The sequence below is a fragment of the Dyadobacter alkalitolerans DSM 23607 genome (assembly GCF_000428845.1).
Classification (GTDB): domain Bacteria; phylum Bacteroidota; class Bacteroidia; order Cytophagales; family Spirosomataceae; genus Dyadobacter; species Dyadobacter alkalitolerans.
Genome location: NZ_AUAS01000001.1, coordinates 1 through 727,897, shown reverse-complemented (window position 1 = coordinate 727,897; position 727,897 = coordinate 1). Strand labels below are relative to the sequence as shown.

Below are 727,897 nucleotides of genomic sequence, written 5' to 3'. Positions count from 1 at the left end.
GATAGGCAAAAACAGCAAGCCGACGAGCTGCTAAAAAGTGAGGAAGGCATTGTCAAACGAAAGAAGCGGTGCTATGACGTAGAACCCGTCTTTGGCAACATTAAACATAACCACGGCTTCCGCAAGTTTATGCTCCGCGGCAAACAAAAGGTCGAAATAGAGTGGGGATTGATCGCACTAGCCCAGAATATCAGGAAAAGGGCGGCCTAGGAGGGCTGTTTACGCGCCTACCTGGCAAATCCAGTAAGCTAGCTTTTAACGGCGGATTTTGAATCTTAATTCTCAGTTACAAAAACCAGAAACGAAAGAGGGTGCCCCATTTTGAAATGAGACACCCTCTTTTATTTGGTGGGAGAATACCCGATTTTATGATGTTAGTTAGCGCACGATTTTTGTTATTTTACTAAATTACAATCATGGCCTGGGGCTGGATTGTATTAAAGTAAGCGCAAATTTTGTTAATTTTGCATTTATCTAACATTTATATCAATTGGTTACCCACATAAAATAAAAGCGAGTGGATATTTTTGAGAAATTACGCAACAACTCCGGCCCTATCGGGACACCGGCCAAAATGCTAAACAGCCACCATTATTTTTCTTTCCCAATGCTGGAAGGAGACCTGGGGCCGCGCATGAGATTTATGGGCCGTGAGGTGTTAAATTGGAGCTTGAACAATTATTTGGGATTGGCTAATCATCCGGAAATCAGACAAGCTGATACCGAAGCGACTGCCAAATGGGGGCTTGCCTATCCAATGGGAGCCAGAATGATGTCGGGGAATTCAGAGCTTCACGAGACTTTTGAAAAAGAACTTGCTGAGTTTGTAGGCAAAAAAGACGCATTTCTTCTTAACTACGGATATCAGGGCGTTATGTCGGCGATCGAGTGTATCTGTGACCACCGCGATGTGATTGTTTACGATGCGGAATCACATGCCTGTCTCATCGACGGAATTCGCTTGCACAAAGCCAAATTGGGTGAATACTACAAGTTCAACCATAATGATATGGCTAGCCTTGAAAAGAACCTGATCCGTGCCACGAAACTGGCCAATGAGAAAGGTGGCGGCGTGCTTGTTATTACCGAAGGTGTTTTCGGCATGTCTGGTAAAGTAGGCGATCTGAAAGCGATTGTGGAATTAAAGAAGAAATATGATTTTCGTCTGCTTGTGGATGATGCTCACGGATTCGGCACAATGGGCGAAACCGGCGCGGGCGTAGGAGAGCTTTTGGGTGTTCAGAAGGAGGTTGATCTTTACTTCTCGACATTTGCGAAATCGATGGCCGCAATTGGCGCTTTTATCGCTTCGGACGATCCCGAAATTATCATGTTCCTGAAATATAACATGCGCTCGCAAACATATGCGAAAGCGCTTCCGATGCCATACGTAGAAGGTTGCCGTAAGCGTCTTCAAATGATCAAGACAATGCCGGAACTTCGTGCGAAACTTTGGGAGAATGTTAAGGCTATGCAGGACGGACTGAGGGGAAGAGGTTTTAACATTGGTGAAACAGAATCGCCGGTTACTCCTGTCTTCCTTCACAGTGAAGGCGGCGTGCCGGAAGTAACGCGCATGGTGCGTGATCTTCGCGAGAATATGGGCGTTTTCTGCTCTATCGTCGTGTATCCGGTTGTACCGAAAGGTCAGATCATGCTGCGCATAATTCCAACTGCTTCACATACATTGGATGATGTGGAATATACATTAAATGCGTTCACGACTCTGGCCGACAAGCTGAAAAACAGGGTTTACCAGGTTGAGGACGTTCAGGAGGTTATCGAGTAAAAATTGGCATATTTCGCTTTCTGAGGGCTTTTTTCGCAAAAGCCCTCTTTTTTTTATTTTTATTTTGAAAATTTAATAATTACTAAATGTCTGATTTTAAGATATTTAGGTGTTTGCAAATAATTAATTGCATTTTAGAAGTGTTTTTTTTTGTTTTTTGGGTTGCGGAAATGCTTTTAATTACTAAATTTCGGTCAAAACATGCGTTTTTAGCGTGTAAAAGGCATTTTGAAACTAAAAAACAAACACAAACATGGCAAGATTTGATGAAGTTAAAGATCTGATCCTTTCACTGGAAGGCGATTTCGATAAGTTTTATGACAAAGGCAACCAGGCTGCTGGAACACGTGTACGTAAAGGAATGCAAGACCTTAAAACGTTGGCTCAGGATATCCGTGCCGAAGTTCAAAATAAGAAGAATACTGCAGAATAATCTGAGAAGGATAAATGATATAAAAGCCCGGGCATTCCTGTCCGGGCTTTTATCTTTAGAACTTTTCTGTATTGATCATTGTAGCCACACCACGCGTCACCACTTTTTTGGTTGTCGCATCCACAATCTCAGTCGAAATCTCAGCAATGTGCTTTTCCGGATTAATGGTTTTGATCGTGAAAACGGCTTTATAATCCGTCTCAACGAACATAGGGCGCAGGAATTCTAATGTTTGTTTCAGGTAAATAGATCCAAAGCCTGGAAATTGTGTTCCCAGCACTTTTGTGAAAATGGTGGCGCCCAGCATGCCATGAATGATAGGCTTTTTGAATGAGGTCGTTGCAGCATATTCCGCATCCAGGTGAATGGGGTTGTTATCACCGGTAAGATCCGCAAACCGCTGAACTTCTTCCTGGGTCAGACGAAATGGCTGTTCGAAACTACTACCCACAACAGGTTCAATATTCATAAAATCGCTTTTATATTAACAAAAATCTAAATTCGCTCAATTATCCGATTGTTGCAAACAAACGCGTTGCCATAAAGCAAGAGAAGCCGTCCCGGACCGGGGCGGCTTCTCTTGCTTATGATATATATGTTGTTACTCTTCAGTTTCCTCCGTTATGAGCGTAACGCCGTCTTCTAATGCTACACCTTCAATAATCTTCGGTGCCCTGGCATTGTTACGTTTGTCTTTAAACTTTTTAACCTGCATTTTCAATGTATCTATTGCTAAATCAGTTGCTTCCTCGAACGTCGTCCCTTGCTCTCTCACAAACATGGTTCCTCCCGGAACATAAAGCTTAACCTCAAGAAGTTTGGTCTGTAACTTGGCATTGTCACTTTTATCCAATTTCAAAAACACCTCTCCGCTAGTAATCCGGTCATAAAAGGTATCAAGTTTATCTAGCTTTTGTTGAATGAAGCTCAACAACTTAGGATCGGCGTCAAAATGAATTGCTTGCATTTGCAGTCTCATAAGCACTTTGTTTTAAGGTAAAACATATTTTAAACCATCCTATCAACATGTATGCCGGGGCCGCCAATACAAGTTTCGATCCTCTCCACCCAATTTCAAATCGCTCCCAAACACCATTTTTGATCTTAATGGTATATTAAATAAAAGGAAATAATAGGGTAATGTCAAGTAAACCGGGTTGTTTTTAAATATATTTATTTTACCTCAAAAGTGGGGATGGAAAGCGTCATGCTTCCTCCAAAAGTGTCCGAAAAGATACATATTGACCATTAAAAAGCGCATGGTGGCGCTCCTGCAAGTCGGCCTGAAAGCCGGTTTGGTAAGCAAGGAAATCTTCCATGGTCCGGAACGAAAACTGCGTGGTGTAGGTCGAACCTTCGTTTTCTATCTCGGTGAGCAAGCGTAAAAGTTTACACTCAAGCGGCAGTTTTGTCGCCAGGATTTCGGGAATGTGGACCGTCTTCATGAAATCAAGCCAATCCTTTTCGGCGGCATAACTAATGTTGACGGTAATGTTAAATATGATCATGATATTTTAATTATCGGGACTTTTTGTTGTGCAAATATCAAGCATAATGCTCGATTGAGCGTTACATTTGCATACTTTTACTTATTCACCATAAACTGATTTAATATGAACGCGCTTATACGTGCCCACTCAGGCCTCCGTTATGTAGTGTTGGCACTTTTGATTGCAGCGATTTTTACTGCTTATTCCAACTGGCAGAAAGGGTCTCAGGGCGATAGCAAAGTCTATCTGTTCGCATTCATTGCAACACATACGCAGCTGCTGCTTGGGCTGATCCTTTATACCATGAGCGCGAAAGTGAATTTTGACCTGATCAGCGAGAAAGTGTTCCGTTTTTATTCAATCGAACACATATTCATGATGTTAATCGCCATTGTGCTGATCACCGTCGGAAGAATCAGATCGAAGAAGCTGACCGGCGCTGCCAAGCACAGAACGGTGCTCTACTTTTACGCAATGGGCCTCATTATCATCCTCGTAGCCATTCCGTGGCCTTTCAGAAACCTTGGCTCAGGCTGGTTCTGATCCGCAATATTGAATTTTAGTTAAAAGGCTTTTCAAATCCGGGAGCATTGTCTCAGGAATTTGAAAAGCCTTTCTCTTTATCCAAACAAATCGCTTGATAGATAGCGGTCGCCGCGGTCGCAGATGATACAAACGATGACGCCTTCCGTTAATTCTTTGGCCAGCTCAATGGCTGCCCAGGTTGCGCCTCCGCTGCTCATGCCTGCAAAAACAGCCTCCTCTTTTGCCAGTTTGCGAGTGGTAAGCACCGCATCATCCTGCGTAACCTCAATCACGCGGTCAACCCGTTCTCTTTCAAATATTTTGGGAAGATATTCGACGGGCCATTTCCTGATGCCGGGAATGCTCGAACCGTCGGTAGGCTGGCAGCCCACAATCTGAATGTTTGGATTTTGTTCCTTTAAATAGCGCGAAACACCCATAATAGTGCCGGTAGTGCCCATGGAAGACACAAAATGGGTCACGGATTGGTTGGTATCCTTATAAATTTCTGGCCCTGTGGTTCTGTAATGTGCTTTCCAGTTGTCCTGGTTGGCGAATTGATTGAGCATAAAATAACCGCCGGAAGCTGCTTTCTCCTCCGCAATGTCCCGCGCACTCTCCATGGTTTCCGAAAGTACAACTTTTGCACCATAGGCTTCCATCGTCAGCACACGTTCCTTTGTTGAGCTTTGGGGCATAATGAGCTCTATTTCAAGATCAAACAGCCGTGCTATCATCGCCAGGGCAATGCCTGTATTTCCACTGGTGGCCTCAATCAGCTTGGTACCTGACGTCACTTCACCGCGGTCCATCGCGCCTTTTATCATACTGAATGCTGCACGGTCCTTGACGCTGCCGCCCGGATTGTTGCCTTCCAGCTTACCAAAAATTTTTACGTCCGGATTGGGATTGATCTTTTTTAATTCAATAAGAGGGGTGTTACCAACCAGATCAAGAAGTGAAAACATGTAATGTTATTTTGTAGAGGTAAAAAATGCCAGCGTTCCAATCAGGAATGACGATATGGAACTGCTATGCGTGCCACCGGGCACCGGTGTTAATGTCACATTCGCACCCAATCCTTTCATCGTATCGTATGCTTTTACCGAATTGAAGTAAAAAACAAGTTCGTCCTTATCGCCGTGATATAGCTGGACAGGTGCTTTGGGTTTCCAGTTATAAACATCATTATCTGCAATGGCCGCAATAAACTTCTCATCCTTGCCATCATTCAAATCAGTTTTGAAGCTTTCATTCAAAGCGGAATCAAAGCTTTGGCCAATCGGTGCTGAAATCCCGTTTGCCGTGATATTGGTCGCAAACGGCTCTTTGAAATAGTAGGAAGCCGGGCGGTTCAGTTTATAAATCCTGTCATAAGTTAACAGCACCCATGTGTAAAGTGCATTATAGGAAGCAATTCCGTGCGTTTTCGTATTGATAATGTGTTTCATGAACGCAGTTTTATCATATGCGCCCGCACCACAGCTGGAAGCCCGTAAGTTGAACTCACCAGCAGCTTCTTCTTCGATCATTTTATGGAGTGACATGGTTGCGTAACCGCCTTCGCTATAACCCGCGACATATAGTTTCTCATCCCATTTTACATCTTTTTGCGCTTTCAAAAACTCCTTTGCAGCACGCAGCATATCCAGTGAAGCCGATGCCAGGCTGGCTCTGTGTTCGTATGGATGCGGCAAATCCTTGGAAGCACCGTAACCAATGTAATCCGGATAAGCAATAATGTATCCCATTGAGCCAAATAATGCCCCAAAGGACGCTGCTTCAGCTCCATCCTTGAAATTGGAAGGTGCAGATGCGTCGTCACGGATCGTGCCGTGCTGAACGCTGATCATAGAAGCGGGATTCGGCGTCGACGGTAAAATCAATGCCCCGGAAGCCATAATGTCCGTTCCGTCCGTATTCTTTGTCTTGTAAGTGATTTTAAAAACCTTGATGCCGTTTTTAACATACGCAGATACCAGCAGTCTAAGGTCACCGGCTTTCTCGATCACCTGTTCTTTGGTCATTTCGGTGATAACCGTGCTTTCAGTGAGATATTTATTCTCAACCGGCGGGTCCACAGGCAGTGGCTTGTCGTCTTTGCAGGAGTAAAGCAGCAACAAACTCCACATAAGCAGGAAGGATAACCTCCTCTGAAACACTACGATCGTAAATTTTTGCATATTCTTAAGAAAAGGTCACCGTTCAAGTTTAGATAACGAACGATGACCTGTTTTAGATCGTGAAATGAATAAATTTCTGACTTAAATTTTTCCCATATACCAGTTGATCATACGCGCCGTGGCATCGGGCCGCTCAACCATTCCCATATGTCCTGCTTCTGCGAGGATAAAAGGATAGCTCTGCTTGGGAAATGCGGACAATGTGATCACGCTTTCAAAAGGAATGAGCTTGTCCTGCATACCAATAATGAGCAGAACCGGGAATGTCATGCGGGTGAGCACCGCCGTGCGGTCTGGACGGTTACGCATGGCTACAATGCCTGCAATAAGCGCTTCCGCGGGAAGTTTGCCAAAATGGTTGATGTGTTCCTTAATCCTCTCAGGGTAAAGTTCTTTATATCTCTCCCCAAAAAGATTTCCAGCCGTGTTTTTAACAAATGCTTCCGTTCCATGATTTTTAAGAAGATCAATGGTCTGGTTGCGCTGGTGTTTTTTAGCCTCGTCGTCGGCATAGGCAGTGGAGTGGAATAACCCGAAACCTTCGAGCATGTCCAGGTATTTTTCTGCAAATGCGAGGGCAATGTAACCGCCCATCGAATGGCCGATCAGCACGCATTTTGTAATGTTCGCATTGGTCAGGAACCGGTGCAGTTCGTCTGCGTAATCTTCAACAGACTGGCAAAAAGTGAACAGGGAAATGTTAGGCCTTACTATTGTAAAATCATCATTAAGCGCGGCATCAAGGTTGTCCCAAATCGTATCATCTATGCCATGTCCATGCAGCAATACCAGAGTTTTACGGTGTAGATTCATATAGATTTGCTTTCAAGGTTGAGAACTTGTTTGGCTAAATATACATAAATCGCTCGCTTTCCAGGCTTTTTCGAGCGAATGAATTACGAAGTAACCGCTCGTTTCCGCTATTTAGCTTTGCCCATTTCTTCCTCCCGCAGCGCCCTTCTCAGGATTTTTCCAACATTCGTTTTTGGCAATTCATTTCGGAACTCTATTTGGCGCGGGATCTTATAGCCGGTTAGATTTTCTTTGCAAAAGGCCTTCACTTTTTCCTCGGTAAGCGCCGGATCTTTCTTCACCACATATATTTTTACAAGCTCACCCGACTTTTCATCCGGGACACCAACACACGCAACTTCCATAACTCCCGGACATTGCGCAACCACATCCTCAATCTCATTGGGATAAACATTAAATCCTGAAACCAGGATCATGTCTTTCTTACGGTCCACGATTTTGAAGAAACCGTCTCCATCTTCATAACCAATGTCACCGGTTTTAAACCATCTTCCGCTTTCGTCTTCAAATATCACTTTTACAGTTTCGTCGGGCCGGTTATAATAGCCCAGCATAATCTGTGGTCCTTTGGCACAAATCTCGCCTTTTTCACCTACGGCTGCCCAGGTTTCATCATCTTTCAGGATACGCATTTCCGTGCTCGGGAAAGGAAGCCCGATTGTGCCTTGCTTATGGTGATCATCTAATGGATTTACAGAGAGCACCGGGGAAGTTTCAGATAAGCCGTATCCTTCCACGAGCGGACAGCCGGTTACTTTTTCCCAGCGCTCGGCAACTACTTTTTGCAGCGCCATGCCGCCGGCAATGGTTATTTTAAGTTCAGAAAAATCAACGGAGTCGAAATCGGTGTTATTGAGCAGCCCGTTAAACAATGTATTAAGGCCCGGGAAGATGTGAAAGCGGAATTTTTTCAGTTCCTTCACAAATGCCGACAGATCTTTTGGGTTGGTAATCAAAATATTGAGTGCGCCCCATTTAATGCCGCATAAGCCGTTAATGGTCAATGCAAAAACGTGATATAAGGGCAATGCACCTACAATGGTAAGCTGGCCAGTGGCTGGCGAACGTCTCATTTTGGACATCAGCCATTCATTGATTCCCTCTACATTGGCGATCAGGTTGCGGTGCGTGAGCATTGCGCCTTTTGAAACACCTGTTGTTCCACCCGTATATTGGATAAATGCTATGTCAATCCCTGAAATGTTTGGCCTTTTATACTCGCGTCCTGCGCCTATGGATAATGCTTTGGTAAAAGAGACAGCGTCCGGAAGATTGTATTTCGGCACCATCTTCTTCACATATTTTACAACAGCATTGACAATCAGTTTTTTAGGAAAGCCCAAAAGATCCCCGATCTCGGTGATGATAACGTGCTGAATGTTGGTGTTAGCAACAATTTTTTCCAGGTTCAGGGCAAAATTCGCCAGGATCACAACCGCTTTAGCGCCTGAATCCTTAAACTGATGCTGCATCTCACGCGGCGTATACAGCGGATTCGTATTCACAATGATCAATCCTGCCCTTAATGCACCTATCATGGCCACAGGATATTGCAGCAGATTGGGCATTTGGATAGCAATGCGGTCGCCCTGAACCAGGCCCAGTCCTTGCAGATAGGCCGCGAAATTTCTGGACAAAACATCGACTTCTCCAAATGTAAGCTGCTTATCCATGTTGGTGTAAGCAGGCTTTGCCGCATTGTCGCGAAATGTCGTTTCCATCATGTCAACAAGGGAAACGTAGGCATCAGGGTTTATTTCGTAGGGAATTCCTTCGGGATAATTTTTCAGCCACGGATAGGTTTCCTTAGATATAGCGATCATAATTCAAAAAGGAAAAGGGTTCGGAATAGGTGCGTTTCCAAAAATCAAGGTAATCAATAACAAAAGAAAATTATTGATCGTGTCCAATTAATTTTTTGAAAAACAATAATTCTTAAATGATAACGCAAAAGCCTCCCAGGAATTATTTTCGTGCCAGTTCCCAACGCCACAGTGGACCTTCATCGGGATCATTAATGTCCTCGGTCTGCTTAAAACCTAATTTTTCGAGGATTTTCACAGATGCATTTTCTTCCCTTAATGTATGCGCCAGTATCTTATGGACGCCGGGTTGTGCAAATGCGTGTTCGATAAGCCCTTTCGCAATTTCCATTCCCAGGCCTTTCAAGCGGTGTGAAGGCATGATCTCATAACCTATTTCTACCATCCCGCTGGCATCGGGTTCGCCTTTGTAGCCGCAGGAGCCGATCAGCATGTTATCAGGCATGTGTATAACCAAATAAACCCACCAGTCCCGTAAAGGAGGGTGGGCTTTCCAGCGGTGATAAGAAGGGGTAAAAGTATCCCGGAACTCGGTCCACTTTTTAGGAACATTCACACCCATCACGCGTGCTAATGTGTTATTACCCATGCGTATGGCGTCAAAAAGCGTATCGTCGCAGGGTACAATCCTTAAATTGGGGGTTAAAATCATATCAATAATTTAGCCCCCAATTTAGAACATTATGAGTTGTTTTCGTCAAACCGGTCCGTTATTGCTTTTCGGATTGCCTGGTGCGGACGCATTCCGGTAGCGCGTGAGCGGGGAACTGCGCGGTCTGCCGAGGCATTGGACTTGGCGCGTAATGCCAGGTTGGAAACGGTTAAATGACTGTTTCTCCAAGCATCATATTCTTCTTCACCCATCACATCCCGGCTCACCTGACCGTGCGCATAACCGTCTCCGTATGAATGTACACGTGTGTCGGTCAATGTTTGTTTGCGCTCTGCTTCCAGGCTTTCTATTTCCGATTTGATCTTGGCTTCTTCCTGTTTCAATTCGTCCAGGGCAGGCATCACTGCAATATCATTTTCTAAAATGCTTTTTTGTGTCAAATGTGCGGTAAGCGTTTCTTGTAACGGCTCCATTTGTTTGAGAATGCGTTTTCTCCTGCGTCTCAAACGCCAGAGTTTTGGGTCAATTTGCAGCCATCTATACCAGAAACCTTGTAAGACAGGCAATGCCATACCCAGCGAAACGGCACCGGCAATCGCAAAAAGCACACCGCTCATGACGAAAGAAAGCAACGCCCAGGGACTATTGACAAGATCCAGATTTAGCTGATCGGAGTTGCGAAGCGCTTCTTCAATCTTATTGGTTAACTCAGGACTGTTCACCGGCGCACCCGTAAGTGGGTCAACAGCATTCAATTGCAGGTTTTTAACCGATTTATTAATGGCTTCTTTCAATTTATCTGTCCGGTAGGCTTCATAACGGAACCAACCTAAAATGATCAGGGTAACAATCGCAAAAATGGAAAGCACCAGTTTAAATCCGGCATAACGTGACCTCGCTTTCGGCGTTTCATTTTTGTGATAAGGCTCTTCCACCAACCGGTCATAGGCTGGCTTCAACAGGATGGAAAGCATGGCCAAACCGATCGCAAATGCCCAGGCTTCGTTGGAGTTACGGATATTCAAGGCGTAGGCCACGATCTCGTGGGAAATGATCAGGTCACCTGCAATGAAGGATATCCCTGCTGCCAGAAATATGAGTCCGGCAACTAAGGAGTAGGATGGCGCCTTGCTCGCACGTTTTTCCCTCAATTCCTCGGTTACAGACTCGATTTCAGCAATGGACTTCTCGCTATCCTGCACTTTTTTGGCAGCATTATTAAGGCCCATCACTTCATTTTGCAATTTGTCGTAAGCAGCTTTATGCTGCCTGATGGTTTCCTGCTGCTTATTTTTGACCGAAGAAAGTTCTTCTCTTTTGGTATTAATTCTATCAATAACCCAGTCATGGTTCACATTGCTGGATAAATATGCCTCATATACCTGGCGATCAATGCCTTCGATTCCGCTGGAATATCCGTGCTGGAAATCGCCGCCCTGGTTTGGATTCTGTTCGTTCATGACGTTTCGTATTTTTGTATGATCGAAATCAATTTTCTAATTATCAGCACATTGCTTCGAAAAAGCTATGCCTGTAAGCTTAATCCCTGCTTTTGCGGATCAAATTCAGCTGTCTGGTGGTAAGCTCGTTCTTCATTCTGCGGGCCAGGTAAAACTCGCTTTCAAATAGTTTTACCAGCATATCCCTTTTTGCGTAAAGCTTGTCGCGTTCTGTTTCAGCAGTACTTTGTTCACGCAGGATCTGCCACTTTTTGACACGCAGCTCGTCAATTTCCACTTGCAGGGTTTGGCATTCGTTTTCCCAGTTGTAATTATTATCAGCGGAATCCTGGCTGTGTTTTCTGATATGGAGCCAAGCCTTTGTATCGTTCCACAAAACTGTAATGTTGCTCAGCAAAAGCTTGCCTGCGAACATAAAAAGGAAGAAAACGAATATAAACAGCGCAAATGCCTGCCACCAGGTCTGGTATGAGATGACATTGGCAAACACAAACAATGCTGCCGCAAATGGAAGCCCGATCTCTTCCAGCAGCGACTTCCAGGTCACCCGGGATTCAGTGTCATGGAAAAGGGAAATTTTGCCAAATAAGCTGAACATTCCCGCCAGGAACACGCCCAGCGCGATCCACGAATTATCTGCAAATGCAGGTTTCAATGATTCCCGGATCAGGAAGAAGTTGCCAATACACATGGCCACGCAGAGTGTTATGCCCATTAATGTGCGGGGCAAATGGTGCTCGCGTTCCGTGTTACTAACCGGGTTTTTTAATTTGTCCTTTAATTCCTCAATCCGGTTATTTTTCTGCCCGATAAAGAGGTTAAGTTCCTGAATGCGTTCATTATGCTGTTCAATGCTGGCAATGTGGCCGGCAACCAGATTCGAAAAATACTTCTGGATAATGTCCGTCTTTTCGTTCGGGTCAGACTCAGAAAGTCCAAACAAAACACCTTCATCACGCAATGTATCTTCATCTTCCAGCCAATACGGCATGGGCACTTCCACTTTCTGTATTTCAGGAATTTCGGCAACAGCAGGTTGAGGCACCTGTTCGGGTGTTGGTTGAATGTAGGTTACAGGCGTATAATCGGAGGGAGCGTTGGGAGCTGTTTCATTTTCAACAGGCTCATCATCATAGTATTGGTCCGCGTCGGATGCGTTGGGGCGGAACCAATTCGCAATTAGTTCAGTCAATTTTGCCATAGTTTTTCATGGTTAACCTGCGATTATCCATGAAAACAGAGAAAATTGCTACATTATTGTGATGACCGGGGATTAAAAAAGGTAACCAACTGACGATTAGGACATTTCAAACATCTTCTGTAAAGCCTGCCATAGTTTCTTCTTAAGATTGCGGTCGGCTTCAATAACATGCAATGGATCGGTGAGCAGAAACCAGACGCCGTCGACCAGCTTAGGCGTGTAGGGCATGAGTAACAAGTCCAAATGCAGCTTAATGAGCGGCACGCCGAATGAGATAAAGAAGTTCGTTTTCTTCTCCGATAAAACTCTCCGGGCATCCGGACCTTTGAGAAAGCTGTAATTCAAAATGTCCGCTTTTTCCATGGAATGTCCGACTGCTTTCAGAATGTTGTCCAGGAACAATGCTTCCGAGGCAGCCATTTCCTTCTGCTTCGGCGCGTCCATCAGGATTAGTATGCTGTGCAGCAATGCCGGGAATTCTGCGTGGGGTAATGCAGGCGCCGGACTTGGATTGGATACGATAGCGGGAGTTTTGGGAGTTGATTTTCCTATCGGCTGCTGAACTTCGGGAGCAGCAGGCGCAGTTGCATGTGCTGGTGCAGTTGCTTGTACAGGTTCAGGTGCTTGTGCAAGCTCATGCTGAGGCTCATTTACAATAGATTTTTCCAGCACCTCAGGCGCAATGCTTTCTGCTAAACGGAACAATGTTTCGTTTTGATACAGTATCTGGTAAAGTGCTGAGGCGGAAGACATTTATAGTGTTTATCAGAATTATAATTGACCTAAAAATAACGACGACTGGCTCCAAATACCAACCTTTTGCTTTTTTGCCTGAATTTCAAGATTAGCGTATTCCTGGCTTTTAGAATATTTCTTAAAATGCACAGCCAGTCCTGCTTTAACCAGTTCCTTATTCAAAATCCGGCCGTTGGGAAGCACAACTTCGCCAAGTAACCTCCCATATTTATCAAAGTTACCAGCATGCCTGATCTGGACTGTTTTCCGGAAACATTGCTGGCTTGTGTATTGCTTTGCAACTTTATAATAAGGCCGCCCGCGTTCGGGGCAATTCACATGCAAAAGCCTGATCCTGATCGGTTTTCCCATTCTCTGACCCGCTTTTTTTCCTGCATAAAGGAATTTGAGTTCAATGGTGTCGCCATCCTGAATCGCGATAACCTCTGCTTTTAAAGGGTTTGGTAAATCGTAATGCTGCTGGATACTGCCGTTTTGAAGGCGGACTGCATTGTCGTTACTAAAAGACGAAAGCGCCAGGGTAACCGTCAGCGCAAACAAAAAATTGAATCTTACTCTACTTAATTGTACTCTGTTCACTTTCACTGTTCTTCAAGCTTGTACCACTTAATGTCGTTGAGGGGCTTCCTGCGGGCTGCTGTTGCTGTAGGAGCATAATGTTTTTCCAGATAATCCAGGACCTGCTTTTCCGTTTCGCCCAGGTCCCAGAGATTGTGATTGGCCTGCATCCAGCGGATCTTCTGTTTCCAGCCGTCCCTTGTGAAACGGTTGGCAATGATGAGCTTGGACGAATGACAGCTCGTACATTGCGCCTTCACCATATACAGGTTCGGATCCGTTAGCAAGCCTGTTTCTTTATCTGTCTTCGCTGTATCCAAAGGAATACTGGCAAACCCTGCCTGATTCTCAACACGAGTTTCTGTACGAAAAGCTGTTGAAACCAATCCCAAAAAAAGGAATAATGTGAGCAGCAGGCCGACATTTTTATTTTTAATCAAATGCATTGCAGGTAATTTTCTCTGTGATTAACCGACTTTAACAGCGATCCGCTCGCAAGCATTGTTCATGTAACCGCCCGGATTCCAGGCCGGGATGACCATGGGCTGTGCATTTCCTTTGTCATCGGTTGCCTTAGCCCAAACTTCATAATAACCTTTGGAAGGGAATTTTACCTTGGTATTCCAATGCTGCCAAGCCAGTCTGTTAGCGGGCGCTTCAAGCTTGCATTCTTTCCAGGTTGCACCAAAGTCAATTGAAACCTCCATTTTTTTAATTGCATGGTCACCGGCCCATGCGTGTCCGCGTAATGCCAGTTCCGCATCAGGTGCGATCATTGCGCCCGATTTCGGAAAAGTAATGAGCGATTTAACGGGCATGGATTCAATAATCTTGAAATACTCGTCCGTCTGTGGCACATCCTCACCGGGCGAAACCGGGCTTTTGGGCATCTTATAACTATGGCCTTCCATTTTCGCACCATCATGCACTTTATTCCGGACCGAGATCCGGCTCAGCCATTTTCCTGAAACGGAGGCTGGCCATCCGCCTATAACCAATCTCAACGGATAACCGTGAAATTCCGGGATGTCCTTACCATTCAACTGCCATGCAATGATCGTCTCGTCTTCCAGGGCTTTGGACATCGGAACACCGCGTGAAATGGCTTCCTTTTTTGGGTCTTTGCTCAAATGCTGATCCTTACCATGATAACCAATGTATACCGCATCACCTTTAATGCCCACATCGGCCAGCACATCTTTCAAACGAACGCCCGTCCATTCCGCGCAATGCACCGCACCCTGTCCCCACTGGTTTCCCGATGCTTGCGGCTGAAAGCCAGAACGGCCGTTACCGCCGCATTCCAGCACCAGCTGGTAAGTGAAAGGTTTGAATTTCTTTTTTAATTCAGCCAATGTATATGTCTTCGGCGCCTTAACCGACTCACCGTCAATTGTCAACGTCCAGGTAGCAACATCAATCGTTTCCGGAATCAGGCCGTTATTTCTGATAAACATTTTGTCGACCGGCGTAATGCGGTCGTCGAGCAGGTGTAAGGGTGATTCTACATTCCAGGGTTTATCTCCCTGCACGATCATTTCCTGACTTTTGCCTTTAAGCGCATCCTTTTCATCGAATAAGAGCGGGATATAACCTTTGGGCATTTTGTTGGCAAAAACAATGTTCGTTCCCATTGCCGCAGCAAGTGCTGCCATGCTGCTTCGCTTCAAAAAGCCACGTCTGTCGGATCCGGAATTCATTATGAGGTTCAGAAATAGTTCGAAATATCAACGGTCGAATTTACATAAACGATATTAGTATAGCACCCATTCATCCTGATTTAAGCGATTTTTAATAAAAAAAGAGGCTGCCCGCTGGACAACCTCTCGCTTACAAAAATAGTGTGTACTGACATTAGAACATTACTCACTTAAAAAAGTGCATGTATACGTCCAACAGGGAGAATTTACTAATGCTTACTAACTCATGTTATGCTTTAATGAACGGACCTGCAATTGCAAGAACTTCAGCTTTCGTCAATGGTTCGTCAAATGCCTCTGTTATAGCTGCATCCGATTTCGATGCAAGGCCTTTCAGGTTCACGCCGCCTTGTGTCATGTTGTCTTCACCTGCGTAAATGGCCGCTACGGCGCCTTCTTTACCTGTAATCCAGCCTTTCATAGCCGGGGTTGCTGTTACCGTTGCAGCCAGTCTGCGCGTCATAGCCGCGTGACGTGCTTCTACCGAGTGAACCTGCAGTGCGTATTCCAGGATTTGCGCATCAGCAAGCAATTCACCAGCCTGTCCTTTGTAAGCACGCACACCGGTATCTTCCAATGCGCTGGAAACCGTTACAAAAGTTTTGTAATTGGTAAACACATCATTAAAAGCGCCACCATATTTGAAATCAAATGTTGGTTTTTTGATCGCTTTATCGCCCAAAGCTTTCACAAGGAATGCTACGTGCTGTGATTCGTGCTTGCCGATTTGTGTGAAGATCGCCTTATCAGAAGCCGGGATCAGGTTAGCAGCTGCGTTTCCTGCTTTGTAAAACTCGTCTTCCAGATATTCAAGTGTCAGTGCAAAGTTCAGCACGTCGATTGCTTTCGCAGACTGCGCATACGCTTTGTGTACAATTGAAGCAAAGACAGTAGGAACTGCAACTGTTGCAAGCTTACTGCCGATCCTGTTCATAAAATGACGACGCGTGGCAAACTCAAGGCGGCCTGCTGCATCCCCGTCAATTTTTTGAAAATCATCTATAATTTTGAAAATATCCATTGTTTCTGAATCAAATTAGTTATTAAATTATTTACCCACATTTGCTCCCGTGATCGTATCCTTTACGTAACCTTTTACGGCAGCAAGGATATCGGCAGGGGCAACAGCTTTGTCGAACCCGTTTTCGTTGATGATATCATCGCCGGCAAAATCAGCAGACTTTGGTTTCAACAAATCACGGATCACCGCTGCGTGGCGGGCTTCAACAGAAACGATTTTTCCGGCAAGAAGGAGATTTCCACCGTCTTTGAGCAGTCTGCCTGCACCATTATATGCGGCAACACCCGTATCTTCAAAAAGCTTCGCAGCACCTAATACAGCATCGCGTTTTGTGAAGTCGATCGTCGAAAAGTTTGGAGTAAGATCTTTAATGGCTTTGTCACCCAATGCTTTCTTGAAAAAGTCGCGGTGAATGATTTCGTGGTCGCGGATATCGGTAAGGATTGTTTTTTCCGCGTCGGTAATGCCGGCATACGGCGTAGCAATAACCTGTGTATAGAAAGCGGCTTCCAATTGTTCAAGCGCGTATGCATAGTTTAATACACCAACGTCTCCTGAGCCCAGGTCCACACTATCGCCCGTTCCAGGGATCATCGGATCCGGATCGTCGTCATTACAAGCGGCAGCAATTACAATGGTTCCCAAAGACGTGGCCAATCCGGCAGAACGCAAAAATAGACGTCGGTTGACAACTGACGCGCTTGCTCCCTCTTCTTTTCCGGAGTCGATTTTTGATTTCGTTTGTCTGTTCATAGCAATAAAAAGGTTTCTTGACTTTCCTTCCGTTTATCGAAAGGATTTAACAGACCTACGACCTCCTATTTGCTTTAGATCAGTTAGTGAAAAAATGACGGCGATTTCCGCAGGGGCTTAAACACAAAAAGAGCCTGTTGCCAGGCTCTTGATGCTTTCGGATCATCCGATACTAAAAAGTAACGTTGAGTAAATATTCGTTTATACCAAATCGCCGGGACGACCTTATATTGCGGAGAATTGTAGACTAAATACTATCAGTTACTAAGTAATAATTGCTACGCAAAGATAACTTAATCCTTTTCTTTTAAGCACTTTTTGCCTGAAAAAATTCAGATCATTTCGCAAATCCGGCTGAATAAGTCGGATACGCACTTTTTGCTAACTGGTTCCTGTTCTGATGTTTAATGCTACAACTTGTTGAAAGATCGTACATGCGAGTCCGTATGTATGGAACAGGAGATTTGTTAATATCTGATTATCAACTTAATTTGTATAGCGCTGGGTTGTGGCATCAAATTATCAAGAGCTTTTTTGAATTTACCTAACACGATTAACAAGATGAAGCACATCATACTGTCCACTACATTCATCGCCATGCTGGGTGCAGCCCATGTGCAGGCCAATGTAACAAGCCCGGTCAAAACCGAATTGAGTATAAGCCAGGATAAAGTTGCTGTTCGGCCGGATGACCTGCCCGAGGCAGTTAAGAATACGCTTTCGGGAGAAGCTTATGCAGGTTGGCAGGTTACTAGTGCTTTTTTAGTTACAAAGGAGGATAACTCGCAGTATTTTGAGATCAATGCCAGGAAAGGCGAAGAGTCAACTGTCATCAATCTAGACAAATACGGAAAGAAAGTTGATTAGAACTGCACGTTATATTTATTAGCTCAAAATGAAAAGCCGGACATTTATCCGGCTTTTGGCGTTTGTTTTTATAATTTTACATTTCCCCTGCTCGTTAGTTAGTATTTATTTTTGATAATCAGAAAACCCATGGCCCACCTGCTCCTCGTAGAAGACGATACTACATTTTCAAAGCTGCTAAGTAATTTCCTTGGTAAGCATGGCCATTCGGTTAAAGTCTGTTCAAATATCAAAGAAGCAAGAGAGGCACTGAAAAGTAGCGATACCGAAGAACCGTTTGAAGTGTTAATGCTGGATTATCGCCTTCCGGATGGTAATTCGGTCGATTTTCTGAAAGCACTGAGAAGTGAAGGAAACCGGACTGCGGCATTCATCATGACAAGTTTTCACGATGTGCGTACTGCTGTTACAGCCATGCAGATCGGTGCTTTTGATTACATAACCAAGCCGGTTAACCCGGAGGAACTGCTTATGGTACTACGAGAAGCACTTAACAAAGCCGAATCAACAGATACAAAGGCGACTCCAAAAACGAAGGTCAATGCGAAAGCCGACAAGCAATCGCTTGAATTCATCGAAGGGAAAAGTAAGATTTCAAAGCAGCTTTACGAGTATGTTCGATTGGTTTCACCAACGGATATGTCGGTGATCATCCAGGGGGAAAGCGGCACAGGAAAAGAGCATGTTGCCAAATCCATCCATAAGATGAGCAAACGTAGTAACGGGCCGTTTGTCGCGATCGATTGCGGATCATTATCCAAAGAACTGGCTGCAAGCGAACTTTTTGGTCACAAAAAAGGCGCATTTACCGGTGCCTTGCAAGATAAGATCGGGCAGTTTGAGGCGGCCGATGGCGGAACATTGTTCCTGGATGAGATCGGTAACCTTGGATATGACGTTCAGATCAAGCTTTTACGTGCATTGCAGGAGCGTATCATTGTGCCGATAGGCGCTACGCAGCAGATTAAGGTTGACGTTAGGCTGATTGCCGCAACCAATGAAGATTTAATGACCAGCGCCGCCAATGGTGATTTCCGGGAAGATCTTTATCACAGGTTAAATGAATTTAAGATAGAAGTTCCTGCGCTGAGAAAAAGAGGAGAGGACCTGGGCATATTTATTCAACATTTTGTAGACAAAGCGAACGAGGAGCTGGGCAGAAATGTGCGGGAACTGTCCAAAGAAGTAATGGATGTTTTCCATAAATATGACTGGCCGGGAAATTTGCGTGAGCTGAACAATGTCATCAAACGCCTGGTGCTCCTCTCGAAAGAGGAAGTAGCCACATTAAGCGCATTACCGGCCGAAATGATTACGGCTCTCGAAGATCAGCAAAAGCCAACGGGCTCAGATCTGAAAGCTTTGCAGGAAACACATGAAAAGGAGATGATTGAGAAGGTTTTGCAGGAAGTGCGCTACAATAAGAGTAAAGCTGCGAAACTGTTAAACATCGACAGGAAAACGCTTTATTACAAGATAGAAAAATATCATATTGAGTAAGCCAGAGCCCTTTCCTCAACTTGCTCAACCACAATGGCAGCGTTTTTCACAACCTGCTGCATTTCCGCGATGGAAATTTTAGAAGGGTCTTCCCGCAAAGCAACTTCATATTGACGCAGCTTGGCCGAAAGCTCGCGGGCGCCTATCTGTCCCGTACGGCCGGCCAGGCGGTGCATGAGTTCCTGCGCTTTGTCCAGGTCGTTGTTTTGGATGTAACCGTCCAGATCGCTCACATCCTTTCTCGAATCCTTTACAAATTGTTCCAGAATTTCCCTGAGCAGACTTTCATCACCAAAAGTCATTTCATTCAATGATGTAAAATCAAGCGCCGTTTCGGGGTTTTCGGTTACGGTTTTTTCCGGAACTTCTGCTTTTGTGGATGAGGCTTCCAGTAATTCCAGTAGTTCGTTGGAATGGAAAGGTTTCATCAGATAACCGTCAAATCCCATTCCTAGCAAGCCTTTTCGCTCCTCAGGAAGCGCTTGCGCGGTCAATACGAAGAATTTGGTGCTTCCGGAAGCAGATTGGCGGAGGCGTTTGCAAAGTTCTGCGCCGTTCATGCCGGGCATACGCATGTCTGTAAGCACAAACCTCACCTGCGAATCCCACGGACGGCTCAAAACCTCCTCTGCTGACGAAAAACATGTATGCGGAATGCCGTTCCTTTCCAAAACGGACGAACACCATTTCAGGATAAAGGCATCATCGTCGACGAGCCATACTTTTCCGACCACATTATAATTCCTGTCGTCTGCTTCCTCGGGCGCTATTTCCAGTGTTTCAGCTTTTTTCATACGGGTGGTTACAAAAAAAGTCGTGCCCTTCCCGAGCGTGCTTTTGACCTTAATCTTGCCGGACATGCCTTCCACCAATGCTTTTACAATGCTAAGGCCCAGGCCGGTGCCACCATATTTACGCGATATCGAAGGATCGGCCTGTTCAAACTGATTAAACACCCGCTGAACTTGTTCCGGCGATAGGCCGATGCCGGTATCCGAGATCTGAAATTCAATTTCAAGATCACTGTCACTCTCAAAACCCGTAACCCGCAGTACGACTTCGCCGGTTTCGGTGAACTTGATAGCATTCGTAAGAAGGTTGTAAAGGACCTGGCGCAGCCTGAACGGATCGCCGTTCAGATAGAGTTTTGGAGAAAGCCCATTTTCAAATTGTAGTAAAAGTCCTTTTGAAACCGCCGTTGGCCGCAGCATTTGAACTACTTCGTTAAGCAAGGGATTAATAGCGAAAGTTCGTTCCTCAAAAGTAAACCGGTCCGAGATAATGCGGCTGTAATCCAGGACCTCATTGACAAGATGCAGCAAATGTTCTGATGCTGAATGCAATGTTTCCAGATCCTGCCGTTTCGGTTTTTCGTCCTTTTTTAATGCTTCGGTATAGCCAATAATGGATTGCAGCGGCGTGCGGATCTCATGACTCATATTGGATAAAAACCGCTGTTTGGCCATGCTGTGATATTCGGCTTCCTCTTTGGCTTCTTCGAGCTGGCTGCGATAGGCGTTGCTTTGGGTAATGTCCGTAAAAATGAGATAGGAAAGCATAGCAGTCAGGAAAAAGAATCCCAGCATGATATACTCCAATGTATTGATACTGCCGGTCACAATGTTTTTCGACCTGGAACCTTCCAGATTGGACTCTTTCAGCACTTCTGCCTCCACTTCCTGCATTACATCCAACAATTGCTGCACGAGTGAATTGCCTGCTGTGGCAAGTTCCTGCTCCCGGTCTACAAAGCTGGTTGTCCTGATCTTCTGTGATTTTTCAATGGCATGCACCGCTTCGCCCACTTTTTCAATGGTGCTATCTTCCTGGGCAACGGTAATGGTGTCCACCTGCACATTTACTTCCTGTTTCTGGACCACCTTGGCAGGCGCAGGAGGCGCATTTTTCCTGGCTTTTTTCGAACCGCCAAATACCCGGTTAAAAAATCCTTTTTTCTGGCTAGCTTGTTGCAGAGAGTCAGGTAACTCCGTGTAAACAGTCGTTGTAGTCGTTCGTTTTTCGGTTTTTACAACTGTGCTGTCGGGTTTTAGTTTTGTAGTGATCAGCCCGGAAATGGATTTTACCTCTTCTTCCAGATCCTTGTTATTGACCAACTTGGAGCGCACTTTGACATACTTTCCGTAAATTTTTTCCCGCTCATTCAGCAGGCTTTTCATAGAGTCGATGCGAATAATCTGCATATGGTCGTCCAGGCTCATATTACTCAGTGAATCCAGCGTTGCGATCAGCTCTTTGGATTGCGCTAAAACCTGTTCGTTTTTTTCTTCACCTTTTAATGTGCGTGTGTTTTGTAAATGGTTGAGCTGGATAATGTTTTTGAATACTTTATTAACCAGCCGAAGCTTATCATTTGGCGTAGACATTACTTCCAGCTTGATCAGCATATCTTCAAATGCTTCCTTACTGATAATCCACGACGTGCCCAATGCCAGCGATGCCAGCAAAAATCCCAGCAAGACTTTGCCTTTAACTGATTTTAGGAAAAAGAGGTCACGAAGAGCGGACATATCGGAATGTAGTATGCAATGTCTTTAACGAATTTACAATCGTAAAAGGTGCAATTCAGCTGCATCTGTCTGATTTAGAATGTGAATATAACGAAAAAAGGCTGCCCCGCATATTTGGGCAGCCTTTCCAAGCGTATTTCAAAATGCACCCCGCAGCTGCGAAATGCACGTTTATTATTTTGCAAGAGAATTAATCCATGAAGCAATTTTCATCGCATCAGATTTCGAAACCTGCGGCATAGGAGGCATTGGCGTTGCATAATCCGGCCAGTTTTCAGGTTTTGGATGATAGATCAGATCAACAATCTTTTCATTGCTGTATTTGCGTTTGGCAACATCCAGGTAAGATGGTCCAACCACCTTCTTGTCGGCAGCGTGGCAAGCCAGACAAGTATTTTTTTCCAAAAGCGGTTTAACCTCTGCAAACGTAGGCACTTTCACGGCTGCGGCTTTACCGGTAGTTGCTTTGCCTTTTCCATCCGGAGAAACGTGCTCTTTTTCAGGTGCAGCAACCGAAGCAGCCGCTTTTCCTGATCTGGTCGTTTTCAGGTCAGAAACTTTCAATTTCTCGCCATCAGGAATGTTGTTCAATGTGTAGTAAGCATCCGTATGAACAAGCGACCAGCTGTTTGTAGCAGCACGAACGCCTTCCAGCTGGATTTTATGCACATAATACTGACGCATGCCATCCAACACGATCCGCACTTTTTTAGCGTCATCAGAAACTTTAACACCCACCACTTTCACTTCCTTCGTATCGATCGGTGGGCTGCCGTAAACAGGATAATGTTTGTACAAATAGCTGCTCACATTATAAGAATCAAGATCTTCCGCAGATTTACGATCAACCGGCATTGTGAATTCTATTTCAAAACCGTCCGGCTGCGCTTTCACAGTGTACATTTCAAATGGCATTTTACCATTCCATACCAAACGCTGCAATCCCTGATTCGCATCTCCTGCTGAACCCCATCCGCGGTTTGTTTCACCTACGAACATGGAACCGTCTTTGTCGAAAGCCATACGCAAAACGCCTGATTGGAAACCGCTGCGGAAACCAATGCTTGCGCCCTGATATTCTCCTTTTACTTTTTCCAAAACAATACGCATAATGTTGCTTTGTCCCTGGTCCCCCACGAAAACCTGTCCCGTAAATGGTCCGAAATTTCCTTGGGTATTATCCAAAATCAGCTCCGAAGTGGAAACACCGTGCACGCCATATGGAAGCCAAACAGCCGGAAGCTGCACCATATCGTATTTTTCTTTCAACTGATAAAGGAACTGCGGCGTTTCGTTGCCTGTGTTCTCCGGCTTGATCGCCCGTCCTTTGTCGTCTTTATTCTGGCGGTTGTCGCGCTCGGCGAAGAATTGCTTTTCTGTAAGCTTCACTGGTGTGCCCGCAGCCCATTTCAAACCAGCCGGGTGGCCCATGAAGCCTCCTTTTTTAACCTGGAAAATTCCACCGGTTCCCATCCAGTCGCCCTGGTTGTCTGTATAGAACAGCTCGCCATCGAGCATGCTGATTCCCGCAGGAGAGCGCACGCCTGTTGCGTATGGTTCGAATTTTCCGTCATTGGTAATGTGGAAGATCCAGCCACGGCCAGGCACACGGCTTTCGCCTCTCCACCATTCCTCATCACCAAATGCCACGTTACCACTCACAAAAAAGCTTCCGTCCGGTGCCAGTTTTGGCCCGAAAGAATATTCGTGATAATGTCCGGATAATGGCCATGCGTAAACGGTTTCATAAATGTCCGCTTTGCCATCGCCGTTTTTGTCGACCAGCTTGGTAAGCTCGCCGCGTTGTGCGCAATACAATGCACCTTCTTTGTAAGCAAGGCCAAGGATTTCATGCAGACCAGTCGCAAATTTTCTGAAATAAGGCGTCCGGCTGGTCGGGTTATCGACGATCCAAACCTCTCCGCGGCGTGTAGAAATGGCCAGTGAGCCATTTGGCATGGTCGTTAATCCACCCACTTCAAGGATAATCCCTTCTGGAATGGGCGGGGTGATGATTTTGTAAAAGTCTTCTTCTTTTGGTGATTCCTGCGCTTTCAGCATGGAAATCGTTGCGAGAAGAACAAACGCTATTTGAGCAATTTTTTTCATTATATATGAATGTCTATAAGGATTTTGAATCAGAACAGGATCGAATATTTCACTTCACCATTTGTAACCGGCACCAATAATTCCTGCGAGCCGTCAGCGCTTCTGATTTCAGGTTTAACACTTTTATCAGCCAATTGAATGTAGTACGACTTGTTGTCAACTGCATAAAGTCCGTCTGCCACTTTTTCAATGTTCGATCCGTCAGCCAGTCGGGCAACCAGGTCTTTTGAAGGATTATTTACCTTAATAATTCGCTCGAAATATTGGTTATTCACTACGGAAAGGTAATCTGTTACGGCCGAACCAAATGCCTGATACTGGAAGGTAGGAACGTCCTGGTCGTCCAGAACATAGCCTTTCGGACGATAGCCGCTGCCGGTTGTGTCTGCCTGCCACTTTCCTTTTGCCGATTTGCCAAGGACCATATCATTGCCCAGCAACGTCACGCTCCCTCTCGGACGGGAAGATCCGTCGCCGCGGTCGTGCCACATAGGCGTTGCATCCAAAAATTCACCGCGCCAAACCTGCAAAACTGCACCTTTGTCCAGATCATAGGTGTAATGCAGATTAGTAGGGCTTCCAACTGAAACTGCATGCACCACACGTTGTCTTTTTTCTTTGCCTTTTTTGAAATCCATAAAACTCCGGGTAACATTATTTGTTCCGGCAGAGATCAGGATCGGATCATTAACGCCACCGGCCATGGCAGAGCTTTTGGTATGGTAAGCAATTTCCCTGAAACCAGGACCGCTTACCCAAAGTCCAAGTACAGGGCGCATCCAGCCATCTTTTTTGTTATTGAATATTTCAATGGTATGATCTCCCGCTTTCAAATTCACTTTTCCTTCACGGAAGTCGTTGTTGGATTTCCATTGGGCATCGATTACGTATTTTCCGTCGATCTTCAAGTATGAATTTCCGGAAGCCTGTAACTTAAAGTTGTAATCACCATCCGTAGCAGCATTGTAGCGGCCAGTATATACGTAAGAGTAATTATTATTCTCTTTCAGTATTTCCCAGCTCAATGCTTCGGCTTTGCCTGTCTCAGCAGCTGTCATTTTAGAAAGGTCCTCTGTTTCGGACAAAGCACCATAATAAGTCTTATAGCTAAGCTCCGATAACGTTCCCGGCTTTTTATCAAAATTATTGATCACAATGTTTTTGATAGCCAATGATCCGTGGTCACCCTGAATGCGGATCGGGCCCATGGCCACATCTTCGCCCGTTAATGAACCGCGGGTAGGGCCGCTTACTTCCACATTTTCATGGATCGTAACGCCATTTAACACGATCGAAAGAAATACTGCATTAGAAGTTTTCTTTCCGTTTGCATCGAAGCGGGGCGCCTGATAGGAGATTTTGATATTTTGCCATAATCCCGGCGCTTTGGCAACATTAAAGCGTGGTGCATAGCCTTCATAACCTTTTTCGCCTTCTGGTTTTGAATCATTCCAACGCTCGTAAATTCCGCCGTTATCATTGTATTTGGCCGTTTTTTTACCCCAGCTGTCAAAAAGCTGCACTTCGTAGTTGCCTTGCAAGTAGATTCCGGAATTGGATCCTTTGGTCAGCATAAAATCAAGCTCAATGTCCAGATCGCCGTGCTTGAAATTGGAGATCAGTTCATATTGGTTGCCGTATTTCCCTTTTTCGTGTGTACACGCCAGCACACCTTTTCCGGGTGTCGTGATCAGTACATTTTCTTTGGAAATATCAGCTGCTGCATTACCGACGATCTTCCAGTTGTCGGATTTGGTAGTGAACGCACTCAGGTCGTTTAAAGGGATAGGCTGTTGTGCATAAGCGGATTGCATAGCAAATGCAGCAATCCCACCTGCAAGAAGTTGGAAAAGAGAACGGTTAATTCTAAACATACGTGAAGTAAGCTTGTATCGGTTTATTTAAAATGCTGCCCGGCCATCGGTCGACGCGGGTGCAAATTACGTGATAAGAATCCAAAATATTACATTTAATTAGGTGAGAACCGCGTTTGTTAATGCTTTTTACCTAATGTTGTGTTTTGATATTATTTCAATAGTAATTAGTCCAAAAAGTTATTTTAAATGAAAAAACTAATCCTAACCGCGTTCAGCCTTGCAACGGCATTTGCTGCACATGCCCAGCTGCAACCTGCTAAGCAAACGCCAGAATCCAGTGAACTTTGGAGCCCGGTGCCACGCGTTGTAACGCCTGGTAAACCGTCAACGGCTGTTTCCGGTTTTACTGCGCCTTCGGACGCAATCGTTTTATTTGATGGAAAAAATCTGGATGCATGGGTTTCAGGCAAAGACGGCAAAGCCGCTGCGCCCTGGACCGTTGGGGACGGAGCAATGACCGTTGCACCCAAATCAGGTGATATACAAACCAAGCAGACGTTCGGAGATTACCAGCTGCACATTGAATGGCGTACACCTGCTAAGGTGGAAGGAAACAGCCAGGGACGTGGTAACAGCGGTATTTTTATGCAAGGCATTTATGAATTGCAGGTTTTGGACAGCTATAACAACCCAACTTACTCCAACGGACAGGCGGGATCTATTTATAAGCAAACCATGCCGCTTGTGAATGCAACTGTTGGGCCAGGTGAATGGCAGACTTACGACGTTGTTTACACAGCGCCGCATTTCAATAAGGACGGTCAGATGACGATTCCTCCATACATTACGGTGATCCACAATGGTGTTTTGGTACAAAACCACACCATGATCCAGGGAACGACTCCTTATGTAGGCCAGCCAACGATCGAGCCACACGGAAAAGGCCCGATCAAGTTACAGGACCACAACAATACAACAAGCTTCCGCAACATCTGGATCCGCGAGCTGTAAGCAGCAGGCGATACGGCGCAGAGCTGAATTCAGGTACAATATTTTAATGGCTTAAATGGTTTAACAGACTGTTTAAGCCATTTTTTTGTTCTGTTATCGTTATATTAGTTTATGATTTGCGTTAAGAATTCAATGTCATGCAGGAGATAGAGCCTTATTACAATTGGGAAAAACATTATATAGCCAGCCATGACGAAAAATCGCCGTTCCATGGCAGGACCTACAATCTGGATTATTACGAAAATGCGATTTACGGCTATTACATCCATCCGTTATGGGACGAAATCGGTTCCGAAACGCTGTATGTGAAGATCCTTTTTGCAGATTATACGAAGCGTTATGCCGTGATCGAAATGTTTGGAGAGTGGAATGATGCGCTGCATAACGACATTATGTTTTTTAAAAGACAGGTGGTCGACCCGCTTGTGGACCAGGGCATTAACCAGTTTATTCTGATGGGTGAGAATGTTCTGGATTTTCACGGAAGCGAGGATGATTACTATGCCGAATGGTTTGACGACATTGAAGACGGCTGGATCGCTGCGGTAAATTTCAGAGAGCATGTTGAGGAGCAATGGAACAAATTCAAGCTCGATTACTACATCAATTTTGGGGGAACATTGCAGCTCAATAACTGGCGTACGATGCAGCCTGAGCCGTTTTATGAGCTTATTAAAAAATTGATGGTTAGAAGGTTAGAGTAGTACAAAGCTGAATGGTTCCTTGCAACGTTGCCAACTCCTTTGTAGCTTTCGAAATCAACTGTTACATATTTTTCACCTTAAAATTCTTTTCCCGATGGCCGAAAATGAAAAACCCACACCCGAAGAGGTGACAGAATCGCTTCAAAAGAAAGTTGAAGAGCTGAAAGAGCAAGCTGCTGAGGAAAAGGAGGAGATCGTGGATCAGGCAGAGGAAATAAATAAGGACGCAGAGTTGTTCGAGACAGACAAAGCGGATGAGCTTGAAGTAATAGCGGAAGAGGAAATTCAGGAAGCCGACACAGCAGCAGACGGCATTAAGTCGGAAGTTTACGAAACACTTGACGATCTGAAAGCCGCAGGCGAATCGACAGCCGACCGGACCATAGATGAAGCGCTGGAATTGGAAGCCGCAGCCGAAGATAAAGTGGAGGAAGCAAAAGCAGATGCTGAGGAAGTAAAATCAGGCTTTTCGCGAAAAACGGAACAGTTACAAAACGAAGTTGAGCTGAACATTGCCGCTGGAAGAGTAAAAGCAGAAGAGATTTTTTCTGACCTGAGCGAAAAAGCAGAAGATTTCAAAGAAGCAGCCACTGAAAAGTATGAAGACATTAAAGATGCGGCTGTTGACAAATACGAAGACCTTAAAGAAGATCTGAACGAAGCATTTGAAGAAACCAAAGCCATTGCAGCCGAAAAACTGGCCGAAGCGCAACAGAGAACGGAAGAGCTGAGGGCCAAAGCCGCCAGTGAACTCAGGGAAGCCAAGGAAGTTGCCTCGGAGAAATATGATGAAACCAAAACAAAAGCCAAAGGCTTCTGGGCAAGGTTGTTCGGGAAGTGATTTGGGAAAAAAATGCTTTAAAACCTGTCGGATCTATGCTGGCAGGTTTCACTAATAATTTGCCTTTTAATGTCACAACAAACATTTTCAGTTCCTTATAAACATCCATTTAGTCCGGATAATAAATACGAAAAATCAGTTGTTTATTTCTCAATGGAGTTCGCCGTTGATCAGGCGCTGAAAATCTATTCAGGTGGTCTGGGTTTCCTTGCAGGCTCGCATATGCGCAGCGTATATGCATTGAAACAGAACCTCATAGGCGTAGGAATGCTCTGGAAATATGGTTATTACGATCAGGGCAGGGAAAAAGATGGCAGTATGCAGCCTGAGTTTCACGAGAAAATGTATTCATTTCTTGTCGATACAAAAATCCGCTTTCAGGTTCCGATCATGGGCAAGGAGGTCTGGATTGCAGCGTATTATCTGCCGCCGGATGTTTTTCAATCTGCCCCGTTATTTCTGCTTACCACCGACACCGACGGCAACGATGATACGACGCGGGCAATCAGCTATTCCTTATACGATGCGGATGTAACCTACAAAGTGGCGCAGTGCATGGTGCTGGGCATCGGCGGAGCGCGTCTTCTGGAGGAACTGAGCTATGAACCACAGGTATATCATTTCAATGAAGCGCACGGCGTTTCGGGCATTTTTCATTTATTCAAAAAACTGAAAACGGTTGCTGAGGTTAAAAAACGTGTTGTTTTTACGACGCACACCCCCGAAGAGGCGGGAAACGAAAAACACGACATTAACTTTCTAGATAAACTGGGATTTTTTTCAGGACTGGATCTGGACACAGTTCGCAAAATCAGCAATATAAAGGGTGATACTTTCAACCATTCGCTGGCAGCGTTAAGCATGAGCAGAAAGGCCAATGGTGTCTCGAAGCTCCACGGCGAAGTGTCGCGAAACATGTGGAAATCGCATAAGAACATTGCAGAGATCGGCCACATTACCAATGCGCAGAACAACACTTACTGGGTTGATAGCGAATTGGAAAGCGCACGAATAGCAAAGGATTCAGAAAGGATTTCTGCCCGAAAAAAAGAGCTTAAAAGGATTTTGTTCAAAACAGTAGCTGATCAATGCGGTAAAATATTCGACCCCAATGTGCTTACCATTGTCTGGGCCCGCAGATTTGCAGCTTATAAAAGGCCGGATATGCTTATCTGGGACTTGGAACGCTTTAAGAAACTCATGGAAAACAAGGAACAGCCGATTCAGGTGATATGGGCCGGAAAGCCTTATCCAAAGGACGAGGGTGCCATTGACACATTTAACAAGCTATTTTATACAAGCCACCATTATTCCAATATGGCAGTGCTTACCGGTTACGAGCTGGCACTTTCCAAGTTGCTGAAAGACGGCTCGGATGTATGGCTTAACACGCCCGTCGTTACCCGTGAGGCTTCGGGAACCAGCGGAATGACAGCGGCAATGAACGCTTCCCTGAATCTGTCGACATTTGACGGCTGGATTTGCGAATTTTCGAAGGATGATGAGAATTCATTTTTGCTGCCCGTAGCAGAAGGGGATGACATTAATAAGCAGGATTGCGATAATCTCATGCAAAAGCTTGAAACCTCTGTCATTCCAACTTACTATGCCAACCAATCAAAATGGCAGCAGATGGTGCTTAACAGTATGAACGATGTCAACGTATTTTTCAACTCCGACCGCATGGCGCGGGAGTATTATGAGAAGCTTTATTAAACGGGCATTCCGGGAAATCTAAGGGATTCAATAATCGTTATAGTATTTGTAAATTGCTGCCTCCTGGCTTTACGCTCGATCTTTCGTTGATAGATAAATCCTAAGCATTAATGCCCAATCTGCTTTGCCACCAAAGCGATTCCTTCCCGGAATGTATGCGGTTCGTAGCCAAGTATATCCCGGGATTTTTTTAGGTCAAAACCGGTTCGTGGGGGGCGACGGGCGGGTTGCCTGAATGCTGATGCGTCGGTAGGGGAAATGAGTGATTTGTCTAACGAAAAGTAATCGGCTGCCATGATGGCCATTTCATAGGGAGTAAGGAAGTCTTCTCCCGAAATGTGAAAAACACCTTCTGCAAGCTGATCTGCAATCAAATAACATCCCATAGCAAGGTCTTCGGCCAGGGTCGGCGTCCGGAATTGATCAGTAACAACCTTGATTGCCTTCCCTTCTTCCAATGATTTTTTAACCCAGAGAATAATGTTGCTCCGGCTCATATCGTGCGCTATGCCGTAAACCAGCACGGTTCGGGCAATGGCCCATTGAATGTCGGAATGCATTACAGCTTTTTCTGCTGCATATTTACTCCAACCGTAAAAACTGATCGGGTTAGGCTCGTCTTCTTCTTTGTATGGCCCGGACGTTCCATCAAAAATGAAGTCTGTGGAAACGTGTTCGAGGAAAATGTTATGCTTTTTACAGGCCGCTATCAGGATTTCAACTGCCGTAACATTTAGTTTCCAGCAAGCATCCTTCTCCATTTCACATTGATCCACATTGGTCATGGCGGCTGTGTGAATGATAACCTCCGGTTTTACTTCTGTAAGCACTTCATCCACCTGCACAGCATCAGTAACATCCATTTCCAGAAAACGATAACCATCCGAAACGCTCAGCCGGTTTTCACCTTTTGCAGTGGCAAATGTTTCGTAATGTTCATTTCCAGCCAGTAAATCTACCAGCTTTTGACCGAGCAGCCCGTTGGATCCGGTGATCAGTATTCGTTTTTTATGCATTAAGCTTCGTATTGCCAGCCGTATTTCTTCGTGATCTTTTTCTTCTTCATTTTTTTGACAGACATGTTCATGGACACATTTTTCTCTGGTCTGTCGCGTTCATCTTTTTCCACGGCGCCAATCTTGTCGATCACTTCCATTCCGTCGATCACCTGGCCAAAAACCGTGTAGGAGCCATCCAAATGCGGTGTTCCGCCAATTTCCTCGTAAACTTTCCTTTGAGAATCAGTTAGCTTTCTGGCAGCGCGGGCAGCCTGCTTGTTAAGGTCATTTTTGCTCCATTTCCGGCCCTGCACAATGTAAAACTGGCATCCGCTCGATTCTTTGGCTGGGTTATTATCACGTGCTGCGGCTAATGCGCCTTTCTGGTGAAACAGCTTGGGGCTGAATTCAGCAGGGATTTTGTAGCCGTTATCGCCTTTTCCGAGCATATCATCCGGCTTCGCGTTCCTTGAATTAGGGTCGCCGCCCTGGATCATGAAGTCGTCTATGACGCGGTGGAAAAGTAAACCGTCGTAAAATTTATCTTTTGTCAGTTTAAGGAAATTGGCTTTGTGCTTGGGTGTTTCGTCGAATAGGATCACCCTAATAGTTCCCAGATCCGTTTTGATCGTTACAACATCATCTTTTTTAGAGCTCTTTTGGGCAAAAACACCCAGAGAAAACAGGCATAGGAACGCTAGAACTAATGATTTTTTGGTTTTCATAAAATTTATTTTGCCGCGAGTACATTTTTATCGGTTGGGACAAACTGGAATTTTAACCCGTAATCCTTCCCTTTTGAAACATCTTCCATATTAACCCGAACGGATTTTTTGTTCCAGGTGACCTTATTAGGTTCTTCCTTAGGTGCATCATAATCCTTCGTGAAATAATTTTTTCCAGCATTCCAGAGCTGCCTTGTAGCTTCCGGACTGTTCAGATAAACGTCAACTGTGATCCTGTTCACCTTTTTGTCGGGCGTCAGAAAGTATTGTACATCAATGGTTTCCAGCTGCGGGGTTTCAGCCGTGTATCCCAAATGATCCGCCGTTTCTTCAAACATTTCGAAATTTTCCGAAGCTTTGATCTTACTGATCGGGTCACCAAAAGAAATTCCCCGAAGCACAGTGCCTGCCGCCTTATCGGTGCCCAAGATTGTTTGCAGCAATGCAGATTGATCGCTGTTGAGATCATTCTCGGCTGGCGCTTCCACCTTCACCGAGTCGGTAGCCGCTTCGGATTGCTCGTTTGTTTTGGTGTCACATCCTAAGATTGCCAATGCAAAAAAGACAGCTGCAAACCCGGTTTTAAAACTTTTCATGCGTGTAGAGGTTTTTTTCATTCAGTTAGTATAAGTGTTACAATAGTCGTGCCTTCTTTTCTGAAAAGGCCTTATAATGCTGCAATGTAGCCATATTTGGCAATTTTGAAAACGATTTCAAAATTCGCGGGAAACGTTGAAAAAGAATCTCCGCTCGCCTTTTCCGTTCAGCGTAAGGTTGAACCGCGCCAGTATATTGTAAAAGGTAACAATATCGAGGCCGGCACCGGCGCCATAGAGCATCGAGTTGCCCAGCCGCGTGTTACTGAGTTCAGGATAACTGTTTTTGACATAACCGGCATCTGCGAAAGTGTTCAGGTAGGCGGCCAGAGGAAGTGTGTTAAACTGTTTGATCGGAATAAAGGAAAAGTGTTTCTGAAATGAGAAGAGCTTGTATTTCAATTCATTTTTCAGCAATGCATAATCCTGTCCGTCAACCACATAAAGTTCATAACCACGGACGAGATCGTTCCTGTAACCAAGCCCTATCGTTTGGAGGTAAGGCTGCCGTTTTGGCAATGAAACCCTTCCCCGTACGCCTGTATTGAAATACCATCTTTTAGAAATCGGAATGTATTTGCGGTAAGAGCCATAAAAATAGGTCATATTCACGTCATCGGTTGGTAGAAGGCCGATCTTCGAAATCTGTAACCCAAGAGTTTGCCCCCGCAATGCATATTGAACATTATCACGCTTGTCGTAGCTGAATGAATAAGTAAGCTGAAAGTAGCGCTGGATTGTGCGCCCTTTTAACAGATAATTCGGATTTAAAGCAGCAATGGTGTCGGAAATCTTGCTGTAACTCCACCGCAGATCAGCGGTATGGAATGTGTAATATTTATTCCGGCGGCTAATGCTTACATAGGAATAGAATCTTTCCCGGTTAATGTCTTCACTATTAAAGTATTGCAGCTTATCCCGCCATGTTCTGAAAGCAGTCGTTTTGTTGACCGAGTAAGAAGAGCCCAGCGTAATGCCCGTTTTTTGCGCTTTATCAATGTAGGGCAAAGTGTAGGCGACCTCAAATTTTGGAATAAAACCAAACTCCGCAAGAAAGCGCAGCTTATCCGCGCGGCCGGTAACATTACCGTAGCTCATATATATGCCATAAGTTGTGCGCGACAAATCCCTTTTTCGTTCATACCACCATTCATTGAAATTGCGGTCTGCAAGCTGGAAAACGGGAACAATAATGAGATACCACCGCTCTTTCACCACAATCCGGATGTCTGTCCGGACAGAGTCAGGATTGCTTTTCGGGATCAGGTCAACGGTGATGAATAAATTGGTGTTGACGATTTTCCTGCGGTCAATTTCGAGTGTTTCGGCCAGCAATGCGGCGCTTAATGTATCGCCGGTTTTAATGGCCATTTCGCGCAGGATAATGCCGGCCCTCGTGCGGTGATTTCCTTCCACGAGGATGTCGCCCACAACAATAATTCCGGCAGTGTCGGTTGCAACTGTTTGCGCGTTAGCGATTTGGATAAAAAGGAATACGAATAGCGGAAAGTATATCTTCTTATAGTGTCTTTTAAGGTTCATTCGTCACTGCTAGGTTTCGTCATAGAAACGATACTTTCCTTGAATTTGGTGAATATTTGGTAAAAATAAGGTTATCTCAATTCACATAACGGTCCATTTAAAAAAACATATAATCGCGATAGTCTTTTCATAAACTCAGTGAGTATCCTACAAAGACTTAACAGCTATTACTATGTCACTTTCCCGGGCTGAAACTTTGATTAATAAACTGATCAGTAACAAACTCACCGGGGAAGAACTGTCCGAATTGCTAGAAGGCATTAACAGTGAAACAGACCAGCAAAAATATTCCGACGCGCTGGAAATTTACTTCGACTATCTGCTCCAGCAAAATCAGCCGAACGGCAACAGCCGGGACGGGCATGCTCCCGGCAAAAACGATAGTACTTAAGCAAATCTCCCAAGTAATGTATCTGAAACGCATTTTAAACTGTATTTATCCCAAAAATGACCCGAAATTAAAGCCATTTCACGACGACTTTTCTCCTGTTATCATGACTTATGACAATCACCTAAAATTCAAAGATTATGAATTCAATCTCTATCATTAATATGCGGCGCGTGCTTTGTTGCTTGCTCACCGTGCTGCTTTTTACCGGAAAGGGCGCGCCGGTCGTCGCGGGTGAAAAACCCACTAAGGCCGCGAAGGACCAATCCGTCGCCCGGATCCGGGGAACTGTGACATCTGCCGTGGACGGTGCCGTTGTTCCCGGTGTTAACGTGCTGGTGAAAGGCACCCAGGTTGGAACCACAACCGACGCTGCCGGAACGTACTCCATTGATGCCGACGGTAATAATGCAGTCCTTGTCTTTTCCTACATAGGATTCAACTCAATTGAAGTGGCCGTTCAGGGAAAAAGTGTGGTGGATGTTGTCCTTGAAGAGAACGTAGCGACATTGCAGGAAGCCGTGGTTACTGCCCTTGGTATAAAAAGAGATAAGCGTTCGCTCGGTTATAATGTAGGCAAAGTTGAAGCGAAGGACATTGCCAATGTGGCCAATGAAAACGTGCTTACTTCACTCTCAGGCCGCGTTTCAGGGGTTTCTATTAATCAGACGAGCGGTATCGGTTCTTCGATCAGCATTGTGATCAGAGGAGCGGCTTCGTTGAAAAATAACCAGCCTTTGTTCGTCGTGGATGGCGTACCGCTGGCCAACAGCCTTGCAAACGTGAGTGAAAAAGGAAGCGGCAACAAAGTCGATTATGGTAATGCAATTTCAGACATTAACCCTGACGATATTGAAAGCATGTCTGTGCTGAAAGGGCCCAGTGCGGCAGCACTTTATGGTTCCAGGGCTGGTAATGGCGTTATTTTGATCACAACAAAATCTGGTAAGAAAGGCAAGGGACTTGGTGTTTCTTTTTCCACTTCCAATGTATTTGAAAAACCTTACAGATATCTGGATCTGCATTATAAATACGCAAATGGTGAAAGACCTTTCCAGCTGGACGAATCATCTGCATACTGGGGCGGTTTGCCGCTGGATGCGGGTAATAAGGAAGTTCAGTGGAACAGCCCACTGGATGACAAAGGCAATCCGATCCCGACTGAGCTGAGATCTTACAAAGACAACATGAAGAACTTCCTGCAGACGGGAATCACTTCAACCAATAACCTTACCGTTTCGGGTTCCAGCGATAAATCGACTTACCGGGTTTCTTATAACAATATGATCAACCGGGGCCTGATCCCTAATTCGGACCTTTACCGAAACGGATTGTCGCTGGCAGGAACATTTGATATGGCTAAGAACCTCAAACTAAGCACGAATATCAATTTCGTTCGTTCCAGCTCAAACAGCCGTCCGCAAACTTCCGAAAGAGACGGAAACCCGCTGCAAGCTGTTTATTACTCGCCTAGTTACAACATTGAGGATCTGAAAGGCGTGTGGAAACCGGGCCTGGAAGAAATAGAGCAAATGACCGTAGCAAAAGGCGAAACGGACAATCCTTATTTTCTTGCCAAACATTTAACCAATGCGTATACACGAGATCGTTTGTACGGAAATGTTAAGCTCGACTGGACGATTGCCGAGGGTTTGACTGCCTTCGCGCGTTACTCGCATGATATGTTTGATGAAGATCGTGAAACCAAAATTCCATGGAGCTACAAAAGCATGGCAAAAGGCGGTTACTATCTTGAAAACATTGGTCGTAACGAAAGCAATGCGGATTTTTTAATTACCAAAACCATAAAGGCCAGCGATTTTGACATCAGCATTTCGGGTGGTGGTAACATTATGCAGCAACACCAAAACACCTCAAATCTGGGCGGCAGGGACCTTTCTGTTCCTGGACTGTATAACATTTCCAACATTCCGGTTGGTAACAGGGTCGTTGGGAACGGCAGTTTCAAGAAAGCCATTTACAGCTTATATGCTTTAAGCTCAATTGGTTTCAAAAACCAGCTTTACCTGGATTTGACTGCTCGTAACGACTGGTCAAGTACATTGCCCGAAAGCAACCGCTCTTATTTTTATCCATCCGCATCATTGAGCTGGTTGGCGAGCACAACATTTAATATGCCGTCCGCGGTTTCGTTACTGAAACTCCGCGGAGGATGGGCGCAGGTGGGTAATGATACAGATCCTTATCAATTGTATCCAAACCTCGGAACAGGAAACTGGGGCGACCTGGTAACGGCAAATCTGGGCGAAAACTTGCTGAACCCTGCATTACTTCCGGAAATCGCGACCTCAACAGAAGGTGGCATTGACCTGAACTTGTTCAATAACCGTTTGAGATTCGACATTACTTATTATGACAGAGCCAATACGAACCAGATTTTCAGCGTTCCGATGGCGCCTTCGACGGGTTATGCGAGCAAAAACATCAATGCTGGGAAGCTGGTGAGCCGTGGCTGGGAAATCGGGCTGGGTGGAACGCCAATCAGCAACAGGGGAGGATGGAGCCTGGATCTGAATGCCAATTTCAGCCGTAACCGTGTTACTGTTAAAGAATTGGCACCAAACTTCCCGTATTTTGAACAATGGGGAGAGAACGGAGCGGGTGCTTACACATTCGTAGGGGAGCAAATCGGCAACATGTATAGCCGCGGGTTTGCTACTGTTCAGGACAAAGATTCTCCCTATTATCGCTGGCCGATCATTGCTTATGATGGCGAAGGCGGCGATATGGACTGGCAGAGCCTGGGAGGTCGTGAAAACAATGTGAAAGTAGGTAACTACAATCCTGATTTTCTGGTGGGTATGCAGGCCAATCTGACTTACAAAAGATTCTCCCTGGGATTAAGCTTTGACTGGAGACAAGGCGGAGAGTTTATGTCATTCACGTATCGCTATGGCGAATCTGACTGGAAATCACAACGTCAGATCGACAACCTGATCCCGGGAAGCCAGTATAGCCCCGACGAGCTGGTTGCCTTGCTGAAATCAGATCCTGAAAAATACATTATCCCGCAAAACGGAAATTTCCCGAGAGTAGGAGGGCATACGGCTGCAACAGGTGGTTTTGGACCAGATGGTGACGGAGCATTTATTCCGGGTGTTTGGCAGGATGAGGCTGGGGAGTACCACGAGTGGCTGGGTGGAGCAGGCACCAAATATCTGCCTATCACGGCTGTGTATCCTTGGAGCTTCAACCAGCAGGTTACATTTGACGCATCATTTGTGAAGCTGCGCGAAGTAACATTGTCTTACAAAATTCCTAACCTTTTCGGGGTTGTGAGAAATGCGAACCTTTCGCTGTACACCAGGAATATTATGTTGTGGACGGCTTCGCAAATCGGCATCGATCCTGAGCGTGCATTCTGGGCTGATCCCAATAGAGGAGGCTTCCGCCAGGGAATTGAAAGACAGAACGTGATGCCGTGGACTATCCCGTTTGGATTTAAGCTCAATTTCGATTTCTGATCAGATCCTTTTGCTCATCATACTTTAAAAATAAAGCAATGAAGATTTTAAAATATATACCCGGACTTGTTTTCATGCTTTCGCTGCTGGTCGTAACTTCTTGTAAGGAAAGCCTCACGGAGATCAATGAGAACCCAAATGGTGTTGATCCAAACAGCGCCAATCCAAACCTGATAATGCCCACCGTCATGACGGGCGTTGCGAATCAATATGTAAAATTAGGCTACGGCAAAATTGCTGGCGTAATCCAGCACACCCAGGAGGATGCGTGGAAAGACGCTTTCAACGATTACAACTGGAACGAAGAAGACGACGAATGGAAATCGTGGTATGGCTTTCTGAGAAATAACAATCTGCTGCATAAGAGAGCTGTTGAGTCCAAATTCAAATTCCACGAAGGGGTTGCATTAACGATGCGCGCATTCATTTTCGGCACCATTTCCGACCTCTGGGGCGATGCACCTTACACGCAGGCGCTGAAAGGAGATGAGGGAACAATGCTTCCCGTATTTGACAGTCAGGAAGTGATTTACAAAGGGATTATTGAGGATTTGAAAGCAGCGTCGGCAATTTTCGCAGCATCCGGTGATGAAAGGGATGCACCTGCATATGATGTGTTTTACAATGGAAATGCACAGAAATGGCAAAAATTCGCGAACACATTGCTGCTTCGTTACTATATGCGTATTTCCAGCAAGCTTCCGGACATTGCCAAACCAGGGATTGAGGCAGTTTATGCATCCGGAGTCTATTTCAAAGATGCCAGCGATGACGCCGTAATGGATTATATCGGCACTGATAAAGATAATTCTTGGCCCAATGCAACCGCGTATGACGTCAGCGAATCCAACTGGAGAAGGAGAAGGCCGGCATCAACATTGATCAACAATCTGGTAACCAATGACGACCCCCGATTGAAAGTGTGGTTCCAGCCCGTTCACGTGCGTTGGGTGGCAGATCCGACATTGGCCAAAGGAATGGATGAATTCATTCGGGAGGATGGCAAAATCCTTACCGGGGTAAAATCATTTACTGAGCAGGAATTAAGGGTGAAAATTGCCGCAGGACATAAATATACGCGCCATTTTAACCCCAACACTTACAAACCCAGCCGTCCCGAACAATTCAACGGGCCGATCAATACAGGCGAATATGTGGGCGTTCCTCCGGGGATGATTGATCCCACTTATTTCAATGAAAACCCTACGACGGGCCAGCAAGTGCAAAATCAGCATGCGTCGCAGCTGAGCTACACGTATCAAGGAAATAAAGGTGGGATTTTGAAAGCCAGACTGGCTTCTGCGGCCGAAGCTTCATTCATTCTTGCGGAAGCTGCACAGAAAGGCTGGGCTGCCGGTTCTGCTGCTGCGCATTATAACAATGGAATCAAGCAATCTTTGCAAACCTGGGGTGTAGCGGATAAATACGACACATTTATCAAGCAAAAGGGCGTTGCCTATAATGGCACATTAGCCCAGATTATGGAACAAAAATGGGTGTCGAGCTGGACAGCTGCCACAGAAGGCTGGTTTGATTATCGCCGGACCGGCTTACCCGCATTGGTTCCGGGCGTAGCGCCTACATCCCGCGCATTGCCCCTGCGTTTTATTTACAGTAACAATGAGCTGAATAACAACGGAGAAAGCGTAAAGAGTGCAATTGAAAAATTAGAGGAGACCAAGTTCTCAGGACCGCGTAAGAAAAACAGCCAGTGGTCGAAACCATGGTTGGTGCAGGGCACCGGAAAACCCTGGTAATAAGTAAACAGGCTTTTGTTTTTTTGCAAATAGCCCGATCATAGCAGAACCGCAGTAGAGTAAAAGGAACGCAGCTTCGTGCCCTTTTTCGCTACTGCGGTTTTTTGTTTACAACATTTATTATCCACACTTATTCAGAAAGAAAGAATCAATGCAAAAGAACTATTTAAAAACAATCCTCCTCGCTGCATGCTTCGCAGCGCTTTTCGCAGGTTGCAATAAGAGTAACGAACCTCCTTCGGGAACTGTAAAAGAAGTGATAGACAATTTGGTTACAAAACTTTACAGAACCCTCCCGCCAACACAACTGGATACGATTTCACATGAATATATTTTGCGCTTGCTGACAGATAAAGACAAAGAGATTTTGTCAAAAAAATTCTGGACATTCGATGTCAATGTGCCCGTAATTGTTTCCTTAATGCGGGATAGGGATCAGGAGGTGGTCCCGTTCTGGATAGAAGCGAGCGGGTTTAAACTGACTCAATTTCAGGTCAAGAATGATGAGTATGAGTACGAGGTTTGGCAGAAGGAATTCCCTGCGGGACACGTTGGACTTGGAATAAATGGTTTTGATAAGCACCGGCCTGTCTATTTTATTACCGTGGCCCCGCAAAATGAGAAGGATAAGCTCAAAATCACGAATGTGAATCCCCAGTATGCATTGGGTGTCATGGATCTTAACGAATTTACCTATCACGATTGGGACGAATTGAAGCTGAAATTTCTTTCGGTTGAACTGAAAGATCAGGTCCTTTTTACGACTGTCCGCGGCCGGGCGAGAGAAGCGCATCTGGTAAACGCATTCAGAACAACCGACACGCCTTCCAGTACAAAGCCCGATCAGGTCGTGCTCACTTGGAGCGGCGACCCGAAAACAACCATGGACATTCAATGGAGAACCAGCCCGGAAGTAAAAACAGGAAAGGTAAAATACTGGGAAAAAGGCGGTATAGATACATTTTTCGTAGATGCTTCCGTATTTAAAATGGAAGACAGGCTGCTTCGGAATGATCGTTTCGTAAACCGGTTCACAGCCAATCTCACATACTTGGACCCCGGACAAGCCTATCAGTATGTATTGGCTTCCAAAAACGGCTGGTCGCAACCTGCTGAATTCACGACGGCCCCTTTGAATGAAGAAGATTTTTCATTTATCTGGTTTGGTGACACGCACCATTCTGAGGCCTGGGGTGATATGGCCAAAAAATCATTGAAACGACATCCCGAAACAGCATTTTTCTCTATTGTGGGAGATCTGGTCACCACCGGCTTGCACCGCGACGAATGGGATAAGCTCTGGGATTATTCAGACAGCATGTTTACCGGTAAGCCATTGATGCCAGTTCCGGGTAACCATGACAGCCAGGATGGGCTCGGGGCATGGATGTATAAGGAAATGTTCAGCCTGCCGGACAATGGTCCCAAAAAGCAACCTTCCGAAATGACCTATGCCTTTAATTATGAGCATGCGCTGTTCCTGATGATGGATGCGACGCTGCCGATTCATGCGCAAACTGCATGGATGGAGCAACAGCTTAAAAATTCTGATGCAAAATGGAAATTTGTCATGCTCCATTTCCCGCCTTACAACTACGATAATTCGTATGATGAGATTATAAAAGAATGGTGCTCGCTATTTGACAAATATCACGTGGATATGGTCATGAGCGGGCATATGCATTATTATTTGCGTACAAAACCAATGTTCAACGAACAGCCCGTGGCATCGCCGGCAAAGGGAACAATATACACGGTGTCTATCGGCATTCCGGGAGAATTGGAATATTGGTTAGAGGAAGAATATGCTGCGGTAAGAATGAAAGAAGGCCCGCTTTACCAGCACATTGCGATCAAAGGAAACACACTTTCGTACAAATGCTACGATCCCGATGGCAATGTAAAGGACCAATTGATAATCAAAAAGTAAATTGTCTTTTTAGTTAAACGAGCCGGAAATGAGCGAAAAACTAGCAATACATGGCGGCACAAAAGCCGTGGACAAAGAATTTCCCTGGCCGATTTATGATAGCAGTGACGTAAATGCGGTCACGGAGATCGTCATGAGCGGAAAATGGGGAAATCCGGATTGCGGTGATGAGGTCGCGAGGTTCGAAAGTGAATTTGCCGCCTATTGCGGAAGCAAATACGCCATTACCTGTGTAAATGGCTCCGTGTCGCTCCGCCTTGCATTGATTGCCTGCGATGTAAAACCGGGCGACGAAGTAATTGTTCCGCCTTATACGTTTATTACAACAGCTTCGTCTGTGATTGAATGCAACTGCGTTCCGGTGTTTGTGGATATCGATGCCGACACCTATAACATGAGTCCGGCAGCGATAGAAGCTGCTATTACTGAGCGCACAAAGGCTATCATTCCCGTTCATTTCGGTGGGCTCGCCTGTGATATGGATGCCATTATGGACATTGCAAAAAGGCATGGGCTGCGCGTTATTGAAGATGCCGCCCACGCCCATGGTGCCGAATATAAGGGGAAAAAGTTAGGCTCAATAGGCGATGTGGGAAGTTTTAGCTTCCAATCATCAAAAAACCTGACTTCCGGAGAAGGTGGGATTGTGATCACAAATGATGATGAGTTATATGCCATGATGCGTTCCCTGCGGAATGTCGGGCGCATAGAAGGCGGTCAATGGTATGATCACTACAATCCCGGCTGCAATTACAGAATCACCCAAATGCAAGCCGTGCTGCTCTCACAGCAGTTGAAGAGGCTGGAAATGCAAACGCAAAAGAGGAATGATAATGGTCTGTATTTGAATGAATTATTGTCGAATATAAAAGGCTTAAAACCACTAAGCCGCAGTGAAGCCATCACGTTGCATTGCTATCATATCTATATCTTTAAATACGACGCCAGTGAATTTGGCGGCTTATCAAGAAACGATTTCGCAGCAATGCTGGCCGCAGAAGGCGTGCCTAGTTTCAAAGGTTATCCACACCCGTTATACAAGCAGCCCCTTTTTCAGAACAAAAACTTCATGTGCTACGCCATCCCCGACCACGTAGATTACACCCGGGTCCATTGCCCTAACGCCGAACAAGCGTGCTCCGAGGCCATCTGGATCCTCCAACACGCAATGCTAGGCGAAAAGGAAGATATGCAAGCTTTCGCGCAGGCAATCTTGAAAATCCAGCGGGCAGTTTGCTGAACCGCCCCGCTGCATTTACTTACCAACTCTAACTCTGATCCCTTCGCTATGCGCTGTGAATTCGGGGGCGTACATGCATTGGATGGTGGTGATGCCATTGCTGAAATCGCCTTCCTGATTAATAAATAGCGGATATTCGAACACATATGTTCCTTTATATAATGTGCTGAAAAAGAAGTTGGTGCTGGCGTCTTTTGTGCTTTCATAGTAACCTAAGCCTCCCTGCCATTTATAACTGCTGAGCACATTCACAGGCTCGAAACCAGAGGCGCGCATATCTTTCATATGCACATATTCCATGTCCCGGTCGGCGCGAAGTTCAATGCGAACCTTTACTTTGTCGCCAACGTGCAGGATGTCATCGGGGTTTACGGGAGTAAGCACCGGCCCGCTATCCGAGTTTTTTTCAAAAAATAACTTTTTTGATAGTTTAAGCGGCGTTTCTGAATAAGTGATTTTGTCAAGATCTTCGAAATACTGCCAATAGACCGCTCCCCATGATGGTGCGCTGGCAGTGCTTTTTTCTCCATTTACACGCACTTCAATGTTCCCCATGCCTGCATTCACTTTACTTCCCTCGATCCTCGTTTTGAAATAGCCCGTGCCCGCTTCGGTCTTCTCCGCCTCCACTTTGGTGTCGCCCAGATGCACCGATATCGTGCGGTCGTCGGTAAGCCAGTTGTTTCCGGTCATAAGCAGTGCGTAGCAGGCTTCGGCAGTGGCTTTTGTGCTTTCCCAGTTGTTGGTTTGCTTATTTTTCAAGAGCCATGTTTTCATATCATTCACTGCCGCATCATCATTTGCAATCTCTTGAAACGCCTCTATCAACAGAGCCTGACGCTCGACAGGCGCTTCGTGCCACCACCAGCCGCGTTGCGTTGTTTTCCAATACATGCCCAACTCTTCGTTTACAATAGCCGTTTCTTTTAAAGATTTCAGGATTCCGACAGGGGTAAGCTTATCACCGGAGCGATGCAATGCTAAGGCAATCAGCCCTTGCATATATTTGGTTTGAGCGTTCCACGTAAGCTTAGCTCGTTCCATGAAATAGCGATGTGCTTTTTGAGAAGCAGCGGGCACGGGCTGATCCGGGAAAAAGCTTCGCATATATAAATACTGCGTCACCAATGTTGACGGCGTATATTCTTTTAAGTTAGCCTTATGCTTGATCAGATCCTTATAATCGTCGATGATCCGGGCGTCGAGATAGGGTATGACGGCTTTGATAATGGCACCAATGGGCTCCTCCTGGCTTTTTTGAACGGCATTCGCTTTACGCAAATGCCCTATTCCGCTAGCGATGTACTGCGTCATGTAACGGTCGTCGGGGCCGCCTTTGAACCAGGAAAAGCTTCCATCCGGATTTTGAAGCTGTTTTAACTTTTCAATAGCGCTGCTCAGCTCATTGGTCATTCGCAAAAGATCAAAAAGCAGGGCAATGTTCTTTTTTTGCTCATTTTCCGTTTTTGCTGCCAGCACCCAGGGCGTTTCTTCCAACAGCAATGATTTCAGTTCCTGGTTTTTTTGGAGATTGCTGAGCAGAGCCGTCGTGTCACTTTTACGCCAGGTTTCAAAAACCCTGGCAATTCTTGAAGAGCTTGCGACAATGCTTGCTGCCATTGAATTGGCATAATAGCGGTTCCAGGTCTGTTCGGCACAATCGTACGGATATTCCATTAAATAGGGCAGCGCTTGCACGGCGTACCAAGCCGGATTGCTGGTGTATTCTACGGTAACAGACTGATTTGTAAGCGTTTTTGAACTTCCGGAATTGATCAGCTTTTCCATTTTGAATTGCTTGCTTCCTGTTTCGCGCATGGCCAGAGGCAATGTTTCGGTTACCAACATGCGGTTGGACAACACAGGCAACGTGTTTTCTTCACCGTCCGAGAGGTTGCCTGAACTCGCTACGATGCGCCAGTTGACTGTTTTGGAATAAGGTTTTGGAATGGTGATGGCAAATTGCACCACCGTGCTTTGCCCGGCGGCAACATTGAAATCCTTCGCATTTTCCACATTCATAAATAATGCGTCGACAGCTTCATTGCTTTCCGTATCCATCAATTGCAATGACACTTTCCCACTCAGCACACGATCCGACAAGTTGACCACTTTTGCTGCAAGCGTAATCTGATCCCCTTCGCGCAAAAACCTGGGCGGGTTTGGCTGCACCATCAGTTCTTTCTGCGTAATGATTTCTTTGCTGCTGTAACCCAATGCGAGCTCTTTGGTATGCGCCAGGGCCTGGAATTTCCAGCGCGTCAATGCTTCGGGCATCGTGAACGAGAATGTAATGCTGCCGTCCTTATCGGTTTTCAGGTCAGGAAGGAAGAATGCGGTTTCGTTGATATTTTTCCGCGGAGAGGCTGGTGGGATAGTGTTCAGCTTATCTTTTTTCTGTTGAACACCATAACCGACTTGCACCACTTCATTTAAAGCGTCAGCATCTTCTCCAAACGGTGTTTTCTTTGCGACCACCGATTCCTTTACTTCCTCTTCGGAGGTCACATTTGCAGACAGCGGAGCACTCATTATCATATTTCTGTTTCGCACATTACGGCCGCCGCCATTTAGTCCGCTGGCCCTGCCACTCAATCTCAATATGATGCCATTGTCGCCATAATCAGGGCCAAGCAAGTTGTCGTAGCGCTTCTCGAAATGCTTGTAAGGTTCAGCACCCGAATAAAGCACCTGGGCATCTTTGTACATGAAACTAAGTCCGTTTTGCCACCTGGCGAGCCCCGGGCTAACCGGCCAGTGATCGGGTTTATTCCATTCATGCTGGTAAAACTGATCCAAAGAGGCGTCGTACATGCCAGCAAGCATTTCTGCCGCCACTTTGTCCTGCTTGTAACCCGATATTTTAAGGGTCCATTTTTCCTTGCTGCCAGGCAAGGTTTTGTCGCGGAATGTCTGATATTCAATATTTAAATCCTTGTTAGTCCAAGGCACGCTCACGAAATCCTGATACTGGTGCACGCGGTTGTGCTTTACAAATATGTAATCGACACCAAAACCGCCTCGGTCTGCTTCTGTTGCGGTTATATCGAAGGACTTTCTTTCCGCATTTAATTTGAAAAATGAAAAATTGTCCGGCTTGCTTTTTTTGCCGGAACTGGTGATTACGAATGCGTTTTCGGCAGACGTAGCAAGCTGAATGTTTGTTTTTTCACCTGGTTCGATCGTTGTGCTGCCTTTTGCCTGAATGTATTCCGGATAAATGAGCGCATTGCTTTGGGGATCAATGAGTTCCATGTATTTAATGTCCTTAACCTCTGCATTCCGCTCGTCTTTTGCCGTTATTTCAATTTTATAAACGCCGGCTGCCAGTTTGGTTTTATCGAGTTGAAATGGCTCTTTCTCGTTTGTCTGTGCTGTTGTTTGGAAAACGACACTTTGCTCGGGCCAGTTTTCCTTGTCCGTTTCCTGATCATATTCATCATTTGGGAAAGCTGCGATAAATTCAGGTTTGGTCATGACAAATACGTCCGGGCGCTCCCAGTAACGCGGGCGGATGAGCCTGTTTTCCGGGGAAAGTCTGGTGATCTTTACGGTTACAGGCGACGGAACAAATGTCCCGTTCATATTTTCCGTGCGTATTTTGAAATCGGATAATTTGTTGATCTCAATGGTTTCCGGAATGTCGGTTTTAACTAAAATGGATTTATAACCCACATTGACATCCGTTTGCGCACTCCGGGTTTCTCCGTTTATATCCGTAATGTCGGCGTAAACTGTAAAGTTGAAAACCGGTTCCAGGTCTTTCTTCGCCCTCAAATTCGGGATGGCTTCAAAATCAATGTAAAACTTGCCCGAAGCATCAGTAACAGTTTCACCGTGAGTAATGTCCATCGGGGCGGCAATTGGGAAATATCTGGACTTGTAAATCCATGGATATAAATATCGCTCGCTTCGGACCACACGGTAAACAACTTTCGCGCCATCGATTTGGTTGCCGGCATAAGCCGTGCCTGTTCCGGACACCTTAATGCTGTCGCCCAGCTGATAGGATCCACGCAATGTATCAAACTGCACGGCAAATCGCGGTCGCTTGTATTCTTCCACATGAAAAGCAGTCACGTCTCGGTCGTTCGCTATGATGGAAAACTGGCCGTTAAGCGTTCCGGAAGGCAGGACGAATGACCCGGAAAAACTCCCAAAGTCATTCACAGTTTTGGTAGCCTTTTCGACCACTTCACCGTTAGCGTTTTTAAGTACTACTTTAAGTTCTTCACGCTGATTTTGTATAACCGTCTTTCCTTTTGCAGCAATGCCCTTGTAATAAACGGTTTGGCCAGGTCTGTACAAACTTCGGTCTGTAAAAAGATAAATGGCACTGTGCGCACTTCGCGCAGTATCAATATATGTGTTATAGTAAGTATGAACAGGTTGCTGAATAAACAAATGATCATTTCCATGCGTAACTTCCAGTAACAAGCCCTGCGATTGGGGGCGTTTCGGATTTCCTTTCTGTTTGAAATAACCGTTTTTGTCGGTTATATAAGAGGATTGTTTCGTTTTGACATAACTGCTTGTTTTATAATCATATATGGAGTTCCAGATCGAGGCATTTGCACCGGCAAGTGGTTGTCCGCTGTCGCGGTCAAGGATAAAATAATCTTCATCGCGCTGAACATAGCTGATGTTGCTGACATAGAGAGGCTTGAACCCAGAGGTGAAATTTCTGTCCAAATTGTGGGCCTGCGAGCTGGCGATCAGCATATACTCGCCTGTTGGAAGGCCGTCCACCTTAATTTCCCCGCCATGCTGCTGATAATCTTTCATGTCAGGCAGTTTTTGTTCCCAACTCCGCAATGCAGGCGCTTTGTGAAGCAGCCGGAAGGTCTCATTGATATCGTTTTTGTCAACGCTCCGTTTTATCTCTTCGGTCGCTTTTACGATCTTCAAGAAAACCGAGCTGAGATTTTTATAATGAACGAGTGTTAGAAAAGGCTTTTCAGGAATGTTTACATGTTCTGCGGTGAACTGCAATTCTTGCCTTTTAATGCTGTTCAAAAGGTTGTAAGCATTAATTCCACCTTCCGTTTCAGGGTTTTCCTTAATGACTTTTTCACATATTTCAGCCGCTTTGACTTTGGCAAAACGATGGGTCGTATCCCCGTTTGCTTTGAATGTATTTCCAAATGTATCATGGTAAGCGGCCATCAGATACCAGGCTTGTGCTGCGGCCGGGGTTTGCGCATATTGTTCCGCCAGATGATTAATCGCCATATAATACTGGGATTCTGCATCCGGATGAACCGATTTTTGCCGCACAAACTGTAACCGCTGCAAATCAATGTCGATCAATGCATCAGGCTGCGGATCATCGCTGTGAAATGCGATTAGTTTCTGATACAATTGCAAGGCAAAGAATTCAAGTGAAGTGCTGTCTTTGGTCTCAAACTTGCGGTGAATGAAGTCGGCAGCCGGATCAAAAGCCGAAGCTTTGTCGATTTCAAATGTGTAAGCTGGTTTCTTAATGTCGCGTTCGTCATTTGAAAAATACTGTAATGCACTGTTTGTCAGTAAGTCATATAGGGTAGGGCGCAGCTTTCGCATGTTTCCCTTCGTAATGATGGCGTCGTAGGCTTCCAATTTTGTTTGTTTCAAAAGTGCTTCGTCCGCAATGGATGCCCGATAAAGCGCAGTAATTTTTGCATGAAAATCCTCGGCAGACCAGGTGCTGATATCCTCTTTTATGAAATTTAATGTGGCCGTCCGCTGGTAAAGTTGCCAGCGGATCCTGTTGTAATAGCAGTAATAAGTGGAAGCGAGCAGGTTTGTTAGGATGGACTTTGCCGGGCCATTGCTCTCCGCAACCTCCTTTTCCAGCTCCTTAATGGCAGTTGTTTGATGATCCTCCCGCGTTTCGGCTTGCAACGTGACCATGTACACCGCTGCCTTAATCACCTGGGCTTCCTGCTTTTCCTTTTTGGCCAGATCATAGATCTTCCTGACTTCTTCCAGCGCCGATTTTGGTAAATTTTTTTGCTCGTGTGCTTCAACGATTTTCCACTGGGCATCGTAGGTTTTGAGCTTTTCCTGTCCGTTTGTGTGCATAGGTAAGTAGCAAATGAAGAATGTGATGAAATACGGTAAGTATGCCCGGAATGCTGTCATGTTCTTTTAGGGAGAATGAAATGCAATGATGAACGTAATGTGCCGTCAATGCTTGTTACGCTAAATATAGTTTAAAACGAAAATGTTTTAGGATAGCATTTATCCGGAGGCAGTTATGAAGTATCCAGGCTTCATTAGAATTTAACATTCGGCAGAAGTAAAAAACGAGCTGATTGCCGCTTTGTACAATATGAAGTATATTTAATAAAGCCTTTTGGAAAAATATAATTTATTAATATTCAAGTTGAACGAAATTTATTTGATTGAAATATGCGTACGATAATGCTGGTTGGTGGGATAATCATTGTGCTCGTGCTGGGAAAACTTTTCGTTTTCTCTAAGCCGGGAAAGGATAAGCCCTCGGAAGTGAAAGGAGCGGGAAGCAAAGGAGGCGGTTCGTCCGGCGGATCAGCAGTGCCGGTCAATGTGTATGTTGTTAAAAGAGAAACGATTGAAAATCAAATTTTCGCGTCCGGAACGGTGATTCCCAATGAAGAGGTTAATGTAATGGCGGAAGCGTCGGGCAGGTTGGTTTCATTGAATATCAAAGAAGGCGCATTTATTGAAAAAGGTCAGCTTATCGGCAAGATCAACGACCGCGAGTTACAAGCACAATTGCAGAAAGTTGCTTACAATCAGGATCTTACCAAGAAAATTGAAGCGCGCCAGAAGAAACTTCTGAATGTGGAAGCGATTAATCTGGAAGAGTATGATGTGACTTCGAATAACATCAGGATTCTTGAAGCTGAAAAGGAAGTCCTGGAAGCCCAGCTGGAAAAAACGGAGATCAGGGCACCGTTCAGTGGCCGAGTAGGATTGAAATACATTAGCGAAGGCGCATATCTGGCGCCGGGTACGCCCATCGTAACCATCGTTCAAAGCAATCCGGTGAAGGTGGATTTTACTGTCCCGGAAAAATACGCGCCCAATATTAAAGTTGGTAATGTCGTGAAGTTCAATCTCGACGGTGATGCCTCGACTTACAACGCAAAAATCCTCGCGATAGATCCGAAAGTGGAGGAAAGCTTACGAACGCTGAAAGTACGGGCCATAGCGCCAAATCCTGCGGGGCGGTTTGTTCCAGGCATGTTTGTGAAGATCCTGGCAGACCTGGATGCCAATAAATCGGCCATGATGATTCCTACCGAAGCCATTGTGCCGGTTTTGAAAGGAAAAAAAGTTTTTGTCGTGAAAAATGGAAAAGCCCAGGAAGCAATGGTTGTGACCGGGCTGCGCACAGACCAGAAAATACAGATAATCGAAGGTTTGCAGCCAGGCGACTCGCTGATCACCTCCGGGATTATCGCTATCAAGCCCAATACGGCCGTGCGGGTGAACTGAGGAAGGATCGTGAACATGTCAAAACCAATGTCAGCCGACATTAATCTCCAATTATGAGTATATCAACACTCTCTATCAAGCGACCGGTCCTGGCGATTGTCATGAACCTGCTGATCATCCTGTTCGGGTTTCTTGGATATAAATTTCTGGGAATGAGGGAATTTCCTTCCATTGACCCGCCCGTGGTGTCCATCCGGACCAGCTACACGGGTGCCAATGCGGACATTATCGAATCCCAGATTACAGAACCGCTTGAAAAGCAGCTGAACAGCATTGAAGGCATCAAGTCCATCAACTCCACAAGCAGCCAGGGAACGAGCCAGATAACGGTTGAATTTGATATTGGTGTGGACATGGAACGCGCGGCCAACGACGTGCGGGATAAGGTAGGCTCTGCTTCCCGGACATTGCCATTGGATATCGACGGGCCACCAGTGGTTGCCAAGGCAGATGCGAACTCGGAACCCATCATCGTGCTGACATTCAAAAGCGATACACGGTCGCATCTGGAAGTAAGCGACTATGCGGAAAATGTGATCGCGCAGCGTTTGCAGACTATTGAAGGCGTGAGCGAGATCCGGATCTTTGGGCAGAAAAAATACGCCATGCGGATCTGGATGGACCCGATTAAGATGGCTTCGCTCGGCATTACCACGCAGGATGTGAAGATTGCGCTGGATAAGGAAAATGTGGAGCTGCCGAGTGGGAAACTGGCTGGAAATAATACGGAGCTGACTGTAAAAACAATCGGAAGGTTCAGGACGGAAGAGGATTTTAACGAAATGATCGTTAAGAATTCCGCCACGCAAACCATTCACTTGAAGGACATTGGCCATGCAATACTGGGCCCGGAAAATGAGGAGACGATTCTAAGACTGGACAATATTCCGATGATCGGCCTGGCCATTTCACCTATGCCGGGAGCTAATTACCTGAACATTGCAGAGGAAGTCAACAAGCGGATGGCGGACATCAAGCGGGAGCTTCCAAAAGACTATCAGCTTGATACGCTGATCGATAACACGATTTTCGTGGAGCGTTCGATCGAGGAAGTGGGGGAAACGCTGCTTATCGCCATCGTACTCGTTGTGATCATTATCTATCTCTTTTTCAGGGATTGGCTGATTGCATTCCGGCCTCTGATTGACATTCCGGTGTCACTGATCGGGACATTTTTTGTCATGTACATTATGGGTTTTTCCATTAATGTGCTAACGCTGCTGGCTATCGTGCTGGCAACCGGACTTGTGGTGGATGACGGGATTGTCGTCACGGAGAATATTTTTAAGAAGATAGAACAGGGGATGGGCCCGATCGAGGCGGCCATTAAAGGAGCTAATGAGATCATTTTTGCGGTTCTGTCCACTTCTATCACGCTGGCGTCGGTGTTCCTGCCTGTTATTTTTATGGAAGGTTTTGTAGGAAAACTTTTCCGGGAGTTTGGGATCGTGATCTCTGCGGCGGTTTTGATCTCTGCATTCGTTTCGCTGACGCTTACACCGATGCTGAATGCTTACCTGGTTCGTAAAACGCACAAGAAGAGCTGGTTCTACGAAAAAACGGAGCCGTTTTTTGAGAACATTACCAATAGTTATGGCAATGCTTTGGCCCGGTTTCTGAAAATGCGCTGGGTTGCTATTCCCATTGTGGCAGTTACGGTGGGAATGATCTGGTTTTTTGGAAAAGGCCTGCAATCGGAACTGGCTCCGTTGGATGATCGTAACTGGTTCAGGATCAACATGACAACGCCGGAAGGGTCTTCATTTGAATTTACGGATCGCTATGTACAGGAAGTTAGCAATATGCTGATGGATTCCATGCCGGGCAGAAAAGGTTTAATGCTCATCACGTCTCCGGGTAACTCGGGCTTAGGCGCAGCCAATACGGGAAGTGGAAGGATTGCATTGGTTGATAAAAAAGAGCGCAAAGAATCACAGCAGGAAATTGCGGATTATATCAATCAGAAATTAAAATCCATGCCCGACGCCAAGTCGTTTGTGGTGCAGCAGCAGACCATTTCCGTGGATTCGCGGGGCGGCTTGCCGATTCAATACGTAATTCAGGCGCCGGATTTCGAAAAGTTGCGAGAGTATCTTCCCAAATTCATGGAAGAAGCTTCAAACGACCCGACATTCGCGATCACAGACGTTAATCTAAAATTCAGTAAACCCGAAATCCAGATTGTGATTGACCGTGAAAAGGCGAAATCGCTGGGTGTTACGGTTCAGGACGTGGCGCAGACAATGCAGCTTGCATTTGCAGGTCAGCGCTTTGGATATTTTACGATGAACGGTCGTCAGTATCAGGTGATCGGGCAATATGATCGTGAGAACCGGGATGAGCCACTGGATCTCAAAAGTATGTTTGTAAAAACGGCAAACGGAAGCATGGTGCAGCTGGACAACATTGTAAAGGCAGAAGAGGAAAGCAGTCCGCCGCAGCTTTTTCATTACAACCGTTACATGAGCGCAACCGTACAGGCTGCCTTGGCACCTGGCAAAACGATTGGTGACGGCATTGCGGCCATGGACAGGATTAGGGATAAATTGAAAGATGAGGCCATTCAAACATCATTGAGCGGATCGTCCAGGGATTATGCCGAAAGTTCTTCGAACACCATGTTCTCCTTCTTCCTCGCTTTGATATTAATCTATTTCATCCTGGCGGGTCAGTTTGAAAGCTTTGTAGATCCGCTCATTATCATGTTTACGGTGCCGCTGGCCATCGGAGGCGCTGTGTTCTCGCTATGGTTTTTTGACCAGACATTAAACATTTTCAGCCAGATCGGAATGATCATGTTAATTGGATTGGTTACCAAGAACGGGATTCTGATTGTAGAGTTTGCGAATCAGCTGAGGGAAAAGGGCCTTGGGATCCAGGAAGCCGTTCTCGAAGCAGCCACATTGCGTTTCAGGCCGATCTTGATGACGAGTCTGGCTACGATCCTGGGTGCATTGCCGATTGCTATGGCACTTGGCTCAGCAGGCAAAAGCCGGATGTCAATGGGAATTGTGATTATGGGTGGGCTGTTGTTCTCGCTCGTACTGACCTTATATGTGATCCCGGCCATTTACACATTCTTTTCAAGACCAAAGGACTTCAAGAAAATGAAAATGATCGAGCAGGTTGCGCGGGAAAGTGAAGCACTGGATCCGGTGTGATCAAGCCCTGCCCATGCTTTTGAGCATTCTCACATGCGAACCGAGCGCATTGCCGAAGTTGGCTTTGGCATTATAATCCAATCCGAATTCTTGTGCCGTTGCCTGCACAATAGGCGATAGCGCATGGTAATGTATGTGGGAAATGGATGGAAATAAATGATGCTCGATCTGATAATCAAGTCCGCCGATATACCAAGACAGTAAGCGGTTTTTTCCTGCAAAATTAGAAGTAGTCTGCAACTGATGTACGGCCCAGGCATTCTCTACGCAACCCGAATCATCCGGCTCTGGCTGATGTACACCCTCTACAACATGCGCCATTTGAAAAACTGTGCTCAGGATCATTCCGGCGGTGCAATGCATGGCCATAAAGCCAATAAACCATTGCCCGAAAGTGAGCGAAGTAAATGCAAGTGGAATGACGCAGATGAACACAATGTAGGCCACTTTTGTAAAAACCAGCTTAATTAGCTCTTTCCGGGGAAAAGGCTTTGTCATGCCTGATTCCGACATTTTATTAAAAAGAGAAATTTCCTTGAAATCCTTCCAAAGGAACGACAAGGTCATTAAGCTGTATAAAAAGAAAGCGTAAATGTGCTGGAAACGGTGAATTTGCTTTTGCTTTTCCTGAAATGACAGGCGCAGCAAAAATTTCCCGGTAATGTCTTCGTCTACTTCGTGAATGTTGGTAAATGTATGATGGAGCCTGTTATGCTGCACTTCCCAGTTGTAAGCGTTGCCGCCCAGCAGATAAATAGACGCCCCGAAAATTTTGTTAAGCACATTAGAATTCGCGAGTGAACCATGGATCGCATCATGCATGACCGACATGCCAACGCCTGCAACACCAAACCCCATCACGATGGCCAGCAAAAACATCGTTAAGTTGGAAAAAGCGCCAGTCAGGATCAGAATATAAGGAATCAGATAAAGGCTGAGCATGAAAAAGGCTTTATAAATAATCTGCTTACCTCCGGATTTGCATATGTTATTGGCAGAGAAATACTGATCAACCCGCTGTCGTAATGTGGGAAAAAAAGTGCTTTTGGCAGCGTTTGTAAATTTGATCTTTTGATATTGCATAGAAAGTAAGCAGTAATTTGGTAATCAGTTCATTATAATTATACTTTCCTTGGGAACGTAAATTGTCGGTAATTATTAGCTTATCACAATTGTTTATTAGCCGTTCAGTCAAAAATTGCGCAATAACGGAAATTTCGAAATTATATGGATGCCTAAGGCAAAAAAATAAGGCCGGTTATAAGCCGGCCTTATAAAAACTGATAAATTATATGCTTACAATGCGAACTTCTCTTTAATTGCGTCTACGAAGTCAAGCTTTTCCCAAGTGAACAATTCCACTTCCACTTCTTTTTCTTCGCCGTTTGCTCCTTTGAATGATTTTTTAACGACTTCATTCTTGCGGCCCATGTGTCCATAAGCAGCAGTTTCGGAATAAATCGGGTTTCTCAATTTTAATCTCTGCTCAATTGCGTAAGGACGAAGGTCAAAAATCTCGCTGATCTTCAAAGCAATCTCGCCGTCGTTAACCGAAACTTTTGATGTTCCGTAAGTATTAATATACAATCCGCAAGGCTCAGCCACGCCGATAGCGTAGGAAACCTGCACAAGCACTTCGTCGCAAAGGCCCGACGCAACCATGTTCTTCGCAATGTGACGTGTTGCATAAGCGGCAGAACGGTCCACTTTGGAAGGATCTTTTCCTGAAAATGCACCACCACCATGTGCCCCTTTTCCACCGTATGTATCCACGATGATTTTACGTCCTGTAAGTCCTGTGTCTCCGTGCGGGCCACCAATTACAAATTTGCCGGTTGGGTTGATATGGAAAGTAATGTCGCCTGTGAACAGCTTCTGCAATTCAGGAGTAAGCTTACCTTTTACGCGTGGGATAACGATGTTGATCACATCTTCTTTGATCTTCGCAAGCATTGCTGCCTCTGCGTCAAAATCATCGTGTTGTGTGGAAACAACAATAGTATCGATGCGCAAAGGAACATTGTCATCGCTATATTCGATCGTCACCTGCGATTTTGCATCCGGGCGAAGATATGGGATCAGGCTGGATTCGTTATTTCTGATCGAGGACATTTCTTGCAGGATCTTGTGAGCAAGGTCCAATGCCAACGGCATATAGTTTTCAGTTTCGCGTGTGGCGTAACCAAACATCATCCCCTGGTCACCAGCGCCCTGTGCATTTGCCTTTTCTTCGAAGCTTTCGGAAGCAACCGCACGGTCAACGCCCTGGTTAATGTCTGCGCTCTGATCGTGGATAGCAGATAAAATACCGCAGGAATTGGCTTCAAACATGTATTCACTTTTCGTGTATCCGATCTTTCTGATAACCTCGCGGGTTATTTTCTGAACATCCAGATAAGTATTAGTCTTCACTTCTCCGGCCAAAACCACCTGTCCGGTTGTAACCAGCGTTTCACAGGCAACCTTACTATTGGTGTCCCAGGCTAAAAAGTTGTCAATTAAAGCATCTGATATTTGATCGGCGACCTTGTCAGGATGTCCTTCAGATACGGACTCCGAGGTGAATAAGTATGGCATAAATTGAAAATGTTAATTCGGCAAAAAAATGAGCAGCTAGTGTATGGATCAGAAAACAAAATTGAATTTTTTTGAGATATTAACCAAATAAATGGGAGTTAAAAACCATCCAGAATGCACGTATTAGCGTCGTGCAGCAGGCTTATATAAACCGAAAAGCCCGCTTTTGCAGGAAAGCGGGCTTTTCAATTTAGTGCTATTTTTCAAATCGGAACATTCACATGGCGTTCCGCGTGGTAACTGGATCTTACCAGCGGGCCGGACTCTACGTATTTGAGTCCGCGTCTCAGTCCTTCTTCCCTGTAATTATCGAACATTTCAGGAGTGATCCACTCAATCACTTCGTGGTGCATTTTGGTAGGTTGCAGATATTGACCCAAAGTAAGGATATCCAGGCCATTCGCAGCCAGATCGTCCATGGCTTTGTATACTTCGTCCTGTGTTTCGCCAAGCCCAAGCATAATGCCCGATTTTGTGCGCTGACCGAAGGCTTTGGTTCGTCTGATCTGCTCCAGACTTCTTTCATACTTGGCCTGAGGACGTACCGCACGGTATAAACGTTCCACAGTTTCCATATTATGCGACACCACTTCCTGGCCTGCCTCAATCATGTGGATCAATGCGTCCCAGTTGTTCTTAACGTCGGGAATCAATGTTTCAATGGTTGTTTCTGGCGTATTTTCTTTCACCTGTCTCACCGTCTGATACCAGATTTCTGCGCCCCGGTCTTTCAATTCGTCACGGTTTACAGAAGTAAGCACTGCGTGTTTAACCTGCATCAGCTTAATGGCTTCTGCCACCCGTCTTGGCTCGTCAGTATCATATTCGTTAGGCCGGCCTGTTGCTACGGCGCAAAAGCTGCAACTTCTCGTACAAACATTGCCCAGGATCATAAAGGTAGCCGTTCCGGCGCCCCAGCATTCGCCCATGTTCGGGCAGCTTCCGCTTTCGCAGATGGTATGTAGTTTATAATTATCAACCAGTTGCCTTACTTTCCTGAATTCAGGTCCGGCTGGCAGCTTCACCCTCAACCAATCTGGTCTTTTCTTGCGCTCTGAGGGAATAACAGGTAATTCAATCATATTTAATCGTAATCTCTGACAGTCCTGTTTGTAAAACCAAAACCATCAATTATTAATATATTATCGTTTTTTGCTTCCGAAATAAAGGGTCAGATAACCCGACGTAAAGAAGCTTCTATTCTCGGCAAATGCCATGATCTGCACTTTTCTGGTAAACGCTTCTGCGATGAAACCAATTTCAACGCCGGTTACATTTTCGCGAAAAGCGCTTAATTCGAAGCTCATTGCGGTTTTTACGTGTAATCCCGGAACAATTTTAGTTTGTCCAAAACCCTGAAAAAAGCTTCCTGCTCCCACGATCCCGGTCGTTTGCGTACTTCCGGCATGTTTCACAGGATCAAAAGGCTCCGTAACAACACGTCCGTCGGAACTCTGAAACTGAACCATATAAGGCTTTTCCAACCCGAGTGACGGTCCTGCTGCAACGATCCCGCTGATTGAAATACCTTCATCGTCTTGCCTGCTGAACAATGTGAGCTCCCGTCCGTATTCTGGTCTTAATACAAATAAATAGTTCTGCTTACCATAAACCAGTCTTGCGCCGGTCACAAAATCCTGCTGTGAAAGCTCTTTCGGGTGCTTTACATTCACCAGCTCAACTGCAAGATATCTGTATTGATTTTTGCCGAATAACTTGGAACCCAGGGCCGATGACTGCCTGAAAACCGCACCGCCCAAAATGCCGGAGTTGGTGTTGGTAGTGATCCCAAAAGATGTAAAAGATTTATAGCTCTCCTCACTGTCCTCTACCTTCGCCCGCCGTTGCGCATATATATCTGTTGATAGTGCAAACAGAATAGATACTGATAGTAAAAATTTTACACGCATCATATATTTAGATCTAGATCGCTGTTACAATTGAAGTGTTGTATGAACAGTGAAAGTACAAAATTATAGTGTAAAGCCGCGGAATATCGCCTCCACATTAACGGTTTTTTGTACATTTATGTTCTTTAAACCGGAAAAGAAATAAAAAAGCCTGCCAGCCCTCCCGCGCTTCCGGGATTTGCAGGAATTAATTTTTTGCTAATCTTCTTTTAATCAGAACCTTTTGTCCGAAGTTATCTATCAAAGCGCAATCAGCACCGTCGCCTCTTTGATGCGTGTTGCGGCTTTATTTAATCAAAAAATCAAGCTTGGTGTTGCCGGACGTGACGGGTTGCTGGATGAGCTTGAAAATTCGTTTCAAAAGCAGGTAAACGGGCGATCTGTGGCTTGGTTTCACGCGGCTTCGCTGGGTGAATTTGAACAAGGAAGGCCGGTTATCGAAGCGTTCAAAGCGCAGTTTCCCGATCATTTCATTTTGCTGACATTCTTTTCTCCGTCAGGTTATGAAGTGAGAAAAAACTATAACGGGGCAGATTATATATGTTACCTGCCCTGGGACACGGCCTCGAATGCAAAACGTTTTGTGAAAATTGTGCAGCCTAGCTTCGCGTTTTTTATCAAATATGAATTTTGGTATAACTATCTCCGCGAACTGAAAAAAAGCCGCGCACGCATTATTTCCTTCTCAACAATCTTCCGGCCGGATCAGATTTTCTTCAAAAAACGAGGCAGCTTTTTCAAAAAGATGCTGGGTTATTTCGATCACATTTTTGTACAAAATAAACAATCGCTCACATTGCTGTATGGCATAGGCGTGCAACAATGCAGCCTGGCAGGAGATACGCGGTTTGATAGGGTGTCTGCCATTGCAGCTCATGTTAATGACCTTCCGGAAGTTGCTGCTTTTCGTGATAATAAGCTTTGTCTGATTGTAGGATCGGCCTGGGCGGCTGATATGCAGGTGCTTATCCCTGTTTTAAATCACTTCAAAGGTGAATTGAAAGCGATTATAGCACCGCACGAAATCCATGCGGACGAGATCGCGCAGTGGCGAAAGGAAATGAACTGTAAGACGTTGTTGTACTCCGAACTTTCTCCAAACGTCAACGCTAAGGAATATGATTATCTGGTGATTAATAACATTGGCATGTTATCGTCATTATACCAATATGGAAATATGGCCTACATTGGCGGCGCATTTGGTTCAGGTTTACATAACATCCTGGAAGCGGCCACTTTTGGCATTCCTATAGTTTTTGGAAACAAAAAATATCATAAGTTTCAGGAAGCGGTTGACCTTATCGACAGGAAAGGTGCTGTTGCCGTTGCAGATAAAGAGGAACTGATCGGCGTTATCAATCAATGGGTTAATGCAGAAGAAATCCGGAAACAAGCGGGAAATGTCAATAAGAATTACATTGCGGAAGGCGTAGGATCCACTGACATGATCCTGAATGAAGTAAAAAAAATGAAAGGCTGATTCCATGCATAATAAGCATTAAACCAGCCCTTATATTATTTCAGGAAAATTCCTTGGCAATCAGATGCTCAAATAAATGCGCCTGCGTGCCCAGTAACCTGGCTTTTGCTCCTAATTTCGAAATGTGGATAGAAAGCGAGTTTTTGAAATCAGAAAGGCAATATTTGTTGATGGCCTGCTCAATCGGGTTTGAGATAAATGGCCCTGCTTCTGCCAGCAATCCGCCTACTATAATGACTTCGGGATTGAAAAGGTGAACTGCTGTTGCCAAACCTTTGCCCAGCTCGGTGCCTACCGTGCTTAATAAGTCAATCGAAAATTCGTCGCCCGCATGCACGGCTTCAATGATGTGCGAAGTGTCGAGCAGATCGAGATTGTTATTGACGATCTGTGATAGAATGGTTGCTTTTCCACCTTTAATGCCGTCCTTGGCTCTTCGGATTAATGCGATGGCGGATGTGATCGTATCCAGACAGCCGATTTTTCCGCAATGACATAAAAGTCCGTCGGGTTTTACCTGAATGTGCCCCAGCTCGCCCGCGAAACCAGACGCACCGTTGAAAACTTCACCGTTAATGATAATGCCTAATCCTACGCCCCAGTCAATGTTGATGGTCAGGACCTGAGATTTTTCTCTTGCAAAACCAAAGCGGTGCTCTCCGATCGTGGTTGCTTTTGTATCATTAAAAAGGCAAACCGGCAGCTTGAAATGTTTCGTCAGATGCGAAACCAGCGGAACTCCGGGAGGCGTCAGGTTAAGATAAGTCAGGTTGATTCCCTGGGAGGAATTGATGAGGCCAGGCATCGATACGCCTATGCCCCATAACTTGCTGACATTGATATTGTTGGATTTAAGAAAATCGTCGCTTGCTTCAAAAAGTTGTTCGAGGAAAGTAGAAGAATCGTCGAGGCGGATATCAACTTTTCGCTTTAAAATCAGTTGGTTATGTAGGTCGAAAATCACGAGTTGCGTATCATGGCGGTTAATGTCCATAATAAGCGTCAGGTATTTTTTCGAATTCAGTCCGTATAACACCGGCGGCCTGCCTGCGCGTGCCGGACCCGTTCCGGTTTCAATGATCCAACCTTCACGGATGAGCTCGTTCACGATGCCCGTTGCCGAGGGAATGCTGGCATGGAACAAACGTGCCATTTTGTTGATCGAAGTGTCACCGGATTGGTACAAATGAAGCAACAAGTTACTTCTGATACGGTTTTTACGAATATCAATAACCGAATTCGGTTCTTCTACAACTAAGTCCATTATGTGGAGTGTAAAGGTATTTTGTATAAGTATTCTTAAAATTTTTATGATTAACGGTCACTAATGTATGCAAAAACCACTAAAAGAGGCTAAATATTAAAAAATATTATTATCCATAATGGTAGACGGCAAATAAAAAACCGGGTCGACCAAAAAACTACTTAATTTTATTTGGCGATTTTGCCGTGTCTGGCGGCATTACGTGAAACTCAGATTAAATTCGCTATTTGCAAAAAAAGACGGAATGGAATTAGTTAAAGGTTTGGTTTTGCGGTCAACTGGTTCATGGTATGATGTGCGGGACAGTCGCGACGGTCATATCTGGCAATGCAGGTTGAAGGGAAAGTTTAAAGCGCTTGGATTGAAAGTGACCAATCCGATCGCCGTAGGCGACAATGTGCGGTTCGAGGAGGAAGATGAGACGCAGAATTTTGGCATCATCCACGAAATCATGCCCCGTGAAAATTACGTGGTACGGCGCTCCGTACACAAGACGGCACACGCGCATTTGATCGCCGCGAATGTTGATCAGGCGATTTTAATTGCCACATTGGTTTTTCCAAGAACTTCTCTGGGTTTTATAGATCGCTTTCTCGTTGCCATTGAGTCGTTCCGGATTCCCGGCGTATTGATTTTCAATAAGCAGGATCTGCTGAATGATGATATGAAGGAATTTCAGGCCGAGCTGATGGAACTTTACGAAAGCCTCGGATATACTTGCATGGCCACCACAGCGGTAAGCGAGGAAGGACTGGAAGAATTTGCTGCATTATTAGGCGGAAAAGTTTCGTTGCTTTCGGGTCATTCGGGCGTGGGTAAATCCACATTGGTCAATGCAATAGCGCCGGACCTGGATATTAAAACGCAGGAGGTTTCAACCTTTGCAAATAAGGGCGTCCATACGACAACTTTCGCCGAAATGTTCGAGCTGGAGCCTGGCACATTCATCATTGATTCACCCGGAATTAAGGAACTGGGGCTTTCGGATATGAAGGCAGAGGAAATCAGTCATTACTTTCCGGAAATGCGCGAACTGCTGAACCAATGCCGGTTTAATAATTGTCAGCATATCAACGAGCCCGGGTGTGCAGTGAAAGACGCGGTTTCCGAAGGCCGCATTGCGATCAGCCGTTACGAAAGTTATTTAAGTATGGTGGGTGGGCAGGATAACAGAAAGTAATATGAAAAATGTCGAGCACATTGGCATTGCGGTTAAGGAGCTGGAGGCTGCCGAAAAGTTGTTTTCGAGTCTTCTGAATTCCCAGCCCTACAAGCGTGAAACTGTCGCTTCCGAAGGTGTTTTGACGTCTTTTTTCAAGGTTAACCAAACCAAAATAGAGCTCCTGCAATCCACAGATCCGGAAGGCGTAATCGCCCGGTTTATCGAAAAAAAAGGAGAAGGCATTCATCACGTCGCGTTCGAGGTTGACGACATTGTTTTGGAAATGGAGCGGCTAAAAAAAGAGGGTTTCGCCTTGTTAAGCGAAACCCCCAAACCCGGAGCTGATAATAAGCTCGTTTGTTTTTTACATCCTAAAACCACAAATGGCATGCTGATCGAGCTTTGCCAGGAAATCAAGCCCTGATCCGTTACATTAGAACGGCAGCCCGACTGCAATGTTCAGGATCAGGTTTTCCCTTCTCCATGCTTTGCTTCGGAAATTAACTTCGTTGAAAACCCAGGGATTTTTATACTGAACCTGTCCATCGGGTGTTTCTGAAACAATTTCCTTCGTATACCAGGGTTTGCGGAATGGCGTGGCAAGATCCAATCGGAATACCAAATATGAGAAATCAAGGCGTAAGCCAATCCCGCCGCCAACTGCGATTTGTTTCAGGAAATCGCTGCTGATGAGTGCAGATGAGTCATATCTGGCTCTTTCAGGGCTGCCGAATGACCAGATGTTTCCGGCATCCATAAACACTGCACCATTAATGATGTTTGTGAATTTCAGTCGAAGTTCTGAATTAAATTCCATCCGTATATCAGCAAAGTTTTGATAACCAATCAATGCGATTGTTGCCGTGTCAGGTGTATACGCACCAGGACCAAGCGCACGTGCACGGAAAGCCCTTATACCTGTGCTACCACCGCCAAAATACTGTTTGAATTGCGGCGTAGCCATATTTTTGGAATTGCCATACGGTTTAATTGCTCCTAACAAAAGCCTGTTAGCCCACTTGATTCCAGGTGTTATGGTGCGATAGTACCTGATGTCACCATCCAGCTTGACATATTGAAAGACAGGAACTTTCAAGAATTCTTTCGCATATATTTTCGCCGTATCATCCTTTGAATGTTTAGCTAAAAGGCTTAGCAGGTTACCACCGTAATCAATCCCACCTGTAAATGCGAATTGATTTCTTCCGAATGGTTTAGGTTTCGGACGATAAGATATGGTATAATTAGATCCTGCAATAAAATACTTTTGTTCCACCAAGTTCATTAACCTTTCGAAATCAATCGGATTTGTGTTGGGATTAAAGCCGATGGCTGCCAACTTTTCAGAATTAACCTTCCTGGGTTGAATATAGTTAATCGAAATCGGGGTTAATGTGTGTACAACCTCTGAATTTTTGCTCCAAATGTATGACCAGTCACCACGAATAGAGGTGGTTGTATAAAGTCCGCGTTGTACCCGGTTTTCATAATTTACTGAAAGCACAGTTTTAGGTAACGCTTGGCTTTTCTCCGGCCGTATTCTAACGAAAGGAATAATAAATCGTGGGAACGATAAGTCTGCACCTATACCGTAGCGAACGTATTCATTGCCAATCCGGTTAGGATTTGCCTCCCGGTTTCCTCCCAGTTGCACGTCAAATCCGAAAAATGCCTTTATAGCCAACATTTCCGCTCCTTTGAATGTATTTCTATTCCGCCAAGCCACATCCAGCTGCGAACCGCCCAGGTTGTTCGACTTCGTACTGGCGCTAATGGTCGTTTGCAATGCCTTTTTCTTCAATGGTTCCAAATCATAACGCACATCCAGCAATGCTGAATCGGATCTGGGAACAAGGTCGAATTGGTTTTTTACAAATTTGAAGTTTTGCAGGTTGACCAATCGTTGCAGGGATACATTATGCATTGTATTGGTATACATATTCCCTCTCCGGAAACCGATGGCGTCATAAAAGATTCGTTTTTTGTATAAATTCCCCGGGTCTTTGATGTTTAGCCCGCGGCGACGAGGCTCAGGAGCAGCCGTTGTATCAGCAAGCAGACTTTCCTGGCTTCCTGTGTTAACATAAATTTTGTTTATAAAATATTGTTTCAACGACGTCTGCGCTGTTTGCGGTTTTACTTCCAGGAAGATGTTAACCTGCTGCGGTGCCAGTGTTGAATCCCTTTTTCCAATGGTGGAATCAACTTTGATGATCAGATAATCCGGGTTGAAGAAATAATAGCCCTTTCCTTTTAATTCCAGGTCAATCCGGCTTCTTTCTGTGGAGATCACCTCCAAACGCGGCGGTTCGCCTTTTTTCAAAAGGGTTTTTTGTTTGGCGATGATAAGATCACGGTTGAACAGCGAACTGTCCCGGACCACATAATTGATCTCATTCATTACATAACGCGGCATCACATAAGCGTCAAACTCGTAAATGGCCGTCCTGCGTTTTTCTTTCTTGCTTGGCACCAGCTTGCCGGTTGCCTTGGAGCGATAGTAGGCTTCATTATCCAGGTGAGAAACCATATTGGCTGCATTAATGTCGGCAACGCGCTGCGTAGCAAATTTGGGCTGCTCTCCAAGTTTATTGCGAAACCAGCTGCGTAAGCCACCTTCATCTTTCGGTTCACCGATAAAATACCACCACCACACTTTCCAAGGGAAACCCAAGAGCGTTTTATTAGGCGGCGGTTTCACAATTGCTTCCAGCTCCGACGCTAACCCCATAACACTGGGTTTAGTGATGGTATCCGCTTGCACCTTCACTTTACTACCTACATAGAGACTTTGGCCTTCGGGAATGTATTTATTCACTGAACAGCTGCTCAGTGTCACCAGAAGAACCAATATGCCTAATACACTATTTCTCATTTTTTTGCCTTTGGAAAAATTCACGCAGCAGGTCGTAATCTGCCGTTACAATAAAACTCACCCCTGTTTCAATAATGAAACCTTCCAAAATGGATTGATATTGGTTTTTTCGGAATGCCCGGAATAAGTAGCGGCCGTCTCTCGTGATCGCATAATCGAGCGCAATGTTGTCGAAAACCTCATTGGAAGCAGCGGAATTGCTCTGGCTTTCAATTTCAAAGTTTTTACCAACTGAAATTTTAAGGCGGTCATTCAGGAATGCTTTGCTCAAACCGAGGTTCAGGTCGGTGCGTGCGCCGGTTGTCTGGTCAGCCGTTGAGTTCACGCCGATATCCAAGTCCACGCCTTTTACCAGATCGGAGGCTAAGTTGTTTAGCTGATCGCTCAAAAGCTGGCTTACGCTCTGGCGGGCCACCGCTTCGGCACTCGACCCAAGATTAAAACCAGGTGATGATTGATCTGTGATAAATTTATTGGTGATCAAAAGCGCAAACGCCTGCTTATTCATTTCAGACGGATTGTTCTTCATTTCTTCCCAAAAAACCTGACTGGTAAGTTCGTTTGTTACTTGCTTGTCAATCGTTTCATCGGGCACAATGTTAAACGTGATGTTTGGTGTGGTCAGGTTTCCTGTAATGACCACCTGGACCTGAATAGGGACTTTGCTGGCGCCCTGGAATTTCGAACTGATTGAGCCCGGATCGACTTCCACTGTGTAACCCGCCGTAATGTTCAATTGAGCGTTCATTACGTCGCCTGTCCAGAGCAGGTTACTGCCTTTTAATATTTCAAACTGGCGTTTTAGGATCTGCAATGTCAGGTCATAGGAACCTTCTGTCACATCATAAGAGCCAAGCATAAAAAGCTGCCCGTTTGGCGCGATACCTGTGTTGAGCTGTGCATTTCCTTTCAACCGGATATTATCACCATTCAATTCGTCAATCACAACCGTAAATTCCGACTTGTCATCTACATCAATATCCAGGGAAATCTGTGAAGCGAAATCGACCGTCGTCATTTTCGCGGCGGCTGAATCTGCGACTGCAACCTGGGTGGAATCGCTCATATCCACAAACTCGATGATGCCTTTTGACGCATCGCCGGCTTCTGTGGCTTCGTTAGGAAGAACAAACGTAATGTCGCTGCCCGGATCTACCTTAATGCTGCCATCTATCACCGACTTGCTGCCTGTACCTTTCACGCTCAGGTCTGCATCAATGTTCGCTTTTCCAAAAAACAGTTCGTTTTGTTTCTGCGTAGAGTTCAGGACATTGAAATTCTTTGCATCGACAGTCAGGTTATACTTTACGTCCGGAATGGTGGCAATGTTCACATTTCCGTTGATCTTCATTTGCTGGTTGGTTGAATCAGCAATGATGAAGTTGTTGAAGTTGATGTTTTGCCCGTTAAACTGGATTTTTTGATTGGCCAGCGAATATCGCGAGCCTAGTTGCGTCGCATTGAACGCTACATCATTAAAGTTGATCGCTCCGTTCAGTTTGGGGCTGTCGGTAGCACCTGTGATGGCAATATTCCCGGTTAAATTTCCGGTTGCTTTTTTCAATTCACCGAAACTGAATGCTTCGATCGTCTGCGCGCTGAGTTGTTTAAGATCCAGCTGGAAATCCATCGGGCTTTCGGATTTCAGGTTATAGCTTCCGTCCAGGGTCATGTTATTCTGTCCGTTAGTAAGAGACATATCCACCCGGATCAGGTTTTCAGTCTCGTTTGTCGATTTTAATGCGAGGTTACCAACCGGGATTTGCGTTACAGCCAGGCTGTCGATGGTCAGTTCGCCTGTGTAAACCGGCGCCTTCATATAGTCACTCAAAAGGATTTTCCCATTCAGTATCCCTGTCGCCAGTGTAGAATCGCGCGTTGCGATGCCGATCATCGGACCAATTGAAATGTTTGCCAGCGCAATGTCCAGCGGGCTGTTTGGTGCTTCGGATGTAGAGTTAATGGTTAGGGATTGATCTTTGCTTTTGATGACAAAGTTTTTGATATACAAACTATCCGGCGCGTAGGAAATATATCCGGAAGTGTCTGTTTCCCATTTTAAATAATTCAAAAGCAGACCTTCACGCAGATTAAGCCTGTAACGGTTATCCGCAATGGCCAGGTCACCCAGGATTGCATGGCGTTCCGTATTTACCGAATCCCTTACTATTAAGTCAAATTTGACATCATTATTAACGATTTTACTTTCTAATGATGCATTCTGAATCCTTAAACTACCCGTGTTAACCAAGCCGACATTGGCATTTAATGCTGCATTTTCATTGGTATTACTAAAATCAACAGAAACCCGCTCTGTTTGAATGCTGTCGTAGTTCACCATTGGAATCGTCAGCCTCGCTACTATGGAAGAATCCTGCTGGTTATCCAGTTTGGCTTTAAACTGAATGTCGTTCATTTCTTTCAGCGCAGGAACAAATGTGGTGATCAGCGGGTGATTCCGCAATGTTGCGTCAAGCGTGAAATTAACCGGCTTGGTAACAGGGTTATAAGTAATGTTCGGCGCTTTGAAATGCTTACCAACTTCGGTCAGCAGTGCATCCGCAATTTCCGTATATACAAAATCACCCTTCATTTCTGCTTTCAGAAAAGGCGATTGAATTGTGGCCTGGCGCTGTCCGGATGAATCGGTCAATTGGACATTAACGGAGTCCAGAGTGATCGGCCTGCGGTGATGTATGAACGTAAAATCGTTGATATCAATGGTTCCCAAAGGATTTTCGGGATTTGTGGATGGCATATCCACTTTAATATCTCCCTTAATCTGCAACGAATCGGCGTATAGATTTAAAGCTGTCAAATCCAGCTTGTCAATGGACACATCCGCCTTAACGGAAGGATATTCTTTTGAAAGATCAGCTTGTGCGGTAAGGTCCACATTAATGTTCTGATCATTCATCGTTGCCTTAACATTCGCCATGCCGTTGTCGACATCACCTTTTAATGTCAGGTTATTGTAAACGTATCCCTTAATGTCTGCGCTGGCCACAGTTCCGTCCAGCTGCGCCTTCATGGTTTTGGGCGCATAACCTACACCTGCCAGATCTGTCCTGAGCGTCAGCTTGCCCATTTCCTGGGGCGGCTGTTTCATGAGTTTACCCAGATCAAAATCGTTGAATGCGAGTGTGCCGTTATATTCTGCCCGGATGCTGTCTGTAATATTTTTCAGGTTACCCGAGAATGTTCCTACGCCAAATGAGGTGTTAATGGTCGTTGTCATGGTAATGTCATCCATCGAACCTTTTACTTTCCCGGTGATCTTAATGTCTTCGGGAAGTTCGATGCTGGCTGGCACTGCGCTATCCGGCAACATTTTCATCAAGTCACTTTTTGTAGAAGAAAGCTCATTGATTGTCATATCCATCGCCAGCTTATTCGCATCGGGCAAGCCCTGAATGCGTCCGTCAAGTGCCAGAACAGTTCCATCCAGCATGCTGAAACGCGCTTTTGAAATAAGCATATCATCCACAGATCCTGTTACCAGACCCGATCCTTTCAGTATTCCGTTTGGTTCTTTGCTGAATGGAGGTGTTTTGGCAAGATCGGGCACCAGCAATAGGATATCCGCGAAAGCAACGCGGCTGTCGGTGAGCCGGAGTTTGATTTTTACATTGGCAATGTCTTTCGCCAGTTCGTCAAGGTTTTTATATCGAAGGCTTAATTCGTCCCTGAGGAGCGTATTAGGTGTTTTTACATACAGATTGCGCAGGTAAGTTTCCTGAGCGCCATATTTGAAATTGGTCCTGAATTCCTGCAACTTAAATCCACTTTTTTCCTGGAAAGAACCCGATTTAAGCGAACCCGCAATGTTCTCGGGAGAGAAAATGAAATTTTGTAAATCTATATTCAGGTTTTTTACATCCAAATGCGCAAAATCCAGTCCTTTGGGTTGCGCAGGTGTGTTGAAATCGTCGTAACGCAGGTCGTTATTAACAAGCTTTATGTCGCCTACTTTAACATTCCAACCAGGCGTTGCCGGTTCTTCTGTAGTTGTATCTTTTTTCGCCTCTGCCTTTGCCTTTTTAGCAAACTCAGCATATAACGACATTTTTTCCAGCTTCAGGTTGCGGACATCCACATATCGGCTTCCCATGTAAATGTTGTTCACATGTCCGCCCAGCTTGCGGACCGTAACGCCGTTTTTCAGGCCGCCAATCTCATCCTCAAAAAGCCATTTGAATTCTCTTATATCAATGTCCCCGACTTTAATGTCCAGGGAATCAGCCGGGTCAGGAACAGTTTCGGGCGTAGTCTCAGTTTTTAAAGGCTGATACATTCTCAGCTTCACTTCACTGCCCAGCAATGCAAGTTTGGCGGGGTGATATTGGGAAAGGGTAGGATTGAATTTATCAAAACGGACGTGCGCGGAATCAATATTGGCCAATGCGTCCGTTCCGGTAACTGCATCGCGGTAGGAGAGGCGCATATTTTTCAGTGAAATCTGGTCCAGCCGCATTTCCAAAGGACTGGAAGTTGTGTCCTCCACAACCGTTGTATCGGCGCTGGCAAATGCGTCAACAATAAACTGGAAGTTGAAAACGGTGTCGGGCAGAACCCTGGTAATGTTCGCATTGATGCCTTCAAGCTCAACTTTGTTAATCCCGACATTGCCCTTAATGAGGCTGTACATGTCGAGATCAACATAAAGTCTTTTGCCGGCAACCAATGTATCGCCTTGTTTATCTTCAAAGTAAACGCCCTCTAACAGAATCCAATCGGGGACGTCGAAACGCACTTTTTCAATATTAACCTTTGTTTTGAGCTTCTTCCGAAGATATGAGTTGGCTTGATTTGTTAGGAAGTTTTGTCCAAAAGGCGTTTGAATACCCCAAATCAAAACACCAACCAGGATCAATATCGCCAGAATAACAATTGCAAATACTTTTAGTGCTTTCTTCATTCTCTTCTATTATACCCGGCCCATATCGGGCCCGGGTGAGCTAAGTAACGGTGTGCTATAAAATTCAAGCCAGCACCAGGGTTATCGTCTAAATAATTCCTGGCTAACCTGTCCATTAATGGTGGCAGATGAAACGATAGTCACCGGCTTTTTTTCTAAACTGTTGATTTCGACCAGTTTTGTAGGATAGGAGATCCCGTAAGCCGATTTCGCGTAATTGGATAAATCAGTGGTTGTTTCCACACCCGCCAGGTTTTTCCGCACGCGTTGCAAAAGCCCTGTTTTCGAATCAAAATAGAGGTTATATTTTACACCCTTACCCTGCAATTCCACTTGTGTAACCGGAATGCTGTTCAATGTTTCGATGCCCACAGTTGTGGCGATCAGGCCTCTGTTTTTATAATCGACAAAGGGCGCAAGCAGCTCATACATTTCCCAGCGCATGTTTTGCTGTTCCGCCTGGCTAAGGTCTTTTACATCTGTTCTTTGTCCGATCGGCACCTTGATCCAGCCTTCATTCCCCTTTACAGTGTAAACGAAAGTGCGTTTCATAATGGTTTTTGATTTGCTGATAGACTGGTCTGGAATAGAAACTGTCACATTCGCATCATAGGGAGCCGCTGAGGCCGCAGTATAGCTTCTTTTCAGATTGAATGTCTTTACACCGTCCCACAGGGCTTTACCACCGGTGGCTTTATAAAACTTGGCAAAAACGGAATCGGCGGGCACCTGCTGTCCAAAGGATAAGAAGGAGATCAGCAGCAGTGCAGATAGCATGTTCAATGATTTTTTCATGTTCAATGTTTGTTTGTATGAATAACGGGTCACAAGTCTGACTTGGGAAAAACAATATGCTTTTCGTTATGTTAGATCAGGTAAAGCGTCCGGGGTTTAATTAAAGGAATTTATTTCACTACTGCACCGGGTTATTTGCAAAAACCATTCCATCCTTAGCAATTACAACAGATCCATGTCATTTGTTGAGTGAATAACCATTTCATCTAACAGCTCAGGCATAAAATGCAAAAGGGAAGAGTTGCTCACTCTTCCCTTTTTGCTATCTGGTTATCATGTTAATCAGGCGTCATCGCCTCCGTTTGCAGAAATTTTACCAAACCTGTATTGGAAAGTCAGGTTAACGAGGCGGTTGGTTTGCTGCCAGAGCGAGTTTTGTGAATACGTGGCGGTGTTAAGCTGGCTTTTGTAAGCTCTTGACAAAAATATGTCTTGTACATTAAATGAAATTGTTGCCTTTTTTTCCAAAAGCTCCTTGCGAATACCCATGTTGGCGACAAGCACACCTTCACGCGTTCCTTGCGCAATGGCTCGTGGCCCTTCATAATTAATGTAAGCCGACGCGCGGAAATCTGCCGGAAGCGTCACGAATGCGTTCAGGTTGCCCGAGTAACTCCAAGTTCGGTTGTCAATTTGCGCAACCTGGGAAACGACTTCGCTTCGATAGATCCTGCCGCTGCCATTGATTTTCAGGATTTTGAAAACAGTTTGGGAAAAATCGGTTTCCAGCCCGTAAGAAAGTTCGCGGCCTACATTGGCAAATTGTGTGAGGGAAATGCCAGTTTCGTCAATGGTCCTGATGCGCGTAATGGCATTGTTGGAATAATCCATGAACAGCGAAGGTCCCCAGCCGCCAGTTGCTTCGTAATTGGAATAACCCATTTCTGCCTTATGCGTAAATTCAGGTTTTAACGCAGGGTTACCTGATTGAATGTTCCTCGGGTCCGAAACGTCCGTGTAAGGATTAAGCCAATCTGCTTCCGGACGCTGTACGCGACGGCTGTAATTCAGCTTCAACTGCGCCGACTCGCCAAGTTTTCTTGTTAGTGCGAGACTTGGTACAAGGGTCAGGAAATGGACGCTGAATGCACGGTTGATACTGATTTGGTTGATGTCCTGGTTGTAATCCGTCACCCGCAGTCCGGCGCGCATGCCCCAAAGATCCGTTTTTTGTGAAAAGGTCATAAAGCCCGTGTAAGTCGCGTCTTTGTAACCAAATACATTGCTGATATTTGGATCAAAAACAAAGCTTCCCGTTTCCTTTGACATATTGTAAAAAGAATTGGTGTTGTCGTTCGCGCTCATCCGCGACCGCAAACCCACTTCCAATGTTGCTTTTTTGGTAATAGGCCAGGTGTAATCCGAATTCAGGAACAATGAATGACGTTTGTTGTCACGAAGGTTTTGCTGGTTACGCATTAAACTATCGATCTCACTTTCCTGATTGTAATACGATTCCCCGTCCGATTCTCCCAGCGAATAGCTGGTTGTGAATGTCAGCTGATGATCCTTTTCATCGAACTTCTTGCGGTAATCAAAACTGAAATTCAAATTTTCGCCATTTCCTTTGCTGTTGTTCAGGCGTTTAAAAATTTCGGCTGCATTACCGGACGAGAAGGTAGTTTCGTTCAGAAGATTGCTGTTGTTACGGCTCTGGTCGCGGGAGTAATTCACGCCCAGCTCCATGGAATTTTTGTCATTAAAATCATAATTCACTCCAATGCGGCCAAATGCATTTTTACCCTTGTTACGGCCTGTTCCTGTTTGTTCAAGATGCGAAGTGTTGTCGGAAATAAAGTTATCGCGGCTCAGGTTTCTTTTCCAGGTCATATTCCTGGTTTGTCCGCTTAATGAAGCATTTAAGCCAAGTTTTCCCAGGCGATAGCTCAGGTTACCGGATGCATTATTGTTGTTTCTATTGCCAAGGCTTGCGCGCAAGCCGCCATTTGTGCCGCGGATTTTGCTCTTTTTTGTGATAATGTCAATAACACCTGAGGCGCCTTCGCCCTCGTATTTTGCGGATGGCGTTGTCATTACGTCAATGCGCTCGATCAGGTTTGCCGGGAAAGATTGCAGAATGGTAGGGAGGTCGCTGCCGTACAGATTGGAAGGTTTGCCATCGATCAGCACCACCACATTTCCTTTACCCCGCACTTGTGGATTTCCGTTTTCGTCCAGTGAAACCGCAGGCACTTTTTCGAGCAGGTCACTTACATTGTTGCTGGTTGCCAGCATATCCTTGCCAATGTTGACGATCTTCTTGTCGATGTCATCCACGATCATGCTTTTCTCGCCTTTCACAATCACCTCATTCAGCTTTTGTGCAGCCGGAAGGATGGTTACATTTCCCAGGTCGAGCAGGTTAGCTTCTGCCGAAACGTTGATATTGGGGACAAACAATGTTTGATAACCCATATTGGTCACACGCAAAACATATTTCCCAGGTGTCACATTAGCGATTGTAAAAATGCCGTTTTCATCCGCAACGCTCCCGCCGACCAGCGCTGAGTCTTTCGACATAAGCAGCGCAACCGTCGCAAAGCTAACGCCTGCATTGCTCGGGGATTCGATAATTTTCCCCACCAGTTTGCCACCGTCTACGTACACGTTTTTTGAACCAATAATAGGATTCGCAGTGACATTAGCCGAAGTAAAGAGGGAAAGATTTATTAATAACAGAGCGAGGAAATGAAGAAACGGAGTTCTTTTCACGGGTATAGGTTTTAGATTTTTATTAGGAGTTAAGTTATTTAAAAGGTCAACGAGGCGTGTGTTTTGGATAAAACCGGGTTCAGGAAAAGTTAACCGGTCCATCCAGGCAGGAACATTTGTAACGCGTGCTTTATCTGATTAATTACATAAAATTATAAAAAAATTAAGAATGTTGGCGGTTCAAAGTTCAAGGAGATAGCTATTGCTTGTTTGTTATAGAAATTAATGTTTCGATCTTTACTTAATCAAATTCTACATCAGCACTATGAACGTACAATTCGTATCAAACTCAAAAGGTAAGGTCACCGCTGTCCAGCTACCACTGAAGGATTGGCAAGAGGTTGAGCGAAAGCTTGAAGCTTTTGAAATAGCCTCCAGCATTAAAACCGGATTTGAAGAGGCTAAGCAAATCGAGAATGGCAAATTGAAAGCTACAACATTAGATGAAATGCTTGCGTATTAAATAAAAATCCTGCAACCGACTGAGGCTTCTTCTGAAAGATCATATTTTTGCAGGATGTATAAAATTCTTATTTCCCCTATACTTTTCCTGTTTGATGCTGAGCGCATCCATTATTTTGTCTGCGAGCTGTTGCGGTTCGCTTTTAAAATCCCGTTTGGACCCCAAATTTTAAGATCACTTTATACTTTCGATCACCCGGACCTGGTTCAGGAAGTGGCCGGATTGAAATTCCGTAACCCGGTGGGACTAGCGGCCGGTTTTGACAAAAACGCGGAATTGGTCGACGAGCTGGAAGCATTAGGCTTTGGTTTTATTGAAATCGGAACGGTTACGCCCCGGCCTCAGCCTGGAAATGATAAGCCAAGATTATTCAGGCTAAAAAAAGATAAGGCGCTCATTAACAGGATGGGTTTCAATAACAAAGGCGCGGCAGTTGCTGCTGCCAAGCTTGCAAACCGAAAATCAAAGATCCTGGTAGGAGGAAATATCGGAAAAAATAAAGATACCCCGAACGATCAGGCGCTGGACGATTATCTGATCTGTTTCAGGCAGTTGTTTGATGTGGTAGACTATTTTGTAGTCAATGTAAGCTCGCCCAACACGCCAGGGCTCCGCGACTTGCAGGAAAAGGGGCCTCTTACGGCGCTGCTCCGCGAACTCCAAAAAAAGAACACCGAAAAATTTAATCCCAAACCCATATTTTTAAAGATCGCACCGGACCTGACGTTTAGCCAGCTCGATGATATTATTGACATTGTAAAAGAAACCGGCATCGCGGGCGTTATCGCCACCAACACCACGATCAGCCGTGCGGACCTGCGCACAAGTCAGGCGGAAATTGCAAATGCCGCGGCCGGCGGGCTAAGCGGAGCGCCGCTTACACACCGCGCGACGGAAGTAATTCGTTACATTTGTGACAAGTCGAATCACGCATTTCCGGTTATTGGGGTAGGAGGGATCGGCTCGGCGCAGGACGCCATCGATAAGAAAAATGCAGGAGCAAGCCTGTTGCAGCTTTACACAGGCTTTATTTATGAAGGGCCCGGTTTGGTCAAAAGCATTTGCAAATCGCTGGTCAGAAGATAAGAGTTGATACACGCATCCCAAGAATTGAAGATAAATGTCAGTAAATAAGCTTAGGGGGAATACTCAGCGCCCGAAAACATCAGAAGAAACATCCAGTCCAGGCTTTCGCATATCGTTAGATTGGAACCATATTTTTTCCAATCCAAAGAATATTTTGGCCTGGGGCACCTTTTTCATCGTGCTGGGGCTCATCATGGAAATTTCTTTCCTTTCATACATTATCACCGGCCTTTCGGACCAGAGCGTGATCGATGGCCTGGGCCGCGAATCCATTCGCGACGCAGGGCGCCAGACGCGTAACTTTTTTGGCGTGCTCGGAGCAGTTGTCTCTCATTTTTTCGTGTACAGATGGTTTGGCGTAGGCGCGCTTTTGCTTCCGCTTGTGCCATTCATTGCAGGCTGGAAAATGGCTTTTGGAAAGGAGCTTTTATCATTGACCCGAACCACTAAGGAAGTGATTTTCTTTACATTATGGCTAAGCGTCATGATGGGCTATGTGGTGCTGATGAGCGATAAGGAAAACACATTAAGCTTTGTTTCGGGCGGCATAGGTTACACAATTAACGTCGTGCTTTTCGACTGGCTGAAATGGGGAAGCGTTATCCCGATCATTTTCACCATGTTCGTTTTCGCTGTTTTCTTTTATGATGCGAAATCAGCCTATGAAGCCTGGCAGTTGAAAAATGCAAGACCGGACGTTGTGCCTGAGGCAAAAGAAAATAATGTAGCGCCCGGATCGGAGGAAAAGGTTGTGGCTGAGGAAAGAACGTTTACGTCTGTTGTCAATGATACATACGACGATGAAGAATTTGAAGAGAAAGAACCTGTAAAAGAGACAGTGGAGCTGGAAACGGTTTCAAAAGTCGAGGTTGTTCCTGAGGTTGCCCCGATTGTCATTCCGGTTGCGCCTGTCGCTCCTGTGGCGCCGGCACCGGTTGCTCCGCTGAAACTTGAACTTGAAGTGGAAGATACAACAGATCATTCCAATGGACAGGCAGAGGAAGAGTTTGAAGATGAGGACATTAATGCGACGGTTCTGCGCGAATTCGGTCAGTATGATCCGATGCTCGATCTGCCGACTTACCAGTTTCCAAGCATAGGATTGCTGAATGATGCGGTGGATAACCAGCATGAAAAAGTAAGTCAGGAAGAGCTGGAAAGCAATAAAACGAGGATTGTTGATACGCTCGGAAGTTACGGGATCAACATTTCGAAGATTAAAGCCACAATCGGGCCGACTGTAACATTATACGAAATCATCCCGGAAGCAGGGGTGAGGATCTCGAAGATTAAAAACCTCGAAGGCGATATAGCATTGAGCCTTGCCGCACTTGGTATCAGGATCATTGCTCCTATGCCCGGACGAGGAACAATCGGGATTGAGGTGCCAAATAAAAACCGTGAGACCGTGTTCATTCGCTCGGTTTTGGCAAGTGAAAAATTCCAAAAAGCGAATTACGATCTGCCGATTGTGCTGGGGAAAACAATCTCTAACGACATTCACATCGTCGATCTTGCAAAAATGCCTCACTTACTAATGGCCGGAGCAACCGGACAAGGAAAGTCTGTGGGATTGAATGTGATCCTTGCTTCGCTGATCTATAAAAAGCATCCTGCCGAGCTGAAATTTGTGCTTGTGGATCCCAAAAAGGTTGAATTAACATTATTCAACAAGCTGGAAAGACATTTCCTGGCAAAGCTCCCTAATGCGGAAGAAGCGATTATTACCGATACCAAAAAGGTTATTTTTACATTGAATTCATTGTGTATAGAAATGGATTCGCGTTACGATCTGCTCAAAGAAGCATCTGTTCGTAACCTTAAAGAATACAATGCCAAGTTTGCTCAAAGGCGCTTAAACCCTGAAAAAGGCCACCGCTTCCTGCCTTACATCGTTCTCGTTATCGATGAGCTTGCCGACTTGATGATGACAGCCGGCAAGGAGGTAGAAACGCCGATTGCCCGACTTGCACAGCTTGCCCGCGCCGTGGGAATTCACCTCGTTGTTGCTACGCAACGTCCTTCTGTTAAGGTTATTACCGGTCTTATTAAGGCCAACTTCCCCGCACGTTTATCATTCCGCGTAACTTCCAGCATCGACTCCCGCACCATTCTCGATATGGGTGGCGCCGAACAGCTCGTGGGGCAGGGTGATATGCTGCTGGCAATCAACTCGGAAGTGATCCGTTTACAATGTCCGTTTATCGATACGAGGGAAATTGAAGACGTCTGCGAGTTTATCGGCGCACAGCGAGGCTACGATGACGCCTATGCATTGCCGGAATATGAAGGCGAAGATGCAGCCGAAGGCAAAGCCGACCTTAATCCCGACGATTTTGACGGGTTATTGCCAGACGCCGCCAGGCTTATTGTTACGCACCAGCAGGGAAGCACGTCGTTGATCCAGCGCAAAATGAAGCTCGGCTATAACCGCGCAGGCAGGATCATGGACCAGCTCGAATTACTGGGTGTGGTTGGTCCGTTCACCGGAAGCAAGGCGCGTGACGTCATGTTCCACGATCTGAGCGGCCTGGAAGAACACCTTCGTTTGAGAGGGTTACTCTAGCCCGTTAAACCATCCTCGCTGCAATTGGTCTAAAATTTGTAACAGCACTGTTTTACACCATTTTATTTAACATACTAGGAACCAAACCTTTTAATATGAAAAGTTTCAGAATAGGCGCTTATTTCTTTGCAGCAATGGTTATCTCGGGCTTGTCGGCATCATCGGCAAATGCACAGGGAGACAAAAAATCGTCGGCCATCCTGGAAGCAATGAGCAGTAAATATCAGAAGATCAAATCTTTCAAAGCAATGTTCACTTACACACCGGAAGGCGGCAAGCCGCTGAAAGGTGAAGCAACGGTGAAAGGGACAAAGTTCAGGTTGAAAATGGCTGGTCAGGAGATTTTTAATGATGGAAAGCTGATGGCTACTTACATTAAAGAAACCAACGAAGTGAATCTTCAGGATTTCGATCCGACAGCCACCGGCGACCTGGATCCGACTAAGATTTATACGGCATATAAAAAGGGATTTAAATATGCTTTCCTAAAAGAACAAAAGGCAGGCACCAAAACACTGGAAGTGGTGGAGTTAACCCCTACCAAGAAAGAAAGCCAGGTGAATAAGGTGCAGATTGCAGTTAATAAGACCGATAAGTCTATCAGCAGCTGGACGATTTTCCAGAAAAATGGTCAGGAAGTAACTTATACGTTGAATGATTTCAAGCCGGACGTAACAGTCGCCGACAGCTATTTCGCATTTAATGCAAAACAGTATCCCGGAGTCGAAGTTGTCGATTTAAGATAAGTTTGTCAGGACTACAAAAAGCAAGGCGGCGGAATCAATTGATTCCGCCGCCTTTTTCATTTTAAGCAAATTGTGCACTGATTATCAGTTGACAGCCTGATGCAAATCTCTGTATTTTTTGATCAGGTTGTGTGACTCCAACAACTCCGCCTTCTGGTTGGCAATGATCTGTCTGATATTTACAGGCAGATCTGCGTCTGTTGCTAATGCGTCATCATATGCTTCCTGGGCAGCATCTTCGCCATATTCGCAGCTTTCGAGAACCGAAGTCCTGTCATGACCTGTAAATGTTGCTTTGATGTCCATCCATACTCTGTATATTTTTCCTGAGTTTGTAGTGCCTGTTGCCACTTCTCCGCCCAGCGATCTGATCTCGGCACTCAGCTCATCTATATTCTGACGGCTTTCGTTCGCCATCTTTTGAAATATCCCTCTCAGGTCAAGGTCGATGTCCTCAACTTCGTCAACTGCTCTTTCGTAACCGTCGATACGGTCGTTATTAATTTTTATCAGGTCGCTCAGTACTTCAACAAGATTTTCATTGGTTTCCATAACTAAGCTATTTTAAGTTTGTGATAAGTTTTTGTATCTGCAATTCAAAAACCTTTCCATAAAATGCTGTGCCATTTGCCTTATTGACACTAAAAATGCTTCCCAAGCGGCGGCAGACAAGCCAGTAGCCAACGTATATGTTGCTCTTTTTGCACGAGTCGCCATTTCCGGAAGTGTTTAAACCTGATGCGCCAGCAAAGACTTTACGTGTTGTTCACTCGGGGTGAAGAGCTTCATTTCCTCCACTTGCTTATTAAGGAACCTTTGGATTTTTCCGTTTTCATAAGCCCGGAAAACCGCCGGATGGACGTAATATTTTTTGCAGACCGTCCGGGTATTTCCCAAATGTGCCGCCACAACGTCCAGGCAAGTGTTTAATGTTCTGGTAAGCTGTCGCTGAGTTTCGGATTTTTCCTGATGGCTCAGATATTCGAATGCAGTTACGGTGCCCATCCAGGTCCTGAAATCTTTTGCAGAGAAATTGGAACCCGTGTATTTTCGGATATAGTCATTCACCTGGCCAGCATTAAGCGAGCAGCGACTGCCATTTTCCTGGGTGTATTGAAAAAGCCGTTTTCCCGGCATTTCCTTGTATTGTTTTACCAGTCTTGCCAGTTGCGTGTCCCTCAGTGTAATATCTTGCTTAACGCCTTTTTTTCCTGTAAACATAAACCGGATTGTGCTGCCTTTTACCGTTGCGCATCGCGCGTCAAGCGTTGTGATGCCCGAAGAACCGTGCTTCAACTTGTAACGCTGGTTACCAACCCGCATACAGGTTTTGTCCATAAGCTTGATGACCAGGGCAATGGACTTATTCAGGTCAAAATTATGCTTGCGCAGATCGTGTTCAACCTGTTCCCTGAGTAAAGGAAGTGCCTCCGAGAATGTAAGCAGGCGATAGTATTTGGTTTGATTCCGGATCAGGTTCCAGTGCGGATGATAGCGGTATTGCTTGCGGCCAGCTTCATCAATGCCCGTTGCCTGAAGATGCGTGTCCGGGTCCTCACTGATCCACACTTCCCGCCATGCCGGTGGCAACACCAGCGATTTGATTCTTTTGATCTGTTCTTTGTCCTTTGCCCTGTTACCGTTTTTATCCACATAATAAAAACGGGGTGATTTTCCTTTTCGCAGAAAACCGGGCGCATTGCCAGACTGAATATAATTTAACCCTGCCGCAGCGGCTGTAAGGGCAGGATCTTTTCTTAATTTTTTAATTTGTTTTGCAGTGATGACGGGAGCTTCCGTCAACGTCCCAACTGCTACGGCTACCGACATATAGTGTACTTTAGACTGTGTGTCCGATTATATTAAAGTAATACCAGTCTGAACGGAGCCGTTTTTCAGTTTACAATGAGGAACATTATACTCATTTGAAATATTTCACTCGAAAACTTAGCGGGTTACGGGCAGGAAAAGTGTAAACACCGAACCTTTGCCCAGCTCTGAATGCGCGGTAATAAACCCTTTGTGGTTTTCGGCAATTTTCTTGCAAATGGCCAGACCAATGCCCGTTCCCGGATATTTATGCGCTGGATGAAGCCTTTGGAAAACATCGAAGATCCGGTGCTCATATTCCTTTTCAAAACCGATTCCGTGATCTTCAAACGCAATGCTGTAAAATTCTTTTTGCGGCGAAATGATGTCGTTAATGTCGCTGCCTTTAGCAACACTCAGTTTCACGCTGATCTCCGGATGTTTGTCGCTGTCCGTAAATTTGATCGCATTACTGATCAGGTTCAGGAATAGCTGGTGGATTTGAAACGGGATCACCTTTAATGTGGGCAATTCTTGCGTCTCGATCGATGCATTACGCTCTTCAATGTTTTCGCGTAGTTCACCCAGCACGTTGTTGAGGACAACATTTAAGTCAACTTCTTCAAAAACCTTTTCCGAATTACCAGCCTTGGAATAGGCGAGGATATCTTCGATCAGGTTTTGCATTTTCTCGGCTGCGATACGCATGCGCTCAACCGAATCTTTCACTTGTGCAGACAGATCCGGATCTTCCCGGTCAAGCACCTTCGAAGCAAATATCTGGATCTTTCTGAGTGGTTCCTTCAAATCGTGCGTGCTGATCCAGTTGAGGTTAGCCAGTTCCTGATTAGCCGTTTTCAGTTCTTCGTTCAGCGCACGGTTTGCGTCTTCCTGGGTTTGGATTACGCGGTAATTAATGTGTTTTTGTAATGCATAAGCAAATCCCGAAGCCGCATGGAGCTCCGACTTACGCCATGGCGCACTCTGATTTTTCACCACTTCCATCCAGCGTTCAAAAGATTTCCGGGGCGAAAGGCGCAATCCTTCCTCGTTAGGCAGCACCGCCTTATCCGGGTTTCCAGCCCAGTTGATGGTTTCAACTTTCTCCTGCCGCATCCAGATAATGCCATCGGCATTTCCTGGCAATGCATGATATACGACCCCGGCCGCTTGTTGCGAAATGGCATGGGCATCCGGATATTGGTCGCTCAGGCTGTGCGTTGCCAGGCCCTGGGATTTGTAGTTGTTGGCAAGAAAATGGAACAGTTTAACCAGCTGCTCATCTACGGGCGTAATGCCGTTTTTATACAGTTTGTTATTATAAAAAATAGCAGCACCCGATGCATTAGCGAGTTTTAGCAGCGCATCTGAACTATGATATTCTTCAAAAAACTGGTTGTTCTCATGCAGGTTGGCGAGCATTTCTGTCAGCGATCTGTCCACATTCTGCGTTACTTCAAATTCTTCGGCGACTTCCCTCACCGAAATCTGTGAAGTAAGAAAATGCCCCTGCAGCAATGCAGAAAGCCTCGTATAATGTGGTAATGTCTTGGCTGAATAATGATGGCAAGCTACTAACCCCCAAAGTTTCTGGTTTTGTAACAGGGAAATGGTCAACGTCGCGCCGACGCCCATGTTTTTCAGATATTCAATGTGTATAGGCGAAACACTTCTCAGGATAGACAAGCTGAGATCCAACGATTTATTGGTCTTCTCACTTGCGTCGTCCAGGGTCAGGATAGGGACGGGTTTGTAATTGATATCGGCGATCATCCGCAATGGATTACGGATATAAAGCTCCCTCGCCTGTGCGGGAATGTCGGTATGCGGATATTTTTGTCCTGCAAAAGAAACGAGATCCTCCCGTTTGCTTTCCGCAATCACATCACCATTATACTCAGAATCGAACTTATAAATCATCACGCGATCGTATCCCGTGATAGCGCGTGTTTCAGCGGCTATTTCCTGGCAAAGATCAGGCAGATAGCTCGTTTTCTCCATAATCGACACGAAAGTCCGTGTTTGATTATAAAGGTTGGGTAAATTAATCGTCCCGTCCGGAAATGGCTCCAATTCCAGGACAAGCGTCTCACTGCTCTTATGAACAGTGGTGTTATAGGGCACCTCGTTAAAGGAAAAAACGAATGGTTTTGCAGAATCTATCGCTTCGGAAGCATAGTTCTTAAAATCCTCGGCTTCCTGTTCAGGGAAAATGTCTGACAATGTCTTGCCCAAAATCGCCTGCGGGGTCAGCTCGATGTAAGATCCACTGTTTTCGCTGCAAAAATCAATCAGATAAGTTTGGCTATTGACGCCCAGCATAAAGCCGTGCGGTTGAATGCTTCCTGGTATATGGATGGGTTCACTTTCGCAGTTTGTCAAATTGACAAGATCGCGATTCACGATGTCTTTAATGTTCATTCTTACTTTTCAATTACTGCTTCGTCAAGCCAATTGTCTATGATTGTAAATGTGTTCTCAGCTCCTTGTATTATTTCCGCACTTTGCCCCGTCTCTTGTGCGAATCGGCTAAATGTTGAGATGAAAGATTTCCACATTGTGCCGGTTTGCTCTCCGTATCCCCAGAAGTAGGAGCATCCGTTTTCCGGGGTCAGGCCAAGCATTTTGTGAATGTGTTTATATAAAATTCGGCCTCCTAACGTCGAGCCTTCCAGCACATACATAGCGCCTGCGTTTTCAGCAAGAGAAGAAAAAGAGAACCTGTAAACGGGCAACGCGTCTATTTGTGTTTGGGAAAAACCCGTGGCCTGCAAGTCCTGTATGATGAGATATGACCGTCTACGCGCATCCAGATCGGGGAAAATGTCATTAATTTGTGTAAATACAAAGTTTTCGCAGCCCACGGTAACCCCATACAAGGCAGACAAATAATTTTGATAATCTGTAAGGCTGACCTTCTCATCAAGAATCATTTTGGATAAATGATTCTCTTCTAATTTTTGGTGACTGACCGCAGTTTGTTTTCTCAGACTTTGAATAAAAGACTCCTGATCGGAATGAAAACTAGGCACTTCATTCATAAGCGGAAATGGAAATTCTTATACAGCTTAATAATAGTCAAAAATTGTTCCATCCAGGCATAAGTCTTTCCGGGTTACAAAAATATATAAACTTTTGCAAACGAATAAAATCTCCCTAACAGGTCACGGTTGGCACAGTATTTTAACATTTATATACATTGTCACAAAAAAATGAAACGAATTATGAAAAAGATAATATTAAGCGGGATGATGTTTGCAGCATTGGCAACATTTTCTGCATGTAACTCGAATAAAGCTGAGGATAGTAAAGAAGTTGCTGAAGAGCAAAATGACGCAAAACTTGACGATACAAAGCTGGAAGATGATTCAGAATTCGCAGTTGCTGCTGCTGACGGTGGTATGCTGGAAGTACAGCTTGGCGAATTGGCGCAAACCAATGCTGCAAGTGCAGACGTGAAAAAATTTGGTAAGGATATGGCTACCGAGCACGGAAAAGCCAATGAAGAGCTGAAAGCCCTTGCCCAGCAGAAAAACATTACTTTGCCAATGTCGGTTAGCGACGAGAAGCAGAAAAAAATAGATGAGTTGTCTAAGAAAAAAGCTGCTGAATTTGATAAAGACTACATTTCCTTCATGGTGGATGACCACAAGGAAGATATTAGCGAGTTTGAAGAAGCAGCAAGCGATGCCAAAGATGCAGAGGTGAAAGCCTGGGCTGCCGGCAAAGTGCCAACATTGAAACACCATTTGGAAATGGCACAAGGCATCAAGGATAAGATGAAATAATATCCGTTTGAGTATAGTTTGAGGAGCCGGAGACCCGTATTGGGTTTCCGGCTTTTTTGTTTCCAAACCATTGAATAATCAAAAGAAATACTGAATTTGTGACCAAGGATGGCGTTTTTACAGGTTTCATTTACAGCATTGAAAAGAAATATTTGTTAATTCCTTTACCATCAGCTTATTTTGTCTACCAATTTTATAGAGTATTGAAAAATGCATAAGGCTTTTCCTCTTTTCCTAAACCTGTTAACACTGCTTGCCATCATCTGCGCAGGCGAAATGGCCACTGCTCAAACAGCGAGCCGTCCCAACATTATATTTATCTTTTCCGATGATCACGCCTACCAGGGCATTGGCGCGTACGGGAATAAGCTGGTCAAAACGCCTAACATTGACCGCATAGCACGCGAAGGCGCATTGCTAACCAACAACATTGTAACAAATTCGATCTGCGGGCCGAGCCGTGCAACATTACTAACCGGAAAATACAGCCATACGAATGGTTATAAAAGGAATGACCGGACCAGGTTCGATACGAACCAGACTTTGCTGTCAAAAACCCTCCAGCAAAGCGGTTACCAGACGGCCTGGATCGGGAAAATGCATTTAAACAGTCTTCCGGCCGGATTTGATTATTGGAATGTGCTGCCGGATCAGGGGAATTACTATAACCCCGATTTTATCGGACAGCCCAATGATACGACGCGTTATAATGGCTATGTGTCGGACCTGATCACGAAATTTTCTGTTGACTGGCTCGAAAAACGGGAAAATGCCAAACCATTCTTCCTGATCGTGGGGCACAAAGCTACACACCGTGAATGGCTTCCGGACTTGCAGGACCTGGGTGCATACGATGATGTCACATTCCCGCTCCCAGCCAATTTTTATGACGATTACAAAGGCCGGAGGGCAGCAATGCAGCAGGATATGAGCATTGAAAAGACGATGCGGTTGAAGCAGGACCTGAAAGTGGATGTGAATTATGAGAATGATTATGCATACAAGCGCTTCACGCCCGAACAAAAAAAGGTTTTTAAAACATATTATGATAAAGTCGGAAAGGAAGTAACCGACAAAAAGCTGACTGGTAAGGCATTAACCGAGTGGAAATATCAGCGTTACCTGAGGGATTATTTCTCAGTGGCCAATTCGTTGGACAGGAACATTGGAAAGCTGCTGGATTACCTGGATAAATCAGGCCTGGCAAAAAACACGGTTGTCATTTATGCTTCTGATCAGGGTTTCTATCTGGGTGAGCACGGCTGGTTTGACAAGCGTTTCATTTATGAGGAATCGCTCAAAACGCCATTTGTGATTCGTTATCCGGGTATGATCAAGCCGGGCAAGAAAGTAGAAGATCTGATCGTAAATGTAGACTGGGCCCCGACAGTGCTGAACATTGCCGGTGCAAAAATCCCGTCCGACATCCAGGGAAAATCGTTTTTGCCGCTATTAAAAGACGAACCCAATGCAAAAGCGCCGTGGCGGAAAGAAGCATATTACCATTATTACGAATTCCCCGAGCCACACCATGTTTTCCCGCATTTCGGGCTGCGTACAAGCCGGTACAAACTGGCCTATTTCTACGGTGGAGCAGATTCATGGGAATTGTTTGATTTGGAAAAAGATCCCACAGAAGGTTCCAACATTTACGGAAAGCCAGGCACGGAAAAGATCACCGCCGATCTGAAAGAAAAGCTGAAAGCGCTCATGAAAGAATATAAGGATGAAGAAGCGCTGAAAATATTAGCCGGAAGCAAAAACGTTTAATTAAAAGGTTGTGTACAAACAAGGATACGATGCGATAGTGGTAGGGGCCGGTCCGAATGGGCTGGCGGCGGCTATCACATTACAGGAAGCAGGGCTGTCTGTTTTGCTCGTTGAGGCCAAACCAACCATTGGCGGAGGCATGCGGTCGGCTGAACTGACACTTCCCGGTTTTGTACATGACATTTGTTCGGCGGTGCACCCTACTGCAGTCCTGTCGCCTTTTTTCAAGAAACTGCCCTTGAAAGATTTTGGTGTGGAAATGATCCAGCCGGAATTTGCGGCGGCACATCCGTTTGATGATGGAAAGGCGGCCGTTTTGCACCAGTCGGTCATGGAAACTGCGGAAGGTTTAGGGATTGATAAAAAAGCATATCTCGACTTCATGCAGCCCTTAGTGACGGAGTTGCCGGGTTTACTTCCCGATCTCCTTGGACCGCTGAAATGGCCAAAACATCCCATCGATCTGGCCATGTTCGGGTTTAAAGCGCTTCCGCCTGCAACCTGGACACGTAAACTTTTCAAGACAAAAGAGGCTAGAGGATTGTGGGCAGGCATGGCGGCTCACGCAATACAACCTTTGCAGAACATAGCCACGTCCGCATTTGGGATCATGTTGATGGCCGGTGCGCACCTGGCCGGCTGGCCAATTCCCAAGGGCGGAAGCCAGTCGATCGCGGATGCGCTGGCCGGTTACTTTTTGTCGATAGGCGGGCAGATCCAAACCGGTTTTGAAGTAAAATCGCTGGACGAGTTGCCAGACGCCAAAGCAATTTTGCTGGACATTACGCCCAGGCAGCTTTTAAAAATTGCCGGAAACAGACTAAGCCCTACCTACCGCAAACGGTTGGAAAAGTATCGTCATGGGATGGGTGTATTTAAAATCGACTGGGCATTGCACGAGCCTATCCCTTTTACAGCCGACGCATGTAGAAAAGCCGGCACGGTGCATTTGGGCAATACATTTGAAGAAATTGCGCATGGTGAGAAAAGCATGGACCGGGGGAAGCATGTTGATAAACCGTTCGTATTGCTGGCGCAGCAAAGCCTTTTTGATCCGGGACGCGTTCCGGCAGGAAAGCAGGCGGCCTGGGCTTATTGCCACGTTCCCAACGGCTCGGATAAGGATATGACAACCATTATAGAGGATCAGGTGGAGCGTTTTGCGCCTGGGTTTCGGGATACGATCATGGAAAAGCATACGATGAACGCCGTACAAATGGAAGCCTATAATCCCAACTACATTGGTGGGGACATTAATGGAGGCGTCCAGGATATTTTGCAGTTATATTCACGGCCTACTTTGCAGGTTTCTCCTTACCGCACTTCCGCTGAGGGCGTTTACTTATGTTCATCATCCACCCCGCCCGGTGGTGGCGTGCATGGCATGTGCGGGCATCATGCTGCCATGCAAGCATTGAAGGATGTTTTCAAGATCGATGACATTACAACAGAGCGCGTAAAATAAATCGGAATATGAAGTTTTTGCAGACCATTCACATTGGTTTTTTTATTGGAATAATAATCCTTTCCATAACCGGCTGCGATAAAAAGCAGACTGCGGAAGAAAGGAAAGCAGACAGCCTCGCGCATTGCATCGCTGATGGGATTCCATCCAGGGCATCGGCAATCAGGAATGCAAGCTACATTGCTGAGGGAAAAGCAGATACAGCCGCAATGGTATGGATAAACGGCGGTAAATTCTTGATGGGAGCCGACGAGTTTCCCGATTCCCGACCTATGCACGAAGTTACTGTCAATGGTTTTTATATAGACAAACATGAGGTTACCAATGCAGAATATGCAGCTTTTGTAAAGGCAACCAATTATAAAACAGTGGCGGAAAGGCCATTGAACCCAGCCGATTATCCCGGCGTCCCGGTGGATAAACTTGTTCCGGGCTCCGCCGTTTTTACACCAACAAAAACAGCAGTTTCCCTGGATAACCCCCTGCAATGGTGGAATTACGTGCCCGGAGCCAACTGGGCGCATCCCGAAGGCCCATCATCCTCGATCAAAGGCCGAGAGAATTATCCCGTAACGCACGTCTCCTACGAAGACGCCGCCGCCTATGCCAAATGGGCCGGCAAACGGCTGCCTACCGAGGCAGAATGGGAGTTTGCAGCTCAAGGAGGCAAAGGGAACCACACCTATTACTGGGGCGACGAGCTGAAACCCGGAAACAAATGGGTGGCGAACATTTACCAGGGAAGTTTTCCGGACAAAAACACAAAAGAAGATGGCTTCATCGCAGCCGCGCCTGTGCAGACATTCCCCGCCAACCCTTACGGTTTGTACGACATGGATGGCAATGTGTGGGAATGGTGCGAAGATCTTTACCGACCCGATTACTATCAGAAAAGCCCCAAGAGTAACCCCAAAGGCCCTTCGGATAGTTACGATCCCGAGGAGCCGGGTGCGGTAAAGCGCGTGCAGCGCGGCGGTTCTTTTCTTTGCAGCGATGATTATTGCATTCGTTACAAAGCCGGCAGCCGTGGCAAAGGCGAGGTCACCAGTGGCAGCAACAACCTGGGGTTTCGCTGTGTGAAGGATAAAATTTAAGTTTTTCAGTCAAGATTCATAAGCATGAGTATGCATTTTCTAACCGTTCCTGGTTTGGCCAGCTCGGGTCCGCAGCATTGGCAAACTATCTGGGAACAGCAATATCCGCAACAGTTCAGCCGCGTGCAGCAGGAAAACTGGGACTGGCCGGTAAAAGAGGATTGGGTGAAACAATTGGATAAACAAATCAGTGACCTAACAGGTCCTACCATACTCGTAGGGCACAGTTTGGGATGCATTACCATTGCTCACTGGGCGCAGCAGCACAGTTCGGCTCACATTAAAGGAGCATTGCTCGTTGCACCTGCCGATGCCGAAATGTCAAAGCGTTTAAACTTTGTTGTGGAATTTACACCAATCCCCGTTAAACCTTTTGCATTTAAAACGGTCGTAGTAGCGAGCACCAATGATATATACGCAACCATAGGCAGGTCAAAGACATTTGCTGAAAACTGGGGCAGCGAATTTATCAATATTGGAAAAAAAGGACATATCAATGCGGTTTCAGGTCTGGAAGATTGGAAAGAGGGTAAGGCAATACTGGAAAGCCTGAGCGGTGTTAAACTTGCTGAATAATTTTTATTTTATCTTCTTATCTTACAAATCAATTTTACCACTTAACAATCGAATGACTATGAAAAAAATGTTTGTTTTCGTTTTTGCCGGTTTGCTGTTCAATGCCGCTGCAATGGCTGGCCCTGATAAAAAAGCTGCTGACAAAACACTTACCGTTGACACAAAAAGCAGCACAATAACCTGGGGAGCTAAAAAAGTGACAGGAACGCACGCAGGCAGTGTGCCAGTCGAAAGCGGAACGCTGATCGTTGACGGTAACAAGCTGAAAGGCGGAACATTTGTAGCCGACGTGAAATCATTGGTTGTTACAGATGTTACCGACAAAGAAATGAACGGAAAACTGACCGGCCACTTGAAAAGTGATGATTTCTTCTCAGTAGAGAAACATCCTCAGGCTAAGTTGGTTATATCTTCTGTTACACCAAAAGGTGGTGATGCTTATGATGTAACGGGTAAATTGACCATCAAAGGCATTACTCAGGACGTGAAATTTCCTGCAACGGTGAAGGCGGATGCCAAGAAAGTGACTGCTGTTGCAAAAGTAACCGTGGACCGCACCAAGTATGACATCAAATTCCGCTCTTCCAACTTCTTCGAAAACCTGGGAGACAAGGCGATCGACAATGATTTTACATTGGATGTGAACCTGGTGGCGAACAAATAAGATAAGGTAATTTTAAGAAAAGTTTGTATAATCCGGCTCGATTCATTCGAGCCGGATTTTTTTTTAACAACCTATATCCATGAAAAGATTTTTTACCGGGCTTTCCATCAGCTTGCTATTGCTCTCAGGAAACGCTTTTGCCCAAAAAGAAAACAAGCTTCCCGACTGGACCTTCGGCGGTTTCCAGCGCCCGGCCGGCGTAAACCCCGTCATTTCACCCGATTCCACGTCGACATTCTTCTGCCCGATGAACAAAAAGCAGGTTGACTGGGAATCCAATGATACATTCAACCCCGCCGCAACAATCAAAAACGGCAAAATCGTCGTCCTGTATCGCGCGGAAGATAAAGCCGGAAGAGCCATCGGAAAGCGCACTTCGCGCCTGGGTTACGCTGAAAGCGAGGACGGAATTACATTCAAAAGACGCAAAGAACCCGTTTTGTATCCCGCCGAGGACAACCAGAAAAAGAACGAATGGCCGGGCGGTTGCGAAGATCCGCGCGTGGCAGTCACCGAAGACGGTTTATATGTGATCATTTACACACAATGGAACCTGGACAAAGCGCGGCTAGGCATCGCCACTTCGCGGGATTTATTGAAATGGGAAAAGCACGGGCCTGCATTTACAAAAGCATTCAATGGTAAATTCAATGAAATCTGGTCAAAATCAGGCTCAATCGTAACTAAGCTGGTCGGTGATAAGCAGGTGATTGCGAAGATCAATGGCAAATACTGGCTTTATTTCGGAGAGGCTAATGTTAATCTGGCTTCCTCCACAGACTTGATCAACTGGACGCCATTGGTGGACAAAAACGAAAATCTGGTCAACCTGATTTCTCCGCGCAAAGGTTTTTTTGACAGCAACTTAACAGAATGTGGCCCGCCCGCGATCGTGACGGACAAGGGAATCGTCCTTTTATACAATGGTAAAAACGACAAAGGCGAAGACGGCGACAAGCGTTTCACGCCGAATAGTTACTGTGCAGGTCAGGTTTTATTTGATAAAAATGATCCTTCCAAAGTGCTCGCAAGGCTGGACGTTCCCTTTTTCCGTCCTATGGAATCATTCGAAAAAAGCGGTCAGTATGTTGCAGGGACTGTTTTCATTGAAGGAATGGTGTATTTCAAAAATAAATGGCTCCTTTACTACGGCTGCGCCGACTCCCGGGTAGGAGTGGCTGTCTACGACCCAAAAACCAAAACCCCAGGCGACCCGCTGCCTTGATGCGTATATTATTTTGAAGCCATTGATCGATTGGAATTTTGAAGGCGTATATCAGGTGTAAACAAAACAAACTTATTACCTATGAAAACGTCGATGAAATTTACAAGCTTGCTGGCATTTGCTTTGATGACAGCATTCGGTGCATTTGCCCAAGAAAAGACAAAAATGGTAGGCGGAGCAGAAATGTATCCAAACAAAAACATTATCGAAAACGCAGTCAATTCAAAAGATCATACAACATTGGTTGCCGCTGTAAAAGCAGCAGGATTGGTTGAAACATTGTCAGGAACAGGCCCATTCACGGTTTTTGCACCGTTTAACGCAGCATTCGACGCACTGCCAGCCGGAACCGTTGACAACTTGTTGAAACCAGAAAACAAAGCAACACTAACTTCGGTTTTGACTTACCACGTTATTCCTGGAAAAGTTGATTCTAAATCAGTTGCAAAAATGATCAAGGACGGCAAAGGAAAAGCAATGGCGAAAACAGCACAAGGCGCTGAGCTTACTTTTACCATGGACGGTAAAGACCTGATCGTTACGGATGCAAAAGGAAACAAAGGAAAAGTAACAATTGCAGACGTGTATCAATCAAACGGCGTGATCCATGTAATCGACAAAGTTTTGATGCCTTAATGAATTGAGTTATGTGAAGTTCGTGAGTGAAGTTGGTTGTGATGTGGCGGGAGAGCTTAGGCTTTCCCGCCTTTTTTTGTGCCCCATGCAGGTTAGTACAGGATAGTGCGACGGATAATTTTAGGAATTTTTGGATATTATTTTCTGCTTTTTTAAGAGTAATTAACAAAAAAATCCCGTTGTTGTAAGGGAAGCCTATTTTTCAGAAGTCACTAAACCTATAAATACAAACCAATGAATTCCAGATTTATCAGCGCCGCGCTTATGCTGGCCGTTTTATTGAGCATCGGAAGCCAGATTTCATGCGTGGCACAGAAGAAAGAAAAAGGCTTCGTATCCATCTTTGATGGCAAATCATTGAAAGGCTGGGACGGTGATCCGAAATACTGGAGAGTGGAAAATGGGAATCTTGTAGGAGAAATCACGCCTGAGACCCTTTTAAAAACAAATTCATTCATTATCTGGAAAGGCGGCGAGCCCGCAGATTTTGAATTAAAAGGTTCGGTAAAGATCGCAACAGCCGGTAATTCAGGCATTAATTACAGAAGTGAACAGTTAACAGATGTTCCTTTTGCATTGAAAGGTTACCAGGCCGATATTGACGGAAAAAACAATTATACAGGCCAGAATTACGAGGAACGTAAAAGAACAACACTCGCTTATCGCGGCCAGAAAACGACAATCAAGCCTTATACTGGCGAAAAGACGCCCGAAGCCGTTCGTGCCGGCGTGAAAGGAAATGCCTGGACAGGGCTGGAAGTAACCGGCTCATTAGGAAAATCAGATTCGTTGAAAACGCTGATCAAAAGCGAGGACTGGAATGAGTTTCACATTGTGGCCAAAGGAAACCGCCTGCAACATTACATCAATGGTGTTCTGATGAGCGATGTGACCGATAATGATACAGTTAATGGTAAAAAAAGCGGTTTGCTGGGCGTGCAGGTCCACGTGGGCCCGCCTATGAAAGTGGAATACAAAGATTTGAGAATCAAACAATAGCGTCAGTGCCAATTGCTGGCAACAACGAATTTTAGTCCAATGAATAAAATAGGATTTAATGTGCTTGCCTGGACGGCAGCGGTTTCTGATGATCTTTTTCCCATACTCGACCGGTTGAAAGGAATTGGTTACGACGGAGCGGAATTTTATCTGGGCCCGCAGGAATCAGCTGCTTATCAGCGTGTTGGAAATTACACTAAGGATATCGGCCTGGAAACCAGTGCGGTAATGACGCTTGGCGCGGATGAAAATCCGGTAAGCGAGTCGGTGGAGGTTCGACAAAGGGCTTTGGATAAAATCAAATGGGCGGTAGACCGGGCGCATGACCTGAATGCAAAAATCATTTGTGGTCCGTTTCACTCGGCGCACACGGTTTTTGTAAACCGCCCGGCTCAGGATCAGGAATATGCATTGGCTGGTGAAGTTTTGCATGCCGCTGCTGATTATGCCGCTCAGGCTAACATTACATTCGCATTGGAAGCATTGAACCGTTTTGAATGCTATCTCTGCAACACCATGGAACAGCTGCTCAAACTCGTGAAAGCAGCCGATCACCCGAATGTGCGCGCCATGTTCGATACGCACCATTCCAATATTGAGGAGAAAAAATATTCCATAGCATTGCAAACCATCGCGCCTGTTCTGGCGCACGTGCACATCAGCGAAAATGACCGCGGAACGCCGGGCGACGGACAAGTGCTTTGGGACGATGCATTTTCTTCCCTGGCAGCGATCAAATATCAAGGCTGGCTCACGATTGAGGCTTTTTCAAGGAATGACCCGGATTTTGCCAATGCCATCGGCGTATGGCGCGAGTTTTCAGATCCATGGGACATTGCCGAGAATGGCTACAAATTTATCCGCGAAATGAGCCTGAAACACGGTCTTTGATCAAAAAAACATTCCTGAACCATGCATAAAGTCCTTCAATCCTTGCTGCTGACCAGCATTGTCTCTTTCATTTTCTTTTTCAAAACAGCGAATGTAAGTGCACAAGATTTTGATGCGGAAATGTATCGGGTCGTTTACAAAGGCGATAAAGGTCCTGGCGCTGGCAAGAATATTGTTTTTATTGCGACGGATCATGAATATAGGGGAGAAGAATCACTGCCAGCCTTAGCGAAAATCTTGGCTAAAAATTACGGCTTTACTTGCACGGTTGTCTACGCGCTCGATTCCGCAGGCAACATTTTCCCGGGCGGCTCCAACATTAAAGGCCTTAAAGTTCTGGAAAAAGCCGATCTGCTCGTTATGTTCATGCGCTTCGCGCATTTTCCAGATGCAGAAATGCAGCATATTGACGACTACATCAAACGCGGTGGGCCTATCGTCGCTTTTCGCACTTCCACTCACGCTTTTGAAATAAAAAATGACCATGAATGGGCACATTACAGCTGGGATTATAAAGGCGATAAGGCCAATTGGAAAGATGGTTTTGGCGAATATGTGCTCGGCGAAACCTGGGTTTCCCACTATGGCACCAACCACAAGCAATCTTCCAAAATCATTATTGAAAAAGGCCAGGAAGCACACCCCATCATGACTGCCGTGCGGAATATATGGGTGCAATCCGGCGGCTACACGGCCGAGCCGAAAGGAACAGTGCTTGCAAGAGGACAGGTGCTCAACGGCATGACGCCCACGTCCGAGCCCGACAAAACCAAAGAGCTGCTTCCAGTTGCCTGGATCAAGGAATATCAGGTTGAAGGTGGTCAAAAAGGCCGCTCATTCACCACCACGCATGGCGCTTCCGAAGATTTGCTGAATGAAGGCTTCCGCCGCATGGTGCTCAATGCAACATTCTGGGCGATGGGCATGGAAAAGGACATTAAGCCTTCCAACGACATTGCTTTTGTAGGACCTTACAAGCCCACGACATTTAATTTTACCGGTTATAAGGCCAATGTTAAGCCTGCGGATCTTGCGGGCTGGGACTCGCTCATTATGCCTGGCGAGATTGTCAAAAAGAAGACAAAGTAATTTTTTGATTTATATAAATTAATAAAAGCATTTAATGTCTCAAATACTTCCATTTCGCTTTGGATCAGAGGTTTATACCTGGTTTATGAGCAACAGCGGTCAAACGCATCAGGGCCGGCTGGGGCATATGATTGAAGTCATCGCCAAAGCCGGATTCACCGGAATTCAGCCCATTTTCACCTGGATGGGCGACCTGATCGACCCCGACAAGCTGGAAGCGAAACTGGACGAACAAGGCATTGAGCTCGCGGCGCTGGCATTGGCATTGGATTGGAATGAGGCAGAAGAAACCGAGCGCGAGCGCGAAGTGGCCGATCATGCGATCAGAGTTTTGCAAAGATTTCCCGGTGCCGTTTTAAATACAGTGCAAATCCCGACAGGCCGTCACGACCTGGCAGAGCGGCAAAAACGCCTTGTTAACATTGTCAACACGGTTTCAAAACGTGCCGCAGACAAAGGTGTTCCATGCAGTTACCATCCCAATTCCCCGCACACGTCCATCATCCGCACAGCCGAGGATTATAAGATCGTGCTGGAAGGGCTGGATGCATCGGTTACGGGCTGGACGCCGGATGTGGGCCACATTATCAACGGCGATATGGACCCGTTGGCCAAAATGAAAGAATATCAGTCGCTGATCAACCACGTGCATTACAAAGATTGGGACGGAAACCCTGAATTTACATTAATGGGCAAGGGAAAAGTGGACTTACTGGCTGTAACCCAATGGCTTAAAGACATTAATTACAGCGGCTGGATCATTTGTGAAGACGAAGGAAAAGAAGCATTGGAAGATCCCGATTTCGTGACAACCCATGACGGCAACTGGATCCAGAACGACCTCATCCCAGCATTAAGATAAACGCCCATGCCGACGATCAAGACCAACGGAATCAACATGTATTACGAAGAAAGGGGCTCCGGCGAGCCGCTTTTGCTGATTATGGGCATTACCGCGCCCGGATCAGTCTGGAATGTGCATGTGGCCGATTGGAAACATCATTTCCGCTGCATTATAGGTGATAACAGGGGAGTAGGCCAAACCGACAAACCAGCAGGCGCGTACACCAGCGAGCAAATGGCCGATGATTATGCCGGTCTGCTCGATTCACTGGAACTTGAAAATGTGCATGTTGTAGGCTGCTCCATGGGCAGCACCATTGCGCAGCAACTGGCGATAAGGCATCCTAAAAAAGTAAAGTCTTTGGTCCTGATGTGCCCCTGGGCACGGTGCGACAACTATGCCAAAAGCCTGTTTCAGCACATTATGAACAGCAAAGCGCGTTTCCGGCCGGAGGAATTCAGCTTATACATTCAATTATTAATTTTTTCAAAATCATCCTGGGACGATCCCAGGAAGCACGAAGAACTCGAATTAGGCAGAAAACAAGACGCGGTCAACCCTTATCCGCAGCCGTTACACGGACTGGAAGGCCAGGCAGCAGCGTGCATTAACCACAATGCGCTGGCTGATTTAGGCAAAATAGACAAACCAACATTGGTCATAGGAGGCCGGGAAGACATTTTCACGCCGGTTTGGATGGCAGAGGAAGTGGCGAATGGCATTCCCAATACCGAATTGTTCCTTTACGAGAAGCTCGGACACGCATTTCATTTCGAAAATACGGATGATTTTAACCTGAGGGTGAGGGATTTTCTCTCCAAAACACATTAAAGAAAGGTCATTAAAGCCTTTTTTAATTTTTGAATTGATATAAAAATGGAAAGTGCGGAGCATATAAATAACGACGTCCCAAATGCCGGCTGGAAAGACAAAGTGTCCAACCACGCACAAATCGGCGGCATTGAAACATCGGTCCTTGACAATGGCGCAGGAAGAGGAACGCGCATTGCCTGGATCAATACGGGCGCAGGTTTGCGTTTCAAAGTGGTGATTGACAGGGCGATGGACATTGCGGAGGCATTTTACAATCAGCATAGTCTTGCCTGGCTAAGCCACGGCGGCATTACGTACCCACAGCCATTTTCTGACAAAGGGATTGATTGGTTAAGAACATTCGGCGGCGGTCTACTCACAACCTGCGGCCTTACACACGTCGGCGGGCCGGAGTCGGATGGTTTTGGAGACAGAGGTTTGCATGGGCTAATCAGCAATTCACCGGCAGAAATCGTATCCATCATTCAGCCGGATGTAAGGGCTGGCAAGCTGGAAATGAGCATTACGGGCATTATCCGGGAAACAAAGCCATTCGGCCCAAGTCTGGAACTGCGCCGGACCATTTCGGCAACATTAGGACAACCCGGCGTCCGCATTCACGACGAAGTGACCAACAAGGGCAACACGCCATCGCCGCACATGCTTTTGTATCATTTCAATTTCGGCTGGCCGCTCGCTGACGAAGGCACCGACATCCTCTGGAACGGCAAATGGCACCCCAGGCACGGCGAAGAAAATGCTAAGATTTTCAAAGAAGGAAACAATTTCAAAAAATGCCCCGCCCCCCTGGACGATCACCTGGGAAGCGGCGAAGAAGTAGCATTGGTAGACATCGAAGCCGACATTTTCGGCGACAGCATTTGCGGGCTTTACAATGAAAAGATCGGCCTGGCTGTCGGATTAAAATTCAAAAAAGAACAACTCCCCTGGATGGCCAACTGGCAGCATTGGGGCAGAGGTGAATACGTTACCGGGTTGGAACCTAGCACGCATCCGTTGTCGGGTCAGGCGAAGGCGAGGGAGGATAAGACATTAATTTTCATCGGGCCGGAGGAGACGAAGGTTTATGATCTGGAATTGAATGCGATGACGGAGAAAAGCATTATTGATGAGTTTGTATTGCAGGTGAATGTGGCCTGAACAACCCCTGTCAGCCTGAGCGGAGTCGAAGGCACGAGCGAGATGCCTTCGTCAGTAGCGCCCTTCGACTCCGCTCAGGGTGACAGAAGCAGATATTATTATTTACACTAAACCAATTTATTAACCACAATGGGACTTTCGAGTATAGCTGAGAAGGCATTAGAGCAGGGAAAAGGGATTTTGCGTTTGGCGCCGACCTGGGTGCCGCGTTCATTTTGCGTTCCCGGCCGCAGGATCAAATTACATCCGGACGATTATTATGTACTGGGTGGAGAGCGTGGCGGTATCGATGAGCGCTGGTTATCTTCTACCACTCCCGCAGAGAACGGGCCGCTGACCGGCGAAAATGAAGGTTTGAGCCAAATCGTTTTGGAAGATGAGTCAGGCGTTCAAAAAGTCACATTGCGGGATGCGGTGGAAGAGCTGAAAGGTGAAATTATTGGTAACAGACTTTGGGATCAATACAAAAGCTGGCCGATGTATTCCAAGTTTTTTGACAATATGGGCCCGCTTCCGCACCATATCCACCACAGAGATGAGCACGCCGCAATGGTGGGCCAGAATGGAAAGCCGGAAGCCTACTATTTCCCGCCGCAACTCAACAACCACGGCGGCGATTTTCCTTATACATTCATTGGTATTGCTCCGGGTACTTCCAAAGAGCAGATCAAGGAGTGTCTGATGAACTTCACCAAGGGTGACAATAAAATCACGAACTATTCTCAGGCATTTCGTCTGGAACCGGGAACGGGCTGGGATGTGCCTCCCGGCATGCTGCACGCGCCGGGCAGCTTGTGCACATATGAGCCGCAAAAAGCATCGGATATTTTCGCGATGTATCAATCGCTTGTCAACGAGGCGGTTATTCCGGAAGAGCTGCTTTGGAAAGGTACCCCCCAAGACAGAATTGGCGATTACGACTTGTTGATGGAAGTAATCGACTGGGATTTGAATGTCAATCCTAATTTGATGGAGAAACATTTCATGCGTCCGAAACCGGTGAAAGATGTTGCCGAGATGGAAGCGGAAGGATATAGCGAGAACTGGATTTGCTACAAGAACGAAGCTTACAGTGCCAAAGAACTGACCGTATTCCCTGGGCAAACAGTAACAATTAAAGACGGTGGCGCATACGGAATGATAGTGATGCAGGGCCACGGCAAGTTTGGTGATTGGGACATTGAAACACCGGCACTCATCCGCTACGGGCAATTGACGAATGATGAATTTTTTGTAAGTGAAAAAGCGGCAGTGGAAGGCGTTGTGATCAGCAATCCTTCCAAAACGGACCCTATTGTAATCTTGAAACACTTTGGTCCGGGCAATCCAGACTTAGTTCTTTAACCAATAAATTCTTAAACCATGCCAGAAAATAATTATCCTAAGCTTCACAATGCCACTTGGCCTGGGATTGTGGGCAAAGGTTCTGACGAAGAACCGATTATTTCTTTTGATACAATGCTTGAGAAAACCGCGTCTGCGGAAGTGGACGGCGTTCGTTTTGATGGCGTTGACTTAGGTCTGTTTGACCCGCATGTTGGTATTTATATGAACCAGGACGGCGGTGCAGAACGCCTGGCTGAAAAGCTGAACGGCCTGAACCTCGAAGTAGGAAGCCTTGTAGCCAATGTCTGGGCCGGTTCAGCAATGGGCACTAAGGAAGCGAAAGATACATTCGTGGAGCAGGTTCGTCAGGCTTGTATTTTTGGTAAAAAACTGCGTGACCTAGGCATCCGAAACGGCGGCGTAATCCGCGTCGACTCGGCTGCTTCACCCGAAGTTTGGTCTGCTGACCCTGCTGCCAATACGAAGCAAATTGCCGAAACATTTAGACGTGCTTGTGACGTAGCTGCAGATTTTGGCGAAAAAATTGCAGCCGAAGGAGAAATCTGCTGGGGCGGCATGCACAGCTGGAAAGCGATGATCGAAACGCTGGATGCAGTTGGTCGTCCAAATATGGGTTTCCAGGCTGATATGTCACATACATTCCTTTATCTGCTAGGTTACAATGCGCCTGAGCACCGTATTTTACCTGTGGATTTCCAATGGGGCGACCGCTATGCTTTGGAGGAAGGTTTGAAAAAAATGACTGCTGAATTGCGTCCGTACACATTCGACTTCCACGTTGCGCAAAACGACGGAACAGTTCACGGAACAGGTTCACACGACAAAACGGGTCGTCACTGCCTGGCAACGGATCCAAACGGAAGATTAGACATTACAAAAGACGCAGGTTATTGGCTGCGGGATGAAAACGGCAACGTTACCAAGGCGTTCCGTCATATTTGTTGGGATGGCTGCATGTTCCCGAACGAGGTCATGACCAATCAGCAAACCTGGAACGACATTCTGGCCGCGCTCGTGAAAGTGCGTCAGGCGCATGGCTGGTATCAGGAAGATAGTGTTGTTTCTCCCATCGTTTAACCCGATTTGAATTCAGGATATGTCAAATAAAAAAGAAATCAGGATTGCGCTCATCGGGACCGGATTAATGGGCCGCACGCATTCCAATGGCTATAAAAGAATCGGCGACTTCTTTCCCGAGCTGGAATATCGCCCTGTTTTAAAAGCAGTATGCTCGCGTAACGAAGAAAAAGTGCGTGCATTTGCAGAACAATGGGGTTACGAATCCGTCGAAACCGATTGGAGAAAAATCATCGAGCGCGACGACATTGATGCGATAGATATTTGTACGCCCAATGACACTCACGCCGAAATCGCCATCGCGGCCGCTGCTGCCGGCAAGATGATCCTTTGCGAAAAACCATTGGCAAGAACATTGGAAGAAGCCAAAACGATGGTGGACGCCATTGAAAAATCAGGCGTGAAAAACACGGTTTGGTACAATTACCGCCGCGTGCCTGCTGTAACATTAGCGAAGCAAATCGTCGATTCCGGCAAGTTGGGACGGATTTTCCATTACCGGGCAAACTTTCTGCAAGACTGGACCATTAACCCGGACGTTCCACAAGGAGGTGCCGCCACCTGGCGTCTGGACGTAGATGCAGCTGGTTCCGGCGTAACAGGCGACCTGCTGGCACATTGCATCGACACAGCAATGTGGATCAACGGAGGCATTAAGGACGTTTCTGCTGTAACCGAGACATTCATCAAAGAACGCGTGCATTCGGCAAGCGGAGAAGTGCAGAAAGTAGGCATCGACGATGCTTGTATTTTCCACTGTCATTTTGATAATGGTTCGTTGGGTCTCTTTGAGTCAACGCGTTATGCCCGTGGCCACAAGGCACTTTATACATTTGAAATCAACGGTGAACACGCATCCATCCGCTGGGACCTGCACGATCTGAACCGTCTGGAATATTTCGATCATAACGACGAATCCATCGTCCGCGGCTGGCGCTCCATCCTCGTTACCGACAGCGATCAGCCTTATATGAAGCGCTGGTGGATTCCGGGCACGAGCATTGGCTATGAACATTCGTTCATCCACCAAGCCGCCGACTTCTTCGAAAGTCTGCAAACCGGCGAGCCTTGTTCACCCACTTTTAAGGACGCCTACGAAACCCAGAAAGTCTGCGAAGCAGTGCTGGACTCTGCGGCTTCTAAAAGCTGGAAAGACACCGGCGTGGTTTGGGAAGGCTGACATTGATTGGATTCTATTCAATTAATTCAGTCCTATATTATCATCTATAATTATCTATCATAAAGCCCAGGGTTGAAACCCTGGGCAATGTTTTATTTTTGAGGGTATTTCATCCGGTATGAGTTGTTGACTTCTGTACTATCTACATAGCATCATAAAAAATAGCATCCCAAAACAATCAATTGCCCCCGGTTTCAACCGGGGGATAAAAAAAATAATGGGAACAATCCTCAAAGTTTCAAATCTCTCAAAATCGTTCTCCGGTGTGAAAGCGCTGGACAACATTCATTTTGAGTTGAAAAGAGGAGAAGTGCATGCCTTAATGGGCGAGAACGGCGCCGGGAAATCAACATTCATGAAAATCCTGATTGGCCTGCTTGCGCCGGATTCGGGTGAAATCATTTTTGAAGGGGCTGATTTAAGGAACAGCAATGTCAGCGCGACATTGAAGCGCGGCATTTCCATGATCCACCAGGAAATCCTTATTATTCCGGAGCTTACTGTTGCACAAAATATTTTTTTAGGCCGAGAGAGAGAAGTTTCCGGAAAAACAGGCTGGGCTTCCGGCTGGCTGAACGATGCTGGCGTAAACCAAAAAGCAGAAGCATTGCTGACCGAAATGGGCGTCGACATTGATTTCAAAGCCAAAATGAAGCATCTGAGCGTAGCGCAAATGCAGATGGTCGAGATTGCGAAGGCGATTTCAAATGATGCAAAAGTGATCATTATGGACGAGCCCACATCGGCCATTTCCGACAAGGAAGTGGATACACTTTTCAAAATCATCAAAGACTTGAAAGCCAAGGGTGTCGCAATCATTTACATTTCACACAAAATGGACGAGATCTTTGAGATTTCGGACACCATAACCGTGCTGCGCGATGGAAAATACGTTGCTACTAAAAGCGCTTCCGAGTTGGATAAGCAGTCGCTTATTTCGATGATGGTCGGCCGGGAAATCGAGCACATGTTTCCGGAATCCAATCATGCAAAAGGTGACCTGGCGATTTCAGTGAAGGGTTTAAGTAAAAAGGATCAGTTTGCAGATATTAATTTTGAAGTTCGGGCAGGAGAAATATTGGGATTTGCAGGACTAATGGGCGCCGGGCGAACAGAGATTGCAAGAGTAATTTTTGGTTTAGATAAACCGGATGGCGGCGAAATTATTATTAGGAACAAATCAGTCGTCAATAAAACCCCGCGGCAGGCCATTGAAAACGGCATTGGATATGTAAGCGAAGATCGCAAGGGCCTGGGTTTTATTCCGGGCATGTCGGTCAAAGACAACACCACATTAGCCAGCATGAACCGGCATCGGGAAGGGATTTTCATCAATACAAACAGCGAGAAAGCATCCACCGAGCAAATGATCGCCGATCTGCGCATCAAGACTGCTGATATGAACCAGAAAGTCACTTATCTGAGCGGCGGCAATCAGCAAAAAGTCGTCATAGGAAAAGTGTTGCTGGCGTCTCCTGAAATCATCATTCTAGACGAGCCAACCCGCGGCGTGGATGTAGGGGCGAAATTTGAAATATACAAACTCATCCGAAAACTCGCCGACAAAGGAATTGCCATCATTATGATCTCCTCCGAACTGCCTGAGATACTGGGCATGAGCGACCGGATTCTGATTTTATCAAAGGGCAAGCAAACGGCCATCCTTTCAAGAGAAGAAGCGACACAGGAATTAATTATGAAATACGCGGTTGCATAGGCTTCTGATTACTGACAAACATTAAAAACAGCGATGGCCGACAGCCGATCACCGAAGTAAACATGAACATTCTCCCAACCCGCCTTAATAAATTCAGTCAATACGGCATTTTCCTGGCGTTTACATTAATATGCCTCGCACTAGCATTCAGCACACCAAGATTTTTTACGGTTTCCAATCTTATGATCATCGGAACGCAGGTTTCGATTAACGCATTACTTGCTTTTGGCGTCACATTCGTCATCATTACGGGTGGCATTGACCTTTCGCTTGGCTCTATGGTTGCCGTTGCGGGCGTTACCGCAGCCATGTTCGCGCATCCGGACGCGTATCCTTTGCTTGTGCCTTTGCTGGCAGGGCTGGGTGCGGGATTATTTTTCGGGGCATTCAATGGTTTTGTCATTACTAAAAGCAAAGTGCCGCCCTTCATCGTAACCCTCGGCACCATGACCATTGGGCGTGGTTTAGCATTGATTTTAAGCAAAGGCCGGCCGATATCTAATTTATCAGATTCCTTCAACTTCATAGGCGGCGGTAATCTTTTCGGCATTCCGTTCCCCATCATCATCCTGATCATTGCCTTCATCGTCTGCTCCATTATTTTAAATAAAACTGTCCTCGGTCGCTACATGTACGCAGTAGGAGGGAATGAGCCAGCTGCGCGGGCATCGGGCATCGACGTAACCAATGTTAAAATGTGGGTATATACGCTTTGCGGCCTGCTTTCTGCTGTGGGCGGCATCTTACTCACTTCCCGGATCACAACCGGCCAGCCAAATGCCGGGGCAGGTTTCGAGCTCGACGCCATCGCCGCAGCCATCATTGGCGGCACCAGCACATCAGGAGGCACCGGCACCATGACGGGCACATTAATCGGCGCATTGCTGATAGGTGTGATTAGTAATAGTTTGGATTTGCTGAATGTGACGTCTTATTATCAGCAAGTTGTAATGGGAATTATCATCATAGGCGCTGTGGTGCTGGATAGCATGGGTAAGAAGGATCGCTAGCTTTGAGCATGCTGTTTAGTATATCGAAGGGTTTACAGTTAAATCGAAAGGTTTATTTTGAATTAAAATACAATGATAAAAACTACAAAATACGCCCTGCTGGTAGCACTAGCACTTACCATTGCCAGCTGCAACCAATCCGGAAAAGGCGAAGGCGGCGAAAGCGGTTCTGATAAAAAACTCGTCGTCGGCTCAACCATGCTAAGCATGCAAAACGAATTCATCGTCAATGTAAGCGACGAAATGGAAGCGAGGGCGAAAGCGCTGGGCGTCGAACTCATCACCGTCGACGCTGAACGCTCTGCATTGAAGCAAGTGGAGCAAGTCGAAAGTTTCATAGCCCAAGGCGTGGACGCAATAATTATGAATCCTTGCGAAGTCGAAGCCAGCTCACCAGCTGTAAAGCTCGCTATGGACGCGAAAATTCCAATCATTAATGTTAACTCCGAAACATCGGCAAAACCATCTGCATTTGTAGGCTCGGATGACACGGAATCTGCAAGGATAGCAATGAAATATCTGGTTGAGAAACTGGGAGGAAAAGGCAATGTGCTGATTATGCACGGATTCATGGGTCAGGCGGCCCAGCTCAAAAGAGATAATGGCGCAAAAGAAATCCTCAAAGCCAATCCCGGCATGAAGCTTCTCGCCGAGCAAACCGGCGAATGGGACCGCGCAAAAGCGATGTCATTGATGGAAAACTGGATCCAATCCTACGGCTCAAAAATCAACGCTGTCTTTGCTCACAACGACGAAATGGGTATGGGTGCCGTAAAAGCACTCGAAGCGGCAGGTTTGAAAGACAAAGTAATCGTAATCAGCGTAGACGCCATACCGGACGCTTTGCAATCCGTAAAAAAAGGAGCGTTGAATGCTACAATCTTCCAGAATGCTCAGGAGCAAGGCAGTAAAGCCATTGAAATAGCTGTGAAAGCTGCTAAGAAGGAACAGTTTGAAAGGGAGGTTTTGATTCCGTTTCAGTTGGTGACGAAGGAGAATGTTGAGGAGTATTTGAAATGATTATTCCCGCTTTTTCCGCTCGTTAAGAAAACTTAGATCGACGCCTTCAAGCTGTTTACGGGCAAGTTCATTTTTCATTTGAACAAATTCTTCAACGGAAGCATATACCCGTTCTTCTCTAAATTTGGTCCTTTTCGCTCTGGCTGTCGGATTCATCTGATTTTGTCGTTTAAGTATGTGATTAAAAATGCGTCGTATTCTCGATTTGAAATGAAAAGTTCTCTTTTCGTTTCTTTCAAGCCATAAATTTCGAAAATTCTTCTCGCTTCTGAAAGCTCTTTGCTTATAATGATATTGTACAAGCGTGTCCTGGCAGGTGTGCTTCCCGTAATGTAAATGGATGAATTTGGATACGCTTTACAAAATGTGACCATGCTTTTTACGACGGTGGCAATGACTTTCCCCATGTCAAGATTATTGCTAATATTTCGATCGCAGCTTTCACCGTTGCTTAAAATATCGCATAAAGCTAAGTTATACATATTTGATACTTTTTCACTGGGCGTATAAATAATGAGTTTGCGGATAGACTTAAATTCGCTTACACTTTCAAACTCAAACAGCAAACAATTTTCGCTTGCTTTATAGTCGTAATGTTCTGTTTTCATATTGCATTGTTTTTTCGCCATTAAGACGTAGACGGAAAACAGAAGTCACTCAATTCAAATAAAAAATCTTGCTGAAAGTAAACCGGCTGCCCAAATCCCTTTTACTCCCAACTAAACCAGACCATAATCAACCATTCTTTCAATGAACAATTTCAATATCAATCGCCGACATTTTTTGCATGGCGCTACGGCGGCGCTGGCGCTTTCTACATTTGGGGCGAGGGGGATGGACCTGATTAATCCTGCCAAAACGCTTCGGGTGGGGCTTATCGGGACCGGATGGTATGGAAAAAGTGATTTATTCCGGCTGATTCAGGTGGCTCCGGTGGAGGTGCTGGCGCTTTGTGATGTAGATAAAAATCAGTTGAATGAGGCTGGGAAATTGGTGAGTCAGCGACAGAAATCAGGTAAGGTGCCAAAGTTGTATGGCGATTACCAGAAAATGCTGGCTGAAAATGAAATGGATATTGTGCTGATCGGCACGCCGGATCATTGGCATGCGTTGCAGATGATCGATGCCGTGAAAGCCGGTGCGCACGTGTATGTGCAGAAGCCGATCAGTGTGGATGTGATGGAAGGGGAGGCGATGGTGGCTGCGGCAAGAAAGTATAAAAAAGTGGTTCAGGTGGGGACGCAGCGGAAAAGCACGCCGCATTTGATCGACGCGAAAAAGAACATTGTTGACGCTGGGTTGCTGGGTAAAATCTCACACGTTGAAATGTGCTGTTATTTCCATATGCGGAATAATGGCAATCCGTCCGTTGAAGCTGTCCCTGATTTTTTGGATTATGAGAAATGGACGGGCCCGGCTCCGCTGAGGCCTTATGATGGCCTGCCGCACGTGCGCTGGTGGAGGACATTTATGGAGTATGGAAATGGCATCACGGGCGATATGTGCGTGCATATGTTTGACACGGTGCGCTGGATGCTCAAACTAGGGTGGCCTAAAAAAATCAGCTCAACGGGCGGCATTTATGTGCAAAAAGAAGGCAAATCCAACATTTCAGATACGCAATCGGCGATTTTTGAATATGATGAGCTGAATTGCGTCTGGCAGCACCGCACCTGGGGAACGCCCAATAATCCCGATTATCCGTGGTCATTTACTTTGTATGGAGAAAAAGGAACATTATGGGCAAGTACAATGGCCTATGATTTCATTCCCAATGGCAAAGGTGAGAAAATCCATAAGGATGTGGTTTTTGAAAAAGAAAAATATCCGGAAGATGTGACCGAAAAGGCCATTGAGCTTAATGCCGCACCCGCTACAAGGCTCCATATGCTTGACTTTTTGAGTGCGATCGACAACAGCACCAAGCCCGTTGCCGACATTGAAGAAGGACACATTTCAACTGCCAGCTGCATTCTCGCAAATCTTTCCATGAAAACCGGGCGGCCCATTGTTTATGATCCCGTAAAACGCGAAATTGTTGGGGATAGGGAAGCCAATGCGCTTTTGGCCCGCCCATATCGAGATCCGTACAAGCATCCGGATTATAAGAAAGTTTAGCCCTGCAATAAAAGTTTGTGGTCCCTATAAATTCCCAGTGCATCGCGTCCGGCTTAACCCGGGCGCTTTTTTGTTTTACAACCATTTTTAATGCGTGCGCATCTTACTTTTAGAAGGGCGGTTGTGCAAACGTTTGCATTGCTTTCTGTGCGCTCCTAAGGCACTTTTTTTAGTATGAAACAATGTTTTTTTTAAACTTATATACCAAAAGAATTTGTTTATAGTTTATAAGATGTTGTTATCCGAACAATTAAACTTTTGCCCTCGGAGACTGTCAGATTAATACAATAACTAAACGTTCAAACAAACATGAAAACCATAGTGAAGTTGATGAAGTCCACCGCTGCGGTGGTCGTTGCGGGGCTCTTAATGATGGGATGCAGCCAGGCGCTGCAGACAAGTTACGATTACGATTCGTCTGTTAATTTGAAACAATTTAAAACTTTCAAAGTGGAAGCCGAACACAATATGGAAACGGATCCGCTTTTGGGTAGTGAGCTGAACAGGAGGCGGTTAGGTGATGCAGTTGTGGAAGTGATGGAAGCTAAAGGTTATAAAATGGACACCAAAAATCCGGACATTATTGTAAGGTTTATGACGGACGTAAAAGACCGTCAGCAAGTGCGTTCCAACAACATGTACTCGCCTTATATGTGGTGGTACGGAGGTGGAAACAACATTTCGACCTACAATTACCAGGAAAGCCGTTTTATCCTGAACATTTATCAGAAAAACAGCGACCGCATGGTTTGGCAAGGCTGGGCATCCGGAAAAGTGAAAGCCCCTACCAAAAAAGAAGACCGCGAAACAATGGTAAAAAACACCATGACGGACATTTTGAAGACTTTCCCACAGGCGACGTTGGATACGTATAGCAGGAATTAATTAATCATTCTTGGGTGTGAAAACGAAAAGAGCAGCGATCGCTGCTCTTTTCGTTTTATGCCGGTGTAAGTTTCGGTTCAGAGATCAGGACGTCGAGCGGAAATCCTAAGCCTTTGTGAAGATTACGGATCATCTCGATTGACAAGCCTCGTTTGCGATTCAGCACCCGAGATACATTACCCTTATTCCCCATATAAGGCACAAGATCAGTTGCTTTCAAGCCCATTTCCTCCATTCGGATTTTGATATATTCAATGGGATCCGGCTCTTCAATGGGAAAATTTTCCTGCTCATATTTGTTGACCAACAGCACCAAAAGATCCAATTCCTTTGCTTCCTCACTGCCCTTGGCAGCATCAAAGAGTTCATCAATGCGTGCGATTGCATTGTCGTATTCTTCCTCCGTTTCAATCAGTTTTAATTCCATGTGCTTCATATCGTTCCCGCGTTTATCTTGTCGTAATCGGCATGTGTGCCGATCCATTTGATCATAATCCGTTTATGCTCGAAGTTGATCCTGGCGATCAGGCGGTAATGATTGCCTTTAATGTTAAATATCAATCTGTTGTCTGCTATGAGGTCAACACTTCTGAAATCATTTTTTATTGCATTGAAATCTTTCCAATCCGCTTTTCTGACCGTCTTGAACCATGATGTCAGATAGGTTTTGGAATCGGGGTGCGTGGTATAGAATTCTCTTAATTTCTTGAAACTGATAACATTCATTTTGTGTGCGTATTGTCGAAACACAAATATAGGATCAAAAGTTGTCGTTATGGCAACTTTTGATCCTATATTTATTTCCTTCTCAATTTTTACAAAGCTTCCCCGTTCCGAAACTCCTCGGAAGCCTTTTTCACAATAGCATCCCCCGCGTGCAAATCACCAAACACTTCTACCAGAGAATCCACCACGGTCCCTCTTTTTACAGGAACCCATTCTGCTTTTTTGTCTTTTTCTCGGATGACGAAGACTTGTTCACTGGAATAGACTACGGCGGAGGTGGGGACGAATAGGGTGTTGGTGGTACGGGCGGAGTTGAGAGAGACTTGCGCGTACATGCCTGCTTTGAGTTCGTTAGAGCGGTTATCGACGTCGAATTCGGTCATCATCGAGCGGTTTTCTTCGGATAATGTTCGCGAGCTTCTGGCGTAAATGCCTTTGTATTGCTTTTCCGGGCTTGCTGAAACGGTGAAGTTGATCTCGCCTTTGGAGGGGATCGCGTTCGACAGGTTTTCAGGGATCGCCAGGGTTAAGCGCAATTTTGTGTTATCTTCCAAGATGAATAACGGTTTTGCACCGCTTTCGCCTGGTCCTACCAATTCACCCGGGCTGATGTTCCGCTCGGTAATGATGCCATCGAAGGGGGCTGCAACGGTCAGATATTTAGCTAGTTGTGATTTCGTTTCCATGTAGGAGCGGGCGGCCTGGACGTTCCCCTGGGCCATGGCCACGGCGGAGCTGTCGGTGACCGATCTAGCTTTGGCAACATCCAGCTCGTTGAGCGACACGGCTCCCTGGGTTTTGTTGGTGCGCAAAAGGCGGTTATAGGTCACGGAGCTGGTCTGGAATTTAGTCTGGCTTTCGTGTAACGCCGCTTCGGAAGCGAGCAGTTGCGCTTTGGCCTGGCTTAGTTCCGACAACACTTCCGGCGCTTCGAGCGTTGCCAGGATCTGTCCTTTCCGCACCATTGTTCCACGATCCACGTGAACCATTTTCACAAAACCCTTTATTTTCGGATGAATGCTGACCTTGTTCCAGGGCTTCAATTCGCCAGGCAATGTCAGTTGCTTAGCGGGTTTCAGGCTTTGCACGGCGGCCATTTCTACCGCAGGTTCCTTTACCGCTTTTTGCTCCTTATGCTCGTTCGTTTCCGCCTCAGAACTGCACGACATAATGCTAAAAGACAGCATTCCAATGATTAAAAACGATTTCAAGGTGTTCATAGAAAGGGAAGTTTGAAGTTGTTTGCGGAAAAAATTGCTTTCCGGATCTTCCGGATCGAGTGATAATGATTGAATAGAAGCCTTTTTCTGGACCATAGTGAAGACGGCCGGAAGAATGAGCAATGAAGCCAATGTAGATGCGATAAGTCCGCCAATCACGGCTTGTCCGAGCGGTGCAATCTGGTCGCCGCCTTCGCCCATGCCGGAGGCCATCGGGATCATTCCGGCAATCATCGCGATGCTGGTCATCAGAATGGGCCGTATCCTGCTTCCGGCAGCTAAAATCACTGCCTTATGCGAGTCATTGAGCTGCAAACGCAGGTTTTCAGCATTGGTTACCATTAAAATCGCATTTGCCACGGAGACGCCGACAGACATAATCAAGCCCATATAAGATTGGAGATTCAATGTGGCGCCCGTGATGAGCAGCAGCCCAATGGACCCAACAACAACCGCAGGAATCGTTGAAAGCACGACCAATGATAATTTGAAGGATTGATACGTTGCCGAAAGCAACAGGAACATGATTACAATCGCGATGACAAGGCCGACTTGCAAGCTTCCTAATGTCTCGGTGAGCAGATTAGATTGTCCTTTTAGTTCAACCAAAACACCACGCGGAGGCTCTCCCGCATTCTTAATGGCTGTTTGTACTGCTTTTGTGGCCGCGCCCAAATCTTTTTTGTGAATGTTGGCAGTGACCGTTACCAGGCGGTTCGGGCCGGCGCGGTCGTATTCACCGGGGGCTGTTTTTTCTGAGAAAGTGGCTACGTCTGCTAATAGGGGGTTGCTGACGCCGGTTTTCAAAGGGATTGTTCCAATGTCTTCAACAGAGGTCATCTGATATTCAGGGATTTGAACCTGAACTTGATAAGCCAATCCCTTCGCATCGTCCAGCCACAGATTTTTGTCTGTAAAACGGCTGGATGATGTTGCTGCAACCATGGATCTGGCGACCTGGGTGGAGGTTATGCCCAGCTGACCGGCTCTTTCACGGTTGATTTCAACATTCAGCACAGGATATTCGAGCGGCTGCGCGATTTGAACATCTCTGAGGAATGCAATGTGCTGCATTTCTTTTTGAATTTTCTTGGCAAATCTTCCTGCTTCTTCCACATCCTTCGCAGCAACGCTGACCTCGATCGGCGTGGAGGCTCCCTGGCTCATGATCTTATCGACAAGCTCAATGGGTTCGAATGAAATTTTCAATGCAGGGATTTCTTTTCCAATGCGTTCACGCAGTTTTTCCTTCAATGCATCCATTTTAACAGGAAAATCTTCCCGCAGCGAAACCTGCAAAACCGCCTCGTGCGGCCCGCTGTTGAACACGAAAATGTTGGAAGTTCCATAGCTGGAAGGGACCGTGCCAACATACGCCGAGGAAATCTCCACATGCTCTTTGCCCACTTCCGATTTGATTAAATTCAAAACCTTCAATGTTGCCTGCTCGGTGCGTTCCACGCGTGTTCCGTCTGCAATGCGCAGACGCATCTGAAATTGGTGACTGTTTGCTTTTGGCAAAATATCCGTCCCGATCAGAAAAAATCCGCCGACGATAAACGCCGCTGCTCCGACCAAATAAACGGGAACCACCAGCTTCCCTTTGCGCATGATGCCGCTGAGGAAATCAATGTATTTTAATTTGAATTTTTCAAAACCTTTGGGCGGCAACGATGGATGCGCGCCTTCTTCGATCACATCGTCAATTTCTTTTTGATCAAGAGCCAATGTAGGCGCTTCGTGATGGGGGTGATCTTTCAAAAGCCAGTTGGCCAGGACCGGAACCAATGTTTGGGATAACAAAAATGAAGCGATCATCGCAAAACCAACAGCTAGCGAAAGTGGCAAAAACATGGATCGCGGAATGCCGCTCATGACAAACGACGGCGCAAAAACGGCCAGAATAGCTAACAGAATGAGGAATTCAGGAAAAGCAATCTCCTTACAAGCATCCCAAATCGCCTGTTCCTTGGGCTTACCCATTTCCTGGTGCTGGTGAATGTTCTCAATCGTCACCGTCGCCTGATCGACCAAAACGCCGATCGCCAATGCTAACCCGCTCAATGTCATAATGTTGATCGTTTGACCAAACAAATTCATTAAAATCACAGCAGACAAGATCGAGATGGGAATCGTGACAATTACGATGATCACACTCCGCCAGTCCCTTAGAAATAAAAGCACCATTAAGCCGGTTAGCAGGGCTCCTAAAATCCCTTCGGTAATCAAGCTTTTCAAAGAATTGGTCACATAAACGGATTGGTCAAATTCATAGGAAATCTTCACGTCCTCTGGAACCGCATTGCGTAATTGCGGCAAAGCGGCGCGAACGTTGTTCACCACATCCAATGTTGAAGCATCCGATTTTTTCACAACCGGGATATAGACCGCACGGCGGCCATTGATCAATGCATAACTTACCGTCACATCGGCGCCATCTTCTACGGTTCCTACGTCGCGCACGAAAACGGTCGGTCCGGCGCCGATGCGGATGGGAATGTTCAGGAAGTCCTCGGGTTGCTTAATGAGCGAGTTGACCGGCGTCATTAATGTTTTGTCGCCCATGCGGATGTTACCCGTAGGAGAAGGTTGGTTATTAGTGACAATGGATTTAATGATCTCTTCCGGTGTCAAATGATAACTCCGAATGCGCTCAGGATCAACGCGGATTACGATCGTGCGCTGGTTTCCGCCAAACGGCGGCGGGCTGGAAACGCCTTCAATGCGGCTGAACATCGGCCGCACGCGGGAAGAGGCGAAATCCTGGATTTCGTTCAATGAGCGGGAAGAACTTTCGAAAACCATTTGTCCGATGGGGACAGAACTGGCGTCAAAACGCACGACTTGCGGAGGAACGGTTCCTTCGGGCATATATGCTTTTGCCCGCGAAACATTGTTGGCAACTTCCGCCGCCGCCTGCGCCATATCTGTGCCCGGATAGAATGATAATTTGATCAGAGAAAGCCCCTGAATTGTTTTTACATCCACGTCACGGATGCCTGAAACGTACAGAAAGTGATCCTGGTAACGCGTGGCGATGAAGCCGTCCATCTGGTCGGGCGCCATGCCGCCGTAAGGCTGCACCACGTAAATGGTTGGCAAATCCAGGTTTGGGAAAATATCGACGGGAATGCTGCGGATGGAGAGAATGGAGAAAAACAGAATTCCGATCACCACCACCACAATGGATATAGGCTGCCGCAATGCGGTTCGAATGAGTTGATACATAGTGAATGATTGATTTATTGAGCGATCTGATTAAGGAAAATGGACAGGTCTCCAGCGGCAGCGGCCTGCATCAGCAGTGCGCGCCAGGCGTTTCCGTTGGTCACGAATTTGTCCACTTCGGCACGGTTAAGGGCGTTTACGCTTTGCGCCAGTGTAAATAAGTCGGTTAGGCCGCTTTCGTAGCGTGCTTGTGCCTGATTAAAAGCGCCTTGCGCTGCATTGAGCTGGACGGGTGCGAGACGTGCCTGCTCCAAAGCGAGCTGAAACTGCATCTCAGCATCGCGGGATTGCCGGTCCAGTTGCAGTTTCTGGGTTTGATAAAGTTCTTTAAAACGCTCAACCTGAAACTGTTCGTTTTTGTAATCATTACGCACCCGCAAAATGTTGGTGAGGTTCCAGCGCGTAGAAATGCCGAACAGATAATTGTAAACCTGATAATTTACCCCGGTTCCGAAATCCGTTTTGAAAGAATCATCCTTATTGGAAACGCCCGAACCGCGAGCCCAGCCTGATCCTAAAATCGAGATTGATGGAAGGAATGATTTGCGGACGGCATTGCTCCTGGCAAGGGAAGCGTCTATCTGGCTTTGAGAAAACCGGAGCGCTGGGTTTTTGAGAAAGTCTGTTTCGGAATTGGCGGCGGGTAATTGGGAGTAAAATGCCATGCTATCGACCTGAATGCTGTCGCGTAGCTGACCAGTAAGTTCCGCTAGTCGTAGCGCCTGCGCCGTTTCGGAGCGTTGACTTTCTAATAATAGTAATTGTGCTTTGGCAAATTCGGCACTGGCCAGAGAACTGTCCACGCCTGGACGCATGCCTGAGCCGACCGCAGCATCCGTAACCTGCTTGAAAACCAATGCTCTTTCGAGATTTTGCTGCTGTGCTTCCACCAGTTTTTGATTGATGAGCAGCACCAGATAAGCGTCCACAATCCGGACCTGATGCTGAAAAATCTCATTTTCATAATCGGCCTGACTGCGTAATAACTCTGCTTTGGCGGTTTTAACATTGGCCTTAACCTTTCCAAAATTGAAAACCCGCCAGTCGACAAGTGCGCTGGTGAAACTGCCAAATGTGCCCGTATAAATGTTTTCCGGACGAATGCCGCCCGAAGGAGAAATGACGCTCCCTTCATTGCCCCAGAATGATCCGGCAACACTGTTATTGGTCGAAAATGTATACTGATCCTGAACGACAAAAGTGGGCAGATAATCCGTTTTGACAGATTTGATACGCATTTCTGCACCGCGGACTTCGGCTTGTTTGGATTTCAGGAATGGGTAATTTTGAGTGCCTTCCTGCAATATTTCCTGTAAATTCAATTGCTGCGCATGGCATATGGCGCTTGACAACATTATGGCGAGCAGGAGAACCAGGCCGGGTGTTTTGCGCTTTTCTTGAAAAAGCCTGTTTGAAATAGGAATGAACATGATATAACGGGTTAATCCAACAATATTTTGGGACGAAACTAGGAGGCAATTCTGGAAACATTTGGGAGAAATGGCTGTTTCAAGCCATTGGAGGACAAAATATTATCTCCTAAATTTTTACAGAATCGGATTTTACCTTTGTCCGTTATCTTACAGCCGATCCATGAAAGTATTAGTAGTAGAAGACGAAAAGGGCTTGGCGGAAAGTATTGTTGAATACTTGACGCGTGAAGGATTTATTTGTGAAGTAGCCAATACATTCTGGCAAGCCGATGAGAAAATCAGTTTGTACCAATATGATTGCACGATTGTAGACCTGACATTGCCCGACGGCGACGGTTTTGACATTGTACAAACACTAAAAAAGATAGCAGCAGCAACCGGCATCATTATCATATCAGCTCGTAACACGCTGGAAGACAAGATCAAAGGGTTCGAAATTGGCTCGGACGATTACATGACCAAGCCATTTCACCTGTCTGAATTAAATGCGCGTGTGAAATCGCTGATCAGGAGGCGGAGTTTTGGCGGGAACAATGATATGATCTGGAAAGAAATCCGCGTGCAGCTGCAATCCAGAAAGGTTTTTATTGGAGAAAAAGAGGCGATTTTGTCTAAAAAGGAATATGATCTCTTGCTTTATTTCCTGGCTAACACGGATGTAGCACTTACCAAAGAATCCATTGTGGAACATCTCTGGGGCGATCATATGGATTCCTATGATTCGCTGGATATGGTTTATTCTCATATCAAAAACCTCCGAAAAAAGATTTTGGAAAGGGGAGGGAAGGACTACATTCAGTCCATTTATGGCATTGGTTATAAATTCACAGCGCCTTGAAATTACTTCAAAAAACAAGCAGGATTTACCTTTTCGCATCGCTGGCGATCTACATTGCGGTGGGCATCGCGTTCTTCTGGAGTATCAAATACATGATTTACGACGAGGTGGAAAGCAGGCTGAAAGTCGAGAAACTGGATTTCGAGGCTTATGTGGAAGAACATGATGAGTGGCTGGATGATGCGTATTTTGTAGAAAATAAAATCGAAGTCAACCCCACGCGCGGCAGCATTTCTGACGACGTGATTTTTAAAGACACATTGATTATGAACCGGTATGAAGGAACCCTTGATCCGTTTAGGCAGTTGACTTTTTACGCCTCCATAGACGGCGAGCCGCACCGGGTTGTGATCAGGAAGTCTATGATCCAGTCGTATGAGCTGATAGAGGCTATTTCGGCGATCATGATTGCCTTTCTGGGCATCTTAATGGTGGGGATGTTCTTCTTCCAGCGACGCCTTTCCGGTAAAATCTGGCAGCCTTTTTACGAATCGCTGGCCAACATTAAGAATTTTGACTGGACAAAAAGTAAAAAGCTGGAACTGCCTAAAAGCGAGATCACGGAGTTCAATGAGCTGGAAGATGTCATGGTAAAAATGGCGTCAAAAATGCAGTACGATTACAAAAGCCTCAAAGAATTCACTGAAAATGCCTCCCATGAAATGCAGACGCCGCTCGCGCTCATCAATGCGCGCGTAGAGCAGTTTATCCAAACGGGTGATTTAGGCAAAGAGCAGACTTACTGGATTGAGGAAATTTACCATGCATCAAGAAGGATCTCCCGGCTGAACCAGGGGTTGCTGCTGCTGGCTAAGATAGAAAATCAGCAGTTTACGGAACATGAAAATACAAACCTGACGGAACTGTTAAAAGCGAAACTAAGGGACTTTGAAGACATCATCTCACATAAGCAAATCCGAGCCAATCTTCATGCTGAGGGTGAATTCATCCTGTTAATATCGCCTGCATTGGCGGAGATCATGATCGTAAACCTGATTAACAATGCGATCCGGCATAATTACGTGAACGGAACACTGGAGATTAGTTCCGGAAAGCGCTATTTGCAGGTGAGTAATACTGGTAATGCCTTAAAAACCGACCCCGGCAGTTTGTTCGACCGATTCAAAAAAGAATCCACAGGCAGCGAATCACTTGGGTTGGGCTTGGCGATTGTGAAGCAAATTTGCGATAATTATAATTTAAAAATCACCTATCGAAATCAAGAATCAATCCACAAAATCCGCATTGAATCCCAATAAAGAAATCCCGGAGGAATAACATATCGGCAGAAAAAAAAGTAGGCCGTCAGCGAATCCCAGAGGGATGCCATATTAGTAGCAAAAAAATGATCATCAATGACGAAAAAATCCCGGAGGGATGAAACGATGTGTATGCTGTTTCATCCCTCCGGGATTTTTTATCTTGGATCAACAGGATATTGCTACCGATATTTTATCCCTCTGGGATTTTTTATTTTATCCTGCGCTGTTTGTCCTTGTTATCGGGCCGCTTTTTCCAGCTCCGCAGCGAGTGTCTTGTTATCGGGAAATTCCTGTGGGATCCAGCGGTTTACAATCTTTCCGGATGGGTCAGTAACTAAAAAAGGATAGCGAATATCAATCGCATATTTCTCTTTCAAGATTTCAATGTTCTCATCCGAAGCCCAAAGATGCTTTGCATTCGGCCTGTCCTTTGCATACTGCTTCCAGGTGGCGAACGGAATGCCGGGAGCGACTGATACATAAACGAATGTTGCTTTATCGCCCAACTTATCCTCCAACGCCTTCATACCTGGCTCGTGCTGGCCGATGCTGAACGAGAATACCATGCATACGGGCTTTCCGGTAAGTGACGAAACCGTTACAGCCGTGCTATCCACATTCAGCAATGTTATATCTGCCAATGCTGCGCCGGGCTGCAATGTTTCTTTTGTTGCTATCAGTTTTGTTATGTATTCTGCATTTGGGGATTGCGGGAATGTTGTTCTGTAATCTTCTAAAAGTGCCTTGCTGGTTTCAATGCCCGGAATGGCCGTGGCAGCGTAATTAAGCCAGTATGTGAGCAGATATTCTTTCTGTTTCGGATAGGCAGCCAGTTTTTCCTTACTAAAAGCATAAACATCTTTCAATGCTTCCGGACTGATTTCATATCTGGATTCTGAGGCCAGCGGGAATTTTCTTGTAGACGGGATCAAAGCCCAGTTGCGCAGTTCATCGCGATACGACTGGCTTAGCAATGCTTCGTCTGACATGATTTTGAAATCGGCCAACGTAACTTCTTCGAGCTCTTTGCGTTGCGCATCGTCCAACTTCATGACCCGGTTGCCGCGCATGATTTTTTCCTGGATCAAACGTCTCATTAAGGATGGCTCCGTAGCCGTTGTAGCCAACACATAAGCCTCAAAACCAGGCACAACCGGATTTGCCGCTTTAAATTTTGCAAAACCATCCAGGCGTGCTTTTTCCAGGCTGTCGCTTTGTTGTACTACACTTTTATTCTCAATCTGCGACGGTTTGTAGCCAAATACCGGTAAATACTGAAATTGATTTTCAAGGAAATAATTTTTCAGGAAAGTCTGGTAATTAGCGTTTTTTCCAGAGAATGTCACATCTCCGTTATCGGCGAATGCAATGGTAAGGTCATCGCCTGGCTGGATGAAAAGCATCCAAGTTTTGTTAATGCTTCCACCGCCATATTGCAGGCGCATCATGCGTGGCTCCGGCAATTGAATGATGGCTTTTTCGGTTGTTTTGTCTTTGAAATCGGTGGAGGCGACGGGTTCCAGTTTTACATCGGCAAGGCCTATGCCCAGATTGGGGTGGAAGTGAACATCTTCCTGGACCAAAGTTACGGTTACCGGAGCTTGTTTTGGGTTAGTGAGCGTTATAGTTGCAGTATTTTGGGCTTTTACCAATACGCTGGTAAATAATAGTATCAGTAGCGTTACTTTTTTCATTTTGTGTATGATAAGATTTTGAGGTCACTTTTCAAGTGTAAAAAGTGTGCCAATATACGTAAGATCGTGCGGCATTTGCCCCGTACTTCTTTTAACTTAGCTTCTTAATTCCTGATTCTCCGAATGAGCCGCGTTTCAACCCTACAATTCAATGACCTCCGTTCCCGCTTTGAAGGGGAGCTTTACTTTGATAATTCAACATTGCATGCGGCTCAAAAGTCCATCTATGCAACGGACGCTTCCGTTTATCAGGAAATGCCTCTCGCCGTGTCGCTCCCGCGAACGGTGGAAGATATTCGCAGACTGATTGAATTTGCTGCCAAAAATAAAGTGACGCTCATTCCGCGTGCTGCCGGCACATCGCTGGCGGGGCAGGTGGTGGGAAGCGGGATCGTCGTTGATATTTCCAAGCATTTTGGAAAAATAATCGAGGTTAATGTGGCCGAAAAGTGGGTGCGCGTGCAGCCGGGTGTGATTCGGGATGATTTGAACAAACATTTGGCGCAATACGGATTGCTTTTCGGGCCGGAAACTTCCACGGCGAGCCGCGCTATGATCGGGGGAATGATCGGGAATAATTCCTGCGGCCTGCATTCAATCACTTGGGGCGCGACGCGGGATCATTTGCTGGAAGTCAAGGCATTGCTGTCGGATGGTTCCGAAACGACATTTAATAACCAGTCTGTTTCGGATTTTACAAATACGGTTATAGGTAAAAAGGCTAATAGTAAAAGAGAGCAGTCCATTCTGGCTGGCATGATGGGGTTGGTTTCCAATCCGGTGGATCAGGAGTTGATCAGAAAACAATTTGCCAAGCCAACTGTAACACGCAGAAATTCAGGCTATGCGCTGGATGCATTGGTAAGGAGTTTTGAAAAAAATGAAATAAACCTCTGCAATCTGATTGCAGGCTCGGAAGGGACATTATGCTTTGTTACTGAGGCGAAACTAGCTTTGGTGGATGCGCCGCCCGCGTCTGTCGGTGTGGTTTGCGTGCATGCCAATTCCCTGGCCGAATCACTGCATGCAAACCGTGTTGCTATGCAGTTTAATCCAAAAGCGTCCGAGCTTGTGGACCGCTACATCATGGACTTTACCAAAAATCACACGGTTTATTCGCAGAACAGGTTCTTCATGCAAGGTGATCCGGCCGCACTGTTGTTGGTTGAGTTCTGGGGGAATAATATTCAGGAAGTTGAGCTGCAAGCGGCAAATCTGATTAATGCGTTAAAGGCAGAAAACCTGGGTTATGCCTATCCGCTTTTGTTTGGAGAAGAGGCAAACAAGGCTTGGGACATCAGAAAGGCAGGTTTAGGGTTAATCCGGAATTTGCCGGGTGATACACAGCCCGTTAACCTGATCGAAGATTGTGCTGTGGCGGTGGAGGATCTGCCGGAATACATTGCCGAGTTGGAAATCCTTTTACAAAATCACGGCCTGCACGCTTCGTATTACGCGCATGCCGGCGCGGGCGAATTGCATGTGGAGCCCATGATCAACCTCAAAACCGAAGCAGGTAAGCAACTTTTCAGGCAAGTGTTGGCGGATACGGCCGCATTGGTGAAAAAATATAATGGTTCGCTGTCGGGCGAGCATGGCGATGGCCGGTTAAGGGGTGAATTTATACCTTATATGATGGGCAGTGAGGTTTATGAAATGTTCCGGCAGGTGAAACGCATCTGGGATCCTGATGGAATTTTTAATGCGAATAAAATCGTCGATACGCCGCCTATGAATGAATTCCTGCGCTATGAGCAGGACAAACCGCAGCCCGAAATCAAAACGATCTTTGATTTTTCCAAACAGGAGGGCATGCTCCGTCTGGCTGAAAAATGCAGTGGATCAGGAGATTGCAGAAAAACAGAATTGACCGGCGGCACTATGTGCCCAAGTTACATGGCGACCCGCCGCGAGCGGGACACCACTCGCGCACGCGCGAACATTCTCAGACAATATTTAACGCCGGTTAGCCAAAAGCAGACAGGTGCCGCACCAATCGCCGCTACCCAGGAAATGGTGAAAGAAGTGCTGGATCTTTGTCTTTCGTGCAAAGGCTGCAAGTCGGAATGTCCTTCCAGTGTGGATGTGGGTAAGATGAAGGCGGAATTCACGCAGCAATATTATGAAACGCACGGGGTTCCTATGCGGAGCAAGCTGATCGCTAATTTCTCTAAACAGATGAAGCTAGCTTCAATTGCTCCCTGGGCATTTAATGGTGTTTTTGGCACAACCTCACTTCGAAAAATAGCTAACAAAATGGTCGGTTTTCATCCGGACCGCTCCATGCCGCATCTGCATTCGGAGACATTGGAAAAGTGGTGGAAAAAAAGACGAAAACCAGAACATTCAAATGGCCGGAAGGTCTATTTGTTTTGTGATGAGTTTACGAATTATAATGATGTTGAGGTTGGTAAAAAAGCCGTTGAGTTGCTTGAAAGAATTGGTTATGAAGTGATTATTCCAAAGCATGAGGAATCTGGCCGTTCCTATTTGTCAAAAGGCTTTGTAAAAGAAGCGCAGCAACTAGCCATTAAAAATGTGGCTCACCTCAAAGACCTCATTACTTACGATACGCCGCTGATCGGCATTGAGCCGTCTGCGATTCTTTCATTCCGGGATGAATACATTGATCTTGTTCCTGCGGAACAGCGAGCGGATGCCGTCAGAATTTCCGAGCATGCATTGCTTTTTGAAGAATTCATTGCCCGTGAAATAGACGCAAAAAGAGTTAATAAAAGTGTATTTACACAAAAAAAGCAACTGATTAAGTTGCATGGGCATTGTCATCAAAAAGCCTTATCCACATTATCTGCATCCAAAAAAGCACTATCACTTCCCGAAAATTACCATGTTCAGCTCATTCCCTCGGGATGTTGCGGCATGGCCGGAGCTTTCGGGTATGAAGAGGAACATTATGCAGTTTCCATGCAGATAGGAGAGCTGGTGTTGTTTCCGACAGTACGCCAGCAGCCCGAAGATGTGTTGGTGGCCGCTGCCGGAACCAGTTGCCGGCATCAGATAAAAGACGGAACAGGACGTCGTTCACAACATCCTGCCGAAATTTTATGGGATGCACTTATAAAATAGCAGTCCTATTCAGTCTTACGGACATTTTCCATAATTGTATCAGATGCAACGCTGTCAGCAGCGGCTGCACCTGAGGCGCCGGAGCCTTGCTCCGATGGTGTTTCAGATTCTGTGAAATTTTCGTTGTGGTTAAAAAATCCACCCCAAAATGCTATTGCCATTAATACAATCCCTACACCCAATATCCACTTCCATACATTTTTTGTGTTCTTCGTTGCTCTGGCTTGGTCATCAGTTTCTCGCCTGTCCATGGTTCAATGATTTAGTTTGAAAATGTTTGTACCAAAGTTGTACCAACCCCTCAAAATGGATTTCACAGCCATTTATATAACATTGTGTTGATAAAATTTCCCCAAACAAAGTCATTTGCAAAAAATGTAATAAAACTGGTATGTTTGATGTTAGTTTAGATGAAAAATAGAAACTTCGACAAAGAACTTATTACAATACTCAGCCAGATTTATGAAAATTTCCCTCAGTTACCTTCCTGCCTTGATTGTACTTTTCCTATTATGTAGCATCGAAAGTCAGGCACAGAACACCCGCAGTTTTTTCTCAGTTTCGGGGGGGTATAGCTTACCGGTAGGGGAATTGGCCCGCGAAAAACTGGACGATCCATTTGCAGGATTGACAGGTTCCGGCATTTTTGGACAGGCTAATTATGATTTCAGGGTCGCACGATGGATCGGGTTGCGTGCTTCGGGAAGCATGAATATTAATAAGACAAATTCTCAGCCGATTTTGGACAAAGCCAATAGCTATGCACAATTCCTGAATGAGCGCTTTACATGGCAAAGCGATGTGTCAAACTGGAAGCTGAATGCATTAATGATCGGTCCGGCTTTGTACATTAACATGAATAGGGTGCAGCTTGAACTGCATGCACAAGCGGGAAAAATCTGGGCAAATTCTCCAACCGTCGATTTGATCGGAACATCGGAAACCGGTGGCGAACCCATTACGGTTAATCTCAAAAAAGCATCAACTACTGCTTTCGGGCTTGCCGGCGGTGCAAGTTTACGCCTGCCGTTGTCGGGAGCATTGTTTTTTCAGCTCAATGCGGATGTGATCGGCGCAGAGGCAGAGATCGATGATGTTACCATTCGCGCTGTCCGCGGTTCATTTGATTTTTCTGAAAAGGTGAGTGAAAAACGTTTCATAGGCGTCGTGAATGTAGGAGCTGGATTTGGGATAGCGTTTTAAATCGCTTACGTATATCTGAATTGTTATATTTGCATCGGTTCAAACCCGGTGGCAGCGAACTATTGATCATCTGCGTATTCGAATATAGCTTTAAATGAAGGTTCTTAAATTTGGCGGCACCTCTGTCGGTTCGGTAGACAGCATTAAAACAGTAATCAGTATCCTTGAAAAAAACCTGGCGGAAGGGGAGCGTATTGCGGTCGTTTTTTCTGCCATGGGCGGTGTTACCAACCGGTTGATCGAGATCGGTAAAATGGCTGCTGCGGGAAATCCTGAGTACATGGAATTCCTGAAAGTGGTCGAGGAAAGGCACTTTGCCGTCGTGCGAGGCCTGATTCCGGTAAAGAACCAAAGCAGCACATTTGCGGCAGTAAGAGGGCTTTTTAACGAACTGGAAGACATATTAAGGGGCGTTTCCTGGATCAAAGAGCTTTCGGAGCGGACGCTGGATCTGATCATGAGCTTTGGCGAACGTCTATCCACACTGGTCATTACCGAAATCCTGAAAAGCAAAGGCATAACCGCCGAATTCTGCGACGCCAGGCAGATCATTCATACCAATGCAACCTACGGAATGGGCGATGTGAACTTTGAGATCACAAACCGCCAGATCCTCGAATATTTTGCCAAAACAGCTGCTTTACAATGTGTTACGGGCTTCATTGCTTCGACAGCAGAAGGCGTAACAACCACATTAGGTCGCGGCGGCTCTGATTATACAGCTTCTATTATCGCAGCAGCGCTGGACGCCGATTCCATTGAAATATGGACAGACGTGGATGGCATGATGACCGCCGATCCGCGTAAGGTTGCCAATGCATTTACAATCCCGTCCATATCCTATTCCGAGGCGATGGAGCTTTCTCATTTTGGCGCGAAAGTGATCTATCCCCCGAGTTTGCAGCCGGCATTTGCCAAAAATATTACATTGAAAGTCCTCAACACGTTTAATGTTGATTTTGAAGGGACTTACGTTCAGAAAGCGGCAAACGGGAAGGATTATGCAATAACCGGGATCTCTTCGATTGATGAGATCGCTCTGGTGAACATTCAGGGAAGCGGGATGATTGGCGTGGCAGGGATTTCCGGCCGGTTATTCACCGCACTTTCCAACAATGCGATCAGCGTCATCCTGATCTCACAAGCCTCGTCCGAACATTCGATCTGTTTTTCTATTGACCCAAAAAATGCCCAGCGCGCGACAGAAGTTCTTGAAAAAGAATTTGCTACTGAAATTTCACTGGGCCATATCGATAGCATTGCCATTGAAAAAAGCCTTTCCATCATCGCGATCGTGGGTGAGGGAATGAAAAAAAGCACGGGTGTTTCCGGTAAGCTGTTTTCTGTTTTGGGTAAAAACGGTATCAATGTCGTGGCTACGGCGCAGGGCTCTTCCGAGCTTAATATATCTGTGGTTATCGCCAAAAGTGACCTTTCCAAAGCGCTTAACGCTATCCACGGCGTGTTTTTCCAATCTGAAACGCGCTCGCTCAACCTGTTTATTGTAGGAATGGGCCTGATCGGCGGCACATTGCTGAACCAGATCAAGAACCAGACAACCTATTTAAGAGAAGAAAAGCTACTGAACCTGAACATCGCAGGTTTGACCAACACCAAAAAAATGCTCCTCGATCCAGACGGCATCAGCCCGGAAAACTGGCGTGATCGCGTGATGGGTGAGGGTGTGAAAACGAGCCTGCCAGCATTCGTGCAGCGCATGATCGAGCTCAACTTGCCCAACAGCGTTTTTGTGGATTGCACCTCGGATAAGGACATTGTGCAGTATTATCATATGCTGCTGGATGCGAGTATCTCTGTGGTAACGCCCAACAAGGTTGCCAATTCCGGCACTTACTCCGAGTATGTTGCGTTGCAGCGGACCGCATTGCAGCGCGGGGTTAAGTTCTTGTATGAGACCAATGTAGGCGCCGGTCTGCCGATCATTAACACCATTCAAGGGTTAATGGCGAGCGGTGATAAATTCCTTAAAATCGAGGCAATTCTTTCGGGAACTTTATCATATATCTTTAACAATTTCGGTCCCGGGATTCGTTTTGCAGATGTGGTGCGTGAGGCCAAAGTGAAAGGTTTTACGGAACCGGATCCGCGGGAGGATTTGAGCGGCGCCGATGTAGGCCGGAAAATATTGATTCTTGCACGTGAAGTAGGCGTGCCTTTGGAAGCCGAGGAAATTACGATCAAAGCGATTTTGCCAGGGAACTGCCTGAATGCGCCAACAGTGGATGCCTTTTTCCAGGAACTTGAAATTTCTGACGGTTTCTTCGCAAGCATGCAGGCAGCAGCGGAAGCTAAGCAGGAAAAGCTGCGTTACATTGCCACGCTTGAAAATGGAAAAGCGAGCATTAAACTCAAAACCGTCGACGCCCAGCATCCGTTTTATACATTATCCGGAAGCGACAACATTGTTTCCTTCACCACAGAACGTTACAAAGACCGCCCACTCGTCATAAAAGGTCCCGGCGCCGGCGCCGAAGTTACCGCCTCCGGCGTCTTCGCGGATATCATGAGTATTAGTAGTTATTTGGGTTAGCGGGTCTTGCAATAAGCATATCTGATTATAGTTAAAGTGCTCACGTTCCATTATCGATCATTTATGAATCAACAAATGGAGCAAAATGAAAAAAATAATTATTGATGACATCTTAGCAAAGGCACTCGAATGTTTAACAGTTGCACAGCAAATGCTTGAAAAAAGACAATTGGATTTCGTCATAAATCGAGCGTATTTTACAATGTATCATAGTATTCAAGCACTGCTTTTTATTAAAAACATTCGAAATAAGTCACGCCAAAAAGTACATAACGCTTTTCACCGAGAGTTAATACTTACTGGCGAATTACCTCAGGAGCTTGGTGTGATTTTGAAAAAAACATTTAGAAAAAGTCAGCGAGCTGATCACGAGTATGATGAGACGTCTGAACAAACTGCCCTTGATGCCTTTAACGAAGCGGAATATTTTGTTCGTAGCATCGTCCACTATTTAAAGCAAAACAATCATTTACAGTGAATTCAATAAAAGCTTTTGCGCCGGCTACGGTGGCTAATGTTGCGTGTGGTTTTGATATTTTCGGGTTTGCTATAGAGGCGCCGGGGGATGTGGTGGAGATTAAAAAACGGGACCAGCCTGGTGTTGTCATTACGGAAATTACAGGAGATGAAGGTCGTTTGCCGCGTAATGCTGAAAAAAATGCAGTGACCGTTGTAATGTTGCATTTATTGAAGCATTTGGGCATCAAAGACTTTGGCTGTGAGGTTGTTTTGCATAAAAATATGCCGTTAGGCAGCGGAATGGGTTCCAGCGCGGCGAGTGCGGTGGCGGGGGTTGTTGCGATGAACGAGCTGCTGGGTAACCCGCTGACGCGTCAGGAATTGCTGCCTTTTGCAATGGAAGGTGAAAAAATTGCTTCCGGGTCGGCGCATGCTGATAATGTCGGACCGTCGCTTTTGGGTGGTTTTGTGGTGATCAGGAGCTATAATCCGCTGGATATTTTTACGATTCCTGTTCCGGATGATTTGTATTGCACATTGGTTCACCCTGATATTGAGATTAATACAAAAGATGCGCGCTTTATCCTGCGCAGCGAAGTGTCGCTCAAAAACACGATCGCTCAGATGGGCAATGTTGCCGGACTGGTGGCGGGTTTGATGAAATCAGATTATGAGTTGATCGGCAGGTCTATGGTCGACGTCATTATTGAGCCGGTAAGGTCCATTTTGATCCCTGAATTTAACGAAGTCAAGAAAGCAGCCATTGCTAACGGAGCATTGGGATGCAGTATTTCGGGCTCCGGGCCCTCTATGTTTGCATTGAGCAAGGGAAAGGCTAATGCGGAAAGCGCAGGTCTCGCTATGCAGGAGAAATTTGCAGACGCCGGAATTGAAGCCAGTATGCATGTTTCGGGCATCAATAAAAACGGTGCATCCATATTATAATGCTTTCCTGAAATCGGATCAGAGGCACCTCGCGAAAATTGGAAAGAACTCTGACGGACTGGTGAACTTTCTTATTTGTTTCAGACGTTAAATATTTAATACAAAACTTAGAAATAGCATGGTTACTGTAAGTGATAGCGCCAAAGATAAAATTGTTGAACTCCGCAATGCGGACGGACATGTTGAGGATTACCAGATCCGCGTTGGTGTGCTGGGAGGCGGCTGTTCGGGCTTGACTTATAATTTGGAATTCAACTCTGAAACGAAGCCTACGGACATGGTTTTTGAGGATAAAGGGGTCAAAATTATTGTTGATAAAAAGAGCATTCTTTACCTGGCCGGAACGATACTCGATTTTTCTGATGGCTTGAATGGTAAAGGCTTTCAATTTGTAAACCCCAATGCAACCCGCACCTGTGGCTGCGGTGAAAGCTTTGCGGTTTAACAATATTCTTAAAATATTTTATTTTCCAAACGCGTTCCGAAATTTCCGGACGCGTTTTTTTTATAGTTCTGAATGGCCTTAATTTGCCGCAATAAGAAGCAGACATACACATTAAAACAATTTGAATGAAACCAACTCTTTTGATTTTAGCTGCCGGGATCGGTAGCCGTTACGGAGGCATCAAGCAGCTAGACCAGTTTGGCCCGAATGGGGAGACAATCATCGATTATTCACTATATGACGCAATTCGCAGCGGTTTTGGCAAAGTAGTTTTTATCGTTCGTCAGGAAATAAAGGACAGTGCGGAAGCCATTTTTGCTCCTAAACTGAAAGGTAAAATTGATTACGATTTCGCTATTCAGGGCATTCAGTCCTATGTTCCTGAGGATCTCGGGACGGTGGAACGGGTAAAACCCTGGGGAACAGGACATGCCACATTATGCGCCTGGCCACAAACGGAAACGCCATTTGCCGTAATCAATGCCGACGACTTTTACGGCCGCGACGCTTTCGCCACCATGGCCGACTTCCTGACCAATGACACCAATGAAAAGCAGCACGCCATGATCGGTTATGAGCTGAAACGCACACTATCCGAAAACGGCACCGTCTCCCGCGGGATTTGCGTAGAAAGAGCAGATCATAACCTTGAATCCGTTGTGGAACGCACCAAAATTTTCGAAGAAGGCGGAAAGATCTATTTCGAAGAAAACGACGTCAAAACAGAAGTTGCGCCAGAAACACCTGTTTCGATGAACTTTTGGGGTTTCAAACCGGGCATGTTCCCGATTACAAAAGACTTGTTCGAAACTTACGCCCGCGAGAACATCAACACACCAAAAGCCGAGTTTTACATCCCAACCGTCATGACGCACATCATCAAAAACGGCCTCGGCGACTGCCGCGTCTTCCGCATTGCGTCAGACTGGTTCGGCGTGACATACCCGGAAGATAAGCCGATGGTTCAGGCATCGCTGAATGCGTTGCACAAGTCGGGCGTTTATCCTGAGAAGCTTTGGTAAGGTAATTTTATAAGTTTATAAGCATAAAAGACCTCCAAAGAGGTCTTTTATGCATTAAAGAAATTGACCTTTACAGTAACCTGAAATCACTTCTGCACCAGCGCTTCCATCATCCTTTCTGCCAAAAACACATTGCCTTGATCCGTTAAATGCACTCTATCTGACGTTAAAATGCCCTTTTCCTTGTTTTCAGGATTGTTTTGAACTAAATAATCCTGAAAGGATTTTCTCAAATCGCAAAGTTGTAGGCTGTTGCGGGTTGCTATTTCGCGGATGAGCTTCGAATATTGGTTCAGATCACCGTCCTGAGGGTTGGAAGCATCATTTCTTTCGCCTATGACCGTTGGTGTGCATACGATTACGCGGATATTCTGGGCTTTCATTTTTTTGATCAAAGCTTCGTAGAACTTTACGTATTTATCGGGATCGGTTCCGGTTCCTGAGGAAGTTTTGTGCCATACGTCGTTGATTCCCACGTAGATGAAAACTACATCCGGCTTTTTGGAAAGCACGTCGTCTTCCAGCCTTAGATAAAGATCATACACTTTGTTCCCGCCGATTCCGGCTCCCATGAGCTCATACTGGCTGTCCTGACCCTTTGATTTCAGCATTTCGGTCATTTTGGTAATGTAGCCCGTTGGACCGACACCGGCCTGGGTAATGGAATCTCCGAAGAATATGACGCGAAGAGGTTTGTCCTGACGCATGGCGATCAGGGGCAAAATGAGAATGGCAACTTGTAAAAGCTTATAAATGACCCGCATATTGAATGGATAAAAATGGTTTTTGAAAAAAGACTGACTGCTCATAAAATTACCCTTAGCGACATTTGTATTCTTAATGCCTGATCACTGTAACGCGGGCCGAATCCATGGGATAATGCAGGGTAAATGTATTTCCAGGGACCATTTCAGATGCCAGTTCCAGCGGCAATGTCAGTTGACGGACTTTGTTTTCAACCAGCGCGCTTACCAGCAGCTGATCCGCTTGTTTTATACAACTAAGCACTTCCCCAAAGATCACAAAATCTTCCGTTTGCGACTGCTCGTTTGCGTACACCTCTTCAGGCGTGCCTTGACGGATGATTTTGCCGTTGCCAATAGTCAAAACCTGATCTGCCAGTCGGAAAATCTCACCAATGTCGTGCGTGACGATGATCGTTGTGAGATGATGCCGGCGATGGAATTTTAAGAGTATATCTTGCAAATGATAACGCATATCATAGTCCAGAGCCGCAAATGGTTCATCCAGTAACATTAAATCAGGCTTCCTCACCAGTGCCCGGGCCAGTGCAACGCGTTGCTGCTGGCCGCCCGAAAGTTGGTTAGGTTTCCGGTTTGCAAGATTGGAGAGCTCTGTGGCAGTTAGCAGGTCATTGACAATGCTCCGATCGCTACCTTTTGGTAAACCAAAAAGCAAATTCTCTTCAACCGTAAGATGCGGAAACAAGGCATAATCCTGAAAAACAAAACCGATATTTCTGAGCTGTGGGGCGACGGATTTTTGTGTCGAACTATCAAGCCAGACTTGATTTTCGAACTTTATTTTGCCCGTTTCCGGCGTTAATAGCCCCGCGATTTGTCTTAATAATGTTGTTTTCCCTGCGCCTGATGGGCCGGTAATAGCCAAGATTTGTCCTTTTGGTAGGGATAATGCGATTTCCATCGGCATTTTTCCATGAACCGTTTGCAAGGTATGTTGAATATGGACTTCAAGAAGGCTGTCGGACACGGAGAAGGCGGTTGTTAATGGAATAAACCAACAGCAAAATAACAAATGTAATAGCAAAAAGCACGATCGCATAATCGTTCGCTGCCCCATAATTAAGGGCTTCCACTTCATTGTAAATAGCTACGGAAGCTACCTTTGTTACACCGGGAATATTCCCGCCGATCATCAGCACAACACCGAACTCGCCGACTGTATGTGCAAATGTGATGACAAATGCCGTAAGAATCGCAGGTTTGCAATTCGGTAAGAGCACTTTAAAGAATGTTTCCCATTCATTTTTACCCAATGTATAGGACGCCTCGCGCAAGGATGCGGGAAGCGATTGCAAACCTGCGCGAATGGGATAGACCATAAAAGGCAAACTATATAGCACAGAGGCAATTACCAATCCTGGAAAGCTGAAAACAAGTCTCAAACCAAAATTGCTTTCGATCCAGGCACCGAACCAGTAGGAGGGGCTGAATGCCAAAAGCAGGTAAAACCCAATCACAGATGGCGGCAATACGAGCGGCATTCCGATCAGCGATTCAATGATCCCCCGACCTTTGAATTTTCCGAAAGCGAGCCAGTAAGCCAATGGCAATGCAAGCACCAGCAGGATCAGCGAAGTGATCGTGGCGAGTTTGAAGGTTAGCCAGAGGGGTTCGGGGTTCAAGGTTAATTTTGAATGACCGGGTCGCCGGTGCGATGAATGATTGAATGAACGGGCGCCGTTGCGCTGAATGTTGTTTATTTATAGCCGTATTTTTTGAAGATCGCTTTTGCTTTTGGTGAGTATAGGAATTTATAGAATTGTTCGCTGGTTTCCTTTTTTGGGGAATTTTTGCTGTGATTTAGCAGGATGGCGGCTTGTTCGATGGGGCTGTAGTCTGTTGAATCCAGGATAATGTAATGGCCCTGATCTTTCATTTCTGGGGAAAGTACAATGGACAGTGCGTTGAAACCGGCTTCTACATTGCCTGATGTGGTATATTGAGCGGTTTGAGCTATGCTTTCTCCGAAAACGAGTTTCTTTTCTATTTTTCCAAAAATGCTGTTTGATTTTAAGACCTGGATCGCGGCCTCTCCATAAGGTGCTGTTTCGGGGTTAGGAATGGCAATTTTTTTGATTTTATCGTCTGCCAAAATATCAATGTTCAATTCGGCTTTCGGGATGTTTTTGGACCATAAGACCAGTGACCCCAATGCGTAAACCTTCGGTTTTTCTGTTGAACCGCCATTTTTGAAGATTTCTTCCGGATATTTTGTGTCGGCCGAAACAAAAACATCGAATGGCGCGCCTTCGCGGATTTGCGTAGTAAGCTTGCCTGAGGAGCCTACAATAATGTCAATTTTTTTCCCCGTTTCTTTCTCAAATTCCGCTTTAATTTCCTTCATTACATATTGCACGTTGGCCGCTGTAGCTACCACGATTTTCTCGGAAGGTTTGGAACAACCGGCCAGAAGCACTAAAAAAAACAAGAGAAAACGCTGAATGTTCATGTCGCAATTTAATGGATAAACCCCAGATGATCATTGCTTCCCATTGCGTTAAAAATCGTAAATTGCGCGCCATTTCGAGCGCAGGTTCTGAAATCGCGCTTAGGAAGCCAACTTTTAAAAGTGTAATTAATAACAATGTAATGATTATAGAAACTGCCCAGCGCACCAAGCAAACTTCCGAATACTACTTTTCGGTGAAGCTTGCGGAGGTTCGCAAACTGATTGCAGAAGGTCACGATGTCATTAATCTGGGGATAGGAAATCCCGACATGATGCCTTCGTCTGAAACAATTACAGCCTTGTCTGAAGCGGCTCAGAAGCCACAAGCGCACGGTTATCAGCCTTATGTGGGAACACCTGCATATCGGAATGCAATCGCAGATTTCTATTATCGCACTTACGGAGTTAAGTTGGATCCTGCAACGGAAATTTTGCCATTAATTGGCTCAAAAGAAGGTATTACGCACATTTCTCTGACATTCCTTGATCCAGGCGATGAAGTGCTGGTCCCTGAACTTGGTTATCCCGCCTACCGTGCTGTAAGCCAGATGGTTGGTGCGGTTGTGAAGGAATACCCGTTGCGGGAAGATTTTGGCTGGCAGCCGGATTGGAATGCGATAGAGGCGTTGGTAACGCCAAAAACCAAGATCATGTGGCTCAATTACCCGCATATGCCTACGGGAGCGCCCGCTACGCGCGAACTTTTCGAGGAGGCGGTTGCATTTGCGACAAAGCATAAGATTTTGCTTTGCCACGACAATCCTTATAGTCTGGTTTTGAATAAAAAAGCGCCGATCAGTTTATTGTCTGTTGAAGGCGCCAGGGAAGTTGCTATTGAGCTCAATTCTATGAGTAAGTCGCACAATATGGCAGGCTGGCGAATGGGCTGGTTATCAGCAGCTAAGCCTTACATTAGTGCTGTGCTGACGATCAAAAGCAATGTGGATTCAGGCATGTTCTGGGCGATGCAGGAGGCGGCTGTGGCGGCTTTGCATAACTCCGACGAATGGCATAACGAGCGAAACGCGGTCTATCAGGGCCGTTTGGAGGCTGCTGAGGCTATTTTGGAAAACTTTGGCTGCACCTGGGACCGGGCGCAGGAAGGCATGTTCCTATGGGGCAAATTGCCGGATGCCGTCGAGTCGGCTGAGTCGCTGGTGAATAGCCTGTTGGTTGAAAAGCATGTTTTTATTGCTCCCGGCTTTATTTTCGGACCGAAAGGGCAGCGTTACATTCGCCTGTCGCTTTGCATGCCGAAAGAGCGCATATGGGAAGCAGTGGAACGAATAAAGGCTTAATCCTCACTTTATTAGTGTTTATTTATTCAGAATCGAAATGATACTTAGTATAATAGGAGTGGGCTTGCTGGGCGGTTCTTTTGCTTTGAGCCTGCGTGAAAAATATCCGAATGTTAAGTTTGTAGGCGTTGATAATTCTTTGGTGAATCAAAAAATCGCATTGGCCAAAGGCATTGTAGACGAGATTGTGTCACTTGACGACGCATTGCAAATTTCTGAAATGAATGTGCTTGCGACGCCTGTGGACGCGATCAATAAATTGCTGCCTTATATGCTGGATCATCTGCCCGATGGCCGCACGATCATGGATTTGGGGTCTACGAAGGAAGCTATATGCAAATTGGCAGACGGCCATCCGAAGCGTGCGCAGTTTGTTGCCGTGCATCCGATGGCAGGAACGGAGAATTCTGGCCCCGGAGCTGCATTTAAGGAGTTGTTACCAGGCAAAAATGTAATTATCTGTGATAAAGAAAAGAGTAGCAGGGAGTCACTGGGCCTGGTTGAGACTTTTCTGCGGGATGTGGGCATGAAGATCCATTATATGACGCCGGTGGAGCACGATCTGCATCTGGCTTATGTGTCGCATTTGAGCCATATCAGTTCCTTCGCGCTTGGGTTAACGGTTTTGGATAAAGAACGGGACGAGAAAGCGATTTTTGATATGGCCAGCACCGGTTTTTCTTCCACGGTCCGTTTGGCTAAAAGCTCTCCGCAAATGTGGGCGCCTATTTTTGATCAAAACAAAACCAATGTTTCCAAGGCCTTGGGCGACTACATTGAGCTGTTAAAAAAATTCAAAGACGCGATCGATCAGAAAGACCTTGACACCAGCTTAAGCTTTATGAGCAGGGCAAATGACATTGGAAGAATTCTTGCGGGAATTGAAAAAAAGTAAAAATATCAGATTTGTAATATATTGAAAAACAGCTTGTTATAGGCTGTTTTTGTTTTTTCGGAACCATTAACACGCGCCAGGCTGTTAAACATGCACCTTTCAAAGGGTATATTTCTCCTCCTCTCTCAATCGAAAATAATTAAATTTTCAATAAAACGATTAGAAATGACAAAAGCTCAGGCAGTATTAGTAGCAGTAATGATTGCGCTTAGTGTTTCCTTCGGGTTTCAGAAATTTGATACACTTAACGATTCCACCACTTCCGATTCTATAAAAATTAAGCCAGATTCCCTTGCCAAGCCGCAATGGGCAACTCTTTATGATTCGCTCGGCTTGAAAAAACAAGGTCTTTCAGAAGCGGCATTTTACTATGCTTGGTATGGTTTTCAGAAAATGAATTTGGCTAATCCGATCCTTGCGATTGCCGATTTTAGCCAGTCTTCGCGTAACAAAAGGCTTTACGTGATTGATCTGATTAAGAGAAAAGTGTTGCTCAATACATACGTTGCGCACGGGAGGAATTCCGGTGACGAGTTTGCAAAACGTTTTTCAAATGATAATTCATCATATCAATCCAGCTTGGGTTTTTATAAAACATTAGGCACTTACACAGGTAAGCATGGTCTTTCGCTAAGGCTGGAAGGGGTTGAAAAAGGAATTAACGACCGCGCTTTGGAAAGGGCGATCGTTATGCACGGAGCAGATTATGTGAGTGAGTCTTTTATCAAAAACACAGGTCGCTTGGGCCGCAGCCTCGGATGTCCCGCTGTATCCATTCTGGATTCTAAAAAACTGATCAGCATGCTTTGCAATGGTGCAGGATTATTTATCTACTCTGCTGACCAGCAATATGTTAAGGCTTCGCCTCTATTATCAGGCCTGAAATTGGATAAGCTGGATCACACTTTTGGCAATCCTCTTTTATACACATCTTCAAAGTAAAGCAGATCCCCTTTTTCATTGCAATCGGCACCCAGATAAAGCAAGAATACAGGAATTCTTGCTTTTAATTTGTGCCATTTCGGCGGGGTCGACACCGTGTCCGGCTCGGTCATGAAATCGTTGTCAAGCAGCTTGGTGCCAGCCATATAGTTGGCCAGATCGGTGGGTTGCTGCACGCGCACACAGCCATGGCTTCTCCATCTCGAATTACTTTTGAACAAATATCTTGCGTTGGTGTCGTGCAGATAAATCGCTAATGGATTTTTAATCTCTACTTTCAGCAAACCGAGCGAATTGTCTTCACCAGTCTCCTGACGAAAGCGATAGGGGAATTTTTCGGCTGTAAGTTCTTCCCAATTAATCTCTTCCGGATTTACAGCCTGCCCTTTATTATCAATTATTTCAATTCGATTTCGGGACAAGTATTCCGGATCACTTGCCGCTTTCGGGAACATTTCCTTGATAGCAATGCTTTTCGGCACATTCCAGTATGGGTGTGTCACGATGCTCGTTGCATATGTGTCCATCGTAGGTGTCGGCGTGTCGCTTTTACCTACCACCGTACGCATACGCAGCACATTCTGTCCGGCTGAATCCATGGCGGCAAGATATGCACCGCGAATATTCACCATAACGAACCGTGGAGCGCCTTGGGACTGCCGCTTGATCCAGCGATAAGCATTCAACGTCTCAGCAACGATGGCCGCGCTGTCTTGCTTGTTTTCTTTTAATAGCCTGGCGTAGTGTATTTTAAGATTATTATAAACAGGATAAACCGGCTCCAATCCTTTCATCACTTTGTCCACCGACTCGCCCTTCACAAGCGCTTCCGCAGCTTCGCGAAGGAGTAATGTGTCTGCCTTAACTTTCTTTTCTGTATAGCGCAAGTTGGGTTTATGCCCAAATCCGGCTTCTTCCAGCAAGGCAAAAACGGGCGCTTGTTCACCGGTTGCAGCGAATTTTTCAACATTGATCCCGGCACTTTTGCCGAATTCCAGCAGTTTTTCGTAATGTTTTTTGCCGCTTAACTCCTTTTCCAGCTGCTCCCGGGACATTTCCTTGGGATTCTTCTTGCAAGATTGCAGGATGGCAAGCGTAAATAAAATCAATAGAGGGATATAACGGGTGCGGCCCAAGCCAGAGAGCATTTGCATTGTGTTGTAATTTAGTTAAAGGCTTCTATGCAATTGCCATGCTAAGAATCTACCGAGCCAAGAACTATAAAAAGTCCTACGATTTGCAGATTTAAGTGATGTTTCTCTATGCAGGATAACATTGCAGACTCGAACCCTGGGGAATTTTAGTAACAACAAGCGGTGACTTATCGGGCGTAAAAAAGGTCAGGCATTAGCCTGACCTCAGTGACCGCGACGGGAATCGAACCCATATCTAGAGTTTAGGAAACTCCTATTCTATCCGTTGAACTACGCAGTCGAATTGGGGTGCAAAACTGGCAAAAAATCATTTGAATTACAAATGATTATTCCTCCGCTTCTACTGCTGTGTATCCCAAATCGAGCCAGTTCGGATAAATAGAGAAGTGTTTTTCCTTCACCATGGAAAATAATGTGTTTCTCAACTCGTCAATATTTTCCTTCTTTTCAGCCGAAATAAACACAACATGATCGGCCTTATCGGCGATATAGCTCTTTTTCAACTGTTCCAGAACACTTTCTGTCTGCTCAATTTCCTGGCCCTCGTCATTGTCCGCGTTGAATGTCGGGTTGTAAAGGTCAATTTTATTGAAAACAAGAATAGTGGGCTTGTTGGCAGCGCCAATATCTTCCAATGTCTTGTTTACCACATCCAAATGTTCCTCGAATGAAGCGTGCGAAATATCTACCACGTGCAGCAAAATATCCGCTTCCCTTACCTCGTCCAACGTCGATTTAAATGATTCAATGAGCAGCGTAGGCAATTTGCGTATGAAACCAACTGTGTCCGTCAACAAAAACGGAATGTTCTCCATATTCACCTTTCTCACCGTGGAATCAACGGTTGCAAACAGCTTATTTTCAGCAAAAACATCTGCTTTTGAGAGCCCGCGCATCAATGTTGATTTTCCAACATTGGTATAGCCCACAATGGCAACGCGCACCAGCCGGTCTCTTTCCTTCCGGCGCGTAGTGCTCTGACGATCAACCTTTTCAAGTTTTTCTTTCAGGAACGCGATCCGGTCTTTCACCAGACGTCTATCCGTTTCCAATTCCGTTTCACCAGGCCCGCGCATACCCACACCGACACCAGACTGGCGGCTTAAGTGAGTCCACATGCGTGTCAATCGCGGATACATATATTGATACTGGGCCAGCTCAACCTGTAACTTTGATTGCGCAGTTTGTGCCCGCATCGCAAAAATATCCAGGATCAGTAAACTCCTGTCAATCACTTTAATGTCTTTGAAAACAGCTTCCAGATTTCGCACCTGCGATGGCGTAAGGTCATCATCATAAAGGATCATGTCCACAGGATTCGCAGTCACATAAATCAGAATTTCTTCCAATTTTCCTTTCCCGGTGTAGGTGCGGATATCGGCTCTTTCCAGGTTTTGTGTAAATGTCTTAACCGTTTCCACGCCCAATGTTGTCGCCAGAAAAGCAAGCTCGTCCAGGTATTCCTTTGTCTTTTCAGCCGGTTGTTTTTGTGTACTAACAGCCACAAGCACAGCAGTTTCAGGCTTTTCGGCTGTTGAGTATAACTTCTTTTTATCAATCATGAAGAGTTGTTTAATGGTATTTCCTTTCCTGCCCGATGCTTCAATTTTTATACCAAAATTTGCAGGAAAGAGTAGAATGGCAACGGTTTGGCGAAAGCAAAAGTTCACCCCGCCCAAGCCGTGAAATTACACTTACATCTGAATTAATCCAGTATTTTGTTTGAATAATAGAAAAGCACTTTTGTATATTTGCCCAAATTCTGCGAAATATGTTGGTGATCATCCTCGGTTTACAATAACCACAAGCCTTTTTCTGGTCCGTCTGCGGACATTCTCCCACCGGACTGCTCTCCGTGACTTTCGCTAGTCACTTTCAATTCTTATTTTATTTTAATCTTATTTCATCCATGAAAAAGTGGTTTCAACTGCTTCGTCAGGCTATTCGTGGCTCCGAAGAAAGTTTTACCGAAGGAAGCATCAACCGTGCTATATTTCTACTATCCGTCCCAATGATCCTTGAAATGGTCATGGAGTCGCTTTTCGCCGTTGTTGACATTTTTTTCGTTTCAAAAGTAAGTACAGAAGCCGTGGCGGTTGTGGGGCTTACTGAATCTGTGATTACGTTGGTTTATTCTGTGGCCATTGGTTTGAGTACGGCTGCAACGGCCACCATTGCACGTCGGGTTGGCGAAGGCAATACGAATGGCGCCAGGCATGCGGTGGGGCAGGTTATCGTGATTTCTCTAGCCATTTCGGCAGTTACTGCAACGGTCGGAACATGGTTTGCGAGTGATATTCTGCGCATCATGGGTGCCGATGCAAAGGTGATTGAGCTTGGGACAGATTTTGCAAGAATTCAGTTTCTAAGCAGCCCCGTCGTCATTTTGCTTTATTCCCTGAGCGGAGCATTGCGCGGCGCCGGTGCCGCGGCAACTGCCATGCGGTCACTAATTGTTGCCAACTGCTTTAACATGATTCTGGGGCCGGTGCTGATATTCGGACTTGGGCCATTTCCCGAATTGGGCGTAACAGGCGCGGCCCTCGCCACGGCATTAGGGCGGTCGATAGGCGTTGGTTATCAGTTATTTTCATTGACAAAAGCACAAAAATCGCTAGGCTTGCTATGGGCGGATCTGCGTCCTGATCCTAAAACCATCGCGACGATTGTAAAAGTCGCAACGGGCGGCACCGTCCAGTTTCTGATTGGTTCCGCGAGCTGGATTTTCCTGACGCGTATCCTGTCCGAATTCGGCAGCGACGTGGTGGCCGGTTACACCATTGCCATTCGCGTAATTATGTTCACATTATTGCCTGCCTGGGGGCTCGCTAATGCTGCTGCGACGCTTGTGGGGCAGAATTTGGGAGCCGGCAAGCCGGATAGGGCAGAGAAATCGGTCTGGAAGTGTGCGTCTTATAACTTTATCTTCCTGCTGGGCCTGGCCATTTTAATGTTCATTGGGGCGGACCAACTTATTGGCTTGTTTAGTCCTAATCCACAGGTCATTGCCACCGGCAAAATGGCATTGCGCGTGCTATGCCTGGGTTATGCTGCCTATGCTTATGGAATGGTCGTTATCCAGTCGCTCAACGGGGCAGGGGATACCAAAACGCCAACTGTCCTGAACCTGATCTGTTTTTGGGCGATTGAAATTCCGGTTGCGTATGTGCTTGCCGTTATGATGAATTTCGGCCCGATCGGCGTTTTTGCCTCAGTTCCATTTGCGGAATCCATTCTCGCATTGCTGGGGATCTGGCGGTTCAGGCTGGGTAAATGGAAGTTGGTTAAAGTCTGAAATACTGAGCGGGGATGGTGCATTCGATCCCCGCTCAGAAACGAAAACACCTGCCTTTTGGTTAACTTCGTATCAATTAACTGAAATTATCCTTCATGAAAATAGAACAGATATATACCGGATGCCTGGCTCAGGGCGCTTATTTTATTGTTTCAAATGGCGAAGCGGCGGTTATCGATCCTTTGCGCGAAGTAGCGCCTTACATTCAAAAGGCCAATAAAATCGGTGCGAAAATCAAGTATGTATTTGAGACCCATTTTCACGCTGATTTCGTTTCGGGACATCTGGACCTGGCTGAAAAGACGGGAGCGGAAATTGTTTACGGGCCGAATGCAAATCCTGCATTTAAGGCGCATATTGCTGTTGATAATGAGGATTTTAAAATAGGTGATATTACTATCAAAGCATTGCATACGCCGGGTCACACGCTGGAATCGACGAGTTATCTGCTGTTCGATGAAAATCAAAAGCCAACGGCGCTTTTCAGTGGCGACACATTGTTTATTGGTGATGTAGGACGTCCGGATCTTGCGCAAAAAGGTGACCTGACTATGGAGGACCTTGCGGGAATGCTGTTTGAAAGTCTGCGAACCAAGATCATGACCTTGCCTGACGGCATCATCGTTTATCCCGCACATGGAGCAGGCTCCGCGTGTGGAAAGAATATGAGTAAGGAAACTTCCGACACGTTGGGCAACCAAAAGCGGTTCAATTATGCATTAAGGGCAGATATGACCAAAGAGGAGTTCATCGCAGAAGTGACCGCAGGTTTGCCCGAACCTCCGAAATATTTCCCTGAGAATGTAAAAATGAATCGGGACGGCTACGAAAGCATTGACGACGTGCTCGAACGTGGTGATCAGGCTTTATCTGCAGAAGTATTTGAGGCTGAGGCTAATAACACGGGCGCGCTTATACTGGACACGCGGAAACCGGAGGATTTCTCCAAAGGATTTATTCCAAATTCCATCAACATTGGTATTCAGGGTGGTTTTGCTCCGTGGGTAGGCGCATTAATTCCGGATTTGAAACAAAATTTATTGATCGTAACCGAGCCGGGAATGGAAGAGGAAGTGGTAACACGCCTGGCAAGGGTTGGTTATGATCATACCATTGGATTTTTGAATGGTGGTTTTGAAGCCTGGGTTCAGGCTGGAAAAGAAGTTGATTCTGTTGAAAATGTTTCTGCTGATGCTTTTGAAAAGGTCTATAATGAAGAAAGTCCAGAAGTGATCGATGTGCGAAAGCCAGCTGAATTCGAAGCCGGGCACATTGACGGAGCCAAAAATCTGCCGTTAGACTACATTAACGACCTCATGGCTGAATTTCCCAAAAACAAAACGCTTTACATACATTGCGCAGGAGGTTACCGCTCTATGATAGCCGCCTCCATCCTAAAATCACGCGGCATCGATCACGTCATCAACATCGAAGGAGGCTTCGGCGCAGTCGAGAAGACAGACGTGCCCGTTTTGCAAGGGGTTTAAGTTTGATGCAAAAATTGCCACCTCCCTCAAAGCTTCCTGGCGACCAGATAGAGCTGTTCGTCGCCTAGTGTGAAAGGATCGGCTTCCAGGTTTCCGAATGTTCCTACGACTTGTAAACCGGCAGTTTCGAACATGTAGGTGATTTCTGACAGGGTGAAAATGTGTTGACGGACTGTGTGCGTTACTTTTTCAGAACCAGATATAAATGTTTGCTCGGCTGCAATGTAACCCTCTTCCGGGCGATAGTCGTTTTCGGCCAGATAAATAATGTCTTCTTTCACAGGCATCCAGTTGCGCGTCTGGAAGTTGGGCAGAATGCTTTCTGCGAGGTTTTCAGTGTGGATGGCAATGTGGCCGCCGGATATTACGGCATTTGCCATTTTTGAAATGAATTGCTGCATTTCAGCCCTTGGGAAGAAACTGAAACTGTTTCCAATACAATAAGCCGCATCAAAAGCATTTGCCTCAATATCACATTTCAGCACATCGTCACAAATCACCGTCAAAGGCAGCTTTTGCTTTTTGGCCACAGCCTTCAATTCATCGCAATATTCACTGGAAATATCAACGCAAGTCATTGCGCAGCCTTCCTCTGCCAAGGGAACAGCATGACGTCCGTAACCGGCCAGCATATCCAGAACCTTGCTCCCTTTCGCTATTTCAAGTACATCCCGTAAAAAATCGACCTCATAGTCGGTGTATTCTTCATCCTGATGCAGTTTCCAGGCGCGTTGCGGGAGTCCTTTGAAATAATTGTGATACCAAGCCACGGGAGCGTTCTTTAATTTTGAAGCGCAAAACTACGAAAAGCTGCCAGGATGACTGACAGCTTTTCCAAAATATAGATGATGCAGCACATTACATGCGCATGAGACCAGGCGTTATGCGCAGGTAAACCTGTCCTGACAGCGGCGTGTTGCCATAAACAGATTTCAGTATATTGTCAATGGAGTAAACCCCCATTTGAGCGCCGGCTTGTAAAATGGTGTTCTGGAAGGAAGCGATCTGGCGGTTGAGTCCAAGTGAAAACATGGAAACCGGAAATTTGTCTTTCTCAATGCGGTCATACCATACAATCCCCAGTTCATTACTGTTCTTCTCAACCCGCTCATAACGACCATATATCGCCCATTTATCCAATTGTAGATTTGATTCCAGTAAAATAGCGTGCTCCTTATGGTGGCCGCCTGCCTCATTCAATCCCCAAACAGCGGAAGTAGAAATCCACCTGTTTTTACCACTTAAATTAGCCGAATGCTGCACAGAAGCCGTTGTCCGGTCCACGTTTTCACCGCCGTGCAGTGGTTCAGGATTTTTGATAAGACCCCTGCTCACTTGCAATGCCCAGTTTACGGAAGGATTGAACATTAACCGGTAACTGTACGAATCAAAACGTGGCTTATCGAAGTCAAACCGGTTCTCATTCGGCTCACGACCGGTGAAGGACGAGCCTTCCAGCTTAAATTTCCAGAGCCGGACTCCTGCCGTTACAACTCCAAATGTAATGTGCGTTGCATCCTGCCAGTGATGTCCCAAAACAGCATCAGGATTGTTGAAAGCCGACATTCTGTGCATAAATGCGGTTGGCCCCAATGCTGGTTCGCCCGGATAGCCCGCGTAAAGCGTAAGGTCAATGTTTTCGTTCAGCCTTTGTGTGTAAGCAACGGACAGTTCGGAAATAAGGTCGTGCGGATGTTGCTTGTCGATCAGCGGCTCGCCTTTCCAGGTCTCACCGGACTGGAATAAAAGCGGATAACCGGCACCTCCGTCAAACAACCTGTCCAGTGACACCATCGCGCGGATATTTAGCAGGCCATTCTTGCCAACCTGCCGTTGCGCCATGCCCATGAACCAGTTTGGCACGCTGACCTTCGATTTTGACCCTTTCAGGCCATCATTATTGAAATTCTGAGCCGTGTAGCGGAGGAAGATACTTCCATGCAACATGTAATTCCACTTATCCGAGTGCTTCATATAAGCATACATGGGCGTAGCATCGGGTTGCCAGCCTGTTCCCGAGCCATTCCGCGTCATAGGAAGACTGAGCGAAAAACTGTGCGTCATATGCCCGGAGTCATGCCGCATATCGCCATGATTCATTTTGCTGTGATCCATCTTACTGTGATCCGCAGTGTCGTGCTTCATGGTTTTGTGATCCATGCCTTTCATATCATGCCCGGCATGCTGCGCTGAATCTTTTTTCGGCTCCTGATGATGCTCGTGCTGCGCCAGCACAGGGAAGGCGGCACCCATTATGCAGGCTATTGCCAGCATTTTCAGTTTGTTATTGCTCATGACGAAGTGGTTTTGATTAATGTGGAGCAGCTGTTTTCCGGCAGCAGCTTGGCAGTTTATCGTGTGCTTTTTGGTTTGCAACCTGCGTATCGGCGTCGTAACCCGTGTTGATAATGGTTGCTTTAATGGCTTCCGGGGTAGTTTTATTCGGGTTGTATTTCACCGTAACCACTTTGTCTTTCAGGTCGAGATTGGATTCTTTTACACCTTTGGAAAGACCCAGATTGCGTTCGATGCGTTCTTTGCACATTTCACAAATCGCAGAAGTCTTGATCTTGATCTGCTTGTCGCCGTCGGCCTGAGCCAGCGTTATATTGGCAAAAAGTGCTATTAATAGGGATAGAATGGTAGTTTTCATGACTTTGAATGTTTTAGTAATCAATGATTGTGTTCAGTAGAATCTGTTTCTGCCATCGCTACTTCTTGCAAGCCCATTTTGCAAACCGGGCATTTTCCAGCTTCTGCGTAGGTTTTTTCTCCCTCGCATTGCATCGGGCATGCGTATTTTTTCTCAGCTGTGGCCGTTGCCTCCGTTTCTGCTTTTCCGGCCTTGTCGTTGTTTCCTCCGCAAGCTGCAAGAAGGAACAATAGCGAGACAAAAAGGATATTTTTCATGATCATTGAAGGTTTATTTAATGTTTGTTCTAATGTCCTACTTTGTCCAGCGTGATTCTCCCCAAAGTGCTTTTCTTGAACGCTCCGGGCGTCATCCCTGTCACCTTTTTGAACTGATTACTCAGATGCGCCGGGCTGCTATATGATAATCGCCACGCCATTTCACTCAATGTCAGCTCATTATAGGAAAGCCATTCTTTCACTTTTTCTGTTTTCTGGGCAATAATGTATTGTTCAATGGTCTGCCCGGTTTCGGAGGAAAAAAGGCTGCTCAGATAAGAATATTCGTAACCGATTTTTTCAGACAAATAATCCGAAAAATTCTGCTGCTCAGGTTTATGGCCTTTTAAAAATTGCACTTCCTCAATGATCAAGGTTTTGATGTGCTCCACAATGGCCAGCCGGCGGTCGTCGAGTAATTCAAAGCCGCTGGCTTCTAATGTGGATTTTACCTTAGTAAGCAGTTGATTATCAATGTCCGTGGAGGTTTCAACTTCGCCCAGTTCAACGGATTGCAATGCAATGCCCAGATTTTCCAGATCTTCCCGGACTACCCGCTTGCAACGATCACAAACCATGTTTTTTATATGCAGTTTCATAACGCGCTCAATTATCTCACTATTTTATAACGTATTCCTGCATAAATCATTCGTCCTACCACAGGCCCCCAGGCCATTCCGGCGTCAAAATTCTGTCCGAAGGGGTCATTAGCGCCCATAATCGGGTCTTTCTGACGAAAATTGGCCAGGTTTTCTCCGCCCAGATAAATGTCCCATTTGGGAAATGTACGCGTAATCTGCGCATTGAAGTTGTAAAATGACGGCGACATTGTCGATGTCAGATTGTCGGGAACGTGGTGCTCGTCAACGTGGCCCATGTACGGGATCCGCCGTTTTCCATTCCATTGCAAGGTTGCATCAAACTTCCATTTGTCATAAGGCAGCGCATACCCCGCATTGAAAAGCACCCGGTCGCGGCTTACCATCATTCTCGGTAGCAACACATTTTCGTCGTATACATTCCGAATGGTTTGTTTTACATCAAAAAGCCGGTAAGCAAGCTTGAATTCCAGGCGTTTAATGGGTGTCAAGTTCGCCTCTGCCTGGAAACTATTGGCATAAGCATCGCCTTCCAGATTATAAAACCGGATGTAACGCGGATCTTCCATATCGGCTACGAGCTGGTTTTCAAAGTTTGTTCTGTAAAAATCCATGATGAAATTCCAGCTCATATTACCCAGCTTAAATTCCTGCGTAACACTCGCGCCATAATTCCAGGAAACTTCGGGACGAATGCTCTCACGGAATTGCACAGTGCGCGAGCTCACCAGGTTACCGTAATATTCTGCCAGCGGATTAGCAACTCTGAACCCTTTTCCTGCCGAGGCCCGAAGCGTGGTCTGGTCCGTCAGATTGTATTTCAAATGCAGGCGCGGCGTCCATTGCGTTCCGTAAAGGTTATGGAAATCGACGCGGCCGCCCGCAACGAGGACAAACTTATCCAGATTATTGTAAGTATACTCGAAAAATGCCCCTGGAACCGATTCGTTTCTGGCTAGTCGGATGTCCCTGTAAAGCTCGTTGTAGTTGTCCAGCAGATAACTCAGACCGGTTTTATAAGAATGATTGGTGTTACCAATGATCGATTGATAAATCAGATTTCCGTACAGCGTTTTTTGTGTTCCGTCATAATTATTCATTCCAAAAAATGACTTGGAATCATGCAGAGAGGCATTCATAATGAAACCCAATCCTTTGTAAGGCTTATCAGGAAACAACCGGGCGATTTTAGAAAAGAACTCGTAGCGGTTCACTTTGGCACCAAAACCGTAAATATTACCGGAGCCTTTCATCTCTTTTTCAAAACCATTCTGGCCACCCAAACGATCTTCATGCAAAGCTTTTACACCGAACTGCGCCATCACTTTTTCGCTCTGATATTTCCAGCGGTTTACCACATTATATTGTGTATAAAGCGGCATATCCAGGAATCCGTCCTTATTATTATCCACCCGGTTGCGCAATGTGCTGGCGTGCGTCAGCAGTCCCGTGCTCCACTTTTCGTTTAGTTGTGTTGCCAGGTTCAGGTTCACTTCCGCGCGACCAAAGTTATTGAGATAAGTGTTTAAATAAAGCTTTTCGCGGCTGTCCGGTTTCTGCATTTCAACATTGATCTGGCCCGTCATGGATTCATAACCATTCACAACAGAACCCGCACCTTTACCCACATCAATCGACTGAATCCATGTTCCCGGCACAAAATTGAGCCCGAAAGTGGAAGCCAGCCCACGGATAGAAGGAATGTTTTCGATGTTGGTCTGAATGTAAGTCCCATTCAATCCCAGCATTTGAATTTGCTTGGAGCCGGTTACGGCGTCGGCATAGGAAACAGAAACCGAAGCATTGGTTTCAAAACTTTCGGACAAGTTACAGCAAGCCGCTTTGGCCAGCGCACGGGTTGTAATGATCTCGGTTTGGTGCGGCGAAAGCCTGTCGATCGTTGACGTGTTGCCACGAACCACAACCTCATTCAAGGTCTGGTCGCTTTGCAAAACCACCTGTAAATCGTTTTCAGCGCCTATTTTAACCGTATCATTCCTGAATCCCACGAAGCTGATCACCAGTAAGTTGGACTGCGCCGATCGTGGAATATTGAAATGGCCAATGGTGTCCGTGGCCGTGGCCTGGGTTGTTCCGGACCAGTAAACATTTGCTCCCGTAATGGGTTTGAGCGCTTTGCTGCCGGGCACCTGCTCATTGACTGAGCCGGTTATACGTTGCGCGGATAGCGCGGAAGAAAGAAGAAAGAAGAATCCTCCCGTCAGATATTTAAGCATGGTTCATTTAATTCATTGAAACAAAAGAAAAGCGGTGCGGTCCTTCGCGAGGCGAAGTTTGACACGTAAACTATCGAAATCAATGTATCAAATCAGCAGGGACTGGATTGCATAGCGCATACTTTTCCCATGCAACCGGGAGGAGAAAGATATATCAGGACTGGGTGGCGCATTGACGCCTGTTTCCTGTTCAATGATGGATAAAAAGCCGGTTGGTACTAGAAATAACGGCTCTGCGTTCCAGGATTTTAGCAATTTCGCCAGTTCGTGAGTTGTGGAAGTGGTGACTTGCAGCTTTTCGAACTTCTGGCTTTCCTTACAGCAATCGGTTTTTTTGAAAAATATTCCTTTTGCTTCTTTTAATTTTTTGCTTTTGGCGCAGCAGGAAGAGCCGGCCATACTCTCGGAAGAATCCGTTTTGAGCTCCTTCACAACCTGCACCGACTTGCCCCGGACCAAGCACTGATGCTCGATAAAGGCAAATCCCGTACTGCTCATCAGGACCAGGAAGGCCATGAAAACAGTGATCGATCGGTGTAAGTTGCTTTTCATATAACTCAAAGATATTAATTATCAGGCTATTTCTTCTGCATTATAACCCGCCTTTTTCATAAGTTCGGCGATTTCCTGGGGCGTTTTGCTGGTTTCAACCTTCAAAATCCGCTCCGGGCTTTGCAAATCCACATTCCAGTTTTCAACCGCATTATCCTCATTCAAAAAAGGCGTTACCGTCGCCACGCAAGCCCCACATTTTATATTAGTCTTAAATTTCAGCGTTTCCATGATCATTCAATTCAATGTTTTCAAATTTTGTCCTGCAAATATCGCCCCAACCCGCCCTGAAGTTGTTACAGAATTACAAAAATGAATTACAGAGTTTTTGGTTTTGCGAAAATGGCCTGTCGTTTAAGCCACAATTTGATTTTTTTGAAAAAGTCCACTTTCCTGGGTTTGGGTTGCCCGTCATGAGTCAATTGATTGGCAAAATTAAATAAAAGCCGTTTTGCGTAAACCTTCTCCGCTACGTTGCCATGCATCAGCTCACAGGCAAAACTTTCGATGTGGGCATTCAATATGCCATTGATAGAAACGGTGTAGTAGCGACTTCTCTCCGCCCGAGGCTTATTTCTGTTTATTTCAGCGGAGCCGTTCTCAGCAAAATAATCAATGTGAAAAATAGGGTTGGGATCACTTCTTAACCACTTTGTCGCCCGTCGTTCGTTGCGCCAGGGATGTTCGTTTTTGGCAAGTTGTTTAATTAAAAATTCCCTGTTCCAAAGCGTAATCTGATGCAACATCAGGTAATCCGACAATGTCTTGTCGACCCTAGCCACATTCAGGTTTTGAATATAATGGCCGGTCGCTTCGGTATGGTAAATTTTTGCGCTGTGAAGTTTAACCTGTTTCCAGTCCTTACTCGGTGCAAGCTCGAATAACTCGTTAAAAAATGCTTTATCGACCTTTTTGTCCAGCCACATATCTTCCTGGAAATAAAGGATATAACCCTCTTCTATCTCAGTCGTCAGCAAGTAGGCCAATCTGTCTGACCAAGCTCCTGCTCCGGACTTAATGTTCTGAAATCCGCACATGTTGCAGTTAAAATCTCAGTTGCGAAATAATAATTGCATTCAATGTCAAAGTCCCAATATTTTGAAAAGAAATATTCAAAACCTTTATAGAGAAACTGATATCTATCACAAGCATGGACTAATACGGCAACTTTTTTGGCGCAACGAGGCATAAGTCGGGATTAAATGACCGATGCGTTCGCAGAAGTTAGGTTTGTGAAGAAGGTGAAATAGGATTTGGATTGGCCAATCCAATGTTCCTTAGGCAAGGATGAATGATTAAAAGGCAACCGGAAACAATCCCGGAGGGATGAAATATCGGTAGCCACAAATACGCCGGATTATTTTAAATCCCGGAGGGATAAAATATTGGTAGCAACGAAATGCGCCGGATAATTTTAATCCCGGAGGGATGTAACATCATGGATCTTGTTGCATCCCTCCGGGATTTCACGTTGTTCGCGATTGTCTTTTGCTACCGATATTTCATCCCTCCGGGATTCTCCCTTTGGCCTTTGTATACGAGCCTTGTCCCATTGGGTACCGCGAAGTCGAAGCTGGATAGGATTACTTCGCCATCGGTGATCGTGTCCATATGCTGCGTTTTTTGTGAAGCGGCCTGTTTTTATATTATTCAAAATAACATTAAAAATGCCTTTTACGCTGCTTTCCCTTTCAAGTTGCCTTTACAAAATCAAAAATTATGAAAAAGCTATTCACAGTCTTTGCCTTGTTGCTGGCCGGTTTGGTAAGCATATCATTCCAGGATAAAACTGTTGCATTCTACATTGGAACAGCTGACAGGGGTGCGAATTCTTCTGTTTCCCTTTGCGAGCTGAATATGTCCACAGGGCAAGTAACATTGATTGATACATTCAATAACTGCGTTGGTCCGGGATATGTGGCGATTTCACCGAATAAGAAAAATCTTTACGCCGTCGGAGGCGATAAAATTGTTGCGTTTGCAATAGGAGGAGATAAAAAACTGACTTACCTGAACAGCGAGTCATCGGCCGGCGCCGGACCTTGCCATGTTTCTGTGCATCCTTCCGGTAAGGCCGCATATGTATCCAATTATGGAGGCGGAAGCTTTTCCGCTTATAATTTGCAGCCTGATGGCAAGGTCTCGGCGGCAGTTCTTAAAGAACAATATTCAGGAACAGGCCCAAACGAAAAGCGCCAGGATAAAGCACACGCGCATTTCGCAACCGCGTCGCCGGACGGGAAATATGTGTATGTGACGGACCTGGGATCAGATAAAGTCATGAATTACGTGGCCGATAGCAAAGGAGCGTTAAAACCCAATCCGGCGCAGCCATTTTTCTCATGCAAACCAGGTGCCGGCCCGCGGCATTTAGTCATTCATCCTACGGGAAAATCACTTTTCCTGCTAAACGAGCTGGAAGCAACGCTTACTTCATGCACAATTGATAAAAATGGGGTGGTTAAGGCCATTAACACTTACCCGACGATCCCGGCCGATTATTCAGGGCCGACCAACACAAGCTCGGCGATTCATTTGCACCCGAATGGCAAGTTCGTTTATGTGTCCAATCGTGGGCATAACTCCATTAGTGCGTTCAAAATCGGGGCTAACGGTGCGTTGGAAATGGTGGATCAACAGACGAAGTCAATCGCTATTCCGCGCGATTTTAACATTGATCCGAGCGGCAAGTTTATGATCGTTGCTAATCAATCGACTGATAATCTGGTAATTTACGATGTCGATGCTGCTACCGGGAAATTCAGTTTCCGGCAGGAGAGCATTGGCGTGAAGGCGCCTATTTGCGTGGCTTTCTTATAACTTTCGCGCCAGTTTGTTCTGGTAATAATTCAGAAAGTCTTCCAGTTGTTCCACTGGCATTTTGCGGGCGATGATCTTTTTGTTTTTATCCAAAATATAGATCATCGGCGTTGTTACCACGTCGAATTTCTTGATGAAATCGATCTGGTTCAATGCGTCGAATCCGTTTGGAACGTCTTCAAGATGGAATGTCTTGATGAATGTCTTCCATTCCTCCATATTGTGGTCGGTGGAAACGGTCATAATCTTGATTCCTTTGGCCTTGTTCTTGTCATAAAAGGCTTTCAGTTTCGGGGTGGCCTCCTTGCAGTGCCCGCAGGTCGGCGAGTAGAAGAAAATGACGCTGTAACTGGCATCCAGGTCTTGAACGCTGATCTTTTTGCCTGCCGGATCAGTCAATGTCAGTGCTGGGAAAGTTTTATCGACCAGCAGATCTTTCAATGTATTCACCTTTTCGGCAATGCGTTTTTTGACATCCTCGGAAGTGCCCATTTCGCCGGACAAATAATATTTCTGCGCCATATGCACCCAAACGGCCTCTGTACCAACCGTTTTGGGGTTTTCGTACTGGTTGGTAATGTATAAAACAACCTGAGACTTTACATCCTTATTTGCTGATGCCTTTTTGGCCAGCATATCCGCATCCTTAATCAGCGAATCCGGTCTTTGAACAACCAGATTTTTAATGTAACGATCCAGTTTTGGTTCCAGGAAAGGCGTGTTGATGATCCGGGCGTCGGAGAAGTCGAAATTGTCCCAGTAATGTGCTTTGTAATAATTAAAAACCCAGATCGAGTCCGGTTTGCCGCTGGCCAGTTTCGGCGCAGCAGGAATTTCCGGATCGGCAGACATTTTAAGCAATTTCACTGTAAATGCTTCTGCGTTGTCCGCCAGCATTTTTAAACGATATGCATTAAAGCTGTCTTGTAAAGCCCTGATCTTGGTTCCCGCATCTGCGCTGCCGCTTTTCTTCAACGCTTCAATTTCCAGCGCGCCAGCCTTTAATTTCTTTTGATAAGTATAAAAAAACTCGTTTTCTGCTGAGCCAGTCACCTTCATATTGCCTATGGCGTCAACTGTATCCGTTTCGATCGAGAAATTGGGCTCCTTTCCGGAATACACCAGTTCAACCCAGCTGCGGTTGCCGGGGAAAAGGATAACGTATAAGCCTCCCGGAAGATCTGTTTTTCCTTCAAAAACTACTTTTCCCGTCGCATCAGCCTTCGCTGTGTCTTTTGGGACAAACGTGGTGTTGTTCCGGCTGTAATGCCCGATTACCAGTGACGAATCCGCAAGTCCTTTAATGGTTGCCTGAATGCGATAGCCTTGTGAAAAAGCCGTTTGGGAAGCTGCAAAAAGCACCAGGATAAGAAGTAAAGTGCGGTTGTATTTTTTCATCAAGGTAAAAGTTGTTAGCTTATGAATGTTATATTTGGCTGGATCAAACTTTGCGCAGGTCACAAAATTAACTTCAAAACGATAACTTCTATCAGCATCTTATCCAAATGTTTTATTTTCTGTCCAAAGCAATAGATTTTGTTGCAATGCCGCTGAGCATTGTGTTCTTTTTGCTGCTTTACAGCTTGTTTACCAGCCGACGCAAGGCAACAAAAACGGCCGCTATATCGGCTTTTGTGGTGCTGTATCTCATCTCAAATACTTTTCTGGTCAATGCTGCGCTGAACTGGTGGGAACCGAGGCAGGTTAACTTGCGCGATATCAATGAAGTCTATGATGTAGGGGTTTTACTTTCGGGCGGTTTGATGGATTCCAATCACCCGGATGAGGACCATCCCGTTCTGGGAAAGCGGGGCGACCGGGTTTTGCAGACCTTTCTGCTTTATAAGGCAGGTAAAATCAAAAAGATCCTGATCACCGGAACAAGCTCGGATCAGCGGATATTCTTAGGAAAAGGGGAAACCAGGCTTGCTGCCAGATTAATGGTGAAATGGGGTGTGCCGGCCGAAGACATTATATTTGAAGAAAAGGCCCGAAACACGCGCGAGAATGCGAAGTTTTCAGCTGCGATTTTAAAACAAAAATTTCCTTCCGGTAAATATGTGCTGATCACCTCAGCATTCCATATGCGCCGGTCGGCCGGATGTTTTAATAAAGTAGGCATTCAGGCTGCCACTTTTCCGGCCGACTTCTATGGTGTGTATTATCAATTGAGGTTGCAGGACTTCCTGATCCCTGATCCCGGCGCGATCGCCGCTTTCAGCATGCTTTGGCATGAATGGATAGGAAATGTTGTTTACAAATTGGTGGGTTACACCTGATCTGCCATCTCAATTACACACTCAATATTTTTACCATTCTCAACAAATCTTCATTAATAGGCTTAGGAAGACGAATTGTATCTTCAAAAGGCGTGTAAACCAGGTCGTTATTGATAATCCCTGCCATTACATTCTTTTGTCCGCCAATCAAACCTTCCAGAGCGCCAAGGCCCAGACGGCTTGCCAAAATACGGTCATAAGCAGATGGAGGACCTCCGCGTTGCGTGTGGCCCAATGTGGTTACGCGAATATCCGCATTCTCATCCACCTGGCCTTTGATCTTTTCTGCCACTTCCTGTGCGCTTCCTTCGTCGTCACCTTCCGCAACAATAATGATCGAAGAAGATTTGGAACGGCTCCAACCTTGTTTCAAAGTTTCGACCACTTCCGAGATCGGCGTAAGGACTTCCGGCACCATTACCAGTTCCGCACCGCCTGCAATTCCGGACTGCACGGCAATGTAACCCGAGTCACGGCCCATTACTTCAATAAAAAATATCCGGTCGTGCGAGCTGGCCGTGTCGCGGATCCTGTCGATCGCGTCCAACGCCGTGTTTACAGCCGTATCGAATCCAATCGTATAATCGGTTCCGTACAGGTCATTGTCGATCGTTCCCGGTGCGCCCACGGTTGGAATGCCGTATTCGTTTCCAAAAATCATCGCACCTGTGAATGTTCCGTTTCCGCCGATCGCAACCAGTCCTTCGATGCCAGCTGCCTGAAGGTTATCATATGCAGTTTTCCGTCCTTCCGGCGTCATGAACTCCTTGCTTCTCGCCGATTTGAGGATCGTTCCTCCTCTTTGTACTATATTGCTAACCGAGTGGGACTCCATTTTATAGAGATCACCGGCAATCATTCCGCTATATCCTCGTCTTATTCCATAAACTTCGATCCCATGGTAGCAGGCTCCGCGCACCACCGCCCTAATGCAGGCGTTCATACCCGGGGCATCTCCTCCTGAGGTAAATACTCCAATTCTTTTCATTTAATTTCGGGTTACTTCTTTCGTTCTCTGTTCAGCTCCTTTAAAATCTTAAAGGCACAATTTCCGCAAATTTATCCGGTATTTTCTTAAAATATACGACCTGATTCCGAATTCTGTTAAAAAAATGCCGGATGAAGATTCGAATTTTACACCTCAAACATATATCATTACTTATATATTTGCGGCTGTTAATAGAAATTTAATATGCATTAACGAATGAAAAATTTGATTTCATGGCAGCGCTCCTGGCCGCATCTCATCGCGGTCGTTGGATTTATGATTCTTTCCATCGCGTACAATTCTCCTGTTTTACAGGGTAAAAAACTCACTGCGCAGGATGATGTTCAGGCCAAAGGTGCTGCACGGGAAGTTTTGGATTATCAAAAACAAACCGGCGTATGGTCTGGCTGGACCAATGGAATGTTTTCGGGCATGCCCGCTTACCTCGTTGCCGCCGATTATCCCACTAGCATTTCCACCAAACTCGGGCAGGCAATTAACAGGCTTTTACCCGCGCCAGCCAATTATTTTCTCATTGGAATGGTGAGTGCATATATTCTTTTTCTGGTGCTGGGGGCCGGAAGCTGGCTGGCCGCGATTGGCGGGGTCGCTTTTGCTTTTTCTGCATTTAATGTCATTAATCTCGAAGCCGGGCACGTCTCACAGGTGATCGCGATCATGTACGCGCCGGGTGTTCTGGCGGGTGTGATCCTGGCTTTTAGGAAAAACTGGCTGGCCGGAGCCGCATTAACAGGCCTCTTTCTATCCTTAGAACTTTACGCCAACCACGTCCAGATCACCTATTATCTTGGGATCGGGATCATTATATTGGTCATTATAGAGAGTGTTTCCTATATCAAAAAGGGTTTAATGAAAGACCTGACATTGATTTTGGCTGGTCTCGCCTTCGCAGGTGTTGTAGCCATAGGCACGCACACGACGCGACTTTGGAATGCATTTGATTATACCAAAGAAACTATACGCGGAAAATCCGAGCTCACATCAAGAGTTACTGCTCCCGGTGCGGCGGCAACTGCGGACGCCAATGGTTCGGGTCTGGACAAAACTTATGCTTTTACTTACAGTTACGGCTTCGGAGAATTGCTGACATTGGTAATTCCAAATGCTTACGGAGGCACATCCTATGGTCCGCTTACAAACAATTCAGAATCTTATAAGACATTGGTTGCCCGGGGTATAGATCCGGCATCAGCATTAAGTGTAATCCAGCAACTGCCACTTTACTGGGGCGAGCAGCCGATCATGGGCGGGCCTAATTATGTGGGGATCATTGTCTTTTTCCTTTTCGTTTTAGGTCTGTTTATTGTCAAAAATCCGATCAAATATTGGGCGGGCGGGGTTATTCTGCTTTACATTATATGGGCTTTGGGAAAGAGTTTTGCCGGGATCAATTACTTGTTTTTTGACTATTTCCCGATGTTCAACAAGTTCAGGGCTATGACAATGGTCGTGTCGCTAGCCCAGCTTTTAATGGTGTTGGTAGGTGTGCTCGCATTGATTGAGATCGCTCAAAAACGTGTTGAATGGAAAGAATTTCAGAAATCATTCCTCATTACATTGGGCATTACCGGGGGCATAACACTCATTCTGGCCCTTATGCCAGGCGTCTTTTTCAACTTTCAGGCAGCAGGTGATCCGCAATATCTTCAACAGTATCTGATGCCTCAGATGCGGGATCAGGCGTTTGCACAGCAATTTATGAACTCCATTGTTCAGGACCGCGCCAGTTTGATGAAAAACGATGCTATCAGGAGCCTGATATTTCTTTTACTAGCAGCGGGACTCGTTTGGTTCGCCATGAAGGACAAGGTGAAACCAGTTCTGTTCTACGGAACATTGCTGATCCTTGTGATTTTCGACCTTTTTGGCATAGATAAAAGATATCTGAATGACGAAGATTTTGTGAGCAGCTATGCCGCTCAGGCTGTAACAACGCCATCCCCAGCTGACGAGCAAATTTTACGTGATCCGGATCCAAATTACCGTGTTTATGATCTCTCATCGCGGCAAGGACCAACCAACAGCGCGGACGCCTCGTATTTCCATAAATCACTGGGTGGTTATCACGGCGCAAAATTGCGTCGCTATCAAGAATTGTTTGAGCGGCAACTCGCTACGCAAAAGCCTAATGCCAACATTATTAATATGTTGAACACCAAGTACATCCTTTTCCCGGATCAGCAGGGCAATAAGGTGGCCCAAACTAACCCCGATGCTCTTGGCCATGCGTGGTTTGTGAAAAGTTATAAGGTGGTTCCTAATGCCGATGCAGAAATGGCCGCATTGGATTCATTAAAACCAAAAGAAGAAGCAGTTCTTGACCAGAAATTCGCATCTAAACTTAATGGGTTGACATTGCAGCGTGATTCCACGGATAAGATCACACTGACCAGCTACAAGCCCAATGAACTGACCTACGAAAGCAACTCAAAAGCAGAAGGTTTAGCTGTATTTTCAGAGATATATTACAATGTCCGTGACGAATGGAAGGTTACTATCGATGACAAACCGGCTGATATGCTGCGTGCAAATTATATTCTGCGGGCACTAAGGGTTCCTGCCGGAAAGCATACGATCAAATTCAGTTTCGAGCCCGTTTCTGTTGCCGTTGGAAGTAAAATTGATTTGATTAGCTCGATATTATTGGTCGCATTGATCGTCGGGGCCATTTTTGTACAAACCAAAAAAGAGAAAAACGCATAGCCATGACAGACCGCAAATATCCCATAGGGCCATTTGTCCTGAAAGAAAATTACGCAACAGAAGACGTCGCGCAGTTTTTGCAAATCATTGCTACCAGCGCGTCTGAATATAAGAAGCTGGTAGAAGGCCTTACAGACGATGATCTGGCTAAAACCTACCGGGAAGGCAGCTGGAACATTCGCCAGCTCATCCACCATGTTGCCGACATTGCCATCCTGCATTACTTCCGGATGAAAAAGGCCGTTACTGAGCCTGACTGCGATGCGCCTACGCTGATAAACATGGATGCCTGGGCAGTAACTTCAGATTCGCTTCAAATGCCCATTGCCGATTCGCTTAACATACTAGATGGCACAAACGAGCGCTATATATTTTTTGCCGCCGGCCTGGATGAGGAAGCTTTGTCGAGGGCTTATTTCCATAGTGTAAGGCAAATATGGATTAATCAAAAAGCGGCGCTAGCTATGTCGGTTTGGCATTTACAGCATCATTTGGCACATATTAAGCTGGCTTTAGGACAAGATTTGTAAGCGCAAAAAGAGTTTTCGTTGTAAGTTTTCATTGAATAGAAATAAAAATTCAGCATCTTTAAAACCTCAACGGGGATGAATTTTAAAGACCTCTGAACACACTATTTGATGGATTACTTCAATGAACTTTCCAGGTTTCTGGAACAGTCGCAGACTGACAGTCTTAAAACTGCCCATTTCGCCGATCAATTCGTGGGGCTGAAAGTCAAGCTAAGCTTTGGGAAAGGTAATCCGGCAAGGGTTACCTGGATCGCTTTTCTGGCAGAAGGGCAAACGATCACCAACGGCATTTATCCATTTTATCTTTATTACAAAAAGCAAAATATCCTTATTCTCGCTTACGGATTAAGCGAAACCATTCCGCCCGCAATAAGCTGGAGATCGGCGGATCCGGTTAAAATCAACACATATTTCAGAAAACATAGTCTTGGGAAACCGGCCCGTTATGGCGCTTCTCTGGTTTACAAAGTTTATGACCCTGCGAATCTGGTCAGGGAAGAAGTGGAAAATGATCTCGCCGAAATTATCAGCATTTATAAGCAAACGGTGGGTGAAAAGCTGGTTTTGCCTAAAAAGAAAGCTAATACGAAAGCTGAATTCAATTACAGGGCATTCCAAAAAAGCATTGCCGGATGCAACCTGCGCATTAACCCCAACTTCACATTACGTTTCATCACCTCATTGCTGGCCAAGCCGTTTGTTATCCTGACAGGACTTTCCGGTTCGGGCAAGACCAAGCTTGCACAGGCGTTTTCTCAATGGATTTGTGAAAGTGAGGATCAGATTTGCCTGGTGGCTGTCGGGGCGGATTGGACCAATCGGGAGCCGTTGCTGGGTTATCCCAATGCATTGGAAGCCGGGAAATATGTAAAGCCAGATAGCGGCGTGCTGGACCTCATATTGCTGGCTGATAAAAATTCGGCAAGACCTTTTTTCCTTATTCTTGACGAGATGAATCTCAGCCATGTTGAGCGCTACTTTGCCGATTTTCTTAGTGCAATGGAATCGGGTGGAGACATCAGGCTGCACCCGGATTTTGAAAAAAGTGAAGACGCGGTTCCCTCGAAGATCAAGCTTCCCAAAAACTTGTTCATCATTGGCACTGTCAACATTGATGAAACGACTTATATGTTCAGTCCTAAGGTTTTGGATCGTGCTAATGTGATTGAATTCAGGGTTATAAAGGAAGAGATGGAGCATTTTTTGAACCTCGACTGTACACTGAACCTTAATTCGTTAAGAGGATCGGGCTCAGTAATGTCTGCAAGTTTTATAGCGCTGGCTTCGAATAAGCAGTTCGGATCAAAAAGTAATGCATTGATTAATAATGCATTATTAAGCTTTTTTCATCAGCTGCAAAATGTCGGTGCGGAGTTTGGTTATCGCAGTGCCGCCGAAATTTTACGTTTTGCAGCGATCGCCAGTCACATTGAACCAGAATGGAAAGCGGGCGAGATCATTGATGCTGCCATTGTCCAGAAGTTACTCCCTAAAGTGCATGGATCCAGGCGTCGATTAGAGCCTGTTTTAAAAACCCTAGCCGCATTGTGCGCGGCAGATGCGGATAAAATTGAAGATTATCTACACTTCAAAAAAGGCGCCGTTGAACTAGGAGAAATACATTATCCAGTCACATTAGAAAAGCTCAGGAGAATGTATAAGAGCCTCATCGACAATGGATTTACCAGCTTTGCCGAGGCCTGATGGAAAACGGACTTTCGCTTCGCATTCAGTCTGGATCCCATGATATTGAGCTGAAAATTATTGGTGAAGACAGCAGCCTGGAAACGATTTTCAAAATCGGGCCATTGGAAGCAATGGAAAATGGCGAAGCAGAAATTCAGCTCTTGGAAGGGCATTTTTATGAGTATAATGTTTCTGGCGGTTATCGTTTGAAGGCTTCCGAAATTATTTTCCCTTCCAAAATCAACCCAAATTCCGGCCGGCTGGCGCCAAATAGCTACACAGGAACGGCGACTTTCGAAATATTAACGAACATTCAGGCGCAGAAATGTGCGGAATTTAAAGTTGAAATCCGTTCTAAAAAAGTCAGTTACAGGCAGGATTACCGCTTAATGCTTGAAAACATCACGGCGCATTGCACAGATCTGCTGCTAGCGCACAATGCACCGGTCACGCACAATTTCACAGTTGATCTCAGTCAGGATGCACGGACATTATACCAGCGCTTTGCCTTTATCAGGTCCATTTTGCAAGCGGATGAATTCGTCGGCGCGGTCCAGAAAGTTATTGGCGTTCCGATCACAAAATGGTCGGAGCGTGAAGAAATGAAAGACATTCGGCGGATCCGGCGCGTCGATGGCAGGATTATCCGGCACATTGCTGGCTCCGGTAATCGAATGCGCCTACCTGCTTCGCATTCACTTTCTGAAACGCCGGGGACCATTCCGGCACGCGTTACGATTTTTTCCAAAGCAGAATCGCTGGACACGCCGGAAAACAGGTTTGTAAAACATGCCCTAACCCATTTTGCGGCACTGGTGAGTGATTTCAGGTCACATGCAAAAGTGGACAGCAGGCTTTTTGATGAAGCCGTTATTCTTGAAAATGAGCTCAATTCAATCCTTTCAAATCCATTTTTTCAGCAGATAAGCAATCCGTTAATGTTATCGCTGAACAGTCCGGTTTTGCAAAGGAAATCGGGTTATAAGGAGATTTTCAGGGTTTGGTTGATGTTTGATCTGGCCGCAAAGCTGGTCTGGCGGGGTGGGGACGACGTGTATGCGGCGGGAAAGAAGGATGTCGCAGTTCTTTATGAATATTGGCTGTTTTTCCAGCTTCTGAATCTGATGAAGGCCGTTTTCGACATTGTCCCTGCCAGCATCGAAAGCCTTATTAAGCCTACTGCGGATGGTTTGGGCTTGCAATTAAAACGAGGTAGACATGTGGCTGTTCAGGGCATTTTCGATGGGCATTCGAGGAAGCTTAATGTTGAATTCAGCTTCAATCGCTCGTTTTCAGGGAAGAATGATTACCCTAATCCCGGCAGCTGGACCACGGGAATGCGTCCCGATTTTACGCTTTCAATATGGCCTGTGGGAATCAGTCAGGCCCAAGCCGAAACGGAGGAACTGATCGTGCACATTCATTTTGATGCCAAATACCGGGTCGAGTCGTTTACGGAATATAAGCGTGATGACCTTTTGAAAATGCATTCTTATAAAGATGCAATTCGCAGAACAGCAGGCGCTTACGTGCTATATCCAAGTGAAGGGGATAAGCCGTTCAAGTGGAAAGGATTCAATGAGCTCATTCCTGGTTTGGGGGCCTTTGCAGTGCGGCCGTCCCGGAGCGATAGCGGCATTTCCGCTTTGCGAAATTTCCTGAATGATGTAACGCAGCATTTTCTAAACCGCGCGTCGCAGCGTGAGAAGGCGGCTTTCCGCAGTTATGACATTTATAAAAACAAAGTCAATGAGGCAGTTACGGAGCAATTGCCTGAAACATTAGGAAAGAACCGCAGCCTGATTCCGGACGAAACATTTGTGATCATTGGTTTTTATAAAAATGCGGAACAGCTTGCCTGGATCGAGAAAAACCGGCTCTACAATTTCAGGACGGGGACCGACAGCGGCTCACTTCCGCTCGGGGCGAAGCAGGCGGAAGCGAAATATTTGCTGCTGCACGGGCCGCGGGAGACAATTTCAGGCAGGTTATGCAAGCTTCAAAATGACGGTCCGAGGATTTTTTCCAAACAGGATTTAATAAAAAAGCATTATCCCAAACCAAAAGGAGCATTGTATCTCGTATACAACATTGATTTGAAGGTCGAGCGTGAATTCGAAAACCAACAATGGGACATTACGAAACTGGCCGGTTATAAGCCCAATAGGGCTTCCGGCGTTCCGTTCGTGGTAAGTCTGTCTGAATTGACGAAAGCGTTGGTGAAGTAACGGTCGTGCTATTTCCTGACCGGCGCCAAACCTTTCATCGCTTTTTGGCCGATAGCAGGCATTTTCACGACAGGCGCAAGCAATTTTGCCTCTTTTTCCGGCTCAACATATTCTTGGGCTCCTGACAGATAACGCTCGACAATGAATTCCTCTTCTTTCACAAACTGGATCGAAGCCTCGCCGGCCAGATGCGAAATGTCGTATAGTTTTTTGTGAAAAATAGCCGCATCCAAGTTGCCGTTGAAATGATAGTCATTCTGGAAACCGTTGTCGAACTTGAAAACAATCGGCGTCCCGGCATTGGCAATAAGGCTTCCGGGCGTGCCTGTTAATGTGATGGGAATGAATGTTTTCTTGTCATAAATAAACCCGCCATGATTAGCCTTAATATGCTCTCGCATTTTGCGGGGCGTATCCCCTACAAAAAGAACATCAACAAGCAAAATAAGCGTAGCCGCATCAAATTGCGCGGTAGTTTCAATGAGGGGGAGTGTTGAGATGCGTATCATAATGTAAATATCTGTTCATTTTCCGGACACATTATCAACTTATGTCCACTTTTTGGCTAAAATGGGACACGTTATCACATCACGTTCAGATTTTGGTTAAAACTGGACATGTCAATTATCTCCGATTCTTTCAGTCAGGAATAATATTTTCGATGGTGTTTAGTAATTATGCAAATTGAGACACTTTAAAAAACTTCAACCAAGAGACTTATGACAGTTAAGACATATCGATTTATTGCATTGCTGGGCGACGGGCGTGAGCGTTTCAGCGACAAGGCTCTGGATGAAGAATGGCCGACAGAACCAGTTGTGATCGATGCATTCGGGTTTTCCGACGTTTACCGTTATTCGGGCGTTGTATTTTTAAATGAAGAATGGTATACCAAATACAGTAAAAACTGGCGCAACGACACATCCAAAATCGACGCCCTGCTCGTCGATCTCATCAAATACACCGCCAAAGACGCCCATTCCGAAAATCTCGCCAAAATTAAGGCATACCTAGCCGCCCCTCCGGAAACATTGGAAGAGACAATTGAGATTTGGAAGGGATTTTACGATCCGGAGTTGAAGGTGATTTGAGGGCGACATTGGTCATAATAAGTCACTAGCCCCTGTCACCCTGAGCGGACCGGGCGGCCGAAGGGGCTGTCACCCCAAAGGTAGCCTCCTCACCCCTGTCACCCTGAGCGGAGCCGAAGGGCGTTACAACCAAGCAGTAACGCCCCCTTCGGCTCCGCTCAGGGTGACAGGGCTGAGGGGGCTTATTACTTGTAATTCTTCTAACCTACTCTTGCAACGCCCCACACCCAATTGGACTACTGAGAAATTCTTAAATGGATCAGTTTTGTAGTCCTGTTGTCTGTTAAGTTTGTCTGCTGAGCAACCTTAGATTATATATTAGGAGCATGTTAAAGCGGAATTTAACAATTGATATAGACCCCAAAGCTTATGCAGCCGTGAGAGGTTTGGAAAAATACATTTCCGAATCGGGGTTGGACAAAATACATTACAAACTCATCAAAATAAGGGCTTCCCAAATCAATGGATGCGCTTTTTGCATTGATAAGCATACAAGGGAAGCGCGAGAGCTGGGGCTCTCGGAACGGCGCATTTATCTGCTCAACGCGTGGCGCGAGACTGAACTTTACACGGAAGAGGAGCGTGCCATTTTAGCATTAACCGAGGAAGTAACGTCCATTGCCGACCACGGTGTTAGCGACGAAGTGTATAACAATGCCGTGGCCTTATTAGGGGAAGCTTATACGAAAGCCGTTGTGATGGGCGTCGTCACGATTAACGCCTGGAACCGCATTGCCATCACAGATCAATGGCCTGTAAAATAATTGAGATGCTATGAATAGGAAAGGGACACAATCCGAAAAAGCGGATCTGCTCAAAAAGCTGCATTACAGTAAGCAGATGCTTGTTTTACCTAATATATGGGATGTTACAGGTGCTGCATTACTTGAAGAAACCGGTTATCCGGCTGTTGCCACTGCTAGTGCGGCTATTGCACGTGCCCATGGTTATCAGGATGGCGAAAAGATTCCTTTTGAGCTGGCGTTAAATGTCATCAGCCAGATCGTAAATGCTGTGGAAGTGCCGGTTACTGCTGATATTGAATCCGGTTATGCGACTGATCTGCAAGGATTAAGGGCAAATGTTAGAAAGATTTTAGCAACGGGCGTAGCCGGCATCAACATCGAAGACCGCGATCCGAAAACCAATCAGCTACTGCCCCTGGACCTGCAAGCTGAACGGATCAGGATGATCCGGAAAACGGCGGAAAAGGCTGGTGTGCGGCTGTTCATTAATGCCCGGACAGACGTTTTCCTGAAACCCAGCACACTTACAAATGATGAGAAATTGAAACTGGCCATCGAGCGTGGATGCGCTTATGCAGACGCTGGTGCGGACGGCATTTATCCCATATTAGTACAAGAAGAAAGTGCCATAGCGGCCCTCGTTAAAGAGTTTCCTGTCCCTGTAAACATATTAATCACGAAAGGAACGCCCGAACTGACACAACTCCAAAACCTGGGCGTAGCCAGGGTTAGCTTCGGGCCGAATTTTCAAAAAGCAATGCTGTTAGCCATGAAAGCTTCTTTGAAGCAGATTAAGGAAACTTTTAGCCACACCGGTATCACAGCTGTGAGTTGATCTCTTGCTAAAAGTCACAAAAAAGGAGAGCCATTTGGTTCTCCTTTAATCTTTGAAATCATTCAATATGCTATTCGGTCTTAGCTTTGATCAGAATGTACTCGATCTTGCTGCCGTTACCGAATGCTGAGATCTGGGAATATTTTTCGTAGTTATCCCACCTTTTCAGTTGCTTATCGTCGATATTGGGCTTAATGTTCTTTTTTAAGTTAAGGATACCAAGCACAACACGATCTTCAAAATCATAATCTGACAGCTTATTAAGCTGGATCTGATCGGCGATTTCATTAATATAAATGATCTCGACTTTCCCCTCGCGGTAAATCATTTTGGGACATTTTTCGCAGCCGGCCACCTCGTCTTTATAATAGCTGTCCAATGTTCCTTTGCCTAAAACGGCTTCTACTTCTTCCACACTGCGAAGCGCTACCTTCGGCAAGTCCAGCTCTACGGTTACCGGCGCATTTTCATCGCCGTCACCGAGCACAAAGAATTTGATAAAAATAGCTATGAGAATGACAACGAAGGCGATGAATTTCCAATTTGCCCATTTACGCTTAACAATAACTTGTTCCATGAGGATGGCTTGATTTTTTAATGAACCTGAGATGTTTTTAGGTTATACAAAGAATATCATGCCAGTTGTATATGAATAATAATATTGAAACACCGGAATCAAACTATGGGCAATTGACGATTGCTGAAGCTACGGCCATACAGGAGAAGCTGAGAGGCATTGTGAAGCTTTCGCCCATGGAAGGGGGGATCAAGACCATTGCGGGGGCTGATATTTCACTGGACCTTTACAGCGATACGGTTTATGCCGGGATGGTCGTGCTGAGTTATCCTGATTTGAAACCTATTTCCTATTCACTCGTTCAAACCACCAATATTTTTCCTTATGTGCCAGGTTTTCTCGCCTTTCGGGAGATTCCGGGCCTGTTAAAGGTTTACGAGCAGCTTCCCGTAAAGCCCGATTGCATCATGTTCGATGGCAACGGCATCTTACATGCCCGGCGAATGGGGATTGCAACGCATTTTGGGGTCCTTACCGATTCGGTTACGATGGGTTGTGCCAAGAAAAAGCTGGCCGGGATTTATGCAGATCCCGGTGAAACAAGAGGCGACTATTCACTGGTAACCGACAAAGGCGACACAATTGGATTTGCATTAAGGAGCAAGGATAATGTAAAACCGGTCTTTATTTCCCCCGGTCACAAAATGAGCCTGAAAGACAGCATGGACATTGCAATGCAATGTCTCGGCAAGCACCGGCTCCCTGAGCCGACCCGAAAGGCGCACGAATTTGTGAACCGGTTCCGGATCGGCGAGTTAAAAGAAGGATATCACGAACTGGAACAATGGAGCTTGTTCTAGTTAAATGTCTTGTCTATTTCGTCGAGGAGATATGTTTTTGAATCTGAGTTGTATTCCCAGAACATCACCCCGGCGAGTTTTTTATCTAAAACATATTTACATTTTTCTCTCACAGACTGCTCGTCGTCGTAGCTCAAAACGTCTCCGGTCTTGGCGTTGAGCAAGTAGGGCGCTTTTGCCACCTCGTCACGGTATTCTTTAAAGCCTTTTTTGTTTACCATGCTGTCTTTGATCATGGTATAACCGTCCACATATTCTTGCTTGATGTGTTTCTGGCCCAGGCCTTTATCCAACTTCGCAACGCGGAACATACGCCCGTAGAAGGGAAGGCCAACAACCAGCTTATTCATCGGAACGCCCTCCGCAGAAAATGCTTTTACAGCATTATCCACCGAATGGCTTGCCTTATAAATATCAGACGAATATAATGCGGCATGATGGACCGCTGTGTCGCCCTGGAAAAGGTCATAGGTCATGATGTTCACATAATCCAAAAATGCAGCTGCTTTGCCCATTTCAACTACTTTCAGGAAAGAAGTAAAGCCGGGAACAGCGGTCGTAAGCAGCTTTTTCTTGCCCGATTCTTTTTCAAAAGCGTCCAGTTCTTTACGGATCGCCTCGAACATTAAAGTGAAGTTTTGCTTATCCTCAGGTCTGTAAACGTTGCCGTCTTCACCCGGCATTCCGGGATATTCCCAGTCAATGTCCACACCATCGAGGTCGTATTTCCTGATAATATCAACAGAACTTGCTGCGAATATTTTTCTGGAAGCTTCTGTCAGAACTGCGTCGGAAAAATTTTCACTCCAAGTCCAGCCACCCAGGGAGATCAGGATTTTAAGATCGGGATTTTTTTCTTTCAGCAAATTGAGCTTGCGGAAATTGGTGGAATCAGTTTTTTCATTGGTCAAAAACGCTTTTCCTTTCTGAACATCTACAAATGCATAGTTAATGTGGGTCAACTTGTCCACTTCAATGCGATCTGTATTGACCAGCCCGCGAAAGCCGCCAACGTAGCCTATCACAACCGGTTTTCTGGTTGTGCTGTCCGTTGCTGTGGCAGCTTCGTCTTTTTTCTCTTCGGATTTACAGGCCGTTGCAAGGATTAAGGGAGCCACAATGCACATGGCTGCCAGTGGTGATCGCAGGGTTTTGCTGAGTTTTAAAAACTGCATGGGATTAGGTTATGGTTGAAGCGATAAAAGTAACCATTACTTCAAAACATCTCCCCATGCGATCTTCATTGAAATCCGGTTACTCCCCGTGCAGCGCCTCCATTTTTTGTAATGCTTTCTGCATGTCAATGCCTTTACCCAAAACGCCTTTGAACAAATCACCTTTCTCTTCGACCCGTTTCAACATGTTTTTAATGGTAAAATCCTTGGGGCTAAGTCCGTGTTTCACCTCGCTCCATTCGAGCGGCGCGGATACGGTTGCACCTGGTTTCGGGCGTACGCTATATGCGGATGCGAGTGTCTGCGCGATCCTGTTTTGCAGAAAATCGACATAAATCTGATCTTTCTTGCGTTTCGAAAGCGACCGTTCCAGTGTTGTGAGTTCCGGAAGACGTTCTACAACGAGCGTTGCGAGGATTTCGGCAAAAACACGACTTTCGTCATAAGTATATTTCTTGCCAAAAGGAATGTAAATGTGCAGCCCGCTGGACCCGGAAGTTTTGCAAAAACCCGTCATACCAGTCTGATCGAGGATCTCCTTGATCACCAGCGCAACGTCTACCACATCTTCAAATGTATTTTTATCGGACGGGTCAATGTCCATCACAATATAATCGGGGTTATCGAGCTTATTAATGGTGGAATTCCATGGATTCATTTCAATACATCCCATATTGGCAATGTAAAGCAACGTTTCGAGGTCGTTGCAAATGAAATAATTCACCATTTTTCCAGTCGATTCCGCCAGGATCTCCTCTGTTTTGATCCAATCCGGAACATTGTCACCGGCATCTTTCTGGAAAAAACTGGGTTCGTTGATGCCATTCGGATTGCGGCGGAGTGATAAGGGGCGATTTTTTAAATAAGGGATAATGTAAGGCGCTATCTCACTGTAATATTCCAGCAATTCGCCTTTCGTAATCTGCTCGTCCGGCCAATAGATTTTGTCCAGGTGTGTCAGTTCCGCTTTCTTTTTCATATCACGATGCTTTTCGTTTCGGTGCGCTCAAACTTTCCTTCAACTGGGCCATCAGATCCTTGCTTTTCGAATGCACGATCTTCATTTTCGGCGTTGCCGGTTTTTTGCCTTTCGCCTTCGCCATGATCAGTTTCAGCAGCGACTCATTATAAGTGTCTTTGTAATTCGAAATGTCAAAATCCGTCGTCAGCTGCTCGATAAGCTGCACAGCCATGGCCATTTCCGCAGGCTTGATCTTCACATCCGGAATGGTTAGCTCCTCCGTTTCGCGTATTTCGTCCTGAAATCTTATTTTATTCAAAATCAAAAGATCGCCAGCAGCCTTGATTAAAACCAGGCTTTCGCGGTTCCGCAAAACATAAGTGCCCAAACCAGCCTTTCCTGTTTTTTTCAACGCATCGCGCAGCAATGCATACGGTTTGCCGCCCGATTTTTCGGGTTGCAGATAGTAAGGTGTTTCGTAGTAAATGCTGTCAATGTCTTTTTCATTGACAAATTCAGCAATTTCGATGATCTTGGTTTTTTCCGGACTGGCTTTTTCAAAATCCTTATCGTCCAGGACAACATATTCATCTTCAACCTTATAGCCCTTCACAATGTCGTCCCAGTCCACTTCCTTGCCTGTATTGGCATTCACACGCTGATACTTAATGTTAGCGTGATCTTTTTTGTCCAGCATATCCAGATCCAGCTCAGCCTGTTGGGTCGCGCTGAATAATTTTACGGGAATGTTGACAAGGCCAAATCCGATGGCCCCGGACCAGATTGCTCTCATATCTTTTGTCGAAAATGATCAATTATTGTGAGAGACAACGCTTTAAAAATCCGTGCCGGGTTACTGTCCGAGCCAGGTTTTGAAAGGCCCCATGCGCTCGCGGCTGATGAGAATGTCCTGATCGGCGCTGTTTTCGAGATGTACTTTCAGCCGACTGTTGGAGTAAGTGAAAACGTCTTTAATCGCAGAAATGGAGCTGATATATTTCCTGTTGATCCTGAAAAACTGCTCTGGCGAGACCATTTCTTCAATCTCATCGAGAATATAATCCAATGTGTATTTCTTTCCCTGCCGGGTTTGAAGCAAGGTCACTTTGTCTTCGCTGTAAAAGAAGGCAATGTCTTGAATGTCAATGGTCTGTATACGCTCGCCCAGTTTTACGAGAAAGCGTGTTTTAAATGTTTTTGTGGCGGGTTGGATCAGGCTGCGGATTTGATCGAGAGAAATGGCAGGTTGATTTTTGCCTGATTTGAATTTCTTCAGTGCATGTGTAAGTTCTTCGGGGTCAACGGGCTTTAACAAATAATCGATGCTGTTGAGCTTGAATGCTTTGATGGCATATTGGTCGTAAGCCGTGCAGAAAATGATCGGTGCAGTGACCTTTACTTTTTCGAAAATTTCGAAACTAATTCCGTCGGCAAGCTGAATGTCAAGAAAAATCAGATCGGGTTCAGGATTATTTCCAAACCATTGAATAGCAGCCGTTACCGTGTCTAGACTGGCGATGACCTGCGCTTCCGGCAATTGCTGGTTGATCAACTGAATTAAGCGCCTTACGGCTGGTTTTTCGTCTTCGATGATCAGAATTTTCATGGAAAAAGCAATGGTAATGTTACTGTAAATTGGCCGTCGGCATTGCTGACAGCGATATTTTCTTTGCTCAGCAGCTCGTAGCGCTTGCTGATATTAGAAAGTCCGATGCCGGTTGATTCTTCCGGCAAGCTGCTTTTGAGCTGGACATTATTCTTGACAATCAACTGATTGTTAATGAGCTCAATATTGATTCGCAATGGCATTTCCCTAGAAGCCACATTGTGCTTGATAGCGTTTTCCAATAATAGTTGGAGCGATAGGGGCGGTAAGGAGCCGGTTGCATGGACATCCACACGGATGTGATATTGCAGGCTTTCTTCAAAACGGATCTTTTGTAAGGATAGATAGTTTTCCGCAAAACCCAATTCCTGTTTTAATGTCACCAACTCTTCCTGCTGGACTTCGAGCACATACCGGTAAATGCTGGAAAGCTGCCGGATAAACTTCGCCGCCGTGTCCGGATTTTCGTAAACGAGGTTGCTCAGCACATTGAGTGAATTGAATAAAAAATGCGGATTCAGCTGGTCTTTCAGCGACTGATATTGCTGGGCAAACCGCTCCGTTTTCAGCTGCTCCGATTCAATCGCCGCCGTGCGCCATTCCAGCAGGAACGACCGGCTGATTAATATGAACAGGATCACAAAGGAGACCTTCATCGGAAACTGCGTCCAGCCAACCAGTCTGTTCCTCGGAATGTTATTTAATGTAAACGTTTTAATTACAAAAAACTGGAACAGGAAAATGATGACAATGCTCGCACAAAAAACATACAGGAAATAGCACAGACTTTCCAGAATAAGCCTTTTGACGGGATATTGGATCCAGGAAATCGTCCTATCAAAATAATCCTCCATCAAAAATCCGCCATAACTCAGCGTCGTCGACATCACGAATGAAATCAGAATGTCCTGTGCAAGATCCCGGTAACCTTCCCCAGTCGCAATGCATTCTGCAAAAGAGCCGACGGAAATCGCGAGCGCGATCAGCAGGTTTCCCGCAAGAAAAGCCGGAGAGAAATTCCAGAATTTTTTCGAGCCCCGTGTGGTGATTTTCATGAATGATTGGTGTCAGAAAGGATTGTTTTACGTTGCTATGCTCGTTATTGACAGCTTTTGGCCATTTGTTCGGCCAGGCCTTTGCCCCAGGTTGGCATCAAGGCGGCTTTGAGCGCCGGCTCATCCTGTGAAGCAAATATAGCCAGACTTTCCTTCGCATATCCGCAAGCTTTTTCGGTTCCGGAGCCGAAAAATTTGGCCATTCCATATTCCATTTGGGCCGTTAACGCATAAGCACGTGGATTTTTGGGATCCATCGCACGTGCTTTGCCAAACGTCTGCAACACCGGACCCGACAAGCTTTGCCCGCGATTTGCAGCATCTGCATTGAGTTTGGCCATCAATATAAAACCCTGCAAAGCCACGACTTCTGTATTGTTTTTGGATAATGCGTCGGCTTTCTGAGCCAGCTCGTCCGCCTTAGCCAGCGCCTCGTCCTTCTTATCCAGCGAAAGCGATTTGTCCATGGCCTGAAATGTGTACGCAAGTCCCTGATAATAAACCGGCAGCCATTCTCCCGGATTCAACTCCGCGATCCGTCCGAAGGCATTTGCCGATTGCTGCAAAACAGGAAGTGAGTCGGTTGAAGTAAGTTTCGCAATTTCCTTTTTCATTGCTTTCTGATAAGGCGATTCCTGTGCCGAAGCGGTAAAGAATGATAGTAACAAAAGGATGATAATCTGGGCTTGCTTTTTCATAATGTTCATGTTTGAAAAGATTAATAGTTCTTAAAATGATGCTTTATAGCCGACTTGATATTGATTTGTGAATGCTACGCGGTGCTTTATAAATTGTTCAGCTGGTTGGCTTTTTTATCCTTTGAAATTGTGATGAAAAGTCCGGCAAAAAGGAAGCGCTTGGCGCCTTGTCCCACGGGCCTGCTTGCATAGGAACCCGATTCATCCGGCTGCGTCGCATATTGATAGCCGAACACATTCTGCCTTCCCAAAACATTGGAGCAAGCCACATGGAGGATCACATTGGGTTTGGGCAGATAGCTGATACTCAGACTCAGATCGCTATATGGCTTCGTTTTGCGCTGCATTTCACCGGGCAGATTAGGATCATCAAAAGCATAGCCGCTGTTCCACGACCAGGATGTTCCCAGCAGGGATTTCATAGCCGTTACAAAATGTTTCACCACGACCGAGCCATTGTGTCTGGGTGCAAATGATGGCTGGACTTTGGTTTTATAGGCCGCAAACCTGCGCTTGCTGTCCACAAAGCTGTACGTGATCCAGAAGTCGGTATCCTTTATAGTTTGCTTGTCGCGCAGGAAAAAATCAACGCCTCGAGCATAGCCCGCACCATTCAGAGCAAGGTTTTTAGGATCGCTCGCCACGCCTTTGTAAGTCACCAGATTGTCGTAATTTTTATAAAAAGCCTCCGCGCGGAATGTGCGGTTGTTGTTGACTGTGAAGTAATTAAGAATGTAATGCGTTGCCGCTGAATTTTTTAAGTCCATTTGGCGCACCCGCAGCTTTTCTTCTGCCAGTTGTTTGAACTTCCCAGCTGCAAAAGAGAATTGCCCCTGATTATTCAGCTTATAGGCGACTGAAAAGCGCGGTGTGAACCATGTTTCTTTTGCCAATGTGCTGTGCCCGCTCCGCAGCCCGCCTACCATAATCAGACGGTTGCTGAAATAGTAAGTCGCTTCCACGAAATGGTTGAACTGGTGATCCGTAAACTGCCTTTCCAGGTTCTGGTCGGGCAATGCTTCCGAGTAGGTTTTGGCATAATATTCCAAGCCATTTTTGAGAGAAAACTGCGCAGAGAAGTCTTTAACGGCGACTGCTTTGGAATGAAAAATCCGGTTAACCTGCCGGATATCATCCGCATTGAACTGAATGGCATCCCCATTGTCGGACAGCGCCGCGCCTCCATAAAAGAGCCAGCCTTTGCTTCCCGAATGCCGGAAAGAAACATTGCCATAATGATAGCGGTTGTTGAGCTTAACCCGATCGCCGCGCCCATCATTGCCCAGGACTTTCTGCCAGATCACCATATTGCTGCCTTCTGTGTGGAAATAGGCTTTGATAAAACCCGATTTGCCCGTCACCGCATTTCCCCATTTCCGACGCAGCGAAATCTCCGAATCCCAGCTCGACGGCGCTTCTTCCCAATCAAAATTTTGCTTCACGAGCGATTGGTAAGGGGCCAGATTGTAATAGTTTGCCGAGGCAGTCAATGCGCGGTTGTCCTTCACCAATGTTTGCGTATAGCCGCCGCCCAGTGACATAATGCTCACATCTCCCTGGTTTCTGAGCGGAAGGTCCACTGTATTCAATGCCAAAGCCGATGACAGCGCCTGCCCATATTCGGCGGAGTAACCACCTGTGCTGAAAAATGATCCTTTGAATAAATTGGCGCTAAACCGGTTGCGGGTCGGGACATTGGAAGTTGTGCTGCCAAATGCATTTCCCACTTGCAGGCCATCAATAAAAATGGAAGTTTCCGAGGCATCACCGCCGCGTACAAACAGCCGCCCGTCGTTGCCTACGGTGGAAGTGCCTGGTAATGTGAGTAATGCACCCGTAATGTCGCCCATGGCGCCGGAGGTTGTTACAATGTCGAGCGGTTTGAGCACCACCGATTTTTTCTCATCACCGGCCTCCATCGCCCCAGCAGAGATGGTCACGGCATTCAGTTGATTAATGCTTTCTGCGAGCACAATGTTCGTGGTTATAGGCTGTCCCCGAAGTTCCAGAACCAGTTCCTGACTTTTAAAACCGATCGCCTGAGCGGTTAATATTTGGTTTTTAGCTTCGGTTGTAGTGAAAGCAAAACGGCCGTCCGCACCGGAAGTGGTTCCGTCATAAGTGCCTTTCAGGTAAATGTTGACGCCGGGCAGTGCCTGGCCTTTGTGATCCGATACCCGGCCCGAAATGGAGGTTTGGGCTATTGCAGCTGATGTAAGAATAAGAAGCAGAAGTGTAAAGCCGATTTTCATTTGTCCCTTGGTTTGACGCAAAGTTGTTCGGAATGATAATCGTAGAAAAAGCAAGGTTGCCGGAGTTCAGAAACTGACCTATGAACTGCGGAAATTGTTGACCGAAGTGTCTTTTAAACGTAACTGATTTGCAGAAATCCGGGTGCTTATTTTAGGAGCAAAACGGGTTTAGTTTTCATTTTTGCAGCACATAGCGTAAATTTTTTTTAATTTTTACAAAATGTTCAAAATCAGTATTTTGCTTATCAGGTTTTATTTTATTTAGACAAAAATCACTCTTGAAACCACAGAAATAGCGAATCTGCTGGCCGTGCTGGCATGCTTATTTAACCGACCATTGCAAAACAGTTTACATCGACTAACTCTTAATTTCGAATATAACATGATCGCTACACTTGGTAATAACGCAATAAATACATTGAAGCCTGGAGCAGTTCTTACAGTTTCTGACGCACAAAACGAAATGGACGCGCAGAAAGAAATTGCAGATTTTCTTCAAATGAGCAACAGAACTGATCTTAGCTATTTTTCAATTTCAGAAAATTATTTCCTGTTGTATTCGAAGTCTGATAGTCCTGTAAGCGGCATCGCATAAGTAATTATTATCTTTAAATTAGTCATGGTACAATCAGGTACATTTCAATTGCTGGGCCAAAAGCTCATTAATATCATCATTCACAAAGAAGACGTAGTTAAAATAGCACCGATACAAGAAGGACCCGGTTGCATTATTTATCTAAAAAACAAGGTTCCATACGCAGTGAGCGAAAGCGAGCGCGAAGTTTATAAGAAGTTGGACTGGATCGCTGCCTGAAACGCGATTATAGTAGTGAATAGAGAGCGAGGCTTCTAAAAAGAAGCCTCTTTTTTTGTGCCCGGCGAGTAAGAAAAATCCAATTACCCCGAACCACCCAAAGCATATCCGCGTTATACGGCCTACTGCTACGCCACATCACTCCATAATGTCCAAAAAAACATATTTCTTTCTCATCCTGATTCTAGGCAGCTTAACGGCACTCGGGCCTTTTTCAATTGATATGTATCTGCCCGGTTTTCCGGCCATTGCCAGAGACCTGCACACCACAGCAGCCAAGGTTTCACTTTCATTATCCGGATTTTTTGTTGGGATTTCAGTTGGTCAGCTCCTTTACGGGCCGCTGCTTGACAGGTTTGGTCGTAAAAAGCCTTTGTTCATCGGGTTGGTAGTTTACATTCTGGCCTCAGTGGGTTGCGCAATGGTCAATAGCATTAATGATTTGATTTTACTGCGGGTAATCCAGGCAATAGGAAGCTGCGCAGCTACGGTCGCGTCCGTTGCAATGGTTAGGGACTTGTTTCCGGTGAAGGATAATGCAAAGGTTTTTTCGTTGTTGCTTCTTGTTGTTGGCGTTTCCCCTATGATCGCACCTACCGTGGGCGGTTATGTTACCGATGCATTCGGCTGGCATGCCGTGTTCTGGATCCTGACAGGCATGGGTGTCGCCATTCTTCTGGCAACGGTGCTTTGGCTGCCAGATAGTTACAAGCCGGATAAAACCCTTTCTTTAAAGCCAAAACCCATTCTGCTCAATTTTCTGCAAGTGATCCGGGAGCCGCAGTTTTACACTTACGCGTTGACGGGTGCGATTGCATTCTCCGGTCTGTTCGCCTATGTAGCAGGCTCTCCGCTGGTTTTTATGGAGGTTTTCCATACAGATGGCAAGGTTTACGGATGGATCTTCGCTTTTCTTTCGGTTGGTTTTATTGGTTCGAGTCAATTAAATACATTGTTTTTGAGAAAATTCACCAGCGAGCAAGTTGTCAATACGGCGCTGATTTGCCAGGTCATTGTCAGTTTCGCCTTTCTCGCAGCAGCATTGGCCGGCTTGCTGACACTTCCGGTCGTGATCGTTTTTCTGTTCTTCTTTCTTTGCTGCATTGGTTACACCTATCCCAATGCCGCCGCGCTGTCATTGGCTCCTTTCACAAGAAATGCAGGCAGCGCATCCGCATTAATGGGGGCTTTTCAGATGGGAATGGGCACATTGATATCCATTGTGATCAGTATTTTTGAAGAGCCATCCGTTATTCCAATGGTGGCTTCAATGGCCGGATCTTCGCTTCTGGCGCTTTCTATGCTTGTTTTTGGCAGGCGTTTTATCAAGGAAAAAGTGGAAGTGCAGCAAGGTGCAGATGCTGCGATGATACACTAAAACCAGTTTTCCTGACTTTATTTGTGCATGGATTATTTCAAAAACCTCCTCGATTTACTTAAAACTGAAAGGGAAGAAGACAGGCTTGCTTACCAGCGACTTACCGAAAGGTCATCGGTTTCCGAGCGGCGCGCGAGCGGGTTAAGCTGGTATCCCATTGCCATAAGAGGCTCGGAAATGAGCCGCGGCGACTATTTGACCGTCGAAATTGAACGCACCACACACCAGGATATTCCCCATCAGCTCCGGTTTGGCATGCCGGCTGTTTTGTTTTCCAATCACGAGCCAAAGCAGGACAGGTTAGAAGGCATTATTACGCACCAGAGTGGTAACCGGCTCAAAATCACGCTTCGGACGGATGAGCTTCCCGAATGGTCACGCGATGGAAAGCTGGGCATCGATCTGCTTTTTGATGACAATAGTTACGACGAAATGCAAGGTGCGATTAAGGCCGCAACTGCATTGCTTGAAAATGAAAAAGAGGGCCGTCTGGTCAAAATTCTGACCGGAGAAAAATCACCTTCTTTCAACGACGAACTTCCCAAAATAACGATCCCCAAATTAAACAGCTCACAAGATGAGGCTGTTCATAAAATCCTTTCCGCGTCGGATCTTGCCATTGTGCATGGCCCTCCGGGGACCGGAAAAACGACCACATTGGTCCAGGCGATAAAGGCTTTGATCAAACAGGATCACCAGCAGATCCTGGTAGTCGCGCCTAGTAATACGGCTGTGGATCTGCTCAGTGAAAAGCTCACAGACGGGGGTTTGAATGTGCTCAGGGTTGGTAACCCGGTGCGTGTTTCGGAACGCTTGATGTCGCTCACACTGGATAGTAAAATCTCGCAGCACGTGCGGATGAAGGACATTAAGGCGCTCAAAAAGCAGGCAAACGAATACAAAAACCTCGCACATAAATACAAGCGCAATTTTGGAAAAGCCGAACGCGACCAGCGGAAAGCGCTTTTTGATGAAGCCCACAAGATCATGAAAGAGGTTGGGAGCGTGGAGCAATATGCGATAGAGGATATTCTGGGCAAGGCGCAGGTGATTACCGCCACATTGGTGGGCGCTAACCATTATACGGTCCGCAATTTGAAATACAAAACAGTGGTGATTGATGAAGCCGGACAGGCACTGGAACCGGCCTGCTGGATCCCTATCCTGAAAGCCGAAAAAGTGGTGCTGGCAGGTGATCATTTTCAGTTGGCGCCCACCATTAAGTCAGCCGAGGCTGCTAAAAATGGATTGGCCACCACATTGCTGGAAAAATGCGTCGCGCTGCATCCGGAATCCGTAACATTACTCGAAGAGCAGTATCGGATGAATGAAGCAATTATGGGTTATTCATCTCAAATCTTTTATCAAAATAAACTGAAAGCCAACGAGGCTGTCGCGCATCACCTGGTTTTTCCCTCGGATAGTGCACTGGCTTTTATTGACACGGCAGGCTGCGGTTATGATGAAAAACTCGAAGGAACCAGCTCTACGAACCCGGATGAAGCCGCATTTTTATTCAAACATTTGACTCAATATGTGACCGAGTTGATGCAGGCCAAAAGCTTCAATACCGGCGAGTTTCCAAGCATTGCAGTCATTTCTCCATATAAAGAGCAAATTGGTTTATTGAAAGAGCAATTGACTCATAATATTCTTTTACAGCCATTTATATCAAAAATCTCAGTCAACACGATCGATAGTTTTCAAGGTCAGGAGCGCGACATTGTTTACATCAGCATGACCCGCAGCAATCCCGAGGGCGAGATCGGATTCCTTTCTGACATTCGCCGTATGAATGTGGCGATGACCCGGGCACGCAAAAAACTGGTCGTGATCGGCGACAGCGCCACGCTCTCGAATCTGCCCTTTTACTCAGACTTTATTTCTTACGCCGAAGCGCTGGGCGCCTACCAGAGTGCCTGGGAATTTGCGGATATGTAACTGATCGGAAAAATCTGTTGGCATTTTAATGCAACCCGTTTATATTTAAATGCATCTTGTTGACATACAACAGGCATCTTACATCCGGGCCCCGATCTTTCTATGCTCCAACGCTACTTTACTATCGTTTTTCTTTTCTTACTAATTGCTGGTCAATGCTTTTCGCAAGGCACTTCGTCGGGCGGGATCAAGGGGATTATCAAAACCAGGAAAGGGGAGCCGCTGCCGTTTGCCGCAATTGTTGTCAAAGGCACATCCATCAGCACCATTTCCAACGAAGAAGGACGTTATCAGCTGGACCTGAAACCGGGTTATTATGAGGTCATTTTTCAATATTTAGGTTTCAAAACCGGGCAAAAAGCGTTTACGGTCGAAAACAGGATGGAGACCTTTGACCTGACCATGGAAGAACAGGCGCTGAACCTGGGCGAAGTGCGTATAGGAAGCCGCGACGAAGATCCTGCGTACACCATTATGCGCCGCGCCATTGCCAAAAGCCGCTATCATTTGCTCCAAGTGGACAGTTATAAGGCCAAAGCCTACTCCAAATCTTCCATAGTGATCACCGATCTTCCTTTGGAATTTTTGTATAAAAAGGAATTAAAGGAGATGGAAAAGGAGACGAATTTCAAAAAAGGCGTTCCTATCCTCAATGAAAGCGTTTCCGAGGTAACATTTAAACAGCCTAACACCTACAAACAGAAGGTTATCGCCGCCCGGAACAGTCAGGATAAGGATTTCGCAAACCCGAATGCTTACCTGCTGACAAGCTTTTACCAGCCCGAAGTTGTTAAGGCCGTTTCCCCGCTGTCGCCCCGTGCATTTGCTTATTATAAATTTGAGTATCAGGGCGCTTTTCGTGAAAATGGCATTGAAGTAAATAAAATAAAAGTAACCCCGCGCGCCTATGGCGAAGGCGTTTACAAAGGGACCATTCATATTATAGAAGATGAGTGGAGCATTTACAGCCTCGATCTGACGACCGTTAATACGGGTTTTACTATTGATATCAAGCAGGTTTACAGTCCGGTGCAAGGCGTGTGGATGCCTGTTAATCAGCAGTTTCATGTGCAGGGAGGCATTTATGGTTTAAAAGGAAAAGGGGATTTCGTGATTTCTCAATCGTTTTCCGACATTAAGATCAATCCTGCATTCCGGCCGGACATTGTTGTGGTGGATGATAAAAAGCAGAAGGACGAAGCGAAAAAGGTAAAGCTTACTGGGCGGGAAATCAAGACGCAGAAATTGGAGGAAGTGGTCAGTAAGCAAAAGGAATTTTCGGCCAAAAACCTGCGCAAGCTCATGAAGGAATATGAAAAGCAGGACCTGAAAACAAAAGAGGAGAAAGGAGAGGACATAGACCTGAACTTCACGAGAAACGATACGACAGTCGTGGATTCCATGGCCAGTATGCGCAGCACCGCCTTTTGGGATTCCATCCGAACGGTCCCGTTGACGACGGCGGAGGTGAAAAGTTACACGCGACTGGATAGCATTGTGGTGATGACCAAAGGCACTGAGGAGCAGAAAGACAGTTTGAAAGTTGCCAAATCCGACACTTCTAAAAACAATAAGAAAGGCGGGGGGCTGGGCTTTGTAGGCGATATTTTTACCGGTCACAGCTTCCGGCTGGGCAAGAAAAGTCCGTGGCGGCTGGATTATGTGACGCCGCTGCTGGGTGCGCAGGTGAACACGGTTGAGGGATTGGTTTTGAATGGTGGCGGTTTTAAGCTGCGTTATAAAGGGGGTGATCCAAAGAAGAATCAGGAAGGGGTCCAGATTGGTTCTGATGGTGTTAAGCGCTTTTCTGTTCGGCAAGGGCAGGAATTGTCCATTAATGCGCTCACCCGTTACTCGTTTGCCAGGCAGAAATTAATGGCATTTGGCGGAATTGATTATAGCTGGAAAAGCAACAAACTCAACTTATCAGGCGGCCAGACGGTTTCTCAGTTTAACGGAGAAAACCCAATGCATCCGCTGTTGAACTCTATTACCACATTGTTTTTGGAGCAGAATTTTATCAAAGTTTACGAAAAGAAGTTCGTCCGGCTCGACTTTGCAACCACCCGTGAAAACGAACATTTCGAGCTAAAAGCCAACATGGAATACGCCGACCGCAGCCCGCTACGCAATTTGTACAACACAAATCCATATCGCTGGATCGACTGGAAACGCAGGGAATTTACTTCTAATCACCCGTTTACGCTTTACCCGAGTGGAGAATCAGCGGAGACATTCACGCAAATGACCAATCACCAGGCCCTGACCATCGGAATTACAGCGAACTACAAGCCCTGGCAGAAATACCGCACCAAAAATGGAAAGACAACCTATTACGACGATGATTCGCCGAAGTTATCACTGAATTACCGCAAAGGAATCAATGATATTTTTGGCAGCGACGTGGATTTCGACCTTTTGCAGGTCGGTATCCAGCATGGATTTGACACGGGGATCCGGAGTAAGCTAAGCTATAAACTAAGTGCCGGAAAATTCCTGAACACAAATGCCGTCCGCTATCCCGACTTCCAGCATTTCGCAGGAAACCGGTTTTTCTTTCAGCTTGGTGATCCCGTCGGAACATTCAGAATGCTTGACTACTATCGTTACAGCACGTCCGACCAGTTTTTCGAAGCCCATATCCTGAGCGAGCTGCGCAAATTCCTGCTCACCCAAATCACCTGGTTCCGCGTACTCGGCATCAAGGAAAACTTCATGCTGCATTACCTGGCCACCCCAGCCTCCAACAACTACACCGAACTAGGCTACGGCCTCGACGTAGGAATCCGCTTCCCTTTCCGCGTCGAAGTCGTAAGTAACTTCGAGCGTTTTAAGTATAAAACAACGGTGTTTAGGATAGGAACGACGATGAATTTTAACTTGGGGCGGAATTAGGGGAGACTTTTCAAGCATTGGGCTAAACCTGTGCTTGAAAAATCTGTTTTACTTTACACCAGCGCCTCCCACAATATCTCTGCCGGGTGCATGGCGTGGCGACCGGTTCCGTCGTGGATCTGGTGGCGGCAGCTGGTTCCGGGGGCGGCGATGATGACTTCTTCGGGTTGCTGGCGGACGGCTGGGAAGAGGACCAGTTCTCCGATTTGCATGGAAATGTCATAATGCTCTTTTTCGTAACCAAACGACCCGGCCATGCCGCAGCATCCCGATGGAATGAGCTGAACATTGTAGTTTTCCGGCAGCGAAAGCATTTTTTTTGTTGGTATCATGCTCGAAATGGCCTTTTGCTGGCAATGTCCATGCAATTTGATCAACCGCTTCTCCTTGGTAAACTGATCTTTGGAAATATGTTTTAACTCAATTTCGCGTGAAATGAACTCGTCAAACTGCAATGCGTTTTGGGCCAGTTTTTTGGATTCTTCCACAAGCTCATCGCTAACCAGGTCCGGATATTCATCGCGGAAAGTCAGAATGGCGGACGGCTCAACGCCGACGAGCGGGGTGTCATACGAAATGATGTCTTTGAGCAGGTTAATGTTCTCCTCGGCGATTTTTTTCGCATCCTTCAAAAGTCCTTTCGAAAGCTGGGGACGGCCGGAAGGGGCATGTTTTGGAATAATCACTTCATAACCCAGCTTTTCAAGGGTTAGAATAGATTTTTTGCCAATTTCAACATCATTATAATTGGTAAATTCATCACAGAAAAGATACACTTTCCGACCTGTGGATTTTGCCGCTTTGCGCTGGTCATACCATTTCTTCAAAGTGGTGCTATGCAGGAGCGGCATAGTTCGCTCGGGATGGAAGCCTACCATGGTGTTGGCTATCTTCCGAAGTGGTGCGTTTTTGAAAACAAGGTTATAAGCCCAGGGAACATAGCTAGCAATGCCTGTCATTTTTGAAAAATTCCCTACCAGCCAGGAGCGTAGCGGAATGCCGTTTGCATCGTGATATTGCTGCAAAAATTCCATTTTCAATTTCGCAACATCCACATTAGAAGGACATTCTCCTTTGCAGCCTTTGCAAGCCAGGCAAAGGTCGTACACTTCCTTAATCTCTTTATTATCAAACCGGTTTTCTTTCGGAGAACGCGTCAGCATCTCTCTTAAAATGTTGGCCCGTGCACGTGTCGTGTCCTTTTCGTTGCGGGTAGCCATGAAACTCGGACACATTGTCCCGCCGCTCATTTGGGTTTTGCGACAGTCGCCGGAACCGTTGCATTGCTCAGCGTGCTGCAAAATATCCTGGTCCTGAAAACGGAAGTAAGTCTTGAATTCGGGTGTTTGCTGATCGGCTTCGTAGCGCAGGAAAGTGTCCATCGGCGCCGTATCCACAATCTTTCCCGGATTGAAAATATTGTTAGGGTCCCACACCCTCTTAATGTCTTTGAAAAGCAGGTAATTGTGCTCACCAACCATTTTCGGGATAAATTCTCCTCTTAACCGCCCGTCGCCATGCTCTCCGGAAAGCGAGCCATCGTATTTTTTAACCAGGTCTGCAATCTCTTCCGCGATCATCCTGAATTGGCGGTGTCCCTCGCTGGTTTTGAGGTTAATGATAGGTCTGAGGTGGATCTCGCCCGTTCCTGCATGCGCATAATGCACCGCCGACATGCCATGTTTTTTCAAAATTTCATTGAAATCGCGGATATAATCGGGTTGGTCGTAAACATCAACTGCCGTATCCTCGATCACCGCAACCGCTTTTTCGTCACCCGGAATGTTGCCGAGAAGTCCCAGGCCTGCCTTTCTTAATGTCCAGATCTTCTTTGTATCGTCACCAAAGAGCAACGGATAATGGAAACCCATGCCCGCATCCTGTAACTCTTTGACCATTTCTGTAGAAAGCGCTTCAACCTCCTCCTTCGTTTCCCGCGACAAATCCACAACCAGGATGGCCGGATATTTACCGTCAGGTTTATTTTTTACAAAAAATGCATTTTTCTTCTGCTCTGCGTTCGTAGCGGCACATTCAAGGACATAGTCATCTATTAATTCAACTGCGTGCGGTTGATATTTTAGGGTCAGAATCGTCGCTCTTAATGCTTCGTCAATCGTATCGCAATGCACACAAACCAACCCCTGCGTTTTTGGCGGCAGCGGAACGAGATTTAACTTTATTTCTGTCAGAAAGCATAATGTTCCCTCCGAGCCTGCGATCAGGCTGCACATATTAAATGGCTGTGCTGGCTCACCAAGGGCGTTTTGATTAGAATATGGCTCGGTATGAAGCAGCATATCCAATGCGTAACCCGTATTCCTTCTGCCAATGCTGGGCTTTGGAAAGTTTCTTCTAATCTCATCCTGGTTTACAGGGGATTGTAAAATTTCATTTGTTTCGAGATAGATTTTATCCAAAAGCGTCGCGCTTCCGTTTTTCTGTTGCGCACTTGTCAGCAGATTTTTGAAAGCCGCTCCTTTTATATGCTTAAATTCTGCATCCGAACCATCTGCCAGGATTGCTTTCACTTCCAATGTATGCTCTCTGGCGCTGCCGTAAACGATAGAATTGGAGCCGCATGAATTGTTTCCGACCATTCCGCCGATCATGGCGCGGTTAGCCGTTGAGGTTTCCGGCCCGAAATAAAGTCCATAAGGTTTCAGAGCCATATTAAGCTCGTCACGCACCACACCAGGCTGCACACGGACCCATTTTTCGGCCGCGTTTATTTCCAGGATTTTTGTAAAATTCCGTGAAACGTCCACCACAATGCCGTTCCCTACAACCTGTCCAGCAAGCGACGTTCCGGCGGTTCTTGGAATCAGCGAAATGCGTTTTTCCGTAGCATATCTGATCAGTGTTTTGATATCCGCCTCCGATTTCGGGATGGCCACGGCAAGTGGCATTTCACGGTAAGCGGAAGCGTCGGTTGCGTACAGGGTGCGCATCGTATTATCGAAATGCAGTTCACCCTCAAGTTGTTTGGCAAGAAGACTTAAATCACTGTTAGTTACGGAAAGCGGCGCAGTCATGGTGTTGGATAAGCGGGAAAATCAGCTCCAAAGTTACGAACAACGATCAAGGATTTCCAGCAAAATATTTTCAGAACGCTATATAGGTCCGCTGGCCAAAAAATTAAACTTTACTTAAAAAAGTCACCGAAATGGGCTGCTTTTGTACTTCTCAAATATAGCGTTTGCACTATAATTATATAATATAAATTTCTTGCTTAAAAGTTGATTTATTTAAGCAGGTTTAAAGAAAACCATATTGTATTATCCGGCTCTTTTATATTATTTTGTATGACCGTCATTGAATAACTTTAACTTTTTCGTAGTAAAATTCATTAAAAAGCCCGAATTGAGTGTGACAGGGCATTTTTTATCGAAGATGAACGCAAATGTTAAAATGATACATAGGCGGTGACCAGATTTAACTATTTATTTAACAGACCTATGATGAATTTATCCTTTCATGTGTTTCGTCGACATGATTCAAGCAATGAAAAGAATGTTGTGACGAAAGCGAGATTAGCAGGGCGCAACACAGGGCTTTTCGGCTTCCTGATGATCTTGATCGGTTTAAGCACAAATGTTTTTGCACAGGATGTGAATGTATCCGGTAAGGTTACTGACGCCAGAGCGGGTGGAGTACCAGGAGTTACAGTTACATTAAAAGGGAGTACAAAAGGAACAAATACGGATGTTGAAGGTAACTACCAGATTAGTGTTCCGGGAAATGCAACATTGACTTTCAGTGCCATTGGGTATGAAACTCAGGACATTGCAGTTGGTAATAAATCCACCGTCAACGTTACACTCTCCGAAGACGTTAAGGCTTTGGAAGAAGTTGTTGTTGTAGGTTACGGAACGGTAAAGAAAAAGGATGCAACCGGTGCGGTGTCCGCTTTGGGATCGAAGGATTTCCAGAAAGGGATCGTTACTTCTCCTGAGCAATTAATGCAGGGACGCGTTGCGGGTGTGCAGATTAGCCAATCCAGCGGTGAGCCAGGCGGTGGTATTAACGTGCGTATCCGGGGAACCACTTCAGTACGCGGTGGTAATAATCCTTTGTTTGTTATTGATGGTGTCCCTTTAAGTGGTGACGATGTTAGTGGTGGAGGAGATGCATCCGGTGTAGGTCGTCAAGCAGCAAAGAACCCGTTAAACTTTCTTAATCCGGATGATATCGCGAGTATGGATATCTTAAAAGATGCTTCTGCAACGGCTATATATGGATCCAGGGGCGCCAATGGGGTAGTTTTAATCACCACAAAACGGGGAAAAGGAAAAGGGACTTTGGATTACGGTTACTCTCTTGGGGTAAGTACAATTACAAAGAAATATGATCTTCTTTCGGCAGAGGAATATGTTGCTGCTGGTGGTCAGAATGCAGGAGGATCAACAGATTGGCAAAAAGAGCTTTACAGAACAGCTTTTACAAATCAGCATAACTTATCCTATGGAGGCGGAGACGCAACTGGTAATTATCGCTTTTCCCTTGGCTATCTTGACCAAAAGGGAATTATTCTTAAATCAGGAATTAAGCGGTACAGCATCGGATTCGCCGGTACTAAGAAATTTATTCAGGATCGTTTGACAATAGGAAGTAACATCAACCTGGCTAATACGCAGGATTCAGGTGTGCCAATTTCTGAAAACTCTGGTTTTACCGGGGACTTGTTAGGAGGAATCATTAAAACCAATCCCACTAACCCCATTATGAAAGATGGTAAATATTACCAACCAGGGCAAACAGAACCTAATCCGCTTGCCTTCCTACATATGTCGAGAGACAATACGAATACATTACGAGCCCTAGGAAACATCAACGCGGAATTGGAAATAGTAAAGGGATTGAAGTTCAAAACGGTGCTTGGTTTCGATCAGTCATTTTCAAGCCGTAAGTCGGCCTACTCACGCGATTTGATCATTGAGGGAACTGCAGGTAAAGGTCGGGCCTATGTCAGGGATATTGACGCTAATAACAGATTATGGGAAAATTATTTTACTTATGAAAAAGAGTTTGGTAGCGTATCGTTAAATGCCTTGGCAGGATACTCATATCAAAGCTTTGAAAGAGGTACAAAGAATGTTGCAGCATATAACTTTCAGACTAATAACCTGGACTTGATGCTTAACAACATGGCATCTGTAGTAAGTGGTAAGGATGGAACTCTTATTCAGAATACGTCTTCAACAAAGGATGAGTTGCAGTCATATTTCGGTCGTCTGAACTTAGGTTTCAGTAACAAGTATTTGTTTACCGGTACACTTCGAGTTGACGGATCTACTAAGTTCGGAGGTAACAACAAGTATGGTTACTTCCCTTCCGGTGCATTTAAATGGAAACTGATCGAGGAGTCATTTGCTCCCAAAGAAGTATTCGATGATCTGGCGTTTAGAGTTGGTTACGGGATTACTGGAAACCAGGAAATTCCTCACAACTTATATGATCAGCGTAAAAGGTATGGAGACTGGTCATTTAACGCCAGTGGAGATATCAATGGAGGTGGAGTAAATGACGTTTCTTTTAGAAATCCCGACCTTAAATGGGAAACCACCAAGGCATTGAATGTGGGTCTTGACTTTGCAATTCTCAAAAGCAGGTTGTCTGGAAGTATTGATTTTTACGAAAAACATACCAGTGATTTGTTGTTTAAAATTGTCGCCGCCCAGCCCGCTTCAAATGCTTTTACCTGGGATAATCTTGACACCGACATTCTTAACCGCGGTGTGGAGCTTAGCTTGAATGCAGCCGTAATTGATCAGAAGGACTTTTCTTGGGAAGTCTTGTTCAATGTAGCATATAATAAAAATTTGGTTGAGAATTTGAAAGGAACCTATGATACCGGTGAAATTAATGGACAGGGATTGTCCGGTGCTTTTGCTCAACGTATCGCTGAGGGACAGCCATTGTTTGCCTTTTTTGTGAGAGATTTTGTTGGCTTCGATGAAGGTGGAATTAATGCGCTGCCACCTTCTGGAGACGTACAAAAGTTTCAGGATGGTAAAAGTCCGCTTCCAAGAGTAACTGGCGGGCTAACTAACAATTTTAGATATAAGAACTTTGACCTTAGTTTATTCTTTAACGGCGTGTTTGGTAATTATATTTACTCAAATACAGCTAATGCATTCTTTACTGCAGGCTCATTCCAGGGAGGGCGTAACGTAACAAAAGATATCATTGGAAACGGGGAAAGTGGCTCCAATAACCCAGACGTTTCAACCCGTTTTCTGGAAAAAGGCGATTTCGTCCGCCTGCAGAATATGTCTTTGGGATATAGATTACCTTTAAAAAGTAAAATATTCTCTAATGCTAGGCTCTATATATCCGGTCAGAACCTACTGCTTTTCACAAAATATAGCGGGCAGGATCCAGAAGTAAGTACCAACAAGTCGCTTAACGATATACCTTCATTTGGAATTGACTATACAGCTTATCCAAGGGCGAGAACGTGGACAATCGGTGCGAATATCTCATTTTAAAAATTAAGTTGATGAAAAATATAACCTATAAATATCTGATTGCGAGCGTAACCGCATTCGCGACATTCTCTTGTACTGACCTGGTTACAGACGAAAAGGATTCAATCCTACAATCAACAGGTGCTGGCTTTACTCCGGGAGATCCAGCGATTCTGCTTGTTTCGGCTTATAAGGACCTTGGAACGTATCCTGACCAGAACAATATATATGCTTTGGGGGAACATACGTCTGCGGAAATGATTCCACCAACACGCGGAGTTGACTGGGGTGATAATGGCGTGTGGCGAACGCTAGACGCTCACTCATGGGATGCGACTCACCAGACGGTTAGAGAAAGCTGGAACCTGCTGAATCAACGGGCCTACAAAGCTACTGAGATTATTGCTTCTAACCCGACACCCGTCCAGGCCGCTGAGGCTAAATTTTTGAGAGCGTTTCATATGTTCCATGTTATGGATTTTTGGGGCCAAGTTCCATTTAGGAATGTTACTGATGGTGTTGATGTCAATCCGAAAGTACTTACTCGGTCAGAAGCATTTGATTTCATCGTGAAGGATCTAGAGGAAGCACTTCCAATCTTGAATAAGACTGGTCCCTCTGCCACGAATGGCATCGCTTCCAAGGCTGCTGCAAACGCACTTCTTGCCAGGCTTTACTTGAACAAAGCCGTTTATAAGTCGACTCCGCCAGAGGGGCCATATACTTTTGACAAAGCAGATATGGACAAGGTCATTCAATATGCTAATGCGGTCGCTGCGGACGGTTTTTCTTTGGAGAAAGACTACTTCAAAAACTTTTCGAAAACTGCTGCATCGGAAGTGATTTTTGTAAGCATTGAAGGTACTCCTGAAAACCGCTGGATGATGACGTTGCATTACAGCCAGGATCCTAGTGGATGGAACGGCTTTACCACACTGGCGGACTTTTATGACAAATTTGAAGACGGCGATATTCGTAAAGGCGTTGCACCGACACTAGACGGATCTCAATATTCCTGGCTTGGTAGAGGCTTCCTTGTTGGACCTCAAAAGGGTCCCGTGAAAGATGCGGAAGGTGCATATGTTAAAGAAGCATCTGGAAAAATAAAAATTCAGGACGTTATAGATACTAGATCACAAAAAATCCTATCATTTAGTAAAGATGTCCCTCTCACAGGTGCTGCGACAGAAAAGGGTATCCGTGTAATAAAATACCATCCTGCTACGGCTGGGGAGTACATCCTATTACGGTACGCAGAGGTGTTCTTGGCAAAAGCAGAGGCAATGTTTAGAGGTGGCGATGTAGCAGGTGCTTTGAAGCAAATAAACGATCTTCGGGTTGCAAGAGGAGCAAAACCGCTCACCTCTTTGACGGCAGATACTTTATTTGATGAGATAGGTAGAGAAATGTATTGGGAGGGTGGAAAAAGAACGGTTGAAATTAGGTTTGGGAAATACACGACTGGAGAAGGAGCTGTTAATAGAGAGCCTTATACAGTGCTGTTTCCAATTCCTTCCACTGCAATAATTTCAAATCCAAACTTTACCCAAAATCCCGGTTATAACTAAGATTGGATTTATATAAGCTTGCTAAGTAGAAATGTTCCTTACGGGGGGCATTTCTACTTTTATTTTGAACAGATGAAAGTTTCAAGAATCAACATATTTATATTATTTTTCACTGGCCTGTTATGTTCCTGCGATGCAGCATTAAAGCATAACGCCGAGGAGGAAAAAATGATTGGGGCGCTCAGTGATAATCAGGCAAAGGCATCTATTAACATTGGGACAAAAAGATTTTATTCGGTACAGAGTTTGTTCGAAGGTGCAGTTCAATTTGATAAAGAAAAATTTAATCTCAATATTTCCGATCCAATGGAAAGCCGGATAATCATTGGGTTCCATAAAGCTTCGTGGTATACCCAACTCCCATTTACGTTCCGGGTGAATAATGAGAATCGATACGATGCCCGTGTCATGATTGGGAAAATTATAGATAGAAAAGAAAGGATTGGGGAAGGATATGTAATGCATGAAGGGGAAATCACTATTAGTGAGCTATCCGAAGGCAAGCTTGTTATGAGATTAAACGGGAAGTGTGGAAGATACAATGATATTGATACTACCGATCTCCTGGATTTAGAGGGACTCATTGTTTTTAAGAAGCCAAATGCGCTACTCCTAAATCTCACTTGGGAGGATTTGAATAAGTAGTGTACTTCTAACTAGTAATATACCAATTGTTTTGATACACAAGTTCAACAGTAGTCAGCTGTTCTTTGCTATTATGTTATGTTTGACCCTGGCTGGCTGTAAAAAAGAAAACAAGGACCTGTTGTTCGAGTCACTTAGTGCCTCCTACACCGGAATTGACTTTGAAAATAATGTTGTGAATAAGGAAGACTTCAATATTTTCACGTATAGAAACTTTTACAACGGCGGCGGCGTGGCGATCGGGGACATTAATAATGATGGCTTGCCCGACATTTACTTCACCGCCAACATGGGCGACAACAAGCTTTATTTAAACAAAGGCAACTTCAAATTCGAAGACATTACGGCCAAAGCCGGCGTTGCTGAACCCACAAAATGGAGCACCGGCGTGGTGATGGTGGATATAAACGGCGACAATCTGCTGGACATCTATGTCTGCAACGCGGGTTACCAGAAGTTTGTCAACAAGCAAGGCAACTCACTCTATATCAACAATGGCGACCAGACATTCACCGAATCGGCCGCAAAATATGGACTGAATGAAACGGGCTACACCACACACGCCGCATTTTTTGATTATGACCTCGATGGCGATCTGGATGCTTATATCTTAAATAATAGTTTCATCCCCGTAAACACGCTCAATTACGCCAACGACCGCACCATGCGTGCAAAAGACTGGCCTGTAAAGGATTTCCTGAAAGGCGGCGGTGATAAACTCTTGCGCAATGACAACGGCAAGTTTGTAGATGTGAGCGAGGAAGCCGGCATTTACGGAAGCCTGATTGGTTTTGGCCTGGGCGTTACTGTCGGCGATATGAATGGAGACCAGTATCCGGATATTTATGTTTGCAACGACTTTTACGAAAAGGATTATTTATACATTAATCAAAAAGACGGAACATTCGCTGAGGAGCTCGAAAAACGCGTGAAACACACGAGTCTGGCTTCCATGGGCGCGGATATGGGCGACATTAACAACGATGGTTATGCCGAGCTTTTCGTTACCGATATGCTTCCGCGTGATGAATATCGCTACAAAACGACCACTTCATTTGAGAACCATTATCTTTTTAATCTTAAAAAAGAAAAGGGTTTTTACAATCAATATATGCAGAATAGCCTCCAATTGAACAATCAGGACGGCACATTCAGCGAGATTTCAAATTATTCGGGTGTGGCGGCGAGCGATTGGAGCTGGGGTGCCTTGCTTTTTGACGCGGATAATGATGCCAAAACAGACATTTACGTTTGCAACGGCATTTACCACGATATTCTGGATCAGGACTTTATCGATTTTTTTGCCAACGAAGTGACGCAGAAAATGGTGATGTCGGGCGAGAAGGAGAATATGCAGAACATTATTGATAAAATGCCTTCCAATCCGGTCCCGAATAACTTTTTTCACAATGAGGGCAACTTGCAGTTCAAGGAGCGTGCGGATGAATTTGGGTTAGGCGAAAAGTCGTTTTCAAATGGCGCAGCTTACGCGGATCTGGACAATGATGGCGATCTGGATCTGGTGGTTAATAATGTGAATCAGAAGTGTTTTGTTTACAAAAACAAGTCCGAAGCGAAGGCAGAAAAGAACCATTATATCAAGCTCAAACTCGCTGGCGAAGGCAAGAACACGTATGCGATTGGCTCTAAAATTGAAGTTTTTGCAGGCAACCAGAATTTTAGCAAGCAGGTTAACCCCGCACGCGGCTTTCAATCCAGTACGGAATATCCGATAACGATTGGCTTGGGAAAAACCAATGTGATTGATTCCATTCGCATCATCTGGCCAAATCGGAAGGTTACAATGCATCCGAAAATCAATGCGGATACAACATTGAATTTTAAGATTACCAACACAGGAGCAGATTTCAATAATGCGATTAAGCAGAAAACAACGATGCTGACCGAGGCCTCAGGCAACAGCTTTGATGCGCACCAAGAGGATAAATACGAAGATTTTTACCACGAGCGTAACATTCCAATGCTCCTCTCACAGGAAGGTCCAAAGGCGGCCATCGGGGATGTGAATGGCGATGGGCAGGCGGATGTATATGTATGCGGCGCGAAAGGGCAGGGTGGGCAATTGTATTTGCAAAAAGGATCTGCGTTTGTAGAATCAAGCCAAAAAGTGTTCACGGATCTGGCCGGATTTGAAGATACGGCGGCCACATTCTTCGACGCGGATGGCGACGGCGACCTGGATCTGGTGGTAGGAAGCGGCGGGAATGAAACATTGGTGACCAGCCCCGATTTACCCACAAGACTTTATCTGAATGACGGAAAAGGCACTTTTGCGATCAATACACGAGCTTTGCCGCCTAATTCCATGAACACGGCGGTCATTGCGGCACATGATTATGACAATGATGGCGACATTGATTTGTTCGTGGGAAGCCGTAGCGTGCCGCGCGAATACGGATCGAGTCCGAGGAGTTATCTTTACCAGAATGATGGAAAGGGCGTTTTTAAGGAAATTGGCAAAACGATTTTGCCAGAGCTCACCAAGCTGGGCATGGTGCGGGACGCTTCCTGGGCGGATGTGGATGGTGATAAAATTAAAGAGTTGATCATTGCAGGCGATTGGATGGCGCCCGTGATTTTTAAATTCAATGGTGGCAAATTTCAGAAACTAACCTCTGGCCTTGAAGCTTACACGGGTTTCTGGGGTTGCCTGAAAGTGGCGGATATGGACGGGGATGGCGATCAGGACATTGTTTTTGGCAATATAGGCGAGAATTTTTCTTTGAAAGCTTCGGCCGATGCGCCGCTGAAAATCTGGATCAATGATTTCAATAAGAACGGGACCATTGAAAAAGTGATGACGAAAACGGTCGAAGGAAAGGACATGCCGGTGCTGCTCAAACGCGAGATCACCACGCAGTTTCCCTTCCTTAAAAAGGAGAGTCTCAAGCACTCGGAATATGCCAATAAGTCCGTGCAGGATCTGTTTCCGAAGGATTTGTTGAAATCGGCGGTCGAGAAATCGGTGAATTATCTTAAATCTGCGGTTGCTGTGAATGATGGCAAAGGCCGGTTCACATTGCAGGAACTGCCTGCGATCGCGCAAATTTCCTGTCTGAATGCCATTGAAAGCGAAGATGTAAACGGCGATGGCAAGCCGGACCTGATCGTGGGCGGTAATTACACGCATTTCATTCCGCAGCTGGGCGCGCTGGACGCATGCCGGGGTAATGTGCTCATTAACAAGGGAAACATGCAGTTTGACGTGCTGCTCAGCACGCAAAGCGGCTATGCCATCGACGGTGAAGTGAAGCAGATCAGTCCGATCAACATTCAGGGCGCGCCTTACCTGATCAACCTGGTGAGCAATGCGAAGCCCGTTCTTTTCAAGATTAACAAGCCGCAACCGGCTAATTTGTAGTTCATGCTTTTTCAAAAAACATTTACCAAAATTCTGCTCATTGCTTTCATCCTGGCCGGTTTTTCCTGCGCCAGGGAAAAGGACATTGCCGAGTATGATTTTGACCTGCTAACCGCGGAAAAAACCGGGATCGCCTTCTCCAACACGCTGAAACCAACCAAGGATTTCAACATATTTTACTACATGTATTTTTACAATGGAGGCGGGGTTGGAGCCGGGGATCTGAACAACGACGGACTGATCGACCTCTGCTTTACGGCCAACCAGGAGCCCAACCGCATTTACTTGAACAAGTCGGGCATGAAGTTCGAGGATGTGACGGAAAAGGCGAATTTTAAAGGTGATAAAGGCTGGTCTAATGGCGTCTCAATAGTGGACATTAACCAGGATGGCATGCTGGACATTTACATTAGTCAGGTTGGGGATTATGAATCGATGAAGGGGCACAACCTGCTTTTTGTATGCCAGGAGATCAAGGATGGCGTGCCGGTTTATGCTGAAAAATCAAAGGAATATGGGCTCGATCTGGTCGTTTTTGGAACGCAGGCGATGTTCTTTGATTATGATCTGGACGGCGATCTGGACATGTTCCAGCTCAATCATTCGGTTCACCAGAATGGCACATTTGGCCGCAGGGCGCTTTTTGAGAATGTATATCATCCGCTGGCTGGCGACAAGTTGTTCAAAAATGACAACGGAAAATATGTGGAAGTCTCCAAAACAACCGGCATTCACAGTTCTGCGCTGGGTTATGGCCTTGGACTGGGCGTTGGCGACATTAATTTTGACGGTTATCCCGACATGTACATTGGTAACGATTTTCACGAAAATGATTATTTGTATATCAATCAGAAAAATGGCGCGTTCCGGGATATGACGGATTCGTCGCTGATGCATACGAGCCAGTTTTCAATGGGCGTGGACATTGGGGATCTGAACAATGACATTTTTCCCGAAATCGTATCGCTGGATATGCTTCCGTCCAACTATGAAATCCTCAAAAAATCAGAAGGGGAGGACATGTACAGCATTTTCAAATACAAGATCCGGCAGGGTTATAATTACCAGTTTGCGCGGAATAACCTCCAATACAACAATGGAAACGGCACATTTAGCGAGACTGGCATGTATTCCGGCGTGCATTCCACAGACTGGTCCTGGGCAGCTCTTTTCTCCGATTTCAATAATGACGGCTTAAAAGACCTCTTCATTTCCAATGGCATTCCAAAGCGGATGAATGATACGGATTACATCAAATTTGTTTCGGATGACGTGGTTCAGGAGAAGATCCGGAATAAAAATTTCGATGAAAATGATCCGGGTTTAGCAGACAAACTGCCTGAAATTAAGCTGAATAATAAGTTTTTTGCCAATAAGGGCGATCTGGCGTTCAAGGATATGGACGGCTTGATCCGGAATGATCAGGTTTCATATTCTAATGGTTCTGTTTATGCCGATCTTGACAATGATGGCGACCTGGACATTGTAACGAATAACATTAACGAAAAGGCATTTGTATACGAAAATTTGAATGATAAAAAGGCTGCTAAAAGTGATTTTACACGGCTTTATCTCAAAGGAAATCAGGGCAACCGCAATGCCATTGGCACAAAATGTCTGGTTTTTAAAAAAGACAAAGTGCTGAGTTTTGAGAAATTTCCGGTTCGGGGTTTTCAGTCGAGTATGGAAGTGCCTTTGCATCTTGGTTTGGGTAAAAAGACGGAAGTGGATTCCGTGTTTGTAATCTGGCCGGATAACCATTTTCAGGTGCTTAAATCGGCTGATTTGAAGGATTCGCTGACATTAACCCACAAAAATGACCTGCCTGTTTTCGATTATCAAAAATTCAAAACCAGCCGGGAAACCAAGGATTATACATTCGAAGACATTGCGGCGCAGCTGGGTGTGAACGTGAAGCATGAGGAAAATAATTTCGTAGAGTTTGACCGTAACTCACTCATTCCATTTGAAGTAACTGCTGACGGGCCGGCTTTGGCGATTGCAGACATTAACCACGATGGCCTGGATGATATTTTCGTTGGTTCTTCCAAAAAGCATCGGAATCATCTGTTTTTGCAAACGAATGCGGGCGTTTTTAAGGAATCATTACAGCCAGCATTGCTGAAAGACAGCACTTATGAGGAAGTCAGTGCCGATTGGGTGGATGTAAACCGCGATGGCCATGTGGACCTTGTGGTGGCGACGGGCGGCAATGAGTATGTGAACAATTCCGAATTTCAGATGCCACGGATTTATCTGAATGATGGCAAGGGGAATCTGAGCGCTAAGGCGGATGCATTTACAAATATTTACGTGACCGCTTCGTGCGTTGTTCCGTTTGATTTTACGGGTGATGGGGTCGTGGATTTGTTCATTGGTGGTCGTGCCGTGCCGCTCAATTATGGTGAGATTCCGAAGTCTTATCTACTTAAAAATGATGGTTCGGGCAAATTTACGGATGTTACCAGCCAGTATGGGAAGGAACTTTCGAACATTGGTTATGTAAAAAATGCGAAACTGGCCGATACGGACAAAGATGGCGATCAGGATCTGGTGCTGGCGTTGGAATGGGACGGGATTGTGATGATGCAGAACAACGGCAAAAGCTTCTCCAAAAAAATGCTGACGGACAAAAAGGGCTGGTGGAATTTCGTCATGCCTTATGATTTTGATGGCGACGGTGACCTGGATATCCTGGCTGGAAACCTGGGTTTGAACAGCCGGTTGAAAGCAAATGCTGCGCAGCCGGTGAAAATGTATATCAATGATTATGACGGAAACGGCCGCAAGGAACCGCTGCTGACTTATAACCTGAATGGCAAAGAAGCACTTTTCCCGACCAAGCTGGAAATGGAAAAACAAATGCCCGTGATCCGCAAAAAATACATTTTCGCAACCGATTTTGCCAAAGCCAACATTGGCGATATTGTAGGCGAGGACAAGCTGAAAGAAGCGCAAGTTTTATCAGCGGATTATTTTGAAAACGCCATTCTGGTCAATGATGGCAAAGGCAATTTTGAAGTAAAACCATTGGGATACAAAGCGCAATGGACGCCATTTTACGACGCGCAGATCATCGATGCCAACGGCGACAAGCTGCCCGATGTGCTAATTATGGGTAATTTTTATAACTGCAACATTCAAATGGGCCGTTATGACAGCGATTTCGGCACGGTGCTCATCAACCGCGGCAACTGCAACTTCACACCCGAATCATTGAAAGGTTTTCAGGTCAAAGGGCAGGTCAAGTATTTGAAAAACATCAAGTTGAAAAGCGGTAATGCCATCGTGGCCGCCCGGAATGACGACAAGCTCGTGGTGATCCGGCGTAAAAAATAGTCTCGCAGCATTACAAATTTGCTGTGTTCTTCAAAAAGTGAAGTTATAGGCAACCGTCGCGATCGGCGTTGCGAAAATGTTCAGCTTATAGCTTTTGGTAACGGCATTTTCGGTCTTGAAAAAGACGGAATAAGCATTCTTGCGCGCGTAGAGATTGTAAATCGAGAATGTCCAATGCCCCTGCCAGTGGCGGTTTTTCATGGTCGGATTGTAAATGTTCCATGCAAAGTCGAGGCGATGATAATCGGGAATGCGCTTGTTGTTACGCTTATCGTAGAATGGGTAAACGTTGTTCTGGTAATTAATAAAGCCAATCGGCTCAGAATAAGGCCTTCCGGTGCTGTATGCGAAGGTGAATCCGAATGAATTGTGCGTGTCGACTGTAATGTCCAGGGAAGCGTTGAATGTGTGCGGTTTGTCGTAATTGGCCGGATACCAGTCGCCACGGTTCACTTGTTCGATCAATGCGGCGTCCCGGTCTACAATGTTCAGGGATCTTGCATAGGTGTAATTAGCCCAGCCTTTGAGTTTCCCCTTCTTTTTAGAAAGCATCATTTCCAGGCCATAGGACTTGTTTCTCCCCTGGATCATCTGCGTTTCTGGATATTGCTGCAACAGGAAATCTGCGCCTGGCTTGTAATCAATGATATTTTTGGCATTGCGGTAATAACCTTCCAGCGTGATCTCATAAATGTCCTCATCAAACGATTGGTAGAATCCAGCCGTAAACAAATGGCTGATCTGCGGCTTAATGTGCATATCGCTCGTTTTCCAGCGGGAAGTGGGGATAGGCGTGGCCGTGTTGGAAACCACCTGAATGTATTGCCGCATCAGGTTGTAGCCGAATTTGAGCGAAATCCGGTCATTCAGCGCATAGCGCACACCCACACGCGGCTCCGGCCCGCCGTAGGATTTCGAAACTTTACCTTTGTTATAAACCGTTGAATCCAGAACCGAAAAATCATCCCTCGGCTGGCCGGGCAGATAATTTCTAACAACCGCCTTGCCCGTCGCCATAAAGAACGAATAGCGCAATCCGAGCGAAACGGCCAGTTTTTTGGAGAAATTGATCTCATCATCGGCATACCAGGCCACTTCATTAGCATGCTCAGTGGGCGTTGCAATGTAGTTGACGCTCTTGCTCAGTCCCGGCTGCAAGGTGCCGGGTGCAATGACATATTGCGTGCCGATAAATCCCGTTTCAAACTTGTGGTTGGCCAATTGATAGTTAATGTTCGACTTCACCTGACGCTGCTCCACGGCCGATTCCAGCTTCACCACATTGCCCGTTTCCTTTTCCGCTGTGCCAATGTCAGGCGTGTATTTAGCATAAATGGCCGTCGTTTGCAATGTAACCTCCGGACTGATCACGTGCAGCCAGCGCAGCATGCCGTTGGTCGTAATGTGCTTGTAATAAGTGTCCGTCCCGACCACATTGGGCAGGTTAGTTAACAGGTCTGTTTTGAAATAATCATTGCTGTAATAGCCCATGAATGTGAGCGTATTCTTTTGATTGATCTTCCAAAACGACTTAGCAGAAAGCTCGCCAAACTTGGCGCTGATGTTATTCAGCTGCTTGCCAAGTTTGGGCAAAATAAAATCATTAAAAGCCCCACGGCCAGCTACATACACACCCAGTTTCCCCTTGATGATTGGCACATCGACCATTAACCGGTTTGAAATGAGGCTGATACCGCCTTCGAGCCTGAGCTTTTCCAGATTAGGATTTTTGGTTGAAATATCAAGGACGGATGCCACCCGGCCACCGAAGCGCGCCGGCACATTGCCTTTATACAGATCCAGACTATTAACTGTATTCGGCGGAATAACCGAAAACAGCCCGAACATATGAGTGGGATTAAAGATAGGCGTATCGTCGAGCAAAATGAGCGTTTGGTCCGTGGTCCCGCCTCTGATATTGACACCATTGGAAGCCTCGCCGACGCTGGAAACGCCCGGTAGCATTTGCAGGCTGCGCAGAATGTCAAGTTCCCCGAATGCTGAAGGCAGCTTTTCGAGCGTCTTAATGTTGATCTGCAACGAACCGAGAATGGGCTGCCGGATAGTTTGGTCAAAACCTTTGCTGGTAATGATAACCTCTTCCAGCTGGCTCGACGTTGTAGTCATTAGCACATCGAAATGCGCTTTCTGCGTGCCGCTTTTGATAAAAACTTTGAATGCTTCGTAACCCACATGCCGGATTACGAGGACGTGATCGCCATTTGGAATGTTAATGGTAAAATTGCCTTTCGCATCCATTTCCGCCGCCGACCAGCTTTTCCTGTAATCGATCACAATGCTGGCTCCGGGCAAAGGCGCGCGCGTAGCTGAATCACGCACCGAGCCCGTGATGGTAAGCCCCTGCGCGGAAGCGTTGACGACATTAACTAGTAAGAAAAGAAAAATGTATAATCCCTTCATTCGCAATTCATTTATTGCGTCCATTTCCAGTCTTTGGGTAAAAACGGCGTGCGCGACCTGCTTTTTTTACAAATCGCCAGCGGAATGTATGGCCGCCCGGCGGAGCGCTCTTCCAGGATAGGGTCGCGGTTGTGAATGGTTTTGAAAAGCTGGTTCAACACCGCCGCATTCTTGATATTTTTCCGCCAGAGCATTGTCCGGTATTCCGAAACGGAGGAAGCAGTAAAGAACCCGATGATCAGCTCATTTTTGTCTTTCTGATTGGTAACATTGCCTTGAATGGGCGCGGGTGGCGTGTCTGCCAGTGTTCCTGAATTATTTGCCTGATCCTGAATGAGTTTCAGAAAACGATAAGCATTAGGTGTGAGTGAATTTTGTTGCAGGCTTACCAGGCACGGATTGGATTGTAAAAGCGGGATCTGCGCCACGAGCTTGTCTTTTTGTCCCTGTCCGTTTGTGTAAATGTCCGAGAAAATGGTGATGTCTTTGCTATAAAAAATATCCCAGCAAAGGTCCTCGCAGGTGTAGTCGTAAATGTCGTTGTATTTTAATGTAAGGTCTTTGAAACAGTCGCCATCCACGCCGTTTTCCGCATCGAAAAGATAGTATTTACCCTGATTGCATGTTGTGCAGTTTTTTTGCAATTCCCAGAGCGTCCATTGCCAGCGGTAAAAATTCTTCTCGCCCGCAGGGTCGTCAAAATCAAGATAAATGTCGTTGCTGGGCGTGAATTCGCCATAATATTCAGAAAGCTTTGGAATTCCTTTGGGGTTAAAAACGTCATACGCGCGATTCACGGCTGAAACCGGCGGCATGATTTCAGAAGAAGATTTATAGAGTTTTCCTTTTTCTGTTAAAAATTCCAACTCATAGGCATCGCCTACTTTTCCTTTGAAGTTGGCGGGCAACTGATAAATGCCCGGCTCCGTTTCAGTAAGGTTAAGCACCTGTGTTCCGTTTACAATCACCTTCGCCTTTGCTTTTTCCAGCGGCAATGTGGATAGGCCTTTGGTCCAGATCGTCTGCGTGAATTCCGAACTTTCGTTGGTCGCTTCCGGATTGGTTTTGGATAAGGAAATAAACTGCGGAACGTCCAGATCCGTAAGCACGCCGTCCACCACAACATATTCTTTCGCCGTCTCGAAAGTGACGCCATATGGCTCCACACAGGCCGTAATGCCCGTGACAAGAAAGGTTAGCAAAAACGAAAGCCTGTAATTCATGGCTATTGAATAACTATTTTCTTTGTAAAATACTGCCCCTGCCTATTCCGAAGCCTCACCACATACGCACCGCCCGAAACGCGCAGATCCAAGCTCAGATCCAGCACTTTACCCTTGCTATGCTGTCCTAATGCACTCTTATAGACCAAAACCCCGGCAACATTGTATACTTCCAGCTCATAGTTGCCCGTTTCTGGAACATTCACTTTTACCGAAACAGGGGACCGGGCGGGGTTTGGAAAAATATTCAACACAAGATCATTCGCTTTCGGCTCGGAGCCGGTAATCACGTCGAGGCCCTCACGCGTGACCGCAATGTTGGCTGTTGTATTGCAATCCCAGTCAAACTGCACTTGCAGCTGCTTGTCCAGCAAGTCGTAATAAGCCGTGTTGTTCTTGAATTCGGTGTTTGTATAAACGACCGGTATCGATTGACTATTGAGCGTTACGGTAGTTGGATTGGAGGTAAGGTTTTTTATTTCAAATATTAAATGTCTCTTGGCAAGGGATTTATCAAAGTTTTTTGTCCGCTGAACCGTCACATTCACCTGGTCATTGGAAACCTTTCCTCCAAATTCGACGAGTTCATATTTTGATTTGGTCAAGGAATTGGGATTAATGCCGTCATCGTGGAACATGGTGAATGTGGATGTCGGAACCGAAATGTCCTGGTAAAACCGCACGGTCAAGCTGTCGGAACTGTATTGGTCGGTAGTTTTTTTGGTCGTGGAAGTGGCCATAGGAATAAAGCTGCCGCCTCTGGCATAGACCGGAATGTTGTCAACTGTGAGTTTTGGGAAAACATTCGTGTTACCATTATACACTTCGTTGTTCCAGAAGTTAAACCATTTCCCAGGCGGCAAAACGATTTTCCGTGACGGCATTCCATGCAGCAGAACGGGCGCAACCAGCAGATTTTCTCCAAAGAAATACTGATCACCCAGGTTACCAAGCGCCCTGACATTGTTGAAATAGTCCATTGGCAAGCAGATTGGCCTTCCTGAAATGCTGTTTTTCCAGGCCAGTGAATAAATGTACGGCAGAAGCTGGTAACGCACGGTTGCATATTTTTTGACCGTGCTGTAAAACGGCTCGCTGAGATTGAACGGTTCTACATTCTCACGGTGGCCGGCCACTTTCAAAATCGGCATAAATGTGCCAAACTGAAACCAGCGTAAATCCAGCTCTTCATCCTTTTCTGCCTTATCGGACATGATTACGGCCCCGCCCACATCCGAATGCATATAACCCATTCCCGACATGCCAGCCTGCACCAGGATCGGGATTTGGAGCTTCAAACCAGCCCAGTAACGACTCACATCGCCACTCCAGGGCAAGGCCCCATAACGCTGCGAACCCGCCCAGCCAGAGCGTGTCATGTGAAAAATCCGCTCTTCAGGAAAGTCTTTTGTGAAGTTATTGTAAAAGGTTTTGGACCAAAAAAGAGAATACAGATTATGTATCTGAAAGGCATTGCCGAGCTCGTGCACGGCATTCATCGGGTGCGGGTCCGGCTCTGTTTTCTCGCTCCACCAGCCCGCAACGCCCTGAGCGGCCAGTTTTTTGTGTTTTTCCCAAAGCCAGGTTTGGGCAGCAGTTTTGAAAATGTCAAGCAGTCCGGTCGTTGCAGTGCCTACGTTCATTGCGTAGGTTTGGCCGCTGTTAGGAGTTTTTGTAAAAAGAGATTGCGCTTCCGCTGGTTTGTAACTAATGGACTTGGTGCTAATGTAGGGATCTGCAATTAAAATGGTTTTGACACCTTTATCCAGCAAGCTTTTCACCATTCCCACTGCATTAGGCCAGTTTTTCGGATCCCAATCCATGTTCCCCCGCACATTCTGACCGCCATACCAATGTGAATCCAACGCCAAGGCATCCACGGGAAATCCCTGATCTTGAAGTTTCGAAATGGCCACCGTCGCATCACTCTCATTGGCATAACCCGATCTGGACTGAATGTAACCAAAAGCCCAGCGCGAAGGCAGTGGCTGCCGGCCCGTCAGAAGCGTATAATTAGCAAGAATCTCATCATTATCATTGCCATGGATCAGGTAATAAGCCCATTTCCCCGTGCTTGCCGACTCCACGCGCAGCAATGTCGAATCCACAGCGCCCACATACATGCGCATGGAACCCGGTCTGTCGCTGTCAAAAAACAGCCCGTATTTGTGAGAACAGACTATGAAAGGAACATTCAGGCTTTGGGATAAACCCGTTGACTGGTCAAAATATTCGTATTCCCAGGAATTATAAAAATCAAAGCCTTTCCGGTTGAGATCGGGGCCGAAAGGGCGCCCGCCCGCGCCATGAAAAACGTCTTTTGGATTAATGTTGAAAAGATAGCTGACCGAATCCTTCGTCTGCACAAATCCCCGCATTTCCTTGATTTTAACTGCATTACCAGACTTTAATGCAACATTCAGCGGAAACTTGTCGATTGCTAGCGTGCACTTTTCCGTTCGTATTTCAATGTTGTCTTTAGTTTCAACAATGTTAAGTGCAGCCGTTGAAGGCGGGAGAATTACGGAGTAAGAATTGTCAAGACCCGGCGCATTTTTGGCAGGGAGCACTTGAACCTCAAATATTTCCGGGGAGAAACTCTGAATAATCAGCAAACCTTTGCTACCCTGGATGCTGATGCTGCCTTTGCCCTTCTCGTAGCTTACAAAATTGCCCGCTCCCTGCCCGAAAGACAGCTTACCCGCAACTATAAAAAGCAAAACAAGGAAGTATTTGTATGTCATAGACTTAAATCGGCCGCACCCAGCGTTCCCACCTAAGTTAAGTCAAATAAAACAAATTTTCCTGGCTATTATTTAATTATTTAATGATGGTATTAATCGCAGTCTTCGTAATTGTATTTCGTGATTTGGGTTATTTCGTTTCCTGGTTGGTATACTTTAAACGTTGATGTTTCCGGAAGGCCATTCGGAAAATATTGCCACTCTGTATTTTCGATATACGGATCACGATTAGGATAGGTCAATGTTTTTTTGACAATGTTATTTTTCTCACTTGACGCAAGAAAAACGTTAACATCATCGGGAATTCCTTTGTAACGGCGAGGAATCAGGAGTTCCGGATTTTTTTTGTTATCAAATAATCGCCTTTCTGAATAAACCAGTTTTGACTGGTAATGACTTTCTGCAAATGTAAGATTGTCGTTAGCATCATATTCCGCAACGAACTCAGAATCACCATACGAATCCTTAATAATCCTGCCCTTTGCGTCATACTTCGTGTTCTCGGTATCTGCAAAAACCTGAACGCCATTTTTAAATTGTATGGTTGCTCCCGGTCCACTTTCGGTTTTATGTTCTATTGACTTTACTAAACCTTGTGGATCATATTTATAGTTTTTGGTCAGCTCGGTTACATATGTTTTGGGCGCATAGTTATCTCCTTGTACAACCGTGCTTACTTTATTGTAAGATGATTGTACCAATTTGTCTGTATAGATGAATGTTGTAACGTCGTTTATCTCGATACTGCCCTTTTTGTAAAAAGGGTAATCATTATAAGAAAAGACGCCTTGTTGAAGCGTTAACTTATGACGCTTAATTTCTGTCAGAAAACCATCAGCATTGTATTTGAAGGCAAACGTTTCGTCATCGCTGGACTTTCTGGGAAAGTCAGGGTTGCTGTTTTGGACATTATTTTCTACTGTTATGGATATCAGTTTGCCATCAATATCATGTTTCAAATGCGATTCATACATATAAGTGGTTGTATCGCCGTAACTGTTTTGCTTAGCAGTATACGATTTTCCAGTAAACCGGCAATTTGAAGATGGTTGAACCTCATGGTCTTTTGTACTGCAAGAGAAAGTCAAAGCCAGAAAGGCAAGGAAAGTAAATGTTGATCGATAGAGGCGCATTGTGAGAGTTGATTGTCTGGTTTAATTGCAATTTTCGTAACGATATGTAGTCACCTGTTTTTGTATACTGCCCGGCTTATCGATGGCTGATGTTGAAGTTATTGGTAAGCCATTCGAATTGTATTGCCACACTATATTTTTGGTATATCCATCCTGAGTCGGATAGGAGTAAGTGCTTTTTACCTGATTATTTTTACCTTCCGTATACCGTAGATATGGCATATCTTCCGGGATTCCTTTGAAGCGAAACGGAATAATTGATTCCGGATTTATCTTATCATCGTAGGTTCGCTTGTCCGTGACGCTAAGATTGGACTGGATGTATGTTTGATACAATATGATATTATCATTGTTATCATATGCTATAACTACGTTGCCCGAGCTGGCTGTTCTTCCTTTTTCGTCATACTTGGCGATTTGCATGCCATCCTGGTTAACAGTCGTGGCCCTGATGCCGTTTTGAAAAGTGGTGATGGATTTTCCACCATTGCGGTTTGTTATTATTGTTTGCTGAATGACGCCCTGCGCATTGTATTTATAAGTTTTGCCAGCCTCGTATTCGTAATTTTTCGGAGCATTTTCGTCGCCCTTGACCACAGTTAAAGTTTTTCGCTGATACGACTCAACAAGCTTATTTACGTAAGTGAAGGTCGTCGTTTCATCGGTCTCAATTCTGCCTTTTTTGAATCGGCCATAGTCATTGTATGAAATGTTGCCCGTGTGATTTATGATTTCATGCTTTTTGGTCTCCACTAAAAAACCATCGGAGTCATACTTAAAGACGTAGGTTTCTTCCTGATTTACTGTTATTGGAAACTGTTTGCCCGGGTTCTCATTACGCATTTGCAAGACAGAAAATTCGGAAAGTCGCCCGTGATTGTCCTGCTTAATATGTGATTCGTAAGTTTCAGTTGATTCGTAACCGGAAGTAAGTTGCTCCAATCGATAGCTTTTGCCAGCAAATTGACAACCTTGTTCGGGAGTGGAAGGATGGTCTTTTGAACAAGACATGAGAAGTGTAAACAGGAAGACAAATGCTGTCCAGCACGTAAAAAGGCGCATAGAAAAGGGTTTACTTTGAAGCAAATGTATCAAAGTAAACCCGGATATACTTAATTTCTTATAAAATTAATACTACATACTCTCCGTCCTGCCACCATCAACCGGCAGATTGATTCCGCTGATGCTTGCTGCCGCCGGGCTGCATAGGAAGGCGACTGCTGCTGCCACTTCTTTGGCTTCGCTGAAACGGCGGATGGGAATGCTGGATTGCAGTTCCTGGGCGACTTCGTCTTTTGACTTACCTGAATTTTTGCTCCGCACTTCCAAAACCGAATCGAGGCGGGAAGTGACGGTGTAGCCGGGGAGCACATTGTTGGAAGTGATGCCGAACTGGCCCAATTCCAGCGATAATGTCTTTGACCAGCTTGCTACCGCGCCGCGGATGGTGTTGGAAACGCCTAATCCCACGATCGGTTGCTTTACCGATGTGCTGATAATGTTCACAATGCGGCCGTAATGAGCTCTTTTCATGGATGGAACAACAGCCTGCGCCAGGAACTGGTTATTGATGACGTGCATCTGGAAGGTTTTAAGAAACTGATCCGGATCGGCGTCGATGATCGGGCCGCCAGACGGACCGCCGGTGTTGTTCACAAGAATGTGGACGTCGGGAACGAGGCGGAGATAATTTTCGATGGCTTCCTTTACATTTTCAGGATCGGCGAAATCTGCTAAGATGTAGCGGTGCAGTTGTCCGGCGGATGTATCGAGCGTGTCAACTGCTTCCCTTAATTTTTCCTCATTCCGCGCGACCAATGTTACATTAGCGCCCAATAATGCCAGTTCAAGGGCCGATGCGAGGCCGATTCCCTGCGTGCTTCCGCAAACCAATGCCGTTTTTCCAGTCAGATCAAGATTCATTGCTTTTGATTTAGGTCTCTTTAATTCGTTCGTTGTCTCTTCGATTTTAGCAGTTTTTGCTTCAAACTTCGTACTTTTTTCGGCTATCTTTGCGGTTTATTTTTCAGTCAGAGAAATCATTAGTCTAACATCCCACAATGTCGAAAAAAATCCAATCCGCTCTTATTTCTGTATACTATAAGGACGGACTTGAACCATTGGTTCGCCTGTTGCACAACGAAGGTGTAAAACTTTATTCCACCGGAGGCACGCAGACTTTCATTGAAAACCTGAACATTCCCGTTACTGCCGCGGAAGAACTGACCGGTTATCCATCTATTTTTGGAGGACGCGTAAAAACATTGCACCCGGCCATTATGGGCGGTATTTTGTATCGCCGTGATGACGCTGGCGATGTAGCACAGGCGCAGCAATACAACATTCCTGCCATTGATCTGGTGGTTGTGGATCTTTATCCTTTTGAAGAAACGGTTGCTTCGGGCGCGGGAGAAGAGGATATCATTGAAAAAATCGACATTGGAGGCATTTCGCTGATTCGCGCAACGGCCAAAAATTTTAAGGATACATTAATCGTTTCGTCACGCAGCCAATATGCGGAGGTTGTCGAATTGCTGACTGCGAAAGCGGGCGCTACGGATATCGAAGACCGTCGTTTCTATGCAGGCCAGGCGTTTGCGGTTTCTTCTCATTATGACGGAGCGATCAATCGCTTTTTTACAGCGGATAAAGAAAAAACAGACGAGGCGCTTTTTGACTTCACAAGCCTGTCGTCTCAAACATTGCGTTACGGCGAAAACCCACACCAGAATGCGACTTACTACGGTGATCTGGAAGGGATTTTCGATAAATTACATGGTAAGGAGCTGTCTTATAATAACTTGGTAGATGTTGATGCTTGTGTAAGCCTGATTGATGAATTTGCAGAATCAGGACCGACATTTGCCATCATTAAGCACACCAATGCCTGTGGAATTGCCACTGCATCGACCGCAAAAGAAGCTTATGACAATGCATTAGCCTGCGATCCGGTTTCGGCGTTTGGTGGTGTGGTGATTACCAATACAAAAGTGGATCTGGCTACGGCTGAGGAGCTTAACAAGCTGTTCATGGAAATTCTGATCGCTCCGGAATATGACGAAGATGCATTGCAGTTGTTAAAATCTAAAAAGAACAGGATTCTGCTGAAACGCAATGCAGTTGTTTTGCCACAAATCATGTTCAAGACCATTCTCAATGGCGTTTTGGTGCAGGATAAAGACCTGTCAACAGAAGTTCAGTCCCAATTCACAACGGTTACCGAAAAAGCACCAACAGCAAGTGAGCTTACCGCCCTTGAATTTGCATTGAAAGTTTGCAAGCATACAAAGTCAAACACGATCGTTCTGGCCAAAGAAAACCAGTTACTAGCCAGCGGAACGGGACAAACCTCCCGCGTAGACGCATTGCGCCAGGCAATTGATAAAGCAAATGCATTCGGCTTCGACCTGAACGGCGCTGTAATGGCCTCAGACGCATTCTTCCCATTCGCAGACTGCGTTGAAATCGCACATTTGGCAGGGATTACAGCTGTTGTGCAGCCCGGCGGTTCCATTCGGGATAAGGAGTCCACGGATTATTGCAATGCGAATGGCGTAGCGATGGTTACGACAGGCGTGAGGCACTTTAAGCATTAAGTAGTCCAGAAAGCTACTTCCCGTGTCACGCTGAATGTGCATTGTGCAACTGCAACCCTCTCTGTCACGCTGAGCGGAGTCGAAGCGGCGCTACTCCTTGGTAACGCGCTTCGACTCCGCTCAGCGTGACAAGGGGAGTATCTTCTTCGCTTTTTCAAATCTCAATTCAACCCACAACTTGAACCCCAACAACTCTTCCCAGCACCTTTATTTCAAGCTGGGAAAGCTGTTTTTTATTGGATTTGTTGTCATCATTGCCAGTCTTTTCTTCCTCTATCCCCAGATTTTCTACTGTGAATTAATCCGTTTCTCCGGATTCCGGTCTGATAAGGGATCTATTTATTACAGCGCGGACATTAAACCGGTTTATTACAAAAAAATTAAATCCATCATTAACCGCTCCGAGGTTAGGGTTGACTCTTTTTTTGATGGGAAAAAAGCCAATCCGGTCATTATCGTTTGCAGTAACCCGCAGGAGTATCAGAAATATTGCAGCAGCACAGAAGGGGCGGGGTGCAGTTTAGGGACGCCTTGGGGCAATTCGTTTGTGATCCTTAATACGCAGGGAATGAATGTGGATGTGATCAGCCACGAAATGAGCCATACGGAACTGCTTGAAAGACTGGGTTGGTGGACCATTGCAACGGAAATTCCGCAATGGTTCAACGAAGGCATTGCGCTCATGCTCGACAGGCGGTTTGTGAACAACCCGGATAAAATTGGCCGGTATTACGATTACATGGACGAATGGCTCTACTACACAGGCGGCGGGCAGCAGATTTTGGAGCTCAGGGATATGGCATCGATCAAAGGTTTTTTTAATGCAAATCAAAAGCAGGTGATGCTTGCTTATATGTCGGCCGGGCTGGAAGTTTCCTATTGGCTTATCCTTTCGGAAGACGATGGTTTGCAGAGGTTGATAGGAGAAATGAAGGCCGGGAAATCATTTGAAGAGGCCTATCAGCATGGGGAAGCCCAAAAACGCGCTTACTGGTTTAAGAAACTGCCAACGAACCCGCTCCGATTTCAGGATTCAAAGAAAATATCGGAGTAAATACATGTCGATTTAACACTTGTAACTATATTTATGAACGCATTTGAAAACAGGACTATTATTCCCATGTCTGTTTTCATTTTGCACTATTTTCTGAAAATAATGTACCTTTCGATTTAAACCAATCAACCTCATACATTCATCTATTTTATTATTTGAAATGCAACAATTACAGAGCCTGGATTATATTGTTTTCTTCTTTTATTTCATTGTCGTCTCCGGTTACGGTTATTGGATTTATCAACGGAAAAGGTCAACAGTCGAGTCAACCAAGGATTTCTTTTTGGCGGAAGGCTCGCTGACCTGGTGGGCGATCGGAGCTTCATTAATTGCTTCCAATATTTCAGCAGAGCAGTTCATCGGAATGTCCGGAAACGGCTTCTCGATGGGTTTGGGTATTTCAACATATGAATGGATGGCAGCGGCGACACTTGTGATTGTAGCCGTTTTTTTTATGCCCATTTATCTCAAAAACAAGATTTATACAATGCCTCAATTCCTGAGCCAGCGTTATAATCCTACGGTGAGCTTAATTATGGCCGTTTTCTGGCTGGCGTTGTACATTCTTGTAAACCTTACTTCTATCCTTTATCTGGGTGCGCTTGCTGTCTCGGGTATTTCCGGATTGGATTTCCAGTTTTGTATGATCGCGCTCGCCGTTTTTGCGATCATTATCACGATCGGCGGGATGAAAGTGATTGGTTTTACAGACGTTATCCAGGTTTTCTTTCTTGTGATCGGCGGTTTGGCAACAACTTATCTGGCGATTAACCTGGTTTCGGGTGATGCAGGCATCGACGGCGTAATGACCGGGATCAAAATGATGCGTGAAAATCACGACGACCATTTCCATATGATTTTCCCTAAAACAAGTCCATTTTATATGCAATTGCCTGGTTTGACGGTTCTCCTTGGCGGGATGTGGATTGTAAACCTGAACTACTGGGGTTGTAACCAATACATTACACAACGGGCATTAGGAGCGGATTTGAAGACAGCCCGTAACGGAATCTTGTTCGCGGCGTTTCTAAAACTTTTAATGCCGGTGATCGTGGTTTTGCCAGGTATAGCAGCCTACGCGCTTTATAGTAAAGGTATGTTCCAGGCAGAAATGCTGGATGCAGATGGGCAGATCAATGCAGATAAAGCCTATCCGGTGTTGCTTAATTTGCTTCCTGCGGGTTTGAAAGGGCTTTCGTTTGCCGCATTAACTGCTGCTGTGGTGGCTTCGCTGGCGGGTAAAGCAAATAGTATTTCAACGATTTTCACACTCGATATTTTCAAAAATTATATTGGCAAAAATTCGGATGAAAAAACGCTAGTACGCATCGGACGTATCGTTGTTGTGGTTTCTATGATCCTTGCAATCGTGGTTTCTCCTTATATGGGAATTGATAAAAAAGGTGGTTTCCAGTTTATTCAGGAAATGACGGGCTTGTTATCGCCGGGTATTTTTGCATCGTTTATCATGGGCTTTTTCTGGAAGCGTACCAACTCCGCAGGTGCATTATTCGCCATTGTAGGCGGTTTCCTTATTGCATTGGCCATGCACAACAATTACTTCCCGTTTGCGGACTGGACAGAAGTTCCATTCCTGGACCGTATGGGTTTGGTATTCCTGATCTGCGTGGTGGTAATGGTGATTTTAGGCTTGGTAATGCCTGATGAGAAGAAAGGATTGGCGATCGATACGGCAATGTTCATCCCGCACCGCAGCTTTATCATCGGCGCAGCAGTTGTTATCGGCATTATCGTATTCTTATATGCCTACTTCTGGTAATAGGAGAAGAAGGGCAAAAAAGAAAGGCTTGGAGCGATCCAAGCCTTCTTTTTTTGAGACAATCAGGAGATTAAGCCTGCTCTTCGATAATGGTAATTTTCTGGATTTTATCTCCCTGACGAAGCAAGTCCACAGTATCGACGCCTTCCACCACTTTGCCGAAACAAGTATGGTTTCCGTCCAAATGTGCTGTGTTTTTGCGGCTATGGCAGATAAAAAACTGCGATCCGCCGGTGTTACGTCCTGCATGTGCCATGGAAAGAACGCCACGGTCATGATATTGGTTACCGCCGTTCAGCTCGCAATCAATTTTATAGCCAGGACCTCCACGACCGGTTCCGGTTGGATCGCCGCCTTGCACCATAAAATCAGGTATAACCCTGTGGAAGATCAGTCCGTCGTAAAATCCTTTTTTTGAAAGATCAACAAAGTTTTTCACCGTTCCGGGTGCGTCCGCATCGTAAAACTCGATCAGCATCGTGCCTTTATCGGTGATCATTTCTGCTTTTGTCATATTGATTTTAAAGAGAATTTGAATAAAAATTGAAGTTGTTTCCGGTCAGTTGAGCTGACGTTTCATAACAACACAAAGAAAAGGATAATGTATCCTTTTCTTCAACTTTATGCCAAAATAAATGATTGGATTAGGAGTCAGTGACTGGCTTATCAGTTTGTTTTACCAACTGTACATCCGCTTTTTTCTGCTCCACCTTGAAGTCTGCCAAACGGTCGACGACGTCTCCGCTTACCCATTCTTTGCTTCTTTCGGGGTTGTTAAACCATTCTTTGACAGCCAGTAACTTATAAATGTAACGGGTTGTTTCTGAGTTTAAACGCAATTTGAAATAATCGTCCTTATTCTGAGCATCCAGTTTATTCTGAATGTGCGTGGGTCCTGCATTATAAGCAGCGGCAACGAGTGTCCATGAACCAAGCTGACGATAAAGATTGCGCAGGTATTTTCCTGCTGCATGCGTTGATTTCACGAGATGTTTGCGGTCGTCCCTGGTTTCATTCACAACCAGGCCAAGAGATTTAGCTGTTGCCGGCATCAGCTGCCAGTAGCCTCCCGCGCCACGGTGCGATTTTGCGTCGTCACTCATTGCGCTCTCTATCAGGGGAAGATATTTGAAATCGGCTGGTACTCCATACTTTTTAAGAATCGGTTCTATAATCTTGATTCTTTTTTGGGTCTTAGTCATCAGCTTACGAAAGGTGGGGTTGTCGTAATTTCTGATCATTTTTTGATATCGCTCAGCGATTCGAAGCTCTGATAATGGAATGGCCTCGCCACAGAAGTCAATAGCAAGAAGATCTGAATCTATAATTGTTGTCTCTTTCAGTTCCTTCTTTTCCACCCCCACCTCGCTCACTGGTTCATTACCCATTATTGCGATTGAGAGGGCCATAAAGATAAGTTTAATCATTCATTTTTCATTTCGTGGAACATAGTATAAAGGCTTAAAGCCGGAGCAAAGATAACGCCGTTTGAATTAAAAATATTTCATTTTTCTGTAAAACTTTGATTTATAGACAATTATGTAACCGCTGTGTAGTATTAATTCAAGACATTCGCATTTGGTGTTTCACGCTCATTTCCTGGGTTTCCTTTGTGAAAAAGCACAAAACCAAAATTTAACTTGCGCTCAACGCCGAATTACCAAACGCGAAAATTTACAATTCATATCAATTAATATAGAAATAATTGTAAAAACGTGACATCGATTACTGATAATCAAAGTTTTAGCATCATTGTTAAACCCATTATTCAGCCTTGTCACGTTGTGCCGGACTAAAATTCGCAAATTCCTTGCCAATGGTACATTGTTTTAAACTTTCAGAATTGCAGAAATAGTAACTTGCGTTTTTGCACTATTTTGCGAGATTATGGTCACAGTTAAAGAGGCGAAACAAAAGATTCTGGAAAATGTCAAGGCGCTGCCCGCTCATATTGTGGAGATCGGAAACGCTTTGGGGCATGTTTTGGCGGCTGATATATCGGCACCTCTGGCATTACCTTCATTCCGCCAGTCGTCCATGGATGGCTATGCGGTCATACACAGCGATATACGTGAAGCAGGCACTAACTTGAAATTAGAGGGGGAATCAAAAGCGGGGCAAACTTCCACACCGGCACTAAAATCGGGATCTGCGATGCGCATTTTTACGGGAGCGCCCGTGCCTGACGGCGCAACTGCCGTAATCATGCAGGAAAATACTTTGGCACAAAACGGAAGTGTTACGATCCGGGAATTCCCTGTTCCGGAAGGTAAGAATGTCAGAAATATTGGTCAGCAGATTCAGCAAGGCGCTGTCGCACTGGAAAAAGGCACTTTTCTTTCGCCGGGAAGCATTGGTTTTTTGCAGGGAATGAATGTTCGCGAAGGCAATGTTTATAATAAGCCCAAAATCGGGTTGCTGATTACGGGCGACGAACTGCTGCACAAAGGTGATATACTGGTCCATGGTAAAATTTTTGAATCCAATTCAGCCATGCTTGCTGCAGCATTGCAGCAGGAAGGCATAGCAGATTTTGAAATAAAATATGCGGCAGACGATCTGGAATCAACAATCAACGGACTTAACGAGCTGGCAGAATCCAATGATGTTGTGCTTGCTTCCGGCGGAATTTCGGTGGGTGATTACGATTTCGTGGGAAAAGCTGTGGCCGCATTAGGCGCCGAAACGGTGTTTTATAAGGTGCGTCAGAAACCCGGAAAACCCTTGCTATTTGCAAAAAAGAATGATAAGCTGTTTTTTGCATTGCCAGGAAATCCGGCCTCTTCGCTGGTTTGTTATTACGAGTATGTGTTACCAGCTTTGAGAATAATGTCAGGCCGGAAAGAGCCGTTTTTAACAACACTAAAAATGCCTGCGAAATATGCTTATTCGTTCAACGGTGAGCGGGATGAATTCCTGAAAGGCATGATTGTAAATGGGGAAGTAATACCGCTGGACGGCCAGGAATCGTTTGCATTACGTTCCTTTGCCATCGCCAATGCCATTATTTATCTGCCCGTAACACAAAACGTGGTGAAAGCAGGCGATTTGGTTGAGGTGCATTTGCTTCCCGGCTGAATCGGTTTTTGAAAAAATGTGTTAGGCTGTTAAATAGAAAACATAAGCAATGAGCATTCAGGTATCCTATTATGGAATGTTGGCGGAGATTACCGGCCAGGCGAACGAAGTTTGGATGAGTGATCAAAGTCTGACAGTAGGCGATTTTCGGAATCAGATCATCGAGCGATATCCTGCCATGCGGGAGAAAAAATTTAAAATTGCAGTGGATCAAAAGATTGCGCAAGATTACGTTTCTATTGATAATGCCTCGGAAATTGCACTGCTTCCGCCATTTGCAGGAGGCTGAAACATTATACGGGCCTAAACCCAAAGCACCATTTCATGGAAAAAGCGCATAAGCATAAAAAAGTTTTCGTTCAGGGACCGATCAGCCCTGATTTTGTTTCTAAATCGATCGCAAGCCACCAGTCGAAAACAACTATTGGCGCGCATGCCATATTTTTAGGGCAGATCCGGGCAGACCAGAAAGCAGAGGGAACAGTAACCGGCATCGAATATTCAGCCCACGAAGAAATGGCCGAAAATGCATTCCACGAGATCAGGGAAGCTGCCTTCGAGCGATTCGAGCTTACATGCATGCACATTTACCATAGCCTGGGCCTTGTGCCGACGGGCGAAATCAGCCTCTTTGTTTTCGTTTCTTCGCCCCACCGTCGCGCCGCTTTTGAAGCTTCTGAATATATTGTTGAGGAAATCAAAGCCAATGTTCCGATCTTCGGAAAGGAGCTGGTAGGCGAAGCCGGAAATTATGTTTGGAAGGAAAACAATTAGACTTTCGGAGGTCGGCTAAGTATCAATCTTTAAGGCCGACGTTACATTCAGTTATCCATCGCACCGGCGACCCGGTCATTCAAAATTACAATTGGTAGACATTACGCATAAGAGCAACACATTACGCATTGCAACCGCCCAGGCCATTGTGCAGGTTAGCAAAGCGGAAACCATAACGGCCATCCAGGAGCGCAATGTTCCGAAAGGTGACGTTTTCGAAATGGCGAAAGCGGCCGGATTTCTGGCTGTGAAAAAAACACCGGACCTGCTGCCCGATTGCCATCCGATCCCGGTGGAATATACAGGTGTGAATTACCGTATTGAAGATCTGACTATTGTCATTGAGCTGACTGTCAAGACAATATATAAAACAGGCGTCGAAGTCGAAGCTATGCATGGCGCTTCGGTGGTTGCGCTCACCATGTATGATATGCTGAAACCCATTGATAAAGGCGTTGAGATCAGCAATATCAGGTTATTGGAAAAAAAAGGTGGAAAGAGCGATCGGAAAGCCACACCGGAAAACCTGAAAACCGCAGTAATTGTTTGCTCCGATAGCATCTCAAATGGAATTGGTGAAGATAAATCGGGCAAAAAAATCATTGAAAAACTGGAAGCGCTCAAAATTGCAGCCAGCGATTACAGCATAGTTGCCGATGATAAGGCCAGCATTCAGGAGAAAATCAAAAGCCTTTGCAATGCAGATTATCAGCTTATTTTGATCACAGGCGGAACCGGGTTGTCTCACCGGGATGTTACACCGGAAGCAGTATCGGAATTAATCGAAAAAGAGATTCCGGGAATTGCGGAAACAGCCAGGAGTTATGGTCAGGATCGCATGCCCACAGCCATGTTATCAAGATCTGTTGGCGGCTTAATTGGTGAAACACTGGTTATTACGATGCCGGGAAGCACCGGCGGAGTTGCAGAATATATGGATGCATTGTTCCCGCAAGTCCTGCATGTTTTTAGTGTCATTGAAGGAATAAAGCACGATTAAAATAAAATAATGTCCTTACCCATTGTAGATACATTCGGTCGCAAGCACACTTATCTGCGAATTTCGCTGACTGATAAGTGCAATCTGCGCTGCACCTATTGTATGCCGCAGGAGGACATGCAGTTTATGCCTTCCAAATGGCTTATGCAAGCCGATGAAATCAAAGCGCTCGCCGAGATATTTGTTGAGATGGGTGTTGATAAAATACGTTTAACGGGTGGAGAACCACTAATCCGGAAAGACGTAGGTCAGATTGTTTCCGACCTCGGCAAGCTGCCCACTTCGCTGACGCTGACCACCAACGCTGTTTTCATTGATCAGTTTATTGATATTCTGAAAGAAGCAGGTGTCAATTCACTGAATGTCAGCTTGGATACATTGCGGGAAGACAGGTTCAGAGCCGTTACCAAGCGGGACCATTTTACTAAAACCCTGGGAAACATCAGGTTGCTTTTGGCAGAAGGATTCGTGGTTAAGATCAATATGGTCGTGATGAAGGGCATTAACGAGGATGAAGTCAATGATTTCGTCAGGATGACGCTTGAACAACCCAATCTGCATGTCCGGTTTATTGAATTTATGCCATTTAAAGGCAATCAGTGGGATATGTCTAAGATCGTTTCCTACAACGAACTCCTTTCCGATATAAACAATGAATTCGATTTTCAGCAATTAACAGGTGAATTGCAGGATACTGCGCATCGGTTCCAGGTAACCGGCGGCGCCGGGACATTTGGGATTATCGGAACAGTTACACATCCATTCTGCTCCGGCTGCAACCGCATCAGGCTCACAGCCGACGGGAAACTTAAAAACTGCCTCTTCGACACTTCCGAAGCGGATCTGCTGACTCCTCTCCGCGCCGGCCAGGACGTCCGAGCCCTCATCCACGCCCATTTCCACAAAAAACACTTTGCCCACGGCGGCCACGTAAACTTCACCGAAAAACAAGCCAAATCCGACTACGAACAAAACCGGAATATGATTGCTATCGGGGGGTAGTTACGTCACCAATCCATTTGATTAATATACTTAAAACCATTCAACACTAATTTCTGCCGTTTAAACAACGCGTGCAACATTGGCGGTTGCGGGGATATCATTGGTAAAAATCTTCAAAAAGTATTTACTCAAAGTAACCTTCAAAAGCCATGAGGAACGTGATGAAAATGATTGCCGCCGCAGCCTATGCCCTTCTGCTAGTAACCAATGTATCTGCAACACCGCGGGTTGAACCAAAAGCGGAATGCAAAAATAACTCCTGCGAAAAGTTTAAAATCGGCATGTACAGGGTAAAAAACACAACTTCTATGAATCTGCTGATGGAAAAAGAAAAAGGCGAACGCGTGGTGATCCGCCTGATGAACTCCAAAGGCAAAGTGCTCCATGAAGAATACGTTCCCAGGCATCTCAGCAAATATGGACGCAAGCTGAACTTCGAAGAGATCAACGACGGTGTTTACACCCTGGAAGTTTCCAATGATTATGAAAAGATTGTGAAAAGTATTTACCTGGCTACGAACGAAATAAGAGAAGTCGAGCGCACATTAGTCGGGTTAAATTAAGGTTCAGCAATGTAGCGTTACGGGTATGCAGCCGCAGCATTCCTGTAACGCTTTTTATTTTTCTGCCGGTTGTTTCTCTGTCCTGGGTAAAAGCTTCACAAATAACAGGTCGTAGGTTATTTTAGCCCAAATTAAAATACACGGAACGGCCTTCACCACGTAAGGTTTCATCCATTCATTTCTGATAAATCTTGGAAAAAGGTCGGTAGGAGATAAGGCTGTGAAAACGAAGGCCAGCACAAGCAGCACATAATTTTCCGGCTTTTGCTGCTGCGCATAATACCAAAGGGCAACGCCTGTAATGGCAATAATGAATGTGGGCGACTCAGCCCGGTGGTTGAAAATAACCACCCATATCATGATCGAGGCCAGTAACAACATTCTGAATGTGAAATTGCTATACTGGTTGATCCGTAAAAGCGGAATGCAGAACAGGATTGCGCCCGCAACGCTGACGTAAGTTTTGTTCACTTGAAGTCCGAACCAGGTTTTTAACCAGCCGATTACAGACAAGCCGTCAGAAATGGAATGGTCATTGGAAAGCAAATTCGCCCAGCTTTTATAGAGGAAAATAAATTGATCCACATTCACGACCAATAGCGGAAGCGCCGTAAAAAGGATCACCCAAACGGCGGTTGTGTAGGTAAGTTTTAATTTGTTCGGATATAAAAGGAACAAAGCTAGCCCCACAATTCCGAACAGCTTTATGAAAATAGTGGAGACGAGGCAAAACGACGCCATCCAATATTTTCCCCGCTCCAAAAAGCCAAAAGTAAACAGGAACAGCCCGGCAATCAGCGCATTACTCTGCTCATTCTGAGTGGCGGTAAGCATTTCCACGATCACAAAAACCAGGATCAAACCTTTCGTCCGGAGATCAATGCGCGGGAGATAATAGACGGAATAGAACAGCACCGTCACATTCAGAATGTTCCATAAAGACAGTCCCAGCACATCAGGAAGGATGGCGAGGATGCCAAAAATTAAAGCAAATGCGGGACTGTACTTAAACAAATCACCCTGTTCCTCCACAAACGAATCATACAGATCCTTCGATTCGATCAGGTGGAAAAAGGACTGTTTGAATATAATGTAGTTGTTGTAAGTCGTATAAAGCCTGCCGCCTTCCACAAAGCTTTTCATTCCGCCAAAGTAGGACTGCAAGCTGGCGAAAATCGCCACGCCCAGGAACAGGATCAGCAGGTATTTTTGATTAACTAAAAAACGATTTACAGCACGCATTGATGTCAGAATTATCCATTACCTTGATTGAAAACCAAAACTAGGGATAAATCAGCGTTTTTATGATTCAATTCTTTGCATAACCCATCGATTTCAACCATCCGTCCATAGCGGCCGGCCAGCCTGCCAGAGAGCCTTTTCCTTCTGTTCGCATGCCGTAGCCATGGCCGCCTTTGGGATACAAATGCATTTCAGCAGGGATTTTTTTGGCTTTGAGTGCCAGGTAATAGGCAATGCTGTTTTCGGGGGGGACGCCGGTGTCGTCCATCGCATGTACTAGAAATGCGGGAGGGGTTTCGGGGCTTACTTGCAGCTCGTTGGAGTAATATTTGATCAGCTCGTCGGATTTTGCAGCACCTAGTAAGTTGTCGCGCGAACCGCCGTGGGCAAGTTCGGGCGTCAGGGAAATTACAGGGTAAATCAGGATCGAGAAATTGGGCTTTCCGCCTTGAGAAGCTGTTTTACCCATATTGAAATGCGTTGATAATGTTGCAGCAAGGTGACCGCCCGCCGAGAAACCCATCACACCGATTTTGTTCACATCAATATTCCATTTGCCAGCGCTCTGGCGGACTAGCTTCATGGCCTGCATGGCGTCCATCAATGGCACTTCATGCTGCGTAGTCATCGTTTTTTCGCTTGGTAACCTGTATTTCAGCACAAATGCAGATATTCCGCGATCATTAAACCATTTGGCAAAATCACTTCCCTCGTGCGACGCCGCCAGAATTCCATAACCTCCGCCAGGGCAAATCACCACCGCTGCGCCGGTCGCTTTTTCTTTGGGAACAATGTAAGCCGTCATCGCAGGAACTGACACACCGCTGATCCTGAGAATGTTGTCATCGCCGGTTACAGACTTTTCTTCAACCGTATTCGCTTTAAAATTGGGAACCTTGCCTTCCGGCCACAGATTAATTACTTCGTTTTGAGCCATGGATTTATCAGGTGCAGCGTATAGTGCCAATGCAAGCAGTAGACCGGTTATTTTCTTCATCACATTATTGTTTAATCCAATAAGTCGGTCTCCAAGCTAATATACCATGCGTTAATGCCGGAAAATGTTGTTAAGGCTTCGCAGGATTGATCATAATGTGCGCCCTGTGGGTTCCCGGGTCCATGATCCAGGGCATGCCGGCAACATCTGGTTTAAGCGGTAGTCCGGTACTTTCTGCCGTCGCAAATGGAATGTAAACGACATAGCGGAGATAACCGTTTTTCAGCTCGCCGCTGGCCATATCATAATTATCCTTCGTTCCCGACAAAGCGAAAAGCGTAGAGGATTGCTTCGGCATCATCAATTTGCCATCCTTTACTTCCTTCTCCCGAATGTCAAAAATCTCCTTCGGGTTCTTTCCTTCCTTCGCCAGCACGCGGCCTCTTTCCATAAATGCATCCAGGCCAGCAAAATAGCAGGAAACGCTAACATCTTCCTTTTTTGGATCGTCAGCAATGCAAACCATATCATTGTTCCCGGCGCGAAGGACTTTGAAAGAGCCGTCGGGCGCGTAACCGTAAACCTTGGCGCCCTCGCGCTTGTCTGCGGGTGCGGCCAGTACAGCTGTTTTGATTTGAATTTCAGGGGATAAAACGGCAGTTTGGCCCATTGCCTCAGCAGCCAGGCACAGTGCGATTGCGGAAAAAAAAGTCTTGTTCATGGTAGTAAATGACAGGTGGTTTGTCTCTTATATGCTTAAAATTAGTAATCTTTATTAAAGATTTGTACAAATCTTTTCCGCATTACAGACTGTAATTAACAATCCCCATGAACTTAAAAAAAACGCTGGCGCTGTTTCCCGCAGGATGCTTGTTGGCAACCCTGATGGTCGCTTCTTACCAGCACATTAACCCAAGCACTTTCCAAAGTTCGAAACTCGACAGCCTTTATAAAGACCTCACCGACGCCCAAAAACGCTCGCCCAAATATGCGGTTGCAGGATTATCCGTAACCAACGGACTGGAAGCAACATTGTTCGCCTCGGAACCAACCATTACCAACCCTACCAACATTGATGTAGACCATTTGGGCCGGGTTTGGGTTTGCGAAGCATATAATTACCGCCCTGCAATTAATGGTAACCCTACCAAAGACGAAGGCGACCGCATCCTGATCATGGAGGATACGAATGGCGATGGAAAGTCGGACAAAACCACTGTTTTTTATCAGGGAAAAGAGATCAATTCTCCGCTTGGGATTTGGGTGATGGGCAATCGTGTGGTGGTTTCGCAAAGTCCTTATGTCTGGCTTTTTACGGATGAAAACAATGATGGAAAAGCAGATAAGAAAGAAGTTATTTTCGAGGGTGTAGGCGGTGAGCAGCACGACCACGGCATGCACGCATTCATTTTCGGACCTGATGGAAAGTTGTATTTCAATTTTGGTAATGAGGGCGGACATTTACTGGACGGCAAAGGAAATCCGGTGATCGGAAAAGATGGCCAGCCAATCGATTTCAAAAAGTTAAAACAGGGAATGGTGTTCCGCTGCGATCCCGATTTTAAGAACATTGAGGTTTTGGGAAATAATTTCAGGAACAACTATGAAGTCGCGGTGGATAGTTACGGAACAATGTGGCAGTCTGACAATGATGACGACGGAAACAAAGGGGTGCGGATCAACTACGTGATGCAATATGGCAACTACGGTTATACCGATGAGGTTACCGGCGCAGGCTGGCGAGCAAACCGCACGAATATGGAAGATTCCATTCCATTCCGTCACTGGCATTTGAATGACCCGGGCGTGGTTCCGAATTTGTTGCAGACAGGGTCCGGATCGCCGACGGGAATGGTCTTGTATGAAGGCTCAATGTTGCCGAAAGAATTTCAAAATCAAATGATCCATTGCGAGCCAGGGCATAATGTGGTTCGTTCTTATCCGGTCCAGAAATCCGGCGCAGGTTATACAGCCAAGATCGTGAATTTGGTTGATGGTAAAAGGGATCAATGGTTCCGCCCGTCAGACGTTTGCGTCGCTCCCGATGGTTCACTCATCGTTTCCGACTGGTATGATCCGGGTGTCGGCGGCCACCAGGCCGGTGATCAAAACCGCGGCCGTTTATATCGAATAGCGCCTGCAAATACACCTTATCGCATTCCAAAAACAGACTTGACAACGGCAACCGGCGCAGTAGAAGCATTGCAAAGCCCAAATCTTTCCGTTCGTTACCAGGCTTGGATGACTCTGACCGAAATGGGTGAAAAGGCGATTCCGTCATTGGAAAAGTTATTTAAGGATAAAAAGGCAAACGACCGCATGCGCGCAAGGGCATTGTGGGTTTTGAGTAAATGGCCGGCTTCGAGCAAGAAAAACATTGATATCGCCATCAGGGACGCAAATCCTGACATGCGGATAGCAGCATTACGCGCGGCAAGTGAGCTGAAAGATGTAGACATTACCAATTACATTAGTTTGCTGGTAAAAGACACTGATCCCCAGGTGAGAAGAGAATGTGCATTAATCCTGCACCATAACAAATCACCAAAGGCTCCTGCATTATGGGCGGAACTGGCTTTGCAATACGATGGTAAGGACCGCTGGTATCTGGAAGCATTGGGTATTGGCGCGGATGAGCAATGGGATTCGTTTTTTAAAGCATGGCAAGCCAAAGTTGGTTCCAATGCCATTGCAACGCAGGCTGGCAAAGACATTGTCTGGCGTTCGCGCGGCAAGGAATCGGTTCCGTTGCTGGCTTCACTCGCTGGTGATTCCCAAACAGATCTGAAAAGCAGGCTCCGTTACTTCCGTGCTTTTGATTTTAACACAGCTGCCAATGAAAAATCAATGGCGCTCTTGCAAATCATGAAAGGGAATTCTCCCGAGCAGACAAAAGTAAATGAGCTGGCATTAAGACATTTGGATCCCGCATTTGTAAAGCAAAATGCAGAAGCAATGGCCGCTCTCAAAAAGTTGCTCGATTCCTCATTCGGAACGCCTGCTTATCTTGAATTGGTAAGTAAATACGAATTGGAGTCAGAAAATCCAAGGTTACTTGATATAGCCATCAGCCAGGCTTCAACCCGGACAGGGCCGGCGGCGGCGATGCAATTGATGAAACAAGGTGGTGGAAAGATGGTCTGGGATGTTATCAAAGGATCTGATACTTCCAAAAGTGAAGGGATTGTCTCAGCATTGAGAGGCGTAGGGAGCAAAGAATCATTGGAAATCCTGCAAACCGTGGCATTAGACGATAAGTATGCTGCTGGCCTGCGCACAATTGCCGCCAGGTCATTGGGTGGGACGATGAGCGGTGAAGATCAGGTTCTAGCATTACTAAAAGATGGAAAACTAAGTGGTGAACAAAAAGCCGCAGCGGTAAAAGGACTAAGCGGCGCTTGGCGGAAATCAGTCAAAATGGAAGCAGCGAAATACACGGATGGCGGAACCATAGCAGTTTCAAAACATCCGCAGGTGAAGGACCTGATCGGTATGAAAGGTGATTTGTCGAAGGGAAAACAAGTATTTACGTCTTACTGCTCAGTTTGCCATCAGGTGAATGGGGAGGGAATGGATTTTGGTCCAAAACTTTCCGAAATCGGAAGCAAACTGCCCAAGGAAGCGCAATATGCAGCGATTTTCGAGCCCAGCGCGGGCATTGGCTTCGGTTATGAAGGTTTTGAGGTAACATTAAAAGACGGATCAACCGTCTCCGGCATCGTCGCCAGCAAAACTGAAACCGACCTGATCCTGAAATTCCCCGGCGGTTCGACCCAGGAATATAAAATGTCACAAGTAAAGTCCATCAAACAACTCAACGATTCCATGATGCCCGCTGGCTTGCAGGATGCCATGAGCACCGAGGAGCTGGTTAGTCTGGTTGATTATTTGAGTGGGCTGAAAAAGAAATAGATCGACTTAAAGGATTGTAAGGAGCATATGCAAGCGCATATGCTCCTTTTTTTATCATTTGTAGGGAACAGCCTTAATAAGCCGAAGATTATTCAACTGGCTGATATTAAGAATATTTTCTTCCGGGATAATGTTTCTGCTAATCCAGTTATTAATGATCATGGTATTCTTCAATCCAAACCGTCTGCAATATTCCTTCATCGTAACCCACTCACTAAGCGGATATTTCTGACCGTTTATTTCAATGTTGACGTCTTTGGATTTATGATATTCTGCGATTATAGCATCTGCTTTTTTTCTGAATTCTTTCGATTCAGCCAACATTTCCTCTGCCTGCTGCACCATGAAATTTCCAATTTCTTCGCGCTCTTCTTCCGTAGCTGTTGCAAAATAATCCAAACAAGCGTCACTAGCCGCTTGATATTCAACAGGATCGGTTGCTTGCTTCATCCTTTCAAGAATATCTTTCATACGAGTATTTATTTTAAAGCGTTTTGTAATAAGATTCCAGTTTCTGAAGTGTGTCCTCCAGTATTGCCAGATCGTCTAATAATGAGTTTTGCAAATCTTCGGTTAGGTTGTTGGTAATGCTAAGATTTCTAAGTTGTGATTTTAGAAGACTTTTACGTATTAAATGTCCAACTATGAGTTGCCTTATTTTCTCTTTCATTCACCTTTAATAGATAATGTGTGTAATTCAAAATACTTTGTTATGCAATATTACAAAACAAAGATTAGTTTTCATTTGGTTTTCTTTTCAAACTTCATTTCCTAATCCCGGAAACATCAGGTATTTTTATACGTTATTACGATATTCTGCATCATCAAATTTTTGTTTTGAAACAATTTAATTCTACTAAATCTGCATTATTAATTGCAGGTTTTACAACTCTTCTCAACTTCTTCGGTTTTTGTCAACTTCCTGATTCACTAGTCATTACTGATCCTGATAGCTTGTATGCTACGTTTTCAGAGCCTGAAAAGCGATTTTCCCGGAATGCGGTGCTTGGGCTGAAAGTGGCCGAAGGGTTGCAAGCAACGCTTTTTGCTTCGGAGCCGGACGTTATTAATCCCATTAACATTGATGTAGACCATCGCGGAAGGGTTTGGGCCTGCGAAGCTTATAATTATCGTCCCGCTGTCAATGGTAAGTCGGAGCTGGGGCAGGGGGATCGCATTGTGATTATGGAGGATAAGAATGGCGACGGGAAGTCGGATGTTACCAAAGTTTTTTACCAGGGACCGGAGCTGAATTCGCCTTTGGGGATTTGGGTGATGGGTAACAAAGCAGTTGTTTCGCAGAGTCCGTATGTGTGGCTTTTTACCGATACAAATGGTGATGATAAGGCTGATAAAAAGGAAATTTTATTCAAAGGAATCGGCGGCTCGCAGAATGACGCCGGTGTTCACGCATTCGTTTTCGGGCCGGATGGAAAGTTTTATTTCAATTTCGGCAATGCAGGAAGGCAGCTTGTAGATGGCCAGGACAGACCATTACTTGATAAATATGAGAGGCCCATCGATTTCAGACAATTCAAGCAAGGGGTCGTTTTCAGATGTGATCAGGATTTTACCAAAGTTGAGATATTAGCACAAAATTTCCGGATCGGCTTTGAAGTCGCCGTCGATAGCTTCGGGACCATGTGGCAGTCGGACCAGGAAGAGCCTGGCAATGGTGGCGACCGGGTTTCGTATGTGATGGAAAACGGGAATTTCGGTTACATTGATGAAATGACGGGTGCAAGCTGGCGTCTGAACCGCACCAATCTGGAAGATGAAATCCCCCGCAGGCACTGGCACCAGAATGATCCGGGCGTTGTTCCTAACCTCATTGAAACGGGCTCAGGTTTTCCGATGGGTATGACCATCTATGAAGGTGATTTACTGCCCCGCCGTTATCAGAATCAAATTCTACTCGCCGATGCAGGCCAGCAAAGCGTGAGCGGATTCCCGGTGGTTAATGATGGTGCAGGATACAAATCCACTGGCATTCTTCCTATCGTCGAAGGAACACGCGATAAATGGTTCAGGCCAACGGATGTATGTGTAGCGCCGGACGGTTCACTAATTATTTCCGACTGGTATGATCCCGTAATTGGTTCGCATAAAATGAAGGATAAGAGCCGTGGCCGGATTTTCCGCGTTGCTCCCAAGGACTCACTGTATAAAATCCCTGTTTTTGACCTCTCCATTCCTGAGCAGGCGGTAAAAGCTTTGCAAAGCCCTAATTTATCCATGCGTTATATGGCCTGGAATGCTTGTGTAAAGCATGGCTGGCAAGCTGAACCTTATCTGGAAGAGCTCTTTCGGTCTATCGTCGTGAATCCGCGGATCAGGGCACGTGCATTGTGGGTTTTGAACCGGATCGAGGGCTTTAATTACCGAAGCCTCGACATTGCATTCAGGGAAATGAACCCGAATTTGCGGATTACCGCATTGCGCGCCGTGCGGCAGCGCAACAGCGATCCTACTGAATATATCAAGCGCCTTACCGCCGATCCCGACCCGCAAGTGAGAAGAGAATGTGCATTAGCGATCAATCACAACCATACTTACGAAGCATTGGACGTGTGGTTGCAGTTGGCAAGACAATACAAAGGAAACGATCGCTGGTCGGTGGAAGCATTGAGCATTGGTGCCTTTGACCAATGGGAACGGATTTTCCCGGCGTGGCTGGCGCAGGCCGGTGCAAACCCCGTTGCTACGAGTGCAGGAAAGGACATTGTATGGCTGGCAAGAACGCGACAGGCCATTCCATATCTGACCACGGCGGCTTCGGATACCAGTGTGAATTTCAAAAGCAGGCTTCGCTACTTCCGCGCATTCGACTTCTTCCATGCAGGTTATGAAAAATCGCAGGCATTGCTGAATGTAATGAATGTGAATTCGTCAGATCGCATTGAAGTTAGCAAGCTCGCTTTGCTGCATTTGGATAAATCATTTGTGACCAATTCACAGCAAGGGTTAACCGCATTGAACAAGCTTCTCGACGAAACTTATGGAACGGAACATTACATTGACTTAATGACCCGCTATGAGCTGGATTCTGAGATGGACCGGTTGTTTAAAATGGCTTTGGATAAATCGGATGAAGTTGTGGGACGGGATGCCGGGGCACTATTGCTGGACCAGGCTGGCATTTCTTACGTGACTCAAAAACTCGCGGGTTTGAATGAAGAGAAAAAGTCTTCGCTTCTGTCGTCGATACAAACAGTAGGCAGTCCCGAGTCTGTTTATTTATTGCGGAACACAGCTTTAAATTCCAATGAACCTATGTCTGTGCGTAAAAACGCGGCCAAATATCTGGGTGCGAGCTGGCCGGGAGAGGAGGCAGTGGTAAAAATGCTTCGGGATGATCAAATGGCTGGCGATGTGAAAGAGGCCGCATTGGAAGGGGTGAGAAATGCGTTCAGAGAAGAAATCAAGGTGCAGCTGGCTCCCTATTTCCCTCAGCTGACCGATGATAAACTGGCCGAGCCCTCGAAGTCAGACAGCAAGAAAGAAAGGAAGAGAAAACGCAGGAGAGGCTAGGAACGCAAGTTTCCAAGGCCGTTTGCGGTATATTTGACAACGCTACAACTTTACATTCCTAAACAAAACATTAAAAAAATATGCTCCGCAGAAATTTTGTAAAATCTTCCCTTGGTCTGGCTGGTGCAGCAATTGCAGCAGGAGATGCTTTCGCAACGGCGCCAACGGCTAAAAATAAATTCAAGCTTAAATACGCTTCCCACTTTGGCATGTTTCAGAACAGCGCCGGAAAAGATGTGATTGATCAGCTGAAATTTATGGCTGACCAGGGTTTCATGGCAATTGAAGATAATGGTATGATGGGCAGGCCGGTGGAGCAGCAGGAAGCCATTGCCAAAGAAATGACGCGCCTGGGCATGCAAATGGGCGTTTTCGTGGTAGACAAAGGAGGGAATGGCGCCAATACATTAGCAGCTGGCAAGCAGGAATACATTGATATTTTCCTGAATGGCTGCAAAAAAGCGGTGGAAGTTGCTAAGCGCGTAAATGCCAAATGGATGACGGTTGTACCGGGTGATTTTGAAAGAAATTTGCCAATTGGTGTACAAACAGGCCATGTGATCGATGCATTGCGCCGCGGTGCGGAAATCCTTGAACCGCACGGATTAGTAATGGTTTTAGAGCCGCTAAGCGATTCGCCTAACCTCTTTCTGAGAACTTCCGACCAGACTTACGAAATCTGCCGAGGGGTGAACAGCAAGTCCTGCAAGATCCTGTATGACATTTATCACATGCAGAAAAACGAAGGACGCCTGCTTTACAACATTGACAGGACTTGGAGCGAAATCGATTATTTCCAGATAGGGGACGAGCCTGGCCGCAAAGAGCCGACAACGGGAGAAATAAACTACAAGAATATTTTCAAATACATTTACGACCGCAGCAAAAAAGAAAACAAGTCGTTTATTATGGGCATGGAGCACGGTAATTTCTCACCAGGCAAAGAAGGAGAAGAGGCGCTTATCAAGGCTTATGTCGAGAGCGACAGCTTTACGATTTAATGTTTTTCTCAACCCGTTTTTGATATAATATAAAAACTAAAAACACCGTAAAGTAACGATTACTTTACGGTGTTTTTTTGTGCCCTGGAGCAAATAGTAAATTACAAAACAACCACGGAATTTTCAGCAGTTGCATCAACGCCGGCAGCTACGTATTTGTCTGCTTCCCAGTCATTTTCCCACTTCTCGTCGTCAAGGATATAACGGAACTGATACTCACCTGAAGCAAGTTCAAGACTTGTCTTGAATGAGCCGTCTTTTTGCTTTTTCAATGCGATTGCTTCTTCAGGATTCCATCCGTTAAACTCGCCAACCAACGCAACTTTTTTTACTTCAACTGCTGCTTCTGCGGGAACTGTAAATGTTACTTTATAAAGTGATTTACTCTTTACAAATTGCTTTGTTAATGCCATGATTATGTAGTGTTAAATAGTTGATGGAACAAATATACAATCAAAAATTATTCAAATCAATGAATATCAATATTATAAAGAAATTTCATCTTTGAATAATCATAATTAAACGTCGTAATACATGTCTTTATTTTCCATTTCAACCATATTTAACGCAACGTATAGCGCATGCCGAGAAAGCCTCTGATGCCCTGATTAGGCGCAAAAACATAAGATGGATCGAATGTCAGCCGGTAAGGATTATCCGGTGTCGCGATCACCTGGCCGCTGTCATCAAACTTCACATTTTTGTCAAAAGGATCATTCGATCTCGCGATGGAATTAGCGGGAGGAGTAAAATTAAGCAGGTTTTTTACTCCGCCGTAGATTTCCAGACCATTGTTAAACTTCTTGGTAACCTGTATATTTTGCAATGACCAAACCGGTGAAACCCTTGCGCGAGGATCCTCTTCACTCAGCACCGGCAGCCGCATAGGACCGTAAATATTGCCTGTATAGTCAAACGATATGCCCGACTTTTGAAACTCATAAGAAACAGACCAGACACCTGTATATTTTTCTGTCAGCACAGGCCTGAACCGGATGCCGTTTTCCTTCTGAAAATTTTCCATATAGGTCGCTCCGGCAATGATCTTCAAAGGGAAAGGGAAGTTGAAATCCAAATTTAAGTTAATGCCTTTTGAAACAGCATAACCATCCAGATTATCATAAATGATCTCATTTGGATTCGTGTCGTAGTCAGGCAGGATGCGGTTTGTAAAATGGGTGTAGAAAACGGAGGCGTCCAGACCGATGAAAGAACTTCCCGTCACAATCTTTTTCACATAATTCACATTCACATTCCAGCTTTGCTCAGGATTAAGCGCTTCTTTCACAATCACTTGCCGCGAACCGGTGAGCGCCGCGTGGTCCTCCGTGAAGAGGTTTACAATGCGGAAGCCGCGACCAATGTTCAGTCGGGCCACATCCGTTTGGTTGAACTTGTATTTATAGGCAAGCCGGGGCGTGAAAATGCTTCCGTGGCGGCTGTTATAGTCATAACGGGCGCCCAGCAACAGGGAATGCGGCCCGGCTTTGATCTCATCCTGGACAAAAATACCCGGCAGCAAAATTTTGTCAGGATGGTCTTTGCCATCGAGTAAGCGGGTTGCGGTGGTGTTGTCATTATAAAAAGTATAGCGGAATGGTGTTCCAAAAAGCAGGTTATGCCTACCGACTTTTTTATCCCATAACAGCTGCGCAAATGCTATTTTCTGATCTGCATTGAACATTACATGGCCATAGGTCGAGTTCTGGTTGTGCGAGCTGAAAGAATATTGCAATGTCACTTTTTCAGCCATAGGAAGCTGATAGTTGCCCAAAACTTCGAAGCGTTTAGTGTAAATGCTTTCCCCGTAAACCTCCGTTCCGCCGCGATATGTTTTGTTCCAATTCATTTGTCCGCCCCAGCGGTCTTCGTAGTAGTAACGCGCCGCAATGTTGGCCTGGCGATTATTTTTCCGGTTAAACGACCATTTATTAAAAACAGAAATGCGGTTCTGCAATGTCAGGTCTGTGAAACCATCCTTATTGTTGTCAATCGGGTTTTGGTAATTAAAATAACTCACCCCCAGGAGCGAGCTTGCTTTCGAACCTGCCATAAACTTCACGCCCAGGTCAATATTATAGTCCAGCCATGATGTGCTGAATGCATCCGCAGAGAATATGGGTGCTTTTGAAGGATTTTTTGTTATAATGTTGATCAATCCACCCACAGCTTCCGATCCGTAAAGGGTTGAAGCAGGACCTTTTACAATTTCGACCCGGTCAATCAGGCTGTTTGGGATTCCGGATAGGCCATAAACCGTTGAAAGTCCGCTTACCATGGGCATGCCGTCGATGAGCACCATGGTGTACGGTCCTTCGAGGCCGTTAATGTGGATGTCACCGGTGCTGCACACATTGCAATTGAGCTGCGGGCGCACGCCATTAACGTAGCTAAGGCCTTCAAAAATGCTTGGAACAGGGTTTTTGTAAATGAATTTAGCCGTGATAATGTCAACGGGAACGGGGCTGTCCAGCTTTGAAACCTCTTTCATTGTGCCTGTAACCACCACTTCATCCAAAGCATTAGCACCGGATTTTAGCACGAAATCACGCACGACGTCTTTTTCAATCCGCACGTTTTTTTCGGTAATGTTCGGCATGGAGATGAAGCTGACCCGTAGAGAATAACTTCCATTTGGAATGCCCGAAATCTTATAATGTCCCAGAGAATCAGCAGTCGCTCCGATTTTCAATTCGTTAATGTAAACCGATGCGCCAAACGCGGGACTATTTCCTTCTTCCAGGACTATTTTCCCGGACAGCGAATGTTGCGCCAGTGCTGGCAGGCTGAGTGTCCATAACAGCATTAGTATGAGTAACTTCATATATACTTAATCCTATATTTAACTAATCCTCAATATTAATTTAGACAAATCTAAAAATTAAACTTGATAAACAACAACTAATAATTTGATCGCCTGAAAAAAATATTGAAACTAACTATACGTTTTTCAGGGTTAGGGAGATTACACCGGATGAAATGGTTTTCACCGGCTATGGATAACCTATAAAAACGATTATGCTGAAAAAATTTTTGAAACCAATCAAGCTTCCTGCGTCAGCCGATTGGGGCGTGCTGATTTTACGGGTCGGGATTTCGTTGCTCATGCTCACGCATGGTTATGCAAAGCTGCAGAACCTTTTAGCAGGCAATCATTCGTTTGCTGATCCGATCGGGATCGGAGAAGAATTGTCTCTTTACCTGACGATTGGCGCTGAGTTTGTTTGCTCCATTCTGGTGATTCTCGGACTTTTTACCAGGGCGGCACTTGTTCCGTTGATCATCACCATGATCGTGGTTTCGTTCATTGTTCATGGCCCGGATCCACTGGCCGACAAGGAACACGCATTGACGTTCCTGATTGTATATGTCACATTGTTTCTGACCGGTCCGGGCAAGATGTCTGTGGATAGCGGTCTCTATAAATAATTAAAAAAAGGCGTTTCCAATTCTGGAAACGCCTTTTTTTGCTATTGTGACCATTGGGTTGGAGAGCGGTCCCAGCGGTGTACTTTCAGTTTTTCTGCGAGCTTCGGATCCAGCAGTTTACCATCACTGGCTGAAACATTGGATCTCACGTGCGGCAGTTTGCGCATGCCCGGGATGGTGGTATGCACATCCGGATTGTTCAATATGAACCGTAATGCAAGCTCCGGCATCGTCATTCCTTCCGGAATGTCGGCTTTCAGCGCCTCGGCGTGGTCTACACTGGAATTCAGGTTTTCCGGCACAAAGTAAGTCGAGCGCCAGTCGTCGGCAGGGAAAGTTGTTTCTTTGGTAAATGTGCCCGTTAATGTTCCTTCATCAAACGGAACACGTGCAATGACGCCGATATCCAGTTTTTTGCAGAGCGGGAAAAGATTGTCTTCCGGTGCCTGGTCAAAAATATTATAAATGACCTGAACGGCGTCTATTAAGCCGGTTTCAAGCGTTTTGAGCACATTATCCGGCTCCCAGCGGTTCACGCTGATGCCCCAGCGCTCCACCTTTCCTTCCTGCGTCAGTTTTTGAATGGCTTCTTTCCACTCATCTTCCTGCGCCCAGCTGTCTTCCCACACATGGAATTGAAGCAGGTCAATGCGCTCCGTGCCCAGGTTTTTAAGGCTTTTTTCTGTGTATTCGATAATGTAATCGGCAGGGAAAACTTCCTGTAACGAAGAGTCCGCTTTGGATGGCCATTGACGGTTTTTTGGTGGGATTTTGGTGGCCGCATATAATTTGCGGTCCGGGTAACGGCGGATCAGGTCGCCGAGAATGCGCTCGCTGAGGCCTTCACCATAGCCCCAGGCCGTGTCAAAGAAGTTAACGCCTGATTCAACTGCCAGATTAAGAGAGTCATCTGTTTCCTTACGGTCGGAGCCCGTCCAGCCTGCAAGTCCCCACATTCCGTAACCTATTTCGCTGATCTGCCAGCCACTACGCCCAAAACGACGGTTTTGCATTGTTAAGTAAATTTAGTGTTCGTGGATTAAAGCCTGGGATTGTGTCTTTTTAATGTATTAGAAATACATTTGTAAGATATTAAGTTCAGAAAAACTCGTAGAACGTTCTTCAATTAAACGGATAGGTGAGAGATAAAGGGTTGATGGTAAATGCATTGTTGATGACGATAAAAAGAATCGCCGGAATAGTCCTGATTCTCAGCATTTGCGGCTGGGTCAATGAGGATAAACCTTCGGAAAAGTTAAATGAATATTGCGCCACATTCAACCAGCTCCAGCTGGATATCCGGGACAATGTAATTTCCCCCGACTCCGGGCGGCTTGCTTTCCGCACCATCATGCAGCAGATCAGAAGTGAGTTCAAAAGGGACACCTGCCGCGTCATTGATTCGTCTTATTTTGCTTATCCGATTAAAGGCTATACGCCCCGCGAATCCATAGGAGGCCGCGGAAGAGGTTACCGCGGTGAAGGTTTCGACCTTTTTGATAACAATGTGCGCGGAAGCCATCCTGCACATGACCTTTTTGTAAGGGATAAGGACCAGGACAATCTGGACGACAGAACATGGCAACCCGTTGACGTGATGGCATTTACTTCCGGAATCGTTCTGGCAACGGAAACAGGCTGGAAATACAACAGTGAATTCCGTGGCGGGAACTGGATATGGATTTACGATCCATGCCTGGACGGCCTTTTCTACTACGCGCACAACAATATAATCGAAGTTCAGCCCGGACAATGGGTGAATGCTGGTGATAAAATTGCCGAAATGGGCCGCTCCGGCTATAACGCTTATCAAAAACGTTCGCCAACGCACCTGCACCTGATGTATCTGCAACTGGACGAATACGCCATGCCGCTTCCTGTGAACACCTATGAATGGTTGCTGATGTCAACCGTAAAGGATGGTTACGTTCCGGAATGATTGGGATTGATGCTATTAATTAATAAATTGTAGCTCACTCGATTACTATTCCTATAAACCATTTTTTATGAACAACCGCCGGTCCTTTTTCCGAAAGAGCGCGGCCATCGGCTTTGGTGCCTTCGGCCTGAACAGTCTTTATAATGAATTGCACGCAGAAAGATTCAGTGAAGCCGAGAAGCTTTGGAGCGATAACAGTGCAGACAATGAAGATTACTGGTCGGTAATCCAGGATGCTTACACGGCGAGCAAAAGCGACATTATTATCCTCAACAACGGCGGCGTCTCGCCTTCGCCCATTGCCGTACAGGAAGCTTTGGAAAAATACAACAAAGCTGCTGCGCAAGGACCGTCTTACTACATGTGGCGGATTATGGATAAAGGCCGCGAGCCGCTTCGGCAGCGTCTGGCCAAACTGGCTGGTTGCGATGCCGAAGAAATAGCCATCAACCGGAATGCTACGGAAGCACTTAACACCATTATTTTTGGCCTACCCCTCGAAAAGGGCGACGAGATCATTGGCACCATTCAGGATTATCCCAATATGATCCAGGCCTGGAAACAAAGGGAAATGCGCGATGGACTGGTTTATAAACAGCTGTCATTTGATTTCCCTATTGAAAATGACGAGCAGATTGTGAAAGCTTTTGCCGACGCTGTTACACCCAGGACCAGGATCATTCACGTAACCCACATTATCAACTGGGTAGGGCAGATTATGCCAGTGAAAAAGATTTGTGATATGGCGCATAGCAAAGGCATTGAGGTGGTTGTGGACGGCGCGCATACATTTGGTTTGCTGGATTATAAAATCCCTGATCTGGATTGCGATTATTTCGGAACGAGCCTGCACAAGTTTTTGAGCGCGCCGGTGGGAAGCGGTATGATGTGGGTAAAGAAGGATCAAATCGAAAAAATATGGCCATTGTTATGCAACAGCCAGCCTAAGAGCAAAGACATCCGCAAATTTGAAACATTGGGGACACGCAGTTTTTGCATAGAGCAAGCCATTGGTGAAGCCATCAATTTCCAGGAAGGCATCGGTTCCAAAAGAAAGCAGGAGCGGGTGCACTATCTGAAAAAATACTGGGCCGAGAAAGCAATGCAGATTCCCGGTGTGAAAATCCATACATCACTGAAACCTGAATATTCCTGTGCCATTGCCGGCGTGAGCATTGACGGCATGAAACCCGAGCAGCTGGATAGCAAGCTCATGAAAGATTATCAGATCCACACCGTCGGGATCAACTGGGAAAACATTCATTGCGTGCGGGTTACGCCTCATGTTTATACCAAAATCAGTGACCTGGACAAGCTGGTGGGAGCATTGGAAAAGATCGCAAAAAAAGCCTGATGAAAGAATTTTTGCGTTATCTTTAAGATCATCAGCTTAAAAACCCAATCACATGACCCAATTACGAAAGGGCTCTTTCCTCAAAAGGGCCAAAGATATAAGCATTAGCAGCGCCTTGGCAATCACCATTTTATCATCCGGAATCGGGATGACGGGATGCGGTTCCAGCGAAGATGAAGAAGCTTATAGTTACGAAGAAACCACCTATTCCAAAGGCATCCGCTCGCACATTAAGGAGGTTAAACCCGGAGAATTTAAGATAACCGACGAAGAAAGCGTAGATGCGGATAAGTCCGTGGCCATTGTCACTTACCTCGACGGCCACACCGACTCGCTCAGCACAACTGCCGCCAAGGCATTGATCGATGATGAGATCCGCAATAACCAATCATCTGTGGGGCACCATAGTGGCTTGTCCACCATGCTGTTATACGGAGGAATGGGTTATATGCTTGGCAGAAGCTCCAACAATGCATACATGAACAATTACCGTGGGAACGGCGGTGCGGCCAGAGGTTTTTACAGCGATCCGAATGTTTATAACAAATCGCAAAGCGCTGTTCAGCAAGCAAATGCTTCCCGCAGCACGCGCATGGTGACGTCCCGTCCTAAGGGTGGCAGAAATGGTTTCTTCGGACGTTCCGCAGGCAGAAGCGGAGGTTAAATTCAAAAAAACATGATTCAATTAAAATCGCTAGCCAATCATCCGGAAAAAGCGCTGCAAAACGTAGGCTGGGACTGGATGCTTGGTGCCGACACGGCTCCTTATGTGGTCAGTGACGTTGTGGTTGTCAGCGAGGAGCAGGCAATCCAATATTACGAAGCGGCGGGGACGTTATATGAAATGCTAATCGAAGCTGGGCAGTATGCCATTGATAACCTGCTTTTTAAGGAGATGGGCATTCCGGAGAATCTGGTGGAGCTCGTTCAGCTTTCCTGGCAGGACGACCGCCACATACACCTTTACGGCCGTTTTGACCTGGCTGGCGGAATCGACGGTGAACCAGTTAAGCTCATTGAGTTTAATGCGGACACCGCAACCTGCATTCCCGAGACCGCTGTTGTGCAATGGGCACACCTGCGCATGAACGGGCTCGATGAATCGCAGCAGTTTAACACGCTTTACGAAACGCTGGTTAACCAGTTCCGTTATCTCAAAGAGGCAAACAATGACCTGGACGCTTCTATTTTGTTTTCCACAATGCGCGGTTATCCCGAAGATGACACCAATGTCGCCTTACTGACCGAGGCCGCGCGGGAAGCAGGATTCGATACGGATTTCGCCTATGTCGAGGAAGTTGAATTTTCCAATGGCGAAGGCATTTTTAAAATGGTGCCTGATTCCAACGATTTTCTGCGGTTCGATTTCTGGTTCAAGCTTGTCCCCTGGGAATATATCGGAAATGATGAGCCGGAACTCGCCGGAATGCTGACAGAGATTGTCAAAAACCGGAAAGCGGTTATTCTTAATCCTGCTTATACATTGTTGTTTCAGTCAAAATATATATTGAAAGTCTTGTGGGACCTTTATCCGTATCATCCCCTGTTGCTCCAAACCGAACGCTACGCATTACCTCATAAAAAGTCGGTGCGTAAAGTGCTCTTTGGCCGCGAAGGGGCTAATGTTTCTATTTTGGAAAAAGGCGGAGAAGTGCTAGAAACGGTTGAGGGTGATTATGATGACCAGCCAAAGATCTATCAGGAATATCTTGATTTCCCCACCGATGGCGCTGGAAATTCTTATCAGGCCGGCGTCTTTTATGCAGGTGAAGCTTGTGCGCTGGGCTTTCGACGGGGCGGCAGGATCCTGGATAACAAGGCACAATTTGTGGGCCATTTGGTAAGTTAAACCATTGAATATGACCGCAGACTAAACGGATCGACCGTTTGATAATCATAGTGTGTAAATATCGTTTTGTCTGACAAAGTTTGTGAGATCGTTAGGGCAGCATCAGCGCATTCCGACAATTCTTAAACAAAACCAGTCATGATACACGAGAAAATTTTTAAACTTAAAAGTGGACGGGAAGTCAAGGTCATAGTAAAAGGTTACTTCCTGCACGACAATCCGCAACGCAGCACAGAATATGAAATATTGATCAGGGAACCGAAAGAAAAATACTTCCGTGCACCGATCGGGATTAATCATCCGCAGTTTTGGAAACTCAAAAGATTGTCGGTGCAACAAGCGAAATTACTTGTTTTAGAATATAGCGGGATCTCCCAGCGGCAAGTCAATCAGGCAGTTGCAGAATTTAATACCGTATTAGGTTTCCCTGCGGCGCAGATAGGCTTACAGTTTGAAAGGGAATTAGTTTAAAACTCAATTGCATTGCCGGATTTGTAAAAACGACATAGTTTAAGCAAATCAATTTCACATCGGATTTTCACTTATAAAGCGGGCAGATAACTTTCATTTAAAAGAAGTTATTTTGTCCGCTTTTATATTGCTAAGTAGTTCCGGTTTAAGATAATCGCCACGTTTCCCATCTTTTAAACCTACCTCATTAATTGTGCTGTAACGTTAATATATTAGGTTAAAAAGCATATAAGAATTGCTTTTAAGATAAGCTCAACGACCATTACGTAACGTTATTAAAAATCATGCAAACCGGTTTTAATGCACAAGTCGCAATCATTACAGGCGCCGCCTCCGGCCTTGGACTTGTGATCGCTCACAAATTATTGAACGAAGGGGCCTATGTTGGTCTTTTTGATGTGAATATAGAAGCCCTCCGGGAGGAATTTATTGGCAATCCGGACAAGGAAGAATTTGTGAGCGTTGATGTGACCGATCCGGCAATGGTTGAGAAAGGTGTGGAGCAGGTTATTGCCCGCTTTGGCAAGATTGATATACTGATCAACTGCGCGGGCATTACCGGTGCTACAAATATAAAAAGCCATGAGGTGGATCCGGAGAACATGAGAAAGGTTTTTGAAATCAATTTCATGGGCAGTTTTAATACTTCAAAAGCAGTTTTGCCCCATATGCTCGCTAATGGTTATGGCCGCATTTTACACATTGCATCCATTGCAGGAAAAGAGGGAAATGCAGGAATGCTCGCTTATTCGGCCTCCAAGGCAGCAGTCATAGGCATGACCAAAGTGCAGGGGAAAGAATATGCGGAAACCGGAGTCACCATCAATGCGTTAGCCCCGGCAGTGATAAGAACGCCGCTCGTAGAAGCTATGCCCGACACGCAAGTGCAATACATGACCGACAAAATCCCCATGCGCCGTTGCGGAACGCTCGAAGAAGCCGCTAATATGGCCGCATTCATTGTGTCGGCGGAAAACAGTTTCACAACCGGCTTCACATTCGATCTCTCGGGAGGAAGGGCCACTTACTGATTTTCAGTATTCTTTGCTATTCGTATTGCTTTTTATACATTTGCATATTCCCACTGAATTTTAATATTACAACATTGCGCAGGATTTTATCCATACTGCTTTTAGGGCTGCTGCTTTACAACATGGTAGGCTATTCGATAGTTTACCTGTCGGAAGAAACGCATACCATCAGCGAGCGCGGAAAAGACCTGATTCAGCAGTCGGATCATTCACAGGACATTGTTATTAAAGTGCCTGTTGCGGTTCCATACCAGACCAATTGGGACGCTCCGGAACAAGTGGAAGGCCAGATTTTGCATGAAGGACGTTATTACCAGATGAAAAGCCGCCAGCTGATCAACGACACGCTGTATGTGCAATGCGAATACGACCAGGGAGCGCGTGAGCGTTTCAGTGGCCTGGCGACCAAAATCAATGATCAGGTAACTGGCAATGCTTCTAATCCACAGAAGGATTCACATTCGACCATCCTCAAAAATTTTGTAAAAGAATACATGTCCCAGGATCGGAAACATGTGTTTTATCTGCTTGAATGGGCACCCGCCCGCGAAGTTGCCGTTTCTTCGGTGCAACTTCATTTTTCAGAAAGAGAATTTACCATTCCCTCGCCGCCACCCGATCTGGCTTAGTACTATCATTTCATTATCTCCTTTTTGACGGCATTTCATCAGAAATGCAGATGTCGGCTTTGAACCGAAATCAGCGCCTATATGCTGTTTTGGGTCCATTGAACCAGGAGAAGAAATCTTTTACTAACAACAGATTTTCTTAAAAATGGCGCATATCACATTGCCCGACGAATCGCTTCCGGGGATCGTTGGCCTGTTCAATTTCCGTCCCGAAACGGCTTCTTCACTTCGGTGGCTGGCGGACACCTTGTTACGGGGCGAATCCCCTCTTACCAGCGGCGAACGCGAACTCATTGCCGCTTACGTTTCGCATCTGAACGACTGCCGGTTCTGCCACATGTCGCACGCTTCGGCTGCGATGGCGCATTTGTCGTGTGATCTGGACCAGATCGCCGATATCCGCAATGGTTTTCAGGAAATTCCGGTCACGCCCAAGCTGCGCGCGCTGCTCCAAATCGCTGCCAAAGTGCAGAAAAGCGGTAAGGAAGTTTCCGAAGAAGACGTTGCTGCAGCCCGTGCCGAAGGCGCCATTGACCGCGAAATCCATGACACGGTTTTGATCGCAGCGTCATTCTGCATGTTCAACCGCTACGTGGATGGACTAGGCACATGGGCGCCTCAGGAAAACGAAGATTACCGCGCTATGGGACAACGTATGGCCTTCAAGGGTTACGTTCCTTCTGTTGAGCAAACAGCTGAATAATTTATCCAAAACCATTTTCACTCAATAGCAATGCCACATATACCATTGCCGGAACATTTGCCGGGAATAACAGGTCTGCTCGAATACAATAAGCAAACCGCCGCGCCGATCCGTGCGCTAACGCAATTCCTTTTGCGTGGTGAATCCACATTAACACCCGGAGAAAGGGAGCTGATCGCGACCATCGTTTCACACAACAATGCATGCAAGTTTTGCACTGCTGCACACACTGCCGCCGCTGATCTGCTGATCGGCAATACCGAAACCTGCGAAATCATGAAACAGGACATTGACGCTGCGCCGGTTAGCGACAAAATGAAAGCATTACTGAAAGTCGCTAAACAAGTTCAGGTGCTGGGTAAAGCGGTTACCAAAGAAGCCATCGCAGAAGCGAAAACGAATGGCGCAACCGACATTGAAATTCACGACACAGTTCTCATTGCCGCCCTGTTTTGCCTGTACAACCGCTATGTAGACGGAATGGCCACCATTGCGCCCTCCAATCCTGAATTCTATCAAGGCCTCGGCCAACGTCTGGTTGACCACGGTTATAACCGGCTGGCCAATGGTTACGATGATTTGAAACAACAACCCTCATAAATTCAACTCCTCTATGAAAAGAACTCTACTATTAATGTTTTCAATCGTCTGCGTTTTGGTCATGCAAAATGTAAAGGCGCAATCCACACAGCTTTCCGGGCACATTACGGATAACGACACCCAAAAGCCACTTTCAGGCGTTTCTGTGTCGGTTAAGGGAAAAAATACGGGGGCGATCACCAATGCAGAGGGTTATTTTGAATTAAAAACCAATGTTCCTGCCACGCTGCTGATTTCGCTGATCGGATATGCGCGTCAGGAAGTGGAAGTTGCTTCTGCCCAGGCTATTCATGTGAATCTTGTTCCGGCTGCGGAAGAGCTTAACCAGGTTGTGGTTTCGGCCTCACGGGTGGAAGAGAGCATTTTACGTTCGCCGGTGAGCATTGAAAAAATGGACTCCCGCGCGGTGCAGCAAACACCTTCTGCAAATTATTTTGACGGGCTGGTCAATATGAAATCGCTGGATATGGTCACCAGCAGCCTTACTTACAAGCAGATTAATACACGTGGATTCAACTCAACGGGTAACAGCCGTTTCTTGCAACTGGTGGATGGCGTTGATAACCAGCCTTCCGGACTTGGTTTTGCGATGGGAAATCTTTTTGGCCCGCATGACATCGATGTGGAAAGCGCAGAGCTAATTCCAGGCGCGGCATCCGCGTTGTATGGCCCGATCGCTTTTAACGGCATGCTCAATACACGCACCAAAAATCCATATGAATATCAGGGACTGAGCGCACAGACAAAATTTGGCGTCAACCACATTGGCGACGGAACCGGCCTCGGCGCAAAACCCATGTATGATCTGGCGGTGCGTTATGCCAAAGCATTTAACAACAAGTTCGCCTTCAAAGCCGCTGCAAGTTATCTCAAAGGAACCGACTGGTATGCAAACGATTACACCGACATTGACCCCAACACACCCGCAGCAAGCCGCGGCCGGGATAATCCTGGCAGAAACGCACTGAACATTTACGGCGACGAAGTAGCACAAACCATTCCAAGCATCGGCCGCGTTTCGCGAACAGGTTATGAAGAAAAGGATCTTGCGACTTACGGCGTTTACAGCCTGAAACTGCTCGGCGCATTGCATTACCGCATTACGGACAAGCTGGAAGCCATTTATCAGGGAAATTTCAATCAGGGAACGGCTCAATATACGGGTAGTAACCGCTTCGTTATCAACGATTTCAAATTCATTCAACATCGATTAGAGTTAAGAAGTAGCAACTTTTACGTGCGCGCTTACTCCAATCAGGAGCGTTCGACGAACTCTTACAACACCCGCGCGCTGGGTCAGCACATCAACAGGACCTGGGTGAAGGATCTGGCTGGAAATACAGTTTCGCCCGACAAAGCGGATGCAACCTGGTTTGAAAGATATACAGCTGCTTACAATGGCGCCATTGCTTCGGTAGGAAGCAAAGATCATTCACTAGCCCGTGCTTTTGCGGATCAGGGCCGCATTCTGCCGGGATCCAGTGAATATGAATCGGCCAAAGACCGTCTGATTCAGACACGCGGACTGTCCGGAGCCGGAATTCTCAGCGAATGCAGCCTGCGTCATGTGGAAGGCATGTATGATTTCAGTTCAGCATTGAAATTTATCAACTTCCAGGTAGGCGGCAATTACCGCAAATATTACCTGAATACGGGCGGGACGCTGTTTGATGATAAAGACAAAAACCTCACCAATGAGGAATACGGCGTTTTTGCGCAAGCTTCGAAGTCGTTCTGGAAAGATGTTTTAAAGCTGACCGTTTCGGGCCGTTACGACAAGAATGAAAACTTTGACGGTCGTTTTACACCGCGCGCTTCGGCGGTGATTTCTCCAAATGAAAACCACCATTTCCGGGTTTCTTACCAAACCGGCTTCCGCAACCCTACCATTGGCGATCAATACATTAAGCTCAATGTAGGCCCGATCATCATTCTGGGTGGTGCGCCGGTGAACTCTGCCGGACTCAATGCCTACGAAAACTCGGTGACCATCGCTTCTTTTGGCGCATTTGCAAGCGCATTCGGAGCGGATATGGCGAAAGGAACACCATTTCCACAGGCGGTTGCCAACAACAAAGACAAACTGGTGAAATCCAATGTTCCTTACATCAAATCCGAAAAAGTGAAAAGCTATGAGATTGGTTATAAAGGGATTCTTGCCAAAAAGCTTTTGTTTGACGTCAATTACTATTACAGCCAGTACACTGATTTTATGATCAATACGGTGGTGGCGAGAGCGAAATCGGATATCCTTTTGCCGGATGGGAAGGTGAACCCTGCGGCTGCTGCCGAATTGCTTGGAGCGGACAGACAGCTTTTCCAACTTTACACCAATGCGGCTGACAAAGTTTCCATCCAGGGCGTAAGTGCCGGACTGACTTATCCACTTCCCAAAAACTACAAGATCGGCGCAAACACAACCTGGATCGATTTCAACATTGGCGATGCGGACCAAAACAACATTCCGGCTTTCAACACGCCTGAATGGAAAACCAACCTCATTTTCGGCAATTCAAAGCTGACCGAGAAAATAGGCTTCAATGTGGCGTGGCACTGGCAGAGCAGCTTCGACTGGTATGGCACATTCACAGAAAATGCGCCTGGAAAAGTGAAAAGCTACAACCTCCTGGACGCGCAGATAAGCTATCGCATTCCGAGCCTGAAAACGATCGTGAAACTGGGCGCGGCGAATCTGACAAACCAATACATTGTACAGGCATACGGCTCCCCGGCGGTAGGCGGATTGTATTATGTGAGTCTCAATTTTGATCAGCTTTTCAGATAACAGCGGCTGCTATGAACATGGAAACACTGGAAGTGATCAATCTGGAAGAAAAAAACACAGGCTCAAAATGGCTCGCATTTGGCTTGTGCGGAGTGAGTTACATGCTGAGCGGGACAGTTTCCACCTTAATGTCGGTTTACCTGCCGGTGGCAATTCCGGAGCTGAAAGGGCAGGCCGTTTCGCAAGCCGAGCTGGGTGAGATCGGCGCTTATGTGAATGCCATATTCCTTTACGGCTGGATGGTCGGCGGTCTGCTGTTTGGTTTCGTTAGCGACCGCATCGGGCGTGTCAGATCATTGACATTGGTCATCGGCCTTTATGGAATTTCCACTTGCCTGGTCACCATTGTCCCGGATTGGTATAGTTTGCTGGCCTTGCGGTTCTTTACGGGGATGGACATAGGCGGGGTGTTGCTGCTCACAACGGTTTATATTTCGGAGATCTGGCAGGACAAAAACAGGGCGGTCATGCTCGGGATCCTGGCCGTTTTCTTCCCGGTTGGCATTGTGACAACCGGCAGTCTCAATCTCATTTTTTCCGATTGGAGAAGTGCATTTGGCGTAGGTTTTATCCCTGTTATCGTATCAGTACTCGTTCTTTTTTTACTGCCCGAATCAGATAAATGGCGCTCAACCCGGACGCATGTCGATCAACCGGAAGGGCTTTTCAACAAAAACAACCGGGCTAACCTGCTTTCGGGCTCACTAATTTTCGGTTCTGTGCTTATAGGGCTTTGGGGGATTTTTTCCTGGCTGCCTACCTGGGTACAGACGTTGCTAACAGCCGGTCAGGATGGCCAGAGGGAGCGGGGGTTGGTGATGATTTTACTGGGTGCAGGCGGCATCACAGGTGGTATTTTTTCCGGAATGCTGATCAATAAATTTGGTAAAAAGGCCACATTAATGTTCACTTTCGGCACTTGCCTGCTCATGTGCTGCATTTTGTTCCTTACCAACAGCACATTTTCAAACATTATATATGTAGAAACGGCCGTGCTGGCTTTCTGTTTCGGGATCAGCCAGGGCGCGTTGTCAAGTTATATTCCTGAGCTGTTCCCGGTTTCGATCCGGGGAACGGCAACGGGCTTTTGCTTTAATGTAGGGCGGTTTTTTACGGCCACGGCGGTGTTCTTTATCGGCTCGCTGGTGGCGGTTCTGGGTGGTTTCGGGAATGCATTGCTTGTGTTCACGGTCCCTTTCCTGGTTGCGCTCATTGTTACTGCCAGAAGCAAGTAATAAAAATATTATCATAGGTTAATAATTAGGCAAACGGATTTGCCATATGGCGAATCCGTTTCTTTTTTTCTTTTTATTAATTTCAATCTTTTGATAAACAGCATTTATATCAATGAAAAAATTACTCTACCTGGGCATTATCGGCATTATCCTATATGAAATCGCAAAGGTGTATTTCATCATGCCCATGCCCGGAAGCCAGCAGATGAACAGCATCGACATCGCCTATTTTCTTCACACCTGGCGCTGGGCGTTCCGGATCGTGTTCTGGCTGATGATCATCGCGGGCTGCACCACGGCATTAATGGGAAAAAGGAAATGGATCACTGTTATCCTGCTTATGGTGGCGGGCGCGGTGACTTATGGCACCAACTACGAAATGGCCGCCGACACCATGTTTTACCAGCCCTCGCAGGTGATTTTACACAATGCTTCCCAAAACAAGGTGCAGGACGACCGCCTGGTTATCGGCGTGGAAATTAATGGCGAGGCCAAAGCATATCCCATTCAGTTCATCGGTTATCATCACCAGGTGCGGGACGTGCTCGGTGGAAAACCTGTGATCGTCACGTATTGCACGGTTTGCCGCACAGGAAGGGTTTTTGAGCCCATTGTAGAAGGGAAGCCGGATGCGTTCAGGCTGGTAGGAATGGATCATTTCAATGCCATGTTTGAAGACGAGCGCACGGGAAGCTGGTGGCGGCAGGCAAACGGTGAAGCCATTGCCGGACCGCTCAAAGGACAAATGCTGCCCGAACTTCCTACCACGCAAACAACCGTTTCGCAATGGCTCAAACTGCATCCCAGCAGCCAGATCATGCAGCCCGATCCAGCTTACCAGGCCAAATACGATTCCATGAGTCGTTACGAATCCGGCAAAGGGAGATCGGCACTCACCAAAACAGATACAACGGCCTGGAAGGATAAGTCGTGGGTGGTAGGCGTGCAGGCGGGCAAGTATAGCAAAGCTTACGACTGGCATAAACTGTTAAAACACAGGGTGATCAATGACCGCGTGGGAGTTACGCCGGTGGCGGTTGTGATTGCGGAGGATAACAAGAGCTTTTTTGCTTTTGAAAAGGAATTGGGGCAGGAATTCGAGATTAAAAATGACACTTTATACGCTCAGAATAATGCTTACAACCTCTTGGGAAAACGTGTTTCGGGAGAAGGTGAAGACTTGAAACGGATCAATGCTTACCAGGAATTCTGGCATAGCTGGCGCACCTTCCACCCTGATACACAGCACTATTGAAGTTTGAATTAATATTGGAATAATGAACATTAAATCTACGCTGATTACGCTGGGTGTGCTGTCGGGAATTTTTAAAGGAGCCGCATTTGCGCAGGAAAATCAAAACAAAAAACTGGATGCCGATAAAGTCCTGGACCTGAATGAGGTTACCATTGAAGAACGAAAAAATATCATCTATACCGAGCGCCTGCCTGATGTGCAGAACACTTACATCCATGCGGGAAAGAAGAGTGAAGTAATCCAGTTGGGCGGGGTGAATGGCAATATCACTGAGAAAACGGGCAGGCAGATTTTCGCCAGAATCCCGGGCGTGTTCGTCTACGACATGGATGGCAGCGGCAACCAGATCAATATTTCCACACGCGGCCTCGATCCGCACCGTTCCTGGGAATACAACATTCGCCAAAACGGCGTCATTACCAACTCTGATATGTACGGTTATCCTGCCAGCCATTACAGCCCGGCTATGGAATCCATTGAGCGCATTGAGCTGGTAAGGGGCACCGGGTCGCTGCAATATGGTGCGCAGTTCGGTGGGATGATCAATTATGTGACCAAAGGGCCGGATACGACCAGAGCATTTTCTTTCGAAAGCATTAATTCGGTAGGTTCGTTCGGGCTGTTCAGCTCCTATAATGCCATTGGCGGCAAAATTGGTAAGTTGGTTTACTCGGCTTATTACCAGAAACGACAGTCCAATGGATATAGAAAAAATGCCAAATCAGATGCGGAATCGCAGTTTATCAGTTTGGCATATGAATTCAACAAATCTTTGCGCATTAAGGCAGAACTGGGACGCTCTTCTTACGTTTACCAGATCCCCGGCCCGCTCACCGACGCCATGTTCGCTGCCGATCCGCGGCAATCGACGCGTTCGAGAAATTACTTTAACCCCGACATTTACATTCCCTCCCTTGTCCTGGACTGGCAGATCAGCCCGGCGACGCAGTTAAAATGGACTAATTCCGGTGTTTACGGAGCGCGTAACAGCGTGATGTTTGATGCATTTGCGAATGTTCCGGACACAATCAATGCGGCGACGAAATCTTACAGAGCGCGGCAGGTGGACATTGATAATTTCAAAAGCTTCACTTCCGAGCTCCGCAGCTTTGGACTTTCGTTTGGGGTGAAGATTTAGGTTCTTTTGCGACATTTTGCCTGGCATTATTTTAATGTCTGCTATTACAAAAACGACAGACTATCATGGCAGATAAGACGCTGAAAGACGTAAGTGAAGTAATGAAGGATATTGATCTTTGTATGCTTACCACCACCACAACCGATGGCATGCTGGCTTCGCGGCCGATGAGCAATAACGGGGAAGTGGAATACGACGGTAATTCCTATTTTTTTACATGGGAAGGCTCCCGGATGGTCAGCGACATTGAGCTGGACAGCAAAGTGAACCTTACGTTCCAGGGGCAAAAAGACATTTGGATCTCGGTTTCAGGAAAAGCGGAGGTGAGCCGTGAGCGGGAGGATATGGAAGAACATTGGGTAGAGGAGTTGAACCAGTGGTTTGAAGATGGGCTGGATACACCCGGCATTGCAATGATTATCGTGAAAGCCAAAAGAATAAAATACTGGCAGGGTGAGGAAGAGGGAGAAGTAAAGTTATAATTTTTATATAAATGCTTTAATTTGTGGATCACGTCGATAACCGGCGTGATCCTCTTTTTTGATATGATATGAAAAAACTTTTGACTGCATTGCTCTTGCTTACATGCCTCATGAATTCCGTGGCCCAGAATTACGACGAGGCCAAAGTTCCGGCTTACACGCTCCCGGAAGTGTTGAAAACAGCGGCTGGTAAAGAAGTAACAAGCAAAAAAATGTGGGAAGAAGTGCGGCGGCCTGAGATCCTCCGGCTTTTTGAAGACAACATTTATGGGCAGATGCCGAAAGACTATGACAGCATTCGCTATACATTGAAAAATGAGGATAAGGCGGCTATGAACGGCAAAGCCAGGTTGAAAGAAGTGGCTGTGCAGGTTTTCAAGAACAAAAAATCGGTTCAGATCCATCTGGTCATGTTTATCCCGCGTAATGCTACAAAGCCGTCGCCGGTTTTTGTTTTGATCAATAACCGCGGAAAGGACAACACGGATCCGACGAGGAAGGTGAAAAGCGGGTTCTGGCCCGCTGAAATGGTTATTGACAGCGGGTATGCGATCGCCGCTTTCCACGTAAGTGACCTTGCACCGGACAATAAAGATACATTTATGAATGGCGTTTTGCAGCTATATCCGGAACAACTGGAAGCAGATAATGGCATGCGGGCCATTGGCGCATGGGCTTGGGGCGCTTCGCGGGTGATGGATTATTTTGAAAATGACAAAGATATTGATGCAAAAAATGTAGCCGTTGTCGGGCATTCGCGGGGTGGAAAAGCCTCCTTATGGGCAGCGGCGCAAGACCAGCGGTTTGCGGTTTGTGTCACAAATTGTTCGGGAAATACGGGCGCGGCATTGGCCCGGCGGCAGTTTGGTGAGAGAATTGCCCGCATTAACACGACGTTTCCGCATTGGTTTAATAATAACTACAAAAAGTTTAACGACAACGAAAACGAGCTGCCCGTAGACCAGCATATGCTCATTGCGGCGATTGCTCCGAGGCCCTTATATGCCACAAACGCCTCCAAGGACCTTTGGGCCGATCCGACGGGCACATTCCTCGCGCTGAAAAATGCGGAAAAAACATATGCGCTTTATGGCCGGAAGTCGAAGTTGCCGGCAAACCCTCCTGCTATTAATGTGCCCCTTTCACAGGCGCCGCTGGCTTATCACAACCGCGAAGGCGAGCACGATCTGACCGCTTACGACTGGGGGAATTTTATCAGGCTTATGAAATCCCGCCCGTAAAGGCATAAGATTTTTAGCCTTTCATAATCACATTAGAACCTACTGATTATGGAAAATAACAGCAATCAAGGACTCTTTTCAGGGAAAACCGCCTTGTGGGCAGCCGCAGGACTGGGCTTGTATGCCGCGGCCAGACATTTCTACAAAGAGATGATTAAGTTTGATTTTCAGGATAAAGTGGTGGTAATCACAGGTGGCGCGCGTGGACTGGGCCTGTTGCTGGCGAGAGAGCTGGCTGCAAAAGGGGCGAACCTGGTGATATGTTCGAGAAATGGAGAGCAGATTGAAGTGGCTGAGCAGGAACTCCGGCAAATGGGCTCCATTGTGCTGGGATTGAAAGCGGATGTCAGTGACCAGCGTGACGCTTCCCGCGTCATCGAAGCCACCATTTCTCAGTTTGGTCGGATTGATTTGTTGATCAATAATGCGGGTGTAATGTTGGTTGGTCCGGAAAATGTGATGGATGTGGAAGATTACAAAACGGCTATGGATACTAATTTCTGGGCTGCTTTGTACATGATCAAAGCCGCATTGCCTCATTTTCATAAACAGAAAGAAGGTCGGATTGCCAATATCTGCTCGATAGGGGGAAAAGTTGCGGTTCCGCATTTGCTGCCGTACAGCGTTAGTAAATTTGCAATGGTTGCTTTATCGGAAGGGCTTCATGCCGAGTTGAAAAAAGACAACATTCACGTGACAACCGTGATCCCAAACCTGATGCGGACCGGAAGTCCAAGAAATGTATCCCTAAAAGGCGACCATGAGGCAGAATATGCGTGGTTCAAGATTGCGGGCTCTTCACCACTGCTTTCACAAGACGCAGCCCAGGCGGCGGCAGACATTGTCAATGCTATCGCTTACCAGGAAACGGAAATCGTCCTGACGAATACTGCAAAAATGGCCGTTGCATTGCAGGGAGCAAGCCCCAGCCTCGTATCGCTGGCAGCTTCCATAGCAAACAGATTCCTGCCCAAGTCCGGCCCGGAAGGCGCTGTGATCCGTAAAGGTTATGAGAGTGAATCGGATAAATCGAAAGGAAAAGTAGCGTCAATCAGCGACCGGGCCGCGCTGCAAAATAATGAAACGTAATTAATGTTCGGGTAAGGGACTGTGTGGCCGCAACGAATCCAGAAAAGTGCTGAATTGTGCTAAAAAGCCGGAATAGCAGTCCTTCCCCATTATTTTCCCCATGTTCCGGATTCCGGCGTAACCTGCGGTGATGAAAAGCGCAATGTGCACAGGCTCTGCGCTTTCCTTGATTTCTCCTGATTTCTTCCCTTTTTCCACGACAAGCTGAATGGCGCTTTGCCAGGTTATTAGCAGCTGCCTCAATGCATTTCCAAACGACTCATTAAGCGGCCCCATTTCCTCGATCAGATTCACCGCCGGGCAACCATATTCAATACGGAAGAATGCATTTTCCATGAGCAAACCTCGCATCATTTTATAAAGTGCTTCAAGCGGATCATTAGCATGATGTAACGGCTCGATCATGGCCTCTTGCATGCCAGGCAATAAAACCTCTGCGATCAGCGCCAGACCCATTTCTTCTTTGTTTTTGAAATGATAAAAGAATGCACCCTTTGTCACATTCGTCGAAGCAATGATCGTATCAATGCTCGTTGGCTGGAAACCATTCTTATAGATCAGTTCAAAAGCCTTTTGTAAAATGTCCAGACGTGTTCCGGCAGATTTATTCATGTCTTAAAACCGGATGTACGGCCGCTGAGAAAGTGGTGAGAATGGCCAGGGAATAGCCAGAAAAATGATCAGCAAAGCAATGCTGTAATAAATGAGCATCGTTTTGTATTTATCGCGGTCATCCACTTTTCGCTTTGCTAACGCCGATCCGATTGTAATAACAATGATGGCAGTGAGCATGGCCGTTCCATGAATGATGCTGAAAAATGTGATTTCGGAAAGATCGAATGTCTTGGGGTTTGTGAAAAAGTATTTTACCAAAGGGCTTTGCGTGTAAAGCGTAAAACCGATCATGAGTTGCAAATGCGCTATAGTGGCAGTTGAATGCCTTATCAGGTCAGTTTTTTTGGTAAATGGGGTGTTTTCTAAATAGCCTTTAACGGCGATAACAACGGTGTAAACAAGACTCGCAACTACGAGCCACCGGAAAATTCCGTGCAGGAAAAGAAGGATAGCGTACATAACAGCAAAGCAATTTTGCAAAACATACTAACTAGTATGTTTTGCAAATGTAGCGGTTATTTTTTGCTGACAAAATATATCAATCATACTTCATCTGCACGGCCTTGATCTCACTTTTCCCGGAGCCGCTGCCCGCAACATTTACGCCAACCCTTGGCGCCCGGTCCCAGCGTGGCAGCCAGGGTGTTTCAATCTGCGTCGCACTAGTCAGTGAGTCGATCTTTTGTCCTTTTACATCCCAGCGAAATTCATAGAAACGGCCATAACGACTCTGCAGGCTGAGTTTAATGTCTTTGTATTTATCAGGAATCTCCTGCGTTTTGATCACTTCCTGCACGCCATCCTTCACCTGCCACAATGTAATGTGATTGTCCCGCACACCATACCCTATCGCATTTTTGGCATCACCGTATACCATAATGTTCTGCGTCAGGTCTTTCTTGGCCGTTACTTCGGCTATGAATGTATAGCTGCCATTTTTGATCGTTAGTCCAAGAAAATTCCCCGTATTGGTCCGGTTCTCATTTTCGATTTGCAATTCACCGTTTTGGACTGCGTAATTCGGTTTTGAAAAGCTTACATCATAAACCCAAGGTGCTTTGAGAGTATCCTTATTGTAATTGATAGAAAAGTTGTGGTTGATCAGCGCACCTATCGCGATGGGCGCTTCTGCCTGCGCGGGAGTAGTTTTTCCATATCTGAAAGCCGGCCATTTGGTGATTTCGTCCCAAACCAGCTCGCTCAAAACGCCTTGTCTGCCTGCAAATGTAAAGTCAACGCCGTTGTAGGCGTGATGTAAATAAAAATAGCGGTTGTCGGGCGTCACCACAACGGTTCCGTGGCCCGGGCATTTCCAGGTTTCATCGCCAAAAAGAGCTGGATTGCCGGCATATTTTGTCCAGGGTCCTTGCAAATTTTCCGCCCTTGCAAAGCCCACCTGATAATCGCAATTGGCTCCGCAACAAGCATTGCCTGAATAAAGCATATACCAGTATTTACCCCGTTTGAAGATCGATTGCCCTTCCGCGCCGCCGGCTTCCCAGCCAGTTTGGTCAGCTTTGATAAGGGTAAATTCTTTGCCCGCCAGTTTTAATCCGTCGGGAGCCAGTTCCGCACCCAGGATTTCGATCCCGCGGTCCTTATCCAGTCCATATGCCTTCCATGTGATGAAAAGCTTGCCATTATCCTCCACTATAAAAGCGTCAATCGCCTCTTTTGTCCATTCAATGATAACGCCATGGTCTTTGAAGCCTTGTTTCAGATCCTTCGTGCTTGCTACGCCGATGAAAGATTGCTTATCGGATTTTCGTCGGGCAGTGTAATAGCAATAAAAAGTCCCGTCCCGGAAAAACAATTCCGGTGCCCAGTAACTCCCCATCGTCCATTCCGGCAAGTTGTTAAATACCGGCCCGACATATTCCCAGTCGACCAGATTTTTCGAGCTATATATAGGATAAGCCGGTCCCCATTCCGAAGAAGTCCCCACAGCATAATACATATCGCCCACCCGAATCACCGAAGGATCCGCAAAGTCGCCCGCAATGACCGGGTTTCTGTAAGTGACAACGAGGCCAGGGGCTGGTTTAGGCTTGGGTTTTTGTGCGAATGCTTGGGGTATTGAAATCAGGATTAGAAAGAAAAGAAAGGATATAGGCTTCATTTTGCAGTTATCGGTTGTTCCGGCTAAGGAAATGATTTTATTTCAACTTAGGAAACCAAATCGATATTCTGTCTGCTTGAAATCTATGTGCCTTGGGCTTAAATGAGGTTTAATGTTTCTTCTTTTCAATCATTTCGTGAGTTGTAACAACTTCCTGACTGTGGAATGTTCATTGATTTTTAGTCTGCAAAACAAAATTTCAGTCGATTGGTTAGGCAAGTTTTGTACTTCATAATGCCATTTTCCTTTTGCGTGGGGATTGTCTACGACTGTTTTTATCACTCTACCCTGACCATCAATAATTTCCAGTTTGACGAGGCTATTTTCATCAGGCACATCAAATGCAATGGTAAAGTTTGTTGAAAATGGATTGGGATAAGCATTCAATTTTAAGCCCGCTTCTTCGGCTGTTTCTTTTTCCTCGACGTCAGTTCCAATGCGTTGACTAGCATATTTACCCACAGTAATAGCTGATGAAGCGTGCCAGTTACCATTTGCATCCTTCATATAACAGCGAAGTCCAAGATATTGCTCGTCTGTGGTATAAACATTTGCATTCCCTCCCGGCACGGCGGGGCCGTTGATCCCAACCTTGCTCCAAATGTATTGAACAGCCCCGCCGGGCGCAGTAAGTGTCCGCCAGTCGGCATTTTTGGAATATGTCAATTGTGGCACCCAGCTGGCTGCAATGGGCGATCCCAACGCTCCGATTGTTTGAAACCATTTGTTAGCAAGCCAGGTAAGCCCTTTAATTGATCCAGTCCCTTCGTAGAAATGGGTGGTGTCTACTCTATATCTGTCGTTGCCAAGAACGTGCGTAGTGGCTCCGGAACTTCCCACCACATAATCCGTATCAGCCCCGCTTAGGTTGGGAGAGCCAGTGGCCACATTCCCTTGCCCGGTTCTAACGGTTGCATTCAGGGGCCCAAATTTGCTGATAGACGCTTTGGAAATATACCAGGCAAGATTAGGTGCGCCGAAATCTGAACGGGACTTGGCGATGACAGCTTGTAGTTTGGCTTGGTAGTCGGCGGAACTAGTCGCTTTGTAGCTCGCGTTGACGGATAAGTCCGCGTCAGTCTCTCCCTGGTGCCAAAGTATAGCTCTTACGCCAAATAGTGAGCCGTAAAAATTTAAGGCATTTTTCAAGGTTGTGTATGGTAAGCCGTAATAATCAGAAGGAATAATGGAGCCTTCCTCATAGCCCAAACAGACCTGTGCACCAGTATAGGGATGTTTGGCTTCGACACCGTCACTGCCTTGTTTCCATTCCGTAATGGAAGATCCACCGGTTGCAGCATTGAAGAAGGCCACCGGCATCCCTCCGTTAGCATCAGAAATGAGCTTGCCCAATGTGCCGTAAGCCCAGATAGTACTTCCGGAAGGACCTAATCTGCCATGCCTTTTTGCTTCATCCGTTGTGTTTAGAGAGAACATACTTGTGAAGGATGAGGGAAAGGTTTTTGTACATGTCCTATCTTCTGATGAGCCGACAACCCACTCTGGAATACTTGCACTGTTCGGCAGCAAGTAATTAGGCTTTTCAACGCCTTGTGCATTGGATTGTCCAGCAATTATGAACACATCGCCGATCCCAAATTTGTTAGATGCATACGCCACACCATTGAGAAGAATTTCACATACATACCAACCTTTGTTCACAACCAGCGTAGTATAAAACATGCCATTTGATGCAAAGCCAAGGTTCGTGGCTGGTCCTGCCGCGCCTATGACACCGGTAGCGCTCACCGTACGTATTTTGTAACTTAAAGTAACTGCCAGCGTATTATGAATGAGCTGCCCTGCAACAGTCACTGTCGCTTTATTCAGCGTGCTGCGTTGGATTACAGAATTATTAATTGGATAGGAGAGTGAGACAGTTTGGGCGCTGGAAATTTTTGTTATCAGACAAATGGCTACGAAGATCCATCGAAAAAATACTTTCATCGTAAGAGAGTTAATGTGAATTTAATAATGATGAGAGCTAATTTTTCAGGCCTGTTGTCTTAGCAAACCCTTTAAGGTCTATCAAGGGGATTTTTGCCCCATAATAATTATTAATGGCCTTGATAACCTCATTTGCAATAATGGCCTGTCCAAGCGCTGAAGGATAGATCCCGTCCGAAGAAAAGAAATTGCCATGAGCAGTGCCATCTATTGCGATTCCGTCATCCGTTTTATATCCGCCTTGATAAATGCGCTGGTAGAGATCAAAAAGATCGACGACGGCAAGATCTTTTTCTGCTGCATAGTCTCTGATCTTTTGATTGTAGTATAGTCGTGGATCGGATTGGTAGGTTTCTCCTGCATCAATTACCTCGACATCAGGGAAATTAGCGACTAAAAAGCCATTTTCGGATCTTTTACAAATGGCATCCAACTTGGCAGTCGGAATCAATGAAAATGGTTTTAAAGGATTTATTGCACCATCCCCAATATGGTTCTTATCAAAACTGATAGACACATTTTTAAATTTGTCCATCGGATACCAATTCATGTACGGTAGGTGCTGGTATCGCGGGATGGTAAAAATTACACCCTTTTTACCATGCAGATTATAATTGATGGCATAATCTACAATCCTGCCTGTATTCATAATGGAGCCATTGAATGAATAACTGAAAAGATTGATCCGGGGTGTATTTTGGATTCCATACATCCAACTGTCAAAGAACTCATCGACGATTACGAAATTGTAGGGTATTTCGGCTGGAATATGCCCATCAAATCTAGTTACCAGAAATTTAGTCAAGTCGCAATTCTCACAGCCCCAGCCCGGAACAAACCATTCCGTGCCGCCTTCAAATAATCCGTAATTCGAAATCTTACCCGGATAACGGGGCATAGTGGGCGGGCTGCCCGGAGCAATCGAAATGGTATTATTCACAACCCGGTCCCATTGCGGGTATTCGCTTTCCGTATTACGGTATACGTAATATCCCGTTCCGTTATAATGTTCTTTTTCAAACAGCGGCATCGCGAAGTTTTTGATGCCCATTTGATGAGCGAGCAGATTTGTGTAGTTGGTTTGCTGGCTTTCCCGGGTAATACCGCCATTCATCACTCCTGCAGTCAGACCGCCTCCGAACGCAATCATCTCCATTTCCAGTCCCGGTTTGAGGATCCGCCCGAAATCGGCAAGCGGAAGTTCTGATGATAGCCATTCTTCAATTTTGAGTATTGGTTTGCGTTCAATATTGTCAGAAATCATCTCGGGAAATCGACCCATGGGGTGAATGCGCATAAATGGCCCGCGCGTTCTGGCCGAATCTTCTGCCGTGGGAATGTAAACCGGCACTTTTGGCTTCGGTTCGGGCCAGCCGGGTGATGGTTCGTTGCATGCCGCAAGGGCGATTAATAAGAACAACTTCTTCATTCTATGTTTGTTTTTAAGTGGGACATATAAACAGAAACTGATCACTGAAACCTTAGATTAGACAAGCAGAGTTGTAGCAAGTGATTATGCTTACCGCTTTGAATGGCAAATTCAAGAAGATGAAGTCGAGTCGGATGCTTGTAGTATTATCTAACGAGTGTAGTACTACCTGTTAATTGCGCCCAATAATAGTGCATAACATTATAACGAAGCGACGAAAATATAGGATAATGTTCCTGCGGTTCGTGCTGGTTATTTAACGGAAAATAAATTGCGAACGAGAACCGCAGCCAGGTTACCGGCGCAGTTTCGACGGTGAAGCCGCAGCAATTGCAGATTGTTCCTTCGTCCAATGAGGAGCAGCAGTTGCAGGGGCGCCATTACTGGCGCAATAGCGGAATATGTGAAACCACGGCGGAACTGCTGGCGGCACGGGGAGCGAAGGTGGTGCCGGGTGCCCGAAGGTCAGACCTTTAGCAACCTTACAGAACGCGTCCGGAAAGCAGGCGGCCAGGTGGCTTACCTGCAGTGCTACATCCGAATTAGCGAGTAGTCAGTTAAACTACATCCCGGTAAGCCATTCTATACTATTTCTGTTTAGTCTGATTTTGCTGTCCTGTTCCATTTTCTTTAACAATCTTGATATAACCTCCCGCGAAGTATTGAGGTCATTGGCAATTTCCTGGTGGGTGATAAATATCTGGTTCCCCTTGCTACTGGCAAACTGGTTTTTCAGATAAAATTCCAGTCTTTCGTCCATGGCCTTGAAGACTACATTGTCGAACACCACCAGCAGTTCTTCAAAACGGGCCCGGTAGTTGGCAATGACGAAGTAGTACCAGGTTTTATATTGCTGCATAAGCTCGTCCATCAACTGGATCGGTATCATGACAGCAACGGTATCTTCCACTGTTTTGGCCATGATCTCACTCGCTTCCTGTTTTGTATTACAGATCATCGACAAGGCACATGCATTTCCCGGTTCCAGATCATAAATGAAAGCTTCCTGTCCATCGTCGCCCTGACGGTAAAGCCTTACCCTGCCGCTTCCGATGAGTAACGTGTGTTTGATATATTGCCCGGTCCGCATGATGACCTGCCCGGCTGGAATATTTCTCAGGATATTCGGCATTAGTCCTTTGGTGTCGACATCCTACTCGCTGTTTATTGTCGGCTCAACCAGTCTTGTCGGTGCATACAGCAATTACCGCAAAGGTGCCGTCAAAATTAAGACGGCGCTGCTATTTGGAAGCACATCGATCACAACCGTTTTCCTGACGCGTAAGTTTTTAATTCCTTTGGTCCCTCATGACCTTTTCAGCATTGGCGCATTTCGGGTTACTGAACCCTTACTCACGATGATGCTTTTTGCTGTGCTCATGGTAGCCGCATCAAGAGGCATGATCAAAAGCAAGGAGCGGAAACCTGGGTGTATGGAGTGTGACTTAAAGGGTAATGTTATCCGGATGCTTTTAAGTGGCATCGGCATCGGACTTACTACGGGTTTTCTGGGAGCAGGGGGCGGGTTTTTGTTGATACCGACATTGGTATTGATCCTGGGAATGCCTATGAAGGAAGCTGTGGGCACTTCGCTTCTTATTATTGCACTGAATTCGCTGATCGGATTTGCAGGCGATATAGGACATTTCATGATTGACTGGGCTTTTTTATTAGAAATCACAGGTGTCGCTATGGCTGGTATTCTGATTGGGGGAATCTTGGCCAAAAGGGTAAATGCTACTTCTTTGAAAAAAGGGTTTGGCTGGTTTGTACTGGTGATGGGGATTTACATTATATCCTCAGAATTAATGCATCTTAAATAAGTTTGTGGTCACTAACCATGAAGGTGAAATCATTTTCATTTTTTCTTGCAATGTGACTCTTGTCACTGACCAGCCAGCTTCGCATCCCGAAATTTGTATTATTAATTCAAACAGGATTTATAAAAGACAACAAATATGAAACTCGAACAAATCTATACAGGTTGCCTATCGCAAGGTGCTTATTATATTGAAAGTTATGGGGAAGCTGTGGTAATTGATCCGCTCCGTGAAGTGGGGCCTTATATGAACCGTGCTGAAAAAGATGGGGCAAAAATAAAATACGTACTTGAAACACATTTTCACGCGGATTTCGTGTCGGGCCACATTGACCTTGCTGAGAAAACAGGAGCGCAGATTGTTTTTGGTCCAACCGCAAAACCTGGCTTTGAAGCGCTGGTAGCCGTGGATGGCCAGGTGCTGAAAGTCGGCGATGTTTCGCTTACAGTGCTGCATACGCCGGGGCACACCATGGAAAGCACCTGCTATCTTTTAAGTGACGAAATGGGAAAGCAGGTGGGCATTTTCACGGGGGATACCTTGTTCATTGGTGATGTAGGGCGTCCTGATCTGGCTCAAAAAGTATCCGCAGAGCTGACACAACAAAAGCTTGCGGAGCATCTTTTCGATTCTTTACGCGATAAGATTATGCCGCTTGCTGATGAGATCATTGTTTATCCGGCTCACGGCGCAGGAAGTGCGTGCGGCAAAAACATGAGTAAGGAAACGACCGATACATTGGGTAGCCAGAAAATCTCCAACTATGCACTTCGGCCGGATATGACCAAGGCAGAATTTGTCAAAGAAGTTACTCATGGGCTAATGCCGCCTCCGGCTTACTTCCCTGAAAACGTTTTAATGAATATCCAGGGCTACGAAAGCATTGACAGGGTTCTTGAAAGGGGAGCCCGGGAGTTGGATGCGGCTGCTTTTGAGGCGGTGGCAAACCAAACTGGCGCGGTCGTCCTTGATACCCGGGATGCAGAAATTTTTGCAAAAGGCTTCGTTCCCAACTCGATCAATATCGGAATAAATGGGGGCTTTGCTCCGTGGGTTGGAGCGCTTATTCCCGACATCAAACAGAACATATTGCTGATCACAGAGCAGGGCAGGGAAGAAGAAGTGGTGACCCGTCTTGCACGTGTGGGCTATGACCATACGATTGGATATTTAAAAGGCGGGATCGATGCCTGGGTCAAAGCCGGTAAAGAAACCAGCCAGATCCAGTCAGTAACCGCTGACCAGATGAGTCAGCGCTTGAAAATGGACCCTGCCATCGGCGTGCTGGATGTACGCAAAACAAGTGAGTTTCTCTCTGAGCATATGCTGAATGCAGAAAATATCCCGCTAGACTACATCAATGATCATCTGGCGGGGATTGATAAAAACAAAACCTACTTCGTACACTGTGCCGGAGGTTACCGGTCAATGATTTTTAATTCAGTGCTCAAAGCACGGGGATATGACAATCTGATCGATGTGCAGGGCGGTTTCAAGGCAATAAAGGATTCAGACAAGCTAGAAGTAAGCAATTATATTTGTCCAAGTACATTATAGTAAAACTATCAAGGGAATAAGATTCAGTAACACATCTTTCAACTTATTATGCTTGAAATTATAAAACAGCCTTGGCCATGGTATGTGGCCGGACCGCTGATTGGGCTTACAGTGCCTGCACTTTTGATACTGGGCAATAAGTCCTTTGGGATCTCATCATCGCTCCGGCATGTTTGCGCCATGTGCGTCCCGGCGAAAATCCCGTTTTTTCAATACGATTGGAAAAAGGAGTTGTGGAATATGTTTTTTGTGCTGGGTATTTTTTTGGGAGGGGTGATAGCAGTGACATTTCTGGCCAACACCTCGCCAATACAGCTGAACCCGTCGTTGGTAAAAGAGCTGAGCGTTTATGGTGTCACTGATTTTTCATCGCTCGTGCCTGTTGACCTGGTAAGTTGGAATAAGCTTTTAACGCTGCCCGGACTTATCATCATGGTTGGCGGTGGATTTCTGGTAGGGTTTGGCGCGCGCTATGCCGGTGGATGTACAAGCGGTCACGCAATCATGGGACTTGCTACTTTGCAATGGCCCTCATTGGTAGCAACCATCTGTTTTATGATCGGCGGATTTGTTATGGCAAACTGGATATTGCCTTTCATATTAATGATGTAAGCAGATGACAAACACCTTAAAGGCACAAAGCGAGCATGAAATACGGGCAACGGATTCAATTTGCATCAATGAGAGTCAAGAACAGCACAAATGGTATTATAACCTGAAGTACCTTGTGGTTGGATTACTTTTCGGAGTTCTTTTTGTGAAAGCAGAAGTGATCAGCTGGTTTAGAATCCAGGAGATGTTCCGGCTGCAATCGTTTCATATGTATGGCATTATCGGGAGCGCCGTAGTAGTCGGAATGATTTCGGTTTGGCTTATTAAGCGGTTTGATATCAGGACGATTTCAGGGGAGGCTATCACTTTCACCGATAAGAAGTTCAACAAAGGACAGATTTACGGAGGTTTAATGTTCGGGCTGGGCTGGGGTTTGACCGGCGCTTGTCCGGGACCCTTGTTTGCACAGATTGGTATGGGTGCTACTGTTGTAATCGTCACACTGGTTAGTGCAGTGGCAGGCACCTGGGTATATGGCAGGTTCAGGGATAAATTACCCCATTAAATGCAGTTACTGATCGATCCGGGGCGTAATCCAGAGCCGTATTATGATTTTGCAGAAGAGCATCAGGGCAAGATAATCGCTGTTATAGAAACGCATTTACATGCTGATTTTGTCAGCAGTCATTTGGAAATTGCACACGCTTATTTCTATGTTTCACTTAGGAAATGCCCCTTTTTGCCTTAAAGCGAAGTTGACCATCAGGATTAAAACCGGCACTTCGATCAGTGGCCCGATCACTGCCGCAAATGCAGCTCCGGAATTGATGCCAAAAACTGAAATTGCGACCGCAATGCCTAATTCAAAATTGTTGCCTGCGGCCGTGAAAGCGAGTGAAGTAGATTTGGAATAATCCGCACCCGCTCGTTTTGACAGGTAAAACGCAGAAAAAAACATGATCGCAAAATAGATCGTAAGCGGGAGGGCGATGCGCAGCACATCCATTGGGATTGATACGATCAACTGTCCTTTGAGGCTGAACATCACCACAATGGTAAACAGCAAGGCAATCAGGGTTATCGGGCTGATGGCAGGCAGAAATTTCTGCTCATACCACTGTTTGCTAAACAGCCCGGTCAATACTGCCCGTGAAATGATTCCAGCTAAAAATGGAATGCCAAGATAGATAAAGACGCTTTGCGCTACTTCTCCCATCGTTATGTTAACAGCGAAACCTTTTAGTCCAAACAATGGCGGCAGCAGCGTCACGAATACGTAGGCATAGACTGAGTAGAACAGCACCTGAAAAATGCTGTTGAATGCCACCAGTCCTGCCGCATATACGCGATCACCGCCAGCAAGGTCATTCCATACGATTACCATTGCAATACAGCGCGCAATGCCAATCATAATTAGCCCGGTCATATATTCGGGTTTGTCCGGCAGGAATATTGCCGCCAGGCCAAACATAAGCAGTGGCCCTACTATCCAATTTTGCAGCAGCGATAATCCTAGGATGCGGGTATTCCTGAATACCTGCGGAAGCTCCGAGTAGCGTACCTTTGCAAGTGGTGGGTACATCATCAGGATCAAACCAATGGCCAGCGGCACATTGACGCCCGGCGCTCCGGCGCCCGGCGGTCCGGCGCCCGGCGCACCTTTCGAACCTGAATTAAATTGATTGATAAAATCGGACGTGCCTGGAAAAAAGTACCCGATGGATACGCCCAAAAGCATCGCCAGGAATATCCAGACCGTCAAATATCGGTCGAGAAAAGAAAGCCGTTTTTCCTGCATGGAGTTTTTCATTTAATCATTTCCCACAATCGCGCTGCGGCGTTCCAAAAACAGAACGTCCCGCCAAACCCCATTGCGCTTTCCTAATTTTTCCCGGTAGCCCACTCGGCGAAAACCGTGGTGCTCATGAAGGGCAATGCTGGCCTTATTTTCGGGGAATATTTGTGCCTGCAACGTCCAGTAGCCAAGCTCTTCGCTTAGCGGAACCAGGGCAGATAAAAGCGCCCGGCCAACACCACGCCCCTGATATCCGGAATGGATATAAATGCTCGTTTCTGCTACTCCACCATACACGCATCGGCTGGAAACAGCTGATAGCATGGCCCAGCCGATCACCTGGCCGCTATCTTCGGCAACGAGCTGCGGCTCTGTCAGAAACTTCACTTTCAGTGCTTCGGCTTCCGGCGCCTGCGTTTCATAAGTTGCATCTCCGGTATCAATGCCCAGCTGGTAAATCTCCTTTACCGCTGGCCAATCCGACGCAATCAGGGGGCGGATGGTGAAAGTCATCAGGCAGGCAATTTTTGATTGATAAACTCCCGGCTATATTCCTTTATTTCATCCCGTACCCTGCGGAATGAGGTTTCCAGGTCTTCACCTGGTAGGTCCGCCGGTGCGGTATGGCCAGGATCTGAAAAGCTTTGATGGATCATTTCCCCAGCGGACGGGAAATAAGGGCATTGCTCGCGGGCATTATCACAAACAGTAATCACATAATCGAAAGGGATGCCGGTGTATTCGTCGGCATGGTTCGATGTATGATGCGAGATATCAATGCCATCTTCGGCCATGACCTGGATTGCAACCGGGTTAACCCCTTTTGGATCAACACCGGCGCTATATACTTCCGCGCGGTCACCGGCGAAATACTGCAAGTAACCTTGCGCCAATTGGCTGCGGGCAGAATTGCCCGTGCATAACACTAGAATTTTTTTCATGTATGATAATTGATTGATAATTAGCAGCAGCCCGAACCCGGTTTACACGCAGCGCCATCAGCTGCCACAAGTTCCAATTCCTCGGTTTTTTCTGGTGCCGGGCCACAGCATGAAGCATCTGCCGCGGTTGTCCCGCAAGCCTGGTTTCGCGAGAGTGCTTTGCACTGGGTAAAATCCGGAACCAGATTGACAATAAAGCTGTCACTTTCGGCCAAAAGCTCACCTGGATACATTTGACGGGTGTCGAACTTGGAATTGCCGAATTCGATTTTCACAACGGCATTTGGATTCAGCGACAATGACTTTTCAACCAGGTTTATAATTTTTAGCGCCTTACTAACCTGCATCGAGCGATCAGCTTCTTTTACTGGCGGCTCCCAAAGCTGCACGATTACTTCCGTCCAGCTACTGATGACACCACCGCAATCAACAGAAACAATCGGTGCCTGCTTAATCTCGGTAATATGAAACGAATTGTCAACAAACTTGCCTGCTTCGTATTGGAATTGCAGGTGCAGATCAGGGTTTTGTTCAAGCGTACTTTTGAACGTTTGCCAGATCATTGGATTAGGTTGGTTAATCATAGTGCCTATTGTTATAATGTAATATTACGATTGATTTGTCGAAAAAATGTCTTCTTAGTTGCAGCAGGTCACTCCTTCAAAAGATCTTAGTATAGCACCAAACGCTCGCTGAGCTTCTTCCCATACCGGCGGATTAATGCAATAGCAAACACGTGGCGGGTTAATCTCCCCCTGGATGATCCCTATTCGTTTCAATTCCTTTAAGTGCTGAGAAACGGTTGCCTGAGCAAGTTCGAGTTCATCAACCAAATCACCACAAACGCAAGCTTTCCGGGAAATTAGCAACTGCAGTATTGCAACCCGTGCGGGATGTGCAAATGCTTTTGCTAAGTCCGCGATCCGGTTTTGTTGTGCAGTAAAAATTTCTGTCTTCGTAACTCCCATACTGCAAACATAGCACAAATTATTCAAATCGCAATATTACGATTGTTTTATTTTAATATCAGTTAGTATAACCGCTATTTATGAGCATCGAGCTGAAATTAGAATGGTGATTGGTATATAAGGGTTTTGAAGTTGCTAAGTACTTGATTATAAGTGGGTCCATCTGGAATCGAACCGCCCGGCGGCCCGGCAGGCACCTGCTGGTTATGAGTCATAAAAAAGCACTCAACGAATGTTAAGTGCTTGATTGTAGTGGGCCCACCTGGGATCGAACCGCCCGGCGGCCCGGCAGGAACCTACTGATTATGAGTCATAAAAAAGCACTCAATGAATGTTAAGTGCTTGATTGTAGTGGGCCCACCTGGAATCGAACCGCCCGGCCGCCCGGCAGGCACCTACTGATTATGAGTCATAAAAATAGCACTCAACGAATGTTAAGTGCTTGATTGTAGTGGGCCCACCTGGAATCGAACCAGGCACCTACTGATTATGAGTCAGTTGCTCTAACCGAATGAGCTATAGGCCCGATAAGGACTGCAAAATTACTTAATAGCGGCAATTCTCCAAATCATATTGATAAGAATAACTTCTTTTGTCCGTTGCATGTTTATTACTTTTGCCAAAAAATCGAGCTTTGAATAAAAGGAAAATCATTAACGATCCCGTTTACGGGTTTATATCTATTTCTTCTGATCTGCTTTACGACCTGGTTGATCATCCCTATTTTCAGCGTTTGAGGCGGATTAAGCAACTGGGATTGGCGGATGTCGTTTATCCTGGCGCACTGCATACCCGCTTCCATCACGCACTGGGCGCCATGCACCTCATGGGACAGGCCCTCAAAGTATTACAACAAAAAGGCCACGCCATTTCTGAGTCCGAATTTGAGGCCGCGCAAGCGGCTATTCTGCTGCATGATCTGGGTCATGGCCCGTTTTCTCATGTTTTGGAAAGTGTGTTGTTGCAACATGTTGCGCATGAATCCATCACGCTTGTCATGATGAAAGCCTTGAACCGGCAAATGGAGGGAAGGCTTGATCTGGCTATTCGGATGTTTGAGGGGACTTATCCCCGCAAGTTTTTCCATCAAATGGTTTCCAGCCAGCTGGATATGGACCGGATGGATTACCTGAACCGCGATAGTTTTTATACGGGTGTGATTGAGGGTTCTATCGGTGCCGACAGACTCATTAAGATGCTGGATGTGAGCGAGGACCAGCTGGTAGTAGAGGAAAAAGGCTTGCTTAGCATTGAAAATTTCCTGCATGCCCGGAGGCTCATGTACTGGCAGGTTTATTTGCATAAAACATTGCTAAGCGCGCAGGCCATGCTCACCCAGCTGCTGCAAAGAGCACGCGAATTGTCGGAAAGCGGCGCAACATTATTTGCCACACCGGATTTTGCTAGATTTCTGCACAATAATTACAGCCTTGAAGACTTTGATATACACCAGGATCTGCTCGATTCGTTCAACGGTTTGGATGATAACGACGTATGGGCTTCTGTAAAGGGCTGGAGAACGCATAGCGATCCCGTTCTCTCGACACTCTGTACCATGCTCCTGAACCGGCAGCTGTTTAAAATTACTTTCTATGATGCTCCCCCAAGCGAAGCATTGCTTGCTGACTTACGGGGACAGCTTCTGGAAGCAGGCATTGCCGAGGAGCAGATGGATTATTTTCTGGTAAGCGGCGAAACAACCAACTGGGCTTATGCAAAAGAACTCGACCCGATCCGGGTGAAAATGAAGGGCGGCGCGCTGCTAGACATTGCCGATGCATCCGATATACCAACCATTAAGGCGCTCACTAAGATTGTACGCAAGTACTATGTATGTTGGGCTAAAAATGTATCTTTGCGTGGTTAGTCAGGATCGTTAAAAGAAAAAGCCCTTTTCAAAATCCACTATAAGTACTCGATATTCGTTACCCGAAATTAGCCGAAAATATATGAAATTTACTGTCAGCGAGATTGCTCAAATGCTTGATGGAACCATTGTTGGAAATGAAAAAATTACAATTGATTCGGCTGCTAAAATTGAAGAAGGGCGTCCGGGCTGTATTTCCTTTTTAGCCAATAGTAAATACGAACCTTACATATATACAACACAATCCTCTGCCGTTATTGTCAACAAGGATTTTGTTCCTAAAAAAGAGATTTCGACAACCCTTATCTATGTCGAAAATGCTTACACTGCATTCACAATCCTGCTCGAAGAATATCAAAAACGCATTGCCGGCGGCAAAACCGGGGTGGAACAGCCTAGTTTTATCGGAGAGAATAGTCAGACCGGCGACAATTGCTACCGGGGCGCATTTTCCTACATTGGTAAAAACTGCGTGATCGGCAACAGCGTAAAGATCTATCCAAACACATATCTCGGGGATAACATCGAAATTGGTGACAATTCAGTTATCCATCCCGGTGTCCGTATTTATGATAATACGATCATTGGTAAAAACTGCGTGATCTTCGCTAATACAGTCATTGGAAGCGATGGTTTTGGTTTTGCACCACAAACTGACGGGACTTATAAAACAATTCCCCAGCTTGGCAATGTGATCCTGGAAGATGATGTAAGTGTTGGATCCAATTCCACAATTGATTGTGCGACAATGGGTTCTACAATTATTCGCAAAGGGGTTAAAATAGATAATCTCGTGCAAATCGCACATAATGTAGAGATTGGAAAAAATACCGTAATTGCAGCACAGTCCGGAATCTCAGGATCAACCACGGTAGGCGAACAGTGTGTCGTTGCCGGACAAGTTGGGATTGTGGGACACATTACGATTGCTAATAAAACCAAAATTGGCGCCCAGAGCGGATTAGGGAAATCCATCAAAAAGGAAGGACTTTCGCTATCAGGCTCGCCAGCAAGGGATTTGAACGAACATTTAAGATCCATGGCCCTTGTAAGAAGGCTCCCCGAAATAGAAGAAAGGCTGAAAGATCTGGAAAATAAACACGAAACATCCGATTTTCAGGGTCAATAATACAACGCGCCTTTAAGAAGAAAAGGAAATTTATAATGAACGAAAAACAACAAACCATTTCCAAGTCTGTATCCGTAACAGGAGTGGGTTTACATACAGGTGTGGTGGCTACAATGACATTTGTGCCAGCCCCTGCCAACCACGGATACAAGTTTCAACGCATTGATTTACCCGACCAGCCAATCGTAGATGCAGATGTCGACAATGTTGTCGATCTGTCGCGCGGAACGACCATCGAACAAAACGGAGCACGGATCCATACGGTTGAGCATACATTAGCAGCATTGGTTGGTTTGCAAATTGACAATGTGCTCATCCAGCTTGACGGCCCCGAGCCGCCGATCATGGATGGAAGTTCCATTAAATTCGTAGATGCCCTGCTCGATGCAGGCATTGAAGAACAAAACGCATACAGGAATTACTTCGAAGTGCCTGAATATGTGCATTATATAAATAAGGAAACCGACACGGAACTTGTTGCTTTACCGCTTTCTGATTATAGGCTGACGGTGATGGTTGATTATAATTCAACTGTAATTAGCAGCCAGCATGCTTCTTTGAATGACATTACATTATTCAAAGACGATATCGCAGAGTGCCGCACTTTTGTATTCCTGCACGAACTTGAAGCTTTGTATAAGCAAAACCTGATCAAAGGCGGCGATCTTACGAATGCGATCGTAATTGTAGACAGAGAAGTTCGGGATGGGGAATTGGATCATCTCTCGCAGCTATTGAGCAAACCAAAAGTTAGCGTTAATGAATCAAAAGGCATTTTAAACAATGTTGACCTGCATTATCCCAACGAAATGGCGCGGCACAAGCTGCTGGACCTGATTGGAGATCTTGCATTGGTGGGTCGTCCGATTAAGGCGCAGATTTTGGCTGCCCGTCCGGGACATGCGGCCAATGTGGCTTTGGCTAAAAAAATTAAGAAACTGATTAAATCCGGCAAAGGAGATATTCCACAATATGATCCCAATAAGGCGCCGGTTTTTGATATTAACCAGATCGGTCAGCTGCTTGCGCACCGCTATCCTTTCCAAATGATTGATAAGATCATTGCACTGGACGAAAACAGCGTGGTAGGCGTTAAAAATGTGACGATCAATGAGCAGTTTTTCTTAGGGCATTTCCCTGGAAACCCTGTTATGCCGGGTGTTTTACAATTGGAGGCGATGGCGCAGACTGGTGGTATTTTGGTTCTGACAAGCGTGCCTGATCCTGATAATTACTGGCCTTACCTGATCGGAATTGACGCATGCCGCTTCCGACGCAATGTTTTTCCCGGAGATACGGTAATTTTTAAATGTGAATTTACGTCTCCAATGAAAAGGGGAATTGTGAAAATGAGTGGCCGGGGATACGTAGCCGGACAGTTGGTGTGTGAAGCGGATATGATAGCAAGCCTGGTAAAGAAAAAATGACTCAATCATTAGCATATATTCATCCTGACGCTAAGATCGCTCAGAATGTAGAAATTGAACCATTCGCAATGATACATTCCGATGTTGAAATTGGTGAGGGCTCATGGATAGGATCACACGCTGTTATTAATTCAGGCGCGAGAATAGGAAAAAACTGCCGGATCTTTCCGGGAGCCGTCATTGCATCGACGCCTCAGGATCTTAAATATAACAACGAATATACATTCACTATCATCGGTGACAACACCACGATCCGCGAATACGCGACGATCAGCCGCGGAACCGAGGAACATTGGAAAACAGTGGTCGGCTCCGACTGCCTGATTATGGCTTACGCCCACGTAGCGCACGATTGCCGGGTTGGAAACAGCTGCATTATCGGCAACAATGTGCAAATGGCAGGTCACGTACATGTAGGCGACTGGGCGATTGTGAGTGCATTAAGTGCTGTGCATCAGTTTGTTAAGATTGGTTCGCATGCGTTCGTTTCAGGGGCAACATTGGTCCGCAAGGATGTGCCACCATTTACAAAAGCTGCCCGCGAACCCATTTCCTATGCCGGGATCAATTCTGTCGGACTGCGCAGACGTGGTTACAGCAACGAGAAGATCAACGAGATCCAGAACATTTACCGCTACATTTATATGCGCGGCCTTAATAATGCAGAGGCTTTGCAGAAAATAGAGCTTGAATTACCGCCATCTAACGAGCGGGATGTGGTCATTAACTTTATCCGTAATTCGGAAAGAGGGATTATGAAAAGCCCGTTTCAGACAAACGGAACAACGGAAACGGAAGCGCAGCCATAGACATTCTTATCTGAACATTTCTGAAAATTATTTCAAGCCTGGGACTTTCTCCCGGGCTTTTTTTACGCTTTCTTCTAACCGTTAACTCATAATTGCTCCTTTAAATAACTGCCTGACTGCCGTTAGTTCAATGGCCTCGTCTTCCATAGTTTTGCTCTGAGTCGCTTGCCTTAATATTGTGATTGAACAAAATAAAGCAAAACAATTCTCAATCATGAAAAGAATCACACTCCAATTTTCATCCCTGCTAGCAGCGCTTTTCCTCTTCGCTTTTTCCTGCCAGGATCACGTAACGCCCGAACCAAAGCCAGAGCCCGTTGCAGAGGATGCACAGGTTAAGACAATGGAAATATCATTTTCGGATGAGGTTATCAATGACCTGACTTTCAGGATGTCATTTGAAAAAATCGGAACGCGGCCCATATCGGAGTACGGCGTTCTACTTTCCTTCAAATCGCCAAACAGTGATGAGTTTACCGAAGTCCCTACGTTATCAAATCAATACACGAGCGCTCTGAAATTTGATGGCGCTGCAACACTAGGACAGCAGTCACTGCTAAGAAAAGCTGTTGGATTTGATGATTTTGAAAACCTCTACTTCCGAGCTTATGCAAGGCAGGCAAATGGAACAGTAGTGTATGGCGAAGTTTTAAAGTTAAGGCCAACACGTGTCCCGGCATTGAACCTGACCTTAATTAAAAATCAAAACGGGGCAGTAACAGCAAAACTTGATGTAATGTCATTGGGATCGTTTTCCATTACTGAATACGGTGTCGCGTACTCTTACAAAACAACTTCAAATGGAGCTGTTAATACGGAGCCGAGGGTCGGTGATAAAAAAGCATTGTATATGATGCCCCTCGCAGTAAGTGCTCATTTTGTAAATCTTCCCATTGAAGGGGGAGTTTTTGAAAAGCTTTATGCAAGACCGTACTTGAAACTCACAAATGGTCAGTACTACTACGGTGGTGTTCAAAATTTGAACGGGAATTAATTCCAAAGCAAAAAGCTAGTAAGGTTGTCGCATTGAGTGGACCGGGCCACTCAATGCAACAATCATTCAATAACTTCCAATTCGTCCCCTTCCCGGACTATCCCAAAGTTACTTGCAACGAGGTTTTGACCGAATAGTACTTTGTTGTTAACCCGTCTGTAAGTGGCAAGTGTTTTTAATGGTTCGGGTCCTTTTTGTCCCGTGGCGGGGTCGACAGTTGTCAGTACGCACCGACCGCAAGGTTTTACGATTTCAAAATCCAGTTCTCTCACTCGGATACGCTTCCATTGATCTTCTTCGAAAGGCATTGTTTCAGCAATCACGAAATTTGGGCGAAGACGGACCATGGAAATTGGTTCTTCTAACCGGGAATTTAACTCGTCCAGCGAGGCCTGAGAAATGACAAGGAATGGAAAACCATCCGCAAAACTCACATTCTCTCCATGGCTGGCATATTTTGGATCTGCCTTTCGCTCGGTTGATTCCGGCATCATAACAAGCCTTACGCGCATGTCCAGTTGCGCAGAGAGCCAGGCATCCGCTTCATCAGAAACTGTTACCGCATTCACAATGTCGTCCCAGATGGTTACAGAGACCTTTTCCCCAGAACCAGGTTCGTAAGGAACGATCACATTGTTTTCAGGATTATTTCTCAAAAATATTTTCAGTCCACTCGATTCCAGCGCGACATCGATCAGGGCCATTTGACCAAAAACCCTTTGCGTGATAAACACATTGTTTTCGTCAATGATCAGCCAGCGACGATCGTACTGCAGGCCTCTTTCTTCGACATTAGCCTCGGTAAGGCGAATTCCACCCAACGACTTGACCGGATAGATCCAGATTTCTGATAAACGCATTGTTCAAAGATGTTTTATTCATGACTTTTAAAATTCCATCCGGGCCAGCGGACTTACGGTTTGATCCGTAAAATCCTTGGCTTCAAACTTGTAATGCGCCGCCATCGCAATCATGGCTGCATTATCTGTGCAGTATTCGAATGCCGGAATGTACACTTTCCACCCTAGTTTTTCGCCCAATTCAAGCAGTGATTTCCGTAATCCCGAGTTCGCAGAGACACCGCCGGCGATTGCAATTTCCTTAATGCCCGTTTCCCGCGACGCCTTTTTTAGCTTTTTCAACAGAATGTCCACCAATGTAAACTGAATGCTCGCACAGATATCATTGATATTTTCTTTGATAAAATCAGGATTCTCGCGCACCCGTTTTTGCAAAAAATACATAAATGAAGTCTTGATCCCACTGAAAGAAAAGTCCAGCCCAGGCATTTCAGGAAGCGGGAACGGGTAAGCATTAGGGTTACCCAAAGCGGCATATTTATCGATCAACGGTCCGCCAGGATAGGGCAGATCGAGCAATTTCGCTGTTTTATCAAATGCTTCGCCCACTGCATCGTCTTTTGTCTCACCAATAATTTCCATTTCCAAGGGACCTGTAACCTTCACAATCTGCGTATGCCCGCCGCTGACGGTCAGGCAGAGAAAAGGAAATGCAGGTTTGGGATCATCGATGAAATGCGCCAGCACGTGTGCCTGCATGTGATTGATTTCTATCAGTGGAATGTTAAGCCCCAAAGCCATGGATTTGGCAAAGGAAGTGCCCACAAGCAAAGCGCCTAATAACCCCGGTCCTTTGGTAAAAGCAATGGCATCCAGGTCTTTTTTTGCTACTTTTGCATCGTTCAGCGCGTTATCGACCACAGGTAGAATGTGTTGCTGGTGTGCCCGCGAAGCAAGTTCGGGAACCACGCCGCCATATTGTGTGTGAATCAGTTGCGTAGCAACAACATTGGAGCAGATTTTCCCGTTAGTGATTACGGCTGCGGAGGTTTCGTCACAAGACGATTCAATGGCGAGGATATTCATATTTGTTGAACTATAGTCGCAAAATTAAGCATTAACAATAAGATAAGCGGTATCCCGCCGCGAAGCTGTATATGTTAAAATTCCTGAAGGCGTTTGGTAATGGTCTGATCGTAGTGATCATCTTCGCGCTGCTGGCGCTGGGAATTGTGACCATTGCGCTTCAACTTCCTTCCGTCCAAACCTGGGCAGTTCAGCGTGTTACCAGCAACATTTCCGAAAAGCTGGGTTATCCCATTACCATCGAAAAAGTCAACATTAAGTGGTTCGACGTGGTTTCCCTCGAAGGGATTTCGGTGAAGGACACGAGCCAGAAGGACATGATTGACGTCGGCAGGATTGATGTTAATCTGGACCTTAACAACATTATTGAAAACGCTTCAAAAGAAATTTATCTCGATGAAGTGAATGTATATCAGCCTAATGTGCACCTGGCCATTATACCCTCCTCAGGCTCATTGAACATCGATGGCTTCATCGAACGCATTAATGAGCTCACCGCGCCGGCTGTTCCGCGCCCAAAAAACGCACCAGAAAACAACACGCCTTTTATTATCGGAAAATCAAAAGTCATCGACGGCACATTCCGCTATGACGATCCGCGTCAGCCCCGTGATAAGGGCGCCAGGACTTTTGACTATTCCCATTTTGAGCTGAACAAATTAAATGGGGACCTGAGAAATTTTTTGGTTCAGGGCGACACCATTTCCTTTCTGGCCCGAAACCTGGAAACGGTCGATAAGCAGACCGGCCTTACGATGCACGATCTGGAAACGCGTTTTTTGTTTTGCCAAAAAAAGATGGAGCTCAAAGAGCTGGACGCACACATTGGGAATTCCCACTTGAAAGACGAAGTTATATTTTACTATAACAGATCGGGCGAGCTGGGCGACTTCAATCATAAGGTCCGGATGAAAGGGCATTTGGTGGGAAGTCGTATTGATTCCAAGGACCTGGGGCTTTTTTCGAGTTATGTTGATAATCTAAGTGAAACCTGGCGCATATCGGGCGATTTCAATGGCAAAGTCGATGATTTCATGGTGTCGGATATGGACCTGCACTTCGGAAGAGGGAGCCGTTTGGTTGGTAATGTTGGTTTTCAGGGACTGCCGAAGATTGAAGGTGTAAAAATGGACATTCAACTGTCACTTTCAAAAGTGGAACCAATGGACATTATCCAGTATTATCCTGAATGGGATATGCATTCCACGCTTTCGAAGTTTGGCCTCACATTACTGGATGGCACATTTAAAGGAACATTGGAAGATTTTGCTTTAAATGCTTCGGCTTCTTCTGATATGGGCGAAGTGGCGGGCGATCTCGTTTTCCACATTGCCGACGCACAGTCAACCACCTATTCCGGAACGATTAAAACGGCTGCTTTCAAGCTGGGTAAGTTATTGGATGACGAGGAAACCTGGCAGGAGCTGGATTTTGATGGGAAGGTTTTTGGCAAAGGGACGGAGTTAAAATTTGCATCTACGGATATGAATGCAACCGTCGGACGGGTTGGGTTTCAGCATTACAATTACAGGAACATTCAGCTCAAAGGAAATATACAAAATCAGTATTTCAATGGCCTCGTTGTTGCGCGTGATAGCAATCTGATCGCCAACATTGAAGGAGAATTTGACCTTTCAAAGGCGCAAAATGCATTTGATGTGCAAGGGACCATTGAACGGGCGAACCTCAAAGACCTTGGTTTTACGAAGGAGGCCATCACACTGCGCACGCAACTGAACGTTAATCTGTCCGGTAATACATTTGACGCGCTGACAGGCGATGCCAAGCTGCTCGACACGTATTTACTCATGTCCGAAAAGGAAAGAAACCTGGTCATGGACACGCTGGTTTTCTCATCGCGCCAGATCGCCGACAGGAGGATACTGAAATTGGAAAGTGAGTTCCTGACTGCCAAAATGGATGGAAATTTTCTTCCAACCGCTGCTTACAAGGACATTAGCCGAATTCTGGCCGAATACAGACTTTACTTCTTCGAAAACGAAGCAAACAGGACCGAATATTATGCCAAAAAGCCGGCTACCACCTCATTAAGCCGTTACCAGATCGATTATGCGGTGGAAACCAGGAACCTGTCGCGCTTTCTCGCATTCCTTAGCCCCGATGTGCATATTTCAAGAGGAGCTAAGGCTGAGGGTGTCTTTAAAATGGATAACACGGCTTTTTTAACATTAAATGCAATTTCGGACACAGTTCGTTATGGCACGAATGAATTTGTGAAAGCGGAAATCGATGTGACAACTTCAAAGTTTGTGAACTCAGCGGAAGTTTTGGCTTCCATGCTGGTAACGTCCGAAAATCAGAAGATAAGCGCACTGGTCCCTACTGAAAAACTGGAAATTGAGGGAACCTGGGACGTTGATCACATCGATTTTAATGGCGCATTGAGTCAGGTAGCCAGCACGAATAATGCTAATCTGGCCGGTGAAATCCGTTTCCTGCCCGCTGGTTTGGACATTAATTTTAAAAATTCGAAGCTTAATCTTTTAGAGGAAACCTGGAATGTGCCTTCTGAAAGCTTCATTTCTATTGTAGGGCGTGAAGTGACGATGTCCAATTTTGGCCTTGTGAGTGGCAAGCAGCGGATTTTCGTGAACGGCACGGCTTCGGAAGATCCAGAGAAAAGCATGGTGCTGGACATCAAAAATTTCAGGTTGTCCAGTTTAAATGCATTGTTAACCACGCAGTTAGCAGGGATTATGGATGGCTCTGCGAAGGTGAAGGACATTTATAATGATGTTGTACTGGATGCCAATTTCAGTATTGAAAGCCTTGGCTATGGTCAGTATGAATTTGGAAATTTATCCGGGACTGGGGATTGGGACCAGAGTAGGAGTGAGCTGGAAATTGATGCGCAGCTGAACAAAGATGCACGGCGCGTGTTCAATCTCACCGGCGCCTATCGTCCCAAATTAAGCGCCAATACGCTGGATTTGAAGGCTATTTTCAACAATTTTGATTTCAAAGGTCTCGAACCGTTTGCTACGGGGCTGGTTTCGGACATCAGCGGGACGGCCAAAGGGGTAGTGACGATCAAAGGCGTGGTGAATGCACCGATCCTTTCTGGTTCTTTAATGGTGGATAAAGGCCGGATGAAATTCGATTATCTGCAATCGATCTTTACTTTCAGTGATAAGATCAACTTTACCGAGAGTGAAATTACATCCGATAACATGCTCATCACGGATACGGACGGAAACACGGCCAACCTGCGCGGCGGGGTTTTTCATGATGGTTTCAAGTACTTTTCACTCGGTTTTAATGCGGATTTACACAATTTCAAAATCCTGAATACAACCGGGAAGGATAACAGCATTTTTTACGGAACAGCTTATGTTACAGGCCCGGTCGCTGTTTTTGGCCCCATTGACAACCTTAACATAGAAGCCAATGTGACTAGCAACAAAGGCACCAAAATCCACATTCCGCTGGACGGCGCTACGGAAGTGGCCACGCAGGATTACATTCAGTTTGTCAGCAAAATGCCACCGGCAGACAGCACCGCAAAATCAGGCGATTCAACGGCAAGAAGCCAGGTTGCAGGGGGTATTAAGATGGATTTTAATTTCAACCTGACGCCTGATGCAACTTGCGAGATCATTTTTGACAGGCAAACCGGCGACATTATCCGTGGAAACGGCAGCGGCAGGCTGAACCTCAACATTGATACAAAAGGCGATTTCACGATGGCCGGCACGTATGAAATTGAAAGGGGAGAATACAATTTCACATTACAGAATGTCATTAATAAGAAATTCAGCATCAAACCGGGAAGCCGCATTGTGTGGTCCGGTGATCCTTATGGCGCGCAACTGGATGTGAAAGCAGGTTATACACAAATGGTTTCCCTGGCCGGCGTTTTGCCGAATACCAGCACCACGGAAACAGGAAATGATGCATTATCGCGCCGCTATCCGGTGGAAGTGACTATTGCGCTTTCGGAGCAACTGATGTCGCCACAAATCCGCTATGACCTGAAAGTGCTCGATAACCCATCATTAAGCACATATCGCGGGCAACTGGAAGCATTTCAGAATAAGTTGAAGTCTGACGAGCAGGAACTGAGCAGACAGGTGAGCAGTTTATTGCTTGTAAATCAGTTGCTTCCCGAGGCAAGTCTGGCGGCGGTGGGGAGTCAGAATTTCCTGGGCAGCAGCATTAGTGAGCTGGTTTCCAATCAGATTAGCCGCTGGGCTTCGGGTATTAATGAGAACCTAGAAGTGGGGGTTTCAGGACTTTCTCTGGATCAAAATGCGCTTAATAACCTGCAATTGAGGTTTTCTTACCGCTTTCTGAACGATCGCTTCCGCGTTACGCGTGACGGACGTTTTACTTCCGGGACCCAAAGTGCGAACGGCGCATCACAATATGACGCGGCCAGCTTGCTGGGTGAATGGACTTTGGAATACTGGCTTAATCCCAGTGGTTCGGTGCGGGTGAAAGCCTACAACAGGAATGTATTGAACTCACTTGTCTTAAACTCGGTGACAACCGGTGGTGTGAGCATGCAGTTTACGCACAGTTTCAACCGCATTTCTTTGATGCCGAAACCATCAGTAAAAATCCCCTACGTGCCTGCCGACACAACCAGGCAGGACACAACGGTCAATAAAATGATCTCCAAGAAAGATCCAACGCGTTGAAACTATTCGCCGCGGTATCTCACAGCTAGGCCGCTGAGCATGTAGCCCTCACTTTTTACGCTGGTGTAATACTTGTATTTGACATTGATAATCGCATCAGCACCGATTTTTTGAGCCTTGATAACCAAACGCGCAGTAAGCAACTCCTTGGTTTTGGCATCATTACCACGATACATCATGCGCTTATCCTGCGTTTGACGGGCGGTAAGAGAGTCTTCACTGGTAATTTCCACAACCCCGATCTCCGAATAAGGCCGCTCCAGCGGCTGGTTATCATAAAGCACTTCAATAGGATATTTTGTATTGGTTGAAATAGGGATGCCCGAGGCACAGCCCGCCAGGATAATGATGGCGGACAGGAATAGCAGGCGGGTTATATTTTTGATTGACGTCATTTATTATAATTAAATCATATATGTTTAAAACTGCTATTCTTCTCCCAGAATTCCTACTGACGCCGGAAAATATGTATAGTAGTTGAAGCCTATACACCAAAACGTTGTCATTCTGTTGCACCGGATTTTATTTCGCCATTTATCCCTAAGTCATTGCTAAATGCGAGAATCTGCGTTATTTTCATGCAATCTAAATCTCACATAATCTTCTGGATATGGTCATGAATTTTAAAAGAAGAAATGCATTCCGTGGCAAAGCTGTTATCGGTCTGCTGCTAACCTCCCTGATCGCCGCTCCGTCCTTTTCGCAGGATCTGCCGAAAGGGGTAAAAAAGGTCACTTCGGTAGAAGGGATCACTGAATACAATCTGGAAAACGGGCTGAAAGTGCTCATGTTTCCGGACCCGTCCAAGCCGACTATTACGGTGAATGTAACTTACCTGGTGGGTTCCCGCCACGAAGGTTATGGAGAGACAGGCATGGCGCATTTGCTGGAACACATGGTGTTCAAAGGCACGCCCAAGCATCCGAACATTCCTCAGGAGCTCACAGAACATGGAACCAGACCGAATGGAACGACCTGGTATGACCGTACCAATTATTATGAAACATTCTCGGCAACCGAGGAAAACCTGAAATGGGCATTAGATCTGGAATCGGACAGAATGGTAAATTCGTTTATTGCCAAAAAAGATCTGGACAGCGAGTTCAGCGTGGTGCGCAATGAGTTTGAATCTGGTGAAAACAGTCCTTTCCGCGTTTTGATGGAGCGTGTGATTTCGGGTGCATTTCTTTGGCATAACTATGGAAAATCAACCATCGGAAACCGTTCCGACATTGAAAGGGTGCCGATTGAAAATTTACAGGCTTTTTATAAAAAATATTACCAGCCGGACAATGCAGTCCTGACTGTTGCCGGAAAAATTGACGAAGCCAAAACGTTGGCAATGATCAATGATTATTTTGGTAAAATCGCAAAACCGGAACGTGTATTACCCAAATCTTACACGTCTGAACCGACGCAGGACGGGGAGCGTTTTGTGGAGCTGAAAAGGACAGGCGATGTGCAAATGCTGATGGCGGCTTACCACATTATGCCCGGCTCGCACGCCGATTATCCCGCCATGGAAGTACTTACCGAGCTGTTAACAGCTGAACCCAACGGCCGACTTTACAAAAATCTGGTGAATACAAAGAAGGCTTCTTCTGAATTCGGATTCAGCTTTCAATTGTTTGATCCGGGATTTGTGCTTTTCGGAGCGGAGATTTTAAAGGAAAAATCTCTGGATGAAGCTAAAAAAGCATTTACAGCCACACTGGATTCGGCTGCGGTCTTAAAACCTTCCAAAGAAGACATTGAGCGTGCAAAAACGACCATTCTGAAAAACTGGGATTTGGAATTCCGTAATTCCGAAAGGGTAGGACTGAGCATCAGCGAGGCCATTGCAACTGGCGACTGGCGGCTGGCATTCCTTTTCCGGGATAACATTCGGAAAGTTTCGCCGGAGGACGTCTTCCGCGTTGCGCAATATTATTTCCGTCCGTCCAACCGCACATTAGGAACATTCGTGCCGGAATCCAACCCGGTACGAGCTGAAATCCCGGAAGCGCCGAATGTAGCAGAATTAGTGAAAGGCTATAAAGGTGAAGCCGTTGTAGCAGAAGGAGAGGCATTTGATCCGTCGCCCATGAATGTGGAATCCCGCACGACGCGCGTTGAAAAGCCTAATGCCATTGAGATAGCCTTGCTTCCTAAAACGACGAGGGGCAATGTAGTCGCAGCTAAAATCATATTGCGCTACGGGGATGAAAAGAGCCTGATGAACAAAGCGACCATTTCCGATCTCACGGGGTCCATGCTCGACAAAGGCACAAAAACAAAGACGAGACAGCAGCTCAAAGATGAATTCGACAGACTGAAAGCGCGGGTTAGCTTCTTCGGGATTAATAACCAGGCTGGGGCGAACATTGAAACGACGAAAGAAAACCTGCCTGCTGTAATGAAGCTCGTTGCGGAAGTTTTGAAGAATCCTGCTTTTGATGAAACAGAATTTGAAAAATTAAAACAGGAGGAACTGGCCGGAATTGAATCGCAACGGAGTGAACCCCAGGCAATTGCATTCAACCAGTATCGCCGCATTGTAACGCCTTATCCAAAAGGAGACATTCGTTACGTGGGGACATTTGATGAAGATGTGGAGAGCATTAAGGCCACGACCATTGACCAGATCAAGCAGTTCCACAAAGATTTTTATGGTGCTAACAATGCTTCCGCAACAGTTGTAGGGGATTTTGACAAAGCGACACTTCAAAAGATCATTAATGACGAATTCGGAACATGGAAAAGTGCGAAACCATTTACACGCGTTGCTTCCCCTTATGTAGCTGTGAAAGCAGAAAATAAAATGGTGGAAACGCCGGACAAAGCCAATGCCATGTTTATAGCGGGCCTTAATATGCCTCTGCAAGACACAGACCCGGATTATCCGGCATTGGTGATCGGCAATTATTTGTTGGGCGGAGGCTTTTTGAACTCCCGGCTTGCCACACGTATTCGCCAGAAAGATGGGTTAAGCTATGGTGTCGGATCACAATTCTCTGCAAGTTCTTTGGATAAGAGCGGCACATTTATGTCCTATGCGATTTACGCACCTCAAAATGCAGAGAAACTGGAAGCTGCATTCAAAGAAGAGATCGAGAAAGCAATGAAGGAAGGTTTTACGGCTGAGGAATTGAAAGCGGCGAAATCGGGTTACCTGCAATCCCGGCAGGTAGGACGCTCGCAGGATGCTTCACTGACCAACGCATTGGCCAACAACCTTTACCTCAACCGGACTATGCAGTGGGATGCAGATTTTGAGAAGAAGATCGAAGCATTGACCCCGGAACAGATTAAGGCCGCATTTAACAAACACATTGATTACAACAAGCTGGTGATCATTAAGGCGGGTGATTTTGCAAAGGCCAAAAAAGGAGCGCCTGCAGCCGCTGCGCCTGCACCGCTGGGTGGAAGCGAGAAAAAATAAAGGCTTTTATATTAAGGGAGAATTAAACCGGCGGCAAATTGCTGCCGGTTTCTGCTTTTAAAGCAGTACATCTTTATCTTTGCCCAGTATATAAGGAAACCTTTATCGCTACAATGCGTCTCCAATGAAATTGATAAAAAACCTGACATTAAGATTACTGATTGCAGGACTCATCATCAGCCCCTCCGTTTTTAGTCAATTCAAAACAAAACCTGCCACGGCTAACCCTGGCAAACTTGCCCGCCCGAAGCTGGTTGTGGGCATTGTGGTGGATCAGATGCGCTATGATTATCTGTATCGCTATTACGACAAATACAAAGAAGGCGGTTTGAAGAGATTGATGAATGAGGGGTTCAATTGCCGGAACAACCATTATCATTATGCACTAACCGTCACTGCCGCAGGACATTCGGCTGTTTACACAGGTTCGCTGCCCGCCATTAACGGCATTGTTGGGAACGACTGGTACGATGCGCAAGCCGCCAAAACCGTCTACTGCACAGATGACAGCACGGTAGCAACCGTAGGAAGCAACAATGGGGCAGTGGGCAAAATGTCGCCGCGTAACCTGCTCACCAGCACCGTAACGGACCAGTTGCGGATTGCAACCAATTTTCGTTCAAAAACAATTGGTGTAGCGATTAAGGATCGCGCTTCAATTTTACCGGCCGGACACGCGGCATCAGGCGCTTACTGGTTTGATTCAAAAACAGGAAATTTCGTAACAAGCACTTATTACCGCGACAATCTGCCGGACTGGGTAACTGCTTACAACAACCGTAAAATGCCTTCGGAATATTCCAAAGCGGGCTGGAAGTTGTTGTTGCCCGTTGAAGAATACACGCAGAGCACAGCGGATGATGTGGTTTGGGAAGGTAAAATTTCCGGCGAGCAAAAATCCATTTTCCCGCATGAGCTTATCGGAACTGCCGGTGATGCTTACACAGTGATCACCACTTCTCCGTGGGGCAACACCATGACCAAGGATATGGCGATTGCGGCTATTAAGGGTGAAAATCTGGGTAAGGGAGCGGATACCGACTTTCTGGCCGTAAGCTTTTCAACGCCAGACCGGATCGGCCATGCATTCGGGCCCAATTCCGTTGAGCAGGAAGATAATTATCTGAAACTGGATATGGAGTTCGCCGATCTGTTCAATTTCCTGGATACGTGGACTGGAAAGGGTAATTACACGGTTTTCCTGACAGCGGATCATGGCGCGATGGACGTGCCTGCATTCTGGAAAGAAAACAAGCTGCCCGCTGGCTTAATGAGTGCGACCGCATTGACGCGTGCTGTTGTGAAATCATTGAATGACGCCTATGGTGAAGGCGACTACATTTCAGCTTTTGAAAATTATCAGCTTTATCTGAACAAGGCGCTTTTGAAGGAAAAGAAAGTGAGCATTGCCGACGCTTACCAGGTTGTGCGCACCGCATTGCTGCCCATGGAAGGCGTTGCCGATGTCTTGAACCTGACCGACATTAACCGTGCTCCCTTGAATACATATCAACTGGAAATGTATAAAAACAACATTCACGCGAAGCGCACGGGAGAAATTCAGGTGATTGTGCAGCCGGGCTGGTTCGCGTCTTCATATGCAACGGGAACGGATCATGGAACGCCCTATAATTATGATACGCACGTGCCGTTCCTGCTTTACGGTTGGGGTGTGAATAAAGGTGAAACATTGCGCCGGACCACCATTGCTGACATCGCGCCAACAATTTCTGCATTGCTGGACATTCTGCCACCAAGCGGAAATGTGGGTAACCCCGTGGAAGAAGCATTGAAAAAGTAATTTTAGTCCCTTGCTGGCTTCGTTGGCCGCAAGGGTTTTTTGTTTAATAAATATTCCTGAACCGTGAGAAAAATATGCTTAAAAGCGCTGCTGATACTGCTTTCCGTATCTGCATTCGCCCAGACTTCTAAGAAAGCGTCCTCCCCGAAATCATCGCCCCTTGCCCGTCCCAAGCTTGTAGTCGGTATTGTTGTGGATCAGATGCGTTACGATTATTTGTATCGCTATTACGATCAATATCAGGAAGGTGGTTTTAAAAGAATGATGAATGAGGGTTTCAACTGCCGGAATAATCATTACAGTTATGCATTAACTGTGACCGCTGCCGGTCACGCATCCGCCTATACGGGCTCGGTGCCAGCGATTAACGGCATTGTCGGCAATGAATGGTTTGATCCCATTACCAGGCAAAGCGTTTATTGTGTGGAAGACAGCACGGTGAAAACGGTAGGAAGCAACAACCCGACAGTTGGCAAAATGTCTCCCAAAAATTTGCTGACCAGCACAGTTTCGGATCAGTTAAGGATTGCCACCAACTTTCGTAATAAAACGATCGCTATAGCGATTAAAGACAGGGGATCTATTTTACCGGGCGGGCACACTGCGAATGGTTCCTATTGGTTTGATTCCAAAACAGGAAACTGGGTGACGAGCACCTATTATATGGATGATCTGCCACAGTGGGTAAAGGATTATAATGGCAAAAAAATGCCTTCGGCTTATCTGCAAAAAGGCTGGCAATTGCTGCTTTCTGCGGATAATTACGGACAAAGCTCGCCAGACGATGTGGATTGGGAAGGTAAATTGCCCGGCGCCAAAAGGCCTGTCTTTCCTTATGATCTGGCTGGTTTAGCTGGCGATGCATTTGGTGTGGTCACGGATACGCCCTGGGGCAACACGATTACCAAAGAAATGGCCATTGAGGCGATTAAGGGAGAAAATCTGGGAAAAGGAAAGGATACGGATTTCCTGGCCATCAGCTTTTCGTCGACAGACAAGATCGGGCATCGGGTAGGGCCTAATTCCATAGAACAGCAAGACGATTTCCTGCGCCTGGATCGCGAATTCGCTGAGCTTTTCGGCTTCCTGGACAGCTGGGTGGGCAAAGGCGACTACACCGTTTTCCTGACAGCCGATCACGGCGTTGTGGACGTTCCGGGATTTGCAGCGGCGCATAAGCTTCCTGCCGGGCTGGTCGAACGCAGGGTTGTAAATGCGACCGTCGATAAAGCATTGGATGACGCATTTGGTAAAGAAAAATACGTTCTGAGCAGAGAAAATAACCAGCTGTATTTCGATCACGCCCTTTTGCAAAAAAATAAAATAACCGTTGCTATGGCGACAGAAGTGATCCGGGAAGCATTGCTCAAAGTCCCTGGCGTAGCCGACGTTTTGAACCTGACGGACATGGGAAAAGCGCCTTTGAACACCTATCAGCTTGAACTTTACAAAAACAATGTGAATGCAAAGCGTAGCGGCGACATTCAGATCCTTGCCGAGCCGGGATGGTTTTACGGAACGCCAACGGGAACTTCCCATGGAACACCCTACAATTACGACACGCAGGTGCCTTTCGTTATGTTTGGTTGGGGGATAAATAAAGGAGAAACGTTGCGCCGGACTTCGGTTTCGGATATTGCGCCTACTATTTCTGCATTGCTGCACATTTTGCCAGCCAGCGGAAACATCGGAAATCCGGTGGAAGAGGCGATTAAGAAGTAAGTTGTTGCATAAAAAGAGGCTGCATAGGGGAGATGATCCTTGATATGCAACCTCTTTTTGTTAATGTTTCTGTTTGACCTTATTCAGGATTCTTCGACAATGAGCAGAATTCCGTCTGCTTTTTTAATCACCACTTTACTTCCGGCTGTGATGGAGGTGTGGTTTTCTGAATTGGCTTTCCATTCCGCGCCACGGTAATAAATTTTGCCTTCTCCCTGGGCCGGAATGTCTTTGATGACCATGGCAGTTTCACCTACAAATTCATTGTATTCCGCCGCGCCTTTGCGGTCCAGCAACCGGCGCGCATGCTTGCGTAATACAAGCATCGAGACCAGCGAAATAACAGAGAAAGCAATGATCTGACTTTCAGTGCTGCCGAGCAGGCCTATGGCGGCCAGCAGGGAGGTGAACAATGCACCGATCGCGAAAAACACGAAAACAAGTAAAACACTGACCAGTTCTGCAATTAGCATGATCAGTCCGACGATGAGCCATATTTGCGGCAAAGACAAATCCATACTATTTCTTTTGTTCTGATTTAACAACAGTAAGCGCGGTGGCGATCAATGATCCCATATCTGCCAGGTTGGCGGGCAGAATAAGCGTATTGCCTGCTTTGGCCAGTTTCCCAAATTGTTCCACATAATTTTCTGCCACTTTGAGCTGCACCGCCTCCACGCCACCTTCCATTTGAATGGCCTGGGCCACCAGCTTAATGCTCTCGGCAGTGGCTTCCGCCACCGAGCGCAACGCCGCTGCTTCCCCTTCCGCCTCATTAATCTGTCTCAATCTGAGACCCTCCGATTCCAAAACCACTTTTTGTTTCTGACCTTCGGCAACATTGATCGCCGCCTGCTTCTCACCGTCGGACTGCAAAATAACAGCCCTTCTTTCCCTTTCTGCCTGCATTTGTTTTTCCATAGCAATCAAAACGCTCTGGGGCGGCGTGATATTCTTGATCTCGTAACGTAAAACTTTCACACCCCAGCCTGTAGCCGCCTCGTCAATGGATTCCACGACGGCGCGGTTAATGGTCATCCTTTCTTCAAATGTTTTGTCCAGATCAAGTTTTCCAATTTCACTACGCATGGTTGTTTGCGCGAGCTGGATCACGGCAAATGTATAATCTGCAATGCCGTATGCAGCTTTTTTAGGATCAATCACCTGAATGAAAATGACACCGTCCATACGCACCTGAACGTTATCGCGCGTGATGCAGATCTGTTCGGGAATGTCGATGGCGGTTTCCTTAAGAGTGTATTTATAGGCAATGCGGTCGAAAAAGGGGATGATGAAGTTGATGCCGGGTTGCAGGACGGCGTAGAATTTACCCAGCCGCTCCATAATGTAAGCGGTTTGCTGCGGGATCACTTTCACGGTCATCAGGATCGTGAACACTACGAGGACAAGCAACACGATAAGTGGAGTGGTCATATCAAGTCAGGTTATGGTCTATTGCGAAAATAGCCATAACATGACTTCCTTCCTACTGCTTCATGCATCAGTATTACGGAAACTTGCTCGTCGGCTTAAGATGGGGATGGATGGTTACGGCTGTATTACTATTTCAATATTTCTTTTGATATAACCATTTTTTGAATTTCACTTGTGCCCTCGCCAATGGTGCAAAGCTTGCTGTCGCGGTAGAACTTTTCGGCTGGATAATCCTTCACGAATCCGTATCCGCCAAAGATCTGAACGGCTTCGTTTGCGACCCTTACTGCTGTTTCGGAAGAGTGATATTTAGCAACTGAGCTCGCCAGCGCCACTTTTTGTCCGGCATCCTTCAATGCTGCAGCATGAAAAGTAAGCAATGTGGATGCCTGAACGTCGGTATACATGTCGGCCAGCTTGAAGGCAATCGCTTGAAAATCACAGATCGCTTTGCCGAATTGCTTCCGTTCTTTGGAATAAGCCAGCGCGGCTTCATAGGCACCCAATGCAGTGCCTACGCCCAACGCAGCAATGGAGATCCGGCCACCGTCCAGGACTTTTAATGATTGAATAAAACCATCGCCTACATCGCCCAGCCGCTGACGGTCGGAAACGCGGCAATCCTGGAAAATAAGCTCTACGGTTTCGGATGCGCGCATACCGAGCTTGTCCTCTTTGCGACCGGATGTGAACCCCGGTGTGCCCTGCTCAATGATGAATGCTGTGGCGCCGTGCTTGTCGCCGGGCTCACCGGTTCTGGTAACGATCACGGCCACGTCTCCCGATTTCCCGTTGGTGATGAAATTCTTGGAGCCGTTGATGATCCAGTCGTCGCCGTCACGCACAGCCACGGTCTGCATATTGCCCGCGTCCGAGCCTGTGTTAGGTTCCGTAAGTCCCCAAGCGCCTACGTTCCGGCCGGATGCCAGTTTGGGAAGATAGGTTTGTTTTTGCTCCTCGCTGCCGAACATTAATATATGATTTGTGCAAAGCGAGTTGTGCGCAGCCATGGATAATCCTACCGAAGGATCTGTTTTGGAAAGCTCAATGATCGCCGTCACATATTCTTTATATCCTAATCCGGATCCGCCGTACTGCTCCGGCACCAGCATGCCCATCAGGCCCAATTCGCCCAGGCTGTTAAACAATGTTTTAGGGAATTGCTGTGCTTCGTCCCACTCTCTGATATAAGGCTTTATATGGATTGCTGTAAAGTCTTTGACTGTCTCACGGATCAGGTCGCAGGTTTGTTCCCGCTGGCTTTCAACTGAATCCTCTTTTATTAAGTCCATATTTGCTGATGATTATATTATGTTATTCAATGTTAGCAAGATTTGTATAAAAATCACCATCCGTAAACGAACAAATCCTACAAGAGGAGGTGAGGATTCATTTAAAAAAAGTTACTTTTGCATACCTCAAAAGTTAGCCGTCTTGGTTAAGTACAAATATTTAACGTTAATTAATAAGTCTCAAAACAGCTATATAATAATTATCACATTTTATGAAAATCGCAGTTGTAGGAACAGGGTACGTAGGTTTGGTTACGGGAACATGCTTCGCCGAGACGGGCAACCAGGTAACCTGCGTTGACATTGATGTCAGAAAAGTTGAACGTTTGCAGAAGGGCGAAATTCCCATTTATGAGCCGGGTCTTGACGTGCTTTTTGATCGCAATGTTGCGGAAGGTCGTTTGTTGTTCACAACCAATCTCGCAGAAGGAATTAAGGATGCAGAGGTTATTTTTCTTGCACTTCCAACGCCTCCGGGTGAAGATGGTTCTGCCGACTTGAAATATATCCTGAAAGTTGCCGACGATCTGGGACATATTATGGAACAATACGCGGTAATAATTGATAAAAGCACTGTTCCTGTGGGAACTGCTGAAAAAGTACATGCAGCCATCGCAGCCAATGCAACAGTTGAATTCGATGTGGTTTCTAACCCCGAGTTCCTGCGTGAAGGTGTTGCTGTTGAGGATTTTATGAAGCCAGACCGCGTTGTGGTTGGAACCTCCTCTGAAAAAGCGAAGAAAGTAATGGAGAAATTATACGCTCCATTGGTTCGTCAGGGTAACCCTGTTATTTTCATGGACGAGCGTTCTGCTGAAATGACAAAATATGCCGCCAACTCATTCCTGGCCATGAAAATCACTTTCATGAACGAGATCGCAAATCTTTGCGAAAAAGTAGGTGCTAATGTGGACGATATCCGTCGTGGTATCGGAACAGACAGCCGTATCGGAAAGCGTTTTCTTTTTGCCGGAATTGGTTACGGCGGAAGCTGCTTCCCGAAAGACGTGCAGGCACTTGCCAAAACATCAAAAGATTACAACTACGATTTCCGCATCCTGCAATCAGTAATGGATGTGAATGATGACCAGAAGAAAAAGCTGTTGCCAATGGTTGACAACTATTTCGGAGGAAGTCTGAAAGATAAAACAATCGCTGTGTGGGGACTTGCATTTAAGCCTTATACAGACGATATCCGCGAAGCACCGGCTTTAGAAAACATTCAGGCATTGCTGGCAGGCGGCGCGAGAGTGACCGTTTACGATCCAGAAGCGATGACGAACGTTAAAAACATACTTGGCGATAAAGTAACCTTCTGCCATACACCATATGCAGCCCTGGATGATGCAGATGCGCTAATGATCTTCACAGAATGGCCGCAGTTCCGTACACCTGAGTTTGAAAAAATGAGTAAGCTGCTTAAAAATAAAGTAGTTTTTGACGGAAGAAACCTCTATGAACTGGAAACAATGCGCGAAATGGGTTACACTTATTTCAGCATTGGACGCGAAAAAGTCGTTCCGGCCTGAGGAAGTCAAATTTCAACATTAAACCTATCTCATTTTAAATGAAACGTGTATTAATAACCGGAGCGGCGGGTTTCCTGGGCTCACACCTTTGCGAGCGCTTCCTGAAAGAAGGCATGTACGTGATCGGGATGGATAACCTGATCACAGGGGATATGCGCAATATTGAGCATTTGATGCCTAATCCGAACTTTGAGTTCAACCATCACGATGTTACGAAATTCGTACACGTGCCGGGTGAGCTGGATTACATCATGCACTTCGCATCGCCTGCCAGTCCTATTGACTATTTAAAAATCCCTATCCAAACCTTGAAAGTAGGTGCGATGGGAACACATAACCTGCTTGGCCTTGCCCGGGTTAAAAAAGCACGTTTTATCATTGCTTCCACATCCGAAGTGTACGGTGATCCATTGGTTCATCCGCAAACAGAAGATTACTGGGGCCACGTAAACCCGATCGGGCCACGCGGCTGCTATGACGAAGCAAAACGTTACCAGGAAGCGATCACGATGGCTTACCACCGTTATCACGAGCTGGAAACGCGCATTGTAAGGATCTTTAACACTTACGGACCAAGAATGCGCCTCAACGACGGACGCGTATTGCCGGCATTCATCGGACAAGCATTGAGAGGTGAGGACATCACGGTGTTCGGTGACGGAACGCAAACACGTGCATTCTGCTACGTAGATGACCTTGTGGAAGGCATTTATCGATTGCTAATGAGCGATTATTCGTTGCCTGTTAACATTGGTAACCCTGCTGAGATTACGATCGGAGAGTTTGCTGAGGAAATTATAAAGCTGACCGGAACGGATCAGAAAGTGATTTATCAACCCTTGCCACAGGATGATCCGAAACAGCGTCAGCCGGACATTACACTGGCAAGAGAAATCCTTGGCTGGGAGCCAAAAGTTACCCGTGAAGAAGGTTTGCGTATCACTTACGATTATTTCCGCAACCTGCCTAAGGAGAGACTTTACGAAGAATCTAACCACAGAGGATTTGAAAGTTTCAGCGCCTCAAAATAAGAGATACTTTAGAATGATAGTAAACAAAAAATCCCGCGGAAGCGGGATTTTTTGTTGGTAGGCTATTAATATAAAATCACTACACTTCCATAATCTCTTTTTCTTTCGCATTGAAAATCTGCTCCACCTTGGTAATAAAGCCATCGGTCAGTTTCTGAACGCGGTCTTCGCTTAGCTTCACCAAATCCTCTGCAACACCTTCTTTCGTCAGCTTGCGCAATGAATTGTTTGCATCCTGGCGAATGTTACGAATGTTGATCTTCGCCGTCTCAATCTCGTTTTTCGCACGCTTCACCAGTTCTCTTCTGCGTTCCTCGTTCAATGGCGGAACCGAAATACGGATCATTTCTCCATCATTCGAAGGCGCGAAGCCCAGGTTTCCGTTACGGATCGCTTTTTCAATGTCGTTAATGATCTTTCTCTCAAACGGCCTGATTGCGATCGTCCTGGCGTCGGGAGTGTTGATCGTTGCCACATTCTGCAATGGCGTCATGGAACCGTAATAATCGATCTGAAGGCCTTCCAGCATTTGAGGAGATGCTTTTCCGGCGCGTATTTTACCTAGTTCAATGATCAGGTGCTTGATGGCGCCTTCCATGGTGTCCTTAGCGTCATCCAGATATAATTCTATTTCTTCCATTATTTTGTAATAATATATTGTATTACTGCTAGTTAGATATCAATGTTCCCACTTCTTCGCCCATCACCAGATCGTACAGGTTACCAGGCTTGTTCATATCAAAAACGATGATCGGAACATTGTTTTCCTTGCAAAGCGTAAATGCCGTCAAATCCATGATTTTCAGGTTTTTGGATAATGCTTCGTCGAAGGTAAGTTGGGTGTATTTCGTAGCAAGCGGGTCTTTTTCAGGATCGGCTGTGTAAACACCGTCTACACGTGTTCCTTTCAAAACCACTTCGGATTCCGATTCGATGGCACGAAGTCCGGCTGTTGTGTCTGTGGTGAAATAGGGGTTACCCGTTCCGGCGCCAAAAATAACAACACGTCCTTTTTCCAAGTGACGGATCGCGCGGCGGCGGATCAAAGGTTCGCAAACCTGCTCCATTTTGATCGCAGACATTAAACGCGTGTTTACTCCATGTTTTTCAAGTGAACTCTGAATGGCCATACCATTAATTACGGTGGCCAGCATGCCCATATGGTCGCCCTGCACTCTGTCGATGCCCGATTTTTCGACGGATGCGCCGCGGAAAATATTTCCTCCTCCGATCACGATGGCAATCTGAACACCTACTTCGGCAATTCTCTTGATTTCCCGAGCGTAGTTGTCAAGAATATTGAAGTCGATAACCTGGCCTTTGTCGCCGCCATTAAGTGCTTCTCCGCTCAATTTCAGTAGTAAACGTTTATATTTTGGTTCGGGCATGATTGTGAGATAGGTGTTTTCGACCGTAAAAATAAGCGTAGGAAGTTAAGATTAACAAGTAATTTATTGAAACTCGAGCAATACCTGGTTTTTTTCAACAATTTCACCAGCCGCAACCTTCAATGTCTTCACGACTCCGTTTCCGGAAGATTTGATCGTGTTTTCCATCTTCATGGCCACCAGCACGAGTAATGTGTCGCCCTTTTGGATCGTATCGCCTTGGGCAACTGCAACGGACTGGATGAGCCCGGGCATGGGCGCTTTTACATTATTGATCTTGGCGCTGCTGGCGTTTTGCAATCCCATTCCTTCCAGGAGCAGGTCCAGCTCATCCTTTGCTTTGGTATGAATGTGCTGGCCGTTGATGAGCAGGTGAAACGTTTTCTCTGCAACATTGTGTTCGAGGACTTCAATGTTGTAAGATCTGTTTTTCCAAATGGCGTGAAAACGGTTGTTGCCGAGCGCTGTAATGTCGCCATCAAACGGTTCGCCGCCTATGGACAGGGTGTTTTGCTCGTTATTGATCTCAAAAACATGCCCGGTTGACGCGTCATCACCATGTTCGGTTGCCGGGGCATCGGATACAGCGATTTTCAGCATAATGCTTCGCTGTATTCGTGGACAACTTCCTGCAAAATCCCGTCGAGCTCTTCGTAGGTCATGCCTTCAACCAGCCGCATGCGGAAGGGTTTGAAATGATCGAGTCCTTTGAAATAACTGGTATAATGCCTGCGCATTTCAAAAACACCCGCCACCGGGCCTTTCCAGCGGATGGAAAATTCAAGGTGTTTGCGGCAAACGGCAACGCGCTGTTCCATTGTAGGCGGAGCCAGCTTTTCGCCCGTTTTCATATAATGTTTAATCTCGTTGAAGATCCAGGGATTGCCAATCGTTGCGCGGCCAATCATGATGCCGTCCACGCCGAACCTGTTTTTGTATTCCAAAGCCTTTTCCGGAGAATCCACATCGCCATTCCCGAAAATCGGGATGGTAATGCGCGGGTTGTCCTTAATCATCGAAATCAATGTCCAGTCTGCCGAGCCTTTGTACATCTGTACGCGCGTGCGGCCGTGAATGGATAATGCCTGAATGCCGATATCCTGCAAGCGTTCCGCAACTTCCTGGACATTCTTTGTATTCTCGTCCCAGCCCAGCCGCGTTTTTACAGTTACCGGCAAATGCGTTGATTTCACCACCGCATCGGTCATCTTGACCATTTTAGGAATATCCTGCAACAATGCAGCGCCGGCGCCGCGGCAAGCCACGTTTTTCACCGGGCAACCATAATTGATATCGATCAGGTCGGGATTTACGCGGGATGCGATCTCGGCGCATGAACCCATTGTTTCAATGTCGCTGCCAAAAAGCTGAATCCCTACCGGCCGTTCATATTCAAATATGTCAAGCTTCTGCACACTTTTCGCCGCATCGCGGATCAATCCTTCCGACGATACGAATTCCGTGTACATCAGATCCGCCCCGTTTTCCTTGCAAACCGCCCTGAAAGGAGGATCACTTACGTCCTCCATCGGTGCCAGAAGCAGTGGAAAATCACCTAACGCTATGTTTCCGATTTTTACCATCTCACAAAGGCTGACGCCTATTCCTTATTTTTAAATTCATAATTAACTGTAAATTTACATCAATTATGCAAAATAGTAACCCTATTCAGTTAGTTTCCCGTGTACCCGGCATAGGAGGCAGTTTATTGGTCCTCATTGGCTTTGTGCTCATTGGTATGGCGGTGGGCAATATCCTGGCGGTTATGGTGCTTGCGCTTTATTTGCATGTGGATACCAACAGCATTACCGGTGTATTAACTCAATTACTAAGCAACCCGGGCGAAGTTCCCAATGGTTGGTATGCATTAATGTTGCTCCAGGGCACGGTCCATTTCTTTTCCTATCTGCTTCCTTCGCTTGTTTTCTGGATTTATATAGATCGTAAATCGATCGCTGAATTTGACTTCCGTCCCAAACCCGCTTTCAGGATCTGGTTACTGGCATTTTTGCTAGTTCTGGCTTTTATCCCGGTGAACAGTAAGTTTATAGAATGGAATGCGGCCATGAAGTTGCCGGATGCGTTGTCGGAGCTGGAATTGTGGATGAAGGAGAAAGAGAACCAGCTTTCGGTGATGACAGCTTTTATGACGGAGTATACACAGTTCGGCCAGTTGCTGGTTGCATTGTTTGTGGTGGTTTTATTGCCGGCATTAGGGGAGGAAGTGCTTTTTCGCGGCGTTATCCAGACCAAGCTGATCAAGCTTTGGGGAAACCCGCATGTGGGGATCTGGGTTGCGGCGGCTATTTTCAGTGCTATTCATTTCCAGTTTTACGGATTTTTGCCCCGGATGATGTTGGGGGCAGTGTTTGGTTACCTATATTACTGGACCGGAAACATCTGGGTGGCTATACTCGCCCATTTTGTCAATAATGGCTTTGTGCTTGTGATGATGTATCTAAACAACATTGGTGTGGTAAGCATTGATGTGGAGGAAACAAAGTCAATGCCGGTGATGCTGATCTTATCTTCGCTGCTGGTTTCTGCTGGCATATTGTTTTCTATACGAAAAACGAGTGCGATGCAGAAAGGGCCATTGCTTGTGGATAAGGAGTTTTAAATCAATATTTTAAATTATATATGGCTGAAAACTGGGTGAAGGCTTATCAGAGCGCGCAAGTGATGCGGGCTGATATTGCCCGTGAAATTTTAGAGCAAAACGGAATTGCGGCTGTCATCGTTGACAAAAAGGATAGCAATTATCCGGTATTCGGAATGTATGAAGTGCACGTGCCGGCTGGTGATCTTTCACAGGCCCAAATGATAATAACGAATGAAGGAGCGCTTAACGAATCTGAATAATTTACAGCAAAGGACAATCACTGCTCTGGCAGGTGTATTTGTGATCATTAGCTGCATCCTTTACAATGAATTGACCTTCCTGCTCCTTTTTTGCACCATCAGCTCGCTTACCCAACTGGAATTTTACAAGCTCCTTGGCCTCGACGGAAACCAGCCGCTGACATATTATGGAACATTCTGTGGCACAGTCATGATGTTACTTGCGTATCTGATAGAGCAAGACATTGTGCCATTTGAAAATTACTTCATAATCAGCCCGTTGCTATCGATGATATTCTTTATCAAGCTGTATAAAAAGAATGACCTGAAACCCTTTACCAACATTGGTTTTACGTTTCTGGGCATCATTTACGTGGCGCTTCCTTTTGCGCTCATCATTGTGATGGCGATGCGCGGCGGGAATTACAATTATGAAATCGTGCTGGGAAGCCTGCTTTTACTCTGGGCTTCGGACATCGGTGGTTATTTTGCAGGGACGAATTTTGGAAAAAGAAAGCTTTTTGAGCGTATTTCTCCCAAGAAATCATGGGAAGGAGCGATGGGAAGTGCGGTGTTCGCGGCCTTTATCGCCTTTGCCCTCGGTTATTATTTCCGTACCTTCGAGCCCTGGAAATGGTATTGCATCGGGGCCATTATTGTGGTAGTGGGCACTTACGGCGATCTGGTAGAGTCCCTTTTCAAGCGGAGCATTGCCATTAAGGACTCGGGAAGTAGTATTCCGGGTCACGGAGGCTTTTTAGATCGGTTTGATGGTCTGCTTCTTTCGGCTCCGTTTATCGTCACTTTTTTAAAGCTTTTTTCCTAGCAGCGCGAGTAAGTCTGGATGAGCAGGCAATCCGTGAGGCGGTAAGTCGTTTTTAAATCAGGAACAGAAATTTAGCAACGATTACAAATGCGTTTGGTTTAACATTGATTTTGGAATAACAATCTGGAAATGAAACGGAGTCTTTTTATATTTTTATTGATACTTGCAGGTGTAACTGGAGTCCGGGATTCGTATGCGCAGGGTGAACAAAGTGCCATTGTGTTTTCAGGGATGGTCGTAGGTGGTAAAACCACCGAAATCCTGCCTGGGGCAACAATTTTCATTGTAAATGCGGGACGGGGAACATTATCCAGAAGCGACGGTTCTTTCACGATCAAGGTTTTTCCGGGCGATAGCATTGTTTTTGGTTATGTAGGTTTCAAAAAACAATATCACGTTATCCCAAGAAGCTATAATTCAGACATTTACTCGGCTATTGTGGCGCTAAGGGAAGATGTGGTAACGCTTTCCGGCGTGACCATTTATCCCTATTCAACAGAAGAAGAATTCAAGAAAGCATTCCTCGATTTGAAATTGCCCGATCAGGCGGATAGGGATGCGTTGGCAAGAAGCACAGACCCGGACTACATTAACAGGATGGCTGCGCAGGTGCCTAATAATGCACAAACCAATTATCGCTATTCGATGGACCAGTTGCTTTTCGGGCGTGAATCATCGGGCAATAAAGGCTTTGCGACCACATTTCCCTTCCTGAACCCATTTGCCTGGGCCAACTTCATCAAATCCGTCAAAAAAGGCGATTTGAAACAAAAGGATTGGAGAAAAGACTTGAACGCGGCTCCCCGCGAGAACATTACCAAGCAGGACTTTATCCCTCCAATGCCTGATAATGATATCAAGAAAAACGGTCAGTAGTATTTAAAGCAGCGCAGGATCAAACTTCCTCAATGTTAGATTGTTGCCGTCAAACGTGGCGAAATGCTGCTGCGAAACCCATTCTCCTAGATTAATGTAACGAGATCGCGCGTTGACCTGCATATCCAGGACGAGATGCCGGTGCCCGAATATGTAAAAATCATGATGCAGCGTCTGCTCAACTTCTCTGCAATATTGAAATAACCATTCATGATCCGCGCCCATAAAGCGCTCTTCGCCCTTATTTACATTCGCGATGCGGCTTCTTTTAGACCATTCCATCGCAATCCACATGCCCACATCCGGATGAACAATACGGAAGATCATTTGGAAAAAACGGTTTTCAAAAACCTTTTTCAGAAACTTATAAGTGCTGTCGCCTGGCCCAAGCCCATCGCCGTGGCCTACTAACATGGTTTTCGAAGCGCCTTTTGTATTAAATGTAAACGAGACAGGATTTCTGTAAATAGCAGCGCGAACTTCCTCTGTCAAATAGCCCGACATCCACATGTCATGATTTCCGGTGAAGATAATGAGCTCAATTCCTCTGTCGGAAAGCTCCGCCAATTTCCCCAGCAACCGAACAAAACCCTTGGGAACAGCCTTTTTGTATTCAAACCAAAAATCAAAAATATCACCCACCAGAAATATCACCTGCGCATCGTGCTGAATAGATTCCAGCCAGCTTACTACGCGCTTTTCGCGCTCGCGACTCTGCAACGGGGAAGGGACGCCAAGATGATAATCCGATGAAAAATAGGCGCGGCGGCCATCTTGCAACTGAATCGTCTTTTTCTCAAAATGAAAGTTCATGCGGAATTTTAAATGCGCTGCAATTTACATTCACCGGCGTGATTTTTTAGCAATCTCTTTCTAGATTGCACGCCGTTTACAACTTATGATGATGAAAAGATTTTTTGCTTCCCTACTTATAATGTGCTGTGCGCTGTCGTATGGCGCACCTGTCTTCGCCCAGGTTGCGAAGAAAATTCCGGCTGATAAACAGCGTGCTGCGCAGTGGCAGCCTGCTAAAGGCCAGTATTATTTCAGCCATTCGCTGGTGTATGATTACGAAAATAAAGCCGATCAAACCAAAGGCACCATCACCATTTACATTGACCCGGTGAGCGGCGGGATGTGTTTCAAGAAAGAAAACAGCTTTGGAAAAGGCGGTAAGGATTTCGATTTTGTGATCGGCTTCCCGGATGGGAAATACATTTTCTGCGGCACGGATGAGAATGGTAAAAAGATGAGGATCAACGAGGCGGTGGGCGCATTGAAGCCAGGGCCGGACACAAAAGCGCAGGCGAGAGAAGATTTCTCGACCTACTGGGCAGCAACGGGAAACAAAAGGGATGATTTCGGTTTCGAAAGCCTGGAATACAATGTGAGCTTTGCCACTTCCGAGAACAAGGATACGGTTTGGCTGGCCAAAACGCCTTTTAATGTATATCCGCTATATGGATTGGAATTCGTAGAAAGCGCGGTCGCAATGCCGATTTCGTTTGATTATATGCATCTTCTGGAGCCGAATCAGCTTGTTGCCGAGATTAATTCCAAAGACACGATTTTGAAACTGAAAAGCTTCGGACGTGATCCGCAAACGGTTTCAACGAAGGGATACATGGTATTCAAAACAGAATAAACGAAAAAAACATTTCCGTCCCTTTAAAGGGACGGAGAACGTTTTTATTCTGCAACCGCTTCTGCTTCCGCGCGTTCCGCTTTTACTTCTGATAATGGCCGCATATTGGCCGGGATTTCCTGCTCGTCCTCTTCCGCTGTGTACGGGAAAACGTCCAGAATCGGCGTTAATACAATGTCCGTCGTCTCGTAAGGGATCAGGAAATTGCGCATGCTTTCGTTGATTCTGTCCAGCGCCTGCTGAATACCGTCTGCATTAACCAGCATCTGGTTGATGATTTTCTTCTCTTTGCCGCTTTTCTCATCTACTGAAAAATAGATCACTTTCGCCTTAAACCACTGTTCCCCTTCCTCGAAAGCAAACAAATCGGCAAGACGCATCCGTGAAATGCTCATTACGCTGAAATCGCTGGCACCGGTAACGATTTGCTTGTAAAGCCTGGCTTCGGATTCCGTGTACGAAACGGCGTCCACCAGATAAACTTCATTGATCGTTTTTAGACTTCCCGCCTCATCCTCTTTTTGATACCGAATTTTCCCTAAATACCAGCTCGCCATATTTGTAGTTTTGATTTTCCTAAAAGTAGGCAAATGTAAACGCTTGGGTGAAGGCGTGCAAAAAATATAGTCACAAACTAATAATCGTTGCGCGGTGCATGCGTTCTGATACCTACTGTTTAACTTGCGAAAAATATTTTGATAATGAAAAAGAACATTTGGGTCCTTGTACTCATGATTGTAGCCGGTGCGCTTTCCAGTTGCGGAGTAGGCCGCCAGGTTGCCGATGCGAAAACATTTGGCGATTGTAAATACGACATTGCCTCGGTCGATAGCGTTTATCTGGGGGGAATTGACATTCGGGAATTTAAGAATATCCGCAGTTTCAGCGATTTTGACCTGGCGAAATATCCCGGACTTGCGATGGGACTTTTAAGGAAAAATGTGCCTCTGGATCTGCGGGTGAACATTGACATAACGAACCCAACCAAGAAACGCGCCGCGATCAACCAGTTGGAATACAAAGTGTTACTTACCAATAACGAGATCTTCAACGGCTACCTGAGCCAGCTGATCGAAGTAATGCCAGGAACCAGCCCTACACGAGTTCCCGTAAGGCTCAATACAAATGCTTACCAGTTGCTTTCCAATGACAAAACGCGCGATGAGTTCGTGAACATGATCATGGCGCTGACCGGCAAAGGCGACGCAAAGCCAGCAAAATTCCAGGTGAAAATCCGCCCAACACTGGATGTAGCTGGAAAACAGGTCAATTATCCCGGATACATTACATTCGAAAAAGAAGTTACGAGTAAGATGCTCGCACGCTAAATTTAAATCACACAGTTTTGAGAATACTTGTAGACAACCCTTATCTCTTTCAGTATTTTAGCCTGGTCATTATTCTGCTTGTTCTGTTTGGAATAAGCTTTTACAGAGGCCAGGTTACATTGCGAAAATGGTCGGGAATAGGCCTGATCATTACACCGGTTGTCTATTTTTATCTCATTCTGGAAGCCTACACATTGAATATTCCCTACACGGATGACTTCAATCTGCTGGAAACGATCCATAATTTTCATGTTGCTAATGGTTTTGTAGGCAAGATCGAAGTGCTTTTCGAGCAGGTCAATCAGCACCGTTTTGCATTTGAAAGGACTGTGATGCTGATCATGTACTTTTTCACGGGTACGGTCAATGTCAAAACTCAAATACTGCTCGGTAACCTCGCGTTGCTGGGCATTTTTTATTTGCTTTTCCTGTCATTCAAAAAAGAGCAGATCTCCTGGTATTACTTCATTCCCGTTCCTTACGTGCTTTTCAATCTGGTTTATTTTGAAAACGCCGTTTGGGGAATAGCCGCAATCCAGAATACGCCCCTAATCTTTTTCGCATTGCTTTCTGCTTATGGAATTGCAAGGAATGATCAGAAAGGCTGGTATTTAGGGATTGCAGCTGCGCTTTTGACCACATTCACAAGCGGAAGCGGCATCCTCACCTGGATCATTGGCACGCTGATCTTGGGATTACAGCGAAGATTCAGGCTGCTTTTTATCTGGCTTGCCATCGCGGTGGCCATTGTGCTTTTCTACTTTCTGTTTGATTATCAGATTATTCCATCACACACCGGCTCCGTTTGGCCGCATCCGATTTTTAACCTCATTTTTGTGTTTGCCTTCTGGGGCAATGCGCTTTACCTGGACGTTATACATCCGGTTATCAACACGTTTTACGCCGATATGGTCTGGTGCGTGTTACTGGGTGCGGGTATGTTGCTTGTTTTTTGCATTTGGGTGTTGAGGCTTTTGCTAAATAAAAAACCGCTCTGGAGTGATTGGTTTTTGTGGGGTGCAATGATGTTTGCCATGGGAACGGGCGCAATGTTTGTGATCAGCAGGCCTATCAACACGTATGTGATGTATGGCGGCAATATATTTTCCCGGCGTTACATGATTTTCGGGGTTGCGTTGCTGGCAACGGTGTATATATGTGTTGTGATTTTAGTCAAAAATTTCAAAAGCATCAAGCACATTGCCGTATTACTTGGTTTGGTTTGCTTCATAGCGCTGAATTTTGTGAGTTATTATATGTCGGTTGCCAGTATCCGACGATTCCACGAGGATCTTGTGATCGACAGTTTTTACTGGAAAAACCACAAAACCTTCCTGACAACGGGCGATAATTTCGGGGACATTCCATTCTGGAACCATCCCACGAGAATGAGCAATCTGATCGATACATTAAATGCCAATAATCTGCTCAATTTCGATCAGTATAAAGACTTTCCATCCCACCAGCAGTTCATTGCTGAAACCGGACAAAAAACGGATCGTTATGAGGGAAAAGTTGAGGTTAAGGTCAGTTATTTGAATGATGGCAATAACATTCCGGTCAAATTCCTGCGTATTCAGGCGAACGATAACGGGAGTGGAAATCCAGTTTATTTTGCTCTGGCTTCCGAAAACCGCACCCTGCTTTTACCCGCGCTTCCCGTGCCGAATTCTCCTGCTCAATTTTTGAAAAACCAGATCTACTACGGATCTGAATATCAATACTCGTTATACCGGACTAAGCTTCCGGCGGGTTTGTTTGAAGTTTGGATGGTGGAAAAAGATCCTGCTGCGCCTGGAAAATGGAAATCCTACTTTACAGGGAAAAGCATTTTCTTGTCAGAAGGAAAAATTCATAAATAGCTGATATGAAAATACTTACTTACAATCTCAACGGGATTCGTGCCGCATTGCGGAATGGTCTGGTTGAATGGCTAAGCACGGTTTCCGCTGACGTTTTGTGTTTCCAGGAAGTAAAAGCCACGCCTGATGTGGTGGATCTGTCTGGCCTGGAATCGCTTGGCTATGAGCTCATTGGCTGGCATGCGGCAGAGAAAAAAGGTTATAGCGGAGTTGCGATGTTTTCCAAAATCCAGCCGGATATGGTTTCCGCAGGCTGCGCCATTCCTACTTATGATGCAGAAGGCCGGATCCTGCGTGCGGATTTTGGAGATATCACTGTTTTGAACTGCTACTTTCCTTCAGGAACAAGCGGGGAAATCCGCCAGGGTGTGAAAATTCAGTTTTTGAGCGACTTCTTTGATTGGGTTACTGAACTAAGAAAAGAACGCCCTAACCTGATCATTTGCGGGGACTACAACATTGCGCATAACGAAATCGACATTCACGATCCGGTCAGGAATAAGAAAATGTCCGGCTTCCTTCCAGAGGAGCGGGAATGGATGACCAAATGGTTCAGTAACGGCTACACCGACGCATTCCGTTTCAAAAATCCGGAACTGCGCGAATATTCCTGGTGGACCTATCGCGCAGGCGCCCGCGGCAATAACAAAGGCTGGCGCATCGACTACATTTCCGTTGCCGATAGTTTGAAAGATCGCATCATTTCCAGCCGGCAAATAAATGACGCCGTCCACTCGGACCATTGTCCGGTGTGGTTAGAAATTGAATCGCCATATTCGCGCACCGACTCATAAATTTCGTATTTTTGATTAAAGCAAGATTCAAACCAAAAGCGTTATGGACATGCCAATGCCGGTAACAATGAAGATGGGCGACCTGATGAGTGAAGAAGAATTCTTCCGGTTTTGCCAAATGAACGACACACTAAAATTTGAAAGAGACTCGCAAGGAAATATTATAATTCAGTCTTTAAGCGGAGCACTTACAAGCATATTTAATGCAAAGATTGCTGCTGCTCTGGGAAACTGGAATAGAGACAATCGCTATGGTTATTTATTCGACTCGTCAACCGGTTTCACATTGCCAAACAAAGCCGTAAGGTCGCCAGATGCGTCCTTCCTGATCATGGAAAAATGGGAAGCATTATCAGAAGACGAGAAAGAAACTTTCGCACCTGTTTGTCCTGATTTCGTGGTAGAAATCCATTCACAATTCGATGATTTGGTCTACTTGCAGGATAAAATGAACGAGTTCATTACTAACGGAACTCAGTTGGGCTGGCTGATAGATCGTTTTAATAATAAGATTCATATATATAGAGCTGATCAATCTATTGTCATCCACGATACATTGGATGTGACGCTTTCAGGAGAAAATATCTTACCGGGTTTTTCTATAAATCCTGCTGCGCTTCTAAAATAACAGCGCCGATTCATCCTAATTCCATTTCAATTTGTTTCGTTACTTCTTCATTTACAAGCCATTCGGAATGCTCTCACAATTTTCTCGTGAAGGTGATCACCCTACGCTTGCGGATCTTGATTTTGAGTTTCCCAAAGACATTTATCCCGTTGGGCGGTTGGATGCGGATAGTGAAGGATTGCTGCTGCTTACCAATGATAATTTTTTGAAAACAAAGGTTCTAGATCCCAAAAACAAACATTCCAAAACGTATTATGCCCAGGTTGAAGGCACCATCACTGAGGAGGCATGTGCAATGCTCCGCGACGGCGTGCAAATCTCGATTAACGGCAAAAAGCACTTAACGCTCCGTGCGAAAATCTCGCCGATTGACGAACCAACATTACCTGAACGCAATCCACCCATCCGCTTTCGCCAGAACATTCCTGTTTCCTGGGTTTCCATTTCCCTAGGCGAAGGCAAAAACAGGCAGGTAAGACGTATGACCGCCGCGGCCGGTTTCCCAACATTGCGGCTCGTGCGCTGGTCAATTGGAAAAATTTCTCTCGCTGAGAAAAAGGGTGAATTTCCTAAACCAGGGGACGTGTGGGAAGTTACGGCCAAAGACGTGCGCCGCGTATACGATTGAGATAACTGCTGCTTTCACAAAACCTTGGCCCAATGTTGCCAAACCGGAGAGAAGGCTTAATTTTGTACATATCCTTTTCTTAAAATAAGGCTGATAGTTGGCAAAGGCACAAAAAGAAACTCCGCTTAATAAACAATACAACGAGATCAAGGCCAAGTACCCCGGCGCGCTGCTGCTGTTTCGCGTGGGGGATTTTTACGAAACTTTCGGAGAAGACGCCATTCGTGCCTCTAAAATTCTCGGCATAGTGCTTACCCGCCGGAACAATGGCGGTGCGCACGAAGAACTGGCGGGATTTCCACACCATTCCCTTGATAATTATCTTCCGAAGTTGGTCCGTGCGGGCGAGCGCGTGGCGATTTGTGATCAGCTCGAAGATCCTGCCGCAGCCAAAGGCATTGTAAAAAGAGGCGTTACCGAGCTGGTTACGCCCGGCGTTTCGCTGAATGATAATGTGCTTGACACCCGTAAAAACAATTATCTGGCGGCTGTCCACATTGGACCTGACAACATTTACGGACTTGCTTTCCTGGACATTTCTACGGGAGAATTTATGACGGCCCAGGGCAATGCGGCATACATTGATAAAATGTTACAGGGTTTCAGCCCGGCCGAAGTGCTTTTTTGCAAGAGGCACAAACAGGAATTTAATCAGCTTTTCGGAGGGAAACATCACTCTTTTCAACTGGACGACTGGTGCTTTGGCTACGAATATGGCTATGAGCAGCTGATCGGACATTTTCAGACAACGACATTAAAAGGTTTCGGGATCGAAGCGCTGCCGATGGGGATCATTGCAGCGGGCGTCATCCTGCATTATCTGCGCGAAACGGAGCACAAAGAAGTGGGCCACATTGGTCGCATTACGCGTTTGGAGGAAGAAAAATATGTTTGGCTGGACCGCTTTACAGTTCGTAATCTGGAACTCGTTTACCCGCAGCAGGAAGGCGGCGTGCCATTGATACAAATTCTGGATCAGACTGTGACGCCTATGGGCGCGCGTTTGCTTCGGAAATGGATTGTTTTGCCATTAAAAGACAAACTGGCTATCGAAGACCGGCTGAATACGGTCGAGCATTTTCTTGAAAATGAAGACCTTCATGATACGATTACAGGGTATTTGAAGCAAATAGGGGATTTGGAAAGACTTATTTCCAAAGTTGCCGTGAAGCGAATCAATCCCCGTGAATTAGTGCAGCTGAAAAAGTCGTTAAAACAAATCGGTCCGGTAAAGGAGCTGATTTCCGGCATTATTAACCAGGAAGAAGAAAAATCCAAGAAGGCAGGCAAAAAGGAAATTTCTACGCAGGCCGTTGAGATATTGAAGAAATATGCGGATCAGCTTAATCCTTGCAGTTTTTTGGTTGATAAAATTGAAAACGAAATCCGTGAAGACGCACCTCTGCTGACAAATAATGGCCGCATTGTGAAAAGTGGCGTTGATCCTGAACTCGACGAGTTGCATGCGATCTCTTATGAAGGGAAGGACTTTTTAATCAAACTGCAAAACAGGGAAATAGAACGCACGGGCATCGGATCACTCAAAATCGCTTATAATAAGGTTTTTGGGTATTATCTGGAAGTCACGCACGCACATCAAAATAAAGTCCCGGCTGATTGGATCAGAAAACAAACGCTGGTGAATGCCGAGCGATACATTACGCCCGAGCTCAAAGAATACGAGGAGAAAATCCTGAATGCTGAGGATAAAATTTCAGCGATAGAATACCGGATTTTCAGCGAATTAATGTCTATGGCGGCTGAATATGTGGGCACGGTGCAGCAGAATGCACTGGTGATATCCACGCTGGATGCGCTGAGCTCATTCGCTACGGTTGCGCGAAAAAATAAATACACAAAACCCGTCATCAGCGAAGGCAACGAGCTGGATATCAAGGACGGACGCCATCCGGTTATCGAGCAGCAACTTCCCGTGGGAGAAAGTTATGTGCCGAATGACCTGTTTCTGGATGATGTTTCACAACAGATCATCATCATTACTGGTCCTAACATGGCCGGAAAATCTGCATTGTTGCGGCAAACCGCATTGATCGTGCTCATGGCGCAAATGGGTTGCTATGTGCCCGCCAAATCCGCAAACATTGGATTAGTGGATAAAATCTTCACCCGGGTAGGGGCGAGCGACAACCTGAGCCGCGGTGAAAGTACATTCATGGTGGAAATGACCGAAACGGCCAGCATTCTCAATAACCTGAGTGACCGGAGTTTGGTTTTAATGGATGAGATCGGACGAGGAACAAGCACCTACGACGGCGTTTCCATTGCCTGGGCAATAGCAGAATATCTCCATAATCAGGCTGATTGCAGGCCAAAAACATTGTTTGCAACACATTACCACGAGTTAAATCAGCTTACCGAGGATTTTCCGCGCATTAAGAACTTCAATGTCGCAGTAAAAGAAGTCGATAACAAAGTGATTTTCCTTCGCAAACTGAAACCGGGCGGAAGCGCGCATAGTTTTGGGATCCACGTAGCGCAGATTGCGGGCATGCCGCAGCTGATCGTGTTGCGCGCGAGTGAGATCATGCATCATTTGGAGAAAGACCACGTCACACACGAGCACAAAAAGCGGGTGAAGGAAATTCCTAAAAACAACTTCCAGTTAAGCATTTTCGAACCGGCCGATCCGCGTATGGAGGAGTTGAAAGAAAAATTATCGCTGGTCGATGTGAACACACTATCGCCCATCGAGGCGCTTTTGAAACTGAATGAATTCCAGAAAATCGTTAAAAAGTAACCCATAACCCCTTATTATTTACCCAATCAAACTCCTATCCCTTTTATGAAAAACACAACGCGTTTTCAGTTGATGGCCATGATGTTCCTCCTCTATTTTATCTGGGGATCGTGGTACGGTCAAATGAGTAAATATCTGTTCACGGCACTGGGCGCAACAGGCGCGCAAGTTGGGAATGCCTATGCGGCCTTTTCCATCGCGCAGATCATCGCTCCATTCTTTGTCGGAATGATCGCCGACCGTTATTTTGCCGCACAAAAAGTGCTGGGCGTGTTGAGCCTTGCAGGTGCCGCATTGCTATTCGTCCTCACAGGCGTTGACGATCCGGACAATTTCTTCTGGATTATCCTGGCTTATTGTATCTCATTCGCGCCGATGATGTCGCTGACGACTTCGATCGCGATGCAGCAGGTGACCAATTCAGAAAAAGATTTCCCTGCCATACGCGTAATGGGAACGGTTTCCTGGATTGTGGTTTCGAACATTATCGGTTATTATGGCTTTGGAGATGATGTAATGATCTTTAAGATTTCAATGGTTGCTTCTGCGTTTTTGGGCGTTTATTCATTCTTTTTGCCAGATACCCCGCCGAAACCAAGCACCAAAACTTCATTCTCGGACATTTTGGGATTGGATGCCTTCACGCTTTTCAAAGACCGCTCATTCGCCATCTTTTTCATCTCCTCGCTGCTGATCTGCATTCCGTTGTCCTTCTATTACGCCATGGCTAATCCATCGCTGACAGATTCAGGAATGACCAATGTGGAGAACAAAATGTCACTTGGACAAGCTTCTGAAGTGATTTTCATGCTTTTAATTCCCCTTGCATTCAGCCGCTTAGGTGTTAAATGGATGCTGGTTGTTGGGTTGATTGCCTGGATTATCCGCTTTATCGGCTTTGGCTACGGCGATGCTTCCAGCGAATGGCTGCTTTATATGGCCATCATTTTGCACGGCGTTTGCTACGATTTCTTCTTCGTTACCGGACAGATCTACACAGACAGCAAAGCAGGCGAAAAGTATCGTTCATCTGCGCAGGGACTTATCTCCATCGCCACTTACGGAATTGGAATGGGCATCGGTTCCTGGCTTGCGGGCATCGTTGCAGACATGTACACGGTGAATGGTGTGAAAGACTGGACAAGCATATGGATGGTGCCTGCTGGCATTGCAGCCGTTGTTTTAGTGCTATTTGTGCTTTTCTTTAAAGATAATAAGGTAAAGGCGACAGCATAACACGCTCTTGTTGCCAATAAAAAACCCTGTAAGAATCGGCTTACAGGGTTTTTCTATTTATGGATCAATGATCAGTTATTATCAATCATCATCATCGTCATCGCCAATGTTGCGGGTGTAGTTTTTGGATCCGCCTCCGCCTTTTTTATAATCTCCTCCGCCTTTTCCAAATCGGTCGTCAGATCTTGATTTGCCTCCGAATCCACTTTTATCACCGTATCCGCCGCCACTGTGTCCACGGTCGCTGCTTCTGTATCGGTCGTTGCTTCCGCCGCCTGAGCTTCTGTCGCCTCCGGAATAGCCTCCGCCGCCACTGTAACCGCCTCCACCGCTGAAACCACCGCCACCGCTGTATCCGCCGCCCGTGCTGCTTCCGCTTCCAGGTGCGCTGCTTGGTCTGTCGGAACTGCCGCCTTCAGGACGTGGCGTTCTGTTGAAACCGCCTTCTCTCCGTGGGGCACTTGCGTCTCCTCTTGCTTCTTTCTTCTGCGATTCGTTTACAACCAACGGCCTTCCGTACATATCGGCTCCGTTCAGATTGTTGATCGCCAACCTTGCCTCTTCTTCATCCGGCATTTCGACAAAGCCGAAACCCTTGCTCTGACGTGTAATCTTGTCAATGATAATTTTCGCGGAGCTCACTGTTCCAAATTTTTCGAAAGCTTCACGCAATTCGCTTTCCTTCAATTTAAAAGAAAGACTCCCAACAAAAATGTCCATGGAAACGACTTGTTTTAATTTAATTTTTAGGTTATAAATATATTTATTTTAACTGATAAGCTACAACACTGTTTTTGCCAAAAGTCGGCACATAAACGATTTTCTTCACTGAATCGTAGCCAATGTCAGCCGAATTCGTTTTATCCGCACTTGTGTTCAGCAATTCCTGCTTTGTCCCGTCGGATTTAACGTAGTAAACCACACCCGCCCAGCACGAAACAATGTATTCACCCGGCACAACCTGCTCGATTCCGTCGGTGCTTTTATCCATTCCTTCTGCCAAGACGCTTATTTCTTTGGTCGAGCTTACTTTCTTCAATGTTCCCGCATCAGCAACCAGCAGGTCCGAACCAACTGCCAAAACGCCGTTAGGACCATTCAAGCCTTCAAGAAAGGTCGAAACCTTTCCGTCTTTGATCATATGCACTTTTTTCGTGCTGGAATCCGAAACGTAGATATTTCCTTCTGCATCAATGGTCACGTCATTCAAGAATACGGAACCTTCAACGGCGTGTTTCTTTAAGATTTTCCCTGATTTTAGATCAATTTCAACCAAATCAGTCACGTCGGCAACGTAAAGCTTGTCGCCCATAACGCCCATGCCTTTTGGCGCATGTAGCCCTGTTATCCAATCTTTTGCGACGATTTTTCCATCCAATCCTACTTTCGCAATCCCGCCTTTACCATCTTTCTCACCAGGCTTTCCATCAATGAGCGCTACATATAAGATTTTGTTTTTAGCACTGTAAAATACAGACTCAGGAACAGGCAATGTGGCTTCCGAAGCCCAAAGTTGTGTCAGGGAATGTTGTGCACTTGCAGCAGCCGAAGAAAGGAACAGGGATGCAGCAAGGAAGATGTGATTGGCTTTCATTGTCAAATTGTTTTCTGCTAAGGAAAGAGCATTTAATAGTGATATACTTTACGGATCGCCGGATTTTTTCGACCGTTACTCAAAGCTAAATAAAAATGCCCAAATCGGTTCGTCAAGGCCATTTTTAAATTTTTTTATAATTTGATCCGCAGATCATAAACGAAGTCGTTGATTTCCAGAATCCGAAAAGCATGAGCTTTCCCGCCCAATGCCCGGTTAGGACTAAAAATCCAGCGGTTAAAGCGGTCCACATCCTCAAAAACCTCATAGCCATAAGAGTAAATACTTTCCAGTTCCGCTCGGCTGATCGCTTGCTTTGCAACATTCATTTTTTCGGTTGCTTTCATTTTATTTACAGGTTTTTAGCTTTGAACTGAACACTGTTCTATTAAATAGATTTACACTAATTTCAGTATAAATTTATACCAAACAAAAAAACTCCTGCCGGCTGACAGGAGTTTTTCAATTCGCTTATTTCTTCCGCTTCTTTTTTGAAGCAACGGGCGGTTCGGCGGGTGTTTTGGTTAAATCGGCGATCCGGATGTTCCTGAATTTTAGTTCAGAGCCGTGGCCCAGGAAACCCAAATGACCGCTGGTGCGCTTTAATCCGGGGTGTTCCTTGTGATCGACGGTTCCGTTTTTGCTGGCTTCGGCAAGGTCGCCATCCAGGATTACGGTGCCATTCAATGTTACTTTTATTTTGGAACCCTGCACGCGGACTTCCTCATAATTCCATTCGCCCATGGGTTTCAAAAATCCTCTTTTTGCAGGGATAATGCCATAAGCGGAACCGTGATATTGATATTCGTGCAGGTCTTTATAAATGTCGGCGTCATTGTCGAGGATCTGGATTTCGGTTCCTACGTACGCCGCGTCGCCTTCCATCGGTGTCCTGATCCCCAGGCCGTTGTTGGCACCGGGTGTCAATTGAAACTCAAACCGGAAGTCGAAATCGCTGTATTCGTCTTTGGTATACAAATTCCCTTTGCCGCCCTTCTTAGGATCTACGACCAATGCGCCGTTTTCAATGAAATAATCGGTGCGGTTGCCCACCCAGTTGAACATATCCGTTCCGTCGAACAGCACTTTGAAACCTTCCTTCTGCTCCGCATCGCTTAGCTTGAATGGCTCAGGGCGCTCAATTTCACGCACATACACATCGCGATAATTGATCTGATTTCCATGCGCCTGCAGCTCAATTTGTTCTTTGGCAAAAATCGGCAGGTTGCGGTCCCAGTAGTTTTCCAGGATCACATTATCCACCACATTCTCCCCGTTCAGATCCACCGAAACGCGGTCGCCGATCATGGTAATGTGGAATGTGTTCCAGTCGCCAATGGCGTTATCGGCCAGTTTGGAAGGTTTGCTTGGGTTCTTCTGGTTGTTGTACAATCCACCGGAGCCCACCTGCGCGCCTACGCTCACACGCGACGTGTCCCAGATCTGCACCTGCGGCGTTCCACGCAGGTAAATGCCCGCGTCGCCGTCTTTCTGGATTTTCCAATCCACATACATTTCAAAATCACCATATTGTTTCACGGTGGCCAGGTTATCGCCGTGTCCCGAGAAAACGAGTTCGCCGTCTTTGGCAAACCAATCCTTATTGGCGGCTTCATCGGCCTTTTTTTGTTTGTAAGCCAAACTGTCTGCACTCATTTTGCCACGCGCAATCGGGTTTTCAACCAGGCCTTTCCAGCCAGTAAGATCTTTTCCATTAAACAGAGCCACAAAACCTTCATCCTTAGGTAGTTCCGATAAATGTCTTTTGATCGACTCGCGTGCATATTCCGCATCTTTTCCTTTTAGTAGGGAAGAAGTTTTGGTCAGCAAATCGCGGATTTCAGGGCCATAAAAACCCTTATTAGCCAGTGCAATCGCCATAACTGCTTGCGCAGCCGCCTGCTCTGTTGCGGGATTGTCCAGGAATTTTCCTGCAAAAAGCAATGCATTGAATGTTCTCAATAGGGGCAACTCTTTCAGGATCGCAATCTTCTGAGAATCCGTTTTGGCCAAAGTCATGGCTTCGCGCAGCATAATCACCTTATTGACAGGCGTTTTGGTCGATTTCGCAGTCGCAGCCACATAACCAGTCAATGCTAAGGTAAGCTCCTCGCTATCTGTTGCCTTTTTTGCAATATTCAAAAGATCACTCGCAGCGCTCGCATCCGACCAGGATGATAACGCAGCGATTGCAGCCTTTTTGGATTTTGCATCACCACTATTGTAAGCCGAAACCACCGAATTAAGCGCCGTTTTGCCGCCTATGCTTGCCAAAACAGCCAGGTAATTGGATTGCTTATCAGCAGGTGAGGCCTGCATTTGTTTTAAAATAATATCCGTCTGCGCTCTCACATCTCCTGAGCTTTTCACACCCGCAACCACCGCTTTTTGAATAGCTGCCATTTGCCCAGCGTCCGTTACAGTGTTCAGCAAAATGTACATTTGCGGCAGATCATTCGCCGTTGTCAACGATTTCAATGCAGTGTAAGCCGATTTTGAAACATCTGCATTCGGACTTTTTAATAAGGCAAAAACATTGCTGAACTTGGCATTCGCCTCCCGTGCAGCGATCACGTCAATGGCGGCAGCTTGCGAAGCGGCCGGCAATGTTGGCAATGCTGTCGCCAATTGATTGACAACGCCTTCCCCTTTAATGGTAAGCAAACTGCTTTTTACCACAGAAACTTCCTCCGCACTCGCCGCTTTCAGCACATTAACCAATGCAGGTAGGCTTTTCTCCTGACCGATTTTCCCAGCAGCCCAGATTGCAGCCATTTTTACTTTGCTATCCTTTGCAATTAATGCTTTTTGAATAGCAGGCAATGCATCCAGCGAATTAGCATGGCCCAGCATGGTAATAATCTCTGCCTGAACTTCCGGTTTGGCTTTTTTCATGGCATTGAGCCAGGGCGTTGTGCCGTCGGCCATCAGGTATTTTTGTCCCAATTTCAATGCAGCAATGCGATATTCCGGATCTGCGCTTTGCAATGCATTTACCAAAACAGGCACAGATTCGCGTTTTTTTATGTCTGAATAAATTTTCAAAGCCGAGGAGCGCGTCGGGGTTTGCTTTACGTCCGGGGTGTTTTTGAGCAATGCCAGAGCAGCTTTTTCCGCGGCAGCCGCGTTGCCATTTTCGGCCAGGCGCGCCAGATATTTCAAATAAACCGCCGTCGCATCCGACTCATCATAACCGAAATTCGCTTTTTGCGCAGCAGCCATTAAAATTGCCTCAGAAGAAGGCGCTCCGATTTCCGAAAGCGCAAAAAGGCTCACTTTACGTAAAAGCAGATCCTCATTCACAGCCGATTTCTCGATCACAGGCGCCGCTTCCTTATAACGCGCACCGCCCAATGCTTCAATAATCGCAATTTTTGTGCTTTCAGGAGCGCCTTCCAAGCCCTGCAACAATGCAGCGCCAGCCACCGGTGAACCGATTCTCGCCAATGTCCGCGAAGCCGGACCGGAAAGCCTTTCGTCTTTTAAATAAGGTTTCAAAACCTCCACTGACTCATCTTTCCCAACCGTCTGCAATTGATAGATCAGGAAATTCTTGCTGTCCGGGTCGGTTACTTTCGATAATGCTTCGCCATAAGCCTCGGCGGCGATCTTACGAAAATCTTCTTTGCCAGCTTGTGAAGCATAGTAAGTAAAACCGCCGATCGCGTATTGAATTTTGGTATTATCTCCCTTGCCGAGCGGCGTGAGCATGGATGCGATCTGCACCAGTCCCGGCTTGCCAAGCTGGCCGAGTTCTTCCATGTTCTTTTTTAATGCAGCTTCGTTTTGGGAAGGAAGTTTGGATAACAATGCTTTGGTTTTGGCAGCCATCGCATCGTCCGTTTGTGCCCATGCCTGCGATAGTAACATGCAGAGGGCCAGGATAGTATATATTTGTTTTTTCATGAATGGTCAAGGATAGAAATGAATGTATGCAAACGAATTTAATGCCGATCAAATGGTCCAGGGGCCACGCATGGGCTGGTTAATCAACCGGTTTGCACCTTCATCGTCTATAAATTCCTGCTTCTCAGGGTCAAATTTCAAGGAGCGGCCGAGTCTTAATGCTGCCAGTCCCATGTTCACAATGGTGCAGGAACGGTGCCCGTTTTCTTCGTTCAGCGCAAACTTTTTGCGGTTTTTCACGGCATTTACGAAATCCGTAACCTGTGGCTCGGGATCAGGGAATGCGGCGAGTTTCTTTTCAAGATCCGGAATGTCGGATTGGAAATTGGGGTAAAGTTTGCCTTTCGGACCTTCGATGTAAGCCACTTTTTCATCTTTCGCTTCGCCATCCAGCACGATCTGGCAGCCATCCGCATACGTGTAAGTGATTCTCCGCCAGGTTCCCACGGCTTCGGTGTGTTGCTGAGGCGCATCCACTTCCACGCTTACCGGACTTGTGTCATCTTTGCCCAGGAAATACTGGATCGGATCAATGTAATGCTGGCCCATATCGCCGAGTCCGCCGCCATCGTAATCCCAGTAACCGCGGAATGTCTGGTGTACGCGGTGCTCGCTATACGGCTTGTAAGGTGCGGGTCCGAGCCACATTTCGTAATCCAGCTCAGCCGGAACGGGCTGCGGTGCATTATTGGTGTTTCCTACCCAGTAAAATTTCCAGTCGAAACCGGTGTGCTTGCTCACGGTCACCTTTAAAGGCCAGCCTAGCAAGCCGCTTTGCACCAGCTTTTTGATGGGCTTCACCGGCGTGCGCATACCATAAAAATTGTCCTGAAAACGGAACCAGGTGTTTAAACGGAATATTCTTCCATGCTGCTGCACGGCTTCCACGAGCCTTTTGCCCTCGCCTATGGTTCTTGTCATGGGTTTTTCACACCATACATCTTTCCCGGCGCGGGCTGCATCTGCGGCAATGATCCCGTGCCAATGCGGCGGCGTGGCCACGTGCACAATGTCCACTTCGGGAAGCTGGATCACGTCGCGATAATCGGAAAACGTTTTTACGCCCTTATCTACCATACCGACGGCAATGTCCAGGTGTTTTTTATCCACATCACAAAGCGCAACGACTTTGGTGCCTGCATAAGGAATGTGGCCGCGGCCCATGGAGCCGGTGCCGACGATGGCTTTGGTCAGCTGGTCGCTCGGCGCGATGAAGCCTTTGCCGAGAACGTGGCGGGGAACGATGGAAAAAGTGGCCAGCGTTGCCAGTGAGCCTTTGATAAAGGTCCGTCTGGACGCATAGGTGCCTGTTTCTTCTTTCATTAATTAAGGATGTTTAGGAAATGAATAGTTGGGAGTGAAATTAGGATATAAATCTTAAAGCGGAATGTTTCCATGCTTTTTTCTGGGCAGGACAGCCACTTTGTTTTCCAGCATTTCAAAAGCCCGGATGAGCTTGTCGCGTGTTTGATCGGGGTAAATGACCTCGTCAATGTAACCGCGGTGCGCGGCGCGATATGGGTTTGTGAATTTTTCGGTGTAATCTTCGATCTTCTCTTTCAGCTTTTCGGCCGGATCTTCGGCCTGGGCGATTTCACGTTTGAAAATAATTTCTGCGGCACCACTGGCGCCCATCACTGCAATTTCCGCCGTAGGCCATGCAAAGTTCAGGTCCGCGCCGATGTGTTTGGAATTCATGACATCATAGGCGCCGCCGTAAGCCTTGCGCGTGATGACCGTAATCCGCGGAACAGTCGCTTCCGAGAACGCGTAAAGAAGTTTGGCACCATTGGTAATGATGGCATTCCACTCCTGATCAGTGCCCGGCAAAAAACCCGGAACGTCCTCCAGAACCAATAAAGGAATGTTGAAACAATCACAAAACCGCACAAAACGCGCCGCTTTCTGGCTCGAATGAATGTCGAGCACACCCGCCAGCACAGCAGGCTGATTGGCCACTATGCCAATGCTACGACCTGCAATGCGCGCAAAACCAACGACAATGTTCTCTGCAAAATTCTGGTGGACTTCAAAGAAACTCTCCGCATCGGCAATTTCGGTGATCACCTCGCGCATGTCGTAAGGCTGGTTGGCATTGTCGGGGATGATGTTGTTTAAAACCGGCCGCGATTCATTTTGAGCCTCATAGGGAATGCTTGGCGCATTTTCCTCGCAATTTTGCGGCATATAACTGAGCAGTTTTTTAATGTTCAGCAAACATTCAACTTCATTAGGCGAAACAAAATGCGTAATGCCTGATTTGGTCGCATGCGTCATTGCTCCGCCCAGTTCCTCCGCCGTAACAGTCTCATGCGTAACGGTTTTCACAACATTAGGCCCGGTCACAAACATGTAACTGGTGTTTTCAACCATTAATATAAAATCCGTGATGGCCGGAGAATACACTGCGCCACCTGCGCACGGGCCCATTACTGCAGAGATTTGCGGAATGACGCCCGAAGCCAGTGTGTTTTTGTAAAAAATATCCGCATAACCCGCCAGTGAAAGCACGCCTTCCTGAATCCGCGCGCCGCCCGAATCATTCAAACCAATCAGCGGAGCGCCGTTTTTCATGGCGAGATCCATGATCTTGCAGATTTTCTCGGCATGCGTTTCGGAAAGCGAGCCCCCGAAAACGGTGAAATCCTGTGCAAAAACGTAAACCAACCGGCCATTCACCTTGCCATAACCCGTCACCACGCCATCGCCCAGATAATGTTCCTTATCCAGCCCGAAATCCTTGCTGCGGTGCATCACAAACTTCCCAATTTCCTCAAATGTCCCTTTGTCGATCAGCACCATAATGCGCTCACGGGCGGTGAGTTTGCCTTTGGCGTGTTGTGCTTCAATCCGTTGCGCACCGCCGCCCAGGTTGGCCTCTGCGTTTTTCTGATCTAAAAGTTCTTTTTTTGAAGCGGCGGAAGATGCTGATCCCATGTAATACGGACGATATGGTTACATTTGTTCTTGTGAGAATCTAAATATACTGTCATTTTACTGATTCGGGAAATTAATGCGACTTATGAGGCAGATCGGAATGTGCGCTTTGTTTTTGGCGGGAATTTTTTTTGGTTTCCAAAAAACAGCACAAGCACAACCGACCGGCGGAAGAAACAAGCTCGATTTCCTGCAACTGCCAGCCCAGGCCAAAAACACCGCATTAGGCGCCAATCACCTCACCATTTCGGGCAATGATCCTGCCCTTTTTATCCAAAATCCTGCTTTACTGGACTCGTCCAAAGCCAATAATGTATCCGTCAACCTGATGCCTTACCTGGCCGATACCCGGTTTGTGAATGCGGCTTATGCGCGGCGCGTGGGCAAGTCTGCGGGCGTTTGGGCGGTTGGATTGCAATATCTGAACTATGGCACCATGGTCGAAACGGATGACATTGGCAATGTGATAGGGGAGTTCCGGGCGGCGGATTATGGCATTTCTGCGGTTTACGGGCACACATTGGGTGCTTTCACGGTGGGCGGAACATTGAAATTTGTAGGCGCTTCGGTGCAGTCTTATAATGTGTTTGGCGTGGCGCTGGACTGGGGCGGCGTTTTCAAGCATCCCGAGCAGGGTCTGACGGTTGGGTTTGTGGTGAAAAACCTGGGGTTTGTGAAACAGAACTTTTCCAGTTTAAATGATCCTACATTGCCTTTGGACGTGCGCCTTGGATTAACATTCAAACCGGAATATATGCCCATCTGCGTTTCGCTGACGGCGCATCATTTGAACCGCTTTGATATGGTCTATAATGATCCGGACCTCTTCTTCACTTACGACGATAATGGCAACAAAATTGCGAGAAAAGTGGGCCTGGCAGAGAAACTGGGCCGGCATCTTTCGCTCGGGGCCGAAGCATTGCTGCATACTAATTTCAGGATTATGCTCGGTTATGACCATTTGCGGAGGCAGGAATTGCGGCTTGCCAACCGGGGCGCTTTGGCCGGTTTTTCCTTCGGCGCGTGGCTGCGGATCAAGCGGTTTGAGGTTGGTTACGGGCGCGCGCAGTATGTTCCGGGGTTTGGCAGCAGCTCTTTGTCCATTGTAATGAATTTGAAAAATGGCTTTGTAAAAGAAACCGTCAAAGTGCGTCCATAAGTGGCTTACTCGTTTTCTTAATGTTAAATTTTATTCATAATAGCTTAATATTCAGGTAAAACCGGAGAGCTGTGGTTCGGCTAGTTTTGTTAAAAAACTATCTCACCATGGCAATGAATTTTAATTCTATTCCAAAAAATGCTCTTACTGCGCTGGTTTGCGGCGCAATGACCTTTTCCGGCTGCATTAAGGATCACAATGATCCACCGGTAGATTCTTCCAAACTGATCAATCGCTCGGTAAACCCTTCACTGGTGCGTGCGTTGCCAGGTTTTGAAGATCTGAAAATCACGACATTAATCAGCTCGGACGACAAATTGCAGGATTCTCCTGATTTCATTTACGGTGCACAGCCAGACGGCGGCGCGTTTATGAAAAACCCGAATGGCGAAGGTTATGTGATGATCAACAACCACGAGATCCTTTTCTCGGTGTCCCGCGTTTTTTTGGATAAAGAATTGAAACCCGTTAAAGGGGAATACATTGTGGACGCAGAAGGCGGACAATGGAGATTATGCTCGGCAACGATGGCAACGCCGCAGGAACACGGTTTCGGCCCATTATTCCTGACAGCGGGCGAGAGCAACTCGGAGTCGATGACGCACGCGATTGATCCTTTTGCACCGGCAGATAAAAAGAATAAGACAAGGACTGTAAGCGCTTTTGGTAAATGGAATGCTGAAAACGCAGTTCCGCTTCCTAAGGATGCATTTCCTGGCAAAACAGTGATCATCATCGGCGAGGACGATTCAAATGGTCAGCTTGTTGCTTACGTGTCGGACGTGGTAGGCGACCTGAACAATGGTAAATTATATGCATTACGCCGCACAAACCAGGAAAGTGTGGAAACGGATATGGTTAAAGGACAAACTTACGACGTTGAATTTGTTCCTTTTGACAATGTAAAAACAAGCACAGGAACGGAGCTGCAAGCACAGACGGTGGATAAGAAAATGATCCAGTTTGCACGTGTGGAAGACATTGATTACCGCAAAGGCGGAAACGGCGTGGGTCGTGACATTTATTTCACGGCAACGGGTGTAAGCCAGTCGGATAAGGTGACGCCTGTGGCTGGTAAAAACATGTGGGGACGCGTCTACAACCTGAAATTTGATGAAACCAACCCATTAAAAGGCAAGTTGCAGATCATTATGGATGGCGAAGAAAAGCCAGGCAGCTTCATCGTGAACCCTGACAACATTTGCGTAACCAAAAACTTCGTTTATGTGCAGGAAGACGGTGATTCATTCTACAAAAACAATGACCACGACGGCACGATCTGGCAGTATAACCTGGCTACAAAAGAGAGCAAGGCGATGCTCCAAATGCACCACCGCAGAGAGGATGCAGCATTTAACACGAAATATAACTCGGTAGGAAACAATTCATTGAGCACCTGGGAATACGGTGCCATGATCGACATTTCAGATGTTGTGGGCATTCCTGAGACATTCATGATCAACCTGCACCCGCACACTTGGCAGGACGAGAAATACAAAGGCGCTGACGGCAGCGGTATTTCTACAAATAAAGAAGGCGGACAAACTGTGATCGTTCGCGGAATTCAGCAATAACACTTCTCAACAAGCATATAGAAGGCCTTTTTCGGAGGGCCTTCTATCTTATTTTACATTCACCATGAAAAAATTTGTCCTGGCCATTTGTGCAGGCATCGCCGTTTTCACATTCCAGTTATGCAAGCCGGAACAGAAGCCGCATGAAATTGTATATCAACATTTTGTCACTGACCTGGACTCGCTGATTTCAATGAATGATGCATTTCTGGAAAAAGTGAAGGCAAAACCGGGGCAAAAAGCATTGCAAAACGACTTTCTCAAAATCCGTCTTCAATACAAAAAAACAGAGGCTTTTGCCGAATATTTTTTTCCTACCACGGTCAGAATGATCAATGGTGCGCCGCTGGATGAGATTGAGGATGAGGAGAATGCAGTTTTCGAGCCGGGTGGCTTGCAGGTGATTGAAGAGCTGATTTATACGGATGAACCTGTGGATCAGGAAGAACTGGTGCGACATTCGCGCAAGATGCAGGTCAATGTGAAACGGATTAAAATGCTTTGGAAAGACATTGTGATCACGGATTCGCATGTTCTGGATGCATTAAGGCTGGAAATGTTCCGCCTGATCAGTCTGGGGATTTCCGGATTCGACACGCCGGCTTCGGGCAATGCACTGGCGGAGAGCGAAGTTGTTTTAAAATCATTTCAACATTATACACAACCTTACAAAAGCAAATTGCCCGAGTTTTCGGTACTGGATAAGCATGTTGAAGAGGCCATTGCTTTTTTGAAAAAGGGTAAAAATTTCAATGCATTCGATCGCGCTGCATTCATTACCGACCACATTAATCCGCTTTGTAACGCCTTGCACCAGAATCAGGAATCGGCTGGCATTCCGTTCATGAACGACCGCAAGCTTTTGAGCGGTAAGGCGGCTACAATTTTTGATAAGAATGCATTCAACCCCGAGGCATTGCAGTCGGACACCAGGTTCAGCGCTACGTCGGACCGGGTTGCATTGGGAAAAACATTGTTTTACGACAGCCGGATTTCGGGCGACGGCAAAACAAACTGCGGCTCCTGCCATCAGCCGGGAAAGGCTTACGCCGATGGGTTGAAAACGAGTAAAGGCTTTGATAATAAGTTTGTTAGCCGCAATGCGCCGAGCATTATGTATGCATCATTGCAGCAGGCATTGTTTTACGATCTGCGCGCTCCTTCGCTGGAAGATCAGGCGGCGGATGTGATCCATAATAAGCTTGAAATGCACGGTTCAATGGAAGATGTAGCCAAATTGGTGGCGACTGACGAACATTATAAACGCGATTTTAAGAAAGCTTATCCGGATCTGGAAGTAGTCAAACCGGTTCATATTCAGAATGCAATGGCGGCTTTTGTGCGTTCATTAAATCCGTTCAATTCGCCTTTTGATAAATACATGCGGGGCGATAAAAAGGCGCTTACGAATGATCAGGTGGCGGGTTTCAATGTTTTTATGGGCAAAGCAAAATGCGGGACTTGCCATTTTGTGCCACTATTCAATGGAACCGTTCCGCCCGATTTTCAGCGCACAGAATCCGAGGTTTTGGGCGTGACGACGGATGCGAAATGGAAAAATGCGAAGCTGGACAATGATCCGGGCAGGGGTGTGCATGACCAGTTTCCGCAGTGGAAAAATGCATTTAAAACCAGCACCGTGAGAAATATCGCCAAAACGGCTCCCTATATGCACAACGGCGCTTTCACAACATTGCAGGAAGTGATGGAGTTTTACAACGAAGGCGGCGGGGCAGGATTGGGGCTCGATGTTCCCAACCAGACACTGGCGGCCGATAAATTGAACCTGACGCAGCCCGAAATTGCAAGTGTTATCTCCTTCATGGAAGCTCTTACCGACGATGCGGAATGATCATTCCATAACTTTTCCTTTTTCGAGCCGCAATGTTTTTGTAACGCAGCTCGGGATTTCGTTGGGATAATGTGAAACGTAAATCAATGTCCGCTCCGGCGTGTCGCAAATCGCATCAACAACGGCTTTGAAATACTCAATCGCATCCGCGTCCAGACCCTGGCAAGGCTCGTCCAGGATCAGTAAAGGCGGATTTTTGACCAGAGCCCGCGCTAGCAGAACCATACGCTGCTGTCCTTTGGAAAGTTCTGAAAACTTTTTCTCAATCAAATGATCCACATGCAAAAGGGCCGCCACTTCATGCACACGTTCGATTTGCTGTTCGGTTAATTTTTTGAAAAATACGCCTGTCGCATCGAAAAAACCGGAAGCTATGGTTTTGAAAACGCTTGTTTCTCTCGGAAAATAAAGGTGCAATTCTGGGGAAACGTGCCCGATCTTCTGCTTAATGTCCCAGATCGAAGCGCCAACGCCTCCTCTTTTTTGATCAAACAAATCATAATCATTGGCAAAACGCTGAGGGTTATCGGCGGTGATAATGCTGAGCAATGTTGATTTTCCCGAGCCATTAGGACCGGAAAGCGCCCATTTTTCACCTTTTGCGATTTTCCAATTTACCTGATCCAGGATAAGCTGATCGTGATAGCGAACGTGAATGTTTCGCATATCAATTGCGTAGTTGAAGTTAATGTGCTGTGGCAGACCGAAATGAGCCAGCTTTTCAGGGTCCGGCTTTGGGTTGTGAATGTGCGTTGCGGAAGCTGTTTGGTAATCTCTTATCTCGCGTTGGGCTGTAATTTGGCCTTCGTTTAGTTCCAGCACGTGCGTAATGCAAGGCGGAATCTCTGTGGCTGTGGTTGCCATAATGATCGTCACGCCGGATTGCGCCAGTTCCGTCAGCGCATTGCGCAGCACTTCCCTCGAATGCACATCGAGGCCGCTGAATGCATTGTCGAGGATCAGAATTTCAGGTCTTTTTAATAATGATTTGGCCAAAAGCATTCTTCTTGTTTCTCCATTTGACAATGTAACAAACGGGTGATCAAGCAAATGCGTTATAGATAGGAGCGACGCAACATTGTTGAGTTCCTCATCACTGACCGTGGCTGGCGCCAGCTGCACCGAGCTTTCATTCACAGTTCCAACGGGTTTCAACTGGTCTGTCAGGATCGCCCGCACCGAAGGCGCGCGCTCGCTTTCGTAGGCATGAAAGCGCTGCTGATAATATTCCGCCCCGGCACTTACAATGCGGTTGAACGAGTAATCATTGGAAATAAGCTCAATCGCCTGCCGCAATGGCGCTTTCAACTCATAACTGATTTTTCCCTTAGAAACAGGCCACTTACCCGCAATAACATCCAGCAGAATCGTCTTCCCCGAACCATTAGGCCCGATAACCGCCCAATGCGTTCCCGGTTCTACGTTCCAGGCAATATCAGATAAAACAGTGGTATTGTATTTGCGGGCAGAAACGCCCAAAAGAGAAACAAGTGCCATGTAAACGCCAAAATCAATGAGCGGGCAAAGATAGGGGCAATGATTGTTTAGAAAAAGATACAATCGTAAGATCACGCAGGTAACCTATAAACCGTTTGCTGGTTCTTGCCTGCCGAAGGCTAACTGTATACGTAGCAATAAATGGGAAAGCTATACTATTGGCTATCGCTTAAATCCTATTATCAATCAAATGCAGGAACAATTTACATCTAAGCCTGGCTTACAAAGTCTAAAAGCATTGGCAAAATTGGGCGGCCTCGCAGGCATGTTGTCGATCACCTCCTATCTGACGATCGCATTCACCTCTTTGCCGGATCCCATCGTGTTTTTCCTGGCTATGGCCTTTCCCATCTTAGGGATCGTTTTTCTGTTTGCGCTGATGGAATATATCCACTTTTACAATCCTTCTTATGCGAATAGACTTGGATTTGTGTTTGGCAGCCTGGCGTTTACAATCTGTGCTGCTTTCCTCTCGGCTCAGCTCGCAGTGCAAGTCGGGGTTCACATTGAAAATACTCAGGTAGCCACCCAGGAAGCCAGATTTGTGAAAGAATCCATTCGGCTGATTGACATGGGGATGGATGTTGCCTGGGATATGTTCATCGGCACTTATCTTGTCTTATTACTGATCTCATCGCGCAGGCTGAAAGAGCTGCGGTTTTGGGGGTGTGCACTCGGGATGTTGGGAATCGCACTTATGATCCTGAACACGATCACTTTTCCAAATCCGCCCGCTGATAGCGGTTTGTTTGATTTGGGGCCATTTATCGCCGTAGGGTTGTTTGCATTGGCCGGGCAAACATTCAGGCTTGGCTTGCTTCGCGAAAAATAAAAATCCGGATTCGCTTTATTTAGGCCAATCCGGAGTGCAGTAAGTCGATCTTAAACTTCTTATTGATAAACTTCGAGATTAAGTTGTTTAGTTAACGCACTTACAAAAGCGGACATGTCGTCTGATGTACGGCTGGTGATCAGTCCGTTATCGGTTACGACTTCTTGATCTACCCATCTTGCGCCTGCATTTTCCAGGTCTTGCCGGATGGACCCGTAGGAAGTAATAATGCGTCCTAAAATTACATCGGCATCGATCAGGATCTGCGGCCCATGACCAATGGCAGCAACTGGCTTGCCCAATGCAAAGAAAGACTTCACAAATTCAACAGCCCGGCTGTTCATTCGGAGCGCATTCATTCCCAAGACACCGCCTGGCAATAACAATGCGTCATAGTAATCGGCACGCGCCAGCGTAAGCGGCACATTCACATCGTGTTTTTCACCCCAGTCAAGATGACTCCATCCCCTGACATTGTTTTTATTAGGGGAAATAAGATGAGTGGTTGCTCCTTTTTGATTTAGGACTTTTCTGGGGCAGGTCATTTCTACCTGCTCAAATCCATCCGCCACCAGAATGGCAACTTTGATAGAATTTAATGACTGTTCCACGGGATTTATGAGGAATTAAAGGGTTAGATTATTTGATTATTAAATTGTACAAAAATTATGCCATAATTGAAATTCCGCTTGCTTTTCAAATTGCACAGGGAAATGTTGTTCCCGTTCAACAGGTGTGGTGCAAAGCGCGAAAAGTGTGATCCCAGTACAAAAACAAAACGAGCGGCAGTCATGCCGCTCGTTTAAATATCAATTTTCCAAGATTTTAGATCTCTACATTGCCGACATTTTCAAAGATCAGATCGCCTTTGGAATTAAGCTCCATCATGATCACAGAATCCTTAGCAACCTGTCCGCTCAATATTCCTTTGGACAGCTCATTCAGGATGCGGCGCTGCATCACCCGTTTCAACGGACGTGCGCCAAATGCCGGATCAAATCCATCCTCGCCCAGTTTTGAAAGCGCTTCGTCTGTCGCATCCAGCGTAATTCCCTGGTCTTGCAGCATCTTTTGAATGCCTTTGAACTGGATATCAACGATCTTACGAATGTTTTTCAAAGTAAGCGGTTCAAAAAGAACGATCTCATCGATCCGGTTCAGGAACTCAGGTCTTACCGAAGCTTTCAATAAGTCCAAAACGGCTTGTTTCGCTTCTTCCACAACCAATGTATGGTTCCAGCCTTCGTCTTCGGCAAATTTTTCCTGGATAATGTGGCTGCCTATGTTCGAAGTCATGATAATGATCGTGTTCTTGAAATTGGCAACACGGCCTTTGTTATCTGTTAAGCGGCCTTCATCCAAAACCTGCAAAAGAATGTTCCAGACATCCGGATGACCTTTTTCAATTTCATCCAGCAGGATCACACTGTAAGGTTTGCGACGAACAGCTTCGGTCAATTGTCCGCCTTCGTCATAACCCACATATCCCGGAGGCGCACCCACCAGTCTGCTTACCGAATGACGTTCCTGATATTCACTCATATCGATCCGGACCACGGCATTTTCGTCATTGAACAGATATTCTGCGAGTGTTTTAGCCAATTCAGTTTTACCCACACCAGTCGGACCCAGGAAGAGGAAGCTTCCGATCGGGCGTTTTGCATCCTGCAAACCGGCCCGGCTCCGTCTTACTGCATCCGCAACCACTTCAATCGCTTCTTCCTGCCCCGCAACGCGGTTATGCAGATGACTTTCCAGTTGCAATAATTTTTCGCGGTCGCTTTGGAGCATTTTGCTCACTGGAATGCCCGTCCATTTTGCAACTACTTCCGCAATGTCCTCCGGCGTAATTTCTTCCTGCATTAAGCTTTCAGCATGCTCGGATTGCTGTAATTCGGTCAGTTTGCTTTGCACTTCCGGAATCCGGCCGTAACGGATCTCCGCAACTTTTCCAAAATCACCCGCGCGTTCGGCTTGTTCGGCTTCGAGGCGCAGCTGCTCACTTTGTTCTTTTAATGTACGGACTTCATTAACCTTGCCTTTTTCATTCTCCCATTGTGCTTTCAATGTATTGCGTTCCTCACTCAGGTCCGCAATCTCTTTGTTGAGCACTGTTTCTTTGTCCTTATTATGTTCACGACGAATTGCTTCGCGCTCGATTTCAAGCTGCATAATGCGGCGGTTCAGTTCGTCGAGCTCCTCGGGAACACTGTCCATTTCGAGGCGTAGTTTGGAAGCTGCTTCGTCCATTAAGTCAATGGCCTTGTCGGGCAGGAAACGATCGCTGATATAGCGATTGGAAAGCTCGACGGCTGCAATCACCGCGTCATCCTGGATCCTTACCCCGTGGTGCAGCTCATACTTTTCTTTGATACCACGCAAAATGCTGATCGCATCAGGAATATTGGGTTCATCGACCATTACAGCCTGGAAACGACGTTCCAGCGCCTTGTCTTTCTCCATGTATTTTTGATATTCTTTCAATGTGGTTGCACCGATTGCATGCAATTCACCACGGGCCAGGGCTGGTTTCAGCAGGTTCGCCGCATCCATAGCGCTTTCTCCGCCGCCGCCAGCTCCGATCAATGTGTGGATCTCGTCAATGAAAAGAACGATCTCGCCTTCCGAGTCGGTCACTTCCTTGATAACCGCTTTCAGCCTTTCTTCAAATTCACCTTTGTATTTTGCCCCTGCGATCAAAAGTCCCATATCGAGGGATACAATGATCTTCGATTTCAGGTTTTCGGGCACGTCGCCCTGCACGATCCTTTGCGCAAGTCCTTCGACGATTGCCGTTTTACCAACCCCAGGTTCACCTAATAAAATCGGATTGTTTTTTGTTCTCCGACTTAAAATCTGCAAAACCCGCCGAATTTCCTCGTCCCTGCCTATTACCGGGTCAATTTTACCGGCTTTGGCCAATTCATTTAAATTTTTGCTGTATCGTTCCAGTGAGCGATATTTAGCTTCTGCATTTTGATCTTTCACAGGATTATTTTTACCTCTAAGTTCTTTGATTGCGTCAATAAGTTCTTTTTCCTTAAAACCGACTTCCTTCATGAGCGTCGCTGTGGAATCTTTTCCAGCCAGGATGCCGAGAATGAGCAGTTCAATGCTTATAAATTCGTCGTTAAATTCTTTTAGATAATTTTGCGCTTTGCCACTTGCAGCCGCCATATCATTGCCCAGATAAGGCTGGCCGCCGCTTACGCGCGGGTAACCTTCCAAAATCTTTTCCAGCCGATTATTCAAGATATCCGGGCTGATATTGAGCTTATTAAGTAAGAATAGCGAAGTGTTGGGGTCTTCTTCCAGAATGGATTTCAGGACGTGACCCGTTTCGATGGCCTGTTGCTGGTTGCCCTGGGCCATCTGCGCAGCGTGTTGTATAATCTCCTGCGCCTTTATGGTATATTGGTTGAAGTTCATGGAGATATTGCTTTGTTTACAATTCTCCATGAAAAATCATATGCCCGATCAGAAAGCCTGAAATTTTGGCATTAAAAAAATGAAAATAGGGGATATCAGGACAAAATGTCTACTGAATTACAAATCCATCTGCGTTTTTAGCAGGTCTTCCATCGTCTCACGCCTTCTCACCAAGCGCGCTTCGGCCTGATCAATCAGCACTTCTGCGGGGCGGACACGTGCATTATAATTCGAGCTCATTGTTAACCCGTAAGCGCCTGCATTGAGGAACGCTAGAAGATCTCCGGCTTTCACTTCCGGCAATGTTCGATCGGTGGCGAATGTATCTGTTTCGCAAATGTAACCTACCACATTATAGGTTTTAGGCTCGCCGGAAGGGTTGGAAACATTCAAAATGTGATGGTAAGAGCCATACATCATTGGGCGGATCAGATGATTTAATCCTGAATTTACATGGACGAAGTTTCTTGCCGGATCCTCTTTCACAACCGTCGCATTCACCAGCAAATAGCCGGATTCACTCACCAGAAATTTGCCTGGTTCAAACCAAAGCTGCAATTCTCGTCCGTATTCACTGCAGAACTTTTTAAACCGCTCGGAAATTTTTCTTCCCAGCAGATCCATATCGGTAATCTCGTCACCTGGTAAGTAGGAAACCTTAAAGCCACCGCCCAAGTCTATGATTTCAAGGTCAGGGAAATGTTTGGCTGTTTCAAAAAGTATATCCGCCACTTTCAGGAACGGTTCTGCATCCTTAATGTCTGAGCCGGTATGCTGGTGCAGGCCAATGATTTTAATGTCGTATTTCTTTACAACTTCAAGAATTTGATCCAGAAGCAAAACGGAGATCCCGAATTTAGAATCGGCGTGTGCGGTCATGATCTTGATATTCCCGCCAGCGGCAACATTGGGTTTAATCCGGATCAGGCACGGCCTGGTGTTTCCATAAGTTTGTCCAAACCATTCCAGCAACGGAATGCTGTCCACATTCACGATCGCACCCGCATCAACAGCCGCACGCACTTCTTCAAAAGAAACGCCGCTGGGTGTAAACGTGATCTGATTCGCAGTATAACCCGCCATAACGCCCATTTCCAGCTCTCCCGGAGACACCACATCCAATTCCACGCCGATTTCGCGCATCAGTCGCAGGATCGATAAATTCGTGTTCGCTTTACAGGCATATTTAATTTTCATATTAATGCCTGCAAATGCGTTTTGTAGCTCCTGTGTTTTGCGGCGGATCGTTGCGCCGTCGTACACGTAAAGCGGACTGCCGAATTTTTCAATTAAATGTTCAGGATCAATGCCTTGTATGGTATATGCGTTGGAATCGGAAAGTTGCATCAGCAGTTGCGGTGGATTGTTTGGAGAGATTAAGGGTAAAATTTGGGTGGTTTATTTGCAGTATTTGTCAAGATAAATGGCCATTTCCTGCTGTAAAAGCTGCGCTTCCTGTTTTGCTTTTTGAGCAAAATCGACATCATTACCAGCGTAAATAATGCTGCGGGAAGCGTTCACCAGCAAGCCGCAATGTGCGTTCATGCCAAATCTGGATAGTTCTTCAAGATTTCCTCCCTGCGCGCCCACACCCGGGACAAGCAGAAAATGATCTGGAATGATCGTTCTGATTTTCTCAAATTCAGCAGCTTGCGTGGCGCCAACGACATACATTATGCGATCTGCGCCGGCCCAGGTTTGCGAAGTTTTGAGGACTTGTTCGTATAAAGGCGCGCCGTTGGCCTCCAAACGCTGAAAGTCCCCGCTACCCGGATTGGACGTCAATGCGAGCAGGATCACCCATTTGTTTTCAAATTCCAGAAACGGGATCACCGAGTCACTTCCCATGTAAGGCGCGACCGTTACTGCGTCAAATTCAAGGCCCGAAGCAGAGGGATCGAAAAACGTTCTGGCGTAAAGTCCGGATGTGTTTCCAATGTCCCCACGTTTGGCATCCGCGATGGTAAAGTGGCTTTTTGGAATGTATTCGATTGTTTTCTGCAAACTTTCCCAACCTTTTGAGCCGGATGCTTCGTAGAAGGCAATGTTCGGCTTATAGGATACACAAAAATCCGCGGTGGCGTCGATGATCTGTTTGTTAAACTCAAAAACAGGGTCAGCCGCTTGACGCAGATGGGCAGGGATTTTCCTGATATCCGTGTCGAGCCCTATGCATAGATAGGATTTTTTCTGGGAAATTTGTTCAAACAGCGCTTCGTAGGTCATGATTTTGGAAATAATGCGCCGAAATTACAACCTCTATCAATAGATTCATAAATTTGTCCCAAGATTAAGACTTACCATTACCAACCAACAGAAATAATATTGTATGCAGATTCGCGAAACTTCCATTGCCGGATTAGTCGAACTTACCCCACGTGTTTTTCATGATGATCGTGGAATGTTTTTTGAATCTTATAATGAGCAGATATTTAAGCAATTAGGTTTGCCTACCAACTTTGTTCAGGATAATCAGTCATTTTCGAAAAAAGGCGTGGTAAGGGGGCTTCACTTCCAAAAAGCACCTTTCGCGCAGGGAAAGCTGGTTCGCGTCATTTCTGGGAAGGTTTTGGACGTTGCCGTGGATATTCGCCCGGAATCTCCCACTTTTGGCAAGCATGAAATTTTCGAGTTAAGCAGTGAAAAAAACAACATTGCTTACGTTCCCGAAGGTTTTGCGCATGGTTTTGTTGCACTCGAAGATTCGATTTTCTCCTACAAATGCACAAACATCTACAATAAGGAATCCGAGTCAGGTATTTTGTGGAATGATGAGGACCTGGCGATCAACTGGGGGGTTGAAGACGCAAACGTGTCTGATAAGGATGCGATCTTGCCGACTTTCCGCTCGCTGTTTGGAGATTTTAAATTCTGATATTATTTTTCAAAAAGCTCTTCCAGTGCTTTGGAGGCCACTTTCTTAGCCGAATTTGGATTCTGGCCGGTAATCAGTCGTTCATCCATTTCAATGAATTCCATAAAAGGGATCATTGATTTGGTGTAATGTGCGCCGCGCTCTTTCAGCTTGTCTTCCAGATAAAACGGCACTTCGCTCACAAAGCTCATTAAGGCTTCTTCCACGTTGGAGAAGCCGGTTACATATTTGTCCTGGATCAGCCAGGAGCCGTCGGATAGTTTCACGTTCAAAAGACCGCAAACGCCGTGGCAGACTGCGGAAACCATTCCGTTGCGTTCGTAAACGTCCCTGACGATGTTCTGCAAGTCTGTATTTTCGGCCAGATCCCACATGGCGCCGTGCCCGCCTGCAAAATAAACCAGACGATAATCGGCTGCATGAATTTGTGCAGGAGAAAGTGAATTGTCTAGTTTCGCCCGGAACGCAGCATCTTCCCAGTATTTGGCATTGCATTCGTCTTTCAATTCCAGGCTGCGTTCGTCAATCGGAATTTTCCCTCCCAGCGGGCTGACAATGTCCATGAGAACCCTGCGTTTGGCCATAACATCATAGAAATAAGTCAGTTCACTAAGCCACAAGCCGGTTTTACCGGTTTTGGTAGGGAATGTTTCATGATTCGTGCAAACAATGAGGACTTTCATAAGCGCTTACAGAGTTACTGGCTGAAAGATAAATAAATCACAGGAGTTTCCCAGCTGAAAACGAGAATGACACGCATTTGGGTGCATGTCATTCCTTAAATCGCGATATGAAATATTCTAGTTCAATAATTGGTTTTTGTATGCAAAAGCAACCGCAGCTGCTGTGCTCTTCGTGCCGGTCTTTTCCAGGACCCGCAGCCGGTGACCTTCCACGGTGCGTACGCTGATGAAAAGCTTATCACCAATTTCGGAAGTGGAAAAGCCGTCGCATATCAATTGCAGCACTTCTTTTTCTCTTGACGAAAGCGCAACATTGCAAGCGTTGGGGAAGAAGGGATGTTTATTGACCTGCCTGGTCACCATTTTCCTGTGCATGGCTTTGGAGACGAAGTCGTTGTAATAAAATCCTTCTTCATCTACCCGGCGAATGGCTTTTTCCACTTCATCCGGGCTAGTATCTTTTAATAAATAGCCCTGAACACCTTTTTCGAGCATGTGAATGACGAAACGGTCTTCATTATACATGGACACCACGATCACCTTAATGTTGGGAAATTTTTCAAAAGCGGCCTCAGTGGCTTGAATGCCATCCATAATCGGCATTTGCAGATCCATAAAAACGATATCAGGCGTGTTGGCAGGCAAGCGGTCGAGTAATTCCTGGCCGTTAGCCGCTTCAAGTACAAATTCGAAATCGGGAATGCCGCTCAGCATGGAGATAAACCCCTTTCTGAACAGTTCATGGTCGTCGGCAATTCCGAGTTTTAAGGTTTTCATATCAATTAGATGTTCACGCGCTCGCGCCGGAATGGATGCAAAGGTTCCGGTTTGCTGTCTGCAACCGGCATCATAGGGATCTGTGCAAATGCACTCGCGCCGCCTTTTTCGGGTTTTTCATATTGGACTGTTCCGTTAACAATGGCCAACCGGCTTTCAATTCCCAACAGGCCCAGCCCGGCCAGATTATTTTCTTTGATCTTCTCGGGGTCAAATCCGACTCCGTTGTCTGTCACTTTCAGGCCGATCATCTGATCATTGATTTCCAGGCGGATATCTATTTTTGAACAACTGGCATGCTTGATCGCGTTGTTGACCAGTTCCTGCATAATACGGTAAAGCGTAAGTTCCAGTTTCTGGCCCTGCCGCGGGAAGTCGTCGGTGTTGGCCTGGAAGGTGATGGCGAGGTTGTTATCTTCTTCTAATTTATGAATAAATTCTTCTATTGCCTCCATTAAACCAAACCGTTCCAATGTTGTAGGCACCAGATCGCGCGTAATCCTGCGCACATGCAGAATGGTTTCTTCAACCAGCGACTGCGATTTCTTCATGATCTGGTCTTCTTTCTCATTTCCGCTGCTGGCCACCAGTTTACTGAGCTGATTGAGGCTTAACTTGGTGAGAGACAGCATTGTTCCAATGTCGTCGTGTAAATCCTGGGCAATGCGGCGGCGCTCCGTTTCTTCTGAATTGAGCGCGGTGTCCAGTAAAAGTCGGTTGTAGTTTTTTTCAATGTCGCTGATCTTCTTTTCCTCCTCAAATCGTCTTTTTTGATAATACATAACGAAAGAGATCATGCAGAACGCCATGGTCAGCATTGCCAGTGAGGCAATGAGTAACGCCCATTTTAACTCTTCACTGTTTTGCATAATCTTCCGCCGAAAAATGATAAATACCAACGCTGAAGCACAATGCACACACGATCTCGAAAATAGTTGGAATGGTTTCAGTTAAGCCCATGTCCACTGAATGATTCCAGGTGGCGGTATAATGTAAGACAGGCGCAATAAATATAAAACTTGAATAATATAATAGTAAACCTGAGCACACCCAGAAAAATGGAAAGGTCAGCAGATTCGGAATGCGCAGGGACTTTATTAGCTCGTAGAAATATAATAAGATCAATGTTATGATTAATACCCCTTCCATGGTTTTCGCAAGTAATACTGCCCGATGGTTGTGCAGATCACTTATCACTGGATTCGAATTAAAAACATCCCATGTTGTGAAAGCCAGAAAACCAACCATTGAGCCAAGAATCGCTTTCTTTAGTACGAGCGAACTGAATTTAAAATAGAACATTCCACCCAGGAAAGCGTAATTAGCAGGGATAGCTAAATTGTAAAATAAGATATTGTTTTCGTGGTTAGCAGCCGAATGAAACATCGTTATGTCAATCATCAATTTGACTGTCAAGTATGCCGACAGCAATCGGAAGGTAGGGTCAATGTATGCTTGTCTAAGAATGATTAAGATTAGCGGTAATAGTGTTATGAATACTGCTATGCATGAGACCGGATTTCTGAAACAATACGAAATGTAAATTTCAAACATATAGTGTGTTAATTATCACTGCCTAACATTGATGCGGGCAAAGCGGTCCGCCTGTCATGGCTTCTTTCCGAGCGGGCATGTCCTTCATTCCTCCCAGCCGGGCAGTTTTGGTAAGGTCATTGCCATCAGCGTCGACAGGTATGAGCACTAGTCTTGCAGTTGGTCTTTTCATGCCTCTGCTAAGTGCTGATTTCTCGCCGATCACATGTCCTTCTTCCTCCGTAATGCCGTAATAAACGCGAAATCCTACGCAAGTTTCTCCGTGAATGCTCATCAATTCGTTGAATTTATGTATTCCGAAAAACTCCGCTTTTACATAATTCTCGCCGCGAAGCGTAATTTCCTGTTCTCTTTTCTGGAAAGGTTCAGTAATCTTTAATGCTTGTTCCGCTGAGATTAGCTGTCCTTCTTTACCCGTAAATTTCCGTGGATCCATAAACGTTTGAGAGAATTTTAAAATTTCTTGATATACGTAAATGTAACCCCCACCCGCATTACCACCAAGCAGAACGGATTGTATTGAGTTAACGGTTTTGGGGTATTGGCTTGACTATCAATATCTTTGAAAATACGCCTCCGGGAAAAACACGTAATTCTACTTGCTACATTGGGGAGTATTACCAAGACGCGAAATGAGTGTTACGCATTTTACAAATCAGGGATTATAACGCTAAAAAGAATGTGAATGTCAGGCGACATTTGTAGAGCGTTATGAGAGAAATTTTCAGAAGGTTTCTCTCAAAAGATTAAAGGGTTAGGTTAACATTCGAAAGCCGTGAGGGATCTCCTTCACGGCTTTTTTGGTATCTTGAAGGCCAAAATCGCTTGTAACAGGATCATGAAACCCACAATCAACATTGAATACTGCCCGAAATGCGGCTGGCTGCTGCGGTCCGCGTGGATGGCGCAGGAATTACTCACCACATTCACGGGTGACCTGCATGCGGTTCAGCTGACGCCTTCGGAAGTTGCGGGGCGATACATTATAAGCCTGAATGAGGAAATCATCTGGGACAGGAAGCGTGAAGGGCACTTTCCGGAACCCAAAGAAATCAAGCAACTTGTCCGCGACCGCATTGATCCGGGGCGCGACCTGGGACATTCTGATCGTAAGACGCTATAAAATATGCAAATACAGGACAATTTGTCGCTCTATGGGGAGACGTTACTGCAACTTTGGCATTTGGCTATTCCACGGTTTTTTGGGATAATTTCGTTGTCTGCGTTGGAAATGAGGTTTTAAACAGTTTTACAGCCACTTGTGCTTCTACAAGGCGGGATTATATTTTCGGATTTTACTCAAAAAATAATCTTTGGCACGTAGTTTTTCGTTAGTCTATAAAACTTGTGAATCTTAAACGCGATAGCTATGGAAAGCAAACTGAAAATACCCCAGGAGATGCTGATGAATATTGATTTCATCAACACAATCAATGGTGGAATGAGTGAGCCCGCTATAAAGCTTGATAGAGGATCGGACGGTTTTGAAGTTGTTGTGAAGGTTCCAGGCATCGAGGTTGAAGATCTTCAATTGGAAGTAGTTAAAGGAAAGAAGAATTCCAATAATCTAAAACTATTTCACTTGTTGCCCATATTTTCTCAGGAAAGTCTGTCCGATGAAGAGCAGTGGAGAACGATACGTTTCATCAATACATTCGTCATTCCCGACGGGGTTGACGTAGAACATATAACCGCAAAATATGACGATACTTTGCGCCATCTTGTGTTATTTCTTCCCTACGGAGATGAACAGGGAGATTATCACCGGAAAGTAAATATAGAGCGCTGGTAACAGCTGATCCGTATTAAATAAAGTCACCCGATAGTTACAACTGTCGGGTTTTTTTATGTGTCATGAGTATATAGCGGCCGAAAAATGGGGTTGATTCAAACGTTTAGTCTTATTAATGAAGCATATAGCAAACAGCTTTTGGGAATTGTATCCATCCAATAGTTAATATTAAGATAGGGTAAACATTCTGTTTGCTAATAAAAAAACGAGTTTCATCTCTGTATCTTAGCAACCATATTTTATATATTACTCCTCCAATCTCAACGTTATGAAAAAGTCAAACATTTTCGCTTACATTGAGCTCACGAAACTCGTAGAAGAGCTTAGAGTTTCAAACGCTTCCGGTCAACTTAAGCAAAAGTTAAAATCCCAATCCGCATATTTCAACATTATCGAACCGCGGTATTTTTCCGATAGCCTCATCGGAGAGTGGGAGCAAATCCTGAGTATAATCAAGCAAAAAGGGGTGAAGGTGAACGAGGAGGGGAAAGTTGTTTCCAATGCAGTAAGCAATACCATCGAGCAGTTTTCGGACCGTGAATGTGAAGTGCTGGTGGATAAGGTTTATTCGCTGTACGATCAGGTTAAAAGAGAATTTCAATAAAGGTTCATAAGAAAAGGCTCCTGGTTTTCCCAAGAGCCCTTTATCTTTTCCGGTTTCAGCTGATCAGTTGACAGTCCCGCCGTTCCACACTTCTTTTCCAGGCTGCACAAAAGCCAGACTTCCGTCCCGGTCTTCAGCCATCAGGATCATTCCGTGACTTTCCAGCCCCATCATTTTCCGAGGCGCCAGGTTTGCCAGATACAGCACTTTTTTACCAATCACTTCTTCGGCTGAAAAATGTTCCGAAATACCGCTGAGCACAGTTCGCTGTTCAATGCCGATGTCTACGAGCAATTTGAGCAGCTTTTTGCTTTTAGGGACATTCTCCGCAGCAACAATGGTTGCGACCCGGATATCCATTTTCCCGAAATCGTCATACTGTATTTCCGGTTTTATCGCCGTTACCGTTTTTCCTTCCAGCTCGTTCATTCTTTTAGCGTCGTGCAGTTTTTGAATGTGTTTTTCAATGACGTGATCTTCAATTTTTTCGAATAACAGTTTCGCTTCCAAAACAGGCTGTCCGGGAGCTAAAAGATCCTGATTACCTGCATATTCCCACGCTGTGTTGGTCATTCCCAATTGCTCCTGGATTTTAGCAGCTGTGAAAGGAAGCACCGGCTCCGAGACGATGGATAATGTTGCTGAAATCTGTAAAGCAATGTTCAGAATTGTATTAACGCGCTCAGGATCCGTTTTGATGGCATGCCATGGCTGCGTTTCCGCCAGATATTTATTGCCTGATCTTGCCAGGTCCATGATCAATGTAAGCGCTTCCCGGAACCGGTAAGTTTCCAGAGATTCCGAAATGCGGGCCGGGAATTCGGCCAGATCCTTTAATGCAATTTCATCTATTTCCTGCAAAACGCCCCTTGCAGGCACTTTGCTGTCACAGAATTTTTGTGTCAATACAATGGCGCGGTTGATAAAATTGCCGTAAATGCCAACGAGCTCACTATTGTTTCTGGTCTGGAAGTCCTTCCAGGTGAATTCGCTGTCTTTGGTTTCAGGCGCGTTAGCGGTGAGCACATAACGCAGCACATCCTGCTTATCGGGCAGCTCTTCCAGGTATTCATGCAGCCATACCGCCCAGTTTCTTGAAGTGGAAATTTTATCGCCTTCCAAGTTCATAAACTCGTTTGCAGGCACATTATCAGGCAGAATATAATTGCCTTCCGCCATCAGCATGGCCGGGAAAATAATGCAATGGAACACAATGTTGTCCTTACCGATAAAATGCACCAGCTTAGTTTCCTCGCCTGGCGTGATTGGCTGCCACCATTGTTTCCAGCCTTCGTCAGTTCCGTTTTTCTGGATCAGCCAATCTTTCGTTGCGGAAATGTAGCCGATAGGCGCTTCAAACCACACATATAAAACTTTTCCGTCTGTATCGGGAAGCGGCACTTTAATACCCCAATCCAGGTCGCGGGTCATGGCTCGTGGTTTCAAGCCATCCTTTAACCAGGACTGACATTGTCCGAAAACATTCGTTTTCCACTCGCTGTGGCTGTTAATGTAGTTTTCAATCTGCGGCTGCATGGTGTCCAAAGGCAGATACCAGTTTTTGGTTGCCTTCAAAATCGGTTTTGCACCTGAGAGCATCGACCGTGGGTCTTTCAGTTCGAGCGGGCTTAATGTGGAGCCGCAGCGTTCACATTGGTCTCCATAAGCATTGGGATTTGCACAAACAGGACACGTTCCGACGATGTAGCGATCTGCCAGGAACTGCTCGGCCGTTTCATCATAATATTGCTCGGTTGTTTCCTCAACAAAGACATTCTTATCGTACAGATCTTTGAAAATTTCCTGTGAAGTTTCATGGTGGACCGCCTTGCTGGTCCGGGAATATATATCAAACGAAATGCCCAGTTCTTTAAAGGAAGCGTCGATCTGTGCATAGTACTTATCCACGACCTGCTGTGGCGTCAAGCCTTCTTTTTTTGCACGGATAGTGATCGGGACGCCGTGCTCATCAGTTCCGCTGATAAAAGCAACATCTTTTCCTTTGGAGCGCAGGTAACGAACGTATATATCTGCCGGTATGTAACATCCAGCCAGGTGGCCAATGTGGATAGGGCCGTTGGCATAAATCAGGGCAGCGGTAACAGTATATCGTTTTGGATCGGAAATCGGCATTTTAATGAATCGGATAATATAAATGAGGTGGTGCTTTGAAAACATTATCGAGTTCCGCAGCATTCCAAAAACGTAAAATTAGCAAAAACGCTTTCAGAACCGGGACTTTGGTAAAGTGTAAATAAAATTTTATAAACTTGTCCGCATATCACACCGGCAAAATTTCAAAATGGAAACATACCCCGACAACTTTTCTTAAATTATGAAAATCCTCATTACAGGTGCGACCGGATTGGTTGGGAGCGCTACTGCACGGAAGTTTCTTGCTGAAAATCATGAAGTATTTGCATTGGTCAGGGCTGAATCTGATCGTGGGTTGCTGGCGGATGTGGCTTCTAAAATCCACTGGATAGAAGGGGACATTCTGGACATCAGCGCGCTGGAAAGCGCGGTGGAGAATATGGATATGGTCGTGCATACGGCTGCCGTTGTTTCTTTTATTCCAAAGGAGCGGAAGTCAATGTATAAGGTGAATGTTGAGGGGACTGCGAATGTTGTGAATGTGTGTCTTAAATATAAAATCGGCAAACTCTGTCATGTGAGCAGCATTGCGGCGATCGGCAGGCCGGACGCGCGGAAGGCGATTCCGGGAAAAGATGTGGTCCTGGACGAAAATCATCGCTGGGAAAATTCCCCGGAGAATTCGGAATATGCGAAAACCAAACATTTGGCGGAATTGGAAGTGTGGCGTGGGATCGCAGAAGGGCTTAATGCGGTAATCGTTAACCCGACATTAATCCTGGGTGAAGGCGATTGGACTAAGAGCAGCACCCAGATTTTCGGTTATGTTTTTAAAGAAAAACCATTTTATACAGAAGGCATCGCCAATTATGTGGACGTAAAAGACGTTGCCGACATTATATTCCAGCTTCTGTTATCAGACATCTCCGGAGAAAGATTTTTGCTGAATGGCGGGAGCATTTCTTATCAGAATTTGTTCAATACTATTGCAGACGCAATGCACAAAAAACGGCCGTCGTTTAAGGTGGGCACCGGACTTGCAGGAATTATTTGGCGGTTCGAAGCGGTAAGGACGTGGTTACTAGGAACAAAGCCGTTAATTACGAAGGAAACGGCCAAATCTGCGGCCAGAAAGATCAGTTATGACAACGGGAAAATCCGGAAAGCATTGAATTTTGAGTTCCAACCCATTGAGCGAACGGTTGCCAGGGTAAGTGAAAGTTTGCTTGGCAAGATTTGAATAACGATTATTTATTTTATAACTTTCTCTGATTAATTAGTGGTGCGTTAGCCCTCAAATCTAACCTGACGGTCCGTATGATGGAGAAAAATTTTGGGGAAAGAAAGGATTATATGAAAGAAACATTGCTCAGGTTTGAAAGAATGCTTAAAACGAGTGAGCCGGTTTTTTTTGATTTGGATACTTACGAAAAAGTAACGGTTCACTACATTGAAAAAGGAGATTGGGACAAAGCGTTTAAAGCGTGTGAGTTAGGGTTGTCGGATTATCCTTATTCGCTGGACCTCCTGCTGAATATGGTGCAGCTGCATGCCAACCGCGGTGAACATGAGCTGGCCATGGAGATTCTGGAAAGAGCTTCCCTTTTCCATCCCGGCGACATTGAAATTTCCTTCATGCAGGTTGCCATTTCCAATATGATGGGCGAGTTTGAAGAAGCCATTGAAGTGTTGGAAAATCTTTTGCAACGTGTTGAAGACCAGGATGAAATATATTTTCAAATAGGGCAGACTTATCAGAATTGGGGTAAATATGACGAGGCGATCAGGTTTTATAAAAAGTCGCTCCGGAATAACCTGAATAATGAAAGTGCGCTATATGAGCTTGCACATTGCCTGGACCTGGTAGGGCAGCTGGAAAGTCACCTTGAATACTATAACGAGCTCGTTGACCGCGACCCGTTTTCGCATCATGCCTGGTATAATCTGGGTATAGCGTTCAGTAAGCTCGAACGTTACGAGGATGCGGTGAATGCTTACGAATATGCAACATTGGTAAAGGAAGATTTTGCTTCGGCCTTTTTCCAATTGGGCAATTCGTACATGAACCTCGAAAAGTACGAAGACGCAAAAGAACAATATTTAAAAGCGATAGAACTCGAAGGCGAGCAGCCTGAAACTTGCTGCTGCCTGGGCACTTGCTACGAGAAATTGGGTCAATTTGAAACGGCCATCAAATATTACCGGCAAACGGTTAAGCTGGATAAGCAGTGGGATGATGGTTGGTATGGATTAGGGATATGTTTCAGTGAGCTGGGCCGTTGGTATGAGGCAGTTGGGTTTTTACGTAAAGCCATTCAGATCACCGAATTAAACCCGGATTACTGGCTAGCGCTTGCTGAAACGGAGTTTAAAGTTGGTAATGTCATCTCAGCATTTGAAGCATTCGAAAAGGCGGCGGAAATAGAGCCATCCAATCCGGATATCTGGCTGAAATGGTCGCATGTGCTGTTTGAGCAGGGAAATTACGTTCGCGCCTGCGACCTCTTGCAAGCTGCTATTGACGAAATGCCCGAAGAAGCGGACCTCTATTACAGAATGGCTGTTTATCAGATCCACGGCGGCACATATCGTGAAGCGCTCTTAAACCTGGAAACAGCATTAACGCTCGATTACGATGCGCATGTGCAGCTTTTTGACTTTTTCCCCGATCTGGAAAAACAAAAAGCCTTGTTCAGGATCATCGAGCAATACAGAGAGAAATAATTCAGCGGAGATTTTGATATAAATCCACAAGCTGACGCGCAATATTTTCGCCGGAAAACTGGCCAATGTGCCGTTTTCCGGCTTCTACAAGTTGTTTTCTTAAAGCGGCATCAGTAATCAGTTTATTTAGCTGATGGCTGATGTCTTCTTTTTCATAAGGATCCGCATACAAACCACCCGGCCCGCCAGCTTCTTCAAGACACGATCCTTTCGCTGCTAAAACGGGCGTCCCGCTGTGTAATGCCTCGAGAATGGGAATGCCAAAACCTTCATAAATGGAGATGTAAGCGAATATTTCAGCTTCCTGGTAAAGCGCTGGTAAATGTGCTGTGGGAACGTCATGCAGGATTTTTACCTTCTCTTCCAGGTTGTATTTTTGAATGTATTTCAAAATTTTGGGCGTATAACTTGTTGATTTACCGACAAGGATAAGCTGGAAATCATTATTGGCGACGCTGGCGAATGCTTCCACCAACCGGTGCTGATTTTTACGCTCTTCCAATGTTCCCACACACAGAATGTACTGCCCCTGAATGTCGTATATGCGCCTGACCTCTTCTATTTTATTTTGTTCAACCCTTTGTTTAAAAATGGGATTACAATCCTGGTAAACAACCTGAATCTTTTCACTATCAACATGATATAGCGCTATTAAGTCTCGCTTTGTCTGTTCGCTGATGGCGATAATCGAATCTGCGCGGCGGCATGCCGACTGGAATTTATGTCGGTAAATATGCCTGTCGATGGGTTTGAACAAATGCGGAAGCCGTTCAAAGATCAGATCATGGATCGTAACCACCGACTTAATTCCGGCCTTTTGCAATCCTTGCGGGAGTTCGTTGCTCAACCCGTGAAACACATCAATGTTATCCGCTTTCAGCTGCTTCGTAATAGATGCGTAGCGCCAGTAAGCTGAGAGTTTTTTATCCAGGAATGTCTGCGGAATGCGAATGTTGTTTTCCGGGAAGTCGGGAAAAAGTTTTGCCTTATTTTTTGGCGTATAGGCCAGGTAAGTTGGTGCTTTTTCATTTGTCAGAAGCGCATCGAGCACAAAACGACTGTAATTTCCAAGTCCGGTTTTATTGGCAAAAGCTCTTTTGGCATCAAATCCAACGCGCATAACTGGTGCTTTTCAAGGGTTTCAGAGCAAAAGTCTGTAATTTTGTGGATACCACCGAAAATTATTGGTGCCTATTTTGTGTTCAAAAGGAATGAAGAGAGATAACGTCCAGAAACAGGGTAACCCCAAATCTACCACACTACCAATCACAGAAGATTATCATTTACATACGCTTGCCAACGGGATCCGCATTGCTCATAAGCAGGTCCCTTACACGCAAATCGCGCATTGCGGCATCATGCTCGACATCGGAAGCCGTGATGAATTGCCGCATCAGCAGGGGCTAGCCCATTTCTGGGAGCATATGGCCTTTAAAGGAACTGAAAAGCGCAGTTCTTACCACATTATCAACAGGTTAGAGAATGTGGGTGGAGAACTGAATGCTTATACAACCAAAGAAAAAATTTGTTTTCACGCCTCGGTCCTCGACGATCATTTCGATAAGGCCATGGATTTGCTGGCGGACATTACATTTCATTCTGTTTTTCCGGAAAAGCAAATTGAGCGTGAGCGCAATGTGATTTTGGAGGAAATGTCCATGTACATTGATTCTCCCGAAGACGCCATTCAGGATGATTTTGACCAGCTCATTTTTCCCGATCATGCCCTAGGAAATAATATATTAGGGACAGCAGAAACCGTAGGCTCGTTTGGAAAAGCGGATCTAATGCAATTTATCAACGACAACATCGATACGGAGCGCATTGTCGTATCATCGGTAAGCCGTTTGCCTTTTTCGAAAGTAATTCGGGTAGCGGAGAAATATCTGGGCAACATTCCACATCGTAAAACATCCAGGGTCAGGCAAGCACCATTGGCGTATGTGCCTGTAAGTCAGCAAAAAGAACGTTCTATTTCTCAGGCGCAATGTGCGATGGGCCAACCGGCTTATCCGTTGCTGGACGACAGGAGATTGTCCTTTTTTATGCTGGTCAATCTGCTGGGCGGGCCGGGAATGAATTCCAGATTTAACCTTTCTTTGCGGGAGAAATATGGTTTTGTTTACTCTATTGAAGGAAATTACACGCCTTATCTGGACACTGGCTTCATGGGTATTTTCTTTGGAACAGAACAAAAACAGCTTACCAAAAGCATTTCCCTGATCCATAAGGAGCTAAAAAAAATCCGCGAAGTGCCCTTGTCGGTTCTGCAATTGCATCAAACCAAGGTGCAGCTTATGGGGCAGCTGGCTATGTCTGAGGAAAGTAACATGAGCTTTATGCTGATGATGGCCAAAAGCTTGCTGGATACTGGCCGCGTGGATTCGCTACCTGAAATCTTTACAGAAATCGAGCAGATCACCGCGTTACAGTTGCAGGATATCGCACAGGAAATGTTCAAAGAAGAGAATTTTAGCTATCTCACTTTTCTTCCCGAAGATTAACATAAACTATTTCCCATTGCACGGCAGTTGCGACTTGTCAGACAAGCGCAACTTGCTTTTCTTCTGCGCGATAATATAACGTAGAGGCATTTTCGGGCCTTAATACGGATTTTGCTGCGTCCTGAATGTCGGCAGACGTCAGATTCCGTATAATCTCCGCATCCTCGTTGGCCCAATCCACATTACCGGCATTGGCTGCAAATGCCAGGTTCATTGCACGGTTCAGCAGTTCAACTTCCGAGAAAGCCAGCGAAGCTTCGGACTGGTTTTTTACTTTGGTTACCTCGTCATCGTTGGCGCCGTTTGCCACCATTTCGCTGAGTATATCGGCAACAGCTGCATCTGCTTCTTCCAGACTAACACCAGGATTTAAGTTGCCTTTGATCAAAAGCAAACCCGGATCAAGTGACGAAGTAACGCTGGCGCTGATGCTGTTAAAAATAGATCTTTCTTTCAAAAGGCTTTGATACAAACGCGACGATTTGCCACGTCCCAAAATATCACTCAGCAGATCGGTTGCGTAAAAGCCGTTTTCGTATCTGCCCGGCATGTGATATACTTTGATCAGAGAATTTAACGGAACGGCCGCTGAGATTTCCAAATGTCTCGCTTCATTCTGTGCAGACTCCCGTGGCAGGTTGCGCATATAAGGAGCACCCGGAGGAATGTCCCCAAACCATTTGTTGGCAAGTTCACGCACCTGAGCGGTCTTTATAGCTCCGGCAACCACCATTACGGCATTGTTAGGGCGGTAAAACCGGAAGAAAAAGTCCTGAACATCATCCATAGTTGCCCTTTCTATATGGTCAATGTCCTTGCCGATTGTTGCCCAGCGATAAGGATGCTGCTTATAGGCCAATGGTCTTAATTTCAGCCACATATCACCATAGGGCTGGTTCAGATAACGCTGTTTGAACTCTTCAATAACCACTTTGCGCTGCACTTCCAGCACATTGGGATCAAAAGAAAGGCTCATCATTCTATCCGATTCGAGCCAAAAAGCCGTTTCTATATTGTCTGCGGGTAATGTAATGTAGTAGTTGGTAATGTCGGGTGAGGTGAAAGCATTGTTTTCCCCACCGACATTCTGGACCGGAATATCGTAGCTGGGAATGTTTTTAGAGCCGCCAAACATCAGGTGCTCAAACAAATGCGCGAAACCTGTCCGCTCTGCATCCTCATCCCGCGAGCCGACATTATACAAGATATTTACGGCAGCCATTGGTGTTGAAAAATCTTCATGAACAAAAACTTTCAAGCCATTATCCAGGGTGAACTGCTCGTAACGAATCATAATATCAGTGAGTAGATTATTTTTTGAAACCCGCCATCTTGTTTTGCGGTTATTAACAAAGCTAATGTTCCGGTGCGGTTCCACCAAACCATTTTGAGTTTATAGTACATGCCATGCAAAATACCCTTCGGTTTCTTTTTTTATTTATACTCACACTCTGTTCACTTCCTGCACCTGCCCAACTTCTGAATGATCCGGCATCGTTAAAACATGTTCAGCAGAGCCTGGACAAAATATACAATTACGAGTTTGAGGAGGCAGAGGTTTTTATGCATCAGGTTCAAAAAAAATATCCTGATCACCCCGTTTCATATATTCTGGACTCGTTTGTGCTCTTCTGGAAACATTTGCCGATCAAGGATAATCCCACAAAATCGAAGGAATACATTCACAAGCTGGATCAATGCCTTGAAGCTATCAATAAGAAGTATGGAAAGAACAGTCTTGATCCGGAAGCTGTATTTTACACGATGGTTGCCCGCGGTTATATGGCTATGATGTATAATTACAAGGGTGAAATGATGAACGCGGCAGGGGAGGGCAAAAAGGCGTATAATGCATTCGTTGAAGGTCTGAAGCTGATCAACAAGAACCCTGAATTTTACTTCACTTCGGGGATGTATAACTATTATGTTGAAGTGTATCCCGAGGAACATTCCATGGTGAAGCCGCTCATGCTTTTCTTTAAAAGTGGGGATAAAGCATTAGGTTTAAAGCAAATAGATAATGCTACCAAAGTGGGTACGATAACACGTGCAGAAGCTAATTTTTACATTTCACACATTTATCTCAAATACGAATCAAGACCAGACAAAGCCGTTTACTATACAGACAGGCTCATTGATTTATATCCCAAAAATCCGCTTTTTTTGATGAAAAACATCGAATCGCTGATTTTGGCGGCTAAATACGAGCAGGCAAATAAGGAATTGGCAATGTTAAAGAAACACACACAAGGTTTCTACCCCGTCGCCTGGCGAACTTTTCAGGGCTTATTGCATGAGAAGCATGAAAAAGACGACGCTGCGGCTCAACGAGAGTATTTGCTGGCTTTGAAGACGCCGCATGATGATCAATACACAAAAGAATATCATGCGATGGCTTACGCAGGCCTGGCGAGAGTTGCTGCGCGGGCCGGTAATAAGGGCAAAGCCAAGGATTATTATAAGAAATGCCTTGGAAAGGCTGAGTACAGGTCTCTGATTAAAGAGGCAAAAGCCTTTAAATGAAATAATTAATTAGGGAAAAGGCTTTTATCCAGACCTGGGATGATTCGTAATGCATTTTTGTAATAGAGCTTTTTCAAGACTTCGTCGGAAAGGCCCATTCCATACATTCTCCAAAATGCGTGGTATTTCTTGTGATAAGGGAAGTATTCGTCCTCAGTCTCCAAAACCCTGAAATAGGTTGCGTATTCGGCAGGCACCCAACTGTCTTTACCAAATAACACGCGGTCCTGATACCTATCAAAAAACTTTTTGGCAGCCCGCGGCTGACGGCCTAATTCCGCGATCACTGCGCCAATTTCCACGTACATATTAGGGAAAACGACCATCAGGCTGTCCAGTTTCTTTAAATTGTTAGGATACCAGCCCATATGCGCATTGATGAATGTCGTTTTAGGATTGCTTTTGAAAATGTGATGTTGCTCGGCTATCAACGAATCAAACGGAACAGGATCTTTTGCGCCGCGTCGACGGTTTGGATGGGTTTTCAGTTCAAGCCAACGCTCATTATAACGATCCATCGGGTCCCAGAATGAGGGCACGTCGGCAGTATGGATCAGAACCGGGATTCCCAGCTCACCGCATTTTTTCCAGACAGGCTGCAAGCGCGGATCACTCACGGCAACACGGTTCCCCTTATCATCCTTGATACCGCTAAAACCAAGACTTTTGTAAATTTTTAACCCCTTTGCGCCCATTTTTACATCAGCTTCGAGTTGCGCAACAGCCTTAGCCGACCAGTCTTTCTCTCCAAAACCTTTGAACTGGAGATTAGTAAATACTGCGATTCTTTTCGGCTCATTCTTGGCCACATTTTCCAGCGAGCCTTTCAGTGTAACCGTTCCCTCTTCCCACTCCTGCGACCAACCGCGACCGCTCAAATTGACCATTATAGCCATATTCAGCGCGTCCATTTCTTTTGTCAGCGCTTTCAGATCCTGCGTAGGCATCTGATATTGGTGGTTATGGACGTCGATAAAGGGAAACTTAGCTTTTTTGGTAATGTGCTCCTCTACTTTCAGCGTTGAGATAGGATCGTATTCTTCAAAGCCAATGGGTTGTGTAACCTGGCCGCCTTCCTGAGCACATGCGATAAATGTGAAACCAATAACAATGGTGAGAGCAAGGAGAAGTTTTTTCATGAAGGCGTTTTGTCAAGGGTTTGGTTAATGCGAGTTATTTATAGTAAACAGGCTTGGCAAATATATCAATGCAACGCAATGTGCAGCGATTCCTTCTTCGCGGCCTACAAATCCTAAATGTTCAGAAGTGGTTGCTTTGATGGAAATGTCCTCTTCGGGAATTTGGGTGACAGCGGATAAGCAAGTTTTCATTTCAGGGATGTGAGGATTAAGCTTTGGGTTTTGTAACACGATTGTGACATCCACATTACCCACTTCAAAGCCTTTTTTACGGATCATTTCCAGCACTTTGGCTAACAATATTTTGCTGTCAACACCCTTCCATTGCGGATCTTTATCGGAGAAATGGTAGCCAATGTTGCGCATGTTTGCAGCTCCCAGCAATGCGTCGCACATAACGTGGCACACGACATCTGCATCTGAATGGCCTTTTGCTCCGTGTGAATGTGGGATCAGAATCCCGCCCAGCCAGAACGGCCTGCCTTCTACCAACTGATGCACATCATAACCCTGGCCAACGCGAAACGGAAACATGTATTTATATTAAGATTGAGGAACGTAGTAATTGGGGGACGCTTATCTTGCTTTAAGCATTCCAATGTCCTGCCGCATTTCTGCAAACTGTTTGTCTGTCCGGTCAAAACGATCCATCATGACTTCAAACAAATTAGCCAACCCTTGCTTCGTTGACATGTTTTCTTTGAGATACTCGATGTCAGTGGAGTTCTTTCTGACCACTTTCGTCAGGTCAAGCATGCTTTCCTGAAGAAGGATTTGTCCCCTTTTTAATTCGTCCTGACCATTGTCCAATCTATCCAAACGAATCAGGTTTTCGGCCATTAGTTCTTCGAGAATGTTGATTCTTTCTCTGTCCTTCATAAGATATAATGTGTTTTTTTCTCAAATATAAACAAACAAGCCGGAAGATCACGATGTGATTTCCGGCTTGTTCTATGACTGTTGTTTGACTATTTGACCTGATGTATTTCCTGTTTCAATTTTAGGAGCTGCTCTTCCTGGTTCACTGCTTTGAAGTAATAGTACAGCCCGGCGATCAGGAATATTTTGGATAAAATAAATACGGCGATAAAGGCTGGACGCCAGAATTTGTGGACTTTGATATGGGTGTCATTTACCTCCACATCAAGAAATTTCGTGTTGTTGTCTTCGTTCGCCGCCTTGTTTTTGAATGTATGTTTTTCCTTCTGGAAGTGGTCTTGCGTACTTCTAAGATGAATTATTTCGCGTATTGCAGTAGGAGGCGTCGTCGCCGAACCGTTAAAATAACGGGTCAGATCTTTCTCAATATCAACCAGATGCTCCTGGATCTCCTGATTTTCCTCCACCATATATTGTACGAGTTCTTTCTCTTCTTTATTGGTCAATCCCAACAAGTGTGCCTCTAAGATTCCGCTCTCAATAAAATCCTGTATTTCCACTATATGCCCTGATGATTAAGCGTTACGGTATAATTTGAAATATTCATGAAAAGAACGAAGAACTTCGGATTTCGATATATTGAGTTTTTGTGCAACCTCTTCCGGCGTAAAACCCTGGCAGAATGAGAGATCAAAAATTTTCGCAGGTGATGTATCCAACGTGTTGGAAGGATCTGAGATCGGTGCAATCGCCGTGATCTTCCGCTTGGCTTCCACCGCTTTTGCCCGGGCCAGCTTGATAACACAAGCAACAAAGCTGAAAGGATAACTGTTGCAAGCCTGTAATTGGGGTGAGGAAAAAACACTTACCAACACTTCCTGAGCCAAATGGACCTGCGGCAAAATCTGCAAAATTATGCCATAAGCCATTGCACCAAATTTATCATACGCTTCCAGCGAAGTCATGTTCTCGCTTCGTCTTGCAACTGACTGGCGGTCCACTCCATTTTTGATTGGCTCTAACTCACTCATACATTGTCATATTATTATCGCAAGAAAAGCCAACAGTTTTAACGATCCGGCTGATCCAGCTTGCTATTCTTGCAAATAGCGGGAGGTTGGTATAGTAAATTTAACAGAATAACCTGATAAAATGCAATCGGTGACATAAAAAGAAGCCGATTAGCTGTTAAAGATGTTAAATGTAATGTTCCATTGCGTTAATATCGGTCCCGTTCGCGGTTTACCAAGCTAAATTATAAAGAATAAATGCGACGTTGCCTGAAAAGTGATTCGATTCACATTCAGAAATGTTGATTGTTTATCTTTGCGTGATGAAAAAAGAAATAGCAGTCATTTTTGATATGGATGGCGTGATTTGCCATACCAACCCTTACCACTCCATGGCGTTCCGCGAATTTTTTTCAAAGCGCGACCTGTCTCCGACCGACGAAGAATTTGCGGCACATATGTTTGGAAAAAGCAACAGCTACATTCTCAGCCACTTTTTAAACAGGGTCGTAGAAGGAGACGAGCTTCTGAAAATGGAAGATGAAAAAGAGAGCTTGTTCCGCCAGATCTACGAGCCTTACATTGATCCCATCGAAGGAATTGTCGCTTTTATCAATGACTTGAAAAGTAATGGTGCGAAACTTGGTGTAGCGACGTCAGCACCGCTGGCAAACCTGGACCTGATCCTGAGCAAAGTGCCTATTCGGGCGCATTTAGGCTCTATAATGGCCAGTGAAAATGTCAAGAAGCATAAACCGGATCCCGAAGTCTATCTTACCAGCGCTAAAAATCTGGGCGTTGAGCCGGATCAATGTGTTGTTTTTGAGGATTCTTTTTCCGGTGTTTCGGCTGCTATCAACGCGGGAATGCGTGTGGTAGGCGTCCTGAGCTCGCATACAAAGGAAGAGTTACCTCCCTGCAACCTCTATATCGAAAATTACAGGGAGATGTCTTTTCAGCAAATTCAGGACTTGTTCTGAGAAGGCTGTTATAAAAGCTTATAATGTAACAGCGTCTTTCACTTTTACATCATATACGCCGGTAAGGACCTTTGCATTTCTTTTTAATTGCAAAAATATCCGGTAACGCCCTGCCCTAGGAAAGGAATAGGGAAATGAAATGCGGTTACCATGATCCATGCCTGACATTGCGCCGTCCTTTACATCATACATTCCCATTTCGGTCATCAGGAACACTTCTCTTTCTTCCATGGGCATGGCCTTTAGTTTGGCCAGGTAACGGTCAATGCTATCCCGGAATATAGCAGGGGCGGGCGCTTTTGCCACTTTCGCTGTGTCGGCCATGCGGTCCTTGAATGACTTTTCAGCCGCCATCGCGAATGTTCCGGTTGGGTGCAGGTGAATGTATACGGAGCCATCCGTACGAACAACTGCCACGTGGCCGGTCATGCCAAGATATGGTTCGGGATAACAGGCGCTTCCATCGGGATTGAAAAATTCAAATGTCAGCTGATACGGTTTGCCTGCGTCCAGTGGCTTGTCGGGTTTGCCTTCCCAAACTGCGTAAGAACCATCTTTGAAGACCGTTTTCGTGCCGGGCTTGCCGCAAACCACTACATTCTCATCCAGTGGCACTGCTCCCGGGGAGTCGATCGGATCGGTCACGACATAGGTGTCTTCATCTGCGGTCACTTGAAGCGGGTTGCTTTTTGCTTGCTGCTCCGGAATGTCGACGGTGTCTACAATAGTTTCTGCAAAACCCGAACGCTGGACAATGTCACTGTAAACGAGATATTTACCGGCTGGTAATTTGGGTAAATAAGCTTCAAATGTTGTACTATCCTTGCGTTCCGGGTGAATGTGGGCGAAAGCGTCCATTCCCGGCGTGCGCACGAGAAACGTATGCATGAGCTTGCCGTGATCCGGGATCAATGTGCTGAGCATGCTGCCACGGCGTTGCGAGTGAAAGCCTGTTGTGTCAATTTTTAACTGAAAAACCCTTTGATCATCGTTCTCTACAATGGCAGCGCTTCCCTGGATTGGCCGGTAAAGCCATTGTTTGTATTCTTCCGCCCAACTATCCCACCAGCTGCTTCCGCCATATAAAATGAGCGAACATAGCACGGTTGCAATGCCCATATTCACCCAGCGTTTTCTTTTTTGTGCAAATGTCAATGTCTCGCCAGGCCTTAGAATACCGTCGCTGACGCTAGCGCCAATGGTGGTGATCATTAACAAAAACAGCAGCACACCCAGGATGCTCAAACCAATGCCCAAATGTTTAGGCATTTCCCGTTCCGCCGTGGAAACTGCGACAATAGGAACGATCAGCTCACCTTTTCCCTGTTCGCCTTCGACCTGGATCTGGGCGGAGGAAGAGCCCCATTCCATCAGCCAAACGGCGCCCTGGAATTGTCCGGTTTGCCCTGCAACCTGTACAAGTTCGTCAGGCGAAGGCGCACCTTTATCTCCCGAATAAAAGTAGATGGGCCTTGCAAGCACTTTTCTGACAATGCCATTTTCTACAAAAACCGTAATTTTTGCAGTCCCGGGAATCACATCGGGCGGCTCCACGCTTACCAACACTTTATAAGGCCCGGCCTGTCCCTGCATTTGCACGCCAGCACTTCCGACGTGCGCTTTTGCCGTCATACCGACAGCCAAAAGCATGATGATTAAAATAAGATGTTTCATCGTTGAATTTTATGCATCCAGTTGCCCCAGGCCAAACCAATGCGTGTTGAAATCAAACTGGCGATCCATGCAATGCCTAGTCCTTGCAGCAGTTCAGATGTCGTTTCCAGCATCCACGGGCCAAATTTGTAGCGATACTCCCAGTCGGGGCTGTTGCCAAAATACCAATAATGGCTGCCAAAAAACCAGTTCCGGGCATAAGGCGATTCCATCAGGAATGATCCAAAAAACCATTGGAATACAGAAAAAACAATGATAAAGGCGCTTCCCAGAAGCAATGTAAGCTTCCAATCATTCATATAACCGAAGCGATTACGCAAAAGATCAATGGTTATGGCTGGAATAATGAGCAAAAGTGGAAAGTGGAATCCCTGATAATGATCAAGGTGATTAAGGATCGGGCCTAGCTTGGGTTCGGCGGGAAAGAGGGGAATGATCCAAAGGGTCATCAACATTAATATTGTGTAAACGGCTGTCGCGGCCGTAATCGCCCATTTGTGCTTCACCGCTTTTCCAATAGCCATTAAAAAAAGGGGAAATCCTGCTCCGACACATTGGTAAAGGCTGGAATGGTGCATCCACATCCGACCTAGACTTTCAGAAAGCAATGTATACCAAATGGTTAGCAGGAAGCCCGCCGACAATGCGAAAAGCCAGAACAGTCTTTTGTCCCAAGATTTTGTTTTTTCAAAAGAATGCGCAAGCCTGAGTTTCAATTGATTTTTGACTGCAATAACGCTGATCAGGGCACCAAACTGAATGCCTATCATGCCCAAAAGCAGCACGGTGTGCGGTGGGGACAAAATAGTAACATCCAACCCGTAAGTGTTATGCCACCAGTCGTCGAACGGGGCGGAGGTGAGCATGGCTAATGCGCCCCAAACGCAGAACAAAGAGCCTAGTGAGCTATAAAAAAAGCCCCATATCTGTACACTGACAGCTTTTTCAGGTGCGCTGCCCCAGAATGTTTTTCGTAAAATCTCATATCCGGAAAATAACCCGGCGACCACAGCGCCCAGATAAATAACGAGGTGCGGCGGAGACAAAAGCCCGTCGCGGCCGATGCTCATGTGCCAGCAAATGTCCCAGATGAGGCCTGTAATGACACAAAAAGAAGCAAAAATGGTTGCGTAAATGTAAATAGGAATGTCCGGAGCTGCATGGAGCGGGACGACGCGGCCTCCGATGGCTGGCGGAGGGCCCATAGTAGTTTCCATAAATTGAGAAAAGGATTTTGGCTTTGATTATTGTTTGCAAAAGAGACAGTCAGCCAGCACTTTACCCCTATGTGTATGGGAAAATATCAAACGGCCAGTAGATTGGATCAAAACGGCCGCATCGCTTTTACAAACCTGCCTTTGAAATAATTGGAAAAAAGATTGTCCTCCCGCACGCCGCGCGATGTGGAAGCGTGTATAAATATAATTTCTTCCTGGTTGCGGACATCGGTAACAATACCGGCGTGAGAGACATAGCCTTCTTTTCCGGCTTCGGGTACAAAAAACAGCCAGTCGCCCGGCTTGATGTCCTTGATGCTGCTCACCTCCCGGCCAAATTCAGATTGCTGCCAAGAAATGCGAGGCACTTTCACGCCGATTTCGGAATAAACGGAGCAGATCAGGCCGGAACAATCAATGCCGTTTTTATCATTTCCACCTGAGCGGTAGGGCGTTCCCGCGTAAGTCCGCGCCACCTCAACCACTTGCGGAACCGCTGTTGGAGGAAAATCGCCTGGCTTGCTATATGTTGGTTTTGAAGATGTTGTAGGTTTTCTGGCGGGTGTCCTCGCGGGTGGTCTGCGCGCAACGGTGCCACGCGATCGGGATGATTTTGACGGGGAATATCTTGAAGAATTCGATCTTTCCGGCGTTTTCCGAAGCGTGTCGCAGGCAGTTAGAAATAAGGTTAATGCGAGTGTGCAGATTAAGAAATAAGGTTGTCGGGAAATTTGGATCTTCATGCGCAAGCTTTCTGTTAATAACGATACTTTCCTCAAAAATATTAAACATTTCCGAAGCAGATTTGGTGAATAACGGTAGTTTTGTTGTGTTTTTACTCATTCCAAATTTTATTTGCTCCTAATGAAAATTATTTGTGTAGGCAGGAATTATACCGAGCATATAGCTGAATTAAATAACGAAAAACCCGACGCTCCCGTAATTTTTTTGAAGCCGGAAACGGCGCAGGTGCGGGCAGGAGAACCCTTCTTTTATCCCAATTTTTCAAAGGATGTACATTACGAAGTTGAGCTCGTGGTGAAAATAAACCGCGTAGGAAAAAACATCGAAGAGCGGTTTGCACATAAATATTACGATGAGATCGGTGTAGGCATCGACTTTACTGCGAGGGACTTACAGTCTGAATTGAAGGCCAAAGGCTTGCCGTGGGAATTAGCAAAAGCATTCAATGGCTCGGCACCGGTCTCTGAATTCGTTCCCATCTCGGATTATGAGGACATTCAAAACCTGAATTTCAGCCTCGATGTAAATGGTGAAGAGCGCCAGAACGGCAACTCGTCCATGATGCTTTACCGCATTAATTACCTCATCTCCTTTGTCTCCAAATATTTTATGCTCAAAAAAGGCGACCTGATTTTCACCGGAACGCCAAAAGGAGTAGGGCCTGTGCAAATCGGCGACAAGCTTACTGCGTCCATTGAGGGCAAGAAGATGCTTGAATTATTCGTTAGGTAAACCTTGATCTTCTATTCGGTTGCAGGGTCGTTCATCCATACACTTCGTTTTCATGCATTATCATTTTCGGGCAATGGTCCGTATTGGTTTGTTGTTGTCGGGCTTCATGGGCTTATGCCTCACTTCTTTTGCCCAAACACAAACGTATCCAAAAGGTTATTACCAATTTCCGATCCGGCCGGGGCTTGCCAATTCGCTCGCCGGGGGGCTTGGTGACCTGCGCAGCAATCACTTTCACGCAGGGCTGGACATTCGTACCGAGCAGCGCGAAGGCCTGAATGTGTACGCGGCTGCGGAAGGTTATGTTTACAAAGTGGCCGTTCAGCGGAGTGGTTATGGCAATGTGATCTATTTGCGCCATCCCAATGGTCAGACGACGGTTTATGGACATTTGCTGAAATTCAGTGATCCTTTGGCGACCTATGTGCGGGAAGAGCAGTATAAAAAGCAGACGTTTGAAATTGATCTTTTTCCGGAAGCAGGGAAATTCAGTTTCAGAAAAGGGGAGATCATCGCGCTTTCGGGCAACACGGGTGGCTCAGCAGGACCGCATTTGCATTTTGAGATCCGCGATTCCAAGGACAATTTTCTGAATCCTTTGTATTTTGGATTTAATGAAATAAAAGACGTTACGCCTCCGAAATTTGTCAATCTCGCGATCCGGCCGCTGGACATTAATGGACGGCTTCATGGTCAGTTTGGTCGGAAGGTTTACACGCCGGTTAAGCTGAAAGACGGCTCTTACAGGCTTGCCGACACGGTTTCAGCAACGGGGATCCTGGGCATTGATATGGTGGCGCACGATCAGATGACCGGCACAGGTTTTCGCTATGGCCTGCAATGCATTGAGATTAAAATGGATGGGAATGAAGTTTTTTCCTATAACATTGAAATTTTCCCCAACACCGCAACAAGGGATTATAACAACCTCATCGACTACGAAACGGAACAAAAAACCGGGCAGCGTTATCTCAAATGCTATGTGCCCGACGGGAATAACTTTAATTTATATAAAACGAACTCAATTAATGGCAAGCTGAACATTGCCGATACATTGCTGCATGAAGTGCGCATTAAGATCACAGATTCCTATGAGAATGCTTCGGAGCTGGTTTTCGCCATCAAAGGTGAACCGCAAAATCCGCCACTTCCGGTTTACGACGTAGAAATAAACCCGGAATACATTCAGACCGATGTGCAAGAAAATACATTGGTCATTAAAGCAAAATATTACCGCAGCGCGATCCCTTTTGCAACTTTGTATTCCAATGGTAAGGAAGTGAAAAGAGAGCCTGATTTGTATGCGGATGAGTCAGCCGTCTTTTTGACAGATTTGAGGAAATACATGCCTGACTCAGTCAAAATAGGTAAAACGACGGTGAAAACTTTTCTGCGAAGCCAGATTCTTCCCGCAGTTGCATCCAGTTATAAGGCGGATAAATGGTCGGTGGATTTTCGGAACACGAGTATTTTTGACACCTTATTCCTTACCGGGCAGCAAAATTTCAATGCGCTGACCATTAACAACCGGGGAACAGCGCTCAAAGATTATATATCCGTATCATTCAAACCGGAAACTGTCCCTGAAAACAAGGAAAGAACGCGCGTTTACCGCTATATGGATGGTTACTATCGGTTTTTAGGAGGTGCCTGGGCTGACGACGAGATCAAATTTGAAACCCGGGAGCTCGGAACATTTGTTATTCAGGCAGACACCGTTCCGCCCAAGATCCGGCTTGTGGAGCATAGTAAGGACAGAATCCGCGGATTTATCGGCGATGCCACTTCCGGAGTGGATCATTATAAAGCATTGGTAAATGGGGAATGGGTGCTGATGAATTTTGATTCCAAAAAAGGCTATATCTGGTCTGAAAAGATGGATCCAACGGTGCCATTCGAAGGCGAACTAACGCTTGAAGTGACCGATAGAGCAGGAAATAGTACTATCTTGCAAACCGAATTGAAAGATCTGCCGGTTGCGCGGAAAAAAACGAAAAAACGAAAAAAGTAAAAGTATGGGACTTCAAGTTGGCGATTCCGCCCCAGCGTTTTCTGCTAAGGATCAGGATGGTAATGAAGTGAAACTTTCTGATTTTAAAGGAGAAAAAGTCATTCTTTACTTTTATCCAAAAGACGATACGCCCAGTTGCACAGCTCAGGCCTGCAACGTCCGCGACAACTACGATGTGCTTTTGAAAAAGAACTACAAAGTTTTGGGTGTAAGTGCAGATGATGAGAAATCGCATCAGAAATTCATCAAGAAATTCAACCTGCCTTTTCCGCTACTCGCTGATACTGACCAGAAAATAGTGAATGATTATGGTGTTTGGGCTTTGAAAAAAACATTTGGCCATGAATATATGGGCATAGTCCGCACAACATTCGTCATAGATGAAAATGGTGTGATCGAAGAAGTTGTTCAGAAAGTGGATACAAAGAATCACACTGATCAAATTCTTAACAAAAGTGAATAATAAAGAGTCATTCTCAAAGCCGTAATAATAGGACATTTACGTGCTGAATATGGACGCTCAAAGAACGTATTTGATAAATAGAAAATCGATAAACATGGAAGTTGAACAATTAGAGAAAGTTGCCTCACAAGTTCGCAGGGACATTGTCCGTATGGTGCATGGCTGCCAGTCGGGACACCCGGGAGGTTCGCTGGGCTGTACAGAATTACTTGTGGCGCTTTATTTTGAGCGTATGCAATTGAAAGAACAGGACGGTAAGCCAGTTTTTGACATGAATGGTAAGGATGAAGATTTGTTTTTCCTTTCCAACGGACATATTTCGCCGGTTTGGTATAGCACGCTTGCACGCAAGGGATATTTCCCCGTGGAAGAAATGGCAACATTCCGCAAGCTGGATTCACGTTTGCAAGGTCACCCGACCACGCACGAGCACTTGGAAGGCATCCGCATAGCGTCGGGATCACTGGGACAAGGCATGTCCGTAGCGATCGGCGCTGCAATGGCGAAGAAATTGAATGGTGATAAAGGACACGTTTACGTGCTCATGGGCGATGGTGAGCAGCAGGAAGGCCAGGTTTGGGAAGCAGCCACATTCGCGCCGCACCACCAGATCGACAACCTCGTAGCATTCATCGACCTCAACGGCCAGCAAATTGACGGACCGACAGTGAAAGTAATGAACAACCGCGACTTGGGTGCGAAATACGAAGCATTCGGCTGGGAAGTGATCTCTATTGAAGAAGGCAACGACATGGCGTCTGTGCTGAAAGGTCTTTACGAAGCAAAAAGCAGAATGGGACATGGCAGACCGATTATGGTTTTGCTGCACACCGGAATGGGTTATGGTGTTGATTTCATGATGGGCAGCCACAAATGGCACGGCGTAGCGCCTAATGATGAGCAACTTGCGGCAGCGCTTGGCCAGTTGGAAGAAACTATGGGAGACTATTAATTATATAAAATGAAAAAATACACCTTCACTGAGAAGAAAGATACACGTTCGGGCTTTGGGGCCGGAATGCATGTGTTGGGGCAGCAGAATCCAAACGTTGTGGCACTTTGTGCTGACTTGGTTGGTTCGCTGAAACTCGAACCATTTATAAAAGAAAATCCAGACCGTTTTATCCAATGCGGTATTTCGGAAGCGAATATGATCGGTGTTTCTGCCGGTTTGACCATTGGCGGTAAAATTCCATTTGCTACTACATTCGCGAACTTCGCAACGGGCCGTGTTTATGACCAGATCCGTCAAAGCGTTGCTTATTCTGGTAAAAACGTGAAAATATGTGCTTCACATGCGGGCCTGACATTAGGTGAGGACGGCGCTACGCACCAGATCCTGGAAGACCTTGGCATGATGAAAATGTTGCCGGGCATGACGGTGATCAATCCTTGCGACTATAACCAGACAAAAGCGGCAACCATCGCAATCGCTGATTACGAAGGGCCGGTTTACCTGCGTTTCGGACGTCCGGTGATCCCTGTTTTCACGGATGCGGATCAGAAGTTTGAGATCGGTAAGGCGTGGATGGTGAATGAGGGAACGGATGTGAGCATTTTCGCAACGGGCCATATGGTTTGGGAGGCGATCCAGGCTGGTGAACTTCTGGAAGCAGAAGGCATCAATGCGGAAATCATTAACATTCATACCATTAAGCCGCTGGACGAAGAAGCGATCCTGAAATCCATTGAGAAAACAGGTTGCGTGGTGACCGCTGAGGAGCATAACCGCATTGGTGGTTTGGGCGACAGCGTGGCGCAGGTTTTGGTTAAAAACAAACTGGTTCCTCAGGAATATGTGGCGGTGAACGACAGCTTCGGAGAAAGCGGAACGCCTACACAATTAATGGAAAAATACGGCCTGACAGCGAAGCACATTGTGGAAGCTGCGAAACGTGCTATCGAGAGAAAAAAATAGATTATTGAAGTCCCTGGCCAGCTTTTTGCGGCCGGAAATCATTGAGTCTTGCGAAAGGTTGAAACGCTGTTTTACTTTTTGCAGGACTCAAATTTTATTTGCCCTGAACCAAAAAATGAACTATTATTGACTTGTGTTGATTCGGGAATTAGTATTGATTAAATGTCTGACGAAGAATTATTATCCCTTTTTGAAAATCCCGAAACGCGCCGGAACGCTTTCAGTCAGCTGGTGCGGAAGTATCAGCAAAAAGTATATTGGCTGGTAAGGAAAATGGTTGTAGACCATGATGATGCGAATGACATTACACAGGATGTGTTCATCAAAGCCTGGACAGCGCTCGAAAATTTCCGGGGCGATTCCAAATTCTACACCTGGCTTTACCGCATTGCGAGCAATGAAGCCATTAATTTTCTCAACAAAAAAAGAAAGCGTTTTTTCATTTCAATCAATGACGTGGAAAGTGAGTTGAGCGAAAAGCTGGAAGCAGATCCGCTGGTGAGCGGCGATGCCATTCAGCTAAAACTGCAAAAAGCATTATTAAAATTACCAGAAAAGCAGAGGCTGGTTTTTAACCTTAAATATTTTGAAGAGCTGCCCTATGAGGAGATTTCGGAGATCACCGGGACGTCGGTGGGTGCGCTAAAAGCTTCATATCATTGGGCTTCAAAAAAAATTGAGGATTATTTAAATGAGACAGATTAAACCATTGCAAACTAGTTTGGTCAAACATTTACAAGAGTGGAAATATAAATAATCATGGATAATAAGCGCATACGACTGGATGGTCTGAAAAAGGAAGTTCCTTTCCAGGTTCCGGAGGACTATTTTGACAAATTGCCTCAGATGATCCAATCAAGAATCCCGTCGGAACCTGTTCGTAAGCCGGTCATAGGCTGGTCGTGGCAGCGTTCATTGGCGCTTGTGTCGGCTATGGCTTTGATTTTAGTGCTGGTATGGGTAACCGTTCCCGAACGCCAGGGATCACTCGGGCAGGAGCCGTTGAGCGGCATTAGTAATGCATCCATAGTGAGTTACCTGGAAGATCAGGATATCAGTTACTACGATTTGAGCGAGCATAAGGTTGTTCAGAAGGCGTTTGACACAGATTCTACGGTACTTTTTTACCTGGATGGACTGGAAGATGACATTCTTCGCCAGCAATTACAGGAATCAGTTTCAGGCACTGAGACGATTTGACCCTAACAATAATTAGAAAAATGAACTTACAACTTATTACCAGACACCGAAACCTGTTAGCCCTCCTCTTCATAGCAATGCTTTCCATCACTACGGCAAGCGCGCAACGGAAATCGGAGGAAGAAATAAAACGGATTCAGGATGCGAAAGTGGCCATTATTACCAACCGGCTAAATTTAACGCCGGAGCAGTCGACAGGATTCTGGCCGGTTTACAATGAATATTCCCAGAAACGCAGAGAAATTCACCGTGCGCAAAGGAAGATCATCAATGATAAAAAAGCAGAAGGGCAGAATGACGAGCAAGTGCTTGGTAACCTGAAAGAAGTGCAGGACTTGCGTCAGAAGGAGCTGGACCTTGAAAAAGAATATCAGAATCGCTTTTTGAAAGTAATTACCGCAAGCCAAGTCATCGAATTGTATAAGGCTGAACGTACATTCAACGATATGCTCATTCAGCGTCTCAAGAATAAATAGAAACCGAAAAATTTTTAACCGCTTTTTCGGCTTATTACAAATCGTTATCCCACACTGGCACTCGTCGGTTGTGGGATTTTTTGTGCAAAAAAATAGCCGGCACAACGCCGGCTATTTTGGTATATAATTACAGAATCTTAGCAATGTTAGTGGCCACCGACCACTTCTACGCCTTCAATTCCTTTGGTTTCAACCGTAATGTTACGCAGCGGTGCCGCATGTTTTTTGAAATCCTGGATAATTTCCAGCACATCGTAATCTATGTTCATGGAGCGGCTGCCGTCGATGACAACTGTTGAGTTGTCGGGCAGGTCGTCCAATGTTGCGCTGATGCTGCCTTTGTTCAGGAATGTAACTTCCTCAGACAAGATAAGCGTGATCACATCCCCATCGCGGTGTTTCTCTTTCACATAATGATAAGAGTGCTTGTAGTTTTTGCGAAGGATAAAATAAATCGCCACAACCATTCCAATGGCAATTCCTTTCAGCAAATCCGTGCTCAGAATGGCGACAATGGTCACAATGAACGGGATAAATTGCTCTTTGCCGAGCTTATACATGCCCTGGTAAAGCGAAAACTTAGACAGCTTGTAACCCACCATCAGCAACACCGCCGCCAGCGAAGCCAACGGAATGTAGTTCAGCAATGTAGGAATAAACAAAGCCGAAAGCAGCATAATGGACCCATGCGTAATGGTGCTCATCTTGGTCCGGCCGCCTGAATCAATGTTGGCAGAGCTGCGCACAATCACCTGCGTAATAGGCAACCCGCCGATTAACCCGGATGTAATGTTACCGATACCCTGCGCAACTAGCTCCCTGTTTGTGGGCGTGCTGCGTTTGTAGGGATCCAGCTTATCGGTTGCTTCCACGCACAAAAGCGTTTCAAGGCTCGCCACAATCGCTAATGTTACGGCAATGGTGTAAGTTTCAACGCGGGTAATTGCAGAAAAATCAGGTGTTTTGAAGAAACTGAAAAATTCCTGCGCGTTGCTCGCCACCGGCAACTGCACCAAATGCTCGCCGCCCAATGTCCAGGCAGGCATCACCTTTGAAAAAAGAAGGTTCAGCAGGATTCCGCTCACCACTACAAACAATGCACCCGGAATAAACCGGAAAAGCGAAACGCGCTTCATGAACGGACGGTCAAACAATATCAGCAAGCCGAGCGAAATCAAAGAGATAATGATGGCTCCTGTGCTGCTGTATTTTACGGCGTTAAAAAGCTCCGTAAAGGTGTTTTGTCCGTCTTTCTGATTGAATGCTTCGTCGCCCATAAAGTCGGCGTCGTACCCAAATGCGTGCGGGATTTCCTTCAAAATGAGGGTTATACCAATGGCAGCAAGCATTCCTTTGATCACAGACGACGGGAAATAATAGCCAATGATCCCGGCTTTTAAGAAACCAGCAATCACCTGGATCACCCCAGCTAAAACTACTGCAAGCAGGAATGCTTCGAAACTCCCGAGCGTATCCAGCGCATTGAGCACAATCACAACCAGACCAGCGGCCGGGCCGGCAACGCCCAAAGGCGAGCCGCTGATGGAACCAACCACGATTCCACCAATGATCCCGGCGATAATTCCCGAAAACAGGAGATCGGAGCGTCCTGTCGAGGCCAGCGCCACACCAAGACATAATGGTAAAGCAACCAGATAAACGACGAGTCCGGCCGGGACATCGTACTTCAGGTTGGAAAACAAACTTTTTTTATCTGCTGACATACGATTATCGCTAAGAGTCAAATATTAAATGAGGGCTGCTTAATGTCAGGCGATAACCGGAACGTCCATCCGATATACATTCTCCATATCGTCTGCACTGTCCATTGTAATGCCGAGATCCTGAAGAACGCCCGTGCCGACTGCGTATACCACACCGTGCACCTGCAAAGGCTTTTTGTTAGCCCAGGCATTCTGCACGATCGAAGTTTTTGCAAGGTCCATCACCTGCTCGATCACATTGAGCTCTACAAACCGGTCGGTTCTTTTTTGAGTGTCCTCAATGGCGTTCAGTTCTTCCTGGTGCAATCTGTACACATCTTTAATATGTCTCAACCAGTTGTCGATAAGGCCTACCTGCTTGTTGCCCATTGCTGCTGCAACACCGCCGCAACCATAGTGTCCGCAAACGATAATGTGCTGAACATTAAGCACATTAACAGAGTAATCGAGCACACTCAGCATGCTCATATCCGTGTGAATGACCATGTTGGCAATGTTGCGATGCACGAAAATATCACCGGGCATTGTTCCGGTTAATGCATTTGCAGGGACGCGGCTGTCAGAACATCCGATCCATAGAAACTTTGGGCTTTGTCCATTTGCTAGTCTGTTGAAAAATTCAGGGTCTTCCTCGTTAGTTGCATCGACCCATTTTTTATTGTTTTCAAACAGTTGGTTATATGATTTGATCATGATATTTTTTTGAATATAAATTATTGAATAGGAGAACCCGGACAATGTGCCTGGCAGAATGTAAAATGTACACATCCGCAGGAGCACCATGCTCACAGAATAAATAAATGCAGGAAAAAATCAGACCAATTCGGGGGGCGGCGAGAGCAGCTTCAACGAGATTTCATTTGGAAATCCGGCTGAGAAGGAGAAAGACTTCGAAAGGGGGAATGATAAAGGCGATTTATCAAAATGTAGGGAATGAGAAATCAACAACTGGTCGTCGCTGATTTTCTCAACTTCTGTTTTTTCATTATCACAAGTGCCGGTATCGCAAACCACAGATGACTTTTCCTTGGCCAGCAAGAGACTGGCGACATCTGTGGCTTTACAGATGAGGAAGGCCGTAAGTAATATGAGACAGAGCGATTTGAGCAACTTGTGATACGATTAAATAATAACGCTTACTTGGCTTTCCATTGTTTTTCATTGTTTTCCAGCCAGCGTCCTACAAGGAACGCAGAACCAAGAAGAACTACATAAAAAACGATCATTATGATTGTCATTTCCATAAAAAAGCAATTTATACACTACTTAACGTTAGCAAAATTAACTAAAAATGTCTTTAACCGTTCAATAAATTAAAAATTTAAAGGACTCCTTTGGTTGAAGGCATGAAGTCGAGTGCTTTTAAATCACGTCTCACGGCCATTTTTATTGCCTTGGCGAACGCTTTAAAAATCGATTCGATCTTATGATGCTCATTGTCACCGCTTACCTGAATATTTAAATTAGAGAGCGACGTGTCTGAAAATGATTTGAAAAAGTGAAAAAACATTTCCGTCGGCATCTCGCCAATCTTCTCTCTTTTAAATTCTGCATCCCAGACAATCCACGGACGGCCTGAAAAATCAATAGCAACCTGGGCAAGCGCTTCATCCATAGGAAGCAAAAACCCATATCTGCTGATGCCGCGCTTATCGCCAATGGCCTGCCGGTAAGCTTCACCCAGCGCCAGCGCCGTGTCTTCAATGGTGTGGTGTTCGTCAATATGCAGGTCACCTTCGACATGGATAGAGAGGTCGGCGCCTGAATGTCTGGCCAGTTGATCCAGCATATGGTCGAAAAAGCCCAGTCCTGTATGAATGTCAGATATGCCGCTTCCCTCCAGGTTCAGCTCGACCTTGATCTGCGTTTCCTTTGTATTGCGTTCAACAGACGCAGTTCTGGAAGGCAGTTTCAAGTGTTCATAAATCGCATCCCAATCTCTTGAAACATAACTCGTAGCTTTCTGCATTTCTTCAGACATTCCCGTTTCAGGAGTTTGGTCCGAAACCAAAATGGCCTTAGCACCCAGGTTTACAGCCAGTTGCACATCGGTAAGGCGGTCACCGATCACATAACTGTTAGCCAAATCGTATTCTTCTGAAAAGTAGGAAGTTAACATTCCGGTGCCTGGTTTTCTGGTAGAAAGGTTATCTTCCGGGAAACTGCGGTCCACGTGAATGTTCGCGAAATGTATGTTTTCTCCCGCTAAGGTTTGCAGCATCTTATTTTGCGCCGGCCAGAAGGTGGGTTCAGGAAAAGATTCCGTTCCCAAGCCGTCCTGATTGGTTACCATTACCAACTCGTAATCAGTTTCCTCGGCAATTTTGCGGAGTGCGGATATTGCTTTGGGTAAAAATTCGAGTTTTTCTAATGAGTCTACCTGAAAATCAGTGGGCGGTTCAACGATGATCGTTCCGTCGCGATCAATAAATAAGACTTTTTTCATTAATGTTATAAAGTATATGTTAGGCAAAAGGAATGCTGGTTTCCCACGTTCGTGCAAAGTTCGCAAACTATGTGGATTTGAAAAGATTTACCCACATCAATAGCGCCTTTCGTACTGCAAAGAGACGTTATAAATCGTAACTTTGTGTTTAAAATTTCGTCTAAGATAATGTTTACAGGAATAGTAGAATCCGTTGCAACGCTTTTAAAAGTCGATTCAGAAGGCACTAACAAAACTTTTTCGTTTCAATCACCCATTGCTTCGGAGTTTAAAATCGATCAGAGTATCAGCCATAATGGTGTTTGCCTGACCGTTGTTGCCGTGGAGGGAGACACCTATAAAGTTACCGCCATTGAGGAAACATTGCTGAAAACCAATCTGGGTGACCTAACTATTCAGGATAAGGTCAATCTGGAACGCTGCATGCCGGCCAATGGCAGGTTCGACGGACACATTGTGCAGGGGCACGTGGACCAGATGGCTGTGTGCACTTTCGTGGAAGCACGCGACGGAAGCTGGCTGTTTGATTTTGAATACGATGCATCCACCGGAAATCTGACTGTAGAAAAGGGCTCCATATGTATCAATGGCGTCAGTCTTACCGTTTTCAATTCTGAAAGCAGTTCGTTCCGGGTTGCAATCATCCCTTACACCTATGAATTTACCAATTTCCATAGCCTGAAAGCGGGTGATCGTGTCAATCTTGAATTCGATATTCTAGGAAAGTACATTAAAAGAATTCTTGGATCATATACCGCATAGTATATTGGCATCCTGAAATATTACGTTTATTTTTACCCGTCTATACATTTCGAGCTTTAACAATACATGGCCAAAATAAGTACTCAGTCCAGAACGGATCTTTTCATTCATATCGGAATTATAGTTTCATTGCTTTTGGTCCTTTTTCTGGGTTTTTTCTTCGTTTACCTGCCTTTTACGACCAATCATGGCGAGGCTGTAACCATCCCGGATTTAAAGAAAAAGAATGTTGCCGAGCTTGAAGAATTTCTTGAGAGCCGCGACCTGCGTTACGAAGTCGATTGCACTTTTGTCGCTAATGTGCCTGCGCTGACCATTATTTCACAATATCCATTGCCGGGCGCCAAAGTAAAAGAGGGCCGGAAAATATATGTTACCGTTTCGTCGCGCACGGCACCGTTGATCAAGATGCCGAAGTTGACGGATATGACGCACCGCAGCGCACAAATGTTGCTGAAAAGTGTTGGTCTTGAAGAAGGAAATATATCCTATGTGCCGGATATGGCGCAGAATGCAGTTTTAAGACAAATGTATAACGGGAAAGAAATTTTGCCCGGACAAGCAATTCCGAAGGGCTCGAAAGTGGATCTGGAATTGGGCGAAGGACTTGGGACAGCACAGTTTGAAGCACCATCCGTTTTAGGCTTGCCGTTGGACGAAGCGAAAATTGCGCTGATAGGAGCGGGGCTTAAAGTTGGCCAGCAGATGGAAATACCGGCGGAGGAAGGACAAGCGGCGGGCACGGTGGTAAGACAGAACCCGGACGCTGGAAATAATGTAAGAATAGGAGATGTAATCGATCTCTGGATCACACCACAAGCAGTTGAATCAACTGGGAATGAGAATATATCACCGGAACAGTAAAATTTATTTTGATAATAAAAAACGTATAATTCTGACATTGCTGCTCGCGCTTTTTCAGTGTCAGTTCCTATACGCCCAATTAAAGCTCGTTCCTATCGACGGCTCCTATGCCGATGAGGAGGCCGAATCACAAAGCACATTGCGGACCGGGGCAACATTGAACCTGCCTTTTTTTGATGATTTTTCAACCACCAAAACGGCCAGCCCAAACACGGCAAACTGGCTTCCGGGAAGTGGAGTTTACATTAACAATACACTTTCCAGCTCGCAGCCCTCGCTCAACATTGCAACTTTCGATGGATTGAATGCATCAGGAACTCCGTATAACCTCATCAATCCGCTTACTCAGAATTTTACCGATACATTAACTTCTCAGCCCATTGACCTGGCCGGGAAGAAGGCCTCGGATTCACTATACATTAGTTTTCAGTGGCTGGCAAAGGGTTTGGGTGAATTGCCGGATTCCAGTGACTCTTTTCAGCTGGAATTTTTGAGTAAAGTCAATGGCTGGGTTACGGCCTGGCAACAAGTTGGTTATAAGTTGGATACGGTTTATAAGAATCAATTTGTGAAGATCACCGACCCGGCTTACTTCCATAATGCATTTCAGTTCAGGTTCCGCGCATATGGGCGTAAATCCGGTTATTATGACACCTGGCATCTGGATTATGTTTATTTAAATACGAAACGGTCAGTAAGGCAACCATATATCTTCGATGTTGCGGTGAGAAAAGCGATCTCTCCGTTTTTGAAAAAATATACCGCAATGCCGCTCCGGCAATATCGCGTTAATCCCCAGGCTGCCATTTCCGATTCGGTGAAGACTGATGTTGCGAATAACTTCAACAATTTCAACATTCTGACCAGCACATTTACCATCCGGGATGCGACTAAGGGCACTGAATTGTTCCGGAATGTTCAGAGGTCGATTTATGTCGAGTCGCTCAAATCCAAATCTTTGGCAGTCAAAACGGCTCCGCCGGCTATTAATAGCAACCTGGATAGTTTGAAATTGATTACCAAATTTTGGGTTACCACCACGGATACCATTCCAGGAGTTAATTTGAAGACCAATGATTCCAGCACTTCCCGGGTAGATTTGACAGATTACTATGCATATGACGACGGAAGTGCTGAATATGGCGTGCAGGTAAATCAGAAACTGGGACGCGTGGCTGTCCAGTATACATTGGCGAAACCCGATACAATCGGCGGCGTTAGGCTTGCTATGGTCCAGTTTAACAAAGATGTTTCGGGACAGGGATTTACGATTCAGATCTTTGATAACAAAAACGACAAACCGGACAGGCTGATCGCGCAAAGATCTGTTGGAGCGAGATATCCAGCCTTACGAAACGGGTTTATTGATTATGCATTCAACACACCAGTTGCTGTCCCCGATACATTTTATGTAGGCTGGCTCCAACTGAACGAGCAGCCGGTTACAGTAGGATTTGACCGAAATTCCATGCTAGGTAGGAACGCGGTTTTTTATAACCTAGGAACCGAGTGGGCCAAGGAAACTGCGTTGAAGGGCAGTATCATGATCCGGCCTTATCTTGGAAAGAAAGCAGCGGGCGTGGTGACAGGAAATGAACCGGCTGCGACTACGGACATGCGCTTTTTCCCGAATCCCAACAAAGGCGTTATTAATTGGGAGAATGCTTCTATAAAAAGAATCGAAATTTATGCAATGCAGGGACATTTGGTCCAAACCATTGTTCCTGAAAAGAACCAGCGTTCTGCCGTGGTTCAGTTGATTGAAGGAATTTATATTGTTAAATCGTCGGATGGGAAACGCTCATTTACACAAAAGATGTTATTTGTCCAATAATCTTATTAATAACAAAAAGAAGACATTATGGATATTACAGTGCAAGAACTGAAGGAACGTTTAGATAAAGGGGAAGACCTGCATTTTTATGACGTTCGGGAAGAACACGAGTTCGAAGAAGATAATCTGGGCGCGAAGCTGATCCCGTTGGGTGAGTTGCCCGATCATCTGGATGAGCTTGAACCATTGAAAGATGAGGAGATCATTATTCACTGCCGTTCGGGAGCAAGAAGCGGAAAAGCGGCTCGCTTCCTGGAATCGCAGGGTTTTTCAAATGTTAGGAACGTGTTGGGCGGGATTCTTGCCTATCGTGAGTTGGAATAACATTCTTTCTACAAAGTATTATTATCCTGAATCCTGGCCTGAATGTAGGCCAGGATTTTTTCATATTCGTCGGCCTGGAACCATTCAAATTTGCCCTGATGACGGAACCAGGTCAGCTGCCGTTTGGCATACCGCCTTGAATTCTGTTTCAGTAGCCGGATCATTTCCTTTTCATCATACGCATTGTCGAGATAGCCATAAACTTCCTTGTACCCGACCGTTTGCAGCGCGTGGTGGGATTTGTATGGAAGCAATGCCGTCGCCTCGTCAACAAGCCCTTCTGCGAGCATTATGTCCATCCGATCGTCAATGCGTTGGTACAGCTCGGAACGGTCTCGATCCAAAGCGATTAAAATCTGCTGAAAGGGCCGCTTAATGATGTTTTTTAAATGGTATTGACTGATTGGCGTGCCGGTTGTGAAAAATACCTCCAATGCCCGCACTACGCGTTGGGGATTATTAATTTCTGCCGTAAGAGCGAACGCCGGATCTATTTCACGAATCTCATGCTGCAATACATCAAGTCCTTTTTCATTCAGCTTTTGGGTCAAAGATTCTCTTAGACCCGGCAAGGGTGCTGGCAGGTCGTCTAAGCCTTCTGAAACAGCCTTTACGTAAAAACCCGAACCTCCGGTCATCACGACGTAATCGTGCGTCTCAAAAAGCGTTTTCAGTAATGTCAATACGTCGCGTTCGAAATCGCCGGCGCTGTAAATTTCTGAAATTGAATGCGAATTGATAAAATGGTGCTTGACTTGCGAAAGCTCTTCGTTTGTTGGTTTTGCTGTACCAATGTTAAGCTCTTTAAAAAACTGCCGCGAGTCGGCGGATATGATTTCCGTATTAAGCGCTTTTGCTATTTGAATGGACAATGCGGTTTTTCCAACTGCGGTAGGGCCGGCAATGATGATCAGGTATTTCTGTTGGCTTTCGGACATTCGGGCGCTTTAATTCAATGTTACTCCGCCGCGAATTTACATATCAGCAGTTTCTGCACACCACTTTTTCTCATATTCAGGCAGCAATATCATGCCGGTTTTTTAATCTTTTGACAGTGAGAAGGATTAATAATTTTTTTTGTATAATTTATGGAAAAAACGCCCTTGTTCTCGTCAAATTGAATCGGCCAGCGTATTAAGCTCTAACATTTTTCTTTCTTATTTTCAATTCACATTCTAAACATTGCAAGTTATGTTCAAAAAATTATTACTATTTGCCTGGATCGGGTCAATGGCATTTATGGTTGGCTGCAAAGGCGAGCAGGGTGATGTAGGGCCAAAAGGAGATGCGGGCGTAGCCGGCCCGGCAGGACCAGCGGGACCGGCTGGGCAGAACGGCACGGGCTCAGGTGGAGGGGCATTCATTATCTCTTCTGGTGCAGTCAAAACAGATACTAGTGGAAGTTTCAGTATAGGCTACAATGATTTGACGCCTGAGGAAGATAGCCTCTTTCAATCTTCTGCAATCTTGGTTTATATCAAATCTCAAAATGTGTATTGGCCATTACCTGGAGTGGTTGTTTTTGGAACTGGAACAACGAGTACAGCAAGTGAATTTACTTTTGTGCATGGGATTCAGGACGGCACGTTTTTCGTAGATATATTTCAGAGAGGCTGGTCTGAGGAAGGTGTCAAAGCCGCTCCTGACAGATCATTTCAGGACGTACGTGTTGTTATCATTCCTGGAATCACGGCTGGAAGAATGAATGCTGAGGTCCTTAAAAGTTACGAAAAGACAATCGCTGCCTTAGCTTTGACGGAAGACAAAACGAAGCTGGGAAAAACGCTTCAATTCAAGCTTTCCAGAAAGTAGGATATGAAGCAACAAAAAAAGGTTATCCAGTGCGGATAACCTTTTTTTGTTGCTCGACTTGAGAGACTAATATTCCCAGAGTCCGTGTTCCAGTTCCATTAATTCTTGCTCGTAGTTTAGAGACTTGATAAGTGCTTCTTTTTCTCCATTGTAGATGTCAAGAAACGCTCTGTCGTTTGCATTGGAATATTTGGTGATACGGCCGTAGAAAAGACGCAAATCGAAAGCATCCGCAAGGTTCTTGTTCTGGGCAGTATTATGGGTGTTATACCAGATATATTTCTTAGGATCGCTTCTGAACAGTCTTTCCACATCTTTGTAACGGAAAGAAGCAACTGGTAATTCAAGACCCGTAGCAGTTTGTTCCGAAGGAAGAATGATCGTCAATGTTTGAATGTCATTGTACAAGCGAGATCTTTTCTTATCAAATGTCCAGTCTTCCTTAATTTCCAAAATACTCAACTGATCCGGAAAATATTCTTCCTCGGTGGAAGCGACTTGGGTTTGGAAACTGCTGTCAACTTTGGGCTGCTCAACAACGGGTTCCTCTGCTTTTGCAACCTCTGTTTTAGCACCTTTTTTGCTTGATTTCTTCTTTGGAGGACCCCAACCATCATCTTCCGCTGCTGCTTCAGTTTTGGTTTCCTTTTTAGTGTTGCCCCATCCGTCATCAGCAGCTGCCGCAGTTTTTGTTGGATCTGCCTTTGGTTTAGCACCCCAGCCATCGTCTGTTTTTGCCGGCTCACCAAAGCCAGCTGCTATTTCCTCAGCGGATAACCCGGCAGTCTGATTTGGAATTAATATACGTTTGTGTAACTCGTCACCATCAATTTTAGTAGCGCATGAGTCATTTGTGTAAGCGTCAATCAAACCTGCTTTTGCAGCCTCCAACAGGTAACGTGTGATCTCATTGTTTTTAGAGAACATTGAAACATTTTGTTTCTCTTTAAGATCGACCCTTCTCCAAAGCGTCCTTTTCATCAGGACATCGCCGTCAGCAATCGGGCGCGATGAAAATTGATTCGCTGTGGAATCTTCTTTTTCCTGAGCAAAAGCAGCGCCTGTGCCCAAAGATAAAGAAAGTAATGACCATGCAATCGTTTTTCCGTTCATTCTTCTCATAACATACATAAGGTTGTATTGCCCAATCAACGATTAAAATTGAAGTATTAGTATAGCGGAACAGTTCTGTATTGATTACCCATCTCAACTTCGTTGACAGCACCCTTAAAATTCTGGCGCTCTACTTTTAAGATTGTAACCACATAACGATCACCAGGTTGTGCTTGTTGCGCTAATGAGGATATAGATCCACCACCACCATTCAATGTAACACCGCCAATTCTTCTGTTGTTCCGCGCCAGGGAAATCTCAACTTGGGATACCCTAAATTTCGCATCTTCAGGAGAGAAATTCTTAAAGCTTTCATCAGGAACAGCGATTACCTGAATGCTACGCGTGCCAGAAGCAGGTGTTCCTTTACGTTCGTCATAGGCAGCACCATTGACTCTCACTTCAAGCGAAGGCTTAGGCACTTTATTTACTCTGAATGGCTCAGATCCCAGAACGTTGCCAGCATTGCTAACAGTAATATTCAACTGCGCTTTGTTAGGAACAATCGTGAATTTTCCTTTTTGTCCGCTCTGGATAATTTCTCCACCGTCAGTTGAGAAGCTTGGTGCCCAAAGTGGTCCCAATGCCGGGCTTTGAATGCTTAATTTATTAGCGCAACCCAGGTATAAAGGAGGAAGTGTTCCTGTTTCAATCTGGTAGGAAGGCTTCACAACGAAGTACTCCTGGTTCATCGTATAAGTTGTATCCCGTCCTGATGGAGTAGGGATCGTAATGCGAGCTTGTAGTTCTTTCCGCACGACGCCTTCTGCATTATAGCCGCCACCTTGCGCAGTAAATTCGATCATACCAACGCCGTTTTCAACCTTTACGGGTGAGCCGTTCAAGCTCATACGTGGTGTTATTCCAGAAGCAGAAGCTGCGATGAACATTTGTCCTTTGAATTTCGTGCCTGCAACAACTGTTTTTGCATCAGCGCTAACCATTGCCAGAACGCGGTCAAATTTAACGTCTGCTGCTCCAACCTTACTTGCAAGGTAATTCAAGACTTCACCTTCCATGCGGCGAATGTCTGTTTGTTTCTGACTTAAAACCGCCAATGCAGCTGCAACAGGAGTCGATTCAAAATTCAGTTCAGCGAAATCCTTATTGCGTTGGTCCTTATTTGTTTTAACGCCTGGATCTTCTCTGCCGTCCATTGCCAGCATTTGGAATTTATTAGGAGATAAAGCATTTAACCTTGCAGTGTACGCATTAAGCGTTTCTTTCAAACCATACGCCTTCCCTTTTTTTCCTTGTGCAATCATCAATTCAGCAACTTTGGCTTCTTCATCCGGGTTTTTAATTCCACCTTCCTCATTTAATCCGCCACCCGCTTTGGCAATAATCTCCTGCTTCAATGTATTGATCTCATTGGTAATGTCAGCAGTAAACTTGCGAACCTCTTCAGCTTGTTTGATTACCGCCACATCGGCCGACCTGTTACCAGCTTTTTCAACTGCCGCTTTAATTTTAAGTACAGTTTCCTGGTTTATTTTATTAGCTGCTCCGGAGGATAGTTCCAAAGAATTGTTCAGAAGAATGAATTTTTCTATGATGGCTGAGCTCACCTGCAATGCGAGCATTGCAGTAAGTACCAGGTACATCATGCCAATCATCTTTTGACGGGGTGTTTCTTTTCCACCTGCCATATATTCAGTAATCAGTTATCAGTGATTGAATAATTTATTATGCATTGCTGCCACGCATGGCAGTCAGCATATTGCCATAAATGCCATTCAGGGACGAGATGTTGGTCGTCAGTTTAGACATTTCATTTTTAAACACTTGCGACTCTTTGGTAGCGTCAGCCATGTTTTCCATCGCAGTAGTAAGGTTGCCATAGAACGCATTCATTGCTTTCAAATGCTTGGTTGTATCCTGCAATTCAAGCTCATAAACCGCGTTCAACGCGCCCATATTCTTGGTGATTTGCTGAAACTGCTCACGGTATGATTGTGCATCTTTGGTGGCGTCAGCCATAGAACTCATTGCACTGATGGCAACACCGTAAGATTTATTCATATCATTGATCGCCGTTGACGCACTTTTCACATTTCTTGCGTAATCATTAGTAGCAACAGTTGCATCGGTCAGATCGCGGATCTTGCCAACTGTTTCAGAAAGGTTTCTGAAACCTTTTCCAAGACTGTCGAAAACCTCAGGTCCTAGTTTAGCATTGTCGAGCATATTGTCCAGCTTAGCAGTAACACCACTTGAAGATGTAGATCCACGAGTAATTGCAGGACCATTATAGTCGTCGGCAAGCTCAGGGTAAACACGAGTCCAATCCGGATCGCGGTCAGAAGATTGTGTTAGTGTCTGAAGTGCATAAAGTAAAAATATAAGTACCTCTGTACCCAATCCTGCAATTAGTAAAGGACCGCCGAAGTCCCAGTGTTGAATTTTTGCTAACGCTCCCAAAATAACAACGGCAGCACCTGCGCTATATATTGTTGGTACCAGTTTATCCCAAAAAAAATTAGGTCCGCTATTCTTAGCCATACTTATTGAAATCAGTTACAGTGAAAAAATTAGATATTGATAAAGAAAAGTGTTTTGAAAAGGTCGTAAAAAAGAAGCAGTGTTTGGAACGCTGCTTCTTTTTAGAAGAGATTCTATCTAGCGACGGCGTGCACGGGCACCTCCGCGGTCATTAACATTGTCCATTACGCAGCGGAAGCCGATGAATGCACGACGCTCAGTTTCGTATTCGAAAGTTCTCGTGCCGGTCTGTAAGTAGTAAGCGATGTCTTTCCATGAACCGCCTTTCACAACTTTGCGGGGTTCGTCTGGATTGTCATATCTAGGGTTCATATCCCAAACAATGGCTGTTGCATTATCTGTATAAGCATCCGAAGTCCATTCTGCAACGTTTCCAGCCATATTGTAAAGGCCGAAATCATTAGGATTGTATGCATTTGCAGGGCCTGTGTAAGGATAGCCATCCGCATCATAGTTTCCGCGTTGTGGCTTAAAGTTCGCCAGGAAGCATCCTTTTGCATTCATGGTGTAAGGATTACCCCAAGGGTATTTCGCAACTGCACGTCCGCCTCTTGCTGCCCATTCCCATTCTGCCTCTGTCGGAAGACGGAAACCTGTTGAGTTGAACTGTCCTTCTTTGTTTTGGAAGTCATGCAAAAGATTGGTACGCCATTTAGAGAAATACTGGGCACCTTGCCAGCTAACACCTACAACCGGGTAAGTATCGAATCCTGGATGTTGGTAGTAATATTCAACAAATGGGTCACCGTTAGAATATGCAAAGTCTTTTTTCCATGCTGTTGTATCAGGATAGTATTTGGACATAATTTCTTCTTCTCCCAAAACTGAAACCGAGTCAACCAGCAAGGCATTCACAAACTGGCGGTATTCGTTGTTTGTGATCTCCGTATCATCCATAAAGAATGAGCTGATCGTCACGCGCCGGTTCATGTTGTTCATGGAGGAAGCTATATCTTCATCGGCTTGTCCCATTACAAAGGAACCTGATGGGATTACCACCATTCCAGCCGGTGTTGTCTGCTTATAACCTTTACGGGCTGTCGCTGTAATTTCCCCGTTTTGAATCCCGCTTTCTTCTTGTCCTCCCTTGCCAAACTTACTCTTAATAAACCCGCAACTTTGCATCAGCATAAGAGCGGCTACCAAAAGCAGGCTTTTGACTCCATCCCGATAGAACACTTTCACATTCATAGTGTTTTTGTAAAATTTGAATAATAAAATGTTAGCCTAAAAACGTCGACTGGTGATATATAGTATACTTGAAATAAAAACAAAAATAACAATCTCACGCTCAGTAAAATCTGGGAGAAATTATATTGTGAAGCTCCCGAAACGATAACCAAGCCTGCATTTATCGAGTTAACGTAAGAATAAGATAAATGGTATAAGGCAAGATTATTTTACAAATATAAATTAAAGTTTCGCAAACTGATCACTTTCAATTATCTGCTGGTTTACAAAAACCGTTTAATAATTGCCAAAATCCTTGCGATTTTAAATAATTTCCGGATTCCATAGTACTATATACGGAGACTGTAAAGTTGTGTCAAAACCTGAAACGGGGCGTCCGGATGATTGTCTTCTTGCCAAACTTTGGCGATGGCAGCGCGTACGACAGCATTACTTCGAAAGACGACGGTGCTTTCGAATCATTTCCCCCTAATACAAGATCATACGCTCCTGATAACCTAAGCGATTGATCGGGTAGTAAATAAATTCCGCCCATTACGATAAAGTAGGTGTCCTGCTGTCTGTAAGTTCCACCAATCCAATAACGTTTGTTATAAGTAACCGTCGCGCCACCCTCGGCAGAGAACGTGCTGATGTCGGATTTTAATAAAACAATTGGCTGTATATCAAGAAGGTAACCCAGTTCAATATTTAAACCTGCATTGAAGTATAATGTCTTCGGTAATGGGTTAGTCGCTGTTGTTGATCCGAGCTGGTATTTTGGTTCCAGTAAGTGATTTAAAGATACGCCTGCATAGAATGTCTCATTTTCAAAACGGGCCCCCACAGAAAAATCAGGATTGATTTCTGAAATGTTTCCGGTTGGAATCAACGGATCGTCCAGATCCTGATATCTTAATTTGCTGTAATCGATTGATTGCCTGAATAATCCTGCACTCGCCCCAACCTGAAAATTCCCACCAAACGCCGGGATCTTATATGCTGCAGACAATTTGAAATCCTGATCTGTACGCGGGCCGCTGCGGTCATTCAGCGCGTAAAAGCCTATCCCGAAATTCTTGATAGGCATACTGAAAGAAAAAAGTTGCGTTGACAATGCGCCGCCTTCATCCGAAATATTTGTTCCCTGGTAGCCAGCATATTGCGTTCTGTGCGTGAGCTGAAACTTCGTAAGCCCGTCTGCGCCGGCAGCTGCTGGATTAAGGTAAAGCTGGTTAAGAGAAAATAAGCTGAATTGTGCGTCTTTCTGAGCCATCGCACCGTTGGTGGTCAGGAGTATTATTGCAAGCAGCCTGTTATATTTAATACTTCGAATAATAAAAGTCAAAGTCATGCCTGTGGGTTTGGTTAAGGAACACGCTGGGAGTTTTCGGATTTCATTTATAACGCATATTGCTTAAAAAAATTGATAAAATAACAAAAAAGCCCCGGAAAATTTCCGGGGCTTTTTTGGACAAAATTCGGTCTAAACATTGTTCGCTTGCCTGATATAAAGGTCAAGCGCGCCGGTCATGGATGGGGCATTTGGCAAAGGTGCCTGAATGTCCAGAAAAAGTCCTGCATCTGTAACCGCTTTCGCGGTTGTAGGGCCGAAAGCCGCAATTCTGGTAGAATTTTGCTTGAAGTCAGGGAAGTTGTCGTATAGTGATTTGATCCCCGACGGACTAAAAAATGCTATAATGTCGTAGTAAACGTCTTCCAGGTCAGAAAGATCGGCTGAGCCAGTCTGATACATGGTAGCTTCAGTGAAGTGGAACTCCTCCGTATCTGCAAACTCCGGAATATCGTTTTTGCGCACGTCCGAACATGGGTACAGGAATTTCTCTTTCTTGTGTTTCCGCATCAGCTCGATCAGTTCGGCCGCCGTTTTGGTGCCTGTAAAGATCTTTCTTTTGCGAATGACAATGTATTTCTGGAGATAATTGGCAGTCTGTTCTGAGATGCAGAAATATTTCATTGTTGCCGGCACCTCAACTCTTCCCTCGTTACAAATCCGGAAAAAATGATCAATGGCGTTACGGCTTGTGAAAATGACCGCAGTATGATCCAGAATGTTGATTTTTTGTTTACGGAAGTCTTTGTAAGAAACTCCGTCGATTTGTATAAACGGCCTGAAATCTACTTTGATATTATACTTTTTGGCCAATTCATAATAAGGTGAATTCTCGTCGGCTGGTCTGGATTGACTAACTAAAAGACTGGTTACTTTTTTAAGCCGCTCCTGATCAAAATTGATGGTATCACTCATGTATAATCCTCATTAGTTTAAGTTCCGTTTCACTCTCTGCAATTACAAAGCAAACTTTATGCCGACAATGAGCGGGATTATTTCAATGACGCAAAGGTAAGAAAATAAATACAGATTAATCAACGAGCCCGGCGGCTTGGTGACAATGTACAAGGCCAGGAATCGTGCGGAATAGAACAGCAAAAATGGGGCCAGAACGTACATTCGCATCTCAGGCAGCCAGTTTATGTGGTTGAAGCTGAGGGTAAAAACGAACAGAAACAATGCTGCATAAAAGAGGTAAGAGGATTGTATTATTTTAAGAAAGATAATGTCAACCTGCTTATCCAGATTCAGCATATTTCCTGCCATCACCATGCAGATGTATTTGACATAAGTTAGAAGAAAGAAGATCGCGGAAAGGATAAAGAAGTCACCAAGAATTTGTAGTGTATTAGACTTTTCAGACAATATCGTGCTGACAGAAAATACATTAAGCTTATTGGCCGAAAGGAAAACGACTACAAAGCTCATCAGCATGGATGTGATGATGACAAAGAAAACGACTGTGTTGCTATAAGGCTTGTTAATCTTTGAAAGCTGGTCCCTCGGGTCATTGTTGAAAAACTCAATAGGATTAATCAAACGTATAAAGGACAAGGGATTAGCATTGTAAATCCACACGCTGAGTATCAGGATCAGAATCAGAGAAATTGCAGCAAAGTTACCGAACGGTGTAAATGTGATGGGTTTGATATTGATAAAATTCCGCCCGGCCTGTTCGATCGTCGTTGGGTCATTTAATTTCTTTTTGTTACAAAGCAGCACAGATTTATCTCCGATCCCCGCACTGCCGTAAATAGTGAGCAGCAATTCATCCTTTTTGTAGATTTTATAAAGGCTGTCAATGTTCAGTTCCTGCCACTCATTGCTGTTGATTTTGTTTTGAAGTGATCCTTCCAGGAACAAATAACTCTCCGTTTCAGCCTTCAAAAGCAGATCATAACGGCGGTTTTTGACCAGATCTACATAAAGGCTAACATAGCGCGCGCCCTCGTTCACGCCCTGGGAAAAATGGACGTAGTTCTTGTATTGAGGATTGTAAACGAGCCAGTCGTTCTGGTAGTCGTAAACCGGGAAATATTGTTCGGGAGGATTGACTTTGGCCGCACCGGAAGCGAATGTTCCGGAAATGGAAAAAGCTATTAGAAAAGCCCAAAAAAGCGTAAAAGATATGGACTTCATTGTTATAAAAAAGGGCGGGGTTTCCCCAGCCCTCTTATCAAGTGATATGTAATCAGATTACTATTTTCTTCCAAGTGCGATCAGCATGGTTTCGCCGATCAATGCAGGCGACTCGGCTACAAATATACCCGACTCCTTCATAATCCTGATTTTAGCCTCAGCCGTATCGTCAGCACCGCCGATGATTGCGCCAGCGTGGCCCATTCTGCGTCCTTTTGGAGCAGTTTGTCCGGCGATGAAACCAACAACAGGTTTTTTGTTTCCAGTTGATTTGATGTAGTTGGCTGCATCCGCTTCCATGCTTCCACCAATTTCACCGATCATTACAATCGCTTCTGTTTCAGGATCATTCATCAACAATTCAACCGCTTCTTTGGTCGTAGTGCCAATGATTGGGTCACCACCGATTCCGATTGCAGTTGTTTGTCCAAGTCCGGCGCGCGTTAGCTGGTCAACAGCCTCATAAGTAAGCGTTCCTGATTTTGAAACAATGCCAATTGTTCCTTTCTTGAAAATAAAGCCTGGCATAATGCCCACTTTACATTCTTCGGCTGTAATAACACCCGGGCAGTTTGGTCCGATCAGGCGGCAATTTTTGTTTTTGATATATTCTTTTGCCTGCATCATGTCCTTGGTAGGAATACCTTCGGTGATGCAAACGATAACGCCAATTCCAGCATCAGCAGCTTCCATTATAGCATCAGCAGCAAAAGCCGGCGGAACGAAAATGATAGATACATCAGCGCCGGTAGCACGCACAGCCTGGTCAACGGTGTTGAAAACAGGTCTTTCCAAGTGAGAAAGGCCGCCTTTGCCCGGAGTTACGCCACCTACGACATTAGTACCGTACTCGATCATTTGCTGGGCATGAAAAGAGCCCTCCGATCCGGTAAATCCCTGAACTATAATCTTAGAATTTTTATTAACTAAAACGCTCATGTTGGTAAATCAGTTTTTTTGGTAAAAGTAGAACGAAAAGCACGAAGTAGCAAAATGTAGCCAGAATTTGTAAATTGCTTTTCTGACAATATTAAGCAGGTTTATGCAGATACTCAGCAGTCCACATATATTTTCTAACTTGGTTTTAAGTTTTACCAGCATATTTATTTTCTCCCGGTATTTCCGGACCCAGCCGTTTATCAGCAGGTGGCTTTGGGGCATATTTTTGTTTTTCACTGCCCTCGTTGCCCTCACCGACTTGCTTGTCTACGTGGGCGTAGAAAGTTTTGAAAAACTGTACGGGGTCATCACGGCAGGTGAAATGACATTAGGCGCATTCTGCCTCGTTTCCGCATCCTGGTGCCTTATTATGCGCTATCGGGCGGGGACTTATTTTTTCGCGTCCACCATTGGGCTGGGATTACTCCTTATGTATTGCATCACCTGGTTTCGTGTAGAATATGTGGGGCTCATTATTAAATCGCTGGCCATTCTGATCACATTGCTGATATCCTGTGTAGGGCTTGCGAGCCGTCAGAAGAGTGCGCTATGGGTGATATTTTCAATGATGTTGCTCGCGTTATCTACGAAATCCGGGAAGCTTCCCATTCCTATGGACCCCGTCGATATCAACCATTATATGATGGTGCTGTCCGTGATTTGTGTAGGAAGAGCGGCACGCGATCAATATAAAATCCTGTTTTAAGATCTATTTATCAAACAAATGTTAATGGATTGTTTTTTTTAAATACCGCGTCGTAAATTGCACCAGTTAATTATCAAACAATCAAGTTTACTAATACTCTTAATATGAAAACGACGAAGTATGGCGTAATGCTTCTTGCCTCAGTTTTGGCTTTCGGAGCTATTACAATGAACACTGCTGAGGCTAAATTGCCTGCCAAAGCAGTTGTTACCGATGTGAAACAAGCTAAAACCATCGTAATAAAAGGAAGTGACGCAATGCAGTTTGACCTGAAAGAGATCAAAGTCAAAGCCGGACAAAAAGTGAAGCTTACTTTGACACACTCAGGAAAACTTGCTAAGGCTGCAATGGGCCACAACTGGGTTTTGTTGAAGCCAGGAACTGACGTTGCTGCATTCGGTTCAAAAGCGGCGGCTGCAAGAGAAACGGAATACATTCCTGCATCAGAAAAGGCTAGCATCCTTGCGCATACCAAACTTGTTGGTGGCGGCGAGAGCGACACAGTTGAATTTACTGCACCTGCAAAAGGAACTTACACTTACATATGCAGTTTCCCAGGTCACTATGCATTGATGAAAGGAACATTCATCGTTGAATAAGGAATAGATTAACACAAAAAAAGCGCTGGTCATGATGATCAGCGCTTTTTTTGTGTCTTTTAGGATCTATATTTCAGCCAATTGCTTATCGATCAGATCCGTGATTTCGGGGCGGTCCCATTGTGAAGCGCCTACTTCTTCTACCAGTATTTTGCCTTTATAAATAATGTAAGTCCGGGGGATCGCATTGCCGTCCAGGGCCGGTGGGTATGCTCCTGCAAACTGATAAAACGGCAGCTTATAACCTTTACGCGCAATGAACGGATTCACTGTTTCCGGATCTTCGTCTGAGATAATGTAGAATGCGACTTTTTCGTGGGCTTTATATTTATCATACAGTTTTTGAATGCCCGGCATCTCCATGTTACAAGGGCCGCACCAGGTTGCCCATACATTCACAAACACCAGCTTATCTTCATCCATAGCCACCGGTTTACCTTCCAGATCTCGCATTTCCGACAAGTATACGGAGGCCGTTTCTGTTTGTCCGGGTGCAGCGCTTTCTACGTTAGCTTCCTTATTATCAATGGGTTTAATAAATGAATAATAAACGGCGGCAGCTGCGACGATGAGCAGAACGATGAGAAAAAATTTCCTTGAATTAGCTGTCATAATGGTGTGGAATAAATGAAAAATGAGTTTCCAAAACTGGAATTGATCCATTAAAAGTAGCCATATTCTCAATAACCTGCCTCAAAAACCGTGTTCGAAAAATAGGGCATTTGTTTTTTTGATGCGGATGGGGAATTTGAATACTTTTATAGGATAATAAAAAACATATCTGATTTGAGGAAACGCTTTACATTCATGAAAGTTTTATTTTTTGGTCTGATTACCTTCATTGCAATCCTTTTGCCTGGCTCCACTTTTGCTCAACGATCGGCTGCGGAATTTTTTGAAGAAGGGAATACAAGAGCAGGAACAGGGGATTTCAACGGCGCTATGCAAGCCTATTCCACTGTAATTTCCATGAGTCCCGAACATGCGCCGAGCTATTTTAACCGCGGGCTGGCGAAGGCAAATCTGAAAGATTACCGCGGGGCCATTCAAGACTATAACCGCGCCATTGAGCTCAATCCCAAAGAAGCACTTTATTATCAAAGCCGCGGCGTAAGCAAAAGCTTGCAGGACGATTTTTCTTCGGCGATCGAAGACTATTCCAAAGCATTGGAACTGAATGCTGAAGACCCAAAGATCTATTACAACCGCGGCGTGAGCTATGCCAAACTAAAAAAGCACAGAAGCGCGCTTACCGACCTTGATCGCGCCTTGTCGCTCAATCCCGATGAACTTGCGGCTTTATATGCACGGGGAAATTGCAAGCAGGATTTGCAGGAATACGCGGGCAGCCTGGCCGATTTTACACGGGTGATAGAGTTAAGCCCCAAAAGAACAGGCGCTTATGCAGGCCGGGGGTTAGCAAAAATTGAGCTTGGCGATTTTCAGGGTGCAGCGGCAGATTTTACGCGTGCCATTGAATTGAGTCCTAATGAGAGCGAATTTTACGAAAAGCGCGGTTTTGCAAAAAATAAAATTGAAGATTATCAAGGCGCCATCATTGATTTTGACAAAACCATTCAATTAAATCCTGAAAACTATCAGGCATTTTACGGAAGAGGTTATGCCAAGGGCAAATTGAATGATACACGCGGCGCAATATCAGATCTTTCTACATCTATTGATTTGAAAAACAGCTATATAGGCGATCCTAAAAAGATAACCTACGCTGGTAAAATCAACCGCGAAACGCTGGACGGATTAAGGGATCAGGTTCAGCAGAATATTAAGATAGAACATTTGAGCGATGACAGGGCGCAGGCATACTTTGTCAGGGGCATAAGCAAGGCGAAGGTGGGCGAGACGAAGGGCGCTATTCAGGATCTGACGACGGCTGTTGAACTCAACCCTACTTATAGCACAGCATTCTTCTCACGCGCAATGATCCGTTCCGCAACGGGTGACCAGATGGGCGCCGTCATGGATTTTTCCAGCTCGATCAAATTGCGTTCAGATTATCCGGAAGCGTATTATTTGAGAGGGATCCTGAAAAACAGCCTTGGTGAAATCAATGATGGCTGTCTGGACCTGAGCAGGGCAGGGGAGCTTGGTTATCAGCAGGCGTACAAAGTGATCAGCAGTTACTGCAATTAGTAATTTTGTAAGCAAATAAGAAGGGGTTACCGATCATTGATCGGTAACCCCTTCTTTATAATATAATGTACTGATATTAAGCCTTCTTCATTTTTTCAGCCACTTTATCCCAGTTTACCACATCCCAGAATGCTTTAATGTAATCCGGGCGTTTGTTTTGATAATGCAGATAATAAGCATGTTCCCAAACGTCTAATCCCAGGATAGGTGTTCCTTTGAAGTCAGATACATCCATCAATGGGTTATCCTGGTTTGGAGTTGAGCCGATGGCGAGTTTACCGTCTTTTACCACCAACCAAGCCCATCCGGAACCAAAACGTGTTGTCGCTGCTTTGGCGAATTCTTCTTTAAATTTATCCATAGACCCAAACTGACCATTGATTGCATCAGCAACCGGTCCGGCTGGTGCTGCAGCCTTTTTAGGCCCCATTACTTCCCAAAAGAATGTGTGATTCCAGTGACCTCCGCCATTGTTGCGGATGGCAGCTGGTGCCTTTCCTATGGATTTGATAATGTCGTCGAGCGATTTCTTCTCGTATTCAGTTCCTTTTACCGCGTCGTTCAGGTTTTTTACATAGGTCGCATGGTGCTTGCCATAATGGATCTCCATGGTTTGCTTATCAATGCTGGGCTCGAGTGCACCGAAGTCATAAGGTAGGGGAGCTTGTTTGAATGGTGCCATTTCAGCTTGTAGGCCTTCTCCGGATTTTGCAAATGCCTGGCTGGACAATGCGCTCATAGCCAACGAACTGCCTGCTAATGTTTTTAGGAAGTCGGTTCTATTCATAACAGTCTTTCGGTAAAGTGTTTAGTTATTCTAATCGTAGGCCACCCGGCTCACGATGCTGCGCCCAAGGGTGATTTCATCCGCATATTCGAGGTCGCCGCCGATAGGGATGCCCCGGGCAATCGTACTCATCTTTACACCCGTCGATTTCAGTTTTTTCTGTAAATAAAAAGCAGTCGTATCGCCTTCCATCGTGGGACTTAGGGCCAGAATGATCTCCTTTACAGGTTCTGCATCTTCCGGGTGTTCTATCCTTTTTAGTAAAGAATCAATTTGCAGGTCTGAGGGGCCAATTCCCTCCAGTGGAGAAATAATCCCTCCCAAAACATGATACAGCCCTTTATATTGATTGGTTGACTCAATAGCCAGCACGTCGCGCGTATCCACAACCACACAAATGATCGAATGATCGCGCCTCGGGCTGCTGCAAATGTTGCATAGCCGGTCATCGGCAATATTGTGGCACTTTTCGCAATACGAAGTTTTGGTACGCATGTTGATCAGCGCCTCGGAAAGGGATCTGGTTTGTTCCTCCTCTCTTTTAAGCAAATGTAATGCCAGACGCAGCGCTGTTTTTTTTCCTATTCCCGGCAAACGGGAGATTTCACTTACGGCTTCCTCAATAAGACGTGAGGGGTAATTCATGTGAAAAGTTGAGTGAGACTAGTGGATTTCTGCGGAGATTCCGCGGCGGCAGATTTCATTGCGCATGCCGGTCAATTCTTCAAAAGCGCCCTCTTTTACCGAGCATTTGCCTTTATAATGAATGATCAGCGTGCATTGTTCGGCTTGTTCATTGGTATGGCCACAAACTTCTATCAAAGTATCTATGACCCAATCAAATGTATTTACATCGTCGTTGTAGATAACTAATTTCTGAACATCCGTTTCAACAGTTTTATCCAGAATTTCTACCTCAGTGTCTGTAAGCGCTTGCATAACAACCAAATTTCTGTTTGATTAGCAAATCTAAACAAAAACGCAGATTATCGGAAGTTTTAAGGACCTTTTAATCAGCTGCTAAAATTCACAAATAACCCACTATAAGCCGCTTTAATGAATCCATATATATCTCTGGCCATCCTCGTTGCTTATTTCGGGATGCTTATAACAGTTTCTATTTACACATCCAGAGGGGCGGATACCAATACATTTTTTACTGCAAACAGGCAGTCGCCGTGGTATCTGGTGGCTTTCGGAATGATCGGGACCTCTTTATCCGGCGTAACGTTTGTTTCGGTTCCGGGGGCGGTTGTGAACATTCAATTCTCGTATTTTCAAGTTGTTATAGGCTACATTCTGGGTTATCTGGTGATAGGGACAGTGCTGATGCCGCTCTATTACCGTTTGAACCTTATATCCATTTATTCCTATCTCGAACAGCGCTTCGGTTTCTGGTCTTATAAAACAGGCTCGGGATTCTTTTTACTTTCTCGTACAGTTGGCTCAGCAGTAAGGCTTTATGTCGCAGCACAGGTTTTGCAGCTCGCATTGTTCAAGCCATTGGGGATTCCGTTTGAAGTGGCTGTGGCGATAACCATCTTTCTGATCTGGATCTACACATTTAAAGGCGGTGTCAAAACCATTATTGTGACAGACACATTACAGACCTTTTTCCTCATTACAGCCGTTATCCTGACCATTATGCTCGTTTCCAGTGAGCTTAATCTGGATGGTTTCGGCGACATCTGGAACCGCGTGCAGACGAGCGGCTATTCCAAGATTTTCTATTGGGACACAAATGATCCAAAGAACTTCTTCAAACAGTTCTTTGCCGGGGTCTTCATTGCCATTGTTATGACCGGTCTGGATCAGGATCTGATGCAGAAAAACCTGACTTGTAAGAACATTGGTGAGGCGCAGAAGAATATGTTCTGGTTTACGATTGTGCTCGTGATCGTTAACTTTTTGTTCCTTTCGCTCGGTGCGCTGCTTTACGTATATGCGGAAGCGCAAGGAATTCCGACACCTGCCAAATCGGATGATTTCTATCCAATGCTGGCCCTGAACCACTTAGGTCTGGTTGTTGGCATCACATTCTTGCTTGGCATTACGGCAGCCACCTATGCCAGCTCCGACTCTGCCTTGACTGCATTGACCACAGCATTCTGCATCGATTTCATGAACATTGAGAAGAGGCCGGAAGCGCAGCGCTCGACCATTAAATTTTGGGTCCATATCGGATTTTCGGTAGTGTTTTATCTGGTTATCCTGATTTTCAATAAGCTTAACAGCAAGGAAGTGATCACAGCGGTGTTTGATCTGGCAGGTTACACTTACGGACCTTTGCTGGGATTGTTCTCTTTCGGGGCATTCCTCAAAAGACCTGTGAAAGACAAATGGGTTCCGTTGGTTTGCGTTTTAGCACCCATCATTACCTACATTATCAATGATCACTCTGCTGAGTGGTTTAATGGTTATAAATTCGGTTTTGAGCGGCTTATCATCAATGGCTTGATTACATTCATCGGCCTGTGGTTGCTGCATGATCCCAAAGCGAAACGCTACACCCCGAATCCTCTTGTGAGATAAGAGATTTAAGTGTTCTTCCAAATCAGGACAAAAAATATAATCTTGGTTTTGTATAACTTCTAAACCGTTCGGTTTTACCTGATGATGTTCGGTTATGAACAGCTTTAAAAATTGACCATAGGCTCGTAAAGTTTTCGAAAACCATGTTAAGTATCTGAAATATAAGTGGTTATATCAAGGATGTGCCAGTGAAATTTTCTCTGGAAATGGATCTGGCACATCCTTTTTTATATATAGTTCAACCGTGCAGATGTACGGGCATAACAAGAAAACTATATTAGCCATGAAAATTTCAAACATTTCAAATCTGTTCTGCGCATTGGCGCTCACTTTGTCTCTTGCATCATTTACAACAGACAAGAAGAAAAACAACGAAGAAAAGACTGCTGCAAATGCAGTAGCTTTTGACGCCGCTCTTTACAAAATAAGGGAAACTAATAAGGTTAAACTTTCGGTAAACAAAGCAGCTGACGAAAAGCTGAGAATCACCTTAAAGGACAAAGGCGGAAACGTCTTCTACTCCGAAGTTTTTGACAGCAATGATGCAAAATACCGCCGCGTCTTTGATCTGGAAGAAATGAATGACGGAGTTTACTACTTTGAATTGTTTTATAACAAAGAAAAACTGGTAAAAGAAGTGCAGATCAAAAGCACCAGTGAAAAACTGATCTCCCTGCAATAACATAAGGTTCAAAAATTGAAAAGGCTCTTTGTCCGAAATGGACGAAGAGCCTTTCTTTTGTTAACTAAGTTCCTTTTCAGGATCCCAAAAGTATTTTTCCCAATGCTGAATGCGGCCGTCCCGAACTTCAACACCTTCACTTTCAAGTTGCTCCTGCATGGTGGTAGGCGTCTCAAACAGATGCCGTGCGCTTAGTTCACCTTGCTTATTCACCACCCGGTGCGCAGGAAGCCCGTGTTCGGTATAACCGCTGCTCATGGCCCATCCCACCATTCTAGCGCCACGTTTTGAGCCCAGGTAAGCTGCAATTGCTCCATATGAAGTAGCACGGCCCGCCGGGATTTGCCTTACTACATCGTAAACATCAGTGAAAAAATCATTTCCCTGCTTCATGTTCTCTTAGTCGGCTTTCTTTACGCTCCTCAATTTCCTGCGTAAGCTGGTTGTACCATTTGGGCCCATAAGCACGGATGAGCGGATCTTTCAGAAACTTATAAACCGGAACACCCAACTCCTGACCGAAGCTGCAGGCAGGACTGCATATCTCCCAGCGATCGTAATTGAGCGCGTGATATTGTTCGTATTTAGTAACCCTTATCGGATACAAATGGCAGGAAATAGGCTTTTTGTAAGCAATTTTCCCATCGTTATAAGCTTGCTCAATGCCACATTTCAAAATGCCTCTTTCGTCATAAAGGGCATAAGCACATTCCTTTCCATTAATGATAGGGGTTACATAATCGCCGTCCCAATCTTTGGTATATGTTCCTTCTTTCGCAATTACATCTTTGCCTGCCTGTGTCAGATAGGGCTCAACGTGCGGGTAGATCTCATCCAGAATAGCAAGTTCATCTTCGTCCAGCGGCGCACCCGAATCCCCCTCCACACAGCAAGCACCTTTGCATTTGTCCAGATTGCAGACAAACAGCTGGTCTTCAATGTCATCACTAATACATGTATTGTCAATGAGTATCATATCAATTATTGTTGCGGGATTTTTAGCTTTTGTCCCACCATAACACTGTTTCCCGACATATTGTTTAATCGCTTAATGTCTTCCACGTTTGTGTGGTAAGTTTGGGAAATGCGGAAGAGCGTTTCACCGGCAGCCACGGTATGCGTTTGTGTTCCCGAGGAGCGCGAGCCTGACGACGGGGCAGCAGCAGCAGGCGCTTCTGAATCCATTCTTCTGACTCTCAAACGCTGTCCTGACTTCAATGGAGAAGCGCCACTCAGATCATTAAGATCATATAATTCTTTCACAGACAAGCCGTAAGCCTTGGAAATGCTGTAATAGGTTTGTCCGCCCTGCACCACATGGTATTCACTTCCTGAACTGGCCGCTGTGCGGGTTTCGTGCTTGATTTCTTCGGGTGTTTTGAATGTTTCAGCAGGCTCGGTGCGAACCACTGTGATTTTTTCAGGCTCCTGGTTGGTTCTGGCCGGCGTTTCTTTTGCTGGCGCAGCGCTCGCTGTTTCCGTAGGCGCCCCCTTGCTTACATTGAGCCGCTGGCCAACGACCAATCTGCCCGGTGTATTTTTATTCAAAGCGATGAGCTCTCTTAATGTCAGGTTGTATTTGCTGGCAATGCTAAAATACGTATCGCCCGATTGCACAGTATGGAACGAAGCTTTTTCTGTCGCAGCCAGCTTTTCCGGTGCAGCCGTTTTAGGCTCTGCAGCGGCTTCTTTCGCAGCTCTTTCCTCTGCCGCAGCCCTTTGTTTCATATATACCGAAGTTTCGGAAGTAGCACGCGTATCGTTGGGTGTAACCACTTTGGAAGGAGACGAGGAAGTTGCCACAGGCCGTTCCTCGGCCGATTTGAAAGACGTATCCGCATTGTCCTGCGTGATAATTACAACGCGATCACCCGCTTGCTGGCTCACCGGCTCAGTAGGAACCGATGCAGGAACATTTGTAGCTGTTTTTACGGATGGATTCGTTTGAATGTTGGCAGCAGCAGGCGTGGCAGCTGCAACCGGTGCATTCGTTACCGGAGGATTCACTGTGGCTGGTGCGCTGGCCGTTTCTTCTTTCTTTTCAACCAACACAGGCGTATATTTTCTCCGTCCCGATGGTTTGTCAGGAATTACATTGGTATTAGCTGCTGGCGCGGCGGCGATAACATCCTCTTTTTTAGCAATAACCGAATCCTTTTTGCCAGGTGATGGTTGTGGCGGTGCAATAATCTCTATCGCCTGTTTTTTAGGTCTCTTTTTGGTCAAAAACAAAACCTGCCCGGTCTGGATCGGATAGTTGCGGCTTGTTGTGCGGTTGTATTTTAAAAGGCTTACCAAACGGATACCGTATTGCTGGGATACGCTGTGCCAGGTGTCGCCAGGTCTTGCTGTGTGAAATGGTGTGGATGCTTTTTTGTGTTTTTTAGCCAAATAATAAACCTGACCAGGAATCAGCTGCATTTCGGCAACCATATCATTGAAGCGCATAAACTTAGGTGCGCTCATTCTGCCCGCTTTTGCCAATGTTTTGGGCTTATCACCGGCACGTGCCTGGGCTCCTGCTAAACCATTGATTTCATACAGATCCGGACCATTAGGATCAGATGAATTTGCAGGCATTTTTTTCAAAACAGGATAGCCGGTATCCTCGTAAACAGACGCAACAGCGGTTTGCTGAGGCGGCAATGATAATTTTTCACGAACGGAAGCAAGCTGATCGGCCGGGACCGGGATCGTTACCAGATATTGGCGGTCGTTGGGGATTTTATCGTCCGTCAGCCACCTGTTGAAACTTTTTAGATCGGCAGAAGAGACGCCCAATGATGCAGAAATATCATCGAGTGTTTTACCCTTGCCATAATCCGCTTCGAGAAGCACCAGTTTGTTAGCTGTTTTATGTTTCTCAATACCAGCTTCCAACGCGATTTTATGTGCAAAAAACCGCAGCATATAGCGGTCCGTTTTACCAGTCAATGTCACTTCCCGAGCATACGCCCAGTCGGCCGGAACCACCTTTTTTACACCGCCTGCTCCCTGATAATAGGAGTAAAGTGTTGTAACCCAGTTATTAAATTGCTGATTATTCTTTTTCAGATACCAGGCTGCCGCGTGTGTGGAAGCGCTGATGTTTTTTCTTTCATCTACATCATTATCAACCCGCAGATTCAACTCCCTCGCCGTCTCCGGCTTGAATTGCCAGTAACCCACCGCGTTGGAAGAAGACACAACGTCCGGGCGGAAAGAACTTTCCTGAACGGCCAGATATTTGAAGTCAATAGGAACTTCTTCATCCATTAATATGCCCTCGACAATAGGAAAATGAAGCACGGCGCGGTCCATTTTTTCTTCCCAAAACTTCTTATTGGACATCAGGTTTTTTACATCTTCTTCAATAATGTCCTGGGCACTCCTGTCCAGCTTAACATTAATTCCACCAAACGAAATGCTGGAAGGAATCTCCGGGTAAGCTTGGGCAATGACGTTGCTGTTGGCAATAAGCAGCAGCATCCAGGCAACTGTAATGTACTTGATGTTATTCATGAAAGTCCTGGCCATAAATTGTAAATGCTTGGCTGAATGTGTTTTGTGAATTATAATTTCTGGAGAATCATCAACCCATCCCGGATAGGAAGCAGAATGTTGGAAACGCGGCCGTCGTCGTGAACCATTTTGTTGAAGTCCAGTAACGCTTGGGTATCCTTGTCAATTTTGATATCGTCCTGAATTACCTTGCCGCTCCAAAGAACGTTATCGGCAATTAAAAAACCTCCAGTACGCACTTTTTCTATGCAAAGATTAAAGTAATTCGTGTAGTTGATCTTGTCGGCGTCAATAAAGATCAGGTCAAAGGTCCCGTTCAGTGTTGGTATAATGTCGGTTGCTTTACCGATCTGATAATCAATAAAATCGGCGAAAGGAGAATGGGCGAAAAAGCGGCGCGTGAAAGTTTCCAGCTCTTCATTAATGTCGATGGTGATCAGTTTACCGCCTGCATTCAGTCCTTCGCAAAGACATAACGCAGAATATCCCGTATAAGTACCGATCTCGAGAATGTTGTCCGGACGGATCATCCGGGATATCATCGACAAAAATCTGCCTTGAAGGTGCCCGGACAGCATACGCGGGTTAAGAATGTTTGCATGCGTCTCCCGATTCAAAGACTTCAGCAATGCACTCTCATCCTCCGTATGTGCTACGGAATACGCCTCAATTTCCTCTGCCAGAAACTTCATTTTTATCTTAATGCTTGACTAAACGCAATGTGCCAGTCAAATCAGACATTGGCAACGATGCGTTCCAAATAGGTTCCATAACCACTTTTTACCAATGGTTTGGCGATTTCACGCAATTGTTCTGCATTGATAAAGCCCATCCTGTAAGCGATCTCCTCAATGCAGCCTACCTTCAAGCCCTGGCGCTCTTCGATTACCTGAACGAACTGTCCGGCTTGCATCAGCGACTGGAATGTGCCCGTATCAAGCCACGCAGTTCCACGGTTTAAAACGCCCACTTTAAGTTTGCCGCGTTCCAGGTAAACCCGGTTTACGTCTGTAATTTCCAGCTCGCCGCGTGGGGAAGGAGGGATCGTTTTGGCGATCTCCACCACATCATTATCATAGAAATAAAGGCCCGGAACCGCGTAATTGGATTTAGGTGCCTCAGGTTTTTCTTCAATAGAAAGCACATTATTGGACTTATCAAATTCCACAACGCCATAACGCTCAGGGTCATGCACCTGATAAGCGAAAATCACGCCCCCATCCGGGTCATTGTTGGATTGCAGCAGCTGGGAAAGCCCTGAACCGTAAAATATGTTGTCGCCCAGGATCAGGGCAACTTTATCATTTCCAATAAAATCTTCACCGATAATGAATGCCTGAGCAAGTCCGTCGGGGCTTGGCTGCACGGCATAGGTAAATTCGCAACCCAGGCGGCTGCCATCTCCTAATAATTTCTCAAAATGCGGCAGATCGTGAGGTGTTGAAATAATCAGTATTTCACGGATCCCCGCCAACATTAAAATCGATAACGGATAGTATATCATTGGTTTATCATAAACAGGCATAAGCTGTTTACTAACTGCCAATGTCAATGGGTGCAACCTAGTCCCGGATCCACCGGCCAGAATAATTCCTTTCATTATGAGATCGTTGGTAAGCGTAAATTAATGAGTTGTCCCTGCTGACTACGCGTCTGGGTGAACTATCTGTCCGAATACATTTCGGTGTAATATTTCTGGTAATTGCCCGAAGTGACGTTATTGAGCCATTCCTGGTTGTTCAGATACCAATCTACCGTTCTTTCCAGTCCTTCTTCGAATTGCAGCGAAGGTTTCCAGCCAAGTTCGTTAGAAAGTTTGGTTGCGTCGATCGCATAGCGCAGGTCATGGCCGGCGCGGTCTGTCACGTAAGTGATCAGTTTTTCGGTTTCCCCTTTTTCACGGCCCAGTTTTTGGTCCATAATGCTGCAAAGCAACAAGACAAGGTCGAGGTTTTTCCACTCATTATGGCCGCCGATGTTGTAGGTTTCGCCGTTTTTGCCATCGTGGAAAATCACGTCAATGGCAATGGCATGGTCTTCTACAAAAAGCCAATCGCGGATATTTTCGCCTTTTCCATAAACAGGAAGTGGTTTTTGCTGGATAATGTTGTGGATCATCAGCGGGATCAGCTTCTCTGGGAAATGGTTTGGTCCGTAGTTGTTGGAGCAATTGGAAATAACAACCGGCAATTTATAAGTATTGTGGTAAGCCCTTACAAAATGGTCCGAAGAAGCCTTCGAGGCCGAATAAGGCGAACGCGGATCGTAACTTGTTGTTTCAGTAAAGAATGTGCCCGGATCGTGCAGTTCACCATAAACTTCATCCGTAGAAACATGGTAAAAACGACGGCCAGAGAAATCATCTTTCCATGCTTTTTTAGCAGCGTTCAAAAGGTTCACCGTTCCTACCACATTGGTCATTACAAACGACATTGGATCGGAAATAGAACGGTCCACGTGCGATTCAGCCGCTAAGTGAACGATGCCATGAAAATCATTTTCACTAATCAGTTTGTCAATGAATTCAGCATCAACAATGTCGCCCTTTACAAATGTGTAGTTAGGCGCGTTCTCAATGTCTTTTATATTTTCAAGGTTACCCGCGTAGGTGAGGGCGTCGAGGTTGTATATATGATAATCGGGATGAAAGTTTACAAAACGGCGCACTACGTGTGAACCAATAAAACCTGCACCACCTGTGATTAAGATCTTTTTCATTGTTGAGCTGTTATTTTTAGTTGCCAATTCCATGCGTCTTTCAAAGCATCCGCCATGGTTTTTTCGGCATGCCATTTCATTACATTATTCACTTTATCAGACTGCGCGTAGATTTTTTCAACATCTCCTTCGCGGCGCGGCCCGATAGTATAATTCAGTTTCACACCATTCACTTCTTCAAATGTGTTGATCAGATCAAGAACCGTGTAACCTTCGCCAGTTCCAACATTGAAGACATCATAGTAGTCTGTTTCCTGTTGTTCACCCAAAAGTTCAAGTGCTTTCACGTGTGCTTTTGCAAGATCCACAACATGGATAAAATCGCGGATGCAAGTTCCGTCCGCCGTGTCGTAATCATTTCCAAAAACCGTAAGTGACTTGCGAAGTCCGGCGGCAGTTTGCGTGATAAATGGCACCAGATTGCTTGGAACGCCATTCGGAAGCTCGCCGATCAGGGATGATTCGTGTGCGCCGATGGGATTGAAATAACGAAGTGAGATTGCTTTTACACCGGATTTGGCATACACATAATCACGGATAATGTCTTCTCCGATCGCTTTGGTATTACCGTAAGGTGAATTGGCAGGCTTGCGGGGCGTGTTTTCGGTTACCGGGATCGCATCTGGCTGACCGTAAACTGTACACGATGAAGAGAATACGAAATTGGGCACTTTAAATTCCTGAGCCGCACGCAATAGAACAAGCAGGGAAATCAGGTTGTTTTCGTAATAATTAAGCGGCTTTTCAACCGACTCGCCAACGGCCTTGTAAGCTGCAAAGTGAATGATGCCGTCAAATTTCTCTTTTTCAAACAGCGCCTTGATCTTTTCAGAATCATTGCAATCGATTTCATAAAACGGAAAATCCTTGCCGGTAATTTTTTTTATCCCTTCCAGAACGCCGAGATTTGAATTGTAGAGATTGTCGACGATGACTGGCTCAAATCCTGCTTTATCTAGCTCAACAACAGTGTGAGAACCAATAAAGCCGGCTCCTCCCGTAACAAGAATTTTCATGTGCTCTTTGCTTAATTTAATAAAATATTGTGGTATAGATGATGGAAAAATAGAAGCTGAACATTCGAAATCTGCTCCGTTAGCCAGCTTTTTTTCCGGGCAAAAGTAGAAAATTTGATGTCCATAAAAAAAAAATGTTTTTATTTATCCGTTGGTTGTTAAATGCAGATTTGAGGAAAATGAACCAGAGAGAAATTAAAGCACTGATATCCTTGCTTGATGACGAAGATCATGAAGTGAGCCAGCATGTGGAGGGGAAAATCTTGTCGTTGGGTGGCAATGTCATACCATTTCTCGAAACCGAGTGGGAGGAAAGCTTCAACCCGATTGTGCAGCGTAAAATAGAAGAACTGATCCACGAATTGCAGCTGAGCATCATGATTGAACGCTTGCAATCGTGGAAAAATGGCGGTGCGCTGGATTTGCTGGAAGGAATGTGGATCATTTCGACTTACCATTATCCGGATCTTTCCATGGAAAAACTCCGGACCACGATTGAACAGCTTTATTACGACATATGGATCCAGTTTCAGGAAGAAATGAATGCTGTGGACCAAATCAAGCGTATTAACAGCATCTTTTTTGGGGTGATGAACTTTGCGGCGAACACCAAGAATTTTCATTCGCCTTCCAATTCCATGGTCAATGTTGTGCTGGAAAGCCGGAGGGGAAACCCGATCACATTGTGCGTGATCTACCTTTTAATAGCCAGAAGGCTGGGAATGCCCGTTTATGGCGTGAACCTGCCGAATCTTTTCGTGCTGACTTACAAAAACGACAAGACGCAGTTTTATATCAATGTCTTTAACAGGGGAATTATTTTTTCCAAAACAGACATTGACCATTATATCGCGCAGCTCAACATTAAGTCGAAGGAAATATTTTACCAGCCTTGTACAAACCTCGAAATCGTGCAGCGGGTGTTGCGTAACTTGATTTTATCTTACGAAAAAACGAGTGAGCAGGATAAAATAAAGGAAATTGAGAAGATCCTGAAGTCAACATTGGACGATATGCCTGAATTATAGGCTATAATGCAATCGCCAGGCAATGTTGATCAAACCACCTGACAGTGATATTGGCCTCAATATCCCTGCCCAGATCTGTCAGCCTGCCCTTCAATAGTAATGCGTCTTTGTCAAAAGGTTCTATAAATATGGAATCTTTGAAACTGACCTTTTTCTTGCCGTATAACTTATATAGCGCCTCTTTTGCACACCAATACATGCATAGGAGTGCAATTTCATCGCCGGCATGCTCAAATTCCGGTTGAGATAGATATTTTTTGGAAGTGCGCTGCAGCTTCGCGTCCATTTTCTCCATATCAATGCCCACAGCCGCAGGCGGATTAATGGCAACGGCAACAAAATCGTTGGTATGGGTGATGGAAATGTGCGAATCGTTATCGATCAGGAATGCCTTGCCGTGCTCATCCTTGTAAGTCCCGATGTAATTAATATCAAATTGTTCAGCAATAATCTTGATCAGCAGCCTGCTGGCCAGCCACTCACGCAATTTTTGCGGATGCGTGATCGCTGAAAGTTCATCCGCATTATAGGCATAACCCAGCGTTTCTTTGAGCTCCGTTTCGGTTTCGGTAAGCTTCCAAAGCAGCAGTGTACTTGACTCTTCGATCATTTCGGAATGAACGAGCGGCATAATTATTCTGTTTACAATTTCTATTTTTGACGCTCAATCCCTATCGCAAGCAAAGCATGAACATTCGCAAAGTAGATACTTTTTCCGGTCATAGAGACAGTGTTTATACAATTATTTCTGACAACACTTCTCATGGCTTTTACTCTGCTGGCGGCGATGGTTTTGTAATCCAATGGGATCTTAATAAACCCGATCTGGGAAATCTCGTCGCCCGCGTGGGTGTTTCGGTATATGCATTAGGTCTTGAAAAAGAAAACAATGCACTTTGGATCGGGCAAAACTACGAAGGCATCCAGGTGCTCGACATTGCTGAAAACAAGATTGAAAAAACCTCAAAGATCACCACAGCGCCTATTTTTGACATTCAGTTTTTTGATAACAAAGCATTGATTGCATTGGGCGACGGTGTAATTGTGGTCATGGACATTGCTTCTTTCGCGGTTCAGAAGCACATTAAGGTTTCCGAAAAGAGCATCCGCACCATTGCGATTAACCATGAAACACGGGAATTTGCGGTCGGTGACAGCGATTTTAATGTCAATATCTTCGATTTAGACGGCTTTGTGTTAAAAAAGACGATCCAATCGCATGGTAACTCAGTATTTTCCGTTAAGTATTCACCGGACGGCAAATATCTGTTTACAACGGGCCGGGACGCACACATCAAAATATGGGACGTAAATGATGCCTATGGGATGGTTTTAGACATTCCGGCACATTTATATGCGGTCAACGACATTAGTTTCAGCCCCGACCGCACATTATTCGCCTCCTGCAGCATGGACAAATCGGTAAAGGTTTGGGATGCTGTTACTTTTAAACTCAAAAAGATCATTGATCGTGCCAGGCATGCAGGGCATGGGACTTCGGTTAACAAACTGCTCTGGACGAGCTATGAAAACCAGTTGATTTCATGCAGCGACGACCGAATGATTTCGGTTTGGGAAGTGGCTGAATAGTATACTTATAATATGGGATTATTGGTAAATACTTTGAAAAATGATCCATATATCTTTAACTTACACGACCGTTTTTAACTAAGTAACAAAGCATAGATTGCATCATGAAAATTTCCGCTATAGACATACGCAAGCACACTTTTGAAAAGATTTTCAGAGGTTATGACCCGGACGAAGTAGATGCTTTTCTTAATTCGTTGTCCCAGGAATGGGAGCGTTTTTCAAGCGAAAACAGTCTTTTGAAAATGCAGCTTGAATATGCTGAGAAGGAGCTTAGCAAGCTAAAAGACATTGAATCTACGCTGTTCAGAACATTAAAAGCGGCAGAAGACACCAGCAAGCTGATTGAAAAAGAAGCAAATGAAAATGCTGAAAAACGAATTGAAGAATCCCGGACAACTGCCAATGATCTGGTAAGCGAAGCCGAAAACAGGACGAACCTGATCATCCGCGAAACGGAGGACAGGCTGAAACGTTTCAAAGAAGATTTTGCTGCCGAAGTGAAGTTGCAGGAACGCGATTTCCGTGCAATAGAGAATTTCAGGGATAACCTGATTGTGCAGCTTTCGTCGCTGGCGAATAACACCATTGAAACGGTGGAAAGGTTTGAGCAGAAATATGATAAGCAGTCCGTTTTGAATAAAATGGAAGAGATCAAGCAGCATATTTCTGAAATTGAAATTCCTAAGAAAGCTTCGTTCATCACGGAGCCAAGAGTTGTTCCAGAATTGGAAGAATTGTCAGATGCTGAGGCGGAAGTGGTTTTGCATGATGATAAACCTGAGGTTTTATTAGAAGTTGTTGATGCGGAAGAAGAAGTGGTTGTTGATGAAGAAGAAACATTTGTTCCGCAGATAGCCTATGAAGATGAGGAACCGGAAATGTTGAATGAAATCGTTGAAGTAGAGTCGGAAGCTTTCTCCGAACCGGAGCCTGTTGAAGAAGAAATTGCATACCGATTAAAAGAAGAGCCAAGAACCGCAGCTGAGGACTCGGCAGCAGCATTGGCTGAACTGCAGCGCACGGCACGCGAGCGCGAAGCGGAGCTAAACAGAACGGAGCGAGTAAGGGAAAACGAGCGGGTTAGAGAAAACACGCCGGTCAACCGTCCACGCGTTCCTGAAAACCAGCCGAAGAAAACCGGAGGTTCATTTTTTGATCAAATCTAGAATACATTGGGAACAATAAGCCTTGAAGGTCTGGAGTTCTTTGCATACCACGGCTATTATCCTGAGGAGCAACGAATTGGAAATAAATATGCACTAGATATCATCATCACAGCCGATTTTATCAAGGCTGCACAAGAAGATAAGCTAAGCGAAACAGTCAACTACGAAACGATCTACCAAATCGCTTCCAAAGTAATGAAAGAACCAGCCAAGCTGCTGGAACACATCGGTTTTACAGTAATCGAAAAAATAAGGGAACATTACCCGGTTGTGTCAAACATCACAGTCAAAGTCTCCAAGTTCAATCCTCCGGTAGGAGGGGTTTGTACCAGGGCGATGATTACTATGGAAGGGTAGAGTGGAAAGCTGAAAAGTCAACAACCCCTGTCAGCCTGAGCGGAGTCGAAGGCACGTTACCAAGGAGTAGCGTGCCTTCGACTCCGCTCAGGCTGACAGGGGATATTAATTTAATACTCATGCGGCAGCGGAACATTAATCCGCTCATTCCAAGGCAACCCATGCTGGTTTAGCAAGTCCATAAATGGATCCGGGTTAAGCTCTTCTACATTATAAACGCCTGGCTTCATCCATTCCCCGTTGGTCAGCATCAACATTGCGCCGATCATGGCTGGGACGCCGGTTGTGTAACTTACTGCTTGTGCGCGTACTTCACGATAGCATTCGGCGTGGTCGCAGTTGTTCCAAACGTAGTAGGTTTTTTCTTCACCACCTTCGATGCCTTTAATCTGACAGCCGATGGATGTTTGTCCTGAATAATTTTCTCCCAACGAATCCGGAGCGGGAAGCACAGCTTTCAAAAATTCCAGCGGAACAATGTCCATTCCGTTGAATTTGATAGGCTTAATGCTGGTCATACCCACATTTTCGAGCACATTTAAATGCGTAATGTAAGCTTGTCCGAATGTCATCCAGAAACGCGCGCGCTTCAATGTCGGAAAGTTTTTTACAAGGGATTCCAGTTCTTCGTGGTAAAGCACATAACTTTCCTTTGGTCCGATCCCGGGATATTCGATAGGCTTGTGAATGGACATGGCAGGAATTTCAATCCACTCACCATTTTCCCAATAACGGCCTGGCTGGGTAATTTCACGAATGTTGATCTCCGGATTGAAATTTGTAGCAAATGCTTTCCCATGATCACCTGCATTACAGTCGATGATATCCAGGTAATGCATTTCATCGAAATGATGTTTATTGGCATACGCGGTGAAAACCTGCGTTACGCCCGGGTCGAAGCCGCAGCCCAAAACAGCCATTAAACCTGCCTCTTTAAATCTTTCCTGATAAGCCCATTGCCAGCTATATTCAAATTTGGCAACGTCCTTGGGCTCATAATTGGCTGTGTCCAGATAATGTACACCCGTTGCCAGACATGCCTCCATAATCGTCAGATCCTGATAAGGCAAAGCAACATTGATCAGTAACTTTGGTTGAAAACGTTTGATCAAAAGCACTGTTTCTGCGACGATATCTGCATCAACTTGTGCCGTTTGAATGGTGACACCGTGCATTTCCTGAATTTCAGCAGCGATTTTATCGCACTTCGATTTGGTACGGCTGGCCAGCATAATTTCCGTAAAAACATTGCTGTTCAGCGCACATTTATGGGCTACAACACTTCCAACCCCACCTGCACCAATGATCAGAACCTTAGACATTTTGTTTCGTTTAAGTTAAAAGACTTCCCAGGGTTTGAAACCTGGAAAGTCTTGTCGAATATCCCGCAAAGATAGAATGACCGCTTAAACTTTCAATTTAAATTTCCGTTAACCAGCTTCATTATCTTGCCTTCACCATAATTCAGATAGTAAACCTCACCGCTCAGATCTTGCGCAAAGGAAGAAATAGCGCCTTTGCTTTCAAACAGCATGGCATTGCTCTTCTTTTTGTCACCATCCAGTTCCAGCGCCCAGATTCTTCCGGTGGCAAAATCACCATATATGTACTTGCCAGCCAAGCTTTTAATAGATTTTCCCCGATAAACGTAGCCTCCGGTAATGGACCTGTCGCCATTGCTTTGGACATAATCATGGATCGGTTCGATGAGGCCCTGTCCATTGCAATTGGATGAAGGCTCGTAGCAATCCACACCTTCTTTAAGCTTCCAGCCGTAATTTCCACCTTTGGTAATGATGTCAATTTCTTCGCGCTTGTTCTGTCCTACATCCCCCGCAAAAAGGCGACTATTATCCATATCAAAGCTGATCCGCCAGGGATTCCGCAGGCCATAAGCATATATTTCAGGCAGGAAACCATCATTATTCCCTACTGGATAGGGGTTATCTGCAGGAATGCCATAATTGCCTTTTCCGGTCCCGTTAACATCCACACGAAGGATTTTTCCCAGCATGGATTTGCGATTTTGCGCATTATTTTGCGGATCACCGCCGCTGCCGCCATCGCCTGTGGCAATGTATAAAAAGCCATCCTTACCAAATTGCATCGAGCCGCCATTGTGGTTATCATAGGGCTGGTTAAATGTAAAAAGAACCGTTTCGCTGGAAGGATCGGCGCGTTCAGCTGCGGCTGTGGAGGCTTTGTAACGTGCTATGACGGTTTTTAAAGGATTTCCGGCCGTGTAATTAAGATAAAAGAAGCCGTTGGTCTTGAAATCCGGATGGAAAGCTAGCCCGAGCAGGCCACGTTCTCCGCCATCCTGCACTTTGTTTTTTATATCTAGAAAAACAGCGCTGCTTGAAACAGTCGCATTGTTTTGAAAAACCCTGATAACGCCCGACTGCTCAACAACGAAAAAACGGGTGCTATCTCCGGGAATCTGCTTCATATCCACCGGATCTACAAATTTCAAGGCAGGGAACGCATCTTTGGTTTTAAGGGTCGTATCGGCGTTTTCGATTGTGCCGGGGTCCTCTGTAATGTCCTTATCCTTGGAACAGGAAGTGGTTGTGACGCCTAGTAACAGAAGGAAGAATATTGGAAAAGAATAAAGGCTCATGACGTTGAAGTTTTATTTAACAACGTTATGAGCCTTTATTTGTTTCAGCAAAGTGTTTTAAGTCAGATGCTTCCAGATTACATTGTAAACGTCCACTGCTTCGATCTCGGATTTTTCGGGAGCAGAATCCGTAACCAGGATCGGATAATATTCTTTGGGGACATGAATGCTTCCGTGAGAGCCTTTTACCAATGTTGCGTCAAGCGGGATGACGTCCATTAAATATCTAAAACCCATTAATTTACGTGCTAACTTATATCCGGCACGCAGCTTGATCAGTGGGTTTTTCGGGTCCATAAACATTTCCACAGGATCATAGCCAGGCTTCCGGTGAATATCTACCAAATGCGCGTAATCCGGCGCCTTGGCGTCGTCCAGCCAGTAGTAATAGGTAAACCAACTGTCGGGTTTGGCCATAACAACCAGGTCGCCAGCGCGTTCGTGGTCGATGTGATATGCTTTTTGTGCTTCTCTATCTAAAATCAGATCAATGCCCGGGACTTTCTTCAATGCATTGATAACCTGATCTTTCACTGACTCATCATTCAAATATACATGCGCAATCTGGTGATCCGCAGTAGCAAATGCTTTGGAAATTCCCGCGTCCAGCAATTCATACCAGCGTTCCGTCCGAACCGAAATCAAGCCTTCATTTCTTAAAATCCGGTTGATATGGATCGGGTTGCTCACCGGATTGATGCCATATTCCGAAAGCAAAATGATCTTGGCATTGCGTGCTTCGTAAAACTGGATCAGCTCCGCAACCACGTCGTCGATCTCTTTCAGCTCGTTGCTGATTTTGGAAAAGTCAGGCCCGAATTTCTGTAAACAATAATCGAGGTGCGGCAGGTAAATCAGCGTTAATGTGGGATTATGCTTCTTTTCGACCCACATGGACGAGTCTGCGATCCATTTTGTAGACTTAATGTTGGCATTAGGCCCCCAGAAATTAAAGAGCGGAAATTGACCCAGATCTTTTTGCAGCTCATCCCGCATTTCGGGCGGGTAGGCGTAACAATCGGGCGCCTTCACGCCATCTGCGTGATATTGCGGGCGCGGTGTTACCGAAAAATCGGCGGTTGAGTACATATTATACCACCAAAACATCTTCGCGCAAGTGAAATTAGGATCCAGCTTTTTGGCCGCATCCCAGATCTTTTCCCCTTTTACAAGCTTGTTGGACTGTTTCCAGAACTTAATTTCCGAATCCTCACGGTCATACCAGCCATTCCCCACGATCCCGTTTTCAGCGGGCCATTTACCTGTAATGTAAGTGCTTTGAGATGTGGTCGTGACGGCAGGAAGAACTGGCTTAATCGGAGTTAAATGTCTGTTCTTTAAATATTTGGCAAGGAACGGAGTATGTTCACCGATCAGGTTTGCACTTAAACCTACGATGTCAATAACGACTGTTTTATTCATAACTAAGTATTTTCTTCACCCATTCAATTTCACGGACGATTGAATCGCCAATGGGTTTCTGCATATCTTCCGGCAAAACGCCCCAGGTGTAGGTCTCAACTTCCAAAAATGACGAAAAAGGCTTTTCCCGGTGAATAGCAAGTGTTTTAATGATATCGCCCTGTGTCGATTCCAGCACGCCATAGGAATGGATAAAAAGCGGAACGTGGAAATGGACGCGCCATTCCTTCTGCTTATCATTCCAGTCCGTTAATGCTTCTTTCAGGTCAGGATAATGGGTTTTCGTTTCGTCTTCATTCAAAGCCACAACCTGATGCAGGTAAACGGGCTCGTCGAATGTTTCAATCGCTTTGAGCTTGATCTCCTTTTCATTTGAAAAATTAACCTTCAAAGCCGAACTCACCTGGATCCTGCCCACCTGAATTCCGACCTCATCAAGCGAAGCCAGGATTTCTTCGGGATTTTCATAACCCACCGCTGCATGACAAATGTCGTAGCAAAGCTGAATGTGCTTTAAGATAATGTCCCTGCCTTCCTCGGAAGTTACATTGTATTTGTTTGATAGATAAGCAGTTCCTCTTGGTAAAAGCACATCTCGATACCATTTTACGAAATCAACCGCGTTGTCCAGAATGCCATCAGGCTCCGGTTCAATGTCGAGATGCAGCAGCTTGCCGGTTGTTTTTTCAATTTTGATCAGCTCGTCCAGCAATTGCAGAATGTGATCGGTTGCCTGCTCGGTAGCATTGATATTTTCCTCCATCGTTGTCCACCACAAGCGGTAAGACAGCGGTGGCGTAGAAACTCCTCCATGCATTCCTTCCGGAAGCAATTCGGAAAGAATATTAAAAAGACGGATTGTATAGTTCAACCGATCCGTCGTTGTCCAGTCGGGTGTATGCACATTGTCCTTCACCACGGTGTTATGGAAGCCGCCATAAGGAAAGCCGTTGATCACAAAAACATACACATCCTGTTCTTTCAGCCAGTTTTTGAATTCCTGCAAAACCTCCGGCTTGCTCAGTTCCACAGACGCTTCATTCGCAACGCGAAGGCCAAGGCCAAACGACTGCCCGGGCGCCAGTTGCTCCCTGATGTATGGAATGTTGTCTTGCAGCGATTTAAAATGGTCAGCCCATTTTTCACCGGGATGAATGTTGCTGCAATACGTTAAATGTCCATAAGGCGTGATCATAATGCATGAATGATTTTTGTTCCTTCCAGATAATCAACCGATTGTGCGATAATGTCGGCATCCAGCTCATGAACTTCGACACCCTTTCCTATTTTTTCCAAAAGCATAATGGTAAGCCTTCCCCCCAAATGCTCACGGAACTCGTTCAGGCCATTACGCAGGTTTATTTTATCGTTTTCAGACAGTTTTGGATGAAAAAGGTCAAAACCTAATTTTCCCAGAACATCCAGGATGCGGTTCAGTTCTGTTTCTGACAGCTTCCCGATTTTGGCAGCATAAACACAATCCAGCGCAATGCCAATCGCCACCGCTTCTCCGTGCCGCACCTGAAAACCAGTCAGAAATTCAAGCTTATGCGCTGCCCAATGACCGAAATCAAGTGGCCGCGAGGAACCGAATTCGAAAGGATCGCCGCCTGCGATATGGTCGGTGTGCATTTCTGCGCAGCGATGGATCAGATAAGCCATAGCTGCCTCATCGCGGTTTGCCAATGCGGAAGTGTGTTCTTCTATCCATTCAAAAAACGAAGCGTCCTTAATCAATGCAACCTTGATCGCTTCCGAAACGCCACCGCGCCAGTCGCGGTCATCCAGCGTTCTTAATAAAGTCAGATCGTTGAATACGGCAACCGGAGGCGCAAATGTGCCCAGGAAGTTCTTTTTGCCACGGGAATTGATGCTGTTTTTAACGCCAACACCGGAATCGTTTTGAGATAAAACCGTTGTCGGGATGCGGATCAGTTTAATGCCCCTGTGTGAAACAGCGGCTGCGTAACCGACCAGATCCAGCACCGCGCCGCCTCCTATGCCAATGATAAACGAGTGTCTGTCAATGCCATAAGTGTCAACCGCTTCGACAAGGCTGTCGAAAAGGGCCGGATCATTTTTACAAGCTTCACCGCCGGGCACGATAATGATTTCCGGGGCAAGCTGGATATGAGAAACCGATGCAGCAAAATAGGACTGGATCTGGTTGGATAAATCGGGATGATATTGAGCAAACCCCTCGTCCACAATCACTAACGCCTTGCGCTGGAAGCCCTGCTCGGTGTATTCGTTGAAAAAGTCTTGAAGCAAAGGGTTTTTGGTATCAAATAAATTTTCGGTAAAGAATACAGAATAATTGTATTCTACCTGGAAACGCTGTTGTATGGTTTGCATTGAAATCGACATTGAACACGCAAAAAAGAAATTTTTAACACTAAGTTACCGCAAAAACCTTTGCTAAAAGCATCGATAAGGGCAATAACGCCAAAACCAGCAATGCCAGCGGCCAAAGCCCAAAGGCAACGCACCACGAAGCATTCATCACTATAAGAGAAATAACGCCCGCCTTCACTGCCTTACCAATTAACGGCCCGACGGGATTTTGCATTGCATTCCATAAGGGCCTGAATATGAGCCAGGCATGTAAGAATATAAAAGGTAATGTGTACAGCAGGTTGCCGTGTTCATTAGCAAATTTTAACTGGGCAAACAGCACAACTATATATAGAAGTGCCGCAATGTAAAGCGTCGTTTTTTTGCCGCCGTGCACCTCATCCTGGCTGATCAGCGTGATGGCACCAATGTATAAGATGGGAAAAATGGCAATCCAGGACCATTGCTGCAGCGATTCGGGTAGTACACTCATGCCTAAAATCAGGTTGCCACCACGGCACATGCCCATTGTTAATGGTCCTAAAATCCGGCTGTGCTTCGCAAAACGGTTGTAAATCACGGTTAGCAATGCCACCACAATGGCGATCATCCCGCTTAATGCACTGAACATTGTAGCAGCGAGCACGCCAAGGAAAAGCAATGTTAAACCCATCATCGTCGCTGATCTCAGCGGCACTTTCCCGCTCGGGATAGGACGCTCGGGACGCTCGACAGCATCGAGCTTGGCGTCGAAAACATCGTTCATCACCACGCCGCCGCCGTACAAACCCATGGTTGAAATGAGCAGCAGGGCAGGGTTGTAATCTGAAAAAGTAAATTGTACAATGGCCATTCCCGCAAAAATGTCGGTGAATGCGGTTACAACATTAGCAGGACGGGTTAGCTGCAGATAGGGTTTTATGCTGCTCACTTTAATTGATAACTAATGAATCTTTGGCCGGCACAGGTTGCTGTCCGCCTCTCAAAATGCTGTTTCCATGAAACTTTTCAGTATGGTCAATGGCATAACCCGACTCAAAATCAGTCACATCGATCTGTCCGCTTTTGCCAAATGCATCAATTGCATTTTGGTAAGTAACCAGGCGAATTGTTTCATCTGAAATGCCACGCATTTTCATCAATGCAGCCGTCTTAGGAATGGCCAGCGGATCTGAAATGCCCCAGTCGGCCGCCGAATTGACCATAATGCGCTCAGGACCATATTGTTCCACCACTTTTACCATGCGCTCATTGCCCATTTTGGTAAAAGGATAAATGGTAAATGCCGCCCAAAAACCTTGGTCCAGCACACTTTTGACCGTCTCTTCGTTATTATGGTCCACGATCACCCACGAAGGGTCGATGCCGTGTTCCAATGCAATGGCCATGCTGCGTTCCGTTCCTTTTTTCTTGTCGCGGTGCGGCGTGTGGATCTGAACTGGAAGCTTGGCTTTTTTTGCAAGTTCCAGCTGCAAACGGTAATATTTTTCTTCGGCGGGCGTCTGGTCGTCAAAACCAATTTCGCCCACGCCTACGACGCCTTCTTTGTAAATGTATAAGGGCAGAATTTCCATCACCTGCTCAGCCAGCGGCTCATTGTTCGCCTCCCGGGAGTTAAGCCCCATCGTGCAATAATGTTTAATGCCGAATTGCGACGAGCGGAACCTTTCCCAGCCCACCAGGCTGCTGTAATAATCCTTAAAGCTCGAAAGCCCCGTACGCGGCTGCCCAACCCAGAATGCAGGCTCGATCAATGCCACAATGCCGGCCTGATGCATCGCCTGGTAATCGTCGGTTGTCCGCGAAACCATGTGGATATGCGGGTCAAAAAAGCGCATTCCTTTGATCAAATCTTTGTAGTCGTTCCAGGCGATGTCGCGGTGTGCAGGCGTTGCCGTCTCTTCGCTGTCTTCAAAATGCGAAGGATTGGGTGCTATATCGTTATTATTTAGGCACATAGGTTTAGGTGTCAGTGTTCAAGATCAGCCCAGGTCAAAGCGCCGGACTTAACCGATTTTTCAAGGTCAATATATTTTGCCAAAAGATAATGGGCCGGGGCAAGTGAGGAATCATTGCAAGCCAATGCAGCAGCTTTGCGGTCATCAACATGTTCCGAATCAAATAAATGCTGCATATCAGCGAGTAATGTTGTATTCATAAACCTGCCTGCCAGTCGCCAAACCTGCGCCGGAACGCTCCTTCCTGCCACCCACCGTTCGTGCGCGAAGTCGGAAAGTGTCATCGCAAGTTTCTCGTTTGCACGATTGTCGAGGCCTTCTATGAAATGAATGGGCTTATCATTGAATATGGTTTTCAAAACCAGCTGGTTCCAGGCCAGTTCGCTGAAATGTTTCTCCGGGTAAGGGTTATACAATGCTATGGCGTCAAAAACGAAGCCCATATTGGAGCGGACCGCATCGGTGGCCCTGAAAAGCCATTGGTCCGGGTAAGAAAGCACGGGTAATGCAGCATAAAGCGCCACCAGTTCATTCATTTCGGCCGTGTCGAAGAGCGTTTCAATGTTTTTGACATACTCCTCTTTGTCCGAAGGATCAAGCTGGGTCAGTAACCAAACCCTTGCAAGCCGGACCAGCGACCAGCCTTCCACCGAAAATCCGGGGATTTCGGCATTCAGCGCAAATTGCTGATCTTGATTTATGGAAATGATCTTTTTGGAAAGAAACCTGGGTGCCGCAACGAAAGCCGTCATCAAATCCATCCGGCTCGACGCAGCTCTGTTTTGTAGCCATTCAGCCTCAGATTCAGAGGTGTTGAGGACGATGATATCCCAAAGATTCTGTTTTATAATATCGGACATAACGAAGCAGTAAAATTCCGATTTACGCGGGCTGTGGCTTTGTAAATCATTCTTGAATGTGGGTTATATTAATGATAAAGTTTTTTTTAACTATAAAGTTTCCCTCTACCTTGTTATAACGCTTTCCCGCTTTTAAAAAGACGCATGACAAGGGTTTTTATACGCGTTTTTAATTAAAATCTAATGTTCCCGCTCTTGGCGGAAACGGATCAGAAATCAAATTCGATGATTCCCTGGTCATTCAGCAAATGATGCGTCAGCTTATCGTGTTTCTTTTCTGAGCCCTGTAATGTCCAGCTTCCCGTGATCTGTCCGCCGGAACGGCTCTGCGCGCCTTGAAGAATTGTCAGGTTATGCTCTTTAAACAGTTCCTCATACAGTTTCAGCGTCTTTTTCTGGTAAGGGCATACGACTCTGTAATTGCGGATCTGGCTTTTTTTGCGAATGAATTTCTGGATAGGGGCGAGGATCACCAGGGATAGCCCCGAAATAACGAATGTGGCAATGGTAATCGCGTAAAAACCAGCACCGATGCCCATTCCTATCGCCGCCGTCACCCATACAATGGCAGCCGTTGTAATGCCTACGACCCGGTTATTTTCCCGGAAGATAATCCCGGCACCGATAAAGCCAATCCCTGTCAGAATGTTCGCCGCAATTCTTCCCGCATCTGCACTGATCTTGATGGAAAGGATTGTAAACAATGTCGATCCCACCGCAATCAGGATCATGGTCCGCAACCCCGCCGACTTACTCCGGTATTCCCGTTCCGTGCCGATCACAGCTCCCAGCAAAAAGGAAGCTAGCAGCTTATAAATGTCTTCGGGCAAAAACTCCATTTTCTAAAACCAAAGGTTGTTAAATAACCAAAAGCCGGAAAGACGCTAAATCTCCCGGCTTTTAGTGAAATGTGACTGTTATATCATTAACTTCTTTCAATGGTTCGAAGCAAATCGGTCAGCTCTTTTGCATGGATATTATCTTTTTCTGCCTTGTCATAAACGCTAAGTAGCACAACTTCTTCTTGCATAGTAAAAATACACGTTATCACCCTTGCCCCGCCACTCTTTCCTCTGCCTTTGCTTTTAATGGCTAATCGAATTTTAAAGCAGTCCTGACCAATCGGTGTGCCCTGTGCAGGGTTATCGGAGAGATTTTCGCCGAGCTTAAAAACGTCCTCTTTTAATGAAGCGTATTTTTTAGCAAGTCGCTTTAATTCTTTTTTGAAGTGTGTGGAAACAATTAGTTCATAGCTCATTCAAAACGTCTTTAAGAGGCCATGTTTTTAATGTTCCTGCCTTCAAAGCAATGTAATCCTGCTTCAAGTTTTCAAGAATCTCAGCTTTGGTCGGTTCATCTTCATCCAAGGTTTCCTCTTGAATAACGGTAACCAGTTTTTCACGCTCCGGCCTTGGCAATTGTCTTACCAGATCCACGAGCTGCTGAAATGACAACGGAATGTTAAAATTGATTGTGTTTTCCATTTGCTTTCAATTTGATCTGAACAAATTTACAAAAAGAATGCGTCAAAGCATTCAACTCAACGGTTCATCAGCTCCTCAATTTCCTCCGCTTCAATCGGGATATGTTCCATTAAATCCAAGTTCCCGTTTTCTGTAATCAGAATGTCATTTTCCAAACGAATGCCAAGGCCCTCTTCCCGAATGTAAATGCCAGGCTCACATGTAAACACCATCCCGGGCTCAAAACGGCGGTATTTGTTGCCTACGTCGTGAATGTCCAGACCCAGAAAATGGGAAGTTCCGTGCGGGAAATATTTCTTGTAGGCAGGCGTTTCCGGATCTTGTTTGGCGATGTCATCTTTGGTAATCAGCCCCAGCCCGATGAGCTCACTTTCCATGATTTTGCCGACTTCCAGATGGTATTCATCCCAGATATTCCCTGTAACCAACATTCCCTTTGCCGCTTTGAAAACGCGCAAAACCGCATCATAAACATCGCGCTGCCTTTTTGTAAAGCGACCATTCACCGGAATGCTGCGCGTCAAATCTGCTCCGTAGTTGGCATATTCTGCCGCAACGTCCAGTAAAAGCACGTCACCATCTTTGCAGGGCTGGTCATTTTCAATGTAGTGCAACACACACGCATTAGCGCCCGATGCAACGATCGGCTGGTAAGCAAAGCCTTTGGAACGATTGCGGACAAATTCATGGAGCAGCTCAGCCTCTACTTCGAACTCCTGCACATCAGGTTTTACGAATGTCAATAACCGTTCGAAACCGAGTTTGGTAATGTCACATGCTTTTTGAAGTAACTCAATTTCTTTGGGCTGCTTAATAGCCCTAAGCTGATGCATTAAAGGAGCCAGCCTTGCCAATGTATGGATAGGATATTTTTTCCTGAATTCATTTACAAACCGGGTCTCTCGCGTCTGCACCGGAGAATCGTTTCTGGTGTGTTCATTCGTATTTAAATAAACCTGATCCGCTTCAAAAACAATATTGCGGAAAACGGTTTCGTATTGATGTGTCCAGTAAATGGTTTTGATGCCCGTTACTTCCCTGGCCTGCTCTTTGGTCAGCTTCTCTCCTTCCCAAACGGCAATAGTTTCATTGGTTTCCCTCAAAAAAAGGACTTCCCGAAGCTTTTCATCGGGATGTTCGGGAGACAGGACGAGGATTGTTTCCTCCTGATCCACGCCGGTTAAGTAAAACAGATCCGTACTTTGCTTGAAACCCATTGTGCCGTCTGCATTCGTAGGCATCAGGTCATTGGAATTCAATATAACCAGGGATTTTGGCCTCAATAATTGGGTTAGTCGGCGGCGGTTTTCTATAAAAAGCTCCTTGCCGATGGGGGCGTAGCGCATAGGGGTTAAATTTTGTAACTGGTAATTTAATTTGTAAAATTACGTTTATCTTGTTCAATAGTAGAGCGGCAAATTTGCAAAAATCCGTCGCTTTTTTTGATTGACTGATATAACCTAACTATGATCATATTCATGAAAAGATTGTTTCTGCTTGCGTTTGTTTTTGCACCTTTTATTTTGTCGGCGAGTCCGAAATACTGGATTTACCTCAAAAACAAGGACCTGAGCGCCCCACCGGCTGTTTCTGCATTAACACTTGAAAACCGCCTCAAACTTGGTCTAGTCGCTTCGGACGAAATGGACCTGCCTGTAAAGGGCGAGTACGAGCGGGCACTACGAGAGCAGTCTGTCAGCATTATCAATCGTTCCAAATGGCTGAATGCAGTGTCTGCCATTATGACCAGCGAGCAGGCCATGAAAGTGCGTGAGCTGGATTTTGTTCAGGAAGTGGTTCCTATTGACCCGGGATTTTACATTGCCCGCACCCAAGCCATCGAAAAAGCACAAATGGCACCAGTAATGTCGCAGGTCCAGGCCAATGCATTTACAAAAGAGAACATATCAGCCAAAGACGTGACCATAGGGGTGATCGACGCAGGTTTTTATGGCGCAGATTCTTCGCTTTCCCTCACACAGATTTTTAAAAACAAAAGGATTCTGGGCATCCGCGATTATGTAAAGCCAGGCCGCGCCGGAGAATTGCTTTTCAGCACTGCTGAATCGTTTTCGGACATGCACGGAACCGAGGTTTTAGCTGCGATCGCCGGAGTGGATTTTCAGGATGAAATCCAGTATGGCATGGCGACCAATGCTAAGTTTTATCTGGCAAGAACAGATTACTCATTGCGGGAATACAGGGGCGAGGAAGATAACTGGATCGCTGCCATGGAATGGATGGACAGCCTTGGCGTACGTTTGATCAACACTTCATTGGGTTATGCCAAAGGATTCTCAGATCCAAAAGAAAATTATGTCCCTTCCCAAATGGACGGTAAAACTTCGGCTATTTCGAGGGCAGCACAGATTGCATCGGACAGGAAAGGCATTATGCTGATTGTTTCAGCCGGAAATGAAGGTGATGATAAGAGCTGGGAAATTGTTTCGGCCCCGGCTGATGCAAAAGGCGTTCTGGCTGTGGGTGCTACCAATGGAAAACTTTGGAACAGAATCGGTTATAGCAGTGTAGGGCCTGAGTTTTTATCTTATGTAAAGCCTAATGTTTCCTGCTTTTCGCTTTATGGAACCTCATTATCAGCACCCGTTATCACTGGTTTTGCAGCATGTCTTTTGCAGGCAAACCCTAAATTGACAAACGTAGAATTGATTTCTCTGATTGAAAAATCGGCGCATTTGTATCCATATGGAAATAACTTTGTCGGATACGGCGTGCCGCAGGCTTCACGTGCGCTGGCATTGGCAAGAGCGCCTTATCTGCCTGATAATGCAAAGCTTATCAATGCAAAAGGACGCAGCTGCGATGTAGATGTGAATACCGATGAGCAAATGGTAGCGATTTACCGCAAGAAGTCCGAGAAAGATGTTCTGGCGCAACAAGTAGCCAAAGTTCAGAACGGTAAAATCGCATTGAAACGTCAGAATGGCGAGCGCTTCACGACCATTGACCTGAAAAATTATGTGATAGAAGTGGCCTGGGATTGATCAGCCCGAGTTTCTCAGCCTTGCTTCTTCCAGGTCTAATTCTCTTTCTTTCGTCCTTATCAATTCGTCGGAACAGACCTTGTCCCGGCGAATTTTTCTTATCTCCTCGCGCTTAATGCCCACAATTTCCACGAGCATTTTCCGGTAAGCCCTTGCAAAACCAATGGTTGCATTGTTGTCGATATCCAGATAACGCGTGTCGGCCAGCTCGATGATCTTTTCATAGCGGTCTTTCAAAAGTCTGAAAGGCTCGAATTGTGAGATTTCACCTTCATAGTTGGACTGCATATATTCCAGGCTTACCGTGGCCAGGCGCGCATTGATGATCGCTTTTTGTTCGGTCATATTTTCGCCCGGATCTTCGATTTTGAGCAGGCGGATGAGCCACGGAAGGCTTAGTCCTTGCAAAACCAGCGTACAGAGGATCACCACAAATGTGATAAACAAGATCAGGTCCCGGTGCGGGTAAGGTTTTCCATCAAGGGTAAGCGGGATCGCCAGTGCGGATGCGAGGGAAACAACGCCGCGCATGCCGCTCCAAGCCACAATGAACGTCGTCCGCCAGCTTGGCCTGGGTTCTTTTTCCCTTACTTTTTTTGATAATAGCCGAGGTAAATATGTTCCCGGATAAACCCAGATAATGCGGATGATGATGGTAACAATGCTGATAATGACCGCGTAGGAAACTACTTCCAGCAATGTGTATGCTTTCAGCCCGTTTATCACATCCGGCAATTGAAGACCGATCAGGATGAAAACAATGCCGTTGAGCAGAAAAATAACCGTTTCCCAGACATACATGCTCTGCATACGCGACTGGTAAGCGAAGACTTCATGGGCACGGAAGCTCAAAAACAACCCGCCGCTCACCACCGCCAGCACGCCCGAATATTCAAAATGCTCTGCCGCGATATACATCATATAAGGTGTAATGAATGTAAGCGCAGTATCGATGCTCGGAGTGGTTGGGAAATATTTGTGCACGAAATAAAGAATGTTCCCGATCACAAGTCCCACTACAATGCCCATCCCGGCCACTATAAAAAAGTTGACTTCCGCCTTCCAGAGCACAAACTCCCCAGTGGCAACGGTTGCCAGCGCAAACCGGAACACAATGAGCGAGGAAGCATCATTGACCAGACTTTCACCTTCAAGAATGGTGACCACCCTTTTAGGAACTTTAAGTCCCTGTAAAACCGAGGTGGCCGCCACGGCATCTGGCGGAGAAATAACGCCGCCGAGCAAAAAGCCCATCGCCAATGTAAATCCCGGAATAATCGCGCTGGACAGATAGGCAACGGCTGTCGCTGTAAAAAACACCAGACCAATCGAAAGCAAGCCGATCGGCCGCCTCGATTCCCAGAAATCCTTCCAGGAAGTATTCCATGCTGCGGAGTATAAAAGTGGGGGCAGGAATATGAGAAAAACCCAGTCGGGTTCCAGCTGCATATGCGGCATTCCCGGAATTAAACAGATGAGTAAGCCTGCGATTACCAGAAAGATAGGATAGGAAACCCCGATTTTTTCGCTCAGCATGGTGAGCATTGAGACGATGAAAAGCAGGGAAATGATTAATAGTAAATTATCGTGAATCATAGAGGGATGAGAAGTTTCGGAATATAAATGTATACAAAAATCAAAACCAGCGTTATAAGATTTTGTGTGTTAACGAGCACGCAAAATGATTTTTTGGTTCCCTTTTGCTGGAAAAATAACAGATTTTTCTATCTTTATTGCTCCGAAAGATCTGGTATGTATCATATAATCTATCACCTAATCCTTAACTAACAATGAGTACTTCTCGAAGAGATGTTCTGAAAATGGCGGGCATTGCGCTGGCAGGCAGCACATTACCAGCTGTTACTATTCTGAATCCAAACCGCGCGTTTGCAGGTGTTAATGCCGAAACGCTGAAAGTAGGTTTGATCGGTTGCGGCGGACGCGGGTCCGGTGCGGCAAACCAAGCTTTGAAAGCAGATCCTAATGTTGTTCTCCACGCAATGGGAGATATATTCAAAGACAAATTAGATTCTTCATTCGATAACCTGACCAAAGTACACGGCGCGAAAGTGAAAGTGGACGAAGGTCATAAGTTCGTAGGTTTTGATGCTTTCAAAAAGGTGCTTGATTCGGGTGTCGACGTTGTGATCCTTGCAACGCCTCCGCATTTCCGTCCGGAACATTTGACAGCAGCGATCAATGCAGGCAAGCACGTTTTCTGTGAAAAACCTGTGGCCGTGGATGCACCTGGTGTCCGCAAGGTTTTAGAAGCGGCTAAATTGGCAAAACAAAAAAATGTGGCTCTGATGTCCGGCTTTTGCTGGCGCTACCATGAGCCAAAGCGTGCGAGTTTCGGGAAGATCCTGGATGGCGCTGTTGGTGATATTTCTGCAATTTATAACACTTACGATACAGGGACATTGTGGTCTTTCCCGCGCGTACAAGGCTGGACGGACGCAGAATATGTACTGCGTAACTGGACTTATTACACCTGGCTTGCCGGTGACCATATCGTAGAGCAGGCCGTGCACAGCATTGACATGATGTCGTGGGCAATGGGCGGCAAATTGCCGGTTTCAGCAGTAGGAACAGGCGGAAGACAAGTTCGTACGGATTCCCTTTTCGGAAATATTTTCGATCACTTCTCCGTAGTTTACGATTATGAAAACGGAGCAAAAGGTTTCCACCATTCAAGACAGCAAGCCAATTGCGAAAACAGTTATCTCGTAGAAACGATCGGTACAAAAGGCCGTGCTATGGTAAACTGCGCAAGAAACGTGCATGAAATCTTTGGACAAAATCCATGGAAATACACGGGTGCACAGAATGATATGTACCAAACTGAGCATAACGAGCTTTTCGCATCGATCCGTAGCGGTAAGCACGTAAATGATGGTGAATTCATGGCGCAAAGCACATTGATCGCTATCATGGGAAGAATGGCTGCGTACACAGGAAAGCGCGTAACCTGGGATGAAGCAATGAACTCAACAGAAAAATTAGGTCCGGATACTTACAGCTTCGATATGAAGCCGCCGGTTGTTGAAGTTGCTAAACCTGGTATCACAGCGTTTTCATAGGATTTTATGCAAAGAAGAGATTTTCTGAAAAACTCGGCGCTTGCCGCAACCGGCGTTGCGGTTGGTGCTGCCACAGTTGGCACTGCATCGGCTGCTAATGCATCAGTGCTGACAAATCCTGGGTCACCCATCTTAACGCCTGCTAATTCATTGGCCAGACCAATGGTGAAAAAGAGCCTGATGTGGGGGATGGTAAAAGAGGATTTGTCTGTAATGGACAAGTTTAAATTGCTAAAAGATCTAGGTTACGACGGCGTGGAGCTGGAATCTCCCGACAAACTAGATATGAAGGAGGTCCTCGCGGCCAGAGATAAAACCGGTTTGCTGATTCCCGGCACTGTTAATTCAATGCACTGGAAGCTGCCATTGTCGGATCCCGACCCGAAGAAAAGGGAAGAATGCGCCAAGTCCATTGAAAAAGCGTTGTGGGACACCAAAGAATATGGCGGGAACACCGTGCTGGTCGTGCCAGGTGTGGTTAATGCAACTGTAACTTATGGAGAAGCCTATGAACGTTCACAGGCCGAGATTCGCAAGCTGCTTCCCATAGCGGAAAAAACAGGTGTCAAAATAGCGATTGAGAACGTTTGGAACCAATTTTTGCTAAGTCCACTGGAAGCGGCAAAGTATGTCGATGACTTCAAGCACCCCATGGTTGGCTGGTATTTCGACGTCGGAAATGTGCTTCGCTACAGTTGGCCTGCTTCCTGGATCGAAGCGTTGAATAAGCGCATTTTAAAGCTCCATTTGAAAGAATTCAGTTTTAAAAAACAAAACGACCTGGGTCTTTGGAAAGGTTTCGACGTCGAGTTTATGGAGGGTGATAATAATTGGCCCGAAGTAAACAAAGCGCTTCAAAAAATTGGATACTCAGGCTGGGCATCGGCAGAAGTTGCTGGCGGCGACCGGAAGCGGTTGCTTACCATCCGGGAGAAGATGGACGAGGTTTTTAAGGCGTGACAATACGAATTGTGATAAATGTAAATAGCCCGGAATTTCCGGGCTATTTTGCGTTATAACGAGAAAATTTATTATTCTTGCTTAATTATTACGACACACTATGCCATTTATGCCTAAACAATTACTTTCCTTCCTTGGGGCCTTTACCCCTATAAGTGACACCGTCAATTCGGATTTCCTGCAAGCGTTCAAACTGATACATGTGCCAAAAGGAAAGCTGCTTCTCTCCGAAGGGGAGATTTGCGACAAACTTTGGTTCGTTAAAACCGGGCTCGCCCGTGGCTGCTGTATTATCCACAGGCTTGGGAAGAGTCAGGAAATTACCGAATGGTTTGCCAGCGAAAACGACTTTTTCCTTGCCTTTGAAAGTTTTGTCTGCCAGGTTCCTTCAAAGGAATACATCGAGACATTAGAACCCTGCCAGCTGATTTGCATATCACGCAAAGATCTGTATCACCTTTACGCCAAACATCCGGAAATGTGCCATCTCGGCAGGATCATTGCCGAGCGTTTCGGCCTTCATGATAAAGAACGGCTTCGCGAAATGCGGCTTCACTCAGCGCAGGAGCGGCTCAATATTTTCCATCAGCAATCCAGGGAACTCTTCCTTCGTGTCCCTCAAAAGTACATCGCCTCTTACCTGGGAATCTCCGAAAATTACGTAAGCAAACTCAAAGCCAAACGCTGATTTTTCTGGGTTTTTGTAGGAACGAAGCTGGGGTTTTCGTGCGTGCTGTATGATTTATGGATGTTTTATTTGTACCAATCAAATAAACATCTAAAAGTCATGATGAGAACATTTATCCTTCTTCTAGCCGGGACGCTCTGGCTGAGTATTCATGTATATGGACAGGAAAAACCTCCTGAGACAACAAAAAAAGCGAGTAAGGAATTTAAGGATTACAAGTGGGATGCTAGTATAGGCTTGATTGGTTGGGTAGGGTCTTTTGGGAATCTAATGATCCGATATGCTCCAAAATCAAAAGGCGCTTACCGGTTCTCTCTCGAGAATTATGATTCGAGTTTAGGTAAGGACTATTACTATGCAGATTCTGCGGGTAATGCTGTGCCTTATCGCTTGATGGATAACTTCAATGCGGCCGCAACGCTTGGATACGAATTTCGGCGAAACTCCGGAAAACATCAACTCTTTTACGGCGCTGATTTCCAGTTTTCATATCATAAGTCGCACGATCAAAGGTACGACCCCTTCCCAAACCAGACATATGGCTTTGGTCTCAATCCTTTTGCAGGAATCAAATACAGGATTATAAATCGCCTCTCCATCTCAGCCGAAACCGCCTTGATATTCAAATACAACATCGAGCAGACTCTCCATGCCGACAAGGAAACGACAAGGTCAAGAACACGGTATTTCAATACTTATTTCAATGCCGTAAGGATAATCAATGTCACTTATCATCTTTAAACCAATTTCGCCATGAAAAGAATTGATCTGAATTTTTGGTTAGCTATTATATGTCTCACTGCCGTCAATTCGGTCTCCGCCTTGTGCCAGAAGGCTGCTATTGTTTGCGAAGGGCCTGCCTTCACGTGTAGCTATGCACTTCCAAATCAGGTTGCGCATAAATATTCAGTTAGCATGACGGAGTTTGACAAATGTGGTAAAGGAAAAGATTGTAAATACAACTGGGAGGTTACCAATGGTGTCATTGTCGGTGGTACTGTAATTAGTCCCTCAAAGTATGGTGGTGACGGTTAAACATCTATTGAAGTCGTCTGGAATAATTACAATGGCGATGGCATCTTGAAGGTTACGTCTGGCGTGCCTGCGAGCCAGGCTGATAATTGCACATCCTGTCCCCCTGCGCTTAGTGTCACTAAAAATATCCCAATCAAATACCTGGGCACACCTGGCAACATTAAGATCAATAACATTGCTTATGCCGGCAGTTATCAGCTGGCTTGTGGCAAGACGCCGATTACGGTTTCGGTTCCTGCTGTGATGAATGCTACGAATTATACCTGGACGTATCCGGCTGGCTGGACACATAGTGGCAGTGGAAATACGATTACGGTGACGCCGGGTGCAGGCTCTGGCGGTGTTATTAAAGTGATTGCTAGCCGAAGCGATGTTCCGGGGCTGGCAACTTCCTCGCAGCTCACCATTACTCGCCCGCTCCCAACAGTTCCGACCATCAACTCCGGTCCCATCCTCCTATGTGCTCCCAAAGACATTACTGCCTCTGCTAGTAATGCAACTACATATAATTGGGTTGCTTCTGGTGGGATAACGGTTAGTTCGCCGGGGAATACGAATACGGCGCATTTGACTGGAGTGAGCGATGGAACGGTGAAGGTTTCGGCTACGAACTCGGTTTGTGGGGTTACTACGGCTTACAGCACGCCGGTGCAGGTGAAACGGAGTGCGCCTTTGCCGGGTGCATTGCTCGTCACGGAGAATGGTGGCGGTTCTCCGGATTTCATGTGTAACGGCGCGGGCGTTTCGTTGAATGCTTATACCAGCGAGCCGGAAACGAAGTTCAGCGTCTGGACCACCTCCGATCCTGCGAATACGATTATTAACTCTAATGGTGGCACGGCTTACTTCAATTCCTATGTCAATAATTGCTATGGCGTGGATGTGACGGCAAGCAATTGTTTTGGATCGGTGAAGAAGGGTGTTACGATATGCGTGGACAACTGTTTGGAAAATGGCCCGGTCTATGAAATTTACCCTAACCCAGCCAAGGACTTCATATACATTACATTTGAAAACAAAGCTGAAAACGACGTGCTGCCTGAAATGGTGAAGCTTTTCAGCGAAGCGAGTACGAAGGAAGTGAAATCCGTTTCAGAAGAGGAATTTGTCATAGCCGATGACCTGAATGATAAAAAGACGATTTCTATTCCGGTGGGCGATCTGCCGAGAGGCACGTATTATCTGCAAATCATTCACGACAAAAAAGCTGGGGAGAATGTGCGGGTCGTGTTGAATTAACTTTTTCTCACATATGAACGACAAAAGAGCCTGAATACCAGGCTCTTTTGTGTTTGAAAAACTTTTTTATTTATTTCTTCTTTTTATACAGTGTTCTTGCGTAATGCTTAATGGTGGAGATCTTCAACTCCTGATTCTTCACCTGCACCAGCTTGTATTCTTTAAATTCACCCGCTTTATCCAGAAAACCAATGATGCACGATTGCTCTTCTTTTCCTTTGCGGACTTCCACTTTGGGCATAATGCCGAAATTCGGGATCTTAATGTTGTCCTCAGCGTCCAGTTCTTTGTATTTTATTTTGACTAAAAAATCAAAGGTTGATTTTGTTTCGTAGACATCCACGGAAAAGCGCCAGTCATTAAGCGGGTCCTTAACTTTTTCACTGAAACTGGCCACGGGGCTGTTTTCAACCACTTTTCTTTCAGCAGGAATGGTGTCGTTCACGATTTCATTCCTCTGGGCGTCTGTTTTAGTTTTGGTATTTGAATCACAGGCAAACAAGGTGAGCAGGAGTAAAAGGCTGCAATACTTCATTGGAATCAATATTAGGTGGCGATGCGGTTACTACTTTGCAATATACCTTTGTTATTTACATTAAATAAAATATTTTACTTTCGACATTGTAATCAAATCTTTACTAATACTGCCTAGCACCCCGAACCTTCATTATGGCGTTAAATTACATTTTCGTTTCCTTTTTTGTCATTGCTTTCATCATTGCGCTTCTGAAATTTATCCTTACCGGTGATGTGCAGAGTTTTAAGGCAATTACGGAAGGAATGCTGGAAATGGCCAAGGTTGCGGTGATGGACATTGCTTTGCCGCTTACCGGCGTGATGACATTTTTTCTGGGGATTTTAAATGTTGGTGAAAAAGCAGGGATCATTAATGCGCTTGCCAGGTTTATAGGCCCTTTTTTTAACAAACTTTTCCCCGAGGTTCCCAAAGATCACCCGGCAAACGGGCAGATGATCATGAACTTCTCCGCCAATTTCCTGGGGCTGGATAATGCCGCAACGCCTTTCGGGCTAAAAGCCATGCAAAGTTTGCAGGAGCTGAACCCCAGTAAGGATACGGCGAGCAATGCGCAGATCATGTTCCTGGTTTTGCATACTTCGGGTTTGCAGATCATCCCGCTTTCTATCATTGCACAAAGAGCCATTTTGGGCGCAGAAAGCCCTTCCGATGTATTTATTCCCTGTGTAGTAGGCACTTACATTACCACGGTGATGAGTATGCTGATTACAGCTGCGTGGCAGAAGATCAACCTTTTCAACCGGACCATTATGCTGGGATTGGGCAGTATAACAACCATTATCGCGCTGATGCTGTGGTATTTATCAGGCCTTCCCAAAGAACAGATTGAAACGGTATCCATTTTCGTTGGTAATTCGGTGCTGCTGGGCGTTGTGGCTGGGTTTCTGGCTTGGGGGATGTATCGGAAAATCAATGTATTTGAAACATTCATTGAAGGAGCGAAAGGTGGCTTTACGACATCGGTAACCATTATTCCTTATCTGGTCGGACTGCTTGTTGCGATCAGCGCATTCAGGGCTTGCGGCGCAATGGATTATTTGATCGACGGACTCAAATGGATGTTTGCATCAACAGGAATGAACACCGATTTCACGGATGCATTGCCCGTAGCACTCATGAAGCCGCTCAGCGGAAGCGGCGCGCGGGCATTAATGATCGACGCCATGAAGGAATTCGGGCCCGATTCATTCGTGGGTCGTTTGGTATGTATTTTTCAAGGTTCGGCCGATACGACCTTGTATATTGTTGCGCTGTATTTTGGTTCAGTAGGTATTAAGAACACCCGCTACGCCATCGTAGCCGGATTAATTGCTGATTTAATAGGCGTTTTGGCCGGAATATGGCTGGGATACTTATTTTTTCACTGATATTTTGGCAGCTCTGTACGAATTGCCCTTTACCCTTCCTATGCAACCGTCCGTACAAAATGGATGGCTGTTTTTTCTGGTAAACACTAATATTGATTATCTAACTCTGACCTGCTTATGTTGAAATCGTTACGCAAATCCGCACTGCTGTTTATTGTATTTTGTGTATGTGTTGCGGGAAACACAGCCTTCGCACAGAAAGATACCAGCCAGGCAGCCAACACTTATTCACTCGAAGATTGCATCCGGATTGCGCTGGAAACCAATCCTTCCATAAAAATTTCAGAGCTTACCGTTCAGACCAACGGCAACATTTACGCCCAATCCAAATGGCAGCGCTGGCCAAGCATTAGTTTCAGCGCCAGCCAGGGTTTCAGTTCGGGTAGAAATATCGATCCTTTTACCAACCAGTTTGTACAGCAGAATGTGAACTCGAACAACTATCAGCTGGGCGGGCAGCTTACATTGTTCAATGGTTTTCAGATTAAAAATAATATCAAGTTCAACAATGAAAATTACAAGGCAAGCGCCAAAGACCTGGATGCTGCCCGGAATGACATTATGCTGAATGTTGCATTGTCCTATCTGCAAGTGATGACCAACATTGAGCTGATCGGAGTGGCGAGGCTGCAAGTGGAAGCATCCCAGCTTCAAGTCGACCGGACTGCCAAACTCGTTGAAGCAGGAACGTTGGCAGAAAGCAATCTGCTCGACCTTAAAGCGCAGCTTGCCAACGACGAGCTCACATTGGTTAATGCCGAAAACAACCTTGAAACTGCGAAGCTGAATTTGAAACAGTTTATGAATATGCCCGGCAGCGAGCAGATCAATGTGGTAATGATCAAAGTGGCAGATCCGGCTTTGCAAGCTTATGATGCCACGATCCAGGAGATATTTGATGTAGCCCGTGGTAATCTGCCGCAAATGCAAGCTGCGGAATTGCGCATAGAAGCCGCTAAAACTAACATTGATCTGGCAAAAGGTGCCGCGTTGCCTTCCTTAACATTAAACGGAGGCATTTACACAGCCTATTCCAGCGCAGCTCCAAAGGAACGTTTTGTCTCCGACGGTTCGGGAACCAAGATCACCGAAGTAATTTCGCCGACCGATTATATCATTGTTAACAACCAGCAACTGCCCATAGTCCAGAAAATTGAAACACCAAATGGTGCCCTTCGCACATTCGGTTATCTGGATCAGCTGAACTTCAACAGAAACTCGGCCATTAATCTCAATTTAACCATTCCGATTTTTACCAATTTCAGGGTGAAATACAATGTTGCCAACGCCAAGATTCAGCAAAAAACCTATGAATATCAGGCGCAGCAGGTTCAGTTGACGATCCGTAAAAATGTGGAGCAGGCTTACATTGATATGACAAACGCAGCCAAGCGCTACTCGGCAACCGCCAATCAGGTGCAGGCGTTACAGGAAACGTTCCGCGTTTCACAGGTTCGTTTTGATGTTGGCGCAATCAACTCCGTGGAATACAACATTGCCAAGGCAAATCTCGACAGAGCGAATGGTAATCTTGTTCAGGCTAAATATGATTACGTTTTCCGGACCAAGATCCTTGATTTTTATATGAACCGTCCGTTATCGGATTTTTAAAAAAGGCCTTCATTTTTAGCCTAATGCCTCTAATCCTCAATCAACATTAATTGTAACAAAGTAAAATATGGCACGTAAATCTTCGAAACGGATCTGGTGGATCACAGCAGGCATTGTCGCACTTCTTGTGGCAGGTTTATTTGGAGCAAAACAAGCCGGTTACATTGGCAAGCCCAAAGCAACGGAGGTTGAGTATACCAATGTTAAAAAGACGGATATCATTGAGCGCGTGAGCGCTTCGGGCAAAGTTCAGCCGGAGGTTGAAGTTAAGCTCAGCCCGGATGTTTCAGGTGAGATTATCAGCCTGAATGTTGCGGAAGGCGATTCGGTGGTGAAAGGGCAACTTTTATTAAAAATCCGTCCTGACAACTATGAATCCTTGATGGCCCGCGCACAGGCAGCCGTCAATTCCAGCAAAGCCAACTACGAACAGACAAAAGCAATGGTTTCCCAAGCCGAAGCGCGGCTGTTGCAAGCGAAAGCGAATTTTGACAGAAACAAAAAACTATATAATGATAAGGTGATCTCGGCAGCCGATTACGAGCAATTTGCCTCAACATTCGGTGTTGCGCAGCAGGATGTTGAATCTGCGAAAGCCAATGTTTCGGCCGCATTGTACAACATTAAAAGCGCCGAGGCGAGCTTGAAAGATGCAGCGGAAAACCTTCGTAAAACGAGCATTTTTGCACCCGTAACCGGGGTTGTCTCCTTATTGAATGTCGAAGCGGGTGAGCGCGTGGTAGGAACTTCGCAGATGGCAGGAACCGAAATGATGCGCATTGCAAACCTGAGCAACATGGAAGTGCGTGTAAATGTGAATGAGAACGACATTGTGCGGGTTGCATTGGGCGACACGGCCGAAATTGATGTAGACGCATATAGCGCATCCGGACGAAAGTTCAGGGGAATTGTCAAGGAAATCGCAAATACAGCCGCCGGCTTGGCTTCTGCAGCCTCCACAGGATCAGCCGTTTCCAGTGCTTCTGCCGATGCTGTCACCGAATTTGAAGTGAAGGTGAAGATATTAAATGAATCCTTTGCCGATCTGATGGTTTCCAAATCCAAAAAATCCTACCCGTTCAAACCAGGTATGACCGCCTCGGTTGAGATTATTACGGAACGCAAGAATGGGGTGGTTTCTGTGCCAATCGCCGCTGTGACCACGCGTAACAGCACGCCGCCGGTTGCTGCTGGTGCACGCCCCGGCGAGCAGACGGATCAAGCTCCGGAAGAGGATGAGAAAAAGCCTAAGAAAGAGGAAGCGATCAAAGAAGTTGTGTTTGTGGATGTGAATGGCAAGGCAGAAATGAAGGAAGTGAAAACAGGCATCAGCGATTTTGAAAATATCGAGATTCTTTCCGGCCTTAAACCGGGTGATACTATTATTTCCGGGCCTTACATTGCGGTGTCCAAAAACCTAAAGAACGGCGACCTGGTAGAAAAAAAGAAAGAAGAAGTGAAAAAAGACGAAAAGAAATCAAATGAAAACGCGAACTGATACGTTGTAAAAGGGTAATAAGTTCGATTTAGTTTAGGTTAAAAAAGAAAATCCTTGCGGCTTTGCTGCAAGGATTTTTTATTTTCTGTCAAAATCTTCTCATTTTTGAAAACATTCATTCATATCTAATTTACGCCTGAACACCTTTTCAGGCCTCAAAAATGAGTCTTTTAAACAACATCAAGATCGCCGTGATAGGAGGGGGCAGCTGGGCAACTGCGCTGATCAAAATCCTTTGTGAACAAAATAACGTCCAGATCCGGTGGTGGCTGCGAAACCAGAAAGACATTGAGCATATCCGTAAATTCCATCATAACCCCAGCTATCTGAGCGACGTGGTGCTTTCTCCCAGGAAAGTGAAGGTCTTTGAAAAGACCACAGAAGCCGTCAAAGGTGCTGATTACGTAATCCTGGCAGTTCCTGCCGCATTCATCCAGGAAGCATTGCGCGATCTTTCTTCCAAACATTTGCAAGGAAAAAGGATTGTTTCGGCCATTAAGGGCATGGTTCCTGACCAGAATATGCTTATTACGGACTGGGTTTCCAAAGAATACGGCATTGACCTGCAAGAAACCTGCGTGATAGCCGGCCCTTGCCATGCGGAAGAAGTGGCTTTGGAAAAGCAATCCTATCTATCGATCGCTTCCACGGAATGTCCGAGCGCGGAGGATTTTGCTAAACTGATGACCTGCCGCTACGTGACCGCGAACCCGCTCGACGATCTCTACGGCGTTGAATATGCGGCTGTGATGAAAAACATTGTAGCGCTGGCCTGCGGCATAACGCATGGCCTGGGGTACGGTGATAATTTTCAGGCCGTGCTGGTCTCCAATGCCATGCAGGAAATCGGGAATTTCGTTACTGCCCTAGACCCGCGCGAACGCAACATGAGCTCCTCCGCATATCTGGGCGACTTGCTTGTGACGGCTTACTCGCAGTTTAGCAGGAACAGGCTTTTTGGGAATATGATCGGCCGCGGATATAGCGTCAAGGCGGCGCAATTGGAAATGAAAATGATCGCGGAAGGTTACTATGCCACAAAAAGCATTACCGAAATGAACAAGATCCACGAGGTAAGCCTGCCCATTACAAGTGCCGTTTATCGCATTTTATACGAAGAGCAAGCGCCAGGAATGGTGATGGACGAGTTAAAGAAATTGCTCAAATAATAGCCCGTTCCGTCCAATCCTACGTACATTTTTCAGACATCAATATTTCAACTTCCTATGCGCATTCCAAAAACCCTATGTGCCGGCCTGTTAACCGGTCTTTTGCTTTCCTCCGTCATGCTGACTTCCTGTAACTCGAAAAGTTCGGACAAAGCGGAAAATGAGAATAAAGAGTTAAAGGATTCACTGGCAAGCGATAAGGAATTTGTTTTTGGAGATAAACGGGATTTTGCGCAATGCCATGCATCCACATTGGTAAGGCTGGATAACGGTCAATATCTGATCGCGTGGTTTGGAGGAACAGAGGAGAAGAATCCGGATGTAGGGATTTGGGTTTCAAAAGGCCAGCCGGGAAACTGGAGTGCGCCCAAAGAAGTGGCCAAAATCCGCGAAGACGCACATTGGAACCCGGTTTTGCAAAAAACGTCAGACGGCAAGATTATTTTATATTTCAAAGTAGGAAAAGAAATTGCGCATTGGGAAACCTGGGTGAAAACTTCCACTGATAAGGGTGAAACGTGGTCGGATGCCTATGAGTTGGTAAAAGGCGATAAAGGAGGAAGAGGGCCTGTAAAAGACAAGCTGATCGAACTATCAAACGGCGACTGGCTGGCAGGCGCGTCCAACGAGGTAAATCGCTGGGAAGTTTTTGTAGACAGAAGCACGGACAAAGGTAAAACCTGGAAAGCAAGCCCTTACTTTAAAATTGATACAACAGAAATAAAAGGGAAAGGCGCCATCCAGCCCACCTTGTGGGAATCCAAACCCGGCACTGTGCATATGCTGGTAAGAACAACCGGCGGCGTGATCGGCAGAAGCGATTCTTTTGATAATGGAAAAACCTGGTCGACGATCAAGAAAACATCGCTTCCTAACCCGAACAGCGGCATTGACCTGGCCAAACTGCCAGACGGAACACTGGTGCTCGCTTACAACCCGAATGATAAAGACTGGGGTTCAAGATCGCCGCTTTCACTGATTATGTCGTATGATAACGGTCAAAACTGGACGGATCGCATTGACATTGCAACCGGCAAGAAGGAAGACGAATATTCCTATCCGGCCATCATCAGCTTCGGGGACTCTGTTGCGGTGACGTATACATTCAACCGCCGGAAAATTGCATTCTGGTCGGGCAGCAAGAAAGAGATTATAGAACTGGCGGCAAAAAACAAGACCAAGGCGGCTCAGTAACCCATCAATTCCAGATCATAAGATTCAAGCATTTCAACGCGCTTGCCCATTTTCTTCTGGATAATTTTGAAATGGTGCACGTCTTCCGGGCAGATCAGGGAAATCGCTTCTCCCGACGCTTCTGCCCGGCCCGTCCGGCCTATTCTGTGCACATAATCCTTTGGTGATCTGGGTAATTCAAAATTGATCACATAAGGAAGAAACTGAATGTCGATTCCGCGGGAAACAAGATCTGTGGCAACAAGCACGGTCAGTTTCCCTGCTTTGAATTTGTTTAATGCTTCGGTCCGGGCGCCCTGGCTTTTCTTACTGTGCATGGCCATCGCCTGTATTCCGTTCTTATTCAGTTTTTCAACCAGGTTATCGGCCGTTCTCGTTGCCGAAACAAATACAAGAACTTGCTTCATTTCCTGCGTTTTAATTAGATATCTCAGCAACGGTCCTCTGCGGTCCGGATCAACGAAATAACCCGTTTGCTTGATCAGATCCAGGTTTTGTTCTTCTTCCTCAATCTCAATGCGCACCGGGTTTCGGAGCTGCGTTTTATTGATCTGGTCAACTTCTTCTCCTAATGTGGCCGAAAACAGAATGCTCTGGCGTTTTTTGGGCAAAAGAAAAAAGATGTCCTTCATTTCCTCGGCAAAGCCAAGGTTCAACATTTTATCAGCTTCATCGAGGACTAAAATCTGCGTTTCTGAGATATTAAGCGCCTTGTGGGACAGCAAATCAATTAACCGGCCGGGCGTTGCCACCAGAATCTCAACACCTTGCAAACCAATCATTTGCGGATTGATCGAAACGCCTCCATAAACAGCCAATGTCTTCACCTTCCGCGGAAGCCTTTCGCCAAATGTTTGAAAAACAACGGCAATCTGCACCGCAAGCTCGCGTGTAGGCACCAGGACCAATGCAGAAATATGCCTGTTCGGAGCAGCCGGTTTTTTTTGAAATAATTCCAGAATCGGAAGGACAAAGCTGGCCGTTTTTCCCGAACCCGTCTTGGCAATGCCCAGCACATCATTTCCTTTCAAAATAGCCGGAATTGCTTCCTGCTGAATTGGATAAGGTTGAGTATAATTCTGTTCGGCAATGGTTTTTAATAATGGTTCGGACAAGCCAAGCGATTCGAAAGACATAAAGTGCTGCGCAGTTGGTCAAAAATATTTTTGTAAGCACAAAGATACCATTACCGCAGACAAATCGTCCATGCCCAGTCCGCAGCCACCCGACCATTTGACTTTTCTGAACATTTATTCTCCATAGACATGTCTTACAATCGCAGGGAATTTCTACAACAACTTGGATTTGGTGCATTACAATTAGGCATAATCAGCGCAATTCCGGCATCGGCCTGGGCTGCAACGTTACATTCCGGTTCTTTACCACGCAGCTCACCTGAATTGCAGGGATTATCGGCTAAAAATATTCTGGATTTCACCAACGCTGTAGAGGCGGACAAGCTTAATTTGCACAGCTTAATGATTTTACGTCAGGGAAAAGTCGTTGCGGAAGGCTGGTGGGCGCCCTATGGGCCTGATATGAAGCATACGTTATATTCGCTGAGCAAAAGTTTTACTTCCACGGCCATCGGATTGGCAGTGGGAGAGAAGAAATTAAGTGTTGAAGACAAAGTTTTATCATTCTTTCCGGACGACAAACCGGCAACAGTGAGTGCGAATCTGGCCGCGATGCGGGTAAAGGATCTGCTTACCATGTCTACCGGGCACGATAAGGATGCCACCGGGCCTGTCAGGGAATCCAAGGAAAAGAATTGGGTAAAAGCATTTCTATCCTTGCCCGTGGAGCACGAGCCGGGGACATTTTTTGTATACAACAGCGCAGCAACGTATATGCTGTCCGCAATCATCCAGAAACTAACCGGCCAGACATTGCTGCAATATCTGACGCCGCGCCTTTTCGAGCCGCTGGGCATTGATGATCCGGATTGGGAAGTGGATCCGAACGGCATCAATACGGGAGGCTGGGGACTTCGGGTCAAGACCGAGGATATTGCCAAATTCGGCCAGCTTTATTTGCAGAAGGGACAGTGGAATGGCAAGCGTATTCTGTCCGAAGCGTGGGTTGAAGAAGCCACGCGTTCTCACATCATGTCTAAAGGCGGAGCCCGGAAATCGGAAGAAAACGATTGGCTGCAAGGTTACGGTTACCAATTCTGGCGTTGCCGGAACGATGCTTACCGGGGCGATGGCGCTTACGGACAATATTGCATAGTGATGCCGAAGGAGGATATGGTGGTGGCAATTACCAGCGAGACAGGTGATATGCAAGCCATTCTCGACCACGTTTGGAACCACGTTCTTGCATCTGTGAAGTCGGAGCGCGTGCAGTCGGATAAGGATACGCAGGCGGAACTGCAAAAGAAATTAACATCACTCGCATTGCCGCTAACGCCTGGGAAACCAACCGCCGAGCTGGCGACAAAACTTACCGATAAAAGCTTTAAAATAGCCGATAACAGTTTGAAAGTGAATAAAGTATCCTTTGAATTCGCGAAAGGCTGGTGCTTGTTCCGGTTATACGACGATAAGGGGGAGCATTTGATCGTGAATGGATTGGGTAACTGGAAAGTCGGGTTAACGGATCTTTCCGTCATGCCTTTGAAGCTTGTACTAACACCTGTTCCCGGTGAAAAGCTGACCAAAGTAGCCGGTAACGGAGCCTGGGTCGACGAAAACACATTCGAAATGACCTGGCGCTTCATCGAAACCGCCCACTACGAAACCATAACCTGCAAATTCGAAGCCGATAACGTAAACATTGAATTCAAACGCAGCCTGGCTATCCTGGGAAAAACAAAAGATTCCCGCCCTGTTTTAACCGGGAAGATGATGGGTTAATCGATATAAGGATATACAGCTTAAATGCAGGCACCATTATAAAAAGTGAAATTGCCCAAATCGGAAACTAATCCAACTAAATCTACTTGTATGAAACACAAAATTCTTCTTTCTCTGACATTTATCTTGATCGCTTTTACTGCTCAGGCGCAGAAGTTCAGGCCTTTGGATAAAAGTCCGCGTGATATTGCTTATTTCCCGGATCACTTTGCGCATGACCGGAAAGATGGCGAAAAGGCTTTGGTAAAAGTCTCGTATAGTCGTCCGTTTTTGAAGGGAAGAGAGGTCTTTGGTAAGCTCGAACCTTATGGAAAAGTATGGAGAACAGGCGCTGATGAAGCAACCGAGATCATATTTTACCAGGATGCGACATTCGGTGGCAAGAAAGTGAAAGCAGGCACTTATTCGCTTTTCTCGATTCCTGGCGAAAAAGAATGGACCGTAATCCTGAGCTCGGACCTGGATTACTGGGGCGCTTACAAATACAAAGAAGGCAGCGATGTCCTTCGTGTGACGGCTCCTGTGAAAAAAGCGGAAGCACCGATCGAGAACTTTTCTATCGTATTTGAGAAAGTTTCAGACACTTCTGCCAAGATGTTTATGGGCTGGGCCGATGCAGTGGTTGAGGTTCCGGTTAGTTTCTAAACTGCTCTTTAAGCGGTGAGTTACTAAGCAAAAGGACGAAATATGCTTGAATAGCAAAGTGGCATCATTATTGTAAAAAGCAGATCACAGGTTGAGAAACCGATGATCTGCTTTTTACTTTTAACACCATCACCGAATGAAGACAAATTGCCTCATAATTGCGTGCACATGTCTGGCCCTCACGCTGGGAGGATGCAGCACCAAAGTAAGCGATGAAGAAAAAGAAGCCGCCGCAAAAAGTGGCCCTGATTCAGTTGAAACAGTTACAGACAGCCTTACATTACCAGCACCATTTACCACCGAGTCGGTTGAAAACAGGCCTGAGGAAGCGGGCTGGCCGGATGGCAAAATGCCGACGGCACCATCAGGTTTTACTGTCAGCAAATATGCAGATAAGTTAAAAAGTCCGCGCTGGACTTACGTTGCACCGAATGGTGACGTTTTCGTTGCGGAATCCAATACGAAAAAGAGCGCAGATAGAATCACAATTTTACGTGATGTCAACAACGACGGTAAGCCTGAAATCAAAGAGATTTTCATGGAAAATCTGAAACAGCCATTGGGAATGCTGGTGCTCAAAAATTATTTCTATGTGGCCAATACCAACGGCGTTTTCAGATATCCTTACAAAGGAGGGGAAACCAAAATAACGGCCAAAGGCGAAAAAATCCTTGATTTGCCAGCTGGCGGATATAACAATCACTGGACAAGAAACTTGCTGGCTAATGCGGACGGGTCTAAAATCTATGTTTCGGTAGGATCGGCCAGTAATGTGGCGGATCATGGCATGGATGAGGAAAAGCGCAGGGCCAATATTCTGGAAATAAATCCGGACGGCTCGGGGGAAAGAATCTATGCAAGCGGCTTGCGTAACCCGGTTGGGATGGATTGGGCGCCTGGTTCTAATGTGCTCTGGACGGCTGTAAATGAGCGGGATAAGCTCGGTGACGAGCTGGTGCCAGATTACGTTACAAGTGTGAAAGAAGGCGGTTTTTACGGCTGGCCGTACGCATATTTTGGGAAAAATGAGGACCCGAGGAGAAAAGGGGAACGCCCTGATCTTGTTGCCAAAACGCTTGTGCCCGATGTGCCGTTAGGATCACACACAGCCTCACTAGGACTCGCATTCTATGACAAAACACAGTTTCCTGCAAAATACCAGAACGGTGCATTCATAGGCCAGCATGGATCATGGAACAGCTCGAAACTAACGGGTTACAAGGTCGTTTTTATACCATTCAAGGATGGCAAACCTGCTGGAAAGCCCGAAGATTTTCTAGCTGGATTTATAGAAAGCGAAAAGAAAGTGTACGGCCGCCCAGTGGGAGTGACCGTAATGGAAGATGGTTCGATGCTGGTCAATGACGATTCGGCCGGGACGATCTGGCGTGTTAGCGCTAAGTGAAAAAATTAGGCATAGGAGATAAAATGGCGGCCTGGTTGCGAAACCTGGCCGCTTTTTGTTTTTTGATAAAATAAACTAAAAAATAAAGGAAGCTTTGCTTGTTATAATATACCAATCGGTATATTTTTGTGTCGTTAATTTAAAGCACATGAATAAGGCAGAAAAAACCAGGCAATTTATCATTGAAAAAACGGCGCCGATTTTCAATGTAAAGGGCTATTCGGGAACTTCAATCAACGATATGATTGAAGCAACCGGCCTGACGAAAGGAAGCATTTACGGGAATTTCCGTAACAAGGACGAAGTGGCGCTGGCGGCTTTCGATTTCAACTTGAAGAAAATGTTCACCGCTGTTCAGGCTGAAATGGATGCGCAGAAATCGGTGAAGGAAAAGTTGCTGGTGTATGTGCGCATTTATGAGAACTTCCTGACTTACCCGTTTCCCGAAGGCGGCTGTCCCATTCTCAACACTTCTATCGAAGCCGACGACACGCACCCGCCGCTGCGACAAAAAGCGGCTGACGCCATTTATTCATGGAAAAATAAAATCGAAGCCTTGATTAAAAAAGGGATTGTAGATAATGAGCTGAGCGCCAATCTGGAACCGGAAGAAGTGGCTATCACATTGATCGCATTGGTTGAAGGAGGCATTATGATCAGTAAAGTTACGGGTAAGCTGCAATACAGGACGGCGATAATGAAAGCAGTAAAAAAGATGATTGACGATTTGTAACTATTTTTTTAATAATAAATATACCGATCGGTATATTTTAATATTTGATTTATTTAAACAAAAGCAAAAATGAAAACGACGGGAAATACAATTTTGATCACGGGAGGAAGCGCTGGAATCGGATTTGAGATAGCGAAGATTTTTTCGGAAAAAGGAAACAATGTGATCATCACGGGCAGAAACGAAGCGCGGCTCAACAGCGCCGTGGCGAAACTGAAAAACACAACGGCCATTGTGAGTGACGTTGCTGACAAGCAGGATGTGGACAAGCTGGTAACAACATTAAAAAGCGATTTTCCAGACCTGAACATTGTGATCAATAACGCGGGCGCGGCATCTTATTATCTGCTCGATAGCGTGGACAATGTTTACGAACGGGCAGAGGAAGAAATTGTGACCAACTACTTATCAATTGTCGGGATAAATCAAAAACTGGCGCTACTGTTAAGCAAACAGGCGGAATCCGCAATCGTCAATGTTTCAAGCATTGCAGCTTACGTGCCCAATCATGTGATCCCGACTTATGCCGCGAGCAAAGCAGCATTGCATTCCTACACGCAATCACTGCGGTTGACATTAGCAAAAACAACTTCCACAAAGGTTTTTGAACTAATGCCGCCATTGGTTAACACAGATTTTTCAACCGAAATCGGTGGAGAAAATGGCATTCCGCCACGCGAAGTAGCCGAGGCTTTGGTTCATGCATTTGAGACAAATACATACGAAATCCGGGTTGGCAGGACTGCCGAGCTATTTGGATTATTCCTGCAATCGCCAGACCAAGCGCTGATGGCAATGAACCCGGGAAGTGCAGCCTGATATTCGCATATCAACCGGTGACAATTTTAAAACTAAATAAAAAGAGAAAATGAAGCGGAAAATTGCGTTTGCCATGATTATGGGAGTGATTACTACGGGTATAATTTCCTTCAGTTTGGTTTCTATAAATATTGGATTTGTTGCCAATTTTTTGGTGATTTGGCTGAAATCCTGGATCATGGCCTATATGCTGGTCATCCCGGTGATACTAATAGTTGGTCCAAGAGTGCAAAAAATGGTGGAAGCCTTATTCAAAGATGCAGTGACTCAGGAGTTTGACAAATAACGCCTGATGTTGTCGAGAAAATTCTAAATTTTTATGAGAAGAGTAGTTGTTACTGGTTTGGGAGTTATTTCTCCCCTCGGAAATTCCGTAGATGAATTTTGGGAAAATATTGTGAATGGTAAAAGCGGTGCTGCTACCATTACGAAAATGGATGTTTCTAAGTTTAAGACGCAATTCGGCTGCGAAGTACGCAATTTTGTTGCAGAGGATTATATCGATAAAAAAGAGCTGAAAAAATACGATCTGCACACGCAGTATGCCATTGCTGCATCGGATACGGCCATCAAGGATGCCGGGCTGGATTTCAGCACCGTTGAATTGGAAGACCGCTACGATATGGGCGTGATCTGGGCGACAGGAAACGGTGGAATGGGCACTTTTGAAGATCAGCTGCTGGAATTCCATGCATCGAATGGTGTGCCGCGTTTCAGCCCTTTCTTTATCCCAAAAATGATCGTGGACATTGCAGCAGGCGTTATTTCGATCCGCCACAAATTACACGGTCCCAATTATTGTACAGTTTCTGCTTGTGCATCGTCCAATACGGCGGTGATCAGCGCATTTGACACCATTAAAATGGGCAAGGCGAAGCTGATGATCGCGGGTGGTTCGGAAGCAGCGATCATTTACTCTGCATTGGGTGGATTCGGTGCGGCGCAAGCGTTGTCCAAACGCAATGATGCGCCTGAAAAAGCATCCCGTCCGTTCGATAAGGACCGTGATGGTTTCGTAATGGGTGAAGGAGCGGCCGCTTTGGTTCTGGAAGACCTGGACTATGCAGTGGCCCGCGGAGCAACCATTTATGCTGAAATTGTCGGAGGCGGCATGGCGGCAGACGCTTACCATTTAACGGGCACGCCCCCAGACGGAATGGGCGCAGCGCTGGGCATGAGAAAAGCTTTAAAAGAGGCCGAGATCACACCCGACAAAATTGATTACGTAAATGCGCATGCTACGTCCACCGGGCTGGGTGATATGAGCGAGCTGAATGGTATCAAAACTGTTTTTGGGGATCATCCGGTGGCGATCAGCGCTACAAAATCAATGACCGGACACTTGTTGGGAGCTGCCGGAGCCATTGAAAGCATTGTGTCTATCCTGGCTGTGAAGCACGACATTATCCCGGGAACGATCAATACGGAGACGCTTGATGAGGCTACGCCGGAAGGGCTTAACATTATACTTGGCGAATCTGTGAAGCAAACCGTGAATTATGCGCTGAACAACACATTTGGCTTCGGCGGTCACACGGCGACTTCTATATTCAAAAAATACACGGAGTAACCCGAAGGCTAATCCGTAATTTCCGAAAGGACTTCTACAACCCCGTTTTCATCGTTACTCTTAGCGATGAAACGGGCTATTTTTTTAATATCCGGGTGTGCATTCGCCATTGCGTACGAGTAATGTCCTTTCGTAAGCATTTCCAGGTCATTAAGATAATCGCCAAAGATCATGGTCTGGTCAAACGTAATGTTAAATTTCTCCTGCAAAACCTCCATAGCACGTCCTTTATTGGCTTTTTTGTGCGAAATGTCCAGCCATATCGGCCCTGAGATTTTTACTTGCAAATTGTCTTCAAAATGCTTGTAATGCGGATAGCTGTTCACTTCCGAACCAGCCAGGTCGCAAAGCGTAAATTTGAGGAATTGGTCATCTTCCACTTTTGTCAGATCTTCAACAATCTCATATCTCTCAAAATATAGTTTTAAATGGTTGATGAATTCAGGCTCGTCATTTTCTACGTAAGCCTTTTTCTTTCCGCAGATTACTGCATATGTGTCCTTAATCGGGCGTGAAATCTGCACCAGTTCCCGCACAATGTCTGCTTCAATGGGTTGAATGTGGATTTCTTCATCCTTAAAGACAACGTAGCTGCCATTTTCAGCAGCAAAAATTACCTCGTCTTTTACTTGTTCCAATGCTTTGGCAAGATTGAAATATTGACGTCCGCTGGCAGCTACGAAAATGACACCATTGTCTTTTAATTTTCTGAAAACAGGGAAGAAAGATTCGTGTATTTCGTGTTTGGAGTTCAAAAGCGTGCCGTCCATGTCGGTCGCTACAAGCCGGATATCGGAAAAAGTCATATTGAATACTAATGTTCTACTTAAATCAAGCCAAATATACTGGCTAAGGTTCCGTTTTTTGTATTATTAAAATATCCTGAGTTGAGAAACGAATGATTTTCAGCACCTCCGAACCCGCGGAAATGTTTTGCTGTTCCCTCAATACATCCATCCACACCATTTGATACACATTACCAGCTCCATGAAATTTTCGAAACACTATCTGGCAGCATTTATCTCATTTGTAATCTGGGGGTTTTTCAGTTTGGCATTGAAACCGTTAAAGGCTTACGCTTCGCTTGATATTCTCTTTTACCGCGTTTTTTTGTGTGCCGTTATCATGGCGGTGATCAGCCTGTTCGTTAGGGTAAAAGTGTTGAAGGAAAATGTGAAAACATTCCGTCAGATGCCTTCTGAGCAAAGAAAACGGATCACATTACTGACGCTCGCAGGCGGCATATTACTGACCGCAAACTGGTTTTTCTTCATTTACGTGATGAACCACATCAGTGTGAAAGCGGCGTCCTTCGCTTACCTGGTCTGTCCCATTATGACAACCGTGATTGCGTATTTTGTGATGAACGAAAAATTGAGCAAATGGCAGTGGGCAGCAGTTTCACTGAGCATAGTAAGCTGTATGTTGCTGTCTTTCAGTAATGTTGCCGATATTGCTTACAGTCTTATCGTTGCGCTTTCTTATGCATTTTATCTGGTCAGTCAGCGTAAGAATGTGGGTATGGATAAATTTTTGGTCCTGACCGTCCAGATCATTTTCTCGGCCCTGATCCTACTGCCGTTCTATCCGCAATACAGCGAAGCAATGCCAACCGAGTTTTCATTTTACGCATTGATATTCCTGATCGCGGTGCTCTTTACCATCGTTCCGCTCTATATGAACCTGTATGCATTGCAGAGCGTAACTTCTTCTACTATGGGTATCCTGTTGTATATCAATCCTTTAATGAATTTCTTTATTGCGCTTGTGTACTTCCATGAGCCTATCAATTCCATTCAGATCACCGCTTATTCGCTGATCTTACTTTCAATTGTGGTTTTTAATGAGCGGTTTATATTTGGAAGAAGGCGCGCTGCTTTGGGTTAAGGTTTTTGGTAAACCAATGAGTTGATAAAGCCGCTGTAAAAGGATCTTTGAAAAATCGTTTTAAAACCCGCCTTACTGAACAACATTGCGGTGTTGGGCAGCTCTTTTGCTTCCACTTCTGAAAGAATTCCGAAGAACATATACATGGATTTCAGCAACCATTTCTGCCAGAATTTACCGGGTTTTTCTTCAACATTAAAATCCGTAAAAAGCCAGATTCCAGTCGAATTAAGCACATTATGGAGGTTTTGAAAGATGACTTCTGCTTTGTCCTGTTGGAAATTGTCAAACAAAAACGAGGTGATAATAACATCAAATTGGTGAGCCGGTTGAAATGACTCGACGGCTGCGTGAACGAATCTGACATTGTTTTTCCCAACATCGCGCTTCCGGGCCATCTCCAGCATTTTCTCCGAGATTTCAATGTAAGTAATGTCAATGTTATGCGGCCGTATGCGTGATATTTCTTCCAGAATCGCGCCCGTTCCTCCGCCTGCAATGAGAATGTTCGCCCGTTCCGGAATGAAGTGTAGAACGGAGCGCTGCGCACCCGTCAGCGCATTTCCGAACACCAGCTTTGAAAGCCCGTCATAAAACCCCGCAACCCGGTCGTAATTATTTTTCATGACCTTAATGATAAGTGAAAAAGCTCCCTGTAATTCCACAGATGGCTTTTACCAGCAATAGTCCATCAATCACGATCAGATAGAAAAGCACGCTTTTGGGTTTTTGCAATGCAAAAGCGACGCCAAGCAAGCAAACAAAAGGAAGCAAATTGAGCATCAATGTAGGCGTGCTCAGCCGTTGAAAAAATGCGAACGAAAGGAACGAAAGCAACCCGATCAGCAGCAGCGGAACAAGCACATAAACGATCGTATTACTCAGCCCGATCCGCACCGCGAATGTTTTAAGCTGAATGTTGGCATCGTCCTCATAGTCTTTCATATCAAACATAATCGCGTTCACCGTACAGAACATCCAGTTTTTGACAAATAACCAAAACATGAAAATAGGCTCATGAACCACAATTCCCTGTTCGATACGCAGCATGGTAATGGGAAACACATTTACGAAACCGGCCCACACAAAGCCGATCACAAATGCTTTCAGCCAACCCGTATTGCGAAGGTTGAACGAGATAAACGACTTGGGAAGCAGTCCGTAGTAAAGGATTGCCGCACCAGGAATGCTTAGGAGCAAAAGCCAGTTTGCAAGCGGCAAATGCAATAATTTGTTGAAATCGCGGATCAAAAACCAACCCGCAATCCCCGTACAAATCGTAAAAAGCACATATTGACTGATCCGCGTAAAGCTGTAATGCGTGCGATACCACTCGGTTCTCGGGTTGCTCGAAAACGCAGTGCCCGGTGGGATGGAGTAGGCAATGGTGTAATAAAAAACCGTGGCGCAGAAAATAAGGATGTAGTATGGAACAGCATTGAATGGCAACCTCAGCTGGAACATGGTTTCGAGCGACAGTGCCACTGCCAGCAGGCCAACGAAATAGTTTGCGAAGAAGACAAACGAAACAATTTTCCTAACCATTATCCGAACCTTTATCGCTATTTCCTATCTTAGGAAGTAGATTAATTGTTAAACCAACATTTCCATGAAAAAAATCTCCTTTGTTTTCCTGTTGTTTTTTGCCGTTCAGATCCAGCCTGGCTTTTCACAAAGCAAAGATCCGGTGGTTGAAAACATTGTTAAAGAAGCAACCGAAAATTCACAACTGGAAAAATTGGCGCACGAATTAATGGACGTCATCGGGCCAAGGCTCGTTGGCTCACCGCAAATGATGCAGGCACACGAGTGGGCGGTGGCTAAGTATAAAGGCTGGAACATTACTGCGAAAAACGAAAAGTGGGGCGAATGGCGTGGCTGGGAACGCGGCGTGTCACACATTGATATGGTGGCGCCACGTGTAAAATCGCTTGAAGGCATGCAGCTGGCGTGGAGCCCTGGCACGGGAGGGAAAACGGTTACAGCTGACGTGATCATTCTCCCGGATGTGGCTGATTCACTGGCTTTCCAGAAATCGTTGCCGACTGTCAAAGGCAAATTTGTTATGATCAGCATGAACCAGCCAACGGGCCGCCCGGACTATAACTGGCAGGAATTCGGCACAAAAGAATCATTTGAAAAAATGAAAAAAGACCGCGATGTACAAACCGAAGCCTGGGCAAACCGCATGAAAAAAAGCGGTTATAATGCGCGAACATTGCCGCTGGCACTGGAAAAAGCAGGAGCAGCAGGCGTGGTTATGTCTTATTGGTCAAAGGGTTTTGGGGCAAATAAAATTTTTGGTGCTTATACAAAAGCGATTCCTACCATTGACATTTCCTTAGAAGATTACGGCTTGCTATATCGCCTGTCGGAATCGGGTCACACGCCCAAAATCAGCGTTCGGGCGGATGCGAAGGAAACGGGCGTAAGCCAGACATTCAATACAATTGGCGAAATCAAAGGCTCTGAGAAACCGAATGAATATGTGATCCTTTCCGCTCATTTCGATTCCTGGGATGGAGGAACCGGCGCTACGGATAACGGAACAGGCACCATTGTGATGATGGAAGCCATGCGTATCCTCAAAAAAGTATATCCAAATCCAAAAAGAACAATCCTTGTAGGACATTGGGGAAGCGAAGAGCAGGGCCTTAACGGCTCGCGGGCATTTGTGGAAGATCATCCGGAAATTGTGCAGAACATTCAGGCGGTTTTCAATCAGGATAATGGCACGGGACGGGTTATTAACCTTTCCGGTCAAGGTTTTCTGAATTCCTATGACTATCTGGGCCGCTGGCTCTCCAAGGTTCCGGAGAACATTAAAGCGCCTATCGAATCCAAATTCCCCGGTGCACCCGGCGCGGGCGGCTCTGATTTTGCTTCATTTGTGGCAGCAGGAGCACCCGCATTCTCATTAAGCTCCTTAAACTGGTCTTACGGAACCTACACATGGCACACCAACCGCGACACCTATGACAAGATCGTGTTCGACGACGTGCGTAGCAATGCAATTCTGGCCGCTATTATGGCTTATCAAGCGAGTGAAGATCCAGCGAAAACTTCCCGTGAAAAAAGCATTTTACCATCAAATTCAAAAGGCGAACCGGGAGCATGGCCAGAGCCAAGAAAGCCGACACGTCGCGGCGGTTTGGATTAAGAATTGTTGTATTAACCGTGCTGGGCATTTGTAAGACAGGGAGTTGAAAATGTTTTTACTGATTTTTAAAATACAATGCAGATTAAACAAATATTAGAGGCATCGGAAGATCTGTTGCTGATTCGTCCGTTTGAACAAGGTTTTGAACCCCAAAATCAAACCATGTTCAAGGCGGAAAAAGGTGAAATGTGGTGGTATTCTTCGCGTGAGCTCTGGATTGGGTTAGGGAAATCGCCACAGCTTCCGGCTATCATTAAAATTTTCAGGTCGCTGTTCTTCAAACGTAAAGACCGCTGGCCTGAGGAGATTGTTCTGGATTGCAGCGGACGCGGCCCCGAATGGATCGAAAATGCGGTGAACGGAATCATGATAGGCGGTTACGATCTGCAACTTTATAAAACAGAACCCAAACCATTAAGTGCCTTTTTCAATACCGGAACATTATCTGTATTGACTGAGAACCAATCGCCGGAGATCGACGAAGCATTGATTGTTGCTCAAAAGACAGCGCTGGTTCAGATGCGGATCATGGACCTGATGAATGCGCCCTCAAACTATAAAAGCCCTGCAACATTAGCCCAATGGGCGACCGAATCAGGGGAGAAAAACGGTTATAAAGTGACGGTGCTGGACAAATCCAGGCTTGAAGAGCTGGGTATGCACGCATTGCTGGCCGTTGGGAAAGGCAGTGCTGCGCCACCGCTTATGATCGTGTCGGAATATGTGCCCGAATATTATACCAAAACCATTGCATTGGTCGGTAAGGGCGTGACATTTGATACGGGTGGGATTTCTATCAAGACTTCTGCCAATATGCACTTGATGAAAAGCGATATGGGTGGCGCGGCGGCTGTTTTGGGAGCAGTGGAACTGGCTGCGCAATTGAGAATGCCGGTTAGGATCATTGGCGTAATTCCATCAACCGAAAACAGCGTCGACGGACTTTCGATGAAACCCGGTGACGTAATCGGTTCCTATTCAGGCAAAACCATTGAAGTGATTGATACGGATGCAGAGGGCAGACTGATTCTGGCCGATGGGCTTAGTTATGCAGTCAGGACTTTCAAACCAGACGTTGTCATTGATCTGGCAACATTAACAGGCAGCGTGATCCAGACATTGGGCTACGAAGCTGCGGGGCTTTTTACGCCTAACAATGAACTTGCAGAAGCATTGGCACAAGCAGGTGACCACACGGGCGAAAGAATGTGGAGGCTGCCCGTTTGGGATTCATATAAAGAGGAAATTGCTTCGGATATGGCCGATGTGAAGAATTACCATGGAAAACCGTTGGCAGGAGCCATCGTAGCGGCCAAGTTCCTCGAAGCATTTACGGATGAACACCCCGCCTGGGCGCATCTGGACATTGCCGGAACGGCATTTGGAGACACAGAATTTGCTCCCGGCAGGGCAGGCACGGCTTACGGCGTGCGGTTGTTGCGTGCTTATTTGTCAACGATAATTTAAAATGCCTTTCCCTTGCCTAACTGGTTCTTTTTGTTAGATTTGAAAAAGCAAGTTTTGGTTTAAACATTCAGAATTTTTATAAGCTATTACTCACGAAAGCTTAATTTTATGACCCGAGCGCTTACTTTTCTTTGCATATCGACATACTTCAAGGGCAACGATTTTCTGAAAGCTTTAAAGGATTCCGGTAACAAGGTTTTCCTGATTACAGCCAAGAAGTTGGAACATAAGCCATGGGTCAGGGACTCGGTTGACGAGTTTTTTTATGTTGAGGAAGGGGAAGACGGCAAGTATAACATGAACGAGATCATTAACGGTCTCGCTTACGTCATGCGCTCCCGGCCAATCGACCGGGTAGTCGCCCTCGATGATTTTGACGTGGAAAAGGCAGCGCATATCCGTGAATATTTCCGGATCCCGGGCATGGGGCAAACAACGGGACGCTATTTCCGGGATAAGCTAGCTATGCGCACCAAAGCGGCCGAGTCGGGTATTCTGGTTCCGGGTTTTTCTGCGCTTTTCAATGATGACGCTATTAATGATTTTATTGAAAAATATCCGGGTCCGTGGATGATCAAACCACGGTCCGAGGCTTCCGCTACTGGGATCAAAAAGATGGAAGATGCGGTGGAACTTTGGGAAACCATCCATCAGCTCGGCGATAAAAGGCATGCTTACCTTGTGGAGCAGTACAAGCCCGGGGACGTATATCATGTGGATTCCATTTCTTACAACGGCCGGGTTATCTTTTCCTGGAACAGCAAATATCTGGCGCCACCGTTTGATGTAGCGCACGGCGGCGGCATTTTCAGGTCGGTAACGGTTCCTTTCGATTCATCGGAAGAACATGCGCTGGAAACATTAGCCGTGGATCTTTTGAAAGCATTCGGTTTGAAACACAGCGCTTCGCACACGGAGGTAATCCGGTGCCATGATGATGGGAAATATTATTTCCTCGAAACGTCTTCACGCGTAGGAGGCGCCAATCTCTCAGAAATGGTAGAGGCATCTTCCGGCATAAACCTTTGGAAAGAATGGGCAAAAATGGAAACGGCCGAAGCAAAAGGCGACAATTACAAGTTGCCGCCAGTGAGAAAAGATTATTCGGGCATCATTATCTCACTAGCGAGACAGGAATGGCCGGATTTGTCTGTTTTCAATGATCTGGAAATAGTTTGGCGCATGAACGAGCCTTACCATGTAGGGTTGGTTGTCAGAGCGAAAACCCGTGAAAAGGTCGTTGAATTATTGGATAAATACGCAGACATTATTCAGCAGGATTACCATGCTTCGCTGCCTGTTCCGGAGCGGCCTTCGCATTAAGTAAGCCATCAAGTTATATCATTAAAGCACTCAGATTGTATTAATTACGCGTACAATCTGAGTGCTTTTTTTGTTTAAATTTTGCATTCACGATCCTTAACCTAACTACCTTGAACAATGTACAATTTTACGAAATCGCTTTGCTTTGTTTTAATGTTGGTGCTGGCATTTGCCGGCTGTAAGGATGACAAAGAAATTGAGCCAAAAAATGCCCTGATGCACAATGGAAGGGAGTTTGAAATATCAAAAGGACTGCTGGTTCATTTAGGGGAATATCCCGAAGGCGGGAGCGGCCAGGTGCTATTCCTATCTTCCGAAGGTGTAAAAATTCAGGAATCAGGCGGCCATATTGATTCTATTTACGGGGTTGGCCACGCGATCTATTTCAGGCTGGTTAGTGCTTCGGCAAATGCCCTGGATGAAGGAGAATACACATTTGACAACGACTTCACAATAGAAGTACGAACCTTCTTTGAGCCTTATGTAGTGTTTAACAGCGATTTCGCCGCCGAAGACGGCGAGTACTACGAGCTCTACGAAGGCAAGCTAACCGTAAAAAAAGACGGCCCTAACTACATCCTGGACGTAGATTGCATAGAAAGAAACGGCAAACACGTCACCGCCCACTACAAAGGCCCGCTGACGTTTTATGATGAAAAATGAGGGTTGAAAAATATTTGTGAAATAATGTGACCTAAGTTGTGACGCTACGTCTAAATGCATAAAAGTTATCTCTAACCACATGCATTTATGAACGAGGAAGTAAAAACAAACGAGCTGGTTTTATCTGTAAAAGAGCTTATCAAAGAAAGTAGAAGCCGGGTTGCCATAGCAGTGAATGCAGAAATCACGATGCTATATTACCAGATTGGCAAAAGGATCAATGATGATGTGCTCAAAAACGACCGCGCGGAGTATGGGAAGCAGGTTGTCAGCACATTAAGTGCAACATTAACAATGGAATACGGCGATGGCTGGGGCGAGAAGCATCTGCGTCATTGCATGCATTTCGCCAGTATATTTCAAGACAGCTCAATTGTCTACGCACTGCGTAGACAATTGAGCTGGACCCATTTTAGAACATTGATTCATATTGAGGACCCTTTAAAACGTGAATTCTATATTGAAATTTGCCGTTTGGAAAATTGGTCTTCGAGGCAGTTGCAGGAACGCATCAAATCCATGCTCTATGAGAGAACTGCCATCAGCAAAAAGCCCGAAGAAACCATCAGCAATGATCTAAACCTGCTTCGGGATCAGCAAAAGCTCCACCCGGATCTTGTTTTCCGGGATCCTTATTTCCTTGATTTTCTAGGTTTGAAAGATGCTTACTCCGAAAAGGATCTGGAAACTTCCATCATTGTGGAGCTGCAAAAGTTTATCATTGAGCTGGGCAGTGACTTTGCTTTTATGGCTAGGCAAAAACGCATTACCATTGATAACAGCGATTATTTTATTGATTTGCTTTTCTACCACAGAAGATTGCGCTGTCTGGTGGCGATAGATTTAAAGATGGGTGCTTTCGAAGCGGGTTTCAAAGGGCAGATGGAATTGTATCTGCGGTTTCTTGAAAAATATGAAAAGGCCGATGGTGAGAATGCACCGATCGGCCTGATACTGTGTAGCGGGAAAAATAAGGAGCATGTTGAGCTCATGCAATTGGGAGAGTCCAACATTCGGGTTGCCGACTATCTAACTGCACTTCCTTCACAGGAAATTTTGCAGGAAAAGCTGCACAAGGCTGTTGAAATCGCACGTCAGAAAATCAGCACTATGCCAACTTAAAGGCCTGGCGGCCAATCAGAATCCATTGCCCTTTCACCTTTTGCCAAACCATAAAAACGCCTAATCTTACCGGGGCAGGATCTTTTCCTTTGTTGTGCGTGTCGCCGATGAGTTTGTGGCGCACCATGGCGACGTCGCCGGAAACGGTGATGGTCTGTTCGGACAGGTCAATTTTTGTGAATTTAGACTCTTCGCTAACCAATGCGCGGATGAATGCTGCCTGATCTTCCATCAGGCCATTGGAATGTCCGTAGGTTAGTTTGGGAGAGGTTAGTTTCATCAGATCTGCCTCTTTTGCACCGATAATCGCAACGCGGATTTTTTCCACTGCGTCGGCAACTGCCTTTTCGTCCGCACTTTGTGCGAATGATGCAATGTTGAAAAGTAGAAATGCGATGAGTAAGAATGTCTTTTTCATTTCAGAATTTGAATGTGGATTAATGATAATGGTTGTATGATTTGCTAAATATCCACTCTTTCCATCTTAGGCGCAAACAAATGCATGATACCCCAGGCAAGCAGATATGCGAATCCGCAAATGACAAAAATGATGTTATAACCGCCGCCAATGTTGCCGGCAGCTTTATAATTATCTAGAATGATCCCTACCAAAAGCGGAAAAAGAATGCCTCCTACTGATCCAGCCATCCCGCCGATACCCACCACAGAGCTCACCGCCTTCTTGGGAAACATATCCGAAGCCGTCGTAAAAATGTTCGCGCTCCAAGCCTGGTGCGCCGCCGCCGCCAAGCTGATCAGGATCACAGCCTGCCAAATGTTAGTCGTGTATTGGGCCAGCATAATAGGCGTGACGAGGAAAGCGAAAATGAGCATGGAAGTCTTCCGGGCTCTGAAAATCGGCCAGCCTTTTTTGATAAAATGACCGGAAAGATAACCGCCGCCGATGCTCCCGATGGTCGTTGCTGTGTAAACGATCACGAGCTCCGGGCTGGGTTTGGAAAGGTTGAGCTTGAATGCTTCGGCAAAATAGGAGGGAAGCCAGTAAAGGAAAAACCACCAGATTGGATCAGTGAGCATCTTACCGAATACAAATGCCCAGGTTTGTCTCACTTTAAAGAGATCGAGCCATTTCACAGGCGCTTCTTTGCTCGTATCGGGCTCATTATCACTGTGAATGTAGTCGAATTCGGCTTGGTTGATACGCTGCTGCTTTGCAGGCACTTCATAATAACGGAACCAGAAAAACAGCCATACAAAACCAATGGCACCGGTGATCAGAAACGCTTCCTGCCAGCCATAGGAACCCAAAATCCAGGGAACCATGATTGGAGCGACGACGGCTCCAATGTTGGCACCCGAGTTGAAAATCCCCGTTGCAAGTGCGCGTTCGCGTTTTGGAAACCATTCTGCGGTGGCCTTAATGGCTACCGGAAAGTTACCGGCTTCGCCAAGACCTAGCAATGCGCGCATTAATCCGAAACTGAATGTGCCCGTAGCGACCGCATGCAGCATGGCGGCAATGCTCCAAACCACAACTGAAATGGTGTAACCCAGCTTCGTCCCGATTTTATCAATAATGGCACCAAATCCGATCAGCGAAATGGCATAAGCCGTCTGAAAGGCCATCACAATGTGGCTGAAATCCTGCTCCGACCAGCCGAAATCTGCTTCTAATGTGGGTTTCAATAAGCCCAGAACCTGCCGGTCCAGATAGTTGATCGTAGTTGCGCAAAAAAGCAGGGCTACGATCCGCCAGCGGTATTTGGTCATTTGAGTTTCCATGTCGGGGTTTTGCAGATTCAATTAAGAGGTTAAAATGGGCTTATGCCGGTCAGGCGTACTCGGTTTTTTCAAGGAATAACTTCAATGTGTCTACCGCGCCCAGTTGTTTCAGGGATTCGAGATAGGAGACGATATTTTTGCGGATTACCTCTGATTTCGAAAGATCTTTTTGCCAGATCGACTGATCTTTCAAAATGGCCTTGACCATTTCATCCAGCGAAGGCATTTGCCATTTTTGATGGAAATAAGCGGCTTTTTGGTCTTGGATCAAATAATAGGAGCCGTTTGCATGGCCGTAAAAATGATCGCCATCCTTTCGCACCGCCTTCATGTAAAAGATGTAAACCGCGAAGCCAAAGACAATGTGATCCGGAAATGTCTCATGCGTTTTTTCATATTTAAAGAAAACAGGCATGACCCGCGACAGCATTTTGGCAGAATAATTCTGACTGATATTAAGCCACTTATGTCTCAAATGCGGGTTGTGAAAGCGTTCCACAACACTGCGGCCAAATTGTAATGCTCTCTCTTCTGCAACCGGATAAGGAATCGCAGGTGCGATTTCGGTTTCCATCAGATTGGTAATGTATGTTTCAAAAAGCGGGCTGCTCATGGCTTCGTCCACTGTTTTGAAACCGCACAAATGCGCCAGGCCGCAGCCCAAAGTGTGCGCGCCGTTGAGGAGCCTTAGTTTCAGTTCGCGATACAATTCAATGTCCGGTTCCACGATCATGCCCTTGTCCACTTCCTTGAAAGGTAGCTTTTTACCAATCGTCGCGTCTCCTTCGATCGCCCATAAATGATAATGTTCGGCCATGATCAGCAGGTCGTCCTGGTAACCCAGTTCTTCGGCGAGTTCTTTGCAAATATTTTCATCCGGCCTGCCGGGAACGATCCTGTCTACCAGCGAATTGCAGAATGAATTGTGGTTTTCGAGCCAGTCTATAAATGCACCTTCGAGGCCGTTCCTGTGCGCGAGTTCGAGCACGATGGATTCGAGTTTTTTGCCGTTATCGGTGATCAGTTCCGTGGGGATGATGACAACGCCGTATTCCGGATTTCCGCCAAAAGCCACGTAACGGGCATACAAAAACGCAAGCAATTTCCCTGGAAATGAAACCGGCGGCCATTGGTAAATATCGTCCTGGACAAGCTGAATGCCGATTTCTGTCGTGTTGGAAATCACAATGCTGATCGCCGGATTTTTGGCCAAATCGAGCACGAGCGACCATTGTGTTTTGGCCGACAAAACCCTGCTTATGGCCGAGGAAATAATATTTTCTTCTTCAATGATGCCATTCCGACTGCCACGAAGGCAAATTGTATAAAGATTATCCTGTCGCTCGAATGCTTTCAAATCGCCTTCGTCGGTGGACTTTACGACCACAATGCGCCCGTTGAAAATGCCCTGCCTGTTGGCTTTGTCTATAAAATAATCGGCAAGTCCTCTCAGAAATGCGCCTGTGCCGAATTGAAGCACTTTTTCGGGTAGCTGAAAAATGGAATCGTCCGGGACGACGAGTCCGGGCTGATTGCGTAACTGACCTAAATTTTCGCGAAAAAGGCGGCTCATAGCATTGCGGTTTTACTTTTTAACGACCTGTTTTAACAACCAACCGGCCAGATCTTTCCCTGCTTCAAAATTTTCGAAACTCGTATCAATCCGCCGCCCGTCCACATATTCGTTGTAAAGCCAGGGATCGCCGACCGCGAAAACGGTGCCTTTGCCATATTTGGCAATGCCGAAAATTACGTCACCTTGATCCGTTAAGGCAGATTGGGCCGGAGCGGTGAGCAGGAGGGGAGAAAGTTCTTTAATGTAAATCTTGCTGGCGGTTTTGAAAATGGCTTTGTTGTTTGCCGGGATCATCAGTTTTCCCTGCTCAAACTGCGTTCCCTGCACCATATTGCGGTTTTTGTTGCTGAATTGTATACCGAATGTTTTGGCAAGCTCATTGAAATGCGTGATCTCACAATTGGCAGTGTCATTCGCCATCATTACCAGCACCCCGCCATTCTTCACCCACTTTTCAATCGCTTGAATGTCGTTTGCCTGGATAAAATTGGGATTAGGTGATTCTTTTTTCGTGTCGGGATCGACAATAATGTACACGTCGATATCTTTCAGGTTTTCAGCAGTCGGTGCGCCGGTTACGGCCACTGTTTTTGCTCCTAATTCCCTATAAATGTTGCCCCAAAGCCAGAAGCCGGAATGCAGGCGGTCCTCCCAGGTGTAGTGAAACGGAATGCTTGAACCGTCCGGTTCTTTCTTAAATTCATGGTTGAAATGATAATCCAAACCTACCGTTTTGCCTTTTCCAACCGCATTCTCTTCCGCAATTTCCATTTCAATGCTCGCAAAAATGAATGGGCCAATGCCTTTCAGGTCGTTTTTGCGGATCGGTTCGCTGAGATAATATTCGTAACTGCCGTCGCGGTAAGGTGTGCCGCCGAGGCCACCCACGCTTACGGTTTTGTTCAGGCTCAGCAAGCCATCTGACTCTTTTTCAACGAATTCTTTCAATGCACCTGCATAACCACGCTTCGCATTTTCAGCGAAAGACGCATCGATATAGCCCATTCTGGAAGCCTTTGCTAATGCATATATGAACATGCAGGAAGCAGATGCTTCGAGATAATTTCCCTTCCTATTTCGCTGGTCAATAACCTGATACCAAAGCCCGGATTGCTTGTCCTGATATTTGGCCAGCACCGGCGCCAACCTTTTGAGATATTGGATTAGTTCAATTCGTTTCGGATGGTCTTTTGGGAAATAATCCAGGACATCTACCAGCGCAATGGCATACCAGCCAATCGCTCGTGCCCAGAAATTCGGCGATCGTCCGGTCTTTTTATCGGCCCATTTTTGCTCACGGCTCTCATCATACGCATGGTAAATCAGGCCCGTCTTTTCATCCACCGCATATTTTTCGATCAAGGCAAACTGCTTGGCAATGTCGTCGAAATGTTCGGGATGGTCGAATAGCAGGCTGTATTCCGCGGCGAAGGGTTCGCCCATGAAAAGGCCGTCGAGCCACATTTGATTGGGATAGCGCTTTTTGTGCCAGTAACCGCCTTCGTTATTGCGCGGCTGCTCTGCCAACTGCTTCCAGAGTAAATCAGCGGCTTTTCTGTATTTTTCTTTGTCGGGTTGTGTTTGTTGATAAAGTGTTAGTAACGCCCTTCCTGGCGGAATGTTATCAATGTTAAAGTCGTCAAATTTGTAGGTCCGGATGCTGCCATCGGGCCTTACATATTGATCAATGTCTTTGCGGATGTATTCAAAATATTTGCCTTCGCCCGTTCTGTTCCAGACTTTTTCAATGGCTTTCAGCATTAGTCCCTGCTCGTAATCCCACTTCGTCGCCGTATTTTTTCCTACTAAAATAGAATCCTTATGACGCGTCATGAAGGAATCCGCCATGCGCCGCGACATAGGAAGTTCTTGCGCCAAAACCTGCGATGCAATGTTTGGAACAAAGTAAAATAATGCAATTACAGAGATGCTGCGTAGCAGTTTTTTCATCAGGAATGAAGGAACATTGTCAATTAGCTTTTGATAAAATCAGCACGCATGGGATTAAAAATGTCCACAAGCATGCCCGCTTCCAGGCATAATGCGCCGTGAACAACGTCCGGCGGGATATAATAGGCATCGCCGCCGCTTAGTATGCCGGTTTTGGGGCCAATGGTGATTTCAAATTTGCCACTTTCAACATAACTCATTTGTGTATGAAAATGGCTATGCAGGGCACCAACGCCACCCTGCTCAAACGCCACTTTGACCATCATCAGATTGTCATCATAAGCCATGATCTTCCGCTTCAAACCACCGCCCAATTCTTCCCACGGAATGTCCGCGTCGTCAATAAATTCCCTTCCTTTTAGCTCGCTCATTATCTCAAATCGGTTATCGCCACTGCGTCCATGTCTGTGTAATCCCTGTTTTCGCCGGCCATGCCCCAGATGAAGGAGTAGCTCGAAGTGCCGCAGCCGGAATGGATCGACCAGGGCGGAGAAATGATCACTTGCCGCTCGGAAAGCCATAAGTGCCGCGTTTCGGTTGGCTCGCCCATCAGATGCAGGATGCGCTGATTAGCAGGCACATCGAAATAGCAATAGGCTTCCATACGACGGTCGTGCACGTGCGCAGGCATGGTGTTCCAGACGCTTCCGGTTTGCAGGACGGTAAGGCCCATCACGAGCTGTGCGCTCTGGATGCCGGCTGCGTGAATGTATTTGTAAATGGTCCGGTGATTGGAAGTTTCCATGCTGCCCATGGTCGTGGGCGCGGCGTCTTCTTTGGTGAAAAGCGTTGCTAGAAATGTCTGGTGTGCAGGGGATGATAGCAAGTAAAATACAGCCGGATCAGCCTGGTTCTCACTCGAAAAAATAACCTCCTTAGTTCCCTTTCCCAGATAAACACAACCCAGCTTACTTATTTCAAATGTGGCTCCATCCGCCTTCACCTGGCCTTTTCCACCAATGTTAATGATCCCTATCTCGCGTCTTTCCAGGAAATATTCGGCTTTCAGCGGGCCGTATGTTTCAAGTGTCAACGGTACGGTAGCCGGAATGGCGCCGCCGATCATGACGCGGTCGTAATGCGTGTAAACGAAGTTGATCTGGTCGTTTACAAATATATTTTCAATCAAAAAATTCTCGCGTAAAGCGGCCGTGTCCATTTGCGAAACTTCTTTCCGGCTGCTTTCGAATCTGATTTGCATGTGCTTAATATTAAGTGGGTTACTCTAAAAATTTGGTAAAATCTACCGGCCCATCCAGCCGCCATCCACGGTGAGTATAGTGCCATTGACATAGCTCGAAGCATCCGACGCCAGGAACAACGCGGGGCCTTTAAAATCGTCGGGCATACCCCATCTCCCGGCCGGAATGCGGTCGAGAATGGACTTGCTGCGCACGGGATCATTTCGCAGCGCTTCCGTATTGTCCGTATTGATATAACCCGGCGCTATGGCATTCACATTCACGCCTTTGCCAGCCCATTCATTGGCCAGCGCTTTCACCAGACCACCAATGGCACTTTTTGAAGCTGTATAACCCGGCACATTGATGCCGCCCTGGAATGTGAGCAATGAGGCCGTAAAAATGATTTTGCCGTAGCCTCGCGCTACCATATCGCGGCCAAATTCCCTTGACAAAATATAAGGCGCATCGAGGTTAATGTTCAGCACCTGGTCCCAATATTCATCCGAATGTTCAGCAGCGGGCTGGCGCAGGATAATGCCAGCATTATTGATCAGAATATCAATGCGTTGGTGTTCGGCTTTTACTTTTTTGATGAATGCGTAAATGCTTTCGCGATTGCCCAGATCGGCCTGGTAAGGATAAAATTTCCGGCCTGCCTGGGTGACGGCATTTTGTAAATCGCTGGCGGATTGAATGTCTGATGATGCGACGCCGATGATGTCTGCCCCGGCTTCTGCTAGCGCCTCCGCCATGGCTTTTCCTATTCCCCGGTTGCAACCGGTTACCAAGGCGGTTTTGCCCGTCAGGTCAAATAAATTTATTGTACTCATTAAGGAATGGCAAATTGTGTTTTTCGGGGTAACCCCTAAAATTCGCGTCGATCATAGGAGACCCTACGCTCCGGCAGTTTAGGTCGAATAGTTAGAATTATCAAATATTGAATTGTCTTTTTTTGTGCAATCGTTATCGGGAACGTTATCAGCTCGTGTGAGGCGGCAAACATCTCCGGATCGGTTTCGATATTCATTTCTATTTTAGTACATTGACTTACCGTTGGATAAAGTATATATTATCAAACATTAAGTTGGAATAAACCAATTTTTCTTTGGAGACTATCACAATTAAGGACATTGCCAAAGCGCTGGGACTTTCGACTTCGACGGTTTCCCGTGCCTTGCGGAATAGCTATGAAATAAATCCGGAAACCAAGAAATTGGTTATGGAATATGCTGAGCGCATGAATTACCGGCCCAATCCCATTGCGCTGAGTCTGCGGGATAGCAAAAGCAAGTCCATAGGGGTCATAATTCCGGAAATCGCCAATCATTTTTTCTCGCAGCTCATCAATGGCATTGAGTCCATAGCTTATAATCTGGGTTATCACGTGGTTATTTTCCAAAGCCACGAGTCTTACGAGCGCGAAGTTGCCAATACGAATTACCTCGTTTCCCGGAAAGTGGACGGCCTTTTGATCTCCCTTTCCAGCCTGACAACCAACTTGTTCCATTTTCAGGACCTGATGGAAAGAGGCTTACCCATTGTTTTCTTGGACCGCGTGCCGAATGCTATCGAAACGCACAAAGTGGTGGTGGATAATTTTGCCGGGAGTTACGAAGCGACGGAACATTTGATCAAAACCGGCCGAAAGCGCATCGCACATTTGACGAGCCCGATTTATTTGTCCATCACAACCGAGCGATTGGCGGGTTATAAGCAGGCTTTGGAGGATTACGGGCTTCCTTTTGATGAATCTTATGTCAAATATTGCTATCACGGCGGCAAAGTAGCCGAAGAAAATGAGGCCGCTGTGCAGGAAATGCTCGAAATGCCCGAGCCCCCCGACGCCATTTTCACAGCCAGCGATCGCCTGACGACGGGTTGTATGTCTGTTTTTCAAAAACACAACATTAAAGTCCCCGAGCAGATCGCCATTGTTGGGTTTACCAACATCAGCGTAGCCGAGCTCCTTAATCCGCCTTTGACTGCCGTTGTGCAGCCCGCCATGGAGATGGGCCAGCAGGCGGTAGAGCTGCTGATCAGGCTCATCGAACATCCGCAAAAAACAGATGTTTTTGAAACCCGATCCCTGAAAACCTCGCTCATCATCCGCGAGTCTACGGTGGGGAAGTCGGCAATTCAGTAAATTTAAATGTAAAGATCAAATGATCAGTCTGGCTATCGACGGCGCATTGTTCAACTATCGCGTGGCGGGCGTTGCGATTTTAAAGGGAAAAGTGCTTTTGCATAAAACGCCGTCAGATAAGTTTTGGAGCTTACCAGGCGGTCGCGCGTCGCTTTTTGAGTTTTCTAAGGACACATTGGTTCGGGAAATGCAGGAGGAAACGGGAATGGATGTGGAAGTGGGCGAAATGCTTTGGGTTTCGGAAAATTTCTTCGTTTACAATGGCATCAAGCATCATGAGCTGGGTTTTTATTACAAAATGGAAATCCCGTCGTTAGCGGATCAAAACGATTTTATTGGCGTGGAAGGCGATGGTGAGCTTTTATTTAAATGGCATCCGGTTGCGGAAATTTCAACTATCAAGGTTTATCCGGAGTTTCTGACCACAGAATTGGCACAAAATCCGCTTCGTGTAAAACAATTTGCTTCTGGTTTTATAGATTTGGACAAGGCCTGATCATTAAGGCTCATTTTCCAATCGATTTACAGATTTTTTATGTTAGTCAAGGCCGCTTTTCGCCCCAAACTTCCACGCGTTGGAACCACAATTTTTACCAAAATGTCCAGGCTGGCCGAGGAGCATCGTGCGATTAATCTGGCGCAGGGTTTTCCGGAATTTGATTGTGCGCCGGAACTGCAAAAGCTTGTGGGTAAATACATTGCGGAAGGGAAAAACCAATATGCGCCCATGGCTGGGGTGATGCCTTTGCGCGAGGCAATCTCGCAAAAAGTGTTAGCCGCAACCGGCAAAGAATATCATCCCGAAACAGAAATCACCATCACCAGCGGCGCGACCGAAGCATTATATGTGGCCTTGTCGACGGTCGTGCACCCGGGCGATGAGGTGATTGTTTTCGAACCGACGTACGACAGTTACGTTCCGGCAATCGAGCTCAACGGCGGCATTCCAATTTTTGTAACATTGCATCCGCAATACGACGGCATTGACTGGCAGGATGTTAAATCAAAAATTAGCCCCAATACAAAAGCCATTATCATCAATACGCCGCATAACCCAACGGGAAATGTCTGGAAATTGGCTGATTTGCAACAGCTTGCAGACATTGCCGAAAAACACGATCTAATGGTGATCAGCGATGAAGTGTATGAGCACATTATCTTCGACGGCCGGGCGCACATTTCCACAGCTTCCATTCCTGCGCTGGCGGAGCGAACTTTCCTGTGCGGCTCTTTTGGCAAAACATTTCACACCACGGGCTGGAAAATAGGTTATTGCCTCGCACCAAAAGCAATGACAACGGAATTCAGAAAAATCCATCAGTTCCTGGTTTTCAGCGTGGTAACGCCCATTCAGTTTGCTATGGCGGAATATTTGAGAAATCCGGAGCATTATCTAAGCCTTTCGGCTTTTTACCAACAAAAAAGAGACCTTTTCAATGACGCGCTCCATGGCATAGGATTCACTTTCCGGCCATCCGAGGGAAGCTTTTTTCAGAATGTTTCATACGAAAATCTGACACAGCAAAATGATCGTGAACTCGCCGAAAGGCTGACGATTGAGGCGGGTGTGGCTTCGATTCCTGTTTCTGTTTTTTACAATGAACTGACCAGTTACAAGACGCTGCGCTTTTGTTTTGCCAAAAATGATGACACGCTTTTGAGGGCAGCGGAACTGCTTGGGAAAGTGATTTGGTAAAAACAAAACAATCTTCCAGAGCACTATTTCTTAAATAAAAGCGCCTTAATCGGTGTGATCTGGGAAATGATTAATGTTGGGATCAGCAAAATGAGGCCGGAGATGACAATGGTGATGACATTGACCATGAAGAAAATAGGCCAGTCAAAGACAATGGGCACAGTGTCCATATAATAATTGACAGGGTCGAGCGCAATGACTTTGAATTGATATTGGATCCAGCAAATAAGCAGCCCCGCAATGTTTCCGATGATGATGCCCTTGCGCACCATATGAAGCCCCACGCGGAAAAAAACCATCCGGATCTGTTTATTCGGGCTTCCTAATGTTTTCAAAAGACCGATCAAAGGTGTCCTTTCCATGATCATGACCAGTAAAATCGAGATCATGTTGAAGCAGGCGACGAAAAGGATCAATGTCAGAAAAACGGCCGTATTACGATCCAGCAGCAAAAGCCAGTCGAAAATCTGAGGAAAAATACTGGTGACACGTTGCAGATAAATGGACGGTGGGAGCGTCCTTCTGAGCACCGCCGCAACTTCATCCAGTTTATCAAAATCCTTTAAATACACCTCATAAGTCCCGACGGAATCTTTCCCCCAGCCGTTGAGCCGTTGCACGAGACTAATGTCTCCCAGGATGAGGTTATTGTCAAATTCCTCCATTTGCGTGTCGTAAATGCCCACAACGGTCAGTTTTCGCGGGCGCGGGGGATTTTGCATGGAATACATAATCACATTATCACCTGATTTTAGCCGCAGCTGCGTAGCGATTTTATGGCTGATCAGGATTTCCGAAGAATAGCCGTATTTGATCGATGTCGAGTCTTTATTGGTAATTAATTTTCCCGCAATCAGGTTTTGTTTGAATGTCTTCCAGTCATAATCCTGGCCAACCCCTTTGAGTATCACCCCTTTGATCTCGTCGGTCGTTTTAAGAATGCCGGATTTATGCGCAACGCCTTGCCAGCGAAGAATTTCGGGGATTTTAGGCAATGCTTCGGTAATGGGGTTTTTGACAAAAAGCGGAGCTTCTTCGTAAGTGTTGCCGACTGCAAACGAGGAAATATTGATATGCGCACCAAACAAAAATATCTTCTGGCGAATGGTTTGCTTAAAACCCAGTAACACGGCAAATGCAATGATCCCGACCGCAATCCCGATGGCAATACTGGCAACGCCGATGCGCGAAACGGTGGCAGAAAACGAGCCTGCTTCATTGTGACGGATGCGTTTTGCGATGAATGAGGGGAATTGCAAGAGGAATCTACCGGTTAATTTTTATGTTTGGCAAAAATAGGGAAAAACATTTGCCGGTACGCACAAGCAATTTTATTAAGTTGCCGGCACAAACCAGAATCGTTTTTATGCCATTGATCAAAGTAGCTTCCGGAGTAGTGAATCAGACGCCGATGGCGTGGGAGGGGAACACGAAGAACATTATAAATGCCATTAGTGAAGCCAGAAAGCAGCAGGTAAGCCTGCTTTGTCTGCCGGAACTGTGTATTTCGGGCTATGGTTGTGAGGACTATTTTTTCGCGCCCGACCTGGTGGAGCAGGCCAAGGAATGTCTGCTGGAAATCGTGCAGGAAACGGCCGGAATGGTCGTGGCGGTGGGCTTGCCGGTGCGGCATAACGGCAGCATTTACAACGCGGCTTGTCTGATCGCCAACAAGCAGATCCAGGGTTTTTACTGCAAGCAATTTTTGGCCAATAATGGCATCCATTACGAAGCACGCTGGTTTAGGCCGTGGCAGCCGGGCATTGTGGAGAGCATTGAGGTGAACCAAATGCTGTATCCGATCGGCGACATTGTTTTTGATCTTGTTATGGGCCCGATCCTGGGTGGCTCGAATAGCGTAAAAGTGGCTTTTGAGATCTGTGAGGACGGCTGGGTTTCCAACCGCCCCGCGCGCAGGCATTACGAAAGGGGCGTGGACATTATCCTCAACCCGAGCGCGAGCCACTTTGCATTTAACAAATTCATGACGCGTGAAAAGCTCGTTGTGGATGCTTCGAGAGCATTTTCTTGCAGTTATATTTATACCAATTTGCTTGGTAATGAGGCGGGTAGGGCTATTTATGATGGAGATGCGATGATCGCTTCCAATGGTGATCTGCTGGTATCGAGCCCGCGGTTCAGCTATGAAGATTTCCTGATCACGACGGCGGTGATTGATACTGAATACACGCGATTGAGCCAGGTTCAAAGCAAAATTACAGTTGCCAACAAAGACCGCACATGGCGTGCGGCGGGACGTTTTGATTTTCCTGAAATTGAGCCGGTGTTGCCGCAGGTTCCTGACATTGAGCCTTTTGAAAAAGGCGGTGCGATCAAGGAAGAAGAGTTTGCACGAGCCGTTTGCCTCGCTTTGTTTGACTATCTGCGGAAAAGTCGTTCCAATGGTTTTACAATCTCGCTTTCCGGCGGCGCGGATTCCTGCGCTTGCACGGCATTGTGCGGGCTGATGATCCGGTTGGCCGACGAAAGCATTGGTATGGAGCGGTTTAAGGAGAAATTAGGCTATATCAAAGAAATTCAATTGGCCAAAACAGAGGAAGATCTGGCTTTGGCTTTGATCCATAACATTTACCAGGGAACCGAGAACAGCTCTACGGATACGCTTGAATCGGCGCAGTCGCTGGCGGAATCCATTGGTTCTACTTTTTATAATATTCATATCAATGGCCTTGTCGAAACGTACAAAGGCTTGATTGAAGATCAGATTGGCAGGAAGTTAACCTGGGAGCAGGATGACATCGCGTTGCAGAACATTCAGGCGCGCGTGCGTGCCCCGAGCGTGTGGCTGCTGACCAATTTGACGAATCATTTGCTCTTATCCACGTCCAACCGCTCCGAAGCGGCGGTGGGTTATGCCACCATGGACGGCGACACGGCGGGCAGCATTAGTCCGCTGGCCGGGATTGACAAACATTATCTGCGCCAATGGCTGCGCTGGCTGGAAACGGCTGGTTGTGAGGTGAGAGGCAAGCTCATTAAGATCGAAGGGTTGAAAAAAGTGAACAGCTTACAGCCGACCGCCGAGCTTAGGCCGCTTGCCCAAACGCAAACCGATGAAGTCGATTTGATGCCTTATGAATTTTTGAATGCATTGGAAAAACTGGCTATAAGGGATAAAAAGTCGCCCTTAGAAGCCTATCGTAATTTGCAGGTTCGTTACAAAGGGATTTATTCAACCGAGCAGCTGCTGGCCTGGACCGAGCGCTTCTTCAAGCTTTGGAGCCGGAACCAGTGGAAACGTGAACGTTATGCGCCTTCATTCCATTTGGATGATCTGAATCTGGACCCAAGGAGCTGGTGCCGCTTTCCGATCTTATCAGGTGGTTTTGAAAAAGAACTGGCGGAATTGCGCGAGTTTGTCGGCGGTGCGGCCATTCAGAACGGCAGAAAGCGGATTGGTTTTTAATTAATTACAAAACCGGAACCCCGCTTGCACGCCGACCCAGCCATAGGTTTTGCGGGAGTCGTCTGGTCTCCCGCCAAGCCAGATTGGGCTGAGGCCTCTTGATTTTTCTGTGTCCATTATGCCGGAATGCTTGCTGGTAAGCAGGTTAACGGACGGGCCCGCAAATAACGCAAACTTCCTCCCCAGCTTTTTTTCAACGGCAATACTTGCTTTAAAAAGGCCTGTTTCGACGTCTTCCAGCGGTTCGTCTTTGAATAGGACCAGGTTTGCGGTCAGGTCCGCGTTGATGCCCCAGCCTTTGCCCAGGTTTTGGGCTGTTCCGAATCCGTAGCCTAGTGTTAAGAGCGGCTTGTCGTTAGCAAATCCGTTGGTTCCCAGGCTGAAAATATTGTAAAACGAACTGACGCCGGTTTTAAAGGCAGCGTTGAAATAGTTGAATTCATCCGTTGAGAATTCGTAGCGCCGGTAACCATTGGTGCGGACGTAGCTGAAAATCCCGAAAGGCGTCGTGGCAGATGAATCCGCATAATTTACAAGGCCGATCTGGTGGCCGCTGCGGACGGTATGCGCATAATTGTAGCCAGCGGAAAGCTGGTATCCTTCCAATGTTCCAACGACCACATTACCCACGCCGGCAACCTGAAAACCTCTCAGATTTCGCCCGATGTAATTAATGAAATTTGTTCCCTGAAAACCATGAATGCTTCCTAATGTAATGTTCAAAAAGTTGGCATATTGAAAGCCGCTCACATCCTTGCCCACAATGTTGCTTACGCCAGCCAATTGAAATCCATTTACATTGCCCCGAACGACATTCAGTAAACTTCCGACTTCCAACTTATTCACGCCTAGCGAGTAACCGGCGATCAGGTTGACGGAATAATCGTTGATAATATTTCCGCTCAGCTCATGATTTGTCCCTAAAAATGGTAAGATCGATGCCTGGAAAGGGCGATATAATGTATCCTGAATGTTGCGTGTGTGAATGGCCTGCTTGGCAGAGGCGAATGCACTTACAAAACTGCTCTGAACTTTGCGGTAAGTGGTTTTAAGCTTCTCGGATTCCCTGGCAAGATTGAATTCTGGCCGGCTAGCGGCAACTTGTTCTGTAACCGTGTCCGGCTCGAAATCGGATTCCGAAACGATCTCAAACTGCGGGATTGCCACCTTATGATGCAGCGAATCCATCATTGAAACTGCGCGGGCCGCCTTTCCTGAGAGCGGCTTTAATGTGTCCGGATTAAGCTTGATTTGTAAATATTTATCCTCCCTGCTCGCAATTGAAATGGTTTTACCAATGTAATCCTCTTTCCTGACTTCCAGCCGAACGGCCGTCAACGAAACTGGCAGGCGTATTTTGTAATAACCATATTGATTGCTCACCGCAGAAGCGAGTGTTGCCGATTCATAAATACTCGCATTAGCCAGCTTTCTGCCGGTTTTATTGTCGATAATGTAGCCGTTCAGATTGAAATTTTCGGGCTTTTCGTCTTTTGGAGCTTCGACTTTTTGAAGAATAATGTATCTGCGACGTTCTCTGAATGAAACTTTATCTTTGAAAATAGCCGTTAGAATTTCCCTGACGCTCAGGTTTTTGGCTTGAATAGAAACCCTTCCCTTAACATCCACCATATCCGGGCTGTAAGAAAAGCTAAAACCACCGAGGTCGCCGATTTTTTGCAATGTTTCGTCCAGCGGACGGTTGGTAACATTCAGCGAAATCTTTTTTTCGAGTAATTCCTGAGCTGTGGCGGCACCGGCCAACAGCAAAAGCCAGGCTAATGCAATGCTTGTTTTATATCTGAAAAAACTATTGGCAGCCATTTCCGTCAAGCCAGTAAGTTTTTCCCTCTTTTCTCAGATCCAGATCCAATGTTTCCGCAATGACCGAAAGCGTAGCATCCAAAGGTTCTTTTTCAAAACGGATAGTAAGCCTGCATTGCGCGATCTGCTGATTAGAAAGGCGGACATCCACATGGTAACCATCACGGATTGAATTGATTACCTCGTTGAGATCGGCCGCATTAAAATCATAGACTTGCGTATGATAACTCATCATATTCCTATTTGCTTCCAGACTTCTGATCGTGTCATCAAGCACTTCGGCGCCTTGCCCTTTTATTAGCCGGATTTTCCTGGAAGCCTTGCTAACTTCCACTTTTCCAGTCGAAACATCCACGCGGACAGGTGCTTCTTTGTATGCTTTTACATTAAATGATGTTCCCAAAACGCGGATTTCCGTTCCGTTTGCATTGATTACGAATGGATGCGCGGCATCGGGCTTTACGTCAAAAAATGCTTCTCCCTGCAAGGAAACGGTCCGCAAATCGCCATTGAAATCGGCGGGATAGGTCAGGGAAGAATTATAGTTTAAGAAAACCTTGGTTCCATCGGGCAGCACGTTGTCGCTGGTGTTGTTGGTCGTAGCAATGCGCTGCGTTTCACTGGATTTAATGGATTGGAAATGAAACCATCCGAATGCCAGCAATGCCAAAGCGACCATTGCGGCAGCCCACATCGTTACGGGGAATTTGCGTTTTGAATGGTTTGGAATAAATTCAATTTCACGGGCTTCCGGTTTTGGAATTTCAGGAGAAATGGCTGGCGCAGGCTTGGCCATTTTCGCTTTCATCTTGTTCCAGGCTGCATCCGTATTGACCGGGAAGCTGGTTTTTGCAGCGTGTGCAGAATGGTCCCAGATCAGCCTGTAAGTGGCCAATTCGCGTTCGTTATCAGGCGATTGCGCCAGCCAGGCATTCACTTGTTCAATTTCTTGTTCGGATGCGGTTTCAGCCAGGTAACGTGCTAACAGCTCCTCCGAAATGTTGTCATGAGATAAGTTCATGGTTACGATCTGGTTAGCTGTTCAACAATAAAATAAACCGGCCAAAGCATTCCGGGCAGATAATCTGCAAGTTCAACGCGCAATATTTTCAGCGCCTTACCAATCTGGTTTTCGACTGTTTTGATCGAAATGCCCAGTTGTTCCGCAATTTCGTGATATTTCAGTTCTTCAAAGCGGCTGAGCCTGAATGCTTTCTGACATTGTTCCGGTAATGTGCTCACTGCTTTTTCAATTCGTTCTTCCAGTTCATTTGCGTGGATCACTTCTGTTACCGATTCATAGGATTGGGCTCCGAAATTCAATGTGTGTTCTTTATGGACCTGCCGCACCGACGCATGCTTGAAGCGGTTGAGGCAATGGTTGTGAACAGCACGATAGAGGTAGGATTTCAATGATAATGTGATTTCAAGATCTTCCCTTTTCTCCCAAATCGTCAGAAAAACGGTCTGCACAACCTCTTCCGACTCTTCTTCATCTTTGAGAAGGGTGCAGGCATAATTGCAGAGCCGCTGATAATATTGTCGGAAAGTCTGCTCAAAAGCTTGTTCATCGCCCCGCCTGATGGCATGGACGATATCCGGGTCGGTAGCGTACACCAAATTGTATTTTTGATTTTCGGTCAAAAATAAAAAATCTCCGTCGATTAATGGTTTCCGATAAAGAAGAGCGGTCGCTGCCAAGTTTAAGTCGCTTTTCACTGAGACAACCAACCGCCTGATTCCCCCTATTACAAAATATTTTTTTTTCGGATAGGGGGATTCCAGAATTCACATGTCATGGATAAAAGACGCCAGTGAACGTCTATTAGCCATATTTTAAAATTTTATTTATTAGCTATGAAACAATTATTTTTCTCCCTCACGCTTGCGCTCCTCGCATTTGTTTTCCAATCTTGTGTTTACGTCGATTCGCAGGACGACATTCCGCCACGTGGCGAAGGCACCAGGACGTACGATTTCCGTAATTTCGACGAGCTGGAAATGGGCGATGCTTTTCGCGTAAATGTGATTGCTGGAAGTTCTTTTTCTGTTTCTGCAAAAGGCGAGCTCAATGATCTGGACGATCTCGATTTATTTGTTGAAGACGGGAAATTGCATGCGCGTTACAAAAATGGATATCGCAACCGCCGCGAACCGATGTATATTGACATTACGATGCCGGACATTCAATCCGTCAATTTCTCGGGCGCAGTAAAGGCCAAATTGGTTGGGTTTGAAAATCTACCCGGACTTGATTTTGAATTATCAGGTGCGTCGAAGGTGGAATTTGAGGGCTCCGGCCGTGAATTTAAGTTTGATCTTTCGGGGGCTTCTCAGCTTTTTCTGCTTGGTGAAGGAAAATATCTCGATGGCGACCTTTCGGGCGCCTCTCAGCTGGATGCATTTGATCTCATTGCCCAGGAGTCGGACTTAGAATTGTCCGGAGCCAGCTCGGCCCGGGTTTGCGTTTCGGAATTTCTGAAAGTGGATGCGAGCGGCGCCAGTAATGTCCGCTACAAAGGCAACCCAAATGTGGACAAGAAAACGTCGGGCGGGAGCACGGTCAGGAAGGAATAGTTTATTTGATCATGCCGTATTTCGCACGCGCCTGAGCTTTGGACATGCCGTCAAAATGCCACCATTCGGTTGTATTTGTTTTGAAACCGGCCTGGTTCATTGCGGTTCTCAAAATGTGGCGGTTACTGATCTGCTGTTGAGTTAGCTTGCCTTTTTGCAGCATTTCCTGCTCGGAGCGCGGATAGGCCAGGGGGCCGAAGAAATCATATTTGGTCCCCATATCCAATGGTTTTCCTTTTCCGTCAACCACTGTCAAGTCCACCGCGCAGCCAAAGTTATGATTGGAGCCAATCTTTGGATCTGCGACGTACATTTTCTTGTTTTTGGCAGGGATTTTCAGGTTATCCAATGCATCCCATAATGCATATTGCACGGAATTTGGGCGCGCTGCGTCGTAAACAAGCAATGTGTAACCCGGATGGCTTTTTCTTAAAAGCGCATTGGCCTTAACGAGGCGCTTTGCCATTTCCGGTTGCAGGTAAGCACGTTTCAGGTCTCCGTAAACGTCTTTTCCTACAAAATTATCCACGGTCGAATATTTCAGCTCAACTTTAATGCTCGAATCCAGTTTTTGAATGTCCACCAATCCCTGCTCAATCATTTTGTGCTCAATAGCTGGAATTTTTACATTCTTAACTGATTCTTTTTCTGCTTTTTGCGCAAAGCTTTGACCAGATACGAAAAGCAAAACGAGCAGAGAGCAGGTGATTTTAAAAGGCATAAAAAAATGAATATCGTTGCGATAGGCTGCAAAGATATTCATTTCTATACTTCTGGGCGTCTTAGTAGCGCTTGATATTGACGCTGGTCAGACCGCCTTCGAAGTGTATAATGATCTTTTTGGAAGCACTTTCAAAATCGGGAGAACGGTAAAGCCCATTGCTGATTTTATCCAGATCATCCATATTTTTTGCATTCAAAGCGCCATCCATATGCATTTCGCAACCGACTGAGCGGGGCAGTTCCAAAGTGACGGAAGCGACACCCGCTTCGATATCAATGTTGGAGGTGGTCATTTTATCGCCCATTTTAATGTCCATATCGGCGACGCCAGTACTTACTTTCAGTTTTTCAACCTTATAATTGCTGAAATCAAAATCGCCTTTTCCGGCGCCAATGCCCAGGTCAATGTTCCATACCGGGCGCTCATTCAGATGAATGTTTGCCTGATTTGAGATTTCTCCTTTCTTGATCTTTACATTGCCTTCTTCCATTTTAAGGTTGACAGTCGCAGAATTATCAAGCTTGTTAATGGATGTGTTTGACAAAAAACCAACAAATGTGCTCTTCGTATTCGCTTCGAAAAGTTTCTGCGTGTTGCCGTTCAATGTGAAAGATCCGGCGCCGCCTTCAAGATGAAAATTGGCTTTTTGAATAAAATCCTCCATTTCATACTTGTAATTGCCATTTATCGGCTTTTTGCCATCCCGGTTATCACGGTCGTTTTCGTAATCTTCGTCCCGATCCTCGTGATTATCGGAATCATGATCATTGTGGTCGTTGTCGTTATAACCAAAATTCCTGTCATCGTCGTCGTCGTCGTTCCAGTTCCAATCCCAATTGTCGGCGTGCCGGTCAAAGGCTTTGTCCGTTTTGTTAACAATGCCACCAAACACTGCGAGTGTGATCAATAGGCCGATCAGTCCTCCTAGTCCCCTGTCTTCATTGCCCTTGGCGATCAGTAATGCGCCTGCAATGATTAGTAAAACAGGCCAGTAAGGCAGAATCTCGTCCCAATTAACGTTCAGGAGATTCATATTCCGAAGCAGCCAGAGCATTCCAAATATGACCAGCAATCCACCCCAAACTATACCGCGTGAGTTTTTCATCGTCTTAAATGTTTGAACGGTTGGAAATATCAGAACTCAAATAATTACGCAAAAGCAAAAGAGCGCCGGTCGTGATCAGGATAATAGGCCAGAAAAAGCGGCCAAAATCAAATGCAGTCAGTTCTTCAATTAAAAAAAGAGATCCGGCAATGATGAGGATAACACCCCAAAAAATGTTTCGAAAGTTCATGGCTATGTATGGTTAATGGTGTTAAATCGAAGAATATTAAACTCAGTATACTAGTTCACTTTAATCACTTGATCATCCTCGTCATCCGGTTTCCTGGCCTCAGGATCTTCTGGAAAATGCGTGGTGGTCGTGGTTGTTGTGGATGATGGTGTAAAAGGTGTATAAGGCTGTGGTTCAGGATCTGGCGCAATGGGATCAACTGGCGGTGGAGGCGTTGTAGGATACACCGTTGTATTGCCATGATGATCTTTATCACGTTGGCGAAGGATCAGAAACGCGCCGATTGCGATCAACACGATGGGCCAGAAATATTGTTTAAACTGATACCAAAGCGGGAAATCATCCACCAGCATCACAGCTCCGAAAAAGATCAGCACACCACCCAGAACCATCACCGTTTGATCGGATTTCTTCTTGTCCCAAACCGGGTCGGAAGGCGTGTTAGGCGTTGGATCGAATGACGTATTTGTCGTGTAAATTGTCCCGGCCGGTCCTGTTGGCAGCACTGCCCATAGAATGATGTATATAAATGCGGTCATTCCGAATGTGGGTGGAATAGGGAGCAGCAGCATGACAACAAGCAATACTCGAACTATAACAACGTCAATATTAAAATATTGGGCAAGTCCGGAAGCAACTCCTCCTAAAACTGCGTGGTCAGGTATGCGATGCAATTTCTTTTCCATGATTAGCTTAGCGTTTATTTGTAATCAAAGGTAGTAGGTAATGCAAGATACTGCAAATCGGAAAATTATTATCGGCGGGAGGGCGTGTTGAGCGGGTTTTTTTAAGGAAAGCGTTTAACTATTGACTTATAAGTGGACTTTTTAGGGACTTATTGTTCTTCCAAAGCTTCAAGAATGTCCATCATGGAGCCGAAATCCTTGTAACCCGGGCGGATTTCTTCGCTTCCGCGCAATGCAATGCCAATGTTTGGGAAAAGCTCGGTTAATGCGCTTACTGTATATTCATTGTCCAGGCCAAAGCCGATCAGGATCGGATATTCGCCCGCCAGGTTGCCCAGCACTTGCATCCAGTTTTCTGTTAGTTCGGCTTCGTTATCGCTTTCGAGCAGGAAATGGGAAACTTCTCCCTCGTAACGGCTTAGTATAGAACTGATTTCGCCCGCTTCGTAAAGGTCTACGCTGATTCGGAGGAGCAGCGGCAGGTTCAGCTCGCTTTTGAGATAATTTAAGAGCCCGGGTGATTCCACTTGCACGGAATGTACGGGATACAGCGCCAGTGCCTCGATGATCTTTGCAGGATCCGTTTGGGCAGTTTCCGCAATAAGGTTCACGCCCGCCAGCCAGGAACAAATGTCTTCAAATTTTTTGGGAGAAATATAATTGGGAGAATCTTCGTCAATCGAAAAACCCAGCATCTCAACACCCATCCCTGCACAATAACGCGCATCGGACAAATTAGTAACATTGCTGATTTTCACTGTTCTGGTAAGCATTGTGGGGTATTTATTTAGTTCGTTGAGATCAATTTTCAATGTATCCGGCATGGAGTTGTTCGACAGGGAACATCAAATCCCAATCTTCACCCCACACCAAGGTTCCTTTTTCTATCTTAAAATTCTTAAAACGCTCTTTGACTTTGAACTGGTCATGCTGCGGATGCGGGTTAGACACGAAGAAATCTTCAAAGTCCACAAGCTGTTGCGTACCATCACTAAATTTGACTAAGATTTTATACCCAGACAAATACTCAGCAGCAATGACTTTAAAATATTCCAGGATTTTAGGCATATCGATATCATAGTGTGTTAGTCAAAATTACTCAAAAGATTCTAAAAAATAAGGACAATGACTTCAAGACGGTTCTGGTCTGTGGTCATTGTCCTTTGGTTAGATTCTTAGCAACTGCTGTTACTTAGCCGAAAACCGATATTTGGTTGTGGTTTGGTAAGTGTCTCCTGGTTTTAGTTCCGTGGAGGGGAATTGGGGTTGGTTGGGGGAATCGGGGTAATGTTCTGTTTCGAGGCAGAATCCGAAACGCTTCGTGTATGTTGCGTTTTTGCCTTTAAGTGACCCGTCCAGGAAATTGCCGCTGTAAAACTGAACGGCTGGCTCTGTTGTGAATGCTTCCAGAATCCTGCCGCTTTCAGGATCTTTTGCCGTAGCAAAATGCATGAGTCCTGGCTCAGAGCGTTTTAGCACCCAGCAATGGTCATAACCGCCGCCGTTTTTAATCTGCTCGTCTTCTGTTTTGTTGATTCCTGCACTGATCTTCGTAGACTTTCTGAAATCAAACGGCGTTCCTTCTACCGCACGCAGCTTTCCGGTTGGGATCAGTGAGGCGTCTACCGGCACAATGCTGTCTGACTCGATCATGATCTCGTGATCCAGAATGTCTCTCTTCAGGCCGGTAAGGTTGAAGTAAGAGTGGTTTGTTAAGTTGAGGACCGTAGGCTTGTCTGTTGTCGCTGTGTAGTTGATGCTCAATGCATTGTCGTTATCCAATGTGTAAACCACTTTAACTGTCAAATTTCCAGGATAACCTTCCTCCATATCCTTGCTGACATATTCCAGTTGAAGGCCTACAACGGAGTCCTGATTGATCTCTGTTGCTTTCCATAACACTTTGTCAAACCCTTTTTTTCCTCCGTGCAGGGAATTCGGTCCGTTGTTTATGGCCAGGTTATATTCCTTGCCTTCTAATGTGAACTTTCCTTTCGCAATCCGGTTGCCATAGCGACCTACTAAGGCGCCAAAAAATGGATTTTCTTTTAAATAAGGAGCAAGTGAATCAAAGCCCAGCACCACATCGGCAAACTCGCCTTTTTTGTCCGGAGCCATGATTTTGGTGATAATGCCGCCGTAATTGGTAATGTTCACGGTCATGCCTTTGGCATTGGTGAGCGTGTACAAATCTGCTTCCTGGCCGTCGGGGAGTTTGCCAAATGACTCTTTCGAAATCGTACTGATCATTTCTTCTTTTTTTGATTTGGAGCAGCTGAAAAGATAAAAACCCGTCAGCGCGGTGAGTAAAACGAATATTTTTTTCATACGAAAGGTTAAAGGTTTGTCTGGATAGTTAGCAATTTGTTTCAAATGATCTCTCCTGTGCCGGCGGTGATTTTCACTTTATAGCAAGGCAGCTCAATCTGATATTGTTCCTGGTATGCGGCCTTCATTTTATGTTCAAAAGCATCGACGGCCTCTTTTTTAACAAGATTAATGGTGCAACCGCCAAAACCTCCGCCCATCATCCGGGCCCCAAGCACGTTCGGATCCGATAATGTCTGGTCAACCAAAAAGTCGAGTTCGGGGCAGCTTACTTCGTATTCGTGCTGCAATCCCTGATGGGTTGCGTACATTTTTTTGCCAAAATCAACCAGATTTCCTTCCACAAGCAGATCGCAGGCATCCTGAACGCGCTGGATTTCTTCGGTAATAAACTTGCAACGCCGGTAAACAATATCGCCCAGTTCATCTTTATGTGTCTCAACCATTTCAGGCGTTGCATCCCTCAGGCTCTGCACTGCCGGGTAATATTTTTGCAGTATAGCAATCCCTTTTTCGCATTCCAGACGGCGTGTGTTGTATTCGGAGCTGGCAAGTGAATGTTTCACACTGGTATCGCAAAGCACGAGCAGGTAATCCTGCATGGGGAAAGGGAAATATTCGTATTCCAATGAGCGGCAATCGAGCCGGATTACGGATTCTTCTTTGCCGAATGCGGACGCGAACTGGTCCATAATGCCACATTGCACGCCAACATATTCGTTTTCGGCCTTTTGCGACATTTTTACAATGCTAAACCGGTCCAGATTCAGGTCATATAATTCATTCAAAGCGAAAAGCAGGCAGCATTCCAGCGCCGCAGAAGAGGACAGGCCAGCACCAACCGGAACGTCGCCGCCGAAGGTTGTTTGGAAACCTCCGATTTTTAACCCCTTTTTATAAATCTGCTCAATAATGCCCAGCTGGTAATGTGCCCAGGATTGCGCTGGTTTTGAAAGATCTTCGACTGAAAATGAATAAGTTTCATCCAGATCTGCCGCGTGCAGGATTACCTGGTCGTCTTCCCTTGGCTCAATGACGAAATAAACGGCCTTATCTACGCTGGCTGGCAGCACGAAGCCATTATTATAGTCGGTATGCTCACCGATCAGGTTGATCCTTCCCGGCGAACGGAAGACTCTCACTTGCTCCGGCTTTGAGGACTGACCGAATTTTTGGAAATACTTTTCCTTTATTTTATTGACTATTTCTGAATCTTGCATTTAAAATACTAATCTGATATTTGGTTAATAACCCCTACGCAGGTTCACTTCGTTGACAATATTTCCACCATTTTCGATTGCGAAGATGTTATTAAGGAACAAATCAACCTTGCCGATATGCTCATTGCTATGCCCGCCGCCGGTGTGTTGGGTGAGAATAACATTTTCCAATTTCCACAACGGGCTGTCTTCCGGCAGTGGCTCAACTTCCGTTACATCCAAAACAGCTCCATCCAGATAGCCAGATTGCAGCACGTCGATCAGCGCATCCTCGTCTGTGGTGCTGCCCCTGCCGACACTGGCATAGACGCTGCGTTCTTTCATTTTGGAAAAGAAAGTCTGGTCTACGAAATGCTGGGCAGTTCCGGGAAGCGTGTTGATTACCAGATCCGCGAATGGCAGTTCTACAAATAATTCTTCCTGTGAATGCAGGTCTGCCTCCGGCGAAGTGCGTGCCATTAAATGTGTTGTGCAGCCAAAACCTTTGAGAATCGTATTCACCGACAATCCAATGGTCCCGGCACCCAGAATGACAACATTCTGCTTGTAAAGGATCTTCAACTCACCTCTCAGCTTCGAGCCGATCCATTCTGATTTTTGTTTAAGCAGGGTTAATGTGTCGATGCCGCGATACAATGCCAAAACGCCGCCTACAATGGATTCAGCGCAGGGGCGTGCAAACCAGTCACCCATGTTGGCTGTTTTGACGCTTTCCTTGATGTTTACGGAAGCATACTGGTCAAATCCGGCGGAATCCAGCTGCCAGAATTGCAGCTTATCCATTGGTTCCGAAAACCAGCCGACAGGCGGATTGCCCAAGATATAATCTGCTGTACGAAATGCTGCCAGGCTTTCTTCCTCACTGGACGTTTCGGTCCGGAAATGAACTGTATGGTGGGGTTGCAGTGCTTCACTAAGGTTGTTTCTCAGTGACTCATCCAGCATGGAATAGCAGTATATGATCATTTGCTTTTTTGTTTTAAAGAAGTAAAGTAAAGACTTTTACCTGTGTTAAGGATGCTTTTGCTTTTTAATGTTAGCCAGAATTTTCTTTCCTCTCGCCCTAAATGCAGGCGTTTCGAACTCCATCGCCTCCTCAATAATTATGCCCAGTTCATTCTTGATCTCTGGGTAAATTTTTGAAAAATTGTAAAGCACTGTAAGCGAAAAAGCCCTGATAGCAATTGCAATTTGCCTGTTTTGAATGAAACTAAAACAAGCGTCCATGACCTTGCCATGCAGCTCAACGGGAATTTCTGTTTCCTGCATAATGCGTACGCTGTTGCGGATTACCGCGTCATGAACGTCCGGTCTTGTGAGCTGGTCTACGAGCGAGCCCATATGCGGTGCGATCAGGTCGCGGCGCTCGCTTACGGCAATGCTTACGCTTTGCGCGGCCCTTTGTGCCAGCCTGTAATCGTTGGCAAGGAAGCAGTTCATCAGTTCCTGGAAATGCGTACTATCCAGACAGGCATAAGCAGCTACTTCCGTTGCACGCCGTTTGGATTGTATGGGATCTGCCAGCAATGTGCTGCGGATGTTCATCAGCGTAGCCGTTTATCAAAACAAATGCTCCGCCGGTCGGGCAGAGCATTTGTTTAAATATTATCTAAAACTATTTATTGTCACCAACCATTTCTTCCGGTTTCACCCAGGCGTCGAACTCTTCCGGCGTCAGGTAACCCAGTCCCACAGCCGTTTCTTTCAGCGTTGAGCCGTTTTTATGTGCCGTTTGCGCGATTTCAGCAGCTTTGTAGTAACCTATTTTTGTATTCAAAGCAGTTACCAGCATCAGCGAGTTGTTTACGTGCTTCTTAATGTTCTCATGCAAAGGTTCGATGCCCACCGCGCAGTTATCATTAAAGGAAACGCATACATCCCCGATCAGGCGTGCTGAATGCAGGAAGTTGTAAGCCATTAAAGGTTTGAAAACATTCAGCTCAAAATGACCATTGGAACCGCCGATGCCGATGGCTACGTCATTGCCCATCACCTGTGCTGCTACCATTGTCATGGCTTCACATTGCGTAGGATTTACCTTACCCGGCATAATCGAGCTTCCCGGCTCATTGTCCGGAATATGGATTTCACCGATCCCCGAACGTGGGCCGGACGATAACATACGGATGTCGTTACCAATCTTCATCAAACTTACAGCAACCGTTTTCAATGCGCCGTGTGCTTCAACGATCGCGTCGTGCGCTGCTAATGCTTCGAATTTGTTTTCAGCAGTGATAAATGGCAGGCCTGTTAATGATGCAATGTGACGGGCAACGTTTTCAGAATATCCTTCGGGCGTGTTAATGCCTGTTCCAACGGCTGTTCCGCCCAACGCAAGCTCGGAAAGATGCGCTAATGTGTTATAAATCGCACGCAGGCCGTGGTCTAATTGTGAAGCGTAACCGGAAAATTCCTGTCCCAATGTAAGCGGGGTCGCGTCCATAAAGTGCGTACGACCGATTTTCACCACATTTCTGAAAGCTTCGGATTTTGCTTTCAATGTGTCCCTCAGCTTGATGATGCCTGGGATGGTGACATCGATCAGGATCTTGTAGGCCGCGATGTGCATAGCCGTAGGATAGGTGTCGTTGGAAGACTGTGACTTGTTCACATCATCATTCGGATGAAGGAATTTCGTTTTATCAGCCAGCTGGCCACCTTGCAACACATGCCCTCTGTAAGCGATCACTTCATTGCAGTTCATATTGGATTGCGTTCCTGAGCCTGTTTGCCACACCACGAGCGGAAACTGGTCGTCGAGCTTTTCCGTTAAGATTTCGTCACAAATCTGTCCGATTAGGTCGCTCTTTTCTTTTGGAAGAATGCCGGCCTCGTAGTTGGTAATGGCTGCGGCTTTTTTCAAATATGCAAATGCCTTGATGATTTCCTTTGGCATTTTATTGATATCCTGAGCAATAGGAAAGTTCTGGATCGAGCGTTGTGTTTGTGCGCCCCAGTATACATGAGCCGGCACCTGCACTTCACCCATGGTATCTTTTTCTATACGGTATTCCATTTTTTATTTAGTGAGAATGAACAATCAGGTTTATTGCGGTAAAGTTAGGATTGGACTTTCAGTTTTTGGTGTTTTTAAAGGATAAATGTTTCTTAGGTGAAAAGAATGTATTCAAGACCGTTTTTAACTACATTTTATTTAAACAATGAAACCAAAACTGAACATTTACCCCGATTATAAAGCCATGAGCCTTGCCGCTGCCGAGCGTGTAATGGCATTACTGGCCAAAAAACCTTCCGCCGTTATTTGTCTGCCCTCCGGCAGCACGCCGCTGGGCATGTTCGAAATCCTGGTGTCTGCAAATCAAAGAGGCATGACAGATTTTTCCCAATGTGTTTTTATCGGCCTCGATGAATGGATCGGTTTTGGAGCGGAAGATGATGGCGGCTGCCGGAATTTACTTAATAAGGATTTTTTAAAACCAATTGGCTTACGTGCCGATCAGATCGTGTTTTTTGATGGAAAAGCCATTAATCCCGAAGAAGAATGCAAGCGGGTTAACAAGGTTCTTGAAAATCTGGGTGGATTGGATATGATCATTCTGGGTGTGGGAATGAACGGACATTTGGCCTTAAATGAACCCGGAACGCCGTGGGGTAGCTATGCCCATGTTTCGGAGCTGGAAAACGTGACAATGGAAGTCGGGCAAAGTATTTTCAGAAGCCGACCACGATCACCAAGGGAATTACGGTCGGGATCCAGCACATTATGGAGGCAAAAACCGCGATTTTGATAGCAGCAGGAAGTGAGAAAGCGCCTGTGATACAGCGTGCAATGGCATTTCCGGTGACGACGGCTTTTCCTGCAACTATTTTACAGAACCATATGAATGCAGAATTTCTGCTGGATTCGGAGTCGGCAAAACTAATAGCAGAATAGGCGCTGTTGGCGTGACTCTTTTTTACCTTTGCCAAAAAATAAAATAATACTGTTTTGACATTAGAAGAAAGGATCATTGCCTCCGAAGCACGCGTTTTTAAAACGGTGTTTCCTAATAACACCAATCATTACGACACCCTTTTCGGAGGAACCGCATTGTCTATGATGGACGAAGTGGCATTCATTGCCGCCACCCGTTTTTCCAGATTACGCTGTGTTACAGTCTCAACCGACCGTATTGACTTCACGCATGCTATTCCCGCGGGGACCATTATTGAGCTTATCGGGCGTGTGGAAACGGTCGGAAATACGAGTATGAAGGTGCGAGTGGACATTTTTGTGGAGAAAATGTATGAAGAAGGCCGAGAAAAAGCAGTAACCGGCATATTCACCTTCGTAGCGCTCGACGAGCAACATAAACCAACTAAAATTATGGTGTAGTGATCCAAAAGTAATTTCTGTTCGTATATAGGCAGGTCGGTGTGGTGGAAGGGTAATTTTTCCTTTTTCGGCTAAGGTTTTGTGCCGTTATACTATCAGAATGGCTTGGCGTTCGTTCCTCTTTTCGTTAATATTCTTTGTAATCCTTTTCGTCGCTACTGAAATAATCCTCAGAATTGCGCTGGTATGCTATGGTTATCCATTTTTGAAGCCAGGTGATTACTTGTATACAGGCTTTTATCCGACACTCAAAGAGATGATGAGGAAGGACATCAGGAGTGATGACGATGTTCAGGACGTGTTGATCCTAGGTGGTTCGGTGATCAGCACACCGTGGTCTAATATGGAAGTGCGGCTTGATACGATCCTTCAAAAGAAATATGGCAAATCAAAAAAGTTTGCCTTCTACAATACAGCCGCAGCCGGCCACACTTCGCTCGATAACCTTATTAAATACAAACTTCTGGCCGACAAGCGGTTTGACCTGGTCATCTATTACGAGGCCATTAACGAGAACCGCGCAAATTGCATCCCTGACAAAGATTTTTGTGCCGATTATGCGCACATTAAATGGTATAGCGACATTTATCTGCTCCAAGCCCATCCGGAAATTAATTTTACAGTTATTCCTTATGTATGCGCGCTGGTAATCAGGGGTGTGCGGGATAAGGTTACCCGGAAAGTATATGTGAGCCAGGATATGGTTGATCCTGGTTTTGCGAAATTCGGCAGCAATATTAGAAGTGCCTTGCCATACCGGGAAAACCTCACCAACATTATTAACATATCGAACAAGCGCGGAGATGCGTTGCTATTGATGAAATACGCGTCCTATTTCCCGGAAGGAGTGAAGCTGACCGGCGAGCAAAAAGATATGGATCATTTTGCAGGTTGCCATTATGCGTCGCCCGTAACGATATGGGGGCAGGCGGATAATGTGAAAAAAGGCATCCAGTCGCATAATCAGATACTGACAGATCTGGCTAAAAGAAAGCAAGCACATTTTTTTGATATGGCAGCGAATATGCCTCAGGATGGGCGTTTTTTTTGCGACGTATGCCATGTCAGCGAGCTGGGAGCACAAAATTTTGCCTCCAAACTGGCCGGGCATCTGATCGATTCCCGGTTACTGGAACATTCTGATTAGGCAGCGGCGAAAACGTTGCCGTTGGATTATTCTTATTTGTCAAAAAATCTATAATACCTAACTTGTGTCAACTTTTGCTAGCTTTGTCGTCAATTTAAGCATATAGTGCATTCGTTCAGGAAAACACGCTATTGCCATCTGGTTTAAATATCTCCGGAAGCGTTTGTAGTGGAAAATTTTAAATAGGTAAATGAAAATTTTAGGTATTTCAGCTTTTTATCATGATTCGGCGGCAGCCCTAATTGATAACGGAGAAATTGTTGCAGCAGCGCAGGAAGAGCGCTTCACCCGAAAAAAACATGATCCGGGATTCCCTTCCGAGGCAGTGAAGTTTTGCCTGGAATATGGCGGATTAACCCTGAATGAACTGGATGCCATCGTTTTTTACGATAAACCACTTCTGAAATTCGAACGACTTCTCGAAACCTATTACGCATTTGCGCCGAAAGGAGTGAGGTCATTTCTAACTGCAATGCCGGTTTGGATTAAAGAGAAGATGTTTTTAAAGCGTCTGATCAATGAGGAGCTGGTGAAATTGGGTTATGATAAAAAGAAAAAAGTAAAACTGCTTTTTCCGGAACATCACCTTTCCCATGCGGCCAGCGCTTACTATCCGTCACCGTATGAAAAATCTGCCATTCTTACCATTGATGGCGTGGGTGAATGGGCAACAGCTTCCATTTGCTTGGGAGAAGGAAAAGATATCAGCATTTTAAAGGAACTGAGATTTCCACATTCATTGGGGCTTCTGTATTCCGCATTTACGTATTTCCTTGGCTTCCGGGTCAATTCCGGTGAGTATAAATTAATGGGTCTGGCTCCTTATGGCAACCCAACTTCCCCTGATATCAAAAAGTACGAAGATATCATTCTCAAAGACCTCATTGAACTGAAAGAAGACGGCTCCGTTTGGCTGAATCAAGATTATTTTGATTATGCTACGGGCTTGAAGATGGTCAATGAGGACAAATGGGAAGCGCTTTTCGGCTTCAAAACCAGAAGGCCGGAAGACGCACTTGAACCAGTTCATTGCAACCTGGGACTTGCTATTCAGAACATTACAGAAGAAGCGGTGATCCGGATGGCAAAAGAAGCGAAACGCCTTACTGGTGCGGATTATCTGTGTATGGCCGGTGGGGTCGCGTTGAACTGCGTATCGAACGGTAAGTTGCAGAAAGCCAATATTTTCAAAGATATTTTTATCCAACCAGCTGCCGGTGACGCCGGTGGTGCATTGGGAGCGGCGCAGGCTGCTTATCATATTTTCTTTGGTCAGGAGAGAAAGATTACCTGGAAAGCGGATGCGATGAGAGGATCTTACCTCGGACCAACATTCTCAGACCTGGACGTGGCATTGACGGCTAAAAAATATAAAGCCGTTTACACGCATTACGAAAATTTCAAAGACCTGGCCGGTGATGCAGCCAAATTGCTTTCCGAAGGAAATGTAGTAGGCTGGATTCAGGGCAGGATGGAGTTTGGGCCACGTGCATTGGGCGGAAGAAGTATCCTGGGCGATCCCCGGAATGCCGAGATGCAGAAAAAACTGAACCTGAAAATTAAATACCGCGAATCGTTCAGGCCATTTGCGCCTTCGGTTCTGGCAGAGGATTGCGCCGAATATTTCGATTATGACGGAATCTCTCCGTATATGCTTCTAGTTCATCCTGTTGCAGAAGGAAGGCGCAAGCCGGTTCCTGCTAATTATGGTGCGATGGACCTTCGGGAAAAGCTCTATTTCGAGCGTTCAGACCTTCCTTCCATTACGCACATTGATTATTCCGCCAGGATCCAGACTGTTCATAAGGAAACCAATCCGCGCTACTATGAGCTGATCGATTCATTCAAAGCACTTACAGGTTATGCGGTTATCGTGAACACAAGTTTCAACGTTCGCGGCGAGCCTATTGTGTGCACACCTAATGATGCATATCGCTGTTTCATGCGGACAGAAATGGATTACCTTGTAGTCGGCAATTTCATTTTTGATAAAAAACAACAGCCTGAATGGCTTGAAAAAGATAACTGGAAAGAAGAATTTGTTCTTGATTAATTTCCTTGAATATCAATAACATACACAAATGGCTTCTAAAATAGTTACCAGCGTTATCCGCATTTTATTTCTTGGCTTATTATTCATTTTCTTATTCTATCCTGATAAGTTTCAGATAAAATTTGATTATCCCGGATTTCCGCAAGCAGACAGTTGGTACGTTCGCCTGGCAAAGTTTGCATTCTGGTTTTTGCTCATTATTGAAATACTCAGGATATTCTATTACGGCGTTGTAAAAAGCAAGGCAAAAGGACTTTTGGCAAACATTGTCACGATTACCGTCCCGCTCCTGGTAACGCTTATTTTCCTCGAAATCATTTTCATGTACATTCCGCAAAGCCATGAAGGTGTGCTCTCCAAAGCTTCGCAGATATGGTGGGAAAAGTACTGGAAACCCATTAATTCACTGGGTTACCACGATAAGGAAATTACGAAAGAGCCAGGCAAAAAGCAGATCCTCGTTATTGGCGATTCGTTTGCGGCCGGTCACGGTTTGAAAGATGTGAATGAGCGGTTTTCCAATCAACTGGAAGCTTCGCTAGGTGCAGACAAGCATTCTGTTTATAACTTGGGAATGTCTGGTGCTGACACGCGTGACGAAGCCAAACGATTGGAAGAATTTCCTGTAAAACCGGATGTTATTGTCCTGGAATATTTTCCCAACGACATTGAGAAAGTAGGCCGCGAAAAAGGGCTTTCCCTTTCAGGCGCAGAGCCTTATGGCGATTTGAAAGGCCCTATGGCGACATTGGTAAAACGTTTTTATCTGCCCAACTTCATCTATTGGCAATTGCCTCACACCGGTTTCAGCACATTTGAAAAATTTGTCCAGACTGCGTACACCGACACAACCGTGCTTAATGCACACCTGAGAGATCTTTCCAAAATGATCGATTACCGGGACAGCACAGGTGCTAAAATGTATGCGGTTTTCATACCGTTCCTTTTTCAGGTTGATAAAAGTGCTGGTTATACCAAGCCTGTCGAAGATTATCTGCGCTCAAAAGGTGTAACGGTGGTGGGCATTAATGACGGCGTTTTGAAAATTCCAGAAAAGGAACGTGTCGTAGGCAAAAACGACGGGCACGGCAGCGCAACATTGAACAAACTGATTGCAGACAGGCTTACAGACGCAATGAAGAAGCCTTAACAATAATATAATTGGAAAATAGTATTACAAAATATTGAAATATTTATCTTTGAAATAAAAACAACGAAAGAAATGGATTTTTTGACAGACTTGTTTGCCTTTATGAAGGAGCGTAAGAAATGGTGGTTGGCTCCTGTGATTGTCGTATTACTGCTTATCGGTGTCCTGATTGTTATCGGTGGAGGTTCAGCGGTTGCTCCTTTCATTTACACCCTATTCTAGTATATCCGATCAGTTAGACTTTTAAGAATTGATGCAGTGGTTTTCAAAGCCACTGCATTTAAATTATCCCAAATATCAAATGAGTGAATCAGATAAGGCCAAAGCGCAATTGGTCATCGTTACAGGCTTAGTCGTTTTCTACTTTATTTTCGGCTCTAAGTATCCGTATCTTCTTATGGCAGCAGCGGCTGTTGGTGTATTAAGTATCGCAATCCCCGCAGCAGGAGACTTGATCGTAAAAGGATGGTACAAGATTGCAGAGATTTTGGGTGCGATCAATGGCCGGATATTGTTATCCCTGGTTTTTTTCGTGATCCTTTTCCCGGTTGCTGCTATCGCGAAGTTGGGCAAGAAAAACCCGTTAGCATTGAAACGCGAAGCAAAAGACTCTGTTTTTGTGGAGAGAAATCACAAATATTCCGCAAAGGATCTTGAACAGGTTTGGTAACCTAATAAATTACGCTGACAAAGGCCCGGGCTTAACCTCGGGCTTTTTTTTGCGGCATGCCCGATCGTAAAGTAATTGCAGCATGCCGTCTTTCAGGCCCACGTCAGGCACGTGAATAACATTAGCACCCGCCCATTTCATTGCAGATGTGTAAATGTCGCCCGCAGGAACAATTACATCCGCACGGTCCGGGTTAAGTTGTAGCTTATTGATTCGCTCTTCCAGTGTGAAAGAGGCAATGTAGTCACGCATTCTTTCAATCTCATCCAGGCTGGTGGAGCTTTCGGAAAGCTTTGATGAAAGATCAAACAATTTGTTAATGTTACCACCCGTTCCAACGGCTTCGATCGGCAGGGAATAGTCAACATACTGATTGATCCATTCCTTGATTTTAAGCCAGGAGCTTTTAGATTCTTTCCCTTCCAAAAGTCTTACCGAACCTAATTTGAAAGACTTTGCGGCAATCTTCTGCCTGTCTTTGTAAACATTCAGTTCTGTGCTGCCGCCGCCTACGTCAATGTGGATATACTGGCCATCGCTCAGCGATTTAACCACAACATTATTAACCAGTTCCGCTTCTTTCTGGCCGTCGATGATCTGAATATGAATGCCGGTGCGCTGCTGAATGTGTTCGCGGACCTCATAACCATTGTCTGCTTCGCGCATGGCCGAAGTCGAGCAAGCCATGTAATCATCCACTTCATGCAGTTCCATCAAAAGTTGATAAGCAAGCATAAGCTTCATCATCCGGTCCTCACTATTTGGACTTATCCGGCCTTCTGTAAAAACATCGTGGCCAAGTCTTAGCGGAAAACGGACATATTCAACCTTCTTAAAACGGGAAATTCCCTCGTCATGCAACACCGAAGATATTTGCATGCGGGCACCGTTGGATCCAATATCTATTGCAGCGAATTTCAAAAGCCAGGTATAATAGGGGAGTAAATAAAAGCCAAAAATAGAACTTTCAGAAACAACAATCTATTAATTGTTCCTGAAAGTTGAAGAGGCTTATTTACATTTTTCCTCCTATCTGATACATCAGCTTAACTTTCACGCCCGGTCCGGCGGACTGGCTCATAGGGTTGAGCTGGTTAAAGTAAGTGTACAAATATCCCTCAGCCTGCACCACTATCGGATACCAGGCTTTTTCAACACCCATTGTCAGATTGACCGAATTGATCAGTGGCACATCCGACTTAGCTTCGAAATGCTGGTTCAGGTAGGCAAGGTTTGGCGACTTGGCGTCGAATGAAATCTTCTCTTTTGCGGAAACGGTAATGTTGGTGCCTGCGCCGGCATAATAGGCCCAGTTGTCTTTCATGTTGTTCCGGAATGCAACGGTCAGAGGGATTTGTACAACCGTAGGATCAACCTTAATGTTATAGACGTGCAATGCCGCCGGCACTTCGCCGGGAAGGCTTTCGCGGAAATCGCGGCGGCTTTTTTCCCGGAATAATTTCTCATTGAAAAACTCCATAGGCTTCACTTTCAGCCAGCTTATCCCGGCAGAAATCGAGAATTTCTTTCCGACCAGAACTTCTCCCGAAACGCTTTTCGCCTTACCGACGCGATCTGTTTGAAAGCCTACACCAAATCTGTAAGGTACTTTCAGGTCGAGTTTTGGTATGACCGTTTCGGCTTGCGCCACCTGTTCGGTGCCTTTCACTGCATTAGCGACAGGCAATGTGTTCGCGTTACGGGTAAGAAGCGCCTGTTTGTACTGGCGCGAAGAAATGCGATTGACCAGATTATACTTCATTTTATAAGCCTGCGAGCTGCCGGTATTAAATGCAACAGCGCGTTGCATATCCAACGGTGCTTCGAATGGAACCGTCAGCTGGTCAGTTGCGGATCCGTTTCCTCCATTCGCATTGTTGGCAATCAGTTCATTGTCTGCAATAACTGCGTTGTCGGCAACCGATGCATTATCCGCAACCAATGATTGACGCTTTGCAAAAACCGCATTTGGTTTGACTAAAATTTTATGCTCTGCAAGTCGCTGCTGCACGTCCTCAGGCTCGGCGGCAAGCCTGGCATCGACCTGGCTTTGCTGAGTCAGATTTTCTTTCGAAACCGCGACCAACTCACCAGAATCACCTGCCTTTTGCATTAAATACACCGTGTCTGTTTTTTCAGAAGGTATATTTTTGATCGCCTCGATCTGGTGTTGCAGGTTTTTGACGTCTGCCGTCAGGTTGTAGTTTTGCGTGCGCTGGCTCACATACATAAAAGCCATCACCGTCGAAACCGAAGCTGCGGCGGCGTAACCGATCCAGGAACTGTGCTGCTGCCAAAAAGTGGGAGGATTGTGAGCTTGCATGTAATTTTGCATTTTAGCCCAATCCTTCTCTTGAAAGTCTGGTTCTATACTTTCTAATTTCCGGCGTATAGTATCTTCAAATCTATTAGTTTTCATTTCCTCTTAATGACTTTACGGCCCAATCGCTTGGATAGAGATTTGGGTAATATTGTTTAATCAAATGCTGCAAGCGCGCTCTCGCACGCACATAATGCGAGCGCACAGTGGCTTCATTTATTTGTAGTAAATCTGCAATTTCGCGGTGATTGTAGCCGTCAACTACATAAAGTAAAAATACATTTTTGTAAACCGGCTTAATTTTCTGGATCAGTTCGAGGATCTCATCTGCGGTTATCTGCCCGATGATATCTTCATCAAATTTCGGATATGGAGCGTCTTCCAGCGAAACCATATCTTCATTATGCTTCTTATGCTTGCGGTAATAGCTGATTGCCGTGTTCACCATGATCGTTCTCAACCAGGCCTTGAACGGGTGATTGGAATCATATTTACCCAAATTATTGAAAACCTTCAAAAAGCCTTCATTCAAAACTTCCTCAGCCTCTTCGGTTGTCGATGTGTAACGCAGGCAAATGCTTTTCGAATAGCCAAAAAACTGTTTATAGAGATGTCTCTGCGCCTGGTTGTTACCAGCAATGCACGCAGCAACGACTGTCTCAAAGTCGTTTTCGTTAAAAGATATTTTTCGTCCGAAGAGCAAAGTTAGAGGATCAGATTGTCAGGGATTGATTGCTTAATTAGGATTACGGATATTGCCGTAATTCTGTTGCAAAAGTTGAGCATTTAAATTTGTGACGATTCTTAAAAAATGTTAAAGCCCTTTTCCTGGCGAAAAAAGTGGTAAATTTTGCAACAGCTGCTTTGTGAGGAACGTAAATAGTTGAAGAATGTCCTTACATTCAAAAGACATTAAAAATTTTGTTAGGGGTGAGTTGGAATACGGCCTGGAATTTCTGGCGCCGTATTTATTTTTTCTGGACGTGCATTTCCAGTGCAGAAGAATTTTTGATTTCGCCCATGACAAACAGGCTGTGCGTGCTCCCAATATTTTCAAGCGAACCGAGCTTTTGCATTAAAAACTGCTGATACTGCGACATATCATCCACCACGACTTTAAGCAAAAAATCATAATCGCCCGAAATGTTAAAGCATTCCATCACTTCGGGCATGGCCACGACAGCTTTCACAAATTTTTCCCCCATTGATTTGGAATGTTCCTTCAAAGCAATGTTGCAGAAAGCCATTAACTTTTTGCCGACCTTTTCCCGATCCACCAGCGCAACATATTTCTTAATAATTCCTTCTTTTTCCAGTCTCCTAACCCGTTCATAGACAGGCGTGTAAGATAGGTTTAATTTTTCCGACAATTCCCTTGTTTTTAAGGTCGCATCCTGTTGCAGATAATGCATGATTTTAGCATCCGTTTCGTCGGGATTATACATAGATAGAATATCTTTAATCACTTTTTGAACTGGTCGAATATAGATAAATAATTTGTCGATCGGAATGCACGTAGACTATTGGTCTGAACTTTTTGATTTTTTTGAACAAAACATCTATTAGGTTAAATTTGCTTTCCAGTTGACATTGGAATCCTTCCGCTTAAAATTATTCAGCTAATAGAAATACAACACAATGGTAGCAACGCAAAACGCAGACATCCGTGAAATCCTGAAAAGCCGTATCCTTGTACTGGACGGTGCGATGGGAACGATGATCCAGCGGTATAAGCTGGAAGATCACGATTACAGGGGCGAGCGTTTCAAGGACTGGCCGCGCGATGTGAAAGGGAATAATGATCTGCTTTCACTGACACGCCCTGACATTATCAAAGCCATTCACGCTGCATATTTTGAGGCAGGAGCAGACATTGCCGAAACCAATACATTCTCAGGAACCACCATTGCCATGGCCGACTATGGCATGGAGGAATTGGTTTATGAACTGAATTTTGAGTCTGCGCGCCTTGCGAGGGAAGTTGCGGATGAGTTCACTGAAAAAGATCCGGATAAGCCGCGTTTCGTTGCAGGATCTATCGGGCCAACCAACCGGACGGCGTCACTTTCGCCGGACGTTAACAACCCCGGTTACCGGGCGATCAGCTTTGACCAGCTGGTTGAAGCTTATTATGAGCAAATTAAAGGTCTTACGGATGGCGGCTGCGACCTGCTGCTTGTTGAGACTATATTTGATACATTGAATGCGAAAGCGGCACTATTTGCTATCGATCAATTTTTCGTTGATGCCAAAAATGGTAAAATAGAGCGCCTCGACTCGTGGAGAAATAAGCCTGGCGAAGCATTGCCGATCATGATATCGGGAACCATTACCGACGCTTCCGGAAGAACATTATCAGGCCAGACAACGGAAGCATTTCTCACTTCTGTATCCCACTTACCATTGCTTTCGGTGGGCTTGAACTGCGCATTAGGAGCCGATTTGATGCGTCCATATGTACAAATTCTGGCGAAAGAGGCCCCGTTTTTTACCTCGGCGCACCCGAATGCAGGTTTACCGAACGAAATGGGTGAATATGACGAGTCTCCCGAGCAGATGGGCGAAGTGGTTGATGGATTTTTGAGAGATAATCTGGTCAATATCATCGGTGGTTGCTGCGGAACGACGCCGGACCACATCCGAGTAATTGCGGACTTAGCTGTTAAATATAGTCCAAGAACATTGCCGCCAAGCGAAACAGTGATGAAACTGTCTGGTTTAGAGCCGGTTAAGATCAATAGGGTGAGTAATTTTGTGAACATTGGTGAACGTTGTAATGTAACCGGTTCAAAAAAATTCGCCAGGCTCGTGCGTGAAGGCAAATACGACGAAGCACTTGCCATTGCCCGCGAACAGGTGGAAAGCGGTGCCCAGGTGATCGATGTCAACCTCGACGAAGGGATGATCGACGGCGTGGAGGCAATGAAAACCTTTGTTAACCTCATTGTTTCTGAACCTGATATATCCAAAGTGCCCTTAATGATCGACTCTTCGAAATGGGAAGTGATCGAGTCGGGATTGAAATGTGTGCAAGGCAAGTCGATTGTGAACTCTATTTCTTTGAAAGAAGGCGAAGAAAAGTTTAAGGAATCAGCAAGGACGGTGCTTCGCTACGGCGCGGCGGCTGTTGTGATGGCATTTGACGAGCAAGGCCAGGCTGATAACCTCGAACGACGCATTGAAATTTGTTCGAGGGCTTACCGCATTTTGACAGAAGAAGTTGGTTTCCCAGCTGAAGACATCATCTTTGATCCGAACATTCTGACGGTTGCAACCGGAATGGAAGAGCATAACAACTACGCGGTAGACTTTATCAATGCTGTTCGTTGGATTAAAGAAAACCTGCCGCATGCGAAAGTTTCGGGTGGTGTTTCCAATGTTTCTTTCAGTTTCAGAGGAAATGAGCCCGTGCGTGAAGCCATTCACACGGCATTTCTATATCATGCAATCCGTGCCGGAATGGATATGGGAATTGTCAATGCTGCGCAAATCGGTATTTATGATGAAATCCCAAAAGATGTGCTCGAACTGGTTGAAGATGTGCTGCTTAACCGTCGCGCCGATTCAACCGAACGGCTTGTTGCTTATGCCGAAACAGTAAAAGACAAGGGCAAAACGCAAAGCGGTCCTGATCTTTCATGGAGAGAATTGCCGGTTAAGGAGCGCATTTCGCATTCTTTGGTCAAAGGGATTTCGGATTATATTGATGAGGATACGGAGGAATGCAGGCACTTGTTTGCCAGACCATTAGAAGTAATTGAAGGTCCGTTAATGGACGGAATGAGCATTGTAGGTGATCTTTTTGGCGAAGGAAAAATGTTCCTGCCGCAGGTTGTGAAATCAGCTCGTGTTATGAAGAAAGCGGTTGCTTATCTGCAACCTTACATTGAGGCGGAGAAAAGTGAAGGCAATAATTCAGCCGGAAAAATATTGCTCGCCACAGTAAAAGGCGATGTTCACGACATTGGCAAAAACATTGTGGGCGTGGTGCTGGGCTGTAACAATTACGAAATTATCGACCTCGGCGTAATGGTGCCTACGGACAAGATCCTTGCCGCTGCCATTGAGCATAATGTGGACATTATTGGTCTTTCGGGATTAATCACGCCTTCGCTCGACGAAATGGTTGGTGTGGCCAAAGAAATGGAGCGCAGGAATTTCAAAATGCCGCTTTTGATCGGAGGTGCAACAACTTCGCGTATACACACGGCAGTTAAAATTGACCCGAATTATTCAGGTGCTGTTATTCACGTTCTCGATGCTTCCAGATCTGTTCCGGTCGCTGGTAAACTGATCCAAAGTGATCAGAGTCAGGCTGATGTGTTATCAGATATTAAGGCTGAATACGCCAAGCTGAGAATCGACCATGCCAAACGCGGCGGAGAAAAAGCGCATGTGCCCATTGCAAAAGCAAGAGAAAATAAAGCAAAGATCGACTGGGCCAGCTTCCAGGCGACCAAGCCGCAATTCTTGGGGACAAGGGTTTATGATGACTATGATTTGAATGACATTGCCAAATACATCGACTGGACACCATTCTTCCAGACGTGGCAGTTACACGGCAAGTTTCCTAAGATTTTTGAAGACAAAGTTGTTGGTGCAGAAGCAGTTAAATTGTACGAGGATGCTGCGGTGCTGCTAGGCGAAATCATTCGGGATAAAACGCTTAAAGCCAAAGCCGTGATTGGTTTCTGGCCGGCCAATTCAATTCAGGATGATATTGTTCTGCATCATTTTGAAGAGCAAACCCGCGAAGTGTCTTGCGAAAGGCATGGTTCACACCAGCATATCGAATATCTGATCAGCCAGCAGGCAACGGAGAATCTCAGTGCAGGGGAGCTTGTTGCAGACACGGCGGCAGTTTTACATCATTTGCGTCAGCAGTCGCAAAAAGCGTCTAATCTGGCCAATTATTGCTTATCAGATTTTATTGCACCACTTGAAACCGGAAAAACCGATTATATAGGTGGATTTGCAGTTACTGCGGGCATTGGCATCGAAGCGCTTTTGGATAAATATGAAAAGGACCATGATGATTACAACAGCATCATGGTGAAGGCGCTGGCGGATCGCTTGGTGGAAGCATTGGCGGAATTAATGCATGAGCGCGTTCGGAAGGAGATTTGGGGTTATGCCAAAAATGAAATATTTAGCAACGAAGACCTCATTAAGGAAAGCTACATGGGCATTCGTCCTGCACCCGGATATCCAGCCTGCCCGGACCACACAGAAAAGCGGATGCTATTCGATCTTTTAGACGCAGAACAGCTCGGCATTACATTGACGGAAAGCTATGCCATGTATCCCGCAAGCAGCGTGAGTGGCTGGTATTTTTCGCATCCGGACAGCCGCTATTTCCCTGTTGGTAAGGTATTTAAAGATCAGGTTGAGGATTACGCGAGACGAAAAGATATGCCTTTGGAAGAAATTGAAAAGTGGCTTTCTCCTGTTTTAGGATACTAAAAAGTTTAATGTTTAAGGTTCGATTGGGAGAGTGGGGTAACCTGCTCTCCATTTTATTTGTCCGCTGTATACTTTTCTTGAACAAATCACGTAATTAAGAAGCATGAAGCGCTGGAAACAGGTATTAATACGCTATTTTCTTAGTTTTCTACAGTGAATATTTGTCTTATAATTCGAGTTAGAATTAAAGTCTGTTAGCCATGAATCGTAATATCGCCGTTTTTATCTTACTCATCCTTGTTGCCTCCTCATTTAAGTACAAAACAAAAACACGCGAGCAAGTTTCAACATTAAGCCCCGCTCAGGTTCATTCAGTTAAAAATATAAGTCTGCAATCCGGCACATTCGATAAAGCCGTGGCGAAATTGCAGGAAGGCAACCAGGAGCTTGTTAAGGGCCGGCCTTCAATCTATAAATCGCTTTGGTCGCACTCGGAAGATGTAAGCAATTTTTGCGGACTGGACGGACAGGAATACAAAGGTTGGGGATCGGTTGAAAAAAGCCTGGATTCCTTTGGTCAGAAAATGGCTGGTAATAGCAATTTCAAATTAGAAAAAGTCGCGAGTCAAGCTGGCCCTGAGCAGGGATATGTTCTTCAAAAAGAGCATTACACCCTCCAAGACGGCAGTAAAGTTGACCTGAATGTTACGATCGTTTTCCGCCTGGAAAATAATGAGTGGAAAATCGTACATCGTCAATCCGATAAACTGGCCATGCCGGCAGAGGCCATTATCGCTGCCAAATAATCTCCGGCATAATCCTGTATATTTTACACATTTCGCATCTTCCAATTAATTTGTTGTTATTTTGCACCTTTTGGCAAAGGGCGACTTAACAATTTATGGAAAGATTTACAGGACTGCTGGGTATCATATTGATCCTGGGCATTGCATTCGCAATGTCGAATAACAGAAAGGCAATTAATTACCGGACAGTAGGCGTGGGGTTGGGACTTCAATTTGGCTTGGCTGTATTTATTCTTCGTACCGAAACCGGCCAGCGGATCTTTCAGTGGCTGGGTGATAAAGTTCAAAAACTACTCTCATTTTCCGACAGGGGCGCCGATTTTGTATTCGGAACGCTCGTTCGCCCCGATTTAATGCAACGTGCATTCGGCCCTGGAAACGACTTCGTATTCTTCTTTAAAGTAATTCCAACAATCATATTTGTTGCCGTTTTGGTGAATATGCTCTACCATTTGGGCATTATGCAACGCGTGGTTTCTGTCATTGCGCGCGGCGTTTACTGGCTTATGGGCGTAAGTGGTGCAGAAGCTCTTTCCAATGTTGCCAGCACATTCGTGGGTCAGGTGGAGGCACAGATTATGATTAAGCCTTATCTGAAAAATATGACTAATTCCGAGTTAATGGCTTCTATGACAGGAAGTTTTGCGTGTATAGCGGGCGGTGTAATGGCTGTTTATATTTCATTGGGCGTTCCGGCTCCTTATCTTATCGCTGCCAGCTTAATGGCTGCTCCGGGGGCACTGGTTATCTCAAAAATCGTTTTTCCTGAAACTGAGACTTCGAACACAAAAGGCGTCGTAAAGCTGGAAATCCAGAAAACGCACGCAAACTTGCTGGATGCCATCGCGGCTGGAGCGAGCGAGGGTTTGAAGGTTGGTTTTAATGTAATAGCTATGTTAATCGGCTTTATCGCATTAGTTGCCTTGCTCGACTATTTGCTGGGTTTGATTGGCGGTTTGTTTGCTTTTCCACAGTTGAGTTTCAACTTTGTGCTTGGTAAAGTTTTCTCTGTTTTTGCGTGGGCCATGGGTGTTCCCGGGAAGGATATCGAGGCTGCTGGCTCGTTAATGGGGACAAAAATGGTTATCAACGAGTTTGTGGCCTATCTGGATCTCGTGAAAATGAAGGAGACGCTGGATCATAAAACCATCGTGATCACCAGTTTTGCATTGTGCGGTTTTGCAAATTTCAGCTCCATTGCCATTCAGGTAGGTGGGATCGGAGAACTTGCACCGTCACGCCGCGCCGACCTGGCAAGGCTGGGATTTAAAGCACTCATTTGCGGAACATTGGCTTCCTACATGTCGGCAACGCTTGCCGGTTTGCTGTTATAAGCCCGTTCAGATTGCTGCTTTGGCATGGATATTTTTGTTTGCTGATTCGAAAGTAACATTGAATTAGTAAAACATCGTATGAAAAACGTAAAGCTGTATTTCTCCATCCTCAAAGAAAGTTTCAGTGAATTTATGAATGATAACGGGCTGAAACTGAGTGCAGCTCTTTCCTACTACACGATATTTTCCCTGGCTCCCATGCTGCTGGTCATCATTTCGGTGTTCAGCATTTTTTTCGGGCGGGATGCCATTCAAGGCGAGTTGTTTGACCAGATCAGAGGATTGGTAGGCGCGAGTGCAGCTCAGCAATTGCAGGAAATTCTTAAAAACGCAGAGCTTTCCAACAAGTCCGGTGTGGCTGCCGCGATAGGGATTGGAACCTTGCTGATCGGTGCAACGGGGGTTTTTGCCGAAATGCAGGATTCGATCAACTACATCTGGGCTATCAAATCCAAACCCAAAAAAGGCTGGCTTCAATATCTTAAAAATAGACTTATATCTTTTTCACTGATCCTTACGCTTGGCTTCCTGCTGGTTGTATCGCTGGGTGCAAGTGCATTGGTGGATGTGCTGAGTAATCAGTTGGAAAGATACTTTTCGGAAGGTTCTGTTGTGTTTTTCTACATTGTAAACCTGGCCCTTGTTTTGACCATTATTACTGCGCTGTTTACAGTGATCTTCAAAGTGTTACCGGATGGCGAGCTGAGATGGAAGGAGTGTATGGTAGGAGCAACTTTTACGGCCATTCTGTTCCTGATAGGCAAGTTTGTGATCAGCTTTTATCTGGGTCAGTCTGACCTTGGTGCAGCATACGGAACTTCCGCTTCTATCGTAATCCTGCTGACCTGGATTTACTATTCTTCTATTATTCTTTATTTTGGAGCAGAATTTACGAAGGTGTATGCCAAACAGGACGGCGTAGGAATTGCTCCTAATAAACACGCCGTACTGATTGTCAGAAAAGAAATTGATGAAGAAACCGGTGAGCTGATCGTCGATTAACAGAAACGATTAGCGAATTACAAGTTCGAAAGGCATTCTGGTTTGTGTTCCGCCCATGTTCAAAAGCTTTTTATACATTTTGACATAAGGAGCAAGTTCACCAAGTGCCTTTGTCGATGCTTTTTCTTCCTCATCGCCCATCATTTTCGTTACCAGCTCGTCAAATGGCTTTTTCTTTTCAGGATAATAACGCACTCGATAATCGCCTTCACCCAATTTCGCCGCTTTTGCAGCAATTTTGATGGCATCATCCACACCTCCCAAAACATCCACAAGGCCGTTTTCCTTGGCTTCAACACCAGACCAAACGCGTCCTTGTGCCAGGCTTTTTAGTTTTTCAACAGACATTTTTCTGCCCGCCGCTGCTTTTTTGGTGAATGTCTCGTAACCTTCGTTCACACTCTTTTGGATCATTGATTTTTCAAATTCCGTCATGTCGCGGGTTGCAGTAGGCCAGTCAGCATGCGGACTGGTGCCCACGCCGTCAAATGTCACCCCAAGCTTGTTATTCATGAAATCTGAAACATTGAAAATCAAGCCGAATATCCCGATCGAACCGGTTATGGTGTTCGGCTGTGCCACAATTTTGTCGCAACCCATAGCCATATAATAGCCGCCGGAAGCTGCTACATCAGACATAGAAGCAATGACAGGCTTCTTTTTGGCTGTAATTTGTATTTCGCGCCACATGACGTCAGAGGCTAATGCGCTTCCGCCAGGGGAATTGATCCGGATCACGACCGCCTTGATTTTGTCATTTTCACGAATCTCTTTCAGTTCTTTTACAAACTTGTCTGAGCCGATATTATCGTCGCCGCCATCGCCGGAAGTAATTTCTCCCTCAGCAACCAGCACGCCAATGCGTTTGTTAAAATCACCCTCATCAACCTTGCTGCCGCCTTTCAGATATTTATCTACACCCACATAAGTGATCTTTTTCTTGTCCTCTATTTTCAAATCTCTTTTCAGATAAGACTCCAGTTCGTCCTGGTAACCAAGGTCCGTTACAAATTTGTATTTTAATGCAGCTTTGGGATTGTCAACGGCAAGGGAATCAGCAAGTCCTTTTAACTCAGCAACCGGAATTTTACGGGAAGCGGAGATACTTTTGAGAAAATTGCCATTAATGGCTGTAATCAGTTCAATGGACTGCTTTTTACTCGAATCGCTCATATCCTGACGTGAGAACATCTCGATCGCGCTTTTGAACTCGCCTACCCGAAACACCAATGGCTTGATGTCCAGCTTGTCAAAAGTGCCCTTAAAGAAGCTGTATTCGGCAGAAAGTCCGTTCCATTCAATACCGCCAGCAGGATTCAGGTAAATTTTGTCGGCTAATGAAGCAATGTAATAGCCTTTTTCAGAATAAGATTCGCCGTAAGTGACGATGAATTTTTTCGATTTCTTGAATTCCAAAAGCTGGTTCCGGATCTCCTCCAATGTTGCCCATCCGGCTTCCGGTCCTTCTGTTTTCAGGTAAATGCCCTTGATATTGTCGTCTTTCTGCGCACTCTTTAACGCTTCGATAATGTCTTTCAGTCCGACCGCATTCTCGTTGCCACCAAACGGCCCGCCGATTTCAGCAAAAGGATTTTCGACGCCAACCTCCTGTATCGGTTTGTTAAGGTCTAATTTAAGGACAGATTTTTCTGCTATAACGACCTCGTCATCTGACGAAAGCATGGAACCGATACCGGCAAGGATGAAAAAGGAAGCAAAAAGAAAAATGATTATGCCGACAAAAGTGGCCAGGACATATTTAAAGAATTGTAACATGAGATGCTTGCTAGTGGGTTTTATTTCATAGGTATGTAAGAAACAAAAATACAGATTAATTGTCGCGGATTGTAGAATAATTAGTGTCGAAAGGTTGTATCAGCTCGCTAAGTGGCAAAAAAATCCGGCTGATTTTCGTGTCCTTGCAAAGTGGTTTAAATGCAGGATATCTGTAATTTTGGAAAAAAAAGAAAAATGAAAAAGACGCTTATTCTCGTTCGCCACGCCACCGCTGAGGACCATAGTTTTTTGATTAAGGATTTTGACAGAAAACTTAATGACAAGGGACTGGGCGAGTCGGCGAAGATGGGGGAATGGCTTGCCGCAGCGAATATTAGTGCTGATATTTTCGTTTCAAGTCCGGCTCCCAGAGCTTACCAGACTGCCGAAATTATCGCGGAAAAGTTGGGCTTGAATGCGGGTCAGCTGATCTCTGACAGAGACCTTTACGATGGTGGGCCGAAAGCTTATTTAAACGCAGTGAATTCTGTTTCGGAAAACTTTTCAACGCTGATGCTATTTGGCCATAATCCCGATATCAGCCATTTTGCGGAATATATGTCGGGTGCAGATTTGGGTTCGATGAAGAAAGGAAGTGTTGCCATCATTGAATTTGAAGGGCTCAAATGGGAAGAGTTTTCGGCAAAAACCGGGCAGCTGACTTTATACAAAACACCAAAACAAGTGAGCGAAGCTGAGTAAAATGGACAAACCAAACAAAAACCGCAGCATTTTCATCGCTATAACCGTCTTTTTTATCGCGCTGTTCGTCTACATTTCCTACGACATGTCCAGCCGCACAACCGCTCCCTGGAATAAGCCGAAACAACTGAACCGCGCATTGCCGGGTGCCACGCCGGACGCAGATTCGCTTTTACTGGATTCGCTGCTGGAAGAAGTGAAATGATCAGCCTCGCGGGTGAAACTCCGTAATAACCTGCCGGAGATAATCCCGATCCAGATGTGTGTAAATCTCTGTTGTCGTAATTGACTCATGCCCAAGCATTTCCTGCACTGCGCGCAAGCTCGCGCCACCTTCAATCAAATGTGTCGCAAATGAATGCCGGAATGTGTGCGGGCTCACATTCTTGTGGATTCCTGCCTTCTCCACAATGTCTTTAATCATCAAAAAAATCATCACACGAGAAAGCTGACCGCCTCTTCTGTTCAGGAAAACAATGTCCTCTGCGTCTTTGGCCGGGGCAATGTCATTGCGGACGTGTTCGAGGTAAATCTGGGTGTATTTAATGGCTTCTTTGCCAATCGGGACCAGTCTTACTTTATCCCCTTTTCCTAAAATCCGTAGAAAACCAATGTCGAAGTAACAATGGGTGAGTTGCAAGCCAGTCAGTTCCGACACGCGTAAGCCTGAACTGTAAAGAACCTCGATAATCGCCCGATTTCGCGTTCCTTCGGGAGTGGAGTGATCGATGGCGGATAACATTGTTTCAATTTCTTCATAAGAAAGCACGTCGGGCAGTTTGCGCGGCAGGCGAGGGGATTCCAGCAGTTCTGTCGGGTCCTCGGTGATCTCATTTTCTAGCAAAAGATATTTGAAAAAAGCTTTAATGCCCGAAAGCATCCGCGCCTGAGAATGTGCCGCCAGGCCGAGCTCAGACAGATATTTCAGAAATGCCGCTAAATGCTCCTCATCGATCTTCGCGGGCGGCAAATCGATCTTTGCCAGTTCCAGATATTCTTCCAGTTTTTCAACATCCCGCACATAAGCCTCCACTGAATTGCCCGATAAGGAGCGTTCCAGCCGAAGATAATTTTTAAAATGTTTGATGTAGCTTTGCCACATAGAAGAACTGTTAATCTGATTAATGAATGAAAAAGATCCTGATCCTGAACGGCCCTAATTTGAATCTTTTAGGCAAACGCGAACCCGGCGTTTATGGTAACCAATCATTTGAGGATTATTTTGAAACATTGAAAGGTCTTTTTCGGGACATTGAACTGCATTATTTTCAATCCAATCATGAGGGCGCATTAATCGATAAAATACACGAAGTCGGTTTCACATTCGACGGCATAGTGATCAATGCGGGCGGCTACACACACACATCCATCGCCCTGGCCGACGCCCTTTCCGCCGTAACCACTCCGGCCATAGAAGTCCACATCTCCAACATCCACGCCAGAGAATCCTTCCGCCACCATAGCTATTTGACGTCGCGTTGTAAGGGGATGATTTGTGGATTGGGGCTTCGAGGTTATGAACTGGCGGTTCGCTATTTCTAATTACCTAAACACCGCATTGCTAAACAGAATCTTCCCGCTATACAGCATTGAGCGGAAAACGGGGTCGTCCATGAGGTAAACCACATGGCCGCGGCCCATATCCTGCACGCCCATGACCAATGTGTTTTTGAGCTTTCCGGTCATTTTGTTGCCTACAAAACCGGCTTTGTAACCCGTGTCGGTGAGGTAACCCACATTCCAGCCGTCTTTCAGGTAATCCATTTCGTAGGCGTCGCGCACGAGGGTAAAATATTCCTTTCCGCAGCCGAATGCCAGCGGATGCGTCGTGTCCATTGTCACCTGGAACATGCTGCCCGGCGAAGCGTCGCCCGCGTCTTCTCTTTCCTGATCGCCGTATTTTTTAAATGTGTCGGAATCTTTCTTTCTGTCCGACATTTTTTTGGTCAGATTAAAACCCGATTTTCCAACAAAAACATCCGTCGCGCGCTCCATAGCAATCAGTTTTCCACCATTCCGGATCCAGCTTTGTAATGCTTCCAGCTGTTTGTCATTGATGATGTCACTATAACGGCCATCAGGAAGGATCAACACATCGATTTCATTCCAGGGCAATGTCGAAAGCCGCGAACCATTCACCATTGTCACAGGATAACCAATCTGCTGCTCGAAATAATGCCACACAGCGCCGATAGCAGTCGGACTAATGCCTTCACCCGTCACAGCAACCACTTTTGGCGCTTTCAGCGACACAATGTAATCGCTGCCGAAATCCGCACCGCTGCTTACATAACCCGTTTGCACAGGCGTAAGCTTGACAAAATGTTTGTTTGCAATCGAAGTCACCAGTTTATCAAAAGCCAGGTTTTCATTTCCTTTTTTCGGAATAATCAATGTGCCAGCCTCAAAATTCAACTTATTCATCTCAAACGGAACATTCGAGCTTTTAACTAAAATTCTATTTTTCAGCAATTCCGCAAGAAACGCAGCATGCTCAACCTCAGACCATTGTGCCAGATAGGCATAAGGTGAAGTCGCCGGAATCGGATTTTCAATTTTCTCTGGCTGATACGCTGCCGGGGCCAGTTTTTCCTTCAATCCATAAGCTTTCAAACCATACAAATAAGCGAGTCCCCAGCTCGTAACATCGTAAGTCACAGAGTCTTCCAGAATGGGTTTGGGCTCGAAAAGAATCCTTAGCAAGTTCGATTTAGGCTGATAGGCGCTGATCAGCAAATCATTATTCTCAATTTTTACGGGCTGCTCGCTCAATGTCGTCAGCTCCGTGCCTTTTGTTGAAGCAGATTTGCCAGCAATGCCATAAACAAAGCCCTGGCGCGTCATCCATTCGCTGAAAGAACGAATCCGCTCTTCATTTCCTTTGGCCTTCACAATGTAGGTTTTGAAAGATCCCGCAGGCGCATTCACGGCATCCTCATGAAACTTAATCATCTCAGAAACAATACGTTCCTTTTGAGAAAGCACGGCTTCCAACGTGGCCAGACTCGTCGCATAATGATGAGAAATGCGGCTGGCGAGCGTCAATGTATCATGTTCATCTTTGCGCTCAATGCCTAATCCAGCCCTTCCGCCGCCGCCTTGCTCATAAGTCACCCCAATCGCGCCATTGACCGTAGGCCAGGTGTCGCCATAACTTGGGTAGAAAAGATCGTAGTTATATCGGGTGAAATAGGCCCAGTTGTTTTTATCAAAATACTTGCGGCAATATTCTCCGATCAGATCATTAAACTGTCTTTGCCAGGCAGTTACGTCCTTGTGAAATGGCCGTGCAGCAGGAGGGAAATAGTAACTTCTGGTGTAGCCCATTTCATGGAAATCGGCGTGGAAATGCGGCATCCATTGATTGTAAAGTGCAATGCGGTCCTTGGTCTCCTTCTGCGTTTGCCACGCCCAATCGCGGTTGAGGTCAAACAAATAGTGGTTAAAACGACCGCCGGGCCAGGGTTCGTCATGTTCCAGCCCAAATGGCGTTACATCCGGTGTCGCATTCTGCACGCGGTTATACCATTGCGAATAGCGGTCATACCCATCCGGATTAATGCAAGGATCGATCATCACGACCATATTTTTCAGAAAATCCTGTGTCAGCGTATTCTGTTTATTCAGCAGCTCATAAACCACTTTCATGCTCGTATTCGCCGAAACTGACTCATTTCCATGCACATTATAACTCATCCAAACGATCGGCGGCGTAGCGGCATCCGGTTTGCCATCCAGGAGCTTAATGCTTTTCAAATGGTTCGTGCGGATCTTTTCCAGATTTGCAATGTTCTCGGGCGACGAAATAAACGCCACCATCAGCGGCCTGCCTTCATTGCTGCTGCCATATTGGACGATTTTCACCCGGTCCACATTTTGCGATTGCAATAACTTAATGTAATCAACGATCTGGTGATGAAATGCGAACTTGGAGCCGAGCGGGAAACCCAGGAATTCGTCTGGCGTTTTATTTTGCGCCACTGCGAATTGGGAAAAAAGCAACAGCAATGACCAGCAGAAACGTTTTAACATATATTGAAGGAAATGAAATGGAAAACGAGGAGTCCAAAATTAGAAAGTTACCTCAATTTAACGGCATGGGATATTGAATAAAAAAAGTTTTGGATTGAATGTTCTGGAAATCAGGGCAGTGTAAAATAACTTCGTTTTATTTCACTTGTAAGTTTGGAATTTAAAAACCGGTCGTGCATCTTTGCACCACGATTTCGGAAAACGGAAACGAAAAGTGAAAGAAAGTGCTTAAAAAACGCGCGAAGTAGGAGACCAGTCGGCCCATTCGTCTAGCGGTTAGGACACGACCCTTTCACGGTTGAAACAGGGGTTCGATTCCCCTATGGGTCACATAACCGCGCGGAACGCGCTTTCAGAAACTTCAAAAACCGTCCTATTTTAGGGCGGTTTTTTTGTTGTTATCTTGCTTGGGTTTGAAATGGTCAGAGAAGTAGGCTTGCCCCAAACTGCTAATCTGGACGGTCAATCAAATATGCACATTAACAATCCCCGCAATTTCCTCCAACGCCAAAGTAACACATTCGATCCTATCCACATCACCACGTCTCGGATCTGAAAGGGCTTGGGCAACAGACCGCATATAACCTTCCCCAGTTCTCGTATCAAAAAACGCGTCATGGCTAGCAAGCTTGTCTTTCCATTTCGGTCCAGCCATTTCCTTGGCTTTACGAAATCGAATAAGTAATCGTTGCTTTATCGTTATACCGGGCAGGCGATTCGTAATTGTTTCCATTTGCATAATATGTGTAATTTGCGTTTAACAGGTCTTGATTTACAAATATAACTCATTTTGATTTATTTCAAATCATTTTAAGTTTAATTGATTCGTATTTTTGAATGTTCGAAATAGTAAGAATTAAAAAGCTACGCGAAAACTTAAACCTTAGCGAAACTCAATTCGCAAAGAAAATAGGTGTTTCACAAGCGACTTATAACAGGCTTGAAAAGGGAAGTGGTAATTTTACCGCAGATGCGATCAGTCAGATCGTAGCAATTTTTGAGGTTAGCCCATATTGGCTTTTGCTGGGCGAAGGGGGGGAAGAACCAGTCTTTTTGAAGCAATCAAATACAAATGATCAAATAACAATCACCAAAGACGAGTTCATCGAATTGCAGCGGAAGGCTCTGCGGCAGGAGGATCGGATTCGGGAGTTGGAGAAGGAGGTTGAAGAATTACGGATAAATCTCTAAGTGCAATAAAAACGTTCAAGATATTTGACAAAGGTCGCAAATTTGCGACCTTTGTTTTTTTAACACACTATACAATGGATGCAAAGGAATTGATCCGCCTCCCGGAACAGCGTGGATGGATGGAAGTCAGAAGCCGCGGAAGTCATCGAATTTTTAAGCATCCAGACAGTGACGAAACAATTCCTGTTGCTTTTCACGGGCACAAGGATATCCCAATTGGAACCTTAAAGAAAATTTTGAAACAAGCTGGCCTCAAATAATCGAAACATGAAACTGACAATCATCATAGAAAAAGGCGATAATGAATTATGGGGACGCATAGAGAATGTGCCAAACTATTTGCCTGTAACTAGCGGAAGCACAATGGATGAGATTACCGACAATCTGAGAGATCTACTGGAAGACTTTATTCAACACGAAGGCAAATCAAATGCCGATTGGCAAAATCTTAAGAAGTCCGATTTTACATTCGATTATGCCTACGATTTGAGTGCGTTTTTTGAATTGTTTGATGACATCAAAGTTGGTGGATTAGCAAAGCGAGCCGGCCTTAATCCATCGTTAGTAAGACACTATGTCGCAGGAACAAAATTCCCTTCTGAACAGCAAGCAAAAAAGTTAGAAGATGCTATTCATGATCTGGGTGAGAAGTTGAAAGAAGTTGTTCTGGCTTGATTACCTCTCGAAATTTTCCGGCAACCCGCCCCGATAATGTTCTGCCACTTCCCCATTCTCATCCAGATAACCAATTTCTTTTAGATGGTCAATCGATGCTTGCCTGGGATCAGGAGAATTATCAATTTCCTCCCGCCTTGCCTTCACATAAGCCCTAACCTTATCAACCAATTCCTGTGTCATAATTCCAAGTGTTTACGTACAGAAACTCAATTTCAAAACATCCCATAACATTAACAACTCTAATGTCCCTGCGGCAGAGCTGATTAATCCTCCGGCTGCAGCGCGGCTTGTTTCCACCATTCCGTAAATACATTATCGCCTTTCAAGTTCACTTTCTGTCCGATCATGGGCGTTACCAGCGGCATGTTTTGTTTTTTGGCTTCGGTGGTGGCTCTTTGGATGGGTTCGTTCCAGTCGTGGAGGGCGAGGGAAAATTTGGACCAGTGGACGGGCATTAGTTTGGTTGCTTTCAGCTCCTGCGCTGCCGTTACGGTTTCTTCGGGCATCATGTGGATGTATTTCCAGGCTTCGTTATATTGGCCGCATTCCAGTATGGCGAGATCGAACGGGCCGAATTTTTCGCCGATTCTTTTGAAATGCTGGTCATAACCGGAGTCGCCGCCAATGAAGATTTTCATGGTTGGGGTTTGCAGTACAAATGAGACCCAAAGTGCCTTGTTACGGCTCAGGCCGCGGCCTGAAAAGTGCCTTCCCGGCGTAATGTCAACCCGGAACCCGCCGCCCAGATCAGCGCCCTGGTCCCAGTCCTTTTCAATCAGCATGCTTGTTTTATAACCCCACCGCTCGAAATGTTCGCCTGTGCCGAGACCTGTGATGACGGTTTTAACCTTGGCTTTCAGTTTTAAAATGGTCGGGTAATCCAAATGGTCCCAGTGATCGTGCGAAATCATCAGGTAATCAATATTCGGGAAATCCTCAACATCATACACATCGCTGCCTTTAAAGCTGGGCGTTGTGAAATGGACGGGGGAGGCGCTGCCGCTAAAAACGGGATCGACGAGGAATGTTTTCCCATCAATTTGCATGAAGTAGGAAGAATGTCCAAACCATACTAAGACGTTCTCACTTGGGTCTAAATGCAGTAAATCAGTCTTTTGGGAAGGAATGGTTGCGCCCGGAATGTTGTATTTGCTTTTGCCAAAAAAGAACTTTATGAGCACTTTGGAATAACTGGAACCTTCGGCCAAATCAGGCGTGTAACTCTCATTTTGAAACTTGCCATCCTTGTAATTCGGGGACTTTTTGATCAGCTCCAAGCGCGCTCCGGAGGGTTGTCTGCCAAACTGCGGCCGCTCCATAAAAATGTAACCGGCAAAGACCAGCAACGCCAGCAAAATAAATAATATCATAAGGGATTTTTTAAGAATTCGGATCATCGACGGGGGAAATGGAAAAAAACGGGAAGGTAAAAAGTTTTATGTTTGACAAGCACTTTCTTCTGTATTTTTGGTCAGTATATTTTCATCGTTAACAGCCAGCCATGCATAAACGTTTTCTGTTGCTCATTTTGCTGCTTTCCACCTGCATTTGTCAGGCTCAAAATCAAGCGGCTCCCGATACAAATTGGATCCGGGAAAATTACATTAAAACCGAGCAATACATCACCATGCGTGATGGCGTGAAGCTTTTCACGGCTATTTATGCACCCAAAGATTCGTCCCAGACTTACCCGATTCTCATGCAGCGGACGCCTTATTCGGTGCGGCCTTATGGCGTGAATAAATATCGCCGCAGCCTTGGCCCGAACGTTTATCTAATGCGTGAAAAATACATTTTCGTGTACCAGGATGCGCGTGGCCGTTACAAAAGCGAAGGCACCTTCCGGGAAATGACGCCTGCTATTGAAAAGAAATCGGGCAATAAGGATGTTGACGAGTCGAGCGACACATATGACACGATTGAATGGCTGTTGAAAAACACCAAAAATAATGGTAAGGTGGGTCAATCAGGCATTTCGTTCCCCGGGTTTTATTCCTCTGCAGCCTTACCCGATGCGCACCCTGCATTGAAAGCCGTTTCTCCGCAAGCGCCTATGTCTGATGAGTTTATCGGCGATGACTGCTATCACAATGGCGCATTTTTCCTGATGGATAACTTCGGTTTTTATAGCGGCTTTGACGGCCCAAAAAGCGCGGATGGTGAAAATTACAAGTCGTTTTTCAATGCAGAATATAAGGATGCTTACAAATATTTTCTAGACTTCGGTCCGTTGAAAAAAGCGAATACGGACGCTTATTTTTCAGATCCCAACAGCATTTGGAGACAGACAGTGGCCCACCCGGTTTATGACGAATTTTGGGAAAGCAGGAACATTAAGAAGCATTTGAAAAACATCAAACCTGCTGTGCTGGTCGTTGGCGGCTGGTTTGATGCGGAGGATTTATATGGTGCTTTGAAGACTTATGCGGCCATCGAAAAGCAGACGCCGGGCAACAATAATCGCCTTGTTATGGGGCCCTGGACGCATCGCGGTTGGGCTGCGCCGCAATGGAAGTCGTTTGCGCAATATGATTTTGGCGGCGATTTGAATAAGTATTTTCAGGAAGAGATCGAGACGAAATTTTTCAATTTTTATCTCAAAGGAAAAGGCAGCTTTGATCAGCCCGAGGTGACGGTTTACGAAACGGGTTCTAATCAATGGAAAAATTATGATGTCTGGCCACCGAAGAATAGTCAGCCTACGCCTTATTATTTTAATGCAAATGGTTCATTATCAATAGCTAAGCCAAATGCAAAAAAAGGTGAAACGGCGTATGAGAGCGATCCTGCCAACCCGGTTCCTTACACAAGCGTAACAGGCAGCCGCAGGAACAATGCATACATGGCCGAAGATCAGCGATTTGCCTCCAAACGGCCGGACGTGCTTAGCTTTCAAACAGATTCTTTGACAACAGATGTGACATTAACCGGCGAGATCATTGCCAATTTAATGGTTTCGACAACTGGCTCTGATGCGGATTTTATTGTAAAAGTGATTGATGTATGGCCTGCCAACACTTCGGTTCCTGGTGTGAAAGAGGGTGATAAGGCGCTCGATATGACCGGTTACCAGCAAATGGTGCGGGCAGAAGTGCTTCGTGGAAAATTCCGTAACAGCTTTTCGAAACCCGAGCCATTTACAAAAAACAAAGTGGAAAAAGTGACGGTGAAGCTCAACGAAACGGCGCATACATTCAAAAAAGGCCACCGCATTATGGTGCAGATCCAGAGCAGCTGGTTTCCGCTGGTAGACAGGAACCCACAGAAATTCCTGAACATTTTCGAAGCCAATGAGTCGGATTTTCAAAAATCGAAAATTACGATTCACCATAACGCACAACACAGCAGCAGCATCACATTACCCGTCATGAAATAAGGACGGTTTTTTGATTCCCAAACACCTGAAAATCATGAAAATCTTCGACGGGAAATTTCTCGCATATCTGCTCGCGTGCCTGCTTTTCGTCGCATCAACGGCAGCTTTTGCACAAACGAAAAAGCCGCAATTCAACGTTTTAGCAATGGCCGAGCCAGGTGGACATCACATTGAATATTCGAAACGTGCTCGGATCTGGCTGGATTCATTGGCAGCGAGAGAGAACTTTTCCATTGATTACATTGATAAAACAGATCCTATCAACGAGGCTTATCTTGCTGATTACCAACTAATTATTCAGCTTGATTATGTTCCTTATGCCTGGAAACCGAAAGCTTCTGCGGCATTTGAAAAATACATCAATGAAGGAAAAGGCGGCTGGATCGGCTTTCACCATGCGACATTGCTAGGCGAGTTTGACGGTTACAAGATCTGGCCATGGTTTGCGGAGTTTATGGGTGGCATTCGTTACAAAAATTACATTGCCGACTTCGCTGCCGCAACTGTGAAAGTGGAAGAGAGCGATCATCCCATAATGAAAGGCGTTCCGGCTTCTTTTTTGGTCAAAAAAGAGGAATGGTACATTTATGACAAAAGCCCGCGGCCTAATGTGGATGTGCTCGCGAGCGTTGATGAATCCACCTATTCGCCTGATTCAAAGGTCAAAATGGGCGACCATCCGGTCATTTGGTCTAATTCCAAGATGAAGGCAAAGAATGTTTACATCTTCATGGGACATTCGCCGGTTTTGTTTGAAAGTGATGTTTATAAAACTATTTTCAAGAATGCCATTTTCTGGGCTGTCGAAAAATAGGTTTAACATTTCCGGTTTCCATACATCAAAATGCCGATCTCTTACTTCAATGCCTTTCTCTTTTTGTATTCCTGGAAGCGCTCGTTATAATGCTTCAGATCAGCCTCTTTGAATGTCTTCATATAACGCTCCGGCAGTTCTAGTCTTTCCTTCATTTGCAATGTGCCTTCTAATTCCACGAGCGAATTTTTGCCCTTATCATCTTTATTAAGCTCAAATGAATCGTACAGATCGCCATTGACAGTGAATGCTTTAAAGGCCAATTTGGCCGAATCGATGGTGATCACCTGATACAATTGCGTGTTGGAAGCCGCGCGGTCCATCCAGTCCTGCAAACCAATGTCGTACATTTTCGGCCCGCTCACGGAAACGACGTAAATCGGTCCATCCGGCGTTTGGCGGCTTTCGCCAACAGGCATATTCAGGCCACGGCCATAACTGTGATCGTGCCCTTGCAGCACGATATCGACATTGTATTTCTTGTAAAGCGGCTCCATTTTCCTGCGCCAGCGGTCGTTGCTGCGGCCTTGTTTGGTGGAATAAACGGGATGGTGGTGTACAACAACGGTCCAGCGGTTTGGATTGGTTTTTACAACTTCCTCGAACCATTCCGCTTGCCGGTTCATCGCGCGGATGCTGTTATCAGCTTCTTCGGAGTTAAGGAAAATGAATCTGTTATTTTGATAATCAATATAATATGCAGTTTCGATCATTCCTTCCGGCCCGTTTTCGGGCAAGGCAAATTGCGGACGCCAATGCTTGGAAACTTTTAAATCATGATCTGTATCCTTAAAATATTCATGATTCCCGGGCGTCGAAAGATTCGGGATCATGCCATTGATCCAGCCGCCCGCCTCAAACCACTCGCCCCACTCGTGATCTTCATTGGAGCGGTTGATCAAATCGCCCGCATGGATCATGAAATCCGCTTTCGGCAATGTTGAATAAGCCCCGCGAATGGCCCGTGACCATAGCGAGCGCACTTCCGTTTGTGCGTCTCCAAAATAAAGGAATGAAACTGGCTCATTTTTATTAGAAGCCGTCGTAAAATGAAACCATTCACTCCAATTCTCCCCATCGCCAACGCGGTAAACATATTGCGTAGAAGGCTTCAAATCCGTAAAATTCACCTCATGATAATGCACGAGCTTTCCATCCAACTTAACTGCCTGCGTCAACGCATTCACAATCTTTGCATTAGGCACAAAATCCGGTGAAGGATCCGCCTCATGAATCGCCGCAATCCCCTTCGCAACCGTCGAATCCGTCCGCCAGTTCACAGCCTGCGAAGTCGCCGGGGCACCTTTATAGCCCAGGATAACACGGTCAGGAAAAGGGGATGGAGGGTATGTTTTGCTTTTCTGGGCGTAAAGGGTCGGGCTTAAAACCGAGAAAATGAACAGAAAAGTAATCTTCAAAAAGGATCGTAATAGGACGCCGGGCATGTGGAAAAGTAATGGTTGAGACGTTTAAGATACTAGAATCCCGGCGAATCGGGCTATAAATTGTTAATGATCTTTTTGTCTTAGCGTCGTACCTTTGCACCGCTTAATAACTAAAAGTCACCTTGCAGCAGAAAACGCTTTTTGTCACGCCGCCATTTACGCAGTTGAATACGCCTTATCCGGCTACGGCTTATCTGAAAGGGTTTTTGAACACTTTGGGTAGGGAGTCGTATCAGGCGGATCTGGGGATTGATGTGATTTTGGAGTTGTTTTCTTCGAAGGGGTTAAAGACGCTTTTTGCGCAACTGGATGATTCGGACATAGCGCTTACGGAGAATAGTTTCCGGATTTATTCGCTGAAAGATGACTATATCACGACCATTGATCCTGTCATCCGCTTCCTCAAAAACCAAAACCCAACATTAGCTCACAGCATTTGTGACCGCAGTTACTTGCCGGAAGCCGGCCGTTTTCAGCAATTGGAGGATATGGATTGGGCATTCGGGACGATGGGAATCCATGATAAAGCGCGGCATTTTGCAACGTTATATCTGGAAGATCTCGGTGATCTGATCCAGGAAGCTGTTGATCCGCATTTTGGTTTCAGCCGTTATGCAGAGCGGTTAGGCAGGTCTGCAACGAGCTTTGATGAAATGGAAGCGGCATTGGAATCGCCGGATACGTTATTGTCCAGGACCTTAACCAATGTTTTGGAACGGAAAATACAAAAATACCAGCCTGAGATTGTCTGCATTTCTGTGCCTTTTCCGGGAAACTTATATGGTGGCTTTAAATGCGGTCAATATTTAAAAAAGCATTATCCCAACATTAAAATTGTCATGGGCGGTGGCTTTCCTAACACGGAACTGCGCACATTGAAAGAGCCTCGCGTTTTTAACTACATTGATTTTATTTGTCTGGATGATGGCGAAGCGCCTTTGCTTTCGCTGTTGGAATATCTGGATGGCAAAAGGGAAATTTCGCAGCTGAAACGTGTTTATTCGCGCGTCGATGGTGTGGTCGTTTATCACAATGGCGCGAAGGAAAAGGATGTGCCGCAGCGCGATACGGGAACGCCGGATTATAGCGATTTGCCCTTGCACGATTACTTGTCGGTGATTGAAATTGTGAATCCCATGCACCGACTTTGGAGCGATGGGCGCTGGAACAAGCTTACATTGGCGCATGGTTGTTACTGGGGCAAATGCTCGTTTTGCGACATTTCACTCGATTACATCAGACGTTATGAACCGATGACGGCAGCTTTGCTCTGCGATCGGATTGAAGAAATCATTGCGCAAACGCAGCAGAATGGCTTTCATTTTGTGGACGAAGCCGCGCCGCCGGCATTGCTGCGGGATCTGGCTTTGGAGATTATCAGAAGGAAACTAACAGTTGTCTGGTGGACAAACATTCGCTTCGAAAAGAACTTCACCCACGATCTCTGTTTACTATTAAAAGCATCGGGCTGCATTGCCATTTCCGGCGGGCTTGAAGTGGCTTCTGACCGGCTTTTGGAGCGAATGAAGAAGGGCGTTACCGTTGCGCAGGTTGCCCGCGTGGCGGATGCGTTTACGCAGGCGGGGATTATGGTGCATGCATACTTAATGTATGGTTTCCCTACGCAAACGGCCCAGGAAACGATTGATTCGCTGGAAATGGTGCGGCAGTTGTTTCAGGCGGGCATTGTACAATCGGGCTTTTGGCATCGGTTTGCGATGACGGCGCATAGTCCTGTCGGTCTGCATCCGGAGGCCTTTGATGTGATGCGGATCGGGCCGAATGTTGGCGATTTTGCGAATAATGATCTGGAACACGATGACCCTTCGGGCGCGAACCACGATTTGTTTGGCGAGGGTTTGCGGAAATCGCTGTTCAATTATATGCACGGCGTCTGCCTCGATTTTCCACATTCCCGATGGTTCGATTTCAAAGTGCCGCCCACTTCAATTCCGCCTAATTACATTGAAAAAAGCATTAGTGAGCTGCCTGACCTGGCAAACAGGCCGAATGCAGTGGTTACCTGGCTGGGAAGCCTGCCTGAAATGTCTGTTTTTGAAGAGAAAAAAGGCAAAAAGGTTTACGAGATTGCTGAATTGATTTTTTATAATAAGAAAAAAGAATGGGCGGTAGAAGCCGATGTGCCGATAGGAGAGTGGCTGGTTCAAATGATGCCTAATCTACTGTCTTCCAATGCCGAAGCTTACCCATTGGAGCGATTAAGAAATGATTTCGAAGCCGCCGGATTGGGCAGCTTCGAGGATTTTATGATTTCCATGACCTGGACGCAGCTTCGCGCCGGTGGCATGCTGGTTTTGTAACATTACATTTTCAAAACCGAGAAATTTTCAAGATTGTTGTCAAATGTGGTGAATGTTGCCGGGTAACCGATGGCAATGCTGCCGATCTGTTTTTCCAATCCTAAGGCACGTGCTGGCCTGATTGTGGCCATTTCAATCGCTTCCTGCAAGGGGATTCCAATCACATTCACTGCATTACGGACTGCATCCGGCAGTGAAATGGTGGCTCCTGCCAGATTACCGTCCGAATTTGTATAGCGGCCATCTTTCAAATAGGCATCAAATTCACCCCACTTGAATTCGGTCACTTTTTCCCCCAAAAACAATGCGTCCGAAATCAGGAACAGCTTGTCTTTCTTGATCTTATAAGCTACACTTGCCGCGCCGAAATCGCAATGCACGCCATCGATAATCAATGGGGCGTATACATTCTCGTTGTCAAATGTAGCACCGACTAATCCAGGTGCGCGGTGACCGAATGCTGACATCGCATTGTATAAGTGCGTTACCAATTGAATTCCCTGGTTAAATGCAGCCGTAGCTTCGTCATAAGTGGCATTGGAATGGCCCGCAGAGACGGTTATGCCGGATTCCAGCAACATTTGGATCTGCTCTGTCGTGAACATTTCAGGCGCGATCGTGATGAGCTTGATAATGTCTTTTCCGTGGGTGATAATTTCTTGTAAATCAGCGTCCGTCGGTTTGCGAACATAACCCGCCAAATGTGCTCCGCGTTTGATTGGATTCAGGAACGGGCCTTCCAAATGCATGCCCAAAACGCCGGAAGTCGGGTTTTTAGCGATGTAATTTCTGGTGGCTTCGATTCCTCTTAAAATATTATCCTGAGGTGATGTGATGAGCGTTGGCAGGACATAGGCGGTTCCGGTTTTTACGCTGGCCTGGTAAATGTCGTCAATCGTCTCTTCGTCAGCACGTTCGGTGAAATAGAATTTTTCCCCGCCGTTAATGTGACTGTCGAAAAGGCCGGGTGCCAGGTTGGCGACGCGTGTGACGGCCGGGTCTGGTTCTGCGTATTCCATGCCGGCAATCTGGCCGTCGAGGATTTGTATAAGCTGGTTTCTTAGGATTTCCTGACCGGTGTAAACGGTTTCGGCAAACAATTGAAGTGACATAATGTTAAGGGTCATTTTGAGCCGTCAAGAAACAAAAAATGCTCAGGCGGTCAAAATGCTACTTAATAATAATGTCAAATTTGGTCAGCAAGCCGGCCAGATCGGAGGAAAGGAACTTGGCTTTGCGAATGTTGTTGCTGGTTGGGTCAATGGTAAAATTCTTGCTGCTGGAAAAGTCGACGCCTGCCAGATTGGTGTTGGCAAAAACAGCGTCCCAGAAGTCGCAATTATGGAATTTTGATTTTGAAAGGTCAGCTTGCGTGAAGTCTGCGCCGTGGATTTTGCAATTGCTGAACGCGGATTTGTTCAATTTCTTTTGTTCAAAAATCGCATAATCCAGGATGCAGCTTTCAAATTTAGCTGCAAAGGCAAAATCTTTGGATTCTGAAAAATTGATTCCCAACAACTTGCAGTTAATAAATTCAATGTCAGAAATCTTGCAGTTTTTAACGCCTGCATTGCTCATATTGCAATCCTGAAAAACGCAATCAATGAAGTCTGTGCCTGAAAGATCGGAGAATGTGCAGTTGAGGAATTTGACTTGTTCATAACTGGTTTCAGTTAATTCTTCAATGTTGAAATCTTTGTTTTCAATGACTTCTAAATTGCTGCCTCTCAAAATCTTGCGGAGTTGGGTTGAAAATTAAATGTATTTTTGGATAATGGATTTTAGCTGGTCTGCCTGAACAACGCCCGATTGTCTCCACATGGGTTTGCCATGCTTGAAAACGATCAAGGTAGGAACGCCCTGGATTTTGTAAGCATTAGCGGCTGATTTATTCTTATCAACGTCCACTTTAATGATCGTTGCGGAATCGCCGAGTTCTGATTTCACCTTTTCTAAAATCGGCTTCATCATTTTACAAGGTCCGCACCATTCGGCTGAAAAATCGACTAGCACAGGCTTGTTACCTTGGATAAGTTCTGAAAATGTGGCCATGATTTCTGCTTTGGTTTGTTAGAATAACCATTCAATAGCATGAAAGGTTTACCTGCCTTCATCAATTTTCATTCCAGGATTTTCTTCAAAAGTTTCCCAGCCCTTTTCTCGATAAATTCGTATGTAAAGTGAGAATAAAGGATCGTCAGGGAAATAGAGGTCACTAGTGAAATGGCGATCATGCCCTCATTAACGGGCGATTTCAGTGCCCGAAAAAGCACCACATTCACGAGAATTAGTACAATGGCGTGGTTGAGATAAATGGAGTAGGATATTTTACCCAAATACTGAAATGGCTCACTTTTAAGCACTTGCGTTACAACGCCTTTCGAGCTCGCAAAAATAATGATCCCGACTGCGAATATGAAAGGAAAAACAAGCTTCCATAAATTCAGCTCCCAATGATGTACCAAATACATGGCAGCAATAAGGAAGATCAGGAAGGGGATTTCGAACGCAGACAGGCTGAATGTTCGCTTACTAAGCAACAGATTCGTAAAGATACCCAGCGAAAAACACAGCAATCCTCGGACAAAGCCATAGTCGTAAGCCAGCAAATATTCACCTTTTGAAATAATAAAAAGGCTCGAAAGCAAGGCGATTACGGCAAAGGAGATGTATTTGATTTTTGGTAACAACAAGATAACCAGCCCGAAGACCGCATAGGAGATCATTTCGGACGATATGGACCAGGCAGGATAATTATTGCTGACCCAGGAGCCGAAAACAGGTGCGGAACCCATGAAAGTAAGGGTGTCAAAGGCCGTATAAGCGTAATAGCGCATGCCAAGTTCGCCCACATTTTTCATCGGGCTGTTTTCGCCGATCAGACTCGCGATTATAAAAATGACTTCTGTATAAAACAGCAGCGGGAAGAGCCTTATGAATCGCTTTTTCAGGAATGTGCCAAAGTCTCTGGGATTGCTGATCCTGTTCACATAATTCATCGCAATCACGAAACCGCTTAGTACAAAGAAAAAGTCAACAAAAAGGCTGGAATTGATGACAAAAAAGTTGTTGTAAAAAACCGATTCCTTGAACGCATTATGATGGTGTGCGATTACGAGAATAGAAAAAATGCCTCTTAATCCATCTAATTGTTCAACGCGGTCTCTCATGAGCAGGGTTTCTCGTCACATGGCTATGAAAAAGCAGCATGACGATTTATTGTAAAAGGAATTAGCTGGTAACCGTTGTGAGTTGGGCTGCAACCGGCCTTCTGGAAATATTGTCGAGATATTTGATTCCCAAAAAACGGATCATAACCAAATAAGGAAACCAGAATGCAATGTCGAAAGGCCTCCCGCCGGTGAACAGCAACACCATTAAAGACAGAAAGAAATAGGCCAGGAATGTTGTTAGCGGATTGGTATATCTCCGGATCTCGCGCATGGCGTAGATGAACAGGAAGAAATTGAATCCTGCGAAAAATACAAACCCGAAGATTCCATGACTTACCCAGGATTCAAGAAGCGGAATATCCAGGTAATCCGATTTAAAGCCCCGGCCGAGGAAAACGTCCCAGGAAAAGAATGTTTCTGTAAACTCTGCAAAACCGCCCACGCGCCCCATTGCGGAAGCATCCGTATCAGCTGTATCCGTAATCCGAACCCCGGTTGAAGTAAAAATTACGTCCATAATCCTATTTTGGAACATGTCCCAATAACCCAGGAGCATATCCAGAATGTTGCCGTAGCGGATTAGAAAATACCTGAGCCCGATCAATATCAAGATAATGAATGCCATATTCCGCAGCTTAAAGGCACTTCCTATGGCAGTAAACACATTGGAAATCTTAAAATGCAAAACAAAATAAGCACCTATCATCAGCCCGACAGCCAGATAACTGGATTTGGCAAGTGAAATAACAATAACACCGAGGCCAAACAGGACAGAAAAGAAAAGGAATAATTTCGTAATGATCCCCGGTGTCCGGTTCAGCATGACCATCCCGGTTAACATGCAAATGATGCCATTTCGGGCTGTAATGTGCGGATTTCCACCGGGTTGCGCTCCTTCGTTGGCGAAATTTACCGCAGCACGCATTCCCGGCGTCCAGTTGGGGTCCGTCAAAATGGAGTAGACAAGGGTTATATTAGTAAATAATGACATCAGAAACAGGATCATTACCAACGTTTCCTTGACATCATTGGGAACGTGCAGCAGCAGAACGAGGAAGCCGAAAATGAACACGTAGTTACCAATATCCGCAACCGCCTTCCCCTGTTTATTAATAAAAAAGAAATAATATAGTGTAAGCAGCAGGAAGCCAAGACCCAGATTGAACAATATCACATTTGGCTTGTAAAGTCTTTTGAATAGGTGCATAGGCACCATCATCGTAAGCGCCAGTGAAAAGAAAATGGCGGTGAAAACGCTACTGGCCGGCCCGATTCCCAGTGTATCGCGGATAAAAAATATCAGCGGAAAACCGTTGAACATCATGGCGATGCCAACGGAATATCTGAGATTATTAAAGTTTGTGGCTATGTTTAGTAGACTCCAATTCATCTGGAAAATCTGAAACGGATATATTGTAAATCTAATCGCACCGCGAAATAGAGAATTTTACGAACTCGGCACCAAAGATACCTTATTTTGTTGAGAGCTGCTGAACCGTTCGTTGAAATGTACAATTTCTGGATTTTGGCATGTTCCTCTTTTCCAACAGATGCGATCGTGGATGACTTTGCATCCGGGTGCACGCGCAATGCGCCTCCCAAGCCCTCCACTTTCCGCACTTTTGTCGATTTCTGGTATGTGTAACGCGTGATAAATTCATAGTCGAAGGCAAACCGGTAAGATTCGTCGAATTTGCCGTATTTTTCTACCAATGCCCTTTTGAAAAATAGCGTTTGGTTATGAATCTGCATTCCTTCCAAAATCTGACATTCAAAGCTGTATGACGTTGTTTTCAGGATTTCTGTCACTTCGTCATCCGGCGTGATCATATACAGGTCACCATAAATAATATCGTCTTCCTGGCTCTTGGCCGCTTTCCCAAAACGAGCAAACGTGTCCGGAAAATATACATCGTCCGAATTTTGGAAGCCAATGTAGTCTCCCGTTGCTCTTTCCAGCGCTTTATTAATCGCGTGCACCTGCCCTCTGTCCTTTTCAGAAACCCACCAGGAGAGATATTTTTCGTATTTCTTGATCACTTCAACGCTGTGATCCGTGGAGCCTCCATCTACGATAATGTATTCGAGGTTAGGATAACTTTGGTTTAAAACACTCAGAATCGTCCTTTCCAGATAGTCGGCCTGGTTATAGGAAGGCGTAATGATGGTGAGTTTGGGATAATCCTGCTGATCAGCCGTATTCTGAGTGCCGTTGATTTTCAGTTCAGATAGAAAACTCCGCAAGTCCTGCGTCATTTTTTTTAGGAAGTGCATATAGTTCTGGTTCGGCTGGTTAATTAAAACTGGTCAATAAATGCAGTAATTGATTTTAATTTTGCTGCAATGTTATTTCTTAAAATCCTGTTTTCCCTGATTTTTGCGGGCTTGCCAAAGCCAGGCATGCGATCGGCAGGAAGTGAATGCTTATACTTGGTCAACGTTTTTTTGTAGTTATCAAATAACGCATGAAATGCTCTGTTTGAAGACATTAGGCCGATATGATTTGACCACACGGGATCGAAATAGTCCAGTCCTGCGAAATCAAGGGAGATTATTGGCTTTCCTTCAATGTAATGATCCCCGTTTTTGGTTTGAAGGTCGTGATTAAGGATGGAATGCAGCCCGTAATGCCAGCCCGGATGTGCAATCTGGGTCGTTTTGGGAATCCAGACCAATGTATAATTAAGCCATAATTGATCCATATTCTTCCCGTTGCACAGATCGAACTCAGCCCGGTCGATGGTCCTTTCGGCCCACCAGCGAAGCAATTTCGTTGTTTGTTCACCAACTTTCAACATCCAGCTGCCCGAATGGAACATACCAATGTTCAAAATCCGCTTGTCATCCAGCAACTTCGAAGGCGCAAGCGGCTTTCTAATGTTCGGTGTCAGGTGAATGTCTGAGGCGTCATTTATCACTTCCCCGAATGGCTTAACCAACAGAACAGTTGGCGCCAGGAAAATAAGGTTTTTGCATTCGCTATGCAGCCGCAGCAGTGCTAATGCGAACCACGGACGGCAGGCTGCGAGTAATTCAAAATGATAATATTGGGCATTCATACTTTCCCAGGCTGGGATTTCTGCCTGCTCAATGGTCAGTAATTTAACGTGCGGAGGAACTTGTACGGGCACATTATCGACCCAGGCCAAGTAAAAAGTATGGTTCGGCTGGTGAAGCAGAACCGAATCCGCCAAAGCAAGCGCATGGGCAAGGTTGATTCTGTTACAAACCGTATAAATAATATTCATGTGCAATTAATCCGCTTCCGGCAATGATTTAAAATAAGGCAAATGATGAATATTTTCCTTCAAAATGCCGGTTAATGCAAAAGGTAACGTCTTGTTAAAATTGGTATTGGCTGCGTCCACCGCAAAATGATCCCGAACGATGGGCGTAGGCTTCCTTAAATGTGGCCAGAAACGGTTTGCTTCCAGGTCCCAGAAGACAGAATCGGCGTGCAGGAAATTTTCGCTGTGCCGATACGTGTAAACCTCTTTTTGCTTTGATTTGATTGTACTGATCATGCGCTCAATGCGGCAAAGATAAATCCCATTGTTCGCATATGCTTGACCAAACAGTCGTTTTTCGTCTTCTTTCAATCCGGAAATCCTGGAAACGACGCCTGCCAGCCGTTTGATATTGTCGTCTTCGAGTGGTCCGGCTTTTAAATAATCATAACCTTGTTTGCACCAATAATAAAGCTCATCGCGCACAACCCAGCTGTTCAGTTCGTGGATCAGCAGAAAGTCGCACCAGCTGAACCGGTCATAGAAATCTTCCATTAAGAACAACCCTGCAAGCGTAGATCTGGACTGGAAGTATTTTTTTGGAAAATAAATAACGTCGATATCTTCATTGTGTTCCTTCACGATGGATAGATCGGCGCCTTCAAAAGTGATAAAAATGACAGGATATTTATCGAGCGTGTTGAGGCAGTGATGCAAGAGCCGCTCCTCTGTGGGATTGATCTGCGGATCCAGAATGGGCACAATAACGGATACAAGCTCTTTCATCAGATCGTTTCCAGCTGATCAATGACATAATTTATAGGCATTTTCAGCAATTTGCGTACCCGCTGGTAACGACGGACTGGCGTCGGCTTAATGTAAGCGCAATGAAACTGGCGGTAATAAGCATTACCATTAGTTAGTAAGCTGTTACGATATAAATCAAACAATGCCGTCAGGTCAGGGCGGGCTGATAATTCAAAGCGGTCCTGATATTTAGACAAAACAGCAGGTTTCTGAGGATCATAACCGCTGTAATGAAAGAAAATCAAAGGGTTGGTTTCATTCACGAAGAATGTGCTGTCGGATTCTGAAAATAGTCTTTCGTGAAGGTTCCAGTATGCGGCATTATAGCCCGGGTTTCGTTCCAAATGTGTGTCAGGGACAAAAACGGGCAGAAAGTTCATCCAGTTTTGGTCTACAAAAAGACCATTACAAAGATCAATAAGGCATTCGTAACGCAATTTTTCTTCCCACCAATTAATAAATGCTGTGATTTCGGGCGATCTGCTGAAAGCCACAAAACCCAGGTTATAAACCCCCGTATTCAAGTGGTGAAGCTCGTTAGGTGTAAGCTGGTCTTCGATGGGCGTGTTGATGTGTGGAGTCAAAACCGCTTTGTGAGCGGATAATGACGACAGCAGCTCAGTCAATGGTTGAAATACAATAATGTCGGGATCGAAATAAATGACATTATGTGCTTCGGGATAATGTTTGAAAAAATAGGTAAAATAGAAAGGCTTTACCGCTGTATTAAGCTCGGTAATGTTGTATCTGTCAGCCATTTCCTGGAAATCCCGGATCTCAATCTTGTCGATTTCGATCATTGGAAAATCAGTATTGTATCCTTTTTCAAAAACTACACCTTTCAGGGAATCGACCAGCCCGATGAAGAAAAGGACGTCGGGATTGGTGGATTTAAGTGAATCGCCTAATGTCCTGGCCTGCGCTAAATAATTGATGGAGCAAATTGTGAAGGCAATTGTCATTGATTTTGCTTTTCCGAAACCGGTAAGGGTAAATATTTTTGAATGATGGCTTCGACGCTCGCAACACTTTTGTCCGTATTATGCCGCTCCAATACTTTTTTCCTGCCAACGCGACCCAGTGTTTCACGAAGCGAAGGATCGAGCGCCAATTGTATAATTGCCTCAGATGCAGCAGATATATCCATATAAGGAACTACGAATCCTGCGTCCGATTCGATCAGTTCGGGTGCCCCGCCGGCGTCTTCAAAACACACTACAGGAATTTCCTGTAAAGCGGCTTCTAAAACGACCAGCGGATATGGATCTTCCCGCGAGCTCAGCAGCAATACGTCAAACCGGTTGATATAGTCCAGCGCACGCGGCGTAGGCGGAATGAGAATAATCCTGTCACTCAGCCCCATCAGACGAATATCGCTTTCAATCAGCTCGTAAATTTCGTGCTGAGGACCTGCGCCAACCCATACGAAATAAACGGGCAGGGGACTTGTTTTATGAATAACGCGCTTCGCGATCCAGTTGAAAATGTCATTTCCCTTGCGCCATTCCGCATTTCCACATCCACCAATCACAATGGCATCTTTTGGGATATTATAGGTTTTTTCAAGAATGTCGCGCTGCACAGATTGCAGTTTCCGGTCAATGTGCTCGTGATCGATCAATGTGAACGTGCTGACCTGACTTTCCGGGTAATTGTACTTTCCTATATAATAATTGGCCACTGCATGCGAAACCGCAATCAGGTGTCCGGTTTTTTTCAGCATGAAAGTCAGTTGCTTTTCATGCGAATAAAGCTTAACAGCCATGCCCAGCTCATGCACAAATGTCACAAGCGGCAAATGGTGCAGGAATTTCAGAAAGTCGCAGTAAACCGCAGAATTGGCGATTGAGTTAACAAAAACCAGCCCTATGTTCTGGTGCGAGAGCTCGGCAGCAATTCTTTCGTTAATTTTTTGGGCTGAATGCTGCTGGTAATATTTGTATAAAGGGACTTTTTTGAGCAGTTTTCCGGTAAGCGGAGTGGTCGTTACATTGATATTCTGATACAGGCGGGTAATGCTTACAACCGCCTCAAACTCTTTTTCCAGCTCTCCGCCACTGCACAGCAACAAATGCATGGGAACGCCCCGTTCTTTCAATAGCCTGAGCAGTTGCAACAGCAATAACTGGCTTCCTGCCCGATTGGCATCATGACTCACAAATAAGATTTTCTTCTGCTCCATTGCCCAGTAAATTACTGTCTCAAATTCGGTTTACCCGATTACATTCCTCTCCCGCTCAATAAGCCTCAAAACTTTTCTTGCCAGGCACTTTTTTCGCAGGGTTACCAATGTAGATACCCCATTCTTCGGTTTCACGGGTGATAGCGGAAGCCATACCCACCAAAGTTCCCTGTGCGATCGTCGTATAATCACGAATGGTGCTGTTGACGCCAAAGAAAGAATAGGATTCCACAACGCAATGGCCCGAAAGCACTACATGGGAAGTAAAAAATACGTGGTCTTTGATTTGGCCATGGTGACCGATATGATTTCCGCTCCACATCACCACGTTATTTCCAACCGTCGTAAAAGGTTGAATGGTGTTATCTTCCAGGATAAAGCAGTTATCGCCGATAACGCTTCTGTCGAAGATTGTGGCGTGGGAACTGATATAAGAGATGAATTGGTAGCCTTTTGATTTAGCTTCGTTGTAAATCCCTTCCCGGTTCCGGTTCATATTTCTGCCGGTCATAGGGGCGAAAAAAGCGTAGTCAGAAGGAGGGAAAAGGGTGGCGACGTCTTCAAAGGCTACAACGGGCAGCCCTTTAAAAGATTCATCCTGAATGTATTCCCTATGGATAGTGAAAGCGACTATTTCATGTTCTGAGTCGTGCGTCAGATAATAGTGTGCCAGTTCTGCTGTGTCGAGTATTCCAAAAACGATAACCTTAGCCATCTTAAATCAGTTCGTAAGCCTTTAAATGTTCCTTAATGTCCGCGGGGTCGTTAAACATCAGGATATCTATAATTGACAGCCAAGGTACGAAAGCATTTTTAAATTGGGGATAAGGGCTCGAAACACTTTTAATGAAGTCAAGTTTTATCCCTTCCTTTTCAAATTTTGCTTTGTCATACAATTCCATTCCTCCAATCGGATTAATGTAATGGCTGGCATTTTCCTGCTTACAGATATCCAGAATTCTATCCTGACCTTTCAAATGTGTGTTCTGGTATATCGTGGACGAGGGGACAATCTCCGTCGTGATTTCCATGTACTCACAGGTTCGTTTCAGGGCCTGAAAAGTCAGTTCGTATATGGTTTGAACATCTAAATTTACAATTTCTTCTATCAGAACAAAAACCTTCTGATAATTGGGGGCTTTTTGATACGATTGCTGAATGGTTTTCAGAAACTTCTTCTGCCAGGGCTCACTTCTTGAAAGTTCGACCTCATTGATCAGCTTATTCTGGCTTGCATCTTTCAGTGGAATTGTAAAAAGATGCGGCTTGGAGGACACCAACACATTATTTCTGTTGATCCAGCCTTTGTTAATAAAATTCACATCATCATAGATAATGAATTTATCAACGGCGTTGATCAGCTGAAAATAGCCTATATATGGAAATATATAGGGCTGCATAATGGCGATGGTCATGGATTGCTATTTAAGCTTTCTGAGATAATAATCTTCACCTCTTACCGCCACGTTCGTGATGGTTGTGTCACTTCCCAGGCGAATGTCTTGCGGAAGGGCTTTTATGCGGCTTGTATCATTGATTACGCTTTTAGCATAGAAAAGGTAATCAGCTTCTTTCGGAATCGGCTTTAAACCTTGTTCAAACGGGTGGATGGTGATCAACTTACGCGAAAGATCTTTACCATAAAGCGGATATTCAAAGTCGTCATTGATCGTAGCCAAGGCAACGGTTGCGTCTTTGGGGACAATGGAATCAAATGTTTGATAAGCCTTTGTAATGTCGGGACGGGCAAATGTCTGCAATTGAATCCTATCCGTTTCCAGCGCTGATTTATGACCATAAGCCGCAATAGGCAGGCAACGGATATTAAGATAAACCGACATTACGGCCGAAACGCAGGCCAGTCCTACCACAACCATAATGTATCCTTTCCATGCATTGCGTCGCGGTTTGAGGATCGATAAACGATGGTTTGAAAACAACAGCAACAGGAAAAGGACGCCGAATAAGCCGGTTTCTATAAAATATCTTCCTTTGAAAGGATCATAAACGGCGGAGTATGAAATTGCCGCAAAGTGCAGACAGAATGCGAGTGCCAGAAACCAATGAACCCGCGAGCGAAAAACGCGGATTAATGTTAAGAAAATCAGTGGCAATATCAGCGCAAAACCAAATACGCCCCAGTAAGGGTTCGCATTGAAGTTGTCAAAACGGCGTTGGAACGAAAACGGGACGATCGCGTATTCGGTCTCTTCATCCAGTCGCATGCGTAATTTATCTTCCAAAACCACAAGTGGTTTGCGGATAAATGTATTTAAATCATATCCCCACTGCGCGTTGCGGATGCCATCCAGATTACAAAACTCATAAGTATAGCGGACCACATTGCGGCTTCCCTGCTCGAAAAGATTGGGCAACGACCCAAAACGCTCCACGGACTGATGTTTCAATGCAGTAGGCGGGCCTATCGGGTGCCCGAAGACCATGATGTTTTTAATGTAACCTGTCGGGAATGTATAAACGAGCATAGCAACGAATATTGCGACGGCCAGTTTCATAAACCGGTTGAAAAAAACTTTCAGGTCGGGCGCCAGGAACACCGTATAAAGCATGATGACAAAAACCGATGGCAGTAACAATGCAAATGTCACTTTATGGCCAAAGACAATGCCGAATGCAAGCCCCGACAAATACAGATATTTGGTGTTTCTTGTGCTGTAATAAGTGAAAAGGAAGTAAAGCAGGCAGCTCAGGTAAGCGGTCAGAACAATGTCTGTTTCTGTTGTTACCGCCTGCATCAGGAAGTTCAGGAACATCCCGTATGCCAGTGCGCAGAAGAAGCTCGCCGACAAATTCCTGCCAATGCGTTGCGCAATCCCAAACACGCATACGAGTGTGATGTAGTAAGAAGTATGGTGAATCAGTTTGAATGCATTCTCAATCTTTCCGCTGATCAGATAGCTGTAAATCTGAATGGTCGTAAGGCTTTTTGGATACGTGTCCATATTCCAGTTCGTCCCTCCGAAATGTGCCATCGTGCCGTGCTGAATGTATCGGATTGCACGATTCAAATGGCCTGTCATGCTATCCCATTCATTCGGCGCTGTAAAAAGCACGAGGATAAAGTTGGTCACTGCAATTACTGCAATGGTCCCAAACATGAAAAAGAATATCGTTTTAAGATAAACAGACAGCTCTTTGGACCACGAACGGAAAGTTTCAGTCCGGTTTGAAATAACCGAGCGAATGGAGTAGGAGGGCTGTGCCGCGAGGAGTGAATTCCAAATTAAATAATGCAAGCCCAAAGCAACAAATGTAACACCTATCCATGCCCAGGTTTGTGCGGTAAGATCTAATGCGGAAAGTACGAAACCTGCGGGAATGATGCTTCCAACAAACAGCATGAAACAAACGATAAGCCACTCTGCCAATGAAGGCTGGGCTATCCTTTTAGCAACAAAACTGATGCTGTATAAAAACAGCAGGAACGCAAGCCAGTAAACAAAACTCATGCTATTCTGGTGATAAATGACCATTAATGATGCGGGAGATCCGTTCGATGTCCGAATACGGAAGGCCAACATATAAAGGCAAACTTAACACTCTTAACGCGATATCTTCCGAAACCGGGCAGGCAATTTGCCTCGGCATGAAGGATAGCGTGTTTAATGAAGGATAAAAATAACGCCGCGGAATAACATCTTCCTCACGCAATGCGTCCATAACGCGGAACATAACCTGCTCAGAAGGAAATACAACCGGGTAATAAGCGTAATTATATTCAATGTCCTTACTGATGACCGGCTTATATAATACGTCCCAATTCAGCAGACTGTCATAAGCATCAAAAACTTCCTTGCGGGCAGCAATAATGTCTTTAACAAGCGGAAGATTGACCAGTCCCATCGCTGCGTGGAATTCGGAATTCTTGCCATTGATCCCTGCGTAAAGATAATGTTCATCGCCTTGATGTCCGAATGCGCGCAAAAGGTGCAATTTCTTATCAAGCTCAGGATGATTGGAAATCAATGCACCGCCTTCAATTGTATGGAAAACCTTGGTCGCATGAAAGCTGCAAGTGCTCAGATCTCCGAAGGAAAGCAAAGATTTGCCTTTATAGGTGACGCCAAATGCGTGGGCGGCATCATAGATCACTTTCAAATTATGCTTTTTAGCAATTACTTCTATGGCCTCGATATCACAAGGATTGCCATAAACGTGTGTTGCCAGGATTCCGGTCGTTGCTGGCGTAATGGATGCCTCAATCAATGCCGGATTTATATTAAATGTCTGAGGATCAATGTCGACAAAAACGGGCGTGCAATTTTCCCAAAGGATCGCATTGGATGTTGCCACGTATGAAAACGGCGTTGTGATCACCTCACCGGTGATTTCAAGCGCTTTGATCGCGATTTGAAGAACGATAGTTCCGTTTCCGCAAAAATAGAGATGGTCTACCCCCAGGTATTTTTTTAGTTCTGCTTCAAGCTCCTGAAGAACCGGTCCGTTATTAGTAAGATATCCGCGTTCCCAAATTTCCCGAACATATTGCAGATATTTCTCCTGGTCTGGTAAAAAGGTTTTAGTGACGTTAATCATTCACTACATGTTCAGTTTGGCGAATGGAAAAATTAAGTTGAGGGCGAATATATCCGGGCCATTTGCCATACCAGGTTACATTTTCACGATAATCCTCAATATCAAAAATCAAAGCTTCTTCCATATTGTAAAGAACGGTGCTGGTGTCCTTTACGATCATCATAGAAACCACATAGGAACCATCATTCAGGAAATGGCCTGGAATCTCACATACGCCGCTTACTAGCCCTTTTGAAAAAGTTTCAGCCTGTGTACCTACATTAAAAATACACTCACCTGTAAACGTATACAAATGCATGCTGAGGTTCAGGCTCGCGCCTTCTACCAAATTCCAGAATTCAAATTGAAAATTGATAGGCGTACGAACGTCAATATGGTTCAGGTCATCCTGGTATTCAGGGAAAAGCTTGAACCTTTTCACGCGAACCTGATCATTTCCGGGCGCATTTTCAATGTTGTCCCAATGCTTTTCCAAGGTTTTATGAGAAACCTTGCTCAGGTAATTGGTAACGATATGTGTTGTTTCGCCCTGATCGATCAACATTCCTTTTTCGAAATAAAAGGACTTGTTGCAAAGTGCCTGAATAGCAGTGAGGTTATGGCTTACAAAAAGCAATGTTCTTCCACTTTCGGAAACATCGCGCATTTTGCCAAGGCATTTTTTCTGAAACTCTGTATCACCAACCGCTAAAACTTCATCCACGATCAGGATCTCCGGGTTAAGGTGCGCAGCGATGGCAAAACCAAGCCGTACATACATACCCGAAGAATATCTTTTAACAGGTGTATCCAGGAATTTTTCGACGCCGGCAAAATCAACAATCGCGTCAAATGATTGGCGGATCTCGCTTTTAGCCATACCCAATATTGCTCCGTTCAGGAAGATGTTTTCGCGACCTGTGAGTTCCGGGTGAAAACCGGTCCCTACTTCCAGCAAGCTGGCTATACGACCGTCAATTTTGATCTGGCCCGTTGTAGGTTCTGTAATGCGGCTGAGAATTTTCAGTAAAGTCGACTTTCCCGCGCCGTTGTGGCCAACAATGCCTATACGGTCACCCTGATCAATGGAAAAGTTTACATCCCGTAATGCCCAAAACTCTTCTTTCTCGGCAAAGTCGGGATTGTCCTGCTTGCGGGAAAATAATTTGTCAACCTTTTCAGTGACAATATCACGCAGGCTTGGAGAACCATTTTTACGTTGATGGTCTATAATATATTTCTTGCTGATGTTTTCAGCTACGATTACAGGCATGCCTAAAGGTAATTATATCAGATATGATCAACGAAAGTTTTTTCTTTTTTACGGAAATAAATCAAAGACAATATCATTATCGAAAAGGAAATTATTGTTGTTGAGTAAAGACTCTGGGGATTGAAATAAGCCTTGTCACCCAGCAAGCACCAGCGAAAACCATCGATGATACCAACCAGCGGATTCAAGTTATAATATTTCTCAAACCATGTGCCTTGTGCAAGTGTGCTGCTGTAAGCGACCGGCACGGCGTACATTCCAACTTGTACTAAAAATGGAATTAACTGACCGATATCCCGAAAACGTACATTTAACACCGCAAAGAACAGGCCAAAACCCAAACTTGTAATAAATGTAAGTAAAATGAAGCAAGGAAGAAATATGATGTTCCAGCTAATCGGGTGCTTGAAGAAAATCGTCATGATCAAAAATATCCCGAAAGCAATCATAAAGTCAACGAATCCAACCGCTATCGAGCTTAGTGGCATCAGTAAGCGGGGGAAGTAAACCTTTGAGACCAGATTGGAATTGATCAGGATGCTGCTGCTGATCTGAGTAAATGTATTCGCGAAAAATGTCCAGATCGTAAGACCGCTCAAAACCATCAACGGGTAGGGAACACCAGGATCGCTTTTAATTTTTGCAAGATAACTGAAAACGAAAACCATTACAGTCATCGTCATAATTGGCCTTAATACGCTCCACGCAACTCCTAGCAGGGTTTGTTTGTAACGAACTGAAATGTCTCTTTTTGATAAAATCCAGAGTAACTGTCTGTTGAGCCAGAGATCTTTCCAGTAATCCTTTTCGGATCCGCCTGCCTTTATGGTAATTGAGTGCTGAGATGCCATTTTATTGCTTTACTACTACTACTGTTGGAGTTGCAAATACCGTTCTGAAATAGATAAAGATCAGCGCAAGCATTACGCCCACCAACGCGCCTATTTTTGCATTCCTTTTATCTTCTGCTTTGATATCCAAAGGCACCTTAATGCCTTCAATTTCTGTAAATAATGGTGCTTCACGAACCATGGTAACACGCATTTTTTCAGCGCTTCCCATTGCTTCATAGTAAAGCGTTTGCAGGAAGGATGATTTTCTTTCCATGCTGTTGGCCGAAATCTTCGCTTCCGGCAGCATGATCTGCGCGCTGTAATCCAACTGTCGTGCAAGCTTGTGTTCGGCGATGCCCAATACAGCTGCCAGGGAATCGGCGCGGTGTTGAAGGAGATTTAATGTTTTACGCGATTTTTGCGTCTGGTTTTCCGTGTACATTTCTTCAACGGTTTCCAGAAGCTTAGTCACCCAAAGTCCGGCCAGCGTGCCGTTTTCCATACTGGTTGACAGCGAGATGAAAGAAGATTTCCGATCGAGCGAAGCAATTTCGGTTGAGCCCGCTGCTTTAATAACCAGCTCATTCAAAATTCTCCTCGACCTCATATCCAACTTCTTGATATCGCGGCTGGTAAAATGGAAGTTGTGATTTTGCGGAATTTCTTCCCATTCCTTTTTCTTGATCCCGCTTGAATCAATGAAGAAGTTTGCCAGGATCATTTTCTGACCGTTCACTTCCACTTCTTTCATCAGGTTTCTTTCAAGAACCGGACGGGATTTTACAAAATAGAAGAAGTTTTCACCCGTAAAAATGTTCGCGTCAGGCGTGTTTCCCAATCCAAGCAGCCCGGCCATATCGCCGAAACCGGACGATTGCTGGCCTGTACCAAGATTAAAAACAACCTCAGCTTCGTACATGTTTGGTTTATCAATGAATGTATCCAGAGCATATCCAATCCCAAAACCGAGGAGAGGCAATAGCACCAGCATTTTCCAGTTACGTAGAATGGCTGTTTTTACGACCAGAACCTTTTCGATAACCTCTTTCGGGGTCAACTCATCTTCTGGCACTTGTTGTTGCGGATGTAGTGTCGTTGTTGACATTAGTTGATTGATCGGAAAGCCAAGACTGCTAAAATTAAACTCATTACGGAACCTAAGATACCCGTTGCGGTTTGAAGTGCCTGCTGTGTATTAAGCGCAGGAGCGGCTCTTACAGGAACAAAAATTTCGGAACCCGGTTCAACTTTCGGATAAACATTGAAGAACAGGAATCTTCTCGTTCTGTCAACATTTCCGTTTGGATATTTAATGTATGAGCTCTTTCTAAGTGATTGCACTGTGAAACCACCCGATTGTGAAATGTAGTCCAAAAACGCCATCCCTTTACCATATTTAACCGTTGTCGGGTAAAGGACAGAACCATTAACCTGAACTGTTTCCAAACGCTTCGGTATCCGGATAATGTCACCTTCCTGAACAATAAGGTCTTCAAACGACCCTGGGCTTTTCAGGATGTTTTTCAACTTAATGCCGATTGACTCTTCCTTTACGTTCGGAACATCACCGATAATCGTCCCTGATTTAATGCTTTTTTCAGTTTGTTCCGCCTGATCAAAGTCCGTTGGCTCGTCCAGTTCTCTTACCAATGTTCTTCTCAGCAACGTTGCGCCTTCGGGATATGCCAGTTCGGTTAAGCCACCTGCTCTTTTGATCACATCACTGATCTTATCGTTCTTGTTAACAATGGTGTAAGGACCTGCAATAAGCACTTCACCTTCCACGAACACGCTTTGTTGCTCCACGTAATTCGGGGATTTGCGCACCGTAACCTGGTCAAAAGGCATCAATGTAAAGTTGCTTCCTTTGCTGTTAAGTGAAAGATCACGGTCTACATCAAATTTGAAAACTTCGGAAATCTGTGCGTTTGCAGCTCCTGCGATGCTGTTTCTTTTTCTTCTGATAACTTCAATCTCCGAAGTGTAAGCCGATTCTTTGAGGCCTCCTGCTTGCACCAGCAGATCTTCGAGCGTCATGTTCACGGTATAAGGAAACTTGCCTTCGTTTTCGCCGATTTTCGTGTTGTTGACTTCGCCGTTAACACTTACGAAAGCCGTTTCGGCCATGTCAAATTTAGAGGGAACAATGACCCTGTCCAGCCTGGTTAAGATCAGGTCAGGCGTGACATTGTTTAAAATATCCGTATAGTTGATAGAAATGCTTTCTAAAACCAGGTCCTGGCGTGTTCTCAGAACGCTTACACGTCCCACGAACGCATCCTCGCGCAGGCCCTGCGCATTCTCGATCAGCTGCTTTAATGACGGGCTGTTGTCCAACGCGTAATCGCCAGGACGCATTACCGCGCCTTCAACCGTTACAATGTTCTCAAAACGGTCTAAAACAGTTTCAACATTAACCGAGTCACCTGTTACGATTTCAAAAGACTCATAATTGGTCTCCGCAACATCCAGGATCTTGCGTTCTTTTGAAGTGATCCTTTGTACTTTAAGTCTTGCGCGATAGGCTTTATCATTAAAACCACCTGAATAACGAAGCATATCGCCTAGTTTCTCTTCCGGTTTCAGTTCATAAATCCCCGGACGCTTCACCATTCCTGCGATCTCAGCTCTTTTCAAATAGTAACCAACAACAACATTATCGTTATCCTGAACCCTGATATCACCGTCGATCTTACCGTTAACAAGGTAATCGTAGATGTCAATATGCGATATAACCTTGCCGGCACGCACTACACGAACATCACGGAAAGATCCAATTTCATTCGGGCCGCCAGCCTGATAAAGGGCATTAAATGCAGACGATAATGAAGACACCTGATAGGTTCCCGGATTGATCACTTCCCCTGTTACAAAGACCTTTACTGTGCGTACATCGCCCAAGGTTACCATCAATTTGGTGCGTGCTGTTTCTCCGCCGCTGCCAATCAGGCCGGGCGTGAACTTGGAGAACTTGTCAATTAATATCTTGCGAACCTCTTCTATTGTACGGCCGGCCACATACACATTGCCAACCCGCAGCAGCGAAATGAAGCCGTCTTTAGTAACAGTAACCTCGTAAGTGCTTTCTGCGTAGTTGTAAATGAAGATTTTAAGCTCATCGCCCGGGCCAACAATGTAGTTTGTAGGCGTTGCGATCTGCAAATTTGGAATAGGATCAAGACTTTTATTGGCAAAAAGCGAATATCCGTAGATCTTCTGACGAAATGCTTCCTTTTCTGCATCCACAGGCGGAAGTTTGGCAGATGTGGAGTCGTTTAACTTACCCTGATTTCCAGCATCCTGGTTCTGTCCGTTTTGACCGCCGAGGACTTTTCCCTGGTTATCACGTTGAATGTTAGCCTTTTGCTGATTTGCCTGCTGTTGCTGCTGATTGCTCAGGCCAGACTGATTTCCTTGCTGATTTCCTGCATTGCCTTGGTTCGCTGCATTGCCGGCATTACCAGTTGTTCCGCGTGGCGTCCCGGACGTGCTGCCGCTTTGTGGTATACCACCGGCTGGGGCCGTAGGGAAGGATTGAGGGATTACCTGTGACAGGGTAGGTAAGGAAATGAATAAACAGAGAAGATAAGGAAGTATACTTTTATAACTTTTTGCCAATTTGAATCTGTTCATATGAAGTAATATTGTACTATTGAAATGCCTGCAATTCATTAAAACTCTGTATAAGACTAGTGTTTTTGAATTTTGGATATGAGCATATTTAATATTTGGAGGTGTATAACATGGCAAAGTAAATTAGATTTTTCCTATTTTTAAAGAATTTCTATTAATCGTGCCCAAGCTATTTTCGTGTAAAGTTATAACAGGGTAACGACAAATGTCTTAAATTATTAAAATACAATATTCAAAATCAATAATAGCCTCCAAAGGGATCATAGTTTATGGAAAGTACCAACGTGCAGTATGATGAGGATAGTATAAGGTCACTCGATTGGAAAGAACATATCAGATTAAGGCCAGGGATGTATATTGGTAAGCTTGGCGACGGATCTTCAGTGGACGATGGGATCTACGTTTTAGTGAAGGAAATCGTCGATAATTCCATCGACGAACATATGATGGGCAACGGAAAAACCATAGAAATTAAAATTTCAGAGCACCGCGTGGAGGTGAGGGATTATGGCCGTGGAATTCCGCTTGGAAAGGTTGTAGACTGTGTTTCAAAGATCAATACAGGTGGAAAGTATGATTCCGGGGCTTTTCAGAAATCGGTGGGCTTGAATGGGGTGGGGACAAAAGCAGTGAATGCACTTTCACAATATTTTAAAGTGCAGTCATTCCGCGACGGGAAGAGCAAAAACGCTGAATTCGCGCAGGGAGCGCTTGTTAACGAATCCAAAGAAATACAGACTAACCAGCGGAACGGAACGCACATTGCTTTTGAACCGGACGGCGTGATTTTCAAAAATTTCCGCTATATTCCTCAGTATCTGGATAATATGATCTGGAATTACTGCTATCTGAATGCGGGCCTGACCATTAATTTCAACGGACAGAAATATATTTCACAAAATGGCCTGCTGGACCTGCTGCAAAGCAAATCGGATCCCGAGGCGTTGCGCTATCCAATCATACATTTGAAAGGAGAGGACATTGAATTTGCTATGACCCACGGTAATCAATATGGGGAAGAGTATTATTCTTTTGTAAACGGACAATACACAACGCAGGGCGGAACGCACCTTGCGGCCTTTCGGGAAGCTGTTGTCAAGGCGGTAAGAGAGCATTTTAATAAGGATTACGCGCCGGAAGACGTTCGCTCGTCCATCATTGCCGCCGTGGCGATCCGGGTGCAGGAGCCGGTTTTTGAGTCGCAGACCAAAACTAAATTAGGATCAAATACGATCACACCGGACCCTAATAGCACAACCGTGCGGACGTTCGTCAATGATTTTGTTAAAGAAAGACTCGATAATTACCTGCATATGCACCCGGAATCAAGGGATGCATTGAAAAAGCGGATCGAACAATCGGAGCGGGAGCGGAAAGAGCTGGCGGGCATTAAGAAACTGGCCAACGACCGTGCCAAGAAGGCAAATTTGCATAATAAGAAACTGAGAGACTGTCGTTTACATTTAACGGATCTTAAAAACGTGTTGCGTTACGAAAGCACATTGTTCATTACCGAAGGAGATTCCGCAAGCGGCTCGATCACGAAATCCAGGAACATTCAGACGCAGGCTGTTTTTAGTTTGAGAGGTAAGCCATTGAATTGCTTTGGCTTAACGAAAAAGATTGTCTACGAAAATGAAGAATTTAATTTGCTGCAACATGCGCTCGATATTGAAAATGGCGTAGAAAACCTGCGTTTCAACCGTATCGTGATCGCAACGGATGCAGACGTGGATGGTATGCACATTCGTTTGCTGCTTATGACATTTTTCCTTCAATTCTTCCCCGACCTTGTTCGGAACGGGCATCTTTTCGTTCTGGAAACGCCGCTTTTCAGGGTTAGGAATAAAAAGGAGACCATTTATTGTTACAGCGAGGAAGAGAAACAGCAGGCAGTGAACAAGCTGGGCAGCAAACCTGAGATTACCCGCTTCAAAGGCCTTGGTGAAATATCGCCGGATGAGTTCGGGAAATTCATCGGTGAAGATATGCGCGTAGAGCCTGTGATCCTTCAAAAGGAAACTTCCATTCAGAAATTATTGAGTTATTTCATGGGTAAAAACACGCCTGAACGTCAGCGTTTTATCATTGATAACCTGAAAACGGAAAAGAACATTGAAGAACTTGCACTGGCAGTGTAGGACTCTCTTTGTTTATCTTTGAGATCATAAAAGTAATATTCGGAAGGTCGGGTCTTTAAATTCTGACCGGACCTTCCGACACATATAATCACCATTTAGTGGAATTACAAGACCTAAGGAACAGAATAGACGCGCTTGACGATCAGCTGCTTAGCATTTTAAACGAGCGTATGGAGCTCGTCAAAAAAGTAGGAGATCTGAAACGTTCGTCCCAATCTATTATCTACCGTCCCGAACGGGAAAAGCAGATCCTCGACCGGCTTGAAAAACGCAACGACGGCCTGCTTACCCGGCAAGCGATTGATGCCATTTTCTTCGAGATCTTCGCGGTTTCCCGTAACCTGGAATTGCCCGAAAGAGTCTCCTATCTGGGGCCGGAAGGCAGTTTTACGCATCAGGCTGCCGAGAGCCGTTTTGGTGGGATGAGTGAATATCTCGTGTTGCCTACCATTCATTCTGTATTTGAAAGTGTAGAAACGGGACGTGCCAAGTTCGGGGTTGTGCCTATCGAGAATAATCAGGAAGGAATTGTTATTGAAACAGTTGATTTCCTGCGGGAGAAAAGTCTGTCTATTGTAGCGGAAGTGTTGCTGCAAGTGCATTTTACATTCGCATCACAATCCGATTCCCTTAAAAATATTAGGCGTATATACTCCAAGGATATTGCATTCAGGCAATGCGGAAAATTTATCAGCGAGTATCTGGAAGGTATGGATATCGAGCTGATCCCGGTGGAATCGACTTCAAAGGCTGCAAAAATGGCCGCACAGGAACCGGATTCGGCAGCTATATGCTCTTCAATTTCTGCCAGGCTCTTTGGCGTCCCGATTCTTTATGATAACATTGAAGACAGCGACCAGAATCGGACGCGCTTTTTAATTTTGGCAAAGGATTTCGTAAACATTAAAAGCGATGATGATAAGACAACCATCATTGCGAATTTGCCTAACACAAACCGTCCGGGCGTCCTATATGAGTTTTTGAAAGACTTTAATGACCGGGGAATTAACCTCACGAAAATAGAAAGCCGTCCGGTAAGAGGAACGTCGACATTCAGAGCCTGGTTTCTGGTGGAATTCCTGGGACACGTGGATGATCCGCCTGTCCAGGAAGTAATGCACAAATACGGGTCGCACCTGAAATGGCTGGGAAGCTATATCAGAGTTTCATAAAAAACAAAAAAAACAATTGCCGGGGGCTTAAGCCCCCGGCAATTGTTTTTTTTGTTTTTTATTTTAATGTGCCTCTGTAAAGCGAAGGCCAGTTTCCGTAAAGTTCAATAGCAGTTTCGGAGCCGTCCGGCAGCTTCACTTTTACCATGCGGCTGGCGGTAGGGGATTGGAACGAATCAACGCCCAACACCACAATCTGATTCCCTTTTACGATGGAGGTTATAAATGGTTCCTTCCTGTCGATGGCCAGTAAAACCTGTTCCTTCTTAGGCTTGACCCAGTTTCCATTCAGCTGAAAAGCGAGATCCTGGGTTTTACCATCTACAATTACGTCTTCCACCTGCTTTGCCATCCAGTTTCCAAGCGAATAAAATTCGGTAGGGTAATCCCAATAATAAGCGGCATCTCCTTCACGGGGTTTTTTGCCGATTTCGGTTACAGGCGTCTTGCCATTGGCAGGATACCATTCAAATCCCCATGGCGAGGCGTCGCCACCCACTTTATATCCATTCGGATCATTACCGCTCGGGCCGCTGTCGTGCCATAAATAGTAACCGTCAAACAGGATCAGCGAAAACAGCGACATGCTCAATGCCTGGCTTGCGGGCATCGTTTCAAGCTGGTTCATGACCAATTCACCTTTTGGGTCCGTCAATTGGAAGTTCCAGGGAATGATCGGATCATGATGTAGCGGCATATAGCGGTTCCAGCCGTAAAAAATGAATTTGTTATTCTTTTGATAAGGAATCAGCTTATTGATCCGCAAAGAATGGATCGCTGATAAAAGCACAAAATTGTTCGGCGTGTTTCCCTGTTCATCTTTCGCGAACATGGGTTTCGGATACACGTCAATCGGCGTCGCATTGAAGATATTATGGAAACTTTCGCCATTCGGTAGCGGCTCGAAATTGGAATTATTAGGCTTAGGATCATTGTAATCGCCCATAAGTTCCTTCGGACTTTTCCCGCCCATGGTGTTGATATGGGGATTGGTGTAAGCACCGCCGCCCCAGTAATCCAGTAAATACATGTTCGGATTACGTTCACGGATCGCCTTGACCAACCATATAAGCCGCTGCTTTACTTCCGGAATGTAATGTTGGTTCCAGAATTCAAAGTCCAGGGCATATAGCCCGAAGCTGGGAACGCCCGCGTACACTTCCACATCTGTTTTAGATAATGTAGAAAACCATTTTTCATCCCGATCCGCAAAATAGTTGGGCGTGACCGTGTAATGCATCCGCTGGTAGGGCGTATTCTTGCAGCCGTAAAGGAAAGTAATGCCGCGTTTGAAATAATTCTCGTCGGGAACGTAATTATTGAGTCGATACTGACTCACCAACTTTCCCTTAATAGGTTCAAATTCAGGGAATTTTGTGTCGAAATCCACATTCATTGTTTTCGAAGGAGAGAACCATTGTGGGATTTCAATCCGAGTGAGCTTTGTATCCTCTTTCGGTTTCGCGTTGCCTGAGACCCAAATATTTTGTTGCCGTATGGAGCGATTCCGCATTTTGTTCCACCAATCATTATACGGCGCGTCGATCCAGCGTGCAGTGATCGAGTATAAATAACCGGGCTTCACTTCGATGCCATTTTCCAGCCCTTTCACCTCAATGCCATCGATCATGATCACCTTGGTGCGGCCGTCTTCATAGTTACCAAAGTCTTTCAAATGCACTTTTCCATTGACGATAACCGGGCGTACATCGAGCCAGTTATCCTGACTTCCCTTCCTGAGCCAGTTATTTGCATCCAGGATCTCAACTTTTCTGGATTTATCAAAATTAAATGAAGCCGAAGTTTTACACCCCGGCTGTCCTAAACTTATGATTTTAATGGTAGCCAGGCCCGTTTCCAGGTTCAGCTGTTGGATAGAAAGCCATATGCCCAAGCGATGCGGCACCTCCTTAAATTGCTGAACCTTGCCTTTTTGCGTTATTTCAACATTGTAAGGAGAGAGGCCGCCCACATTGGCAGCAAGTTCAAACTGCACCTCGTTCGCGATCTGTTTGTATCGCCTTATCACCAGGTCGCAGGCCGAAGAAGAGGAATCGATTGTTTTAGCAACAGGATATGCTTCTACTTTCTGGGGGTAATCCCGGCTGGTCGACGGGCCAAAACGGTTCCAGAGCCAAAGACCGGATCCCGTCATAAAAACTAGTATTGCGGTAATCCAGAAGAACGTTGTTTTTGACAAAATACGGTTGTTATTGGGCACAGATTATGCAGGATTGATGAAAAGGATCAGGCAAACTTACCACCACCGATAGAATAAACCAATTGACCCGTTCAGAGATGAAATCCCCTTATCGATATATTCGTGCTTGTAAGAAACGCCGTCATATTTAACACGAACGTCTACACCGAAAGCCCCGTCGCGTTTGAAAAGAAATTTTGATCCTACTCCAATGCCGTATTTCGGACGAACTTTCTGATCCTGAGACGCCAGATTGCCGTAAAACAAAGTGTAGTCCAGAATGCTGACCCCACCGCTTACCTGCACATAAGGCTGTATGCTCGAATTTCTTGGCAGAATGTGATAATTCCCGAAAATTTCAACCGGATATTGTGAGATGGTGCGCGTCTGCACTGCCGAAAGGACCTCTTCGCCATTTTGATATAATGCTCTCGGGATACGTTTTTCAAAGTAAGTCGAGCCGATTTCACCACCAACGGAGATTGGCGAGTTTCTTAAAACCCATTCAATAGAGAGGGAGTAGTTCTGAAAAGAAGCCTTATCGATGTAATTATCCGCAAATGATCCCAGTGGCGTTGCGCCCATCAACCTCGCGGTAGCCAGGTAATGGGTGTAGCGTTCAAATGGAGAGGGGAGTGTATAAAGCTTTGGCGCCGGTTCCTGCGCATATGATTTAAAAGCACCAATGACAAAAAGGGCTATAATGATGATTCTCTTCATTTTAATTAATTTTTAAATAACCTGACTGACCAAAAATCGAGTCAACCATTGTGTCCACAAATTGTCTGTCACCGATTCCTGCGCCGCGGATCTGCGCGTCCCACACCACTTTAAAGGTCTTATCCACGGTGTTCGGGTTTTTGAAATCGAGCATGGAAATAAGCCAGTAACTTTCGCTGGTCTGATAATACTGATAGTAATTCGGATAGCCGTAACCATATCCGCCGCCGCCCCAGTAGCCGCCATAATAAGATGATACTGGCTGCGAAACCACATTCAGGTAAGTGTTCGTGATCCAGCTGGCGTTGATGCCGATATCCGGCTTGCTTTTAGGGCTGACATACTTGTAACCCAGCTTTTCCATGTTGGAAATAATGCGGATCAAAACGTCCCGGTCCAGCTCGCTTAATGCGGTTCCGGCCTGTCCGTTTTCCACAACCAGCACCGAGTCCACAATGCTGAATGTCTTGTATTGATTGAAATTAGCCGCTTTATCGTGATTGGTTATGTAAACAAGGGTTTCTTCCGTTGATAAATCACTAATAGGATCTTTGGAGCAGGACATCATGCCTATTCCTGCCATGAGTATGAACAATGAAGCTTTTTTTAACATGTTTCCTTCTTATATTTAAATATGATAATTAAACGAAATTTGAAATTGAACATTTTATTTTGGGTAATTTCTTAGCTCAATTTTTTAGTTTTATTCGTTGCAGATATCTTTCAGGACTATTAAAAAACTAAATTGGTTGCAGCAAACCGAAAATCATTTAACATCGCACAAACACATTCATTTTATATGGAAACTAAAGAAGAGATTTTAAGGATCATAGATGTACTGAACGATACCTACGAAAGCGAGGAAGCATGGTATGGGCCTTCGGTGGTAGAAGCACTGCGTGACGTGACACCCAAAATGGCAGAAGTAAGGCTGAGCACCAATACACATTCGATTGCAGAGATCGTCTATCACATGACCACGTGGCGCATTTTTGCCGTTCGGAAAATACAGGGAGATGCTGAGTTTGATATCAAAACGCAGGATAAGGATTGGAAAAAATTTCCTTTGGTTGACGAATTTGAGTGGGAAGCCATTCAAATGGAGCTCAGCCTTTCGCAGGAAGAATTGATTTCGGAGCTTGAAAAAATTGAAAGCGACAGCTTCCTGGAAGAGTTCGTGCCGGGTCGCGATTACAGTTATTATACTTTGATTCACGGAGTTATCCAGCACGATGTATACCATGCCGGGCAGATCGGACTGATCAAAAAAGCGGTAAAAGGAATGCGGCTGGAAGAAGACGACTTTGGTGCATTTGACGAGCGCTCCGAGTTGGATAACGGAACTGATTATTACTGAAACACTTGTATTTAATTTTGTAGAATCGTCCAATGCCTATGTTTTATAATAAATAATATATATTTTGCATTATAATTGAACGGAATGCACTTGATTGCTGGCGTTCTAATGGTGTGGATATAGACGAAAAGGCTGTCCGATATTTTCGGACAGCCTTTTTTTAGGAGAAATTCTGTGCAACATTTGGCAAATAAAATTGCTCACCACTCATATGAAGATTTTGATTGTCGAAGATGAACCCAAACTCGCCGGGTTCCTCAAACGAGGCCTTGAAGAACAGTCTTGGGAAGTTGAATTGGCATATGATGGGCAGGTAGGCAAGAAAATGGCCGCTAACTATCGATTTGACGTGATCATTCTTGACGTTAACCTGCCTTTACTAAACGGATACGACCTCGCCCGCCAGCTCCGTCACGACGGCCTGGCCACACCCATTCTCTTCCTGACTGCCCTGGGAACCATTGATGATAAACTGGATGGCTTTGAAGCAGGTGGTGATGATTATCTTGTTAAGCCATTCGAATTCAGGGAATTAATTGCGCGTATCAAGGTTTTATCCCAACGAAACAGCAACCGAGAGCAGTCCAATCAGATTCTGAGCCTGGCTGATCTTGAACTGAATCTGGATGAGAAAGTGGCGCGCCGCGGCGGAAACCGCATCGACCTTACTGCCAAGGAATTTGCCCTGCTGGAATATCTTATGCGAAACAAAGGCCGCGTGGTGTCACGTGTAGACATTGCCGAACAGGTTTGGGATATCCGCTTTGATACAGGAACCAATGTAATTGATGTTTACATTAATTTTTTAAGAAAGAAAGTAGACAAAGATTACCCTACCAAGCTGATCCATACCGTAGTGGGAATGGGTTACATCTTCAAGGAAGAATGAACATTAAGTCGCGCCTGACATTGCTTTTTACCATGCTGGTAGGCTCCATCATGGCATTGTTCTGCATCGCCATTTACTTCTTTTACGACCAGTACAGGGAAAAACAATTTTATTCTTTTCTGAACGAGCGCGGGCAGACCATTGCCCAGCTGGTAGAAGCGAGCCAGGGCATCAGTAAGGCGGACATCGAAAAAATTGAAAAAGCGAATAATGCCATTCTGCTCAACGAAGAAATAACCATATACGATGGCTCCGATTCGCTCATATTTACGAGCGGGGACGAGAAATTTACCCTTTCCAAAAACATATTGGGAGAAGCCCGGGGAGGGAAGGAGATCCGCACCAAGCACGATAACAAAGAGGCTATCATTATCAGGCACGTTTTACAGGATCACAGGAAACCATGGGTTGTGATGGCCGTGGCCAATGATTTTCCGGGAATGAACCAGTTGAAAAGGCTGCGTGAGATACTTTTGATCGGCTGGCTTTTATCCCTTATCCTGGTCGGCGTGGCTGGTTGGCAGTTTGCGAATGATGCCATTAAACCCGTTTCCGACATTATCTCACAGGTTAACAACATTTCGGCAGGCAACCTGCACGAGAAAGTAACAGTAGGGAGGGAAAAGGACGAACTGGCCGCACTGGCGCAGACATTCAACCAGATGCTGAGCCGGCTCGAAATCGCCTTCATTGCCCAGAAAAACTTCGTTTCCCACGCATCGCACGAGCTGCGCACACCGCTTGCACTGATCATGAGCGAAGCTGAGCTGAGCCTGATGAAGGACCGGCCTACGGAGGAATATAAAGATGCATTAAGAGGAATCTGGTCTGAGGCTCGGGAAATGAATGAGCTGGTGAGCCGGCTCCTGGAACTGGCCCGAACGGAAGAACATGCATTCAGGGTAACATTCTCAAAAATAAGGGTGGATGAAGTTCTGTGGCAGGCAAAAGCATCCGTACAGCAGAAGAATCCGGGCTACCAAGTGCACATTCATTACGACAATATTCCCGATGATGAGGAGCAATTGAAGCGATATGGCGACGAAAGCCTGCTCAAAACAGCATTCATGAACCTCATGGACAATGCCTGCAAATATTCCAATGATGGGACCGTGAATGTGTTTCTTGAAATTCATAAGGACCTGATCAGGATCTTTTTCAAAGACGTGGGCACAGGCATCGCGCCCGACGAGCTTCCTTACATTTTCGACACATTTTACAGAAGTGCCACCACCATCAGTAAGGCAGGTTATGGCATAGGACTGGCATTGACCAAGCGCATTATAAACATGCAGGGCGCCAGCATTGAGGTAGAGTCAGTTATGGGCTCAGGAACAACATTCATTCTGAAATTCCCTCCTTTTTAACGCATATTTAATTCGGTATTAATGTGCATTTAACACGGTTAAATGTCATTTGTACCAGAAAACATTCATTAGCTATTACGCGCAGTGGTAAGTTAAATTGAGTTAGGTGAGTAGTAAGAAAAAAATGGCCCTCGGATCTTCCGGAGGCCATTCTTTTTATCTGTTGAGCTTGGTTTCAGGGAGCATATTGTCTTGCTTGTGCGCTTCTTCAATCCGGTGGCTGGGCAATGCTTCCGGATATTCCTGAGAGATAAATTCAATCATTTTTTCCCGAACCAGGCAGCGCAGGTCGAATGTCTGGGAAGAATTCCGGGCCGACATAATGGCCCGCACAACCATGAGCTGCCCCTGCGTATCCGTTACCTGCAATGCCCATGACCGGCCATCCCAAAGCGGTGTTTCATCCAGGATCTCTTTCAGCTTTTCCCTGAGCTTGGGGATAGGCGCCAAATAGTTGAGGTGAAAAAAAGCGGTTCCTACGAGCGCGCTGTCATTGCGCGTCCAGTTTTGAAATGGTGTTTCAATAAAGTAAGTGATCGGCAAGACGATCCTTCTCAGGTCCCAGATGTTAACTACCACGTAGGTCAAATTGATTTCTTCAATGCGTCCCCATTCGCCTTCCACAATAACAACGTCATCGATCTTAATGGGCTGTGTGAATGCGATCTGAATTCCAGCCATGAGATTAGCCAGCGATTTTTGCGCTGCAAAACCAATGATCACACTGAAAATACCCGCAGATGTAAGGATACCAACCCCATATTGCCGCACGCTTTCGAAGCTCAGCAACAGGATTGAAACGCCTATAATGATGATCAGGATAATGACAATGCGCTTCACGAACTTGATCTTAGTGAATAAGCGTCGCGCCTGGTTGTTGTCCGGCGAGGTAAAATCCAGCTGGTCGATCAGCACTTTTTCGACAATGATGACAATGCGCGTCATGAGCCACGTTGTCACTGCTATTAACATTACCTTACTGATCGTGAAGGTCCAGTAATACTCCTTATTGCCGAAAGAATAAGTTTTAAGCGAGGCGGTGATTAAGACAAGCGGGATGAAAAAATACAGCACACTGGTAAGGTTGTCCTTAATAGCCCTGACTGCCCGCCATTCCTTCCTTGAAGCTGTGATTTTGATAAGATTGATAACTATTGCGCTGCATATCAGGCCGATGACAGTTGCGACCAGCACGATTAACCATGGCAAATTCCGATAATCGAGCACATTTAAAAATTCATTCATTGGATCAGATATCGTTGAGTCGCGCTACGATCATTCCCGTATGCTTGGGGACCGAAGCAACGTATTCGGCAAGCGGAACACTGGTCATAATCACCTTTTTGCCCGTAGACGATGCATGAATCAGGTAAGCGCGGCTGCCTACTTTGGAAATAATTCCCATATGGTTAACGTCAAGGCCTTCCACGGAGGATGTAAATGCAACAATGTCGCCATCGTGCAGCATAGGCTCCGCTTTGTGAATGCCGGACTTTGGGATATAGCTGTGCTCCCGCGTATTAATGATGCTTTCCTGCTCACGCACTTTTTCCCAGACAGCCGTTTCCGCCATAGAGGGATAAAGATTTGCATGATTGGACATAAAATTGATTTCCTTCCTGAACGGAACTCCGCCAACTTTTGTGGTAATGTTCTCAAGTCGTCCTCGCTTTTCATTTTCATACATCCAATCGAGCACATAATGCAGTCTCGAAGGATATCCGTCTATAACGCCGTCCCGGTAACGCAGCTTGGTAAGCTCACTTTTGAAACCATCGTAAGTAGGGTTCTCATTTTTGGCGATGGCCAGGGCCACAGCGCTTTCCACCAGTGTAGTGCAGTCCAGCCCATCGAATTTGCAGACAAGCCGTTCTGTTGGATTTCCTTCCAATGTTCCCCCAACATACGGCGTTCCCAGAAACGATTCACCCATACGCAAAACCTGCGTCCCGATATCCCTGCTCTCGGGTAAATCCATTTTCTGTGCAAACACCTTTTGAACAGCGAGCTGTGCAAATGAACCGGTTGCTGAAAGAAGACAAATGGATAGAACAATAATTCTGATCATGCTGAAATTTCCTTTTTTGCGTAAAGTTTACGCTTTATAACTGTCAAATAAACATTTGCCTGAATCAAATTTAAGCATTCCGGCTTTGATCATGCTCATTTTGCCTCGATTTCATATACAGAAACAGAGTTAGGCGGCAGTCCCACCTGCACACCCGTAGATGTGATCTCATTGGTCCTCAGGCTCGGCGAAGGAATGAATGTCGGGAAGACCGGTTTCAATCTGTAAGCCGCTGTATTGCCTAATTTCAGAAAGTTTTCCCAGGCGTCCTGTGGGATTTTAACGGTCGTTTCAACGGTTTTTTCTTTATCAAAATTGTAAATAAAAAGCAGTTTCTGATTTTCAGTGAAACGCAAATAGCTGTATTGCAGCCTTTTGTCATAATTCTGAGACTGGCCGTCGACATTAGCATATTGTAGGTCGTAAAACGATCCGGCATAAACGGCTTCGTTTTCTCGGACAAAGTGGTTCAGCGTCTCGTAAAAAGCGCGCAACTTTTTCTGGTCGGCAGTGAGTTTTTCCAGATCAAATTTCCCGCCGTTAACCCATTGCTGGAATTCGGTAACGCCCCAATAATCAAAAATGGTGGTGCGCCCGTCATCACCCTGGAAACCTTCCGGCTCTACGGGATTGACCCCCAGCTCCTGGCCGAAATAGATCATCATCGGACCTGTATGCAATGTAGCGCTCAATGTCATAGCTGGAATCGCTGCCCACGGATCGCCGGCAAAATACCGCGACGCAATGCGTTGCTCATCGTGATTTTCAAGGAACCGGAGCATATTTGCACTGATATCCCCTGATTCCTGCTGCCATATGCGCGTAATGTCCTCCACCGTTCCATGGCCTTCCATCAGGCTCCGCAAAGAATTGTATAAGCCTACTTTGTCGTACAGATAGTCAAACTTCCCTGTCCGGATATAGTGATGATATTGAGCAGGATTATAGATTTCGGCAATGAAGATAACACTGCCTTTCAGCTCCTTAACCTTTGGTATAACCCAAGCCCAGAACTCCGCCGGGACCATTTCCGCCATATCGCACCGGAAACCATCTACACCTTTTTGGGTCCAGAAGCGGAGGATATCGTACATTTTCAGCCAGGTCGAAGGGATCGGATCAAAATAGCGCAATCCGCCGTTTTGATAATCCACACCATAATTCAGCTTAATGGTCTCATACCAGTCGTACTGGCTTGGCTGTGCCTGGAAAACGTCGTTACCGGTTGCTTTGGCCGGCCGTTCATGATATGGGGCAGTAACCTCGACGGGCGGCTTATGACCTTCAGGAACGACAAAATCATGGTTGGGAATGTAATAGAAGTTGTTATCTGGATTAAAACCTACCGTATTATCGTCATCCTCTCCAAAATCCCTAACGTCTGAAGGCTTTGCATCTGAAAAATACTGTCGGGCAACATGGTTAGGGATGAAGTCGATAATCACGTTCAAACCCTTGTCATGCGTCCGCTGAACAAGCTGCTCAAACTCCTGCATCCGATTGTTAACGTCCACCGCAAGGTCCGGGTCTACGTCGTAATAGTCTTTAACAGCATAGGGTGAGCCTGCGATTCCTTTTACAATCAGGGGATGGTCGGCATTTATTCCAAATTTACTGTAATCGGTCAATGTCGCATGTTCCAGCACACCCGTATACCACACGTGCGTAATGCCAAAATCATTCAGTGCATCAAGCGCAGTTTCAGTAATATCATTAAATTTTCCGCAGCCATTTTCTTTAATGGAGCCATATAGTTTGTTTGTCGCGCACTGGTTCCCGAATAGACGGGTAAATACCTGATATACTATGAATTTATCTTTATTAATCGGGGGCATATCAAGTTGAATTATTTATAAAAATTACATTTACCAAACTCTCCCTGTAACACCCTGAACGGAGCCGGGAAAAGGGGGCATGGTAAAACTTACTATTTGCAAGATATTAATTTTGAAATAATATGCCCCCAATCCGCCCGACCGTTTTTAGTTCGGGCTCGGGTTATTAGAGGCACATTTAGAAAACATTACATGACTGGGCAGTAGGACGAACTCGGCCTTGTAAAAGTAGTTCTGGTTTCGATAATCTTATTTATTGAAAAAATTATATTTTTAGCGGATTCTATTAATCGGCTACCGTAATTATTGTAAATCTGAAACATTACTTGTAGGTTCGGTCTTTTTGAGCCATCTTTTTTGGTAATGCTACAAAAGATCCGCCTGTTTTTTCTCCAAGGTATGTTGTTGATGTTGACGCTTTTAACTCCCGGCGTTACGTTAGCACAGGATTTCAATGAATGCCAGCGAATAGTCAAAGAGCTGCTTCCCGTTTTCAACCGGTCTTTCGAAGAAAATAACCCTGCGCTGCTTCGTGAAGACACTTACCAGCGGGGCATCCGCAATTTGCAAGCAGCCTACGCGCTATACCACAAACAGGCTTTTCAGCCATCCGATTCTGTGCAGCGCATGAATAATGAGGCCGTTATTCTCGCATTGCTCGGCAACTTTCAAAAGGCACATCACATTATGGAAGAGCTGGATCTGAGCACCCAGGATCCACATTTACATTATAATAGAGGGCTTTTCAGCATGCTGTCCGGCAAGTACGACGCTGCAAGAAATGACTTTACGGATGCACCCGGCGGCACGCAGGCCATTTTGAATACATTGGTTTCCTATGGTAAGCAGAAAAAATATGGAGATGCATTGAGCTTTGCCAATGGTAACAACGCAAAAAATACCAGCGGGAAGTGGAATTACAATCTCGGAATGGTTTACAAATACAAAGGCCAGCTTCCCGAGGCTGTGGACGAGATGGCAACAGCCATCCGCCAGAAAGATGAAATGGCTTACCGCTTGCAAAGGGGCGACATGCTCATGCGGACCGGCAATGAAAAGAAAGCCGTGAAGGATTTTGAAAAGGTTTCGCGAAACCATCTGAAAGCGCAGATCCGCTACGCCAATGCTTTGTTATCACTCAATCAGTTTGGCCAGGCGAAGGCCGTTTTTGAAAAATATCTCGAAACCGATGACCGCACTTTCCGGGGTGATGCCTATCTGGGAATGGCGCATTCGTTTTATGGTTTAAAGCAGATCAGTGAAGCGCAGCGTTATTACAAGCTGGCCTCAACATTAAAGCGTGAAACGCCTGCCCTGCAATCGGGAATAGCGAATACACACCTATCAAAACATGAATATCAGACAGCATTCACCCTTTTTGACCGGGTCATAAAAAAGGACTCGACTTACTTACCAGCCTACCTGGGACGTGCGGTTTCCTATTACGGGCAAAAAAAGTATGACCTGGCATTGAAAGATTTCAAGAAAGCAGAAAGTGCTCTGGATGAGGATAACAAGTTTTTTGCAGATCTTTTTGTCACAAAAGCTTTCTCCGAATATTATCTCAAACAGGTAAATCCAGCCCAGGACGACTTCAACACGGCAATCAGGCTGGATCCCACCCGCTACGAGGCGCTGGCCGGCATGAGCAGCATCATGATTGACCAGAAGCGCTATTCCGAAGCCGGGCAGTTCTTATCGAAAGCGCTCGTATATGAGCAGGGTTATGACTTAATGTGGAGCAATTACGGAAACCTGCTCATGCATTTTGATATGTATAAAAAGGGATATCAGGTTTTCAAAAAAGCGGTTTCTCTAAACCCCGCCAATGTGAACGCACAGAACGGATGGGGGATCGTATTGCTTGAAAATGACCAGCTGGATAAGTCAATGGCGTTGTTTGACAGTCTGGTAAAGGAAAAGCCTGAGTTGCCGTTTTTACACAATAACCATGGTATCATTCAGGCGTATATAGGAAACAGGCATGAACAGCGGCATCAGGTCAATGAGGCAAATGCAAGATATGACGGAGCTTACAACGATTTTAAAACCGCTCTCGACAATGCGCCTTCGCGGAAATTTTACAATGTGAACCAGGGTAACGTATATCGTTATCTTGACAACTTCGATCAGGCGAAACTGAGTTATCAGGCTTACCAGGATAAAAGTGCATTGAATAATACGGCGGTAATGTATGCCGGCAAAGACAAGATGAAGGAGGCCAAATATTATCTGGGCGTTGCATTACAAATTGATTCGCTGCATCGCGTTTTTCAGTATAATATGACCATTCTGGCCAAAGGAAAGCAGAAGGAAATGATGCGGCTCGTAGCCTCAGCCGATGAAAACAGCCCATTTTCAGATATTGGGATCAAATATAGCCGTGACGGTTTTGTGACGATATATCTCTACGATTATGAATATGATGTGCTTGCATTTCCCGGACGACATTACATGCCGCTTCCCGTTGCTGAGTACAAGGAAGACTATTTTATACCGGAATACGATTTCAAGATGATTCCTTATGAAAAGAAAAAGGGGGATAAGGAAAAGAAAAAGCACGTCCGCTACAAAAGTCAGAAAGTGAGAATGCCTGGATCGCGCGGAAAATCAGGAACAAAATGCCCTGTTTTATTTTAATCCAACATTCTTCCCGATATTAGTAAAATGCTATTTGAGAATTAATTTCTACGTATTTATCGCGTAAATCCACAGTACACGCAATATTCTCTACTATTAATCTTTCGATAATCTATTCGTGACCATTGCTGTTGTTAGCAAACAAGTTCTTTACTTCTACGAAACTGATCGGTTTGTCAAGGAAGTAATCGGCACCTTGTTTAAAAGCTTCCTCACGCAGATTTGTCATAGCACTCATCATTACAATCTTCGTGTCTTTGACGATTATGGAAGTCTTAATGCGCTGAATCTCATTAATTCCTTTTCCATCCGGCAAGTTATTATCGATGAAAATCCAGTCAGGATCAAGTTCAACTATACATTGAAAGCCTTCTGTAAGCGAAGCAGCCACCTTTATGGACGCTTCCGGGGACTTAATATGTAACTGTTTCACTAGAAAATTGCGCATCAACACACCCAGATCCTTTTCATCTTCAATAATTACAATTCTCATAGCGATGTGTCAGAAATAGAATTTTTGGTCATTTGAAGGAAGGTAGATTTTAAAAGTATTCCAGGTTGTTTTAAAACGTGTATACAGAAGCCTCATTTACAATAATCCTGCCATCTGAGAGGCGTAACAAGCGTTTAAGATAGATTTTGTGAAATGAAGGGTAATGTTGCTTCATATAATGTGTAGAACGATTATCCCGTTTGCTGTGCAGCCTATTACTGGTACAGGATTTGGAGATGATGGAGGGTAAATGAAATTTTCACATTAAAAGAAGAATATCATGAATGGTAATAAAGCATTTTGGGGAATCATAACAGCAGCAGCGGTTGGAGCTGTAATCGGGTTGCTATTTGCGCCCGAAGACGGTAACAAGACGAGAACGAAAATCAAGAAAAAAACGAATAGCCTCGCAACTGACCTGATCGAAGCGCTCGAAAAAAGCAAAGAAAAGGCTTCTAATGTAGCCGGACAGATCAAAGAAGAAGGCGAAGAATATAAAAATGCAGCTTTCGACAAGGCAGACGAATACTCGAACACTGCAAAAGAAGAAATCAACAGATATCAATAACATTTTTTCCGGCGCTGTAAAGCCGCCGGAAATTCTATCACTTCATCATAACATGAAATATTCATCAACAAACACTGGGAAAGAGGAAACTTCTACACCTATTGAGAGCACGGTCAACTATGTGAAGAACATGTTTCTTGCAGGACCGAGCAGCAGCTCAGGCAAAAGTATTGAGATGGGCGTAAGTGCAATTCTTGCCAAGACAGCATTGCGTCGCCTGCCGCCGCCACTTAATTACGTGGTGCCATTGATCGTTAAAAATGTAATCGTGAAGCACGGTGTGCCGGAAGGAAGGGAGTTGCTGCTCAAAGGACTTCGCTGGGTAAAAAGAAATACCGATGAAAAGCCCGTTAATGTGGCTTAACAAATTACAATTTCCTTAGAAGTATAGAACCTTTCAGTCTTGAAAGGTTTTTTTTTGCAACCAGACCGCGGCAAGAATTTTGTAAAGTTGCTTAATATGCCTCTTCGCGATTTAGACTTATAAAATCGTTGGCTGTCCGTTCTTTTGTTATGGTTAAAGTCTGGGTTCCCGGAATTCTGCTCTGATTTTCCACCCGGTTTTCGAAGTAACTAAATGAGAGAATGGGAGTTAGATATTTTGGTCAAAAGATAAATATGGTGAGACGTTTGGCCTGACCACGTCTGTTCAATACGGCTACGCCGGTCTTCTGAAAATAGTAAGAAGCACAAATGTTCGTCTATTCATCAAGCATTCTGAACAATTGTACTCAGAATGTGGAAATAAGTACGCAATATTTAGAATCGGCCCGCTCATTGCAGATATTGGATAAAGAGTCGTAAATTTAAACTTTAAGAATTCTAATTATTTACCCTTGGTTGCTATATGCAAAGACAAACGCAGACGCAAAGACAGACCCTGAAATATTCTCCGTTGCAAATTCAGATGCTGAATTTACTGCATTTGACAACAATGGAGCTTGAACAAAGAATTAAAGAGGAGCTTGAAGAAAATCCTATTTTAGAGGAGGGTAAGGACGATAATGCTTCGGAAGATGCTGGTGACGATCTTCAGGATCCTGCCGACACAGGCACGGGCGATGATAATACCATGCAGGATTATTACGACTGGGATGAGTTCAGGGATGATGATGTCCCGGATTATAAGACTTATGCCAATAACCAGTCGCCTGATAATGAGCTTTATACACGTCCTATGGTGGAAACGATTTCTTTCCGGGACGACCTTAAACAGCAAGTGCATTTCCTGAGGCTGGACGAACGGCAGCAGCTGATTGCAGACTTTATCCTGGATTCCCTGGACGAAGATGGCTTCCTGAGACGTGAAAGCGATGTAATTGCCGATGATATTTCCTTTGCCAACAGCATGTTTATTGACACGGACGAGGTCAACTGGATGCTTAAAATCATTCAGCAGCTTGATCCGGCAGGAATCGCAGCGAGCGATCTTCGGGAATGTCTGCTGATTCAGCTTGGCCGCATCGAAAACCAGGACGACACCTGGAAGTGGGCCTGCAAGATTGTAACGGATGCGTTTGATGAGCTGGGTTCAAGAAATTATGACAAGATCATGCGCATTACCGGCCTCGACGAGGAATCGTTGAAGAAAGCCATCGCGCTGATCACAACATTGAATCCAAAACCAGCATCCGGCCTCCGCAATGATTCCATCGTGAATGAAAGCATTAAGCCGGATTTTATGCTCCGGTATACTGAGGATGGTGAGATAGAAGTGCAGCTAACATGGGGTAACAGCCCGGCTTTGCGGTTGAACAAATTGTTTACCCAAATGGCCGAACAAAAGAATGATAAGGCAACGAACCAGTTCCTGAAAAACAAGATGAATTCGGCGAAATGGTTCATTGATGCGATCAAGCAGCGTGAAAACACAATGCTGAGCACATTAAGGGCCATCGTTAAGTTGCAATACGACTATTTCCAAACGGGCGACATCAAAAAATTACGCCCCATGATCCTGAAAGACGTTGCCGAGATCATCAGTATGGATATTTCGACAGTATCGAGGGTAACGACGAATAAATACGTTCAGACACCTTTCGGGATCGTGCTGCTCAAAGACCTCTTCACAGAAGGCGTTACCAATGAGGACGGCACCGAGGTTTCCAACCGTGAAATTCAGGAGGCGATCCGGGAGATCGTGGGAGCAGAAGACAAAAGACATCCGTACAACGACCAGCAAATTACAGATATGCTTTCCGAAAAAGGCTATTCTGTGGCTAGAAGGACCGTTGCGAAATACCGGGAACAATTAAATATCCCGACTGCAAGATTAAGAGTAACCATTTAAGCAGCTTACAAACCAACTGGATTTAGCCCTAAAAACCTGGCATGAAAAAAATTGTTGTTGTTGATGATGAGGCAGATATCTGCTTCTTGTTGAAGAGATTTTTATCAAAGAATGACTTTATAGTAGAAACTGCGCAAAATGGTAAAGACGGCCTCGCACTGATCGATTCCATCTCGCCTGATCTGGTAATGACCGACTTCCGTTTGGGTGACATCACGGGAACAGAATTGCTCACTGCCATCAAAGCAAAGCGTCCAAATGTGCCCGTGCTCATTATAACCGGCTATTCCGACATTAAGGTGGCGGTTAGCGTGATGAAACTCGGAGCGTATGACTATATCACCAAACCATTGTTTCCGGACGAAATTTTGGTAACGGTGAAAAAGGCCATTGCTGACGCGGAATCTAGAGAGAACGAGGAATTTGAGTATACAGCGGTTGCTTCCGGCCCAAGCGGAGGATCTACGGAAACCACAAAACCTGCCCGTAAGCTTAGTTCACGGACTAAAGCAGGTTATGTAATGGGCCAGAGTGAAGTCTCGGATAATCTTTTCCGCCAGGTTGACCTTGTTGCGCCTACTAATTTCAGCGTTATCATTTACGGAGAAAGCGGATCTGGAAAGGAAGCCATTGCAGCAGAAATTCATAACCGGTCAAAAAGACGGGATATGCCTTTTGTAGCGATGGACTGCGGTGCCATATCTAAAGAACTGGCCGGCAGCGAGCTTTTTGGTCACGAAAAAGGATCATTTACAGGTGCATTGAATACCAAGATAGGCCACTTCGAAATGGCTAATGGCGGAACATTGTTCCTGGATGAAGTTTCCAATTTGTCTTATGAGATACAGGTGGCTTTGCTGCGTGTAGTGCAGGAGCGTAAGATGCGCCGCATCGGCGGATCAAAGGAGATCGATCTGGATGTAAGGATTATTGTTGCGAGTAATGAAAGGTTGCTTGAATCGGCCAGAAACGGGAAATTCAGGGAAGATCTTTACTATCGTTTCAATGAATTCACGATAGAAGTGCCTGCATTGAGAAACAGGAAAGATGATCTGATGCTTTTTGCAAACACATTCCTGGATACCACCAATGTGGAGCTGAACAAGAATGTAAGCGGGTTTTCGGAGGATGTTAAGAACGATTTCCTGAGCTATTCGTGGCCGGGTAACCTAAGAGAGCTGAAAAACGTCATCAAACGTGCTACGCTGCTTTCCGATGGCGACCTGATCGAGGAGAAATCACTGCCTTTTGAAATTGTCAATTATAAAAAGCTGAAAGACCTGGACGAGGAGCCTGTAACAATAGCAGCAACCACCAGCATAGCAGCTCCGGTAATGGAAACACTGGACGGTGATGATTCCAAGCCCAGCCTGAAAACAGTTGCCAATGAAGCCGAGTATGACATGATCATGCAGGTGCTTCGGGATGTTAATTTTAATAAGAGCAAAGCAGCGCGGCTGTTGAACATTGACAGGAAGACACTCTACAATAAGATGAAACAGTTTGACATTTAATTGTTGAGTTACGCTGAGCTATAAACTAGAATGAACACAAAATTAATAAGGGTCCTCCTGGTTGATGATGACGAGGATGATTACTTCCTCACACGTGAATATTTTCAGGAATTGGTCAACTGGAAGTTTGATATTACCTGGTGCTCTACGTTCAGGGATGCACAGCAGCATATCAAGGATCATAAATACGATCTGTATCTGTTTGATTATTTATTAGGTGAAAGCACCGGGATAGACTTGATCGAATTAGCCTGTCAGTTTGAATGTGAAGAACCGATTATTCTGCTGACGGGAAAAGGGGATACCAAAATCGCCGTAGAAGCACTGCGGCTCGGCGCAGCTGATTATCTGATTAAAAGTGAGTTAGACTCCGAGAAGCTTGAAAGAAGTATCCGGTATGCACTGGAAAGGACTTCCGTGCTGAAAGCTTTGAAACACAGTGAACGCCGTTACCGGAGAATTTTTGAAGAATCCAATGACTTCCTGTTCATCAGTGACCTTGCCGGGAACATTATTGATCTGAACGCCTCGGCCAGCGTATTGACGGGATATACCGAAGACGATCTCCGGCTCAAAAATATCCTGGAATTGCTGGAAGACACGCAGTTTGATTCATTCTGGAACGATATAAAAGATCATCCGATCCACGATCTGGAAGTAAGGCTGGTGACCAAAGATGGTGACAAGAAATACTGCCTCTTTTCAGCAACGCTGGAAGTGGACGATGATCATCCGTATATACAAGGCAGGCTGCATGATATGACCGCCCGCAAGCAATCCGAAAGAGAAAGATTGTTTTCCGAAAAAATGGCCGTTACAGGTCGTTTGGTAAGAATGCTTGCCCATGAAGTCAGAAATCCGCTAACCAATGTTAACCTTTCCGCTGAACAGCTGGAAATGGAGCTGGTTGATGAAGACCAGAAGTTTTATACACAGATCATTAAACGGAATTGCAACCGGATCAATGACCTCATCTCGCAGCTTTTACAACCATCCAGTTCGGCTGATATAGAGCTTATTACGAGTTCTGTGCATACTGTTCTCACCCAGGCCATCGGAGCTGCCCTGGACCGGGTCCAGTTGAAACGCATTCAGATCGTCAACCAGTTTGCCGAAGAGGAAATGGCATTGCCGCTTGATCCTGTTTCCCTGCAAATGGCCTTCCTGAACATTATTACCAATGCCATTGAGGCGATGGAAGAGGATAAGGGCATTCTGAGGATTACCACCAAAAGCCAGGGAGAGAACATTCAGGTTATTTTTACAGATAACGGCTGCGGTATCAGTGAAGAACACATGGAAAAGATCTTCGAGCCTTATTTTACCGGAAAAAACAACGGAATGGGCATCGGCTTATCCACAACCATGAGCATCATCCACGCCCACCACGGCCGCATCGACGTAGAATCGGAGATAGGGACGGGGACTACTTTTACGATTACGTTTCAGAATCAGAAGTAGTAAGCACGTAGCCCCTGTCACCTGAGCAGAGTCGAAGGCCCTGTCACCCTGAGCGTACCGGGCCGCCGGGCGGCCGAAGGGGCGTTACCACCAAGCAGTAACGCCCCTTCGACCGCCCGGCGGCCCGGTACGCTCAGGGTGACAGGGCTCGTCTAAGCCGCTCTTAAAGAGCGGCTTTTTCTATTAAAAAACCCATAAATAATCGGGAAGATCAGTAACGTGAGCACGGTGGCTGTCACCAGGCCTCCTATGACAACTATGGCGAGCGGTTTTTGCGTTTCTGAGCCAATTCCCGTCGAAGTAGCAGCGGGCAGCAAGCCGATTGCTGCCATTAATGCGGTCATAATCACCGGCCTGATCCTGGACTTAACACCTTCCCGGATCGCTTCATCCAGCGACATCCTTGCTGCCAGGTTTTTGTTGAAAACTGAGATCAGGATAACGCCGTTCTGCACACATAAACCAAACAATGCGATAAAGCCTACCCCCGCCGAGATCCCAAAATTCATATGCGTAACGTGCAGCGCCAGAATGCCGCCAATGAGTGCAAAAGGGACATTGACCAAAACCAGACCGGCATCTTTTGCATTATTAAACATGATAAACAAAAGTATAAAAATGCCGATAAGGCTGATAGGGACCACTTGTCCCAGGCGAGCCGTCGCCCGTACCTGATTCTCAAATTCTCCTGACCAGTTCACCGAATAGCCCTTAGGCAGGTTTTTGAGCAAAGGTTTTACGCGGTTTTGAGCATCTGCAATAGTGCTTCCCAGGTCGCGCTCGCGAACGGAAAATTTGACGCCTATGAAACGTTTGTTGTTGTCCCGGTATACAAATGCGGGACCCGTAACCGTCCGGATGGATGATATTTCTTTCAACGGAATCTTCCCGCCGGTAAGCGTGGGCACCATGAGTTGCTGGATGTCGTCCACCGTGCGGCGATATTGCTCTTCGTAGCGCAGACGAATGTCAAATTTCCGTTCACCTTCATACAGGATCGAAGCCGTTTTTCCGCCAATAGCCATTTCAATAACTGCCTGTGCATCAGCTGTACTTACACCATATTGAGCCATTTTGTGGTCGTGTAAGATTACGCTGATCTCTGGCTGGCCAATGTTCCGCAAAATGCCCACATCCTTGATCCCAGGCACATTCTTGATCGCTTCCAGCACCTGGTCTGCCTTTGCATTCAGTGTTTCCAGATCGTCCCCATAGATTTTGACTGCATTGCTCGCATTCATCCCTGCAACTGCTTCGGCCACATTATCGATGATCGGCTGAGAATAATTGTAATTAATGCCCTGGAACTGTTTCAGCTTCGTATCCATTTCTTCAATCAGCTGATCCTGAGTGATTTTCCGCGTCCACTCGTCCTTTGGTTTAAGATTAACCTGCATTTGAACGTAGTAAAAACCGGACGGATCGGTTCCGTCGTTGGAGCGGCCGGTTTGCGATAAGACGCCATTCACTTCCGGAAATTCATTCAATTTGGCCCTAAGCGTAGTCACCATTTTGATCGTTTCGTTCAGAGAGCTGCTCATCGGCATTTTCGCTTCCACCCATAATGCGCCCTCATTCAATGTCGGCAGGAACTCGGTTCCCAGAAATTTGGCTGAAAACAAGCTGAGACCAAGGAAAACGGTGGCAAAGACCAGACTTAATTTTTTCCGTTTATAACACCATTCAAAACCATTGGTAACCGTCCTGTCGAAGAAGCGAACGACCGGATTACTCTTCTCGCGGACATTTTTATTCAACAATAAAGAGCAAAGCACTGGAACCAGCGTTAATGTATAGAGTAATGCGCCTAACAATGCAAACCCGAGCGTATAGGCAAGTGGGGTGAACATTTTACCCTCCACTTTCTGGAAACTGAAAATCGGGATCAATGCAGTGATAATGATTAGTTTGGAAAAGAAAATGGCCTTGCCAAGCTCTCCGCCAGTTTTTTTGATTAAACCAAGCTTTGTTAACTTATTGAACCGATCCATTCCGTTGCGAAGCGCCAAATGATCCAGTGCCACGAAAATCCCTTCCACCATTACAACGGCGCCGTCGATAATGATCCCAAAGTCAATCGCCCCCATCGAAAGCAGGTTAGCGGACATTCCCTTCAATTTCAGGCACATAAAAGCGAAAAGGAGCGCGAGCGGGATGATGATGGAAACGATCAACGTCGTGCGCCAGTCGGCCATGAAAAGGAAAACGATCACGGTTACGAGCACGATGCCCTCAATGAGGTTGTGCTTTACGGTATGCGCGCAAAACTCGATCAGGTTATCACGGTCGTAGAATGTCACCATTTTGACATCCGGCGGAAGAATTTTCGTGTTCAGTTCCTCAACCTTATCCTTTATACGCGCCAGCACTTCGCTCGGATTTTCGCCCTTGCGCTGCACCACAATGCCTTCTACAACATCATCGTTCCCATCCAGCCCAACCTGACCCACACGTGGCATATCCGATTCCTTCACATCCGCAACATCCTTCACCAATACCGGATTATCCTTTACGAACTCGACGATAATGTTCTGAATATCAGGAATAGAGTTCAGCAAACCGATCCCGCGCACCACATAAGCCTGCCCGTTTTTTTCAATCACATCACCGCCCACATTGACATTGCTTTTCGTCACAGCCTGATACACTTCCAGCGGTGTAATGTTGTATTTAACGAGCTTAGTAGGGTTAACCTGCACTTCGTAGATTTTCTCTCTTCCTCCAAACGCAACCACGTCTGCAACGCCGGGAATGCTTCGCAATTGCCTGTCAATGATCCAGTTGTGCAATGTAAGCAGCTCACGGCTGTCGCGATCTTTGCTTTTTAGTGTAAACCTGAAAATTTCACCGGTCGGTCCGTACGGAGGCTGGACGTCCGGCTCGACGCCATCCGGGAGCGAGATGTTACGGAGCTGATTGTTAACTTGTTGTCGAGCAAAAAAGTCTTCCACATTATCGTCAAAAATAATCTTAATAATGCTCAGGCCAAACATTGTCGTGCTGCGCACATTCGTCTTTTGCTGCACCGAATTCATCGCAACTTCAATAGGCACCGTCACAAAGCGTTCGATCTCCTCCGCGCTCCGTCCGTTCCATTGGGTAACGATAATGATCTGTGTATTAGTAACATCCGGAAACGCTTCCAGCGGCGTATCGCGATAGCTGACAATCCCAGCGATGATCAGCAGGCCGGTCATAAAGAATATGAAAAAGCGGTTTTTCAAAGAAAAGCCCACAATTCCCCTGATGAACTTGTTCATGGGTTAGTCGTTAAGTGCGTCGTAAACGAGAAGTTGATTCTTACTAATGATGGCTTCGCCGGCTTTCAGGCCGCTGGTAATGTAGGTCCTGTTGGCCAGAGAGCGGTAGATTTCTACGGGGCGTGTTTCAATATTGGAGCGGCCGTGATAGACCATGACCCAGTTTTTACTACGGTCGAAAATGACAGCCTGTGATGGAATAGCCTGCATTTCTCCACCTTCCTCGAAGTTCAGGTTGACTGTTGCGTGCATTTCGGGTTTTAGTTTTAAACCTACATTTTGCAGCTGAATACGGATTTTCATTGCTTTTGTATCCGGGTCGAGGACATTGTAAATTTTGTCAACTTTCCCTTTAAAAACTTCATTGGAAAAACTGATCGTACGGACATCAGCAGGCATTCCGAGTTTGATCCTTGGAATGTCGCTTTCGTTCACATTGGCCATTACCCACACATCCGTGATTTGTCCTACTGTGAAGAGCGCTTCTGCATTATCCGAGCGCAGCTGCATGCCGCGGTTCACACTTTTGTCGATGATAAAACCGTTGATAGGCGACTTAACCGTGTAATTTGTTGATTTTCCCAAACCATAGATCGAGAAAATTTCCTTCACCCGGCTCACATCCGCCTGCGCTTTGTCCACCACCTGGCGTGCCGTAATGACGTCCCGCTCGGGCACCAGCTTACTCTCAAAAAGATCCTCGGTAGACGACAAATTCTTTTGGGCAATGAGCAAATCGGATTGTGCCTGAATCATTTGTCTTTCAAAATCAGCAACTTCACCCGAACGTATCGTAGCCAGTTTCTGGCCTTTGCGAACATTGTCGCCCAATTCCACGTCCACTTCCTCCACATTGCCGCCTACCAAGGGGTAGATCTTAATCACCTGATTTTCATCAGGAACCACTTTTCCCACCAGTGTCAGCTCATTACGAACCGGCTCGGTCTTCACCGTATCGATCGTGATCCGGCTCATCATGGTGTCCGAAAGCATAAAGGCCTTCGATTCTTCGGGATCTTCTTTTGTTGTGTTGCATCCGGTCAGCCATAAGCTCATCGCGGCCAGCATAAATATGCTCAGAGAGTTTTTCATTGGGGAAATATTAGTGGCAAAAGCCATGATGTGATAGATTTGATCAGTTAAAGAGCTCCTCGCCGACAACGAAGTTGAGTTCTTCGTAAACCTTGATTCGGTCGGCTTGCAAGCGGTTATATTCTTTGATGCTTTCGTTGTAGGTTTCTATAAAATCGATGAATTCGAGGAGGGTAATGTTTCTTTTCTGGAAATTGTCGTAAATGCCCTTACTAAGGAGCTGGAACTGATCCGAGAACTGGCTTTCAACGCCCTGGTATGCCTTTTCAGCCACATTAACCTTCTGTAGTGCAGCGTCAACCTGGTTGTTAATGCTGTTCACTTTGGCCGTTTCAGCCGTTTTGAAATAACTGATGTTGCTTTTGGCTGCCTTGATGTTGCCCTGGTTCCTGTTGAAAAAAGGCAGGTCCATCGTGGCCGAGACGCCGACGTAATTGTTCACATAATTACTCGCCTGATCGTAAACCGCACCCAGCTGAATGTTGGGAACCGCCAGCGCTTTTTGTAAGGTGTAATTCAATTCGGCTTGCTTCACTTCCGACTGCGAGACTTTCAGGTCGGCGCGGCTTTCCATCGCCTTGGCTTTCAGCACTGCCACGTTATATTGGTTAAGCTGGTAACGACGAACATCTGCCGAATCCACAACTGACTTTACAGGTTGGTCAACATTCAATAATGTGCGCAGATTGCGTTGATTATCATGCAGTTCGAACATAATGTCGGCACGATCATTGGTCAATTGAAAGAGGAGGGCTTTAAGGCGGACAACTTCTTTGAGCGAGATATTTTTCCGGTTATATTCTTTATCAAATGCGCTTACGGTCGTGTTGAGCGAGGCAATTTGCGTGTCGTATAATGCAATGGTCTGTTCCAGATAATAGGACTCAAAGAATATCTGGCGAAGGTCGAATTTCAATGTTCTGATGAGATCAAAAAACTGATATTCGCTTTTCCGGGTGGATTCTACATCCAACGCCACCTGCTTATTCCGTTTGCCGGCCCGGGTAATGAGCTGCTGAATAGTGAATGCTTTCTGGCCCTTGTTCCCTACGTCCAGAAAGCCCCGAGAAGGGTTATAAGCGCTGATTTCGACGCCGAATGTGGGATTATTCCAAAGCTTGTCCTGGATCTCAATGGACTTGGCGATATCGATCTGATATTTTTCGGCAAGAATTTCAAGGTTATTTTGGAGGAAAAGGCTGTCGGCCTGTTTGATCGAAAGCCTCAATGTGTCCTGTGCGTGCAGCTGGACTGCCAGGAATAGGAGGATCGTCGTGAAATAAGTTCGCATGTTTTCTGTGTTAGAATGATGCGATATTCCGACACCGGTATTACAGGAGCCTTAAAATAAGGTTAGAAAAAAATTAGAATGGTCAAATCAGGCTCATACGTGGTTCAAACGCACCTGAAACTCGCTTCCACGACCAAGCTCGCTTGTAACAGAGATCATTCCGTGGTGCAAATCTATAATGCGCTGACAAATAGAAAGGCCAATTCCAAAGCCGGGAACAGGCGTTGCATCGGATGACCGATAGAAAGGATTGAAGATATGCGGCATGTCATCCGGGCTGATTCCGATGCCACGGTCTTTGAACTTCACAATGCAGGATTTGTCGTCGGACGAGATCAGGATTTTAGCCTGGTGATCCGAAGAATATTTGCACGCATTATCCAGCAAATTGGAAAAAACCCTTTTCAATAATTCCTCATTTCCCTCGATAACAGTCTGATTTTCATCCTCCGGGATGTTTTCGTAGTCAATTTCCACACGGTAATCGGGGTTGGCCGACAACAATTCTTCCTTAGCCGCAAAAGCAAGATCTTCAATGTGGATCGGCGCTATTTTCAACTGTCCCGAATGCTCGTAGGAGCGTGCGAGGAAAAGCAGATTATTGGTAATGCTTATAAGCCTTTCCGTGTCAGAAAAGAGGTTGGCAAAAACTTCGTCGAGGTCGGGATTATTTTTATTAAACCGCTGCCCCAGCTGAATCTCGGATTTCAGGGCGGCCAATGGTGTCCGCAGCTCATGGGAAGCATGTGAAACGAAGCTTTTTTGCTGTTCAAACGCATTGTGAAGGCGCACAAGCACCGTGTTGAAATTAATCGCGAGCTGCGCGATCTCATCCTTTCGGTTGCCTTCATCGAGTTTTTGGGAGAGGTTTTGGGCCGTTATGAGCGAAACTTCATAATTGATCCGGCTGATCGGTCGCAATGCATTTCCTGCAAAATATATCCCCAGCCCGACAGTGACCGCGATGCCAGCTAAAAGTCCCCAGCCCAACGTTTCGCGCAGGTTGGCGAGTTTGCTATGCCCAAAAGTGTCATATGCCGACGCCAGCACGGTCAATGGCTCGCTTTGCTCTTGATACAAAAGACCTATGACCTCGCTTCCGCCTTCGTGAAACTCGATATACTGCTTTTCCCGGACTTCGTCAAGTAGCGAGGCTTTATAAGACAAAAGTTTATCATCCACACTGGAATAGATCAGCTCATTATCAGCATTAAAAATCAGCACCTTTTCATCCAACATTTCGGAAAGCGTGTTTTGGTCAATGGCTTTCAGCAAATGTTTGTCAATGCCTTTGACCTTCACCAGCAGCCGGCATGTCGTCCGGGCGCGGCTTTTCAGGCGGTCATAAAATTCCTCCTGCCTGTAATGTTCGGAAACGCTGTAAATGGTGATTGAAAACAATAGCAAGATCGCCGCCACCAGGAGCGTGAATTGAAGAGCAATGCGATTTTTGATTTTCAGGGTCATTCCTCCTTCATAATGTAGCCCATGCCGGGACGTGTGTGAATTAGCTTGGTAGCAAAGTCCTTGTCTACTTTTTTGCGTAAATAATTGATATACACCTCAACGACATTCGTCCCCGGATCGAAATTGAGGTGCCATACGTGCTCGGCCAGGTCCATTTTTGACACAACCCTTCCTCTGTGCAAAAGGAAATATTCCAGTAACGCAAATTCCTTGGCAGTAAGGTCGATCATGTTGCCGCCGCGACTTACCTGCTTGGTTCCAAGGTTCATTTCAAGATCCGCGATACGCAACACTTTGTCCGTAGTTTCCGGATTGATCAGTTCCGAAACGCGCAATGCTGCATTGATCCTTGCTAACAATTCCCTGAAATCGAATGGTTTAACGATGTAGTCATCCGCTCCGCGTCCCAGCCCTTCCAGTTTGTCCTCAATTTCTCCATAAGCCGTAAGCATAATGATCGGCAGCGAAGGCTTGTAAATCCTGATCTGCTGGCAGACATCGTGACCATTCATTCCGGGCAAATTTACGTCCAGCAAAACAAGGTCAAATTTTTTGTCCAAAGCCATCTGCTTTCCCGTAATGCCGTCGTGGGCGATTTCCGCTTCGATATTTTCGGAGGCTAGTCCGCGGAAAATATTCTGGGCAATCCGGCGATCGTCCTCAATAATCAGGATTTTTTTCATTGCAGGAGATCTTTTGATTCGATAATGGGCGCAATGGCCTCAATGGGTGCCTGAAACACAATTCCCGTGTCGAGGGAATGGATAATGGCTTTGTTACTATGCGCAAAGTAACAAACATCAATGCCAAGTTCCTGGATGTTTTTCAGATTCAAAGTCGTCTCTGGTTTTGCTCTTCGCCGGGTTTGCCGGATGTAAACCGCGCGGATATTGGCGGAAAAATCCCGGCAGATCTGTTCATAAATTTCCGGATCTTTCTGAGAATCATCGCCTAACAAAATAAATTGGAGCTCGGGATAGAAATTGATAATGTTATGGATCTTCCGCAGCTTATGGTCATGAGATCCTCCGCCCGTAGAAACAAAATCATCCAGTCCCGACTTGATAGTCCTCAGCTTCAAAACAGCCTTTGGCAGGCCATTAAGCTCCGCAAAGCGAACGATCATATCATACAGATTCCATTCGCTGCTCGATACATAAAAGAAAATGTTGCTGTCCTTATGCGGATGCGTGCGGCTCGCAAACGAGAGCAGCTGGTAATGTTTGACGACGTCGTCGAACGGTTTCCGGGCCTGGACGTTTTTGGATAACAATACGAAGAGTTTCCGGAAAGACCGGCGGCTGTGCGAGATCAGAAAAGTGTCGTCGATGTCGGAAATGATGCCGTAGGAACTTTTGTAAGGCAGGAAAAATTCTTCCTGCGCACTTCCCTGATATCGCTTTCCGTTCAGCTCATCGTCAACGGTAACCTCGTAAGTATGCCAACCGCTGGTCATTGGCTCCGTAAGCGGAACCTGAAAACGGAAATACCCATCAGCCTCGGCCGTCGCTTCGGCGGTAATATTGCCCAGCCTGAACACAACTTTTAAAAATGGAATGGTCTTAACAGAAAAGAGCTCAATGATCGTCCGGGCGTATCTGAACCCGCTTCTTGTATATTTTCGATCACCTGAGGGATATTTTTTGACGATATGCCCAAACACCACCAGCTCATTTTTATTGGCATATCCACGGTACAATTTTATGTCGCAACGTTTCATAACTATCTTTATCCCCGTACACTTGAAGTCCCTAATTTAGACAATATGTTTTCAGAACGAAAAGTTTTGTTGGTTGTAAATCCCATATCCGGTGATGTGAACAAGGATGTGGTTTTTGAAGAGGTAATTGAGATGGCGGCGGCAAAGGGTTATGATTTACGTATCTATACAACAACCGGCGAGCATGATCTGGAAACGATCCGGGAAATGGTCATCAACATTAAGCCTGAACGTGTGCTGGTTGCGGGTGGCGACGGCACTATTTCGCTGACGGCCGAAGCAGTCCAGGGTGCCGATGTGGTGATGGGCATAATCCCGGTGGGCTCGGCCAACGGACTTGCTATGGATTTCGGGGTGACCGGGTCTATTGCTGAGGCAGTTGAGGTGGCTTTCGGGGATAAGATAATTGGTATTGATGCGGTTTGTATCAATAATGAAATCAGTTTGCATTTAAGCGACATCGGATTGAATGCATTGCTGGTAAAAAATTATGAAAGCAGCGATACGCGCGGAAAACTGGGCTACGCACGTGAAATGTTGAAAACATTAAGCGAGCATGAAAAGTTTTTGGTAAAAATCACAACTGCCAATGAAGTGATTGAAACCGAAGCGCTTATTGTAATTATCGCCAATGCGCAGAAATACGGGACTGGCGTTACCATTAACCCTACGGGCGATATGTCGGATGGTTTTTTCGAACTCGTTATTGCCAAAAAACTGGACTTCATAGAAACCGCAAAGATCCTGGCAGGCAGCACCGACTTCAATCCCGAGATTATGCGCGTGATTTCCGTTCAGCAGGCCACCATCGAATGCCCCGATAAAGAAGCACATTTCCAGATCGACGGGGAGTATAAAGGGATGGTAAGGAACCTTGAAGCGCACATTTTGAAGGAATACATCAGGGTGGCCATTCCCTGAGGTGGTTTAAACAGTAAGCACCGCTGTTTTTCCTCTTTCGTAATAAAAATCCGTTCAATTTCTTTCTGCTGGGTTATGAAAGTTGTTTTAATGTGCATGTTAAGTGCTTTTTGTATGTCTGCCACACTGTTTGCGCAGCAGGCAGAGTTATGCCAGGGCGCTTATTTTACCGAGGCGCAGGGAAAGGAATTTCTGGAAAAACATACCGTCAAAACAAAACTTGAATGGGAAACACGCGCGACTGCCATCCGAAAGCAGATTCGTGAAGGGATGGATTTGCAGACTATGCCCGCCAAACCGACTTCAAAACCGATCATTCACAGTAAAAAAGAAATGGACGGTTACTCCATCGAGAATGTGGCTTTCGAAAGCATGCCGGGCATTTACGTGACGGGGAATTTATACAGACCATTAAAAAAGCAGCAATCTTACGCGGGCATCCTTTGTCCTCATGGACATGGAGAAAATCCGCATGGCAGGTTTCGGGAGCAAACCCAAAAACGCTGCGCAACGCTCGCGCGTATGGGCGCTGTTGTGTTTGTTCTGGATATGGTAGGGCAGGGAGATTCCAAATATTGCGGTCATAAAATGCCCAAAGCGCTCAAATTGCAGACGATCAATGCAGTAAGAGCATTGGATTTTTTAATGGCGCAACCCAGCGTTGATCCGGAAAGAATTGCCGTAACAGGTGAGTCGGGTGGGGGAACGCAGACTTTCCTTTTGGCAGCACTGGACGACCGTGTTAAGGTTACCGCGCCCGTCGTGATGGTCTCATCTTATTTCTTTGGCGGATGCGTTTGTGAAAGCGGCCTTCCCATTCATAAAAAGGGCGATTACCAGACCAATAATGTTGAAATAGCTTCCCTAACCGCCCCGAGGCCCATGCTGCTCGTATCTGACGGCGGCGACTGGACCAAGAATACGCCGGAAGTTGAATTTCCTTTTATTCAAAGCATTTACGGATTATACGGCAAGAAAGATCTGGTCGAAAATGTGCATTTGCCTGACGAAAAGCATGATTATGGCCCTTCCAAGAGGAATGCTATGTACACCTTTATGGCAAAACAGCTAGGGCTGGATTTAAAAGCGGTCACCGATTCACAAGGTAAAATTGACGAAACACCTTCCAAAGTGCTTGAACAAAAAGATCTGGAAGTTTTCAACGCGGCGCATCCTCGGCCGGCCAACGCAGTAATGGGGGATGAGGCTGTCATGAAAATGCTGTAAATCCAGACCTCCGATGATCATATTCATTGTTCTTGCGGCCGTTGTCTTCATTGTATTAAGTTCTACTGTGCTTAAAATGCATCCACTGGTGGGCTTGCTTTTAGCAGCAATTGGCGTGGGCATCTTCGCCGGTCTGCCCATCGACAAGCTGGCCGAAACGATTGGAAAGGGTTTCGGGGAATTAATGTCGAAAATCGGGTTAATGGTCATTCTCGGTTGTGTGATCGGTGCAATTTTGGACAAATCTGGTGCTGCGATTAAGGTAGCAGATGTGATATTAAAGTTGTTCGGTGAAAAGCGCCCGGCACTTGCGATGGCTGTGATCGGTGGAATTGTCGGAATCCCGGTGTTTTGTGATTCGGGTTTTATCATCCTGCATAAGCTGAATCAGATTGTTGCCAAACGAACCGGAAAACCATTGGGAACCATTGCATTATCGTTGTCAGGCGGTCTTTTTGCGACGCATACATTAGTTCCGCCAACGCCCGGCCCGTTATCCGCAGCAGGAAACCTCGGCATTGCGGATTCTGTGGGATTAGTCATATTGATAGGCCTGGTCGTTTCCATTCCCAGCCTTTTCCTTTCGACCTGGTTCGCGGGAAAATTTGCAAAAAATGTAGAAATCACAGAAAACTCAGCCGTAGAGCCACCCATCATCATTCACGACAGCCGACTGCCTCCCGCCTGGAAAGCATTCATGCCAATTCTTTTGCCCATTATCCTCATTACCCTAGCCTCATTTGCAAGGATTCTCGACTTCCCGGAAACCTGGATAAAATGGCTGGGCTTTTTCGGCAGTCCGCTGGTTTCCTTCCTCATCGCCATCTTTTTCAGCTATTCCCTTTTCCCGGAATACGCCGCTGAAAGAATGATGGCCTGTTTCAAAAGTGGAATAGAACATTGCGGAACAACATTGGTGCTGGTAGGAGCAGGCGGAGCTTTCGGCGCGATCTTAAAAGAAACAACATTAAAAGACATGGTCAGCGAATGGCTGCTTCACAACGAAATGTCCGGCGCATACTTACTTTTCATCGCCTTCCTCATCGCCGCATTCTTCAAAACAGCACAAGGCTCAACTACATCCGCGATGGTGCTGACAACCAGCATTCTGGCGCCTCTTCTAGCTTCATTGGGCTTCGTCACACCCACTCAGATCACATTAGTAGTCATGGCCGTAGGAAGCGGGGCGATGATTGTCTCCCACACGAATGATGCCTGGTTCTGGGTCGTATCGCAGTTTACGGGGATTTCAGCGAGGGATACGTATCGGACGCATACGATCTTGACGGGGTTGCAGGGAGCGGTGAGTTTTTTGGTTGTGGTGGTGTTGTGGATGTTGCTGGGATAGGCCTGTTGGCGGCTCCAACCATTATGTTATAATCCCCTGTCACCCTGAGCGGAGCCGAAGGGGCGCTATCACCTAGGTAGTAACGCCCCTTCGGCTCCGCTCAGGGTGACAAGTGTATGAACGGCTCAGGCTGACAAATCAAATGGCAACCTGAATAAACTTTTCATCCTTAAACTCCCAGCTCAGCCAAAACCTCTGAAACCTTTGCAGCAGCCTCCTTAAACTCAATAGCCGAAGAAACTTTTAAGCCAGACTCATTAATAATCCGAGCTCCTTCTTCTGCATTAGTTCCTTGCAAACGAACGATGATAGGAACTGGAATTTCGCCGATGGCTTTGTAAGCCTCCACAACACCAGCAGCAACGCGGTCGCAACGAACGATTCCGCCGAAGATGTTGATCAGGATTGCTTTTACGTTCGGGTCTTTCAGAATGATGCGGAAACCAGCTTCTACTGTGCGTGCGTTTGCGCCACCCCCAACATCGAGGAAGTTAGCCGGCTCGCCGCCAGAAAGCTTGATAAGGTCCATAGTCGCCATAGCAAGACCGGCACCATTCACCATGCAACCCACGTTTCCGTCCAGTTTTACATAGTTCAGGTTGTTTGCGCCTGCTTCAACTTCCAAAGGATCTTCCTCGTTCGTATCACGCATTTCAGCTAATTCAGGGTGACGATACAATGCATTGTCATCCAAATCAACCTTCGCATCAACGGCAAGGATTTTATTGTCAGATGTTTTCAAAACCGGGTTGATTTCGAACATCGCTGAATCACTTTCAATGTATGCTTTGTAAAGGGAAGTGATGAATTTTACCATTTCTTTGAAAGCATCGCCTTCAAGGCCTAAAGCAAAAGCCACTTTACGCGCCTGGAATGGCTGTAAGCCTACTTTTGGATCAATCCACTCTTTCATGATCTTCTCAGGCGTGTGCTCTGCCACTTCTTCAATGTCCATACCGCCTTCGGTGCTGGCCATGATCACATTGCAGTTACGGCCACGGTCAAGGAGGATCGAAAGATAGTATTCTTTCGGCTCGCTTGGTCCTGGATAATACACGTCTTCGGCAATAAGCACTTTGTTAACACGCTTGCCATCAGGACCTGTCTGGTGTGTAACCAGCACTTTGCCCAGAATGTTATTGGATATGGTGCGAACATCTTCAACAGATTTCGCTAGGGCAACGCCACGTTGTTCTGTTCCAACGATGCGGCCTTTTCCACGTCCACCTGCGTGGATCTGAGATTTAACAACATACCATTTGGTACCAGTCTGCTGGCTAAGCTCACGCGCAACTTCAACTGCCTTGTCCGGAGTGTCGGCTACGAGCCCTTCCTGAATACGCACACCGTATTTTTTAAGAACGCTTTTGCCTTGATATTCGTGAATATTCATGAGTATAAAAGTAAATTGGTATTTTCACGGCAAATTAAGGAATTAATCAAAACGGGCGTAGGTTTCAGTCCAATTATCTTCTCCATAATATGAATTTACTGCGGGCGAGCGGGATCAGGCGCACATATGGTTCTTTACAAGTGTTGAAGGGGATTGATCTGGAAGTGGAGCAAGGAGAAGTGGTGGCTATTGTAGGGCCTTCGGGAGCAGGCAAAAGTACTTTTCTGCATATTCTGGGAACATTGGACCGCCCCGAGCAAGGTTCCGTCTTTATTGAGGACGTAAATGTTTTTACACAAAAAGACAAAGACCTCGCACGTTTCCGCAACGAAAAGATAGGCTTCATTTTCCAATTCCATAACCTGCTTGCCGAGTTCACTGCATTGGAAAATGCATGCATGCCGGGTTATATCAATGGTTCGATGAATGAAAAAGATATTCTGGAAAGAGGAAAAGAATTGCTGGAAATGCTAGGTTTGAAGGACAGGGCCAATCATTTGCCTTCACAACTTTCAGGTGGTGAGCAGCAGCGCGTTGCGGTTGCGAGAGCACTTTTAAACAAACCGTCCATCGTGCTTGCTGATGAACCGAGCGGTAACCTGGATTCGCATAATGCATTGGAACTGCATCAGTTGTTTTTCAAGTTGCGGGACGAGTTCGGACAAACGTTTGTGATTGTAACGCATAACGAGGATCTGGCTGCTATGGCGGATAGAAGATTGGTTATGCAGGATGGTTTTATGCAGCCATAAAAATATTTTTACATAAATGTGTGACTTAATTGAAACTGATTCGTCTAAACGAAGAAGTTTTTCATAAATGTTGTAAAAGCAAATAGCCGTCCGGAATTTCCGAACGGCTATTTTTTGCATTATAATGTTCAGTCTGAACAAAATGATATTACATCATTCCGCCCATTCCGCCGCCGTGGCTGTGACCGCCACCTGCAGGAGCTTCTTCTGGCTCGTCAGCAATTACACATTCTGTTGTCAACAACAAACCTGCGATAGATGCTGCGTTTTCAAGCGCAAGACGGGATACTTTCTTAGGGTCAATGATACCAGCTTCCAAAAGATCTGTGTAAACATTGTCCTTCGCGTTGTAACCGTAAGCGCCAGTTCCTTCTTTCACTTTCGCAACAACTACTGATGGCTCTTGGCCTGAGTTAGAAACGATTGTTCTCAAAGGAGCTTCCAAAGCTACGCGGATAATGTTGATACCCGTTGTTTCGTCTTCGTTGTTTCCTGTGAAGCCTTCCAAAGCAGCAGTTGCGCGGATGTAAGCAACACCACCACCAGCTACGATTCCTTCTTCAACAGCAGCACGGGTTGCATGCAATGCATCGTCAACACGGTCTTTTTTCTCTTTCATTTCAACCTCAGTTGCAGCTCCGATGTAAAGGATAGCAACACCACCTGACAATTTAGCAAGGCGTTCCTGAAGTTTTTCGCGATCGTAATCAGAAGTTGTATTTTCAATCTGCGCTTTGATCTGGTTTACACGGCCCTGAATGTCCTCAGAGTTACCTGCACCATTTACCAAAGTTGTGTTGTCTTTGTCGATAATTGCTTTTTCGCAAGATCCAAGATATTCCAAAGTTGCGTTTTCCAATTTGAAACCACGCTCTTCAGAGATAACTGTTCCGCCAGTGATGATCGCGATGTCTTCAAGCATTGCTTTACGACGGTCACCAAAACCAGGAGCTTTAACTGCAGCCACTTTCAAGGCGCCACGGATTTTGTTTACTACCAATGTAGCAAGCGCTTCTCCGTCAACATCTTCTGCCAAAATAAGCAAAGGACGGCCTGTTTGTGCAACTGCTTCAAGAACTGGAAGCAATTCTTTCATTGAAGAAACTTTCTTCTCAGAAATCAAGATATATGGACGCTCAAGATCAGCTTCCATTTTCTCAGTGTTTGTCACAAAATATGGAGACAGGTAACCACGGTCAAACTGCATACCTTCCACAGTTTTCACTTCTGTTTCAGTTCCGCGCGCTTCTTCAACAGTGATAACACCTTCTTTTCCTACTTTTTCCATCGCCTCAGCGATCATCTGACCAATTTCTTCGTCATGGTTGGCAGAGATTGTTGCAACCTGAGCGATTTCTTTTGAAGTAGAAATTACTTTTTTCTGTCCTTCAAGATTTTTAGTGATGACAGCAACGGCCTTGTCGATACCGCGTTTCAAATCCATTGGATTTGCACCAGCAGCTACGTTCTTAACACCGATTGAATAGATAGCCTGAGCTAAAACAGTTGCAGTTGTTGTACCATCACCTGCAGAATCAGCAGTTTTAGAAGCAACTTCTTTCACCAACTGAGCACCCATGTTTTCGATAGGGTCTTTCAGATCGATTTCTTTTGCAACCGTCACACCATCTTTTGTGATGCTAGGCGATCCGAATTTTTTATCGATAACTACGTTACGACCACGAGGTCCTAATGTTACTTTAACGGCGTCAGCCAATGTATCAACACCGCGCTTAATTTTATCACGAGCTTCGGTATCGAAGAAAATTTTCTTAGACATACTAATTAATCGTTTTGATTTTCTTGATTAAACTTATTGAATAGGACTTAATAACAATTAACCAATGATGGCATAAATGTCAGACTCACGCATGATCAGGACATCTTTGCCTTCATACGCCAATTCAGTACCTGAATATTTTCCGTATAATACGGTGTCACCTACCTTAACGGTCATCGGCTCGTCTTTTTTACCCGGGCCCACTGCTACAACAGTTCCACGTTGAGGCTTTTCCTTTGCAGTATCAGGGATAATGATACCAAATGCTGTTTTTTCTTCGGCTGGGGCTGGTTCTACAAGAACACGATCAGCCAGAGGTTGTACGTTCACTTGTATTTCTGCTAAAGTTGACATAAATATTAAACGTTTGTTTTTGATTGTCAGTAATAGATTTGACTGAAACAAGTAAGCACAATCTATGCCAGCAAGTTCCGGCTGACATTTTTTCCGGCAAGTGTGACAAATTTGTACCGAACCCTGCCGTTATATAATTATTAGAAGCAATTATAATGTCATGCACGGCACAAGAATTGTTTAGCGAGTGAAAATGCTTAAATTTTATCGGCACCAAATTTCGAATCCCATGAAAAACCTCCAAAAGAACTGGTTAACAGAAGGAATTTTTGATTTTGAGTACAAAAAATATGTGTTGCAGGCCTATTTGCAGCATATTGACAGCCAGTTTACACAGCATAAGCTTCACCCGCATCTGCCAGATTTGCAATTTCATTTTGATTCCTGCATCCACATCCGCGCCACCAAAAGCGAGATTAAAACGTCTTTTCCGAAGAATGTGACGGGCGTCAATTTGCAGACGTGGAAATTGGAATACGAAGAAACGCACCATGACGACCCTTATCTGGAAGAGCTGAATTACATCCTGGACTTCGCTATCCCCCGTTTTTCGCGTGCTCTGGAGTATGGTGCAGAGCGGTTTAGTGAAGTGGGGGAGAATATAAAAATTTCGCCTGTTGGCATTGTGCCATTAAGACTGGAAGAGGGTTATCTCCTCTTTTTGCACACATTCCAGCCCTTTGTCAGTGTCTTTGAATATCAGCTGGCGCTTTATAATGAAATGAAGGAGCGTTATCTCAAAACGACTTTCGTGGATACGGTCCGAATTGGTTTAGGAAATACAGTTTCTCAGATCAAAGTCGATCTTACCAAAAAGAACAAATCCCTGCCTAATCCTGCAACCTATATTGTTGAATCAAAATACGATTATCCTTTACATGAGGCGCTTTTGCCTGTTGCAAAGAAGCTGATCTTAAAGCAAATGAACATTGCTTAATCAAATGCCCGAACACGAAAAAGGCTCACGATGCAAATCATGAGCCTTTTTTAATGTCTTGAATATCTTATTTTGAGCTGTCCGCTGGTGCTGCTGGTGTAACAGCAGGCGTCGTTGCTTCGCCTCCTGCAGGAGCCGCCGCTCCCGGAGCTGGTGCAGGAGCAATGTTTCCGCCAGGGATTACAGTATTTTGAGCCTTATCAACATTGACACTGTTAATACCGCCCGTTTGTGCGGTTCCGCCAACGATAATGTATGAAGCAAGAGAAATCAGGATAACAGCGCCTGCAAGTCCCCAGGTGATTTGTTCCAATAAATCGGTTGTCTTTTTAACACCGAACATTTGGGTAGTTCCCGCTCCGCTAAACTCGCTGGAAAGTCCTCCTCCTTTTGAATTTTGAACCAATACAACCAGGATCAACAAAACAGCGATGATCGCAACCAAGATAATTAAACCCAAATACATGCCTTATGACTATTTATTAATGATTGAATGACTGAATGAGCGACCGGGTCGCCGGTGCGATGACTGAATATTTTAAACTTTTCAGTTCATACGATATAACTCGCTTAATTTTTTCGCAAAGTAATTCCTTTTTTCTGGTTTTTTCAAGATCAATTTTTGATACAGGTCAATTGCCTTTTCAATCTTGCCTTGTCGTACCAATATTTTTGCAAAAGCTTCGGTTTCAATGCTTCCTGCGCCCGACTCTGCAACGCGCCCGCTGACATCAACGGCAACAGGTTCCAGATTGTTATCCTGACGAATGATACGCGGGTTCTTCTTCATAAAACCCTGGATAATCTGCTGCTGCCGTTTCTGCTCTTCGGAAACAATGTTTTGCAAGCTTACTGTCTCTTGCTCAACCAGGCTGATCAGGATATCTTCACCATTTTGCGGGACCGATTTTTCCTGTGCCTCGATCACTTCTTCAATGTTAACCGTTGCGTCGTAACGCTCCGTGTCACTTTCTACAAGCTGCTGTAATGCAACCCGGCTCAATGCGTAAGCCGCTGCACGCGGACGGGTCTCGTCTAATTTCTCCGTTCCGGCAACACTGGATGCCTTCGCCAATAAAGAATAGGAAATCTGGCAATAAGGAAATGCCTTAATCGTCGCTTCAAGCGCTTCGATCACCTCCGTGCCTGCTGCGTGAGGATGTTTGACCAGATTGCTGAAAGCTTCCTTTTCAATGATGGACATATGGACCTTGAAAGTTGAAATAAAAATTGAAGTTAGACAAAACGATAATCTACTACCAGTCGGCGGCAGATTTATTAAAGATCTGTTGCACTAAATTTTCCCGGATCGTAGGCAGAAGCCGTGCTTCATTTTGGTTAAGCGTTTGATCCTGAGGAAAGTCGGCATAGTAAGTAAACGACTGATCAAAATTCTTGGTTTCGTCTTTTGCATTGGTGTAACGCACCTGAACGGTGACATTCAAGCGGTTCAAGCCGGCCTGGTCGTTCGCGGTAGGAGCGGCAGCAAGCACGTCGTAACCTGTAATTGAACCCTCCAGAACCAGGTCGCCACCACCAGGCTGACTGATCAAGCTCGTATTACGCTGGAAATATTCTTTCAATTCCTCCGTAAGTCTTTGCGGCAGATCCGACGGTCCACCCGCAGTTCCCATCGTAAAATTGAGCACGCTGAATGTCTTGATATCCGGCGATAAATTGGTCCCGGTAAAAGAATAAACGCCACAGCCCGACATGAAAATGGAGCAATGCAGGACAAAAAAGAGGGTTAGCAACCTTTTGGTGTTTGTCGAAACGCGCATTGTACAAATGCTTTTTATTCTATTCTTCAATGTCATACTGCTTAATTTTCCTGTATAACGTCCGTTCCGAGATGCCCAATGCACTTGCAGCGTATTTTCGTTTGTTATTATTCTTCCGTAATGCCTTGATGATCATTTCCTTTTCCTTGTCTTCGAGCGATAAGGATTCTTCCTCAGCCGTGACGTGCATAACGTCTTCAATTTCACTTCTTTCGTCTGAATATCTGTCCAGATCAACCGTGCGCGAAGGCACAGGTGAAAGCAGGCGTGCGGGTTCCAGGGTTGGCGTGTGCGAATGTGTTGCGGGCTCAGCCGTGTTCAATGAGCTGAACAATTCCTGATGGTCTTTCAGGATTTCGCCTCCATACTTTTCATTTTCCAAAACACTACGGACCAGCTTTTTAAGCTCTGTCATGTCCCTGCGCATATCAAAAAGCACCTTATACAGCAATTCCCTTTCAGAGAACGAGCTGCCCGCCGGATCTTCACCGGAACGTAGCGTAATCAGTGCTTTTCTCCCTGCTGGCTGAACGGGATTCAGGTAATTATTTAATGTTTCGCGGGAAATGGGCAGTTCTTTATCAGTTTCCAGGATCGTGATCTGCTCGGCTATATTTTTGAGCTGGCGAATGTTGCCGGGAAACGCATATTGCATCAGCAGGTCGCGTGCTTCCGAATCCAACCGCACGGGTTTTGTCCTGTATCTTTCCGAGAAATCATTGGTAAACTTCCTGAATAGCAACAAAATATCTTCACCACGATCCCTTAACGGCGGAACGTAAATGGGGACCGTATTTAAACGATAGTAAAGGTCTTCACGGAACTTTCCATTGTTTACGGCATCCAGTAGATTCACGTTGGTCGCTGCTACAACACGCACATTGGTTTTCAAAACTTTGGAAGATCCTACCCGGATATATTCTCCATTTTCAAGGACACGTAAAAGCCTCGCCTGCGTGCCCAGGGGCATTTCTCCAACCTCATCCAGGAAAATGGTCCCTGTATTCGTTGTTTCAAAATATCCTTTTCTTGAATCCAATGCACCCGTAAATGCACCTTTTTCATGACCGAAAAGCTCTGAATCAATCGTTCCTTCGGGAATGGCACCGCAGTTGATGGCGATGAAAGGCCCGTGTTTGCGAGAGCTGAGGCTGTGGATAATTTTGGAAAAAGACTCCTTTCCGCTGCCGCTTTCGCCGGTGATGAGCACGGTGAGGTCAGTGGCGGCAACCTGCACACCAACGTTGATCGCGTGATTCAGTCCCGGGGAAGTGCCTATTATTCCAAAACGGTTCTTTATTGCTTGTATTTCAGCTGGATTCATGAAACGGGTACTTTTTCAACCGCGTAACCGCGAAGCGTCGCAGCGGTCGTGTCTGTAATTAAAACGTCGACATAATCGCCTACTTTGAAATTCTCGCGGGGGAATATGACTCTTTTATTCTGGTCACTGCGTCCTGTAAAGTCATTTACAGATCGCTTGGAAGTGTTTTCAACCAGCACTTTCTGCACGGTGCCGATCAGCTTCTGGTTGCGTTCCAGGGAAATTCTTTGTTGTATATCAATGATTTCTGCAAGTCGCCGCTGCTTAATGTCCGCCGGAATGTCATCCGGATATTTCTTGGCAGCCAATGTTCCCGGGCGTTCGGAATAGGCAAACATATAGCCGAAGTCAAACCGCACATATTCCAGCAGCGAAAGTGAATCCTGGTGCTCTTCTTCCGTTTCCGAACAGAAACCGGCGATCATATCATGGGAAATCGCACATTCATCACCCAAGATCCGGCGGATGCTGTCGATTCTTTCGAGATACCATTCGCGGTTGTAGGTCCGGTTCATCATTTCCAGTACGCGGCTGTTGCCATGTTGCGCCGGAAGGTGAATGTATTTACAAATGTTATCGTACTTTCTAATGGTATAAAGCACTTCATCCGTAATGTCTTTCGGGTGCGAAGTGCTGAACCTGACCCGCAATTCCGGGCTGATCTGCGCTACCATTTCCAGGAGTTGCGCGAAGTTCACCTGGGTTTCCAATGCGCCATTATCAACATTGGTGGAGATGGCGGTGACGCTGTTTGGCGCTTGCCATTTATAGCTGTCCACATTCTGGCCCAGCAGCGTAACTTCCCTATAACCATCATTAAAAAGATCCTGCGCCTCTTTTACAATCGAGAAAGGATCCCGGCTGCGTTCCCGGCCTCGCGTCATAGGCACTACACAAAAGCTGCACATATTGTCACAGCCGCGCATAATGGAGACCAATGCAGTCACGCCATTGGAATTCAGTCGGATAGGGGAAATGTCAGCGTAGGTTTCTTCTCTTGACAAAAATACGTTCACACCTTTCTGTCCTGTTTCGGCTTCTTCCACCAATCGCGGCAGATCGCGGTATGCGTCGGGTCCGGTGACAATGTCAACCATCTTTTCCTCTTCCAGCAATTTCGCTTTGAGGCGTTCTGCCATACAACCCAGCACACCGATTAATGTGCCCGGCTTTTTCTTTTTTATAACATTAAGCTGCCTTAATCTCGTCCTGACGCGCTGTTCGGCATTGTCGCGGATGGCGCAAGTGTTTAAAAATATCAGATCTGCATTATCAACATCGGAAGTGGTTGCAAAACCCGCTTCACGCATGACGGACGCCACAATCTCGCTGTCTGCGAAATTCATCTGGCAGCCGTAACTTTCAATAAAGAGTCGTTTTTTGTTAAAAGCCGGTTCATTTTCGGAAATACGGACTGTCTCACAGGCAACTTTGTCCTCCTCAGTCAATATTTTCAAAGTCTCTGCAATTCTATTTTCCATGAAAGGGGTTTAACAAATTTTGAAAAGAAACTTACGGCATAGGACTGCCGATTTGAAGTTTCGGGATTGCAAATATAGAAAGAATCTGGTAAAAACTGACAAACTGTCATACTAAGCAGCAGTCATAAAAAACCTTAAAAAGGATATCCAACGCCGAGGTTAATGTTTAGGAAATTGGATTGCGTACGGTTAAAAAGCTTGTTGAATTGTAGTTCATCCAACACAAACCGCTGCAATGCAGGATCATAGACCTTGATCCCGAAATCGAAGCGAAGGATAAAAAAGGAGAGGTCATAACGGATCCCGAAGCCGGTTCCGATGGCAATGTCTTTTAAAAATTTATCCGCTTCCAGTTTCTGTAACTCGGTTGCGTCGCCTCCCAGGTTCCAGACATTTCCCGCATCCAAAAACACAGCATAATTGAGATCTCCGAAGAACTTAGCCAGATAACCCCTCCATTCCAGATTGGCTTCCAACAAAAATTCACCCGGCGATTCAATGGTCAGGCCGGTTGGTGTTTTTTTAGGAACTGAACGGCCCGGTCCTAAGCGGCGCGGAAGCCATGCGCGAAGACTGTTGGAGCCGCCGGCAAAGAAATATTTTTCATAAGGCGGGACTTTGTTGTCGCCATAACTGTAAATGCCACCTGCATTAACCCTCGCCACAAAGGCCGAACGTCTGCCGGTTGCCCAGTAACGACGATAATCCGCATTCCAGCGCAGATATTTATAAAACTGAAGACTGTCACCAAACACGGTTTTGATCAGATTTTCCTGCTTGGGAAGAACATTCAACGACGTTCCGCCCGATTCCAGCGCTACGCGAAAGTAATGTGCATCTTTCTGAGGGCCTATCAGCGCATTGGTGTTATAAGTGAAGTTGAAATTGATATCAGATACAAACGACCTTCTGAAACTGGTATAAAGGTTGTTTCCCTGGTTTTGCAGGTCTTTGAGCAACGCCTGGAAATCTGCACGTGTGTTTTGGGTGTTGAGAATGTTAAGGTCAACGAGCGATAGGTTGAACAATGTTTTGCTCGTCGGCTGCCAGGAATAGGTCATTGCCACCTTCACATTCGTCCGCGTGTATTCCGGGCGGTTGATGTAATTGTAGCCAAATCCAACCTGAGTTCTCGGGTTGTAGCCTGCGGTTTGCTTTTGCAGTAAACTCCCGGGCGTAAGCAGTCTTGGAAAGGTTAGGGAGGTGTTTAATCCAATTTCCTCGCTGCGATAAATTGAGCTGTTGCCCAAAAATCCGGGAACAAGCTCGATCCCGCCGCGGAGGTTGGCTTCGAAGTTTTCGAGCCCGTTGAAAACATTTCGAATCTTATAGGATAGGTTGGCAAACGGCCCCGGCGCACCTTGCAGCTGGATCACATTCAAACCAATGTCAGTGGAAATCTGATATTTTTCGAGCGGAATGACTTTAAAGTAACTGTTAACGCCAGTTCCCGTAGAATCAAGCGTGTAGGTGTAATTCACAAAGCGGAACTGGTCAGTCAGGGAGAGTTGCTGCTGCGTATCGCGTTCTTTTTGCTGGCTGTAAATAGCGCCCGGCCTGACCTGAATTTTGCTGTCTAAAATCCGGGTTGCAAATCTTTTATCAGAAAAAGTATAATTGATCCCCCGAAAATTGACGGTGTCTTTTCTTGCATAAGCAGAATCCGCGGAGCCCGACGGCGGCAGCACTTCAAAATGCACGGAATTGATCTTGTAACGTTCGCCGTTCCTGATCGTACCCGGCAAATCCACCTTCACTTTTACATCCACCGACTTGAAAAAAGTGTCCGTGGCGGCATTAGTGATCGTGTCGTTGATCAGGTAAGAAATATTCTGGCGTGAAAAACCGAGGTAACCCTGGTTCCGTAGCAACGTCTCAATTCTGATCCGCTCTTCTTCAAACGCATCGCCGTCATAACGTTTTTTTGATTGCAGCGCCGGGTTTTTATTGCTGGCGCTGATAATGCTGTCGGCCATGTTGTTGCGGACTTGATATTCAATGTCACGAATCATCGTCGGCCGTTTCTCCGTTACAAAATAGTTGACCCTGACCCGGTTAATGATCGTATCCGGTTTCGCGGTAACTGATGCCTCGAAAAAGCCGTTGTTATAAAGATATCGCTGCATTTTCTCTGCATTCTGAGTTATCTCGGCTGCATTGAAATACACGGGCGCTTCACCCAGCACGCGCATCCAGAAATTTCCTTCGTCCACACGTGTCTGTGCTTTTTCCAGTTTCTTTGAGTAGCGCCGCTGAATCTTTTCGAGCTTCCGCGGAGAATTTTCGTTTAAGCGGGATTCATTTTGATATTTTTGTGTGATTTCAATTACTTTCCGCTGTTTTTCTTCGCGGTTGTAAAAGAGCTCACCAAAGCGATAAAGACCAACATAAGGAAAGAAAGGCAGGCCCAGAAGGCGTCTGTTCGGTTTTTGAGGGATGAGCGCATCCAGTTCGGAATCATTAATGACCTCATTGCCTTTAATGGAAGAATTGCCAAGATAATAGCTCTTGGATTGGGAGGCGGGCTTGGGCGCACAAGACGACAATCCCACAAAAATCAGGAAGAAATACCAGCTATATGTAATTTTACAATTAATATTCAATGCTGTCAAAAAATCGTATAAAGTATATTAACTCGCTTAAAATCAAGAAGTACAGGCAGCTTCACCAATCTTTTATTGTGGAAGGCGCCAAGAGTGTGCTGGAATTGCTGGATTCCGATTTTAACATTGAATTTGTGTTAATAACGCAGGAATTTCAGCAAAAATACGCAAGTATTTTAAGCGGGCATCAAACTATCACAGAAACGGTAACGATGCAGGAACTGGAAGGTCTTGGATCTTTTCAAACCAACGATTCCTGCCTGGCTGTTGCTAAAACGAAGCAAAATGAGTTTTTGTCTCCCGCGAATTCAGAATATGTGCTCGTTTTGGACGACGTCCGCGATCCGGGAAATCTCGGTTCTATCATCAGAATCGCGGATTGGTACGGGATCAAAAAAATCATTTGTTCCAATGACACAACGGACGTTTACAACCCCAAAGTGATTGCCGCCAGCAAAGGCTCATTTACGCGGATTAACCTGTTTTACACAGACCTGACTTCCTACCTGGCTGGAAATGCCGCTGGAAAACCGGTAATAGGCGCTTTTCTGGGTGGCGAATCGCTGTACGATTTTAGTTTTGCCCAATCCGGAGGTTACATTGTCATGGGTAACGAGTCGAATGGAATTGGCAGTGCAGTTGAGAAATTTGTGACCAATAAAATTACAATTCCGCGGGTAGGAGAGGCAGAATCATTGAATGTAGGCATTGCAACGGCCGTCATGCTGGATAATCTCAGGCGGCAGGTCCATATTCCGGCTTAGTATCGGCGTTCCGCCATTTATTCATGAGCAGCTTTATGCGAAAGCTCTTCTGCATATTCTTTGCCGAGATAGCCATCGATAAAATAATGGGCAATGTAAAGCAGCGGCGTCAGCAGGATCGCGACAGCGCCTTTGTATAAATAATTAATGGTGCCGACCGCAAATATCTGGTTCAGGTCCCAGTTTCCAAATACATAAAAAGCAATGGTAATCACCACAAAGCTATCGACGAGCTGTGAAAACATGGTAGAACCCGTTGCTCTGAGCCAGATGTATTTGCTGCCCGTCTTTCGGCGCAGCCAGGAAAAAACCGAAACGTCTAGCAACTGTCCCAGCAAAAATGCAACGATCGAGCCGATCATTATGCCGAGTCCCTGGTTAAAGATCTTGGAAAACGCATCATTGATATTGAAAACATTGCCCGCCTTGTCTGTGTTGTTGATGTCCAGCCAGAATTGCGCCGGTGGCAAATTTGTCGCCGCGAGCACCGTGATGAACGTGTAGGCAATGAAGCAGGCCGTCAGAAATGAAATGCGTTTCACCCCTTTTCTGCCAAAATATTCATTGATAATGTCGGAAGTAATAAAAACGACGGGCCAGTTGATCACACCGGCCGTCATGTTGAAATCAAGTTTTTGTCCTCCGATTGGCAGCTGCGCCGGCGCAATGCCGAGCAGCGTTTCTACCGAAAATATCTTTCCCCCTATGATCTCAGCGATCAGCGCATTTGTCAAAAAAATCCCGCACAGCAATAAAAACAGCCGCTGCCGCTTGGCTTCCTGGTTGGAAATATTCTCTACGGTCATTTAATGTGACAAAAACTGCTGTTAGGAAAGGGTTATGCGGCTATCAGGCAATGACGTCTTCGACGGTTTTCGACGACAGAATGCGGTGATTTTCCAGGAAGAATTCGATCTTGTCCATCGCCTGGTTCAGTTCATCAACCGTTGGCAGAAAAACGATCCTGAAATGATCGTCGGAAATGTAGTTGAAGCCTGTTCCGGCCACTACAAGCACTTTTTGATCGCTTAGCAAGTCATAAACAAACTGCTCGTCTGTTTTCAAGCCAAACTTTTTCAGATCGATTTTTGGAAAAACATATAACGAACCCTTCGGTTTTACGCAGGTTATGCCTGGAATGGAAGTCAGCCGGTCGTAAACCAGGTTCATTTGCTTGTGCAGCCTGCCGGTGGGGGCAACCAGTTCTTTAATGCTCTGATAACCGCCCAATGCAGTTTGGATTGCATATTGCGTGGGCACATTGGCACAAAGACGCATGCTAGCCAGCAGCAAAATTCCTTCAAGATAAGATTTCGCTTTTTGCTTGGCACCGCTCAAAATCATCCACCCGCCACGGAAACCGGCAGAGCGGTAATTTTTGGAAAGGCCGCCGTAGGAAACGCAAAGTGTTTCGGTTACCAGCGTGCCCATCGGATAATGTACGGCCCCGTCATAAAGGATTTTGTCATAAATCTCATCCGAGAAAATGATCAGGCTGTGTTCTTCTGCAATTCTGGCAATGCGTGTCAGCACATCCTTTTCGTAAACAGCGCCTGTTGGATTGTTTGGATTAATGAGGACAATGCCTTTGGTTTTTGAAGTGATCTTCTTTTCCAGGTCGTCCAGATCCGGATTCCAGTCCGACTCTTCATCACATACGTAATGCACGGGCGTGCCTCCGCTCAATGCAATGGCCGCAGTCCAGAGCGGATAATCCGGTGAAGGCACCAGGATCTCGTCCCCAGGGTTCAGCAATGCCTGCATGGAAAGCAGGATCAGCTCGCTTACACCGTTGCCTATGAAAATATCATTTATTTCAACATCTTGTATACCAATCGTTTGCGTGTAATGCATAACTGCCTTTCTGGCCGCAAACAATCCTCTGGAATCTGAATAGCCCTGCGCATTGCGGAGATTCATGATGATATCGTGAACAATTTCGTCCGGAGAATCAAATCCGAACGGGGCCGGGTTGCCGATATTCAGGTTATGGATTTTATAACCAAGGCTTTCCAGCTCCAATGCTTTTTGATACGTAGCGCCGCGGATCTCATATTTGAGGTTGTTCAGGCGCTGGCTTTTTAGAAATTCCATTGTTTTGAGATAGGATAACTTCCAAAGTTAAAAAATTCAATCATAAAAAAAATTAGCTGGCCCGAGACAGACCAGCTAATTTCAAACTATTACGTAATAAGGAAGTGCATTATCTTTAATTCTTATTTTCGAACCAGGATCTCCTCGGTAACACGCCATCCATTGCCGCCCATGTAACCATATCTCAGATAGAAGGTTTTGGTTGCCGGATCGTACGTGTTATTTGCTTTGGATGCTCCCGCCCAGGCTGACTTGTAAGGCGCTGGTAGTTCTTTGTCGAACTGTGTATAAGGCGCTCCTGCAGCTCCTGCTGCCGGTGTTATCGTCACCTTATTGGTTTTTGGATCAATGGTCAGGTTGGCATTGTACCCAGATCCACCCAAATCGCCTAATTCAACGGAAACTGTGGTTGGTGAAACCGTAACCATTGGTTTGTCCTTTGCAACAGCTCTTGGCGCAGTCGGGTGATACACGTATCCGGTTGCAGCATAAGTGGCATCGTAAATGTTCTTCGCCTTCACTGCCAGCAGGATCGTTCCGAAATTCCCGCTCACAATGCCGCTCGAAACCGACTTAATCTGGATCGGAAGCACGTAGCTTTTAGCAAAATCGAATTTCGAAGGTTTCAGTTTAATGACGACCTCAGCTCTGCGCTGTCCTTTTGGAATTACCACTGTTGCGGGAATGGTGTAAAGGTCCGGCGTTATGGCTTCGAATGCTTCCTCCTGTTCAGTATTGTACTGCGTTACTGCCGCTGTGTCCACACCCAATGTTACTGTGATATCCTCAGGCGCAACATCCGCTCCCGAGTAACTCACCGTAATGGGATAATCGGCTTCATCAGCCAGGTCAAACGATTGAGAGTAAAGTGAGTAAGTGCTGCCGGAAGGCGATACAAAGCTGGACGGGTTTTTAAACTCGACCACATTCGTCGATATGTCCGGATCCAGGTTCATGTCGTCTTTCAGGCATGATGTTACGGCCATACCGAAGAGGAAGAGGCCTGCTATTTTCATTGAATATTTCATATCAGATTTTTCAGTTAGGATCCCAGAAGATCAAATCAGTAAATGGGTTAATCACTCTGTAATTTCCAGCATTGTACGACTGCTCGGAGGTTGGGTAGAGAATTCTTGAAGGCAGCTTGTCGGCACGTGTGGATGTAGACAGCATGGAGGCGATGTTGTGATAACCGTCACCGTTTGGCTGTGTAACCGGATAGCCTGTTCTTCTGAATTCGTTATAACCTTCCTCAGAATTGATCATATTGACTGCAATCCATTTTTGCGTGATGATCGCTTCCAGGCGCTGAGCAGGTGTTGTGGCCAGTTTGATGTTCACCAGATAACTGGCTGCATTTCCTGCTTTGTAAGCAGCAACGTCTGCCGTTACATTCTTTCCAGCTGCAACCACATTGGTCACATCTTTGTACAGATAAGTGTACGATGCGGCGATACCCGCGTCGAAACTTGCAGCAAAATCGCCTGTGATGAAACCTTTCAATCTTGCTTCTGCCTGTAAGAACTGGGCTTCGGCGAGCAGCATCAGCACTTGTCCCTGGCTTGGTCCTTTCAATACGCCGAGTGCATTGCTAATGCTGGAAGCGCTGCTGAATGTGCCGGTATACCAGGTAGAATAGTTGGTAATGATCGTTGGCGCATCCACTTCGTTTCCAAGCTGGTTCACAGGCGTGTTTGTTTCGAAGTTTTTGTAGATCACTTCACCTCTTCCTATGTCCTCCAGCTTTTGACCTTTATAAAATCCGAAAGCGAATTCCGAGGGAAGCCGTGATGGAGCTTGTGGGGCAAGTGTTCCGGTGCTTTGATAGCCCCAAGCGTTCCAAAGTGGATTTGGCTTGTCTTTGACATATCCAGGATTAACGATTGCATCGTCGGTAATGAAACCGAGTGTTTTGTCCAGTGCAGCAAATTTTGTCGTTACAAAAGAAGAAAGTGCTGGCACCCCCGAAACACGGACCAGGATACGAAGTTTAATCGTGTTGGCAAACTTTTTCCATTCTTCCATATCCCCGCCAAACATAGGGTCTGACGAAGAGTTCAGTGCTGTCGGAAATTCTGCTGCATCTATCAGTGCAATCGCTGCGTCGAGTCTTGTCACCAGATCCTGATAAATAGTTGCTGCATCGTCATACTTCGGCGTCAGGTTTGCATTATTCTGCAAAGCTTCTGTGTAAGGAATGTCTCCGAATGCATCGACTAATTTTTGAAAGTTATAAGCAACCATAATGTTGGCAACAGCATTGGCATAAGCCTGCGTATCGTCACCCTCCGTCTGATCGATCACATATTTATAATCGTTCAGGTTGTCATACGAATTTACCCACAGTGCATTGTAATTGTCCGGGATCAGCTGATAGTTAAACAAGTTACCAAATCCCGAAAAGCCACCCGCATTCGCCATATAACCACCGAAATGTGCGCCATAGCTATTATACTGGCTTGCTACCGAAGCCGTGCCGGTAATGGCGGCAGGCAAAACCAACAGTGGTTGTACACTCGTAGCCTGGTTGGGATTGGTGTTTATATCGAGATAATCACTACAAGATGAGAGAACTGTGACTAACAGCACCAACATCCAACTGATATTATATTTTTTCATTATTGTTTAAATTAGAATGTTAATGATAATGTGCCGCCGAAGTAACGCGCAGGTGGCGTTTGTCCAAGGCTTGTAAAACCTACTGCGTTGTTGTCTGCCCCCAGTGAGCTATACTCAGGATCTGTGTAAAGATTTGATTTTGGAGCCCAAATGAAAAGGTTTCTTCCCTGAACGCTGATGCTTGCACCTTTGATCACTTTCGTTTTATCAAGTAATCCGGCAGGCAACTCGTAACCGATGGATGCTTCGCGCAGCTTCCAGAAGCCTGCTGAATTTGTAAAATTCCGGCCAATGTTAGTATTTCTTGTTCCATCAGTCCAGAAATCAGCACCACCGCTTCTTACGGCAATGTTGGTGTTTTCAACATATTCGCCTTCTGCATTTTGGTATGATGAATTTGGAATTACAAAACGATCTCTGTTGTACCAACCTGTGCGTACACCAGCACCAGAAAAGTCATATCCGCCGGAAACAGAGTTGTAAATGTAATGTCCGTTGCGATATTCAAACAGCAAGTTCAGTCTTAGCTTTTTAAAGCTGATGCCTCCATTTACACCCAGGATATGGGGCGGATTGGTGATGCCTACATCATTAAACGTGCCATTGGTAGACGGATAACCAGTTTTTGCATCAACAATAATTCTTCCCTGATCATCTCGGTTGTAATCTGTTACCTGAAGGAGTGGGAAAGGAGAGCCTACTTTTGCTATTACTCTTGCGGCGGAACCAGATGTACCGACACTTAACTCGTTAGATTGTGCAGACAGCGAAAGCACTTTGTTCTGGTTGTAAGTGTAGCTGGCACCCAGGTCAACCGTTAGTCCCGAAGCAGTCTTAATCGGAGTGACACGCAATGTTGCTTCGATTCCTTTATTTTCAACCTCTCCGATGTTCGTTCTTAAAAATCCGTAACCTGTAGAGTTTGGGATCAAAACTGTAATGGTCTGGTCAACCGTGTTGGTCTTGTAGTATGTAATACCACCACCAATGCTCCATGGACGAAATTCAAAATCAATCCCACCTTCAATTCCTGTCGTAATTTCAGGTTTCAGGTCGGCAGAAACAAGGGTGTTATCCAGTACAAAACCAGCGCCGCTTGTATAAGGGTAACCAAAACCTTGCGAGAATGTGCTGCTCAGTGAGTAAGCACCAAGGTTGTTCAAAGGAATAGGACCAAACTCTCTGTTATTGCCCAAGTTGACCTGTCCAACCTGCGAATAACCTGCACGCAGCTTTAGACTTTCCAGGAATTCAGAATTTGAAAGTGCAGGGATCGCATCGCTTACTATGAATGAAACGTCGGCAGAAGGATAGAAGAATGAGCGGTTTTCTTTAGCCAGGATTGAGCGCCAGTCATTTCTGCCAGTAACGTGCAGGTAAAGGAATTCTTTAAAACCAAGGCGGGCTTCTCCATAAACCCCAATTTGGCGTGCTTTGTAAGTTCCTTCATTGGCGATTGGTGGGTTCAAGCTGTTCCCAACATTGTAAAGTCCGTCAATCACCAGACCATTTGCTACCACATTCATTGCCTTTGTTGCATTTTCACGAACAGTTGTTCCCAAGGCAATATTCAGGTTGAAATTAGGGGTCAGATTCGTTCTGAATTCAGCTAGAAAATCGTTTACGAATTGTGTTGTGTAACCAGCGTAGTCTACAACTGAACCAGCTACATCTGTTTTGGAGCTTCCTGAGATGCTCTTTGTATAATCTGTAAAAGTGAATTTGTTGGTATACACTTTCCCGGAAAGGTTACGTCCGCTCATACCCACGCGGTATGTGAAAGTCAATGGTTTCACAGGATTCCACTTCAATTCCATGTTACCCTGCAGATAGTCATTGCGCTGGTCCCAGCGGTTGTTGGACAATGTAAAGTAGGGGTTATGGTAATATTCGTTGAAATATCCGTTTGGATTCGCGAAAGGATTGTTCTGCCAATCTTCATATTTGGTGACATCTACCTGGCCAGGTGACATTAGAAGATTCTCATAAGCATTTCCGGTAAGGCTGCTTTGTGCAGTACGACCAGCAATAAAGTTTGTGTTAAATGATGCAGTCAGGTTTTTGTAAATGTGACGCACCACGTTCGCACGTACGCTGTATCTTTTATACTTGTCATATGGAACAGTTGATTTTTGATCAAAATACTGTGCTGACAAGTAGAATGTGCCTTTTTCATCACCAGTCGTAACACTTAGGTCAGTTTGATTAGCCACACCTGTGTTCCAGAAGTCCTCGCGGAAATTTTTGGTTGAATAAGGAACAGATTGAATAGAGCCATCCTGTAATGGCTTACCAATGTTCACCATCGATCCGTCGTATGCCGGACCATACTGCTGGTTTTCGTAAGGCGTATACGTAGGTACATCATCCGGTGTTGTTCCCGATCCGAAACCGTTTTGCAGCTGAGGAAGGAAGCTTACTTTTTCAAGTGTTGTGGTGTTGGATACTTTGAACTGCGTTACGCCCGATTTTCCTTTTTTAGTGGTTACAATAAGGGCACCATTGGAAGCATCGGATCCATATAATGCGGCTGCACCTGCACCATTCAAAACCTGGATATCTTCAATATCTTCCGGGTTAAGGTTTCCCAGGATATCGTTTGTTGAGATAATGTTGTCGATTACAACCAGTGCCTGGTTGTTACCGGTCAATGAGCGGTTACCGCGAAGTACCAGACGGTAATTCGGGTTCACCCCGCTGCTTACACCCATAACCAGCAAGCCCGGCACACGGCCCGCAAGGCTGGCCGCCACACTAATGGGTTTGCCTTGCACGATGTCCTGCGCTTTGACAGTGGTAGACTGGTTACCCAGCTCGCGGCGTTGCGCCGTAAGACCGCCGGCAGTAATCACGACTTCATTCAGTGCCAGTTCATCCAGTGCTAAAACAACATCGAGCGTTCCGGATGCAGGTGCTTTCAGTTCCTGGTTTAGGAAGCCGACAAAAGAAAAGATAAGTGTTTGACCCGGGCGCGCATTAATGCTGTATTCGCCTTTATCATTGGATAGTGTTCCGGTACTAGTGCCGGCAATTCTGATTGATACGCCGGGAAGAAGTGACCCGTCGTCCTTGGAAGTAACCGTCCCGGTCACCTCCCTGCTTTGGGCGAAAGCCTGACTGCAGAGCAGCAGCAACCCTCCCAAAAAGAGTAGTAGATTTCGTTTCATTAAGTTAGGTTTGTTATAAAAAATGCTTAACGTAAAAATAATTATTGTTTAGACAATTGCAATTAATAAGTCACCTTTTCTAAATTAAAATTTGTCTGTATAGCAGTTTCTGCTGAGAAAATTTTACAAATAGTATAAGGTCCAGAATTTAAAACATGTTTCGGTGCTTTGACGATTGGGCATAAAAAAAAAGGGGACAAAATGTCCCCTTTTTAATCAATGTCAATAAGTTTAATTAGAACTTATCCCACCATAATTTAGTCGTTACAAGGTCACCGCCGATTGCTGTTGCAGCCGACTCGCGGTTTGCACCGTTCAGCGTTTGCTCGTTGATCGGGTAGATCATTCTAACAGGGATAGCAAGTCCGGCAGGGGCGTTACCACCTGTCGGAGGAAGCAATTTTGGATAATCCAATCTTCTCCATTCAACCCATGATTCCCATCCTCTGTTGTACAATGCAAGCCATTTCTGGAAACCGATCTTTTCTTTCCAGTTAGTAGCAGCGGTTGCGTAAGCTACTTTTGGTTGTGCAAGATAAGCAGTTGTTGCAGCTGTAATTTCCGCAGCAGGAGTGCCGATGTTATCCAACCAGTATTCGATAGAAGCGCCAACACCTTTGTTGTAATGTGTTGCAGCAGAACCGGTAATGAAGCCTCTTTCAACAGCCTCAGCCAGCAATAGCTCAACTTCCGCATAATCCAACAATATTCCTTCCAGATCCGGCTCGATAATGTTGTCTCCCACGTGAGAGAAAGCAGAATATGTGTTAGAAAAACCATAAGCTCCACCTACATATTCACCATCTTCGTTAGGAGTGAAAAACGCAGGAAGCCTTGGGTCTTTCAGTTCTTTCAAAGGATTTACAAGTGTAGCAGAAGCTACGAAATCCTGACGGCTTGAATACAACGGGTTCAGGTTTTGAGCAATCACGTTGTAGTTGGGAGGCGTGCTGATGTATGGGAATGCAGCGTTGTCGTTGTTCGAAGTGAAAACATTCGGAGCAGCTTGTGCAACCAGTGTTTTCGCTTTTGCAGGATCGCTGTCCGCAATAATCATCGCCAGTTTCAGTTTCAATGAATTGGCAAACTTAGCCCACTGTGCCTTGTTTCCTTCATAAAGCAGGTCGCCATTGCTAAATGGTGTACCGGGTGCAGTGAATTTTGGAATAGCAACGTCCAGACGGGCCAGCAGATCATCGTATACTGTTTTTGCGTCATCATATTTAGGCAATACATTATCCGGATTCAAAGACTCCGAGTAAGGAATGTTGCCAAAAGTATTTACAAGTGCGGCCCAAGCCATCACTTCTACAACTTCAATCTGTGCCAGTTGCACATCTCTGTTTGCAGGCAGGATGAACTCATCAGCATTCAGCAATCGGCGCGCTTCATTCAAATCCGAAATCACACCTTTATAAAGTCCCTGCCAGAAAGCCTGGGGAACTGTACGTGCTGTTACATTGTAACGAGGCTCATCCAGATAAGTGGTTGTTGCCCACTGCTGTACATATAAGCGATAGTTATTTACGTTCACGTTAGGGCTGGTAAGTGTATCAGCAAGCCCTTTTAGTGCATTAGAGAACAACGTCACCGGCGGCACCTCCGAAGGACGCTTCTGGTCGACATTGTAGTCGTCCAAGCTGTCGACACAGGCGGTCATCAGCAGGATCGGGAGAAAGAAAATGATTAATCTTTTCATACTATATTTTAGAAACGGAATTTAACATTGAAACCATAACTTCTTACAGCTGGATATGCACCACTCTGGTATCCACCAGCACCATTCAGCAAGCCTGAGCCCAAGCCTTCTTCCGGATCCTGATAGTCCATATTTTTGCTGATAATCCAAAGGTTACGTCCGATTACAGAAACGTCGATTCCTTTGAAAGCGCGTAGTTTGGAAACGAATTCTTGTGGAATAGAGTAAGTCAACGCAACTTCTCTCAGTTTAATATAGCTCGCATCGTAAATGTACATGGCACGCGGAGGGTTGGTTGGGTAACCATATGCTGTATTTCCGTTTCCATCGGAGTTTTCAGCTCTGATATCGTTAGGCGTTCCGTCAGCTTTTACACCTGGGAACAATACACCACCCGGCTTGTCTGTAAGGCCCAGCTTGTTTCCTTTTGCGTCGTAGTTGTAAGCAGGATCTCTTTTAGGATTGCCAAGCTCGTTCAAACCAGCAGTGTTAGGATAAAGACCTGTTCCTTCTCCATACCACTGATCCAGTGACCAAACATCTCCACCGTGACGAATGTCAAGCAGGAAGCTCAATGACAACGATTTGAATTTCAAATTGTTGCTAAGACCACCGATCCAGTCTGGATTAGGGTTACCAATGATTTCAGCAGAACTTGCAGTTGCCTGGTAAGTACCGTTTGAACGCACCACTTTCTGGCCGTTGTCTTTGTGGTAAACAAAGTTTGTACCGCGAATGATACCAAATGGTTGTCCAACAGCAGCATTAAGGGAAACTCCACCTTGCAAACTGGCAACTGGTACGTTTGCAACACCTTCATACAAGCTAACAACCTCGTTTCTGTTACGTGCAAAGTTTGCGCTTAATGTCCAAGAGAAGTCAGGCGTTTTGATAGGCGTTACATAAGCAGAGATCTCGATACCTTTGTTCTGTACTTCTCCTGAGTTGATATACTTGAAAGCAAATCCTGTCGCCGATGAAACAGATACAGGAAGAACCTGATCAAGTGTTTGTGAACGGTAGTAGGTAAAGTTGAAACCTACGCGATCATTCAGGAATGCTGTTTCTAATCCGAATTCATAGCTTTTTGTACGCTCTGATTTCAGGTTAGGATTGTTTTTCGTGTTACGCAATGTAAAGTATGGAGTGGATCCGATACCGGTTGGTTTGTCATAAACATCCAAAAGACTTCCCCAAGGAGCATCATTACCAACTTCCGCGTAGTTAGCGCTCAATTTACCCATTGTCAACCAGTCAAATTTGAAACCTGGCAGGTTAGAGAAGTTGAAGTTGGCCCCTACCGCAGGATAGAAGTAAGTGTTGTTGTCTTTCGGAAGCGTAGAAGATTTGTCTTGTCTTGCTGTAAGGTCAAGGTTAACAAGATCCTTGTAGCCAAAAGAAGCCTGTGCGTAGATACCATCCACACCAATGCGCTGATAAGTTTCAGAAGGAGCTTCGATAGCATTGATAGAGTTAAGCAGGGAATAAAGTCCCGGCACAACCATACCGCCGTTCGTTTTAGCTCTTACAGCGTTCAACTTGGATCTGCGCATGCTTCCACCCGCCAAACCTGAGAAGTTGATATCCTTTGTGATTGCTTTACGGAAGTTAACGATTACGTCCAGGTTGGTTTCGTTGAAACCTCTGTTATAGCGGCTGTATTCCGCAGGGCTTGAACTGTTGAATGCGATTCTTTCCTCCTGGAAATCCTGTGTTCCGTTGTAAGCGAAACGACCTGTGATGTCAACCCACGGCGCCAGTTTGTAAATAGCCTGTGCGTATCCGAAGAAGTTGTCACGTGTATCGTTCGAGTAGTTCTGATAACGAGAGTAGTATGGGTTTTCAGAGTAAATAGGACCGTTTGTATCAAATGGTCTTGTTGGGCTTGCCCAGTTCCACGTTACATTCTGCTCATTTCTGAAATATGCGTCTTTTTGTTCTAAAAGGTCAACGTTTGTCTGGAACCACTGTCTGAACTGTTGGTTAGGGTTTTTACCATCATAACCTGTTCCGTAGCGACCAAGACCTTTGATCTGCGAATAGTTAGCGTTAGCCTGAACCGTCAGTTTTTTAGTCAGGTCGAAGCTTGCTGAGAAGTTGAAAAGGTTTTTGCCCAACTTACTGTTTGGAAGCACACCTTTCTCATCATTTCTTGTATAACCAACTTTGAAAGTTGTGTTGTCACCTCCACCAGTGATGCTTACGCTTTGGTTGGAGTTTACACCTGTTTCGTAAAATGCGTCCGGTCCGTTTGCAGCAGCAACCCATGGCGTCATTTTCTGGTAGTTTGGTGAGCTAGGGTCAAGTGCATCCCACTGATAAACCATCACGCTAGGATCAAACTTAGGACCGAAAGAAGCATCCGCATCAAACAAGGTGATGTTTCCTTCTCCCGAACCCAGGTTACCACGGTAAAAACGCGTTTTTGCGCGATCACCATCATATCCTGCACCATATTCTTTCTGGTACTTCACAAAAGTTGTTTTGTCGATCTTACCCCAGGTAACACCGCTGTTCACAACTACGTCGAAGCTGTTTTTACGTCCTTGTTTGGTTGTGATCAAAATCACCCCGTTGGATGCGCGTGAACCGTACAATGCAGTTGCAGCAGCACCTTTCAAAACGTTTACAGAAGCAATGTTGTCAGGGTTGATATCCGCTGCGGCATTACCGTAGTCAGTTCCTGCACGTCCTGTTTGCTGATCGGATGTGTTTGTGTTGGCATTGGAAACGGGCACACCGTCGATAACCCAAAGAGCCTGGTTGTTACCGGTAATGGATTTAAAACCACGGATAACCGCGCTGGTCGATCCACCCATGTTATTGTTTGTTTTAATGTCCAAACCAGCTACTTTACCGGCCAGTGCGTTCATTACGCTGGGGTTACGCGCCTGTGTGATTTGCTCAGCGTTCACCTGCTGCGCTGCGTACACCAGCTCATTTCTTTTTCTTTCCTGGCCTAATGCCGTTACAACCACTTCTTGCAACTGGCTTACATCATTCTTAAGCGAAACATTAATGGTTGTCTGACTTCCCACAGCGGCTTCCTGAGTTTGAAAACCGATAAAGCTAAATACCAGCGTCGAATTCGATTCTGCATTGATCGAGAATTCTCCCTGGGCATTGGTGGTCGTACCGCGATTAGTACCTTTCAAAGAAATGTTCACACCTGGCAGTGCGGAGCCATCTTCGGCGCTGACTTTACCAGTCACGGCGCGATCCTGGGCGAATACCTGTGCCGTCAATAGCATCAAGCATCCCAGTAGGGTTAATAGAGTCTTCCTCATACGTGTTAAAAGAGTTAGAATTGTTATGTTAACATAATGTTGCAAAAATAATTATTAGTTTAACCATTACAACCTTTTAATTGCAATTTTTCAAAATAAACTTTGGTATCCACTGTGTTTTTGACAAATATTATACCTGGATTAGCGCATTTTTTGCCATTTTTTAAATGTTTGATTTATGTGAAAAACCAGTTACTATTATATATTTGTTAACAATATGGTGCTTTTATTAACTTTTTCGTATCATTACCGGTCAGCGGTTTTAAGATTAATAAATAGCAAACTAATTTGACGCTAGGGCTATACGTTTGTCTTAACAAGAATGAATCTAAATTATTTAGTTTTAGAATTTATTCGCTGCAAGCCGTTAACTAAATTCTCTTTATTTTGGATTATTCTAATAATTGAAAATCTTCCAACCTTTCATTTATGCTCAGAACACTACTTTCCATCGCCCTTATCATCTCCGTTCTACAAGCCCATGCGCAGTCCAATTTGTCGGCCTCTATCGATCAGAAGGCACAATTACTGGAAAAAAAGTTGGTGGAATGGCGCCGGGATTTTCATGAAAATCCGGAGTTGGGTAACCGGGAGTTCAAAACCGCTGAGAAAGTGGCAAACCACTTGAAACAACTGGGCATAGAAGTGACGACGGGCATTGCTCATACGGGTGTTGTGGGACTTCTGAAAGGTGGAAAACCAGGTCCTGTGGTGGCATTGCGGGCGGATATGGACGGCCTGCCTGTTACCGAGCGCGTGGATGTGCCATTCAAATCGAAGGTTGTGGTTGATTACAATGGCCAGAAAACAGGCGTCATGCACGCATGCGGGCATGATACACACGTGGCGATCCTGATGGGTGTTGCCGAAGTGCTTGCAGGGATGAAGAATGACATTCCAGGAACGATCAAATTTATATTTCAGCCAGCAGAGGAAGGCGCGCCGGAAGGCGAGGAGGGCGGTGCCAAACTGATGGTTAAAGAGGGTGTTCTTGACAATCCGGCCGTTGAAGCGATCTTCGGGCTTCACATTGATGCGTTGATAGAAGTGGGTAAGATCGCTTACAAGCCGGGAGCCACCATGGCGGCGGTTGATTTTTTCAGCATTGATGTAACAGGAAAGCAAACGCACGGCGCCTATCCATGGTCCGGCATAGATCCGATCGTTACTTCTTCGCAGATCATTATGGGTTTGCAGACGATTGTAAGCCGCAACCTGAATCTAACGCAGGCACCCGCTGTGGTAACTGTTGGCGCGGTCAATGGTGGGATCCGACAGAATATTATTCCGGAAAGTGTGAAAATGATCGGCACGGTCCGCACGTTCGACGAAGGTATGCATACGTATGTGCACAAGCGGATGAATGAGATCGCAACCAACATTGCAGAAAGTGCAGGCGCAACGGCCAAGGTGAACATTAATGTCATGTATCCGGTCACATTCAATAATGAAGCATTGACGGCGAAAATGATCGGTACTTTGGAAAATGTAGCCGGAAAAAATAATGTGAATTTAATCCCGGCCAAAACCGGCGCGGAAGATTTCTCCTATTTTCAGCAAAAAGTGCCTGGATTCTTCTTTTTCCTGGGCGGTATGCCAAAGGGAAAAGCCGTAGAGCAAGCTGCGCCGCATCATACGCCCGACTTTTATGTGGATGAAAGCAGTCTTGTACTAGGTGTGCGCTCGCTAAGCCGCTTGGTAACCGATTATTTGCAAATGTCTAAATCAAGTGATGTTAAGAAAGGAAGAAGCAAGTAAACAGCTTATTCCGGAATGTTCTTACGGACCTGATCAAAAAGCAGATTTGGTAAAAAACGTTTTAAATAAATAGCGGCCACTTCCTTGAAACCGCCGATATAGATTTCCTTTTTATCCTTTTTAACTGCATCGAGAATTCTGCGTGCACATTCTTCTGCGGGAATTCCTTTCGCTTGATTGGAGTCCATTTTGCCGAATTTACTGCCGGAAGCATCCATGGCATTCAGCGAAATATTGGTGCGGATATAGCCCGGGCAAATGGTCGTCACTTTAATGTTATCACTGTAACCCTCAGCCCTGAGTGAATCATAAAAGCCGTGCAATGCATGTTTGGCAGCATTATAACCCGATCTCATAATCGTCCCGATTTTTCCCGCAACGCTACTGATCACAATGAAATGCCCGCTTCTTTGCTGCACCATGTAGGGCAAAACGGCCTTGGTAAGGGCCACCGTACTAAAAAAGTTCACATTCATCAGTTTCTGATAAACATACATCGCTGTATCGTTAACATAGGAACGCTGGCTGACGCCTGCATTATGAACCATTATGTCGATCCGTCCGAAATGCGCAATTACTTGTTCAGCTGCGCCTTGCGCCTTGTCAAACAGGGTTACGTCCATGGGAAGCACCAGGACAGAAGTTTCTGGTAAACCTGTTACTTCTTTAACTCTCCGCAGCTCGTCTTCGCGCCTTGCCGTGAGTACAAGCTTGGCGCCTTCTTTTGCAAATGCAAGTGCCATAGCCTCTCCGATGCCTGACGATGCGCCCGTTATCCAGACAACCTTATTATTAAATGTGTCCATGAATGATCAGATTGCGGGATTTTCAAATCGGAAGGAAACTCCCTCACTCGAAACATTGAGAACAGCCTCCATACCAACGCCCATAGCACGATTATCGCCAACATGCCCTACCGGAAAATTGAAACAAACCGGATAATCGAACGCGGCAATGTGTTCGTGAATGATTTCGTAATAGGTTTTACCAAATGTAGGGTTGGTATTATCCTTCATATCAGTGAATTGTCCGACGATTAAACCAGCCAGTTTTTCAAATTTACCAGCCCGTTTCATCTGAATCATCATGCGGTCCAGGTTATAGAGATATTCATTAATGTCTTCAATAAAAAGGATTTTGCCATCCGTATTCACATCGGTTTGCGAGCCGATCAAATGCGCCAAAATGCACAGATTACCACCGACAACCTGCCCGTTAGCGATTCCTGCTTGATTTAAAGGATGGGTATCAATCTTATAATGAGGCATTTCACCGAACAGCATTTGCCGGAGTGACTCTTTCGCCAATTCCGCCCCGTCCGTCGTAATAGACTTGCCCATGGGCGCATGCAGGCTCGCATAACCCAGGTCAAATACCCGGGAAAGGATCACAGTCAGGTCACTGAATCCCACAACCCATTTTGGATTTTTAAGAAATTGATCAAAATTGAGCTGATCCACGATCCGGGAACAGCCATAACCGCCACGGGCAGCAATCACAGCCTTAATAGAAGGATCGTCCAGCATCGCCTGCAAGTCAGCAAGACGCACGGCATCCGGCGCAGAAAATTGGTTCGAAGCCGTTTTTAAAGTCTCTCCTTCCACCACTTCAAGCCCCCATTCATCTCTGAAAACAGCGATCCCCGGCAAAAGATCATCATAATTCAAAACACTAGCCGGCGCCACAATGCCAATCTTATCACCAGGTTGAAGGAAAGGAGGGAGGTTGATTTTATTCATTAACTTATTCAATGCTATATAACAGTGATAATGTTCTGCCCTATATAAACACAACCTCTTCCAGCAACTCCGACCCCATCTCCCGGTTGATGAGCTCGATGATTTTTCCTTTGGCGCGGAAGAGTTCGTTGCGTAACGGGGCGGATTCTATTTGTAGGAAAAGGGTTTTTTCTTTGATGTAAACGGTTTTTGTACGAGTTGCGATTGCAGAACCCATGATCTTTTCCCAATGTGCGACGACGTACGATTGATCAAACCGGTTCCGTAAACGATACTTTTCCAGCATTTGATCAATAGCATCTTTCAGCGGCGTGACGCCGGGTCGCCGCGAAGCTTTTTCTTTGTCAAACCGATACTGCATGGCCATAGTGAATCAATGTTGGATCCTGCAAATGTAGGAAGTTCTCAGAGCCCGGCGGTCGTAACGGGGTTTACTTTTTTCAGCAATTCCTCGTAAACCACATCCATAATGGCCGTGCGAATGTTGAGCTGTGAAATTTTATTATTCTCTCTGGTCGGGTAAACGCGGTTTGACAAAAACACATAATTTAGCTTCCACGCAGGATCGGCCCAGGTCATAATGCCCGTGTAACCCGTATGCCCGAAGCTGGACGGACTCGCATGTTTAGGCGCATTACCAGTATATTTGAAAGAAGGCTTATCAAACCCAATCCCGCGGCGACTGCCCATTTCCGGATATTGGTAACGCGTAAATTCAACCAGCGCATCTTTGCTCAAAAGCTGCTCACCGCCGTAATAACCCTGCTGTAAATACATTTGCCAAACCTTCATTACATCATTCGCATCACCAAACAATCCAGCATGGCCGCTCAAACCTCCTAGCATTGCCGCGGCTTCGTCATGAACCTGTCCATGCAATTGCGTCATCCTGAAAAACGTGTCGCGTTCCGTCTCCACAATGTCCTGCAACTTGTAAAAACGCTTTGGATTGAATGTTAATGTGTTTGCACCCAATTTATGGTAATAGTGGTTTTTAAGATAATCCTCGAAATTCTCGCCTGACAGTCGTTTTACAATTTGGGGATAAAGAATAAACGAAAGGTCGCTGTACACATAGCCTTCCTTTTCATTCAGAGGAGAATTGCGGATGGCTTCGAAAATCTTTTTGTCGTAATTTTTAAAGATAAAAAGGCTGTCGCCAACCACCGAAGTCGGATATTTTTTCGACTGCCTTGTACTGAATGTTTTCTTTTTCCAGGATCCATCCGCATTCTGTGCTTCTTTCCAAAGGACGATAAATGCCTTCAAGCGAGCACTATGCGTCAACACGCGGCGCCATGGGAGGTCTGCCTTGTTGGAGCCTGCAAAATCGGGCAGGTAATCCTTCATCGTCGCGTCCAAATCAAACTTTTTAGCATCCCAAAGGCTCATCAGCGCCAATGTGGAAGCGGTGATCTTAGTCACGGAAGCGAGGTCGTACAGGTCAGTCAGTTTCACATTCGCATTGCCTTCGTAAGTGTGTTTTCCATACGCTTTTCTGAAAAACACTTTCCCATCCTTTGCCAATTGCACCACGCAGCCTGGCGTTGCTTTCTGCGTAACCGCCAGATTTGCAATGGAGTCTATTTTAAATGTAATAACCTCAGAATCAAGTCCGAGTTCTTCCGGGATTGTGTATTTCAATCGGCCTATGGCAGGAGTTTCAATGCCTGCATTATAAGGAAATTGTGCATTCACGGTAACCGGCAATTTTCCCTGTGCGGGGATAGCTCCAAAGATCAGTTGTGCGGAAAGATCCTGTGTGTAAGGTGTTAATTGATAGGCCATTAACAACGCACGCGCATTTTCGGGCTTTTGTATTTTGTTCAAAGAATATGGGTTGCCGAAAATGGACACAACTGCCTTGTTAGATGCCATCAGTTCCTGCAAAACAGCACTCATTTGCTCAGTCAAACCGTAATTGGTCCGTGGCGAAATGCTACCCAAATGCACGCCTACCAGTAACAAGTTGAATGCTTTCAATTTTTCGCGCAACTCGGTTATCTGCGCCTCAGTTGCTTTGGCGGGAACCTGAAAGTGCTCGACGGTTGTGTACAAGCCCAATGTCTTCTGAAATGTCGTAATGGTGTCGGCGCCTAGGGATATGGAAGCGATTTTCAGCGTGTCCAGGTCGCGCAAGGGCAATAAGTCTTTGTCGTTTTTGAGGACGGTTAATGCTTTTTCGGTCAAAAGACGGTTTGTTAGTTCGGCAGCTTTGGGGTTCAGGTCTTTGTATAAATTGTTGAGATCAACCGGCTTATAGTGATTCAAACCAGCCCATGCCTTGGCTTGCAGCACTTTTTTGCAGCGCGCATCAATCTCCGCCTGCGTTATTTTTCCTTCCGCAATGCTCTTCTTGATCTCAGCGATTGACTTCGAAACATCCTCCGTAAATTCCAGCAAATCCATTCCTGCTTCAAGGCCCATAGCATCCGCGCGACCATTCGGGAAATACTTGGTGACGCCTTTCATATTCATAGCATCAGAATAGATTAGGCCATCGAACCCAAGCTGTTTTCTCAAAAGATCGGAAACGATTGGTTTTGAAAGCGTTGAAGGAAGATTTTTGGTCGTATCAAGCGCCGGAATGCTCAAATGTGCGATCATCATCCCGCTAATGCCATTCGCAATCAGCGCTTTAAAAGGATATAGTTCGAGAGAATCAAGCCGGGTTGTGTTATGGGAAATTAATGGGAGGTCATAATGCGAATCTACGCCCGTGTCACCGTGTCCGGGGAAATGCTTGGCGCTGGTTAGTAAGCCGTTATCCTGCATTCCCTTCATGTAAGCTACGGCTTTGTCGGCTACTTTATATTTGTTTTCACCAAAGGACCGGAAGCTGATCACCGGGTTATCGGGATTGTTGTTTACATCGGCAACAGGCGCAAAGTTAATGTGCATACCGAGTCGCCGTGCTTGTTTGGCAAGCTGTGCGCCCATCTCATAAATCAGATCATTACTGCCCTGGATTGCGCCCAATGTCATTTGATAAGGATAGCGCACCGTGCTGTCAATCCGCATAGCAAGTCCGAATTCCGCATCCATTGCAATCAGCAAAGGCACTTTTGAAATCGACTGATAAAAATTCGTCAGCTGCGCCTGAGGAACCGGCCCACCCTGAAAGAATACGATCCCACCTACCTTATTTTCCCGGATCAGCTTCTCCACAACAGCCGGATTGCTCGTCTTAGGATCAATAACAGCTCTTTTCACATCCGACACCGCCGCCACCATAATCAACTGCGCAATCCGCTCATCCGGCGTAAGCGTAGCAAAAATCGAATCCACCCACTGCCGCGAAGCATTGGTTTGGTTCTGATTTAAGAATGTGGGGGAGGCAGCAATTTGTGCCTGGGAAATTTTTGAAGAAAAGAGGATTATTAAGAGCAGTAGGAGATAGGAATGTTTCATTCGGATTGGATATGCGATTCGTAGATATTTAAATTTCATTAACCCTGTTCAGGACTTCTATGACTAATTCCGGCTTGAACCAAACGCCGGCTTTTTCCGTCAAAGTCCTGATTATCGGTTTAATTTCTGCAACATGATGCTGGCGCTTGGCTTCAATCAATATGCCAAGAATGCCGGTAATGTTCAAGCCGAGTTGTGTGGATCACTGAAACAGATTGCTGAGTGTTTTCAGATCAGCATCCAAGTCATCCTGGTCATAATTGGATGAAATGTGTCTTTTACCAAGTTCCTGTTGAAATTTAATAGAACCCATTGAGGTCATTCTGCCACCTTGGCCAACCGTGATTTTGCCTTGCTCATACAATTGTATAGCAAGCTCAATCCGCAATTGTTCCTGACTTAGTCCGGTGCTTTGAATTATTTGGTCATCCAGCTCTAAAAGCATAAAAATGGAAATTAAAGGTCAATATGTAAAGATACAGATTGAAATTATCTATGCCATTAAAACGGACTGCATTAAGCGTTTATTCAAAACACCAACCCTAATATCAGCCCCGCAACAATAATCACATACGACGGCACCTTTGAAAAAGTCAGGACTAAAATCGTGGCGATGACGGTTAGCATGGGTTGAGTGCTGCTCATCATGGGTTGGAAAAGAGAGATGGCGGCAGCGATGGTGAGGCCGCAGCTGGCGGCGTGAATGCCTTCGAGCGAGGCTCGGATGCCGCGGTAACGTTTGAGCTGGTCCCAGAATGGGTAGGCGAAAAAGATGAAAAATGTGCCTGGAAGGAATATCCCGGCTGTTGCGACGAAACCGCCAACGATTTGTCCGGTAATGCCTGCTGATTGCAGCGAAATGCTTCCGACAAATGTGGCAATGGAAAATACAGGTCCCGGCACGACCTGGGTAAGTGCCATTCCGGCCAGAAATTCCTGATCGGTGAGATAATGCTTAAATTCTACAAACTCGTTATAAAGGATCGGAACAAGCACTTGTCCGCCACCGAAAACAAGGCTGCCATTCCGGTAAAAGTTTTCAAAAAGCCGCACGGGAAGCGAATTCGTGACCTTACCCACAATCGCAGCCGCGATCAGGACCGAGATCCAGAAAATGATGGGCCGCCAAAGGATGCGGATTGGGCCGCGTTCCATTTTTTCGTGTTTCTTGAAATTCAGTGAAGCCGCAACGCCGCCGCTGACAATGAGCACAGGCGTCATGTAAGGGGACGGATACATGTAGGCCAGAATCGTGGCAATTACCAGAAACGACCAGCCTTGTGTATTATGGATGACTTTTTTGGCAATAGACGACGCGCCATACATTAAAAACGCCACAGCCATCGGCCCCACGAACTTCGTAAATTGCAGAGAAATCGAGTTGCGTTCCAGATAATGTATGCCGATTGCCGCCAGCGTCATTAGGATCATAGCTGGCAGCGACCAGACGATAAGTGTCAGATAAGCCAGTGGTTGTCCACCGATTTTCAGTCCGATGGCCGTAACGGTCTGCGTGGAGCTGGGGCCTGGTAAAACCGAGCATAATGCCTGTAATTCAAGCAGTTCCTCTTCGGTAATGTATCTTCTTTTCCGCACCAGTCGCTCGATCATCATCATTAAATGCACCTGCGGGCCTCCAAATGCCGTCACGGACAGCAAGAGGATGTCCGTCAGGTAAATGATGTAGCGAAAGCGGCGGATAGGAGGGTGGGCCAAGGGTTTTTGGAGGTTATTTTTTTAAACCCAGTTCTCTCAATCGTTCATCCAAAAATTCACCCGCTGTCATATTGGTATACAGCTTAGGAAATTCCTGCGAAACACAACTATCCAGGCTTGTGAGATCCATATCGGCCCGAGGATGCATAAAAAACGGGATTGAATAACGCGAAGTGCCCATTTTCTCACGTGGCGGATTCACGACCCGGTGAATGGTCGATTTCAATTTATGGTTAGTAAGCCTGTCCAGCATATCACCCACATTGACCACGATCTGATCCGGAAGGGCGGTGATGGGAATCCATTCTCCGTCGCGGCGAAGCACTTCCAGGCCTTCAGCGCTGGCGCCCATTAGTAATGTAATGAGGTTAATGTCGCCGTGAGCCGCAGCACGCACGGCTCCTTCGGGCACGAGTTCGGGATTTGGGATCGGGAAATAATGTAAGGCCCGTAGCAGGCTGTCGCCATTTCTGACCTTGTCTTCAAAATAATCCTCAGGCAAATTGAGATAAATAGCGATAGCGCGCAGCAGCATTTTCCCCGCATCCTCAAAGGTCCGGTAAACTGCTAATGTATATTTTTCAAATTCAGGAAGTTCCCCAGGAAAAACGTTGGAAGGCATGCTGCCGATGGGATCGGGCTGGCCAATGTGATAAAATTCTTTCAGATCGGCCACTTTGAAACCCTTAGCAGTCTCTTTTCCTTTTCCGATATATCCGCGCTGACCGAAGAGCTCGGCCAACTCATATTTTTTCCTGACCTCATCAGGCAGCGAGAAAAAAGCCTTTACGGTTTCGTAAAGTTCATTCCGCAGGGCGTCACTTAGTCCGTGGTTTTTTATTGCTACAAATCCAATGTTGTTGAACGCTTCACCCAGGTCTGCTACAAACTGCTTTTTCTGTTCGGCATTTCCTGAGGTAAAATCGGCCAAATCCAGCGATGGGACTTGATTTAATAATGCTGGTTCCATAAAATACTTTTTTGGTGCAAAGTAAAAACTATCCGCAGACTTGCCAAGTGATCTTGCAGCACCAACTGGAAAACGTATACAGCGGGGAATGTTTTTTATATATACATTACACCTTTGTTCAATATTTTCAGACTTCCATTTTTGACATTCTGCTATGACAGACATTGATCCGGAAAATGACCTTTGGGAGCGATTTATTTCCGGGAGTTCTTCGGCATTCAGCGAGCTTTACGATAATTATACAGACGTTCTTTATAAATTCGGAATGCGATATTCGGCTGACAGTGATCTTGTTAAAGATTGTATCCACGATCTTTTCATAGACCTGCACAGCTATCGCTCAAGTCTGGCGAAAGAGGTTAATGTTAAATTTTATTTACTGAAATCATTTCGAAGAAAACTGCACGCCGCGCACCGGAAATCGAGCTTGCTGAACTTCAACAGCTGGCAGGCACACGAAACATTTGGCGTAAATGCATTCTCATTCAGTGTTGAGCATGAGATGATTGTGGACGAAAAACAGCGGGAGATGCTGGACAATCTGGCATTGGAAATCAATCAGCTTCCCGAGCGGCAGCGGGAAATCCTTTATTTGCGCTTCAATCAGGACCTGGATTATGAAGAGATCGCTTCCATGATGCAGATTTCAGTTCCCACCTGCCGGACCTTCATTTACCGGGCGCTCAAACAACTCCGCGGCAAGCTGGAATTTACCTCTATTGCCCTGATTTTGTATTGGGCATAAAATATTTTCTGCTTTTTGTTAAAATAATCCTTTTTCGGAGTCTATATGACGTCGAAACTCTTCTCTTGTATGTCAAACAAGTTCTTAAATGAAGAGAGGATCAAGAAAACGCGAAGATTTGCCCGAATCTGAATCGGCCGGACTGACGGAAGAAGAGCAAAAAATTCTTGCTAACACAAAGATTTTAATGCATTCCCTGCGGGAGGAAGCATTGCCTGTTGTAGAAACAGAAGCATTGCGGACCCGCGTTCAGGAGACAATCGCGCAAAAGAGCGAGCGGCCCACCCGCAGCATATGGTTGGCCGTTGCAGCATCTCTGGTCTTATTAATGGTCGTGGGCGCAGGTTTTCTGCTCATGCAAAAAAATACAGGATCGGCGATGGAGGAAGTGGCTTCCAAAATCCAAGCCGACACAGAAGAAACGCGCTTACAGCTCGCGGACAAGCGGATCATTCATCTTTCCGAACAGAATTCAGACCTGATTTATGAGCAAAACGGTTCGCGCATCCAGATCGACTCGTCGTCCGTGGTGGAACAGCAAGTGGCTGAATCCGAAGAAGAATTCAACACATTAACGGTCCCTTATGGTAAAAGGTCGACCATTACGCTCATCGACGGCACCAAGATCTGGCTCAATTCCGGTTCACGCCTCGTTTATCCAGCTCAGTTTGACAGCGACACAAGAGAAGTTTACCTCGAAGGCCAGGCCTATTTTTCCGTTTCGCACGCAGCCGAAAGGCCATTTTATGTGCATACCAAAAACATCAAAGTGCAGGTTCTCGGAACCGAGTTTGACGTGAGCGCTTATGACGACGACCAGCAGACCGCAGCAGTGCTCGTCAAAGGAAGCATTGAGCTGTCGGCCAATCAAAAATCTTTATTCAACACTAAAAACAAAAAGCTCACACCCGGGACGATGGCTGTTTACAATGCGGCAACGGACGAGCTACAAACGGCGGGCGTAGACGTTGAACCTTACATTTCCTGGAAAGAGGGCTATCTGATTTTCAGAAAAGCGCCGCTTAGGGAGATCCTCAAAAAGCTTTCGCGCTATTATAAGGCAGATATTTCGCTGGGCAGCGCAGACGCAAAGCACGTTACATTCTCTGGAACACTGGATTTGCAGGATGATCTGGCCATGGTTCTGGACATTATATCGGTATCCACGTCACTTAAATATCAGCAAACAGAAAGGAGGTTTATATTCAGGTAAAGCATTATCAGAACAAAAAAACGGAAGACGCGGCAACGTCTTCCGATAGTCACACTTGCCGGCAAGCAAGTGATTTTTAAACCATTGTATCAACAAAAGTCGTATCAAATTTATGAAAAAATTTGACCATTCAGGGCATTGCCCTCCGGGTGTATTATTCCCAAAAAAATTCCTAAGATTTATGAAGCTGACGATTCTACTACTATGGATCGGAATGATGGGCGTTCATGCAACAGGCTATTCGCAGAAAAGCAGGATGGATGTAGCGATCCGGAACGGCAATCTGGGCGGGTTATTTAAGCTGATTCAGGAAAAAACCGATTACCGGATTTTTTATAAGGATGGCCTTTTTTCGGAAAACGGCGATGGGAATCTCAATCTTAACCTAAAAAATGAAACCGTTCCCGCCATTCTGACACGGGCGCTGAAAGGCACTGATCTGACATTTAAAATTATTGGAAAACAGATTGCTGTTTTCAAAAAGGATGAAGAATCAAAATCCGCCGCCATTAAATCATTGCCTGCACCCGCCGCACCGGTAGCAAATGTGATCCGGGAAATTACGGGAACAATCCAGGACATGAAGGGCGGACCGTTGCCGGGAGCAACCGTGATCGTCAAAGGAACTGATAAGGGCACGTCTACGGACGCCACGGGCAAGTTCAGCATTGAGGCGGAGCAGGGGGATGTGCTGGTGATTTCCTTTATCGGTTATTTGGGCAAGGAACTGGTTGTCGGCACGCAAACGGCTGTGAATATCCAGCTTGAAGAGGACCTGGGCGGACTGGAAGAAGTTGTGATAGTAGGTTTTGGCTCTCAGCGCAAAGCCACCATTACGGGTTCCATTGCCACCATTACCACAGAAGATTTGAAACAAAGCCCAACCGCGAGCATTACCAATGCACTGGCGGGACGGCTTCCGGGACTTTTTGCCAACCAGTTTGGCGGCGGTGAGCCGGGTGTGGACAGAAGCGATATTTTTATCCGCGGCACAGCCACTTACGGAAATCAGGCTCCGATTGTGATCATCGACGGTTTGGAAAGAAGCATGGATTATCTGGCACCATCGGAAATCGAAACATTTACAATTCTCAAAGATGCCTCAGCAACAGCGCCTTATGGTGTTAGGGGAGCCAATGGTGTGATTCTGATCACAACAAAAAGAGGAAAAGTGCAGGATAAGGCAACCGTGAATTTTAAAGGTTCGGTGGGAGTCAACCAGCCTGTAAAATTCCCGACTTACCTGGGATCGGCGGACTATGCCATGTTATACAACGAAGCCCGCCGGAACGACAGCCCGGATGCGGACCCGTCGACATTGAATCTGTTTTCGGAATCCGCCATTACCAATTTCCGGAAAGCGAAGGGCGACAACTCGGATGGGTTGGGCTACAACTGGAATTATTTCGATTACGCATTCAAGCCAGGGGTGCAGCATGATTATAGTTTGTCTATTAGCGGTGGATCAGTAAGGGCCAGATATTTCGTTCTGGCCAATTACTTTCAGCAGGATGGAAACTACAAGCACACGAATATGGGCCCCAACAACACCCAGGCCGTTTTCAAGCGCTATAATTTCCGTTCTAATATTGATATAGACATTACGGATAACTTTTTTGCCAGACTGGACATTGGTGCCCGGATCACGGACCGCAATGCACCCGGAACATCGGCAGCAAGGATCGTGGAAATGGCCAATACGCAGCCTTCTTATTTGCCCATCACATTAGAACCAAATGGAAACCCTGCGAACCGGGTTTTTGAAGCCAATAATCCGCTTGGAATGCTGTATGGTGATCAGATTTACAGGTTTAACATTCTCGGTGAGCTGAGTCGCACCGGGTTTTTGAATGATAAAAACACGTATCTCAACGGCTCGTTTTCGCTGGGGCATAAGCTGGATTTCATAACAAAAGGCTTATCCATTGACGGAGTTTTCTCTTATGATGCGTCCGACGGAGCCTGGATCCGTCGCGATGTGACAACCTATTCCGAAGGTTACCGCGAATATCCGGGTTATGCAACATTTGTTCCGGAGCAGGGAAGTGATATTTACAGGGAACCAGGCATCTACACGGGTGCATACAAGTCGGGGAACAAGTATGACATTGACCAGACGATCCGCAACCAGTTCGACAATAAGGACAATGAAAACCGCTCTTATGTCCAGGCTAAGCTGGATTACCTGCGCAATTTCGGCATGCATGATGTCACGGGAATGGTGCTCGTGAACCGCTCCAAACGGATCATTAATAACCAGGTGCCGTTTAGTTACCAGGGCATTACGGCGAGGGCCACTTATGGCTATGACGATCGCTATCTTTTCGAATTCAATGCGGCGTATAATGGCTCCGAAAACTTTGCGAAAGGGAAACGTTATGGATTTTTTCCTTCTGTCTCGGCAGGCTGGGTGCTCTCCAAAGAACAGTTTATGAGCAGCACGCAAAACTGGCTGAACTCCTTCAAGATCAGAGGCTCCTATGGCTTGGTCGGGAGTGACCGCGTTCCGAATGACCGCCGGTTTATTTATCTGCAATATTTTAGCGGTCGAGAGCATGATTACAATTTTGGAACGGACAATTTCGGTTCAGGTGCAGGCGGTTACCTCTACGAAGGCGACCTGGCCAATCCGGATCTGACCTGGGAAAAAGCCAGAAAAGCGAACATTGGTATTGACGCAACATTCTTGAAACATCTTACGGTTACACTGGATCTGTTTCACGAGCATCGCTACGACATAATCACGGACATGGGCGGCGGTGATAAGCTTGGCTTCCCGGATATAGTGGGAAAAGATGCGCCTTACATTAACTCGGGGATTGTCAATAACCGCGGCTTTGACCTGGAAGTGGGCTGGTCTGGCAGCATTGGTAAGGATGCCACGTATTTTATTCGTCCCAATCTCTCTTTCGCGCGCAACAACATTGTGTTCATGAATGAAATCCCTTACGCAATGTCCGGCAGGGCTAACACCGGGAAACGCATCGGCGAACATTTCAATTATGCTTTTGACCATTTCGTGAGAAACCAGGAAGAGGCTAATGAGCTGAATGCAATGAACTCCGGCGGTGGTTACCAGTCGTGGGGAACATTGCGTCCCGGCGATGTCGTGTATAAGGATTTGAATGGGGACGGGAAAATCGACGATCTCGGCGACCGCACGGCTATGGGTAACCCGCGAAATCCTGAAATTATGTTTGGATTGCCGGTGGGGGCCAAATACAAAGGTTTTGATTTCAGTATGCTGTTCCAGGGCGCGGCGCGTGCTTCTGTGCAGTTGTCGGGTGCGGCTGTTTACGATTTCCCTTTGTTTAACCAGGATAAATATGGAAAAGTGAAACCCATGCATCTGGATCGCTGGACACCGGAAACGGCAGAAACAGCGACCTATCCCGCATTACATTTCGGCGACCATAGCAATAACAAGAATGGTAACAGCAGCTTGTTTTTATATAATTCCAAATACATCCGGCTTAAAACCATTGAGCTGGGCTACAATTTGCCAAAAGCCGCCATTAAGAAAATCGGTATCGAGCAAGTTCGGTTTTACGCGCAGGGCCTGAACCTGATGACTTGGGACGGGCTGAAAAAAGTGGATATGGACCCGGAAACAAGGGAAGGGACAGGCGACTGGTATCCGATCCAGAAGGTTTTGAATTTTGGCGTTGATTTAACATTCTGATTTTATCCAAAGATTTTATGATAACTAGAAAAATATATATCACCATCCTTTGCTTTGCCTGCGCACTGCTTTCGGCCTGCAAGGAAGATTTTCTGGACAGAAAGCCGGATGATCAGCTGGATGCCGAGCAGGTTTTTACCCGGTATAACAAAACAAACCAGCTCATTACCGATCTCTACGACAATGCAAAAGGCTCCAACAGCCCGCTCGTATTTTTCTCCCACTTTTCCACCGCGCCTGTTACCGACGAAGCAGAAGGCTCCACAGCCGAAGGAAGCCTTACCAACAAATTCAACAATGGCGACTGGAATGCCAGCGTCATGCCTGCCGGGAGCAGCCGGGGGCAATATTGGTGGGATTTATACGGACGGATCCGCAAGGCGAATGTGATCCTGGAAGGGGTCCGGAAATACAAAACGCCTGATAACCCATTGCAGGCGGGAGATCTGAATAAGCGGTTGGGTGAAACGTATTTTCTGCGCGCTTACTTCCACTATCTGGCCGCGCGCATGTATGGAGAGGTGGTTTATGTGAACCGCACCATTGGCACCACGGATCCAAAGGACTTTAAGCAGGAATCTTTTCATTCCATTGCAGCAAAAATTTATCAGGATTGCGATTCTGCGATGGCGCTGGTGCCTCAAAGCTGGGGCGGGGCCGACTTTGGAAGAGTGGATCAGGGCGCTTGCCTGGGTTTAAAGGCGATTGTGGCCTGGATGGCAGCAACCCCGATGTGGAATGGCGGCACCTTCCCGAATGATACGCGTGCGTTTGCTGCTGAATATGCGTACAAGCCCGAGCGCTGGAACGTAGCAAAAGCAGCGGCCAAGGCGGTAATTGATTTCAAAGTGGAGGGTCGTCAGCGTTATTCGCTCTATCAGGGCCACGACGCAACGGATTTTCGGGACGATGCAGGAGTGAATAATAACAATTCCAAGGTCCCGGCCCGGCTTTGGGATTTGTATCACAACATGGAAGCATTCCAGAACGAAGCGGTTTTCTTTGTGACACGTGATAAAGATAACAACTGGCAGGGTGACATTTATCCACCGAGCTGGGGCGGAAGCTCGCGTCAGATGCCCGTTCAGGAGCAGGTGGATGAATATGAATACATTGCACCCGATGGATTTGGCTATCCTGTTTACGCTACGCGTGCTAAAAAAGACGGCTATGACGATGGTAATCCCTATGAAAGCGTAAAACGTGACCCACGGTTTTACAGGGATATTGTTTACCACGGCTCCACATTCAAAGGAAAAGTGATCAACACCGCTTCCGGCGCCGACAAAGTGGGCGCAACCAACTCGACGACAACAGGATATTTCCTAAGAAAAATCTTGCGGGAATCCTGGAACCGGGATAAGAGTTTCTCGATCAGCGGCCCGCCGGTATGGCGCTTGCCCGAATTTATTTACATCTATGCCGAAGCCGTAAACGAAACAGCCGGACCGAATGCAGAGATTTATGATCTGCTGAATAGCGTCCGCAAACGATCGTTCATGGCGCCTATTCCCGCCGAAGCAAAAGCAAGTAAAGCGCTGATGGACGAGTATATCAAACGGGAAAGAAGGGTAGAATTGTTCTATGAAAATAACCGGATCTGGTCTACACGGCTTTATCTGGAACCAAGCGCGCCCAAGGAAATCGCCAAAGAACAGGCTTGGCAAAGTGGCGGAAGCACAAACGACCAGCGCTCGCAAAAAGCCTGGCCTTATCCCAAGACGCAGCGAATGATCAATGGCATGAAGCCGGTAGAAGATCCGGCTGGAAAGATTCTAGTCGACGGCAAAAAATATAGAATGCAACGCTATTTCATAGAAAGCCGCGTATTCGTAGCACCAAGGCACTATCTGTTCCCAATTATGCAAGACGAGCTGCAAAAAACGCCAACATTAAAGCAAAACCCGGGTTGGTAGGGAGCCACTAGCTCTGTCACCCTGAGCGGAGCCGAAGGGCCGCTCCTGACGAATGGTCAATGCTGACGAAGGGCCGCTACTAACGAAGGCCTAAAGCTACGAAGGGCTGGTACTAACGAGTGCGCCTTCGTTAGTACCAGCCCTTCGACTCCGCTCAGGGTGACAGTGTTGTTAACTTTTTACTCCTTAATCCCCTTAATATAAGCAATGGTCTGAGGGATTTGCTTCAAATATGAAGGACTCTCGTCCTCGATGAAATAATGCTTGATCCCTACTTTCTTCGCAGCTTTTAGTGTCGCTGGAATGTCGATGGAGCCTGTTCCTAATGCCACGTCGTTGGTTGTTGGCGTTCCGCCGGAGAGGTTGCCGACTACGCCTTTTTTCAGGTCTTTCAAGTGCATCAGCTTCCAGCGGGTTGGATATTTCATGAGCAATTTCGCTGGATCTTGTCCCGGAAATGCAGTCCATAGCACGTCCATTTCGAAGTTTACGTATTCCGGATTTGTGTTTTTGACAAGATAATCAAACAATGTTCCGTCCTCGTAAGGCTCGAATTCATAGCCATGGTTGTGATAAGTAAGCTCGATGCCTGCTTCTTTCAGTTCTTTCCCGGCTTTGTTGAAATCAGCAACTGCTTTTTTCGCTGTTTCGAGATCGAATTTGCCTTTGTGAGGAATCCATGCGACCATCACGTATTTTGCGCCCAGTGCTTTTGCATCGGCAATGGTCTGCGCGCTGCTTTCGGCCAATTTGTTGTAATCGGCGCCGATGGAAACCATTTTGATGCCTCGCTTATCAAGCTGCTTACGCAGTTCTTCGTTCGTCATGCCTTTGATCGGCCCGCCTTCCATTTCCGTCACGCCCAAAGACTTGATCGTATCCAAAGTAGCCTCAATTCCTTTGTCCCAGCTCCCGCGGAAAGTGTATGCCTGCAAACCGATTGGGTTGGTATACACGGGTTTGCCTTGTGCAAGCACCGCGTCCTGACTGAACAGGGTTGCTGCTGCGAAGAGGCATGTTTTTAACAGTTTGTTCATTTGATTGATTGTTTTTATTTAAAAAGTAAGGACCGCTCTGGTTATACTAAAACCCATCCGCCTTGATCTGCTTTTCAGTTAATTCACCATATTTTTTGACTGATTCGCGGATCTCGTCCGCTTTCCCTACCATCACAAATTGCAGCTTGTCTTTCGGGAAGTAAGTGGCGATGATCTCTTTGGTTTTTTCAGTGGTAAGCCCGTCTACTTTCGCCTGGAATGTGTTGATGAAGCTTTCGTCGAAGTTGTAGAAGTGCATATCTGTAAGCAGCCTGGCGAGTGCTCCGGCGGATTCGTATGCAGGTGGGAAGCTGCCTTTTACGTAAGCTTTGGCTGATTTCAGAATCTCATCGTTAATGCCTGTTTTGTGCAAACTATCCAAAACCTGTAACGCCATATCCACCGCCGGCACCGTCGTTGAGTTTTTGGTAAATGTGCTGATCGCAAACGTTCCGGCGAATTTGTAACGCGTAAAACTGCTTCGTGCACCATAAGTAAGGCCCGAATTGACGCGTAATGCATCATTCAGCCAGGAAGTGAAACGTCCGCCTAAAATCGTGTTCACGACCAGGACCGGCACATAATCGGCTGAATTATAATCGATTCCTTTTCCACCAATGACAAATGTAGTTTCCCTTGCATCCGGCTTGTCAACCAGTAACACGCGGCTTTTTTCGAATTCGAGATTGGGAGCAACGCGTTTTACCATGCGGTAAGGCGCTGTTTTCCAGCTGCCGAAGAGGGTGGTTATTTTCTTTTTCATATCTGCTGCTTTGAAATCGCCTACGATCGCAATCGCGCCGAGGCCCGACGTGTAGTTGCTCGCGTAAAATGCTTTTGCGTCCGTTGCGGATAGTTTTTCGATGGTTGCAGGCGTGCCGCCAGTGGGTGCGGCGTACGGGAAGTCGTTGAACATGAATGCATTCATGTAAGCATTTATTACAGAGCGCGGGCTTTCTTTTTCCCGGATCAGTTCCTGCGTGAGGCGTTGCTTATGCTTTTCAAATTCTGTTTTGTCAAAAACCGGATGCATAATCACCTGCTGAATGATGTCAAACAGCTTTTCCTGATCCATGGTCGCAAACGACGAATTCAAACCCGCCATGTCTTTGCTGGCATACGTATTAATGCTCGCGCCCACGAAATCGATCATTTCTTCGATCTGCGGTTTGGTGTATTTTTCAGTGCCAAAAAGCAGTGCATCAGCGGTTAAGCCCGCAAGTCCGTAACGCTGACCGTCATTGATAGAACCGGCATCGAAAACGGCCGAAACATTGATCAGGGGGACTTCGTGTTGCTCCATCAGGTAAATGGTGAGGCCGTTTTTTAGCTTGAACTTTTCAAAAGGCGGCACTTTAAAATTGTTTTGTGCCGAGGCTGAAAGCGTGAGCAGCGCCAGAAACACAAATAGTATCTTTTTCATATTTCAAATTTGATGAATGAATGTCGGTGTGAGGTTTTGGCTATTTTGATTTTTCAGGAAGCAGGTAACCCACCGTCCGGTTGCGCTCGGTAAAATATTGCGAGGCAACGCGCTTAATGTCGTCCACAGTCACTTTTTTATACAATTCCGGCGCTTCGAACATCTTTTTATAGTCCCCAAAAAACACATCATAACTGCCCAGACTATTTGCTTTACCATTAATGGTTTCTAATGTGTGATAGAATTCCATCAGCTTTTGGTTTTTTACTTTTTGAAGTTCTTCGTCTTTGAGACCACTTTTGATCACCATATCAATTTGATTATCAATTGCCTTTTCCAGATCCGGCGCCGTAACATTGTTTCCGGCGATGGCATAAATGATGAAAAGGCTTGGATCAAAGCTCTGGTCCGTGAAGCTGGAAACATTGGTGGCTACGGTCGAATCCATCACGAGCGATTTGGTCAGCCGGGACGAATTGCCGGACGTTAGCAAGCTGCTTAGCAAATCGAGCGCATAAAAATCTTCGTGCTTCGTTTCAGGCACGTGGTAAGCCATCAGAATGTTAGGCGTGGCAATGTCTTTATAAGCCGTCACGCGTCTTTCGCCGTTTTGCTGCGGTTCTATCGTCCTGATTTTAGGCGGCAAACCTCTTGCCGGGATGGGCGCCATGTATTGATCTGCCATTTTCCTGACCTGTTCCAAAGTCACATCGCCGACCACAACCACCGTCGCATTATTGGGCGAATAGTAAGTTTTGAAATAATTTTCCAAATCTTCCTGCGTCCAGCTTTTTATGTCAGACTCAAAACCAATTACCGGAAACATATAAGGATGTTCCTGAAAAGCAACCGATTGCACCAACTCGCCGATGAGCCTGTAATTGCTGTTTTCCAAACCCGTGCTGCGCTCTGAAAGCACCACGCCGCGTTCGCTTTCCACCATTTTCGGGTCGATGGACAGGCTGGCAATGCGGTCGGATTCAAGTTTGAAGATCGGCTCTAATGCGTCTTTCTGGAACCAGTCGGTGTAGACGGTGACATTTTCGGTCGTGTAAGCATTATTGGAGCCGCCGTTGGCTTCCATAAAACGATCAAATTCCTTGGGGCCGAAGTTTTTGGAGCCGTTGAACATCATGTGTTCGAAGAAGTGGGAGAGGCCCGTAATGCCATGCACCTCATTCCGCGAACCCACTTTCCAGAACAAATACATGTTGGCGTTGGGGATCGATTTGTCTTCCAGCACCAGGAATTTCATGCCGTTGGCCAATGTGAAAGTCTTCACATCCTCCGGTTTGGTTTGTGCAAAAGACGTCCCGAAACCGGCCAGGAGCGCGGCGGTAAGCAGAAATTTCTTTATCATTTGATTAAGCTTTGTGAATTGATGTGTAATGATAGCAAACGGTTTTAAATCTATCCACTACTTTTGGTTTACCAATATCCTAAACCTTAAATTCTTTATGAAAAATAGCCTTTTTAGTCTCCTTATCCTGCTTGCATTTTCTGCTTTCGCCAAGCCTTCGACCGATCCGCCGGTTAAAAAGTACAAATTCAAAGTAATGACCTACAACATTCACCATTGTAACCCGCCGTCGGCTGGGGATAAAATTGATGTGGAAGCCATTGCAAAGGTCATTAATGCTGAAAAACCCGATTTTGTGGCCTTGCAGGAAGTGGACGTGAACACCGAGCGCTCCGGAACAGGGAAAAACCAGGCGCAGCAACTTGCCGCGTTAACCGGCATGCAATTCTATTTTTCCAAAGCCATTGACCACCAGGGCGGGGACTATGGTGTGGCCGTTTTGAGCAAATACAAAATAGAAGATTCTGTAAGATACGCACTACCGATCCATGCCGACAAGCCGGAAGAAAACCGGTCAGTCGCGGCAGTTACAGTAACATTGCCTAACAAGCAAAAGATCATGTTTGCAAGCACGCATCTTGGTTTAAAAGAGCCAAACCGCCTTCTACAAGCCGAAACGATCATGGAAAAGTTAGGCAAAACAACATTGCCTATGATCCTGGCCGGCGATTTCAATGCGGTTCCCGAAAGCCAGGTCATCGCTTATTTTGACAAATATTTCACCAGAACCTGCTCCGACTGCAAACCCACCATTCCGGTAGAAAACCCTAACAAAACGATTGATTTCATCATGTCCAAGCAGGGAAGCAGGTTGAAAGGGTCTGATACAAAGGTAATCGACGAGAAATATGCGTCAGATCATTTGCCCGTTGTCGCCAGCTTCGAGATCGATTGAAGCTTCCTCTTTCAACCATTTTACCCGCACAATGCGGCTTTGCACATTGTGTTCTTTGAAGAAATGCTGCCAGTGTAACTGTCTGGATGACAGGTGATCGGTTGGGGATTTTATTTCAATAAAAGCATATTCCGTTTCATTCCAAACCAGTAAGTCGGGGAAGCCGCGCGTGTTTTCCCGCAGGTTTAATGCAATTTCCATCATTACCAGATGGATCTGCTCGGGGCTTAGCAGCGAAATCAATACGAGCACTTTTCCCAAAGCGCCTTCGTACCAAGGCACCAGCACATTGGTAATGCCGTATTTTTCCATGTAAGTGCGCGTGACGAGCTCCTCAATGATCTCCTTGGAATGTGCCGCTTCGAGGCGCTCTTTCAGTTGTGCTGCTCTTTTGTAATAAAAATCGGGCAGGAAAAAATCGGTTGGGACGCGTTGCAGCGGGTTGTGAATGGTCTGCACATTGGTGTCGTAAATGGCATCCCAAAACAGCAGCCCGAACAAAGTCCGCCAGGGCTCGTTTTCGCTGAAAAACGCCTGGTAACCGCGCTCCCTATAATAATGTATGGCACCCAGTTCCACCTGGTAACGATACATAATCGGCACTTCGATGGCTTCGGCCGATTTCAGCGCCTGGGTTGTGCGCTTGATGATCCGGGTTTTTTTATTCTTGATCCTTTCGTGGAAATCCAGACTGAAATAGCGCTCGTCTGCGTTTTGCGGATTTTCGGCAATTTCTTCGCATAATGCCAGCGCTTCGTCGATTTCGCCCAGGTTGTAAAGCAACCGCACGCGCCGTTCCCGTGCTGGGGCGTCATTGGTCAACTGGTAAATGCTTAATGCCTGCGACAACATTTTCTTCCGTTCAAGCCACGCGCTGACCCTGAGAATGAACATATTAAAGGACGGGATCGCTTTCGGACTTAATCCCGTTCCGTTGCCGACATGCCAGTTCATGAACCAGTCAAAAATTTCTTCCGGGGGCAGATCGGCTTTCAGCACGTCGAAAGTCTCTTTCATCAGCGAGACCATTAATGTGTCGTCCACATCTTTCCGGGTTTCAAACTGAATAGCCAAGTGCTCTTCATCAAAGGAATTGAAGCGAACATGACCCAGATCGCGGATTACAAATTCGGTCATATCCGCATTCCGGTTCCCGAAAAACAGGAACTTCATCACCATCACTTCCGCCTCGTAAGACACTTTTACCACCGGCTCATGCTCCGTAATGATCTCGCAAAGCGTTTTGAAATCATATTCATGCATCAGCCAGCGCACCAGATCGGGCTTTTTAATGGTTTTAGCAGGCATAATGTCCGGGGCAAGGATCTTGGTGAACAGCAAATGTTCCGGCTTGGTGAAAAGCTCCATAATCTCCGCAAAACGAACTTCATGCGCATCACAAATCGACTCGATAAAATCTTTTTCCAAAAGCTCATTCAGCGCAGCCGGAAGGTCACTGATCTCAGCGTAAGAAAGGCTGTTGACCCGGAAAAAAGACTTGCTGCGATTGCTGAAACGAATAAAAAGACATTGGGCATCTTCCGAAAGCGAGTCGTAATCATCCAGAAAACGCGTCTCCGTTTCGTTCAGAACATGGGCGTAGCGCTTCCGGACAAATTCCAGCACATAGTTGAAATAATCGTGGTAATATTTAGGTGGAAGATCCGTCGGAAACTCGATATTCTGCACAAATGGATTCGGAAGCACTTCGATAAAAACGGATTGTAAGGATTTGATTTAAAATTAAAGTTACCAAAATAAAGCTTTTTGAAGAAAGAAATGCGGCTTAGATTTTGTGGTTCTCTATAACTTCTGTGAAAAGGATTAAAATTTTGCTGATTGACGATTTTTTAGAAAAATTGATAGTATAAATTGCATTATACCTATTACAAATGCCGCATTTTCTTGATATCATAGTATATAATAAAGAAATTGGATTACATTTGCTGCCTATGGAAAACAATTTTACATGCCCATGACAACATTAGATTCGTACGATTTTTCCGGCAAAAAGGCCCTAGTCCGCGTGGACTTTAATGTTCCGCTTAATGACAAATTTGAGATCACGGACGACACCCGGATCAAAGCAACTATTCCTACTATCAGTAAAATTTTGAATGATGGAGGATCTGTCATTCTGATGTCGCACCTGGGACGCCCGAAAGACGGGCCTACTGAAAAATATTCCCTGAAACACCTGGTTAACCCATTGTCTTTGATCCTGGGTAAAACGGTAAAGTTTGCTGATGATTGCATCGGTCAAAGTGCTACTGATCTTGCAGCGTCTTTGAATGCAGGTGAAGTTTTGCTATTGGAAAATCTTCGTTTTTATAAAGAAGAAGAAAAAGGGGACGAGGGTTTTGCAGAAAAGCTTTCGAAACTGGGCGATGTGTGGGTGATGGATGCGTTTGGAACGGCTCACCGCGCACACGCTTCTACGGCGGTGATCGGTAAATTCTTTACGGATAAAGTTTGCGGTTATGTGATGCAGGCTGAACTTGATAACGCGGAAAGACTTTTGGAGCATTCTGAAAGACCATTCACGGCGATCATGGGCGGTGCCAAAATCTCAGATAAAATATTGATCATCGAGCGACTGATCGACAAGGTGGATAACCTTATCATCGGTGGCGGAATGTCCTATACATTCTCCAAAGCACAAGGTGGAAAGATTGGTAAGTCGCTTTTAGAGGCTGATAAGCAAGATCTTACGCTTGAATTAGTGAAAAAAGCCAAAGAAAAAGGCGTTAATTTGGTTCTGCCAGTTGACACCGTGATTGCAGATAAATTCAGCAATGATGCACAGCGCGAAGTGGTTGCTGCGGGCGAAATTCCGGACCAATGGGAAGGCCTAGACATTGGTCCTGAAACGATCAAGATATTCTCCGAAATCATTAAAAACTCAAAAACGGTTCTTTGGAATGGTCCAATGGGTGTTTTTGAATTCGCAAACTTCGCGCAGGGAACCAACGCAATCGCTGAGTCAGTGGTGGCGGTAACAGAAGAAAATGATGCGTTCTCTTTGATCGGCGGCGGTGATTCTGCTTCTGCGATCAACAATGCAGGCTATGGTGATCGCGTGAGCTACGTTTCTACCGGCGGTGGTGCATTGCTTGAATATATGGAAGGCAAAGTGCTTCCGGGCGTTGCTGCATTGGAAGCTTAGTCTTTTATTTTGCAATCAGTTTGGTTAAAAATAAGAAAACCATCTCGCATAGCGCGGGATGGTTTTTCTGCATAACAAACCTAACTAATTTATGAACACGGGTCACAGAGCGGATGCCTCGATCGGCGGGTCCGCCCAGACCGGAATTCCAACTTAACTGCCTCCACCGGCGCGTTTCTGAAGATCGTCAGAACCCGTATTACGCTGGCGGGCGCCTTTTACATTTTGATTACCAAAATTGTAAGTAAACGTCAGCCGGAACTGGCGGCTTGGCCATTCGGACTTCACTTTGAAATCGATGTCTTTGTAAATCGCAGTTCCGTTGAACCGGTTGGTCCAGAAAATGTCGTTTACATTCAGACGGATCGTTCCTTTTTTGTTCAAAATGTTCTTTTGCAAACCTGCGTTCAGCATGCCCATCGGGTTCGCAGCATATAATCCGTAAAAGGCTCTGCTGTTATACCATCCGGATATCTCAGCGGACCATCCTTTTCCCAAAGTAAATTGGTTACTGGCGTACATATTCCACGATGCCTGCTTGATTTCCAGCTTTTGATCGAGGTAAATAGAGTTATATGCGTTGTAAACCCCGGTGAAATTCGCTTGTAAGCTCCACCATTTTGTAAATGTGACGGGGAATGAAACGGTCAAGCTTACATTGTCCTGGTTATCGAGGTTATCTGATGTTACAAATGTTTTATTTTCAGAAGCAATCTGCTGCGGAAGCTCATCCGCAATCATGTCCTTAATACGGCTGTAAGCAAGCGTGGTGTTGATTTTGCTTTTGTAAACGTGGACCAACTGGAATGAATTCGTGTATTGCGGTTTCAGATTCGGGTTACCGCGCTGGAATGTGTAAGGATCCAGATAAAACTCAAACGGGTTAAGCGACTGGTAATTAGGACGATCAATGCGGCGGCTGTAAGAAATGTTCAGCACATTGTTTGTATCAAGGTTTTGCGACAGGAATACGCTTGGGAAAAGATTGACATAATTCCGGTCACGTTTCTGATTCAATGTCACCGAGTTGCCAATGGAATGCGTGTGCTCGGCACGAAGACCTAATTGATAGCTTAGTTTTTTCGTGATTTTGGCATTGTAGTTCACATAGGCGGCGTTCACGTTTTCGGTGTATTTGAAGCGGTTCGAGCGCGATGGGTCCAGCACCCATTCGTCTGCTTTTGTTTCAAAAATCATATCATTATCGGAAGCTACGAAGCTGGTTTTCAAACCTGTTTCAAATTTTCCTTTGCCCAGTGGCTGCGCGTAATCGAGTTTGGCAACGCCAATGTTAATATCGGAAGGCATGTTGTTTCTGACTGCCTCACGGCTGCCGGTTTCTTCCTGGCCCTGCGGAGTGAAATAGCGCGTATCCAGGTTGCTTTTCTTGCTGCCGCTGTAATTAACAAAGTCCACATCGAATGTGAGTTCCTTGCCTTTATCGTCAAATTGATGCTTCAAATTGGCATTGGCGCTCACATTATTCATTTTGCCGCCGTTGAAAACATCCGTTCTGAATGTGCGTTGCAGGCTTAAATCTTCATTTAGGATTCTGGTGTTGGTTTGTCCGAATGGGTTGCTCCAATTATTATAAAACCCTGAAACCAGCACACCGACTGTTGTTTTATCCGTGACAAAGTAATCAGCACCGGCCCGTACATTATAATATTGTGATTTGTTGATGCGCTCTGTTTTTTGATCAAAAATCGTCACCTTATCCTCGAACGGGATTCTTCTGTAAATGTCGTTGTTATTAAATCCCTTGTTGAAAAAAGCGCCTCCGCTGATGAATGTGCTTAGTTTTCCAGCTCGGTGATTAACTGTTGCCGTGGCGTTGGATCTGCCGTATTTGGCGTAAGCGGCGCCTAAGTTTAAGTTTCCGTTCGTGCCATAGTTCTTGTTGCGCTTCATCTTAATGTTGATGATCCCGGAGTTTCCGGCTGCGTCGTATTTGGCAGAAGGGTTGGTGATCAGCTCGATTTTTTCGATGTTATCGCTGGGCGTGTTGCGCAGGAGCGTGATGAGTTCTTGTTGGGATAAAAAGGTCTGTTTTCCATCAATTTGAACGATTACGCCTTCTTTTCCGCGTAATTTCAATTGCTCATTTTGCTGGTCAACCGTTACGCCAGGTGCACGTTCCAGAACTTCCAGCGCCGTGGCACCCGCAGAAACGATGCTATTCTCCACATTCACAACCGTACGGTCAATCTGCTGTTCGATGAATGGTTTTTTGGCAACGACCGTCACTTCATTCAATGCCTGTGTGTCGGTTTTTAAAGAAATGGTGGGAAGTGCAACAGCGTCGTCATTGACATTGAAAGGTGCGCTGTAACTTTTTTGGTAACCGACCATTGAAACCAGCGTCAGGAATTTGCCGGCCGGAACTTGGTCGAATAAGAATTTACCGCCGTCGTCAGCGGCAAGCCCTTTCACCAGGGTGGAATCGCTTGCCTTTAATAATAGTACATTGACAAACGGGAAGGGCTGGGCCTTTTCATCCAGGATTGCCCCGGATACTTTTCCCTTGCCGGGAGTGGTGGAAGTGGTTTGTGCCTGCACAAAAGTTCCAGCCAGTAGCAAGGCTACAGTTAGGTTTAATAAGAATTTCATGGCTAATAGATTATGTTCAGTGTCCGGCTTCGGGTGCGTTATCTTCCTTTCCGGTACAGTGTAAAAGTAAGTACTTTGTATAACATAGAACCTTAGATTACACAAGTGGTTTTAATGTTACATAAGCGGATAATGTGTGCCTGTCGTTTGCTTGATAGATACAAAGGGAATAAAGAAAGTTGCATGCGGCATCAAAAAAAGTTTAAGTGGTAAAATGCCGTTGTGAATGACCAGGGCACAAAAAAAACCGCTTCGAGAAGCGGTTTTTACATTTTTATATTAAGTCCCTATCAGGCAAGCTTAACATTGATCGCGTTAAGCCCTTTACGTCCTTCCTGAAGATCAAAAGTAACGTCGTCATTTTCGCGAACTTCGTCCACAAGACCGGAGATGTGTACAAAATAGTCCTGTCCTGTTTCTGTGTCTTTAATAAACCCGTAACCTTTTGAGTCATTAAAGAATTTTACTGTTCCTTGATTCATATTAATTATATATTGAAAATTTACGTAAAGGTAAACAGAACGCAGCGTTTGTACAAATTTACATTGAAAAAATTAAAATTTGCCCCTCTATAATGCATTTGCCCGCAAGCAGAATGATTAAATCCGGTTTTTTGATTTGGGTCAATCTCCCTACATTTGCGTTTTAGATAGCATTTATATGACTGAACAAATTCTGATTTTAGATTTTGGTTCGCAATACACCCAGTTAATAGCACGTCGTGTTCGTGAGCTTAATGTTTATTGTGAAATCCATCCTTACAATAATTTCCCCGATCTCACTCCCAACATTAAAGGTGTAATTCTTTCCGGAAGCCCATGTTCCGTTCGGGATACCGATGCACCGAGAATAGATTTGGATCAGTTCCGTAAAATAGTGCCTGTTCTGGGCGTTTGCTACGGTGCGCAATTACTGGCGCAGGAGCTGGGTGGCGATGTGAAACCTTCGCAGCACCGCGAATATGGGCGCGCCCGTCTGGTCATTGACGATACGGATTCCTCATTGCTGGCCGGATTATCGGAGTCTTCTCAGGTTTGGATGTCGCACGGTGACACCATCGTTCGCGCTCCAAACGACTTCCATGTGATCGCTTCTACGGAGTCCGTGAAAGTGGCTGCATTCAAAATTGAAAATGAACTTACATATGGCATCCAATTTCACCCCGAGGTTACGCATACGACCGAAGGTAAGAAGCTGATGTACAATTTCGTAGCCAACATTTGTGGTTGCAAGCAGGATTGGACGGCAGAGTCTTTTGTGGAACAAACCATTGCAAACCTTCGTAAGAAGCTGGGCAATGACAAGGTGGTGATGGCGCTTTCTGGCGGTGTAGATTCTACGGTTGCTGCTACGCTGGTTCACCAGGCGATTGGCTCAAATTTATATTGCATTTTCGTGGATAACGGCCTTTTGCGTAAGGATGAATTCGCGGAAGTGCTTCATTCTTACCAGGATATGGGTTTGAATATTAAGGGTGTTGATTCAAAATCACACTTTTACCAATCCCTAAACGGACTGTCGGAGCCGGAAGCGAAACGCAAAGCAATTGGCAAATCCTTCATCGATATTTTCGATCAGGAAGCACATTTGATCGAGGAAGTGAAATGGCTGGGTCAGGGAACGATCTATCCGGACGTGATCGAGTCGGTTTCTATCAACGGGCCGTCCGCAACAATCAAATCGCATCATAATGTGGGTGGTTTGCCAGATTTCATGAAATTGAAAATTGTTGAGCCGCTGAATACTTTGTTCAAAGACGAAGTAAGGGCTGTTGGCCGGACATTGGGCATTGATGAAAAAATATTAGGACGTCATCCGTTCCCGGGTCCCGGACTTGCCATTCGTATCTTAGGAGAAATCACTCCGGAGAAAGTGGCGATCTTGCAGGAAGTGGACGCTATTTTTATCGGCGGGCTGCGTAAATGGAATCTATATAAAGATGTCTGGCAGGCAGGCGCTATGCTTCTGCCGGTTCAAAGTGTGGGTGTGATGGGGGATGAGCGGACTTACGAAAGTGTGGTTGCTCTTCGTGCTGTGACCTCAATTGACGGGATGACAGCCGACTGGGCGCATTTGCCTTATGATTTCCTTGCTGAGGTTTCCAATGACATTATTAATAGAGTAAAAGGCGTTAACCGCGTGGTTTACGACATTTCGTCGAAGCCGCCGGCAACCATTGAATGGGAATAGCATACAAACGAAAAAAGCGGACAATTGTCCGCTTTTTTAATATTGTTCCGTTTCGGTCAGGATCGCCCGACTCCACGGCTGATTAAGCTCAACACAAATAGTACAAGGAATACGAAGAAAAGAATTTTAGCGATTCCAGCTGCTCCGGCAGCAATTCCACCAAAGCCCAATACACCGGCGATAATGGCAACTATCAGAAAAATTACGGTCCATCTTAACATAATTGACAAATGGTTTTAGTTCATAATGAAATATGAAAACAGTTTTACCAATTATGTGCCAAAAGCTGCCGACGCCATAAAACATTCATCAGCATCGAAATTTTGGCGAAAATAGAAGAATTGTTATGGTTATTATGGGGAGAATGATGCCCATTTTAACGATTTTTTCTTTGCTGCTTCCGAATATTCTAATGGCTCCGACGTTTTCAACCCTGATAAAACCGAACAAAACCCTTATTTTGCATTATAACAAACCAAAAAGAGTACGAATGAAGTTGAATTTTATCGTGTTGGCAATGACTGCGATCAGCTTGCAGGTTTCAGCACAAAGTGATCGTTGGCAACAGCGCGTGAAGTATCAGATGGAAGTTGATTTTGACGCCACGAAGCATCAATATAAAGGAAAGCAAAAGCTGATTTACAGCAATAATTCCCCCGACACGCTCCACAAAGTTTTTTACCACTTGTACCTGAATGCATTTCAGCCAGGCAGCCAGATGGATGTTCGCTCCCGCACCATCAGCGACCCGGACCCACGTGTAAAAGACCGTATCTCCAAACTAACCCCTTCTGAAATCGGCTACGAAAAAGTGCTTTCGTTGAAGCATAATGGTAAGGCTGTAAAATATGAAGTGGTCGGGACGATCCTGGAAGTGACATTGAACGAAAAGATCCTTCCTAAAACGCAGCATACATTTGAAATGGACTTCGAAGCACAAGTCCCGATTCAGATTCGCCGCACAGGCCGCGACAACGCGGAGGGCATCGATTATTCGATGGCGCAATGGTATCCTAAAATGAGTGAGTATGACTACGAAGGTTGGCATGCGAATCCTTACATAGCCAGGGAATTTTATGGCGTATGGGGAGATTTTGACGTGAAACTGACCATTGATGCTTCTTATGTCGTGGCGGCGAGTGGTTACCTGCAAAATCCCGATAAGATTGGACACGGTTATACGCAAAAAGAGGTGAAGCACAAGCCCGGCGACAAGTTAACATGGCATTTCATCGCACCCGAAGTGCATGATTTCATGTGGGCAGCGGATCGTGGTTACAAGCATGACGTTGTGAAAGTGGATGACAATCTGGATATGCACTTCTTTTATCAAACAGATACATTAGCAAATGTCTGGAAGGAAATGGAGCCGCTTGCTGTGCGTTGTTTCAAAATTATGAATGAGAAATTTGGCCGCTATCCTTACAAGCAGTATTCGGTAATTCAGGGTGGTGATGGCGGAATGGAGTATGCCATGGCGACATTGATTACCGGGCGTCAGAACCTGGGCGGATTGGTAAGTGTAACGGTTCATGAATCCATTCACAGCTGGTTTCAGCAGATATTAGGCACAAACGAATCCAAATATGCGTGGATGGACGAAGGTTTTACCAGCTATGCGCAGAACATTGTCATGGCTGAATTGTTTCCTTCAAGACTGGACGCCCAGCGGGGAAGCACAGCAGGTTATCGCAATCTCGTGAAGTCAGGTCTGGAAGAACCATTGACCACGCATGCCGATCATTTCAACACAAATCGCGCATATAGCACGGCCAGTTATGCCAAAGGCGCAGTTTTCCTAAATCAACTTGGCTACATTATCGGCAGCCAGAAGTTGGAAAGCGGCATGAGGCGCTATTATAACGAGTGGAAATTTAAACATCCCAACCCTAACGATCTGAAACGGATCATGGAAAAGGAATCGGGTCTTGAACTGGATTGGTATTGGGAAGATTTTGTAGGAACAACCAAAACCATTGATTACGGCATTAAGGAAGTTGTATCCAATGCAGCTAAAACAACCGTTGTGTTGGAGAAAATTGGCCAGATGCCCATGCCATTGGATGTTGTGGTAAGCTATAAAGACGGAAGTCAGGAAAACTTCAACATTCCCCTGGAACTCATGCGCGGAGAAAAATCCGAGGCAATGTATTCCAAAACCACATTACTGAATGATTGGGGCTGGACTTATCCGGAATATTCATTTACGATCGACAGGAATCTTGCTGACATTGAAAGGATCGTCATAGATCCAAGTCAGCGAATGGCGGACGTTAATCCAGATAACAACACCTATCCGTCGATATCAAAAGCATTGCCGCGGTTCAAAGCTGATAAAGTTGTAAAGTGATAAATTTGAAGTGGTAAAAAGGGGCTTTCTCAACTGAGAAAGCCCCTTTTTTATGCATTTAATTGAATGCCTTCTTATCGCCCGAACTTAATGGAAGTCCCTACGCGCCAACCCATTCCCTTGAAATGGCTGCCGTGAAACTGGGCGACGGCTTCCAGGCGGATAATGCGCAAGATGTCGTCAATTCCATAAACGGCCTCGGTGTAATTGCGGATTGTTGGCACTCTCAGGTAATGCAGTTGAAGCGTCTCCGAGATGCCTGTGATCCGCAACGCTTCAATACGGGTAAGCGCAAATCGCTGCGAAGTCCAGATGGCATGCGCCTGAAAAAACCAGGATGATGTACTGTAACGATAATATTGCAGCATACGGAACTGGTCGGGTGGATACGCATACTGGAAAAAGAACTCATTTCCCATGAAGTGACGGTAATCAGGGAAATACATTTGTTTTTTACTCAAAAAACCGCCGCCATTTACGTAATATTCAAGATTACTTCGCGGCCCGAGGCTCAAATTCTGGCGGACGTTTCCTTGTAGCATTGAATAATCCACGTCTCCGGCAAATCCAAGACCAGTTTTATAATTGACACTAAATGATGGCCCCTTGCTTCGTAAATATCGTTTTTCACCATTCCTGATCAGGTAACGTCGCCACGGACGCACGGTCGCGGTCAGGTCCAGAATGGTTGCATTGTGTATTGGGAAGCCGGTGTTTTGCAATTCCCTGTTTTCGGGGCGGTTGGGTGTGTAATAATATTGGCTCCAAAAGAAAATAGGACGCGCACTCTCCTGGTTAAAAAGCTCTTTTCTGTGCTCAAATTCTAATCTTGCATTCAGACTAAAAACATCAGCAATGTTGCGCAATGAAAACTCAGCCCGGCCATATTGTTTTTGATACAGCTTCATAAAATTCCGGTCAAAAAACCTGGCCGCAATGCTGTTGGGAAGGGGAGGAATGGGGTTGTTATTGTTGATCTGACTGGCCATTTCGCCACCGGATAGCATCAGATTCCATTTTTCATTGCCTATGTTGGTTGTCAGGTTTCCATAAACCCTTTTGCGCCCGAAAGAATAGCGCACGAGCGGACTAATGCTGAATCGGTATGACTTGCCCCATTTCTTTTCCCATTCAGTAAGAAAGTTGATAGCATTTCCTTCAACTGTGTTGTAACTGATGGAGAGGATAGGGCTTTTGAAGTAGAACGTTCGCCTGTTGCCCAGCGCATAAGTATTACCCGTAATCAGATGCAACGGCCTGAATGCCAGCGAGTCGGGTTTTCTTTTTTCGCGAATCGAATCTTTTACCACCTTAATGCTGTCTTGCAGCACATAACTGGTCACTTCTGATTTTGTCAGTGGGATAGGGCGGAGCGCTTGCCAATAAGTGGTGTCGCGTTTGTTAGCCATAGAGTCGATAATAATCGAATCCTGGCGCACCAGCCGATCGCTGCCGCCCTCCATTTTGCGTTCTTTTTTCTGCTCTTTCTCGTATTCTTTGGTGAGTTTTCGGAAATCTTTGGTCGAGAATTGCTTTTGCTCGCGGATCAATTTTTCAAGATTTCCCTTCCGGCTTGTCTCCTTCACGTCTTCCTTCTTGTGATCGACAATGACAATGTCTTCTTTCAGGCCCGGATCGATATCCAGTTTCTGATAAGTTAGAGAAACCAGATATTTAAATTCTCCCGCAAAGCCCAGATAACTTCCGTTAATGCGAAACTGCTGGTTAACAGGAATCCACACATTCTGAACCGGGCTGAAAATCTGTTTTGCAGAAATGTTCAGTCCGCTTGTGGTGGTTTGCAAATCATAGCTGTGAATGGCCCACCGGTCTTCCAAAATGAACAGGCTTCCTTTAAAAACACCTTCCCCATAAGCGCGGGGAATCACTTTTATTTTGTTGACCAATTGGCCCTGATCTTCAAAATAACCTTCATATTCAAATTGATAATAGGCAAATGCCTTAGGAGAGAGCGGGGAAATGGTTCCGGCTATTTCCGGACTGTAGAGGCTTGCTAAAATATATTCGTTGGGAGAGGGGATGCTGTTATCCAGACTGTTTCGTGTCGAAATAATCTTTTGCGTATAACTAGCCGGCCGGCGGTATTTTATTTCGGCAACACTCTCATTAAGAATCGCTTTTCCCTCCTGAACTCCCTCTTTTTTTAATCTTCTTTCAACGAGATACGGAATTTTTGTGGGCAGTGCGGTGCTTCTGGAATAAACTTTTGCCGTGTAGCCGCGTAGTTGGAGCTGATGAAAACGTGCCTTGGCGACAGCCCGCCGCATAATACTATATGCCAGATCCTCCTTACCCTTTCCAATAGTCGCTTCGCCTAGGTTAAGCGCCTGTTCTTCAAGGATTACATTCAGCTCCGTAAAGTCATTGCCGACTATAACATTTTTTGAAACACTTTTAAATCCCAAAAACTGAAATATGATCTCGTAACTTCCTGGTAATAAAGTGAATTCGTATTCGCCTTCCTCATTGGCCATGGTGCCGTTGCTCGTGCCTTTAACGGCAATGCCGGCATAGGAAAGCGCTTCTCCTTTTGCAGTAGAGATGCGGCCTTTTATCCCGCCTGCGATTAACTGCGACTGTAAGCCAATACATAATATGATCAGGAGCAACGCAACACGCATAGAGGTAAATCGTCAATTTTTGCAATAAGCACAAATTAGATGAAATTTCTGATTTGTGCCCTCGCTGACTCTTCTCTATAACCGTACCACGCTGCCGTTACACCTTAATCACATTGCCCGTCGACCGTGCAGTTTGCGCCGTCGGCCAGGGAAACCAATGGTTCCGGGTTTGTTTTCTCCCATTCGGAGAATGATTTTTCCAAAGCGCCTAGGAATGTTTCCGGCTGCTGAGCACCAGAAACGGCGTATTTTCTGTCCAAAACAAAGAAGGGAACGCCGCGAGCGCCAACTTGCTGTGCTTCGTAAATATCTTTTCGAACCTCATCACTGAATTTTGATCCGTCCAGGACAGATTTCAATTCTTCGGTATCAAGTCCAATTTGAGTTCCCAAATCAAGCAATGTCGCATGATCTGCGGTGTTTTTGCCATCCGTAAAGTAAGCTTTGAATAACTGCTCTTCTGCGTCGTCGCCCTTGCCTTTTGTCTTTGCATACTGAACAAAACGATGCGCGTCGAAGGAATTTGCAACCACAGCTTTATCCATGTTGTACTCTAGCCCCACCTCAGCAGCAATCGAACTCACATGGTCGTTCATCTGCGCCGCATAATCCGGCGACCAGCCTTTCACCTCCGCCAGATAATCATTGATGCTTTTTCCCGGCTCCGTTTTCATAGCCGGATTAAGCTGAAAACTTTTCCATTCAACCTGGATCTTATCTTTTTGGGGGAATTGTTCCAGTGCTTTTTCAAATTTCCTTTTGCCGATATAACAAAAAGGGCACATTACGTCACTCCATATTTCAACTTTCATAATTTCAGTGAGTTAGTGTTCAATGTTAATCTTTTTACGCAGGGTTGGTGCTGAAAAGAGGCCTATTAAAGCGATATAAAAAGCTCTTCGTGCGATCTTCTTACCTTTTTTGCGTTGGACAAAGCGTCATTTTCACTATCTCGGTAACCCAGCGTCATAATGACAACACTTTTCAATCCTTTTTCGGTCAGACCTAGAATCTCATCCAGTTTAGCATTGTTAAAACCTTCCATAGGAGTCGCGTCCACGTGCTCCGTTGCTGCCGCAACCAATGCATGTCCAAGCGCAATGTAGGCCTGACGTGCCGCCCAGTTGAAATTAACTTCCTCAGAGCGACTCAGTATGCCACCGGCAACACTTTCCTGAAATTTAGAAAGAGACTCAACTGAAACGCCCCGGGTCGTTGCGATCAGGTTCATGTAATCCGTGATTTGCTGGGCAGTAATTTTTTCCCATGCCGCAAAAACCAGCAAGTGTGAGGCCTCAGGAATTTGCTGCTGAGGAGCAGCTTCCTTGAAAATCCTATCTTTTGTATCCTGATCGCTGATCACAACAATGTTATAAGGTTGCAGTCCTACCGAGGATGGTGATAACTTGATGGCTTCCAGGATTGTATCTAGTTTTTCTTGCGGAATTGTCTGGCCGTTCATTCTTTTTGCAGCATATCTCCAATTCAGATCTTCTATCAGGTTATTCATTTTCTTTTGTTTAAATTTGATATGCAAACTTAAATAAATAAGCTATACATTAGTAAGTACTATACCAAAGTATAGCAAAATTAGTTCAGTCATGGAAAGATCAGAAATAGAGACTACAACGAAAAAGACAGCGCATACGCACGAAGAATGCACGAAAAGCATCCTGCCCGTCCGCGACGCCCTGGAAGTGTTAAGTGGAAAATGGAAGCTGCAGATCATCATTTCCCTGCTCTTCGGCAATAAACGCTTTTCCCAAATCGCCAAAGAGATCCCTGGGATTACCGATAAAATGTTATCAAAGGAATTACGTGACCTGGAAGCTAACTGCCTGGTAAAAAGGACAGTTTATGACTCAATTCCGGTGGTTGTAGAATATACATTAACCGAGTATGGGCATACGTTGAAGCCTGTAATTGAGGTGTTAAGGAAGTGGGGAATGGCACATAGGGAGCGGATCATGAGTTTATAGGGTGTTTGGTTGGATAAACACCAGGCCAAATTTTTAAGATTTTACTTCACGTCTTCGATCCTGTCTCTGTAAATGTTGAATTTAGCTGGATTATTATTCTGATAGAGGAGACGAGCATTAAAAGTAGGATTATAAATATTGTGTTTTTTCTCATTTTTATTCGAGTTTAACTAAGACAGTCAGTGGTGATCCATTATTTATTTCGGTCGAATTTGTAACAATTCTGTCACTCAGCGATTTGAAATAATTGATTATCTCGTCATCAGACTTAGTAACTTTGACGTTATAATCAAAAATATTTTTCTTATACTTTTGGCAATTCGAATGTATTTCCCTTGACGGTTCGTAAGATAGCGGCACTATTCAGATTTTCAGTCAGAGCGATGTGCTCTAAATCACCTGGACCAAACTTCTAAAGGGCTTCCGGATATGTAGCGGGCATTTGTGCACTCAAATTCTGGTAAAACACTTCTTTCATTTCTGCTTGCTTATTAGCCCCTACTTCCTGCTGAACGCGAGTGTCATGTTCACATCCTGTAAATAATATCGTTGCCGCTAACAACACTATAAATGGATTAATGGAAGATAAAAGGCAAGCTACTTGGTGTAACGTAAATCTCATAAATGCGAAAGGTTTAATGTAAGAAGTCATTCGAGTCAGCCTGATGGGATAGTCTAACTCTTTCGCAATCTATGTGAGATAAATATAGCGCCTTGTAGAAGGGTTAAGCACAATTATTCGCCGGTCAGTATGCTTGATCCGCCGGTAAGAATGGCTTGTTATTCGGAAGTATAATGAGATTGGATGGTAAATGATCGCACACAACACAAAAAAAGCAACCCTTACAGGTTGCTTTTTCCGTCTGACTAAAAATAGCTAGAAATTACCCAAGCTGGTTAATGCAATTCAAATCCTCAAACGCCACTTTAAGACGTTGGATCATAGTTTCTTCGCCTTTGCGTAGCCATACGCGTGGGTCGTAGTATTTTTTGTTTGGCGAATCGGGGCCATTTGGGTTGCCCAATTGCGTTTGCAGGAAGCCTTCGTTCTCTTTGTAGTATTTCAACAGACCCTCCCAGGTTGACCATTGCATATCCGTATCAATGTTCATTTTGATCGCACCATATTCGATGGCTTCGCGGATTTCTTCGCGGGAAGAGCCTGATCCGCCGTGGAATACGAAGTTAACAGGCAATTCAGCTGTTCCGAATTTCTCCTGGATGAATTGCTGAGAGTTGCGAAGGATTTTCGGCTCTAATTTTACGTTTCCGGGCTTATAAACGCCATGAACATTACCAAATGCTGCTGCAATGGTGAAGTTTGGAGAGATTTTAGAAAGCTCTTCGTAAGCATAGGCAACTTCTTCAGGCTGCGTGTACAGTTTCGAGCTGTCTACGTCGCTGTTATCAACGCCGTCTTCTTCGCCACCTGTTACACCTAGCTCAATTTCAATCGTCATGCCGATTTTGGCCATGCGCTCGAAGTATTTTGCGGAAATTTCAATGTTCTCTTCAATCGGTTCTTCCGAAAGGTCCAGCATGTGTGAGCTGTACAATGGAATGCCGTGCTGGTCAAAATGACGTTCGCCTGCTTCAAGAAGTCCGTCGATCCAGGGAAGTAATTTTTTGGCGCAGTGGTCTGTGTGCAAAATTACGGGAACGCCGTAAAGTGCTGCCATCTGGTGCACGTGCATTGCACCCGAAATTCCACCTGCGATAGCAGCCTGCTGATTGGTGTTGGAAAGACTTTTTCCAGCATAAAATATTGCTCCGCCATTCGAAAATTGAATGATAACGGGGCTGTTAACCGCTTTGGCAGTTTCCAGAACTGCATTTACTGAGTTGGTTCCTACCACGTTAACCGCCGGAAGGGCATAGTTATTTTGGTTGGCGTGGCGGAAAATTTCGCTAACTCCGTCACCGGTTACAACACCGGGCGCAAAGCGTTTTGTGGTTTCGCTCATAGTAATAAAGAATATTTTTTCAAGAATAAATTTTACAATTCAGATATAAAAAATGAACTGCGCGGGAATCCCTGCAAGTTAGGTATTTTACAGAAATTGGAGGAAATATGCGCGGTATATTATGCTTTGTGACGAAGATTAATCTATGTATAATCGTTTTGGCACAATCTGCGTATCTTTGAAAATGTTGAAATGGCAGACAATGCGCTGCGTGATTGTGATACGAAAGATTAATTGATGAATTCCAAACTGACCAGGACGATCCTGATTGCCCTCGCGCTGGGCTTTTTTGTAATGTGGCTACTCGAATTCCGCAGGACAACTATGTTTGAAAGTTACTGGCTGCTTTTGCTGGCCATTATGTGCCTGCTTATGTTCCAGTTCAGCCGGTTAAAGGCTTCGTTATTAGCCAAAAAAGAAGCTGAAATGAATGCGAATATGAAGAAGGAAAAGCCGGTTAAAACTTCGAAAAAATGAGCATGCTATTCCTGGGTCTGACGGTTGTGTTTTTTATCCTGGCAGGTTATTATGGGGCTGTGCGCTCTGTTTTACTGGATGTTTCGATCGACCGTTATTCATTACGCCACGAAAAATCCGAAGAGGTTTACGAAACCTTATACTGGCGCCGGATCCTGCGCATGATCCGGTTATTGACTGTTGCACTAGGCTGTTTCTGGGCCATAGCGGCATTTTACCCTGTTCTTTTGGTGGATCTTGGCGTTCATGAAGGCGCATTGATTGCGGGCATGTTCGCTGTTTTGATCGTGGTTTGGATGGCGAGTTATTCCAGTTGGGTGAAAATCGGACGTGCATTTCCGAAGGCGCTGGACCTTTCCGCCTTCCCAGTTCGCTTTGCCGAGTGGGTGATTACGCCGCTTTACTGGGTTGTAGAGCCGTTTGTGAAGGAGAATATTCTGTCGCCATCATTGCGCGACGATGCAGCTTCCGCAGACGATCCGGATTTCGATGATCATAGCATTGAAGAACGAATGTTTATCAATGCATTGGATTTTAAAGACTTGCGCATTCGGGATTGTATGATCCCGCGGACTGAAATTTCGGCGGTGAATGTCAACGCGAGCATTGAAGACCTGCGGACTGCTTTTCTTACCAGCGGCCATTCCAAAATTATCGTGCACCGCGAATCTGTGGATGAAGTTTTAGGTTACTGCCATGCGTTGTCCCTTTTCAAAAAGCCAAAAGAGATCAGCAACATTATCACGCCGATCCTGATCGTGCCGGAAGCGATGCCTGCGAGCGACCTGATGCTGCGGTTTTTGGAAGAAAGAAGAAGTCTGGCTTTGGTGGTGGATGAGTTTGGCGGGACATCGGGGTTGGTGAGTGTGGAAGATGTCGTTGAGCAGATTTTTGGGGAAATTCAGGATGAATATGACTCCACGGAAGACTGGACGGAGCGCAAACTGGACGATGACACCTACATTCTCAGCGCACGCCACGAACTCGATTATTTGAACGAAAAATACGGCTGGGAGCTTCCGGAAGGCGATTATGACACGTTAGCTGGCATGTTAATCGACAATTTTGGCGACTTACCCGAAGTGAACGAAACCGTAAGCATTCCGCCCTACGCATTCCAGGTCGTTTCCATGCAGGACACGCGCATTGAGCTCGTCAGATTGACCATTGAAGAAAGAGAAAAGAAGAGCGAAAAAAGTTAACAGACTATTAAAGGCAATTGATCCAAATCCATGAAAGTAAATACATTACGGAGTATTCTGTTAGCTGCATTATTTATATTACCCAACTTATTATTCGCGCAAAAGTCCGATTTTAAGAGTCAGATAGAAAGCATTACGAAGCAGATTGACGGCATAGCGGGTGTTGCTATTAAAGATTTGGGAGGGAACGAAACATTGATTTTAAATGCAGATCACAAGTTCCCCATGCTCAGCTCTTTCAAATTTCCTATCGCGATGGCGGTTTTGGATCAGGTGGATAAAGGGAAATTAGCATTGGACCAAAAATATCACCTTACCAAAGAAGACGTTCAACTGAAAACTTACAGCCCGCTGCGCGACAAATATCCGGATGGAAATGTCGATCTCACCATTGGCGATCTGCTGGCCAGCATGGTTTCGTTGAGTGATAACATTGCCTGCGACATTCTTTTCAAACTGGCCGGCGGCACAAAACCCGTTCAGGATTATGTACATAGTTTAGGCGTAAAAGACATTGCGATTGTTGCCAACGAAGAGGAAATGGGGCAGGATTGGAATGTGCAATATACCAACTGGTGCAAGCCCGGAGCGATGCTGCAACTGCTTAATATTCTTTATAAAGGGAAAAATCTTTCCAAATCCAGCCACGATTTTTTATCCAAGATCATGATCGATGGCCCCACCGGCATGAACCGGATCAAAGGTCAATTACCCAAAGATGCTGTTGTGGCGCATAAAACAGGCACTTCGGGCATGAACGGTAAGGGCATGATGGCGGCTGTTAATGATGTCGGCGTTGTGAAAATGCCCAATGGTAAGAGCTTCGCGATTGTGTTGTTTATGTCAAATTCAACAGCTGAGCTGAAAGCGATTGAATCGGTTATGGCGCAGGTTTCGAAGGCGGCATATGACCATTATGCGGCTAAATAGAATGTTTTTAAAACCGCCTTCATCATTCTAAGTCTTTGAAAAAGTGCAGATATCAGTTGAGAAAATAGGTAAAAAATTTGTCAAAGAATGGATTGTCCGTAATGCTACATTTGAGCTGGCAGCTGGGCAACAATACACATTTGTAGGCCCCAACGGCAGCGGAAAATCGACCTTATTGCAATTGCTGACCGGCATTGTCCCCGTTTCCGAGGGAACGATCAAATACATTGATCAAACGGGAAAGGAAATCGAAGTTGATCATTGGTACAAACATCTGGTGATCGCCGCGCCTTATCTCGAATTGATCGAGGAGTTTACATTGCGAGAGCTGATCCAGTTTCACAGCAAATTCAAGGCATTCAAAAACGGCATTTCGTTCAAAGATTTTGAGGACTTTATACAATTGCCGCATGCCAGCGGGAAGACGCTCCGGCATTTTTCCTCGGGTATGAAACAGCGTGTGAAGCTGGGTCTGGCTTTTATGTCAGATGTTCCCGTCATTTTTCTCGATGAACCTACGACCAATCTGGATGTCCCGGGCATCACTTGGTATCTCGATCACGTCGTGCATCACACACAAAATCAGCTCGTTCTGCTGGGCTCGAATGTAAAGCAGGAATATGAATTTTGTGAAAATATCATTTCAGTTTCTGCGTTCAAATAGAAACACAGCGGAGCCATATATGCGGAGAAATTTACGTCCAGTCGTCTTAATTTTCCTGTTTTTAACCTGCATTATGGGCAACTGCCTGGCTGCCGGAATGCATTTTATTGAAAACCGCGGCCAGTGGGAATCCGACATTTTGTTCCGCACCGAAATCCCCGGCGGCTTCCTTTTTCTGAAAAAACAATCACTCGTTTACGTTTTATATGATGCCGCCCAGGTTTCCGCCAATCATGGAAAAAAGCCTGTGGCTTCAAATGGTGCGCGCGAAGTTGAAAAATCCATTGCCGCGCATGGTGTAGAAGTGCAGTTTCTGAGCGCTTCTGCGAATGTCAAATATGCTGCTAATGCACCCATTGAGACGGGTTTCAACTATTTTCTGGGCAAAGAAGAGGCACATTGGGCGGGTAATGTGAAGGGTTTTCAGGAGGTGATTTATAAAAATCTTTATGAGGGGATTGATATGCGGGTTTACCTGCATCAATTCAAACTTAAATATGAATTCATCGTGCATCCGCAGGCTGATCCGTCGCAGATCCGGATGAAATACAATGGTGCTGAGCAGGTTTCCGTGAACGAAACGGGCCAGATTGTTGTGAAAACGAGCATTGGACAGTTCAAAGAAGCGGAGCCGTATTCCTTTCAGCAGGTTAATGCGCGCACCACGGAAGTTTCCTCGAAATTTCTTTTGTCTGCCGATAATGTCGTCACATTCAGCATTCCCAAAGCTTATAACAAATCAGAAAAGCTCACCATCGATCCGGAATTGATCTTTTCCACTTATTCCGGTTCCGTTGCCGACAACTGGGGACATACGGCGACGTATGATGATGAAGGAAATTTGTATTCCGGCGGGACTGTTTTTGGGGCCAATTTTCCGGCGACAGTCGGCGCTTTTCAAACCAAATTTGAGGGGTTAGTAGACGTTTCGATCATGAAATTCACTCCAGACGGCAGCAAACTCATTTACGCAACATTCCTCGGCGGGAGCCAAACCGACATTCCAAGCAGCCTGATCGTTAACAGCAAAAAGGAATTGCTGATCTTAGGCACAACATCTTCCAAAAACTTTCCGACGAGAACGGGCGCATTTCAAACCACATTTGGCGGCGGAACAAAGGTTATCCCCATTTCCGGGCTGGATCTTGATAACGGCAGCGACATTTTTGTGGCTAAAATGAGCGCCGACGGCAAACAACTGGCAGCCTCCACCTTCGCAGGCGGCAGCGGGAACGACGGCGTAAGCATGAGCGATCTGGCAACAATCCGCAATTACGGCGATTCTTTCAGAGGTGAGATCGGCATTGATAAGGAGGATAATGTCTTTATCGTTTCCTCAACCAATTCGGCCAATTTTCCGCTGAAAAATGCTGTGCAGGATAAATTCGCAGGCGTGCAGGATGGGGTTGTTTTAAAGTTTAATGCGGGGCTAAATAATTTGCTATGGGGCACATTTGTAGGGGGAAATGAGTGGGATGCCGCTTACTCGCTGAAAGTCTCGGCCGCAGGCGACATCTACGTGGCCGGAATCACGCAAAGCAAGAATCTGCCGACCACAGCGTCCTCCTATCAAAAAGCATTGAACGGGACAGAAGATGGATTTGTAGCGCGTTATGTAAATGACAAATTGGCGGGCACCACTTACCTGGGAACTGCGAACCAGGATGGTGCTTATTTGCTGGATCTGGATGCGGCTAACAATGTGTATGTCTATGGACTGACGAATGGTCCTTATCCGGTGAGTAAGGGTGTTTATCAAAATGCGAAGAGTGGTCAATTTGTACATGCGCTGGACGGCGCGTTATCCAAAACCATTTTTTCAACGGTTATAGGATCGGGGAGAGGCGTTCCGGACATTTCACCGACTGCATTTTTGGTGAGCGAATGCGGCAACATTTACCTGGCAGGCTGGGGCGGCAATGTGAATTCGTCCACCGGCAATAATGTAAACAGCACGACTAATAATATGGTCGTTACCGACGACGCAATCCAGTCATTGACCAACGGAAATAACTTTTACATTGCCATTCTCGAACAAAATGCAAAATCGCTGCTGTATGCCACTTATTTTGGAAGCCGCGACCGTTCGGGCCAGGTCCAGGGTGATCATGTGGATGGCGGAACGAGTCGGTTTGATAAAAATGGGACGATTTATCATGCAACCTGCGCATGCGGCGGAAGCGGTTTTCCGGCAACGCCTCAGGCCTGGTCAAAGACAAACAACAGCGAAAATTGTAACAATGCAGCATTCAAAATAGACATTGACCGACTGAAAGCTGACTTCGACGTTTATTCAGGAACCACCAAAGACGTGCTGCGTGGCTGCGCGCCATTGTCCTTATCTTTTGTAAACACAAGCGAGGGCGGCGTGGATTACATTTGGGATGTCGGGGGAAGCACGTTTTCACGCGAAGAGGATCAATCGGAATATACATTTACCAAACCTGGCGAATACACTGTCACATTAAAAGCATACAATCGGCTGAGCTGCAAGCGCGTGGATGTTGCGCAGAAGAAGATCATCGTTGAAACGCTAAATAGCAAGATTAAAGCCGATACGACGGTTTGTGAAAACACGAAATTACAACTCTGGGCTTCGGGCGGTACGCAATATAAATGGTCACCTGCAACCGGAATGGACAATGCATTGATAGCTATGCCGTCCGTTACGGTCCGGGAAGACGCCGAATTTTCCGTTGAAATCAGCAATGCAAGCGGCTGTAAAGTGACTGAGAAAATGAAGGTTTCTGTTGACAAAAAGACTGACTTCATTGATATGCCGGATGTGGAAGTTTGCGCCGGAGCGACGGTTGTGCTGAGTGTTTCGGGCGATGGGACGAAATATCGCTGGCTGGCAACAGAGGGCTTGGAAGAAACCATTGGAAAAACGGTCACGGTGAAGCCGCAAAAAACAACCACTTACACCATTGAAGGCACTTATGCGGACGGTTGCCGGCCGGTGCGCGAGATTACGGTGAAGGTGGATAGGGCGCATGAGCCTATTTTTGAAATAGATCAGTCTGGTGGGGCTTGTAATGCACCTTTCAGCTATTCGCTGTCCAATCAAACAAAAAATGCGCAGCGATACGAATGGAACCTGGGAACGGGCAACACCATCACAGATCCGGAGATTAATGAATATATTTACGAAACGCCGGGCGAATACACAGTCACATTAACTGCCTATAACAGTGCGGGATGCGCATTGACGGCGTCGAAAAAAATAACCGCATCGCCCCCATTTACATTAGCCAATGTGATCACGCCGAATGGGGATGGAAAGAATGATCTGTTCATCGTGCCCGTTTTGCCAGCTTCGCTTGAAGTGTTTAACCGCTGGGGGAAATCGGTTTACAAGACGGCGGATTATAAAAATGATTGGGGCAAAGGCATTGGCAACGGGACCTATTTTTATGTTGTGGACACGCCACAGGGTAACCATTGCAAAGGCTGGGTAGAAGTTCTAGAATAATAATCTTACACTTAAACACATAACGAACATGAAAAAAGTAATGATGCTCATGCTCCTCGCCATGGGCGCGTTGATCGCAGAAGCGCAAACCGAAAGCCATTTTGGCAAGGAAATTACCGAGAGCAAGGTCATTAAAGCCAGCACTTTGCCTAAGCAAATGGGGGATAAAAAAGAAATGGCAGCCAAGGTGAGTGGCGAGGTGGAGTCTGTTTGTCAGGTTAAGGGCTGCTGGATGACGGTGAAGCTGGATAATGGTGAAACAATGCGTGTAATGTTCAAGGATTACGGATTTTTTGTTCCAAAAGACATAACAGGCAAAACGGTAGTTTTCGAAGGACAAGCGCAAAAGAAAACGATTCCGGTGGAGCATTTGCAACATTATGCAAAGGACGCCGGCCAGAGTCAGGAAGAGATAGCAAAAATCACCGAGCCGAAGGATGAGCTGACCTTTATTGCCGATGGCGTGATCGTGAAATAATTCCGATCATCGAAGTAAGAAACCTGCGAATGGGCACTTTTGAAGATATTCAGAAGCGTCCATTTTCTTTTTATATGAAGTTCAAAACCGCCATAGCCTGCGTTGGGCTGATCCTCTCGTTCCATTTTACATTTGCCCAAACTACAAAATTAAACTGGTGGAATCCGCAGACTGCGACATTCCCGGTTTTGGAAGGTCAGGCGTGGCCTAAGGAAGTGAAAAATCCCTATGACCGGTTGCCGGCGCGTGCTGAGAAGCAGGTTAGGGAGCAGGTTTGGGGATTGTCTAACCAGTCAGCCGGGTTAATGCTGCGATTTCGGGCGAATGCTTCGGAAATAAGCATTCGCTATGTCGTGAACGGAAAGCACGCGTTGCCGCACATGCCTGCGACCGGTGTAAGCGGAGTTGATCTTTATGCCATCTCGAGCGATGGCGACTGGCGCTGGTGCGCCGGGAAATATGCCTTCGGCGACACCATAACCTACACATTCAGAGGCTTGGAGCCCAATGATTCCTATCACAAGAGAGGACGAGAATACAGACTCTATCTCCCGTTATATAACAGCGTAAAATGGCTGGAAGTAGGCATTCCGGATGGAACGGAATTCACACCACTCGCCACCCGGCCAGATAAACCCATCGTCATTTACGGCACATCCATTGCACACGGCGCATGCGCGTCACGCCCGGGAATGGCTTGGACAGCAATTTTGGGCCGAAAGCTGGATCACCCGCTCATTAACCTAGGATTCTCCGGTAACGGTCGCCTTGAAGAAGAAGTGGTCAGCATTGTCTCGGAAATTGATGCCAAGATATTCGTTCTTGATTGTCTTCCCAATCTTACTGTAAGGCCAGATTCCAAGCTTGGACTCACCATTGAAGACGTAAAAACCAGGATCCTTGCCACCACGCGAACACTCCGCAAAAAGCATCCAAAGACGCCCATAGTTCTTGCATCGCACGCCGGATACACGGATGAGGACATGAATCCGCAAAGCAAGCATTTTTACAGTGAGGTCAATGAAACATTAAAGGAAGCATTTGCGCAGCTTAAAGCGGAGGGCATTACACAGTTATATATTATTCCAAAAGCCGATTTCGGGCAGGATATCGAGACGATGGTGGACGGCACGCATCCTAACGACTTAGGTATGATGCGTTATGCCGAAGGTTACGAGAAGCATTTGCGGCAGATTTTGCATGAATATAAAGGCGAGGCGTCCACAACCCAACCGGTGATTCAAATGCGGGAGCCGAATAATTACGATTGGGAAGCGCGGCATGCGGAGATTTTGGATTTAAATAAAACGAACCCACCGGCAACTGTGGTTATCGGAAACTCCATTACACATTTTTGGGGAGGCTTGCCCAAAGGGCCGCGTGCAAATGGAGCAGATTCGTGGAACAACACATTTGGTAAAAATGCCCGCAATATGGGCTATGGCTGGGATCGGATCGAGAATGTGCTCTGGCGTATTAACCACGGAGAACTGGACGGCTATGCTGCGAGGCAGGTTTTTGTTAACATTGGCACGAATAACCTGCATTTGAATTCCGATGAGGAAATTGTGGAAGGCTGGCGAATGCTCATTGATGCAATCAAGTTTCGCCAACCCGATGCGCAGATCACCATGCTTGGAATTTATCCGAGGCGTCAGCAGGAAGGAAGAGTTGCTGTGATCAATGAAAAACTGGCGCAGCTGACGGGAGAAACCAATGTAAATTTCCTGGATCCGGGAAAAGTGTTTTTACAAAAAGACGGCAAAATCGACGAGTCGCTATTCTCTGACGGACTGCATCCGAATGCAAAAGGATATAAGATGCTGGGAGATTCGATCAAGCCATTTGTCAAATAACAAGGCTCACAAAACAACGCCTATGCCGAACAGAATCACAAATAGCAATGTAGAAAGCGCCATTTGTTTCAAATAGGGATCCAGTTCGCTGGCTTTTTTCAACCTGGAAATTGCCAGGCCATTTTTGATAAATAAAGGAAAGCTCAGCAGGAAAATCAAGCTCGTATAACCAGAGAAGTGCTCAGCCGTATAAACCGAAACGCAGAGCATTCCAATGATCAGGATCGTCCAGTGATAAGCAATGGCTTTTTCACGTCCGAGACGGACGGGAATGGAGTTTTTCCCCGTCGCTTTATCAGATTCAATGTCACGAATGTTATTGATGTTGAGAACACCAACAGCGAAAAGTCCGCAGCTGGAAGCTGGAAGGAGCAGGCCCCAATCCCAAACATGCGTGTGCAAATAACTGCTGCCCAGCACACCCACCCATCCAAAAAATATCAAAACCGACAAATCCCCTAATCCTACATAACCATATGGACGCTTTCCTGCGGTATAAGTGATCGCAGCAATAATACACGCAATGCCAATCCCCAGAAAAACCCAGAAAACATTAGCCGGAGCGCCTTTTAGTGCAATAATGAGAAGCGAAATCCCGGAGATTAATGCCAGAATTGAGAAAACAATAATGGCTTTCAGCATCGTAGAAGCTTGAATGTGACCGGAATGAACGGCCCTGCGCGGTCCTTCGCGCAACTCAGTGTCTTTGCCGTTGACGGCATCGCCGTAATCATTGGCAAAATTAGACAGCACTTGCAGCAAAATCGTCGTCAAAACGCTCAATCCCGCAACTGGCCAGCTAAACGTTCCCGTGGAAGCTGCCAGGAAACAGCCCATTAAGATACATGAAAGTGCAAGAGGCAATGTGCGGGGACGGGCTGCTTCAATCCAGGGGTTCATTGATTAATAAGAGTAGGGTAATGTCAGGCCTGTGATCTTTGTTCAGCCCAGTTTATAATTTTCTCGGCAACGTCTAGGCCAGTCTTTGAAATTTCTGCCCTTAATACACCATCATAACTCATTGATAAATGCAGGATATCATAAGCTGCCATGAAATCAGATAGAATCTTCTTATCCAGCACAGACAGTTCTTTCTGATACCATTCCACGCTTTTTCTAGTCTTTTTCTTTTTATCTCCTAAAACGCTGTCAAGCGCAACCAGCACACCAGAGTAAGCTGTATGTCCAGCCATTTTTACATACTTACGGTCTTTGTAATAGCCGTCTTCCTTAATCGCTTTTTCTCTCAGAATCTCTTTTGCGTTGGAGATGTAGCGCTTAGCTTCGGTAATGTCTTTCATGCTTAGTGATGTGTATGTGGTGAAATTATTTCAGGCTGCAACATTTGCAGCCTGAAAGTTAAAAAGCTTTTCTTAAATGCCAACCGCTGTCAGAAACTCTGGGTCAGTCGGAAGGATTTTTGAGGCGAAGAAATTAGTCAGCTCACCTTTCTCATTTATTACATATTTGCAAAAATTCCAGGTTGGCGCTTTGTCATTCCAGCCGTTCAAATCCTTTGTAGTAAGCCATTTGTAAATCGGCGCCTGATCTTCACCTGTAACAGAAACCTTCTCAAACATCGGGAAAGTTACGCCGTAAGTTGCCGAGCAGAATGTCGCGATTTCCTCGCTTGTGCCTGGCTCCTGGCCACCAAAGTTGTTTGCGGGGAAACCCAACACAACCACTTTATCTCCGTGTTCCTTGTTGAACTTCTCCCAGTCCGCATATTGCTTGGTGTAGCCGCATTTGGAAGCAACATTCAGGATCACCACTTTTTTGCCTTTGTATTTGCTTAGGTCAACCGTTTTATTTCCTACCAAAGATTTAACCTTAAAATCATAAAGCGTTTGCTTCGCAACAACGTCATGGGCAGGTCTTGTGGCAATCTCAGACTTATCGGCGAAAAGGCCGGTTATTAAACTGGTGATCATAATAAATAATGTTTTCAATAAGCTCATAATTGTAGTCTGGTTATTGGTTAGATTATGTAATTAAAAAGTGAAATACAGGATATTCGATACATTTAGCGGCTTTTCAAAACAACTTCCCTAACCACCCGGCCTCGCTACATTCGCTCCGGAACTTCTATCCCTAATAACCCCAAAGCCTTCTGAATTGTTTCAGCAACAGCACTAGATAATGCAACGCGGAATTTGACCGAATCTGCATTAGGATCAGAGAAAATAGACACTTCGGCATAGAACTGATTATAGACCTTCGCCAGCTCAAAGGCATACAGCGAAATCACCGAAGGCGCGAACTCACTGGCTGCAGCCTGCACACGCACCGGATATTGAGACAATGCAAAAATTAGCTCCCTTTCCGCCGGGTGTAATGTATAGCTTACGGGCGGAATCACCGCTTGGATGCCTGACTGCTCCGCTTTTCTGATAATAGAGCGAATTCTCGCATATGTATATTGAATAAATGGTCCCGTATGACCCTGAAAATCAATAGATTCCTCCGGGTTGAAGAGCATTCTTTTCTTAGGATCAACCTTTAAAAGAAAATATTTTAATGCACCCAAGGCAAGCTGGTTATAAAGCTGTTTGGCTTCCGCACTGTCAAAATCGTCGATCTTACCGAGCTCCTGCGTTCTGCTGGCGGCGGTCTGGATCATTTGTTCCACCAGATCATCCGCGTCAACCACGGTTCCTTCGCGGGACTTCATCTTTCCGGAAGGGAGATCTACCATGCCGTAACTAATGTGATAACAGCCGTCCGCATAAGGGCGGCCGAGTTTTTTCAGAATGGCGAATAGAACCTTGAAATGATAATCCTGCTCGTTTCCTACAACCCATAAATAGCGGTTGTTGTGGAAATCGCTGTATTTCAATTCGGTCGTTCCCAAATCCTGCGTGATGTAAACCGAAGTGCCGTCGCCGCGCAAAACCAGTTTCTCGTCCAGTCCTTCTGCGGTCAGGTCGATCCAGACGGAATTGTCTAGCTTTTTGTAAAAGACATTATTCTGTAAACCTTCTTCGATAATGTCCTTTCCTAGCAGGTAAGTGTTTGATTCGTAATAAGTTTTATCAAAACCAACACCAATTTTATCGTAAGTCTGGCGGAAACCTTCGTAAACCCAGCCATTCATTTTATGCCATAATGCAACGGTTTCGGGATCGTTATTTTCCCAAAGCAAAAGCAATTTTTGCGCTTCCAGGATCCAGGGAGCCTTTTTAGTGGCTTCCTCCTCCGGCATTCCCTGCTCCACAAGCTCCTTGATCTGCGTTTTATATTCCTTATCAAACAGCACGTAATATTTTCCAGCCAAATGGTCGCCTTTGATCCCGCTTGATTCTGGCGTTTCGCCATCGCCAAGCTCGCGGTAAGCCAGCATGGATTTGCAGATATGAATGCCGCGGTCATTGACCAAACAGGTTTTTACGACATCATAACCACTGGCTTTGAGTATTTTAGATAGCGAATCACCAAGGAAATTATTCCTCAAATGTCCCAGGTGGAGCGGCTTATTCGTGTTCGGCGAGGAAAATTCGACCATCACGGATTGCCCGTTCGGAGCGAATGTTCCGAAATTCGGATCATTGAAAACATTCGAAAACAATTCCAGCCAAGTCGTGTCTTTGAGGCTGATGTTCAGGAAACCCTGCACCACATTGAAGTTTGCAACAACAGAAGATTGCGTTACGAGCTCAGTTCCAATGATCTGGCCCATTTCAGCGGGGGATTTACGGATTGACTTGGTAAGCGGGAAAGTAACAAAAGTGTAAAATCCTTCAAATTCCTTTTTTGTCGGTTGTAAAATGATGTCTTCAATGGTTACTTCAAAATGCTTCTGGATTGCTTTTTGAATATCGTCCTTCAGAATTGCTTCAATCGTCATGAATGATGGGGTCAATGGAAGTGCTTCTTCTAATTCAGAATGACATTTCCCAAAGTTTTTATTTGATTAAAATAATTTATAATATTAATAGCAATGTTGTCCTTTTTGATGCAAAATTAGGGTAAATATTGAAGAGAGTTACACCCCTGAAGGAAGAAGTTATGAATAACCATTCTTTGCAATGGCACCGGATTTACTACATGCTCTTTTTGTGTATCATTCCCGTTGTCGGTGCCTTCGCACAATTGCAGCAGTCCGACCGTCTGGAAATACCTGCTAGCCCGACTTCAACGGAGCAGTTCGAGGTTTTTAGCCTGGGCGAGCAAGGTTTGCTGTCCGTTATCAGGGGAAATGAATGGTCCAATTCACGGAATGAGCAATGGCAGTTTGTGAAGTACGACTCAACCTTGAAAGCGGTTTGGCGGACAAGTTACAAGTTGGATTTCCGCTATATTCCTGTTATGGCTTATAAAGGCGAAGAAAGTGGTTACTGGCTTTTTGCTGAGCCGGATACCGATCGTTTTCTCTTCATGCAGATCAATTACGGCGACGGTTCAATCGACACTTACAAAGGAAATCTTTTAGCCGGTGTGGACGTGCAGCAGTTCAAGGTGATTGGAAGCAAAGCATTGGTTTCAGGTTATTACAGGTCGCGGCCGGTGGTTATCGTCCATTCATTTTTTGACCATACAACGCGCGTCTTGCCGGGTCTTTTTGAAAAAAATACGGAGCTGAACAATGTCGACATCAATGAAATTGACGGCTATATTAATGTGATTACTTATGCTTACCGGAAGAAAAACTGCGTTTTTGAAATCAAAACGTACAATTACGATGGCAAGCTATTGAAAAAAACAACATTAAGCGATCCCAGATATAGCTTTATCTCCGGCCAGATCGTGCCTTTGAATGCGGACGATTCTTATCTGATCGGCAATTATTCCGTTGGTTGTACGCAGTATTCACAGGGCTTGTACGTGACGCACGTGGAGCATGACGAGCCGCGCGATCCGCAGTTTATTGAGTTTTCTGAATTGCAGAATTTCTTTAATTATATGAAGCCCAAGCGCCGTGCGAAGATGATGGAGCGCATCGGCAAGAGGAAAAGCATGGGTAAGGAAAACAAGTTTCGTTACAGATTGCTGGTTCATGAGCTGATCCAGACAGAGAATGAAATCGTGCTGGTGGCGGAAGTTTATTATCCTAATCAAAGGTCAACAAGCCCAATCATTACCGGCGGCATTTCACGGCCTTATATTTCGCGCTCGCTGGAAGGTTATCGTTACACGCATGCCATTGTCTGCGGGTTCGACAGGAACGGGAAATTCATGTGGGATAACACAATCACTATCAAGGACCTGACAAGTTACGATTTGCAGGAAATGGTCCAGGTGACGCCGGTTGATGATTATTTTGTATTGGCTTATCCGCAGGAAGGAGAAATTCATACAGAAGTGATCAGCAGGAACCAAGTTGTTGTGGAAAGCGAAAAATTCAAGATTACGGCCAAATCGGAGAAGGAGAAAGTGCTTAATAATGAAGATAGCTATCTGTCTCCCTGGTATGGACAGTATTTTCTGGCTTACGGCATGCAGCGCCTGGGCACATCCACCATTGGGCAGGGGCGTGAGGTTTTTTATATTAATAAACTAACCTACAAAACAGAGGACATCGGCAAGGCAACGAAGGAAGAAGCATCTCGCCCGCGCTGATCTTGAAATTAATCGACCATCCAGATATGGTCTGCCTCAAAGCCCTGTTCTTTCCATTCTACCTGAACGCGCTGACTTTCTACGGTGCTTACCTGCATTCCGACATAATCCGGGTCAATGGGAATTTCACGATTATAGCGGCGGTCGATCAACACCATGAGTTCAACCGTTTTGGGACGTCCAAAGGCTGTCATAGCATCAAGCGCCGCCCTCACCATGCGGCCGGTCGAAAGAACGTCATCAATGAGGATCACTCTTTTGCCTTCGATCAAAAAAGGAACATTGGTTTTATTGGGTAGGAGCGGGGATTCCCGTCTCCGAAAATCGTCGCGATAGAAGGTTGCATCCAGGTGCCCCATTGGAATGTCCTTTCCCGTGCGTTCTCTAAGTTCGGCAATAATGCGTTCGGCAAAATGTATTCCCCGCGGTTGCAGTCCCATCACCACGGAGTTGGCAAAATCCTGGTGATTCTCAATCAGTTCCTGGCATAACCGGCTGGTCATGATTTCCAGCAGCGGGCTGCTTAGTATTAATCGTTTTTGGGGCATAATGTAAATTCCCTGAATTTTAGCCTAAATTAAGTGCTCGAAGATGAAATCAAAAACTTTTAACAAATGAAATATCTGATTGCCGGGTTGGGAAATATAGGTCCGGAGTACGCATTCACCAGGCATAATGTCGGATTTATGGTGCTGGACAGGCTGGCGGCGCAGCATGATTTTAAATTTTCTTTTGAAAAACTCGCATTCGTGGCGGAGTGGAAACACAAAGGCAGACAAATATATTTCATAAAGCCTACGACATTCATGAACCTGAGCGGAAAAGCGATCCGCTATTATATGGACCAGTTTAAAGTTCAGGAAGAAAACCTCCTGGTCATTCTCGACGAACTGCAACTGCCATTCGGAACGCTGCGGATCAAGCCAAAGGGAAGCCATGGTGGGCATAATGGACTAAAAAATATTGAGGAGCTGCTGGCGTCGACAAATTATCCCCGTTTGCGGTTTGGAATAGGAAATAATTTTCCGAGAGGAAGGCAAGTAGATTATGTGCTAAAACCTTTTTCCAATGATGAAATGACCGAGCTGCCCATATTTTTGGATAACGCTGGCGATATGGTTCTTTCGTTTTGTACTTTGGGAATACAATCGACAATGAATAATTATAACCAATGATTGTACTAAATAAAGATTATATAAATATTTCAAGATTTGTATTTATTCTGTAATTTGGTTATTTCTCAGATTATTAATAAAGCCAAACTTTATTTTACAAGATTTAATAATAAAATATCTCTTGAAAACAAGGGTTAATTCCAAATATAATTCTGTGGGTGCGATTTGAGAATGTTTGTAATTTCGAAACTAATCCGGATATTTGTATCACGGTTCGCCGAAATAAAAATTGAATAAATCCAAGGAAATAAAATTAATGTTTTTACCTTTGCATTTATTATCGCAGTTCTGTTAGTCGCTCAGTTACAAGTTAATAGGGCAAAAATTAAAAGAAGGGCGAATAGAGGTAAAAAAGCAATGTTTGCCGGCAAATCTGAAAGTTAGTTTGCTTCGTATATAGGCCAATTGTTTCCGTAATTAGTTAATGAGGAAATTGGAGTATTATTCAAAACATTGTTACTTTATATAAAAAGAGATTTAGATACGCTTGCATTGATATATTTTTTCGGTAAAAAACGCCGAACTCAATCGCAAAAGATATACAAGATAAGAAAAGGTTAAGGGTTTAGGAATAGTCAGTATAAAGCCGTCTCAGTGAGATGGCTTTATCTTTTTATAGGCTCTGCCCAAATTTCGACCCTGCGGTTTGATCTCTTCAATGCTTCTGTCTGGTTCATACGGCTTGGCTGCGCCGAGCCATAACCTGAGCCTGAAATGCGGTTTTCGTCAATTCCTTTTCCCAGCAGATAACTTTTAACAGTCGCCACGCGCATGTTCGACAATTCTAGGTTTTTAGCAAAATCGCCGGTGTTGTCCGTATGACCTTTCAGCACAATCCTTAAATTATCTCTTTTCTGAAAATAAGAAACAAGCGAATCAAGGCCTCTCAGTGCATCATCTTCCAGCACATCCGTGCTCTGCGTAAAATATAATGTGGACAATGGTGTATCGTAAGTCGATTCCGACAGGCTGATCAGCGACTTCACTTCTTCAAACCTGTTTGAAACTTTTACCGATACGCTCTTGGATTGAAAACCTTCTGCCTCGGCCGAAATGCGATATGTTTCGTAAGGCCGCAGTTCAAAGTTGTAGATTCCGTTAACTGTTTTGGTTGATGCCACCAACGAATCCGAGTTCGATTTGCGGACCGTCACATCGGCGTCATTTACGGGTTTCAGGTTTTTGCCATCGTAAACACGGCCTGTTACAACGGCCAGATTGGTGTTTCTTTTTGCAGGTTCTTTAACGGCAGGTTTTTCTTCCGGTTGCTTTTCTTCCTCTTTTTCTGCTACCGGTGCTTTGGGCGCCTTGCTGATCGTCTGGTAACTTCTTCTTACAAAAACGGGCGTCATCACACGGTCGTAAACGCGGATCAGAACAATGGAGCCGGCACTGGATTCGTGATTCGCGATGAGGTCATCCTGGAAGAAATTGAGGACCTGATCACTATCCAGCATTCCCTCCGTTCCCGGATCTTTGAACTCCAATTTGGATTGACCATTGATGTACATTTTAATGATCTTGGTCTCGAAATCGCGCGAGTACACATAATGTACATACTGATTTGCGCGAACAGGCGCTTTTTCTCCGATCGCAAAATCGTAAAAATTGAGCTTGCCGTCGTAGATATAGCTGCCAAAGTCGCTTTTCCTGTTTTTAAAATCGAGAACCCTTTTCCAGCTGTCGAGCTCATCCATTTTAAAATAGACCTCAACCGTAAAAGATTTGCTCAAAAAACCTTTGGCTTCCGTGTTATTGAACTGTAAGCCACTGTTTTTTTCGAATTGATAAATGGTCCTGCTCAAATCATCAGATCCCGGGATCTTCTCTTTGACATATTTTCCAGGCTGCCCGAGCACTTTTAAAGACGGGCCGGCATTTTCAATAGGAGTAAGGCCATTGTTGAAGTCGTAGGTCCATTGACTTTGCGAAAAGGAAGGAAAACAAAGTCCGGTAAGAAGAATTACCAGCATGCACTTCGCATTAATTTTATCAATCATGCCCAAAAATATAAAAAGTGCAGGGTGAACCCGAAACGCATCGCGTATTTTTGGATCATAATTCTTTGAAAGCGTGAAAAACATTGGTATTGGCATTCTCTTTTCCATTCTGTGGTCGTCTGCATCTGTGGCTACCAAATTTGGAGTCCGGTCAGCTGCTCCGTTAATATTGGCAAACGTTCGCTTCTTTATTGCTGGTATCTTATTGTTGTCTTTTTCCTATTTGCTCAGTAAAGATCCGTCTTACCGGATGCCAAACAAAAAGGAATGGAAGCAGCTTGCGCTATTCGGTTTCCTTAATACAACGCTTTATCTCGGCCTCTACGTGTACGCCATGAAATTTACTGCTGCCGGAATCGGCAGTCTGGCCGTTTCTGTTAACCCGCTGATTATTGTGCTGTTATCCGCCTGGTGGCTCAAAAGGCATCCGCGGACGGAAGAATGGTTAGGGATCATTTTAGGAATGGCAGGGGTAGGCGTGGCAACTTACCCGTTACTGGCAGATAGTTATACGACAATAGAAGGGATAACATTGCTGCTGATCAGTATGATAGCGGTTTCCGCAGCCAGCGTTTACTATGCTACGGTTCAGTGGGAGCTGCCCAATTTGCTGATCAATGGATGGCAGGTTTTCCTGGGGGGCGTCTTTTTGCTTCCGGTAACATTGCTTTTCAGTGATTTTTCAACCACCATCTGGGACGGAACATTCTGGTTTCCGGTGCTTTGGCTAAGCCTGGCCGTTTCCATCATCGGACTGATATGCTGGTTTTACTTACTTAGAATTGACACCGTAAAAGCCTCCCTATGGCTCTTCCTATGCCCGCTTTTCGGCTTCTTCTTCGCTTGGTGGCTCATGGACGAGCCGGTAACGACTTATACAATAGTAGGAACCGTGCTGGTAATCGGTGGATTATATGCAGGGCAGAGGAGGAAGTTGATGAGTGAATAAGCGACCCGGTTCACTCATTCACTCATTCAAAACTAAAAACTCAGTCATCAATAAATATCTCTCCCTTCAAATACAATCTCGCCTGGCCGCCGATGTGTACGCGGTCGCCGTCCAGTTCGCATTTGAGGTATCCGCCGCGCTTTGAAAGTTGTTTGGCGGTTAATGTTGTTTTGCCGAGTTTCTCGGCCCAGTAAGGGATTAATGTTGTATGTGCGGAACCGGTTACGGGATCTTCATCTATACCAGATTGCGGAGCGAAAAAGCGCGAAACGAAGTCGACGTCCTCACCGGCAGCCGTTACGATAATGCCGCGTGCCGGAATGGTTGATAATACTATAATGTCAAAATCCAGGTTTTTAAGCACCTCTTCGGAGTCCAAAACCACCATATAGTCTGTTTTTCCTTTATATACTTCCAACATTGTCGTGTCAAAAAGGCCTTCCACTAATGCAGGAGGCGGCACGGCAATGTGATACAGGTCAACGGGAAAATTTAATGTAAGCCAATCTTCTTTGCAATCCACTTGCAGTTCGCCGCTGCGCGACTCAAAACGGATCGATTTGCCTTCGTAACCTTGAATATTAAAAATCACATATGCAGCAGCCAATGTTGCGTGGCCGCAAAGATCAACCTCAACTGAAGGCGTAAACCAGCGGATATGAAAGCCATTTTCATTAGGAACGTAGAATGCAGTTTCTGCCAGATTGTTCTCAGCAGCAATGTTGAGCATTGTTTCATCTGCAACCCACTCATTCAGAGGAACAATCGCAGCAGGGTTTCCACAAAAGAGTTTATCAGTAAACGCATCGATCTGATATATGGATAGTTTCATGTTCAAAAAATGGGGTTAACAATACCAAGGTATTAAAAATATTCTCGATTAGAAGAAGTTGTCTCTGGAAATTTTCAATATTATTATTCGAATCAGATAATAATTTCGACACTGGTTTATATGTAACTAGCTCTTATGGTTTTTCATACGGAGATAAACGCCATTGGTCCAGCCAAATCCCTCCTGAACTTCATACTCACCTCCTCCGGCGATCAGATTGGTGTCTGAAACATTGTATTTTTCGAGCAATTTGCCCGAATGCCTAAACTCCTTATCGACCAGCGTGAGCCATTCCGCGCACAGCTCGTCCGCGGTCCGGTGGAAATTATAATTGCGCAAGCCTTTGTAAGTGATCCATTGCAGCGGCGCCCAGCCATTAGGCGCATCCCATTGCTGCCCCGACTTGATCGTAGTGGTCAAAAGCCCGCCGGAGCGCATAAAATTAAGCCGGATATAACCACGCATAAAATGTGATTGCGACTTGGTGGCCAGCTTGAAATACAAAGGAAATGTGCCCGCTAATGTGACAGCTTTCGTAAAATCCTGCTTCTTGAAATCGTAATCCATGAAAAAATTCCGCGAGCCGTCCCAGAAATAAGTCTGTATCGCAGCGGCTCTTAAACGCGCCTTTTCTTCATATTGCAGGTGCATCTTAGTATTGTTATGCAAGAGATATGCTTCTGCCAGCACTTTTTCGTGGTGGTGCATCAGGCAGTTGAGGTCAACGGGGATAATGTCTGTGGTATGAATGCTCGCAAAGTCGTTTTCGTCTGCAAACCACCGGCTGCTAAAATCCCATCCCGACTCAGCGGCAGCTCTGATATGCCTGAAAGTTGCTTCCGGAGCCGTTCCAAACCGGTCCCGCGCCTCATTGCCCAGTTCCACATCTTCGCGGTAGGACTCCGGACGGGGCGTGGCCTTGTCATCCCAGTAACGGTTCAGTAAAACGCCATTGGGAAGCTTAACCAGTCTTCGGTGCGCTGTAAATGATTCATGCGACGGGCCGTCGTTTTGCATCCAGTAATCATATTCTTTTTGCAATTGAGGCAAATAGCGTTTCAGGATTTCATTTCCCGCAATGTCACTGTAAAGCCGGACCATTAAGGAAAAGAAAGGCGGCTGGGATCTGGTTAAATAATAGGTTCGGTTGGCTGTGGGAATATATCCGAAACTATCAATGAGATAGGCAAAATTATTAACCATACTCTCGATCAGATCCGTTCGTCCGGATTCTTTCAGGCCAAGCATTGTAAAATAGCTGTCCCAATAATAAATCTCACGAAAACGCCCGCCCGGCACCACATAAGGAAAGGGAAGCGGGATCAGGGAGCCTCCACGTTCCTGGTTTTCGGGCTGGCGCGTAAGCACCTCCCATAATCTGCCAATGTTTTCCGACGTTGACGAGCTCTTATCGGCCTCAAAAGTAGACTTGATATGTGCAGGCATTCGAAAGTTCTGACTGATAAAGGCATACAGGTCGAATCCGGGGCGGTCCTGTTCCTGGTGATATCTTTCAATGATCAGGACCGGGTCTTCCAGCGGAATCGCGTCGGCGAAAGTTTTGGAATCTTCAAAAATATGGCTGTGCTGGATATCACGAAACAGCGTCCCATACAAGTCCTCTGGTGAAACATGCGGTGAACCATACGTAAAAGCGGGTGCTATGAATCCGTACAAATGTGAGTGGTTATATAACAGTGGTAAACGTCAGCTTAGGCAGTTTCATCGCATTCTCAATGAGTTGTATATGAATGCGCAGAATACCGGCAGCTGCGTTGTAGTCAATTTTTTCCGGGTCGTCTGTGGGCTTGTGATAATCGTCGTGGCCTCCTGTGTGAAAGAAAAGCACCGGAATTTTTTTGGCATAAAATGACCCATGATCCGAGCCGCCGCTTCCTGCCTTATCTGTAAAAAATTTGGTCTCGCTTTTTACACTCTTAAATATATCCGGCCATTCTTCACTGGTCCCGAAACCGCCGATCCCAACGCCCCGGCTCGCATCATAACGGCCAATCATGTCCATATTGGTCATGAAATTGATTTTTTCCAATGGTAAGGTGGGATTATTAACAAAATGGCGTGATCCTAGCAGTCCGAGTTCTTCGGCGCCAAATGCTATGAAAAGGAAATTATAGGGCTCTTTAATATTGTTTTTGGAAAAATACCTGGCAAGTTCGAGCAAGCCTGCCACGCCAGAAGCATTGTCGTCGGCTCCGTTGTGAATCTGACCTTCCGGCTTATCTGCTTTCGAGCTTCCCTGCCTGCCCAAACCCAGGTGATCAAAATGAGCACCAACGACGATGGTGTTCGCAGCTCCGTTGTCGAGAAACCCGATGACGTTATTTGTTTCACGCAAACTGTCGGGCACGACAACCCGGCGCACTTTGGCTGTAAATGGCTGGTAAAATCCGTTTGTTCCCCTGGGTTGCAGCTTGTAATTTTTGAATTGATTGGCTACATATTTTGCAGCTTTTTTATTCTCCTTACTGCCGGTCCCTCGGCCCTGCATTTTGTCGGAAGCGAGTTTGTATACGTGTTTGGAAAGATTGTCGGGAGAGGGCAGCTGGGCAAAGGCATTTTGGCAAATAAAACAAAATAGCAACAGGTAATTTTTCATCGAACGCAGTATCATGAATGGGCAAAGATAAACCTCCCTGCTTGCCTTGCAAAATAGAATTTGTGCTTTTGTTTGCATTTTCAGGCATCTGCGCTTAATATTGCAGGATCAAGTCAATTGCTTCACCTTGTGTGCGATTGATTTATAAAGAAGAGGCGAGAGAATGGGCTCAATGAACCTCTGGCAACCTGCTACCAAAATGGAGAAAGGTGCTAATTCCCACCTAAGTTATTAGGAGATATAAACTCAATTCGCGTGAACTTACAGTTAGAAATTTCCGTAAGCCGGATGGCTTTATTCTCGCATCTGCCCTGTGCATTCCACGGAGCAGTCTGTTAAATTTTTGAATTAAAACCTGTGCTCTGGCACTATGCAAGCGGAACAAAAAACATTTAAATATCCTTACGCCTACGCGCTGGAAATGGGCGGTGAATTACCGGGCTTTGAACTCTCATACACCACTTACGGAACGCGAAATGCCGATAACAGTAACATTGTTTGGATCTGCCACGCATTAACCGGCAGCTCCAACGCGGCAGAATGGTGGGATGGCCTAGTGGGGGATGACAAGTTTTTCGATCCAGCTAAATATTTCATCGTTTGTGTCAATGTGCTGGGCTCTGCGTATGGTTCTACCGGTCCGCTGAGCATTAATCCGCGTACGCACAAACCTTTTTACAGAACATTCCCGACCATTACAGTCCGCGATGTGGTTGGTGCCATGGATTTGCTGCGGCAGGAAATGGAGATCAAAAAGATCAAGCTTTGCATTGGCGGCTCACTGGGTGGCCAGCAGGCGCTGGAATGGGCCGTAGAAGTGCCCGATCTTTTCGAAGAATTGATCCTGATCGCTTCCAATGCATTGCATTCTCCCTGGGGCATTGCTTTCAATGAATCGCAGCGGATGGCGATTGAGGCGGACCCGACATTTAATGATGGCACGGATGAGTCCGGAAGCATGGGCATGCGGGCCGCGCGATCCATTGCATTGCTGTCATACAGAAATTACGACACCTATAATTTTACCCAGGCGCGTGATAATCCGGATCAGATCGATGATTTCCGGGCATCGTCTTACCAGCAATATCAGGGTGATAAGTTTGTGAAGCGGTTCAATGCCTATTCTTACTGGGTGCTTTCCAAGATTATGGATTCGCACAATGTAGGCAGGAACCGCGGCGGAATTGTGCACGCATTGGGCTTGGTTAAGGCCAAAACATTGGTATTAGGCATAAAATCCGATCTGCTGTTCCCATTATCCGAGCAACAATTCCTGGCCAGGCACATTCCGGACGCTGTTTTCCAGGAAATCGATTCGTTATATGGCCACGATGGGTTTCTCATTGAATATAAGCAGCTTACCCAGGTGATCAGGGCGTGGCAGGAAACGAATGGCAAATTGCAAACCGCAAAAATCTGAACATCAGTAAATCTAACATTAAGACGTAAGGAACATTAAGACATAAAAAAGCGCCGCTCAGAGGTCTCTCCGGGCGGCGCTTTTCGCGTTATAGTAATGTTATTTTGTAATTTTTAGAAGCAATTCCGGCTCGTTTGTGGTAATGTAATCGACGCCTTTTTCGAGAAACCATTTCATAGATTCTTCGTCATTCACCGTCCAGACATTGGTTGTCAGTTTTTTATCTCTGATATCGGCAATGTATTCTGGCTTTTTCTTCAACACATTCTGGTTGTAATCGATGCCATCCAGTCCTGCGGCTTGAATTTCATCCGGCGTTTTGTCTCCGTTCAGATATTCCACGTGTGCTTTCGGAGCCAGTTCTTTTACTTTTTTACAAACATCAAAATCAAAGGCAATGTAATCCGTAATGCCTTCCACTTTCAATTTTTTTACCATTTCCACACATTTCGTAGCCAGTGCGAGCGAGCGTTCTTTGCCCATCGAAGAAGTTTTGATTTCCAGGATCAGGCGTGTTTTCTTCTGTTTTGCGCCCGCTTTCAGGTAAGCTTCCAATGTCGGCAATGCCGTTCCATCCTCTAATTTGATCTGGGAAAGCTCCTGGGAATTGGTTTTTTCAATATGTGTTCCTTTAATCGAATGGTCGTGAAGCACATAAATGACCGAATCTGCCGACATATGCACATCAAATTCGCTTCCATAGCAGCCCAATCTAATGGCATGCTCCAATGCACCAATAGAATTTTCAGTTACGCCTGTATTTTTCCACGCGCCACGGTGCGCTATAACTTTGTTTTTATTTTGAGACATGCCTTCAAAAGCGGTCAGACTAAGCAAACCAACTGCAACAATGGATAAGAATTTTTTCATTTTTTTAAATTTGGACTTATATAAAAAGAACACATTAACCTGAATTTACCCTGAACCATGGTCCAAAGCGGATTCGAAAATTAAAGCTAGTTTCGGTCAGCGGTGTTAGCTCAATGTTAAGTTTCAAAAAGCATCATCCTGCCAGTCGAATCTTTTTATACTCCGTTTTAATGACTCATGCGCTTAAATGCTTGCGAATTGTGAGAATAACCATTTTGGAAGTCGGCGTGTTGCTTTTGTCTGCCACGCTGTTAATGGGAACCAGGACATTCGTTTCGGGAAAATAAGTGGCTGCGCAACCTTCCGGAATCGGGTAGGGGACCGCGACGAACTTATACGCAACCCGCTCAATGCCATCATAATGGTTGTAAAGATCCACCAGATCGCCGCTTTTCAAATCCCGTTTTGCGATGTCATTTTCGTTCATCAAAATCACGCGCCGCTCGTTGTGAATGCCTCGATAACGATCATTCAGGCCGTAAATTGTGGTGTTGAACTGGTCGTGGCTGCGGATGGTCATCATCATCAGCTCATCCTCTTTCAGTTCAGGATCAAAGAGCTTGCCGATATTGAAATGCGCTTTTTGAGACAATGTGTCAAAATATCCGTCCCGGTTGCAATTGGGTAAATAAAATCCGCCTGGCACGCGAACGCGCTCATTATAATTGTCAAAGCCTGGAATTGTCCTTTCAATGTCGGCGCGGATCACGTCATAATCTTCGGCGTAAATGTCCCAGTTAATCTGGCTTTTTCGGCCCAAAACAGCTTTTGCCAGCCTGCAAATAATCACCGGCTCACTCAGTAACTGATCCGAAACCGGCGGCAAAACGCCCTTGGAAAGCTGAATTACGCCCATTGAATTTTCACAGGAAATAAACCTGCTTTCATCCTTATGCATGTCCATATCGCTTCTTCCCAGGCAAGGAAGGATCAGCGCCTGTTCACCCGTTACCAAGTGGCTCCGGTTCAGCTTGGTCGAAACGTGTACTGTCAGTCGGCATTTGCTGAGCGCTTCGGCTGTAAATCTTGTATCCGGCGTAGCACTCAGAAAGTTGCCCCCCATAGCAAAAAATACCTTGGCACTGCCTTCATGCATGGCCTTAATGGACTCTACCACGTCGAATCCGTGTTTTCTGGGAGGAGAAAAATGAAAATTGCGCTCAATGGAATCCAGGAACTGGACCGTTGGCTTCTCAAAAATTCCCATCGTCCGGTCGCCTTGCACATTGCTATGGCCGCGTACAGGGCATGTGCCTGCCCCCGGTTTCCCAATGCTGCCTTTCAGCAACAGCAGGTTTACAATTTCTTTGATCGTGTCCACTGCATTCTTGTGCTGCGTTAGGCCCATGGCCCAACACGCGATAATCTTGCTTTTTCCGGCCAAAACGTCCGCAACCTGCTGAATCTGGCCTAGCGAGATGCCGCTGATGCGTGCGAGTTCCTGCGCATCCAATTCTTTCAGATGCTGGATGAAGTCGTTATAACCTGCTGTATTATTTGCTATGAAGTTTCGGTCGAACACCATTCCCGGATTGCGTTCCTCTTCTTTAAGCAGCAGTATTTCGATAGCTTTCAGCAATGCCAGATCACCGTTGATTTTTACTTGCAGGAAAATGTCGGTCAGTGCGGGATTAGCCCCTAAAATTCCCTGAACTGTCTGCGGATTGTTGAAACCCATCAAACCCGTTTCAGGCAAAGGATTAATTGAAATGATCGTCGCGCCATTCGCTTTCGCCTTTTGCAAAGCGGTAAGCATGCGTGGATGATTGGTCCCTGGATTCTGCCCTAAAATCATAATGACCTCGGCTTCGTAAAAATCATCGAGCTTCACGGAGCCTTTCCCGATGCCCAGCGATTCCCCCAAAGCAACGCCGCTGCTTTCGTGGCACATATTACTGCAATCGGGGAGATTATTCGTACCAAATTCGCGTACAAAAAGTTGATATAGGAAGGCGGCTTCATTACTTGTCCGGCCGGAAGTGTAGAAAACGGCTTCGTCTGGCGATGCCAACCGGTTCAGTTCCAACGCAATTTTTTCAAAAGCAGCTTTCCAGGAAATGGGCTGGTAAAACTTCCCGCCTGGCGGTAGGAACATTGGCGCGGCAATCCGGCCTTTGCCGCCAATTTCATAATCAGACAGCTTTCCTAATGCTTCCACCGAATTCTGAGCGAAGAATGCCGCGTCCAATTTCTTCAATGTTGCTTCCTCGGCAACTGCCCTGGCGCCATTTTCACAATATTCCGCAATGCCCGAGCGCTCATCGTCCGGATCGGGCCATGCGCAGCTTGGGCAGTCAAAACCACCTTTTTTATTCAGATTAAAAAGTGCTTTCATGCCACGCTGCACACCTGCCTCGCTAATGGTTTTCTGGAAACTGGAAACAACAGCCGGAATGCCGGCCGCCACTTTTTTGATCTCCGTTTTTTTGAGGCCGGTTAATTTATCAGGATTTTCAGCCCCGGGAACATTACGCTGGTCATAGGGCATGATTAACAGGTTTTTGCAGGGTTTTCATAATTATCCGATTGATCCTCAGTAACATTATCCAGACATTTGAAATCTTTCTCAATCAGTAATTTCAAGCTGCCATTGTTGCCAAACAACATTTCTCCGTCATAACCCACAACATTATTATCCGCCCAGCCGTCGGTCAGTTGCTCGGGAATGTGTAACAAGATTTTACCATTCTGGAAATCTGCGGTAAGCTCGGAGACGTCAGCAGATTTTTTTACGCCATAAATAAAAAGAGAATCACCAAATGGCGTGACTTCTTCGAGATAACCTTCTGTACTGAGTTTTTGGATATCAGTCCTGCTCAATCTATAACGCACAGAATTGCGTTGAATGCGTATTTTCATAATTCTGAAATTCTTTCGTAACCTGAGTAAATATTGAACTTGTCATTTTTTAAAAAACCGATCAGCGTCATGTTGCTTTCTTCGGCCAGTTTCACGGCCAGACTGGACGGCGCACCAATGGCGGCCACCACCTTAATGCCGGCCATCCTCGCTTTTTGGATCAACTCGAAACTTGCCCGTCCGCTCAAAAGCAGGATTTTGTCGGCAAGCGGCAGCAGGTCGTTTAGCAACGCATTTCCAATCAGTTTATCCAATGCATTATGCCTGCCCACATCCTCGCGCAACGCAATAAAATGTCCATTAATATCAAAAAGCGCCGAGGCGTGCAGTCCGCCAGTGCTTTCAAAAATGCTTTGCTGCACATTCAGCTGATCTTTCAACGAAAAGATAACTTTTTTGCTCACCAGCAACGTGTTATCATTGTTTTGATACGCCGAAACCGTCTTGATTGCATCAATGCTGGCTTTCCCGCAAACTCCGCAACTGGATGTGGTGTAAAAATTCCTTTCCAGCGAATTAATCACGGGCACAAACGCATCGGCGAGATTGACAATCACTTTATTTTCATCAAAAATATCATTTGCAGCCGCCTTAACCTGGCTTTTTTCTGCAATAATGCCTTCCGTAAACAGAAAACCAACCGCCAGCTCGTCGTCATTACCCGGCGTCCGCATCGTTACGGAAATACTTTTTTTGATCTTTTTTCCGGATTCCATGTAGGAAAGCTGAATTTCCAGCGGTCCTTCCACAGCCAGGTCGTCTTCCTCATCACTGCGGCCGCTGCTGGTTATGACCCTTATGCGCTGCTGCGCTATCGCATTGATTTCCATTTGATTAAATTTCATAATAAACATTGAGAGCCGCTTTAACCTGATCATAAACCTCAGGAGAATCGACACTTAGCATTACTTTTTCTGATATTGGAATGTATTTTTCAGCATTAATTTCTCTCAAAAAATGCTGCAAACTGTGCTGTCCGCGCTCGAAACGTTCGAGTAGAAGAGGCGCCGCATCCTGCGCATACCAAGCCAGTAACGGCTCATATTTTTCTTCAGAATTGTAAAAAGCCGCGGCAATAGCGCCCTTTTGGATAGAGGATAAAAAATGGGAAAGAGCATTCGCTGTAAGGAAAGGATAGTCACAGCCTGCTATTAGGAAGTCTGTATTCGGGTAAGTTTTAAATGCTGAAAGTAAAGCGGCCATCGGGCCAATGTCTTCATATTCAGGCAAGTCGGCCAGTGTTTTTTTATTTTCAAAAATCGCAGATTGTGTGCGGTTGCAGGATAGAAAGACTTCATCACATAGCGGCGAAAGGAGATTAACTACACGATCAGCCTGCGGAATGCCGAAATATTGCAGCTGGCTTTTGTCCGTGCCCATTCGCAGACTTTTTCCCCCACAAACTGCCAAACCGTATAATGCCATAATTCTATAACGAAAGTCACGTCTAATTTAATCATTATAAAATGTTAACTTCCTCTATGGAACATGGTGATGTTAAAATTTTAAAGAAGAAGCCAATTTATCCCGTCAGCGCGGAGCTGCGGAAATATTTGCGTTTTTACCAGCGAGATGCAAAGTTGCCGGTGGGCTATCTTGACCTGCTCAATTTTTATGAGTCTTTTCCGGTCATGGATAAAAATGGCAAGGATACATTGTGGGAAAGTCCGCTCTATCCGCCCCATGAAATCGACAGGTTGCATAACGGCTTAAAAAAAGCTTATGCCATGCTAAAAGCATCCGGTAACTTGCGTATTGTTGAGCACAAATACATCGACCGCATTGATTATTGCAAATTCGGAAATTCTAATCCGTTCAGGATCAAGATTGTAAACCGGCTGAATGACATTTACGATTATTTTTATGTCAAGAAAGCAGACGCATCCAGGATTTATGGCTTGGAGTTGGAGGAAATCTTTTCTCCAAATCAGGTCAATTATATGGTGGATGGCGATAGTCTGATCGAAGAGCACATTGCCGGCATTCCAGGCGATGAATTTGCCAGGACACGTTTGCGCGAGCCTGATTATAACCCCATCCGTATCGCCAAAGAATTCGTGAAATTCAATGAACGCTGCATGATCACGCTGCTTGGCGATATGCGTTCCTATAATTTCGTCATGCAAATCACCCCGGATTTCGACGATTTCCAGTTCCGTCTCCGCGCCATCGACTTTGACCAGCAATTTTATGAGGGCAACATTAAAGTGTATATGCCCCAGTTTTTCAAAGAAAACCGGCCATATGTGGAGCTCGCTATGGAATATCTCACGGACAAAACGGTTCTGCAATATCAGCAGGAAGAGCAATCGTCGATCATGTACCAGGCCCGAAGCGAAAGATACCGGCTCAAAGAACTTCGTGACGTTTCGATCAAGGACAACATTTCAACCATCGACAACATTCACCAGCTTCGGGAAGGGCTGTTCAAGCATTATTCAGACAATCAATATCATCGGTGTGAAAGCATGACCGACATTATTGAATTGAATATTAAGAATGTCATCCGGCAGGTGAATGCTTAGTGAAATTGCGGGCCTGCGGATTATAAATCTTACCTTTGCATTTTGTAAGGAACAAATGTTGGCTGAATAGCTGTTAAAAAATTTCAACTTAAACAAAATCGGAAGGCATTCAACCTTCGCAGATTCCCGGAATGAGCAAACACGGACGTATTTTGGTCGCCATGAGTGGCGGCATTGACAGCTCTCTTGCAGCTGTTATGTTACATGAAGAGGGTTACGAGGTCATCGGCATGACCATGAAAACCTGGGATTATGCCAGCAGCGGCGGCACCAAGAAAGAAACCGGCTGCTGCTCCCTCGATTCCATCAACGACGCGCGGACTATCGCAGTCGAATTGGGTTTCCCACATTACATCCTGGACATACGCGCTGAATTCGGCGACTATGTGATCGATCATTTTACAGGCGAATATCTGGAAGGCCGCACGCCTAATCCGTGTGTTTTGTGCAACACGCACATTAAATGGGATGCGTTACTGAAACGTGCAGATCGCCTTGATTGCGAGCACATTGCTACGGGACACTATGCCAATATGCAGTTCCATGACGGCCGTTACTATGTTTCCAAAGGCATTGACAGCTGGAAGGATCAGAGTTATGTGCTATGGGGTGTTTCGCAGGAAAGCCTTGCCCGCACAAAATTGCCATTAGGTTATCTGCACAAATCAGAAATTCGGGAAATGGCCCGGGAAAGGGGCTTTATTGATCTGGTCAACAAATCGGAAAGCTACGAAATTTGCTTCGTCCCGGATAATGATTACAGGGGCTTTTTGAAAAGAAGAATTCCCGGATTAGAAGCCGAAGTGGCAGGTGGAAATTTCGTTTTTGAAGACGGTACGATCGTCGGAAAACACGAAGGTTATCCGTTCTACACCGTTGGCCAGCGTAAAGGCCTGGGCATTGCATTAGGCAAACCCGCATTCGTTACTGAGATTAGAAAAGAGACAAACGAAGTGGTGCTAGGCGACTTACCGGACCTTTTCAGGGACGGAATGTACGTTAGCAAGCTGAATTTGCAGAAATACGCTTCACTCGAAAAGCCATTAGAAACGGTTACCAAAGTGCGCTACAAGCACGACGGAACCCCTGCCATTGTCGAGCAAATCGAGCCAGACAAAATCATCGCCCGCTTCCACGACGGCGTAAACGGCATCGCACCCGGGCAAGCTGCTGTTTTTTATGAAGGAGATGATGTGGTTGGTGGAGGGTGGATTATGAAGAGTTTCCGGCAGTAAATGCTTGTCAGCCTGAGCGGACCGGGCCACCGGGCGAAGGCGCGTTACCAAGGAGTAGCGCGCCCTGTCAGCCTGAGCGGAGTCGAAGGCGCGCTACCACTTGGTAACGCGCCTTCGACTCCGCTCAGGCTGACAAGCATAGAATTATAATGTTACTTAATCCGCTGCCTCACAGCCTCATAAAGGACAATCGAACTAGCCACAGAAACATTCAGCGACTCAACTTGTCCGTTCAACGGAATCCTTGCTCCAGAATCAGCTAGCTGGATGAATTCCTTTGAAATCCCATCTTCTTCAGAGCCCATGATAATAACCGTAGGAATAGAGAAATCTATTTCATAGAGTGATTTTTCTGTTTTTTCCGTACAAGCGATGATTTGCAAACCACTATTACGAAGATATTGCAAGGTTTCGTAGAGATTAGGCTCACGGCAAACGGGCAGGAAGTTCAATGCACCGGATGACGTTTTCATTGCATCCGCGTTGATCTGCGCGCCACCTTTTGTTGGTACTATAAGCGCCTGTACACCAGCGCATTCTGCGGTTCTAGCGATGGCTCCGAAGTTCCTTACGTCTGTGATTCTGTCTAAAAGAAGCAGTAATGGTGTTTTACCTTCTTCATAAACCTGCGTGAGCACGTTGTGAAGCGGCATATACTGGATCGGGGACACGAAAGCGATGACACCCTGGTGATTTTTTCGGGTTACGCGGTTAAGCTTTTCAACCGGAACCCGCTGGAAGGGAACGCCTAGTTCCTTTGCAAGTTTCTCAATTTCAGCAAGTCCGAACTCTCTCTGAATGAATAATCTTTCTATCTCCTTGCCTGAGCGAAGGGTTTCCAATACTGATTGCGTACCAAAAACCATATCGGCCTGGGACTGTCTTGGGGCGGGTTTTCTTACCGTATACTGCCGTTTCTCCATGCTTCTACAACTGGATACCAAATAGGCTGGTATTCGGCGTACCGAACCAGTTCATAATGATCATCCACGAATTGATTGTTTTTTCTGTTAAATGTAAAATTGACGTTCTGCGCATTGCCGCGTTGATCGTAAGTCCATACTTCCCGGTCTTTGCTGCGCTGAACTTTATCAGGTGGTCCTAACACGATATAAATCATGCCTTTATCGGTTTTCCACCCTTCTTTATATGTTGTAAAAAGCTGGTTTGCTTCTTCAACCCGACCATAAAATGAACGAATGGATTGCTGTGCCAAAGGCGCATTTCCGTTCATCAATGTCAGCCAATATTTATCCAGTGCTTTTTTGTAATCTTCTGCTTTCTTGATTTCATTAATCTCATTGTTTGTGCTCATGTAAAGCAACGGCCCGAGCAGGTTTTGCGGGCGTGTCATCTTCGGAAAGCGCTCATTGACAACGAGTATGCCTAAGCCTTCTGATTGTGTTGTATCTGCAAAGATGTTATAGAGACCTTCCTTCGTAAACGTAATCTGCTGATCTGAACTGATTGTAAAAGAACTGTCAACTTCAAGCGACTTGGCAACATTCTTTGCAGCAATGTTCATCGGTGACCCGGCCGCTTCGAAATCGTGATTGTAATAAAAAACCTGCAATTGCTCACTTCCGCCGGATGCCTTTTTTAATGTAAACGGCTCGTTCGAATTGATATAGTGCCTTTGCAACGGCTGATTGCTGTTGGCTGTGTAAACGCCGTATGTTTCGTTAACACCCTGTTTTTTGAACCTGATTGTGAGATCATTAAGAACTTTTTTCAATGTTCCTGTCTGACTTATTTCACTTAGCAAAACACCATATTCCTTATCCGGGCTTTTAAGATCGTAGGAGATCACTATCTTCTGTCCGATCTGGGAAACATTGGACGAATCCAGCTTTACATTGCCATAGCCAAGACGATCTCTCGTTCCATAATCTGAATAAATGACGTAATTGAGGTTATACAAGCGAATGAAGTCAGCAGGAGCGATGGGATTTTTGCCTTTGAAAGCATCCACGTAAAGGTAAACTTTCGTCTGTGTGCTGTCTTTAATCAGGTACTTACTTTGAATCGCAATCAGAGAAAGTTCTTCGTTAACCGGCGCAGATTGCTGAGAGGGGCGGACCTGGGCTTCGGGCAACTGCTTCATCGGCTTGTTGGACGCGCATCCAGCTAGCAACGAGGCAGTTAAAACACTGATATAAAAGCTTAAAGTAGTTCTCATGTACATGTTTTCATCATTTGTCAAATAACGAACGAACAGGTAAAATTACCCAATAAAACGGTAAGAAAATTTTTATTCTGGTTTCTTGCTGTTCCGGTTGGCATTTTTAATCTGATCTTCAATTGCATCCCACTGATCGTCAGTGACTTCTTTCAGGAAATTGAACTGCCCGGCGGCCAGCACTTCACCTCCGTCCAGCGTAATGACTTCGCCCGTCATATAGGCCGAAAAATCGGACATCAGATAGGCGGCCAGATTGGCCAGTTCCTGGTGATCGCCTACGCGTTCCAGCGGAATGCGGCTTTCAAATGAGAACTTCTTTGCTAGTTCTTCGGGAAACAGGCGCTCCCAGGCTCCTTTGGTAGGAAATGGTCCGGGTGCAATGGCATTGAGCCTGATGCCGTGATCCGCCCATTCAAAAGCCAGTGATTTGGTCATGGCCAGCACACCTGCTTTCGCCATCGCGGATGGCACAACCCAGCCCGAACCTGTCCAGGCATACGTCGTCGAAATATTGAGAACCGTTCCTTTAATGTTGTTTTCAATCCAATATTTGCCCAAAGCGAGCGTGAAATAGTAGGTTCCGCGCAAAACAATGTCCACCACCACATCCACTGCCTTGTAGGAAAGTCGTTCGGTAGGACTGATAAAATTTCCGGCTGAATTATTGACCAGACCATTTACGCTGCCAAACTTCTCAATGGCTTTTGCAATCACATTTTCGATCTGCTCGTTTTTGCGGACGTCACATTCCACAGCGAGAACATTGCCTCCCGTGCTTTCTTCGAGCTCTTTCGCGGTTTTTTCAAGCACTTCGAGCCGTCTGCTGCAAATCACAATGTTGGCGCCGAGTTTCAAAAAGTAAGTGGCCATGGATTTGCCTAAGCCAGTCCCGCCGCCGGTAACAATGATGGTTTTGCCTTTCAGTGCATCGTCGCGCAGCATTCCTTCCGTGTGAATCATCAGAATCGGTTTTTGTGGATGCTGGTAAAGGTAAAATTTTATCTAAAAATAGTCCCTTACACGCCGGAATATATTCACGTGCACATTATGCGGCAGGAAATGACAGGAACTGGAAAGTTGACTATTGCTGGGCAAGCAGATAAAGCACCGCCATCCGCACCGCAACACCGTTTTCGACCTGGTTCAGAATGATAGAGTGGCTGGAATCGGCCGCGTCTGAGGAAAGCTCAACGCCACGGTTGATCGGGCCCGGGTGCATGAGAACAATTTCTTTGTTCAGGTTGTCCAGCATGGCTTTATTAATGCCATAATAGAGTGAATATTCCCTTAATGAAGGGAAATACTTAATCTGCTGGCGTTCAAGCTGGATGCGTAGCACGTTGGCCACATCGCACCATTCCAATGCTTCCCGCACATTATGGCCAATCTTTACGCCCAGTTCGTCCAAATGCTTGGGAATCAAAGTCGAAGGTCCGCAGACCATCACTTCTGCTCCTAGTTTTTGCAAACAAAAAATATTGGATAGCGCCACACGCGAATGTGTAATGTCGCCGATAATCGCAATTTTCTTTCCGGTTAGATCTCCAAGTTTTTCACGCATCGAAAAGGCATCGAGTAATGCCTGCGTTGGGTGCTCATGGGTGCCATCGCCAGCATTGACAACATTGGCAGGGATACGTGTGGAAAGATAATGGGGAGCTCCGGGGCTGCTGTGGCGCATGACGATCATATCCACTTTCATAGCCAGGATATTGTTGACCGTATCGAGCAGTGTTTCACCCTTTTTGACCGAACTTCCGGAAGCAGAAAAATTAACCACATCGGCAGAAAGACGCTTTTCAGCCAGTTCAAAAGAGAGCCTTGTGCGGGTCGAATTTTCGAAAAAAACGTTTGCTATGGTAATGTCCCGAAGCGATGGGACTTTCTTGATGGGCCGGTTAATGACGTCCTTGAACTGAGTCGCTGTGTCTAAAATGGTTTGAATGTCATTCTCGTTCAGGTTTTTAATTCCAAGTAAGTGCCGGACCGAAAGTTTTGTCATTGCTGGTATTCAAGAAAGTTTGGCAAAGATAATAAGGAACCCGGCAACGCGAAAACGCATTTGGAAATTTCCCCTTCCTATTTCTTCCTCGCAGCTGACTATCTTTGGAACATTACCGGGGATTTTCCGGTGTAGAAGAAAGCTTAAAAAATCGGATCAGAATGAATAAGGCAGCATTAATAACTTATCTAAAATCACTTCTGGAAGAGCGGATGATGGTGGCTTGGAACGCGATGGAAGCTGCGCAATCATCGGCGAATGATCAGGGGAAAAGCTCAATGGGGGATAAATACGAAACTTCCCGGTCCATGGGGCAGCTGGATAGGAATATGCACGCCAGGCAATACGAGCAGGTGCGGATGGAAAGATTGGTTTTGGAAAAAATACACGACAATGAAGTTGCCGTACGGGCTGCGGTAGGATCATTGCTCGAAACCAGCGCGGGCTGGTTTCTGATCGCTGTGAGCCTGGGAGCGGTAAAAATAGAAGAAGAGACCGTGATAGCAGTCTCTTCTTCATCGCCGGTTGGCGCGTCGCTGCTTGGAAAAGGGCCCGGCGACCAGTTTGAATTTATGAAACGACAACACAAGATTATCGACTTGCATTAAGCATTAACCCATGTTGTGGTAAACGCGCTGCACATCATCGTCGTCCTCGATCTTCTCAATCAGTTTTTCAACTTCTGCGATCTCATCGTCGGTCAGCTTTTTGGTATCATTTGGAATGCGTTCAAAATCCGCTTCTACGATTTCGTAACCGTTTTCTTCCAGATAATGCTGCAAAGCGCCGAATGCCGTGAATTCTCCGTAAATGTTAATGAGGTTGGTTTCTTCATCTAAAAAAACCTCTTCACCGCCCACGTCGATCAATTCGAATTCGAACTCTTCCAGATCTTTGCCACCCGCATTTTTGATCTTGAAAATACATTTCCGGTCAAAAATGAAATCCAGCATGCCCATTGTGCCGAGACTTCCGCCCAGCTTATTGAAATAGCTCCGCACGTTGGCGACAGTCCGTGTAGGATTGTCCGTTGTGCTTTCCACGAGGATCGCGACGCCATGCGGGCCGTAACCTTCGTAAACCATTTCTTTGTAATCGTCCTGGTCTTTTGACGTAGCGCGTTTGATAGCCCTTTCTACGGTGTCTTTGGGCATATTGGCAGCCCTGGCGTTTTGTAAAAGAACCCTGAGCCTTGCGTTTGTATTAGGATCAGCGGTTCCGCTTTTTACAGCAAGGACAATGTCTTTTCCAATCCTCGTAAAGGTCTTGGCCATTTTATCCCAACGCTTGAACATCCGCGCTTTTCTATATTCGTAAGCTCTTCCCATGCTTAGCTTTGTAAAATGTTATGTAGTTAATTCGCTGCAAATTTATGAAAGACGATTTAATTCAGGTAAAAATATATTCTTTCAAGAACAACTGTCACAAATGGATTTAAAATTAGCCTGGCATTTCAAAACTTTTGAAGACCTTACCAAGGCCGAGCTGTATGATTTGCTGCAATTAAGAAATGAAGTTTTTGTGGTAGAGCAGAAATGCTGCTTCCTGGATCTCGATGGGAAGGATCAGAAATGTCATCATTTGTCGGGCTATCTGAACGGGAGGCTGATGGCATTTTCACGCATTGTGCCGCCCGGCGTTTCTTATGAATTTCCGTCGATAGGCAGGATTGCCGTTTCGGGCGAAGGCAGGGGAAAGGGTTACGGCATTGAACTGCTGAATGAGTCGATCAGAAAGGTGGAAATTTTGTATGGTAAAAGCGTCATACGGATCGGGGCACAGTTGTATTTAAAGAAGTTCTACGGCTCGTTCGGGTTCGTACAATCCAGCGAAATCTACCTGGAAGATGACATTGAACACATTGAAATGACGCGTCAGATTCGCTGAAATAAGGGTGGTGAAAAGATTGGGGAATGAATTCCCGGATTTGACGAATAATTAAACAGCAACGCGTTTTAGGATTGTTCAGATAGGTTTAAATAACTGTATCATTCCGATTTTTTGTAGTAAGTAATCTACATAAATCTAAAAAAACTTTGATAAATTTTTGTCTGTTTGCTTTTGTTTGATAATTTGGCACAGAATTTTAGTTATTAGTATTCAGTCAAGCAAATTGTTGCCTGGGACTGACGCCCTGTCAGACACCCAATAACATTTTTGACGAACACTGATAGAGGAGGGTTTACGTGGAATGGCCTACTGTAATGCGGTAGGCCATTTTTTTGTTGCTTACTCGTAGCAAACAGCCGTCCCGTTTGCGCTCACCATCAGCATCGAGCTGTTTCCACCGATCGTTTCCAAATCAATATCAACACCGATAACCGCGTTGGCGCCTAACCTTTGCGCCTGATCCATCATTTCGCGAATAGCAATGCTTTTAGCCTCCCGCAGGCCCTGCTCGTAAGAGCCCGAGCGACCGCCTACCACATCCCGGATCCCGGCCAGAAAATCTTTGAAAAAGTTGGCGCCGATAATGGCTTCACCGTTTACCAAACCAATGTACTTAATGATTTTTTTGCCTTCAATGTTCGGAGTAGTAGTAACAAGCATCTTGTGTCAGGTTGGTTGAAGTGAAATTTATTGAGGCCAATTTAGCGGATTTCACCAAGGAGCCGCCCAAATTAATTGTTTAACGGCAAAGTTGTGCACGATGTTGGTAAATTTTACTTACAGATTGCTAGCTTTGTTTTTTTGACAAATTTGAAGTAAATTTTATTGTAATGGAACAAACAGTTGAGGCAGTTAATCAGGTAATCCGTAACCGACGCAGTATTTTTCCGCCCAGTTATATTGAAAAAGACATTCCCGAAGACGTCCTGATGACGATCCTTGAAAATGCCAACTACGCCCCAACCCATAAATTGACAGAGCCCTGGCGTTTTGTAGTTTATAAAGGCGAGAGCCTGAACAAGCTTGCAGGATTTTTCACGGAAAGATATCGCACAGTAACGCCTCCCGAATCATTTTCGCAGGCCAGATATGACGCTGCGGGCGAAAAAGTGCTTAAATCTAATGTCGTGGTGATGATCTGCGCAGAGTTGCATCCTGACAAGCTTCCGGAATGGGAAGAAACAGCTTCTGTGGCTTGCGCAGTGCAAAATATGTGGCTTACGGCAACGGCTTATGGTATCGGTTCCTATTGGAGCAGTCCGGGTGTGCTCGACCTTCTGGCCAAGTTTGCAGGCATCCCCGAAAATCAGAAATGTCTGGGATTGTATTTCATGGGTTACCACGATGCACCGGAAGCGCCGGCCCGTCGCACACCCATGGAAAACAAGATTACCTGGGCATAATGAAGAAAGACAAAATTACCCTGCGCGCACAATCGCTTACGAAAAGCTTTGGTTTAAAACCGGTTCTGTCGGACATTGATTTACAACTCAATGCAGGCGAGTGGCTGGGTATATTAGGCGAAAGTGGGTCGGGTAAAAGCACCTTACTCCGTATCCTGGGACGTTTTCAGGATGCGGAGGAAGGCAAAGTCTTTTTCAAAGAAGAGCCATTAAAACTGGTAAGCGGCGAGCTCATTCCCGGCCACGAATCCATCAAGCTCATCCACCAGGAATTTGAGCTTTTTCCTAATCAGACCGTTGAGGAGAACATTGCGTACTCGCTGCGATTTTATAATGTAGATTATAGAAAAGAAAAGGTTGCGGAACTGCTTGCGATCACGGGTTTGGAATCTGTAAAAAGTCAAAAAGCCAAGCTGCTGTCCGGCGGTGAGAAACAGCGGACAGCGATTGCAAAAGCACTAGCCGAGCAACCGGATGTTTTGCTTCTCGACGAGCCATTTGCGCACCTGGACAACCATAACCGCCGCGTGCTGGCCAGCGCTATTGAAACCATGCGCAAAGAGCAGAGAATGTCCTGTGTCTTCGTTACGCACGAAGCCGCAGATGCCCTGGCCTGGTCGGACCGGATTGCTGTGCTCCGGGAAGGTAAAATTATTCAGACGGGAACACCCCAGGAGGTTTATAACCAGCCGGTTGACAGTTATGTAGCTGAGCTGACAGGTGATATAAACTGGCTTGCCGACGACGTAAATTCCAAGCAATTTTATATCCGCCCGGAGAAAGTCAAGCCTACAAAAAATCCGGAAAAAAGCAGATGGCAGGGGAATGTGGAGGCGATCCGGTTCCATGGAAACCACTGGGAAATCCGTTGTATTAATGCCAAGAAGGAGCAATTATCCTTTTACAGAAACAGAATGGACATGGAAGTAGGGCAGGTCGTGCATTTAACTTATGCATCCAAAGACCTGAAACGCATCTGACCGCTTACAGGCTAAACCAGAACGAAATCTTCACTGCAAATGGCGTCACATTCGGATTGCTGAGGTAAGTGAGTCTGTGCACAAAGTCAATACGGCCTGCTTTGAAAATATTGTCAATGCCATAGCCAAGCTCAATGTAAGGCCTGTCTTTGAGTTTATTAAATGCCTGAATTTCGTTCCCTGATTCGTCTGTCGTTGTCGAAAGTGACGAGTTAGCATCCGAAACACTGCCATAGAACACCCTTCCTGTTGCCAGCATGCGCAGTTTTAGCTTGCGGATAGCGGGAATCCTGTTCAATAAAAAGCCTTCGAAATTGTGCTCCACGCGCAATGCAACATAGCGGTCGCTCATGAATTCGAAGTAGCGCATGAGGTTAAATGCATTGTCCACATAAAACAGCGACTCGTTGCCGAGCGGCGTATAAAGCAATGGGTACGGCAATGTGGAAGGAATGAGGCCGAATGTTACATTATAGTAAGTCCGGCCGATAACGCCGAAGCGGAAACTCTGCTTAACGTTGAAGGAAAATTTATTGTAGTTAAAATCTCCACCCAGGAAGTTCTTGATTCCCAGTGTGTAACGCAGTGTAAAGGCGGGCGAATTGCCATTGCCCATGCTGATGCGCTCATTATCATTTTGCAAAAAAGTCTCCTTGCTCGCAAGGCGCGTTTCTAGGTTTATTTCAGTGATATCAAATGTGCTTTTTACCGGGGATTCAATGCCAGCCTCGGGATTGGTTTTGTATGTAAAAGGAAATAAAGGCCTGAAATCACGGTGGCGGATCTGGATGCTCCCGGTTAATCCTTTTACCAATTCCCTTTTGAAATAGGCAGAAATGTCCTCCTGCCAGTACGCCCTGCGGAAAGCGCCGAAGCGTGAAAATGCCCCGAACAATGTGTTAGGCCCGATCGTCTCCGCAGAAACACCCAGCCGTTCCAGATCTTTGGAATAACTGATGCCAGCCATGGTCCAGGGTTGCCGGTCGATAATGTAATCCATCCCCGCACCGTATTTGAAAGCCTTATCTTTGGTTCCGTAAGCGCCATAACCGCTGAAAATCCACTTCCTGCTGAATCCTGGATCCGTTTTAAATCCCAACCTAAAACGGTGGCCTTCAACCTTATTATTGGCATACAAATACAAATAAGGACCAATGTCAATGTTCCATTTGTCGATGCGCTTGTAGCCGTTTACCAGGATATTCAGGATTTCGGTGTAGGTTTTCACCACGGGCAGCATTTTCAGTGAATCGACAAGCTGAAAAGAAAGCAACTCGTTCGCACTCAGCGATTCGGGACGGCTTTTTTGCCAATAAGCCGAATCGTGCTGCATGTAATCCTCTTTCAGCTCGATGGCCGTGTCGTAAAATTTGGGATCGTGCGGACTGTTGATCTTGTATTTTGAATTGGCTGAATAAAACTTCAACAGCATGCCGGCAGTCTGCTTCGTAGGTTCGTCCACATCGATCAGCACCCGCGTTTTCGACGTTACCCATTCGTTTTGCTCTTCAAAAAACTCGTAGGACTGCTGAACCTTAATCTTTTCAATGAAATTCAAATTTGCGCGCTTGCCCACACTTACGTCCATTTGTGTCAGCGCGTATGTTTCGCCATCCACCCAAAACGACCCTGTGAATGCCAGGTCCTGCTCGTGTTTAGGCTCAAAATCAATCTGATAATCATACTTGTCGCCATTTTTTACACTGTCGGACAGATAATATTCATAGTAAACTTTCCAGCTGTCGGCAATGGGCGAAACAAAGTCTTTATCTAAGATATTCAGCCAGTTATTATAGAAATTATATTGCTGAAACGACGACCCGATCAACTGCGAAACGAGGCTTCCGTCGGTCAGACCCACGCCGGAGACTTTGGTTTTATTAATGATCTCCTTCTTTTTCTTCGGATTACGGCGGTAATAAACGTCTGATACTGATTCGGATATGAAAATTGGAATGATTGTCTCACCATTTTCACCCTTCACCTCGTCGTATTTATCAACGATATGCGTCATCTTTTTGACAGACTTCCTGTTCCTGAATTTGTCAGAAAGGTTATCAATGTCAATCTGGATCTTGTTATAGCTTTCGTACTCGTAAGCGTCCAGCTCGTCTGTGTTATTTTTGTCTTTTCCTGCAACAATCTTACGCATAATGGCATAAGCAGGATTTTCCCCGGCAAATATCCTGACTTCTTTCAGCTGCAATGTTCCCGGAGAAAGTTGTATATCAATTGTTTGCTCAGCCAGGTCGGGTTTGATCGGTTTGCTTTTGCTCTCATAGCCGACATAAGTGACGATGACCGAATCCGCCGGAGGGGTGAAAGTGATTTGATAAAAGCCGTCGAAATTTGTTGTAGCGCCTGCCAGTGAGGCTTTTATGCCAACATTAGCAAAAGGAATGGCGTCACCGGTTGTCGCGTCCGTTATCTTCCCTTTGATCGTATAAGTGGTCTGCGAGAAAGAGTTAGTGGTACAAACTAATGCAAATAGGAGCAGGCAAAGTAATGTTTTTTTCAAGCTATATGTGTGGACCGGTGCGTGTGCCGAATCATTTCCCTCATTCCAATTTCTCATTTTTTTCTTATCTCATTGTTAGAGGTAACATCTGCCGCGGGACGCAGTATATGAACGTCCAGAACAGCCTTCGGTCTTGCCAGATATTCGCGCACCAATGTCCGGAGCGAATATCCGTCCGGCACATCCTGCGCTGCAAATGATATAGCATTAATGCCTTCATTATGAGCGATATATAGTGCCCTTGCATTATGGAAATTTTGTGAAATGATCGTGAAGTTGTCCTGATTAAAAACCTCTTTGCAACGAATGATCGAATCGAATGTCCTGAACCCTGCATAATCCAGCGTCATGACATTCTCAGGTATTCCCAGGTTCAGTAACGCTCTTTGCATATCAAGCGGTTCATTATAGTATTGGGAATCATTGTTTCCGCTCAGAATAATGTACTTGATTTTTCCTTCTTTAAACAACCGGGCCGTCGCCTCCATCCGGTATTTGAAAAAAAGATTTTCTTTTCCTTTCTCGGATTTCTTGCTCGTCCCCAACACCAATGCGACATCATTGGAAGGCAGGTTTTCGATTGAAAAGTAGTTGTACTGCCTTGTATTATACACCACCCAGAGGTTACAAAGCAAGATAAAAACCATGCACGCAAATAATAAGAGTAATATGGTTTTAATCAAATTTTTCACTCGTATACTTGAAGTTGTCTTCTAATGTACCAACTCTTTGTAATATTCCGGTCTTTTGTACACGATGTTATACTAGTAGACCGTACGCATCGGGCAGCGTTCTTCGTTGCTGACTTTCTTTTTATTTTTTTGATAAATCGCTTAAAAAAGGCCCAGCTGGTTTTTCTCATCCTTCCGTTTTTTAGGCTCTTTTTTCGGCTTTGTCTCTGGTTTTGCGTCTTCGCTAGTCTCTAATTTTGCATTTTCGTCCGTCTCTGATTTTGAGTCGTCCGTCTCTGATTTTGCCTTATCGTCCGCTGGCGAAATATCTCCCGCATTGTCTTCTTGTTCGGCAGCTTCCGCTACCTTAATGTCTTCATCTGCAACTTCCTCAGTGGCAATCTGCTCACCCCCAACGTCCTCAGTAGTACTGTCTTCATCCGAGACCTCCTCATTGGCAACTTCTGCTATAACTGCTTCCTCCTCAGGTTCTGGCAGGGATTCCAGCCAGCGCACATCCTTGAACTTGTCGTTAGGAAGCTTGTTTCCCATCGCCCGCCAGCCGCGCACATCGACCATTTCTTCAATCACATATTCTTCTTTTGATTGCTCTTTGGTGGCTGTTTTGGGTAAGATAATTTCCAATCTCGGGCGCTTATCGGTGCTGGCTAGCAGTAACTTGCTGTTTTTGGCATCGCTGATAAAAACAAACTTTTTATCCCGCGTAGAGGTCTCAATGTTAAAACGTTTGATGAAATGGTTTTTCTGGCCGCCGTCATAGTACAATGCCGTTATGGCCATTTTCGGATCAAACTTTTTGACAAGAACCACTTCATTAGAGACGTAATGATTGGTCAGGTCAAAGTTCGTAAGCTCGTAAGACCCTTCTTTATAGATGACAAGTATGCTGTCGGAAGGACCGAAGTTGCCTAAGTATTCTCCTCTTTCATCGCGGTTCAGGCGTCCGATAATCGGATCGAACCACATATCGACTCCGCCTAATGTGGAGCGGCCGGCCTGTTTCAATATGATTTTCCTGACAGGATATTTCGTCAGAATGTTTCCCATCGCACTGCGGTTCTTGATCAGCAAGTCTGCAAAATTGAAGTCAAACTGCTTCACTTTAGCCTTGCTCTGAGCCGATAAGCTCACCGCAATGATCTCAGCTTCACCGTTTTCATTCGCCGTGAAATAAGTGATCTTGGATTTTGGCGTGCCCTGTGTAAGATCGTACTCACGGTCGCGGGTGACTGCGGTGATCTGGCATCTTTTGATGTAGGAAACACCCGTTTTGCCATCCAGATACACGAGGTTATAAACCATGCGTTCATCGTTTTTGACAAAAACTGCACAGTGTATAATGTCTTTTCCTACGAAAACCTTTTCCTGGATTTTCGTAACCAAACATCTCCCGTCGGATTTGAAAACAATAATGTCGTCAATGTCCGAGCAGTCTGTTACGAATTCGTCCTTTTTGAGCCCGTAACCGATAAAACCTTCGGCTCGGTTCACATATAATTTTTGATTATTGGCTGCCACAATGTTCGCCGAGATCTGGTTGAATGCCCGGATTTCGGTTTTGCGGCCACGTCCTTTGCCGTATTTTTTGAGCAGGTCTTTATAATATTCAATGGCAAAACGGGTGATATGCACCAGGTTATCCTCGGTTTCTGCCAATTCTTCCTGCCACTTTTTCATCAACTCGTCCGCCTTGTAGCCATCGTATTTTGAAATACGCTTGATCTTGATCTCGGTCAGTTCTACAATGTCTTCGTCCGTAATTTCACGGTAAAATTGCGGCTTGTAGGGTTCAAGTCCTTTGTCAATGGTGCGGATTACAGCCTCGAAAGTTTCGCATTCTTCAATGTCACGGTAAATGCGGTTTTCAATGAATATTTTTTCCAAAGAACCATACAGGATCTTTTCCAGCAACGCTAACCGCTTGATTTCAAGCTCTCGTTGTAGCAAATGAACCGTCTGGCCTGTGTTGTATTTTAAAATTTCCGTTACCCCAACAAAATGCGGCTTGTCGGCGATAATGATGCAAGCATTAGGCGAAATGGAAACTTCACATTCGGTGAACGCATAAAGCGCGTCCATCGTAATGTCGGGCGACACCCCTGGCGCCAGATGCACCTGGATCTCCACCTCTGCAGCCGTGTTGTCGACCACTTTCCGGATCTTGATTTTTCCCGTATCATTGGCCTTAATGATCGAATCAATGATGGACGTCGTCGTAGTCCCGAACGGAATGTCGCGGATCACGAGCATTTTCTTATCCTCTTCCTCAATTCTGGCCCTAACCCTTACTTTTCCGCCTCTGTGACCATCATTATAATTTGAAATGTCAATTTGCCCGCCGGTCAGAAAATCCGGATAGATCGTGACTTCTTTCCCTTGCAGAATGTTGATTGACGCTTCGATCAGCTCGCAGAAGTTGTGTGGGAGAATTTTGGTAGATAAGCCTACCGCAATTCCTTCAACGCCCAAGGAAAGCAGCAGCGGGAATTTCACCGGCAATGTTACCGGCTCGCGCTTACGGCCGTCATAGGAAAGCTGCCATTCGGTTGTATCGTCATTGAAAACAATTTCTTTGGCAAAGCGCGACAAACGGACTTCTATATAACGCGCCGCCGCTGCCCCGTCGCCGGTGCGGATATCTCCCCAGTTTCCCTGGGTGTCAAAAAGCAATTCTTTCTGGCCAATGTTTACAATGGCGTCGTAAATGGAGGCGTCGCCATGCGGGTGATATTGCATTGAAGAACCTACCACATTGGCAACTTTATTGAAACGGCCGTCGTCCATCTCGTTCAAAGCGTGCATAATGCGCCTTTGAACAGGTTTAAGGCCATCTTCTACGGCTGGAACCGCGCGTTCCAGAATTACATAAGATGCATAATCAAGAAACCAACTTTCATATAGTCCCGAAATGGGCAGTTTATCGTGCAATCCGCTATCTTCTACGTCAGGCGTAGCTCCGTTTTCGTCCATAAATGAAGGAGGAACCAGGTTTTAAGTACTCAGTAAATATTTGTAAGACAATCGCTATCAGCCGGTTCGGGATGCAGCACTGAACCATTCCAGAAAGACGGAACAGCGCAGACTTGACCGGAAGATCGATTTGAATTACCTGCTAATATAGCAAATAAAGCGTTAATTTCTAGCTTTCCGGGTCACCTTCCGGCGCGTTCAGAACAGTCAAAAGCTCACTGATCATCATCGCTGTGGCACCCCAGATTTTGTATCCCTGCACCATATAATGCGGTGCATGAACCTGTTCGCCACGGACTTGTATGTCGCTCGAACCGATAATTTCAATATCAGAAATTTCTTCTAATTTGATCTCAAAAATATCTTCCACTTCCCGCGGGTCGGGGTAAAAGTCGGGGCGGTAAGGCATTGTGGCAATTACCGGGAGAACGTAGAAGTTACTTGCCGGGATGAATAATTCGGTAAGAACGCCCAGGATTTTGACATCATTCAAGCGCAAGCCGATTTCTTCCTGCGCTTCGCGCAAGGCGGTGCGGATCAGATTTTCGTCTGTATTTTCGAAGCGTCCGCCAGGGAATGCCACTTGCCCGGAATGCACGCCGTCGTAGGCTGGGCGAAGGATCAGCGGGAAATAAATTTCGTCTTTATAAGGATAAAATAAAACCAGAACGGCGCTTTTTCGGGTGCGGGCGTTGGGTTTGAAAGTCAATCGGAGCTTTGAAGAAGCTTGCATGATCCGGTGCGCCGATTCCCCCGGCAGCGGATATTTCAGTTTTTGAGTGAGTGCATTAACAAACAAGGAAAATGATCCCAAAGTGGCCATAGAGGCAGGTTGTTGAGTAGAGTGTTGGTGTCAGATTTTGGCATAATGCAGTTCGCGCTTGAAATCGAAAAGACTTTCCAGGCTCAGGTCTTCATCAATTTCTTCCCAGTGCAGGCTGTTGCCCTCAGGGCCGATCTCAAAGTTTTCCCGTTGTTCTGTCGTAGCATTTTTAAGCCTGGCAAACCATTCCAGCGGATTGCCAATGGTATGTCCGCTTTCCGTAACAACATAAATATTCGAGTCGTCGAACCATACGTTTTTAATTTTCATATCATTCAATAGTTAGAAAATTAAGATGCTCATTCGCCGTGAAACTGCTGCCACTTTTCAGTGATCAGTTCTTTGTTTTCTTCAACCAGCGCCTCAGCAAGCACGAGATCCTTAGGCTTAATGCCATGACTTTCAACCAGTTTAACCGGGTTTATTTCAAACTTGGCGGTTCCGTCCGCATTGCGGACATGAATATGGATGGGTAAATGTTCAAGGCTGTAAAAGAAAAACTTCATCCCGAACATTCTGAAAATCTCTGGCATAAAATAGTGTGTGATAAGGAATTTCTTCCAAACGTCATTGATGCAAATATAACAATACAACGACGGATACGGAAGTTATTGGATTTTCTTGTTGGCGTATAATTTTGCAAGTTGCTGGGCGCAGCGTTCGCCGTCCATGGCGGCCGACATAATGCCGCCGGCGTAACCGGCCCCTTCGCCGCAAGGGAATAAGCCTTTCAGTTCGGGATGCTCGCAGGTTTCCTGTTCGCGGGGGATACGTACGGGGGAGGAAGTCCGGCTTTCAACGCCAATCAACTGCGCGTCTCCAGACATATAACCCCTCATTTTTTGTCCAAAATCAGAAAGTGCTTCGCTAAGTGGAAAGGCAATTTCAGCTGGCAAAATCTCCCGCAGGTCAACAGACTGCAAGCCCGGCTGGTAAGATGTGTCGCGCAATTGCGAAGAAACTTTTCCTTTTACAAAATCCACGGCCAGCTGAGCCGGAGCAGTTTGCGTGGCACCGGCAAACTGGCAAGCTGCCTGTTCAATCTCCTTCTGATATTGCAAGCCAGCCAATGCACCGAATTCTCTATAAGGCAAAAGATCATGCTCTTCAATCGAAACCACAATGCCCGAATTGGCATATGGCGAATCACGGCGGGAAGGCGACATGCCATTTACGACCACTTCTCCGGAAGCCGTCGCCGCAGGCACAATGAACCCACCCGGACACATGCAAAAGGAGAAAACGCCACGCTGAATGCCTTTGTAGCGCGTTTGGGTTACCAGGCTATATGAAGCAGCGGGCAAGTAAGGCCCACGGTCCGTCTCGCAATGATACTGGATCTTATCAATGGTGTTTTGCGGGTGCTCAATACGAACGCCCATCGCAAATGATTTGCTCTCGATGAGGATCTTTTTCGCATCCAGCAGCTCGTAAATGTCCCTGGCCGAATGTCCCGTTGCCAGGATCACGCCAATGCCCAGATGTTCCTTACTATCATCGGTAATAACTCCCTTTAACTCACCTTCGGCAATGATGAAGTCGGTTACTTTTGTGTCAAAATGAATTTCGCCGCCCGCTTTCAATATGCTTTCGCGCATTTCGGAAACCACGACCGGAAGCTTGTTGGTGCCGATGTGCGGGTGTGTGTCGATGAGGATCTGCTCGCTGGCTCCGTGGCCTACGAAAATTTCCAGCACCCGGCGAATGTCACCGCGCTTGTTAGAGCGCGTATATAGCTTTCCATCCGAATAAGTCCCGGCACCGCCTTCGCCAAAGCAATAATTGGATTCAGGATTAACAATGTGCTCCTTATTAATAGCAGCCAGATCACGGCGTCTGGCGCGCACATCTTTGCCTCTTTCAAAAATCACCGGCTTAATGCCCAGCTCAATCAACCGCAATGCGGCGAACATGCCTGCCGGACCGCAGCCAATGATCAATGCCTGGGGCTTTTTACTCACGTCGGGATAATCCAGTTGGAAACCGATGAGCGAAGGCGGGGTTTCGTTGACATAAACTTCTGCCTGCACATTCACCTTCACTTGCCGGCTGCGGGCATCAATGGATTGGCGGGTTTTGCGGATAATGGGCGTGTCGTTGTGACGCAGCCGCAATTTTTTAATGATATGCTGACGAAAATTCTCGTCGTCCAGCGCGATTTCGGGCGCTAATGTCAGTTGAAGCGTTTGGTGCATTGGGAAAGGGATTTATCCTTTAATGCTGCAAAGGTAAGCAAGACGGTAATATTCTTCTGTTTTCATCTTTGATTAAAATTACCTGACTTTTCCAAAACAGCCTCACGTCATGACCATCGATCGAAGAACATTTATGAATTCGCTGGCTGTCTCGGTCGGAGCTACTTTTTTGCCGGAAATTGAAAATCCGGCATCCACTTTTCCCATTTCGTGCAACCAATATTCATGGATTACATTTTACGCCCGTGAAGGAAAAGAATGGGGCGCCGACCTGGATGCTTCGCTAAAAGAGTTTTCTTCAACCGGCCTCAAAGCCTACGAACCCGCATTTACCCAGGCAGATGAAGTAGGCAAATTGTTGCCGGTTTTGAAAAAAAATCATCTTGCTATGCCATCGGTTTACGTGAACAGTTCCTTACATAAAGCTGACGAGGCGACCAAGTCCATTGAATCTGTGCTCGCAATTGCGGATGCTTTGAAACCAGCTGATACAAAGATCATTGTCACCAATCCCAACCCGCTTCAATGGGGCGGGTCCGAAAATAAGAATGACGCTGAACTCGCTGAACAGGCAAGAAACCTCGATAAACTAGGTGCCGAACTGAAAAAACGCGGTATGACGCTCGCTTACCATACGCATGATGTGGAGCTGCGTGCGGCTGCGCGGGAATTTCATCATATGCTGCTAGCTACAGACCCTAAAAATGTTTCCCTCTGCCTGGATGTGCATTGGGTTTACCGCGGCTCCGGCAATTCGCAGATTGCACTTTTTGATATTGTAAAATTGTATGGAAAACGAATTGTCGAGCTACATCTGCGCCAATCCAAAGACGGAATCTGGCAGGAAGCATTCAGCGATGGCGACATTGATTACCGCCGCCTGGTCAGCACTTTACAGTCAATGAATGTGACGCCTCATTTGGTTTTGGAACAATGTCTTGAAAAAACGTCGCCGAAAACAATGGATGCTGTTGAGGCGCATAAGCAAAATTTGGTTTACAGTAGGGAGCTATTCAAAAATTGGCTGAGATAATGCTTTATTTTATGGCTACAAATTTTCCGAGACAAGCTTCGTAACAGCTGAAACCGAGTGTTACTGAATCGCTTTTCAGATCTTTATATGTCCAGATAATCGCAGGGTAAACGCTGCTGTCGGGTGCGCCGCTGAGTTCGATGCGGCGACTGTCGATGATTTTATATTTGGTATATGGATTAATGGATGAGTACAGCAAACCTTTGGTTTCTTTGAAATCACCATTTGCTTTGAATTCTACGATGCTGGATTCCCCTTCTGAGGCTTTCTGGAATTTGCCGCTGCCATCGCCCGGATCAAATAAAAACTCAACCATTTTCCACTTCCCTACAAGACCGCTATTTTCAACATGAATGTCTTTGTCTTTGCAGGAGAACATGCTGACAAATAGAAGCGTTATAAATATTGAGTTATAGATTTTCATGGTTTCTTAACATTAATGATTCGACAGGAAAGATGCGATTTTTAAAAGAATGGTTGTAACTGTTATATATTGTGCGTAGAAATTTTATAAGCATTTCATCATGAACACCGACTTTTATAACATCGCTGATCTGCTAACTACTGAGCAGCAACTGATTGCGAGCACTGTCAGAAACTTTTCCGACAGGGAAATCAAACCCATCATTGAAGACTATGCGCAAAGGGCGGAATTTCCGTTGCATCTGATCAAAATGTTTGGAGAGCTTGGGGTTTTTGGCCCGACAATTCCGCTTGAATACGGCGGCGGGGGACTGGATTACATTAGTTATGGTTTAATGTGCCAGGAGATTGAAAGAGGCGATTCGGGCATGCGGTCGACGATTTCGGTGCAGAGTTCGCTCGTTATGTGGCCTATTCATGAATTTGGATCTGAGGAACAAAAACAAAAATATCTTTCTGGACTCGCCGGGGGCGAACTGGTTGGTTGCTTCGGATTGACCGAGCCGGATCATGGCTCCAACCCGGCTGGAATGAAGACCCGGATTTCTAAAACGGAAAATGGTTATCTCCTTAATGGTTCCAAAATGTGGATTTCCAATGCTCCGTTTGCTGATATAGCGGTCGTTTGGGCGAGGGATGAGGAAGGAAAGGTGCGTGGACTGATCGTGGAGCGCGGAATGGCGGGCTTTACCACTCCCGAAATTCATAACAGGTGAATGACGGCAGAGCCACAACAACCCAGATCTCCATGGCGAAGCGTAACAATGTGGCTATGGCGCTGAATGTGGCCCGGGAATGTCGGCAGATCTTGGGTGCAATGGGGATTTCCGGTGAATATCCCGTCATGCGACATATGATGAACCTGGAATCAGTAATCACTTATGAAGGCACGCATGACATTCACTTGTTGATCCTGGGTGCCGAAATAACCGGAATTCCAGCGTTTAAATAGCCGTTGGTTGCTGGCCGTCAGTTCTTATAAATTGTTTTGGTGTAATTTGTTCTGAGAGATGTGTTTGCAGGTCCTTTGTGGTTTGTCTTGAACCGTCGTGAGACCAGCCTGGCGCTTTGATCAGGTAATTGAGCTTCGTCCACAGGTTTGTTTGCTGCTTAAAATCATTTCCTATTTCCTTCCATTCGTGCAAAACGGTGTGGGCCAGCGTTGTGTTTTCAATGGGTTTGGTCAATCCGTAAACGGGCGGGACGGTTTCCAACTCTTCTTGGAATGTGCCGAAAATGCGGTCCCAGATAATGAGGCACATGCCCATGTTTTTATCTAAATACTGCACATTACTCGCGTGGTGAACACGATGATGGGAAGGGGTTACGAAAATGTATTCAAGCCAGCCCAGTTTGCCCACATATTCCGTGTGCACAATGATGCCGTAAATCTGCGTGAGCGAGTACATAATGATGATGTCGGCGGGATTAAAGCCGATTAGCGCCAGCGGGATGTAATACACGAAGCGGTAAAGCGGCTGGAAAACAGAAGAGCGGAAACCGGTCGTCAGGTTGAAATGCTCTGAGGAATGGTGCGTTACGTGCACGGCCCAAAACAACCGGCTGTGATGATCCACATAATGCAATGTGTAGAACGCGAGGTCTTCCAGCAGGAAAAGGCTAAACCAGTAAAAAAACGGATTGGTAATGGTCGTTACCGCGCCTATGTTGTAAAACCAGATCAGCACGCTCACATAGGCCGTTCTGAATAAAAGGTCAATGCCTCCGTTCAGGAGCATTAAGGATGCATTGGTAAGAGAATCTTTAAAATTATAGGAAGCTCGAGGGCTGTCGTGGTGGTGCGCGGGACGGTAAGTCAGGAAAATTTCGATGCAGATCAGCAACAGATAAAACGGAGTGGAGACTTTTAAAAGAAAATCTTCAAACTCATATGTGCCAGGCATAGCATTGGTGTCAAATATTCACAAAGATAATTCGGAACGTGGTGGTAAGGTTTGCGAAGATAAATTCTAAGATATTTCTAATCCAGCATTTAATCAACTTTTAATCACCTCCCTGATAAGACATTCAACTGCGCCTAAACCCCTATATCGTCTCGATTTTAGTTGATCATCCGCTTCAATGCTTTCCTTAATTCTTCGTTTTTATGCCGTTTTTGGAGAATAGTTGGTGCGGCGATCCTTTCGCGGCAGTCGAAGAGCGAGCAGCGTTCGCAGGTTTGGTTTACTTCTCTGGCAACCAAATAGGGATCGTCCAGGAATTGTAATTTTTCCCTGGTCGGCTCATCCAGGTAAATGCCCATGGAAACGCTCACATTGAGGCCCGGAGTAGGGGACATGGGCAATGCGAAACTGATCACCAGATATTCATCCCGCGTGTCCAGGTAAGTCGATTTTTGTGCTTTGCAAAGGATTCGGGGCTGCTCTTTTCGCTTGATAATGTCTCCCAAATCATTCAGAATCGTCAATGCAACCCAGCGCCGGCAATAATGTTCGTCTTTCACGGTGTGCGGATAATGCTTCCGGGAAATGTGCATTTCCTTGGTCATATCGAAAATATTCTGACCGACGAAATTGTTGAAACGGGAGAAAAATATCTGGTTAATGCCAAAATAGCGCGGCATAATGTTGCTTAACCTGTAACAAAATGATTCCGGCGTGGTATTGAACCTGTGAATGAGGTCAATAAGCTGTTGCGGCTGCCACTTTTTTTGTTCAAAAACCGCTGCGACGGCTGGCACAAGCAGGCTTCTCTTAATAATGATCGCGCTTGAAAAGTAGGATGCTTTGAAGTTATTCAGCAACTGCTCAAACGATTCCGCTTCCACCAAAGCCGTGGTATGCAATCTGTTTTTCAGATTTAAATACAAATAACCAATCTCCCGACCGAAAATAAATGCCCGCTGCACTGACGTAAGGTGATTATTGATCAGCAAGCGATTGCCGTTTGGATTTGTAATGGTCAGGGAACGAACGCTGGCAAACTCAGGATTGGCCTTTTCATTAATATTTTCGATCGAATAATTGAAGCGCGATTTTAGGATTTCGGCCAAATCATTTTCATTCAGGATTTGCTCTGGGTTGACATTGTTTTCAATCAAAAAGCGCTCTGATTCCAGCTCAATGTCCTCAAAATAATTGTCGTGCATTTCCTGGTAAGTCCGCAAAGCCGAGAAATAGAATTTCTCAATCGACATATTATAATTCCGCGCAATCTCGATCAGTGTGCCTACAAATGCGCTGATTTTGGCCGGGGCATCGGAAAGAATTTCAAGCAGGTTAGCGGGATCAATGCCGAAAAGTTCGAGCGGGAGCTCGGTGAGCACATTCGAGCTCAGCAGGTCCGAAATGGGTTCGAGGCGTTTGGTGAGTTTGAGAGAAACGAGCGTGTCATAATCCACATCCATAGCGGACGCCAGGGCAATGATCTTGTCGGACTTCGGGTATTTCTTGCCTTTTTCAATTTCGTTAATGTACGAAATCGATAACCCCGATTTTTGAGACAGCTCATTCAGTGACAATCCTTTATCCAATCGGAGCTGTTTAAGCTTCAACCCGAAAACCAACCTTACATTATCTGTATTTATTGCCACTGCGCTGATAGAATCGGCCTGTAATGTACGATTTCGTTTACAGGCAATTTAATTAAAGAAATGTAAAAGTAGAAATAGCTGCAAGATTCAGTGGTAATATATTAAAACAAAAAACGGGACACATCGTAGCGACGGTCCCGTTTGTTATGCTTTGTTGTTTTGGATCAGAAAATTGCAAAGCCAAGCGTTGCCTGGAACAAGTTGCTCTTCTTGCCAAATTGCGAAGCGGTTGTAGCATTATCAAATTCAACCTTCACAATGTCTGTGAAATTTCCTTCGTAACGCACATCCAGGCTTAATCTGCCAAAATCAAATCCTACACCCGCCTGATAGCCATACGCTAGTCTGTTCTTGAATTCAGCCGAGTTTTCGCCCGTGATCACATCAAATGAATCGCCGATTTTACCATTATTGGATAATCTCAAAGAAGCCATCGGGCCAACATTAATGCGGAAGAACTTTGCCACTCTCACACCAAATAAAATAGGCACATCCAGGTTTGAAAAACGAACATCAACCTTTCCATTTGAATCCTGCACACCGTCTTCATATACATTAAAGCGGCCTCCTTTCTGTGATAGCAAAATCTCAGGCTGGATATAAAATGATTTACCAAAACGGAAAAATACACCTCCCACAAAACCCAGTGAACGGTTGTCGTTGTCTTTAAAATTGAATGGATTATTGCCCGATGCAAGTGTCAGGTCATTGCTTCCATTGATGTTCGATAGGTTAGCTCCTGCCTTAACCCCGAACCTGAAAGCCGGGTCGTATTGAGCTGTCGCTGCGTAGCTTATCGTCATCAAGCACAGCGCAATCATAAAATTTTTCATGTTGATTTCTGGTTAGTAGATATAATTGACTTAATAAAAAATCTTAAAAACCTGTGCCCGGAACCTTGATCTGAAATTTCACTTGAAATGGGCATTAGTTTCTACAAGAACCGGATCAGCGGGCAGTCAGTAACGTAATGTGGTGCTGTGTAAACCTTATTACAATCAAAAACGCTATTTTTGCGCTCAGTTTGGAAATTTGGCAAGGCAGAAAGTCAGCCTCTATCGTAATAAGGAAATACAGAGACAGTTATGAGTGATTACAGTCATCGGGAAATAGAACAAAAGTGGCAGCAATATTGGGAGAGCCACGGCACATTTCAGGTTGAAAACCAATCGGAGCTTCCCAAATATTATGTTTTGGATATGTTCCCTTATCCTTCGGGAGCCGGATTGCACGTGGGGCATCCGCTGGGATACATTGCGTCGGATATTTATTCCCGTTATAAAAGGCTGAAAGGCTTCAACGTGCTGCATCCGATGGGTTTCGACAGCTTTGGCCTTCCGGCCGAGCAATATGCGATCCAAACGGGCCAGCATCCCGCCATCACAACGGAGCAGAACATTACGCGCTATATTGAGCAGTTAAAAAATCTGGGTTTCAGCTACGACTGGAAACGCGAAGTGCGTACTTCCGAACCCGATTATTACAAATGGACGCAATGGATCTTCACCGAGCTTTTCAAAAGCTGGTATAACAACAATTCCGGTAAGGCAGAGCCCATCGAGTCATTGATTTCTGTTTTTGAAAAAAGTGGAAACAAAGGCGTTAATGCGCCTTGCGATGAGGATACGCCCATTTTTACAGCCGAAGAATGGAATAGCTGGTCAGAAGAAGATCAGTATAAATTAACATTGAAATACAGGCTAACCTATGTTGCGGATGCAACGGTAAACTGGTGTGCAGGACTTGGTTCGGTGCTTTCCAATGATGAAGTGAAGGACGGCGTTTCTGAAAGAGGCGGATTTCCTGTGGTTCAGAAACTAATGCGCCAGTGGATGATGCGCATTACTGCCTATGCACAACGGCTAATCGACGGTTTGGACACGGTTGACTGGACCGAATCGCTGAAAGAGCAGCAGCGCAACTGGATTGGAAGGTCGGTAGGAGCGCTTGTAAAGTTCGGCGTCGATGGTCATGAGCAGAATATTGAAGTTTTCACCACCCGCGTTGACACCATTTATGGCGTAACGTTCATGGTGCTCGCGCCTGAGCATGAGCTTGTTGACATTATTACTACGCCCGAACAGCGCGGTGACATTGATGCATACATTGCTTCGACTAAAAAGAAGTCCGAGCGTGATAGAATGTCTGATGTGAAGACGGTTTCAGGTGCATTCACAGGCGCTTATGCACTGAATCCTTTTAATGATGAAAAAATCCCTGTTTATATAGCCGATTACGTGCTGGCAGGTTACGGAACGGGCGCTGTCATGGCAGTTCCATCCGGCGACCAGCGCGACTGGAACTTTGCACAGCATTTTAATTTGCCGATCATTCCGATTCTGGATTCGCAAAAAGAAATCGAAACGCAGGCAGATTCAACCAAGGAAGGACATTATATCAATTCAGACATTATTAACGGCCTTACTTTTCACGAAGCCAACAAAGTTTTGATCAATTGGCTTGAAGAAAAGGGAGTTGGAAAAGGGAAGATCAATTATCGTCTGCGCGACGCGGTTTTCAGCCGTCAGCGTTACTGGGGCGAGCCTGTGCCTGTTTTTTATAAAAATGACAGCACCGGACAACCGCTTCCTTACTTATTAGAAAATGGCGAATTGCCATTGAACCTGCCGGAAGTTGACAAATATCTGCCAACAGAAAACGGCGAGCCGCCTTTGGGCCGCGCACAGGATTGGGCGCATGGCTCGGGCAGTGGTTACGAATTAAGCACCATGCCGGGCTGGGCTGGAAGCAGCTGGTATTGGTATCGCTATATGGACCCGAAGAACCAGGAGGAATTCGCCTCCAAAGAAGCTATCGAATACTGGCGCGATGTGGATTTGTACATTGGCGGCACCGAGCATGCAACCGGACATTTGCTATACAGCCGCTTTTGGAACAAATTCATGAAAGACCGTGGATTTGTGCCAGAGGAAGAGCCGTTTAAAAAGCTGATCAACCAGGGAATGATCCAGGGACGCAGCAACTTCGTGTATCGGGTAAAAGGCGATGATTACAGCAGTCCTGTTTTTGTAAGCGCAGGTTTGCGCTCGGAATATGAGGTTTCTGCATTGCATGTGGATGTCAATATCGTGGAAAATGATGTTTTGGATGTTGAAAAATTCAAAGCAACGCGTAAAGATATCGTAGGTGAAAATCCAACATTCATCCTGGAAGATGGCAAATATGTGTGTGGCGTGGAAGTGGAGAAAATGTCCAAATCCAAGTTTAATGTCGTGAATCCCGATGACATTGTGGAGCGTTACGGCGCGGATACATTGCGTTTGTATGAAATGTTTTTAGGGCCATTGGAGCAGGCTAAGCCCTGGAATACCAATGGAATAGACGGAACCTATCGCTTTATCCGCAAGCTTTGGCGATTGTTCTATAATGATGCAGGGCAGTGGATGGTAAAAGACATTCCGGCCAAACCGGAGGAACTGAAAATCCTGCATAAGACGATCAAGAAAATAGAAGAGGACATTGAAAACTTCTCATTCAACACTGCCGTGAGTGCTTTTATGGTTTGTGTTAATGAACTGGGAGCGATTAAATGTCAGAGCAAAGCGGTTTTGCAGGAGCTTGTTGTTTTACTTTCTCCTTATGCGCCGCACATTAGTGAAGAATTGTGGGATCTGCTTGGCAATGAGAAGGGAATGGTTTCAAAAGCAACATTTCCGAAATGGGAATTGCAGCACGTTACCGACTCTGTATTCGAGTATCCGATCCAGATCAATGGCAAAGTGAGGGCTTCACTTACATTCGCATTGGATACGCCGGTCTCCGACATTGAGCGGGAGGTTTTGGCAGACGAAACGGTTCAGCGCTGGATGGAAGGTAAGGCTCCGAAAAAGGTGATCGTGGTTCCAAAGCGGATTGTGAATGTTGTGATTTAATATTCAGTTTATGAGTCGTCCTGAAAAAGGTTGACAGATTATAAATGCGAAAGGGCCGCTGTTTCGTAACAGCGGCCCTTTCTCTTATTTTTCTGGCTAAATTTTATGCTTAGCGAAGGCTGATCGATCGTTGAATTTGTGGCTCGCTCACTGAAATGGTTTTGGTTACCTTTTCGCCATCGCTGAAAATTTCAATGTTATAATCTCCGGCAGGCAGGTCGTTCAAATCATATGCTTTTCTGATTTTGTCAACTTTCTTACCCACTTGCTCGCGGTAAATGGTTTTTCCTTTTTTGTCTGTCACCAGGATGATTGCGTTTGCATCATTGTATTTATCGACGCTTACGAACAACTTGTGATTTTTGGCAACGAATATGCCTGTTCCAAATCCGGTAACTTTTTTGGTCTCCTTATCCTCTGCAAAAGCACTGAAAGCGAAGGAAGCAGTGAAAGCAATGGCTAATGCGAAGGTTCTGAATGAAGTTTTCATGGCTAATAGTATTTAAAGTTTGGCTCTTGTTGTCCCATTTGAACATAACAAACATACGGCGATGGCAGGTACTATGCATAGCATAGTACATGAGTGGTTGAATAGGAAAGTGAGCGGTAGGATAGGTCAAACAATGATCTTTCGTACTTTTGCGGCTTATGGCGAAAAGGAAAGTTAAGGCTTCGGCGGCCAAAGTAAATTATTTGAAACCGTTGCCTGCTAAGGGCTGGGCGATTATTGCCGGGGTGATTATTCTGATTGGCGCCCTCATCTGGTGGAAAGATAAGAAGGATGTTAATCAATGGGAGTTCGTTGCCAAGTTTGGGATCAAGCTGCCGCTCCGCTACGCCATTCACGGCATCGACGTCTCGCACCACAATGCAAAGATCAATTGGGATAAGCTGAAAAAAACGCGTTCTGAAAATGTAGGGATTGATTTCGTGTACATTAAGGCCACGGAAGGCGCCACGCATTTAGACCGGCAATTCAAGCGCAACTGGGCCGAAGCAAAGCGGGTAGGGATGCGCCGGGGCGCTTATCATTTCTATAATCCAAGGGTAATGTCAGACCGGCAGGTTCAGAACTTTATCGGGCAGGTGCGGATGGAGCCTGGGGATCTCCCGCCTGTCCTGGACCTGGAAACACACGCCCGAAAGCCGGATGATATCATTATCAAAGGTGTAAAAAACTGGCTGCAACAAATTGAAGCGCATTACGGCGTGAAACCGATCATATACGTCAATGAATATTTTTACAAAAAATACATTGCCGGAAACTTCGACGATTATCCGCTCTGGCTGGCCGGTTATTCCCGCACGCACCTGGACGATCTGGCTTCCGATGCGCACGTGCTTTTCTGGCAGCACAGCGAAAAAGGCTGGGCCGATGGCATCCGCGGTTTTGTGGATTATAATGTGTTCCTGCACGAGCCTGAGGAGTGGGCGGATCTTGCGAATGCTTCGCCGTGACTTCCTCCCCAGATTAAAATCTGGGGATAGGGATGAGTCGCCGCTGACGCGGCTGGGCGACTTGCTGGTGAGCCGCGTCAGCGGCGGCCGGGTTTGTAACCTCGGACTTTAGTCCGAGGAGGAGCACTCAGGCAGGGAGGAGCGCTCAGTCGGGGAGGAGCGCTCAGTCGGGAGGAGCGCCCTGCGGCTCGGCTCAGGGTGACAGGATGCTAGTTCAACAGCGGCTCCTGCTGGCTTAGACAGTGGAAGCTCCCTTGTCCCCAAATGATCTCAGTGGCTTCCAGCGGGATGATCTTGCGTTCGGGAAATGCTTTTTCAAGAATATCTATGGCAACCTGGTCATTGGGATTGTTGAAAACCGGTGTGATAACGCCGGCGTTGCAGATCAGGAAGTTGGCATAGGAACCAGGCGTCCGGAAATCGTCGATGATGACGGCTTTGGGCATTGGGATTTCAATAATATTCAGTTGCTTACCACTCACCAGGCGCATGTTTTTCAGCATTTGCAGGTTGGTTTGCAGTATTTCGAAGTTCTCATCATTGGGATCATGCTCAACGCAGGCAATGACGGTGTCTTCATTGATGAAACGCGTGGTGTCGTCAATGTGCCCGTCGGTGTCGTCGCCTACAATGCCGCCTTCGACCCACAGAATCTGCTGGACGCCGTAATATTGGCACAACGTTTCCTCGATCTGGCTTCGATTTAAGTGCGGATTTCTATTCAGGTTTAGCAAGCACGACTTACTGGTCAGCAAACTTCCTGCTCCGTTAAATTCCACGGCACCGCCTTCCATAATGATGCCGGGATTGAAAACCGGCAGATTTAAATAGTCGGCGATGGCTTTCGGCGTGCGGTTATCATCGTCATAGGGCGGATATTTGCCTCCCCATGCATTATGTCCCCAGTCTACGATCGCCTTCTGTTTTGTTTGCTCGTTGATAACGAATGATGGCCCGTGATCCCGGCACCAGGCATCATTGGTAGGCTTTATTATAAATTCAATTTTAGAAAGGTCAACACCGGTCCAATCCAGCTCTTCAGAAATGAATGCTTTCAGGTTTTCATCATTGGCAATGATCCCCACATTTTCACCCTGGCTGATGGCCTTGATGAACGCCAGATATTGCGGACGCATCTGAGCAAGCCTTTCACCTTGCCAGGAAGCCTCATTATGCGGAAATGTAAGCCAGGTGGCGCGGTGCGGAAACCATTCGGCTGGAAATGTAAAACCAAGTTCCCCTGGCGTCGATGAAGTGTTTATATCAGGCACAATAATATGAAGTCATTTTAGAGTGCAAAGGTCGGAAAGGTTTTGGTGACTGGCAATTGCAAAGCGATAATGTATAACAAAAAGCGGGACGCAGTTGCCTGCATCCCGCTCAGATCGCCGAGTAAATAAACGTTACTGTGCAACCATTACATTGTCTACCAGGTAAGTGCCGTCTTCTGTTTCCAGGTTATACGCCTTTGAAACAATGCGCGCATTTTGCTTTACAGCACCCACTTTCCAGGATGATACAATGCCTGTGGAAGGCTCGTAATGGTAAAGAATGTCATTCTTGCTAAGTTGTTTTAACCGCTTCTTCCCTTTGCTGGTCTGAACGCGGTGGTTAGGCGTTGCTTCCAGCAGCAGGGCAGGGATCATTTTAGGGTCATAGTTCGCAATTCCTTCGGCAGGGCGCAGGTAAATGGCCGTTAACGAAAAGTCAGGTTTGTTATACACATAAATCTGCCGCACCTGCGTAGCCATGCTTTTTCCTCCCTTGCAGGTTTTAACATGCTCACCCACCTTTACATCCGCAATCGATTTCACACTTCCGTCAGCCATTGTAACCGGCGCATTGTCCGAAAAGTATTTATGTCTTTTGCTCTTTTTAGATACTTTAATGGTCACTTCTGACTTGACATTGTCAGCGGTTGGCATGTCGGTTTGGGCAGCCAGGTTCAATGATAAGATGGCAAGGACAGACGTAATGACGAACTTATGCATAAATGTAAGTTTCAATTGAAAATCAGGCTTTGGAAACTTTGACGAAAACTTTACTCAAAGCATTAGGCAGTGCGCCCAGAACAATAAAGATCATCCCGGAGGTAAGCAGCGTAGATGTATGCGCAAAGAAAGAGCCGGACGAAAGAATAGCGAGGATCAGAATGGTGGAAAATGGCAGGGAGAATGCGAGCAGCAACACGGCCAGTTCCAGGTCAAATGTTCTTTTTTCTTTCGGTAAACCTTTCGCATCTTCCCTCAAATTGAACGCTGAAATATGCGCCAGCGGCCAGAAACTAGCCGCGCTCAAAGGAATAACGATGGCAAGCAGGATCAGGGAAAGGTCCGTAATGTGCAGCACATAGATCATTCCCGCGCTGATGATCATGGTAATGCCTGCGCGGAAGAACAAAATGCTTGCTACAATGCGTTTTTTGCCTTCTTTAAGCTGTACAGCCAGACCAATGAACAGCAAAACCAATGGCGTCATCATTGCGCTGGTTTTGTCAAAAATTTCAGTTACCACAAATGGCAGGCTGCTGTAATTAATACCCAGGCTCAAAAGGATAATGGCCAGGAAAATGAGAATATTGATCGGCTCCTGAAACATGCTAACAAACAGGCTTTTCAGCTTTCCACCCATTTTTGTCTCCTTATCATCACTGTTTTTCAGAAACATGTTCATCGCGAGAATGTACAGGGATATCAGCACGAAAAACTTATTTCCCACATCCGCAAGCGCAGCAATAGCAAGACTTTTTTCGCCCAGAAACTCCGCAATAAACGGAAAACACGACAGGCCCGGAGCCAGCGATGGGATTAGCATCATCATGGTCCTGCCCGTCGGGCTGTTTTTTTCTATTCCAAACAATGAGAACGCGAGCGGTGCTGAGAAAAACATTAAGAAATTGAAAACCAGCGTCACCACCGGAATGATGATCATGGATGAATCAATATCAATCTTCATCAAAGAAATAAAGATCGTCGACGGCAATGCAACGGACAAAATGATCTCCTTAATCCCATTTGTCTGGTCTTTGTTTTTGAATTTGGACTTCAAAAGAAGGCCCAAACCAATTAATAATAAGAGTGTTATAGTTTTTTGCAATGCATCACTCATGATCAAAAGAATTTTGAATGGTCAATGGCACTTCGGCTACGCTCAGTGTGACAAGCTTTGTTAGCCTTAATTTGAATGGTCAATGGCACTTCAGCTACGCTAAGCGCGACAGCAATTCGACCGCTCGGCGGCCGATACGCTCAGTGTGACACGCTCTGTCACACTGAGCGTAGCCGAAGTGATGTCAGCTCAGCTGGTTCAGCGCGCCGACGAAGGATTTCATTTCGTCCATGGTTCCGATGCTGACGCGGCACCAGGGCTTGTTTTGAATGTCGAATGATCTTACGGCAACGCCTTTTTCGCTCATCTTGGTGAGGAGTTCCTTACCGGTGATGCTGATCGGGAAGAGTACGAAGTTGGTATAAGAAGGAATGTATTTGTATCCCAGTTTATCCAGGTTTTCGTATAGGTAAAGTTTCGCTTCGTGGTTCAGTTTGCGGGTGTTGTCCTGGAATGCGCTGTCGTCCATGCTTGCCGATGCTGCGAAAATGGACGTGTAAGAAATGCCCATTCCACCACGCGTGATCTTATTAATCGTCGCCAGGTAAGTAGGCAGCGCCACCATATAACCTACCCGGATTCCGGCCATTCCCATGATTTTGGAGAACGTGCGGGCTACGATTACATTTTTCTTTTGCGATAAAAGCGAAACCATGCTTTTCGTATCCGCACCAACAGCAAGCTCAATGTAAGCCTCATCTACAAATACAGGCACTTTTTCCGAAACACGTGAGCAGAAATCAACCAGATCCTGACCTTTTGTGATCGCGCCGGTCGGGTTGTTTGGGTTACAAACGTAAACCAGTTTTGTTTCGCTGTCGATCGCCGCTTCCATGGCTTTCAGGTCGTGTGACCAGTCGGCTGTGCAGGGAACGGGTTTCCAGGTTGCGCCTACGGATTTCGCAACCTGAACGAGCGACATATAGCAAGGATCGGCAGAAACAATGTTTCCTTTTCCGTTCATAAAAGTTACTAAAGCCACTTTTTCCAAAAGATCAGATGATCCCGGTCCCATCATAATGTGGTCCGCCGGAACGCCTTCCTTTTTGGCAATTTTATCAATCAGATCATACATTTCTTTCCAAGCGTAACGATTTCCGTTCTTCACAGAATCAGCAACCGCTTTTTGCGCCGACATAGGAGGCCCGTATGGGTTCTCATTGGAGTTCAGTTTCGCAATGATCTTCGGTGCTTTGAAGTCGTTTGGTAAGAAATGTTCTCTTACCATTGGGCTGCGGAAAATGCGGTTTTCAGGATCCAGACTAAGCGGCGTGTTTGAGAATGCACCCATGCTCAGATGCGGTGCCAAAGTCATTCCTCCGATTGCCATTAAACCGGATTTTAACAGATTTCGACGGTCCATTTTTTGAGTCATTGTTGTATTGGTTAGAAAAGATGTGACGATAAATATTTGCAGTAAATTTCTTGATACAATATACGGAATAATAAAAAAATTACCTGTACACTGTGCTTGTTTTGAGTTAGTTAGCTTGTATTTGAGAAAACCGCGTGAACGCAATTCCCTTATAAGATCCCGTCCAGGAAATTTTGGTAACCGCGCCTGCCTTGGGTGTTGGTACGCCCAGTTCAGCCCAGGTTTTATCGATCGTTACAAGGCCTTGTGCATTGGAAGTAACCTCGCCTAAAACGGCTCCCGAGCGCAATGTTATTTTGATCGCGACATTTGGAACGGGAATGGAATCAATGCCTTTGGTATGGTCGAGAATGTTGGTCTTGTCGAGTTCCAGTAACCTGGCCGAAAGGGTAAGCTTGGGTGCAGTTGACTGGTAACCCACGGTTGGCTCGCTCGCAATGGGCGCGCCGAATGCTGCGCCTACAATGTCTACCAGCACGGGTGCAACATCTACATCCAGGAACGGATCTTCTTCTTTGCACGAGGTCATCCCCAACGATAGCGTAAGCGCGAGGCAAAGAGCGGGAATGTATGTCTTGAAATTTTTCATAGTCTCGATTCTAAATGCGTTTTTTGGAATGATAACCCGATTACTTTTCTACCCACCAAAGCTTGGTTTTCATGTCATTAGGGCCGCCGTTCAGGCCTTCTCCTGCTTTTACAGACTCAGCATTCAGTGAATATTCTGAGTTGGGATAGGGGAAGCGGGTGGGCAGGATGCCTCCGTTTTGCAACACTGCGCGCGGGTCTGGTGCCGGAAACACCGGGATTCCGGTTCTGCGCCATTCTGCCCAGGCTTCAACACCCTGTGCAAACAATGCTACCCATTTTTGCTCCAATACTTTTTCCCGCGTCACGGCGCCGAGTTTGGTAATGAATGATGCAGGAGGTGTTAAGCCATATTGTGCAAATGAGGCGGCGATGCCGGCATCAAAATATGTCTTAGGGCTGCCAGTGATCTCGCCGTCCAATGCTGCTTCGGCCAGGATAAAATTCAATTCGGCAAATGTCATGATTACCTCCGGGGCATCCATTTTGGTAAATGCATCGCCAATGGTGGAGCTTGTTGCCAGGTAAGTGGTGGCGATAGCGTCAGGCAGGCCGTTTGGGTGGCCTTCGTATTTGCCGTCTTTGTTTGGGTTGGCATACACCTTGATGCGGCTGTCGTCCAGTGCATTCATCTTGTCAGCCAGCGTTTTGCTGATGTTCCAGTCGGTGCGGCCATCCTGCTTCATCACCTGGTTCCACTCGTTGTTACTAGGCAGAACCGCTGTGCAGTTCAGCTGAGCATTGTCTGCGTTGCTGGTGAAAATCGGGAATTTTTTGGCGTCGCTTACGATCTCGGTCATAATGGCTTTGGACTCAGCAGGTTTTTTCGCAGCCTGACGGTTCGCAAGGCGAAGGCGCAACGAATTCGCGAATTTTTTCCATTTCAGGATATCACCTCCATACATAATGTCACCCGCAACGGCCGGGCCGCCTACAACCAGTTTTTCGTTGGCCATTTTCAGGTCGTTCAGCATTCCTGCGTAAACCACTTCCATAGCGTCGTATTTAGGTGTGTAAACAGGCGAATCCGCTGTTCCATTGATCGCGTCGGTGTAGGGAATGGCTCCATAAAGGTCTGTTAGCAAGGAGAATACCCAGGTGCGCATTACTAATGCGACGCCTTCATAGTTCGAGTGTGGATTGGCCGATCCTTCGCCGCTCATCGTAATGATGCGTTGGAAATTGAGTTGCGAATCGTTGTAAAATCCTTTCCAGTTGTTGGCAACCAATGCAGGCGAAACCGTGTAATCATCGCCTTCATTGGAATAAATATTACGGGTCAAATGCTGCACATAAAGTTCGGCTGCATCAATGTTGATCCGTTCGAAACGGGTGCGGTGTCCCCAGTAACGGTCGATGGCGGTTTCAATGCCGGTAGGAAGCAAATACTGTGGTCCAATGGCCGTAGGGCTGTTCGGACTTGTATTCATTTCATCAAAATCTTTGGTGCAGCTTGATGCAGTAAGAATCCCTGCAAGTGCCGTCATCCAAATGGTTTTATGATTTAATATATTTCTCATTTTCAGATTCTTTAAGGTCAGTAACTGGATCAGAATGACAATGACAGGTTCATACCCACGCTGCGTGAGCTAGGCAGCTCGCCGTAACCGAAACCTTGTCCGTTGGCTCCTTTTGCGTCAATTTCAGGATCGATGTGCGGCGTGTTCTTGAAAATCATCCACACGTTACGTCCTACTACTGAAAGCTTTGCAGACTGAATTTTGATTTTTTTCAGAAATGAAGGGCTGATGCTGTAACCCAGGGAGACCTCGCGCAGCTTTACATAACTCGCATCAAAAATCGCTGATTCGTGATAGTTACGTGGATTGCTGTAACCGTACAATTGGTTTGCTGTTACGATGATGTCATTAGGAATGTAGGATTTAGAACCATCCGCTCCTGTAACTTCCCGAACGCCTTTGCCGATCACACCTTCTTCGCGTCCCAATGCCGTTTCTGCATATTGACCTGTCCAGCGCGCTGTTCCTGTTCCTTCGTCATAAATGTCACCGCCGATGCGCACATCAACCAATGCACTTAAAGAGAAACCTTTATAGTAGAATGTGTTCAGCATTCCACCGATCCAGTCGGGTTGAACATTACCCAGTTTTTGATTGGAAGCCGTAACCGGTAAGCCGTTTGCTCCGTAAACAGTTTGTCCGTCCGGTGATTTCTGGAATCCCACACCGTAGAATGTTCCATAAGACTCCCCAACACGTGCTTCTGAGGTCATGCCGCGTTGTGTGGCCAATGTGTAAGTCGTCAGTCCTTCTGCCAGCTCAACCACTTTATTGCGGTTGCGGGCATAGTTTAAAGAAACTTCCCAGCTGAAACCATTCGACAATTTTACAGGCGTTCCGGACAATGTTACTTCAACGCCTTTGTTGGTGATCTTTCCTGCATTCAGGATTCTTTTGTCATAACCACTTGCTTTTGAAATTTCAACACCCAGGATCTGATCTTTTGTAGTCTGCTCATAGTAAGTGACATCTAATCCCACTTTTCCTTTGAAAAAACGCACGTCAGCACCGAGTTCAAGACCGGTTGTGATTTCAGGTTTCAGCTCAGAGTTTGCGATTTGAATGTTTTCGGCAAATTTTGGTACAGCACCATTCCATGAACCGCTCGCTGTGAATGTTTGCGCAAGCTGATAAGGAAGTGCATCGTTGCCAACCTGTGCATAACTCGCACGGATTTTACCAAATGACAAAACACTGCTTTTCACATCAAACAACTCAGTAACCACAGCACTCAAAGAAGCAGAGGGATAGAAGTAAGAGCGTGCATTGGAAGGCAATGTGCTTGACCAGTCGTTTCGCGCAGTAAGGTCAAGGAACAGGCCGTCTCTCCACGAGAAGTTCGCCGTTCCGAACAGGCTTTGTGTTTCTGATTCTTCGATTTTACTTTCAATCGTGTTGGCGCTCGGCACTGAGTTTCCTGCGTTATAAAGGCCGTCCACAACCATTTCACCCACAGCGAAGTAATTTCTTTTGTAATAATTCTTACGCTGGATTCCGCCAAGCTGAACATTCACGCCAAAATCACTTGTAATGTTTTTATTGTAAGTCAGCATGAAATCCGTATTTGTTTCCTGGCTGCGCAGCACTTCTTCGTTGAATCGTCCCGGTGTTCTTGTTCCGTTACGAACGCGGAGGAAGTTGGTCACATTGATACGCGTATCCGACCAGTAATCCGTTCCCGAGCGAAGCATTAAGGAAAGCGAAGGCAGGATTTTGTAATTCAATGCGATGTTTCCTAACAACCTGTCTTTCTCATTGCCGGATGGCATTTTAAGTTGAGAAAAATAAGGGTTTGTAAAGAATGTATGCTGCCAGTTTGGTGGATTTGTGTCGCCGGCTTTCTGGTTATGCACATCAGCATATTGTTCGTAATTGCGGAGCTGATCCCATGAAACGCTGCGGTGCGACCAGATAAACTCCTGACCAGCTGCATAGCTGCGGTTGTCGGAGCCTGATTTGATATACTCTCCTGATAATGTTACGCTGATATTTTTGGTCAGGTTGTATCCGGAATTAATGCGAAAGTTGTTTCTGTGGAAATCATTGTAATACATAATCCCTTTCTGATCCACCCGGCTCAGTCCCAAACGGAAATAGCCTTTGTCGTTACCGCCGGAAAGTGCCACTGAGTTTGTAATCGTGCGGCCTGTCTGCCAGTATTCTTCCCAGTTATTAGGCTGAGGAGTCAGTGGTGCAACATCGTCACCAGTCCACCACTGTCTCACCATACGACCATCCATAGGCGCTCCCCAGCTTTCATCCGTTCCCTCTGAACCAGCGAGAGGATATCTTGCGTCATAAACAGCTCTGTATTGTGCGATTTGCGCAGGATCCGTGATAGAAGAGCTCCATCCATCGTTATACCAGGTCCGGTAACCGCTTCCGCCGCCATATGTATTCTGAAAGTCAGGCTTGATCCAGGGACGTTCGAATGTAATGTTTGAGTTTACTTCCACACCCAATCCTTTTGTGCCCTGTCCGTTTTTAGTTGTAATCAAAATAACTCCGTTTGCTGCACGTGAACCATATAATGCGGCTGCATTAGGGCCTTTCAAAACAGACATTTCTTTAATGTTGTCGGGGTTAACCTCCGAAATTCCGCCTCCCAACGTTTTATTGGCCGTTTGCTCCATAGGCACACCATCGATAACGATCAGCGGCTGGTTATTTCCTGAAACCGAAGAAGATCCGCGGATTTGGATGGTCGAGCTGCTGCCCGGGCCGCCATTGGATTGCACACGCACACCGGCAATTTTACCTGATAATGCGTTGGCCACGTTCGTAGAGCGCGATTCTGTTAATGAGCTTCCTTTTACTTCCTGGACTGTGTAGCCCAATGCTTTTTTCTCACGTTCTATACCAAAAGCGGTAACCACCACTTCGGCAAGCTGGCGTGTATCGGCGTCAAGTTTTATGTCAAATTGGGTCTGGTTGCCGATGGGCAATTCTTTAATTAAGAAACCAACATAAGAAACCACAAGAATACCATCACCCGGGACAGAAAAGCTGAATTTTCCGTCTGCATCTGCATTTGAACCCACATTGGTTCCTTTGAATATGATAGAGGCGCCTGCAAGTCCGAGGCCATCGTCTGCTGCTGTAATTTTCCCGCTGATCTGGCGCACCTGAGCGTAGGCAAGCGGAGCAGTAAGAGAGGCCCATAATAATAAGAGTAGAACTTTACGCATGGGAGAAGATGATTTAAATTGTTGTTAGGTATCAGTAATCGGAGTAGAAAAAAGTTATGGCTGTGTGGTGTCCACGTTGCCGTGCGCCGCACACACTTTCGCGTGGACAGAACAACACAGCCATAAGCTTGCAAAACTGCTTTTCCGGAAAGCAATACCCTCTTAAATCGAGGACAGACAGCATTTCGCGCTTAGGCAAAAACAAAGCAATCCTAGCGCAGACATTTGCCTGTCCACGGTGTTCCTGGTAAACCTGTTATTGAAAAAATTATATTGTACCTGGATAGAACCTGCCGGATGCGTTTGGTTATCGCAGCCGGATTTATTCAATCTTTCTCCTGATACAGACAGATATATTCATGTGCGGCTGGAATACATCTGCTTTTAAGAAGTTCAGTCATTCGTTTAACGACTTCTCAAATATACTGACAATGTGAAATAATGCAAGAGAATAAACTTATTTATTGAAGTTTTTTGCAATAAAAATTGGTCGTTTAAAACGGTTATAAAATGTTTTGGTAATAATTTTATATTAAGTTTAAATTTCCCGTTTCCACAGAATCTCTATTTGTAAGCTAGACTTAAATTTTAAATTCCGACAAATAATTGTCTATAATTGAGATTATTATGAACCTGATATTATTAATTTAAATAAAATTACGGTTACAAAAGTTGGTTTTAGAACTTAGTTTCATAGAAATAGCAAAAACGCAAAAAGAGGGCTCCCGTTAGGAAGTCCTCTTTTTATTTATCTAAGAATAATTATATTAATTGGTAATTGCTAGTCGATATAGCGTTTCAGAATTGGCTTGTAGGAATCAATGCGGCGGTCTCGCAGGAATGGCCAGGTTGTTCTGTAAAAATCCAGCTTTTGCAAGTCGAGTTCTTCTACATGCGTTACTTCCTCTTCGTGCGGCGCGAGATACAGCAACCGTCCTTGCGGGTTAGCGATGAACGATCCGCCCCAGAACTGCTGGTCTACTTCGCGGCCTGTCCGGTTTACAGCAACGACGTAAACGCCATTTGCAACGGCATGTCCGCGCTGGATCGTTTGCCACGCGCCGTATTGCTCTTCATTAATAATTGGATCGGTTTCATTGGTGTCCCAGCCGATGGCAGTTGGATAAAACAAAATTTCAGCGCCCATCAAGCTCGTAATGCGGGCCGCTTCAGGATACCATTGATCCCAGCAAATGAGTACACCGATCTTTGCAAATTTTGTATCAAAAACGCGGTAACCATCTTTGTCACCCGCTTCACCCACGGACTCGCCCAAGGCAGCATCACCGGGTGTGAAATAAAATTTCTCGTAATAACCCGGATCATCCGGAATGTGCATTTTCCGGTATTTGCCCAGATAGGATCCATCCGCATCCAGAACCGCCGTGGTGTTATGATACAATCCGTGCGCCCGTTTTTCGAAAAGGGAGGCAATAATCACCACGCCGAGTTCCTTCGCCAGTGCGCTTAACGACTCCGTGGAAGGACCAGGAATCGGCTCGGCCAGGAGGAAATTTTTGTGATCTTCCACATCGCAGAAATACAGCGAGCGGAAAAGTTCTTGAAGACATACAATGTTGGCGCCCTTCGCCGCGGCATCCCGGATGCCCTGCACAGCTTTCTGGAAATTTGCCTCCACGTCCTCCGTGCAGCTCATTTGGACGATGCCAATGTTTACCTTTTTATTCATGAATGGTCGTTTGTGATCTGAAGGTTCAGCTATTTTAACATTAATTATCCCCGGGTAGTTCTTTGATCGGGAAGTTGAAGGACAGCTCGTTCATGCATTTAAAGTGTTTTTGCGGACAAGCTTTATAACCGATCTTGGAGCAGGGCCTGCAATTGAGGTTATTATTTTCCAAAACTTCAAAAGCCGTTTTATATGGATACATCCCAAAACCCGGAATCGTATTTCCCCAAATCGAATACACTTTCTTCTTAAATGCGGCCGCCACGTGCATTAACCCTGTGTCGTGAGAAAACACGATCAGCGATTTCTGGATAAGGGAAGCCGATTGATTGAAATTATATTTTCCGCAAGTGTTCACAATTAACTCATCGCCAATGGCTTGTCGGATTGCTTCGCCTGCTTCAAAATCTTCTTTCCCTCCCAAAAGCACAATCGGAAAATTAATTTTCCTGCAAAGCTCGATCATTCTCGGGACCGGCAGCTTCTTTGTATTGTGCTGTCCGCCAATGGCATATGCAACAAATGTTTGTTGGTGCGTTGCCGGAAGCCAGCCGGTTTCCACATTGTCTTTATAAGGAATGAAATAATCCAGCCCTTTGCCATCATTTTGAATGTTCAGCGTTTTCACGGTGTCTAGATAGCGGTCCACAATGTGCACGTCGGGCAGATAGTTGATTTTAAACTGGGTTAGGAGCCATTTTTGAACATTCAGTTTATCAAAACTAAATGCCTTAACGCCCAGCGCGAGCTTAATGCGCAGCGTCCGGAGGTTTGCATGAAGATCAATGATGTAATCGAAATGTTCTGCTTTAAGCTGTTTCAGGAGCGGGGTAATGTCCTTATCCAGCAGCCAGATTTTATCGACATAGGGATTGTCGGCAAGCAGGAATTCGAATTTTGATTTGGTAAAATAATGAACCTCAACATTGGCCTGTTGTTTCAAACACCTTATCACCGGCGTGGTGAGCACAATGTCACCAATGGAAGAAAAACGCAGGATAAGGACTTTAACAGGTTTATTCACTTTTTATTTCTTGTCGTAATTGAAATGGCAACAGATTTTGAGGCCTCGCATGCTTCCACCGTCTGTGGCTCCAAAGCCAGTTATCGGGCTGGCGCTTAATGTCTTCTTCTAGATATTCGATCTGGCTTTGCAAAATGTTATTCGTCGGTTCTTTCTTTGGATTTTCGGTGATGAGCCTGAAATAGGAGCGGTAGTGTCCTCTTTTCTGCTCGTCGCGCAGGATGCCCATGTATAAAACCGGCGCATTAAGGCGCTTGGCAATCAGCTCGCCGCCCCGGAAAATCCCTGTGTCCTGGTTCAGGAAATTGGTCCAGTAAGCCTTATCCGGACTTGGCGACTGATCGTTGACCAGCACAAAGAGAAACGGTTTTTCCCTTGGCGCCATCGCCCGGACCATCGCTTCTTTCATCGGCACCATTTCCGTCCCGAACTTGGTCCTGACTTTTTTAAACCAATCCTCAAAGATATCGTTGGCCAGCTCGTGGTAAACGACCACAATTTGGTAGGATAATTTGGCAGAAGCAAATAAGTTAAGCATTTCCCAGTTGCCCAGGTGTCCTGAAACGACGACCAGACTCTTTTGCTGCGCATAATAATGATCCAGCAATTCGGTCTCCAACTCAAACCGGCCGAGCAAATCATTCTTAGAAATGGACCTTAATTTGATGGTTTCAAAAACAATGTCGGTGAAATTCCGGTAATACCGGCGCGCGATGCAGGCAATGGTGTCGTCGCTGTAAGCAGGGAAACTGTTTTTGAGATTGGAGAAAATAACCTGCTTTCTGTAATGGCCAATGTCGAAAATGAGGAAGCGGAAAATATCGGAAAGCTTATAAATTTTTTTCCACGAAAGCCTTGAAATTGCTGTAAGAATGAACAGTAATAGCCGGGTGGAAAGTGTTTTCATTGCGTTGACTCGAATTGCAATAAAAGAAGCAATTCCGCGAGCGAATTAGTTCCTCTATTGGCACTTTCCCAAGTCTTTCGGATCTAAATAAAGGTGTTATTTAGGCAATGTCTGCTCCGGTTTCAGGCATTCCGGACGCCTGTGCTTCCAGCGTCTGTGGCTCCAAAGCCAGTTATGAGGCTGTTTTTTGATGTCTTCTTCCAAAATGCACAGCTGTTTTTGGAGAATTGCATTATTCTCTACTTCCTTTGGACATTCAGTAATTGTGGAAATCGCAACTTGGTAATAACCTCTTTTCCCGGGCACTTTGCTGAAATCGGCATATAAAACAGTCAGGTTATAGCGCCGCGCGATCGTTTCAACACCCCTGAAAACGCCTGTGTCCTGATGCAAAAATTCCGTCCAGAATGCCGTTTTGGGATTTGGAGACTGATCATTAGCAAGCACAACGACGTAAGGTTTGTCTCTTGGCTTCTGTAATTCTTTAAAAATATTGTCCATAGGCACCAATTTAGCACCAAACCGCGTCCTCAGATCCATAAACCATTGATCCGAAGCCTCATTCTGCAATGGCCGGTAAACCACAATGCATTCGTGCGTAAAGCAAAGCGAGGAAAACAGATTGGCGAGCTCCCAGTTGCCGCGGTGGCCCATCAGATAGATAATGTTCGTTTTATCATTATAAAACTTATCCATAATGCTAATGTCGCCTTGCAACCGCTCGCGCACACATTCGGGGCTGGCCGTGCGGAATTTGAGCGTTTCAACAATTAAATCTGTAAAATGGAGCTGAAAATCTTTTGCTATGCACGATAACTCTGCATCCGTTTTGTCTGGAAAACTGTTTCTTAAATTCTCGCGGATCACTTCCCGGCGATAACGGCCGACGTTAAAAATAGACCAGCGCAGAAAATCGGAAAGCCGGAAAGCGTTTTTCCAGGAAAGTTTTGAAACCTGATTTAGGATAAAAAAAAGAAATTTTGAGATAAATAATTGCATGCAGACATTTTAGTGCAATAATACGTATATATTATATCTATATGAAATCCTGGTTTTTGTACGTGCAATTTGTTACATTCACTGTTTCAAAACCAGTTCAATAACGACGTCTTGGAGGGAATATTTGACATAAAGAATGATCGTCGCCTGAGCATGTATTTGTATCGGGTGGGATTCGGGATGTGGCTGATGTATCTCGTTCTCGGCGCGCCTGCGTTACATACGTACGGACATTACCGCCAGGATTGCGGCCTTTTGTCATTCGCATTAATGATCTTCGGCTTCACCGCTTCTATGGTATACGATTATTTTCATCATCACGATCAGTATGAGATGAAAAAGAAGTGGCTGTTTATCAGCTATGTCGTGCTGGCTGGGATTATTTACTTCCTGGAATTTAAAGGCAAGGTCAATGGGATAGATTTCAACTGGATTCTTAGCCTGCTCTAATTCGCCTCACTAGCAACAGAACCTTGTTGCATCAGTTGTTCAATGTGCTTATAGCTCAGATCGGGCAATGCAGCCACTTTTCCAATCACAATTACAGCCGGAGAAGCAATTTCGCTCACTTGTGCCAATGCCGCAATGTTGCTGATCTTGCCTGTTACGACCTTCTGATTTGCTAATGTGCCGTTTTGAATGATGGAAATGGCTTCGTCTGATTTGTTCAGATTTGAATAAATAGAAACAATCTCATTCAATTTGTGCAAGCCCATCAGGATAACCACGGTTGCCGTGGATTGTGCAGCCAAATGCACATCATTGGAAAGCGCATGCTGTTTTGTAGTGCCGGTAATGACCCAAAAACTTTCGCTTAATCCTCTCGAAGTCAATGGAATGCCAGCTAATGCAGGAGCTGCATAACTGCTGGAAATGCCGGGAATAATTTCTGATTCAATGCCGAATTGCGCAGCATAAACAACCTCTTCATAACCCCGACCGAAAATGAAGGAGTCACCGCCTTTCAAGCGCACGACTTCGCCATATATGCGTGCGTTTTCAACGATCAGCGCATTAATGTCGTCCTGTGAGCAGCTGGTTTTACCAAAACGCTTACCGACAAGAATTTTAACGCAGTTTTCAGGACAATAATCCAGCAGGGAAGGGTGGGCGAGGGAGTCATACAAAACCACTTTTGCTGTTTGTAAGGCCTTAACCCCTTTCAAGGTGATCAGATCCGGATCGCCCGGCCCGGCACCGATGAGTGTAAGTTTCATATCTTGGATGACTTGGCTTTCGGCTTACAGTGATCAAACTAATGTTCAATTCCTGTAAGCCGAAGACCAACGGCCATTTTTAACTATCTTTTCCGAATGACAATTCTTGCAAAGCCGGTTCGCCGGTTTCCACTAATTGTGCTTCGCGTGTTTCGCGTACAAAATTCAGGAATTGTTCTGCGGTGCTCAGGAAATAAGTCGCAAATTCCTGGGTCGGCTCAAAATGATTGATGCTGAATGCCAGCGAACGGAATGGCGTTTCTGCTTTGTCTTCACGAGCGAATTCCGCAGGCGTTTCATATTTAAAATCCTGTCCGAAATATGTCTCAAAGTCATTAACAATGCCATACTGCGTGTTCAGAGTCACATCTTTGGTCATTAACAACCCTTTTGCACCTGTGATCAGCACATTATAAGCATGGTAAATCGCATCCGCCCAGATTCCCGATTCATAGTTTTCTTTGGCAAGATTCAATTTTTCCTGTCCTTCCGTGATGGTCGTCGCCACAAGGTCAACCAGCACACTCGCACATTCTCCAACCCCGATTTCTGTTTTGAACAATTCATCGTGGTCCCAATCGCGGTAATCATCGTCCTGCAATGTTGTCAGGTCGGCAATTGGTTTCAGTAACTGGAAGAAGTAATTTTTGGTCTGACGCTGGTAATATTGGTTGTAATATTCACCATCAAAAGCATTGGTCTCAAAATCATCAAACAATGCGCGCAACACTTCCGGACCGCGTTTAGTTGGGACTTTGATCACCTTATCGCCAATCAGACCAATGCCATCGCCAGAGAAACCGCCGCCCAGCAAAACCTGCAATGCGGGGAGCACCAGCTTGCCGTTTTTGATAGAGCTTCCGTGAAAACCAATGTTAGACGCATTATGCTGACCGCAGCCATTCATGCAACCGCTGATTTTGATCTTAATGTCCTGATTGTAAATCATTTCAGGATATTCGTCGCGCATCACATCTTCCAGCACGCGCGTAATGCCGTAGCTGCTGGAAATGGCCAGGTTACAAGTGTCTGTTCCCGGGCACGTTGTAATATCCATGGTGCTGTCGAAGCCCGGCGCAGCAAGGCCCAATTTCGCCAATTCGTGATAAATTGCAACCAGATCTTCGCCTTTCACAAAACGAAGCACGTAGCCCTGGTTCACCGTCACACGAATGTCATCCGCAGCATATTGCCGAACCACATTCGCAAGCTGACGTGCCGTATCTGAATGCATATCGCCCAAAAGCACACGTAACTGAATCGCATACCAGCCTTTCTGTTTTTGTTCAAAAGTGTTGGTTCTCAGCCATTTTGTAAAAATATCCCGCTTATCCGCTTCAATGCTTTGAGCAGCGATGTTCAGGATCTCAGCTTCTGTCAACGCCGGACGGGAAGCGTAGTTGATAGACTCCACTTCCTTCGTGCCAAACAGATCTTCGGGAATGGTGAAAACCTTATTTTTAAGCGCAACGCGTTGTTCTTCCACGCGCGCCATCATTTCTTCGAGGCCAATATCGTTCAAAAGAAACTTCATCCGCGCCTTATGGCGACGAACGCGCTCTCCGTAACGGTCAAAAACGCGAAGCAATGCTTCTATGAAAGGAATTACTTTGTCTTCTTCAAGAAATTCAAAAGCTGTTTGCGCAGAAAAAGGCTGCGCGCCCAATCCACCGCCAATCAGCACTTTGAAACCCTTCACCGTTTCACCAGCTTCATTCACGCCCATTTTAGCGATCAGACCAACGTCATGGATAAATGCCAACGCAGAGTCTTTTTCAGAAGAAGAAACAGCAATTTTAAACTTCCGCCCCATATCCTGATTGATCGGGTTGCGGAGGAAATAAGTAAAAATCGAATGCGTGATCGGCGTTACATCGAATGGCTCGTCCGGATCAATTCCGGCGATCGATGAAGCCGTGACGTTCCGGATGGTGTTTCCGCAAGCTTCTTTTAATGTAATGCCCGCATCTTCCAGATCGGCCCACAATTGCGGCGAATCGGAAAGCTTCACAAAGTGCAGCTGAATGTCCTGGCGTGTGGTGGCGTGCAGGTTACCCGTCGCAAATTTGTCGGAAGTGTCCGCGATCCTGACAAGCTGGTCCGCCGTAATGCGTCCGTAAGGCAGCTTGATACGGATCATTTGAACGCCCGGCTGGCGCTGGCCGTAAACTCCGCGTGTAAGCCTGAACTTACGGAATGCTTCCTCGGGTGTTTCGCCCGTGTTAAATGCATTGATTTTTTGGTTCAAATCAATGATATCGCGCTTCGCAACAGCGGATACTTTATCAGAAATCAATATTTCGCTCATGGTGATAATTTCTTTTATTCAATCATGCAAGCTCCTACGGTCACATTCGACGTTTCGTCGATCAGGATCGCTGCGCCGTTTGCGCGGTTGGTCTGATAGGGATCGTAGGCGATTGGTTGGGCTGTTCTAAGTACAATTCGGGCAACATCATTCAATTTCAGGCTCTCTACTTCGTCCAGCTTCTCGTATGAATTAATGTCAATTTGGTATTCAATGTCGCGGATAGAGCATCTCGACCGGGCTGTTCCATGCTGTAACACGTATTTGTTGCCGGGTTTCAAAGTTTTTTTATCATCCATCCAGCAAACCAATGCTTCAATGTCCTGGCTTACGATCGGCGAGTTGTTGACCGACACAATCGTGTCGCCACGGCTGATGTCAATGTCGTCTTCCAAAAGGATCGTAACCGATTCTAAAACAGAGGCTTCTTCTATTTCGTTTCCGCCAAATTCAATTTTAGCGATTTTAGATTCTGTTTCCGAAGGCAAAACTTTGATCAGATCACCTTTTTTGAAAGATCCGCTTTGCACGCGTCCTGCATATCCGCGGTAATCGTGCAATTCGTCCGTCTGAGGGCGTATCACATATTGAACCGAAAACCGGCCATCTTCCAGGTTCTGATCTTTCAGCACATTGACCGTTTCCAAAACAGAAAGCAATGTCTCGCCTGTATACCAGGGCATATTTGCCGATCTGTCCACAATGTTATCGCCATTCAAGGCGCTCACCGGGATTAATGTCAAATCTTTGATATTTAGCTTGGAAGCAAGTTCCTGATAAGATTTTGCGATTTCTAAAAACGCATCTTCCGAGTTTCCTACCAAGTCCATTTTGTTAATCGCCACGATCACATGCGGGATGCCCAGCATCGAAGCGATCAGTGAATGGCGGCGTGTTTGCTCCACCACACCATGACGCGCATCAACAAGGATAATCGCCAGATCCGCATTAGAAGCACCCGTAACCATATTTCTGGTATACTGAATGTGTCCCGGCGCATCAATGCTGATAAACTTGCGGTTGGGCGTCTGGAAATATTTGTAAGCAACGTCAATCGTAATCCCCTGCTCACGCTCCGAACGAAGGCCGTCCGTCAGCAAAGCCAGATCAATTTCCCCCACATTGCGGCTCTTACTAGCCCGCTCAATGGCCTCCATCTGATCCGCCAAAATATTTTTCGTATCAAAAAGCAAGCGTCCGATCAACGTACTCTTCCCATCGTCAACGGAACCTGCTGTTATAAATCTTAGTAAATCCACCTTTTTTAATTTTGAATGATTGAATGATCAGAAATACCCCCCCTTTTTCCTATCCTCCATCGCCGCTTCCGTCTGCTGGTCATCAATCCGAGTCTCGCCCCGCTCACTAATCCTGGAAACAGTAATCTCAGCAATAACCTCGTCCAATGTAGCTGCGCTCGATTCCACAGCCGCCGTGCAGGTCATATCTCCAACAGTTCTGAAACGAACCTGACGTTTTACGATCTGATCGTGCTCATCGGGCTCTATAACCGGCGTGTTGTTCAGCAATTTGCCATCTCTCAAAATCAATTCACGCTCGTGTGCGAAATAAATGGATGGTAACGTGATGTTTTCTCTTTTCAGATAAGCCCAAACGTCCAGTTCCGTCCAGTTTGAAATCGGGAACACGCGCACGTTTTCGCCTTTGTGAATCCGTCCATTGAACAAATTCCAAAGTTCAGGACGCTGACGTTTTGGATCCCACTGACCGAACTCGTCACGGAAAGAGAAAATGCGCTCTTTTGCACGCGCTTTTTCTTCATCACGACGCGCACCGCCGATGCAGGCGTCAAATTCAAATTCTTCAATCGTGTCCAAAAGGGTAAATGTTTGCAACCAGTTGCGGCTCGCATTTTTCCCTGTTTGTTCTTTCAAACCTTTCGCTTTGATTGTGTCTTCCACATAGCGGACGATCAGTTTCGAACCAGTCTTTTCGGCGAGTTCATCGCGGTAATTGATCGCTTCAATAAAATTGTGTCCGGTATCAACGTGAACGAGTGGGAAAGGAATTTTTCCGGGTGCAAATGCCTTTTGGGCAAGTCTTACCAATGTAATAGAGTCTTTTCCTCCCGAAAACAACAACGCAGGACGCTCGAACTGGCCTGCCACTTCGCGCATAATGTAAATCGCCTCGGCCTCCAACTGGTCCAGGTAATCAGGCGACTTGCGTCTCGCTTCCTGATCGCTGATATCCGACACTTCTTTAATTGAAATTGACATATTGAATTTAATTTTCTTACAAGATTTTAATTGGCTTTCTGCGCTCGCTTACTTAGCGTGCAAGCCACATTCTTTTTTCGATTCGTCTTCCCACCACCAGCGTCCGGCGCGGAAATCTTCGCCTTCCTGGATCGCCCGGGTGCAAGGCGCGCAGCCAATGCTCACAAAGCCCTTGTCGTGCAACGGATTATAAGGTATGCCATTGGATTTCACATACGTTTTCACTTCTTCAAACGACCAGTGCAAAATCGGATGAAACTTCACCAGCTGATGCGCCTCATCCCATTCCAGCTGCGGCATATCATGCCGGTTACCCGATTGCTCCGCCCGGATGCCCGTAACCCAGATCTTCGCGCCCTTCAAAGCCCGGTTAAGGGGTTCCACTTTACGGATAAAGCAGCATTCCTTCCTGTTTTCAACCGAGTCGTAAAAGCTCAAAGGCCCTTTCGTACTGACCAATGTTTCCACAGAATCCGTCTGCGGATAGTAAACCTTGATCTTCGTATCGTAACGATTATTTGTCTTTTGCAGCGTCATATAAGTCTCGCTGAAAAGCCGTCCCGTATCAAGCGTGAAGATCGTTACGTTCAGATTATTTTTTAAAATAAAATCTGTAATAACCTGATCTTCATACCCCAAACTAGTCGAAAACACAACCTCGCCAGGAAAAAGATCGGCCAGAACCGCCAGCGATTCCGTCTCACTCTTGCCCTCAATGGCAGCGTTTAAAGAAGATATTATTGTTTCGTTCACGGTGAATATTATATCAATTCAAAACGGGCGACATTCAAAAATTCCTTATCCAAATGATCAAAGTCCTTGTCCGTTGTTATTAATGTTGCATTTAAAACACTCGCCGTCGCCGCAATCCACAAGTCATTTTTACCCATGTTTCTCGCTGAATCCTTCAACTGTTTTTCATGCAATCTGCCTTGGCTATATGCGTCAATTTCTGCGTAACGCTTAATAATCGGTTCTTCCAGTGTTCGGATGATCAGTACAAGATCTGCAAGAGAATCAAGTGCTGCCATCTTTTGCTTACCCCAGCGATTTCGAATCCCTATCGATGTCAATTCTCCTATACAAATTGCCGAAGTAAACATTTGGCTATCGCCTTCTTCGTCTTCAAAGTATGTCTGTAAAGTGTTTATCAAATGGTGTTTTCTTAGGTACGCCAGTAAAATATTGGTGTCAAGAAAATATCTCATTTAGTAAGTTGAGAAAGTAAAAGCTCCAATGGTTCCTGGATGTCCATTTCATCGGCAAGCTTTCTCATTCTCTCCTTATCAAAACCCTTATAATTTTGCTCTTTTTTCAAGCCCTCAATCCATTCTTCGGTTGAATCATATTCTTTTGTTGGCTTCATCAATTCCTTTGCAGGATCACTGTCGGGCATTGCATAATATACCATATCATTCATCGGAACTTCTGCCAGATCTGCCGCCTGCTTTGCCGTAAGTACGCCCTTTTGATAAATTTGCACAGCGATGGAAAGCAAAACTTTATCCTTTTCAAACTGCTCCGGAATTTCAATCGTTAATGTGTGCATGATATGAATATGTTTAAGTGTTTATCAATCTAATATATCACTTTTCACCGACACCTCCACGGCGTTGGTGAAGTCGTCTATCAAATCTTCGATGTCTTCCAGGCCGACTGAAATGCGGATGAGGCCTTCGGTGATGCCGAGTGCTTTTTTCTCTTCTGGTTTCAGTTTGGCGTGGGTGGTTGTGTTCGGGTTGGTTACGATGGTTCTCGTGTCGCCGAGGTTGGAAGATAGGGAAGCGATTTCCAGTGCATCCATAAATGCGGAAACTCTTTCAAAGCCACCTTCCAGATCAATCGTAACAATTGCCCCACCGGCTGACATTTGTTGTTTAGCTAGTTCGTGCTGCGGATGCGATTCCAGGAATGGATATCTTACCGATTTTACATCCGGATGCTTTTCCAAAGCTTCTGCAAGCGCCAATGCATTCGAACAATGTCTGTCCATTCTCAATCCTAATGTTTCAAGGCTTTTGGTTAAAACCCAGGCGTTGAATGGCGACATGGATGGTCCAGTCTGACGACAGAAAAATCGTAACTCCTTGATATATTCTTTTTTGCCAACAACGACACCGCCTAAAACACGGCCTTGGCCGTCCATATATTTGGTCGCAGAATGCACGATCAGATCGGCGCCGTATTCCGCAGGATTTTGCAATGCTGGTGACGCAAAGCAATTGTCAACGTTAAATATCAGGTTATGTTTTTTGCAAAGTCTTCCAACCATTGCCAAATCCACAAGGTCAAGGCCTGGGTTTGAAGGCGTTTCCAGGTACACCATTTTCGAATTCGGCTGAACCGCAGCTTCCCAATCCGCTTCGCTTGCGTCCGCATCCAGATACGTGTATGTGATGCCCCATTTGCTCAAAATCTGCGTAATCACCTGGTGTGCAGAGCCGAATAAGGCACGGCTGGCGATTATGTGGTCGCCTGTTTTTAACAGCGCAGCCATACTAGCAAAAACTGCTGCCATACCGGTTGCCGTGGCAACGCCATCTTCACAATCCTCTAAAAGACAAACTTTATCAACAAATTCCTGCACAGTTGGATTGGAAAAACGGCTGTAAATGTTGCCTTCTTCGGTCTCCTCAAAAAGTGCTTTTCCCTGTTCCGCGCTTTCAAATGTGAAGCTGCTGGTCAGGAACAATGGTGTTGAATGCTCGCGATACTTGGTTTTCGGCGTTTGCGTGCGTATCGCTTTGGTTTGCTTTTTCATGATTCGAATTCATTGGCTGTTTGCTTTCAGCCTTTTTTGTTTAATATAAAAACTAAGTGCGCTGACTTAGAAAATGTCTTTTATAAACTGCTCAGCACCATATAAATAATCCTCAAACTCACAATGATAATCACGGTTCCAACCATAATCATCATGGTTTTGATCGGTAGTTTTCTGGATAAGTTTGCGGCAATCGGCGCGGCGGCCATACCACCGAGTATAAGCCCGAGAACGACCTGCCAATGTGAAAATCCGATGAGGCTGATGAAGGTAACTGAACTAGCGAGTGAAACAAAAAACTCCGCCAGGTTGACCGATCCGATGGTGTATTTCGGGTGACGTCCGCGGGCGATCAATGTAGATGTTACAATGGGTCCCCAACCGCCGCCACCGATCGAATCGAGCGTTCCGCCTGCCATCGCCAGCCAGCCGATCTTGGTCATTGGCTTCTTTTCAACTCGCTTCTTTAACGCTTTCTGGATGATAAGAATTCCCAGAATCAATGTATAAACAGCCACTAAAGGCTTGATAATGTAAATATATTTTTCAAAAGAAGATAAGAGGTAAGCACCCGTAATAGCGCCTAAAACGCCCGGAAACAGGATTTTTTTGAAAAGCTTACTATTGACATTGCCGAATTTCAAGTGCATGTAACCCGAAACCCCGCTGGTAAATATTTCAGAAGTGTGCACGCTCGCGCTAACAGCCGAAGGCGGAACGCCCAATGTTAATAGAAAAGTGGCCGCCGTAACGCCATAGGCCATGCCCAATGCGCCATCGATCATCTGCGCCACGAAACCGCCCAAAACATAATAAAAGAAACCTTCACTCAATTCGAGTTCGTTCCAGAGAACCGTCAGGCGGTCGTAAGTGAAGAAGGTGAAAAGCAGGTGGCCGAGGACCATTAACGCAATCGCGGAGAAGATGTTAACCGCAACTTCGGTGCGTGTTCTCTTTCGAATGGTGGCCGCCCAGATTTTCTGCTGAATGGTTTCCCAGGTCAGCGGCGTTTTTGTACTATTCCTTGTGGGCTTATGGTCGGCTTCAATCGGTGAAGCGCTAGCGGTTGAAGCAACAAAGCGAACGTCGGATTCATCAGGAAGATCGCGCAGGAAAACCACCTGACCCTTTTCCCGGGCGAGTGCCGCCAGGCGCCGATCTTCCTCAGGATCACCACTTGCGATGTAGGCTACATCCAGAGATTCCCAATTTTTATCCGATGAGGGTGTAAAATCCGCCGCTTCCTTCAAAGTCTATGTAGTATACTATTATTGTAGAGTAATCAAGCAATAAAATAGCAAACAAATGTTTGCTATTTCGGGTGCCAAATTTAAGATCAAATTATTAGTTTTCAAAGAATAAAAATCTTCCGGCGGCGATCAATAGCAGCGGATCTGGAATAAAGCGGCGGGCATTTGCGGGTTGGGATTCGTCACTTTTATTCTTAAAAACTGGGTCTGGATAGGCTGGTTGAAGGAAATGGTCCGACGGGAAAGGTGATTATCATGGATTTCGCCCACGATTTCATCCTGATCATTGCAAATTTCAATATCTGTTGCGCAAAAGGGCATAACCGTTTCGGGATGCACATAAATGACGTTTTCCATGGGATGATCAAAATCAGTGTCGAAACAAATGTCGATTTTTTGAATTTTCACCGGCGCTTCCCAGCGAATGGTGACCACCGGTTCGGCATCATTAAAGTCGGCAACCCATGCATTCGGACTGGCGATGGGGCGGTTGTGGTTATTTTTTAAATTTTCAGCCTCAAAAAGTGCAATCGGTTTGCTAAGACTGAATGCCAGATTGCGTCCTTCTGGCCTCCGCTGGGGGCACCAGAATTCAAATGTATCCACGCCAATGTCTTCCATCGGCTCTTGTTTTCCGTAGTTTGAAACAGCCGGATTGGTCGCATTAAAGACGGTTAGCAAGCCCGTTACGCGTTTTTCGCTATACTGAATTTTAATATTTGGGTTTTTGATAAATGAAACAAAAGCATAACCAGCATCTTCAAAAGCAGCCGACCAGTCGAGTTGAATTTCATGTTTTCCAACATTCAATTCAAAAGACTTTGTTTCGAGCGTAACATTCGGTGTGTGGTTAAATGCCTTGCTGCTTTTTCTTAATTCAACCACCAGTTCAGTGTCGGCCAATGCTTCCACCCAAACGATTACGGAAGGCATTTTCCCCTGAACAGGCAACATTTGCGCAACCGACTGCTCGATAACCGCCCAATAATCTGAGCCGGGAAGATCTTTTAATTTCAAACTCGAAGAAGCACTTATCTCAACTGCTTTCTCGACCAGGTTTTCTGCATCAGCAATGTCAGTTTGTGGCAAATATTGGCCTGCACGCCATAATTCCAATTGCAATTCTTGCAAATGCTGTTTACCCACCTCACGTGGCGTGCAATTATATTTTTTGGCAAGCGCAGCAGCGACCGCGACCGCTTGTCCACCCATTGCGCTGGTGGCCATCACGCGGGTGGACGCAAATGCTACGTGCGTCGCGCTGATAATGCGGCCTGCGATGAAGAGATTATTGATGTTTTTGCTATAAAAACAACGATAGGGAATGCTGTAAACGCCCTTGCTATGCCATTGATTACAACCCGATTGATCACTATAAACGCCATCGGCGGGATGCAGGTCCAGGCTCCAACCGCCAAAACCGACCGTGTCAGGAAAGGCAGTTTGCTCCACAATGTCTTGCTGTTTCAACAAATAATCCCCTTCAAAACGACGGCTTTCGCGTTTCCCCGGAATCGTGCCGACCCATTCCAACGTCATGTTTTCCGATTCCGGAAATGCACCCGAATTCTTAATGTAATTCCAGGCACCATAAACGACCTTCCATAATTCCCACTTGATTTTCTCCGTATCATGCACAGTATCAAGTCTTCCGCCATATTCCAGCCACCATAACCGACAGCCAAAATCTTTCGGATTAAATGTTTTGTAACGCGGGATCTCCGTTATGTCCTGCAATGCATACGAAGGCGGAATGAACTTCACCGGACGGCCTATGTCCTTGGAATAGAAATACATAGAATGCCCCAGCAATTCGCCATAAGCCTTGTCTGGCGCAAATTTTTCGCCAAATTCATCCATCGATTCGGCGCCCATCCTAAATGCCGCACCTGAAAGAAACCCAACAATTCCATCCCCGGAGGCATCGCAGAAAAGCGGGGCTGTAACTGTGTATTTAGTGCTATTTTGAGAGCAAAAGGCGTGGACGGCCGTGATGGTTTCGGTCTCTGCATTTTTGTCCAAATCATACACTGCGGTGTTCAGCAGCAATGTAATGTTCGTTTCTTTAATAACTTTTTCCAGCAAAACTGTGTCGAAAATCAGCGGGTTACCATCCGGATTTCGATAAATATTTTCGAGCATGATCTCGTCGATCAGGCCGCCTTCGCGGGCCCAGCGGTTGTTGTTGCCCATGTGCGAGGTTGCGCCGAGGATCCAGAGCCGCACTTCGCTCGAACAATTGCCGCCCAAAACCGGCCTGTCCTGGATCAATGTCACCTTCATGCCAGCCCTCGCCGCCGTAATCGCTGCACAAGTGCCCGTTAATCCTCCTCCTACAATCACCAGATCTGCCGCCGATGCAATGGTTTTGGGTGCTCTTTTCTCAGATGCTTCTTCGCGTATCATTTTGTAAGGTCATTAGCTCCACTCCGCATTTTTGCAAAAACCAGAGCCTTTGCAAAAACGAGCGCGCGTTTTATAATTATTTCAATTCAATGTCTGTTTTGATGCTGGTGAAACCGGTTGGTTTCGAGATATTAATGTGCAGTTTCTTTTCAAAACCAGCGACCGGAATGTCGATTTCCTTTGCTTCGCCCGGCTTCATTTCAGGTAAATCAATGGTTAGGCCGTTTGCTTTCAGCTTATAACCTTTGATCGTTCTTGCCGGAAAATCGCCGCGGGCTGTCAAACGAACGGTTAGCAAATGCTGACCTTGTCCGCCTGCTTTGAAACCTACATTTTCAATGGTAACCGGTGAATATTCCTTTTGATGAACGCGGTAGGCAACGCGGAATGAGCGGTCGGGGCCGACGATGCCCCAGGGGCGATAGCCGTTTGCATTCGTCCCATGATGGCGGCTTTGGTAATCATTATAAGTCCACCAGGAAGTGCCCACAACATAAGGTCGCTTGCGGAACTCAACCATCAGATCCGTAATGTGTTGCGCCTGAAATGCTTCGTCTTTCGCATCCGCCCGCACGCCCCATTCGCTTACCAAAATAGGCTTGTCGGGATAGAGCGAATGAATGTGGTCCAGGACTTTGGCGTGGTTTCCGTAGGTGTTGGTTGAGATGAAATCCACGTATTGACTGGCCTCATCTTCCGGTTTTTTGGGTAAAATATTGAGGCGCATGGAGGCGAATGTGTAGAGCCGTGTCGGATCAAGGGATTTGGCAAATTCGATCATATCCTTCGTCCACTTTTGTCCCGCAGGCTGCTCGGAAAGATATTCATTCCCAACACTATAAGCGATTACGCTCGGGTGATTCCAGTCTCTTTCCGCCATTTCGGTAAACTGTGATTTGAACTTCGCCCGCATCGAATCATTGTCCATTTGATTGGGCGTAAGCTGCCAGTTTCCGGCCTCGGTAATGATGAGCATGCCATGTTTGTCGGCCAGGTCGTAGAAATATTCGGAAGGCGTGTAGTGCGTCAAGCGCTGGAATTCCATGCCTGCTTCCTTCATCAATTTAAAGTCTCTTTCAATCAGCCAATCGGGCTCCACGGAGCCGAGTCCCGGATAATCCACAACCCGGTTACCACCGCCAACGCGAATGGATTTGCCATTCAGAAGCAGCTGTGCATTCTTTACTTCTACTTTTCTTATTCCAAAATGCGAAGCGATCGAATCTTCGCCCACAGCCACTTTAAGCTGATATAGATTCGGCTCATCCAGATCCCACAACTTCACCTGCACAGCCGTTAATGTGGCTTCGGCTTCTATAAAACCCGTTTGCCCAGCCGGAATGCTTTCCGACTTGCCTTTCACATTGACCGGAATCACTTTCCCATCAAACAAAACTTTATAACTGACCTTCGGCGAGGCGGCAGCCTTAGAAGCATTGCGGATTCTGATCCTGCTTTTCAATGTCGCAGTGCCCTTTGCCAGGTCGGGGAGGGCATCTATTTTCAGGTTTTCGGCATATACTTCGGGTTCAATGGTCAGGTAGACGGGACGGACCAGACCACCGTAGTTTAGCCAGCCCATGAAAGAATCATTGATGTTGCCATTGTCCTTCGCACCTGGAATCGTGCCCGGTTTCCACGTATCATTATTGACCGAAACCGCCAGCAGGTTATCGCCATCTTTCAGCAAATCCGTCACATCGAAGCTGAACGGCGTATAACCACCCTCATGCGCACCGACTTTCTCATTATTAAGCCAAACATTCGTCTTATAATAAGCAGCATCAAAGTGCAGGATCACGCGCTTTCTGGCAACTGGTTTCCAGGCAAAAGTCTTTCTATACCAGGCCGTTCCGGTATAATGTTCAAAGCGCGGGTCCGAAGAAAAGCAATGCGGCACCGTCACCTTGTCCAGCCGGTTACTCTCCGCCAGCTTGTCCATATACCATTTCCCCTTCAATCCCATCTCAGCAGGATCCATTGCAAAAAGCCACTCCCCATGCAAAGGAATCGCATTTGGCTCCCGGATTTTGAATTGTGCAGAAGCAGATTGCCAGATGAGGCAGGTAATGATGATGAGGAGTTTTTGAAATTTATAGTTCATAATGAGCGTTGAAAGAATTCAAGAGAATAGGTTATTTTTGTAAAAACAGATCACCCATGGCAGCAACACAGATCGTTCCGAGCCGATTAAGCAATATTCAAATCGAACTTTTGAAGCTCTATCCTTATAGTGTTTCTGAAAAGGAGCTGGGCGACATCCGAAAAATGCTGGCTGATTATTTCGCGCAAAAAATTGATATGGAAATGGATCAGCTTTGGGAGCAAAATAACTGGAATGAGCAGACCGTCGAAACCTGGAAATCAGAGCATCTTCGCAGTAAGATTTCCAAATGAAAGTAATTCTCGATACGAATGTTCTGCTGATTTCCCTTCTTGTTAAATCTAGATACCGGCCTATTTTTGACGCCTTAAAAATCGGTGATTTTGAAATTGTGGTGAGCAATGATATTCTGCTTGAATACCACGAAAAAATTGCTGAAAAAACTTCACACGACATAGCTGACAATGTTATCAAGCTCATCTTGTCGCTCGACAATTGCACATTACAAACCACATTTTTTGAATGGGGATTAATGCATAATGATGAGGACGACAACAAATATGTTGACTGTGCATTAGTTGCCGGTGCTGACCATCTGGTTTCGGAAGACCGCCATTTTAACATTCTCAAAAAAATAGATTTCCCTAAGTTATCGGTCATTCGTGCGGATGATTTTCTTGAATTGTTGAAACCTCAATAACCTTAACCTTCCGAGAAGCCACAAACGGAATTGCCGATGAAAACAGCACTACCGTTGCTACAACCACGGTTATCAACGTCCCGGAAGTGGTCATTACACTTAATATAAAGAGCATTACCGCCGTAAATAGTAGCGCTCCCGCGATTACTTGCAGGCCGAAGCGGTTTTGGCGTTTGATTTCTATGGCTTCTTCTTCGTTGATTTCCAGTGCGTCGATGCGCTTTTGTTCTTTCGTTTCCAGGTAAGTCAGATATTCTTTGGCGATGCTGTCTTTGGAGCTTGCCCAGAGTTCGTAGGCCAGTAAAAGCAGCAAGGGAAGTCCGACGCCGACGATCGTTTCCATGCCTCTGGATAGTTTGAAATCCAGTAAGATGGGTGCGAGGATTTTAAAGAAGAGATTGACCGAAAGGCCGATGCCCGTGACCCATAAAGTAACTGTGCTGTTGAGTCTTTTGGAAAATAAGGCCCATAGCGGCGGTGCTAGAAGCGGGCCGCCAGAGATAGCGGAAATGCTTAAAACCACTTCCACGATACCGCCAGCCGCAGGAACAAGTAAGGCGATGCCGATCATTCCCAAACCAAAAAACCAGGAAGAGCCGCGTGCAACCCGGATCAGCTGCTTGTCGGACGCCTTCGGGTTGACCATTCCTTTGTAAATGTCGTTAGTGAAAACGGCCGAGACGACGTTCAATGCGGTGTTAGCACTCGCGGATGTAGAGAAATACATGCCGGTGAGCATCAAGCCCAGCAAGCCGGGTGGCAACACCATTTTGCAAATCATCAAATAAGCATTTTCGGTATCCAGGCCTGTTAATGTTGGGTTAATGGCCTTGTAAATCATGGGTGGCAACATCCAGATCACCGGGCTGATCAAATACAATCCGGCAAACAGAAAAGCGACTTTTTTAGCCGATTTCTCACTGTCGACGCTCGTGTAGCGTTGCACCATGGTCCAGTTTCCGCCGATGTAGCAAATATGGTAAATGACAAATGCAGCGACGAAACCAATGGTGTATTCTCCATTTAAAAGATTGAAAAAATTATCCGGAACGGCCTTGCTGAAACCTTCCCAGCCACCGACTTTATCGAAGGATAGGGGAAGCAAAATGAAGACCGCCGCGGATAGAACTACAAATTGCAGAATGTCTGTCACCATCACCGCCCAAAGCCCGCCGACTGCGGTGTAGGCAATCATAAAAAGACCCAGTCCAATCGTACAAGGCACCAAAGGCAAGTCCAGCGAAGCGCTAACAAGTTTGGCAACGGGATACAAAACAGAGCCTTTGATAAATACCGAAACCAATGTGAAGATGAAAATGTAAGTTTTTTGCACGGGCAAGCCCAGGCGCTCACGGATGAATTCGGCGGCGGTTAATGCGCCGGTTCTTTTCCAGCGTGGCGCCAGGTAAAGAGCGGTGATCAATGCGCCTATGCACATGGTCCATTGGATGGTGATGGCGACCCAGCCGTGTTTGTAGGCGATGGAACCCCAGGCCACGAATGTCCCGGCCGAGAAAAAACTCATGAATAAGGACAGCCCCCCGATAAACCAGGGAACCGCCTCTCCTCCGGCAAAAAAAGATTTCAAATTCCGTCCCGTTCGCGCAAATAACATTCCAATGCCCATCACGAATGCGGAAAAGACTAGGATGACGGCAGTATCAATGGTGTTGTTCATTATTTGGTTGTTAGCATTTTCGCATTCCGTTTCGCAAGTTGCCCTAAGCCGAGCATCGGCTAGGCGTCAGCATCCAGCTGAGCACCGGCTCTAGCCGTCAGCCTCCAGCTGAGCATCGGCTAGGCGTCAGCCTCCAGCCGAGCATCGGCTCTAGGCGTCAGCCTCCAGCTGAGCATCGGCTCTAGCAGTCAGCCTCCAGCCGAGCATCGGCTCTAGGCGTCAGCCTCCAGCCGAGCATCGGCTCTAGGCGTCAGCCTCCAGCCGAGCATCGGCTCTAGGCGTCAGCCTCCAGCTGAGCATCGGCTCTAGCCGTCAGCTTAAGCTGACGGTTAAAGAAGTTCGATTTTTAGGGTTTTTAGGCCAAAAGGGCTGATAGTGATTTGGTCTGTTTTTGCGGGCTGGTTGTTTTCCAGCCATTTTTCTTCCTGTATTTTTTTAGATTCTCTGAGTTTGCTTTGGTCCAGTTTCAATGTACATGTGGTCGTTGATGCACTATTATTCAGCAATGTTACGTAAATGCTATTTTTCGAAGTCGACCTTGCCGTAATCACGTCAATTGCCGGTTTGTCTGCCACAGCGAATCCTTCCAGGATTACAAGCCTGGCTTTATCGCCATGAACTGTACCTGGTTCGAAGCCATATGTTTGGTGCGGGCCTACTTTTGGAGCGACGAAGCCTCTTGGAAATTCAATTTTTCCTTTGGACCTCAATGCTACTTCGGATAGCAAATAATCCGTGATCCAACCGATTTGCCACCAAGCGTGGTGGGGATAAGGCCCCGCGCCTTTGTTCATCGCTTGCCAGTAGTAGGATGCGACGCTGGTTTTGCTGTCTACGAATGCGTCGCGTCCGATGGCGGCGGACCGGGCCATGTCGGCGAAAATTTGCTCGCCGGTTAATTGATGCATCCGGATAAAAAGCCCGGCGTGACTGGCCAGCTGGATAGGGCCAAGGCGTGTTGCCGAACCGAAAATGCCGCCATGTTCGAAGCTCAAACCGGTCTGACTGATTTCCCAGTCTTCCTTGGTGTTCCCATTGACTTGCTTAATGTTCCTATTGGCAATGGGATGCGTATAAATTGAAGCAGTATAGATTTTTGTACAGGTAATTGCTGCATCCTGGTATTTTTTAGTTTTGGTCAAATCATAAAGATCCAGTAATGCCTGAGCCGATTGTCCCGTAGCAAAATCGGGTGCATAGCGCGCATCGCCGCACACACCCAGGAACGAGCCGGTTTCGACGGCATTTTTGACAAACCAATCCGCGCCTTTTTGTGCAGCTTTCAGATATTTTTCATCTTTTAAAATGCGGTAAGCCACGATCAGTCCGTAGAATGTGGGTCTTACATCTTGAATGTCTTTGAACAATTCCTGCTCATTTTTCCGGTCGTAGGCTACGGCCCAGCTGCCGTCTGTGTTTTGCCATTTGAGTAATTTATCAGCTCCTAAGCGCAATTTTTCCCTTAATTCAACATTCTCCGGCTCAAACAAAAGCATATTACCCATGTCCAGTAAAACGTAGTAAGTCAGTGCGATAGGTTCCACGACTTCACCCCATTCTTCGACGAATTTTTTGCTTTTGGCTAAATAATATTGCCCTTCAATCGCTCCTTCAAAGAAGCCTTTATTGGTCTCTTGCTGTACTAATTTGAAATTCAATGCAGGCGGCAAAACCTTTTCCTTCAATTCAGGATCGTTGGTCGCATTGGCCAGCATCCACATAGCGCCGTAATCGGCGTTTTTCATGGCGTCTTTGTTGGAGCCGACTACGCCGCCAAGGTAAGATTGCGCGCCGATCTGCTTGCCTTCGTATTCCTCAATGTTCCAAAGCGACGTTTTCGGATCAGTGAGATAACGGTGCATTTTCTCGATGCGGTCGGTGAGGGCCTGCTTGCTTTGGCGGAGGCTTAATGTTTCGTGAAATTTGTAAATGTCGTTGGCGGCATGCTTGATCGCCTGGAACCAGTCGCCGGCGATGAGGCTGTAACGGAATGAGTAGGTAATCTCCTCACCAGCATTTAGTTCTGATTTTGGTTCGCCCAAAACCGGATAGTATAATGTAGGTGAGAGCTGCGATTTCCGGTTCATGTGCGACAGCCCGAGGTGCCAGTCCGTTTGTGAGACTTTGTCGTTGGCCCAGGGATCGCGCGCGAGCCCCGGATTGGGGATGACCGACAATGTGATGCCGTTTTTGTTGCTGATCAACGGGTTTAATGTCGTGGCGCAGCGTTCACGATAAACCACCGGACGATCCGGAATTCCGTGTCCATAAGCGTAGGCGAGCGCGAAATTACTTTGTATAAAATTACCTTGAAAATAGCCCGGTACAGATGCCCAGGACATTTGATTTGTAGCGACAGAAGCCAGGGTGGGCGTTGCCAGTGAAAAATAACCCTTCTTTTTTGGGATAAGCCGCATGGTAACCTGAATGTCCGTGGGATAATCAGGATCTAATTTCCAGGTCGCTTTAACCGTCGCTACCTCGGTTTCTTTCGTGAATTCAAGCTCGTTTTTTTTAGTCAAAAGATCCGCTGGCAAAAAACTGAAAACCTGCCCGGCTTTGTTCAATGAAACTGCCGTGGTGCTTTCTTTCCATTGGCGTTCCTGATAATGGTAGTTGTCTTCGGGGAATGTTCCGCCGGTCGTTTTTTCAAACGTTTCGGCCGGCTCATCGGAGGGTTTCGTCTCCGCGTAAAGCAGCGTGTATTCTCCGGAGGGCGTCAGCCCTTCAATCCATTTGCCATCTTTTTTTACCAGTATTTTATTAATCGACCAGTTTTTGCTGTCGTTTTTAAACTGAATGCAAATGTGATCATTCGCAAGTCTGACAGGCGTTTTACCCTGACCTAAAACATAATTGATTGATCCTAAACACAGAAAAATGGCAAAGTATAATTTCATTGTTACTTTATTTCATTAATAAAATCTTTGATTCCTGCACTGATAACAAGGCTTTGACTGCCCATTTTGTTGGGTCAAAAGCGCCGTTTGCAGCTTCATATACTTTCTTCATTTTTTTAACCGAAAAGAAACAGCAAGCTAGTTTTCTTATCAAGGCTGAGGCGCAGTGGTTTCACCTTTGAGAATGGCCATTAGTTCAGGTAAATGGTCCTGGTAAACTCCTCTGGGCGTTGTTTTATATTTTGTAGTTAAATAGGCAGCAAAACCTACCACTTCTCCCATCATTCCACAGGTGCGCATGACCCGCGTGCTCCCAAATGCCACGTGCGTGGTGCTGATGTTCCTGCCGGCGACGAATAGATTTTGAATGTTTTTGGAATAAAGGCAGCGATAGGGAATGGTGTATGGCGCTACTTTAATGTGTTTGGTTCCGGCGAAAAACTCCTGACCTTCAAAGTATTTGCTGTTTTTAGCGTCGGGGAAATGCAGATCAATGGTCCACGTTGCCGTTACGGAGCCGTCCGGATAGAACTTGCCCTCCTGAATGTCCATCTGATTCAGAATGTGGTCACCGATAATGCGGCGCGATTCGCGTTTTCCGCCAATGTAGGCTACCCACGCAAGCTCCCGTTTGGCATATTTAGCGGCTTTGTTCTTTTTCAGATAGGACCAGTTTCCATAGATTGCACGCAGGTTATGATCACGGATTTTCTCCGCGTCGGTAATGGTGTTGAAGTTGCCAAAACCCGTTTCCCACTGCCAGTCAGCCTTGGGTTCGTCAATGTGGTATTCATCGGAAAATTGGATGGCCCAGGGCGTTTCGGGGAATGACGAAACGGTGTCACGTTCCAGTGAGGCCCATAAGTTGGATGTTCCTAATGTGAAATCATCGGCCTTTTCGGCAGCGAGCGATTCGCCTGTTTCTGCCTTGCTTTCGCGTCCCATTCTAAACTCTGCGCCTGCCAGATAGCCAATCGTGCCATCGCCGGTGCAGTCTGAGAAGAAGGAGCCGGTGAAGCGCATTTCCTTGTTTGTAGCAATGTCACGGCCTACAACTGCGGTAATGATATCGTTCTCTTTTTCAACTTTATAAACGTGGGTGTTCAGGAATAGGGAAATGTTTGGTTCTGCTTTTACAATCGAAATTTTACGTGCATCGCCATATTCTTTCGCATCCGGATTTCCGTTTCCGGGATCGCCATTGTCCATTTCTCGTACAATTCTTCCAAGTTTGGGATAATGGTTTTTATCGACATCGCCCATCAAGTGCACCCGGATTTCGGAGCTGTTATTTCCGCCCAGAACCGGCCTGTCCTGGATCAGCGCAACTTTTAGTCCCATCCTCGCAGCTGAAATGGCCGCGCAGGTTCCGGCAATTCCTCCACCAACGACCACCATATCAAATCGGCCTGCCTCGGCTGGTTTTTCGATAAGGTTCAGCAGTTTCTTGCGGAATGTGGTTAATGCTTGAAATTCGTTTGGAGGCGTAAATTTTAAATCGTCGGTAAACAGGATCGCGTCGCAGCGGCCATTGAAGCCGGTTAAATCTTTGATGGATAACGTCGCCGAGCCAGATTTAATGTCCGTTTCGCCACCGTCATACCATTTCCAGGCATCCGATCCGCTCGAACCGAAAACCGGACCAACTTGCTTGCCATCAATGCTGATCTCAAATTTCCCCGGCCCTTTCGGAAACGGCGCCCAGTCTTTGGTACGGACCCACACTTTGTATTTTCCAGGTTTCGGGAATTTGACGGTTGTAGTTGCATCTTTGACCGGCCTGCCCATTCCGTGCGCCATAATATAAGACGAGCCCATCACCACAAAAGACTGCTGGTCAATCACCCATCCGCCTTTGTCTTCAAACGATTCTGTTTCTACGAAAACATAGTTTTGCGCGGAGGCGCAGAAGGCTAGGAGCGTGAGCAGCAGCGTGAAGATGGGTGCGGCTACCCCGGATTGAAATCCGGGGTTATGAAAAAGGGTGCCTACGGCACTGGCTGGCAACTTCCATCCGGAAAACAGGCAAAGAGTGCCATCGGCACGACCAATACTACTAGCGTCGGGTTTCAACCCGACGAAATATGGGTTTTTCATGGGTTCAGGATTTTGTTAATGAGGGATGTTTGTTCGTCGTTTGATTTGGCCAGGGCCGATTTCAGGTTGTTTTTTAGGGATTCATTGAGAGCAATGGTGTTCAGCTTTTTCAGAATCGCTATTTGCAGGGCATATGGTGACCTTTCATAGGTTTGCCAAATCCAGTCCTGTCTTTTTTGTCCTGAGAAAAAATCGCTGTTCAGCCGCTGCAATGTATTTTTTGCGATAAAGACATTTTTTCCATCAATCACTTTCTCAATATCAGGCTCAAAAGTTTTCTTAACATTCCCTTTTGCATCCATCACTTTTTCCATTGCCCAATATTGATAGTGGTAATTGTTGCTCGTCAGAAAGCGATGCAGTAAGGCGCCGCTCTGGTAGGTTTCAATGATCTTTTTCATTTCTGGAACGATCGTTCCATATGCAATGTGCCAAAGCGTGTAACAGGTGTAGACAGCGCCATCGATTACATGGTTTTTGATCGTTTTCAATGTTGCGCCAGTCTTGGCATCTACCGAATCGGACAGGTCATCGGTGCCTTTTGTGATCAGATCTTCCATTTTCAGATCGGCGAAAATGGAATTGGGCTGAGCCAGAATATCCTGCAACTTGTCATAATCTTCCTGCTTAAATTCGTCGTGATCCACTTTGGTCAGCACTTTGTTTTTGGGCAGATCAAAGCGTTCATAATTACCTAGTAAATCCCAGTAAAAGTTGATATGAACCGGTTTGCATTCATTTGTATAGCAAACCGGCGTAAAAATGTTTCTGAAAAAATACTGCGGTTGCCCCTTCTCATCGAGCGCAAGTTTCAATGTGTAAGTCAGCGTGTCATTTTCCACAATCGTAAATTCACGGATCCTGTCATTTCCTTTTGCAGAAAAATGATGGATCGTGGCAACCAGGAAAATGATCAATATGCTTTTCATTATTTCCAGTCCGGGTTCTGTTCAATCTTCGCATTCGCATTGATCTCATCCTGCGGAATCGGGAAATAGCGATTTTTTGCAGTTACATTTCTTACCGGATATACGCTGTTTACCGCTTTTGGAATAACAGTCAAAAACTTTCCGGTGCGGGTAAGGTCATACCAGCGGTCGCCTTCGGCAAAGAATTCCCACGCGCGTTCCTGCAAAACGGCTTCTATAAATGCATCTTTGGTCAAGCCAGTTTTCAAAACAGGTAAGCCAGCGCGCTGGCGCACAACATTAATCGACTCATAGGCGGCAGCAGTAGCACCATTCAACCGCGCTTCGGCCTCGGCGGCGATCAGGTAAACATCCGGCATACGCAGGATCGGAATGTTTGGAATCAGGCCAATGGTCGACACGGGATCTTGGTATTTTTTGATCAAAACACCTTCTGTTGTGATGGGTGTAATGCTTCTTTGCGGCACCGTTTTTCCGGCTTTGTCAATATAATTGGTGTCTAAAAGCGTTCTGCGTTTGTCTTTTGGATCAAATGAATTGAAAAAAGACTGGTAAGCAAACATGGATCCGAACGAAGTCCGGGCATACTCGGGTCCGGCGCTTCCGGGAGGGCCGCAAAGGCCTACCAACTGATGGCTCAATCCAGGGGAAACAGGATCAACTTCATATGAAAAAATGTTTTCCAAACGCGCAGCATCCTCATTATCATAGCGATATACGTCCTGAACATTAGGCAACAACGCATGTTTATTAGATGCGATGAGCAGCTTCGCCTTCGCCAACGCGGTGGCATAGTCATCATTATATAGGGCAGCCTTTGCATAAAGTGCAAGCGCAGCTTCGTTCGACGCACGACCTTTTACAACTGCCGGGAAAGATGGAAGTCCCGCCGACGTGGCCTGGTCAAGGTCGCTGTAAATTTGCTTGTATACATCAGCTTTCGGGCTTTTAGCAGTCAATGCTTCCTCTTCGGTGTAGCTGGGCGTAATTTTCACCGGCACGTCTCCGAAATTTTTGGTCAGGACCCAATGGTAGAATGCGCGCAGGAAATATGCTTCGCCCAAAACTTGTTTTTTACGAGCTTCGTCCATCGTTGCGCCCGGCACTTTGGCGATCACCCAGTTGGCCTTTTCAATGCCGCTGTAACACGACTGCCAGATCTGCTGAGGCGATTCGTTAACCCGGCTGTTGCTTTTTTGGGTCGTGTAGTTGACGTCGTAAGTGAACATTGTCAACGTGTTACGACCTACCACACCGCGGGGGTAAGTTTGGTCATCGCTGAAATCGGCAACTAATGTGAGTGCCGGTGCGCCGCCGAGGCCGCCCAATGCGCCGTAAACGGCTACGAGTCCTTTTTCAGCGTCGGCTGCGGTTTTGTAAAAATCTTCGGTATAAATAGACGAATATATGGTTTCGTTCAGCTCGCAGGATGGCAGCAGGAGGGAGGCTCCCAGTATGCTCAGCGTAGCGCTTAATTTTAATGCTTTTCTCATGTTTCAAAAATTAAGATCAGTGATGAGGATTAGAATGTTACCTGAATACCGCCCAGGAATGATCTGGATTGCGGATAAACGAAGTTGTCAACGCCGATGATCGTGTTGGAACCTGCATAAGTATTCACCTCCGGATCATATCCGCTGTAATCGGTGATCGTGAACAGGTTATTGGCGCTTACATACAGGCGAATGCCCTGCACACCCTTGAAACGTGGTAATGTGTAACCCAGCGTCAGGTTTTTGCAGCGCATATAAGAGCCGTCTTCAACCACATAATTTGAAATCGGAAGCCTTCCGCCCTGCGCACCGCTCACATACTGATTGCTCGGATTTGTAGGCGACCAGCGGTCCACAACGCCTTTCAGCAAGTTGCGCTGACCCAGCGGGTTTTCGAAAGATAAGCGGCTGGCATTGTAGATATCGTTGCCCTGCGATCCGGAGATAAACACGCCCAGGTCAAAGCCTTTGAAGGCAAGGTTGGTTGAAAAACCATAGATGAATTTCGGATTGGGATTACCCACAATAACCTGATCGGCGGCCGTGATCTGGTTGTCACCCGTCACGTCTTTGATCTTATGGCCACCCAAACGCCCGTCGTAACCCGGAAGAATCGCTTCGCCTGTTTGATTCACACCATCAAAAACATATGTTTTGAACATCCCAAGCGGCTGTCCCACAGACAAAATCGTGTAAGTGGTCACAAAGCGCTCATTGGTAACACCGCCGTCCAGGTTCAGCACTTTGTTGCGGTTGAATGTGGTGTTGGCCGAAACGTCCCATTTCAATTTTCCGTCCAGGATCCGCGCATTTACGGCGAGTTCAAGCCCTTTATTTTCAAGTGATGCAAAATTGCCCGTTATGGAGCCATATCCGGCGCTTAACGGCAAGCCTTTGATGTAGAGCAGATCGTCGGTTTTTTTGTGATACACATCGGCAATGAAGCTCACGCGGTTGTTCAGCAAACTCACGTCAATCCCCAAATTCGCTTGCTTCGAACGTTCCCAACGCAGATCCGGATTCGCAATGCCGGTCGGATTGATGCCGGTCACGTAAGTATGGTTGATCAGATAATCACTGCCCGTTGAAGCGGCCGTTGAAAGTGATTGGTAAGGGCTTATGCCGCCTGCATTTCCGGTAATCCCAAAGCTTCCACGCAGTTTCAGGTCTGATAACCAGGTTAAATCTTTGATAAATGGCTCTTCAATCACACGGTAGGCTGCTGAAATGGCTGGGAAAACTCCGTATTTGTGATTAGCCCCAAACTTGCTCGAACCGTCCACGCGTGCTGTGAGGTCAAGGAAAATTTTGTCTTTAAAACCATAATTGATCCGGGCGAGATAAGAATCGAGTCGCTGGCTGCTCCGGCTGCTGCTAACTGTCCGCGTTAATGCAAGCTGTAAGGCTTCGTTTTGCGTGGCATCGTTTGGGAAACCGGTTGCATTCAAATTGTTGGAATTCGATTGTTCGAGCTGCGTTCCAAAAACGGCCGTAGCTTTGAATGAATGGTTTTTACCAAAATTCGTATTGTAGGTTAAAATGCTTTCGTGCAGCAAAGCCAGGAAATTGCCATTGCCTTTGGAGCCTGACCCGGAATTGTCATTCAGGTCACTTTTATTAACGATCGACCTGGGCGAGTAAGCATTGAACAATTCGCCGCGCTGGTCAATGTTGAAAGAAGCGCGATAGGTAAGGCCTTTAACAAAATTCACTTCGGCATAAAGATTGGCCAGCGTTCTTTTAATGTCCCTGTTTAACACCATTGACGCAAAATTCAACGGATTCACAACCTCGCGATACTGACCGCCGGCTTGCTCGCCAAACGGGAAAATGGAGCCGTCTTCGCGATAGGGTTTCAGCGTAGGCGGTGCGCCAATTGCCGCGCCCAGAACAGAAGACAGCACTGCGCCACCGTCCCCGATGTTCTCACCACCCGTCTGGATGCCATCATTAATAGAATAACTTCCTAGAATGCTCGTTCCGATCTTTACCTTTTTGCTCAGCCTGTGATCCAGGTTCAAACGATACGAATATCGCTTGAATGATGAGCCGATGAATGTTCCCTGCTGGTCGAAATAGTTAAGTGACAATGCCAGTTGTGTTTTTTCATTTCCCCCATTGATCGAAAGCTGGTGGTTCTGTATCGGTGCTTTACGGAAGATGTAGTTCTGCCAATTCACGCCTTCGCCCAGGGAAGCAGGATCGGGATAATAGTTATTTTTGAATACTTCATTTTCGAGCTGCGCAAACTCGGTCGCATTCAACACATCGAGTTGTTTGTTTACCTTCTGGGTGCCGTAATAGCTGTCGAATGTGACATTGGTTTTGCCGCTTTTACCGCGTTTTGTTGTGATCAGGACAACACCATTTGCAGCCCTGGCACCATATATAGCGGATGCAGAAGCATCTTTCAGGACTTCAACGGACTCGATATCATTCGGGTTAATGGTAGAAAGCGGGCTTACATCCGTGATGCCGCCGCCATTGGAAATCTGGATCCCGTCGATCACATAAAGCGGTTCGGAGGAGCCATTGATAGAATTGGTTCCCCGGATACGCACGCTGATGTTCCCACCCGGAGCACCGGAATTTTGGTTGATCTGCATTCCTGAAACTCTTGCTTGTAAACCTTGCGCAATGTTTGCAACGGGCGTTTGCACCAGATCTTCAGCCTTCACGGATGCAATTGAACCGGTTGTTTCTACACGTCGCTGCGTTCCGTAACCTACCACAACCACTTCTTCGAGTGCCTTTGTGTCGGTTTTTAGATTAATGTCAATGCTCGTGCGGTTATTGATGGCAATTTCTTCCTTTAAATACCCGACAAATGAAAAGACGAGTGTAGCATTTGCCGCAGCTTCAATGGCATAGGTGCCTTCTACGGTTGTTAATGTTCCCTGCTGCGTCCCTTTTACTGTTACACTGGCACCGGGAATTCCTTCTCCTTTGTCATCTGTAACTTTTCCCGTCACCATGCCGGACTGCGCCAGCAATGCATGCGTCAAGCCCAATTGCAGGACCATCAGCAAAATTGATTCAAGTATTCTTCTCTTCATATACTAATTATTAGGGTTAAAGGCAATGTTGTTCAAATAGAAATAATGCAATTCAAAATGCAGGTGATATATAGAAACGCTAATTATGGCAGTTGAAAAACTTCTTCATTCTGCGTTTTAATTGGAGGTTTTACATAAATATAGATGCGCCTGGAAGTGAAATCAAGCCATTCAGGACCCAAATAAATGTAGGAATTAAACAAAAAGTATCGGCAACGTTTGCGAATACGTTGCCGATATATGGTTTTATGACTTTTTAATATAAGAATTTTATATTTTTGTAGGTGGGCTTGATGTGTGGGGCAGGTCGTTGTTCAAAAGGTCTTATTATCAAAAAAGTGCAATATTTATGGTCAAATGTGTGAAGTGTGAACAGGTGGATAGCATTATGAAGGCAGGTTACGTCAGGGGCAAACAGCGCTATCTGTGCAAAACCTGTAATTACTATTTTACGCATTCGGAAAAGGACTTGTCTCTGCCTTCTGCTGTCAAGCGCAAGCGGCATCAGACCACGATCATCGACATTGCAAAATCGCTGGGAGTTTCGAACTCCACCGTTTCGCGCGCCTTACACGGGCATGCAGACATTAATCCGGAAACCCGGCAGGCTGTGCTGGATAAGGCCTTGCAGCTGGATTACCAGCCCAATCAGCTGGCCTATAACCTGGTAAAAAGCAAGACCAATACAATTGGAATGATCGTTCCGGAATTCCATAATCCGTTCTTCCCTAATGTGATCATAGGCGCGCATGAAGTGCTTACCAAGGCGGGTTATAACCTGACGATCATGCAGAGCAACGAATCATACCAGGTTGAAATATCCAATACAAAAGCAATGCTCGCCAACCGCATTGATGGATTGTTGATATCACTTACACAGGAAACCAATAATTTTGAACATTTGCGTGTTTTCGAAAAGCGGGGCATTCCGCTCGTGCTTTTTAACCGGGTTTGTGAGCATATCAACGTGCCCAAAGTAGTTGTGAATGATTTTGAAGCGTCTTTTCTGGCTGTGGAGCATTTGATCGTGAATGGTTATGAAAGGATCGCGCACTTGGGCGGGCCGCTTAATTTGCTGGTCAGCCAGGAGCGGTTGCGAGGTTACCGGGCCGCAATGGAAAAGCATGGCAAAATCATTGAAGACCATATGATCATCCAGGGCATGCTGACGCAGCAGAAGGCGAGGATTTACGGACAATATCTGCTCGATCTGACCAATCGCCCGGACGCCATTTTCGCAGTGAATGACTCTGCGGCCATTGAAATTATGCTGATAGCAAAAGAAAAGGGGATCAGCATTCCCGATGAGCTCGGCGTGGTGGGTTTCAGCGACAACCCGGAATCCGCATATATCGGCCCAGGCCTCACGACCATCCGCCAGCCGACCCACGAAATCGGCCGCACCACAGCAGACTGGATTTTACAGCTTGTTGACGATGAGGATGTTATATTGCCAGATAAGAAAGTCCTGAAAACTGAGCTGATCGTAAGAGGCTCCTCGCGGCGGTGTGGGGTTTGAGATTTTTCTTTATATTTGAAATACATTACTCAATTCATGACACATACTAACCTTAAAAATCTTCACTTATGTTACGATTAGCGGTGTCATCCAGTAAAGGAAAACGAACGATTTTAGGTTTTTTGAGAGTTCTTAAATCTCAAACTAAGCTCGCGCCTAAGATGGATACGACGGAATATCTCATGAGCAGTCCTACCGATAGAGAAGGGCTTTTGAAAGCCATGGATGACTTCGAAAACAACCGTGACGTCTTTATTCAAAGAAATCTTATTGAGCTTTGACGCTTTCCTGGCACCCTGTTGCCTGGGAACAATATATTGAATGGCAAACGGTTGACAAGCATATCGTTAAGCGTATTAATGAACTTGTCAAGGAATGTTTACGAACTCCTTTTGAAGGAAAGGGCAAACCCGAAATGCTGCGGGCCAATCTTGCAGGCTGCTGGTCCAGGCGGATAACCGAGGAGTATAGGCTGGTTTACAGGGTTGAAGGAGATGTTTTGTACATCATGCGTTGCAAGAAGCACTATGTAGATTAAGCTTTGCCCTAATTGCATTCGTGAACATTCGTGTATCCGTGGCAACACAAAAAAAGTGCGAATCCAAGGAAGCCGCACTTTATTAACTACAGAATATAATTATGATTGTCTTGCAGGAATTAGCTGAACACTTCCCTGAATAACTTTAGGCTTTTAGGGACGGCTGTGGCGGCATCTTCTTTTCCTTCCATTTCCAAGGAGATGTAACCTTTAAAATTGGCTTTACGCAGGATGTCTGCAATGCGCTTATAGTCCAGATCCAGGTCGTAATAGTGACCACCTCCGTAATAAGTTTTTGCCTGAACGATTGTTGCGTATGGTGCCAACCGCTCAAACTGCGGATAGGGATCGCCGACAAAATTTCCCGTATCCACATTCATACCCATGGCGGGCGATGAAGCAAGTGGTTTATAAATTTCGAGCAGATAATCAATGTTGGAAGATAAGCCCCAGTGATTTTCGATAGCGAGCACTACACCAGCCTTTTCGGCGGCAACGAGACATTCGCCCATCGCATCGATGCACCATTTAATAGCGTCCTGGTCGGTGTAACCTTCAATCGGTGGTTCTTTGCCGTCTTTATAATAATTGGCGTCCCGCTTTGCAGTCCGCCAGCTGCCTGTGTTCATCCGGATCGCCGGGATTCCCATTTGAACAGCCATATTGATACATTTGAGCGTATGCTCGATGTCTTTTTTACGGTCTTCGGCCTTGGGCTGCACAAAACTCTGGTGAATAGAAAGCAGCGGAAGCGATAACCCATTATCGAAAGCAAGTCTTTTCAGCTTGTTCATATAAGGAACCGTTTCGTTTTCCATCTGGCGGTGGAGAATCTCAACGCCGTCAAAGCCTAATCTGGCTGCATCTTCGATCACTTTCTCAACAGGATATTTTTCCTGACCAAAATGCCAGTAAGAATAGGTTGAAACGGCGAGCGGAATTCGTCTTGCAGCTGGTGCTGCGGGAGTAGCCTGAGCTTCGGCTGATGTCCCAGCCCACGTTGCCACTCCGGCCAGGGCAGCGGTTTTTAACCAGGCCCGGCGGGATTCGGCCTCATTGTTTGGGTTCAAATTGAAAGACATTATATAAAGGTTTAGGAATAGTTTATATAAATTAAATGTGAAAAATTTGGACGAAGCAAGTTAATCGAATAACCCGCTTCGTCCAAATCCGTCATGGATTTTGTTGCAGCACGCCAGATCCCATGATATCGATCTGGGCCTGAGGAATTGGGAAATACTCGCTTTTGCCTTTCACGAATGTTGCTCCGGCAAGGTAAGTCCTTTTCTTGCTCTCCTTTGCCAGATATGCATTCAGAACTACATCGGCAACGCCCCAGCGAACTAGGTCAAAGTGTCTGTGGCCTTCCATAGCAAGCTCCACGCGACGCTCGAAACGCACAGCTTTTCTGGCGTATTCCTGATTGGCAAATGCGGTGTAAGGTTTTACGAGATAGTTAGCCGCAGGCTTGCCCGAAGCATCCGTCACGACCACATTGGCAGCGCGTGTACGCACTTGGTTAACCAGTTTCAAAGCAGTGGCAAGATCATTCTCCTCCACTGCAACTTCGGCACGCATTAATAGAATATCCGCGAAACGGATTGCGCGATAGTTGTTAGCGTTCGCACGAGGCGATTCTGCACCCGCATTTTCACCGCTGTAAGCAAAAAATTTCTTGAATGTGTAAGGCCCTCCAAAAGCCTGGTCACGGATCCAGTTTCTGCCCGGATGCACGCCCCAATTCAGAAATGGCAAGCCTCTTCTGCCCACCGTCCAGTCCAAACGGGGATCCAATGTTCCCGTGTAAGGTGTGAAAGGATCTGCCGAGGAAAGACTTTCGTCATTGGTTACATCCACATCATTGAATGTATCCAGCAAAGGCAAGCCATTTGCATCCGTTTTAAATGCATTGACTAAATTTTGGGATGGCTGAAAAAATCCGCAGCAGCCACCAGGTGCAGATCCGTACGGGAAGTTCAGGTTGTCACCCCAGCTTCCGTTTTGACCAAGTCCGCCATCTCCGACCGACATTTGTACTTCGAAGATAGACTCTGAATTATTCTCAGTGGTGATCCGGAAATTTTCGTGAAAGCTGTTTACAAGTGCGAAAGGTCCATTGGTAACGATATCATCTAACAGCGGCTTCGCTCCGGCGTAATCCTGCTGGTACATTTTGGATTTGGCGAGCATGGCCTTTGCGGTCCATTTGCTGGCACGTCCAGCCTGCGCTTTTGTAACGGCCAGGTTATCAATCGCGTACTGGAAGTCAGCTTCAATCTGCGGCCAGATGTCTTTATCATTCGGGAGATTGATATAGTCCGTAACGGTTTCATCCACATAAGGGACCATGTTCCACATTTTCTTTGCTTCAAAATGGTACCAGCCGCGAAGAAAACGGGCTTCTCCGGACGCCTGCGCCTTTTCGGCATCGGTCATATCGGTAGCAGAGGCGATAAGCCTGAGGGCGTCATTGGTTCTGGAAACGCCGTCGTAAACGGTTACCCATTTGTCATTGAAGGCGCCAATGTCTGCCTGGGAGATATACCGCTCGATTGTGGTGATCTGCGACTGATCACCTACGTCGCTGCCTTTATAAGCGTCGTCTGAGGCCACCGATCCGTAGATCCAGTTGCTGACCGAAGAGGAAAAGTTAAAGCCCGAGCCAACCCCGTCGAGGAGACTGTATGCACCGATCAAAACCGCATTGACCCCGGATTTGTTGGAAAGTGATTGTTGATTGCCGACTCCCAATGGCGTGGTTTCGAGAAAGTCCTTGCCGCAGGATGTCAATAATCCCGCGCAGACCATTGCTGTTAATATGCTCTTTTTCATATGTGTTTTATTATCACAGATAAGATTTGACTTCAATTAAAATCCGAAATTGATACCCACCTGATACATTTTCGAATTAGGATAGTTGCCTTGGTCAACACCCAGCACCGTAGTTCCAGGTGACGAACCGACCGACGTAACCTCTGGATCGATGCCGCTGTATTTGGTGATTGTGAAAAGGTTCTGAGCTTGCAGATAAATACGCGCACTTTCAAAGCCAATTTTTGACAAAACTCCCGATGGCAATGTGTAGCCAAGTGTCAGGTTTTTCATGCGGAAGTAAGAACCGTCCTCGATAAAGTAGCTGGAAGGCTGCTGGCTGCGGCTGTCGTTGGCGTCCAGAATAGGAAGGACTGCATCAGGATTTTCAGGAGTCCAGGAGTCGTTCAGCATGCGAAGGCTTCTGTTACCAGCTTGGTTGTTAAAGTCAACCCATCTTTTTACCATGTTGATGATCTCGTTGCCTTTAACGCCCTGGAAGAATGCAGACAGGTCAAAGTTTTTGTAACCAACATTCAGGTTGATACCATAAGTAAAGTCCGGATGCGGGTTGCCCAGGAACTGGCGGTCGTTGTCCGTAATGGTTCCGTTGCCGTCTGTGTCGTGGTATTTGTATTTACCCACTGCCGCATAGCCAGGATATAACGGGCCAGCATCCACTTCTCCCTGATTTTGGTAAATGCCGTCAATCTGCAAACCATAGAACGAATAAAGAGGCATTCCGGGCACTGATCGCGTCCAGGTGTAGCTGCGGATCGCAGGTCCCAGCAATACCGCCGATGCGCTGTTGTTAAGCTTGGTCACTTCATTTTTGTAAGTGGAGAAATTGACACCCACAGAGTAAGTCAGGTCGCCGTTCAGGGCCTTGTTATTAAAGTCCAGAGCAATGTCAATTCCTTTGTTGTTCATTTCACCCACGTTCACAAAAGGGATTGTTGCGGAACCTTGTGTCGCCGGCAGAGCCACCTGATACAGCATATCGGAAGTTGTCCGGTTATACAGATCCAGATTGAAATTAAACATGCCTTTCAGGAACGTCGCATCCAAACCAATGTTCGTCTGTGTTGTCGTTTCCCACTTTGCATCGGGATTGCCAAATGCCTCAGTATCGAAACCTGGCTCCACGGCATTATTACCGCCGCCAATGGCATAGGACGATAGGTTCAAGCTTGACCTGTAGGTGCTGAAACCGTTGTAGTTACCAATTTCCTGGTTTCCGGTCTGTCCCCATCCTCCTCTGATTTTCAAATCATCCAGCCAAGTCAATGGTTTCAGGAATGCTTCTTCGGAAAGTCTCCATCCCGCACTGAACGCAGGGAATGTTCCATAGCGGTTGTTTTGTCCGAAGCGCGATGAACCATCGCGACGCACAGTTGCTTCAAGCAGATATCGGTCCTTTAAAGCATAGTTGACTTTCCCGAAAATAGAGAAAAGAGCCCATTCATAGGCACCGCCTGCATTGTTAATGCCGGCTGTTCCTGAGCTAAGGAACATGTACTGAGGATCTTCCGAAAAGAATGTTGTACGCGTCGCATTGAAATCACGTCCCGTTCCTTTGATGGCTTCCGTTCCCACCAAAACGCCCAATTTGTGATTGGTACCAATATTTCGGTTGTAGTTCAGTGTGTTAGACCACGTCCAGTTGATATCGTATGCATTGGCATTGGTCAATGCATTCGCAGCTTCAATTTCAGCTTCTTCCAAATCCAATAAAGTGTAGCCCACGCGATTTGCCGCTGTAATGTCAATACCAATGCTCGATTTAAAGGTCAGATCTTTCAGAATGTCTGCTTCCAGATAGGCGTTACCAAATGCGCGGAAATTGTTCGTCTGGTTATTCCGTGTCCGCCAAAGCTGCGCAACCGGGTTGGTAGCAGGTCCCAGACCAGCCGCTCTTGTAGCAGCGAAATTTCCCATAATGTCGTAGACCGGAATGATTGAAGGAATGCGATATCCGTTTCCGATCGGGTTTCCATCCTGGTTGTTCGCCGAGCTTACTGTTCCGTTGTTGTTATAGTATCCTTTGTTCTCAGTGTAGCTCACTTCCAGGTTTTCGCCAATACGAATGCGTTTTTTGAAAGTAAACTCTGTATTGGAACGCAAAGAATAACGATTGAAAGAAGTATGGATCAAGACACCGTCTTGCTTAAAATAGTTGAATGCAACTGCATAGCGACCTGTTTCACTTCCTCCCGTTGCACCTACATTATACTCCTGGATTGCAGCCGGACGAAGAATTTCTTCATGCCAGTCTGTTCCTTCTTTGTTCGCTTTTACAATCTGGTAAAAACCTGCTCGGTTGTAATTGTACAATGATGGGTTAACCCTTGGGTCACCCTCGGGAAGCCCGTAGCTTGATCCCGCCAGAATGTAGTCAGGAACAACAGGACTTACGCCATTGCCATATTGCTGATGTGAAGGATTGTCGTTTGTCAAAACGCCTGCATTTCTGCGCTGTGTCCAAAGCAGATTCCCAAATTGCTGTGGGTCTTTGATCAGGTCAAGGTCTATTTTACCGGTTTGCAAACCAGCCCTTGAATTGAATGTGAAACGCGGCGCACCCGCTTTGCCTTTTTTAGTCGTTATGATGATAACACCGTTTGCGGCTCTTGAACCATAAATTGATGCTGACGAAGCATCCTTCAAAACTTGCATCGACTCAATGTTATTTGGGTTAATGCTATTCAAACCGCCTTTTGTTGGCACACCGTCGATTACGTACAATGGGTCGTTGTTGTTAATCGTTCCAAAACCACGGATGCGAACTGTCGCTTCGCCGCCCGGGCTGTTGTTGGATGTAACCGTTACACCTGCCACCCGTCCCTGCAATTGCTGGGCAACGTTAGGCGCCGCAACTTTGGTTAATTCTGTTGCATCCACCGTGGAAACCGCTCCGGTAATGTCTCTTTTTGATTGAGAAGAATATCCGGTCACAACCACTTCGCTCAATGCTTTCACGTCCGACTGCAAAGTGATTTCTACCATTGATTTGTTGGTAATGTTCACTTCCATCGTCAAAAACCCGATTGAGGAAACCACCAATGTTGTGCTGCCTTCCGGCACATTCAGCGTAAAAGCGCCATCTGCGTCTGATGTTGTTCCCACGGACGAGCTCCCTTTCAAAACCACCGTCGCTCCCGGCACTGTGGCGCCGGTTGCATCTTTCACCTGGCCTTTAACGGGTACGTCAACGGACTGGGTCATTTTAATAGAGGAGCCGGTTCCTTCAAGCTGTGTTTGTGGTTTTGCCGAGGCCCTCTTTAATAAGATTTGCTTACCAGACACTTCGTAAGTGACTTGAAGTGGTGTCAAGAAATTGTCAAGAATCGCTTCCAGTTTTTCCTCTTTGGCGCTGAAAGTAACCTTGCGCTGCGAACGGATCAGTTCAGGGCTGTACATAAAGTTAACGCCCGACAACTTTCCGATCTGATTAAGTGCTGCTCCGATTTTTTGTTCCTTAATGCTGATCGTCAATCTGCGGTTCAGAACCTCCTGGCCGAAGCTGTCGAAGGCGAACGAAAGTCCGGAGAACATTGTAACGATCAACATTTGTATGAGGCTGATTCTCATAATTTTGAGCAGGGGTTTCTGCCAGTAAAAGGTTTTTTTCATACTTTTGTTTGTTTTGGTGGTCATAAAAAATCAGCAAAATAATTCCCTGGTCCCATAGGGATTTTTCCCACGGGATTAGTTCTTAGCGCCAGCATAGAGAGGGGGTTTGTGCAGGGTGAACGATGTTGACGCATCGTTCACCTTTTTGGTTTAGATCAAATGGTCAGGTATAGGTGAATAATTAGTTACAAGCATTGCCTTTAATGGTTATTTTGTCTTCACTGAATGTATATTCTGCTTCCAGAATCGTGCAGATCCATTTCAATTTATTTTCCAAAGGTTCATCTCCGAGCGTTGCGGTAATACTGCATTGCGCCATAGTGTCCTGATTATACTCGATGCGGATGCCATAAGCTGTTTCCAATGCTGAAAACACTTCTTTCACCGGTGTTTCTGTGTAAGTGAAAACCTGATTTTCAATGGGAATATTCAGTAAGACCGAGCTTTTTGTAGCAAGGCGGGTTAACTTCAACCGACTGCGTTCAAATGTTGCCTGCTGATTGGGCATAAGCAAAAGCGCTTGAAGGCTTTTGTCCTTTTTATATTGCGCTGCCTTTGCGTCATCTTTGGTATACACAGAAACTTGTCCGGATTTGACAGCTATGATCACCTTAGCATCGCCTGCGCCGGCTTTAATGCTGAAACTCGTTCCATGCACTTTCGCAACCAGTTCATTGGCATATACAAAAAATGGCTGATCCGGATTTTTAGTCACTTCAAAAAACGCATCACCTGTCAGGAAAACTTCCCGTTCCGACGCCCTGAACTGCTTTGGGAAGCGAATGCTGCTGTTTTTGTGCAGCACAATGGCGCTTCCGTCCGATAAGCTCACGTATTTTACTGTCTGGTTTTTATTGATAATCTCCGTGAAATCGTCTGAATGCTCTGTTACGGCAAGATCGCTTTTCAAATCTGAGCCGAGATATCTGCGCTTATAAATTCCAAATAACGCCAGCCCGAACCCGAGCAGAATGACCGCTGTAGCTGCAATGTTCCATACTGAAACCTGGACGCCGCCGATGAAGCGGGTCGGCCGGGCTGCCCGTTCTGCTTCAATCTGTTTGGCTGTGTGTAAAGCGTGTGCGATGCGCATCGAAATGTGCTCGTCTGTCAGCTGATATTCCGGGAAGTCCATCGAGTTTACCAGATCTTTCGCCGTTGCAAGCGCTTCCTGCCGCTCTTCGTTGCCAGCTGCCCACTCCGCCCATACATCATCCGCTTGCGGACGGCCTCCTTTTGCCCATGCGACAAATTCGGGGTTATCAAGCAAGTTTCGCAGCTCTGCGGACGGATTGGAACTCATACAAGGAATGCAATTTTCTATATTATCTGATTATGCTGTCCAAATACTCACTTGTAATAGAATATTTTTTGTTTCAATTTGAGATTAGCATAAAATTTGGAGAAATGAATATAAGAAAGCTAAATATGGATGTGGCGCAATCCACTTTTTGCGCAGGTTTTGTAGCGCACGCTGAATGATATTACTCACAGATTGAGGACTAATGGAAAGCAATCCACCGATTTCTTCGGGTTGAAGATTTTGGAAAAAACGGAGGTAAATTACTTCCTGCTGGCGCGTAGGCAGTTGCTCAACAACAGTTTTCAGCTGCTTTTCCAGCGCATGCGCAGTTTCACTTTCAATCAATACATCTTCACCAGAAAAGTCCGCATAAATCTCATCGAAACGGTCTGTTAGCTCTACATTGCCGGACAAGGACTTGATGGATTTCAGCATGCGGTGGCGAAAGGATTTGATCAGATAAAACCTGACAGAAGGCGTGTCGTTAATAGATTTGCGGTGGAGCCAAAGATGGATCAGCAGATCCTGCAGCGTGTCTTCGATCACCTGCATATTCATTGTGAATCGTTGTCCGTATTGAATCAGCGTGCGGTAATAGCGGTTGGCAAGTTCGGTGTAAGCGTCTTCGTCCCCGCTGCGGAAGTAGTTCCAAAGCGTAGCATCATCTGTATGTTTGGAAAACTGAGCCAATTGATTGAAGTCAAAATACGGATCTATTCAAAAATAGGCATTGACATCAACATATAAAATTCTCTTTGGTGGATTATTGAAATAACAAAATTTTATTGTTTTATTTTACAAAGAACAGACTTAAACAAGTTATAAAAAAAAGAGGCTGTCTCAAAAGAGGCAGTCTTTTTTCGTTTTTATCGGTTGTAAAGTTTTTCTGAATTGATTATCTTTAGGTATAAGCAATTC

620 protein-coding genes, 3 tRNA genes, 2 pseudogenes and 1 riboswitch are annotated in these 727,897 nt (G+C 45.8%); of the genes and pseudogenes, 279 read left to right on the top strand and 346 right to left on the bottom strand.

Translation table 11 applies throughout. The features are described 5' to 3' along the window. From G395_RS0103200 to G395_RS0103190, 3 genes are all read left to right on the top strand, one after another. The coding region (locus G395_RS0103200; RefSeq protein ID WP_026628752.1) for a transposase at positions 1–210 on the top strand (210 nt) is incomplete at its 5' end. 307 nt (positions 211–517) lie between these two features. After that, the gene (locus tag G395_RS0103195) at positions 518–1,789 is read left to right on the top strand and encodes an aminotransferase class I/II-fold pyridoxal phosphate-dependent enzyme (protein WP_026628751.1); all 1,272 of its coding nucleotides are present in this window, start codon (positions 518–520) and stop codon (positions 1,787–1,789) included. 253 nt (positions 1,790–2,042) lie between these two features. Further along, positions 2,043–2,222: a BF3379 family histone-like protein gene (locus tag G395_RS0103190; RefSeq protein WP_026628750.1), complete on the top strand. Its 180-nt coding sequence runs from the start codon at positions 2,043–2,045 to the stop codon at positions 2,220–2,222. A 55-nt stretch (positions 2,223–2,277) separates the two neighbouring features. On the opposite strand, the gene G395_RS0103185 is transcribed toward G395_RS0103190, so the two are convergent. From G395_RS0103185 to G395_RS0103175, 3 genes are all read right to left on the bottom strand, one after another. After that, positions 2,278–2,691: a MaoC family dehydratase gene (locus G395_RS0103185; protein ID WP_026628749.1), complete on the bottom strand. Its 414-nt coding sequence runs from the start codon at positions 2,689–2,691 to the stop codon at positions 2,278–2,280. Positions 2,692–2,823: 132 nt separating this feature from the next. After that, a complete protein-coding gene (gene hpf / locus G395_RS0103180) occupies positions 2,824–3,201 on the bottom strand; it encodes a ribosome hibernation-promoting factor, HPF/YfiA family (RefSeq protein WP_026628748.1) in 378 nt (125 codons plus the stop codon). Positions 3,202–3,427: 226 nt separating this feature from the next. Continuing rightward, positions 3,428–3,730 carry a DUF4286 family protein gene (locus tag G395_RS0103175; protein WP_026628747.1) on the bottom strand — a complete coding sequence of 101 codons (303 nt, stop codon included), beginning with the start codon at positions 3,728–3,730 and terminating at the stop codon, positions 3,428–3,430. A 105-nt stretch (positions 3,731–3,835) separates the two neighbouring features. Here G395_RS0103175 and G395_RS0103170 point away from each other — a divergent pair, with 105 nt between their 5' ends. Continuing rightward, the gene (locus G395_RS0103170; RefSeq protein WP_026628746.1) at positions 3,836–4,255 is read left to right on the top strand and encodes a hypothetical protein; all 420 of its coding nucleotides are present in this window, start codon (positions 3,836–3,838) and stop codon (positions 4,253–4,255) included. 77 nt (positions 4,256–4,332) lie between these two features. On the opposite strand, the gene cysM is transcribed toward G395_RS0103170, so the two are convergent. From cysM to G395_RS0103105, 13 genes are all read right to left on the bottom strand, one after another. Continuing rightward, complete coding sequence (gene cysM, locus G395_RS0103165) at positions 4,333–5,205, bottom strand: cysteine synthase CysM (protein ID WP_026628745.1); 873 nt, start codon at positions 5,203–5,205, stop codon at positions 4,333–4,335. 6 nt (positions 5,206–5,211) lie between these two features. Continuing rightward, positions 5,212–6,420 carry an alpha/beta hydrolase family protein gene (locus G395_RS0103160; protein WP_026628744.1) on the bottom strand — a complete coding sequence of 403 codons (1,209 nt, stop codon included), beginning with the start codon at positions 6,418–6,420 and terminating at the stop codon, positions 5,212–5,214. Positions 6,421–6,501: 81 nt separating this feature from the next. After that, on the bottom strand, positions 6,502–7,233 hold the full coding sequence (locus tag G395_RS0103155; protein ID WP_035360248.1) for an alpha/beta fold hydrolase: 732 nt from the start codon (positions 7,231–7,233) through the stop codon (positions 6,502–6,504). 107 nt (positions 7,234–7,340) lie between these two features. Continuing rightward, positions 7,341–9,056 (bottom strand): AMP-binding protein, encoded by a 1,716-nt coding sequence (locus G395_RS0103150; protein ID WP_026628742.1) that lies wholly within the window; start codon positions 9,054–9,056, stop codon positions 7,341–7,343. A gap of 142 nt (positions 9,057–9,198) precedes the next feature. Then, entirely contained in the window at positions 9,199–9,708 is a 510-nt protein-coding gene (locus G395_RS0103145; protein WP_026628741.1) for a GNAT family N-acetyltransferase, read from the bottom strand. Between the two features lie 29 nt (positions 9,709–9,737). Then, positions 9,738–11,129 (bottom strand): hypothetical protein, encoded by a 1,392-nt coding sequence (locus G395_RS0103140; protein ID WP_026628740.1) that lies wholly within the window; start codon positions 11,127–11,129, stop codon positions 9,738–9,740. A 79-nt stretch (positions 11,130–11,208) separates the two neighbouring features. Then, positions 11,209–12,330, bottom strand: coding sequence for a hypothetical protein (locus G395_RS0103135; RefSeq protein WP_026628739.1), 1,122 nt, complete (start codon positions 12,328–12,330; stop codon positions 11,209–11,211). Between the two features lie 96 nt (positions 12,331–12,426). After that, positions 12,427–13,083, bottom strand: a complete 657-nt coding sequence (locus G395_RS30930) for a hypothetical protein (RefSeq protein ID WP_051349934.1) — start codon at positions 13,081–13,083, stop codon at positions 12,427–12,429. Between the two features lie 18 nt (positions 13,084–13,101). Then, on the bottom strand, positions 13,102–13,626 hold the full coding sequence (locus G395_RS0103125; protein ID WP_026628738.1) for a thermonuclease family protein: 525 nt from the start codon (positions 13,624–13,626) through the stop codon (positions 13,102–13,104). A gap of 41 nt (positions 13,627–13,667) precedes the next feature. Continuing rightward, on the bottom strand, positions 13,668–14,090 hold the full coding sequence (locus G395_RS0103120) for a hypothetical protein (RefSeq protein ID WP_026628737.1): 423 nt from the start codon (positions 14,088–14,090) through the stop codon (positions 13,668–13,670). A 21-nt stretch (positions 14,091–14,111) separates the two neighbouring features. Beyond that, positions 14,112–15,344, bottom strand: a complete 1,233-nt coding sequence (locus tag G395_RS0103115; protein ID WP_026628736.1) for a sulfite oxidase — start codon at positions 15,342–15,344, stop codon at positions 14,112–14,114. 229 nt (positions 15,345–15,573) lie between these two features. Continuing rightward, positions 15,574–16,365 (bottom strand): ferritin-like domain-containing protein, encoded by a 792-nt coding sequence (locus G395_RS0103110; RefSeq protein WP_026628735.1) that lies wholly within the window; start codon positions 16,363–16,365, stop codon positions 15,574–15,576. Between the two features lie 27 nt (positions 16,366–16,392). Beyond that, positions 16,393–17,118 carry a ferritin-like domain-containing protein gene (locus G395_RS0103105; protein WP_026628734.1) on the bottom strand — a complete coding sequence of 242 codons (726 nt, stop codon included), beginning with the start codon at positions 17,116–17,118 and terminating at the stop codon, positions 16,393–16,395. A 561-nt stretch (positions 17,119–17,679) separates the two neighbouring features. Here G395_RS0103105 and G395_RS0103100 point away from each other — a divergent pair. Next, positions 17,680–17,985 (top strand): hypothetical protein, encoded by a 306-nt coding sequence (locus G395_RS0103100; RefSeq protein ID WP_026628733.1) that lies wholly within the window; start codon positions 17,680–17,682, stop codon positions 17,983–17,985. Positions 17,986–18,114: 129 nt separating this feature from the next. Further along, positions 18,115–19,485: a sigma-54-dependent transcriptional regulator gene (locus G395_RS0103095; RefSeq protein WP_026628732.1), complete on the top strand. Its 1,371-nt coding sequence runs from the start codon at positions 18,115–18,117 to the stop codon at positions 19,483–19,485. Here G395_RS0103095 and G395_RS0103090 read toward each other — a convergent pair. The 3 genes from G395_RS0103090 to G395_RS0103080 form a co-directional block, all read right to left on the bottom strand. After that, the gene (locus G395_RS0103090) at positions 19,473–22,013 is read right to left on the bottom strand and encodes a hybrid sensor histidine kinase/response regulator (RefSeq protein WP_026628731.1); all 2,541 of its coding nucleotides are present in this window, start codon (positions 22,011–22,013) and stop codon (positions 19,473–19,475) included. The genes G395_RS0103095 and G395_RS0103090 overlap by 13 nt on opposite strands. 174 nt (positions 22,014–22,187) lie before the next feature. Further along, positions 22,188–24,122: a c-type cytochrome gene (locus G395_RS0103085; RefSeq protein ID WP_026628730.1), complete on the bottom strand. Its 1,935-nt coding sequence runs from the start codon at positions 24,120–24,122 to the stop codon at positions 22,188–22,190. 29 nt (positions 24,123–24,151) lie between these two features. Continuing rightward, positions 24,152–25,996: a 3-keto-alpha-glucoside-1,2-lyase-like domain-containing protein gene (locus G395_RS0103080; RefSeq protein ID WP_229203928.1), complete on the bottom strand. Its 1,845-nt coding sequence runs from the start codon at positions 25,994–25,996 to the stop codon at positions 24,152–24,154. A gap of 189 nt (positions 25,997–26,185) precedes the next feature. Between G395_RS0103080 and G395_RS0103075 the strand changes: the two genes are divergently transcribed. The 4 genes from G395_RS0103075 to glgP all read left to right on the top strand — a co-directional run bounded on the left by G395_RS0103075 (position 26,186) and on the right by glgP (position 30,211). Beyond that, positions 26,186–26,950: a 3-keto-disaccharide hydrolase gene (locus G395_RS0103075; RefSeq protein ID WP_026628728.1), complete on the top strand. Its 765-nt coding sequence runs from the start codon at positions 26,186–26,188 to the stop codon at positions 26,948–26,950. 137 nt (positions 26,951–27,087) lie between these two features. After that, positions 27,088–27,654 carry a hypothetical protein gene (locus G395_RS0103070; protein ID WP_026628727.1) on the top strand — a complete coding sequence of 189 codons (567 nt, stop codon included), beginning with the start codon at positions 27,088–27,090 and terminating at the stop codon, positions 27,652–27,654. Positions 27,655–27,748: 94 nt separating this feature from the next. Continuing rightward, positions 27,749–28,495, top strand: a complete 747-nt coding sequence (locus G395_RS28425) for a hypothetical protein (protein WP_035360245.1) — start codon at positions 27,749–27,751, stop codon at positions 28,493–28,495. Positions 28,496–28,564: 69 nt separating this feature from the next. Continuing rightward, positions 28,565–30,211 (top strand): alpha-glucan family phosphorylase, encoded by a 1,647-nt coding sequence (glgP, locus tag G395_RS0103060; RefSeq protein WP_026628726.1) that lies wholly within the window; start codon positions 28,565–28,567, stop codon positions 30,209–30,211. A 107-nt stretch (positions 30,212–30,318) separates the two neighbouring features. On the opposite strand, the gene G395_RS0103055 is transcribed toward glgP, so the two are convergent. The 4 genes from G395_RS0103055 to G395_RS0103040 form a co-directional block, all read right to left on the bottom strand. Then, on the bottom strand, positions 30,319–31,227 hold the full coding sequence (locus G395_RS0103055) for an SDR family oxidoreductase (RefSeq protein ID WP_026628725.1): 909 nt from the start codon (positions 31,225–31,227) through the stop codon (positions 30,319–30,321). Then, positions 31,227–31,934: a peptidylprolyl isomerase gene (locus G395_RS0103050; RefSeq protein WP_026628724.1), complete on the bottom strand. Its 708-nt coding sequence runs from the start codon at positions 31,932–31,934 to the stop codon at positions 31,227–31,229. The genes G395_RS0103055 and G395_RS0103050 overlap by 1 nt, the downstream gene beginning before the upstream one ends. Positions 31,935–31,939: 5 nt before the next feature. Then, positions 31,940–32,530, bottom strand: a complete 591-nt coding sequence (locus G395_RS0103045) for a hypothetical protein (RefSeq protein ID WP_229203927.1) — start codon at positions 32,528–32,530, stop codon at positions 31,940–31,942. A 117-nt stretch (positions 32,531–32,647) separates the two neighbouring features. Beyond that, complete coding sequence (locus G395_RS0103040; RefSeq protein WP_026628722.1) at positions 32,648–34,072, bottom strand: BamA/TamA family outer membrane protein; 1,425 nt, start codon at positions 34,070–34,072, stop codon at positions 32,648–32,650. 172 nt (positions 34,073–34,244) lie between these two features. Here G395_RS0103040 and G395_RS28420 point away from each other — a divergent pair, with 172 nt between their 5' ends. The 5 genes from G395_RS28420 (at position 34,245) to G395_RS0103010 (ending at position 42,872) form a co-directional block, all read left to right on the top strand. Beyond that, positions 34,245–34,463, top strand: coding sequence for a hypothetical protein (locus tag G395_RS28420; RefSeq protein ID WP_035360241.1), 219 nt, complete (start codon positions 34,245–34,247; stop codon positions 34,461–34,463). Positions 34,464–34,600: 137 nt separating this feature from the next. After that, positions 34,601–37,945: a SusC/RagA family TonB-linked outer membrane protein gene (locus tag G395_RS0103025; RefSeq protein WP_026628721.1), complete on the top strand. Its 3,345-nt coding sequence runs from the start codon at positions 34,601–34,603 to the stop codon at positions 37,943–37,945. A gap of 38 nt (positions 37,946–37,983) precedes the next feature. Beyond that, positions 37,984–39,702: a SusD/RagB family nutrient-binding outer membrane lipoprotein gene (locus tag G395_RS0103020; protein ID WP_026628720.1), complete on the top strand. Its 1,719-nt coding sequence runs from the start codon at positions 37,984–37,986 to the stop codon at positions 39,700–39,702. 151 nt (positions 39,703–39,853) lie between these two features. Next, positions 39,854–41,632, top strand: a complete 1,779-nt coding sequence (locus G395_RS0103015) for a purple acid phosphatase family protein (RefSeq protein WP_026628719.1) — start codon at positions 39,854–39,856, stop codon at positions 41,630–41,632. Between the two features lie 28 nt (positions 41,633–41,660). Next, positions 41,661–42,872 (top strand): DegT/DnrJ/EryC1/StrS family aminotransferase, encoded by a 1,212-nt coding sequence (locus tag G395_RS0103010; RefSeq protein ID WP_026628718.1) that lies wholly within the window; start codon positions 41,661–41,663, stop codon positions 42,870–42,872. A 15-nt stretch (positions 42,873–42,887) separates the two neighbouring features. Here G395_RS0103010 and G395_RS0103005 read toward each other — a convergent pair whose 3' ends face one another. Continuing rightward, positions 42,888–48,935: an alpha-2-macroglobulin family protein gene (locus G395_RS0103005; protein WP_229203926.1), complete on the bottom strand. Its 6,048-nt coding sequence runs from the start codon at positions 48,933–48,935 to the stop codon at positions 42,888–42,890. 330 nt (positions 48,936–49,265) lie between these two features. Between G395_RS0103005 and G395_RS0103000 the strand changes: the two genes are divergently transcribed. Then, the gene (locus G395_RS0103000; protein WP_026628716.1) at positions 49,266–50,336 is read left to right on the top strand and encodes an efflux RND transporter periplasmic adaptor subunit; all 1,071 of its coding nucleotides are present in this window, start codon (positions 49,266–49,268) and stop codon (positions 50,334–50,336) included. Between the two features lie 53 nt (positions 50,337–50,389). Further along, complete coding sequence (locus G395_RS0102995; protein WP_026628715.1) at positions 50,390–53,497, top strand: efflux RND transporter permease subunit; 3,108 nt, start codon at positions 50,390–50,392, stop codon at positions 53,495–53,497. Here the strand turns inward: G395_RS0102995 and G395_RS0102990 are convergent, their stop codons facing one another. The 4 genes from G395_RS0102990 to G395_RS0102975 form a co-directional block, all read right to left on the bottom strand. Further along, positions 53,498–54,439, bottom strand: a complete 942-nt coding sequence (locus G395_RS0102990; RefSeq protein ID WP_229203925.1) for a fatty acid desaturase family protein — start codon at positions 54,437–54,439, stop codon at positions 53,498–53,500. A gap of 354 nt (positions 54,440–54,793) precedes the next feature. Further along, positions 54,794–56,074: a methionine adenosyltransferase gene (gene metK, locus G395_RS0102985; RefSeq protein ID WP_026628713.1), complete on the bottom strand. Its 1,281-nt coding sequence runs from the start codon at positions 56,072–56,074 to the stop codon at positions 54,794–54,796. 203 nt (positions 56,075–56,277) lie between these two features. Then, positions 56,278–57,156, bottom strand: a complete 879-nt coding sequence (gene lipA, locus G395_RS0102980; protein WP_026628712.1) for a lipoyl synthase — start codon at positions 57,154–57,156, stop codon at positions 56,278–56,280. Between the two features lie 60 nt (positions 57,157–57,216). Beyond that, positions 57,217–57,987 (bottom strand): hypothetical protein, encoded by a 771-nt coding sequence (locus tag G395_RS0102975; RefSeq protein WP_026628711.1) that lies wholly within the window; start codon positions 57,985–57,987, stop codon positions 57,217–57,219. 220 nt (positions 57,988–58,207) lie between these two features. Between G395_RS0102975 and G395_RS0102970 the strand changes: the two genes are divergently transcribed. Then, positions 58,208–59,464: a 3-deoxy-D-manno-octulosonic acid transferase gene (locus G395_RS0102970; protein WP_026628710.1), complete on the top strand. Its 1,257-nt coding sequence runs from the start codon at positions 58,208–58,210 to the stop codon at positions 59,462–59,464. A 40-nt stretch (positions 59,465–59,504) separates the two neighbouring features. On the opposite strand, the gene G395_RS0102965 is transcribed toward G395_RS0102970, so the two are convergent. Further along, positions 59,505–60,728 carry an ROK family transcriptional regulator gene (locus G395_RS0102965; RefSeq protein ID WP_026628709.1) on the bottom strand — a complete coding sequence of 408 codons (1,224 nt, stop codon included), beginning with the start codon at positions 60,726–60,728 and terminating at the stop codon, positions 59,505–59,507. Positions 60,729–60,972: 244 nt separating this feature from the next. Between G395_RS0102965 and rsgA the strand changes: the two genes are divergently transcribed. Beyond that, entirely contained in the window at positions 60,973–61,908 is a 936-nt protein-coding gene (gene rsgA, locus G395_RS0102960; RefSeq protein WP_026628708.1) for a ribosome small subunit-dependent GTPase A, read from the top strand. Position 61,909: 1 nt separating this feature from the next. Beyond that, on the top strand, positions 61,910–62,314 hold the full coding sequence (gene mce, locus G395_RS0102955; protein WP_035360236.1) for a methylmalonyl-CoA epimerase: 405 nt from the start codon (positions 61,910–61,912) through the stop codon (positions 62,312–62,314). Positions 62,315–62,323: 9 nt separating this feature from the next. On the opposite strand, the gene tamL (G395_RS0102950) is transcribed toward mce, so the two are convergent. The 4 genes from tamL (G395_RS0102950) to G395_RS0102935 form a co-directional block, all read right to left on the bottom strand. Next, positions 62,324–64,765, bottom strand: coding sequence for a translocation and assembly module lipoprotein TamL (gene tamL / locus G395_RS0102950; protein WP_035360325.1), 2,442 nt, complete (start codon positions 64,763–64,765; stop codon positions 62,324–62,326). Continuing rightward, a complete protein-coding gene (locus G395_RS0102945) occupies positions 64,755–69,683 on the bottom strand; it encodes a translocation/assembly module TamB domain-containing protein (RefSeq protein ID WP_026628705.1) in 4,929 nt (1,642 codons plus the stop codon). The genes tamL (G395_RS0102950) and G395_RS0102945 overlap by 11 nt, the downstream gene beginning before the upstream one ends. A gap of 81 nt (positions 69,684–69,764) precedes the next feature. Further along, positions 69,765–70,478 carry a hypothetical protein gene (locus G395_RS0102940; RefSeq protein ID WP_026628704.1) on the bottom strand — a complete coding sequence of 238 codons (714 nt, stop codon included), beginning with the start codon at positions 70,476–70,478 and terminating at the stop codon, positions 69,765–69,767. 282 nt (positions 70,479–70,760) lie between these two features. Next, positions 70,761–73,190, bottom strand: a complete 2,430-nt coding sequence (locus tag G395_RS0102935) for a TonB-dependent receptor (protein ID WP_229203924.1) — start codon at positions 73,188–73,190, stop codon at positions 70,761–70,763. Between the two features lie 265 nt (positions 73,191–73,455). On the opposite strand from G395_RS0102935, the gene G395_RS0102930 reads away from it, so the two are divergent. The 4 genes from G395_RS0102930 to lolA1 all read left to right on the top strand — a co-directional run bounded on the left by G395_RS0102930 (position 73,456) and on the right by lolA1 (position 78,051). Further along, positions 73,456–73,653, top strand: a complete 198-nt coding sequence (locus tag G395_RS0102930) for a hypothetical protein (RefSeq protein WP_026628702.1) — start codon at positions 73,456–73,458, stop codon at positions 73,651–73,653. A gap of 54 nt (positions 73,654–73,707) precedes the next feature. Continuing rightward, a complete protein-coding gene (locus G395_RS0102925; protein WP_026628701.1) occupies positions 73,708–74,739 on the top strand; it encodes a quinone-dependent dihydroorotate dehydrogenase in 1,032 nt (343 codons plus the stop codon). Between the two features lie 34 nt (positions 74,740–74,773). After that, positions 74,774–77,305 carry an FtsK/SpoIIIE family DNA translocase gene (locus G395_RS0102920; RefSeq protein WP_026628700.1) on the top strand — a complete coding sequence of 844 codons (2,532 nt, stop codon included), beginning with the start codon at positions 74,774–74,776 and terminating at the stop codon, positions 77,303–77,305. A gap of 95 nt (positions 77,306–77,400) precedes the next feature. Beyond that, complete coding sequence (gene lolA1, locus G395_RS0102915; protein ID WP_051349933.1) at positions 77,401–78,051, top strand: outer membrane lipoprotein periplasmic chaperone LolA1; 651 nt, start codon at positions 77,401–77,403, stop codon at positions 78,049–78,051. Between the two features lie 84 nt (positions 78,052–78,135). Here lolA1 and G395_RS0102910 read toward each other — a convergent pair whose 3' ends face one another. The 4 genes from G395_RS0102910 to G395_RS0102895 form a co-directional block, all read right to left on the bottom strand. Next, positions 78,136–78,603, bottom strand: a complete 468-nt coding sequence (locus G395_RS0102910) for a ferritin-like domain-containing protein (RefSeq protein ID WP_026628698.1) — start codon at positions 78,601–78,603, stop codon at positions 78,136–78,138. 177 nt (positions 78,604–78,780) lie between these two features. Then, positions 78,781–79,881 carry a DNA topoisomerase IB gene (locus tag G395_RS0102905; protein WP_026628697.1) on the bottom strand — a complete coding sequence of 367 codons (1,101 nt, stop codon included), beginning with the start codon at positions 79,879–79,881 and terminating at the stop codon, positions 78,781–78,783. Positions 79,882–79,998: 117 nt separating this feature from the next. Then, entirely contained in the window at positions 79,999–82,281 is a 2,283-nt protein-coding gene (locus G395_RS0102900; protein ID WP_026628696.1) for an ATP-binding protein, read from the bottom strand. Positions 82,282–82,283: 2 nt separating this feature from the next. Then, positions 82,284–82,901: a biliverdin-producing heme oxygenase gene (locus G395_RS0102895; RefSeq protein WP_026628695.1), complete on the bottom strand. Its 618-nt coding sequence runs from the start codon at positions 82,899–82,901 to the stop codon at positions 82,284–82,286. A gap of 129 nt (positions 82,902–83,030) precedes the next feature. On the opposite strand from G395_RS0102895, the gene G395_RS0102890 reads away from it, so the two are divergent. The 20 genes from G395_RS0102890 (at position 83,031) to G395_RS0102790 (ending at position 104,226) form a co-directional block, all read left to right on the top strand. After that, positions 83,031–83,648: a DUF4142 domain-containing protein gene (locus tag G395_RS0102890; protein WP_310588840.1), complete on the top strand. Its 618-nt coding sequence runs from the start codon at positions 83,031–83,033 to the stop codon at positions 83,646–83,648. 276 nt (positions 83,649–83,924) lie between these two features. After that, positions 83,925–85,418, top strand: a complete 1,494-nt coding sequence (locus G395_RS0102880; protein ID WP_374754369.1) for a sulfatase family protein — start codon at positions 83,925–83,927, stop codon at positions 85,416–85,418. A 10-nt stretch (positions 85,419–85,428) separates the two neighbouring features. Then, positions 85,429–86,883 (top strand): phytoene desaturase family protein, encoded by a 1,455-nt coding sequence (locus G395_RS0102875; RefSeq protein ID WP_026628692.1) that lies wholly within the window; start codon positions 85,429–85,431, stop codon positions 86,881–86,883. 8 nt (positions 86,884–86,891) lie between these two features. Beyond that, positions 86,892–87,977 carry a formylglycine-generating enzyme family protein gene (locus tag G395_RS0102870; protein WP_026628691.1) on the top strand — a complete coding sequence of 362 codons (1,086 nt, stop codon included), beginning with the start codon at positions 86,892–86,894 and terminating at the stop codon, positions 87,975–87,977. 24 nt (positions 87,978–88,001) lie between these two features. Then, positions 88,002–88,553 (top strand): RBBP9/YdeN family alpha/beta hydrolase, encoded by a 552-nt coding sequence (locus G395_RS0102865; protein WP_026628690.1) that lies wholly within the window; start codon positions 88,002–88,004, stop codon positions 88,551–88,553. Positions 88,554–88,620: 67 nt separating this feature from the next. Next, positions 88,621–89,217, top strand: a complete 597-nt coding sequence (locus G395_RS0102860; protein WP_026628689.1) for a YceI family protein — start codon at positions 88,621–88,623, stop codon at positions 89,215–89,217. A 79-nt stretch (positions 89,218–89,296) separates the two neighbouring features. Then, the gene (locus G395_RS0102855) at positions 89,297–90,442 is read left to right on the top strand and encodes a beta-1,2-mannosidase (protein WP_026628688.1); all 1,146 of its coding nucleotides are present in this window, start codon (positions 89,297–89,299) and stop codon (positions 90,440–90,442) included. 81 nt (positions 90,443–90,523) lie between these two features. Then, entirely contained in the window at positions 90,524–91,078 is a 555-nt protein-coding gene (locus G395_RS0102850; protein WP_026628687.1) for a fasciclin domain-containing protein, read from the top strand. Positions 91,079–91,312: 234 nt separating this feature from the next. Continuing rightward, positions 91,313–92,077 (top strand): 3-keto-disaccharide hydrolase, encoded by a 765-nt coding sequence (locus tag G395_RS0102845; protein ID WP_026628686.1) that lies wholly within the window; start codon positions 91,313–91,315, stop codon positions 92,075–92,077. A gap of 39 nt (positions 92,078–92,116) precedes the next feature. Continuing rightward, entirely contained in the window at positions 92,117–92,968 is an 852-nt protein-coding gene (locus G395_RS0102840; RefSeq protein WP_026628685.1) for a sugar phosphate isomerase/epimerase family protein, read from the top strand. A gap of 21 nt (positions 92,969–92,989) precedes the next feature. Further along, positions 92,990–94,057 (top strand): ThuA domain-containing protein, encoded by a 1,068-nt coding sequence (locus G395_RS0102835; protein ID WP_026628684.1) that lies wholly within the window; start codon positions 92,990–92,992, stop codon positions 94,055–94,057. A gap of 34 nt (positions 94,058–94,091) precedes the next feature. After that, a complete protein-coding gene (locus G395_RS0102830; RefSeq protein WP_026628683.1) occupies positions 94,092–94,919 on the top strand; it encodes a sugar phosphate isomerase/epimerase family protein in 828 nt (275 codons plus the stop codon). 6 nt (positions 94,920–94,925) lie between these two features. Then, positions 94,926–95,732, top strand: a complete 807-nt coding sequence (locus G395_RS0102825) for an alpha/beta fold hydrolase (protein WP_026628682.1) — start codon at positions 94,926–94,928, stop codon at positions 95,730–95,732. A 45-nt stretch (positions 95,733–95,777) separates the two neighbouring features. Beyond that, positions 95,778–96,875, top strand: coding sequence for an aldose 1-epimerase family protein (locus tag G395_RS0102820; protein ID WP_051349932.1), 1,098 nt, complete (start codon positions 95,778–95,780; stop codon positions 96,873–96,875). A 129-nt stretch (positions 96,876–97,004) separates the two neighbouring features. Beyond that, positions 97,005–98,219 (top strand): class I mannose-6-phosphate isomerase, encoded by a 1,215-nt coding sequence (locus G395_RS0102815; RefSeq protein WP_026628680.1) that lies wholly within the window; start codon positions 97,005–97,007, stop codon positions 98,217–98,219. A gap of 18 nt (positions 98,220–98,237) precedes the next feature. Then, on the top strand, positions 98,238–99,299 hold the full coding sequence (locus tag G395_RS0102810) for a sugar phosphate isomerase/epimerase family protein (RefSeq protein WP_026628679.1): 1,062 nt from the start codon (positions 98,238–98,240) through the stop codon (positions 99,297–99,299). A 19-nt stretch (positions 99,300–99,318) separates the two neighbouring features. Further along, positions 99,319–100,479, top strand: coding sequence for a Gfo/Idh/MocA family protein (locus G395_RS0102805; protein WP_026628678.1), 1,161 nt, complete (start codon positions 99,319–99,321; stop codon positions 100,477–100,479). Between the two features lie 217 nt (positions 100,480–100,696). Next, the gene (locus tag G395_RS0102800; RefSeq protein ID WP_035360233.1) at positions 100,697–102,196 is read left to right on the top strand and encodes a sugar ABC transporter ATP-binding protein; all 1,500 of its coding nucleotides are present in this window, start codon (positions 100,697–100,699) and stop codon (positions 102,194–102,196) included. A 62-nt stretch (positions 102,197–102,258) separates the two neighbouring features. Continuing rightward, entirely contained in the window at positions 102,259–103,206 is a 948-nt protein-coding gene (locus tag G395_RS0102795) for an ABC transporter permease (protein ID WP_035360228.1), read from the top strand. 72 nt (positions 103,207–103,278) lie between these two features. Further along, positions 103,279–104,226: a sugar ABC transporter substrate-binding protein gene (locus G395_RS0102790; protein WP_026628675.1), complete on the top strand. Its 948-nt coding sequence runs from the start codon at positions 103,279–103,281 to the stop codon at positions 104,224–104,226. On the opposite strand, the gene G395_RS31955 is transcribed toward G395_RS0102790, so the two are convergent. After that, positions 104,227–104,382, bottom strand: a complete 156-nt coding sequence (locus G395_RS31955; RefSeq protein ID WP_157486507.1) for a hypothetical protein — start codon at positions 104,380–104,382, stop codon at positions 104,227–104,229. After that, positions 104,379–104,834 (bottom strand): DUF6934 family protein, encoded by a 456-nt coding sequence (locus tag G395_RS0102780; RefSeq protein WP_026628674.1) that lies wholly within the window; start codon positions 104,832–104,834, stop codon positions 104,379–104,381. The genes G395_RS31955 and G395_RS0102780 overlap by 4 nt, the downstream gene beginning before the upstream one ends. Before the next feature lie 142 nt (positions 104,835–104,976). Here G395_RS0102780 and G395_RS0102775 point away from each other — a divergent pair, with 142 nt between their 5' ends. Together G395_RS0102775 and G395_RS0102770 are read left to right on the top strand one after the other, a co-directional pair. Continuing rightward, on the top strand, positions 104,977–106,344 hold the full coding sequence (locus tag G395_RS0102775; RefSeq protein ID WP_026628673.1) for a Gfo/Idh/MocA family protein: 1,368 nt from the start codon (positions 104,977–104,979) through the stop codon (positions 106,342–106,344). A 309-nt stretch (positions 106,345–106,653) separates the two neighbouring features. Then, a complete protein-coding gene (locus G395_RS0102770) occupies positions 106,654–107,229 on the top strand; it encodes a DUF4136 domain-containing protein (protein ID WP_026628672.1) in 576 nt (191 codons plus the stop codon). Positions 107,230–107,284: 55 nt separating this feature from the next. On the opposite strand, the gene G395_RS0102765 is transcribed toward G395_RS0102770, so the two are convergent. From G395_RS0102765 to G395_RS0102750, 4 genes are all read right to left on the bottom strand, one after another. Further along, the gene (locus tag G395_RS0102765) at positions 107,285–107,665 is read right to left on the bottom strand and encodes a helix-turn-helix domain-containing protein (protein ID WP_026628671.1); all 381 of its coding nucleotides are present in this window, start codon (positions 107,663–107,665) and stop codon (positions 107,285–107,287) included. Continuing rightward, a complete protein-coding gene (locus tag G395_RS0102760; RefSeq protein ID WP_026628670.1) occupies positions 107,662–107,955 on the bottom strand; it encodes a type II toxin-antitoxin system HigB family toxin in 294 nt (97 codons plus the stop codon). The genes G395_RS0102765 and G395_RS0102760 overlap by 4 nt, the downstream gene beginning before the upstream one ends. A gap of 89 nt (positions 107,956–108,044) precedes the next feature. Then, the gene (locus G395_RS28415) at positions 108,045–112,403 is read right to left on the bottom strand and encodes an efflux RND transporter permease subunit (RefSeq protein ID WP_035360226.1); all 4,359 of its coding nucleotides are present in this window, start codon (positions 112,401–112,403) and stop codon (positions 108,045–108,047) included. 14 nt (positions 112,404–112,417) lie between these two features. Then, complete coding sequence (locus G395_RS0102750) at positions 112,418–113,833, bottom strand: TolC family protein (RefSeq protein WP_051349930.1); 1,416 nt, start codon at positions 113,831–113,833, stop codon at positions 112,418–112,420. Between the two features lie 163 nt (positions 113,834–113,996). Here G395_RS0102750 and G395_RS0102745 point away from each other — a divergent pair, with 163 nt between their 5' ends. Together G395_RS0102745 and G395_RS0102740 are read left to right on the top strand one after the other, a co-directional pair. Beyond that, positions 113,997–114,674: a response regulator transcription factor gene (locus G395_RS0102745; RefSeq protein ID WP_026628668.1), complete on the top strand. Its 678-nt coding sequence runs from the start codon at positions 113,997–113,999 to the stop codon at positions 114,672–114,674. Continuing rightward, positions 114,671–115,933 carry a sensor histidine kinase gene (locus tag G395_RS0102740; RefSeq protein ID WP_026628667.1) on the top strand — a complete coding sequence of 421 codons (1,263 nt, stop codon included), beginning with the start codon at positions 114,671–114,673 and terminating at the stop codon, positions 115,931–115,933. Before G395_RS0102745 ends, G395_RS0102740 begins: the two co-directional genes overlap by 4 nt. Before the next feature lie 239 nt (positions 115,934–116,172). Here the strand turns inward: G395_RS0102740 and G395_RS0102735 are convergent, their stop codons facing one another. Continuing rightward, positions 116,173–117,630, bottom strand: coding sequence for a peroxiredoxin family protein (locus tag G395_RS0102735; protein ID WP_026628666.1), 1,458 nt, complete (start codon positions 117,628–117,630; stop codon positions 116,173–116,175). 123 nt (positions 117,631–117,753) lie between these two features. On the opposite strand from G395_RS0102735, the gene G395_RS0102730 reads away from it, so the two are divergent. After that, positions 117,754–120,717, top strand: coding sequence for an FAD-binding and (Fe-S)-binding domain-containing protein (locus tag G395_RS0102730; RefSeq protein ID WP_026628665.1), 2,964 nt, complete (start codon positions 117,754–117,756; stop codon positions 120,715–120,717). 5 nt (positions 120,718–120,722) lie between these two features. Here G395_RS0102730 and G395_RS0102725 read toward each other — a convergent pair whose 3' ends face one another. Beyond that, the gene (locus G395_RS0102725) at positions 120,723–120,968 is read right to left on the bottom strand and encodes a YrdB family protein (RefSeq protein ID WP_026628664.1); all 246 of its coding nucleotides are present in this window, start codon (positions 120,966–120,968) and stop codon (positions 120,723–120,725) included. Between the two features lie 211 nt (positions 120,969–121,179). Here G395_RS0102725 and G395_RS0102720 point away from each other — a divergent pair, with 211 nt between their 5' ends. The 6 genes from G395_RS0102720 to G395_RS0102695 all read left to right on the top strand — a co-directional run bounded on the left by G395_RS0102720 (position 121,180) and on the right by G395_RS0102695 (position 127,342). Further along, positions 121,180–121,920, top strand: coding sequence for an outer membrane beta-barrel protein (locus G395_RS0102720; RefSeq protein ID WP_026628663.1), 741 nt, complete (start codon positions 121,180–121,182; stop codon positions 121,918–121,920). A 94-nt stretch (positions 121,921–122,014) separates the two neighbouring features. Continuing rightward, positions 122,015–124,471, top strand: coding sequence for a bifunctional aspartate kinase/homoserine dehydrogenase I (gene thrA / locus G395_RS0102715; protein WP_026628662.1), 2,457 nt, complete (start codon positions 122,015–122,017; stop codon positions 124,469–124,471). Positions 124,472–124,556: 85 nt separating this feature from the next. After that, a complete protein-coding gene (locus G395_RS0102710; RefSeq protein ID WP_026628661.1) occupies positions 124,557–124,949 on the top strand; it encodes a HEPN domain-containing protein in 393 nt (130 codons plus the stop codon). After that, the gene (locus G395_RS0102705) at positions 124,946–125,875 is read left to right on the top strand and encodes a homoserine kinase (RefSeq protein ID WP_026628660.1); all 930 of its coding nucleotides are present in this window, start codon (positions 124,946–124,948) and stop codon (positions 125,873–125,875) included. Before G395_RS0102710 ends, G395_RS0102705 begins: the two co-directional genes overlap by 4 nt. A 118-nt stretch (positions 125,876–125,993) precedes the next feature. Continuing rightward, the gene (locus tag G395_RS0102700; RefSeq protein ID WP_026628659.1) at positions 125,994–126,320 is read left to right on the top strand and encodes a HesB/IscA family protein; all 327 of its coding nucleotides are present in this window, start codon (positions 125,994–125,996) and stop codon (positions 126,318–126,320) included. Positions 126,321–126,445: 125 nt separating this feature from the next. Beyond that, a complete protein-coding gene (locus G395_RS0102695; protein WP_026628658.1) occupies positions 126,446–127,342 on the top strand; it encodes a nucleotidyltransferase family protein in 897 nt (298 codons plus the stop codon). 86 nt (positions 127,343–127,428) lie between these two features. Here the strand turns inward: G395_RS0102695 and G395_RS0102690 are convergent, their stop codons facing one another. From G395_RS0102690 to modA, 4 genes are all read right to left on the bottom strand, one after another. After that, positions 127,429–128,106 (bottom strand): SGNH/GDSL hydrolase family protein, encoded by a 678-nt coding sequence (locus tag G395_RS0102690; RefSeq protein WP_026628657.1) that lies wholly within the window; start codon positions 128,104–128,106, stop codon positions 127,429–127,431. Positions 128,107–128,179: 73 nt separating this feature from the next. After that, positions 128,180–129,073: a sulfate/molybdate ABC transporter ATP-binding protein gene (locus G395_RS0102685; protein WP_026628656.1), complete on the bottom strand. Its 894-nt coding sequence runs from the start codon at positions 129,071–129,073 to the stop codon at positions 128,180–128,182. Beyond that, the gene (gene modB / locus G395_RS0102680) at positions 129,054–129,728 is read right to left on the bottom strand and encodes a molybdate ABC transporter permease subunit (protein ID WP_026628655.1); all 675 of its coding nucleotides are present in this window, start codon (positions 129,726–129,728) and stop codon (positions 129,054–129,056) included. Before modB ends, G395_RS0102685 begins: the two co-directional genes overlap by 20 nt. Positions 129,729–129,802: 74 nt before the next feature. Beyond that, a complete protein-coding gene (gene modA / locus G395_RS0102675) occupies positions 129,803–130,483 on the bottom strand; it encodes a molybdate ABC transporter substrate-binding protein (protein ID WP_229203921.1) in 681 nt (226 codons plus the stop codon). Positions 130,484–130,695: 212 nt separating this feature from the next. Between modA and G395_RS0102670 the strand changes: the two genes are divergently transcribed. The 3 genes from G395_RS0102670 to G395_RS28410 all read left to right on the top strand — a co-directional run bounded on the left by G395_RS0102670 (position 130,696) and on the right by G395_RS28410 (position 133,690). Next, the gene (locus tag G395_RS0102670; protein WP_026628653.1) at positions 130,696–131,853 is read left to right on the top strand and encodes a pyridoxal phosphate-dependent aminotransferase; all 1,158 of its coding nucleotides are present in this window, start codon (positions 130,696–130,698) and stop codon (positions 131,851–131,853) included. A gap of 37 nt (positions 131,854–131,890) precedes the next feature. Beyond that, a complete protein-coding gene (locus tag G395_RS0102665; protein ID WP_026628652.1) occupies positions 131,891–132,748 on the top strand; it encodes a prephenate dehydrogenase in 858 nt (285 codons plus the stop codon). 165 nt (positions 132,749–132,913) lie between these two features. Further along, positions 132,914–133,690: a murein L,D-transpeptidase catalytic domain family protein gene (locus G395_RS28410; protein WP_051349929.1), complete on the top strand. Its 777-nt coding sequence runs from the start codon at positions 132,914–132,916 to the stop codon at positions 133,688–133,690. Here the strand turns inward: G395_RS28410 and G395_RS0102650 are convergent. The 3 genes from G395_RS0102650 to hflX form a co-directional block, all read right to left on the bottom strand. Beyond that, positions 133,648–134,844, bottom strand: coding sequence for a L,D-transpeptidase family protein (locus G395_RS0102650; RefSeq protein WP_026628651.1), 1,197 nt, complete (start codon positions 134,842–134,844; stop codon positions 133,648–133,650). The two genes, G395_RS28410 and G395_RS0102650, sit on opposite strands and share 43 nt — an antisense overlap. A 208-nt stretch (positions 134,845–135,052) precedes the next feature. Then, positions 135,053–135,124, bottom strand: a tRNA-Arg gene (locus G395_RS0102645). Positions 135,125–135,170: 46 nt separating this feature from the next. Further along, complete coding sequence (gene hflX, locus G395_RS0102640; protein ID WP_026628650.1) at positions 135,171–136,406, bottom strand: GTPase HflX; 1,236 nt, start codon at positions 136,404–136,406, stop codon at positions 135,171–135,173. Positions 136,407–136,753: 347 nt separating this feature from the next. Between hflX and G395_RS0102635 the strand changes: the two genes are divergently transcribed. Further along, a complete protein-coding gene (locus G395_RS0102635; RefSeq protein WP_026628649.1) occupies positions 136,754–138,139 on the top strand; it encodes an MATE family efflux transporter in 1,386 nt (461 codons plus the stop codon). 95 nt (positions 138,140–138,234) lie between these two features. Further along, the gene (locus tag G395_RS0102630; RefSeq protein ID WP_026628648.1) at positions 138,235–139,626 is read left to right on the top strand and encodes an MBL fold metallo-hydrolase; all 1,392 of its coding nucleotides are present in this window, start codon (positions 138,235–138,237) and stop codon (positions 139,624–139,626) included. A gap of 26 nt (positions 139,627–139,652) precedes the next feature. Here G395_RS0102630 and G395_RS0102625 read toward each other — a convergent pair whose 3' ends face one another. The 9 genes from G395_RS0102625 to G395_RS28405 all read right to left on the bottom strand — a co-directional run bounded on the left by G395_RS0102625 (position 139,653) and on the right by G395_RS28405 (position 146,961). Beyond that, positions 139,653–140,396: a class I SAM-dependent methyltransferase gene (locus G395_RS0102625; RefSeq protein ID WP_026628647.1), complete on the bottom strand. Its 744-nt coding sequence runs from the start codon at positions 140,394–140,396 to the stop codon at positions 139,653–139,655. Between the two features lie 88 nt (positions 140,397–140,484). Then, a complete protein-coding gene (locus G395_RS0102620) occupies positions 140,485–141,921 on the bottom strand; it encodes a hypothetical protein (RefSeq protein ID WP_026628646.1) in 1,437 nt (478 codons plus the stop codon). 16 nt (positions 141,922–141,937) lie between these two features. Continuing rightward, positions 141,938–142,279 (bottom strand): heavy-metal-associated domain-containing protein, encoded by a 342-nt coding sequence (locus G395_RS0102615; protein ID WP_026628645.1) that lies wholly within the window; start codon positions 142,277–142,279, stop codon positions 141,938–141,940. A 20-nt stretch (positions 142,280–142,299) separates the two neighbouring features. Continuing rightward, positions 142,300–142,536 (bottom strand): heavy metal-binding domain-containing protein, encoded by a 237-nt coding sequence (locus tag G395_RS0102610; protein ID WP_026628644.1) that lies wholly within the window; start codon positions 142,534–142,536, stop codon positions 142,300–142,302. A 29-nt stretch (positions 142,537–142,565) separates the two neighbouring features. Further along, positions 142,566–143,135, bottom strand: a complete 570-nt coding sequence (locus G395_RS0102605) for a helix-turn-helix domain-containing protein (RefSeq protein ID WP_026628643.1) — start codon at positions 143,133–143,135, stop codon at positions 142,566–142,568. A gap of 11 nt (positions 143,136–143,146) precedes the next feature. Further along, positions 143,147–145,372, bottom strand: a complete 2,226-nt coding sequence (locus G395_RS0102600) for a TonB-dependent receptor (RefSeq protein ID WP_026628642.1) — start codon at positions 145,370–145,372, stop codon at positions 143,147–143,149. Between the two features lie 87 nt (positions 145,373–145,459). Beyond that, the gene (locus G395_RS0102595; protein WP_026628641.1) at positions 145,460–145,924 is read right to left on the bottom strand and encodes an HYC_CC_PP family protein; all 465 of its coding nucleotides are present in this window, start codon (positions 145,922–145,924) and stop codon (positions 145,460–145,462) included. A gap of 21 nt (positions 145,925–145,945) precedes the next feature. After that, the gene (locus G395_RS0102590) at positions 145,946–146,155 is read right to left on the bottom strand and encodes a heavy-metal-associated domain-containing protein (protein ID WP_026628640.1); all 210 of its coding nucleotides are present in this window, start codon (positions 146,153–146,155) and stop codon (positions 145,946–145,948) included. 86 nt (positions 146,156–146,241) lie between these two features. Then, positions 146,242–146,961: a hypothetical protein gene (locus G395_RS28405; protein ID WP_051349928.1), complete on the bottom strand. Its 720-nt coding sequence runs from the start codon at positions 146,959–146,961 to the stop codon at positions 146,242–146,244. A gap of 682 nt (positions 146,962–147,643) precedes the next feature. On the opposite strand from G395_RS28405, the gene G395_RS0102575 reads away from it, so the two are divergent. Then, on the top strand, positions 147,644–148,744 hold the full coding sequence (locus tag G395_RS0102575) for a lactonase family protein (protein ID WP_026628638.1): 1,101 nt from the start codon (positions 147,644–147,646) through the stop codon (positions 148,742–148,744). On the opposite strand, the gene G395_RS0102570 is transcribed toward G395_RS0102575, so the two are convergent. Beyond that, positions 148,739–150,142, bottom strand: coding sequence for a TlpA family protein disulfide reductase (locus G395_RS0102570; RefSeq protein ID WP_026628637.1), 1,404 nt, complete (start codon positions 150,140–150,142; stop codon positions 148,739–148,741). The two genes, G395_RS0102575 and G395_RS0102570, sit on opposite strands and share 6 nt — an antisense overlap. A 107-nt stretch (positions 150,143–150,249) precedes the next feature. On the opposite strand from G395_RS0102570, the gene G395_RS0102565 reads away from it, so the two are divergent. Then, a complete protein-coding gene (locus G395_RS0102565) occupies positions 150,250–151,023 on the top strand; it encodes a YdcF family protein (RefSeq protein ID WP_026628636.1) in 774 nt (257 codons plus the stop codon). A gap of 13 nt (positions 151,024–151,036) precedes the next feature. On the opposite strand, the gene pfkA is transcribed toward G395_RS0102565, so the two are convergent. Continuing rightward, on the bottom strand, positions 151,037–152,011 hold the full coding sequence (gene pfkA / locus G395_RS0102560; protein ID WP_026628635.1) for a 6-phosphofructokinase: 975 nt from the start codon (positions 152,009–152,011) through the stop codon (positions 151,037–151,039). A 216-nt stretch (positions 152,012–152,227) separates the two neighbouring features. Between pfkA and G395_RS0102555 the strand changes: the two genes are divergently transcribed. The 4 genes from G395_RS0102555 to G395_RS0102540 all read left to right on the top strand — a co-directional run bounded on the left by G395_RS0102555 (position 152,228) and on the right by G395_RS0102540 (position 159,179). Next, positions 152,228–154,735, top strand: coding sequence for a YfhO family protein (locus tag G395_RS0102555; protein ID WP_026628634.1), 2,508 nt, complete (start codon positions 152,228–152,230; stop codon positions 154,733–154,735). Between the two features lie 2 nt (positions 154,736–154,737). Then, the gene (locus G395_RS0102550; protein WP_026628633.1) at positions 154,738–155,265 is read left to right on the top strand and encodes a DinB family protein; all 528 of its coding nucleotides are present in this window, start codon (positions 154,738–154,740) and stop codon (positions 155,263–155,265) included. Between the two features lie 108 nt (positions 155,266–155,373). After that, positions 155,374–156,969, top strand: coding sequence for an McrB family protein (locus G395_RS28400; protein ID WP_051349927.1), 1,596 nt, complete (start codon positions 155,374–155,376; stop codon positions 156,967–156,969). Beyond that, a complete protein-coding gene (locus G395_RS0102540) occupies positions 156,969–159,179 on the top strand; it encodes a DUF2357 domain-containing protein (protein WP_026628632.1) in 2,211 nt (736 codons plus the stop codon). The genes G395_RS28400 and G395_RS0102540 overlap by 1 nt, the downstream gene beginning before the upstream one ends. 8 nt (positions 159,180–159,187) lie before the next feature. Here the strand turns inward: G395_RS0102540 and G395_RS0102535 are convergent, their stop codons facing one another. Then, the gene (locus G395_RS0102535; protein ID WP_035360221.1) at positions 159,188–159,688 is read right to left on the bottom strand and encodes a hypothetical protein; all 501 of its coding nucleotides are present in this window, start codon (positions 159,686–159,688) and stop codon (positions 159,188–159,190) included. A 210-nt stretch (positions 159,689–159,898) separates the two neighbouring features. Here G395_RS0102535 and G395_RS0102530 point away from each other — a divergent pair, with 210 nt between their 5' ends. The 3 genes from G395_RS0102530 (at position 159,899) to G395_RS0102520 (ending at position 161,851) form a co-directional block, all read left to right on the top strand. Then, complete coding sequence (locus G395_RS0102530) at positions 159,899–160,270, top strand: hypothetical protein (RefSeq protein ID WP_026628630.1); 372 nt, start codon at positions 159,899–159,901, stop codon at positions 160,268–160,270. Between the two features lie 326 nt (positions 160,271–160,596). Next, the gene (locus G395_RS0102525; protein ID WP_026628629.1) at positions 160,597–161,034 is read left to right on the top strand and encodes a carboxymuconolactone decarboxylase family protein; all 438 of its coding nucleotides are present in this window, start codon (positions 160,597–160,599) and stop codon (positions 161,032–161,034) included. A gap of 10 nt (positions 161,035–161,044) precedes the next feature. After that, complete coding sequence (locus G395_RS0102520; protein WP_026628628.1) at positions 161,045–161,851, top strand: isocitrate lyase/PEP mutase family protein; 807 nt, start codon at positions 161,045–161,047, stop codon at positions 161,849–161,851. A gap of 70 nt (positions 161,852–161,921) precedes the next feature. Here the strand turns inward: G395_RS0102520 and G395_RS0102515 are convergent, their stop codons facing one another. Next, on the bottom strand, positions 161,922–162,428 hold the full coding sequence (locus tag G395_RS0102515) for a hypothetical protein (RefSeq protein WP_051349926.1): 507 nt from the start codon (positions 162,426–162,428) through the stop codon (positions 161,922–161,924). A gap of 71 nt (positions 162,429–162,499) precedes the next feature. On the opposite strand from G395_RS0102515, the gene G395_RS0102510 reads away from it, so the two are divergent. Beyond that, positions 162,500–163,228, top strand: a complete 729-nt coding sequence (locus tag G395_RS0102510; protein WP_026628626.1) for an endonuclease V — start codon at positions 162,500–162,502, stop codon at positions 163,226–163,228. Here the strand turns inward: G395_RS0102510 and G395_RS0102505 are convergent. The 7 genes from G395_RS0102505 to G395_RS0102475 form a co-directional block, all read right to left on the bottom strand. After that, positions 163,225–164,403 carry a glycoside hydrolase family 18 protein gene (locus G395_RS0102505; RefSeq protein WP_026628625.1) on the bottom strand — a complete coding sequence of 393 codons (1,179 nt, stop codon included), beginning with the start codon at positions 164,401–164,403 and terminating at the stop codon, positions 163,225–163,227. The two genes, G395_RS0102510 and G395_RS0102505, sit on opposite strands and share 4 nt — an antisense overlap. 79 nt (positions 164,404–164,482) lie before the next feature. Beyond that, complete coding sequence (gene ligD / locus G395_RS0102500; RefSeq protein ID WP_026628624.1) at positions 164,483–165,382, bottom strand: non-homologous end-joining DNA ligase; 900 nt, start codon at positions 165,380–165,382, stop codon at positions 164,483–164,485. Between the two features lies 1 nt (position 165,383). After that, positions 165,384–166,157, bottom strand: coding sequence for a non-homologous end joining protein Ku (gene ku / locus G395_RS0102495; RefSeq protein WP_026628623.1), 774 nt, complete (start codon positions 166,155–166,157; stop codon positions 165,384–165,386). 60 nt (positions 166,158–166,217) lie between these two features. After that, positions 166,218–166,970: a LytR/AlgR family response regulator transcription factor gene (locus G395_RS0102490; protein WP_026628622.1), complete on the bottom strand. Its 753-nt coding sequence runs from the start codon at positions 166,968–166,970 to the stop codon at positions 166,218–166,220. Then, entirely contained in the window at positions 166,967–168,025 is a 1,059-nt protein-coding gene (locus G395_RS0102485) for a sensor histidine kinase (RefSeq protein ID WP_026628621.1), read from the bottom strand. The genes G395_RS0102490 and G395_RS0102485 overlap by 4 nt, the downstream gene beginning before the upstream one ends. A gap of 44 nt (positions 168,026–168,069) precedes the next feature. Beyond that, on the bottom strand, positions 168,070–168,723 hold the full coding sequence (locus G395_RS0102480; RefSeq protein ID WP_026628620.1) for a BRO1 domain-containing protein: 654 nt from the start codon (positions 168,721–168,723) through the stop codon (positions 168,070–168,072). 86 nt (positions 168,724–168,809) lie between these two features. Next, positions 168,810–170,975 (bottom strand): TonB-dependent receptor, encoded by a 2,166-nt coding sequence (locus tag G395_RS0102475; protein WP_026628619.1) that lies wholly within the window; start codon positions 170,973–170,975, stop codon positions 168,810–168,812. A 382-nt stretch (positions 170,976–171,357) separates the two neighbouring features. On the opposite strand from G395_RS0102475, the gene G395_RS0102470 reads away from it, so the two are divergent. The 5 genes from G395_RS0102470 to G395_RS0102450 all read left to right on the top strand — a co-directional run bounded on the left by G395_RS0102470 (position 171,358) and on the right by G395_RS0102450 (position 178,003). Continuing rightward, a complete protein-coding gene (locus tag G395_RS0102470) occupies positions 171,358–171,570 on the top strand; it encodes a hypothetical protein (RefSeq protein WP_026628618.1) in 213 nt (70 codons plus the stop codon). A 24-nt stretch (positions 171,571–171,594) separates the two neighbouring features. Then, positions 171,595–171,789 carry a hypothetical protein gene (locus G395_RS0102465; protein WP_026628617.1) on the top strand — a complete coding sequence of 65 codons (195 nt, stop codon included), beginning with the start codon at positions 171,595–171,597 and terminating at the stop codon, positions 171,787–171,789. Positions 171,790–171,937: 148 nt separating this feature from the next. Beyond that, positions 171,938–173,167 carry a multidrug effflux MFS transporter gene (locus G395_RS0102460; protein ID WP_026628616.1) on the top strand — a complete coding sequence of 410 codons (1,230 nt, stop codon included), beginning with the start codon at positions 171,938–171,940 and terminating at the stop codon, positions 173,165–173,167. 27 nt (positions 173,168–173,194) lie between these two features. Next, on the top strand, positions 173,195–175,108 hold the full coding sequence (locus G395_RS0102455; protein ID WP_026628615.1) for an AAA domain-containing protein: 1,914 nt from the start codon (positions 173,195–173,197) through the stop codon (positions 175,106–175,108). 102 nt (positions 175,109–175,210) lie between these two features. Next, positions 175,211–178,003: a DUF5686 and carboxypeptidase regulatory-like domain-containing protein gene (locus G395_RS0102450; RefSeq protein WP_026628614.1), complete on the top strand. Its 2,793-nt coding sequence runs from the start codon at positions 175,211–175,213 to the stop codon at positions 178,001–178,003. Positions 178,004–178,056: 53 nt separating this feature from the next. Here G395_RS0102450 and G395_RS0102445 read toward each other — a convergent pair whose 3' ends face one another. Continuing rightward, positions 178,057–181,038, bottom strand: a complete 2,982-nt coding sequence (locus G395_RS0102445; protein ID WP_026628613.1) for an FAD-binding and (Fe-S)-binding domain-containing protein — start codon at positions 181,036–181,038, stop codon at positions 178,057–178,059. A 423-nt stretch (positions 181,039–181,461) separates the two neighbouring features. On the opposite strand from G395_RS0102445, the gene G395_RS0102440 reads away from it, so the two are divergent. The 5 genes from G395_RS0102440 to G395_RS0102420 all read left to right on the top strand — a co-directional run bounded on the left by G395_RS0102440 (position 181,462) and on the right by G395_RS0102420 (position 193,407). Then, a complete protein-coding gene (locus G395_RS0102440; RefSeq protein WP_229203920.1) occupies positions 181,462–184,494 on the top strand; it encodes a SusC/RagA family TonB-linked outer membrane protein in 3,033 nt (1,010 codons plus the stop codon). Positions 184,495–184,505: 11 nt separating this feature from the next. Further along, positions 184,506–186,041: a RagB/SusD family nutrient uptake outer membrane protein gene (locus G395_RS0102435; protein WP_026628611.1), complete on the top strand. Its 1,536-nt coding sequence runs from the start codon at positions 184,506–184,508 to the stop codon at positions 186,039–186,041. Between the two features lie 72 nt (positions 186,042–186,113). Beyond that, the gene (locus G395_RS0102430; protein ID WP_026628610.1) at positions 186,114–186,686 is read left to right on the top strand and encodes a hypothetical protein; all 573 of its coding nucleotides are present in this window, start codon (positions 186,114–186,116) and stop codon (positions 186,684–186,686) included. Positions 186,687–186,759: 73 nt separating this feature from the next. Beyond that, positions 186,760–190,068, top strand: a complete 3,309-nt coding sequence (locus G395_RS0102425; RefSeq protein ID WP_035360218.1) for a VCBS repeat-containing protein — start codon at positions 186,760–186,762, stop codon at positions 190,066–190,068. A 3-nt stretch (positions 190,069–190,071) separates the two neighbouring features. Further along, positions 190,072–193,407: a VCBS repeat-containing protein gene (locus G395_RS0102420; protein ID WP_026628608.1), complete on the top strand. Its 3,336-nt coding sequence runs from the start codon at positions 190,072–190,074 to the stop codon at positions 193,405–193,407. 30 nt (positions 193,408–193,437) lie between these two features. Here the strand turns inward: G395_RS0102420 and G395_RS0102415 are convergent, their stop codons facing one another. The 6 genes from G395_RS0102415 to G395_RS0102390 all read right to left on the bottom strand — a co-directional run bounded on the left by G395_RS0102415 (position 193,438) and on the right by G395_RS0102390 (position 202,851). Further along, a complete protein-coding gene (locus G395_RS0102415) occupies positions 193,438–195,852 on the bottom strand; it encodes a TonB-dependent receptor (protein ID WP_229203918.1) in 2,415 nt (804 codons plus the stop codon). Next, entirely contained in the window at positions 195,840–197,051 is a 1,212-nt protein-coding gene (locus G395_RS0102410; protein ID WP_026628606.1) for a DUF4249 domain-containing protein, read from the bottom strand. The genes G395_RS0102415 and G395_RS0102410 overlap by 13 nt, the downstream gene beginning before the upstream one ends. 2 nt (positions 197,052–197,053) lie before the next feature. Beyond that, positions 197,054–199,795, bottom strand: a complete 2,742-nt coding sequence (locus tag G395_RS0102405) for a TIM-barrel domain-containing protein (protein ID WP_026628605.1) — start codon at positions 199,793–199,795, stop codon at positions 197,054–197,056. Positions 199,796–199,887: 92 nt separating this feature from the next. Next, entirely contained in the window at positions 199,888–200,928 is a 1,041-nt protein-coding gene (locus G395_RS0102400) for a hypothetical protein (protein WP_026628604.1), read from the bottom strand. 21 nt (positions 200,929–200,949) lie between these two features. Continuing rightward, on the bottom strand, positions 200,950–201,939 hold the full coding sequence (locus G395_RS0102395; protein ID WP_157486506.1) for a hypothetical protein: 990 nt from the start codon (positions 201,937–201,939) through the stop codon (positions 200,950–200,952). 123 nt (positions 201,940–202,062) lie between these two features. Further along, positions 202,063–202,851, bottom strand: a complete 789-nt coding sequence (locus G395_RS0102390) for an SDR family oxidoreductase (RefSeq protein ID WP_026628602.1) — start codon at positions 202,849–202,851, stop codon at positions 202,063–202,065. Between the two features lie 137 nt (positions 202,852–202,988). Between G395_RS0102390 and purH the strand changes: the two genes are divergently transcribed. The 3 genes from purH (at position 202,989) to G395_RS0102375 (ending at position 207,358) form a co-directional block, all read left to right on the top strand. Further along, a complete protein-coding gene (purH, locus tag G395_RS0102385) occupies positions 202,989–204,524 on the top strand; it encodes a bifunctional phosphoribosylaminoimidazolecarboxamide formyltransferase/IMP cyclohydrolase (RefSeq protein ID WP_026628601.1) in 1,536 nt (511 codons plus the stop codon). 178 nt (positions 204,525–204,702) lie between these two features. Continuing rightward, on the top strand, positions 204,703–205,578 hold the full coding sequence (locus G395_RS0102380) for a hypothetical protein (RefSeq protein WP_229203917.1): 876 nt from the start codon (positions 204,703–204,705) through the stop codon (positions 205,576–205,578). Positions 205,579–205,738: 160 nt separating this feature from the next. Further along, entirely contained in the window at positions 205,739–207,358 is a 1,620-nt protein-coding gene (locus tag G395_RS0102375; RefSeq protein WP_026628599.1) for a sodium:solute symporter family transporter, read from the top strand. Positions 207,359–207,428: 70 nt separating this feature from the next. On the opposite strand, the gene G395_RS0102370 is transcribed toward G395_RS0102375, so the two are convergent. Further along, complete coding sequence (locus G395_RS0102370; RefSeq protein WP_026628598.1) at positions 207,429–207,872, bottom strand: peptidylprolyl isomerase; 444 nt, start codon at positions 207,870–207,872, stop codon at positions 207,429–207,431. Between the two features lie 130 nt (positions 207,873–208,002). Beyond that, positions 208,003–208,767: a lytic transglycosylase domain-containing protein gene (locus G395_RS0102365; RefSeq protein WP_229203916.1), complete on the bottom strand. Its 765-nt coding sequence runs from the start codon at positions 208,765–208,767 to the stop codon at positions 208,003–208,005. Positions 208,768–209,245: 478 nt separating this feature from the next. Between G395_RS0102365 and G395_RS0102360 the strand changes: the two genes are divergently transcribed. The 6 genes from G395_RS0102360 (at position 209,246) to G395_RS0102335 (ending at position 213,775) form a co-directional block, all read left to right on the top strand. Continuing rightward, positions 209,246–210,436: a molybdopterin molybdotransferase MoeA gene (locus tag G395_RS0102360; RefSeq protein WP_026628596.1), complete on the top strand. Its 1,191-nt coding sequence runs from the start codon at positions 209,246–209,248 to the stop codon at positions 210,434–210,436. A gap of 49 nt (positions 210,437–210,485) precedes the next feature. Then, positions 210,486–210,725 carry a MoaD/ThiS family protein gene (locus G395_RS0102355; protein WP_026628595.1) on the top strand — a complete coding sequence of 80 codons (240 nt, stop codon included), beginning with the start codon at positions 210,486–210,488 and terminating at the stop codon, positions 210,723–210,725. 35 nt (positions 210,726–210,760) lie between these two features. Continuing rightward, the gene (locus G395_RS0102350; protein WP_026628594.1) at positions 210,761–211,210 is read left to right on the top strand and encodes a molybdenum cofactor biosynthesis protein MoaE; all 450 of its coding nucleotides are present in this window, start codon (positions 210,761–210,763) and stop codon (positions 211,208–211,210) included. A 91-nt stretch (positions 211,211–211,301) separates the two neighbouring features. After that, a complete protein-coding gene (moaCB, locus tag G395_RS0102345; RefSeq protein ID WP_026628593.1) occupies positions 211,302–212,210 on the top strand; it encodes a bifunctional molybdenum cofactor biosynthesis protein MoaC/MoaB in 909 nt (302 codons plus the stop codon). Positions 212,211–212,219: 9 nt separating this feature from the next. After that, positions 212,220–213,212, top strand: a complete 993-nt coding sequence (moaA, locus tag G395_RS0102340) for a GTP 3',8-cyclase MoaA (RefSeq protein WP_026628592.1) — start codon at positions 212,220–212,222, stop codon at positions 213,210–213,212. Between the two features lie 149 nt (positions 213,213–213,361). After that, a complete protein-coding gene (locus tag G395_RS0102335) occupies positions 213,362–213,775 on the top strand; it encodes a T9SS type A sorting domain-containing protein (protein WP_026628591.1) in 414 nt (137 codons plus the stop codon). Between the two features lie 54 nt (positions 213,776–213,829). Here the strand turns inward: G395_RS0102335 and G395_RS0102330 are convergent, their stop codons facing one another. The 3 genes from G395_RS0102330 to G395_RS0102320 form a co-directional block, all read right to left on the bottom strand. Beyond that, a complete protein-coding gene (locus G395_RS0102330) occupies positions 213,830–215,017 on the bottom strand; it encodes a glycosyltransferase family 87 protein (RefSeq protein ID WP_026628590.1) in 1,188 nt (395 codons plus the stop codon). A gap of 67 nt (positions 215,018–215,084) precedes the next feature. Next, on the bottom strand, positions 215,085–216,014 hold the full coding sequence (locus G395_RS0102325; RefSeq protein WP_026628589.1) for an alpha/beta hydrolase: 930 nt from the start codon (positions 216,012–216,014) through the stop codon (positions 215,085–215,087). Positions 216,015–216,084: 70 nt separating this feature from the next. Beyond that, a complete protein-coding gene (locus G395_RS0102320; protein WP_026628588.1) occupies positions 216,085–216,675 on the bottom strand; it encodes a hypothetical protein in 591 nt (196 codons plus the stop codon). A gap of 107 nt (positions 216,676–216,782) precedes the next feature. Here G395_RS0102320 and G395_RS0102315 point away from each other — a divergent pair, with 107 nt between their 5' ends. Next, positions 216,783–219,866 (top strand): PVC-type heme-binding CxxCH protein, encoded by a 3,084-nt coding sequence (locus G395_RS0102315; RefSeq protein WP_026628587.1) that lies wholly within the window; start codon positions 216,783–216,785, stop codon positions 219,864–219,866. 54 nt (positions 219,867–219,920) lie between these two features. Here G395_RS0102315 and G395_RS0102310 read toward each other — a convergent pair whose 3' ends face one another. After that, positions 219,921–220,337, bottom strand: coding sequence for a hypothetical protein (locus G395_RS0102310; protein ID WP_026628586.1), 417 nt, complete (start codon positions 220,335–220,337; stop codon positions 219,921–219,923). A 366-nt stretch (positions 220,338–220,703) separates the two neighbouring features. Between G395_RS0102310 and G395_RS0102300 the strand changes: the two genes are divergently transcribed. Both G395_RS0102300 and G395_RS0102295 read left to right on the top strand, forming a co-directional pair. Beyond that, on the top strand, positions 220,704–223,397 hold the full coding sequence (locus G395_RS0102300; protein ID WP_229203915.1) for a PVC-type heme-binding CxxCH protein: 2,694 nt from the start codon (positions 220,704–220,706) through the stop codon (positions 223,395–223,397). 80 nt (positions 223,398–223,477) lie between these two features. Next, the gene (locus G395_RS0102295; protein ID WP_026628583.1) at positions 223,478–224,398 is read left to right on the top strand and encodes a hydroxypyruvate isomerase family protein; all 921 of its coding nucleotides are present in this window, start codon (positions 223,478–223,480) and stop codon (positions 224,396–224,398) included. Between the two features lie 101 nt (positions 224,399–224,499). On the opposite strand, the gene G395_RS0102290 is transcribed toward G395_RS0102295, so the two are convergent. Both G395_RS0102290 and G395_RS0102285 read right to left on the bottom strand, forming a co-directional pair. Continuing rightward, positions 224,500–224,811, bottom strand: coding sequence for an isoamylase early set domain-containing protein (locus G395_RS0102290; RefSeq protein ID WP_026628582.1), 312 nt, complete (start codon positions 224,809–224,811; stop codon positions 224,500–224,502). A 149-nt stretch (positions 224,812–224,960) separates the two neighbouring features. Further along, a complete protein-coding gene (locus G395_RS0102285; RefSeq protein WP_026628581.1) occupies positions 224,961–227,222 on the bottom strand; it encodes a TonB-dependent receptor in 2,262 nt (753 codons plus the stop codon). A 194-nt stretch (positions 227,223–227,416) separates the two neighbouring features. Between G395_RS0102285 and G395_RS0102280 the strand changes: the two genes are divergently transcribed. Further along, positions 227,417–227,827 (top strand): DoxX family protein, encoded by a 411-nt coding sequence (locus G395_RS0102280; RefSeq protein ID WP_026628580.1) that lies wholly within the window; start codon positions 227,417–227,419, stop codon positions 227,825–227,827. A 41-nt stretch (positions 227,828–227,868) separates the two neighbouring features. Here the strand turns inward: G395_RS0102280 and G395_RS0102275 are convergent, their stop codons facing one another. Continuing rightward, complete coding sequence (locus G395_RS0102275) at positions 227,869–228,840, bottom strand: aldo/keto reductase (protein WP_026628579.1); 972 nt, start codon at positions 228,838–228,840, stop codon at positions 227,869–227,871. Positions 228,841–229,001: 161 nt separating this feature from the next. Here G395_RS0102275 and G395_RS0102270 point away from each other — a divergent pair, with 161 nt between their 5' ends. The 16 genes from G395_RS0102270 to G395_RS0102195 all read left to right on the top strand — a co-directional run bounded on the left by G395_RS0102270 (position 229,002) and on the right by G395_RS0102195 (position 245,628). Next, the gene (locus G395_RS0102270) at positions 229,002–229,766 is read left to right on the top strand and encodes a M23 family metallopeptidase (protein WP_026628578.1); all 765 of its coding nucleotides are present in this window, start codon (positions 229,002–229,004) and stop codon (positions 229,764–229,766) included. A gap of 67 nt (positions 229,767–229,833) precedes the next feature. Then, positions 229,834–231,120: an aminotransferase class V-fold PLP-dependent enzyme gene (locus G395_RS0102265; RefSeq protein ID WP_026628577.1), complete on the top strand. Its 1,287-nt coding sequence runs from the start codon at positions 229,834–229,836 to the stop codon at positions 231,118–231,120. Between the two features lie 52 nt (positions 231,121–231,172). Then, a complete protein-coding gene (locus tag G395_RS0102260; protein WP_026628576.1) occupies positions 231,173–231,784 on the top strand; it encodes a Cj0371 family chemotaxis-regulating polar lipoprotein in 612 nt (203 codons plus the stop codon). A 12-nt stretch (positions 231,785–231,796) separates the two neighbouring features. Beyond that, positions 231,797–232,969: a glutathionylspermidine synthase family protein gene (locus G395_RS0102255; RefSeq protein ID WP_026628575.1), complete on the top strand. Its 1,173-nt coding sequence runs from the start codon at positions 231,797–231,799 to the stop codon at positions 232,967–232,969. 138 nt (positions 232,970–233,107) lie between these two features. Beyond that, positions 233,108–233,440 carry a hypothetical protein gene (locus G395_RS0102250; protein WP_026628574.1) on the top strand — a complete coding sequence of 111 codons (333 nt, stop codon included), beginning with the start codon at positions 233,108–233,110 and terminating at the stop codon, positions 233,438–233,440. A 284-nt stretch (positions 233,441–233,724) separates the two neighbouring features. Then, entirely contained in the window at positions 233,725–234,471 is a 747-nt protein-coding gene (locus G395_RS0102245) for an SDR family NAD(P)-dependent oxidoreductase (protein ID WP_026628573.1), read from the top strand. Positions 234,472–234,545: 74 nt separating this feature from the next. Next, positions 234,546–235,100, top strand: coding sequence for a hypothetical protein (locus tag G395_RS0102240; protein ID WP_026628572.1), 555 nt, complete (start codon positions 234,546–234,548; stop codon positions 235,098–235,100). Between the two features lie 145 nt (positions 235,101–235,245). Then, positions 235,246–235,803, top strand: coding sequence for a carboxymuconolactone decarboxylase family protein (locus G395_RS0102235; protein ID WP_026628571.1), 558 nt, complete (start codon positions 235,246–235,248; stop codon positions 235,801–235,803). A gap of 30 nt (positions 235,804–235,833) precedes the next feature. Continuing rightward, positions 235,834–236,403, top strand: a complete 570-nt coding sequence (locus tag G395_RS0102230) for a carboxymuconolactone decarboxylase family protein (protein WP_026628570.1) — start codon at positions 235,834–235,836, stop codon at positions 236,401–236,403. Between the two features lie 13 nt (positions 236,404–236,416). Then, a complete protein-coding gene (locus G395_RS0102225) occupies positions 236,417–239,188 on the top strand; it encodes a TonB-dependent receptor (RefSeq protein ID WP_026628569.1) in 2,772 nt (923 codons plus the stop codon). An 11-nt stretch (positions 239,189–239,199) separates the two neighbouring features. Then, positions 239,200–240,423, top strand: coding sequence for an MFS transporter (locus tag G395_RS0102220; protein WP_229203914.1), 1,224 nt, complete (start codon positions 239,200–239,202; stop codon positions 240,421–240,423). 112 nt (positions 240,424–240,535) lie between these two features. Beyond that, complete coding sequence (locus G395_RS0102215) at positions 240,536–241,678, top strand: DUF3179 domain-containing (seleno)protein (protein ID WP_026628567.1); 1,143 nt, start codon at positions 240,536–240,538, stop codon at positions 241,676–241,678. A gap of 22 nt (positions 241,679–241,700) precedes the next feature. Beyond that, positions 241,701–242,816: a TonB-dependent receptor plug domain-containing protein gene (locus tag G395_RS28395; protein WP_310588839.1), complete on the top strand. Its 1,116-nt coding sequence runs from the start codon at positions 241,701–241,703 to the stop codon at positions 242,814–242,816. Positions 242,817–242,881: 65 nt separating this feature from the next. Continuing rightward, positions 242,882–243,298, top strand: coding sequence for a pyridoxamine 5'-phosphate oxidase family protein (locus G395_RS0102205; protein ID WP_026628566.1), 417 nt, complete (start codon positions 242,882–242,884; stop codon positions 243,296–243,298). 68 nt (positions 243,299–243,366) lie between these two features. Next, positions 243,367–244,539: an alpha/beta hydrolase gene (locus G395_RS0102200; protein ID WP_026628565.1), complete on the top strand. Its 1,173-nt coding sequence runs from the start codon at positions 243,367–243,369 to the stop codon at positions 244,537–244,539. A gap of 48 nt (positions 244,540–244,587) precedes the next feature. Then, on the top strand, positions 244,588–245,628 hold the full coding sequence (locus G395_RS0102195) for an SDR family NAD(P)-dependent oxidoreductase (RefSeq protein WP_035360215.1): 1,041 nt from the start codon (positions 244,588–244,590) through the stop codon (positions 245,626–245,628). On the opposite strand, the gene G395_RS0102190 is transcribed toward G395_RS0102195, so the two are convergent. The 6 genes from G395_RS0102190 to G395_RS28390 form a co-directional block, all read right to left on the bottom strand. Next, entirely contained in the window at positions 245,629–246,240 is a 612-nt protein-coding gene (locus G395_RS0102190) for a TetR/AcrR family transcriptional regulator (protein WP_026628563.1), read from the bottom strand. A gap of 3 nt (positions 246,241–246,243) precedes the next feature. Continuing rightward, entirely contained in the window at positions 246,244–246,702 is a 459-nt protein-coding gene (locus G395_RS0102185) for a hypothetical protein (RefSeq protein WP_026628562.1), read from the bottom strand. A gap of 79 nt (positions 246,703–246,781) precedes the next feature. Then, on the bottom strand, positions 246,782–248,362 hold the full coding sequence (locus G395_RS0102180; RefSeq protein ID WP_026628561.1) for a glycoside hydrolase family 43 protein: 1,581 nt from the start codon (positions 248,360–248,362) through the stop codon (positions 246,782–246,784). 129 nt (positions 248,363–248,491) lie between these two features. After that, entirely contained in the window at positions 248,492–250,309 is a 1,818-nt protein-coding gene (locus G395_RS0102175) for a sialate O-acetylesterase (RefSeq protein ID WP_026628560.1), read from the bottom strand. A gap of 37 nt (positions 250,310–250,346) precedes the next feature. Then, positions 250,347–251,738, bottom strand: a complete 1,392-nt coding sequence (locus G395_RS0102170) for an SGNH/GDSL hydrolase family protein (RefSeq protein WP_026628559.1) — start codon at positions 251,736–251,738, stop codon at positions 250,347–250,349. A gap of 562 nt (positions 251,739–252,300) precedes the next feature. Further along, complete coding sequence (locus G395_RS28390) at positions 252,301–252,870, bottom strand: Crp/Fnr family transcriptional regulator (RefSeq protein WP_051349925.1); 570 nt, start codon at positions 252,868–252,870, stop codon at positions 252,301–252,303. 10 nt (positions 252,871–252,880) lie between these two features. Between G395_RS28390 and G395_RS0102155 the strand changes: the two genes are divergently transcribed. The 5 genes and pseudogenes from G395_RS0102155 to G395_RS31525 all read left to right on the top strand — a co-directional run. Next, positions 252,881–253,561 (top strand): sulfite exporter TauE/SafE family protein, encoded by a 681-nt coding sequence (locus tag G395_RS0102155; protein ID WP_229203913.1) that lies wholly within the window; start codon positions 252,881–252,883, stop codon positions 253,559–253,561. Positions 253,562–253,696: 135 nt separating this feature from the next. Beyond that, the gene (locus G395_RS0102150; RefSeq protein WP_026628557.1) at positions 253,697–255,115 is read left to right on the top strand and encodes an MBL fold metallo-hydrolase; all 1,419 of its coding nucleotides are present in this window, start codon (positions 253,697–253,699) and stop codon (positions 255,113–255,115) included. Positions 255,116–255,163: 48 nt separating this feature from the next. Further along, positions 255,164–255,727: a YeeE/YedE family protein gene (locus G395_RS0102145; protein WP_026628556.1), complete on the top strand. Its 564-nt coding sequence runs from the start codon at positions 255,164–255,166 to the stop codon at positions 255,725–255,727. Positions 255,728–255,731: 4 nt separating this feature from the next. Then, on the top strand, positions 255,732–256,232 hold the full coding sequence (locus G395_RS0102140) for a YeeE/YedE family protein (RefSeq protein WP_026628555.1): 501 nt from the start codon (positions 255,732–255,734) through the stop codon (positions 256,230–256,232). A gap of 6 nt (positions 256,233–256,238) precedes the next feature. Further along, a pseudogene (locus tag G395_RS31525) lies at positions 256,239–256,388 on the top strand (MBL fold metallo-hydrolase); the annotation flags it as partial. Here G395_RS31525 and arsB read toward each other — a convergent pair. The 6 genes from arsB to G395_RS0102110 form a co-directional block, all read right to left on the bottom strand. Next, complete coding sequence (arsB, locus tag G395_RS0102135; protein WP_169719990.1) at positions 256,386–257,465, bottom strand: ACR3 family arsenite efflux transporter; 1,080 nt, start codon at positions 257,463–257,465, stop codon at positions 256,386–256,388. The pseudogene G395_RS31525 and the gene arsB sit on opposite strands and share 3 nt — an antisense overlap. A 12-nt stretch (positions 257,466–257,477) precedes the next feature. Next, the gene (locus tag G395_RS0102130) at positions 257,478–257,975 is read right to left on the bottom strand and encodes a GNAT family N-acetyltransferase (RefSeq protein WP_026628553.1); all 498 of its coding nucleotides are present in this window, start codon (positions 257,973–257,975) and stop codon (positions 257,478–257,480) included. Then, complete coding sequence (locus G395_RS0102125; protein ID WP_026628552.1) at positions 257,975–258,403, bottom strand: arsenate reductase ArsC; 429 nt, start codon at positions 258,401–258,403, stop codon at positions 257,975–257,977. The genes G395_RS0102130 and G395_RS0102125 overlap by 1 nt, the downstream gene beginning before the upstream one ends. Before the next feature lie 20 nt (positions 258,404–258,423). Further along, complete coding sequence (locus G395_RS0102120; protein ID WP_026628551.1) at positions 258,424–258,987, bottom strand: DUF6428 family protein; 564 nt, start codon at positions 258,985–258,987, stop codon at positions 258,424–258,426. A 54-nt stretch (positions 258,988–259,041) separates the two neighbouring features. Beyond that, entirely contained in the window at positions 259,042–259,371 is a 330-nt protein-coding gene (locus G395_RS0102115) for an ArsR/SmtB family transcription factor (RefSeq protein ID WP_026628550.1), read from the bottom strand. 452 nt (positions 259,372–259,823) lie between these two features. Further along, positions 259,824–259,897: transfer RNA gene (locus tag G395_RS0102110), tRNA-Ile, on the bottom strand. 108 nt (positions 259,898–260,005) lie between these two features. Here G395_RS0102110 and G395_RS0102105 point away from each other — a divergent pair. The 5 genes from G395_RS0102105 to G395_RS0102080 all read left to right on the top strand — a co-directional run bounded on the left by G395_RS0102105 (position 260,006) and on the right by G395_RS0102080 (position 265,597). After that, a complete protein-coding gene (locus tag G395_RS0102105) occupies positions 260,006–261,238 on the top strand; it encodes an HD domain-containing protein (protein WP_026628549.1) in 1,233 nt (410 codons plus the stop codon). A gap of 82 nt (positions 261,239–261,320) precedes the next feature. Further along, complete coding sequence (lpxD, locus tag G395_RS0102100; protein WP_026628548.1) at positions 261,321–262,367, top strand: UDP-3-O-(3-hydroxymyristoyl)glucosamine N-acyltransferase; 1,047 nt, start codon at positions 261,321–261,323, stop codon at positions 262,365–262,367. Positions 262,368–262,402: 35 nt separating this feature from the next. Continuing rightward, on the top strand, positions 262,403–263,794 hold the full coding sequence (locus G395_RS0102095) for a bifunctional UDP-3-O-[3-hydroxymyristoyl] N-acetylglucosamine deacetylase/3-hydroxyacyl-ACP dehydratase (RefSeq protein WP_026628547.1): 1,392 nt from the start codon (positions 262,403–262,405) through the stop codon (positions 263,792–263,794). Next, positions 263,791–264,603: an acyl-ACP--UDP-N-acetylglucosamine O-acyltransferase gene (gene lpxA / locus G395_RS0102090; protein ID WP_026628546.1), complete on the top strand. Its 813-nt coding sequence runs from the start codon at positions 263,791–263,793 to the stop codon at positions 264,601–264,603. The genes G395_RS0102095 and lpxA overlap by 4 nt, the downstream gene beginning before the upstream one ends. A 214-nt stretch (positions 264,604–264,817) precedes the next feature. Continuing rightward, positions 264,818–265,597 carry a hypothetical protein gene (locus tag G395_RS0102080; RefSeq protein ID WP_026628545.1) on the top strand — a complete coding sequence of 260 codons (780 nt, stop codon included), beginning with the start codon at positions 264,818–264,820 and terminating at the stop codon, positions 265,595–265,597. Between the two features lie 62 nt (positions 265,598–265,659). Here the strand turns inward: G395_RS0102080 and G395_RS0102075 are convergent, their stop codons facing one another. Continuing rightward, the gene (locus G395_RS0102075) at positions 265,660–266,457 is read right to left on the bottom strand and encodes an MOSC domain-containing protein (protein WP_026628544.1); all 798 of its coding nucleotides are present in this window, start codon (positions 266,455–266,457) and stop codon (positions 265,660–265,662) included. A 27-nt stretch (positions 266,458–266,484) separates the two neighbouring features. Then, on the bottom strand, positions 266,485–267,483 hold the full coding sequence (tsaD, locus tag G395_RS0102070) for a tRNA (adenosine(37)-N6)-threonylcarbamoyltransferase complex transferase subunit TsaD (RefSeq protein WP_026628543.1): 999 nt from the start codon (positions 267,481–267,483) through the stop codon (positions 266,485–266,487). 71 nt (positions 267,484–267,554) lie between these two features. Here tsaD and G395_RS0102065 point away from each other — a divergent pair, with 71 nt between their 5' ends. Beyond that, complete coding sequence (locus G395_RS0102065; protein ID WP_026628542.1) at positions 267,555–272,144, top strand: translocation/assembly module TamB domain-containing protein; 4,590 nt, start codon at positions 267,555–267,557, stop codon at positions 272,142–272,144. A gap of 2 nt (positions 272,145–272,146) precedes the next feature. On the opposite strand, the gene G395_RS0102060 is transcribed toward G395_RS0102065, so the two are convergent. Beyond that, positions 272,147–272,539, bottom strand: coding sequence for a hypothetical protein (locus tag G395_RS0102060; protein WP_026628541.1), 393 nt, complete (start codon positions 272,537–272,539; stop codon positions 272,147–272,149). 215 nt (positions 272,540–272,754) lie between these two features. On the opposite strand from G395_RS0102060, the gene G395_RS0102055 reads away from it, so the two are divergent. From G395_RS0102055 to pafA (G395_RS0102045), 3 genes are all read left to right on the top strand, one after another. After that, the gene (locus tag G395_RS0102055) at positions 272,755–275,565 is read left to right on the top strand and encodes a M16 family metallopeptidase (protein WP_026628540.1); all 2,811 of its coding nucleotides are present in this window, start codon (positions 272,755–272,757) and stop codon (positions 275,563–275,565) included. A gap of 124 nt (positions 275,566–275,689) precedes the next feature. Next, positions 275,690–277,366, top strand: a complete 1,677-nt coding sequence (gene pafA / locus G395_RS0102050; protein ID WP_026628539.1) for an alkaline phosphatase PafA — start codon at positions 275,690–275,692, stop codon at positions 277,364–277,366. 63 nt (positions 277,367–277,429) lie between these two features. After that, entirely contained in the window at positions 277,430–279,088 is a 1,659-nt protein-coding gene (pafA, locus tag G395_RS0102045) for an alkaline phosphatase PafA (protein ID WP_026628538.1), read from the top strand. Positions 279,089–279,171: 83 nt separating this feature from the next. Here pafA (G395_RS0102045) and G395_RS0102040 read toward each other — a convergent pair whose 3' ends face one another. The 3 genes from G395_RS0102040 to G395_RS0102030 all read right to left on the bottom strand — a co-directional run bounded on the left by G395_RS0102040 (position 279,172) and on the right by G395_RS0102030 (position 281,814). Next, positions 279,172–279,606: an NfeD family protein gene (locus tag G395_RS0102040; protein ID WP_026628537.1), complete on the bottom strand. Its 435-nt coding sequence runs from the start codon at positions 279,604–279,606 to the stop codon at positions 279,172–279,174. Position 279,607: 1 nt separating this feature from the next. Further along, positions 279,608–280,522, bottom strand: a complete 915-nt coding sequence (locus G395_RS0102035; protein ID WP_026628536.1) for an SPFH domain-containing protein — start codon at positions 280,520–280,522, stop codon at positions 279,608–279,610. A gap of 128 nt (positions 280,523–280,650) precedes the next feature. Then, complete coding sequence (locus tag G395_RS0102030) at positions 280,651–281,814, bottom strand: acyl-CoA dehydrogenase family protein (protein ID WP_026628535.1); 1,164 nt, start codon at positions 281,812–281,814, stop codon at positions 280,651–280,653. 212 nt (positions 281,815–282,026) lie between these two features. Here G395_RS0102030 and G395_RS0102025 point away from each other — a divergent pair, with 212 nt between their 5' ends. Further along, on the top strand, positions 282,027–283,343 hold the full coding sequence (locus G395_RS0102025; RefSeq protein WP_026628534.1) for a UDP-glucose dehydrogenase family protein: 1,317 nt from the start codon (positions 282,027–282,029) through the stop codon (positions 283,341–283,343). A gap of 38 nt (positions 283,344–283,381) precedes the next feature. Next, on the top strand, positions 283,382–284,374 hold the full coding sequence (locus G395_RS0102020; protein WP_026628533.1) for a UDP-glucuronic acid decarboxylase family protein: 993 nt from the start codon (positions 283,382–283,384) through the stop codon (positions 284,372–284,374). Between the two features lie 79 nt (positions 284,375–284,453). On the opposite strand, the gene frr is transcribed toward G395_RS0102020, so the two are convergent. From frr to dusB, 4 genes are all read right to left on the bottom strand, one after another. After that, positions 284,454–285,014: a ribosome recycling factor gene (gene frr / locus G395_RS0102015; protein WP_026628532.1), complete on the bottom strand. Its 561-nt coding sequence runs from the start codon at positions 285,012–285,014 to the stop codon at positions 284,454–284,456. A gap of 28 nt (positions 285,015–285,042) precedes the next feature. Then, positions 285,043–285,762, bottom strand: a complete 720-nt coding sequence (pyrH, locus tag G395_RS0102010) for a UMP kinase (RefSeq protein ID WP_026628531.1) — start codon at positions 285,760–285,762, stop codon at positions 285,043–285,045. A 63-nt stretch (positions 285,763–285,825) separates the two neighbouring features. Beyond that, the gene (locus G395_RS0102005; RefSeq protein ID WP_026628530.1) at positions 285,826–286,362 is read right to left on the bottom strand and encodes a biotin/lipoyl-containing protein; all 537 of its coding nucleotides are present in this window, start codon (positions 286,360–286,362) and stop codon (positions 285,826–285,828) included. Continuing rightward, complete coding sequence (dusB, locus tag G395_RS0102000) at positions 286,356–287,345, bottom strand: tRNA dihydrouridine synthase DusB (RefSeq protein WP_026628529.1); 990 nt, start codon at positions 287,343–287,345, stop codon at positions 286,356–286,358. Before dusB ends, G395_RS0102005 begins: the two co-directional genes overlap by 7 nt. A 65-nt stretch (positions 287,346–287,410) precedes the next feature. On the opposite strand from dusB, the gene G395_RS0101995 reads away from it, so the two are divergent. From G395_RS0101995 to G395_RS0101980, 4 genes are all read left to right on the top strand, one after another. Further along, positions 287,411–288,382: a CPBP family intramembrane glutamic endopeptidase gene (locus G395_RS0101995; protein ID WP_035360212.1), complete on the top strand. Its 972-nt coding sequence runs from the start codon at positions 287,411–287,413 to the stop codon at positions 288,380–288,382. Between the two features lie 20 nt (positions 288,383–288,402). After that, the gene (locus G395_RS0101990) at positions 288,403–288,624 is read left to right on the top strand and encodes a putative signal transducing protein (RefSeq protein ID WP_026628527.1); all 222 of its coding nucleotides are present in this window, start codon (positions 288,403–288,405) and stop codon (positions 288,622–288,624) included. After that, entirely contained in the window at positions 288,596–289,429 is an 834-nt protein-coding gene (locus G395_RS0101985) for a phosphatidate cytidylyltransferase (RefSeq protein ID WP_026628526.1), read from the top strand. Before G395_RS0101990 ends, G395_RS0101985 begins: the two co-directional genes overlap by 29 nt. Positions 289,430–289,558: 129 nt before the next feature. Beyond that, the gene (locus G395_RS0101980; RefSeq protein WP_026628525.1) at positions 289,559–290,305 is read left to right on the top strand and encodes a carboxypeptidase-like regulatory domain-containing protein; all 747 of its coding nucleotides are present in this window, start codon (positions 289,559–289,561) and stop codon (positions 290,303–290,305) included. 3 nt (positions 290,306–290,308) lie between these two features. Here G395_RS0101980 and G395_RS0101975 read toward each other — a convergent pair whose 3' ends face one another. Continuing rightward, complete coding sequence (locus G395_RS0101975) at positions 290,309–291,118, bottom strand: UDP-2,3-diacylglucosamine diphosphatase (protein WP_026628524.1); 810 nt, start codon at positions 291,116–291,118, stop codon at positions 290,309–290,311. Between the two features lie 85 nt (positions 291,119–291,203). Here G395_RS0101975 and G395_RS0101970 point away from each other — a divergent pair, with 85 nt between their 5' ends. Beyond that, positions 291,204–291,950 (top strand): hypothetical protein, encoded by a 747-nt coding sequence (locus tag G395_RS0101970; RefSeq protein ID WP_229203912.1) that lies wholly within the window; start codon positions 291,204–291,206, stop codon positions 291,948–291,950. Positions 291,951–291,994: 44 nt separating this feature from the next. Here the strand turns inward: G395_RS0101970 and G395_RS0101965 are convergent, their stop codons facing one another. Then, complete coding sequence (locus G395_RS0101965; protein WP_026628522.1) at positions 291,995–292,507, bottom strand: DUF4494 domain-containing protein; 513 nt, start codon at positions 292,505–292,507, stop codon at positions 291,995–291,997. Between the two features lie 144 nt (positions 292,508–292,651). Here G395_RS0101965 and G395_RS0101960 point away from each other — a divergent pair, with 144 nt between their 5' ends. The 7 genes from G395_RS0101960 to G395_RS0101930 all read left to right on the top strand — a co-directional run bounded on the left by G395_RS0101960 (position 292,652) and on the right by G395_RS0101930 (position 301,184). Next, a complete protein-coding gene (locus tag G395_RS0101960; RefSeq protein WP_026628521.1) occupies positions 292,652–293,278 on the top strand; it encodes a hypothetical protein in 627 nt (208 codons plus the stop codon). 17 nt (positions 293,279–293,295) lie between these two features. Then, entirely contained in the window at positions 293,296–295,140 is a 1,845-nt protein-coding gene (locus tag G395_RS0101955; RefSeq protein WP_026628520.1) for a glycosyltransferase family protein, read from the top strand. A 5-nt stretch (positions 295,141–295,145) separates the two neighbouring features. After that, positions 295,146–295,934 carry an exodeoxyribonuclease III gene (locus G395_RS0101950; RefSeq protein ID WP_026628519.1) on the top strand — a complete coding sequence of 263 codons (789 nt, stop codon included), beginning with the start codon at positions 295,146–295,148 and terminating at the stop codon, positions 295,932–295,934. Between the two features lie 43 nt (positions 295,935–295,977). Beyond that, positions 295,978–296,562 (top strand): Uma2 family endonuclease, encoded by a 585-nt coding sequence (locus G395_RS0101945; protein ID WP_026628518.1) that lies wholly within the window; start codon positions 295,978–295,980, stop codon positions 296,560–296,562. A 31-nt stretch (positions 296,563–296,593) separates the two neighbouring features. Continuing rightward, positions 296,594–297,190, top strand: a complete 597-nt coding sequence (locus tag G395_RS0101940) for a pseudouridine synthase (protein ID WP_026628517.1) — start codon at positions 296,594–296,596, stop codon at positions 297,188–297,190. Between the two features lie 97 nt (positions 297,191–297,287). Next, on the top strand, positions 297,288–299,948 hold the full coding sequence (gene mutS / locus G395_RS0101935; RefSeq protein ID WP_026628516.1) for a DNA mismatch repair protein MutS: 2,661 nt from the start codon (positions 297,288–297,290) through the stop codon (positions 299,946–299,948). A gap of 45 nt (positions 299,949–299,993) precedes the next feature. Then, a complete protein-coding gene (locus G395_RS0101930) occupies positions 299,994–301,184 on the top strand; it encodes an MFS transporter (RefSeq protein ID WP_026628515.1) in 1,191 nt (396 codons plus the stop codon). Positions 301,185–301,265: 81 nt separating this feature from the next. On the opposite strand, the gene rbp is transcribed toward G395_RS0101930, so the two are convergent. The 6 genes from rbp to G395_RS0101900 form a co-directional block, all read right to left on the bottom strand. Next, a complete protein-coding gene (gene rbp, locus G395_RS0101925) occupies positions 301,266–301,904 on the bottom strand; it encodes an RNA-binding regulator (RefSeq protein WP_026628514.1) in 639 nt (212 codons plus the stop codon). Between the two features lie 43 nt (positions 301,905–301,947). Further along, on the bottom strand, positions 301,948–302,778 hold the full coding sequence (locus G395_RS0101920) for an SMP-30/gluconolactonase/LRE family protein (RefSeq protein ID WP_026628513.1): 831 nt from the start codon (positions 302,776–302,778) through the stop codon (positions 301,948–301,950). A gap of 134 nt (positions 302,779–302,912) precedes the next feature. Further along, entirely contained in the window at positions 302,913–303,125 is a 213-nt protein-coding gene (locus G395_RS0101915) for an MbcA/ParS/Xre antitoxin family protein (RefSeq protein ID WP_026628512.1), read from the bottom strand. Positions 303,126–303,249: 124 nt separating this feature from the next. Beyond that, the gene (locus G395_RS0101910; RefSeq protein ID WP_026628511.1) at positions 303,250–306,684 is read right to left on the bottom strand and encodes a 3-keto-alpha-glucoside-1,2-lyase-like domain-containing protein; all 3,435 of its coding nucleotides are present in this window, start codon (positions 306,682–306,684) and stop codon (positions 303,250–303,252) included. Between the two features lie 48 nt (positions 306,685–306,732). Next, on the bottom strand, positions 306,733–308,007 hold the full coding sequence (locus tag G395_RS0101905) for a Gfo/Idh/MocA family oxidoreductase (RefSeq protein WP_026628510.1): 1,275 nt from the start codon (positions 308,005–308,007) through the stop codon (positions 306,733–306,735). A gap of 54 nt (positions 308,008–308,061) precedes the next feature. Further along, complete coding sequence (locus G395_RS0101900) at positions 308,062–309,621, bottom strand: acyl-CoA carboxylase subunit beta (RefSeq protein WP_026628509.1); 1,560 nt, start codon at positions 309,619–309,621, stop codon at positions 308,062–308,064. Positions 309,622–309,706: 85 nt separating this feature from the next. Here G395_RS0101900 and porQ point away from each other — a divergent pair, with 85 nt between their 5' ends. From porQ to G395_RS28380, 3 genes are all read left to right on the top strand, one after another. Further along, complete coding sequence (porQ, locus tag G395_RS28385) at positions 309,707–310,780, top strand: type IX secretion system protein PorQ (protein WP_157486504.1); 1,074 nt, start codon at positions 309,707–309,709, stop codon at positions 310,778–310,780. Between the two features lie 107 nt (positions 310,781–310,887). Continuing rightward, on the top strand, positions 310,888–312,354 hold the full coding sequence (locus G395_RS0101890; protein WP_084439346.1) for a PhoX family protein: 1,467 nt from the start codon (positions 310,888–310,890) through the stop codon (positions 312,352–312,354). A gap of 64 nt (positions 312,355–312,418) precedes the next feature. Beyond that, positions 312,419–314,206: a cytochrome-c peroxidase gene (locus G395_RS28380; protein WP_035360211.1), complete on the top strand. Its 1,788-nt coding sequence runs from the start codon at positions 312,419–312,421 to the stop codon at positions 314,204–314,206. Here G395_RS28380 and G395_RS0101880 read toward each other — a convergent pair whose 3' ends face one another. Further along, positions 314,207–315,703, bottom strand: a complete 1,497-nt coding sequence (locus G395_RS0101880) for an ATP-binding cassette domain-containing protein (protein WP_026628507.1) — start codon at positions 315,701–315,703, stop codon at positions 314,207–314,209. A 190-nt stretch (positions 315,704–315,893) separates the two neighbouring features. Here G395_RS0101880 and G395_RS0101875 point away from each other — a divergent pair, with 190 nt between their 5' ends. After that, entirely contained in the window at positions 315,894–316,535 is a 642-nt protein-coding gene (locus G395_RS0101875) for a hypothetical protein (protein ID WP_026628506.1), read from the top strand. A 59-nt stretch (positions 316,536–316,594) separates the two neighbouring features. On the opposite strand, the gene G395_RS0101870 is transcribed toward G395_RS0101875, so the two are convergent. The 4 genes from G395_RS0101870 to pyrF form a co-directional block, all read right to left on the bottom strand. Beyond that, positions 316,595–317,146, bottom strand: a complete 552-nt coding sequence (locus G395_RS0101870; RefSeq protein WP_026628505.1) for a type 1 glutamine amidotransferase domain-containing protein — start codon at positions 317,144–317,146, stop codon at positions 316,595–316,597. A 214-nt stretch (positions 317,147–317,360) separates the two neighbouring features. After that, entirely contained in the window at positions 317,361–319,964 is a 2,604-nt protein-coding gene (gene clpB, locus G395_RS0101860; RefSeq protein ID WP_026628504.1) for an ATP-dependent chaperone ClpB, read from the bottom strand. A 117-nt stretch (positions 319,965–320,081) separates the two neighbouring features. Continuing rightward, the gene (gene lysA, locus G395_RS0101855; protein ID WP_026628503.1) at positions 320,082–321,311 is read right to left on the bottom strand and encodes a diaminopimelate decarboxylase; all 1,230 of its coding nucleotides are present in this window, start codon (positions 321,309–321,311) and stop codon (positions 320,082–320,084) included. Positions 321,312–321,362: 51 nt separating this feature from the next. Beyond that, positions 321,363–322,190, bottom strand: coding sequence for an orotidine-5'-phosphate decarboxylase (pyrF, locus tag G395_RS0101850; RefSeq protein ID WP_026628502.1), 828 nt, complete (start codon positions 322,188–322,190; stop codon positions 321,363–321,365). 103 nt (positions 322,191–322,293) lie between these two features. Here pyrF and rfbC point away from each other — a divergent pair, with 103 nt between their 5' ends. Next, a complete protein-coding gene (rfbC, locus tag G395_RS0101845) occupies positions 322,294–322,839 on the top strand; it encodes a dTDP-4-dehydrorhamnose 3,5-epimerase (protein ID WP_026628501.1) in 546 nt (181 codons plus the stop codon). A 2-nt stretch (positions 322,840–322,841) separates the two neighbouring features. Here the strand turns inward: rfbC and G395_RS0101840 are convergent, their stop codons facing one another. The 5 genes from G395_RS0101840 to G395_RS0101820 all read right to left on the bottom strand — a co-directional run bounded on the left by G395_RS0101840 (position 322,842) and on the right by G395_RS0101820 (position 326,289). Beyond that, positions 322,842–323,522, bottom strand: a complete 681-nt coding sequence (locus G395_RS0101840) for a type 1 glutamine amidotransferase domain-containing protein (RefSeq protein WP_026628500.1) — start codon at positions 323,520–323,522, stop codon at positions 322,842–322,844. A gap of 117 nt (positions 323,523–323,639) precedes the next feature. Next, positions 323,640–324,299 carry a response regulator transcription factor gene (locus G395_RS0101835; protein WP_026628499.1) on the bottom strand — a complete coding sequence of 220 codons (660 nt, stop codon included), beginning with the start codon at positions 324,297–324,299 and terminating at the stop codon, positions 323,640–323,642. Between the two features lie 5 nt (positions 324,300–324,304). After that, a complete protein-coding gene (locus tag G395_RS0101830; RefSeq protein WP_026628498.1) occupies positions 324,305–325,168 on the bottom strand; it encodes a sensor histidine kinase in 864 nt (287 codons plus the stop codon). Next, on the bottom strand, positions 325,155–325,700 hold the full coding sequence (locus G395_RS0101825; protein WP_229203911.1) for a hypothetical protein: 546 nt from the start codon (positions 325,698–325,700) through the stop codon (positions 325,155–325,157). Before G395_RS0101825 ends, G395_RS0101830 begins: the two co-directional genes overlap by 14 nt. A 175-nt stretch (positions 325,701–325,875) precedes the next feature. Beyond that, positions 325,876–326,289: a hypothetical protein gene (locus G395_RS0101820; protein WP_026628496.1), complete on the bottom strand. Its 414-nt coding sequence runs from the start codon at positions 326,287–326,289 to the stop codon at positions 325,876–325,878. 339 nt (positions 326,290–326,628) lie between these two features. On the opposite strand from G395_RS0101820, the gene G395_RS0101815 reads away from it, so the two are divergent. From G395_RS0101815 to G395_RS0101805, 3 genes are all read left to right on the top strand, one after another. Continuing rightward, positions 326,629–326,976: an Rdx family protein gene (locus tag G395_RS0101815; protein WP_229203910.1), complete on the top strand. Its 348-nt coding sequence runs from the start codon at positions 326,629–326,631 to the stop codon at positions 326,974–326,976. Between the two features lie 246 nt (positions 326,977–327,222). Continuing rightward, the gene (locus G395_RS0101810) at positions 327,223–327,645 is read left to right on the top strand and encodes an Hsp20/alpha crystallin family protein (protein ID WP_026628494.1); all 423 of its coding nucleotides are present in this window, start codon (positions 327,223–327,225) and stop codon (positions 327,643–327,645) included. Between the two features lie 268 nt (positions 327,646–327,913). Continuing rightward, positions 327,914–328,249, top strand: coding sequence for a hypothetical protein (locus G395_RS0101805; RefSeq protein ID WP_051349922.1), 336 nt, complete (start codon positions 327,914–327,916; stop codon positions 328,247–328,249). A 63-nt stretch (positions 328,250–328,312) separates the two neighbouring features. Here the strand turns inward: G395_RS0101805 and metG are convergent, their stop codons facing one another. Further along, the gene (metG, locus tag G395_RS0101800; protein ID WP_026628492.1) at positions 328,313–330,382 is read right to left on the bottom strand and encodes a methionine--tRNA ligase; all 2,070 of its coding nucleotides are present in this window, start codon (positions 330,380–330,382) and stop codon (positions 328,313–328,315) included. A gap of 202 nt (positions 330,383–330,584) precedes the next feature. On the opposite strand from metG, the gene G395_RS0101795 reads away from it, so the two are divergent. Both G395_RS0101795 and G395_RS0101790 read left to right on the top strand, forming a co-directional pair. After that, positions 330,585–331,583: an SDR family NAD(P)-dependent oxidoreductase gene (locus tag G395_RS0101795; RefSeq protein WP_026628491.1), complete on the top strand. Its 999-nt coding sequence runs from the start codon at positions 330,585–330,587 to the stop codon at positions 331,581–331,583. A gap of 77 nt (positions 331,584–331,660) precedes the next feature. Continuing rightward, positions 331,661–333,067, top strand: a complete 1,407-nt coding sequence (locus G395_RS0101790; protein ID WP_035360208.1) for a tetratricopeptide repeat protein — start codon at positions 331,661–331,663, stop codon at positions 333,065–333,067. Between the two features lies 1 nt (position 333,068). On the opposite strand, the gene G395_RS0101785 is transcribed toward G395_RS0101790, so the two are convergent. Continuing rightward, complete coding sequence (locus tag G395_RS0101785; RefSeq protein ID WP_026628489.1) at positions 333,069–334,187, bottom strand: glycosyltransferase family 4 protein; 1,119 nt, start codon at positions 334,185–334,187, stop codon at positions 333,069–333,071. Positions 334,188–334,278: 91 nt separating this feature from the next. Between G395_RS0101785 and G395_RS0101780 the strand changes: the two genes are divergently transcribed. Continuing rightward, entirely contained in the window at positions 334,279–335,571 is a 1,293-nt protein-coding gene (locus tag G395_RS0101780; protein WP_035360206.1) for a M16 family metallopeptidase, read from the top strand. A 37-nt stretch (positions 335,572–335,608) separates the two neighbouring features. Here G395_RS0101780 and G395_RS0101775 read toward each other — a convergent pair whose 3' ends face one another. Continuing rightward, positions 335,609–336,865 (bottom strand): M16 family metallopeptidase, encoded by a 1,257-nt coding sequence (locus G395_RS0101775; protein WP_026628487.1) that lies wholly within the window; start codon positions 336,863–336,865, stop codon positions 335,609–335,611. 113 nt (positions 336,866–336,978) lie between these two features. Between G395_RS0101775 and G395_RS0101770 the strand changes: the two genes are divergently transcribed. Further along, complete coding sequence (locus tag G395_RS0101770) at positions 336,979–338,094, top strand: tetratricopeptide repeat protein (RefSeq protein ID WP_026628486.1); 1,116 nt, start codon at positions 336,979–336,981, stop codon at positions 338,092–338,094. 5 nt (positions 338,095–338,099) lie between these two features. Here the strand turns inward: G395_RS0101770 and G395_RS0101765 are convergent, their stop codons facing one another. The 5 genes from G395_RS0101765 to G395_RS0101745 form a co-directional block, all read right to left on the bottom strand. Continuing rightward, entirely contained in the window at positions 338,100–339,233 is a 1,134-nt protein-coding gene (locus G395_RS0101765; RefSeq protein ID WP_026628485.1) for an amidohydrolase family protein, read from the bottom strand. A 24-nt stretch (positions 339,234–339,257) separates the two neighbouring features. Next, complete coding sequence (gene ispF, locus G395_RS0101760; RefSeq protein WP_026628484.1) at positions 339,258–339,767, bottom strand: 2-C-methyl-D-erythritol 2,4-cyclodiphosphate synthase; 510 nt, start codon at positions 339,765–339,767, stop codon at positions 339,258–339,260. Between the two features lie 42 nt (positions 339,768–339,809). Beyond that, on the bottom strand, positions 339,810–340,112 hold the full coding sequence (locus tag G395_RS0101755) for a hypothetical protein (protein WP_026628483.1): 303 nt from the start codon (positions 340,110–340,112) through the stop codon (positions 339,810–339,812). Positions 340,113–340,201: 89 nt separating this feature from the next. Beyond that, positions 340,202–340,672: a hypothetical protein gene (locus G395_RS0101750; RefSeq protein ID WP_026628482.1), complete on the bottom strand. Its 471-nt coding sequence runs from the start codon at positions 340,670–340,672 to the stop codon at positions 340,202–340,204. A gap of 15 nt (positions 340,673–340,687) precedes the next feature. Then, positions 340,688–341,143 (bottom strand): RNA polymerase sigma factor, encoded by a 456-nt coding sequence (locus tag G395_RS0101745; protein ID WP_026628481.1) that lies wholly within the window; start codon positions 341,141–341,143, stop codon positions 340,688–340,690. Positions 341,144–341,445: 302 nt separating this feature from the next. On the opposite strand from G395_RS0101745, the gene G395_RS0101740 reads away from it, so the two are divergent. After that, complete coding sequence (locus G395_RS0101740) at positions 341,446–342,102, top strand: HAD family hydrolase (protein WP_026628480.1); 657 nt, start codon at positions 341,446–341,448, stop codon at positions 342,100–342,102. Between the two features lie 18 nt (positions 342,103–342,120). Here the strand turns inward: G395_RS0101740 and G395_RS0101735 are convergent, their stop codons facing one another. From G395_RS0101735 to G395_RS0101725, 3 genes are all read right to left on the bottom strand, one after another. Beyond that, the gene (locus tag G395_RS0101735; protein ID WP_026628479.1) at positions 342,121–343,776 is read right to left on the bottom strand and encodes a DUF8832 domain-containing protein; all 1,656 of its coding nucleotides are present in this window, start codon (positions 343,774–343,776) and stop codon (positions 342,121–342,123) included. Continuing rightward, the gene (locus G395_RS0101730) at positions 343,773–344,993 is read right to left on the bottom strand and encodes a hypothetical protein (protein ID WP_026628478.1); all 1,221 of its coding nucleotides are present in this window, start codon (positions 344,991–344,993) and stop codon (positions 343,773–343,775) included. The genes G395_RS0101735 and G395_RS0101730 overlap by 4 nt, the downstream gene beginning before the upstream one ends. 107 nt (positions 344,994–345,100) lie before the next feature. After that, positions 345,101–345,736: a C40 family peptidase gene (locus tag G395_RS0101725; RefSeq protein ID WP_026628477.1), complete on the bottom strand. Its 636-nt coding sequence runs from the start codon at positions 345,734–345,736 to the stop codon at positions 345,101–345,103. Between the two features lie 121 nt (positions 345,737–345,857). Between G395_RS0101725 and G395_RS0101720 the strand changes: the two genes are divergently transcribed. The 8 genes from G395_RS0101720 (at position 345,858) to G395_RS0101685 (ending at position 352,537) form a co-directional block, all read left to right on the top strand. Continuing rightward, positions 345,858–346,469: a fumarylacetoacetate hydrolase family protein gene (locus G395_RS0101720; protein WP_026628476.1), complete on the top strand. Its 612-nt coding sequence runs from the start codon at positions 345,858–345,860 to the stop codon at positions 346,467–346,469. Between the two features lie 52 nt (positions 346,470–346,521). Continuing rightward, a complete protein-coding gene (locus G395_RS0101715; RefSeq protein WP_026628475.1) occupies positions 346,522–348,480 on the top strand; it encodes a M23 family metallopeptidase in 1,959 nt (652 codons plus the stop codon). 4 nt (positions 348,481–348,484) lie between these two features. After that, the gene (gene bcp, locus G395_RS0101710) at positions 348,485–348,943 is read left to right on the top strand and encodes a thioredoxin-dependent thiol peroxidase (protein WP_026628474.1); all 459 of its coding nucleotides are present in this window, start codon (positions 348,485–348,487) and stop codon (positions 348,941–348,943) included. 94 nt (positions 348,944–349,037) lie between these two features. Next, positions 349,038–349,895, top strand: a complete 858-nt coding sequence (locus tag G395_RS0101705; RefSeq protein ID WP_026628473.1) for a transketolase — start codon at positions 349,038–349,040, stop codon at positions 349,893–349,895. Between the two features lie 9 nt (positions 349,896–349,904). Beyond that, positions 349,905–350,861 carry a transketolase family protein gene (locus G395_RS0101700; RefSeq protein WP_026628472.1) on the top strand — a complete coding sequence of 319 codons (957 nt, stop codon included), beginning with the start codon at positions 349,905–349,907 and terminating at the stop codon, positions 350,859–350,861. 162 nt (positions 350,862–351,023) lie between these two features. Further along, the gene (locus G395_RS0101695; protein WP_026628471.1) at positions 351,024–351,566 is read left to right on the top strand and encodes an RNA polymerase sigma factor; all 543 of its coding nucleotides are present in this window, start codon (positions 351,024–351,026) and stop codon (positions 351,564–351,566) included. A 54-nt stretch (positions 351,567–351,620) separates the two neighbouring features. Then, on the top strand, positions 351,621–352,061 hold the full coding sequence (locus tag G395_RS0101690; protein WP_026628470.1) for a hypothetical protein: 441 nt from the start codon (positions 351,621–351,623) through the stop codon (positions 352,059–352,061). 20 nt (positions 352,062–352,081) lie between these two features. After that, the gene (locus tag G395_RS0101685) at positions 352,082–352,537 is read left to right on the top strand and encodes a hypothetical protein (RefSeq protein ID WP_026628469.1); all 456 of its coding nucleotides are present in this window, start codon (positions 352,082–352,084) and stop codon (positions 352,535–352,537) included. A 146-nt stretch (positions 352,538–352,683) separates the two neighbouring features. On the opposite strand, the gene G395_RS0101680 is transcribed toward G395_RS0101685, so the two are convergent. The 3 genes from G395_RS0101680 to hisB form a co-directional block, all read right to left on the bottom strand. Further along, complete coding sequence (locus G395_RS0101680) at positions 352,684–354,261, bottom strand: SulP family inorganic anion transporter (RefSeq protein ID WP_026628468.1); 1,578 nt, start codon at positions 354,259–354,261, stop codon at positions 352,684–352,686. 45 nt (positions 354,262–354,306) lie between these two features. Beyond that, positions 354,307–354,954: a carbonate dehydratase gene (gene can / locus G395_RS0101675; RefSeq protein ID WP_026628467.1), complete on the bottom strand. Its 648-nt coding sequence runs from the start codon at positions 354,952–354,954 to the stop codon at positions 354,307–354,309. Between the two features lie 628 nt (positions 354,955–355,582). After that, a complete protein-coding gene (gene hisB, locus G395_RS0101665; protein ID WP_026628466.1) occupies positions 355,583–356,707 on the bottom strand; it encodes a bifunctional histidinol-phosphatase/imidazoleglycerol-phosphate dehydratase HisB in 1,125 nt (374 codons plus the stop codon). Between the two features lie 168 nt (positions 356,708–356,875). On the opposite strand from hisB, the gene G395_RS0101660 reads away from it, so the two are divergent. The 4 genes from G395_RS0101660 (at position 356,876) to G395_RS0101645 (ending at position 360,491) form a co-directional block, all read left to right on the top strand. Then, positions 356,876–357,469 carry a riboflavin synthase gene (locus G395_RS0101660; protein WP_026628465.1) on the top strand — a complete coding sequence of 198 codons (594 nt, stop codon included), beginning with the start codon at positions 356,876–356,878 and terminating at the stop codon, positions 357,467–357,469. 66 nt (positions 357,470–357,535) lie between these two features. Then, positions 357,536–358,333, top strand: coding sequence for a PASTA domain-containing protein (locus tag G395_RS0101655; protein ID WP_026628464.1), 798 nt, complete (start codon positions 357,536–357,538; stop codon positions 358,331–358,333). After that, the gene (locus tag G395_RS0101650; protein WP_026628463.1) at positions 358,308–360,167 is read left to right on the top strand and encodes a T9SS type A sorting domain-containing protein; all 1,860 of its coding nucleotides are present in this window, start codon (positions 358,308–358,310) and stop codon (positions 360,165–360,167) included. Before G395_RS0101655 ends, G395_RS0101650 begins: the two co-directional genes overlap by 26 nt. A gap of 27 nt (positions 360,168–360,194) precedes the next feature. Continuing rightward, a complete protein-coding gene (locus G395_RS0101645) occupies positions 360,195–360,491 on the top strand; it encodes a rhodanese-like domain-containing protein (protein ID WP_026628462.1) in 297 nt (98 codons plus the stop codon). Positions 360,492–360,499: 8 nt separating this feature from the next. Here G395_RS0101645 and miaA read toward each other — a convergent pair whose 3' ends face one another. After that, positions 360,500–361,429: a tRNA (adenosine(37)-N6)-dimethylallyltransferase MiaA gene (miaA, locus tag G395_RS0101640; RefSeq protein ID WP_026628461.1), complete on the bottom strand. Its 930-nt coding sequence runs from the start codon at positions 361,427–361,429 to the stop codon at positions 360,500–360,502. 253 nt (positions 361,430–361,682) lie between these two features. Between miaA and G395_RS0101635 the strand changes: the two genes are divergently transcribed. After that, positions 361,683–362,303: a hypothetical protein gene (locus G395_RS0101635; RefSeq protein ID WP_026628460.1), complete on the top strand. Its 621-nt coding sequence runs from the start codon at positions 361,683–361,685 to the stop codon at positions 362,301–362,303. 66 nt (positions 362,304–362,369) lie between these two features. On the opposite strand, the gene porN is transcribed toward G395_RS0101635, so the two are convergent. From porN to sucD, 8 genes are all read right to left on the bottom strand, one after another. Further along, positions 362,370–363,434: a type IX secretion system ring subunit PorN/GldN gene (gene porN, locus G395_RS0101630; RefSeq protein ID WP_211237738.1), complete on the bottom strand. Its 1,065-nt coding sequence runs from the start codon at positions 363,432–363,434 to the stop codon at positions 362,370–362,372. A 38-nt stretch (positions 363,435–363,472) separates the two neighbouring features. Continuing rightward, a complete protein-coding gene (gene porM / locus G395_RS0101625) occupies positions 363,473–365,065 on the bottom strand; it encodes a type IX secretion system motor protein PorM/GldM (protein ID WP_026628458.1) in 1,593 nt (530 codons plus the stop codon). A 37-nt stretch (positions 365,066–365,102) separates the two neighbouring features. Continuing rightward, entirely contained in the window at positions 365,103–365,918 is an 816-nt protein-coding gene (gene porL, locus G395_RS0101620; RefSeq protein WP_026628457.1) for a type IX secretion system motor protein PorL/GldL, read from the bottom strand. Between the two features lie 117 nt (positions 365,919–366,035). Next, on the bottom strand, positions 366,036–367,109 hold the full coding sequence (porK, locus tag G395_RS0101615) for a T9SS ring complex lipoprotein PorK/GldK (RefSeq protein WP_026628456.1): 1,074 nt from the start codon (positions 367,107–367,109) through the stop codon (positions 366,036–366,038). Positions 367,110–367,464: 355 nt separating this feature from the next. Further along, positions 367,465–368,442 carry a PorP/SprF family type IX secretion system membrane protein gene (locus tag G395_RS0101610; protein WP_084439342.1) on the bottom strand — a complete coding sequence of 326 codons (978 nt, stop codon included), beginning with the start codon at positions 368,440–368,442 and terminating at the stop codon, positions 367,465–367,467. Positions 368,443–368,574: 132 nt separating this feature from the next. Continuing rightward, the gene (locus G395_RS0101605) at positions 368,575–369,357 is read right to left on the bottom strand and encodes a uroporphyrinogen-III synthase (protein ID WP_026628454.1); all 783 of its coding nucleotides are present in this window, start codon (positions 369,355–369,357) and stop codon (positions 368,575–368,577) included. A 42-nt stretch (positions 369,358–369,399) separates the two neighbouring features. Further along, on the bottom strand, positions 369,400–370,581 hold the full coding sequence (locus G395_RS0101600) for a DUF4271 domain-containing protein (protein WP_026628453.1): 1,182 nt from the start codon (positions 370,579–370,581) through the stop codon (positions 369,400–369,402). A gap of 60 nt (positions 370,582–370,641) precedes the next feature. After that, a complete protein-coding gene (gene sucD, locus G395_RS0101595; protein ID WP_026628452.1) occupies positions 370,642–371,520 on the bottom strand; it encodes a succinate--CoA ligase subunit alpha in 879 nt (292 codons plus the stop codon). A gap of 139 nt (positions 371,521–371,659) precedes the next feature. On the opposite strand from sucD, the gene G395_RS0101590 reads away from it, so the two are divergent. Together G395_RS0101590 and azu are read left to right on the top strand one after the other, a co-directional pair. Next, the gene (locus tag G395_RS0101590) at positions 371,660–372,226 is read left to right on the top strand and encodes a hypothetical protein (protein WP_229203909.1); all 567 of its coding nucleotides are present in this window, start codon (positions 371,660–371,662) and stop codon (positions 372,224–372,226) included. 104 nt (positions 372,227–372,330) lie between these two features. After that, positions 372,331–372,825 carry an azurin gene (azu, locus tag G395_RS0101585; protein WP_026628450.1) on the top strand — a complete coding sequence of 165 codons (495 nt, stop codon included), beginning with the start codon at positions 372,331–372,333 and terminating at the stop codon, positions 372,823–372,825. A gap of 66 nt (positions 372,826–372,891) precedes the next feature. On the opposite strand, the gene G395_RS0101580 is transcribed toward azu, so the two are convergent. Continuing rightward, a complete protein-coding gene (locus G395_RS0101580) occupies positions 372,892–373,437 on the bottom strand; it encodes a TlpA family protein disulfide reductase (RefSeq protein ID WP_035360287.1) in 546 nt (181 codons plus the stop codon). A 195-nt stretch (positions 373,438–373,632) separates the two neighbouring features. Between G395_RS0101580 and G395_RS0101575 the strand changes: the two genes are divergently transcribed. Continuing rightward, positions 373,633–374,976 carry a tetratricopeptide repeat protein gene (locus tag G395_RS0101575; protein WP_026628448.1) on the top strand — a complete coding sequence of 448 codons (1,344 nt, stop codon included), beginning with the start codon at positions 373,633–373,635 and terminating at the stop codon, positions 374,974–374,976. 76 nt (positions 374,977–375,052) lie between these two features. Here the strand turns inward: G395_RS0101575 and G395_RS0101570 are convergent, their stop codons facing one another. The 3 genes from G395_RS0101570 to G395_RS0101560 are packed head-to-tail and all read right to left on the bottom strand — an operon-like array spanning position 375,053 to position 376,702. Continuing rightward, positions 375,053–375,763, bottom strand: coding sequence for a superoxide dismutase (locus G395_RS0101570; RefSeq protein WP_026628447.1), 711 nt, complete (start codon positions 375,761–375,763; stop codon positions 375,053–375,055). Between the two features lie 30 nt (positions 375,764–375,793). Next, positions 375,794–376,408 (bottom strand): recombination mediator RecR, encoded by a 615-nt coding sequence (gene recR, locus G395_RS0101565; protein ID WP_026628446.1) that lies wholly within the window; start codon positions 376,406–376,408, stop codon positions 375,794–375,796. Positions 376,409–376,426: 18 nt separating this feature from the next. Further along, entirely contained in the window at positions 376,427–376,702 is a 276-nt protein-coding gene (locus tag G395_RS0101560; protein WP_026628445.1) for an ATP-dependent Clp protease adaptor ClpS, read from the bottom strand. A 117-nt stretch (positions 376,703–376,819) separates the two neighbouring features. On the opposite strand from G395_RS0101560, the gene G395_RS0101555 reads away from it, so the two are divergent. Further along, on the top strand, positions 376,820–378,295 hold the full coding sequence (locus tag G395_RS0101555) for a sodium:solute symporter (protein ID WP_026628444.1): 1,476 nt from the start codon (positions 376,820–376,822) through the stop codon (positions 378,293–378,295). A 283-nt stretch (positions 378,296–378,578) separates the two neighbouring features. Next, entirely contained in the window at positions 378,579–378,977 is a 399-nt protein-coding gene (locus G395_RS0101550) for a hypothetical protein (RefSeq protein ID WP_026628443.1), read from the top strand. 60 nt (positions 378,978–379,037) lie between these two features. Here the strand turns inward: G395_RS0101550 and G395_RS0101545 are convergent, their stop codons facing one another. The 7 genes from G395_RS0101545 to galE form a co-directional block, all read right to left on the bottom strand. Beyond that, on the bottom strand, positions 379,038–379,370 hold the full coding sequence (locus G395_RS0101545) for an MGMT family protein (RefSeq protein ID WP_026628442.1): 333 nt from the start codon (positions 379,368–379,370) through the stop codon (positions 379,038–379,040). After that, complete coding sequence (locus G395_RS0101540) at positions 379,354–379,953, bottom strand: DUF3109 family protein (protein ID WP_026628441.1); 600 nt, start codon at positions 379,951–379,953, stop codon at positions 379,354–379,356. The genes G395_RS0101545 and G395_RS0101540 overlap by 17 nt, the downstream gene beginning before the upstream one ends. A gap of 5 nt (positions 379,954–379,958) precedes the next feature. Further along, positions 379,959–382,478 carry a LysM peptidoglycan-binding domain-containing protein gene (locus G395_RS0101535; protein ID WP_229203908.1) on the bottom strand — a complete coding sequence of 840 codons (2,520 nt, stop codon included), beginning with the start codon at positions 382,476–382,478 and terminating at the stop codon, positions 379,959–379,961. Positions 382,479–382,528: 50 nt separating this feature from the next. Further along, the gene (locus G395_RS0101530) at positions 382,529–383,170 is read right to left on the bottom strand and encodes an O-methyltransferase (RefSeq protein WP_026628439.1); all 642 of its coding nucleotides are present in this window, start codon (positions 383,168–383,170) and stop codon (positions 382,529–382,531) included. A gap of 41 nt (positions 383,171–383,211) precedes the next feature. After that, positions 383,212–384,078 carry a glucose-1-phosphate thymidylyltransferase RfbA gene (rfbA, locus tag G395_RS0101525; RefSeq protein ID WP_026628438.1) on the bottom strand — a complete coding sequence of 289 codons (867 nt, stop codon included), beginning with the start codon at positions 384,076–384,078 and terminating at the stop codon, positions 383,212–383,214. Positions 384,079–384,140: 62 nt separating this feature from the next. Next, positions 384,141–385,196, bottom strand: coding sequence for a dTDP-glucose 4,6-dehydratase (gene rfbB, locus G395_RS0101520; protein ID WP_026628437.1), 1,056 nt, complete (start codon positions 385,194–385,196; stop codon positions 384,141–384,143). Then, positions 385,193–386,212, bottom strand: a complete 1,020-nt coding sequence (galE, locus tag G395_RS0101515; RefSeq protein WP_026628436.1) for a UDP-glucose 4-epimerase GalE — start codon at positions 386,210–386,212, stop codon at positions 385,193–385,195. Before galE ends, rfbB begins: the two co-directional genes overlap by 4 nt. Positions 386,213–386,391: 179 nt before the next feature. On the opposite strand from galE, the gene G395_RS0101505 reads away from it, so the two are divergent. Next, on the top strand, positions 386,392–387,240 hold the full coding sequence (locus G395_RS0101505; RefSeq protein ID WP_026628435.1) for a transglutaminase-like domain-containing protein: 849 nt from the start codon (positions 386,392–386,394) through the stop codon (positions 387,238–387,240). A 1-nt stretch (position 387,241) separates the two neighbouring features. On the opposite strand, the gene G395_RS0101500 is transcribed toward G395_RS0101505, so the two are convergent. After that, a complete protein-coding gene (locus G395_RS0101500; protein ID WP_026628434.1) occupies positions 387,242–387,871 on the bottom strand; it encodes a 4'-phosphopantetheinyl transferase family protein in 630 nt (209 codons plus the stop codon). Positions 387,872–387,927: 56 nt separating this feature from the next. Between G395_RS0101500 and G395_RS0101495 the strand changes: the two genes are divergently transcribed. The 3 genes from G395_RS0101495 to folB all read left to right on the top strand — a co-directional run bounded on the left by G395_RS0101495 (position 387,928) and on the right by folB (position 390,356). After that, positions 387,928–388,830 carry a WD40 repeat domain-containing protein gene (locus G395_RS0101495; RefSeq protein WP_026628433.1) on the top strand — a complete coding sequence of 301 codons (903 nt, stop codon included), beginning with the start codon at positions 387,928–387,930 and terminating at the stop codon, positions 388,828–388,830. Between the two features lie 104 nt (positions 388,831–388,934). After that, positions 388,935–389,999: a DivIVA domain-containing protein gene (locus G395_RS0101490; RefSeq protein ID WP_026628432.1), complete on the top strand. Its 1,065-nt coding sequence runs from the start codon at positions 388,935–388,937 to the stop codon at positions 389,997–389,999. Between the two features lie 6 nt (positions 390,000–390,005). Then, entirely contained in the window at positions 390,006–390,356 is a 351-nt protein-coding gene (gene folB, locus G395_RS0101485; RefSeq protein ID WP_026628431.1) for a dihydroneopterin aldolase, read from the top strand. 110 nt (positions 390,357–390,466) lie between these two features. Here the strand turns inward: folB and G395_RS0101480 are convergent, their stop codons facing one another. The 12 genes from G395_RS0101480 to G395_RS0101425 form a co-directional block, all read right to left on the bottom strand. After that, a complete protein-coding gene (locus tag G395_RS0101480; RefSeq protein ID WP_026628430.1) occupies positions 390,467–391,678 on the bottom strand; it encodes a saccharopine dehydrogenase family protein in 1,212 nt (403 codons plus the stop codon). A gap of 92 nt (positions 391,679–391,770) precedes the next feature. Beyond that, complete coding sequence (locus G395_RS0101475) at positions 391,771–392,976, bottom strand: PQQ-dependent sugar dehydrogenase (protein ID WP_051349920.1); 1,206 nt, start codon at positions 392,974–392,976, stop codon at positions 391,771–391,773. Positions 392,977–393,033: 57 nt separating this feature from the next. Continuing rightward, positions 393,034–394,398, bottom strand: coding sequence for an alkaline phosphatase family protein (locus G395_RS0101470; protein WP_026628428.1), 1,365 nt, complete (start codon positions 394,396–394,398; stop codon positions 393,034–393,036). Further along, entirely contained in the window at positions 394,391–395,593 is a 1,203-nt protein-coding gene (gene eboE, locus G395_RS0101465; RefSeq protein ID WP_026628427.1) for a metabolite traffic protein EboE, read from the bottom strand. Before eboE ends, G395_RS0101470 begins: the two co-directional genes overlap by 8 nt. Next, positions 395,590–396,753: a 3-dehydroquinate synthase gene (locus G395_RS0101460; RefSeq protein WP_026628426.1), complete on the bottom strand. Its 1,164-nt coding sequence runs from the start codon at positions 396,751–396,753 to the stop codon at positions 395,590–395,592. Before G395_RS0101460 ends, eboE begins: the two co-directional genes overlap by 4 nt. Before the next feature lie 40 nt (positions 396,754–396,793). Beyond that, positions 396,794–397,663, bottom strand: coding sequence for a UbiA-like protein EboC (gene eboC / locus G395_RS0101455; protein ID WP_026628425.1), 870 nt, complete (start codon positions 397,661–397,663; stop codon positions 396,794–396,796). A 1-nt stretch (position 397,664) separates the two neighbouring features. Further along, positions 397,665–398,690 carry a TatD family hydrolase gene (locus G395_RS0101450; RefSeq protein WP_026628424.1) on the bottom strand — a complete coding sequence of 342 codons (1,026 nt, stop codon included), beginning with the start codon at positions 398,688–398,690 and terminating at the stop codon, positions 397,665–397,667. Positions 398,691–398,701: 11 nt separating this feature from the next. Beyond that, the gene (locus tag G395_RS0101445) at positions 398,702–399,550 is read right to left on the bottom strand and encodes an EboA domain-containing protein (protein WP_051349919.1); all 849 of its coding nucleotides are present in this window, start codon (positions 399,548–399,550) and stop codon (positions 398,702–398,704) included. A gap of 209 nt (positions 399,551–399,759) precedes the next feature. Then, positions 399,760–400,389, bottom strand: a complete 630-nt coding sequence (locus G395_RS0101440) for an MgtC/SapB family protein (protein ID WP_026628422.1) — start codon at positions 400,387–400,389, stop codon at positions 399,760–399,762. 86 nt (positions 400,390–400,475) lie between these two features. Continuing rightward, on the bottom strand, positions 400,476–400,808 hold the full coding sequence (locus tag G395_RS0101435; RefSeq protein WP_026628421.1) for a type II toxin-antitoxin system RelE/ParE family toxin: 333 nt from the start codon (positions 400,806–400,808) through the stop codon (positions 400,476–400,478). Beyond that, a complete protein-coding gene (locus tag G395_RS0101430; RefSeq protein ID WP_026628420.1) occupies positions 400,798–401,034 on the bottom strand; it encodes a hypothetical protein in 237 nt (78 codons plus the stop codon). The genes G395_RS0101435 and G395_RS0101430 overlap by 11 nt, the downstream gene beginning before the upstream one ends. Positions 401,035–401,090: 56 nt before the next feature. Then, positions 401,091–402,380: an aminopeptidase P family protein gene (locus tag G395_RS0101425; RefSeq protein WP_026628419.1), complete on the bottom strand. Its 1,290-nt coding sequence runs from the start codon at positions 402,378–402,380 to the stop codon at positions 401,091–401,093. Between the two features lie 132 nt (positions 402,381–402,512). Between G395_RS0101425 and G395_RS0101420 the strand changes: the two genes are divergently transcribed. Beyond that, on the top strand, positions 402,513–404,039 hold the full coding sequence (locus G395_RS0101420) for a S8 family serine peptidase (protein ID WP_026628418.1): 1,527 nt from the start codon (positions 402,513–402,515) through the stop codon (positions 404,037–404,039). Here G395_RS0101420 and G395_RS0101415 read toward each other — a convergent pair whose 3' ends face one another. Further along, a complete protein-coding gene (locus tag G395_RS0101415) occupies positions 404,040–405,635 on the bottom strand; it encodes a Na+/H+ antiporter (protein WP_026628417.1) in 1,596 nt (531 codons plus the stop codon). Positions 405,636–405,859: 224 nt separating this feature from the next. On the opposite strand from G395_RS0101415, the gene G395_RS0101410 reads away from it, so the two are divergent. From G395_RS0101410 to G395_RS28375, 6 genes are all read left to right on the top strand, one after another. Further along, positions 405,860–407,119, top strand: a complete 1,260-nt coding sequence (locus G395_RS0101410) for a Gfo/Idh/MocA family protein (RefSeq protein WP_026628416.1) — start codon at positions 405,860–405,862, stop codon at positions 407,117–407,119. Positions 407,120–407,125: 6 nt separating this feature from the next. Next, positions 407,126–408,079, top strand: coding sequence for a sugar phosphate isomerase/epimerase family protein (locus G395_RS0101405; RefSeq protein ID WP_026628415.1), 954 nt, complete (start codon positions 407,126–407,128; stop codon positions 408,077–408,079). A gap of 109 nt (positions 408,080–408,188) precedes the next feature. Beyond that, positions 408,189–408,767, top strand: coding sequence for a Crp/Fnr family transcriptional regulator (locus G395_RS0101400; protein WP_026628414.1), 579 nt, complete (start codon positions 408,189–408,191; stop codon positions 408,765–408,767). Between the two features lie 99 nt (positions 408,768–408,866). Continuing rightward, entirely contained in the window at positions 408,867–409,508 is a 642-nt protein-coding gene (locus tag G395_RS0101395) for a TonB-dependent receptor (RefSeq protein ID WP_157486502.1), read from the top strand. A gap of 12 nt (positions 409,509–409,520) precedes the next feature. Further along, complete coding sequence (locus tag G395_RS0101390; protein ID WP_026628412.1) at positions 409,521–409,802, top strand: hypothetical protein; 282 nt, start codon at positions 409,521–409,523, stop codon at positions 409,800–409,802. Between the two features lie 45 nt (positions 409,803–409,847). Next, positions 409,848–411,041 carry a PKD-like domain-containing protein gene (locus tag G395_RS28375; RefSeq protein WP_051349918.1) on the top strand — a complete coding sequence of 398 codons (1,194 nt, stop codon included), beginning with the start codon at positions 409,848–409,850 and terminating at the stop codon, positions 411,039–411,041. A gap of 70 nt (positions 411,042–411,111) precedes the next feature. On the opposite strand, the gene G395_RS0101380 is transcribed toward G395_RS28375, so the two are convergent. Further along, positions 411,112–411,576 carry a hypothetical protein gene (locus tag G395_RS0101380; RefSeq protein WP_026628411.1) on the bottom strand — a complete coding sequence of 155 codons (465 nt, stop codon included), beginning with the start codon at positions 411,574–411,576 and terminating at the stop codon, positions 411,112–411,114. 134 nt (positions 411,577–411,710) lie between these two features. Between G395_RS0101380 and G395_RS0101375 the strand changes: the two genes are divergently transcribed. The 5 genes from G395_RS0101375 to G395_RS0101350 all read left to right on the top strand — a co-directional run bounded on the left by G395_RS0101375 (position 411,711) and on the right by G395_RS0101350 (position 418,418). Then, positions 411,711–412,946: a spore maturation protein gene (locus G395_RS0101375; protein WP_026628410.1), complete on the top strand. Its 1,236-nt coding sequence runs from the start codon at positions 411,711–411,713 to the stop codon at positions 412,944–412,946. A 117-nt stretch (positions 412,947–413,063) separates the two neighbouring features. Beyond that, positions 413,064–414,557, top strand: a complete 1,494-nt coding sequence (locus G395_RS0101370) for a TolC family protein (protein ID WP_026628409.1) — start codon at positions 413,064–413,066, stop codon at positions 414,555–414,557. A 67-nt stretch (positions 414,558–414,624) separates the two neighbouring features. Further along, a complete protein-coding gene (locus G395_RS0101365; protein ID WP_026628408.1) occupies positions 414,625–416,055 on the top strand; it encodes an efflux RND transporter periplasmic adaptor subunit in 1,431 nt (476 codons plus the stop codon). 161 nt (positions 416,056–416,216) lie between these two features. Beyond that, the gene (locus G395_RS0101355) at positions 416,217–417,224 is read left to right on the top strand and encodes an NAD(P)H-dependent glycerol-3-phosphate dehydrogenase (RefSeq protein ID WP_026628407.1); all 1,008 of its coding nucleotides are present in this window, start codon (positions 416,217–416,219) and stop codon (positions 417,222–417,224) included. A 57-nt stretch (positions 417,225–417,281) separates the two neighbouring features. Further along, positions 417,282–418,418, top strand: coding sequence for a sialidase family protein (locus G395_RS0101350; RefSeq protein ID WP_084439339.1), 1,137 nt, complete (start codon positions 417,282–417,284; stop codon positions 418,416–418,418). On the opposite strand, the gene G395_RS0101345 is transcribed toward G395_RS0101350, so the two are convergent. Continuing rightward, positions 418,412–419,554, bottom strand: a complete 1,143-nt coding sequence (locus G395_RS0101345) for a DEAD/DEAH box helicase (RefSeq protein WP_026628405.1) — start codon at positions 419,552–419,554, stop codon at positions 418,412–418,414. The genes G395_RS0101350 and G395_RS0101345 overlap by 7 nt on opposite strands. 129 nt (positions 419,555–419,683) lie before the next feature. Between G395_RS0101345 and G395_RS0101340 the strand changes: the two genes are divergently transcribed. The 7 genes from G395_RS0101340 (at position 419,684) to fabF (ending at position 426,448) form a co-directional block, all read left to right on the top strand. Then, positions 419,684–421,276 (top strand): serine hydrolase domain-containing protein, encoded by a 1,593-nt coding sequence (locus G395_RS0101340; protein WP_026628404.1) that lies wholly within the window; start codon positions 419,684–419,686, stop codon positions 421,274–421,276. 90 nt (positions 421,277–421,366) lie between these two features. Next, a complete protein-coding gene (locus G395_RS0101335; RefSeq protein ID WP_026628403.1) occupies positions 421,367–421,921 on the top strand; it encodes a DUF2911 domain-containing protein in 555 nt (184 codons plus the stop codon). Positions 421,922–422,057: 136 nt separating this feature from the next. Then, complete coding sequence (locus G395_RS0101330) at positions 422,058–423,326, top strand: PQQ-dependent sugar dehydrogenase (protein ID WP_026628402.1); 1,269 nt, start codon at positions 422,058–422,060, stop codon at positions 423,324–423,326. Positions 423,327–423,474: 148 nt separating this feature from the next. After that, positions 423,475–424,059 carry a TetR/AcrR family transcriptional regulator gene (locus G395_RS0101320; RefSeq protein ID WP_026628401.1) on the top strand — a complete coding sequence of 195 codons (585 nt, stop codon included), beginning with the start codon at positions 423,475–423,477 and terminating at the stop codon, positions 424,057–424,059. 69 nt (positions 424,060–424,128) lie between these two features. Then, on the top strand, positions 424,129–424,878 hold the full coding sequence (locus tag G395_RS0101315; RefSeq protein WP_026628400.1) for an SDR family oxidoreductase: 750 nt from the start codon (positions 424,129–424,131) through the stop codon (positions 424,876–424,878). 49 nt (positions 424,879–424,927) lie between these two features. Beyond that, a complete protein-coding gene (locus G395_RS0101310) occupies positions 424,928–425,164 on the top strand; it encodes a DUF2798 domain-containing protein (protein ID WP_026628399.1) in 237 nt (78 codons plus the stop codon). 33 nt (positions 425,165–425,197) lie between these two features. After that, the gene (gene fabF / locus G395_RS0101305; protein WP_026628398.1) at positions 425,198–426,448 is read left to right on the top strand and encodes a beta-ketoacyl-ACP synthase II; all 1,251 of its coding nucleotides are present in this window, start codon (positions 425,198–425,200) and stop codon (positions 426,446–426,448) included. Positions 426,449–426,456: 8 nt separating this feature from the next. Here fabF and G395_RS0101300 read toward each other — a convergent pair whose 3' ends face one another. Then, positions 426,457–427,254: an HAD family hydrolase gene (locus G395_RS0101300; protein ID WP_026628397.1), complete on the bottom strand. Its 798-nt coding sequence runs from the start codon at positions 427,252–427,254 to the stop codon at positions 426,457–426,459. Positions 427,255–427,435: 181 nt separating this feature from the next. On the opposite strand from G395_RS0101300, the gene G395_RS0101290 reads away from it, so the two are divergent. Continuing rightward, a complete protein-coding gene (locus G395_RS0101290) occupies positions 427,436–428,335 on the top strand; it encodes an EamA family transporter (RefSeq protein ID WP_026628396.1) in 900 nt (299 codons plus the stop codon). Here the strand turns inward: G395_RS0101290 and G395_RS0101285 are convergent. Both G395_RS0101285 and G395_RS0101280 read right to left on the bottom strand, forming a co-directional pair. Next, entirely contained in the window at positions 428,332–428,961 is a 630-nt protein-coding gene (locus tag G395_RS0101285) for a class I SAM-dependent methyltransferase (protein WP_026628395.1), read from the bottom strand. The genes G395_RS0101290 and G395_RS0101285 overlap by 4 nt on opposite strands. Before the next feature lie 4 nt (positions 428,962–428,965). Further along, a complete protein-coding gene (locus G395_RS0101280; protein WP_026628394.1) occupies positions 428,966–429,880 on the bottom strand; it encodes a UbiA family prenyltransferase in 915 nt (304 codons plus the stop codon). 64 nt (positions 429,881–429,944) lie between these two features. Here G395_RS0101280 and G395_RS0101275 point away from each other — a divergent pair, with 64 nt between their 5' ends. The 5 genes from G395_RS0101275 (at position 429,945) to G395_RS0101255 (ending at position 436,070) form a co-directional block, all read left to right on the top strand. Then, a complete protein-coding gene (locus G395_RS0101275; RefSeq protein WP_026628393.1) occupies positions 429,945–431,495 on the top strand; it encodes a M20/M25/M40 family metallo-hydrolase in 1,551 nt (516 codons plus the stop codon). Positions 431,496–431,570: 75 nt separating this feature from the next. Beyond that, complete coding sequence (locus tag G395_RS0101270; protein WP_026628392.1) at positions 431,571–432,962, top strand: leucyl aminopeptidase family protein; 1,392 nt, start codon at positions 431,571–431,573, stop codon at positions 432,960–432,962. A gap of 108 nt (positions 432,963–433,070) precedes the next feature. Then, positions 433,071–434,285, top strand: a complete 1,215-nt coding sequence (locus G395_RS0101265) for an ATP-grasp domain-containing protein (RefSeq protein ID WP_026628391.1) — start codon at positions 433,071–433,073, stop codon at positions 434,283–434,285. Positions 434,286–434,402: 117 nt separating this feature from the next. Further along, entirely contained in the window at positions 434,403–434,948 is a 546-nt protein-coding gene (locus tag G395_RS0101260; protein WP_026628390.1) for a hypothetical protein, read from the top strand. 87 nt (positions 434,949–435,035) lie between these two features. Continuing rightward, the gene (locus G395_RS0101255; protein WP_026628389.1) at positions 435,036–436,070 is read left to right on the top strand and encodes a PDDEXK nuclease domain-containing protein; all 1,035 of its coding nucleotides are present in this window, start codon (positions 435,036–435,038) and stop codon (positions 436,068–436,070) included. Here G395_RS0101255 and G395_RS0101250 read toward each other — a convergent pair. From G395_RS0101250 to kduD, 7 genes are read right to left on the bottom strand one after another with little or no spacing between them, the layout of a single operon-like run. Beyond that, positions 436,057–436,488: a nuclear transport factor 2 family protein gene (locus G395_RS0101250; RefSeq protein WP_026628388.1), complete on the bottom strand. Its 432-nt coding sequence runs from the start codon at positions 436,486–436,488 to the stop codon at positions 436,057–436,059. The two genes, G395_RS0101255 and G395_RS0101250, sit on opposite strands and share 14 nt — an antisense overlap. Before the next feature lie 44 nt (positions 436,489–436,532). Next, complete coding sequence (locus G395_RS0101245; protein WP_026628387.1) at positions 436,533–437,813, bottom strand: MFS transporter; 1,281 nt, start codon at positions 437,811–437,813, stop codon at positions 436,533–436,535. A gap of 49 nt (positions 437,814–437,862) precedes the next feature. Then, positions 437,863–439,386 carry a tagaturonate reductase gene (locus G395_RS0101240; RefSeq protein ID WP_026628386.1) on the bottom strand — a complete coding sequence of 508 codons (1,524 nt, stop codon included), beginning with the start codon at positions 439,384–439,386 and terminating at the stop codon, positions 437,863–437,865. 12 nt (positions 439,387–439,398) lie between these two features. Next, complete coding sequence (locus G395_RS0101235; RefSeq protein ID WP_026628385.1) at positions 439,399–441,339, bottom strand: glycoside hydrolase family 88 protein; 1,941 nt, start codon at positions 441,337–441,339, stop codon at positions 439,399–439,401. Between the two features lie 23 nt (positions 441,340–441,362). Further along, complete coding sequence (locus tag G395_RS0101230) at positions 441,363–441,710, bottom strand: cupin domain-containing protein (RefSeq protein ID WP_035360201.1); 348 nt, start codon at positions 441,708–441,710, stop codon at positions 441,363–441,365. Beyond that, on the bottom strand, positions 441,710–442,540 hold the full coding sequence (gene kduI, locus G395_RS0101225; protein ID WP_026628383.1) for a 5-dehydro-4-deoxy-D-glucuronate isomerase: 831 nt from the start codon (positions 442,538–442,540) through the stop codon (positions 441,710–441,712). Before kduI ends, G395_RS0101230 begins: the two co-directional genes overlap by 1 nt. 42 nt (positions 442,541–442,582) lie before the next feature. Then, positions 442,583–443,353, bottom strand: a complete 771-nt coding sequence (gene kduD / locus G395_RS0101220) for a 2-dehydro-3-deoxy-D-gluconate 5-dehydrogenase KduD (protein WP_026628382.1) — start codon at positions 443,351–443,353, stop codon at positions 442,583–442,585. A gap of 275 nt (positions 443,354–443,628) precedes the next feature. On the opposite strand from kduD, the gene G395_RS0101215 reads away from it, so the two are divergent. Genes G395_RS0101215 through G395_RS0101205 form a run of 3 tightly spaced genes read left to right on the top strand, consistent with a single transcriptional unit; the run spans position 443,629 to position 446,362 of the window. After that, the gene (locus tag G395_RS0101215; RefSeq protein ID WP_026628381.1) at positions 443,629–444,666 is read left to right on the top strand and encodes a LacI family DNA-binding transcriptional regulator; all 1,038 of its coding nucleotides are present in this window, start codon (positions 443,629–443,631) and stop codon (positions 444,664–444,666) included. A gap of 19 nt (positions 444,667–444,685) precedes the next feature. After that, the gene (locus tag G395_RS0101210; protein WP_026628380.1) at positions 444,686–445,162 is read left to right on the top strand and encodes an NUDIX hydrolase; all 477 of its coding nucleotides are present in this window, start codon (positions 444,686–444,688) and stop codon (positions 445,160–445,162) included. A 39-nt stretch (positions 445,163–445,201) separates the two neighbouring features. Continuing rightward, positions 445,202–446,362 carry a methionine aminotransferase gene (locus G395_RS0101205; RefSeq protein ID WP_026628379.1) on the top strand — a complete coding sequence of 387 codons (1,161 nt, stop codon included), beginning with the start codon at positions 445,202–445,204 and terminating at the stop codon, positions 446,360–446,362. 23 nt (positions 446,363–446,385) lie between these two features. Here G395_RS0101205 and G395_RS0101200 read toward each other — a convergent pair whose 3' ends face one another. Continuing rightward, on the bottom strand, positions 446,386–447,621 hold the full coding sequence (locus tag G395_RS0101200; RefSeq protein ID WP_026628378.1) for an ABC transporter permease: 1,236 nt from the start codon (positions 447,619–447,621) through the stop codon (positions 446,386–446,388). Between the two features lie 107 nt (positions 447,622–447,728). Here G395_RS0101200 and nadE point away from each other — a divergent pair, with 107 nt between their 5' ends. Continuing rightward, a complete protein-coding gene (nadE, locus tag G395_RS0101195) occupies positions 447,729–449,789 on the top strand; it encodes an NAD(+) synthase (RefSeq protein ID WP_026628377.1) in 2,061 nt (686 codons plus the stop codon). On the opposite strand, the gene G395_RS0101190 is transcribed toward nadE, so the two are convergent. Genes G395_RS0101190 through G395_RS0101180 form a run of 3 tightly spaced genes read right to left on the bottom strand, consistent with a single transcriptional unit; the run spans position 449,790 to position 453,230 of the window. Then, positions 449,790–451,613 (bottom strand): STN and carboxypeptidase regulatory-like domain-containing protein, encoded by a 1,824-nt coding sequence (locus tag G395_RS0101190; protein WP_229203907.1) that lies wholly within the window; start codon positions 451,611–451,613, stop codon positions 449,790–449,792. It lies immediately after the preceding gene. Beyond that, entirely contained in the window at positions 451,600–452,634 is a 1,035-nt protein-coding gene (locus tag G395_RS0101185; RefSeq protein ID WP_026628375.1) for a FecR family protein, read from the bottom strand. Before G395_RS0101185 ends, G395_RS0101190 begins: the two co-directional genes overlap by 14 nt. A gap of 2 nt (positions 452,635–452,636) precedes the next feature. After that, on the bottom strand, positions 452,637–453,230 hold the full coding sequence (locus tag G395_RS0101180; protein WP_035360281.1) for an RNA polymerase sigma-70 factor: 594 nt from the start codon (positions 453,228–453,230) through the stop codon (positions 452,637–452,639). Between the two features lie 240 nt (positions 453,231–453,470). On the opposite strand from G395_RS0101180, the gene G395_RS0101175 reads away from it, so the two are divergent. Next, positions 453,471–454,190 carry a head GIN domain-containing protein gene (locus G395_RS0101175; protein ID WP_026628373.1) on the top strand — a complete coding sequence of 240 codons (720 nt, stop codon included), beginning with the start codon at positions 453,471–453,473 and terminating at the stop codon, positions 454,188–454,190. Between the two features lies 1 nt (position 454,191). Here the strand turns inward: G395_RS0101175 and G395_RS0101170 are convergent, their stop codons facing one another. The 11 genes from G395_RS0101170 to fumC all read right to left on the bottom strand — a co-directional run bounded on the left by G395_RS0101170 (position 454,192) and on the right by fumC (position 463,459). Next, a complete protein-coding gene (locus G395_RS0101170) occupies positions 454,192–454,953 on the bottom strand; it encodes a M15 family metallopeptidase (RefSeq protein WP_229203906.1) in 762 nt (253 codons plus the stop codon). Positions 454,954–454,972: 19 nt separating this feature from the next. After that, positions 454,973–456,019, bottom strand: coding sequence for a toast rack family protein (locus G395_RS0101165; RefSeq protein ID WP_026628371.1), 1,047 nt, complete (start codon positions 456,017–456,019; stop codon positions 454,973–454,975). A 4-nt stretch (positions 456,020–456,023) separates the two neighbouring features. Beyond that, positions 456,024–456,209, bottom strand: a complete 186-nt coding sequence (locus tag G395_RS0101160) for a LiaI-LiaF-like domain-containing protein (RefSeq protein ID WP_026628370.1) — start codon at positions 456,207–456,209, stop codon at positions 456,024–456,026. 50 nt (positions 456,210–456,259) lie between these two features. Further along, positions 456,260–456,895, bottom strand: coding sequence for a PspC domain-containing protein (locus tag G395_RS0101155; RefSeq protein WP_026628369.1), 636 nt, complete (start codon positions 456,893–456,895; stop codon positions 456,260–456,262). Positions 456,896–457,044: 149 nt separating this feature from the next. Continuing rightward, the gene (locus G395_RS0101150; protein ID WP_026628368.1) at positions 457,045–457,668 is read right to left on the bottom strand and encodes a hypothetical protein; all 624 of its coding nucleotides are present in this window, start codon (positions 457,666–457,668) and stop codon (positions 457,045–457,047) included. Positions 457,669–457,696: 28 nt separating this feature from the next. Then, the gene (locus G395_RS0101145) at positions 457,697–457,963 is read right to left on the bottom strand and encodes a DUF2442 domain-containing protein (RefSeq protein WP_051349917.1); all 267 of its coding nucleotides are present in this window, start codon (positions 457,961–457,963) and stop codon (positions 457,697–457,699) included. Between the two features lie 120 nt (positions 457,964–458,083). Further along, positions 458,084–459,223 carry an aldose epimerase family protein gene (locus G395_RS0101140; protein ID WP_026628366.1) on the bottom strand — a complete coding sequence of 380 codons (1,140 nt, stop codon included), beginning with the start codon at positions 459,221–459,223 and terminating at the stop codon, positions 458,084–458,086. Positions 459,224–459,264: 41 nt separating this feature from the next. Continuing rightward, on the bottom strand, positions 459,265–460,443 hold the full coding sequence (locus tag G395_RS0101135; protein ID WP_035360198.1) for a galactokinase: 1,179 nt from the start codon (positions 460,441–460,443) through the stop codon (positions 459,265–459,267). A gap of 24 nt (positions 460,444–460,467) precedes the next feature. Then, on the bottom strand, positions 460,468–461,409 hold the full coding sequence (locus tag G395_RS0101130; RefSeq protein WP_026628364.1) for a D-2-hydroxyacid dehydrogenase: 942 nt from the start codon (positions 461,407–461,409) through the stop codon (positions 460,468–460,470). A gap of 45 nt (positions 461,410–461,454) precedes the next feature. Beyond that, positions 461,455–461,988: a HEAT-like fold family protein gene (locus G395_RS0101125; protein ID WP_026628363.1), complete on the bottom strand. Its 534-nt coding sequence runs from the start codon at positions 461,986–461,988 to the stop codon at positions 461,455–461,457. 70 nt (positions 461,989–462,058) lie between these two features. Then, positions 462,059–463,459, bottom strand: coding sequence for a class II fumarate hydratase (gene fumC / locus G395_RS0101120; RefSeq protein ID WP_026628362.1), 1,401 nt, complete (start codon positions 463,457–463,459; stop codon positions 462,059–462,061). Between the two features lie 145 nt (positions 463,460–463,604). Here fumC and G395_RS28370 point away from each other — a divergent pair, with 145 nt between their 5' ends. The 8 genes from G395_RS28370 to G395_RS0101085 all read left to right on the top strand — a co-directional run bounded on the left by G395_RS28370 (position 463,605) and on the right by G395_RS0101085 (position 469,799). Beyond that, positions 463,605–464,192, top strand: a complete 588-nt coding sequence (locus G395_RS28370) for a 6-phosphogluconolactonase (protein ID WP_229203905.1) — start codon at positions 463,605–463,607, stop codon at positions 464,190–464,192. Beyond that, positions 464,168–464,338, top strand: a complete 171-nt coding sequence (locus G395_RS32620; protein WP_229203904.1) for a 6-phosphogluconolactonase — start codon at positions 464,168–464,170, stop codon at positions 464,336–464,338. The genes G395_RS28370 and G395_RS32620 overlap by 25 nt, the downstream gene beginning before the upstream one ends. Positions 464,339–464,392: 54 nt before the next feature. Then, positions 464,393–464,779: an acyl-CoA thioesterase gene (locus G395_RS0101110; RefSeq protein ID WP_026628361.1), complete on the top strand. Its 387-nt coding sequence runs from the start codon at positions 464,393–464,395 to the stop codon at positions 464,777–464,779. A 100-nt stretch (positions 464,780–464,879) separates the two neighbouring features. Next, on the top strand, positions 464,880–465,926 hold the full coding sequence (locus G395_RS0101105) for a hypothetical protein (protein WP_026628360.1): 1,047 nt from the start codon (positions 464,880–464,882) through the stop codon (positions 465,924–465,926). A gap of 190 nt (positions 465,927–466,116) precedes the next feature. Beyond that, complete coding sequence (locus G395_RS0101100; RefSeq protein ID WP_026628359.1) at positions 466,117–467,979, top strand: carbamoyltransferase family protein; 1,863 nt, start codon at positions 466,117–466,119, stop codon at positions 467,977–467,979. Positions 467,980–468,007: 28 nt separating this feature from the next. Then, positions 468,008–469,129, top strand: a complete 1,122-nt coding sequence (locus tag G395_RS0101095) for an SGNH/GDSL hydrolase family protein (protein ID WP_026628358.1) — start codon at positions 468,008–468,010, stop codon at positions 469,127–469,129. 72 nt (positions 469,130–469,201) lie between these two features. Next, complete coding sequence (locus tag G395_RS32360; RefSeq protein WP_169719989.1) at positions 469,202–469,351, top strand: DUF5989 family protein; 150 nt, start codon at positions 469,202–469,204, stop codon at positions 469,349–469,351. 79 nt (positions 469,352–469,430) lie between these two features. Beyond that, positions 469,431–469,799, top strand: a complete 369-nt coding sequence (locus G395_RS0101085) for an SxtJ family membrane protein (protein ID WP_026628357.1) — start codon at positions 469,431–469,433, stop codon at positions 469,797–469,799. A 9-nt stretch (positions 469,800–469,808) separates the two neighbouring features. Here G395_RS0101085 and G395_RS0101080 read toward each other — a convergent pair whose 3' ends face one another. The 4 genes from G395_RS0101080 to G395_RS0101065 all read right to left on the bottom strand — a co-directional run bounded on the left by G395_RS0101080 (position 469,809) and on the right by G395_RS0101065 (position 473,564). Beyond that, the gene (locus tag G395_RS0101080; RefSeq protein ID WP_026628356.1) at positions 469,809–470,720 is read right to left on the bottom strand and encodes a Ppx/GppA phosphatase family protein; all 912 of its coding nucleotides are present in this window, start codon (positions 470,718–470,720) and stop codon (positions 469,809–469,811) included. A gap of 94 nt (positions 470,721–470,814) precedes the next feature. Further along, positions 470,815–472,122, bottom strand: coding sequence for a hypothetical protein (locus tag G395_RS0101075; protein WP_229203903.1), 1,308 nt, complete (start codon positions 472,120–472,122; stop codon positions 470,815–470,817). A gap of 85 nt (positions 472,123–472,207) precedes the next feature. After that, positions 472,208–472,822 carry an RNA polymerase sigma factor gene (locus G395_RS0101070; protein ID WP_026628354.1) on the bottom strand — a complete coding sequence of 205 codons (615 nt, stop codon included), beginning with the start codon at positions 472,820–472,822 and terminating at the stop codon, positions 472,208–472,210. 265 nt (positions 472,823–473,087) lie between these two features. Beyond that, entirely contained in the window at positions 473,088–473,564 is a 477-nt protein-coding gene (locus tag G395_RS0101065; protein ID WP_026628353.1) for an Lrp/AsnC family transcriptional regulator, read from the bottom strand. A gap of 193 nt (positions 473,565–473,757) precedes the next feature. On the opposite strand from G395_RS0101065, the gene metH reads away from it, so the two are divergent. The 4 genes from metH to G395_RS0101045 all read left to right on the top strand — a co-directional run bounded on the left by metH (position 473,758) and on the right by G395_RS0101045 (position 480,664). Then, positions 473,758–477,582 (top strand): methionine synthase, encoded by a 3,825-nt coding sequence (gene metH / locus G395_RS0101060; RefSeq protein ID WP_026628352.1) that lies wholly within the window; start codon positions 473,758–473,760, stop codon positions 477,580–477,582. Positions 477,583–477,782: 200 nt separating this feature from the next. Further along, positions 477,783–478,328, top strand: coding sequence for a nuclear transport factor 2 family protein (locus tag G395_RS0101055; RefSeq protein ID WP_026628351.1), 546 nt, complete (start codon positions 477,783–477,785; stop codon positions 478,326–478,328). Positions 478,329–478,423: 95 nt separating this feature from the next. Next, positions 478,424–479,662 (top strand): NupC/NupG family nucleoside CNT transporter, encoded by a 1,239-nt coding sequence (locus G395_RS0101050; protein WP_026628350.1) that lies wholly within the window; start codon positions 478,424–478,426, stop codon positions 479,660–479,662. A 78-nt stretch (positions 479,663–479,740) separates the two neighbouring features. After that, positions 479,741–480,664, top strand: coding sequence for a YihY/virulence factor BrkB family protein (locus G395_RS0101045; protein ID WP_026628349.1), 924 nt, complete (start codon positions 479,741–479,743; stop codon positions 480,662–480,664). Positions 480,665–480,673: 9 nt separating this feature from the next. Here G395_RS0101045 and sppA read toward each other — a convergent pair whose 3' ends face one another. After that, positions 480,674–482,440, bottom strand: coding sequence for a signal peptide peptidase SppA (gene sppA, locus G395_RS0101040; RefSeq protein ID WP_026628348.1), 1,767 nt, complete (start codon positions 482,438–482,440; stop codon positions 480,674–480,676). Between the two features lie 195 nt (positions 482,441–482,635). On the opposite strand from sppA, the gene G395_RS0101035 reads away from it, so the two are divergent. Both G395_RS0101035 and G395_RS0101030 read left to right on the top strand, forming a co-directional pair. After that, positions 482,636–483,142, top strand: a complete 507-nt coding sequence (locus tag G395_RS0101035; protein WP_026628347.1) for a SixA phosphatase family protein — start codon at positions 482,636–482,638, stop codon at positions 483,140–483,142. A 1-nt stretch (position 483,143) separates the two neighbouring features. After that, positions 483,144–483,347, top strand: a complete 204-nt coding sequence (locus G395_RS0101030) for a hypothetical protein (protein WP_035360193.1) — start codon at positions 483,144–483,146, stop codon at positions 483,345–483,347. Here G395_RS0101030 and xerD read toward each other — a convergent pair whose 3' ends face one another. Then, positions 483,348–484,244 (bottom strand): site-specific tyrosine recombinase XerD, encoded by an 897-nt coding sequence (xerD, locus tag G395_RS0101025; RefSeq protein WP_026628345.1) that lies wholly within the window; start codon positions 484,242–484,244, stop codon positions 483,348–483,350. 26 nt (positions 484,245–484,270) lie between these two features. Between xerD and aroQ the strand changes: the two genes are divergently transcribed. After that, a complete protein-coding gene (gene aroQ / locus G395_RS0101020) occupies positions 484,271–484,684 on the top strand; it encodes a type II 3-dehydroquinate dehydratase (protein ID WP_026628344.1) in 414 nt (137 codons plus the stop codon). Here aroQ and G395_RS0101015 read toward each other — a convergent pair whose 3' ends face one another. Then, entirely contained in the window at positions 484,685–487,174 is a 2,490-nt protein-coding gene (locus G395_RS0101015) for a M14 family zinc carboxypeptidase (RefSeq protein ID WP_026628343.1), read from the bottom strand. A 258-nt stretch (positions 487,175–487,432) separates the two neighbouring features. Here G395_RS0101015 and G395_RS0101010 point away from each other — a divergent pair. After that, positions 487,433–487,504 (top strand) — tRNA-Glu (locus tag G395_RS0101010). Positions 487,505–487,640: 136 nt separating this feature from the next. On the opposite strand, the gene G395_RS0101005 is transcribed toward G395_RS0101010, so the two are convergent. Then, positions 487,641–487,829 (bottom strand): hypothetical protein, encoded by a 189-nt coding sequence (locus tag G395_RS0101005; RefSeq protein ID WP_229203902.1) that lies wholly within the window; start codon positions 487,827–487,829, stop codon positions 487,641–487,643. A gap of 182 nt (positions 487,830–488,011) precedes the next feature. Here G395_RS0101005 and G395_RS30925 point away from each other — a divergent pair, with 182 nt between their 5' ends. From G395_RS30925 to G395_RS28360, 3 genes are all read left to right on the top strand, one after another. Next, positions 488,012–488,365 (top strand): helix-turn-helix domain-containing protein, encoded by a 354-nt coding sequence (locus G395_RS30925; RefSeq protein WP_051349915.1) that lies wholly within the window; start codon positions 488,012–488,014, stop codon positions 488,363–488,365. A gap of 74 nt (positions 488,366–488,439) precedes the next feature. Continuing rightward, positions 488,440–488,625, top strand: coding sequence for a type II toxin-antitoxin system HicA family toxin (locus G395_RS0100995; protein ID WP_026628341.1), 186 nt, complete (start codon positions 488,440–488,442; stop codon positions 488,623–488,625). Between the two features lie 7 nt (positions 488,626–488,632). Beyond that, positions 488,633–489,040, top strand: a complete 408-nt coding sequence (locus G395_RS28360) for a helix-turn-helix domain-containing protein (RefSeq protein ID WP_051349914.1) — start codon at positions 488,633–488,635, stop codon at positions 489,038–489,040. On the opposite strand, the gene G395_RS0100985 is transcribed toward G395_RS28360, so the two are convergent. Continuing rightward, entirely contained in the window at positions 489,041–489,223 is a 183-nt protein-coding gene (locus G395_RS0100985) for a hypothetical protein (RefSeq protein WP_026628340.1), read from the bottom strand. It abuts the gene before it with no gap. An 83-nt stretch (positions 489,224–489,306) separates the two neighbouring features. Continuing rightward, complete coding sequence (locus G395_RS0100980) at positions 489,307–490,413, bottom strand: MBL fold metallo-hydrolase (protein ID WP_026628339.1); 1,107 nt, start codon at positions 490,411–490,413, stop codon at positions 489,307–489,309. A gap of 131 nt (positions 490,414–490,544) precedes the next feature. Between G395_RS0100980 and G395_RS0100975 the strand changes: the two genes are divergently transcribed. Further along, positions 490,545–492,419 carry a CocE/NonD family hydrolase gene (locus G395_RS0100975; RefSeq protein WP_026628338.1) on the top strand — a complete coding sequence of 625 codons (1,875 nt, stop codon included), beginning with the start codon at positions 490,545–490,547 and terminating at the stop codon, positions 492,417–492,419. A gap of 34 nt (positions 492,420–492,453) precedes the next feature. Then, on the top strand, positions 492,454–493,233 hold the full coding sequence (locus G395_RS0100970; protein WP_026628337.1) for a ThuA domain-containing protein: 780 nt from the start codon (positions 492,454–492,456) through the stop codon (positions 493,231–493,233). 41 nt (positions 493,234–493,274) lie between these two features. Here the strand turns inward: G395_RS0100970 and G395_RS0100965 are convergent, their stop codons facing one another. Next, positions 493,275–494,678, bottom strand: a complete 1,404-nt coding sequence (locus tag G395_RS0100965) for a purple acid phosphatase family protein (RefSeq protein WP_026628336.1) — start codon at positions 494,676–494,678, stop codon at positions 493,275–493,277. Between the two features lie 122 nt (positions 494,679–494,800). Between G395_RS0100965 and G395_RS0100960 the strand changes: the two genes are divergently transcribed. Next, a complete protein-coding gene (locus G395_RS0100960; protein WP_026628335.1) occupies positions 494,801–496,999 on the top strand; it encodes a B12-binding domain-containing radical SAM protein in 2,199 nt (732 codons plus the stop codon). 2 nt (positions 497,000–497,001) lie between these two features. Here the strand turns inward: G395_RS0100960 and nagA are convergent, their stop codons facing one another. From nagA to G395_RS0100870, 18 genes are all read right to left on the bottom strand, one after another. Beyond that, on the bottom strand, positions 497,002–498,111 hold the full coding sequence (nagA, locus tag G395_RS0100955; RefSeq protein ID WP_026628334.1) for an N-acetylglucosamine-6-phosphate deacetylase: 1,110 nt from the start codon (positions 498,109–498,111) through the stop codon (positions 497,002–497,004). Positions 498,112–498,169: 58 nt separating this feature from the next. Next, complete coding sequence (locus G395_RS0100950; protein ID WP_026628333.1) at positions 498,170–498,730, bottom strand: pentapeptide repeat-containing protein; 561 nt, start codon at positions 498,728–498,730, stop codon at positions 498,170–498,172. 24 nt (positions 498,731–498,754) lie between these two features. Beyond that, a complete protein-coding gene (trxA, locus tag G395_RS0100945) occupies positions 498,755–499,051 on the bottom strand; it encodes a thioredoxin (protein WP_026628332.1) in 297 nt (98 codons plus the stop codon). Between the two features lie 68 nt (positions 499,052–499,119). After that, positions 499,120–500,169, bottom strand: coding sequence for an acyltransferase family protein (locus G395_RS0100940; RefSeq protein ID WP_026628331.1), 1,050 nt, complete (start codon positions 500,167–500,169; stop codon positions 499,120–499,122). 61 nt (positions 500,170–500,230) lie between these two features. Next, the gene (locus tag G395_RS0100935) at positions 500,231–501,562 is read right to left on the bottom strand and encodes a hypothetical protein (protein WP_026628330.1); all 1,332 of its coding nucleotides are present in this window, start codon (positions 501,560–501,562) and stop codon (positions 500,231–500,233) included. Beyond that, complete coding sequence (locus tag G395_RS0100930) at positions 501,559–502,446, bottom strand: glycosyltransferase family 2 protein (protein ID WP_026628329.1); 888 nt, start codon at positions 502,444–502,446, stop codon at positions 501,559–501,561. The genes G395_RS0100935 and G395_RS0100930 overlap by 4 nt, the downstream gene beginning before the upstream one ends. A gap of 23 nt (positions 502,447–502,469) precedes the next feature. Next, positions 502,470–503,420, bottom strand: coding sequence for a hypothetical protein (locus G395_RS0100925; RefSeq protein WP_026628328.1), 951 nt, complete (start codon positions 503,418–503,420; stop codon positions 502,470–502,472). Between the two features lie 6 nt (positions 503,421–503,426). Next, positions 503,427–504,185 carry a DUF5672 family protein gene (locus G395_RS0100920; RefSeq protein WP_026628327.1) on the bottom strand — a complete coding sequence of 253 codons (759 nt, stop codon included), beginning with the start codon at positions 504,183–504,185 and terminating at the stop codon, positions 503,427–503,429. Next, a complete protein-coding gene (locus G395_RS0100915; protein WP_026628326.1) occupies positions 504,185–505,168 on the bottom strand; it encodes a glycosyltransferase family protein in 984 nt (327 codons plus the stop codon). Before G395_RS0100915 ends, G395_RS0100920 begins: the two co-directional genes overlap by 1 nt. Further along, positions 505,165–506,388, bottom strand: a complete 1,224-nt coding sequence (locus G395_RS0100910; RefSeq protein ID WP_026628325.1) for a glycosyltransferase family 4 protein — start codon at positions 506,386–506,388, stop codon at positions 505,165–505,167. Before G395_RS0100910 ends, G395_RS0100915 begins: the two co-directional genes overlap by 4 nt. A gap of 55 nt (positions 506,389–506,443) precedes the next feature. After that, complete coding sequence (locus G395_RS0100905) at positions 506,444–507,103, bottom strand: acetyltransferase (protein ID WP_026628324.1); 660 nt, start codon at positions 507,101–507,103, stop codon at positions 506,444–506,446. A 1-nt stretch (position 507,104) separates the two neighbouring features. Beyond that, positions 507,105–507,803 carry a WbqC family protein gene (locus G395_RS0100900; protein WP_026628323.1) on the bottom strand — a complete coding sequence of 233 codons (699 nt, stop codon included), beginning with the start codon at positions 507,801–507,803 and terminating at the stop codon, positions 507,105–507,107. 6 nt (positions 507,804–507,809) lie between these two features. After that, positions 507,810–509,858 carry an ArnT family glycosyltransferase gene (locus tag G395_RS0100895; protein ID WP_026628322.1) on the bottom strand — a complete coding sequence of 683 codons (2,049 nt, stop codon included), beginning with the start codon at positions 509,856–509,858 and terminating at the stop codon, positions 507,810–507,812. Position 509,859: 1 nt separating this feature from the next. Beyond that, the gene (locus G395_RS0100890; RefSeq protein WP_026628321.1) at positions 509,860–510,945 is read right to left on the bottom strand and encodes a DegT/DnrJ/EryC1/StrS family aminotransferase; all 1,086 of its coding nucleotides are present in this window, start codon (positions 510,943–510,945) and stop codon (positions 509,860–509,862) included. Beyond that, on the bottom strand, positions 510,938–512,197 hold the full coding sequence (locus G395_RS0100885; RefSeq protein ID WP_026628320.1) for an ABC transporter ATP-binding protein: 1,260 nt from the start codon (positions 512,195–512,197) through the stop codon (positions 510,938–510,940). Before G395_RS0100885 ends, G395_RS0100890 begins: the two co-directional genes overlap by 8 nt. A 17-nt stretch (positions 512,198–512,214) precedes the next feature. Next, positions 512,215–513,048 (bottom strand): ABC transporter permease, encoded by an 834-nt coding sequence (locus tag G395_RS0100880; RefSeq protein WP_026628319.1) that lies wholly within the window; start codon positions 513,046–513,048, stop codon positions 512,215–512,217. A gap of 1 nt (position 513,049) precedes the next feature. Then, positions 513,050–514,135, bottom strand: a complete 1,086-nt coding sequence (locus G395_RS0100875; protein WP_026628318.1) for a GumC domain-containing protein — start codon at positions 514,133–514,135, stop codon at positions 513,050–513,052. Continuing rightward, a complete protein-coding gene (locus tag G395_RS0100870; RefSeq protein WP_026628317.1) occupies positions 514,135–516,663 on the bottom strand; it encodes an SLBB domain-containing protein in 2,529 nt (842 codons plus the stop codon). The genes G395_RS0100875 and G395_RS0100870 overlap by 1 nt, the downstream gene beginning before the upstream one ends. 269 nt (positions 516,664–516,932) lie before the next feature. On the opposite strand from G395_RS0100870, the gene G395_RS0100865 reads away from it, so the two are divergent. Then, positions 516,933–518,804, top strand: coding sequence for a DNA topoisomerase IV subunit B (locus G395_RS0100865; protein ID WP_026628316.1), 1,872 nt, complete (start codon positions 516,933–516,935; stop codon positions 518,802–518,804). A 98-nt stretch (positions 518,805–518,902) separates the two neighbouring features. Then, positions 518,903–519,976, top strand: coding sequence for a prephenate dehydratase (gene pheA / locus G395_RS0100860; protein WP_026628315.1), 1,074 nt, complete (start codon positions 518,903–518,905; stop codon positions 519,974–519,976). A gap of 58 nt (positions 519,977–520,034) precedes the next feature. Here pheA and G395_RS0100855 read toward each other — a convergent pair whose 3' ends face one another. From G395_RS0100855 to G395_RS0100845, 3 genes are all read right to left on the bottom strand, one after another. After that, positions 520,035–522,131 carry a hypothetical protein gene (locus G395_RS0100855; protein WP_229203901.1) on the bottom strand — a complete coding sequence of 699 codons (2,097 nt, stop codon included), beginning with the start codon at positions 522,129–522,131 and terminating at the stop codon, positions 520,035–520,037. 102 nt (positions 522,132–522,233) lie between these two features. Beyond that, complete coding sequence (locus G395_RS0100850; protein WP_026628313.1) at positions 522,234–522,896, bottom strand: hypothetical protein; 663 nt, start codon at positions 522,894–522,896, stop codon at positions 522,234–522,236. A 1-nt stretch (position 522,897) separates the two neighbouring features. Then, on the bottom strand, positions 522,898–523,509 hold the full coding sequence (locus G395_RS0100845; RefSeq protein ID WP_026628312.1) for a DUF4136 domain-containing protein: 612 nt from the start codon (positions 523,507–523,509) through the stop codon (positions 522,898–522,900). 186 nt (positions 523,510–523,695) lie between these two features. Here G395_RS0100845 and G395_RS0100840 point away from each other — a divergent pair, with 186 nt between their 5' ends. The 3 genes from G395_RS0100840 to G395_RS0100830 all read left to right on the top strand — a co-directional run bounded on the left by G395_RS0100840 (position 523,696) and on the right by G395_RS0100830 (position 526,509). Continuing rightward, on the top strand, positions 523,696–524,253 hold the full coding sequence (locus tag G395_RS0100840) for a DinB family protein (RefSeq protein ID WP_026628311.1): 558 nt from the start codon (positions 523,696–523,698) through the stop codon (positions 524,251–524,253). A gap of 211 nt (positions 524,254–524,464) precedes the next feature. Then, positions 524,465–525,142, top strand: a complete 678-nt coding sequence (locus tag G395_RS0100835) for a response regulator (RefSeq protein ID WP_026628310.1) — start codon at positions 524,465–524,467, stop codon at positions 525,140–525,142. After that, complete coding sequence (locus G395_RS0100830; RefSeq protein ID WP_026628309.1) at positions 525,139–526,509, top strand: HAMP domain-containing sensor histidine kinase; 1,371 nt, start codon at positions 525,139–525,141, stop codon at positions 526,507–526,509. The genes G395_RS0100835 and G395_RS0100830 overlap by 4 nt, the downstream gene beginning before the upstream one ends. 156 nt (positions 526,510–526,665) lie before the next feature. Here the strand turns inward: G395_RS0100830 and G395_RS0100825 are convergent, their stop codons facing one another. The 3 genes from G395_RS0100825 to G395_RS0100815 all read right to left on the bottom strand — a co-directional run bounded on the left by G395_RS0100825 (position 526,666) and on the right by G395_RS0100815 (position 530,412). After that, positions 526,666–527,754, bottom strand: a complete 1,089-nt coding sequence (locus G395_RS0100825) for a mechanosensitive ion channel family protein (protein WP_035360186.1) — start codon at positions 527,752–527,754, stop codon at positions 526,666–526,668. 4 nt (positions 527,755–527,758) lie between these two features. Further along, complete coding sequence (locus G395_RS0100820) at positions 527,759–528,577, bottom strand: N-acetylmuramoyl-L-alanine amidase-like domain-containing protein (protein WP_026628307.1); 819 nt, start codon at positions 528,575–528,577, stop codon at positions 527,759–527,761. A gap of 95 nt (positions 528,578–528,672) precedes the next feature. Next, entirely contained in the window at positions 528,673–530,412 is a 1,740-nt protein-coding gene (locus G395_RS0100815; RefSeq protein WP_026628306.1) for an alpha-amylase family protein, read from the bottom strand. Positions 530,413–530,820: 408 nt separating this feature from the next. Here G395_RS0100815 and G395_RS0100810 point away from each other — a divergent pair, with 408 nt between their 5' ends. Beyond that, the gene (locus G395_RS0100810) at positions 530,821–533,052 is read left to right on the top strand and encodes a tetratricopeptide repeat protein (RefSeq protein WP_229203900.1); all 2,232 of its coding nucleotides are present in this window, start codon (positions 530,821–530,823) and stop codon (positions 533,050–533,052) included. 112 nt (positions 533,053–533,164) lie between these two features. Here G395_RS0100810 and G395_RS0100805 read toward each other — a convergent pair whose 3' ends face one another. Further along, positions 533,165–533,545, bottom strand: a complete 381-nt coding sequence (locus tag G395_RS0100805) for a response regulator (RefSeq protein WP_026628304.1) — start codon at positions 533,543–533,545, stop codon at positions 533,165–533,167. Positions 533,546–533,825: 280 nt separating this feature from the next. On the opposite strand from G395_RS0100805, the gene G395_RS0100800 reads away from it, so the two are divergent. From G395_RS0100800 to G395_RS0100780, 5 genes are all read left to right on the top strand, one after another. Further along, a complete protein-coding gene (locus tag G395_RS0100800; RefSeq protein ID WP_026628303.1) occupies positions 533,826–534,113 on the top strand; it encodes a YtxH domain-containing protein in 288 nt (95 codons plus the stop codon). Positions 534,114–534,165: 52 nt separating this feature from the next. After that, a complete protein-coding gene (locus G395_RS0100795; RefSeq protein ID WP_026628302.1) occupies positions 534,166–534,477 on the top strand; it encodes a hypothetical protein in 312 nt (103 codons plus the stop codon). A 483-nt stretch (positions 534,478–534,960) separates the two neighbouring features. After that, positions 534,961–536,403 carry an RNA polymerase factor sigma-54 gene (rpoN, locus tag G395_RS0100790; protein ID WP_026628301.1) on the top strand — a complete coding sequence of 481 codons (1,443 nt, stop codon included), beginning with the start codon at positions 534,961–534,963 and terminating at the stop codon, positions 536,401–536,403. Positions 536,404–536,444: 41 nt separating this feature from the next. Further along, positions 536,445–537,917, top strand: a complete 1,473-nt coding sequence (locus G395_RS0100785) for a sigma-54-dependent transcriptional regulator (protein ID WP_026628300.1) — start codon at positions 536,445–536,447, stop codon at positions 537,915–537,917. 30 nt (positions 537,918–537,947) lie between these two features. Then, positions 537,948–539,378 carry a hybrid sensor histidine kinase/response regulator gene (locus G395_RS0100780; RefSeq protein WP_026628299.1) on the top strand — a complete coding sequence of 477 codons (1,431 nt, stop codon included), beginning with the start codon at positions 537,948–537,950 and terminating at the stop codon, positions 539,376–539,378. Positions 539,379–539,530: 152 nt separating this feature from the next. Here the strand turns inward: G395_RS0100780 and G395_RS0100775 are convergent, their stop codons facing one another. The 6 genes from G395_RS0100775 to G395_RS28355 all read right to left on the bottom strand — a co-directional run bounded on the left by G395_RS0100775 (position 539,531) and on the right by G395_RS28355 (position 548,208). Continuing rightward, positions 539,531–542,638 (bottom strand): efflux RND transporter permease subunit, encoded by a 3,108-nt coding sequence (locus G395_RS0100775; RefSeq protein ID WP_026628298.1) that lies wholly within the window; start codon positions 542,636–542,638, stop codon positions 539,531–539,533. Positions 542,639–542,641: 3 nt separating this feature from the next. After that, a complete protein-coding gene (locus G395_RS0100770; protein ID WP_026628297.1) occupies positions 542,642–543,730 on the bottom strand; it encodes an efflux RND transporter periplasmic adaptor subunit in 1,089 nt (362 codons plus the stop codon). A 43-nt stretch (positions 543,731–543,773) separates the two neighbouring features. Further along, entirely contained in the window at positions 543,774–545,021 is a 1,248-nt protein-coding gene (locus tag G395_RS0100765) for a TolC family protein (protein WP_026628296.1), read from the bottom strand. Positions 545,022–545,114: 93 nt separating this feature from the next. Beyond that, positions 545,115–546,482: a HAMP domain-containing sensor histidine kinase gene (locus G395_RS0100760; RefSeq protein ID WP_026628295.1), complete on the bottom strand. Its 1,368-nt coding sequence runs from the start codon at positions 546,480–546,482 to the stop codon at positions 545,115–545,117. Positions 546,483–546,484: 2 nt separating this feature from the next. Continuing rightward, the gene (locus G395_RS0100755) at positions 546,485–547,171 is read right to left on the bottom strand and encodes a response regulator transcription factor (protein ID WP_026628294.1); all 687 of its coding nucleotides are present in this window, start codon (positions 547,169–547,171) and stop codon (positions 546,485–546,487) included. After that, a complete protein-coding gene (locus tag G395_RS28355; RefSeq protein WP_051349913.1) occupies positions 547,168–548,208 on the bottom strand; it encodes an App1 family protein phosphatidate phosphatase in 1,041 nt (346 codons plus the stop codon). The genes G395_RS0100755 and G395_RS28355 overlap by 4 nt, the downstream gene beginning before the upstream one ends. 45 nt (positions 548,209–548,253) lie before the next feature. Here G395_RS28355 and G395_RS0100745 point away from each other — a divergent pair, with 45 nt between their 5' ends. The 3 genes from G395_RS0100745 to G395_RS0100735 all read left to right on the top strand — a co-directional run bounded on the left by G395_RS0100745 (position 548,254) and on the right by G395_RS0100735 (position 551,704). After that, a complete protein-coding gene (locus G395_RS0100745; protein ID WP_026628293.1) occupies positions 548,254–549,129 on the top strand; it encodes a diacylglycerol/lipid kinase family protein in 876 nt (291 codons plus the stop codon). Between the two features lie 114 nt (positions 549,130–549,243). Then, positions 549,244–550,356, top strand: coding sequence for an alpha/beta hydrolase family protein (locus G395_RS0100740; protein WP_229203899.1), 1,113 nt, complete (start codon positions 549,244–549,246; stop codon positions 550,354–550,356). A gap of 13 nt (positions 550,357–550,369) precedes the next feature. Then, positions 550,370–551,704, top strand: a complete 1,335-nt coding sequence (locus G395_RS0100735) for a GntP family permease (RefSeq protein WP_026628291.1) — start codon at positions 550,370–550,372, stop codon at positions 551,702–551,704. A gap of 169 nt (positions 551,705–551,873) precedes the next feature. Here G395_RS0100735 and sucC read toward each other — a convergent pair whose 3' ends face one another. Then, the gene (gene sucC / locus G395_RS0100730; protein WP_026628290.1) at positions 551,874–553,097 is read right to left on the bottom strand and encodes an ADP-forming succinate--CoA ligase subunit beta; all 1,224 of its coding nucleotides are present in this window, start codon (positions 553,095–553,097) and stop codon (positions 551,874–551,876) included. Between the two features lie 89 nt (positions 553,098–553,186). Here sucC and G395_RS0100725 point away from each other — a divergent pair, with 89 nt between their 5' ends. Further along, positions 553,187–553,849: an ABC transporter ATP-binding protein gene (locus G395_RS0100725; protein WP_026628289.1), complete on the top strand. Its 663-nt coding sequence runs from the start codon at positions 553,187–553,189 to the stop codon at positions 553,847–553,849. 148 nt (positions 553,850–553,997) lie between these two features. Here G395_RS0100725 and groL read toward each other — a convergent pair whose 3' ends face one another. Further along, positions 553,998–555,629, bottom strand: coding sequence for a chaperonin GroEL (groL, locus tag G395_RS0100720; protein WP_026628288.1), 1,632 nt, complete (start codon positions 555,627–555,629; stop codon positions 553,998–554,000). A gap of 57 nt (positions 555,630–555,686) precedes the next feature. After that, a complete protein-coding gene (locus G395_RS0100715) occupies positions 555,687–555,983 on the bottom strand; it encodes a co-chaperone GroES (protein ID WP_026628287.1) in 297 nt (98 codons plus the stop codon). A gap of 229 nt (positions 555,984–556,212) precedes the next feature. On the opposite strand from G395_RS0100715, the gene G395_RS0100710 reads away from it, so the two are divergent. Beyond that, a complete protein-coding gene (locus G395_RS0100710) occupies positions 556,213–556,920 on the top strand; it encodes a hypothetical protein (protein ID WP_026628286.1) in 708 nt (235 codons plus the stop codon). A 67-nt stretch (positions 556,921–556,987) separates the two neighbouring features. Here the strand turns inward: G395_RS0100710 and secG are convergent, their stop codons facing one another. The 6 genes from secG to tamL (G395_RS0100680) all read right to left on the bottom strand — a co-directional run bounded on the left by secG (position 556,988) and on the right by tamL (G395_RS0100680) (position 564,109). Beyond that, positions 556,988–557,386, bottom strand: coding sequence for a preprotein translocase subunit SecG (gene secG, locus G395_RS0100705; RefSeq protein ID WP_026628285.1), 399 nt, complete (start codon positions 557,384–557,386; stop codon positions 556,988–556,990). A gap of 81 nt (positions 557,387–557,467) precedes the next feature. Next, complete coding sequence (locus G395_RS0100700) at positions 557,468–558,124, bottom strand: DUF8458 domain-containing protein (RefSeq protein WP_026628284.1); 657 nt, start codon at positions 558,122–558,124, stop codon at positions 557,468–557,470. Positions 558,125–558,176: 52 nt separating this feature from the next. After that, entirely contained in the window at positions 558,177–558,701 is a 525-nt protein-coding gene (locus G395_RS0100695; protein WP_229203898.1) for an LptE family protein, read from the bottom strand. A 19-nt stretch (positions 558,702–558,720) separates the two neighbouring features. After that, a complete protein-coding gene (locus G395_RS0100690; RefSeq protein WP_026628282.1) occupies positions 558,721–560,025 on the bottom strand; it encodes a sigma-54 interaction domain-containing protein in 1,305 nt (434 codons plus the stop codon). Next, positions 560,022–561,506 carry a tRNA (N6-isopentenyl adenosine(37)-C2)-methylthiotransferase MiaB gene (gene miaB / locus G395_RS0100685; protein ID WP_026628281.1) on the bottom strand — a complete coding sequence of 495 codons (1,485 nt, stop codon included), beginning with the start codon at positions 561,504–561,506 and terminating at the stop codon, positions 560,022–560,024. The genes G395_RS0100690 and miaB overlap by 4 nt, the downstream gene beginning before the upstream one ends. A gap of 134 nt (positions 561,507–561,640) precedes the next feature. Then, on the bottom strand, positions 561,641–564,109 hold the full coding sequence (gene tamL, locus G395_RS0100680; protein WP_229203897.1) for a translocation and assembly module lipoprotein TamL: 2,469 nt from the start codon (positions 564,107–564,109) through the stop codon (positions 561,641–561,643). Here tamL (G395_RS0100680) and G395_RS0100675 point away from each other — a divergent pair. After that, on the top strand, positions 564,109–564,873 hold the full coding sequence (locus tag G395_RS0100675; RefSeq protein WP_026628279.1) for a TrmH family RNA methyltransferase: 765 nt from the start codon (positions 564,109–564,111) through the stop codon (positions 564,871–564,873). The two genes, tamL (G395_RS0100680) and G395_RS0100675, sit on opposite strands and share 1 nt — an antisense overlap. Before the next feature lie 17 nt (positions 564,874–564,890). Here the strand turns inward: G395_RS0100675 and G395_RS0100670 are convergent, their stop codons facing one another. The 7 genes from G395_RS0100670 to G395_RS0100640 all read right to left on the bottom strand — a co-directional run bounded on the left by G395_RS0100670 (position 564,891) and on the right by G395_RS0100640 (position 577,739). Then, positions 564,891–565,679 (bottom strand): queuosine precursor transporter, encoded by a 789-nt coding sequence (locus tag G395_RS0100670; protein WP_026628278.1) that lies wholly within the window; start codon positions 565,677–565,679, stop codon positions 564,891–564,893. A 43-nt stretch (positions 565,680–565,722) separates the two neighbouring features. Then, complete coding sequence (locus tag G395_RS0100665) at positions 565,723–566,967, bottom strand: pyridoxal phosphate-dependent aminotransferase (protein ID WP_026628277.1); 1,245 nt, start codon at positions 566,965–566,967, stop codon at positions 565,723–565,725. Between the two features lie 122 nt (positions 566,968–567,089). Beyond that, entirely contained in the window at positions 567,090–567,995 is a 906-nt protein-coding gene (locus tag G395_RS0100660; RefSeq protein WP_026628276.1) for a BT_3987 domain-containing protein, read from the bottom strand. A 10-nt stretch (positions 567,996–568,005) separates the two neighbouring features. After that, a complete protein-coding gene (locus G395_RS0100655) occupies positions 568,006–569,586 on the bottom strand; it encodes a SusD/RagB family nutrient-binding outer membrane lipoprotein (RefSeq protein ID WP_026628275.1) in 1,581 nt (526 codons plus the stop codon). An 11-nt stretch (positions 569,587–569,597) separates the two neighbouring features. Continuing rightward, positions 569,598–572,753 carry a SusC/RagA family TonB-linked outer membrane protein gene (locus G395_RS0100650; protein ID WP_157486500.1) on the bottom strand — a complete coding sequence of 1,052 codons (3,156 nt, stop codon included), beginning with the start codon at positions 572,751–572,753 and terminating at the stop codon, positions 569,598–569,600. 235 nt (positions 572,754–572,988) lie between these two features. Then, positions 572,989–574,452, bottom strand: a complete 1,464-nt coding sequence (locus tag G395_RS0100645; RefSeq protein WP_026628273.1) for a SusD/RagB family nutrient-binding outer membrane lipoprotein — start codon at positions 574,450–574,452, stop codon at positions 572,989–572,991. An 8-nt stretch (positions 574,453–574,460) separates the two neighbouring features. Beyond that, complete coding sequence (locus tag G395_RS0100640) at positions 574,461–577,739, bottom strand: SusC/RagA family TonB-linked outer membrane protein (protein ID WP_026628272.1); 3,279 nt, start codon at positions 577,737–577,739, stop codon at positions 574,461–574,463. Positions 577,740–578,168: 429 nt separating this feature from the next. Here G395_RS0100640 and G395_RS0100635 point away from each other — a divergent pair, with 429 nt between their 5' ends. Continuing rightward, entirely contained in the window at positions 578,169–579,497 is a 1,329-nt protein-coding gene (locus G395_RS0100635; RefSeq protein ID WP_026628271.1) for an amidohydrolase, read from the top strand. A gap of 5 nt (positions 579,498–579,502) precedes the next feature. Here G395_RS0100635 and G395_RS0100630 read toward each other — a convergent pair whose 3' ends face one another. The 8 genes from G395_RS0100630 to G395_RS0100595 all read right to left on the bottom strand — a co-directional run bounded on the left by G395_RS0100630 (position 579,503) and on the right by G395_RS0100595 (position 587,333). After that, a complete protein-coding gene (locus G395_RS0100630) occupies positions 579,503–580,303 on the bottom strand; it encodes an SDR family oxidoreductase (RefSeq protein ID WP_026628270.1) in 801 nt (266 codons plus the stop codon). Positions 580,304–580,309: 6 nt separating this feature from the next. Then, on the bottom strand, positions 580,310–581,236 hold the full coding sequence (locus G395_RS0100625; protein WP_026628269.1) for a S66 peptidase family protein: 927 nt from the start codon (positions 581,234–581,236) through the stop codon (positions 580,310–580,312). Between the two features lie 40 nt (positions 581,237–581,276). Beyond that, positions 581,277–581,603, bottom strand: coding sequence for a DciA family protein (locus G395_RS0100620; protein ID WP_026628268.1), 327 nt, complete (start codon positions 581,601–581,603; stop codon positions 581,277–581,279). A 38-nt stretch (positions 581,604–581,641) separates the two neighbouring features. Beyond that, entirely contained in the window at positions 581,642–584,647 is a 3,006-nt protein-coding gene (locus G395_RS0100615) for a serine hydrolase domain-containing protein (RefSeq protein WP_026628267.1), read from the bottom strand. A gap of 28 nt (positions 584,648–584,675) precedes the next feature. Further along, positions 584,676–584,834: a DUF3368 domain-containing protein gene (locus G395_RS33035; protein ID WP_084439337.1), complete on the bottom strand. Its 159-nt coding sequence runs from the start codon at positions 584,832–584,834 to the stop codon at positions 584,676–584,678. Positions 584,835–584,849: 15 nt separating this feature from the next. Beyond that, positions 584,850–585,092 (bottom strand): UPF0175 family protein, encoded by a 243-nt coding sequence (locus G395_RS0100605; RefSeq protein ID WP_026628266.1) that lies wholly within the window; start codon positions 585,090–585,092, stop codon positions 584,850–584,852. Positions 585,093–585,175: 83 nt separating this feature from the next. Next, on the bottom strand, positions 585,176–586,363 hold the full coding sequence (gene chrA, locus G395_RS0100600; protein WP_026628265.1) for a chromate efflux transporter: 1,188 nt from the start codon (positions 586,361–586,363) through the stop codon (positions 585,176–585,178). 13 nt (positions 586,364–586,376) lie between these two features. Further along, positions 586,377–587,333 (bottom strand): isopenicillin N synthase family dioxygenase, encoded by a 957-nt coding sequence (locus G395_RS0100595; RefSeq protein WP_026628264.1) that lies wholly within the window; start codon positions 587,331–587,333, stop codon positions 586,377–586,379. Positions 587,334–587,487: 154 nt separating this feature from the next. On the opposite strand from G395_RS0100595, the gene G395_RS0100590 reads away from it, so the two are divergent. The 4 genes from G395_RS0100590 (at position 587,488) to G395_RS0100575 (ending at position 594,889) form a co-directional block, all read left to right on the top strand. Continuing rightward, positions 587,488–588,078 (top strand): RNA polymerase sigma factor, encoded by a 591-nt coding sequence (locus G395_RS0100590; protein ID WP_026628263.1) that lies wholly within the window; start codon positions 587,488–587,490, stop codon positions 588,076–588,078. Positions 588,079–588,166: 88 nt separating this feature from the next. Further along, positions 588,167–589,291 (top strand): FecR family protein, encoded by a 1,125-nt coding sequence (locus G395_RS0100585; RefSeq protein WP_026628262.1) that lies wholly within the window; start codon positions 588,167–588,169, stop codon positions 589,289–589,291. 181 nt (positions 589,292–589,472) lie between these two features. Further along, on the top strand, positions 589,473–592,973 hold the full coding sequence (locus G395_RS0100580; RefSeq protein WP_229203896.1) for a TonB-dependent receptor: 3,501 nt from the start codon (positions 589,473–589,475) through the stop codon (positions 592,971–592,973). A gap of 17 nt (positions 592,974–592,990) precedes the next feature. Then, positions 592,991–594,889 (top strand): RagB/SusD family nutrient uptake outer membrane protein, encoded by a 1,899-nt coding sequence (locus G395_RS0100575; protein WP_026628260.1) that lies wholly within the window; start codon positions 592,991–592,993, stop codon positions 594,887–594,889. Between the two features lie 179 nt (positions 594,890–595,068). Here G395_RS0100575 and G395_RS0100570 read toward each other — a convergent pair whose 3' ends face one another. The 3 genes from G395_RS0100570 to G395_RS0100560 are packed head-to-tail and all read right to left on the bottom strand — an operon-like array spanning position 595,069 to position 598,709. After that, a complete protein-coding gene (locus tag G395_RS0100570) occupies positions 595,069–595,926 on the bottom strand; it encodes a sugar phosphate isomerase/epimerase family protein (protein WP_026628259.1) in 858 nt (285 codons plus the stop codon). 46 nt (positions 595,927–595,972) lie between these two features. After that, on the bottom strand, positions 595,973–597,349 hold the full coding sequence (locus G395_RS0100565; protein WP_026628258.1) for a M16 family metallopeptidase: 1,377 nt from the start codon (positions 597,347–597,349) through the stop codon (positions 595,973–595,975). Between the two features lie 40 nt (positions 597,350–597,389). After that, positions 597,390–598,709: a M16 family metallopeptidase gene (locus G395_RS0100560; RefSeq protein ID WP_035360183.1), complete on the bottom strand. Its 1,320-nt coding sequence runs from the start codon at positions 598,707–598,709 to the stop codon at positions 597,390–597,392. A gap of 97 nt (positions 598,710–598,806) precedes the next feature. On the opposite strand from G395_RS0100560, the gene G395_RS0100555 reads away from it, so the two are divergent. Continuing rightward, positions 598,807–599,604, top strand: coding sequence for an endonuclease/exonuclease/phosphatase family protein (locus tag G395_RS0100555; protein WP_026628256.1), 798 nt, complete (start codon positions 598,807–598,809; stop codon positions 599,602–599,604). Here the strand turns inward: G395_RS0100555 and G395_RS28350 are convergent. Beyond that, positions 599,563–601,311 (bottom strand): VRR-NUC domain-containing protein, encoded by a 1,749-nt coding sequence (locus G395_RS28350; RefSeq protein ID WP_084439335.1) that lies wholly within the window; start codon positions 601,309–601,311, stop codon positions 599,563–599,565. The two genes, G395_RS0100555 and G395_RS28350, sit on opposite strands and share 42 nt — an antisense overlap. Before the next feature lie 268 nt (positions 601,312–601,579). Between G395_RS28350 and G395_RS0100545 the strand changes: the two genes are divergently transcribed. Continuing rightward, positions 601,580–602,770, top strand: a complete 1,191-nt coding sequence (locus G395_RS0100545; RefSeq protein ID WP_026628255.1) for a phosphoglycerate kinase — start codon at positions 601,580–601,582, stop codon at positions 602,768–602,770. A gap of 153 nt (positions 602,771–602,923) precedes the next feature. On the opposite strand, the gene G395_RS0100540 is transcribed toward G395_RS0100545, so the two are convergent. After that, positions 602,924–605,380, bottom strand: coding sequence for a TonB-dependent receptor (locus G395_RS0100540; protein WP_026628254.1), 2,457 nt, complete (start codon positions 605,378–605,380; stop codon positions 602,924–602,926). A gap of 290 nt (positions 605,381–605,670) precedes the next feature. After that, positions 605,671–605,862, bottom strand: coding sequence for a cold-shock protein (locus G395_RS0100535; protein ID WP_026628253.1), 192 nt, complete (start codon positions 605,860–605,862; stop codon positions 605,671–605,673). Between the two features lie 178 nt (positions 605,863–606,040). Between G395_RS0100535 and guaA the strand changes: the two genes are divergently transcribed. Further along, positions 606,041–607,570, top strand: coding sequence for a glutamine-hydrolyzing GMP synthase (gene guaA, locus G395_RS0100530; RefSeq protein ID WP_026628252.1), 1,530 nt, complete (start codon positions 606,041–606,043; stop codon positions 607,568–607,570). A gap of 56 nt (positions 607,571–607,626) precedes the next feature. Here guaA and G395_RS31510 read toward each other — a convergent pair whose 3' ends face one another. Next, a complete protein-coding gene (locus tag G395_RS31510) occupies positions 607,627–607,791 on the bottom strand; it encodes a DUF1328 family protein (protein ID WP_026628251.1) in 165 nt (54 codons plus the stop codon). 269 nt (positions 607,792–608,060) lie between these two features. Between G395_RS31510 and G395_RS0100515 the strand changes: the two genes are divergently transcribed. Beyond that, positions 608,061–609,920 (top strand): M1 family metallopeptidase, encoded by a 1,860-nt coding sequence (locus G395_RS0100515; protein WP_026628250.1) that lies wholly within the window; start codon positions 608,061–608,063, stop codon positions 609,918–609,920. Between the two features lie 74 nt (positions 609,921–609,994). Here the strand turns inward: G395_RS0100515 and G395_RS0100510 are convergent, their stop codons facing one another. From G395_RS0100510 to G395_RS0100500, 3 genes are all read right to left on the bottom strand, one after another. After that, on the bottom strand, positions 609,995–612,562 hold the full coding sequence (locus tag G395_RS0100510) for a DUF5686 and carboxypeptidase regulatory-like domain-containing protein (protein WP_026628249.1): 2,568 nt from the start codon (positions 612,560–612,562) through the stop codon (positions 609,995–609,997). A 104-nt stretch (positions 612,563–612,666) separates the two neighbouring features. After that, positions 612,667–613,374 (bottom strand): DsbA family oxidoreductase, encoded by a 708-nt coding sequence (locus G395_RS0100505; RefSeq protein WP_026628248.1) that lies wholly within the window; start codon positions 613,372–613,374, stop codon positions 612,667–612,669. Positions 613,375–613,439: 65 nt separating this feature from the next. Next, a complete protein-coding gene (locus G395_RS0100500) occupies positions 613,440–614,072 on the bottom strand; it encodes an NAD(P)H-dependent oxidoreductase (RefSeq protein ID WP_026628247.1) in 633 nt (210 codons plus the stop codon). Positions 614,073–614,163: 91 nt separating this feature from the next. Here G395_RS0100500 and G395_RS0100495 point away from each other — a divergent pair, with 91 nt between their 5' ends. Further along, positions 614,164–614,541, top strand: a complete 378-nt coding sequence (locus G395_RS0100495; protein WP_051349911.1) for a winged helix-turn-helix transcriptional regulator — start codon at positions 614,164–614,166, stop codon at positions 614,539–614,541. 412 nt (positions 614,542–614,953) lie between these two features. Here the strand turns inward: G395_RS0100495 and G395_RS0100490 are convergent, their stop codons facing one another. Together G395_RS0100490 and fbaA are read right to left on the bottom strand one after the other, a co-directional pair. Continuing rightward, positions 614,954–615,163, bottom strand: coding sequence for a hypothetical protein (locus G395_RS0100490; protein ID WP_157486492.1), 210 nt, complete (start codon positions 615,161–615,163; stop codon positions 614,954–614,956). Positions 615,164–615,425: 262 nt separating this feature from the next. Next, positions 615,426–616,505 carry a class II fructose-bisphosphate aldolase gene (fbaA, locus tag G395_RS0100485; RefSeq protein WP_026628244.1) on the bottom strand — a complete coding sequence of 360 codons (1,080 nt, stop codon included), beginning with the start codon at positions 616,503–616,505 and terminating at the stop codon, positions 615,426–615,428. A gap of 237 nt (positions 616,506–616,742) precedes the next feature. On the opposite strand from fbaA, the gene G395_RS28345 reads away from it, so the two are divergent. The 7 genes from G395_RS28345 (at position 616,743) to G395_RS0100450 (ending at position 625,584) form a co-directional block, all read left to right on the top strand. Then, entirely contained in the window at positions 616,743–616,982 is a 240-nt protein-coding gene (locus G395_RS28345) for a hypothetical protein (RefSeq protein WP_051349910.1), read from the top strand. Beyond that, entirely contained in the window at positions 616,979–618,184 is a 1,206-nt protein-coding gene (locus G395_RS0100475) for a hemolysin family protein (protein ID WP_026628242.1), read from the top strand. Before G395_RS28345 ends, G395_RS0100475 begins: the two co-directional genes overlap by 4 nt. Positions 618,185–618,214: 30 nt before the next feature. Continuing rightward, positions 618,215–619,114 (top strand): class A beta-lactamase, subclass A2, encoded by a 900-nt coding sequence (gene bla, locus G395_RS0100470; RefSeq protein ID WP_026628241.1) that lies wholly within the window; start codon positions 618,215–618,217, stop codon positions 619,112–619,114. Positions 619,115–619,157: 43 nt separating this feature from the next. Beyond that, a complete protein-coding gene (locus G395_RS0100465; RefSeq protein WP_026628240.1) occupies positions 619,158–619,778 on the top strand; it encodes an ABC transporter ATP-binding protein in 621 nt (206 codons plus the stop codon). 19 nt (positions 619,779–619,797) lie between these two features. Further along, a complete protein-coding gene (locus G395_RS0100460) occupies positions 619,798–623,250 on the top strand; it encodes a DUF7948 domain-containing protein (protein WP_026628239.1) in 3,453 nt (1,150 codons plus the stop codon). 28 nt (positions 623,251–623,278) lie between these two features. Beyond that, on the top strand, positions 623,279–623,728 hold the full coding sequence (locus G395_RS0100455) for a DUF4920 domain-containing protein (protein WP_026628238.1): 450 nt from the start codon (positions 623,279–623,281) through the stop codon (positions 623,726–623,728). 74 nt (positions 623,729–623,802) lie between these two features. Further along, positions 623,803–625,584, top strand: a complete 1,782-nt coding sequence (locus G395_RS0100450) for an SGNH/GDSL hydrolase family protein (RefSeq protein ID WP_026628237.1) — start codon at positions 623,803–623,805, stop codon at positions 625,582–625,584. 6 nt (positions 625,585–625,590) lie between these two features. Here the strand turns inward: G395_RS0100450 and G395_RS0100445 are convergent, their stop codons facing one another. From G395_RS0100445 to argS, 4 genes are all read right to left on the bottom strand, one after another. Further along, a complete protein-coding gene (locus G395_RS0100445) occupies positions 625,591–626,484 on the bottom strand; it encodes a 1,4-dihydroxy-2-naphthoate polyprenyltransferase (protein ID WP_026628236.1) in 894 nt (297 codons plus the stop codon). A gap of 23 nt (positions 626,485–626,507) precedes the next feature. After that, positions 626,508–626,885: a DUF5618 family protein gene (locus G395_RS0100440; RefSeq protein ID WP_026628235.1), complete on the bottom strand. Its 378-nt coding sequence runs from the start codon at positions 626,883–626,885 to the stop codon at positions 626,508–626,510. Between the two features lie 72 nt (positions 626,886–626,957). Then, positions 626,958–627,515, bottom strand: coding sequence for a glutathione peroxidase (locus G395_RS0100435; protein WP_229203895.1), 558 nt, complete (start codon positions 627,513–627,515; stop codon positions 626,958–626,960). 134 nt (positions 627,516–627,649) lie between these two features. After that, complete coding sequence (gene argS / locus G395_RS0100430; protein WP_026628233.1) at positions 627,650–629,428, bottom strand: arginine--tRNA ligase; 1,779 nt, start codon at positions 629,426–629,428, stop codon at positions 627,650–627,652. Between the two features lie 161 nt (positions 629,429–629,589). On the opposite strand from argS, the gene G395_RS0100420 reads away from it, so the two are divergent. Then, entirely contained in the window at positions 629,590–631,140 is a 1,551-nt protein-coding gene (locus tag G395_RS0100420; protein ID WP_229203894.1) for a hypothetical protein, read from the top strand. An 8-nt stretch (positions 631,141–631,148) separates the two neighbouring features. Here G395_RS0100420 and pyrR read toward each other — a convergent pair whose 3' ends face one another. Further along, entirely contained in the window at positions 631,149–631,688 is a 540-nt protein-coding gene (gene pyrR, locus G395_RS0100415) for a bifunctional pyr operon transcriptional regulator/uracil phosphoribosyltransferase PyrR (RefSeq protein ID WP_026628231.1), read from the bottom strand. A 66-nt stretch (positions 631,689–631,754) separates the two neighbouring features. On the opposite strand from pyrR, the gene pth reads away from it, so the two are divergent. Continuing rightward, on the top strand, positions 631,755–632,315 hold the full coding sequence (gene pth / locus G395_RS0100410; protein WP_026628230.1) for an aminoacyl-tRNA hydrolase: 561 nt from the start codon (positions 631,755–631,757) through the stop codon (positions 632,313–632,315). Positions 632,316–632,920: 605 nt separating this feature from the next. Here pth and G395_RS0100405 read toward each other — a convergent pair. Continuing rightward, complete coding sequence (locus tag G395_RS0100405; RefSeq protein WP_229203893.1) at positions 632,921–634,288, bottom strand: OmpA family protein; 1,368 nt, start codon at positions 634,286–634,288, stop codon at positions 632,921–632,923. A 100-nt stretch (positions 634,289–634,388) separates the two neighbouring features. Here G395_RS0100405 and G395_RS0100400 point away from each other — a divergent pair, with 100 nt between their 5' ends. Beyond that, the gene (locus G395_RS0100400) at positions 634,389–635,264 is read left to right on the top strand and encodes a DMT family transporter (RefSeq protein ID WP_026628228.1); all 876 of its coding nucleotides are present in this window, start codon (positions 634,389–634,391) and stop codon (positions 635,262–635,264) included. 40 nt (positions 635,265–635,304) lie between these two features. On the opposite strand, the gene G395_RS0100395 is transcribed toward G395_RS0100400, so the two are convergent. From G395_RS0100395 to G395_RS0100385, 3 genes are all read right to left on the bottom strand, one after another. Next, on the bottom strand, positions 635,305–636,096 hold the full coding sequence (locus G395_RS0100395) for a PhzF family protein (protein ID WP_026628227.1): 792 nt from the start codon (positions 636,094–636,096) through the stop codon (positions 635,305–635,307). A 126-nt stretch (positions 636,097–636,222) separates the two neighbouring features. After that, the gene (treA, locus tag G395_RS0100390) at positions 636,223–637,773 is read right to left on the bottom strand and encodes an alpha,alpha-trehalase TreA (protein WP_084439333.1); all 1,551 of its coding nucleotides are present in this window, start codon (positions 637,771–637,773) and stop codon (positions 636,223–636,225) included. Between the two features lie 10 nt (positions 637,774–637,783). After that, positions 637,784–638,713, bottom strand: a complete 930-nt coding sequence (locus tag G395_RS0100385) for a M20/M25/M40 family metallo-hydrolase (protein ID WP_035360179.1) — start codon at positions 638,711–638,713, stop codon at positions 637,784–637,786. Between the two features lie 139 nt (positions 638,714–638,852). Continuing rightward, a riboswitch (SAM riboswitch) is annotated at positions 638,853–638,960 on the top strand. A gap of 123 nt (positions 638,961–639,083) precedes the next feature. Between G395_RS0100385 and metX the strand changes: the two genes are divergently transcribed. Continuing rightward, entirely contained in the window at positions 639,084–640,133 is a 1,050-nt protein-coding gene (metX, locus tag G395_RS0100380; protein WP_026628224.1) for a homoserine O-acetyltransferase MetX, read from the top strand. A gap of 99 nt (positions 640,134–640,232) precedes the next feature. Here metX and G395_RS0100375 read toward each other — a convergent pair whose 3' ends face one another. The 5 genes from G395_RS0100375 to mobA form a co-directional block, all read right to left on the bottom strand. Beyond that, positions 640,233–641,003 carry a glycerophosphodiester phosphodiesterase gene (locus G395_RS0100375; protein WP_026628223.1) on the bottom strand — a complete coding sequence of 257 codons (771 nt, stop codon included), beginning with the start codon at positions 641,001–641,003 and terminating at the stop codon, positions 640,233–640,235. Positions 641,004–641,178: 175 nt separating this feature from the next. Beyond that, positions 641,179–643,491, bottom strand: coding sequence for an FdhF/YdeP family oxidoreductase (locus tag G395_RS0100370; RefSeq protein WP_026628222.1), 2,313 nt, complete (start codon positions 643,489–643,491; stop codon positions 641,179–641,181). A gap of 2 nt (positions 643,492–643,493) precedes the next feature. Then, positions 643,494–643,862: a DUF7009 family protein gene (locus tag G395_RS0100365; protein ID WP_026628221.1), complete on the bottom strand. Its 369-nt coding sequence runs from the start codon at positions 643,860–643,862 to the stop codon at positions 643,494–643,496. Then, complete coding sequence (fdhD, locus tag G395_RS0100360) at positions 643,859–644,707, bottom strand: formate dehydrogenase accessory sulfurtransferase FdhD (RefSeq protein WP_026628220.1); 849 nt, start codon at positions 644,705–644,707, stop codon at positions 643,859–643,861. Before fdhD ends, G395_RS0100365 begins: the two co-directional genes overlap by 4 nt. Beyond that, entirely contained in the window at positions 644,697–645,287 is a 591-nt protein-coding gene (gene mobA, locus G395_RS0100355) for a molybdenum cofactor guanylyltransferase (protein ID WP_026628219.1), read from the bottom strand. Before mobA ends, fdhD begins: the two co-directional genes overlap by 11 nt. Before the next feature lie 56 nt (positions 645,288–645,343). Here mobA and G395_RS0100350 point away from each other — a divergent pair, with 56 nt between their 5' ends. The 3 genes from G395_RS0100350 (at position 645,344) to G395_RS31950 (ending at position 647,772) form a co-directional block, all read left to right on the top strand. Then, a complete protein-coding gene (locus tag G395_RS0100350; protein WP_026628218.1) occupies positions 645,344–646,387 on the top strand; it encodes a hypothetical protein in 1,044 nt (347 codons plus the stop codon). 131 nt (positions 646,388–646,518) lie between these two features. After that, positions 646,519–647,622, top strand: a complete 1,104-nt coding sequence (mnmA, locus tag G395_RS0100345) for a tRNA 2-thiouridine(34) synthase MnmA (RefSeq protein ID WP_026628217.1) — start codon at positions 646,519–646,521, stop codon at positions 647,620–647,622. Continuing rightward, complete coding sequence (locus tag G395_RS31950) at positions 647,623–647,772, top strand: hypothetical protein (RefSeq protein WP_157486490.1); 150 nt, start codon at positions 647,623–647,625, stop codon at positions 647,770–647,772. Positions 647,773–647,774: 2 nt separating this feature from the next. On the opposite strand, the gene rlmB is transcribed toward G395_RS31950, so the two are convergent. The 4 genes from rlmB to G395_RS0100325 all read right to left on the bottom strand — a co-directional run bounded on the left by rlmB (position 647,775) and on the right by G395_RS0100325 (position 651,806). Further along, positions 647,775–648,545 carry a 23S rRNA (guanosine(2251)-2'-O)-methyltransferase RlmB gene (gene rlmB / locus G395_RS0100340; protein ID WP_026628216.1) on the bottom strand — a complete coding sequence of 257 codons (771 nt, stop codon included), beginning with the start codon at positions 648,543–648,545 and terminating at the stop codon, positions 647,775–647,777. Further along, positions 648,521–649,726 carry a GWxTD domain-containing protein gene (locus G395_RS0100335; RefSeq protein WP_051349937.1) on the bottom strand — a complete coding sequence of 402 codons (1,206 nt, stop codon included), beginning with the start codon at positions 649,724–649,726 and terminating at the stop codon, positions 648,521–648,523. The genes rlmB and G395_RS0100335 overlap by 25 nt, the downstream gene beginning before the upstream one ends. Positions 649,727–649,873: 147 nt before the next feature. Beyond that, the gene (locus G395_RS0100330) at positions 649,874–650,764 is read right to left on the bottom strand and encodes an SDR family oxidoreductase (RefSeq protein WP_026628214.1); all 891 of its coding nucleotides are present in this window, start codon (positions 650,762–650,764) and stop codon (positions 649,874–649,876) included. 121 nt (positions 650,765–650,885) lie between these two features. Further along, positions 650,886–651,806: an aspartate carbamoyltransferase catalytic subunit gene (locus G395_RS0100325; protein ID WP_026628213.1), complete on the bottom strand. Its 921-nt coding sequence runs from the start codon at positions 651,804–651,806 to the stop codon at positions 650,886–650,888. A gap of 161 nt (positions 651,807–651,967) precedes the next feature. Here G395_RS0100325 and G395_RS0100320 point away from each other — a divergent pair, with 161 nt between their 5' ends. Beyond that, positions 651,968–652,414: a hypothetical protein gene (locus G395_RS0100320; protein ID WP_026628212.1), complete on the top strand. Its 447-nt coding sequence runs from the start codon at positions 651,968–651,970 to the stop codon at positions 652,412–652,414. A gap of 3 nt (positions 652,415–652,417) precedes the next feature. Here G395_RS0100320 and G395_RS0100315 read toward each other — a convergent pair whose 3' ends face one another. Beyond that, the gene (locus tag G395_RS0100315; protein ID WP_026628211.1) at positions 652,418–653,134 is read right to left on the bottom strand and encodes a YebC/PmpR family DNA-binding transcriptional regulator; all 717 of its coding nucleotides are present in this window, start codon (positions 653,132–653,134) and stop codon (positions 652,418–652,420) included. Between the two features lie 100 nt (positions 653,135–653,234). On the opposite strand from G395_RS0100315, the gene G395_RS0100310 reads away from it, so the two are divergent. Further along, positions 653,235–653,693, top strand: coding sequence for a GNAT family N-acetyltransferase (locus tag G395_RS0100310; RefSeq protein ID WP_026628210.1), 459 nt, complete (start codon positions 653,235–653,237; stop codon positions 653,691–653,693). 342 nt (positions 653,694–654,035) lie between these two features. Here G395_RS0100310 and G395_RS0100305 read toward each other — a convergent pair whose 3' ends face one another. Next, complete coding sequence (locus tag G395_RS0100305; protein ID WP_026628209.1) at positions 654,036–654,356, bottom strand: heavy metal-binding domain-containing protein; 321 nt, start codon at positions 654,354–654,356, stop codon at positions 654,036–654,038. Positions 654,357–654,526: 170 nt separating this feature from the next. Between G395_RS0100305 and G395_RS0100300 the strand changes: the two genes are divergently transcribed. Both G395_RS0100300 and G395_RS0100295 read left to right on the top strand, forming a co-directional pair. Then, a complete protein-coding gene (locus G395_RS0100300) occupies positions 654,527–655,099 on the top strand; it encodes a nitroreductase family protein (protein ID WP_026628208.1) in 573 nt (190 codons plus the stop codon). Further along, positions 655,099–656,079, top strand: a complete 981-nt coding sequence (locus G395_RS0100295) for an ABC transporter ATP-binding protein (protein ID WP_026628207.1) — start codon at positions 655,099–655,101, stop codon at positions 656,077–656,079. The genes G395_RS0100300 and G395_RS0100295 overlap by 1 nt, the downstream gene beginning before the upstream one ends. 4 nt (positions 656,080–656,083) lie before the next feature. On the opposite strand, the gene G395_RS0100290 is transcribed toward G395_RS0100295, so the two are convergent. From G395_RS0100290 to G395_RS0100255, 7 genes are all read right to left on the bottom strand, one after another. Further along, complete coding sequence (locus G395_RS0100290) at positions 656,084–658,654, bottom strand: DUF5686 and carboxypeptidase-like regulatory domain-containing protein (protein ID WP_084439332.1); 2,571 nt, start codon at positions 658,652–658,654, stop codon at positions 656,084–656,086. Next, positions 658,651–659,244 (bottom strand): SanA/YdcF family protein, encoded by a 594-nt coding sequence (locus G395_RS0100285; RefSeq protein ID WP_026628205.1) that lies wholly within the window; start codon positions 659,242–659,244, stop codon positions 658,651–658,653. Before G395_RS0100285 ends, G395_RS0100290 begins: the two co-directional genes overlap by 4 nt. Before the next feature lie 186 nt (positions 659,245–659,430). Next, positions 659,431–662,259, bottom strand: a complete 2,829-nt coding sequence (locus G395_RS28340; protein WP_035360178.1) for a DNA gyrase/topoisomerase IV subunit A — start codon at positions 662,257–662,259, stop codon at positions 659,431–659,433. A gap of 169 nt (positions 662,260–662,428) precedes the next feature. Then, entirely contained in the window at positions 662,429–663,082 is a 654-nt protein-coding gene (locus G395_RS0100270; RefSeq protein WP_026628204.1) for an NUDIX hydrolase, read from the bottom strand. Positions 663,083–663,112: 30 nt separating this feature from the next. Next, positions 663,113–663,352: a DUF2442 domain-containing protein gene (locus G395_RS0100265; protein WP_026628203.1), complete on the bottom strand. Its 240-nt coding sequence runs from the start codon at positions 663,350–663,352 to the stop codon at positions 663,113–663,115. 29 nt (positions 663,353–663,381) lie between these two features. Continuing rightward, positions 663,382–663,615: a DUF4160 domain-containing protein gene (locus G395_RS0100260; RefSeq protein WP_026628202.1), complete on the bottom strand. Its 234-nt coding sequence runs from the start codon at positions 663,613–663,615 to the stop codon at positions 663,382–663,384. 75 nt (positions 663,616–663,690) lie between these two features. Beyond that, positions 663,691–665,277 (bottom strand): NAD(P)/FAD-dependent oxidoreductase, encoded by a 1,587-nt coding sequence (locus tag G395_RS0100255; protein ID WP_026628201.1) that lies wholly within the window; start codon positions 665,275–665,277, stop codon positions 663,691–663,693. Positions 665,278–665,386: 109 nt separating this feature from the next. On the opposite strand from G395_RS0100255, the gene G395_RS0100250 reads away from it, so the two are divergent. After that, on the top strand, positions 665,387–666,310 hold the full coding sequence (locus tag G395_RS0100250; protein ID WP_026628200.1) for a sugar phosphate isomerase/epimerase family protein: 924 nt from the start codon (positions 665,387–665,389) through the stop codon (positions 666,308–666,310). A 4-nt stretch (positions 666,311–666,314) separates the two neighbouring features. Here G395_RS0100250 and G395_RS30920 read toward each other — a convergent pair whose 3' ends face one another. Then, positions 666,315–666,734, bottom strand: a complete 420-nt coding sequence (locus G395_RS30920; RefSeq protein WP_157486488.1) for a hypothetical protein — start codon at positions 666,732–666,734, stop codon at positions 666,315–666,317. 100 nt (positions 666,735–666,834) lie between these two features. Between G395_RS30920 and G395_RS28330 the strand changes: the two are divergent. After that, positions 666,835–667,685 (top strand): annotated as a pseudogene (locus tag G395_RS28330) (acyl-CoA dehydrogenase family protein). Here the strand turns inward: G395_RS28330 and G395_RS28325 are convergent. The 3 genes from G395_RS28325 to G395_RS28320 all read right to left on the bottom strand — a co-directional run bounded on the left by G395_RS28325 (position 667,678) and on the right by G395_RS28320 (position 671,119). Continuing rightward, positions 667,678–668,637: a sterol desaturase family protein gene (locus G395_RS28325; RefSeq protein WP_051349908.1), complete on the bottom strand. Its 960-nt coding sequence runs from the start codon at positions 668,635–668,637 to the stop codon at positions 667,678–667,680. The pseudogene G395_RS28330 and the gene G395_RS28325 sit on opposite strands and share 8 nt — an antisense overlap. Positions 668,638–668,795: 158 nt before the next feature. Further along, positions 668,796–670,286 (bottom strand): helix-turn-helix domain-containing protein, encoded by a 1,491-nt coding sequence (locus G395_RS0100230; protein ID WP_026628199.1) that lies wholly within the window; start codon positions 670,284–670,286, stop codon positions 668,796–668,798. A gap of 164 nt (positions 670,287–670,450) precedes the next feature. Beyond that, positions 670,451–671,119, bottom strand: a complete 669-nt coding sequence (locus tag G395_RS28320) for a porin family protein (RefSeq protein ID WP_051349907.1) — start codon at positions 671,117–671,119, stop codon at positions 670,451–670,453. A gap of 252 nt (positions 671,120–671,371) precedes the next feature. On the opposite strand from G395_RS28320, the gene leuS reads away from it, so the two are divergent. Further along, a complete protein-coding gene (leuS, locus tag G395_RS0100220; RefSeq protein ID WP_026628198.1) occupies positions 671,372–674,179 on the top strand; it encodes a leucine--tRNA ligase in 2,808 nt (935 codons plus the stop codon). Positions 674,180–674,288: 109 nt separating this feature from the next. On the opposite strand, the gene G395_RS0100215 is transcribed toward leuS, so the two are convergent. Then, complete coding sequence (locus tag G395_RS0100215; protein WP_051349906.1) at positions 674,289–674,669, bottom strand: T9SS type A sorting domain-containing protein; 381 nt, start codon at positions 674,667–674,669, stop codon at positions 674,289–674,291. 158 nt (positions 674,670–674,827) lie between these two features. Between G395_RS0100215 and G395_RS28315 the strand changes: the two genes are divergently transcribed. Then, the gene (locus G395_RS28315) at positions 674,828–675,637 is read left to right on the top strand and encodes a glycoside hydrolase family 25 protein (RefSeq protein ID WP_026628196.1); all 810 of its coding nucleotides are present in this window, start codon (positions 674,828–674,830) and stop codon (positions 675,635–675,637) included. Positions 675,638–675,846: 209 nt separating this feature from the next. Here G395_RS28315 and G395_RS0100205 read toward each other — a convergent pair whose 3' ends face one another. From G395_RS0100205 to G395_RS0100155, 11 genes are all read right to left on the bottom strand, one after another. Next, complete coding sequence (locus tag G395_RS0100205) at positions 675,847–676,908, bottom strand: agmatine deiminase family protein (protein ID WP_051349905.1); 1,062 nt, start codon at positions 676,906–676,908, stop codon at positions 675,847–675,849. A 132-nt stretch (positions 676,909–677,040) separates the two neighbouring features. Then, positions 677,041–677,628 carry a Hint domain-containing protein gene (locus tag G395_RS0100200; RefSeq protein ID WP_035360175.1) on the bottom strand — a complete coding sequence of 196 codons (588 nt, stop codon included), beginning with the start codon at positions 677,626–677,628 and terminating at the stop codon, positions 677,041–677,043. Positions 677,629–677,650: 22 nt separating this feature from the next. Further along, positions 677,651–678,745: an AEC family transporter gene (locus G395_RS0100195; protein WP_026628193.1), complete on the bottom strand. Its 1,095-nt coding sequence runs from the start codon at positions 678,743–678,745 to the stop codon at positions 677,651–677,653. A gap of 184 nt (positions 678,746–678,929) precedes the next feature. Beyond that, complete coding sequence (locus G395_RS0100190) at positions 678,930–680,120, bottom strand: pyridoxal phosphate-dependent aminotransferase (RefSeq protein ID WP_026628192.1); 1,191 nt, start codon at positions 680,118–680,120, stop codon at positions 678,930–678,932. A 106-nt stretch (positions 680,121–680,226) separates the two neighbouring features. Beyond that, the gene (locus G395_RS0100185; RefSeq protein WP_026628191.1) at positions 680,227–680,709 is read right to left on the bottom strand and encodes a hypothetical protein; all 483 of its coding nucleotides are present in this window, start codon (positions 680,707–680,709) and stop codon (positions 680,227–680,229) included. A 40-nt stretch (positions 680,710–680,749) separates the two neighbouring features. After that, positions 680,750–682,228 (bottom strand): SusD/RagB family nutrient-binding outer membrane lipoprotein, encoded by a 1,479-nt coding sequence (locus tag G395_RS0100180; protein WP_035360173.1) that lies wholly within the window; start codon positions 682,226–682,228, stop codon positions 680,750–680,752. A 29-nt stretch (positions 682,229–682,257) separates the two neighbouring features. Continuing rightward, positions 682,258–685,416, bottom strand: coding sequence for a SusC/RagA family TonB-linked outer membrane protein (locus tag G395_RS0100175; protein WP_026628189.1), 3,159 nt, complete (start codon positions 685,414–685,416; stop codon positions 682,258–682,260). A 781-nt stretch (positions 685,417–686,197) separates the two neighbouring features. Continuing rightward, complete coding sequence (locus G395_RS0100170) at positions 686,198–687,106, bottom strand: carbon-nitrogen hydrolase (RefSeq protein WP_026628188.1); 909 nt, start codon at positions 687,104–687,106, stop codon at positions 686,198–686,200. A 40-nt stretch (positions 687,107–687,146) separates the two neighbouring features. Continuing rightward, the gene (locus G395_RS0100165) at positions 687,147–688,130 is read right to left on the bottom strand and encodes a glycosyltransferase family 9 protein (RefSeq protein WP_026628187.1); all 984 of its coding nucleotides are present in this window, start codon (positions 688,128–688,130) and stop codon (positions 687,147–687,149) included. Further along, a complete protein-coding gene (locus G395_RS0100160; protein ID WP_026628186.1) occupies positions 688,123–689,037 on the bottom strand; it encodes a lysophospholipid acyltransferase family protein in 915 nt (304 codons plus the stop codon). Before G395_RS0100160 ends, G395_RS0100165 begins: the two co-directional genes overlap by 8 nt. Before the next feature lie 96 nt (positions 689,038–689,133). Beyond that, positions 689,134–690,036 (bottom strand): lysophospholipid acyltransferase family protein, encoded by a 903-nt coding sequence (locus G395_RS0100155; RefSeq protein WP_026628185.1) that lies wholly within the window; start codon positions 690,034–690,036, stop codon positions 689,134–689,136. A 153-nt stretch (positions 690,037–690,189) separates the two neighbouring features. Here G395_RS0100155 and G395_RS0100150 point away from each other — a divergent pair, with 153 nt between their 5' ends. Then, positions 690,190–690,486, top strand: a complete 297-nt coding sequence (locus G395_RS0100150; protein WP_051349904.1) for a hypothetical protein — start codon at positions 690,190–690,192, stop codon at positions 690,484–690,486. On the opposite strand, the gene cobA is transcribed toward G395_RS0100150, so the two are convergent. From cobA to G395_RS0100095, 11 genes are all read right to left on the bottom strand, one after another. Next, complete coding sequence (gene cobA / locus G395_RS28310) at positions 690,483–691,253, bottom strand: uroporphyrinogen-III C-methyltransferase (protein ID WP_035360170.1); 771 nt, start codon at positions 691,251–691,253, stop codon at positions 690,483–690,485. The two genes, G395_RS0100150 and cobA, sit on opposite strands and share 4 nt — an antisense overlap. Positions 691,254–691,332: 79 nt before the next feature. Beyond that, positions 691,333–693,561: a ferredoxin-like domain-containing protein gene (locus G395_RS0100140; protein ID WP_026628183.1), complete on the bottom strand. Its 2,229-nt coding sequence runs from the start codon at positions 693,559–693,561 to the stop codon at positions 691,333–691,335. A 14-nt stretch (positions 693,562–693,575) separates the two neighbouring features. After that, positions 693,576–694,820 (bottom strand): sulfate adenylyltransferase subunit 1, encoded by a 1,245-nt coding sequence (locus G395_RS0100135; RefSeq protein ID WP_026628182.1) that lies wholly within the window; start codon positions 694,818–694,820, stop codon positions 693,576–693,578. A 27-nt stretch (positions 694,821–694,847) separates the two neighbouring features. Then, positions 694,848–695,801 (bottom strand): sulfate adenylyltransferase subunit CysD, encoded by a 954-nt coding sequence (cysD, locus tag G395_RS0100130; RefSeq protein ID WP_084439328.1) that lies wholly within the window; start codon positions 695,799–695,801, stop codon positions 694,848–694,850. A gap of 48 nt (positions 695,802–695,849) precedes the next feature. Beyond that, positions 695,850–696,554 carry a phosphoadenylyl-sulfate reductase gene (locus G395_RS0100125; protein WP_026628180.1) on the bottom strand — a complete coding sequence of 235 codons (705 nt, stop codon included), beginning with the start codon at positions 696,552–696,554 and terminating at the stop codon, positions 695,850–695,852. A gap of 8 nt (positions 696,555–696,562) precedes the next feature. Next, positions 696,563–697,009: a type II toxin-antitoxin system VapC family toxin gene (locus G395_RS0100120; protein WP_026628179.1), complete on the bottom strand. Its 447-nt coding sequence runs from the start codon at positions 697,007–697,009 to the stop codon at positions 696,563–696,565. Next, entirely contained in the window at positions 697,006–697,350 is a 345-nt protein-coding gene (locus tag G395_RS0100115) for a hypothetical protein (RefSeq protein WP_026628178.1), read from the bottom strand. Before G395_RS0100115 ends, G395_RS0100120 begins: the two co-directional genes overlap by 4 nt. A gap of 24 nt (positions 697,351–697,374) precedes the next feature. Then, positions 697,375–698,562, bottom strand: a complete 1,188-nt coding sequence (locus tag G395_RS0100110) for a trans-sulfuration enzyme family protein (RefSeq protein WP_026628177.1) — start codon at positions 698,560–698,562, stop codon at positions 697,375–697,377. 80 nt (positions 698,563–698,642) lie between these two features. Continuing rightward, on the bottom strand, positions 698,643–699,812 hold the full coding sequence (locus G395_RS0100105) for a TSUP family transporter (protein ID WP_026628176.1): 1,170 nt from the start codon (positions 699,810–699,812) through the stop codon (positions 698,643–698,645). Positions 699,813–699,941: 129 nt separating this feature from the next. Beyond that, a complete protein-coding gene (locus G395_RS0100100; protein WP_026628175.1) occupies positions 699,942–702,218 on the bottom strand; it encodes an FAD-dependent oxidoreductase in 2,277 nt (758 codons plus the stop codon). A gap of 76 nt (positions 702,219–702,294) precedes the next feature. Continuing rightward, the gene (locus G395_RS0100095; protein ID WP_035360167.1) at positions 702,295–704,322 is read right to left on the bottom strand and encodes a glycoside hydrolase family 2 protein; all 2,028 of its coding nucleotides are present in this window, start codon (positions 704,320–704,322) and stop codon (positions 702,295–702,297) included. Positions 704,323–704,378: 56 nt separating this feature from the next. Here G395_RS0100095 and G395_RS0100090 point away from each other — a divergent pair, with 56 nt between their 5' ends. Together G395_RS0100090 and G395_RS0100085 are read left to right on the top strand one after the other, a co-directional pair. After that, a complete protein-coding gene (locus G395_RS0100090; protein ID WP_026628173.1) occupies positions 704,379–704,615 on the top strand; it encodes a DUF8507 family protein in 237 nt (78 codons plus the stop codon). Beyond that, the gene (locus G395_RS0100085; RefSeq protein ID WP_026628172.1) at positions 704,612–705,022 is read left to right on the top strand and encodes a putative toxin-antitoxin system toxin component, PIN family; all 411 of its coding nucleotides are present in this window, start codon (positions 704,612–704,614) and stop codon (positions 705,020–705,022) included. Before G395_RS0100090 ends, G395_RS0100085 begins: the two co-directional genes overlap by 4 nt. Here the strand turns inward: G395_RS0100085 and G395_RS28305 are convergent. From G395_RS28305 to G395_RS0100050, 6 genes are all read right to left on the bottom strand, one after another. Beyond that, complete coding sequence (locus G395_RS28305) at positions 704,979–706,700, bottom strand: sodium:solute symporter family protein (RefSeq protein ID WP_035360163.1); 1,722 nt, start codon at positions 706,698–706,700, stop codon at positions 704,979–704,981. The two genes, G395_RS0100085 and G395_RS28305, sit on opposite strands and share 44 nt — an antisense overlap. Before the next feature lie 329 nt (positions 706,701–707,029). Then, the gene (locus tag G395_RS28300) at positions 707,030–709,600 is read right to left on the bottom strand and encodes a glycoside hydrolase family protein (protein ID WP_035360161.1); all 2,571 of its coding nucleotides are present in this window, start codon (positions 709,598–709,600) and stop codon (positions 707,030–707,032) included. Between the two features lie 150 nt (positions 709,601–709,750). Next, entirely contained in the window at positions 709,751–711,697 is a 1,947-nt protein-coding gene (locus G395_RS0100065; RefSeq protein WP_084439326.1) for an FAD-dependent oxidoreductase, read from the bottom strand. Then, positions 711,694–712,626, bottom strand: coding sequence for a hypothetical protein (locus G395_RS0100060; RefSeq protein ID WP_035360159.1), 933 nt, complete (start codon positions 712,624–712,626; stop codon positions 711,694–711,696). Before G395_RS0100060 ends, G395_RS0100065 begins: the two co-directional genes overlap by 4 nt. Beyond that, positions 712,626–714,119 carry a RagB/SusD family nutrient uptake outer membrane protein gene (locus G395_RS0100055; RefSeq protein WP_026628169.1) on the bottom strand — a complete coding sequence of 498 codons (1,494 nt, stop codon included), beginning with the start codon at positions 714,117–714,119 and terminating at the stop codon, positions 712,626–712,628. The genes G395_RS0100060 and G395_RS0100055 overlap by 1 nt, the downstream gene beginning before the upstream one ends. A 29-nt stretch (positions 714,120–714,148) precedes the next feature. Beyond that, on the bottom strand, positions 714,149–717,175 hold the full coding sequence (locus G395_RS0100050; RefSeq protein WP_026628168.1) for a SusC/RagA family TonB-linked outer membrane protein: 3,027 nt from the start codon (positions 717,173–717,175) through the stop codon (positions 714,149–714,151). A 361-nt stretch (positions 717,176–717,536) separates the two neighbouring features. On the opposite strand from G395_RS0100050, the gene G395_RS0100045 reads away from it, so the two are divergent. The 3 genes from G395_RS0100045 (at position 717,537) to G395_RS0100035 (ending at position 719,232) form a co-directional block, all read left to right on the top strand. Beyond that, positions 717,537–718,694: a substrate-binding domain-containing protein gene (locus G395_RS0100045; protein ID WP_374754368.1), complete on the top strand. Its 1,158-nt coding sequence runs from the start codon at positions 717,537–717,539 to the stop codon at positions 718,692–718,694. A 68-nt stretch (positions 718,695–718,762) separates the two neighbouring features. Further along, positions 718,763–718,975 (top strand): hypothetical protein, encoded by a 213-nt coding sequence (locus G395_RS0100040; protein ID WP_026628166.1) that lies wholly within the window; start codon positions 718,763–718,765, stop codon positions 718,973–718,975. After that, positions 718,972–719,232: a Txe/YoeB family addiction module toxin gene (locus tag G395_RS0100035; protein ID WP_026628165.1), complete on the top strand. Its 261-nt coding sequence runs from the start codon at positions 718,972–718,974 to the stop codon at positions 719,230–719,232. The genes G395_RS0100040 and G395_RS0100035 overlap by 4 nt, the downstream gene beginning before the upstream one ends. 119 nt (positions 719,233–719,351) lie before the next feature. On the opposite strand, the gene G395_RS0100030 is transcribed toward G395_RS0100035, so the two are convergent. The 5 genes from G395_RS0100030 to G395_RS0100010 all read right to left on the bottom strand — a co-directional run bounded on the left by G395_RS0100030 (position 719,352) and on the right by G395_RS0100010 (position 727,669). Further along, complete coding sequence (locus G395_RS0100030) at positions 719,352–720,314, bottom strand: sugar phosphate isomerase/epimerase family protein (protein WP_035360157.1); 963 nt, start codon at positions 720,312–720,314, stop codon at positions 719,352–719,354. Positions 720,315–720,405: 91 nt separating this feature from the next. Further along, complete coding sequence (locus G395_RS0100025) at positions 720,406–722,064, bottom strand: RagB/SusD family nutrient uptake outer membrane protein (protein WP_026628163.1); 1,659 nt, start codon at positions 722,062–722,064, stop codon at positions 720,406–720,408. A 36-nt stretch (positions 722,065–722,100) separates the two neighbouring features. Then, the gene (locus G395_RS0100020; RefSeq protein ID WP_026628162.1) at positions 722,101–725,676 is read right to left on the bottom strand and encodes a TonB-dependent receptor; all 3,576 of its coding nucleotides are present in this window, start codon (positions 725,674–725,676) and stop codon (positions 722,101–722,103) included. A gap of 181 nt (positions 725,677–725,857) precedes the next feature. Next, positions 725,858–726,979 (bottom strand): FecR family protein, encoded by a 1,122-nt coding sequence (locus G395_RS0100015; protein WP_026628161.1) that lies wholly within the window; start codon positions 726,977–726,979, stop codon positions 725,858–725,860. Between the two features lie 84 nt (positions 726,980–727,063). Next, on the bottom strand, positions 727,064–727,669 hold the full coding sequence (locus G395_RS0100010; protein ID WP_026628160.1) for an RNA polymerase sigma factor: 606 nt from the start codon (positions 727,667–727,669) through the stop codon (positions 727,064–727,066). Between the last annotated feature and the right edge of the window lie 228 nt (positions 727,670–727,897).

What these genes read in the sequence shown, in the direction of transcription:
- G395_RS0101930 (WP_026628515.1), top strand. Translation starts at nt 299,994, where the DNA reads ATGAAAAACACAACGCGTTTTCAGTTGATGGCCATGATGTTCCTCCTC.
- G395_RS0100330 (WP_026628214.1), bottom strand. Translation starts at nt 650,764, where the DNA reads ATGATTCACACGGAAGGAATGCTGCGCGACGATGCACTGAAAGGCAAA.
- G395_RS0101475 (WP_051349920.1), bottom strand. Translation starts at nt 392,976, where the DNA reads ATGAGCCTTTATTCTTTTCCAATATTCTTCCTTCTGTTACTAGGCGTC.
- G395_RS0102510 (WP_026628626.1), top strand. Translation starts at nt 162,500, where the DNA reads ATGAATAATAATATTGAAACACCGGAATCAAACTATGGGCAATTGACG.
- G395_RS0100640 (WP_026628272.1), bottom strand. Translation starts at nt 577,739, where the DNA reads ATGAGGAAGACTCTATTAACCCTACTGGGATGCTTGATGCTATTGACG.
- rfbA (WP_026628438.1), bottom strand. Translation starts at nt 384,078, where the DNA reads ATGAAAGGAATTATTCTGGCCGGTGGATCCGGGACTAGGTTGCACCCA.
- G395_RS0100900 (WP_026628323.1), bottom strand. Translation starts at nt 507,803, where the DNA reads ATGACCATCGCCATTATGCAGCCCTATATATTTCCATATATAGGCTAT.
- G395_RS0100285 (WP_026628205.1), bottom strand. Translation starts at nt 659,244, where the DNA reads ATGGTTTTTATCTTGCTTTGTAACCTCTGGGTGGTGTATAATACAAGG.
- G395_RS0101745 (WP_026628481.1), bottom strand. Translation starts at nt 341,143, where the DNA reads ATGAGTGAGTTAGAGCCAATCAAAAATGGAGTGGACCGCCAGTCAGTT.
- G395_RS0101300 (WP_026628397.1), bottom strand. Translation starts at nt 427,254, where the DNA reads ATGACTTTTTCCGATATCCGGCTTGTAGCGACCGACATGGACGGCACG.
- G395_RS0101720 (WP_026628476.1), top strand. Translation starts at nt 345,858, where the DNA reads ATGAAAATTATTTGTGTAGGCAGGAATTATACCGAGCATATAGCTGAA.
- G395_RS0100870 (WP_026628317.1), bottom strand. Translation starts at nt 516,663, where the DNA reads ATGAACAGATTCAAATTGGCAAAAAGTTATAAAAGTATACTTCCTTAT.
- G395_RS0101100 (WP_026628359.1), top strand. Translation starts at nt 466,117, where the DNA reads ATGAAAATTTTAGGTATTTCAGCTTTTTATCATGATTCGGCGGCAGCC.
- G395_RS0101155 (WP_026628369.1), bottom strand. Translation starts at nt 456,895, where the DNA reads ATGGAAAAGAAATTGCATCGCATACCTGACCACGCAGTTTTAGGAGGA.
- G395_RS0101805 (WP_051349922.1), top strand. Translation starts at nt 327,914, where the DNA reads ATGAAAAAGTCAAACATTTTCGCTTACATTGAGCTCACGAAACTCGTA.
- G395_RS0102330 (WP_026628590.1), bottom strand. Translation starts at nt 215,017, where the DNA reads ATGCGTGCTGTAAATCGTTTTTTAGTTAATCAAAAATACCTGCTGATC.
- G395_RS0101835 (WP_026628499.1), bottom strand. Translation starts at nt 324,299, where the DNA reads ATGAAAACCTTAAAACTCGGAATTGCCGACGACCATGAACTGTTCAGA.
- G395_RS0102795 (WP_035360228.1), top strand. Translation starts at nt 102,259, where the DNA reads ATGAACATTCTCCCAACCCGCCTTAATAAATTCAGTCAATACGGCATT.
- G395_RS0100805 (WP_026628304.1), bottom strand. Translation starts at nt 533,545, where the DNA reads ATGAGAATTGTAATTATTGAAGATGAAAAGGATCTGGGTGTGTTGATG.
- G395_RS0101470 (WP_026628428.1), bottom strand. Translation starts at nt 394,398, where the DNA reads ATGAATAAAACAGTCGTTATTGACATCGTAGGTTTAAGTGCAAACCTG.
- porN (WP_211237738.1), bottom strand. Translation starts at nt 363,434, where the DNA reads ATGTATGTTATGAGAAGAATGAACGGAAAAACGATTGCATGGTCATTA.
- G395_RS0100030 (WP_035360157.1), bottom strand. Translation starts at nt 720,314, where the DNA reads ATGTCTTTCAATTTGAACCCAAACAATGAGGCCGAATCCCGCCGGGCC.
- sucD (WP_026628452.1), bottom strand. Translation starts at nt 371,520, where the DNA reads ATGAGCGTTTTAGTTAATAAAAATTCTAAGATTATAGTTCAGGGATTT.
- G395_RS0102130 (WP_026628553.1), bottom strand. Translation starts at nt 257,975, where the DNA reads ATGACTTTCACCATCCGCCCCCTGATTGCGTCGGATTGGCCAGCGGTA.
- G395_RS0101905 (WP_026628510.1), bottom strand. Translation starts at nt 308,007, where the DNA reads ATGAAAGAAGAAACAGGCACCTATGCGTCCAGACGGACCTTTATCAAA.
- G395_RS0101645 (WP_026628462.1), top strand. Translation starts at nt 360,195, where the DNA reads ATGGATATTACAGTGCAAGAACTGAAGGAACGTTTAGATAAAGGGGAA.
- G395_RS0100690 (WP_026628282.1), bottom strand. Translation starts at nt 560,025, where the DNA reads ATGAATCCAGCTGAAATACAAGCAATAAAGAACCGTTTTGGAATAATA.
- G395_RS0100815 (WP_026628306.1), bottom strand. Translation starts at nt 530,412, where the DNA reads ATGCCCCCGATTAATAAAGATAAATTCATAGTATATCAGGTATTTACC.
- G395_RS0103145 (WP_026628741.1), bottom strand. Translation starts at nt 9,708, where the DNA reads ATGATTTTAACCCCCAATTTAAGGATTGTACCCTGCGACGATACGCTT.
- G395_RS0100925 (WP_026628328.1), bottom strand. Translation starts at nt 503,420, where the DNA reads ATGAATATTATTTATACGGTTTGTAACAGAATCAACCTTGCCCATGCG.
- G395_RS0103150 (WP_026628742.1), bottom strand. Translation starts at nt 9,056, where the DNA reads ATGATCGCTATATCTAAGGAAACCTATCCGTGGCTGAAAAATTATCCC.
- G395_RS0102075 (WP_026628544.1), bottom strand. Translation starts at nt 266,457, where the DNA reads ATGCGTTTATCAGAAATCTGGATCTATCCGGTCAAGTCGTTGGGTGGA.
- G395_RS0102230 (WP_026628570.1), top strand. Translation starts at nt 235,834, where the DNA reads ATGCCACATATACCATTGCCGGAACATTTGCCGGGAATAACAGGTCTG.
- G395_RS0100615 (WP_026628267.1), bottom strand. Translation starts at nt 584,647, where the DNA reads ATGAAACATTCCTATCTCCTACTGCTCTTAATAATCCTCTTTTCTTCA.
- G395_RS0101185 (WP_026628375.1), bottom strand. Translation starts at nt 452,634, where the DNA reads ATGAACTTATCTCATGACAACATTTCGGAGGAGCTGTTAGCACGTTAC.
- G395_RS0100820 (WP_026628307.1), bottom strand. Translation starts at nt 528,577, where the DNA reads ATGATCAGAATTATTGTTCTATCCATTTGTCTTCTTTCAGCAACCGGT.
- G395_RS0102390 (WP_026628602.1), bottom strand. Translation starts at nt 202,851, where the DNA reads ATGAATCTTGATCTGACTGGAAAAACGGCATTGGTTTGCGGAAGCACG.
- rpoN (WP_026628301.1), top strand. Translation starts at nt 534,961, where the DNA reads ATGCAAAGACAAACGCAGACGCAAAGACAGACCCTGAAATATTCTCCG.
- G395_RS0100965 (WP_026628336.1), bottom strand. Translation starts at nt 494,678, where the DNA reads ATGCCCGGCGTCCTATTACGATCCTTTTTGAAGATTACTTTTCTGTTC.
- G395_RS0100905 (WP_026628324.1), bottom strand. Translation starts at nt 507,103, where the DNA reads ATGGCTAAGGTTATCGTTTTTGGAATACTCGACACAGCAGAACTGGCA.
- G395_RS0100500 (WP_026628247.1), bottom strand. Translation starts at nt 614,072, where the DNA reads ATGAATAACCTGATAGAAGATCTGAATTGGAGATATGCTGCAAAAAGA.
- pfkA (WP_026628635.1), bottom strand. Translation starts at nt 152,011, where the DNA reads ATGAAAAGAATTGGAGTATTTACCTCAGGAGGAGATGCCCCGGGTATG.
- G395_RS0101165 (WP_026628371.1), bottom strand. Translation starts at nt 456,019, where the DNA reads ATGAAAAACTCACGCGGTATAGTTTGGGGTGGATTGCTGGTCATATTT.
- G395_RS0100405 (WP_229203893.1), bottom strand. Translation starts at nt 634,288, where the DNA reads ATGCTGGTAATTCTTCTTACCGGACTTTGTTTTCCTTCCTTTTCGCAA.
- G395_RS0102735 (WP_026628666.1), bottom strand. Translation starts at nt 117,630, where the DNA reads ATGAAAAAAGTAACGCTACTGATACTATTATTTACCAGCGTATTGGTA.
- G395_RS0102745 (WP_026628668.1), top strand. Translation starts at nt 113,997, where the DNA reads ATGAAAGTATTAGTAGTAGAAGACGAAAAGGGCTTGGCGGAAAGTATT.
- lolA1 (WP_051349933.1), top strand. Translation starts at nt 77,401, where the DNA reads ATGAAAAGTTTCAGAATAGGCGCTTATTTCTTTGCAGCAATGGTTATC.
- G395_RS28320 (WP_051349907.1), bottom strand. Translation starts at nt 671,119, where the DNA reads ATGAAAAATTTTATGATTGCGCTGTGCTTGATGACGATAAGCTACGCA.
- G395_RS0102540 (WP_026628632.1), top strand. Translation starts at nt 156,969, where the DNA reads ATGGAAAACGGACTTTCGCTTCGCATTCAGTCTGGATCCCATGATATT.
- G395_RS0102225 (WP_026628569.1), top strand. Translation starts at nt 236,417, where the DNA reads ATGAAAAGAACTCTACTATTAATGTTTTCAATCGTCTGCGTTTTGGTC.
- G395_RS0101145 (WP_051349917.1), bottom strand. Translation starts at nt 457,963, where the DNA reads ATGCCTAAAATCCTGGAATATTTTAAAGTCATTGCTGCTGAGTATTTG.
- G395_RS30920 (WP_157486488.1), bottom strand. Translation starts at nt 666,734, where the DNA reads ATGAAAATCTATAACTCAATATTTATAACGCTTCTATTTGTCAGCATG.
- trxA (WP_026628332.1), bottom strand. Translation starts at nt 499,051, where the DNA reads ATGGCCACATTTTCAGAACTTATCCAAGGTAACAAGCCTGTGCTAGTC.
- G395_RS0102825 (WP_026628682.1), top strand. Translation starts at nt 94,926, where the DNA reads ATGCCGACGATCAAGACCAACGGAATCAACATGTATTACGAAGAAAGG.
- G395_RS0102925 (WP_026628701.1), top strand. Translation starts at nt 73,708, where the DNA reads ATGTATAAAATTCTTATTTCCCCTATACTTTTCCTGTTTGATGCTGAG.
- can (WP_026628467.1), bottom strand. Translation starts at nt 354,954, where the DNA reads ATGATCAAATCATATAACCAACTGTTTGAAAACAATAAAAAATGGGTC.
- G395_RS0100635 (WP_026628271.1), top strand. Translation starts at nt 578,169, where the DNA reads ATGCTCAGAACACTACTTTCCATCGCCCTTATCATCTCCGTTCTACAA.
- G395_RS28315 (WP_026628196.1), top strand. Translation starts at nt 674,828, where the DNA reads ATGGCGAAAAGGAAAGTTAAGGCTTCGGCGGCCAAAGTAAATTATTTG.
- G395_RS0101500 (WP_026628434.1), bottom strand. Translation starts at nt 387,871, where the DNA reads ATGCCGCTCGTTCATTCCGAAATGATCGAAGAGTCAAGTACACTGCTG.
- G395_RS0103175 (WP_026628747.1), bottom strand. Translation starts at nt 3,730, where the DNA reads ATGATCATATTTAACATTACCGTCAACATTAGTTATGCCGCCGAAAAG.
- G395_RS0102965 (WP_026628709.1), bottom strand. Translation starts at nt 60,728, where the DNA reads ATGGACTTAGTTGTAGAAGAACCGAATTCGGTTATTGATATTCGTAAA.
- G395_RS0100495 (WP_051349911.1), top strand. Translation starts at nt 614,164, where the DNA reads ATGGAAAGATCAGAAATAGAGACTACAACGAAAAAGACAGCGCATACG.
- mobA (WP_026628219.1), bottom strand. Translation starts at nt 645,287, where the DNA reads ATGGCATTATACGGTTTGGCAGTTTGTGGGGGAAAAAGTCTGCGAATG.
- G395_RS0100555 (WP_026628256.1), top strand. Translation starts at nt 598,807, where the DNA reads ATGAAAAATAGCCTTTTTAGTCTCCTTATCCTGCTTGCATTTTCTGCT.
- G395_RS0101660 (WP_026628465.1), top strand. Translation starts at nt 356,876, where the DNA reads ATGTTTACAGGAATAGTAGAATCCGTTGCAACGCTTTTAAAAGTCGAT.
- G395_RS0102665 (WP_026628652.1), top strand. Translation starts at nt 131,891, where the DNA reads ATGATACTTAGTATAATAGGAGTGGGCTTGCTGGGCGGTTCTTTTGCT.
- G395_RS0103000 (WP_026628716.1), top strand. Translation starts at nt 49,266, where the DNA reads ATGCGTACGATAATGCTGGTTGGTGGGATAATCATTGTGCTCGTGCTG.
- G395_RS0102440 (WP_229203920.1), top strand. Translation starts at nt 181,462, where the DNA reads ATGATGAATTTATCCTTTCATGTGTTTCGTCGACATGATTCAAGCAAT.
- G395_RS28420 (WP_035360241.1), top strand. Translation starts at nt 34,245, where the DNA reads ATGTCACTTTCCCGGGCTGAAACTTTGATTAATAAACTGATCAGTAAC.
- G395_RS0100665 (WP_026628277.1), bottom strand. Translation starts at nt 566,967, where the DNA reads ATGGAATTTCTAAAAAGCCAGCGCCTGAACAACCTCAAATATGAGATC.
- G395_RS0100290 (WP_084439332.1), bottom strand. Translation starts at nt 658,654, where the DNA reads ATGAGAAATTGGAATGAGGGAAATGATTCGGCACACGCACCGGTCCAC.
- G395_RS0100140 (WP_026628183.1), bottom strand. Translation starts at nt 693,561, where the DNA reads ATGAGCGAAATATTGATTTCTGATAAAGTATCCGCTGTTGCGAAGCGC.
- G395_RS0102765 (WP_026628671.1), bottom strand. Translation starts at nt 107,665, where the DNA reads ATGAAGCACATGGAATTAAAACTGATTGAAACGGAGGAAGAATACGAC.
- G395_RS0100510 (WP_026628249.1), bottom strand. Translation starts at nt 612,562, where the DNA reads ATGCGTGTTGCGTTGCTCCTGATCATATTATGTATTGGCTTACAGTCG.
- G395_RS0102320 (WP_026628588.1), bottom strand. Translation starts at nt 216,675, where the DNA reads ATGAACAAGACTTTTTTTTCCGCAATCGCACTGTGCCTGGCTGCTGAG.
- G395_RS0102455 (WP_026628615.1), top strand. Translation starts at nt 173,195, where the DNA reads ATGGATTATTTCAAAAACCTCCTCGATTTACTTAAAACTGAAAGGGAA.
- G395_RS0100260 (WP_026628202.1), bottom strand. Translation starts at nt 663,615, where the DNA reads ATGCCAGAGATTTTCAGAATGTTCGGGATGAAGTTTTTCTTTTACAGC.
- G395_RS0102840 (WP_026628685.1), top strand. Translation starts at nt 92,117, where the DNA reads ATGAATAAAATAGGATTTAATGTGCTTGCCTGGACGGCAGCGGTTTCT.
- G395_RS0103055 (WP_026628725.1), bottom strand. Translation starts at nt 31,227, where the DNA reads ATGCATAAAAAACGAATACTGATCACCGGATCCAACGGGCTGCTCGGT.
- G395_RS0102035 (WP_026628536.1), bottom strand. Translation starts at nt 280,522, where the DNA reads ATGACCACTCCACTTATCGTGTTGCTTGTCCTCGTAGTGTTCACGATC.
- fumC (WP_026628362.1), bottom strand. Translation starts at nt 463,459, where the DNA reads ATGGAATACCGTATAGAAAAAGATACCATGGGTGAAGTGCAGGTGCCG.
- pyrR (WP_026628231.1), bottom strand. Translation starts at nt 631,688, where the DNA reads ATGCCCCAAAAACGATTAATACTAAGCAGCCCGCTGCTGGAAATCATG.
- G395_RS0102270 (WP_026628578.1), top strand. Translation starts at nt 229,002, where the DNA reads ATGACGATAAAAAGAATCGCCGGAATAGTCCTGATTCTCAGCATTTGC.
- rsgA (WP_026628708.1), top strand. Translation starts at nt 60,973, where the DNA reads ATGGAATTAGTTAAAGGTTTGGTTTTGCGGTCAACTGGTTCATGGTAT.
- G395_RS0100910 (WP_026628325.1), bottom strand. Translation starts at nt 506,388, where the DNA reads ATGGAGCAGAAGAAAATCTTATTTGTGAGTCATGATGCCAATCGGGCA.
- G395_RS0101705 (WP_026628473.1), top strand. Translation starts at nt 349,038, where the DNA reads ATGGAAGTTGAACAATTAGAGAAAGTTGCCTCACAAGTTCGCAGGGAC.
- G395_RS0100535 (WP_026628253.1), bottom strand. Translation starts at nt 605,862, where the DNA reads ATGAATCAAGGAACAGTAAAATTCTTTAATGACTCAAAAGGTTACGGG.
- cobA (WP_035360170.1), bottom strand. Translation starts at nt 691,253, where the DNA reads ATGAAACTTACACTCATCGGTGCCGGGCCGGGCGATCCGGATCTGATC.
- G395_RS0101780 (WP_035360206.1), top strand. Translation starts at nt 334,279, where the DNA reads ATGAAGAGAGATAACGTCCAGAAACAGGGTAACCCCAAATCTACCACA.
- G395_RS0101575 (WP_026628448.1), top strand. Translation starts at nt 373,633, where the DNA reads ATGAAAGTTTTATTTTTTGGTCTGATTACCTTCATTGCAATCCTTTTG.
- G395_RS0102525 (WP_026628629.1), top strand. Translation starts at nt 160,597, where the DNA reads ATGTTAAAGCGGAATTTAACAATTGATATAGACCCCAAAGCTTATGCA.
- G395_RS0102480 (WP_026628620.1), bottom strand. Translation starts at nt 168,723, where the DNA reads ATGAAAAAGCAAGCCCAGATTATCATCCTTTTGTTACTATCATTCTTT.
- G395_RS0100315 (WP_026628211.1), bottom strand. Translation starts at nt 653,134, where the DNA reads ATGGGAAGAGCTTACGAATATAGAAAAGCGCGGATGTTCAAGCGTTGG.
- arsB (WP_169719990.1), bottom strand. Translation starts at nt 257,465, where the DNA reads ATGCAGGAAAAACGGCTTTCTTTTCTCGACCGATATTTGACGGTCTGG.
- G395_RS0100440 (WP_026628235.1), bottom strand. Translation starts at nt 626,885, where the DNA reads ATGAAAGACATTACCGAAGCTAAGCGCTACATCTCCAACGCAAAAGAG.
- G395_RS0100710 (WP_026628286.1), top strand. Translation starts at nt 556,213, where the DNA reads ATGAAAAACCTCCAAAAGAACTGGTTAACAGAAGGAATTTTTGATTTT.
- G395_RS0100940 (WP_026628331.1), bottom strand. Translation starts at nt 500,169, where the DNA reads ATGAGAGACCGCGTTGAACAATTAGATGGATTAAGAGGCATTTTTTCT.
- G395_RS0102245 (WP_026628573.1), top strand. Translation starts at nt 233,725, where the DNA reads ATGCAAACCGGTTTTAATGCACAAGTCGCAATCATTACAGGCGCCGCC.
- G395_RS0102845 (WP_026628686.1), top strand. Translation starts at nt 91,313, where the DNA reads ATGAATTCCAGATTTATCAGCGCCGCGCTTATGCTGGCCGTTTTATTG.
- G395_RS0101890 (WP_084439346.1), top strand. Translation starts at nt 310,888, where the DNA reads ATGGCAATGAATTTTAATTCTATTCCAAAAAATGCTCTTACTGCGCTG.
- G395_RS0102710 (WP_026628661.1), top strand. Translation starts at nt 124,557, where the DNA reads ATGAAAAAAATAATTATTGATGACATCTTAGCAAAGGCACTCGAATGT.
- G395_RS0100695 (WP_229203898.1), bottom strand. Translation starts at nt 558,701, where the DNA reads ATGCGCGTTTCGACAAACACCAAAAGGTTGCTAACCCTCTTTTTTGTC.
- pyrH (WP_026628531.1), bottom strand. Translation starts at nt 285,762, where the DNA reads ATGCCCGAACCAAAATATAAACGTTTACTACTGAAATTGAGCGGAGAA.
- G395_RS0101490 (WP_026628432.1), top strand. Translation starts at nt 388,935, where the DNA reads ATGAAAATTTCCGCTATAGACATACGCAAGCACACTTTTGAAAAGATT.
- thrA (WP_026628662.1), top strand. Translation starts at nt 122,015, where the DNA reads ATGAAGGTTCTTAAATTTGGCGGCACCTCTGTCGGTTCGGTAGACAGC.
- G395_RS0103190 (WP_026628750.1), top strand. Translation starts at nt 2,043, where the DNA reads ATGGCAAGATTTGATGAAGTTAAAGATCTGATCCTTTCACTGGAAGGC.
- G395_RS0100180 (WP_035360173.1), bottom strand. Translation starts at nt 682,228, where the DNA reads ATGAGAAATATATTAAATCATAAAACCATTTGGATGACGGCACTTGCA.
- G395_RS0100255 (WP_026628201.1), bottom strand. Translation starts at nt 665,277, where the DNA reads ATGCACCAAACGCTTCAACTGACATTAGCGCCCGAAATCGCGCTGGAC.
- cysD (WP_084439328.1), bottom strand. Translation starts at nt 695,801, where the DNA reads ATGTCAATTTCAATTAAAGAAGTGTCGGATATCAGCGATCAGGAAGCG.
- G395_RS0100995 (WP_026628341.1), top strand. Translation starts at nt 488,440, where the DNA reads ATGGATGCAAAGGAATTGATCCGCCTCCCGGAACAGCGTGGATGGATG.
- G395_RS0101830 (WP_026628498.1), bottom strand. Translation starts at nt 325,168, where the DNA reads ATGCAAAACAGTGAAGAGTTAAAATGGGCGTTACTCATTGCCTCACTG.
- G395_RS0101285 (WP_026628395.1), bottom strand. Translation starts at nt 428,961, where the DNA reads ATGAAAAATAATTACGACCGGGTTGCGGGGTTTTATGACGGGCTTTCA.
- metH (WP_026628352.1), top strand. Translation starts at nt 473,758, where the DNA reads ATGGTAGCAACGCAAAACGCAGACATCCGTGAAATCCTGAAAAGCCGT.
- G395_RS0100365 (WP_026628221.1), bottom strand. Translation starts at nt 643,862, where the DNA reads ATGAAAATACGCATTCAACGCAATTCTGTGCGTTATAGATTGAGCAGG.
- G395_RS0103105 (WP_026628734.1), bottom strand. Translation starts at nt 17,118, where the DNA reads ATGAACAGACAAACGAAATCAAAAATCGACTCCGGAAAAGAAGAGGGA.
- G395_RS0102295 (WP_026628583.1), top strand. Translation starts at nt 223,478, where the DNA reads ATGCTCCGCAGAAATTTTGTAAAATCTTCCCTTGGTCTGGCTGGTGCA.
- G395_RS0103140 (WP_026628740.1), bottom strand. Translation starts at nt 11,129, where the DNA reads ATGAACGAACAGAATCCAAACCAGGGCGGCGATTTCCAGCACGGATAT.
- tsaD (WP_026628543.1), bottom strand. Translation starts at nt 267,483, where the DNA reads ATGAATATCCTCGCCATTGAATCGTCTTGTGACGAAACCTCCGCAGCC.
- G395_RS0102370 (WP_026628598.1), bottom strand. Translation starts at nt 207,872, where the DNA reads ATGACAAAAGCAGAAATGATCACCGATAAAGGCACGATGCTGATCGAG.
- G395_RS0102080 (WP_026628545.1), top strand. Translation starts at nt 264,818, where the DNA reads ATGAAAAGAATCACACTCCAATTTTCATCCCTGCTAGCAGCGCTTTTC.
- G395_RS0102535 (WP_035360221.1), bottom strand. Translation starts at nt 159,688, where the DNA reads ATGATACGCATCTCAACACTCCCCCTCATTGAAACTACCGCGCAATTT.
- G395_RS0102600 (WP_026628642.1), bottom strand. Translation starts at nt 145,372, where the DNA reads ATGCTTAAATATCTGACGGGAGGATTCTTCTTTCTTCTTTCTTCCGCG.
- G395_RS0103020 (WP_026628720.1), top strand. Translation starts at nt 37,984, where the DNA reads ATGAAGATTTTAAAATATATACCCGGACTTGTTTTCATGCTTTCGCTG.
- lysA (WP_026628503.1), bottom strand. Translation starts at nt 321,311, where the DNA reads ATGCAACTTTCCGATTCCAACGCATATACCATACAAGGCATTGATCCT.
- G395_RS0102485 (WP_026628621.1), bottom strand. Translation starts at nt 168,025, where the DNA reads ATGAAAATCACCACACGGGGCTCGAAAAAATTCTGGAATTTCTCTCCG.
- G395_RS0102635 (WP_026628649.1), top strand. Translation starts at nt 136,754, where the DNA reads ATGAAAAAGTGGTTTCAACTGCTTCGTCAGGCTATTCGTGGCTCCGAA.
- pafA (WP_026628539.1), top strand. Translation starts at nt 275,690, where the DNA reads ATGAAATTGATAAAAAACCTGACATTAAGATTACTGATTGCAGGACTC.
- G395_RS0100770 (WP_026628297.1), bottom strand. Translation starts at nt 543,730, where the DNA reads ATGAAAAACTCTCTGAGCATATTTATGCTGGCCGCGATGAGCTTATGG.
- G395_RS0100250 (WP_026628200.1), top strand. Translation starts at nt 665,387, where the DNA reads ATGACCATCGATCGAAGAACATTTATGAATTCGCTGGCTGTCTCGGTC.
- G395_RS28360 (WP_051349914.1), top strand. Translation starts at nt 488,633, where the DNA reads ATGAAACTGACAATCATCATAGAAAAAGGCGATAATGAATTATGGGGA.
- G395_RS0101105 (WP_026628360.1), top strand. Translation starts at nt 464,880, where the DNA reads ATGGCTTGGCGTTCGTTCCTCTTTTCGTTAATATTCTTTGTAATCCTT.
- G395_RS0100830 (WP_026628309.1), top strand. Translation starts at nt 525,139, where the DNA reads ATGAACATTAAGTCGCGCCTGACATTGCTTTTTACCATGCTGGTAGGC.
- G395_RS0100435 (WP_229203895.1), bottom strand. Translation starts at nt 627,515, where the DNA reads ATGATCACCAGTTTAATAACCGGCCTTTTCGCCGATAAGTCTGAGATT.
- G395_RS0101320 (WP_026628401.1), top strand. Translation starts at nt 423,475, where the DNA reads ATGAATAAGGCAGAAAAAACCAGGCAATTTATCATTGAAAAAACGGCG.
- G395_RS0100980 (WP_026628339.1), bottom strand. Translation starts at nt 490,413, where the DNA reads ATGATATTATTTATTTTGCTGGCGTTGCTGGTCTTTGCCGGTTACATT.
- G395_RS0102720 (WP_026628663.1), top strand. Translation starts at nt 121,180, where the DNA reads ATGAAAATTTCCCTCAGTTACCTTCCTGCCTTGATTGTACTTTTCCTA.
- G395_RS0102415 (WP_229203918.1), bottom strand. Translation starts at nt 195,852, where the DNA reads ATGGACGCAATAAATGAATTGCGAATGAAGGGATTATACATTTTTCTT.
- G395_RS0100800 (WP_026628303.1), top strand. Translation starts at nt 533,826, where the DNA reads ATGAATGGTAATAAAGCATTTTGGGGAATCATAACAGCAGCAGCGGTT.
- G395_RS0102465 (WP_026628617.1), top strand. Translation starts at nt 171,595, where the DNA reads ATGGTACAATCAGGTACATTTCAATTGCTGGGCCAAAAGCTCATTAAT.
- G395_RS0101290 (WP_026628396.1), top strand. Translation starts at nt 427,436, where the DNA reads ATGAAATTTTCGAAACACTATCTGGCAGCATTTATCTCATTTGTAATC.
- G395_RS0102265 (WP_026628577.1), top strand. Translation starts at nt 229,834, where the DNA reads ATGAACAACCGCCGGTCCTTTTTCCGAAAGAGCGCGGCCATCGGCTTT.
- G395_RS0100120 (WP_026628179.1), bottom strand. Translation starts at nt 697,009, where the DNA reads ATGAGATATTTTCTTGACACCAATATTTTACTGGCGTACCTAAGAAAA.
- G395_RS0101715 (WP_026628475.1), top strand. Translation starts at nt 346,522, where the DNA reads ATGCATTATCATTTTCGGGCAATGGTCCGTATTGGTTTGTTGTTGTCG.
- G395_RS0101655 (WP_026628464.1), top strand. Translation starts at nt 357,536, where the DNA reads ATGGCCAAAATAAGTACTCAGTCCAGAACGGATCTTTTCATTCATATC.
- G395_RS0101140 (WP_026628366.1), bottom strand. Translation starts at nt 459,223, where the DNA reads ATGAAAAAAATATTCGTTTTACTCACCGCGCTGACGGGTTTTTATCTT.
- G395_RS0101495 (WP_026628433.1), top strand. Translation starts at nt 387,928, where the DNA reads ATGAACATTCGCAAAGTAGATACTTTTTCCGGTCATAGAGACAGTGTT.
- G395_RS0100335 (WP_051349937.1), bottom strand. Translation starts at nt 649,726, where the DNA reads ATGAAGCAGTTGCCCGAAGCCCAGGTCCGCCCCTCTCAGCAATCTGCG.
- G395_RS0100150 (WP_051349904.1), top strand. Translation starts at nt 690,190, where the DNA reads ATGTATTTGTATCGGGTGGGATTCGGGATGTGGCTGATGTATCTCGTT.
- G395_RS0102185 (WP_026628562.1), bottom strand. Translation starts at nt 246,702, where the DNA reads ATGTACGCTATCCTTCTTTTCCTGCACGGAATTTTCCGGTGGCTCGTA.
- G395_RS0101160 (WP_026628370.1), bottom strand. Translation starts at nt 456,209, where the DNA reads ATGAACTTTCGAAACATTTTTTGGGGTGTTATCCTCATCATTGCCGGA.
- G395_RS0101480 (WP_026628430.1), bottom strand. Translation starts at nt 391,678, where the DNA reads ATGTCTAAGGTTCTGATCATTGGTGCAGGTGGGGTTGGAAGTGTTGTA.
- G395_RS0102990 (WP_229203925.1), bottom strand. Translation starts at nt 54,439, where the DNA reads ATGCTCAGCCTTTATCTGATTCCTTATATTCTGATCCTGACTGGCGCT.
- G395_RS0102355 (WP_026628595.1), top strand. Translation starts at nt 210,486, where the DNA reads ATGAGCATTCAGGTATCCTATTATGGAATGTTGGCGGAGATTACCGGC.
- nadE (WP_026628377.1), top strand. Translation starts at nt 447,729, where the DNA reads ATGCCATTGATCAAAGTAGCTTCCGGAGTAGTGAATCAGACGCCGATG.
- G395_RS28400 (WP_051349927.1), top strand. Translation starts at nt 155,374, where the DNA reads ATGGATTACTTCAATGAACTTTCCAGGTTTCTGGAACAGTCGCAGACT.
- G395_RS0102360 (WP_026628596.1), top strand. Translation starts at nt 209,246, where the DNA reads ATGGTCACAGTTAAAGAGGCGAAACAAAAGATTCTGGAAAATGTCAAG.
- G395_RS0101765 (WP_026628485.1), bottom strand. Translation starts at nt 339,233, where the DNA reads ATGAAAAAACTTCTCCTTGCTCTCACCATTGTTATTGGTTTCACATTT.
- G395_RS0100745 (WP_026628293.1), top strand. Translation starts at nt 548,254, where the DNA reads ATGTTTTCAGAACGAAAAGTTTTGTTGGTTGTAAATCCCATATCCGGT.
- G395_RS0100935 (WP_026628330.1), bottom strand. Translation starts at nt 501,562, where the DNA reads ATGAATTGGAGTCTACTAAACATAGCCACAAACTTTAATAATCTCAGA.
- sucC (WP_026628290.1), bottom strand. Translation starts at nt 553,097, where the DNA reads ATGAATATTCACGAATATCAAGGCAAAAGCGTTCTTAAAAAATACGGT.
- G395_RS0100630 (WP_026628270.1), bottom strand. Translation starts at nt 580,303, where the DNA reads ATGGACACATTTAATAATAAGGTTGTCTGGATAACGGGCGCATCGTCA.
- G395_RS0102125 (WP_026628552.1), bottom strand. Translation starts at nt 258,403, where the DNA reads ATGAAAAAAATTCTAGTGTTATGCACGGGCAATTCTGCCCGCAGCCAA.
- G395_RS0102425 (WP_035360218.1), top strand. Translation starts at nt 186,760, where the DNA reads ATGTTATGTTTGACCCTGGCTGGCTGTAAAAAAGAAAACAAGGACCTG.
- G395_RS0100605 (WP_026628266.1), bottom strand. Translation starts at nt 585,092, where the DNA reads ATGCTTTTAGAGCTGGATGACCAAATAATTCAAAGCACCGGACTAAGT.
- G395_RS0101375 (WP_026628410.1), top strand. Translation starts at nt 411,711, where the DNA reads ATGGCGTTAAATTACATTTTCGTTTCCTTTTTTGTCATTGCTTTCATC.
- G395_RS0101045 (WP_026628349.1), top strand. Translation starts at nt 479,741, where the DNA reads ATGAAAAACGTAAAGCTGTATTTCTCCATCCTCAAAGAAAGTTTCAGT.
- G395_RS28390 (WP_051349925.1), bottom strand. Translation starts at nt 252,870, where the DNA reads ATGCCGAATATCCTGAGAAATATTCCAGCCGGGCAGGTCATCATGCGG.
- G395_RS0101430 (WP_026628420.1), bottom strand. Translation starts at nt 401,034, where the DNA reads ATGGAAAACACAATCAATTTTAACATTCCGTTGTCATTTCAGCAGCTC.
- G395_RS0100850 (WP_026628313.1), bottom strand. Translation starts at nt 522,896, where the DNA reads ATGAAGAGAATCATCATTATAGCCCTTTTTGTCATTGGTGCTTTTAAA.
- hisB (WP_026628466.1), bottom strand. Translation starts at nt 356,707, where the DNA reads ATGAAAAAAGTCTTATTTATTGATCGCGACGGAACGATCATCGTTGAA.
- G395_RS0101755 (WP_026628483.1), bottom strand. Translation starts at nt 340,112, where the DNA reads ATGAAGGACAGAGAAAGAATCAACATTCTCGAAGAACTAATGGCCGAA.
- G395_RS0100715 (WP_026628287.1), bottom strand. Translation starts at nt 555,983, where the DNA reads ATGTCAACTTTAGCAGAAATACAAGTGAACGTACAACCTCTGGCTGAT.
- G395_RS0102095 (WP_026628547.1), top strand. Translation starts at nt 262,403, where the DNA reads ATGAACGAAAAACAACAAACCATTTCCAAGTCTGTATCCGTAACAGGA.
- G395_RS28425 (WP_035360245.1), top strand. Translation starts at nt 27,749, where the DNA reads ATGGCCGAAAATGAAAAACCCACACCCGAAGAGGTGACAGAATCGCTT.
- G395_RS0100660 (WP_026628276.1), bottom strand. Translation starts at nt 567,995, where the DNA reads ATGAAATATTCAATGAAAATAGCAGGCCTCTTCCTCTTCGGTATGGCC.
- G395_RS0102880 (WP_374754369.1), top strand. Translation starts at nt 83,925, where the DNA reads ATGGCCACTGCTCAAACAGCGAGCCGTCCCAACATTATATTTATCTTT.
- G395_RS0102775 (WP_026628673.1), top strand. Translation starts at nt 104,977, where the DNA reads ATGAACAATTTCAATATCAATCGCCGACATTTTTTGCATGGCGCTACG.
- G395_RS0100320 (WP_026628212.1), top strand. Translation starts at nt 651,968, where the DNA reads ATGAATAAGGCAGCATTAATAACTTATCTAAAATCACTTCTGGAAGAG.
- G395_RS0101390 (WP_026628412.1), top strand. Translation starts at nt 409,521, where the DNA reads ATGAAAAGAATTGATCTGAATTTTTGGTTAGCTATTATATGTCTCACT.
- G395_RS0100040 (WP_026628166.1), top strand. Translation starts at nt 718,763, where the DNA reads ATGTTACGATTAGCGGTGTCATCCAGTAAAGGAAAACGAACGATTTTA.
- G395_RS0100855 (WP_229203901.1), bottom strand. Translation starts at nt 522,131, where the DNA reads ATGACGGGATCCGGTCTTTGGCTCTGGAACCGTTTTGGCCCGTCGACC.
- G395_RS0102695 (WP_026628658.1), top strand. Translation starts at nt 126,446, where the DNA reads ATGAAACCAACTCTTTTGATTTTAGCTGCCGGGATCGGTAGCCGTTAC.
- G395_RS0102865 (WP_026628690.1), top strand. Translation starts at nt 88,002, where the DNA reads ATGAGTATGCATTTTCTAACCGTTCCTGGTTTGGCCAGCTCGGGTCCG.
- G395_RS0100350 (WP_026628218.1), top strand. Translation starts at nt 645,344, where the DNA reads ATGGAACATGGTGATGTTAAAATTTTAAAGAAGAAGCCAATTTATCCC.
- recR (WP_026628446.1), bottom strand. Translation starts at nt 376,408, where the DNA reads ATGAATTACCCCTCACGTCTTATTGAGGAAGCCGTAAGTGAAATCTCC.
- G395_RS0101730 (WP_026628478.1), bottom strand. Translation starts at nt 344,993, where the DNA reads ATGGAAACTACTATGGGCCCTCCGCCAGCCATCGGAGGCCGCGTCGTC.
- frr (WP_026628532.1), bottom strand. Translation starts at nt 285,014, where the DNA reads ATGGAAGAAATAGAATTATATCTGGATGACGCTAAGGACACCATGGAA.
- G395_RS0103155 (WP_035360248.1), bottom strand. Translation starts at nt 7,233, where the DNA reads ATGAATCTACACCGTAAAACTCTGGTATTGCTGCATGGACATGGCATA.
- G395_RS0100545 (WP_026628255.1), top strand. Translation starts at nt 601,580, where the DNA reads ATGACAACATTAGATTCGTACGATTTTTCCGGCAAAAAGGCCCTAGTC.
- G395_RS0103090 (WP_026628731.1), bottom strand. Translation starts at nt 22,013, where the DNA reads ATGTCCGCTCTTCGTGACCTCTTTTTCCTAAAATCAGTTAAAGGCAAA.
- G395_RS0101005 (WP_229203902.1), bottom strand. Translation starts at nt 487,829, where the DNA reads ATGGCTGGACCGAAATGGAAAGACAAGCTTGCTAGCCATGACGCGTTT.
- G395_RS0100675 (WP_026628279.1), top strand. Translation starts at nt 564,109, where the DNA reads ATGCTGTCAAAAAATCGTATAAAGTATATTAACTCGCTTAAAATCAAG.
- G395_RS0101395 (WP_157486502.1), top strand. Translation starts at nt 408,867, where the DNA reads ATGATGAGAACATTTATCCTTCTTCTAGCCGGGACGCTCTGGCTGAGT.
- G395_RS0101820 (WP_026628496.1), bottom strand. Translation starts at nt 326,289, where the DNA reads ATGGATCCACGGAAATTTACGGGTAAAGAAGGACAGCTAATCTCAGCG.
- G395_RS0102515 (WP_051349926.1), bottom strand. Translation starts at nt 162,428, where the DNA reads ATGGAACAAGTTATTGTTAAGCGTAAATGGGCAAATTGGAAATTCATC.
- G395_RS0101530 (WP_026628439.1), bottom strand. Translation starts at nt 383,170, where the DNA reads ATGAAGTTTCTGGCAGAGGAAATTGAGGCGTATTCCGTAGCACATACG.
- G395_RS0101950 (WP_026628519.1), top strand. Translation starts at nt 295,146, where the DNA reads ATGAAAATACTTACTTACAATCTCAACGGGATTCGTGCCGCATTGCGG.
- G395_RS0100765 (WP_026628296.1), bottom strand. Translation starts at nt 545,021, where the DNA reads ATGCGAACTTATTTCACGACGATCCTCCTATTCCTGGCAGTCCAGCTG.
- G395_RS0102690 (WP_026628657.1), bottom strand. Translation starts at nt 128,106, where the DNA reads ATGCGGGTCATTTATAAGCTTTTACAAGTTGCCATTCTCATTTTGCCC.
- rlmB (WP_026628216.1), bottom strand. Translation starts at nt 648,545, where the DNA reads ATGGAGAAACGGCAGTATACGGTAAGAAAACCCGCCCCAAGACAGTCC.
- G395_RS0100160 (WP_026628186.1), bottom strand. Translation starts at nt 689,037, where the DNA reads ATGAAAACACTTTCCACCCGGCTATTACTGTTCATTCTTACAGCAATT.
- G395_RS28370 (WP_229203905.1), top strand. Translation starts at nt 463,605, where the DNA reads ATGAAACCAAAACTGAACATTTACCCCGATTATAAAGCCATGAGCCTT.
- G395_RS0100305 (WP_026628209.1), bottom strand. Translation starts at nt 654,356, where the DNA reads ATGCTTGTTACTACTACTCCGAACATTGAAGGCAAAAAAATCATTAAG.
- G395_RS0101650 (WP_026628463.1), top strand. Translation starts at nt 358,308, where the DNA reads ATGAGAATATATCACCGGAACAGTAAAATTTATTTTGATAATAAAAAA.
- G395_RS0102505 (WP_026628625.1), bottom strand. Translation starts at nt 164,403, where the DNA reads ATGCAGTTTTTAAAACTCAGCAAAACCCTGCGATCACCACTGGCAGCC.
- G395_RS0102615 (WP_026628645.1), bottom strand. Translation starts at nt 142,279, where the DNA reads ATGAAAACTACCATTCTATCCCTATTAATAGCACTTTTTGCCAATATA.
- G395_RS0102800 (WP_035360233.1), top strand. Translation starts at nt 100,697, where the DNA reads ATGGGAACAATCCTCAAAGTTTCAAATCTCTCAAAATCGTTCTCCGGT.
- G395_RS0100490 (WP_157486492.1), bottom strand. Translation starts at nt 615,163, where the DNA reads ATGAGATTTACGTTACACCAAGTAGCTTGCCTTTTATCTTCCATTAAT.
- G395_RS0102830 (WP_026628683.1), top strand. Translation starts at nt 94,092, where the DNA reads ATGTCTCAAATACTTCCATTTCGCTTTGGATCAGAGGTTTATACCTGG.
- G395_RS0100270 (WP_026628204.1), bottom strand. Translation starts at nt 663,082, where the DNA reads ATGGCCACTTTGGGATCATTTTCCTTGTTTGTTAATGCACTCACTCAA.
- G395_RS0101280 (WP_026628394.1), bottom strand. Translation starts at nt 429,880, where the DNA reads ATGGTTAGGAAAATTGTTTCGTTTGTCTTCTTCGCAAACTATTTCGTT.
- G395_RS0100755 (WP_026628294.1), bottom strand. Translation starts at nt 547,171, where the DNA reads ATGAAAAAAATCCTGATTATTGAGGACGATCGCCGGATTGCCCAGAAT.
- lpxA (WP_026628546.1), top strand. Translation starts at nt 263,791, where the DNA reads ATGACTCAATCATTAGCATATATTCATCCTGACGCTAAGATCGCTCAG.
- metG (WP_026628492.1), bottom strand. Translation starts at nt 330,382, where the DNA reads ATGCCGATTTCCGATCCAAAACGATATACTGTTACCGCTGCCCTGATT.
- G395_RS0101075 (WP_229203903.1), bottom strand. Translation starts at nt 472,122, where the DNA reads ATGCAAGCTCACAATCCTCCCACTTTTTGGCAGCAGCACAGTTCCTGG.
- porQ (WP_157486504.1), top strand. Translation starts at nt 309,707, where the DNA reads ATGAGGCAGATCGGAATGTGCGCTTTGTTTTTGGCGGGAATTTTTTTT.
- G395_RS0101335 (WP_026628403.1), top strand. Translation starts at nt 421,367, where the DNA reads ATGAAACACAAAATTCTTCTTTCTCTGACATTTATCTTGATCGCTTTT.
- G395_RS0102460 (WP_026628616.1), top strand. Translation starts at nt 171,938, where the DNA reads ATGTCCAAAAAAACATATTTCTTTCTCATCCTGATTCTAGGCAGCTTA.
- G395_RS0102410 (WP_026628606.1), bottom strand. Translation starts at nt 197,051, where the DNA reads ATGAATTACAGGCTTTCGTTTTTGCTAACCTTTCTTGTCACGGGCATT.
- G395_RS28325 (WP_051349908.1), bottom strand. Translation starts at nt 668,637, where the DNA reads ATGCCTGGCACATATGAGTTTGAAGATTTTCTTTTAAAAGTCTCCACT.
- G395_RS0101560 (WP_026628445.1), bottom strand. Translation starts at nt 376,702, where the DNA reads ATGCAAGCGCTTACAGACACTGAGGTAGAAATTCTGGATAAAACTGTT.
- mce (WP_035360236.1), top strand. Translation starts at nt 61,910, where the DNA reads ATGAAAAATGTCGAGCACATTGGCATTGCGGTTAAGGAGCTGGAGGCT.
- G395_RS0100395 (WP_026628227.1), bottom strand. Translation starts at nt 636,096, where the DNA reads ATGAAACTATCCATATATCAGATCGATGCGTTTACTGATAAACTCTTT.
- G395_RS28355 (WP_051349913.1), bottom strand. Translation starts at nt 548,208, where the DNA reads ATGAAACGTTGCGACATAAAATTGTACCGTGGATATGCCAATAAAAAT.
- G395_RS0101875 (WP_026628506.1), top strand. Translation starts at nt 315,894, where the DNA reads ATGCAGGAACAATTTACATCTAAGCCTGGCTTACAAAGTCTAAAAGCA.
- G395_RS0102850 (WP_026628687.1), top strand. Translation starts at nt 90,524, where the DNA reads ATGAAAACGTCGATGAAATTTACAAGCTTGCTGGCATTTGCTTTGATG.
- G395_RS0101985 (WP_026628526.1), top strand. Translation starts at nt 288,596, where the DNA reads ATGAAGGAGCGCTTAACGAATCTGAATAATTTACAGCAAAGGACAATC.
- clpB (WP_026628504.1), bottom strand. Translation starts at nt 319,964, where the DNA reads ATGAACTTCAACCAATATACCATAAAGGCGCAGGAGATTATACAACAC.
- eboE (WP_026628427.1), bottom strand. Translation starts at nt 395,593, where the DNA reads ATGATCACGCCTTATGGACATTTAACGTATTGCAGCAACATTCATCCC.
- G395_RS0100700 (WP_026628284.1), bottom strand. Translation starts at nt 558,124, where the DNA reads ATGTCCATCATTGAAAAGGAAGCTTTCAGCAATCTGGTCAAACATCCT.
- G395_RS0100055 (WP_026628169.1), bottom strand. Translation starts at nt 714,119, where the DNA reads ATGAGAAAAGCATTAAAATTAAGCGCTACGCTGAGCATACTGGGAGCC.
- G395_RS0100090 (WP_026628173.1), top strand. Translation starts at nt 704,379, where the DNA reads ATGGCAGCAACACAGATCGTTCCGAGCCGATTAAGCAATATTCAAATC.
- moaA (WP_026628592.1), top strand. Translation starts at nt 212,220, where the DNA reads ATGTCCTTACCCATTGTAGATACATTCGGTCGCAAGCACACTTATCTG.
- G395_RS0101030 (WP_035360193.1), top strand. Translation starts at nt 483,144, where the DNA reads ATGGACAAACCAAACAAAAACCGCAGCATTTTCATCGCTATAACCGTC.
- G395_RS0102280 (WP_026628580.1), top strand. Translation starts at nt 227,417, where the DNA reads ATGCTGAAAAAATTTTTGAAACCAATCAAGCTTCCTGCGTCAGCCGAT.
- G395_RS0102215 (WP_026628567.1), top strand. Translation starts at nt 240,536, where the DNA reads ATGAAAAAATTACTCTACCTGGGCATTATCGGCATTATCCTATATGAA.
- G395_RS0100020 (WP_026628162.1), bottom strand. Translation starts at nt 725,676, where the DNA reads ATGAAAAAAACCTTTTACTGGCAGAAACCCCTGCTCAAAATTATGAGA.
- G395_RS0102335 (WP_026628591.1), top strand. Translation starts at nt 213,362, where the DNA reads ATGAGGAACGTGATGAAAATGATTGCCGCCGCAGCCTATGCCCTTCTG.
- G395_RS30925 (WP_051349915.1), top strand. Translation starts at nt 488,012, where the DNA reads ATGTTCGAAATAGTAAGAATTAAAAAGCTACGCGAAAACTTAAACCTT.
- G395_RS0103185 (WP_026628749.1), bottom strand. Translation starts at nt 2,691, where the DNA reads ATGAATATTGAACCTGTTGTGGGTAGTAGTTTCGAACAGCCATTTCGT.
- G395_RS0102470 (WP_026628618.1), top strand. Translation starts at nt 171,358, where the DNA reads ATGATCGCTACACTTGGTAATAACGCAATAAATACATTGAAGCCTGGA.
- G395_RS0101050 (WP_026628350.1), top strand. Translation starts at nt 478,424, where the DNA reads ATGGAAAGATTTACAGGACTGCTGGGTATCATATTGATCCTGGGCATT.
- G395_RS0101170 (WP_229203906.1), bottom strand. Translation starts at nt 454,953, where the DNA reads ATGAATATCTTTGCAGCCTATCGCAACGATATTCATTTTTTTATGCCT.
- G395_RS0103070 (WP_026628727.1), top strand. Translation starts at nt 27,088, where the DNA reads ATGCAGGAGATAGAGCCTTATTACAATTGGGAAAAACATTATATAGCC.
- G395_RS0102120 (WP_026628551.1), bottom strand. Translation starts at nt 258,987, where the DNA reads ATGATTAACCAACCTAATCCAATGATCTGGCAAACGTTCAAAAGTACG.
- lpxD (WP_026628548.1), top strand. Translation starts at nt 261,321, where the DNA reads ATGAAATTTACTGTCAGCGAGATTGCTCAAATGCTTGATGGAACCATT.
- G395_RS0102190 (WP_026628563.1), bottom strand. Translation starts at nt 246,240, where the DNA reads ATGAATAAATCTGCCGGAACACGTCTGGACATTTTACAAAAGGCTTTT.
- G395_RS0101370 (WP_026628409.1), top strand. Translation starts at nt 413,064, where the DNA reads ATGTTGAAATCGTTACGCAAATCCGCACTGCTGTTTATTGTATTTTGT.
- G395_RS0100175 (WP_026628189.1), bottom strand. Translation starts at nt 685,416, where the DNA reads ATGCGTAAAGTTCTACTCTTATTATTATGGGCCTCTCTTACTGCTCCG.
- miaB (WP_026628281.1), bottom strand. Translation starts at nt 561,506, where the DNA reads ATGGAAAATAGAATTGCAGAGACTTTGAAAATATTGACTGAGGAGGAC.
- G395_RS0102065 (WP_026628542.1), top strand. Translation starts at nt 267,555, where the DNA reads ATGTTAAAATTCCTGAAGGCGTTTGGTAATGGTCTGATCGTAGTGATC.
- G395_RS0102030 (WP_026628535.1), bottom strand. Translation starts at nt 281,814, where the DNA reads ATGGACTTAATAAAAGAGGATTCAGTTGAAAGCCAGCGGGAACAAACC.
- ispF (WP_026628484.1), bottom strand. Translation starts at nt 339,767, where the DNA reads ATGTTTCCGTTTCGCGTTGGCCAGGGTTATGATGTGCATCAGTTGGTA.
- G395_RS0102375 (WP_026628599.1), top strand. Translation starts at nt 205,739, where the DNA reads ATGCAACAATTACAGAGCCTGGATTATATTGTTTTCTTCTTTTATTTC.
- ku (WP_026628623.1), bottom strand. Translation starts at nt 166,157, where the DNA reads ATGAGAGCAATCTGGTCCGGGGCCATCGGATTTGGCCTTGTCAACATT.
- G395_RS0101535 (WP_229203908.1), bottom strand. Translation starts at nt 382,478, where the DNA reads ATGAATAACATCAAGTACATTACAGTTGCCTGGATGCTGCTGCTTATT.
- G395_RS0101355 (WP_026628407.1), top strand. Translation starts at nt 416,217, where the DNA reads ATGAGTCTTTTAAACAACATCAAGATCGCCGTGATAGGAGGGGGCAGC.
- G395_RS0101770 (WP_026628486.1), top strand. Translation starts at nt 336,979, where the DNA reads ATGCAAAATACCCTTCGGTTTCTTTTTTTATTTATACTCACACTCTGT.
- G395_RS0100970 (WP_026628337.1), top strand. Translation starts at nt 492,454, where the DNA reads ATGAAAATCTTCGACGGGAAATTTCTCGCATATCTGCTCGCGTGCCTG.
- G395_RS0101540 (WP_026628441.1), bottom strand. Translation starts at nt 379,953, where the DNA reads ATGATACTCATTGACAATACATGTATTAGTGATGACATTGAAGACCAG.
- rfbB (WP_026628437.1), bottom strand. Translation starts at nt 385,196, where the DNA reads ATGAAAAAGATCTTAATCACAGGTGGTGCAGGTTTTATTGGTTCACAC.
- G395_RS0101460 (WP_026628426.1), bottom strand. Translation starts at nt 396,753, where the DNA reads ATGCAAACCATACAACAGCGTTTCCAGGTAGAATACAATTATTCTGTA.
- G395_RS28345 (WP_051349910.1), top strand. Translation starts at nt 616,743, where the DNA reads ATGAATTCCAAACTGACCAGGACGATCCTGATTGCCCTCGCGCTGGGC.
- G395_RS0101555 (WP_026628444.1), top strand. Translation starts at nt 376,820, where the DNA reads ATGAATCCATATATATCTCTGGCCATCCTCGTTGCTTATTTCGGGATG.
- G395_RS0101400 (WP_026628414.1), top strand. Translation starts at nt 408,189, where the DNA reads ATGCCTAAACAATTACTTTCCTTCCTTGGGGCCTTTACCCCTATAAGT.
- G395_RS0100455 (WP_026628238.1), top strand. Translation starts at nt 623,279, where the DNA reads ATGAAAAAAGTAATGATGCTCATGCTCCTCGCCATGGGCGCGTTGATC.
- G395_RS0103010 (WP_026628718.1), top strand. Translation starts at nt 41,661, where the DNA reads ATGAGCGAAAAACTAGCAATACATGGCGGCACAAAAGCCGTGGACAAA.
- G395_RS0100865 (WP_026628316.1), top strand. Translation starts at nt 516,933, where the DNA reads ATGGAAAGTACCAACGTGCAGTATGATGAGGATAGTATAAGGTCACTC.
- G395_RS0102595 (WP_026628641.1), bottom strand. Translation starts at nt 145,924, where the DNA reads ATGAAAAGCAACTTACACCGATCGATCACTGTTTTCATGGCCTTCCTG.
- G395_RS0102405 (WP_026628605.1), bottom strand. Translation starts at nt 199,795, where the DNA reads ATGACATACAAATACTTCCTTGTTTTGCTTTTTATAGTTGCGGGTAAG.
- G395_RS0102750 (WP_051349930.1), bottom strand. Translation starts at nt 113,833, where the DNA reads ATGTTCATTCCTATTTCAAACAGGCTTTTTCAAGAAAAGCGCAAAACA.
- G395_RS0102860 (WP_026628689.1), top strand. Translation starts at nt 88,621, where the DNA reads ATGTTTGTTTTCGTTTTTGCCGGTTTGCTGTTCAATGCCGCTGCAATG.
- G395_RS0100110 (WP_026628177.1), bottom strand. Translation starts at nt 698,562, where the DNA reads ATGAAAAAGCAAACCAAAGCGATACGCACGCAAACGCCGAAAACCAAG.
- G395_RS0101065 (WP_026628353.1), bottom strand. Translation starts at nt 473,564, where the DNA reads ATGTATAATCCCGACGAAACGGATGCTAAAATCATGCATTATCTGCAA.
- G395_RS0102285 (WP_026628581.1), bottom strand. Translation starts at nt 227,222, where the DNA reads ATGAAGTTACTCATACTAATGCTGTTATGGACACTCAGCCTGCCAGCA.
- G395_RS0100645 (WP_026628273.1), bottom strand. Translation starts at nt 574,452, where the DNA reads ATGAAAAGATTAATCATTTTCTTTCTCCCGATCCTGCTGATGACCGCC.
- porM (WP_026628458.1), bottom strand. Translation starts at nt 365,065, where the DNA reads ATGGCAGGTGGAAAAGAAACACCCCGTCAAAAGATGATTGGCATGATG.
- G395_RS0101175 (WP_026628373.1), top strand. Translation starts at nt 453,471, where the DNA reads ATGAAACAATTATTTTTCTCCCTCACGCTTGCGCTCCTCGCATTTGTT.
- G395_RS0102810 (WP_026628679.1), top strand. Translation starts at nt 98,238, where the DNA reads ATGCCAGAAAATAATTATCCTAAGCTTCACAATGCCACTTGGCCTGGG.
- G395_RS28395 (WP_310588839.1), top strand. Translation starts at nt 241,701, where the DNA reads ATGAACATTAAATCTACGCTGATTACGCTGGGTGTGCTGTCGGGAATT.
- G395_RS0100915 (WP_026628326.1), bottom strand. Translation starts at nt 505,168, where the DNA reads ATGACAATTGCCTTCACAATTTGCTCCATCAATTATTTAGCGCAGGCC.
- kduI (WP_026628383.1), bottom strand. Translation starts at nt 442,540, where the DNA reads ATGCAAATCAGATTCGAAAGCAGCCGGAAAGAAGTTTCGCAAATGGAC.
- G395_RS0101600 (WP_026628453.1), bottom strand. Translation starts at nt 370,581, where the DNA reads ATGAAGTCCATATCTTTTACGCTTTTTTGGGCTTTTCTAATAGCTTTT.
- G395_RS0102025 (WP_026628534.1), top strand. Translation starts at nt 282,027, where the DNA reads ATGAAAATCGCAGTTGTAGGAACAGGGTACGTAGGTTTGGTTACGGGA.
- G395_RS28410 (WP_051349929.1), top strand. Translation starts at nt 132,914, where the DNA reads ATGACAAAAGCTCAGGCAGTATTAGTAGCAGTAATGATTGCGCTTAGT.
- G395_RS31950 (WP_157486490.1), top strand. Translation starts at nt 647,623, where the DNA reads ATGCTTGTCAGCCTGAGCGGACCGGGCCACCGGGCGAAGGCGCGTTAC.
- dusB (WP_026628529.1), bottom strand. Translation starts at nt 287,345, where the DNA reads ATGGTAAAAATCGGAAACATAGCGTTAGGTGATTTTCCACTGCTTCTG.
- G395_RS0100650 (WP_157486500.1), bottom strand. Translation starts at nt 572,753, where the DNA reads ATGAAACGAAATCTACTACTCTTTTTGGGAGGGTTGCTGCTGCTCTGC.
- G395_RS0102555 (WP_026628634.1), top strand. Translation starts at nt 152,228, where the DNA reads ATGAAAAATTTGATTTCATGGCAGCGCTCCTGGCCGCATCTCATCGCG.
- fbaA (WP_026628244.1), bottom strand. Translation starts at nt 616,505, where the DNA reads ATGAGCGAAACCACAAAACGCTTTGCGCCCGGTGTTGTAACCGGTGAC.
- G395_RS0100875 (WP_026628318.1), bottom strand. Translation starts at nt 514,135, where the DNA reads ATGTCAACAACGACACTACATCCGCAACAACAAGTGCCAGAAGATGAG.
- guaA (WP_026628252.1), top strand. Translation starts at nt 606,041, where the DNA reads ATGACTGAACAAATTCTGATTTTAGATTTTGGTTCGCAATACACCCAG.
- G395_RS0101960 (WP_026628521.1), top strand. Translation starts at nt 292,652, where the DNA reads ATGAAAAAGAACATTTGGGTCCTTGTACTCATGATTGTAGCCGGTGCG.
- G395_RS0101440 (WP_026628422.1), bottom strand. Translation starts at nt 400,389, where the DNA reads ATGGAGTTTTTGCCCGAAGACATTTATAAGCTGCTAGCTTCCTTTTTG.
- G395_RS0100885 (WP_026628320.1), bottom strand. Translation starts at nt 512,197, where the DNA reads ATGCCTGTAATCGTAGCTGAAAACATCAGCAAGAAATATATTATAGAC.
- G395_RS0102975 (WP_026628711.1), bottom strand. Translation starts at nt 57,987, where the DNA reads ATGATGCGTGTAAAATTTTTACTATCAGTATCTATTCTGTTTGCACTA.
- G395_RS0101190 (WP_229203907.1), bottom strand. Translation starts at nt 451,613, where the DNA reads ATGGCTGCCAATAGTTTTTTCAGATATAAAACAAGCATTGCATTAGCC.
- G395_RS0100200 (WP_035360175.1), bottom strand. Translation starts at nt 677,628, where the DNA reads ATGCATAAGTTCGTCATTACGTCTGTCCTTGCCATCTTATCATTGAAC.
- G395_RS0100185 (WP_026628191.1), bottom strand. Translation starts at nt 680,709, where the DNA reads ATGAAAAATTTCAAGACATACATTCCCGCTCTTTGCCTCGCGCTTACG.
- G395_RS0102220 (WP_229203914.1), top strand. Translation starts at nt 239,200, where the DNA reads ATGAACATGGAAACACTGGAAGTGATCAATCTGGAAGAAAAAAACACA.
- G395_RS28300 (WP_035360161.1), bottom strand. Translation starts at nt 709,600, where the DNA reads ATGAAATTATACTTTGCCATTTTTCTGTGTTTAGGATCAATCAATTAT.
- G395_RS0102060 (WP_026628541.1), bottom strand. Translation starts at nt 272,539, where the DNA reads ATGACGTCAATCAAAAATATAACCCGCCTGCTATTCCTGTCCGCCATC.
- G395_RS0102610 (WP_026628644.1), bottom strand. Translation starts at nt 142,536, where the DNA reads ATGAAAAATATCCTTTTTGTCTCGCTATTGTTCCTTCTTGCAGCTTGC.
- cysM (WP_026628745.1), bottom strand. Translation starts at nt 5,205, where the DNA reads ATGTTTTCACTTCTTGATCTGGTTGGTAACACCCCTCTTATTGAATTA.
- porL (WP_026628457.1), bottom strand. Translation starts at nt 365,918, where the DNA reads ATGGCTAAGAATAGCGGACCTAATTTTTTTTGGGATAAACTGGTACCA.
- G395_RS0100740 (WP_229203899.1), top strand. Translation starts at nt 549,244, where the DNA reads ATGTCTGCCACACTGTTTGCGCAGCAGGCAGAGTTATGCCAGGGCGCT.
- G395_RS0101700 (WP_026628472.1), top strand. Translation starts at nt 349,905, where the DNA reads ATGAAAAAATACACCTTCACTGAGAAGAAAGATACACGTTCGGGCTTT.
- G395_RS0101310 (WP_026628399.1), top strand. Translation starts at nt 424,928, where the DNA reads ATGAAGCGGAAAATTGCGTTTGCCATGATTATGGGAGTGATTACTACG.
- G395_RS0100450 (WP_026628237.1), top strand. Translation starts at nt 623,803, where the DNA reads ATGAAGTTCAAAACCGCCATAGCCTGCGTTGGGCTGATCCTCTCGTTC.
- G395_RS0102530 (WP_026628630.1), top strand. Translation starts at nt 159,899, where the DNA reads ATGACAGTTAAGACATATCGATTTATTGCATTGCTGGGCGACGGGCGT.
- G395_RS0101210 (WP_026628380.1), top strand. Translation starts at nt 444,686, where the DNA reads ATGATCAGTCTGGCTATCGACGGCGCATTGTTCAACTATCGCGTGGCG.
- G395_RS0100375 (WP_026628223.1), bottom strand. Translation starts at nt 641,003, where the DNA reads ATGAAAAAATTCTTATCCATTGTTGCAGTTGGTTTGCTTAGTCTGACC.
- G395_RS0100795 (WP_026628302.1), top strand. Translation starts at nt 534,166, where the DNA reads ATGAAATATTCATCAACAAACACTGGGAAAGAGGAAACTTCTACACCT.
- G395_RS0101420 (WP_026628418.1), top strand. Translation starts at nt 402,513, where the DNA reads ATGAAAAGATTGTTTCTGCTTGCGTTTGTTTTTGCACCTTTTATTTTG.
- G395_RS0100325 (WP_026628213.1), bottom strand. Translation starts at nt 651,806, where the DNA reads ATGACAAAACTTTCGGTCCGGCACTTACTTGGAATTAAAAACCTGAAC.
- G395_RS0101980 (WP_026628525.1), top strand. Translation starts at nt 289,559, where the DNA reads ATGAAACGGAGTCTTTTTATATTTTTATTGATACTTGCAGGTGTAACT.
- G395_RS0102780 (WP_026628674.1), bottom strand. Translation starts at nt 104,834, where the DNA reads ATGAAAACAGAACATTACGACTATAAAGCAAGCGAAAATTGTTTGCTG.
- G395_RS0102790 (WP_026628675.1), top strand. Translation starts at nt 103,279, where the DNA reads ATGATAAAAACTACAAAATACGCCCTGCTGGTAGCACTAGCACTTACC.
- G395_RS0101680 (WP_026628468.1), bottom strand. Translation starts at nt 354,261, where the DNA reads ATGTCAGCAGATAAAAAAAGTTTGTTTTCCAACCTGAAGTACGATGTC.
- G395_RS0103045 (WP_229203927.1), bottom strand. Translation starts at nt 32,530, where the DNA reads ATGAAAAGTTTTAAAACCGGGTTTGCAGCTGTCTTTTTTGCATTGGCA.
- tamL (WP_035360325.1), bottom strand. Translation starts at nt 64,765, where the DNA reads ATGAGAAATAGTGTATTAGGCATATTGGTTCTTCTGGTGACACTGAGC.
- G395_RS0101255 (WP_026628389.1), top strand. Translation starts at nt 435,036, where the DNA reads ATGAACGAGGAAGTAAAAACAAACGAGCTGGTTTTATCTGTAAAAGAG.
- ligD (WP_026628624.1), bottom strand. Translation starts at nt 165,382, where the DNA reads ATGAAAAAGAAAGCGGAACTGACACACCTGGACAAAATCTATTGGCCG.
- G395_RS0100595 (WP_026628264.1), bottom strand. Translation starts at nt 587,333, where the DNA reads ATGGAACCAGCATTATTAAATCAAGTCCCATCGCTGGATTTGGCCGAT.
- G395_RS0103160 (WP_026628744.1), bottom strand. Translation starts at nt 6,420, where the DNA reads ATGCAAAAATTTACGATCGTAGTGTTTCAGAGGAGGTTATCCTTCCTG.
- hflX (WP_026628650.1), bottom strand. Translation starts at nt 136,406, where the DNA reads ATGATTGATAAAAAGAAGTTATACTCAACAGCCGAAAAGCCTGAAACT.
- G395_RS0103085 (WP_026628730.1), bottom strand. Translation starts at nt 24,122, where the DNA reads ATGAAAAAAATTGCTCAAATAGCGTTTGTTCTTCTCGCAACGATTTCC.
- G395_RS0100920 (WP_026628327.1), bottom strand. Translation starts at nt 504,185, where the DNA reads ATGAAAGAGCTTGTATCCGTTATTGTGCCCATTCTGGATCCGCAGATC.
- G395_RS0101725 (WP_026628477.1), bottom strand. Translation starts at nt 345,736, where the DNA reads ATGAAGATCCAAATTTCCCGACAACCTTATTTCTTAATCTGCACACTC.
- G395_RS0102275 (WP_026628579.1), bottom strand. Translation starts at nt 228,840, where the DNA reads ATGCAAAACCGTCGTTTTGGGCGTAGTGGCTGGCAGATCAGCGAAATA.
- G395_RS0101125 (WP_026628363.1), bottom strand. Translation starts at nt 461,988, where the DNA reads ATGAACATCCGCAGCACATTGCTGGCAGATCCCATACAATCCAAACGG.
- leuS (WP_026628198.1), top strand. Translation starts at nt 671,372, where the DNA reads ATGAGTGATTACAGTCATCGGGAAATAGAACAAAAGTGGCAGCAATAT.
- G395_RS0102255 (WP_026628575.1), top strand. Translation starts at nt 231,797, where the DNA reads ATGATTCAATTAAAATCGCTAGCCAATCATCCGGAAAAAGCGCTGCAA.
- G395_RS0101690 (WP_026628470.1), top strand. Translation starts at nt 351,621, where the DNA reads ATGGATAATAAGCGCATACGACTGGATGGTCTGAAAAAGGAAGTTCCT.
- G395_RS0103135 (WP_026628739.1), bottom strand. Translation starts at nt 12,330, where the DNA reads ATGGCAAAATTGACTGAACTAATTGCGAATTGGTTCCGCCCCAACGCA.
- G395_RS0103110 (WP_026628735.1), bottom strand. Translation starts at nt 16,365, where the DNA reads ATGGATATTTTCAAAATTATAGATGATTTTCAAAAAATTGACGGGGAT.
- G395_RS0102520 (WP_026628628.1), top strand. Translation starts at nt 161,045, where the DNA reads ATGAATAGGAAAGGGACACAATCCGAAAAAGCGGATCTGCTCAAAAAG.
- secG (WP_026628285.1), bottom strand. Translation starts at nt 557,386, where the DNA reads ATGTATTTGGGTTTAATTATCTTGGTTGCGATCATCGCTGTTTTGTTG.
- G395_RS0100190 (WP_026628192.1), bottom strand. Translation starts at nt 680,120, where the DNA reads ATGACTCAAAAAATGGACCGTCGAAATCTGTTAAAATCCGGTTTAATG.
- lipA (WP_026628712.1), bottom strand. Translation starts at nt 57,156, where the DNA reads ATGATTGAATTACCTGTTATTCCCTCAGAGCGCAAGAAAAGACCAGAT.
- G395_RS0101095 (WP_026628358.1), top strand. Translation starts at nt 468,008, where the DNA reads ATGGCTTCTAAAATAGTTACCAGCGTTATCCGCATTTTATTTCTTGGC.
- G395_RS0102195 (WP_035360215.1), top strand. Translation starts at nt 244,588, where the DNA reads ATGGAAAATAACAGCAATCAAGGACTCTTTTCAGGGAAAACCGCCTTG.
- G395_RS0102435 (WP_026628611.1), top strand. Translation starts at nt 184,506, where the DNA reads ATGAAAAATATAACCTATAAATATCTGATTGCGAGCGTAACCGCATTC.
- miaA (WP_026628461.1), bottom strand. Translation starts at nt 361,429, where the DNA reads ATGTCCGAAAGCCAACAGAAATACCTGATCATCATTGCCGGCCCTACC.
- G395_RS0103025 (WP_026628721.1), top strand. Translation starts at nt 34,601, where the DNA reads ATGAATTCAATCTCTATCATTAATATGCGGCGCGTGCTTTGTTGCTTG.
- glgP (WP_026628726.1), top strand. Translation starts at nt 28,565, where the DNA reads ATGTCACAACAAACATTTTCAGTTCCTTATAAACATCCATTTAGTCCG.
- G395_RS0102315 (WP_026628587.1), top strand. Translation starts at nt 216,783, where the DNA reads ATGAACTTAAAAAAAACGCTGGCGCTGTTTCCCGCAGGATGCTTGTTG.
- G395_RS0103095 (WP_026628732.1), top strand. Translation starts at nt 18,115, where the DNA reads ATGGCCCACCTGCTCCTCGTAGAAGACGATACTACATTTTCAAAGCTG.
- G395_RS0102995 (WP_026628715.1), top strand. Translation starts at nt 50,390, where the DNA reads ATGAGTATATCAACACTCTCTATCAAGCGACCGGTCCTGGCGATTGTC.
- G395_RS0102855 (WP_026628688.1), top strand. Translation starts at nt 89,297, where the DNA reads ATGAAAAGATTTTTTACCGGGCTTTCCATCAGCTTGCTATTGCTCTCA.
- G395_RS0102445 (WP_026628613.1), bottom strand. Translation starts at nt 181,038, where the DNA reads ATGACTGCGCCGCTTTCCGTAACTAACAGTGATTTAAGTCTTCTTGCC.
- G395_RS0101810 (WP_026628494.1), top strand. Translation starts at nt 327,223, where the DNA reads ATGGAAAGCAAACTGAAAATACCCCAGGAGATGCTGATGAATATTGAT.
- G395_RS0102205 (WP_026628566.1), top strand. Translation starts at nt 242,882, where the DNA reads ATGGCAGATAAGACGCTGAAAGACGTAAGTGAAGTAATGAAGGATATT.
- bla (WP_026628241.1), top strand. Translation starts at nt 618,215, where the DNA reads ATGAAAGTAAATACATTACGGAGTATTCTGTTAGCTGCATTATTTATA.
- G395_RS0102910 (WP_026628698.1), bottom strand. Translation starts at nt 78,603, where the DNA reads ATGGAAACCAATGAAAATCTTGTTGAAGTACTGAGCGACCTGATAAAA.
- G395_RS0102565 (WP_026628636.1), top strand. Translation starts at nt 150,250, where the DNA reads ATGTTTTATTTTCTGTCCAAAGCAATAGATTTTGTTGCAATGCCGCTG.
- pth (WP_026628230.1), top strand. Translation starts at nt 631,755, where the DNA reads ATGAAATATCTGATTGCCGGGTTGGGAAATATAGGTCCGGAGTACGCA.
- G395_RS0100065 (WP_084439326.1), bottom strand. Translation starts at nt 711,697, where the DNA reads ATGAAAAACCCATATTTCGTCGGGTTGAAACCCGACGCTAGTAGTATT.
- G395_RS0101265 (WP_026628391.1), top strand. Translation starts at nt 433,071, where the DNA reads ATGACCCGAGCGCTTACTTTTCTTTGCATATCGACATACTTCAAGGGC.
- G395_RS0101570 (WP_026628447.1), bottom strand. Translation starts at nt 375,763, where the DNA reads ATGAATAGAACCGACTTCCTAAAAACATTAGCAGGCAGTTCGTTGGCT.
- G395_RS0102920 (WP_026628700.1), top strand. Translation starts at nt 74,774, where the DNA reads ATGTCAGTAAATAAGCTTAGGGGGAATACTCAGCGCCCGAAAACATCA.
- G395_RS0100265 (WP_026628203.1), bottom strand. Translation starts at nt 663,352, where the DNA reads ATGAAAATTAAAAACGTATGGTTCGACGACTCGAATATTTATGTTGTT.
- G395_RS0100560 (WP_035360183.1), bottom strand. Translation starts at nt 598,709, where the DNA reads ATGATAAAGAAATTTCTGCTTACCGCCGCGCTCCTGGCCGGTTTCGGG.
- G395_RS0100570 (WP_026628259.1), bottom strand. Translation starts at nt 595,926, where the DNA reads ATGAACAAACTGTTAAAAACATGCCTCTTCGCAGCAGCAACCCTGTTC.
- azu (WP_026628450.1), top strand. Translation starts at nt 372,331, where the DNA reads ATGAAAACGACGAAGTATGGCGTAATGCTTCTTGCCTCAGTTTTGGCT.
- G395_RS0100835 (WP_026628310.1), top strand. Translation starts at nt 524,465, where the DNA reads ATGAAGATTTTGATTGTCGAAGATGAACCCAAACTCGCCGGGTTCCTC.
- G395_RS0100620 (WP_026628268.1), bottom strand. Translation starts at nt 581,603, where the DNA reads ATGGCCATGCAGTATCGGTTTGACAAAGAAAAAGCTTCGCGGCGACCC.
- porK (WP_026628456.1), bottom strand. Translation starts at nt 367,109, where the DNA reads ATGAATGTGAAAGTGTTCTATCGGGATGGAGTCAAAAGCCTGCTTTTG.
- G395_RS32620 (WP_229203904.1), top strand. Translation starts at nt 464,168, where the DNA reads ATGGAGGCAAAAACCGCGATTTTGATAGCAGCAGGAAGTGAGAAAGCG.
- G395_RS0100445 (WP_026628236.1), bottom strand. Translation starts at nt 626,484, where the DNA reads ATGAACCCCTGGATTGAAGCAGCCCGTCCCCGCACATTGCCTCTTGCA.
- G395_RS0101405 (WP_026628415.1), top strand. Translation starts at nt 407,126, where the DNA reads ATGCAAAGAAGAGATTTTCTGAAAAACTCGGCGCTTGCCGCAACCGGC.
- G395_RS0102180 (WP_026628561.1), bottom strand. Translation starts at nt 248,362, where the DNA reads ATGAAGCCTATATCCTTTCTTTTCTTTCTAATCCTGATTTCAATACCC.
- G395_RS0100475 (WP_026628242.1), top strand. Translation starts at nt 616,979, where the DNA reads ATGAGCATGCTATTCCTGGGTCTGACGGTTGTGTTTTTTATCCTGGCA.
- G395_RS0101880 (WP_026628507.1), bottom strand. Translation starts at nt 315,703, where the DNA reads ATGGCACTTGTTTCTCTTTTGGGCGTTTCTGCCCGCAAATACAATACC.
- G395_RS0100810 (WP_229203900.1), top strand. Translation starts at nt 530,821, where the DNA reads ATGTTGACGCTTTTAACTCCCGGCGTTACGTTAGCACAGGATTTCAAT.
- G395_RS0101260 (WP_026628390.1), top strand. Translation starts at nt 434,403, where the DNA reads ATGTACAATTTTACGAAATCGCTTTGCTTTGTTTTAATGTTGGTGCTG.
- G395_RS0102700 (WP_026628659.1), top strand. Translation starts at nt 125,994, where the DNA reads ATGGTTACTGTAAGTGATAGCGCCAAAGATAAAATTGTTGAACTCCGC.
- sppA (WP_026628348.1), bottom strand. Translation starts at nt 482,440, where the DNA reads ATGTTACAATTCTTTAAATATGTCCTGGCCACTTTTGTCGGCATAATC.
- G395_RS0103100 (WP_026628733.1), top strand. Translation starts at nt 17,680, where the DNA reads ATGAAGCACATCATACTGTCCACTACATTCATCGCCATGCTGGGTGCA.
- G395_RS0101910 (WP_026628511.1), bottom strand. Translation starts at nt 306,684, where the DNA reads ATGAAAAAACAAATATATACTATCCTGGCCCTCTGCATGTTACTATCG.
- bcp (WP_026628474.1), top strand. Translation starts at nt 348,485, where the DNA reads ATGGGACTTCAAGTTGGCGATTCCGCCCCAGCGTTTTCTGCTAAGGAT.
- G395_RS0100575 (WP_026628260.1), top strand. Translation starts at nt 592,991, where the DNA reads ATGATAACTAGAAAAATATATATCACCATCCTTTGCTTTGCCTGCGCA.
- G395_RS0100845 (WP_026628312.1), bottom strand. Translation starts at nt 523,509, where the DNA reads ATGTTAAAAAAAGCTTCATTGTTCATACTCATGGCAGGAATAGGCATG.
- G395_RS0101445 (WP_051349919.1), bottom strand. Translation starts at nt 399,550, where the DNA reads ATGTCCGATATTATAAAACAGAATCTTTGGGATATCATCGTCCTCAAC.
- G395_RS0103050 (WP_026628724.1), bottom strand. Translation starts at nt 31,934, where the DNA reads ATGAAAACCAAAAAATCATTAGTTCTAGCGTTCCTATGCCTGTTTTCT.
- kduD (WP_026628382.1), bottom strand. Translation starts at nt 443,353, where the DNA reads ATGAGTACAATAAATTTATTTGACCTGACGGGCAAAACCGCCTTGGTA.
- G395_RS0101900 (WP_026628509.1), bottom strand. Translation starts at nt 309,621, where the DNA reads ATGGGATCAGCATCTTCCGCCGCTTCAAAAAAAGAACTTTTAGATCAG.
- G395_RS0100015 (WP_026628161.1), bottom strand. Translation starts at nt 726,979, where the DNA reads ATGAGTTCCAATCCGTCCGCAGAGCTGCGAAACTTGCTTGATAACCCC.
- G395_RS0101790 (WP_035360208.1), top strand. Translation starts at nt 331,661, where the DNA reads ATGATGGAGAAAAATTTTGGGGAAAGAAAGGATTATATGAAAGAAACA.
- G395_RS0102175 (WP_026628560.1), bottom strand. Translation starts at nt 250,309, where the DNA reads ATGAAAGTATTTTTTCGATGGATCTTCGTAGCCATTTGTCTGATAACA.
- G395_RS0102805 (WP_026628678.1), top strand. Translation starts at nt 99,319, where the DNA reads ATGTCAAATAAAAAAGAAATCAGGATTGCGCTCATCGGGACCGGATTA.
- G395_RS0100585 (WP_026628262.1), top strand. Translation starts at nt 588,167, where the DNA reads ATGAAGAGAGGATCAAGAAAACGCGAAGATTTGCCCGAATCTGAATCG.
- G395_RS0101605 (WP_026628454.1), bottom strand. Translation starts at nt 369,357, where the DNA reads ATGAGTGATACCATCAATTTTGATCAGGAGCGGCTTAAAAAAGTAACC.
- G395_RS0102005 (WP_026628530.1), bottom strand. Translation starts at nt 286,362, where the DNA reads ATGCTGAAAATCGCTGTATCCGATGCCCCGGCAACCGAACATGGTGAT.
- G395_RS28305 (WP_035360163.1), bottom strand. Translation starts at nt 706,700, where the DNA reads ATGAACAACACCATTGATACTGCCGTCATCCTAGTCTTTTCCGCATTC.
- G395_RS0100540 (WP_026628254.1), bottom strand. Translation starts at nt 605,380, where the DNA reads ATGAAATTCTTATTAAACCTAACTGTAGCCTTGCTACTGGCTGGAACT.
- G395_RS0101130 (WP_026628364.1), bottom strand. Translation starts at nt 461,409, where the DNA reads ATGATCATATACTGCTATTCCATGCTGGATGAGTCACTGAGAAACAAC.
- G395_RS0102815 (WP_026628680.1), top strand. Translation starts at nt 97,005, where the DNA reads ATGGGACTTTCGAGTATAGCTGAGAAGGCATTAGAGCAGGGAAAAGGG.
- G395_RS0101610 (WP_084439342.1), bottom strand. Translation starts at nt 368,442, where the DNA reads ATGACTTTGACTTTTATTATTCGAAGTATTAAATATAACAGGCTGCTT.
- G395_RS0101580 (WP_035360287.1), bottom strand. Translation starts at nt 373,437, where the DNA reads ATGACAGCTAATTCAAGGAAATTTTTTCTCATCGTTCTGCTCATCGTC.
- G395_RS0102570 (WP_026628637.1), bottom strand. Translation starts at nt 150,142, where the DNA reads ATGAAAAAATACAACCGCACTTTACTTCTTATCCTGGTGCTTTTTGCA.
- G395_RS0101735 (WP_026628479.1), bottom strand. Translation starts at nt 343,776, where the DNA reads ATGAAACATCTTATTTTAATCATCATGCTTTTGGCTGTCGGTATGACG.
- G395_RS0101275 (WP_026628393.1), top strand. Translation starts at nt 429,945, where the DNA reads ATGAAAAAAATCTCCTTTGTTTTCCTGTTGTTTTTTGCCGTTCAGATC.
- G395_RS0101205 (WP_026628379.1), top strand. Translation starts at nt 445,202, where the DNA reads ATGTTAGTCAAGGCCGCTTTTCGCCCCAAACTTCCACGCGTTGGAACC.
- G395_RS0103040 (WP_026628722.1), bottom strand. Translation starts at nt 34,072, where the DNA reads ATGAACCTTAAAAGACACTATAAGAAGATATACTTTCCGCTATTCGTA.
- G395_RS0102430 (WP_026628610.1), top strand. Translation starts at nt 186,114, where the DNA reads ATGAAAGTTTCAAGAATCAACATATTTATATTATTTTTCACTGGCCTG.
- G395_RS0101270 (WP_026628392.1), top strand. Translation starts at nt 431,571, where the DNA reads ATGCAGATTAAACAAATATTAGAGGCATCGGAAGATCTGTTGCTGATT.
- G395_RS31510 (WP_026628251.1), bottom strand. Translation starts at nt 607,791, where the DNA reads ATGTTAAGATGGACCGTAATTTTTCTGATAGTTGCCATTATCGCCGGT.
- G395_RS0101330 (WP_026628402.1), top strand. Translation starts at nt 422,058, where the DNA reads ATGAAGACAAATTGCCTCATAATTGCGTGCACATGTCTGGCCCTCACG.
- G395_RS0101795 (WP_026628491.1), top strand. Translation starts at nt 330,585, where the DNA reads ATGAAAATCCTCATTACAGGTGCGACCGGATTGGTTGGGAGCGCTACT.
- G395_RS0101240 (WP_026628386.1), bottom strand. Translation starts at nt 439,386, where the DNA reads ATGAGCCGCCTTTTTCGCGAAAATTTAGGTCAGTTACGCAATCAGCCC.
- G395_RS28405 (WP_051349928.1), bottom strand. Translation starts at nt 146,961, where the DNA reads ATGTGCGGATTTCAGAACATTAAGTCCGGAGCAGGAGCTTGGTCAGAC.
- G395_RS0102870 (WP_026628691.1), top strand. Translation starts at nt 86,892, where the DNA reads ATGAAGTTTTTGCAGACCATTCACATTGGTTTTTTTATTGGAATAATA.
- G395_RS0100370 (WP_026628222.1), bottom strand. Translation starts at nt 643,491, where the DNA reads ATGCCCTATGACCAGCGTAATGTTCCCGGGGCTGAAAATCCTGATAAA.
- G395_RS0101550 (WP_026628443.1), top strand. Translation starts at nt 378,579, where the DNA reads ATGAAAATTTCAAACATTTCAAATCTGTTCTGCGCATTGGCGCTCACT.
- G395_RS0101545 (WP_026628442.1), bottom strand. Translation starts at nt 379,370, where the DNA reads ATGAAGCAGGGAAATGATTTTTTCACTGATGTTTACGATGTAGTAAGG.
- G395_RS0102590 (WP_026628640.1), bottom strand. Translation starts at nt 146,155, where the DNA reads ATGGAAACGCTGAAATTTAAGACTAATATAAAATGTGGGGCTTGCGTG.
- G395_RS0101245 (WP_026628387.1), bottom strand. Translation starts at nt 437,813, where the DNA reads ATGGAAACTCAAATGACCAAATACCGCTGGCGGATCGTAGCCCTGCTT.
- G395_RS30930 (WP_051349934.1), bottom strand. Translation starts at nt 13,083, where the DNA reads ATGTCTTCCGCCTCAGCACTTTACCAGATACTGTATCAAAACGAAACA.
- G395_RS0101740 (WP_026628480.1), top strand. Translation starts at nt 341,446, where the DNA reads ATGAAAAAAGAAATAGCAGTCATTTTTGATATGGATGGCGTGATTTGC.
- G395_RS0102725 (WP_026628664.1), bottom strand. Translation starts at nt 120,968, where the DNA reads ATGGACAGGCGAGAAACTGATGACCAAGCCAGAGCAACGAAGAACACA.
- pyrF (WP_026628502.1), bottom strand. Translation starts at nt 322,190, where the DNA reads ATGACCTACGAAGCGCTGTTTGAACAAATTTCCCAGAAAAAATCCTAT.
- G395_RS0102170 (WP_026628559.1), bottom strand. Translation starts at nt 251,738, where the DNA reads ATGAAGAAGTTGTTCTTATTAATCGCCCTTGCGGCATGCAACGAACCA.
- G395_RS0102325 (WP_026628589.1), bottom strand. Translation starts at nt 216,014, where the DNA reads ATGAAGAAAATAACCGGTCTACTGCTTGCATTGGCACTATACGCTGCA.
- G395_RS0100295 (WP_026628207.1), top strand. Translation starts at nt 655,099, where the DNA reads ATGAAGAAAGACAAAATTACCCTGCGCGCACAATCGCTTACGAAAAGC.
- rbp (WP_026628514.1), bottom strand. Translation starts at nt 301,904, where the DNA reads ATGGACATTTTTGTTGGGAGTCTTTCTTTTAAATTGAAGGAAAGCGAA.
- G395_RS0102900 (WP_026628696.1), bottom strand. Translation starts at nt 82,281, where the DNA reads ATGAACATTAAAGACATCGTGAATCGCGATCTTGTCAATTTGACAAAC.
- G395_RS0100975 (WP_026628338.1), top strand. Translation starts at nt 490,545, where the DNA reads ATGCATAAACGTTTTCTGTTGCTCATTTTGCTGCTTTCCACCTGCATT.
- G395_RS0102835 (WP_026628684.1), top strand. Translation starts at nt 92,990, where the DNA reads ATGCATAAAGTCCTTCAATCCTTGCTGCTGACCAGCATTGTCTCTTTC.
- G395_RS0102115 (WP_026628550.1), bottom strand. Translation starts at nt 259,371, where the DNA reads ATGGGAGTTACGAAGACAGAAATTTTTACTGCACAACAAAACCGGATC.
- G395_RS0100100 (WP_026628175.1), bottom strand. Translation starts at nt 702,218, where the DNA reads ATGATACGCGAAGAAGCATCTGAGAAAAGAGCACCCAAAACCATTGCA.
- G395_RS0101825 (WP_229203911.1), bottom strand. Translation starts at nt 325,700, where the DNA reads ATGATTGACATAACGATGTTTCATTCGGCTGCTAACCACGAAAACAAT.
- G395_RS0102350 (WP_026628594.1), top strand. Translation starts at nt 210,761, where the DNA reads ATGGAAAAAGCGCATAAGCATAAAAAAGTTTTCGTTCAGGGACCGATC.
- G395_RS28415 (WP_035360226.1), bottom strand. Translation starts at nt 112,403, where the DNA reads ATGTATCAACTCATTCGAACCGCATTGCGGCAGCCTATATCCATTGTG.
- aroQ (WP_026628344.1), top strand. Translation starts at nt 484,271, where the DNA reads ATGAAAAAGATCCTGATCCTGAACGGCCCTAATTTGAATCTTTTAGGC.
- G395_RS0100215 (WP_051349906.1), bottom strand. Translation starts at nt 674,669, where the DNA reads ATGAAAACTTCATTCAGAACCTTCGCATTAGCCATTGCTTTCACTGCT.
- G395_RS0102490 (WP_026628622.1), bottom strand. Translation starts at nt 166,970, where the DNA reads ATGAAAATTCTGATCATCGAAGACGAAAAACCAGCCGTAAGGCGCTTA.
- G395_RS0101995 (WP_035360212.1), top strand. Translation starts at nt 287,411, where the DNA reads ATGCAAAATAGTAACCCTATTCAGTTAGTTTCCCGTGTACCCGGCATA.
- G395_RS0100460 (WP_026628239.1), top strand. Translation starts at nt 619,798, where the DNA reads ATGCGGAGAAATTTACGTCCAGTCGTCTTAATTTTCCTGTTTTTAACC.
- G395_RS0101785 (WP_026628489.1), bottom strand. Translation starts at nt 334,187, where the DNA reads ATGCGCGTTGGATTTGATGCCAAAAGAGCTTTTGCCAATAAAACCGGA.
- G395_RS0102040 (WP_026628537.1), bottom strand. Translation starts at nt 279,606, where the DNA reads ATGGATTTGTCTTTGCCGCAAATATGGCTCATCGTCGGACTGATCATG.
- fabF (WP_026628398.1), top strand. Translation starts at nt 425,198, where the DNA reads ATGAGAAGAGTAGTTGTTACTGGTTTGGGAGTTATTTCTCCCCTCGGA.
- G395_RS0102605 (WP_026628643.1), bottom strand. Translation starts at nt 143,135, where the DNA reads ATGAAACTGCATATAAAAAACATGGTTTGTGATCGTTGCAAGCGGGTA.
- G395_RS0101975 (WP_026628524.1), bottom strand. Translation starts at nt 291,118, where the DNA reads ATGAACTTTCATTTTGAGAAAAAGACGATTCAGTTGCAAGATGGCCGC.
- G395_RS0102290 (WP_026628582.1), bottom strand. Translation starts at nt 224,811, where the DNA reads ATGGCATTAACAAAGCAATTTGTAAAGAGTAAATCACTTTATAAAGTA.
- G395_RS0100825 (WP_035360186.1), bottom strand. Translation starts at nt 527,754, where the DNA reads ATGAATGAATTTTTAAATGTGCTCGATTATCGGAATTTGCCATGGTTA.
- G395_RS0103170 (WP_026628746.1), top strand. Translation starts at nt 3,836, where the DNA reads ATGAACGCGCTTATACGTGCCCACTCAGGCCTCCGTTATGTAGTGTTG.
- G395_RS0103015 (WP_026628719.1), top strand. Translation starts at nt 39,854, where the DNA reads ATGCAAAAGAACTATTTAAAAACAATCCTCCTCGCTGCATGCTTCGCA.
- G395_RS0102140 (WP_026628555.1), top strand. Translation starts at nt 255,732, where the DNA reads ATGACAAACACCTTAAAGGCACAAAGCGAGCATGAAATACGGGCAACG.
- G395_RS0100505 (WP_026628248.1), bottom strand. Translation starts at nt 613,374, where the DNA reads ATGAAAGTTGAAATATGGAGTGACGTAATGTGCCCTTTTTGTTATATC.
- G395_RS0101345 (WP_026628405.1), bottom strand. Translation starts at nt 419,554, where the DNA reads ATGTCTTTCGAATCGCTTGGCTTGTCCGAACCATTATTAAAAACCATT.
- G395_RS0101945 (WP_026628518.1), top strand. Translation starts at nt 295,978, where the DNA reads ATGGACATGCCAATGCCGGTAACAATGAAGATGGGCGACCTGATGAGT.
- G395_RS0101685 (WP_026628469.1), top strand. Translation starts at nt 352,082, where the DNA reads ATGAACTTACAACTTATTACCAGACACCGAAACCTGTTAGCCCTCCTC.
- G395_RS0101435 (WP_026628421.1), bottom strand. Translation starts at nt 400,808, where the DNA reads ATGAGCTATGAACTAATTGTTTCCACACACTTCAAAAAAGAATTAAAG.
- G395_RS0100385 (WP_035360179.1), bottom strand. Translation starts at nt 638,713, where the DNA reads ATGAAAAATTACCTGTTGCTATTTTGTTTTATTTGCCAAAATGCCTTT.
- G395_RS0102760 (WP_026628670.1), bottom strand. Translation starts at nt 107,955, where the DNA reads ATGAATGTTATCAGTTTCAAGAAATTAAGAGAATTCTATACCACGCAC.
- G395_RS0101340 (WP_026628404.1), top strand. Translation starts at nt 419,684, where the DNA reads ATGTCTTACAATCGCAGGGAATTTCTACAACAACTTGGATTTGGTGCA.
- G395_RS0102550 (WP_026628633.1), top strand. Translation starts at nt 154,738, where the DNA reads ATGACAGACCGCAAATATCCCATAGGGCCATTTGTCCTGAAAGAAAAT.
- G395_RS0101350 (WP_084439339.1), top strand. Translation starts at nt 417,282, where the DNA reads ATGCGCATTCCAAAAACCCTATGTGCCGGCCTGTTAACCGGTCTTTTG.
- G395_RS31955 (WP_157486507.1), bottom strand. Translation starts at nt 104,382, where the DNA reads ATGAATCCGACAGCCAGAGCGAAAAGGACCAAATTTAGAGAAGAACGG.
- G395_RS0102475 (WP_026628619.1), bottom strand. Translation starts at nt 170,975, where the DNA reads ATGAAAATCGGCTTTACACTTCTGCTTCTTATTCTTACATCAGCTGCA.
- G395_RS0102055 (WP_026628540.1), top strand. Translation starts at nt 272,755, where the DNA reads ATGGTCATGAATTTTAAAAGAAGAAATGCATTCCGTGGCAAAGCTGTT.
- G395_RS0101085 (WP_026628357.1), top strand. Translation starts at nt 469,431, where the DNA reads ATGAGTGAATCAGATAAGGCCAAAGCGCAATTGGTCATCGTTACAGGC.
- G395_RS0101365 (WP_026628408.1), top strand. Translation starts at nt 414,625, where the DNA reads ATGGCACGTAAATCTTCGAAACGGATCTGGTGGATCACAGCAGGCATT.
- G395_RS0102150 (WP_026628557.1), top strand. Translation starts at nt 253,697, where the DNA reads ATGAAACTCGAACAAATCTATACAGGTTGCCTATCGCAAGGTGCTTAT.
- G395_RS0103005 (WP_229203926.1), bottom strand. Translation starts at nt 48,935, where the DNA reads ATGCACACAAACGGACAGGAAAAGCTCAAAACCTACGATGCCCAGTGG.
- G395_RS0100195 (WP_026628193.1), bottom strand. Translation starts at nt 678,745, where the DNA reads ATGAGTGATGCATTGCAAAAAACTATAACACTCTTATTATTAATTGGT.
- G395_RS0103080 (WP_229203928.1), bottom strand. Translation starts at nt 25,996, where the DNA reads ATGTTTAGAATTAACCGTTCTCTTTTCCAACTTCTTGCAGGTGGGATT.
- G395_RS0102905 (WP_026628697.1), bottom strand. Translation starts at nt 79,881, where the DNA reads ATGTCGGTAGCCGTAGCAGTTGGGACGTTGACGGAAGCTCCCGTCATC.
- G395_RS0100515 (WP_026628250.1), top strand. Translation starts at nt 608,061, where the DNA reads ATGAAGTTGAATTTTATCGTGTTGGCAATGACTGCGATCAGCTTGCAG.
- G395_RS32360 (WP_169719989.1), top strand. Translation starts at nt 469,202, where the DNA reads ATGGATTTTTTGACAGACTTGTTTGCCTTTATGAAGGAGCGTAAGAAA.
- G395_RS0101970 (WP_229203912.1), top strand. Translation starts at nt 291,204, where the DNA reads ATGATGATGAAAAGATTTTTTGCTTCCCTACTTATAATGTGCTGTGCG.
- G395_RS0101450 (WP_026628424.1), bottom strand. Translation starts at nt 398,690, where the DNA reads ATGTGCCTAAATAATAACGATATAGCACCCAATCCTTCGCATTTTGAA.
- G395_RS0100115 (WP_026628178.1), bottom strand. Translation starts at nt 697,350, where the DNA reads ATGCACACATTAACGATTGAAATTCCGGAGCAGTTTGAAAAGGATAAA.
- G395_RS0101230 (WP_035360201.1), bottom strand. Translation starts at nt 441,710, where the DNA reads ATGAGCGAGCTAAAAGGAAGGGAATTTATTGACGACGCGGACATTCCG.
- G395_RS0102940 (WP_026628704.1), bottom strand. Translation starts at nt 70,478, where the DNA reads ATGAAAAAATCATTGAACATGCTATCTGCACTGCTGCTGATCTCCTTC.
- G395_RS0102250 (WP_026628574.1), top strand. Translation starts at nt 233,108, where the DNA reads ATGATACACGAGAAAATTTTTAAACTTAAAAGTGGACGGGAAGTCAAG.
- G395_RS0101135 (WP_035360198.1), bottom strand. Translation starts at nt 460,443, where the DNA reads ATGCAAGATTCAGAAATAGTCAATAAAATAAAGGAAAAGTATTTCCAA.
- G395_RS0101920 (WP_026628513.1), bottom strand. Translation starts at nt 302,778, where the DNA reads ATGAAAGCCAATCACATCTTCCTTGCTGCATCCCTGTTCCTTTCTTCG.
- G395_RS28380 (WP_035360211.1), top strand. Translation starts at nt 312,419, where the DNA reads ATGAAAAAATTTGTCCTGGCCATTTGTGCAGGCATCGCCGTTTTCACA.
- G395_RS0101990 (WP_026628527.1), top strand. Translation starts at nt 288,403, where the DNA reads ATGGCTGAAAACTGGGTGAAGGCTTATCAGAGCGCGCAAGTGATGCGG.
- G395_RS0101380 (WP_026628411.1), bottom strand. Translation starts at nt 411,576, where the DNA reads ATGAAGTATTGCAGCCTTTTACTCCTGCTCACCTTGTTTGCCTGTGAT.
- G395_RS0101250 (WP_026628388.1), bottom strand. Translation starts at nt 436,488, where the DNA reads ATGAAAAAGACATTCTTACTCATCGCATTTCTACTTTTCAACATTGCA.
- G395_RS0102400 (WP_026628604.1), bottom strand. Translation starts at nt 200,928, where the DNA reads ATGCGCCTCTATCGATCAACATTTACTTTCCTTGCCTTTCTGGCTTTG.
- G395_RS0101425 (WP_026628419.1), bottom strand. Translation starts at nt 402,380, where the DNA reads ATGCGCTACGCCCCCATCGGCAAGGAGCTTTTTATAGAAAACCGCCGC.
- G395_RS0101505 (WP_026628435.1), top strand. Translation starts at nt 386,392, where the DNA reads ATGAACCAGAGAGAAATTAAAGCACTGATATCCTTGCTTGATGACGAA.
- G395_RS0100655 (WP_026628275.1), bottom strand. Translation starts at nt 569,586, where the DNA reads ATGAAAAAATATAATATCAGTTGGATGTTGGTGCTGTTAGTCACAGTT.
- G395_RS0100050 (WP_026628168.1), bottom strand. Translation starts at nt 717,175, where the DNA reads ATGAAGAGAAGAATACTTGAATCAATTTTGCTGATGGTCCTGCAATTG.
- G395_RS0102420 (WP_026628608.1), top strand. Translation starts at nt 190,072, where the DNA reads ATGCTTTTTCAAAAAACATTTACCAAAATTCTGCTCATTGCTTTCATC.
- G395_RS0100625 (WP_026628269.1), bottom strand. Translation starts at nt 581,236, where the DNA reads ATGAATAAAATCAACCTCCCTCCTTTCCTTCAACCTGGTGATAAGATT.
- xerD (WP_026628345.1), bottom strand. Translation starts at nt 484,244, where the DNA reads ATGTGGCAAAGCTACATCAAACATTTTAAAAATTATCTTCGGCTGGAA.
- rfbC (WP_026628501.1), top strand. Translation starts at nt 322,294, where the DNA reads ATGCAGATTCGCGAAACTTCCATTGCCGGATTAGTCGAACTTACCCCA.
- G395_RS0100735 (WP_026628291.1), top strand. Translation starts at nt 550,370, where the DNA reads ATGATCATATTCATTGTTCTTGCGGCCGTTGTCTTCATTGTATTAAGT.
- G395_RS0100670 (WP_026628278.1), bottom strand. Translation starts at nt 565,679, where the DNA reads ATGACCGTAGAGAATATTTCCAACCAGGAAGCCAAGCGGCAGCGGCTG.
- G395_RS0103115 (WP_026628736.1), bottom strand. Translation starts at nt 15,344, where the DNA reads ATGAATTCCGGATCCGACAGACGTGGCTTTTTGAAGCGAAGCAGCATG.
- G395_RS0102895 (WP_026628695.1), bottom strand. Translation starts at nt 82,901, where the DNA reads ATGAATGAAGTGCCTAGTTTTCATTCCGATCAGGAGTCTTTTATTCAA.
- G395_RS0103120 (WP_026628737.1), bottom strand. Translation starts at nt 14,090, where the DNA reads ATGCATTTGATTAAAAATAAAAATGTCGGCCTGCTGCTCACATTATTC.
- G395_RS0101150 (WP_026628368.1), bottom strand. Translation starts at nt 457,668, where the DNA reads ATGCTTACCAGAACAGTGAAAATCAGCAATGTTACTAATTTGTCCGAT.
- metX (WP_026628224.1), top strand. Translation starts at nt 639,084, where the DNA reads ATGCAAGCGGAACAAAAAACATTTAAATATCCTTACGCCTACGCGCTG.
- groL (WP_026628288.1), bottom strand. Translation starts at nt 555,629, where the DNA reads ATGTCTAAGAAAATTTTCTTCGATACCGAAGCTCGTGATAAAATTAAG.
- G395_RS0101015 (WP_026628343.1), bottom strand. Translation starts at nt 487,174, where the DNA reads ATGTTAAAACGTTTCTGCTGGTCATTGCTGTTGCTTTTTTCCCAATTC.
- G395_RS0100840 (WP_026628311.1), top strand. Translation starts at nt 523,696, where the DNA reads ATGGAAACTAAAGAAGAGATTTTAAGGATCATAGATGTACTGAACGAT.
- G395_RS0102930 (WP_026628702.1), top strand. Translation starts at nt 73,456, where the DNA reads ATGAACGTACAATTCGTATCAAACTCAAAAGGTAAGGTCACCGCTGTC.
- G395_RS0100155 (WP_026628185.1), bottom strand. Translation starts at nt 690,036, where the DNA reads ATGCAATTATTTATCTCAAAATTTCTTTTTTTTATCCTAAATCAGGTT.
- purH (WP_026628601.1), top strand. Translation starts at nt 202,989, where the DNA reads ATGTCGAAAAAAATCCAATCCGCTCTTATTTCTGTATACTATAAGGAC.
- G395_RS0100880 (WP_026628319.1), bottom strand. Translation starts at nt 513,048, where the DNA reads ATGGCATCTCAGCACTCAATTACCATAAAGGCAGGCGGATCCGAAAAG.
- G395_RS0101775 (WP_026628487.1), bottom strand. Translation starts at nt 336,865, where the DNA reads ATGATTCGTTACGAGCAGTTCACCCTGGATAATGGCTTGAAAGTTTTT.
- fdhD (WP_026628220.1), bottom strand. Translation starts at nt 644,707, where the DNA reads ATGAAATTTAATCAAATGGAAATCAATGCGATAGCGCAGCAGCGCATA.
- mnmA (WP_026628217.1), top strand. Translation starts at nt 646,519, where the DNA reads ATGAGCAAACACGGACGTATTTTGGTCGCCATGAGTGGCGGCATTGAC.
- G395_RS0100060 (WP_035360159.1), bottom strand. Translation starts at nt 712,626, where the DNA reads ATGAAAAGCATATTGATCATTTTCCTGGTTGCCACGATCCATCATTTT.
- G395_RS0100310 (WP_026628210.1), top strand. Translation starts at nt 653,235, where the DNA reads ATGGATTTAAAATTAGCCTGGCATTTCAAAACTTTTGAAGACCTTACC.
- G395_RS0101415 (WP_026628417.1), bottom strand. Translation starts at nt 405,635, where the DNA reads ATGATTCACGATAATTTACTATTAATCATTTCCCTGCTTTTCATCGTC.
- G395_RS0101695 (WP_026628471.1), top strand. Translation starts at nt 351,024, where the DNA reads ATGTCTGACGAAGAATTATTATCCCTTTTTGAAAATCCCGAAACGCGC.
- G395_RS0102670 (WP_026628653.1), top strand. Translation starts at nt 130,696, where the DNA reads ATGATTATAGAAACTGCCCAGCGCACCAAGCAAACTTCCGAATACTAC.
- nagA (WP_026628334.1), bottom strand. Translation starts at nt 498,111, where the DNA reads ATGTCACTTCAATTGTTTGCCGAAACCGTTTACACCGGTCAGGAAATC.
- G395_RS0102260 (WP_026628576.1), top strand. Translation starts at nt 231,173, where the DNA reads ATGACCCAATTACGAAAGGGCTCTTTCCTCAAAAGGGCCAAAGATATA.
- G395_RS0102020 (WP_026628533.1), top strand. Translation starts at nt 283,382, where the DNA reads ATGAAACGTGTATTAATAACCGGAGCGGCGGGTTTCCTGGGCTCACAC.
- G395_RS0102730 (WP_026628665.1), top strand. Translation starts at nt 117,754, where the DNA reads ATGAGCCGCGTTTCAACCCTACAATTCAATGACCTCCGTTCCCGCTTT.
- G395_RS0100775 (WP_026628298.1), bottom strand. Translation starts at nt 542,638, where the DNA reads ATGAACAAGTTCATCAGGGGAATTGTGGGCTTTTCTTTGAAAAACCGC.
- G395_RS0100085 (WP_026628172.1), top strand. Translation starts at nt 704,612, where the DNA reads ATGAAAGTAATTCTCGATACGAATGTTCTGCTGATTTCCCTTCTTGTT.
- G395_RS0103075 (WP_026628728.1), top strand. Translation starts at nt 26,186, where the DNA reads ATGAAAAAACTAATCCTAACCGCGTTCAGCCTTGCAACGGCATTTGCT.
- galE (WP_026628436.1), bottom strand. Translation starts at nt 386,212, where the DNA reads ATGAAAATTCTTGTTACGGGAGGAGCCGGCTTTATTGGTTCTCACACT.
- G395_RS0102395 (WP_157486506.1), bottom strand. Translation starts at nt 201,939, where the DNA reads ATGTCTTGTTCAAAAGACCATCCTTCCACTCCCGAACAAGGTTGTCAA.
- G395_RS0102310 (WP_026628586.1), bottom strand. Translation starts at nt 220,337, where the DNA reads ATGAAAGATATTCTTGAAAGGATGAAGCAAGCAACCGATCCTGTTGAA.
- G395_RS0101635 (WP_026628460.1), top strand. Translation starts at nt 361,683, where the DNA reads ATGTTCAAAAAATTATTACTATTTGCCTGGATCGGGTCAATGGCATTT.
- G395_RS0101055 (WP_026628351.1), top strand. Translation starts at nt 477,783, where the DNA reads ATGAATCGTAATATCGCCGTTTTTATCTTACTCATCCTTGTTGCCTCC.
- G395_RS0101840 (WP_026628500.1), bottom strand. Translation starts at nt 323,522, where the DNA reads ATGAAAGTCCTCATTGTTTGCACGAATCATGAAACATTCCCTACCAAA.
- G395_RS0100890 (WP_026628321.1), bottom strand. Translation starts at nt 510,945, where the DNA reads ATGATTAACGTCACTAAAACCTTTTTACCAGACCAGGAGAAATATCTG.
- G395_RS0102820 (WP_051349932.1), top strand. Translation starts at nt 95,778, where the DNA reads ATGGAAAGTGCGGAGCATATAAATAACGACGTCCCAAATGCCGGCTGG.
- G395_RS0100985 (WP_026628340.1), bottom strand. Translation starts at nt 489,223, where the DNA reads ATGACACAGGAATTGGTTGATAAGGTTAGGGCTTATGTGAAGGCAAGG.
- G395_RS0100930 (WP_026628329.1), bottom strand. Translation starts at nt 502,446, where the DNA reads ATGCACTTCCTAAAAAAAATGACGCAGGACTTGCGGAGTTTTCTATCT.
- G395_RS0102365 (WP_229203916.1), bottom strand. Translation starts at nt 208,767, where the DNA reads ATGGCCCTCTCAATCGCAATAATGGGTAATGAACCAGTGAGCGAGGTG.
- G395_RS0100725 (WP_026628289.1), top strand. Translation starts at nt 553,187, where the DNA reads ATGAATTTACTGCGGGCGAGCGGGATCAGGCGCACATATGGTTCTTTA.
- argS (WP_026628233.1), bottom strand. Translation starts at nt 629,428, where the DNA reads ATGACGATTGAAGCAATTCTGAAGGACGATATTCAAAAAGCAATCCAG.
- G395_RS0102630 (WP_026628648.1), top strand. Translation starts at nt 138,235, where the DNA reads ATGAAAATAGAACAGATATATACCGGATGCCTGGCTCAGGGCGCTTAT.
- G395_RS0101235 (WP_026628385.1), bottom strand. Translation starts at nt 441,339, where the DNA reads ATGAAAAAACTGCTACGCAGCATCTCTGTAATTGCATTATTTTACTTT.
- G395_RS0100170 (WP_026628188.1), bottom strand. Translation starts at nt 687,106, where the DNA reads ATGAATAAAAAGGTAAACATTGGCATCGTCCAAATGAGCTGCACGGAG.
- G395_RS0101315 (WP_026628400.1), top strand. Translation starts at nt 424,129, where the DNA reads ATGAAAACGACGGGAAATACAATTTTGATCACGGGAGGAAGCGCTGGA.
- G395_RS0100025 (WP_026628163.1), bottom strand. Translation starts at nt 722,064, where the DNA reads ATGAAAAAGAGCATATTAACAGCAATGGTCTGCGCGGGATTATTGACA.
- G395_RS0100420 (WP_229203894.1), top strand. Translation starts at nt 629,590, where the DNA reads ATGAATAACCATTCTTTGCAATGGCACCGGATTTACTACATGCTCTTT.
- G395_RS0101965 (WP_026628522.1), bottom strand. Translation starts at nt 292,507, where the DNA reads ATGGCGAGCTGGTATTTAGGGAAAATTCGGTATCAAAAAGAGGATGAG.
- G395_RS0100580 (WP_229203896.1), top strand. Translation starts at nt 589,473, where the DNA reads ATGAAGCTGACGATTCTACTACTATGGATCGGAATGATGGGCGTTCAT.
- G395_RS0100590 (WP_026628263.1), top strand. Translation starts at nt 587,488, where the DNA reads ATGACAGACATTGATCCGGAAAATGACCTTTGGGAGCGATTTATTTCC.
- G395_RS0102575 (WP_026628638.1), top strand. Translation starts at nt 147,644, where the DNA reads ATGAAAAAGCTATTCACAGTCTTTGCCTTGTTGCTGGCCGGTTTGGTA.
- G395_RS0102945 (WP_026628705.1), bottom strand. Translation starts at nt 69,683, where the DNA reads ATGAAGAAAGCACTAAAAGTATTTGCAATTGTTATTCTGGCGATATTG.
- G395_RS0100300 (WP_026628208.1), top strand. Translation starts at nt 654,527, where the DNA reads ATGGAACAAACAGTTGAGGCAGTTAATCAGGTAATCCGTAACCGACGC.
- G395_RS0102770 (WP_026628672.1), top strand. Translation starts at nt 106,654, where the DNA reads ATGAAAACCATAGTGAAGTTGATGAAGTCCACCGCTGCGGTGGTCGTT.
- G395_RS0102450 (WP_026628614.1), top strand. Translation starts at nt 175,211, where the DNA reads ATGCTCCAACGCTACTTTACTATCGTTTTTCTTTTCTTACTAATTGCT.
- G395_RS0100780 (WP_026628299.1), top strand. Translation starts at nt 537,948, where the DNA reads ATGAACACAAAATTAATAAGGGTCCTCCTGGTTGATGATGACGAGGAT.
- G395_RS0100565 (WP_026628258.1), bottom strand. Translation starts at nt 597,349, where the DNA reads ATGAAAAAGATACTATTTGTGTTTCTGGCGCTGCTCACGCTTTCAGCC.
- G395_RS0102145 (WP_026628556.1), top strand. Translation starts at nt 255,164, where the DNA reads ATGCTTGAAATTATAAAACAGCCTTGGCCATGGTATGTGGCCGGACCG.
- G395_RS28340 (WP_035360178.1), bottom strand. Translation starts at nt 662,259, where the DNA reads ATGGACGAAAACGGAGCTACGCCTGACGTAGAAGATAGCGGATTGCAC.
- G395_RS0102620 (WP_026628646.1), bottom strand. Translation starts at nt 141,921, where the DNA reads ATGAGCAATAACAAACTGAAAATGCTGGCAATAGCCTGCATAATGGGT.
- G395_RS0101915 (WP_026628512.1), bottom strand. Translation starts at nt 303,125, where the DNA reads ATGAAAGCAACCGAAAAAATGAATGTTGCAAAGCAAGCGATCAGCCGA.
- G395_RS0101410 (WP_026628416.1), top strand. Translation starts at nt 405,860, where the DNA reads ATGGCGGGCATTGCGCTGGCAGGCAGCACATTACCAGCTGTTACTATT.
- G395_RS0102200 (WP_026628565.1), top strand. Translation starts at nt 243,367, where the DNA reads ATGAAAAAACTTTTGACTGCATTGCTCTTGCTTACATGCCTCATGAAT.
- hpf (WP_026628748.1), bottom strand. Translation starts at nt 3,201, where the DNA reads ATGAGACTGCAAATGCAAGCAATTCATTTTGACGCCGATCCTAAGTTG.
- G395_RS0102235 (WP_026628571.1), top strand. Translation starts at nt 235,246, where the DNA reads ATGGCGCATATCACATTGCCCGACGAATCGCTTCCGGGGATCGTTGGC.
- G395_RS0100785 (WP_026628300.1), top strand. Translation starts at nt 536,445, where the DNA reads ATGAAAAAAATTGTTGTTGTTGATGATGAGGCAGATATCTGCTTCTTG.
- G395_RS0102650 (WP_026628651.1), bottom strand. Translation starts at nt 134,844, where the DNA reads ATGCAAATGCTCTCTGGCTTGGGCCGCACCCGTTATATCCCTCTATTG.
- G395_RS0100895 (WP_026628322.1), bottom strand. Translation starts at nt 509,858, where the DNA reads ATGAGTTTTGTTTACTGGCTTGCGTTCCTGCTGTTTTTATACAGCATC.
- G395_RS0101035 (WP_026628347.1), top strand. Translation starts at nt 482,636, where the DNA reads ATGAAAAAGACGCTTATTCTCGTTCGCCACGCCACCGCTGAGGACCAT.
- metK (WP_026628713.1), bottom strand. Translation starts at nt 56,074, where the DNA reads ATGCCATACTTATTCACCTCGGAGTCCGTATCTGAAGGACATCCTGAC.
- G395_RS0100095 (WP_035360167.1), bottom strand. Translation starts at nt 704,322, where the DNA reads ATGAACTATAAATTTCAAAAACTCCTCATCATCATTACCTGCCTCATC.